We start from the raw sequence: 918,320 nt of genomic DNA, 5'->3' as shown, positions 1-918,320 counted from the left end.
ACTTTTCCGGTAAGCTGTCGATGTCGTTTCCGCATACTGTTGGGCAGGTTCCGGTATATTACAACAACTACAACACAGGCCGGCCGCAAGGTGCACCTGATGCGCAAGTGCGTTATGTCTCGCAATATCTGGACATCCCGAATGAACCGCTTTATCCGTTCGGCTACGGCTTAAGCTATACAACATATGAATACAGCGGACTCCAGATTTCGTCAGAAACGATGACACCTGATGAAACGCTCACTATCAGTGTGGATGTGAAGAACACAGGCTCTATGGCAGGCGAAGAGATCGTTCAAATGTACGTGCGTGATATGGCGGGTGAAGTAATCCGCCCGCTAAAAGAATTAAAAGACTTTGAAAAGCTGCCGCTGCAGCCGGGAGATAAGAAGACTGTAAGTTTCACTTTAACCGAGGAGCAGCTTCGCTATCATCATATAAATCTTACTTATAAAAGCGATGCGGGAACGTTCACCGTTTATGCAGGACCGAACAGCCGCGATGTTCAATCGGCAACGTTCACACTTCTGAAATAAAGAATCGAGGGGAAAACCATGACAACAGCGACAGAAGCAACGTTTGAAATAAAAGCAGGAGATTTTACCTTTTCATTCTTGAACAGTGGTGACGTGTATAAGATGTCCCACGGCCAGACGATGATCAACCAGCTCGCATCCAATCCGATCGACGGGTCATTGAACAATATTTATTTGAGATTGCACCAGCTTGACGGAGTAAAAGCGTACCCGCTGCTTGGAGTACGTTCTGGAAGCAAGGTACACCATACTGATAAGCAGGTGATCTGGGAAGGTGCGGTCGAAGGTGTTTCGTATGAAGTGACGTTAACGTTAACGAAGCAGGGTATCTGGTTCTGGGATGTTGTTCTCGATGGTGAAGGAGAAGCCGATCTCGTATACGGACAAGACGTAGGGATCGCCCACCAAGGTGCAGTAAGGACGAATGAAGCGTTCACATCGCAATATATTGACCATAAAGTGTTCGATGACAGCAAGCTTGGATATGTCATTTGTTCACGCCAGAATCAGCCGAACGGAAAGGCATTTCCGTATTTGCAGCAAGGTTCATTGAACAAATCGGATGGTTTTTCAACAGACGGCTTTCAATTTTTCGGATTGTCTTATAAAGAGACGGATGAGCCAGAAGCTCTGAAACAGGAGCATCTCGCAAATGAAGTCTATCAATATGAGTTCGCGTATATCGCCCTGCAGTCGGAAAAAGTAGAACTCAACGGAAAAGAGAGATTTGTATTTTACGGAGTGTTTAAAGAAGATCATCCAGCCGCAGTGATGGAGCTGGAATTTTCGGAAGAGGTACAGCAAGCTTGGGAAGAGGTTCAGAAGCTTGAAAATAGTCATGCGGCCTTGATGCCAGATGTAGAACTTTCTGAAGTATTTGCTGGATCACTCCAAACTGTTGAAATGACGGAAAAAGAGATTCAGAAGCTTTATCCTGAAAGAATTTTAGAAGAACGTGAAGGTGATGCACTGCTGTCGTTCTTTACGCCTGAGCATGATCACGTGGTGCTTCCGGCAAAAGAAAGAATTGTAGAACGTCCGCATGGCCATATTCTCGTAACAGGTGAGACAGTGCACTACAAGCCTGATACGATCACGACGACTTCGTATATGTACGGTGTGTTCAACTCGCAGCTTGTTGTCGGCAATACGTCGTTTCATAAGATGCTGACTAACACCCGAAATGCATTGAACATCACAAAAACATCCGGGCAGCGTATTTATGTGGAACGTGACGGCCGATTCTATCTTCTGACGATGCCGTCATTGTTTGAGATGGGATTCAACTATGCACGCTGGTATTACAAGACAGAAGATGACACGATCATCATCACGAACTTCACAACGGTTGATACACCTGAAGTTCAGCTGCAGGTTACCTCACAAAGCGGTAAATCGTATCGCTATCTTGTGACGAACCAAGTGTCGATGAACAACATGGAATATGATGTTCCGTTCCATATGCATAAGGAAAATAACGTGTTGACGTTTACAGCCGATCAGGCTTCTGACAGCGCCAAAACGTATCCGTATCTAAGATACCGTATGAAAGTGGACGGTGCTGAGATGTCGGTGAGTGATGAGCGAATCTTCGGAAAAGGCATGCAAACGGGCTCAGCTTCGCTTGTAGTGTTAGACGTTCAGCCAGCGGCCGAATGGAAGCTGACGGTACAGGGGCTGATTGACGGGCAGGACATTCCATTTGCTGAGCGTGATGCGGAGCAAGAGGTGGCAAAATATCGTGATTACATGAACGGTGTGAAACGCGGTTTCCGTCTGTCTCAGCATGGTGAAGAGACGGAAGAGCTTCAGAAAATGAACGTCCTGTCATCATGGTACACTCACAACATGATGATTCATTATTCTGTTCCGCACGGACTCGAGCAATATGGCGGCGCGGCGTGGGGAACACGTGATGTGTGCCAGGGGCCGACCGAATATTTCCTTGCGATGCAGCATCATGATGCTGTAAGAGATATTTTATTGACAGTATATACTCATCAATATGAGAGCACAGGAAACTGGCCTCAATGGTTCATGTTCGATGAGTATCACAAAATTCAGCAAGAAGAAAGCCATGGCGATATCATCGTCTGGCCGCTGAAAGCTGTCACTGAGTATCTTGTGGCAACGCATGATTTTAGCATTTTAGAGGAAAACGTGCCATACACAGACAGCGAAGGCTTTGGTTTTACAGAAAAAAAAGAGACACTTTACGAGCATATTCAAAAACAAATTCAATATATAAAGAACAACTTTTTGCATGATACTCATTTGTCTTCTTACGGAGACGGTGACTGGGATGACACGCTCCAGCCGGCAAATCCTGACCTGAAGCAGTATTTGATCAGTTCGTGGACAGTTGCGCTCACGTATCAGACGATCACGCAGTTCTCGAAACTGCTTGAAAACGTGAACGGCGAAGCGGCAGAAGAAATGACACAGCTGTCGCAAAATATTAAAGATGATTTCCAAAAGTACATGCTTCAAGACGATGTAATTCCAGGTTTTGTATACATGGAAAAACAGGACGAGGCTAAATTGATGCTCCATCCGACTGATGATACGACAGGAGTACAATACCGTCTGCTGCCGATGACGCGCAGCATGATCGCCGAACTATTAACGGCAGAACAAGCTCAACAGCACTATGATTTGATATGTGAGAAGTTCTACTGCCCGGATGGCGTTAGACTCATGAACAAGCCTGCGCAATATAAAGGCGGTGTGAGCACACATTTCAAGCGTGCCGAACAGGCGTCGAACTTCGGACGCGAGGTTGGTCTGCAATATGTCCATGCCCACATCCGATTCGTTGAGGCGATGGCCAAACTCGGTAAAACAGATGAAGTCTGGCGCGGCCTTAACGTGATCAATCCAGTCGGCATTCAGGATGCGGTGCCGAATGCGGAGCGCCGCCAGAGCAACGCGTACTTCAGCAGTTCGGACGGAGATTTCAAATCGCGTTATGAAGCGGAAGAACGTTTCGGTGAACTCAAAACAGGTGATGCAAAGGTCAAAGGAGGCTGGAGAATTTACTCAAGCGGTCCTGGAATCTACATGAACCAGCTGATCTCAAATTGTTTGGGCATTCGGACGGCAGGGGAAGACTTGATAATAGACCCTGTTTTGCCGGATTCACTCGATGGACTTGAATTCCGGTATGTAATCGACGGAAAACCTGTGACGTTCCATTATCATTTGCATGGTGAAAAGAGCGGGAAAGTCGTCGTCAATCATATTGAGGCAGAATCTGTCCGCATTGAAAACCGCTACAGAAAAGGCGGAATGCGTGTGCAAAGAAGTGTTATTTCAGACCTTTTAAATCAAAGATATAACGTTATTCATGTGTATATGTAATGGGAAACAGGCGGCCTGATTATCAGGTTGCCTTGTTCCATCTCTAGCAAAAATCGGCAAACTGCTTTCATGTCATTGTATAATAATAGAAAACGTTTGCAGCCAAGATTGGAGAGAGAGTCATTGGTCAGTATAAAAGACATCGCAAAAATAGCGGGTGTGTCCATATCGACGGTTTCCTACGCCTTGAACGGGAGTACGAAGGTGACGAAGGAAACAACCGAACGCATTATGGCTATAGCCAAAGAGCTGGATTACCGGCCGAGTGCGGCGGCCCGCTCATTGAAAAAAAGACAGACGAACATCATCGGTGTATTTTTGACCGACTACAGCGGTGCGTTTTACGGCCAGCTGCTGCAAGGGATGATGGAAACGCTGAACAATAACGGCTATGAACTGATCGTATGCAGCGGAGAAAAGTCGCACCGGTTTCTGCCCGAGCGGATGATTGACGGCGCGATTATCTTAGATGCCACATTTTCAACGGACGAGTTACTGAGTCACGCTGACCGTGGGCACAAGCTTGTTGTCATGGACCGGGAGATGGATCATAACAACATCTCGCAGGTGCTGTTGGATAATAAAGCTGGAGCAACATTGGCAGTTGATTATGTGGCAGAAAAAGGACACAGCAAGCTGTATGTTGTGAAGGGGCCTGAAGATTCTTTTGATGCCCAGCAGCGTTTGAACGCCGTTCGGAAAGCGGTAAAGCGATATCCGTTGATTGATTATATTGAGCTGAATGGAGACTTTGGCAAAGGTTCTGGTGAATCGGCGGGACAGGTCATGGTGGATGAGTTTAATGGTCCTGCAGCAGCCTTCTGTTTGAACGATGAGATGGCAATTGGGATGTATAACCAGATCAATAAGTCCAATTTGCGTGTCGGACATGATGTTTCCATCATCGGATTCGATAACATCGAAGTCGCTCATTATACGAATCCTAGGCTCGCTACCATCAACTATTCGAAGCATAAATGGGGTGCGCTGGCGGCTGAGCAGCTTTTGAAGCTAATTAAGAATGAAGGTGCAGAGAAAGAGAAAATCAATGTGAGTTTGATCGAGGGAGATTCGGTGAAATAACTAGCCGGGGTCCGGTACCTTTTCAAATGGCGAAAAGGTACCGGACCCCGTTGGTTTTAACCCGAAGGTGTATTGAAAAATTCATTCATCTTCTTCTTATCATTAAAGAAATCGTATACGAGCTTTCTTAATTCTTTTTCGTTTTCGAAACTGTTTAATTTTTTTCCATACCAAGCCTCTAATTTTTCTCGTTTAACAGTGTGGGTTTCGTCACCGAAATGAAAAGTTACCCAGTCTGCATTATTAACTAACGCAAAGAGAAAGGTGGAATTGAGAATTATGGTCTCTTCGACTATATCTCCCATTGTTACACCTTCAACATATTTATAATTTAAAGTTATTCCGTATGGTTTTTCTTTTGTTTGAAGTTCAAAACCTTGTAAAAGTTTACGGTTGGCTAATTGCCTCACTATGTTCCCGATTGCAGAGTTGTCACCTATATATGAATCTTTGTATTGAAATAAATCCTTGTTTTCAGGTTCGCTTAATGTACAGCCGCATAGGAAGAATGACAGAATCAATACACATAAAATCATTAAATTTTTTCTTTTACGCAATCGTATCCCTCCATTTTATCTACCAATAAATTTTACCATAAAAATACATTTGTTAAATCTAATAATAGAAAAGCTGCCTCCAAAGTCATGGTACACTTGGAAGCAGCTTCATAATTTCACATCACATCATCAAAGTTTTCGTTCATGTCAGGCTGCCAGAGATGTTTTTCCAGATCAACCGTATTATTGTTCTTGAAGATAACACCCTCAGTTTCGAGGAGACTCTTTTGCGTCAAGAAACTTTCCTCATCTTTGAAACCGATCTCACCGCGGACATTGATAACCCGGTGCCAAGGCAGATGATGCTTCTCACTGAGAGAATGCAGGATGCGAACCACTTGTCGCGCACCACGTGGACTGCCGGCAAACGCCGCGATCTGGCCGTAAGTCATTACTTTGCCTGGCGGTATCTCATGTATAATGTTAACTGCTTTTTGTGTGAATGGGTTCAAGCTCGGTCAACTCCTGTCACTCTCATTATACCACTGGGGTACGGTACTCGATGACCTTGTTTACTTTTTGTACAAAGGTGCAACGCGGTCAATCCGGTTCGTCCAAATCCCCCCACTGAAGTCAGATGGCAGACGTTCAAGATCTTCCGCAGAATCAAATCCTTCCGACCAGCCGCCGTCTCCGGCAACTACAATGACCCTTGTGTTTACCTTTTCCATGCGCTTAATAAATTTATCCGGCCAGCCCCACATATACGGCGCGTATTTTTCAGGTATGTGCAGCTGGGTGTCTTTGCACGCCTCAGGCATAAAGCCTGTCCAGCCGGTTCCGATATACGGAAGCATGCAGCTTTTTAAGGTGGCCATTGACATCACGCGCATGTCTGGGATTTCTTTTTTCAACGACGCAACAGGTTTATCTCCACCGTAAACGGTGAGTTTGCTGAGTTGTTTTTCAGGCAGTGAGGACAGATGTTCAGCGAGCTTTATGCCTTCTTGGGCATCATTGCTTTTAATGTGTACCAAAAAAGGGTGTCCAGGAAACTCAGTAAAAACCTCTTCTAGCGATGGCATCTGTCCCACGCCTTTTCCGCGGAAAGGAAATGTCTTTCCGTTGTCTGCCGTGTAGCCATAGCCGATGTCCAGTTTCTTCAGTTCAGCAAGCGTGTAGTCTTTTGTCACGCCTTTCCCGTTCGTCCGGCACTCCAGAGTCCAGTCATGAAACACTGCGAACTGCCCGTCCTTGGTCTGCTTTACGTCCAGCTCCACCACATCAGCTCCCGCCTCAAACGCGGCCTTCATCGAAGGAAGCGTATTTTCGAGATAAGGATGCTCAGGCTTGAAAATTCGTTCCGCGGTGCATGTCTCTCCGGTAATGCCCTCCATTGTGAACGTTTGTCCCATCCCCCGGTGGGCGAGAAGCAGAGGTTCCTCTCCATCGTTATTAATAAAGAGAGATGTATTATTTAAATAAATAAAAGCTGCGAATAACAATAAAAAGATGAATGCCTTTTTTCGCTTTTTTATAAAGTTCACTTTACTTCCTCCTGTAAATGATAGATTTCTGCCTATTATTGATAGTAATAGAAAGGAAGAATTACACAATAGTGGAAAAATGATAAAGGGATGATAATTGTGTGAATACTAGCCGATAAAAATGGGGGTACGGTACCATTTCGGAAGATTCCGCACAGTGGGCGGTTTCATTGGAAATGGTACCTTACCCCAAAAATATATTTCTAATTTATGTAACTTTACATATACCTTGCCCGTCTGTCTAACCGGCGAGAGGAGAGACGTTATGAACGACCCGTTGGAGGAGATGTATCATCTCTACAAAACAAGTATTTTTCATTATTTATTGCAGCTCACATTCCATCAGCATACGGCAGAAGAGCTGACGCACGATACGTTTTTAAAAGCGTTCCGCATGTTCACGTCTTTCCGCGGCGAGGCGAGCATCAAGACTTGGCTGTACCGGATCGCCCGAAACACGTATCTCGATCATGTACAAAAGAAATCGAGCGCACTTGAGGAGCAAACGGATTTCTCGGAACGGATGTACGCAGACTCGGAAAACCAGCAAGGTTCACTAGACGAGAAACTGTTCATCCAGCACATCTTAAGCCAGTTGACAGAAAAGGAACGCACGCTTATCGTGCTGCGTGACAAGGATCTTTTCACGTACCGTGAGATTGGCCTGATTTTAAACATGCCAGAAGCACAAGTGAAAGTTGGCATCTTTAGGGCACGGAAAAAATTTAAAGAGTACTACATACATGAAACACAGGGGGACCAGAAAAATGAAGCATGATTGTGATGTGATTCAGGAGCTGCAGCCGCTTTATGAAGATGGCGGGCTGAAGCCGAGCGTCATGAAGAAAATAGACGAACATTTGAAAACCTGCCAAAGCTGTAGGGAGTATTACGAAATCGGCGGCGGTGATTTGCACGATTATTTTGCGTCTCAAGAGGAAATCGCTCCGACCGCTGAACTTGATCAGAAGATGAAGCTGCGATTTAAGCTGAGGAGAATGAAGGTAATTGCGGCATTGTTAGTGATCGTCATCGTTTCTTCTTTGGTTCAGGACTATGCACATTCACGTGAACGGATCATTGATGGCAGAAATGACTTGTATAGATCAGCTGAATTTTTTGAACAGATGACTCACAATGTTGTAAGCGATGACAAACCGCAGATCAATTTTTGGAGCGATGAGTATTTCGGAATTAATCAGGACGTGCAAAAAATGGAGGAAAATTATAATTGGATAGAACAAAAAAGAAATATGGATAATTGGCATGTACTGAACTCAGATACGTATTTTCAAATGATCGAGGTTATGGTCTATCGCCGTCAAAATAATATGTGGAATGATCAGGATGAAAAAGCGTACAAGGAGATGGAACAGCATACCGGTCAATTTAAAAAAGTGGTTAAGGAGATAGATAGAGTATTCTACCATGGGTATAGCTCTTACTTTGAGCTGCTGAATGTTAAAGAATTAAACATGTTTTACAAAAAGATGAATGAACTAAGTTATTTTTACATCACCTATCATAAGACGCCTGATATGGTGAAGCCTTTGTCACAGAAAGAAATGAAGAAGCGGCTGCAGTCTTTTTTTCAGATGAAGAACGCAGACGTCAGTCTTGAAAAAGCAAGAATCTCTTCATCATCTGACGTACCTGGAAACTACAGGTACACGATAGAAAACAAAGATCATACGTATTCGGGGGAGATGAACGCGTATTCTGGATACATTTTGGATGCTAGAAATGAGGGTGATCTGACGGAATCAGGCAAGCTGAAAAAAGAGAAGGAAGTAAGACAGATCGCGGAAGAGTATGCTCGCCGACTTTTCGGTGACAAAATAAAATACGGCATGGTATACGAAGGGATGAACTATAACTCTTCTTCTACAGAGGATGTTTACAGCTATAGTGTGGCATTAAGCTTCCTGCCGTACGATGCAGGTCATGCGGTTGTCATCCATCTGAACGCTGTGACCGGTGAGCTGACGGATATGACGGCTAATATGCTAAATGGATACATTAAGGCAGGTCCTGAAATAAATGCGGGTATTAAGATCAATAAAGCAGACGCTGAAAAACAGGCACTCGCTCTGGTTGAAGAAGAACGACGCCAGGACCCAGCGAAATTAGAATTTTATAAAACCGAAACAATTCTGTCGTCCCTTACTGGTAAGTATGTGAGAGTCCACATTTTTGAGATTGAGGATGGAGAAAACTTTTTTATAAACGCAGAAACCGGCGAAAAGGAGATTCCTTATACAGGGGCCTTTTAATTGACGTATAATAAGTAATAAATTCCCTAATATGAGGTAGCAAAAATGAAGATTAACGTAATGCTGGTGGATGATCACCACATGGTGCGAAAAGGGCTGCGTTTTTTTCTGAGCACGCAGTCAGAAATTGAAGTGATAGCTGAGGCGGGGAATGGCCAAGAGGCGATTACCCTGCTCGAAACAGTCAAGCCGGACATCTTGCTTATGGATTTGACGATGCCGGTCATGGATGGAATTGAAGCGACACGGCAGGTCAAAGCGAGATTCCCAGAAATCAAGATTATCATTCTTACAAGTTTTTCTGATCAAGATCATGTGCTGCCTGCTTTAAAAGCAGGAGCGGAAGGGTATCAGCTGAAGGACATTGAGCCGGATGAACTGGTCAAATGCATCAAGGCAGTATATCAGGGGAACAAGCAGCTGCATCCAGAGGCGACGACCCAGCTGCTGAGCGAACTTACGGGAAGCGCAGCGGCAAAAGAGAATCCTGATGAGCGGCTGTTCCAGACGCTGACGGCAAGGGAGCGGGATGTTCTTTGTGAAATTACCCGCGGCAAAGGGAACAAAGAAATTGCCGCCGATCTTTTTATCACAGAAAAAACGGTAAAAACCCACGTCAGCAGCATTCTTTCCAAGCTATGTTTGCATGACCGCACACAGGCCGCGATCATGGCTACGAAAAATGGGTGGTTTGAATAATTTGGAGGAAGACTAGCGCAAAATAGCGCTGGTCTTTTTTTTCTGGCGGTGATGTAGTCCCGAAACTTTCTACCTATCTTTCAATTTATGATTGACGTTTAATAAAAGACGATGATAAAGTTTAAAACGTAATTATTACGATTTAAGATTAAAAAGGAGGATCAAGTGAAGGAACGATTTGAATTATTGCTGTCATTGAAAACGCTGGAGTATGAGATTAATGAGCTGCTGATTTTTTCAAAAGAATGTGAAGAATGCTTTGATCTGCTGCAGGAGAAGCTGGACAGTCTTCACCAATTCATGACATGTGAAGATAACGTCAGCCGTTGGGATAGCTGGGGTACAGATGAGCTCATCGTTTCTCATTCTGAAAAGGTGCGTGACGCATCCGTCCGTGCAGCGTGCAGCATGGAGAAACATCAGTCAAAACGGTCATGCAACCATGAATTAAATGTGAGCGAATATATCGAGACACTAGCATCAACAGTAAAAAACGAGCTGGAGGAATTCGGAGTGGATGGTAGCTCAAAGGTTGTATTCATCGGTTCAGGTGCATTTCCAATATCGGCACTGACGATCGCGAGTGAAAAGGGAGCGGCCGTCTGCTGTATCGATATCGACCAAGAAGCCTTGATACTCGGAAGGAAAGTGGCTGAACTGACGGGGCTTCAATCAGCCGTTACGTTTACCAGTGAGAAAGCAGACGAGGTTCCGTTTACTGCTGAAGCAACACATATTTTTATCGCCTCATTAGTGAATAACAAGAAAGATGTGTTGAATGGTCTGCGTAAAGCAGTACAGCCTTCAGCTAAAATTATCCTGCGGTACGGAAACGGGTTAAAGTCTATTTTTAATTATCCGTTTGAACGGGACAATCTTAACGATTGGAGCGTTGCCAGTTCGGAACGCGGAGAAGGTATCTATGACACCGTCTTGCTTAAAAAGAAAATACATACATCTACAATAGTCATTTAAGGGGGAACTTGTGAGCAAACACCATGTATTTGGAAACACATTATTGGCTGGGGCCGGTCCTGCAGCCATTCAAATCGCTGTCCATCTGTCGAAGGGGTGGAGCACAAAGCTTGCACTCTACAACCGCCACGGCTCACATGCTTCCCGTATGGCAGAAGAGCTGCATCACAGCCAAAACATAGTAAAGCTTACTGTACAAGGCGATCACGATAGACGGCTTTCAGGGTCAGCTGTAATAGAGCGGCTGTACGATAATCCGAAAGATATAGATGACATCTGGGAGACGCTCATCCTCTGCACGCCGTGTGACCAATATCACGATGTACTAAAGAAGCTTGGTGCAGCAGACTGGCAGAAACTTCGTACCGTGATCCTGATCTCTCCGAACATTGGCTCTAACGATCTTGTGCGCCACTGCCTGCGCAATCCGGAAGTCATCAGCTTTTCCTCATATTACGGAGCAACGAAGCTGACAAATTCAGAGTCTGTCATTTCGGCTTATACGAAAGCGCTGAAGAAACGAATTTATATCGGAAGCTCAAACGAGATGAGTAAGATGGTGCCAAACGTACAGCGCTTTTTAAAAAGCTTCAATGTGGAAGGAATAGCTGTGCGTGATCCGGTGACCGCCGAGTGCAAGAACATTACGACCTACGTTCATCCGCCGCTGTTTTTAAACGATTTTTCGTTAAATGAAATTCTGCGTCCTGTTTCAGCGCATCAAAAGTTTATGTACAAGCTGTATCCAGAAGGGCCGATCACGCAGTACACGATTCGTTCGATGGTGAGGCTTTGGAAAGAGATTTCTTCCTTAGTGGAACACCTTGGCGCTGAACCTGTGAACCTGCTGCAGTTCTTAAATGATGACAATTATCCTGTTCCTGAAGAGTCGCTGTCCCGCGATGATATTGAGAGATTCAAAGAATTTAACGAAGTGAAGCAGGAGTATTTGCTGTATATCCGTTACTCATCCATCTTGATTGATCCGTTTTCTGCTCCGGATGAACGAGGGCGGTACTTTGAATTTTCTGCTGTTCCGTATCGGAAAATCGGTAAAAACGAGCTGGGACAATGGACTGTTCCCCGCATTCCACATGAAGATTACCGGAAACTTAAAGTCATATACGGTCTGGCTCAAAAAGCTGGGCTAAGCATGCCGGAATCTACAGCCTTACTGCAAGGCTATGAACGGCATATTCATGATTTCGCGAAACACTATGGAAAGCATAAAGTATCGCTTGAAATCTTTAAAGATACTTGGTCACACGACATTGAGGCGATCGCATCAGAAAGGATGTGCAATACATGAAGAACGGTGTTGTATTAGCCATCCTGTCATCGCTCGTGTTCAGTGTGATGAACGCACTCGTAAAGGCAGTCAGCCTGACAATCCCTTACGCCGAATCCGTCTTTTTCAGAAGCATCATCGGAACTATCATCATCTTGTTTCTTATGAAAAGAAAGAACATGCCATTTTCCAAAACGGGAAGGCCGATGCTTGCGGTCAGGGGAGTGTTTGGCGCGCTTTACCTGCTCGCCTATTTTTATACAATATCTAAAATTCCGCTTGCCGACGCTAGTATACTGGCGCATATGTCACCGTTCTTCGCGGTCGTGCTTGCCGGAGTGTTTTTAAAAGAGAAACTGCCGAAGATGCTGCTGTTCGTTCTGCCGGCTGTGATACTTGGGGCTGTGATGCTTGTGAAGCCGCAGCAGTTCGAAACGTATTCTATGTTTGCCTTTGTTGGCGTACTCAGCGCCTTTTTTGCGGCATGTGCGGCAACTTCGATCCGATATTTAAGCAGCCGCCATCATTCGTATGAGATCGTGTTTTACTTTTTGGCGACTGCGACCGTCGTCAGTGTGCCGTTCATGTGGAACTCATTTATCGTTCCATCGCCGCTGGAGCTGTTTTACCTTGTGTGCATCGGTGTCGTATCTCTGCTCGGACAGCTTTTTTTAACGAGCGCCTTTACTCATGAGAACGTAATCGTAGTCGAGGTGACGCGCTATATAGGCATCGTGTTCAACGCAATGTGGGGTTTTCTGTTTTGGAGTGAGATACCTGACACACAAACCCTGGCAGGAGGTATGCTGATTATTTCTGCCTGCATCTTCTTATCACGAAGAAAGCAGTTGGAGATACAGATCAGCCGGCTCCGGTCGAGGAAAGTTTAAATTTTTTTAGTGTGTAAATCGTAATGATTACTAATTATGTGGGGGATTAGTTATGAGGAAAAAAAGGTTAGGATTCGTGTTGAGCGCTGCGCTGGCTTTAACTGCCTGTTCATCTGAAGGAGCTTCAAATGAAAAACGAGGAAATGCTGAGGAAAAAGAGATCACGTTTCTTTCCAATTTCCCAAGTGAGACATTAGATCCTCATCTAAACTACACGGCGGTGAGAGCGGGTATTAACGAAACGCTTGTAAAAATTAACGAAGATCTTGAACTTGAGCCTTGGCTTGCCGAAAAGTGGGAAACAAAGGATAACGGACAGACGTGGACTTTCACAATCCGTGAGAACGTAACGTTCCAAAATGGAGACAAACTCGATGCAGAAGCTGTGAAACGATCACTTCAGCGAAACATTGGGGTTAGTGAAGCGATGAAAACAGCGCTGAAGATCAAAGAAATTAAGGCAGACAAGCAGAAGCTGACAATCGTCACACAAGAGCCTCTTCCTCATCTGCCATCTGAGCTCGTTCATCCGAACACAGCTATTCTGGATGTGGACGAAAAGGATACCGGAAAAAAACCGGTCGGAACAGGACCGTTTGAGCCGGTGGGTTTCAGCGCAGGCAGCAAGCTTGAGCTGAAACGATATGACGGTTATTGGGATGGAAAGGCAAAACTCGACCACGCTGTATTCACATTTAATGAAGATGCTAACGCACGGACGCTTGCTCTCCAATCAGGCGATGCGGATATCGTGTATCGTCCGGCTATCGAAAGTATCGAGAGCCTGAAAGCAGACAATTCAATTAAAACAGATGTCGTTCCAAGTCTGCGGACACATTTGCTCATGTACAACAATGTTAATCCAGTGTTCAAGGATAAACACGTCCGAAAAGCGTTCGATTACTTGATTGATAGAAAGGAAACAGCGGACAGCATTATGGCAGGCCAGGCTGATACAGCTGATGGACCGTTTCTATCAGACTTTCCGTTTACACCTGAGTACGAAAAGAAAGAATACAGCCTAGAAAAAGCGAAAGAGCATTTCGATCATGCGGGGTATGAGATGAAGGACGGCAATCTTGTGAAGGAAGGCAAGCCGCTCTCTCTTAAAATCTTAACCTATGCTTATCGTCCAGAACTTCCGCTGATCGCTCAGATGCTGCAATCGGAAGCGAAGCAGCTCGGCATCCAAATCGAGATTCAGCAGGTGGAAAATATTGATGAGTACATCGCTAAAAAGGATGACTGGGATCTGGCGACATATAGTTTAATCACCTCCCCGCGCGGTGATGCGAGCTACTTCCTAAACTCGGCTTATATGGAAGGCGGAGCGATCAATCCTGGCAAGATCGACAACAGTGAGCTCACAGATAGAATTTCTAGGCTGAACGCAACGCTTGAGGAAGAGAAACGGAACGAACTGGCGGAAGAAGCGGTATCAATCATCGATCAAGAAAGACTGCATTCTTTTATCGTTCATCCAAACAATTTTGCTGCCTATAACGAAAAAGTGAAGAACTGGAAGCTGAGCAAGAGCGAGTATTATATCCTCACGAAAGATGTTGATGTAATACAGCCATGAAGATGATCGCAAACCGTTTGCTCGAGCTTGTGCTTTTTCTGCTTGTGCTTTCGTTCATCAGCTTCGCGTTCATGAAGCTTGCTCCCGGTGACCCTGTCCGGTACATGCTGAACATTGACGATGTGGCGGTTTCAGAAGAAAGGATTGAAGAGCTGAGGGAAGAGCTGGGTTTTAATGAACCTATAATCGTCCAATATGGGCTTTGGCTTGTGCGGTTCTTTCAGTTTGATCTTGGCATCTCATACATGACACAGCAGCCTGTCACACAGGAACTGGCGGAAAAATTGCCGGCAACTCTTATACTTACATTCTGCTCCGTCGTGATCATGACCCTGATCTCAGTGCCTGTTGGATCTTTATCTGCACTTTACAAAAACAAGATGATCGATCAAGTGAGCCGTCTTTTCGCTTTAATCGGCGCATCAGTACCGAGTTTCTGGCTTGGACTGCTGCTCATACAGTGGTTTTCGGTGAAACTTGGCTGGCTGCCGTCAATGGGATCTGACTCTATTCTTCATCTGATTCTGCCGTCTGTCACACTTGGAGTGGCGATGGCAGCCGTATATGTGAGACTGCTCCGGTCAAGTCTTCTTGAAAGCTTGAATCAGGATTTTGTTATATCAGCAAAAGCAAGGGGATTAAGCAGCTTTCGAATATTTTGGTTTCATGCTTTACGCCACAGCATGGTACCAGTCATTACGATTTTCGGTGTCAGCCTTGGGAGCCTGCTCGGCGGGACAGTGATCATTGAAGTGCTGTTTTCTTATCCCGGAATCGGAAAGCTGGTTGTCGATGCAATCGTTCGACGAGACTATCCCGTCATTCAAGGGTACATCTTGTTCATGGGATTGTTTGTGGCAGTCATTAACATCCTTGTTGATTTATCGTACAGGTATCTGGACCCTGAGATCCGGCTGAAAGAAGGAGGGAGCACATGAAACAGATCATCGTTCATAAACCCATTTTCCTCATTGGCGGAATGCTGATTTTGGTACTTACCTTTGCTGCTGCAATTTCGTTCATTGTTCCATATGATCCGCTGCATGTGAACATGAAAGAACGGCTGCTGCCCGCAGGTGCTGGGCACATTCTTGGCACCGATCATCTCGGAAGAGACATCTTTTCCCGCATAATAGCCGGGGCGAAAACAACCGTCGGGACCGGTCTGCTGATTTTGGGAGCCGCTGTTGTGATCGGTGTACCTGCAGGTCTTATTTCAGGATATGCAGGCGGGAGGTTTGACCGGATTTTTATGAGAATTATCGACGCGTTCATGGCGTTTCCTGATTATATCGTGGCTATCGTGCTGAGCGGACTTCTCGGTCCGGGAATGCTGAATCTTATTTTCGCGATTGTCATGGTGAAATGGGTCGGCTATGCCCGCCTCGTCCGCGGGACGGTGCTTTCACAGAAGCAAAAGGATTACATTATCCTCGCCAAGATCAACGGATTGGGTCCGATGCGTATTCTATGGAAACATATGATGCCCCATGTCGCGGGCAATGTCCTTGTCCTTGCTACACTTGATCTTGGAAAAGTTATCCTCATGATTGCTGCATTGTCCTACATTGGACTAGGTGCACAGCCGCCAGCACCTGAATGGGGTGCGATGCTGAACGATGGCAAAGCGTTTTTCTATCATAAGCCTGAACTGATGATTATTCCTGGAGTATGCATTATGCTAGTCGTCCTTCTCTCCAACCTTGCGGGAGATTTCCTGCGTGATCATTATGATGTAAAAAGCCAGAAAGGAGGACAGTGAAGATGCTCCTCAGTATGAACGGACTGTCCATCTATCATAAAAAGAGATGTATCGTAGACAAAGTCAGTCTAGCCTTAGCATATGGAGAATGGCATGCGGTGGCAGGGGAAAGCGGAAGCGGAAAAAGCGTCACTGCTCTCTCGATAGCTGGACTGCTGCCGAACGAGCTGTCAGCTGAAGGCTCTATTTTTTATGAAGGAATCGATTTGCTAACCTTTAGCCATAAAAAAATGCGGCTATTGCGCGGAAAAAAAATTTCGTATATTTTTCAAGATTATCAAGGCTCGTTTACTCCGTTCATGACGATTGGCAGCCAGTTTGATGAAATGCTGTGTACGCATACAGATCTGCCGAAAAAAGCACGGCAGACAAAAGCACTCCTGTCGCTTGAAGAGGTGGGGCTTCCGCCCGAAAGGACGTTCTGCAGCTATCCTTTTCAGCTTAGCGGTGGACAAGTGCAGCGCGCAGCAATCGCAATGGCAACCATGTTACAGCCGAAGCTGATCATTGCCGATGAACCGACGACTGCACTAGACAGCATTACAGCTACGGCCGTACTGCAGCTTTTAAAAAAGAGGCAGAGCGAAACCGGCTGCGGAGTCTTGTTCATCACCCACGATCTTCGTACCGTGAAAAAGTACAGCGACACCGTTTCTGTTATGCAGTATGGCAGAATAGTGGAGACAGGCAGACCTCACCATGTGCTGGCAAAACCGAAGCATGAGTACACGAAACAGCTCGTTTCGGCTTTACCGCCGCTTTGCAATGTTCCGGTCCGGCTAGGGCGGGAAGCCTTAAAGGAGGGGCTCAAATGAAGGAAGCTGTTATAGCAGTAAAGAATGCGGCGAAGACTTACATTGGCAGCAGCAGAGCTGCACTCGATTCAGTTTCTTTTACCATTATTAGAGGAGAGTGTCTTGGAATTGTAGGAGAGAGCGGAAGCGGGAAAAGCACACTAGCAAAATGCATTCTTGGGATTCAGGAGATTAGTGATGGTGAGATCACACTGAGTGACAAGCCACAGGCTGTGCTGCAGAATCCATCTGCTTCTCTCAATCCAAAACTGCGGATTATCGACTCGCTGCTCGAGCCGCTTGATGCTCAGAAGCATCTGCTTCCATCTTTTTTGGCAGACGTCTGTCATGACCGAAGAAAAACGGGAGATAAGCTGCTCAGCATGGTCAGCCTGCCCGGTGGCTGCCTGGATCAATACCCGCATCAGCTGAGCGGCGGACAGAAGCAGCGTGTCAGCATCGCACGCGCTATCAGCGTTGAACCACGGCTCATTGTCTTTGATGAGCCTACAGCAAGCCTGGATGTTTTAGTGCAGGCGAAGGTGCTGAACTTGCTGAAGGATTTGCAGGAAAAGCTGGGTCTGTCCTATTTGTTTATTTCACACGACCTGGCCGCTGTGAATTTTATGAGCCAGCGCATCGGTGTGATGAAGGACGGGCAACTGCTTGACTTGTTTAGACGCGAAGCATTGTTCTCGCCGCAAAGGCATCCGTACACAAAACAGCTGATTGAAGTTTTTGACTCATAAGAGGGTCTCAGCCTTTAGACCGAGAAAGTCCTGTCCAAAAGCAGGACTTTTTTACATTTATAAATCCATCGTTATCATGAGGCTTAGAAACCTCGAGCCGGATATGATAGTATTAGAATCCATCAGAGAATAAGTGAGGTATCCGTTATGAAAATTATGGTGATTGCAGGGAGCCCTACGGCTGAATCAAGAACAAGAGGCGTCGCGCAGTATGCGGCTGAAGTATTGAGAGAGCTTAATGTTGAAGTGCTTTATTTTGATGTAGGAATTGACCGTTTGCCGCTGTTTACCGGTGACGCGTCTGAAGCAGATAACGAGACGGTAAAGAAACTGGCAGCATATGCCGAAGAAGCGGACGGATTTTTCGTCACGACGCCAGAATACCACAGCGGAATGAGCGGCGCGCTGAAGAACGCACTCGATTTTCTTGGCGGTAAATATTTTAAAAACAAGCCATCCGCGATCGCGGTCGCAGCTGGCGGCGGAAAAGGCGGCATGAACGCGATGACGAACCTTCGTACCGTATTGCGCGGATTGTACAGCCTCGTTCTGCCCGATCAGTATGTCGCTGACCCGGTGGCGTTCGACGAAGGCAACGTGCTCACAGATGAACTTGCGAAGACTCGTGTAGCTGAGCTTGCGAAGCAGCTGGCGGAAATGACAGCTCTTATCCAGCCGAGCAAAGTGAATAACTAACCGGGTACGGTACTCCCCGCATAGATACACCCTTTTAAAAAAAGCAGAGGCAGCAGCCTCTGCTTTTCCATTTTTCTATTCAACCTTTAAAATGGATTACATTTCCATAATTATGAATTATAATGGTTTACATAATGAGGGTACGGTACCAAATTCAGTGATGAAGCTCACTTAGACCGCTACTGAAAAAGGAGACAGCACCATGCACGAATATATCATTTTTGATTTTGACGGAACGCTCGTTGATTCTAAAGAGGCTGTAATCTCGGCTTACAATCAGCTTGCACGTAAACATGGATTTTTGCCGATGAAAGCAGATATGATCGATGAGTTAATGGAGATGTCTGTTCTCGAACGGTGCAAGGCGCTCAAGTTTCCAATCTATAAGCTGCCGATATACGCGCCTCAGCTTTTTAAGTATTACAAGGAGGGAATCAGGGATATCCTCTTTTTTCCTGGAATCAAAGAAACACTTGAGGAACTGAAGAACCGCGGCTATAAGCTGGCGGTCATTTCCTCTAATGAAGAAGAAAACATCCGTGATTTTCTAAACATGCAGGGCATTGATTATATTGATGATGTGTTCTGTTCAAGCTCGCTGTTCGGCAAAGACAAGGTAATCAAGAAGTTTCTAAAAGCCTTTAATCTAAAAGCGAATGAAGTTATGTATGTCGGCGATGAAGTGCGTGATGTAGTAGCGTGCAAGAAAACAGGCGTTAAGGTCATTTGGGCTGGCTGGGGCTATGAGCATATCGAGCACGTGAAGAAGGAGTCACCGGACTATATGGCATACGAGCCGGATGACATTCTTGGCATTTTATAATTCTATATTTTTGCGAGCAAAAAGGGGGCGGATGCCTCCCTTTTTTTGTACTATAAAATATATAACTTTTTACATAGATGAGGAACTGAGGCAGCCCAAAAGTTTAGGTATATAGTACAAGTTCAACTAAAGCTGACGAAAAAACATCCCGTCAGCTAAGTTTTCTTTGTTATCATAAGAAAACTATAGAAACATCTGAGGAAGAGTGCACACTGTGAAAAATGTGAAGACGTATTGTATTCTTGTGGCCGTGATGATTGTGTGGGGCATTAACGTGCCCGCAACAAAAGTTCTTGTGACGAACTTTGCACCAGTGACGATGACGGCGCTGCGTGTGTTTACAGCCGGACTGGCTGTGTTTTTGTTTATGGCGGCTGCGAAAAAGCTGCGGCTACCGACAGCAAGAGAAGCTAAGTATGTGTTCATCGCTTCCATCTTTAACGTCCTGGCACATCATTATTTTTTATCAATTGGATTAAAAGGAACGAGCGGGACAAACGGCGGTTTGATTTTGGGTACCGGACCCCTGTGGACAACTGTGCTCGCAGTGATGTTTCTAGGAACAAAATTCACTGTTCTGCGTGGTCTCGGACTGTTGCTCGGCTTTACAGGTGTGTCTTTCATCGTCCTTCAAGGTTCGTCCGTTTCAGGCATCGCGCCAGGTGATTTGCTCGTATTTCTGAGTGTCCTCGTTCAGGCAGTCAGTTTTATAATGGTAAAACGGCTTACCGCCACGATGGATGCGAGACTGATCACATCTTATATGATGCTGATGGGTTCATCGATGCTATTCGTCATCGGTCTAATTCAGGAGCCTGCTGGTCTTGAAAGCATGACGCACGGAACGCCGCAGTTATGGGCAGTTTTCTTTGCCTCGGCAATTGTCGCTACTGCGATGGGTCATATGCTCTACAACCAAGCGATGGGTGTGATCGGTGCGGCAGAGGCATCTATTTTTATTAACTTAAACCCATGTTTTGCTCTGTTAAGTTCTGTTGTGCTTCTCGATGAGGTGATATCAGCTGTGCAGGTTCTCGGGTTTCTACTTATCCTCGCAGGCGTCATCTTCGGTTCAGGGGCAGCAGAGGATCTTATAGCGAGGCAGCATAAACGCCGTCATAAAGGAAAAAGAGAACTCCCTGTCGAATAAACTAGAAAGATTATTCAATACTGGAGGAGTATTAGCATGAATAAAGATTTCTTTCAGGCAGTGGAAAGCGGCGACCATGAATACGTGAAAAAAGAACTCAAGCAGCATCCATCATTGGCGAATGCTGAAAACGAGCATGGCCTGACTGCGCTGGGGCTGGCTGCGCATTTCGGACACACATATGTGATAAAAGCACTTTTGGCAGGCGGTGCGGACATCAACGCGATATCGAACTCACAGCTCCCATTTATCCCTTCGAACACGGCTCTTCATGCAGCGATCGCTGGCAGGCAGTCTGTTGAATTAGTGGCGTTGCTTATCCAACATGGTGCTGACGTAAACGCGGTTGACAGCGAGGGCCACAAACCGATACAGTCGGCTGCTTTTGAAGGAAACATTGAGATCGCGAACGTACTTTTTCGGCACGGTGCTGATTTGACTGCTGACGGCGGCCAGGGAAGTGCAGCGGCGATTGCCGAGAAACGCGGAAACGAAGCGTTTGTGCAGTGGATAAGAGAACATCTGAGTAACGTGAGAGGCTGATTTGAAACAGCCTCTTTTTCATCTAAAAGGAGGAGACATCACATGGAGAAACAAGCTTTTCAAGATTCAATATTGCGTAATTTTACAGGTGCAGATGGCAGGCTGAAAAGTATTCCAAGCCAGAAAAAGAAGAAGCTAGTTATTCTTGAGCATATGGTCGCAAAACTTGATCCATCCAAAACATACAACGAAAAAGAAGTGAATGAGTTTATTAAACAATTTCATGATGACTTTTGCACGATCAGGAGAGAGTTCGTCATCAACGGATATGTGAACCGCGAAAACAGCATTTACAGCGTGAATGATAAAGAAGAATGGAACAAGTGGCAGGATCTGTAGAAATGGACAGTAAAGGGAAAATCATCATCCTTAACGGTGCACCACGTTCCGGGAAGTCGAGCATCGTCCGCGAAATTCAGCACTCGTTTGAAGGGGTGTGGATGAATCTTGGAGTCGATATATTCATGAAAATGACGCCAGATCATCTGCAGCCTGGCATCGGCTTGCGTCCAGGCGGAGAACGGCCGGATCTTGAGCCAGCTATTATGAAAATGTATGATGCAATGTACAAAGCGATTGCTGCGATCAGTTCAACCGGGCTAAACGTCGTAACTGATGTTGGTCATCATGATGGTTATTCCGTTTCGCGGGACATTCTTACGCAATGTGCTGCTAGTTTAAAAGATCATGACGTGCTGTTCGTAGGAGTCCGGTGCTCTATCGAGGAAATTATGGAAAGGCGAATTGCAACGTGGGGTGCAGGTTATGAGGCGGATGGCGCTGTACCAAAGCCAGTACAGCGCTGGCAGCAGCTCGTCCATGAACCGGGAATTTATGATTTGAAGGTCGACACCTCCATGTTAAGTTCGAAACAATGTGCCGATCTGATACGCCAGCGTTTAGCTGAAGGAACAACTGGAAGTGCGTTTCAAAGAATAAGAGGGTGTGAATAAAATGAAAAGGGTAGATGTCGCCTATACCGTGCTTGTTGATGAAACAAGTGAAAAGGTGTTGATGGTGAAAAATAGAGGAGAAGATGGTTCTTATTTCACCTTGCCCGGCGGTGCAGTCGAGAAAGGCGAGACATTGCAGGAAGCTGCTATACGTGAAGCGCGGGAGGAGACTGGACTAAGTGTTGAAGTCGGCGGGCTGCTGAATATATGTGAAGCGTTTTTCGAAAAAAGAGGGCATCACGCTGTTTTTTTCACGTTTGTCGGAAAAGTTACTGGCGGACATATTCATATCTCCATGCCAGATGAAATTGAAGAAGTGGTATGGATGGACATGACAGAAGCAAAGAAGTTCATATTTGGCGGAGAGAGCTGGACGGAAAGCATTTCCTCTCAGCCAGCTGTTCCATATGTTTTAAAAGGAACGGTGTAATTTAAATAAAAAGTAAGGAATGTAAAAGAGAATCAAGTAGGGCAGGTGAGAATATTGGATTTAGATCGTTATTTTTTGGAACTTGCATTGGAGGAAGCGGAGATATCATTTAAGGAGGGAACGTATCCTATAGGTGCAGTTTTAGTTGATAGTGAAGGAAATATCCTTAGTAAAGGTAGAAATCATGTCTTTTCTGATTTGGATCCTACTTCTCATGCGGAGATAGATGTTATACGGAAAGCTGGACCATTATTACTTAAGCCAGAATATAAAAACACTTGTACTTTATATACATCCGTTGAACCTTGTCCGATGTGTTCTGGAGCGTTAATTCTAGCAGATATAAAAAGAGTTGTTTGGGCGTTGAGTGATGATTATTTAGGAGCCATGAGAATTATGAAACAGGGAAATCACTTTAGGCATAAATTTGATAAGATTTCTGTAACTGCTATGCCATTTAGCGATTTAGCATTACGTCAGCAAGAACTTCATCGAGCTTGGGATGAAAATCGTGGGATTGAATATTCTCTAAGTAACATTCTTGAATAATTTAGATTTTTTTAACTAAAAAGCAAGTTTGTTGAAAAAAGAGATAAGCGAAATTTTAAGAGAGACAGGAGTGAGATAAAATGATAAAAGGTTTCGGAGGTATATTTTGGAGAACGAAGAATCTTGAAGCTGTGAAAAAATGGTACAGTGAAGTATTGAAGCTTGATATGGAAAATTGGAATGGGACTATGATAAAACCTGAATCAGGAAATGAAACAATTTTCTCTTTCTTTACGGAGAATGACAATTATTTTCCATTAGACCAACAAGTAATGATAAATTTCGAAGTACATAATCTTGACGAAACTATTAACCATCTTGAACAATTGGGTATACCACTGGCAAAGAAAAAAGAGGTTAGTGAATATGGAAAGTTTATTTGGATTGAAGATCCTGAAGGTCGCCTAATTGAGCTTTGGGAGAAATAGCAAGTGTTTGCAATGAAACAATCGGCTTCTAAAGTTGATTAAGACTATAAGAAAAGACCAGACAGAAATCTGGTCTTTTTTTGATGTTTATACAAGGACATTTAAAGGTTCTATCGAATCTTTCTATGATTGAGAGATTGAAGGGAGGTTAAAGTTTGTTTTCTCAACTAACTCCAGCCGCTATAACCTTTATCATGACCGTTTTAATTGCACCTGTCCTCATTTTGATTTTGGAAAAATTAAAATGGACCCAGCCGATACGTGCTGAGCTTCCAGCAGATCATCAAGAGAAAAAAGGAACTCCGTTGATGCTCGGCAGCGTCTTCCTAGTTGGGATTGCAGTTGCATTTTATTATAATCAAAGTCCAGTCATGCTTTTTCTAATAACTACGTTTTTGTTATTTAGTTTTATCGGTTTTCTTGATGATCATTGGAAAGCATCTAAACAAGATCCTGGAGGGGTTTCTGGTAAAACGAAGCTGATTTTTCAATTTGGATTCACTATATTGCTTTTGTTCGCATCCGTAAATTTATTTGAGCTAGATACTAGCATTCAAATAACAAAATCACTAGAAATTGTTTTGCCGTATGGTTTATATTTTGTGGTTATCACATTGTTTATTGTAGGAACGGCGAACGCGATTAATTTCACCGATGGAATGGACGGGCTATTAGGAATGGTAGCCATCCCTACCTATTTCTTTTTCTTTGTGATCAGCGAGTATGCAGAGGTCAAGATTTTTTGTTTGGTCATGATTGCGGCTATTCTAGGTTTCTTAATCTACAATTTGTATCCTGCTAAGGCTTTTATGGGTGACACGGGATCACTCGCAATAGGGGGATCACTATCCTTTCTGGCGATCATTGAAAAAGTTGAGATTCTCATTCCTGTTCTATTTATTATTTATCTCGCAGAGCAGTTATCCGTCATTTTACAGGTTGCCTACTTTAAGAGAACCAGGAAAAGATTATTTAAATTTACACCAATCCATTATCATTATGGAATTAAATATGGCTGGTCCGAAAATATGATCGTCACCATGTTTTCCCTTGTTTCATGGGCAGCCTGCGCAATTTGTTTAGTTTATTATCATCTATATATGTAGATTCAAAAGAAAAAGCCTGGTGCAGCCAGGCTTTTGATCATTGTGTATCCGAGATAAGTACAGCCTTGATGTGGTCGAATTAAGTAGTCTGATACTTTGCTTCCCGATCGCATAGCCCTTGTTTCACAGATGGCCACTCACCATCTGTAATAGAATACAAGACGCAATTCCTAATGTACCCGCTTTCGAGTATTCTTTCATTGCGGAGTACCCCTTCTTTCACAGCTCCGAGGCGTTCAATCGCTTTTTGAGAACGGACATTCCGTTCGTCTGTTTTTATCTGCACGCGGATAAACTTTAATTCCTCAAAACAATAGTTTAATAATAAATATTTACAATCCGAATTGACAAAAGTGCGCTGGAATTTAGTAGCATACCACGTAGCTCCCAGCTCACAAGACTTTTGGTTAAAATCGATTTGATAAAGACTTGTCGTTCCAGCCACTTCACCGGTCTCTTTAAGTATTACGGTAAAAGGCAAGGCTTTCGCCTGCTCGCGAAGCGCCAATTTATCGGAAACATTCCTGATCATTTCGGCCTCTGTTTTGATTTCTCCAAACATGTAGGACCAGATATCTGGCGTGCTTATCGCAAACAATTCGGGAGCATATTCTTTTTGTAAGGGAACCAATTTAATTCTTTCATTCTCTAAAACAGGCGGGTCTAGAAAGATCATTTCACTCATCAAGAACACTCCTTCATTATTTGTTTTTACTTCATCAAATAGTCCAAAATCCTTGGAAACCTCTCCCGCCATGCCGCTTCATTATGCTCCGCGCCTTCCACGATCTCAAAACGGCAATCGGATACTTTTTTCTGCAGCAGCTCATCTATTGCTTTGCTCGAATTGATATAATCCTGGCTGCTGATATCTGAGGAGCTTTCCTTCGTTCCAACATCATGATAAAACCGTTCAACTGCGGTCAAATCGTTCGATTGTATATACGACTCCAGCAACTCCTGGCTGAACCAGTAGGCTGAAGAAACCGAAGCCGCCCGTTTGTAGATAAGCGGATATTTACACGCCGCATAGGTGGTAATAAGTCCGCCCATCGAGCTGCCTGCCAATAAAGTGTTATCTGGCTGTGTACGGTATTTTGCATCGATCATCGGTTTCAGTTCGTGTGTGACATAGTCGATATATTCTTCACCTTCGCCGCCAAACGGCTTATCCTCGCCAATCAGCTTTTTCCCAACATCTTTGTTCACCCAAGGTCCGTATTCATCGAGCCGCTGATAACCTTCCTGGCTGCAGTCGAGACCGACGACAATCAAGTCAATCTCTGCAATGTCTAAGTAATCTGAGATTCCCCATGAAACACCGAAACTTGCATCCTCGTCTTTGAAAAGATTCTGCCCGTCATGCATATAAAGCACCGGATAGCGTTTGTCAGTATCTGTTTCGTATGATTTGGGAACATACACCCTCACTGTCCGCAGTCGGTTAAACGGAGTCATATTCACTGTGAATTGTTTGATCATTTACTCTCACTCCTTATGATTCTTGAAACTTAGCAGAATTTACATTCGTCTAGTAGTAAAAAGGGAGGTGTTTTTTTGAAAATTAAAATATTAGTTATTGTTATTATAGTATTTTCCTTGATTCTTATAAATGGCTGTTCTCCTAAAAGAGAACTTGAAAAACAGCCCCCAGAAATGGAAGGGTTTGTTAAAGCTGATGGCGAAATGTACGAATTAGAAAGAGGGGGCTATCGGTGGGAATGGAAGAATGGCACGGATACTGCTGTGGTGACAACTGACCATGCCTCACCAAACCAGATGGCTGAAAGCATAAAGCCAATTCATTTAACTTCCAATGGAAGGATCGAAATTCAAATAGAGGAAAACCCCGAGCTCACGGTTTTTTTGTGGAATAAAAGCGAACGGGAAAAAGAAATCCCTCTAAAAGAGAAACAGTTCTTACTACCGGCAGCAAAAGGCAAATACATTTATGAAGTTCTGGCCAAGTGGCATGAAGGTGAAGTATCTTATACATTTGTTGCAGAAGTTCATTAAATCTATGGAGGGATTATATGAATCAATTAACATTCGACCCTTTTCCGGCATTAAGTACAGAAAGATTATCTTTAAGAAAGCTCGATTTACATGATGCAGATATCATTTTCAACTACCAGTCCAATAAAGAAAATTTCAAATATGTCGATATGCCGGTTTATACAAGACTTGAAGAAGCAAAGAATTATATTACTCGAATGAATGAAGGCGTAAGTAACAACAAATGGATGATTTGGGCGATTGCTGAAAAAAGCACAGGTGAAATACTCGGCACTATTTCTATTTGGAATATCTCTATAGAACAAAAGAAGGCAGAACTAGGATATGGATTATATCCTGGAAACATTGGTAAAGGAATCATGTCTGAAGCTTTAGAGATAGTAACCGCATACGGATTTAACGAGATGAATCTGAAAACATTGGAAGCCTATACAAGTTCGGAAAACTACCCATCTATTGCGCTATTGGAAAGAAATCAGTTCAGCAAAGCTTCCTCTATTGTTGAAAAAGCATCAAATGGAGATTCGGTAAAAATATATATTTATAGCCGGGACAGCAGTGATTGAACATGGAAGAACAAATGAGGTGAAAACATGAGCGTCGATAAAAGAGGCAAACTGGATGAAGAATTTTTTTCTTATTCTGCATCGAAAAATGGCACGGTCTTTCTCGAGTGGTACGGCAAGCAAGTGAAGATTCTGAAAGGGAAAGAAGCGCAGAAGTTCATAGAGAGAATACAGAGTGCCGCAGATGAGAAAGAGCGTCAGCTGATCATGGCAAAAGTGACAGGCAACTTCAAGCGCGGCAACGAAAGATAGCGAGAAAAACCTTTATGGGGTACGGTACCATTTCACAACTATGCCGAAGTAACGGCTAAATTTGTGAATGGTACCGTACCCCTTCAATAATGTTACAGGAGGCCAAGACATGCATCCGCTCATAGAGGAATTAATAGAAAAGGCACGAAAAACAGCACGGTTAGATAAGCATCATCTGTTTTCTTGGGAAATTTACCGTAAGAAAGATGCGCTGTATCAAACTCGTTATCTTTTATCGATGGAATGGTTTCCTCTTGGAATTCATAAACGGAAGAAAGGGGATCTGAATCCATCGGGTACTGCAGCGGTCGAGATTGACATGCATACAAAACAATTCAACCACATTATTTTTACAGAGAGCCAAGGTTCGCGTCTTAAGGCTGATGATGTGGAGCAGTGGATCTTAGAGGTAACCGGTCTTCATACGAGCCAATTTACATGCACGAGCAAAAATGAAGAGAAGTTCGAGTATTCAGCATGTGTAAATGGGATACCCGTGTATCCAGGCGGGACCATAATGGTGGAGAAGGACGCTCAAGGCAATGTGATCTTGTTCTCAAAATCAGGATTCTTTCCAAATGATAGTGAAGCAGTGGAAGAAGAGTTCACCTTGAAAGCGGAAAATCTGAGCGACGTGTTCTATGAACAGCTGAAGTTTTATGATTTTCCTTCACAAAAGTGTAATCGATGGATCCCCTTGTATGGGGTGGAAGAGGTCTTTGTCACAAATCAGGATAAGTCACGGATTACATACGATACTGATAAGCAATTGACCGTCAGCATAAATGAAAACGTGAGGTGGGAAGAAAGCGGAACTGTCGAAAAAATCGCTCTTAAGCCGCTGGCCTGGGATCATGAAACGGTTCCGATCGAGCATGTTCTTGAAAATCGTCTTCACCCTGACCTCGTACCCATAACGCAGCAAGAAATTGAAAATGTAAAGCACGCTGTTGTGCGATTCATGCAAAATCATTTTCCAAAAGAATCGGGAGTTTGGAATTTAATTCACATCCTGCGAGACGGCGGTTATATCGTTGCGCTCCTAAAGAAGCCGGATGACAGAAGAGCCATATCCCAGTGGAAGAGGCTGTTTCTCAAAAGTGATGGAACATCAGTCCTTCAGATGGCCGACAATGATTTTATGTTAGAAATGCTGAGAGAATTAGAGCTTGGCGCAGCACCAACACTTACAAAAGAAGAAGCGTTCCGCATGCTGCAGCCTTATCTTGAACTCAAGCCGTACTATGTGTATGATGCCAGACAAAATCGCCATGTTTTTAGCGGTAAACTGGACTGCAAGTATGGGGTGGCTGCGGACACTGGTGAAGTACTAGAACTGGACGATATCTAGAAACATTGAAAAAGAAGGCATCCACCTTCTTTTTCTTTTTTTCTCCGTCAAAAGTCGTACTCGCAAACCATTCTTACTGCCGAAGATGCAAAAACTTACGATGATTATAATAAAAGCAGAATAGGAGGAAACGTTATGCGATTTAAAGATTTTCACCGTAACATTCAGGTCCGCATAGCGGAAAACTTTATCAGCTCGACAGTCAGCACGATGGTATTTCCGTTCATGGCCATATACTTTGCTGGGCATTTCGGTGCGAAGATAACCGGGATGATTATGATTTTCAACATTATCATCGGTATCATCTCCGGTCTTTACGGAGGATATTTTGCTGATAAAATCGGCCGGAAAAGGATGATCCAGCTGTCAGGTGTACTTCGTATCGGTGCCTACACGATGATGGCCGCTGCCAACTCGCCGTGGTTTGAATCGCCAGTGATTACGTTCCTCATGATGACGGTTAACAGTGTGTGTTGGGGAATCGGCGGTCCGGCGTCACGGGCGATGCTGATCGATGTGAGCACACCTGAAAACCGGAAATTTGTATTCGCGATCTCGTATTGGTTTAATAACCTTTCGTTCGCAGCAGGTTCCATAATCGGAGCTTTCTTGATCAAGTCACACCGTTTCGAACTGTTCGCTGCATTGTCTGTATCAGCTGTTGTGTCATGGGTGCTCGTCCAGTATTTTATTGAAGAAACATATGTGCCCAAGAGAGTTGCTACAAAAGAGAAACCTAGAGTGTTGCGCGAGATGGCTACGAACTATTCGCTTGTTTTAAAAGACAGATTGTTCGTCAAATACATGACCGCAATCATTCTGATCATGTCGCTCGAAGTGCAGCTTACCAATTATGTTGGCATCCGGCTTGAAAAAGAAATGAGCGTCCATACGCTGAACTTCTTCTCGAACGCGATTCACATCGACGGTGTCCGCATGATGGGCTTCCTTCAGACAGAGAACACTCTAGTTGTTGTGGCTGCTACAGCATTAGTTACTATGCTTTTTAAAAAGTATAAAGAATACAGCATCCTTATGGCGGGTCTAGCCATCTACACGATCGGATACACGATTATCGGGTTCAGCAACTCGCCGCTGCTCCTTTTGTTCGCGATGGTTTTAGCCACGATCGGTGAAATCTCTTACGCACCGGTTTCAGAATCCAAGCTCGCGGATATTGCCGATGATGAACACCGAAGCGCTTATATGGCGGTGGCTGGGATGAAGTGGAACCTAGGGATGGTTATTGCGAGTGTATGTGTTTCACTCGGGTCCTTCATTCCAAGCTGGGCGATGAGCACGATGTTTTTCGTGATGGGTGTAATCAGCATCTATCTAATGCACGTCATTTTTGCAGCACCAGCTAAACATGCGGATAAGCCGCTTCAGACGGCGATGATACCTTAAAGGAGAGGCGTTAAAATGAATATGACAGGAAATTTATTTGAAACTCATGTGCACGTCACGGACTTAGATCGTGCTTTAGCTTTTTACGAAAAACTTGGCATGGAGCTGGCACATAGAATCGAGTCCCGCAGAGCTGCGTTCTTTTACTTTGGAACAGAAAAAAAGCAGATGCTCGGCGTGTGGGAAGTGAAGCAATCGGAATGGACACGCAGACATTTTGCGTTCGGTGTGACGCTAGAGGAGTTGCTGAATGCTCCGCAATGGCTGAAAGAAAGAGGCATTGAACCTAGAGAATCGTTCGGTCTCCAGCCAATAGAACCTATCGTCCATACATGGATGCCGGCTGCAGCCGTTTACTTCAACGATCCGGACGGCAATTCACTTGAATTTATCACGATGCTCGAAGGGAAAGGCAGACCAGAACTAACTGGGGTACGGTACCTAAGTGAATGGGAAGCCCTTACCACAAACAAAGTTTAAGACAATTTCGCCCCGTCTCCCTTATAATGGAATGAGAATTACGGAGATGGAGGCAGAGTGGATGGCGGAAGCGATGAATACAAACGAGATCAATACGTTGAAAGTGATTGCCGAAACGCTGAACCAGTCACATGAACTGAGGCCGATGCTGCAGTCGGTTCTAGAAAAGCTGCTCGAGATCACGAAACTTCAGACAGGCTGGATTTTTCTCGTGGATGAAGAGCCAATCTATCATTTTGTAGCGGACTGCCATCTGCCGCCGGCGCTTGCGATCGACAACAAACGGCCGATGTGCGAAAACAGCTGCTGGTGCTTGGACAAGTACTGGGACGGGCGCCTGAACAGTGCTGTCAATATCATTAACTGCAAGCGCATCGAGGACGCGATTGAATGCAACTGGGGTGATACAGGCGGATTGACTCATCACGCAACGGTTCCGATAGCAGCGGGCGGGGAGAAATTCGGTGTGCTGAATATTGGTTCGCCAGGCAAGGTCCATTTTGAAGAGAATGAACTGAATCTTCTTCAGTCTGTTGCACTGCAGATCGGAACGGCGATCAAGCGGACGAAGCTGTATGGAGAGCAGCAGGAGCGGGCCAATACGCTTGAACAGCTTGACGATTTCGGCCGTTATGTGTGGAAGATACAGAACGTGAATGATTTTCCGGAAAAAGTGGTAAAGAAGATTGCCGGGCTTTTTCACTGGTCTCAGGTCGCTTTTATGATAAAAGAAGAAAAAGCAATGACTCTTCATACAACATTCACCAATGGGGCGGTAAAAAAGATCAAAAAGCGCTTTTCGCTAGGGATCGTGGAAGAACTGAGAAACAAGTCGCTTGATGACGAAGAATTGATTCAGGACCTGGAAAAAGAAGGGTTCATTGACGACTGTACAATAGCGGTCTCGCTGACGATGGGAGAAGAAATTCTAGGTGCGCTTATCGTCTGCAACGAACGCAAACCAGATTCCTATAAAGAATGCGACAAAAAAACATTGAAAGCGATCGCGGACTATGTGGCGCTTGCCGTCCAGAACGCTGTCCTTAACGAAAAAAGCCGGGAGCTCGCACTTGCCGAAGAACGTAATCGTCTGGCGCGCGATCTGCACGATTCGGTGAACCAGAAGCTGTTTTCGCTCTCCTTGACAGCAAAAGGCCTGAAAGCTTTCGCCCCAAAAGAGAACGAGATCATGCAAGAGTCGCTAGACGAAATCCAGAACATCTCGCAGGAAGTTCTTCAGGAGATGCGTGCACTTATATGGCAGCTGAGGCCAGCTGGGCTTGAAGAAGGAATCGGTGCCACACTCGAAAAGTATGGAAAAAGCCTTGGCATCCAGGTGGATGTTAAGATTAGCTCATGCTGCCATATGCCAAGGGTCATTGAAGAAGCGCTCTGGCGCATCGGTCAGGAAGCGCTGAACAATATCAGCAAACATGCCAAGACGGACAAAGCGGAGCTTACATTAGAATACGTTGACGACACGATTTCCATGAAAATACGGGATTATGGTGAAGGTTTTCAATATGACGAGAACGTGTTTGGGCGCTATTCACTCGGTCTGACGAGCATGAGAGAGCGCACGTGCATGCTTGGCGGGAAGTGGGAGATTGACAGCCGGCCAGGCTGCGGAACGGAACTCAGTGTGAAATTCAACTTGAAGGGAGATTCACTTGATGGGAAGACTGCCTCAAAAGAACGTGGAGGGGACGCCTTTTAAGAAGGCCCTTGCGAATTCACCAAGCATAATGGACGCGTGGAACCAATTGGACGCCGCTCTAAACGGTATTTTGGAACCAGAGCTGATGGAGATGCTGCGGCTCAGGTCTGCTACGAACAACGGCTGCGATTACTGACAAAACATGGACTACGGGATTCTGGATGAATCCTCTAAAAAACATTCAATGAATAAAGGGTCTGCAGAGCTGACTGAGCGACAGCTGTTAGCTCTTGAACTCGCAGATCAGGTGATGGCGTACCATGGCCAGCTGCCTCAGGAACTGTATGAACGATTAATGAAGCACTTTACAATAGAAGAACTCATCGCGCTCTTTTTCCAGGTTGGCAGTAAGAACGCCGCAAACTGGTTTATCATTGCGATGGGAATACAAGCTGATCATTAAAGAAAACAGCCGGGAATCCCGGCTGTTTTCTTATGCATGCCACTTTTTCATATCTTCTTCATATAAGTGATGAAGGATTAAGTTTTTCTCTGAATTGACGGCTGCTTTATTTTTTTCTTTCAAGACGTTCTTTGAAAATGTAAACATTTCCTCATAAGATGGCATAGCACGTGTTTTAAGATAAATATCTTCTTCGATTTCGATCTTGGATTTTTGGCCAAGGTGGAAGCCCCAGTCTCCGAACGATGGAACAATCGCGTGATAGCCTTTTGTATGAAAGCCTGCGCTTTCCATCGTCTTTCCGATCGTCCAGTAAACGCCAGGCGCATCACTCGGTGAATTGGACTGACAGACGATTACACCGCCATTAGTAAGCCTGTTATATAGTTTTTCGAACATTTCTTTTGCATACAGCCTTGCTAGGATGGTTTCTGCCGGATCTGGAAAATCGACGATAATGACGTCAAATTTGGAGCTGCCGTTCAAAACGTACTCCCTTGCATCCTGAATCTTAACGTTTACGCGTTTATCCAAAAGCGAACCATTGTTTAGCTCAACGATGGATGGGACAGTCTGTGAAGTCTGGATAACCTTTTCATCAATATCGACAAGGACGACTTCCTCAACTTCTTTGTATTTAAACACTTCACGCAATGCAAGCCCGTCACCGCCACCGAGGATCAGCACCCTCGCTCTTGAATCGCTGAGATGGAAAGCAGGGTGTACTAGTGCCTGATGATAAATGCGCTCATCTAGAGAGCTGAACTGCAGCTGCTCATTTAAATACATTCTAATATCGACAGCTTCTAATACAGTGATATCCTGAAACTTGCTCTTTTCGTTCACTAGCATTTTGTGCCGGTGGTTCACCATTTCTCTTAACCCTTTTTTATCCCAAATATCACCGTTGCTCATGATGTTTTCATTTCCATGAGAATCTTGCTTTACTTGCTGCGGTTTTGCAACGAGTGAGTTCAGCCATAATTTGGATTCTGTTTTGGTTTTCTTGCTCATAAAGTTATCCCCTTAATTGTTTTTGCTGATAATACGCGAGACAAGCTCGTTCTGCTGTTTATTTCCACGGTTGATGGAATATACAACGGCATATTGTGATGAAAAAGCGGAAATCACCCGCTCTGCTTCATCTAATGGGTTGTTTTCACCGCAAGTGTAGATATCGAGTGATGCATATCCCTTTTCTGGCCAAGTGTGGATAGACATATGAGATGTAGAAAGAACGAGCACACCTGTCACTCCCTGTGGCACAAATGAGTGAAAGTGGGTATGAAGTACCTCCATGTTTAAGTCCTCTGCAAGCTGGACTAAAGCAGTTTCAAGCCTTTCAGCAGAATCCAGCAGACTTTCATCACACAAAAATGCATCTACAATGAGATGGAATCCTTTTGTTTCCAAATAAGCACATCCTAATAAACTTAATCATTTACATTACAATACGCAGAGTCCGCTTTTTCCGAAATGGACAATCCGGCAATAAATTACAAGTTAGAATAAATTGGGTATTAGGCTATAATTATGAAGAGAGTGTTTTGATCAATTAATGGGGGTTAATTGTATGTCTGAAGAAGCTATAAAACCAAAGATTTCAATGGGGGCCGTTTTTCAGAACAAAGTCATCCGGACGATCCTTCTGTCGGTCCTATTTCTGCAGATAGGTATCTGGGTACGGAACTATTCGATCCTTTTGTACGTGATCGAAAAAACGAACGAAAATCCTGTCGCTGTTTCACTTATTTCGGTAGCCGAATTTGCTCCGATCTTTCTCTTTTCTTTTATCGGGGGAACTTTTGCGGACAGGTGGCGGCCGAAAAGGACGATGATCTGGTGCGACCTGCTGAGCGCGCTGTCCATTTTTGCCGTCCTGCTTACATTGATGTACGGGAGCTGGAAAGTCATTTTCTTTGCCACACTTATCTCCTCAATTCTTTCTCAGTTCTCGCAGCCTTCTGGAATGAAGCTGTTTAAGATTCACGTACCTGATGAGCTCGTACAGCTCGGTATGAGCATGTACCAGACAGTTTTTGCGCTGTTCATGATTTTAGGACCGATTTTAGGTACTTATGTTTACCAGCAGTTTGGTATTGCAGCGGCGATTGCTGTGATGGGTGCAGCATTTATCCTTTCTGCAGCTGTCCTGATGCTGCTGCCGCCTGATGAGGAGCCAGCAGCTGATGGAAAGAAAACATCGCTGACAGAAGAAATGAAAGATGGTTTCCGATACGTACTGCGCAACAAAGCCCTGACTTTATTGGGTGTTTGTTTTGCGGTAGCGGGACTTGCAATCGGGCTCACCCAGCCAATGACAGTTTTTCTTGTCACAGAACAGCTCGGGCTTCCGAAAGAACAGCTGCAATGGCTCATGGCCGCGTTCGGTGGAGGAATGATAATCGGCGGCGGACTGACAATGGCGGTTTCTTCAAAAGTGAAGCCACAGGTCCTTTTATCAGCAGGAATGCTCGCGAGTGCGGCAGGTTTTATCGTGATGGGTCTTTCAGAAGCATACTGGCTCACCTTAACTGCTGAATTTGTCAGCGGGTTGTTCATGCCTTGCATTCACATCGGAATCAATACACTGATATTAAAAAATACTCAGTCTGAGTTTATCGGCCGGGTAAACGGAATTTTGAACCCGCTGTTCATGGGAGCGATGGTAATAACGATGTCACTGTCGGGCTGGCTGAAAAACTTTGTTTCCATCGTTGGAATATATGAAGGTGCTGGCCTGCTTTTAGCTGCAGGTATCCTTACAATGGTACCGCTCATGCGTGAACGAAAAAAAATAGAAGTAGGGGCTTAACGAAAAAAAGGGTGTCCGCTGGGGGGCACCCTTTTCTTGTGTTTGATCAAGCTCTGATTGCTGCTGAAATATGCGGTCGGTCAGGCTTTTGCTGCTGATGATGGCATCTTTCCATGCATTTTTTAAGGAACTTTGCGGAAAAACGTTCTTTTCCTGACGGATTGAAAGAGTGTGGAAATGTCCATAGCTCTGTAAACAGCTCTTTTAAAATTTCTTCCGCCTTGGCCTCATCCAGAGTCATACGATAGGCGGCATGAAACAGCAGTCTTTCATAGCGGTTATACAGCAGTTCTAACGCGTTGCGGTCTTTTCTGTGTATTCTCTGTAAAAGCTGTTCATCCAAGTTTTGGTAGTCCATTGCCCACACCCCTTTCAAACAGTCTATTCGGATTGTCTATTCCCTTATACAAAACTTATAAAACATTTTAACAGAACATATAGCACTTACAATAAATTATTTGCTTTTGAAACGAATTCTTTTCCTGTAGAATAGTATGGAATAAAAGGACGAAAAGGAGGATATAAGGATTGAGGCTACGCGTTTCAGCTGTGCAGTATCATTTGCACACGATCAGCAGTTTTGAAGAATTTGAACAGCAGGTGACTCATTATGTGAAAAATGCCGCTGAGTTCAAGGCGGATTTTGTTCTGTTTCCGGAGTTTGTAACAACACAATTGTTGTCTATTCCAGATTCAGCAGAAGGATACAGCATCGAGCACCTTCCTTTATATACAGAACTTTATTATCAGCTGTTCTCTCAGCTGGCACAAAAATATAATATGCACATAATCGGCGGAACCCATGTAGTGAGGGAAGAAGGGAAGCTGTACAATGTGGCGCACCTGTTTTATCCGGACGGGCGCAGCGGCAAACAGCCTAAACTTCACATCACGCCGACTGAAGTAGAAGAATGGAACATAGAACCGGGAAGCGGACTGCAGGTGTTCCCAACAGAAAAAGGGACAATTGCTGTACTGACATGCTATGACATCGAGTTCCCTGAGATCGTGCGGATGGCAAAAGCAATGGGCGCAGATGTCATTTTCTGTCCATCATGTACAGATGACTCGCACGGTTTCCACCGCGTACGCTACTCGGCGCATGCCCGTACGATTGAAAATCAAGTGTATGTAGTCACAACAGGAACGATCGGATCACTCCCGACTGTCGATTTCATGCGTGCGAACTACGGACAGGCTGCGGTTATCACGCCAAACGATGTGCCGTTTCCGCAGCGCGGCATCATGGCAGAAGGCGACATAAACAACGATATGATCATCACTGCGGATCTGGATCTTGCACTATTATATGAAGTAAGGCAGAACGGATCAGTCACAACATGGCGCGACAGACGAAGCGATCTTTACCCTGATTGGGAGAAGCTAGTCGCCATCAGGCCTGCTGACGAGAAAATCGGCTAAAGGTTTTTCTACAATTTTCGGAGGTGTCGGAAGCATGTACCGCAAAGAATTTTATTTGTATCATGAAGGACGTTCGCATAATGCGGTAATCCGGAACTACAATGAAAAGGATTTTGATGCACTCATCACGATTCAGCGGGAATGCTTTCCGCCTCCGTTTCCTCCTGATCTCCTCTGGAACGAAGTACAGCTGACAAATCACGTCACGCTTTTTTCAGAAGGCGCACTTTGTGTCGAGGTAGACGGAGTGGTTGCCGGATCAATGACCGGTCTTATTGTCACTTTTGATCCGAATCATGCCGATCATACTTGGGAAGAGATCACTGATTCCGGCTATATTCGAAATCATGAACCAGACGGCAACACCCTTTATGTTGTCGATATCGGTGTCAGGCCCGCTTACCGTCATTTAAAACTTGGCGCTGCTCTCATGCAGTCCATGTATGATTGTGTCGTGCATCTGAACCTGGACCGGCTGCTTGGCGGCGGCAGGATGCCAGGATATCATCGTTATATGGATTCGTTATCGCCAGAACAATATATAGAAAGAGTTGTGGCTGGGGAGATGAAGGATCCCGTGATCTCTTTTTTGCTAAAATGCGGCAGGACGCCGCTGGCACTCGTCAAAAATTATCTGGATGATGAAGAATCCGGTGATAATGGGATGCTGATGGAATGGCGCAATCCGTTTAAAAATCATCAAACTATTTGGGGCTAATTTACATCTATATACTCTTTACAATTCTGAAGAAATGGTTATAATGAGAATCCTGGACATCAAAACGTTCCGGGATTTTTTTTATGGCAGAGTAAAAATTATCAGTATGCTCGTCATGTTTAACACAGCCATTTATCGGGCAATTTGAAAAGAAGAATATGTAAAGTGTCACATATTTATCATTAGGTAATACGATAACGAGTAGTATATAATGGATAACGTGTTGTTCGTTTGTAATTTTTGTAAGTTATTTAATAGAGTAATTTGAGGTGATAACATTGAATAAGTTTTGGAATAAAGGCCAGCATGTCTTGAACAAGCATCTTGGTTTTTTCATTTTTGCCGTCGCGCTTTTCTGGGCAAAAACATATGCGGCCTACTTGACATCGTTTAATTTAGGTATTGAAAATGGAATGCAGAAATTCTTGCTCTTCTTTAACCCAGCCGGTTCCGCGGTTCTATTTTTAGGACTGGCTTTGTATTTGAAGGGGCGCAGGGCGTATATCGGGCTGTTTATTATTAATTTTCTATTGTCCTTTATTTTATACGCCAATATCGTATATTACAGATTCTTCAACGACTTTATCACGCTGCCAACATTGACCCAGACAGATAACTTCGGAAGCCTTGGAGGCAGTATTTTCGAATTGCTGAAAGGCTATGACGTTCTGTTTTTCTTGGATACAATCATTATTGGTATTCTTGTTTTTGCAAAAATTGCAAAGCCTGCAGCTATTTCATTAAACAAACGCAAGCGCCGACTTGTTTTCGTTTCTGCGGTTGTACTGCTTCTTACAAACGTTGCACTGGCTGAGATCGACCGCCCGCAGCTTTTAACTAGAACATTTGACCGCAACTATCTTGTGAAGTATTTAGGTGCTTATAACTACACGATTTATGATGCTGTTCAGAACATGAGAACAAACGCTCAAAAGGCTTCTGCTGATACGAGTGACCTGACTGACGTTCTGAACTACGAGAACTCGATGTATGCAAAACCAGATCCGAAGACATTCGGCAAGGCGAAAGGCATGAATGTGATCTACATTCACCTGGAGTCAATGCAGAATTTCATGATCGACTATAAGTTAAATGGCGAAGAAGTAACGCCTTATCTGAACTCTTTTGTAAAAGATAAGAACACGATGTACTTTGATAATTTCTTCCATCAGACTGGTCAAGGTAAAACATCTGATGCGGAGTTCATGCTTGAAAACTCTCTATTTGGATTACCGCAAGGCTCTGCCTTCACTACGAATGGAGGCAACACGTACCAAGCTGCTCCAGCTATACTAGGGCAGAAAGGGTATGAATCAGCTGTGTTCCACGGTAACAATAAAACGTTCTGGAACCGTGATGAAGCGTACAAGTCATTCGGCTATGACAACTTCTTTGATGCTGGCTGGTATGACATGAATGAAAAAGACGTACAAAACTACGGCTTAAAAGATAAGCCATTCTTCGAGCAGTCCAAGCCGATGCTTGAGAACATGAAGCAGCCTTTCTATTCTAAGTTCATCACAGTGTCTCACCACTTCCCATATCCAATTTCTGAGGAAGAGGCGACAATTGGTCCTCATACGACAGGAGACGGTTCAGTTGACCGTTACTTCCAAACGGCCCGCTATCAAGATGAATCTGTAGAAGGCTTCATGAACTACTTGAAGGAAACTGGTCTTTACGATAATTCTGTTATTGTCATGTATGGTGATCACTATGGTATTTCAGAGAACCATAACGACGCGATGAGCAAGGTATTGGGCAAAGAAGTCGGCTCATTTGAAAACGCACAGCTTCAGCGAGTGCCGCTCATGATCCGTGTCCCAGGAATGGAAGGCGGCGTGAAGCACCAGTACGGCGGTCAGATTGACCTAATGCCAACGCTCATGCACCTTCTTGGCATCGATACGAAGGATTATGTACAGTTTGGAACAGACTTATTGTCACCACAGCACCAGCAAGTAGTTCCATTCCGTAACGGAAACTTTGTAACACCAGAAGTAACAGGCATTAACGGCAAGTATTTCAACACTGTCACAGGTGAGCCGGTTCAGAAAAACGAAATGATCACTCAGACAGAAGAACAAGTAGAAACGAAACTTAAGCTGTCTGATAAAGTAGTACAAGGAGACTTGCTCCGCTTCCACAAGCCAAAAGGCTTTAAGAAAGTGGACCGCTCCAAGTACAATTACAACAATCCAGAAAAAGAATAAAACGATCAGCCATCCCCGGCTTTTAGCTGGGGATGGCTTTTTTGTTTGTTTGGAGAACTCGGGTTTGGGAAACCGAGTTGAGGGGGGTGGGGTACGGTACCATTTATCAAGTTTTCTTATGTACAGCCGATTAATCTTGAATGGTACCGTACCCCAAAAGTAATATTACGTGTATTAAGACCAGGTAATAATAGCAAGTGTTTAATTTTAATGTTAAGATAGCAGTAGAGAATGGTATTGGAGGAATGACTGATGGAAGACTTACTGAAATTAAAAGATAAGAATATTGTAATCATGGGTGTGGCTAACGAACGAAGCCTTGCATGGGGTGTGGCAAAATCTTTGCAAAAAGCTGGAGTGAACTTAATTTTCACTTACCGTCAGGAGCGTTCTGCAGCAAAGCTTGAAAAAGCTCTGAACTCAGAAGGTTTTGAGGCAAAAGCAATCGTACAATGCGACGTAAACAATGACGAAAGTATCAAATCGGCGTTCCAGGAAATCGGGGCGCGTGTCGGTGTCATCCACGGAATTGTTCACTCTGTTGCTCATGCAAAGTCTGAGGATCTTAAAGGAGCGTTCATCGAAACATCTCGTGACGGTTATGCGTTCGCTCAAGACACAAGTGCATACTCATTAATCGCTGTAGCGCGTGAAGCTCGCGAGTTCATGACAGAGGGCGGATCCATCATCACAATGAGCTACCTCGGTGCAGAACGCGTTGTTCCTGGCTATAACTTGATGGGTATCGCAAAAGCTTCACTTGAAGCAAGTGTCCGCTATTTAGCTGAAGATCTTGGGAAAGACGATATTCGTGTGAACGCTGTTTCTGCTGGTGCTGTACGTACACTTGCTGCAAAGGGAATCCCGTCGTTCAACACGATACTGCATAAGATCGAAGAAACAGCACCACTGCGCCGCAATGTAACGCAGGAAGAAGTCGGTGACATGACGTTGTCATTAATGAGCCACCTATCTCGCGGTGTAACCGGCGAAATTATCTATGTAGACTCAGGCTTCAACATTATGGGATAAAGCAAAGAAGACAGCTCGTTCATGAGCTGTCTTCTTTTTTAGGGACATAAACTGGGGGTACGGTACCATTCCCTCAAAACACTGTTAAACAGCCATAAATTGATGAATGGTACCGTACCCCCAAAAAAGAACCGTAGAAAATAAAAATCCGCCTGCGAGGGAAGCAGGCGGTCCAGTAAGAAAGTGGGTTATTTAATGATAAAGACCGGGCATGTAGCTTTTTGCACCACATAGTGGCTGCAGCTGCCGAGGAAAAGTTCTTTCAAGTTGCTTAGACCACGGCTGCCGATAACGATCAGGTCCGCGTCCTTTTCGTTTGCGTATTTTACGATTTCATTTCCAGAATGCCCTTGAACGGAATACGTGTGAACAGGATTGCTTATTTCCACAGACAGCTGATCCTTTATAACCTTCAGCTTTTCGTCACGTTCAAGCATCCTGTCGTAATCGCCGTTGTTTTCTGTGTAATACGGAGTGGCATATGCCACAGCATATTGAGGCTCATACACAGTAAGAACATGAAGCTCGCTAGCGGGTATTTCTTTTACAAGATTAACGGCTTGGTTCAATGCCATCTTGCTTAATTCTGATCCATCGTAAGCTACTACAATCCGGGAAAAAACAGTCATGATTAACATCCTCCTCAAATTGGCTAATGGTCTTTACACCTTTACTATAGCGCGTGGCAAGTGCAGTGTATGTGACAACTCTCACAAAGTGTAAAAATTCTTTTGAGGGGTACGGTACTCGATATCAAGAAACTGTATTACAGCGGATATTGTTGTATCATAGTACCGTACCCCCAGCAATAAATTTGAAACTTTCCTATAAGGATAGGCGTAAGTATAAGAAGTTGAAATCATTTATCAAAGAGAGGGAGACGTTGTATGTTTAAAAAAGTAGCATCTGATATGCTTGGCTTGAGTGATGTTGGAACAGTAATTGCACCTGCAGATTATGATAAGGTGGATGCTGATGATTATGTGATGCATGAGGATGGTGAGAAGATTTATTTCCTCATCAAATCAAGATCTGATGAATACTGCTTTACGAATAAGGCGCTAATCCACCTCGATGGGACGAGCGCTGTGAGCAAGAAGCGCACACTCCGCCGCTATTCGTACTGGGAAAATGTTATCTCAAATGTATCTCTTGAAACAGCAGGGACAGTAGATTTGGACGTTGAGATTAAATTCGTGCTTGGTTCAACTGTTTTCTCAATTGATGTTCATAAAAAGCATCTTGAAGAGCTGAAGGACCTTTACAAAGCACTTCTTAAGATCGCTGAGATCAACCATGAAAATGAAACATATATGCAGTTTGCTCAGCAAAGTCTAAACCTTGCCTCATCAACATTAAGCCGTGTACAGGCGAGGGAAGATCAGCTGGTGGAAAGCTTTAAAGGACTGAACGAATCAGCGTTCAACTGGCTTTCGGAGGCGCGCAAGACTTATGTGGTGAAAGATTTTGGCCACGTTTATGAAAAATTTATTAACAATTAAAAACTGCAGTCCGGAGGTTCTTCTTCCGGACTGTTTTAATTTTTAAAAAGGAAATTCACATGAGGATACAGAAAATGTAAAGAAAAGGAGGCGGATTTATGGCTAATACAGACACTGTGAAGAATGCAGGCTTAATGTATTTGCTGGACTCGGTGAACATGAATCATTGGTTTGTTTCGTTGGAGAACAGCGTGAAGAATCTTACCGAAGAGCAAGCGGACTGGAAGCAGAAGGCAAGCGAAAACTCGATCCGCGAGATCGTCAACCACGTGAACTTTTATTTGCTGCGTTTTCTGGGCCGCTTTAAAGGCATTCCTGCTGCACAGAAGGTAAACAGCAATGACGATTCGTTCTTGAATGTGAGCGGAGAGTCCTGGACTGATGCAGAAAATAAGCTGTATCAGACGATGAAAGAATGGCGTGAACTGACCGCAGCGGCTGATCATGACACGCTTTCGAGACCTGTGTTTGAAAACGGAACAGGAGAGTGGGACAAGGTCATTGCCGATATTGCGCTGCACGCGGCTTACCATGCTGGCCAGATCATCACAATCCGTAAACAAAACGGCTGGTGGGATTCGAAAGACGGTGTTCATTAAACTTTTTACACATAAAAAAGCTGCCCAGATTAATTCGTCTGGACAGCTTTTTTTGTTAGTTCCTCAGATCGTCATCTTTAATGAGCCAGCTGTTATAATGGCGCTTCACATGATTTTCCGCTTCCTGAAAATCAGCAAACGAGAGGTTTTCTACAATATTGTTCTTATGTTCAAGTTTCCATTCCCCATCCTCATGGTAAATGGAAGTCACTTCACGCTGATGGTTGATATAGCGTGTACCTTTAGGATTTTCCTTCACATTTTCTTCGTTGTTATGGACGTCTGGCCGGCGCGGCTGATCTTTAAATGCAGGGATCACAAATTTTTCAAACGCGTCAGGAGTCATCGTACTTCCGGATGCTTTCGGATGTCCGCCGCCGTTAAATTGCTTCGCGTACTGCGATACATCTACATGCTCGTGAATCGTGCGGTAGCCGATGCGTTTGTTGCCGGCATTCAAGATCACGATCAGATCAAGATGGGGGTTCGTACGATTCAGCTCGTTTCCAAGCTCTGACTGATGCTGTTCGGCATGCACAACACCAATTTTATAATCATGCTCTGTGCCTTCCTTATCCGTGAACTTGTCCCAGATCTCCACCATCTGCTTCTGTTTTTTGTTGATGTACGCTTTGCGGTTGTCTTCTTCCATGTTCAGGATCGTTTCTTCCGTTTCACTGAACTCGAAATGATCACCCTGCAGGCGCGGCAGCATCTGCTCTTCAAACTTATCTTGCGGCAGAAGGAAGAACAAGTCGTTCAGTCTTTTTGCCGTTTCATTGTTTCCGAACCATTCCCACGTGTCATAGAGGCGGACGAGTTCAACATACTCTTTTAAAGCGCCTCCATCCTTTAAGAGACCTTTTTCCACTAGATGATCGTATAAAAGGGATGTTGCGGCAGTGAGACGTCCGTCTTCATATCTCGGAACGACTGAGCCCCATTCGTACGCGTTAAAATGAAGTGCAGTGGCGTGATGGTCGATCAAGTGAATTTTCCCGCCGTTTTGATAACGCTCGTCAAGGCGTGCTGCAAGGTCATCTTTTACCGCGATATCGGTAATGTACACCTCGTTTTTCTTCTGGCGCGGGTCGTCGAGGAACTGTTCGACCAGCGGGTTAATGTTGTCATGAGTACAATACGTAAGCATCACTTTCTCGCCGTAAGCGAGCTTGATAAGAAGACCGCACGACTTGCCGTCGAGGTCATTATGGCTGAATAATTGAATCATGTAGTAAAAATCCTTTCTGTTTCTCCGTCACTCTTCATAGTGTACTCTATTTTAACTTTGGATACAAAACGTCCCCCATTAAACTTGAACATTTTATTTTACAAAAATAACCATAAGTGAGAATATGAAGAAAGATAATAAGGGGGAAACTGGATGAAAGAGTTTATACGGATTTTTCAAAACCGGAACTTTTTAAAACTGTTCTTGGCGAATTTCACGTCGACTCTGGGCAGTATTATTGGGGTGACGGCGTTCATGTTTTATTTATTGGATACATATAGCGGAAAGCCAGTGTATGCGACAATGGCTGAATTAATGTACGCTCTCCCAACGATGGCGGTATTTTTTCTTGTCGGCGTCGTGGCTGACCGAATGGACCGGCAGAAGGTTGCAGTTTATTCAGATTATATTTGTGCTTTCTTGTCGCTCGTTTTAATTTTCACGATTGAATCACAGATGATTGTGCTCGTGTTTGCTGTCCTTTTCTTGAGAAGCGCCATCGGCAAATTCTTTTTTCCGGCTGATCAAGCCATGCTTCAAGGTATCCTCTCAAAAGATGAATACGCCATATCAGCTGGAATTAACCAGATGGTCAGCAGTGTGTTCATGCTGTTTGGAACGATGATCGCTGTGTTCATTTACTGGGCCGGCGGGATCAAGGGAGCTATCGCATTTGATATGGTGACGTTCCTCGTATCCGGTCTGCTGATTCAGAGCATGAAGGTGAATAAAGAAGTCCGCTTGCCGAACGGACCTCATACTGTTCGGGATTTACATTTAAAAATGGTTTGGAAGGACTTTGCCTCAGGATTCTCGTATATTTGGAACTATAAGCTGCTTCTGACACTCATCATGGGCTTTTTCGTGTTCGGAATGGTCAACGGCGCACTGTCTGTCATGCCTGCCTTTATTATGAAATACAAGCTCGCTCCTGATAATTACGAAAAAATGCTGATGATTATGGGTGTAGTTTTCGGGATCGCGGTCTTGGCGGGAAGTGTAATATGTTCTATGCTTGTGAAAAAGCTTAAGCTCTCCACAGCAATTATCTGGGGGCTGATCATCACCGGAATCTTTATTGGGCTTTGCGGTCTGCCGAAAACCACTTTTTATTTTTATGTAATGGCGGCAGGGGCTGGGCTATCGATTCCGCTCACTAACATCGGTCTGGGTGGCTGGATGCCGAAGATCGTCGATAAGAAAATGATGGGACGTGTGCAAGGATGGATCAGTCCGCTGCAAATGCTTTCTCACTCATTGACACTCGGTTTTATCGCGTTGTTTTACCCTAAGATTGTGAGCATCAATGTGCTTTTTTATGCAGTTGGCGGGGCTCTGGTGCTCGTAGGGATTTTTTATATGATTTTGCTTCCTAGATTTGAAGAAAGAAAAGAGGTAAAAGAAGAGAAGCCCGCAGCAGCTGTTGGTGTTTAATTATCTGACACTTATCATCGAATTAACATTTATGCGTCCATTGGTATAACGTCATACTTCATGTAACATATAAGCAATAGGATTGGAGCGGTTATATGAAAAAAATGAAGTATATCACCTATTCTTTTATTGTTGCTGTCGTGATCACATATTTCTCCAGGAAATCTTCAGCGGGAGCAGATATGGCTGAACTGCATAACCAATTGTTTTACTTAAAAAATATCTTAAGCATGATTCACTAATATGAAGCAAGACCCTAGGCATTTGCCTGGGGTCTTTTACGTCCATGTGGAACTTTTTCCAAAGCATTTCGTAAATAAGGGTATTGAAAGAATGTTGAAAGGGTGACAATTGTGTCAAAAGTGCTGAAATTAGTTTCAGGTTCATTTGAGTTATTGTTGGGATTTCCGATTCTCGGAGGAATGTTTATCTTAGCAACCGGCTGGACGCCTTTATGGTTTATGTTTTTCTTCCACCTCGTCACACTCATTATCTGTGCGAAAGAAGGTACAAGGTATTATGGAAGTGTGTTAGGGTTGGCGGCCTCAGCGCTAGGCTGGATACCGTTCTTAGGAATGGGACTTCACATTCTCTCAGGGATCGTACTTGTTGCTGACGGACTGATGACAAAAGACAGCCGTTCCCGCCGCGTTTATCATAGACGATAGTAGGAATGGTGGGGGTACGGTACCCCAAAAAGACATTTTCACCGTTTTTCCGTGTGGAATGGACAACTTAAAAGCACAAAACAAAAAGCGTGCTCGCCGCACGCTTTTTGTTATTTTGAAAGTCCTTTAACAATAAAGTCAACGGTCCTCTCCAGCTCTGCTTCGTCATCCCAGTCCGCCTCTGGCAGAAAAAGAAAACGTGCGAGTACGAGGCCGATAACGTTCGTGACCGTAAGTCTCATCACAGATTCAGGCGGCATCGAAACAATCTCCCCGTTTTGCTGAAATTTCTCTACGACCGCTTTAAATTTATTAAGGATATGTTCAGTGAAAATAGCTTTAAAAGGAGTGCGCAATTCTTCATGAAAGGCAATTTCCTGCAAAAAAATCTTTAGGATCTGCTGGTTCTTTTTTGCAAAATCAAAGCGGTTAAACGCCAGCTTTCTGACAAAATCGGTGTAAGATACGTAATCCTCATTGAAGACGTCTTTTGCAAAGCTTTTTGCAAAGTGCGGTGCCACAAACTTAATCATCGTCGGAGTCACGATTGAAAGAAGAAGATCCTTCTTTGTCTTATAATGACGGAATATCGTTCCCTCAGCCACACCAGCGCGGCGTGCGATTTCGTTCGTGCTTGTAGCAGCATAGCCCCGTTCAGCAAAAATCTCCGTTGCAGCTTCAAGTATCTTAACCTGCTTATCGCTCAATGCTCCTTTGTCCGAACTCAGCAGCTCTTGTATCCAATCATTTTCCGGCATAACAATAGCTCCTTTTTCTTGTCAGGGGGTACGGTACGATTTCTATTAAACCGTTAAAACAAGCGGTACAAAAAGAAATGGTACCGTACCCCACACAATAATCTCTAAATTTATTATAGCTTTCTGTGCTTCTTTAACGCAAAAGTATTGAGTATCATGAAGAGAACCGAGAAGGCAAGAAGGACAAGCAGTTCTGACGCGATGTCTGCGATTCCGCCGCCTCGGATCATGACTTCGCGGATGGCTGTTCCCCCATATGTGAGCGGCATTGCAACACCAAGCTTCTGGACCCACGGCGCCATCGTTTCAAGGCTGAACAAGCCAGAAAAGAAAACCTGCGGCACGATGACAATCGGGATAAACTGGATCATCTGCAGCTCGTTTTTTGCGAAAGCCGATAATAATGTCCCTAATGTCAGCGCTGTAACCGCGAGCATCAGTGCCGTCACGATGACCGGAATTATCGAACCCGCCATCATGATGTCTAGCACCTCGATCGCATACCAGACGATAATTGCGGACTGAAGCACCGTGAATATCCCGAACCCAAGCACATACCCAGCAACGATCTCCCATCGTTTGAGCGGTGTTGCAAGAAGTCTTTCAAGCGTTCCATTCGTCCGTTCTCTTAAAAATGAAACACCAGCGATTAAAAAAACGAAAAAGAAAATGAAAAATCCGATAAGAAACGGTCCAATAGAATCGAACATCTCCATATCTTTATCACCGTGCAGCATCGTGACGGCCGGTTCAGGCTGCTTAGCGGGCATTTCCGCAGCAGCGGCCTTCTGAATCGCAGCAAGAACAGCACCGTTAGCCTTTGGATCACTGCCTTCTAACATCACCTCAAGTCTTCCGTCCTCTAATCTAGTAACATAACCGTCGATCTCCTGTTTTTCCGCTGCTGCGACAGCTTCTTTTTTCGATGAAAATTCCACGGTTTCGGCATCTTGCGAAGATAGTGATTTTTCAAATGCTGAGCCTTCATTAATCCCGATGACAGGCACCAAATCGTTATCGGAAAATACAAATGACATGAGGGAGAGAATGAGCATCGGTGCTGCGATCATCATGGCAAGTGTCCGTTTATCGCGGGCAAACTGGCGAATGATTCGGATGACAAGAGCTCTAATTCTCATTGCTCGCACCTCCAAAGTACAGAAACGCTTCCTCTAACGTTTTGCTTCCATCCTTCAAGTCTTCTGGCGTACCAGTTGAAATGAGTCTCCCTTCGCGCATCATCGCAAGCTGATCGCATTTTTCCGCTTCATCCATCACATGTGTTGTAACAAGTATGGTCGTTCCATTCTGCCTCAGGCAGCGCAGCTCACGCCAGATAGAAGCTCTAAGTACAGGGTCAATGCCGACTGTCGGTTCATCAAGTATGAGGATTTCCGGTTCATGCAGCAGTGCAGCGGCAAGAGACAGTCTGCGCTTCATGCCTCCTGAATAAGAACTGACCGTCTTTTTTGCATGATCTGCTAAGTTCACGATCTCTAGTACTGCGTGAATTCGTTCCTTTTTCTTTTTTCCTTTAAGTCCATAGAGCGAGGCGAAAAAATCTAAGTTCTCAAGTGCACTCAGTTCACTGTACAGTGCATCGGATTGAGCCATGTACCCGATCTTTTCCATCATCGCAAATGAAGGCATCATGGTCTGATTGACTATAATCGATCCAGCGGTCGGGTTCTGAATTCCGGCGATCATTTTGACTAGAGTAGTCTTGCCAGCGCCTGATGGGCCGAGCAGTCCAAAGATCGTCTGTTTCTGAACGATCATGTCAATGTCAGTAAGGATTTCAGTCTTTCCGAACGCCTTTTTCACATGACGTATTTCGATGGCATTCATACTAAAACACCCCTTTTATTAGATTGAAAAAAGTGAGTAATCACTCATTATTAGAGTATGCTTATAGCTTAGAACTGTCAAGTGAGTACTCACTCATTAACAATTGTAACATGAAGTTAAAAGTAATATTTTCCAGTCGGGATAGAAGGGAATAGGCTGCTTGGAGTAGCTTTTCCTACATCTAAAATAGTTCTTTAGTCTTGTTTTATGTTAAAAGCTTTCCGGTGTAGGATGATGTAATTAATTTTCAGAATATAACAAAATTTTTCTTTATTTTCCACGGAACACCGACTATATTGTTAATTATCAAGCAAAGGAGGAATGACAATGTTAAAACGTTTTGTTGCAGCAGCAGCTGCCCTGCCACTTGTCGTGTCGTTAGTTTCACCTGCATCCGCAGCTAAGCCGGTGGAAGTGAAGAAAGAGGTAACGTCACAAGAAATTATAGTGAAATTCAAATCTGGCACTTCTAAAGCAAAACAAAGCCTCGCTCACAGCGCTGCCGATGGAAAATTGAAGCAGGATGGTTCAAGGTTCGAAGTTGTAACGGTCACTGATGGAGATGTTGAAGGTGCAATTGCCGATTACAAGAAAAATAAGGACGTTGAGTACGTAGAGCCGAACTATACATACCATGCAAGCTGGACACCAAACGATACGTATTATTCTTCCTATCAATATGCACCTCAGAAAGTTGGAGCTCCTTCTGCGTGGGATATTACGCGCGGTTCTTCCACTACAAAGGTGGCAATCCTCGACACAGGCGTTGACTACAATCACCCTGACTTAGCAGGAAAAGTAATCAAAGGGTACGATTACATCGACAATGACTGGGATCCGATGGACTTGAACGATCACGGAACTCACTGTGCAGGTATTACTGCAGCAGCGACGAATAACTCCCGCGGTATCGCTGGAATGGCGCCAAACGTCAGCATTTATGCAGTACGCGTGCTTGATGCGAACGGAAGCGGATCGCTTTCAGGAATTGCAAACGGAATCTATCATGCTGCTGATAACGGAGCAAAAGTTATCTCGCTTTCTCTTGGCGGACCAAGCGGATCAACTTCTTTATCAAACGCAATTAACTACGCAGTAAGCAAAGGGGCAGTCGTTGTAGCCGCAGCTGGAAACGAAAGCACATCTGCACCAAGCTACCCAGCTTACTACTCAAACACAATCGCGGTTGCTGCAACTGACAGTGCAGACCGTCTAGCTTCTTTCTCAAACTACGGCTCTTGGGTTGATGTTGCTGCTCCTGGTGTAGACATCCTTTCTACTGTACCAGGCGGATATTACGCGTACATGTCCGGAACATCCATGGCAACTCCACTTGTCGCAGGTGTAGCAGGACTTCTTGCATCACAAGGCCGTTCAGCGTCAAATATCCGAGCTGCAATCGAGAACACAGCAACAAAGATTTCTGGCACAGGAACATACTTCTCTAAAGGACGCGTAAACGCGGCAAACGCTGTTCGATACTAAAATAATAGAATGCGATTTGGAGCTCCCAGCCTCTAGGCTGGGAGTTTTATTTTTTTGTGGGGTACGGTACCAAAGTTATCATTGGTACCGTACCCCATAACTCGCCGTAACTCATTAAAAAATCATTAGAAGTTCACCATATTAACATTTGAGATTTTTTTATACTGTGGGTATGATACGGATAGCGACATTTTTGGAGGATATCTCGACGAATCATATAGACGGAAACTAACATCAAGAATAAGGAGAGAACAATGACAGGAACTAATCGAAAAGGCGTATTTTTGGGAATGATAACCGCCCTTTTTCTTACAGGGTGCAGTGTGGAACTTCCTTTTATGAAGAAAGAAGAAAAAAGCGAGCAAACTGAAAAGGAAAAGCCTCAAGAAGAAAATAAAGGGGGAGGGAATGGCGGCTCGATGCCTGCAGACCCTGAGCGTGAACCGAATGGAGATACTGGCACGCCGGCTGAGCCCCCTCAAGATCATCACAAGCCGCCTAAGCCTGATGCTGATGGAGAGACAGGCGGAACACCAGGACAGCCTCCTGAAACAACAGGGGAAACAGGCACAGGCGATGAAGCGGTCCAGGTTGTTGCACAGCCTGAGATCATCGATGTTCTTGTCAACAAATTTTATAAGCTGCCGGAATCATATGAGCCTGGGAATCTTGTTTACTTAAAAGTTCCGTTCATTTTTGATGGCAAAGAGGAAAAAACGATGATGCGCCAGGAAGCTGCAACCGCGCTCGAGGCGATGTTTGCAGCTGCAAAAAAAGAAGGTATCACGATTAAGGGAGTATCAGCATACCGTTCTCATGAGACGCAAAAAGCTCTTTTTGAACGCTATGTGGCACAAGATGGCTATGAAAAAGCGAGAACATACAGTGCGTTACCTGGCACAAGTGAACATGAAACCGGTCTCGCTATTGATGTGACGGCTGGAGACGGTTCATGCCCGGCGCAAGATTGCTTTGCCGAAAAAACAGAATCGAAGTGGCTCGAGAAGCATGCGGCTGAATATGGTTTCATCATCCGCTATCCTGAAGGCAAGGAAAAAATCACAGGTTATAAGTATGAACCATGGCACCTGCGTTATGTTGGCAAGCAGACCGCTGCAGCCGTGGCGAGCAAAAATATCACACTTGAAGAATATTTTAACGCCGTACCGGTATCCAATTAACAATATTTGTTCGTAAAGGCAGGGACTTTCCCTGTCTTTTTTCCTGTAAAGCGGTGAAGGTTTACACACGAATAGTCTTATAAATTCTACATTTTTCGCATCATCTCTGGACTAAATGTATTATTTTTCCAACTGGGTCTTGTCTATATAGACAAACAGGTGATAATATTACTACACCAGCACGAGCTCTCTATACCCGGCAGAACGACAGGAAGGAGGATCATGTCCGGCTTTGCGACTCTAAAATTACAAAGGAGGAACGAATGATGAGCGAGGTTTGTTTAATTCCTTTTGTTTTGGAAGAAGTCATGGAGTCAGCAGGAGAGGAAGTGCCATACGGAATCGAGATGATCAATGCCCCATCTTTCTGGAAGGAAGGTGAGATGGGGGAAGGAATTGTGGTTGCAGTGCTTGATACTGGCTGTGATCTGAAGCATCCGGAACTGAAAAACCGGATTATCGGAGGGCGGAATTTTGTGAGCGGAAAGCCTGATGATTATTCAGATGCCCATTATCATGGTACGCACGTAACAGGAACGATTGCAGCGGCCCTTAATTACGCGGGTGTTGCAGGTGTAGCGCCGAACGTGAAGCTTCTTATCTGCCGTGTGTTAGATAAGAACGGAAGCGGCACGTACAAAGGAATCATCGATGCCATCAATTACGCTGCCGACTGGAGAGGTCCAGCAGGCGAGCAGGTGAGGGTAATCTCTATGTCTCTTGGCGGGCCGTCTGACATTAAAGAGCTGCATGAGGCGATCCAGCAAGCGGTAGCAAAGGATGTAATGGTCGTCTGTGCTGCCGGTAACGAAGGCGACAACACTGATTCGACGAACGAATATGCCTATCCTGGTGCGTATAAAGAAGTTGTCCAAGTAGGAGCGGTCGACTCGGAGCGAAAGTTAGCTTCTTTTTCGAACACGAACGATGAAATTGATCTTGTTGCTCCCGGAGTTGATGTAATGTCCACATACCCTGGCAGGAAGTACGCCAAGCTGTCAGGCACATCCATGGCCACGCCTCATGTGTCGGGAGCAGCTGCTCTCCTTGTAGCAAGGGAGGAACGCGCTTTTGGACGGAGACTGACAGAGGCCGAAATGTATGCCCAGCTCGTGAAAAATACGATGACGATCGGTTTGTCCAAGCGAGCGGAAGGAAATGGACTGCTCGTATTGGATGCACAAAGCGTGATAGCCTGTAAGGCACCTGCAGCCATTGCTGGCGATGCGGCGCTAGTGACAGGTTAGGGAGGGCGGCAAAATGGATTCCTTGGCGTATAAAATTATTGCCCTTTTGATCAGCTTCGCCACCTTGTGCGTGCGGATCTACGAAGAAATGGCACGCCGGGGAAAGAAAAAACGAAAACGCAAATCGTCATAGTGGACCACTAGTCGGGGTCCGGTACCCTTCCCAATAACATCGGAAGGGTACCGGATTTTTTTAGATTAAGGAGATATTTCATGTTTAGGCTCTTAATGAAGGGGACCTTGCAGCCGCACAACAACAGTTGTTAAGATTTCACGAGCGCGCTTATAGTGGTGCAAAATTTCTGACCGGTTAACGGTGCTTAATAAAAGATACGTACACTCCATATATTCTTCAAGCTCTTTGTCGGTCATATGTTTTTTAATATTTTGGAATTCATTCTCGGGCATGAGTGATCACCTCGGCAGATGCATAATACTGTCATCATATTCCGCGTGCGCCTATATTGTGACTAAATGTTTTTTTAGGGGTACGGTACCCAGCCAAAAGGTACCGTACCCCTAAAAGTCATGCAGCCTATTCTTCCAACCATCTTCATTTTGAGTACCGTACCCCACAAAGTCCAGGTACCGTACCCCAAGAGTGAAGTACCCCACAATTGAAGTAACCGCAGGAGCACTCTGCAAGTGCTATAATCAAAGGAACGAATTTGGTTAGTTGGGGGTAGTGTGATGAACAAAGCTAAAGTGATTATTCTTGCAGGCTTTTTAGGGAGCGGGAAGACGACGCTTCTTAAACAGCTGCTGATGGAGGAACGACAAAAGGGTACGAAGCCGGCTGTTCTTATGAACGAAATAGGGGCAGTTTCGATTGACTCGGACGCAGTTCAGGGTGACGTTCCGCTTTCGGAACTATTAAACGGATGTGTCTGCTGCACTCTGCAGGATCAGCTTGAGAGGCAGCTGATCATTTTATGTCAGCAGCATCAGCCAGAAACCATCTACATCGAAGCGACTGGAGTTGCTCATCCGGTGGACATTCTTGACGCATGCCTGTCTCCTGACTTATTAAACTATATAGAAGAAACAGTCATCATTTCAATCATAGACTCACCAAGATGGCTGAACCGGGACGTGATGAGCATACAATCCAAGATGCTTCTATCAGAACAAGTGAAGCATGCCGATTTTCTTATCTGGAACAAAACCGGAGAGTTGTCGGCAGCAGAGAAAAATCAGCTTCAGGAGGATCAAAACAGGCTCAATCCAAACACTTCAGCAGTTATGACTGATTTTTCCCGAATCGATGCAGAAATCATTAAAAATCTTACATCATCTCAAAAAGGAAACCACGAGCCAGCTGCATTAGGACGCCAGCTGAAGGTGAAGTCGTTTGTATACGAATTTAACGGTCCGATCACAAAGGAAAGTTTTGAAAATTGGCTGCGACAAGCACCAGATTCCATCTACCGAATGAAAGGCTATATGCAGTTTATTGGGGAAAAAGGCACCATCCTCATGCAATATTCTTATGGCCTGCCGCAATATGAACCCGAGATCATGAAAAAGCCGCTTAAAGTAGTCATCATCGGGGAAGGGCTTGATGTAGAGTTATTGCGCGGCCAACTGGAGAAGCTTTCTTAAAAGATCTCATTAATTGGTTTGATTCCACCCATACAAAGGAATACTCTAATAAATGAAAAAACAAGCTCTCCTGTGATCAGGAGAGCTTGCATGAATTTTTTAATTGTTTTGCGCTAAGGTGAATCCGATCTCTTCCAAAGCAAAATGAAGGGATGCAAAGGAAGGGAACTTTGAAAAATCGATATTTAGCGCGACCATCGTCTGAGCGATTTCTGGGCGGATTCCTGTAATCATTGGTTTCACGCCGAGCAAGTTAATCACTTCACCAAGCCGGATAATCTGCTGAGCGACCATTGTGTCGACGATTGGCACACCCGAGAGGTCAACAATCAATTCGGTCAGCGACAGTTTGACACATTCTTGAGGAGTTCTCTCCATTAACACACGAGCACGTTCTGTATCTATATCACCGACCAACGGAAGGATACCGACTCCATGTCCGACTTGGACAATTGGCACAGAGTATTCGTTCATTGATTGCTGCGCACTTCTTTTCAGCTGATCGCTGTACGAAATAAAAGCTAAACTGAAAGCATATACTGCATGATCCATGACCTCATGAATACGTTTCGTAATGGCATGGTAATTTTTTATTGTAATATCATGAAATTCCGATTCTGCAGTCAAAATTTCAATTATTTCTTTTCGGAAATACCGTGTTTCCTTTAAAGCAGCATCCAGCGGCATTTTCACATTTAAGCATGCTTGTCCTGTTCTGCTGCCCCATTCATCGAAAGCAGCAAAGCAGGCTTCGTCTGTCATGACAAGGCTCTTGCCGTAAAGCTCGACCAATTCTTCTCGCATAGGGATCAACACGTCAGAAAGATGAGAGAGCTCTGTTGGGTAGTCTGTTTCCTGAAGAATAGAAACCCTTTTAGCAATCGATCCTTTCTGCTCAATAATGGCGAAAGAAATGGCATGCAGGCTTTCTTTAGATATATTCATTCGGCAACACCGCCAATTTGTCAGTATAGTCAATATTTTTGTTCATCTACCCTATCGTAACATTAATGCAGTTAAAAAGATTGCAATTTGATCTTCAAATAGCTTAATCAGTTAATTTGTACTAGTGAGGTGAATAGGATGAAAATGCAGGTGTATTTATTATTAGGGCTGATTTTTGCGCTGCTGATTGCCGTCTTTGCGGTGATTAATGGAAATGAAGTGGAGTTTAATTATCTTTTCGGAAAAGCTGAATGGCCGCTCGTACTGATCATTCTCGGCTCGGCTGCTATCGGCGGTCTATCAGTAGGACTATTGGGCTTCATCAAAATTGTTCAGCTTAGAACCGCATTGAAAAGACAAGAGAATCAAGCGAATGCGGATATAGCGAAGAAAAACAGGAAGCCTGTGAAAGAGTATCAAGCAAAAGAAGCACATGAAGAATAATCCTGCGCAGCGGGATTTTTTTTAATTCAACCTCCGATTTGCTTGCCAAAAACGAAGCGGACGTGCGAATACTTTATTTTAGAACTCTGTTTACCTGCCTGTTGATTTCGTTTTAGGACTGGCTTTCAGTTAAGCGTATCGGGAGTCTCTTATCCTTTAGAAACTGGAATTTCAGGCTAAATTTCAACTCGAAATAACAGGGTCAAATGATTAAGATACAAAGTACATAGGAGTGAGTTTATTTGGAAACATTGGAAAAATGGCTTTCTAAAGTTAATTGGGGAGAACTGATGGTTCAGTCATGGATGTTCTTTTTGAAACTGTGTATCATACTGGCCATTTTCTTTATTGTAAAAACGATCGGAAAAACAGTGATCGCCCGGATGTTCGATCAGGCGGCAAGAAATAAAAGAATGACAACAAACCGTGTCATCACACTTCAGAAGCTTGTGTTAAATCTTTTTTCATACTTGCTGATTTTCATTTTCGCAGGCATCATCTTTGATTTGTTCGGCCTAGATATCAAAACGCTTATAGCAGGAGCGGGAATTCTCGGACTGGCAATCGGATTTGGCGCGCAGGGACTAGTTAGCGATATCGTCACTGGGTTTTTCGTTTTACTCGAGAAACAGATGGACGTCGGCGATTTTGTGACAATGGGCAACGTGTCAGGGATCGTAGAAGAAGTAGGACTGCGTACAACACATATCAGAGCATTTGACGGCACACTTTTCTACGTTCCGAACCGGGAAATCAGTACGGTAGCTAACCATTCACGCGGAAACATGCAGGCGCTTGTCGATATCGGCATCGCATATGAAGAGAACATTGACGAGGCGCTCGAGGTTATTCGGTCAGCCTGTGAAAATGTAAAAGATGTGAACGATAAAATTATTGAAGGACCAAATGTACTTGGTGTTCAAAGCTTCGGTTCATCTGAAGTTGTGATACGCATCCTTGCGAAAACGGTAAACATGGAGCAATGGGGAGTAGAACGGGCATTAAGAAAAGCGATCAAAGAAGCATTGGACGAAGCGGATATTGAGATTCCATACCCTCACCAAGTGCACATCGACAAAAAAGTCAAAGTTGCCAACTAGCAGCTGGGGGAACTGCGGGGGTACGGTACCATTACAAAAACTGGCTGATAATACACCGTTTTGCGGAAATGGTACCGTACCCCCAAATTTGACTTTTCTTTGCAAAGCGCTTACATTTAAAGTAAGAGAATAGTGTTTTTCTTATTATGAGAGGGGGAGGGAACTGGCCCTTTGAACCCTCGGCAGCAGGCGGTAGACGTACTGTGCCAAATCCATCAGCTCGTGATTTTCTCACGGTCTGAAAGATAAGAAGAGCGTATACGGACGGATTTTTTTGTCTCATGATGCCTCTTCTTATAAAAGAAGGGGCATTTATATTTATTAGCATACATAGTAAGGAGGGAGACTTCGCTGTGACTGAAGAACTGAAAGACAAGCTGATCACCAATCTTCTAGGGCATAATATCTTCAAAACGAGCGACGGAAGACATCTGTACGAAGTCTCTCTTGAAGATCTGGAGAGGGAGTACCGGATGCTTCAAATGATGAAGCCAACCGAAGAGACATCGTAAACGCAAACAAGCAGGATCACATTTGTGATCCTGCTTGTTTTTTTTAGTTCTTAAATGCCTCGGCGATGAGTTTATACGACTGCAGTTTTGCCTCAAAGTCATGTATGATGCTGACGATTATAATTTCATCTGTTCCGTATGCAGCCGCAAGCTGCTCCAGCTGCTTTTTAACAGAATCAGGTGTTCCTACTACCATGCGGCCGCGATTATGGGCGATATGCTCACGGTCATACGGAGTGTAAGGAAACGCTGCTGCCTGTTCGACGCTCGGTATGCCGTCACGGCTCCTGCCGGTTTCAATCAGGAGAATCGACAGGTCGAGACTCGATGCGAGTGCTTCCGCTTTTTCTTCGGTCTCCGCACAAACAGCGAAAATAGCAACGCTGGCAGCTGGCTGCTGACCGATTATGGAAGGCTTGAAATTTTCACGGTAACTTTGCATGACCTGCGGACCGCCCACGGGATTAATGAAATGAGCGAACGAAAAGCCGGCGCCCTTTTCAGCGGCAACCGCTGCGCTCGATCCGCTTGAGCCGAGCAGCCACATTTCCGGTGCATTTTCAGGTACAGGTGTTGCTTTTAAACCTTGAAAACGGTGGTCATCGGTATTGTTGTGCAGATAATCAATTAGGTCATCGATCTGGTTTGGGTAGTCTCGAATATCTCGCGAAGAATTTTCCTGCAGTGCCATAGTGGCAAGCGGCATTCCCCCTGGAGCACGTCCAAGGCCGAGATCGATCCTGTCTGGAAACATTGTTTGCAGCAGCGCGAAATTTTCCGCAACCTTATATGCACTGTAGTGGGGAAGCATGACTCCGCCAGAACCGACACGTATACGTTCAGTTTTAGACGCGATTGCAGAAATAAGAATCTCAGGGGAAGATCCCGCAAGGCTGTCAGAATTATGATGTTCGGAAACCCAAAAACGGTGGTATCCAAGCCTTTCAGCATGCTGAGCGAGTGTTATCGTATTTTGAAGTGCCTGATGCGCAGTCATGCCATTGGATACGGGTGACTGGTCTAAAATACTGATTTTCAAAAAAACATTCCTTTCCTGCTTCTGTCGTATCCCTATTATCTTAATCGTTTATTAAGATGTCCATTTTTTTGCTTACAAAAAATAAGCGGAGGATAATCCCCCGCTTATTGAATCTATATGTTTTTTTCGGCGCAGTGCTCGCATAAATGATATTCGCTGCGTTCAAGAAGCTCTTCCACTGACTGAAGATTGTTGAGATGTTCTTCTTGAGCTTTTAAAATCTCTCTATGCTCGCATTCGGTCTTAATGAATGCGGTTCTGTGCACAACGTGTCTGTCGTGGTCCACTAAATACATCGCCATAATAAAAAACCTCCAACTATGCGTGGCGTTTGTACAGTATATCATGTCTTTGTTACAGCAGCATAACAAAGGCTATTTATGGAAAAAAATGAGGCTTCATGCCTATCTCATTATAATGAAAGCAGATGCCCCTGAGGCCGGGCTTTAATTTTACTTTTAAATATCGTGATTTTCATGGAATAAGGGCAGTATTTTGCTGTTTTCACCTCAATTATTTAAATAATAGTCTTATGATAGCGTTTTCACTCACAATCTGGGCTTATTGGACATCAATGTCACCATAACCCTTGAAATAGAATCTCAGCATGTTACGATAATAAAAGTGAAAAAACGCGAACAAAAATACGAACAAACTGAGAAGAAATTTGAGGAGGATTTGATGCTTAAAAACAAAAACATCGCTTTTATAGGAGCTGGATCAATGGCAGAGGCCATGATATCGGGAATCATTAGTTCAAAGATGGTTCCTGCAGCACAAATCATCGCATGCAACAAATCAAACATTGAAAGAAGAGCTTTTTTGGAGGAGAAATACGGAATCCAGACGTCTTCATTAGAACAGTTGAACTACAGCGAGATTGACCTATTCATTTTAGCGATGAAGCCGAAAGATGCTGCAGAATCGCTCCTGAACCTTAAAGATAAAGTGCAGCCGCATCAGATTGTCAGCTCCGTTCTGGCAGGCATCTCCACATCCTTTATGGAAGAACATCTTTCGCAAAATCAGCCAGTCATCCGCATTATGCCGAATACCTCAAGCATGGTTGAAGAGTCGGCAACTGCATTGACAGCAGGAAAGCATACAAAGATGGATGATGTCCTTGAGGTTAAGGAACTTCTCGAAAGCATGGGAGAAGTGTTCATAATAGAAGAAAACAAAATGGATATCTTTACTGGCATTGCTGGAAGCGGACCTGCTTACTTCTATTATTTGATGGAACATATGGAGAAAGCCGGTAAAGAAGAGGGGCTAGAGAGCAAGGTAGCCCGCAAGATCATCGCACAGACTCTTTTAGGAGCAGCGAAAATGATCATGGAAAACGAAGAAGGTCCAAGTGAATTAAGAGAAAATGTCACATCACCAAACGGAACGACTGCTGCAGGTCTTGCGGCACTAATGGATAACGGCGGAGGCAATGCTATCGCACAGGCGGTAAACTCTGCATCTAAACGATCGAAAGAAATCAGTGATGAGCTGAAAAAAGTGCTTGTCACTTCCTAATTAAACTGGAGGGATAGAATGTTACACAGCAAAAAGCCAAATCGAGTAGTCATCAAAATCGGGAGCAGCTCTTTAACAAGTCTGCACGGCGAAGTCAGCCGCAAAAAGCTTGAGAAGCTCGTTGATCAAGTGGTTGCTTTGAAGGATGAAGGCATGGAAGTTGTGCTTGTTTCATCAGGAGCGGTGGCAGCTGGTTACAGAAAGCTGGGCTTTATTGAACGGCCCAGCTCCCTGCCGGAAAAACAAGCGGCAGCCTCAATCGGGCAAGGACTTCTTATGGAATCCTATTCTGAGCTCTTCTTGTCCCATGGCTATGTCGCATCACAGATTTTGATCACTCGTACAGACTTTTCAAATGAAAACCGATATTACAACATGAGTAATACGATTAATGTGCTGCTTGAGCGCGGCATCATTCCCATCGTCAATGAAAATGATACAGTGACTGTAGACCGCCTTAAGTTCGGCGATAACGACACATTATCTGCAAAAGTAGCCGCATTGATCAATGCTGACCAGCTTATGATCTTGTCTGACATTGACGGGCTATATACGGACAATCCGTCTACTAACCCTGATGCGAAGATGCTTGAGCACGTGACGGAAATCACCGAGTCGATTGAAGCAGCAGCTGGAGACTCCGGCAGTGCAGTAGGGACAGGCGGCATGAAATCCAAAATCGACGCAGTCAAGATTTCCATGGCATCCGGCATATCAACATTTCTTGGAAAAGCGGACATCCCAGACATTTTGATTGATGCAGTTAACGGAAATGCTCACGGAACGTATTTTGAAAATAAACCGGAATCTGCGAACCTTGACCGCAAACGCCAGTGGATCGCGTTCAATTCCGGCCCAGAAGGTAAAATCATCATTCATAAAAAAGCAAAAGAAGCTCTCTTAGAAGGAAGCAAAAGCTTGTACAGTGGTGATGTAAAAGAAGTAAAAGGCAAGTTTGAAAACGGAGCCGTCGTTAAGATTGGTGACGACTCAGGCGAAGAAATCGGCGTTGGAGTTGTTAACTATTCAACTGAACAGCTTCAAGAAGGCACAGACGGCAAGAAGAAAGCGATCATCGACCGTGAAGCGTTTGTCTGCTACTTCGACTTCTGTATCCCAGCATCATTGTAATCTAGTTGATGTAAAGTAAGCCCGATAAAGAACCTTTGAATGGAAAAACTTTAGGAGGCGTTAATTTATTATGAAAACCATGATATCTGTTGAACAGCAAGCTATAGCTGCAAAAAAAGCTGCGAAGACATTAAGTCTTTTAAGTGAAAATGAAAAAAATGAAGCGTTAAATACACTCGCTGACCATATCGAAAAAAACGTTAAGAGAATTTTAGAAGCAAATGAAGCTGATCTTCATAAAGGAAGAGAAAAAGGGTTCGATGAGGCATATATGGACAGGCTCGCATTATCGGAGAGCCGTGTTCTGGAATTAGCGAAAGGATTGCGTGAGGTATCACGACTTGACGACCCTACTGGTGACATTTTATCAGAATGGACACTTGAAAACGGTCTGCACGTTCAGCAAGTACGTGTACCGCTCGGCGTGATCGGCATGATTTATGAGGCTCGACCAAACGTAACAGCTGATGCAGCAGGCCTCGCCCTAAAATCAGGAAATGCCATCGTGCTGAAAGGCGGTTCTTCATCCATCAACTCAAACCGAGCGATTGTAGAAGTACTGCATGAGGCACTGCGTGAAACGAAAATACCTGCTGAGGCGGTTCAATTTATCGACAGCACAGACCGAGCTGCAGCACAGCAGCTGTTCACGATGAAAGAGCATATCGATGTGCTCATCCCGCGCGGAGGCGCTAAGCTGATCTCAGCGGTCGTATCGAATGCAACGGTTCCTGTACTTGAAACAGGAACAGGAAACTGCCACCTTTATATCGATAAAGAAGCAGACCTAGATAAAGCACTGAAAATCATAGTGAATGCAAAGACAGACCGTCCTGCTGTATGTAACGCAGCGGAAACGCTGATCATACATGAAGACTGGCTGAAAGAAAACAGCAGCGCAATTGCTGAAATGTTCGCTGCTCACAGCATCACAGTCCATGGCGATGAAAAAGCGGCAGAAAACCTGCCAGATGTTATTCCAGCTAACGAACAAGACTGGAGTGACGAATACCTGAGCCTAGACATCGCAATTAAAGTGGTGAGTTCTCTTGATGAGGCTCTTGAGCATATCGAGCGTTACGGAACAAAACATTCTGAAGCCATCATCACAGAAAATAAAGACACTGCACATCAGTTCATGGCAATAGCTGATGCAGCGGCATTGTATCACAATGCGTCCACACGCTTCACAGATGGCAGTGCGCTGGGCTTTGGCGCAGAGATAGGCATCTCCACCCAAAAGCTTCACGCAAGAGGCCCTATGGGGCTCCCAGCCTTAACAACGGTCAAATATCTCATGCACGGCACCGGTCAGACCCGATAGCAGGAATTGGAGTAGGCAGGATGAGCGCTGGGGAACTCTGGTGGGGGTACGGTACCGCAAAAGGACAACCTAGCTGATTTGTCCGTGTGGAATGGACAGAAGCCGCTTCCCGCGATTGGGAAGCGGCTTTTTTTTCTTATTTTCGTGGTCGAATTTTAGCGAATGGCACATAAGTGAAAAAATCGGCACAAAAGCCTGAAATATGGCACACAAGTTCCAGAAATGGCACACAACCTCTATATGGCACTTAACTCTTCAAAAAGGCACATAACCTTACTCTAGCATGAGTTAAACAGCCGTTTTAACTCTCCGAACCCTCCTAACAAATCCCAACAAACAAAAAAAGAGCAATCGCATTATCGCGATTGCCATTCTTTAACTTAATGATACGAATGCTCCCGATGATCGGCGACCAGATGCTTGTGCACAAGGGCTTCCATTCCGGTCAACAGCAATGTTACTAAAAAAGCGCCCCAGATTGTCACTTCGGCCCCAGGCAGTGCTAAACAGAGCAAGAGCACAATGAAGAAAGTAACAATAAAATCAGCGGCGACCGTTCTGCTGTATGTCATACGTGGTATGAGCGCATATTCCAACAAAACGCCTAGCGGGGCCAATACGGCTGTAATGACCAGATAAGCCCAAGGAGAGGTGATTTTAACGCTCTCAAACATGAACGTGGCAACAATGAGCAGGGTAGGGATTCCGATGATTTTTATCAATAAACTTTGCATGAACAACACCGCTTTCTTTTTGAGAAGATAAGGGCACATTAATAGTAGCCTACCTTATCATCATGAGCGGTGGTATCCATTTTTATTCATAAAGAGAAAGCCGCCGATTCACCTATGCAGGTAAATCGGCGGCTATTAAATCCTTAAAACGCCAGAGCAGCTGATTTTTTCAGTGCGCTCATGAATTCATTGAACTCTGGAATGTTCATTTGCTGTGCAGAATCAGACAATGCAACTGCAGGATCCGGGTGAACCTCGGCCATAACGCCGTCTGCACCGATTGCGATCGCTGCTTTAGCGCAAGGCAGAAGCAAGTCTTTTCGGCCGGTAGAATGAGTCACGTCGACCATTACTGGAAGATGTGTTTCCTTCTTCAGGATTGGAACAGCTGAAATATCAAGTGTGTTGCGTGTCGCTTTTTCGTACGTACGGATACCGCGCTCGCAAAGGATAATCTCGCTGTTGCCCTGTGCCAGAATGTACTCTGCGGCGTACATGAACTCCTCAATCGTGGCTGATAAACCGCGCTTCAAGAGGATTGGCTTGCGGACTTGTCCCGCAGCCTTCAATAGGTCAAAGTTCTGCATGTTGCGTGCGCCGATCTGAATTACGTCAACATAATCAAGTGCTGTTTCCAGGTCGTTCGGGTTCAGAATTTCACTCACAACAGCGAGGTTGAATTCATCTGCTGCTTTGCGAAGGATCTGAAGACCTTCAAAACCAAGGCCTTGGAAATCATATGGAGAAGTGCGCGGCTTATACGCTCCGCCGCGTAACAGGGTAAGCCCTTGCTGGCTGATGGCTTGTGCGACCTGTCTGACTTGCTCATAGCTTTCCACAGCACACGGGCCTGCTACAAAATGAGTCTGCCCGTCACCGATACGCTCGCCTTTCACGTTAACGATTGTGTCCTCAGGCTTTTTCTTGCGGGAAACGAGAAGAGCTTTGCGGTTATCGTCTTCTTGGAGTTCAAGGCTCGCCTGAAAAATTTTCTTGAAGATATGGTGGATCGTCGATGTCTCGAAAGGACCATCGTTGTGTTCCGCGATCAAGTCAAGCAGTTTGCGTTCCCGAATCGGGTCAAACCTTTTCACACCTTGTGTTTCTTTTAACTTGCCGATCTGCTGCACGAGTGTCCCGCGCTCGTTTAATAAATCTAAAATCTTAAGGCTAATCTCATCAATTTCTGTTCTCAACTGTTCTAATTCCGTTGTCATGATATCCCACTCCTCTTTCTCTTTTTGCCTTAAGAACAAGGTCAGGCGCCAGCTTTGGCCCCATTCGTATTGGCTGATTTGTCTTCCTGCAGGAAAGATATTGTTTAATACTTTAAAGCGTGTTCGCGCAACAGTCAAGGGGTTATTTCAAACTTTTTTTATTGTCTATTCTCCCATATATTGAAGCGATGTGTCTGTTTGTGTAAATTTTTAAAAAAATCAGGCTCAGTACTTTACAATCGCGCGTTGAAGTGTTAAAACTTGATATAACCAATACGAAAACGCAATGACAGGACATTAGTAGAGCATCTTTACATGTAGCAAATAGAGAGCTGATGGTTGGTGGAAATCAGCACAGATCGATGCTTGAAGTACAATCCTTGAGCCGCTTTTTTGAAAAAAAGCCGGGACCTCCCGTTATCCGATGTAAAGTGGCGGAGCTATGTCTGTTCCGCAAAATGGGTGGTACCGCGAATATATTTCGTCCCTGCAATTTCTGCAGGGGCGTTTTTTGTTTTCATAAAAAAGGAGGAACTTTCAAATGAGATACTTAACAGCTGGAGAATCACACGGTCCGCAGCTGACCGCGATATTAGAAGGAGTGCCGGCAGGGCTTGAACTGCTGGCTGATGATATCAACACAGAACTGAGCCGCCGCCAGAAAGGACACGGCCGCGGGCGCAGGATGCAGATTGAAAAAGATCAGGCTGTCATCTCAAGCGGTGTACGCCACGGCCTGACCTTAGGATCGCCAATAACACTTACCGTTGAAAATAAAGATTTTACCCATTGGACAAAAATTATGGGCGCAGAGCCGATTGACCCAGGTGAAGAAGCAGAAGTGAAAAGGAAAGTCACGAAGCCGCGTCCTGGGCATGCGGATCTGAATGGAGCGATCAAATACGGACACCGTGATATGCGTAACGTGCTTGAGCGTTCATCAGCACGCGAAACGACGGTCCGTGTCGCGGCAGGGGCAGTAGCGAAAAAGTTCCTTTCCCAGCTCGGCATCACGGTTGCGGGCCATGTTCTAGAGATCGGTGGAGTTAAAGCCGAAAATACATCTTATGACTCCATACAGCAGCTGCAGGAGACCACAGAAGCATCGCCTGTCCGTTGTTTGGATGAAGAAGCTGGTGTGAAAATGATGAAAGCGATCGACGACGCAAAAGCGAACGGCGATTCGATCGGCGGAATTGTTGAAGTGGTTGTAGAAGGCATGCCGGTCGGTGTCGGAAGCTATGTGCATTACGACCTTAAGCTCGACGCGAAACTGGCAGCTGCCATTATGAGCATCAACGCATTTAAAGGTGCGGAGATCGGTATCGGATTTGAAGCGGCAAGACAGCCGGGCAGCCAGGTGCACGATGAGATACTCTGGAACGAGAACGACGGCTACACTAGAAAAACAAACAACGCCGGGGGCTTTGAAGGCGGCATGACAACAGGAATGCCGATTGTCGTCAGAGGCGTGATGAAGCCGATCCCAACATTGTACAAACCGCTTCAGAGTATCGATATCGAAACGAAAGAACCATTCGCTGCGAGTATCGAACGTTCAGACAGCTGTGCAGTCCCTGCTGCGAGTGTTGTTGCTGAAGCTGTCGTCGCTTGGGAGCTTGCAGCAGCTGTTGCTTCACAGTTCGGAATAGACAACATGGAAACGATCAGAGAGAACATCAAGCGCCACAATGAAAAAGCGAGGTCCTTTTAATGAAAAAACTGAGCGTGCGGACTGCGACAAAAGAATACCCTGTCATCACCGGTTCCGGCGCTTTGAAAGAGATTGTTCCGCTGCTGCTGAACATGAAGCCGGCTGTAACTTCGCTCATGGTGATCAGCGACGACAACGTGGCACCACTTTATCTCTCAGACGTCACCGCAGAGTTAAGCAAAACAGCTCTTCCTGTTTACGACCACATCGTCCCGCACGGCGATCAGGAAAAATCGTTTCAAAACTATTTCTCCTGTCAGACAGCAGCTCTTGAATTCGGTCTTGACCGGCATTCAGTAATCATCGCTCTTGGGGGCGGAATGGTGGGAGACCTTGCCGGCTTCGTGGCAGGAACATATATGAGAGGCATCCGCTTTATCCAAGTTCCGACCACACTGCTCGCTCATGATAGCTCAGTTGGCGGAAAGACCGGGATCAACCATCATCTTGGAAAAAATATGATCGGAGTTTTTCATCATCCAGAAGCGGTGATTTACGATGCGGAATACCTCAAAACATTGCCGCAGCACGAAATACGTTCAGGCTTCGCAGAAGTGATCAAGCACGCCATCATTAAAGACCGTTCCTTTTACCGCTATCTCCATGAAAATGTAAGGTCGCTTGATGATCTGGGGTACGGTACTCGTCTCGAGGAAGCCATCACAAAAGGCATTCAGATCAAAGCGGAGATCGTGCAGGAGGACGAACGGGAAAACGGCGTACGTGCTCTGCTGAACTTCGGACATACGCTTGGTCACGCTATTGAAGCAGAACTTGGCTACGGTAAATGGACTCACGGTGATGCAGTAGCAGCGGGTATGCTGTTCGCGCTCCGTATAGGCGCTTCTGTATATGGCACTTCTTTAATAGAAGATAGTGAAATAAATGAATGGCTTCAGGAACTCGGATACCCTCAACTTCCGGCAAGTCTTTCGCCAGAAAAGCTGCTCAGCCGCATGAAAAAAGACAAAAAAGCTCACTCAGGAACCGTAAAGATGGTGCTGCTCCCCGAAATCGGAAAAGCGGAAGTGAGGGAAGTACCTGACCCCCTTTTAATAGAAGAACTGCATAAGTTTCTCGCAGCCAAATAAGGAGCATAAGAAAATGAAGAAAAGAGTATTGCTTATCGGGACAGGACTGATCGGCTGTTCTCTTGCATTAGCGATAAAAAAAGAGCATGAAGCTGTTATCATCGGCCATGATATATCAGAGAAAAACCTGGCAGATGCAAAAAGGCTTAATATCATCGACCAAGCTTCGTCAAATATTAAAGAAGAGGTAATAAGTGCAGACCTTATCATTCTCGCGGCACCGGTCGATCAGTCAGAAGCGTGGCTTGAAGTCATCGCAGGGTGCGGAGAGGCAGTGAAAGCACTTGTAACGGACGTTGGCAGCACAAAGGGCAGAATTATGGAGAGCGCGAAAATACTTCAGGAAAATGGTGTGACGTTTATCGGCGGCCATCCAATGGCAGGATCTCACAAAACAGGACCTGAAAGCGCAAAAGCGCATCTGTTTGAAAACGCCTTTTATATGCTGACCTGTTATCCGGAAACACCTTCCGAAAAAACGGAACAGCTTAAAAACTGGCTGAAAGGAACAAAGGCAAAGTTCATTGAGATCGATATAGACGGACATGACTGGGTGACAGGAGTTGTCAGCCATTTCCCTCATTTAATCGCTGCAAGTCTTGTGAGGCAGGCAGAGAATCAATCTGTCCGTCATCCGCTCGTAAGCGAGCTGGCGGCAGGAGGATTTCGCGATATCACAAGGATCGCGTCAAGCAGCCCGGCTATGTGGCGTGATATTACGAAACATAATCGCGAAACGCTCTTGCAATTGCTGAAAAGCTGGCGTAAGGAGATGGACGTCGTCGAACAGCTAGTTGAGAATGGGGAAGGGGAAGAATTGCTTCAGTATTTTTCAGGTGCTAAGAGATTCCGTGACAGCCTGCCTGTAAGATCGAAAGGAGCTATCACTTCATATTACGATTTGTATATTGATGTCATCGATCAGCCCGGCGTCATCTCAAACGTTACCGCTTTGCTTGCTGATCATCACATCAGCATCACAAACATTCAGATCATCGAGATGCGTGAGGACGTTTACGGGGTGCTCAGGATCAGCTTTCAGAGCAGCGAGGACCGCGATAAAGCATCAGACGCTTTGCAATCAGAAAACTATCATACTTATGTAGTGTAAAAAGGAGATGACAGGATGGGGAGCATACAGCTAACTTCAGCAAAAAACGGACTGATAGGCACAGTGGACGTGCCAGGAGACAAATCCATTTCCCACCGCGCAGTCATGTTCGGCTCGATAGCTGAGGGAGTGACAACGGTAAAAGGCTTTCTTCCGGGAGAAGACTGCCTGAGCACGATCAGCTGCTTTCAAAAGCTTGGCGTCAGCATCCAACGTGATGAAGACAGCGTAACGATTGAAGGAAAAGGGATTCAAGGCTTACAGGAGCCAACAGAAGTGCTCGATGTGGGAAACTCCGGCACGACAATACGGCTCATGCTCGGCATTCTTTCCAACACTCCTTTCCATTCAGTCATAATTGGAGATTCTTCTATCGGAAAAAGACCGATGAAGAGAGTAACAGGCCCGCTCCGCCAAATGGGCGCCGTTATTGACGGGAGAGAAGAAGGAAACCTTATCCCGATCAGCATTAGGGGCGGCCGAACAAAAGGGATCATTCACGAATCGGCTGTGGCCAGTGCACAGGTTAAATCAGCAGTGCTGCTTTCCGGACTGACTGCAGAAGGTGAAACAACGGTTAAAGAGCCTCATAAATCACGCGACCATACGGAGCGGATGCTGAAGGATTTCGGCGTGATAACAACATCAACCGAAAACACTGTCACGATAAGGAGCGGGCAGGCTTTAAAAGCCACACATATCCAAGTTCCAGGAGACATTTCCTCTGCCGCCTTTTTCCTAGTGGCTGGAGCAATCGTTCCGGGCAGCGAGATCACACTCACTAAGGTAGGCATGAATCCGACGAGAACAGGCATCATTGATGCGCTTCAAGCAATGGGTGCAGACATCACGATTACGAACGAAGTGAAGGATGCAGGCGAACCATATGCCGACCTTATTATTAAACATTCTTCTTTAAAAGGAACCGAGATCAGCGGTGACCTCATACCCCGCCTGATCGATGAGATTCCCGTTATCGCGCTTGCTGCGACACAGGCAGAAGGGACGACTGTCATAAAAGATGCAGCCGAGCTTAAAGTAAAAGAAACGAATCGCATCGATACCGTCGTCCGCCAGCTAGCCGCGATGGGCGCTGATATTGAAGCAACGGATGACGGTATGATCATCCATGGAAAAACACCGCTCAATGGCACCGAGGCTGACAGCTTCGGTGACCACCGTATCGGTATGATGCTCGCAGTTGCGTCGTTGATCGCTGGCGGTGAAACGGTGATCAATAACAGTGAGGCCGCTGCTGTTTCATATCCAGGTTTTTATGATGTGCTGAAAAAACTAGAGCAATAAAAAAGTGCTGCCAGCGTAGGCAGCACTTTTTTATTATTTTGCAGATACATAACGTCTTGCACCAGCATACTCGACCGCATAGGCAGGGTTATCGAGGCTGTCGATGCGGACAGTCGAAGCGGTGTTCGGCGAATGGATCATTTCGTTGTTGCCGATGTACATCCCTACATGGTGAACGCGGCCTTTTCCTTTGTCGTAAGCAAAGAACAGGAGATCACCAGGCTGAAGGTCTTCCCGTTCGACTGCAAGGCCTTCTTTAGACTGTGGACCAGAATCGCGTGGAATCGTGATACCTGCTGCTTTATGGATCGTATACGTGAAACCTGAACAGTCAAATCCAAAACCAGCTGTTCCTGCCCATAAATACGGAAGTCCAAGGAATTTTTTTGCTTCGTTTACGAGCTGCGTACCTGTGGCTTGTGGCATTTCTGATTCAGACTGATAAAGCGAAGCATCATTTTTAGAGAGCCAGCGAGTCTTGCCGTCAGGGGTAATGACAGCGAAGGCATCTCTCAAATCAGCTACTACAGGAAGGCGGGTATTGTAACTGATCTCCATATCTTTTTTCACGAATGCTTTTTCATGATATAGCCAAGCGGTAGGGCTTGTGACAAGTGCGAAAGGTTTTTCTGAATGGTTATCAAAACGGGCATGCTGCGAAAGCTGAGACTTTGGCAACCAGCCAGGATAGCCGGCAGCGAGGCGTGGGGTCGGCTGTCCGTGCACGGCTACTTTTACCCAGTCACCTTGTTCTTCGATAACATCCACTTTTTGGCCCAATAGAGCCTGTGTTTCCAGTTCGCCGACAAGCCACAGCTTTTGCTCGTAACTCATGCTTTTCGTCCAGCTCCATAAATTCACCGGATTGGACAAAGAATCAGCATCTGTGTCAGGGCGTGCAGCACCTGGATTGCTCCAAAGAGTGGCAGCCGCTACGTCAACAAACGCTTCTTTTCCGATAAGACCTGAAGCTTCAGTTGGTGAAGTCCAAGACAGAGTTCCAGCCAGCACAGCGAGCCCTGCAATTTTAGAAGTAATATTTTTCATCAGATTCTCTCCTTTTTCATCAACTGAGTCAATAATTCGAGAATCTTTTCATCACACCTTTTAATGAGGATAAGAATAAGGCTTCGTACCTGACTTTGTATCTCGTAAAGTGGTTCCTTTTTATTACAGTCCTAATGGCGACAGGTACATAGTCATGAAAAAAAGCCGGCCATTAGGCCAGCTTTTTTCAATGCATTACGGAAGCATATTGCGATGCAATTCCATAATTGAGTTTCCGTAAACGACAAAATAGGAAAGGGCAGCTGCAAGCAGAAGGTATAGCACAAGAACGATAACTTTTGTTTTCATGGAAGACAGGTAATAGTTTTTCATCTTATCCAGTCCCGCACGCTGTTCATTGATTGTCTGTGTTAGTGCCGATAAATAGCTTTCTGCAAAACGCGGTTCTGCTTCTCCGACAGGCTCTTCAGATTTAGGTACGAAGCTGACTTCCAGTTTTTCCTCTGTCTGTTGCTCGACAAACTGTTTATATGGCATCAAATAGCGGTATTCCCGCTGTTCTAAGAGAGCGATTTGAATCATGATGGCTTTCTTTTCAAGCTTTTTCTTATCGTGAAAGAACGGGATGGTCATCCCGCCTTGAATGCTCCGGATAAGCCGGGACTTCTGAACACGGATATCTTCAAAATAAGTATCAAGAATGTAAGCGAAATTTGGCATATCACGATATGTTTCAAGCTCATCCTCAATCTTTCTTACGTTTTCCATTTCTTTTTCCATGAGAGTGATTTCTTGTTCTTTCTGCCTCTTGTCAAAATCCTCTCGAACTCGTTTCCACCACGTTCCGATCCCGAACAGGAAGATCAGGAAAAGAATCGGATCGGGTGAGAAAAACATCAGCGGAATGATGGCTGCCAGTCCGATCGCCCAGATTTTTGTGGACAAAACCCCTGCGATGCGTCCGCCGTCAAGCGGTGAGACTGGGAAAAGGTTAAACAGGTTCAGCAGCGCACCTAAGAAGATAACAAGCCCCCAGAATGGAGAACCGTTAATCTCATACAGCGCGACGGCTGGGAGGAAGGCTGCCATTCCGAACAACGGACCAGCATAAGCGATGAATGCTTCATCCTTTGTGTTTTTAGGCATTTCCTTTAATCCGATGGCTGCTCCAAGAAACGGAATAAAGATTGCCGATGATGTTTTTAGTTTTTTCCTTTTCGCAGCCCACAAATGGCCCATTTCGTGGACAAAGATTAAATAAACGAGCGCAACGGCAAACTTCCAGCCGTAAAAGACGGCATATGCGCCGAGCGATACCATCATGGATACCAGGGTGGCGAACTTTCCTATTTTCAGAAGCCCGAGCACCCATTTAAGTTTATTGGCAAGAAACAGGCCGATGCCTGCAACCCATGGCCATACCTTTGATTTTTGTTTTTTTGCAGCTTGTTGCTCCATTATTCATCCCCCAATAGTTATGCTCTCTCTTTCCATCATAATAAAAATACGGGACAGCGGGCAAATAGTTGCATGAAAATGAAAAAAGGACCCGCAAAAAGGGTCCTTAAAGAGTCATTTATCCTTTGTTTAACTCGCTGTTTCTTCTTGCGTACAGGAAGTATACAGCTGTTCCGATTGACATCCAGATCGCGAATGAAATCCACGTGATAGCTGGAAGGCTGATCATCAAATATCCGCAAAACAGAACAGTTAATATCGGCAGTACCGGCACGAATGGAGCTTTAAACGCGCGCTCGAGCTTCGGATGAGTTTTTCTCATAACGATTACCGCGATCGCGATCAGCGAGAAGGCTGCTAATGTTCCCATGTTAACGAGGTGCGCAAGCGTTGTTAAATCAACGAATCCTGCGATACCAGCACCGATAAGTCCTGTGATCCACGTGTTGGCAAAAGGTGTTTTGAAATTTTCATGTACTTTTGAAAAGACACCTGGAAGTAATCCGTCACGGCTCATCGCATAAGAAATACGGACTTGAGCGAAGAGCATAACGAGAAGGACGGTCGTGATTCCCGTGATGGCACCTACTGAAATAAAGCCTGCAAGTGTGTTCTGTCCAACAAAATGAAGAGCGAACGATACTGGATCAGCAACATTAAGCTTTGTGTAAGGAACCATGCCCGTCAGAACTAGAGAAACGACAATGTATAAGATTGTACAAACGGATAGAGAGGCGATAATGCCGATCGGCACGTTTCGCTGCGGCTCTTTTACTTCCTCGGCCGCTGTTGCAACTGCGTCAAATCCAATATAAGCGAAGAAAACAGTAGCAGCTCCTGTTACGATACCTTCAAATCCAAACGGCATGAAAGGGTGCCAGTTTTCTGGCTTCACATAGCCGACACCAGCTGCGATAAACAGCAGGATAACGGCAAGCTTGATGAATACCATGATGTTGTTTACTTTTGCGCTCTCGCGTATTCCTTTTGAAAGCAGGGCTGTCATCGTCAGGATGATGAGCATCGCCGGAAGGTTCACTAGACCGCCTTGTCCGCTTCCGGGTGCCGATGCGATAACTGCTGGAAGTTCCACACCAAACCCTTTTAACAGTGACTGAAAGTAAGCTGACCATCCTGTTGCTACTGCCGAGGTGGCAAGCAAATATTCAAGCATCAGGTCCCAGCCAATTAGAAAGGCAAATATCTCGCCGAGTGTTGCATACGTATACGTGTACACACTGCCTGCAATTGGAACGGTGGATGAGAATTCCGCATAACAGAACGCAGCGAATGCACAGGCAAGGCCGGACAAGATAAACGAAATGATCAGCGCAGGACCTGCGTGCTCTGCTGCTACAACCCCAGTCAGGACGAATATCCCAGTACCGATGATCGCACCGATGCCAAGCAAGGTGAGGTCAAGCGCACCCAGTGTACGATTAAGAGCCCTTTTCTGGCTCTGCTCAAGCATCTGCGTGATTGACTTTTTTCTCAAGATGTTCATAAAGATGCCTCCATTTTACAGAATTTGCTGTTAGTTCGAATTTATCGAAAATTTAAAAATGCTACGTCAGTAAGTATATTGTCGAACAATGTCGATGTCAACAGCCGATGTGCTGAAAAAATATGCCAGAGTGCTGCCCACAAAGATGTGCGTATAAAGACCTAACGTTAAAATGCGCCAATTTTACTTCTTTCATTCTCTTTTTCAAAGGCGATGGTACCTTGCTATCAATTATCAGAAAATTCGTATTCAAATACAAAATTTGGTGATAAGATGTTGTTCATCATAACGAACATTTTAAGGTTGGGGAGGAAATGAAAAATGGGGAAAAAGAAGTATGCTGTATTGGGGATTGCAGCAGCTCTGGCAGCAAGTGCTTTTAGCACACAGGCGGACGCAGCAGGGCAAATCACACTAAAAGCAAAAAGCGAATATGGAACTACGTCATTTTTGGCAGGGAAGCTGAGCGCTCCTTCCAAAAAACAAGCTGAGCAGATCGTATTTAACTATCTGAACACTCAGAGATCCTCTCTCAAATTAGGCAGCCAAATGGCTGAAACCGCTTTTGTTGTTCAAGAAAAGGCGGCTGAGCAGAACGGAAATACAGTACTTAAGCTGCAGCAAATGTACAAAGGCGTGAAGGTATGGGCCTCGACACAGTCCGCAGTTGTGGATAAAAACGGTGTCATCACAGCTGTTTCGGGTTCTGTTGTTCCAGATCTGGACAAGCAGGCTAATCTCGTTTCATCTAAGAAAATCAGCAAAGCGAATGCTGTGAAAAAAGCAGTCGCTGCACTGCGGGTCGATGCTGTTTTTGAAAAAACGCCAAAAGCTGAGCTCGTTGTTTTTATGAAGGAAGAGACAGCTCATTATGCTTATCTTGTGAACCTGAATTACTTGCAGCCAGAGCCCGGGAACTGGAACTATTTTATCGATGCAGTAACAGGGGAAATCTTAAACCGTTATAACGACATGCATGAGGTGACAGGAACGAACACTTCTGGAACAGGTAAAGGAGTGCTGGGCGATTCCAAAACCCTCAACATGACATTATCAAGCGGAAAATATTATTTGCAGGACAATACGAGAGGCAGCGGGATCTTTACTTATGACATGAAGAACCGTACTTTCCTTCCTGAACTGTTCCTGCCTGGTACACTGTATAGCAGCAGCGACAATGTTCTGAACAGTACGTATGAAGGGGCGCTTGTTGATGCACACCATTTCGCTGGTGTCACATTCGACTACTACAAGAACACGTTTGGCCGCAACTCTTATGATAATAAAGGCGCAAAGATCACATCGTCTGTTCACTTCAACAAAAACTACAATAACGCATTCTGGAACGGTTCACAGATGGTATACGGGGATGGAGACGGAACGACTTTCATCCCGCTGTCAGGCGGAATTGATGTTGTCGCTCATGAACTGACACACGCTGTGACGGACACGAGCTCGGACCTTGTCTATCAGAATGAATCAGGGGCGCTGAACGAAGCAATGTCAGATATATTCGGTACATTGGTCGAGTATCACAATAACCAAAATCCTGACTTTGAGATTGGTGAAGATATCTACACGCCAGCTGTTGCAGGAGATGCATTGCGTTCAATGTCAGACCCTTCAAAATACAATGACCCTGATCACTATTCAGTCCGTTATACAGGCACAGGTGATAATGGCGGAGTGCATATAAACAGCGGAATCATCAACAAAGCGGCATACCTTCTGAGTGAAGGCGGATCACATTACGGGGTGACAGTAAGCGGAATCGGCAGGGCAAAGCTTGGAGCGGTATTTTACCGAATGAACACAGTCTACTTGACTTCTTCCTCTAACTTCAGCCAAGCAAGAGCAGCTGCCATCCAGTCAGCGACTAATCTGTACGGAGCGGCTTCAGCAGAAGTTAACTCCGTCAAACAGGCTTTTGATGCTGTAGGAATTCAATAAGGTGAAAAATCGGCAGAACACGTATAATGTGTTCTGCCGATTTGTTTATTTTTTAATAAGCGAATACATGTATAAAGGAAAATAGCCTTTTGAAGTGCGCTGGTAATCCCGCAGCAGGCCATCTTGTTCAAAACCGAATTTTTCAACTAATGCGATCGACTCTTTGTTCTCAGGCCTGATCGTTGCTCCGATTCGATGAAAGCCGAGCTCATCGAACGCATAGGGCAAAATCTTCTTAAGCACCTCCGACATATAGCCGTTCCCCCAGAAAGCTCTGTTCAATTCATATCCCAGCTCTGTCCGTTTGTGAATTTTGCTCCAATTATGAAAACCGCATGTACCGATCAGCTTTCCACTTTCAGAATGTTCGATACCCCAGCGGATACACTTTTCCTGCTGGTACCCTTCATCGAGGGAATGGATGAAATGTTCAGCATCCTCCACATCAGTAAACGTTTCAAGGCCATAATATTGCGTTACGAATGGGTCACAAAAAACTTTAAAAATGTCCTCAGCATCTGCAAGGATCAACTCTCTTAAGATCAGGCGATCTGTCTTAAGAACAGGAAAATCAGTTGTTATCTTCATATTTTTCTCCCCTAATGTTTTTAAGATGATCGCTGCAGCTTCATCTGCTGGATAAACAGGTCAGCAAAATAAGGATCCCATTGCGTGCCTCTGCCGCCCTCGATAATGCTTAACGCTTTTTCTGCGGTCATACCTTTTTTGTACGGCCGGTCTGAAGTCATCGCGTCAAATGCATCAGCCACCGCAATGATTCTGCCGAAAAGAGGAATACTGTTGCCGGTGAGTCCTTCCGGATATCCTTTGCCATCATATCTTTCATGATGGTACTTGACTCCAGGAATGAGTGCTCTCATCGCCTCGGGAGGCTGCACTTGGCTTAAAATATCAGCACCGATGACGGTATGGCGTTTGATCAGCGTAAATTCGTCTTCAGTGAGAGAACCTTCCTTTAATAAAACACCGTCAGGAATTCCGATTTTACCGATATCATGCAGCAGTGCAGACTTTCTTAAATTGAAGATCTGCTGCTGTGAAAGTCCTGCTTTTTTCCCGATAACGACAGATAGCTCAGCTACCCTTAAAGAGTGACCTGCAGTGTAAGGATCACGGGCATCGAGTGTCGCAGCAAATGTGGAAAAGAAGCTTTCAAGCATGAGCCTGTTTTCATAATCGCGCTTCACGATTGCATCTGACATATGGTTAAATCCGTTAAAAAGTACAGAAAATTCGTCTGGGTATACATTAACTAAGCGAGTCTGGCTGTTTCCGTTCTTTACTTCGTTCATAGCTGTCTTCAGTTCAAACATCGGCTGCTGCATATCACGGTACAAAAGGAGAGCCCCGATGATTGCGAAAATAATTCCTATTAATAATACATATACCGCCCAGCTCCAGTAGGATGAGGTTAAGGAAGAAGACACATCTGCGAATTTATTAAACTCAGCAGTGCCTGCCATCCCTGGTACTTCCTCTAAAATTTTTGAAATCTCATCAAGCCTGACTTGGGTCGCAAGAGCGAACAGTATTAAAGGCAATGTACCAATAAAGACGATGCTAATCTGTATTTTTCGTTTGATCGATAAATGTACAGGCCGTGCAAGTGTCAAATGAACGCCAAATTGCATGGCAGCGAGCTGCTGAATATGGCGGATGACAGGCTGAACAGCTTTTCCAGTCAGAAAAAACTCAATCAATGCATGCATGCCCGCCACAAGAAGGGCACCGATGCAGGCGAGTACGACGTAATCGTATGGAATAAGTTCTGCTGAAATCAGACTGTATTTAATTGATAATGCAGTGAGGCCGGCTCCAGGAATAGTAATCCCAAGAAAGTGCGGACCGAGAATACGGGTTACTGTCTTCTGCGGAAAGTCCAAGGCGTAAAAATAGGCTTTTTCCGTCATTTTTAAGGAAGGAGATTCTTCTGAGAGGAATTCTCTAATCACTTTTAGCTGACGGTTAAAGAAATAAGATTCTACTATAACCATGCACAGTACAGATATGATCAGGATGCCAGCTAGCTTAGGCTCCCTGGCGGCATTTGTCAGTGTAGTGAATATAAACACCGCACCTACACCTGCTACTGCGGTAATAGATCCAGTCAAGTAATTTCGAATCAGTTTCTTTTTGAATTCACTATAAAGATTCACTGCTTTCACCCGATTCATGATTATTGGTCTGTATGTATAAGAATACATCCAATGCATTAGGAAAAAAAGTACTTTATATCAATAATTTTACAAAAAATGTTGAAATATGCTGCATTAATTTTTTCGGCTGTTATAGCCGGAATGTTTACTAGAAAATTAATTATCGTTTTATATGAAGAAATAAAAGTATAGAGCTGGTAAAATCCGCAAAAAATACCGAAGATGATTAATCCATTGCAGTCGGTGGTAATGATAGGGTAATGACGTAGAGAGGAGTGCTAATAGATGGCACTATCAAAAGAGGATGTAAAAACATTAGAAAAGACATTAACAGATCGAAAAAAAGAAATTGAAAACATTCATGAGATAAACGATCAATTCAGACCTGAAGATGAGGCAGATCAGGAAATGACAGGAGAACTCTCAAATTATGATAATCATCCAGCTGATTCGGGGACCGAGCTATATGATCGAGAGCGAAACATGGTTTTCAGTGAATTGCAGGAAAAAGAGCTGTCTGACATCGATCACGCACTGCAGCGGATAAAAGAAGGCAGCTATGGAACGTGCCAGGAATGTGGAGAGGATATTCCGAAAGAAAGGCTGGAAGCTATGCCCACAACACCGTATTGTCTGGAGCATGCTTCAAATCATACGGATTCTGAACAAGAGCGTCCAGTTGAAGAAGAGGTATTAAAGCCTGGATATGGTCAGTTTAACAACGATAACAAAGACCGTAACTTTTTTGATGGTGAGGATGCTTGGGAAAGTCTTTCACGTTATGGATCGAGCGAAACGCCGTCTGATGACCCGCAAAAAGTGGATTACAAGGATATGGATGATGATCCAGTCGATGAAGAAGGGTATACAGAAGAGATTGAAGGTTTCGCAGCAACAGACATAACCGGAAATAAGCGGGGGATCGTCCCTAATAAAAAGCATGACGAATATGAAGATATGCTGCAATCTCAAGAAGAAAAGCTATCTGAAAGACGTCAATATGATGAAAAATAAAAAGCCGCACCCGCGGCTTTTTTACATGTCTAAAAGTGTAAATTTTTCAATCTGCGTCTCCAACAAGTTCACATGTTTAGTAAAAGCCAGTCTAGGCTGACGTCTAGGATGGCATCAGCCAAACTCTTTATTTCCATATTGAGGATAAAAAGATAAAGGAGTAATAAAGAAGCAGACCGCCGGAAAAGAATGAGGTAAGTTTTAAAGCGCGACTTTTTATGAAGGGTTTAAAAAAATGAAGTGCGAAGGACAGGTTAAGATTCCATAAAAAAATGCCGACAAAAATTGCAAGGCTAAATACATACTGTCCTCCCATGGGCCAAAAATCAGGAAGCTTTTGCAGTGCAGTGCCGTATACAGAAAACCAAAAGACGAGGATGAAGGGATTGGCGACAGCAAGGCTGATGCCAGTGAGGAAAGGAGTAGTTAAGAAAGTTTTTTCCTTGGTTTCATTTGAGTCTTTATGTGTAAAAGCATGTTTCAAGCTGCTCCAGCCTAATTTAAATAACAGCATTGATCCGATAACAGCAATCGTATGCTGAAAAAAAGAAGAAGAAAAGTAAGGGGATAGCCCCCAAAAAATGATTGTCATGTAAATCAGGTCCATAGACATGGCACCTAATCCTGTATGAAAGGCATTCTTGAATCCGTGAGCCATCCCTTGGCGAATCATTTCAAGTTTAACGGGACCAATTGGTGCAGCAAGGCTGATGCCGAGGACGATGAATTCAAAGAACAGCCAAAATGTATGCAAGCTAGTCCCCCCTCATGAGTTTGTCCTTCTTCATTCTATGTGTAGAAAAACAAAACATTTCAAAAAAAGCATTAATCTAAAAACGGTGTGCACATGGAAGGGAAAGCGAGCGTTCCTGCAGAAATCTTTCTTATTAAATAGAAGGAAGGGTGAACGGTTCAATGAAAAAAGCATTGCTTATTATTGATGTTCAGCAAGGGTTTGAAGACGCATCATGGGGTGCAAGGAATAACCTGAACGCAGAGGATAACATGCTTAAACTACTAAAAGAATATCGCAGCAATGGTCTGGAAATTATTCATATTCAGCATGCGTCAACTAGCCCAGACGGTTCGTTTTATCCTGAAAAACAAGGTTACAGTTTGAAAAAGGGCTTTGAGCCGCTAGAAAACGAAGCTCATTTTGTGAAAACTGTGAACAGTGCCTTCATTGGGACTGCATTGCATGAGCATCTGCAGCATCACCAGATCACACACCTGACAGTGATAGGGCTGACAACGTGTCATTGTGTGTCCACCTCAGTTAGAATGGCAGCTAATCTTGGCTATAAAGTGGATCTTGTCCATGATGCGACTGCTGCGTTCGCGATGGTATCTCATACGGGACGGTCATACACGGCTGAAGAAGTTCACGAAACTGCTCTGCTTCATTTAAACAAAGAATTCGCGTCAATCGTGTCAACAGAGGACGTAATATGCGGATTATCTCCTCAAACATCGCTCTAATTAAACATCCTATGCCGTTATTCCCCAGGAAATGTCGATAAAAGGGAAAGTTTATACTCTTAATTACAGGGTAAAAATAATAAGAGATAACAAGCGGGAGGAACATTCATGACACATTTAGAGAAGCTGGAACAGATCAAGAATAACCCGGAGAAGGAATGGGAGTTTAACAGAAGAGATGAACCTTCAGTAAAAGTAAGGCTGCGGTTCGTGCCTCAAGGCGATGAAGGATATTTTCAAGCGACATTCCTTGATGATGAAGAGGATATTGTTGGTTCACAGGTTTTGGATGAATTTGAAGATGCATTAAGATTTGTGGATCGTAATTATTCATAGTAAAAAGACTCAGCGCAATTTGCTGAGTCTTTTTAAATGGTGATTCTTATAATCGTTTCGCTCCAAGATAGCGAGCTGACCAATACGTGTTGCTCATCGGCACGATCGCCACTCCTTTTGAAGAAGTAGCAGAAATGAAGTTTCCTCCTCCAATGTAGATGCCAACATGAGATGCGCCTGGTGCATATGTTGAGAAGAACACAAGATCACCTGGAGCAAGAGTGGAAACCTTTGTCCCTAATGTGTACATTTGTGAAGCTGTGCGAGGCAAAGTGATGCCTTGTGAGTTTTTAAAGACGTAATACATAAACCCTGAGCAGTCAAATCCAGAAGGGCTTGTCCCGCCCCAAAGATAAGGTACACCTTGGAATGTTTTTGCGTAGCTGATAAGTGACGTTTCGTTAATTGAACCAAATACGCCTAGTGCACTGAAGGTTTTCGGTCCTGCGACACCATCGGCAATCAAACCTTTTGCTCGCTGCAGTTTCTTAACAGCGTCGGTTGTGTAAGATCCGTAATATGTAGTATATGATCCTGTGTATGTGAAGTAGCCTTTTTGCTTTAAAGTTGATTGAAGTGATTTAACGTCAGTGTGCGTCATTCCAGGCTTTAATGTAGTGTCCCCAAGTTCAGCATAAGCTTGAATAGGTGCTAAAGCCATCATTGATGCAAGTGCTGTTGATGCAATCCATTTTTTCATATGTTTCCAAATCCCCCTATAAGTTCAATCATTAACATTTAAATTAATACTTGGTAAATCCAACTAAAGCTAACATCATTATCCTACAATATTTTTATGACAATAAGATGTGGGGGAGATTACGAAATGATAACAAAAACTAGTCAAATAGTCTCGAATTTAGATGGATATCGTCAAAATATGGGGAATACAGAAAAGTTTAAGGGTTCCAAAACACTATTTTAGTTTACTTTTCTTACAACATTAGAAATCCCATTGCAAACTGGAGAGTTTATTTTTTGAGAGAAAGGGTATAAGAAAAGGTTTTTTAGAAAAAGAAAAGAAAGAACTTAACGTCCTTTCTTTAAACGGTTTTATTCAATTGTTTCTTATCTTTGGCAGCCTGAAATTGTTCAAGGATGATGCACGTAATCATTCCGAGAACAAGACCGTTGCTTAGAAGCGTAACGAGCAAGCTCGGAAGCCCAGTTAACGCTGCAGGCGGAATGAAAAGGGTACCGATGCCGATCATGAGAGACGTGGCGATGATAAATAATTTGGAATCTGACTGAATCTGTCCTCTGTATTCTTTCAGTGCAAGGGCGATCATGCTCGAGAACGGAAGGAATATTGTTGCATAACCAACTGGGGCAGGTATCGCCGCAAAGAAATATGTGAGTTTAGGGAAAAAGCTGATCACAATAATTAAAACGTTGCCAATGATGAACGGCAGTCTACTGAAGATACGGGTTGTCAGCATAAATCCGGCAGAGCCTGATATAGGGACAGGCGCTACGGCGGAGAGAAGACCGGCGATCCACGTGCTGATTCCCATAAAAAAGCCTGCACGGTTATAATTAACTTTTTCGTAAGGCTCTTTTACGGACTTAAAAGCTGTTTCTGTCACATTGATGCTCGCCACCATGTTTGTCAGCAGCAGCAAGCCGATAAAGACTGACGTAATCGTGATGCCTCCGGAAAAATGGGGAAGTCCCCACGACATTATTTCAGGAGCCTGGAACCAAGATCCGGCTGATGCTGATTCTTTGTTCAGACTGAAAATCGTGAAAAGACACCAGCCAAAAAGAAGACTGATTAAAATGGAATAGCTTCTAAGCCAGACGATGCTCGACTTGCCGATAATAATTGAAAAAATGAGAACACCGATGGCTGCCGCAGCCACTTTGCCGTCCACACCTTTAGTCAAGTATCCGATGCCAAGTATGCCTTTAATGAAAGATCCGCTTAACTGTGAAACTAGCAAGATCAAATATGTACCTGTTACAAGCGGGGTAAACCAGCTGCGCAGCTTCTCAATCATTTTAAACAGTGCAAGTAAAATAAAGAGTGCACCGCTTATAAACATTCCCATTGCAAGTTCACGGAGCGCAAGTTCAATTGTTAAAGCACCTGAAGCTGCAATTCCTGCATAAACCGTAAACACTCCCCACCATAATCCGGCAGGACCTTCGAGTACAGGAAGTTTATGCCCCAATAATACTTGCAGAATTCCAGCAATGCCGATTATCAGGAAACACCGCTGCAGCAGCTGAGCTGTTTCGCTTTGAGACAAGTGAAAAGCATCGCCGATCGCGATCGGTGCAACCAAACTTCCTGCCAAAATAAAAACCATCCACTGAAGGGACGATAATGAAACTTTCATACTATCACCCACCGCGCTTTTTCATTGAATTAATTGTCCATGCTTATTATAGACTGAACCGGCAAATTAATGATAGTTTATAAGGTTTTCAGGTTTGCGATGTCTGTATAAAAGGTATACGGAATATAACGATTCATTAAGGAGGAATTTTAATGGAATCAAGAGCAATCTATTATGTATCAACTAAAGGCGAAATACTTCCGGTCAGTCCTGATGACAATATTCACTATTTCGAGATACTGGTAAACTCGAAGGAAAAGCATGAACTTGAGCATCTCTTCACACGTATACACGAACATAATAAGCAAGAAGGTCTGGATATTTTTTCTCCTTCAAGGCACTTTAATGAGGCAGTTGGTGACCGGGACCGCCTTGAGGATAATGAGCTAATGTTTGAACTTTACAGGATGATATATTTGCTCGGGACAGCTGAAACGAAAAAGGAACTTGAGGAAATGAATGTGCTGCCAAATTTATACGAAAGCAAGAGTTAGGACACCGTTATAAAGGGTTAAGGCAAACATACAATATATCGTTGATGCAAATTTTCGAAAAAATTAAAAAAGAAACCGACTTATTCCTGATTTAACCAGCGAAATTATATAGCACATATTCGTTAAGACCTGTTGGGCCTGAAATTGTTTTACTTCCAATCCTATACATAGCAAAGGACGAAACCGACATGAACAAGCGGACCCCAGAAGAGATTGCCGAGTGGCTCGAAGACCATCTGCCTGATTTTAAAAATTTCACTCCTTATTTATTCAAGCAGACGTGGGTACACCTTTTTTGTGAATTGAGCATCAGTGGAGAAGATTGTGAAGTGAAGATGGATGGCAGTACACAGCAGGTTTTTTGGAGAACGCTCGATAATCTGGATTGCGAGGAAGAATGGTTTCTGATTGATTCCTTGCCATCCCTTATGAGGTGAATAGCATGCGGATACACAATGGTAAAAATGAGGCGAATTATGAAATTGAACGTGTAAAAAAGCCAGATATTCTTCCTGGAAGACCGCAGGAGGAAACAGCAGAAACGCTTCAGTCATTGAAAAGGCTTGAAAAAATAAATAAATTAAAAAAGCGCGTCCAGGCAGGTACTTATACAATAAGCCCGGAAAGAATCGCGCAGAGCATCTCTTCTTTTTATATGCCATAAAATAGCTTCCAGCGGCTGCCCTTAATCCATAGCATGGAAGTTTCTTTCCTCTGAATAATAATAATCAGCTTTTTTCGCTGCCCCTGTTTTTAAGTATAACTACCGCGTTTCTGATCACGTTTGGAATCGGTACTTTCATCCTGCCTGCATTTTCAATAATAGATAGCAGTTCATTGCTCAAATAAAATAAAATGACCATATCTTCTAGATGAGGCATATTCATTAGTTTACCTAAAAAATGTGCCATGGCTGCTATCATAATAATAATCATCTTAGTTAAGATTCCTTTAAACCCCTCTTTGCTGCTTAATTTTCCTTCATAAAACGCTGCTGAAATTCCAGTTAGATAATCAATAAATATAATTAATAACAGTGCTTGTCCTAATGGAGTAAGGTTTTCGTAAAAAAATGTTACGGCTGTCCCAACGCTTATCGAAGTGCCATAATAAATAAACACGAGGATCTTTTGCACTTTCTCACCTCCTTTCACCGTATAAATTTGGAAAAATAACGCTGTCGAATTAACAGGATTTAGCACGTTTATTGCAAATAAGTTAAATATTTTGAAATATTAAAAAACTTCGTGTCATATGGTTTTCTTTCTGCTACAATGAAACAAATCCGGAAAGGGAGGAAGAGTGAGAATGGATAGAATAACCCTTGGTTTACCTCCGCATTGCCACAAAGTTTCTTTTGACGGAAAGGTGTTTAAAATCAGAGGCGTCGATAACCGGAAATGGGTTGTGCCCCTGTCGGGAACCGATAACGCAGAAGTGGATTTTGTAAATGAAGAAACCGGAAAGCTGAATATTCTCGGACAGGACAAAATACTGGCGTCAATGGAAATGCCGATTCGCTTTTGTGAGGTAGGCAGGGGCTGGCTGCTCGCTAAGCTTCCTAAAAAGAAAAAGTTAAAATAATGGGACTGAAAAGGATGCAGGAATCTGTATCCTTTTTTTAATTGATAAGTTAACTGCTCTACACTTTTTTTATTACCATTTATGAGTAAAAAACAGATAATTCTTAACGTAATATAAATAGGTAGTAGCGGTAATAAAAAAAGTAGCTATGTACTATAAAAATGTATACAGGGTAGGTAAATAAGAGTGTTATAATATGGAAGGTTGCAAGTTTGTCCTCTCGGAGGGAAAGTAATGAATGTGAAGTATTTGATTGAACAAGGCAGTACTCAGTGGAATAGGAAAATGCTGAGGGTGTTTTGGTTTGTTGTATTATTTTCATTTCTTATTTCGTGTATCAGCAGCTTTTTAACAGAGCGTCCGCTGAAAGAATTTTATCAATATTACATACTTCTTCCAACAGTACTTACGAGTGTTGTCGTCGGTATAACAGAGCTGTTGAGCAAGAAGATGGAAAAACATATGGATTATATCATGATTGTCTCTGCCAGTTTTTTGGCAACGATTTTGATCAGCGTACATTCGGGGATGGAGGTTATCTTTTCTTGCCTGTTCTTTCCGCTTTTAGTTTCCACAACATACTTTGAGAGAAAGAAAGTTTGGTTTTCATTCTCTGTCAGTACGGCTTGCTACATTGGATTAACGCTTTTTCATCCTTACTTAAGCACAAGCCATGACTGGATGGAGCGTATTTCTATGATGGCTGTTCTATTGTTTTCTGCATTGGTTTGTCAGAGCATTATGCGCAGAGGATATGAAATCGGGGAGCATCTGAAAAAAGCGAAAGCCGATCACCAGGAGCTGATGGTGAAATCAACTCTCATGGAAAAGCAAGTGAAGACAGACGCATTAACTGGGTTATACAATCATATGGCGTTTTATGAATACATTAATGTACTTATTCTTCAGGCAGAAGCCTATCAATTCCCGCTGCACCTGGCAATCATTGATATTGATAACTTCAAGAAAGTCAATGATACTTATGGACACGCAGCTGGTGACCAAGTGTTAAAACGAGTAGCTGAAAGTCTGCGGTCGAATTTAAGATCTGATGATTTCTCAGCACGCTACGGCGGAGAAGAATTTGTTGTTATCCTGAATGGTGCGGACAGTGAAGAAGCGTTCATGACGATGGAAAGAATAAGGCGTGACATCGCAGAGCTCAGGCACCCAGAACTAAAAAGCAAGCCTGTTACGGTCAGCATCGGTCTAGAGACTTATCGAAACGGCATGCACAAGCAGTCATTGTTCGAAGGGGCGGACTCAAGCCTATATCACGCAAAGAACAGCGGTAAAAACAAAACTGTATCGAGTTCTGTCCAGCCGAAGACACAGCTGGTGACAGAATGTAAATAAAGTATAAAAGCGAAGGGATTATTCCTCCGCTTTTTTTGTGCCTTAAAGTTGAATTTCTTAAATTCATGTTTTTAAAAACATAAGCATACACATATTTGTAAGACAGGCCTGGAGGTTTAGGATGAATCGGAAGATGAGACAAATTCTTCAGATCGCTGCAACGTATATCGGAACGGTGATCGGGGCAGGTTTTGCAACAGGTAGGGAAATCGTAGAGTTTTTCACCGCATATGGGTCTGCCGGATTTGCAGGCATAGTGATAAGCGGGCTTCTCTTTGTGATTCTTGGCACAAAAATCATGCTGCTGTCCCGCAGCATCCAGGCGTCAAGTTTCCAAGAATTGAACATTTATCTGTTCGGAAAAAGCGCAGCGCGTGTAGTCAATATACTAACTGCAGTCATGCTTTTCGGGGTTACGGCTGTCATGCTTTCTGGAAGCGGAGCTCTTTTTGCCGAGCAGCTGAATCTACCGTTTAAGGCGGGGATTCTCATATCATTCATTTTAACAGTGCTTGTTTACCAGCGCGGGATGAAAGGCATTCTTTGGACAAACTCATTCGTTGTACCTATTATGGTCGGCTTTTCAGTTCTTCTGTCCATCAGCATTATCGCGGACAAAAATCTGCCTGTTTTCTTCAAACCGGATGATTTTTCTATGCAATGGAAGTGGGCGATAAGTGCGTTTGCGTATGCGGCATTCAATTTGACTCTTGCACAAGCGGTGCTTGTTCCGCTGAGCAGGGAAGCCGAAAGTGAAGCGGTCATTAAATGGGGAGGCGCAGCGGGCGGACTTGGACTCACTTTCATTCTATTAAACAGCCATTTTGCATTGTATTCCATGCCGCAAGTTCTGAACAGGGAGATCCCAGTCGCCGAGCTTGTTGGCCAGCTCGGACACGCTGTACATCTTTTCTTTGTTGCCGTCGTGTTTGGAGAGATCTTCACAACTCTAATCGGCAATCTGTACGGTTTGTGCGGTGAACTAGACAGGAACGCTAGAGCAAGGTCTAACATGGTGATGCTTGCGGTACTCGGAGGCTGCGCATTATTGAGCCAGCTAGGATATTCATCACTGCTGCATTATTTGTATCCGGCATTTGGCATCATGGCTCTTATTTTCTTGATTAAATTATGGAGCGTAAAAATAGAGTGATAGTAAAAGGGTGGGTGAAACATGGCTGTATTTAATAAACTGGTCCGTGATAAGATTCCGGAGCTGATCGAACAGGCGGGGAAAAAAGGAACGTTCCGTATATTGGGAAAAGAAGAGTTTAAGTCCGAACTCATGAAAAAACTAATTGATGAAGCGAAGGATTTCCAGTATGACAATGATCAAGAAAACATAATTGATTCACTTGCTGAAATACTTGAAACCGTTTATACAATGGCGGAAAGCTGCGGCATCATGAAAGAAGAACTTGAAGAAAAACGAAACGTAAGGATACAGAGCAGAGGCGCGTTTGCTCAGCGGCTTTTTCTTATGGAGCTTTGTGACTAAGGATTAGCCTTCTTGTTGATGAGGGACCAAGAATTTGCTAAAATTTTATATAAAGAAGGCCACGGTGAGCGAACAGTTTGATCCTGTAGTTCACGGTGGCTTTTTAATGAACGATTAGTAAACGCTTACAAACGGCAGGAGTGAGTTAGATGGGAAAGACAAAACATAGCGGTCCTGTTTCGCTGCCAAAGATTCCGGATCCGAAGCTCTGGGTCAGTCCTCTTCCTTTTGGAGCGGGGAAGCAGAAGCCTCGCCATATCATCGATACGATGAAAGCAGCATGGGAAAACCGTGATAATTTAGGATATGCAGCACGCATCCTGACACAGGGAGTGTGCGACGGGTGCGCTCTCGGTGTTTCAGGCTTATATGATCAGACTTTGAAAGGTCCCCATGTGTGCACGACAAGGCTGAACGTTTTAAGACTGAATACTATGCCGGCAATCAAAAAGGACGTCCTGCACGCGGATATTGACGAACTCAGGAAAATGAATTCATCAGAGCTGCGGAAACTCGGCCGTATTCCGTATCCGCTTATGCGAAAAAAGGGAGAAAGAAGCTTCAGGCGAATCAGCTGGGAGGAGGCGCTTAATTACACAGCAGGGAAAATAAGAAGCCTCAATCCAAAGCAGTTCGGATTTTATTTAACTGCCAGAGGGATCACCAATGAATCCTATTATGCTGCAGCAAAGGCCGCGCGCTATATGGGCTGCAACAACATTGATAACGCATCTAGAATCTGTCATTCACCATCAAAGACTGCCCTGAAACGCTCGCTTGGGATAGGGGCATCCAGCTGCAATTATAAAGACTGGATCGGCACAGATGTCCTTCTGTTCTTCGGATCCGTCGCTGCAAACAACCAGCCGGTATCGACAAAATACATGTATGCGGCGAAACGTAGAGGGACGAAGATAATCGTGATCAACCCGTACCATGAACCGTCGATGGACAGGTATTGGGTGCCGTCCATACCAGATTCAGCCCTATTTGGAACCGTCCTCGCAGATGATTTTTATCAAGTGAACATTGGCGGCGACATTGCTTTTATGAACGGAATCATCAAGCATTGGTTCGAGATGGAACGCGAGGAGCGCGGATCCGCTATCGACCACGCTTTCGTGCAGGCGCATTCAAACGGATATGAAGAGCTGAAACGCCATGTGAAAATGTATGACTGGAGTGTGCTCGAAGCGTCATCAGGTGTTTCAAAGGAGAGAATGAAAGAGCTCGCGGTTCTGCTCGCTCGGTCAAAGTCTGCTGTTTTCGTTTGGTCTATGGGTCTGACACAGCACCGGTTCGGAACGGACAATATCTCTCAGGTAGCCAATTTAGCACTGCTGCGCGGATTTTTGGGACGGGAGCACTGCGGTGTGATGCCAATCCGCGGGCACTCAGGCGTTCAGGGGGCTGGAGAAATGGGGGCTGATCCTTTCAGCCTTCCGGGGGGCGGCTTTGATCTTGAGAATGTAAAGCGTGTTGAGAATGTATGGAATTTTACTGTGCCGAAATGGCAGGGAGACATTGTCGGTGTAAGCCTCGAAAATGCTTTGCTGCCTGAAACACATGAACGCCGAACGAAGCTGTATTATATGTCAGGAGGAAATTTTCTCGAGACGATGCCAGATCCTGATTTTGTAAAGAACTGTCTTGAGGCGATGGAAGTGAGGGTCCATCAAGACATCATCTTTAATACATCAACATTGGTCGATGCACGTGAAGCGGTTATCGTGCTGCCGGCGATGACAAGGTATGAACAGCCTGGCGGTGGGACTTCCACTTCCACTGAACGAATGGTGTATTTCTCTCCTGAGGTTAAAGGGCCGCGAATGGAAGAAGCAAGGCCGGAGTGGGAAATTTACTGCGACCTTGCATCAAGAGTGCGTCCTGAGGATAAAGATTCGATTACTTTTAAAAATGCTGCGGAAATACGGGCCGAAATTGCGGCTGCTGCTCCGGATTATGATGGCATACAGCATCTGAAAAACCGGGGTGATGTATTTCAATGGGGAGGCGCATGGCTCTGCGAGGACGGCATTTGTCCAACCGATGATGGAAAAGGCCGGCTGATCTCAGTCGAACTGCCTGAACTTAGAAAAGCAGAAGGGCATTTTTATGTCACGACCCGCCGTGGAAAACAATTCAATTCAATGGTGTACAGCAATAAAGATCCGTTTAATGGAGCAAACCGGGACGATGTGTTCATGAGCAAAGAGGACGCGCAAGTGCTTTCGCTTTCAGAAGGTGAGGCCATAGTAGTGTATAACCGCCATGGCATGTTCCACGGAAAGGTAAAATACGAGAACATGAAAGAAAAGAACATTGCGCTTTTCTGGCCAGAAGGCAACATGCTGTTCCCAAAAGGTGTCTACGAATCGTTTGCCGGCATTCCGGAATACAACGCAGGTGTGATCGTGGAAAAAGCAGAAACCTTTCATGCGCAAAAAGACCTCCGATATGTCGAAAAACGCCTTGAAGAGCTGGAGACGGAAGCAGGATGAGCGGTATCGCGAAACGGACAATATGGAGGTTCTCAGGCTCTGGAGATGCAGGCGAAGTGCAGGAAGATGTCATAGCCGCTGAGAAAGCCTTTACTTTTGTGGTCAACGGAGAAGAGACAGGTACAATTGTATGCACGCCTGAGCATGTGGATGAACTAGCTGCCGGATTTATGGCAGGTGAAGGCATCATCAGGAAGTTTTCTGATGTAGTCCAGCTGGAGGTGGATGAAAGCACAGGATTTGCTTACGTGCAGCTGCGCGAAGGGCTTTCGGTGGATCAGGAACAGATGTCCAAACGGTTTATTGGGTCATGCTGCGGAAAGGGGCGGCAGTTTTATTTTAAGAGTGACATGCTCACATCTAAAACTGCGGTTAAAAATGTAAAGTTCTCTATTGATGCTTGCATGAAGCGAATGAACGAAATGCAGCAAGCATCAACTGTTTTCCACCAGACAGGCGGCGTTCATAATGCTGCGATTGCAGACGAATCTGGATTGATTACCATCAGAAGCGATATCGGACGCCATAACTCGCTTGATAAGCTGTATGGCAACTGGCTCATGAACCCTTATTCTTTGAAAGATAAGATGATCGTGTTCAGCGGCCGGCTTTCCTCAGAAGTAATCTTTAAGGCAGCCAAGCTCGGAGTGGGGATTATCGTATCCAAATCGGCTCCGACTGACCTTGCCCTCGATGCAGCCGCCGAACTCGGCATAACCGCTGTTGGCTTTACGAGGAAAAATTCATGCAATGTCTACACCCATCCTGATCGGATATTAGAATATAAGTAAATCTGGACCCTGATGCCATTGATGGTGTTGGGGTTTTGTGTTTGCCAAATCCAAGACAATTAGCCAACCCCCTTTTTTTGCTTCCCCGCGTCCCGCAGTGGGGTACCGGACCCTATGTTTGCTTCTAAGAAGATGTCCGCCAAAATTTTTTATGTAACCGCTTTTTGTAAATCGAATTTTCCGTCTATTTACATAGCTAGTGACAGGGTATGCGGGCTGTGATAAATTTGTACAAACGTCTTTTTCAGGAGGACAAATTCAGGCGGGGAGTGGACATCAAAGTGAACGCAGAAAAAAACTTAAAACGTGAGATCGGATTATCGGTCGCCATGTCAATTGTTATCGGTACGGTAATTGGTTCTGGAATTTTCATGAAGCCGGGGAGGGTGCTTGAGTTTGCCGGCGATTCAACGATGGCTTTACTTGCTTGGGTACTTGGCGGAATTATCACTATCGCCGGAGGGCTTACGATTGCTGAAGTAGCAACGCAAATCCCTAAAACAGGCGGACTTTATGTGTATATGGAAGAAGTGTACGGGAAAGTTTGGGGATTTTTGAGCGGGTGGGTTCAAACCATTATTTATGGACCCGCAGTAATCGGCGCTCTTGGTTTATACTTCGGATCGCTGACAACAAATCTTTTTTCTTGGGACAAAGATCTTGGTCCGATGATCGGGATTGCAACTGTCATCTTTCTTGCAGTTGTGAACAGTCTTGGAACAAAGTACGGCGGAATTGTTCAAAACCTTGCTACAATAGGAAAAATGATTCCGATCACAATGATTGCGGTGTTCGGCATCTGGAAGGGCAACGAACAGATTCTGTCGTCATCGAGCGGATCTGCTGTTGAAATCAGCATGGGTGCAGCGATTCTTGCAACATTGTGGGCATATGATGGATGGCTGATGGTCGGTTTTGTTGCTGGTGAGATGAAGAATCCGGCAAAAATATTGCCAAAAGCGATCATTGGTGGAATTCTCATCGTCACAGCGGCATATGTTCTTGTCAATATTGCCTTGCTGCATGTTCTCCCGGCTTCTGAGATAGTAACACTTGGAGAAAACTCCGCTGCTGCAGCTGCGACTGTTTTATTCGGAGATATCGGAGGCAAGCTGATTGCTGTTGGTATTGCTGTTTCTATTTTCGGATGTTTGAACGGAAAGATTTTGACGTTCCCGCGTGTTCCATTTGCGATGGCCGAGCGTAACCAGCTTCCTTTTGCGGGTGCTCTTTCCAAGGTCAGCCCCAAATATGGAACACCGATTCCGGCGCTCTTCATGCAGATAGCACTAGCGATTGTAATGATGCTCCTTGCCGACCCGGACTATTTATCTGAAATGGCTATCTTTGCAGTTTACATCTTTTACATCTTTGCTTTTTATGCGGTTTTCCTCCTTCGCAAAAGAAATAAGGGGACAGAAAGACCATACAGTGTTCCTCTGTTTCCAATCGTTCCGGCTTTTGCGATTATTGGATCGGCTTATATCGTTGTGGCAACGATTATGGATAATCCGGCAGACAGTTTGACAGCTATTATCGTTACAGTATCTGGTCTGCCATTATATATGTATTTAAATAAGAAGAAATCAGCATAAAAAATGCCCTCCCGAACCGGAGGGCATTTTGTTTATGGTTATGCAGGTACAGCAGAAAGGATGCTTTTCATGTCACGGTACCGTGAGGAAAGGCTTCCGGCAGATACGCCGTATTTCTTGGCAGTGCCGGCTTGAGTTGCAGCTTCGCCAAGGATGTCCTTTGTTACAAAATAATCAAGTGCTGCTGCGAATACCGCTTCTTTTCTTATGATTGGATCAGCCTCACTCATATATTGATTCCAAACATCTCCTGCACGTTCAATAACAGAAGCTTCAGCATGCTCTTGCACAATCTTCATCACACCAGAAAGCTTCTCGCTGTTTTCGCTGGATACAGGAGCTGTTTTTGGTGCAGCCTCTATATTATCGCTTAATGCGATTTGAAGAGCGGCTGGGAATTGGCTGCGGAAAATTTCTAATGAAGAATCTGCAGAAGGTGAAAGGGCTAGAATTCGCTCCTTCATCTGCGGCAGCTCAATTTCAGGAATTTCCACATAACCGATGTAAAACTCATACGATGAACCGTTATGGACCAGTGTTCCAAGCAAAACGGATCCTTTAGCCGGCTTTTGCGGTGTACTGATATTGACTGTGAGCGCCTCATTCGTAAAGACATCTTTCATTTTCAGCAATGAGTCGGTTTCATAATGCTCAACGGTATAAAGGGATGGGACAGCTTTTTTCCAACCCTCCGATATGGACATTGCAGCAGAGCTCATTGATGGTTTTTTCTCTTCGAAATAAAGTTCTGTAATCGTCTTGCCTTCTTTAAGCGGTGTACAGAAAACATCCCAGCAAACTGAGATATTGGCAAAAGTCTGTTCATGTTCTTTATTCACGGGGTAATCCGCTACAAATTTAGTTGTACGTTCAGCTAAAATAGGCTGATAGTTGTCCAGGGCAAACTTAATAAGCCCTTCGTGATGACGCTTCATCTCCAGGACAGTTTCTTCTTTATGCAGACAGCATTTTTTAAATTTCTTTCCGCTGCCGCAAAAACATTCATCATTTCTTCCGATTTTATTCATTGTCTTCCTCCAGTAAAACAGCTAACTAACTAAACAGTCTCACCTATACTAGCATATCTCGATTATTTTTCAAGTTTGCGTAAAGGGTGTGAAAAATAAGGGGGTATGTAAAGAAGTTATAAGGGGGCAAAAAATAGAAGGACGCACAAAACAACACCCTTGATTGCCTGAAGGCGAAATCAGGGGTGCCGGCTTTATCAGCCAAGGAATTTTTTATATTCATCGGTCAGCTTCATGAACAATTCGCGGTCACGTTTTTCCAGCGCTTCGTCGATTCGTTTTTCGTAGTAGGTTTTGTAATAGCCGTGAAGTGATTCATCAAGGACCATTTGAGCAATGAGACTAAATGCGAACGGGTCAGTTTTCTTTTGAAGCTTATATTTGACCAGTTCGTTTTTGTTCTGATGGTTAAAAGACGTATTATCTTTCATGCTCTTTCCCTCCTTGAAATTTTCTCCTATCCAACATCTCTGATGTCTGTAAAATAGGTTTCTACTAGTATACTGAGCAAAGTCTGTGCTGACAACCATTTTATTAGAAAATTCTGATAAATAATATAAAATGGTATAATGTGCGGATGAATTCACCACCTTTTGGAATTTAAATGTATGCCTTATGCAGTAAAAGCTTGTTGATGCTTGTAGCTTGTGTATGTTTATTTAGTAGGTTTTTGTATGTTACAGAATACTTCCCCGATTTTCGACTGCGCTAAACCATGAGACATGCAAACGCAATGCGCATGTATGATCTTCATGCACTTTATTGACAGTGCAGAAGGAGGGCGGTACGATGAGCATAACAGATCAATATACTCCGCTGGGGGAGCTTTTAGTGAAAAGCTGAGAAAGAAATGTGATTTCTTGACCCTTTGAACCTGATCCAGATCATACTGGCGTAGGGAAGCGGCGTGGACCCGTCTTTTTTGCGCAATAATGGAGATCCGGCCACCCGCTGAATATAGCGGGTGGTTTTTCTGTATTGTGAATAGTTGAGGAGGCGGTTTATTTTGAACATGCAGGTAAACAAAGCTCTGACGATTGCTGGCTCAGACAGCGGCGGGGGTGCTGGGATTCAAAGCGATTTAAAAACATTTCAGGAGCTGAACGTATACGGGATGAGTGCGGTAACAGCGGTTACGGCACAGAACACACGGGGTGTTCACGGCATATATCCGGTAACAGCAGAAGGTGTTACTTCTCAGCTTGAAGCAATAGGAGCTGATCTGCGGCCGGATGCAGTAAAAACCGGTATGCTTTTTAATAAAGAAATTATTGAAGCAGCTGCTGGTGCAATCAAAAACTTTGGATGGAATAACCTTGTTGTCGATCCCGTCATGGTTGCGAAAGGCGGATCGATCTTGCTTGAGGAGGATGCCGCAGCTGCTTTGAAGGAATGGCTGATTCCGCTTGCAAAAGTCATTACACCTAACGTACCGGAAGCAGAGGTACTAACGGGCATGAAGATTGATTCAGCAGAAAAAAGGAAGAAAGCAGCTGAAATTCTTTGCGGCATTGGAGCTGATATCACTGTGATTAAGGGCGGACATTGGAACGAGAGCGATCTTTGCAGTGATCTTGTATACGACGGACAAGAATTTTATGAGCTGGATGGAAAAAGAGTCGCAACGAAAAACACACATGGTACAGGCTGCACGTTTTCAGCGGCTATCACGGCGGAGCTGGCCATTGGAAAGACACCGAAAGAAGCGCTGCATACAGCTAAACAGTTTATCCAGGCAGCGGTCGAGTACGGAATTGAAGCGGGAAGCGGACACGGTCCAACTAATCATTGGGCGTACAGGAGGCTGGGGAATGCGAAACGATAAAACAATCCTGTTAAATGAAATTAGACATAAGAAACCGCTCATCCACCACATGACGAACCAGGTAACGATGTCTCTGCTTGCCAACGGCATACTAGCGGCAGGAGGCAGCCCGATGATGGTTCACAGCGAAGATGAAGTAGCAGAGGCGGTACGATTTGCTGATGCGCTTGTTATCAACATAGGCACACTTGATGCTGCTGCGGCTAGATCGATGAAAATTGCTGTGAAAGAAGCGTGTGAGTACCGTACCCCGGTCGTTATAGATCCAGTTGCGGTCGGGATGACAAAGCTGCGTCGGAATACGATAGCAGAGATTTTGTCTGAAGGATCAGGTTCGCTAAAAGTTATATGCGGCAATGCTGCAGAAATCGCCTGCTTTGCACAAAAACAATGGAGCGGAAAAGGTGTGGACGGTGAGATGGCAGGAGCTGATTTAAAAGGGATAGCACAATCAGCCGCTAAACAGACAGGCTGTTTGATTGTGATGACAGGAAAACTGGATGTGATAACAGATGGAGAAAAAACGGTTGTTCTAGAAACAGGGCACGAAATGATGGCAAAGGTCACAGGCACAGGATGTTTATCCACATCACTGACAGCTTTATTTCTTGCAAACTCTCTTACTTCTAGTCTCAGTTCGGTTGAAAAGGCGGCAAGGGCCATGCTCATGCTTGGCATATGTGCTGAAAAAGCAGCGGCTGCCTCACCGGGGTCCGGTACCTTCGCTGTTCAGCTTCTTGATGAGTTATACCGAGTAAGCGGAGAAGAACTTGAAGACATGTATGAGCAGGTTGTGAAAGAAGGTGCTCTATGAAGCAATCAGACATTATTCAAGCTTTGAGACTTTATGTGATTGCAGGAACATTAAACTGCAAGAATGGCAGATCTATAGAAGAGACAGTCGAAAGAGCGCTTCAAGGAGGAGCGACAATGGTCCAGTTCCGCGAAAAAGGACATGGATCGTTAACGGGCTCTGATAAGCTTCAATGTGCAATAAGATTAAAATCTCTCTGTGCGGCATACAGAGTACCTTTTATCATTAATGATGACGCGGAGCTGATGCTCTTGTCTGACGCTGACGGTCTTCATATCGGACAGGATGACGGGGATATAGCAGAGGCAAGAAAGAGAATTGGCGTTAATAAAATTCTTGGGGTGTCGGTTTATACAGTGGCAGAAGCAAAGCATGCCTTGCAGAACGGAGCAGACTATTTAGGCATCGGTCCTGTTTATGAAACGAGTACAAAAGAAGATGCTAAGCAGGCGGCAGGCATCGTAAGAATCCAGCTAATTAGAGAGCATGTTCAGAACATTCCCATTGTCGGCATCGGCGGTATAAACGAGGATCGTGCGGGAGAAGTCATCAAAGCCGGAGCAGACGGCGTAGCGGTCATCACCGCTGTGACGGATGCCGGAAGACCGCTTGCTGCAGCAAGACGTCTTTCTGAAAAGGCGGGCAGCGCATGCTCAACAAACGGCAGATAACATTGCAGCGATGCTGGCGGCTATTGCAGCGGCAAGCTTTGGTTTCCGGCCTGCACAGGAAAAGCATTGCTTTTGCTTGCTTTTCATCTGAGGTTTGATCGTTTTTCTTCAGATCAGGATTTTTCTCTTGTTAAATCGTTTCGGCATGTAAAGAAGACAGGATAAGCACGCATAGGCTGTCTTTTCCGTACACTGTGAACATCCAGCAGAGGAGAGATGCCGATGAAGAAAAGACCGAAATCATGGGTATTTACGGAGATGCTGCTTATCCTCGCGGGGCTTTTGCTCGCGGTATATAACGGACAGCATTGGGAGAGCCCTGCCGTCTTGTTTTCCGTATTTGTTGGGGTATTTGGATTTAGGGCAGTGGAAAGGTTTGTTTTCCGACAGAAGACTGAATTCTGGTTTAACCTCGGAATGAGCTTGCTCTTTCTCGCCCTGGCGATCTTTGGCTGAAAACCGGTGACGTTGTTCACCGTTTTTTTACGTTGAGGTAAAGATGGGGGTACGGTACTTTTTTGCAGCTTCGCTGGGATAACAAGGCTGACGCAAAAAAGTACCGTACCCCATTATAAAAACCCACAAAACCCCATAAAAGCACGCCTGATAAGTTTAAGTCTGTTTTTTTAAAAAATGGGGGTATTTTTTGACAAAGATGAGCCTAACATAATAATATATTTGTACGTAAAGAAATTATTTTATGTGAGGTGATGAGGTGAAGCCAAAGCAAATAAAGGAGACGTTTCTCGTCACAGATCCCGAGCAAGCAGCGTGCCTATTGCACCCTGTACGGTCTGAAATGATCAGTCTTCTAAAGGATCCCGCATCTGCTACTGAGCTATCCAAAGCGATGAACGAAACACCCCAGAAGCTGAATTATCATTTGAAAACACTTGAGAAGCTCGGTCTTGTTTATCGGTCTGGAACTAGGAATGTACGCAACTTAGTGGAAGTGATGTATCAAGCTGCAGGAAAATCGTTCATTTTATCCGATTGCCTAGGCATGCCTCAGGAAAAAATCCAAAAGCTGAAAGATCAGTCTGCTCTTGCCCACGTTCTTGCGTTAACAGATAAGATGAAAGCAGACGCCGTTTCCCTAATGGAGCAGGCGGATGAAGAAGAAGTGCCGACAGCCATTATGGAAGCGGTTATTCAGCTGAGCAGCAGACAGCAGAGGAGCCAGTTTATGCAGGATTATACCGATATGCTGAAGAAGCTGATAGAACGGTATCAGGCAGTAGATAACGAACAATCAACACCTTACCAAGTGTCACTTGCTGTATATCCTATTCCAAAAGGAGGCCGTAATGATGAATAAATCAACAGTATCAGAGGAACGGAAAATCATCTGGGAAAGCGGCAAAAAAGAAGAAGGAAATGTAGTGCCTTTTCCAACTCCTGAAGCTGAGGAAGCGTTCAGAACACACGTAGAAATCAACTCACCTGGAACAAAACCGGCATCCATCATCTACATCACATCAGGTTTTGGAAACATTAATGCTGGAAGCCCACGGGCGATAGCAGCTTAATAAATATAAGGAGGATAAAAAATGAACTTGATACCAATGGTCGTAGAATCAACGAACCGGGGAGAACGCTCATATGATATTTATTCACGCCTGCTAAAAGACAGGATTATTATGCTTGGCAGTCCGATTGATGATAATGTAGCAAATTCGATTGTCGCTCAGCTTCTTTTTCTTGCGGCAGAGGATCCTGAAAAAGACATATCACTGTATATCAACTCACCGGGAGGGTCTGTAACGGCAGGTCTTGCAATTTATGACACGATACAGTACATCAAGCCAGATGTATCTACGATCTGCATCGGGATGGCCGCTTCCATGGGTGCTGTCCTTCTTGTAGCCGGCGCGAAAGGGAAACGCTACGCACTGCCTAACGCTGAAGTGATGATTCATCAGCCTCTCGGAGGAACACAGGGTCAGGCATCTGACATGGCGATTCACGCAAAGCGCATCCTGCAGACGAAAGAATTGCTGACTGCGATTATCTCTGAACGTTCTGGCCAGCCTGCGGAAAAGGTCTCAAAAGATATGGACCGCGATTATTTCATGTCAGCACAGCAGGCGCTTGAATATGGGATTGTAGATAAAGTGATTGAAAAAATTTAATGTTTACTCAGGACCCAGCGGGTTTGCCGGGTCTTTTTTATATGTATGGGGTACGGTACCATTCATTTCAATATGCTGTATACCGCAGTTGTTGATGAATGGTACCGTACCCCCAAATGAATTCGCCGAGCATTTTATTTCCAACCTTATCCTGTCTTGTTGTATGCTGTAGCCAAACATTTGCAGCGAAAGAAGGAACGTTTATGAGTACGGCTACTTTGAAAACTACTGAATTGAATACGAACGCGACGATTTATCCTATCCTTTTTGCCATCAGTTTTGTCCACTTGCTTAATGATTCTATGCAGGCAGTTATTCCAGCGATCTTTCCGATACTAGAGGAATCTATGAAGCTGTCTTTTACACAGCTAGGCTGGATTGCGTTTACGCTTAACATGACGTCTTCTGTCATGCAGCCCCTTGTTGGCTGGTATACGGATAAGACAACATCACCTTATATCCTACCTTTCGGGATGGGGGCAAGCTTGCTTGGGATGATCGGCATTGCGTATTCACAGTCTTTCTGGATGATCATTCTTTCTGTTATCGGCATCGGGCTGGGGTCAGCCGTGTTTCATCCTGAAGGATCACGTGTGGCTTACATGGCTGCTGGCAGCAGGAGGGGGCTGGCGCAGTCCATCTACCAGGTAGGGGGGAACACAGGCAGCTCTCTAGCTCCAATTATGACGGCGCTCATATTTGTGCCTTTTGGCCAGCACGGAGCAATCTGGTTTACTTCACTCGCAGCAATTGCCATTTTTGTCTTGATGTATGTTTCCAGCTGGTACAGCCGTCAGCTGCTGAAAATAAAAAAGCCGGCAATTACAGCCAAATCTTCATCAACAGCAAACGCTTCTATTAAAAGAAAAGTTTCATTTGCGATCGGCATCATCATTTTTCTCGTTTTTGCCCGTTCTTTTTACTTTTCAGGGATCAGTAATTTTTATCAGTTTTATTTAATCAAAGATTATGGTCTCACGATTACACAGGCGCAAGTGTACTTGTTTGTCTACATGGCTGCAGGCGTTCTTGGAACATTTGCCGGCGGACCAATCGCCGACAGGATTGGAAGAAAGAACCTCATTTTTTGGTCGATCACTGGAACGGCACCTCTTGCGATTTTCTTGCCGCATGCCGGTCTATGGCTCATATTCCCGCTGCTGTTTTTGATCGGTTTTATCATTAATACGAGCTTTGCGGTCACGGTCGTGTATGCACAAGAGCTGCTGCCCGGACGGATTGGCATGGTTTCCGGCCTGATCGTCGGACTCGCATTCGGAATGGGAGCTTTAGGATCGGTCGTCCTAGGTAAAATTTCGGACATTACGAGCATAACAGCAACGATGATGTTCGTCAGTTTCTTACCGCTTTTTGGGCTGTTCACGTTATTCCTGCCAAACGAAAAAACGCTTAGAAGCGGAACTTAAGAAAAGCGCGATGGCCATTTCAGCCATCGCGCTTTTCTCATTTAATTATTATGCAGCCTTCTGTACCTCGCGTGCGCAAACATATATACCCCGTAAGAGATGAATCCGAGTGCGACGATTCCAAGCTGCAGCGGGCCGTACGGCTGGGATGCAAGCTCCGCAAGTGCGCCATCAAGCCCTTTCGTTTCTTTTGGGTCCGAAGTGTAAGCTGTCCGAATAAGAAAGATGCCGATAATGATGAAAACTACAGCACGGGCAGACATGCCGAAAGTCCCCACATAACCGCTCCATCGCCACTCTTGTTTGTTCATCTCGTTCTTCTTAAACCGTTTCTTAAATCTTCCGGAAATGGCTTGATACAGCATGACAACACCAATAACGATAAAAACAATACCTGCAAGTCCAATAATCAGCTGCCCGAATGGCTGTGCGAGCATTTTCTGAGAGAGCGTCTGGTAGCCTTTATCTGATGTGTCAACTCGTGCCCGGAACAAGATGCGAAGGGCGCTAATGCAAACCGTGGTATAAATTCCAGCAATAATCAGATAGCCTGCGCGTGCAAACCATCGTTTCCACGAAGGGCTTGCACATTCAGGATCGAAAATAGCACGAACGACCTGCCAAAATGTATAGCCTGCCAGCCCCGCTGCAAGGACGATAAGCAAGAACGGTCCGAATGGCTGCTTAGCGAGCGTATACATAGCACCTTCCTGCCCGGTAAGCTTGCCTTTTAAGCCAGTTGCAGCTAAAAGTGCGAGAATGCCGATCAGCATGTACACGATGCCTTTGGCCATATAGCCAAAACGGGCGTACTTTAGAACAGCAGATTTGCAGGCGCCAATCCGATTCAATAATTTACGACGAAATGTCAATTCTTTTACAAAAGGCTGTTTGTCCATCCTGCACTTCCTTTCATAGGCATCTATAAGAGGTCACTTTTCACCTCTGGAGGATTATACAGCTTGTACAGCCTGTAAAGGCTATTAATGAGTGTTTTCACGAGTGCGTAGGCTGGAACGGCAATGAGCAGGCCGACGAATCCGCCGACTGCACCTGCAATGAGAACGATTAGAATAATTGTAAGAGGGTGCACGTTCAACTGTTTTCCCATGATGTTAGGTGAGAGAATGTTCCCTTCCACCTGCTGAACGACAAGAGTAACAAGAGCTACCTTCACTGCCATAAATGGGTCTTGAATGATTCCAACGAGCAATGCCGGAAACACCCCGATAAACGGCCCGAGAAACGGGATGACGTTCGTCAGTACGGCGAAAAGCGCGAGGATCAAGGCAAACTTCAGACCGATCACAAGATAGCCTGCGTACATGAAAATGCCGACAAAAACTGCTACGATGAGCTGTCCTTTAATATAAGAAGCCATCGTGCTGTCAATATCTCTTAAAATGGATGAAAGTTCTGTTTCGAGATGTCTCGGTACGATATTGTGACAATAACGGAAAAATTTTTCGTCATCTTTTAATAGGTAAAAGAGGATGAACGGCACGACCACGAGCACTAGGGCGATGTCAGTCAGCATAGAAATAACCGAAACCATATCTTTGCCTATGGAAGAAGTGAATTTTTCCAGGCGCTCTGTCGCACTTTTGGCTAGCTTTTTGCTGTCAATAAATGAGTTTTTGCCAGCCAGCATCGTTCCTGTGTGCTCAGTTGCTTCGCCTATTTTGCGCGGGAAGTCTGCGGAGATTCCTGATATTTGCTTGGCTACTACCGGCGTTGCGGCATTCCAGATTGTAGATAATGAAATAAATAAGATAGCGAACACAAAAGAAATTGCCAGCCCCTTTGGAATTTGTTTTTTCTGCAGAAATCTCACGCCAGGGCGAAGCAGGTAATACAACAGAAAGGAGATCAAAAGTGGAAAGAAAACAGCTGAAATAACAAGTGCCAAAAAGTTTACGAGATAATCAATCTTGCCAAAAAGATATAAAATTAGAAGAATCATGATGGCTGCTGCTGCATATCTGAAAAAAGGATGCTGGAACGTCATAAATTTCCCTCCATTATTGCTTGCTAATTCATAATTTCCCTCTTTATCTTTTCCTAATCTCTTGAAAAGAAAATTTATTAAAAGCCCCTCGTGACTGAGGTAATAGACACCTCAGTTTTGGCATTTGTAATTTCAGCTCGAAAACTTATTTTTCTGTTTGACATCAACAAGCGCGGCTGATACATTAAACGTATAATGTAAACGTTTACGTAACTAGAAAGCAGGTTGAGGGATGAATCCCACGATTAAAGATGTGGCGAAAAAAGCAAACGTTTCCACCGCCACTGTCTCGCGGATTCTGAATGGCTTACCAGGCTATTCGGAAGAAACAAAAAAGAAAGTGACAGAGGCGATTGCTGAGCTCGGCTACCAGCCGAACGCTGTAGCTCGAGGGCTGATCAACAAGAGGACTCAGACGATCGGCGTGCTTTTTCCGGATGTTTCCGGGATGCTTTCATCCGAGGTACTTGAAGGCGTAGAACGTGCGGCACATGATGCCGGGTTCAGTGTGATTGTCTGCAATACGGCGTCAAGCGGGAGCAGAACGATCAAGTACTTAAGGCTGCTTCAGGAAAAGCGAGTAGACGGAATTATTTTTGCAAGTGAAAACATCAAGGATGAATATGCAGCCATCTTTTCTGAAATGAAGGTGCCAGTCGTGCTAGTTTCAACAGAAAGCCAGAAACACACGCTGCCGTTTGTCCGAGTAAATGATTTTGAAGGCGCTTTCTCTGCTGCCGAGTTCCTAATCAAAAACGGCCACTGTAAAATTGGGATGATCGGCGGAAGCTTTGATGACCCGATCGCAGGTGTACCGAGAATGAATGGATTTAAGGAGGCTTTATCAAAAAACGGCATTGAATTTGAACCGAACATGCTCGTTGCCAATGAAGGCTATCGATTTAATGATGGCAAGAATTCACTTCCGAAGCTGCTTCAGCAATTTCCGGAAATGACTGCCGTTTTTGCGGCAAGTGATGAATTGGCGATCGGCGCTATGTCCGCTGCCCATGAGATGAATATAAAGGTGCCAGAGCAGCTTTCAATCATCGGGTATGACAACTTAAAAATTTCTGAAATGTGCTATCCGCCTCTTACGACGATTTCACAGCCCCTCGTGCAAATGGGGGAAAAAGCAGGCGAGATGCTCACTGCTCTTATTGATGGCAAGGAGAAGACAGCGGAAAGCATCTATCTTCCTTTTGAGATAGTTGAAAGACTATCGGTCATTAATAGATGCAAACAATGAAACTGAAAGAATACGTTTCATTTTAATTTGAATCAAAGGTAAACGTTTACGCATAATTGAAGGGAGTCATTTAACATGAAAGTGACAGTATGGAATGAAAACAGACATGAACAAAAAAATCCAGAGGTAAGAGCCGTTTATCCAGAAGGCATCCACTCAGCAATCGCTGGATTTTTAGCAGAAGCAGGATATGACGCACGGACGGCAACTTTAGATGAGCCAGAACATGGTCTGACGGAAGAGGTCCTGAACAGTACAGATGTGCTTGTATGGTGGGGGCATATTGCACATGATGAAGTCCGCGATGAGATCGTGGAGAAGGTTAAACAGCGGGTGCTTGATGGAATGGGGCTTGTTGTGCTGCATTCAGGCCATTTCTCAAAAATATTTAAAGTACTGATGGGCACTTCTTGTGACTTGAAATGGCGTGAAGCGGACGAAAAGGAACGCCTCTGGGTAATCAACCCTGCACACCCGATCGCAAACGGTCTCGGAGAATACATTGAGCTTGAAAAAGAAGAGATGTACGGCGAGCACTTCGATATCCCGGCACCTGAAGAGCTTGTGTTTGTTTCCTGGTTCGAAGGCGGCGAGGTTTTCCGCAGCGGATGCACGTACACAAGAGGGAAAGGGAAGATCTTCTATTTCCGTCCAGGACATGAAACTTACCCGACTTACCATAACAAAGATATTCAAAAAGTGATTACGAATGGTGTTGCCTGGGCAGCGCCAACGGGCAGTGTGAAGCCTGTATATGGAAATGCAAAACCACTTGAAGCCATCGCGGCGAAATAAAGGGAGGAACTGATTATGACATTAAAAGTAGGAATCATCGGATGCGGCAGCATTGCTAACCACCGCCACTTGCCGGAGTATGCAGCTCATAAGGATGTTGAAATCGTAGCCGTCTGCGACCGTGTAGAAGAACGCGCACAGGCAGCAGCATCTCAGTACGGCGGAAAAGTATACAGCGACTATAAAGAGCTTCTAGCTGACGCAAACGTGGAAGCTGTAAGTGTCTGCACGCCAAATTACTTGCATGCGCCAATTTCTGTTGACGCATTAAATGCCGGCAAGCACGTGCTGTGCGAAAAGCCGATGGCAACATCTCTTGAAGAAGCAGAGCAAATGATCTCTGCTGCAGAAAAGAACGGAAAGAAGCTCATGATCGGCCATAACCAGCGTTTTGTACCGTCGCACGAGAAGGCTCGTGAAATTATCGCCAACGGTGAGCTTGGAAAAGTGTACAGTTTCCGCACAGCGTTCGGCCACCCTGGTCCTGAAGGCTGGAGCGTGGACGGCAAGGATTCATGGTTTTTCCGAAAAGACGAAGCTTTTATCGGAGCGATGGGTGACCTTGGTGTCCATAAAACAGACTTGATCCGCTACATTTTAGGAGAAGAAGTAACAGAGGTTGCTGCATTCGTTGAAACAAGCGCGAAGGAATTCTCGACGGTAGACGATACGGCCGTTCTTTCTCTGAAAACAGAAAGCGGCATTATCGGTACGCTCGCTGCGAGCTGGTCTTATACGGCTAAAGAAGATAACTCCACGATCGTTTATGGCGAAAAAGGAATCCTGCGACTCGAAGATGACCCGCAATATTCGCTTGTTGCACAATACACGAACGGTTCTGTCGTACGCTATGAGCTCGGGCAGATTCAGACGAACGACAGCGGCGGGCAGAACAACTCGCACGTGATCGAAAAGTTCGTAGAAAGCGTTCAGAATGATACACAGCCTCTTGTTTCCGGGGAAGAAGGGAAGCGTTCATTAGCTGTCGTGCTGGCTGCTCTTGAATCGAACGAAAAGAAAATCATCGCAAAGGTGAAAGCAGGAGTCTTGGCATAATGAACACATTGCGTATTGGGATTATAGGGGCGGGCGGCATTGCACAAGGCCGCCATATCCCTGCTTTTCAGTCTCTTGGGGAGAAGGCGGTCATCACGGCCGTCAGCGACGTGAATGAAACAACAGCTAAAGAGGCAGCAACAAAGTTTCACATACCGTACTTTTTTACAAATTACGAAGATATGTGGGAGCATGTAGACGCGGTGATGATTGCGACACCGAACAAGTTTCATAGAGAGATTACCGTTGCGGCGCTAGACGCGGGCAAGCACGTACTGTGCGAAAAGCCGATGGCAATGACAGTCGCCGAGTGCGAAGAAATGATTGCAGCGCAAAAACGCTCAAGTAAAATCCTTTCAATCGCTTTCCACTACCGCTATATGAAAGAAGCGGCAGCGGCAAAAAGAGTGATGGACTCAGGCGATGTCGGAAACCCGCTCGTTGTCCGCGTTCAGGGACTCAGACGACGCAAAGTTCCAGGCTGGGGTGTGTTCACGAACAAGGAGCTTCAAGGCGGCGGAAGTTTGATCGATTACGGATGCCATTTGCTTGATCTTTCCCTCTGGCTTATGGGCAGCCCAAAAGTGGCAGAGGTTTCAGGTAAAGCTTATAACACATTGAGCAAACAGCCGAATCCAATCAATCAATGGGGCGATTTTGATCCGAGTACGTTTGAAGTGGATGACCATGTGACGGCTTATCTGCGCTTAGAAAACGGCGCTACGATGCTTTTTGAAACGTCGTGGGCTGCTAATATTAAAGAAGATGCAGAGGTTGTCTCCATTTCGGGTGATAAAGGCGGTCTTGATGTGTTTCCGTTTGAAGTGTATGAAACAAAATATGGCATATTAAGTTCAACAAAAGCCGACTGGATACCGGGCAGCGATGACCCAGGCATTCCACAGGCCGAAAACTTTGTAGACAGCTGTCTCGGCACAGCGGTTCCGCTCGTTACAGCCGAACAGGCTCTCGAGGTGTCTAAAGTGATAGAAGCAATCTATGAAAGCAGCGAAAAGGGTACAAGTATAAAGCTGCAAAATGGTGAAGGAGTGGAGAACACATGAAACTAGGCGTATTTACGGTACTATTTGCAGATAAATCGTTCACAGAAATGCTCGATTACGTGAAGGCAGCCGGCGTTCAAGCTGTGGAGATCGGAACAGGCAACTACCCAGGAAACGCTCATTGTCCTCTTGACGAGCTGCTTGCGTCTGAAGAAAAACGTACAGCTTACTTGAATGAGGTTGAAAAGCGCGGCTTGACGATCTCAGCGTTCAGCTGCCACGGAAACCCGATTTCCCCAGACCAAGCTTTCGCGCAAGAATCGCATGATACATTTGTTAAAACAGTTGAGCTTGCAGGCTTGATGGGTGTTCCTGTTGTTAACTGTTTCTCAGGCGTGCCTGGTGATCACGAAGATGCAAAAGCGCCAAACTGGCCGGTCGCACCTTGGCCGAACGAGTATGGCGATGTATTGAAATGGCAGTGGGAAGAAAAGCTCATTCCATATTGGCGAACGTGGGGACAGTTTGCGAAAGATCATGGTGTAAAAATTGGCCTTGAACTGCATGGCGGTTTCTTGGTACACACACCATACACGCTGCTTAAGCTTCGCGAAGAAACGTGCGATGCGATCGGTGCAAATCTTGATCCTTCTCACCTATGGTGGCAGGGAATCGACCCTGTTGCCGCGATTAAGATTCTCGGAAAAGCAGGAGCGATCCACCATTTTCACGCGAAAGACACTTACATCGATCAAGACAACGTAAACCTGTACGGCTTAACGGATATGCAGCCTTATGGTGAAATTCAAACACGAGCATGGAGCTTCCGTTCAGTTGGGTGCGGCCACAGTGTACAAGAGTGGAGTGACATGATGAGCGCTCTTCGTACGTTCGGCTATGACTATGTGGTGAGCATTGAACACGAAGACCCGATCATGAGTATTGAAGAAGGCTTCAGCCGAGCGGTTAAAAACCTTCAGTCAATTTTGATCTCTGAACAGCCCGCACAAATGTGGTGGGTGTAAAATAATAAAAGTGCTCGAGAACCTGTTCATAGGTTTCGAGCGCTTTTTTTTTGATTTTATTTTTACAATATATGTTAATATGAGTTCAATACAAATAATGCTTGGGAGAGATGAGAATGGATAATGCTGAACGAAAGAAGATGAGAACTAAGCAAGTGATAGCAACGAATGTTATTTTATTAATCTCCATCACAGTCTATTTTATAGTGTTTAATATGTTTGAAGTAACATCCTTCCAATTTTTCGCACTGCTAGGCATCATAATGCTTCTTCAGGCGATTACTGGGTTAATAAAAGGGGATTCAACTTCCTCATTCATCCCCGTTTTTGAACAAGTAGCACGCTATGAAAAACAAAAGATGGGAGACGAATGGTTTAAGCAGCGTAAAATGAATCATATTTGGCGTTTTATAGTAAGCGGGATGATGTTTCTGCAAGCTTATTGGAACCGCAATACATCAGACAATATGATACAGGTAGACATCAGCTTTCTATTGATTCTAGCTCTTTTAATCTTTGCAATAATTAATACCAGTCAATACCTGCACATTAGAAAAGTAGATCGTTCTGCCTCACATATGGACATGAAAGGCTATACAAGAAAATCTACTTTAATGGCCATTGCAGCAGGTATAGCCATCGCAACTGTTTTCATTATCGTTACAATTTCTTATGTTCTCATTTAATTGAAGCTTATCCCTATGTTCGTTTTCTGCAAGAGTCAAGCCTCATCTTCCATTCAAGTGGAGGTAAGGCTGACTAACATGCCTATAAAAACACTTGATAATAGTGAACGTCGTGCCAATCCGCAAATTTATATCCAACTTCTTTCACAGTTCCAGCGAGACGAAAGCCAAACCCTTCATGCAGGCGGATACTTGCATCATTACCTGCAGTAATGCCTGCAATAACAGTATGTATATCTGCACTTTTTGCTTCTTTCAATACAGCCTTCATCAGCTTTTTTCCTATGCCTTTACCATGATATTTCTTCCAAATATAGATAGATACCTCCGCCGTCCTGCTGTACGCCGGTTTTGAATTATATGGGCTGATGCACGCGTATCCTGCAACTTCACCTTCAATAACAAAAACCAAAAGTGGATGAGTGCTGCTGAATTTCTGAAACCATGAAGTTCTTTCCTCCATGGAGAGCGGCTGAATATCAAACGTTGCTGAAGAGGTTAAGACTGCCTCATTATAGATTGCGAGAATGGCTGGATAATCTTCGGTGCGAGCGTGTCTGATCAATGCCAAAAATGATTCCTCCAATGCTTGCTGATTAATAACAGCATAAAGAATGAGGAGATGTTTGTATAGTCGTGATAAAGGTTTTTTTACGTTGTTTGACGAATCAGTATCTGACAGGCAACAGAAGGAATGATGGTGCATAAAGTAGGGTAATGGGAAGTGGCAACAAAATATTGGATAGTCGCGCTGCTGTCGTTGAGACGGCAGCATTTCTGCTTTTTAAGGGGTATTGAGGATGATTGCCATTCTCATTCTTAAGGAGGGTTAATCATGCAGCTGAAAGCAAATGTTGAAATGATTCTAGCTGCGGCAGCAGGTATATTTATTGCAGCAGCTTGGCAGATGAACAGAGTGGACGCGGACTTATATGTATGGCTTTATGCCGCGGCATTCTTAATTGGAGGTTTTTCAAAAGCAAAAGAAGGGATACTTTCTTCTCTTGAAGAGAAAAAGCTGAATGTTGAACTGCTCATGATAATTGCTGCAGCGGGTTCTGCTGCGATCGGCTATTGGGGAGAGGGAGCTATTTTAATCTTCATTTTTGCCGTGTCGGGAGCACTTGAATCGTATACGCTGCAAAAAAGCACGAAGGAAATTTCATCGCTATTGTCATTGCAGCCAGACGAAGCATGGAAGCGACAGAGTGATGGAACGTATATAAAAACTGCAGTATCAAAGCTGTCAGTAGGCGATGTTATTCAAATAAAGCCTGGGGAACGGATCCCTGCTGATGGTATAGTGACATCAGGAAAATCAGAAGTCGAGGAGTCAGCCGTGACCGGAGAACCCGTCCCTTCTTTAAAAGAGAACGGAGCAGAGGTATATGCCGGTACATTGAACACGAACGGTTTTTTGATCGTTACTGTCACTAAGGAACTAAGTGAGTTTATGGTTTCCCGGATGGCGGCTCTTGTCAGAGAAGCTCAGACAGCTAAGCCCCGCACACAAAGAAAGATTGAAAAATTTGAAGAACACTATGTGAACATCGTTCTTCTTTCCTCTGCGCTGATTGCTGTGCTGCCGCCATTCCTGCTGAACTGGGCGTGGGAGGAATCGCTGTACCGCGCCATGGTGCTTCTCGTTGTCGCCTCACCGTGCGCGCTTATGGCGAGTACGATGCCGCCGCTGCTGTCGAGCTTATCTAATGCAGCAAGACAAGGAATTCTGTTTAAGAATGGCACAGCGTTTGAGAAGTTTAATGAAGTGAACGTGGTTGCTTTTGACAAGACGGGAACACTCACAGAAGGGCGGCTGATTGTATCAGATGTGATCCCAGAAAATGACTGGAACGTTAACGAACTAATGGGGATTGCAGCTGCGATCGAATCAAAGAGCAGCCACCCGCTGGCAGATGCCATTGTAAAATGGTCATCAGAGAAAAATTGCATTTTAAACATAAAGCCCGAAGAATTTAAGGATGAACCTGGCCTTGGGATTGAAGCCGAGATGCTCGGGAAAAAATGGCGGATTGGAAGCGCAGAATGGACCGGTGTTTTATTAAACAAGAAAGCACAGGGTCTTGAAGAAGAAGGGAAAACCCTCATTTTTATTGCCGCAGACGGAGTTCTTGCTGGAATGATCGCATTAGAGGATGTTATCCGGAACGAATCGGTTTTTGCGATACAATCATTGCATAAAAATCATGTTCACACAGTGATGGTAACAGGAGATTCTCACCGGGCAGCAGAACGGATTGCGTTGAAGGCCGGTGTGGATGAAGTGAAGGCAAGATGCATGCCGCATGATAAGGTGAAAGTCGTTTTACAATATAAAGAAAAAAATGGGAAAGTAGCGATGGTTGGAGACGGGATTAACGACGCACCTGCACTTGCTGCTGCATATATTGGCATAGCGATGGGGAAAGGACGTGATATAGCGATTGAAGCAGCTGATGCGGTCCTTATGAATAATGATCTGAACAGGCTTTCAAACATGATGGATTTGTCAAAAAGGATGAAAAAAATCGTAAGGCAGAACATTATCTTCTCAATGGCTGTCATCATTATGCTCATTATAGCAAATGCTTTTGATGCTCTTTCGCTCCCGCTTGGTGTGATAGGCCATGAAGGAAGTACTATACTAGTTATATTAAACGGGCTGCGTCTTTTAAGAGGATAAAAAAATGCCGCCCTCGGAAAGGGCGGCATTTTTTCTATTCATTATCCTTGTTTTGTTGCTTGTGCGTCACCTGAAGTATAGGTGCTCGATGTATTCGGAACGCTTCCTGCAGTATTCATCGGATCGCTTTCATCGTTTGGTGTATTCTTCGCTTCCTGCAGCTTTTGTTTGGCTGAAATAGATAGATTGCTCGCTTTTTCTTTGACACTCGTAACAGCGGAAGAAGCTGCTGTACCGATGTTTGTAACCTTATCTTTTGCATCCATCGTTCCAAGCTGAGCTTTAAGCATCGCTTCGTCTTTCATTTGCATTGTCTTTTCTTTTAACGCAGATGATTGCGTCATGAGTGAATCACGCATGTCTTTTCCTGTTTTAGGTGCGAGCAATAGGGCTGCTGCTGCGCCAATAAGGCCTCCAACCAGCATTCCTGTGCTGAAGCCCGTTCCTTTTGTTGAAGAATAGCTGTCATAGTTATCGTAGTGCTGTGGATCTCTTGGATTTGTATTTTGTGTGTGCATGGCTGTATTACCTCCTTTTAGTCTATAAGGTGTTTACCCGCTTTGAGATGAATGAAACATAATCCGCATTGATAGATGGCGAAAAGTCCAGAATATCCGATGCTGATGAGAAACAGCCAGTTCAGCAGAATTTCATGAACAGTCGTCATGAATACTTCGCCGTCCCTTATAACCTTCATTACTGTAATTGTGATAGTGCATCCTGCAATTGAAAGGGAAAGAAACGCCAGTGCGGCAAAAAATTTAGACGCAGCAGGCATTTTTTTGGACACAATGATCATCAGCACAGGTACTATAAAGGTTACTGCCGCAATTAATACCGTCAATTTCATCCCTGCTTTTATGGTAGTGTGTGCATAAAAAAAAGAACCGGGTATAGCTTGCCCGGTTCTGTGCCCGTTCATTCACGGGCTGTCTTTATGGTCAATATTCGATGGTGATTATTTCAGTTCTGGGAGCATCCTTACTTCCTGTTTCATTTCGGACTTGCAAATCGGGCAGTCCGGTGTTTTATGAAGCGAATAGTCTTCGCGCATCCAGCATGAGCACGATTCGCTGGAACAGGACCAGACTTTCGTTTCGACGTCAGGTACAGGTTCTGCTTGCTGTTTTGAGAAAAAGGCCATAGGGAACCCCCTTAATTGGAATATATCTATTATACTCCAAATCATGGCATTTTATGAGTTTTAAGCATAGGAAATGCTGAAATCGCATAAATAAAGCTTTATTTGCAATTCTTACGTGATGGACAAAAGGTGATGCTGACTTAGAGAAACGGTCGTTTCAGCCACCCGATCTATGAAGCTGACTGGCTCCACAATAGCAGCATGCTCTTTTAAGCCGGATATGTATTCCGCTATGCCAAGTAATTCTTCGCCAATCAACCCGCCTTTGATCTCACCGCTACCATCTCCATTCAAGATAAGAAGCTGGGAAAGGACAGGGTGAAGCGCAGTATGATGTGCTCCATCTTTTGTCAGCAGGACATGAAGGAAGATTTGGCGGGATGATGGGGTGTTCTTTACCCAATTTAAGATTGTTACATCACTGAAATCTTTCGGTCCGAGTATATCATGGATGATAGAAGCTGACTGGACGTCTTCAAGCTTGAAGACCGTGTAGTCTTTTCTGGTGAAACAAAAGGCTGGACAATACCACCTCCCGTACATGGTGAACAAACCGACAGGCTGCAAACAGCTTTGTATGATTTCTTCACCTTGGAACAGTGTTAGTGAGACAACTTGCTGTTTAACCGAAGCCTCAATAAAAAGATCAAGATATGAGGCATTCTCCGGCATAGGAAGCTGGTATAAAACGCGTTTTTTCCTTTCAGACAATATATGAGCTGCATCTTGCGGCAAATATTCAAGCAATTTTCGTAAAGCTGACCGGGCAGCATGCTTAAAAGGGGAATGGTCATGCAGGTGCGGATCCAGCACTTGCAAAATCGTCATTGCTTCCATCTCAGTTAAGCCGATCGGAGGAAGTATGCGGTCATCCTCGAGGCGATACCCGCCATTAGGACCAAATTCTGAAACGATGGGAAGCCCCATTTCAGTCAGCTTGATCAAATCTCGCTGTATGGTTCGTGTAGAGACGTTAAATTCCTCTGCAAGTTCTTTCAGCGTAAAGTGCTGTTTGGAGTTAATAGACAGCAGCAGCAGTTCAAGCCTTTTAATTTTAGTCATATTCTTTATCCTTTAGCATTATAAGTTTTGTAAAAGAATGGTGTTAAGTGTTATATCGTACGATTGTCCTTGATGTTGAGAAATTTCAAATAAAAAAATCCAGCACGGGAGGCTGGATTTAAGGAAATTACTTATTTGCTTTTAACAATAGCAGCTAGTTGTTCGAATAAAGAGACAAATTGATCGATTGCAGGATCTGGCAGCTGTGATACATACTTAATCAGCACATCGTTGCGTTTCGTATTAATCCGTTCGAATGTGTCTTTGCCTTCTGGATTAATTTCAACATATACGATTCTTCTGTCAAGTTCAGACCGGTAACGCTGCACAAGTCCCCGTTTAACCAGCCTGTCAATAATAACGGTCGTGGCACTTGCCCGCACCCGCATTGCGTCTGCAATTTCGGTAACAGTCCACTTTTCTTTTTTCATTAACGTTTTTAAGATGTGAAACTGGGTTGAAGTCACTTCTTCTTCTTCCCAAATTTCAGGTTTCAGCACTTCAATAATATCGTTGTATGCTGATTCCAGCCGTTCAATGTCTAGTAAAATATCGCTGGCCAATCCTCTCATAAAATAGTCCCCCCATACAAATTGCTGCTAACAGCGGAAATACCATATGTAATTCGGCATGGTAAGATATACTGTTATTGTTAATAGTATAAATTATCTAAAAATAGATGTGAATGCCTAATCTATTAATTTTACACATTATGTAAAATGTAATATTATGTAATTATTTTTAGTGTGGGATGGAATAAAGGAAAATCACGCCTAAATGGCAAATAGAATAGATAAAAGGGGGAAAAGAAAGATGAAAAAAATTGCGTGGATTACAGACAGTACAAGCTGCCTTTCTAATGACAGAGCGGCAGAAAATAATATCCATATCATTCCTGTCTCTGTTATTTTTGGAGAAGAAATATATAAAGACGGCGTAGATATATCGGTAAGCGAATTTTATGAAAAACTGAACAGCGGCGGGATACAGCCAAAAACGAGCCAGCCTTCTCCCGCTGAATTTGCTGCTTACTACGAAAATCTGAAAAACGAATATGACTGCGGGATCGCGGTGCATGTATCTGGCAAACTGAGCGGAACGCTGAACAGTTCGAGAATAGGTGCTGAAATGGCAGATTTCCCGCTGCACATTGTCGATTCTAAAATTACATCAGATGCGATGAATCATCTGCTGCTGAAGGGAATAGAGCTTGAAAAAAACGGTGATTCACCGGATGTTATAGTACGAAAGCTTGAGACGATGGCCGATCAAGTGAAAGGATATGTCTGTGTAGGTAATTTGGATCAGCTCCATAAAGGCGGCCGTCTTTCGGGTGCAAGCTTTTTTCTCGGGAATCTTTTGCAAATTAAGCCAATCCTGACCTTCGATGACGGTGCGCTTGTTCCTTTTGAAAAAGTCAGAACACAGAAGAAAGCGGATGACCGAGTTTTAGGATTGTTAGAAGCGGCAATGGACCGAGGCAGCGTGTCTGGGGTCAGTGTTGTATACAGCGGTGACAGGGAAAAAGCAGAAAATTGGCAGCAGCAGCTGCATGAAAAATATGGCATAACTCCTGATATCGGTCAATTAAGTCCAGCGATCGGGGTGCATGTCGGAGCAGGCACACTAGGAATTTTTTGGTTTGAAGCATCTATTAACTAATTAGAAAGAAGAATGCATATGTGGCGTAACAAAAATTTCCTCTTAATCATGGGCGGAACTTTAATTGTCGATGTTGGTTTTTGGTTTGGCATTATTGGTAATCTTGAATTTTTGCAGCAAAACATTGAATCGTCCTTTTACCAGTCACTGTTCCTGATTGTCGGTATCGTGATGGCTGTCATGCTCGCGCCAATTGCTGGAAGAATCGTCGATCAAGCACCAAAGAAGCAAGTGATCGTCTGGTCAAGCTTCGTAAGGATTTTTGCCGTCTGCTTCATGTTTGCCGCTATCAAGACGGGAGATGTATGGTGGATGCTCATGTACAGCATCTTTATGGGAGCGGCAGCATCGTTTACTATGCCGGCTTTTCAAGCTCTCCTTCCAATAATTCTTGAGCGGGAGCAGCTATTAGGAGCGAACTCTCTCCTTCAAAACATGATGACGGTGAGCCGTATCGCAGGAACAGCTCTTGCCGGGTATATGCTTGTAAAAGTCAGCCTTTTTTCACTTTATTTCATTACGCTCATCGCGTACACAGCAACTTTTGTATGCCTGACATTCTTGAATGTTAACGAAAAACGAGCAAAAACTATTAAAGATAAAAAGAAAGAGAAATCCAGTTTCAAAGATGTTTTTCCAATCTTCAAAGAGCATCCGGCAATTATAACGCCGTTCTTGCTCGTCATCGTGCCTTATTTGTTTTTAGCAGGCTTTAATCTCATGATTATTGAGATATCAGATCTGCAGAACGACCAATCCATTAAGGGTACACTGTATGTTGTGGAAGGGATCTCTGTCTTTGCTGGGTCTGTCATCTTAAAAAAGTTTCTTAAGCAGCGGGCGATCGTTCCGGTCTTGCTTGGGGCTGTAACATTAGTCGCGGTATCGCAGCTGACACTGTATTTTGCGGATATTCACTGGATGCCGTTTATCTCGTTTGCTTTGTTCGGACTGACAGTCGGGGTCTATTTCCCAGTATCAAACACAATCTTTCAGGTAGAAGTGCCGCATGAATTTCATGGGAGATTCTTTTCCTTTAAACGTATGGTAGAGAGTCTGATGTTCCCGATTTTCATGATTGCAACAGGTTATTTCTTAGATTCTATCGGTATACAGCAGATGGCTGTTCTTTATGGGGCAATTTCTCTCGTGATTGTGTCAATTTACGGATGGAAGGTCCTGACTGGCAGCAGCGAAGCCCGTACAATGAAAGTTTCTGCATTAGAAGCCTCAAAGTGAAATATGGCATTCAAAGGCGATCCGTCATCTTACGGATCGCCTTTTCTTTGGAGTGCCAGGTTTTGGGGTACGGTACCATCTTCGTCAATGGCGCATTTTTGCTGGAGTAAATGAAAATGGTACCGTACCCCAATTTGTCAGCCCCTTTTCCACAATACTTTTATGATGAGCAGAGCCCAGACAAAAAGGAGGGGAATGAGTATCCTTAGATCACTAATAGAGAGGTCGAAAAGCTCCTTAAGTACGGTCCTTGTGTTAGTTAGGACAATTAATCCTCCTGCAAGAACTCCAAGAAGCTCCGTTCTCAGCCGCTTAACCAAGTACGCAGCGATCGGTGCTGCTATGACTCCGCCTATCATCATGAAAACGACGATTTGCCAATGAAGAGAATCCAGGCCAATGAAAAGGAAGAAACCGATGGAAGCGGATAGAGAGACAGCAAACTCGCTTAAGTTGACTGACCCGATGACTTTGTGAGGAAGCATCCCTTTTTGAGATAAAAGAACAGGCGTCGTAATCGGCCCCCATCCGCCTCCACCTGTTGCATCCATTAATCCGGCGATAAAGCCAAGAGGTGTATACCACTTGCGTGAAGTCGGAGCAGTGCCCTCTTTATTAACTTCTGCCGCTGCTTTTGTTTTAATAAACACAAATCGTAAAATAACATAAAGCCCAAGCAGCAGCAGAAAGATAGAGATATATGGTTTCATGAGGTCGGCAGGAAGGCTGGACAGCAGGGCCGCGCCTGCAAATGCTCCAATTGATCCGGGGATTATCAGCTTTTTAACAATACGGCTGTCAACATTTCCAAATTTGAAGTGAGAGTATCCGGAAGCCGCAGAAGTAACGACCTCGGCAAGGTGAACAGAGGCAGAAGCGAGAGCTGGGCTAAGGCCATACCATAGGAGAAGAGTGGTTGACGTTACGCCATAAGCCATTCCAAGCGAGCCGTCAATCATCTGAGCGGCAAGCCCGATTAAAGCGAGGATAATAATTTTACGCAATTAGGAAAACATTCCTTTCACATATTTTCCTATAAAGTATGTCAACAACAGAAAGAGTGATTGGACATACTGGCACGATACTGATGAAGGATAAGAATGGGGGTACGGTACTGATTAGTCGAAAAACCTGGTATAACAGGCTTCACTAAATAATAGTACCGTACCCCATATTTCTAAGGCTTATATTTTTGTGTTCTTTTTCTTTGCGCGGTTTTCAAGCTCTGTGTGGGGCTCTTTTGCTATCTCAGCATCAGGGCTCATTCCTTGAGGGTTGACGCTGGACGATCTTTGTCCCTTTCCTGCGCTTTTCTTTGCCAATTTTCTTCACCTCCTTGTTATAAGGTAGGCGGTAAGAGCAAAAGTTATCCTTTTCACAGCAGGAATGTTGTTTTTTGCTTCATTTTTCGATAAGGTAATAAACAGTGTAGTGTTTGATAGGTTATCACTGAAGAAAATGTGGAATAATACCAAATGTCAAATGCTGAGAAATTTTACATAATTGGAGGCAATACAATGGAAATCGGATTAGTCGGGCTCGGGAAAATGGGCTTTAATATTGCACAGAACATGCTTGATAAGGGCTATAAAGTTATTGCAACAGATACAAATGCAGACACAGTAAACGACATCGCTTCAAAAGGTGCAAAGGGTGCAGCTTCTCTTGAGGAACTTGCAGGTGCTTTCACTGGACGCCGTGCAGTTATCCTTCTCGTTCCTGCTGGAAAGATTGTCGATCAAGTTATCTCAGAACTGAAAACTCACCTTACAGAAGGCGACATCATCATCGATGCTGGAAACTCCATGTATAAAGATACTCTGCGCCGTTACGAAGAGCTGAAGGCTGACGGCATTCACCTTGTTGATGTTGGAACGAGCGGAGGAACTGAAGGCGCTCGTTACGGGATCTGCGCGATGATGGGCGGAGATGAAGATGCAGTCAACTACCTTGCGCCAATGTATGAGAGCATTTCGGTTAAAGACGGGTTCATGATTACTGGACGTGCGGGAAGCGGACACTTTTTGAAGATGGTTCATAATGGAATCGAGTACGGCATGATGCAAGCGATCGGAGAAGGCTTTGAAATTCTAGACAAGAGTGACTTCGATTATGATTATGAGGCGGTTGCGAAAGTGTGGAATAACGGCTCTGTTATCCGCAGCTGGCTGATGGAACTAATGATTAATGCGTTCTCCAAGCAGCCTAATCTTGAAGATATCCGCGGTGTGATGAATTCTTCAGGTGAAGGCATCTGGACAGTTGAAGCAGCACTTGATTTCCAGGCATCTGCACCGGTTATCGCATTGTCACAGTTCATGCGCTTCCGTTCTCTTGAAGATGACACGTTCCACGGCAAAGTTGTAGCAGCGCTTCGCAACGAGTTCGGCGGACATGCAGTCGTAAAAAAATAAGCAAATCTAAGAACCTCTGCTGCATGAATAGCAGAGGTTTTCTATATCTTAAGAAGTGATATTAGTTAACTGGGTGAAAATGATAAAGGAAACCGTACGTTTATTCAAATTTCCTATATCATAAAAGAAAGGGCGTTCGAAATATGGAAACGGAAAAATTTATAAAAGAATCACGGACGGTTAAATCAGCAGTCGTTCTTCCTCCTGATACGAATAATCATAAAACACTTTTCGGCGGGAAACTGATGGCTTATATTGATGACGTTGCAGCTATTGCAGCAATTCGCCATGCCCGAAAGCATGTTGTTACGGCTTCGACTGATTCGGTGGATTTTCTTCATCCGATAAAGGAAGGTCATGCTGTCTGTCTCGAGGCATTCGTTACGTGGACACATAAAACATCTATGGAAGTGTTTGTGAAGGTTATTGCAGAAAACCTTTTAACAGGTGAAAGAAAAGTGTGTGCCGTTTCTTTCCTCACATTTGTAGCTCTAGGGGAAGACGGAAAGCCCGCTCCAGTACCTAAAGCCGTCCCCGAAACGCCGGAAGAAAAATGGCTGAACGAGCATGCTTCGGAAAGAGCTGTCGCAAGGAAAAAGCGAAGAGAAGAAAGTAAGAAGCTCGCTCTTGAATTCGGTGTTAAAAAGCCATGGGATGAAGCATAAGCCCAAAGTTTTATTTTTACAGAAAATGCTTTTCTTTTTTGCGATGCAGGTAAAATATGCTATAATTAAGATACCTTTTTCCAGCCAGGGATACGAGAACCCTGGTTTATTTTTTTGCCTTTTTTCCTTTGTTTTATGATTATTTATAAATTCCAAGAAACGAGAGAGCAGGTCCGAGTAATTCGGCTGCTCTCTTTTTTCTATTTCTCTGTCAAACGGCCTCATACATATCGAAATTGCATATGGTGCATTTTATAAAGAGAAGGAAAAAAGGACGGACACCTATGAAAAAGAATCGAAATAATCGTCATAGTAATTCAATGAATGAAGAGCAAGACATGCCAGTCAATTTAGAAGGTACGTCGTCAGCTTCAGAAAATAATACAGACGATGGGGCATCCAACAGCGTAGTTTCAAGTTCAATAGAGCATGTAATTACATACATAAAAACAGAGCTTGGCAACCCGGGGGATCTAGTTGTCAGGCATCTGAATCTTGAAGTAGGACTGAAAATAAAAGCGGCGGTTATTTTCATTGATGAATTGGTAGACAGTCAAAAGATTGCGGAATTTGTCATTGAGCGGCTGCAGACTGTTCCAGTTCATATTAAAGATATGCCCGCAACCTTTGGTGAATCTTTTTATTTTATTAAGGAGAACAGTCTCTCGTTAGGTACTGTTGCTGAAATAGAGAATTACAATGATCTGCTGGATGGGTTGCTGGCAGGGAATACTGCCATCTATATCAATGGTTTTCCTAAGGTTCTTATGGCTGAGGCGATCGGAGGAAGCTCGCGCGCTATCCAGGAGCCAACATCCGAAGTTGTCATTAGAGGTCCAAAAGAAGCTTTTACGGAACTGCTGAAAACAAATATCGGTCTGGTGAGAAGAAAAATCAGAAGCAGCGATCTTCGGGTTGAACAGATGAAGCTTGGCAGAGTGACAAAAACGCCGATCGCCCTGCTGTATATAAACAACATCGCGGATCCAAAGCTTATAGAAGAAATGAAAACCCGGCTTGAAAGGATAGATGCCGACAGCATTTTGGAGTCCGGACAGCTTGAGGAGTTTATTCAAGATGAAACGTTTACTGTGTTCCCGCAGCTGTTCAGCACAGAACGTCCGGATGTAGTGGCTGGTGACTTGCTTGAGGGAAGAGTAGCTGTCATGGTAAACGGCACTCCGTTTACATTAATCGCTCCGACCCAGTTCGTGCAGTTCTTCCAATCTCCCGAAGATTATTACATGCGTTATGATATCGGCTCATTCTTAAGGATGCTTCGGTTTTTTGTATTCATTGTTTCATTAATTGCGCCATCTATTTATATTGCTTTAACGACCTTCCATCAAGCGATGATTCCGACGACGCTGTTATTCGGTCTTGCAGCACAGCGGGAAGGGGTGCCGTTTCCAGCCTTTGTCGAGGCTCTCATGATGGAAATAACGTTCGAAATTCTAAGAGAAGCAGGAATACGCATGCCTCGTCCTGTTGGGGTAGCAGTGTCAATTGTGGGGGCGCTTGTTCTTGGTCAAGCGGCTGTTCAGGCTGGCCTCGTATCCCCCGTAATGGTAATCGTTGTCGGTATTACTGCGGTGGCAAGTTTTGCTGTTCCATCTTTTGCTGTGGCCACGTCGGCCCGTTTGCTGCGGTTTCCGCTTATGCTGATCTCTTCAATATTTGGATTTTATGGGCTGACATTAGCATTGATTGTTATTATCGCTCATCTGACAAGCCTCAGATCTTTCGGTGTTCCTTATTTGAGCCCGATCGCCCCGTTTAACATGGATGATATGAAGGATGCATTTTTCCGCTTTCCCATTAAATCCATGCTTAAGCGTCCTTCATTAATTTCACAGAAAAACCGTGTGCGAATGACCAATCACGAAACTCAGAAAAGCAGGGGGGAATGACGGATGAAAAGAATCACGCTGTTTCTTTCATTAATCACACTTCCTTTTCTTTCAGGGTGCTGGGATCAGCACGAGCTCGATGAGTTGTCTATCGTGATGGGCATCGGCATCGACCGTGCTGATAACGGAGAAATGAGGGCTTCTTTTCAAGTTGTAAACCCTTCTGAAGTATCACCGGGAATAGGCGGCGGTGGAGGAGGGAAACAGCCGAATTTTACAGTATATACGAGCAACGGGAAAAACCTGATGGAAGCGACAAGGAATGCTTCGCGCCAGACACCGAGGAGGCTGTTTTTTGCACATGCGCGTATATTGGTGCTTAGTGAAAAAGTAGTAAAAGAAAAAGGGATTTACGATACTCTCGATATGATTTCCCGTGATCCGGAAGTCCGTTCGACGATTCAGGTTTTTATTGCAAGAGGTACGGATCCTGGTACTATTTTAGAAACGTTCTCTGCGATCGATAAGGTTTCAGCAGATGAAGTGGCATCTAAGCTTGAAGTGTCGGAAAAGGTGTGGGGAGAAAATATCGGCATGGATATTAATGAAGTGCTTCAGTCGATGATCAGCCAGGGAAGCGAACCTATTATCAATGGATTATCACTGAGAGGAGATGACGAGCAAGCCATTACAGCAAAAAACTATGAAGCAGGTAAGCCAGCGCGTCTTTACTTAAATGGTATGGCGGTTTTTAAACACGGGAAGCTGAAAAAATGGGCGGATGGAAGTAACGCGAGAGGTATTGTTTTTGTCAAGGACAACATTAACTCTTCTGTAATTAACATAGACTGCGAAGGGAAAAAAGACAGTGTGGCAATTGAAGTTGTTCGTTCTAAAGTAGAACTGAAAGCAGATATGAAGGGCGAAATACCGCGTATAAAGGTCACTGCTTATCCGGAAACAAATATTGCAGAAGCTAACTGTCCTGCAGATTTTGAGAATAAAGATACAATATTTAAACTTGAGAAGCTGCTGAATAAAGAAGTAGAAAAGGAAATAAAAGCATCGATTAACTTTGTGCAAAAACAAAAAACGGATGTTATCGGCTTTGGAGAACTCATTTATCGGACTGATCCGAAAAAATGGCGGAAAATCCGCAAGCATTGGGACAAAACCTTTCCTAAGATAGAGGTGACTGTAGAAGCGGATTCGCGAATAAGAAGACCGGGAATCAGGACTTCTCCTTTCCAATATGAATTAAAAAATGAGGCGGACAGATGAGAGAACAATATAAGATCAGTATTAAACAATACTTCACGCTTATCGTTTTGTTTGAACTGGGCAGCGCGATATTAGTCGGACTTGGAATGAATGCTGGCAGAGATGCGTGGCTGGCTGTATTAATCGGTCTTGTGGCAGGGGTTTTTCTATTTTTGTTGTATATTTATATGTTTAAACAGTTCCCTGAACTGCCTTTGTCTAAATACTTGCCTTTAATAGTGGGTAAGCATTTTGGAAAAGTGCTGAACATGCTGTATATGCTGTACTTTATGTATTTGGCAGCGCGTGTTTTAAGGGATTTTGGAAGTCTTCTCCTATCCGCGGTATTTGTGCAGACACCTATCATCGTCGTAAACAGTCTTATGATTTTAACCATTATTTACGTTTTGCACCTTGGGTTTGAAGTGCTGGCAAGAACCGGTGAGATTTTCTTTGCTCTTACAGTGTTGATCGGTCTGTCAATTTTCGTTCTAGTATTAGGTGCTGATATTATGAACTGGAATTATATCAAACCTATAGCAGGTGAAGGATGGATGCCCGTTCTGAAAGCGTCCTTTCCGGTTACTCCCACATTTCCATTTGGTGAAATGATCGCGTTCACGATGCTTTTTCCGTATTTGAGGACAAAGAAAAAAGCCTTAAGTATAGGTCTTACGGCCATGATTTTAAGCGGTTTAATTTTAAGCTTAACAGTAGCTGCTGACATCGCGATCCTTGGAGGGCATGTGGCTACGCATGTCTTCTTCCCGCTGTTATCCGCGGTAGCCAAGATTAACCTTGGTGAATTTATTCAGCGGCTTGACGCCCTTGTGGTATTCACATTAATTACGGGAGGATTCTTTAAAATCGCGGTGTTTCTGTATGTTTCCGTTAAGATAGCGCAGGACGTATTCTCCGTAAAAGAAGAACGCAGTCTGCTCATGCCGCTTGGAATCGTCATTTTATTTGGATCTGTTGCTGTTGCATCTAATTTTGTGGAACACATTAACGAAGGGCTTAACATCGTGCCTCACTTTATCCATGTTCCTTTTCAGCTCATCATCCCTGTTTTCTTTACGGTTATCTATCTGATAAGGAAAAAAAGCATCAAGAAGAAGCTCGCTTCCGGTTCTTCCACTTTGACATAGCAAATGACATGAAAGGGAAGAAAAGAAAGAACAGCGTAATCACGTACTCAATTTTGTCGACATATTTAAAAAAAGACAAAAATGAACGGTGCATTACATCCATTGGACCCATTCCTATGGAATAGTCCAGGATGAAGATTATGATGGTCATGCAAAAGAGTGTAAAAAGATAAATGATTAATGGTTTGATCACTGCAATCACCTCATGGTTAGTTTTATCCTGCAGTGATTCATTCATCCAGTCAAAAGGGGATGATTACATGTGCGGAAGGTATTTTTTGTATGCGGATATAGAAGTGATAGTCGATGCTTTTGATCTAGATCAAGAGCTGGAGTACGAAAAGCGCTACAACATTGCTCCGAGCCAGGGTGTGCTGGCTGTTGTAGCTGGAAGAAATGCATATAAAGCGGGATATTTGGAGTGGGGATATCCTGTATTTTATGAGGGAAAAGCAAAACCGGTCATCAATGCAAGGGCTGAGACTGTCAGCGAAAAACAGAGCTTTCGCGAGTCGTTTGCTAAGCGCCGCTGTCTTATTTTAACAAGCGGATATTATGAGTGGCGTCCTGAGGGCAGAGGGAAGCAGCCTTACCGGTTTACTAAAAGAGATGAAGGCTTATTTGCATTCGCGGGCATCTGGACCCGAAATCCTGAGAAGAAAGAGAAACCAGCGGCATGTGCCATCCTGACAAAGCAGGCAGACCATTTTTTTGAGCCATATCATCACCGTATGCCGATGTTTATGTCAATCGAAGAAGGTAAGAAGTGGCTTTCCTATCATGATGATGAACTTACGAGAAATTCTGAATTAAAATTAGAAGCGATTCCTGTTTCTGCAGCTGTTAACAACGTGAAAAACAACGAACCAGGCTGCATTGAGCCGATTACGAACTAAATCGCTCATTTTTAAAACAAAGTTCGAAATGAACATTTTTATAAACGCAAAAAAGGACAGCGTGTCTCTGTCCTTTTCGAAGGGTGCCTTAACGGCGGTATCCTCCGCCAAGCTGCTGCTCAGCCATTTGTACAAGACGTTTAGTGATTTCACCGCCGACAGATCCGTTAGCGCGTGAAGTTGTGTCAGGTCCTAGTTGTACACCAAATTCTGAAGCGATCTCATACTTCATTTGATCAAGCGCTGCTTGAGCTCCAGCAACGACTAATTCGTTAGAGTTGTTGTTGCGTGCCATATGTATCACCTCCTTGTATGTATAGTGTTGGGTTAACATTGGTAATTTTATGCATGCATAAAAAAATATTTTTCCTGAGATGTCCTTATTAAATGGTTGTCAAAGCAGACCTGAGCCTTCATAATTTCTATAATATGTTAACAGATCATGGAGGGCAGATTATGAAAATCAATCGGCTGAAAGGCTTCTTTCTTGCAATTATTGGTGCTTCGCTTTGGGGGTTTTCAGGAAATACAGCGCAGTATTTATTTCAAGAGCATCACATTCAAGCTGAGTGGCTTGTTTCTGTCCGTATGGTTATAGCTGGATTTTTGCTTCTTATTCTTGCGGGCATGCAATCGAGCAGAAAAGAGATCGTAAACATATGGAAAGATAAGAAAAGCCGTTTGGAGCTTGTGATCTTCAGCCTTGCAGGAATGCTTGGTGCACAGCTGACTTTTTTTATCTGTATAGAAAAAGGGAATGCCCCGACAGCGACCCTGCTGCAGTTTCTTGGTCCGGTTTTTATCACGCTGTATGTGAGTTTAAAATTGATGAAAGTGCCTGCTAAACACGAATTTGCCGCGATATCATTTGCTCTCGCAGGAACCTTTCTTCTTTTAACGAATGGCAATTTGGATAAAGTAGCCGTACCTGCGGATGCAGTATTCTGGGGCGTGTTGTCTGGGGTTGCGGTCGCTGTATATACGGTTTATCCGGTCCAGCTTTTAAGGAGATGGCCTTCCTCCGTTATTGTCGGCTGGTCGATGGTAATCGGCGGAAGCGCTCTTTCACTATGGACGATGCCATGGACTACTGATGTTCCTAACTCATTTGAAGTATGGGCATTACTTGCTTTCGTGATCGTGTTCGGCACATTGCTGCCTTTTTATCTTTACCTTGACAGCTTGCGTTACATAACAGCGACAGAGACCAGTCTTCTTGGAAGTGCAGAACCGCTCGTCGCTACATTTGTTTCTGTTATCTGGCTGCACACTTCGTTTGGACTTTATCAGTGGGCAGGCGCATTGTTTATCATATTGACCGTATTCTTATTATCATTGCCTAGCACAACTCCAATAAAGGCAGAATCTTCCCGTGCACTTTAATTGACATCAGTCCTAGAAAGTCTGAAGATAAACAGGAGACTGAAACTACAGGAGTTGGCAGCATGAACGATAAAATAGTTTTCTTTGATATTGATGGCACGCTTGTAAATGATGAGAAAAAAGTGCCGGATTCCACGAAAGAGGCACTTCATAAACTTCGGAAAAACGGAATCCACACAGCTATCGCTACGGGACGAGGACCATTTATGTTCAAAGACCTTCGCAGCGAGCTCGAGCTGGACTCTTTTGTTTCATTTAACGGCTCATATGTCATGTTTGAGGATGAAGTCATTCATAGCACGCCGCTGAATACAAAAGTATTGGAGAAGCTGGAGAAAGAAGCGGAGCAGATGGGTCACCCCCTTGTTTATCTAGATCATCAAGGAGCGACAAGCAACGTGGAAAAACATGAGATCATCGAAGCTTGTACGTACAATCTGATGCCGTCTTATCCAATTCATTCTCCGCAATATTATAAACAGAATGATGTCTATCAAGTACTGCTGTTCTGTCAGGAAAAAGACGAGCTTCCTTATAAAGACAGCTACAGCGATACTTACGGATTTATCCGTTGGCATGAGCATTGTCTTGACGTTCTCCCTCACGGAGGATCGAAAGCAAAGGGTATTGATGCATTCGTTGATAAGCTTGGGGTCAAAAGAGAGAATATCTTTGCGTTTGGCGATGCACTAAATGATTTGGAGATGCTAAAAGCGGCGGGTACTGGAGTTGCGATGGGTAATGGGCTTTCAGAAGCAAAAGAGGCAGCTGATTTTGTCACGAAGAGTGTTGATGAAGACGGAATCTATTATGGATTAAAGCATTTAGGCCTTATTTAAACAAAACGATCAGAGGTGCATGAGTTTGGACAACTGCGGTCTTGTATTAGAAGGAGGCGGCATGCGCGGTGTTTATACAGCCGGTGTGCTTGATGTTTTTATGGAACGCGATCTTTATTTGCCCTATGTGATCGGTGTTTCAGCAGGGGCATGCAACGCGACATCTTATTTGTCGAGGCAGCACGGCCGGAACCGTACGGTGAACGTGGATTATATTACCCACCCGGAGTACCTTTCCTATAAAAATTGGCTGTTCAAGAAAAAAGGATTGTTCGGCATGGATTTTATTTTTGACGATTTGCCGAACAAGCATGTGCCGTTTGATTTTGAATCCTTTAACAAAAGCACAGAAAAATTTGTGATCGTTGCAACCGACTGCCATAGCGGAAATCCGGTTTACTATGAAAAAAGTGAACACCTCCCGCACATGCTAACCTTGCTGAGAGCATCGGCATCGCTGCCTTTTATGGCCCCGGTCATCACGTATCAAGATATGCACTTGCTAGATGGAGGAATCAGCGATCCGGTCCCAGTGAAAAGAGCTGTGCAGGACGGATTCCTTCGCAATGTCATCGTGCTGACGCAGAACAAAGGCTACCGCAAGAAAAAGCCACGGATGACATGGCTGATTAAGAAAAAGTATCCTCAATATGAAGGGCTGTTTACAGCACTCGTGAACCGCTATGAAAAATATAACGAAACTCTCGACTATATTGAACACGAAGAAGAAAAAGGGAACGTGTTCGTCATCCGCCCTTCAGCAAAGCTTGATGTAGGACGCATAGAGCGCAGCCCTGCCAAGCTAAGTGCTCTGTACGACCAAGGCCGCATTGACACCATCGAAGCCTTCGAGGGATTGTCTGATTGGCTCAGCCATACAAAAGAAAAGATTACTTCCTAAACAACAACTTTAAAGAATTCAGAGAAGATGTTGATCTCCGTTTCAGGCGCACGCCCCGCGGAAAGCTCAGCACCCTGGAGCGGAGATCACCGCTCCACAATTTGTTTAAAGGACTTTTTCATTTTCTGTTAGTAGATCTTCTGAATAATGTCTTCAATGTCCGGTTCTTTCATCTGGATATCGACGGGTTCGCCCCAGCTGCTTACTTCTTTAAGCAGCTGAGGTGCAGATAAGATGCTGCGGTCGTAATGAATAATCACCTTGCTGTCTTCCCATTGAAGTCTTTCGAGACCTAGAGGGGCTGCAGCGGCTACTTCCGGTTTACTGGTGTACTGCACTTCCATGATGCTCGGCAGCCCGATCGTCTCCCTCATCTCCTCGAGTGTTCCATCCAGGATAATCCTTCCGTGGTTTATTACAATTACCCTGCGGCAAAGCTGTTCGATGTCATCCATATCGTGCGTAGTCAGAAGCACGGTCTTCTTTTCATTTTCGTTCAATTCCTTTAAAAATGCCCGAATTCCTGTTTTGGCAACTACGTCCAATCCGATTGTCGGCTCATCCAAGAAAAGAACGTCTGGGTTATGAATCATTGCGGCAGCAAGATCACCTCGCATCCGCTGGCCGAGAGAAAGTTTTCGGACAGGGGTCTCTATGAACTTCCCGATATCGAGCATATCGTCGTACAGCTTTAAAAAGCTGTTGTAATCTTTATCGTTCACTTTATACATTGCTTTCAATATTTCAAAAGAATCCCGCAGCGGCAGATCCCACCAAAGCTGTGTTCGCTGGCCAAATACGATGCCGATGCGTCTTGCATTATCTTTTCTATTTTTCTGCGGAGACAGCCCTCCGACCGCAACACTTCCCGAAGTGGGGTGGAGGATGCCTGAGAGCATTTTAATCGTCGTTGATTTCCCGGCGCCATTCGGTCCGATATATCCGACGAATTCACCTTCACCTATCGAAAATGAGATGTCATCCACAGCTTTTACAAGAGTGTGTTTTGCTGAAAACAGAGAAGCTAATGATCCCATCATGCCTTTTTTTGTTTCATAAACTTTAAAATGCTTGTTCAGATTGGTTGCTGTAATCATGCGTTCTTCCTCCTTTAGCTTCCTGTACTGTGATAATGCTTAATGCCGATATGCCACATAATCAGTGAGAACGTTAAAAAGACACCAGCAACTGCTGCAGGAGTGATCAAGTACCACCATTCTCCGCCTTTTTGAAGCAAGTACATGACGGGCACATAGTTCATGAACGCCACAGGTATGACGGTGAAAAAGATAATCTTGAGCAAGCCAGGATATATGTTCATCGGATAATTGGCAGCTGTGAAGGGCGCATACAGTGTAAAAGTTTGAAAGTCTTTAATTTTTTCTGTCCAAAAAGCTAGTGCAGCAGTAAGGACTCCGACAGCAAAGCAGATAATAAGTCCTGTCAAAACAGCCACAGGGAGATAGGCGATCAAGAGCAAGGTCGCTTTTCCTGTTTTCATAAGACCAGCTACAGATATCGCTATAATAATAAGCCCCTGAATCGCACCTCCTATTCTTGAAAGATCGATATTTCTTGTCAGCAGCAAAAACAGAGGAGAGACAGGCCGGATTAACAGACTATCAAATTCTCCGTTCACCATATACCGTTCAAAATCGTGAACTTCCGCTCCTATTACTCTGTAAAGAGAAATAGCGATAGAAGAAATGCTGTAAAGGAGGCCAACCTCGTAAAGATCCCATCCCTTCACATCATCGAAGCGGCGGAGGATGGCTGCGAGCATAATAAAGTCAACCGCCATGATCATCCCGTATGAAACCATTGAAAAGATAAAGTTCATCTTATATTGCATGCGTGACTTCAGGCTGCCTGAGATCAAAATAAAATATAGTTTCATAAGACGTGCTCACCCTCCTTGAATTTCAATTTTGGAGCGAGCGATGTTTGTCACCCAAAAACTGATCATTGTCAGTGCAGCTGCCCATGATGCCTGAATCAGCAATACATGCGGAGCCGCTTTCTCTAAGTACATCATTACTGGATAATAAAGGACACATGGAAAAGGAGTGAGTGCCACAATAGAATAAATTGGTTTGGGAAGCAGATCAATCGGTACCAGCTGACCGCCGAAACCGAACAGGAGTGTGATGAGAACGAAATGTGCCCATGAGATTTCCGTCGTCCAGATTGATGAGATGCCGACTAAATATGTAAGATTTAACGATATAAAAATTGCAAGGATGGCCGATATAAAAATATAAAGAAGAGATACAGCGTTTTCCGGAACATAGAAGCCGACCGTCAATACATAAACGAGCGCGATAGGAATAGAACGGAAAAGCAGGTTGTAAGCGATTCTTCCTGCTTCCTGAACAGTTACATAAGAAAAGTAATGAACAGGTCGGGCAAGCTCCATAGTGATGGCGCCGCTTCTTACACCGTTCTGTATGTTTAAGCCGGCTGTCAGAAAAACAGTGAGCCACAAAAACACTTGACCGGTACCGATGTAATGGACCATATCCTGGATGCTGTAAGGGCTCCCGCTTTCCTTTCCAGTCAGTACCCCAACCCATACCGCCATAAAAACAAAACCGAAGATTGCACTTGCCGCGTTGTTGATCAGATGAGCGAGCCTATACTGCATATTGCGCAAAAAGCTTTTTTGAAACAACAGCCAATAAATCATCGTATCCCCCTTCTCGTAAACACACAGGATATCAAATTTAGCAAATATTTCAAATCAACGCAATAATTTATTGGAGGTTTTTTTATGAATTGTACTTCTTGCACCGGTATAGCGGCATTGGCTGAAAAAGGAGATATCGCCATCAGCCATCCGAACCCATCTATCATGTCTACTTTAGGATTATTATTTTCTGTGACGGAGACGGGCGGAATTATAACTCTGCCATACAGCAATCTTGATGATGTTCAGAGGCTGATTTCCTCTCTTGAAGATGAATACAGCAGTTACGCTTTATCTCATTTTTCGTTTCAAATGATCTCAGAAGAGGATGCAGCACGCACAACAAGTGTATCTTTCAGTGAATTCAAAGAAAGAGTAAAGCGGCCTGATTTGTACAGCGTCATTGCCAGCGGGCTTTTTACAACTCACTGCCAGCCTATCGTTAATTTACAGTCAGGAGAAGTTTATGGGTTCGAACTGCTTCTTCGGCCTATTGAAGGCGCCCCGCACTTTTATCCATATGAGCTTTTTCAGTTTGCTCAAAAAGCTGGCCTGCAGTCACTTCTCGACAGCAAGGCAAGAGTCGAGTCCATCCACAATAGCTCGAAATATTTACCAGAGGGATTGAAGCGCTTTATTAATTTTTTGCCGTCCTCTATTTATGATCCGAATCATTGTCTGAAAACAACGTTTAAGGCTGCTGCTGAAACAGGCACAAATCCTGCTGACTTAGTCTTCGAAGTGGTGGAAACAGAAGAGATATTAGACATGGATCATTTGCAATCAATTTTGGATGTTTATAAGGAAAAGGGCATGAAGGTTGCCCTAGATGATCTTGGAGCAGGGCATTCAACAGAGGACGTGCTGAAACGGCTCAATCCTCATTTTGTGAAAATAGACCGTGATATTATTTCGTTTTGCGATCTGAATTCTGATAAGCAGAAGAAATTATTAGACACAGTCAAGACGGCCAGTGAAATCGGCACCATTGTTCTCGCAGAAGGAATAGAGCGGGAAGAAGAAGCTGAATGGTGCAGGGAAGCCGGGATACACCTTGCTCAAGGATATTATTACGGAAAACCAGCACCCCCAGAGACGTATTATAAAGAAGCTCTTCTCTAAAAGGTTGTTGCCTTTGAGCGATTTGTTTTGTTTAGCCTTTAGCAGGATTGCAACAGAAGGTTAACTCAACCGCCGCATGAAACAGAAATCAATTATATCTTTAGTTTCTTAATGACAAATGTACAAGCACGTTGAGTTTTCAGCACATACAATACCATATCTGATATTGTTTAAAGGTTGTGCTGCAAAATGAACGCTGATTTTATAAATAAACATGGATTCTTTGTGAATTCGATGCCCAAAAGCGGTACCCATCTAGTCAAACAGATGCTTAAAGGGATACCAGAACTGCATCATGATCATACGATGGAGCTTTACATGGGATTGCCTGAACAGCTTGAAAGCCATTTTAAATTGTTAAACAGCCTGCAGCCTCATCAGTTCGCTGCAGGACACGTCTATCATTCTAAAGGGTATGCAGATTTCATAAAAAGCAGAGGAATCCGAAAAATACTCATTATTCGTGATCCTAGGGATGTACTCGTATCCTACACGTATTTTATGACATACAAGTATCCTTATGGCGATGTCCACAAAGTTTTGAAGTCTATGAAGACTCAAAAAGAGCGCTACATGGCTCTAATAAAAGGGGGATTCTTGCATTACGGTTATCCACATCCTTCTTTTGAAAATTGGTTAGGCGGGTATGCCGGCTGGCTGAATGAACCTGTTCTCATCCTTCGCTTTGAAAATCTTGTAGGCTCCGAGTCTGTGAAAATGGCAGAAATAACAAAGCTGGCAGAATGGATCATAAATGGAAGGCTGGAAAACCATTTCAGTCCTGCAAGCCTTGCACGCAAACTGGCTGAAAACATTAATCCATCTACTTCTTTAACGTTCAGATCGGGTAAGACAGGAAGCTGGATGAATGAATTTGATGAAGAAGTTCAGGAGCTGTTTATGAAAGAAGCAGGCAGTCTGCTGCCCTTATATGGCTATAAATGAAAGGCTGGTTTTCTTACTTGAAAACTGGCCATTTTTTTATTGAAAAATAAGTGAAGAAAAACTTGGAATATGCCTCATAATCTAGTAATCTATAAAGAGAAGTTTTTGTAATATAATTGTAATGTTAAGTGCAATTGCTGGGAAATAAATAAAATATTTTCCTGATGAAAAATAGAGGAGCGGTCGCGTTGGTGACGAAAGTTGAGCCACAAAAAAAGAAAAAAACACATATCCCTTTCCGTTTGAATGTCTTGTTTCTTGTTGTCTTTCTACTGTTTTCTACACTGATCTTAAGATTAGGTGTGCTTCAAATTGTCAACGGTGAAGAAAAACGGCTTGAATCTGAAGCAACGGTTGAACAAGTTGCGAAGAAAGAAGCACCTCGCGGCATCATAACAGACCGTAACTACCGTGTTGTTGTCGATAATGATCCCTACTTTTCTGTTACATATACGAAAACAAGCGATACAACACAAGAGGACACATTGAAAGTCGCCCGCTGGTTAGCAGAGCGTTTTGAAATAGATGAAAAAGAAATTAAGCGGATTACCGAACGAGATAAAAAGGATTATTTTATCGTAACAAACGATGTAAAGAAACTGCTCAACAAGAGGCTAACTCCGAAAGAGAAAAAGCTGAAAAACGATAAGCAGTATAAAGCCTTAGTAGAAAAAATCACGAAAAAAGACCTTAAGACATTGTCAGAAGAAGACTTGAACATCATCGCGATCAAGCGGAAGATGGACCAAGGCTATGCGTACTCCGCTCAGCCAATCATTTCGGAGCTGAAAAATGAACAGATCTCGCTTATATCCGAAAACTTGGACAGCCTGCCGGGAATCGATATTATGCCGGATTCAGAAAGAAAATACCCGTTTGGCAAATCAGCCCTTTTTGGAGAAGTTAAACCGATCCCGAAAGAAAGCATGGATAAGCACCTTGCTCTTCAATATGACAGGAGCGACCGAGTAGGCGTCAGCGGCATCGAAAAGCAATATCAGGAAGTGCTGCGGGGAACGAAGGAAATGGCTGTCTACCTGACAAATCAGAAGACAGGGAGCACTTTAGGTGATCCGAAAATAATTGAAGGCAAGCGCGGGAAAGACTTAACCCTGACGATTGATATGGAACTGCAATTCAAGCTTGCAAAAATAGTGGAAGAAGAAATACTCGCGGCCAAACCGCTGCCAGGAAACGATATGCTCGACAGTGCCTATATCGTGATGATGGATCCTAGAACAGGAGAAATTATCGGACTCGCAGGAAAACGCTATAAAAATGGAAAGTTCATTAACGATGAATATGGTGCTCTGTTCAACGCCTATGCGATGGGATCCTCTGTCAAGGGCGCGACGATGCTGACAGGGTTTCACAGCAAAGCAGTCCATATTAATGAACCTATCTATGACACACCGAAAAAATTTGGCGCGATTGAAAAATCATCTTGGACAAATATGGGGCTTATCAACGATACGACTGCCCTGCAGCGTTCATCGAATATCTATATGTTCGAGATTATGCAGCGAATGATCGGTCCGGAACATTATACCGAAACGTACGATGAGGTACGCTATTTCTTCAGCCAGTTCGGTCTTGGAGAAATGACAGGTATTGATTTTCCAAATGAATCAACAGGTTATAAAGGGCCAGTCCAGAAAGGTGTGTTCGGTACATTGCTTGACCTGGGTATTGGTCAGTTTGACACCTATACACCGATCCAAATGGTGCAGTACGTCTCAACGATTGCTAATGGCGGATACCGTATGAAGCCTCAGCTCGTAAAGGAAGTCAGGGAGCCACGGACGGCGCCTGACAAAGAAGGCAAGTTGCTTCACCGCTTCGAGCCTGTTGTTCTTAACAAGATTGATATGGAAGAGAAGTATATTGAACGAGTGCAGCAAGGCTTCTGGGAAGTTATGCACGCACCAAGAGGTACGGCGAAAGGTTATTTTGATGACGTCGAAAAATACCATAACCCTGCAGGCAAGACAGGTACTGCGCAGGTGAGATTAAAAAAGAACGGCGGAATCGTAGAGAAAAACAATCTGACACTTGTCGGCTATGCACCTTTTGATAACCCGCAGATCGCCTTTACTGTAGTGGTTCCTCATGCGACAGCACAAAACGGCATGCAGCGCATCAATAAGTTTATCGGACAGCGTGCACTTGCTGCGTACTGGGAACTGCAAAAAAAATACGGCAAGGATGCTGAAACTGTAAACGCATTGATGAAGCAGCCTGGTGAAAATGAAGAAGCCTCCGCTCAATAGAGCAGGGGCTTTCTTTTTGTTCCACTTTAAGAAAGAATAATTTTTTAACAAGGAAGAGGTTCGGCGTTGTCAAAAAGTTTAGGTGTAAAGTATAAGTGCAACTAAGGCTGAGTTAAAGTCTTTGGCGTCAGCCAAGTTTTCTAATAAACCGCATTAAATCCGCATTTGTACCGTAGCTTCTTTTTTATACGAGCATATGCTGAAATTGTAAGAAGAATATGGATTTGAAGGAGGAAACAAAATGTCGTACGGTTATGGAAACAGTTTTGCATTGGTTGTCGTTTTGTTCATTTTGTTGATTATCATCGGGGCGTCTTATTGCTGCCGTTAAAGATAGCGGAGATCAAAAAAAGCACCTGAATCACATTTTCCCCTTCCAAATGGCAAAACCCTGCGGCTTCAAGCCTGCAGGGTTTTGTTTTGTTATTTCAATGCTTTTTTCATAGTCTCCACATTATCCTGCATGATGGAAAGATAGTCACGTTCTGACTGAATATCATTCTTTGTTAGTGTTTCCAGGTTATGGAGAGTCAATGTGCCGGCTCCAGTTTCTTTTTTGATGGACTTTGCGACACTATTGTTCACGTTCTCCTCGAAGAGAATGTAGGAGATGTTTTCTTTTTTTACATACTGAATTATTTTTTCAACTTGTTTTTGGCTAGGCTCATGTGAAGGCGAGAGCCCGCTGATTGACATCTGTTCAAGACCATAGCGCTCAGCCCAATAGCCATATGCAGCATGTGAAACGACAAACGTTTTTTTCGGTGAAGATGAAAGTTCTTTAAAGGATCCGTCAAGTTTTTGCAAATCTTTTTCCAAAGCTGCAAAGTTTTTTTCAAACTCTTTCTTTGCAGAAGGCTTTTGTTTCACAAGGCTGTTCATGATGTTCTCAGCCATCTGCTGAGCAAGAACAGGATCTAGCCAAATATGAGGATCAAGTCCAGATTCCGCATGACCGTGGTCATCGTGTTCATCAGAGCCATGCTCATCCTCTTTATGTTCTTCTTCATGCGCATATTCGATGCCTTTTGCAGCATTGATGACAGGAACATCCTCGTTTTTCAGCGTATCAGCTATAGAGGAAGAAAACTCGTCCGTTCCCCACTTGTTATAAATAAAGGCATCGCCTTCGGTCAGTTTTACCATTGTTTTCGTGGAGGGTTCGAAAGTGTGAGCATCGGCCCCAGGTGGAACGATGGATTCTGCCGATACATGCTTTCCACCAATTCGTTCTGTGAAATATTGCAGAGGATATAGCGTTGTATAAATGTGCAGCTTGCCGTTGGATTTGTCAGCTGTTTTCTGTCCGCACGCAGCAAGCAGGATAGTAAGTATGAATAAAACAGGCAGTATTTTTTTCATGATGGAATTCCCCTTTCAAATAACAAAACTATTATAAACGTAATGGTTACGATTTGTAAAGATTTAAGACATTTTTCCTATGATAACCGTTTGAAATTACCATAAACTTATTGAAAAGGGTTTAATCACTGTAAAATTAGTGAATATATAGGATGCTGAAAAAGGCGGTCTAAGTTTCAGTCTGATATAATGAAAAGGGCTGCAACTTTTTTTACACTATTAGAAAGTATAACTTTTTTGCACAGAAGAGAAATTGAGCCGTAAAAAAGTTAAGGTTCATAGTATATGGTCAACTAAGGCTGATAAAAGGGTTAATGTCAGCTAAGTTTTCTTTAAAAGGAGTGCACGAGACAACGATGAATATTGCATTTTATTTATTGCCAAAAGATGAAGTGAAATTCCTTAATCCTGAAGCCACTATGAGACAGGCACTTGAAAAGCTCTCCTATCACAAATATACGTCTGTGCCGCTCGTAACTGAAAACGGAAAGTATGTAGGGACACTGACAGAAGGAGATTTATTGTGGAAGCTGAAGGAAGCACTCGACATCAGTTATGACTCAGTCATGAAAACGAAGCTCAAAGATATTCCGCAGCGCGCAAATAATTTGTCTGTATCGATTAACTCAAACATGGAAGATTTAATTACACTTGCAACCGATCAGAACTTTATACCGGTCACAGATGATAACGGATACTTTATCGGCATTATCAGGAGACGGGATATTATTAAGTATTGTGCAAACATGATTTGGAAAAAAGATGCTGCAACTGAAGGGAAGGGCTAGGGCAGGCAGCCTTAGCCTTTTTATCAGCAGAGGTGAAATGTGAAAATATTAGCAATCGCTCTTGCCGGAATGGCAGGAAGTATGATGAGATATGCAATTGGAGAGCAGCTGCAGCATCCTCTTGGTACGCTTGCGGTTAATCTGGCTGGCTGTTTCTTGATCGGCTGGTTCGTTTCAGGTATAAAAAGGAGAATAAGTGAGTCACTTGCAGCCGCCATACAGACAGGCTTTATCGGATCATTCACTACATTTTCTGCGTTCAGCCAGGACATGTTTTCTCTACTTGAAGCAGGGAGCTATTTAACCTTCTCGTTCTATACATTTGCCAGCCTGGCGGGAGGTTTTGCTCTTTGTTATGCCGGCATTTTAACCGGAGAAAAGTTCTTTGTGAAAAAGAGGAGTGTTCATGATTAGTCTTATTGCTGCAGCCGGAGGAGCTGCCGGAGCGATACTCCGGTACTATGTTTCAGTCTTGCTCAACAAAAAGTATCCATACGGAACATTCTTGGTGAATATTGCCGGTTCGTTCTGTCTTGGGCTTATTGCAGGGGCAAGCACTTCAATTTTATGGAAAACGTTTCTTGGAGCAGGAATGATGGGCGGACTTACGACCTTCTCTACTCTTCAGCTTGAGTCACTCCACCTTTTTAAACAGTCCAAAATAAAGGGACTTCTATATCTGGCCGGGAGCACTGCTGCTGGTATCGCTGCATTTGCATCAGGATATGCTATCGTCAGTTAGACGAATAATTTATTAACGGAGGAAAATAAAAAGAATGAAAGAATTAGTAATCGGATTGCTTGAATGGCTGATGGACCTCGGATATCTTGGTGTCGCGCTCGGTCTGATGGTAGAGGTGATTCCAAGTGAGTTAGTCCTGTCTTATGGAGGTTATTTGGTTTCACAGGGCAGGCTTTCATTTACAGGAGCCGTGATTGCCGGAACAATAGGAGGTACCCTCGCCCAGCTCTTTTTATACTGGATGGGTTATTATGGAGGTCGTCCGTTTCTTGAAAAATACGGAAAATACATACTGATTTCAAAAAAACAGATTGACTTGTCTGAGAAATGGTTTGAAAAGTATGGTACAGGCGTTATCTTTTTTGCACGTTTTATTCCTGTCGTGAGGCATGCGATTTCCATACCAGCTGGCATCGCGCGCATGACGTGGATTCGTTTTACGTTTTACACAGTTCTTGCCATTATCCCATGGTCGATCTTCTTCATTTATTTAGGCACAGAGCTTGGAACGAACTGGCAGAATATCAAGACGTATGCTGCCCCGTTCACTCGTGGAATCATGATCGCAGCACTGATCTTTATCGCTATCATGATCCTGCTAAAAGTGAAAAAAAGCAAATCAGGCAAATAGTGTTCTATTTCTAATCTCTCTGCGTAATATTGTATGTGACAGCTAAAGGTGGGAGGGGATAAGTATGGATCTTGCTTCACCGTTTTCAGATGAATCTTATCGTTATGAACCGAATAAGATCAACCAGCTGCTTCTTAATTTCAAAAAGTATGATAAAAAAGAATCTATCGCCGGATATGTTGCAAGTGCGATGAAAGAATGCGGCTACAGCAAAGAAAAGATATATCAGGTAATCGCTAAATTGAATGAGGAAATCGATAAAAGTAAAACAGAGGAATCGAAAAACTGGAAAAAGCTGCTCCCTTGATTATAAGGGGCGGCTTTTTTACTTAAGGTATAGCCATTCACGATTCAGCCATTGTAGGATATACTACATTACATAGAGAGAGGTGAAGAACTGGTGAACATTACAGAAAGCGCAAAGAAGTACATTGAATCCGTTCTTGAGCAGAATAATGCGAATGGGATTCGTGTCTATTTTTCAGGTATGGGCTGAGGCGGTCCCAATTTGGGATTGGCTCTGGATGAGCCTGAAGAAAACGATGTAATCGAACAAATTAACGGGATAAGAGTTGCTTTGGATTTCCGCATATCCGATCATGCAAAAGGAATTACCCTAGATTTTGAAGATACACGAGAAGGTGCCGGTCTTGTCATGAAAGGCCAGAGCGACTGCTGCTGATCTATAAAAAGAAGTGCCGTTAAGCAACGGCACTTCTTTTTATTGCTGTGATCGCCTGAAACCTGAATACTTTGCTTCTTTTTCACTGCAGAACCATTGCTCAGGGATTGTCATGTCATAATAGCGGCCGTCTGGCATATGATAGATTTTATCCCCGGAGGAAGACAGGTTACCCTTGATGCTGCATTTACCTAAATTCGAAGAAGCCTCTTTATTGGGTGACTCAAATCCGTCTTCAGTAGCATAGTTCTCGAGGCTCCAGATTCCTTTTTCGTTCTGTTGGGCTTCACTTTGGATAATGCGGTATTCATCTGCGTATTTTGTATTTGGTGCGTATACATATGCGACCCGTGCCAAGCCCTCACGCAGAAGCGCCTCTTGAACACTGCTGCCGTTAACATATACATAAGCTAGCAGTCTGCCGTACTTATCCCGTTCACTAACATCTAGTTCGATTTCCGTCTTGCCATTGCTCATCAATTTTTTCGTGAACTGGCTTGCTTCTATTCCAAAAGGCTGCACCGGTCTTGTCGGGTGAACACTTTCGGGTGTGTCAACCAATAGAAATCGTACGGTCTCTTCGTGATTGTTTATCTTTATTTTAACCGTGTCACCGTCGATTACTTTAACAAGCTTAACCGGTATCCGTTTTCCGGAACCAATTTCTGTTTTTTGCTCGGTTGTGTTAGGCTGTTCGTCAAGGAACGTCCCACAAGCTGCAAGCAGGCAGATAATAATAGCTGCTGCCAATTTACTGAGTATTTTCAAGTGACTGTTCCTCCAAATCTGGTGATGATTACAGTATAACGTGTAACATCACGAGGTAAATAAATTTTTGGCTGGAATTGTGTGAAATATGTCACAGACTATTCATTTGAGAGCAGCTAAAATAAGGTTATAATTAAGATATAACACAAACCAGGAGGCAACTTATTATGAAAAAAATGATGTGGCTTGCACTTACGGCAATATTAATGATCGGGATTCTTGCAGCTTGCGGAGGAAAAGAAGAGAGCAAGAAGAAGGCAGACGAAACGGTTACGATGGAAGCGAAAAACTTTGAGTTCGATAAAGCAGAGTATAAAGTTCCAGCAGGCAAAGATTTTAATCTCGAACTGAAGAACGTTGAAGGAGCACACGGCCTTCTTGTTCAAGGTGAGGATGTTACGGTAGATGGCAACAGTTCAGAAGTATTAAATCTGAAGCCAGGCAAATATAAAGTGGTTTGCAGCGTTCCATGTGGAGCAGGACACGCGAAAATGGAAGCGACACTAGTTGCTGAATAAGGAAAAAGAGGCGTCCTGAAATGGCCCTTTACTCACAAGTGTGATGTTCGTGATCTCCGCTTCAGGGTGCTGAGCTTTCCGCGGGGCGTGCGGTGAGCCCCTTTGCCGCTTTGCGCCCTAAAGGGTCTCACCTTCCCGCTCGTCCCGCTGGAGTCTCGCACCCTTCCGCTCCAATCACCACATGTTCTCATCACGAATCAATTTCAAAATCAAATAAAAACTACAAGAGGGAAATACAAACTCGATAACTCGAAGTGGTATTTCCTTTTTCTTTATTATGCCACTTAATGAATGGTTAAAAAAACAAGGCTTCGCATGAATTGTCATATGCGAAGTCTTGTTTTTAAGATATTATTTGTAAGGATTTTCGGCTGCATGGCTTCTAAACATACTATCGTCTAAATCCTGGGCTGTTTCCTAATTTTTCATTACATACACCTGTTCATCTTGATTCCATCATTGATATAAGTTGATCGGAGTGTAAGGTGCCGACTCCTCGAAAATGAAGTTCACATTTTCTTCGTGCGATGTCTTGCAGGCGAAGCTTTCCTTATCCTGCGGGACAGGCAGGAAGGTGAGACCTCTCAATGGCGCGTAGCGGCGAGGGGGCTCACCGCCTGCCCCGCGGAAAGCGTGCGCCTGAAACGGAGATCAACTGCTTCTCTGAATTCTTTAATCCTGACATTGCTGTTCTTCTAGAACTTGCCTGCGAAACAGCATTGGATTAAATGTAGCAGGGGAATAAGCAGCACTGCATGATTTCCAAAGGTTTCCCAGCAGGCGGGGCATCATCTGCTTGGATGGGACCTCACCATAATGGACCCAATACGTAAAATAAAGAAGATACAGCTTTCCTGATACAGGCTCAAGTATTTCTTCGTAAAAAGGTTTGTTATCGGTTATGGATAAGAAAGAGTGAGACTCCCAACCCGCGATAAAACGAGCCTTTTTACCATTAAGGGAAGTTTCAATGTAATGGATAGCATGTGAAAGCTGAGGAGCGTCTTCACCGTCACAGTTTGCGAGCCTTGACTGATCTGCAGCATTCCAGTCATGCAGCGATTTTGTTAACAGAGAAACATGAGCGTATGCTTTGTCATAATAAGGCTGTGACGGCTTATAGCCTTTCTGGCTCAAAAGATCAGCCAAAGGAAGCTCGAATTCGCCTTCTTTTATGTATGGCGGTCTGAAGATATGCCGGGCATACTTGACTTCCGTCAATGAAGAGCAGGTAAACACGGCAAAAAAGTACCACTGGCCCATATCGTCTAGAAATACAGAGTGTTCGCCATCCTTGTATTCGGTAAAACAGTTAGATCGGTCAAATTCAAACTCAGGAAGATCTGCTGTTACAGAGCGGTCTATTTCAGATGGCTGCTGAATTGGAACCACTACATGCAAAAGAAAAGAGAAGCCTCCCATCAGGAATGCTCTCCTTTCCGTTTAAACAGAAGCTTCGTTCCTTTAACTGCTTCTTTAACTTTTAAAAAACTGTTTTTCTTTTGCCGAATGTCCCAGCGGATGTATTCCTTTTTTTCATTAAGGAGCGTCTGCTGGTTTTTTATATCATTCATTTGTGCCTGGATGCTGTCGCTTGTATGTTTCATATGCTGGATGGTTTTCATTGTTTCTTTTACCGGTTTAACTGTTTTCCAGCCTATGAAGGCAAGTGCGATCAGCGTGAGGACGATTACGGCAGCGATAAACATAATTAGCACCTCCTAATAAAAACAATATACCCTTGTATACCAAGTAAAAAACGGCGAAAAAGGTTTATCAAGATTATTCTTTACAACTGCTTTAATTCCTTTGCATGATTTGAAACAAAAAAGCCCTGAGGCATGATGGCACAGGACTTTAGAACATATTTATTTTTTGGGACATGTTTTGCAGCATGTACCGCCTTCTGTCCGATAATAGAGGCAGCATGTTTGACGGATTTTATTTCCGTTTAAATCACCAGCTGTTCTAAGTTTTACGAAAGGATGTTTCCTCGCGCCGAACAAGGAAGCGGGTGAAGATAGGGAGATGTATTGGTAATCAGACTGAATTTGCTGCAGTACTGCTGGCGGATGCTCCTCGGATAGCCATTTTTCATACAGCCAGCGAATATAAATCCAGCAGTTTTCCCATAGCATCGCTTTTGATACTTTTGCAGCAGAAGCTACATTGTTCAGCATCACAGTGATGTTTTCTTTAAATATCGTTTCAAGAACGATAGAACGCCATTCTTCACGGTTTCCTGCAAGTGCGAAACAATCTGCGTTAGTTAAAGTAAAAGAGGGAAGCCACATTTCCTTTGATTCGTGATCGACGAGCTGAACGTTGCTTATTGAAGTATTGAACGCTTTGTTCAGCATGGTCATCGCATACAATGCTGCAGTTAGGCTGCAAAAGGCATAACGCTTAAAAAACAGAGAAGCACTGACCTTTGTCTGATCTGAACCAATTTTAGGACCGACTTCGTCCAAAAAAGCAAGAAGGCGATCTGTATCTAATAGGTCCTGTGCCGGAATCACCTGCTCACCGGAAGAGGAGCGGAAAGAGAATCGATAATGGCTGCTTATAAATTCTTGTTCATCTTTTGTCCAACCTTTAGCCGATGGAACGTTGAGGAATGCCATATTCTGCTTTTCGCCCCTTCCCGTATGGTATGCAAAGCGGTGTACCGAATAATGGATCGGTGCTGATCATGCATTTCATATTAAATACATCCTGTACGAGCTGTTCTGTCACGATAATTTCTGGCGGCCCTTCGTTGTATACCTTCTGATCATGAACGGCGATCAAGTGATGCGCATAGCGGCATGCAAGGTTAAGGTCATGCAGTACCATGACAATCGTCCGGTTTTCCTGTTCGTTCAGTTCAAAAAGGAGATCAAGAATTTCGACTTGATGCGAAATATCTAGATAAGTCGTTGGTTCATCAAGCAGAATGGTTTCCGTACCTTGTGCAAGCGTCATTGCGATCCATGCCCGCTGACGCTGGCCCCCTGAAAGTGAATCCACAGGTACATCCATTTTATCTCTTAAATTTACGGCATCCAGCGCATGGAATACTGCTCTTTCGTCTTCCTTTGACCATTGCTTTAACCATGACTGATGCGGAAATCTCCCTTGTTTAACTAGCTGCAGAACAGTGAGTCCTTCAGGTGCAACCGGCCCTTGTGGAAGAATCGACAATTCACGAGCAACGTGTTTAGTAGACTGCCGGAAAATATCCTTTCCGTTTAATGCTACCGTCCCTTCCTTAGGTTGGAGAAGGCGTGCCATTGAACGCAGCAAGGTAGACTTTCCGCAGCCGTTGCTCCCGATCAGTACCGTGATCTTACCTTTTGGAATTTCAAGGTTAAGCTGGTCGATGATTGGTGTGCTGCTATATGATAATGTCAGATTTTTCGTTTCAAGTACCGTCATGGCTATCTCTCCTTAACGATGCTGCTTGATCAGCAAGTATATAAAATATGGGGCTCCAACAGCTGCAGTAAACACGCCTGCTGGAACCTGAAGCGGGCTGAAAAGCGTGCGTCCCGCGAAATCGGCAAGTACGGTGATGATTCCTCCGATCATACCGGCAACCGGCAATAGGTTTTCATGTGAGGAACCTGTTATTCTCCGGGCAATGTGTGGTGCGACAAGCCCGACAAATCCAATCGCTCCCGCGAAAGCGGCAGCAGATCCTGCGAGCGCCGTACTGATAAGCAGCAGGATAAAACGGTCACGGTGCAGGGGCTGGCCCGAACTGACGGAGAGTTCTTCGCCAAGCTCCTGCATGTTAAGCCGTCTCGTAAAAAGAACCAAGGCAAACAATGACAAAATGAGCCATGGAAAAAAGCTATAGACATCTGACCAAGCTGTTCCATTCACGCTGCCTGTCAGCCAGACTGTTGCCTGGCCGGCAGTGTAGATCGGCCCCATAAGAATCATTAATGTAGTCAATGCCTGAAATAATGCCATCAGTCCGATACCGACTAATACGAGCCGAATCGGGGAAACGCCTTTTTTATAAGCAAGAACGTACAGCAGTATGGCAGCAGCAGCAGCACCGGCAAACGCAAAGAATGGCAAGTACATGATACTGACAGTCAAAGCATTGCTGCTATTGCTAAAGATAGTGAAAAAGGCTACTGCTGCTACACCTGCACCGCCAGTTATTCCAATCATATCCGGAGAAGCGAGCGGGTTTCTAATTACGCCTTGCACTATGGCACCTGACAATGCAAGAGCACATCCAGCGCCAAAGGCAATGAGTATACGCGGCATACGGAATTCCATGATTATCATATTATTGAACTCATCTCCCGCACCGAAAATCGCGAGTGCTGTGTCGAGCGGTCTGACATAAACCTCGCCAGTGCCTAGGCTTACGATGATTGAAAAAAGTGCTGCTGCGGTTAGGAACAAAAAAGCCGCAACTGTTTTTTTGTGAATTAAGAAAGAGAGAGAATCTCTTTGGAATTTTCGGTAGTTTCTCATCCTTTAAAATGTCCTCTTCTTGCGATGTATATAAAAAATGGCGCCCCAATCATTGCTGTCACAATACCGACTGGAACTTCCTCTGGCATAATTACATAACGTGCGAGAATGTCAGCTGCATTAAGCAGGATGCCTCCTAGCAGAAAAGAGTATGGAATAAGCCAATAATGGTTGTTTCCAGCAAGGAACTTAGCGAAATGCGGGATAACTATGCCAATAAAGCCGATTGGTCCTGCAATCGCAACAGATCCTCCAGCAAGGAGAATGACACAAAGAGAAGCGAGCAGCTTTTGCAGTATTGTCTTTTGCCCTAGTCCGGCAGCAACATCATCACCTAACAAAAATGTGTTCAGCTGACGTGAAAGCAGAAATGCTCCGATTATTCCAACTGTGATAAATGGAAGAACATCTGCCAGCATGCTGAGCTTTCGTCCCTCTACTGAACCAGCGAGCCAGAAGAGCACCTCTTCAAGTGCCTTCTCGTTCATAACGAGCAGGCCTTGTGTGAGGGAAGCAAACAAGGCGGCCATAACAGCCCCTGCTAAAGTGAGTTTGACAGGCGTCATTCCGCCTCTTCCTGCCGAGGCAAGTGCATAAACAGCTATGCCTGATAATGATCCTCCTGCCAGTGCAAGCCACATAAATTGTTCAATGGAACTGATTCCAAAGAAAGTGACCGCAACGACAATGAAAAATCCAGCTCCAGCATTAATGCCGAAAAATTCGGGTGACGCGACTGGATTCCGGGTGATGGCTTGAAGGAGGAGTCCTGCCGCCGCAAGTGAACCGCCTACCACCATGCCGACAATAGATCTGGGCAGCCTGGATTCACGGATAATGATATGTTCATTCGATCCATTAAAATTTTGAAACGCTTCCATCGCTGTATGCCATGATGTTTTCGTATAGCCAAGCACGATACTCAGCCATACAAATAGACAGGATAACAAGATAAGAAGTAAAAGTCCGCCAAGTTTATGGAATTTTGTATTAAGTATTTCTGTCATGATGACCTCATTGATATTCATTTTCAATGATAATTTTAGAAGAGAATCGTGATAAAGTCAATGATTTTGAAAATCATTATCATTTGTAGTTGACAATCATTCTCACTCTGTTTTATGATACAAAATGTAAATGAAAATCATTTTCAATTGAATACATAAAAGGGGAGATAACAATGGGTCGATCATTTACATACAAAGCGTTTATCGCATTATTAGCGGGGGTCCTGCTGCTTCTATCAGCATGCGGTGATAAAGCGGCTGAGAAAAAGGAATCAGCAAAGACCGAGAGCTATACGGTTAAACATGCTATGGGTGAAACGGAAGTAAAAAGCAATAAGCGTGTGGTTATCTTAACTAACGAAGGAACTGAAGCAGTGCTTTCTATGGGAGTTAAGCCGGTCGGGGCAGTAAAATCATGGCTTGGAGATCCTTGGTACAATCATATTAAAGATGACATGAAGGATGTTAAAGTTGTTGGAGATGAAAGCGAGCTTAACGTAGAAGCGATCATGGCTCTTAAACCAGATTTAATTATCGGAAACAAAATGAGACAGGAAAAATATTATGACCAGTTAAGCAAGATCGCTCCAACAGTATTCTCTGAAGATCTGCGCGGAAACTGGAAGATCAACTTTGAATTGTATGCGAAAGCATTGAATAAAGAAGAAAAAGGAAAAGAAGTTATGAGCGCGTTTGACAAGCGTATCGATGACTTCAAAAAAGAAGCAGGCGATGAGCTGAACAAGGAAGTATCAGTCGTTCGATTCATGGCTGGAACATCTAGAATCTACTTTAAAAACTCATTCTCAGGTGTAATTCTAGAACAGATTGGATTTAAGCGTCCAAAAGTTCAAGACAGTGATGAATTTGCTGCAGAAGCGACAAAAGAGCGTATTCCGGACATGGAAGGCGACGTGATGTTCTACTTCACTTATGAGCCGGGCGATGGAGAGGCGAGCAAGACTGAAAAGGAATGGACTAACGATCCATTGTGGAAGAACCTTAATGTTGTGAAGGAAAACAACGTCCACAAAGTCGATGATGCGATCTGGAATACTGCTGGCGGTGTAAAAGCAGCAAACCTTATGATCGATGATCTTGAGAAACAGTTTATTAAATAATGAAGAAGCTGCAGGCTAAAAAAGCCTTCAGCTTTTTTCTTTGGATTAAGCAGCCATGTTTGTAATGGGTCTACTGGCAATCAATTTTATTTCAATATGTGATGGGAATTAGCAGGCACTCGCTTTTATACTATTAATTAAATCATTCAGCTTCCAATGTCATAATGTTGACAAACTTTCGCAACGATTCAGACATATTTTAAAGAAGGCATTAAGCCATTTTATACGTAATGTAATAAGAGAGTGTAAAAAGGCTGGAGGGATGATGATGAAAAAAAACGACAGCTTCGAAAAAGCGCACATTAATAAAGAAATCCTCATGAAAGATGAACAAACGAATGCTTGGTACTATGAAGACCACATTACAGCAATCGTAAAAAGAGCTGAAAAAGAAGGTGCCTTTGAAAATCTGTCAGGCTATGGTAAGCCGCTTAAACTAGACGAAAACCTCGTTTACAACCCTTTAAAACAGCTGCATAAAACGATGAAAGACAATAACATTCTGCCAAACTGGATTAGGCTCGGTAAAGAGATTGACCAGCTGTTGGCTGATCTCGAAACATATGAGAGCGAATATAACATCCGCAAAACGGTTGAAAGCATCAATAAAAAAGTTACAGAGCATAATTTCAGCTGCCCTCCTTCCGCACAGCGAAGGAAAGTTATATTGGAGACCTATTTGAAGCCATAATTACAGGAGGAAATATGACAGTCATCAACAAAGGAAACGCTCCGCATTATCTTTGGGGTGATGTGTGTGAAGCCTGGAAACTTATTAATGGACAGGATTTGAGTATTCTGCATGAAAGGATGCCGCCATTTTCTTCTGAATCTAGGCATTATCACGTTCATTCCCATCAATTCTTCTTTGTACTTGAGGGTGAAGCCATAATGGAATCGGACGGATCTGACTATATCATTAGAAAGCATGAAGGAATTGAAATACCAGCTGGGGTGCCGCACTGTATCCGAAATGATTCAGAAGCTGATGTAGAGTTTCTTGTCATATCAAACCCTAAAGCTCACGGTGACCGCGTTTTAATGAAGAAAGTGAGAACCATTACTGCTGTATCCCTATAGTACAGATTTGTGGGGTACGGTACGATTCATAGAGAAAACAGAGTAAAGCAACGTTGTGATGAATGGTACCGTACCCCATAAGGAAACACTAATGCCTGACAAAGGCGGTGGTACGGTTGCTGAAATATAACAGCAAAAAACATACAACTGAGACGATTAAGAAGCTTTCGCCACCTGAAGAAGGCGTGATGCAGCTGCTGTATTTCGAATCGCTTGATGAAGCAGAGAGCAGTGACGTATTGAGCAGGCTAAGTCTTCATGAACTAGCGTTGGGCAGGCTTAAGAAATTTAGTGATCATCCTCAAATCAATATTTATAAAGATCATGCCGTGATATCTACTTTTATCATTTCAGATATGCTGGAACTGATCGCTGTCAATGTATTAGCATCCGCCCATTATGTTATTTGCATATGTGAAAGGCCAAACGGATTGCGGAAGCGCCTGCAGCATGATTTCTCCGAAAACCCTGAACACATGAAAGATACTTCACATGTTTTATATCATATTTTGAATGAAACATTGTCTTCTTATTTAAATGCAGTAGACCGTATATCTGACGAAGTGCTGTCTCTCGAAAAACGTGTGTTTGTGAAGCCTTTTGAGAACGATATAGGTCATAGTGTTTTTCGGTGGAAAGAACGCCTCGTAAAGCTCAGGCAGGTTGTCGAGTCTGAGGAAGGAGTATTGAAAAAGCTGATACATAAAGATTTTCCATTCTCTACTGAAGACAGCGTAATCTATTTTGAAGAACTGGAAAATACCTTTTCGCGTGTCCCTTCCGCGCTCGATACGTTTAAGGAAAACCTGCAAGGGATATTTGACCTACAGATATCTCTGAAGTCTGACCATATGAACCGGATCATGAAGACTTTGACGCTAGTCAGTGTTATCTTCGTACCCTTGACCTTTATTGCTGGTCTTTACGGCATGAATTTTGAATACATTCCTGAGCTTCGCTGGCACTACGGGTATTTTGCGGTGCTTGGTGTCTGTGCATTGCTAGGTGCATCCATCCTTCTATTTTTCAAAAGAAGAGGCTGGTGGTAAAGCTTACATAATATCTTGCCATACAGCTTAACCTAAGGAAAAAGGAAGGGGGAATCTGGAGATGGAACGACAGCCGTATTACGTGAATGTGGAGACCGGTGAGATTCATTCTGATAAGACTATTTCAACATTTCAATTCGAGATCAGCGCTAATGCAGATGAAGTGCGGAAACTTGCAAAAATGCTTGAGGAAGTTGACGTGGCAGCCACCGATACGTTTCTCCGCTCGCATGTCCCGTATGTACAATACCATGAAGATGCAGACAATGACCGATATGATCATAAACTTCGCGAAGTTTATCAGATGATTCATGATCTCGGCCAGCCCGTTACGCGCAGCCATATTGAAAGCATGAACATACTTGAAAGCAAGGATTAAAAAAAGCCCTAAAAGGGGCTTTTTTACTTGATTATATCTGCAGCAAGAATCATGATCCATACTACAACGCCAAATAAGATAAGTGCCAGAAAGATGGGGTTGAGCACAACTGTATGGCGGCTGATCGCCGAGGGAATCTTATTATCAGCATGCTGTTTTTGTGTTTTGCCAAGCTGATAAGTCCATATGAGGCCGCCTGCTAAAATAATGGCTGACAGGCCAAGCAGAATCAATGTAAGCATCGTTGCCACTCCTTTTGGGGCTTAGAGAATATATTATTATCTATTGTTCAGCCGAGTGGCGCGGATTATTCATTTGCCGCGATGAAACACAAAAAAGACCGGCGTCTAATCCGCCGGATAATAAATATAAGGTTTGCTTAAACTGCAGCCAGCTGCAGTTCACGGAGCTTGTTCTGTACGAGTTCGAGCACGGCCGTTCTGTCAGCTGCATTGTAAATGTCGTATTTATTGCTCTCAAGGATCAGGACTGGTGTTTTATCGTACTCGCGGATCCATTCTTTATACTTATTGTGCAGTGTTTCATAATAGTTCAGCAGTTCTGGATGATTATCAACCTGTTCATATGAACGGCCACGCTGCTGGATGCGGCTGAGCACCGTATCAAGGTCGCTGTCGAGATAAATAAGAAGATCTGGGCGCTGCTTCGGCATTTTATCGATTTCGTTCATCATCGTCTCTAATAAATCACTATACGTTTCAAACTCAAGTGACGTCATGTTCTCAGATTCATGGTTAAGCCTTGCAAAGATCAGATCTTCATATAGGCTGCGATCGAGCACATTATCGTGATTTTGCCGCGCTTGACGGATTGTCTTAAAGCGGGTGTTCAAGAAATAAATCTGTAGTGGGAACGCCCATCGTTTTGGATTTTCGTAATAATCGGGGAGTATCGGGTTATCCACGACACTTTCGTAAAAAACTTCACTGTTCAGCGCCTCGCTGATGATCTCGGCGTACGTCGTTTTACCCGTGCCGATCATTCCTGCCATTACTATCACGTAATTGTGCCTCCTGTAACAAGCCAAATATTGTTGTTATGTAAGTGGTTTTTGCTAGATATGGTATGCTTTTGTTAATGCACTTCTATAAATATACCACACATAGTAAGCACGGTGGAAGTAGAGGTTTAAAAAGCGACAAACTGGAGCACATGAAAAGAAGCTGAACCCAGAGGGCTCAGCTTCTTTTCAAATTAACAATGAAAAAGGGGGTTGTTGATAGGGATGTCTATACTATATCAGCCTGCCGCTGTACCGCGTTAAATGTGTGATTTTTTTGATAAACGTTATATAATTGTGTCTTTTCATAAAAAAAATTCCTATTGTAAGGCAAAAGAAAAGCCTCCGCGCTGGGCAGAGGCTTTCCTTCAGGGGTAAGGGTACACAGAATAAGACGAGCTGATGTGATAAAAAGTTTCAGGAAATTAAAAAACTTTTTGAAAAATTCGTATTCATTCATGTTAAAGTAATGAATTAGAAAGAGAGAAACATATTGGGGGCTGAATTTATGAGAGCACTGCTGGAACGGACTCATCCGATCGTGCTCACAATCGTAGCTGGAACCCTGCTTACAAGAGCGGCATTTTTTATGACGATTCCCTTTTTAGCGATCTACCTTTATGAGGTTAAAGGGATCTCTCCTGGCATTATCGGCCTTGTAATCGGAACCAGTGCGTTAACTGGAACGCTTGGGGGATTTATCGGAGGCTATCTGTCAGACAGAATCGGACGCTTTCCGGTTATGCTTACAGCGATTTTTGTCTGGAGTGCGGTTTTCGCAGGCTATGCTTTTGCGGATGCCTTGTGGCACTTTTTTCTTTTAAATGCTTTGAGCGGGCTTTGCCGTTCTTGGTTTGAACCCATTTCAAGAGCATTGCTGGCTGATGTCACAACAAAAGAAAACAGGCTGTCTGTTTTTAACGCAAGATATTTTGCGATTAACGTAGGTGCAGCGATAGGTCCAGTCATCGGGACCCATCTGGGGACATCTACTTCAACATCTGGCTTTTTAATCACATCGGCTTTTTATGCGGCTTACGCAGTGACAGTTCTTTTGTTAATGAAAAGGTATCAGCGTACACTCACATCTGGAGAGGATAAGAAGTTTTCAGTAAAAGCAGCCATAAGTGTTCTAGCGCAAGACAGAGTCCTTCTTTTTTTCCTTCTTGGCAACATTGTGGTCATGATGGGTCAGGCACAAATGGATTCGACATTAGCACAGTATTTGGGCAGTGCACCGCAGTTTAAGGATGGAGTGAAGCTGTTTTCGTATCTTATACTCGTAAATGCCATAACCGTCCTTATATTGCAATATCCAGTGACGAACTTTATGAGAAGATTTGATACGATGTTTTCACTCAGGGTAGGAAGCATTGCCTTTAGCTTGGCTCTTTTTGGTTTTGGACTGTCAAATGAATGGCACGTTCTTGTGATCAGCATGATTCTTCTCACTATCGGAGAGATCATTGTCTTTGTTATGAGTGATGTATTGCTCGACAATTTGGCACCAGAGCATATGCGCGGCACTTATTTCGGAGCTATGTCATTGCGTTCGATCGGTTTCAGCGCCGGCCCATGGATCGGAGGTATGCTGCTGGAAGCATACGGATTCGCTAATGGATTTTACATATTCGGTACTCTTGCGCTCATTTCGCTCAGCGGACTTCCGATGTTTCATCTAGGGCAGCGTGTGATGGGAAAATCAAACTCAACTAAAGAAACTATTAACAGCGGGGTGTAAAACATTATGATTAAAGGACTTGAACATACAGGAATTATGGTAAGCAGCATGGAGAAATCTCTTGATTTTTACTGCGGTATTTTAGGACTGGAACTGATTGACCGCTATGAGCATCCGATTGTTGGAGTTGATCTTGCATTTTTAGGAAAAGACGGAAAGGTGCTCGTTGAACTGATCGCAGGTTACCCGGTCGAGGTTCATACAGAAGGGAAGGTTCATCATCTTGCCTTTACAGTGGACGGCATCTCAGAAAAGCTGGAGCAGCTGAAAAGCCATGGTGTTACATTAAAAGACGAGCAGCCGATTGAACTGCCAACCGGTTATTATTTCTTCTTTTACGGTCCTGATGGAGAATATCTTGAGTTTTTCGAACAAAAAAAGAAGTAACCTAAAAGGGAAACACTGCGGCTAATTTGCGCCAGGCAGTGTTTCCCTTAAATATTGGTCAGAACAGTACTCGACCCCATATCGACATCTAGATTCTCTGGAATTTTTGGCACGGCTTGGATCGATTTTGATCCTTTGAATGCCTGGATACGTGTCCATTATCTTCTTTGCTATCATATCGCCGGCCTCATCAGGATCCGTCAATATAAACACTTCGTGACAGATCGAGATCGCTTCTTCAATGGCACGCCTTTCCTTTTGCTTAAATGAAACGCCGTTTAATATAACAAAATGAGCATCAGGAACCACGTTCATTACCTTTTCACAGTCGCTTTTTCCTTCCACAATATAACCTGTCATCATTTCCTCCTTTGAAAAAGGATTCTCTATCACTTTATGGAAAAAATAATGAAAATAGTACAGCCTTTCTTAAAGGGTTTCATATGCAGGAGAGAGACAACAGAAAGGAGGTTAAGGGGATGGTGCTCATCCTGAAAATTGCCAAGCGGATAACAGGTTGTGTGCTCAGTGTGATCCTAATCTTCGTTATTTACTTATTCCTTGGGGGGAAAAGCGGCCTCGCTGCCGCTGCTGTCATGATTGCCGTCATGTTTATAGTAATCCTCTTTCTTTTGCGTTCTTTCCTAGCTCAGCCGAAGGACCTCCGGAATATATCACGGCTGCTTAGACTCGTATTGTTTTTTTTACTTGCTGCCTCTTCACTGACCGGCATATCACTGGCCAATCACGCCATGTATAAAGTGATGCCCGTACATGTCTTAACACCTTGGGAAAAAACGTATTTATATCATGAAGCGCTGTTGTATAAAAGCTCAGGAGGGAAGTCTAGGCTGAATTACATGAGCTCCTTGCAGCACTTGTCAAACGGAAAAATAAACTTCTATTTTGAAGAGGCTGACAGGAAAACTGCGCAGAATATGATATTGCACATGGACGGGGTTACAAGGATCATGACGGCCATGACAGGGGAATTTGAAACAGTTCCTGTCACCGTTATCTTTTACAGGAATCCGCTCATCTTTCAGCAAAACGTGCCGAATCATCATTTTGATTCGTTAAAAGGGATGTATGTGCCAAGGGAGAGGATGATCCATTTTTTTATCGGCACCTCAGAAAGCGAGAATGAAGAAGGGCTGCTCAAACGCTTTGCTCATGAATACAGCCACCATATGCTCGTTGCCTATCTCGAATCACACGGGCTGGACAACCGCCATCTTCCCCGTTGGTTTGAAGAAGGTGCAGCAGAATATGCCGCAGTTAAAAGCGTTCGGCTCCGTCCTCCATTCAGGCCGCTGAATATAATACCGTTTAAAAAAATACACTCTATGAGCCAGTGGGAGAACGCTAACCGGAATGCTTCACCACATAATCCTTACAAGCAAAGCTATTATGCCATTGATGAAGTCATTCAGCGCAACGGCGGGAGAACAATAGGCAGTCTGATGCTAAAATCAGCAAATGGTAACTTTTATGAAAAATTCGAAACAGCAATAGGGATGAAAATTGAGCAATTTCAAGTGGAATTTCTTAAAAAGGAGATGGAGGAATTCCAGATAAATAATGCAAATTAACGTAATAGATTTCAAAACATCCAGGTAAAAGATAAAAAGCTGTCTCCTCCGGTCAAAACAGATGACCTAATGAGACAGCTTCTTTATCTCTTTCTCAGCTTCTTTAAAACGATAGGCAGCAGCCTTTTCTTTCCTTGCTGCACAGCATAGGCGATCAGCATGCCCTTTAACCCCTTTGACAAGCGGCTCATCCTGCACCTCCATTATTTTTCTGTCGTTAATTTATACATACCCTAAAACAGGGAGTCACAACCCCTGTTTTTTCGGGAAAACTCCATACTTGTCTATACTTTGCGAACAGAGGATGAATAAAATGACTGGGAACACATTTTTGAATGGAGTTGACCATATTGTCGCAAGATCGCATGTTTCCGTTCTTTCCAGGCTTCGGCGGAGGCGGACAGGGCGGGCAAGGAGGCCAGGGAAGCCAATTCCCGTCACCCCCGCCAGGAGGACCACCAGGTGGAGGTGGAGGGATGACTCCGTCAGGACCGCCACCTTCCTTCATTCCGCAGCAGTCACAGGCTTATCAGATTGGAGGAGGCGGAGGACCTGGCGTTTATGCAGTAGATCCTGGAGCTGTCCGGCCATGTTTATATCAGTATGTTTATATCTGGCTTGATAATGGCACGAGCTTCTGGGCATGGCTTACATTTGTAGGCCGCAGGTCAGTCGCAGGTTTCCGCTGGACTGGAAGACGCTGGATGTATTTTGGAGTAGATACAAGAAGCATCAACGCTTTTATCTGCTATTAAAGAGATTGAAAACCGCCTTACAAATAGGGCGGTTTTTTTTTGCGTAGCTTTCAATGATGATTAAATATATCAATTTTTAGACGATATAAGGGGCAGGATCGAGCGTCTGAAACTAATGCATCCTCCACAACGTCCATCATAATGAGGTGATGATCATGATTAAAAGAAAAAAGGTTTCTTTATGTGCAGCAGCATTGCTGCTATCGATAATAGCAGGCTGCAGCAGCAGCGGAGAGGAAAAAGCAGCGGTAAAAAAGCCGGCAGCAGTAGAAAAAACGGCATCCAGTAATGGCGGGGAAAGCAAACCTGCTGATAATCAGCAAGCGCATGAGGAAAAGAAAAACGAGACACTGAGCGGAGAGGGAACCTATAACGGCAGGATTGACAATAACTCAATTGAAGTGGAAACTGCCGGCGAAACAATCGCACTGCGCTTAAAAGGAGAGCATTTTGATGCAGTCGATTCGATGTCAGAAGGAACAACCATCAGTTTCACATATTTAAAGAATGATGCTGGACAGTATGAGTTGATCAAATTTACTGCTATTGCCCCTCCAAGTGCACAGCCGGAAAAAACGAAGGAAATTGTGTACACAGTTAATGGAGAAACAGTAAAAAAGACGGGATACTATACGGTGGGGAACATCGGTTACGCGTTTTACAAGTTCGACAGCTACGAGTCAACTGAAGAGGAGCCGAGAAAAGACTTGCTTTATTCGAATGAGCATGAGGAAAACTTTGCCCGGATAGAAATTCTTGGCACAGACTATAACGCGGAAGAACTGAAAAAATGGAGTCAAGAAGAACTGAAAGATATCGGCAATGTTCAGGATGTAAGCGGGTCTGAAAAGATAATGGAGGGTACTGTTTATTCGGCGTTTGCAGAGAATGACGAAAATAAAAAGTATATCGTGATTGCAGAGAAAGATGGCAAGGGTATTAAAGTCACTCTTCATTTAGTAAAGTCAGATTTGCTTGAGCATGAGTTCAAAGCAATGCTGTCAACACTAACCATTCAGTAGAAAAGAGCTTATTTTATTGAGGGAATGACATTTATTTGGCTTTCGGCATATAATGTTTTCAAAAGGAAAAAAGTTTCCTTGAGGAAAGAAGGGCTCTTATGTGGCACAAAGAAAGTTCTTTGCTGAAGCTGGAGCATTACACCCAATTGCTGTATAAATTGAAGATCTTCTCCGAAGAAGACAAAAATGAAATACTCTCAAAGATCAAGGCGTATCAAAAGGAATAATAGAAGAAATAAAAAAAAACCGGCATAAATGCCGGTTTTTATATGTGTTATTACTTCTTAACAACGTTAGCTGCTTGAGGTCCGCGAGCGCCTTCAACGATCTCGAACTCAACTTCTTGACCTTCTTCTAAAGACTTGAAGCCTTCAGACTGGATTGCTGAGAAGTGTACGAATACATCGTCTCCACCTTCAACTTCGATGAAACCGAAACCTTTTTCTGCGTTAAACCATTTTACCTTACCAGTTTGCATGTAAATGCCTCCTAAAACTTTGCACAGTCGTGCGATATTACCATAAAACCTGTCAATCTTTTTTCGAAAAGCGTAAACAAAGTCTAAATGGTTGAAATTACTATACCATATGATATCTGTTCGAATCAAGCCCGCAGTGAGGAAGGAATGAAAGAGTTAACGCAAAAAACCATCTTCTAGAATTATCAGGAAGATGGTTTTATTTCGTGTGAGGGCCGTACTGCTACCACACCAGTTGCTTTAACAATCTGATTTAAAATATTCACTCTCGATTGATCATCAAAATTTTCCGCTTTCACAAAAGCCAATCCATTTTCATTGGAAATATATCGAGGAGGGAGGTTGTTCAAAGTTATCGCGTAAACATCCGTTTTGCAGATGTTACATTTGCAAGGAAGCTGAAGCTGGCTCCAATAGTTGTTTAATGCTTCTTCCACCAGTATTTCCATTGCATTTTTTACGTTCATGGTGTGTATTAGCCCCTTTAATCTAAAAATCTCATTATTTATTAAGAATAGCTTATTATTACTACATAAGTAAACTTAAACCGCTACAGATAGAACATTATTACTATTTTTTCATTAATATGTGATTTTTCAGAATATTGAGTTGAAATCATATATGATTTTCAGATAACATAAGAATATGAACACGACAAACAAAATGAGCAAACAGCAATATGCTTATCAGGTTATCCGAAGCCGGATACTAGACAGCCGCTATGAGCCTGGCCATCGTGTTGTCATTGATCAGCTTGCAAGAGAATTGAAGACAAGCGCCATTCCTGTCCGGGAGGCCATAAGGCAGCTTGAGGCAGACGGTCTGATCACCTTCACTCCGAACAGCGGAGCCATTGTTACGCCCTTTAATGAGAAGGCTTACATGGAGACCTTGTCGGTGCTGGCTGTACTTGAAGGTGTTGCAACTTCATTGTCTTCAAGGCATGTAACAAAGCAGTCGCTTTCAGAGCTTACCAAGCTCAATGAAAGAATGTCGGAAGCATTGCAAGACCTCGATCTCCCCCTTTTTTCGAGCTATAACCGTGAGTTTCATAAGCTGACATACCAGTATTGCGGCAATGAGTATTTGCTGCAAAGCATCCTGCAAACGTGGCAAAGGCTTGATTCTGTAAGGAAAAAGGGGACAGCACTAAGACCAGACCGGATGAAAAAGTCCATCGAAGAACATGAAACTCTCATCAGGCTTATGTCCGAAAAAGCATCGGAGCAGAAGATCGAAGAATTTGCCAGAAGGCACAAACTGAACACGCTGCAGGCATTTCTTGAAAAAAAGAATTCATAACTGTGGCTGGTCATTTCAGGCTGTTTTCGTAAACCAAGTTGCTTTGAAAGAATTCAGAGAAGTGGTTGATCTCCGTTTCAGGTGCACGCTTTCCGCGGGGCGTGGCGAAAAGCACGGGTCGGCTCGTTCAGCCCCGACAAGCAAAAGGGAAAGGGGCCGGTAAGTCGGTTTTTGACTTATTAGACACTTGCCCTTTTGACCTCGAGGGGCTAGCCGTTTTCTGCTGGACAAGTGAGCCCCTTTGCCGCTGCGCGCCCTAAAGGGTCTCACCTGTCCCGCTCATCCCGCTGGATAAGGAAGGCTACGCAGCAAGACATCGCACGAAGAAAATGTCACCTTTATTTTCGAGGAGTCGGCACCTTACACTCCGATCAACCCATCAATGATGTATTCAAGAAGATTAAGCGTATGTGATGATGAGTCAGCCAAAGAATTGAACGGAGAATGGAAAGATTGCGCATGGTCTCGGCATCGAATTATTGAGAGGTATTCCAATGAACTTTCCTACAAAAAAATCGTTCTAAAGCAACAATCTTTTACAATTTAGCCTTATTTCAAATGAAAAGGAGAGAAAGCGATTGAAGAAAATTGAAGAAGTTAAAAGGGTGCTTAGAGGATCAATTGCCCCTATAATCACGCCTTTTAAGGAAGACGAGTCGGTCGATTATGATACACTGAAATCTCTTATAAACTGGCATATTGAAAGCGGAAGCCACGGCATCTCAGTTACAGGAACGACAGGAGAGCCAAGCTCCCTCACTCTCAGTGAACGTGAAAAAGTTATGGAGACCGCAATTCGGACAGCAAAAGGCCGTTTGCCTGTGGTGCCTGGCACCGGGTCTACTAACCATCAAGAAACACTTCACCTGACAAAGCTCGCACAGGAAATGGGTGCTGATGCCGCTATGGTCATCGTCCCTTACTACAACAAGCCCTCACAGCATGCGCTTTACAAGCATTTTAAAACGATTGCAGACAGCGTAGACATTCCTCTTATCGTTTACAACATCCCAGGACGCACAGCCGTTAACCTGGAAGTTGCCACACTCGCTAGACTCAACGAAGACTGCCCAAACATCATCGGAGTAAAAGAATCAAATAAAGATTTTGAACATATTAACCGTGTACTGCTTCACTGCGGACGTGACTTCCTTTTATATTCAGGAATTGAGCTGCTCTGTTATCCGATGCTTGCTATCGGTGGCGCAGGCTATATCAGCGCAACAGCAAACATTATGCCAGGCAAGGTAGCCGAGGTTTATAACGCATGGGAAGCAGGCAGAGTAGAAGATGCACTAAAGCTTCATTATGATTTGATGCCTCTGAACGATGTTCTATTCAAAGACACAAATCCAGCACCTTTGAAGGCTGCGCTTGGAATGATGGGCAAGATTACTCCTAAGCTGAGACTGCCAATGGATCTGCCGTCCGAGGCATTGCAAAAAGAAATACGTTCTGTACTGGCAAGCTATGATCTAGTAAAAGAAGCAGGGAGTGAAGTGAGATGATGAAAGCAAGAGTGATTTTTGAGGGGCGCGAACAGACGGGGATTGTAGAAGATGATTTGATAACTTTTACGTCTGGCAAAAGTGCCCAGGTAAGTGAAATTCAAACATGGCTGACACCGTTCCAGCCGAATAAGATGATCGGCTTGGCGCTGAATTATGCCGATCATGCGGATGAACTCGGACTTGAAAAACCGGCAGAACCTGTATTGTTCATTAAGCCTAATTCTTCTCTTGTCGGACATAATGCACCTGTTTTCTATCCGGACGGTGCGACGTACATGCACTACGAAAACGAACTGGCAGTCGTGATTGGCAAGGAAGGTAAGAAGATCAAGGCTGAAGAAGCGATGGAATATGTAAGCGGTTACACGATTGCGAACGATGTGACGGTCCGTGACTTTGTCAACAATTTCTACCGTCCGCCTGTCCGTGCAAAAGGGCATGATACGTTCGGACCGCTCGGGCCATTCTTCGTTGATGCCGCTGACATTCCTGATGTTAATAATCTTGAACTTCGCACGTATGTGAACGGGGAACTACGCCAGCAGGGGAACACGAAGGATCTTATGTACTCAATCGGTGAAATCATTGAGTTTGTCTCTTCCTTCATGACGCTTGAACCGAATGATGTGATTTTAACTGGAACACCTAAAGGAATCTCTCACGTATTCCCGGGAGACACAGTTCGACTTGAGATTGACTATTTAGGCGCTCTTGAAAATAAGATCGTCGATGGACGCACACAGCCTGTAAGCTCAGGGGGGAAAGAGAATGAAGCCAGCCGTTCCTGAACTAATTGCACTCTATATTAATGGAGAATTCGTACCATCGGTAAACGGAGAGACGTTTGTTAACATGAATCCTTTTACAAATGAGACGATAAATAACGTTTCAGAAGGGGCGCAAGAGGACATAAGCCGAGCTGTTGCGGCAGCCAAACAAGCTTTCAAAAAAGGTCCTTGGGGCAGGATGAAGCTTGACGAACGGATGAAGCACATCTATAAAATTGCCGAGCTTATCGACCGTGACATAAAAGAGATCGCACTGCTCGAATCACTCGATACGGGTCTGCCGATCGCGCAGACAAAAAAGATGGTCGGCCGTGCTGCCGATAACTTCCGCTTTTATGCGGAGATGGTAAAAAACCGCATGGTCGGAGAAGCATATCATGTGGACGACGAGTTTATGAACTACACCGTGCATAAACCGGTGGGAGTCGCAGGGCTGATCACACCATGGAACGCTCCGTTCATGCTTGAAACATGGAAGGTCGCACCAGCGCTCGCTACGGGCAATACGGTAATCTTGAAACCTGCCGAGTGGTCGCCTCTAACGGCTAACAAGCTAGCAGAAATTGTGCATGAAGCAGGGCTGCCTGAAGGCGTGTTCAACGTCGTCCACGGATTTGGTGAGACGGCGGGAGCTGCACTTGTTGCTCATCCTGACGTTCAGCTAATCTCCTTCACAGGTGAAACAAAAACAGGCTCTGAAATTATGAAAAACGGAGCTGACGCACTGAAGCGCTTTTCGATGGAGCTAGGCGGAAAATCGCCGATCATCGTTTTCGAAGACTGCGAGATGGATCGGGCTCTCGATGCTTGCGTATGGGGTATTTTCTCGTTTAACGGAGAGCGCTGCACGGCGAATTCCCGTTTGTTCATCCAAGAGTCTATCAAGGATGAGTTCGTCGCGAGATTAAAAGAGAGAGTCGATAACATTATCGTAGGAGACCCTGCGCATAGCGACACAGAAGTCGGTCCGCTCATTCATACAGAACACTATGAAAATGTGAAGCGGTATTTGGAAATTGCAAAATCTGAAGGTGCAGAAGTTTATGCTGCTGAGGTACCTTCGAGTCTTTCAAAAGGAAACTTCGTGCCGCCTACATTGCTACTTGGAGTAAAAAATGACATGACCGTTGCTCAGGAAGAAATCTTTGGACCTGTATTGTCAGTGATCTCGTTCTCGTCAGAGGAAGAAGTCATCGAGATGGCTAATGATGTGAAATACGGACTGGCTGGCTATGTTTGGACAAATGACATGAAAAAAGGGCACCGTGTTGCCGGAGCCGTTGAAGCAGGGATGCTTTGGGTGAACTCGCAGAACGTGCGCGATCTTCGAATTCCGTTCGGAGGCAGCAAGTCATCTGGCATCGGCCGCGAAGGCGGGCACTATGCATTCGAATTTTACACCGAATTGAAGGTGATCCATGTGGCGCTCAATGATCATCATATCCAGCAATTCGGAAAGAAAAAGAAAACGGCGGAAGCGGAAGCGAAAAATTAAGGAGGGATTTCTTTGCCTGCACGCACTGGGGAACAATATATACAAGGGTTGAAAGCAGCGAAAAATAACGTTTGGATTCATGGCGAGAAGGTGGATGATGTTCCGAACCATCCGGCGTTCAAAAACATTGTCACATCCATTGCCAGCCTGTATGACCTCCAGCATGAGAAAGCAGACAAGATGCTCTACACGTCAGAAAAAACAGGTGACAAAGTGGGGCTTTCCTTCATCGCTCCAAAAACGGTCGATGATCTCGTGCGCCGCCGTGAGATGATCTCCGAGTGGGCTCGCTATACAGGCGGGATGATGGGCCGCACGCCTGACTATTTAAACACAAGCGTGATGGCGTTCGGTACGGCTGAAAGCTTTTTTGCCCAAAGTGATCCGATGTTTGCGGAAAACGCCCGTAATTATTATGACTATTGCCGGGAGAATGACGTTAGCTTAACACACACTCTTATCCATCCGCAGACAAACCGCTCTAAGAAGCAGTCCGAACAGAATGATCCGTATCTCAGTGCAAGGATTGTAGAGAAAAATAAGGACGGCATCATTGTGAAAGGCGCACGCCTTCTTGCTACACTTGGAGGAGTGACAGATGAAATCGTTGTATTCCCTTCAACGCTAAACAAAGCATCATCAGAAGATGATCCTTACGCGATGGCGTTTGCGCTTCCGAATAATACAGAAGGGTTAAAATTCCTTTGCCGCGAGTCATTTGATCAAGGCAAGAGCCAGTGGGACCACCCGCTCAGCTCTCGTTTCGAGGAAAGTGACGCAATCGTGGTGTTTGATAATGTACTTGTGCCTTGGGACCGCGTATTCGTGGGCGGAAGCTCGGACATCTGCAACAGAACATATGTAGAGACAAACGCAATCGTGCACATGGCTCATCAAGTAATCGCTAAGAATACGGTGAAGACTGAGTTTGTTCTAGGTGTGATCTTAAGCATGATGGACGCCATCGGAATTGACGTGTTTCCTCACGTGAAGGAAAAAGCATCTGAAGTAATGCTCATACTTGAAACGATGCGCTCTCATCTGTATCGTGCCGAGCAAAACGCAAGCATTGACAAGTACGGGAACATGACTCCCGACTTTGCTCCGCTTAATGCAGCGCGCAACTGGTATCCGAAAATGTATCAGCGCATGGTAGAGATCGTACGTATTCTCGGTGCATCCGGTTTGATGGGTATTCCGACTGAAGCGGATTTCAACGCGGAAGACATCGGACCACTCGTGCATCGCTATACGCAGGGGGCGAAAATAGACGGCTTTGAACGTGTCCAGCTATTCCGTCTCGCGTGGGACATTTCTCTCAGCTCATTCGGCGGCAGACAGGCGCTGTATGAATATTACTTCTTCGGCGACCCTGCCCGCATGTCCAACATCTACTATGATTCTTTTAACAAAGATCCGTACAAAGAGATGGTTCAAGAGTTTTTGAACCGTGTAAAAACAAGCAATCATAACTATACCGGGGTGTAGGAGGAAGCATGATGGATTACAACATTATCCGCGTGGCGCGTGTCACGATGAATGTGACCGACTTAAATGCCGCAAAGGATTTTTATGTGAATGCACTAGGCTTTATTGAGACCGAGAGTACGAATGAATATATGGCGCTTCGGGGATTGGAAGAGCATGTGCATCACAGCCTTCTGTTAAGGAAAGCAGATAAGCCGGGTGTTCACGCTCTGGGCTATAAAGTGTGGGAAGAGTCGGACTTGGAGAAGCTGGAACAGTTTTTCCAAACACGCGGTTCACGGACTGCATGGCTTGAGAAAGGTGCGCAGCCTGGTGTCGGCCGCGCATTGCGGGCTGAAGATGTGTCAGGCATACCAGTTGAGTTTTTTGCAGAAATGGACGGTGCGGAGCGGTGTCTGCAAAAATATGATCTATACCGCGGTGCCCGTGTTCAGCGCATTGACCATGTGAACTGTATGGTTCCTGATGTTGAAGGAGCAGTTAAGTTTTATACAGAAGAGCTTGGATTCAGGGTATCTGAGTATACGGCAACAGAGGAAGACCGCACATGGGCCGCATGGCTGCACCGCAAGCCGACCGTCCATGACGTGGCGTTCATGAACGGTGAAGGACCGAGATTGCATCATGTCGGGTTCTGGCTGTCTGATCCGATGAGCCTCATTCATTGCTGCGATGTGATGGCAAGTATGGGTTATGCCGACAACATCGAGCGCGGTCCCGGCAGGCATGGACTGTCAAACGCCTTTTTCCTGTACGTCCGTGATCCAGACGGCAATCGCATCGAGCTCTATAACGGAGACTACTTGACTAGCGACCCTGATTTTAAGCCAGTTAAATGGGACATAAACGACCCAAGGCGTCAGACATTCTGGGGCCACAAAGCACCAGACAGCTGGTTTAACGAAGCAGTTTCATTCCTCGATATAGAGACAGGAGCTGAAGTGGCGAAAAAACAGCCGCTTCTCGCGCAGAGAAAGCCTGATTTTGTGACATGAAAAAATGAAGGGACCTGCTGCGTTGCAGGTCCTTTTTGTTTGTCCACTATTTTGGGAAAGCTGTCATCTGCTGAAATGGAAATGATGTAAGAAATTCGTGAAATGATGTAAAAAAATCTGTACTGATGTGAATAATTTGGGAAATGATTTAAAAAATCCGGGAAATCAATTAAACATTTTTAATAATGATGTGATGGTCTTTTTTTATAGCTCTTTTAATAAGCAATACCTCGATTTCTTGAGGTTATAAAGATTCTGCAGCTATTTAATCAGAATCGGCTGATAAATAGTAACAAATCAATTAAATTCTTAGAAGGATTAACATAATTTGTATTTTTGCTGCCTAGGGAAATGACGCCCCCCGTCTGTTCTGAAAACACTCTTTATCTATTGTTTCTTCGTAATAGAAAAGCTAAGCACTTATACTTGAAACCAAGCCGCTTTTACTTATTGCTAACATTCCTTTTCTTCCCTTACAATACAGGGAGAATAGGAGTGATCATTTTGCTGACGTTGATCAAAAATGGAGAAGTTTATGCTCCTGAGTATTTAGGTGTAAAAGACGTGCTTTTGATAGGAGATAAGATTGGGTCTATCCGGGAACACATTCCGGTGCCTGTAGGCTTTGCAGACATCGAAGTCATCGATGCTGCGGGCATGATCGTTGTGCCGGGGTTTATTGATGCTCATGTACATATTACGGGAGGCGGCGGCGAAGGCGGTTTCAAGACGCGTACGCCAGAGCTGTATTTAACCGATGCAACACTTGCTGGTGTTACTACGCTTGTCGGAGTCATCGGCACGGACGGGACAGCACGTACAATGACAAACCTTATCGCCAAGGCGAAAGCTCTTAAGGAAGAGGGTATATCGGTTTATTGCCACACAGGAAACTATCATGTGCCGGTCAAAACGCTGACGGGAAGTGTTGAAAACGACATAATGATGATAGAAGAAATTATCGGAGTAGGAGAGATCGCGATTGCTGATCACCGTTCGTCGCAGCCGACGGCACAAGAGATTGCCAGGCTTGCAGCGAGTGCCCGCGTAGCTGGCATGCTTGCTGGAAAGGGCGGTGTCGTGAACATTCATATCGGAGACAGCCGGTCTATGCTTTCTTTAATAGAAGAAGTTGTTGAGACGACTGACCTGCCGATGCGCCAGTTTTATCCGACACATATTAACCGCAACAGTTACATTTTTGAAGCGGGTATAGACTTTGCTAAAAAGGGTGGATTCGTTGACTTTACCACAAGCACTACTGAGCAGTTTTTAGATGGCGGAGAAGTAAAATGCAGTAAAGGCCTGAAAAGAATGCTAGAGGCAGGGGTGCCAATCGAAAACATTACCTTTACGTCCGATGCGCAGGGAAGTTTGCCAGCATTTGATGAAAAGGGAGAGTTCATAGGACTGACAATCGGAAAAGTTTCGACTTTGTATTCAGAAGTGAAAGAGGCTATCCTGCAGGAAGGCGTCAGTATAGAGCAAGGGCTTTCTGTCATAACTAAAAATCCAGCAGCAATTCTGAAGCTTTCTAAGAAAGGCATGGTTGCAGAGGGAAAAGATGCAGATCTTGTTCTTCTTAAAAAAGATTCCCTCGATATCGATACTGTGATCGCACTCGGTCAGGTTATGGTTCGGGAAGGAAGCGCAGTGGTAAAAGGGACGTTTGAATAGTTCCTTCAAAAAAGAAGGGTTTCAGGCGCACTGAAGAGAAAGATAAAACAAAATACCATTTTAAAAGGAGACAGTGTTGATGGCAAAACAAGAAATCCCGACAGCTCTAAGTCCCGAATTGTACGATTTCCTTCAAGGTGAACAGCTTGTTCTCCTCGGAACGGTAGACGCAGAAAGCAAAGCTCCGAGCGTGAACGCTATTTCCTGGGTAAAGAGTTTTTCAGAAAAGAAAATCCGTTTTACTGTAACGAACAATTCGAGAATTGTAACGAATATAGAAGCGAACCCGGAAGTCGTCTTTACGATTGTTGGACTTGGCACGGTTTATTCTATTAACGGCAAGGCTTCTATTTTAGAGCACGCGATGGAAGATGTCCCTCTGAAACTTGCGAAAATTGAAGTAGACGTCAGCAATGTGTTTGAAAGTATGTTCTGGGGTGCGAAAATTGTTCAAGAACCTGCTTTTGAAAAAACGTACAACGAGAAAAAAGCGAAAGAGCTTGATGTTCAGGTTTACGCGGCTCTCATGAAATAAGAACAATGGACTGCAGTTTCCGCAGTCCTTTTTACGTTCAGCTAAAAATTATTTATAAGGGGGAAACTATGAGGTCTCTTTTCATTTCGGCAGGAGTATTGTCCATGATGCTCGGAATCTCTTTTGTTGGCAGAATGTACGGACCGCAGGAAGAAGGACTTCAGGAGTGGGGGTATGCGGCGGTCATATGGGGAATTATTCTCTTTTATGCGGCAATGAAACAAGTTCATTACGTTTTGCTCAAGATTTTAAGCGGTGCAGGAATCATATTGCACGGTCCTCCTATTATTCTATGGATTATTTTTCATGGAAGCACAATAACGGACGGTCCCTCAGCTTTCCACGCACACTGGGCTTTCTCGCTGCCTTATTTATATATTGCGGCAGTGTGTCTGTTCGTTATTGGCATGCCGCCAAAAATGATAAAGAACAGCTTCAAGGGCTAATTCCCTTTTGCATTGCGTATGGTAAAATAAAAAGCAATGAAAGCCGTCATAAGCGGTTAGCCAACCGCATTGCTGGAAAATATGGAGAGTAAGGACGCGCACGAGGGAGACCCGGATATGGACTGGAAAGATTATAAGCAATATTTAACCGAAGAGAATATATTGAAACTTCTTGAAAACTACAAGGATCTAGGTTTTCTTCCAGGCATTCTGCTGCCTATGCTGGAGTCATTCATTCCGGTGCTGCCATTATTCGTATTTGTGGCAGGCAATGCTGCAGCGTACGGATTTTGGCTTGGTTTTCTCTATTCCTGGATAGGAGTCTGTGCGGGTTCGGTTATCGTATTTACGGTCGTCAGGAAGTTCGGACAAAAAAGAATTCTTGGTTTTTTAACACGTCATGAGAAAATCAATAAGACGCTGCTCTGGGTAGAAAGGCATGGCTTTGGCATGCTGTTTCTGCTTTATTGTTTTCCGTTCACGCCATCTGCACTGATTAACGTTGTGGCAGGGGTGTCACAAATCAGTACTAGAACGTATTTTCTTGCTTTGTTTTTAGGAAAGCTCGTTATGATCGCAATTGTATCGTTTATCGGCTACGATTTCATGGACGTGATAAAAAGTCCGGTTAAAATTGGTCTTATCGTGTTCGGGATATTTGTCCTTTGGCTCGGCGGCAAGGTTGTTGAATCGAGGCTAAAGCAAAGCCACCATGCGTAACGCTGCAGCGTTGCGTTTTTTTGTGAAGAAATGATGATAAGGACCTGCCCTTTTTGAATATAGTGGTGTGACAGAAGGGCGGGGTGGCTGTGGCGAAATTAAAATCAAGTTCAGAGATTCAGCAGATGAAAAAGGCGGGTGACTTGCTGGCGTCCTGCCATAAAAAGCTAAGAACTTTTATTAAAGAGGGCGTAACGACGCTTGAGATCGACCGTTTCGTGGAGGAATATTTACTTTCCTTTGGTGCAAGACCAGAGCAAAAGGGTTTCATGGGGTATCCATTTGCTACATGTGCTTCAGTCAACGATTGTGTCTGCCACGGATTGCCGAACGCTGCTGCACTTAAAGACGGAGATATTGTCACAATTGATTTTGTCGTGAATTTGGATGGATGGCTCGCAGATTCAGCATGGTCGTATGCCGTAGGGAACATTTCCACTCGTGCGAATGCCCTGCTGGACAGCGCAAAGGGTGCGCTGTATGCCGGAATTGAAAAAGCGCAGCCTGGGAACAGGATCGGTGATATTTCTTCTGCGGTGCAAGAATATGCAGAGCGCAGGGGGTATTCTGTAGTTACCGAATATGTCGGACATGGAATCGGACAGACGCTGCATGAAAGCCCTCCTGTTCCGCATTGGGGAATGCCGGGAAGTGGACCGCTTCTGGAGGAAGGAATGGTCATCACAATAGAACCGATGCTGAATATCGGATTTCCTTACGTTCGCTTAGAGCGTGACGGCTGGACAGTGAGAACGGTGGACGGTTCACTATCCGCTCAATATGAGCACACTGTCGCGATCTCGAAAAATGGACCTTTGATTTTAACCGAACAGAGTTAAGATGCTGTCATCATGGCGGCTTTTTTTTATTTTTAAGTAACTAACAAATTGAAGTTATATTACACATTTAACTTACATAAAGTAAGTTATAACGTGTGAAGGGGAGATCCAAATGATATCATGGGGACTATTAATTATTCGCCTTGTTATTGGCCTGTCGCTTGCTGCTCATGGTGCGCAAAAGCTGTTTGGATGGTTTGGCGGATATGGCCTAAAGGGAACAGGAGGCTGGCTTGAGTCTATCGGGGTGAAGCCAGGCTACACGATGGCTCTTGTTGCAGGTTTAGCTGAACTCGCAGGCGGTCTGCTGTTTGCATCAGGGCTGTTTCTTTGGGCAGGTGCAGGATTGATCGCAGCCACGATGGTGGTAGCGATCGTGAAGGTTCATGCATCAAATGGGTATTGGGTCTCACAGAACGGGTATGAGTATAACCTCGCCATTATCGCAGCTGTTATTGGAGTTGCTATGATCGGAGCAGGCGATTATTCGCTGCAGCATCTGTTTTTTAAATAAAGATCACGCGCTGTCTCTCAGACAGCGCTTTTTTTCTGCTCAATAAGCAATTTTTTTAAAAACGGACTAATAGCCAACTGCCTTTCTGTTGCATTATAATAAGGTGCGAGAGAGATGAGGGGGTGACGGTCCGTGTATAAAGACATGACGGAAAATCAAATACTGCTGCTTGTTATTAAGAATTTAAAAGAATTGAGAAAGAAAGAATTTCAGCTGCTGATCGACGAGCTGCAGCCATACGATATCGCCAATGTTTATAAAAACCTGCCAGAAAAGCATAGGCATAAATTTTTAACTTATTTAACAGCACAGCAGATTGCTTCCCTTATTCAGGAGCTTGAAAGCGAGCTTCAGATCGAGATCATCCATAAGCTTGGCATCGAACGGTCATCCAACATCATGAACCTCATGGAAAACGATGATCTGGCTGACCTTTTAGGCAATCTAGAAGTTGAGCAGATCCAAGATTTTCTTAGCACCATGACAGCGGACGAATCACGTACCGTTCAATCTTTGATGAAATATGAGAGTGATACCGCAGGCGGTATCATGACAAACCGTTTCGTGTGGATTCCTAAAATCTATACCGTCAGGGATGCGGTAGATAAACTGAAAACATTCGCGGGTTTCGCTGAAAATATTTATTATTTGTATGTTATAGATGAAGATAAAAAATTAGTAGGGGTTGTTTCGTACCGCGATCTCCTGCTTGGCGATATGAACGATAAGATAGAAGATATCATGTACAATCGTGTCATTTCTGTGCCAGCTGACCTGGATCAGGAAGAAGTGGCGAGAACGATAGAACGATATGATTTTATTGCTGTACCGGTTACTGATGAAGAAAACAGATTGCTGGGAATCGTGACGGTCGATGACATACTTGACGTTTTGATTGAAGAAGCGAATGAAGATATTGAAAAGCTTTCTGCAACTGGTAAATCGATTGATTTTCAGACAAGCGCTTTAGTCGCTTCTTACAGAAGGCTGCCATGGCTCATCTTGCTTTTGTTTATTGGAATCATGTCAGGCAGTATCATCTCAGCGTTTGAAGGTACGATAGAACGAGTTGTGGCACTTACTTATTTTATGCCGATGATCGCCGGCATGACGGGAAATACAGGAACACAGTCACTGGCTGTCGTTGTTCGTGGACTTGTCTCTCAGGATATCGACAAATACACGATTACGCGTCTTATTGGACGTGAGCTTGGAGTGGGAATCATAATTGGTGCTACGTGCGGATTGCTGATCGCACTCGTCGCATTTATCTGGAAGGGAAGTCTCACACTGGGTCTTGTAGTAGGGAGTTCCTTGTTCTTGACTTTGATTATCGGAACACTTGCCGGAACACTCATTCCATTGCTGCTCTACCGATTAAAAGTTGACCCTGCTGTTGCTTCAGGGCCGCTCATTACAACTATAAATGATATCTTTTCACTTCTCGTATATTTTGGAACAGCATCTTTGTTCATTCATCAGCTGCTGTAGCTAAATAAAAAGGGGGTACGGTACCGCCACGGTACCGTACCCCCTTTTTTTATTTATGGTGATGTCAGCAAACCTCCAAGGTGAATGGGTCCTTGCAGAGCGACCGTGTTTAATCCGACCAGATTTTCAAACCTTGTTGTCAGATAGAATGTTTCTTCTGAAGGGAAAACATTCGTAATAATGTCGGCATGCGTAAAGGAAGTGGTGCGGTTACCGATTACACTTCCTAAGTTAGCGGGCACAAGAATGTTGTCCCTCGTTTCAAACAGTACGGGTCCAGTTGGAGTGCCTCTGCGTATTCGGACAGTAAGCTCAGATAATCCAGGAACTAATAATGTTGCGGACCAGCCAATTGTACCGTTCAGCATTAAGCGGTCACCAGCTGCAAGATTTTTAATAACAACTGATGTAACAAAGAACTCATTTCCAGCGGCTACATTCAAAGGAAGAGAAAAACTGCCTCTAGGGGCTTCGTTAAAAGTGTATGACTTCACTGTGGCCACCATAAATCACCTCCTTCATACAGTAAATGCAAATAGAGAGGTGATGGCTTGTACTTCTGTCTTGTCATTCATAATGGGGCGATGCGTAAGGCGCCTGTTTTAATATTGCTATTTTTATTATTCATTTTGGGGAGCTGTATAGAAGCTTTTCGTACATGTGAATCGTCTTGTCTATCATCGTGTGAAAGGACCACTGAACTAAACCCGTGCGTTTTGCCTGCTCTCCCATGCTAGTGCGCAGCGTGTCATTTTGAAGGAGTTGTTTTATCCCTAAAAACAAGCTATGGCTGTTAGCGGAAGGGACGACAATGCCCGTTTCCCCATGTCTCACCATCTCCGGCAGCCCACCTGTATTTGTCACAACAGAAGGAAGTCCGGCAACCTGTGCTTCCATGACAGAGTAAGGCTGATTGTCCTGAAGGCTCGGCAAGACAAAAATATCGGACTTTTTCAGTAATGGAAAAATATCATTTCGTTTTCCAAGAAAAAGAACGTCGTTGTGCAAGCCATACTTAGCTGTTTTTTTTACGCTGTCTGCCCCTAGTTCACCATCGCCGATAATCCAGCACTGCCAGTCATTGCGGACCTTTTTCAGCTTATGAAGCGCATCAATCAAATAAGGAATCCCTTTAATATGAACAATCCGCCCTGTGAAGATGATGATTTTTTTATGTGGTGTAACATGAGGGATCATTCCGGGCTGCTGTCTCTCCAAGGTAGAAATGTTCAGCCCGTACGGGAACGTTTCCACTTTATCTTGAGAAATGCCGTATTGTGAGGTAAGGCGGTTTCGGAACCACATTGATGATGTATGGATGAGGCAGCTTTTCTGAAGACCGGCAAATTCAAGCGCAGCATGATATCGGTAAGTAGCGGTCTTCTGGCAGTCCTCTAATGTTATTGAAGGGATGTTGTTTTTCAGGTAATGAATGTAAGAATGAGGCAGTGAGCCGTGAACGCTTGTGATCAGGGGGACATGAGCAGGTTTAATCCTGCTCAGTGACAAACCTGCGATGACATCCTGACAGTGAATCACATCATATCTCTTCAATCCGAATGATGCAGCAGCAAGCTCCAGACCATACCTGGCTAATTCATAATTCGCTGGAGGCAAAAAGTTTAGTGCTGGAGCAAGATTGCCTTGAACAAGAGGTATGAGTTCATCTGAGTGGAGGACTAGATTTTTATTGTACAGTGTGTAACCTGAACCGTCTGCGGTTCTGCCTAAAATATCGACCTCGAATCCTCTTGTTTCAAGGCCATTCTTTAGTTCGGAAATAAACGGCCACAATCCGCCAATCTCTTGGGGAATGGTGAAGTAAGTTGCCAGAAGCACTTTCATTTACAGATTCCCCTCTTCCTAACACGAAGTGAGCTCATTTTAGTTCTTTTTCTGCAATTAACCTGCTGTACAGTAAAGTGAGCTGGTTGATCATCTTCTTGGAATCCCACTGTAACTGAGCATGTTTAACTGCATTTTTCTTACACTTGTTTAAAAGATATGAATCTTCAAGCAGTCTTAATATTAAATAGCATAAATCTTCATGGTCGCCTGAACGGAAGATAAGACCGTTCTCTTCAGGCACTACCATCTCAGGCAGTCCTGCAGCATCAGAAACGATGACAGGCAAACCTGAAAATTGGGCTTCAATAATCGAAAATGGCTGATTGTCCTGCAAACTCGGAAAAATGAAAATGTCTGACTGCTTCAAATAATGGGACATGTTCGTTATAGATCCGAGAAAGCGAATGTTGCTTGAAATCCCTAATGTTGCTGCAAGAGCCTCTAACTCCTCCCGCTGTTCTCCATCACCGGCAATCCAGCATTCCCAGTCGCTGCGGAATTTTTTTAGATGCTTTAAAGCCTGCAGCAGGATGTGAACGCCTTTTAAATAAACGAGTCTTCCGGAAAAAAACAAGATTTTTTTGTCTGCTGGTTTAGCTGGTATTTTTTTAAAGGAAAACGTTCTTCCAGCAAAATTTTTGTCATTAAAACCATAGGGGATATGAAACACGTTGCTGTGAATGCCAGTAAGGTTAGAAAGAGTTTTTTGATATAGCCATGCTGAAGAAGTGTGAACGATTTGGCTTTGAGAGCAGCCTTCTATTTCAACCATTCTATAATAACGGTACAAGGGGTATTTATAAATCTCTTGCTCAGAAAAGGCAGGGTAAAGAGATTTAATCTTGTAAAAGATTTCGCTCGATAAAGATCCATGAAGACTTGTCATCAAAGGGACAGCCGCTGGCTTCACACGTGCGAGAGCTCTTGCAGCGATTGGATCCTGAGCGTGTATGAGATCGTACTGGCAGAGTCCGAAATAAGCAGCTGATATTTCGAAAACGTATTGATTAAGCTCTGCATGTGATACGGAGGGATCATTCAACAATAAACCCCCATCATTTAATTTTTCAACAAGTAAAGGAAGAATATCGGTTTTCCTGATGGAAAAAGGTGAGTCATGCAAATAGTACATGGAATGATCAGGACTGCATGACAATATATCCACATTGATTCCTTTTTTCTTAAGTCCTCTTCTAAATTCTGTTATGAATGTCCATAATCCCCCTGTATAAGGGAGCGGCCAGTAGGTGGCAAGCAGAACGTTCAAGAATTCACCTTCTATCAGCGCATAATTGATTACGATTTCTCGTGAACATAAAACGCAATCGTCTGTCTCAGCCCTTCATCAAGTGTGACAGCGGGCTTCCAATTCAGGGAATTGACAGCACTTTGGTTGCACAAAACACTGAAGCGGATATCCTCAGCGCGCGGTTTCTGGTGCTTCGGCTGAATATTTCTTCCTATCAGCTGCTGCAGTTTGGCGGCAAGTTCATTGATGCTCGTCTCAATGCCAGAACTGATGTTGACGACACCTGAAGTGCTGGAGTTCAATGCAGAAAGATTAGCTTCTGCTACATCGCCGGCAAAAATAAAATCTCGTGTGTTTTTTCCATCTCCAAAGATAACGGGATGTTTGTTCTGCAGCATATCGTTGATGAAAACAGAGATTACACCGCCTTCACCATGGCTGTTCTGCCTTGGACCGTATACATTTGCAAACCGAAGAACCATGTACTCAATTCCGAAAAGCGACTGTGAAGAGGCGAGGTATTTTTCAACAATCATTTTTGAAATACCATATGGAGACACAGGGTTTAAGGGATGATCGGTTGTGATTGGCAAGAATTGTGGACTTCCATACACCGCAGCGCTGGAGCTGTATATGATCTTTTTGATTCCGTATTTTTTTGCCAGTTCAATGAGCTTGACTGAGCCTAATATATTAATTTCAGCATCGTGAACCATGTTTTGTACAGAACGGGAAACAGACACTTGTGCAGCAAGATGAATGACTGCTTCTGGCATAAAGTGCTTAATGGCATCTTCAAATTCAGGGCTTAAAATGCTGTATGGGTAAAAAGCTGTCTTTCCTCTATGAGGGGCAAGATATTTCAGCGAACCTGAGCTTAAATCATCGGCTGCAGCTGTTTCGAAGCCGTGGCAGATGAGCAGGTCCATGATATGCGAGCCGATAAATCCGCAGCCGCCTGTAACAAGTATCTTCAAAATAAAGCCTCCATCTTAAAAGAGTAGGTATCATAGCTTAGATAAATCAGAACTTGTTCCCTCTTCGATAAACTTTGCAATGATGTCCATCATTTTTTTATCTGGAATTTTATATCCATCTGGTACATTTGCTCTGATTTTGCTCCATATCTGATGTTCAACGTATACGTTCGTTTCTATTGGATTATGAAACATCGAATTATATAAATCTCCGAGAACCTTCAAAGTGTTCATTCCTTTCTTAACGATCTAGATAGTAGCTGTTTGTAAATGGCGAGGATTCGTTCTGTCATCAAGTCGACTGACCAAAACTTTAAAGCCCATTTCTTTACGGAGGAAGATAAACGGATTCTCAGATCATCGTTTTCAAGCAAAGAAAGAAGATGTAAGAAAAGCGGCCGTTCTTGTCCGGCACCGGCAACAAGACCTGTCACCCCATGCTGCACCATCTCAGGCAGTCCGCCAGCGTCCGAACAAATAATTGCCTTGCCGGCAAGCTGAGCTTCTATCAATGACAGCGGCATATTATCCTGAAGACTTGGGATTACAAAAATGTCCGATTTTTTTAATAAAGCTGGCACGTCATTACGGCGGCCGAGGAACTTTACATGATCGCTAATGCCGTATTCCTCCGTTTTCTGGATGAGTACGTCTTTCATGACCCCGTCTCCGACAATCCAGCATTCCCAGTCAGAGCGCTTTCCCTTTAATAAGGAGAGAGCAGGCAAGAGGATGTGGACACCCTTAATGTCTACTAATCTTCCAGTAAAGATAATGACCTTTCTTCCTTTAGGGGCTTGTATGTCTGTCGGCTGTTCCATTTGATTCAGGAATGCGGGAATATCAATGCCGTATTGAAACTTCACGACCCGTTCTTTAGGAACTTGATAGTCTTGGATGAAAATGTCATGTGTCCATTGAGATGAAGTGTGTATTAAGTCGGCCGAATGAGTTCCCATCTTGTCGAGTGTGTAATAATGCTTCCAATATAATGTCTTTTTGATTTCATCTATGGTAGCGTGCGGGTTCAGGTATTTGAAATATTGGATGGTCTCACGTGCCAGCACACCATGCACGCTTGCGAACAGCGGTACATGGGCGGGCTTCACTCTGCTGAGGCACCAGGTGGAGATGACATCCTGTGTGTGGATGATGTCATATTGAGACAAACCGAAGTAGCATGCTGCAAGTTCCATGTAATAACGGTCGGTTTCCAGGTTGAAGGTTCTTTTATCTGTGTGAAGGACGGGTTCCTTGGCAGGATTCAGCTGTGTATGGACTAACGGGATGAGCTCTTCTTTTTTTATAACCAGGTTTTTATTGACGATGTGGTATGCCAGTCCGTCTGGCGTATTGCCAAAAATATCGACTTCATGACCAAGCTTCTCGAGCTTTTCTTTCATCTGGCACATTAACGGCCAAACACCGCCTAAGTGAGGTATATACCAGTACGTGGCCAGTAAAATTTTCATTGAATCACCTATTTCTATCATTCATTCTTAAAGGGCGTAAAAGAAGCACTGTACTTTACTATATTCTCAACTGCATCACTTGTTTGGGTTTTCCTATACTTCATGAAAAAATGTCACCTTTTCGAAATATACATATAGTGAAGTAACGAAGGCAGCGAGGTGAGAAAATGGCTATATATATTTTAGGTCCTGTACGAAACATGGCAGTGCATGGAAGCAGAGGAGTCGTTATTTTGGATGTAAAAGTGATGAATAATTCAGAAAAAAATGTGGATGTTCTCATTCAGGCCGTCGGTACCAAAAACGGTAAAGATGTCCGCTTGTTTCAATATTTAAACAGTGTGTCAGCGAAAAATAATGTGCTGTATAAAAACCTAGACGTTGATTATGACAGCTTTTCCATACAGATCTCATCAACAAGTATTCAGCCACATGAACTGACGTTTGAAGTTATTGGGAGAAACAGCAATTCTGCTGTGAGAAATCTTACAGGCAGCATTAAATTTGTGGAGTGATGATATGAAGCTCATTCTGACTGGCGGAAGAGAGAGGGAAGGCTTACAGAGCGAGGCGACGCAATATGATATGGGGATTATTTTAACGTTTGACACCGTATCTGGAGACGCTGAAATTAATGTTCATTACGAATCCCCACCAGAGACATGTCCTGTAAAAAACCCCTCAATCCTGTTTAAAGCAGGTTCGATTCGAGACAGTACACTGTACGTATGTACACAGACAGAGGTGCTGATGTATTCACTGCCATCTTTTGTCCAGACCGGTTATGTCTCTCTAAAGTGTTTCAATGACCTGCATCATGTGGCGTGTACAGACGCAGGGCACCTTTTGATCGCGAATACGGGTCTGGATATGGTCATTGAGATGACGCAAGGCGGGACCATTATTCGAGAATGGGATGTGCTTGGCGAACAGACATGGAATAAGTTTTCAAAGGAAAAAGATTATAGGCTTATCCCATCAACTAAGCCGCACAAATCACATCCAAATTATGTGTTTACGGTGGGGCCGCATATTTGGGTGACGAGGTGCCACCAGCAGGATGCTGTCTGCCTGACACATGAAGGATGGAGCTTACCGGTTAATGGTGCCTACATTCATGATGGAGTTATTTATGATGAACACATCTATTTTACGCGCGTAGATGGGCATGTAGTAAAAGTTGATCTGAAGAATCCAGGCAGGCCGCAGCTTTATAATCTGAACAAGATGGCAGCAGCTAATATGCCACTCGGGTGGTGCCGGGGAATTAAACCGGTTGGCGATGATAAGGTAGTCGTTTGTTTTTCCCGTTTAAGACCAACAACCAAAATTAATGCGGATGGATCAAAGACAACTAGCGGGAATTTCGGGGTGAAGCCAACTCATATTGCATGTTTTGATTTGCGTGCTGAAGTGAAGAAATGGGAATTCGATATGGAACAGCACGGGCTAAACGCGATTTATTCCATACTTTAAGCTGCATGTAGACAATTAGTCGTACACGATTATGACTTTTGAGCAATAGAAGTATCTTTTGCATTTTGAGATAATATGGTGTAATCAGGATTGGTCAGCGGCTCATGCCATTCGGCCTTTCCTGTTTTTCGTTCAATTAATTATTTATTCAATTGGTATCCTGAATCCATCCTTGATAAAGTTGATCGAAGTGTAAGGCGCCGACTCCTCGAAAATGAAAGGCACATTTTCTTCGTGCAATGTCTTGCTGCGTAGCTTTCCTTATCCTGCGGGACGAGTGGGACAGGTGAGACCCTTTAGGGCGCGCAGCGGCAAAGGGGCTCACCTGTCCAGCAGAAAACGGCTAGCCCCTCGAGGTCAAAAGGGCAAGTGTCCAATAAGTCAAAGAGCGACTTACCGGCCCCTTTCCCTTTTGCTTGTCGGGGCTGAACGAGCCAACCCGTGCTTTTCGCCACGCCCCGCGGAAAGCGTGCGCCTGAAACGGAGATTAACTGCTCCTCTAAATTCTTTAAAGCAACAAGGTATGCGAAAACAGCCTTTTTAAATAAAGATATACATAGCAGTTTTTATGCAGCTAATGAGTCTTTTAACCTATGCTATAATAAATTGACGGAAAATTTTAAATAAGAGGAGGGCTGGCATTTGAGAAATGATAAAGCGGCAAGCGGCTTTATTTATGGAACTTCATTTTTAGGAGTGACATTATGGGCCGTCTCGGCACTGTTTCTGCAGCCGGTCGAAGATCCGCTTATTTTCTTCATCTTGCTTTTGTTTCTTCTTTTGGCTGAATACTATCCCATCCCTGTATGGAAAGGTCTCACAACGTTAAGTTTTCCACTTCTTTATACGATGGAACTGCTGTACGGATGGGGAACGGCGGTTTTTGTGTTTGGTGCAGCCGTTTTTACGGTGCTTGCCTTAAACCGCAGGCCATTCAGGGTAAAGTTGTTTAATCCATCACAGCTGGTGATCAGCTTTTTTCTGGCGGCCGCAGCGACGGATAATATTTTATCAGCGATTGGACTGGATGCAGGTGAATCTGCTTTTTGGCATGCTGAACTGCGGATGATAGGTGTAACTGTGCTGTATTTTGTATTTAATAACCTTATTGTAGATATCGTTCTGCTGCTTAGGCCGCAGCCATACAGCTTCCGCCATTTTCTGCAGAAGTTCTTGTCCGAGTCTTCGGTAGCGGCTTTTTCCATACTTTATATGTCTTTAATGATGCTGCTGGGGACGCAGAACCGTGGTGAAATCGATGTGTTTTCATACTTGTTCTTTTTCTCTCCGCTTGTGGCCGCTGCGCTTATCTCTTCATTTATTGCTAGGCTGCAGAAGGAAAGAAATCGATTGAAAACACTGTTTTCAATCAGTACTCAGCTGAATGAGAACCTTCCTTCAAAAGACTGGATCAAGAAGATGGAGAGTTCTATCACGCAGTTTCTTGAGGCAGATGCAGTGATTCTTTTTCTTTATGATGGGGAGCAGTGGAAAATCAGCATGAAAAACGGTGTTTTTCAAAGAGAAGCGTTTTTGAACAGAGAAATTGAGGATGCACTTATAACGTTGAATGGTCTTGTTCACTTTAATAAAAAGGTAGATGAGGGAAGCTGGGTGTTCTCGTTTTTTCAGCAGCAGGTCAAGACGGCGGTAGCGGCTCCGATGGTTGTAGAAGGTGAGGTTTCGGGTGTACTTCTTACGGGGAAAACGCGTGCGGGCAGTTTTTCGCAGGATGATATACACTCTGTGGCAACGCTTGCCAACCAGCTGGCTGTAGTGAACAAGACAAAGATTTTAATTAAAGAAAGAGAGCACAGGGTATTGCTCGAAGAAAGAAACAGGATTGCTCGTGAGATCCATGATGGCATTGCCCAGACACTTGCCGGGTCAGTCATGCAGCTCGAAACAGCCAGCCGACTGCTGGAATCTAAACCAGAAAAAACACAGCAGCTGATGAAGACAAGTACGAACAAACTAAGAGGAAGCTTAAAGGAACTGCGTGATTCCATTTATGCGCTCCGTCCATACCCGACAGAGAGGATTGGCTTAAAGAAGGCGATTCAAAGCCAGCTGGATCTCGTTCGAAAAGAACATTCTCTTGCGATTAATTTTCATGAAAAAGGGAACCAAAAAGATCTGAGCTCTATGGTGGAAAAGGTGATTTTTGATATTTTTAACGAAAGTCTGCAGAACACCGTAAAGCATGCCTGTGCTAAGCAAGTTGATATTCTTCTTAGCTATAATGAAGATTTTGTCGTATTTAAACTAAAAGATGACGGTACAGGTTTCTCTCTCTATGAAGCGATTAGAAAGGCACAAAAAGAACCGCACTACGGATTGTTGAATATGAATGAATTGGCTGACAGTCTTGGTGCAGCGCTCCATATCCAGTCAAGTCCCGGAAAAGGGACAGAAATTAAACTGCACATTCCAAATCTTGAGCCAAAGGAGGCTGCTCTACATGATATCGATCATGATTGTTGATGATCATGCTATATTGCGTGACGGATTAAAGACGATATTCGCTCTCGAAGAAGACATGCATGTTGCGGGAGAAGCGATTTCAGCTGAAGATGCGATTAAACAGATGCCCGCAGTGCTGCCGGATGTTGTTATCATGGATATTAATCTTCCAGGTATGAATGGTGTCGAGGCGGCAGAGGTGCTCAAAAGAAAGTACCCGGACACAAAGGTGCTTGTGCTGACTATGTATAATCATGATGAGTATCTGCTATCGGCATTAAAAGCAGGAGCAGACGGATACCTTTTGAAGGATTCTCCATCCGAGCAAGTCGTCGAGGCGGTAAAAGCTGTTTACAGGGGAGAATCTATCCTCACACCAAGTATGACGAAGAAACTGGTGAACATCCATCTCCAGTCGTCGAAAGTAAAGAGAGAAGAGACTGATCTGACTGACAGAGAACATGAAGTGCTGCTTGGTTTGGTGGAAGGTCTCAGCAACAAGGAAATAGCCGAAAAATTGTTTATCAGCGACAAAACAGTCAAAATTCATGTCAGCAAAATATTTAAAAAGCTTAACGTTAAAAGCCGTTCGCAAGCTGTCATTTACGCCGTGCAAAACCAGATGGTGCCTATGTCATAATCAATCAAAAGTCCTTTTGAACAAGTTTTTGTTCAGAGGGGCTTTTTTACATCTAATTCCTTTGCTGTAGAAGCCGCTGCGCCTTCTGCCAAATCCCTATAAAAAGATAAAACAAAAGGCTTATGCAATTTATTACTTACTGGGAATATTAGAGGTCTTTAAAAAAGGGGATAATCATTTACAAATAATGAAAATTCTGAAAAAGGAGGCGGGTTGATTGGGATTTAAAAGATTGATTTTATCTGGCTTTTTGATTGCCGGGTTAATGGTTCCTCTGCAGCAGCCAGATTCTGCTGCAGGTGAGGAAATGATGGTTATGATCGACGAAAGACTGCTCATGAAACTAGAAGAAAACAGCGCAGCAGAAGCCATCGTTACATTCGACGAAGTACTCCCTTTCAGTGAAAAAGCCGAGTTGCTGAAAAAAGCGGGAATTGACGGAGGTGTTTTGCTGAAAAGTCTGCCAATGGCCGGGGTGTTCGTGACCAAAAGTGAATTAAAAAGCCTTTCAGAGCTGACTGCAGTACGATCTGTCTATTATAATGCCCCTCTGGCATATGACAACAACGATGCGACTGACTTGACAGGTGTTGACAAGACAAGAGTTGATAATGAGTATCGCAGTGCGAACGGCGGTCTTCCGGTATCAGGAAAAGGCATTGGAGTGGTCATCAACGATAGCGGTGTTGACGGCACTCATAAGGACCACAAGTTGGGTGAAAACTTAATCCAAAACGTCACTGGACAAATTAACCTTCATGGGCTTTCAGAATTTCTGCCAGTACAATATGCCGAAAACGTACCATCCACTGACAACAGTTCCGGACACGGTACCCACGTTGCAGGAATCGTGGGAGGAACGGGTGCGATGTCAGCCGGGAAGTACGAAGGGGTCGCTCCTGGAGCCAGCCTTATCGGATATGGGTCGGGAGCTGCGGTTGCGATAATTGATACGCTTGGAGGCTTTGATTATGCACTCACGCATCAGGCTCAGTACGGAATCCGTATCATTACGAATTCCTGGGGTGACACAGGAGATATGGGAACACCGTTTGATCCTGAAAACCCGGTAAATGTTGCCACAAAAGCATTGTATGACCGTAACATCCTGACTGTTTTCTCAGCAGGAAACTCAGGTCCGACAGCCGATACGATCACTGGTAATTATAAAAAAGCACCATGGGTAGTGACCGTTGCAGCTGGTGACAAAGCTGGGCGCCTTGCCGATTTTTCTTCTCGGGGCAAAGCGGGAGGCAGAGGCACTGCATTTGTGAGCGGCAATGAGTGGCTGTGGAAGGATGAACCGGTACTCACGGCCCCAGGCAAGGATATCGTTTCTACCAGGACCGTTTCACCGGTTGGTGTGCTCTCCTCTGCTAAAGATATTCAGACAATAGACACGGCATATGTGCCGTATTACACAACATTGAGCGGCACATCAATGGCGGCACCACATGCAGCTGGTGTGGCTGCATTGATGCTGGATGCCAATCCTTATTTAAGTACTCAGGAAATCCGGCAACTATTAATCGATTCAGCTACCCCTATGGAAGGCTATTCTCCGTTCGAAACGGGAGCAGGCTATATAAATGCATATAAAGCAGTCGGAATGGCGTTGTTCGGCAAGTAATCTTATATTTTATTAAAAGAAGAGAGGGGCATTGCCTAATGAAAAAGGTGCTGAAAATTTTCACTGCTTTAGTATTATTAATTTCTGCGTTCAACTTTCTCAGTCCAGATGAAAAGGCAGCAGCGGAAGGTCAAGCGGTTATCGGAAAAACACTGCAGGAGAAGCTTCGTTCATCATCCGGTCCGATTAACGCAGTGGTAACCTTTAAAGCAAAAGACTGGGTTCAGGAATCTGCAAAAAATGTATTATCTCATGCCGGCATTCAAGATGCTGTGCTGCTTCAATCTCTGCCGATGGCAGGAATAGTTGCAACGAAGGAACAAATTGAGAAGCTTGCAGAAGAACCTGGTGTCTACTCAATTTTTCTGAATGAAAAACTAACTTATTATAATGCTGATGCAACAGAAATCACTGGTGTGGACAAAGCACGTACGGACACTGCATTTACGGCAGCGAACGGCGGAATTCCCCTCACTGGAAAAGGAATCGGAGTTGTGGTCAATGACAGCGGTGTTGACGGAACACATAAAGACCATGAACTCGGGAAGAACCTTGTACAAAATGTCATGGCTTCTACTAATCTGCATTCTATTTCTGGCATCCTTCCAATCAGTTATGCAGAAAACGTTCCAAACACCGATACGAACTCCGGGCATGGAACACATGTAGCAGGTACTGTCGGAGGAACAGGGGCGATGTCCCGCGGGAAGTATGAAGGCGCAGCGCCAGGGGCTGATTTGATAGGCTACGGTTCAGGGGCAGCACTTTTCGTTCTTGATGGAATCGGAGGATTTGATTATGCGATTACACACCAATCAAAATACAATATACGTGTCATCACGAACTCTTGGGGATCAACGGGAGATTTTGAACCGGAGCATCCTATTAACATTGCCAGTAAAGCTGCTTACGACAGGGGGATAACAGTCCTGTTTGCAGCCGGAAATGAAGGGCCAGGAGAAGATACACATAATCCTTATGCAAAAGCGCCATGGGTCATTTCAGTAGCAGCAGGAGAAAAATCAGGAAAGCTTGCAGAATTCTCGTCGAGAGGAAAGAAGAATGCAGGCGGTACGTTTAATATGGACGGCAAAACATGGACATGGAATGATGAACCATCCTTAACAGCTCCAGGTGTAAACATAGTTTCAACAAGAGTTATCGCGCCAGTCTCTTCTCTTGGTGCAGTTGATGATGCAAGCGGAATTGAACCCGCTTATCTTCCGTATTATACGACCATGAGCGGTACATCAATGGCGACACCTCATGTTGCTGGTATTGCTGCACTTCTCCTTGAAGCGAACCCGAGACTGTCTCCTGACCAGATTAAAAATATTTTGAGAAAAACGGCAACTAACATACCAGGGATGGAGACGTGGGAAAGTGGTGCAGGATATGTCAATGCTTATGCGGCTATTGATAATGTATTGAACGGAACGGAATACGGAAAAACAGTGAACGCTTTGCGAACGTTCAACAGTTCTGCAAGTATTAACGAAGCATCAAGCAATTTCACTCTTACTTACGATCCGGTAAAGCTAACATCTGAAAATAAGCATGTATTTCAGGTGCCTACAGGTGTAGCCAGCCTTTCTGCTAAGGTGAACGGAGAAGGAATAGATGGGGAGACAGGAAATCCGATTAACCTCGTACTTGTTTCACCTGATGGCACCGAGTACAGCTCTGGCGTTTCCCTGCTGTTTCCGCTGGAATATACGCGGACTGTAGTCGTGGATTCACCAGTTGCTGGAGAATGGAAAGCCGAGGTAAGAGGCTTGCGGGGAGATGAAAATAATCCTACATCAGGAGTAAGCCTTCCAGAGGAATTAAAAGGAAGTATCACATTCAAAACAGCTGGAGGATTTACAGGATTAAAGGATATTGCTGGACACCCTGCAGAAGCAGCCATCCAGACAGCTGTTAGTGAGAGGCTAGTTGACGGCTACAGTGACGGGACATTCAAACCGAATCAGCTGCTCACAAGAATTGAACTTGCGCGTTATCTTTTGTCCGGGGCAGAGATTCGGCAGGCTGTAAAAGCATCTTCACTTCCAGATGTTCCAGCAGCCGATCGTCCGTTCGCCCAGGCAGTCACTTTAAGGGGCGGAGCTTTGCGAGATGGAAAGCAGATTCAAAAAGGGGTAATGCTCTTAAAAACTGACGGGAAATTTGCTCCATCGGGAACAGTTTCAAGAGCAGAACTAGCCTATTCATTTGTTCAAAGCCTTGGATTGGAAAGTCTTGCGCTCAGTAAAGCGGCGGATCCTCTTACTGTTCAGTCAGGGGATGAACGGGTGAAGATTGATGACGCAGCCAATGTACCGGCGCACCTAAGAGGTTACGTCCAGGTTGCACTTGATCTAAACCTGCTCAATGCATACTTTAAAGTGGTTCAAGGACCTTATGATCTCGAGCCTGTGCTGCATGCCGAATTCAGGCCATCAGCCAATATATTACGCGGGGAATATGCGGTCGCAGCTAACCGCTTTTATCAAGCATTTATGCAATAAATGAAAAAGCCTGTGCGTCGATCATGACGTACAGGCTTTTTTAACGATAAGGAAGTATAACTTTTACAAAGATGCGATTTTTCACGTCAGCTAACCTAATTTTAAAATTAATATGTGTTTTTATTCTTTAGCAGCCGCAGAAAGCTCTCCGGTTGTTTCTTCAGATTCCGTTTTATTTGTCTTTCGCAGCGGTATCTCATCTAGGAAGAATAATGTAAGAATCCAAGCGAATCCGATCACACAAGCACCGGTTAAAAAAACACCGCTCAACGCATAGCTTAAAGATTCACGAAGCAAGTGCAGCATGCTGTTGAACATTTCCATCATGGACGGAGGAATTTTTCCTTGAATAGCCTTTAGCGCTTCATGGTTTAAAAGTACTTGAGGATCAGAAAGCGTCCCGGCAAGTTTTTGCATTAGAGGTGCAGTTTCGGTGTTTACTGAAAGCTTAGCCGATTCTTCTGCAAAATAATCCTTCATCCTGGCATTCATGATGCTTCCCATTATCGCAACGCCAATTGTACCGCCAAGCTGCCTGAAAAGCTGGACAGAGGAAGTAGCTGTTCCTAGCAGTCTATGCGCTACCGCGTTTTGTACGGTTAAAGTAAAGATAGGGAAGCTGATCCCAAGCCCGGCACCGACGAGAATCATGTTCAGCACTGCTGTTGTATTCGTCGTTCCTGTATCCATGAAAAACATGCTGATCATGCCCGTAATCATGACGAGAAGTCCAAACAGCGCCAGTTTTTTATATTTTCCTGTCTTCGTGATCAGCTGGCCGCTGATCGCACTCCCTGCAACCATGCTAAGGGTCATCGGCATCATAACAAAGCCTGATTTGGTCGCAGACGTTCCCATTACACCTTGTATGAACATCGGCATGTACATGATGGAACCGAACATGCCTGCTCCAAGAAAGAAGCCGATAATGTTGGATACGGTAAATACCTTTGTTTTGAACATTTCAAGCGGCAGTACGGGGCTTTTTGCTTTTTTTTCAATGCTGATAAAGACAGCGAGAGCAATAAGCGAGACTGCAAACAATCCGATAATCTGAGGTGAGACCCAGTCGTATTGCTTTCCGGCCCACGTAAAAGATAGAAGAAGCGGAACAATCGTTAAAGTGATGAATAAAGAACCTAAATAGTCGACAGGCTCCTTTGATTGCTTTTCCACTGTTGGAAAAAGGATGAGAATCATGAGAAATGCAACAATTCCAAACGGAAGGAAAATCCAGAATACCCAGTGCCAATCGTAATGATCAACGATATATCCTCCAAGTGTCGGACCGAATACACTTGCCAATCCGAAAACACTGCTCAATAGCCCCTGCCATTTGCCTCGTTCTCTCGGAGAAAACAGGTCACCTACAGCGGTAAATGAAGTAGACATGATCATACCGCCGCCAAAGCCTTGGATCGCACGGTATAAAATAAGCTGAATGATGGTGTCAGATATCCCGCACAGAAAAGAGCCGATGCTGAAAATACCGATACCGATAAGGATGAATGGCTTTCTTCCGTAAGTATCTGAAAGACGTCCGACGAGGACAGCTGTAATGCTTGAAGCAAGCATGAAAATGGTGAATACCCAGCTGAAATATTCAATGCCGCCAAGCTCAGAAATGATTGTAGGAAGCGCTGTGCCGACAATAGTCTGGTTTAACGCAGCAAACAATAATGCTGCCATGATTGAAAACATGATGACTATTTTTTTTCTTTTATCAATATGTTCCATAAATGTAACCTCCATTCACAATATAAATAGTTAACAAAGTGAAGTATGTGTGCAAAAAATGAACTGCCATTACAGCAGCTTGTTAAAAAGGACATTCATTGCTTTCATTTCTTCCGATGTAAGCCTATTAAACTTTTCGGTAAAGTACTGGTGCTTGATATCCTCCATTTTCTGCGCCACAGACTTTCCTTTTTGGGTGATTTCAAGATTGACGATCCTGCGATCCTCTTCAGAACGTGTTCTTACGATTAAATCCTTCTTTACGAGACGATCCGTTACAGCCGTAATGTGGCTTGATGACACTTTAATCTCAGCCGCAATTTCAGAAGCCATAAGAGGGCTGTTATCATATAGAGCCTTAAGCACAGCAAATTCATTGCCTGGAATATAATCTACAAATAGATCGTTCACTTCTTTTCGGAACGTACGGAAGACGGTGCGGAAGCTGCGCTCCAGCTCATTGGTTAAATCTGTTCGGTTTTGGTTTCCCATCGATTTTAAACATCCTTGTCCTTTGTTGTATTCTCCATTATATGATAATCTTTAAATGAAAAAAAGAATAATGATTTGAGGTCATCAAAAAAATGAAAAATTCTACTTTGTTCTTTCTACTGCTGGGCGGCGGTTTTCTTATCGGTGTGCTGTATTGGGTATATGTCATAGTCACAAAAGCACAGCCTGGATTTTAATTTTTATTTTTTACATATCAAGTATAGAACCAGCTTCTCAGCTTAACGCTGCTGAAGCTGGTTTTTTTTTTTGAACTGCTGATAATGTTGATTGAAGCAAAAGGTATGAGACTTTTGCTGGTTCAGAGATAACTAACCGATCTGTTTATTTTTATAGAAACAACATAATTTTTAGAGTGTTTAAAGACTCTTTTTTCGTGATGCAGCCTATTTACTAGAGAAAGAGACAAGTGTACAAGCATGCTTGTCTCTTTTTCATACAATACAGTAAACCAATATGGAGGTGTTGATATTGGGATTGAAATATCCTATTACGAACATGTACATTGATTCGAAATGGGGCCAGAGACCAGGCGGAAACCGCATTCCGCGATACAGTGTCGCTCATGATACTGGCAATCCAGGTTCATCTGCCATGGACAATTACCGTTATTTTAACAGCAGAAACTTAAGTTCTTCTGCACATGTTTTTATTGATGATCAAGACATACTTGTTATCATTCCGCTGAATGAAAAAGCATATCACGTGAGGCAGAATGTTTCTGATGCAAATGAGTGGGCCGCCGGGGTCGAACTGTGCTGGGGTGGAAATATAAAGTTTGAAGAGGCATATGAAAGGTATGTCTGGTATTTTGCGTACTTATGCAGGCAATATAACTGGAACCCTGAACTGCAGATTAAAGGCCATTTTCAGATCGATCCATCCAGGCGTACAGATCCAATTAACGCATTTAAGCGTTATGGGAAAACGTTTACAGGCTTTATCACAGATGTGAAAGAGCAACTGGAAAGGGTGAAAGCTGAAGAAAAGCTGATGAGCTTATTAACGAAAGGCGACAAGGGGATTAGTGTCCGCAAACTTCAAGAAGATCTTGCTGATTTAGGGTTTTATAAATCCAAGATCGACGGGATATTTGGACTGCAGACTGAAACAGCAGTCCGCACATTTCAACGGTCTTACAGGATTACGGTTGACGGGAAAGCTGGTCCACAGACGGTTGGAGCGATTCAAAGAGCACTTGAAGCAAGAAGCAATGAAAGAATTCTTAAAAGGGGGAGCATCGGAGAAGATGTCAGAAATCTGCAGAGCAAGCTGAACGCTCTTGGGTTTAAAGCTGGCGCAGCCGATGGCATTTTTGGAGAATTGACAGAAAAAGCTGTCCGCGAGTTTCAGGGGAAACGGAGCATCGCAGCTGATGGGGTTGCAGGCACCGAAACAAAAAAAGAACTTCAAAAAGCACTTGATGAAAAAGCGCAAAGAGCACGCAAGCCGACCCCAAGAGCTCAAGTGCCTGCATCAGACTTTGTGTACAAAGTCCAGCTTGGTGCGTTTTCCTCTGAAGAGAACGCTATTGCACTTGCAGAAAAGGCAAAAAAGGCAGGCTTTGATGTTATTGTGAAGAGTGAGAGGAAGGACGACTAATCTTTTTCTCAGATCTTACACCGTACCAGATAAATATGGCGCCAATCACTACAAATATGGGCTCAAGTATATTTGCTTCGGGTCCTTTTGTTATGCGGTGCAGCTGGAAAATCCAGTGAAACACCACTGTATCTACACTCAAGAAAAAGCCAATCGCAGCTACAAAACCGTTAAAAAAGGAACGGGTAAACGCTTTGTATACCGCAAAAAGCATGATGATAAGAAGAACAATTCCAAAAGCAACCGCACCAATACGTTCTCCTTGCGACTTTGCCTCAAATCCGAACGCAAACGCCTTCTCAGATGGAAGAAGAACGGCTGTTAAAAAAAGAACTGCACCTGTAAGTAACCATTTTCTGCTCATAGACAACCCTCAAATATTTTTATTTTTATCATACTATATTTTTCTAGCCTGCAATGTTTAAGAAGAAAGAAAACAGGGAAGTAACCAATTTGGAATATATAAAATCAGTTTATTTATATTGAGGTTTAAATGAACAGGGGTGAGAACATGGATGCCATTCAGCTTATTGGAGAAAAGCTCATACTAGAGAAAAATTTTCTAGCAAAAAGAATCGATGATTTTATCCGTGAAGAGGGTAGATCGGCTGGACCGGTGACAGACGAGATAATAGAAGCGCGGGCAGAACTATTTCAATATTTTGGGGAAGTACTTTCCGATAAGGAAAATGTTTCTGCAGCAAGATTTCAAGGTTGGGGAAAAAAAACTGGAGAACTTGCTGTTAAATACGACATACCTCTTGATCAGGCGTTAGAAAGCACAAGATACTACAGGGTTGTTATTTGGGAGTTCTTTAAGGGTCAAGTGGATGAATTTAATCTCAGCGGATCAGCAGTTATTGATCTTGCAGCAGTAGTCGATCCTCTGCTTGACGAAACAGTTCAAGCCTTCAGTGTTGCATATGTAGCTTACAATAACCGTATCCTCAGCTTAGCCAGAGATGCGATCGAAGAGCTTTCTGTCCCTGTTGTAAGGCTGACTAAAAATCTTGCAATCCTGCCTCTGGTCGGAACGATTGATACGTACCGTTCCAAGCTGATCATGGATACTGCACTGGAAAAGTGCATGGAATATCAGGTGGAACGATTGTTTATTGACTTATCCGGTGTACCGGTTATCGATACGATGGTTGCTCACAATCTCTTTCAAGTCATCAACTCTTTGAAGCTTCTCGGTGTGGAAGTGACACTCAGCGGAATGCGTCCGGAACTTGCCCAGACAGTCGTTTCGCTCGGCATCAGCTTTGACGGGTTATCAATTGCAGGAAGCTTGCATAATGAATTAGAAGAATATGGCTTCACACAGCACCCTGAACGAAGAACATTTGCCTGACAATCAGGCATTTTTTTCTAGTTGTTAAAAGAACGTACGTTCGCATATAATATGTATTAAGAAAGGTAGGTGGAAGCATTGAAGGAAGTATTAAACCGCTGCTTAAGAGGCAAAATGCCATTTGAGATGATTTATTTATCTAAAGAAGGATTTCTGACACAACGTAAAGTTTCGCCTATATCATTTAATGAAACTGTATTTTCAGCGTATTGCTTCCATCGCAGGCAGGTGCGGACTTTTTATATTGAAAACGTCCTGTCAGCGGCATACCAGCTTCCGCCTTCCTAAAGACTGTTGGGGCAAACGGAGGGATCAGCGTGCTTTACGGCACAGAAGAAGACCGTGGATTAATCGATATTTTTATCATGTACCCGATGCTGCTTACGATATTTGACCGTGACCTGAAAGTCATACAAACTTCCCCTTTCAAGCTTAAGCGGCCATATATCCTGCTGATCGAACGAGTGATGGATGACATAAGCATGGAACTACATGAAACAAGAAAAAAGATGATGGCCAAAAGGATAAAAGTGATGGACCCTAAAAGACTTGAAGATGTAACAGAGTACGAAATTTTTATTAGAGGCTACCGTGAAATAATGCGGTTTCCAAACGTACATCTTCGCAACAAAGCCGAGATTCTGCTGGAGCGATTCCTTTTAAAAAACCGTGTTTAAAGCAAGCGGCAGGTGCTGCGCCAATTTTGGCACAGCTTTTTTTCTTATTTAATAAATAATAGGCGACTTTTCAGCGGATGAGTGTATACACTAGTAAAGAAATAGGCAATGAACGGAAAGTTGAGGTCGGGAAGTATGACAGAGGTACTGCAGCATTTTATTAAGCTTGCAGAAGATCTGGACAGAAGTGCAGTCATCGTCAGCAGCGATGAAAATGATCCTGTTGCGGTTGTTTCTTGTCCGGATCCATGGAGAATACTAGGGTGCGGCAACTATGCTGCTGTATTCGCACATCCCACTTATAAGGATTATGTTGTAAAAATATACGGAAGAGATGTTGAGGGTATTAAAGATGAAATAGAAGTATACGGCAGGCTGGGAAGCCACCCTGCTTATTCAGAATGTCATTACTACGGAGATCGTTTCTTGATACTGAAACGAATTTTCGGTACGACACTCTTTGACTGTGTTCATAATGGGATACGCATCGAGCCGAAAATTATTGAAGATATTGATCATGCACTTGAATATGCACGAAAACGAGGGCTCTTTCCTCACGATGTTCATGGCAAGAACGTCATGGTTTCAGAGGGACAGGGTGTCATTGTTGATGTTTCCGATTTTCTGATCAAAGAGGATTGCGGCAAATGGAAAGATTTAAAGCTGGCATATAACAAGGTGTACCTTCGTTCATTATACCGTTTGCCTTTATCGATTCCTTATTCAATACTGAACGGAGTTCGTATTGGATACAGATGGTATAAAATGATAAAAAGGACGTTTGATTAAAACAGGAATAAAGAACTAAACAAATAGTTGGAACTTTACCCTTTTATAGGATATAATGACTATAAATACCATATTTCCTTTGTTTCAAGGCAAACCATCTGAAAGGATGGGACGCAAAGCCACGGGTCTAATGCTGCTGAGCAGCTAAGGCAGCCGGGTTGCCAGAGGGGACGCTAATGCTGATTGATTAAGCTGCTCCCTTTTTGGGATGCAGTTTTTTTGCACGTCAAAAAAGTGTAACCTTTCAGCAATGAAGAGAATTGACGTCGTTAGAAAGGTAAAGCGCAACTAAAGCTGACTTAAAAGATTGCAGTCAGCCAAGTTTTCTAATGTGCTTCTGGCACGATACAGATTTTTTGATCAAACGAAGATTTGAGGGATTTTATATGGCTAAGGAAAAATATTGGCAGAGTTTGCGGAAGAAACTGTACAAGAAGCATGTCGAAGCCATCCCCATCATGATCGATCACCATCTTGGAGAACTACGGATGACGAATTACTTTGATCTATTTATTCATTCATCTTCACAAATTCCCTATGAATTAACTGTTCATAAAATGCTGCAGGCAAACTGCAGGGGTGTTTTTCTGCCTGAACACCGATACAGAGCTTTCCTGAAAAAGTCAGAAGAAAGCGCTTTTCAATCGGGGATTGAGTTTGTCAAACATCAGACAATACCTTACCGTTCATTGAGCTGCTTTACGAAAAGCATCCGGAACGCGGTGCTTGGAGAAGTCAAAAAGCTGCTTGAACTCGAGGAACACCATGTGCAGATGTCTGTGCTCGAACGCTGGAACGAGATCAGTCACCATTCTTTAACGGGTTTTTTGAGCGGATTCTGTTCGCAGCAGTTTATGGACCTGAAAGAAATAAGCATTCGCGACCCGTTAACAAATCTTTACAACCGCCGCTATTTTTATGACTGTCTGGATGAAAAGGTCCAGGATGCGGAGCAGATGGAACAGCCATTGGCGCTGCTCATGCTAGACGTGAACAATTTTAAGTATGTGAATGATGAGTTCGGGCATAACAAGGGCGATGAACTGCTCTGCCGTATTGCCGAACTTGCGCAGGAACAGTCTTTAGAGTACGGATTCAGGTTCGGCGGTGATGAATTTGTTTTCTTGCTGCCGGGAGTCTCAGAGGACGAAGCGTATGAGACTGCGGTAGAGATTGATTCAAAGCTGCTTGATTGGAAACAATACATATCTCTTGCATATGGGGCAATTGAATTGAAGCCTGATGCGTGCGAACGGATTGATGACTACCTTCATCTGGCCGATAAAAGGATGTACGACAGGAAAAGGCGTGTAAAAGGCTGAACACGAAATCAAATAGTAAATAGAGAGACTGCACCTGACAAAAAAAGGAGCAGTCTTTTTTGCGAACGCTTGTTTTGCTGTGTGCCGCATTATGCGATAATGTAAAGATAAGAATGGCGCTGAAAGGATAGTGAAATCAATGAGTTTACGTTTTATGCTCGGCCGAGCCGGGACTGGGAAATCACAGCGGATAATGAACGAGATTATTGAACGTCTGGCAGATGACCCGGCAGGTGATCCTGTCATTTATCTAGTGCCTGATCAGATGACCTTTCAGTCGGAATATAAATTGGCTTCAACGCCTGGAATAAACGGAATGATGAGGGCTCAGGTTTTCAGTTTTTCGCGGCTTGCCTGGAAAGTTCTCGGTGACACAGGCGGTATGACCAGAATCCATATCTCGAGCACGGGTATTCATATGATGCTCAGGAAAATTATCGAGCATCGTCGAGAAGAGTTGAAAATATTCAAGAAAGCGTCCGATCAGACAGGTTTTTACGATTTGCTTGAAATGATGTTGACCGAATTGAAACGTTACTGCGTAACACCGGAGGAAGTTAACGGACACGCAGGCTCACTCCTTCATTTTACTGGAAAAGAGAGCTCGAAGAACGTCCTGATGGATAAGCTTTCTGACCTTGGTCTGATTTACAGCGACCTTGAAAAATCTCTTGCTCATCATTACGTAGATTCAGAGGATTACCTTCGTCTGCTCGCAGAAAAGATCCCGTACTCCTCTTACATACGAGAATGCGAGATTTACTTGGATGGGTTCCACTCTTTTACACCGCAGGAAAAAGAAGTGCTCTCAATGCTCATGAAATATGCCAAAAGAGTGACAATCGCTTTGACAGCTGATGTTCATTCAGCTTCATTAGCTCCACATGAACTGGATCTTTTTCATATGACATCCACAACCTATGTACAGCTGGCAAACATGGCGAGAGAAAATGCGGTGCAGCTTGAAGATGATGTATTGTTCAGCATGCCAAAACGTTTTAAAGGTACGGCAATCGCGCATCTTGAACGTCATTTTGACACGAGGCCCGAAGTTGCTTCATATGAAACGTCAGGCCTTACAGTGGCTGGGGCTGTATCCTTAAGAGCAGAAGCAGAAGGTACGGCAAGAGAGATATTACAGCTTGTCCGTGACCATAATTATCGTTTCCGTGACATCTCTTTATCTGTCCGTAATCCTTCTGCCTATCAGTCTGTTATTGAAACTGTTTTTGAAGAGTACGGAATTCCTGTTTTTATTGACCAGAAGAAATCTATGCTGCACCATCCATTAGTAGAGCTGATTCGTTCTGTGCTGGATATCATCAGTAAAAACTGGCGTTATGAAGCGGTATTCAGAGCCGTGAAAACGGAACTCCTCTATCCTGGAGACCGTACGAAAACGATAAAAGAACTAAGAAAAGGCATGGATCAGCTGGAAAACTATTGTCTCGCATTGGGCATCCAAGGAAATCGGTGGACAGACCCGAAGCCTTGGAAGTATGTGAGGTTTCGAGGGCTGGAAGAAGGAGAAGCGTCTCGGACAGATTCAGATCAGCAGAAGGAAAACGAGCTGAACGAACTGAGAGAAATGATTGTAGCCCCTATTAAACGGCTTTCAAGGGACCTTTCATCTGCCAGCAGTGTCAAAGACTTTTGCACTTCGCTGTTTTATTTCCTAGAAAGAATAGAGGTTCCCGCCAAGCTTGAGTCACTAAGAATGAAGGCCGAGGGAAGAGGGAGGCTGAAAGAGGCACGTGAGCATGGCCAGGTGTGGAACGCGGTCCTGAACCTGCTGGATGAGATGGTCGAGATGGCAGGAGACGAAGAGCTTTCTATCTCATTATGGACAAAAATGCTGGATACAGGACTTGAAAGCATGAAGTTCTCTCTTGTTCCGCCAGCTCTTGATCAAGTGCTTGTCGGTACTGTTGACCGGTCACGCTTTACAGATGTGAAGGTTCACTTCCTTTTAGGAGTGAATGACGGCGTACTTCCAGCCCGTCCGCAGGAAGGCGGACTGCTGTCAGAAAGCGACAGGGAGATGCTTGAACAGAACGGCTTTGAACTGGCTCCAGGCAGCAGAAGACAGCTTTTGGACGAACAGTTTCTGATTTATCTCGCTCTTACAAATGCATCTGACAGGTTGTATGTCTCTTACCCGCTGGCGGATGAAGAAGGAAAAACATTGCAGCCGTCCATGGTGATTTCAAGGCTGAAGTCTCTTTTTCCAGGGATGCATGAAATACTCTGGAAGAATGAGCCTGAGTGGGAGGATGATTTATCGTTTATCCAGCACCCGAAAAAAGCCGTATCATACTTAAACGGAAAGCTTCGTGAATGGAAGAGAGGATATGGCATCGCGGATGAATGGTGGTCGGTGTATAACTGGAGCATGAATAATGAATCGACAAGGCTTTTTGCTGAAACAGTCCTTTCCGGTCTGTTCTTTAAAAATCAGGAAAACAGGCTTAGCAAGCCAATTGCAGAGGAGTTGTACGGTACCACAATTTCGGCAAGTATTTCAAGGATGGAATTGTATTCCTCGTGCCCTTTCTCGCAGTTCGCCTCGTATGGTTTGAAGCTTAGAGAGCGGGAAATCTACCGTCTCGAAGCGCCGGATATCGGCCAGCTGTTTCATGCTGCACTGAAAAACATGAGCGATTTTCTCGACAGCCGAGGGATGAAGTGGCAGGATTTGTCCCAGAACGAATGCTTCCGGATTGCCGGTGACATGGTCGATCTCCTCGCGCCTAAACTTCAGCACGAAATATTGTTAAGCTCTAACAGACTTCTGTATATTAAGCGGAAGCTGAAGGATGTCGTAGGGAAAGCAACCTTTATTTTAAGTGAGCATGCGAGAGCGAGCGGCTTTGCGCCTGCAGGTCTTGAACTCGGATTTGGAAGAGGCGGAGAGCTTCCGCCTCTCGTATATGAACTGCCAAACGGGACGAAGATGGAAATCATCGGCCGGATTGACAGAGTCGATACAGCCAAGAGCAGCGACGGGATGATGCTGCGTGTCATCGATTATAAATCGAGCTCGACTGGCCTCAATTTAAGTGAAGTCTACTATGGAATTGCTCTTCAAATGCTCACATATCTGGATGTAGCGGTCACACATTCAGGCAGGTGGCTCGGTGAAGAAGCGGTGCCAGCAGGTGTCCTTTATTTTCATGTACACAACCCGCTGCTCGCACAAAAGAAGCTGCTTACATTAGAGGAAATTGAGAAAGAAGTGTACAAAAAATTCAAGATGAAAGGTCTCGTGCTTGCGGACAGCGATGCGATCAATCTGATGGATAGCACGATGGAAAAGAAATCGGACATTATTCCTGTTGAGCTTACCCAAAAGGGCTTTCATAAACGAAGTTCCATCGCTACAAAAGAGCAGTTCCATCATCTAAGGAATTATGTTAAGAAAACAGTAAAGAAAATAGGGACGGAAATATCGGACGGACATATCGAAATTTCTCCATATGATTTAAAAAATAAAAAACCTTGCACGTACTGTTCTTATAAATCCGTCTGTCAGTTTGATGAAACGTTTGAAGAGAACGGATATCGTAAACTGAAGAACGAAAAAGACGAGGTTATCATTGAAAGAATATCTGAAGAAGGAGGGGAAGCATTGTGAAAACATTAATACCGAAGCCAGAAGGAACATCTTGGACAGATGATCAGTGGCTTGCGATATCTGCGCGCGGGGAGAATATTCTAGTCGCAGCTGCAGCAGGGTCTGGAAAAACCGCTGTCCTTGTTGAACGTATCATTTCTATGATCAAAGACAAACACGCTGACGTTGACAGACTGTTAATCGTAACATTCACTAATGCAGCGGCAGCCGAAATGAGAAAGCGGATCGGTGAGGCACTGGATCAGGAGCTTAAGAATCATCCATCATCTTTGCATTTAAGAAGGCAGCTGAGCCTCCTGAACAAAGCTTCAATCTCAACGCTTCACTCCTTCTGTATTGAAGTACTCAGGAAGTATTATTTTTTGACCGACCTTGATCCTGGCTTTAAAATTGCTGACGAATCGGAAGCGGAACTGCTGCGGCAGGAAGTGATTGAAGATCTTTTTGAAGAAGAGTACAGCAAGGGAGAAGAACATTCTTTCTATGCACTTGTAGATGCTTATAGTTCTGACCGCAATGACATGGAACTGCAGAAGCTCGTGCTCTCTCTTTACGATTTCTCACGCAGCCATCCTGATCCTGAAGGGTGGCTGCAGCAGATGGCTGCACAGTATAAAACAGAAGGTGCATCAATTGATGATCTGCCATGGACAGGAGAACTTTTAACAGACATCACAAGGCAGCTTGCTGGTTTAAAGGCATACGCCAATAAAGCGCTAGATGCAGCTCAAGCACCTGGCGGACCGGAGCATTATGTTCCTGCGCTTGAAAGCGATGCTGCTGAAATAGAGAAGCTGCTGTCTTCTTCTCAATCATGGAGCTCCCTTTATGATGCGTTCCAAACAATAGAATTCGCCAAGCTTAAAACAGTCAGAGGGTTTGACGGGGATGAATCACTCAAGGAAAAAGTAAAGAAAATGCGCGATGGGATCAAAAAGAAGACGTCAAAAATAAAAGAAGATTATTTTGAACGCCATCCTGATTCGTTTCTGGCACATCTTGATGAAATGGCTCCGGTTGTAGAAGAGCTGTCCTCTTTAGTAATGGCGTTCGGCTCACGTTACAGTGCCGCGAAAAGGGAAAAAGGAATCGCTGATTTTGGAGATCTCGAGCATTATTGTCTTCAAGTCCTCTCAGGTCATGGTTCTAAGATGGAGCATCCGGTTCCGTCAGAAGCGGCGGAAGAATACCGCGAGCGTTTTATTGAAGTGCTTGTGGACGAATATCAGGACACGAATTTCGTGCAGGAATCAATAATCAGACTCGTCTGCCAAGATGGCACTGAAGGCAACCTGTTTATGGTTGGTGATGTGAAGCAGTCAATTTACCGGTTCCGTCTTGCTGAACCATTGCTGTTTTTATCAAAATACCGATCTTTTTCATCTGCCGGAGGAAACGGGCTGAAAATTGATTTATCTAAAAACTTCAGAAGCCGTGAAGATGTTCTTCATGCATCTAATTTTATTTTTAAGCAAATTATGGACCGGCGCGTCGGAGAAATTGATTATGACGTTGATGCTGAATTGAAGCACGGCGCTTCTTATTATCCAGACGCTGAAGGTTCGGAAACAGAGCTTATTCTTATCAATAAAAGCAAGCCTGTTTTAAATGAAGAGGGAGAAGATGAAGGAGAAAGTGAAAAGAGCGAACTTGAAACGGTTATTCTAGAAGCGCGTGTAATGGCAGAAAAAATCAAGCAGCTCGTCGGGGCAGACGGCAATCAGCCTTATATGGTTTTTGACAAGCAGACGAAGCTGATGAGGCCAGTCCGATATAAGGATATCGTTATTCTGCTGCGGGCAACACAAGTGTGGGCTCCGGCAGTTTTGGAAGAGTTTAAACAGCAAGGAATACCTGGGTATGCAGAACTTTCTTCTGGCTATTTTAATGCAGTTGAAGTAAGAGTCATGATGGCTTTGCTTCAAGTGATCGACAATCCGCTTCAAGATATACCGTTTGCGGCAGTACTGAGGTCTCCTATTGTGGGACTGACTGGTGAAGAGATGGCTCTGATCCGTTTATCGCAGAAAACAGGATCATATTATGAAGCAGCAGAACTAGCTGCAGGTCAAGGAGAAGAACGCTGGAGGAACAAGCTCAGAGCTTTCCTTGAATCGCTGGATTTATGGAGAGTGCGGGCGAGAAGCGGCGCGCTTTCTGATCTCATATGGAATTTATACAGCGAAACCGGCTATTATGACTTTGCAGGAGGAATGCCTGGCGGCAAACAGCGGCAGGCAAACTTGAGGGCATTATATGACCGTGCGAAGGGATATGAGTCAACATCTTACCGTGGGCTGTTCAGGTTCCTTCGTTTTATAGAAAGAATGCAGGACCGCGGAAAGGATCTCGGTGCAGCGCGCGCTCTTGGAGAGCAAGAGGACGTTGTCCGCATCATGACAATTCATAAAAGCAAAGGGCTTGAATTTCCTGTTGTCTTTGTTGCAGGACTGAACAAACAGTTTAATATGATGGATTTAAAGGAAAACGTCCTACTTCATAAAGAGCTTGGACTTGGAACAAGGTACATCAATCCGAAGTATCGGGTAACATATCCTACACTGCCTAAGCTGGCCATCGCTCAGCGCAAGAAAATGGAACTGATCGCTGAAGAGATGCGAGTGCTGTACGTTGCGATGACGAGAGCAAAAGAAAAGCTATATATGATTGGAACAGTAAACGAGGCAGCAAAATCCGCAGAAAGCTGGGAAGACGCTTTATATGAGGAAGAATGGATGCTCCCTGATTATTTGCGCTCACAGGCGAAAAGCTATTTGGACTGGATTGGTCCGTCTGTCATCCGTCATAAAAACAGCGGACCATTAAGAGATCTCCTGCCTGCTTCAGCATTAGGACGAGGGGAGCCATACATCCATGAAACAGACTGGAAAGTGACTATGCTTCAGGCGGAATCGTATGAAGAGACAGCCGTGTTAGAAGAGCAGGAAAAAGAATTACTGAACCTAGTGAGATCAAAAATGCCTGTGCCGCTGAGCTCAGAGAATGAAGAAGAAGTGAGGCGCAGGCTGCAGTGGACCTATAATTTCTCCCTATCAAGCACTACAAGATCGAAGCAATCTGTTACAGAAATTAAAAAGCAGCATCAGGTGAGGGATGAATACAGCAGCAGCGATTTAGTTGCCGCTGTCAGGCAGCCATTGCACGAACGTCCTGCTTTTATGAGCGGAACATCAATGAATGCAGCTGAATCGGGAACAGCGATGCATCTTGTTATGCAGCACTTGGACTATCACTCAGCGGAAACTGAACAAGAAATAAAAGAACAGATTCAAAGAATGACAGCAAAAGAAATATTAACCACAGTGCAGGCTGAAAACATCAATGTGTCTGCTATCCTGTCATTTCTTCGATCCCCGATTGGATTACGAGTGAAACAGTCTGCCGATTTACGGAGAGAGATTCCATTCAGCATGTCTCTCCCAATAACAGAAGTAAACCCGAAGTTTAAAGGAGACGAAGAAGAAAAGGTTTTAGTTCAAGGAGTGATCGATTGCCTGATTCGCGAGGAAGACGGCTATATCCTCATAGATTACAAGACCGATGGCATTACAAACCGGTTTGCAGGAGGGTATAAAGAAGCTGAAAATGTTCTGAGAAACCGTTATACCGTGCAAATTTCATTATATGAAAAAGCAATCAGCAGAATTTTAAAAGCTCCTGTTAAAGAGGCTTATTTATACTTTTTTGACGGCGGCCATACGCTGAAAATGAAATAATAGGAGGTTGATCATGCGAATACTGCATACAGCAGACTGGCATTTAGGGCGTACGCTTGAAGGCAGGAGCCGGATCCGCGAGCAGGAGGAATTCCTCGACGAAATCGCCATGATAGCGGAAAAAGAGAAAGCCGATATCATTTTGATGGCAGGAGATGTATTTGATACAGTCAATCCTCCCGCAGCTGCCGAGACACTCTTTTATGATGCGGCAGCAAGGCTCTCAGACAAAGGTAATAGACCTTTTATCGCGGTTTCTGGCAACCATGACCATCCTGATCGGCTATGCGCTTCTATCCCGCTTGCGAAAGAGCTGGGGATTACTCTCATTGGCAGTCCAGAGCCTAAGCTTTTTTCGGCAGGTGCAAAAAGAACCGGGGAGATTGTTGAAATCTGTGCTTTGCCTTATCCATCTGAATCGAGACTGAAGCAGCTCCTTGCTGATACTCAAGAGGAAGAAGGCCTGCGGGACGGATACGATGCATGGGTACGTGCTTATTTTGAGAGTGTTGCTTCACGCTTTAACCCGAAAAACGTTAACCTGGCGATGAGCCACATATATGTTGCGGGAGGAAACGACAGTGATTCGGAGCGGCCGATCCATATTGGCGGAGCTTATACGGTTGCAGCTACTACACTGCCTGCTAGTGCTCAGTACACGGCTCTTGGCCACCTTCACAGGCCTCAAAATGTCAAAAGGACCGCCTCGCCGGCCAGATATTCAGGTTCTCCGATCAGCTACAGTTTTTCAGAAGCTGGACAGAGCAAATCGGTAACGATGATTGATGTCGCGCCAGGACAAGCTGCTTCGATTACAGAAATTCCTCTTTCATCGGGTAAACCACTTGTCGCTTGGGAAGCGAAGGGCGGTCTTCAGGAAGTGTATCAGTTTCTTGATGAGGGGCTTTACTCTAACGCATGGATCGATCTGTCCCTTCATCTGACTGAAGCGATGCCGGTGGAAGAGATTCAAAGATTAAGAAAAAGGCATGATGGCATCATCCACATCAAACCGGTCTATGCAGCAGAAAAGAGTGAAAGAGAACGTAGTGTTAAAGCATCACAGCTTCCGCCAGACCAGCTCTTTAAAGCATTTTATGAAAAGCAGACAGGCGGAGCAGTACCTGGCGATGAGCTAGTGTCGTTGTTCCTTGAGCTCTTGAATGAAGACGATGCCGAAGAGGTGAAACTATGAAGCCTATCTCACTGACAGTGGCAGGGCTGCAAAGTTTCCGTGAGCCGCAGACGATACCATTCAGCGAATTGTGCAGCGGTGGAGTTTTTGGTATTTTTGGACCTACCGGAAGCGGAAAGTCCACCATTTTAGATGCGATCACTCTTGCTCTATACGGAAAAGTGGAAAGGGCAAATGGCGGAACAAACGGTATCATGAACAACAGTGAAGACAAGCTGTCTGTATCATTTACGTTCGCTCTCAACAGCGGGGCTGAAGTGAAAGAATACAAAGTAGAGCGCTCTTATAAAAGGACAGGCGAACATACTGTGCGCACAGCATCGTGCCGCCTATCTGAAGTTGTGAACGGTGAAACGATGGTTCATGCTGACAAGGAAAGGGATGTCACGCAGCATGTACAGCAGATTTTAGGTCTTACGATTGAAGATTTCACGAGGGCTGTTGTGCTTCCTCAAGGGAAATTTGCAGAGTTTTTGTCACTAAAAGGTGCAGAACGAAGACAGATGCTGCAAAGACTGTTTCAGCTTGAAAAATACGGCGACAAACTAAATACACGGCTGAAAAGAAGAGCCGATGAAGAAAAAGCAAAATGGAATGAATTGTTAGCGGAACAGAGCGGTCTCGGTGATGCATCGGCGGATGCGCTGCTAGCAGCAGAAAAAGAGTTAAAGCAATGTGAAATGCTTTATGCAGAAAGTAAGAAGAATTCGAATGAAGCAGAAAAACAGGCAGAACTGGCCAAGCGCGTGAAAGATGCGCAAGAGGAACTCAGCCGTCTTCAAGAAGAGAAAGATAAGCTTGAGGATCGCCGCAATGAAGTGTCTGAATTGAAACAAAGGCTGGACGCCGCTATTCAGGCTGACAAACTTCTGCCGTATTATGAGGAATGCAGAAGGACAGAAGCTGAAACAAAAGAAATGAATGAACGGTTGCAGCACCTCCAAACAGAGAGGAATAAGCTGCTCTCAGAGTGGAAAGAAGTTTCTGCATTGAATGAATCATTGAAGGCAGAAACAGAAGAAAAAGTACCGCTTTTAAATGAGCACTTGTCTCTGATGAAAGAAGCAGTAAAAAAGCAGGATATTCTGCGAGATACGGACATGAAACAAGCATCGAGCTTTGAAATGCTGCAAGCCTATAAGCGGAAAATGGATGTTCTAACTCACGAAGTTCAGAAAGCTTCTGATACGCTTTCAAAAGGAGAGCTGAAGAAAAAAGAACTTCTTCAAGTGCAGAACAGCAATACAGTATCATCTGAAGAACGAAGGATGCTGGCAGATGCAGCAGCACGTAAAGGTGAGTATACGCAGACACTTCAAAATGCAGAGAGCATCCGTGCTGAGATAGTAAAAATGAAAATTGAGCTCGCTGAATCTGAGGATCAGCAGCTTCACGTATCGCAAAAGAAAAAAGAATTGAATCAAGATGCTGAAAAACTGATGCAGCAGATGCAAGCCGTATACGGCCGTTTGTGCGAGAGTGTTCGAGTGAAGGAGAAGCTGTTACGTGTATTTCATTCTCTTCGAAAGAATTATAGAGACCAGTCAGAAAAGCGGCGTCTGCATGAACTGGCCATCGAACTTGCTGCTTCCTTAAAGGATGGAGAACCATGTACGGTTTGCGGCTCAGTAAATCATCCTTCACCTTTTGAATCTGAAGGAACGGCAAAAAAGATTGAAGCGTTCAATGAAGATTATTTTGAAGAATCACTTCGGAAATTAGGGACTCAGTCTGAACGTGCAGCAGAAAGGATGGAAGAGCTGGCTGCCAAAATTATTGACCATTCTTCCTCGCAGCTGGAACTCGCAGCCTCTGCTGATACGTATTCTGAAGAGGCAGCGGCGCTTGAAATGGATAATATCGGTTTTGAGGATGCTATGCATGCAGCAGAAACTGAATTAAAAATGCTTCTGCAGGATGTCATTCAGCTGGAAGAGGCAGCAAAAGCATTTGTTTCTAAAAAAGAAAGAATTGAAAAATCTGCAGATGCTGCCGTATTAAAACAAAAAATGATTCAGCAGCTCATAGACCCAATGCAGGAGAAGCTAGTAAAGGCCGAAGCAAGATCAGAAGAATTAATGCGTATGTGGAGTGAACATTTCTTATTTGATCTTTCGGAAGTCGATCATCTGCACAATCAATTGCATGAAAAAGACACATTGCGCGAAGATGCAGAAAAACGGCTAGGAATCGCAGAAACCTTCTTAGCCGAAAAAACGGCATTATTGGCAGAAAAAAAGGAGGAGCTAAGCGAACTTGATAAAAAAGCCGCCATTGAGACGAGCAGGTTTGAAATATTAAAACAAACAGTAAACGAACTGCAAACAGAAATCAGCAGAATTACAGGAGGCGGCGATTCTGCAGCTCTTCTTCAAGAAACACAGTCCAAGCTTGATCATCTTCTTTCGAGTTCAAAGGAGATGGAACAGCGCTGCCGAAAGGTCCACGACTCTTATAATCGATGTGACAGGGAACATCATGCTAGTTCTGAAGCTTTGAAAAGGGCTGAGGAGCGGGAGGCCGAAGCATCAAAGATGTTCAATGAAAAGCTTACATCCTCTAATTTTGCTGCTGCTGATTCCGTCGAAAAAGCGATTGCAAGTCCTGAACAACAGCAGAAATGGAACGAACACATCACTGCTTTTGAAGACGAAGGAAAAGATCTATCTTCCCGGATAGCCGCTATCAAGAGCACGCTTCCAGAAAAAGCGTTAAGCATGGAAGAATGGGATCAGATAATAAACAAGCTGAACGATGCGAAAGAGATGCTTGAGATAAGCGGACAGCGTCTAGGCGAAGCACGAAGTACGTATGTTCAACTTGAGAAAAACCATCTTAGATACACTGAGCTTGAAAAAATGAAGGCGGAATGCGAAGTCAAGTGCCTTAATTTCAGCAAGCTTCAGGCTGTATTTAGAGGAAACACGTTTGTTGAATTTGCTGCTGAAGAACAGCTTCATCAGATTACAATCGATGCATCTGAAAGGCTGGCGCGCCTGACACGAGGCCGTTATGCGATCGAAGTTGATTCATCCAACGGGTTTGTGATGAGAGATGACGCAAACGGAGGAATCAAAAGGCCGGTTTCCTCCCTTTCTGGAGGAGAAACGTTCCTTACCTCTCTAGCTTTAGCGTTATCTCTATCTGCGCAGATACAGCTGCGCGGCAGGCATCCGCTGCAGTTTTTCTTCCTTGATGAAGGGTTCGGCACACTTGACCAGGAACTTCTCGATACTGTTGTTACAGCGCTCGAAAAGCTGCAGATGAACTCATTTGCGATCGGTGTTATCTCACATGTGCCCGAGTTAAAAGCAAGATTATCGAAAAAAGTACTCGTCACCCCTTCTGATTTTGCCGGAAAGGGAAGTACAGTTGCATTAGCAGCTGATTAATAATGAAAAGGTCAGCTTACGGAATCCGTCTGCTGACCTTTTTATATGCACAAAATGCAATTTTACTCTTTACTCAATGATTCCGAAATTCATTATTTTTACTGTGACGTTTGTATTGAAATCGACTTTCTTGAAGTAATTTTTTTTATCTATCGCTTGCCATGTATCGTTATGAAAAGCGATTAATTGCCGGCCTATGCCAAACGTATCACTGTTAAAGCCCTGAAGCGTCTTTATGATTTCACCGGCTTCTTTTGTTAGAACTTCATTCAGCTGACTCTCGACTAATTTTAAACCTTTTTTATCTGTTGTATGTTTACTAGGAAATTCTCCGATAGAAATCGTCAAGTTCAAGTCGATCTTGGCGCTTACACTGTTATCAGGCTTTACAGAAACCTTAAGTTTGCGTTTTGCTTTTTTTACGATGAGTGTTACGGATTTTGCCGGACCATCTCCTTTTGCATTAGGCAGTTTTCTAGTCGTGGAAATCGATTTTGAGCTTTGTGTGGCGTTTAATAAATTGAAGAGTATTGACTTAGGACCCTTGATCGTTCCTGCGAAAACATGATTATGAAAAAGCGCAACTCCTGATACGTTCAACTCTTTCTCAAGTGGTTCGAAATAAGGGAGCGCAAAATCCTGGCCTGGATCAAACATAACAGGACAGATCGTCTGAATACTGACTTCGGGAACATGCGATGCATCTTCTGCACTGGCAATGAGATCATACAAATATTCTCCAAGGTTTCCTGTTGCGATGTTCGGTTCTTGAAATTTCATGCTGACCACATCGGAAGCTTTTTTGCTCGAAACTGCTAGTTTTGCGTTTAGTGCGGATTTTGGATCGCGGTAAAAAACATCCAGTATACTGTATATGTCTTTTTTGGCGGCTTCTTTTCCTAACACGATGATCAGGTTTTTTGATGCATCTACACGTTCGGCGATGCGCCGGTCAAGATTATGCCGGCTTTGACGGGCAGTATTGCCGGTTGCCTCGAACACCTGCGATATTTCTTTTCCTTCCTCCCTAGAACCTGGCTGAACTTGAGGAATGGCGGCAATCGTACGTACCTTGCCTTTCTTAGTGTAATCAAATCCGCCTGCCTTAATGAGTTTAGTCTGATTCAGCTGAACTTGATCCCAGCACCCAGTCAGAAGGAGAGAGCATGCGAGAAAGAAATACAAAAATTTATTTCTCATACTGTGCATTTCCTCCTTGTTTTTTTCTCGCCACCGCAATGATCAGCAGCAAACAAATAATTGGAATCGTAAAAATGATTCCTGATAAGCTGATATATTTTCCCCACTGCTGTATCTGGAGATTTGACTTCGGGATCGTGGCAAGGATAATACTCGTAAAAACGAGATAAGGTATCGTCTTTTTGTGATGCTTAAGCTTTAGTACAGACTGCACGCCTTTTGCTGCAATGAACAAATAACTCATAAATGAGGTAGCAACAGATACGAGCCAAAGAGACATAAACACTAGGTCTGTCCGTTCGATAACTTTAAAGGAAAACGCTTTAAGCATGTAAAGGACCGGTTCTGGAACAATAATGATTTCCTCAGAATTAAAATAAATGAAAGTTGTAAACGTTACGTACGTGTAAAAAAGTGTGACACAAAGGGCAGCAAGCGAAACTGCTTTAAGCTTTTTCTCGGGTTTGCCATTCGTGTAAGCGAAGAAAACGAGAGCTGCATCAAATCCAAGCAGTGCGACTGTTGCATCCTGTGTACCGACCAGTACATTTTTCATTCCATGTACTCCTACCGGAAGGATATAAAGCAGATGGGCGTCTGTATAGGAATAAGCGATTAATAAAAATAAAACAATGAGGAGCGGTGTCATGATAATGAAAAATCTTGCAATGATACGTGCAGAGCTGGTAATTAAATAACCGCTTGTCAGGGCCACACAGCTGATCATCACCCACTTTGGAGTTTCGGGGAAAATCCATCGGCCTGTTATCTGATGGAAATACATGAGAATCAAGACTGAAACAAAGATAAAATGAATCGTATACAGCGCGTTAAGTACTTTTCCTGCTGCTGGACCTATCAACAAAGGAATGACGTCATATAAAGTGCTGCCAGGGAAACGCTTCATTAACAGCCAGATCATTAAAATAACAAACTGGATGAGCACTCCGGCTATCATAACCGACATCCATCCGTCTGTTTTTGCTTTTGTAAAAAGAGTAAAAGGCAATGACAGGATGCCTACACCTATCTGTGTTTGTATGATGACGAAGAACAGCTGGCGAGGGGTTATGCTGTTATTCTTCATCCTCCTCCTCCTCCCACTTTCTTGAACGATTTTCCTGACGAAGTTTTTGCGGTTTTGCATCAAGCGGTCTTTGGTTCAGCTTCCAGAAGGGCAGCCGGATAAATGTATCCCTAAGGTTCTGCATACGTAGCGGAGCAACAGGAGAGAAAAACGGTGTCCCGAATGACGTCAGCTTTGTCAAGTGAATGAACAAGACCATAAAGCCGATCACGATGCCGATAAATCCAAGTGTTCCAGCTAAAACCATTAATGGAAAGCGAATAATCCTAACCGCCTCACTCATTTCGCTTGAAGGTACGATATAAGCGGAAATCGCTGTAATTGCGACGACAATGATCATCATATTCGAAACAAGCCCCGCACTTACAACAGCATCTCCTATTACAAGCCCTCCAACTATGGCGATCGTCTGCCCGATAGGGGAAGGAAGCCGGATCGATGCTTCTCTAATAAGTTCAATGGTCAATTCCATAATCATAGCCTCAATAAGCGGAGGATATGGTATGTTTTCAAGCGAACTCTTGATGGCGAGAACCATGCCAGAAGGAATCACTTCAAAGTGATAAGAAACGACAGCGATATAGACAGCTGGGAACCCTAAAGCAGTAAAAAAGCTGAAAATGCGGATAAACCGGAAAAATGAACCAAGCAGCCATCTAGTGTTATAATCGTCCGACGACTGGTAGAACGAAAAGAAATTAGCAGGCATAATGGACGCCATCGGTGAGAGGGCAGACATAACAACAATCCTGCCTTCCATCAAGTTGCCAGCGGCCCGGTCAGGTCTTTCTGTATCCATGATTTGCGGGAAGGGGCTGTATGGGTGATCCTCAATGCTCTCGATGATGTTCCCTGGTGTTAAAACAGAATCAGAATCAATACACGAAATACGGTGCTCCACTTTTTGGACGATTTCCTGGTTCGCTATGCCTTCCATATAAATAATAGCGCCTTTTGAATGTGTTTCTTTTCCAACTGTAAAGTATTTGACAACAAGCTTCGGACTTTTAATCCGCTTTCTTAGCATGGTAATGTTAGTTGTTAAATCCTCGATAAAGCCGTCATGAGCCCCCCGGATTACTCTTTCATTTGTAGGCTCAACAATATCGCGCTTATAAGTGGCTGCTGTAGAAGCAGCATAAAAGACATCATATCCTTCTATGAAAATTAAAGTCTTGCCATCAAGAAGAAGGCCTGAAGCAGTGTTGAACTCTGCCTCGATCGTTGTTTCCGCTTCAATAATGAGATGAAAGGTATCAGGAGTGATGGTTTCACCAAGTTCGAACAGAGGATTGATGATCTGCTCCTGAACCAGCTTCACATCTGAACTTGTCTCAAGGTTGACGAATAAAAGCCGTCTCGCCCATTTATCAAAAGATATGTACTTGAAATTCAGGTCGCTGCTTTTATGAAAAATAGAAGAAAGCTGCGTCTCACGTTCTTCTAAAGTCATCACAGCCTTAGTTGATGTCTGGGTTGTTAAGGCCGTCCGTCTAGTTTCTTCCTCTTGGCTGGATGAAGCTTTTTGCTGCTCTTCAGAAACAAGCGGTTTTGGCTTCTTGAACTGTGTCATGAATCTCACCTCTTTGGGAGTATTTTCTTCCATTGGACAGTTAAATATTCTCAGGAGGCATTATTGTAATTTTTGTGGTGATGCGACAATTTTTGTCATTTTTTTAAGTGAGATGTGATAGTATTAAGAGGATAAAAGTTGAGGGGGATACTAATGGAGCAGATTCGCTTCTTTCCTGCAGTTTTGCGTCCCGGAAAGTATTTTGGCCGTTACAGAGAGTCTGAAGAAAAGAACGGCTATTGGTGGAGGATGCTCGTGCTTCTTTGTGTGAGCGGGCTGATAAACGCACTCGTATATTATGCATCATTCGACAGCCAGAAAAACCTTCCATTCGTTAAAAATGCACGTCTATCAGGAACAGACCAGGAAGTTGTTACTTATTTGTTAAGCATAGCGGGCGGAATTTGGGGAATCATGCTGCCTGTACTGATCATAGCTGGTGTCAGTTTTGCGTTTTATCCGTTTTTTAAAGACATCGGGATGAAAGGTCTTTTTTTTATTTTTTCTATTTTGTATACGATTGTTCTGCTTAACGAGCTGATCGAGCTGCCGTTTCAGCTGGCTGCCGGTGAGGGAAATGCTGCATCTCCTGCAGGATTAGGCTTTATCGGAACAGCGCTGTTTAAGGACGGTTTTTTTGCAAGACTGTTCGACTTTATTAATGTTCTATATCTCTGGGGCTTTGCTGCCGTTTATTCTGCGCTAAAGCAGTACAGTTTTAAGAAAAAGCAATACATCCTGTCTGTCACAGCACTGCTTTTTGTGTTATGGGCATTGATGGTTTCTTTGCTTGAAGCTGTTAAGGCTGGACAGTTATTTTAGGAGGAACAGATGAAAAAACGTCATGTCATTTGGACAGCAGCAGGTGTATGCTGTGCCGTTCTGCTGAGTGCCAATACATATATTTTTGCCAGAAGTGAAACATCGCCAATCCAAGAAATCAGGGTTCACACAGTAAAAGTTGAGGAAGCCGCATTAAAGAAAAAACATACGTATAAAGGGACCGCTGTTTCAGAAAAAGTGTTTCTCCTCTATCCGAAAGCGGGGAAAGATGCTTCAGAGTGGCTTGTTCAGCCAGGTGACACTGTCACAGAGGGACAGGAGCTCGTTGCTTATTCTGATCCAGTTCTTGATGCTCAGTTAAAAGAGGCTGAAGATGAGCTGGATGAAGAAGGAGTTAAAGCAGACTATTATTCTTCTCTGAAAACAAAGCTTCAAGGAAAGCTTACAGGACTTGATGATGAAAAAGATAAAGCACTCATTGAAGAAATTTCAGGGCAAATTTCTGAAGCAGAACTGCAGGAAAGTCTGGCTTCTTCACGAGAAACAGCATTAAACGGAAGAATCACCGATCTTAAAGATGAAATAGATGATCTTAAGCTCGAAAGTCCTCTTGCCGGCACAATACAAAGCGTTGACCAGCATTCTGATCCGTCAAGACCGATCATAACCATCAACAGCAGCGGCAGTCTTCTCATCAAATTGAGCCTTCCGCCTGAGGATGCAGCGCTATTTGCTGAAGGGGAAGAAGCAGAGCTGCTTATTTCCAAGAGAGAAAAAGCGTCTGGAACGGTATTGCGCAAGCAGCCTGAAAGTTCAGGGGCGCGTAATGTAGATGTTTTTTTGCAAACAGATAAAACTGATTTGTTCGAGGGACAGCCTGTTTCAGTAATGGTCTACGAAACATTGAAAGAAAAAACAAAATTCGTACCTTCCTCTGCACTTATTAAAATCGATAAGAAAGACTACGTTTACGTTTGGAGTGACGGATTCTTACAAAAGCGAAACGTGAAGCTAGGTGAAAAGCGTTCTGACAAGGTTGAAATCGTGAGCGGTGCTGTGAATGGCGAGTGGGCTGTGCATAAGCCTTCTGAAGCCTATTACCATCACCAGCGTGCGATTAACCTGACTAATGTGAAACCAGCTGTATTAAAGGAAGAGAAGAAGAAATAAAAAGCAGGATGCCGGCGGGCATCCTGTTTTTTATTTCTGTGAGAGAACAGCTTCTCTTGGAATAAAACGGATATGCGGAGTCTTCGTTTTATGGTCGTAGAAAGCGAATAAATAAAATGGTGATGTTTCAATTGCATTTCCTTTTTCAAACTTTTCGATATCTAAATCCACGCTGGCAGTGAAACCGTGTTTATACAATTCTTTTTCTGTAAAAGCTTGGATGCTGTCCTGCTGAATTAGTACATGATTGAAAACAGCACTTACTTCTTCCTTAGAAAGAGACTTCGGCCACCATGCTTTTCTCGGCTTAAAGTTTTGACGAAGCAAGTAATCATACTTCATCAGAGATTCGGCAGCAGAAAGATGAGCAGGATGGTGTTCTTCCAGGAAGCTGTAAAGCCTTGTAAACAAATCCTCAAGCTGATGCCCGATTCTCGACCAGCCTCGTGCCTCCCAGTATGCTCCAAATTCCTGGAAGAAATCGAAAGCAGAGCCATTGAAGGCACTCGTGATCAAATACTTTACTGTCAGATCCATTCGGTGGCTGTTCCAGTACTTTTCAAGCACGTCCTCCACCTGTTTAATGCGGATGATGTCATCGAAGCTGAGCACGTTGTTGCCGAGAATCTCGTAAGGCGAATGATCCATATAAATATAATCATGCTGCTCGGCAGTCAGTCTTAAGCCTGTCCCCCGGAGCATTTTAAGAAATCCAAGCTGAACTTCCTCCACGCCAAACTCAAACACGTCGTTAAACGTCTTGCGGAACGAGTTGTAATCTTCTTCTGGAAGACCAGCGATCAAATCAAGGTGCTGTGCGATCTTGCCTCCGTCACGTACAGATGTGACCGTACGTGTCAGCTTTTCAAAGTTCTGCCTTCTTTGAACGAGAAGGTTGACCGCATCATTCGTAGACTGAACGCCGATTTCAAAACGAAACAGTCCTTTTGGCGCATGTTCATTAATATAGTCAATAACTTCAGGACGCATGATGTCAGCCGTTATCTCAAACTGGAACACAACACCTGGGCGATGATTTTCAATCAGGAACGAGAACATGTCAAGTGCGTAATCTCTGCGGATATTGAATGTCCGGTCAACGAACTTGATTGTCTTAGCGCCGTTATCCATGAGAAAGATAAGGTCATCCTTTACTTGATTCACATCAAAGTACCGTACCCCGACCTCAATGGATGACAAACAGAAGGCACATGAATACGGACAGCCGCGGCTCGTTTCGAAGTATGTGACTCGTTTCGAAAGCGCAGCGATATCTTCTTCAAAGCGGAAAGGCGACGGAACATTTTTCAGATCAAGCTTTTCGCGCGGTGCATTGATTACTGCTTTTCCGTCATTTCTCCACGCGAGACCGGATACCTTTTTTAGTTCAGTTTTGTCTCTCAGCGTCTGCAGCAAGTGCTTGAATGTTTCTTCTCCTTCGTTAACAACGATATAATCTGCATCCTGTACGCGGTCAAGCCAGTAAGCAACATCGTAAGAAACTTCTGGGCCACCAAGTACAATTGTCAGTTCAGGCTTTATTTTTTTGAGCATCTCGATCACATTGATTGTTTCTTCTATATTCCATATATAGCAGCTGAAACCGATCACATCCGGATTTTTGCTGTAAAGATCAGTGACGATGTTAATGGACGGATCTTTGATCGTATATTCGGTGATCTCCACCGGAAATTCAGGTTCACTGTATGCCTTTAAGCATCTCAGGGCTAGTGATGTATGAATAAATTTAGCATTTAGAGTAGTCACAATCGTTTTCATTAAACATTCCCTCTTGTCGGCGCTATTCGCGCAAAGTATAAGACATGCTATTTTACCATATTTAAGGCAGCAGCTAAAAGGGCAGTCACATTTCTTTAACTTTTATAATGCTGGATGTATGATGAAATAAAATATATGTAACCGATTTCAGGAGGAAAGATGAAACTAATCAGCGGATATTATGACGGAAGCAGAATCATTGGACAATATGTTGACGGCAGCATCTTTAATTTAACAGCTGCCGCTGAACTTTCAGGAAAAACGTTTCCTGCAACAATGCTTGAAGGCATTCAGCTTGGTTCAGCTTTTCAGGCGGACATTCAGGAGCTGATGGAAGAATTTGAGGATGAAAACAGCAGCGGCTTATTCCTATCAGCAGATGACCCGCGTTTTAGATGGAGCGCGCCGATTGAACGCCCTCTGAAAAATGTTTTCTGTGTCGGCAAGAACTACCGAGATCATGCTATCGAGATGGGAAGCGCGGATGATATTCCAGAGGACATTATGGTGTTTTCAAAAGCGCCTACGTCTGTTATCGGGCATCTTGAGAGCATCCCGCATCACAGTGACGTGACGTCACAGCTTGATTATGAGGGTGAGCTTGCGGTCATAATTGGCAAAACAGGTAAAGCAATCGCCGAGGGTGATGTACAGGATTATATTTTTGGCTACACGATTATTAACGACGTAACGGCAAGAGATCTGCAGCAAAAGCATAAACAGTTTTTGATCGGAAAGAGCTTAGACGGGACATGTCCGATGGGGCCATGCATCACACTAAAACAAGGGATAACCGATCACGGAAAGCTGTCGATTGAAACGAAGGTGAACGGAGAGATTCGCCAGAAAGGAAATACTAGCGATTTTATCTTTTCAATAGAAAAAACAGTTTCAGAGCTTTCTAAAGGCATGACCTTGGAAGCAGGCGATATTATCGCAACTGGGACACCCGCGGGAGTCGGAAAAGGGATGAAGCCGCCGGTGTTCTTAAAAGAAGGAGATATCGTTGAAATTACAGTGGAAGGAATTGGAACACTGCGCAATGAAATAAAATAGTGAGCGATAATGAAGGAGGTTCTTTTCGTGGAAAAATATTTGTACATTAACGGCGAATGGAAAGGCCAAGGATTAGATCGCATTGAAGTATATAACCCTGCTGACGGTGAAGTAGTCGGAACTGTTGCATCAGGAGGAAAAGAAGAGACGATTGAAGCGATTGATGCAGCTCATTCCGCTTTTCCTGCCTGGTCAAGATTATCTGCATACGAGCGTGCCGATTACTTAATGAAGCTTCACGATCTGATGATGGATGAGAAAGAAGAACTAGCCGAAATCATGACAAAGGAAATGGGCAAGCCGCTAAAAGAGTCAGTCGGAGAAGTCATGTATGCCGCCTCATTTTTAAAATGGTACGCAGAGGAAGGGAAGCGTATTTACGGACGCACGATCCCATCATATGCGGAAAATAAAAGAATGCAAGTACTCAAGCAGCCGATCGGTGTCGTTGCCGCGATCACCCCATGGAATTTTCCTGCTGCTATGATCACACGCAAGCTTGGTCCTGCTTTAGCTGCCGGCTGTACCTTTATCGTCAAGCCTCCAAAAGAAACACCGCTCTCGGCTATTAAACTCGTTGAACTGAGCGAGAAAGCCGGTTTTCCGAAGGGAGTTATTAATCTTGTAACAGGATCTTCTTCTGTCATTGGAAGAGAACTGATGGCAAGCCGGAAAGTGAGCAAGCTTACCTTTACAGGTTCTACTGAGATCGGAAAAAAATTAATAGAACAGAGTGCAGCTACCGTCAAGAACGTTTCGATGGAACTGGGGGGGCATGCCCCTGCTGTCGTGCTGGATGATGCGGATTTGAAAAAAGCTGTAGCTGGCGTTGCGGCTTCGAAGTTCCGCAACGCAGGACAGACATGCATCTGCATCAACCGCGTGTATGTTCATGAAAAGATTTATGACGAATTTCTCGACCTGCTGACTGCAGAGGTGAAAAAGCTGAAGGTCGGCAACGGTCTTGAAGAAGGAACCGATATTGGACCGATCATCAACAAAGAAGGCTATGAAAAGATAAGCGAGCACGTTGATGATGCAGTATCAAAAGGAGCCGTGTGTGTAACGGGAGGAAAAGGGACGGAAGAAAACGGCGGGCATTTTTACGAGCCGACGGTATTGAAAAACGTTAACCATAAGATGCTCATCATGAAAGAGGAAACGTTCGGTCCGGTCGTACCGGTTCAGAAGATTGCAAGTGATGAAGAGGGAATTAGGCTCGCGAACGAAAGCGAGTTCGGGCTTGCGGCATACGTGTACACCGAAAGCATGTCGAGAGGAACGCGGGTAGTGGAAGGTCTGCAATACGGCATTATCGGCTGGAACGATGGTGTCCCTTCAGCTGCTCAGGCACCGTTCGGCGGAATGAAGGAAAGCGGTATAGGACGCGAAGGCGGTATTGAAGGTATGGAAGCATACCTTGAAACAAAATATGTGAGTGTTGTACTTTAAACAGAAAGGCTGTGTAGTGAAGTGGATCTTGGATTAAAAGGCAAATCTGTACTTGTGATCGCATCGAGCAAAGGACTGGGCAGAGCATGCGCCGAAATGTATTCAGCAGAAGGTGCGCGTGTCATGCTGACGGGCAGAGAAGAAGACACGCTGAAGAAAACAGCAGCTGAGATTATCGAGAAGACAGGAAATGAAGTGCGCTATTCAGTGTGCGATATCACGAAGAAAGAAGATATTGCAAACGCCGTGGCACAAACGGCAGCTGCATATGGCACAGTTGATGTGCTCGTAAATAATGCTGGCGGGCCGCCTGCTGGGAATTTTGACGCATTTTCAGACGAGGACTGGGTGTACGGCTTTGAGCTGACACTCCTAAGCCTTGTCAGAACGGTTAGAGAAGTGCTGCCGTATATGAGAAAATCAGGTTCGGGGCGTATCGTGAACATCGCGTCTTCTTCATTTAAACAGCCGATCGACGGACTCATTTTATCAAACACTTACAGGACAGCGATTGTAGGACTTGCTAAGAGCCTGTCGCAGGAGCTTGGCTGCGAAGGCATTTTGATCAACACCGTGGGCCCTGGCCGTATTGGAACAGACCGGATCAAGGAGCTTGACAGCTTTTTGGCAGATAAAAAAGGTGTGTCGGGTCATGATATAGAACAGGAGTTTCAATCCATGATTCCGCTTGGACGCTATGGTACGCCAGAAGAATTCGCCAGGACGATCCTGTACCTTGGTTCTCCAGCCAACACATATGTCACTGGACAGGCTGTTCTCGTCGACGGCGGGCTAGTGAAGGCCCTGTAATGTAAAACAAAAAAACTTCTGGAAAGCATCTGCTTTCCAGAAGTTTTTTTGTTATTAAGCGGATAGCACCTTTTTGATACGCTCGATTGCCCAGTTTAGATCTTCTTCTGAGATGATAAGCGGAGGAGCAAAACGGATGACGTTTTCATGTGTCTCTTTGCACAGGAGGCCTTCTTCCTTAAGCTTTTCGCAGTAAGGACGGGCTGGCTGGTTCAATTCGACCCCAATAAAGAGACCCCTTCCTCTGACTTCTGTGATTATCGGGTTGTTGATCGACTTCAATTCGTTAAGGAAATATTCACCGAGCTGAAGAGAGCGGTCTGCAAGTTTTTCCTCTACAAGAACGTCAACTGATGCTACTGAAACCGCGCATGCGAGCGGATTGCCGCCGAATGTGGAGCCGTGCGAACCAGGATTAAACACGCCAAGCACATCACGGTTTGCAGCGACACAAGAGATCGGCATTACGCCGCCGCCTAATGCCTTACCTAAAATGTACATGTCCGGTATAACTTCTTCCCAGTCACATGCGAACATTTTTCCAGAGCGGCCAAGGCCAGACTGAATTTCATCCGCTACGAACAGAACATTGTTTTCACGGCATAGCGCCAAAGCGTCTTTTAAGAATCCTTCAGCTGGGATCACGATACCCGCTTCACCTTGAATCGGTTCAAGAATGAACGCAGCAGTGTTAGGTGTGATCGCTTCTTTTAACGCATCCAGGTCGCCGTATGGGATGACTTTGATTCCAGGAAGCATCGGTCCGAAACCGCGCTGATAGTCAGGGTCGCTCGACATCGATACAGCCGTCATCGTACGGCCATGGAAGTTCCCTTCACAGCAGATGATTTCTGCCTGATTTGTAGCTACGCCTTTCACGTCATAAGCCCAGCGGCGCACAGCTTTAACAGCCGTCTCTACTGCTTCAGCTCCTGTATTCATCGGCAGGACCATATCTTTTTTAGTCAGAGCAGATACTTTTTCATAAAAATCGCCAAGCTGGTCGTTGTGGAACGCACGTGATGTGAGTGTTACTTTATCCGCTTGGTCTTTCAGCGCCTGAATGATTTTCGGATGGCGGTGACCCTGATTCACGGCGGAATATGCACTCAGCATGTCCATATAGCGGCCGCCCTCAGGATCTGTTACCCATACTCCTTCTGCTTTGGAGATGACGATCGGCAGCGGATGATAGTTTTGAGCACCGAATCGTTCTGTTTTTGTGATGACATTTTCTGTGTTTTTCATGAGAACACCTCTAATCTATTGGATAACTTCCATAATCATTATAGCAATGAAAAGGCTTTCGTGACAGCGGTTATGCAGTATGCTTGTCTATAGTCCGGGGTTTCGTGGTATAGTGTTATGGAGGATTATACATAGGAGGAAATATTTATGACGCATGCTCACGTTACTTCATGGCTTCTTGCTGTCGTGTTTTTTGCTGTAGCTTATATGCTATACAAAAAAGGCGATCAAAAAAAATCGAAAATTTTTCACATGATCACACGCCTGATGTACCTTTTGATACTCGGAACAGGCGGAAAAATGATTTTTGACTACTTTACAGATCCAACAATCGTGAACAGAGGACCTTTAGTTGTAAAAATGATTCTTGGCTTATCTGTTATCGGTCTGATGGAAATTATTCTTGTACAGAAAAAACGCGGAGAAACAAAGTTCATGAACTGGGTGTTCTTCTGGATTACGTTCCTGCTCACTATGTACTACGGCTGGATGGTTCTCTAGTTCAACAACTTGAGTAATAAACAAAGCACATAAAATCATGTAAACCCCGCTGACCAATACGGCCAGCGGGGTTTTTTTGTCTTTTATGGGGTACGGTACTCATGAGAGATAAAGAGCATGGTTCTGGCACTTTACTTAGTGCAGTACCGTACCCCCAAGAATGCATTTCCCGAGCTGTATCCACCGGGACTAAAGTTTCAAAGGTTTGTGACGATAGTATAGTGATGATGTCTTATGGTCTAAGTGAAGTAAAATATTCGTAAATGACAGAGAGGTGTTTTCTTTGGGGACACTGGCACGTATAGAAAACGAAAATAGCTTGCAAAGCGATGGAGACGAAACGGAATTGGATCAGCTTCGGGCTCTTTCACATCTGATTAAAGCGAGTACTGAAAAGATGGAAGTATTGAGCGCAAACCTTCAGGAAACAGAGCAGCGCTACCAATCTTTGTTCGATCACAATCCAGATGTTGTTTATTCGATGAACTTGAATGGGAAAATTACTAGCACCAACCCATCCTTAACGAAGATGCTCGGATACAGCCAGGAGGAGATTTTGGGTACTAGTGCCGATTCTTATCTGCCAGAAGAGGACAGAGCGAGAGTTATTGCTTATTTTAAGGAAGCGGTCAAAGAGAAGCCGCAGTCTTATACAGCAAAAATCCGCCATAAAAATGGTGAGTATTTGCTGCTCAGCATAACAAACATCCCTATTATTTTAAATGGGGAAGTAGCCGGGGTCTTTGGAATTGGAAAGAACATTACATGGCAGAAGAAGGCGGAGGAAACAATTGCCCGGCTTGCTTATCATGATGCATTAACAGGTCTGCCGAATCGGATCCTCCTGGAAGAGAGATTGAATGAACTGATCCACCAGCGTACAGAGACTGGCAAGCCGATCGCAGTTTTATTTGTTGATATCGACCAGTTCAGTGTTATCAACGAAAGTCTCGGTCATCAGTCTGGGGATCAAGTGCTGCAGCATGCTGCAGTACAGATGAAAATTACAGCCAAGAATAAAGGGATGCTCAGCCGATTTTCAGGAGATGAATTTATCTTCCTTCTGCATGATTTTAAGTGTATGGAAGAAGTGAACGAGACAGTTGAGGACATTCAAAAAGCGATCGCTATTCCATATACATTTGGAGATCAAGAGTTTATGGTAACCGCTTCTGTTGGGGTAAGTATTTTTCCGCAGGATGGAGCATCCTCTGACAGTCTTATCAAAAATGCGGACATCGCTCTTCACCGCGCTAAAAAGAAGGGAAGAAGCGAAACGGAGTTCTTTAAAGGCGAGATGAATCAGTTCAGGATCGAAAGGCTGCAGCTTGAAAGCTATTTGCGGCATGCAGTCGTAAAGAATGAAATGATGATATATTATCAGCCACAGTACTGCTTGCATGACAGCCGCATCTCAGGTTTTGAAGCGCTTATTCGCTGGAATCATCCGCTTCATGGTATTATCTCTCCTAGAGAATTCATTCCTGTCGCAGAAGAGATGGGAGTAATTTGTGAAATTGGCAAGTATGTGCTTTTCGAAGCGTGCAGGCAGCTAAAAGATTGGCATAATAAAGGTTATGATCATCTGTCAGTTTCTGTAAACGTTTCCGGAAGGCAGCTGCAAAACCTTAATTTTATTTATGAAGTGAAAGAGGCACTGGAGACAGCGGGACTTCAGCCGAAGTACCTTCATCTGGAACTGACTGAAACGATCATGATCGAAAACGTTCAGCACAGTCTGAACATTATGAAAGAACTTAAAGCGCTCGGCGTCAAACTTTCCATCGATGACTTTGGCACAGGCTACAGTGCACTCAGTTATATTAAAGATCTGCCGATCGATATATTAAAGATCGACCAGACTTTTATTCAAAACTTATTGAACAATGGATCGAATAAAACAGATATAGCAATTGTTAAAGCAATCATCACAATGTGCCAGGTACTGTCCGTTGATGTAGTGGCAGAAGGGGTCGAAACACCCGAGCAGATGGAGTTATTGAAGCAGTTTGGCTGCCATCATATTCAAGGGTATGTGATCAGCAAACCGGTGGAATCAGCAGCAGTGCGCTGCTTACTGGAAGCATAAATTAAATGGCTGGCTAAGAGGCGGATTGGCGCTTCTAAAGCCAGCTTTTTATTTTTGTGAATACTCTTGTTTCCAATATGTTCTCATCTTAAGCAGAACAAGGCCGATCACAATTAAAAAGAATACGCTGAAGAAAAAACCTGTTCGTGTTGTCCTCTCGATGCAAGTCCCGCTGACTGCTGCAAAAATGAACAAAAATCCTGCCCCATGCTTTATTTTTGCAAAGCCTGAATGTTGCATTATCTTTAATGATGATAACAGAATGAACGCCCAATTATAGAGCAGCATGAGGCCAGCACCTGTCGTCAAGTATTCATATACTTTTCCTGGCATCAGCAGTGAAAGTATGATTGAAAAACTGATTCCTGCTGCGGTTAGCAAAAGAGAAGGCCAAGGAATATCCTTGATTTTTTTTCCTTTCTTAAAAATCTCTGGGGCATTTCCTCCTTCTGCGAGAGTAATTAGAAGGGATATCACTGCAAAAAGTGATGCAGCCATCGTAGAGAATCCAGCGATAAGGAGTGCGCCATTGAATACATGCGGAAAGAAAGGAAGATCAAAGTTTTGCAGTGCAGTCACGAACGGACTTTCTTTTTCATTAAACACGTTCCAAGAGACCATCGTGACAGCGAGGCCGATTGAAAGTGTATAGATCACGGCAAGAACGAGGAGCATGATCCGCCCTGCCTTAAGTGAGTCCTCTTTGTTCTTCAGCTTGATGGCCATCAATCCCATGATCTCGATACCGCCAAATGCATAAAAAGCTAATAGCAGAGAGGCCCACCATCCTGAGAATCCATTCGGAAAGAAGCCTTCTGTTGTACCTGGCAGTGAGGGCTTGAAACCGTCTCCGTTTATTAAACCTGAAAGAGCAAGAGCTGCAATGATGATGAACATAAGGATTGCTGCTATTTTTATGATAGCAAAGATATTTTCTGCCCGTTCGAACCCTTTCGTTCCAGCGATCACCACTGCAAGAGCCGCAGCTGCATAACCGGCTGCAAACATCCAAAGCGGTACATGAGGGAACCAAAAGCGTGAAAAGATAGATAGAGCAGTAAGCTGGCTTCCCGCAATCAATGTTTCAGATGTCCAATATACCCATCCGCAGCTGAAGCCGGCCCATTTGCCGAACGCTTTTTCCGAATATGCGCAAAAGGATCCTTTCTGAGGATCAGAAGAGGACATACGTGCTAAAGCGCTGTATACAATGTATGTACAGATTGCAGCGAGAAGGTATGATAATAGAACAGAAGGCCCTGTCTTTTGAATGGCAATCCCTGAACCAAGAAAGTAACCGGTGCCGATAATACAGCCGACTCCGATCAATGAGAGCTGCCACCATTTTAATTCTCCAGCAGGTGCATTAGTACTGCAGCCGTTTTTATTCATAAAATACCACCTCCCACACTTCTCTTTAGCATTCCTTTAGAAGAGCGAAAGATATTCAGCACTTTTAAGAAATGAGCAAAAGAAAAAGACAGCAGGGTGGAGTGGTGATCTCCGCTCCAGGGTGCTGAGCTTTCCGCGGGGCGTGCGGTGAGCCCCTTTGCCGCTACGCGCCCTAAAGGGTCTCACCTTCCCGCTCGCCCCGCAGGACAAGGAAGGCTCCAGCAGCGACTCATCGCACGAAGAAAATGTGAAGTTCATTTTCGAGGAGTCTCGCACCCTTCCGCTCCAATCACAAACAAATTTTGTTTGCAAAAAAAATAGAAACAAGCCAGAAGACAAGGGCAAAAATCATGGGCATCACATGAATCATTACATGTGATGCCCTTGAAAAATGGTTGCCATCAATTGCTTTTAGAAAGTTCGGCTTGATTGTCCTTGAAGAATTAAAGCTTAAACCATGAGTTGCCATTCTTCTTAAGTTGCTAGTTGGATCTTTCATTAGAATCGCTTAATCATCTTGAATTCACCATTGGATAAAGTTGATTGGAGTGTAAGGTGCCGACTCCTCGAAAATGAAGTTCACATTTTCTTCGTGCGATGTCTTGCTGCGTTACTTCCTTATCCTGCGGGACAAGCGGGAAGGTGAGACCTCTCAATGGCGCGTAGCGACGAGAGGGCTCACTTGTCCAGCAGAAAACGGCTAGCCCCTCGAGGTCAAAAGGGCAAGTGTCCAATAAGTCAAAGAGCGACTTACCGGCCCCTTTCCCTTTTGCTGGTCGGGGCTGAACGAGCCGTTTCTGCTTTTCGCCACGCCCCGCGGAAAGCGTGCACCTGAAACGGAGATCAACTTCTTCACTGATTTCTAGATCAGTTCCTTTTTGCATAATACATAAATGCAAGAGCACCGATGAGGATGGAACCTTTAACGATGTCTTGTGCGTAATAAGGGACATTGAGCATGGTCAGCCCGTTCAAGAGAACTCCGATAAGCACCGCTCCGAAAAACGTTCCGACCACATTTGGCTTATTCGCTCCAAAAACAGAAAACCCAATAAATGCTGCGGCAACGCCATCCATTAAAAGAGGAGCACCTGCAGAAACTTGGCCGGTCCCGATCCTTGAAGCCAGAACGATACCGGCAAGAGACGCAAAGAAGGAAGAGAGCAAGTATGCGTACATCTTATATCGCTTAACCGGTACACCTGAAAGTCTGGCTGCTTCTTCATTGCCTCCTGTTACATAGAGCAGCCGGCCCGGCCGTGAAAAACGAAGGAAGATATGGACGGCAATGACTGCGACGAGCATGATGATGACGGGCATCGGGACGGAAAATACTTCTCCTTGTCCGATGAACAGAAAAGAAGGAAGAAAAACGCCCGGTGCTGTTTCTCCGCTGCCGAGCGGCATGTTGTTATAGATAGAAAATCCTTTCGTAAAGGTCAGGTGAAGGCCGTTCACGATATACATTACGGCAAGTGTAGCAAGCATATCCGGAAGGCGGACCTTAACTGCCAGAAATGCATTCAGCAGTCCGACACAAAGGCCTACAGCTAGGGGGATCAATAATGCTACAATCGTTTCCTGTCTGTAAAGCACGAGTGCGGCAGCACTTGTTACGGTCGCAAGGCTCGCTGTGGAGCCAACCGAAAGATCGAAACCTCCTACAATGAGCGATATCGTGACTCCGATTGCGAGCAAGGTGATGATTGAGATGCTGCGCAGGATATCGGAAAAGTTTTTATAAGAAAGAAACTGGTCGTTAAGCAAGCTGAACACGATAACAGTCAGCACAATGACGATCAATGTGCCGTATTTGAACAAAAACGGATAGATCTTGTTTTTTAGTGATGGGCGGGATAATTCCTGCTGCTTATGAAGAAATGGCTGTGACATGTTGACCTCCTGTTGCGGCATGCATGATTTTTTCGTAAGTTGCTTCTTCACGTGTAAACTGTGCAGTGATTTCACCGTTATACAAAACGAGAATTCTGTCAGCAACCGTAAAAAGCTCGTTCAGTTCACTTGTGAAGTAAAGGATGCCTTTTCCTTCAGAAGCAAGCGTTTTGATGAGAGAGAATACATCTTCTTTAGCCCCGATGTCGATCCCTTTTGTCGGCTCATCGAAAAGAAAAATATCTCCGCCTTTAAGCAGCCATTTTCCAATCGCGGCTTTTTGCTGGTTGCCTCCGCTCAGCAGCCCTGCTGGAACAGAAGTGCTTTCGGCTTTAATGCCGAGCTTCTGAATCCATTCAGCTGCTGCCTTTTCAATAGAGGAAGAAGACAAAAATCCTTTTGACGTAAATTTTGAAAACGATGGGATTGCCAGATTGTCACGCAGTGAAAACGAAGTGATAATCCCTTCTTTTCGCCTTTCTTCTGGCACAAAAGACAAACCGTTTGCCACCGCATCCTTAGGTGAACGCCATCTTTTTTGAACACCGTGTACAGATAAACTGTCCGGTGAAAGGTCGGCACCGAATAGAGCACGGGCGGTTTCAGTCTTTCCTGCTCCGACCAACCCGGCGATTCCGACGACTTCACCTTCATGAAGCTTAAACGAAACGTTTTGGCCTGTTTTTGGAACATGGAAAGAATGAGCTTCAAGTAGAACGGCATCTTTTTTATTCGTAACATGCTCTTTTTCCAATATGAGCAGCTCGCCGATCATATGCTGAATCACTTCATCAGCGTTCGTGCTTGTTGTTGGAGCCGAAAGAACATCGTTTCCATCCTTTAAAACGGTAATGCGGTCGCACAGTTTAAAAATTTCAGGAAGGCGATGGGAGATGAAGACAAACCCGATGCCTTGCTTTTTTAAAGAATTGATAACAGAGAACAGCCGGTCTGTTTCGTTTTGGCTGAGTGCCGCAGTCGGTTCATCAAGGATGATGAACGAAGCATGTTTGGACAATGCCCGTGCTAGAAGGATCAATTGCTTTTCTGCAAGTGAGCATTCAGATATTAATTTTTCTGTAGAAATAGAGAGTCCTACGAGCTGCAGATGCTGGCGTGCTTTTTTCCTGCGGTTATTCCAGCTGATGAAGGAAGGACCTGATAGAAGGTCCTCCATTGTCACGTTTTCGGCAACTGTTAATGAGGGGACGAGTGCCGTGTCAGGTTCTTGGACGACCATCTCAATACCAAGCCTGATCGCGTCTCTCGGTGAAGCAACGGAAACTTCTGAACCGTTTAAGGTGATCGTTCCGCTGTCTTTGGAATAATCGCCTGACAGTATTTTCATGAGCGTGCTTTTTCCAGCTCCGTTGGCACCTAAAAGCGCATGCACTTCACCTGGGGAAATGGTTAAGCTGACACCTTTCAGTACGTCCTGGCGACCGAAAGATTTTCTGATATTTCTCAGCTGCAGACTGCTCACTATTTCTGTTCCTTCTTTAGCGTTTCCATCCACGCGGAGACGGCAGCGTCTGATTTTCCCCAGCCCTCTACGTACTGTCCGATGTCATCCATGCTTACTTTCTTTTCAGGAAGGGCGCTTTTTTGTACAAGATGAGGCTGGACACTGTATACTTGCGGTGTTTCTTCACCTGCTACTTTTTGATACAAGAAGCGAACCTGAAGTCTTGCTACATCAGCCGGATCAGTTGCAGCCGTCGCGGCCCACGGGCTGCCTTTTTCTTGAATAAGCTGCAGGTCTTCGTCACTCAAATCGATTCCGTAAACCTTGATTTCATCTCTGCCGGCTTGTTTGATTGCCCGTGAGGCACCTTTTGCGAATTCGTCCCATGGAGCGAATACTGCATCGATGTCACCTTTATTCGGATACTTTTGAAGCAGGGCTTCCATTTGTGACTGTGTGTCGAGAGCCGTGTTTTGGCTGGCGTTTCCGAACCGGGCAATTTCTTTAATGTTCGGATAGCGCTTTTTAAACGCTTCATAGATGACATTTCTGCGCTCCATCGGTGTAAACCCGCCGACCCAAACGTACACGATCTCGCCTTTGCCGTTGAGATCCTGAGCCATTGTCCTCAGGGAGTTCCAGGCTAGGCTGTAATCATCCTGGTCGATCACCGTCACGCCAGGAATGTTCAAGTCGCTGTCGAATGAAACGACAGGAATTCCTGCTGCGACAGCCTTTTTTACACTTGGTGCAAGTGCGTCTGCACGGCCATGGTCAAGCAGGATACCGTCAACCTTCTGGCTGATCGCGTTTTCTACATAAGAAGCCATTTTCGACAGATCATTATCCGCGTTGTAAATTTGAACATCTCCGCCAAACTCACTCACTTGCTCTTTCAAGCCTTGTGCGTACTGTGAGGAGAAGGTTCCGATTGAAAGCTGCACGACTGCAGCGATCTTAAGAGGTTTTTTAACGGCTTCTGGAATTTCTTTAGAGTCTTGAGAACCCGCGGCAGTCTTTGCTGGTTCAGCCGTTTTTTCTTGTTTGTTTGCGGCAGCAGGTTTGTTTACTGCATCTTGTTCACTTGAACAGCCGGCAAGCAGCAAGCTGAATGCCAGAAGAGCTGAAGCGGCAGGTTTCCATTGTTTCATCGTGTTTCCTCCTCAAAGAGCTTAGGCAGCTGGTTTTTATAATCGCCTTTTACAATTCCTTTTTCTGTAACAATCGCTGAAATATATTGTGCCGGTGTTACATCGAACGCCGGATTAAACACCTTGATCCCTTCAGGCGCAATCCTTTTTCCGCCAATATGCGTCACTTCTTCTGCAGGCCGTTCTTCGATGGGAATGTCGTCGCCAGTTTCAGTAGCCAGATCGACCGTTGAAAGGGGAGAAGCAACATAAAACGGAATCCCGAGAGCTTTCGCCTGAAGTGCGAGGCCGAACGTTCCAATTTTGTTGGCTGTATCTCCGTTAGCCGCTACACGGTCACACCCTACGATAACAGCTGCGATGTTTTTCGTTTTGAGAGTGTGAGCGGCCATATTGTCGGTGATGAGCGTGACATCGATCCCGTTCGCCTGAAGCTCCCATGCTGTCAGCCTTGAACCCTGGAGAACCGGCCTTGTTTCGTTTGCATAGACAGAGAGCTCCCATCCTTTTTCTTTTGCTATGTAAAAAGGAGCGAGTGCTGTTCCGTAGCGCGCTGTTGCGATCCCGCCTGCATTGCAGATTGTCATGAGGGCATCTCCGTTCTGCAAAAGAGATAGAGCATGTTCTCCAATTCTGCGGCACGTTTCTTCATCTTCTTTTTGGATTAATAGCGCTTCAGACTCAATTAATGAGACGGCGTGTTCTACACTGTCTGCTTTTTTGGCCGCTTCAAGCACACGCCGGATCGCCCAGAAAAGGTTCACTGCGGTTGGACGGGAAGAGGCAAGATAATCATGCTGCTCTTTCAATTCTGCGTGAAAAGATGAAAGGTCGCTGCTTTTATATTGTTTTGCCCATAGCACGAGACCGAATGCTGCTGCAATGCCGATTGCTGGGGCACCGCGCACGTTCAGCTTCGCGATAGCATCCCATACATGACTGATCGTGGTCACGTTTAAATACACAGTATGCTCAGGCAGCTGCTGCTGGTCGAGCAAGAGAAGGTGGTCACCTTTGTATCTGACTGATGATATTTCTGTATCGTTTAAACTCATGTTCTATGCACCTCTTACTCGTGATGTAAACTGTTCTATCGTTGTAACACTGCTTCTTGTTTTAATGAGGGATGCACCAAGCTTCAGTGCTTTTCTTTTTAAATAATGCTGAACATCGCTGCATGAAATGCTGTCCAGGTCGGCTACGTGAGCAAGCCCGATCGTCCGCCGGATGATTTCACAGCCTGCAAAACCGATTGCATCTGTGAACGTCTTTTCAAGCAGATTCTCTAGCACACCATCTGTGCCTGCAAAAGGTTCAGTGCTTTCTTCACGGAACAATCTGCTAAACTCGTTCTCAAACGTTTTCCAGGTTTCCTCAATTGTCTTCAGCAGCTTATCCTGCGTTTCTTTACGGTTAAATGGTTCCTGTGAATGATGATGCTGTGACAGATAATTTAATGCGATGTTAGCGATAAACTGGCCGATGTCAAAACCGAGAGGACCAAAAAAAGCGAATTCAGGATCGATGACCTTAGTAGAATCCTCCTTAACGAAGATGCTTCCTGTATGCAGGTCTCCGTGCAGCAGCACTTCAGCCTGAGTTAAAAACTGATATTTCAGCAGTCCTGCTTCTCTGCAAAGTTCTGCATCACTCCAAAGCTGTTCAACATCGGGCCGCAATTCTTCAGGGAAATCGTTCGTCTCATGATCAAAAAACGGATCAGTAAAAACAAGATCTTCTGTAATTTTGCACAGCTCCGGGTTGCTGAACGATTGCACAAGGCGTTTTTTCTCGAATGGGTGAAGATAAAAATCACTCGTGTAAAACGCAGTCCTTGCAGCGAAAATTCCAATATCACGCGCAAGCAAAGCGTATGCATTACTCTCGATCAGCCCTTTTCTTGCGATAGTGTGCGAGGAAAGGTCCTCCATAATAGTGACTGCCAGTATGCTGTCTGTGTAAAGGACCTTTGGTACAAGGTGAGGTACATATTTGGCTGCATGTATAAGTGCATCACTTTCAATCCTTGCCCGGTCCAAAGTGAGTGGCCAGCTTTCTCCAACCACCTTTGCGTATGGAAGGGCCTGTTTTACAATGACGGATTCGTTCACCCCTGTGACTTTAAAAACAAGATTTAAGTTTCCGTCACCAATCTCTGAAACGGAAAGTTCAGTTTCGCTTATTAAGCCGAGATTCTTTACTAATGCTTCAGCTTCTTCGTTTGTTAACGCTTTGTATTCTGCTTTTGCTGCGGTTGTCATAAAAATTCCCCCTGTATAAAAATAAAAGAGCCTCTTTCATATGAAAGAGGCTCGGAACATTCGGTTACCGTGCCTCTTATCTCGCAGACAAAATCAGTCTGCTGGATTTAGCACCGTGCCATGCGCAAGGTTTTTCCTTGCGGCCCCCTGAAAAAAGGGAGCCCCATTTTACAATGGTATTACGGTCGGTTGCTGGGCTTCATCGGGCCAATTCCCTCCACCTGCTCTTGATAAGAGACGTGCTATTAATTTGGGATCGTCAATTAGACTGACAATTCATAATCGTTATACTAAATCATAAGTTGTTGTATTGTCAACAAAAGTTTAATACAAATTTTTCCGGCGGTCTTCAAAGATAGGGATGCGCGATCTTACTTCGTCGACAAGTGAAGGATTGATTTCTGCTGACAGCAAGGTTTCTTCGTGAGCACCAGACTCGGCTGCAATTTCCCCCCATGGATCAATAATGAGAGACTGGCCGGCGAACGTGTTATCAGGGTCTTTCCCGCTGCGGTTACATGCAACAACGTAGCATTGGTTTTCAATGGCACGAGCAGTCAAAAGAGTGCGCCAGTGTTTGTCACGCTGAATTGGCCATTGAGCAGGAACAAAAATTATTTTAGCGCCTTCAAGGGCAACTTTTCGAACCCATTCTGGAAACCTGATGTCATAGCATATCAAACCTGCGCTTGGAACATCATCAATCCGGAATTGTGATGTTTCACTGCCAGGGGTGATAAACTTTTCCTCATTCATGAGCCGGATTAAATGAGCTTTACTGTATTTGCTGATGACAGAACCATCACGGCCAAACACAAGCATTGTATTTGAAACATTTCCATTCTTTTCGTATGCGATTGATCCGCCAACGATGTTGACGTTATGCTTTTTGGCAAGAGGTTTCAGGAATTCTATCGCGTTTTTCCCTTCTGTATCGGCAATCTCTGAGAGCCGCTCAAGGTCGTATGCTGTATCCCAAAGCTCAGGCAGGACAATAACATCAGCGCCTTCATCAGCAGCTTTGCTGATCCATCCGGAAGCTTTCTTTCTGTTTTCATCTGGTTTTCCATATATGACGTCGAACTGCACGCATGTAATTTTCAAATGTTTGCCCTCCAAAATTGTCTTTGACAGAATTAAACATAGCGTATAACATTACTCATTAGAATTTCAAGAACATTCATAATAGACAGGAAGTGGATCGATTGAAACGGTTTGAACAGGCAGATGTGATGAATAAGCTGCCGGAGCAATTTTTTGCGAAACTCGTAAAAAAAGTCAGCAGCTATGCAGCACAAGGCTATGACATTATAAATCTAGGACAGGGCAATCCTGACCTTCCAACACCGCCGCATATTGTAAAAGCAGTACAGGAGGCGGCCGGCAATCCTCAATATCATAAATATTCTCCTTTCCGGGGATATGACTTTCTAAAAAAAGCAGCATGTGAGTTTTATTTGCGAGAATACGGAGTGAAGCTCGATCCTGAGAAGGAAGTGGCTGTTTTGTTTGGCGGAAAAGCAGGACTCGTAGAAATCTCGCAATGCTTCCTGAACGCAGGTGACACTGCTTTAGTACCGGACCCCGGCTATCCTGATTACTTATCTGGAATCGCGATGGCGAATGCGAAGACACACTTCATGCCGCTGCGTGAGGAAAATGATTTTCTCCCTGATTACAGCTCAATTGCAGCAAACGTACTGGACGATGCGAAGCTATTATTCTTAAACTATCCAAATAACCCGACGGCCGGCACGGCAACGCATGAATTCTTTGATGAGACGGCGGCGCTGGCAGACAAGCACGATATTCTTGTCGTACATGATTTTGCATATGGAGCAATTGGCTTTGACGGGGAGAAGCCGCCTAGCTTTCTTCAGTCGAAAGGCGCAAAGGATGTTGGAATTGAGATTTATACGTTATCCAAAACATATAATATGGCAGGCTGGAGAGTCGGTTTTGCTGTCGGCAACGAAAAAGTAATCGAGAGTTTAAACCTGATTCAGGACCATTTTTATGTAAGTTTATTTGGAGCTGTTCAAGAAGCGGCAGCAGTAGCTCTTACAGGACCGCAGGATTGTGTCGCGGATCTTTCGGCCACCTATGAAAGCAGGCGGAACGCATTTATCGGGCGGCTGCAGGAAAACGGCTGGGACGTGAAAGCGCCAAAAGGTTCTTTTTTCTGCTGGCTGCCTGTGCCAGATGGGTACACATCAGAATCGTTCTCTGATCTGCTTTTAGAGAAAGCTCACGTGGTTGTAGCTCCAGGCGTCGGATTCGGCAGTGAAGGAGACCGATTTGTACGTGCAGGACTTCTTACAACAGAGGAAAGACTAATTGAGGCGGCAGACCGAATCACGAAAATTAATTTTCAAAAATAGTTGACAGTCAATTCACACCCTGTCATAATCACAATTAAATTAATAAATTCAAACAATTTTGTATTTTCTCTTATCAAGAGCAGGTGGAGGGACTGGCCCTATGAAACCCGGCAACCATTTACCATTTCGGTGAAAACGGTGCTAATTCTTGCAGCTTTTAAATAGCTGGCAGATGAGAGGAAGCGGAACCGTGTTTATATGCGCGCCCCTTCCTCGAGAAGGGGCTTTTTGTATGGAAATAGTTGAAAAAGAATGTGCTTATTGCCTCTTTTTTATACCTTAGGGAAATGTACAAGCATGTCCCATTAATCCTGCATTTACTGTAAGAAGGACATATGCAATTGAAGGAGTGACTATATTGGGAAAAGTAACGGCAACCTATCTCGTTCATGATAAAAAAGGAAACTTGAATAAAAAGGCAGAAGATATCGCTCTTGGGCTGACTGTCGGTTCTTGGACCAATCTGCCTCAGCTTGAAAAAGATCAGCTTGAAAAACATAAAGGGACTGTTGAGTCTGTGACGGAGCTTGAAAGCGACAGCGCTGCAGATCAATACCTGGGTAGCAGCAGAACAAAAGGCTTGCTGAAAATATCGTATCCAGCCGCTAATTTTTCTCCAGATCTGCCGGCTATACTGACGACAGTGTTTGGCAAGCTGTCACTCGATGGAGAGATCAAGCTTGTGGATTTGGAGCTGGGAAAATCTCTCGCTCAGCAGTTCCCTGGGCCGAAGTTCGGCGTAGACGGAATTAGAGAAAAGCTTGATGTCTATAATCGTCCGCTTGTAATGAGCATTTTTAAAGGAGTGCTCGGCAAGGATCTGGAGTTCTTCAAAGAGCAGCTCCGGCAGCAGTCACTCGGCGGAGTGGACCTTGTAAAAGATGACGAAATTTTATTTGAAAATCCTCTTACGCCATTTGAAGAGCGGATCACAGCAGCAAAACAAGTTCTCTCTGAAACTGAAACCATCACAGGGGAGAAAACATTGTACGCGGTAAACCTGACAGGCAGGAGCAGGAACCTTAGAGATAAGGCAAGAAGGGCTGTTGAGCTAGGAGCGAACGCACTGCTTTTCAACGTATTGTCATATGGTCCTGATATTCTGCAGGAACTTGCAGAGGATAAAGAAATTTCCGTGCCTATCATGGCACATCCAGCGCTGGCAGGTGCAGCAGGATCTTCAGCACTATACGGCATCAGCTATTCTGTCTTGCTCGGGAAGATTCTCCGCTGGTCAGGAGCTGATCTAGGGCTTTTCCCTTCTCCGTACGGAAGTGTAGCTCTTAAGCGTGAAGAAGCATTAGGAATTTCTAATGCACTTACAGAAGAAAGTGCCGTTCACCGTGCAGCTTTCCCGGTGCCTTCTGCAGGAATTCACCCGGGGCTTGTTCCGCAGCTTTTTAGCGATTTCGGCATCAACAGCGTCATTAATGCGGGTGGCGGAATTCACGGACACCCGGATGGGGCTGCAGGAGGTGCAAGAGCGTTCAGACAGGCAGTGGATGCTGCAGTTTCCGGTGTTTCTCTGGATGTTGCGGCTTTGACGAATAAAGAACTGGGCACTGCTCTTGAGCTTTGGGGCGGGGTGGCTGCGAAGTGACAAAGAAAAAAGTAATCTTCTGTGATTTTGACGGCACCATCACTGAAAAGGATAACATCGTCAGCATCATGAAAGAGTTTGGCGGAAACGGATGGGAAGAAACGGTCAAAAAAGTTCTTGGCGGTGAAATATCCATTCAAGAAGGGGTAGGAAAGATGTTCGCATCGGTCCCTTCAAGCAAAAAAGAAGAAATCATCCGCTTTGTACTGACTCGGTCAAAACTTCGCGGAGGTTTTGAAGACATCATCCAATATGCGAAAAACGAAAACATTGAATTTTATGTTGTAAGCGGAGGCATCGATTTTTTCGTCTATCCGTACCTTGAAGACTATATCAGCAATGATCATGTTTATTGCAACGGCAGTGACTTTACTGAAGAAACCATCAAGATCACATGGCCAAACGAATGCGATGAACACTGCGAGAATGGATGCGGATGCTGCAAGCCTAGCATTTTGCGAAAATGGGACAGTGATGAGTTTTATAAAATAGTAATCGGTGATTCTATCACAGATGTTGTGGCGGCAAAACGTGCGGATGAGGTGTTCGCAAGAGATTTTCTCATTGAAAAGTGCAGAGATCTGAACATTTCATTCACCCCGTTTGAAACCTTCCACGATATTATTGGTCATCTTGAAAAAAAGAAGGAGGCAGTTTCATGACAAAAGAACTGCGCTGGTCAGAGCTTGCCGATGTTAAGGACGAATTAGCTGCAAGAGACTGGTTTCCTGGAACGAGCGGAAACCTGTCGATTAAAGTAAGCAATGAGCCGGTAACATTTCTCGTATCAGCGAGCGGAAAGGATAAAAGAAAACGTACAGAAGAAGATTTCCTGCTTGTGGATGAGTTTGGGTTACCTGCAGAAGAGACAGCTCTTAAGCCATCTGCTGAAACAGATATCCACTGTGAAGTATACAGGTATACTGATGCTGGCTGCTGCCTCCATGTTCATACAATTGATAACAATATCATATCTGAAATGTACGCATCAGAAGGGTCCATTACATTCAGAGGACAAGAGCTGATTAAGGCTTTCGGAATCTGGGAGGAAGATGGCGAGATTACCGTGCCAATCGTAGAAAACTACGCTGATTTGAAACGTCTGGCTGAGGCGACAGCTTCTGTTATCCAGCCTGAAACTAAGGCAGTATTAATCCGAAACCACGGTATTACCGTTTGGGGAAAAAACGCTTTTGAAGCGAAAAAACATCTTGAAGCGTTTGAGTTTTTATTTTCTTATCATATTAAGCTGAAGTCTCTTAATCTCTTTCAAAGTGTGAAGAAGTTCAGCGCAAAAAAAATCATAAATTTCTAGGAGGAAAAAAATAATGGCACAACTGCGTTTTCATGATAACGGAGAAAGAATTGAACTTCAGACAGAAGTGGAAGCATATTTGAACAGCCAGGAAGTCATCTATGAAAAATGGGAGATTGAAAAACTACCTGCTCATTTACGAGAGAATTACTCTCTAACTGATGCAGAAAAGGAAGAAGTTGTGGCTGCTTTCCGAAGCGAGATTGACGAGTTGTCAGCCCGCAGAGGATATGTGACAGAGGATGTGATCTCGCTGTCTGATGCGACTCCAAACCTTGATGAGCTGCTGAAGAACTTTCTTAATGAACATCATCATAGTGATGATGAAGTACGGTTCATTGTTTCAGGGCACGGTATTTTCGCGATCGAAGGGCCGAACGGACGTTTTTTTGACGTAGAACTGGAGCCAGGCGACTTGATCTCTGTTCCTGAAAATTACCGCCATTACTTCACACTGCAAGAAGACCGTAAAGTGGTGGCTGTGCGTATCTTTAAATCAAAAGAAGGCTGGGTACCGATCTACGATAAGGAAGCACTTTAAGCTGAATAAATTTCCACACAAAAAACCGGCCTTGGCCGGTTTTTTCCATTACTCATAGTTTTGAAGGTTGCGCAGCTTGATCAGTCTGTAAGTGTGAAGAACGATAACTTTTAAGACTGCGAAGACTGGGACTGCGAGAATCAAGCCGAGCAGACCGCCGAGGCTACCTGCCACTAACAGCAGTGAGATAATCGTCAGTGGATGAATGTCAAGTGTGCGTCCCATTACCTGGGGAGAAATTAAGTTTCCTTCGATTTGCTGGGCGATGACCATAACGATCAGCACCTTAACAACCATCACTGGAGAATCGGTGACGGCAACGATAATAGCCGGGATCACACCGATGATCGGACCTAAAAATGGAATAACGTTAGTCAGCATGGCAGCGAGTGCGAGAAGCAAGGAGTACTCAATTCCAATAATTAAATATCCTGCGTAAAGCATCAATCCGACGACGACACTGACAAGAATTTGTCCTTGAATATAGCCGCTTAATGCCAGATCCATGTCTTTTAGAATTTTTTGTCCGTTTTCACGCTGTTTGATCGGCAGAAGAGAAAGGACCTGCCGCGGAGCTTTTTCTCCTTCTTTCAGCATGTAATACAAAATGAAAGGAACCGTAACAAATACAACGATGATATTGGTCACAATTGAAATAAAGTTGGCGATGTTTGTACTGATAGTCGAAACGCTTGAAGACAGATAGCCTGTCACTTTATCAGATAGCTCTTTCGGGTTGAACTCTCCGCTTTCCTGAAAACGGTCAATCCATTTATTGTTTTGAAGCTCGACAATTTTTCCTCTTACCGAGTCGATGAGACCTGGCATGTTTTCAATAAGACTGCTCACCTGGCGCTGAAGGATTGGTCCGACCGTGTAGACGAGAAGAGTTATCAGGCCGATAGCGGCTCCGTAAATGAGTAGTATCGATAATATTTTTGGCACTTTCCGCTTATGTAAAAAGATTACAACAGGCCGGAATAAATAGTACAGGACACCGGCAAGAAGGAATGGAGCAAATAAGGTCTGAACAAGAACGACTAGCGGGCGGAATATAAAATCAATTTTCGTGCCGACCCAAATAAGCAAGAAAATAAGAAGCAGCGCGTATCCAACCCTGAACATTTTTGACTGTGGCATCTTACACCTTCTTTCGAATGCTTTTGTAATGAAAATGAGATATTCTTCATTATTCGATTATACCCTTCACTTTACCTGCTCACAAATATATATAACACCGATTTAAAGTCACTCGTACATGCTGCTCTGCATAGTCTGATTATTGGGCGAAAAGATTCTTTGCAGAAAGAAAGGGTGACAGCAATGTGCGGCATAACAGGCTGGGCCGACTGGAAACATCATGTAGCGAGCGAGAAAAAAGTGCTGCTTAAAATGGCAAATACGCTGTCCAAAAGAGGTCCAGATGCGCTGAACGTCTGGAGTGATGTACATGTAGGCTTCGGGCATGCAAGGCTTGCAGTCGTCGATATCGAAGGCGGCGTCCAGCCTATGACACGGCAAAAAAATGGTGCAACATATACGATCTGCTATAACGGGGAACTGTACAATACGGAAGACATCAGAAAAGAGCTGCAAGTGAGGGGCTATACATTTACAGGTCATTCAGATACGGAAGTGCTGCTGACCGCTTATATGGAATGGAAAGAGAACTGTCTGGAGAAATTCAACGGTATTTTTGCGTTTGCCATTTATGACGCGGAAAGAGAGACTGTATTTTTAGCGCGTGACCGTCTCGGTGTTAAGCCGTTTTTTTATTGTGATAAAGGCAGTTCTTTTCTATTTGGTTCTGAGATAAAAGCGCTGCTCGCACATCCTGGCGTGAAGGCGGAAATCGGGATTCAAGGGCTGCAGGAAGTTTTCGGTCTAGGTCCATCACGGACACCGGGCGTGGGTGTGTTTAATGGAGTGAAAGAGCTCCGCCCTGCGCATGCTGCTGTGTTTTCAAGAAACGGCTTAAAAATCTGGCGTTATTGGAATGTAGAAAGCAAACCGCATGAACACGATCTGCAAGAGACAGTCGAGAATGTCAGGAGCCTTGTTGTAGATGCCGTGGAACGTCAGCTTGTCGCAGACGTGCCGGTGTGCACATTTTTATCTGGAGGGCTGGACTCATCTGCGATTACGGCGATCGCTGCAAAACATTTTGACGCAGAGAAAAAGGGTGAGCTTCATACGTTCTCGATTGATTATGAAGAAAACGCAAAATATTTCAAAGCAAGTGATTTCCAACCTAACTCGGACGCACCATGGATAGAGATGATGGTGCAATCTTCTGGATCGGTCCATCACTCCTGTATCATTGATAACGAGCTGTTGATCAACCACCTGCGGGAAGCTGTCACGGTTCGAGACCTGCCAGGCATGGCAGATGTGGATTCTTCGTTATTATGGTTCTGCCGGCATATTAAGCAGCAGTCGACTGTTGCATTATCTGGAGAATGTGCAGATGAGATTTTTGGAGGGTACCCATGGTTCCATAAAGAAGAGTTATTGAACAGGAACATGTTCCCTTGGATGAGATCGACTGATGAAAGAAGACAGCTGCTGCTTCCTCATGTTGAATCAAAGCTTCAGCTGGCACAATATGTACAGGAAAGATATCAGGAAACGGTAGATGAAACACCTAAGCTTGCCGGAGAAGCACCGGCTGAAGCAAGAAGGCGTGAAATTTTCTACTTAAATATGATCTGGTTCATGACGACGCTGCTCGACAGGAAAGATCGTATGAGCATGGGAGCGAGCCTTGAGGTCCGCGTACCGTTTGCTGATCACCGTATCGTGGAATATGCATGGAACATTCCATGGGATATGAAAATGCTTGACGGAAGAGAAAAAGGCATCCTTCGCAAAGCCTTGACTGGCATTCTTCCTCACGATGTTCTGTACAGAAAGAAAAGTCCATACCCAAAAACACATCACCCGGTTTACACTAAGGGAGTCAGAGACTGGCTTCAGTGCATTGCTGATAATAAAAATTCGCCGCTATTTGAAATTATGGATAAAAAGAAAGTGCAGGAAATTATTGATACGAATGGGGAAGCATTCAAAACACCGTGGTTCGGACAGCTGATGACAGGGCCACAGCTTATGGCGCATATCGCACAGATTGACAGCTGGCTGACCGACTACAATATTAATATTGTTGAATAAATGAAAGTGAGGAATAAGTAAAAATAAAAACCGTCTGCTTTAGGCTGCGATTGCATCCTAAAGCAGACGGTTTTTTTGTATAAAGATTTAGCTTTTCATGAAATCTATTAAGCTGCAAGCCTGTTTTCCTGCCAGGCGCGCTGTTTCCAGCGCCGCAGCATGAGCAGCCCGCGAAGCCATTCATCTGCGATAAAGGCAATCCAAATTCCGACTAAACCGAGACCGGACGTGATGCCGAGAATATAAGACAGCGGAACGCTTAATCCCCACATCGATAAAATGCCCATGTATACCGGAAACTTCGCGTCTCCTGCTGCTCTTAAGGAGGAAATAACAACAAGGTTGAACGACCGGCCCGGTTCTAGAAGAATAGTTAAAGTCAGCAAGACTGCACCGACTCCTAGAATACCACTGTTGTCCGTAAAGACAGAAAGCAGCGGTTTTGCTAAAATCGCAACGAGAACGGACATGCCGAATGTGATCAGCATCGCATATTTCAAGCTGGAAAGGCATGTGCGATAAGCTTCATTAAGCTTCCTCGCCCCAATCAGCTGGCCGACAATAATCTGTGTTCCTTGTCCGATCGAGACAGAAAAAAGAAAGATAAACATCATGATATTAAACGAATATACTTTTGCTGTTAATGCCTGTGTTCCGATCATCGTAATAAAAATAGTGATGACCATCTGCGATGTACTGTAGGAAAGATGTTCTCCGGCAGCAGGAAGTCCTATACGCAGTACATTTTTCAGATGCACAAAAGGCAGGCTGGCCGCACGCCGGAAGTTAAAGCTGACTTTTGTCCTCTTTTTAAGAAGGGCGAGAAGAACAATCAGCCCCGCTAATCTGCTGACCGTAGTAGATATGGCCACACCTTCGACACCAAGAACAGGAATACCCATTGGTCCGAAGATAAATAGGTAGTTTCCGATAACATTTAGTATGTTCATCCCGATCGTGACGTTCATCGCATCCTTTGTGAAACCATAGCTTCTAAGAGAGGCGCCGACTGTCATGATCACTGACTGAATAAAAGAAAATCCTCCAACTATATATAAATAGCTTTTTGCTTCCGCCATCAGTTCTGGAGGGGTCTGCACCCAGGAAAGAAAAACTCCGCCAAAAAAGTAGAGGACGGCGCTAAGCAAGAGTCCGAACACAAGGTTTGCAGCGATTGATAGAATGATGGTTTCTTCTGCCGTTTTATAATTTTTCGCACCGACCGCTTGAGCGATAACAACGCTCGTACCTGTCGCAATAAAGCCAAACATGACAATAACGATGGAGAGAATCTGATTGGTCAGGCCGACTGCTGCTACAGAATGATCGGAATACTGGCTAAGCATAAGTGTATCGGCGTTCCCCATCAGCATATGCAGAAGAAACTCAATGAAAATTGGCCATGTGATAGCAAATAATGATAGTTTCTCTGCAGCTGACGTTTTTATAGTTTGTTTGCTCATTAATGGCCTCCCTTTAAACAATAGGTGATAAAAAAGAACATCCTTCATTGTATTCCTTTTGCTATAAAAATAAAAGGAAAAGCTGGCAATTTTAAGCCAGCTTTTTTCCAGCATTATTTAACTTCAAACAGAGCGAAACCGAATGGCGGCAGTTCCACCTTCAATGTTCCTGAAACAGGTGCAGTTTTATTCCAAAGGTCATAGGCATTTTTGTTTTCATCAAGTGAATATGAAACAAGTGCTGAATTTTCGCCTGCGTTGATTGCAATCAAAACAGAGGTGTTATCCCCAACTTTTTCAAATAAAAGCGTCTGGTCTTCCGTTTTCAAGAATTTTAATGTGGCGCCATTCCCAAAGCCGGACACGGTTTTTCTTAACGTGATAAGCTTTTGCACATGACGGTACATATCAAGATCCTGTTTTTCCTCAACCCACTCCATGCATTTACGGCATCCCGGATCTTTTCCTCCGGTCATTGAGATCTCATCTCCATAATAAATACAAGGTGTTCCGCTGTAACTCATCATTAGCACATACAAAAGCTTTACTTTTTCTTTAGTGTCGCCGCAAAGTGTCAAGACCCTTTGTGTGTCATGCGAGCCGAGAAGGTTGAACGCCGCTTCACTCACATTCTCAGGATACATATGCACGACATTCATAATCTTTTCAGCAAAAGCAGCTGCATCGATTTTTTCAGAGGCAACAAAGTCTAAAGCAGCGTTCGTGAAAGGGTAGTTCATGACTGCGTCAAACTGATCACCGGCAAGCCAAGGCATGGAATCGTGCCAGATTTCGCCCAGTATATATGTGTCTGGCTTTACTGATTTCACTGTTTTTCTGAACTCTCTCCAGAACGCATGATCTACTTCGTTTGCAACATCCAGTCTCCATCCATCAATATCGAACTCCTCCACCCAATAACGGGCAACATCGAGCAAGTAGCGGCGGACTTCAGGGTTTTCCGTGTTAAGCTTTGGCATGCTCTTTTCAAAGGCAAATGTATCATAATTGGGCCTAGGTTCTGTTTTAATAGGATATTCTCTTAAATGGAACCAATCTTTATATGCGGACTGTTCTTCATTTTCGAGTACGTCCTGAAAAGGTTTGAAATAATAGCCGCTGTGATTAAAAACGGCATCGAGCATAACTTTGATGCCGTTCTCGTGGCAAACCTTGACCAGTTTTCGAAACGTTTCCTTGTCACCGAATTGCGGGTCGATCTCCATATAATCTATCGTGTCATATTTATGGTTCGATTTCGCTTTGAAAATCGGCGTGAAATAGATACCGCTAATACCAAGTTCCTTCAGATAGGAGATGTTCTCGATGACTCCTTCAAAATCACCGCCAAAAAAGTTATTGATCTCAGGGTCTGCGCTGCCCCAAGGCAATGCGCCTTCCGGATCATTCTTTAGGTTGCCGTTAGCAAACCGCTCAGGAAAAATTTGATACCAAACCGTATCTCTCACCCATGATGGTGCGCGGAACACATCTGCAGAATTCAGGAAAGGGAAGCAGAAATAATACGCAGTGTCGTCAAATGGTGCTTCATCGAACAAACCTCGTTCGGTATACACTTTTTTCACATCTCCTGAAATCAGTTCAAATCCATAGCGGAGACGGCGGAACTCAGGCTGTATGGCTGCGAAATAATAATCGAACCACTCATCTGAGCCGCTGTATTCCATCGCCATTTTTGACGTCTGCCAGCCATCTTCATTCCAGTTATAAGGATCACCGTAGATGAGGGAGACGGAGTCCATGTCTCCCTTTTTCGTTCGCAGCCTGATATGGAGAGTCTTTTCATCATAAGCATAAGCAAAACTGTTCTTGGGTCTGTGATACAATGCCTCAACGTTCATTTTCTTCATCCTTTCGATTGAAAAATAAAAAACGGCACAACCCCTGTTTTCAGCAGAGGTTGTACCGCCCGTACATTGCCTTCAAATTGATATAGTTTATTTGTATTCCATAAGGTGTGATTTTGTCAATACACAAGGTTTTGTAAGCGTATGCATTTTTTTGAAAAAAAGAGTTGTAAAAAAGAAAAGCCCATGTATAATGAAAAGTAAGCGGTTCATGCAATCGTTTTCACAAAACAAAAAGAGATCGTAACATGCTTTTTTTTAGGTGTATTGTGCAAACGGTTGTATAACGTATAAACAATATTTCATAGGGGGATCAACCATGAAAAAGTTACTAGCATGGCCTTTAACTTTTGCTTTGGCAGCAGGCTCTTTAGCAGCATGCGGACCAAAGGAAGAAGAGGGCGGAAAAGAAGCCGGGAAAGAAGCTGATAAGCCGAAACAGCTGACGATCTGGGAAGATAAAGAAAAAGGGATCGGCACACAAGATGCGATTAAGGCATTCGAAAAGAAATACGGCATCAAAGTAAAGCTTGAAGAAAAGCCGATGCTTGACCAGCAAGAAAAGCTTCGTCTTGACGGACGTTCTGGCAAAGGGCCGGACATCATCACAACTCCGCATGACCGTGTTGGACCGCTTGCATTGGAAGGATTAATTGCTCCAATTAAAGTATCTGATGAAACAAAGAAACTTTACACAGAATCATCAATCAATGCGCTAACTTATGATGGCAACCTTTACGGACTGCCAAAGTCTACTGAAACTCCAGTTTTCGTATACAACAAAGCATTAATGGAAAAAGCTCCAGAAACATTGGACGAGCTTAAAGGCGACAAGTTCGGAGCTGAATACTCTTATCTTGCTAACTGGACTGATTTCTACTTCGCACACGGAGTTCTTTCTGGAATGGGCGGATACGTGTTTAAAGATGACAATGGAACTCTTGACCCATCTGACGTTGGTCTTGCTAACGATGGCGGTGTTGAAGGTTTAGACTATATTACTTCTTGGTATAAAGAAGGATTGTTCCCTAAAGGAATCATCGGAAAAGATGCAGGACAAACAATCGACGCATTGTTTACTACTAAAAAGGCTGCTTCTGTAATGAACGGACCGTGGTCTTTCCAGCCGTATAAAGATGCTGGCATCGATATCGGTGTTGCACCGCTTCCAAAGCTTCCTAACGGCGAGTATGTAAAAACATTTATCGGTGTTAAAGGATACTTTGTAAGTTCTTACTCTAAGAACCAAGAATGGGCTACAAAGCTTGTTGAGTTCATCACAAACGAAGAGAACTCTAAAGTTCGTTTTGAAAAGACAGCGGAAATCCCGCCAGTTGTAAAGCTTATGGAAGATCCAATCATCGCTGACAACGAAGCTGCAAAAGCAGTTGCAATCCAGTCAGAGCGCGGTGTTCCAATGCCTAACATCCCTGAGATGGCTGAGGTTTGGACTCCTGCTGCAAACGCTCTTCAGCTTTCTGCAACTGGTAAATCAGATGCGCAAAAAGCACTTGAAGGCGCTGTGAAGCAAATCAACCAAAACATTGAAACGAACCACAAGAAAAAATAAGCATTTTATATGAAAAGGTAAGCGGTACCCGGTTTCCGGGTACTGCTTTCTATCCCTTTATGTACGTATTGGAAAGGCTTAGACGGATCCTCAAGTCTTTCGAATACATACGGCAAAAGGGAGCAAAGAAAGGAGACAGCCCTTCGTGACTTATCAAAAGAAAGCGATGTTATTGTCAGTCATTCCAGGATTGGGCCAGATATTTAACAAACAGTGGCTAAAAGGTTCACTATTTCTCTTGCTGGCAGCTTCCTATTTTATTGTATTTTTTAATACCCTCAACATGGGATTATGGGGCATCGTCACGCTTGGTGAAGTGCCGTTCCGAGATCATTCAGTATTTTTGCTTGTAGAAGGTATTATTGCACTGATCATTATCGCAATTGGACTTGGTTTCTACGCGTTCAACTTGTATGATGCTTCTCAAAATGGGAAAAAACGCGACCAAGGCATCGCCCTTAATACACTGCGTGAACAATATTTGACTGTTGTAGATAAAGGATTTCCTTATTTGATGGTCGGACCAGGATTCTTCTTGTTGATCTTTGTGGTTATCTTCCCGATCTTATTTATGATCTTGCTTGCTTTTACAAACTATGACCTGTACCATTCACCGCCTGCAAAGCTTGTAGAATGGGTAGGCATCCAGAACTTTATTGACATCTTTGCATTAGATTTATGGCGTGAAACATTCATCTCTGTATTTGCCTGGACGATAATCTGGACATTCTCTGCGACCACTCTTCAAGTGGCGATCGGTATCTTCCTGGCGGTTGTCGTCAATCAGAAGGATCTAAAATTTAAAGGCCTTATCCGAACATTATTAATCCTCCCATGGGCAGTACCCGCATTTGTTTCAATCCTTATTTTCAGCGGATTGTTCAACGAGTCATTTGGAGCGATTAATATGCAAATTTTAGCCTCTCTTGGAATCGATTCCATAGAATGGATGACAGATCCTTTCTATTCGAAGATCGCACTGATTTTCATCCAGTCATGGCTAGGCTTCCCGTTTGTAATGGCAATGACGACGGGTGTGCTGCAATCGATACCTGAAGAACTTTACGAAGCGGCGACTGTAGACGGAGCTTCAACGTTTGATAAGTTTAAAGCAATCACACTTCCGATGATTCTGTTCGCAACAGCGCCGATTCTTATCACACAATATACGTTTAACTTTAATAACTTTAATGTTATTTATCTCTTTAATGCTGGCGGTCCGCCAGTAGCAGGTCAGAACGCAGGGGGTACTGATATCCTCATTTCATGGATTTACTCCTTGACCATGACATCATCACAGTATTCTAAAGCGGCTGCTATTACAGTATTGCTCTCTATCGTTATCGTTACGGTAGCTCTGTATAACTTCAGAAAAACGAAATCTTTCAAGGATGAGGGGACGATCTGACATGAGCATAAAAACCGCAAAGTATATCCGTCTAACCTTGTCGTACATTATTTTATTAGCTGCAATCGTAGTTGTTGTTTATCCGGTATTATGGGTAATCGGCTCTTCCTTTAATCCAGGAAACAGTTTGATGAGCTCAACTATAATTCCTGAAAACGCAACACTCGCCCATTACAAAAACTTGTTCGAGAACACTGATTATCTTACATGGTACTGGAACACTCTGAAAGTCTGTTTCTTTACAATGGTTCTTGCTGTTATCTTTATCGGACTGACAGCATATGCGTTCTCTCGCTATAAATTTATCGGACGCAAAAATGGTCTTTTGCTTTTCCTGGTCTTGCAGATGGTGCCTCAGTTCGTCGCGATTCTTGCAATCTTCATCTTGGCAGATCAGGTAAAGCTGCTTGATACGCATTTTGGGCTTGTTCTCGTTTATGTTGGCGGACTGATCCCGATGAATACGTGGCTTGCAAAAGGTTATTATGACACGATTCCAAAAGAATTGGATGAGTCAGCACGCATGGATGGTGCGGGGCATTTCAGAATCTTCTTCCAGATCATCCTGCCCCTTTCAAAGCCGATTCTTGCTGTCGTTGCACTTTTCAGCTTTATTTCACCTTTTGCAGACTTTATCCTGGCGTCCGTGCTTCTTCGTTCCCCAGAAAAGTTCACGCTTGCCATCGGACTTTATAACATGATTTCCGATGAGTTCGGCAACAGCTTTACGACTTTTGCAGCAGGATCCGTACTGATTGCCATTCCAATCGGTATCCTATTCTTATCGCTGCAGCGTTACTTCGTGTCCGGTCTGACGGCTGGCGGAACGAAAGGTTAATGGAAGTGAAAGGAAAAACGGTGAGGGGCAGCAAGTGCCTCATCATGCTGCTCCCGTTTCTCCTTTTTTTCTCTTCAGAAATGAATGCGCTTGCAGAAGAGGAAAAGGAGAGGAACTGGCAGGATGAAGCGGTGTACTTTATCATGGTGGACCGCTTTTATAACGGCGACACATCTAATGATCTAGACAGTGACATTGAGGACCCGTATGCCTATCATGGCGGGGATATTAAAGGTATCACAAAAAAGCTGGATTATATCAAAGATCTCGGCTCAACAGCTATCTGGCTGACGCCGATCGTAAAGAATGAGGAAAAAGGCTACCACGGGTATTGGACAGAGGATTTCCTTCAAGTGGAAGAACATTTTGGAACGATTCAAGATGTAAAGGAGCTCGTAAAAGAAGCTCACAAACGCGAAATGAAGGTAATTCTAGATCTTGTTGTCAATCATACCGGCTACAAGCATGAATGGCTGAACGATCCGGATAAAAAGGGCTGGTACCACGAACAGCAGGAAATATATGACTACAATGATCAGAAACAGGTTGAAGAAGGCTGGCTTTCAGGTTTGCCTGATTTGAATCAGGAAAACGAAAGCACGAGAAAATATTTGCTCGACATGGCTGTATATTGGATAAAAGAAACGAATATCGATGGCTACCGCCTGGATACGGTCAAACATGTGCCTAAGTCGTTTTGGAGCGATTTTTCTAAAGCGGTAAAAAAGGAGAAACCGGACTTTTATCTGCTTGGAGAAGTTTGGCATGACAACCCGGAATACATTGCAGATTACAGCGAGGCAGGCATTGAATCGTTTGTTGATTATCCGCTTTACAATGAGATGACGCTCGCCTTTAGCGAGAGCGGCCAGCCGCTGTCTGAACTCGCTTCTGTTTGGGATCGAAACAGCTATTATTACAGCAAGCCTTATGAAATGGGGAATTTTCTCGATAACCATGACAATATCCGTTTTACGAGACAGGCGCTTTTGAAAAACGAGGATCCGGAAAAAAGGCTTCGTCTTGCTCTCACGTATTTGTACACGGCACCCGGGATTCCGATTTTATATCAGGGGACAGAACATATGATGGATGGCGGCAAAGATCCAGATAACCGTCACATGATGGAATTTCCGTCTGAAAACAAAATGGAAGACTTCACCTCGGAAATAGCGAAGCTGCGTCAGGAACAGCCTGCGTTAAGACGCGGTGATTATAAGCTTGTTTACGAAAAAGGCAGCACCATTGTATTTAAAAGGAAGTTTAAGGGCGATATCGTGTATATCGCTTATAATAACAGCAAAGAAAAGCAGTCCATCACATTAAAAGACCGCGACCTGAAGGGGTATGGCTCTCTCAACAGCCTCATTACATCAGCTGCTGAAGTAAATGCAGATGTAAGCAAAGGCAGTGCCAAGCTGAATATGCCGCCAGAGACAGCGCAAGTGTTAAGCCCGATGAAGGGCAGCTCGATTCCGTTATGGGCATGGCTCACAGGTGGAGCGGCGGTTGCTGTGATTATAGCTGCAGCGGTTATGAGACACAGGAAATTATCACAATAACTTGTTTGCTTGCTGAGTATCAATTACAATATATTTGGAATTTATAAGGAAACGCTTTCTTAGGTTACAAAGTGTAAAGTATTAGTGCAACTAAGGCTGGCTTAAATCATGGCATCAGCCAAGTTTTCTATAGGGAAAGGAGGGGAAAAAGCATGGCAGTAACGATTAAGGATGTCGCGAAATTGGCTGATGTTGCGCCTTCAACCGTTTCACGAGTTATCGCCAACAATCCTCGCATTTCGGAAAAAACGAAGCGGAAAGTAAAAGAAGCTATGGAATATCTGGGGTATCACCCCAATTTTAATGCGCGCAGCCTGGCAAACCGATCAACACAGGCGATCGGTCTTGTTATGCCAAGCTCGGCCGACCATGCTTTTCAAAATCCGTTTTTCCCCGAAGTAATCAGAGGGATATCAACAAAAGCACATGAAAAAGATTATGCACTGTATATGTCAACAGGCAAAACAGAAGATGAGATTTTCGAAGGTGTTGTCCAGATGGTGCAGGGAAGACGTGTCGATGGCATCATCCTGCTCTATTCACGCGTGGATGACCGCATAATGACGTATTTGCAGGAACAGGAGTTTCCTTTTACTGTCATTGGCAAGCCTTATAAAAATGCCGAACTCATCACCCACATCGATAATGATAACTTTAAAGCTGCTCAAGAATTGACACAGTATTTGATCTCTCTTGGGCATGAAAGAATCGGATTTGTCGGAGGCAACTTGAATCTTGTCGTGACGATCGACAGGCTTTTGGGATACGAAAAGGCTATCCGTGACGCTGGACTTCATTATAAGGACCAGTATATTGTTCACGAGGAGTTCCTGAAGGAGGGCGGTCAGGAAGCCGTAAGGGAATTGTTTTCTCTGCCTGAGCCTCCTACAGCGCTTGTAGTAATGGACGATCTGATGACGTTCGGTGTGATCAGTACATTGCACGAAATTGGACTGTCAGTGCCAGAACACATCTCTGTCGCAAGCTTCAACAACGTGATGCTCTCTGAGCTCTCATCGCCGCCGCTGACTTCTGTGGATATCAATATCTTTCAGCTAGGATATGAAGCGGCTGGCGGACTGCTCGACTGCATTCAGACGTGTGCACCGGCTAAACGGGTTGTGGTCCCTCATAACCTGATAATCAGACAATCGTGCAAACCTAAATTAGCAGAAAAAGAAACAGTGTGATATATTCATCTGTTTCTTTTTTTTGAATTTCGTTCTTTTGAGTGACTATGGCTATTGAGTATTGGCGGAAAAAGCCTCGTATTATTAACTGCTGTTTTCTTTCAAAGCCGTTAACACTCGTTCGAAAGGCTGTTTATCCTTAGTGATGAAATATTCCTTAAAAGGGTCTCCAAGCTTGTTCAATCTCTCCTCCATGCTATCGACCGAAAAGTCTTCAGGATTTAGGCTGGGACTTACCTCATTCCAAAATAAAGGAGCTGCTACGAGCGCTTCCTTATTTCCTCTTGCAGAATACGGCGCGATGATCGTTTTACCTTCTGCGTGCTGGATAAAATCTATATAACACTTGCTGCCTCTGTTTTTTTTAAGCCTTTCTGTCGTAAAAAAACGAGGCTCTTTGGTGACAAGATATGTGGCGAGAAAGCATGTAAAGATTCTTGTATCATCAAATGTGAAACGATTATCAGGCAGCGGAACGTAAACCTGCATCCCTTTATTCCCGCTCGTTTTAATGAATGTAATAAGGCCGAGAGAATCGCACACCTCTTTAATAATCAGGCCAGCTTCTGCAGCGAGATGAAACTCTTTTCTTGATGGAGGATCAAGGTCCATCACAATTTCTGAAGGGAAGCGGGAGGACACTTTCCTGAAAGGGATGTGCAGTTCAAGAGCAAGCTGATTTCCGAGCCAAAGAAGCGTTTCAAGATTAGAGCAGACAACATATTCGATGCTGTCTTCCTTGAAAGTTTTAACAAAATCGGGAGCATAATCGGGACAGTTTTTCTGATAAAATCGTTCGCCGTCTATGCCATGGGGATAGCGAATCAAAGTTAACGTACGGTCAGAAAGAAATGGGAGGATGTAAGGCGCAAAGGTACTTAAATACTGGAGGTATTGCAATTTGACAAGCCCTTTCTCTGGCCATACCGGTTTATCAGGGCTTGTAATAGTTACTTCTGCACCGTTTATATTTATGTTGTGCTGTTCTTTATAACGTTTTCCCATGTGCAGTCCTCCCATGACATGTTGAAAAGAAAAGCAGAAAAGCGAGGATGTCTGATTTGATTTTTATAAAGTTCAAGGAATTCAAGCTCTACACACAAAAACGGTTCCACAAGTATGAGGGAGCCTTTTTTAAGTGACGCATTATTCTTGATTATCTGAACCAAAGCTTCCCGTTCTTCGGGAGACAGCCCATTTGAAAACAGGCCAGCTGCAAGGATTTTGCCGTTTTTTACTGCTCCCACGTGGAAGAACCCGTTAGTTTCATCAAATGCCGTAACAACGAAACAAGCTTTTTTTACGTTCTTCCACTTTACCCATTGGGTTGTCCGCAGTCCAGCCTGCCATCTGCTTCCAAGCTGTTTGGCAACAATCCCCTCTCCGTCAGCTTTCTTTACCATATCAAGGGCTTTTTCTCGATTTTTGATGTATGTGATGCCATTTAACGGTCTTGCAGGGACAACGGTATCAGCTGCGTTCACTGCCGTTAGAAACGAGTGCAGTATTTCTTTGCGGATATTAAGGGGCTGCTGCAGTATGTGCGATCCCTTTACCATTAAACAGTCGAAAGCTAAAAATGTCGCAGGTGTTTCTTCGGCACTTTGAAGAATCCTATCCCTGTTTTTCATCCGGCCTCTAGCCTGAATCTTTTCAAAATCCGCCTTTTCGGAATTCTGAAGGATGCAAAGCTCACCATCAAGCATGATAGGCAGTTCAGGTTTGAGGTGTTTGCTAAGCTTCTGCAAAAAGTCCTTCACTTCAGGGAAAGGAAGGATAAGGTCGTGCCCTCTCCGGCTTGTCATGCGTATTTCATTTTCATCCCAGTATAGGCAGCAGCGATATCCGTCATATTTGATCTCATAGATCCATTCCTGCCCTTCAGGAAGAGAGGAGACTACCGATGGAAGCATCGGTTTTAAAAACTTTTCCATCGTCAGCTGGAAGCTTTCTTTTTAGCTGATGGCTTCTTCTTTTTTGTCTCCTTTTTGGCTTGAGAACTTTCAGCCGGCTTCTTTTTCTTCTCATCCGCACCAGTTTTCGATTTTGAGGCATCTATGGATGCTTGCAGAGCCTCCATAAGATCTACCACGTTAGTCTTTTCTTTTTCGCGCGCCACCTTGATTTCATCACCCGAAATTTTGCTATGAATGAGTTCTAACACGGAATTTCGGTATTCATCATGATATTTATCTGGTTCGAATGGTGAAGTGAGCTGTTCAATGAGCTGCTTAGCCATTTCCAGTTCCTTTTCATTTAGTTCGATTTCATCAGCCAGCCCAGGTACGTGGTCGACATTACGGACTTCATCAGGGTAGAAGATAGTCTCTAATACTAAGCCCTTATCATAGACCCTTACAGCTGCAAGATGTTCTTTTGAACGTAATGTGAACTTGGCAAGACCGATTTTTCCAGTGTCATCCATCGCCTTTTTTAACAGCGCGAACGATTTATTTCCGTTCTCGCCAGGACCCACAAAATAAGAGCGGTTAAAGAAAATAGGATCGATTTCATCAAGGCTGACAAAATCGATAATCTCAATAGCTTTCCCTCCAGCAGAAGAAAGTGAATCAAGCTCATCTTTTTCTACAATCACAAATTTTCCTGGCTCATATTCGTAACCTTTTACAATGTCGTTCTGTTCGACCTCCTGCTCACAAACCGGGCACATCTTTTCATATTGAATAGGGTTATGGCATTTTTCGTGCAAATAGCGCATCTTAATATCCTTACTTTCTGTCGCTGCAAAAAGTTTTACAGGTATGTTGACTAGACCGAAGCTAATAGCTCCTTTCCACATTGTGTGCATAATGATCTTCCTTTCGCTGAATGTCTATCTTTAGTGTTTGACAACCAGCAAAAACTCTTCATGTATATTTTTCCAGTACAAAAAAAGACACTTAAGGAAGTTCCCTAAGTGCCGCAGTAATTTGGCAGATCAGCCGTTTACAACTGTTCCGCCATTTATATGGATAATCTGTCCCGATACATAAGATGAATCTTCAGAAGCAAGGTAAACATAGGCTGGAGCCAGTTCTTCCGGCTGCCCTGGCCTTTTCATCGGTGTATTCTGACCGAACTTTCCTACTTTTTCCTCTGTAAAAGTAGAAGGAATAAGCGGGGTCCAAATTGGGCCTGGAGCTACCCCATTCACTCTGATGCCTTTTTTTACAAGTGAATTAGAGAGAGCACGGGTAAATGATACAATTGCACCTTTAGTAGACGAATAATCGATCAGTTCTGGATGACCTTGATAGGCAGTAATTGAAGCCGTATTAATAATGGAGCTTCCTTCTTTTAAAAATGGCAAAGCAGCTTTTGTTAAATAAAACATTGAGAAGATATTCGTGCGAAACGTCTTTTCAAGCTGTTCAGCGGAAATATTCTCAATGCCGTCCTGCGGGTGCTGTTCAGCCGCATTGTTTACAAGAATATCTAAACCTCCGAGAGATTCAGTTGTCTGTTTAACAACCTTTTGGCAAAATGACTCATCCCCGATATCACCTGCGAAGAGAAGGCATCTGCGCCCTTCTTGTTCTACTTCCTGTTTCGTCAGTTCTGCATCGCTCGTCTCATCAAGGTAAACAATTGAAACATCACAGCCTTCTTTAGCAAAAGCGATGGCGGCTGCTTTTCCAATCCCGCTGTCTCCTCCAGTAATAAGAGCGACTTTGTTTTCAAGCTTGCCGCTTCCTTTATACGACCGGCGTTCTGATTGCGGCTTAGGATTCATTTCTGATTCGATTCCAGGCTGCTGGTCCTGATGCTGCGGCGGCATAGTCTGCTTTTTGTTTTCATGATTCGTCATGATATCCCTCCTAGCTAGTATGTTTTACCCTTCCCCTGAGATAACACTTTAAACATTAAATGTTGTGGTCTTTGCTTGCTTGCTTCATAATAAAAGTCAAATAATGTCCATGAAAGGTGGAGTCGCTTATGTCAAATCTAAAAAATGAAGCAGAAGAAACGGCAAAGCTGATAGCCTTCTTGAGCGACCACCATGAAACAATAGTCGAAGAATGGTTCGGCAGTGCATTGCTTTCTCCTGCAGACCCTTTTTATAAGGAAATCGAGCATAATGGCAGGCATACATTGCTGGCTTTGACAGCATATTTGCATTCGAATGAACTAGAGATGACGGACCGGCTAACCCGGAAAATTGCTCAGGAGCGGATTGAGGCAGAGGCCAATATCGGTGATTTTGTCTTTAACATTAATAAAGGCAGGAAAATCGTGACAGAACTCGTCTTCTGTTCTTTACTGTCAGAGCATGAAAAAGGAAAAGGAATCATGAAGATCAATGATTTCTTTGACCAGCTGCTTTACATGGCAGTTAAAGAATTTTCGCGTCTTAAAGATGAGATCATCAAAAGCAAGAATCAATTTATTCAGGAGATGCACCATGACCGCCTGACGATGCTCGGACAAATTGCAGCAAGTTTCGCTCATGAATTTCGCAATCCGCTTACATCCATAAAAGGATTTATTTATCTGCTTCAAAAAGAGCAGCCTTTTCCAGAAAAGTCATCGCATTATTTTGAGATTATTCAAAATGAAATGGAAAGCCTCGAGGATAAGGTCACTCAATTTTTGTATCTGTCTAAGATGAAAAACCTTGAGGACCGTGTAAGGCCGTTTCATTTGTCGCAGATCGTGCATGAGATGGTGGATTTCATGTACCCTCGTTTCTCAGAATCCAACATTGTACACAGCATTGTGATCACTCCGGGTATTTGGGTAGAAGGAGATCCATCTCAAATTAAACAAGTGCTGCTAAATATCCTGAATAATGCTGTTGAAGAACTTTGCCATATACAAGGAGAGAGAAGAATTAACGTGCATCTCACGAAAGATGAAGCACAATGTGAAGTGAAAATAGTCAATAATGGTGAACAAATTCCGGCATATATGCTCGAAAACATTTTTGAACCGTTTGTGACCACTAAGTCACTAGGCACTGGCCTCGGACTTTCAGTATGTAAACAAATCGTCGAAAAGCATTCCGGGCAGATCATCGTTGACTCAAATAATAAAGAAACAGCTTTCCTAATCAAGCTGCCATATATGGCAAAGTAAAATCCTTCCTTGCAGGAAGGATTTTTTATTTCTTTTATAAAGGTTATTGCTTCCTTCTGTATTTGTAAGAAGTTCGCGGGATTGACTATGTAATCCAATGCCTAAATCCTGAGAAAGGTTCACATTCTTCCAATATTGCATTGGATGATGCATTTATTACTTTCGCTGGATCATCTTGAATTCATCTTAGATAAAGTTGATCGGAGTGTAAGGCGCCGACTCCTCGAAAATGAAAATCGCATTTTCTTCGTGCGATGTCTTGCTGCGTAGCCTTCCTTATCCTGCGGGACGAGCGGGAAGGTGAGACACTCAATGACGCGTAGCGGCGAGTGGCTCACCGCCCGCCCCGCGGAAAGCGTGCGCATGAAACGGAGATTAACGACTTCTCTGATTACGAAACAGCAAAGGTTGTTTAAAGATGATCCGGCTCTTTGGAATAAGAGTGCTTGCCTTCTGCTTTGTTTTTCTCATGAGCTTCATTTTTTAACATGTTGGCTGCCTGACTGTCAAAAGCCTTTTTGTCATTATCTTTTGTTTGCTTCGTGGTCATAAAAAAAACCTCCTTTAGCGATAGATTTTGCGCAAAAGGAGATTTTATTCCAACTTGTTTTATGATCTTACAGGCTTACTAAGGAAGAATAGAGCTACAGTCCCTGGCCCTGCGTGTGCACCGACCGCGCCGCCAATCATGTTGATAATGATTTCGTTAGTTTTAAACTCATCCTTGATCATTTCTTTTAAAAGATTAGCGGACTCGATATCGTCGCCATGGCTTATGGCGATTGTCATTTTTGATGTGTCCCCGGTTCTTTCTTTCATAAGTTCAAGCATACGGCTGAACGATTTTTTTCTGCCTCTCACTTTTTCAAGCGGAAACAGCTTTCCGTCTTTCATGTGCAGCACTGGTTTAATTTTCAGCAATGACCCCATAAAAGCAGCTGTTTTGCTTACACGTCCGCCTCGGAATAAATATTCGAGGTCATCGACGGTGAAGATATATTGAAGGCTGTCACGAAATTGCTCAAGCATCGAGAGAATAGTTTCTATGCTTTCTCCTTTTTCAGCGAGAAGGGCCGCTTCATAAACCATCAGCCCGTATCCAAGGGAAGCACCAAGGCTGTCGAATATAGCTGATTGTGCCTCTGGAAATTCCTCTTTTATTTCTTCATTCATTAATACAGCTGTCTGGTAAGTGCCGCTTAATCCTGAAGAGAGGGTAATATAAATGACAGGAATGTTCTCTTTCGCATATGTACTGATTGTTTCTTTAATAGTCAGTGGAGAGACTTGTGCTGTTTTTGGCGCAGAGCCATTGCGCATCTTGTTATATAGCTGTACAGGTTCTATTGTCTTCCTGTCTAAGAATTCTTCGCCGTCTGCTTGTACTATAAGAGGCATCATCTCGATGTTTAGATTATCGAGTATCTGTTTTGGCAGATCGCACCCGCTGTCTGCAATGATTTTCACTTTCATTTTTTCACCTGCTTTTAAGTTAGTTCCTGAATAACAGTTTACCTTTCATTTCCTTTTATATCAATTCTCATTTTCATTTCCCAAATGTGTCCATTGACTGCCGAATCATCATTTGATAAAAAAGATTGTTGAAGTATTGAAAGGAGGCCTGCATCTTGAACGTGAATACAAGTTTCAATGAAGGAAAAAAAATAACCGTTATCGTATTCGGGGCATTGCTGAACGCTTTTGCACTAAATTTATTTTTAATCCCGGCAAATGTTTATTCTGGAGGATTTACAGGAATTGCTCAGCTTGCTTCATCGCTGCTGCAGCAAACTCCTTTTCCTGTCTCAACCGGTATCCTGCTTTTCTTGCTGAACATTCCAGTAGCAGTAGTCGGTTGGCTTAAAGTAGGAAAATCATTCACGGTCTACAGTTTTTTCAGTGTGGCGATGATGACCGTATTCATGGAAATGATACCAGTCCATCGAATTTCGACTGACATCCTGCTCAACTCCGTGTTCGGCGGTGTTATACAGGCAATCGGAGTGGGGCTTACGCTGAAATACGGAGCATCCACCGGCGGACTTGATATTATCGCCCTCGTTCTGTCCAAGCTTAGGAACGGACCGATTGGCACTTACTTTTTTGTTTTAAATGCCATTATCATCATAACTGCGGGCTACTTGTTTGGCTGGGAGAAGGCGCTGTATACACTTGTAGCATTGTATGCTGCTTCGCGTGTGATCGATTCAATACATACACGCCATGAAAAGCTTACTGCTATGATCGTCACAAAAAAAGGCCGGGATTTAAAAGAAGCCATTCACTCAAGAATGCTCAGGGGAATTACGATTATTCCTGCTAAAGGAGCCTTCTCAAACGAGACAAAGGAGCTTCTCTATATAGTCATCACCCGTTATGAATTATATGATCTAGAAAAAATCATCAAAGAAACAGACCCAGAAGCGTTTACGAATATTGTAAGCACGACAAATATTTTCGGTTTGTTCCGGAACGAAGATTGAATAAATAAGAGGGTGGCCCCAGTGGGCCACCCTCTTATTTATTATTGAACGTGTGTATCTAACGCTTTCTCAATAGCGGGAATCAGGTCGTTCCAGTCGCTGTCTGCTGTCTTGTTGACAGTGATAAAGTCTTCAAATCCAAAGATCGATTCAACGCCATCGATGCTTAAGAGCTCTTTTGCCAGTGGAGATTCATGATCGTCTCCAGCTCTGGCAGACAGTCTTCCTTCAAGGAATTTGCTGTTTCCGCTGAATTTCACGGCATTTGGATTAGGTGTCTGCTGAATTGAAAATTCCATTGTTTTTGCCTCCGATTTTAGTTTTTTTTGCTAAAAATTGAAGTTGTATCGTTTCGATACAATATCATGAAATCCAAGTGAGTTGTATAGGTGTTTCGTAACCGAGTTATTGACTCCTGTTTCAAGCTCGATGGATTTAATGCCTTCTTTCTCAGCCCAATAGATCAATTTAAGCAATAGCTTTTTGGCAATCCCTTTGTTACGGGAGGACTCGTGTACATACAGCTCATTGAGCCAAATATACCTGCCTCCGATCTGCATGCTCACACCAAGGTTATAAAATGCAAAGCCAACCACTTCATCGCCGTCTTCAGCAATGATGATTCCTCCCTGTGACTCATCCTCAAGCGAAAGCTTTATTGCATTAATCGTCCGGTTTAGGTATTTATCCACATCGTTAAGTGTGCGCTGCTGCAGAAAAAGCCGTGCGATTTTTTCAATAAGAATGTCGTCCGCATCAGGACTTACGAAATATATGTTCAATTTTTTTCCCCCTCAGGAAACGTTCACTCTGCCATCAATTATAACAAAAATTTTTACCATATACGCTATAATAACAAAAACAGTATGGAAGGGAAGAGAGGGAATGAAAACATTAGTTTGTTTTGGGGACAGCATCACAGCAGATGAACAGAGCCCGGATGGCAGTTTGCGTCTAACTCCAAGGCTTCGCAAAGAGTTGATTGGCTGGAACGTGATCAATGCAGGTGTTCCTGCGGAAACAACGAGAGCAGCGATTAAGAGGCTGCAAAGTGATGTGCTCGATCAAGAGCCTCATTGTGTGACGATATTGTTTGGAGCTAATGATGCCAGTGATCATCGGCTTGTCCCATTGGAAGAGTATGGAGAACATCTTGCCTTTATGATTGAAAAAATAGGTCCGGAAAAAGTCGTGTTAATCAGTCCTGCTCCTGTTGACGAAAGACAGCAAAATGCCAGGAGCAATGAAAGGATGGAGAAGTATAGAAATAAATCGGCCGAGCTTGCCAGATCGTATGGAACAGGTTTTCTCGATCTTTGGAGCATAATGAACAATACGTCCTATAAAGAACTTCTTGAAGAAGACGGCCTGCACTTTAATGAAAAGGCTTATGTTCTGTTCAGTAATGAGCTGCTGAAAATTTTAAAACAATGGCAATAAACATAACATAAAAAGAAGGCAGGAGCCTAAAAACTCCGCCTTCATTCCTTTATTTCAGATCACCATTCTGATCTAGTTCCTGCTGTAATTCTGCAAGCTGTGCACGTTCAGCGTCGCTTGAATTTGCCATCGCTGATGAGATCGCGTTTTGTGCGACTGCTTCGTCATGAGCGTTGATGTGTTCCGGCTGATGGCTCATCTGATGTCCTTGTTCGTGTGAGCCGTTTCCGTTCATTCTGCCAACAACGTTGTTTACCGCTTCTCTTGCTTTTTGAAATAAACGGTTTGCCATATTAAACTCCTCCTAGTGTGCGGTTTTCCTCGTCCTGCTGTTTTCTCTCTTTATTCTCCATATACATGGATGCACGGTCTTCTGCTGCAAGCCTGTCAGCACCTTGCTGAACTATGCGTTTGGATTTGCTTTTTTTGCTCATTTCATTACCCTCCTTTTTAGGCGGATAAGGGTAGTTTCGCTCATTTTTCCTACCGCTATACAAAGAAAAAACCCCAGTTTCAGGAATTGAAACTGGGATTTACTTTATTTTTGATAAGGAAGAGAAAGCACTTCACTCAAATATGCGGCGATGCCATCTTGTTCGTTCGTACCGGTAACGGCGTTTGCAAGTCGTTTGAGCTCATCGATGCCATTGCCCATAGCGACACCATGCCCTGCATATTCAATCATTTCAAAATCATTGTCTTCATCACCAAAAGCAATCACCCGATCGCGCGGGATGTTGTAGTATTCGGCAACTTTTTTTAAGCCGACAGCTTTGTTCATCCCTGTTCTGACGATTTCAATAATATTCCAAGGTGCTGCCCACACACGATGATCGATTACTTCAGCATGCAGATGTTCCAAATGATCTCTGAGCTCTTTAATATGATGATTTTCTGGATGGATCAATAGAGCAGTCGGGTCGTCATTTAAAATATGATGAAGGTCGCCTGTCTGAAGCGGGTTTTCGTCCATGATAAACGTTTTGACGATTACCTCATCATGATCCTTTAAATAAACATCATCGATTACTTCGGCCATGATGTTTTTCACCTTGAATTCTTCGCATGTCTGGATAATCTTTTTCGCCGTATCCAATGCGAGAGGAGAATGATGGACGCCAAATGATGAATCATTTGGATGATGGACGAATGCACCGTTAAAATTAACGATCGGCGAAGTAAGCCCAAGTTCTTTGTAATACATGGAGCTGGAACGATATGGGCGCCCCGTTGAAATACATACATGATGGCCATGCTGCATGGCGAGCGAAAGCATTTCTTTCGTCTTTTTTGAGATCGTTTTATTGTCTTTCAGAAGTGTTCCGTCGAGATCGACTGCGATTAAATATGGTTTTTTCACAACAATCAGTCCTTATTAGCAGATAGTTAAAGTGTAATGTTTTCCATAATCCTTGTCTATCGTAAGTCAATCTTTCCTTCAGGTTGTCTGCTAAAACTTTGGTGTTTTAACAAAAATTCTTTAGAAAAGAGCTTTTCGATAAAACATGATATGATGAAAAAAAAACGGGAGTGAGGAAAGAGTGACTGTCATTATAAATGAAAAAATAAACGGTGTTCCGCTGCTGTTAGCGGAAAAACAAGAAATGAAAGGGCGGCCAGCACCGCTGTTAATTTTTGCTCATGGATATACAAGTGCCAAAGAACATAACCTTCACTTTGCATATACACTGGCTGAAAAAGGGTTCCGAGTCGTTCTTCCTGATGCCCCGCTGCACGGTGAAAGAGAGCCTGAAGATATTGCTAAACGTGATATGAAATTTTGGGATATTGTGCTGCAGGCAGTACAAGAAATTAATCATTTATCGGAATATTTTTCAGAGAAAGGCTTGGTGGTACCGGGAAAGATTGCTGTTGGCGGCATCTCTATGGGAGCGATTACCACTTACGGAGTACTGTCTCAAAACAGAGAGATTGCAGCAGGAATCGCGTTGATGGGAACTCCCGCATTAGAGGAATTTGCAAAATGGCAAGTTGAACAGCTGAAGAACAGGGGCTGGACCGTGCCATTTACCGAAAGTATGCTTCAGGATGTTTATCATACGCTGCGTTCTTTGGATGTCACAGTGAACACCGAGCACCTGAATGATCGGCCGCTTTTTATGTGGCACAGTAAATGTGATGCAGTCATTCCTTTTCAGCATTCGCAGGCATTTTATGAGCAGTTAAGGAACACAGACTATAAAGGACAGATTGAGTTCATGGAAGATTCAGTATCAGGGCATAAGGTGTCAAGAAGTGCTTACCTTCGTTCTGTAGACTGGCTTGAAGACATTTTCGCCTGAACTCCTTCCTTATTCGGACAGCTTTCATTTTTTGCAGAGCCGAATAGGATATAGGTAAAGGGGGGGATACTTTGCATTTTCAAGGTATGGGGCCGCAGGATCAGTATTATGATGAACAGTACTCCTATAATTACAATCCTAATCATATTAAGCAGCTGCTTAAACTTTGCAAGAAGCATCGTAATCAGCATGTTACCGTTCATTTACTCAGTGGAAAGGTATATGATGGCTTTCTGGAATTTTCAGATGAACAAAATATTTTTGTTGCGCTTCCGCTTGTTGAAGCAGAGCAGCAGAATGAAGTACGAAACACAGACGGCGTGACGAGTTATAACCTCGAAAGATACAGGGTGCCGCTCGCTTCAATCGCTGCTATCACACCTTATATGTATTATTGACAGCCCTGTTAGCAGAGGCTGTTTTTTTTTGTTTGGATTGGGGATTCTAAAAGTTGAAAGGGGGTCAGAAATGATGGGGCAGAGACATCAGTTCACTCACGGGCAAAAAGCTCCAAACAACGGCATCTATGTAGAGATTGGCGAGGCAGGCAGCAATGTAAATGACCCGAAACAAATACATTTAAGTGCGGGCGATACATTTCCGGAAACGACCAATCATAACCGCGTTTGGACATATAAAAGAAAACCGTAAAATTAAGAAGGGCCCAGTACATGAATGTACTGGGCCTTTTCTGAATACATTATTCGGCTGCCTCTTCATGAGAAGGAAGCACAGCTCCGATAATTGAAATGACAACTGTAAAAACAACACCGAAAATCGCGGCTTTCACTGCGTCAAATTCTCCGCCTTGCATGGCACTTAATACATAAAAAATCATATTGCTTAATAATAGTGACCAAAATAATGTCCAAAAATAGCGCATGCTTAATTCACCTCTTTATGTAAACGAATTCTTTTCCACTTGTAATCTTAACAAATGTTAGGGCATTAGAAAAGAGTCAGTTCATAGAAAAGATGGACCAGGCGAGATATGAAGCAAAGCAAGTCCATAAAAAGTATGGGATATACAGATAAGCAGCCCGATTATCGAGAGGCTTTAGTGCAACAATGATCAACAAACATGTAGCTGCGATCAGGACACAGTCCAAAAAGGCCAGGAAAAGCTGCTTTAAGTCAAATTGAATGTAACTGAACGCCTGATTGAGTACGTAATTTAACACGAGCAAAAAAATAACGGAAAAAGGCAGACGTCTTAAACCGATTTTCACGTGCAGTCTTGTGATGCTTGCGGCAATAAGCGCGAACAACACAGCCCACACAATACCAATGGTTTTACCTGTAGGTGTCCATGAAGGCTTATTCAATGCATCATACCATTCCCTGTCCACAGGAAAAAGAACACCTGACAATGAAAACAAACCATAAACTAGAATAAATACAGCAGCAGCCTTAACCACTTTCATTCCGCATCATTCCTTCCTCGTTTCTTCATTTTTACCCTGCCAGATAACTCGATATGCGCATATTTAATATTTAAGCAATAAAGGGGACTTTCGTATTGTCTATTTTTCCCTTCGTGCATACATTACATAAGAACATTATTTGGCGAGGGGAGAATATTGGCGATAAGCAAACGTTTTTTCCAGATGGATAATCAATGGAACGTGATACATCTTCCCGAACGTCCAAGCGGTTTTGCGCTGATTATTTTAGGAGACGCTAACCATTTTGTCGAAAAAGGAACGTGTCTCTGGACGCAGAGTCAGGATAGGAAAGCCTTTCTGGACTATCTGATCAGGAAGGGGTATACCGTATTTTATTCTAATCATTATGGAAGACACTGGGGATCTCCCAAGGCCGTGACATTGGCTAAAAGGTTTCATCATTACATTATGAAACATGAAATCCTTAACCCGAAAATTCACATTATTGGTGAAGGGATGGGCGGACTTGTCGCCCTTTCCCTTATGGAAGAGATGGAAGAGAGCATCAGGAGTTGTGTTCTTTTGAACCCATGCCTTCAGCTGAAAAGCCATTTTATTAAAGAAAAAGAAAATAGGCTGTTTTTCAAGCGGATGGTAAGGGAGATTTCGGCTTCCTATTCGATTCACGCAGAGGGTGTAGAAACAATGCTGGAAAAACTGAAGCCGCTGTGCTCGCATAACGCTTTGGTTCCGGTTAAAATTTGGCATGCTGCCTCAGGCTGCCCCTATCATTTTAATGATCACAGCAGAGTGTATGAAAAATGCCGCCTAGAAAAAAATGCAGCTATTGAGCTTACTCTTCATCTGCCTGAACACAAAGGTGAAGATTATTCCTGGATTGGAGAATTTCTAAAACGGCATGAAGCTGAATTGTAAGAAATAAAAATGTATCCTAAAAACGGTCCTCTATCAATATGATGATAAAAGGAGAAAGAGGATCGGAGGCTGTTTATGAAAAAAGCGGTAGTGACAGGAGCTGCAGGGTTTATTGGCTATCATTTATGCAGCAGGCTGCTTGATGAAGAAGTGGAAGTGATCGGAATCGACAGTGCGGAATCGTCAGAAAGGATTGACATGATCGCCCGTCATGCGGGGTTTACCTACATTAATGATAATATAGCCGCATGCCGTCTTGATAAAGCAGCAAGAGGCTGTGATGCTTTATTTCATTTGGCATGCCAAGTGAAACCATCGGACCCTTGGGAAGAAATCGAAAAGACGGCTGAAAAGCATTTGAAAATATTAAAGAAGGTATTAGAAGCGATCAAAGGAAAAAAGGTTAAGCTCATTTATGCCTCTGCTTATGATGTTTACGGGAAACGGCAAGGGGAGGTTAGCGAAAGTTCACCGAGAAACCCGGAGAATCTTTTTGGCCTGATAAAGCTTACTGAAGAGAATCTCATTATTGATCTTGCGAAAAAATATAAAATTCCGTATGTTATCTTGAGGCTTCCGACAGTATACGGACCAGGACAGCCAGAAGACAGTACGTATCACCAGGCGATAGAAGCGAGGCTGAAGAGAAAGCCGCCTGTATTGCGCAAGGACAATATTACTGAAGATGCTCTATACGTAGACGACGCTGTGGAATCAATGTGGCTTGCAGCAGCTGCAAAAAAACAGCGGGAGATTTACAATATCCACAGCGGACAGAAAGATGCATGGCAAAGAGGCCTTCAGATGCTGAAAGTAAAGCCTTCATCGCTGCCGAAGGAAAAGAGGAAAATGGTCGTAAAAGGAGATAAGGCGGCAGAAGAGCTCGGATTTAAGGCAGCGGTGCCGCTTCGTGAAGGTTTGAAAAAGCAGATGAGCCATATTCTGTCGCATTTGAAAAGGGAAGGGACATAGGGGAAACTTAGTTTCTCCTTTGTCTTTTTTAGGTTTATTTTTTAAAACCAAACTTCCATTAAAGAACAGCTTATTTCATCCCTTTTTCGCCACTCGGCTAACTCGGACTTTGACTTACAGTTTAGAGTTTAGGACAAGACCAACTTAAAAGGCTTGGCATCGGTCAAGTTATCTTTGATATACTGTTAAGGAATTCTTCAAACATTATTTGAAAATGGCAAGGAGAGCGGAAAATGAAATGGTTGGCAGCTGTCATGAGTGCTGTGCTTCTGATCTTATCGGGATGCAGCAGCTACTGGTCTGATGGAAAGCTAGAAAACGCCGGAATCCTTATTGAAGACACCATTAATGATCAAGGGTGGGGAACAAAAGGGTATAAAGGCCTTCTGGCTATACAAGAAGAGTTTAACAATGATGTGCTTTATAAAGAGAACATTAAGTCGAAAGAACAAGCCTTGGAAGCAGTTAAAGAATTTAAGAAGAACAACGTTAACCTTATTTTCGGCCACGGAAAAATCTATTCAGAATACTTTCGGGACATTGCCAAAGAATATCCTGACATTCATTTTGTAAGCTTTAATGGAACTGCTGAAGGAAAAAACGTGACGAGCCTCACGTTCAATTCTTATGCGATGGGATTTTTTGCGGGCATGCTGGCAGGCAAAATGAGCAAGACAAATGAAGTGGGAGTTATTGGAGCAATGGAATGGCAGCCTGAAATAAGAGGGTATGAGGATGGCGCGGCTTTTGCAGGAAAAAAAGTTTCAGTACATACGAGCATTGTAAAAAGCTGGAGCGACAAAGAGAAAGCTCTCAACATATTTGAAAAGTTGAAAAGAGACAAAGTGGACGTGATTTATCCGGCGGGAGATGGGTTTGCGATTCCAGTCATCGAGAAAGCGAAAGAAGACGGGCTATATTCGATAGGTTATGTGTCTGATCATTCGGATATTGGAAAGACAGCTGTTTTAACGAGTACAGTACAGCATGTTGACAAGCTGTACTTATTAACTGCCAAAAAGTTTAATGAAGGAAAACTGAAAAGCGGGAACCTTTCTTTTGATTTTAAAGAAGGTGTTGTAGCATTGGGCAAATTCAGTCCTCTTGTTCCAGAGAAGATGAAAAAACAGCTGCAATCGGATATTACTCAATACAAAAAGTCAGGAAAGCTCCCTTCTGGAGACAAACCAACAAGATAGGATGATAAAAATGGAAATGGATAAGAACATGCAATTTATGCAGATTGCAATGAAGCATCTGCCAGAGGGCAAGGCGCTTTTAGAACAAAAGGGGATTGAACTGGGTCTTGAAGATATTCAGCCGATGCTGCAGCTTCTTATGAGTGTCATGAATGATGCATATGAGCTTGGGAAGAATGAAGCAAACAGAATTGACTAAATAATAAAAAGCCTATCCGCTTGGATGGGCTTTTTATTTTTTCTTAAATACACTGAAAAGAGGGGAGATCTGCTGTGCAACTTTCACGGTTTGATCGATAACCGAAAAGATTTTATTATAATCCAGCGTACCTTCCTTCGTCCGGAATGAATGCATAAACGGCCTCGGGAACGCCCCTGGCATTGGCATAGGAGGCTGAAAAGGAGCCTGCCTCATATTATGCATAGGAGGAAACGGATGCATCGGCGGCATGCTGCCATTGCGGTGGAACATGGCATTTGGCGGCTGCTGAACGCTCTGCTGCGGCAACGGAGGGTACATTGTAGGCTTTTGATGCGGAAAGTGCATGTTATCCACTCCTAATCTTTTTTTCAATTCAGCAATATGTTTTCACTGCATCATATGTCCTGTCTTTCACATTTGTGCATATAAATGTGAGCCTGGCGGTAGACAAAATGAATGCTTTATCATAAAATTAGTACCAGGTCATAATAATTGATATTAAAAGAAGTTCATTCTCTTCATAAAGGGGTAATCATATGAATGTAGGAATTATTGGAATGGGCAGCTGTATTCCTGATAAAGTCCTAACAAATCAGGATCTCGAAAAGATGGTAGATACTAATGATGAGTGGATACGCACAAGAACGGGCATTCAGGAGCGGAGAATTGCCGAAGATAGCATGAATACGTCACATATGGCAAAAATTGCGGCAGATCAAGCCTTAAAAGACGCTGGGTTAAAAGGTGAAGACATTGATTGCATCGTTGTTGCGACCGTTACACCTGACAATCCTTTTCCATCAGTTGGATGTTTGATACAGGAACATATCGGTGCTGTAAAAGCGGTTGCCATGGATGTGAGCGCGGCTTGTGCCGGTTTTATGTACGCGATGGTTATCGGAAAACAATTTATTGAAACGAATACGTATAAAAATGTCCTCGTCATTGGAGCAGAAAAGCTTTCGCGCATCACGGATTGGGATGACCGTAATACAGCAGTCTTGTTCGGAGATGGTGCTGGTGCTGCGGTGCTTTCACAGGTTTCCGAGGGCAGAGGCATCCTGTCTTTTGAACTTGGCTCAGACGGCAGAGGCGCTAAGCACCTTTATCAGGAGAAAAATATCGTGATGAACGGCCGTGAAGTCTTTAAGTTTGCTGTAAGGCAGATGGGCGAATCGTGCATGAACGTTGTGGAAAAAGCAGGATTGACGAAAGATGATGTGGATTTTCTTGTACCTCATCAGGCAAACATCCGCATCATGGAAGCAGCACGCGAGAGACTTGGCCTTCCTGTTGAAAAAATGGCTGCAACAATCAAGAAATTTGGCAACACTTCATCAGCATCCATCCCGATGGCCATTACGGAATCCTTGAAAAATGGTAAAATTAAGGATGACGACATCATTGTCCTCGTGGGCTTTGGCGGCGGATTGACTTGGGGAGCATTAGCAATACGGTGGGGAAAATAAGAACCTAACATAAAAGGAGTTAATAGTCATGAAAAGAAGAGTAGTCGTAACTGGAATTGGCGCTGTAACACCTTTAGGAAATTCAGCAGAAGAAACATGGAAAAAAATAATAGAAGGTGTAAGCGGAGTTGGTGAACTTACACGCCGTGATAAAGAAAAATTTCCGGTAAAAGTTGCAGCTGAAGCTACTGACTTTAAGCCAGAAGAGTATATGGATAAACGTGATGCAAGAAGAATGGATCGCTTTACACAGTTTGCGGTAGCTGCGTCACAAATGGCGGTTAAGGATGCAGGATTGGAAATTACTGAAGAAATAGCTCCAAGAGTTGGGGTTTGGATTGGTTCGGGAATCGGGGGAATGGACACTCATGAGGAACAGTTCCGCATTTTCGAACAGAAAGGATACCGCCGTGTCAGTCCGTTTTTCGTGCCGATGATGATTCCGGACATGGCTGCGGGACAGGTTTCTATCATGCTTGGTGCAAAAGGAATGAACTCTTGCTCGGTAACGGCATGTGCTTCTGGTGCCAACTCGATCGGTGATGCGTTTAAGGTTATCCAGCGCGGAGATGCAGACGCTATGATCACGGGCGGTACTGAAGCGCCGATCACAGACATGTCCCTTGCTGGCTTCTGCCAGGCAGGTGCATTGTCTCTTAATCCTGATCCGAATACGGCAAGCCGTCCGTTCGATGCAGAAAGAACCGGCTTTATCATTGGTGAAGGTGCGGGTATACTCGTTCTGGAAGAATACGAATTTGCCAAGCAGAGGGGCGCAAAAATCTACGCTGAAATCGTCGGTTATGGCGCGACAGGTGATGCATATCATATCACTCAGCCTGCTCCAGGCGGAGAAGGCGGTGTCCGCGCTATGAAACAGGCGATTACGGACAGCGGACTTCAGCCAGAAGATTTCACATATGTGAACGCGCACGGAACGAGCACAGAGTACAATGACAAATTTGAAACAATGGCAATCAAGGAAGCGTTTGGAGAACACGCTTATAAGCTGGCTGTCAGCTCAACAAAATCTATGACAGGCCACCTGCTCGGTGCAGCAGGCGGTATTGAAGCGATTTTTTCTGTGAAAGCCATTCAAGAAGGCATCCTGCCTCCGACGATCAATTATGAAAATCCAGACCCAGACTGTGACTTGGATTATGTTCCGAACAAAGCAAGAAGAGCAGAGGTTAATGCTGTGCTTAGCAACTCACTTGGATTTGGCGGTCATAATGCATCTTTAGTCTTTAAAAAATTAGTAGATTAAAAATTTGTAGGTGTTTCATAAACTATGTTGCTAATAGAAATCAGAGAAGTTGTTGATCTACGTTCCAGGCGCACGCTTTCCGCGGGGCAGGCGGTGAGCCCCCTCGCCGCTACGCGCCATTGAGTGGTCTCACCTTCCTGCTTGTCCCGCAGGATAAGGAAGGTAACGCAGCAAGACATCGCACGAAGAAAATGTGAACTTCATTTTCGAGGAGTCGGCACCTTACACTCCGATCAACTTTATCAATGATGAATTCATGAGGTATGGACCTGATGAAAGAACAAGGACGCCTAAATTTCTTACAAATCTAATGCCTCAAAAAAGCATCGCATGAGATGATTCATGCGATGCCTTATTTTTTATTGATTCAAAACGATGCATATAAGAATTGAAGACAATTGACTGTTGTTATTATAAACAAATCCACTTTACGTGCTCGCATGAGTCTCTAGTGGATTTTTTTAATTTTTGATGAAATCACACCACCAAAATTCTGAGTTTAAACTTTTTCAGTAACCTGCCATATATCTGGCAGGGTGTTTTTTCGTTATAAAGGATTATCAAAACAGCATATTCAGATGTGAAGATGAATACATTTGATAAAAAGCAAACGAGGGGATTAGGTTGAAGAATTCAATGACCCTTAACCGCTTGCCATGTTAAGAGCTTTTGCTTTGTTTGCAGGGTTTTCTTTGGCTTTGTTCGGCGTCATCTTGAATGTTTTTTTTCTTAATTATATCCCGGCCGGGCTCAGTGTGTGGGATTTCCTTCACTTCTCTAGCAGCCGCAGTGAAACTATTCTTATGCTGATCGGAGTCATTCTATTTCTATCAGCCCTCATAACACCATCTTTTTCAAAAAAGAACGAACACGTCCAAGAGCACAACAAATATGAAGGATAAAAAGAATAATTTGGACAGCCTCTGACTATACTGTTTTTAACAAAACAGTAGAAGTGAGGGGTATTCATGCTGTACTTGCGCGATGTATGGGTTAACTGGTTTGAAGGGGAAGAAAACGGTTATAACGTCTGCGAATTTCATGAATGGCGTAAAGATGATTACATTGAACTTCTTGACCAGGTGCCGATCCTTAAAATTGATCCTTTACTATTTTCTTATATTGAAAACGACCTGAATGAACTTCCTGACTCTCTTCTTGAAGAAGTACATCAAAAGGCATACGTAAGAAAAAACAATCAAAGAGTGCAGCTTGAACATTGCTTTATCATGACTGATGAAAAGAAATCCATGACGATTGATACGATGGGGTACAGGATACCGATCAGAAAAAGCAGACTCATACCGAGACAGGAGCAGCTCGTGTTCGAAATGGCTGAGCAGGTGGCAGTACAGTCATACAGCTTCTATCCAGCGGAAAAAGAAAAGGAATATCATATTCTTTCTCCCAATCCAGACGATATGCGAGGTCTTACCCGTAAAGAAAGGCAGCTGAAACAGCTCTTGTTTATGGCACTTGATCAGCTGCACTCAACAAAAAATACAGCTGAAATGAGGTACTGGTGCACAGAGTGGACACCAAACGCATACGGGAAAATTCAGCGAATGGAGTTTGAGGAAGCATGGGAGGCGCTTTATAATGAGCTCCGTACAGGATGGTCAAAGCAGCATTATGCTATGTGTGAGCGGCTCATAAAAGGGCAGCCATATTTCGAAAAAATATGGGAACTTGAAAATGGAACACATGTGAATTAAAGCAAAAGAAAAAAGCAGCTCCGGCTGCTTTTTTCTTTTGCTTATTGGTTAAATTCTCTTACGTGCAAGGCCCATCGCGCGTTCTGCTTTATTCAGCATTTTGTTGGCTTTTCTTTCTGCCTTCATAGCACCATGGTCAAGAATGGTGTCCAGCTCTGGTGAATTGATGAAAGCCTCGTATCGTTCCTGAATAGGCTTCAGAACCGAAATAATGGCGTTAGCTGTACCTTCTTTAAAATCTCCATACCCTTTTCCTTCGTACTTAACAACTAGCTCTTCAATGCTTTCTCCCGAGCACAGCGAATAGATAGTCAGAAGGTTAGAGATGCCAGGCTTATTTTCTTTGTCGTAAGCAACAATGCCGTCAGAATCAGTTGTAGCACGTTTGATTTTTTTCATGATCGTCTTTTCATCATCGAGCATCGAAATAAATGAGTTAATGTTTTCATCTGATTTACTCATCTTTTTTGTTGGGTCTACAAGGCTCATAATACGGGCGCCTTCTTTTGCAATATGCGGCTCTGGAACAGTAAAGATTTCACGGTATTTCTTATTAAACCTCTCAGCGATATCTCGCGTAAGTTCAATATGCTGTTTTTGATCATCGCCGACCGGTACGAAATCCGTGCCATAAAGAAGAATGTCAGCTGCCATAAGCGGAGGATACGTAAGCAATCCTGATGATACAGCTTCTTTGCCTTTTGATTTATCTTTGTACTGCGTCATTCGTTCCAATTCCCCGATGTAGGTTACACACTGCAGCATCCAGCCTAACTTTGTATGTGCTGGCACTTCAGACTGAATAAACAATGTTGATTTTTCACTGCTTATGCCGCAAGCAAGATATAAAGCCGCGAGCTTCTTGCTGTTTTGCTTCAGTTCTGCTGGATCTTGATGAACGGTAATCGCATGCTGGTTGACGACGCAGAAATAACATTCATCCTCTTCCTGATAATTTACGAAATGCTTTAACGCGCCAAGATAATTACCGATCGTAATCGTGCCGCTTGGCTGAATGCCAGAAAAAATGACTGCCATTTCCTTCACTCCTTTAAAATAGTTAAACAATATAAAAAGGCCCATCCGTCCCCTTGAAAAGGGACGAATGGACCGCGGTGCCACCCTTATTATTCAGTATAAAACCACTGAATCTCTTCGTACACACAAAACTCTATGCGCTGTCACGTTCTATCGTGCGGACTGACACGCTCTGGCCTACTGCAATAATTGGTTCGGCAGAGAAGCTCAAAAGCCCATTCCATGCATTCCGCTGTCTGTTCACACCAGCCACAGACTCTCTGAAAACTTTCCGCATGTACTCTTCTTTATCATCGCTGTACTATATTTTTTTTGTATTATACCCGAAATTAAAGGGAATACGCAAGGACTGTAGATAGGAAAACAAGAACCAGACCTGAATATAAAAGTGATTTCATCAGGGACCTGTCTACGCTTTCTGAAAGAGCAAAAGCGGATTCAAAATTCGAATCGAAAGGCACACGGTCTCGTGAAAATAGTTTGACGATCTTTTTACAACTATATGTAAAAAAATCAAAAGCGCCACCTTTCACGACAAAAAGTACCAATCCTATCATTGAAGCACACATAGAAGTCATAAAAAGAACGTTAACAAAAGCCAGCAGATCCAGGCCACTTAGAAATAGAGAACAAATTAAAGAAAAAACAATCAAGAATCCGCCAATCCATATTGCACGGGATAAATCCTTAGACATAGTCTTGTCAGCTCCTATAGGTATAAATTCACTGTTCGATATTAATTGAACCATTAATATGGAAAAACGCCAATCATACTATAAACCTATTGTATCAGATTTTTTATATGGGAAGTTTCAAAAATTTTATAATAAAAAGGCTTGTTTAAAACCAAAAACAGGAAGATGCGTTCATATTCAGGCACGCATTTTTTACTGAAAATGGAATTTAATATTGCAAATAAACTGAAATATTACTAGGTCTTTGTACCTATTTTTTGTTAAGCAATCGTAAATATAATGCGGTTTTTGTAAAACTGTAAAAAAAAATAAATGCACAATTGTTAGAAAACTTGTATAATCGAATTTGTAGATGAAAATGTCTGATAATTCTTGATGCTTTCATCTACTAAAATGAAGCATATAAAAAGGGGAGGTACAACGAGTGAAAAAGTCAAAATTAACATTCCTAATGGCTCTGACTTTAATTTTCAGCTTGTTCCTAGCAGCATGCTCAGGCGGCAAGGACGAAGCTAAAGATCCTAAGCCAGAAGGAAACGACGGCACGAAAACTGAAAAGCCAGCAGAACCACAAGTTTTAAACCTGACTGAAGTTGCAGAGCTTCCATCTCTTGACGTAAGTAAAGCAGAGGATGCTGCATCATTCCAAGTACTTAACAACGTTATGGAAGGACTTTATCGTCTTGATAAGACTGATAAGCCAGTTCCAGGTGTTGCAGAAAGCCATGAAGTAAGCGAAGACGGAAAAGTTTACACTTTCAAAATTCGTAAAGATGCAAAGTGGAGCAACGGTGACCCTGTTACCGCTAAAGACTTTGTTTATTCTTACCACAGAACACTTAATAAAGACTCCGCTGGTTCATACCAGTACATCATGGGTGATATCAAGAACGTAAACAAAATCATCAACCCTGAAGATCCAATGTACGGAAAAGTTGAGGAGCTTGGTGTAGTTGCAAAAGACGACCACACTCTTGAAATCACTCTTGAGAACGCAGTTCCTTATTTCGTAGGTTTGACTTCATTTGCTACATTCTACCCGCAAAATCAAAAATTCGTTGAGTCTCAAGGCGACAAGTACGCTCTTGAAGCTAACACTTTAGTATACAACGGTCCTTTCGTACTTTCTGAGTGGAAACACGAAGAAAGCTGGAAAATGGTTAAGAACGACCAGTATTGGGATAAAGACAGCGTTAAGCTTGATGAAATCAACGTTAACGTAGTTAAAGATGTTGGTACAGACCTTAACCTTTACAACACAAACCAAAACGATCTAGTTGGTCTTTCTTCTGAGTATGTTGATCAGTACAAAGACAACGCAGATTTCAAAACAGAAACAGAAGCTACAATGTGGTACCTAAAGATGAACCAGAAGAACCCTGTGTTCAAGAACGTAAACGTACGTAAAGCTTTCTCACAAGCAATCGACAAAGAGTCTATGGTTAAAGTTATCCTTAACAACGGATCTGTAGCTGCTAACTACTTAGTACCAGCTAACTTCACTAACATTGATGGCGAAGATTTCCGTGCGAAGTACAAAGATGGTTTCCACGCGTTTGATGCAGCGAAAGCTAAATCTGACTGGGAAGCTGGACTTAAAGAACTTAAGAAAGACAAAGTAGAAGTTGAATTCCTAGTTGGTGACACTGAATCATCAATTAAACTTGCTACTTACATCGCAGCACAGCTTGAAAAGAGCCTTCCAGGCCTTAAAGTTACACTTAACCCGCAGCCGTTCAAAAACCGTCTAGATCTTGAAAACAAAGGTCAATACGATTTCGAACTTGCTGGATGGGGACCTGACTATCAGGATTCTATGACTTTCCTTGATATGTTTGTAACTGACGGCGGTCACAACCGTATGGAATACTCTAACAAGAAATATGATGATCTAATCAAATCTGCTAAAACTGATCTTTCTGACCTTAAAAAGCGTTGGGAAAACCTTCAAGAAGCAGAACGCATCCTTCTTGAAGAAGATGCTGCAATCGCACCTCTATACCAAAGAGGACGTGCTCTACTCGTAAAACCTTATGTTAAAGATGTTTTCAAGCACGGATTTGGTGCTGACTACAGCTACAAGTGGGCTTACATCGAAGGTAAACAGTAAAACTAGAGTTATTCAGGAGAGTATATGTCGTCCTGACATATACTCTTTTTTTGCCTATAACCTTGAAAATTATTGGATAATTCAGATTCCAGTTCCTATAGAGCAAGAATAGAGGAGGGTCATAATATGGGGAAATATGTACTTAAAAGAATCGGCTACATGCTCCTTACGCTGTTTATTATTGCTTCAGTAACGTTTTTCTTGATGAAGTTGCTGCCTGGTTCGCCATTCAACAATGAAGACCGTTTAAGTGATACGCAAAAGGAAATTTTATTGGATAAGTATGGTTTGAACGAACCTGTACCTGTTCAATATGTGAAATACATGACAGCATTAGCTCAAGGAGACCTTGGCATCTCATTCCAGTTTGACGGTCGCCCTGTTTCTACACTAATCGGTGAACGAATTGGCGCATCCGCGTTTTTAGGAATGCAATCTTTAATACTCGGTACGGTACTTGGACTAATTCTTGGTACGATTGCCGCCATCCGGCATAATTCGTGGGTGGACTATTCTGCCACGGTTGCATCCGTACTCGGGCTTTCCATACCTTCATTCGTTTTTGCAAGTTTGCTTCAATATTATGTAGGAGTTAAATTGCAATGGCTTCCTGTAGCATTCTGGACAACATGGGAGCATACTATTCTGCCATCTATCGCTTTATCGTTAGTAGTAATCGCCACAACATCCCGTTTTATGCGTACCGAAATTTTAGAAGTACTTGGGCAAGACTACATTATTACCGCGCGTTCAAAAGGATTGAGCAACGCGAGAGTCATCGTAACGCATGCAATCCGCAACGCCATGATTCCCGTTATCACAATCTTGGGGCCATTGGCAGTAAACTTGATCACAGGCACTCTTGTTATTGAAAGAATATTCAGTGTTCCTGGTCTTGGCCAGCAGTTCGTATCTTCTATCGCAACTAATGATTACCCGGTAATCATGGGGACTACACTGTTTTACAGCACACTTTTCATTGGCGTCATTTTATTAGTAGATATTCTATACGGAATCATTGATCCGCGTATTCGAATTTCAGGAGGGAAGGAATAATGAGCTTACCAAAACACGAGATCAGCACAGAGTTGTTTCAGCCTGCCCAAGTCCGAAAAGAGAATAAAGAGGTCATCGCCCGTCCGAGTATCAGCTTCTGGAAAGATGCATGGATTCGTCTTCGTAAAAATAAAGCAGCAGTAACAGGTTTGATCATTATTGTGTTTATCGCACTTATGGCTTTCATAGGACCGCAAATGAGCAAATATGGCTTTAATGATCAGGATCTTATGAGAGTAAACTTACCGCCGAAAGTTCAAGGTCTTGAAAACATTTCTTTCCTAGGACTTGATGGTGTTGATATCCGCGGCATGGACCAATATAAGCTGAAGCAGCAGAAAGATTACTTCTGGTTTGGAACAGATGCACTTGGCCGCGACCAATGGACGCGCATCTGGGAAGGAACACAAGTATCACTTTTGATCGCGTTTGTTGCTGCAATACTAGATTTGCTGATCGGTATCACATACGGTGGTATCTCAGCATTCTACGGCGGCAAGACCGACAACTATATGCAGCGTTTTATTGAAATCTTGATCGGTATACCAAACTTGGTTATTATTATCTTGCTTATTTTGATTCTGAAGCCAGGTATAACATCCATCATTATCGCGATGGCCATCTCTGGATGGACCGGTATGGCGCGTATCGTCCGCGCACAGATTTTGAAACTGAAAGGCCAAGAATTCGTATTAGCATCAAGAACTTTAGGTGCAGGAGATAAGAGACTTGTATCCAAGCACCTTATTCCGAACGTATTAGGACCGATCATTATCACAACAACATTTACAATTCCGACAGCGATTTTCTTTGAAGCATTCTTGAGCTTTATCGGATTAGGTCTTCGTCCTCCGACAGCTTCCCTAGGGTCGCTAGTAAACGAAGGGTTTAGATCGCTTCAGATTTTCCCTCACCTTATGCTTATACCTTCAATCATTATCAGCTTGCTGATGATTAGCTTTAACATGCTGGGTGATGGACTGAGAGACGCTTTAGATCCGAAAATGCGTAAATAGGGGGAGTATGAATGGAAAAGCTATTAGAATTAAAAAATGTGCATGTCTCCTTCAACACATATGGAGGCGAAGTTAAAGCGGTTCGCGGTGTAAACCTTCAGCTCGATAAAGGGGAATCACTTGCGATCGTAGGTGAGTCCGGGTCTGGTAAATCGGTAACATCCAAGGCTGTTATGCGCCTGCTGCCTGCTAAGACCAGTAAAATTAAAGAAGGTCAGATCCTGTTTGAAGGCAAAGATCTTGTAAAAGCATCGAATAGAGAGATGGAAAAAATCCGCGGTGCTGAAATCTCAATGATCTTCCAGGACCCGATGACTTCTCTTAACCCGACCATGACTGTTGGAAAGCAAATCATGGAAGGGCTTAGAAAGCACCAGAACATGTCAAAAGGTGAAGCAAAGGAACGTGCAATCAACCTGCTTAAGCTTGTAGGCATTCCTAATCCGGAAGTACGTGTGCAAGAATATCCGCACCAGTTCTCCGGTGGTATGAGACAGCGTGTTGTTATCGCGATCGCACTTGCATGTAATCCGAAATTATTGATTGCCGATGAGCCGACAACAGCTCTTGACGTTACCATTCAGGCACAGATCCTTGATCTGATGCGTGATCTTCAGGAAAAGACAGGTACAGCGATTATCCTGATCACACACGATCTTGGTGTTGTTGCAAACCTTGCACAGCGTGTAGCGGTTATGTATGGCGGAACAATCGTCGAGACTGGTACAGTTGATGAAATATTCTACAAGCCAAAGCACCCTTATACTTGGGGACTGCTTGCTTCCATGCCTAAGCTGCATGCTGAGTCTAAAGAGCTTCTTGCCATTCCAGGTACGCCACCGGACTTGCTGAATCCGCCAAAAGGATGCCCTTTTGCGGCGCGTTGTCCGTATGCTATGGAAGTGTGTGTAGAACATATGCCAGAAGCTTATGATGTATCCACAAGCCACAAAGCGGCTTGCTGGCTTCTAGATGAGCGAGCTCCTAAAGTAGAGCCGCCTGAAGAGGCTTTAGTAGGAGGTGCTCGTTAATGTCAGTAAAAGATAGAGAAGTTTTATTAGAAGTTAAAGGGCTTAAAAAGTACTTTGAAGTTGGAAAGAAACAAGTGCTAAAAGCTGTTGACAACGTTTCATTCGAGATTTACAAAGGCGAGACTCTCGGACTTGTAGGAGAATCTGGGTGCGGTAAGTCTACTACAGGACGTACGATCATCCGTCTTTATGGTGCAACAGAAGGCGAAGTTAACTATGAAGGTGAAAACGTTCATGGTAAAAAATCGCGTAAAGATCTTAAAAAGTTCAATCGTAAGATGCAAATGATTTTCCAAGACCCTTACGCATCTCTTAACCCTCGTATGACAGTAAAAGACATTATTGCCGAGGGAATAGACATTCACGGACTTGCAAAAAACGACAAAGAGCGTGATGCACGTGTATATGAACTGCTTGAAACAGTAGGCTTAAACAAAGATCACGCAAACCGTTATCCGCATGAATTCTCAGGAGGACAGCGCCAGCGTATCGGGATCGCCCGCGCTCTTGCAGTTGACCCGGACTTTATCATTGCCGATGAGCCGATTTCTGCATTGGACGTTTCCATCCAGGCGCAGGTCGTCAACTTGATGATGAAGCTGCAAAAAGAAAGAGGCTTAACATATCTCTTTATCGCTCATGACCTTTCAATGGTTAAGCATATATCTGACCGTGTTGGAGTAATGTACCTTGGAAGCATGGTAGAACTTACAGGAAGCGACATGCTCTATGAAGAGCCTCTTCACCCTTACACGCAGGCTTTGCTTTCTGCCATTCCTGTACCAGATCCAGAAGTGGAACGCAGCCGTGAAAGAATTATCCTTGAAGGAGATGTTCCTTCACCGATCAATCCTCCAAGCGGATGCCGCTTCCGAACACGCTGCCCTCATGCAATGGACGTTTGTGCAGCTGTTGAGCCAAAATGGCTCGAAGCACGAGAAGGCCATTGGGTAGCTTGTCATCTTTATGACGAAGAAGCAATGAAACAAAACTAATCGGTTTTCAAAAATGAGATCTCCTGTATAACAGGAGGTCTTTTTATGTTAAAATAAATGTATTAAAGCGGATTCATCATGTGATGCGCCTATTTTTATGCGGATCTTCATGTGTTTATACAGTGAGAAATGGAGTTGTCGAAACATGAAATTATCATTCGTACTGGATAGTGCAAGTGATTACAGAATAGAGCCTATTACTGGCTACCCGCTCGTCATCGTTCCTTTAAACGTGCAGTTTGGAGAAGATCAATACTTAGACGGCGTAAATATTACTGAAAATGAATTTTACGAGAGAATGGGAAGAGAGCCTGAATTGCCAAAGACAAGTCAGCCTTCTCCACATGCCTTCTTAGAAACGTTTAAGACCGAGATCGATAAAGGCCAGGTAGTTATCTATCTCGGTCTATCAAAAAATTTGAGCGGGACATTGCAAAGCGCTACACTCGCAAAAAGCATGCTGGATGAAGCTGATCAAAATAAAATTTTCATCGTTGATACGGGAATCGCTTCAGGCGGTGTTCATGTTTTATACGAAAGAGCAGTCCAGCTTGCTGCTGAAGGGAAAAATCCTGAGGAAATTTGTTCTGTATTGAACGGAGAGAAAAAGGATATTACTGCGTACGTTCTGCTGGAAACGCTGGAAAACTTGAAAAAAGGCGGAAGAATATCTGCTGTTCAAGGAGCGATAGCAGGCATGCTCAATATTAAACCGCTTATCTCGATTCATGACGGCGTGGTAGAAACGATCGGGAAATTCCGCGGCAGGAAAAAGGGAATTACTAAGCTGAATGAAATGATTCAGGAATGGCGCCAGAATAACCCTGAGAAAAAGCTGTTTATCATCCATAGCTTAAACTCAAAAGAAGAAGTATTACAAGAATTCAACACATCTTTAAATCTTGATACGTTTAAGAATATCTCTTTCACAAGATTTGGGAGTACGATCGGTACGTATTCTGGAAACAATGCGATTGGTTTTATCTATTATTAATATATGATACAAATAAGCACTCTGTTTTCCTTTAGGAAACAGAGTGCTTTAATGTTTGGCGGTTTTGTTCATTTTCAACCATCCTATCTAGTTTTTGAAGCATTTTTATCGTTCTTTCATCATCCATCTGTCTGTAATGGTGCATTCCACCGGGTTCTTCATCCATTTCATCAGCCCTCGCTACGGCTTCCTGCAGCGGTGTGCGCGCTAAAGAGCTTTCAGGAAGATAGGAATCAGTATGAAGCAGGATGGCAAGTGCGATTTCTTTTGCCTTTTTTGGATCTTCACCAAGTCGGACAAGAAGCTTGTGAGCCCGCTCGGCTCCTTTGATCGCATGAATGTCATTTTCTTTGTAAAGGTCATAATCCCATGTACCGTTATTGTACCATGTGTAATGGCCAATATCATGCAGCAGTGCAGCTTTGGCAGCAGAATCAGGATCAGCGCCATTTTCCTTAGCAATATGGAAAGCGTGATATGCAGTTGAGACAGCATGTACGATTCCCGCTCGCTTCATGTATTTTTGGGCATATGGATGAGTGAAAATTTCAGTTAGAGTCACTTTTCTCATGTGCAATTCTCCTTTCTTTAAAAAAGTATTTCTAAATAATATACCATTTTTCATAAACAATTACAAATATAAAAAAGCTGAGAGGCATACTCTCAGCTTTTAAAATATTCAGTCCATCGGCTGTCAACAAGTGACTTAATATCATCTCGTGTCTCAACGACTGGCGGATAGAACGGCTTCATGCGTGCATCAATAATAATGGTGCCTTCATATTTCACACGATTGCGGTCGATCGTTCCCTTTGCATACACATCATACGCCGGATCAAACCTTGTGAAAACGGTCCATAAAAAGGAGGACTGTTTACGTGCAATCGAAGCATCGTCGACGAGCACCACGAGCGGCCAGCCTTTAAATGCCTCTCCGGATGTTTGCAAGAGAGCTTCTGCATAATCAGGTGCTTCATCAAATGATGGACCAGAAACGCATAAGCATCCTCCGCAGAATACTTCAATGTTTCCTGCACCGCCAACTGGGCCTCCATTATACGTTCTCTGAAGCTCTCTGACTGGTTCTCCAAGACCGGTCATGATCGCTTTTGAACCCGTATTCAACTTTCTGCCTGTATAATCGAGAGTATCCATCGATGTATCATGGATGATAAGAAGATCACGCTCAGGAAGAAACCGTTCAAGAACACCTTCAAGCAGTTCGCTGAAATTTTGCAGATTGACAGGTTTGTTCGTGACCATCAAAAACTTTGTAAGTGTAAGCTGTCCTTCACCCATGATTCTGAATGCATGAGCAAGTCCTTCTTTGTAGTAAGATTCTCTTACGACAGCTCCAGCAAGTGCATGGAAGCCGGTTTCAGCATATGTCCATAAGTCACGCACTCCGTTCATAACAACCGGGAAAAGCGGGCTCATCAAGCGCTGAAGGTATTCCCCGATAAAATAATCTTCCTGGCGCGGCTTTCCGACAACTGTTGCTGGGTAGATCGCGTCTTTCCTTTTCCACATTTTTTCAACATTAAATACGGGAAAGTCATGTGCCCAAGAATAGTAGCCGTAATGGTCGCCGAACGGTCCTTCTGGTTCCCGGATTCGGGGAGGTACGTGCCCGCCAAACGCAAATTCAGCTTCTGCGATTAAGGGATGAGGGTGTCCGTCCACTTTTGTTAGCTTTAGTTTTTCTCCCATAAGAAGCGATGAAAACATCAATTCAGGTACAGCTTCAGGAAGAGGAGCTATAGCACTGATCATTAGTGAAGGAGGTCCGCCTAAAAACAGTGTTACAGGAAGAGCCTCATTTTTCTTTTCAGCAGCATGATAGTGAAACCCGCCGCCTTTATGAATCTGCCAGTGAATGCCTGTTTTCTTCGGTTCTTTTATTTCAATCCTGTACATCCCGAGGTTGTGCTCATGCTTGTCCGGATGCTCGGTATAAACAAGAGGAAGAGTAACAAACGGATTTGAATCCAAATGCCAGCCTGTAAGCGCTGGAAGGTCTTTCATATTGAAGTTCTGTGTGCTCACATCCGTGATCGGTGCAGACTTCTCAGATACCATCTTCGTACCAAGGGATGTTACGTCTTTAATCAGTCCTTTTCTTTTCCAAAGTGCAGAAAAGGTAGGAGGCATCAGTTCATCAATAGAAGAAACAAGATCTTTAACGATTTTTTCTGGCTTCGGACCGAATGCCATATCTACTCTTCGGATTGTTCCAAAAAGGTTTGTGACGACTGGGATGTCCTTGCCTTTAACATTGGTGAACAGCAATGCAGGTCCTTGCTCATCGATAACCCTTCTGTGAAGTTCAGGGATTTCAAGGTATGGATCAACTTCTTTTGTAATAGTAATGATTTCTTTTTCTTTTTGCAGCATGCTGATAAAACTGCGAAGGTTAGTATGCATGGTTACACCTCTTTATGTAGAATCCAATTTCATTATAGCTGTTTTTTAGCCGCGGCAGTAAAAAAACAGCCATAAAGAGGCTGTTTTCACATAATCGTTGAATATTCTATTTCCGGCGTTGAACTTTTTTCCAATTTTCCTGAAAACCTTGTGACTGCGAAAGGAAAAAGCTCTTCTTTTTTCCTCCAAAAAAAGTTTGAGCAATAAATCGGGAAATGGTACCCATTAAAGCGGTCAAACTGATTAAGCAAAGTGCCAGCAGTGTCAGGTCAATGAGGTATTCTTTCATCGAAGCCTCCTTATTGGTTAAAAAGAAAAATTTACTAATTCTATTGTAAACAATGATAAGAAAGTTAGAAAGAGGGGAAATTAAATAAAATAACCGTCGAAAACGTCGTTGCTGTGAAAGAAAGCGATGAAGCTGTTGATTTCCGTTTCAGCTAGACAGGTGAGCCCCTTTGCCGCTACGCTACCTTAAGGGTCTCTCCTGTCCCACTCGTCCCGCTGGAGTCGGCGCCTTACACTCCAATCAACTTAATCAGGGATGTTCATGAAAGTACAAACGCTGCAATTCATGACGACGAAGACAACGTTTGTATACCACAAGAGGAAGCAGAAGAGAACAAAAGCTACCTTTTGTAAACAAAAGAAATGACAGCCTTGTGGAACTCGCAAATAATGCAGGACAGTTCACATTAGCAAGCCCATTTACTACACATTCAAAGCAACAATCTGTAAGGAAAGCCCAAATAAATCAGAGGAGAGTGGAGCAATGAACTGGTATGACAAACTGAATCAATATTTCCCGATAGAAGAAATGAAATCAAAAGAACATATTGAACTTCTATTAAAAGATAAAGGCGAAATTTATCATAAAGATGAAGGAAAGTATCATGTCCTAATGTACGTGGAGCTCGATGACTTCATTTTCATTGATTATTTATTTGTCTCCAAAAACGCTAGAGGAAAAGGAATCGGACACGAACTTTTAGAAAAACTGAAAAGCAAGGGGAAAACGATCATTCTGGAAGTAGAACCCGTAGATTATGAAGATACTGATACGGAAAAAAGGCAGCGTTTTTATAAAAGAGAAGGCTTTAAACACGCAGCAGCGATCGGCTATAGAAGAAAATCGCTTGCAACAGGGAAAGTAAATGAGATGGAGATATTGTATTGGTCTCCGAGCAAAGAATCTGAAGAATCTATTTATGAAAACATGAAAAAGACGTATAATGAGATACACACATATAAAGATGTGGAGCTGTATGGAGAAAAATATCAGTCTGCCTCTGAAGTTCTTACTATAAAAGATGCAGTAAAAGACAGCTCTCATATTGCAGACTAATTTTCCTTATTAATAAAGGAGGATGATGCAAATGAAACATAATGGCCGAAAGAAAAAAAGCAAGCGCGAGCTCCTGAAGGAAATGCTGAAGAAGAACTTGAAAAAATTGACCCCGGGATTGTCTCGAAAAGGGCCTGCTTCATCGATTAATAAGACTAGCGCATAAGGGTTTTCCTACAAATAGTTAGTAAGCTCAAGAGTCGTTTCAACATGATTCTTGAGCATTTTTGTTTTTTATTGTTTTTTTTATGTTTTATGAAACTTTTCTTTGGGTAATACGTCTATATATAATGATGGATACATAGAAGCACGGTTTTGTATAAGTTTTGTAAAATTACAATGAGTGCTTTCTTTAACTAAAATTATGTAGTATAATATCAAATATGATTAAATAACTTTTTTAAAGTGACATAATCATATAAGAGGGGAAGGAGAGATCCAATATGGTCACACTATTTACTTCGCCGAGCTGTACATCATGCCGAAAAGCAAAAGCATGGTTGAAAGAGAATGATATTCCTTATTCAGAAAGAAACATCTTTTCAGAGCCTTTATCAATAGAAGAAGTAAAGCAAATTCTCCGTATGACTGAAGACGGAACGGATGAAATTATCTCTACACGTTCTAAAACGTTTCAGGAGCTGGATATCCAGCTGGAGTCAATGCCTTTGCAGGATCTTTATCAGCTTATCGCAGATAACCCGGGGCTGCTCAGACGCCCGATTATCCTAGATGAAAAGCGTCTGCAAGTAGGCTATAACGAAGATGAAATCAGACGGTTCCTTCCGCGCAAGGTAAGGACATTCCATTTGTTGGAAGCTCAGCGGCTAGTAAATGAATAAACGTAAGGACTTCTGCTTTAACCGGCAGAAGTCCTTTTTTGTATTTTTAACTTTTTATAAAATCAAGAATCTATGCAGTTAAATGCATAACTAAGGCTGACGCATAAGATAGTGCGACAGCCTAAGTTATTATCTTTTCTTAACAAATACTTTGTTTCTGATCCATCCTAAGAGCATCACACCTATAATAATAAACGCTGTAACAATGTATGTCAGAGCAGGATTATCTTTGAATAACGATGCAAAAGCTTCCTCTGATGTAATCATGCCAGCTGCTGTAAAGGCAAGAACGCCAGCACCTATGTACACGAGCAAGGGATATCTTTCAAGAAAGTGCAAGATAATCTTGCTTCCCCAAATAATAATCGGTACAGAAATAACCAAACCTGCAATGACGAGTGTAATGTTACCGTGAGCAGCCCCTGCGACAGCTAATACATTATCAAGTCCCATAGCGATATCTGCAAAAACAATGGTTTTGATAGCGTCAGCTAGACTCTTGCCTGGCTTGATGCTGTTTTCTTCTTCTTGATCAACCAAAAGCTGATATGAGATATACACGAGCATTAATCCGCCTACAAAATACAGATAAGGAATCTTAAGAAGGTAAACGGCTAAGATGGTTAAAACAATTCTTAAGATAATGGCAAGCCCAGTACCGAGGAATATAGCTTTGTTTCGCTGATGTTCCGGAAGGTTTCGGCTTGCCAGTGCAATAACGATGGCGTTATCCCCGCCAAGAAGAATATCGATTGCGATGATTTGCAGAAGTGACAGCAGAAAATCCGGTTCCATCGTGAACCTCCTCGTGAAAGATGAAAACAAGGGTAATATATGGTACAATATTTTAACCTTATAGACTTTCTGACAAAAAGTCAACTTGTCCGGCATGAGGTTTCTATCATGAAACGGCCGGAAAAAAGGGCGTTGCTACAAGCCTTTTTTATTTCCATCTTTGCTGTTCTGTCATAGAATAAAGTACAAGAGTTTAGAATGGATTCATTGTTCACTCTGTTGGGAATAGAATAAATAACAATTAAAAATTGGGGAATTTGTCCCTTCACAAAATTAAAAAGGAGAAGGGAGAGAAGCAATATGGAAATCGAAAGAGTCAACGAATTTACAATAAAATTCTTTATTACTTACCGTGATATTGAACATAGAGGCTTTGACCGGGAAGAAATTTGGTCAAACCGGGAACGTGGCGAAGAACTGTTTTGGGAGATGATGGACGAAGCTCATCAAATGGAGCAGTTTCCTTTAGAAGGGCCATTGTGGATTCAAGTGCAGGCACTGGATAAAGGTCTGGAAATCATTGTCACAAGAGCTCAGATGTCAAAAGACGGGACGAAGATCGAGCTTCCGATCGGAGATGAAAAGCTGGATGTTCCAGTGGATGAAAACATAGAAAAGCTGATTGATCAGCAATTTCAGCAAGACGATGACGATGATGAGGATGATCTCGAGGAACTTGAAGAACTGGATGAAGATTTTCTGTCATTCCTGCTGCATTTTAAGGACTTTGATGACGTGGTAATGCTGAGTCATTCCATTCAAAATGAATCGTTTACAAGTTCGCTGTACCACTTTGAAAACAAGTATTTTCTTTATGTTTCTTTCAATCCGGATGTGCCTGACAAAGAGCAGGATGACTTGCTTGCACAGCTTCTTGAATACGGTCAGGATTCCGGGCTGTCCATACACCGGATACAAGAATACGGAAAAACAATCATGAAAGATCAAGCTTTGCAGGACATTAAGAAAAATTTTCCGCTTTAACCATAAAGCCGATTTCGATTTTTAGAAATCGGTCTTTTTTCTGAATAAAAAGCCTGACAGGAGACGCTAAATGAAAAAAACAGCAAAAATTGCAGTCTTTTTAATCTTGTTGACAGTATTAATCGTTGTTTCATACATCATGAGAGATCACAGTTTTTTTACAGGATTTTCTATTTTGTTTTCTGTAACAGCTCTCTTTATTGCCGTTGTTATTTCTTTAGAGAATCGTCATCCGTCAAGTACTCTCGCTTGGCTCATTGTGTTAGCGCTGTTTCCGTTTTTAGGATTTGTTGTCTATATGTTTGTTGGACAAAGCTATAGGAAAAAGAAAATGTTCTATAAAAAAAGCCTGGAAGATGAAGACATTTATGTGCGGGTAGAAAACAGCCTGCAGCAGGAGAAGTGCGAATTCGGCTGGATGGAGGACCGTCAGAAGCAGTTTCTGAATCTAGCTAGCAAGCTCGGCAAGACGCCGGTTTCTTTTGCGAGCGAGACAGAGGTGCTAGCTAACGGTGATGAAAAATTCGCCGCATTGTTTGATTTAATTGATAAGGCGGAGAGGCATCTTCACTTAGAATATTACATTATCAGACATGATAAAACGGGCACTACATTGAAAGATAAGCTGATCAAAAAAGCAAGGGAGGGTGTGGAAATCCGCTTCTTATATGATGCGGTTGGCTGCCTTGCGCTTTCTCCTTCATTTATATCAGAATTAAGGTCGGCTGGAGTGAATATGGAACCGTTTTTCCCCGTCAAACTGCCGTATTTTAATCAAAAGATCAACTTCCGCAACCATCGGAAAATAGTAGTTGCAGATGGACAATACGGTTTAGTGGGTGGGCTGAACATCGGCGACGAATATATGGGACTAAGTCCATATTACGGTTTCTGGAGAGACACCCATTTAAAAATTACGGGTGAAGCCGTTAACAGCCTCCAGCTCATCTTTCTCCAGGACTGGCGCCATGCGACCGGCGAGAAATTAGTCCCAGAATACTTTATTCATAAATGGGGAAATCCAGGCGGCAAGAATCAAGGCGGGGTTCAGCTTATTGCGGGAGGCCCGGATAATGAGTGGGAAGTCATGAAAAACTTGTACTTTTCCATGATTGTTTCTGCAAAGAAATCGGTCTGGATCGCTTCTCCGTATTTTGTTCCTGATGAAGAGATTTACATGGCATTGAAAGTAGCTGCTCTCAGCGGTATAGATGTAAAGATTCTTGTACCAGATAAACCCGATAAAAAAACGGTATTTTACGCCTCTAGATCCTATTTTGGAGATTTACTAAAAGCGGGGGCTGAAATCTACGAGTATGAGAAAGGCTTCATGCATAGCAAATTTGTTATTGTTGATGGTGAGATTGCATCGGTTGGGACATGTAATATGGACATGAGAAGCTTTCATTTAAACTTTGAGGTTAATGCCTTTTTATATAACACTAAAAGTATCAGCAGTCTGAGCCTCTATTTTGAAAAAGATCTAACTTTTTCAAAAAAGATGACTTTGCTTGATTTTAATAACCGAAAGCTTCGGAATCGGGTATTTGAGTCCCTTGCACGACTGCTTTCACCATTACTTTAGTCATGAAAACAGCCTTTCTGCGGCTGTTTTTTTTCTTGAAGTTCCATCATCATAGTGGAAAAAAGAGATGAGGGATGGTATATGCTGACAGCTATTCATAAAGATAGAAAAATCAGCATGCTTGACGGCTGGAAGAGAGAACAGATTACAGAGATGAACAAAGAAAGTTTTACGTGTCCAATCTGCAGCTGTATCGTGATTCCAAAGCTAGGCAGCAAAAAAATGTGGCACTTTGCTCATAAAGACAATGAAGACTGCAAGGACGATTCAGAAAAAGAATCTTATTATCATCTGCTCGGAAAAAAGCAGCTATTCCGATGGCTAAAGGATTTAGGAAATGAGGCAGAGCTTGAAGCCTATCTGCCGCAGGCAAAACAGCGTGCGGATGTTCTGATCATAGGTAAAGCTGCTATTGAATTTCAGTGTGCCACCATTTCAGAAGAACTAGTTGTTAAGCGGTCAAATGGCTATATGTCAGAAAGACTGCCTGTTTATTGGATTCTTGCAGATAAAAGAGTACGCAGACTAAAAGAGAATGTTTTCAAAGTTTCATCTTACGACTTGGCCATGATGGGGGGAAGAGAACGGTTGATTTTTTTCTGTCCGTTGTCTATGGTATTTCGTACTCTTTCAAATATAAGACCGCTTTCAGCTACAAAAATATTTGCACAGGAAAAAATAATCCCGTTAAAAAAAATGGATATAGCCGCTTTGAACGATGTAAGCATCCAAGAAGATAATAACAAAGAATTCACTGCTTTATGGCTAAGTGAAAAGAAAAAATGGCGGCTGCATTCTTTTCAGTATCACTCCTCAGCTTACAGATATGTTAAAAAAATCTTCAGCATGCACAGTCATTCTCTCGTAAACTTCCCAACTATTTGCGGAGTTCCCTCAAATGAATATTTTCACATCCATACACCGTCTTTTCTTTGGCAGTCATGGGTATGCTTCTATATCCAATCCTGCGCGCCCTTCACTCGGGATGAATTAGCCTCCGCCTTTATTCGCCTTGTTGACAACAGGGTTTTTAGCATCCGAGTCTTTCCTTTTTTGCATGGGAGCTATAAGTCAGCTCTTTTCAACTACGTGAACGATCTGCAGCGAATGGGCTGGTTGAGGGAAACCGATGGCTATTATTCACGGCTGCAGCCTTTTCAATTTCACCGTTCAACTTTAAAAGCATTAGAAGAAGATGAAAGATTAAGTGAAGAAGGTTCAAATTTTAGCCTTGAATGAGTCTTTTCTGGTAAAATGTAGATATCTTTATGTTTAGAAATTACCGTTTTACCAATTATTCAGGAGGTGTTTTTGATGGCTCAGACTAAAACAAAATCCTTGCCAAAACGAAACGAAATCGCAGTAGAAGACACGTGGGATTTAGAAGCGATTTATGCAAGTGATGAAGAGTGGGAGAAGGAGTTTACTTCAATTAAAGAGCTTCTTCCAGCGATCAAAGATTATCAAGGAACGCTTGGTGACTCAGCAGAAGCGCTTTATAACTTTTTCCAAAGCCAAGATGAAGTGACAAAAAAGCTTGGGAAGCTTTATACATATGCCCATATGCGTTATGACCAAGACACGGCCAATTCTTTTTATCAAAGCCTAAATGATCGTGCATCAACACTAGCCACTCAGGTGAGCAGCACGATGTCGTTTGCGGTCCCGGAAATCTTATCTCTACCTGAAGAAAAAGTGAATAAGTTCGCAGCGGACTATGAACCTTTAAAGCTATATAAACATGCGCTTGACGAGATTAATAGACAGCGTCCTCATGTCCTTTCAAAAGAAGAAGAAGCGCTCCTTGCTGATGTGAGAGAAGTGACAGGAAGCTCAAGCAGCACGTTCGGCATGCTGAATAATGCAGACCTTAAGTTCCCGACAGTGAAGGATGAGAACGGAGAAGAAGTGGAACTGACACACGGCAGATACATCCGCTTTCTTGAGAGCTCCGACCAGAATGTCCGTAAAGAAGCTTTTGAAGCGATGTTCGGCACGTACGGAAACTTTAAAAACACATTTGCGAGCACGCTTTACGGCCAGGTGAAAAAAGACAACTTCTTTGCCCGAGTTCGCAAGTTCGGGTCAGCACGCGAGGCAGCGCTGAACAACAACAACATTCCTGAGAGTGTTTATGAAAACCTGGTTCAGACGGTTAACAGCAACCTTAATCTTCTTCATCGCTATGTCCGTCTGCGCAAAAAAGCTCTTGGAGTCGATGAGCTGCACATGTATGACCTTTACACACCGCTCGTAAAAGATGTGAAAATGGAAATACCTTTTACAGAAGCTAAAAAGCTAGTGGTCGAATCTCTAGCTCCGATGGGGGAAGAGTACGTAAACATCGTGAAGGAAGGCTACGAGAAGAGATGGATCGATGTTCATGAGAACGCTGGCAAGAGAAGCGGTGCTTATTCATCCGGAGCTTATGGCACGATGCCATATATTCTTATGAACTGGCAGGATAACGTAAACAATTTGTTTACACTGACACATGAGATCGGACACTCTGTGCACAGCTATTATACACGTGAGTCTCAGCCGTATCCTTATGCGGACTATTCGATTTTTGTGGCAGAAGTGGCCTCTACATGCAATGAAGCGCTTTTGAACCATTATATGCTGAATAAAACGACAGACAAAAAGGAGAAGCTGTACTTGCTGAACCACCATCTCGAAGGGTTCAGAGGCACAGTCTTCCGCCAGACGATGTTCGCTGAATTCGAGCAGGAAATTCATAAACGTGCAGCAGCAGGCGAGCCGCTGACACCAGAACTGCTGACGAAAATCTACTACGAATTGAACGTTAAGTATTTCGGAAGCGACATCGTGATCGATGAGCAGATTGGCCTTGAATGGGCGCGAATCCCTCATTTTTATTACAATTTCTATGTATACCAATATGCTACAGGCTTCAGTGCAGCTGCTTCTTTATCAAAGCAGATTTTAGAAGAAGGGCAGCCAGCAGTTGACCGCTATATCGAGTTCTTAAAGGCGGGAAGCTCTGACTATCCGATCGAAGTGCTGAAAAAAGCTGGAGTAGATATGACTACTTCTGAGCCGATTGAAAATGCTCTGAAGGTGTTTGAATCGATTCTTGATGAGATGGAAGAGCTTCTTTTTGAGAAGTAAAAACAAAAAGCTGAACCCGCGGCTGTGCGGGTTCAGCTTTTTTTCAGGAAAAGGCGATTATGAAGGCTGCGAATTTTCGACCGGTAATTATGGCAAAGAACAGCCAGGAATACGGCTGAAAATAACAGCGGAATGGATACGAAGAATGGAGCCAGCTGCAACAGAGAGAGAATAAAATAATAAAAGCTTGCTGCCACACCGAACAGACAGACCATAAAAATGAGCAGGTACATGCTCATCACCCCCTGTACTACTGTATTAGGCGGGTGAGATAAAAATGAACAAAACCGCCCGTCAAATAACGGGCGGTTCTATATGTTTGCTGTAGCGCCAAAACGTTCCGTGTTTAACAGGAATCCTTTCGACAACCTGCTGCAAGAGCAGCATTTTCAGCTGACGCTCAGCTTCTTCAAGTGTCCAGTTATAGACGAGGGAAACCTCTTTTGTCGCTACAAATTGATGAACTTTCAAGAATTCCTTTAATGATGGCAGAGGAGAAACTTCAGGCTTTTTGCCGAGCATTTCTTTGAATACCTCAACATACACCTCATAAGAATAGCAGCCTGACACTTTAATGCCTTCTTCATCTGCGCGGTCATTAAAAATAATTAACGTGGGCATCTGGGTAACAGACATCTCGCTCGAAAACTTTAAATCACATTGAAGAGCTTTAACAGCTGCTTCAGAATTTAAGTCACGTGTGAATTCCTGCGTATCAAGTCCAACTGAAGCGGCGATTTCTTGAAGTACAGAATCCTCTCCGATGTTTTGTTTGTTCAAGAAGAGCATTTCCCGCATTTTCCGTAAATACCGGAAACCTGCCGCCTTGCCTTGAAGCTCAGCTGCTTTTATGGCAAGCGAAGCTCTGTAAGGCGCGGATATGGGATTCTCGAACCAAAGATCGCCGTCGCAGCTCATTCCGGAAAGACTTGCTGCGCGCTCCCAGCGTTCAGCCATTTTTTCTGCCTGTCTAGATGACTTTTTCGAGGAGGCAGACAGCCCGTTGTAAGTATTCAAAGTGCCGCTTATAAAATGTCTTAATGTAAAATATTGGCCGTATTCCGTCTGCAGCTTTTTTAAGACGGGTTCGAGCGACCAGCAGTCAGCGCAAAAAGGGTCAATGACTGAATAAATTTCAAGCGGCTTATGACATGAACTTGGCTTCTGGTTATCCTGAAAGGGAAACGTTGGATCAAACCATGTCATTATCCTGCTCCTTTCCTGCATTGTTGTCTGCGGTATTGACCATATGGTAAGCAGTCATCGTAAGCCGGCTGAGGATGAACTCCTGCAGCGGCAAAGGGACGTTTCTAGTGTTTAAAGCTCTTTTCATGCAATCAAGCCATGCAGCGGCATGCTTTTTCGTGATAGGAAACGGCATATGGCGCGCCCGCAGCATAGGATGGCCGTGTTCTTCTGTGTAAAAAGGAGGACCACCAAAAAACTGGCTCAAGAACTGGGTCTGCTTTCGGGCTGTTTCAGTCAGATCATCTGGAAACAGCGGAGACAGCAGCGGATCTTTGCTTACATACGAGTAAAAAACCGTAACAAGCTTCTCGATACCTTGCAGACCTCCAAGGTGTTCATATGGTGCAGCTGTTTTTTCATTCATGATGAAAACTCCTTGGACATTCAATTTTGTAACCTTATTTTAGCAAGGCTTGAAATAATAACGCAAATAATAAGGCTGTCCCTACAAACCAGGAATGAATATACGCATCGCTGTTCGATTCAATATACATGCATTGAGCCGAAGAAAAACACCTGCAACTGCAGGTGTCAGGTGAAAGAGCGGTATGTACCCATCACTTTATTAACATAATTAATCGTTTCCTTAAAAGGCGGGATACCGTCATAACGATCGACATTCCCTGGCCCGGCATTATATGCAGCTAGAGCAAGTTCTTCATTTCCGTTGTATTTATCTAGCATCATGCGCAAGTATTTTGCTCCGCCTTCAATATTCTGCGCAGGATCATAAGGGTCATTCACACCAAGATAGCGGGCAGTGCCAGGCATAAGCTGCATCAAACCGGCTGCTCCTGCATGGCTAACAGCAGAAGCGTTATAGTTCGACTCATGCTTGATAACAGAATGAATGAGTGCTGGATCAACATTGTATTTTGCTGCGGCCTGCTGGATAGCCTGTTCCAAGTCCTGTGATGGGATTTTCATTGCGGCAGCAGGCCTGCTGGGTGTAACAGGCGCTATATTATAAGTTCCTGGCAGCATAAGCGGTCTGTCATTCATTGGCATTGAAGAAGCGCCATATTGCTGAAAGGGTGAAGGCGCAGCGGACTGGCCTGTGAGAGCGGCAAGCATATCGCTGAACGGCATTTCAGCCTGTGTACCGGATGCTCCGGCAGCAGGAAGCTGCTGGAATGACTGCAGCTGTAAAATGGCTCTTAATGTATCAATATTCATATTAAAGCTCCTTTAAGGATCTAGATGTCTTGCTTACGGGTGAAAAAACGCTGTATTTTGTTAGCTGTTTTCACAATAGGGATTGAATGGCTTGTCATCAGCGCTTTGAAGGTTTCTTTCCCTTTCTTATCATCGTCACATTCGTATTCGATTTCATAGTCTATAGTGCCTAAATAATGGCTTTCGTCAAAAAAAAGCAAGCCGCCATCATAAGGGATTTTTGCTCTGAATGTTTTCAGAGTTCCGAGATATTGGATTAACTCAGGATCGATTCCCATACTTTGAATCAGCTCTTTGATCCCTCCGTCAGGAAAAGAATCGGAAGCGAGCATTTGTTCGAGAGTTTCTTTCGAGATGGGCTGGTTACTTTCGAGAAGATGCTGCCCGCTTGGCTGTTTTAATGTTAAGACGTATGAATCTTCTTTCTTTCTGATTCTAAGTGCAGAACGCTGTGCTTTTAAAGAGAACGAGGATGTGTCAAAATAGTGATTGGTTTGTTCTTTTAAATTCTCTTTCGTGATATTAAAATGATTCATCAATGTTTGAAAGTGGTTTTTGCTGACTATGTTCTTAAATTCAATTTCAAGTTCCTGCTTCAATCCGGTGCACTCCATTTCTTCTTCAATATTCATGTATTTATTATGTCATATGAAGTGTATCCCAACAATTTCAAACGGAAAACTTTATGATAAACTATAGACAGAGAACACAGGAGGTTATATTTGTAATGCCTATACGAATACATGTTGAAACTTCAGAGATCGGCCAAGAACTATCCCTTTACCCGTCTAATGGGGAAATTGTAAAGGAGAAAGCGGCAGATGCCATGCGTATGCTTGTCGATTCTGATGCACTCTCTTTTCTATACGTACTGGAAACTGAAAATGACCTTATTTATGTAGACCTTGGTGAAGAACACTGGGAAAACATCGATAAAGCGGCAGACAACGGTCTTGAAGCGGTCCTTCACTTAGACAGCGAGCATAAAATCACTCTATCTGCCCTCGTGTCTGAAATGGAATATCTTGTAGAAAATATTAAGGGCAACACAAACTATGGGGAAAAGATGGTAAGTAAGGTGGAAAAGAGTTTTACTTCTATCATCTCAAAAACGGAAGAAGGAACGATATAGGTGAATATGGATTGGGAAACACTTCTCGCACCATATAAGCAGGCAGTCGATGAATTAAAAGTAAAATTTAGAGGAATAAGAGAACAATCGCAAAAGTATAACCGACATTCGCCAGTCGAATTCGTTACGGGCAGAGTAAAGCCTGTCAATTCGATCTTAAACAAAGCATGGCAGAAAAACATCCTGCCTGAAAACCTGGAGAACGAGCTGCAGGATCTTGCAGGACTGCGGATCATGTGCCAGTTTACAGAAGACATCTCAACGATGATTTCTTTGCTTAGAAACAGGACTGACTTTGAAATCGTAGAAGAGAGAGATTATATCACGCATAAAAAACCAAGCGGCTACCGTTCTTACCATGTGGTGATAAAATATCCTGTGCAGACTCTCGAGGGCGAGCGAAAGATTCTGGTTGAGGTGCAGATCAGGACACTCGCAATGAATTTCTGGGCCACTATCGAACATTCTATCAACTACAAATACCAGGGACAGATTCCTGAAAATATCCAGCTTCGGCTGCAGCGGGCAGCTGAAGCGGCTTTCAGGCTTGATGAAGAGATGTCTCAGATAAAAGGCGAGATACAAGAAGCGCAGCGGCTGTTCAATGAACGAGCAGAAGACGCTGCTGATGTTGTTTCAGACAACTAATTAAAGGGTGATGAACTATGAAATTTTCCATCATTTCTAAAGGCGACCAAAAATCCAACACGCTCGCTGCTAAAATCAGGACATATCTTGAAGAATTTGATCTTCAATATGAAGATCAGACTCCTGAAATCGTCATCACGGTAGGCGGTGACGGCACACTGCTTCACGCATTTCATCATTATGCACACCGTGTAAATGAAACCGCATTCGTAGGTGTACATACAGGCCACCTTGGCTTTTTTGCCGATTGGACACCAGAGGAAGTTGAAAAACTCGTAATCCATATCGCGAAAACGCCATTTCAAATTGTAGAATACCCGCTCTTAGAAGTGACTGTCCGTTATTTAGATGATATGGACGAAAAAAGATATTTGGCTGTTAACGAATGTACGGTGAAGAGTGTGGAAGGGTCGCTTGTCATGGACGTGGACATCAAAGGCGACCGGTTCGAAACGTTCAGGGGAGATGGGCTCTGCATGTCGACTCCATCTGGAAGCACAGCATACAATAAAGCTCTTGGCGGAGCCATCATCCATCCATCGCTGCCGAGCATTCAGATTGCCGAGATGGCTTCCATCAACAACCGTGTGTTCCGAACGATCGGATCACCGCTCGTTCTGCCGCAGCATCATACATGTCTGCTGAAGCCGATCAATAATGTTGATTTCCACATAACGATCGATCACCTTTTTCTCCTTCAAAAAAAGGTAAAATCGATTCAATGCCGTGTAGCTGAGGAGAAAATCCGCTTCGCCCGTTTCAGGCCATTTCCTTTCTGGAAACGAGTTAAGGATTCATTTATCGGAGAACGAGAATGAAAAAAAACTTTACGATTTCCTGGACCGTCGGCGCTAATGACGGTCCCGTTTTATTAAGAGAATTTTTAAAAAAGAAGCGAATCTCAAAGGCAGCTCTCACTGATATTAAGTTTAATGGCGGTGCTCTGTATGTGAACGGTAAAGAAGAGAGTGTAAGGAAACAGCTTGCTGCAAGCGATATTGTGACGGTTATTTTTCCTCCCGAGACTGTAAGCACGCACATGGAGGGCATTCCGATGGCGCTCGATATTTTATTTGAAGACGAGCACTTTCTGGCGGTCAACAAGCCCCCTGGCATCCCAACCATTCCTTCCCGCTATCAGCAGAATGGGTCACTTGCTCAAGGAGTTCTTCATTATTATGAATGCAATGGAATAGAAGCGACATTTCATGCGGTTAACCGTCTGGACAGGGACACATCTGGAGTCGTTCTGATCGCTAAGCATCGTTTTGCCCACTCGCTGCTGTCGCAGCAGCAGACAGCAGGGAACTATCATCGTAAATATGCGGCGATCGCGGAAGGAGAGATTGTTTCACCGCTAACAATCGATGCTCCTATTGGGAGGAACACTGACAGTATCATCGAACGAAAGGTATGTGAGGATGGTCAGCACGCAGTTACACATGTGACTCCGCTTAAAAAGCTTTCAGCGATTGAAGGTACACTTATTAAACTGAACCTTGAAACAGGACGTACCCATCAAATCCGAGTTCATTTGTCATACATCGGTCACCCTCTTGCAGGTGATGATCTTTATGGCGGAAGCAAAGATTACATGAAGAGGCAAGCGCTTCACAGCTCGGAAGCAGCATTTTACCACCCGTTTCTTGAAAAAGAAATCATTGTGAAAGCTGAACTGCCAGAAGATATGATGAAGTGGATAGATTAAACACACGAAAGCGCAGAACCTAGGAGGTCTGCGCTTCTGTAATAATTTGACATGCTCAAAACAAATATTAAATGAAGCAGTGTCTATACCACTCGGAATTAAACTTGAAAATGTCCATATGAAGTACCGGACCCCGGCACTTCTTCAATCAAATTGATGAAATTTTTCTTCCTTATAAGGCATGGAGGAAGGGACGCTTACGATTTCTTTCTCAGGATAGCGAAATGCTGTTAACTTGCCGCCAAACACACAGCCAGTGTCGATGTTCCATGTGTTGTTTACATGTCTTGCTTCTTTAACCGGGGTGTGGCCATATACGATGACATGCTCACCGCTGTATTCCTTTGCCCAGTCTCTTCTTACAGGCATCCCGTTCGGATGCTTTTCTCCGGTAATGTCTCCGTACAGCACGAATGTCTTTACCTTCTTGTCTGACTTTCCGATAAACCCTTGCTTAATCCCGGCATGAGCTACGACCAATCTGCCATCATCTAATGTTAAATAGAGAGGGGCATTTTCGTAGAGAGAGATAAACATCTTTTTAATTCTATCTTGCTCTTTTTTTGAAAGGTTTTCATACTCTTCAACTGTGGTTTCTAAGCCGTGCGTGATCTGCACTATTCTTCCTAGAAAATATCTGTAAAGCTTATCACAATGGTTTCCCGGCGTATAATAAGCTGCACCTTCTTTTACCAAGTAATAAACCTGTTCGATTACTTTTAGAGAAGATGGCCCTCTGTCAGTCAAATCTCCCACAAAAGCGAGCTTTCTTCCTTCAGGGTGCAGCGGCTTTCCTTTATTAAGCTCATATCCAAGCTTTTCAGTAAGTGCGGCAAACTCTTCATAACAACCGTGAATATCTCCGATTACATCTACTTTCATGCTGCAACGACCTCCTATATGTAGAATACGGCTTGAACATAAAAAAAACACCTGAAAAGCCAGGTGTTTTATTCGAACATATATTTTCTTGTTCGCGAACGGACGTTCAAAACGAGACCGAATGCGATCATACAAGCCAGGATGGAGCTTCCGCCGTAACTGATAAAAGGAAGAGGGATACCGGTAATCGGCATGACCTGTATGTTCATCCCTATGTTCTGGAATACTTGGAACGTGAGCATTCCGATCACGCCTGAACAGAGATAGCTGCCGAATGGCTCATTGCTCTCAAGTGCTGTGTTGATCATTCGGTAGATCATAAGGAAAAAGAGCGAGATAACGATACTTGTTCCTAAGAAACCAAATTCTTCGCCGATGACGGAGAAGATAAAATCCGTCTGAGCTTCGGGAAGGTATATAGCGCCTTCTTTAAAGCCTTTTCCGAAAAGCATGCCAGATCCGATTGCAAGAAGAGCGTTGCGTGTATGATAGCCTGCATCTGGATGCCCGTATGGATCAAGCCACGCATAAAAGCGGTCGAGCTGATATGCATCAAGTATATGAGCCATGAAAAATTCGGGAAAAGTAAAGTAAATCCATACTAAAACAGAAACGAATAATGAGAAAAGAGCAACGAGTGAAAGAATGATGCGCCAGCGGATACCCGAAACGAGCAAAAGGCTTCCCGTAATTGCGATAAAGACAAGGCTTGTCCCTAAATCAGGCTGCATGAGTACAAGCAGCATGGGACCGCCGGCCGCAAGCCCGATTTTGCCGAGAAGCAGCAAATCTTCGCGCATCGTGCGGATAATATATTTCTCGTTATGTCCTGCGATGATGTTGCTGATCGTAATAACAAGTGACACTTTCACGATCTCAGAAGGCTGAAAAGCAATCCCGCCAAATTTGTACCAGCTTTTCGCGCCGTTAACTTCAGATCCGAACACCATGATCCCTAGCAGCAAAAGTATTCCGACTCCATACAAATACCAAGAAAGTTTTCTGAACTGGTCATAATCCAATATCATGACGCCTACAATGGCAATACCGCCAATTACATACCAGACGATCTGCTTTAGTACAAAGTTTTCGCCGTATTGGCCGATAAGCTGTGCGCTGTAGATAGCGATACAGCTCGTACAGAGCATCAAAAATAAAAGAAAGAGCAAATTGTAGTCAATCTGCTGCCATGGAGATTTGTGGTTGTTTTCCAAAATCGTACAACTCCTTAAGTAACCCTTTACGTAACATGTACTATCTTACCTAAAAGAGAAATGTTTGAAAACAAAAAACCATTGTTTTTATTTGAAATATTTACAGCTTTTATGGATAATCGACGGACATACTGTGTTAGGAGGATAACAATGGAACATGCTTCTTTTACTTCACTGATCATTGTCAGCTTAACAGCATTTTTTGTTCCGCTGCTGCTGCAAAAGTTTCGTCTGAAACTAATACCTGTAGTTGTAGCAGAGATAATTGCGGGTATTGTTTTAGGGAAGAGCGGATTAAACGTTGTCCACCCTGATGCATGGCTTGAAATCTTGTCATTGCTAGGATTTATATTCTTAATGTTTTTGAGTGGGCTAGAAATTGATTTTTCAATCTTTGCTAACAGCAAAAAAGATTCCAAGAAATCCAATGAACCGAACCGTGTAAAAGCCGCAAGTGTTGTTTTCCTGCTTATTTTTATTCTTTCCTATTTGATCTCTGTTCTTTTTGTCTGGATGAATTTTACTGAGAATGCGTTATTTATGACATTGATCATCTCGACCATTTCTTTAGGTGTCGTCGTTCCTACATTAAAAGAAGAAAACATGTCTCAATCAGGTATCGGCCAGATCATTTTGCTTGTCGCAGTCATAGCTGACCTCGTTACGATGGTACTTTTAGCCCTTTTTGTTTCTCTTCAAGCGGGAGAGAGCGGAAGAATGTGGCTGCTGCTCCTGCTGTTTGGGGCAGGTGTAATTCTTTATTTTATCGGAAGATTTGTCAGGCATCACTCGTTCATCGAGTCTTTATCCAAAGGAACGATCCAGCTCGACACCCGTGCCGTGTTCACATTGATTATCGTCCTTGTGGGTCTGTCAGAAAAAGTGGGTGCGGAAAATATTTTAGGAGCTTTCTTAGCAGGTGTTCTTGTCTCGCTGCTTTCGCCTAATAAGCTGATGGTTCAAAAATTAGACTCTTTCGGGTATGGCTTTTTAATTCCCATCTTCTTCGTCATGGTAGGGGTAGAGCTGGATATCCTGTCATTGTTTAAAGACCCAAAAGTACTTGCATTAATTCCATTGCTGCTAATCGGCCTGCTGGTCTCAAAATTCCTGCCGATACTATATTTAAGAAGATGGTATGACTGGAAAACAGTGGCCGCTTCTGGTTTCCTGCTGACGAGTACTTTGTCGCTCGTCATCGCTGCTGCTAAAATCGGCGAGAGGATGAATGTCATTGATGCCAGGACTTCATCAGCATTAATATTAACTGCCGTAATCAGCTGCATCATCACACCGATATTCTTCAAAAAGCTCATACCTAAACAGAATGAAGCACATAGAAAGCTTAGACTTAGCATAATTGGAGCAAACCAGTTCACTCTTCCGGTAACGAACTTGCTGGAGCATGAACGGTATGAGATAAAAATCTATCATAAAAAAGAAGAAGAAAAAGACCGGGCACAGCTTGCTTCCTTCCAAATCAATGAGGTGGACAGCTATGAGTGTGAACAGCTGTCGCAAAAAGGCGCTTTTGAAGCCGACATAGTTGTTGCTGCAACTGGTTTAGACGACACGAATGAAATTATTTCGCTTCAGGCAAAAAAGCAAGGTGCCGGACGTATTATTGCACGTATTGAAGATCCGGGGATGAGGGAGGCGCTTAAAGAGGAAGGAATTGAAGTGTATTCGGTTTATTTCTCATCACAGCTTTTATTGAGCGCGTTTATTGAAAATCCTTCTATATTTGATATTTTAACAACCCAGGATCATGCCCTGCATGAAATTGTGATGCAAAATGGTGAATATCATCAGTCATTGCTTCGCCAATTTCCGTTTCTCGGTGATGTCATCATCGTCCGGATATACAGAGGATCCGAATCCATCGTTCCGCATGGCGACACCGAGCTGATGGTCGGCGACAGGCTGATAGTGACAGGCAGCGGGTCATATATTAAGCAGCTGCGAAAAGTTCTTCGCTAGGTTTTTATAATTTTTCTTATAGTAGCGAATGCTATATGTAAAATGAACGTTGTAAGGAGATGTAATATTGAATCCGATAGTTATTTGCCCGGACTGCCATGCACAAGAGAAGCTAGATTCCGTACTTACCGCACAGTCTAACCAGAATGTAATCTACCGCTGCAAAAAATGCGGATGTGAGATCAGAGACATTCAGACATCAAAAGGATAAACAAATGAAAGAAACACCCCGAAGGCTCTCGATGGGCTCCGGGGTGTTTTCTCATTTTCGGCTGTATCCTATACTCTTCAGCCTTTTTGCAATAATTTATAAGCTGTATCCTATACTCTTCAGCTTGAAAAATTATGCTGTTACAACTGGCGGTGTTGTACCAGGTTCGATGCAGATAACTGCACAGATGCATTTGCAGTCTAGTACGATTGTTCTTGTAAATGATGGCGGTGGTGGTGCTACTAGGTTCTGCTCTTCAAATGTTAGAACTACGCAGCCTGTTGCCGGGTCAAAGCTTACTAGTGTAAACACAGTTCCTAAAAATTCAGCAACGTTGTTCACGTTTAGTGGTGCGCTGCTTCCCTTTAGGACTAATCGTACTTGCTGTCTTGCACCCATTCTGCATGGATTGCTTTGCGCATCTGCAAGAGCTTTTAGTAGTTCGCAAACACAGCTAGTGGACTTCTTATGAGACGTACCAGCAGTGTTGCCGCAACATGAGCCATTATTATGAAATAAACTCAATGTTTATTCCTCCTTTGAAATAGATACATGTACCTGATTTCTTCTTCGTCGTTATCAGGTTAATATACTATATTGAAAATAGGACGAATTGGTTTTAGGCTTTCATACTATTTTGTGTAAAATAGGCTTTAATAGATAGAAAATGCCCGATTTTAATAGAAAGGGACAGTTGTCCAAACGAAAAAAACTTCTTATTCATATACTGAAATTACGGCTGAAAAGCCTGAAAGTTTTATAAGGAGTGTTGATTTAATGTCATCAAACGCTAGTACTCTTCGCGGTTTTCTAGTTAAACTGCTTGCAAACAAAACGTTAGTTACTGAAGTGTTTCTGCAGAATTCGAACCAGCCTCAAGGAACACCGGATCTTTCTGGAGTTACAGTGGTTGAAGTTGGCCTGGATTATGTTGTATTTTCACAGGCTGGCTCAGGAGCCGGTACCCTATACTACGTAAACCTAGATAGAATTCTACTAATCGACCTTTAAGAAATGAAATTGGCCCCATGCCTCGCGTGGGGCTTTTTAAATAAAAAGTAAAGGAGCGTAGAATGAAAAAGATTAATCTTCTATTTATTACAAGAGACCACTCACACCAGCTTGAACGCAGCAGTTTTTATTTAGCAAAAGAGCTGGAGAAGATTACAAACCTATATCTATGGTATTCAGACGGCATCATACAAGACATCCTTAATCAGATTCCTTTTAAGCCTGATTTTATTCTGTTGAACGATTATAAGCCGGACTATCGCCCGTTTATTAGAGGATTAAAAGACCTGACTATACCTCATGGAATTATCATGCACGATATGCATTATAAGTTATCAAAACGGAACTATTTGATTCACCAGGAAAAGCCAGCTCTGATCTTCAGCCACTATCGAGATGCATTTCTAAAGTGGTTTCCCGACCATAGTGAACGACTTGTCTGGTTCCCACACCATGTTCCTGCTGAAATCTTTAAAAGATATCCTGTGCCAAAAGAGATTCCCTTTCTGTTAATGGGAGCGTCGTTTCCTCATCTGTATCCTTTCCGCGATTATATGATTAAGCAGTTCAGCAATGTTAGCGGATTTGTTCATCATTCACACCCCGGTTACGGCATGGGGCGCAGGGGGATTGTTGGGGAACAATATGCGAGATTAATCAGCAGTGCAAAAATATTCTTAACATGTGATTCCATCCATCATTTCCCGGTGCTGAAATACTTTGAAGTTCCTGCATGCGGTACACTGCTCTTAGCTTCGAGTTCACAGGAACTTACGGACCTCGGTTTTGTTGACGGTGAAACGTTCGTTGCTGTAAATGAAGCGAACGTAAAAGCAAAAGCTGAATATTATTTACAGAATGAACAAGAACGGGAAAGAATCATTCAAAATGGGATGCGTCTCATTGCAGAAAGGCATACAACTGCTGTCAGAGCAAAAGAAATGCTTCACGCTATTACCCATTATTTATCAAATAGAAAGTAGGGGAGAAGTTGGCAAAGGTTTCGATCATCATTCCTTTTTACAACTGTGCTTATGTTGATAAAGCGATCGAAAGCGCATTAAATCAAACGTATCAGGACAAAGAGGTTATCGTTGTGAATGATGGATCCATTAATCATACCGAGAGAATAACGCCATATTTAGACCGCATTATCTACATTCAAAAAGAAAACGGCGGAACGGCTTCTGCGCTGAACGCCGGATTGCGTGCTGCAACCGGCAAGTATTTTTCCTGGCTGAGTTCAGACGACCTGTATCTGCCGCAAAAAGTAGAAAAGCAGGTGCAGGTTCTTGAAAGCTTGAATGCTTGTGTATCTTATATGAATTATTATCTGATCGATGAACGCGGAAAAGTGATTTCGCAGCCAGCAGGAATTGGCTTTCCGCTCGTTTCGCAGTTTATCCATAAGATGAGAAGAGGCTGCATCATTAATGGCTGCACGGTTATGGTCCGGATGGACGTTTTTCAGGAGTTCGGTTATTTTAATGAATCCTTGCTTTACACGCAAGATTACGATTTCTGGCTGCGCATCCTGACAAAACATTCTTTCCACTATATTTCTGAGCCCCTAGTTTATTACCGGGTTCACGGTGAAATGGGGACGAAAAAACATCGCAAAAGCATTCCTCAAGAGATCCTTCAAACGAAGAATCGTCACAGGGCATCAACAAACGCAGCTTTTAAAGCGGCGATCGAAGCAGAGATAAAAAGCGGTAAATTAAAGAGCTGACACATGCGTGTCAGCTCTTTTCATGTTATGACGTGCCCGAGTGTCCGAAGCATCTGCTTAAAGTTCACCGCATATTGAGCAGGGCTGCAATTGGCGTTTAAGTGGTTGAGTGCGTTTGTTTTTATTGCGTCGCGAAGATGCGTGTTATCCATTAAATCCAGAGCTTCACGCACAGCATGAGCTGTATCACCTGCTGTAAAGAATTTTCCGCTCTGGTTGTGGATGATAAACGCTCTTACACCGTCTGAATCCGTCGTGAGCACAGGGCAGCGGCAGCTGATCGCTTCGGCCACCGCATAACCGAATCCTTCCACTTTTGAAGTAGACAATAAAAATCCTCCGGAATTCCCGATCTTTGAATAATAATCCGCCATTTTCTCGTGCGGGATGTTTGAGAATGTCTCTATATAACCGCTCATGTTCAGCTGCTGAAGGAGCTGGGTGAATCGGTTCCGTTCCGCGGGCTTTGACAGTGTAGCATCTTCAAACATCCAAAGCTTTAAGTTTGGTTTATGCTGCTTTAATGCGGCACCAATCTCCAGAAAACTTCTCCAGTTTTTATTTTCCTCAATTCTGCCGACCCATCCGATGACGGGATATTCCGGCGCGTTGTTTTCCTGATAAGTAAAATGCTCGGTATCCATTAAATTATGAAAGCAAAATTGAGGCATATCTTTGTAATATTTTTGGATTAATTCATTAAGGTGGGGAGTTTTAGGATAGAGAAGGCCGTTGCCGTTTGCATGAACGAATGGTTTTGCATGGATAAGGATATCTTTTGCATTTTCCTTGCTGCCAAGACCCTGTACTTCATATATAAGGCTTCCTTTAAAACCAGCCGCCCTGATTCGGGGAAGGATCATATAATTCGAACAGACGATAATGCATTGATATTGTTCACGGTTTAACAGCTCATTAATCTGGGCATCGCCCTTCATTATAAATGTAGGAATATCAAGTATGTTCTGCATCCCCGTGCCGTTTTCCAAATAAAGCTGGTGGCATTCAATTCCATGTTTTTTTAGTGTGTTGCATCTTTGACGGTTCAGCGTTTCCACTCCGCCGCTTGGAATGTAAAAGACAAACAATATTTTCATTGAAGCACTCCCTTGAAGATTCCATATAATGCATTCTATGGCAGAGACGTTAAACCGTTCTTTTATTTATATGAAGACAATAGCCGTTTTTATCATTTACTAGTTGCTTGTCTATGCAACATGGCAAGAAATTCATACCTTATTACAAGTGTATAAATGCATTGCACAAGGAAAGGAAAATTCAATGAAAATACTAACCGTACTCGGTACTAGACCTGAGATCATCCGGTTAAGCCTGATCATTAAAAAGCTTGATCTTTTAGCTGATCAGCATATTCTCGTCCACACGGGACAGAACTACACGAATACTCTCAGCCAAATTTTCTTTCAGGAATTGGATGTAAGACTACCTGACTATACAATCAAGCTCCCTTCCTATTCTCTTGGAAATCAGCTAGCAGGCATGTTTTCAGAGATAGAGGCGATTTTACTAAAAGAAAAACCAGATAAAGTCCTTGTTTTAGGTGACACGAATAGTGCACTTGTATCACTGCTGGCCGAACGGATGAACATTCCCGTCGTGCATATGGAAGCGGGAAACCGCTGCTTTGACCTAAAAGTTCCAGAAGAGAAAAACCGGAAAATCATCGATACGATCTCTTCCTTTAATCTTCCGTATACTCCGCAAAGCAGAGAGAACCTCCTGCGTGAGGGCTTTCCTGTGCAGCGAATTATGGTTTCAGGAAACCCGATATACGAAGTTTTGACCGCTTACAGTGAGCAAATTGAAAAAAGCAGCGTTTTAGACGCTCTGAGACTAGAGAACAAAGACTATTTTCTCGTTACAGCTCATCGTGCTGAAAATGTTGATGACCCCGCCAATTTAAATGAAATCCTAAGCGGGCTGAACATAGTAGCAGAGCAGCATCAGAAACGAGTAATTTGTTCTGTGCATCCCCGAACAAAGCAAAAAATCAGTGCTCTCACCGGACTTGCCATGAATCCGCTTGTAGAGTTCCATGAGCCGTTTGGATTTTTTGACTTTATAAAACTTGAAAAAAACGCGCTGTGTGTCCTGACAGACAGTGGAACGGTTCAGGAAGAGTGCTGTTTGTTTCATGTGCCCGCAGTCACGATGCGAAACAGCACAGAAAGACCGGAAACGGTAGAATGCGGCAGCAACAGTGTTTCAGGTGTGAAATCCGAATACATTGCAAAGGCTGTCCAAGTGATGCTCAATCAGAAGCCGGAATGGGATTTTCCAGAAGGATATAAAGATCCTCATGTTTCTGAGAAAGTCGTGAAATTTTTGTTAGGAGGAAAAAAAGTTGTATAACAGTACCATTTTAATTACGGGAGGAACAGGCTCTTGGGGGCATGAGCTTGTAAAGCAGCTGCTGCAGAAAAGGCCGAAAGAAATCAGGATTTTCTCCCGCAGCGAAGCAAGCCAGGTTTCGATGCAGCGCCTTTTTGATAACAACAGCAAGCTGAAGTTTATTATTGGGGATATCCGTGATAAGGATGCGGTTAACAGAGCAAGCGCCGGCGTGGATTATGTATATCATCTTGCCGCCCTGAAGCATGTGCCCATCTGTGAACACCAGCCTTACGAAGCGCTAAAAACAAATGTGACCGGCACGGAGAATGTGATTGAAGCGGCGATTGAAAATGGGGTCAGCAAAGTTATCTACATCTCGACAGATAAAGCAGCAAACCCTTCCAATTTTTACGGAATGACAAAAGCCATAGGAGAAAAGCTGATCATCCATGCGAATCTTCTTTCATCCAAAACAAAGTTTGTCTGTGTGAGAGGCGGAAACGTTCTTGGTACGAATGGCAGTGTGATTCACGTTTTTAAGGACCATATTCGAACAAAAGGACAGGTCGGAATCACTGACATGCGGATGACCCGATTTTTTCTTACTCTTCAAGATGCGATCAAGCTTCTTTTCAAAGCAACGTATGAGAGCTTGGGCGGCGAGATTTTTGTCATGAAAATGCCGACGTGCAAAATTACTGACCTTGCAGAGGTCCTTATTGAAGAATCTGGTGTTGAGAATGTCGATATGATCGAGATCGGCACCCGACCAGGGGAAAAGCTGCATGAATTGCTTCTTTCTGAGTACGAGAGCGTCACGAGCGTGCTGTATGATAATGAGTATTTTGTGATATTGCCGACCATTCCAATTGATGGGTTGAATGAGTTTTATTCTATTTACGAAAAAGCGGACCTGAAGAGCTACAGCTCAGAGGACAATTTGATGTCAAAGGATGAAATAAAGAAAATGCTGCATAAAGGCGGTTTTCTATCATGAAGCTGCTCATTTTAGGAGGAAGAGGGATGGCCGGCCATATGGTCAACTCTTACCTTCAAAAAAACAGCCCGCACGATGTCCGATACACATCCAGAGACATAGATGATGCAGAAGGCTATTATTTGGATGCGGCTGATCTTGATAGAGTAAAAGAAATGATTTACAGTGTGAAGCCCGATGTGGTGATCAACTGTATAGGCATATTAAATCATTTTGCTGAAAAAAAGCCTGGGAGTGCAATTCTCATTAACAGCTACCTGCCGCATTATATTGCTGAGCTTCTGGACAGCTATGGAGGAAAGCTGATCCACATCAGCACAGACTGCGTCTTTTCAGGAAAAAAGGGCAATTATGGTGCAGATGATGTACCGGATGGCACTAGTGTGTATGCGAGAACAAAAATATTAGGAGAAGTCCATTACGGACCGCATCTGACAATCAGAACGTCTATTATCGGTCCGGAACTGAAGGAAGGCATCGGTTTATTTCAATGGTTCATGAATAAAACTGGAACGGTAAAAGGCTATAAAAATGTTTTCTGGAACGGTGTGACGACACTTCAGCTCGCCAAAGTCATTCTCGCAGCGGCCGAAAATAATGCTTCAGGGCTCATTCAGCTAGCAGTACCGCAAAAAATTTCGAAATATGATTTGCTGCATTTGTTTAAAGAAACGTTCAATAAAGGTGACGTTATGATCGAGCCTTACGAAGAGGCAGTAAATGATAAATCACTGCAAAACGGCGGTACTCATTCTTCCTTTTTAGTCCCATCTTATGAGGAAATGCTGAAGGAACTGAAGGAATGGATGGATACGCGTTGAAGGAAAGGCGGATCTTGATCACTGGAGCAGGAGGCTTTACTGGAAGGCATGCCTGCAGCTATTTTCATGAAAAAGGATACCGTGTTACGGGTCTTTACAGACGGCTTCCAGAAGAAAAATTCCCATGGGACCTAGCTGTTGGAGACTTACTTGATGGAAAAGTGACCGCACGTGTTGTGGATGCTGTCAAGCCTCAGTTTGTCCTTCATCTTGCCGGCATGAATTCTGCAGCCGCATCTTGGGCAGATCCTTCCCTCTGTATGGAAAGCAATGTGATGGGCACTGTTCATCTTTTAGAAGCAATAAGAGAAGGTGCAAAGGAGGCTAAAGTCGTCGTCACAGGTTCAATGCTTCAGACAGATGCTGGAACAATGACTACACCGCCTCACCCATACAGCCTCTCGAAGACGATTCAAAGTACACTCTCTCGCTCATGGTCATATCTTTACAGCATGAACATAATAGTCGCCAAGCCTGCTAACCTCATAGGTCCTGGTCCATCTAACGGAATATGTACAATTCTCGCCAAAAGGATTGTCATGATGGAAATAGGTAAAGCAGACCGCATTTTAGAAGTTTCAAGTTTTCAGAGTGAGCGGGACTATCTGGATGTAAGAGACGCTGTAAGGGCATATGAGGCACTGCTTTGTAAAGGTATATCTGGAGAGGAATATACGATAGCGTCAGGCTGCCCTAGAACGTTAAGAGACGTGGCCGCTGAACTTCAAAAGCAGTCAGCGGTCGTGTTTGAAGCAAAAGAATTGCATGCGGCCAAGAATAGTAATTCTGCTGTATATGACTTGTCTGAAATAAACAAGCTCGGCTGGCAGCCAAACATTGCATTTGAAGATTCTATCAAAGATATATTTAACATTTTGCGATCAGAGGTAAAGAAATGATGTTGAAGGAGAGTACCCATGAAGATTACATTTCCAATACTTACTCTCTGTAAAGGGGGGGCGCAGCGGATGCTCGCTGAACTGGCAAACCGGCTTGCATCAAGAGGACATGACGTTAAAATCCTGATGCCTCGCGGCGGAACAGTTGAGTATCCTCTCTCTGTTCCGGTCATAAGAGTACGAGGCGCGCTGCCTCAAGCTGCAGAATTTCCCGTTTCAGATGTTATTGTTTCAAATTTTTACACTACGGTTGAAGAAGCAGATAAAGCAAGCAAACTCGGAAAAGGCAAGCATGCACGTCTTAGTCTGTGCTATGAGCCGACTTTTTTAGAGAATAACCACAATTCATTTACAACCTATCATTCTACAAGCAGTCTTTTTGTACTGTCAAAATGGCAGCAAGAGATCATTTACTTGAATCATGGCATAAAAGGAAACATCGTTCCTGTAGGAATTGCTTCAGATTTTAAAAATCTTGGCATCCGCGTTCCGCACGATCCAATACAAATCAGCGCCATCATGCGGAGACCTGAAGGAGGATTTTCTTGGCACCGTGATCAGGATTATCTTATAGAACAGCTTTATAAAGTGAAAACCTCCTTTCCTTCCGTCATCATTAACCTTATCATACCTCCTGAAGAATTCAGCACATCTCCACATTTGCAGAAATTAGAAAAAACACCTTGGCTAAAAGTGTATACACCGGCAAACGATATCGAACTCAATTACCATTTGAATCAAACCGATATTTTTGTCAGTTCTTCTTTGTATGACAGCGCATCACTTCCCGGGCTTGAAGCGATGAAAACCGGTGCTGCCTTAGTTGCCACAAATGCAGGAGGCAATATGGATTATTGCCGAAACATGCAAAATTGTTTAGTGTCACACCGTTATGAAAACAAACTTGCGGCTAATATCGTTCAGCTTGTGCAAAACAGCGTTCTGCGCAGCAGTTTAGCGGAGGAAGGCATGAAAGAAGCGCAAAAATGGACTTGGGAACGAAGCGCGGCCATGTTTGAAGCGGGATTAAAAAATTGCTGAACAGAAAGGGAGGTATAAATTGAAGGAAAGAATAATCTCTGAAAGGTTCGTGGACAGCAGCATTGATACTCCATACAGCTTGATGCTGGATGATACGGCTATAGCTGATATGTATCTAATATGCTGCGGTGCCTATTCGCCCCTCACAGGTTTTTTAAAACAAACTGAATACAGCTCAGTTCTAAAAAATATGCGTCTGCTGAGCGGAGCAGTTTGGAGCATTCCTATCGTTCTTCCAGTTTCAATGCAGGATATTTCGGTCATTCCTACTGGGGCATATGTGAAGCTGATCCATAACAGCATTGAATATGGATATATGCTTCTTGAAGAATATTATCAGCCTGATAAAAAGCAGGAAGCAATTGAAGTCTACCTGACAGAAGATCCAGCACACCCCGGTGTGAAGAAGATGATGAGCAGAGGGGATGTATATGCGGCAGGTCCTGTTTGGATGACAAAGCGTCCGCCGTTCCTTTTTCCAGAAGAAACGTTTACACCGAATGAAACAAGAGCATTTTTTCAAAAGAAAGGCTGGCGGACAGTTGTCGGTTTTCAAACGAGAAACCCGATTCATAGAGCTCACGAATATATTCAGAAAAGCGCTATGGAAACAGTTGATGGACTCTTTATTCAGCCGCTCGTTGGTGAAACGAAAAACGATGATGTTCCGGCATCGATCCGCATGGAGAGCTATCGTGAGCTTCTCAAGCATTATTATCCAAGTGAAAGGGTGCTCCTCGGAACATTTTCAGCGAGCATGAGATATGCAGGACCAAAAGAAGCGGTACAACATGCTCTTGTGAGGAAAAATTATGGGTGCACCCACTTTATCGTAGGACGTGACCATGCGGGTGTTGGAAACTATTATGGAACGTATGACGCTCAGAAAATATTCTCCACGTTTACAATAGAAGAACTTGGTATTGTGCCGATGTTTTTCGATCATAGTTTTTACTGCCGTAAATGCGGACAGATGGCATCAATAAAAACATGCCCTCACAGTGAAATGGATAGAATGATACTCTCAGGCACGATGGTGAGAAAGATGCTCCGTAATGGAACAAGACCTCCTGAAGAGTTCACAAGAGGCGAAGTGGCCGATATTTTGATTCGCGGTTTGAAAGGCAGTGAAGACATTGGACAATAATATTTTCTGGCAGGAGACATCCGTCTCCAAAAGGGATAGACAGCTGCTTCACAGACATAAAAGTGCTGTCCTTTGGTTTACCGGGCTGTCAGGCTCTGGCAAGTCAACCATCGCAGCTAAGGTTGAAAAAACTCTGCATGAACAAGGAATCTCCACTTATTTATTAGACGGTGATAACATCAGGCATGGATTAAACAAGGACTTGACCTTTTCGTCATCTGACCGCACCGAAAATATACGGAGAATTGGAGAGGTCTCTAAATTGTTTGTGGACGCAGGCATCATTACTTTGTCTGCTTTTGTATCTCCTTACGCATCAGACAGAAAATCGGTCAGGTCACTATTCACTCCTGATGAATTTATTGAGGTTTACGTGAAATGCAGTTTAGAAGAGTGTGAGAGAAGAGATCCTAAAGGATTGTACAAAAAAGCGAGGACAGGGCTGATCGGAGATTTTACCGGTATTAGCGCACCTTATGAAGAGCCAGCAGCGCCAGAGCTCATACTGGATTCAGATATTCTCAGCCTAGATGAATGTGTACAAAAAGTCATCAGTTATATAAATAAGCATTTATCAAAAAATTAAAGCGGCCAATGCAAGGGCCGCTTTGTTTTATATAATTCAGCTGCTTTTTTTCGGCTTCCATGTTACTTTGCCGCAAGTCGCACAGCCAGAGGGCTTAGGTGTTCCGAACAATGTTTTCGTCGAAGCAGCTTTAGCTTTTTCGGATTTCACTTCATTGTATTTCTTTTGCACATACTTTTTATTCATCTTTGCCTCTCCCCTTTTTCATAGTCATGAATCTACTTCTATCCTATTCTGAAGCAGGGGACTAGGTGTGCTAGTTCAAGTGAAATGGACGTATGACCGCACTGTTTTTTTTCTCTGCACCTGACTGAAAAGGAGCGATAGGGGAGACCGGACCAGAATTTTGCCTAAAAGGATTGATAGGATGTGTACCTTGTAAGCTGCGCCTTCTAGATAAAGCTTGTGGTGTTGTGTGGACGGATGTATCGCAAGACTCCCATTGATCTTCTTCTATGGCAGCAGGCTCTTCTTTTTTCTCCACTTTCGGTGGAAGAATACTCATTTGTGTTTCTGGCTCTGAAAATGCAAGTTTTTGAACATCAGCGAAAACAGGGTTGATCAATGACAAAGCATTTTGATTCAGTAAATAAAAGATATCTGAAGAAACCGAGGATAATGTTTGAAACTGTTCTTTTATACATCTTTGAATGATGATATAGGAAATATACTCGCAAATGTTTTCTTCGTATTCTGCATTTACGGTAATGTAAAGATCTCCTTTTTTCGGCTTCAAATAGATTTGCTTGTGAATGGCAGATTGAACAGGAGTGTCTTGAACGGGCTTAATTGGATTCAAATAAAAGGTGTTACCGGAATCTGTTTTAATGCTGATTGGCATATGATGGACCGATTCAAACACAATGTGCATGTGCTGTATTGCTGGTGTCAGCCTGTTTTCCGTCAATGAGACGCCCGTATGCTGCAGAAGTTGGCTGAGCTGTTCGAATTTTTTTTGTGATAGTCCATGCACGCCAATCATAAATGTGGAGAGAGCACCTAATATTACGTTCGCTTTATCTATTAAACTCAATCCCCAATACGGGCAGAGAAGCTTGAACTGAGAATACTCATTCTCAGTAACAGTGCAGATTTTTTTGCTGTTGTAATACAATTCCTGCATTCTCGTTGCACCTCGTCTCTCTTAAAAAATAGGCATTTGTTTCTGTGTCATAACCCGCTTCATTTCCATAGTATGTATGGAATCTTAAGAACATGTTGAGGAAAGGAAGGGAAAAGATGGGAAACAATCACAAGCACATCCCTAAGGCTGCTAACAGTCTGCAGGATGAATGTATACGAGTTCAGAAAGTTTACGACTGGGTGACCGACTCACTAACTGTCAGAAAATCTGTCGCTTTCTCCTCAGAACAGATTAAAAAGATAGAAAAAGCGATGGATGATCCTTGCCGACGCCCGCTGCGCATTGTCACAAAGGTGCCAAAAACCCCTCCAGTATTTCCGCTTTCTGAGAGTGAGTCAGAAAACCACTCATCACATTTTCTATGTGAGCAAGTCGGAGAGAAAAGAAATGTTACGGTCTCTTTGAATGGCGGGTTTGCAGAAGCTCAGCTTGTCGATCTTCTTTTTACAACAGATGTCAAAGTTCAGGTAGTGGACCGCAACGGTGATGTCGTAACTGAGCTGCTTGTAAACGCATCAGTTTTCGAATCTTTCGTGCTTTGCTATCCAGATGGAACAGACCTGTACTGCCGTATTACAAAAATCATCGCACGAATTCCGACAGGCACAGTGCTTCTTAACAGTCCAGCACCACTGACTTTTGAAGTAGAAATTACATTCTGTGTCGATATTCAAGTGGAAGCGGAAGTGAAGCTTGAAGTGCTTGCTAAGTTCTGCTCGCCGCGTGAAAATGATCTTGTGGCGCCAGAAGATGTTGCCAGCATGTGCGATCCGATTACATTCCCGCCGCAATGTCCTGATATTTATCCACGCGCAGGCTGTGATTGCTCTGCGAAAGGCGAAGCGAGCGGTCTTACCGGGGAAAATTCAACAGAAAGCGGCAGACTCGCCATACTTGTTGATGTATGCCCGAACTGCAGCATCAACAACAGCTCTTTCCGTCTGAGCTTCAATGATACAGACACAAGCGACGGCCAAAGTGACTTTGACTTCACTGCTGTATCTTTTGATCAGGATACACTTTGCTGCGACAAGTATAACGGCGGATTGCGCTTGACAATTTCAGGTACTGGCCGCGTTAGCACAACAGGTGAACTGTATGACTTTAACCTAGCAGTCGTACAAACCAACGAAGGCAACCAGTTCCAGGTACAGCTGATCAACGCTGAAGGAGTAACAGTGTTTGAATCAGGCATCGTAACGGCTGATGCTGGTGAGATTGAACTGCAGGACTGCGTATCGTCTGGACATTAATTCCATCAGCCATACTATTCTTGCAATGAAGTAAGAGGAGACTAGGATCTCCTCTTTTTTATTTATGGCTTTTGAAGGCTTATGAGCAGCTATGGCTGATTGATATCTGTGTTTTCTTTTTGAAAATGGGAAAGGTGGCACTGTTTCTACATACAATGAAAAAAGAAGCTGATTCTTTCAAGGGGGAAAATCCATGAATGCTCAGGAAAAATTAAGCTACGAACGACTGATATCAAGGACAGAGTACTATAAAGAAAAAGCTCTTGATCTAGAGAAAAAACTGTTGTTTGCAGAAGAACAGATTGAAAAGCTGGAAAATGACTTGAATACTAATGGAAACATAAAAACACTCGAATTAAAGGAAAAAGAACTAGCACAGTTAAAAACCGATTTGGAGGACCTCCAATACAAGCTGCGTTTGTCTCAAGCTGATGAGCTTGAAAAAAGAATAAAAGGTTATGAAGATTTGTTAGGGAAAATTCAAATCGAATTGAATGAAAAGGATCAGCAGATTGACCTTTATCAGCAGCGTGTAAAAAGCATGGAAAAAAGAATGAGCATTAACCGCATGCTAGAGCCCTCATTTGAAGGAAGTATGCAAACAGCGGGAGATAACACTGCTGCTGGCGCAGTAAAAGAAGATTTCCGCTGCACAGGTTATTTTGATTATTCGGTTATATTTACAGAAGAGAAAAATGGTTTTATCAGAGGTTCATTCACGCTTGAAAACACTGGGGTTCAGCCTTTATCAAACCCGCATATTTGTTTTCGGTTCCTGCCGGCAGAAGCAGCAGCGATGAAGGGGAAAATCCTTTCTATGATCTCTAACCCTTCGGCTGAAGAAATCGGCCAGTCGCAATGGATGTACATGGACAATGATTGGGCAGCTGAGGCAAAAGACAGGGGAGAACTTTGGGTATGTCCATTAAAGGAAACGGTGCTGTTACAAGGTGCCCGTATCAGCCTGAATGATTTTCAGATTCCTTTCAAGAAACAGATTGATAACCATATAACGGTTGAAGCTTTTGTTTATTTTCACAAAGAGAATTACAAGATAAGAGCAGCTAATCATATCGCGGTTAATTTTTAGTAAGATGCCTATACCCCTTCTCTAGATTTGTGCATAAAATGTACTATCTTGAGAAGGAGGTTGTAGAATGTCACAATCTTACGATGATAAGAAAGAGTTTTATGCAGATAAAATTATCATTAAAGCGAATAAAGTAATCATCAAGAAACATAAAGAAGACTGCTCATCCGAATCTTCATCTTCAAGTTCATACTGCGTACCAGAATCTGAATCATCCTGCTCAAGCACAAGCAGACAAGTGCCGGAATCATCCTGCTCAAGCACAAGCAGCTTCGTGCCGGAATCATCATGTTCAAGCTCGAGCAGCTACTGCAAGGAGTCTTCTTCGAAATGCAGCAGTGTCTGCAGGGAGTCTTCTTCGAAATGCAGCAGTGTCTGCAGGGAGTCTTCTTCAAAATGCAGCAGTGTCTGCAAGGAATCATCTTCTAAATCAAGCTGCAGCAGTGTATGTTCAGAATCATCTTCAAGTTCGAGCTGCAGCAGCATCTGTAAGGAGTCATCGTCATCCAGCTTTTGTGATATATGCAATCCGAAAAAAACGAAAAAGAAGAAAAAACGTTTTTATGATCCATGGGAATAAAAAGTATTAACAAAGAGAGCATCCTTAAAAGGAAGGAGCTCTCTTTTGCATAATTTATATATAATGGGGTATTTATTTCATAAAGGAGCTGATTACAAGATGGGATACATTTTGCCGGTTTCCAACCCAATATATGTTCAGTATGCAGAACGGATGAGACAGCAGTCTGATGGGATTCCAAGGGTTTCGTCTGTTCACAGAGTCAACAAGTATGAACAGAATAGTAAAAAGGGTTCTTATGAAGCCGATAATATGAACAAAAGAAGATTTCCGCGCTATTTGGAACAAGAATTAAAAGGGTATTATATAAACGAAACTGTCTAGTTATTGTTCTGGATATCTTTGAGTTTGAACGGCATCACGAGGAGCTGCCCGCTGAGCATCTCAGCATACAATACGTCCTCAACATGAAAAATCCCATGCTTTTTAATCTTAGAAAGCAGCTGTTCCTTGGAGATTCCCGCCGTTTGTAAGTTGTCGAATATGATTTCTCCGTCCATGATAAGTGTTACAGGAAGTTCTGCCGCCTGATCCTGCAATTTCAGATCGCTTCTGTTCGGTGTGCTGTATAGATGTTTAGGCATTACTGAAACTGTGCCGTTCGTTTCCAAGATAGCATATTCGATCTCTCTTAAGCTGAAATAGCCTTTCTGCCTGATTAAATTTTGCAGCTGATTTATATCAATCTTATTTCTTTTTAATTCTTCTCTTACAATCATGCCTTTGCGAATTACGATAGCAGGGGATCCTTCAAGCAATTTCCGCATTCCTTTAAATTTTTGCGATAAAATTTCGATCGCGTAAACGAGACCTCCCCATACTGCTACTGCATAAAATATCATCCATAAATTTGTTTCTGTATCGTAAATGGCATTGCCCAGCAATTCTCCAAGAATAAGTGAAGAAATAAAATCGAAGGGTGTCAGCTGTGTTATTTCAGTTTTGCCTAGCGCTTTTGTTAATACAAACAGTGCGAAAAAGCCGAAAAAGAGCTCTGCTGTCAACGAACCAAAATTCAACGCCTTCATCTCCTTCGTTTTTTTCTATTGTTTCCAATACATAAAACGATAAACAAAAAAGCCGGCGCCATTTTTAAGGCACCAGCTTTTTTTTCATTGCAACATGCGGTATGCCAGCATCGAGAAAAGGGTGTGCTGAAACGGTTGCATATCCTAACTTCTTGTAGAAATCTTCTGCTTGAGTCTGGGCGTTAAGAAGGAGAGAAGAGTATCCCAATCTTTCGGCTTCTTTTTCCATCGCTTTCATCAATTCTTCGCCCAATCCTTTTTTTCGCCAATCTTTAAGGATGCAGACGCGTTCGACTTTCCCGCCGTTATCATATGATCTCAGACGGCTTGCGCCGACAGGGGTATGGTCATCATAAAGCACGAAATGAAGAGACTCGTTTTCCAATGCATCAATTTCTTCTTCTTCAGGTATTTGCTGTTCGACTACGAAGACATTCTTTCTTACTTCAAGCGCATCATTGAAGCCAGTTTCGCTTGAAGAATAGGTGCGGATTTCCATGTTAATCGCGTGACCCGCCCTTCAGCCTGAATGTTTCATATACAGTCCATGAGCCGTTCTCCAGCTGATATAGGAGCTGGAATCGGTCTATTGTTTCTGAATGGCGGATGTCGAGCATTTTCAGTCTTTCTAAAACATCTGAATGCTCTTCATCGGAAAATTTTTGCCCGAGTGTCAGATGCGGTACGAAATTGTATGGCTGTTCATGCTCTAGCGGCCCTGAATAAAGCTGATCATGTAGAGCAGAAAGGGCACTGTTCTCTTCAACCTTCAGGTAAATTACATTATTAACAGGGTAAAAAGAACTGACTTTTGTAATATCGATCTTAACAGGTTCTGCCTCAGCAGCAACCCGTTCGATATAAGAGATAATTTCCTTAAGCTCAGCTTCATCTGCCTCAAAAGGGTCTTTAATCGTTATATGAGGCGGGATAAGGGCATAGTGGGGATCATAGCGTTTGCGGTAAGAGTTGATTTTATCCTGCAATAATTTGGACGGAAAAATGGCGATACCATATCTCATAACAGTTCCTCCCTCATCTTTTTGCCTAGTATATCAAAAATTCTGTCACTTTCCCACTGCCGTCAGTCACGGAACAAAAAGGTAAGGCCGGGGATGATGTCATGCTGCCAATTTACCCATAGATGACTGCCGTTAAACTCATGGTATTTATATTGCATGGACTTTTCAGCCAGGATGCAGTTCAGCTTCCGGTTAGGGTCTAGGAAGTTCTTCACCTCGCCAGAAGGCACTTTAAACGCATGTTCTTCATCGCCGATGGAATGGTAGATTTGTACGGCGGATATTTTATTGCTTTCCTCCACTTCCTTAAGCACACTGTCAGGTGCATAAGGCGACTGCAGAATCAGTTTACTAAAAGTGTTAGGGTATAGCAGTGCAGCTTTTAATGAAATATAGCCGCCGAGTGAGTCGCCGATTAGAGCAGTCGAGCTGCCGAGCATGAGTGTGTTAAATTCACGGTTGATCCAAGGCACCAGTTCATGGGCGAGGAATCGAAGATAGGCGTCATGCTTGTCGCCTTCCGGGCGGTATTTACTGTTACGATCTTCGATGCCTTTATGGGTGATTCCGAAAAGAATAAATTCAGAAATCGTTCCTTCATGCATGAGCCGGTCAGCCGTCTTAGCTAACTTACCGAGCTGAAAGTAATCTCTTCCATCCTGAGCGATCAGGACAGGATACTTAACCAAGGTCGAGTATTTTGGAGGAAGATAGACAAACACTTCAATATCTTCGCTCAGTTCCTTGCTGTAAATCGTCCGGTCTTCAATTTTACCTTTTAATATTGCCATCTTTCTGCCTCCTGAAAAAAGTACAGTAATAAGCGCTTACATCGCGTTCATTTTAACATAAGATGGTATAATGAACGTACTATTTCGTTTTGTGTACCGCATATAATTATTGATGAGGTGATGTTTTGAATAGAAGAGTGCACAGCCGTGACGTAGAGGCGGCCGCAAGAGGTCTGTTGCTTGAACGCGGTGTTACGACACCTGATATAGCTGAAATTGTATATGAGATGCAAGCTCCGTTTTCTCCTGGACTGTCTCTTGCAGAATGTATTGAAAGTGTGGAGGCTGTCCTGACAAAACGCGAGATACAGCATGCCATTTTAGTTGGGGTTGAGCTTGATAAACTGGCAGAGCGCAAAATGCTTTCTGAGCCGCTGCAATCAATCGTAGAAAGCGATGAAGGGCTGTTCGGGGTAGATGAGACGATCGCGCTTGGAGCGGTTTTTGGATACGGCAGCATCGCCGTTACGACGTTCGGTCATCTGGATAAATATAAGACCGGAATTATCCGTAAGCTGGATACGAAAACGTCTGAAGGGATCCATACTTTCTTGGATGACCTTGTCGCCAGCATCGCGGCCAACGCCTCAAGCAGACTGGCGCACCGCCTGCGCGACAGAGAAGAGAACCTCTCACCGGTGGAGCTGAAGCTTCACGACGAAGAAGAAAAGATCGGGTAAGCAATGATGTTGGGGGTACGGTACCATTGAAGCTAAACGCAGCACTGCCAGCGTTGTTACCTTAATGGTACCGTACCCCCCAAAAAACACCGTGATAGAAGAGAAAAAGTTTGCTTTGATTGGTTGACAGATTGCTAGCTTTTCAAGTATAGTAAATATTGTCCTTAATACATAAATCGATCCGATAGCTCAGCTGGGAGAGCGCTACCTTGACAGGGTAGAGGTCGGGGGTTCGAACCCCTCTCGGGTCACCATAACATAGCTTAAATTGAAATATACATAGAAAAAAGCCGCTCATTTGAGCGGCTTTTTTGTTTTTTCTTCAGACTAATTATTGAAACTCACATGTAGTGATATTTAATTCCCATCCGCCTGCTAAGCTACCAACGTCTCCTCCTAAATCATCCACTATATAAAGACTCCATAGTCCGTTTGGATTGGATCCGTTAAAGATGCTTAGAGCAGAACCTCCTGCTGGAGCAGGTGCAGGCGGCGGAAAGGCTTCTGGTCCGCCGTAATTAGCTGGCTGAAAAGTTCCGGACACAAGAGGTCCGACGTCTGGCAGTGGGGTAGGGGCATCATCGTCTAGGAGCAAGGTGACATTGACAGCATCTCCGCCTCCACCGACATCACTCATGATGATGGCATTTTGCGTTGTGACAGGTCCAACAAGCAATATATCGATGTCATCAGGGAAAGTATGGCTTAAATTGTTTAGCTGCACGGTCACTTTAATAATAGGTCCGCTTAGACCTTCGACAAAAATATTAGAAGGGTATGGTGTCGCAGTACCCGAGTTTGGTATTCCAATGGGTTCTAGGTTCGTAAAAGTCGTGGTTACTTCACGGCACTGAGGAATAATGGTAAACGTGCATATGCAGCTGCAATCAATCGCGACTGCTCTCCCTCTGCTTATTCCTGTCACACAATGATTTATGCATTTTTGGAATTGTAAAGGAATGCTTTGGGATGAGCCGTTAAGTACCAATAATATATTTGTCCCTGCGGATAATTTGCAAAGTGAATGACAAATGCAATTCTTTTTAATAGTGAAAACCTCCATGGTAAAAAGTGAAGTATTTACATTATTTTATGTAAAAAGGAGTCGAATTGTATAGGCGTTAAAACCTATATTTTAATTCTTAAAAATAAACAGGAGCCGCTCCAAGATAGAGCGGCTCCTGTAATGCTTAATAGATCTTCCATGGGTTTATTGGCTTGTAAACTGGACCTTGAGATCCCGTTCGAGATGATTTTTCTACTCTTAGTGGCTTTAGAGAACTGGACGAACTGCTGTTCACACGAGCGTCTTCATACTTTTTTAGTTTACTTTCGTTAATTAGTATGGAAGATGATTCATCTAAATTGATTAATAGGCTGCTAGCTGTATTTTTAACTGGTCTTAACATGTTTGGATTATTTTGAACAGGTTTTTTTACACTTTTTATTTTTGGGGCAATCGACGAACTGCTGCTGCTTTCTTGTATTTGCTCAGGCTCAACATTCGTTAATAGACTTCTGGGAAGCATCAATGCGGCTTCAGCATTTATTCTGCCGTTTAAGAACAGTTCTCCTGTTCCTGATATCGGATCGCACGATTGTCGGATCACATTTGCTGCCTCAGTACCTGACAAATCTGGATATGTTGTGAGAATCAAAGCAGCCAGCCCGCTGACAAACGGAGTTGCCATTGATGTGCCAGACAGAAAGCCATAGCTGTTTCCGGGTGTCGTGGATAATATTTCAACACCCGGGGCTGCAACATCGACCCAGGCAGCGCCGTAGTTCGAAAACTCTGCCAGCTGATCACTTTGGTTTGTTGCAGCAACACTGATTACTCCAGAATATGCTGCTGGATACTGAGGTGTATTGCTTGAATCATTTCCAGCCGCAGCAGCGACCGCTACGCCATTAGAGACCGCATAATCGATCGCTCTTCTTACGGTGTCTGATTGAGAGGTGCCTCCTAAACTCATGTTGATCACATTTGCGTTATTGTTTACAGCAAATAAAATGCCGTCCGCAAGCCAGGACCAGTCACCTGAACCAGAATCCCCCAGAACCTTTATATTCATGATGTACGCATTATTGAAGCTAACGCCAGCGACTCCAATATTATTGTTGGTTATGGCTGCAGCAATGCCTGCAACATGTGTGCCATGTCCGAACTGATCTTCAACAGTAGGGGAATTGGTAAAGTTTCTTGAAATGATAATTTTTTCTGCAAGATCTGGATGTGCAGTATCTATACCTGTGTCTAATATGGCGATTCTTGTGGAAAGGCTGTCTTGCGGAGAGATGCTCCATGCTTCTTCTGCTCTAATGGCTTGAAGCCCCCATTGCTGCTGAAGTCCGGGGTCGTTCGGCACCACACTTACATTGACCGGAGGCAATTCAAGTCTTATTTTGGCATCTGCTTCAATAAAATCGACTATACCGCTTCCTCTATAAACAGAAACCGCTTTTGAAAGGATGTCTTTTTCGAGCATAACTAGATGAACGTTTATTTCTTTAAACGCTTTTATGACAGTTGTACCTGCAGTTGTATGAAGCGATTTCATTTCTTGTGCAGTTACACTGGAATTAAAACCGACCAGCATTTTTACTTTTGCCATCATTCCACCCGCTTTTTTGATCATTTAATCATCCACAGTTTATGTTCGGACGATATGAATGGGGAAGAAATTGGGCACGGTAAAAAAGCATCAAAAAAGCTGGAAACATTGAGGTCCCAGCTTTGCTTGTATGACTATGCAGATGTCTTCTTGAACGACTGCTGAAGATCCAAAAGCCTGTCGAGCTCCTGGCTGCACCGGATGGTTTCCTGCGCCGTCATGCCAAAAACACGAGCGGTGTGCAGTAATTGTTTTCTTTTCATCTCTATTAAAAAATCCATGAACAAAAACCCCCTGGCTTACTTTATCTCTCTGAAAGGTATATACATATTATCGTATTATGGCGAAATCTTTTAAGGGATTCGGGAAAACTTCCCATCAAGCGACAAAAAAATACAATTGGAGGTTTTGCAATGAACGGCAGAAGAACAGTGGTCGTAACAGGAGCGGCGAATGGAATAGGTAAGGCGATCGCTATCTATTTTATCGAAAAAGGGTATCATGCTGTCCTAGCAGATGTTGATCAGCATAGACTTAAAGAATTAAAAGACACTGTTATGAATCATAATCCTAAAGCAGAAATAACATTAGTAGAAGCTGACATCTCCCACCCAGATCAAGTAGAAAAGCTGTTCGGCGGAATTGAAAGAGTGGATTGCCTTATTAACAATGCTGGAAGAATGATCTACAAATCGATGTTTGAACTGGAAATAGAAGAATGGGACAGTATAATCAACACTAATTTAAGAGGGACTTTCCTTTGCTCGAAGGCTGCGGCGAAAATCATGATGGAAAAAGACAGAGGGTGCATCATCAATATTGCCTCGACAAGGGCAGCGATGAGCGAAGCGGATACTGAGGCATATGCTGCTTCAAAGGGCGGGATTGTGTCACTGACGCATGCGCTCGCCGTATCACTGAGTTCTTACAATATACGAGTAAACTGTATTAGCCCTGGCTGGATTGAAACAGGAGATTACTCTCGGCTGAGAGAAGTGGACCATGAACAGCACTTATCCAATAGGGTAGGAGTGCCAGAAGACATCGCGCGAGCTTGCTATTTTTTAGCAGATGGTAAAAATGATTTTATTAATGGACATAATATGGTGATAGATGGCGGAATGACAAAAAAGATGATATATGAACATTAATTTTTAACAGCACTAATTTGTTGCCCGCAGTGAAAAACGTTTCTCTAGACCCACCCGCTTTCCTTTTTTTATGATAGGTAAGTGAATTGAAAAAGGGAGTCGAACGTATGAACGAAAACATGCATAAAAGGGTGGAACGGGGCGTTTATTTTAGTCTCGGCGCCTATATTTTTCTTTCGGTCGTTAAGCTTGCAGCAGGCTGGAAGTTTTCTTCCGATGCGCTAGTAGCTGACGGGCTGAACAACGCAACGGATATTGTGGCCTCTGTTGCGGTCCTGATCGGTCTTAAAATTTCCCGCAAGCCAGCTGATGAAGACCATCCATACGGACATCTTCGTGCAGAAACAATCGCTTCGATGGTGGCCTCGTTTATAATGGTCGTAATCGGACTGCAGGTTCTTATTTCATCTGTAAAAAAGATCACATCAGGGGCCGGTGAGGAACCTTCATTGCTCGCAGCAGCTGTTGCGGTGTTTTCCGGGTTAGTCATGCTCGCCATTTTTGCAGTAAATATTAAGACAGCGAAAGAAACGGAAAGCCAGGGACTGAAAGCAGCGGCTCTTGACAACCGTTCTGACGCATTTGTCAGCTTTGGTGCCGCGATCGGTATTGCCGGCTCTCAAATAGGGCTTCCTTGGCTTGATCCTGCGGCCGCTATTTTCGTAGGGCTGATTATTATTAAAACAGGCTGGGAAATCTTTTCTGAAACCTCCCACAACTTATCCGATGGCTTTGATTATGAAGAAGGCAAAACGATGGAGAAGAAGATATTAAGTGTCCAGGGAGTAGAGACAGTAGGTGACTTGAAGGCGAGGAAGCATGGAAACAGAGCGATCATCGATGTCACGATCTTAGTTGATCCTGAACTGAATGTGATTCAGAGCCACGAAATAACAGAGCGGGTGGAAGAACTGCTGAAGGAAGCTTACCGGGTGGAAAGTATACAAGTGCATGTGGAACCGCATGATCACACGCCAAAAACAGAGTGACCATTTCACTCTGTTTTTTGATTTATAGACCTCTGGGGTACGGTACCATCTAATGAAATTACATTAATGATGCTATGTAATGAAATATGGTACCGTACCCCAATAGTTAGATTCCTGTGAGCTGTATTCCTAGCTGAACTATGAGGATCACGGTAAGTGCTCTTACCATCAGCAGTACTTGTTTTTTTGATAAATTACCGGCAGTTCTAACGGCAAGCTGTGCTCCGATAATGCTGCCAGCTGTTAAGGGAAGGGCAACTTCTGGCAAGAAAAATCCTGATGCTATATAGGAGACAGCGGCACCTATACAGCTTAAAAACGTATTGAATCTAGTGAATCCGATAGATTTCATGACAGAAAAGCCTTTGGATAAGTAAAGATTCATCTGCAGCGTGCCTTGCCCAGGTCCGAACATGCCGTCGTAAGCTCCGATTCCGAACAGGTAAGGGTAGACAGACCTTGGCAGCCGTTCTAACTCCCCGCTTTTTTCGTCAGGCTTTTTCATAAAAGTCAGCAGAAGGGCGAATGTAAGCAGAACAAGGGCTGCGACCTTCATGACATCTGGCGGGATGGCTGCCGCCGCTTGGCTTCCGGCGATTCCTCCTGCAAGACTGAATGCGCCTGGTACAACAAGTGTTAAAAAGGTTACTTCTTTTTTCTTCAGCAATACGAAGAAGCTGGAGAAGGAGCTGAAAGTATTGGAAAACTTGTTTGAAGCTATAGCGAAGTGTGGAGGGACTCCGAGCAACAGCATTGCAGGAAAACTAAGTATGCCTCCGCCTCCTGCTAATGTACCTAAAAAAGTGGCTATAATACCGATAGAAAAAAGCAATAACATCATCATAAAATCACCTCATATCAATTCCTTTTTCTTCCTTTATCTTATTCTTTGTAAGTCATAATAGAAATTCGTATATAATGATAACTGTACATAAGAAAAACTTATTAAAGGAGAGGTAGTTTTTGCAGCTATCTGAATTAGAAATTCTTCATGTGCTGGCATTAGAGCTGAACATGCGAAAAGCAGCAGAAAGACTCTTTGTTTCTCAGCCTGCTTTAAGCCAGCGGCTGCAGACGATAGAGAGTCAGTGGGGAACGAAAATTTTCATCCGCTCTCAAAAAGGACTGACACTGACTCCGGCAGGTGAAAAAATTATTGAATATGTGAACGATTCTTTGAAACGAGAAGAAAAGGTGAAAGAGGAAATCCGATCGATGTCTCACGAGGTGCACGGTACATTAAAACTTGCTGTAGCCTCAATTATCGGCCAGTATTGGCTTCCAAATGTGCTGAAGAAATACGTCAGCCTTTATCCGAATGTGAACATCTCACTGATTACTGGCTGGACGAGCGAGATTATAAGGCATTTACATGAGGAGAGCATTCATATTGGCATTGTAAGGGGAAACCCAGACTGGAGAGGCGAAAAAAGGCATTTATTCAGTGACCGGCTGTATTTAGTTGATACCTCACTTTCGTCTATCGAGGAACTGGGGGAGACGAATAAGCCATTCATCCAGTTCAAGAGCCATTCCACGTATTATCAGGAAATTCAGGACTGGTGGCATGAACATTTTAAGACGGCACCGAAAAAAACCATTATTGTAGACCAGATTGAAACATGCAAACAGATGGCGCTGAATGGCATCGGCTATGCAATCCTTCCTTCAGTAAGCCTCCGGAGTGAAGACGAATTTTTCAAAATTCCTCTTTCTACAAAAAACAGCAGTGATATGGAGCGCGATACATGGCTTGTTCATCACGGCACAGCGAGCGAACTGAACCAGGTGAAGGCATTTTTAGAATTAGTCGATGAGTTTCCTATTAATAAGGTTTGAAAGTTACAGCATTTAGTGGTTTAATACAAGACAGATTGGTATTAAGGAGGATGTATTTTTATGAAAATGATGGATGCAAACGAAATTATCTCATTTATTCAAAACAGCACAAAATCGACACCTGTAAAGGTTTACGTTAAAGGTGATCTTGAAGGGATCGATTTTGGAAAAGATACAAAGACGTTCTTAAACGGTTCAACAGGCGTGCTTTTCGGAGAGTGGAAAGAAATTGACGCTGCTCTGAAAGCAAACGAAGGTAAAATTGAAGATTATGTGATCGAAAACGACCGCAGAAATTCTGCTATTCCTCTTTTAGACATGAAAAATATCCATGCACGTATCGAGCCAGGTGCGATTATCCGTGACCAAGTGGAAATTGGAAACAATGCAGTCATCATGATGGGAGCTTCTATAAACATCGGAGCTGTCATTGGAGAAGGTACGATGATTGATATGAATGTAGTACTTGGCGGGCGCGCAACTGTCGGCAAGAACTGCCACATCGGAGCTGGCTCTGTTCTAGCTGGTGTTATCGAACCGCCGTCAGCTAAGCCAGTTGTCGTTGAAGACGATGTTGTGATTGGCGCTAATGCTGTTGTGCTTGAAGGGGTTACTGTTGGGAAAGGTGCTGTTGTAGCGGCTGGAGCAATCGTTATCGAAGACGTTCCTCCATATACGGTTGTTGCGGGAACACCTGCACGAGTGATTAAAGAAATCGATGAAAAAACGAAATCAAAGACAGAAATCAAGCAAGAGCTTCGCCAGTTAAACGACTGATTTCTTCCTTTTAAGGAGACGTTTACGATGAATTCTCTAATTGAACTGCGCAGGCAGCTTCATCAAATTCCAGAACCGGGCTTTGAAGAGTTTAAAACGCAGTCGTATTTATTAAACGTGATCGCAGCTCTACCGCAAGAACATCTTGAAATTGAAACATGGAAAACTGGAATAATCGTTAAAGTGCAAGGACGGACAGGAAACAAAACGATAGGCTACCGTGCTGATATGGACGGCCTTCCTATTACAGAGGAAACAGGGTTTGATTTCGCTTCAACACATGAAGGATTCATGCATGCATGCGGACATGATTTTCATATGTCGATTGCCATAGGACTGCTGCAGCATTTTGCGGCATCGCCGGCAGAGCATAACCTGCTCTTTGTTTTCCAGCCTGCTGAAGAGGGTCCAGGCGGTGCGTTAACGATGAGAGAATGTGAAGCTTTCCTGAAAAACAAACCGGACATGATGGTCGCTCTTCACATAGCCCCTGAATATCCGGTCGGCACGATTGCAACAAAACCGGGTCTGCTGTTCGCCAACACGTCTGAATTATTTATTGATTTAAAAGGCACTGGCGGCCATGCTGCTTATCCTCAGCAAGCCAACGACATGGTTGTTGCAGCAAGCCACTTAGTTACGCAGCTGCAGACAGTGGTGTCCCGCAATATTGACCCGTTGGATTCTGCTGTTATTACCGTTGGGAAGATTACAGGCGGAACAAAGCAGAACATTATTGCTGAAAGAGCGAGGCTGGAAGGTACAATACGTACGCTGTCAGCTGAAGCGATGGTTAAAGTGAAACACCGTATTGAAAAGATGATAGAAGGGATTTCTGCTTCTTTTGAATGTGAAGCAGTCATTGACTATGGTGCAAATTACAGGATGGTCGATAATGACCATGATCTGACTGAACAGTTCATTGAATTCGCTCAGAACTCTGGAATCGCGCAAGTTATCACATGCAGAGAAGCGATGACAGGGGAAGATTACGGTTATTTTCTTGAATCTGTTCCTGGATTTATGTTCTGGCTTGGAGTAGATACACCTTATGGTCTGCATCATTCCAAACTGCAGCCTGATGAAAAAGCCATACCTTTTGCAGTTGACCTGCTGACGAAATATTTAAAGCATATAGGATGAGCTGGGCGTCTGAAGAAATTTCTTCAGACGTCCGGCTTTTTTTATTTCTGAACCGGCGGTGAAGAATATTTTTCCCATCAAAGGCAACATTAAACGGGTAAGGAGGTGTTACGTATGGCGAGAATCGGTGTTGAACAATCGCTGACTGCAGTTTCCGAAGCTCTTAGAGCACAAGGTCATGAAGTGGTTGAGCTGAAGCAGGAAAGCGACGCTAACGGTTGTGACTGCTGCGTGATTTCAGGTCAGGACCAGAACATGATGGGCATCCAAAACGCGGCTATCCAGGGTTCTGTGCTAAATGCTCACGGGATGTCTGCTGAGGATGTATGCGCACAGGTAGAGAGCAGGGTAAACCAGTAGGACAGCCGCGGCTGTCCTTTTTTGCACTTTTATGAGAGATATCTTTTTTATTGAAAAGATTCGGCGTAATAAAAAGATAAAATATTAAGTGCATATCAGCAAAGGCTGGTTGTCTGCCGGGTTTTCATTAGCACTCATATCATTTCTTCATCTTTATACATGAAAACTGTCCGTTTATTACACTTCTCATTAGGGAAGTATTTAGGCAAGAATTGCGTGGGCAGGTTCAACAGCAGCCTTCCGGCTATACTGCACTTTATACAGACAGGTGGGGACTCTATTGCCAATCTTTAATATTGTTCTAATCGTTATACTGATCATTCTAACTGCTTTTTTCGTTGCTTCTGAATTTGCAATCGTCAAAATTCGAAAAACGAGAATAGACCATCTAGCTGCAGAAGGAAATAAAAAGGCCATCGCAGCAAAGAAAGTCATCAATAATCTTGACGGGTATTTATCTGCTTGCCAGCTTGGGATTACCATTACAGCACTTGGTTTAGGGTGGCTGGGCGAACCGACAGTGGTTAAGCTCCTCCTTCCGGTTTTTGAAAGGATGGAAATATCAGACGCACTAGCTCACACCATATCATTCGGCGTTTCTTTCTTCCTTATAACTTTTCTTCACGTGGTGCTCGGAGAGCTTGCCCCCAAGACTGTGGCTATACAGAAAGCCGAAGCCATCAGTCTTGCAACAGCGCATCCTCTCATATGGTTCTACAGAATCATGTACCCATTCATTTTTATTTTGAACGGCTCAGCCATGCTGCTGACAAGGCTGTTTGGACTGAAGCCTGCAGGGGAACATGAAATGGTGCATACCGAAGAAGAGCTGAGACTCATTCTTTCTGAAAGCCTTCAAGGCGGAGAAATAAACCAGTCAGAGTACCGTTATGTAAACCGAATTTTCGAATTCGATGATAGAGTAGCTAAGGAGATTATGGTGCCAAGAACGGAAATTGTTTGTTTATTTAAAGAAAGAACATTCCTTGAGAACATGGAGATTATGAGAGGTGAAAAGTTTACACGATACCCAGTAGCAGAGTTTGATAAAGACCATATTACCGGACTAGTGAATATTAAAGAATTTTTTAACGAATATGTAGATCGGGAAGATGGCAGGCTGGAAGATTATATTAGACCAATCATTACGGTCCATGAAACAACGCCGATCCAGAAACTGCTAGTGAAGATGCAGAAAGATAGGACGCATATGGCAGTACTTGTCGATGAATACGGAGGCACGGCAGGTATCGTTACCGTTGAAGATATTTTAGAGGAAATTGTCGGGGAGATCCGTGACGAATTTGATGAAGATGAAGAACCGGAAGTCCAGCGCATCTCGCCAGATAATATTATTGTGGACGGCAAGGTATTGATTTCTGAAGTCAATAACCTTTTATCACTCGATCTCGATGATTCTGAACTCGATACAATTGGGGGATGGATTTTGACAAAGCAGATTGATGTTGAAATAGGGAGTACAGTCGAATATCAGGGCTATAACTTTAAAGTACTTGATCTGGATGGACACCAAGTAAAAAAGATAGCGATTGAACGGACTGCTATAGAAATTGAAAATGAACACGAAGATGAGCCAGCAAAGAAAGACACCTGATATAATCAGGTGTCTTTCTTTTTTGCCCAGTCGCCGTCATCTTGCTTTTCGTATCTATGCTTAACGGCACTCCAGGCAACTTTATGTGCGGTCTCCTCGCTGTTATACTCCTCCAGGGCTGAGTTGAAAGCTTCTTTATATATATCTTGGGCGTGATGTGGAAGGTGATCCTTTACACGATCCGGCAGGTCACTCAGTTTGTCATATGGCATGCTTATTATCCCTCCTTTTTGTTGTTCTTCCCTAATGAAAGACATTTTAAAACGAGGTCGTTTATTTCACATTCATTGATTAACTTGTTATCATAAAGGAGATGTTATTACAGGGAGATAATACAGCCTTATTTAAATTTATTATTATATAAGATTGACTAAAAATAAGCGTTTGTATTATAATAATGCCTGTAATAAAAAAAGCAGTGGAGGTTTTACGCATGGCAGAACGTATGGTAGCAAAACAAGCACCTCGATTTGAGATGGACGCAGTATTGCCAAACAAAGAATTTGGTAAAGTAAGCCTTGAAGAAAACATGAAAAATGACAAATGGACAGTTCTTTATTTCTATCCAATGGACTTTACATTCGTATGTCCAACTGAAATCACTTCTTTAAGCGACCGTTATGATGAGTTTGAAGATCTTGACGCTGAAGTAATCGGCGTTTCAACCGATACAATTCACACTCACAAAGCTTGGATTAACACTCCGCGCGATATGAACGGACTTGGCGAGCTGAAATACCCTCTTGCCGCTGATACAAACCATTCTGTAGCACGTGACTACGGTGTTCTAATTGAAGAAGAAGGAATCGCTCTTCGCGGTTTGTTCATCATCTCTCCAGAAGGAGAACTCATGTATTCTGTTGTTAACCACAACAACATTGGACGTGACGTAGAAGAAACATTGCGTGTCCTTCAAGCGCTTCAAACTGGCGGATTGTGCCCAGCTAACTGGAAGCCAGGTCAAAAGACACTCGAAGTTTAAAAATATTAATATCAAGGAACCCTGTTACAGCAGGGTTCCTTTTTACATATGGCGAAAATAATACATAGTGCTCGTTTGAGGGAAGCATAAGAAAGATATGTCAGCAGAGGTGAACAAATGAAAAAGCAATTTGCAGTTATCGGATTAGGACGATTTGGCGGCAACATGTGCCGCGCACTTACTAACCAAGGTATGGACGTACTGGCTATCGATGTAGACGAAGAACGTGTTAATGAGTTTTCAACGATCGCCGCTCACGCTGTTGTAGCTGATACGACGGATGAAGGGGTATTGAAAAGTCTGGGAATAAGGAATTTTGAGCATGTAGTCGTTGCGATAGGCGACAATATTCATTCCAGTATCCTGACAACTTTGATTTTGAAAGAGCTTGGTGTGAGCAAGATTACTGTAAAGGCTCAAAATGATTATCATGAAAAAGTTCTGAAGAAAATAGGTGCTGACCGAATCATTCATCCAGAAAGGGATATGGGAGTCAGGATCGCCCATCAGATCGTTTCCAACAGCGTCATTGATTATCTTGAATTGTCAGAAGAACATAGTATCGTGGAACTGAGCGCTTCTGCAGCAATGATAGGTAAAACACTGGCGCAGCTTGATATACGCGCCCGTTATGGATGCAATGTTGTTGCGATTAAAAGAGGAGATGATATCATTGTTTCGCCGCCTGCAGGAGAACCGATATCCAGAGGTGACATATTAATTGTTATTGGCGGTGATAAGAGCATTAACCGCCTCGAAAGCCAGCTGGCCCGAACGTAAAAAAAAAAACCGCCAAAGGGCGGTTTTTTTAATTGATTTAGATTTCCATAATGATAGGAAGTATCATCGGACGACGCTTCGTTTTTTCATATAAAAACGGTGCAAGTGTATCTGTAATTTCATTTTTAATTTCAGACCACTGCGTTGTTCGTTTTTCTTCCATGATTGTATTAAGATGCTTTGATAAAAGGTCCTGTGCATCATTGATTAAATCACCGGATTCTCTCATGTAAACGAAACCGCGAGATATGATATCAGGGCCAGCCTCGATGCGGAATTCTTTTAAGTTCATGCTTACAACTACGACAACCAAGCCTTCTTCTGATAAAATTTTGCGGTCTCGAAGCACGATGTTGCCGATGTCTCCAATTCCGCTTCCATCTACATATACAGATCCAGATGGGATTTTTCCTGCAACTGAAGCTTCTGTCCCTGAAAGGGCAAGGACTTCGCCGTTATCCATAATAAAGCAATTTTCAGGAGCAACGTCACAGTCAACTGCAAGCTTTGTATGCATTTTAAGCATCCTGTATTCACCGTGTATCGGAAGGAAATACTTTGGCTTCATCAGGCGGAGCATAAGTTTTTGCTCCTGCTGACCGCCATGCCCTGATGTATGGATATCATTGAGCGAGCCATGAATAACTTCAGCGCCGGCTCTGTATAATTGGTTGATTGTTTTAGAAACACTCAATGCATTTCCCGGAATCGGTGAAGATGAGAAGATCACTGTGTCACCTGGAATGATTTGAATCTGACGGTGTGTTCCGTTCGCGATCCTTGAAAGGGCAGCCATCGGTTCACCTTGGCTTCCTGTACACAAAATCGTAATCTCGTTATCTGGATAGCGGTTAATCTGGTTAGATTCAATGAATGTGTTCTTTGGTGCCTTTATGAATCCTAGCTCCTGACCGATCGTGATGGCAGAATCCATGCTTCTTCCGAATACCGCAATCTTCCTGTTATTCTGGACGGATGCCTCGACAACCTGCTGCAGCCTGTGAATGTTGGATGCAAAAGTAGCGAAGATAATTCTGCCGTCAACTTTTCGGAAGATATCGTGAATGCTTTCTCCTACTTTTCTTTCTGAGAGAGTAAAACCAGGTACTTCGCTGTTCGTGCTGTCGGAAAGAAGGCAGAGAACGCCGTCTTTACCGATTTCTGCCATTTTAGTCAAGTCTGCAGGCTCGCCGACCGGTGTAAAGTCAAATTTGAAATCACCAGTATGAACAATATTTCCTGGAGGCGTCTTAACGACAACCCCGAGAGATTCGGGAATGCTGTGCGTCGTACGGAAGAAAGACACAGATGTTTTTCGGAATTTGATGACATCGTCTTCCCCGATTATATTAAGCTTCGCACGCCTGAGAAGCCCATGCTCGTCCAATTTGTTTTTAATTAAGGAAATGGCAAGCTTTCCGCCGTAAATTGGCACGTTTACTTGACGGAGAAGATATGGGATCCCTCCGATATGATCTTCGTGACCATGAGTGATGAAAAGCCCTTTGATTTTATCTTCGTTTTTTACAAGGTAAGTATAATCAGGGATAACATAATCAATTCCAAGGAGCTCGTCCTCAGGAAATTTAATCCCTGCATCAATAAGGATGATTTCATCCTGAAATTGAATGCCATATGTGTTTTTTCCGATTTCACCAAGACCGCCGAGTGCAAAGACTGCCGTCTGATGGTTTTTTACAAATTTCATAAATTATACATTCTCCAATACGTAAGAGTCAGACGCCTTTTCATAGTCAAGGAAGTCACCTTTGATTTCCTGGATGAATTCAATGTTATAAGAGCGGTCTTTTAGTTTGTTGCGAACTTCTGCAATAGAACCTGCTTCCACGTAAATGGCTTTCGTGTTTTCTCTAATAGGCACTTCATTTGCAAAATCTTGAAAATATACTTTAAAAATCATTTTTATTCTCCTCGCCGTGCTAGTATTTATATAATCTTCGTTTTATTATAAATGAAATAGCTTTGTTTTTCATTAATTTTCATTTTACCCTTATTTTTACCTGCTTCATACAGGGTGAAACTGCTTCATTAATTAATTGCAGGTTCAGGCAAAGAGGGCTTAAGCATCTTTTTTAATTTTTGCAGCCACCGTTTTCTTCTTTTCATATCCGCACCACCACATTTTTTTCTTAGGATGCTCAACTTCAATGAAAAAGGTTCAGGAAAATGATGGCACATAATTCTTCAAGGGAGAGTGGCAGTTATCAGACTTGCAGCAGCATTAATCGGGCTGAGCATAATATGGGGAATGTCCTTCATGTTCATCAAGGTATTGCTTGAGGATTTGAGTCCGTGGCAGATCGTATTATATAGAAGCCTTTTTGGACTGGCAGCTCTTGCTGTTATATATTTCGTGAAAAAAATAAAGATCAGCTGGAAAGAGCAGCCGTATGGTCTTCTGCTTTTCGTTGGAATCATGAATGCTGGTATCCCATGGGGATTGATTGCATTAAGTGAAAGGTTCCTTCCGAGCAGCCTTGCAGCCATCCTGAATGCTACGACACCGCTTTGGGCTACTGTAATAGGTGTTCTCGCATTTGGCTCCAAATTAAGAGTGATTCAATGGTCAGGAATTATAATCGGCTTTTGCGGAATTGTTGCACTGTCTGGGTTTGATGGATCTGGTGCAGGAAACAAAGAGGTAATCTATGGTGTCATTCTTATGCTTTGCGGCACGTTTTGTTATGGATTCAGCTCGCATTTTGCAAAACGGCACCTTCAAGACGCAGGAGTGTGGGTGATATCGATGTCCACGCTGTTTGCCAGCATGCTGACAGGTTTTGCCGGAAGCCTGTTGACGGGAGGGGTATTTGTACACTTGAATGGAACATCGATTATCTCATTAATAGGATTAGGTTCATTCGGTGGCGGAATCGCTTATCTGCTCTATTATTATTTGATTCAAAAAGGATCAGCAGAACTGGCCACATTAGTGACGTATTTAGTGCCAGTAACTGCCGTTGCATGGGGCGCTGCATTGCTCGGTGAAAAAGTAACACTTCATATGGCTGCTGGACTTTTCTTAATACTTGCGGGAATTTATTTATCAACTAGGAAAAAGAGAGAAGTCCGGCAAAAAAACAATAAGCTGACGGCATAAAAAAAATCTGCGTACACCGCAGATTTTTTTGTTTTGCAAATGTTCAATTGTAATTCATTTTGACTCGAGCGAATTTTTGCTGCAAACGCGGTTTATCGGCCTGCAGGTACTTGTGAAGGAGGCTGAAAAGGGTTTTCTTTATTAATCTTGTCGTAAAACATAATGCCATCTAAATGATCAATTTCATGCTGAAAGACAATTCCTGGCATTCCCTTCAGTTTAAACTCTATCAATTCTCCTTCAGGAGAGTAGCCTTTCACGGTCAATTTTGCATATCTCGGAACATAACCTGGCACTTCACGGTCAACGGATAAACACCCTTCTCCGCTTTCGAGGTATGTTAACTGGACAGAATGACTGATGATTTTAGGGTTGATCATCGCACAACTGTAAAGCTTGCCGTTCTCATCTTCTACATGGACAGCGATAATTCGTTTTGTAATCCCTATCTGAGGAGCAGCCAGGCCGACACCTGGACGCAGACCGAATTTAGGACCAACCTCTGGATCTTGGCTGTTTATTACATATTCAAGCAGTAACTGGGCTGTCTTTTTATCTTCTTCACTTATAGGAAGCGGCACATCAGCAGATTTTTCTCTAAGAGCTGGGTGCCCTTCTCTTACGATATCTTTCATTGTCAGCATGTAAATCCCCCCGGACACAATTTCAATACGTAACCTGTCTTATTCTAGCATACAGGCAGAACTAAAAAAAAGAACGGATATTTACGGCTGGATACATGACATCGATAAGAAATCATGCAATGCCTCAAGTGAGTATTCTGCTTATGAAACAGGGCTTTGATATTAATGATACAGATTAAAGTAAACTAATTTGAAATACGGTTAATTTGAGTTGGATAGAATAAAAAACTCGGTAGATTAAAGAGATTGACTGCGTTTTTAAGGTAATGTACACTAGTATTCGTAAACGCCTTGATTGTATTACTATTGACTCATGTAATAAGTGATACAGTTTTGTCAGCAGTTAATGGCAGCAGCTCTGTTTCATCTGGATGATAGAGGGAAAACAAAGCTTGTATGTTCCAATCGAAAATATCCATGAAACAATTACTGCCAATTGTCTTTGCATCGCATTTTTTGGACATTCTAAAGAATGTGTTTGCACTATGGCAGATCTAATGAAGGTATAAGAAAGGAAGAGGTGAAGTTCATGAAAACGAACACGATTGATGCTGTACAAGATCAATTTGAAACGTTTCAGATTCTCTCAGAAGATGGAGAAGTTGTAAACGAAGCCGCAATGCCTGAACTATCAGACGAGCAGCTTCAGGAATTAATGCGCAGAATGGTATATACCCGTATTTGGGATCAGCGTGCTATCTCGTTAAACAGACAAGGGCGCTTAGGCTTCTACGCACCAGTAGCAGGACAAGAAGCTTCTATGCTTGGCACTCAGTTCGCGCTTGATAAAGAAGACTGGATTCTTCCAGGTTATCGTGATATTCCGCAGCTCGTTTTCCACGGTTTGCCGTTATATAAAGCGTTCTTATATTCCCGTGGTCATTTTGAAGGCGGACAGATTCCTGAAGGAGTTAATGTCCTTATGCCGCAAATCATTATCGGAGCTCAAATTATCCAGGCTGCCGGTTTTGGACTTGGCCTGAAAAAGAAGGGCAAGAAGAACGTTGCGATTACTTATACAGGGGACGGCGGAGCTTCTCAAGGGGACTTCTATGAAGGTCTTAACTTTGCCGGAGCTTATAAAGCAAATGCTATTTTCGTCGTTCAGAACAACCGTTTTGCTATCTCTGTTCCAGTTGAAAAACAGTCTGCTGCAAAAACGATCGCACAAAAAGCAGTTGCCGCTGGAATCGAAGGCATCCAGGTTGACGGAATGGACGTTCTCGCTGTTTATGCTGCAACACAGCAAGCCCGCGAACGTGCAGTTAATGGCGAAGGTCCGACTTTGATCGAGACACTTACTTACCGTTATGGCCCGCATACGATGGCCGGTGACGATCCTACACGCTACAGAACAAAAGAGTTGGATGACGAGTGGACGAAGAAAGATCCGCTAGTCCGTTTCCGCAAGTTCTTAGAAGGCAAGAAGCTTTGGTCTGAAGAACAGGAAAACAAAGTAGTAGACCAGGCGAAAGAAGATATTAAAGAAGCAATCAAGAAGGCTGACGGTGCTGCTAAGCAGAAAGTAACAGACTTGATCGGCTTCATGTTTGAAGAACTTCCTTACAATCTGAAAGAGCAAATGGAAGAATATAAAGCAAAGGAGTCGAAATAATATGGCTCAAATGACCATGATCCAGGCCATCACGGATGCGATGCGCACTGAACTTAAAAATAACGAGAACGTTCTTGTTTTCGGTGAAGACGTTGGTCAAAACGGAGGCGTATTCCGTGCAACGGAAGGCCTTCAAAAAGAATTTGGCGAAGACCGTGTTTTTGACACGCCGCTAGCTGAGTCAGGTATCGGCGGTCTTGCATTAGGTCTTGGAATGACAGGATTCCGTCCAGTCATGGAAATTCAGTTCTTCGGCTTCTTGTTCGAAGTAATGGATTCTGTTGTTGCACAGATGGCACGTATGCGCTATCGTTCTGGCGGAGTATACAACTCGCCTGTGACTATCCGTTCTCCATTCGGAGGCGGTGTTAAGACGCCTGAGCTTCACGCTGATTCTTTAGAAGGATTAATGTATCAGTCTCCGGGAATTAAGGTCATCATCCCGTCAACACCTTATGATGCAAAAGGTCTTTTGATCTCAGCAATCCGTGACAACGATCCGGTTGTATTCCTTGAGCATATGAAGCTTTACCGCTCGTTCCGTGGAGAAGTTCCTGAGGAAGAGTACACAATTGAGATCGGGAAAGCAGATGTCAAGCGTGAAGGTAAAGATGTTTCTATCATTACTTACGGCGCTATGGTCCATGCTTCTCTTAAAGCTGCTGAAGAACTTGAGAAAGAAGGCATTTCTGCTGAAGTTATCGACCTTCGTACAATCAGCCCGCTTGATATTGACACAATTATTGCTTCTGTTGAAAAGACAGGACGCGCGATCGTTGTTCAAGAAGCTCAGAAGCAAGCAGGAATTGGAGCGTTCGTTGTTGCGGAAATCAATGACCGCGCGATTCTTAGCCTTGAGGCTCCTGTTCTTCGCGTAACAGCACCAGATACAGTATTCCCGTTCGCATCTGCGGAGGACGTTTGGCTGCCTGACCACAAAGATATCGTGGAAAAAGCGAAGAAAGTCTACAACTTTTAAATAATACAACGTAATGCTGAAAGAGAATGACGGAAACCGATTTCTTTTTCAGCCTTTTAAAATAGGCAAGTATGTTAAACTTGATTACTAGGAGGCGTTATTGTGGCATTTGAATTCAAGCTTCCCGACATTGGAGAAGGAATCCATGAAGGTGAAATCGTTAAGTGGTTTGTTAAGCCAGGTGACGAAGTAAAGGAAGATGACATTCTTCTTGAAGTTCAAAATGATAAAGCAGTTGTTGAGATTCCATCACCTGTAGACGGTAAAATTTTAGAGGTTAAAGTTGACGAAGGAACAGTTGCTGTAGTCGGTGACGTTCTTGTTACAATCGACTTTGAAGGTGAAGCGCCAGCTTCTGCACACGGTCATGACGACGAAGAGAAAGCACCTGAGCAGCCTAAAGCAGAAGAGAAAGCTCCTGAAGCTAAAACAGAAGCTAAAACAGAAGCTAAAACAGAAGCTCCTGCACAAGAAGAAGTAAAAGAAGAGCCTGTTGATGAAACAAAGCGTGTTATCGCTATGCCTTCTGTACGTAAATACGCGCGCGAAAAGGGCATCGACATCCGCAAAGTACAAGGTTCAGGAGACAACGGACGAGTGCTTAAAGAAGATGTAGATAAGTTCGTAAGTGGCGGAGGAGAAGCGCCGGCTGCAGCAGAAGCTAAGGGTGCGGAAGAAGCACCGAAAGCTGCAGAAACGAAGAAAGAAGCTCCTAAAGCAATTCCGGCTGGAGAGCAGGAAACACGTGAAAAGATCAAAGGCATCCGCAAAGCGATCTCTAAAGCGATGGTTAATTCCAAGCACACTGCTCCTCACGTTACGTTGATGGATGAAGTGGACGTGACAGATCTTGTCGCACACCGCAAGAAGTTCAAATCTGTAGCGGCTGACAAAGGCATTAAGCTTACTTACCTTCCTTACGTGGTAAAGGCGCTTACTTCTGCTCTTCGTGAATACCCAGCGCTAAATGCTTCTATCGATGATGCAAACGAAGAAATCGTGTACAAACACTATTTCAATATCGGTATTGCAGCTGATACAGATAACGGCTTGATGGTACCAGTTGTTAAGGAAGCTGACCGTAAGTCTATTTTCAAAATTTCTTCTGAAATCAATGAATTGGCTACAAAAGCACGTGACGGCAAACTTTCAGGCGATGACATGAAAGGCGGAACTTGCACGATCACGAATATCGGTTCTGCAGGCGGACAGTGGTTTACACCGGTTATCAATCATCCGGAAGTAGCTATCTTAGGCATCGGGCGCATTGCTGAAAAAGCTGTAGTGAAAAATGGAGAAGTTGTAGTAGCTCCAGTTCTTGCGCTTTCTCTAAGCTTTGACCACCGTCTGATCGATGGTGCAACGGCTCAAAACGCACTCAACCACATTAAACGCTTGTTGAACGATCCACAACTATTAGTAATGGAGGCGTAAAAAGATGGTAGTAGGAGATTTTCCGATCGAATTAGACACACTGATTATTGGTTCAGGCCCTGGGGGATATGTAGCTGCGATCCGTGCGGCACAGCTTGGACAAAAAGTAGCAGTAGCGGAAAAGGCAGAAATGGGCGGCGTTTGTCTAAATGTCGGCTGTATCCCTTCTAAAGCTTTGATCAACGCTGGACACCGTGTTGAACACGCTAAACATTCTGAAGACATGGGAATCTCTGTTGATAACGTGACAGTTGATTTTTCTAAAGTTCAGGAATGGAAAGGCGGCATCGTTAAGAAATTAACTGGCGGTGTTGAAGGCCTTCTTAAAGGAAACAAAGTAGAAATTATCCGCGGTGAAGCGTACTTTGTAAACGAAAATACTGTACGTATCATGGATGACAAAGCTTCACAGACATACACGTTCAAAAACTGCATCATCGCGACTGGGTCCCGTCCGATTGAAATTCCAGGATTTAAATGGAGCGAAAGAATCCTTTCTTCAACTGGAGCGCTTGCGCTTCAGGAAGTTCCGAAGAAAATGGTTGTTATCGGCGGCGGATACATTGGAATGGAGCTTGGAACAGCTTTCGCTAACTTTGGAACTGAAATTACGGTCCTTGAAGGCGGAAAGCAAATCCTTCCAGGCTTTGAAAAGCAGATGAGCCAAGTTGTTTCTAAGCGTTTGAAGAAAAAAGGCAACGTGGAAGTATTCACTGAAGCGCTGGCTAAAGGCGTTGAAGAAACTAAAGACGGTGTAAAAGTTACGGTTGAAGTAAAAGGCGAAGAAAAAACATTTGAAGCTGATTATTTGCTCGTAACAGTTGGACGCCGTCCAAATACAGAAGAACTAGGTCTTGAGCAAGTTGGCGTTGAAATGACTGAACGCGGACTGATCAAAATCAACAAGAAGTGCCAGACTAGCGTAAACGGTATCTATGCGATTGGTGACGTTGTAGAAGGCCCTGCACTTGCACATAAAGCTTCTTATGAAGGTAAAGTTGCAGCTGAGGTCATCAGCGGACATGCAGCTGAAATCGACTATATGGCGATTCCGGCTGTCGTGTTTACAGATCCTGAGCTTGCTACAGTAGGCTATGATGAAAAGTCAGCGAAAGAAGCAGGATTTGATGTGAAAGCATCTAAGTTCCCGTTTGCTGCAAACGGACGCGCGCTTTCCATGAATGAAACAGACGGCTTTATGAAGCTGATCACTCGTAAAGACGACGGTTTGATCATCGGTGCCCAAATCGCAGGCGGAAATGCTTCTGATATGATCGCGGAGTTAGGGTTAGCAATTGAAGCAGGCATGACAGCTGAAGATATTGCAATGACAATTCACGCTCACCCGACTTTCGGTGAAATCGCGATGGAAGCAGCTGAAGTGGCTATCGGACTTCCTGTTCATGTCGTAAAATAATCAATATAAAAAGCTTTCCGATTTATTCGGAAAGCTTTTTTTTTTTTGAAATTATACCTTTTTAACATGCTCTTAACTAAGAAATGATTATTTAATAGGTTGTTATGAAGAAAGTCCAACTGATCTGGCTCTGTGGAATTAGTAATGCTTCATCGTCTACCCCTTAGGGAAAATGCCTTTCTACGTTCATATACTTACGCTGACTTTTCAACATCCGCTAAAATATACTTGATCCATCATTGATAAATTTGATCGGAGTTTAAGCTGCCGACTCCTCGAAAACATATTTTCTTCTGGCGAGGTCTTGCTGCGTAGCCTTCATTATCCAGCAGAAAACGGTTAGCCCCTCGAGGTCAAAAGGCAAGTGGCCAATTAGTCAAAAACCGACTTACCGGCCCTTCCTCTTTTGCTTGTCGGGGCTGAACGAGCATTTCGTCATACCCCGCGGAAAGCGTGTGCCTGGAACGGAGATCAACCGCTTCAATGATTTCTTTCTTTATATGCTTTTTTCACTTAAAGCTAATGAAAAGCAGCTGAATTTTAGAAGAGAAATAAGCATAGTATTTACAATAAGTATAAAGGAGGGGATTTGTGATGCCCGCCATACTCTTATTATTTGTTCATTTAGCTTTGTGGGTGCTTTACAGCCTCGTTCTTATATTGTCAAGACATGATCATAATCTTTTCGAATCGCTGCTTCTGCTTTTGTTCGCATATTTTGGCTACTTGCTGACAGTGCACTCAATCCAAAACAAGGGAATGGCATTTCGTATTACCCTATCAAGCACACTGCTGTATATTGCTGGAAAATGGGCTGCTGTAAGCTGGCTTCATTTATCTTTATAGCCTAGCTTTTGTTCCGAACTGTTTCAGAAGCAATGGCTTTATACAGGGAAACCATGATAAGCAGCATGACAAACGTGAATGGAAATGCCACTATGATCGATGCCGTCTGTAAGGCTTCCAGACCTCCCGACCACAAAAGGATGGCCGCTGATGCTGAGATGATAATACCCCAAATAAATTTAACCTTGTTTGAAGGGTTTAAACTTCCCCCTGATGTCTGCATCCCTAATACAAATGTAGCGGAATCGGCAGATGTAATGAAGAAGGTACTGATCAAAAATATAGCTAATACCGACATGATGGAACTGAACGGAAGCTGATCAAATAAAGCGAAAAGTGCAACTTCAGTTCCTTTGGACTCAATTACTTTGTTGAGGCCGAGCTGGTTGAATAATTCAAGATGAAGAGCAGCACCGCCAAACACTGAAAACCATAGAGCACCAAAAATTGTCGGGACAAGCAGTACACCTAAAATGAACTCTCGGATGGTTCGGCCTTTGGACACACGTGCGATGAAAGTACCAACAAATGGCGCCCAAGCGATCCACCATGCCCAATAAAAGACGGTCCAGCCTTGAATCCACCCTGATTGGGAAGGTTTAAACGGGCTTAGCCGAAGACTCATGCCAGGAAGATACTGCAGATAATTTCCGATTGACTGAACGAAAACATCCATAATAAAGTTTGTTTGAGATACAAACAGCAGGAAAAGCATGAGCGCGACAGCGAGAATAATGTTCAAGTTGCTCAAATATTTTATGCCTTTATTCAAGCCTGTCTGGGCTGATAAGATGAATAGAACTGTGACGATGCCGATAATGATAAGCTGTGTCATAAACGTATTTGGAATATTGCTTATGTAAGACACTCCACCGCTTATTTGTACTGCGCCTAAACCGAGAGAAGTAGCAACCCCGAAAATTGTGGCGATGACGGCAATGATATCAATGGTTTTTCCTATCGGACCTTCAGCTCTTTCGCCGAGAATTGGAGTGAAAATAGCACTGATCAATCCAGGTGAATTTCTTCTGAATTTAAAGAATGCTAAAGCCAGACCGATTAGTGTATAGATTGCCCATGGATGAAGTCCCCAATGGAAAAAGCTGTAACGCAAAGCCAGCTGTGCAGCTTCAGGAGTGGAAGCTTCTCCAGCAGGCGGTGCATAAAAATGGCTGATTGGCTCCGCTACTCCCCAAAACACAAGCCCGATTCCCATTCCCGCACTGAACAGCATGGCAAACCAAGTAATCGTACTGTACTCAGGTTTTTCATCAGCGTCACCCAGCTTAATCCTTCCATATTTACTGAACGCTAGGAACAGAACAAACACTAAAAAGATGGTGGCAGATAAAAGATAAAACCAGCCGAATTTATCCTGCAAAAAATTTTGAATGGCCGTTGCCTTTTTATAGAACTGATCAGGAATAATAATTCCCACAGCGATAAAGACCAGTGATATAACCAACGAAACAAAAAATACTGTATTAGACCGCTTACTCATACATACACCCTTTCATGCGTTTGATATTATCATTTCCATGCAAGCTGAAAGCTATGATTTGCATAAAAAAAGAAGCCCTGCATGTGCTGAGCTTCAAGCTAAATATATTCGGCGGTTCTTGAAGAAAAGTGGCTGTCATTAATAAGGTTTTCATCTAAGAAGAATGTTACTTTGATCAAATAAAGAGCAGGTTGTTTATTTGCGCAGATTAAAATGCATGATTCTTCCATTAAATAAGGTGAGTTCCCCTTTAAGCTTGGAAGCGATAAAGCGGCAGATTTCATTTGCTTTTCCCTTGTCACCATGGGTTGAAATTTCCGTCAGTGCAATATGTATCTTGCTGAAGCCTTGACCACTTTCCATTTCACCATGATGGTCAACGCCTATTAGAATGTAGTTGTAAAGGGAGTTCTTTTCTCCTTTTAAATAGAACCAGGTGGACGGGTCATCGTTATTTTCAATGATTTCATAAGGGAAGGCTGCAGAGCCGTAGTGCCAATTTAACTGATCGCCGGTCTTTGCTGTAATGTTTTTATAATAATATAAAAGGTCTTTTACCTCTTCCAATCTGATACTTTGCTGTACAGAAGCTGAAGTAAGTGTAATGGAAGCTTGATTGGCCATTTGATCACTCCTGAAAATCATTGTTTATTTTAGTGTACCATCTGAAAGAAGATTTTGACAATTTACGTTTCATGAAATGAAGATTAGGGAAAAGACAGGAAATTGACTACGGAATAATCTTAGAAATGGGGAATAGTTATAAGATAAATCAGTATACATGGCAGCCCGGTCAATATGAGAAGGAGGGTGGACTATGGAATGGCTTGAAAAGCTTTATGACGAAACTGAAGAGGTCAAAGTAAGGTTTGCAGGTTTTGCAACAGATACTTCGAGGTATGATTTTGGAATTGTGTTCACTAATATGTTTTTTGGAAAGCCCCTTGTCGTTTGCATGCAGACGGGAAGATCAGCACTGCTGGATTCTGAAGATGTTAAGAACTGGGAGTATATTAGAAAGGTATTTCACCTGAAATCGATTAGTGAGGCGGAAAATCTTGCTTCGATTTTTGAAGAATATGTTCCAAAACATCATTCCGTTCATCAGTATGAGTGATAATTTTTAAAAGTGTTATACTAAATACGGTTGACAAAGTTAATGTGACATAATATTATAATGGTAACAAATAAAAGCGCTTTCAAAGTGAGAGGAGAATGGACCAATGGGTACTATAGTTTGCCAGACATGCGAGTCAACAGTGGAACATTTTGAAGGTGAAAAAGTTACAACGCTTTATACGAAACAGTGTCCGAATTGCAAAGAAGTCTCTGTTCAAGAAGTTTAGTAATAATAAGAAGAACTAAAAAAATCCTCCGTGATATGCGGAGGATTTTTTTATGCTATTTAATTGCAACGTGTTCTTTAATTACTTTAAGATTTTTCAAAGTGCCGTCCTCAGGACCCTGCACAGGCAGTCCAGCTTCTAAGTTTTCTTTAATATAAGCGAGGTTTTCCTCTGTAATGATTTCACCAGGGATGAAAATTGGGATTCCCGGCGGATAGACCATCACGAATTCAGCGATAATTCTCCCTGCTGATTCTTCGAAAGGGATAGACTCTGTCTGGGCATAAAAAGCATCTCTTGGAGAAAGTGCAAGAACAGGAATATCAGGAACATGAACCGGAAATGAAGCAGTCTCTTCGGATTTATCCTTGCGCATCACTTTTGCCATTTCCTTTAAGGCTTCAATCAGCATCATCGTGTCTTTTTCTTTGTCAGCTGTAGTGATTAAACACAAAATATTATACAAGTCTGACAGCTCGACTTCAATCTGATGTTTTTCGCGAAGCCATGTTTCAGCTTCATACCCTGTAATGCCAAGCTCTTGGACAGAGATCAGGAGTTTAGTCGGATCGTAATCGAACGTTGCCTTAGTGCGGAGAATTTCCTCTCCTACACAATAAAGTCCTTCAATTTCATTAATCTTCGCACGTGTGTCATTCGCGAGTGTGATGGCTTTTTCAATCAGTGCATATCCTTCTGTTGCGAGACGGCGCCGTGCTGCATCGAGTGAAGCTAAAAGAATGTAAGAAGTAGATGTCGTCGTGAGCATGCTTAAAATAGTCTGGACACGGTCGGGTGAGACAAGTCCGTCTCTAACATTTAAAATGGAGCTTCCGGTTAAAGAGCCTCCAAGCTTATGCACACTTGTCGCGGCCATGTCGGCACCTGCCTGCATAGCCGAAAGCGGCATATGATCGTGAAAGTGAATGAGCACCCCGTGCGCTTCGTCAACAAGAACAGGAACATTCTTAGAATGGGAGATATCCACGATTTCTTTTAAATCGGCTGCAACGCCAAAATAAGTAGGATTAATAACGAGAACAGCCTTTGCGTCAGGATTTTGATCCAATGCTTTCTTTACGGCATCTGGACTGATTCCATGAGAAATCCCAAGGTCGATGTCGAGCTCAGGGTGAATGAAAATCGGTGTCGCACCAGAAAACACGATCGCTGTCATGATCGATTTATGAACGTTTCTTGGCACGATGATTTTTTCGCCAGGACCAACGACAGACATGATCATCGTCATGATCGCTCCGCTCGTTCCCTGTACGCTGAAATACGTATGATCTGCGCCAAAGGCTTGGGCAGCTAGATCCTGTGCTTCTTTGATCATCCCTTTTGGATGATGCAGATCGTCTAATGGAGCAATGTTGATCAGGTCTATAGACAAAGCATTTTCGCCGATAAAATTACGGTATTCTTCATCCATTCCACGGCCTTTCTTATGGCCGGGTATATGAAACTGCAGCGGGTTTTTTTTCGCATGTTCACGCAGTCCTGTAAACAGCGGAGTATCTTGTTGAGACAATATTCGCACACCTCATCTATAATGAAATTATCTATATCATTGAACATATAAAACAAAAAGAAGTATATCAAAAATCAAGACAATATGTAAGTAAATATGCAAAAAAGGAGAGTAAACATGAGAATAGTAACGAAGGTAACTGAAGGATTGGGAATACAAGTGCCGGTTATACAGGGAGGTCTTGCTTATCTTGCTTATTCACGTCTTGCAGCTGCTGTTTCAAATGCAGGAGGACTAGGGCAGATCACCGCAATGTCTCTTCCGGATGAAGAGGCTTTGCGAAGTGAAATAAGAGAAGTACATAAATTGACGGAAAAACCATTCGGCGTGAATTTTGCGATTGGCCAGCACGGAAGGCAATACGAGCATATGCTCGAAACGGCTGTTGAAGAAGGTGTAAAGATTGTCAGCGTAACGGGAGGCAATCCTGCTCCATTTTTAAAGAGGCTTGAAGGAACAGGTGTTAAAACATTAGTTCTTGTCGCGAGTGTCAGGCAGGCGCAAAAAGCTGAAGAGTGCGGTGCTGACTTCGTTATGGCAGTCGGACAAGAAGGCGGAGGACATATCGGCAGGGATGATATTGGAACAGTAGTGCTGATCCCAAGAGTCGTTGAGGCTGTCAGCATACCTGTCATCGCCTCAGGAGGTATCGTAGATGGAAAAGGGCTTGCGGCTGCGCTGGCACTTGGAGCGGAAGGAATAGAGATGGGAACCAGGTTTATAGCAGCTGCCGAATGCGAGCACGCGCATCCAGCATACAAACAAGCAATCATTGATGCTTCTGAACAAGATACTGTCGTGATTAAACGGTCGCTTGGAGCGCCAGGACGAGCTGTTTATACACCGTTTACGGAAAAGATATTGGAACTGGAAAGAAATCAGGCTGGATTTGATGTGTTAAAGGATTATATAAGCGGAGAAACAAACAAAAAATACATTTATGAAGGGCTGGGAGAAGAAGGCTTCGGCTGGGCCGGCCAAGGTGCTGGAGGCATTAATGCCGTGCAGAAGGCAGAAGAAATTCTCAAGACAATTGAGAAGGAGGCAGCAAGTATAATGGATAAGCTTCATGAAAGGCTTCAGCGATAAGTTTAGCCAGCCATGATGTTCACCCAAACCAAATTACATACCGGCAATATAATAGTGGTAAGAAGCGGGCAAACTGCTTCTCGCCACTATTTTTTCATGCTTAAAGCTGCTTATTGATTTCATAAAGAGGCATCAGTTTTGCGAATGTATCCGACAGAAGTGACTGCCATTCGCTTTTGTCCATCTTTACAGCTTTTTCCCTCGGGACATGAACACCGCAGAGAAGTTCAGCTTTTTTGACATTGCCTAGTCGCTGCACCAGTTCCTCTAATCCTGATTTTTTCAGTTGTGAATGAGGAACCGCATCCGGTTTCATATGATCAGGCGACCAGACGAAATCTGACGGTATTTTCTTTTTAATGACAGGCAGGCTTTTCAGCATTTTGCTGGATAAAGCTTCTTTCATCGGTGCTTCATAGATGACAGCATACCAGATGAAAACATGAGTCTCGAATAGGCCGATTTGAAAATGGGGCAGCATTTTATAGCCGCGTTTGTTAGGAGCAAAAGCGACCCACGTATCCTTTGGGGGATTCACTGTGCGGCGTGCGTGTTTGGCGACATGGAAATGCATTTCTTCACCGGTCAGTGAAGTAAGTTCGGCGGAATATTCTTTGCCGAGGTCTTCAAGCTTTGGGCGGATCAAAGCAATCAGCTGCTTCATTCTTTCATCAAGACCCTCTATTTTAAATACATCAAAATCATTGTCGTTAAATCCATTGAACATAGATATAATCCTCCATCTCTCTACTATACCCATAGATTCTAACACACTTGCACATGCGGAAAAAAGGCGGAGCAATGGTACCATAACAAAATTCAATTCATAAAATAACGTAAGAAAAATACTGAAAGGAAGTGGGAAAAATGAAACAAGTAATTCAAACATTGAAGAAAACGGATGCCGAGAGACGGATTCCAGTATTGAAACTGGAAATTGATTATGAACTAGCTACATTGTCGGATGCATTGAAGGCGCAGGACCAAAAAGCTGTAAACGAATGCAAGCGAAAGCTGGAGCGTATGCGGCAGGAACTCGTGAGACTAGAAGCATGATTGAGAAAGAATCAGGCTGATCAAAACGGACCCATCTTCGTTTGATGGTTCGTTTTTTTGTGAACAGAGTAAGGGTATCATATAATGTAGTAAACCTCACGGGGAGTGGTATTGTGGAAAACGTAGACTGGTTAGAGATAAAGCGCAAAGCTGATGCGTGGATATTTGAAGCAGGAAAGCTGATCCGAAATTCATTTAACGGTGATCGGACCATTACATATAAGTCTCATGCAGCTGATCTCGTTACAGAGATGGATAAGGGCATCGAGCGCTTTTTCATTAAAAATATTAGGGAGTCGTATCCAGATCACCAAGTGCTGGGTGAAGAAGGCTATGGTGACGAGATATCTGACAGCAAAGGTGTTTTGTGGATCATTGATCCGATTGACGGTACTACCAATTTCATTCATCAGCAGACCAATTTTGCTGTTTCAGTAGGCATTTATCATAATGGTACAGGTATTCTCGGCTTTGTGTATGATGTAGCAAGAGATGAAATGTTTTTCGCGGAAAAAAGTAATGGTATCTATTTGAATGGAAATAAACTTCCGTCATTGCAGGAAACTGTTCTCGAAGAAAGTGTTTTCGGCATTAATGCCACATGGCTCACTCCAAACAGAAGAATCGATCATACAAAGCTTCTTCCAATTGTAAAAAGATCAAGAGGAACGAGGTCTTATGGATCAGCTGCACTGGAGATGGCATATGTCGCTTCTGGAAGAATTGATGCTTACCTTACAATGAGGCTTTCTCCATGGGATTTTGCAGCAGGTAAGATATTAATTGAAGAAGCAGGCGGGATTGTTACTACTGTTGAAGGAAGCGAAATATCATTGCTGCAGCAAAACAGTGTGTTCTGCGGTAAGCCTGGACTGCATGAACAGGTTATGAATGAAATTATTTTAGGGAAGAAATAAATAAGGAAGAAGGGGCCCCCCTTCTTCCTTAAGTGTTTACCGGCCTTATTGCTGATTTTGTTCTCGAAGCTTTTTTCTTAGAGAAAATCCAGCACCCATTAATATAATGACTAAAATAATAGAAACGGCTGCGATCAGGATGCTTTTTTCACTTACAGCAACACCGATTCCGCCGATAGAAAGAGCTGTGAAAAATGCAAGAAGGAAAAACATGAAGTTATATTTCATTTATGGCTGCGCTCCTTTCTTATTATCTGTAGAGCTTTACCCATAGTTTACCGAAAATACATAAAAAGAAAAAGTATGTTTTCAAAAGTATGGTATAATACAAAAGTTGAGCAAAAATAAGGTACTTTAAATGAACACCTTTACAAGGTTAAATAAGGAGAGAGATTGAATTGAAACGTCGAGAAGACTTAAGAAATATAGCAATTATTGCCCACGTTGACCATGGTAAAACAACGCTGGTTGACAAGCTGCTTCACCAATCAGGAACATTCCGCGCAAATGAGCAGGTAAGTGAGCGTGCGATGGATTCCAACGATCTTGAAAGAGAGCGCGGAATTACGATCCTGGCTAAAAACACAGCTATTAATTTCAAAGATAAGCGCATCAACATCATGGATACACCTGGACACGCTGATTTTGGCGGAGAAGTAGAGCGTATCATGAAAATGGTAGACGGCGTTCTTCTTGTTGTAGATGCTTACGAAGGATGCATGCCGCAGACTCGCTTTGTATTAAAGAAAGCATTAGAACAAAAATTAACACCAATTGTTGTTGTTAATAAAATCGACCGTGATTTCGCGCGTCCGCTTGAAGTAATCGATGAAGTTATCGATCTTTTCATCGACCTTGGAGCAGAAGAAGATCAGCTTGAATTCCCGGTAGTTTTTGCTTCCGCACTACAAGGAACAGCTAGCTTAGATCCTGAAAAGCAAGATGAAGATATGACAGCTCTACTAGATACTATTCTTGAAACAATTCCAGCACCTGTTGACAACAGTGAAGAGCCATTGCAATTCCAAGTCACTATGCTTGATTATAATGATTACCTTGGCCGTATCGGAATTGGACGAGTATTCCGCGGTACGATCAAAGTTGGACAGCAAGTTTCTCTAATGAAATTAGACGGTTCTGTTAAAAAATTCCGTGTTACAAAATTATTTGGTTTTTTAGGACTTAAGAGAATTGAGATTGAAGAAGCTAAATCAGGTGATCTTATCGCTGTATCCGGAATGGAAGAAATCAACGTTGGTGAAACAGTTTGCCCTGAAGGTCAGGAGGAAGCTCTTCCTATTCTTCGTATTGATGAGCCAACATTGAAAATGACGTTCCTTGTAAACAACTCTCCTTTCGCTGGCCGTGAAGGAAAATATGTGACAAGCCGTAAGATTGAAGAACGTTTAAAGTCAGAATTAGAAACAGATGTCAGCTTGCGTGTTGATAACACGGATTCTCCAGATGTATGGACTGTTTCAGGCCGCGGAGAGCTTCACTTATCCATCTTGATCGAAAATCTTCGCCGTGAAGGGTACGAGCTTCAAGTTTCTAAGCCGGAAGTTATCGTCCGTGAAATCGAAGGCAAGAAATGCGAGCCAGTAGAGCGCGTACAGATTGACATTCCTGAAGAGTATACAGGAGCGATTATGGAATCATTGGGAGACCGCAAAGGCGAAATGCTGAACATGATCAACAACGGTTCTGGACAAGTTCGTCTTGAGTTCTTAGTGCCAGCTCGCGGTCTCATCGGATACGGAACAGAATTCTTAACGCAAACTCGCGGATACGGAATTCTAAATCATACTTTTGACAGCTACAAGCCTATGGCAGCAGGAAACGTGGGCGGACGACGTCAAGGTGTTCTTGTTTCAATGGAGAACGGTAAAGCTTCACAATATGGCATGATGGGTGTAGAAGACCGCGGTACTCTATTCGTAGAACCTGGTACAGAAGTATACGAAGGAATGATCGTTGGAGAACATACACGTGAAAACGACATTACTGTTAATATTGTAAAAGTAAAACAGATGACAAACATGCGTTCAGCTAATAAAGACCAGACGGTTACTATGAAAAAACCTCGTGTTATGTCTTTAGAAGAATCATTAGAATACTTGAATGATGACGAGTATTGCGAAATTACTCCAGAAAGTATTCGTCTTCGCAAGAAAATTCTAGATAAGAACGAACGTGAACGCGTTACAAAGAAAAACAAAGTTAAGTAATTAGTTTGCCATTGGGGAGTGGTAACGGTGAAAGATGATCAGATCATGAAGGCAACAGGGGAGAACTCCTCCTCTATTGCCCTCCTTCTAGGAATTGATAACGACGCGACAACAGGCTTTTGGCTGCTTTATGCAGTTATTGTGATACTTTGTGTAATCGTGTATAAATTAGGATTCGCAAAAAAACTGCCGCTCGCAAAATCTCTTTTTATCTATGTTCTGCTGCTGATCGGCTGCTTTCCTTTAGCCATACTCGGTATCGGGCTGCCTGTAGCAGAAGGACTGATTGTCTCAGCTGTTTTCTTAGGTGCATACCGCTACAGGCTTTATAAAAGCAAGAAGAAGGAACTGGATGCATGATGAACCTTCAGGACGTCTTCTATAACTGGCTCAGCATCAAAGTAGTTGCTGACAGCCGTCCTGAAGATAAAGCAGCGGTGGATACTTTTGCATTTTTTGATGAGATCTTAAAAGAAGATCATCAAATCAGTGATGCAGCTGCAGAGGTGATCGATGACAGCTATGTTGTTACCTTTGAAAAAGACGGTAAGCAAAACACGCTTCGTTTTTCCAAAGAGTATATCGACTCACTATATCTTTCCATCCTTTCTGAACCAAAATATAATGAAAAACCGCGCTGATTTTCAGCACGGTTTTTTTATGATTCTTTTATTTTTGTGTAAACATGATTCTTTTAATAGAAGATGCCAGAACCCAGGCATAGATCATATGTCCAGCAGCCCAAATGCCGAAATTTTGAACGGTAGGGGCTATTATTTTTTCCTCTGCCGCAGATTCTAACGGGAAAAAAGTTAACGAAACAGCCAGGTTAATCCCAAAAGAGAGGGGGATTAAAAGGGTCTTCCGCTTTAGTGCCGTTTTAACTAAGAGGAATGCAAGAAGTAAAGAAATAAAAAGATGCAGTGTCCATTGAATGATGACGTTGTGTGTCACTTCAGCAGGAAGCGGGAGGAAGTCGATGTTCAGCAAAAAATCATAAAGTCTGATATTAGTCAGCTTCTGGATGGCATAGAAAAGAAACCCGAGCCAGAAACCTGCAAAAATACCGCTTAAAACAGCCGCAGCTTTTATCCGTTTACCAGTCATTTTCTTTTTCGGGACTTCTATACAATGAAAAATTGCCGGTTGCCGCACGCCGTTCTGTTTTATCCGTAATTCTTTCTTTGCATTTCGGGCACATATACGTATGGATCGGGCGGTTTCTTAATTTTTTTGCAAGAGAGCAATGATCTTCAATCACATCAATTTTGTCACATAAAACGCATTTTACACGCATACCTGTCACCTCTGTTTTTCTTAAAACAAGTATAGCATACAGACGTCAAGGTTGTATTCATTCTTAACTTGGAGCTAAACCTTCCTTTCTTAACACTTCGGGAAAAACTTCTAACTTCTGTTATTTCTTCATACATTGAACTACATACACAAGTAGCTCTCTTTTTTGATTGAAGAAGACAGGAGGCCGGATATTGGATAAATTATACGTCCTTGATACGAATGTTCTGCTTCAGGATCCTTATTCTATATTTTCCTTTGAGCAGTGCGATATTGTAATTCCTGCTGTAGTGCTGGATGAGCTGGATTCTAAAAAAAGATATATGGATGAAATAGGAAGAAATGCGCGTGAGTTTTCAAGACTGATAGACAAATTGAGGCAGAATGGGAAGCTGCATGAAGGCGTTAGGCTTGATCAGGGAGGTACTCTCCGTGTAGAGCTGAACAACAGATCATTTCAAAGGCTTCAGGATACATTTATTGAGGCATCAAATGACAACCGGATTATTGCTGTAGCATCCAATCTGGCGGCAGAAGAGAAAACAAAGCCCGCAGGCAAGAAAGTGATACTTGTAAGCAAAGATGTCCTTGTGAGGGTGAAGGCTGACGCCCTTGGAATTGATGCGGAAGACTTTCTAAGTGACAGAGTAGTGGACAGGGATGACCAGACGTACAGCGGATATAAGGAAGTGTACGTAGCAAGTGATGTTCTAAGCCGATATTACGAACAGCAGGAGCTTTCCTCAGCAGAGCTGTCAGGGCATACCTTCTACCCTCATCAGTTTGTAATTTTAAAGGATTTATACAGGAGCTCTGCTTCAGCACTGGCAAAAGTGGATGAGACAGCCAAAAAAATCAAGCCCCTAGTTTTTGACAACGAACAAATATGGGGAATCAGAGCACGCAACGCACAGCAGAAAATGGCGTTTGAACTATTGATGAGGAGAGACATTCCTCTCGTAACCATGATTGGAAAAGCTGGTACAGGCAAGACGCTGCTGACTCTCGCTGCGGGACTCATGCAGACTGAGGATTTAAAAAGCTATATTAAACTCTTTATTGCAAGGCCGATCGTTCCCGTCGGAAAGGATATCGGCTATCTGCCCGGAGAAAAAGAAGAAAAATTGAAGCCGTGGATGCAGCCGATCTATGACAATCTAGAGTATTTATTCAACACGAAAAAGCCTGGAGAGCTAGATAAAATTCTTGCGGGTATCGGTTCAATTCATGTTGAGGCACTCACATATATACGTGGAAGGAGCCTTCCAGACCAGTTTATCATTATAGATGAAGCTCAAAACCTGACAAAGCATGAGATAAAAACCATCTTGACGAGAGTAGGAGAAGGCAGCAAGATTGTCTTGCTAGGCGATCCTAACCAGATCGATCATCCATACCTTGATGAATTCACGAATGGACTTACGTATGTAGTCGAGAAATTTAAAGACCAGGTAATAAGCGGCCACGTGAAGCTGGAAAAGGGAGAACGGTCAAGCCTTGCACTGCTTGCGGCAGATTTATTATAGAAGAATTGTTTAGGAAGACTGCATTGATAATGACTCTAAAGCCAAAGGGTATCTTTTGCTAAAAAAAAGGGTGTTCCAGACATAATCATCTGGGACACCCTTATCAGTCTCTTTAGATCAATTCAAATCCTCTAACATGAAGAAGAGGCTTCATGCTGCTGTCCGGAAAATAGATATGGACAGGACCGTCATCCTTAAGAGGCTTGCCATCTTTTGAAAAAGCAAGATAGCATTCTTGAGCCTTTTCGAGGGGAATAGTCATGCTGGAGTCTGCAGTGTAGATAACAACGGACTCAGCATCTTTCTCTGGTTCGGCATTTTGAATGAAGGGAGCAAAAGGCATAGCGAATGAGCTGCTGAGCAGATATTCCTTTTTAGTTATTTTAGATTCTTTTTCCTTTTCGGAAGGAAGCTCCGCACCTTTAGTTATCTCTCTATCCCAATGAGAAGAAACATCTTTTAAATACTTTATGCTTGGATCTTCCTTGACATAGTTGTTCTTGATTTCAGAAACAAGAATCTTTCTTTCATCAAAAATCCACACGCTCGGGTCAATAGTGAGTGGATGTGCGACCTTGCCTTTCAAAAATAAGATAAATTCCATAGTAACCTCCTAAAAGCGTATAAGCCAAATAAAGCATAGCATGATTCTCGGATTACTGTAATATGTTGATTTTTTAAGGGGAAAGCTTTATATTTAATGATAGATATGTGCAGGAACGGAGGGATGATCTTTGGCAGCTGAGATGGTAACAGGACACCACGAAAGGGCTCTGGAATTATTAAAAGCCGATGCCCAGAAAATATTAAAGCTGATCGAGGTCCAAATGGGCAACCTGACGATGCCGCAATGTCCCCTCTATGAGGAAGTTCTGGATACGCAGATGTTTGGCTTATCTAGGGAAATAGACTTTGCTGTTCGTCTTCAACTAATAGATGCGGAGGCCGGAAAGGAACTGCTGGGAACGCTTGAAAAACAATTGAGCGCCCTGCATGAGGCGTCCATGAGGAAATAAAACAAACCCAGACTTAGATGGTGCAGTCTGGGTTTTTTGTTTTCCTTTTTTTCGGAAAAATCCGCTCTGTTCATGTTGTTATGTTACTTTTTAGCGGATTACGACAGGAATTGCGACAGTTAAATCGAATTATTTTATAGAGAGAGTACAAGGAAAAGGTGAGGAGTTTGAAAAAATTTTTTCAGCATGTCGATTATTCTCTTCTCGTATCAGTGTTTTTGTTATGCGGGATCGGCTTGGTCATGATCTACAGTGCAAGTATTGGTGTTTCTATTACAAAGTATGAGTACAGCCCAAGCCATTTCTTTGTAAGGCAGCTAGCTTTCTTTTTTGTGGGGCTTATCATATTTTCGTTTACCATGATACTGCCCTACCAGTTTTACAAGCGCTTTATGGCACCGATCGTTTTTGCGTCGATTGCTATGCTTATCGCCGTGTTTTTTTTCGGCAAAACAGTAAATAATGCTAAAAGCTGGATTATGATCGGTGGATTCGGGCTTCAGCCGGCTGAATTTGTAAAGCTGGGCCTTTCCATTTACCTTGCAGGCATCTTTTCCAAAAAACAGGACAAGCTTGATCAGTTCAGCACGAGTGTCGTGCCGCCTCTGTCCATCATCCTTATCATCCTGCTGCTGATTATTAAGCAGCCGGACTTCGGTACGGCGATGGTTGTGGCCGCCGTAGCAGGAATCATCATTTTTTGCTCCGGTATACAAAGGAAACACCTCGTTCTGCTCATCGGGGCATCAGTCGGAGCACTCGTATTGTTTTCTTTCTTGTTTTCAGGTGAACAGATGTCGCGCTTCACGGCTGCCTATGATCCCTTTTCCGACCCAGAACGTGACGGTTACCAATTAATCAACGCTTACGTTGCGATGGCAGCAGGCGGCATGACTGGCTCCGGTCTTGGAGAATCTGTTCAAAAGTACGGCTTCCTTCCAGAGCCGCACACCGATTTTATCATTGCTATTATTGGCGAAGAGCTTGGCTTTATAGGAATTGCTGCTGTTATCCTCCTGCTGGCTTTTATCGTGATAAAAGGTTTTTACATAGGGGTGATAGGGAAGGATACATACGGCAGCCTGCTTGCTTTCGGTATTTCAGGTATGATTGGAGTACAATCATCAGTCAACCTTGGCGCTGCAGTTGGATTGCTCCCGATAACAGGAGTGCCGCTTCCATTCATCTCATATGGTGGCTCATCTCTTATCCTGTTTATGGCATCTGCAGGGATTTTGATCAACATATCAGCACATGTTAATTTCAAACTTAAACAGCCAGCCGCAGCACCTGCTGCGAAAGAAAGACAAGTCAAAGCATTGTAACAGATAGAAAAGGAGAGGAATCAAATGGAGAAAACCATCAGAAAAATACTCGTCGCTAACCGCGGAGAAATCGCAATACGTATTTTCAGAGCCTGTACAGAACTTAATATCAGGACTGTCGCGGTATATTCTAAAGAAGATTCCGGATCTTATCACCGTTATAAAGCGGACGAAGCCTATTTAGTAGGAGCGGGCAAAAAGCCTATTGATGCATACTTGGACATTGAGGGAATCATTGAGATTGCAAAAGCAAATAATGTTGACGGTATTCACCCTGGCTACGGCTTTTTATCGGAAAATGCTGATTTTGCAAGACGATGCAGAGAAGAAGGCATAATTTTTATCGGACCAAAAGAAGAACACCTTATGATTTTTGGCGATAAAGTGAAGGCACGTGCAGCTGCAGTGGAAGCGGACATTCCCGTTATCCCTGGAAGCGGCGGGCCTGTAAACAGCCTTGATGAAGTGCGTCAGTTTGCTTCAGAGCACGGCTATCCGATCATCATTAAGGCAGCACTAGGCGGAGGCGGCAGAGGAATGAGGATCGTACGCAGCGAAAACTCCCTCGCTGAAAGCTATGATCGAGCTAAATCAGAAGCGAAAGCCTCTTTCGGTAAAGATGATGTATATGTAGAGCGTTTTATTGAAAAGCCGAAGCATATTGAAGTTCAGATCATGGGAGATCATTCCGGTAATATCGTTCACTTGTATGAGAGAGACTGTTCCGTTCAGCGCAGACACCAGAAGGTTGTAGAAGTTGCACCTAGTGTGTCATTAAGCGAAAAATGCCGTGAAGATATTTGCGAATCAGCTTTAAAACTGATGAAGCATGTAGGATATTATAATGCAGGAACAGTTGAGTATCTCGTAACGAGCAATGAAGATTTTTACTTTATTGAGGTTAACCCCCGGGTACAGGTTGAGCATACGATTACTGAGATGGTGACCGGCATCGATATCGTACAGTCGCAAATCTTGATCGCTCAAGGACTTTCGCTTCACAGCAAAGAAGTGGCGATACCGGAGCAAAAAGATATTTCATGCCACGGGTATGCTATTCAGTGCCGTGTTACGACAGAAGATCCAGCAAATCAGTTTATGCCTGATACAGGGAAGATCATGGCCTACCGCACTGGCGGCGGTTTTGGGGTGCGGCTGGATGCAGGGAATGGCTTCCAAGGAGCTGTCATCACACCTCACTATGATTCTCTTTTAGTAAAGCTGTCCACTTGGGCGCTCACTTTTGAAAATGCTGCTTCTAAGATGCTGCGAAACCTTAAGGAATTCCGGATCAGAGGCATTAAGACGAACATAGAATTTTTGGAAAATGTAGTAAAACATAAAAACTTTTTATCAGGTGTTTATGATACATCGTTTATTGATTCAACGAACGAGCTGTTTGTCTTTCCTAAAAGAAAAGACCGCGGTACTAAAATGCTATCCTACATTGGCAGTACTACAGTAAACGGGTTCCCGGGGTTAGAAAAGAAGATGAAGCCGCTTTATAATGAAACGCGTATCCCGTCCTTGAAATACTCGGATTCTCCTCGTCCGGGAACGAAGCAGATTTTGGATGAAAAAGGTGCCGATGGTCTTGCAGCATGGGTTAAGGATCAGAAAGAAGTCTTGTTGACAGACACGACTTTCCGTGACGGCCATCAGTCGCTGCTTGCTACACGCGTGCGTTCTCATGACCTGTTAAAAGCTGCAGATCCAGTGGCAAAGCTCTGGCCAGAACTGTTCTCGCTTGAAATGTGGGGTGGAGCAACGTTCGACGTAGCATACCGATTCTTGAATGAAGACCCATGGGAAAGGCTGTTGAAGCTGAGGGAGCGGGTGCCGAATGTTCTTTTCCAAATGCTGCTCAGAGCTTCAAATGCTGTTGGATACAAGAACTATCCAGATAACGTCATCATGGAATTCGTTAAGCACTCGGCGCAGGCAGGCATTGATGTGTTCCGTATTTTTGACAGCCTGAACTGGGTAGAAGGAATGAAGACAGCCATTCACGCTGTACGTGATTCAGGAAAGATTGCAGAAGCTTCAATCTGCTATACAGGCGATATTCTCGATCCGTTAAGATCAAAATACGACCTGAAGTATTACGTTGACATGGCGAAGGAGCTTGAAGCAGAAGGTGCGCATATTCTAGGAATCAAGGATATGGCAGGGCTGCTTAAGCCGCAGGCGGCCTATGATCTAGTCAGTGCATTGAAGACTGAGACAAGTCTGCCGATCCACCTTCACACGCATGATACGAGCGGAAACGGAATTTACACGTATGCTAAAGCAGTCGAGGCCGGAGTAGATATTGTTGACGTAGCAGTAAGCTCCATGGCAGGACAGACTTCACAGCCAAGTGCTGATTCTCTTTATTACGCTCTATCAGGCAACAGCAGACAGCCTGATTTGAACATCCAAAACGTGAAGCACCTCTCTGCTTATTGGGAGGATGTTCGAAAGTTTTATCAAGGCTTTGAGAGCGGAATGGCTGCTCCAGATCCAGAAGTCTATGAGCATGAAATGCCAGGAGGACAGTTCTCAAACCTGCAGCAGCAAGCGAAAGCAGTAGGACTTGGTAACCGCTGGGACGATGTTAAACAGATGTACCGCAGGGTTAACGACATGTTCGGTGATGTAGTAAAAGTTACGCCATCTTCTAAGGTAGTCGGAGATATGGCACTTTATATGGTTCAAAACGGTCTGTCAGAAGACGATGTTTATGAAAGAGGAGATACACTCGATTTTCCTGACTCTGTTGTTGAGTTCTTCCAAGGGTATTTGGGACAGCCGTATCAGGGCTTCCCGCAGGAGCTGCAGCGCATCGTACTTAAGGGAAGAGAGCCGCTGACTGTAAGACCTGGAGAACAGCTTGAGGCAGCTGATTTTATGGACATTAAAGAAACACTGTTCCATAAGCTCGGGCGCCAGGTTACCACTTTTGATGCTCTTTCCTATGCGCTGTATCCGAAGGTATTCCTCGACAGAGAAAAGATTTACAACATGTTCGGTGATGTGTCTGTTCTTGATACGCCGACATTCTTCTACGGCATGCGGCTTGGTGAAGAGATCAATATCGAGATCGAGCAAGGGAAAACACTTATCGTGAAACTTGTATCGATCGGTGAGCCGCAAAAAGATGGATCGAGGGTTGTTTATTTTGAACTGAACGGCCAGCCGCGGGAAATAATCGTCATAGATGAAAGTGCAAAAGTAACGGAGGCAGTGAGGCAAAAAGCTGACCCGTCTAACCCAGAACAGATTGGAGCTGGAATGCCGGGTACGGTAATTAAAGTTCTCGTTGAAAAAGGGGAAAAAGTTAAAAAAGGCGATCATCTGATGATTACTGAGGCGATGAAGATGGAAACGACCGTCCAGGCTCCTTTTGACGGTACGGTAAAAGAGATCTATGTGGCAGGCAGTGATGCTATTGCACCGGGAGACCTTTTACTTGAATTGAATAAATAGAAAAAAAGAGATGGCCTCTATTGAAATCGGCCATCTCTTTTTACCTTTAAGTGAGTATGATCATTTTAATAAAGAAAAAATTCAAAGCCAGCAAAAAGATTGTTGGAAAAAAAGTAACGTCAGCCAACTTTTCTTTATTTCCGGTATGCTGCCATCACAAGGAAACTTAACGTTCCGAATAAGCAGGATATTAACACGCCGTGTGAAAGTGCGGCAAAAAGGTTCAAGTTAGATAATACGACGATAGCTCCTGAGGCTGCTTGAAGCGACACAAAAACAGCCGCAAGAATAAAACCGATTTTTGCGTTTTTATCACTTCGGTAAAGCCTATGCGCGTATGCCGCAGAAAGCATGATCCAAAGGAACAAGACCATTGCAGCCATTCTATGCATGAACTGAATTCCGGCAGCTCCGCCGAGTTCTGGAATAACATCACCGTTGCACAGGGGAAAACCTGTACAGCCAAGGCTGGATTCTGTGTGCCGGACTAATGCGCCGGTATAGACTACAATGTAAAGGTACGTGAAAAGCAAATAAATATTCATTTTGAAGCCAGAAGAAACGTTCAGGGTAAATGGTCTTTCGGAATTCTCGAACGACAGCACTGCAATAAGAAGAACGCTGGCAAAAGAAATTAGCGAAAAGCCAAAGTGAAGAGCAAGCACTGCTGAAGACTGGCTCCAGATGACTGCTGCAGCACCGAGAAGGCCTTGCAGTACAATGAAAAAAACAGCAAGTGAAGCTAATAATTTAATACCTTTAATATGGCTATATCTTTTCCATGCCCAGACTGCCAGTATGATAACAAGAATCCCGAGCCAGCCGGAAACAATTCTGTGACTGTATTCGATCATTGTTTCAAGCTTAGGTGCGCTAGGCAGAACCTCACCGTAGCATAGAGGCCAAGAATTTCCGCAGCCGTCACCTGATCCTGTCTTCGTAACGATGGATCCCATTAATAAGACAAGCAGCATCCCAAACGCGGTAAAAATGGAGTACCATTGAAACGCTCTTTTCATTCTATATCACCTGTTTCTATAAAATTATGGATTATTTCACAAATTTGTTAAAAATAAAACTAGTATAAAAATGCCCTGATAGTACAAATAATATAGGCTTATGTCGATTTTAGTCAAAGTATACAAAGTCTGTGATTTGTTTTATAATGTTATAGGACATTTCCTTGATATGTTTATCCTATCACACAGTACATAGCCATTATCATACAGATTGTGAACAGATATGGACATTTTGCAGAATCAGGATAAGATTGAGGTAGGCGTTTTTAGGTAAAGGAGGTGTTATCAGTGGGTAAAACAGAAACGGCTTTTGAAGCAGCCAACAAGGTAATGGAGCCAGGCCCGTTGTCAGAAGCTAATCCAACTGGTACTTGGAAAGATTTTCTTACAATTGCAAAGCTCGGCATTGTTATGAGCAACTTGATCACTACGTTTGCAGGCTTTTTCCTTGCAGTTAAGTATACAAACTTAAACTTTACTGATGAAATTGGTACGATGGTTCTCTGCCTCTTAGGTGCTGCGCTTGTTATTGCAGGCGGATGCTGTCTGAACAACTACATAGACAGAGATATTGATCAGTTGATGGACAGAACGCTGGAACGTCCAACTGTCACCGGGAGGATTGATGCAAACCAAGTTCTTTGGGTGGGTATTGTGGTTTCAGCGGTCGGTACGCTATTGCTGGCATTAACTACGCTGACTGCTGCTGTATTAGGATTGATCGGGCTTTTCGTTTATGTTGTGGTTTACACGATGTGGCTGAAAAGGACACATTCTATTAATACCGTAGTAGGAGGGATTTCTGGTGCGATGCCGCCGCTTATCGGCTGGGCTGCAATAGATGCTAACCTCCATCCGATCGCATGGTTTTTATTCCTTATCATGTTTCTCTGGCAGCCGCCGCATTTCCTTGCACTTGCCATGAAGCGCTGTGAAGAGTATAGAAAGGCTGGCATTCCAATGCTTCCGGTCGTGTCAGGATTTGAAATGACAAAACGGCAGATGATCTGGTATACGGCAGCTCTTCTTCCTGTTTCGCTTTATTTATACGATTTTGGAACTGTCTATATTATTCTTTCAGCATTGCTTGGAACAGGGTGGCTTGTTCTTGCGATTTCTGGTCTGCGAGCGAAAGATGATATTAAATGGGCAAGAATGATGTTCGTGTATTCATTGAACTATTTGACAATTATGTTTGTCGCAATGATTCTTGTTAACATAAAATAGCTTTCTTCAGCAGAACAGCACGAACAGTGCTGTTCTGCATTGCCTTTACATAAAAGGGCTTACATTCCCGATTTTGCTATTTTTGTCCGGTACGCGCCGGATTGAATAGATACATTTTATATTTTTGTGATTAACAACGAGAAAGTGGGGTTTTATGAAGTGATGAGAAAATGGCTTCAAAAGGGACGGCTTTTATCCCTGATTGCCATGTTAGCGATTTTGCTGACAGGCTGCGGTGATCCAACGCTGTCTACACTCGTGCCTCAGGGCGACGTGGCTGACAAGCAGTTCCAGCTTATGCTTATTTCAATCAGCATAATGATTTTGGTTCTTGTAGTTGTATTTGTACTATATTTCTTTGTTCTCATTAAGTTCCGTAAAAAAGCTGGCGATGATTCTATGCCTGAACAGGTAGAGGGAAATCACATGCTGGAAATTCTTTGGACTGCTATTCCAATTCTTTTGCTTATCATTCTTGCTGTTCCAACAGTAATGAGAACATTTGAATTCGATGCAGATGCTAAGCCATCGAAAAATGAACTAAGTCTTAAAGTGACTGGACACCAGTATTGGTGGGAATTCGAATATCCGAAAGAAGAACTGATTACGTCTCAGGAGCTAGTACTCCCAGTTGACACGAAGGTACATGTTGAACTTACCACTGCAGATGTAATCCACTCATTCTGGATTCCTTCTCTTGCAGGAAAAACCGACACTAACCCTGGTGACGGAAGCAAAAACTATATGTGGTTTGACACGGGCAGCAAAGAAGCGGTTTACAAAGGTAAATGCGCGGAGCTGTGCGGTGCTTCTCATGCCTTGATGGACTTTAAAGTAAAAGTTGTATCTAAGGAAGAGTACAAAGCTTGGGTATCAGGCTTCAAGAAAGCTAGCGCTTCCACTGGCGATGCTGATGGACAGAAGGTGTTCGAAAAGAACTGTCTTTCTTGCCATGCAGTAGGCGAAAAAGGCGGAAACACAGGCCCTAACCTTACAGGATTCGGCGAAAAAGAAAAAATCGCAGGAATCATGGATCACAGTAAAGCTAACTTAAAGAAATGGATCAAGGATCCGCAGGAATACAAGCCAGGCAACGAAATGCCTAAGCTGCCATTAAGCGACGAAGAAGTTGACGCGGTAGCGGATTACTTGATGGAATTAAAATTACAATAACATCGGCTAGGGCATGTTAAAGGAGGTAATACCCGTGTCTACTCACGCAAGTCACAAAAAGAGAACTGGACTTATGGACTGGCTCACGACTGTTGACCATAAGAAAATTGGTATTTTATATTTGCTCTCCGGCGGGTTCTTCTTCCTTATTGGGGGATTAGAAGCAATCTTAATGCGAATTCAGCTAATCAAGCCGGAAAATGATTTTGTTTCAGCTGAAATGTTTAACCAGTTGTTAACGATGCACGGAACGACGATGATCTTCCTTGCAGCGATGCCGATTATATTTGCGTTTATGAACGCAATCGTACCGCTTCAGATTGGAGCGCGTGATGTTGCATTCCCTTATGTAAACGCAGTTGGTTTCTGGCTTTTCTTCTTCGGAGGAGTGCTCTTGAACATGAGCTGGTTCCTTGGCGGAGCACCTGATGCTGGATGGACAGCATATGCCCCGCTTTCAACGGTCTCAGCAGGGCATGGTGTTGATTTCTATGTACTCGGTCTTCAGATTGCCGGTGCTGGAACACTTGCCGGAGGTATAAACTTCCTTGTTACGATTATTAATATGAGAGCTCCAGGTATGACGTTCATGCGTATGCCGCTGTTTACTTGGGCATCTTTCGTAACATCTGGACTTATCCTTTTTGCTTTCCCGGCATTAACAGTAGGATTCTTCCTGCTTATGTTTGAACGTGTTTTTGGTGCTCATTTCTTCAACGCTGACATGGGCGGAAACGTACTTATCTGGGAGCACATTTTCTGGATTTTCGGACACCCGGAAGTTTATATCCTTATTCTTCCTGCTTTCGGTATTATCTCTGAAATCGTATCTACGTTCTCAAAGAAGCGTTTGTTCGGATACAGCGCGATGGTATTTGCCACAGTGCTTATTGGTTTCCTTGGATTCATGGTTTGGGTTCACCATATGTTCACTGTAGGACTTGGGGCTGTAGCTAACTCCATTTTCGCGGTTGCAACGATGGCGATTGCGATTCCGACAGGTGTTAAGATCTTTAACTGGATCTTTACAATGTGGGGAGGCCAAATCCGTTTTACAGCACCGATGCTCTTCGCTGTCGGGTTTATCCCAACGTTCGTAATGGGTGGAGTAACAGGGGTTATGCTTTCTGTTCCAGCTGCCGATTACCAATACCATGACAGCTATTTTGTAGTTGCCCACTTCCACTATGTTATTGTCGGCGGCCTTGTTCTAGGTTTGTTTGCCGGTCTTTACTACTGGTATCCTAGAATGTTCAACCGCGTTCTTAATGACACACTTGGGAAATGGAACTTCTGGCTGTTCTTTATTGGTTTCCACTTGACGTTCTTCCCGCAGCACTGGCTTGGACTGATGGGAATGCCTCGCCGCGTATTTACATACATGAGCGGACAGCAGCTTGATACGTCTAACTTTGTCAGTACGATCGGCGCGCTTCTGATGGGTGCTGGTACGATAGTATTATTTATCAACATTATTATTTCCGCTTCTAAGAAAAATATTGCTTCTGCTGATCCTTGGGACGGACGTACACTTGAGTGGGCGATGCCAGTTCCAACACCTGAATACAACTTTGCACAGACTCCGCTTGTACGCGGTCTTGACGCTCTTTATGTGGAAAAGACAGCTGGAAACGGAAAGATGACACCAGCAGAACCTGTCGGCGAAATTCATATGCCGAACGGATCAATCCTGCCGTTCATCATGTCTGTCGGTATGTTTATTTCAGGGTTCGGATTCATTTATGCTAACTGGTATGCTGCCGGCGGAGGACTTGGAATCGTACTAATCACGATGTTCCTGCGTTCTGTGATCGACGACCATGGCTACCATATTCATAAAGAAGAAGTTGAAGCAGATATTAAAGGGGGTAGAGCTTAATGCATGCCGATGAAAGACTGACGGACGCGAATTTTCCTGATCATCCGGAGAAAGCTACCCTTGAAGGCAAAAATAAATTTTTGGGCTTCTGGCTTTTCCTTGGGGGAGAGACGGTACTGTTCGCAACCCTTTTTGGAACGTATTTAGGCCTTAGAAACATGCACATGGATGGACCGGCTGGAGAAGAAATCTTCAAGCTGCCGATGGTATTTGTTGCAACGATGCTGTTATTGACAAGTTCATTGACAAGCGTGTATTCCGTGCTTGCTATGAAACAAAACCGTGTTAAAGCGATGCAAGGATGGTTTATTGTAACCCTGATTCTCGGCCTTGCATTCCTTGGACTTGAAATCTATGAGTTTGTTGAATACGTCCACGAAGGTCACACATTTACAAGCTCTGCATTTGGTTCGGCGTTCTATACACTTGTCGGGTTCCACGGCGGACACGTATTGTTCGGCTGCCTATGGATCGCAACTCTTCTTGCAAGAAACTGGAACCGTGGCCTGACACTTGTGAATGCGCCTAAGTACTACTTATTTGCTCTTTACTGGCACTTTGTCGACGTTGTATGGGTATTTATCTTTACAGTCGTTTATTTGATGGGGAAGGTGGGGTAAACCATGGCAGATCACCAGCAAAAGTCTGATAAGACCGTTCACCGCCATGAAGCGCTGCAGAAGAAGCTTGCTCTTAAAGAAGAACGAAAGCATCATAACGTTTCTTTCATCATGATGATCCTTCTCACACTTGTTGCGTTTTATGCGATTTCAAGCGATAAGATAGGCGATTCTTTCGCGGTCATGTTTATCCTTGTCCTTGCCGTTGTGCAGGTTTTCTTCCAGCTCTACATCTGGATGCATTTAAGCCACAAAGGTCATGAATTTCCGATCTGGGGTATGGCGAGCGGTATTTTGATCGCGGCTATCACAGTTGCCTCCTTAATGGGAATGATCTGGACATCTTAATAACAAGCTGCTAAAAGCGGGTTTCCGCAACGGCAGCAGGGAAAAGGCTGCATTTTTGCAGTCTTTTTTCTATGCTGTTGGTAAATCGTCAAATGTTGGACACTTTACACTCTTGTGTAAAAACGCTAATCTTAAGCTAGAATAGTTGTTACGTCAAGGAGTTGACACATGATGAAGCATCATCACGTACATACAGATTTGTCACATTATAGTTTTTTTGAGCTTTACCATCCAGAAGTATTCTTGTTAGTACTGATCGCAGGTGTTTTTTACTTTAAAAAGTTTGGCAAAAGCACTACCATGCTGCAAAAGATATGTATTCTTGCAGCATTGCTGCTCATATATGCCATAAAAGGAAGTCCGATAAGTATTATTGGGCATCATTATTTATTCAGTGTCCACATGGTGCAGATGGCCATTTTATATTTAATGATTCCTCCGCTAGTGATTATCGGGATCCCAGCTGCTTTTTGGAAGAAGTACTTATTCGGAGAAACCATTTATCATAAAGTATTTGCCGCTCTCACAAAACCTTTAATTGCTCTTATATTGTTTAACACTCTTTTTTCTTTTTATCATTTGCCAATGATCTTTGATGCTGTGACCGGATCAATGACATTGCATTATATTTACCACACAATACTTTTTTTGACAGCTTTTACGATGTGGTGGCCAGTTCTTACACCAGTCGATTCCGACGACCAGTTGTCTGATTTAAAGAGAGTCGGATATATATTCGGAAATGGTGTTTTGATGACCCCAGCATGTGCACTGATTATGTTCGCTGACAGCCAGTTATATGCTGCTTATGAAGGAGTGCCTCAATTATTCGGATACATGACTCCTCTTGAGGACCAGCACGTTGGCGGGGTTATGATGAAAATAATCCAGGAAGTAGTTTATGCGTTCGTCCTTGGGCTTATTTTCTACCGCTGGGTGAAAAAAGAAAGACAGAAGGATAAGGAAGACCTTGAAAGCATCAAACGTTCCCAGCTTGTTATACAGCAGCCGATTAAATAATCAGAACCTGTCCCTTGTGGCAGGTTTTTTTTATAAAAGAGCGAACTAAATAATTATTGTAATCCTTACATAAGGGAGAGAATTTTTATGAGAGACAGCGCTAGAACTTCAGCACGAAATTTTATTGAAGCATTTTTTCCTGACTGCGATGTTGCTTTGCTTGCTGGAAGTGTGGTCAGGGGAGAGGAAACGGAGAGCTCCGACCTCGATATTGTTATTTTTGATGAAAAGATTATGGATTCATACAGACAGTCGTATTATGAATTCGGATGGCCAATAGAAGTGTTCGTTCACAAAAAAAGCACGTACCAGCGGTTTTTTCTAGAAAATATTGATAGAGCGAGGCCTTCATTGCCTCAAATGTGTGCTGAAGGAATTATTATGAAGGACAACGGCACTGCGTCAATCATAAAAAATGAAGCGCTGCAGCTTTTAAAAGCAGGTCCTGCTCCGTGGAAATCGACCGAAATCGATGTGGCAAGATATACGATCACGGATCTTCTTGAGGACTTGACGGGTTCTTCTAACAATATTGAAGATTTGTTTATCGTCTCAAAGCTGGCATATTTGATACATGAATTTGTGCTGCGCGTGCATAATCATTGGATAGGCGAGGGGAAATGGATTGTAAGGGCATTGAAAGAATTCAATCCAGAATTTGCGGAATCGTTCAGCAAGGTATTTGATGATTATTACACTGACCGTCAGAAAGAAAAGGTGATCGAGTTCGCGGATGAGGTGCTCGCTCCATACGGCGGCCGGCTATTTGAAGGCTTCTCATCAAACAGCAAGGGCAAACAGGCAATATAAAAAAACTCCCGGTTAGGGAGTTTTTTTTTATACGTGAAGTTCTGCTTTCAGTGCATCAAGCAGTTTGTTGCAGTGATTGACTACATTCTTCGGGAATACTTCGTCATATTCAACGCCATGAGGGTAGTAATGTTTCCCTAAGTATGGAGTATCGATTTCAATTTTAGCATGAGGTGTTTCAGTTTCACCTTCCACAACGTGGCAAGGGATGCGGAAATAATAAACATCACCGTTCGTCATGTCTTCAAATTTATAATCGTATGTAATCCTCTCATAATCCCATTGCCCCGCACGGATAATTCCATGCTGTTCCATCGTATGTTCAAGCAGGGAGAACTGAACAACCTTTCCATTTAAACCGCTGTTTTCAAACATCATGCGTTTTACCTCCTACAGTATCAATCAAATCACTTCTTAATGATAGTATGAAAGCGCTAAAGATGCAATCGTTGTCAATCAATTGTCAAATGGATAAGCAGGAAGAAAACCGCAAAGAATAGACACGAATTCAAATTAAGAAAGCAGGGGTAAGATGAAAAAGCTTAGTGAAGTCATGACGACAAGTGTTGATGTTTGCAGTCCGCAGGATAATGTATATGAAGCGGCGCTTAAAATGAAAAAAGATAATGTTGGCGTGATTCCAGTTTGTGATAACGGACAGCTGTTAGGCGTAATTACAGACCGCGATCTCGCTGTCCGCTGTATTGCTGAAAAGCGTCCAGGCTCTACGAAGGTGAGCGATGTAATGACTACGGAGCTAGTAACCGCTGGGCCAGAAATGAGTGTTCAAGAAGCAGCTGAGCTAATGAGCCAGAGACAGATCAGACGTCTTCCGATTGTAGAAGGAAATAAACTTGCCGGTATTATTTCGATCGGCGACTTGTCCTTGGATCACAAGACAGATATGGCAGCAGGACACGCTTTATCTGAGATTTCCGAAACACGTGATCAAATTCATTAAATGAATTAGAAAGGCACCCGTGGGTGTCTTTTTTTATTTCAGTTCATGTGTGCCGCTTAAAAGGCTGTGTAATGGACAATCATGTTACTGTAAAGTACAGTTAACCTAAGGAAAAAATACATGTCAGGCGGTGTACTATGCGGATCTTAATCATATTGGTCTTGTCGGGAGTTATTTTTTATCTGCTTTATTTGAAAGATACACCAATTGAACCGCTGATCTCCCCTAAACCTGACAGCAGCAGCGTCACCAAACAGGCTAAGTTGACGGTCCCAAAAGATTCCGCCGCCAGTTATATCGGCAAGACTGAGAAGGAATGGATTCAGAAGTGGGGCAAGCCAGACAGGATTGATCCTTCTGCATATGGCTATAGCTGGTACGTTTATTCTAAAGATAACACGGCCTATATCCAGGCTGGAGTAGATAAAGGAAAGATTGTAACCGTTTATGCATTGGGTGACAGAGTAAATGTTGGCCCTTTTAAGATTAATGAGCCGGTTTCTAGTGTTTTGCGGAAAGCGAGTCCAGAACCGAATATCAATATAAAAGAAGGCAGCGAGTTTTACCGTTTTGAACTCTCAGAATCAGATTTGAATATGAGGCCTCTGATTCCAATAACGAAAGAAGTGTATGCGCAGCTTTACTTTGATCAGTATACACAGAAGCTCTCAAGTGTACGCTATGTTACCTCAGATGTCTTGCTTAGACAGCGTCCTTACTCTGTTGTATTCCACGGAAAACTCCCATCAGAGGGCGGTTTGACGGGAAAAGCACAGCGTCTGGTGGAAGAAGCAAATGAGAAGCAGATTCTTGACATGACTAACGTTATCCGGCAAAAGCACGGACTTAAACCTCTGGCATCACATAAAGGAGCCTCAAAGGTAGCTTATTTGCACAGCAAAGATATGGCGGTGAATGAGTACTTCTCTCATACATCTCCTACTAAAGGTGAGCTTTCAGATCGTCTGAATAAAGGCAAGGTTTCTTACAGAGCTGCAGGAGAAAATATCGCAGCGAACTATACGGACGGAGCAGCGGCGGTAGAAGGATGGCTTAACAGTGAAGGGCATAGGAAAGCGCTGTTAAATCCTTCTTACACTCATTTAGGAGTCGGAGTATATCTCAAAGAATACACCCAGAATTTTATTACTCCATAACAAAAGAGGCAGCCATCAGCTGCCTCTTTTGTTGCATTATAAATAAGTAGGGCTTATTTCTTGCGTGATATTTTAAAAAATGTACCGGTAGCTGAAGCTATTAATTCTTCTTTCTCATTCCAGACGGTCCCTTCTGTAACGATAATCTGGCGTCCAGACTTCACGACTTTCCCTTCGCATTTAAACCGTTCCCCAATACCTGGAGACAAAAAGCGTATATTCAGGTCGAGTGTTACCGCGCCCTCATCCTTGCCAAGGTTAAGGTTGGCTGCTGTCCCCATAGCAGAATCAAGCAGTGTGGAGGTCAGTCCTCCATGCATAATTCCAAGAGAGTTTGCTAAAAAAGGTGTATTCGGAATTTCGATGACAATACTTTGATCATCAGCAGCGGCTTTTTCCATTTTCATCATTGCTGAAATGTATGTATGTATTTTTTGTTTGTTTTTTGATTCACATGCCTCCATAGCTTGAAGCAAGAGGTTCTTGTCAGTTTCAGATGCGTTTATGAGCCAATCCTCCAATTTAGTACGCAGTGTATCGTTTATGCTGTCCATTAAAAGATCTCCAATCATAAATAAAATTTTTCGCAATATGCAGTATAACTTCTCGGACCCAAGTAAAGTGTTTAGCAAAACGTCAGCTAAGCTTACATAAAATCGGCCAAGTTTTCTTTAGTTTACTTATAATAATGTTTAAAGTGCAACAGTAAAGGTTTGGTGCATAAAAAATGGGCGCACCTTTTTATAGGCAAATATGTATCATGTATTAGAAGAATGTTACCTGTGGGACAGCCGGAGGTGAGAACAAATGGGAAAAAACAGAGTAGAAGAATTTAAAAAGTTTATTGTAAAGCACCCTGCCGTTATAAAAGAAGTCAAAAATAATAAGAGGACATGGAAAGAAGTTTATCATGATTGGATTGTGCTTGGAGAAGATCATGAAAGCTGGAACCGAACAACAGCGGAAGACAGTACTCAAGGGACGAAGAATGCAAAAACAGAAAACGAAAAGAAACAGACAGACGAAACAAAGAAAGTAAATGATGAAACTAAAAAAGATAGAGGTGAACCAAAGAAAAAAAGGAAAGAACTCACGGTAGGCGAGATTGTGTCGATGCTAGGTAAGATTAATGTAAGCGACCTGCAGACTTATATTTCGCAGTTTGGCGGCGCTGTAGAAGGCATACAGCAGCTGATTCAGCATTTTCAAAGCAATCCCCAAGGGCAGACTGTGCCGGAACGCGATAAGCCTCTTACGTATCAAACATACAAAGATTAAAGGATGAGCGACTATGAGAAAAGAACTTCTTTACTATTTAAATACTCGGCCTGATTTAAAATATTTTATTCGTGAACGGCCTGAATGGTATCGAACGCTCAGCCGCAATCCTGCTGCAATGGCTGAACTCGAAGAACAGGCGAAAGTGTTTTTTGGTAAGACATTTGGTCAGAGAGTGGACCGGTTTCATCAGCAGATAAAAAGCATCGGACTATTAATGGATCTGCTAGGAGCAGCTGGAGAAAACAATGATTTTAATCCAGGGGCATAGTCTCCCTATCCTGTTTCTTTAAGTATTAATTTTTATCCTTTTTTGATGTTTGTAAATGCCTTTATCGTTTCATTCTTACAGAATCAAGCCTCACTGCTTTTCACCGCCCAATCCATCCGGTATAATAAAAGGCAGGTTATTGCAGAGGAGGTTACCGGTTATGAGAGAAACCGTTTCCCAAGTGTCTATCTTAGATGAGACAAACGGCCTGGCTCATATGGTCGCACGATCAGAAGCGGCCGAAGCCTACCGGTACTGGAAAAAAGAATTAGAAACAGATCAGGAAGCTCAATCGCTCATCAAGCGTTTTCAATATATGAAAGAACAATATGAAGAAGTGCAGCGGTTCGGGAAGTATCACCCAGATTATTCTAGCGTCAATAAAAGCGTGAGAGAAATGAAAAGGGATCTTGATTTTCACAGCACGATCGCTGCATTTAAAAAAGCGGAAAAAGATTTGGAAAAGCTGCTGATTGAATGCAGCCGAATTATTGCCGAAAGTGTTTCGGCATCTATAAAAGTCCCTACGGGCAACCCGTTCCTAGACAGCAAATCCTGCAGCGGCGGCTGCGGTTCTGGTGGAAGCTGCGGCTGTAATTAGTAAGGATTCTTAAACCTGATGCAGTCAGGGCATAGATTGCCGCAGCAGAACATTTTTTCCTGAGGAACGAGAAAGCGGAACCGGTAAACGAGAAGGTCAATTTCTTCTCTTACATACTCCATCACGATGCGGAGCCGTTTTCCTTTAATTGCTTTTGCCGCGCATAATTTTATGATTTGTTCTGCTTGTTTTCGGTCAGCAGTATCTAGCCGGAGGGAAACATATAAAAAGGGAATGCCTGTTACTTCTTTTTTATAAGCTGACAAGCCTGTCTCTTTTCTGTTAATTGATTGCAGGAAGGAATCCCATACAAGGTCCAGCTCCACTTTTCCACCCCTTTTGATTGAAAGATTGTGTTAAAGCCAGTATAGTATGACGGAACTTATAATAGCAATGTTTGACAATTTTCATAGAAATGAGGAAACAGGATGATAGGCAACCGGGTTGGAATGGCGGTATATCTTCACTCTCTTAAATTTTCAAAGCAGCTCAGGCGGTTTGGCAACGTCCATTACGTTTCCAAAAAATTAAAATATGCTGTTCTATACTGTGACGGGCAAAAAGCTGATGATATCGCTGAAAAGCTTAAATCGCTGCATTTTGTGAAGGATGTCAGAAAATCCTTTAAACACGAACTAAAAACAGAATACGAAAATAAAGTTCCTGATAAAGCAAAAGAGTACGATTATAAGATGGGCATATAATCTGAATTCAGAGAAGGGGTTGATCTCCGTTTCAGGCGCACGCTTTCCGCTCGTCCCGCAGGATAGGGAAAGCAGCGCAGCAAGACATCGCACGAAGAAAATGCGAATTTCATTTTCGAGGAGTCGGCGCCTTACACTCCAATCAACATCTGCACAGACGAATTCAAGATGATCATTTCTCGAATTTTCCTAATGGATGGAACTTTGAAGCTTACTCTTCAGTAGAAACTTTGCTGACCTTTCTAACAAAACAAATCTTTCAGAGCCATCAATTATATAGAAAAGAGCCTTAAGTAAAGCCCCTTACCGCTGCAAAAAGTGGTGAGGGGCTTTATGTTTCCAGCACATTAGTAAGAAGCTATGGTTCTAGATCATGAAACTTACTGCAGCGGGGGGAGAAGATAGTTCAGTCTCAGTATCCCTGTAAGGTAGTGAAAGTAAATTTCTTTGTCTGCAAATTCTTCTGAGTTCTTTACATCAAATACAATTGGTTTGATTCCAGCCTCTTCGGCAAAATCCATAAACAGCTGATAACGCTTAGAATGGGCTGGTATCCCTTCGCGGCAAATATACAGAGGGAGAAACTTGCCCTCAGCAGCAGGCTGAAGGGTGATGATCACTGAGGCAAACTCGTTATCCCCTTTTTTGGTATGCAAACATAATAATGATGAAATTCTGTGCTTGTTTGCTCTGCCAAGCTCGATCAGTTCATATAAATCGGAATAGCCTTCTCCAAGTTCAATAAATTTTTGTATCATGACAATCCCCTTTCCAACTACCAATTTAGCATAGGGAGTAAAATGAGAAAAGAATAAAAAAAGCCTGCAGCTTATTATCTGCAGGCTGCCTTACAGATAGGCAAGCCTATCTTTTAAGGCGATGGGAGAGGAGAAACCGGAGGAAGAACTTATGGGGAAAGTAAGTCTTCTCCGCGGTTGGCAACAACATCATGGGATGCTGTTATGATTTATTATCTCCTTATCTTCTTTTTCTATACTTTTGGGCACAAAAAGAGAGTGATTTCATTTTGTCTTTTATTTATGATAGGATAGGAAAGGATAAAGCAGACTAAGAAGTATAGGTGAGAATAGTGAGAGTAATATCAGGAGATTGCAAAGGAAGGCCGCTTAAAGCGGTGCCAGGAACTACAACAAGGCCAACAACAGATAAGATAAAAGAATCCATATTTAATATTATTGGACCTTACTTTAATGGAGGAACCGCCCTAGATCTTTATGGGGGAAGCGGGGGCCTTGGAATTGAAGCTCTGAGCCGAGGTGCCGATAAAGCAATATTCGTGGATAGAGAGCATAAGGCAATCGAGACCATTAAGCTTAATCTGCAAAGCTGCGGTTACAGTGAAAACGCAGAAACCTACCGAAATGAAGCTCAAAGGGCTCTGAAAGCGCTTCATAAAAGAGAGGCAGCATTTGATCTTATTTTCCTTGATCCGCCATACGCAAAGCAGGTGCTGGCAAAGGATATTCAGAAGATTGACGAATACGGCCTGCTCTCAAATAATGGAATCATTGTAGCGGAACATGACCCGAGCGTGAAGCTGCCTGCTGAAACCTCTTCCTTTGTCCTATATAAGCAGGAAATTTACGGAACTGCTACTGCAGTATCATTTTATAAAAATAGACCTGTGGACAATCAAGATTAACAAAGCTGAAAAATAAATAACGTGTATGATGAGGTGACGAAAATGCCAGCAACAGCAGTTTGTCCGGGGAGCTTTGATCCTGTGACGCTTGGACATTTGGATATTATTAAACGTGGTGCGAAGGTGTTTGACGAAGTAATCGTTGTTATTGCAAACAATCAGAGCAAGAATCCTCTCTTTACGATTGAGGAGCGCATAGGGCTGCTGAAGGAAGTGACAAAGGATATTCCGAATGTCAAAGTGGATTCTTTTAACGGCCTTTTAATAGACTATGTCCAAAGAATCGGAGCAACTGTCGTTCTTAGAGGATTGAGAGCAGTATCAGATTTCGAATACGAAATGAAAATCGCATCCATCAATAAAAAACTTGACGATCAAGTGGAAACTTTCTTTATGATGACAAGCAACCAATATTCCTTTCTCAGTTCAAGCATTGTTAAGGAAGCGGCTAAATATCACGCTTCTGTTACAGATCTTGTGCCTGTCGTTGTAGAAGAAGCGCTAAAACAAAAATATTCAAGCCGCCGTTAATAACGGCGGCTTGTTTTGTCCATCCATCTACTGTGCATGATAAAGATATAAGCTACAAGTGAGAACAGTGTCACATACGGACTGGCAGCTAAAAAAGATTGCCATATTCCTGAGAGTTGCAGCCCGCCGGTTCCGAACCATGCCATTGCTTCCTGAGCGCTTTTTTCAGAAGAATTATATAAAAGCGGAAAAAGAAAAACACATAGTGTGCTCGCATACAGTGCGTGAAGAATCCTGGCTGCAAAAAACGGTTTAAATCGAATATCAGTATCAGCGAGGATACTCGCCACCTGCGCCTGCACGGAAAGCCCGCTGAATGCCAGGATAAAGCTGACTGCGGTACATTGAATAAGAAGCGGAACATCCGCTGTGCTTGAAAGCTTGCTTCCGAGGGTAATCTCAAATATACCAGTCATCAGCGGATAAGAAATTTCTGTCGGCAGCTTGAAGAACGAAAACATCTGGTTTAACAGGATTGAAATCCCTTTGGTGATATATAAAAGATCGAGCATCTTGCTCAGCACAGAGAACAAGATAAGAAATCCGCCGATCATCATGAGAGTGTTGACAGAGCTTTGAACAGAATCGCCGAGCAATTTGCCGATCGGTCTACCGTCCTTGATTCGGGATACATGCATTTTACTAAGTGCGTTCTTCAGGGCTGCTCTCCTGTCTTTTTCATACTTAGGGGATGACGGCTCATTGCCTTTGTAAAAGCGCATCGTAAAACCGACGAGGATGTTTCCTCCATAATGGCAGACAGCAAGAACGATACCTACCGCTGGATTATGGAAGAAGCCAACTGCTATCGCTCCAAACATGAACAGCGGATTTGAACAGTTTGTGAAAGAAACCAGCCTTTCCGCTTCAGTTGAAGAGAGTTCTTTCTGCTGCCACAGTCTTGCGGTCAGCTTTGCTCCTGCCGGAAAACCGGATGACAGTCCCATAGCCCATACGAACCCCCCTGCTCCCGGCACTTTAAATAAGGGACGCATGAGAGGTTCGAGCAATACTCCTATAAAATGAACGACCCCAAAGCCGATCAGAAGCTCTGACAGGATAAAAAAGGGAAGCAGTGAAGGAAAGACTACATCCCACCATAGATTTAGCCCGTCCAGTGATGCTTTGAAGGATTCTTCAGGAAACATCATGACAGAACCGGCCAGCAGGGTGCCGCTTATGCCCAGTCCTAATGTCTTTAATTTACCGCCCTGCATAATGCCACTCCCCTTAATCAGTACTTGTCCTGACGTATTTATTTATACGTATAGGGAGAAAGTTTAGACCATATGTTAAAAAAAGGATAAACTAAAGGAGGGATTGGAATGAAAGAACCTAAAATCGGCCTTGCTCTTGGTTCAGGAGGTGCCCGCGGTTTTGCTCATGTAGGCGTGATTTCCGCGTTAAGGGAAGCTGGCATTCCAATCGACCTTATTTCTGGAAGCAGCATGGGTGCACTGGTCGGAGCTTTGGTTGCGATCGGACAGCCGGATGAAAGCATGAAAAAAATGGCGAATCTTTTCAAACGGAAGTATTATATGGACTATACAGTGCCGAAGATGGGTTTTATTTCAGGAAGAAAGATCAAAGAGCTGATCAGGCTCCTGACACACAACAAAAACATCGAGGAGACTCTGATTCCATTGACGATTGTTGCTACTGATCTGATTCAGGGAAATAAAGTCGTCTTCCGTGAAGGACCAATATCTGATGCTGTAAGAGCGAGCATTTCAATACCAGGTATTCTCGTACCCGAAAAAATAGAGGGAAGGCTGCTGGTTGACGGCGGAGTAATCGATAGGGTTCCAGTAAGCGTTGTGCGGGAAATGGGGGCAGACATTGTCCTTGCTGTCGACATCTCTCATTTTAAAGCAGAGCCTTCCGTTTCTTCCATTTTTGATGTGATCATCCAAAGCATCGATATCATGCAGCGTGAAATGGTACGGTGGCATGAAATATCGGCAGATGTCATGATCAGGCCGATGGTAGAGCAGTATAGCTCAACAGCTTTTAAGGATGTGAATGAAATTATCGCTATTGGAGAGGAAGCAGGCCGCAAACAAATTCCCTATATCCAGGAAAAGATACAGAAATGGAAGGAGTCGCATTCATGACAGAACAAGAACATCATACTCAGATGAAACCGTTTTTTTCCTCTACAAAAAAGCTGCTGCTTATTTTGCTTGCTGCAGCGATTGTCGCATTGTATCCGCTGCCGTATTACATAACCTCGCCGGGAGACGCGAAAGTGCTGGACCCGATCATTAAAGTAGAAGGCGGGGACGATGACAAAGGGGTGTTCATGCTCACGACCGTCAGGATTGGAAAAGCGAACATCCCTCAATATATATGGGCGAAAGTAACTGATTTTAAAGAAATCATCCCTGCCGAAGAAGTGCGGCAGAAAGATGAAAGTGATGAAGAATACAACCAGCGCCAGCTTCAGATGATGGAAGATTCCCAGCATGCAGCGACAGTGGTTGCCTATAAAAAATCCGGAAAGCAAGTTGATATCTCTTATCATGGAGTATATGTGACGGGAATTATTGAAGGAATGTCTGCAGAAGGCAAACTTAAGCCAGGGGACATAATTGTTGCACTGGATAACAAAAAAGTGAGTGAAACGTCTCAGCTGCTGGAATATGTTGCTTCGAAGAAAAAGGGAAACTCGGTAAGTGTTACGTTTAAAAGAGGGGATAAAAAGGACACCGTCTCTTTAAAACTGACGCCTTTTCCAAAAAAACTTTCTGGCGGGGACAATTCAAAAGCTGGCCTTGGGATAACCTATCCTGTTACCGATATCAGCATAAAAACGAATCCGAAGTTGAACATTAACGCATCTGAAATCGGTGGTCCTTCAGCAGGCTTGATGTTTACATTAGAGATCATGAACCAGCTAAGTGATGAAGACCTTGCAAAAGGGCGCAGGATTGCGGGAACAGGAACAATGAATTTGAATGAAGAAATCGGTCCGATTGGCGGCATCGGACAAAAAGTAGTAGCAGCGGATGAGTCGGGAGCGGAAATCTTTTTTGCTCCGGTAGCAGCAGACAACTTTAAAGATGCCGTGAAAGCTAAGAAAAGCATAACCAGCAAAATGAAGATAGTTCCTGTCAAAACTCTTGATGATGCGCTTAAGTTTTTGGAAACCCTTGAAGAAAAATGAAAATAAAGGAGCACGCGGGCATCTGTCCGCGTGCTTTTGCTAAAGCATTATGAATTTTTGAAAGCTTGCTCCCGCTCATCAAACATGACGGGAGGCTGTGCGTACTCGTTAAAGACTGTTCCACTGCTTTTCTTAGCGATATGATAATATACAGCTGATGTGCGAAGTTCAAGCTCCAGTAAAGGGTGGCTGAATTTAGAAAGCGTCGTAACGAATGGAAGCGGCGTCTTCTTTTTCATATGAGACAGATACTGTTGACCTGCTTTGCTCATTCCAAGAACACGCAGATAAGGCGGCGGAGATTTCAAAGCGCTTTTTATTTCTTCTTTGACTGCATCAGCAAAGATATGAAGCGATGCCCGCTGAAGCCTTGTCCATGTATACCTTTTCGTTTTCAAAGCAGTCATATATTCATTAAATGTTTCAGCATGAAGCACACACTCTTTTATCCGGTTCTCAAGCCCCTCTTCTACTTGATAATAAGAAGAGAGCTTTTCCTTCGTGGAAGTGAGAACTTTGTACTTGAAGAACGGGAAAAGCATTTCCCAGTTCATTTTATTAAAACGGCTGTGATCTTCATTTAAGAGATCGTAAGAAGGTGAAGGCAGATAGTCCGCTGTGTTAGCTGAGCTGCTGGAGAATATTGCTTTTCTGATCGCAGTCGCACTTGCGATCACGCCTTTACCCAGTTCTTCATCGTGATATTGAGCGCTCTTGCGCTGGATTGTTTCTGGCCTTATTGAGTAACCGTTTAAAACCGAGGCTTTCACATATTCGAAACCGAGTATGTTGTTCGGTGTGCTCAGGTCTAAAGTTTGGCCGCCGATATCAGCGAATGCGATCGAACTTGTTTTAGGGTAGGAATAGCCCTTTGCCATTAATTCCGATATTTTAGCATCAAGCTGATGGCGGCTGGATTGAAATACGTCAACAGCAGTGATAAAATCGTCCATATTGCCTGACTCGCTTCCAAAGCAGAATGCTTCTGCGCCCATTGCCTCTAATATGGAGATGCTTCCATACGCGAAATACTCGGCATTTGATGTGGCAAAAGGGTAAGGAAGTTCGATGACAATGTCAGCACCGCCAGAAAGCGCCATCTTTGTCCGTGTCCATTTCGATACGATGGCCGGTTCGCCGCGCTGCAAGTAATTGCCGCTCATGCAGGCGATCATGCAATCGGCTCCGGTTTGTTTTCGCGCTTCTTGTAAATGATAATAATGCCCGTTATGAAACGGATTATATTCGACAACTACACCGCATGCGTTCATTTTCTAATCCTTTCAGAAAATAGAATTTATCTCTTTTATTTTACTAAAAAAAGGCGTAAAATCAAAAGTGCGGTGTAAAGATATCATATTGACATTTTATATTTAGACCGATATAATTACTACTGTTGCCTTGAGGTGATTTTTAATGAAATGGTCACTACAGGAATTGAAAAATTTCTATCGCAAACCGCTGAACTTTGAGGAGCAGGCAGATGCTTCAGGTGTTCTTGAAAAAGATCCCGAAATAAGGAGCATATCACCTGTCCACGTCAAAGGCCATGCGGATGTGAACCAGCAAAAAGCTACGTTCTATATGACTATAGAAGGTAAGATGGTATTGCCTTGTGCAAATACCCTCGCCGATGTGGAATTTCCTTTCTCAGTAAAAACGACCGAGATCTTTGTACTTAACCCGGATTTCCCGGCTGTTGGGGATGAAGACAATCTTCATAAAGTTGACGGGCATTATTTGGATCTCCTCCCGATCGTGGAAGAGCACATCCTGCTTGAAAAGCCTCTGAAGATCACAGCTGTCGGTGTTGATGAAGGCCCGGCGCCTAACACAGGCAAAGGGTGGCAGCGCATTACTGAAGAAGAAAGAAACAACCGCGTTGATCCGAGACTAGCTGGTCTTGCTAAATTTTTTGATCAGGATGAAAACAAATAAGGAATCCGGGAAAACCCGTTTTTCTCCAGTCTTTTAAGGAGGTGGAACAAATGGCAGTACCTTTTCGCAGAACTTCCCAAACTCGCCAAGCTAAGCGCCGTACACACTACAAGCTTTCTATGCCAGGAATGGTAAAATGTTCAAACTGTGGTGAATACAAACTATCTCACCGTGTATGCCGTGAGTGTGGCAGCTACAAAGGAAAAGAAGTAGTAAGCAAGTAATTGCATTTAAAACAGGGAGCTAACGCTTCCTGTTTTTTCATATACATATTTAAGAAAGCGCTTACTAAAGGTGAGGGAGGAATACAGATGCCTTCTGTGTTATATGAAGTAAAAGAAGAAATCGGATGGCTGACGATTAACCGGCCTCACATCAGGAACGCGGTCAATTTCGATGTGATGGCTCAGATGAAACAATATATCAGACAGGCTGCAGATGATCCTGCAGTAAAAATATTGGTCGTGACCGGTTCTGGGTCAAAAGCTTTTTGTTCTGGCGGCGATCTGTCTGCTTTTCATTCGCTCAATAGTTCAGCTGAAGCGTTGGTAATGCTTTCTGAAATGGGAAGCATTTTAAAGTCGCTTTTTTATTTTCCTAAGCTTTCAGCGGCACTCATAAACGGCACTGCAGTCGGCGGTGGCTGTGAATTGGCTGCTTCCTGTGATATCAGACTTGCGGCAGGGGAAGCAAAACTCGGATTCATACAGGGCAGGCTCGGGATTTCGACGGGATGGGGAGGCGGATCTTATCTTCTTGAAAGAATATCGGGCAGTAATGCTCTGGACATGCTCTGCAGTGCTTCCCTTTTTACTTCTAAACAGGCTTACGAAAACCAATTTTTGCAATATGTTTTTAAAGACAGCGATATTAAGAGTGCAGCTGGAAACTATTTAAAAAGATACACTCTTCAGCCGCTGGGGGTCATTCAGTCGTACAAACAGCTTCTTCTTGACAAAGTAGACAAAGCATCGCTTGAAACGAGAATAGCAGAAGAAATCAAGAGGTGCAGCATTTTATGGGAATCTGAAGAACATCACGAGAGAGTGCGTGAATTTTTAAGCAGGAAACCTTAAATATAGACTGTTTTGGATCTGGAAAAAAAGCAGTTAATAGAAACTTCTATCTCTTCTAGTAAATGCATATTTATGTTATACGACTTAATTTGGGAGGGATAAGATTGACTGCAATGCGCCAGGACGCCTGGACTCAGGATGAAGATCTGCTTTTGGCCGAGGTGACACTCAAACATATAAGAGAGGGAAGCACCCAGCTTCTGGCATTTGAAGAAGTTGGAGAGAAGCTGTCAAGGACTCCGGCAGCCTGCGGTTTCAGATGGAATTCGCTGATCAGAAAGCAATATGATACAGCCATTTCATTAGCAAAAAAACAAAGAAAAGAAAGAAATAAAGGGAAATCCTCCAAGAAAGAAAAATGGAATGAACCTGAGGTGTACGTTTCGCAAAATGAAGCAACGGATTCGTATCGCAGCAGCGCTTTTATTGATAAAGTCATACTCTTTCTGCAGGATTTGAAATTGAAAAATGCGGAAAATGCGCCGCTTGGTGAGGAGAACCATTCTCTAAGGCAGCAGCTGCTCGATCTGGAAAGCCGTCATGCAGAGCTGCAAGACAGCTTAGAAAGACTGAATAAAGAATATTCTATCGTCTGTGAGGATTATAAAGCTCTTATCGGCATTATGGACCGCGCAAGGAAGCGCAGGGAGCCTCAGGAGCTCGAAACGATGCAGCAAAAATAAAAGCAGGATGGCACATGCCATCCTGCTTTTGCGTTTTCATACTATTATTCAGGCAAGCCTCTGTTCACTTACACCTTGTGGATACCATACATATGGATTCTCACCGCGGTCTCTTTCCTCTACGTATGAAACAGGCTCGAAGCCCATTTTCTCCCAAAAGCCGCTCGATTGCTGCCTTCCGTTAGTTTTGACAGGTAGGTTAAACGTTTTTGCATATTCGACTAGTGCGCTTCCTAGGCCTTTGCCTTTATAGTGTGGAAGAACCTCTAGCTTCCACAGCTCCAGATAGCCTTCGCTTGGCTCAAAGTATTTATCGTAAGCGGATTCAATCTTATATAAACTCATTCTTGCAACGAGCTTATCGCCATAATAGATTCCGTAGAACGGAGATTCACTGTCGTTTTCAATGATGTTATCTTGAAGATCTTCAAGCATGGATAGTTCTTGTATGCCGTATTCTTTGAACTGCTTGAACTCCTCAAGGGTCTTGTAGTTTACGACCAGTCTTTTCACTTCGTAGTTCATATGTGAAGCCCCCTTGTTAAATATTCTGTTATCTTTAACAATAGTATATAATAAAAAGGCGAAAAATTCTTTAAAAATGAAATATTCATTTCATTTCGCGTCAGAAAAAAAGGAAATAGCGGACTAGTTGTCGAAAAACGCATATTGAACACCAGGGAGGAGGATAAAATGAAAAAAGTATTGATAGCAAACCGCGGTGAAATTGCATTAAGAATTATTAAGACATGCAAGGATCGGGGCATCGAGACGATAGCTGTATACTCAGATGCGGATGCGGAGCTTCCTTTTGTGAGCGAAGCGGATTATGCTTTTCGCATCGGCGAACCGCCCGTGGCAAAATCTTATTTGAACAGTGATAAAATTATAGAAATCGCAGTATCTGAAGGAGCCGATGCGGTTCATCCAGGCTACGGACTGCTTTCTGAGAATTCAACTTTTGCCAGAAAGATTGAAGAAGCAGGGATTAAGTTTATTGGACCAGACTGGCAGACAGTAGAGAAAATGGGAGACAAGATTATTGCCCGTAAAACGATGCTTGAAGCTGGTGTTCCTGTTGTACCGGGAACGATTGAACCTGTTGCGGACGTGGAGGAAGGTGTGAAAATCGCTCAATCCATCGGTTATCCAGTCATGCTGAAGGCAAGCGGCGGCGGCGGGGGAATCGGGATGATTAAATGCGATAATGAGGCAATGCTCATTCAGCATTTTGCATCAAGCCAGCAAAGAGCGCTCTCATATTTTGGGAACGGATCGATGTTTATTGAAAAATATATCGAGAATGCTCGCCACATCGAAGTTCAGATCTTTGGGGACAGTTTTGGAAATATTGTTCATTTGTATGAGCGTGATTGCAGCGTGCAGCGTCGCAACCAGAAAGTTATAGAAGAAACTCCTTCTCCGTTTTTGACAGAAGAGCTTAGAAATAAAATCACACAGGCAGCCGTACTTTCTGCAAAAGCAGTCAGCTACACAAATGCAGGAACGGTGGAATTTGTCGTCAGTGAGAGCGGGGATTTCTATTTCCTTGAGATGAATACAAGGCTTCAAGTAGAGCATCCCGTAACAGAAATGATTACTGGCATTGATCTAGTAGGATGGCAGCTGGACGTCGCGGATGGAAAACCGCTTTCGCTTACGCAGGATGAAATTAGAGCAGCCGGCCACTCGATGGAATTCAGGCTTTATGCAGAAGATCCTGTCACATTTATGCCATCGCCAGGCAGTATCAATCAACTTATACTCCCTGAAAATGAAAAGGTTAGAGTGGACTGCGGTTATAAACAAGGAAACTCTGTTACTCCTTTTTATGATCCGATGATCGCGAAGATAATTGTAAGCGATTCCACAAGAGAGTCCGTCATATCTGAAGCGGAAAAATTCTTCAGTGACCTGACTATTGAGGGACTCAAAACAAATGCTGCATTGTTCCAAAGAATACTTAGTGATGAGCAATTCCGTAAAGGTGATTATACAACAGCCTTTTTGGCAAAACAGCCGACGAAAAAGTAACGAAGAAAAAGAGGAGAGAAACTCATGAAAGAAATTACAGCATCTATGGCAGGAACCGTGTGGCAAGTACTAGTAGCAGAAGGAGACACCGTCTCAGCCGGACAAAGCGTCATTATTTTAGAGTCAATGAAAATGGAGATTCCAATTGATGCTTCTGAGGAAGGAACGGTTGCTGAATTAAAAGTAGCTTCTGGTGATTTTGTAAATGAAGGCGACGTACTTGTCGTATTAAAATAATTTGCGGCGGCAATCTGAGCGGACGCTCAGATTGCGAATGGAGGGTACCATGACAGTAAAGCTCGATGAACGTCTCAAAGAAAATATAGAGAAAATTACGGCAGGCGGCGCGTCTAAATATCACGAAAAGAATGCTGCGCAAAATAAAATGTTCGTAAGGGAAAGACTGCAGCTGCTGTTTGACAGCGGTGAATACAGCGTAGAAGATGCGATGTTTGCTAACAACCAGGCTGGAGATCTCCCTGCCGATGGTGTCGTTACTGCTATCGGAAAAGTGAACGGCCAGACAGTATGTGTGATGGCAAACGACTCTACTGTTAAAGCTGGAAGCTGGGGTGCGAGAACAGTAGAGAAAATCATCCGCATTCAGGAAACGGCGAAGAAACTGAAAGTACCGATGCTTTATCTAGTCGACTCTGCGGGTGCGCGCATCACCGACCAGATTGACATGTTCCCGAACAGGAGAGGTGCGGGAAAAATCTTTTACAATCAAGTGAAGATGTCCGGTATGATCCCTCAAGTATGTATCTTATTTGGCCCTTCAGCAGCGGGGGGAGCATACATTCCTGCTTTTTGTGATATTGTCATCATGGTTGACCAGAATGCCTCTATGTACCTCGGTTCACCGCGAATGGCGGAAAAAGTTATTGGCGAGAAGGTGACGTTAGAGGAGATGGGCGGAGCTCGTATGCACTGTTCAGTGAGCGGGTGCGGAGATTTTCTTGCTCTTGATGAAAAAGAAGCAATCAGCACGGCAAGAAATTATTTAAGCTACTTTCCTGCTAACTACAAAGAAAAGCCTGAGCAAACGGAAAGCCGAGATCCTATTGAGGGAAGACAGCTTGAGGCGATCGTGCCTGAGAACCAAAACGTACCATTTGATATGTATGAATTTATAGACAGACTAGTGGACGAGGGCAGTTTTTTTGAGATGAAAAAGCTGTTCGCGCAGGAAATCGTTACAGGCTTTGCGAGGATTAGCGGAAGAGTGGTCGGACTTGTGGCCAACCAGCCGAAAGTGAAAGGCGGCGTACTTTTTGTTGATTCTGCTGATAAGGCCGCTCGGTTTATCACACTGTGCGACGCATTCTCGATTCCAATCATCTTCTTAGCTGACGTTCCTGGATTCATGATTGGAACGAAAGTAGAACGGGCAGGCATCATCCGCCACGGAGCAAAGCTCATCGCAGCAATGAGCGATGTAACGGTTCCGAAAATTTCAGTTATCGTAAGAAAGGCGTATGGAGCAGGACTTTATGCGATGGCAGGCCCTGCGTTTGAACCGGATTGCTGCATCGCCTTGCCGACTGCGCAAATCGCCGTTATGGGACCTGAAGCGGCTGTTAACGCTGTGTACTCCAATAAAATTAATGAAATAGAAGACCCGAAAGAAAAAATTCAGTTTGTTCAGCAGAAGCATCAGGAATATAAAGAGCACATCGATATCTATAAACTCGCTTCTGAAATGATTATCGATGACATCGTTCCGGCATCCTCATTAAGGGAAACGTTGGCAGGACGGCTTGCATTCTATGAGTCCAAAGAAATGGTCTTTAGCGAAAGAAAACATCCGGTATATCCAGTGTAAGGAAGATCCGCCTCTATACGTTAAGAGGCGGATTTTTTTATAGGAGAGATGCCTTAACGAGATGGGATATCTTTTCCGGTATATAATAGGAATAGAGCGTTTATAGGTTGGGAGGCAATATCATGAGAGTAGCCGTTATTGGGGGAGGAGCAATCGGTCTGCTTATGGCGTGTCTGCTCGAGAGACAGCAGGTGAATACAGCTATTTATTGCAGAACAGAAAAACAAGCTTCTTTATTAAGAGAAAATGGATTGCTGTATAAAAATGAAGGAATGGAAAAGGTAATCCAGGTACATGCTTATTCCATAGATTCCCTTGCTTTCGAAGAAGATATCATAGTGATATGTGTGAAGCAGCCGGCACTGGCACAATTAGCAAAACTGCTGGTTTCTGATCTTAGTAAAGGCAAAACATTTCTTTTTCTGCAAAATGGTATGTCACATGTAGAGCTGATGGAGGAACTTGCTGGCAAAGAAAGAAAGGTATGGGCTGGTGTCGCGGAACATGGAGTGATGAAAGAAAAGGATAACGCTGTATACCATGCTGGCGAAGGGCGGATAAGAGTTGCCCCTGTTATCGTAAAACCAGACTTCAATTGGGAAAATCTGTTCGGTGATACCACAAAAGTTGAGCAGAATGCTGCTTACATACCAATGCTTTCAGAGAAACTGCTGATCAATGCTGCTATCAATCCAGTAACAGCTTTATTTAAGATCAAGAATGGGATGCTGCTTGAAAACCCTCACTATCTGAAGCTGATGGAATATCTTTTTGATGAGGCTCTTCAAGTGCTTGAGCTGCAAAAACAAAAAGATGGACTATTGGAGGATTTATACCGAGTATGCCGAAATACAAAGAATAACAGATCATCCATGTTAAGGGATATCGATTCTGGCCGGAAAACGGAAATTGACAGCATCAGCGGTTATATAATAACAAGCGGTGAAAAAAAAGGCATAGATACACCAATGACTAGAATGATTTATGAATCCATCAAGGGAATAGAATGGGAGGGCTGAAACTAGGTGGCCACATTTACGGGCGGGGTGCTCGGGATATTTGCTGCAGCACCTTTTTTAATGTATTTTCTAGTTTATGTTTCGTTCAAGCGGCAAACTAGAAAGCTTAGAAAATCAGCTGTAATCGCAAGGGACGTGACGACATTCACGTTGTTTTTTTCTGTACACAGGCTGACAGAAGTGATTTTTAACGAGCCGTTTTATTGGGCGCTAGCGCTTATCTTTTTAAGCGGGTGCATCGGAGTGAGCGTTGTATTATGGAAGCTGGAAAAAGAGATCACGTTTGGAAAGCTGATGAAAATCAATTGGCGGCTTCAGTTTTTACTCATGTCGGCCGCTTACGCTGGACTTATAGTGTTTGGCATTTACGACCGGATACTATCGGCATAAGGAGCAGATTAGTTTCAGTCAGGCTTGGTTCTCTGCTATACTCTTATCGCACGGTTACATAGAGAAAGGGAGTCCCGGCAATGAAAATCAAGGAACTGAAGATTCCGGAAAAACAGCTCTTTACGGCTGATTATCTTGAGAACAATCCAATTGCAGTATCGTTTTTTGACTATGACTATAAAAGCCGCGATGCGCTTAGGCGAAGACAGAACGAACTTCTTCAGCATGCGTTTCCAAGGGAGCAGCTTACTGCATATCTTACGCGGTTTAACCAGAAGTTTTACTATAATGAAAAAACAGCTGAATCGATAGCTAAACTGAGAAATCCTAATGGTCTCGCAGTAGTTGGCGGCCAGCAGGCCGGCTTTTTGACGGGCCCTCTTCTTACTATATATAAAGCAGTCAGTATCCTTCTTTACGCAAACCAGGCTGAAGCAGAACTGGGGACTCCAGTTGCCCCTGTTTTCTGGATTGCGGGAGAAGATCATGATCTAGATGAAATAAATCATGTGTTTGTGCGGGAAAATGGTGTGCTGAAGAAAAAACCATTGCGGCATACCAGCACTTCTCAAAGTCCGGCAAGCAGCTTTAAACTTGACCTTGCTGAAGTGGATAAACTGATCGTGGAAATTTTCCGCTCGTTTGGAGAAACTCCATATACGAAGAAGCTTCTGAATTCTGTCAGGGAGGATGCTGCAAAAAGCACGACGCTGGTTGACTTCTTTGCTTTCAGCCTTAGCCGGCTTTTTGCAGCAGAAGGATTGATCTTGCTTGACTCGGGTGATCCTGATTTTAAAAAGATCCAGCCGTCCTACTTAGCGTTGATCGCAGAAAAAAATGCTGCGATTGATAAGGCGTTCACTGACGGAATAGAAGAACTCGCATCTAGAGGATATGCAGCTCCAATTGAAGCACAGCAAGGAAACACACATCTTTTTTATTACGAAAAAGATAAAAGGACACTTCTTTATCGCAATGGTGAAGGTGATTTCAGTTCTAAAGACGGAGAAATTTCCTTTAATACGCATGAGTTCAAGGAGCTCGCTGAAGGATCTCCTGAAAAACTGAGTAATAACGTTGTGACGAGACCGCTCATGCAGGAATGGATACTTCCTGTTTTATCTTTTATAGCAGGTCCTGGAGAAATCGCATATTGGGCTTCGCTAAAAAAGGTGTTTCATTTATTCGGACGAAAGATGCCGCCGGTCGTTCCAAGGCTGTCTTTCACCGTCATTGATCAAAAAGCAGAAGATTTGCTGAGCGAGTGGGGAATAAGCCTTGAGAATGCTTTGCTCAATGGGCTGGATACTGTCCGGGTGGAACTTGCAAACAATAATAAACCTGAACATTTTGATGCGATCATTAATGATGCAACAAAACAGATCATGGAAGCTCATGCAAATCTCACCGATCTTGCATTGAGCATTAATGGAGACCTTGAGCGGCTCGGGATTTACAATAAGGAAAGAATTCTAAGGGAATTAAAGTATTTGGAAAACAAGATGGAGCACAGGCTGAGAAAGAAAGTGAAGCTGCCTCTGGCTGAAGCAAATGAGCTTGAGCTGCTGCTGAAGCCGGACGGAAGGCTCCAAGAGCGTGTGCTTTCACTTTACGAGATGATGAACCGCTATGGCAGTGATTTTCCGTCACTCCTATTAAAAAGTGAGCCAGCCTTCAACGGGGTTCATAAAATAATCACCCTTCATTCTTAATATTTTTTTAGAAATCCTTCTGATGACAGAAGGATTTTTTTTATTTCACACGAATATTAATTTTAAGTGGAGGAAAGTGGAGTGATGTGGTAGATTTAGGGGAGAAGGTGGTGGAATCATATGTTCATGGGCGAGCATCAGCATAACATCGATGAAAAAGGACGTATGATTATCCCCGCTAAATTCAGAGAAGAGCTCGGTTCCACTTTTATTTTGACAAGAGGACTGGATGAGTGTGTGTTTGTCTATCCCATGGATGAATGGAAAGTCATTGAACAAAAGCTTAAGAGCCTTCCTTTTACAAAGAAAGATGCACGGGCTTTTACCCGATTTTTCTTTTCAGGCGCAACCGAATGCCAGCTGGACAAACAGGGGAGAGTAAACATAGCTCCCCCGCTTAGAGATTATGCAAAACTCGAAAAAGATTGCGTAGTTATCGGCGTGTCGAATAGAATAGAGATTTGGAGCAAATCGAAATGGGAGGATTATTTCTCAAATTCAGAGCAGTCTTTCGGAGAGATTGCAGAAAGCCTTCTCGATTTTGATCTTTAAGTTACCAGTCTCACTGAAGAAAGGATTTTGTAATTGTTTGACCATATAACGGTATTATTAGAAGAATCTGTTGACGCACTGAACGTGAAGCCTGACGGCATATATGTAGATTGTACACTTGGAGGCGCAGGGCATACCGCGCTAATCTTGTCTAGATTGACAACAGGGCATTTATACGCTTTTGACCAGGATGATAAAGCTATTGAAAACGCCAAGAAAATGCTGAAGGAGTATGAAGGCAAGTATACCATCATCCGCAGTAATTTCAGGTACATAAAAGAAGAGCTGTTACACCATGGAGTAACAGAGGTTGACGGGGTTCTGTTTGATCTTGGTGTTTCCTCACCGCAGCTAGATGAAGCGGAAAGAGGCTTTAGCTATCAGCAGGACGCGCCTCTTGATATGAGGATGGACCAAACAGCACCGCTTACTGCTCACGAGGTCGTAAACGAATGGCCATTTGAGGAAATGATGAAAATTTTCTGGCGTTATGGCGAAGAAAAGTTTTCAAAGCAAATTGCCCGCAAGATCGAGGCACACAGAGCTAAGAAACCGATTGAAACCACCGGCGAGCTAGTTGAAATCATTAAAGAAGCGATACCAGCACCAGCAAGGCGGAAAGGCGGCCACCCTGCCAAAAGGACGTTCCAAGCGATCCGGATCGCAGTAAACGACGAGCTGAACGCATTTGAAGACGCGCTGAAGGACTCCATCAGCCTTCTGAATTTAGGGGGCAGGATAGCGGTCATCACTTTTCATTCGCTCGAAGACAGAGCATGCAAGACTATCATGAAAAAGGAAAGCACTGGACCAGAACTTCCTCCAGGGCTGCCAATCATACCAGAAGAGTACAAACCTACTTTAAAGATGATTACGAGAAAGCCTATACTGCCGACAGACCAAGAAGTTGATGACAACCGCCGGTCGCGTTCAGCAAAATTGAGAGTAGCAGAAAAACAAAAGTAAAGGGGAGAAGAAAATGAGCAACTTAGCTTATCAAGTGCAAAGACAAAAACAAGTTCAGATGCCTCAGCCGTCGAAACAGCCGAAAATTGGAGTTTCCATCCAAACAAGAGGCGTTACAAAGGGAGAGAAGTTCCTTTGGGTGTTTGCAGCGGTGGTCCTTCTAGCAGGAGCAGTGTGGATTATTGCTAATTACGCTTCCATTTACAGCAATTCTCTTAGCAACCAAAAGCTTGAGCAGACGATTTCGCTTGAAACGAAGAAAAAAGAAGATTTTAAGCTTCAAGTCACAGAACTGAGCGCACCGGAAAGAATGTTTAAAATCGCTAAAGAACAAGGCTTCAAGCTAGACGATAAAAATGTTAAGGTCGTACAGAATTAACTCGCGGCAAGGTGTGTTCTATGAAAAAAAATAAAAGAATCAATAGCGGAGCAAGATTTCTGATTTATACGTTTATCTTGCTTTTTTCTATTCTGGCAGGAAAATTCTTTTACGTTACGTATACTCAGAGTGCTGAAGGTGTAAATCTAATTGAATATGGCGAACAGAAATGGCTGAAAAGTGATACTCTTTCTGCAAAAAGAGGGAACATCTATGACCGCAGCGGGCAACCGCTGGCAGAAGATATACCTGCTTATACCGTAATCGCTATCCTTAAAAAGGATTATCCGGTTCATGTGAAGGATCCTAAAGAAGCAGCAGAAAAACTGGCACCAATCCTTGACACTGATGAAGAGAAGCTGGAGAAACTGCTGGAAAAAGAGAATGTATTTCAAGTTGAAATCCCGGCTGGACGAAACATCTCTCACAGCAAGAAAGAAAAGATTGAAGCGCTTAAGATACCTGGCATCAGCTTTGACAGAGGATCGAAGCGATATTATCCGAACCAGGATTTTGCTTCTCATGTTTTAGGATTTACCGGTCTAAATGATGAAAATAAGCGCGCCGGTCTGATGGGTCTTGAAAAGAGCTTGGAAAGACAGCTAGGTGAAAGGGATGGCCATGTTACGTTCATGGGTGACCGATACAGCAATGAACTTCCGGATTCGGAAGAAAAAATCGTCCCGCCTAAAAACGGAAAAGAAGTTTACTTAACTCTAGACGAAAAAATTCAGCTCTATTTAGATCAAGCAATGACTCAAGCTGACAAAAAATATAAGCCGAAAAGGATGGTCGGCATAGTAGCAGACCCAAAAACGGGCAAAATCCTGGCGATGAGTTCGAGGCCGTCTTTTAACCCAAACAAAAAGGACATTACGAATTATACAAATTACGCCATCTCTTCTGCATACGAGCCGGGATCTACAATGAAAATCTTCACACTGGCTGCAGCAATCGAAGAAAATGTCTATAACGGAAACGCCTATTTCCAATCAGGATCTTATAAGCTGCCGAAAATCACGCGGCCGATCTACGATCACAACCGAAATGGCTGGGGATCCATCACCTTCGATCAGGGTGTTGAAAACTCTTCCAATGTCGCATTTTCCATATTGGCCCGTGAAAAGCTTGGGTATGAGCGTCTGAGAACGTATTTGTCCAAGTTCGGACTGGACAAAGAGACAGGAATCGATCTTCCTAAAGAGGCGAGCGGCAGAGTGCTTTACAATTACGAAATCGAAAAAGTTACAACCGCTTTTGGTCAAGGTACCACGGTCACTCCAATACAGCAGATACAGGCCGCTACAGCGGTCGCTAATGGCGGCAAGATGATGAGGCCGTACATGATAGAAGAGATAAAGGATCCGAAAACAGGCAAGGTGATCCAAGATCATGAGCCATTTATTGCCGGACGTCCTATCTCTGAAGCTACTGCAAAGAAAACGAGAGACATCCTTGAAAAAGTGGTTAAGAACGGTACAGGACGCCCATATGCAATAGAAGGATACAGTGTTGCAGGAAAAACGGGAACAGCTCAGGTCACTGATGAAAAAACAGGCAAGTACCTCCATGGATGGGGAGAAAATATCTTTTCCTTTATGGGTATGGCACCGAAAGATAATCCTAGGCTGCTCATGTATGTAGCTGTTGACAGACCTTCCATCAAGTATCCAGAAATGGGCTACACGCCAGTAGCCAACATTTTTACGAGCGTGATGAAAAGCAGCCTTCAGTATTTAAACATCGTCCCAGAGGATGTTAAACTCGCACCTGGTGAAAAGACGAAAAAAGAGCATGGAAGCCCTCTGCTGAGCTTAAAGGGTGAAAATGCGGCTGATGCTGCGGAGAGGCTGAAAAATTCAGGCTTCCAGCCGGTCGTTCTTGGAGATGGCAATACAATAGAGTCTCATGAACCTTATGAAGGAGCAAAACTGCTGAAAGGCGAAAGAGTGCTGCTTTATACGGGAGGCAAGGTTAAAATGCCTGATCTGACTGGATGGTCTTATATGGATATCCTAAGGCTGTCCAGCCTGCTATCGCTTAAAGAAACGGTAACAGGCAACGGCTTTGCAGCCAAGCAGAACATCAAGAAAGATTCCATTGTTAAAAAAGGAGACTTCCTCGTTGTACAGCTGAAATCTGCCAGAGCTGCAGCTGAAGCTGAAGAGAAAAGCAAGGAAGACGACAAGAAAGTTACAGATTGACAAGCGTTCTAGGCGCCTGTGTACAAGCATATATTTGTTACGAGCCATATGAGGGAGGTTGTGTATGTGCGCGTATCAAATGTAACTGTACGCAGGCGTTTAATTTTTGCCATGATTTTTGGGTTGTCTTTCTTTTTTATCATCAGTGTGAGATTAGGGTATGTTCAATTCGTTCTTGGTGATATGCTGACTGGGAGAGCACTGGATTCATGGAGCCGCAATATTCCGTTTGAGCCGAAACGGGGCAAAATCACAGACCGGAACGATGTGCCTCTTGCTGTGAATATTAGCGCCCCGACTGTATATGTTGTACCGCGGCAGGTCGCTGACCCTAATAAAACGGCAGAGGATCTTGCAGCCGTTTTAGGGATTTCAAAAACAGATGTATATAAAAAAATTACTGAAAAAGAATCTATGGTTAAAATTTATCCAGGCGGGCGGAAAATCAGCAATGAAAAAGCAAATGAAGTGAGAAGCCTCGATCTGCCAGGTGTTTTTGTAGCAGAAGACAGCAAACGCCATTATCCAAATGGCTCCTATTTGTCTCATGTCCTTGGGTTTGCAGGAATTGACAATCAAGGGCTCACCGGACTTGAACTTTATTACGATAAAGAGCTGAGCGGCGAGAGAGGGCATGTGTCTTTCTTTTCAGATGCGAGAGGCAGGAGAATGCCGTCACTTTCTGATAAGTATGAAAAACCTAAAGATGGATATAATTTAAGGCTTACGGTTGATTCACGAGTAGAAACGATTATTGAAAGGGAGTTAGACAATGCAGACGCCCTTTATAACCCAGATGGTGCCATCGCCATCGCGATGAATCCAAATACAGGTGAAATACTTGGGATGTCCAGCCGTCCTGATTTTAACCCGGAAGAATATCAAAAAACTGCACCGGAAATTTACAACCGCAACCTGCCGGTGTGGGCGCAATATGAACCAGGTTCAACATTTAAGATTATTACCCTAGCTGCTGCTCTTGAAGAGGGGAAAGTGGATTTGGATAATGACCATTTTCATGATCCAGGTTCTATAAGCGTTGCGGGAAGGAAACTTAAATGCTGGAAGGCAGGGGGGCACGGAAGCCAGACCTTCCTTGAAGGGGTGCAAAACTCTTGCAACCCTGGTTTTGTCCTTCTCGGTGAGAGGCTTGGGAAAGAAAAACTGTTCTCTTACATTAAGCAGTTCGGATTTGGTGAAAAAACGGGAATCGACCTGCAAGGTGAAGGAAAAGGAATATTGTTCCCGCTTGATAGGGTGGGTCCGCTAGAGCAGGCAACAACAGCGTTCGGACAGGGGGTTGCCGTCACTCCTATACAGCAGGTGGCAGCCGTGTCTGCGGCCGTAAACGGAGGGTATCTGTACGAACCTTATATTGCGAAAGAGCTTGTTGATCCAATCACGGGAAAAGTAGTGAGCAGACAGACACCGAAGCTCAAGCGCAGGGTCATATCAGAGGAAACGTCTAAAGAAGTCCGCCGTGCACTTGAAAGTGTTGTCGCGCAGGGGACTGGAAAGAATGCTTTCGTAGACGGCTATCGTGTTGGCGGAAAGACAGGAACCGCGCAAAAAGCCCAAGGCGGAGTATATTTAAAAAACAACCATATTGTATCGTTTATCGGGATGGCACCGGCCGACGACCCGCAGATCGTCGTGTATGTGGCGATCGACAATCCTAAGGGGACGCTCCAGTTCGGGGGAGTTGTGGCTGCACCTATCGTAAGGAATATTATCGATGATTCCTTGCGTGCAATGGAAGTGCCAAAGAGAAAGGATCAGATCGAAAAGGAACTGACGTGGCTTGATGAGCCGCTTATTGAGGTACCAGCCCTTGTAGGTAAAAAGGCGAAAGATCTGAAGCAGATGTTTTATAATCTTAAAGTGAAATCCCATGGCGAAGGTTCATATATTATTGAACAATCACCTAAAGCCGGATCCAAAGTTAAGGCCGGAACGACTATCCGTCTATTTTTGGGTGACAAAAAAGGTGCGGGAGATTAAAATAGAGGTTGCATAATATACAGCCAAGCGCAGCAGAAGCCTTGGCTTATTTTGTTTCAAATGACAAAATGGAAGAAGGTTTGTTCTGGATGGAACTAAAAGCACTTTTAAGCAATCTATTGAACTACACACTTAATAAAGATGAAAATCCTAACATTGAAACGATCGAGATGGACTCTAGAAAACCTCAAAAAAACAGCTTATTCGTCTGTATTGAAGGCTTTACGATGGACGGGCATGACTTTGCCAGGCAGGCTGCTGAAAACGGAGCAGCCGCTATTTTGGCTGAGAAAGAAGTCGACAGCGCCGGACTGCCAGTTATCATGGTAAACGATACGAGACGGGCGTTGGCTATTTTGTCTGATGTTTTTTATGAGCATCCGACACAAAGCATGCACTTGATCGGCATCACCGGAACAAACGGTAAAACAACGACTTCGCATTTGATCGAGAAGATTCTTAGTGATGCTTCAATTCCAGCTGGATTGATCGGCACGATTGATATGAAAATTAAAGGAAAAAGCTATAAAGTTGCGAACACGACACCGGAATCGCTCTTCCTGCAAAAAGCGTTTCACCAAATGAAGGAAGAAGGAGTAAAGACAGCGGTAATGGAGGTTTCTTCTCATGCACTTGATCAGGGAAGAGTGAGAGGCTGCGATTTTAATATCGCTGTTTTCACGAATCTCACGCAAGATCATCTTGATTATCACCGCAATATGGAAGAATACTTGTACGCAAAGAGTCTGCTGTTCTCGCAGATGGGGAACGTGTATAAAAATGATGAGGTAAAAGCGGCTGTATTAAATAATGATGATCCGGCTTCGTCTGCCTTTAAACGTGTAACTTCTTCACAGGTCCTCACATACGGAATTGATACAGCGAGCGACATGATGGCAAAGGACATTGAAATCACGTCAAGAGGAACAGTCTTTACGCTCATTGCTCCTAACCATGAAAACGTCAAAGTAACCCTGAACCTGATCGGGAAATTTTCTGTGTACAATGCACTTGCTGCTGCATCTGCATGTTTTCTGTCGGGAGTTCCGCTCAAACAGATCGTGAAATCACTTGAAGCAGTGACAGGTGTGCCAGGAAGGTTTGAAACGGTCGATGCTGGTCAGGATTTTACTGTGATCGTCGATTATTCCCATACGCCTGACAGCCTTGAAAATGTGCTTCGAACGATTAAAGAGTTTGCTAAGGGAAAGGTGACAGCCATCGTCGGGTGCGGGGGAGACAGAGATAAAACGAAACGGCCTATAATGGCAGGGATCGCAGTGCAGCTGGCTGATGAAGCCGTCTTTACGAGTGATAATCCGAGAAGCGAGGATCCTATGTCAATCCTGAAGGATATGGAAGAAGGCGTGGATGCGGATGCCCGCTATGTTACAATTCCCGATAGAAAAGAAGCCATTGAATATGCCGTGAGTAAAGCAAGCAAGGATGATATCCTGCTGATCGCCGGCAAAGGGCATGAAACCTATCAAATCATTGGAAGCGATGTACTTACTTTTGATGACCGTGAAGTCGCAAAGGAAGCAATCGGAGGAATTAAAAAATGAAGATACATTTAAAAGATATTTGCCATCTGGCTGAAAGGGTAGAGGGCAATGCTGAAAACGCGGTAATATCAGCCGTTACAAAAGATACTAGAAATGTTTCGCCGCAATCACTTTACGTTCCGATAGCTGGAGAAAGATTTGACGGTCACAATTTTCTGTTAGATGCCATAAAGAAGGGATCTGTTGCGTCGCTTTGGAAGCAAGGCACACCTGTTCCTGAGGGTCTTCCTGAAGACTTCGTTCTGCTCATGGTTGAAGATACTGTTCTTGCGTTGGGGCATATCGCCAAATGGTATTTAAAAAAAGTGCATCCTGTTGTTATTGGTGTAACGGGAAGCAACGGAAAAACGACTGTAAAGGATATGGTAGAAAGTGTGGCTTCCACTACTTTTGCCACTTTTAAGACACAAGGAAACTACAATAACCATATCGGACTGCCTCTGACGATCTTGTCCATGGAGGAAACAACCGAGGTGCTTATTCTCGAGATGGGAATGAGCGGATTTGGTGAAATCTCTTATTTAAGCAAGCTTGCTGAACCTGATGTGGCAATCGTTACCAACATAGGCGAAAGTCATATGGAGCAGCTTGGCAGCAGGGAAGGAATCGCTAAAGCCAAGCTCGAGATCAAAGACGGCCTAAAAGAAAGCGGACTGCTCGTAGTAGACGGAGATGAACCGCTTCTGAAAAACCAAAAAGGCGACAATGTTTTGTCTGTTGGGTTCAGCACAGAAGCATCATTTCATATTACAAGCATTGAAAGCGGCACTGACGGTTTCACTTTTCAGCTTGAAGAAGGTACCACTGTTTATAAAGTACCTGTGCTCGGAAAACATAATGTAAAGAATGCGGCATATGCTATTGCTGTTGCTCACTATCTAAATATTGAAGAAAATAAAATTAATGAAGGCCTCAACAGCCTGAACATAACAAACATGAGGCTGCAGGCATCTCGAGGACGCGGCGGTGCGCTATTGATCAACGATGCGTACAATGCAAGCCCGACAAGCATGATGGCCGCTCTTGAAACGCTTGCGGGTCTTGAAGGATTTGAACGCAAAGTTGCCGTCCTCGGAGATATGTATGAACTTGGCAGCATGGAAGAGGAAATGCACAGGAAAGTTGCACAAAAGGCAGGCGTCGGAATCGATATAGTGATTACGGTTGGCCCAAGAGCCTCTTGGATTGCGGATGAGCTTGAAAAAACCGGGTCAGACAGTTTGAAAGTTTATGCTTTCCCTGCTAAAGAAGATGCCGCTTCCCTTTTGAGTCAGCTTATGGACAAAAAAACAGCGATTTTATTTAAAGCCTCCAGAGGTATGTCACTGGAGACACTTGTAAATGAATTTTCAGCAGATGAACAGGAGACAAAAAAATGATTGAGCAAGTTTTACTTTTTACCCTTCTAACTTCATTCTTAGTAGCCGTAATCAGTTCACCCTTCTTTATTCCTTTTTTAAGAAGATTGAAATTCGGCCAGAGCATTCGAGATGAAGGGCCAAAGTCTCACCAGAAAAAGTCAGGGACACCGACTATGGGAGGCATCATCATCGTGCTTGCTCTGGTGGCAGGAACATATGCCATGACGGCTAAGTTCTTTACGGTGACGGCAGAAACAAACCTGCTGCTCTTAGTGACACTTGGCTACGGTCTTATAGGTTTTCTTGATGATTTTATTAAAGTAGTCAAAAAACGAAATCTTGGACTTACCTCAAAACAAAAGCTGCTTGGCCAGCTTGTTATTGCTGCCCTATTCTATTGGGGGCTTATGGATATCGGTATATCGACTAAAATCAACATTCCTGGAACGGACTTTGGTTTTGAATTAGGCTGGTTCTATCCAGTTTTCGTGCTGTTTATGCTGATTGGGGCTTCAAACGCTGTCAACCTCACAGACGGATTGGACGGTCTTCTTGCCGGAACAGCTGCGATTGCATTTGGCGCATTTGCTGTATTAGCATCAACAATGCTTCATTATGAAGCGGCAATATTTTCTGTTGCTGTTGTCGGTGCCGTTCTTGGATTTTTAGTATTTAATGCTCATCCGGCTAAAGTCTTCATGGGAGATACTGGTTCTTTGGCACTTGGCGGTGCGATTAGCGCAATTGCTATCCTTACGAAGATGGAGCTGCTGCTTGTCATCATTGGAGGGGTATTCGTTCTTGAAACACTTTCCGTTATGATACAAGTGACTTCTTTCAAACTGACTGGAAAAAGAGTTTTCAAGATGAGCCCGCTTCATCACCATTATGAACTGAGCGGATGGTCAGAATGGCGTGTTGTCATGACGTTCTGGCTTGTTGGCCTGCTATTTGCTTCAATCGGAATTTATCTAGAGGTGTGGTTATAAGATGAAGAACTCATTATCATTTAACAAAAAGAGTGTCCTTGTTGTAGGTCTTGCTAAAAGCGGTTTTGCAGCAGCCAAGCTGCTGCATTCACTCGGGTCATCTGTAACTGTCAACGATTTTTCGGGCAGAGAAGGAAATAAAGAAGCAGAAGCTCTTGAGTTGGAAGGAATCAGGACGGTTTGCGGAGGACATCCTATCGAGCTGCTGAACGAGCCAGTTGATTTTATTGTCAAAAATCCCGGCATCCCATACTCAAATGCTTTGATAAGTGAAGCGGTAAAGCGCGGCATCCCGGTTGTAACGGAAATCGAACTTGCTTCACAGATTGCTGAAGCAGAGATCGTTGCGATTACAGGTTCTAACGGGAAAACAACGACAACGACGCTTGTCGGCCTGATGCTTGAAGGCAGCAGCAAAAAGCCTGTTGTAGCTGGAAATATTGGAACCGTGTTATGTGAGATGGCGGCTAAATCTACTGAAGAAGAGGTACTTGTTGCTGAGCTTTCGAGCTTCCAGCTGATGGGTACTGAAACCTTCCACCCAAAAGTTGCAGTGCTTCTTAACCTTTTTGAAGCGCATTTGGACTATCATGGAACTTTCGGAGAATACGGAGCTGCGAAAGGGAAGATCTTTGCTAATCAAACAGTGCAGGACTTTGCTGTCTTTAATGCAGATGATCAGGCAGTCTCAGAGCTGGCAGCCCGTTCTCAAGCCCGCAAGGTCCCATTTTCAGCAAAGCGAGTACTTACAGAAGGCGGTTATATAAAGGACGGCAACCTATATTTCTATGATGAAGACATCATCCCCGTAAGCGAGATCGTTCTTCCAGGACGTCATAGTCTGGAAAACATCCTTGCTGCTGTTTGTGCTGCTAAACTAGCAGGTGCAAAAAGCGAAAGAATAAGGGAAGTCTTGAAGACTTTTACGGGCGTAAAACACAGGCTTCAATTCGTTGAAGAAATAGACGGAGTGAAGGTCTACAACGATTCAAAAGCTACAAACATTCTGGCGACAAGCGCAGCACTCTCAGCCTTTAGTTCTCCTGTTGTATTGCTTGCCGGCGGGCTTGACAGAGGAAATGAATTTGATGAACTAATCCCGCACTTGAAAAATGTTAAAGCGCTAGTCTGCTTCGGTCAGACAGCTCAAAAAATAAAAGAAGCAGGCCTGAAGGCAGGAATACATACGATTGTTTCGGCCGATAATGTGGAGGATGCAGTCCCTAAAGGCTTTGGATTGGCAATGGCAGGTGATGTCCTGCTGCTGTCCCCAGCTTGTGCAAGCTGGGATCAATATAAGACTTTTGAACAAAGAGGGGACATGTTTATCAGCTCTGTGCATAAACTGAAATAAGGTTTGCACAAAATGTAGAGTTGGGGTGTTCGCATTGCCTTCCAAAAAGTCTGCTCCAGATTTCCTGCTTATTTCCGCCACGTTCATGCTTCTGGCTATAGGCATCATCATGGTCTACAGCGCGAGTGCGGATCTTGGGCAATATCGATTTAACGATGCGTTTTTCTTTGCCAAAAGGCAGATGCTGTTCGCTGGGCTTGGCATCGCCGCTATGTTTTTTATCATGAACATCAACTATATGACGTGGAGAACATGGGGAAAGGTGCTGCTGCTGATCTGCTTCCTGCTGCTGATCGTCGTGCTTGTGCCTGGAATCGGCCAGGTAAGAGGCGGGGCAAGAAGCTGGATAGGTGTCGGTGCTTTTTCTATACAGCCTTCTGAATTCATGAAGCTGGCTATGATAACCTTTCTTGCAAAATACTTAGCTGAGCATCAGAAAAAGATCACCTCGTTTAAAAAAGGACTGCTGCCTACTCTCACTCTTGTACTGACGGCATTTGCCATGATAATGCTTCAGCCAGATCTTGGAACTGGCGCTGTAATGGTTGGAACAAGTGTTGTCATGATTTTTGTAGCGGGTGCAAGAATCTCTCATTTTGCGGGTCTAGGAGTCCTAGGGCTTATGGGATTTGCAGCATTGATAATATCCGCTCCTTACCGGATGAAGAGGATCACATCTTTTTTGGACCCATGGAGTGACCCTTTGGGCAGCGGCTTTCAGATCATCCAGTCTCTTTATGCTCTGGGACCAGGCGGTCTTCTAGGTCTCGGCCTCGGTCAGAGCAGGCAGAAGTTCGGATATCTTCCTGAACCGCAGACCGATTTTATCTTTGCCATTTTGTCTGAGGAACTTGGTTTTATTGGTGCAGTGTTCGTTCTGCTCCTGTTCAGCATCCTTTTATGGAGAGGAATCAGGATAGCGCTTGGCGCTCCAGATTTGTTCGGCAGTTTTCTTGCGATCGGGATTATTGGCATGGTAGCGATACAAGTAATGATAAATGTTGGAGTCGTGACAGGACTTATGCCTGTCACAGGGATCACCCTCCCTTTTCTTAGTTATGGAGGATCTTCACTTACCCTTATGCTTGCATCCATCGGTGTCCTGCTGAACATCAGCAGATATGCAAGGTATTAAAGCTTGAGTTTACATGGGTTTTCTCTTATTCTATTGATAGACTGGTTATGCACACCCTGCCTTGTTGGCAGGGTTGCTTTATGCTATTTTAGCTTTTTTTGCCTTAATAAGGCCGAGTACATCCTATAAAACAATAACCTGTTCGAATACTACTATTGTCTTATGTATTTTTACCTTGGCAGGCAGCACTCACGAGTTCTGCACCAGCACATAAGATAGTATAGGCAGCGAATCAGCAAGGAGGGGCAATGATGACTTCATTAGCCGAAAAACTTAAAGAAGCCGAGACAGGCAAAGTACTTGAAAATGAACCTTTAAAAAACCATACGACACTCAAAATAGGCGGTCCAGCTGATGTGTTCTTGGAACCGAAAGATACTGAATCCCTCAGCACGGCGATGGAAATCATTAAAGAGAGCGGCGTTCCTTTCCGCGCGATAGGCAGAGGCTCGAACCTTCTTGTATCCGATGGAGGCATTGAAGGCGTTGTGATTAAGCTCGGAGAAGGATTGAACCATATCGAACGTAACGGGAACGAGATCACGGTCGGAGGCGGAGTTTCCATTATCACGCTAGCCACCATTCTTGCAAGAGAAGGATACAAAGGTCTGGAATTTGCAGGTGGAATACCAGGTTCTGTCGGAGGATCAGTTTTCATGAACGCAGGGGCACACGGTGCAGAAATGGCAGATATCGTGAAAAAAGCGCTTATCTTGTTTCCAGATGGCACGATGAAATGGCTCTCCAATGAAGAACTTGGATTTAGCTATAGAACTTCAGTACTGCAGGAAAAAGGCGGAATCTGTGTGGAAGCTGTATTGACGCTTGAACAAGGAAACAAAGAGGAAATTATGGCGGCCCTCAAAAAGAACAAAGAATATCGCCGCCAGACACAGCCGTGGAACTTCCCATGCTGCGGCAGTGTTTTCCGCAATCCTCTTCCTAATTATGCAGGCCAGCTTATTGAATCCTCAGGGCTGAAAGGAACGAAAATAGGCGGGGCGCAAATTTCAGATATGCACGCCAATTTTATCGTCAACACCGGTGATGCAACTGCTCAGGATGTACTGAATTTGATCGCTGCAATAAAGCAAAAAGTAAAAGATGAAAAAGGCATCGAACTGGAAACTGAAGTCGAGATCATTGGCAGAAAAGCCTGACCTTTTGTTGGCAATACTGGTACAATATTGAATTGATTCATGCTATAATGGTACCGATATCGAATAAAATGCATTCTGCGAATGTTCAATAAAAATAGGAAAAGCAGAAACGGCATATTGTTATGCCGTTTCATTATTTATATGAGTGAAGCATACATCCTCCGAAAACGAATGTTTAGAGCTTTGCGAATTAATAAATATTGAGGGTGAAGCAATGGACAAGCTTAAGGTCGTAACGATAGAGGACCGCATACCAAAGCTGAAGGAACAGAGAAAGCAAAAAGCAAATCGAAGGCTGATTATTTATCTTTCTCTTTTTTTCTTGCTCGTTCTTGCAGTTGTCTATTTTCAGTCGGGTATGAGCAATATTAAAAAATTGACGGTTAAAGGAAACTATTTTGTCAGTGATGAACAGATTATCGCTGCAAGCGGTATTGGCTATGAATCTAAGTTCATGAACATTGAAGAAAAAAAGATCGAACAAAAAGTGCAGACGCTGAATGAGGTCGCGCTTGCCAAGGTAAAACGGTCTTTTTACAATGAAGTGACGATTTCCGTGACGGAGTACCAGAGAGTAGGCTACATAAAACAAAAAGACGATTATTACCCTATGCTGCAAAACGGCACGATGCTTCCTCCCCTGAAAAAAGGAGATCGCCCAGTTAACGCACCTGTTATCATGCAATGGGAAGAAAAAGATCGTCTTGAAGAGATGGCACAGGAGCTCCGAAAGCTTCCTGAAGGAATCATCCATCGAATATCCGAGATACATCAGACGCCAGCTGATCAAAAAAGCGGAAATGTTACGCTGTATATGACAGATGGCAATGAAGTAAAGATCTCTATCAGCGGGTTCAGCGAACGTCTCGGGAACTATCCTCTCATGCTGGATCAGCTGAAAAAAGGTGAAAAAGGCACGTTCTACATTGGTATCAGCAGCCGGTTTGAAAACTATGCAAAGCAAAAAAAGGGAGATAGAAGTGAAACTGAACGGTAAGCAATTGTTTTTGTCAATCATTCTTCTTGTTACAGGATTTATTCTGTCTTTCTCCTATCAGATGACGGAAAAGCAGAACCGCTCTATTGAAAGAAACAACGAGTGGAAAAGAGAGGATTCATTAAGGAGCCAAATCCTTGCGATCCAAAAATCAAATCAAGAGCTGTCAGGGTCACTGAGGAAAATGCAAGGTTCTATTGCAAAAAAAGAAAAAAAGCTTGCTGAACAAGAGCAGACTTCTTATAACATGGTAGAGGATTTAACAAAACTCCGTCTCTTGACGGGAGATGTTAAAGCAAAGGGCGAAGGGATTGAGGTTACATTGTCTGATGCCTCCTATATGCCGGAAGGGGAGAACCCGAACGATTATATCGTTCATGAAGAGCATATTCGAAGCGTGATTGACGAGCTGCTCGTATCAGGAGCAGAGGCGATAGCGGTTAACGGCCAGCGTATATCGCATGATACGTTTATTTCTTGTATCGGACCGGTCATCAGTGTGAACGGAACGCAGTACCCTGCCCCCTTTGTAGTTACCGCTATCGGAGACAGTTCTACTCTTGAAAAATCAATGAACCTTTATATAACAGACAAACTTGTTGATGAAGGAATTCAAGTCAGAGTAGGCGTGAACAGTGAAATCACGATGGAGCCATATTTGACAGAGGAGAGCTGACAAAATGAAAATGAACCGACAATACATGCTTGCCTTTGTCGCTCTTGTGCTCGGAATGATGCTCTCCGTTCAATTTCAGACGGCAAACAATCCTATCGAAAGGGATACGCGTGACATCTGGGAACTGCGTGCAGACCTTGAAGAAGAGAAGAAGCGGCAGCAGATGCTGAATGAAGAAATAAGAAAGAACGAAGATCTTTTGCATCAATATTCATCTAAGGGACAAGAATCGGCAAACGAAGCGATGGAGCAGGCATTGGCTGATTTAAAAAAACAGGCAGGATTGACTGAAATAAGCGGACAAGGAATCACAATCACCATCGAACCTTTTAATGAAGGCCTTGTCGGCGGCGATACGCCTGTTCCTCATCTGTATCCAGATATGCTGAGAAGGCTGATCAACGAATTGAACAGGTATGATGCCCTTGAAATGTCAATTGATGGACAAAGGGTTGTTTCAAGGACACCAATCAGGGAAGTAAATGGGAGCATCTATGTAAATAACGAACCGCTTTCCTCTTTTCCGATTGAAATTAATGTTTTGACTGATGACAGCAAAAAACTTCATCAAAAAATTATTGCCTCTCCAGCAATCGAGGATTTTATAAGAGAAAACTTTTATGTAGAAGCGGCAGTCTCTGACCAGATCATGCTGCCGGCCTATACCGAGCCGCTCCGAGTAAAGTATATGAAGCAAGTAAAGGAGGATTCTTAAACTATGTGGCTCCCTGTGTTAAGTTTGATCATAGGCCTATTTTTAGGGTATATTTCGGAATTGCGAATTCCGCCGGAGTATTCAAACTATCTCTCGATTGCGGTTTTAGCTGCACTTGATACACTGTTTGGAGGCATTAGAGCTCAGCTGCAGGGAACATTTGAGGATAAAGTATTTATCTCAGGATTCTTTTTTAATATCCTGCTTGCTGCGGCCCTTGCTTACTTAGGTGTTCATCTGGGCATTGATCTTTATCTGGCGGCAATCTTCGCTTTTGGTGTAAGGCTGTTTAACAATATTGCCGTCATCAGAAGACTGATCATTTCAAAATGGAATGATAACCGTAAAAAAGCGTAAAAATTATTGAAAAAACTTGAAAAAAAAAAAGGGAATGCCCGCGGTATGTGGAATGTATTCCATAAAATCATTATTCCGTTCAATTAAAAAGTACTAGAAACAAGAAAAAACAAGGAGGTGCCAAAGAATGAACAGCAGTGAGTTTTACGTCAGTCTAGACATCGGTACATCCAATATTAAAGTTATCATTGGAGAAATGACCAGTGAATCCTTTAATGTCATTGGAGTTGGGCAATCAAAAGCCGCTGGAATCCGAAAAGGATCCATTGTCGATATCGATGAAACTGTTCGTTCCATAAAAAAAGCGGTCGACCAGGCAGAAAGGATGCTTGGAATACCGATTAATTCATGTATACTTGGTGTTAAAGGAAATGATATTCAGCTACAGCCATGCCACGGCGTTGTTGCGGTTTCAAGAGAAGACCGCGAGATCGGCGATGAAGACATCATGAGAGTGATCGAGGCAGCTCAAGTCATTTCTATTCCGCCTGAACGTGAAATTATTGATATTGTGCCGGAGCAGTTTATTGTTGACGGCCGGGACGAAATTAAGAATCCGCGTGAGATTTACGGAGTGCGCCTTGAGATGGAAGGCACAATTGTTACGGGTTCGAAAACCTATTTACATAACTTGCGCCGATGCGTAGAGAAAGCCGGATTATATGTCGCGAACATATGCCTAGAACCTCTCGCGACAGCATCTATCGCGTTATCTTCCGATGAAAAAGAACTTGGTGTTGCATTGATTGACATCGGCGGCGGATCTACGACGGTTTCCGTGTTTGAACAGGGAATCATGCAGATGACGACGGTTCTTCCTGTCGGGGGAGAGTTTATTACAAAAGATATTTCAATCGGTCTCCGCACATCTGCGGAAGACGCAGAACGCATCAAACTGAAGCACGGTCATGCATTTGTTGATCATGCTTCAAAAGATGAAATGTTTACCGTTTCTCAAATCGGTTCTTCTCAGGATCAGGAGATTTCTCAATATGACCTGAGCTTAATCGTAGAAGCGAGATTGGCCGAAATTTTTGAAATGATAGATGATGAGCTTCATAGAATGGGGTTCAATGAGCTTCCTGGAGGATTCGTCCTTACAGGCGGCGTAGCGAATATGCCTGGAATTCTTGAGCTTGCGATTGATATCTTCCAGTCTAATGTCCGTATTTCAAAGCCCGACTACATCAGCATCAGGGAGCCTCAGTATACATCTGGTGTCGGCCTAATCCATTTTTCTCATGAGAACTTAAGGATTCAAGGTAAAGAAGTAGCGGCAGCACTGGCTTCTGAAAGCAGTGAAGCAATGCCTAAAAAGAAACAGCCACAGCCGAAAACGCAGGATAAAGCAAACGGCGGTGTAAAATCAAAAGTGAAAGACTGGTTCGGCTTATTTTTTGAATAAGATGGATAGGTTACTAGTCATTAGGAGGAACGCTCATGTTGGAGTTTGATATGAATATGGATCAGTTTGCTACGATAAAGGTTATCGGTGTCGGCGGAGGCGGCGGAAACGCTGTTAACCGCATGATTGAACATGGTGTGCAGGGAGTAGAATTTATCTGTGTTAATACCGATGCGCAGGCTCTTAATCTGTCTAAAGCACAAATTAAGATGCAAATCGGAACGAAGCTGACAAGAGGACTCGGTGCAGGTGCAAATCCTGAAATCGGGAAAAAAGCTGCAGAAGAAAGCCGCGAGCAGATTGAAGAAGCATTAAGAGGGGCCGATATGGTGTTTGTTACTGCTGGAATGGGCGGCGGTACTGGTACTGGTGCTGCTCCTGTAATCGCAGAAATCGCTAAGGAGCTTGGAGCACTTACGGTTGGTGTTGTGACGCGCCCGTTCACGTTTGAAGGCCGCAAACGACAGACACAGGCTATCGGAGGCATCAGCATCTTCAAAGAAAAAGTGGATACTCTGATTGTCATTCCTAACGACCGCCTGCTTGAAATCGTTGATAAAAACACACCTATGCTAGAAGCATTCCGCGAAGCTGATAACGTGCTTCGCCAAGGTGTACAAGGTATTTCTGACTTGATCGCAACACCTGGTCTTATTAACCTTGACTTTGCCGATGTTAAGACGATCATGACTGAAAAAGGATCTGCTCTGATGGGGATTGGGGTTGCTACTGGTGAAAACCGTGCGGCAGAAGCTGCCAGAAAAGCCATTTCTTCTCCACTTCTTGAAACATCGATCAACGGTGCGAAAGGCGTACTGATGAACATCACAGGCGGAAACAACCTGAGCCTTTATGAGGTAAACGAAGCTGCAGATATCGTTTCTTCTGCTTCAGACCCTGAAGTGAACATGATTTTCGGTTCTGTTATTAACGAAGAACTGAAAGATGAAATTCTTGTTACAGTTATCGCAACAGGTTTTGACGAGAATGAAAACATGAACATTCTTCAGCCTCAGCGTCCGAAGTTTCAGCAGCAGCCACAGCAGCAGCCTTCTTCATCTTCCGTGCAGAACCAGCAGCCGGTTCGTGAAGAACAGCCTGCAGAAACAAGAAGCACACCTGCTTACAACAGCAACGACGGTGATACACTCGATATCCCTACGTTCTTAAGAAACCGAAACCGCAACAGAAGAAGATAACTGCAAAACCGGCTTCCATTTGGAAGCCGGTTTTTTTTGCCCTTTAAGAGGTTTTGCAAAATACCGATGCGACAGTGAATGAATGTGTAATCTATTGTAAAAAAAAACCTAAGCTGCCCCAACGAGTTAGAACCAGCAGCGTTTCTTTATGACCAGGTTAAAAATATGTGTTTTTCGGCCGTTGTCCTTTCAAGAAGAAATGACAAAAAAACCGAAAATAAGAAAAAAAGATAACCTAAAAAATGACAGACTTTAAATGATAGTCTGAGGTATACTTGTTTCAAACTTTTGAAAGGGGATAACCGGTGACTCTTTATGTGGACGTCATTTGGTTTCTGAATTTCTGCATTGATTTTATCCTTCTCTGGCTTACTGGCTGGCTGCTGAAACGAACGTTCAGCTGGAAAAGGATCAGCTTAGCTTCAGGTATAGCTTCAGGATATGTGTTTATCATTTTATGGCCTGATTTATCATTCTTATATCATCCTGTTTTAAAGCTTTTGTTTTCGGTCTGCATTCTTATAATGGCGTTTGGATTTAGAAGACCATCGTTTATTGTGAAGAACGTTTGCATGTTCTATTTTGTATCTTTCATCTCGGGGGGAGGCATTTTCGCCGCTCATTACTTTATGCAAAGCAGCTCTGATATTGTGCAAGGAGTTCTTGTTACGTCATCAGGAGGTATGGGGGACCCTATCAGCTGGCTGTTTGTTATCCTCGGCTTTCCTGCCCTGATCTATTTTTCACGGAAACGAGCAGACGATGTAAAAGTTCAAAAGGTCAATTATGAACAGATGACAGAAACATTCATTTGGTTTAATGGGACGCCAATTCGTACAAAAGCGCTTATTGACAGCGGAAACAAACTGCGGGATCCCGTTTCAAGGCTTCCAGTTGTCATCCTCGATATGAATGTTCATGGCAGCCACTTTCCTGAAAGTATTCAAAACCTGGCAGAAGACTATACAAGGTTTGGTGATAGTGAAATTTGTGCCCAGTGGGAATCGAAATTGCGCCTAGTTCCTTTTAGGTCTGTAGGCCATCAGCAGTTCCTGTTATGTGTAAAGCCGGACCGCATTGAGGTAAATCACAGCGGGAGTAACTGGATCACGGGAGGGGCCTTGGTAGGCTTAAGTATGACTCATTTATCAGCGGACGGGCAGTTTGACTGCATCATGCATCCTCATTTAACAGCAGAAGCTGAAGCTGTACAAGCGGTTCCAGCTTCATCATTTTAAAAAGGAGAGGGTCATATTGTTTAAATGGCGGCTGAAACTTTCATTATTATGGTACAGGTTCTTATTCAAGCTCGGGCTGAAATCTGATGAAATTTATTATATAGGCGGAAATGAAGCTCTTCCGCCTCCGCTAAGCAAAGAAGAGGAAGCAATATTGCTCGAAAAGCTTCCATCAGGCGATAAAGCAACTAAATCTATGCTGATTGAACGGAACTTGCGGCTCGTAGTTTATATTGCAAGAAAGTTTGAAAATACCGGAATTAATATTGAAGACTTGATCAGTATTGGAACGATCGGCCTGATTAAAGCAGTCAACACCTTTAACCCAGAAAAGAAAATCAAACTGGCTACATATGCATCCCGCTGCATCGAAAATGAAATATTAATGTATTTAAGACGCAATAATAAAACAAGATCTGAAGTGTCGTTTGATGAACCGCTTAATGTTGACTGGGATGGAAATGAGCTGCTTTTGTCTGATGTACTAGGAACAGAGGATGATATCATTACGAGAAGAATAGAAGCGAGTGTTGATCGGAAACTGCTCCTTAAAGCGTTATTCACGCTCAATGATAGAGAGAAGCAGATCATGGAACTCCGCTTCGGTCTTTCTGGTGGGGAAGAGAAAACACAGAAAGATGTAGCCGATATGCTCGGCATCTCACAGTCCTATATCTCACGTCTTGAAAAAAGAATCATTAAAAGACTGCAGAAGGAATTCAATAAAATGGTCTAAAAAAATGCGCTCACGCGCATTTTTTTATTTGGCTGTTTAAGTCCAATATGAAAAGTTAAAATAGTCCTCGATTTCCGTTTGAAATGCTCTTTTTCAGCAGGACTGATGAAAGCCCCGTCATCGCTTTGTGTATTCAAGGGTCTCACCTTGAAGAGTTACACCTAATTTCAATGTGCATAAAATTTCCATCCTGCGGTCATACTTAATCTGACAGAAATCTCCAGGCAGGAGGGAAATGACTTGAGTCGAAATAAAGTTGAAATCTGCGGCGTCGATACTTCAAAGCTGCCTGTTTTAAAAAATCCTGAAATGAGGATTTTGTTTGAAAAAATGCAAAATGGTGATCCGGATGCGAGAGAAACACTGGTGAACGGAAACCTAAGGCTAGTTCTCAGTGTGATCCAGCGGTTCAACAACAGAGGAGAGTTTGTCGATGATCTTTTCCAAGTTGGATGCATCGGACTGATGAAATCCATCGACAATTTTGACCTTGGACAAAATGTTAAATTTTCAACATATGCCGTTCCGATGATCATCGGCGAGATAAGAAGATACTTAAGAGATAACAATCCAATCCGGGTTTCCCGGTCACTGCGGGACATCGCGTATAAAGCATTGCAGGTGCGCGATCAGCTTATGAACAAGCTGTCAAGAGAACCTACGGCACAGCAAATTGCAGAGGTTCTTGATGTTCCGAAAGAAGAAGTAGTGTTTGCACTTGATGCGATTCAAGACCCTGTTTCGCTGTTTGAGCCCATTTATAATGATGGCGGTGATCCGATTTATGTGATGGATCAGATCAGCGACGACAAAGCGAAAGATTTTCAGTGGATTGAAGAAATTGCTTTAAAAGAAGCAATGAGAAGGCTTAATGCCAGAGAGAAAATGATCTTGACGATGCGTTTCTTTCAAGGCAAAACGCAAATGGAAGTAGCCGATGAGATCGGGATTTCGCAGGCTCAAGTCTCACGCCTCGAAAAAGCAGCCATATCGCAAATGAATAAAAACATTCAAAGCAGCTGACAACAAAACCCGCGATATTTGCGGGTTTTCTTTATTAGCCCTCATATTTGCTTACTGATGTATAGCACATAGCCATACTTACCCTCCCGGACGGCATTTGGTAAACGAGCTGCTTTATCATGTTTTAGATGCACTTCTCATATAGTTAAACTAAAGCAGAAGGGCGGGGATGAGATGAACAAGATATCAGATTTTCAGGTGAAGGACGTTGTGAATGTAGCCAACGGGAAGAAGCTGGGGCATATTGCGGATTTAGAGATTAATTTAAATACTGGCAAGATCGAGGCTCTGATTATTCCTGGACAGGGAAGGATGCTTGGATTTTTTGCGAGAGAGAGCGACATTGTCATACCTTGGCGCAATATCGTGAAGATTGGAGCAGATGTAATATTGGTCAGGTATATGGAGAGCAGCGGAACAAATGAATATATGAAAGAACCGTTCGATCAGTCTAAATAACGGTTCTCTTTTCTTTCTGCCGGTAAAATATGATAAAATAAACGTAAAATCGATTCGTTTTGGACAGGATGTGAAAAAGGTGGAGCCATTTCGAGGCGGCAGCCATTTACTTGCGTTAACTCCATGGATTGACGCTTATGAAAACGTAGCAGCGGGTATTACTGTACGGAGCGGAGGCTTCAGCCAGAAACCGTATCAATCTCTCAATATGGGGTTTCATGTAAATGATGACAATGAAACGGTAAGACAAAACAGAAGCACTGTTTCAAAAACGCTAGGCATACCAACTGCTCGCTGGACAGGCACCGAGCAAGTGCATAAGGCTGAAATCCGGAAAATCACAGCTAAGGATGCCGGAATGGGCGCGATGGATCTAGAAACCGCCTTTAAAGGAACAGACGGTGTTTATACAACAGAAAAAGATCTCCTGCTGACTTCCCTTTACGCAGACTGTGTTCCGCTTTATTTTTTTGATCCTTCTAAAAAAATAGCTGGACTAGCGCATGCAGGCTGGAAAGGGACCGCTTTAAATATTGGCGGCGAGCTGGTAAAAAAGTGGGTTATAGACGAAAATGCAGACAAAGACGGCATTTTGGCTGCGATCGGCCCCTCCATCGGTTCTTGCTGTTATGAAGTGGACGAGTATGTGATGAGCAGGATGAATGAAGCTTTAGGAAGCCGGACTGATGCGGCTGCAAAAAAGGTGTCAGCCGGGAAATATATGCTCGATCTTAAAGAAGCGAACAGGCAGCTGCTCATAGCTTCTGGATTAAAAGAGACTAACATTGTTGTATCGGATTATTGTACAAGCTGCAGAAATGACCTGTTCTTTTCTTACAGAAAGGACGGAGGGACGACAGGGCGCATGATGAGCTATATCATGCTGAAAGGAGATTCATAACATCTGTGGATATAAAGAATAATCTCCGCATGCTCCAAGAGTCAGTAGCTGAAGCATGCAGAGAAAAAAACAGAAAGCCTGAGGACGTTAATATTGTGGCCGTAACGAAATATGTGAGTGTTGAGACGGCGTTGAAAGCGGCTGAGGCGGGAGTCGTCCATTTTGGAGAAAACAGGCTCGAAGGCTTGATTGAAAAGAAAAAGCATCTTCCTGAGCACGTCATCTGGCATTTTATAGGATCACTTCAAACTCGAAAGGTTAAGGATGTCCTTCCACACGCGGATTATATTCATTCGCTCGACAGATTGTCACTGGCTGAAGAAATTCAGAAAAGGGCAGACCGGACAGTTTCATGTTTTGTGCAGGTGAATATTTCCGGTGAAGAGTCGAAGCATGGATTGAATGTAAAAGAAGTGATGGACTTTGTCGATAAACTAAGTAAGCTTGACCGTATTAAGGTTGCAGGACTAATGACAATGGCACCATTTACAGAGGATGATGAAGAAATCAGGCGTGTATTTTCTGAATTGAAAAAGCTGCAGAAAACAGTTCAGGAGCGAAACTTGCCGCATGCACCTTGTGCCGAGCTTTCTATGGGAATGTCCAATGATTTTAAGATAGCGGTCGAAGAAGGGGCAACTTATATCCGAATCGGGTCGAGTCTTGTTGGGAATGAAAAAGAGGAGGTGTCCTAAATGGGCATTAAAACTAAATTTAAACGTTTTTTTGATATGGATGATGAATACATCTATGAAGAAGAATTAGAAGAGGAAGAGCAGCGGCAGGAAGAAGAAATCATCCCAAGCCATACGAAAAAGACAAAGCAGAACGTTGTCAGTCTGCAGAGTGTACAGCAGCAGGTAAAAGTGGTGCTGATTGAGCCCCGTGTGTACGCTGAAGCTCAAGATATTGCAGACCAGCTGAAGAATCGCCGTGCTGTTGTGATGAACCTGCAGCGCATCGCACATGATCAGGCTAAGAGGATTGTCGATTTTCTCAGCGGAACTGTTTATGCAATTGGCGGAGACATTCAAAAGCTTGGACCTAATACATTTCTCTGCACGCCAGAAAATGTAGACGTTTCTGGAACCATCTCAGAAATGGCGGCGGAACAAGACTAAAATTTTAGGCAGGAGAGGAACAGTTTGATCGAAACTATCGGTTTAATCTTAATCAAAACTATGCAGATCTACTCATACCTTGTAATTGGCTACATACTTCTTTCATGGTTCCCGAATGCCCGGGAGTCTTCTATCGGCATATTTCTAGCTAGAATCGTAGAACCGTATCTGGCACCGTTTAGAAGCATCATCCCTCCTTTAGGGATGATCGATATCTCTCCGATCGTGGCACTGTTTGCCCTTCGTTTTGCTGAAAACGGGGTACGCTACCTCGTTCAAATGTTTTAAAGTATTAAAGTATGAGAGACAGGAAGTTTTTACATGAACATTTATCAGCATTACCGGCCTGAAGAACATGCTTTTATCGATAAGGTAGACGGGTGGAAAACAGAAGTAGCACAACAGTATTCTGTCCGGCTGACGGATTTTCTCAATCCTCGGGAACAGCATATCACGCAGCAGATCATAGGAAACCATCCGGATGTCAGCCTCTCGTTCTGGGGAGGCTCTTCTTATTCGGAACGAAAGCGCGCGCTGCTGCACCCTCCTTTCGTTCCGGTGCATCAGGAGGATTATAAAGTATCATGCTTTGAAGTGAATTACCCTGCCAAGTTCATCAAGCTCGAGCATAAAGACATTCTTGGATCGCTGATGAACCTTGGTGTCAAAAGAGAAAAGTACGGAGACATCATTGTAAGCGGCGAAACGATACAGATCGCGGCTGCAGGCGAGATCGCAGACTATCTGTCAGTCAACTTTGAAAAGGCTGGCCGCGCTGCTGTTTCGCTCAAGCCTCTTAAAGGAGACTTGCTGGCATCTGAGGAAGAGTACATAGAAAAGTCTGGAACGGTCACTTCTCTTCGGCTAGACGCTGTCATGAGCGAGATTTATTCCATATCCAGGTCTAAGGCTTCTGCTCTAATTTCTGGCAGCAAGGTGAAAGTGAACTGGAGGACGATCGAAAACACATCGTTTGAAATGGCTGCAGGCGATCATTTGTCGGTGCGGGGCTATGGCAGGAGCAAGCTGATTTCAATAGACGGCCAGACAAAAAAGGACAAGCAGCGGATCAGCTTCGGCATATTAAAATAAGACTATTTTCTAAATGGTTTTTTAAAGCTTGTAATTTTTGAATGGTTTATTTTATAACAACGTTCAGGAAATAGTTTGTGATGCTTCTACCCTTTATTTATTTGACTTTGCTGAAACTCTAATCTACTTTGCTTAATCATCTTGAATCCATCATTGAAAACGTTGATCGGAGTGTAAGGCGCCGACTCCAGCGGGACGAGTGGGACAGGTGAGACCCTTTAGGGCGCGCAGCGGCAAAGGGGCTCACCTGTCCAGCAGAAAACGGCTAGCCACGACAAGCAAAAGGGCAAGTGTCCAATAAGTCAAAGAGCGACTTACCGGCCCCTTTCCCTTTTGCTTGTCGTGGCTGAACGAGCCGACCCGCGCTTTTCGCCACGCCCCGCGGAAAGCGTGCGCCTGAAACGGAGGTCAACCACTTCATAGAATTCTTGAAAGTTTGAATAGCAGCCTAAAATAAAGTGAAGACGGCAGAAGGAATAGCCGATAATATTGTCGAAATGAGAAATTAAGAAAAAATCGCATCTTTTGGAGGTGGCTTTCATGCCTTTAACACCGTTGGATATTCATAATAAGGAATTCACTCGGGGGTTCCGCGGGTACAGTGAAGACGAGGTAAATGATTTTCTTGATCAAGTGATCAAAGATTACGAGGCAGTAATCCGCGAGAAAAAGGAACTCGAAGAAACAGTTGCAAAGCTTGAAGAAAAGATTTCATACTTTAAGAATATTGAAGAGACGCTGAATAAATCGATTCTTGTCGCACAGGAAACAGGAGAAGAAGTAAAGCGTACAGCGAACAAGGAAGCCCGCCTGATCGTGAAAGAAGCGGAGAAGAACGCTGATCGTATCATTAACGAAGCTCTTTCTAAATCTCGAAAAATCGTGATGGACATCGACGAGCTGAAGAAACAGTCCTCAGTTTACCGCACTCGTTTCCGCATGCTGATCGAAGCTCAGCTTGAAATGCTGAAAAACGACGACTGGGATGCATTGAATGCACCAGAAAAATATGAGGATTATATACTAGAAGAAGTCAAATAACAAACTTGACTTCTAATATGCAATTCGCATATACTTTTTTAAGAAAATGACTTACAGACTATGACAGGGACAGTAAAGCGCCGTTTTTTATTCAGCGAGCCGGGTGTGGTGGGAGCCGGTATAAAGAAAGTGCTTGAAGATCACCCTTGAGTTCCCATGCTGAAAACACGAGTAAGCACGGGCGCATCATCTGCGTTACAGATGAATGAGCGGGACTTGCTGCATGATGCGGCAGTTCAACCAGGGTGGTACCGCGGGATAACCTTCTCGCCCCTGCTTTAATTCTAAATTAAAGCAGGGGCGGGAAGGTTTTTTTATTTATTATATTTTCAGGAGGATGGCTATGAATTACAAAGATACATTGCTTATGCCGAAAACGGAATTTCCGATGCGCGGCAACCTGCCTCAGCGCGAGCCGGAAGTGCAGGCAAAATGGAATGAACTGAATATCTATGAGAAAGTGCAGGAACGCACAAAAGGACGTCCAAACTTTATCCTTCATGACGGACCTCCATACGCGAACGGCGATATCCATATCGGGCATGCCGAGAACAAGATCTTAAAAGATATGATCGTCCGCTTCAAGTCAATGACGGGCTACAACGCTCCTTATGTGCCAGGCTGGGATACACATGGATTGCCGATCGAGACAGCTCTGACAAAAAGCGGGAAAGTAAAGCGCAAGGAGCTCTCTGTTGCAGAATTCAGAAAGCTATGTGAAGAGTATGCGCTGACTCAGGTAGACCGCCAGCGTGAACAATTTAAGCGCCTGGGAGTCCGCGGTGACTGGGAACGTCCATACATTACGCTTGATAAAGCATACGAAGCACGTCAGATCGAGGTTTTCGGAGAGATGGCAAAAAGAGAGCTGATCTATAAAGGATTGAAGCCTGTTTACTGGTCTCCATCTTCAGAGTCAGCGCTTGCCGAAGCGGAAATCGAGTATCATGACAAACGCTCTGCCAGCATCTATGTGGCATTCGGAGTAAAAGACGGAAAAGGCGTTTTGGAATCAGACGAGAAAATCGTCATCTGGACAACAACGCCTTGGACAATTCCGGCTAACCTTGGAATTTCAGTTCACCCTGACCTTGATTATGTCAGCGTGAAAACAGAAAGCGGAAAATATGTTGTGGCTGAGGCTTTGCTCGAGAGCTTGAAAAAAGACTTTGGCTGGGAAGAAGCTGCCGTTATCAAGACAATGAAAGGAAGCGAGCTTGAGCATATTGTCGCAGAACACCCATTATATGGCCGTGATTCTCTTGTGATGTGCGGAGAGCACGTAACGACAGATGCAGGTACAGGATGCGTCCATACTGCTCCTGGCCACGGGGAAGACGATTTCCTCGTCGGAAAAAGATATGGCCTGGAAGTTCTTTGCCCTGTTGATGATAAAGGTGTCATGACGAAAGAGGCACCAGGATATGAAGGTTTGTTTTATGATGAAGCGAACAAGCCGATCACAGAGGAACTGAAAGAAAAAGGCGCACTTCTTCACCTGTCTTTCATCACTCACTCGTACCCGCATGACTGGAGAACGAAAAAACCGGTGATCTTCCGTGCTACCGCTCAATGGTTCGCATCCATTAAAGGAATCCGCGAACAGATGCTTCAAGCGATCTCGGATGTGAACTGGGTTCCTGTATGGGGTGAAACAAGGCTTCATAATATGATCAAGGATCGTGAAGATTGGTGCATTTCGCGCCAGCGAGCATGGGGCGTTCCGATTCCTGTGTTTTATGGCGAAGACGGCGAAGCGATCATTACAGAAGAAACAATTGCTCATACAGTTAAGCTGTTCAGAGAGCATGGATCGAATGTCTGGTTTGAGCGTGATGCGAAAGAGCTTCTTCCGGAAGGCTTCACTTCTGTGCACAGCCCGAATGGCAAGTTCACGAAAGAGACGGACATCATGGACGTATGGTTTGATTCTGGAACATCCCACTGGGCTGTGCTTGAAGAACGAGATGAACTTACACGCCCGGCAGATTTATATTTGGAAGGATCTGACCAATACAGAGGCTGGTTCAACTCATCTCTTTCTACATCCGTAGCCATCACGGGCAGCGCACCTTACAAGACAATCCTTAGTCATGGTTTTGTTCTTGACGGGCAAGGACGAAAAATGAGTAAATCGATCGGAAACACGCTTGACCCGATCAAAGTGATGAACCAGCTTGGAGCGGACATTATCCGTCTATGGGTATCATCCGTTGATTATCAGTCTGATGTGCGTGTTTCAGATGACATCTTAAAACAAGTTGCTGAAGTTTACCGAAAGATCCGCAACACTTTCCGCTTCCTTCTCGGGAACCTTGACGGATTTGATCCGGCTAAACACAGTGTAAGCTATGAAGAACTGCCAGAGCTTGAGCAGTATATGCTTGTTAAGTTAAATAAAGTGATCGGCAAAGTACGAAAAGCGTATGAGGAGTATCAATTCCTGACAGTTTACAATACGATCCATAATTTCTGCACGATCGAATTAAGCTCTTTCTACCTCGACATGGCTAAAGATACACTTTACATTCAGGGAGAAGATGATCATAAGCGCCGCAGCATCCAAACAGTACTTTATGAATCACTGCTGGCACTCACTAAACTTTCAGCGCCAATCCTTGCACACACAGCTGATGAAGTATGGAACTTTATCCCTGGCGTTTCTGAAGAGAGTGTACAGCTTACAGACATGCCTGAAGAAAAATCGTTTGAGAATGGTGATGCTCTCCTTGGAGAATGGGACCGTTTCATGGAAATCCGTGATGAAGTATTAAAGGCACTTGAAGAAGCACGCAGCGAAAAGGTAATCGGCAAATCGCTCACGGCTTCCCTGACGATTTACAGTGATGGAGAAGTGAACGAGTGGCTGAAGAAAACAGATCAGCTTAACAAGCTGTTTATCGTTTCTTCTGCTGAAGTGGCTGGCAGCAAGGCAGACGCCCCTGGCAATGCTCGCACTTTCCAGCATACTTCGGTTGTAGTTAGTGCAGCGGAAGGCGAGACATGTGACCGCTGCTGGACAGTGACGAAAGACGTTGGCTCAAACAGTCAGCACCCTGCGTTATGTTCCAGCTGTGCAGACATCGTTGAAAAGCATTACGCATAATAAAAAACAGAAACTGCCCTCTAATTGTGGACGCTACAATTGGAGGGCAGTTTTTTTATTGTTGATTCTTAACATGTAAGACCTTGTAAAGAGCTTGTATTTACATTGTGAACAATTGTTTTATTGTGCTACAATGCAAAAGTACATAATATAGATACGGGGGATTTTGCGTGGTTTATTATTTGTTGGCCCTTGCCGTGTTTGTCATTGATCATCTAACGAAGTGGTGGATTGTAAAAAGCATGCAGCTTGGGGAATCTATACCGGTAATACAAAATTTCTTTTATATTACTTCTCACCGGAACAGAGGAGCTGCATTCGGGATCTTGCAGAATCAGCGCTGGTTTTTTATTATCATCACTACGGTTGTTGTAGCAGCGGTCATTTATTTCATCGCTAAAAAGGAAGGCGATAAACTGTTTAAAACATCGCTTGGCCTTATATTAGGCGGTGCTCTTGGGAATTTTGCGGACAGGCTTTTCCGCGGCGAGGTAGTTGATTTTCTCGACTTTTATATCGGAAGCTATGATTTTCCGATCTTTAATATCGCCGATTCGGCACTTGTAGTCGGAGTTGGCCTTGTTTTTATTCATAGCATGCTGGAAGGCAAGAAGGAGAAACAAAATGGATAAGTTTCAATATGAAGTAAGTGATTCGCAAGCTGGGCTTCGAATCGATAAAGTGCTGTCTGAAGTGCAGGATGACTGGTCACGCTCTCAGCTGCAAGGGTGGATTAAAGAAGGCATCGTATTAGTAAATGAAAATGCCGTTAAGACGAATTACAAATGTTCAGCAGGTGATCAAATTGAACTGATCGTTCCTGAACCGGAAATTTACGAGGCTGAAGCTGAAGAGCTGAACCTTGATATTGTGTACGAAGACAGCGACGTGCTTGTAGTGAATAAGCCAAGAGGGATGGTGGTTCATCCTGCGCCAGGTAATTATTCAGGTACTCTTGTAAACGGCCTTATGGCCCACTGCAAGGACCTATCTGGTATTAATGGAGTGCTGCGCCCAGGCATCGTCCACCGCATTGACAAGGACACATCAGGCCTTTTGATGGTGGCGAAGAACGACAAGGCGCACGAATCTCTCGTTCAGCAGCTGAAAGACAAGACGACGACGCGCAAGTATAAAGCGATCGTTCATGGCGTGCTTCCTCATGACTTTGGCACGATCGACGCACCGATCGGCAGAGATAAAAGTGACCGTCAAAAAATGACAGTTACAGATGATAACAGCAGGGATGCTGTCACGCATTTTAATGTTCTTGAGCGATTCACGAATTTCTCGTTTGTGGAATGCCAGCTTGAAACAGGACGGACTCACCAGATAAGAGTTCATATGAAATACATCGGCTTTCCGCTTGCCGGCGATCCGAAATATGGCCCGCGCAAAACTCTCGACATTCAAGGACAGGCTCTGCATGCAGAAGTATTGGGCTTCGATCACCCGCGCACTGGAGAGTATATGGAATTTTCAGCTGAAATGCCAGAGGATATGCAGCAGCTTTTAGATTATTTACGAAAAAGAAGTTGACAGCAGCTGAAAACTTTGTGATAATCACAGTAACTTAAATAGTCCTTTAACTTTAGTCCCGTGAGGCTGAGAAGGAAACGATCCATAGAACAGACGTTGTGTCTGTTCTGTCCTCTCGTCATGCGGCGAGAGGATTTTTTTATGGGAACTGTTACAGAACTATTAGGGAAATAGTAACGATAAAAGAAAGGAGACGGGACCATATGGAAAAAGCGGTTATAATGGATGACCAGGGAATCCGCCGTGCATTGACCCGCATCGCCCATGAAATCATCGAACGAAACAAAGGTGTAGAAGGCATCGTGCTTGTCGGTATTAAAACACGCGGAGAATACCTCGCGCGCAGACTGGCAGAGCGGATCGGACAGATTGAAGGAAAAGGCGTTTCAGTCGGTGATGTGGATATCACGTTATACCGAGACGATCTTAAAATTAAGACGGAAAATCAAGAGCCTGAACTAAAAGGTACAAGCATCCCAGTTGATGTAGACAGCAAAAAAGTAGTTCTTGTCGACGATGTCCTTTATACAGGAAGGACGGTCAGAGCTGCCATGGATGCCATCATGGATCTTGGCAGGCCGGCAAACATACAGCTTGCTGTTCTCGTCGACCGAGGGCATCGCGAGCTGCCAATCCGTGCAGATTATGTGGGCAAAAATGTACCGACTTCAAGTGAAGAAATTATATCAGCCTCGTTAACAGAGGTTGACGGAGTGGATGAAGTTGCGATCCACGAACGAAAATAACAGCATCCCTTTAACAAACAGTCCAGAGAGGCTGGCAAGGGAGGCGCCTACGGCATAAAGACACGATCGTTCTATGCCTGAAAGCCTCTTTTGTTATAAACAAAAGTGGCTTTTTTAATGGAGAAACGGAGGAATAAATATGAACAATGAAAATAGACCGATCCTTGATGTGAATGAAAAACCGCCAATCCATCAGTGGCTGACACTCAGTCTTCAGCATCTGTTCGCCATGTTTGGTGCGACAGTGCTTGTACCGTTCCTTGTAGAGCTTGATCCGGGAGTAGCCTTAGTGTCAAGCGGGCTTGCTACGATCGCTTATCTGATCATAACAAAAGGACAGATACCCGCTTATCTTGGTTCCTCGTTTGCATTTATCTCGCCTATCATAGCAGTAAAGGCTTTTGGAGGGCCTGAAGCAGCGATGCTCGGAAGCTTCCTTGCAGGACTGGTATACGGAGCGGTTGCATTGCTCATTAAAACTTCTGGGCTTAAATGGCTGATGAGAATCATGCCGCCAGTAGTAGTCGGACCTGTCATCATCGTAATCGGTCTTGGACTGGCTAATGTAGCAGTGGGAATGGCGATGAATGATCCTGTTACTGGAAAATACAGCCTGACACATTTTTCAGTTGCGTTATTCACTCTGGCAGTCACAATTGTCTGCTCGTTGTTCTTTAGAGGAATTCTTGGCATCATCCCGATACTTGCGGGAATCGTTTCTGGATTTGCATTCGCTTACTTTAGAGGAATTGTTGATTTCACAAAAGTGATAAAGGCGGATGTCATACAGTCACCTGACTTTATTGTTCCGTTCGTAACATACACACCTGATTTTTCTTGGACAATAGCACTGATCATGATGCCTGTTGCTACAGTCACGATCGCGGAACATATCGGGCATCAGCTTGTATTGAGCAAAGTGGTCGGCCGCAACTTTTTGGAAAAGCCAGGCCTTCACCGTTCAATATTGGGTGACGGAGTCGGAGTTATGATTGGCTCTTTGATCGGAGGGCCTCCGGTCACAACGTACGGTGAGAATATCGGAGTGCTTGCTATCACGAGGATCTATTCTGTGTATGTTATCGCAGGTGCCGCAGTGACAGCGATCTGCTTCGGATTCTTAGGAAAAGTAACAGCGCTTATCAGCACGATTCCATCGGCAGTCATGGGCGGTGTGTCGATCCTTCTGTTCGGAATCATCGCTTCATCTGGCTTAAGGATGCTAGTGGATAATAAGATTGATTTTGGAAATAAGAGAAACCTCATTATCTCGTCTGTTATCCTTGTAACAGGAATCGGAGGAGCGGCACTGAAACTGTCGGACAACCTGCAGATTGCTGGAATGGCGCTTGCTACTCTTATCGGTGTCATCTTGAACCTTGTTCTTCCAGGGCGTGAGGATGACGATGAATTAATGAACAAAATGTTTGGAGAAAGCAATAACGATACAGCTGCATAAACACTTTTTAATTAAGTACGAGAGACTTAAAAGGGTGTGACTAGGACTGCTGCAGCATGCGGTCCTGATTGAACACACCCTGATAACATTTCGGGGTGTGTTTTTTTTATAAAAGGGAGGCGCGGGGAATGAAACATTTGCTAACCATACAAGAATTGCCGATTGAAGAGATTGATAAAATCCTGCAAGAAGCACAAAGGCTGTCATTGGAAAATGAATATGACCACAGCAGCGGCGAGCTTGTGGCCAATTTGTTTTTTGAGCCGAGCACGAGGACAAGATTCAGCTTTGAAGCAGCCGAGCGGAACCTTGGGATGAATGTGCTGAATGTGGACGCAGCCAGTTCGAGCATGACAAAAGGCGAGACGCTATATGACACGATGAGAACGCTCGAAGAAATCGGAGTTAAAGCAGCGGTGATCAGGCATCATGAAGACTATTACTTCGAAAGTCTCGTTGGAAAAATTTCCATTCCGATCATCAATGCTGGAGACGGGTGCGGGAACCATCCGACACAATCTCTTCTCGATCTTTTGACGATACAGCAGGAGTTTATCGTTACTCAAGGGCTAAACGTTGTGATTGCTGGCGACATCCGCCACAGCAGGGTTGCTGCTTCTAACGCAGAAATGCTTCAAAAAATGGGAGCGAATGTTTACTTCTCAGGGCCGGTCGAGTGGATTCCTGAAAAACACAAAAATCAATATATATCAATGAATGATGCATGCAGGACGGCGGATGTAATGATGATGCTGCGCATACAGCATGAAAGGCACTGTGCGGGGATGGAGATGGACAGTAATGATTATCACAAACGCTACGGTCTTACTATAGAACGGGAAAGCATGATGAAGCCTCACAGCATCATCATGCACCCTGCACCTGTAAACAGAGGGGTAGAACTAGCTGATGAGCTTGTTGAATGCAGCCGGTCAAGGATCTTCAAACAGATCCGAAACGGTGTTTTCGTAAGGATGGCAGTACTGAACTGGTCACTAGGAAAACTAAAGGAGGAAACGATCAATGGGACAATTGCTTAAAAACGCAAAAATGCTGGATGGCAAAAACAATCTGATACAAAAGGATGTTCTGATAGAAAATGGCGTAATAAGGGAAGTGTACGAGCAAATCAGCGAGGAAGGACATGAAATATGGGATCTTGAAGGACTTCTGCTTGTACCGGGCTTTATTGATCTTCATGTGCATTTGCGGGAACCAGGAGGCGAACATAAAGAAACGATAGAGAGCGGAACGAAGGCTGCAGTAAAAGGCGGGTACACGACAATAGCGGCTATGCCGAACACGCGGCCGGTTCCTGACAATAAAGCGATGATGGATGCCCTGATGGACCGCATTGAAAAAACGGCGCATTGCCGAGTCTTGCCTTATGCTTCCATTACAGAGCGCCAAGCTGGGAAAAGCATGACAGATTTTAGTGAACTGCTTCGAGCTGGAGCGTTTGCATTCACGGATGACGGTGTTGGCGTCCAGTCTGCAGGAATGATGCTAGCGGCCATGAAAGAAGCAAACAAGTGCAATACCGTTATCGTGGCCCACTGTGAGGATAACACTCTCCTTCCAAAAGGCGGCGCTGTGCATGAGGGAATGTTTGCACAGAAAGAGAACATTCCGGGTATTCCTTCTGTGAGTGAATCAGTTCATGTAGCGCGTGATGTGCTTCTTGCTGAAGCAGCAGATGCCCGCTATCATGTCTGTCATGTCAGTACAAAGGAAACTGTAAGAGTGATAGCAGATGCGAAACGGGCGGGCATCAAAGTGACAGCTGAAGTTACGCCTCACCATCTTCTTTTGTCCGACAGCGACATCCCTGGCCAAGATTCAAATTTTAAGATGAACCCCCCGCTTAGAGGAACAGAAGATAAAGAAGCTTTGCTAGAGGCTCTAAAAGAAGGTGTGATCGATTTTATTGCTACAGACCATGCTCCTCATCATGAAGATGAAAAAGCACAGGGAATGGAGCTTGCTCCTTTTGGCATTGTAGGACTTGAAACATCATTTCCTCTTTTATACACGAATCTCGTGCTGAAAGGAAAATGGACATTGCAAGGGCTGATGGATGCTATGACGAGAAAACCTGCAGAAGCGTTCTCGCTGCCTTACGGAAAGATCGAGCCTGGTCTTGCAGCAGATCTGTGCGTGATCGATCTTAATAGAAAAGAGATTATTGATTCAAAGGGATTTGCATCCAAAGGGAAAAACACACCTTTTAACGGATGGGAATGCAGCGGATGGCCCGTTGCAACAATAGTAGGAGGAAAGATAGCTTACAAAAAAGAGGAGGCGCTGATATGGTAAGATACTTGATTTTAGAGGATGGTACAGTTTTTGAAGGCATGGCGTTCGGGGCAGATGCAGAGGCGCTGGGTGAAGTTGTATTCACGACGAGCATGACGGGATATCAGGAAGTGGTGACAGACCCTTCTTATTACGGACAGATCATCACGTTTACGTATCCGCTGATCGGAAACTACGGCATTAACCGCCAAGATTATGAGTCCATCAATCCTGCAGCTGCAGGTGTGATTCTAAATGAAAACGCATCGTTCCCGAGCCATTACGAATCGATTCAGGGTTTAAGTGAGTGGCTTGCGGCAAAAAAGATTCCTGGACTGTACGGCATCGACACGAGAAAGCTTACTAGAATTTTAAGAAAACACGGAACAGTGAAAGGGAAACTTTGCAATTCCGCAGACAATAGGGAACTCACGGTTAAAGAGCTCATCAGCATGCCTTTAAAAACAAACCAAGTACCTTCTGTATCCACGAAAACCTCTTATCAGCTGCCAAACCGCGGCGAACGAGTAGTCGTGGTTGACTACGGTGTGAAAAGCGGGATGCTTCGGGAACTATCAATGAGGCACTGTGATGTGGTCGTTGTCCCTTATAATACGCAGGCTGCTGAAATTCTTCAGCTGAAGCCGGACGGTGTGCTGCTGTCAAACGGACCAGGAGACCCGAAAGATGTTCCGATGGCTCTTTCTATGATCAGAGGTCTGCTCGATCATAACATCCCGATCTTAGGTATCTGCCTCGGACATCAGCTTTTGTCGCTTGCGTGCGGAGCGGAGACGGTAAAACTGAAGTTCGGGCACCGCGGTTCTAATCATCCGGTAAAAAACTTGATGACAGGCAAAATCGCTCTTACATCACAGAACCATGGCTATACGGTCGATGCAGCATCTCTTGAGAACACAGATCTCATCCTGAGCCATAGTGCTGTAAACGACGGAACAGTTGAGGGAGTAGTTCACAAGAAGAAGCCTGCCTTTTCGATTCAATACCATCCAGAAGCCTCACCGGGGCCGCATGATTCCAACAGCATCTTTGACGAATTCCTGCACATGATGAAAACTTACAAGAAAGAAGGGATCCTTCATGCCTAGAAGAAACGACATTTCAAAAATACTTGTTATCGGTTCAGGACCGATCGTGATCGGCCAGGCGGCTGAGTTCGATTATGCTGGAACTCAGGCCTGCCAGGCATTGAAAGAAGAAGGCTATGAAGTCATACTTGTAAACTCGAATCCTGCGACAATTATGACAGATCCAAACATGGCAGACAAAGTATACATTGAGCCTCTTACACTTGAATTTGTTTCACGCATCATTCGCAAAGAGCGTCCAGACGGGCTTCTCGCGACACTCGGAGGGCAGACAGGACTAAATCTAGCGGTTGAACTTTCAGAAAGCGGCGTCCTAAAAGATTATAATGTTGAACTGCTTGGAACAACGCTTGACAGCATACAGCAGGCTGAAGATCGAGACCTGTTCAGAAGCTTGATGAACACACTTCAGCAGCCAGTACCTGAAAGTGCGATTGTGCGGAACTTGGAGGAAGCCAAGAATTTTGTCAGTGAAGTAGGGCTGCCTGTCATCATCAGGCCAGCGTTTACGCTCGGCGGCACAGGCGGAGGCATCGCATCCACACAAGAAGAGCTGCTGGAGGTTACCGCGAGCGGACTTCATGCGAGCCCTGTAACACAAGTTCTTATCGAAAAGAGCATCGCTGGTTTCAAAGAGATCGAATATGAAGTGATGAGAGATAAAAACGATACAGCGATCGTCGTGTGCAACATGGAAAACATTGATCCTGTAGGTATTCACACCGGTGATTCAATTGTAGTTGCTCCGAGCCAGACTTTAAGCGACCGCGATTATCAGATGTTAAGGAATGCATCGCTCGGCATCATCAGAGCGCTAAAGATAGAGGGCGGCTGTAACGTTCAGCTCGCACTTGATCCTGATAGCAGCCAGTATTATGTAATTGAAGTTAATCCTAGAGTCAGCCGTTCTTCTGCACTCGCATCAAAAGCGACTGGATATCCGATCGCGAAGCTGGCAGCTAAAATAGCAGTCGGATATACGCTTGACGAACTGAAAAATCCTGTAACAGGCACAACGTTTGCCTGCTTTGAACCCGCACTGGATTACATTGTTTCAAAGATTCCAAGATGGCCATTTGACAAATTTGAAGCTGCGAACCGTAAACTGGGCACACAGATGAAAGCCACAGGTGAGGTAATGGCGATCGGACGGAATCTTGAAGAATCACTCCTGAAGGCAGTCCGATCGCTTGAGATCAACGCTGACCATCTCGAAAGCGGTGAGCAGCATTCTAAAGAAGAATATAAAAGAAGGATAGGCAATGCAGATGACCGCCGGATTTTTTATATCGCAGATGCGATGAGGGCAGGTGTTTCAGCTGAGGAAATACATGAGATCACGAAGATCGATTACTTTTTCCTGGAGAAAATTGTGAACATCCTGCAGATTGAAAAAAATATCTTGCAAAGAAAACGTGATGCTGGCGTTTTGAAGAAGGCAAAAGAAAGAGGCTTCAGCGACAGCTGGATCAGCAGAGCCTGGGATATGGACGAAAAAGAAGTTTATGCCTTCCGCAAGCAAAACCACATACTGCCAGTCTTCAAGATGGTCGATACGTGTGCTGCAGAGTTTGAATCGGAAACGCCGTACTTTTACTCAACGTACGGAGAGGAGAACGAATCGCACAAGTCTGATAAAGAAAGCGTGATCGTGCTCGGATCTGGCCCGATCCGCATCGGGCAGGGGATCGAGTTCGACTACGCGACTGTTCATACCGTCTGGGCAATACAGGAAGCCGGTTATGAAGCGATCATAATCAACAACAACCCAGAAACGGTTTCTACAGACTTCAGCATGTCAGATAAATTATATTTTGAACCTCTCACAATAGAAGATGTGATGCATGTAATCGATCTTGAACAGCCAAAAGGAGTGATCGTTCAATTTGGCGGACAAACGGCGATTAACCTTGCAGCTGAACTGGAACGACGCGGCGTCAAAATTTTAGGTACTTCTATTGATTCCATGGATCTAGCAGAAGACCGTGAACGTTTTGAAGATGTCATGCAGAAAATCGGCATTCCGCAGCCTGCAGGGAAAACAGCTTTTTCTGTCAGCGAAGCAGTCAAAATCGCTTCGAAGATCGGCTATCCTGTCCTCGTCAGGCCTTCTTATGTGCTTGGCGGCAGAGCGATGGAAATCGTCTATCATGAAGATGAACTGCTTCAATATATGGAAAATGCAGCAAAAGTAAATCCAGAGCATCCGGTGCTAGTCGACCGTTATTTAGAAGGCAAGGAACTCGAAGTAGACGCGATCAGCGACGGGCATGATGTGTTTATCCCAGGCATGATGGAACATATTGAACGTGCAGGTGTGCATTCAGGAGACTCTATCGCCGTCTATCCGCCGCAAACTTTGCCGGAAGGAATCAAGCAGAAACTGATACAGCGGACGATCGAGATAGCCAAAGGCTTGAAAATCGTCGGATTGCTGAATATACAGTTTGTCTGGCACAAAGACGAGGTATATGTGCTCGAGGTGAACCCTCGCTCTAGCAGGACCGTCCCTTTCTTAAGCAAGATCACTGGTGTTCCGATGGCGAATGTTGCGACGAAGGTTATTTTGGGAAGCAATCTGGCTGAACTTGGATTTGAAACAGGCTGCCAGCAGGAAACAGAAGATGTTTTTGTGAAAGTTCCTGTCTTCTCGTTCGCAAAGCTTCGCAGTGTCGACACTTATCTTGGACCGGAAATGAAGTCTACAGGAGAAGTGATGGGACGTGACAGGACCTTGCAAAAAGCACTTTACAAAGGACTTATCGCATCGGGTATGAAAATCCCTTCACATGGCACTGTCTTGTTCACGGTGGCCGATAAGGATAAAGAAGAAGCACTGCAGCTTGTCAAAAGGTTCTCTGATATCGGTTATGCGGTTATGGCGACAGAAGGTACGGCAGCCATGGTGAAGCAGGAAAGAATATCGGTAGAAACTGTCGGCAAGATCGGTGCAGGAGGAAAAACACTGCTTGATGTGATCCGTGCCGGTGAAGCTCAATTTGTTATCAACACGCTCACAAAAGGAAAGCAGCCAGCACGTGATGGTTTCCGTATCCGCCGCGAGAGTGCGGAAAGCGGAGTCATCTGCCTGACAAGCCTTGATACGGCAGAAGCTCTTCTGCAGGTGCTTGAATCGATCACATTCTCAGCCACAAGCATGCCGGCATTTCAGAGCAAAGAAGGGGTTTTGCTATGAAAAGGCTGAATTTGAATGTCGTTTCGCAAGTGATGATCGCCGACAATATCTTTGAACTGACTGTTGAAGGCGAAGGAGTAGAGAGTATGAAGGTGCCGGGCCAGTTTGTCCATGTTCGGACGGGAGAAGGGTTCTCCTCCTTGCTGCGACGGCCGATTTCTATCTGTGATGCGGATACGGCAAACAATAGATTGAAGATGGTATACCGGGCTCAAGGGAAAGGGACAGCATGGCTCAGCACACGCTCCAGAGGTGACAAGATTGATCTTCTGGGACCGCTCGGAAACGGATTTAATCAAGATGTTGTTGAAGCGGGCGGCAAGGCATTGCTTGTTGGAGGAGGAATCGGCGTTCCTCCCCTCTATTACCTTGGAAGAAAGCTTGCGCAAAAAGGGGTTGCTGTTTCTTTTGCGTTAGGCTTTCAATCTAGCAAAGATGCCTTTTATATCGAAAAATTTAAAGAGATTGGAAGGGTTGCCGTTGCTACCGCGGACGGCACAATCGGCAAAAAAGGGTTTGTTACTGATGTTATGGATAAATTCACAGCAGAACAGCCTGTTGTATTCGCCTGCGGTCCTTCTCCGATGCTTCGAGCACTCAATCATAAGACTGAAGGGCTGAATGCTTACTATTCATTTGAAGAACGGATGGGCTGCGGCGTTGGAGCCTGCTTTGCCTGTGTGTGTGAAGCAGCCACTCCTTCCGGATATGTGAAGATCTGCAGCGACGGACCTGTATTTAAAAAAGAGGAGGTAAGTATATGAACAGGCTGAATGTTTCACTTCCGGGATTAGAGATGAAAAATCCTATCATGCCTGCTTCAGGCTGCTTCGGTTTTGGCAAAGATTATGCGAAGTGGTATGATTTGAGCCTTTTAGGGGCGGTTGCCATAAAAGCGGCGACGGTCTCTCCAAGGTTCGGGAATCCAACACCTCGTGTGGCTGAAACAGAATCCGGGATGCTGAATGCAATCGGCCTGCAAAATCCCGGCGTGGAGAAAATCATAAGTGAAGAACTGCCTCATCTAAAGCCTTACGGAATACCTGTTGTCGCAAATATTGCCGGAACAGCGGAAGAAGATTATATGGAAGCTGCCGAAATTCTCTCAAAGCATGAACTTGTATCGGTGCTTGAGCTGAACATTTCCTGTCCGAACGTTAAGGAAGGGGGAATACAGTTCGGCACAGCGCCAGAAGCTGCTGCAAGACTGACTAAGATGGTGAAAAAGGTTTCATCAAAGCCTGTTTACGTAAAGCTTTCGCCGAACGTAAGTGACATAAGAGAAATGGCACAGGCGGTTGAAGAAGCGGGAGCTGACGGACTTTCAATGATCAATACACTGATCGGCATGCGTATCGATCTTAAAAGCAGGCAGCCTGTACTGGCGAATAAGACGGGTGGTCTTTCAGGTCCAGCGATCAAGCCTGTTGCTGTCAGAATGATTTATGAAGCAAGTCAGGCTGTGTCGATTCCTATCATCGGCATGGGCGGAGTGATGACGGCTGAGGATGTGATCGAGATGATGCTTGCGGGGGCATCGGCGGTGGCAGTCGGAACGGCTAACTTTGCGAACCCTTACGCATGCCCGGAAATCATCGCAGATCTGGAACGTGTTCTGGACAGCATGGATGTCAGTCATATTAGCGAAATTATCGGAGGGAGCTGGAAACCATGCAAAACCCCATCATTATCGCGCTAGATTTTCCAAACCGTCAAAAGACAGAACAATTTTTGGAGCACTTCGGAAATAAGCCTCTGTTCGTAAAAGTGGGCATGGAGCTATTTTACCGTGAAGGACTATCTATGATTTATTGGCTTAAAGAGAGAGGCTATCGAGTTTTCTTAGATCTTAAGCTGCACGATATTCCCAATACCGTCCATAATGCGATGAAAAATCTTGCATTAGCTGGAGCAGACATGGTGAACGTTCATGCTTCAGGAGGCATCAAGATGATGGCAGCCGCCAAAGAAGGACTGTATGCCGGTATGCAAGAAAAACAGAAGCCGCTGCTGATCGCGGTCACTCAGCTGACGAGCACGAGCGAGATCGTTATGAGAGAAGAGATGCTGGTCAGCCAGTTTACACTCGAACAGGCTGTTGTGGAATATGCGAAGAATGCCAAAAACGCTGGTCTGGATGGCGTCGTTTCGTCTGTAAACGAAACAACGCTGATAAAGGAAGTATGCGGTGATTCATTCCTTACTGTTACTCCTGGAATCAGACTTTTAGGGAGCAGCTTTCATGACCAGGAACGTGTTGCCTCTCCGGCGGCTGCTGCCAGAGCGAAAACCGACTACATTGTGATTGGAAGAAGCATAACAGAAGCTGCTGATCCTGTGTCCTCATATGAACAAATACTGAATGAATGGAGTGGTTCTTTTGAAATCAGTCATCGCTGATCATCTGCTAACTATCAAAGCTGTTTCCTTATCTCCCGAAAAGCCATATACATGGTCGTCTGGAATGCAGTCCCCAATCTATTGCGACAATCGAGTCACACTAGGTTTTCCTGAAGTCAGAAACCATATCATCGAAGAATTCGTCCATATTATCACCTCAAATTATCCTGATGCAGATGTTATTGCAGGAACCGCCACAGCAGGCATCCCGCATGCAAGCCTGATTGCTGACCGGCTTGGGCTGCCGATGTGCTATGTGCGCGGCGAGGCGAAAGCACATGGTAAAGGAAAACAGATTGAAGGATATCTGCAGGAAGGAAAAAAAGCGGTTGTGATCGAGGACCTGATCTCGACCGGCAAGAGCTCCATTCAGGCCGCAAATGCTTTAAGAGCGAACGGAGTGACGGTTCTGGGTGTGGCAGCCATTTTTACGTACGAGCTTAATCGTGCAGCACAGGAGTTTAAGAGTGAGAACATAGACGTGCAAACATTGACGGATTTTAGTACATTAGTAGAAGAAGCTTCAAGAAAAGGGAGCATCAGCAGCAATGATCTTAAGCTGCTTCATGCATGGAAAGCAGATCCTGAAGGATGGATGGCTGCTTCTTCCCGTTAAATGATGGAGGTACCGGCAGTTGAGAAAAATGAACGGCGAAGAATTTGATGAACTGGTAGGTTTTTTTGATTCCATGGCAAGAACGTCATGGCTGAGTGCAGTTCACGATAGAATTAAACAGGAAACAGGCTCGTGGTTGGACAAGAAAGTAATTGACGTCGGATGCGGGACGGGACGCCTTCTTTTAAAAGGGGCAGACGAGGCTCAGCAACTTACAGGTGTAGACTTGTCGAGCGAGATGGTTAAAGGAGCAGTGCAAAATTTCTTTTTTCATAACCGCAGCGAGAAAAGTTCATTTCTAATCGGGGATGCATGCGAATTACCGATGGAAGACCATGAGTTTGACATCGCTCTGTCTACATGTGTTCTTTTCCTCCTGCCAGAGCCGATAGAAGGAATAACAGAGATTCATAGAGTTCTGAATCCAGGCGGAGTTACCGCTATGCTCAATCCTTCTCCTGAAATGAATCAGCTGAACGCTCATCAATATGCTAAGAGGAATGATATTACCGGATTCGAACTGACCTCTCTTCTTAAATGGGCGAACGTGAGCACAAGAAGGCACCGCTATTCTCAGGAAGAACTGACTGACATCCTTTCTTCACTTCATTTTTCTAACATCCGCCATGTTGAGGTTCTAGACGGACTGGCAACGATTACGATTGCTGAAAAAGTAAGTGAAATTTAGAAACCAGAGGGAAGGTTGATCTACGTTTCAGGCGCACGCTTTCCGCGGGGTGGGCGGTGAGCCCTCTCGTCGCTGCGCGCCATTGAGAGGTCTCACCTGTCCCACTGATCCCGCTGGAGTCGGCACCTTACACTCCGATCAACTTTTTCAGTGATGGATTCAAGATGTTCAAGCAAATGAGATGTTGGTTTTAAAGCATCTGAAATTACCAAAGCGTATTTGATACTTTAATTTAAAGAAGAAAGGGTAAAACCGCCTCGACAATACGAGTTGGTCTTACCCTTTTTTGTTCTGACTTCTATTCGTTGTAACGAAAAATTCGTTGTGATTGGAGCGGAAGGGTGCGAGACTCCTCGAAAATGAAAACCGCATTTTCTTCGTGCGAGGTCATGCTGCCGCAGCTTTCCTTGTCCAGCGGGACGAGCGGGAAGGTTAGCCCCTTTAGGTCGCGTAGCGGCAAAGGGGCTAACCGCACGCCCCGCGGAAAGCTCAGCACCCTGGAGCGGAGATCACCACACCAATCTTTTTTTAACGAATTTTTTCATTTTTTCAGGCTTAGAACAAGATCTTCGTCAGGTGTGACGTACACAGTCTGCTGATTGTCATATATCACAAAACCAGGTTTCGCTCCAGAAGGCTTCTTCACATTCCTGATCAGTGTGAAATCGACCGGAACCGAACCGGAATGGCGTGCTTTGCTGAAGAATGCAGCGAGATGGGCAGCTTCTTTAATTGCAGATTCTGATGGTTCTTCTGAACGGATCAGGACATGAGAGCCGGGAATGTCTTTCGTATGAAGCCAAGTCTCGTTCTGCCTTGCAAACTTATGCGTTAAATAATCATTTTGTTTGTTGTTTTTGCCGACGAATATCGTGGTACCGTCAGTTGATTCATACTCTTCTAAACGAGGCTTGTCTTTCGTTTTTTTCTTGCTGCTGTTTCTTTGACGCACATAGCCGCCTTCAGCAAGCTCTTCTCTAATTTCTTCTACGTCATTGATGGACGCCGATTCCATAAAGGTGAGCAGTCTGTCAAAGTATGAGAGTTCATCTTTCGCGATCTGGATCTGTCCTGTGATGGCCGAAATGGAGTTTTTCATCTTATTGTATTTTTTAAAATACTGCTGTGCGTTTTCAGCCGGTGATTTTAGGGGATTGAGAGCGATTGTAACGGCAGGGAGGTTCTCATCGAAGTAATCTTCTACTTCAATAGAAGCATCACCCTTTTTCGCCATATACATATACGCGGTTATCAGCTCGCCTTTACGCTTGTATTCTTCGGTTTTTTCAGTATTGCTCAATTCTTTCTCAAGCTTTTTAATCTTTGTTTTCAATTTATCGTATTCATTTTGAAGGTACCGTTCAAGGTCATGAGCTTGCTGCCTGATGCGGTCGCGGTCTGCTTTTCCTGAATAAAAGCGGTCGAGCACCTCACTGACGGTGCTGAACGTTCTTTTTTCCCCTCCTATATGAGTGAGATCCTCGATATAAAAGTATTCTTTTCCATCCTTCGTCACCATCTGGGGAACATAACTGTGTACTGACAGCTTCTCCATCAGAGTAGAAAAGGCAGAATAAATGTTTTCTTTTGTCGTCAGTCCTGCCCGGTGTACGACCTCATTGGCTATGAGCGGAGATACACCGCTGAATGTCTGAACAAGCTGCTGTGCGATTTTTCCTGTGTTCCAATTAAGCTTGCTGCCAAACATTTCGCTGCTAGTACTGAAGGGAGAGATTTTATTCTGTTCCGGCGGCAGCACATACACCTGGCCGGGCAGAAGTGTGCGATGGCGGTTTTGTGATGGCGGGATGTGCTTGATGCAGTCAATGATTTTTCCTGTTTTCTCATCAAGCAGCAAGATATTGCTGTGTCTTCCCATAATTTCAATCACAACTTTTTTTGTTGTTTCGTCCCCGATCTCGTCCCTCGTCCGAACTGTAATTTCCACAATGCGTTCCATGTTATGCTGTTCGATTTTTTCGATAAAAGCGCCTTCGAGATGTTTTCTCAGAAGCATACAGAACATTGGGGGGCTAGAGGGATTGTCGTAAGAATGCTCTGTCAGGTGCAGACGGGAAAACGTCGGGTTAGCGGATATGAGAAGCTTATGGTTTTTCCCTTTTGCCCGGATCGTGAAAATAAGATCCGTTTTATGGGGCTGGTAAACTCTTGATATTCTACCAGAATGTAATTTTTCGATCAGTTCATGTGTAACGGCCCGTGTTACGATGCCATCAAAACTCATTTGCAGTCACCTCTTATTTCTGCCTGTATTATAGCATGTATGCGGACATGCCTGCATATAAATGGCTGTAACAATTCTAATGTTAGAGGTGGGGCAATGAACTGGTACGAGCTGTCGCAGGAAGAAGTAGAACAAATGACAAACAGCAGGCTGTCGAACGGTCTGAGCCGTAAAGAGCAGGCTGCCAAACTGAAAACAGAAGGTCCAAATGAGCTTTCAGAAGGGAAAAAGCCGTCAGCGATCAGTGTGTTTCTTGCACAGTTCAAGGATTTTATGGTGCTCGTACTTCTTGCAGCCACACTCCTATCCGGATTGCTTGGCGAATACCTTGATGCTGTTGCCATCATTTTAATCGTCATCATGAACGGCATTCTCGGTTTTGTTCAGGAAAGAAAAGCAGAAAGATCTCTTTCGTCTTTAAAAGAGCTGTCCGCACCTTCTTCAATGGTGATGAGGGATGGCGAATGGTCAGTGATTCCATCTAAAGAACTTGTAACAGGTGATGTTATCAAAGTGCTGGCAGGGGACAGGATCGGTGCGGATTTCAGAATCCTTCAGACTAGAGGGCTTCAAGTGGAGGAATCTGCACTGACAGGAGAATCTGTACCTGTGAACAAGCACGGCAGGCCGTTAAAGGGTTCAAGTCTCCCGCTTGGCGACCAGAATAATATGGCTTTCATGGGAACAATGGTGACGAAAGGAAGCGGGACGGGAATCGTAATCGCAACAGGGATGAGAACGGAAATGGGTAAAATCGCCCATCTAATCCAGCATGCTGAACAGCTAGCGACTCCTTTGCAGCTGAAGCTTGAGCAGCTAGGAAAAGTATTGATCGTCATCGCACTTCTTCTTACTCTCATGGTAGTCGGGGCAGGTGTTTACCAGGGGCATGACTTATACAGCATGATTTTAGCCGGTGTATCGCTGGCAGTAGCCGCCATACCTGAAGGGCTCCCTGCCATCGTTACGATTGCACTTGCATTAGGTGTACAGAAGATGATCAAAAAGCGAGCGATCGTCAGGAAGCTTCCTTCCGTTGAGACCTTAGGATGTGCAACGGTTATCTGTTCAGACAAAACAGGAACATTAACACAGAATAAAATGACGGTGACAAAAATTTGGGCTGACAGCTGTCTATGGAACGTTACAGATGAAGGGTTTTCCCTATCGGGGGGCGGAAGCGGAAAAGATAACCGGAATACCGGTTCAGATGATATCCTGCAGACAGTGCTTCAGTACGGTGTTCTGTGCAATAACGCAATTCTTAAGCCCGGTGCTAAAAGTGGATACAGTACAGAAGGTGATCCTACAGAATCCGCTTTGCTTGTAAGTGCAGCGAAAGCGGGTGTTTTACGGGACAGTCTTTTAGAAAATTATCGATTAATTGAAGAGTTTCCATTCGATTCTTCCCGGAAGATGATGAGTGTTATCGTTGAAGATGCATCTGGCGAAAAGATGCTGATCGTAAAAGGGGCGCCTGACATTTTGCTCGACAAGTGCGATTACATCATATGGGGAAACAGGAAGCAGCTGCTGAAGCAGGAGCATGCAGAGCAGGCTAAGCAGGCGATCAACAGTCTTGCCGTTCAGGCTCTCCGGACAATCGCGATCGCCTTCCGCCCGCTCAAGACAGAGGAGGCAGTACTTTCATCTTATCAGCTGGAAAAGAGCCTGACATTTGCGGGGCTGCAGGGAATGATCGACCCGCCGCGGCCAGAGGTGAGACAAAGCATCAAAGACTGTCAGGCTGCAGGGATTAAAACGGTTATGATTACTGGCGACCACGTTGTCACAGCAGCAAGCATCGCGAAACAGCTGAACATTCTCCCTGAAAACGGCAGAGTGATGGATGGAGCATCATTATCTATGCTTTCACAGGAAGAGCTCGAAGCTCAGGCTGAAGATATATACGTCTATGCGAGGGTATCGCCTGAACATAAACTGAAGATTGTTAAAGCGCTGCAGGCAAAGGGGCATGTTGTGGCGATGACTGGTGATGGAGTGAATGATGCACCTGCGATAAAAAGCGCGAATATCGGAATCGCGATGGGGATCACTGGAACGGATGTTGCGAAAGAAGCTTCCTCTCTCGTACTGAGCGATGACAATTTTGCCACGATAAGATCAGCGATTGAAGAAGGAAGGAACATCTATGAAAATATAAGAAAGTTTATCCGGTACCTGCTCGCATCCAACGTTGGTGAGATCCTTGTCATGCTTTTTGCGATGGTGCTGGGAATGCCGCTTCCGCTTCTTCCGATTCAGATACTGTGGGTGAACCTTGTTACAGACGGACTGCCAGCTATGGCACTAGGAGTCGATCAGGCAGAAGATGATGTGATGCGCAGAAAGCCGCGAGCAGCCAAAGAAGGTGTATTCTCAAGAGGGCTGGGCTGGAAAATAGTTTCACGTGGTTTTTTGATCGGCCTCGTTACAGTCGCTGCCTTCTGGCTGACACTTAAAGAGAATCCAGACAACCTGATCATGGCACAGACCGTGGCATTTGCAACATTGGTGATGGCTCAGCTCATACATGTTTTTGACTGCAGAAGCGAGCGCTCTGTCATGCACCGAAACCCATTTGAAAACAAATATCTCGTGGCGGCTGTCATCTCGTCTGTTTTACTCCTTCTTGTAGTGATGTATACACCTGCTTTACAAGGAATCTTCCATACGGTATCTCTTCCATTAAGGCAGTGGCTTCTTGTGCTTGGAATGGCTTCGATACCAACTTTCGCACTTGCGGGTTCGCAATTGTTCAAAAGAAAAGCCTAAGCTTGAACATGATGAAGACAGGCTGCAGAAAGCGCAAAGCGCGATTTTGCAGCCTGTTATTTTTCTTTTATTAGAGCACTGGCAAAAACTTTTGGGATTCTGTGTTTTATGTGGTAAAATAGGTTGACATGTGTGTACTTTCTCACAATATTTAATTACATACCGTTTTACCCGCCAGTCATTTAGGCTAGAATAGTAGCAGGTAAGGGGAGCCAAAACATGAAATTGATCAATATTGGATATGGAAATATTGTTGCTGCCCACAGAATTGTCGCGGTAGTGAGTCCGGAATCGGCGCCGATCAAACGCCTGATCACCGTGGCAAGGGAAAGAAATATTCTGATAGATGCTACTTACGGACGGCGCACACGAGCAGTCGTCGTGACAGACAGCGATCACGTGATATTGTCTGCTGTTCAGCCAGAAACGGTAGCACAGCGGCTTTCGTCTGTTGAGGACGGCACGGAAGAAAGCTAGGTTGGAGGATGCGATGAAAAGCGAAAGAGGAATTTTATTTATTTTATCAGGCCCTTCCGGGGTCGGAAAAGGCACGATATGCAAGGCACTGCGGGCGCAGAAGCTTAATATCCAATATTCTGTTTCTGCTACTACACGGAATCCTCGTGAAGGAGAAACAAACGGGGTTGAATACTTCTTCAAGACAAAAGACGAGTTTTTGAAGATGATTGAGCAGAACGAACTCCTGGAATGGGCTGAATATGTTGGAAACTATTACGGTACGCCGATAGAATATGTAAACCAGACACTTGACGAAGGAAGAGATGTTCTTCTTGAGATTGAAGTGCAGGGTGCTCTGCAGGTTAAGAAAAGCTTTCCAGAAGGCGTGTTTATCTTCCTTACGCCGCCAAGCCTAGACGAACTGAGAAGCCGCATCGTAGGCAGGGGAACGGAAACAGAGGACTTGATCAACAACCGTATGTCCGTCGCGAAAGAAGAAATCGAAATGATGAAACATTACGATTACTCTGTCGTGAACGATGAAGTAGAAAGCGCATGCGACCGAATAAAGTCCATCATTACTGCTGAACACTGCAAAGTTTCACACGTACAGCCAAAGTATGAAAAAATGTTTAGGAGCTGATTATATTGTTATACCCTTCAATTGACTCATTAATGGAAAAGATCGATTCCAAATATTCACTTGTCACTCTATCTTCAAAAAGAGCAAGAGAAATTCAAAAACATGAAAACCAGCAGATCGCCAAACCTGTCTCGCATAAATTTGTAGGGAAAGCGCTGGAAGAAATTCATGAAGGCATCTTGATGCCGGTAAAAGCAGAAAAAATAGAAGAGTAATGAAAAATACAACCTTTTTATAAAAGGTTGTTATTTTTTTGATTCGCGACATCATGAGCAAATGGACAAGGCAAGAAGGTGCAATTGCTGTAAAATAAATATATAAAGAACAATACCATAAAAATATTATGTAAACTGATGGACGGAGGCTTTATATGGACAAAAAAAATATACTTCTATGTGTTTCAGGGGGAATAGCCGCTTATAAGTCCGCAACGATCGCAAGCCGGCTGTATCAGAGCGGATATACTGTCAAAGTCATCCTTACCGAATCAGCACAGCAGTTTATTACACCGTTAACCTTTCAAACATTAACGCGCGGCGATGTATATACAGACACATTTGAAGAGAAAAACCCAGAAGTCGTCAGCCACATCGATTTGGCGGATTGGGCAGATTTAGTATTGATCGCACCTGCGACTGCCAATGTGATCGGAAAATTGGCAAATGGCATAGGAGATGACATGCTCACGACGACTCTTCTGGCTGTGACTGCGCCAGTGATCATCGCGCCAGCTATGAACGTGAACATGTACAATCATCCAGCAGTAAAGGAAAACATGCAAAAGCTTGGTTCTTTCGGGTACCGTTTTATCGAGCCGGGTGAAGGCTTGCTGGCGTGCGGATATGTCGGTAAAGGAAGGCTTGCAGAGCCGGAAGAAATTGTGAAATCAGCTGAAGATTACTTTAAAGAAGAAAGCAGTCCGCGACAGCTTTTGAAAGATAAAAAAGTGCTGATCACAGCGGGTCCGACACGTGAGATGGTGGATCCAGTCCGCTACTTCACGAACTTCTCTTCAGGAAAAATGGGATATGCGCTCGCCCGTGCTGCAAAAAGAATGGGAGCAGACGTTACCCTTGTATCAGGACCGACAAATTTATCAGTACCTGAAGGCGTCGATGTAAAGTATGTTGTATCAACGCAGGAAATGTTCGACGCTGTAATGAGAGAGTATGGCTCACAGGATATAGTTATTAAATGTGCAGCAGTAGCCGATTACAAACCAGCAGTACGATACAACAGCAAAATGAAAAAAACAAATGAGGCATGGCAGATCGAGATGGAAAAGACAGTCGACATACTCGAATCTCTCGGCAGGAAGAAAGAGCATCAGATACTTGTGGGATTTGCGGCAGAAACAGACAATCTTGAAGAGTATGCGGAAGGTAAGCTGCGCCGTAAAAACCTTGATCTAGTGGCAGCAAATGATGTTTCGAAAGAAGGATCTGGATTCGGAAGCGAGACGAACGAACTGCTTCTGCTTCATGCAGACGGGAAAAAGAAAGTACTGCCTCTTGTGTCAAAAGATAGAGCAGCCGAACTGCTGTTAGAGGAAGTATCGGAGCTGATGGGCAGATGATTGCCCAGGTTGTTGTAGACCTTCCGACAGGGCTTGTTAACAAATCATTTGATTATAAAGTTCCAGAGCATCTGGAAAGTTCTGTGCTTCCCGGTATGCGGGTCATTGTTCCGTTTGGTCCGCGGAAGCTGCAGGGATTTGTGACAGGCTTTTCAAGCTCCAGTGAGCATAACAAACTGAAGCCGATCGAGGATGTCCTCGATCCCGTTCCGGTTTTGACGGATGAGCTTTTAAAGCTAGGCCAATGGCTGTCTGAAGAAACGCTCAGCTTCTATATAACTGTATTTCAAGCCATGCTGCCAGCTGCGATGAAAGCGTCATACAGCAAATCATTTGTGTTAACAGGAGAGCCGCCGGATGATTTTCCGCTTTCACCCCTTTTTAGCGGAAGAGATGAAGTGAGCCTGGAAGAAGTGATGAGAGAATTTCCAGAGTCGCTGGCGCTTTTCCAGCAGCAGGCCAGAGCAGGAGTCTTAGATGTTATATATAAAGTGAAGGATCAGGCAGTCAAAAAAAAGAAAAAGTTTGTGAGATTATCATTGACTGCAGCCGAAGCAGAAGCAATGGCTCTGAAACTTCCCGAGCGTTCGGTCAAGCAAAAAGAGGTGCTTTTAAGTCTTTGTACTCTGCCAGAGCAGGAGCTGCAGACGCTTTTAAATAGTACTGGTTCCAGCGCACAGTCTGTCGCTTCCTTGGAAAAGAAAGGCGCAGTCTGCATCGATACAAGAGAGGTATACCGCGACCCTTTTGCAGGGCGAACTGAAAAAAAGACACAGCCGCTGGAGTTGACTGAACTCCAAGAAAAGGCGATTCAGCCATTACTGCACGCTATGGAAAAGAATGAACATGAGACTGTTCTGCTGCATGGAGTGACAGGCAGCGGAAAGACTGAAATATATTTGCAATCCATCGATAAAGCGCTGAACAGCGGAAAGGAATCGATTGTCCTTGTCCCTGAAATCGCCCTTACACCGCAGATGGTAACAAGGTTTAAAGGAAGATTCGGTTCGAAAGTAGCCGTCTTGCACAGCGGACTTTCAAAAGGGGAAAAGTATGATGAATGGCGAAAAATTCTCCGGAAGGAAGTGTCAGTTGTAGTCGGAGCGCGTTCTGCAGTGTTTGCTCCGTTTCAAAACCTTGGACTGATTATTATCGATGAGGAACATGAGACGAGCTATAAACAAGATGATAATCCGAGATATCATGCCAGAGATGTTGCGATTTGGCGCGGAAACCATCATTCTTGTCCTGTCGTACTTGGCAGTGCAACTCCTTCACTCGAATCTTACGCAAGAGCGCAAAAAGGTGTTTACACCTTGAGCAGCCTGACAAAAAGGGTCATGATGCAAGAACTGCCGCCAGTGGAGGTGGCAGACATGAGAGAAGAGCTTCATGAAGGAAACCGCTCCATGTTTTCGAGGCTTCTTATGGAAGAGATGCAAATCAGACTCCAAAACAACGAGCAGATTGTACTTTTTCTGAACAGGCGAGGCTATTCTTCATTTGTTCTTTGCCGCGACTGCGGATATGCGGTGACGTGTCCTCATTGTGATATTTCCCTTACTTATCACAAAAAAGGGCATCAATTAAAATGCCATTATTGTGGACATGAAGAGATGATGCCGGAAACTTGTCCATCTTGCACAGGGCAGCATATCCGTTTTTTTGGAACAGGTACACAAAAGGTGGAGGAAGAACTCGCAAGGCTGCTTCCCGAAGCACGGGTAATCCGGATGGACGTGGATACAACTTCAAGGAAAGGTAGCCACGAAAAACTTCTTACGGCATTCGGCAAAGGAGAGGCGGATATCCTTCTGGGTACACAGATGATCGCTAAAGGTCTTGATTTTCCAAAGGTAACGCTCGTTGGTGTTTTAGCGGCTGACTCGATGCTGCATCTGCCAGACTTTAGGGCGGCCGAAAAGACATTTCAGCTTTTGACACAAGTTGCCGGCCGTGCCGGCCGTGATGAGCTTCCTGGTAAAGTCGTCATTCAATCTTATGACTGCGGCCATTACAGCATTGAATTCGCCTCTAGGCACGATTTTCTATCATTTTACAATCGTGAGATGCATACACGGCGGTCAATGCAATATCCGCCATATTACTTTCTAAGCTTGATAACGGTCAGCCATCCAGATTTGGTCAAGACGATCGAGGTGAGCGAAAAGGCAGCTGAATATTTAAAGACCAAACTGAATTCTTCAAGCATCATTCTAGGGCCGGTCGCTTCCCCGATCGCACGTCTGAAAGATAGATATCGTTATCAGGTCATGGTAAAATACAAAAATGAACCTGGGCTAAGATTGTATATACGTGAAATATTAAATCATTTTCAGCGTGAAATCACACAGACCCAGCTGCAGATAGCGGTAGATATGAACGTTCAGAGCATAATGTAAGCAATCTGCATTAGGAGTGGACAAATATATGGCTATTAAAAAAATCGTGCTTCATCCCGATCCTGTCTTAGAAACAGCGGGCGAAGAAGTAAAAGTTTTTGATAAAAAATTGGTTAAGCTTATAAGAGACATGTTTGATACGATGTACGAAGCTGAAGGGGTAGGCTTAGCTGCTCCGCAAATCGGTATTTCAATAAGGGTTGCAGTTGTTGATACAGGTGATGAACTAGGCCCGCTCGCACTGGTCAACCCTGTCATTACCGAACTTCAAGGATCCCAGACAGGACCAGAAGGCTGTTTGAGCTTTCCAGGTTTGTTTGGGGACGTAGAAAGAGCCGACAAAATTATGGTAACTGCGGCCGATCAAAAGGGCAGACCGTTCACGCTAAAAGCGGAAGGCTTTACAGCGAGGGCGATACAGCACGAAGTTGATCATTTGAATGGAGTGCTTTTTACTTCTAAAGTCACTCAATATTATGAAGAAGGCGCATTTGAAAGGTAGGATGTTATGAAGATTGTTTTTATGGGAACACCAGATTTCTCGGTGCCTGTGCTCCGCAGACTGGCAGAAGACGGTTATGAGATAGCTGGCGTTGTTACGCAGCCAGATAAACCGGTAGGAAGAAAAAGGGAAATAAAGCCCACTCCTGTCAAAGAAGAGGCGCTGAAACATGGAATCGAAGTCTATCAGCCAGTTAAGCTGAAAGAGGATTATGAAAATATTCTTGCATTAAAGCCAGACTTGATCGTAACGGCAGCTTACGGACAGATTTTGCCGAAAGCCGTTCTTGATGCTCCGCGTCTTGGATGCATTAACGTTCATGCCTCCCTGCTTCCGGAATACCGCGGCGGCGCACCGATACACAAAAGCATTCTCGATGGAAAGAAGAAAACGGGTATTACGATCATGTATATGGTTGAAAAGCTCGACGCGGGTGATATACTCACTCAGACAGAAGTGGAAATCGAGGAGCATGATCATACCGGATCATTGCACGATAAGCTCAGTGCAGCAGGTGCAGAGCTTTTATCCAAGACAATCCCTCAGCTCTCTGAAGGCAGCCTTAAAGGAATACCTCAGGATGATGCTAAGGTAACATACGCTTGGAACATTACAAGAGAGCAAGAGAAAATCGAATGGAATCAAGACGGGAACGTTATCTATAATCAAATCCGCGGCCTGCATCCGTGGCCTGTGGCTTATACTACACTCAACGGCAAAGTGATGAAAATATGGTGGGGAGAAAAAAGGGAAACGAAAGAGTCAGCTCTTCCTGGCACAGTCACTTCCATCGAGCAAGATGGATTTTGTGTGGCAACAGGCAGCAATACTTCAATTTTTGTGACAGAATTGCAGCCTGCCGGCAAGAAAAGAATGCAGTCACGTGATTATTTAAAAGGCGCCGAACTGAAGGAAGGCATGAAACTTGGTGAATAAAACGAAAAAGAAAACAGTGAGACAGCTCGCTTTTGAGATATTGCTTAAGATTGAACAAAATCAGGCATACAGCAACCTGCTCATCCATCAGGAACTGCAGAAGTCAGGAATGGATGAAAGAGACAAGGGGCTGTTAACTAACCTAGTCTATGGAACCGTCCAGCGCAAGAACACATTAGATTTTTACATCGATCCTTTTCTGAAAAAAGAACTGAAGAAAAAAGACAACTGGATTCGGGTGCTTCTTAGAATGTCTGTTTTCCAGTTTTTATACATGGACAGAGTACCTGATCACGCTATTATTAATGAAAGTGTCACTATCGCTAAAATGAAAGGCCATAGTGGAATTGGCGGACTTGTTAACGGGGTTTTGCGCAGCATTCAGCGCGAAGGTGTCCGCAGTACGGAGAGCATTGAGGATGAAACCAAGCGTCTTGCCCTTCATTTCAGTACCCCTGAATGGATGATTGAAAAATGGAGCAGCCAATACGGAGCAGAAACAGCCGCTCTAATGGCAGAGTCTAATCTTAGTCCTGCTCCTGTAACGGCAAGAGTGAATGTCCTGAAGTGCTCTCGGGATGAAGCGATTGCTGCACTAGAAGCAGAAGGAATAACAGCTGTAAAAGGCGAATTGTCAGAAGACAGCATCATGGCCGAAAAAGGGTTTTTGCCAGGATCAAGTGCTTATAAAGATGGCTTGCTGACTATTCAGGATGAAAGTTCTATGTTAGTAGCAAGAGCGCTCGCGCCAGAACCCGGGGAACAAATCCTTGATGCATGTGCTGCTCCAGGAGGAAAAACAACACATTTGGCCGAACAGATGAACAATCAAGGCGATATTACAGCTCTCGACCTTCATCCTCATAAGATTAAGCTTATTAAGGAACAGGCAGAAAGATTAGGACTTCACAACATACATGCAGAGGCGCTAGATGCTAGAAAAGCGAGAGAGAAGTATAGTGAAGAATACTTTGATCGCATACTCGCAGATGTTCCATGCAGCGGGTATGGGGTGATCCGAAAAAAACCTGATATGAAGTGGACAAAAAGCGAGAGTGATGCTGCACGCCTTTCATCTATACAGAAAGAAATCGTGGCCAGCTTAGTTCCTTTGCTGAAAGATGGCGGCGTTTTCGTTTACAGCACATGCACGATAGATAAGGAAGAAAACGAAGAAATGGCTTCATGGATTTTAAAAGAATTTTCCGATCTTCAATATGATCCAACATTTAAAGATAAAATGCCGGAAACGGTACAGGCATATATTGCGGACAACGAATCACAGCTGCAGATTCTGCCGCATTACTTCAACAGTGACGGATTTTTTATTGCAGCATTTAGGAAAACAAAAAAACAGACAGCAGGCGGTGAGACAGATGCTTAAACCTTTATCAGAAAAACAGGCCAAACCAAACATAAAGCCTTCAATCTATTCATTAGAGCTTCATGAATTTGAAGGATGGCTGGCAGAGATAAAAGAACCTAAATTCAGAGCGAAACAAATTTTTGAGTGGCTGTACCAAAAAAGAGCCACATCATTTGAGGAAATGACCAATCTTCCTAAAGGATTGCGTGAAAAATTGGATCAGGATTTTCATATTCAGCCAATGAAAGAAGTAATCCGGCAGGAATCATCGGATGGAACGATAAAGTTTCTGTTTGAACTTCAAGACGGATACTCTATAGAAACGGTTTTGATGCGTCATGAATATGGCAACAGCATATGTGTGACTACACAGGTGGGCTGCCGATTAGGCTGCACATTCTGCGCATCCACACTCGGAGGGCTTAAAAGAAACCTGCTGGCAGGGGAAATTGTGGCGCAGGTTCTTCAAGTGCAAAAAGCGCTTGATGAAACAGAAGAACGTGTATCTTCGGTTGTAGTTATGGGTATCGGTGAACCTTTTGATAACTATGAAGGGCTTTTGTCCTTCCTTAAAATCATCAACCATGAGGCAGGACTCAATATTGGCGCGCGTCATATCACGATCTCTACAAGCGGAATCGTGCCATATATCTACAAATTTGCCGATGAAGGACTTCAAATCAATTTTGCGATCTCACTTCATGCGCCAAATACCGAGATCAGGAGCAAGCTTATGCCGGTTAACCGCATGTATCCACTTAACGAGCTGATGGATTCAATCCAATATTACATCAAAAAAACGGGACGCCGAGTTACTTTTGAATACGGCCTCTTTGGCGGTGTAAACGACCAGGTAGAGCACGCAGAGGAACTGGCAGCACTGATCAAGCCGATCAAATGCCACGTGAACCTGATTCCGGTCAACTATGTACCAGAACGTGATTATGTAAGGACATCTAAAAATCAAATCTTTAAATTTTGGGAAACGCTGAAAAAACGAGGCATTAATGCCACGATCAGGCGTGAGCAAGGCCACGATATCGATGCAGCCTGCGGCCAGCTCCGTGCAAAGGAACGTAAAGAAGAGACGAGGTGACTTCGTTGAAAACCGCATTTCAAAGTGATACGGGTTTGGTTCGGCACCATAATGAAGACAGCGGGGGAGTGTTCACAAAAAGTGAGCACTTTCTTGCCATCATTGCAGATGGCATGGGAGGACATAATGCTGGAGAAGTTGCCAGCCAGCAGGCGATCAAATATTTTACCGAAAAATGGAACTCGATCCCTGAAGAAGTTTTAGCAAGTGTAGAGAACCGTAAAGAATGGCTTCACAACACAATCACTGAGGTCAATAAGCATGTGTACACCATTGCCAGCGGCAACGATGCGATGAAAGGCATGGGAACAACTATTGTAGCTGCGTTAGGAGATGCCTTTGTTGTAGTTGTAGGCAACATTGGTGATTCAAGGTGCTATCTCCTGAGCGGAGAAAATTTCAGCAAGGTGACTGAAGACGATACACTTGTAAATGAATTAGTAAAATCGGGACAAATAACGGAAGATGAAGCACAAATTCACCCAAGGAAAAATGTGATCTTGAAAGCGGTAGGTACTGATTATGATGTAGAGCCTGAACTCTCAATCATTGAGTGGAAAAGCGGAGATATACTCATGCTTTGCTCAGATGGGCTGTCAGACAAAGTGAACAAAAACAAAATAGAACATATTTTGCGGAATAAAGATGTTCCGCTCGGCGAAACAGCGCTTGAATTCATTAAAGAAGCAAACCGTAATGGAGGAGATGACAATATTACGGTAGCATTAGTGATGAATGCAGAAATTCCTCAAGTGCATGAAGGGGAAGCATAACATGATAGGCAAACGAATCAGCGGCCGTTATAAGCTGCTTGAAGTTATTGGTGATGGAGGGATGGCTATCGTCTACAGAGCTGTCGACCTTATTTTGGACCGAGATGTTGCGGTCAAAATTTTAAGGACAGAGTTCTCGGACGATGAAGAATTCATCCGCCGGTTTAAAAGAGAAGCTGAAGCAGCAACTAGCCTTGACCATCCGAACATCGTCAGCATTTTTGATGTTGGAGAAGAAGACAATATTTATTTTATTGTCATGGAATATGTTCAAGGAAAGACATTAAAGCAATACATAAAAGAACACGGCAGATTATCTGTGGAACAATCTATAGATATTATTAAACAGATCGCCTCTGGTATGGCCGTCGCTCATGATCATGGCATCATTCACAGGGACATCAAGCCCCACAATATTTTGCTTAACAGCCACGGAACGGCTAAAGTGACCGACTTCGGGATCGCTCTTGCCATTACTAGTGCGACGATTACACATACAAATTCAGTACTTGGCTCGGTTCACTATTTTTCTCCTGAACAGGCACGGGGCGGATTAGCAACAGGGAAATCTGATATTTATTCGCTTGGTGTCGTTTTGTATGAAATGATGACAGGAAGAGTGCCGTTTACAGGAGAGTCACCGGTTTCAGTAGCATTGAAACATCTTCAGGATCAAGTTATCGAACCTAGAAAGCTTAATCCGGACATTCCGCAGAGCGTAGAAAACATCATAATGAGGTGCTTATCAAAAAACCCGATTTTCCGTTATGATACAGCTCATGAACTGCTCGATGATGTAGCGGCTGCTTTGTCGCCCGAAAGGCTTAATGAAAAAAAATGGACAGCCTTTCAGGAAAATGAAGAAGAAAAGACAAAAATGATGGATCCAGTCATCGCTAATAAAAATCTTCCTGAAACAAAACCTGATAAAAAGAAGGACGAGAAGCTTCCTGAAAAGAAAAAACGCAAATGGTGGCTTATCCTGCTTCTCCTGCTCGTTTTGGGCGGGGGAGCTGCAGCTGCGGCATTTACGGTGCTGCCGGCTTTGTTTTATGTAGAAGAGGTCGCGGTTCCTGATGTAGAAAGCCAAGAGTATGAAGATGCGCTCGATAAGCTGACGGCTCTAGGTCTCGAAGTCACCAGAAAAGAACAACATGACCCTGAAGTGGAAGATGGTAAAGTAATCAGACAGAATCCGGTTCCAGGAACAAAAGTAAAAGAAGGAAGCAAGATTGTTCTCACCGTATCCAAAGGGCTGGAAGAAAGCAAAATGGCTGATATAACAGGGTTAAACATCGGAGAAGCTGAAAATATTCTCGAAAGCAAAGGTTATATTAACAGAGAAATAATTTATGAAGTATCCGATACGGAACCAGAGGGATCAGTCATTTCGCAGAAGCCAGAAGCAGGAGAAGATGTTATCCCTTCAGAAGTGCAGGTCATAATCAGAGTAAGTTCAGGGCCAGAAGTGATAACGATGGATAATTTGATAGGTCTTACGAAGGAAGAAGTGGATAATTTCGCAAAAGATGCTGGCCTCAATGCGATATATGAGACTGAATATTCTGATACAGTCGAAAAAGGGAAAGTAATTTCTCAGGATCCATCGCCTTATACAGAACTTGAAAAAGGAGACAGCATTACAGTAAAGCTGTCAGATGGACCAGATCCAGCTAAAGAAGAGGAAGAAGAGAAAGAAGATGAAACCGGTTCACAGCCAGATGAACTGGAATCAAAACAGTTTAAAGCCAAACTGACAGTCAGGATTCCAAAGAAAAACAAAAAAGATCCTGTAGCAGTCAAAATTGTATACAGTGACATGAATTCAAGCGGCAAGGTGTTTGCTGAAGAATTGATCACAGATACGAAAGACTATGAAATACCGATGACTGTCGCGAAAGATGGAACCGCTTCTTATACGCTGTATATAAACGGCAAGGAGGAAACGACAAAAACGTATGATTATAATGATGTGGATGGTAGGAAGGAACAAGGTGACTGATCATGCCTGAAGGAAGGATCGTCAAAGCGTTAGCCGGATTTTATTATGTCAGCTATGAAGGAAACGTATTTCAATGCAGAGGAAGGGGGAATTTCCGCAAAAGAAAAATTTCCCCGCTCGTAGGCGACTGGGTTGAGTTTGAATCGTCCAGTCCGACAGACGGCTATATTCTTGATATCTTCGAAAGAAAGAATGAGCTCGTCCGACCGCCTATTGCTAATATCGATCAGGCACTGCTTGTTTTCTCAGCTGTCGAACCTGCATTTGCTCCTGTACTGCTTGACCGTTTTCTTGTTCATATAGAACACAATTATATTCATCCTGTTATCGTAGTTTCAAAAATGGACCTTATAAGCAGTGAAAAAGAAAGACTTAAAATCGAAGACTATATCTCCCTCTATAGAAATATCGGATATGAGGTTATTCCGACATCTACTAAAACGGAGGCAGATCTTACTCATTTCCATGAACTCTTCAAAGATAAAGTGACGGTGTTTGCCGGACAGTCAGGAGTCGGCAAATCCTCTCTTCTTAATCTGATCAATCCTGAGCTTAAGCTTGAAACAAACGAAATTTCAAGCCACCTTGGACGCGGTAAGCATACGACCAGGCATGTAGAGCTCATACCGTTCGGAGAAGGACTCGTTGCGGATACTCCTGGATTCAGCTCTTTAGATTTTAACGGAATCGGCCAGGAAACCCTTTCAAACCTGTTTCCTGAGATGGAGAGAAGACTCGACGGCTGCAAGTTTAGAGGCTGCTCGCATACGTCTGAGCCAAAATGTGCTGTTAAGGAAGCACTGGCGGCAGCAGAAATTGACCAAGAACGCTATGATCATTATGTGAGCTTCCTGCAGGAAATCAAAGATCAAAAAAGGAGATATTAATACGATGATTAAAGTTGCGCCATCCATACTTTCAGCAAATTTCGCTCATCTTGCAGATGACGTTAAGGCTGTTGAAAAAGCAGGAGCGGATTACATTCATGTTGATGTAATGGACGGGCATTTTGTCCCAAACATTACATTCGGAGCGCTGGCGGTTAAAGCAATCCGTCCCGTGACAGACCTTCCGCTGGATGTTCATCTCATGATCGAGAACCCAGATCAGTATATCGGGGAGTTTGCAAAAGCAGGAGCCGACATTATCTCTGTTCATGCTGAAGCGTGCACCCACCTTCATAGGACAATAGGATACATTAAAGAACAGGGTGTAAAGGCTGGAGTCGTTCTAAATCCAGCGACATCAGCTGAAAGCATTCGCCACGTGATAGAAAATGTTGACCTTGTTCTAGTTATGACGGTCAATCCAGGATTCGGAGGACAGGCTTTTATCCATGGTATGCTTCAAAAAATCCGTGAAATCAGGCAGATGGCTGATGAAATGGGACTTTCGATTGAAATCGAGGTTGACGGAGGGGTCAACGCTGAAACTGCTGCTTTATGCAGGGAAGCAGGCGCGGACGTACTGGTCGCTGGTTCAGCAATTTATGGAAAAAAAGACCTGAAGGATGCTATCACATCCATTCGTGGTGTATAATAGAATCAGGAAAAAATAAATAGTGCCACAGGGGGAGTCTTCATAAAAGGCTGAGAGGGGAGTATGCTCCCGACCCTTTGAACCTGAAGCAGGATCATGCCTGCGTAGGAATGTGGAGAGATGACTTTGTTAATTGCGCAGAGCAGCCTTCTTTCACATGATGGCTGCTTTTTATTTTCTCCACACACAAACGGAAGGAGAGAATGTTATGAAAAAAAAATCTTTAGTTCTGCTGACAGAAACAGCAGTGATGAGTGCACTTGCTCTCATCCTTGGTTTAATTAAATTCAACGGGTTCTGGCCGAATGGCGGATCGGTGAGTCTTGAAATGGTGCCGATTTTCTTTATGGCTTTCCGGAGGGGGCTTGCAGGAGGATTGCTGACAGGACTCGCTGTCGGGCTGCTTCAGCTGATGTTTAATTTTTCTGCTGTCCATCCATTATCGATACTGCTTGATTATCCGATTGCTTTTATGGCTGCAGGGCTTGCTGGTATATTTGCTGTTTCATCAAAAGAAAAGAAATCTAAACGTACAGCTTTTCTTGTTGCAGGCATCCTTCTCGGCTGTACGGTCCGGTTTGCCGCCCATGTGCTGTCCGGTGCTGTCTTTTTTGCAAGCTATGCGCCAGAGGGCATGAATCCATGGGTTTACTCAATTTTTTATAATGGATCTTATATGCTTCCCATCTTTTTGATCACGACTGCTACAGCTTTGTTTATCACCAATACTTCGCCAAAACTTATTCATACAGAGCGTTTAAAAGCGGATCATGCAGCATAAGATTCTGATCGCGGCAGGAGGGCCGGAAGAGTATTGGCCGGATTTAGGGGGAACAAAAAATACTATTTATTGCGGAGCAGACAGAGGCGTATTTTCGCTGGTGAAAAGAGGTATAACCCCTGATTATGCTTTTGGTGACTTTGATTCGGTAACAGTGGAAGAAAAAAAGACGTTCATGAAAAAAAAGACTGTCGTCTTTGAATATGAAGAAGAAAAGAACGAAACCGATCTGGAGCTCGCTCTCGACTGGGCTGTCCGGCAGAAGCCGTCATTAATTACAATTATCGGCGCGACCGGAGGAAGATTAGATCACTCGCTCATCAATGTGCAGATGCTTCTCAAAGGCGCAGAATATGGCGTGAAGACCGTTTTAAAAGACAGACAGAACGAAATCGAACTTTTCTTTCCAGGCACATACACATTAACTAGGAAAGAACTAGAAGGGGCTTGCTACGTATCTTTTCTTTCTTACAGTGAAAAAGTAGAAGGACTCACTCTTGAAGGATTTAAATACCCGCTGTCATCCGCAGTATTGCATGCTGGATCTTCTCGTTGTATTTCGAATGAGCTCGCAGAGAAAAATGGTACTTATTCCTTTAATGCCGGCATATTAATGATGGTAAAGAGCCGTGATTAACCCGGAATCACAGGTTTACAGGCCCTGGTACCAAAATTATAACGGGGAATATAGTAATTATGAGTGTCTTTCATTATAATGTGCGGGCCTGGAGGAGGGGTAAGATGAAATTCTATACCATTAAACTGCCTAAGTTTTTAGGGGGATTCGTCAGGGCAATACTAGGTTCGATGAAAAAAGGGTGAAGTAAAAAAACGCCTCAGCGGCGTTTTTTTATGTTTTGGGATATAAAAAAACATCGGCACAAGTGCCGATGTTTTTTATTAAACGCGCTCTACCTTCCCGGACTTAAGTGCGCGGGCAGATACGTAAACTCGCTTAGGCTTTCCATCCACAAGGATGCGGACCTTTTGAACGTTTACGCCCCAGCTTTTCTTCGCTTTGTTCATCGCGTGAGAGCGTTTATTTCCTGTCTTCGGTGCTTTTCCAGTAATGAAACATTTACGTGCCATAGTGATGTACCTCCTTCGTTACAGCAAAAAGCTATGAATCAATTCAGTCGTATGTTAAATACTAACTTATATTAGCATGAGTCACAAAGGTTTGCAACAATAGAAATAAAACATTTCAAGTAAATTTGCTTGACAAAGCTTTCGCAGCTGGTGTGAAATGGACTAGTCCTTTTAAATAAAGGTAAAGTATAGTAAAATGTTTGGTAGCCATATAAATTAAAAGGGGGATTTAAGCATGTCCATTGAAATGAAAACAACTTATGGTCAGATTGATATTTCAAACGAAGTTATCGCGACAATCGCTGGCGGCGCTGCGATCGACTGTTACGGCATCGTCGGAATGGCGTCTAGAAAACAGCTTAAAGACGGACTTTCTGAACTTCTTGGACGTGAGAACTTTTCCCGTGGAATCGTCGTACGCCAAGAGGAAGATGAAGTACATATTGATATGTACATCATCGTCAGCTACGGCACGAAAATTTCTGAAGTGGCCCACAATGTCCAAAATAAAGTAAAGTACACACTTGATCAGATGCTGGGGTTATCAGTAGATTCTGTCAACATCTATGTTCAAGGTGTAAGGGTAACCACCCCTTAGTTAGGAGGAAAGGTTTGTGTCTTTAAAGGTATTAGACGGTAAAAAGTTCGCACAGATGGTGCTTGAGGGAGCAGCGAACTTATCCAGAAATGCAGCAATGGTTGACGCCCTTAATGTATTTCCTGTTCCAGATGGAGATACAGGAACAAACATGAATTTAACGATCACTTCCGGAGCTAAGGAAGTGGAAAAAAACAAAGACAATCATGTAGGTAATGTAGCATCTTCATTTGCTAAAGGCTTGCTGATGGGCGCGCGCGGAAACTCCGGTGTTATTTTGTCCCAGATCTTCAGAGGCTTTTCAAAGGCGGTTGAAGGAAAAGCGACATTAAATGCGGCCGATTTCGCTAAGGCTTTCGAAGGCGGAGTTGAAACAGCTTATAAAGCTGTTATGAAGCCTGTGGAAGGTACGATATTAACGGTAGCTAAGGATTCTGGAAAAATGGCTGTTAAATCGGCTAAAAAGAACGACGACATCATAACAGTGATGAAGGACGTCCTAGCAGAAGCCTATGCATCTTTAAATCGTACACCGGACCTGCTTCCTGTCTTAAAGGAAGTCGGAGTAGTAGACTCTGGCGGACAAGGCCTTGTAACAGTGTATGAAGGATTCCTGGCTGTCCTTGAAGGAAGAGAGCTTCCTAAAACGGCTGCTGGCTCCAAGATGAATGATATGGTTAATGCAGAACACCATAAAGCCCAGATGCATATGAAAACGGAAGATATCGTTTTCGGCTATTGCACTGAGTTTATGGTGAAATTCGAAGACGACAAATTAAACAAATCATCGTTCGATGAAATTACGTTCAGGAATGAACTGAGTGAGCATGGCGACTCCCTTCTTGTTGTAGCTGATGAGGATGTTGTCAAAGTACACATCCATACAGAAAAGCCAGGTGATATGCTATCGCTTGCTCAAAGGTTCGGAAGCTTGATCAACATTAAGATCGAGAACATGAGAGAGCAGCATACAGCTATCCTTGAAAGCGAGGATAATGTTGTTCCTCAATATGCTTCAAAGCCTGCTGGCGAGAAGAAGGAATTTGGCATCGTTACAGTCGCGATGGGTTCAGGGATTGAAGATATGTTCACATCAATGGGTGCTGCAGTCATCCAAGGCGGACAGACAATGAATCCGAGCACTGAGGATATTGTAAGAGCTATTTCTGAGGTGAATGCTGAAAAAGTGTTTATCCTTCCGAATAACAGCAATATCATTATGGCGGCTGAACAGGCAGCGAGCGTTGTTGACATGGAAGTCCGTGTCATCCGTACGAAGACTGTTCCGCAGGGCATTGCGTCTATCTTGGCGTTCAACCCGTCTTCTTCTATTGAAGAGAATGAACAGAAGATGACCGAAGCTATTAAATCAGTAAAATCCGGACAGGTTACTTTTGCTGTAAGAGATACTTCTATTGATGGTGTCGAGATTAAAAAAGACGACTATATGGGCATCTATGAAGGCAAGATTGTAGCCTCTATTACTGGCAAGCAAGAAGCAGCGAAACAGCTGCTGAAAGAGATGCTTGATGAGGATTCTGAAATCGTCACGATCATTACGGGTGAAGATACTTCAGACCAAGAAGCAGAAGAGCTGTCTGACTTCATCGAATCATCATATCCGGATGCAGAAGTTGAAGTGCACGCAGGAAACCAGCCTATTTATTCGTACATCCTTTCAGTCGAATAAGGAGCGAAAAATATTCTCTCTTAATCATGCTTGTGATATGGTTAAGAGGGAATATTTTTATGTTCATCTACATTAGAAATGAGGTCAATGAATGAAATATAAAAGTGTGTTTGATATCATTGGTCCGGTGATGATCGGCCCTTCAAGCTCGCATACAGCAGGAGCAGCAAGAATCGGCCGAGTAGCCAGGCACCTGTTTGGCAGAAAGCCGGATTATGCCCGTGTTTACTTTTATGGTTCATTTGCCAAAACATACAAAGGGCATGGAACAGACGTCGCGATTGCCGGGGGAATACTAGACTTCGACACATTCGATACTCGAATAGTGAATGCGCTTACACTGGCAGATGAAGCTGGCATCAAGATCACGATGAGCGAAGAAGACGCGATTACAGACCATCCAAATACAGCTAGAATTGTCCTTGGAGACGAAAAAGGCGAGATGGAGCTGACTGGCATTTCAATCGGCGGCGGGAAGATCGAAATAACAGAGCTGAATGGATTCAAGCTCAGACTGAGCGGGAACCACCCTGCTCTTTTAATCGTTCACAATGATAAATTCGGTGCGATTGCCGGAGTGACGAACATATTGGCAAAGCATTCCATCAATATTGGCCAGATGGAAGTCAGCCGCAAAGAAAAGGGCAAAGAAGCACTGATGGTTATCGAAGTAGATCAGAATATAGAAGAAGGCATCATGCAGGAGATCGAATCTCTGCCGATCGTATTGCAGGTTGTCAAAGTGCATGATTAACGGGGGTGCTGAAAATGTTTCGAAATGCTGCTGAATTAGTTGAACTAGCCGAATCAAGAGGCTGTAAAATATCGGATATCATGATCGAGCAGGAGATAGAGTTTACAGGGAAAACAAAAGAACAGATTATTTCTCAGATGGACCGCAACTTGCAGGTGATGGAGGATGCTGTGCTCCGGGGGATAACAGAAGACGTCAGGTCGCATTCTGGTCTTACGGGCGGAGATGCCAAACTGCTGCAGACTTATTTGAAAAGCGGCAAGTCTTTCAGCGGAGAGTTTATGCTTGATGCTGTAAGCAAGGCGATCGCAACAAACGAGGTGAACGCAGCTATGGGAACGATCTGCGCAACGCCTACTGCAGGTTCAGCCGGAGTTGTTCCTGGCACCCTTTTTGCAATAAAAGAAAAATTGAACCCGACTAGAGAGCAGATGGTCGCCTACTTGTTCACTTCAGGGGCTTTTGGTTTTGTTGTAGCGAATAATGCATCAATTTCTGGCGCGGCAGGAGGCTGCCAGGCTGAAGTGGGAAGCGCTACTGCGATGGCTGCTGCAGCCATCGTTGAACTTGCCGGCGGAACTCCATCACAATGTGCGCAAGCATTCGCCATTGCGCTGAAAAATATGCTTGGACTTGTATGTGATCCTGTAGCAGGACTTGTGGAAGTTCCGTGTGTCAAAAGAAACGCCATGGGAGCGAGCAATGCACTAGTTGCTGCCGACATGGCGCTAGCCGGAATCGTGAGCCGCATACCGTGTGACGAAGTGATCGAAGCCATGTACAAGATCGGACAGACGATGCCGGTCGCTTTGAAAGAAACTGCACAGGGAGGGTTAGCGGCCACACCTACGGGCAGAGAGCTAGAGGCCAAAATTTTTGGTGTGCCGCTCAGTGAGAAGTGAGCATATTAATTGAACCTGTTACAAATGTCCAAGGAATAGGCGAATCCAAGAAGAGCGATCTTGAAAGCTTAGGGATTCTGACAGTTGGCGATCTGCTTGAATACTTGCCGTTCAGGTATGACGACAACAAGCTGAAAAGCCTGCCTGAAATTGAACATGATGAAAAAGCAACTATTGAAGGGAAGGTTCATTCTGAGCCTTCTCTGCGTCATTTTCCGAGAAAAAAATCAAGACTGTCGGTTCGTGTGCTTGTCGGGGAAAAGTTTTTGATCACGGCTGTCTTTTTTAATAGAGCATTTCTTAAAAATCAGATTACACCAGGTCAGACAGTTACCCTAAAAGGTAAATGGGATAAACATAAAATGACGTTAAACGCTTCAGATATACACTTCGGACCTTATCAGAGTGATCAATCAATCGAACCAGTGTACCCTCTAAGAGGCGAAATTTATATGAAATCTTTGCGAAAGATGATACAGCAGGCATTCCAACAGTACGGCCAATTGATTCCTGAAGTGCTGCCCGAAAGCCTGTCAATGCGCTACAAGCTGATGAAAAGAGGCGAAGCGCTTTACCGTATGCACTTTCCCTCATCATTTGATGTACTAAAAATGGCGCGGAGAACTCTTGTTTACGAAGAGCTCCTGCTTTTCCAGCTAAAGATGCAGCTGTTTAAAAAGATAAACAGAGAGATGTCGCAAGGGAAATCTTTGAACCTGTCAAAGGAAAAAACACAAGCTTTCATTTCCTCGCTGCCGTTTACACTGACAGAGGCGCAGGCAAGAGTTGTCGGCGAGATTTTAAAAGATTTACAGTCACCCTATAGGATGAACAGGCTCCTGCAGGGAGATGTAGGCTCAGGCAAAACGGCAGTCGGTGCAGTGGCCCTCTATGCAGCTGTTACAGCAGGGAAACAAGGTGCACTGATGGTCCCTACCGAAATTTTAGCTGAACAGCACTTTCAATCTTTAGAGAAGATGTTCGCTCCTTTTGGGATCAGGACTGAATTGCTTACCAGCTCTGTAAAAGGAAAGAAGAGAAAAGAAATTCTGCAAAGTCTGTCTGAGGGAGAGATTTCCGTGATGATCGGCACTCATGCTCTCATACAGGATGAGGTGAACTTCAAAGACCTTGGGTTAGTCATAACAGATGAGCAGCATCGATTCGGTGTTAATCAGAGAAGGGTGCTCAGAGAGAAAGGATCTTTTCCTGACGTATTGTTTATGACGGCAACACCGATCCCGCGTACTCTTGCAATCTCGGCATTTGGAGACATGGATGTTTCTACGATCGATGTGATGCCTGCAGGAAGAAAAACGATAAAAACACATTGGGCGAAACATGATATGCTGAGCCGGATATTAGAGTTTGTCAGAAAAGAACTCAAAAAAGGGCGACAGGCATATGTGATCTGTCCATTAATAGAAGAATCTGAGAAAATTGATGTACAAAACGCGATCGATGTCCATGCGCAGCTTTCCATGTATTTTGGAGAGAACGCCTCAGTCGGGCTTATGCACGGAAGGCTGCATCCATCTGAAAAAGAGCAGGTCATGAGGCAGTTCGCCGAAAATGAAAGCCAGATACTAGTCTCTACTACGGTGGTGGAAGTCGGCGTGAACGTCCCGAACGCGACCGTGATGATTATTTACGATGCCGACCGGTTTGGGCTCTCGCAGCTTCATCAATTAAGAGGCCGTGTCGGAAGGGGATCAGAGCAGTCATACTGTATCTTAATCGCCGATCCGAAATCCGAAGAAGGACAGGAACGGATGACGATTATGACGGAGACCGCCAACGGTTTTGAACTGTCCGAAAAAGATTTGCAGCTTCGAGGACCGGGGGATTTTTTCGGATCAAAACAAAGCGGATTGCCTGATTTTAAAACGGCTGATCTCGTTCATGACTACAGAGTGCTTGAGACAGCCCGCAAAGACGCAGCAGAGCTTGTTTTCTCGGAATATTTCTGGAAAGAAGACCAATACACTCCGTTAAGGGTTCATCTCGAAGCTGCGGGTGTTTTTCAAAATGACCGGCTGGATTAGCCAAAGTTATTGAAAGCAGAACGCTGGTATTATATACTGCTATTAGTACCTGCTCTTAGTTTTTGCGTTTTACATAAATAATGAACGCAGCAAGGCAGTGTTTAGGACGGTGTCTAATGAAAAAAAGCAAAAAGGAAAGACAAGCTCTGCTTGTAGAAACGATAAAAGAAACTCCGTTTATAACAGATGAAGATCTCGCGGAAAAGTATCATGTCAGCGTTCAGACAATAAGACTTGACCGGCTGGAATTGTCCATTCCTGAATTGCGGGAAAGAATAAAAACGGTCGCACAGACTAGACTCGATGATGTCAGAGCTCTTCCGATCGAAGAAGTGATCGGCGAAATTATTGATCTGCAGCTAGATGAATCCGCTATATCGATTCTTGATATTAAAGGTGAGCATGTTTTTTCAAGGACCAGCATCGCAAGAGGACATCATCTATTCGCACAGGCAAATTCTCTTGCTGTAGCGATTATAGACGATGAATTGGCACTTACAGCTTCGGCGGATATTCGTTTTATACGCCAGGTTAAAGCAGGCGAGAGGGTTGTAGCAAAAGCGAAAGTTTCAAAAAGAGGAACAGAGCGGACTGTCGTTGAAGTTTCCAGCTATGTAGATAAAGAAATGGTATTCAGCGGTAAATTTTTAATGTACCGTTCTTGAAAATCTGAAAGGAAGTTATCATCCATGAGAATCGCGATAGACGCCATGGGAGGCGACAACGCACCTGAGCAGATCGTTAAAGGTGCGATGCTTGCTATTGAACAGTATCCTGGGCTTAGCATCACACTGACAGGTGATGAGCAGAAGATCAAAAACTATTTAACTGAAAATGACAGAATTTCTGTTATCCATACAGAAGAAGTGATTTCGAGCAGCGATGAACCCGTAAAAGCTGTCCGTCAAAAAAAGAATGCTTCGATGGTGCTTGCTGCTAAAGAAGTAAAAGAAGGCCGTGCAGATGCCTGTATATCAGCCGGCAATACCGGGGCATTGATGGCGAGCGGGCTTTTCGTAGTAGGAAGGATGAAGGGCATCGACCGTCCGGCGCTCGCTCCAACGCTGCCTACATTAGACGGAAAAGGGTTCTTGTTCTTAGATGTCGGTGCGAATATGGACGCGAAGCCGGAGCATCTTTTGCAATATGGTATCATCGGCTCTATTTATGCTTCAGAAGTTCGGGGAGTTGACAACCCTCGAGTAGGTTTGCTCAACGTCGGGACTGAAGATGAAAAAGGAAACGCATTGTCCAAGGCTGCCTTTGAACTTCTTTCTGACGCACCGGTTAATTTTATTGGTAACGTAGAAGCTAGAGACTTGCTTGATGGAGCGGCTGATGTGGTCGTGTGTGACGGATTTGCCGGGAACCTTGTCTTAAAGTCAATTGAAGGTACAGCGCTGATGGTGTTCACAATGCTGAAACAAGCCCTTACATCAAGCACAGCTTCAAAACTTGCTGCTGCGGTGTTAAAACCGAAGCTTAAAGGCATTAAAGACAAGCTTGACTACAGCGAATATGGCGGAGCTGCTCTGTTTGGATTGAACGCTCCGGTCATTAAGGCGCACGGTTCATCTGATGCAACAGCATTGTTCAATGCTGTAAGACAGACAGTAAACATGCTTGAAAAGAAAGCTATGCCGACCATGCTCGAAAAAATCAAGTCATATAACGAACAAAATCAGGAGGGTTAATTATGGGGAAAACCGCATTTTTGTTTCCGGGACAAGGCTCCCAGTTTCCAGGAATGGGAAAAGAACTGGCAGAAGAGTTCAGTGCAGCTGCAGACGTGTTTCAGAAAGCGGATGAAGTCCTAGAGTTTCCTTTGTCTGATCTAATCTTTAGCGGGCCTGAAGATGAATTGAGAAAAACGGAGAACACACAGCCTGCCCTTCTTACAGTCAGCACAGCAGTCTTTACTTTGCTCAAGCAGCACGGGGTTTCATTCGATTATGCAGCCGGGCACAGTTTAGGCGAATATTCAGCTCTTGTAGCTGCTGAAAGCCTGTCCTTTGAAGATGCTGTCTATTGTGTCCGCCAGCGCGGGAAGTATATGGAAGAAGCAGTTCCGGCTGGGCTCGGTACAATGGCAGCCATACTTGGAATGGAGCAGCAAGCTCTTGAGCAGATCACATCAGCTGTGACTGCAGATGGGAAACCGGTACAGGTCGCGAACTTGAACTGTCCGGGGCAGATTGTTATTTCCGGCAGCACGGAAGGTGTTGAGCAGGCATCGCACGCTGCGAAGGAACAAGGAGCGAAGGTCATTCCTCTTCAGGTGAGCGGACCTTTCCATTCTGTACTGATGAAGCCTGCTGCAGAAAAACTGCAACAGACTTTAAATAAGATTTCAATTGCAGATGCATCAGCTGAGGTGATCGCCAACGTGACGGCAAAACCGGTGACAAATAAAGAGCAGATCAAGAGTCTTCTCGTTGAACAGCTGTATTCACCTGTACGCTGGGAAGAGACGATCAGAGAACTGATGGAGCTTGGTGTGGATACTTTTGTTGAAGCGGGGCCTGGAAAAGTGCTAAGCGGACTCGTTAAAAAGGTAAACAGGCGGGCGAACGTTATTGCTGTTTCAGACCCAGCTTCTCTTGCAGCAGCCGTGGAAAAACTGAAAGGAGAGAAAGAGCATGCTTAATGGAAAAAGTGTTCTTGTAACAGGAGCTTCAAGAGGAATCGGACGTTCGATCGCCCTCTATCTTGCGCAAAAGGGAGCAAAGGTAGCAGTCAATTTTTCAGGCAGTGAAGCGAAGGCAAATGAGGTCGTTAAAGAGATTCAGAATGCCGGCGGGGAAGCTTTTGCGGTACAGGCTGATGTTTCGAACGGCGAATCTGTAACAAACATGGTCAAACAGGTGATCGAAACGTTCGGGTCGCTTGACGTGCTGGTGAATAATGCAGGAATCACAAGGGATAACCTGATGATGCGCATGAAGGAAGAAGACTGGGATGCTGTCATGAACACCAACTTAAAAGGAGTGTTCCTCTGCACGAAGGCAGTGACACGGCAGATGATGAAGCAGCGCAGCGGGAGGATCATCAATATCGCTTCCATTGTCGGTGTTTCAGGAAATCCTGGACAAGCGAATTATGTTGCAGCTAAAGCTGGCGTAATCGGGCTCACCAAAACCACGGCAAAAGAGCTGTCAAGCCGCGGGATTACTGCAAATGCTGTTGCTCCTGGTTTTATTGAGACAGAAATGACAGAAGTGCTTGAAGAGAATGTAAAGCAGGAAATGATGAAGGTTATTCCGCTTTCGCGCTTCGGCCAGACAGATGATGTAGCTGCTGCAGTTGCTTTTCTTGCCAGTGATGAGAGCGGATATATTACCGGGCAGACGCTACATGTTGACGGCGGAATGGTCATGTAGCATGTCCTAATTGTACGCTGGTTTTTTGCTGGCTTATCCATTATAATGATGAAAGGAGGTGACACATATGGCAGACGTTTTAGAAAGAGTTTCAAAGATTGTCGTTGACCGTTTAGGTGTTGACGCTTCTGAAGTTAAGCCTGAAGCTTCCTTTAAAGAGGACCTTGGAGCTGACTCTCTTGATGTAGTGGAACTTGTGATGGAGCTTGAGGATGAGTTTGAACTTGAGATTTCCGATGAAGATGCTGAAAAAATTGCAACAGTTGGTGATGTTGTAAATTACATAAACAGCAAAAACTAACAAGAAGATTATTGAAAAGTCCCGTATCCTTACGGGACTTTATTCCACTTTAGGATACTTTTTAACATTGAAGAAAAATCGTCGCAGTTAAAAAGTTAACGAACAAAGTGCAAGTGCAACTAAGGCTGACTTAAGGCTTGGCGTCAGCCAAGTTTTCTTTATGAATAATGGGGAACATTGAAAGCTTTTGGGAGGAAGACATGAACGTGCATAAAAAAGGATATAGAAACCGCTTTAAGCCCTCATCCAAAAAAGGAATGGATGATAAAACCAGAGTTCAGAAAGTTGCCCCCCTGCAGGAACGGATCAATATTTCTTTTTCCAATCCAAAGCTTTTGGCTCAGGCATTTACCCATTCATCATATGTGAATGAGCATCGCGGCAAAGCTCATGAGGATAACGAGAGACTGGAGTTTTTAGGAGATGCAGTACTGGAACTGACGATTTCTCAGTACTTGTTCACTAAGTTTCCTTCTATGAGCGAAGGCGAACTGACCAAGCTCCGTGCGGCCATAGTTTGTGAGCCGTCTCTTGTATTGTTTGCTAATGAGCTGCATTTTGGTGACTTTGTTTTGCTTGGAAAAGGGGAAGAGAATACTGGAGGCAGGACACGTCCAGCTCTTCTAGCCGATGTCTTTGAAGCATTTATCGGCGCTCTTTACCTTGATCAGGGTATAGAGAAAGTACGTGAGTTTCTAGACAGCCACGTCGTCCCTAAAATAAATGAAGGTGCTTTTTCTCATGTGATGGATTTCAAGAGCCAGCTTCAGGAACATGTACAAAGAGAAGGCCTCGGCCAGATCGATTATCGCATCGTCCAGGAAAAAGGCCCGGCCCACAACCGTGAATTTGTCTCTGAAGTCAGGCTGAACGAACAGTCTTTTGGGATTGGTTACGGCCGTTCAAAAAAAGAGGCGGAACAGCATGCCGCGCAGGAAGCAATTGAAAAAATCGTGCAAAAGCCATAAAAAACAGCCTCTGCCAATATTGGCAGAGGCTGTTTTGTTGATGATGGATTACTTTGTTTTCATGCTGCCGAGCTCAGATACGATGCCTTCAAGATCGCGCACGCTGAAAGATTTCATCTTCATCACCATGTCGTACAATTCTTTAATGTCATCATACTTGTCAAGAGAATAGTCGGACCCTTGAATAAGGCCGGAGTTGACGAGCTGAAGCTTCTTTTTCATTGATTCAATCATATAATCTAAATTTTCTTCGTTTTTTGCGGTTAAGTCCATGATGGAAACCTCTTTCATCTGAAATTATATTCATTCTAGCATACTGAAGCTGATGTGCCTACGATAAGAAGAAATGTGATAGAATAAAAAGGTTAAAATACATAAGGGGGATTTTGAATGTTCCTCAAACGGTTAGACGTAGCAGGATTCAAATCATTTGCGGATAAAATACAAGTGGATTTTGTGCCCGGTGTAACTGCAGTGGTTGGTCCGAACGGCAGCGGGAAGAGCAATATTTCTGATGCTGTAAGGTGGGTGCTGGGCGAACAGTCCGCCAAATCACTGCGCGGATCAAAGATGGAAGATATTATTTTTGCCGGAAGCGACGGCAGAAAACAGCTGAATGTGGCAGAGGTGACACTGACGCTTGATAACGAAGATCAGCATCTGCCGCTTGAATATAGTGAAGTTTCTGTCACAAGAAGAGTTTACCGTTCAGGTGACAGTGAGTATTTAATTAACAAGCAGCCTTGCAGGCTGAAGGATATCGTTGACCTGTTTATGGACTCTGGACTTGGTCGGGAAGCCTATTCTATTATCGGCCAAGGACGTATTGAAGAAATTTTAAGCAGCAAACCAGAAGAGCGGAGAAAAATATTTGAAGAAGCAGCAGGCGTCTTAAAATATAAAACCCGTAAACAAAAGGCTGAACAGAAGCTATCGGAAACGCAAGATAACCTTAACCGGGTGGAGGACATCCTCCATGAGCTCGAAAACCAGGTAGAGCCTTTAAAAATTCAGGCGAGCATGGCGAAAGATTATCTTGAAAAGAAAGAAGAGCTCACCGAAATCGAAACTGCACTGCTTGTCCATGAAATCGAGGAGCTGCACATCAAATGGGAACAGCAGTCAGTACTAGTCGATGAACTGAAGGAAAAAGAGAAATCTGCCAGCTCCTTTGTAAAAGAAGGAGAAGCTTTAATTGAGGCAACCCGAACAGAGATGCAGCAGCTCGACGAATCGATTAACGAGATTCAAGAAGCGCTCCTCTCTGCAAGTGAATCGCTTGAAAAGCTTGAAGGCAAACGGGAAGTACTGAAAGAGCGCAAACGGAACTATGACCAGAACAAAAATGCGATGATTCAGCAGATCAAAGACTATAAGAACAAGCAGGATGCTTTGAGAACCAGCATTGAAAGCGGACGACAAGTGCTCGATGAGAGAAAGAAAATACTCTTGGCAACTCAGGAAGAACTGAGAATTCAGCAAAAGAGGCTTGTTTTCTCTGAAAAGAACATTGAGGAAGAGATGGAGCGCCTTAAAAGTGATTATTTTGAGAAGCTGAACGAACAGACATCGGTCAAGAACGAAATGCGTTATCTTGAAGAACAGCTGAAGCTGCAGTTAAATAAGAATGGCAGGCTTGATGAAGAAAATGCTCAGTTTACAACATTGCGCGAAGAGGTTGTGAGCAAAAAAGCAGAGGTGCTGAAGAATTGCCAGTCATCTGAAGAGCAGCTTAAAGAAAAGATGGAAGCCTTTCAGACACTGAAATCTTTGATATCAAAGCGGGAAAAAGAGTATGACACCAGCCAGCAGAAACTTTATCAAGCATATCAATATATTCAGCAGTATCGTTCCAAGAAAGAAATGCTCGAATCGATGCAGGATGATTATGCCGGTTTTATGCAGGGTGTCAAGGAAGTTCTTAAAGCAAAGGACAAGAAGCTTAGCGGCATAGAAGGAGCTGTAGCGGAGCTTGTCAATGTCCCTGCAGATCTTGAAACAGCCATCGAAACGGCTCTTGGAGCATCGATGCAGCACGTTGTGACAGACAATGAACAAAGCGCAATGAAGGCGATCCAATATTTAAAGCAGCACCGTTTTGGAAGAGCCACGTTCCTGCCGCTTTCGGTGATAAAAGAACGTTTCGTTTCATCTGCTGATGAAACGAATGCAGCAAGCTCATCTTCATTTGTCGGTACAGCAGCCAATCTGGTTAGCTTTGACGTCAAATATAAAAAGGTTATTGCCAGCCTTCTCGGCAATGTAATTATCGCGAAAAACCTTCAAGGTGCCAATGAGATCGCAAAGCTGGTGCATTACCGTTACAGAATCGTCACTTTAGAGGGTGATGTGGTCAGTCCCGGCGGTTCAATGACTGGGGGAAGCATCAAACAGAAAAACAACTCTTTGTTAGGAAGACAGCGGGAGTTGGAAGAGCTTACTGAAAAGCTAAGTGTGATGGAATCACAGACGTTCGGTGCAGAAGAAAAAGTTAAAAAGCAAAAAACGGAGCTGGAATCAGCACGATCAGAACTTGAAATGCTTAGAGAAGAAGGGGAACAGCTTCGTTTTGAGGAAAACGAACGCAAATCCAGGTTAAGAGAAATTGAGCTCGAGGAAAAAACACTCAATGAAAGGCTCAAGCTCTATGACCGGGAAAAAGAATCTTTTGCCACCGAGAAGAAAGGGGCCGAAGATAGGCTTCGCTTCTTACAGAATGAACTGGCTGTATCCATAAAAGCAGTGAAAGAGCTTGATGTTCAAATTCAAGAGCTCTCCGAACAGAAGAAACAACAGCAGTCATCATTTGCTCAAACACAGGAGACCGTTACAGCATTAAAAGTAAAATGTGCCGAGCTTGAACAGCAAATGCTCAGTCAGCTAGAAAAAGTAGACCGCCTTGAGGATGAGAGCAAAAATAATGAAGCACAGCTGAAAGAAACAGAAGAGGATTTTTGGATGCTGGAGGAAGAAATGAACTCTAATTCTTCAGGCGAGGACTATCTTGAAAAGCAGATTCAGCAAAAGCGCCATGAAAAGCATGGCTCATTAACACTTATTTCTGAACGGCGCAAAGATCGATTGGAAAAACTGCAGATTGTAGAGGAAAATGAAAGCGGCTTGAAAGAGGCGAAAAGGCAGCTGAAGCAGCTGAGTGAAGGTTTGAAAACAGAAGAAATCAGTCTTAACCGTCTTGATGTCGAGCTAGAAAACAGGCTCAATATTCTAAGTGCTGAGTACAGTCTTTCGTTCGAAGGAGCTAAGAGCCAGCATATTCTTACGATTCCGGCAAAAGAAGCACGGAAAAAAGTAAAGCTAATTAAGCTGTCAATCGCCGAATTGGGAAGCGTGAATCTTGGGGCGATCGAGGAGTACGACAGGGTCAAGGAGCGTTTTGAATTCCTGACTTCTCAGCGTGATGATCTGAATGAAGCGAAAGAAACACTGTACGGCGTCATTTCTGAGATGGATGAAGAGATGAAAAAGCGATTTGAGGAATCTTTTACACAAATACGGTCTCATTTTGGCGTCATTTTCAGCGAACTGTTCGGCGGCGGTAAAGCAGATCTTGTCCTGACTCAGCCGGAAAATATGCTGGCGACTGGAGTGGATATCTTCGCCCAGCCACCAGGCAAAAAGCTTCAGCATCTCGCTCTGTTATCTGGAGGCGAGAGAGCACTTACTGCCATAGCCCTTCTGTTTGCTATCCTAAAAGTAAGACCTGTTCCATTCTGCATCCTCGACGAAGTAGAAGCTGCACTTGATGATGCGAATGTAAACAGATTTGCAACTTACTTGAAGCTGTTTAGCAAGGAAACACAGTTTATTGTAGTAACACACAGAAAAGGTACGATGGAAGAAGCAGACGTACTGTATGGAGTGACAATGCAGGAATCCGGCATTTCCAAACTCGTTTCAGTAAAGCTGGAAGAAACGAGAGAACTCGTCCCATCGTGATAGGAGGATAACATGAGTTTTTTTAAACGGATAAAAGACAAATTAACGGGCCAGTCAGAAGCGGTATCTGAAAAATTCCGCACAGGGCTCGAAAAGACACGTACTTCTTTTACTTCAAAGGTAAATGACCTTGTGAAGCGATACCGTAAAGTGGATGAGGATTTCTTCGAGGAGCTGGAGGAAATTATGATCAGCGCTGATGTCGGGGTGCATACGGTGCTTGACATCATCGATGAGCTTAAAGATGTTGCTCGTACAAGAAATATACAAGATCCTGCGGAACTGAAATCCGCAATTTCTGAAAAACTGGCGCAGATGCTACATAAAGAGGGTAACGATGGTTCATTGAACATTCAGAGCAGCGGCATGACCGTTATCCTTTTTGTAGGGGTAAACGGAGTCGGAAAAACGACGACGATTGGAAAGCTGGCACATCAGCTGAAAAACGATGGAAAAAGTGTTCTGCTTGCAGCAGGTGATACTTTTAGGGCGGGAGCCATCGATCAGCTTGAAGTGTGGGGCCAGCGAGCTGATGTAGACGTGATAAAGCATCAGGAAGGTGCTGATCCGGCTGCTGTCGTCTATGACAGCATTAAGGCAGCAAAAGCACGCGGAGTAGATGTTTTATTATGTGATACAGCCGGCCGTCTTCAAAACAAAGTTAATTTAATGAATGAGCTTGAGAAAGTTAAGCGCGTCATCCAGCGTGAAGTACCAGGAGCACCTCACGAAGTACTTCTTGTCGTGGATGCGACAACTGGTCAAAACGCGATGAATCAGGCTAAAACCTTCGGCCAGTCAACAGATGTTACCGGTCTTGTGCTTACAAAACTTGATGGAACGGCTAAAGGGGGGATCGTGCTCGCGATCCGTCATGAGCTCGACATTCCAGTCAAACTCGTCGGTCTCGGTGAAAAAATTGACGATCTGCAGCCGTTTGATCCGGACCAGTTCGTTTATGGCTTGTTCTCGTTCAATGAGGACGAGGAACAAAATTAACTCATTCAAAAACAACCGAGAAGCAGCCGCTTTTTCGGTTGTTTTTTTCTGCTTTTTTTGTCAGAATTCAGAGAAGAAGCTGCCGCTTCAGGCACACGCGGGCTCAGCACCTAGAGCGCAGATCACCAGCGCCAGACTGGTTAGTAAAGAATTTTTCTTCAATGCTCTCCTAAGCGCGCTTAAAGTATCCTTCTCATGCTGCTTTGTTCTTGGATTGATGTCGCTCATTGGCAGTTATGGTTGATTGGTTTTTGCGACAAGAAAAAAACTTGACATGTGATAAACCGGATAGTATATTGTATACGTAAAGGCTTTTCACTTAACAAGGGGTGACTCGGCATGCTTGATAAAACAATGCGCATTAACTATTTGTTTGACTTCTATCAATCATTGCTGACGCCTAAGCAAAAGAACTATATGTTTCTTTATTACCTGGACGATTATTCGCTTGGGGAAATCGCGGAACAGTATGAGGTCAGCCGTCAGGCCGTGTATGATAATATAAAGCGTACAGAGGCGATGCTGGAGGAATACGAAGAAAAGCTTGGACTTTTCTCAAAGTCTCAGGAACGCGACCAGCTGCTGAAGGAATTGAAGAAGCTGATCGGCGATAACTCTGAAGAAATCTCCGCGATCATTGATCGCCTTGACAAAATGGAATAGGGGGCGATTCATTATATGGCTTTTGAAGGATTAGCAGACCGTCTTCAAAGCACATTGCAGAAAATCCGCGGAAAAGGGAAAGTAGAAGAAGCGGATGTTAAAGTGATGATGCGTGAAGTGAGGCTCGCCTTACTTGAAGCGGACGTTAATTTCAAAGTGGTAAAAGACTTCATTAAGAAGGTTTCGGAACGTGCGGTAGGACAGGAAGTGCTAAAAAGCCTGACGCCGGGCCAGCAGGTTGTAAAAGTTGTTAATGAGGAACTTACTGCGCTTCTAGGCGGTGAGCAGAGCAAAATTGCCGTGAGCAGCCGTCCGCCAACCGTTGTCATGATGGTCGGGCTGCAAGGTGCTGGTAAGACTACCACATCTGGAAAGCTTGCCAACCACTTAAGAAAGAAACAGAATAAGAAACCGCTCATGGCAGCTGCTGATATTTATCGTCCAGCCGCTATTAAGCAGCTTGAGACACTCGGCAAGCAGCTGGACATGCCGGTTTTCTCACTCGGTGACCAGATTAGTCCGGTCGAGATTGCCAAACAGGCTGTCCAAAAGGCTAAAGAAGACCATAACGATTATGTTTTCATCGATACTGCAGGACGTCTGCATATAGATGAGAACCTTATGGGAGAATTGAAGCAGGTTAAGGAAGCTGTTAAGCCTGATGAAATTCTTCTTGTTGTGGATTCGATGACTGGACAGGATGCAGTGAATGTCGCTGAAAGCTTCAACGAACAGCTCGGCTTGACTGGGGTGATTCTGACAAAGCTTGATGGCGATACTCGAGGAGGAGCTGCGCTCTCCATTAAAGCCGTAACAGGTCTTCCGATCAAGTTTGTCGGACTTGGAGAAAAGATGGATGCAATTGAGCCGTTCCATCCGGACCGTATGGCTTCCCGTATACTCGGCATGGGTGATGTACTGACTCTTATCGAAAAGGCTCAAGTTACAGTCGACGATGAGAAGGCAAAAGAACTGCAGAAAAAAATGCGGGACATGAGCTTTACCTTCGATGACTTTCTCGAGCAGATGGGCCAAGTCAAGAAGATGGGCCCTCTTGATGAGATACTTGGCATGCTCCCTGGTGCCAATAAGATGAAAGGCCTGAAAAACGTGCAGATCGATGATAAGCAGATCAGCCACGTGGAGGCCATCATCCAGTCGATGACGAAGTATGAGCGTGAACAGCCAGAAGTGATCAACGCAAGCCGCAAGAAACGGATTGCGAAAGGCTCAGGCCGTCCGATTCAAGAAGTCAACAGACTGCTTAAACAATTTGAGGACATGAAGAAAATGATGAAACAAATGTCCGGCATGATGAAAGGGAAGAAAAAAGGCGGTATGAAATTCCCTTTTATGTAACAGAATTTTCAGGTTTACAAACCTGTCAATTTATACTATTATATTATTTTGTGTGAACTATTTTCGGAGGTGTATTTTTAAATGGCAGTTAAAATTCGTTTAAAGCGTATGGGTGCTCATAAAGCTCCTTTCTATCGTGTAGTAGTAGCAGATTCTCGTTCTCCTCGTGACGGACGTTTCATTGAAGAAATCGGATACTACAATCCAGTAACAGTACCAGCAGAAGTAAAGATCAACGAAGAGAAAGCTCTTCAGTGGATGCAGAACGGCGCTAAGCCTTCTGACACTGTACGCAACCTTTTCTCTAAAGCTGGTTTGATGGAAAAGTTCCACAACGCAAAAAACCAAAAATAATTTGGACTGAGGAGAACTGTGATGACAGAGTTGATCGAAACGATTGTTAAAGCTCTAGTTGATCATCCAGAAGAAGTCAGCGTCAGAGAAGTAGAAGAAGGCAGCAAGCTTGTCTATCAGCTTACCGTTCATGCATCCGATATGGGAAAAGTGATCGGCAAGCAAGGGCGTGTTGCCAAAGCGATTCGTACTGTAGTGAATGCTGCAGGCACAAATCACAATAAAAGGATTTCGCTTGAAATCGTTTAAAAGGGATGAGGCCTGCCTCCTCCCTTTTTTCTTATGTAAGAAAGAATACGGCGGCGATAAATACAAACCTTAAGAGAACAATCAATAAAAAGAAGGCGGAGTGAGTACATGACAGAATGGCTGAACGTAGGTAAAATCGTCAACACGCACGGCATCCGCGGCGAGGTCCGCGTTATTTCAAGAACAGATTTTCCTGAGGAACGCTATAAAAAAGGAAAGACATTGTTCGTGGCAAAAGAAAACGGCGATATGGCTCCAGTGACTATATCAGCGCACCGTAAGCACAAGCAGTTTGATCTTCTGACATTTGAAGGGCATCCAAACATCAATGATGTTGAACCATTTAAAGGCCTGCTGCTGAAGGTTCCTGCAAGTGAAGAAGTAGAACTTGAGGAAGGAGAATTCTTCTATCATCAAATAATCGGCTGCAGTGTTTTTACTGATGAAGGGGAAGAACTTGGCAAGATTAAAGAAATCCTGTCACCAGGTGCAAATGATGTGTGGGTTGTGAAGCGGAAAGGCTTTGGAAAAGACATTTTGATTCCTTATATTCCGTCAGTTGTTAAATCGGTCGATGTTCAAGAACAGAAAGTCGTCATCACATTGCTGGAAGGCCTTCTGTAAAAATGAAATTCGATATTTTGACACTGTTCCCTGAAATGTTTTCAGGTGTTCTTCATTCTTCCATCTTAAAAAAGGCACAGGAAAAAGGCGCTGTCTCGTTTTCGGTCACAGATTTCCGCGATTACGCAGAAAACAAACACCGCAGGGTGGATGACTACCCTTATGGCGGCGGTGCGGGAATGGTCCTTGCTCCACAGCCGATATTTGATGCTGCAGCAGCAATATCCGAAAAAAGAGAGAGCGCAAAAAAGCCGCGCATCGTGCTTATGTGCCCGCAGGGAGAACGATTCTCGCAAAAAAAAGCGGAGGAACTTGCGCGAGAAGATCATCTGATTATTATTTGCGGCCATTATGAAGGCTATGATGAAAGAATCCGTCAGCATCTTGCTACAGATGAAATCTCGATAGGGGACTATGTCCTGACTGGCGGGGAGCTCGGTGCGATGGTTGTCGTGGACGCTGTAACTAGACTCCTTCCTGAAGTGCTAGGGAATGAAGAATCTCATAAGCAGGATTCGTTTTCCACAGGGATGCTTGAGCATCCGCATTATACTAGGCCAGCTGATTTCAGGGGATTGAAAGTGCCTGATGTTCTGCAGTCAGGAAACCACGCTTTAATTGAGGAATGGAGAAATAAAGAATCGCTTAAAAGAACATATGAAAGAAGACCGGATTTACTGGCAGATAAGCAGCTGTCTGACAAAGAGAAAGATTGGCTATCGAAGTGGAAGAAAGACGAATAAATTCGTAATGCTTTCTTGCCATCAATGAGATAAATATGCTATTATATTCTTTGTGGCTTATGCTGCATTATTCCGGTGTTCCGCTGCTTTTTTATGTTAGCATGAACATCTGTTGAAAAGGAGGCAATAACTATGCAACAGCTTATTGCAGATCTAGCGAAAGAACAGTTAAAGAACGATCTTCCTGCTTTCCGTTCAGGTGACACAGTTCGTGTACACGTGAAAGTAATCGAGGGAACTCGTGAGCGTATCCAGCTTTTTGAGGGCGTTGTTATCAAGAAGCGCGGTTCAGGAATCTCTGAAACGTTTACTGTTCGTAAAGTATCTTACGGTGTTGGTGTGGAGCGTGCGTTCCCATTACATTCACCTAAGATCGCAAACCTTGAAGTTGTCCGCCGTGGTAAAGTTCGCCGTGCGAAGCTATACTACCTACGTGCACTTCGCGGTAAAGCAGCTCGTATTAAAGAAATTCGTTAATAATTTTTCAAAAAAGGAGCTTGACTTTTTCAAGCTCCTTTTTCCATATTAAAGATCATACATATACTTGGCGTAAGTGAGGAAAAGTTATGACACGAAAGAAAAATGAGACTTGGGAATGGATTAAAGCTTTGGCTGCTGCGCTGCTGCTTGCCGGTATCATCCGTTTCTTCCTATTTGCACCTATCGTTGTTGACGGCCAGTCTATGATGCCGACACTTCATCATCAAGACCGTCTAGTAGTCAATAAATTAAGCTATGTAATAGGAGAGCCTGACCGTTTTGACATTGTCGTTTTCAAGGCCACAGAGGAAAAAGATTATATAAAACGCGTAATCGGACTTCCCGGTGACAGAATCAAATATAAAAATGACGTGCTTTACGTCAACGACAAGAAAGTTAATGAAGAATATTTGAAGCCGTATAAAGAGAAAACAAAAGACGGAAACTTAACGTATGATTTCACGCTGTATGAAGTAACCGCTGAAAAGAAAGTGCCGGAAGGGGAACTTTTCGTCCTTGGTGACAATCGCCGCAACAGCAGTGACAGCCGAAATATCGGAACAGTCAAGATCGATGACATCATCGGAAAAGCGTCGTTCCAATTTTGGCCTCTTTCAGATATCGGCTTTGTAAAGTAAAGAAGGTGGATGCATGACCATTCAATGGTTCCCCGGCCATATGGCGAAGGCGCGCCGGGAAATTACAGAAAAACTAAAGATGATCGATGTCGTGTTCGAACTTGTAGATGCAAGAATTCCTCTTGCTTCAAGGAATCCTATGATCGACCAGATTATCGGAAACAAGCCAAGGCTCCTGCTTCTCAACAAAGCAGATATGGCCGATCCGGAAATCACGAAATCCTGGGAAAAATATTTTAAAGAAAAAGGAATCCCTTCTCTTGCCTTAAATTCTAGAACAGGAAAAGGTGTCGAAAAGATCGAGGCTGCGGCGAAAGAGCTTGTAAAAGAGAAGTTTGACAAGATGAGGGCCAAGGGCATTGTTCAGCCGCGGGCAGTGAGAGCGCTGATCGTCGGGATCCCAAACGTCGGAAAGTCCACTCTTATTAACCGGATGGCGGGTAAAAACATTGCTGTAACAGGAGATAAGCCTGGTGTTACAAAAAAACAGCAATGGATCAAATGCGGAAAATCATTAGAATTGCTCGATACACCGGGAATATTGTGGCCAAAGTTTGAGGACGAAACGATCGGCAGAAAACTGGCCGTAACAGGCGCGATTAAAGAAACACTGTTCGACTTCAGCGATGTTATTCTTTTTACGCTTTCTTATTTAAAAGAGACATATCCTGCAAGACTCAAGGAACGCTACAATATTGAACAATTTCCTGACGAGCCTGTCGATTTGTTCGCAGAGATCGGGAAGCGCAGAGGCTGCCTCGTCTCAGGCGGAGAAATCGATTTTGACAGGGCAGCGGAATTGATACTGCGTGATTTGAGAGCAGAGAAGCTAGGACGCCTGACGTTTGAGAAGCCGGAAGAATAAATGTGGATAAAAAAGGCGGGCCATTCTTTTATGGCTTGCCTTTTTTACTGTTACCGCCGGCCAAGTTGTCTTTATTTGCTTTATAATAAATTCATAGAACCGATATTAATATTAACCATGATGGAGTACATATATGAAAACTGAAAGCGTCAAATCGATCGAAGTAATATTGAAGACTGCAGGTATAGATGAAACAAAGCTGCTGATTCAGCAGTATGAAAGTGATGAACGCGCAGGTGTTCAGAGCCTGCTGGATCGTTTTAAGAGAAGAATTAAAAAAGAAGAAGCAGAATTGAGAAGACTGGATGAAATGAGTTTGTTTGAAAAAGGTTGCCTCAGCCGCGGAGAGGAGCTTATTGCGGGCGTCGACGAAGTAGGCAGAGGTCCGCTTGCCGGTCCTGTAGTCGCCGCTGCGGTCATCCTTCCTGCAGGATGGGCGCCGAGAGGGATCAACGATTCTAAGAAGGTCAGTGAAAAAATGCGGGACAAGCTGTATAGCCAGATCATGGACAATGCAATTAGTGTCTCGGTTTCTATGATCTCACCGCCTGAAATTGACCGTATTAATATATACCAAGCCTCAAAAGCAGCAATGGTAGAAGCGGTTGAAGGGCTCTCTGTAACCCCTCACCATGTACTCATTGATGCTATGACAATAGATATCAATATCGCACAGACAAAGATTATAAAAGGCGATGAGAAAAGCATATCTATCGCTGCAGCATCCATTGTAGCGAAGGTGACAAGAGATCAATACATGAAAAAATTGCATGAAGACTATCCGCAGTACGGGTTTGCTAAAAATATGGGCTATGGGACAGCAGAGCATCTGCAAGGGCTAAAAGAGTATGGTCCGACGGAAGAACATAGAAAGTCTTTTGCGCCGGTGCAGGCATACAGCTCGTAAAATAAGGAGAGTGGCTGATATGATTCAGCTTTATGATTTGCTTGTAAACAGGTCACTTTCATCGTCTTTCTCAGGAATGATCACATTTAGGGAAGGGCAGCTGCTGACTGGGAAAATAACCGATCTGTTTCTTGATGGGACAGCTGCAGTTCAGCTGAAAAACGGTGTTTTTACTGCAAAGCTAGAAACAGCCCTTGAAAAAGGAAAAACATACGTGTTTGAAGTTGTGTCTGCTCGTTCGGGCGAACAGCCCGTGCTGAAATCATCTGACAGCCTGGCGCATGATAGAGACTGGCCAAAACTTCTGCAAAAAATGGAACTGAAAAATACAAGCGAACATTTGAGGGCGCTCTCATTTTTGGACGAAGAAGGGTTGCCGTTAACGAAAGGCCTTGTTACTGCCTCAGCTCTTTTAATGAAGCATTCCGATAACAGCGAACCTAAACTGGATAGAGCTGTTCTTCAAAAGCTTTCAGACCTTCAGCTGCAGCCATCTAAAGCTGTTGTTATGGGACTGAAGAATGCCATGCAAGGCACGCATATACAAGATGATATGCAAGTCCTTTTCGATACATTAAAAAACTCAGATTTACGCTTTCCTGCCGCATCCAAAACAGCAGCTTTACTCAAAGATTACCTTTTTTTGCAGCAAAGCGAAGAAAATCAAGAAAATCCGCAGATGAAAACACGCGTTCCATCTTCTATACAGCCAGTTGAAAACTTCACAGCAGCTGCTGGTGTTAAGGAAAGCAGCAGTTCGATGGAGCGCCCTGCTGAAAAACATCTTTTGCTTTCTGCAGGGGAAAAAAACGGACCAGCCTTGACTCAAGCCGTAAAAGAATTTTTTAAGCAAACGTTTGAACAATTTATTAAAACAAGCGGAATTCATCACGAACATCAGCTTTTAAAGCCCCTCCCGGATAAAGGGGATCCGGCAGATTCGCTTAAAATGGTCCTGCTCGCTCTCATCGAGGACAAGGAGGCGCCTCCAGCAGTCAAGATGCAGGCTGAACATCTTATTAGCAAAGTGACAGGACTGCAGCTGCTGAACATGCCGGCTCCTGCTGACCATTCACAGCAGATTTACATGCAGATACCGCTTCCCGAAGGTACATTTGCCAAGCACCTAAGCATCATTTGGGAAGGCAAAAAAAACAAGAATAATATATTAGATAAAGATTTCTGCCGGATTTGGCTGTGGCTTGAGCTCGAGGAACTTAAGCAGCTTGGAGTAGACATTAACGTACAGAACAAAGTGATGGCGATAACGTTCTTCAGCAGCTATCAAGGAATCGAGATTCTTGCTCAACATGCTGCTGAAGAATTAAAACCATACATGTCCGAAATGGGCTATCAGCTTAGCAGTGTATCGTTTAAACAGCATTCTGGGGCACAGCAGGCAGGCACGTTGTCTGAGAAAAATCAGCATCTCCGCACTCTGGATGTGAAAATATGAACAATGACCGCAACAAGTTAAAAGCAGTAGCGATGAAATATAAAAACGGCATGAACGAGGCTCCTGTAGTGATCGCAAAAGGAAACGGTGCAGCAGCTGAAAAAATCATGTCGATTGCTAAAGAGCATGATATTCCTGTGCAAAAAGACCCTTCCCTCGTTCATCTGCTTTCCAAGCTGGATATCTCAAGTCAGATTCCGCCAGAATTATTTGAGGCGGTAGCCGAAGTTTTTGCTTATATATATAAGCTTGATAAAGAAGCGAAAGAAAAAACATTAAAGAATTGATTTTGGGCATCCTAACTCTAAAAGGAGAGTGATTAAAAATGCCTAAAAACAAGCTTGACGTTGCAGGAGCGGAGCAGGCAGCAAACAGGTTCAAAGAAGAAATGGCTGAAGAATTCGGCATGTTCAGATCCTCGGCTGAGAGAGAAGCGATCACACCTAAAATCATAAAGGAAGAACGAGAAAATAGCGGGAAATGAAAGAATCTGCTGAAAAAGCTTTCGAAATTCAGTAAATGGAACAAGTAAAAGGGCAAGCGGCAGACAAAAGCCGCTTGTTTTTTTGTTTGCAAATTTGGATGCGCTTGCAATTTTCTGAAGAATGCTAGACAGTACAGGCATGTTTATATACAATGAGAACGGTAGTTTAAGTTTTTACCATGACAGGAGGATGGAGAGAGATATGAATATCCACGAATATCAAGGAAAAGAGCTTCTTAGAAAATATGGTGTGGCTGTTCCAAACGGAAAAGTAGCGTTTTCTGTTGAAGAAGCTGTAGAAGCCGCAAAAGAGCTCGGCAGTGCAGTGTCTGTCGTTAAAGCCCAAATCCATGCAGGCGGCCGCGGTAAAGCCGGTGGCGTTAAAGTGGCAAAAAGCTTAGATGAAGTGCAAACATACGCAAGCGAAATTCTAGGTAAAGTGCTTGTAACTCACCAGACAGGGCCAGAAGGCAAAGAAGTTAAGCGCTTACTTATCGAAGAAGGCTGCGATATTAAAAAAGAATACTATATCGGGCTTGTTCTAGACCGTGCGACTTCGCGCGTTGTCATGATGGGATCTGAAGAAGGCGGAACTGAGATTGAAGAGGTAGCAGAAGCTACTCCTGAAAAAATCTTCAAAGAAGTCATTGATCCGGCTATCGGTCTTCAGAGCTTCCAGGCACGCCGTTTAGCTTACAATATTAACATTCCTAAAGAACTCGTCAACAAAGCAGCAAAGTTTATGATCAGCCTATATACTGCTTTTGTTGAAAAAGACTGCTCGATTGCTGAAATCAACCCGTTAGTTGTAACAGGCGACGGCAATGTAATGGCACTTGATGCAAAATTAAACTTCGATTCAAATGCCCTTTATCGTCACCCGGATATTATGGAATACCGTGACCTTGAAGAGGAAGATCCAAAAGAGATCGAAGCTTCTAAATATGATCTTACGTATATCGCGTTAGACGGAAACATCGGCTGCATGGTTAATGGTGCAGGACTTGCTATGGCTACGATGGACATCATCAAGCATTACAGCGGCGATCCTGCCAACTTCCTTGACGTTGGAGGCGGTGCTACAACAGAGAAGGTAACAGAAGCATTCAAGATTATCTTGTCTGATAAAAACGTAAAAGGTATTTTCGTTAACATTTTCGGAGGCATCATGAAGTGTGATGTTATCGCGAACGGTGTTGTTGAGGCGACTAAACAGGTTGGTCTTGAGCTTCCGCTTGTCGTGCGTCTAGAAGGAACGAACGTTGAGCTAGGCAAGAAGATTCTTAAGGAATCCGGGTTAAACATTACAGCTGCCGATTCTATGGCTGACGGAGCAGAAAAGATCGTCGCATTAGTAAAGTAAAGCAGCAAACAAAGAATACGAGAAGGGTGGAGCATAGAGCATGAGTATTTTTATCAATAAAGATACAAAAGTTATCGTTCAAGGTATCACTGGCGCAGTTGGACTATTCCACGCGAAGCAGATGATTGAATACGGAACTCAGATCGTTGGTGGAGTAACACCTGGCAAAGGCGGAACTGAGGTAGAAGGCGTTCCTGTTTTTAATACAGTCGAAGAAGCAGTAAAAGCGACTGGTGCGAACGCATCGGTTATTTATGTGCCGCCTGCATTTGCTGCAGAAGCGATCGTTGAAGCTGTTGATGCTGGACTTGACCTTGCCATCTGTATTACAGAAGGTATTCCTGTCATGGACATGGTAAAAGTAAAGCGTTATATGGAAGGAAAGAAAACACGTCTAGTTGGACCGAACTGCCCGGGTGTTATCACGCCGGAAGAATGCAAGATCGGCATCATGCCTGGATATATCCACATGAAAGGCCACGTAGGTGTTGTTTCACGCTCCGGTACATTAACGTATGAAGCTGTTCACCAGCTTTCTCAAAATGGCATCGGCCAGTCGACTGCAGTAGGGATCGGTGGAGATCCGGTAAACGGAACAGATTTTATCGATGTTCTAAAAGCGTTTAACGAAGATGATGACACTTATGCTGTAATCATGATCGGCGAGATCGGCGGAACTGCAGAAGAAGAAGCGGCTGAATGGGTAAAAGCGAACATGAAGAAGCCTGTTGTCGGCTTCATCGGCGGAAAAACTGCGCCTCCAGGAAAGCGTATGGGCCATGCAGGAGCCATCATTTCCGGCGGCAAGGGCACAGCAGCTGAAAAGATCAAAACAATGGAAGCATGCGGCATTAAAGTGGCTGAGACACCATCAGTGATGGGCGAAACACTTATTTCAGTCCTTAAAGAACATGACATGCTCGACCGCTGCACAACACATAAAGCAAAGGCATAATCAGGCATAAGGAATTTCTGATGCTTTTGCATGATTTGGCAAAAGCTCCCTAGATGGGAGCTTTTGCTCTTATTTAAGCTTTTTTAAAGGAGGAAGCTGGTGATGGACCGTGAAAGATTATTCATACTTCATCAGTGTGAAGGCATAGGATGGAAGCGCATTTATCAAATGTTAAAGGCAGACCCAACTTTGGCGCAAATTTTTAAAATGAAAAGCCGTGAACTGTCTAACTTTTTTCAGCTTAGCGAAGCAGCCGCTGAAAAGCTCAGCCGACATCTTGCATCTTCTTCCTTTAAAAAGCTGTTTGATACATATAATAATGCGAACATCACGTTCATTGCGGCCGGAGATCCGGATTACCCTGTTATGCTTAAGAGTATTTTTGATCCGCCATGGGTAATATATGCCAAAGGGGATGTTGAATATTTTTCCAGAACATGCATAAGTGTGGTTGGAACGAGAAAACCGACACCGTACGGGATTAAAAGTACATCTCATCTTCTCCTGCCGCTCATCAGACAAGGCTGGACAACTGTGAGCGGGCTGGCTTCCGGAATAGATACCGCAGTTCATCGATTGTCATTAAGTGAGAAGCAGCCGACAATAGCTGTGCTAGGTCATGGACTTGGCATGGTTTATCCTGACAGTAATAAGTTTTTAGCTGACCAGATAGTCAAAAAGGGGATTTTGCTCTCTGAGTTCGCTTATCATAATAGGCCAAAAAAGTGGCAGTTTCCGATGCGGAACCGGATCATCAGCGGATTGAGTCCGGGAACTCTCATCATTGAGGCACAACAAAAAAGCGGTTCTCTTATAACAGCAGATCAGGCACTCGAGCAAGGAAGAGAAGTATTCGCTGTTCCTGGTTCCATACTTGAACCAAGCTGTTCAGGCACGAATACTCTAATTCAAAATGGTGCGAAATTAGTGGCGGATTTTACCGACATTGTAGCAGAATATCCTAAGGCATTCAGTGAAGCGTTTTCTTAAAGCGTTTGACAAATGAGGATACATTATTTAATAATAGGGAAGATTTTATTAAACCCTTAAAGGGGGATATCCTGGAAATATGGAAAAATACCTAGTAATCGTTGAATCTCCCGCAAAAGCAAAAACGATAAAGAAGTATTTGGGGAGCAAATATGAAGTAAAAGCCTCTATGGGACATGTCCGTGACCTGCCGCGGAGCCAGATAGGCGTTGACGTTGAAGAAAACTATGAACCGAAATATATAACCATCCGGGGAAAAGGTCCTGTTTTAAAAGAATTGAAGACTGCCGCCAAAAAAGCGGACAAAATCTATCTTGCAGCTGACCCGGATCGCGAAGGAGAAGCAATCGCATGGCATCTCGCCCATAGTCTAGATGTAGAGATTGATTCAGAATGCCGTGTTGTTTTTAACGAGATTACTAAAAATGCAATCAAGGATTCATTCAAGCGCCCGCGTAAGATCAACATGGACCTTGTAGACGCCCAGCAGGCAAGGCGAGTGCTGGACAGGCTCGTTGGATATAAAGTCAGTCCTTTATTATGGAAGAAAATCAAAAAAGGCTTAAGTGCTGGACGTGTCCAGACAGTGGCAGTCAGACTGATCGTTGAACGTGAACGGGAGATTGAAGCGTTTAAGCCAGAGGAATACTGGAAGATAAAAGGTGTTTTCTCTTCTGAGAAAAAAGAGTTCGAGGCGCAATTTTATGGCTTGAACGGAAAAAAAGCCGACCTTTCAAACGAAAAAGAAGTCAATGAAGTGCTTGGCAAAATAAGCGGGAAAAAGTTTCATATACAATCTGTACAGAAAAAAGAAAGAAAACGTAATCCTTCTCCTCCTTTCATCACATCATCTCTGCAGCAGGAAGCAGCTAGAAAGCTGAACTTCCGTGCCAAAAAAACGATGATGATCGCGCAGCAGCTCTATGAAGGAATTGATTTAGGGAAAGAAGGAACTGTCGGACTCATCACATATATGAGAACAGACTCTACACGTATATCTGATACAGCAAAAGATGAAGCTCGAGAGTTCATTACTAAGGAGTACGGAAAAGAATACACAGACAGCACAAGAGCAGAGAAGAAAGCGGGTAAAAATGCACAGGATGCCCATGAAGCAATCCGTCCTACATCTGTCATGTACCAGCCATCCAAGCTGAAAGAATATCTCTCGCGTGATCAGCTGAGGCTATACCGCTTAATCTGGGAGCGTTTTGTTGCAAGTCAGATGGCATCAGCCATACTGGACACAATGACTGTGGATCTTGAAAACAACGGTGTAACGTTTAGAGCGAATGGTTCTGCTGTGAAATTTCAAGGTTTCATGAAAGTATATGTAGAAGGCAATGACGACGGCAAGGAAGAAAAAGACCGTCTTCTCCCAGACCTTAAAGAAGGTAACACTGCTGAGAAAAAAAATCTCGAGCCGACACAGCATTTCACACAGCCGCCGCCGAGATATTCAGAAGCCCGTCTCGTCAGGACGATGGAAGAACTAGGAATAGGACGTCCTTCCACGTATGCACCGACTCTTGATACAATCCAGAAACGCGGGTACGTTGCACTGGACGACAAAAAGTTTGTACCTACAGAAATGGGTGAACTCGTCCTTCAGATGACACTTGAATTCTTCCCTGAAGTTTTTAACGTTGAATTTACAGCTAAAATGGAAAGTGAACTCGATGAAGTGGAAGAAGGAAAAGAAAATTGGATTGGAATCATCGATTCATTTTATCAAGGCTTTGAAAAGAAGCTGAAAATTGCAGAAGAGGAAATGCAGAAGGTTGAAATCAAAGATGAGCCAGCCGGAGAAGACTGTGAAAAATGCGGCAGCGAGATGGTCTTTAAAATGGGCCGATACGGGAAATTTATGGCTTGTTCGAATTTTCCTGACTGCAGAAATACTAAAGCAATCGTTAAAGATACAGGTGTTCCATGTCCAGAATGCCAAAAGGGAACTATCGTGGAAAGAAAAAGCAAGAAAAAACGGATTTTCTACGGATGCAACACATATCCTGAATGTGAATTCGTTTCTTGGGATAAACCTCTTGCAAGAAAGTGTCCAAAATGCGATAGTATGCTAGTGGAAAAAAAGCTGAAAAAAGGAAAAGCTGTACAATGTGTAAAGTGCGACTATTCCGAAGAGCAAGGAAAGTAAGGAGAAATGCTTCATGACAAACCAGCATGTTAATGTAGTCGGTGCAGGGCTTGCGGGAAGCGAAGCTGCATGGCAGCTCGCCAAACGCGGCATTCAAGTCCGTCTTTACGAGATGAGACCAGTCAGGCAGACACCGGCGCACCATACTGATAAGTTCGCGGAGCTCGTATGCTCCAATTCATTAAGAGCCAATACATTGACGAATGCTGTCGGTGTTTTAAAAGAAGAGATGAGGAAACTGGACTCTGTCATCATTTCTTCAGCAGATGATTGTGCTGTTCCTGCAGGCGGAGCCCTCGCAGTTGACCGTCATGAATTTGCGGGACTTGTAACAGAGCGGGTGAAGAATCATCCAAATGTAACTGTCATCCATGATGAAGTTTCTGATATCCCGGAAGGACCGACAATTATCGCAACAGGTCCTCTGACAAGCCCGTCACTATCTGAAAAACTCAAACAGCTTACAGGTGAAGAATACTTTTATTTCTATGATGCTGCAGCACCAATTATCGAAGTAGACAGCATCGATAAAGAAAAAGTATATTTGAAGTCTCGGTACGACAAGGGAGAAGCGGCATACTTGAACTGTCCGATGACAGAAGAAGAATTTGACCGTTTTTACGAAGCCTTGATCGAAGCTGAAACTGTTCCTCTCAAAGAGTTTGAGAAAGAAATTTTCTTTGAAGGCTGCATGCCGGTCGAAGTCATGGCAAAACGCGGGAAGAAAACCCTTCTGTTTGGACCGATGAAGCCAGTCGGATTGGAAGATCCTCGAACAGGCAAACAGCCTTATGCGGTAGTACAGCTGAGACAGGATAACAGTGCTGGAACTTTGTATAATCTTGTCGGGTTTCAGACACATATGAAATGGGGTCCGCAAAAGGAAGTGCTCCAGCTGATACCAGGGCTTGAGAACGCAGAAATCGTCCGTTACGGCGTCATGCACAGAAATACGTTCCTGAACTCGCCTAAGCTAATGAAAGATACGTACCAGCTGAAATCACGCGATGACTTATTCTTTGCCGGCCAGATGACTGGGGTAGAAGGATATGTAGAAAGCGCAGCATCAGGCCTCATCGCCGGTATTAATGCAGCACGGCTTGTGCTGGGTGAAGAACCGGTTTCATTTCCGAAAGAAACAGCCATTGGAAGCATGGCCTACTACATTACAACAGCAAGTCCGGACAACTTCCAGCCGATGAACGCTAATTTCGGACTTTTCCCTCCACTGGAGAAAAAGATCCGCAATAAAAAAGAACGATACGAAGCGTTTGCTGCCAGAGCGCTGGAAACAATTCAGAATTTTATAAAAAAAATATAATAATTCATTGATAAAGCCCCTATTCTGTGTTAAGATTTAGGGGCTTTGTGAGGTGTTTGAGATGTCAAATCTTCGTGATAACATCGGAATGTTTATGGAATATCTATCGATTGAGAAAAACTGTTCGCCATTAACGATTGAACATTATGAGAAAGATATTATGCATTTTGCAGCATTCATGAAACAGCAGGCAATCAGTGATTTTGCCGCTGTTTCTTATGTTTTGGTGAGACATTATCTTGTTGTTCTTCATGAGTCTTCATACAGCAGAAACACGGTAGCGCGCAAAATCTCTTCTTTGCGAAGCTTTTTTAAATTCTTAAACCGTGAAGGAATGCTTTCCCATAATCCTTTTGCGATGGCGTCTCTTCCCAAAAAAGGGCGGCAGCTGCCTCATTTTTTGTATGAGGAAGAAATGAAGCAGCTTTTTTCCGTTTGCCGGCTGGATGATCCGCTCGGTCAGAGAAATCAAGCGATTCTTGAATTGCTGTATGGAACGGGAATACGTGTTGCGGAGTGCTGCTCGATATTGATAAAGGATATTGATTTTTTTGTAGAGTCCGTCTTGATTAAGGGAAAAGGGAGAAAAGAACGTTTTGTTCCGCTAGGTTCATTCGCTCTTTCTGCGATTACTCGTTATATAGAAGGCGGCCGGAATGAGTTGGCAAAAAAATCAGAAAAACGGTTCGATTCACTTTTTTTGAACTACCGGGGGGAACCTTTGTCTGCGCGGAGCGTAAGAAATATATTGAACAGCATCATCGAGCAGTCATCGCTTAACGTACATATAAGCCCGCACGTGCTCCGCCACACATTCGCCACTCATATGCTGAATGAAGGAGCCGACTTAAGGGCTGTTCAGGAGCTGCTCGGTCATGCTCATCTTTCCTCGACACAGGTATACACGCATGTGACAAAGGATCATCTGAAAAAGATCTATAATAATGCGCATCCTCGTGCATAAAGATCGTACAGGAGGGATTTTCATATGACAACATTTCATGCGACAACGATATTTGCGATCCGCCATAATGGCGAGTGTGCGATGACAGGAGACGGTCAGGTCACATTCGGCAATTCGGTAGTCATGAAGCATTCGGCGAAAAAAGTAAGAAAGCTTTACAACGGAAAGGTTCTTGCTGGCTTTGCAGGGTCCGTCGCCGATGCCTTCACGCTTTATGAAAAATTTGAATCAAAGCTCGAGGAGTATTCAGGGAATCTTCAAAGAGCGAGCGTTGAGCTTGCTAAAGCATGGAGGACAGATCAGGTGCTCCGGAAACTAGAAGCCATGCTGATCGTTATGAACAAAGATCACCTGCTTCTTATTTCAGGTACTGGAGAGGTGATCGAACCGGATGACGGAATATTGGCGATCGGCTCTGGCGGCAATTATGCTCTTGCAGCCGGAAGGGCACTTAAGAGAAAAGCACCTGCCCTTTCCGCCAAAGAAATCGCATTAGCCTCACTTGAAACGGCAGGAGAAATTTGTGTATACACGAACACGAACATTGTGCTTGAAGAGCTTTAATTTCATACGGGGAGCGTGGAAGAATGGATCAACATCATCATTTAACTCCTAGGCAGATTGTAGAAAAGCTTGATCAATATATCATAGGCCAGAACAATGCTAAAAAAGCGGTGGCAGTCGCATTGCGGAACAGATATAGAAGAAGCAAGCTAGATGAAAAGCTCCGTGATGAGATCTCGCCGAAAAACATTCTCATGATCGGGCCGACTGGTGTCGGGAAAACGGAAATTGCGCGAAGACTCGCCAAGCTTGTTCAAGCTCCCTTCATTAAAGTGGAAGCGACTAAGTTTACTGAAGTGGGCTATGTAGGGCGTGACGTAGAATCGATGGTCCGCGATCTTGTTGAGACGTCTATAAGACTCGTAAAAGAGATTAAGATGCACGAGGTTAAAGACTCTGCTGAAGAAAACGCGAATAAAAGGCTTGTTGAACTGCTCGTTCCTGGAAAAAAGAAAGAAAATGTGATGAAAAACCCTCTTGAAATGTTCTTTGGGGGAGCTGCGAATCAGAATCAGCAAAGCAATACACAAAATGAAGAAGATGCATCGCTTGCTCAGAAAAGAAGGCAGACAGCCCATAAACTTGCTCTTGGAGAGCTCGAAGACAATCTGGTAACTGTTGAGGTTGAAGAGCAGGGAAACAGTATGATGGATATGTTTCAGGGGACAGGGCTTGACCAAGTGGGTCTTAACATGCAGGATATGCTCGGCGGTCTGATGCCTAAGAAAAAGAAGAAGCGGAAACTGACTGTCAGAGAAGCGAGGAAGGTTCTGACACAGGATGAAGCTGCCAAGCTCATCGATATGGACGATGTTACGAGCGAAGCCGTGTACAAAGCGGAACAATCGGGTATTATCTTTATAGATGAAATTGATAAAATAGCAGGCAAGAACCAGAACTCTGCGGATGTATCAAGAGAAGGAGTCCAGAGGGATATCCTTCCTATCGTCGAAGGGTCGACAGTCATGACAAAGTACGGTTCGGTCAAAACCGATCATATATTGTTTATTTCTGCCGGAGCGTTCCATATGGCAAAACCGTCTGATCTGATACCTGAGCTTCAGGGACGTTTCCCGATCAGAGTTGAATTGAAAAGCCTGACTGTAGAAGATTTTGTCAGAATATTGGTTGAGCCGGATAACGCCATCGTGAAACAATATACGGCGCTATTATCAACAGAAGGTATAAATGTAGAATTTTCTGACGAAGCTATTGCTAGAATTGCAAATATTGCTGCTGATGTGAACAGGGATACTGATAATATCGGTGCCCGCAGGCTGCATACGATCCTCGAAAGGCTTTTAGAAGATCTCTCTTTTGAGGCACCGGATATCAGCTTGGAGCACATTGTCATCACACCAGAATATGTTGACGAAAAATTGGCGAGCATTGCAAAAAATAAAGATTTGAGCCAATATATTTTATAGGATTCATGTAGGAGGAAATGGAATGAACTTATTAGAAAAGGCAAGAACGATTAACGCCATGCTACAGCAGTCTGGCGGAAAGCAAGTGAATTTTAAAGAAATGGCGGAAACGCTGCGCGATGTTATTGAAGCGAATATCTTTGTGGTAAGCCGCCGCGGAAAGCTGCTCGGGATTGCTCTTAAACAAGAAATCGCTAATGACCGCATGAAGAGAATGCTGGAGGAAAGACAATTTCCGACAGATTATACACAGAATCTCTTCAATATTAAAGAAACATCTTCCAACCTGGACATTAACAGTGAATATACAGCGTTTCCGGTTGAAAACAAAGATCTTTTCACTTCGGGACTTACAACGATCGTGCCTATCGTCGGCGGAGGAGAAAGGCTTGGTACTTTAATCCTTTCAAGACTTACAAACTCTTTTAATGATGATGATCTACTCCTTGCAGAGTACGGTGCTACGGTTGTAGGTATGGAAATTCTGCGCGAGAAGGCAGAGGAGATTGAAGAGGAAGCGCGTAATAAAGCGATTGTACAGATGGCGATCAGCTCACTTTCATACAGCGAGCTTGAAGCGATCGAGCATATTTTTGAAGAGCTTGAAGGCAATGAAGGGCTCCTTGTAGCAAGTAAAATTGCTGACCGTGTCGGTATCACCCGTTCTGTGATCGTTAACGCTCTTCGCAAGCTGGAAAGTGCTGGAGTCATTGAGTCACGCTCCCTCGGCATGAAGGGGACATATATTAAAGTATTAAACGACAAGTTTTTACTAGAACTTGAAAAGCTTAAAACATCATAAATAAGAAGCTCTCCATTGAGGAGGGCTTTTTTTTATGAGCATTTACTTTGCAGTGCTGAAGCAAGCACTAATTTACTATGAGAAACACCGGGAACAAAGTACTATTGATAAATAGGTCTTTATATCGAATTAAGTCGATTTGTGCAAAATAATCATAGACACTTTTTGGATATATCACGTAATATATGAATTGTAAGAAAGTTTTGGAAGATTTTTAATGATTTATAGTAAAAAAGAGGGGATGGTCTTATTGTTTTCTAGCCCTATTATAAAAAATCTGGAAAACGCTTTAAATGGCTCTGCTGCAAAACAGAGAATAATCAACGAAAACATAGCGAATGCTGACACACCGCATTACAAAGCCAAATCTGTAACATTTGCTAGTGAACTGGAAACACAATTGTCCGCTAACAAATCGGACTCAAGACATTTTGAATTTACAGGAAACCGTAATAGCCGAGTAATAACAGCAGAGCGCAGGGGTGGAGACATGAACCATAACGGGAACAACGTGGACATGGATCTTGAAATGTCAGAAATGGCGAAAAACCAGCTCTACTATCAAACTCTAGTTCAGAGAATAAACGGTAAGTTCAATTCGCTGAAAATGGTAGTTAAAGGCGGGAAGTAACTATGGGTATTTTTAATGCGATCAACCATTCAGCATCTGGACTGACGGCACAACGGCTCAGAATGGATGTTGCCTCTTCGAATATGGCGAATGCAGATACAACCAGGGGAGAATACATAGACGGAAAATGGCAGCCTTATAGACGGAAAATGGTAGTGCTTGAAGAGGGAAGACATTCGTTTGCATCATCTTTTCAGAATGCACTGAAAGAAGAGAAAAATAGCTTTGGGGTAAAAGCTAGAGCGATTATTGAGGAACAAAGCGAATTTAAAATGGTTTACCAGCCGGGACACCCAGATGCAGATGAACAGGGATTTGTGGCATACCCAAATGTGGACCCGCTTAAAGAGATGGTGGACCTGATGGGAGCAACTCGTTCCTACGAAGCGAATGTAACTGCATTGAATGCAGCAAAAGGCATGTATTTAAAGGCCCTTGAGATCGGCAGATAGGAGAGTTCTAAATGATTCAATCGGTTCAATCATTGCAGTCTGCAGCGGCAAGCCCCCGCAGCATAACGCCTAACGAGGCACAGCAATCATTTAAGGAAGCGCTTTATGAAGCAATAAATACTGTTAACGATGCCCAGATCCAGTCCAACAAAGCTACAGAAGCGCTTATGACGGGTAAAACCGACAATCTTCATCAGGTTATGATAGCTGCTGAAAAGGCAAGCATCACTCTTCAGACCGCAGTTGAAATCAGAAATAAGGCGGTTGAAGCTTATCAAGAAATGATGAGGATGCAAATTTAAAGATTACTAAAATTATTCGATCCTTTGCCTCGATTATGGGGGTTAAAGAGTAAATTTTTTTTGCGGCATCTATTGGGGGAAAAAATGAACGAAAAGTGGAGAGTGTTCACAAGCAGAACGAAAGGCTATTTTAACAGCCTTACTAATCTACAAAAAGGACTGGTGGCAGGCGGTGCTCTTGCAGCAATCGTGATTATCGTGTACTTAGCCATCTTCCTGTCAAAGCCTGAGCTTGTTCCTTTGTATTCGAATCTTTCCCCGCAGGAAGCCGGGCAGGTTCAAGAAACCTTAAACAGCAAAGGCATCACATCTGAACTAGCCGATGGCGGAAATACCATCCTTGTACCGGCAGAAAAGGCAGATTCTTTAAAAGTTGAACTTGCTGCTGAAGGTATTCCAAAAAGCGGCAACATTGACTTTTCCTATTTTGGAGAAAAATCAGGCTTTGGGATTACAGATAAAGAATTCAGTATTCTCGAGCGTGAGGCAACTCAGACAGAAATAAGCAGCTTGATTAAAAGTATAAATGGCGTTGATGATGCTGCCGTAATGATTACAATGCCTGAACCCGGTGTATTCGTTTCGGATGAAGAACAGCCCGCTTCAGCATCTGTTGTACTGACACTTGCTCCTGGTGCAAGGCTCGAGAAGCAGCATGTCAACGCACTGTATAACTTAGTTTCAAAAAGTGTGCCGAACTTGCCGGTAGAGAATATCGTCATAACTGATCAATACTCAAATTATTACGATCTTGACAGTCCATCCGGCAGTGACAATACGATGTCGGCCTATGATGAACAACGAAAAATAAAGATGGACATTGAACGGGACATCCAACGGCGCGTCCAGCAAATGCTCGGTACTATTGTAGGTCATGACAAAGTAGTGACGACTGTTACGGCAGATATCGATTTTACGAAAGAAAAAAGAGAAGAAAATCTAGTAGAGCCAGTTGATCCGGAAAAAATGGAAGGCATTGAAGTGAGTGTAGAACGGATTAAGGAAACGTTTTCCGGTGAAGGTGCGCAGGCAGGCGGCACAGCAGGTACCGGAGATGAGGAAGTGCCTAATTATCCAGGCGCCTCAGGCAATTCAAATGGTGATTACGAAAAAGTAGAAGAACGCATTAACAACGAAGTTAACAAGATAAGAAAAGAAATTGTGGAAAGCCCATATGAAATCAGAGATATCGGGATTCAAGCAATGGTTGAACCTCCTAACCCGAAAAAGCCAGATTCACTCCCTGCTGAGCGGCTGGATGATATCCAGCAAATTTTAGCAACAATTGTAAGGACAACGATCTCAAAAGATGCAGAAAATCCTTTAACTGATGAACAGATTGAGCAGAAGGTGTTCGTATCTGCACAGCCGTTCAAAGGCAAAGCTGAAGCAGCGGGAGGAAGCAAGGAAGGAGTTCCACTTTGGGTTTATATCACTGGCGGTATACTTCTTCTTGTTATATTATTCTTAATTTTTGCCTTAAGGAAGAAAACGAAAGATAAACAAACCGTTTATGAACTTGGACAAGATATCCCAATTGAAAGTTTCTCAGTACCGGATGTGAACAGCGAGTTTGAATCAGAAAGCACAGTACGCAAGGAACAGCTTGATAGAATGGCCCGTGAAAAGCCAGATGAATTTGCGAAGCTGTTGCGAACGTGGCTTTCAGAAGATTAGGAGGCAGCATGTAAATGACAAAGATAGAAAAAGAAATGTCTGGCAAGGAAAAAGCTGCAATCCTCGTAATCTCTCTCGGGCCAGATGCTGCCGCTCAAGTGTATAAACATTTAAGTGAGGAAGAGATCGAAAGGCTGACACTGCAGATTTCGCAAATAAGAAAAGTAGATTCTTCATTAAAAGAAGAAGTGATCGGGCAATTTCACCAGCTTGCACTTGCTCAGGACTATATTACCCAGGGCGGCATCAGCTATGCAAAATCGGTGCTTGAAAAGGCGATGGGCAAAGATGAGGCGATGCAGATTATTAATAAGCTGACCTCGACACTGCAAGTCAGGCCGTTTGATTTTGCCAGAAAAGCAGACCCTGGCCAAATATTGAACTTTATACAAAACGAGCATCCTCAGACAATTTCGCTAATACTGTCATACCTTGACTCAGCTCAGGCTGGGCAGATTTTGTCCGAACTCCCTCAGGAGATGCAGGCTGATGTGGCAAAACGAATTGCTCTTATGGATAGTACCTCACCTGAGGTGATAGCAGAAGTAGAGCAGATACTTGAAAGAAAGCTGTCTGCTACCGTAACGCATGATCTTACGCAAGCAGGCGGAGTCGAAGCGGTAGTCGAGGTGCTGAACGGTGTTGACCGGACGACAGAACGGACAATTCTTGATGCGCTTGAAAAACAGGATCCAGAGCTTGCAGAAGAAATTAAGAAGCGCATGTTTGTATTTGAAGACATCGTCACACTTGATAATCGTGCAATTCAGCGAGTTATAAGAGAAGTTCAAAACGAGGATCTTTTGTTATCACTTCGAGCATCAAGCGAAGAGGTTAAAGAAGTGCTTTATCAAAACATGTCTAAGCGGATGGCGGAAAACTTTAAAGAAGAAATGGAATTTATGGGTCCTGTCAGGCTTCGAGATGTGGAAGAAGCACAATCCCGTATCGTTTCTTCTATAAGAAAACTTGAAGAAGCCGGAGAAATTGTTATCGCAAGAGGCGGAGGAGATGATGTGATTGTCTAACATCATTAAACAATCATTTGTTTCTGATAACTGTTTATCTAATAACAACGTCATCATCGGCATCAAGCCTATTGACCTTGACCAGGAATTGGATGTAATAGAACTGACTGCCGATGAATTGCTGCAAAGAAACAGGGCAGAAGCAGAACAAGTAAGAAGAGCAGCATATGAAGAAGCGGAAAAATTAAAGAAATCAATGCTCCAAGAATACGAGAATCACAAGGAAATGCTAGCACAGCTAGAAAGTGAGCTCCGTTTAAAGATGGCAGCGGAAACAGAAGCTTCCAAAAGTGAAGGCTATGAGAAAGGCTTTAAAGAAGGATTAGCTTCAGGATTAGAGCAATGGAAAGTAAGGATTCAAGAGGCAGAAAAAATTGTTTCTTTATCTCAAGATGCATACAACAAGCATCTTGAAAGCGCAGAAGGTGTCATCATTGAAATGGCAACAGCCGTTGCTGGGAAAGTTACAGGAATAGCTTTAAAAGAAGATGAGGCTGTGTGGGTTTCGACTGTGAAACAGCTCATAAGAGAAGTCCGTGAGACAGGAGAAGTAAAGCTTTATGTTCATCCTGACTGGTATGAAACGACAATGACTTATCGCGATGAAATGAAAAATATGCTCCTTGGAACCTCAGCACTTTATGTTTTCCCTGACAGCAGCTTGAAAGAGTTTGGCTGTGTCATTGAGTCTCATTTCGGAAAAGTAGATGCCACTCTCGACAGCCAGCTTTCTGAAATAAAAACCATCCTGCTTGAGCGACTGGAGGGTGCTTCGAGTGAAAGCCGCTGATTTAATTCAAGGTATCAGCACAATTGACTCATACAAACGATACGGAAAAGTAGTAAAGGCGGCAGGACTTCTAATTGAATCAAGAGGCCCGAACGCATCAGTCGGCGACTTATGCTATATCCACACAGGCGACACAGGCAATGTGATTAAAGCAGAGGTGGTAGGCTTTTATGAAGAGAACCTTCTCCTCATGCCGTATACAGAAGTAAGAAATATTGCTGCAGGGAGTTTGGTTGAAGCCACAAGAAAACCGCTGCAGATAAAAGCTGGCCAAGAACTCATAGGGAGTGTGCTTGACGGGATAGGGAATCCTCTTGACAAGTCGGAGCTGCCGAGAGGACTAAACAGTATTTCCGCAGAAAATGAACCGCCCAATCCTATGGACCGTCCGAGGATAAAAGAACCCATCTCACTCGGCATAAGGTCGATTGACAGCCTGCTTACAGTAGGAAAAGGCCAAAGGGTAGGCATCTTTGCAGGAAGCGGCGTTGGAAAAAGTACGATGCTTGGCATGGTTGCCAGAAATTCAACTGCAGACTTAAATGTTATCGCTTTGATTGGAGAACGAGGACGAGAAGTGATGGATTTTATTGAAAGAGACCTTGGAGAAGAAGGTTTAAAACGATCAATTGTCATCGCAGCTACTTCAGATCAGCCCGCCTTGATGAGAATAAAAGGAGCAGAGACTGCGACAGCAATTGCCGAATATTTTCGCGACATGGGAAAAAACGTGATGCTCATGATGGACTCTGTTACAAGGGTAGCAATGGCGCAGCGAGAGATCGGGCTTGCTGCAGGAGAGCCTCCGACAACAAAGGGATATACACCAAGCGTGTTTGCGAAACTTCCAAAGCTTTTGGAGCGTTCCGGAACGAGCAGCAAAGGTACGATCACCGCATTTTATACAGTGCTCGTTGATGGAGATGACATGAATGAACCGATTGCAGATGCGGTGCGAGGCATTCTGGACGGACATTTTGTACTTGACCGTTCACTTGCTAATAAAGGACAGTTTCCTGCAGTCAATGTCCTCAAGAGCATCAGCAGGGTGATGAATGATATCGTTCCAGAAACCCAGCGTGCAGCTGCTGACAAAGTGAGAGAACTGCTTTCCTCCTATTATGAATCAGAAGATCTCATTAACATAGGCGCTTATAAAAGAGGTTCTTCAAAAGCTGTCGATCAAGCTATCCATGCATTTCCAAGCATCATTTCTTTTTTAAAGCAGCATGTTCATGAAGATTCCACATTTGATGACTCTGTGAGTCGTCTTTTAGCAGAGTGGGGAGATGAAACATAATGGGGTTTCAATTTAAACTAGAAAAAGTTTTAGGTTTAAAGGAAAAAGAAAAAGAGGCATATGAATCAGAATTTCGGCTTTCGGTACAAAAGTTTGAAGAGGCTGCACATGAACTTTACAGCTTGCTGAAACGAAAAGAAGAAATTGAAAACCATGCTGACAGTCAGTTTCATTCAAAAATGTTTGTGAATGAAATTCAGTCAACACAGCGATTTCTTCTATCAATGGAATCAAAGATTCATTTTTTACAGAAGAAAGTTCAAGCGGCAAGAGAACAGATGGCTTTTGCTCAAGAAAAGCTGCTCTATAAGACAGTTGAAGTGAAGAAATATGAAACATTGAAAAGCAAACAGAAGCAGGAGTTTCAATTTCTGCAATCAATGATGGAAACAAAACAGAACGACGAGTTTTCTGTTTTGCGCTATGCAAGATAATGAAATTGGGTGATGAAATGGAACAGACAGAAAAGTCGGGCAGACTTGCCTGGTTCCTGATGGTGATAGCCGTTCCGATGATTTTTGCAATTACTGTGTTCGCCATTGTTTTATCCATGATGGGTGTCAATGTAATTGATGAAGCGGCTAAGGCGGGCAAAAACATCCCTATCTTTTCATCATTTTTTAATGAGAACAAAGAAATTGCTCCATCCGTCAAAAAAGGTGCATTGAATCAGGAGCAATATGTAAAACAGCTGAATGAGCAGGATGCTTATATAAAAAGACTTGAAGCAGATATTCGCAAAAAGGAAGATGAAACTTCTTCACTTAAGGATGAAGTCGTCAAGCTGAAACAACAAAATGACGAAGCATCAGCAGAACTCGAGCAGAAAAAAGACGGCAGCTTGTCTGAGCTTTATGCCGAAATGTCTTCCAAGCAGGCTGCGGCAGTTCTTGTACTGCTCGATAATGCTTCAGCCGCAGATATATTAGAATCTTTGGAAACAGATAAACAAGCAGAAATATTAAGCAAGATGGAGCCGAGTGATGCGGCTGAAATGACCTCGCTTCTTTCGCAGTAAAAAAATAAAAGCCAAAGGGGTGAATCAAAGTGGAAGCCATATCACTTCGAGCGCTGAACGGATCAACTACAGACGCGGCAAAGCCGTTTAGACAAACAGGAAGCAGCGATAGCGGCAATTTTTTCGCTCTGTTATCGGCGAGCATAACCCCTGAGCAGCCAGATTTGTTTTACAATTGCAATCCTGATCCGGATGCTGTTCAGCTGAGTGAGAGTTTTAAGGGACTTCTTCCTGAAGGTGAAGAATTATGGAAGGAAAGTATGCTGGAATCTGAGAATGTACAAGAGCTGCTGGCGATGCTGCCTCCATCACTTAGAGAAGAAATAGAGATTTTCTTTCATTCGCTGCAAGAGAATCAGTTAAGCGGCAGTGCTTTGTCAGACGAGGGCATTACGGCGTCCTTAATGCTTTCGTTGCTTCATCATCAGGAAAAAGGAAATCTGCCTAATGAAAGTTCAAAAGAGCAATTGAATATTCTGCAATCTATCAAGAAGCTGGCTGCAGGGGATGCAGCTGATCAAAAAGCTATATTAGCTGCAGTTGATAGATTCCAAAAAAACGTATTACAAGCCAACAGTGCTAATTCAAGAGAGAGTGTTTTGCCAGCAAAACATAACATTCAGGAATTACAGCTCATCAAGGCATTTTACAGACATAATACTGCACAGCAGCCAGCTGCAGAAGCACAAATCTTTCAGCCGGGAGTTATGACTTCTGCAGAGCAGCTTTCGCTTCAGCTTCCTTCAAACTCAAAAGCAGCAGAGACACAGTTTTTGAGAGAGTTTCAAAGTATACTCTTAAAAGGGAAAATTGCCGCGGGCGAAAACGGGACTTCATCCTTGAAACTTCATCTGAATCCAGAAAACTTAGGTTCGATCAAAATTGAGATTATTCATAAGCATGGCGAAATGACAGCAAGAATCACCGCTTCTACTGAAGCGGCTAAAGAAGCTCTCGAAAGCCATCTTCACTCCCTCAAAAGTGCACTTTCATCACAAAAGATCGAACTCGAGAAGCTTGATGTATTTGTTCAGGAAAAGATGCATTACATCTCTAAAGAACAAAGAGAATCACAGCATCAAGAACAGCAGCAGAGAGATGAATCTAAAAAAGAAAACAGTGATAAAAGCAGCCATGCGTTTTCAGACATTCTCGAGCTGCTGAATGAAAGGGTGTAGGTGCGATGGCAAACAGCATTAATAGTGACCTTTTGCTGACAGACTACCGCTCTCAGGCAAAAACTACAGGAAATAGTGTGCTTGGAAAGGACGATTTTCTGAGAATCCTGATTACACAGCTGCAGAACCAGGATCCATCAAATCCAATGCAGGACAGGGAGTTTATCGCTCAAATGGCTCAATTTTCTTCCTTAGAGCAGATGACAAATATGAACAAAACGATGGAGCATTTTTTAGGTATGCAGGCAGATACAATGCTGTTTCAGCATAGTCAGATGATCGGAAAAGAAGTTTCTTATGAAGCAGAAGAGAAAAAAGAAGACGGTACCGCACAAATCATTGTAAAAGAAGGTAAAGTTAAGTCGGTTTTCTGGGAAAACGGCCAAACAAAGCTGGAGCTGACTGATGGCACAAAAATCGAAAGCCTTCAAATTATTAAGGTAAGCGATTCCGCTTCATCCTAAATGATGTTTAGCGGGTTCGAGACATTACATTCAAGCCGTCTAAAATTGAAAAAAACCTAAAAGGGGACTGCAAAATGCTGAGATCAATGTATTCAGGAATTAGCGGAATGAAGAACTTTCAAGTAAAGCTTGACGTGATCGGAAACAATATTGCCAATGTGAACACATACGGGTTTAAAAAAGGCCGTACAACGTTTAAAGACCTTGTGAGCCAGCAGATCTCTGGAGCTTCTGCACCAAGTGCGGAACGCGGAGGTGTCAATGCAAGGCAGGTAGGACTCGGATCTCAAATTTCAACTATTGATACGGTGCACACGCAGGGAAGCCTTCAGACAACCGGACGGCCGCTAGATCTTGGTATTTCAGGTGACGGCTTTTTCCAAGTGATGAATGGTACAGATATTTCGTATACACGTGCAGGAAACTTCTACCTTGACCAAAATGGAGACATTGTAAACTCTGAAGGTCTCTATCTAAGTGGTGATGGGGGGAGCAAAATCAATATACCGACAAGCGCTAAAAGCTTTAGCATTGGTGACAGCGGCATTGTGAACTTTGTTGACGACCAAGGGCAGCTCCAGGAAGCAGGCCGCATCCAATTAGTGAAGTTTGCGAACAGCGAAGGTCTTGAAAAAACGGGAGGAAACACGTATAAAAACACCCCGAATTCAGGCGACCCTGTGCCAGTTTTTCCTACAGAGGACGGCGGAGGGAGCATCGTAGCCGGTGCCCTTGAGATGTCAAACGTAGACCTTTCAGAGGAATTTACTGAGATGATCGTTGCTCAGCGCGGTTTTCAGGCAAACACAAGGATCATCACTACATCTGATGAGATCCTTCAGGAACTTGTCAACCTGAAACGATAATTAGGAGGGAGGCAAGGCCAGTAAATTGATATGGCCTGTCCTGCATGATCACATTAACAAAGCTTAACGGTGAGAGCTTTACACTTAACGCACTTTACATTGAGCAGGTGCAGTCTTTTCCTGATACAACTATCACATTAACGAACGGGAAAAAGCTCGTTGTAAAAGACACAGAGAAGCAGGTCGGAGAAAAGGTGGCTGCCTTTTATAAAGAAATCGCACTCCTGCCCGTGAACATTACTGCAGAGGAAGAAGAATGATGGGAAATAAAAAAGCACTTGTAATCATGTTATCGATGCTTTTTGCCATCACAGCTGTCGGGGCATCGGGGTATTACATCTTTACCATGTTTTCTCCGAAGACGGAAGCTGCGGAACCGACAGCGGACGAACTGGAGGAACTGACGGTTGAAACCGAAGAGATCACGACCAATCTGCTTGATGACGCCTATGTAAAAATAAAGTTCAAAATTCAAGCTGACAGCAAAGACGGTAAAGAAGAACTAGAGAAAAGGCTGTTTCAAGTGAATAACACAATCATCTACGAGATATCGGGGATGAAAACCGATAACCTAAAGGGTCGAGAAGGCATTGTGGGACTCGAGAAGGTGCTGCAGAAAAAAATCTCGGAACTGATGCTTGATGGAAAAGTAGTCAGAGTCTATACAACACAAAAAATTATTCAATAATTATTTCATAAGCCGGAAAAGAGGTGGGACTCTTGGCAGACGTTTTGTCCCAAAATGAAATTGATGCTCTTCTTTCAGCACTGTCTACAGGAGAAATGGATGCTGAAGAGCTTAAAAAAGAAGAATCCGAGAAAAAGATAAAAGTTTACGATTTTAAGAGAGCGCTTCGGTTTTCAAAGGATCAAATACGCGGCCTGACAAGGATACATGAAAATTTCGCCAGGTATTTAACGACGTATTTTTCCGCACAGCTCAGAACGTACATTCAAATTGGTGTCGCTTCAGTCGACCAGCTTCCGTATGAAGAATTTATCCGCAGCGTGCCGAAAATGACGATTCTAAATATATTTGAAGCAAACCCCCTTGAAGGACGCATTTTAATGGAAATCAATCCGAACATCGCATATGCGATGCTCGACAGGGTGATGGGCGGCAGGGGCGCTGGCATGAATAAGATCGAGAACCTTACGGAAATAGAAACGAAGATCATGACACAGCTGTTTGTCCACACGCTTGAAAGCTTTAAAGAGGCATGGAGCCCTACTGTGGAACTTGATCCTTTTATGCTCGACCTTGAGGTAAACCCGCAGTTTTTGCAGATGGTTTCCGCAAATGAAACAGTAGTTGTCATTTCTTTGAATATTACGGTGGGTGAAGTAAGCGGGATGATTAACATCTGCCTGCCTCACGTTGTGATCGAACCGATCATCCCGAAACTATCGCTTCACAGCTGGATGCAGAAAAAGCAAAAGGCACGTCCGCCGGAAGAAATTCATTTTATTGAGAACAATCTCAGAAGCGCGGAACTGCCAGTAAGAGTCGAGCTCGGAATATCTGATCTTACCATCCATGAATTTTTAGAACTTGAGATTGGAGACTGTATCGAGCTGAAGCAAAAAATCGCATCACCAATGGTCATGATGATCGAGAACACACCTAAATTTCGTGTTCAGCCAGGAAAGGTGAATAAAAAAATGGCGGTACAAATCATGGAGTCAATTAAGGAGGATGAAGAACAATGGTAAGCGGTGGAATGCTGTCACAGGATGAAATAGATGCGTTGCTCAGCGGCGGCACTTCCTCTAGTGCAGCAGCACTCATTAACGAGCATTTAACAGAAATAGAGCAAGATGCACTAGGCGAAATCGGGAATATCTCGTTTGGAAGTGCCGCCACAGCGCTTTCCACTCTGCTGAATCAGAAAGTGGAGATCACAACGCCTGTTGTATCAGTGATCCAGCAAGGTTCTCTCAAGGATGAGTTTCCTATCCCGCATGTAGCGGTTGAGGTGACGTATACGGCTGGAATTGAAGGAGCTAACATGCTTGTCATCAAAAAGACAGACGCACAGATCATCGCTGACCTTATGCTCGGCGGTGACGGGAGCGGTCCGTCTCCTGATTTTGGCGAGCTGCAGCTGAGTGCTGTCGGAGAAGCGATGAATCAGATGATGGGTTCAGCATCTACTTCTATGTCAGCAATGTTCGGAAAAATGGTAGACATTTCACCGCCAAGCATAGATTTTTTGGACGTAGAAAAGTCAAACATTCCATTGTCTATGGATGAAACACTTGTTAAAGTTTCGTTCCGCCTAAAAATCGGTACGCTGATTGATTCAAATATTATGCAGCTCGTACAAGTTAAGTTTGCAAAGCTGCTTGTCGCCGAGCTTATAGGTGCAGAACCTGAGATGCCGCAGGCTGCTTCAGAAAAAGCTGAGAGTCCGGAAATAAGCCAAGCAAGTGTACAGGAAGAGGAATATCAAGAGGTTCATAGAGAAGCTACTACAAGACATGACCCTTATATTCATCCAAGGCAGGATAAACCAGTAATGCCAGCAAGCTTTACTGATTTTAGTGACAGCAGCGGTTTTTCGGGAGAAACAAAAAACCTGGACATGCTTTTAGATATACCTCTGCAGGTTACTGTAGAGCTTGGCAGAACGAAAAAATCGATCAAAGAAATACTTGAACTCGGCCATGGCTCTATTATAGAACTGGACAAACTCGCCGGTGAGCCTGTTGATATTTATGTGAATCAAAAGAGAATTGCAAAAGGCGAAGTTGTTGTTATAGAAGAAAACTTTGGCGTACGGGTAACACAGATACTCAGCCAAAAAGACCGTTTACAAAAGCTTAAATAACAGGAGGCAGGCTACATTATGGGAGCTCGTATTTTAGTTGTTGACGATGCAGCATTTATGAGAATGATGATTAAAGATATTTTAACAAAAAATGGTTTTGATGTTGTCGGTGAAGCTGCGGACGGAGCACAGGCTATTGAAAAGTTTAACGAAGTTTCACCAGATCTTGTGACGATGGACATCACGATGCCTGAAATGGACGGGATTACAGCTTTAAAAGAAATTAAAAAAACGCATCCTGAAGCAAAAGTCATCATGTGTTCAGCGATGGGACAGCAAGCGATGGTAATTGATGCTATCCAGGCAGGCGCAAAGGATTTCATCGTTAAGCCATTTCAGGCCGACCGTGTAATTGAAGCCATTAAGAAGACGCTTGGCTAAAAAGAAAGGAACATCATGTTTAAACTTGTACAGATAGCGGCTGTTTTCACTATCTTGCTTCTGCTGCTGCCTCAGCAGCAGACGGCAAAGGCCGAGGGCAGTTACGCTAGCGGCGGGAAATCCGTGTCAGACTGGATCGATAAAGACAAAGAAGGAAAAAATGGATCAGAGAATGTGATTGATAAACCAGACAGCGGGGGAACCCTTTGGATGGTCGTTAAACTGCTGTTTATGCTTGGTGTTGTTATTGCATTGCTTATGTTTGTCCTCAGGTTCATACAAAAAAAATCCTCAGGTTTTCAAGCAGGAAGAACGCTTCAGCTGATGGGCGGAGTCGGACTGGGTCCGAGCCGCTCCGTTCAAGCTGTTAAAGCGGGCAACTCGATTCTGCTTGTTGGCGTAGGGGAGAACGTTACACTGCTGAAGGAAATAACGGACGAGGAGATTATCTCTCAGTTTGAGAACCAGCAGTCAACAGGCAAAGCCTCAGGTCCGAGCTTTCTTTTGAAAAAAGATAACACGGAAGGCGGCATCCCTGCTTTTAAGGAACTGCTGAAAGAGCAGCTGAATGATCTTTCAGAAGGGCGCAGGAAAATAAAAGAGCGCTTGAAAGAAGGAAACAACAATGACTGATTTTATTCCCGGCATCGATTTAGATGCGCTGAACAGCGATGAACCAGCAAATTTAGAGACAACTCTTCAGCTGCTTCTTTTGCTGACAGTGCTTAGTCTTGCGCCGAGCCTCCTGATATTGATGACCTGCTTTACGAGAGTCATTATCGTGCTCTCTTTTGTTAGGACGGCGCTCGCTACCCAGCAGATGCCTCCTAACCAGGTATTGGTTGGAATCGCACTGTTTATTACTTTCTTTATCATGGCGCCAACTTTTGGAGAAGTGAACAAAGAAGCTGTTAAGCCGCTGTTAAAAGGAGAGCTTACACAGCAGGAGGCATTTGAAAGAGGAACAAAGCCTCTGAAAGAATTTATGGCAAAGCAGACAAGGCAAAAAGATCTTGCGCTTTTTATGGAGTATGCGAAGGCGGAAAAACCTAAGTCGGTCCAAGATATACCGCTCACCACGCTTGTTCCGGCTTTTGCAATAAGTGAGCTGAAAACCGCATTCCAGATCGGATTTATGATTTTTGTTCCGTTTCTTGTCATTGATATGGTAGTGGCCAGCGTCCTGATGGCGATGGGGATGATGATGCTTCCTCCTGTCATGATATCCCTGCCGTTTAAGATACTTCTTTTTGTTCTCGTAGACGGGTGGTATTTAATCGTAAAATCGCTGCTGCTAAGCTATTAACTTCCTGGACTAGTAGGTGGAAAAAATGGATTCACAGTTTGTCATTACTCTTGCTGAGCAGGGTGTATATATTACACTGCTAGTCTGCGGACCGCTGCTTGCTCTGGCTTTGATTGTCGGTCTTGCAGTCAGTATTTTTCAGGCAACCACACAGATTCAAGAGCAGACGCTTGCGTTTGTTCCGAAGATAGTCGCCGTGCTTGTCGGCCTGATCTTTTTCGGTCCGTGGATGCTGTCGCAAATATTGGCATTCACGTCTGGCATCTTAAATAATCTTCATCATTATATAGGTTAATAGAATGCCGGATATTAACTACTTGCCAGCATTTTTGTTAATTGCCGCGAGAATAAGCTCGTTTTTTGTTACCGTTCCGATTTTATCAAACCGAAGTATACCGGCCATGCACAAAGCAGCGGTATCACTTTTCATTTCTTGGATCGTCCTGTATACCGTTAAACCGCCGGTGATACCTGCAGATGGAGTATTTTTGCTGCTGCTTCTCAAGGAAGCGATGACTGGTCTTGCCCTCGGTCTAATGGCAGCAGTCCTCTTTTCCGCAATACAAGCGGCAGGAGGATTTATCGATTTGCAAATGGGATTTGCACTTGCGAACGTTTTTGATCCGCAGACAGGTGCACAGACTCCGCTGATGGGAAGATATTTAAACACGTTCGCCGTTTTGTTCCTGCTTGCAACGGACGCACACCATCTTCTGCTGGATGGCATCTTTTACAGCTATCAGTTCATGCCCCTAGAATCGCCAACTTTCCATTTTGGAGATGAAGGCGTCTTAAAGACCGTGCTTTCAGGATTCTCAAGCATGTTTCTGGCAGCCTTTCAGATGGCTCTTCCGATCGTGGGAGCCTTATTCCTGGCAGATCTTGCACTCGGAATCATGGCGAGAACCGTTCCGCAGCTGAACATATTTGTTATCGGTCTGCCGCTGAAAATATTAATCTCGTTTTTATTATTGCTTATTATTTTGCCCGTGTTTTTTGTCAGTTTGAATGCACTCACCGCACAGATAACAGAGGCGATGAGAGCGCTTATGACTGTCCTTGGCGGAGGGAAAGGCGGAGGATAAGATGCAGAAGCTTAACCTGCAGTTCTTTTCTCAGGAAAAAACGGAAAAAGCAACACCTAAAAAGAGGGAGGACACCCGTAAAAAAGGCCAGACTGCCAAAAGTGCGGATGTCAACGCTGCTGTCATTCTGTTTGTTTCCGTTCTCGTTCTTTCCTTTGCCGGAAGCTGGATGGGCGTGAAGATGCTTCACGTCATGAAAGACCGTTTCAGCAAAGGATTACTATTCGATCTTAGTGCCAACGCCGTTCAAAAGCTTTTCACGGAGCTGCTGTATGAAGCAGCAGTTATCGCCGCGCCGATGCTTGCGGCTGCATTTATTGCTGCGTTGTTCTCCAATTACGTTCAAGTAGGATTTCTTTTTTCAACAGAGGCGATCCAGATGAAGCTAGAACGACTGGATCCGATACAAGGATTCAAGCGCATTTATTCAGTAAGGGCAATTGTCGAACTGGCAAAATCCATGCTCAAAATTGCACTCGTAGGGGCTGTAACGTTTTATTTCTTGTATGATGCACGTGAAGAACTGGGAAGGCTCGCTCTTGTCGATCTTGGTGAAGCTCTTTCTGCAATAGGCGGTCTTGTATTAAAAATGATGTTCGCCGCTTCTATAGTGCTTCTGTTTCTTTCACTTCTGGACTACATGTACCAAAAATTTGATTTTGAAAAAAATATCAGGATGTCCAAACAAGACATCAAAGATGAATACAAGAAGTCTGAAGGGGATCCGAAAATCAAATCAAAGATTAAGGAAAAACAGCGGCAGATGGCGATGAGACGGATGATGCAGGAAGTGCCAAAGGCAGATGTGATCATCACCAATCCAACACATTATGCGATTGCACTGCAATATGACGGTTCAAAGATGGAAGCTCCAGTTATCGTTGCAAAAGGAGTCGATCTTGTTGCCCAGAGGATCAAAGAAATTGCCAAAGAACATAAAATAACCACAGTCGAGAATAAGCCGCTGGCTCGGACTCTTTATAGCAGGACGGAAATCGGTGACAGGATCCCCGAGGATCTTTTTAAAGCTGTTGCTGAAATATTGGCATATGTATACCGCATCAAAAGAAAAGCTACTGCAGGAAAATAGGAGTGGGTTAGCATGAAAGCAAGAGATTTAACGGTTTTAATAGGGGTGATTTTAATATTGGCGATGCTGATCATACCGCTTCCCCCATGGATGCTGGATTTTTTGATCATTATCAATATCTCGCTCGCGCTGCTGATTATATTGATCGCCATGAATACGATCGAACCTCTTCAGTTTTCTATATTCCCATCTCTGCTTTTACTTGTGACCCTTTTCAGGCTAGGGCTGAACGTTTCAACGACCCGTTCGATTCTTTCAAACGGAGAAGCTGGTGATGTGGTGCATACTTTTGGAGAATTTGTGGTTCAAGGTAATATACTAGTCGGAATCGTTATATTCTTCATCCTTGTCATTATTCAGTTTATTGTTATCACTAAAGGATCTGAAAGGGTCTCTGAAGTGGCGGCACGCTTCACGTTGGATGCAATGCCAGGGAAGCAGATGAGCATTGATGCTGATCTGAATGCTGGAATGATTTCGGATTTGGAGGCTAAAGACAGGCGGAAAACAGTAGAACGTGAAGCTGACTTTTACGGAGCTATGGATGGGGCGAGTAAATTCGTTAAGGGGGATGCGATTGCAGGCATCATAATCGTTATCCTTAATATGGTTTTTGGAATCATTATCGGGATGATGCAAATGGATCTTTCGTTCGTTGAAAGCGCAGAAACCTTTACAAGACTGACGATTGGCGATGGTTTGGTGAGCCAGATTCCAGCACTTATTATTTCTACAGCAACAGGTATTATCGTTACAAGAGCGGCCTCTGAAGGGAATTTAGGATTTGATGTTTCAAGGCAGCTGCTCGCATTTCCGAAGCTTTTGATAGTGGCGAGCGTTACCATCGTCATGCTCGGTCTCTTCACACCTATAAATGATTTCTTTACGCTCTCGATCGGCGGTCTGATCGCGTTTGGCGGCTATACACTCCTTAAAGCAGAGTCGCGGCAAAAGGTGCTCGAAGATGTTATGGATGAAGATCAGCAGACAGAACAGATGAAGAGTCCTGAATCGGTGGTGAGTCTGCTGCAGGTCGATCCGGTTGAATTTGAGTTTGGCTACAGTCTCATTCCTCTCGCGGATGCTTCTCAGGGAGGAGACTTGCTTGACCGTGTTGTAATGATCAGAAGGCAGATCGCACTCGAGCTTGGCATGATCGTTCCTGTGGTGAGGATACGAGATAATATACAGCTGCAGCCGAATGAGTACCGTATAAAAATAAAGGGCAGTGAAGTTGCACGGGGGGAACTGCTGCTTGACCATTATCTTTCAATGAGTCCAGGTGTAGAGGATGAAGAAATAACCGGAATCAGCACTATAGAGCCTGCTTTTGGTCTGCCGGCATTGTGGATACCTGAAAGCATGAAAGAAAAAGCCGAATACTCTGGCTACACAGTGGTTGATCCTCCATCTGTTGTTTCAACACATCTTACAGAAGTCATAAAAAAGCATGCCCATGAACTGATCGGAAGACAAGAAACGCGTCAGCTGATCGAGCATTTGAAAGAGTCATATCCAGCACTGGTAGAAGAAGTAACGCCAGACGCATTATCAACTGGAGAAATCCAAAAAGTACTTTCAAGACTGTTGAAGGAGAAAATATCCATTCGCAATCTGCCTGTTATTTTTGAAACATTAGCTGATTTTTCAAGGATGACAAAGGATACTGATCTGCTGACGGAATATGTAAGGCAATCTCTTTCCCGCCAGATCTCGCACCATTTCAGTGTTGGAGATGAGCCGCTGAAAGTCATTACACTCGGGGGCAGCGTTGAAAAAAGGATCGCAGAGCATGTGCAGCAGACAGAGCATGGAAACTATCTTTCTCTTGATCCGCAGGATTCTCAATCTATATATGACAGCATCACAAAAGAACTTGAACAATCAAGAAGCTTCGAGCAGACGCCGGTTATTTTATGTTCGCCAGCTGTCCGGATGTACGTCAGGCAGCTTATTGAAAGATATCTGCCAGAAATTGCAGTCCTTTCTTATAATGAACTCGAGCCGGATATTGAAGTACAAAGCGTGGGAGTGGTGAATATCTAATGAAAGTAAAAAAATATACCGCATCTACTCTTCCGGAAGCGATGAAGCTCGTCAAAGCCGATCTTGGCTCCGGAGCTGTCATATTAAATACGAGAGAAATTCAAAAAGGCGGTTTTCTAGGCTTCTTTACGAAAACCGCGATGGAAGTGTTTGCCGCACTCGACAATGATGGACGGGAGCGAATTCATAAACCGATTGAAAGAAACAGCCGCAATTCACCTGCTGCTTCCCCATCACTTGATGCAAAGGTACTCGCAGATGAAATACGGCAGCTTAAAGGTCTTGTTAGTGCGATGAAATCAAAGTCAGATGCAGCAGACGTTCCGGTGCCGCTAAAAGAGTGGGAAGAATACCTTGTTTCGCAGGAGCTGTCACCAGAGCTTATTCAGGAACTGATGAACAGTATGTCTGGCAAATGGAATTCTTTCAGCGATCAAGAGCAGGAAGCTTATGACTGGTCACGCTGGATGTCAGACTGGCTCGCTGCCCGAATGCAAAAAAGTGAATTTGGGCCATTTAACTATGAAACTAAATTTCTGAACGTTGTCGGTCCGACAGGAGTAGGAAAAACGACCACTCTCGCAAAAATTGCAGCAAAGGCTGTCTTAAAGGATGGTAAAAGAGCGGCCTTCATCACGACTGATACATACCGGATCGCCGCTATTGAACAACTGAAGACTTACGCTGAAATTTTAAACATTCCTTGTGAGGTCGCTTATACAGCGGACGATTTCAAGAGAGCGAAAGAAAAGCTGGCAGACTATGATGTAGTATTTGTCGATTCGGCAGGAAGAAACTTTTTAAACCCCTTTTATGTCGAAGAGCTTCAGCGGATTATTCAATTTGACAGCGATATGAAAAACTATCTTGTGCTCTCACTAGTATCGCGATTTGCTGATATGGATGCCATTTATAAACGATTTCAAAACCTGCCGGTGCACAAAGTCATCTTTACAAAAAAAGACGAAACGGTCTCATATGGTGCAATGATAAACTTTTCCATTTTTCATAAAATCGGAACAGCGTATGTTACAGACGGACAGAACGTGCCGGATGATCTAATAGATGGCGACGCAGATAAAATTACTGCTCGGTTCTTAGAGGGCAAGAAAAATGGCTGATCAAGCTGAAGCGTTAAGGCAGAAACTGTCCGTAAAGGCAGGTATGGCAAAAGTTTACGGTGTCGTGAGCGGTAAAGGCGGTGTAGGCAAGTCCAACGTAAGTGCGAATCTGGCTATCTCTCTTTCAAAGGGCGGAAAACGGGTGCTTGTGTTTGACCTCGATATTGGAATGGGCAACGTCGACCTTCTTCTTGGAAAGCCTTCTGCCAAGAGCATTATGGATTTGCTTGAGCATGGCTGCCAAATCTGGGACATCATAGAGGAAGACAAAAGCGGTATTTCACATATAGCGGGCGGCCGGCATTTTGCAAGCCTCGTAAATCTGAATGGAGCCATGATGGATGCATTCTTCAATCAGCTCTCAGAAGCCGAAGCCGTCTATGACTATATTATTCTCGATATGGGAGCCGGCATCACGGAATGGAGCTTAAGCTTCATCTTATGCTGCGATGAAATCTTGACGGTGACTACACCGGAAATTACAAGCGTCACAGATGCTTATTCAATGATCAAGCATATTCACGCAAACTCTCCAAGCCTGCCTGTGAGCCTTATCATCAACCGGTATGAGAGCTATAAAGAAGGCCGGGCTGCAGCGGCAAAACTATTAGAGGTCGCCCAGCGATTCCTGCAAAAAAAATTAAATGTCGCGGGAATGATTCCATATGACACGAATGTCAAAGAAAGTGTTAAGCGCCAGGTTCCTTTCGTTCTGTACAATCCTCAGTCTCCAGCCAGCACCGCAGTTAAAGAACTAGCTGGCTGCTTAAGCGGGGAAAGGTATCAAGAAAAAAGAACATCATCCTCGTCATTTTTTGGACGGGTTAAAGTGTTTTTTAAAGGAAGGTAGTGTCTCATGGTAAAACCCGTAAGTGTATTAGTTGTGGATGATTCAGCATTTATGAGGAAATACATTTCCGACATCCTTGTCTCTGACAAACGAATTATCATCGCAGGCACCGCGCGAAACGGGAAAGAAGCCATTGATAAAATCAATCAGCTTCGTCCGGATGTGGTCACCATGGATGTGGAGATGCCCGTGCTTGATGGGCTCGAAGCAGTTAAACTCATCATGAGCCAATGTCCTGTTCCGGTCATCATGCTCAGCAGCACGACAAAAATCGGCGCCGACAATACGATTCAAGCTATGTCTTGTGGCGCTGTAGATTTTATTCAGAAGCCTTCAGGTGCCATTTCACTGAACTTGCATGAAATTCAGGATGATTTGATCGAAAAAGTGCTCATGGCTTCAAAAGCTATGCTGCACAATCATCTCGGGCAAGAACGCAGCCAGACAGATAATGTTATACGCGCACCTAAAATTATACAGTCATCTAAACAAATGAAACCTGTCATATTGATCGGAACATCAACCGGCGGTCCGAGAGCTCTTCAAACCGTGCTCGCGGAGCTTCCCGGAAGCATTAACGCGCCAGCTTTAGTTGTTCAGCACATGCCGCCAGGATTTACTGCCTCTTTAGCACAGCGTCTTGATTCTTTGTCGCCATTAAAAATAAAAGAAGCTGAACATAAAGAGGTTCTTCAAAACGGCACAGTATATATAGCCCCGGGAGGCTCTCATCTTCGCATTCGTGAAGATTCGGGAGAACTGGTAGCGCTTTTGGATCAAGAACCTCCTGAGCTCGGACACCGGCCGTCGGTAAATGTTCTGTTTGAAAGCGCCGTACAGCTTCCTTCATACCGTAAAATCGCAGTGATCATGACCGGGATGGGCAGTGACGGAACAGAAGGTGTAACGGCTTTGAAAAAAAGCGGACATACAGAAGTTATCGCAGAATCTGAGGAATCATGTGTTGTGTACGGGATGCCAAAGTCCGCCATCTTAGCCGGTCAGGCAGATGAAATTCATCATGTGAAGGACATTGCAAAAGCGATAGTCAAATTAATATAGAAGGGGGATGCCAATATGGAGATGACTCAATATTTAGATATTTTTTTAGATGAGAGCAGAGAGCACCTTCAATCGATCAACACACAGCTTCTGCTGCTTGAAAGCAATCCAGAAGAGCTTTCAATTGTAAATGAAATCTTCCGTTCTGCCCATACACTTAAAGGAATGTCTGCGACGATGGGGTTTGCAGACCTCGCAAGTCTGACACATGTGATGGAAAACTTGCTTGATGCCATCCGCAATAAAAGAGCTGAAGCCACACCTGAAGTGCTAGATGCACTCTTTTCCTCGATCGACCATCTGGAAAATATGGTTGCGTCTATTGGATCAGGAGGTGAAGGGAAGCGCGATGTTTCGGAAACAGTAGCACTGCTCGAACTGCTGGAAACCGGACAACAGGCTCCAGGTGATAATAAGAATTCTCATGCTGAAAGCGGGCTGGAATATGACGACTATGAAAAAACCATTATTTCTGAGTCAGTAGAACAAGGGTTTCAAGTCTTTGAAATTATGGTCACTCTTGAAGCCGAATGTTTATTAAAAGCAGCAAGAGTTTACATGGTGTTTAACTCACTTGAAACGAACGGAGATATCATTAAGGCCAATCCGCCGATCGAGCAGCTTGAAGCTGAGCAGTTTAACGACACATTTACAATCGTGTTACTGACAAATGCTGAAGCAGAAAGTATTAGAAAGAACATTTCCTCTATTTCAGAAGTTAAAAGTGTAAATGTCAAGCTTGCACTTCCTCATGCTGAAAAAAGCGGAGTCAGCATACCTGGACCTGCCCGTGAGGAAGCAGCTGAGAATATACCTGTTGCTGCTGAAAAGAGTACAGCCTCTTCTTCGGCAGGAAGCAAAACAATCCGGGTAAACATCGATAGGCTAAATGATCTCATGAACCTTTTTGAAGAGCTTGTCATTGAAAGAGGCAGACTGGAACAGCTCTCAAGAGGCATTAAAAAGCAAGAACTGACTGAAACAGTTGAAAGGATGTCCAGAACATCGGCAGATTTGCAGGATATCATCCTAAAGCTGAGGATGGTGGCGGTTGAATCGGTATTTAACCGTTTTCCGAGAATGATCAGAGGTCTTGCAAAGGATCTAGGGAAAAAAGTAAACCTTGAGATAAGCGGAGCCGAAACAGAGCTCGACAGAACGTTTATCGATGAAATTGGCGACCCTCTTGTCCATCTGCTGAGAAATTCTTTAGATCATGGTATTGAAAAGCCAAGTGAGCGGATTGCTGCTGGTAAAAATGAAACCGGAACCATCCATCTCCGCGCTTATCACAGCGGCAATCTTGTGTTCATCGAGATTGAAGATGATGGCGGCGGTATTAATAGAGACAAGGTACTGCAAAAGGCGCTGGAGAACGGTCTGATTTCACAAGTGGCAGCTGATTCTATGACAGACCAGCAAATCTATGCACTTCTTTTCGCTTCTGGGTTTTCAACTGCTGATACGGTATCTGACATATCAGGGCGAGGAGTAGGGCTCGATGTTGTAAAAAACAAGATAGAATCTCTGGGAGGCAGCATAACGGTCGATTCATCAAGAGGAAAAGGGACAACGTTCTCAATCCAGCTGCCTCTGACACTGTCTATACTTAAAGCACTTCTTGTAAAAGTGCACAACGAAAAATATGCGATTCCTTTATCGTCCATTATTGAAACAGCTGTGGTTGAAAGTGACCAAATACAATCGCTTCACGGCCAGGATGTGTTGCAGTACAGGGGCAAAGTGGTGCCGCTCATTTATCTTGAAGAAACATTCAATATTCCTAGTAAGGATGGCTGCAGAGAAGAACGATATATTGTTCTTGTCAGAAGGGGAGATAAAACTGTGGGACTCGCTGTTGATTCGTTTATCGGACAGCAGGAGATCGTTTTGAAATCGCTTGGAAGCTATTTATCGGCAAGTGTTCATGCCATTTCAGGAGCTGCGATTCTCGGGGACGGGGAAGTAGCGCTAGTAGTCGACAGCAGCGCGCTGATTAAATAAAGGAGGAAGAAAAATGACGACGGAAATTGCCGAAGCAGCATTGTCTCAACAGCTGATTGTTTTTCAATTAAATGAAGAAGAATTTGCTTTAGATGTTTCACAAGTAAAATCAATTGAAAGAATTCAGCCTGTTACAAGGGTTCCTGGCACTGCTTCATTTGTAAAAGGAGTGATCAACTTAAGAGGAGTGATCACCCCTGTAATAGATCTGAACGAACGATTTGGCAGCGATGCAGAAGTAACTGAGAAGACAGCTAAAATTATCATTGCGGCAATTAATGATGTAGAAGCGGGACTGATTGTTGATGAAGCGAACGACGTCATCGATATTCTGGCTGACTCGATAGAAGCTCCTCCTGAAGCAGAAGGGAATGTCAGTGCCGAATACATTAAAGGCGTGGTTAAACATAACGGAAAAATACTGATTTTATTAAATTTAGACAAAGTTCTTAATCCTGATGAATTGAGGGCAACGGAAAAGTAATGATAGGACCGTTCGGAAACATTACCCCCTTTCATCTTGATATCTTAAAAGAAATCGGGAACATTGGAGCAGGACACGCTGCTACGGCACTATCTTCACTCTTGAACAAGGGTGTTGACATGAAGGTTCCTTCTGTAAAGGTTGTTTCGTTTCATGAGATAACAGAACTGATCGGGGGATCTGAAACGATAGTTGCATCTGTTTTTTTTAGGGTGAACGGCGAGGCGCCTGGCTGCATGTTTTTCATGATGCCTTCTCTTCAGGCGTCTCACCTTATAGGACAGCTGACAGGAGAACATACAGAAGATTGGAAAGAGTTTTCTGAGATGGCATTTTCCGCACTGCAGGAAACAGGCAACATTTTGTCGGGATCCTATTTATCTTCGCTTTCAGATTTTACTGGATTGAAGCTGCATCCTTCTGTTCCAGCTACAACAGTCGATATGGCTGGAGCGGTGCTTAGCTGGGGTCTGATGGAGATCTCGGCGGTGAGTGATTATGCGATTGTAATTGAAACAGCTTTTACCGGGATGAACGATCAGAATGGCGAATCGTTAAAAGGGCACTTTTTTCTTCTGCCAGATCCCGATTCGTACCGGAAAATATTCAATGCATTAGGAGTCCCTCTCGATGAGTGAAGTCAAAAAAATAGGCATCGCGGGAATTGGAACAGTTCGTGTCCCCCAAAAGATCAGGACGGCTGGCCTTGGCTCATGCGTTGGTGTCGTCTTGTTCGATGAAACTAGAAAAATCGGCGGTATGGTTCATATTATGCTGCCGGATTCCTCTATCGCAAAAAACGGGGAATTTAATGAAGGAAAGTTCGCTGACACAGGAGTAAGGCTTTTGTATAAAATGCTTGTATCAGAAGGCGCAAGGTCATTAAAAGCTAAGCTGGCAGGCGGTGCTCAAATGTTTCAGTTCTCAGGAGGGGGCGATTTTATGCGGATCGGCCCAAGAAACGTGGAGGCAGTAAAGCTAGAGCTTAAAACGCTTAAAATCAATGTGCAGTCAGAAGACACTGGCGGTTCATACGGCAGAACGATTGAGTTTAACCCTGAAAATGGCGAGCTTCACGTTAAAACGGCGAGCTCTGGAATAAACATTATCTAGCAGGAGCAATCAAACTCAAAGAAGGAGGTTGGAAGTATCATGTCAGAACCGTCATATACTGCAGAACAGACATGCTGGAAAAAATGGAACAGCAGCCGGGATAAAGATGCTGGTGACGAGCTGCTCCGTGCTTATCTTCCGCTTGTGAATTATCATGTACAGCGCATTTCGGTCGGTCTGCCCAAAAGTGTCAACAAAGATGAACTTCGTTCACTGGGGATGCTCGGGTTGTATGACGCACTAGAAAAGTTTGAGCCGGAGCGTGATCTAAAGTTTGATACGTATGCTTCTTTCCGTGTGAGGGGGGCGATACTTGATGGCTTGAGAAGGGAAGATTGGCTTCCTAGATCGCTTCGTGAAAAAACCAAAAAAGTCGAAGCTGCTATCGAGAAACTCGAACAGATGAACTTAAGAAGTGTGACACCTCAGGAAGTGGCGGATGAGACCGGTTTTTCAGAGAATGAAGTAACATCGGTTCTTTCTGAAAGCTTTTTTGCCAATATATTATCGATCGATGAAGAAAACCGCGACAGTGAAAGCCGTGAAAAAGTCAGTTATTCAATAGAAGATAAAAAAGCGGTAACCCCTGAAAATCAGCTGCTGCGGGACGAACTGCACAGTGAACTGGCTCTTGTAATCGGACAGCTTCCTGAGAAAGAGCAGCTCGTAGTGAGTCTTTTTTATTACGAAGAGCTGACACTTACAGAGATCGGACAGGTGCTTGGGCTATCAACTTCAAGAATATCTCAGATCCACTCCAAGTCCTTGTTCCGTATCCGGCAAGTGCTGAAGAAATACTTATAATGACAGAGACAGGTGTGTAGCAATGACAGGACTAATGGCATTAAGTTTTTTACTGCATGTTATTTCCTTATACTTCATTTTTCAGCTCCGAAATGAAAGGGCAGAGTCACGTAAACAGCTCAGCCGGATGACGGAAGATATTGAAGAAACCCTAGCATCTTTTTCTGCAGATATGATGGTAGAGAATGAGAAAATCCTTGAAAGTATAAGCAAGATGAACAATGACAGACAACCTTCATCCGAGGATATTCCTGAAACCTATTATAATGAAGAGGAAGAAATAAGGATTTCCGATAATTTCCCAGATGGCAGTCTGTCAGCAGATCAAGAAAGAATTATCCAGCTGGCAAATGAAGGGCTCGATTCAACCGAAATTGCAAAAGTGATGAATAAAGGCAAAGGCGAAGTCGACCTTTTATTAAAATTTTATCGGTAACCCTGCAAAATTGCTTGCGGGGTTATCTTTATTTATGATATATTAATTGACGGTGTTAATCACACACGCCTTAGCGGATTTAGACGAATGGTGCTGGCTTTTGTCCAGTTTTCGTTTAAAGAAGAAGCGGGCGGAGGAAAAAAACCATCAGGAGGTGCCATTATGGCAGTAATTTCAATGAAACAGTTATTAGAAGCAGGGGTACACTTCGGCCACCAGACGCGCCGCTGGAACCCAAAAATGTCACGTTACATCTTCACAGAGCGTAACGGCATTTACATCATCGACCTTCAAAAGACAGTTAAAAAGGTTGAAGAGTGCTACAACGTGATGAAAAACATCGCGGCTGACGGAGGGAAAATCCTTTTCGTTGGAACAAAAAAACAGGCGCAGGATTCTGTTAAAGAAGAAGCTGAGCGTTCTGGAATGTACTTCATCAACCAGCGCTGGTTGGGCGGAACTCTTACAAACTTCGGAACAATCCGTAAGCGTATCAGCCGTCTTAAGCAGCTTGAAAAAATGCAGGAAGACGGAACATTTGATGTTCTTCCAAAGAAAGAAGTAATCATTCTTAAAAAAGAAATGGATCGTCTTGAGAAGTTCCTAGGCGGAATCAAGGACATGGAGAAGCTTCCTGACGCTTTATTCGTTGTTGATCCGCGCAAAGAACGTATTGCGATTGCTGAAGCCCGTAAGCTTAACATTCCAATCATTGCGATTGTAGATACAAACTGCGATCCGGATGAAGTTGACTACGTGATCCCTGGTAATGACGATGCGATCCGTGCAGTTAAGCTTCTTACTGGAAAAATGGCTGATGCTGTAATCGAAGCTAACCAAGGCGGAGAAGAAGCAGCAGAAGAGCAGACTGAAGAAACATCTGCATAATAATTGGAAATAACTAAAAGGGTGATAGAGGGGGCTGCCCTTTATCCCCTTTTTTTCAAGAGAAGTGTGAAACGGGACAGGCTATTAAAAGCCTGCTTTCTACATAAAAACTAAGGAGGAATATTATCATGGCTGTAACAGCACAAATGGTAAAAGAACTACGTGAAAAAACAGGCGCAGGAATGATGGACTGCAAAAAAGCATTAACAGAAACAAACGGTGACATGGAAAAAGCGATTGACTATCTTCGTGAAAAAGGCATCGCAAAAGCTGCGAAAAAAGCAGACCGCATCGCTGCAGAAGGTTTGACTTCTGTTCTTGTAGAAGGAAACAAAGCAGTAATTCTAGAAGTAAACTCAGAAACAGACTTTGTTGCTAAAAACGACAAGTTCAAAGAAGTAATCGCAACTCTTGAAAAGCACCTTCTTGCTACAAACCCTGCAAGTGTTGAAGAAGCTCTTGCTTCTGACCTTAACGGCACTTCTGTAGAAGAGTACATTAACTCTGCGATCGCTACAATCGGAGAAAAAATCTCTCTTCGCCGTTTCCAGATCGTTGAAAAAGGCGACAACGCAGCATTTGGATCGTACCTTCACATGGGCGGACGCATCGGCGTTTTGACTGTTCTTGAAGGAACTACTGATGAGGCAGCAGCGAAAGATATCGCGATGCACGTTGCAGCAGTTAACCCTAAATACATCTCCCGCGACCAAGTTGGAGAAGAAGAAGTGGCGCGTGAGCGTGAAGTTCTTACGCAGCAGGCGCTTAACGAAGGCAAGCCTGAAAACATCGTAGCTAAGATGGTAGAAGGACGCCTCAGCAAGTACTTCGAAGATATTTGCTTGAACGACCAATCTTTCGTTAAAGACCCAGATCAGAAAGTTGGAAAGTATGCGGCTTCTAAAGGCGCAACAGTTGCTTCCTTCGTTCGTTACGAAGTTGGAGAAGGCATGGAAAAGCGTGAAGACAACTTCGCTGAAGAAGTTATGTCTCAAGTTAAAAAGTAACCAGAAAAAGTAACTAGAAACTATAAAAGAAGGGGGCACAATGTGTTCCCTCTTTTTTAAAGTGAGCGAAATTTCAAGGTGATGGAGGGACTTATGAGTAATTCGAAGTATCAGCGCGTAGTGTTAAAATTAAGCGGAGAAGCGTTAGCAGGCGGTCAGCCTACTGGCATTGACCCAGTTGTAGTACAGTCAGTAGCAAACCAGGTTAAAGAAATTGTGGAGCTTGGAGTAGAAGTGGCTGTTGTCGTTGGCGGGGGAAATCTCTGGCGCGGCAAAACAGGCAGCGAAATGGGAATGGACCGTGCTTCCGCTGATTATATGGGTATGCTTGCGACTGTCATGAACTCGCTTGCGCTGCAGGACAGCTTAGAGAACATCGGGGTTCAAACTAGAGTGCAAACTTCTATAGAAATGCGCCAGGTTGCAGAGCCTTATATCCGCAGAAAGGCAATACGTCACCTTGAAAAGAAACGTGTGGTTATTTTTGCAGCCGGTACAGGTAACCCGTACTTTTCAACAGATACTACAGCGGCTCTTAGAGCGGCTGAGATTGAAGCTGAAGTTATTCTGATGGCTAAGAATAATGTGGACGGAGTATACTCCGCTGATCCAAAGCTTGATCAAAACGCTGTCAAATATTCCAGCCTATCTTATCTCGATATCCTCAAGGAAGGATTGGCTGTAATGGATACAACAGCTTCATCACTTTGCATGGACAACGATATTCCTCTCGTAGTATTCTCGATTATGGAGGAAGGCAACATCAAACGAGCCATTCTTGGCGAAGAAATCGGAACTGTGATAAGGGGGAGAAATTAATGGCTAAACAAGTTTTAACTCAAGCAGAAGAAAAAATGAAAAAAGCAATCGCAGCATTTCAGCGTGAACTAGGATCTATCCGTGCCGGCCGTGCTAATCCATCACTTTTAGACCGTATTCAAGTTGATTATTACGGTGCAGCAACACCGATTAACCAGCTTGCTGGTGTAACAGTGCCGGAAGCACGTCTATTGGTCATCCAGCCATATGACAAAACGGCAATCGCGGACATTGAAAAAGCGATTCAAAAGTCTGATCTTGGTCTTACTCCTTCAAACGACGGATCAGTAATCCGCATTACGATCCCACCGTTAACAGAAGAGCGCCGTAAAGAGCTTGCGAAGCTAGTGAAGAAATATGCAGAAGATGCTAAAGTAGCATTGCGTAATATTCGCCGTGACGCTAACGAAGACTTGAAGAAGCTAGAAAAAGAAGGCGAAATCACAGAAGATGAGCTGCGCCGCAATAATGACGATGTTCAGAAGCTTACAGATAAGTATACATCTGAAGCTGATGCAGTCATGGCAAATAAAGAAAAAGAAATCATGGAAGTGTAACGATATTCACTGTACAATGAAATAAAAAAACCCTCTGTAATGGGGGTTTTTTTGTTACAAGGACTGAAGCAGCTTTGCTGTTCAGTTCCTGCATGTCTGATGATGGAGGCTTTTGGATGCTTGAACGAATTGCTTTCTGGAAAAAGAACTCTTCAGAAACTCCTCTTACCATTGATGGAGAAATTCCTGTTCATTTGGCTATAATTATGGATGGGAATGGAAGATGGGCGAGGAAAAGGGGACTTCCCCGTATTGCCGGTCATCATGAGGGGATGAAAACGGTCAAAAAAATTGTAAAAGAAGCCAGCCGTCTAGGTATTAAAGCGTTGACACTTTACGCGTTCTCAACCGAAAACTGGAAAAGGCCGCGTGAAGAAGTAGATTTCTTGATGAAGCTTCCTGGTGAATTTTTAGGCAGTTTCTTGCCTGAGCTGATAGAAGAGAACGTTAAAGTGCAGATCATGGGAAAAAAGGAATACCTGCCTGTCCATACTATAAAGGCGGTTGATGAAGCGATCGAGAAGACGAGCGTCAACACAGGTCTCATTCTTAATTTTGCGTTAAATTATGGAAGCAGGGATGAAATAACCGAGGCTGTAAGGCAAGTAGCTAGGCAGGTAGAGCAAGGAGTGCTGAAGCCTTCAGAGATTACGGATGACTCTATCGAGCAGCATTTAATGACATATGGCCTCCCAGAACCAGACCTATTGATCCGCACGAGCGGAGAAGTCCGCTTGAGCAACTTTATGCTCTGGCAGCTCGCCTATACTGAGTTTTGGTTTACAGATATTCTGTGGCCGGACTTTTCTGAGGAGCACCTGGCGGAAGCAGTCAGCAGTTTTCAGGGAAGAGGCCGCAGATACGGCGGGGTCAAATAAGGAGGACCTATGAAAGAAAGAATTATTACAGGCATCATCGCTGCAATCCTTTTCGGAGGCCTTGTCATTTATGGCAGCTGGCCGTTTTCAGCGCTTGTTATTTTGCTGACGCTCATTGGGATGTACGAATTGCTGAAGATGAAAGGTTTTCATCGCCCGAGCGGTTTAAGCATAATAGGCTATATACTCTCAGCGGGTCTTGCCCTTCCAAAAGAATGGATGGACATGCTGGTGCCTTTTACGAAACAAGATATGCTCGTTGCTGCTGTTCTTCTGTTGCTGGTCGTAACAGTAGTGAGCAAAAACAAAACGACTTTCGATGATATTGCATTTGTATTTTTAGGCAGCGCCTATATCGGATTTGGATTCTATTATTTGATTGAAACAAGATTTTTAGAGGATGGTCTATCTATTGTTTTCTTTATCCTGTTCATGATTTGGGCAGCCGACAGCGGAGCGTATTTTACAGGAAAAGCGATAGGAAAGCGGAAACTATGGCCAGTCATTTCTCCTAACAAGACTATTGAAGGTGCACTTGGAGGCATTGTATGGAGCGCTGCAGTCGGGGCAGTCTGTTCGCTGACTGGATTTGTCTCGTTCCCGCTGCTGACTGCCATCGCGATCTCGCTGTTTGTCGGTGTTTTTGGACAGCTTGGTGATCTGGCACAGTCTGCCTTTAAAAGAGTATATGGAGTAAAAGATTCTGGAAACCTCCTTCCGGGACACGGCGGTATTCTGGACAGACTGGACAGCGTCCTTTTTGTGATGCCCCTGCTTCATGTGCTTCATTTTCTATAAAAATCAGTAGTCTGGAAAGGAGACAGCATGAAATATATCAGTCTGCTTGGCGCAACGGGTTCTATTGGGGACCAGACACTGGATGTGCTTCGTGCACATCCAGAAATGTTCAAACTTTCCGCGATGTCTGCGGGAAGAAACCTTGAAAAAGCTGAAAGCATCATCAGAGAGTTCAAGCCTGAACTGGCTGCTGTTATCAGTAAAGAGGACGCTAGTACTCTCCAGAATAATTGCGGCAGCAGCACGAAGATCGTTTATGGCAGTGAAGGGCTAAGAGAGGTGGCTGCTTTTCATAAAAGCGATATTCTCGTGAACGCCGTTATGGGGAGTGTAGGACTCCTTCCAACGCTTGAGGCAATAAAAGAAGGCAAACAGATCGCTCTTGCCAATAAAGAAACACTAGTAACAGCAGGGCACATCGTAATGGAGGCTGCAAAAAAGAGCGGCGTTTCCATCCTCCCTGTTGATTCTGAACACTCTGCCATCTTTCAGTGCTTGAACGGTGAGGATAAAAAAGAAGCGGAGCGGCTGATCCTGACTGCTTCAGGTGGGAGTTTCAGAGACAGGACACGGGAAGAACTTAAAGATGTGACAGTCACTGAAGCATTAAATCATCCGAACTGGTCGATGGGAGCAAAAATCACGATAGATTCAGCAACGATGATGAACAAAGGATTAGAAGTGATTGAAGCGCATTGGCTTTTTTCTTTTGACTATACTAAAATAGACGTCATCTTACATAAGGAAAGCATCATACACTCTATGGTAGAGTTCAAGGATACAAGCGTCATCGCTCATCTTGGACAGCCTGATATGCGTGTTCCTATACAGTATGCACTCTCTTATCCAAAAAGGCTTGAACACAGCGGAGGCAGGCGGTTAAACTTATGGGAGACAGGCAAGCTTCATTTTCAAGAAATGGATTTTAGCCGATTCCGATGCTTGGAGTTTGCATATGAAGCTGGAAAGACAGGCGGAACGATGCCTGCTGTTTTAAACGCGGCTAATGAAGCAGCTGTCGAAGCGTTCCTTCAGGGCCAGATTTCTTTTTTACAAATTGAAGACTTGATTCATGAGACTATGCAGGCACATTCGCCTGTTGCACATCCAGCACTCGAAGCTTTACAAGAAGCCGACCGCTGGGCGAGAGGATTTGCCGTATCACTATTAAACAAAGGCAGGTAATGAAATGAACACAGTGATTGCGATCGTCATCATTTTAGGTGCTTTAATTTTTTTCCACGAACTTGGACATCTTCTTTTGGCAAAGAGGGCTGGGATTTTATGCCGGGAATTCGCGATAGGCTTTGGCCCGAAAATATTTGCTTTTAAAAAGGGAGAAACGGTTTATACAATCCGCCTGCTTCCACTCGGCGGCTTTGTACGTATGGCTGGAGAAGATCCAGAAGGAATCGAACTCAAGCCAGGCCAGAGAATCGGATTGATATTTAATGAAAAAAATGAGGCCGTGAAACTGATCGTTAATCATAAAGATAAATACCCTGTACAAAAAATGATCACCGTAGAAAAAGCTGATTTAGATCACGATCTTTTTGTAGAAGGATACGAGGATCAAGATGCGCCGCTTGTAAGGTATTCTGTAAAAGAAGATGCAGTTTATGTTGCTGACCATCAGGAAATGCAGATTGCGCCATATGACAGGCAGTTTGGATCAAAGACGATCATGCAGCGGGTTCTGGCAATTTTTGCAGGACCTCTTGCAAACTTCCTGCTCGCTTTTGTCATACTCGTGGCCTTCTCACTCATGCAGGGCATCCCGTCCAATGAGTCAAGGCTCGGTGAACTGGCAAAAGGAGAAGCAGCACAAAAAGCAGGACTTCAGGAAAATGATAAAATCGTTTCCGTTGAAGGGCAGAATGTTTCGAGCTGGAAGGAACTTGTAACCGTCATTCAGGATAACCCTGGTGAAACGCTTTCCTTTAATGTTGTGCGCAGCGGCGAGCCCAAGAAAGTTGATGTGAAGCTTGGTGAGAGGGAAGGTGCTGACGGTAAGCCCGAAGGATTTATCGGAGCTCATCCTTACACAGAATTTTCGATTCTTGGCTCACTGGAATACGGAGCAAAACAAACGTGGTTCATGACTAAGGCAATTTTCACAGGAATCGGCCAGCTTGTGACAGGCCAGCACGGCATCGACCAGCTTTCTGGCCCGCTCGGTATTTATGATTATACGGATAAAGCGGCTAAGGCCGGGGTTTACATGCTCCTTCAATGGGCCGCGATCCTTTCCATAAACCTTGGAATATTCAACCTGCTGCCGCTTCCGGCACTCGATGGCGGCCGCCTCTTGTTCTTAGGGTTTGAAGCGCTGCGCGGTAAGCCGGTCGATCCGCAGAAGGAAGGACTTGTTCATTTTATCGGATTTGCATTTTTAATGCTTCTCATGCTTGTCGTCACATGGAATGATATCCATAAAATATTTCTAAGCTAATAATTGGGTTGCAAAGAGGAGAAAAAGATGAAACAAAGCGAACTGTTTTTGCCTACATTAAGAGAAGTCCCTTCAGATGCTGATATTAAAAGCCATCAGCTCCTGCTAAGGGCAGGTTTTATACGTCAAAATGCATCAGGCATTTACTCGTTTCTGCCGCTTGGGAAAAAAGTGCTTCAGAAGGTTGAAGCGGCTGTAAGGGAAGAGATGAACCGTGCAGGATCACAGGAAATGATGATGCCTGCACTGCAGCTTGCCGATCTATGGGAAGAGAGCGGGCGCTGGCAGTCTTACGGACCAGAGCTTATGCGCCTTAAGGACCGTCATGAACGCAGCTTTGCGCTGGGAGCAACACACGAAGAAGTGATCACTAGCATTATCCGTGATGAAATTAAATCTTATAAGAAGCTTCCGCTTAACTTGTATCAGATCCAGACAAAGTTCCGTGATGAAAAGCGTCCTCGCTTCGGACTCCTGCGTGGAAGAGAATTTATCATGAAAGATGCATATTCTTTCCACCATACACAGGAAAGCCTTGATGAGACGTATGAAACGATGAAAAAAGCATACAGTGCTATCTTTGAGCGTTTCAAGCTTAACTTCAGATCAGTATTGGCGGATTCCGGTGCGATCGGAGGAAAAGATAACCATGAATTCATGGTGCTTTCTGATATCGGGGAAGACTGGATCGCATACAGCTCAGAATCTGATTTTGCAGCGAACATCGAGATGGCTCCTGTTATCGATCAGTATGAAATGCCAGAGGGTGAGCAGCTTCCTATTCAGGCTGTTGATACAAGATCAGCGCGCAAGATTGAAGAAGTGGCAGCAGAGCTAGGCTGCCGCGAGGACCAGATCATCAAATCTCTGCTTTTCATAGCAGATGAAAAACCGGTTCTCGTTCTCGTCCGCGGAGATCATGAAGTAAACGAGATCAAGCTGAAAAACGTTCTTGATGCAGAGGTGCTGGAGCTGGCGAGCGAAGATGAAACTGCAAAATGGATGGGCACTGCTCCGGGAACGATCGGCCCTGTTAATATCAGCGGAGAAATCAGCGTGATCGCAGATACGGCAGTAAAATACACAAAGAATGCTGTGTGCGGGGCTAATCAGGAAAGCACACATTATATTAACTTCAACATAGACAGAGATGCATCTGCCGGGAAATATGCGGATATCCGCTTTATTAAAGAAGGAGATCCTTCGCCGGATGGAAGCGGAACGATCCTTTTTGCAAAAGGCATCGAAGTCGGCCATGTATTTAAGCTGGGTAAAGTATACAGTGAGCCGATGAAAGCAGAATTCCTTGATGAAAACGGCAAGAACCAGACAATGATCATGGGCTGCTATGGAATTGGTGTATCACGTACACTTGCTGCGATTGCGGAAGAAAACAATGACGATAAAGGTCTGATCTGGCCTCTAGAAGTAACTCCATTTGATGTACACGTCATTGCAGTCAACAGCAAAAATGCAGAACAGGCAGAAGCAGGTGAAGCTCTGTACAGCCAGCTGAAGGAAGCTGGATTCGACTGTCTTTATGACGACCGTCCTGAACGGGCTGGCGTTAAATTTGCAGATGCAGACTTGATCGGTATTCCTGTCCGCATCACTGCCGGCAAAAAAGCAGGCGAAGGAATCGTTGAGCTCAAAATCCGCAAGACAGGCGAATCGTATGAATTGCCTGTTGATGACGTGCTCGATGCTGTGAAAAAAGAGCTTATCAAACTTGCTGGAAACTAAATTTCCGGAAGGCGCCTTAAAAAAAGGTGCCTTTCTCTTTTTATGTGTGAGAAAATAAATTGAATCAAGAAATAACAGCTATGCTTTTTTCAGGCAGGCTGAGTAGGAGGACATTATGAACGCCGAAGATCAAATCAGGCGCGACAGGTTTCAGCTGCTGCTGGATCAAATTGGCCTTCCAGGTGAATTGCGAGAAGCGTTTTCTACAGGCAGTATCCATAAGCTGACAATCAATAAACAAAGCAGGAGCTGGCACTTTCAATTTTCACTGCAGCACCTTCCCGCAGCAAGCTGCCATGGCATCTTTGCCGCCAAGCTGCATGAAACGTTCCGTCATATCGCATCCGTTTCGTTTTCTTTCCTTTCAGAGACGCCGTGTTCACAAGAGCAGATCAAAGAATATTGGATTCTTTGTGCTGAACGGGTGAAGCATACAGCTCCTCAGAGCCTCGTTCCTCTTCTTGAAATGAAGGATCCTGTTTTTGAAGGCAGGCGTATAACCGTGAAAATAAGAAATGAGGCAGAACAAGACCTCTTTTCAAGAAAGCTTTCACCACTAATTCAGAAAGAATTCCATTGCTGCGGCATACGAGAAGTGACACTTTCGACAGAAGTTGAGCACAACGAGGAAGATTATCAGCGTTTTGTTGAACAAAAGAAACAAGAAGATGCCCATAAAATCATGCAGGCGCTCGTTGAAAAAGAGAAAGCGAAATCAAGCGAACAGCCTGCTGCCAGAAGCGATATTATGATCGGATACTCGATTAAGGACGAGCCGGTTCCTATCTCAACCATTTATGATGAAGAGAGAAAGATTACGATACAAGGTTATGTCTTTGATGCAGAAACGAGGGAGCTTAGAAGCGGCAGAACGCTCCTTACTTTTAAGATCACAGATTATACGGATTCGATCCTCGTTAAAATCTTTTCTAGAGACAAAGAAGACGTGCCGATCTTAAACGCCATTCAAAAAGGAAAATGGCTAAAAGTCAGGGGCGGGATCCAGAACGATACTTTCGTGCGAGATCTTGTGATGATCGCTAACGATATTAACGAGATAACACCTGAAACGAGAAAGGACAGAGGAGAAGAAGGGCATAAACGGGTTGAACTTCATCTTCATACCCCGATGAGCCAGATGGATGCAGTCTCCTCCGCTGGCTCGTTAGTAGCTCAGGCAGCTAAGTGGGGACATCCGGCTGTCGCTATCACAGACCATGCCGTCGTGCAGTCATTTCCCGAAGCGTATGGTGCCGGTAAAAAAAATGGAATAAAGGTTCTGTACGGTGTCGAAGTGAACCTTGTAGATGACGGCGTTCCGATCGCTTATAATGAAGCGCCGAGGGATCTTCAAGATGAAACATATGTCGTCTTTGACGTCGAGACGACAGGACTTTCAGCAGTCTATAACAAGATCATTGAACTGGCTGCCGTGAAAATCCATAATGGAGAAATCGTCGACAGGTTTGAGGATTTTGCCAACCCTCATGAGCCGCTTTCACAAACGACCATTGAACTGACGGGAATTACGGATGACATGGTAAAAAATGCGCCGGAAATTGAAGATGTCCTGAAACGTTTTTACGAATGGATGGGGGACGACATTCTCGTTGCCCATAATGCGAGCTTTGATATGGGATTCCTTAACGAAGGGCTTCGGAAAATAGGCTATGGAGAAGCGAAAAACCCTGTCATTGATACACTTGAGCTAGCCCGTTTCATCCTGCCGCAGCTGAAAAACCACCGTCTGAACACATTGTGTAAGAAGTTCGACATCGAACTGACACAGCACCATCGGGCAATTTACGATGCTGAGGCAACAGGCTATCTGCTTTGGAAGCTTTTAAAGCAGGCGTTTGAAAAAGGTGTAAAACAGCATGACCGTCTAAACGATAACATGGGTCAGGGAGGCTACCAGCGTTCCCGTCCTTCTCACTGTATCTTACTCGCACAAACACAGCAGGGACTGAAGAACTTATACAAACTTGTCTCTGAATCTCACATGAATTATTTTTACCGGACTCCGAGAATACCTCGCTCTAGACTGAGCAAGCTGCGCGAAGGACTCCTTGTAGGCTCTGCCTGCGACAAAGGTGAAGTGTTTGAAGGCATGATGCAGAAGGCGCCAGATGAAGTAGAGAAGATCGCTTCTTTTTACGATTATCTTGAAATTCAGCCGCCGTCCAACTATGCCCACTTGATCGAACGCGAATTTATCACGGACGAACTTGCATTAAGAGATATATTAAAGAACATCGTTCATCTGGGAGAAAAACTTGGAAAACCGGTCGTCGCTACAGGAAACGTTCACTATCTTGAGCCGCGAGACTCGATATACAGAAAGATATTAATCGCTTCACAGGGCGGTGCAAATCCGCTGAACAGACAGACTTTGCCAGAGGTTCATTTCCGCACTACGGATGAAATGCTGGAATGCTTTTCCTTCCTGGATGATGAAACAGCTTATAAAGTTGTAGTCGAGAACACTCAGCATATTGCGTCTATCATTGACGAGATCAAGCCGATTCCAGATGACCTGTATACTCCGAAAATCGAGGGAGCAGATGAAGAGATCCGAAACATGAGCTATGCTATGGCAAAAAGCATCTATGGAGAAAACCTTCCTGAGATTGTCGAGAAACGCCTTGAAAAAGAACTTAAGAGCATCATCGGCCATGGATTTGCCGTTATTTATTTGATCTCTCATAAACTTGTAAAAAAATCACTTATTGATGGCTACCTTGTAGGATCAAGGGGATCAGTCGGTTCTTCGTTTGTTGCAACGATGACAGAGATCACAGAAGTGAACCCGCTGCCGCCGCATTACGTTTGCCCGGAATGCAAACAATCCGTATTTTTTGATGATGGATCAGTAGGTTCCGGATACGATCTGCCGGATAAGCAATGCCCTGACTGCGGCGTAAACTATACGAAGGATGGTCAGGATATCCCGTTTGAGACATTCCTTGGATTTAAAGGAGACAAAGTTCCAGATATCGATCTTAACTTTTCTGGTGAGTATCAGCCGCGCGCCCATAATTATACGAAAGAGCTGTTCGGCGAAGAATATGTATACCGTGCCGGAACGATCGGAACTGTGGCTGAAAAGACAGCTTATGGGTATGTGAAAGGCTATGCAGGTGATCACAACCTTACCTTCCGCGGAGCAGAAGTGGACAGACTCGTCTCTGGCTGCACAGGCGTGAAGCGGACGACCGGACAGCATCCAGGCGGTATTATCGTTGTTCCTGATTATATGGACATTTATGATTTCTGTCCTGTACAATTCCCTGCTGATGACAGTCAATCTGAATGGAAAACAACTCACTTTGATTTCCACTCTATCCATGATAACCTGCTGAAACTCGATATACTCGGGCACGATGATCCTACCGTTATCAGGATGCTTCAGGACTTGAGCGATATCGATCCGAAAACCATCCCGGCCTCTGATCCTGAAGTGATGAAAATTTTCTCTGGGCCAGATGTATTAGGTGTGAGCGAAGAGCAGATCATGTGCAGAACCGGTACTTTAGGCATTCCAGAGTTTGGAACCAAGTTTGTCCGGCAGATGCTTGAAGACACAAAACCTAGTACTTTTTCAGAACTTGTCCAGATTTCCGGACTCTCGCACGGGACAGACGTTTGGCTGAATAACGCCAATGAATTGATCGCGAATGGCACATGTGAACTTAAAGATGTTATCGGCTGCCGTGATGACATCATGGTTTATCTTATATATGCCGGCCTTGAACCGTCGCTCGCGTTTAAGATAATGGAAAGTGTCCGTAAAGGAAAAGGCTTGATCCCCGAATGGATAGATGAAATGAAAAAGAATAATGTGCCGGAGTGGTACATCGATTCCTGTACGAAAATCAAGTACATGTTCCCAAAGGCTCACGCATCCGCATATGTACTTATGGCTGTCAGGATTGCCTATTTCAAAGTGCATTACCCGATTTTCTTCTATGCTGCCTATTTCACAGTACGTGCAGATGACTTTGATATCGGAGCGATGATTAAAGGTTCCGCCGTAATCAGAGCTAAAATAGAAGAGATTTCGGCAAAAGGTTTGGATGCCTCGACGAAGGAAAAGAACCTTCAGACCGTTCTTGAACTTGCTTTAGAGATGTGTGAGAGAGGGTTCAGTTTCCAGAAAGTAGATTTGTACCGTTCGAGTGCTTCCGAATTTTTAGTAGAGGGCAACACTCTCATCCCGCCATTCAATTCCATCGCGGGACTGGGGACAAACGCTGCGCTTAACATCGTCAAGGCACGTGAAGAAGGTGAGTTCCTATCAAAAGAAGACCTTCAGCAGCGCGCCAGGCTTTCCAAAACGATCATCGAATATTTAGATGAACAAGGCTGCCTTGAAGGCCTTCCGGACGCCAACCAGCTGTCTCTATTTTAGACAGGTCAGAAAAATGGTAAAAGTTGCAGTGTTTTTAGGATTATGATATAGTCAAAGTGGAAACACTGTTGAATATGTTACGGAGGAAAGAGTGGGGGAACCCGCTCTTTCCTTACGTTTACGGGATTATTGTGCGGAAGGAGGGCAGCAAATGAGCCAGAAAATCACAGAATTAACTGCTGAATTGGTTACGCCCATTGTTGCCGAAGCGGGTCTTGAACTCGTCGATGTTGAATTTGCAAAAGAGGGGAAGAATTGGTTCCTTCGTGTGTTTATTGACAGTGAAAAAGGCGTGGATATTGATGAATGCGGGCTTGTCAGCGAAAAGCTGAGCGAGAAGCTCGATGAAATCGATCCAATTGAACAGCCTTATTTTCTTGAGGTTTCTTCACCAGGTGTAGAGCGTCCGCTTAAAAAACCGGAAGACGTCAAGAAGGCGATCGGGAAAAACGTTCATATGAAACTTTATGAAGCGATTAACGGTGAAAAAGCGTTTGAAGGATTGTTAAAAGATTTTGATGGTGAAACCGTTACACTGGAGATCAAGGTGAAAACAGCGGTTAGAAAAGTTGAATTTCCTTACAGCAAAGTGGCCAGCGCACGGCTTGCTGTTGTTTTTTAATTGAAGAGGGGAGCAGAAAAATGAGTACCGAGTTATTGGATGCGTTAACGCTTTTAGAGAAAGAAAAAGGAATCAGCAAGGAAATATTGATTGATGCGATTGAAGCAGCACTGATTTCTGCATACAAACGAAACTTTCATCAAGCGCAGAACGTTAGAGTAGATTTTAACAGAGAAACGGGAAGCATCCGTGTTTTTGCGCGCAAAAACATCGTAGAAGAAGTGGAGAATCCAAGAGAAGAAATCTCTCTTTCAGAAGCTCAGGCAATTAACCCTGGCTATGAGCTAGAGGATGTTCTCGAGCTCGAGGTTACGCCAAGGGAATTCGGCCGCATTGCCGCACAGACGGCTAAGCAAGTGGTTACACAGCGTGTGCGTGAGGCAGAGCGCGGAATCATCTTCTCAGAATTTATTGACCGCGAGGAAGATATTATTACAGGCCTTGTGCAGCGCCAGGATCCTCGCTACATCTATGTCAGCCTTGGTCGAGTGGAGGCATTGCTTCCAGCTGCTGAGCAGATGGCGGGCGAAACTTACCGTACAAACGATAGAATAAAAGTATATATAACTAAAGTCGAAAAGACGACAAAAGGGCCGCAAATCCTTGTTTCCCGTACACACCCTGGTCTTTTGAAGCGCCTGTTTGAACTTGAGGTGCCTGAGATTTATGACGGCACTGTTGAAGTTAAAAGCATCGCTCGTGAAGCGGGTGACCGTTCCAAGATCGCTGTTCATGCTCAAAATTCTGAAATTGATCCTGTCGGTTCCTGCGTAGGCCAAAAAGGCGCGCGTGTCCAGACAATCGTTAACGAACTGAATGGTGAAAAAATCGATATCGTGCGCTGGTCTGAAGATCCGGTAATCTATGTTGCAAATGCCCTTAGTCCTGCCAAAGTTCTTGAAGTCCAAGTTAACGAAGAGGAAAAAATGACAACAGTCATTGTGCCTGACTATCAGCTTTCTTTGGCAATCGGCAAACGCGGACAGAACGCGCGTCTTGCGGCAAAGCTGACAGGCTGGAAGATTGATATTAAAAGTGAATCAGAGGCTGTAGAAGCAGGAGTCTACACGCCTTCAGATGAAGAACGTTTCGTAGGCGACGATACAGAAGAAGAATAATCGATAAAGGAGTGAGACGATGAAAACACGGAAAATACCGATGAGAAAATGTGTCGCATGCCAGGAAATGAAACAAAAAAAAGAGCTAGTCCGTATCGTCCGCTCTCCTGAAGGTGAATTATCGATCGACATTACAGGGAAAAAGTCTGGAAGAGGGGCTTATCTCTGTCATAAGGCAGATTGCATTGAACTGGCAAAAAAGAAAAACACGCTCGGACATCATTTGAAATCGCAAGTCTCCCCTGATATTTATGAGGAGCTGCTAAAAGGGGCAAATCAACTGTGACGGCCAAAAAGTGGGAGAACCTCTTAGGTTTGGCAAACCGGGCAGGAAAGATCATTTCAGGTGAAGAACTCGTCGTTAAGGCCATCCAGAAAAACACAGCAAAACTTGTTCTCCTGTCTGAAGACGCATCAGAAAACACGAAAAAAAAAGTGACAGATAAATGCAAGTTTTATCAAGTCGAATGGCAATGGATACCGGACCGGAATACTTTAGGGAATGCCATCGGAAAAGAGCAGCGTGTCGTCGTTGCTGTCAGCGATCAAGGTTTCTCTCGTAAACTGAAAGAACTCCTTGATCATTAACTCGGGGGTGAACAGATGAGTAAAAAACGTGTATATGAATATGCCAAAGAGAAAAATGTTCAAAGCAAGGATATCATCGATAAACTGAAAAAAATGAATGTTGACGTCTCCAATCATATGTCCATGATTGATGAAGACGCTATAAAGAAGCTGAACGAAGCGTTCAGCCCAAAGCAGCCGGCAGGCCAAGTGGACAAAACCAACACGAAGGAACGTAAAAAAGAAAATACAATGAAAATTAAAAAAGACGAACCAACTCAAAACCAAAACCAAAATCGAAGTCAGAACAGCGGAAGCAAGCCAGCAGGACCGCAGAACCGCAGCAGCAGCGCAAAAAGCCCAGCTGGTCAAAACAGCAGCCGCAGCCAATCTGGCGGACAGAACAGCCGCGGAGGCACTCAGAACCGCGGTGGCCAGAGCAGCGGCGGACAGAACAGCAATAATAACAATAACAGCAGCAATAATAACAATAACAGCAATAACCGCAACAGCCGCGGAGGCGGATTCGGCGGGCAAAACCGCGGAGGAAACAACCAGAACCGCGGAAATAACCGCGGCGGCAACCGTAACAGAAATAGAGGGAACAGCAATCAGCCGCCAGCACCTAAGCAGGTAGCTACGACTCCTTCTAAAATCACGTTCATTGACACACTTCAAGTCGGTGAACTGGCGAGAAAATTAAGAAAAGAAACTTCTGAAATCATTAAAAAGCTTATGTCTTTAGGAATCATGGCTACAATCAACCAAGAGCTTGATAAAGACACGATCGAGCTAGTCGCAGCAGAATACGGTGTAGAAGTCGAAGAAGAAATTCTTGTTGACGAGACTGTGTTTGAGACATACGAAGTGGAAGATGAAGAAAAAGATCTTCAAGTACGACCTCCTGTCGTTACGATCATGGGACACGTTGACCATGGTAAAACGACGCTGTTGGACTCCATCCGGAATACAAAAGTTACAGCAGGAGAAGCCGGCGGCATCACACAGCATATCGGTGCCTACCAGATCGAGTACAACGGGAAAAAGATTTCATTCCTTGATACTCCGGGCCACGCTGCATTTACAACAATGCGTGCACGCGGAGCACAAGTAACAGATATCACCATTCTTGTTGTTGCAGCGGATGACGGTGTTATGCCTCAGACTGTTGAGGCGATCAACCATGCAAAAGCAGCTGAAGTGCCAATCATCGTTGCTGTTAACAAAATGGATAAAGAAGCTGCAAATCCTGACCGCGTTATGCAGGAGCTTACAGAGCATGGCCTTGTATCCGAAGCATGGGGCGGGGACACGATCTTTGTTAACGTATCGGCGCTTAAAGGCGAGGGAATTGATGATCTTCTTGAGATGATCCAGCTCGTTTCCGAGGTAGAAGAACTGAAAGCTAACCCTAACCGCTCTGCGGCAGGTTCCGTAATCGAAGCTCAGCTGGATAAAGGCAGAGGCCCAGTTGCGACACTGCTCGTGCAGAACGGCACATTGAATGTCGGCGACTCCATCGTTGTCGGTCATACTTTCGGCCGCGTTCGAGCAATGGTTAACGATCTTGGCCGCCGCGTGAAAACAGCAGGCCCTTCAACTCCAGTAGAGATCACAGGATTGAACGATGTACCTCAAGCAGGAGATCAGTTCATGGTCTTCACGGATGAGAAGAAAGCACGCCAAGTCGGTGAAGCGCGTTTCAACAAACATCAGGAAGCGATGAGAAAAGAATCTTCTAAATTAAACCTTGATGATCTCTTCAGCCAGATTCAGGAAGGCGATATTAAAGAGATCAACGTTATCATTAAAGGAGACGTTCAAGGTTCTGTTGAAGCCCTAGCCGGCTCATTGAACAAGATTGATGTTTCCGGTGTGAAAGTTAAAATCATCCACACAGGTGTAGGAGCGATCACAGAATCTGACATCATCCTGGCATCAGCGTCAAACGCTATCATGATCGGATTTAACGTCCGACCTGACAACAACGCTAAACGTACTGCCGAGGTAGAGAAAGTAGATGTTAGACTTCACCGCATCATCTATAACGTGATTGAAGAAATCGAATCTGCCATGAAAGGTATGCTTGATCCTGTATTCCAGGAAAAAGTCATCGGCCAGGTAGATGTACGAACTACATTCAAGGTATCCAAAGTTGGGACGATCGCCGGCTGTTACGTTACTGACGGAAAAGTAACGCGTGACTCAACGGTCCGCCTCATTCGTGACGGAATCGTTATTTATGAAGGCAAGATCGATGCACTTAAACGCTTTAAAGATGACGCGAAAGAAGTGGCACAAGGCTATGAGTGCGGAATCACGCTTGAGAAGTTTAACGACCTGAAAGAAGGCGACGTGATCGAAGCCTATATCATGGAAGAAATCGAGCGTAAATAAAAAATGATTCATTCGGTGATCATCGAATGCCATATATATGAAGCCCATTCTTTAAAGCAAAAAAGATCGGTGATCAAAAGAGTGGTAACGAGGCTCAGACAGCAGTTTAACATAGCTGCTGCTGAGCTCGATTATCAGGATCTATGGCAAAGATCGCAGATTGGATTAGTTACAATCTCTTCGGACAAAATAAAAGCAGAACAAGAGCTACAAAGAGCAGTCGCGTTTGTGATGAGTATTCCCGAACTGGAAGTGACCGGAACAACCATCGAATGGCTGTAGAAATAAAGCTTCAAGTAAGATTCGGGGTGACATAAATGGGTACGATCCGTTCTAACCGTGTAGGGGAACAAATGAAGAAAGAACTGACAGACATTATCGGCAGGAAGCTGAAGGATCCACGTGTCGGCTTTGTTACGGTGACGGCTGTTGACGTTACAGGCGATCTTCAGCAGGCAACGGTTTACATTTCTGTATTTGGAGATGAAGACCAGCGCGCAGAGACGCTGAAAAGTCTTGCGAAAGCAACAGGTTTTATCAGGACAGAAATCGGAAGAAGGATCCGCATGCGCAAAACGCCGGACATCTTCTTTAAGATCGATGAGTCCATAGACTACGGTAATAAAATTGAGTCACTTTTGACCGTCATCAAACGGGAAGAAGAAAAAGAGAATAACAGCGAAGAATAAGAGGATAGGCAGCATGTCTATCCTTTCTTCAATTGGAGAAAAAAGCAGGTGAATCGAATGAAGGCAGAAGGAATTTTAGCACTGGATAAACCAGCCGGAATGACGTCACATGACTGTGTCGCAAAATTAAGAAAACTGTACAAAACAAAAAAAGTAGGACATACAGGAACATTGGATCCTGAAGTTACGGGTGTACTGCCGATCTGCTTAGGCAGGGCAACGAAAATTGCCGAATATATGTCCGATTACGGCAAGGAATATGTGGCAGAAGTGACCCTTGGTCTCTCGACAGAAACGGAAGATGCACACGGTGCTGCAGTTGCTCAAGCAGAATGGAACATGCCGCTCGAGAGGGAAAGTCTGCTAAGTGTTCTCACTAAGCTCACAGGTACAATCGAGCAGGTTCCGCCTATGTATTCAGCTGTAAAAGTCAACGGCAAAAAACTTTACGAATATGCGCGGCAAGGCATAGAAGTCGAACGTCCGAAACGCATGGTTGAGATTCATGAAATTGAACTTTTGTCAGAAGACAAGCTGTTTGAAGGACCGTTTCCATCGTTCCGTATTCGAGTGAAGTGCGGAAAAGGAACGTATATAAGAACGCTGGCAGTTATGATCGGAGAAATGCTTTCAAGTCCGGCGCATATGTCTAAGCTTCGCAGGACTGCTTCCGGGCCTTTTACAGAAGCAGATTGCGTGACATTCGAGGAGATTGAAGCAACCGTACAAAACGAAACGGCTTCATTCCTCCTGCTCCCTCTTGAAAAAGGGATTGCCCATTTTGAAAGCTGGAACGCAGATGAACAGACGGCTCAGCGGATCATGAACGGTGCGGTATTGTCAAAACCAAAAGAAATGGAACAATCGAGGGCAGCCGTTTATAATGGAGAAGGAAAATGTCTTGCCGTTTATGAGGACCATCCGTCGAAGCCTGGTCTGATTAAACCGGAAAAAGTCATCGCGCAACAATAACGAAAAAATAGTAGGTGTGCTGCTTTGGAAACCATCATTTTATCGCATCCTCATGATTTTAAAAAAGAACAATTGCCGCCATGTGTGCTCGCACTTGGTTATTTTGACGGCATTCATATCGGACATCAAAAAGTGATCACAACAGCAAAACAGACGGCTGATGAACTCGGAGTTATGTCAGCGGTCATGAGCTTTCATCCACATCCATCGGTCGTTCTGGGGAAGAACAATGTCCATTGGACGTATTTGACGCCGCTTGAGGAAAAAAAGAAAGTATTGAAACAGCTCGGTATCGACAGGTTTTATTTAGTTACGTTTGATCATGCATTTGCCTCGTTGCCGCCGCAGGATTTTCTTGACCAATATGTTAAAGAGCTTCATGCTGTACACGTTGTAACAGGCTTTGACTTTACTTACGGCAAGCTAGGTGCAGGCAATACAGACACGCTGCAGTTTTCATCGGACAGCTGCTTTGGTCTGACTGTGATCGGCAAAGTGGAAAGAGATGGAATCAAGGTCAGCTCTACGCTGATTCGCCGAACGCTTCAGGAAGGCAGCGTAGCGAAGCTGAAAGAATATTTCGGCCGCTTATACACGGTTGAAGGACGGGTAATACCAGGAGACCAAAGGGGCAGGACGATCGGCTTCCCAACGGCGAACCTTGATACCGGGAGCTATACTTTGCCTGGGGTTGGAGTCTATGCTGTACTGGCTGAGTATGAAGGTAAGAAGTACAGCGCTATGGCGAATATTGGTTTTAAGCCGACTTTCCAAAAAACAGCTGAAAAACCCAACCTTGAAGTCCATCTATTCGATTTTTCAAAAAGTATTTATGGCGAAACGCTGAAGATACATTGGATTCAAAGAATAAGAAGTGAAGTGAAATTCGCTTCGGTTCAAGAGCTTGTCCGCCAGCTGGAGGAAGACAAGGAAAGAGCATCGGCCATTATAAATCAGCTGCAATAACGCTTGCTTTTTTCTGCGAAAAAGGCTATTCTATTACATGTACTAATTAAAAGTACAAAAACCTCTGCTTGGCATCGCGATTTCACCGACGCATGCTCAGTAGAAGGGGCTAATAATAAAGGAGGTGAAAAGGATGGCTATCACTCAAGAGCGCAAGAATGATTTGATTGCTGAGTACAAGACACATGATACGGACACTGGTTCTCCAGAAGTTCAAATCGCTATCCTTACTGAATCAATCAATCAGCTTAACGGACATTTGCGTACGCACAAAAAGGATCACCACTCACGCCGTGGTCTTTTGAAAATGGTTGGTAAGCGCCGTAACTTGTTAACATACCTTCGAAACAAGGATATTACTCGTTACCGTGAACTTATCGGCAAATTGGGATTACGTCGTTAATTCTAATGAAAAAGCGGGATTTTATCCCGCTTTTTTTAATGGATAAAAAACGTATGGACATACATACACCCGGGACTCCCGCTCAAGGAAAGTTGCAGGCTGTCTGAATGATTGATAGCATTAGGGAGTAATTTCTTTCTAGTTTTTCTTTTTAGGAAGGATAACGGTAGGATATAATAGAAGAATAAATTAATGGATTTGTTCAGTTTTGAGAGGAGTACCTGAAAAGATGGAACAAGAAAAAAGAATTTTTTCAATGGACTGGGCAGGCAGAACGCTGACGTTTGAAATCGGCGAGCTTGCAAAGCAGGCGAACGGAGCAGTATTTGTCAGATACGGTGACACAGCAGTCTTGTCTGCTGCCGTTGCGTCAAAGGAACCAAAAAATCTAAGCTTTTTCCCGCTTACGATTAACTATGAAGAAAGACTATATGCAGTAGGGAAAATACCTGGCGGATTTATTAAAAGAGAAGGACGCCCGAGCGAGAAAGCAATTCTTGCTAGCCGCCTGATCGACCGCCCGATCCGTCCGCTGTTCGCTGACGGATTCCGTAACGAGGTACAAGTTGTAAGCACTGTAATGAGTGTAGATCAGAACTGCTCATCTGAGATGGCAGCGATGATCGGATCTTCTTTGGCATTATCCATTTCGGATATTCCTTTCGACGGGCCTATCGCTGGAGTAACTATCGGCCGCATCGACGGAGAGTTCATCGTTAATCCGACGATCGAACAGAACGAAAAAAGCGACATCCAGCTTGTTGTTGCAGGAACAAAACATGCGATCAACATGGTAGAAGCGGGAGCACTAGAAGTTCCTGAAGAAATCATGCTTGAAGCAATTATGTTCGGCCACGAAGAGATCAAAAAGCTGATCGCTTTCCAAGAGCAGATTGTTGCTGAAGTCGGTAAAGAAAAGATGGCTGTACAGCTGTACGAGCTTGATGCAGACCTTGTAGAAGAAGTTCGCGGATTCTCGGAAAACGATGTGAAAGAAGCAGTAAAAGTGGTAGAAAAGCATGCCCGCCAGGCTGCGCTTGATGAGGTGAAAGAAAGCCTTGTCTCCCGCTATGAGGAAGACGAAGAAAAGATTCCTAAGGTTAAAGAAATTCTGCAGAAGCTCATTAAAGAAGAAGTTCGCCGCCTGATCTTAAAAGACAAGGTTAGACCGGATGGACGCAAAATCAATGAAATCCGCCCATTGTCTTCACAAGTGGGCATTCTTGCCAGAACGCACGGATCTGGTTTGTTTACACGCGGACAGACTCAGGCACTAAGCATCTGTACGCTAGGAGCGCTAGGCGACGTTCAGGTTCTAGACGGACTTGGAGTAGAAGAATCGAAACGCTTTATGCATCAGTACAACTTCCCGCCGTTTTCAGTCGGTGAGACAGGCTTCATGCGCGGCCCTGGCCGACGTGAAATCGGGCATGGTGCTTTAGGCGAAAGAGCAATCGAAGCCGTCATCCCGAACGAAGAAGAATTTCCGTATACGATCCGTCTTGTATCTGAAGTGCTCGAATCCAACGGATCGACTTCACAGGCGAGCATATGCGCGAGCATCCTTGCTCTCATGGATGCAGGTGTGCCGATAAAAGCACCAGTAGCCGGTATTGCTATGGGACTCGTTTCTGACGGTGAAGATGTAACCGTACTGACTGACATTCAAGGTATGGAAGACCACCTTGGGGATATGGACTTTAAGGTTGCTGGAACGGATAAAGGCGTAACAGCATTGCAGATGGATATAAAAATTTCCGGCATCACGCGTGAGATTCTTGAAGAAGCGCTGACTCAGGCGAAAGAAGGAAGAATGCATATCCTTAATTCAATGACGTCTACTATCGACAAGCCGCGCGGAACGCTTTCACAATTTGCGCCTAAGATTATCAGCATGAAGATCAATCCTGACAAGATCCGCGATGTTATCGGACCGAGCGGGAAGATCATCAATAAAATCATTGAAGAGACTGGCGTTAAGATTGATATCGAACAGGATGGTTCGGTCTTTATCGCTTCTACCAATGAAGAGATGAATCAGAAAGCGAAGAAAATCATCGAAGACATCGTAAGAGAAGTACAGGTCGGCGAGTACTATGTAGGAAAAGTTAAACGCATTGAAAAGTTTGGCGCATTTGTTGAATTGTTCAGCGGAAAAGACGGGCTCGTTCATATTTCTGAACTGGCTGAAGAAAGAATCGGCAAAGTCGAGGACGTTGTGAAGCTTGGCGATGAAATCATGGTCAAGGTCACAGAAATCGACAACCAGGGACGTGTCAATCTGTCACGCAAAGTGGTGCTGAAGGAACAGAAAAAGGAACAGGAAGAGCAAAAGGCTTAATCCTTTGCCTTTGAATAATCAACCAAAAAAACCAGAAGTGCGCATGCACTTCTGGTTTTTTTGGTTGATTGCACGAGCACCTCTAGTGAGCTTTACTTTTCTTTGCCAAGGTTCTAACCTGTCCATAATGGACATACCCTTTTACAGGGAGGGAAGACTATGAAAAGAAAGACTTTTCAACTATTAGCATCCTCACTGATCGCCGGTGCTGCTGCACTAACAGTCCATAATCCGTTTACAAATACGTATATTGAACATATAAAAGCTCATACAACATCCGTTTCTCAGCTCAACTCTAATTCTTTGTTTCAGCAGATCAAAGAAAAAGCGAAAGAATACAATTCTCCGCCAGTAAACGCGGAAATTAACCCTGTCTGGAAAGCGATTCCTGGATATAACGGAATTGTCGTAAACATGGAACAGTCATTAAAAAACATGAAAAAAGAAAATAGATTTGACGAGAAAAAACTTGTGTTCAAGCAGATAAAGCCTTCCATACATCTTGATGACCTTCCGGCTGCGCCCATTTATAAAGGAAATCCCGAAAAGCCGATGGTCACACTGCTGGTTAATGTCGCATGGGGAAACGAGCATCTGCCAGTCATTTTGAGCACGATGAAAAAACATGGTGTTCACTCGACCTTCTTCCTGGACGGAACGTGGGTGAAGAAGAATCCGACACTTGCTAAAATGATCAGCGAGGAAGGGCATGAAATCGGCAACCATGCATATACTCATCCAGATTTAAAAAAATTAACGAATGCAAGGATTACAGAAGAACTGAAGAACACGAACGAAGTGATCAAGGCAACAATTGATGAGACACCAAAATGGTTCGCTCCCCCGAGCGGAAGCTTCCGCAATGACGTTGTTCAGATTGCGGATGAGATGGATATGAAAACGATATTATGGTCTGTGGATACAGTAGATTGGCGAAATCCGAATACATCGGATATGGTTGACCGAGTCCTCGCAAAGGTCCACCCCGGAGCGATGATCCTCATGCATCCAACAAGTCCTACAGCAGAAGGACTAGAATTTTTGATCAAAGGAATCAAACAAAAAGGGTACAGCATCGGAACGGTATCTGAGCTGCTTGACGAGGAAAGAATTCTCCCATCGCGCCAGAAGAAGCATTAACATAAGTTGTATGCCAATATACTTAATGGTATATTGTTCCTATGAGAAAATTGTGCTTAACCATATGACAGCTAGGGGGAAACAAGTTGATAGTCAGACATACTTGTCCGAATGGCGTGCGCATCGTTTTGGAGAAAATACCAACGGTACGTTCCGTTGCCATCGGAATTTGGATAGGGACTGGATCCCGTTTTGAGACAGCCGAGCAAAACGGTGTATCTCACTTTTTGGAACACATGTTTTTTAAAGGGACAAAAAATCGGACTGCCAGAGAAATTGCTGAATCGTTCGACAGCATTGGCGGCCAGGTAAACGCCTTTACGTCAAAGGAATATACTTGCTATTACGCGAAAGTTCTCGATACACATGCGCAGCATGCACTTGATGTGCTTTCGGATATGTTTTTTAATTCCGAATTTGATGAAGGTGAACTGGCAAAAGAAAAAAACGTAGTGCTTGAAGAAATCAAAATGTATGAGGATGCGCCTGATGATATTGTCCATGATATGCTGAGCAAGGCGAGCTTCAGCCGGCATGCGCTGGGGCTTCCAATACTAGGGACAGAAGAAACGCTGAATTCATTCAGCGGCCAGACACTCCGTGATTATATGGACACACACTATTTTCCCGGCAATGTTGTCGTGTCTATCGCCGGCAACGTGGATGAGAGCTTTATCCGAAAGATTGAAGATTATTTTGGCACATATAAAGCATCTGGAACAGCTTTAACGTACGAAAAACCTGCTTTTTCTGCGCAGAAACTTGCACGCAAGAAAGAGACAGAGCAAGCTCATCTTTGTATCGGTTTTCCAGGACTGTCCTTAAAAGATAAAAGAAGCTTTTCGCTTATCGTTCTGAATAATCTTTTAGGCTCAAGCATGTCTAGCCGTCTCTTCCAGGAAATAAGGGAACAGCGAGGACTCGCCTATTCTGTATTTTCTTATCACTCAGCTTATACAGATAACGGACTATTCACGATTTATGGCGGTACAGCTCCTCATCAGCTTGATGAATTATATGACACAGTCATGCATATATTGGATGATTTGAAATCTGAGGGCATCTCTGAAAAAGAACTTGTCAACTCAAAAGAACAGATTAAAGGTAGTCTCATGCTCAGCCTTGAGAGCACGAACAGCCGCATGAGCCGAAACGGGAAGCACGAGCTGATCCTCAACTACCACAGGTCACTTGATGAGATGGTAGACTTGATCGACAGTGTCACAAAAGATTCGGTCAATTCCCTCGTACAGGACATTTTTGGAGGCGAAAGCTCTGCATCACTTGTCAGTCCGACAGGCAATCTTCCAAAAGGTCTTCAGCAATAAATATAACTTTCGCATATGAAAGCCGTTGCTTCCGGTTAAAATCGGAAGCAACGGCTTTTTTTGCAATAGCTCTGATAAACTTCTCTGTGGATGGATTAAGTAATAAAGTGATGCCTATTAAAAGCCGCAGGACAGCAGCAGGCAATTTTTATATAAGATTCCTTGTTAAATGAAAGCCTTTTTTTAACAACATTGTTGCTACTGAATATTTTTTTGTAAGAAAGTTCAATCGATTTGCAAGTGGAATGTAAGCTTCAACGAGTAATTATATTTCAACTTTTAGGACGAGTTTGTGTAACGGAAACATTCATTCATTCGCTAAATCTTCTTGAATACATCTTTGATAAAGTTGATTGGAATGTAAGGTGCCGACTCCTCGAAAATGAACTTCACATTTTCTTCGTGCGATGTATCGCTGCCGGAGCCTTCCTTGTCCTGCGGGACGAGCGGTCAGGTGAGACACTTTAGGACGCAAAGCGGTAAAGGGGCTCACCGGACGCCCCGCGGAAAGCGTGCACCTGAAATGGAGATCAACAGCTTCCCTAAGTTCTTTAATCACAAAATCGTCTACGAAAACAGCCTAGTGAAAAATGGGCGCAGCACTTTTCTGCTGCCCAAAACCGTCTGAATAGAGATGAATATACTAAAGGGTAACATTACAAGCCGGTCATATGCGGGGAAACGGTGTCACCGAATGGGCAAGGCGCTCATAAGATGTGAACGAATATGGAAATCCCCTGGTTAATGAATATAAAGGAAGGGGAGTAAGCATGTTAACGGATTTAAATATCGCCATACTTGGCGGAGACGCGAGACAGCTTGAAGTGATCCGGAAACTAACAGAACTGGATGCGAACATAATACTGGTAGGATATGACCAGCTCGACCATGGATTCACAGGAGCAAAGAAAATGGAGCTGGAGGAGGTTGACTTTTCCTTAGTTGACGCCATCGTGCTGCCTGTAAGCGGAACAGGGCCTCAAGGAGAAGTCGATACTATTTTTTCGAACAAAAAAATTGTTCTTTCATCTGAACACCTTAAAGCAGCTCCTGCCACCTGCCATCTTTATTCCGGTATTTCCAATGCCTACTTAAATAAAATTGCTCTGGATAGCGGAAGAAAATTGACAAAGCTGTTTGAGCGTGATGATGTTGCGATCTATAACAGCATTCCTACTGCTGAAGGAACGATTATGATGGTGATACAGCATACTGATATTACCATCCATCAATCCAATACGGTCGTACTCGGATTTGGCAGGGTGGGGATGACTGTCGCCCGTTCATTTCAGGCTTTGGGAGCCAACGTTAAAGTAGGAGCGCGCAGGTCTGAACATATAGCGAGAATAGCTGAGATGGGGTTCACACCGTTTCACCTGGATTCTTTGAAAAATGAGGTGTGGAATGTTGACGTATGCATCAACACAATCCCGACGAGCATCGTTAATTCAGATGTTATTTCTAAAATGCCTTCACACGCTTTGATCGTTGACCTTGCTTCAAAGCCAGGAGGAACTGACTTTAGGTTTGCAGAGAAGCGCGGGATTAAAGCGATGCTCGCACCCGGTCTGCCAGGCATTGTTGCGCCAAAAACAGCTGGGAAAATCGTGGCGAACGTCCTGGCCTCATTGTTAATTGAAGACATAAACAGCAGAAAGGGGTAAATCTGAATGGATGTGAAAGGAAAGCATATCGGTTTTGGACTGACAGGATCCCACTGCACGTATGACGCGGTCGTACCCCAGATTCAAAAGCTTGTTGAACTAGGAGCTAAAGTGACGCCATTTGTCACACATACAGTACAAAACACGACAACCCGCTTTGGGGCTGGTACTGACTGGCTCGCCAAGATCACAGAAATTACCGGAACAGAAGTGGTGGACTCAATCGTAAAAGCTGAACCGTTCGGCCCTAAAACACCGCTAGACTGTATGATTATCGCTCCTCTGACAGGAAACAGCATTTCAAAACTGGCAAATGCGATGACTGATTCCGCTGTATTGATGGCAGCTAAAGCAACACTCAGGAACCAATCCCCTATCCTGCTTGGAATAAGTACGAACGATGGACTTGGACTTAACGGGATGAATATTATGAAACTGCTTGGCGCAAAGAATATTTATTTTATTCCTTTCGGCCAGGATGATCCCGTAAAGAAGCAGAATTCTCTTGTAGCCCACATGGACCTTCTTGTAGAAGCGGTAGAGCATGCCCTTGAGAAAAGGCAGCTGCAGCCGGTCCTTAGAATGTACAGCTGAAGAAAAGAAATTGCACTTACTTTTATGATAAAATAAGATATAATACGTTTAACGTTAAGGGGAGAAACAGATGTTGTTTCTCCTATTGCTGCATTTTTATGCAAAGAAGCGGCAAGCGTAACAGAACAAAAAAGGAGTTTTGTAAAATGAGCAGCAAACCATTGCATATCGCAGTTGTCGGAGCGACTGGTGCGGTTGGACAGCAGATGCTGAACACACTAGAACAAAAAAAATTCCCGTTTGAAAAGCTCACTCTTCTTGCGAGCAGACGCTCAGCAGGCCAGGTAATAGAATTTAAAGGCAAGTCATACACCGTGGAGGAGGCGACTCCTGCTGCATTTGAAGGCGTTCACCTAGCATTGTTCTCTGCTGGAGGCTCTGTATCAAAAGCACTGGCTCACGAAGCGGTAAAACGCGGTGCGATCGTCGTAGATAATACAAGTGCGTTCCGCATGGACCCTGAAGTGCCTCTCGTTGTTCCGGAAGTGAACGAGAATGATCTTTTGAACCATAAAGGCATTATCGCGAATCCTAACTGCTCGACCATCCAGATGGTTGCTGCACTTAAGCCGCTGCATGAAAAGCTCGGCCTGAAAAAGGTAGTTGTATCTACGTATCAGGCAGTTTCCGGTGCAGGAGCTAAAGCAATAGAAGAGCTTAAGAGCCAGGCGAAAGCAATTCTTGAAGACAAGGACTTCACTCCTGAAATCCTTCCATGCGGATCAGATAAGAAACACTATCAGATTGCTTTCAACGCAATTCCGCAAATTGACCTGTTTCAAGAAAACGGGTTTACTTACGAAGAAATGAAAATGATGAATGAAACAAAAAAAATCATGCATTTGGAAGACCTTCATATTTCAGCAACATGCGTACGTCTTCCAGTTGTAACGGGCCATTCCGAGTCATTGTACGCTGAATTTGAAAAAGCTGGCGCGTCCGTTCAAGAAATAAGAGATATATTATCAGCTGCTGAAGGTATAACGCTTCAGGACAGCCCTGAAGAACAGATTTATCCGATGCCGGCTGCTTCAGTCGGATTGCCGGATGTTTTTGTCGGCCGTATCCGTAAAGACCCAGACAGCGACAAAGCGTTCCACATGTGGATTGTTTCCGATAACCTGCTTAAAGGTGCGGCTTGGAATTCAGTGCAGATCGCAGAAAGTCTTCTGAAACTAGGATTGCTTTAAAACCAAAAAGAAGGTGTAACCAAAATGAAAATCGTGGTGCAAAAGTTCGGCGGCACTTCCTTAAAAGAAGAAGCAGGAAGAGAAAAAGCACTCGGCCATATTAAAAAAGCAGTTAAAGAAGGGTACAAAGTCGTTTGTGTAGTATCTGCCATGGGCAGGAGCGGGGACCCGTACGCAACTGACACGCTTCTTTCTTTAGCGGGCGGAGCTGCGCGCATATCCCGCCGTGAATACGATTTGCTGCTTTCGTGCGGGGAAATTATTTCCTCAGTCGTTTTTTCAAGTCTATTAAACGAAAGCGGGCTCTCCGCAGCGGCTTTGACTGGTCCTCAGGCAGGTTTTAGAACAAATGAAGATCACGGGAATTCCCGCATTCTTGATATGAAATGTGACAGACTGAAAAAAGAGCTCTCCATTCATGACGTTGTCGTTGTGGCAGGTTTCCAAGGTCAGGCTAAAAACGGTGACGTAACCACACTTGGCAGAGGCGGGAGCGATACATCGGCAAGTGCTCTCGGTGCCGCGCTTAACGCGGAATGGATTGACATTTTTACTGATGTTGAGGGCGTGATGACAGCAGATCCAAGGATCGTGAAAGACGCCCGGCCCCTTTCTATTGTCACGTACAATGAGATCTGTAATATGGCTTATCAGGGAGCTAAGGTGATCCATCCACGTGCAGTGGAAATCGCGATGCAGGCGAAAATCCCTCTGCGCATCCGTTCTACTTATTCTGATATGCCCGGAACGCTCGTCACTTCTATGACAAAGGGCGGTCCTGGAAAGGATGTTCAGGACTCTGTCATAACCGGTATCGCACATGTGTCTAACATCACTCAGATTAAAGTGCTTGCAAAAGACGGGCAGTACGACCTTCAGACGCATGTGTTTAAGGCGATGGCACAGGAATTAATATCGGTTGATTTTATCAACATCAGTCCGATGGGCGTGGTCTATACTGTGATGGAGGAAATGACAGATAAAGCGGTCGAAAAACTCCGGTCTTTAGGATATGAACCGCATGTTACGAGGGACTGTGCGAAGGTTTCTGCTGTTGGCGCAGGAATTGCCGGAACACCGGGTGTTACAGCAGCCATCGTGGAAGCTCTATCGTCAAGGAACATTCCGATCCTTCAGTCTGCAGACTCACACACGACTATCTGGGTGCTTGTGAAAAGAGAGAATCTAGTAGAAGCTGTAAATGCTCTGCACCATACATTCCGTCTTGACCAGGAATACAATGAAGGTTTATATAAAATAGTAGAACAGCATTTTAAAGAGCATTAAGGGGAGTGTTGATAAATGAATTTTGGCAATATCAGTACTGCGATGGTCACTCCGTTCGATAGTAAAGGAAACATTGACCTGAACAGGACAACTAAACTGATCCGCCATCTTCTCAATAACGGCAGTGACAGCCTTGTTGTAGCTGGTACGACAGGTGAATCGCCGACGTTGACGAATGAAGAAAAGATCGCCTTGCTGCGTCATGTCGTTAAGACAGTTGACGGAAAGGCTCCTGTTATTGCTGGAACAGGCAGCAATAACACGAGAGCATCGATCGAGCTTTCAAAAAAGGCTGAAGCTGAAGGTGCAGATGCGATCATGATCGTAGCCCCTTATTATAATAAGCCAAGCCAGGCTGGAATCGTCGCCCATTATAAAGCGATAGCGGAGTCTGTTTCTATTCCGGTAATGGCTTATAACGTTCCTGGGCGTACGGTCGTCTCTTTTTCAGTTGATACTGTGAAAAGGCTGGCCGACATTCCGAACATTACGGCACTGAAGGATGCAGGAGGAAACCTTGATAACATGGCAGCTGTCATTGAAGAGACACGAGAAGACTTTCTTTTGTACTGCGGAGATGACAGCCTGACACTGCCGTCTCTTGCCATTGGAGCATCAGGAATTGTATCAGTTGCTTCCCATGTGATCGGCAATGAGATGCAGGAGATGATCTCGCTGTTTAAGGCAGGGAATGTAAAGGATGCGGCTTCTCTTCACCGCCGTCTTCTTCCAGTCATGAACGAGATGTTTAAAGCACCAAGCCCGGCGCCGGTTAAAACGGCTCTTCAGCTTAAAGGACTTGACGTCGGAGGAGTAAGACTGCCTCTATTGCCTCTAGACGAAAACGAAAGAAAATCACTATCTGCCGTACTGCAGAATATCGTTTAAGCAAAAGCTGTCCAAACGGTCATCTAACATGACCCGTTTGGACAGCTTTTTTGATTTTTGCCAGGATATTCTGTACTTTAGCCTGTGCTTTTAATGAAAAAGTTTGGGAATTCTTAAACAAAATAAATCTTCTTTTCTTGTTTTCGGTTTTCATTGTGGGATATAATAGGAGCAAGTGACGTGAGCGGGTTTCATTTTTTTATACAGCATAGGAGGATTATACAAATTGTCAAAACAGAATAAAGAGAAAATTAAAGTATTCGCCTTGGGCGGTGTAGGCGAAATCGGCAAAAACATGTATGTAGTTGACACTGGGGAAGAAATTTTTGTAATGGATGCAGGTCTAATGTTTCCGCAGGAGGACATGCTCGGGATTGATATCGTTATTCCCGATGTCAGTTATCTTTCTGAAAACCTCGACCGTGTAAAAGGGATTTTTCTTACTCATGCCCACGAAGACCATATTGGAGGCCTCCCGTACATACTGAAGCAGGTACCTGTTAAAGTTTTTGGAACGAGACTGACACTTGGACTCGTTGAGGCGAAACTAAAAGAAGCAGGCATCCTTGGTTCTTCTTCTTTAGAACTCATTGACTCGAATACTGTCGCGGAGTTTGAAAGCGCTAAAGTCACGTTTTTTGGAACCAATCACAGCATCCCCGATTCAGTAGGTATAGCGATTCACACGTCACAGGGAATCATCGTGAATACGGGAGATTTTAAGATTGATCATACTCCAATCGACGGAAAGCATACTGAGTTCCACAAGATCAGTGCTCTTGCTGAAAAAGGAGTGCTCTGTCTCCTTTCAGACAGCACGAACGCTGAAAGGCCTGGTGCAACGGGCTCTGAAGAAACAGTCGGCAAGGAAATAGTCGAAGCGTTCCGCAACGCAAAGGGCCGCATCATTATTGCTTCTTTCGCATCAAACGTGCACCGCGTTCAGCAGGTACTTGATGCAGCAGCAAAGACGAACCGCAAGATCGCCGTTTCAGGAAGAAGCATGGTAAAAGTAGTGGATATCGCTACTCAGCTCGGCTATTTGACGATGGAAAAAGACTTGATAATTCCTGTAGATTCAATTAACGATTACCGTGAAGACCGGGTGGCGATTTTAACAACAGGCAGTCAAGGCGAATCCATGGCAGCCCTTTCGCGCATGGCAAACGGGATGCACCGCCAGATCACGCTGCGCCAGAGTGACACGGTCATCATCGCCGCAACACCTATCCCAGGCAACGAGACTGCTGTAGCACGTATTGTAGATAAGCTTATGAGAACAGGTGCTGACGTGATTTTCGGCCAGAAAAAAGTTCATGTGTCCGGCCATGGAAGCCAGGAAGAGCTCAAGCTGATGCTGACTCTTATGAAGCCGAAATATTTTATGCCTGTACATGGTGAGTACCGCATGCAGAAGGCTCACCAAAAACTGGCCGTTCAGACTGGCGTCGCGGCAGAAAATATTTTTATCGTGGATAAAGGCGAAGTTATAGAATTTGCCGGGGGTGAAGGCAGAAAGCAGGGCAAGGTGCCGTCTGGCAACATCCTTGTAGATGGTAAGGGTGTAGGCGACATCGGGAACATCGTTCTTCGAGACCGCAAACTGCTTTCACAGGACGGTATCATGGTCGTGGTAGTGACGATCAGCAAAGCCACACATCAAATCATTTCTGGTCCTGAAATTATCTCCAGAGGATTCGTATATGTCAGAGAAAGCGAAGCTCTCCTGCAGCAAGCCAACGAGCTCGTCAAGCAGGTTCTTGATAAATGCATGGCTGAGAAAGTGAAGGAGTGGTCGTCTCTTAAGTCGAACATTCGAGATTCTCTTGCTCATTTCCTCTTTGATAAAACAAGAAGACGTCCTATGATCATGCCGATCATCATGGAAATCTAAAGTGAAAAATCCGCTTATAGCGGATTTTTTTATTCTGCTGCGGCTTTTGTACAATAAAGCTTCTGTGTATGCGGCGGTCCTCACGGGCTCATACTATAAGAAAATGAGCAGAGGGGAAAATCAACATGCCAGATATGCCTAATTTTAACGATGAACAGCCAAACGTACCTCAAGAGCCGAAGCCTGAGGGTCCAGAAAAGAAAGACGAATCTGAACAAAGCAGCCTGTTAAGTAAAATTCAGACTCTTGGACAGACAAATGTTCCGCAGATGGAAGGATCAAGTATTCACTGTTTGACGATTGTAGGACAGATTGAAGGGCATGTTCAGCTTCCGCCTAACAACAAGACAACTAAATATGAACATCTGATTCCGCAGCTAGTCGCCATAGAACAAAATCCGAAAATTGAAGGAGTGCTTATCATCCTTAACACGGTCGGCGGTGATGTGGAAGCAGGACTCGCAATATCCGAAATGATTGCCTCATTATCAAAACCAACAGTATCTCTTGTCTTAGGTGGGGGACATTCCATCGGCGTTCCAATCGCTGTGTCTGCAGACTATTCTTATATCGCACAAACAGCAACGATGACGATCCACCCAGTTAGACTGACAGGGCTTGTGATCGGTGTTCCGCAGACGTTTGAATATCTTGATAAGATGCAAGAGAGGGTCATAAATTTTGTGATCGCACATTCTGGGATTACAGAAGAGAAATTTAAAGAGCTGATGTTTTCCAAAGGCAATCTGACCAGGGATATCGGAACGAATGTCATCGGCAAAGATGCGGTCGCATATGGACTGATCGATGAGGTCGGCGGGGTCGGACAAGCGTTAAAAAAGTTGAACAGCTTAATCGAACAGCATAGAGATGATGAAAGCAAGGAAGTGATCCAATAATGTGGTATACGATGATGCCGAAAGAGCTGATGTTTCCAGAACCAGAAGGAATCAGCCCGATAACGCAGAATGTTATTCTATATAATGGCATTCCTGTGCTGGCAGAAAGAGATGAAAACTCTTCTTACCGGATCATCCGTGTGATGAGCACCGATCCTTCACATTTTTTAATGGAAGATTGCCAGCCGGGAACAGTAATAAAAGAGTGATGGCCGGCAGGCAGTTTTATTATGATATACTTAATCAAGCTTCATTTGACCGGCAGCCTGCATGCACATAGGCTGCTGCTTTCTTTTTACAGCGGCAAGACACATAAAGAGGTGAATCGTTACTATGGGAAAAAAAAATAAAAAGAAATCAAAAAAAGCCTCAGCATGGAAAGAGCAGCTTACATATGAAATAGCAGGTCTTTCGTTATTGGCACTCACTTTTCTGGCGATGGCCAAAATGGGCAATGTCGGGCTTGCGTTCGTCCATTTTCTTCGGTTTTTCAGCGGAGAATGGTACGGTGTGTTATTGGCGGGTACGACAGCAGTCTCGCTCTATTTGATCATCCACCGCAAGATGCCGCTATTATGGTCAAGAAGGCTGGCAGGAGCCTATATTCTTTTTTGTTCATTTTTAGTGCTCAGCCACCTGACTCTTTTTGAACACCTGACAAATGGCGGCCAGTGGAAAAATGCTTCTGTGATACATCATACTTGGGATCTTTATTGGATGCAGCTGAAAGGTGATACTGCATTGAAAGATCTTGGCGGCGGAATGATCGGCGCCATATGTTTTGCGCTCAGCTACTTTTTGTTTGCTGCTTCAGGAACAAAAATGGTGATTTTCTTTCTAATGATTATTAGCATCGTGCTCATAACGGGGAAATCCTTGTCAGACGTGCTGAAAAAAATGCTGGATGGCGCACGCAATATAGTTAAGAATACATATCAAACATTAAAACAAAAAAGACAAACCCGTGCCGCTGAAAAGAAAGAGCGGGAAGAAAAAAATGAGTCTGAAGAAGCTGAACCGGTATATGCAGAAAGCATCGAACTTGAAGAAGACGAGCTTTTGATTGAAGATTTTATGCAAAATGTTCAGCAGACAGAGCCAGCCGTACAATTAAAATTCGCAGCAAGAGGCTTTGAACAGCAACGGCAAAATGAAGAACAAAGTATTGAGGCTAAAGATGCGAAAGAACCATCCAGCCGTGAACCGGTCGTTCAATTTGAACAGCCACCTGTAACGAACGAACATTACGTGCTTCCGCAGATGGATTATCTGCTTCTGCCTAAATCGAATAACAGCCACAAAGACCGTCAGTATTCAGCGAGTAAGCAAAATGCAAGAAAACTTGAAAAAACATTTGAAAGTTTCGGAGTAAAAGCCAAAGTATCTAAAGTCCATTTAGGTCCTGCCGTCACTAAATATGAGGTCTATCCGGATACTGGGGTAAAAGTCAGCAAAATTGTTAACCTAAGCGATGATCTGGCACTGGCCCTTGCGGCAAAGGATATCCGGATAGAAGCTCCGATTCCAGGCAAATCGGCAGTAGGGATCGAGGTCCCAAATCAGGAAGTAGCCATGGTCAGCTTACGAGAAGTGCTTGAAGCACCGCAATTTCAGCACAATAAAGCGCCGCTTGCCATCGGGCTGGGCAGGGACATATCCGGTGAACCGATTGTCGGTGATCTTTCAAAAATGCCTCACCTTCTTGTAGCGGGAGCAACCGGGAGCGGGAAAAGTGTATGCATTAATGGCATCATCACAAGCATCTTGATGAAATCAAAGCCGCATGAAGTGAAGATGATGATGATCGATCCGAAGATGGTTGAACTGAACATGTATAACGGCATCCCGCATCTTCTTGCACCTGTCGTTACAGAGCCGAAAAAAGCTGCTCAGGCACTGAAAAGAGTTGTATCGGAAATGGAGCGGCGATACGAACTGTTCTCTCACAGCGGAACAAGAAACATTGAAGGATATAACGAAAGCATCAGAAAGAACAATGCAAAAAGCGATGCCAAACAGCCTGAACTTCCTTATATCGTGGTCATCGTGGATGAGCTGGCCGACCTCATGATGGTCGCCTCAGGAGACGTTGAGGATGCCATTACTAGACTTGCTCAAATGGCCCGTGCTGCAGGCATCCATTTAATCATCGCCACTCAGCGGCCATCAGTGGATGTTATTACGGGCGTTATTAAAGCGAATATACCATCACGCATCGCCTTCAGCGTTTCTTCTCAGACAGACTCAAGGACAATCCTTGATATGGGAGGCGCAGAGAAGCTTTTAGGCCGTGGGGACATGCTTTACCTGCCAGCAGGATCATCCAAGCCTGTTCGGGTGCAGGGTGCTTTTCTGTCAGATTCTGAAGCAGAACAGGTTGTAGAACATTGCATACAGCAGCAGAAAGCGCAGTATCAAAATGATATGATTCCGACAGAAGAAGCAGAGCCATCTATGGAGGCTGAAGATGAACTGTTTGAAGATGCAGTGAAGCTCGTGGTAGACATGCAGACCGCCTCTGTATCTATGCTGCAGCGCAGGTTCAGAGTCGGCTACGCCAGAGCAGCAAGACTGATCGATGTGATGGAAACAAAAGGAATTGTTGGCCCTTATGAAGGAAGCAAGCCTCGAGAGGTTCTCATTTCCAGCATTCATACTGGGGAAGCGTCATCCTCATAATAAAAAACACCGCAGCGGTATCAGCCCCGCAGCGGTGTTTTTTTGCACTTAATAGCCGAAATGTAAGTGTCTGTCAATATTAAAAATTTCTAAAAATAGTATTTATTTATAAGATTAGAAATGGTATATTAATGTCGATTATTAAGAATTCGTGTCAAATGCTTAACATATCTTTACACGTCTTAGAATTTGGCATCATGACAAAGGTGTGATGGTTGAATGTCGATAAAAGTGGATCACCGTCTTCTCTATGTAAAAGTGATAGAAAAAATTAAAAGTGATATCGAAGCCGGTGTTTACAGTGAAGGTGAAAAGCTGCCTTCGGAATTTGAACTTGCACGCCAGCTCGGTATCAGCCGCGCGACTTTAAGAGAAGCGCTGAGAATCCTAGAAGATGAAAACGTTGTCATCCGCAAACATGGTGTCGGCACATTCGTGAGAACACGCGCACTTTTTTCTGCTGGTATTGAAGCATTGTCTTCTGTAACGGAGATGATTGAGAGAGGCGGCAGGCAGGCCGGAACGATATTTCTTTCGTCCGAGAAGATTGATGCCCCAGAAGAGCTGCAGCTGAAATTCAGCAAACCGCTGCAGGACGGATTGATGAGAGTAGAAAGAGTCCGGACAGCTGATCAGGAGCCTGTAGTATTCTGTGAAGATTTCGTTCCATACGACATTTTTCCAATGAAAGGGCTTCACGAGAACCAATCCTTGTTAGATATGCTGGAAAAACAATCAGGCAAGAGAGTCATGTACGCAGTCGCTGATATTCAGCCGATCGGCTATCATGACAAGATTTCAGAGATTCTTCAGTGCGACGAAAAGTCAACGATGCTCGCACTCATGCAGATGCATTATGACCAATTTGATGAGCCTGTGCTTTATTCTTGCAATTATTTTAGAGCTGATAAATTTCAGTTTTCAGTTGTGCGAAAGCGCTTTTAAAAAGTTCACTTTTTTAGGAGGTGATTTTTCGGTAGGGGTACTGATTTACGGTTTTGGTTTTACATCAAATATTATTTCAGGGGGAAATCAATCATGAAAAAGAAAATGGCTTTAATGCTAAGCTCAGTGCTTACAGCTGGAGCACTTCTAGCAGGGTGCGGAGATGAAAAATCAGGAGGCAGCGAAGGAAAGAAAGACAACTTCAAGGTTGCCATGGTTACAGATACTGGCGGTGTTGACGATAAGTCATTCAACCAATCTGCTTGGGAAGGAATGCAAAAGTTCGGAAAAGACAACTCTCTTGTTAAAGACAATGGTTACAAATACCTGCAGTCTAACGCACAGAGTGACTATAAGCCGAACTTGAACGCTCTTATCCGTCAGGATTTCGATCTTATTTTCGGTATTGGATTCCTTATGGCTGAAGACGTTAAGCAAGTTGCACAGCAGAAAAAAGATGCTCACCTTGCGATCGTTGATATGGTTGTTCCAGAGAAAAACGTAGCAAGCATCACGTTCAAGGAGCATGAAGGATCTTTCCTTGTAGGTCTAATCGCTGGACTTCAGACTAAATCAAACAAAGTCGGCTTTGTCGGCGGAGTTAACAGTGAACTAATCAAGAAGTTCGAGAACGGATTTAAAGCAGGCGTACTTGCTGCTAACCCAAATGCTGAAGTTATGGTTCAGTACGCTGAGGACTTCAACAAAGCGGAAAAAGGACAAGCGATCGCTGGTACAATGTACGGCAAAGGCGCTGACATCATCTACCACGCTGCTGGCGGAACGGGAATGGGTGTCTTCACAGAAGCGAAAAACCTTAAGAAGAACGGCAAGGATGTTTGGGTAATCGGTGTTGACCGTGACCAGCATGGAGAAGGTATGCCTGAGAACGTAACGTTGACTTCCATGGTTAAACGCGTAGATACAGCTGTTTATGAAGTTTCTAAGCTTGCAATGGACGGAAAATTCCCTGGCGGCGAGATCGTAGAATTCGGTCTTGATAAGGACGGAGTCGGAATCGCGCCAACAGAGGAAAACGTTTCTGCAGAAGCGCTTAAGATGGTTGAAGAGTATGAGAAAAAAATCATCGATGGCGAAGTTACAGTTCCTAAGACAGACAAAGAATTTGAAGAGTTCAAGTCAAAACAAGGCAAGTAATCATGTGACAAAGGCTGGTAACTTTACTAGCCTTTGTTGCTAGTTTAGGACCTTTTTACCATTAAATAACAAAGTAGCCAGGGCTTGGCAGTCAGCCAAGCCCTTTTTTGCAGCAAAGAGCCATCCTGCTCTCGTTCGCCGGGTGGATGCTGCTATATTCAGTAAAGTGGGTGAACAAATGGAATACGTTATTGAAATGCGCAATATACGAAAAGAATTTCCGGGCATTGTCGCAAACGATGACATCACGCTTCAAGTTAAAAAGGGTGAGATTCATGCGCTGCTGGGAGAGAATGGCGCAGGGAAATCTACATTGATGAACGTCCTGTTCGGCTTGTACCAGCCGGAAAAAGGTGAAATTTTTGTAAAAGGCAAGAAAGTTGAAAACAATGATCCAAATATCGCCAACAGCCTTGGAATCGGTATGGTGCATCAGCACTTTATGCTCGTTGATAAATTCACAGTCACTGAAAATATCATCCTTGGAAAAGAACCTGTTAAAGGCGGTACAGTCGATGTGAAAAGTGCTGCTGCAGAGGTAGCAAAGCTATCAAAGCAGTATGGGCTTTCAGTAAATCCAAATGCTCGCATCGAAGATATTTCTGTCGGTATGCAGCAGCGTGTTGAAATTTTGAAAACGCTTTACCGTGGAGCAGAAATCTTGATCTTTGATGAGCCGACAGCAGTGCTTACACCGCAGGAAATTAAAGAATTGATCCAGATCATGAAAAAGCTTGTTCAAGAAGGCAAATCTATCATTCTGATCACGCATAAGCTGAAAGAGATTATGGAAGTATGTGACCGCTGTACGGTAATCCGCCGGGGCCGCAGCATCGGGACAGTGGACGTTGAAGACACGAACCCGGATGCGCTGGCAGCAATGATGGTCGGGCGCGAAGTAAACTTTAAAGTTGAAAAGTCAGACAGTGTTCCAAAGCATCCTGTTCTGCAGATGGATGACGTAACGGTTGTTGACAGCCGTAAAGTATCGGTTGTAGACGGACTGTCTCTGACCGTTCATGCTGGGGAGATCCTTGGAATCGCAGGAGTTGACGGAAACGGCCAGACAGAGATGCTCGAGGTGATCACGGGGCTTCGGAAAGCCACATCAGGAAAAATCATGCTGAACGGCAAAGAAATCACGAATAAACCGCCGCGCAAGGTCACGGAATCAGGTCTTGGGCACATTCCAGAAGACCGCCATAAACATGGTCTTGTCCTTGATTTTTCTGTAGGTGAAAACATCGTTCTTCAAACGTACTATAAAAAGCCGTATTCAAAAGGCGGCATCCTGAAATTCAAGCCGATTTTTGACAAGGCAGAGAAATTAATTGAAGAATTTGATGTAAGAACGCCGAATGTTTATACTCCTGCAAGGGCGCTTTCGGGCGGAAATCAGCAGAAGGCGATCATTGCGAGGGAAGTGGACCGAAGCCCTGATTTCTTAATTGCTGCACAGCCGACACGAGGATTGGATGTCGGTGCGATCGAGTTCATTCATTCAAAGCTAATTCAAGAGCGAGATAATGGGAAAGCGGTGCTTCTTGTTTCATTTGAGCTCGAAGAAGTCATGAACGTGAGTGACCGTATAGCAGTCATTTATGAAGGCAAGATCACTGCGATTGTCGATCCAAAAGAAACAACAGAACAGGAACTTGGTCTCCTTATGGCTGGCGGAAAGAAAGCAGGTGTCATCGCATAATGGAAAATCAAAAAAATTGGATGAAAATCGCAGTTCCTGTGATTTCTGTTATCTTAGGCTTGCTCATTGGCGCCATCATCATGGCAGTCAGCGAATATGATCCAATCAAAGCATATGGAGCTCTATTCCAAGGTGTATTCGGAGGCAGCTATTTCTTAGGAGAAACAGTGCGCCAGATGACACCTCTCATTCTCTCTGGTCTTGCCGTAGCGTTCGCATTCAGAACGGGATTGTTCAACATCGGGGTGGAAGGGCAGCTGCTCGTCGGCTGGCTGGCATCTGTTTATGTCGGTGTAACGGTTGATGCTCCTGCAGTCATTCATATTCCGCTTGCCATTTTAGCAGCGGGTGTGGCAGGCGGCCTATGGGGCGCGGTGCCAGGTTTCCTGAAAGCACGTTTTCAGGTTCATGAAGTTATCACAACGATCATGATGAACTATATTGCTTTGTATACGACGAATGCCATCATCCGTGCTTATTTGCTTGCACCGGGTGAACGCACTGAAGCCGTTGCAAAATCTGCGTCTCTAAAGTCCGTTTGGCTTGAGAACGCAACGGATTATTCTACGATTCACTATGGATTCATTGTGGCGCTTATCGCCGCTGCTGTAATGTGGTTTGTACTTTGGAGAACGACGACAGGCTATGAGCTTCGTTCTGTTGGATTCAACCAGCACGCATCACAATATGCCGGGATCAATGTGAGCCGTAACATCGTGCTTTCCATGGCGATTTCAGGTGCTTTTGCCGGTATCGCTGGAAGTATGGAAGGTCTTGGGACTTATCAATACATGACGATCAACGCTGGATTTACTGGTGTCGGTTTCGACGGAATCGCGGTTGCGCTTCTTGGTGCTAACAGTGCTCTTGGTGTCATTTTTGGCGCCGCTTTATTCGGAGGATTGAAGATCGGAGCTCTTAATATGCAGTCGATCGCTGGAGTTCCGACAGAGATAATCGGCATCGTTATCGCACTCATCATTTTCTTTGTCGCGTGCAGCTATCTTGTTCACTGGGTAGTGAACAAGGTGAATAAAGGGGGTAAGATTTAAATGGGACTTATGGATATTTTAGCGATTATCATTCCCGCTGCCATTGTTTCAGCGGCTCCCTTAATCTTCACAGCTTTGGGCGGTGTTTTCAGTGAACGTTCAGGTGTAGTCAATATCGGACTTGAAGGTTTAATGCTTTTTGGTGCCTTCACAGGTGCAGTGTTCACGTATTACGGAGAACAGTGGGGACTTGGGGCAGCTTCTCCTTGGGTGAGTTTCTTGTTTGCCATGGCTGCAGGTGCTCTGCTTTCGCTCATTCATGCCGTAGCATCTATATCTTTAAAAGCTGACCAGGTCGTAAGCGGAGTTGCGCTGAACTTCCTTGCAGCTGGAATGGCCATATTTTTAACAAAGAAAATTTTTGATGCTGGACAGACCCCTGTTATCAGTGAGCGTATTTCTAAGGGAGACATACCATTTCTGTCTGAAATACCGCTGATCGGAAAACTCTTTTTCTCGAACGCTTATTCTACTTCATTTGTAGCAGTGTTTGCAGCATTTGCTGTCTGGTTTGTGCTTTACAAAACACCGTTCGGTCTTCGTCTTAGAGCTGTCGGAGAGCATCCGATGGCCGCTGACACGATGGGTGTTAATGTTGTTAAGATGAGATATACAGCCGTACTTTTGAGCGGAGTTTTCGCAGGTCTTGGAGGTGCAGTTTATGCGGCTTCCATCTCTGGAAACTTCACGCATTCTACGATTGTCGGGCAAGGTTTTATGGCGCTTGCTGCCATGATCTTCGGGAAATGGCATCCGCTTGGAGCGCTAGGTGCAGCGCTGTTCTTCGGACTTGCTCAAAGTTTGAGCATTACCGGACAGCAAATACCGGGTCTTCAGGATATCCCGCACGTGTATCTGCTGATCTTGCCGTATGTTCTTACAATATTGGCGCTTGCAGGACTTGTAGGCCGTGCCGACGCTCCTAAAGCAATCGGCCAGCATTACGAAAAAGGAAAAAGATAAAAGAATTATTAAACTGCCGTAAAGGGCCACAAGCCTGATTTACGGCAGTTTTTTATTGCTATCCGGGCTTGTCCTTATCATTAAACCAATATGATGATGCAGGAAAAGTACTGCTGATTACCGAAAGTGGGTAAAATAAACAAAGAGCAGTTAGCTTTATTTTTTTATTTTCATTTCAATAAAGTATTTGATTACATAAAGGAGGAATATAGGATGCAATATGTAGATCATCAGACAGATCAGCTGACGGGCCTTACCCTTCATACAGTGCAGACTAAAAAGTATAAAACGAACAGTATTGTCCTTCAGATTCTGAGACCGTTAGAAGGGGAGAATGTGACGAAACGCGCACTTCTGCCTTATGTCCTTCAAGCTGGAACGAACCGATATCCATCTTCAAAAGATTTAAGAGGCGCTCTTGATGATATGTACGGGGCATCTCTTTCTGTGGATCTGTCAAAAAAAGGGGAAAACCAGGTGATCAGCATCAGGATGGAAGTGGCAAACGAAAAGTTCCTGTCAGACAACACTCCGCTTTTTGAGCAGTCATTGAACCTTCTTTCAGAAATCCTGCTTCAGCCTGCAGCTGAAAACGGAAGCTTTAACGAAGAAATTGTCAACAAAGAAAAGCGTTCGCTCAAACAGCAGATCGAATCAATCTATGATGATAAAATGCGTTATGCCAACAAAAGGCTTCTTGAAGAAATGTATAAAAATGAGCCTTACAGGTACAACGTGTATGGAGAAGAAAGTGAAGTAGACCGCATCTCGGCGAAAGATCTATATACCTATTATAAAGGGGTCATTGCTCAGGACCGTATCGACCTTTATGTGATCGGTGACATTGAGGAATTGAACGTGAAGGAAGCGGCAGAGAAATTTTTTACATTAGAAAACAGAGGAAGCAATAACATTGCGAGCAAAAAGGATCAAGTGAAGCCAGAACAAGTGAACGAAGTATTTGAAGAGCAGGATGTTCAGCAAGGGAAGCTTAACATGGGGTACAGGACGTACACGACTTACAGCGACCGTGATTATTATGCGCTGCAAGTATGTAACGGTGTTTTTGGCGGCTTTTCTCATTCCAAGCTATTTATGAATGTGCGCGAGAAAGAAAGCCTCGCCTATTATGCAGTATCCCGTTTTGAGAGCCATAAGGGTGCTATTTTTGTGATGAGCGGCATCGAGACCGGCAACTATGAAAAAGCGGTCAAGATTATTAAAGAACAGCTTGATGAGATTGTGAACGGAAATATTACGGATTCGGAGTTTGAACAAACGAAAGCGATGATCAAGAATCAAATACTTGAAACGATCGATTCAAGCTTTGGTCTTACTGAAGTTTTATACCACGCAGTAGTTTCGGGAACAGACAGAAGTGTAGAAGAGTGGCTTAACGGAATTGATGCTGTATCCAAACAAGATGTGATCGATGTTGCCAAAAAGCTGGCACTAGATACCATTTATTTCTTGAAAGGGGGGTCAAATGATGCAGAATAAAAAGTTTGGGCAGCTTGAGGAGACGCTTCATTACGAAGAAATGGATAACGGCCTCAAAGTTTATATTTTAGAAAAGAAAGGCTTTAATAAAACTTTCGCGACGTTTACGACGAATTACGGATCAGTGGATAATCACTTTGTCCCTCCAGGCAAGGACGAAGCAGTTAAAGTTCCAGACGGCATCGCGCATTTTCTTGAGCATAAACTTTTTGAAAAAGAAAAGGGTGACGTGTTTCAGGATTTCAGCAAGCAGGGAGCATCAGCCAACGCTTTCACCACTTTTACAAGAACAGCTTATTTGTTCTCCACTACTGGAGATGTCAAAAAGAACTTGTCCACATTGATTGATTTTGTACAGGAACCGTACTTTACAGAAAAAACAGTTGAAAAGGAAAAAGGAATTATCGGCCAGGAAATCAGGATGTATGATGACAATCCTGATTGGCGTGTTTATTTTGGACTGATTGAAAATATGTTCCATAATCATCCGGTAAAAATTGATATCGCAGGCACTGTAGAATCCATTTCTCACATCACAAAGGATATGCTGTATGAATGCTATGAGACCTTCTACCATCCGAGCAATATGATTTTGTTCATAGTTGGACCGGTTAATGCTGGTGAAATCATTGAACTAGTCCGCAGCAATCAAAAAGAAAAGGGGTTCAAAGATAAGCCTCCGATCAAGCGGATTTTTGACGATGAGCCTGCCGGAGCTGCAAGAAAAGAGCATGAAATTTCGATGCCTGTGCAAACACCGAAATGCTATATCGGATTTAAAGAAAATAAGCCTGGGCGCAAAGGGTCTGATCTGCTTAACCATGAGCTGACGGTTAACCTGATTTTAGATATGCTGTTCGGCAAAAGCTCAGCAAACTATGAGGTGCTGTACAATGAGGGACTGATCGACCAGACCTTTTCGTTCGATTATACAGAAGAGCAAGGTTTCGGCTTCAGTATGCTGGGAGGAGATACGAAAAAGCCCGAGCAGCTTGTCGACAAGGTAAGTGAAATGGTGAAGGCTGCCAAGAACGCGCCAATCGATCAAAATGCCTTCGAACGAGCAAAAAAGAAAAAAATCGGATCGTTTCTGAGAGCTCTTAATTCGCCGGAATTTATCGCGAACCAATTTACCCGCTATGCTTTTAACAGCATGAATCTTTTTGATGTGATCCCCGCACTTGAAGCACTAAGCGCTGATGATGCTGAGCGTGTGCTGAAAAGTCATTTTGCGGACGAAGCGATGACCGTTTGCACGGTTCGTAAAAAGCCGTCATAATAAAAAGAAAAACATCCTCAACAATGAGGGTGTTTTTTTCTGGAGGGAAATTGTGAAGCCGTCGGTTTTGATAACAGGAGCATCAGGAGGAATCGGGCGTGCTGTCGCTAAGGAAATTTCCGGAAGCTACAGCAAGATGTTTCTTCACTATTACAGCAAAAAAAATGAAACAGAAATCTTGGCAGATGAGCTTTCCAACAGCGGAATCAGCTGTAAGGCGGTTTACGCTGATCTGTCTGCAGAGGGAGGAGCAGAGCAGCTTTTAAGTCAAACTGGGACTAAATTAAGCTCTGTTGTGCTGATCAGCGGAAGCACCCATTATGGACTGCTGCAGGATATGAGCCAAAATGAACTGCAAAAAGTGATTACATTGAATTTAACAGCTCCGATAGAGATTGTGAAAAGTGTTATTCCTCACATGATATCGCAAAGAAACGGAGCGATTGTCGCGGTTACGTCTATTTGGGGTGAATCTGGTGCATCTTGCGAATCCGTTTATTCTGCTGCAAAAGGGGGAATGAACACTTTTATAAAAGCCATAGCAAAAGAGCTTGGCCCCAACGGCATCAGAGCGAATGCAGTTGCCCCGGGAGCTGTGGATACCGGCATGCTGCAGGATTTCACTGAGGATGAAATAAAGGATCTCATTGACCAGATTCCTTCCGGAAGACTAGCCAGACCTGAAGAAATCGCAGGAGCAGTAAACTTTCTGTTAGGGAGCGGGTCAAGCTATATTAATGGGCATATCCTGTCTGTTAACGGTGCTTGGCGTACATAATAATATTATGGTAAACAAGAACACAAAAAAGAATATTAATCCTCACTTTTTGGCATATTAACGTTGATATTACAAAAAGGAGGAGACGAACATGTCCGTTTTAGACAATTTCGGCCAGTGGAAAGAATTTCTTTCTAACCGTTTAGAGCATGCCCAGCATGAAGGGATGGAACAGTCAGCGATTTCTAACCTTGCGACAGAAATCGGGGGCTACCTTGCAAGCCATGTTGAACCGAAGAACCCTGAAGAGAAGGTTCTTGCCGACCTTTGGAACGTGGCGGATGAGCAGGAAAAGCACGCTATCGCCAACATGATGGTAAAGCTTGTCCAGCATGACAGCAAGTAAAGAAACGGGATGTTAAGAATATTTCTTAACATCCCCTTTTATTTTTCTTTAATAATCAAATGAATTCATTTATTATTATTACAAGATGAGTTACAGCGGAAAATGCGAATCAAGGAGGAGATGAGAATAATCGGGCAGGAATGGTATCTTGAATATGAAATACATAAAAACCGTCCGGGCCTTCTTGGCGATATTTCATCGCTTCTTGGGATGCTCGGAATTAACATTATTACGATCAATGGCGTCGATAATGAACGGCGCGGGCTTCTGCTTGTCATTGACAATGAGGAAAAGACGACAAGACTGAAGAATATCCTTGACACGATGGATAATATAACTGTTACAAAATTCCGTAAGCCCAAACTTCGGGACCGTCTGGCTGTAAGGCATGGGCGTTACATTGAAAGAGACGCAGATGATAAGAAAACGTTCCGCTTCGTAAGGGATGAACTTGGTCTTCTTGTCGATTTTCTTGCCGAGATTTATAAAGTGGAAGGTCATAAACTCATTGGAATCAGAGGGATGCCCCGTGTCGGGAAGACTGAAAGTATCGTAGCTTCAAGCGTCTGTGCTTCAAAAAGGTGGGTGTTTCTTTCATCTACCCTGCTGAAACAAACATTGCGGACAAGACTGATCGATGATGAATACGATCCTGACAATGTGTTTATAATCGATGGAGCTGTTTCATCAAGAAGCACGAGTGAGCAGCATTGGCAGCTTATTCGTGAAATTATGAGGCTTCCGTCTACGAAAGTCGTTGAGCACCCTGACCTTTTCGTCAAGCAGAATGAGTATTCTATGGATGATTTTGACTATATTATCGAACTGAAAAATGACCGGAACGAAGAGATTACATACGAAGCAGTGCACCGCGATCCGGAATTTGAGACGTTTGAATGACTCTATTGTTAGTAGGTGGTAAGATTGACAGAGCTAGGACAATATTTAAAAGATAAGCGTGAAGAAAAAAATATTACGCTTGAAGAACTTCAGACAGCGACTAAGATTCAGAAACGATATCTTGCAGCGATCGAGGAAGGCAACTACAGTATTCTGCCAGGACCTTTTTATGCCCGCGCTTTCATCAAAAATTACTGCGAGGCTGTAGGTCTTGACTATGAAACAGTCTTTGGGCAATATGAAAAGGATATTCCGAAGGCTGCGAGAGAACCTGAAGAATTCAAACCGCGCTCTGAACGCCCGAGGTCTCCTGGAAGCGAAAGAGACTCGGTGCTGAAAAAATACGTTCCGATCTTTATTATCGCAGCTGTGATCGCCCTTGTTCTAGCAGGCATCTATATGCTAATGCAAAATTTTGGCGGCGATCAAGCAGAGGAAAAAAAGGCATCTGAATCGCTTATTCAGACAGATCAGGATGCCAAGCAAAAAAAAGGTGCCGAAAAATCCAAAGAAAAAGAGCCAGCAGAAAAGCCTGAAGAAGAAAAGCCAGCACCAGCACCAGCACTGACGAAAAAAGAAACAGAAGGAATCACAACTGCATATGAATTAGCGGGTTCTGATACTATGGAAATTGATTTTTCGATCAGCGGGCCAAGCTATGTGGACATAAAGGATGCTTCTGGAAAAATACTTTTCACAAAGCAATTTAAAAAAGGTGAAACCTACACGTATAAATCAGAAGGTCAAAAGGAAATTCTGCTTAATATCGGTGCTGCTCATACAACGCAGCTGAAATTTAACGGAACAGCATTCGAGTATCCAGTTGCTCCTGCTGACAGGGTGCATCAAAAAATCCTTATCCGCTTTGTGCCTTAATATAGTCATACAGCAAAGAAAATGATGGGGAGAGAATGGAAGATTATCGTTCTCTTCTTTTATTAATGGAGGAAAACTTGTGAATTTGCCTAATAAAATTACCGTATCAAGAGTACTGCTTATTCCTGTATTTATGGTAGTGCTTCTTGGCGGCTTTGACTGGGGAATGATTCGCTACAGAGGCGAGGAACTTCCCATAACGCATCTTGCAGCAGCCTTAATCTTTATTTTAGCTTCTACTACAGACTGGGTTGACGGGTATTATGCAAGAAAGTACAACCTTGTCACGAACCTTGGAAAATTCCTTGACCCGCTTGCCGATAAGCTGCTTGTCACAGCTGCGCTTGTTGCGCTCGTTCAGACTGGAGATGCTCCTGCCTGGATGGTCATTGTTATTTTAAGCCGCGAGTTTGCTGTGACTGGAATAAGGCTCGTTGCTGCAGCTGAAGGTGAAGTGATCGCGGCAAGCCAGATGGGCAAGCTGAAAACGTGGATCCAGATCATCGCGATCTCTGCGCTTCTCCTGAAAAACCTTCCTTTTGCTTGGATCGGTATACCATTTGCCGAGATCAGCTTATGGGCGGCAGTACTTATCACAGTTTATTCCGGCTATGAATATTTCATGGCCAACAAAGAAGCACTTTTGAAATCTAAATAATTTCCCAAAAAAACAGGAGATAAGCTCCTGTTTTTTTAGCAGCTGCTCAGGCTTTTCTCATAAATAGGGCAGCATTATGCGGCAATCTTGGCGATTTCACCATTTGATGCTGCATCTATCTTTATGTACATTGAGAGGAGAACAATATGAAAACAGAAATTATTGCGGTTGGAACAGAGCTGCTGCTCGGCCAGATCGCCAACACAAACGCACAGTTCCTGTCGTCTGAACTGGCTGCTGCCGGTTTTCATGTTTATCATCATACTGCCGTTGGCGACAACTCTCAAAGACTTCGTTCTGTAATGGAGCATGCGGCTTCCCGTTCGGATTGCATCATCCTGACGGGAGGGCTTGGCCCCACTAAAGACGATCTTACAAAAGAAACGGCCGCTGAATACATCGGTACAACACTTGCGTATCATGCTGAATCCTTAGAAGCGATTATCGAGCACTATAAAAAAACAGGAAAGGAGATGTCTGAGAACAATAAAAAACAAGCGCTTGTGATCGAAGGCTCTTTCGTCCTTCCTAACGACAAAGGAATGGCTCCCGGCATGATCGCATGTCATGACGGAAAGGTTTGGATGCTCCTCCCAGGTCCTCCATCCGAAATGAAACATATGTTTCAAACTTACGGATTGCCTAAACTTCTTGAAACAGGGAGGAGAGAGCCGGTTAAATCAAGAGTGCTGCGTTTTTTTGGTATCGGCGAGTCTATGCTGGAAACTAAAATTGCGGATCTTATCGAACATCAATCTAATCCGACAATCGCTCCACTCGCAGGAGAACATGAAGTTACGCTTCGGCTGTCGGCGAGATTCAGTATTGATGCTGAAGCGAAAAAAGCACTTGATGAAGCAGAAAAGAAGATTCTTGAGAGAGTTGGAGAGTTTTATTACGGTCATGGCGAAAGTACGCTCGAAGCTATGCTTCTTGAATCTCTTATTCAATCATCAGCCACTGTATCGGCTGCTGAGAGTTTAACAGGAGGTTGGTTCGGGAAAGCCTTGACTGATGCAGCAGGGGCATCCAAGGCGTTTTCAGGAAGTGCAGTTGTTTATAACAATGAGATGAAGCAGCGTATGCTTGGAGTAAAGCCAGAGACGCTCGAGCAATTCGGCGCGGTCAGCCCAGAGTGTGCGGCTGAGATGGCTGAAGGAATCAGATCATTGACAGGGACTTCTTATGGAATCAGCTTTACCGGTGCTGCAGGTCCTGACAGCGACGGCAGTGCTGCACCGGGAACTGTATATGTCGGAATAGCATCCTCAGCAGGAACGAAGGTTCTCTCGCTGCAGCTTGCAGGCAGCCGCAGCCGGATTAGAGCGTTGACGGTAAAGCATGGTATGTTCGCTCTTTGGCAAATGGTCAAAAAAGGACAATAAAAAAATCGAATAAATGTTCGTAAAATGATTGGCAAAGCCCGCAAAAAAAGGTATGATAGATGTATCAAGCACAGCGATAAATGATCTTTATTATATATGAGGAGTGATTTCATGAGCGACCGTAAAGCAGCCTTGGAAATGGCGCTTCGCCAGATTGAAAAACAGTTCGGCAAAGGATCTATTATGAAACTTGGCGAACAGACGGAACAAAGAATTTCAACGATCTCCAGCGGTTCCCTGGCACTGGATATTGCACTTGGTGTCGGAGGATACCCGCGAGGCAGAATCGTAGAAGTATATGGACCTGAATCTTCCGGTAAGACGACGGTAGCTCTTCACGCAATTGCAGAGGTGCAGAAAAACGGCGGACAGGCAGCATTCATTGATGCGGAACATGCCCTTGATCCGGTATATGCTCAAAAGCTTGGCGTCAATATTGATGAACTGCTTCTTTCTCAGCCGGATACAGGTGAGCAGGCACTAGAAATTGCCGAGGCCCTCGTAAGAAGCGGTGCGGTCGACATCATTGTTGTTGACTCAGTGGCAGCCCTTGTTCCAAAAGCCGAAATTGAAGGCGAGATGGGTGACTCTCACGTTGGTCTGCAGGCACGTCTTATGTCACAGGCACTTAGAAAGCTTTCCGGTGCTATCAACAAGTCGAAAACTATCGCCATCTTTATCAACCAGATCCGTGAGAAGGTCGGTGTAATGTTCGGAAACCCGGAAACAACGCCAGGCGGACGCGCACTGAAGTTTTATTCTTCCGTGAGGCTTGAAGTCCGACGTGCAGAACAGCTGAAACAAGGACAGGATATCGTCGGTAATAAGACGAGAGTAAAAGTGGTCAAGAACAAAGTGGCTCCTCCGTTTAAGGTTGCTGAAGTTGATATTATGTATGGAGAAGGTATTTCACGTGAAGGCGAAATCCTTGATATCGGCTCAGATATCGACGTGGTTCAAAAGAGCGGTGCCTGGTATTCATTTGAAGGCGAAAGACTTGGTCAGGGACGTGAAAACTCCAAGCAGTTCCTGAAAGAGAACCCTGAAGTGGCTGCATCTATCTCCCAAGAGGTCCGAGAATATCACCAGCTTGAAGCGAAAGCGGCAGAAGCGCCTGTTCACGATGAAGTAAAAGAGTTCGAATTGACTGAATAGAGTATTGTAAAAACCGGCCATGGGCCGGTTTTTTTTATTGCACTTTAAGAAAGCATACCTTTTAAATAATGAAGAATTCGAAGTCGTTAAATAAGTATAAAGTACAAGAACAGCTGAGGGTGCGTTAAAGGGTTGGCCCCGCTCCGTTTTTATAACTTCTGCCGTCATTTACCTGCCTACGCTGTGGAGAAGAGACGGTTTAAACGGTGGTAAGAGATACATATTCTAATCTTGCGCTTTTGTGCTTCACCTATTATTATAGAAAGTTTAACTCTCTTGACAAGGTATGTGGACAACTATAAAATGAAGTTATATTTTGATTTCTTAGTTGAAATGAAAATAGAAAACAAGCAACAGAACACTTGGAATTATGCAAGCGCTTTGTTACACGAATGACGACTGATTTGATGAAATGAAAAACTTAAAAAGCAAGAGGAGGTGTTAACATGCCTGATTTGTTGATTCTCATCTCCATTTTGCTTGCCGGCTTAGCAGTCGGCGCAGTTGTCGGATATCTTGTTCGGAAATCCATTGCAGAAGCAAAGATTTCCAGTGCAGAGCGAGCCGCAGAGCAGATCGTAGAAGATGCCAAGCGGGAAGCGGATGCGAGCAAAAAAGAAGCCCTGCTTGAAGCAAAGGATGAAATCCACAAGCTTCGCACGGAGGCGGAACGCGAAGTTCGCGACCGCAGAAGCGAGCTTCAAAAACAAGAGCAACGATTGGTACAAAAAGAAGAGATCCTGGACAGGAAAAGCGAAACCCTTGATAAAAAAGAGGAGTCCTTGGAAAAGCGTGAGGAATCTCTCGCCAAAAAACAACGGCAAATTGAAGAGATGGAAAGCAAAGTAGGAGAACTGCTGGAAGAACACCAGCGGGAACTGGAGCGTATTTCAGGGTTTACCAGAGAAGAAGCACGTCAAATCATCATGACAGAAGCTGAGAGCGAGCTGTCGCATGAACTGGCAATGATGGTAAAAGAACTTGAAAACCGCGCTAAAGAAGACGCAGACAAGAAAGCGAAAGAAATTCTTTCTCTTGCCATCCAGCGCTGTGCGGCCGATCATGTGGCTGAAACTACTGTTTCAGTCGTTAACCTGCCAAACGACGAGATGAAAGGGAGAATTATCGGACGTGAAGGAAGAAATATCCGTACATTGGAAACACTTACGGGTATTGACCTTATTATTGATGATACGCCTGAAGCGGTTATTTTATCAGGTTTCGATCCGATCCGACGCGAGATCGCCAGAATGGCTCTTGATAAGCTGGTCCAGGATGGAAGAATTCATCCAGCCAGAATCGAAGAGATGGTGGAGAAATCAAGGCGTGAAGTGGATGAATACATCCGCGAGGTAGGAGAACAGACAACATTTGAAGTTGGCGTACACGGACTGCACCCGGATCTTATTAAGATTCTTGGCCGCCTTAAATACCGTACAAGCTATGGACAGAACGTGCTGAAGCACTCGATGGAAGTGGCATACCTGGCAGGCTTAATGGCTTCAGAAATTGGAGAAGACATGCACCTTGCACGACGTGCCGGACTGCTTCATGATATCGGAAAGGCGATCGACCATGAAGTGGAAGGAAGCCATGTAGATATCGGTGTTGAACTGGCAGTGAAGTATAAGGAACACCCTGTCGTAATTAACAGCATCGCTTCGCACCACGGTGATACGGAGCCAACTTCAATCATCGCAACCCTTGTAGCTGCGGCTGATGCCCTTTCAGCGGCAAGACCTGGTGCAAGAAGAGAAACACTTGAAACGTATATTCGCAGGCTTGAAAAGCTTGAAGAGATTTCTGAATCGTTTGACGGTGTGGAAAAGTCATTTGCCATCCAGGCAGGGCGTGAAATCCGCATAATGGTGAAGCCGGACATGGTAGATGATATGGCATCATACAGGCTTGCACGCGACATTACGAAGAAGATCGAGAATGAACTGGATTATCCAGGGCATATAAAAGTAACAGTCATACGTGAAACACGAGCAGTTGAGTACGCGAAATAAAGTGGTGATTATTCACCACTTTATTTTGTTTTAGGCTGAAATTTGGGCATAACGTTCAGGTTTGATACAAAGTTTGGAAGGGAACAGATAAGTGGGGTTCGTTGAGGGAGTATTCCTTGAGACAAAACAGCACTGATGCTCATTCGATTACAGGAATACGAGCCTGATCCAATGAATATAGTAGAACTGGTATCATATCTTGAAGGAGGTTCAAATTAATGGAAATATTAAAAGTTTCAGCAAAGTCCAACCCCAACTCTGTAGCAGGTGCACTTGCAGGCGTTCTGCGGGAACGCGGCGGGGCTGAAATCCAGGCCATCGGCGCAGGTGCATTAAACCAAGCGGTTAAAGCAGTAGCGATCGCAAGAGGATTTGTAGCGCCGAGCGGAGTTGACCTCATTTGCATTCCTGCTTTCACGGATATTTTAATTGACGGTGAAGAACGGACAGCCATTAAGCTGATCGTCGAACCTAGATAAAAAAATTTTCAAGCCTGTCTGTAAGCGCAGACAGGCTTTTTCCATGTCTCGATTTTCATTGACTATCATTGCGGATACACCTGCTGTTACAATATTAATAGATAAAAGCATCCGAGAAAGAAAGAGAGTGAGAAGTATGCGAATTTTCGACGGGCATTGTGATGTTCTCTGGAAAATGTGGGAAAATCCCGATATATCCTTTCAAGATCTTGCATCTATGCATGTCACGTATCCGCAGTTAAAATCACGGCGCTCGAGCGTACAAGTATTTGCCATTTATGTTCCGCAAAAAGTGTCCCGTGAAGGCCAGTTTGCTGCAGCACTGCAGATGGTGGATATATTCTTTGAAAAAATTCTGGCCTTCTCTCCAGGCATGAAATTGATCCGCAATGAAGCAGAACTGAAAAGGCTTGCTGATGGGGAGACAGGCGCAATCTTAAGCTTGGAAGGGTGCGACTGCATCGGCAATGATTTGAGCCGGCTTCGCATATTGCATCAGCTCGGCGTTCGCAGTGTTGGGTTAACATGGAACTTTGGAAACGCAGCTGCTGACGGGATTTTAGAGCCAAGGGGAGGCGGACTGACTTCCTTTGGCGAGGAGGTCGTCACTTTCTTGAACAGCAAGAACTGCTGGACAGACGTTTCTCATTTATCTGAAAGAGGATTTTGGGATTGTTTGGAGAAAGCAAATAATATAGTAGCAACGCACTCGAACGCGAAAGTTCTTTGTGATCATCCAAGGAACTTAACAGACAGTCAGATCAATGGGCTGATTGAAAAAAACGGAAGGATTGGTGTAACGTTTGTACCGTCATTCTTGAACAGCTGCCAAGCATCTGCTACAATCCGTGATATCCTGAAGCATCTTGATCATGTATGCTCGCTTGGCGGAGTCCGGCATGTCGGGTTTGGGTCTGATTTTGATGGAATTGAAGATACTCCTGCAGGTCTCTCAGCTTACAGGGAATATGAAAATTTAGTTAATGAGGTGCTGAAGCGATATCCTGAAGAACAGGCAGTCCGGTTTTTCTATCAGAATTTTGCTGATTATTTTACTTGCGTTTAAATTATCAGAACGTTTTATTAATTCCAAAAATTTCATATCACCACTTGCATTTTGACTGTGATAAGTCTAGAATTGTAAGCGTTCAGTACATATTTTCATTGTAAGAAACATATACGCGCACCGTCTTAAAAGGCAGTGCCTACGTAAGACGGATACTTAAAAGGGGTGTTACGATCATGATTGAACAGCTTTCCTGGAAAGTTGGGGGGCAGCAGGGCGAAGGGATCGACAGTACCGGTGAAATCTTTGCTATGGCTTTAAATCGTTTAGGTTATTATTTATACAGCTACCGACATTTCTCTTCACGCATCAAGGGAGGACATACGAATAATAAAATCAGGGTGAGCACGTACCAGACTCGTGCTGTCTCTGATGATCTGGATATTTTGATCGCTTTCGACCAAGAAACGATTGACGTGAATTTGCATGAGCTGCGCGACGGAGGCGTCGTGATCGGTGATGCAAAATTCAACCCAGTTATTCCTGAAGGCTCGAATGCCCGGCTTTTTGCAGTACCATTTACTGAGCTCGCAACAGAACTTGGTACGTCTTTGATGAAAAACATGGTCGCGATCGGGGCGACAAGCGCAGTTCTCGGTTTGGCTCCTGAGTCTTATCAAGAAGTGGTGGAAGAAATTTTTTCACGCAAAGGAGCAAAAGTAGTAGAGAAAAACATGGAAGCCATTAAGAAAGGCTCTGAATATTTCCAAGGTATTGCCGGGAAAATTGACGGCTTTCAGCTTAACGAAGCTGACGGAAGAAAACGGATGTTTATGATCGGTAACGATGCAATCGCGCTCGGCTTTCTCGCTGGAGGAGTGCGCTTCATGCCGGCTTATCCGATAACGCCTGCGTCTGAGATCATGGAATATTTAATCAAAAAGCTTCCTAAGTTCGGCGGAACTGTAATCCAGACAGAGGATGAAATCGCGGCATGTACGATGGCTATCGGTGCCAACTATGCCGGAGTAAGGACGATCACTTCTTCTGCAGGACCTGGTCTATCACTGATGATGGAATCGATCGGCTTGTCTGGAATGACAGAAGTACCGCTCGTTGTCGTTGACACACAGCGCGGCGGCCCATCGACTGGCTTGCCGACGAAACAGGAGCAATCTGACTTGATGGCGATGATTTACGGCACTCACGGAGAAATCCCAAAAGTGGTTATGGCGCCAAGTACAGCGGAAGAGGCGTTCTATGATGCAGTGGAATCCTTGAATATAGCGGAAGAATACCAGTGTCCGGTCATCCTGCTGACAGACCTTCAGCTTTCATTAGGAAAACAGTCTGTTGAGCCGCTCGATTACAGCCGTGTAGAAATCCGCAGGGGTACACTTGATCTTAACGCACAGCTTCCAGATTCTGACGATAAGGACGGATATTTTAAACGTTACCAAGTCACTGAAAACGGAGTCTCGCCGCGCGTGGTTCCTGGTATGAAAAATGGGATTCATCACGTAACAGGCGTCGAGCATGACGAGTATGGCAAACCGTCAGAAGTGGCGACTAACCGCCAGAAGCAGATGGACAAGCGTTTATCGAAACTGAAGTCACTCAAATTTGACACACCTGTTGTAAAAAATGCCCCACATGAAGAAGCAGACATACTCTTAGTTGGGTTTAATTCTACTAGAGGTGTTATCGAGGAAGCGATGCCTAGGCTTGAGGAGCAAGGGATTAAGGTAAACCACGCCCATATCCGCCTGCTTCATCCGTTTCCGGCAACAGAGTTCAAGGAATTGGCAGACCGCGCGAAAAAAATCGTGGTCGTGGAGAACAATGCGACAGGACAGCTTGCTTCCATCATTAAACTAAACACAGGCAATCATGAAAAAATCAGCAGCATCTTAAAATACGATGGCAACCCGTTCCTGCCGTCTGAGGTCACTGCTAAAGCGAAGGAGCTGGTGTAATGGCTACGTTCAAAGATTTCCGCAACAGTATCAAACCAAACTGGTGTCCGGGCTGCGGAGACTTTTCAGTCCAGGCTGCCATCCAGCGTGCCGCGGCAAACGCAGGTCTTACTCCTGAAAACCTAGCTGTCGTTTCCGGTATCGGCTGTTCAGGAAGAATTTCCGGCTATATTAAGTCTTACGGGTTTCATGGAATCCACGGCCGCTCTCTGCCAATTGCTCAAGGTGTAAAAATGGCAAACCGCGACTTGACGGTCATCGCTTCGGGTGGTGACGGAGACGGATTTGCGATCGGGATGGGCCACACTGTTCATGCCATCCGCCGTAACATTGACGTCACATACATCGTCATGGATAACCAGATTTACGGTCTGACAAAAGGCCAGACATCGCCGCGTTCTGATGTTGGTTTTAAAACGAAAAGTACGCCAGAGGGTTCTGTTGAATCTTCCATCGGCATCATGGAGCTCGCTCTTACAGCCGGCGCTACTTTTGTCGCACAAAGCTTTTCAACTGATCTTAAGGATCTTGTTGCGATTATTGAAGCGGGCATCAGCCATAAAGGCTTTTCGCTGATTAACGTCTTTTCACCGTGTGTTACTTACAACAAAGTAAACACGTATGACTGGTTCAAGGAGCATCTCGTAGCACTGGATTCTATAGAAGGGTATGACCCTCAGAACCGTTCTCTTGCGATGACAACCTTGATGGAGCATAAAGGTCTCGTTAAAGGAATCATCTATCAAGATAAAGAAAAACCATCCTATCAGGATCTTGCTCATGGCTACAGCAAAGATGCGCTAGCATTGCAAGATCTGAATCTTGGTGAAGATACCTTTAAGCAGCTGGCAGCTGAATTCATGTAAGAAAAACCGAGAAAAAACTGTTTCCTTTAAACAAGAGCTTCACATGATAATTCATGTGAAGCTCTTGTTTTTTAATCCTGCATGCTCTAATTTTTTCTAATTCATTCTTGCCTTTCGTCTAGAAATAGAACAGTGATACTATATAAAAGGTTTATTGTCACTTATTGAAAACGGAAAAGGAGCACCGAAAATTTTTTTTCGAAAAAACACGTGTTTTTTTTGGGTGTGTTCCTATGTCCATACCGGGCGGACACACCCCTTTACCGCCACTCCGGCACTTTGATAGAATAAAAGGGTATTGAAGAGGATAGTTTAGGGAGTGAATTACGTTTGACTGGAAAAATGAGAGCAATCGTTAAGCATCATGCTGGCTTTGGTGCACAGCTTCAGATGGTGGATATCCCGCAAATAGGTGATAATGAAGTTCTGATAAAGGTGAAAGCAACATCCATCTGCGGTACTGATGTCCATATTTACTCGTGGGATGAATGGTCACAAAGCCGTGTGAAACCCCCATATGTATTCGGACACGAGTTTTCAGGCGTGGTGGAAAAAATAGGGAAAAATGTGCTGAATGTTGAGGTAGGCGACCACGTATCAGCCGAGACTCATATCGTCTGCCACCGCTGTCCGCAATGCTTAAAAGGACAGTATCATATTTGCAAAGAAACAAAGATTATTGGAGTCGACACGAACGGCTGCTTTGCAGAGTATGTGGCGCTGCCTGCAGAAAATCTATGGAAGAACGACAAAAGCATGCCGTTCGAAGCTGCATCCATTCAAGAGCCGATGGGAAATGCGGTTCATACTGTTCTCGCAGGCGATGTGGCTGGTCTTACCGTAGCAGTGATTGGCTGCGGACCGATCGGCGTCATGGCTGTTGGAGTGGCGAAAGCTGCCGGAGCGGCACAGGTCATTGCCATTGACCTGAACGAATACCGTCTTGACCTGGCAAAAGAGCTTGGTGCGACTACCGTGATTAACCCGAAAGATACTGATCCGGTTCAGGCTGTGCTTGATTTGACGGACGGAAACGGTGTTGATGTGATCTGTGAAATGAGCGGCCATCCTATAGCGATCAATCAAGGCTTTAAGATGGTGACAAACGGAGGCCGTGTTTCAATCTTGAGTCTCCCGGTAAAGCCAGTAGAATTGGACATCACGAACGATATCGTGTTTAAAGGCGTTACGGTTCAGGGGATAACTGGAAGGAAGATGTATGAAACATGGCAGCAGGTGTCAGGCTTATTAAAAGCAGGGCAGATGAATACAGAAGCGATCATCACACATACACTTCCGCTTGAAGATTTTGAAAAGGGATTTGAACTTATGATGAAGGGTCAGTGCGGAAAAGTAGTACTGATTCCATAAAAAGGAGGCGTAAGAAGCATGAAAGGATTTGAATATTTGCAGCAGGAACTGGACCAGATGAAAGAGCAAGGCACTTTCCGCCGCTTAGTTCCGCTTGAGTCAGAGCAGGATGCAAGAGTAGTCATCAATGGGAAAGAAGTCATCCAGCTGTCCTCCAATAACTATCTAGGGCTGACCAATCATCCGAAAATGAAGCAGGCAGCGCTTGAATCAGTTGAAAAATACGGAGTCGGAACAGGTTCTGTCCGTACGATCGCTGGAACACTTTCGATGCATGAAGAATTCGAACAGAAACTGGCAAAGTTTAAGCATACTGAGGCATGTCTCGTGTTTCAGTCTGGCTTCTCTACGAACCAGGGGATTCTCTCAGCGATATTGACAGATAAAGATGTTGTCATTTCAGACGAATTGAATCACGCATCTATCATTGACGGCATTCGCCTTACAAAAGCGGCGCGGCGAATTTACAAGCACGTTGATATGGAAGACCTTGAAGCTGCATTAAAGGAAACTCAGGAATACCGTAAGCGGATTGTCGTGACTGACGGCGTGTTTTCCATGGACGGAAACATCGCACCGCTTCCAAAAATCGTGGAACTTGCTGAAAAATACGATGCTCTTGTTATGGTCGATGACGCTCACGCATCTGGCGTGCTAGGGGAAAACGGCCGGGGCACGATCGACCATTTCAATTTAAACGGCCGCGTTCATATTCAGGTAGGCACTCTTTCTAAAGCGATCGGAGTGCTTGGCGGATATATCGCGAGCACTGAGACGCTTCGAAACTATCTGATCCATAAAGGCCGTCCGTTCTTGTTCAGCACTTCTCATCCTCCCGCAGTAATCGCAGCAAGTTCTGCTGCTGTTGACGTGCTGCTTGACGAGCCTGAACATATGGAAAGACTATGGGAAAACACACGTTTCTTTAAGGAAGGGCTTCAGGCGCTCGGCTTTGATACCGGCATCAGTGAAACGCCGATTACACCTGTTATCGTAGGTGATGATGCGCTGACGCATAAGCTTTCTGACAGACTGCTGGAACTGGGCGTGTTTGCGCAAGGCATCGCATTCCCTACCGTGGCGAAAGGGAAAGCACGCGTTAGGACGATCGTGACTGCGAAGCACACAAAAGAAGATTTACAGGCTGCACTTGATGCTTTCGAAAAAGCAGGAAAAGAGCTTGGAATACTGTAAACCCGGCAAACAGGAAGAAGCGGTCACGCTTCTTCCTGTTTTTTTCAAAATTTTAGCTGCCTCCTTTCTTTTTCCCATCCCATTTTTTTGATATACTTATAAAGTTATAAAAGATGATGTAAGCGTTTTTGGGCAGTAAAAGGAGTGAAAGAATCACATGACAAACACAACAGAGAAAACATCTGCTGTTGCAACGGATACACGATCTAAAAAAGATTACTCGAACTATTTTCAGAGCGCCTATCAGCCGCCGTCTTTAAAAGATGCAAAAAAGAGGGGCAAGGAAGCGGTAAAGGTTTTAACGGACTTCAACATCCCTGAAAACCTTGTGAACATCGGAGTTGGGAAGAAGTTTTACATCCGCACGTACGGCTGCCAGATGAACGAGCATGATACAGAGGTGATGGCCGGTATTCTTACCGAAATGGGCTATACAGCAACTGTTTCGGTAGATGATGCTGATCTCGTCCTCTTGAACACTTGTGCGATCAGAGAGAATGCGGAGAATAAAGTTTTTGGAGAGCTCGGCCACCTGAAAACAGCAAAAGCGAATAACCCAAATCTTCTGCTTGGTGTTTGCGGCTGCATGTCACAGGAAGAGTCGGTCGTGAACAAAATTCTTAAAACTTATCAAAACGTTGATATGATTTTTGGCACCCATAACATTCATCGTCTTCCGCAAATCATTGAAAACGCCCTTTTCTCCAAAGAGATGGTCGTTGAGGTATGGTCGAAGGAAGGGGATATCGTGGAAAATCTTCCGCGTGTCCGCAAGGGGAACGTTAAGGGCTGGGTCAACATCATGTACGGCTGTGATAAGTTTTGTACGTATTGCATCGTCCCTTATACTCGCGGCAAGGAGCGAAGCCGCAGACCAGAAGATATTATTGAAGAAGTCCGCCATTTGGCCAGAAACGGCTATAAAGAAGTGACACTTCTAGGCCAGAACGTTAACGCATACGGCAAAGATTTTACTGATATTCAATACGGTCTAGGAGATTTAATGGATGAGATCAGGAAGATCGATATCCCTAGAATCCGTTTCACGACAAGTCATCCGCGCGATTTCGATGATCGGTTGATCGAGGTGCTTGCACATCAGGGTAATATTGTCGAACATATTCATCTTCCTGTACAGCACGGGAATTCTGACGTGTTGAAGCTTATGGCACGCAAATATACGAGGGAAAGCTACCTCGAACTTGTTGCCAAGATCAAGGCTGCGATTCCTGACGCAGCTCTTACATCCGATATTATCGTTGGCTTCCCGAACGAAACGGATGAGCAGTTTGAAGAAACGATCTCATTAGTGAAGGAAGTAGAGTTCGATGCGGCTTATACGTTTATTTACTCACCAAGAGACGGGACTCCTGCTGCAAAAATGGAAGACAACGTGCCTCTTGAAGTGAAGAAGGAACGACTGCAGCGTTTGAATGCAGTTCTGAATGACATCTCTCTCAAGAAGAACAAAGCATATATCGGCAAAATCGTTGAAGTACTCGTTGAAGGCGAAAGCAGAAAGAACGCCGATGTGCTGACAGGGCATTCGGGTGCCAATAAAGTAGTTAATTTTGCCGGTCCGAAGCATTTAATCGGCGAAATCGTCAAGGTCCGCATCACCGATGCAAAAACATGGAACCTTGGCGGAGAATGGATTGAAGAAAAGGCAGAGGTGGCTAACTGATGAATTATACAAAAGAGCAAATTCTTGATAAAGCACGTGAACTGGCAAAAATGATCGCTGTAACTGACGAGGTGGACTTTTTTAAGCGTGCAGAAGCACAGATTAACGGCAATCCGACGGTTGCAAGACTGATCGGCGAGATCAAAAAACTGCAAAAACAGGCCGTAAACCTTCAACATTACGGAAAAGCAGAAGCTTTGAAGGAAACCGAAGCAAAGATTGACGAATTGATGAAAGAAGTAGACGCTATTCCAGTCGTGCAGGAGTTCAAACAGTCTCAGGTAGACGTAAACGACATTTTACAAATGGTTTCGCACACTATTTCTAACACCGTTACAGATGAAATCATCGAATCCACTGGAGGCGATGTGCTTAAAGGAACAACAGGCTCCCAGGAAGGCTGCGCGCCAGGCGGCTGCGGCTGCCACTAGAGTATATTCTAAAAACACAGCAGAAAGTGCTGTGTTTTTATTTTGAATTAACATTAAAATTCTCATATACTTCTATTCCCCAATTAGATAGAACCCATTAATAATTTTCACTTACCGTAATGATTGGCGATTTAATCAAAAGTAGATAAATGATGATTAGTGATTATTAACCGTTCAAGTACATATAATGGCGGTATCCTTTAAATTTTATGCATTATCGCTGCCTTCCTCCGTTCTATTCAAAAATATTTTATGTAGACAGGCAAAAACAGGGCATACAACCATAAGATAGAGTTGTACGGAAACTCTCTGATGGATATGCACACTAGTCATTCGCCCTGCATAGGATGAATGGAAATTAAAAGAGGAGGGATTGTGTCTATGTCACACAACATAGATTATCAGTACAGAGAAATCATTACACGGGCAGTCTGCGGCAAAGGGCGCAAATTTTCGCAGGCCACACATTCAATCACACCTGCCCATAAACCGAACAGCATTCTGGGCTGCTGGATCATCAATCACAACTTTAAAGCGCATAAAGGCAAGGAAGCCGTCGTCGTTGAAGGGTGTTATGATGTGAATTTATGGTATTCTTACAGCGGCAACACGAAAACGGAAGTTGTAACGGAAACCATTCATTTTAAAGACAATATCGCATTTGATAAGCTCGATAAGCAATACTTGGGAACAGATTATGAAGTATCAGCTAAAGCCCTGCAGGAACCCAATACTTTGGAAGCAACTATTTCACCGAATGGGAACAAAATATTAGTTCAGGTTGAGCGGGAGTTCAGCTGTGAGATGATCGGAGATACGAAAGTAGTCGTGTGTGTGAAACCTGACCGTGATTTTACCGAAGATGAAGAAACAGGCGATTACGATTATGAAGACATAGATGACGAAGAGTTTGAAGATTTAGATCCTAACTTTCTGATCGGAGAGCTTGAGGAATAATTCGGCAGGGAAGAATATTTCTTCCCTGTTTTTTCATGTGGTGCAGAAGGGGCATGTCTCTGCATCAATGGCTGGACATATGATATAATGGCGGAAGAATGCTTATAGAAACAGGTGAAGAAGAATGTCGCAGTATACACCCATGATTCAGCAATATTTATCGGTAAAGGCAAATCATCAGGATGCCTTTTTATTTTTTCGTCTTGGCGATTTTTATGAAATGTTTTTTGACGATGCGCTTAATGCATCAAGAATTCTTGAAATTACTCTGACATCCAGGGACGGAGGCAGCAGCGACCGTATTCCGATGTGCGGTGTACCTTACCATTCAGCCCCAGGCTATATTAAACGGCTTGTAGCTGACGGCTACAAAGTGGCTATATGCGAGCAAGTAGAAGATCCTAGGCAAGCTAAAGGAGTTGTCAGAAGAGAAGTCGTGCAGATTATCACACCCGGTACTGTGATGGACGATCAGCTTCTTTCTGACAGAGATAACAACTACATCGGTTCACTTGCACTTGGCGAAAAGGGAGAATATGCTCTTGTCATTGCTGATCTTTCAACAGGAGAAGCTAAAGGATACTTACGCAAGGCAGAAAAGAGCGGTATATTAGCAGATTTCAGCCGGCACCGTGTTAAAGAAGCTGTCCTTGACAGCAGTACATACAGCGAGTGGAAAGATAGCATACATAACTCGCAGGAATTTACTGCGTCAAGTGAAGACCGCGATGAAATTCCTGACGGTTTTTCAGGTCATGTCAGTCATCTTAATCATCACTTGCTTCATAAAGCTGCTGGCAGGCTGTTTCAATATTTAAAGCACACGCAGAAAAGATCGCTTGGGCATATGCGCCCTGTAATCGTTCAGTCAGATGACGTTCTGATGAAGCTTGACGCTTTTTCTAAGCGCAACCTTGAACTTGTGGAGACCAACCGGACAAAAGGAAAAAAAGGATCTTTGCTTTGGCTGCTGGACAAAACGATGACTAGCATGGGAGCCCGCAAGCTGAAGCAATGGCTGGAAGAGCCTCTTTTTATCCGCTCCCTAGTAAAGCAGCGTCTTGATACAGTAGAAGCATTGTACAGTAAATTTTTTGAACGGGAAGAGATCCGCCAACAGCTAAAGAATGTTTATGACATGGAAAGACTGGCCGCAAAAGTGGCGTTTGGCAACGCAAGTCCTCGCGACTTGCTCCAGCTTAAGCTCTCTTTGCAGAATGTGCCTGCTATTAAGGCGCAGCTGTCTCAGTTGGACTGTGCTGGAAGCGAAGAGCTTCTAATGAAGATGGACGAACATACGGAACTAGCAGATTATTTAGAACGGGCAGTCCATGAAAACGCCCCGCTTCTTTTAAAAGAAGGGAACATCATTAAAGAAGGCTTCAGTGCGGAACTCGACGAATACCGAGACGCCAGCGTGAACGGCAAAGCTTGGATCGCCTCGCTTGAGCAAAAAGAACGAGAAGCCACAGGAATCAGGTCACTGAAGATAGGGTACAACAAAATATTCGGCTATTTTATTGAAGTGACACGGTCTAATCTCGGAGGAGTGCCTTCTGAACGGTATGAGAGAAAACAGACGCTGTCAAATGCAGAACGTTTTGTAACTCCTGAGCTGAAAGAAAAAGAGCGTCTCATCCTTGAGGCAGAAGAGAAGATGGCGGGACTCGAACATGCTCTTTTTTTAGAAATTAGAAGTCATGTGAAAAACTATGTTCCAGGCCTTCAGCAGCTGGCTGGAAGTCTGGCTGAACTGGATGTACTGCAGTCTTTCGCTTCAGTAAGTGAAGAAAGGCGTTTTGTTAAGCCTGTAATCTCCGAAAGCGGACAAGTGCGAATTCAAGGCGGGAGACATCCAGTTGTCGAAAAGGTGATGGATGCCCAGGAATACGTAGCAAATGATATCACCCTAGATAACAATCATAGCATGCTGCTCATTACCGGACCGAATATGGCAGGTAAGAGCACGTACATGAGACAGCTTGCTTTGACAGCTATTATGATGCAGGTAGGCTGCTTTGTTCCGGCTGACAGCGCAGAGCTCCCTTTATTTGATCAGATTTTTACACGGATCGGAGCAGCAGATGATCTCGTCGGCGGCCAGAGTACATTTATGGTTGAAATGCTTGAAACAAATTATGCGATCAGAAACGCGACAGCTGACAGCTTGATATTGCTCGATGAGATAGGAAGGGGAACTTCCACTTATGACGGTATGGCTCTTGCACATTCTATCATTGAACATATACATGATCATATTGGTGCCAAGACGCTGTTCTCCACTCATTATCATGAGCTGACAATCTTATCTGAAACACTTCCATCTTTAAAAAATGTACATGTATCCGCAGTTGAAGAGGACGGACGGCTAGTGTTTCTTCATAAGATTGTAGACGGCCATGCGGATCAGTCTTTTGGAATACAAGTGGCAGAGCTTGCTGACCTGCCTGCACCGCTTATTAAGAGGGCAAAGCACATACTAGGCGACCTTGAAAAGAACGGAAAAGAACCTGTTCAAGTAATAAAGGAAACTGCGGCAGCGCTGGAACAGCCTGAAAGTCAGCTTAGCCTTTTCGAGAGCCCTGTTCAGCCGGCTGGAAAAACAGCAAAAAAATCAGACAGCATTATTGCCATGATCACGTCACTCAATCTATTGGAAATGACACCGTTGGATGCGATGAACAAACTCTACGAGCTGCAGAAAAAAGCAAGGTAAGGATGAATTCACATGGGGAAAATCACTCAGCTTGATGAGCTTCTTTCAAATAAAATAGCAGCAGGCGAGGTCGTCGAACGGCCCGCATCTGTCGTCAAAGAACTGGTTGAGAATGCAATTGACGCAGATTCGACGAGGATTGAAGTCGAGCTTGAGGAAGGCGGTCTTCACCTTATTCGGGTGCTTGACAACGGAAGCGGCATTGAACCAGATGACTGCGAACTTGCCTTCTCGCGTCATGCGACATCTAAAATAAAACAAGAGCAAGATCTTTACCAAATCCGTACAATGGGCTTCCGGGGAGAGGCGCTGCCAAGCATTGCTTCTGTATCAGAGGTGCATATGACAAGCAGCACGGGAGACGGAGCGGGTGTATCGCTTATTATCAAAAGCGGGCTGATTACGGAAAAAAAGCCGGCAAAAAGCAGGAGAGGAACTGATTTTATAGTCAGGAACCTTTTCTTTAACACGCCTGCCCGGCTGAAACATATGAAGACGATACAGACAGAAATGGCTCATACCGCAGATATTATGAACCGTTTTGCGCTTGCCTATCCTTCAGTCTCATTTCGATTAAAGCATAATGGAAGAGAGATCCTCCATACGACAGGAAACGGTAATCTGCTTCAAGTCATCGCTGCCGTCTATGGGATGCAGACTGCAAAACAGATGATTCCTGTTTCGCTTAAATCACTTGATTATGAAGTGACGGGATATGTTGCTAAGCCTGAAGTGAACAGGGCTTCCCGGTCCTATATGTCATTGTTTATGAACGGACGGTATATACGCAGCTATGGTGTCAATAAGGCTCTCCAAGCCGCATACCATACGCTCCTTCCGATCGGACGTTTCCCTGTGTGCGTTCTTTCAATCACCATGGATCCAGTGCTGATCGATGTGAACGTTCATCCGTCAAAACAGGAAGCGAGGCTGAGCAAGGAGGCTGAATTAGCTGCCCTGATTGAGACCGGAATTAAAAAAGCGCTTCAATCGTCAAGTCTTATTCCAGATGCAGATGCCTTGCAAAAACAACAAGAAAAGAAAAAACAAGCAGAAACTTCGGTCCAAGATGCATTTGTGTTTGAGCATCGTTCTGCGGGTCAGCTTCCAAATGAGGCAGTTCCTGATTATACAGAAAAAAAACCTGCGGAAAAGAGCGAACCAGTCACGCAAGCTGAACGATTCTATGAAAATTCTGCAATGGATTATCCTCAAGAAGCCAGAGTTGATCAAACACAGGATTACTTTGTTGATGGAAGCAGAGAACCGAAAATTCCTGTGCTATATCCGATCGGGCAGATGCACGGAACGTATATTATTGCCCAAAATGAGAAAGGACTGTATTTGATCGATCAGCATGCTGCACAAGAAAGACTGAAATATGAGTATTTCCGTGAGAAGACTTCACAAGTTGAACGAGAGCTTCAGCAGCTGACAGTTCCTTTTACGTTTGAATTTTCATCCAGAGAATTCTTTCTGCTTGAAGAAAGGATGGATCTTCTCAGGCAGGCAGGAGTGTTTTTAGAGCCTTTCGGACAGCATACATTCATGGTCAGAGAGCATCCGCAATGGTTTCCAAATGGCTTTGAGAAGGAAACGATCGAAGATATCATCCAGCAGGTACTGGATGAAAAGAGCATCTCGATCACGAAACTCCGAGAAAAGGCAGCTATTATGATGTCCTGTAAAGGCTCTATTAAGGCGAACCGTCATCTCCGGAACGATGAAATCTTTGCACTTCTGGAGTCTCTCCGCCAATCTGAAGATCCATATACGTGTCCCCATGGCCGTCCGATCACAGTTCATTTGTCCAGCTATGAATTAGAAAAAATGTTTAAAAGAGTTATGTGATGATTTAGCAGCCCTGCAATGTGAATATTAAGGGCTGCTGTTTTTCATTTTCTAACTTCCACTTACTAATATTAAAGGCACCAAAAAAAGCCTGAACAGCTAATTTAAAAAGCTGTGAAACATTTTTTATAGATTCATAATCAAAAGTGTAATAATCGTGTAAAGTGAAAATACAGCGGGTAATCTGTTAAAATGAATAGCATAATTCCACATTAGCAGAGCATTCAATCTCCGTTTATTTTTAAAAGAATAAAATGCAGGAGCTGCTATATGAAAGAAAAATTAATTGTCGTTGCAGGACCGACGGCGGTCGGAAAGACAAAAACAAGTGTTGAACTGGCGAAAGCTTTGAATGGGGAAGTCATCAGCGGTGACTCGATGCAAATATATAGAAAGCTTGATATAGGAACTGCTAAGATAACAAAACAAGAAATGGAAGGTATTCCGCATCATCTGATCGACATCAAAGATCCTCATGAATCTTTCTCGGCCGCTGAATTTCAGACGCGTGCCTCAAAACTGATTACAGAGATCAACGGCAGAGGAAAAGTACCGATCATCGCTGGCGGCACAGGTCTCTATATACGAGCCGTTACCCATGGGTATGAATTTAACAGTTCTGGCAGCAATCCGGAAATGAGAAAACAGTTTGAAAAGGCAGCAGAAGAACAAGGCGGAGAACACCTCCATCGTCTTTTGATTGAACGGAATCCTGTAGCGGCTTCTCAAATTCATCCAAATAATGTGCGCCGTGTAATCAGGGCTCTAGAAATTTCTTATGCCGGTACAGCGGATGAGGGCGGGACTAAGAATGCAGGAACTCCTTATGAACTTGCGATGGTTGGTCTTGAGATGGAACGAAGCAGGCTTTACGAGAGGATTAACGAAAGAGTCGACTTGATGTTTAAACAGGGACTGCTGAAAGAAGCGAAATGGCTGTTTGACCAGCATATTGAAGGTTCCCAATCCGTATTGGCGATCGGCTACAAAGAACTGTTCCCTTATTTCAGGCAGGAAATGACTCTAGACGAAGCAGCAGAGCTGCTCAAACGGAATTCAAGGAGATATGCAAAAAGGCAGCTGACTTGGTTCAAAAATCAGACTGATGCAACATGGTTTGATATGGGGGAAAAGCCGTTCCATGAAAAATTTAACGAAATTTTATATTTTGTTGAAGGAGAAATAACGAAGTAAAGAGAATGTATACTTTGTAGTGCGCATAGAGGAGGACTGTGAAAAAATGAAGCAAACCGTTAATATTCAGGACCAATACTTAAACCAGCTTCGAAGAGAGAATATTTATGTTACCGTGTATTTATTGAATGGCTTTCAACTGAAAGGATTGGTGAAAGGATTCGATAACTTTACGGTCGTCCTTGAAGCAGAAGGCAAGCAGCATCTTATTTATAAGCACGCCATTTCCACGTTTACTCCGTCTAGACCGGTAGACCTTCAATCGTCTGCTGAATAAAAGAACAATCATCAAAACAAACGTAAAAAAAGCCTTCCTCACTGGAAGGCTTTTTTCTATGTCTAAAGCTGGGCATAGCTGCGATAGCGCTTTAAAGAGAGCAGAGCTTTTAGTCCGAGCATTTGCTTCAGCTCGTCATCGTCTGCTCCTTCTTGAATCAGCGATAAAATGTAGGATCGCCTGAAATGCTGTGCTGATAATCCATTCCTTAAGCCCCCGCGCCTGATTTCTTGACGGAGCATCTTCTGAATGGCGATAATCGTCAGCGGTTTTGGCGAATTCAGTTCATAATCCCATCGAAATGTACCCCTCTGGTAATCAAATGCTGCGAATAGAGGATCTTTCGAACGTGCTCTAGGCCTGACAGGTTCAGGTATGCTTTGAAGATATTCCATAAGAATAATTTGGTCTTCTTTAGAGAGGCTGCAAGTCCTTGTCGGAAGATGAAGCTCTTTATGATGAGGGCTCACATCCTTCATGGTAATCTGGTTCAGCTCCTGCATCGAAAGGCCGTGGAAAACAAGCAGCCTTAATATGGCTTTGTTTCGAGGGATGAGAAGGTGGCGGTGTTTCAGCTGATTCTCAGTAAGCCCTTCATCTGATGAAATAACAGAGAACAATTTTTCGATTTCACCGTCTTTCGCAAAATCCTCGTCAGACAATTCAGCGCTGTGACTAGTCCTTTCCATATGGAAAGGATTAGCTGTGAGCTGTCCGTTTTTTACTAAATAGACCCCAAGTCTTTTCAGAACAGTCTCTACCCTTGTAAGTGTAGATGATGAATATTTTCGCTGCATCGATAAAAATTGATAATACTCTTTTGTATCTTTTTTTGTCAGACTCCTAAGCTCCTGAAGATGGTCTTCTTCAAAATTCACTCGCATCCATGCAAAATAATCGTGCAGGTCATAGTAATAGCGCCTAATCGTGCTGTCTTTTAAACCATCCTTTTTAAGCGTCAAAAGATATTGCTCCGCATAATCGGGTATATGTGGGAAATGCTCCATCTTTATCACACCTGTCCTTTTATTACCATTATAACAAATGTGCATTTCTGCATGAATAAATACCACTTCTGCATTTAACACTATAAAAAACAAAGGATGTGGCTTTTATGAAAAAAAAGGCAGCAGCGGCAAGCCTGATTGGAGCACTCTTGCTTGCTGGGTGCGGAAATTTATTTACGAAGGAAAAAGACCAGCATTATCGTAACCCATCAAAAATTAGCCACGATATGCCAAATTCTCAGAATGATTCTCCAGTTGTTGAAGAGAAAAGCTCTGAAATCCATTATGCAAAAGAAATAAGTGATCTTGCGGACAAGGTGGCGGGTGTTAAAAAGAGCCATGTTATTGTGACGGGAGATACTACTTTAGTTGGAATAGAAACTGAACAAAACTCATCAGTTAAAGAAGATAACGTTCTCAGACAAAACGTATATGATTCCATAAAGGGAAATTCTCATGGCAGAAATGCAGCGATTACAACGAATCGTGAAAAAGTCCAAGAAATTAAGAAGCTCGGTCTGGAAATCGGCCGCGGCAGACATGATATGAAAGGTAAGATCTATAATAAAGTGGGAGTCCTCATTGGACAGATACCTCCCGTTAAAAACCATTATAAAAACGGTAAAATGGAAGATGCAAAAAAAGAGGAAGGCAACGAAAACAGAACAGATATATATGAATGAATTATTTCCGAGGGAAGCGCAGGACTCGACAAGATAAGCATCAAAAAAAGCTGAACCGCAAAGGGCCAGCTTTTTTCTTATTGATAAAATTAAACCGTTTCTTGTTCTGTAAGAGCGATGTCTGCATCATCATCAGCAGGCTTGCCGGATTTTAGCTTGCCAACAAGGAAGCTTGCGATCGCGATTGCAATGAGAGAGTATAGAGCATTACTTAAGCCTACTATAAATGCAGCTGAAAGAACGATGATCATGTCGGTTACAAACAGCGTCAGTCCCCTGTTTATTGAAAGGAACTGTTCAAAATAGACAGCAAGAATGTGTATTCCGCCAAGAGAAGAACCTTGGTTCAATACCATGCTTACTCCGGTCCCGATTAGAAGACCTGATGCTGTTGCAGCAGCGAGAGGCGGCAGAGCAGGAAGACTGAGAGTATCAAAAGCATCAGACACGAACGAGATCAGAATGATGCACAATAGTGTGGATAAAGAAAACGTCCAGCCCAGCCTTTTGACGGATAAATAGAAAAAGGGCAGATTGACTAAGAAGAATAGCATCCCCCATGAAAGTTCAAAGGTGAACGACAGCAAGGTAGCGATGCCGGCCGTTCCGCCAAAGGTCAGAGAGCTGATCGTAAGCAGCTTAGTTCCAGCTGCTGTCAGCAGCAGCCCTGCAAACACGAGCAGAGCTTGTTTCGTACGGTTCATATATTGTTTCCTCCAGTATCTATAAAACAAAAACAAATTGAATTTAATGCTAATATTTATTCATCATATTTTGGTAAACGCTTTCAAAGCAATATGTTTTGAAAATGTTGGAATTGTATAATAATTCGTGGAATCGCTATGTCGTAGAAACGGGCCATTATTCATACATATAAGAAGAGGCATTTCGAGTTTGTTGAAGGATCGCGAGACGTACATGAAGAGTCAGCAGAAGAGGGGTGAACATCCTTGAATGAACCAATGACCGCAAAAAACAAAAGGCAGATCAACATCGTATTGAACCAGCCAGCTGAAAAAGAAAAAGAGAAAGAAGAGTCACAGCTGTTTCAAGAAAAGAAACTAACCGAGATAGAAGGTCATCTGCCGCTGGTGAAAATTGAAAAAGAGCTGAATAAATTAGTCGGCATGGATGACTTCAAATACTTCGTTAAAGAAATTTATGCATGGCTTTATATTAACAAGTGCCGTCAGGAAATAGGACTCAAGACAGAAAAACAAGCTCTTCATATGATGTTTAAAGGAAATCCAGGGACAGGAAAGACTACGGTAGCACGTCTTCTAGGAGTCCTGTTCCACGATATGAACGTACTTTCTAAGGGACACCTGATTGAAGCTGAAAGGGCCGATCTTGTCGGAGAATACATTGGTCATACGGCTCAAAAAACGAGGGATCTGATTAAAAAAGCATCAGGAGGAATTCTTTTTATCGATGAAGCTTATTCTCTTGGACGCGGGGGAGAAAAAGACTTCGGTAAAGAAGCTGTGGATACGCTCGTAAAGGCGATGGAAGACCAGCAGCATTCTTTTATCCTCATACTTGCAGGCTATTCTCAGGAGATGGACCGTTTTCTAAAGCTTAATCCCGGCCTGCCCTCCCGTTTCCCGCTGATTATGCAGTTTCCAGACTATACGGTAGATGAGTTGATGGAGATTGGCATGCGGATGGTAGAAGAGCGTGAATATATTATGACGAAAGAATGTTCTTGGAAGCTGAAGCAGCATCTGCAGAAAGTCATCCTTGAACATGGAAAAAGTTCGTTCTCAAATGGCAGATACGTAAGGAATATAGTTGAAAAAGCTATTCGCAGACAATCAGTAAGATTATTAAAAGAGTTGCGGCATGACAAAAAGACGCTGATGACTTTACTGAGTGATGACCTTCTTCTGGATTAGAAGTGCTGATTTTGATATGATGAGAGAAGATTATAGGCAAGGAGAATTTCATTGAACGAAACGACTAACCAAACAGCCGAAAAAGCCATTCTCGTCGGATGCCAGCTTTCCAGGCAGACTGACGAGCATTTTTTTTATTCGCTTGAAGAACTTAAATCATTGACTGAAACAGCACAGGGAACTGTTGCTGCTGTTGTCACTCAAAAACGGGACCGCTATGATTCTGCAACGTACATCGGGAGTGGTAAGATTGAAGAGATAACAGCGCTCGAGGAAGAACTTGAAGCTGATCTTATTATCTTTAATGGTGAGCTTACTCCGAGCCAAAACCGGAATTTATCCCGCATTTTTTCTGCTCGTGTCATCGACAGGACCCAGCTGATTTTAGATATTTTTGCTATTCGGGCACGGTCTCGTGAAGGAAAGCTGCAGGTGGAGCTAGCACAGCTTGAATATATGCTGCCAAGGCTGTCAGGTATCGGCGTAAGTCTATCCAGACTAGGTGGAGGAATCGGTACTAGAGGGCCTGGTGAAACAAAGCTTGAAAAAGACAGACGCCATATCCGTTCAAGAATACACGAGTTAAAGCGTTCACTTCAGCAGATTGCAAGTCACAGAGACAGACATCGCGGCAGGAGAAATTCCACGGGCGTTATTCAGGCTGCTCTTGTCGGTTATACGAATGCAGGCAAATCAACAATATTTAACAGACTTACTGAAGCTGGAACATATGAAGAGAATCAGCTGTTCGCCACCCTTGATCCGCTGACACGCAAGCTCAAGCTGCCTCATGGCTTTAGTGTTCTTGTCAGTGATACAGTCGGATTCATACAGGATCTTCCAACTTCTCTTATTGCAGCATTCCGCTCAACACTTGAGGAGGCGAAGGAAGCCGATCTGCTTCTGCATGTAATTGACGGTTCGCACGAAGACAGAGTTCAGCATGAACGGACAGTCAGCAAAATATTGAACGAGCTTGGAGCGTCCAATATACCGGTTTTAACGGTTTATAACAAAAAAGATTTATTTGAAGAGGAATTTGTGCCTTCTGAAACTTCCTCCATTTCTATCTCGGCTAAGTCAATGGATGACATAAGCCAGCTAAAAGACCGAGTCGAAAAGGAAATCATGAAACAGATGGAATACTATCATGTTGAAGTTTCGGCAGAAGATGGAAAACGGCTGTCTGCACTGAAAGCAGAGACAATCCTAATTGACCAGCATTTTAACGAAGATAAAGGGCTTTATGAATGCAAAGGTTATGCCCCGGTGAACTATCATAATTCAGAACGCAACGAAACAAAGGAGTAGACCATGTTTTCAGAATTTAAGTACGGCAGCATATTGAACAAAATAAGCGAAGAAGCAGAAGCTGCCATTGCCAAACAGCATAAGAAAATTGACCAGACAGCAGAGTATAACCAGCTAAAGGTACTGAAAAGTTTTCGTAAGAACAATGTCGGCGACCATCACTTTACACCTTCAACAGGATACGGTTATGACGACAATGGACGAGATACACTTGAGAAGGTGTATGCGGATGTTTTCAGAGCAGAGGCAGCCATTGTTCGGCCGCAGATTATTTCCGGTACACATGCGATCGCGCTCTCTCTTTTTGGCGTCCTTCTTCCGGGTGACGAACTATTGTATATTACGGGTAAACCGTATGACACACTAGAAGAGATTGTCGGTTTAAGAGGAAGCGGTCAAGGCTCATTGAAAGAGCTCGGAATCGGCTATCATCATGCAGACCTGACTTCAGAAGGAAAAGTTGATTTTGATGCGGTGAAAAACTTAATAACAGAAAATACAAAAATGATCGGCATCCAGCGTTCTAAAGGATACGCAGACCGTCCTTCGTTCACCATCTCAGAAATTGAGGAGATGGTTTCCTTTGTAAAAAGTATTAAAAATGATGTAGTTGTATTCGTTGACAACTGTTACGGAGAATTCGTCGAAGAGCGTGAGCCTTGCGAGGCAGGCGCTGACCTTATCGCGGGTTCTCTCATAAAAAACCCTGGCGGCGGCCTAGCCAAAACGGGGGGCTACATCGCTGGCAGGAAAGATCTCGTCGAGCGGTGCGGTTACAGGCTGACGTCTCCTGGAATCGGTACAGAAGCTGGAGCCTCCCTGTACAGTCTGCTCGAAATGTATCAAGGGTTCTTTCTCGCACCGCATGTAACAGCTCAGGCATTGAAAGGAGCTGTTTTTACGGCCGCGTTTCTCGAAATGATCGGAATGAACACGAATCCTTCTTTTGACAGCAAACGCACAGATCTTATTCAGTCCGTAATATTCCATGATAGAGAGAGAATGATCGCGTTCTGCCAGGCTATTCAGTCCGTCTCTCCCGTGAATTCGTTTGCTATGCCTTACCCTGATTACATGCCTGGCTATGAGGATGATGTCATTATGGCAGCAGGCACGTTTATTCAAGGTGCCAGCATTGAATTGACAGCAGACGGTCCACTGAGACCTCCTTATATAGCATTCGTTCAGGGCGGACTGACATATGAACATGTCAAAATCGCTATACTGACAGCAGCTGATCAATTGCTTGCTAAGGAACTGATTCCTGTGCCGGAACAATTCAATAAATTATTTTAAGTAACATTGGGCAGACTCATGAAGAGTGCGTAAAGCGTTCGGGTCTGCTTTTTTTTATGGTTAATAAGCTGAAAATAGCCCATTTTAAACTGCTTTAAAAAAAGTATGTTAATTTTTCTAACATGTGTTGACATGTGAGAAGATATAACATAAGATAGCATTAGTTGAAGGGGGCGCGAAATTATGAATGACCATAACAGAAGAAACATGCCGCTGTTTCCGATTAGCATCGTGATGCAGCTGACAGAACTGTCAGCGCGCCAGATCCGATATTATGAGGAACATGAACTGATCCACCCTGCAAGAACAGAAGGGAATCGCAGGCTGTTTTCTTTTAATGACGTTGATAAGCTGCTCGAAATCAAAACACTGCTCGAACAAGGCGTAAACATGGCCGGCATCAAGCGAGTTTTTGAACTGAACAGTCAGGCCGCAGCCCAGATCCTTCATCAGGCACAAAAGAACAATCAAGAAGAAATTTCGGAATCGGCGATTTACCGCCAGCTGAAGCGGGAATTGCTTCACGGGGGCCGTTTTGGAAAAGCTTCTTTGATACAGGGTGAATTATCCCGATTCATGAAACAATAGTAAACATTTTGATTTACAATCTAAGGAGGAGACTATTTTGGCAAAATTCACACGAGAAGACATTATTAAAAAAGTCAAGGAAGAGGGCGTGCGTTTTATCCGCTTGCAGTTCACTGATCTGCTGGGAGTAATTAAAAACGTTGAGATTCCTGCCAGCCAGCTTGACAAAGCACTTGATAACAAAATGATGTTCGACGGATCTTCTATCGAAGGATTTGTCCGTATTGAAGAATCAGATATGTACCTATATCCAGACCTTGATACATTTGTGGTCTTCCCATGGACTTCAGAAAAAGGCAAAGTAGCCCGTCTTATCTGTGACATTTATAATTCAGACTTAACACCTTTTGCAGGAGACCCTCGCGGTGTTCTCAAGCGTGTACTTAAAGAAATGGAAGAGCTTGGATACACAGACTTTAACATCGGACCTGAGCCGGAATTCTTCTTGTTCAAAAACGATGAAAAAGGCGAGCCGACGCTTGAATTGAATGATAAAGGCGGATATTTTGACCTTGCACCGACAGATCTTGGTGAAAACTGCCGCCGTGATATCGTGCTTGAGCTTGAGGACATGGGCTTTGAAATTGAAGCTTCTCACCATGAAGTTGCTCCAGGACAGCACGAAATTGACTTTAAATATGCAGATGCAATCGCAACGTGCGACAATATCCAGACATTTAAGCTTGCAGTTAAGACTATCGCTCGCAAGCACGGTCTACACGCTACATTCATGGCGAAGCCGCTTTTTGGTGTGAATGGTTCCGGTATGCACGCGAACATGTCATTGTTTAAAGGCAAGGATAACGCGTTCTACGATGAGAGCACAAAAACGGGCTTAAGCGAAACAGCTATGCATTTCCTTGCTGGAATCCTGAAACACGCGCAAGGCTTTACAGCTGTTACTAACCCGACAGTAAACTCATACAAGCGACTAGTTCCAGGCTATGAAGCACCTTGTTATGTTGCATGGTCTATGAGAAACCGCAGCCCGCTTATCCGTATCCCGGCTTCCCGCGGCGTATCAACTCGTATTGAGGTTCGAAGTGTTGATCCGACAGCTAACCCTTACCTAGCGATGGCAGTACTTCTTGCAGCAGGACTTGATGGAATCAAGAACAAGCTTCAAGCTCCAAAAGCAATTGACCGCAACATCTATGTGATGGATAAGGAAGAGCGCGAAGCAGAAGGCATCTCAGATCTTCCAGCAACATTGAAAGAAGCTCTTGAAAGCCTTAAAAAGGACAGCGTCATGATGGAAGCTCTTGGAGAGCACGCTTCAGAACACTTCATTGAAGCAAAAGAAATCGAGTGGGATATGTTCCGTACACAGGTTCACCCATGGGAACGCGAACAATATATGAGCATGTACTAAAATTCAGGCCCCTGACATTTGTCAGGGGTTTTTTGAATTCTAGGAGAGGGTTCTTTTACTTGAAAACTGTTTACGGATTAACATTGACAAGAGAAAGAAATTAATGTAATTTGTGTGTACATGCAAATTAAAGGGTGTTTACTTATGGAAAATAGCAGTGTGGACAATTGTTTATTAGATAATTGCCTGTATTTTACCGTTAATAAGCTTTCAAGAGCGATCACAAGAATGGCGGAGGATTCTTTTAAAAAAACTGGATTGTCTCCGACCCATGCGTTTTTGCTCATGCTTGTGAACCAAAAGCCGGGCATCTCGCAATCTGAGTTAGCAGAGCAGCTTCATATGATGCCTTCAACGATCACTCGATTTATTGATAAGCTGGTCATTAAAAGTCTTATCGAACGAAAGGCAGAGGGGAAAAGGTCTTTAATTTTCCCTACAGATGCAGGGGAAAATATGCAGCAAGAAATACAATCCGCATGGAAAGACCTTTACCGAAATTACTCAGCAGTTCTTGGTGAAGATGCAGGAAAAGACCTGACTAAATTAATACGTGAAGCAGGAAATACGTTAGAATGATAAAAATAATCCATCGCTGGGCGAATGCTCTGGCTTTGGATTTTTTTTATTTTATTGAATGGGAGAGTACAAGAAAAAAGTTTAAAATAATAACAAATGACAAATTATAATATTTGTCATTTGTTATTATTGCTGTTATAGTCATGATATGAAAGTTTAGGAGGGGAAAATAATGAAAACAAGAAAAATTGGAACTGATGGCGCGCAGGTCTCAGCCATAGGTTTAGGCTGCATGGGTATGTCTGATCTATATGGCAGTGCAGACAGGGAAGAAAGCATCGCTACTATTCATGAGGCGATGGAAAAAGGTGTCACGCTTTTTGATACAGGTGATTTTTATGGAGTAGGTCACAATGAACTTCTGCTAAATGAGGCATTTAAAGGTACGAAGCGTGAGAACGCATTTATTGCTGTTAAAACAGGCGTATTGAGGTCGCCAGGCGGAGGATGGATCGGGATTGATAACCGTCCGCAGTCCATCAAGAACTCACTAGCTTATACACTTCAGCGCTTAGGGGTCGATTATATCGACCTATATCAGCCAGCGCGAATCGATCCAGCCATTCCGATCGAAGAAACCATTGGAGCCATGGCTGACTTAGTAAAAGAAGGGTACGTTAAGCATATCGGTCTATCTGAAGCGAATGCTGAAACGGTAAAGAAAGCACATGCTGTTCATCCTATCAGCTGGCTGCAAATTGAGTATTCTCTGTTCAGCCGCGGGATTGAAGCGGAAATCCTTCCAACATTGCGTGAGCTTGGAATCTCTCTGTCTGCATACGGAGTTCTATCCAGAGGTCTGCTGAGCGGTAAATGGTCAAAAGAAAGACAGGCACAAGTTGATTTCCGTTCGTTTGCACCACGCTTTATGGGAGATAATCTGGATAAGAATCTAGAGCTGGTCGAAGCGCTTCGAGGGATTGCTGAAGAAAAACTAACCACAGTCGCTCAGCTCGCGATCGCATGGGTGTTATCTCAAGGTGATGATGTGATCCCATTGATCGGCGCACGCAAACGTTCACACTTGCAGGATGCGTTCAATGCACTCGAACTTCATCTAAGTGAAGCGGATCTTGCAAAAATTGAAAATGCTGTACCTGCTGAAGCTGTAGCGGGAACTCGTTATGCAGCTGAGCAGATGGCGATATTAGGAGTAGAATAATACATGGCAGAGCCTTTAACAAAAGAAGAAATTTTAGATGCGGCTGAACAGGTGTTCCGGCGATTTGGCCTTGAAAAAACATCTGTTGTAGATGTGGCGCGCCTGTTGAATGTCAGTCATGGAACACTGTACCGGCATTACGCAAGCAAGGCTGAACTTCGTGAGGCAGTGGCAGGACGGTGGCTGAAAAGTGTGTCAGTGCCGCTTTCAAAAATAATTAATGAAGAACTTAGTCCCGTCGATAAAGTGAAGAAGTGGCTTAACGCGCTTATAACAGTGAAGAAAACAAAAGCAGCAGAAGATCCAGAGCTTTTTGCTGTGTATAGTGCCCTTGCTGAGGATTCAGTAGAGATTATTAAAAGCCATATACATGATCTTATCACACAGCTCGAAAAAATAATTGAAGAGGGAATGAAGCATAAGGATGTAAATACAGACAATCCTCACAGCTTGGCGGCGGCTATTTTTTATGCAACTGCCCGTTTCCACCATCCTGCACTATCAAAAGAATGGTCATCCCCCGATATTGACAAAGAATTTCAGCTGGTTTGGGGACTAATACAATCAGGACTGAAAAACTAAGCACAAAAAAACCGCCAGCTGGCGGTTTTTTTAATGAATAGTGCGGTATACACCGATCACTTTTCCAAGAATAGTGACGGATGGGAGGCGGATCGGCGCCATGGATGAATTTTCAGGCTGAAGGCGGATATGATCTTTTTCTTTAAAGAAACGTTTAACGGTTGCTTCATCATCTTCAGTCATTGCGACGATGATGTCGCCGTTGTTAGCTGTCTGCTGCTGTCTGACGACGACTAAATCATGGTTCAGGATGCCGGCCTCGATCATACTGTCTCCGACAACCTTCAGCATGAATACCTGATCATCTCCCACCATGTGATCGGGAAGTGGGAAATAATCCTCCACATTTTCAATCGCACTTATTGGCAGGCCCGCAGTTACCTTACCGATAACAGGGATCTGGATGCTTTTGTTCGGGGAAAAACTTTCTTCAAGTCCTAATACTTCAATAGCTCTTGGTTTTGTAGGATCTCTTCTGATCAATCCCTTTTTCTCCAGGCGTGCTAAGTGTCCGTGGACGGTAGAGCTTGAGGCTAGTCCAACGGCTTCTCCAATTTCCCTTACAGAAGGCGGATACCCTTTTTGGTTTACTTCGAGCTTGATGAAATCAAGTATATCAAGCTGTCTTCTCGATAATTTTGACATGCTGCCACCTCGTTTACTGAAATCTCTTACAAAAAGTATAGCATGGGAAAAGTAAGGATACAAACATAAGTTCGAGAAAAAGGTTTGACACGAACAATTGTTCGGTGTAAACTCAACTTAATCAAACAAATGTTCGGTAAGGGGAGATTGGAAAATGAAAAATGGTGTATTGCATGTTATGTTCTTTATAATGGTAGCTGTGCTTATGGTTTTTTCTGTGACAGATCTTTCAGCTGAAGAAAACAGCTACAGAACTATCACGGTAAAAGAGGGCGACTCACTATGGAGTATCGCTGAAGAATTTGGGCATAAGCATTCATTTGAATCAAAGGAGTTTATTTCATGGGTGGAAAAGAAAAACAACTTGCATACACCGCAGCTTCAGCCGGGGCAGCACCTTATAATTCCAGTAAAGAACAGCTGAATGGCGGCAGGGCGTATGAGCGTGCGGTCATTTATGCAAGGGTGAGTACGGAGAAAGATGAACAAGAAGTATCGCTGGAGAGACAAAAGGAAGAACTGTCAGAACTTGCTTCTGCCAACAGTATGGAAGTGGCAGCTGTTATTTCAGAAAAAGCAAGCGGGTTTTCCCTTGAACGGGATGGCATGCTGAACGTGCTTGACATGGCGCGTAATGATGAATTCGAATGCCTGCTCATCCAAGACGAAACACGTCTTGGAAGAGGGAAAGTGAAAATGGCCATCCTCCACCAGCTTTTGAAGCTGGGTAAAAAAATATATACATATTCAGGATTCGGAGAATATCGCCTTTCGGAGGCAGACGAAATGGTATTCGAGATTGTTTCAGCCGTAGAAGAATACCAGCGGAAGCTTCATAATATGAAAATTCGGCGCGGAATGAAGCGGGCTGTCGAGAATGGATACCAGCCCGAAAGGAACTTGGAAAATATAAGAAAGGGCGGAAGAGAGAAAAAAGAAGCTCCCATATCTGAGATTGTCCGGCTTAGAGAAAAGAAGCTGACATTCAAAGATATTGCCCTCACTTTAAACGGACTAGGCTATCCTATATCAAAAGCTACAGTTAATAGAAGATACATGGAATATTTGGAAACGGAAGCAAAAAAGTAGCCATGACCGTTTTTTTTTTGTACGATGTAAGAAGTGTATGTACACACGGCTCTATAATCTTTAACAGCAGCGCACGGAACAAGGTGCGTCCTAGAATAGCCATAAAAGGAGTGTGAACGATGCTTCCGAAATCTAAAATTGACAGAATCAATGCTTTAGCTAAAAAAGCAAAAAAAGATGGATTGACAATAGAAGAAAGCAATGAACAGAAAGCTCTTCGAAAAGAATATCTGCAAACATTCCGTCAGTCATTCACAAGTGATCTACATTCTCTTAAATTTGTAGATCCTAACGGTGACGATGTAACACCGGAAAAATTAAAGCAAAGCAAAAACCAGTCAGGAATGAAGCATTAACAAAAAATCCGCCATTGCAATTGCGCAATGGCGGATTTTTTTTGTTGCATAATTTTCTGAAAAGTATATACTGTTATATAACAACATTGAAAGGGTGATATTGTGGCATTTTCAATTTCGAGCAATGCAGCAGCACTTTACCGGGAGATCGAACTTGGGGCGAAAGAGGGCATCCGGCTATTTGTAAAGTATGCAGGAAGTGGTGACAGCGGCGGATTTTCGCTCGGAGCAGCGCCAGGTACCCCATCGGATGAAGATTATGTACAAGAAGTTGATGGGTTGAGGTTTTTTGTAAAGCCTCACGAACTTTGGCTGGTTGATAATATGAAACTGGATTATGATAAGACTAGTGACAGGATGATGTGCGAATTCCCGGGGCTAGCCTAACCGATTAAGAAGCCTGTGTTATATCACAGGCTTCTTTTTGTATGCCTTTGCATCTTTTTGCACATGATATCTACGTGCCGCGACTGTTTTTCTTGTTTTTATATGAGATAATAGATATGATGTAAGTCTAAAAAATCAGCATACATAAGAAGGGATGATAGGCTTGGCAAGAACAATTGATCAATTATCTATTAATACAATCAGGACACTCTCGATTGACAGCATAGAAAAAGCGAACTCCGGCCATCCTGGCATGCCAATGGGCGCAGCTCCTATGGCTTACAGCCTTTGGACAAAGTTCATGAACCATAACCCAGGGAACCCTGAGTGGTTCAACAGAGACCGTTTTGTACTGTCTGCAGGACACGGCTCGATGCTTCTATACAGCCTCCTGCATCTTTCTGGATATGGTCTTACATTGGATGACTTAAAGCAGTTCCGCCAATGGGGTTCAAAAACTCCAGGGCACCCTGAATACAAACATACTCCTGGTGTAGAGGCAACGACAGGTCCTCTCGGACAAGGTCTTGCGATGGCAGTCGGCATGGCTATGGCTGAACGCCACCTTGCAGCAAAGTATAACCGTGACGAACTGAATGTAATTGATCATTACACTTACTCTATTTGCGGTGATGGAGATCTTATGGAGGGCATCTCTTCAGAGGCTGCTTCTCTGGCAGGACACTTAGCATTAGGGCGTCTTGTTGTCTTATATGATTCCAATGACATTTCTCTTGATGGCGATCTTCACCATTCTTTCTCTGAAAATGTACAAAAAAGATTTGAAGCTTACGGCTGGCAGGTCCTTTTTGTTGAGGATGGTACTGATTTAGACTCAATCGAAAAAGCGATTGAAGCGGCTAAAGCTGATACATCTAAGCCAACATTGATAGAAGTGAAAACGGTGATCGGCCACGGTTCTCCTAATAAATCAGGAAAATCTGCTTCACACGGTGCACCGCTTGGGGTGGATGAGATCAAATTAACAAAAGAAGCATATAAGTGGACGTTCGAAGAAGATTTCCATGTGCCTTCTGAAGTTTCTGATCATTTCTCTTCATTAAAAGAACAAGGTCAAAAGAAAGAACAGGAATGGGAAGAACTTTTCAAAACGTACAAAGAAAAATATCCTGAACTGGCTGCGGAACTAAAGAACGCGATCAGTGGCAAGCTCCCTGAAAACTGGGATGCTGAAATGCCTGAATTTGAAAAAGCAACAGCAACACGAGCTACTTCTGGAGCGGCGATCAATGCGCTCTCTAAATCAGTTCCCGCTCTGTTTGGCGGATCAGCTGACCTTGCTGGATCCAACCATACATTAGTTAAAGGAGAAAACAATTTCTCAAGAAACGATTACAGCGGAAGAAACATCTGGTTTGGTGTCCGTGAGTTCGGGATGGCTGCTGCGTTGAATGGAATGGCACTTCATGGCGGTCTTAAAGTCTATGGCGGAACATTCTTTGTTTTCTCAGATTACCTGCGTCCGGCAGTCAGACTCTCCGCATTGATGGGTCTGCCTGTCACATATGTGCTCACTCATGACAGTGTGGCTGTAGGGGAAGATGGACCAACACACGAACCTGTAGAACAGCTATCATCACTGCGTGCGATGCCAAACTTGCATGTTGTTAGGCCTGCAGACGGCTACGAGTCGAACGCTGCGTGGAAGCTTGCTCTTGAAAGCACAGACCAGCCTACTGTAATGGTTCTTTCCCGCCAAAACCTGCCTATTCTGAAATCGACGAAAGAACAGGCATATGAAGGTGTAAAGCGCGGAGCCTACGTAGTTTCTCCGAGCGAAGGTACAGCTGATGTTCTTCTTCTTGCTTCTGGATCAGAGGTCAGCCTTGCCGTCGAAGCTCAGGAATTGCTGAAGCAGGAAGGCATTAACGCTTCTGTTGTATCCATGCCATCTTGGGACCGTTTTGAAAAGCAGGATGCTGGATATAAAGAGGAAGTTCTTCCTTCTGACGTGAAGGTTAGATTAGGAATTGAAATGGGATCCTCACTCGGCTGGCATAAATATGTCGGTGATGCCGGTGATGTTCTTGCCATCGACTCGTTTGGAGCATCAGCTCCTGGAGAGACGATCATGAAAGAATATGGTTTCACAGCTGAGAATGTTGTAAACCGTGTCAAAGCGCTAATGAAGTAAACGTATGAACTTCAGGGAAAATCCCTGAAGTTCTTTTTTTCGTCAAAACTAGTGCTTTTTCGCGGCGCTGTTAGACAAGCACTTCCTGCTTCATTCGTTATACTGAAGGAAAAGGGGCAGGAGGCTAAGAGCCATGAGGGAATATTATCTTTATAAAATTCGTGAAGATGTCGCACATGAATTTTATGGCAAAGAGTCAAAAATATTTTCCCTGTTTCTTGAAGAAAGAAAGAGCAGGAGCATGGAAGTAAGAAACATGCTTCAAAAACAGATCTCATATATCACAGTTCCAGTCAGCACTGAAGAATTGAAAGTTTATCTTTCCGAGCAGCGGGTCCCGGGAGCCGCTTTTGACAGCGCAAGCGGTGTGTTTACGATCTGTCTTTCAAAAAGCGAAGTGCAGCTTTATCTCACTCCGGATTATCTTATTCTTACAAGCACCGGAAGTTATGATGCGGAAACGGCTATGTTTGAAGTGCTCAGGAAGTTTGAGACTCGTTTCTTGGCAATGGATTACGACTCTAAAAAGTACGGGTGGCTGTTTCCAGTAAAACTTAACACGTTTTATGGAACGTAAATATTTTGTCTCCATCTTGTACCAGCACTATGATTTATAGTAAACTAGTGCTAGACAACATGAAGGAGGAAGTATTGAATGAACTGGTATTACATCCTTGTGGGTGTTCTTTCTTTGATTGCAGGGATCGCGATCGGCTTTTTCGTTGCCCGCAAATACATGATGAGCTACTTGCAAAAGAACCCGCCTATTAATGAAAATATGCTTCGCGTAATGATGATGCAAATGGGTCAGAAACCATCCCAGAAGAAAATCAATCAGATGATGCAGGCTATGAACAAGCAGATGAAATAACGAAGACCGAGCACCCCTATCTGCGGGTGCTTTTTCTATAATTGAAAGAAGGGTTTACAATGAACGAAGAAAGTATTCACACTGTCATGATTGATGAAATCCTTAATAAACTGGAGCAGCATATTTTAATCGATGTCCGGTCTCCTCAGGAATTTGAAGATTTCAGGATGCCGGGAGCTGTCAATATCCCTATATTTTCAAATGATGAAAGAGCAGAGGTGGGGACTCTTTACAAGCAAGTTAGCCAAGATGCTGCGAAAATGAGAGGGATAGAGATTGCTTCTTCTAAGCTGCCTGAAATTTATGAAACCGTAAAAAAACTGGCAGAAGATCATCCTGAAAAAACACTGGCTGTCTATTGCGCAAGAGGAGGCATGAGAAGCAGAAGCATCGCTGTTACCATGTCTATGATGGGAATACCATGCGTGCAGGCTGAAGGTGGAATCCGTTCTTACAGGAAAAAGGTCGACGCTTATCTGTCGGCTTTAGATGGATCCGATAAGCCCATTATCGTACTTGAAGGATTAACAGGTACGATGAAGACTGATATTCTCAGTCATTTGCAGCAAGATGGCCTGCCAGTTGTAAACATGGAAAAAATGGCGCGCCATAAAGGCTCAATCTTTGGCCAGATCGGCGAGAGTCCCGCAACACAAAAAGATTTTGAAGCACAGCTGTACCACAGACTGAGCGAGCTTGAGGAAAGTCCGTATTGGATGATAGAATCTGAAAGCAAACGGATTGGAAGAGCCGTAGTGCCTGAGTTCCTGCTACAAGGAAAATATAGCGGGAAAAGAATTTACCTTCATGTCCCTTTTCAGATAAGAGTTGAATATATTTGCGGACTTTATCAGCCGAAAAAATATAAGCAAGACATAGAAGCAGCTGTGATGAAGCTCGGCAAAAGGATAGCTCCGGAGGTCTTTTCTGAAATCAAGACAGCAATAAATGATCTAGACTATGAAACAGTGACCGCACTTCTTTTAGAACATTATTATGATCCGCGGTACAGCCATGCTCATGACAGGTATGAGAGTGAGTGTGTCGAGATTCATGTCAAATCCATTCCTGAAGCTGCAGAAAAAATTAAAGATGTTTTAACTCAATGGAAATTATAAGTCTGCAGAAATGCAGGCTTTTTTAATTTAAAGGCTCTTTTCTAAAAGATTGTTGCTAATGAACGGTTTGTTAAATAGCAAAGTTCACCGGAGTTTTGCCTCTGAGGTGTGAATTTAGCAACAACTCCTAATCCATAAGGAATTACTCCAAGCTTATTTCAATACTTCTGGGTGAAAACATAAATCACATCAATTAATCATCTTGAATCCATCATTGACAAAGTTGATCGCAGTGTAAGGTGCCGACTCCTGCGGGACAAGCAGGAAGGTGAGACCACTCAATGTCGCGTAGCGGCGAGGGGGCTCACCGCCTGCCCCGCGGAAAGCGTGCGCCTGAAACGGAGATCAACCTCTGCTTTGATTTCTTTAATAGCAACACATTTTTACGAGAACAGTCTTTTAAAAGACAAACCCGCAAGATTCAGAAGGTTTTTCAATGCCCTCCAGAAATGGAGGCTTTTTTAATTGAAAAGAGGAAGCTAAGTCTAATGAATCTTTTTTGAATTTTCATTTTTTGGTAAAATAATAATGTTTTCAACAAGGGGGTATGCGGATGAACATCTTTAAGGATTTGATGTGGTTTTTTAAATCAGAGAAAAAAAGTTATATAGGCGGCATTTTTATTTTGGCCCTTGTTTCACTTGGACAGCTGATCCCGCCAAAAGTGGTTGGCCAGCTCGTTGATCACATGAGGGAAGATACACTTACAGAAAGAATGCTGATTTCTTACGGCAGTTTGCTGCTAGGCATCGCTGCAGTCATTTACGTTTTGCGATTTTTATGGAGGATCTTTATCTTCGGCGCCGCTGTCAGGCTGTCGCTGCTGCTCCGTAAAAAGCTTTATGACCACTTTACTAAGCAGTCGTCCGAATTTTATCAAAAAAGGCGTGTCGGTGATCTGATGGCTCACTCCACAAACGATCTTCAGGCGATACAGCAGACAGCTGGTGACGGAGTGCTGACTTTAGTAGATTCTCTTATGGTGGGTGGATTCACGCTCATAGCGATGGCGACTACGATTTCATGGAAGCTGACGCTGATCAGTCTCATTCCGATGCCGTTCATGGCATATGCCACAAGCCGGTATGGGACGATGCTGCATAAGCGGTTTCATGCCGCACAGGAAGCTTTTTCATCTTTGAACGATAAAGTGCAGGAAAGTATATCGGGCAGCAGGGTGATCAAGGCGTTCGGGCAGGAGGAACATGATTCGGCAGCATTTAAAGAACTGTCAGCAGATGCTGTCCGTAAGAATATGGCGGTGGCAAAGGTGGATTCACTGTTTGATCCGACCATTTCGCTGATTGTCGGCTTTTCCTTTTTTCTTGCTGTCAGCTTTGGTGCATTTTTTGTTGTTCAGGGAGAGATGTCATTAGGAGACCTTGTCTCTTTTACAGCATATCTCGGACTGCTCATTTGGCCGATGCTGGCTTTTGGCTGGCTGTTTAATATCGTTGAACGCGGACGTGCATCTTATGACAGGGTGATGAAACTTCTAGGGACAGAGGAAGTAATACGCGATAATGGCGTGAAAACAGCTATTTCAGCGGGGGACATCATGTTCAGGCTCGAGGAATTCCGCTATCAGAAAGACAGGATTCCTGCATTGAAGGATATCACCTTTAATCTTAAAGAAGGGCAGACACTCGGGATAACAGGCAAGACAGGGAGCGGCAAAACGACTTTATGCCGGCTGTTAATGCGTGAATATGATACAGGTGAGGGCAGCATTTTTTTAGGTGAGCTTGATATTGCTTCATTTACAAATGAATCGGTGAAGAAGCTGATCAGCTATGTGCCTCAGGATCACTTTTTATTTTCGGCCAGTATAAGGGAAAATATTGCTTTTTCAAAGTACGATGCCCCATTTCTGGATGTGAAGGAAGCAGCAGAAAGAGCGGCAGTTCATGAGGATATCGCAGCTTTTAAAGAAGGATACGAAACGGTCGTTGGAGAGCGGGGTGTGATGCTTTCTGGCGGACAAAAACAAAGAATATCTATCGCCCGTGCTCTCCTTCATGGCGGGGATGTGCTTATTCTGGATGATTCACTTTCGGCAGTTGACGCGAAAACAGAAGAAAAGATATTGAATAGCCTTAAAACCATCCGCAGCGGAAAAACAACCGTAATTACCGCTCACAGACTATCATCGATCGCACACGCAGACTGGATTATTGTCCTGGACGAGGGCAGAGCTGTACAGCAAGGGACACATGAACAGCTTAAGAGCGATGAGGGCTGGTATAAGGATACGCTTCAAAGGCAGGCACTCGAATCGCTGATTGCGCAGGGGGGTTAAGATGGAATCAAAACAGATTAGTGAAGATGTGGCTGGAATCGATCAAAAGCGGGTTTTCTGGAGGCTTATGTCATTCATGCGGCCATATAAAAAGAAGCTTACTCTTGCCTTTTTCCTGCTTCTTATGGCAACAGCGCTTGAACTGCTGGCGCCTCTTGTTGTTAAAGTGTTTATCGATGATTATTTAACGCCTGGGAATTTTGAAGAAAAAACGATGCTGCTCCTTGGCGGAGGCTATTTGCTGCTTGTTGCCGCCGCAGCGGCCGTTAACTATACACAATTTGTTCTTTTTCAGTCTATCGCACTCAACATCATCCAGGACCTTCGTGTACAAATGTATGAAGCTGTACACCGGCTTGGCCTGAAGTTCTTTGACAGGACACCAGTGGGAAGCCTCGTTTCAAAAATAACGAATGATACAGAGGCAATCAAGGACCTGTATGTGAGCGTCCTTTCGACTTTTGTGCAGAATATCGTGTATTTGCTCGGGATTTTCGCTGTGATGTTTTATTTAAATGCAAAGCTTGCTCTTTATTGTATGATTCTCGTACCCGTTATTTTATGGATCATGTGGATGTACAGGAAATATAGTTCGCGGTCTTTCTTTGAGATGCGTGAACGCCTCAGTCTGCTGAACGCACGGCTGAACGAATCTTTACAGGGTATGGCGATTATACAGGCATACAACCAGCAAAAAAGAATGAAGCGTGAATTTAAGGAGATTAACGAAAGCCACGCAAAAGCTCAAATGAAAAACATCACTTATAACGGACTGCTACTGCGGCCGGCAGTTGATGTGATCTATATGGCCGCACTTGTGACTATATTAAGCTATTTTGGCTTTGCCTCATTCCAGACGTCTGTTGAGATCGGGGTTGTATATGCGTTTATCAATTACCTCGACCGCTTTTTTGAGCCGGTGAACATGATGATGATGCGTCTGTCCATGTTTCAGCAGGCTGTCATCTCAGCTGGGCGTGTTTTTCAGGTGATGGATGAACGAGAAATGGCACCAGGTAAAATGGGAGAAGGTGAGCCTCGGATCGAAGGGGGGAGAATTGAATTCTGCAATGTCACATTCTCATATGACGGAAAGCAGGATGTTCTCCATAACATCAGCTTTACGGCAGAACCAGGGACGACTGTGGCTCTTGTCGGACATACTGGCAGCGGAAAGAGTTCTATTATCAGCCTGCTGATGCGATTTTACACGCCGGATAACGGGACTATCACCATAGACGGCGAGGATTTGCAGGCCTATGATAACAGGGAACTGCGTTCTAAAATAGGACTTGTCCTGCAGGACTCATTTCTTTTTGCCGGTAATATACATGAAAATATATCGATGAACCGAAAAAGCGGAGAAGAAGTCCATCATGCTGCTGAATTCGTTCAGGCATCGAAATTCATTGAAAAACTTCCAGAAAGCTATCAGACAGCTGTCGGCGAAAGAGGAAGCGGCTTATCAAGCGGCCAGAGGCAGCTGATTTCTTTTGCCAGAACGATGGCGTTTCAGCCTAAGATTTTAATTCTCGATGAGGCGACGGCCAACATCGACACAGAGACTGAAGAAGAAATACAAGAAGCGCTGAAGAAAATGAGGCACGGAAGAACGACTATCGCGATCGCTCACAGACTTTCGACCATCCAGGACGCGGACCAGATCCTTGTTTTGCATAAAGGGAAGATCGCAGAACGCGGCACACATCAGGAACTTCTCAGGCAGAACGGACTTTATCATAAAATGTACTTGCTTCAGCAGGGAACTGGAGTGGAAGCAATATAACAACGACGAAAAAAGTCCTGCACTGGGCTTTTTTCTCTTTATGCATGGCACTAATTATTTTCTAGATTGTTGCTTTTAAAACGGTTTGTTAGTTCAGCGAAGTTGGGTACAGAAGGTCAGCTTCAGCACTTAATCTATAGAAATGTTTCGATTTTAGTATCATTGGCTGTGACTGAAGGCTCAATCATCTTGAATGCATCGTTGATAAAGTTGATCGTAGTGAAAGGTGCCGACTCCGACGGGATTAGTGAGACAGTTGAGACCTTCCAATGGCGCATGCGACGGAAGGGCTCACCTGTCCAGCAGAAAACGGCTAGCCACTCGAGGTCAAAAGAGCAAGTGTCCAATAAGTCAAAGAGCGACTTACCGGCCCCTTTCCCTTTTGCTTGTCGGGCCTGAACGAGCCGACCCGTGCTTTTCGCCACGCCCCGCGGAAAGCGTGCGCCTGAAACGGAGATCAACCTCTTCTTTTGAGTTCATTAATAGCAGCAAAGTTTGCGTAAAGAGTCTTTTATATGGATATGAGTTTTGTTGAGTTGTTCGGCGTTTTCTATTAAGATAAGAATTGTAAATAAGGGGGATTATAATGAATGACCTAAATGTGCTGCTTGCGTTCGGTGCAGGGCTTTTATCTTTCGTGTCGCCGTGCTGTCTGCCGCTCTATCCCGCGTTCTTATCATACATAACAGGGATGTCGGTTGCTGAGCTTAAAGAAGAAAAAGGAATGTTCAGAAGAAAAGCAATGCTGCACACGCTATTTTTCCTCGTCGGATTTTCCGTTGTCTTTATCGTGATCGGATTGAGCTCATCTTTTATCGGAAGCGTTTTTTTTGAATACAAAGACTTGCTCAGACAAGCTGGAGCGATTTTTATCGTGATTTTCGGGCTGATCGTTCTCGGAATCTTCACACCTAAATTTCTGATGCAGGACAAAAAGCTCCGTTTTCAGCAGAGGCCTTCTGGATTTGCGGGATCTGTCCTGATCGGAATCGGATTCGCAGCGGGATGGACACCATGCACAGGCCCTATCCTTGGCGGGGTGATGGCACTTGCATTGACGAACCCCGGCGCGGGTATGTTTTACATGTTCTTTTATGTATTAGGATTTGCGGTGCCTTTCTTTTTTCTAAGCTTTTTTCTTGATAAGCTTACAATCATTAAGAAATACAACCGTCAATTTTTAAAAGGCGGCGGAGTCTTAATGGTCGCGATGGGGGTTCTGCTTTATTTTGACTGGCTTACTTATTTGACATCCCTTCTAACAAACAATCTTTTTGGCGGGTTTCAAGGCTTTTAAGCAGCAGTAAGGAGTGAAAAAATGCGCAGCAATGATTTAATATTAAAGACGACCGCTAATATCATCGTATTTATTATTCTTGCTTTTTCTGTAAACTCTTTCTTTTCAGGGCATAATGCACCCGGAGGAGGCTTTGTCGGCGGACTGATGGCCTCAGGCGCCTTGCTTCTTTTATACATTTCATATGGTATGTCAGCGATGAAAAGAGTGATCAGAGTAGACTTCCGCTCTTTTATCGGTGCAGGACTTCTGATAGCGGTGCTGACAGGAGCCGGCTCGTTTATATTTGGCGCCGAGTTTTTCAGCCATACGTTTGGCTACTTTAATCTTCCGCTGTTGGGCAAGACAGAACTTGCAACTGCGATGCTGTTTGACCTTGGGGTGTATCTGACAGTTGTCGGAATCACGATGACCATTATTCTGGCAATTGCAGGCGATAGCGGGGACCAAGAACACCAGGAAGGTTGATAGAAATATGTTAATTGCATTAAGCGGTATTATGGCCGTTGTCATGGCTGTTATTGTGATGGGAATCAGGGTCAGAGCCTCTAAAAAGCCTGTATCTTTAAAGACGATCATCTTGCCGCCGCTCTTTATGAGCACAGGTTTTGCCATGTTCTTATTTCCAGTCTTCAGAATTCCATTAATTGAAGCGGGAGAAGCGTTCTTGACGGGGGTTCTGTTCTCTCTGCTTCTGATCCTCACAACAAAGTTTGAAAAGAAAAGCGACGGCATCTATATGGTAAGGTCAAAAGCGTTTCTGTTTATATTTGCCGGACTGTTTATCCTCAGACTGCTAATGAAGATTTATTTTGAAAAGCATATCTCTTATGAAGAAACGAGCGGGATCTTCTTTATTATCGCTTTCGGTATGCTCCTTCCATGGCGGATGACGATGGCATATCGATATAAACAAATTGAAAAACAAGCATGAAAAAAGCTTCCTTCAATACTTTGAAGGAAGCTTTTTTCAGCCTAGCAGGCTTTGATAGGGAGCAAGATCGACCTGCTTCTTTTTCAATGTCTTGATCAGCCATTTATGATCCCGCTTTGGTGTAGCGATAATATAGCCGCGGACGATCAGGTCTTGCGTCATGTTCCGTGCTTTTTCTTTCAGTGCGATCTCTCCGATTGTTCCTGCGATTTTTGCTTTTGCAATATCACGGAACAGCTCGGGAACAGGTGCGACAAGTTCATCAAGGAAAGCGATTTGATCTTCGCTCCATAGATGACGAGTTTCATTGATGTAATGATCCTGCCAGTCGAGAATGCTCATGCCGTCTTCTTTTGGAAGGCGTTTTAGAAACTTGCGGAACATAAAGTAACCGCCAATCGCAAACATCGAAAACATAAACAAACACCAGAATACGATGAATATCCCAAATCCTGTGGACAAGGCGATCACCTCAATCTATAAAAAAGTGCAAAAAGATATGTATGGCGGGACCATGTGGGAATCGAACCCACCGGAGACGGCACGCGCCTCCCAAAAGGTTTTGAAGACCCAGGCAAGCACCAGCTACGCATCTGACCCCAAAAAATGTTCACCAGCGAAAAAGCGTGACTGTTCGCTCTGATATATTATACAAGCTTTTAAGCCTGATGCCAACATGTCTGTACATCTGCCGTGCTAGTGCTGCAATATTTTTGCCGGAAAACAGTATATGGCTTGAATTGTGCGTCTTATGGTAATAAAGTTATATAGATGTAATGAAGGCGGTGAATATACATGAAATTGCGTCATTTTACGATTGGCATGGCCGGTCATATAGATCACGGAAAAACGACGCTGACAAAGGCGCTGACTGGCGTCAGCACGGATACATTAAAAGAAGAAATCAAGCGCAGCATCACGATCGAGCCAGGATTCGCTCCGTTTTCTTTATCGCAAAACATACATAGCAGCATTGTGGATGTACCCGGACATGAGAAGCTGATCCGGCAGATGATTGCTGGAGTAGCAGGGATTGACCTCGTTCTATTGGTCATTGCAGCCGATGAAGGGATCATGCCGCAAACGAAGGAGCATTTTGAGATCCTATCTTTCCTCAACATCCAAAACGGAATTATCGTTTTTACAAAGAGCGATCAAATTGATGAAGAACTGAAGCTTTATCTTCTTGAGGAACTAGAAGAACTAGTATCCGGGACCGTTTTTGCGGAATTTCCGGCATTATTTGTTGACAGTATCAGTACAAATGGGATCAGTGAACTGATAAAAGAGATTGAAAAACAGCTTCTTACAGTTGAGCCGCGTGATGCGAGCGGCCCGTTCAGAATGCCGATCGACCATGTTTTCACTGTAAAAGGGCAAGGAACGGTAGTTAGAGGAACCATATTTGAGGGCAGAGCTGATGTTGGTGATATTTTGGTTCTTGCACCTGGATATGAGAAAGTAAAAGTTAGGCAGATTCAGGTACATAAGGATCCGAAAGAAACAGCTTACGCAGGACAAAGAGCAGCCATTAATCTCGCCGGAGCAGAAAGAGAAGCGATTAAAAGAGGGCACGTGCTCATACGGGAAGGATCATTCACTGAGACGCAGACCATAGACATCGCTCTTTACACGCCGAAGGAGCTGCTTCATCCAGTCAAACAGCGCACAGCAATAAAATTTTATAGCGGCACGACTGAAACGATGGGTACACTCGTCTTTTTTGACAGAAATGAACTGGATGACAGCAGCAATACAGAGCCAGTTTATTGCCAGGTGCGTCTTGAACAGCCTGCAGTCATCCAGAGGGGTGACCGGTTTATCATTCGCAGGCCATCACCTGAAGAAACTATCGGGGGAGGCTCTGTCATCGATCCGAATGGTAAAAAATACAAGTTTGGCAGCAGCACCTCAAATATGCTGAAAGAGAAAGCAGAAGGAACACCTCAAGACAGGATCACAAGAGTTCTTGAATCAAAGAAGATGCTTAATCTGCAGCAGATCGAGCGGGAAACTGGCCTGAGCGGAGATGAACTGCGGTCAGCAATCGAGAGTATGGGAAACAGACTTATCGCTTCCGGGAATGATTATTTTCTGCGATCAGAAGTTGAGCGTACATGCGATCTCTTTTATGAAGAGGTGCTTAGATTTCACGAGAAACATCCGCTAAAGCCGGGAATCCAGAAAGCAAGTCTGTTTTCAATCTTTGATAACTATCCATTGAAACTACTGCAATTCTCTTTGTCAATTATGACAGATATAAAAAGGCTTGCTTTTCATAATCAGTATGTTGCAGATATTCACTTTTCTGCACATTATCCTTCACGCTGGTCAAAACGGATGGAAAATGCGGTGAAAAAACTTGAGGAGGATGGGCTTACGCCTGAACCATTTCTGCATTATACAGAAAGTGAGCAGATTCCGGCTGAACTAGGAGCAGACTTGAAGCACTATCTTCTGCGAGAAAAACGGGCCATAGAAATGAATGATGACCATCTGATCGCTTCGTCAGCTTACGAAAGCTCACTTTTAGAAATGAAGCGTTTGCTGACGTCACCTTTTACCGTTCAGGATGCTAAGTCTGTGACAGGGTTATCACGGAAGTATCTCATTCCATTTGTTGAGCTTCTTGACAAAGAGCGAGAGACAAAGCGAAATGAAGACAATACAAGAGAATGGCTGTGAGCATCTTAGATGAATAAAACTGTAAAGAAGATTATGTTTTTTACACCATATTACTCGCAAAGCAGGGGCAACTCGACAACGGCTAAAAGGATAGAAGCCGGTTTACGGCAAGAAGGCTATCATGTTTCAGTCTTTGCTTATGATGAATCAGCATGGAGTGCTTCTAGTCAGCAGATGTTAGATGAAGCAGATATTGTGCATATCCTTCATTTCGGCCGTTTCATGGAATGGCAGCAGATGTATTCCGTTAAGCTGGACAAACCCTACGTGATTACATCTGGGGGCACTGATGTCAATCATTCACTTCAAAGTGAAGACAGCGGAAAATATCATGATTTTCTATTAAATGCTGTTGCGGTGATTGTTTTTTCATTAGATGCCAGACAGACGCTAATAAGTGTTTTACCGGAGCTGGAAAAAAAGATTAAGATTATTCCGCAAGGCGTTTATCTGCCTGATACAGGTGTATCCCAAACGCTTGAACTGCCTGCGGGGAGTCCCCGGTTCTTATTGCCGGCAGGCTTGCGGTCGGTCAAAGATATCTTTTTTGCGATCCGGCCTCTGCTGCAGTTAAGGAGCGAATACAAAGATCTAACACTCCTCATTATTGGAGCGAAGCTAGATGAAGATATTTATCACAGGCTGACATTAATACAGAAAAAGCTGCCATGGATCCATTATCATCCGGCTGTCGAACTGTCTCAGATGCCTGAAGTGTATAAATGGAGCGACGTGGTCATCAATACATCGATCTCTGAAGGGCAGCCTACCTCGCTGCTTGAGGCGATGAGTTTCCAAAAGCCTGTTCTTGGAAGAAACAACGGCGGGAACCGCAGCATCATCGATCACCAGGAAAACGGCTTTATTTTCTGTGACAGCGACGATTTTTTTCATTATGCAAAAGTGCTGCTTTCAAATAAGAATGCAGCAGAGCAAATGGGTGAAAAAGGGGAAGCTTATGTAAAGAAACATCATGATATACAGCAAGAAATCTTTTTATATGACAAAATCTATCAAACAAAAGGAGAACAACGATGAAATTTCAAAAATTAATGCTGATTCTTCTCGCTGCCATTGTGGTGCTGGGTGCTTGCGGAAAAAAAGAAAATCAGGAAGAAAGCAAAGAAAAAGGCGCCTTTACAATTGGTGTTATACCTGCGCAGACAGAAGGCGAAATGAAAGGGGCCTTGGAAAAGCTGCAGGATGTGCTGTCTGAAAAGCTTGACCGCGAAGTGAAGATTACATCTTATCCGGATTATAATGGTGTGGTAGAGGCGATGAACTATAAAAAGATAGATATGGCTTATTATGGTCCTCTTACGTATGTCATCGCTCATGAAAGCAGCAGAGCAGAAGCGATTGTCACACAGCTGATCAAAGGAGAACCGTTTTATTATTCATACCTGATCACACATAAAGACAGCCCGTTAAAATCTGTTGATGATCTTGTGAAGAATTCAAAAAATGTAAAATTTGCTTTTGGTGACCCATCATCTACATCAGGGTCGCTTATTCCGGGCATCGAATTAAAAGATCAGGGAGTTTATAAAAGCGAGAGCGATAACAAGTTCAAGTCTGTCCAGTTCACAGGTTCACATGATGCGACTGCACTAGCTGTTCAGAATAAACAAGTAGACGCAGGTGCCATTGACAGCGCGATCTTTGACAAGCTCGTTGAAGAAGGAACGATCGACGGCAAGCAGTTCAAGACAATCTGGAAATCTGAAAAGCTGTTCCAATATCCATGGGCTGTATCAAAAGGAACAGACAAAGAAACGGTTAAATCACTTCAAGACGCATTCCTTGGTATCAAAGACAAAGAAATTCTAAATGCCTTCGGTGCGACCGGCTTTACAAAAGCGGAAAATAAAGATTACGAAAGCATCCGTTCAGCAGCTGATAAAGAAGGGCTGCTTAAAGAATAGAGGGAAGAAATGATCTGGTTTAAAAAAAGTCATTATATAATTATCATGTTGCTTGCCGGCCTTGTGGCCGGCAGCATGTATTTAACAGGCTTTGATTTTACAAAGTTTCAGGATTTCCGCAATATGGCTGATTTTATTTCCAAATGGTTCCCGATGAACACCGAAAACCTTCCTTTTTTGCTGGAAGAAAGCTTGATTACCATTTCGATTGCCTTTCTGGGAAGCTTGTTTGGCCTATTGATCGGCCTTCCTCTCAGTTTCTTGGCTGCGCGAAACACAAGCCGGTTTCATACAATTTATTTTGGAACAAGAACAGCACTAAGCTTTCTTCGTTCTGTCCCTGAATTTGTTTTTGGGCTTGTTCTGCTCACTGCTTTAGGACTGGGACCTTTCCCTGCTGTTCTTGCAATCATCCTTCATAATATTGGCGTGCTGGGAAAGTTAGTTTCTGAACTGATAGAGTCAGCTGAGAAAGGCCCCGTAGAAGCGATGGTTGCAGTCGGCTCCAAACGGTGGAGTGCAAACATAATCGCTATTTTGCCGCAGATATGGCCGAATGTGCTGTCTCAGTTCTTTTACCGTTTTGAAGTTGCAGTCCGTACCTCACTCGTGCTTGGTCTTATTGGGGGCGGAGGAATAGGTCAGCAGCTTTTCATTCATTTTAAAACGTTTCAGTATCAGCTTGTCTCTGTAGATGTTCTGCTCATCATGCTGATGGTCATCCTGATTGATTTTTCAGGCGGCATCATCCGCAAGAAAGTGATATAGGTGACTCTATGATTTCACTTGAAAATGTAAGTGTTTATTATAAAAGCAGCGAAAGACCGGCGTTAAAAGACATATCTCTTTCCTTTCAAAAAGGGGATTTCGTTTGTGTACTTGGAAAAAGCGGTGCAGGTAAATCCACCTTTATCCGCTCCCTTAATGGGCTGCAGCCAGTCAGTACAGGAAGTGTCCTCTGGAACGGCAGGGCGATCAGCACATTAAGCGAGAGAGAAGTGAGAGAAATCAGGAGAGAGACTGGTATGATTTTTCAGCATTTTAATCTCATTCCGCGTTTGTCAGTATATCAAAATATAATGACGGGCTTTTTCGGCTACAAAAGTACAGCTGCCAGCCTGCTTGGCTTGTTTTCAGCCGAAGAGAAAAGAAAAGCGGGTGAAATGATTGAAGCCGTTGAGCTGAATGTTGAACATTCGAGAAAAGTTGAGCATTTAAGCGGCGGCCAGAAGCAGCGAGTGGCTATCGCGAGAGCACTCGTGCAGGACCCTGAGGTATTTTTAGGTGACGAACCTGTAGCGAGTCTGGATCCAGGTACAGCGGACCGTATTTTTCAGATCTTGAAGAAAAACCATAGCGCACGGAACCTTTTGACAATAATTAATGTTCACGATGTGTTGCTGGCGAAAAAATACGCTAGCAGGCTGATCGCGCTTAAAGAAGGAAAAGTAGTGTTTGACGGTCCCCCAAATTCTTTAACTGATGAAGATTATGAAATGATTTACCGCGGATAACAGAATTGTGCGGTTATCGTATGGTATAATGGTGAAAGAAGGGGCGTGACATTACCTATGAAAAACTCAGGCAACCTGTTTCAGACAGGGGAAACCGTTCATATTACGAAGACGGAAGAGCAAGTTACGATATCTAAGTTTCAGTATATTAAACATATGAAGAAATTTTCTTATATCGTCACGGAGCACCCGAATACCTTTTACTTTGAAGATGAACTTCAAAAAGCATAAAAAAAGCTTGCACGGATTAGCCGATGCAAGCTTTTTTTATGCCATACTCAATTAGCTTTGATTATAGAATCTTGGTAACTCGTAACGTGGCCGATAATCTGCGCGGCTTCAACACCGCTTTCATGCAGACGGCGGATGTACTCTCTTCCTTCTGACTCAGGAATGCTCACTAAAAGGCCGCCGGATGTGACTGCATCGCAAAGGATATGCTGTTTCCATTCATGCAAAGTGCTGCTGTACATGACGTCATCTGCAATCCACTTATGGTTGGCTTTCGTGCCGCCTGGAATGATGCCAGCTTGAGCTAACTCCTCTGTGCCGCTGAGCAGCGGAACATCATCAAAGGCGATATGAAGAGTAACACCGCCAGAGCCTTTAGCCATCTCTGTCATATGTCCCAGCAGACCGAAGCCCGTGATGTCTGTCACTGCATTAGGCTGCAGTCCATCGAGGCACTCTGCAGCTGTTTTGTTAAGTGCAGCCATCGTTTCAGTTACAGTAGTTGTCTGTTCCTCACTTAGTTTTCCATTTTTAATCGCTGTCGTCTGGATGCCGACACCGATTGGCTTTGTAAGGATGAGAACATCTCCCGGCTTGGCTCCTACGTTCTTAAACACACGTTCAGGATGGACAAGACCGGTAACTGACAAGCCGAACTTTGGTTCATTATCGTCAATGGAATGTCCGCCGACAATAATAGCCCCTGATTCTTTTACTTTATCAGCAGCGCCTTTTAAAATTTGGGCAAGAACATCGTGGCCTAATTTTTTTATCGGGAATCCGACGATGTTCATAACGGTTTTCGGTGTTCCTCCCATTGCGTACACATCACTTAAAGAGTTGGCAGCAGCAATTTGGCCGAACATATAAGGATCGTCAACTATTGGGGTAAAAAAGTCTACTGTCTGTATGATGGCTATATCGTCTGTCAGCTTATATACACCGGCATCATCAGAAGTATCCAAGCCGACTAGCAGATTCGGATCTGCTTCTCTTTCTGGTAATTGACGCAAAACTTGCGCCAGGTCTTCAGGACCAATTTTGCAGCCTCAGCCGCCTTTAGAAGATAAGGCAGTCAGGCGGATTTTTTCTTCACTTGTCATATATGGCACCTCCTGTATCATAGTATAAACATTTTTTTTGTGATTTGGCGAAAGATATACTAAAATGAATGAAAAACAGAAGAGGTGGATATCCATGAAAATTGCTGTTGAATTTTGCATGATGTGAAACTTTGCACCAAAAGCCGCGAGTCTCGCGGAAGACGTATTGAATCATTTCCGTTCAAAGGTCGCTTCATTTGAGCTGATCACTAGTTCTGGCGGCGTTTTTGAGGTTTATGTTGATGGGAAGAAAATTTATTCAAAAAAAGAATCTGGAGAATTTCCAGATCACGATTTGATTATTTCAGAGCTAGAAAAGCTTCAGTCTTAAGCGGTTTCCTCCCAGGAGGCCGCTTTTTTTGGGAGGAATACATTTGGAAAAAAACATGTTGCTAAGAAAACTGCCATCTGTTCATAACATGGCCAGCCTACTTGCTGAAATGGATAAGTTTAATGCTTTCAGCGATAGGCAGCTTACTCTAGCTGCGCAGGAAGCTGTTGAAGGACTGCGCAAAGATATTCAGAGCAATGCATTTGTCCTGTCTGGCACTTCGATAGAAGCAGAAGTAATAAACAGGGCAACTAGCTATTTACAGAGCAGAGGCCGTTTACGAAAAGTCATCAACGCAGCGGGAGTAGTCATACATACAAATTTGGGAAGATCCAGGCTCGGAAAACGTGCGATAAAAGCAGTTATAGAAAGTGCTAATAACTATACCAATCTGGAATACGATATAGAAAAAGGGACGAGAGGTTCCCGCCATAGTCATCCGGAAGATCTGATCAAAAAATTGACTGGTGCAGAGGCTGCAATGGTCGTTAACAATAACGCAGCTGCTGTCTACCTTATATTGAGCGCGCTTGCTAAAGGCAGGGAAACGATTGTTTCCAGAGGAGAACTCGTTGAGATCGGTGGATCGTTTCGGATTTCATCCATCATGGAAGAAAGCGGGGCTGTCCTGAGAGAAGTTGGAACTACTAATAAAACTCACCTTTTTGATTATGAACAGACGCTAAATGAGAACACCTCGATGATCATGAAGGTGCATACAAGCAACTTTAAAATAACAGGTTTTACGAAAAGTGTGCCTTCTAGCGAGCTCGTAAAGCTGTCACGTGAACAGAACGTTATTTTATATGAAGATTTAGGGAGCGGAGCACTTTTTCCATTCTCATCAAAAAACATTGGCGATGAAGTCCCCGTAAAAGACGTTATTCAGTCAGGAGTCGATATCGTCTCCTTCAGCGGTGATAAATTGCTTGGGGGACCGCAGGCCGGGATTATAGCCGGAAAAAAGGAATATATCAGCATTCTAAAAAAACATCAGCTTGCGCGTGTTCTGAGGATTGATAAGCTGTCGCTTGCGGCTCTCTGCGGCACGCTTGAGTCGTATTTATATAAAGAGTTCGATGATATACCGACTGTAAAAGACATCATCGCGAGTGAAGATGAGCTTAAACTTCGGGCAGAGCAATTTATTGTAAAGATGAATCCTGCTCTTAAACCATATATCATTCCTGGACATTCCCAAGTCGGCGGAGGCACCATGCCAGATGTTAAGCTGCCATCTTTCCTAATCGCTTTCTGCCACCCGGACGGTGCCGAATATACAGCAGAATCACTGAGGAAAAATGATATTCCTGTGATTGTCAGAATTCAGGAGGATGTTTGCCTGATCGATCTGCGGACAGTGAACGAAGAGGAAGAAACAGTCATCATAAATGCTTTGAAAAATATGTAAAACAGCCGGGTTATGCGGCTGTTTTTTTAAGTTAAGATCCTGATCCCTGGTTTTGCCTCGTGTGATTTCGGTTTTTTACTTTCTTGCTCCCGCTCATCGGTTCAAGCTGGCCCGGATTGTCTCCTTTAGGCGCGTTTTTTCGGATATCTTTAAAGCTGTTGCTTTCAGCCATCATTTATTTCCTCCTCGAATAATACTTCAACGAAATTGGTAACTTATAGATAGCTTAACAAGGAAAGGATGATCCCAATGCCATATCATAAAGATAAACAGCAAGCTTTTCAGGCTGCTCAGCAAGGTTACGAACAGGCTATCCAATCTTCATCGATGCTAGAGGCTGGCGGTGAAGAGTACGGTTCACGCTTAAAATCATTCAACCAGCAAAAAGAAGAAGCACTCATGCAGATTGAAAACGCGATGGAAACGGCTTCTGAACATCAAAGGGTTGAGCTGGATAAGCTGAAGGCTGAGCTTCTTGCAATTGAATCACAACATCCGCAAATGTAGACCTATTGACGTTTTTTAGTTTTTTTATTGTTCTGACGCTCCTCTTGACTTAGAGGCTCGTTATTCTGCTGCAGTGCTTCGTTGCCAAATTCGGTCTCATAGCCTGCATTTTGGCCTTGGGCACTAGCGGCGTTGCTGCCAGGTATGATGTGTCTCGCTTTTCGGTTAGCCATCATGATCCACCTCCTTAAAAGTAGTGTGCTCACTAAGAACAGACAAACAGCACTCCAAATTAAGGAGTGCTGTTTTTTCATGGTAAATATATAAATAATGCAATGTTTATTTTTTAAATAAATCAACCGCCATCCAAAGACCGCTGACACCAACAAGCGTATACACAACCTTCGTAAGCGTGGAAGCGCTTCCGAAAATTTCTGTTACAAGATTAAACCCGAACAGGCCGACTAATCCCCAGTTTAATGCACCAATGATTACAAGAAGGGATGCCAGCTTTTTCAACCAGTCCATAATGACACCTCCTCTGAAAAGAAAATGCACCATACAGCTGCTAAAAGGCTGAGAAGACTGCTGCTTGCATTCATTGTATGCAGATGAGTGTGTTTTGGATTAGGCGAATACATCATATTCATGATAAGAAAAACTTATGTTGAATGATAACGTTTATGTTATTTACTTATGAAAGGGTTTTACGTATGATAATGAAGGGGAAAGAGTATGTAGATATTCAGCCTTGTTTCTCTAGCTAACAGCCGCTGCTGGCGGTGTGTTATGATGGAATTGTGAAAAAATGTTTATTTGAATGGTGTTTGAGAGGAGATTGGTGTAAATGACTAAACAAAATGATGTTTTTAGTGCACGTTCATCTTTTGAAGCCAACGGTAAAACGTATCAATACTACCGTCTTGCGGCATTGGAAGAAAAAGGATTGGGGAACGTATCAAAGCTTCCTTACTCTGTAAAAGTATTGCTTGAATCTGTGCTCCGCCAGTATGACGGATTTGTAATTAACAAGGAGCATGTTGAAAACCTTGCTAAATGGGGAACTTCAGAGGTACAGGACATTGATGTTCCTTTCAAGCCTTCACGCGTTATCCTTCAGGATTTCACGGGTGTTCCTGCAGTCGTTGACTTGGCATCTTTACGTAAGGCGATGAAAGACATGGGCGGAGATCCGTCTCAGATCAATCCTGATATTCCGGTTGACCTTGTTGTTGACCACTCTGTTCAGGTAGATAAAGCAGGAACGATGGATTCACTTGCGTTCAACATGAATCTTGAATTCGAGCGCAACGAAGAGCGCTATAAGCTGTTAAGCTGGGCGCAGTCTGCGTTTGATAATTACCGTGCTGTTCCTCCTGCAACAGGAATCGTTCACCAGGTAAACCTAGAGTATCTTGCGCCGGTTGTTCTTACTTCTGAGAAGGACGGCGAGACAGTGGCATTCCCGGACTCCTTAGTTGGTACGGATTCTCATACAACGATGATTAACGGACTTGGAGTACTTGGATGGGGCGTCGGCGGAATTGAAGCTGAAGCTGGAATGCTCGGACAGCCTTCATACTTCCCGGTTCCGGAAGTAATCGGAGTAAAGCTTACAGGCTCATTGCCAAACGGAACAACGGCAACTGACCTTGCGCTGAAAGTAACACAAGTTCTGCGCGAAAAGAAAGTTGTCGGCAAATTTGTTGAATTCTTCGGCCCAGGCCTTGCAGAAATGCCGCTTGCAGACCGTGCTACTGTTTCCAACATGGCACCTGAATATGGTGCAACTTGCGGATTTTTCCCGGTTGACAGCGAGGCGCTTGACTACCTTCGTCTTACTGGACGCTCTGAAGAGCAGATCGCGCTCGTTGAAGCATACTGCAAAGCAAACGGTCTATTCTACAGCCCTGATTCTGCTGAGCCTGTGTTCACTGACGTTGTAGAGATCAACTTGTCTGAAATCGAGCCAAACCTTTCAGGGCCTAAACGCCCTCAGGATCTAGTGCCGCTTTCACAGATGCAATCTGCATTCTCTAGGGCGCTTACTGCACCTCAAGGGAACGCTGGCTTTGGATTGTCTGAAGACGAACTATCAAAAGAGGTTGCGGTCAAGCATCCAGGGACTGAGTCTTCAGTCATGAAGACAGGCGCAGTCGCGATTGCTGCGATTACAAGCTGTACGAACACTTCCAATCCTTATGTAATGCTAGGAGCGGGTCTTGTAGCGAAAAAAGCTATCGAGAAAGGCTTAAAGGTTCCAGGCTATGTGAAAACTTCCCTTGCACCGGGATCCAAAGTTGTAACACGCTACCTTGAGGAAGCAGGCTTGATGACTTATCTGGATCAGCTCGGCTTTAACCTTGTAGGTTATGGATGTACAACGTGTATCGGTAACTCTGGGCCGCTTTCAATCGAAGTTGAAGACGCGATCTCTAAAAACGATTTGACAGTAGCTTCTGTTCTATCTGGGAACCGTAACTTTGAAGGGCGTATCCACCCGCTAGTAAAAGCGAACTACTTGGCATCACCGCCGTTAGTAGTAGCATATGCTTTAGCAGGAACTGTGGACTTTGATATGGAAAGAGATTCTCTTGGTAAAGACAGCGAAGGAAATGATGTTTTCTTCAAAGACATCTGGCCAAGTGCTGAAGAAGTAAAAGACGCGATGAACGTTGCCGTAAAGCCTGAGCTGTTTAAGAAAGAATACGAGCGCGTGTTTGATGAGAACGAGCGTTGGAACGCACTGAAGACTTCTGCAGAGAAACTTTATGCATTCGATCAGTCATCAACGTATATCCAGAATCCGCCGTTCTTCGAGAACCTGTCTGCTGATTTAAAAGAAATTCAGCCGCTGACAGGATTGAAGCTAATCGCTAAATTCGGTGACTCTGTAACAACTGACCATATTTCTCCAGCTGGTGCGATCGGCAAAAACACACCAGCAGGCAAGTACTTGATCGCTAATGGTGTTGAACCGCGCGACTTTAACTCTTACGGATCTCGCCGAGGAAACCATGAAGTCATGATGCGCGGAACGTTTGCTAATATCCGAATCCGCAACCAGGTAGCTCCAGGAACAGAAGGCGGATGGACAACGTTCTGGCCAACGAATGAAGTAATGAGTATCTATGATGCAGCGATGAAATATAAGGAAGAAAACACTGGCCTTATGATTATCGCTGGAAAAGACTACGGTATGGGATCATCTCGTGACTGGGCAGCGAAGGGAACAAACCTTCTGGGCATCCAGACGGTCCTCGCTGAAAGTTTTGAACGTATCCACCGCAGCAACCTCGTTCTTATGGGCGTGCTTCCGCTTCAGTTCAAGGATGGAGAAAGTGCTGAAACTTATGGATTGAACGGTAAAGAAACATTCTCCGTACAGCTTGACGAAAATGTTAAGCCGCTTGAGCTTGTAAAAGTGACAGCTGTTAAAGAAGACGGAACAACTGTTGAGTTTGATGTAGTTGCCCGCTTCGATTCTGAAATTGAGATCGATTACTACCGTCATGGCGGAATCCTGCCAATGGTGCTTCGCAACAAGCTTGCACAAGCTGGACAGCCGCAAAAGTAACTCATACAAATAGAAAAAGCCGGATTTGCCGGGGCTTTAAGCCCCAGCATGGATCCGGCTTTTTTTATGTTAAGCAATTTTAACCTTTTGGAGGAATATAATCTGGCTTCTCATGAGACGTATCGGCCATCTGTGCGCCTTTGTTTCCATGCCCTTTTCGGGGCTGAGTGCCTTGATGATTCGGTACAAAATCTTCAGGGAATTTTTTTGGATTGCTCATTAGTATCTCCTCCTTTTACTGTTTAACGTTCCAATCCGCTGCTGTCATTATTCTGGTGAAAAAGGTTTAGGAATTGAAATAATTGACAATGATAAAGATGAGATTATTGAACAGACAGGAGCCGGTAATGATGAGGAAGAACAGAAAAATCAACTTTCGCGATCTTGTGAACGAAAACAAAAAACTGCTGATGAGTGATGAAAAGTTTATGGAAGAAATTGAACGCAAACTCGACGAAAAGCATATGAAAAACCTATAACTTTTGGGCAGGGGTCCGGTACCATTTAAGAGTATTCCATTATTTATAAGGAAACTTCGTAAAAGGTACCGGACCCCAAATCTGTTTCATGGAATTATTTCCAGTGCTAAAAATCCTTTGCTAACCCCATATATCGTATTTCTTGTCGAAAACTTGATTGAAGTGAGAAATAGGAGGGGTACGGTTGATTACGGCATACGTTAAACCATTACCTGTATCATGTAAAAAAGAAGACGAAGATTATTTATACCGCGAGCTCGAGATTCATATGCAGCGGCTTGGCCACCTTGTACCTTTCCGCGAAGAGCTGAACTGGCAGGATGACATCCAGACAGTTGAGGTCGGTACTGACGATACGTTGATAAAATTAAAAAAGACCGCTGCTAAAAACGACGGAGTATTTTTGTTTTACGCAAAGATCACGAAAGGCACGGTTTATCAGCATGTTATCATGCACCCGAATAATGAAGGCTTTTACTTGCCTTTCCGTTTTGAAGAGCCTTTTTATATTACCGTAAAAAATAAAAAGTATTGGATCGGTTCTTCCATTAGGCTTGCAGAAGAACTGTCATGGCTGGAAATCACGATGAAGAACACGGATGACGAATCCGTTGTGGAATGCTGGAGCGCGCTTAAAGCCATGTGTGAACAGAGCATCAATACGATGAGCCCCATCCTTCTTGAAAAAAGCTGAGTATATTTCATCGCTGAAAGAAAACACTATGATGGAACTAACACCTTAAAGGAGGTTTCATCATGGCAAAACCAGATGACAGAAGCAACAACGCTGAGCGTCTGCAGCAAATGATTGAAAACACACAGCAAAACATCCAAGAAGCAAATGAGACAGCACAGAACACAGATCTGACTGCGAGCCAGCAAGAGCAGATCAAAGAAAAAAACCAGCACCGTCAAGAAAGCATCGAGCAGTTTCAGCACGAGATGGCGGAAGAGCAGGCGTACCGCGAAGACGGGAATCAGAAATAAATCTGCTTTTTACAGGCCGGCTATTGCCGGCCTTTTCGCATGCTATAAGATGCGTTTTATGGTAGAGTTATACAAAAAAACGGGGGACTACATAAATGTTTACAGCAGAAGCAGACATTAAAGTAAGATACGCAGAAACTGATCAAATGGGTGTTGTATACCACGCAAACTATATTATCTGGTTTGAGATCGGACGAACAGCACTGATTGAAAAACTCGGATTCAGCTATGCGGACATGGAGAAAGAAGGTATCTTGTCTCCAGTGACACATGTGGAAGCAAACTATAAAAAGCCTCTGACGTACGGAGACTCAGCAACGGTCATAACAGCTGTTAAGGAATATAACGGGCTTAAAGTAGTGTATGAGTATGAAATACGGAACAATGAAGGAGACCTTTGTGTGACGGGCTGCTCGACACATGTTTGCGTAAAAAAAGATACTTTCCGTCCTATTTCGATTAAAAAAGTATTCCCAGCATGGCATGCAGCCTATTTGAACGCTGCTGGAGAAGATGGCCGGTAATGGCTTTTGGGCTGACAAGAAAAGATCTGGAAGAATGGAAAGAAAAAGCTTTGTGCGGTGAGATTGCTTTCCTTACCCACTTTTGGCATGATCCCCGCTTTCCGCAGTTTCGCAGCGTAACAAAAGCAGCATGCTGTGATGTGGAAAAACTTAAAACATGGGGAGGCAGGCACGGTCTTCGTCCTGAATATATTCATTATCGAAGCGACTTCCCGCATTTCGATTTGATGGGTGAAAAACAACTGGAAATTATGAAAAAAGAAAACCGGCTTCATGAAATCAGCCGGTTTCTAAAATAACATCACTTTTCGTATTCATAAATTATAGTTTCTTCCTTCTCGTCATACTCTACATAAAGGCTGTGACTGTCAAAGAACCATTCATCTTCCTGTTCAATGTAGAATGTCAATCCTGTCCCGCTGTCTTTCATTTGCGGTCCGGGATGCTTTGGCTCATCCTTGGCAACTCCGAGAGAGAACCCGCTCTGAACGGTGCTGCAGCCTCCAAGCCTTACGAAAAAACGGACGCAGTTCCCAGGAGAATTCTGAAGCTCGTTTTTTAATGTTTCTGCTGCTTTCTTTGATACATGCAATTCCATCTTTATCACTCCTTGATGGTTTCATTCTGTCATATGATACCCTTAACCACAAGAAAATGGCTTTGAAATACTAATTTCACGAATGAGTGATTAAAATGATATAATGCGCTTAGGGAAATAGAACAGAAAAATGGAATCGTAAGGGGAAATGAAGTTGAAACAAAAAGCAGCGAAGCTTTTGATATCTTTATTGCCGCAAAAAGGAATATCGGCGTTGGCTGGCCATGCAGGAAGGTCTAGCCTAAGCAGGTGGTATATAAAACATTATGCCAAGCAGTTTAATATTAATTTGGATGAAATAGAAAAGCCTGTCCATGAATACAAAAACTTGACTGAGTTTTTCACACGCAATCTGAAAGAAGGCTCCCGTCCTGTAGACATGGCGGCTGATGCTGCAGTCTCTCCAGTTGACGGAGTGGTCAGCCAGCTTGGAAAGATCCAGAGAGGATCGCTGATTCAAGCAAAGGGCATCAACTACACGGTCACAGATTTGCTGGGTGATGCAAAGGCAGCTGAACGTTATCACAACGGCCGGTTCGCTACCATATATTTAAGCCCTAAGGACTATCACCGCATTCATATGCCGCTCGAGGGAACAGTGACAGAGAGTGTATACATTCCCGGCAGGCTATTTCCGGTTAATGATATTGGTGTCGGTCATGTGAGCGGTCTGTTTACTAAAAATGAGCGTGTTATCACCCATGCCCAAACAGCTGCAGGCAATATGGCACTTGTAAAAGTAGGCGCATTTATTGTCGGAAGTGTAAAGGTTTCGTACAGCGACCTTAAAAGGAAGTGGAAACAGCACGTTAAACAGAGCTTTGAGCCGGTGCATTATAAAAAAGGTGATGAAATTGGATTATTCGAGTTCGGTTCAACCGTCATTTTGCTGTTTGAAGAAGGATCATTTGAATTTGACAGTCATATTAAAGAGGGATCAGCTGTCGTAATGGGGCAGAGAATCGGAACAATAAAAGAGAAAGCTCAATCTTGAGCTTTCTCTTTTTTACATATGCTGCTGTCGGAACGGTCCATAGTTCACATATTTCAAGATGATCATGCCGATAGCCACGAAGATAAGCATTGAACCTAATGCCAGCCTGCTTGCAATATCGCCATATGAAGAAAAGGTGAGCGTGATTGTCCCGTAAACGAGCGGTCCGGCAACAGCTGAAACTTTTCCTGAGAAAGCGAATAAACCAAAGAACTGACCTCTTTTTTCAGGAGGGCTCATCTCGACGATCATCGTTCGAGTAACGACCCACATGGCGCCCATCGCGATGCCGTAAAGCGCCCCTGAGATCCAGAACAGCGAAGCCACAGTTGTGAAAACGGCGAGGAGCAAAGCAACGACCAAAAGAAAGCCAACCATATAAAGCGCCATCTTAGAACCTGCTTTTTTCGTATAATGTCCAAAACTAAATGATCCGATGATGCTGAAAACTGTAGCCGTTAAATAGAGAAGAATAAACGTCCCTTGAGAGAACCCGATGACAGATGTAGCATATGGAGCCATCATCGCGATAGCTGTAGCAATCGCGTCATTAAAGAAAAAGTAGGCGAGCATGAACAGGAAAAGGTCACGGAAGGCCCTGATTTCTTTGAAAGTAGCAGCGATTTCTCTGTAACCTGAGAAAACTCCGCTTTTTGACGCCGGCTGCAATCCTGACGGCTGCTTTTCTCTATAGATGAACATAATCGGAAGTGAGAACAGCAGGAATAGGACGCCGCTGTATAGGAACGCATCTGAAAAGTTGTCTTTGCCTGTCAAAAAATACACGCTGAGTCCGAGGATCGTGCCGGTATAGCCGACGGCTACACCAAAACCGGAGAGCAGTGACAAATTTTCTTTTGTGCTGACATCCGGAAGCATAGCGTCATAAAAGACAAGACTGGATTGATAAAAAAACTTGCCCGCCATAAAGGCAAGAATGACAAGAAATACAGAAGCGGGAAGAGAAAAGAATGTTTCGGATGATGAGAACTGTGCAAAAATGCTCATTAATAGTGTAGAAAGTATAGCGCCAGCTGCAAAAGTGACGACGTACTTCTTCTTTTTGCCTGTCTGATCAATCCATACTCCATAGAGCGGAGAGAGAAGAACAAGCAATATCGATACAGCGGCATTTGCATAACTGATAATCGTGCTCGCAATCTGATCCATCTGGCCGCTCCCTCCTACTACAGAAGAGAGATAAAACGGAAAAAAGATTGTGATAATATTAGAAGAGAAAATCGTGTTTGCAAAATCGTAAAGCGCCCATGACATAACGGGAAGAGAAAGATAAAGTGCTGTTTTTTTCCGGGGTGCTGCAGATGCAGCCAGGTGTGGATCCATAATCAGCATACCTCCTGTTCTTGATAAGATAACCGTTCGCTATTTATCCCTAAAATCCTTGATTTTTATTAAAAAGAATGAATGAAGGCGGAAAAAAATGAATGATATTAGACAATCCTTTACAGAAGCTAAAAATCTTTTTAATGTACCTGATCTTGCTGCTTCACCGCCGTGCCTTCTATTTGTCCTTGAGTCACCTCATAAAGAAGAAATCAAGCATGGCGTTCCTGTAGCAGGAGGCTCCGGTAAAACCATGACCAAATATTTGCTGCAGGAGAACGTCCCGTTTGGTATCTATTTATCGAAGAACCCCACGCTGCTCAAAACGTTTGGCATCGTGAACGTATGCCCTTTTCCGATGCAGTCTGCAGCAATTCCTGATGAGGAATGGAAGGATACTAACCGTTTGTTTCTCAAAACAGCTGAAAGTATTCGAACAAGCACCGCATTGAAGTTTAAGGATGAGAAAAAGGCGGTGTTACAAGATATTCTCCTGAAGGATTTTAAAGAACGCCTGCTGCAGTCAGCAGGTGAGAAAACCATCATTGTACCCTGCGGCAAATTTGCTGAACGCTATACATTTTTAGCAGGGATAGCCGAAACTCACCGAGTTATCACAGGCGTTCCGCATCCGTCTTATAATTCATGGGCAAAAGAGAGGTATCAGAACACGTTGAGTGAAATGAAGGAAATGATCATATAAAAAACAAGCCTGAACAGCTATTACTCCTGCTGAATCAGGCTTGTTTTAATAAAAAAAGACAGTAGCACCATAGAGAACGGCTGTGATAAAAGCTGCGATAAGTGCGGGTTTCAGCTTATATTTCGCGTATTCTACGACTGATAAGTTCAATATTCTTGCGATCGTGTTCGTGTCATCGCTTAAAGGTGAGGCAAAGGCACCGAACGTTCCGCTTGCAAAAACAGCACCGATAACGAGCGGCAGCGAAATGCCAGATGCCTGCGACATTGAAACACCAAGAGGCATCAATATGCCCCATGTTCCCCAAGCTGATCCGATAAAATAGGAAATGGCTGATCCGAACAAGAAAAGAATCGGTACAACAGCAATGCTCGGTATATGTTCGGCATAGCCTGTGATGAACGTTGAGAACCCAAGATCCTCTGTTACTGAAGACAGACCCCAGACTACTGCGAGCAGCACGATGACACTCATCAATTCATTTCCGCCGGCAATGAACCCTGACAGCAGCTCAGAAGTTTTTACTTTTTGCAGCCGGAAAAAAAAGAACGAAAACAATGTTGTAAACAGGAGTGCCGTCAGCATTGACTCCATCACATCAGCTGAAATAAAGGCAGTAAGAATGCCGTCTTTCGTTTTTTTGTATCCGTCCCACCAAGTGAGGAGCAATGTTAACGTAACTGTGAGAAATAGCGGGAGTATCAAGTTCCAAGGCTTTTCTGGCAATTCTTTTCCTACTGCCGGATCACAGTCATGCCAGTCATCTCCGTCATCTTCCTTTCCGATTTTTGCAGGATCGCTTGTTTCTGTTGATTTTGAATGATGAAAAAAACTTAAATAGAGGCCGACAGCGATCATAACAAAGCTGAAAAAGTTAAATGGGATACTTTTAATGAAAAGGTCAAAAGAGTCAGCTTTTATATTTTCATTCTTTAACGCGATGTCAACGATTGATGTCATATATCCGACGAAAGCAGTAGCGATCGGGATAAGAACGATGACCGGAGTAGCTGTCGTTTCGATGACAAAGCCAAGCTCCTGGGTAGACATTTTCACCTTTTTCAAAAGTGCTCTCATGATCGGAGCGACAGTGACGAACCGGAAGCTTGGCGCTGCAAATGTACCGAGTGTGGATAAGTACGTTAAGATAAGTGCCTCTCTTTTCGTTTTGATCCTTGATGACGCTTCTTCAACAAAGCCGCGGATACCCCCTGTCATCTTAATCATGCCGACTAGACCGGAAAAAACGTATAAGAATAATAAAATGGTGATATTTTTCGGATCGATAAGTCCTTTGACAAGGTAAGAGACCATTTTTTGAAGTCCGCCTGTCAATGAAGGAGCAATTAGATAAGAACCGACTAACAGCCCCGCAAAAAGACCGGGAAGAACTTGCTTCGTTTTTACTGCAATAGGAATAACCAACAAAAAAGGAATGATCGACAGCCATTCCACAAGCGCCACCTGCCTTTTATAGTGCTTTTTTTGTTAGGATGCGGCACTGCTGGTGAATTATTCTGCTGTTTATAAATGAGTAAAACAGGCAAAATGTATATATACTGTATGGTGTTGGAGTTGTGTGCCCGCCGTTTAAGCAATCTTATTTTAGTTGCTTTTATTGACAGGGCATGTTAAGTTTAACTTCGGAATATATGGACGGAAGATGTCTTTTACGGAAACTTTTATCAGACAAGGTACGGTGCAACACAAAAGAACCAATATTCGCATCGTTAAGCATTTCCTTATACGATAGTCGGAAATGCTTTTTACACGTTAAAGAAAAACGTGGGTTTATGAAGGTAATTTATATGGTGTTTTCGTAAAATCCTTTTTCGTCAAAGAAAAGGAGATTATAATTTTGGCAACATTTCAAGAGCTGGGCTTAAGCCCGGAATTATTAAAATCAATTAACAACATGGGGTTTGAAGAAGCAACTCCGATCCAGCGTGATACGATCCCAACAGCGCTTCAAGGAACTGATTTAATCGGTCAAGCGCAGACTGGTACAGGGAAAACAGCTGCATTCGGTATTCCTCTAATCGAAAAGATGGACACTAAAAATCGCCAGGTGCAAGGTATTGTTCTTGCTCCAACACGCGAACTGGCTGTTCAGGTAGCTGAAGAGCTGAACAAAATCGGCCAGTACAAAGGAATCCGCACACTTCCAATCTACGGCGGACAGTCAATTGTACGCCAGATCAAAGCATTAAAAGGCGGACCGCATATTATTGTCGGAACACCAGGCCGTGTGATCGACCACATCAACCGCAAGACGCTGAAGCTTGACACGGTTCACACTGTTGTTCTTGATGAAGCAGATGAAATGCTGAACATGGGGTTTGTAGAGGACATCGAGAAAATCCTTGAAAACGTACCTGAACAGCGCCATACGATGCTCTTCTCAGCTACAATGCCAAAGCAGATTCAAAAGCTTGCAGAGCGTTTCATGAAAGACGTTTTGATCATTAAAGTGAAAGCAAGCGAAATGACGGTAAGAAGCATCGAACAGGAGTACGTTGAAGTTAAAGAGCGTCAAAAGTTTGACGTCCTTTGCCGCCTGCTCGATATTCATTCACCTGAACTTGCCATCGTTTTCGGACGTACGAAGCGCCGTGTCGATGAGCTTTCTGAAGCGCTGAACAAGCGCGGCTACTCTGCTGAAGGAATCCATGGAGACCTTCCGCAGGCGAAGCGTGACAAAGTTCTTCGCGCGTTCAAGAACAACACGATCGAAGTGCTTGTAGCTACTGACGTAGCTGCACGCGGACTTGACATCTCAGGCGTTTCTCACGTGTATAACTTCGATATCCCGCAAGATCCTGAAAGCTACGTTCACCGTATCGGACGTACTGGACGTGCAGGTAAGACAGGTTATGCGATCACGTTCATCACGCCACGTGAGATCGATCACCTTTATACGATCGAAAAAATCACGAAGCGCAAGATCGAAAAGCGCCAGGTTCCATCAGTGAACGAAGCGATGGAAGGCCAGCAGCAGATGGCTGTTGAAAAGCTGATGAGTGTGCTTGGAACTGAAGAAACTGGACTTTACAAGCAGACAGCTGTTGAATTACTTGAAGAGCATGATTCTGTAGCATTAGTCTCAGCTGCACTCAGACTCTTGACTCGTGAACCGGATACAACGCCGGTTTCTCTGACAGAAGAACCGCCGCTTGCTTCGAAAAAGTTCCAGCGCGGCGGACAAGGACGCTTCTCTGACCGAAGAAAACCTCGCTCAGGCGGAGGCGGCCGTGACGGAGGAAGAGATTCTAAACGCGGCGGCGGTTCTTACCGCGGACGCAGTGGCAGCGGAAGCGGCCGTCCAAGCGGAAACCGTGAAGGCGGACGCGATAACGATTACTCTTACCGCGCACAGAAGCGTACGAGAGAAGACTTGAAAAACAGATAATAATAAGAAGGGGAGAACCGTGTAACGGTTCTCTCTTTTTTTGCATGGTAAGAAAGGATATGCGCGCCGATGATCCAGGCATCAGGATAATTTTTTTTTGAAGGAGGTTCTTATGAAAATTGTCATAATATCGGATACTCATATGCCCAGAAAAGCGCCTAAACTTCCAACAATGCTGCTTCAAGAGCTATCAGAGGCAGATCATATCATCCACGCTGGCGATGTGACAGGGATGGAACTACTAAAGAGTCTTACAACATTTGCCCCAGTCACTGCTGTTTCCGGCAACGTGGATGAGGAGCATGTAAAAAAGATGCTGCCGAAAAAAGCGCAGCTCTTGTTTGATGGTGTTTCTATAGGGATTGTCCACGGCCACGAAGGGAAAGGCCGAACCACAAAAGAAAGAGCATGGCGCAGTTTTGAACAAGATGTGCCGGATATTATCATTTTTGGCCATTCTCATATTCCTCACCATGAAATCTTTGAACAGACAGTCTTGTTTAATCCCGGATCTCCTACAGATAAAAGAAGGCAGAAGCAATTCTCTTTCGGTGTTCTGGCGATTGAGAACAGACATGCAGAACTTAAAACGATCTACTTTGATTAAACGGTGTGGGTACAATTTGAAAGCCCGCATGATAAGGCTTCGAGATAGTGATAATAAGGAAAAAGGCAAGTCGAGGAGCTGTATATTTTGCAACTACACCATTCATTCACAGCCAAAAATGGCAATATTGTAACTCTAAGGCCAGCAAAAGAAAAAGATGCTGACGATATTATCACTTCCGTTAAAGAAATCGTTGAAGCAGGAGAGTATCTGCAAAAAGAAACTGCGCGTTCACTAGAAGAAGAATTGTCTTTTATTAATGAGATGAAAGAGAAAGGCAACATGTACACCGTAGTGGAAGTAGGCGGTAAAGCTGTCGGAATATGCCGGATTGTAAAAAGTGAGCTTGAAATGAAGAAGCACACCGGAAATTTCCGAACTTGGATTTCTTCTGATGGGCAGGGGCTCGGCATCAGCCATGAAATTATGTCTTATTCGATCAACTGGGCTTCCGAAAACGGTTTGTATAAGATATGGCTGACTGTTTTTGCAGAAAATGAAATCGCGGTTAAAGTATATAAAAAGGCTGGTTTTATCGAAGAAGGCCGCCAAAAAGGACAAGTGAAAATTAACGGGCAACTGCAGGATGAAATATTAATGGCCTATTTTCTATAAGCTCGGAGATATTCCGGGCTTTTATATCGAAAATGCAGGATTGAGAACAGTACTTAGTGAAATCGCATACATAAATATGGTAAAGTGGAAGTACACCGGACATACAGAGGATGAGAAATTTGAAGCAAAGAATTACAATATCCAACAACAAAGTTTTACCAGTACTTGCTCAGTTTTATGAGTTTTTTGCAGAAGCAAAAGATAAAGACAGGCTTGAAAAGATTTTAGCTTATTATCGCAAAGCTATGGCAGGTGACCTTTCAGTCGTGTTCTGCGGACATTTTTCTGCAGGGAAATCGAGCCTATTGAACGCTTTGTCTGAAGATGGCACGCTCCCTGTTAGCCCTGTACCGACAAGCGCGAACATAGTTGTACTGAGAAAAGGCCCGAGTAAAGCAAGAGTGTATCTTCATAACGGAGAATACGGAGAATTTCTGCCTCCGTTCGATATAAATGAAATAAAAAGACTCTGTAAAAACGGAGATCTTGTTAAGGAAATTGAAATTTTCACACCACATTTCGGGCTCGAGGGAATCGCACTCTATGACACTCCTGGAATTGATTCCACAGATGATGCACACTACAAGGCTGCAGATGAAGTTAGTGATGCAGCCGACATTATTTTTTATGTGATGGATTATAACCATGTTCTTTCAGAAACAAATTTTCATTTCATCGAGAAACTTTCAAGAAGAGGCCAGCATGTCAAGCTGATCATCAATCAGATGGATAAGCATCTTGAATCTGAACTTCCTATAACCTCATTCAAGGAGAAAGTAGAAGAATCTTTTGGTCCATATGGCATTACAAAAGAAGACATCTTTTATACGAGTGTGCTGAACAGATCATTAGAAGGAAACGATCTGAATGCACTGCGGGCACTTATTGAAAAAGCATCGATTGAAAAAGAGAACATATTGGAAAAAGAATGGCGCAGACGGCTGCAATGGCTTGCAGCTGATTATGCAGAGAAACACAAACCAGAAACTGAAGAACATATTGAAGATATCATTCAGCACGCAGAAGAACGAAAAAATGAACTGACTGAAAGACTTCAGCTTGCTGAAGAGTTAGAAAGTGATGAGAAGAAAAAGTGGCGGAACGACGTGCAAAACATACTAAGAGATGCCATCTTGATGCCGTTTGAAACGCGCGAACTTGGCGGAAAGCTGCTTGAAAGCCTGCAGCCTAAATTCAAGGTGGGCTTTTTTATGAGCCAGAACAAGACAGCTAATGAAAAGAAACAGCGCCTGCAAAGCTTTGCGGATTCCCTTAATAAGAACATCGAAACTCAAGTAATGTGGCATTTGAGAAGATTGTTTGACGAGTTTTCAAAAAAATATGGAGCTGATGCCGGAACTTTCTCTTTTACTGTTCATGAGTCATTGCTTACACAATCAGCAAAGTCTGGGATGGATGCCGATGGTAAAGCACTGCTTCACTATTGCGAACATATTGCAGGCGAAGTGCGCAAAATGATAAGTCAGAAGCTGCAGCCGTTTTTTGATCTTGTGAACGCTGAGGCAGAAAAATTGTCCAAGAAAGAGCATAAGAGCATCAAACTTCAGCTTGCGGAAGCAGAGCAAGAAATACAGAAACACCAGCAGGAAATAAACCGAATGAGAATGTGGAAGAAAGAAAAAGACCGGTTAGAGAGAATTGCCGGCGGCAGTTCAGAGTATGATGGAAACATTGAAGGATTGTTTCAAGCATCTTCCGGCAGCAAAATCGACATAACAAAAATTCTTCAAAAGGAGCCGATCAAGGCAAAAAAGGTACAAAGTAAAGGTGCGAATTCAAGTCATAGCACAAATTCTCTGAGTGCAGAAAAAAGCCGGCTAGCGCACAATGTCAGCCTGCTTGAAAGTCTCCCCGGATTTGCAGAGGATGCAGAGGATGCTAACCATTTTCTTTCAAGGGTCGAAAAGCGCACCTATACGATGGTCTTGTTCGGTGCTTTTTCATCAGGAAAATCTTCTTTTGCAAACGCTCTAATCGGAGAAAAGGTTCTTCCTACAAGCCCGAACCCAATGACAGCTGCCATATTCGAAATCATTAAACCTGATGTTTCGCATCCGCATGGGACAGTACAGATCGAATGCAAGAGCGAAGAAGAAATGCTGGCTGAAATTAATGACCATCTATCTAAAACCGGAAATAATGCCTCATCTTTAAAACAGGCAGGGGAATTAGCAAAAAAAAGCTCGGTCTCAGGAAGCAGCCGTTTTATTTCCGCGTTCATGGAAGGCTTTGAAGAGATGTCTTCAAAGGCAGGCTCCGTGTTTACTTCAGGTCTGCAGGATATTGAACGATATGGAGCATATGAACCCTTTGCATGCTACGTAAAGAAGATCACTGTATACTACAGCTGCAAGATGACTGAAAGCGGGATCGTCCTGGTGGATACCCCTGGTGCAGACTCTATCAATAGCAGGCATACAGATGTTGCTTTTCAATATATTAAGAATTCTGACATGATACTTTACGTGACTTATTATAACCATGCGTTTTCTTCTGCCGACAGAGAGTTTCTGATTCAGCTTGGACGAGTGAAAGATGTCTTCCTGGCGGATAAAATGTTCTTTGTACTCAATGCGTGTGATCTTGCACAGGATCAAGAGGAAGTATTGCAAGTTGCATCTCATATTAAGGATAACCTCTCAGCGTTTGGCATCCGGAATCCAAGACTGTATCCTGTCTCGAGCCATACGGAACTGAAAGAGGGAAATAGTAATAATAAAAATAATGAATCAGGATTCAGCAGCTTAAGAAGTGAGATCAGCGCTTTTCTTGAAGTTGACCTGGCAAACGTTATTGCGTCACAATGCTCCTTTAAAAACAGCTTTTTGAAAGAAAAGCTCACTTCTATTGTCGATGATCTTGGCCGTTCAAAAGAAGAAAGAGAAGAGCGGAAAAATCAAATGCTGGCTGAAGCGGAAAGGTGGAGACTTACAGCTCAAAGTCATTTTGCGGTTCCTCAGGAAAAGTTGGATCTTGAAATAACAGAGCTGATACATTATGTGAAACAACGAGTGAACCTGCGCAGTCATGACTTTTTCAAGGAGTGTTTTCATTCTGGTATCATGCTGGATGCGAAAAACAGCGGAGCGGCTCTAGTCTCAGCTTCTCATGAGCTCTGGAGAAAAGCAGAATACGATTTAAATCAGGAAGTGAAGGCGACGAGTCTGCGCATTGAAAAGTGGATCAATTCCTTTATTAAAGAAAAAGATCAGTTTTTCAGAGAGAATATTTCGTCTGCCATCAAAGTGGATGCGTTTGATATGTCTCTTCTCGAGTACCGTACCCCGGCACTCTCTCATGTATTAGTGAGTCCTGATGAAGTCGATACGAAAAAATGGAACAAAACATACAAGAATGCACGGCAATTTTTTGAGGGCAGCGGCAGGGATGAAATGAAGGAAATGCTGATCGAAGTACTGGAAAAGCGAATTTCTGCTTGGGCTGATGAGGCGCTGATCGTGATAAAAGAACATTATGAATTAGAGACTAAAGAAAAGTCTTTAGCTGCATCAAAGCATTTCGACAAGCAGATCGGTAGATCAGTTGATATGTGGATGAAAGCCTACTCCAATCCAGACCAAGAGAAGGATTACAAAGAAGCACTATCTAAAATGAAATAATAAAAAAGAAGCCGTGCAAACTCGCACGGCTTCCTTTTTGTAATTATTGTAGTTCAGCTGCAAAGCTTGCAGGAAGAAGCTGCAGTTTTTCATGCTCTGCATTCACTTTTTCTTCAAAAGAAGTAAATAAAGCATCTGCTTCTTCTGTTTTCTTTGCATCATCAAGGCCGGCAACACGTGCTTCGTAAGATTTCTTTAGATCTTCAAAGCCAGCTTTGTATGCTGCTTGAAGGTCAGCTGAAAACTCAGTCGGGATAGCGATTGAAGGGATTTCAGCGATCGCTTTCTCTCCAGCAGCTTTAGCGTCTGCCTTCATTTTGTCAAGGTCTGCCTGAGCAGGTTTTGGATCAGCTCCCAAAGATGCTGCATAAGCATTGAATGGAGCATGGTAAGCGCGAAGCTGTTTCACAAGATCTGTTTCGAAGTTTAGGATCGCAATCTTTTCAGCGTTCGGATCCTTCTTTTCTTGTTTCACTTCAGTCTTTTTCTCTTCTTTTTTCGGCTCAGCTTTTTCGTCGCTGCATCCAACAGCGAATGCGAGAAGAGCAGCAGCAGTATAACCAAATACTTTTTTCATATTGACCTCCTATATATGTAAAAAAATCCCGGTATCCCGGCATTTCAAGTTTATTATTTTTTCACCAAATTGTAAAATAAAAAATAATTCTGAAAATTCTTGTAATATTTGGATGTGATTTTTCTATGGTACGATATTCGATATAATGATATTAGGAGGCGCCGTATGGACGTACATTATCAGATCAGCAAGCATTCCGATAAACAGCATAAAATCGTTAATGAATTTTTATTTTGGGACCAAGAGCGGGAACGATACATTGCTGAAGCAGTGGATGCTGTACAGAATGGTAAAGAATTCAGCGTAGAACAAATAAACGAAGTCACTGAAAGAATTAATAAGTTAGCTGCATTGAACGGCATTACACCTTCTAGAAAACACGTTACTGAGGAAATGGTGCTTGAACACGCTAAAAAAAGGTGAGTATACAAACAAAAGCGGGTCCTAAAAGGATCCGCTTTTGTTATTTGAGTTCTAATTGCCAGTAATAATATTATGTGAACTAAATCAAACTTTTAAATGTTGAATAAATTCTTCCATTCTGTCCAGGGCCGTTTCTAAAACCGGGAGAGCAGCAGCAAATGAAAGCCTTATATACCCTTCGCCTGTTGCATGGAACACACTTCCCGGTATGACCGCTATCTTTTGTTCAGAAAGAAGGCTGCGTGCAAAAGAGAGTGATGGCAGACCGTAATCTTTGATGTCAGCAAAGATATAAAACGCCCCGCCTGGAGCAATGGCTTTTATACCCATACTCTCAAGACGTGCAATACAATAATCTCTTCTTTTTCGGTATTCATTTTTCATTAGTACGGCATCATCTGCTCCGGCTGTCAATGCTTCATAAGCCGCTGCTTGAGCGATGGTGTTGGCGCACGTTACGTTGTATTGGTGCACTTTGAGGATATGCTGCAGAATCGTTTTGTCGGCATACAGCAATCCAATCCGCCATCCGGTCATGCTGTGCGACTTAGAAAGACCGTTAATCACGATTGTTTTTTCTTTCATCCCATCAATGGAGGCAATCGAGGAGTGAGCAGCATCATAAGTAAGTTCGCTGTATATCTCATCAGAGAGTACAAAAGCGTTTTTGGTTCTTAAAAAAGAAGCGAGCTCTTCAAGCTCGTCCGACTGAAGTATAGCTCCTGTCGGATTGGACGGGTATGGAAGGATCACACACTTTGTTTTTTCTGACCAATGCTTTTTAAGCATCTCTACCGTCAGTTTAAAGCCGGTTTCAGTTGTATCCACAAAAACAGCATGTGCACCGCACATCGTGATGACGGGTTCATATCCAGGATAAACTGGAGCAGGTATGATCACTTCATCACCTTCTGCCAGTATCGTGCGCAGCGAAACGTCAATGGCTTCACTGGCGCCGACTGTGATGATTACTTCATCCTCATTGTAAGGCAGATGGTATTTAGAGTTCACGTAAACTGCTGCTGCTCGCCTTACATGAGGAAAGCCTGGGTTAGGCGAATAAACGGTCATATTATCATCTATCGCTTTTTTTGCAGCCTCTTTAATATGCTTTGGAGTTTCAAAATCAGGCTGGCCAAGAGTGAGGGAGATGGCATCTGGAAAAGCGGCCATTTCACTGACAAATTGCCTGATTCCAGATATTTGTATCTTGTTGACGCGAGGCTGAATGTAGGTTTCCAATCCGCATCCTCCTTTTAATATGTATATTCTTATCAGTTTAGGCTGTTTTTTTCTTATCGTCAATGGATTGATTTTCTTGTATGTACTCAGGGAAATAATCAATACTAACAGAAGGACATTGCTACCGGAGGGCAACATGAAAATAAACAAAAAGTGGAGCCTGCTCTCACTGGCATCCATACCGCTTGTTATGACACTTGGCAATTCAATGCTTATTCCCGTTCTGCCGGATATCGAAAAAAAGCTTAATATCACACCTTTTCAAGTTTCTATGATCATTACGGTATATTCGGTCGTGGCCATTCTCCTAATCCCGATCGCCGGTTACTTGTCAGACCGCATTGGCAGGAAAAAAGTTATCATTCCTAGTCTGATCATTGCTGGAGCAGGAGGGATTGTGACAGGGTGGGCATCTTGGAAAATGAATGATCCATACTGGATGATTCTCGCCGGCCGGCTGCTGCAGGGAATCGGATCTTCTGGTGCGGCACCAGTCGTTCTTCCTCTTGTGGGGGACATGTTTAAGAGCGAGGAAGAAGTCTCATCTGGTCTTGGTCTGATTGAAACGTCGAACACGTTTGGAAAAGTGCTGAGTCCTATCCTTGGAGCCTTTTTGGCCTCATTTTTTTGGTTTCTTCCTTTTTGGCTAATCCCTGTTTTTTGCGCAGTATCAATAATTCTTGTCGCTATGTTTGTAAAATCACCAAAAAAGCAAGAAGAGCCGCAGAAGTTCAAGGAATTTTTGCAGAGCGTAAAGAAAATTTTCAAAAATGATGGGCGCTGGCTTTTTTCTATTTTCCTAATAGGCGGCATCATTATGTTTGTTTTGTTCGGTCTGCTATTTTATTTATCAAACGTTCTTGAAGAGCGCTACGGCATTAAAGGTGTAATGAAAGGATTAGTTTTAGCAGTTCCGCTGCTCGCCCTTTCTATCAGCTCTTACATCGGCGGTAAAAAAATCGGCCAGAACAAAAAAATAATGAAATGGTGCTGCACGATTGGCCTTTTCGTTTTAGGCGGCATGACTTTTCTTGTCACATTCACTGAAAACATTTATATGCTTCTTGCCGGGTTGTTTGTGTGCGGAGCAGGTATCGGTGTCTCGCTTCCTAGCTTAGACGCACTCATCACAGAAGGAATTGAGAAAGAAGAAAGAGGAACGATTACATCACTTTACAGTTCGATGCGGTTTGTCGGGGTTGCTGCAGGGCCTCCAGTTTATGCAGTTTTAATGAAATCTTCACATGAAGTCGTTTTTTACACGTCAGGGGGCATTTCGCTGTTTGCTGCTGCTGTGTCTTTGTTTTTTATAAAGCCTGAAAAAGAAAAGGAAAAGAACGGGGAAGGTGCGAAGGAAGGAGATCCTGGCCTTAAGCCTGCACTCGAATAAAAGCAAAAAGAAAAGCAGGGCAGCGTCAGCTGCTCTGCTTTTCTTTTTATTGTCCAAAGTTATCGAGCAAGATGATTCTTGCAGGTGATGCGTCCGTTCCTGTCATTTTAAGCGGTGCAGCCATCATGAAATAACGGCCTTCCTGAACTTCCTTTAAACGCAGCCCTTCAATAATGATGATCTTTTTTTCGAACAGCGTTTTATGTGTCGGGTGGCCTTCCTGGCTTCGTTCGATTCCAAGTGCATCGACACCTACACCCGTGATCCCTTTTTCAGCCAAATATTCGGCAGCACATTTGCCGACGTAAACAAAGTCGAAATCAAATTCTTCGGTCATCGAGTTTTTAGTCTTGAACAGCACAAAATCTTCAGATTGAATATCTTTGTCTGTTAAATGCTCCTTCGTGATTGCGCCGTCAACATGTGTCATATCAATGACTTTGCATTCACGTACAAGGCTTTCTAACGGAAGTGTTTCGATCGTATCGCCGCCTGGAACCATATGAAGGGGAGCATCGACATGAGTTCCAGTGTGAGCGTCCATGTCGATCCGCGTTTCCGTGACATAACCTGATTGTACGGTGTTATAGACAGGCTGTTTTTCTTCTTTGTTTTTGTAAACAGCCATACCGCTGAAAATCGTAGAAGATACATCATAAATTTTCATCTTGCTTCAGCTCCTTCTTAAATTTGATGGGTCCCACCAAGTGAAACCGTCTTTCTCAAGCAGTTCATCGGCTTCTTTCGGCCCCATACTGCCTGATGGGTATCGTGCAGGGGAGACTTGATTTTCTTTGCTCCATGCATTAGAGATGGAATCGATGAATTCCCAGCTTAGCGCAACTTCATCCCAGCGAGTGAAATAAGTAGCGTTACCGAGAAGGCTGTCGCTGATCAGCTTTTCATACGCTTCAGGACTGTTTACTTCATTTTGGCAATTGTTGCAGAATGACATGTCGATAGGAAGAAGGTTCATGTTGTCGCCATGAGGCTTCGCGTTCAATGAAAGCGAGAGTCCTTCATCCGGCTGAATATGAATGCGCAGCAGGTTAGGCGGATGTTTGACATTGTTTGCCCGGTAAAGTGCCATCGGACCTTGCTTAAACTGAATGACGATCTCAGTTGATTTTGTTTTCATCCTCTTGCCTGTCCGGATATAGAACGGCACTCCATCCCATCGGAAGTTGTCGATGAATAGCTTAGCCGCAACGAACGTTTCTGTTTTTGATCCTGCAGCCACATTTTCCTCATCCAGATAGCCAGGCACGGATGAACCGTTCAAGCTGCCTTCTGCATACTGGCCGCGGACCACGTTCTCATGTATCTCTTCTTCATTATAAAAACGGAGAGAGCGAAGAACCTTTACCTTTTCGTCGCGGATGTGCTTCGTATCCAGTTTTCCTGGCGGTTCCATCGCGACAAGCATGAGCATCTGCAGCATATGGTTTTGAACCATGTCGAGTAGCGCTCCTGATTTTTCATAATAAGCGGCACGGTCTTCAACACCGAGTGTTTCGCTTGAGGTAATCTGTACAGAATCTATGTATTTATTGTTCCAGATCGATTCAAAGATCGCGTTTCCGAATCGTATCACTTGAATGTTCTGCACCATCTCTTTGCCAAGGTAATGGTCGATTCGGTAAATGTCGTCCTCGTCAAAGCTTTCTTGAATTTTTTCATTTAGCTCAGTTGCGGTTTCAAGATTCCGCCCAAACGGTTTTTCAATCACGATCCGGTGCCAGCCTGGCGTGTCTGTGATGCCTTCTGACTTAAGGAAGCCAGGAATCGTGCCAAAAAATTGAGGTGCCATGGCTAAGTAATACATGCGGTTTCCGCCTGTGTGATAGTCACGGTCAAGCTGGTTCAGCAAGTTTTCAAGATCGTGGTAGCTCTTAAAATCCGTTACATCCATCTTTAAATAATAAAAATGGGAAGAAAAAGATTTCAGTGCATCATGGTCATCAGCTTCTGAATGAGTTTCTACAGCTTCTGCAACGATTTTTTGAAATTCTTCATGCGCAAAATCTTTGCGTGAAACTCCGACTACTGCAAAGTTCTCTTGCAGCTGCCCTTTTTGGTACAATTGAAAAAGGGCGGGAAACAGCTTGCGGTGCGCAAGATCGCCTGTTGCCCCAAACAGGACGATAGACGCGTTAATTGTGTTCTCGTTCATATATTTCTCCTCACTTCTTAAATTACTATGAACTATTGTTCCCTCGAATGGAGGAAACATAACGAAATCCGGACAGGAGGCAAAAACATGTCACATTTTGTTAAAGCGCAATGGCTCGCTGAACATTTGAGCAGCCCGGACATCATCTTGATCGACTGCCGTTTCTCACTTACAGACAGTGAGGAAGGCTATGAATTGTATGTAATGGACCATATAAAAGGTGCTTTCTATGCGAGTCTTGAAACAGATTTGTCAGGACCTGTAAACAAGCATGGCGGCAGACACCCTTTGCCGGACGTAAACATACTATCACAATTTTTTGGTTCATGCGGCATTTCGCCTGAAAAAATTGTCGTCGCGTATGATGACAGTCAAAATGTATTTGCCTCCAGGATTTGGTGGCTGCTGCGGTATATGGGTCATGATAACGTGAAAATCCTTAAAGAAGGATATACACACTATAAAGAAAAAGGGTTTCCTGTCTCAACTAAAATGCCTTCAGTGCAAAATGGTGTTTTTAATCCTGAAGTAAAAGCGCAGATGGCTTGCGATAAAAATCACGTATTGCAGGCTTCTGAAAGCAAAAAGCCCGGGACAGTTTTAATTGATTCGAGAGAGCAGCCGCGCTATGCAGGAATCCATGAACCGATCGATCATAAAGCAGGTCACATCCCTTGGAGTGTAAACATGCCTTACGCCGGAAATATAGAAAACGGAATCTGGAAGACTGAGCAGGAGCTTAAAAAGCGTTTTTCTCCAATTTCTGAAAAAGAAGAGATCATCGTATATTGCGGATCAGGTGTGACAGCTTGCGTTAACTTGCTGGCGATGGCTGAATCCGGCATAGATCATGCCAAGCTATATCCAGGAAGCTGGAGCGACTGGATTTCATACCCAGAAAACAAAATCGAAAAAAGCACTTGAATTTTCACATACCGTATTTATAGAAGGGAGTTAAAACATGAAATATGACCTGCACACTCATTCTACTGCCAGCGATGGGACGTGCACCCCATCTGAAAATGTTTTGCGGGCACTAGAGAAAGGTCTCAGCGGAATAGCGCTTACTGACCATGATACTGTGAGCGGAATAAGCGAAGGAATTCAAGAGTCAGAAAAACACAATAATTTTTTGTTCGTACCGGGCATTGAAATCAGTACGAAATATAACGGCCAAGATATCCATGTGCTTGGCTATTATATTAATTATGAAGATGATAAACTGCTGAAACAGCTTCATGAACTAAGAAATGTCAGAGACCAGAGAAACGCGCTGATCATTGAAAAACTTCAGCATTTAGGCATCGCTATTGAACATGATGAGCTTGAGAAAAAAAGAAGGCTGGGCGGGAATGTCGGCCGGGGTCATATCGCTGAACTGCTTATGGAAAAAGGGGTTGTCAAAAGTTTGCCAGAAGCATTTGAGCTGTATCTTGGAAATGGTGCAAAGGCATATGCCATGGTTGAGAGAATTCCTCCAGCTGAAGCTGTGGAAATCATCCGCCGTGCAGGCGGAGCAGCAGTTTTGGCGCATCCGGGAATTTATCAAGATTGCGATCATCTGATAAAAGAACTCGCAGCTGCAGGGCTTAATGGCCTTGAATGCTGGCATTCGGATCATTCGGACAGCCAGAGGGCAGATTATTTTGCTTTAGCAAAAACACTTCATCTAATTCCTACTGCAGGAAGCGATTTTCATGGTTTCCGAAACGGCCAGGTTTTTCATGGAGATTTAGGTTCCTGTTATACTGGGTTTGAGACCATAAGCCAGCTTAAAGCTGCTTCTGAGATGCGCTGACATCTTGCAGAAATTCCTCTTAAGCATTACAATACGAAAGGATATGAACATCATTTCTATTTTTTCATCTGAGAGGAAGACACATTGATTTGACGTGGGAAGCATTTAATATAATTGGAACGATTGCATTCGCCGTATCAGGAGCATTAGTGGCGATGGAAGAAGATTATGATATATTAGGCGTCGTCGTCCTTGGCTTAGTCACGGCTTTCGGCGGAGGAATTATCAGAAACCTGCTGATAGGAGTGCCTGTAGATTCCATATGGCAGCAGGGGCTTTTATTAAAAACGGCACTCGTAGCAATGGGCATCGTTTTTTTATTGCCATCTGGAGTTATTCAGCACTCAAAAAAGTGGCTCAACTTATTTGACGCGATCGGCCTTTCAGCTTTTGCGATACAAGGAGCATTATTTGCTTCCAAAATGGGGCATCCGTTAAGTGCAGTAGTAGTAGCAGCGATGATGACTGGGATCGGCGGTGGAATCATCCGGGATGTTCTTGCCGGCAGAAAGCCAGTTGTACTCAGAGATGAGATTTACGCAGTATGGGCGATGGCTGGGGGACTGATCGTTGGTCTTGGAGCAGCAGACGAGCCGCTTGAATTATACAGCTTATTTGCAGGAATCGTAATCATGAGAATTCTTTCATTAAAATATAAATGGAAACTCCCGCATCGTGCGATCAGACCGTCCTGAACTGGACGGTCTTTTTTTTTTATTAAGCACGATCAGAACTTAGATTGCAGATATCGTGAGAAGGAATTTCACAGCACAATATGGAACACGTAATAAAAAGGGGGAATACGTCATGAATGATACATACTTTGAAAACGCAGCAGTTCAGACAGCAAATTTCAGCGCGGATGTTTATTTTGATTATTTTAATGAACGGATGAGGATCGATGATTTCAGGGGCGATCCATCCGCCTTATGGAATTATATAGAAGAAAAAACGAATGAACATGCTTTTGCAAAGGTAATTTTAAAATGCAGAAACGAGTACGTGAGCTTTTTTTTGCAGCACGGCTTTGTTCCGGAAGCTTATTTTAAAGGATACTATAACGGCAGTGACTGTCAGTTCTTGTCCCGATTTTTTACCAATGAAAGACGAAACAGCTGTCATTGGGCTGCGGAAGATGCAACGGTCAGCCAGATTCTGCAGAAAGAGCAGAATGATACGGTTCCTCCGCTTGCAGAAGGTATCACTATTAGATTGGCAGTTGAGAAAGACGCCAGCAGTCTTGCTGCTTTATATGGAACCGTTTTCAAAGTATATCCGACACCGATGAACGACCCGGCATACATCATAAAAGTGATGAAGGAGGGAACAGTCTTTTATTGTGCAGAAAAAGAAGGTGAGATTGTAAGTGCAGCCTCGGCTGAGATTCTGGTTAAATATCACAATGCAGAGCTGACAGACTGTGCCACCCTGGAGGATTATAGAAAATATGGGTTGATGAAAATATTGATCGCCCATCTGGAAGAAGAGCTGGTTAGCCGGAGTATTTATTGTGCCTATTCACTTGCCCGCGCTTTATCGTTCGGGATGAACGCGGTCTTTCATCAGCGAGGATACACATATGGAGGCAGGCTCGCCAATAATTGCATCATCTTTGAAGATTATGAAGATATGAATTTGTGGGTAAAGGACCTTTCTAATATAAAACGCTGAAATTTCGGCGCAGGTGCCAGAATTTCAGCACTATGCTAAAGGAGGATGGTGTACAGTGAACACACTCGAAACAAACGAAATGCTTAAAGCCATTCTGACGAGCATCGACGAAGGGATTCACGCTGTGGGGTCCGATGGAAAGACGGTCTTTTACAATGAAGTTGCAGCAATGCTTGACGGGCTGACTGTAGAGGAAGTAGGGAAGAACCATGTGCTTGATGTATTTCCATCACTGACGAGAGAAACAAGCACGCTGCTGAAAGTGCTGCAGACTGGCGAGCCGATCATTAACCAGGAACAAACATACACGAACAGAAATGGTGTACAGATCAACACGATTAATTCGACACTGCCCGTTACCGTCGGAGGAAAGCTGATCGGTGCGGTGGAAGTGGCAAAAGACTATACGAAAATACGCCGTCTTTCTGAGAAATTGATCGATCTGCAGGCACGAAACATGAAAGGTTCCAAAAATCCGAATGACGAAACCGATGCGTTTTTTTCATTTGAACATATCATAACAGCTGATCAACAGATGCAGGAGGTTATCGCCACAGGCAAGAAGGTGAGCGGGACATCGTCTCCGCTGCTTATCTATGGCGAGACGGGTACAGGCAAGGAGATGCTTGTTCAGGCTGTCCATAATCATTCAAACCGGAGAAATAAGCCTTTCATCGCGCAAAACTGTGCGGCTATCCCCGCTACCTTGCTAGAGGGGATATTGTTTGGTACGACGAAAGGAAGTTTTACGGGCAGCATTGACAGACCCGGCTTATTTGAACTCGCTGACAGAGGCACACTCTTTCTCGATGAACTGAATTCTATGCCCCTTGAAATTCAAGCGAAACTTCTTCGTGTCCTTCAGGATGGAATCGTATATCGTGTCGGAGCTGTAAAAGGAAAAAAGGTGGATGTCAGAGTAACTGCCGCCTTAAATGAGCATCCTGATGACTGCCTGAAAAATAAAACATTAAGAAACGATTTGTATTACAGGCTGAATGTCATCTACCTCGAACTTCCGCCACTTCGCTTCAGAAAAAATGATGTGCTCATGCTTTCCCGTCATTTTCTTGCAGAATATGAATCTGCTTTCTGCAAAAAAACAAAAGGGTTCAGTGCGGATGCTGATGCTGCGTTTATGAACCATGAATGGCGAGGGAATGTAAGAGAGCTAAAACATGCGGTCGAATATGCGATGAACATGCTTGAAGACAACGGACATATACAGATCGAACACCTTCCAGTTCATATTAAGAGAAACTCTTTAGACTCTGTCAAAACGGAAGAAAGTAATGATGAGCTTTCTGCTGCACCTTTAAAAGAGGCCGTTCATTCTTATGAGAAAAAGCTGATCTCCCGTGCTGTTGAGGCGTCAGGAGGCAATATTCAGCAGGCTGCCAGACTATTAAACATTCCGCGCCAGACGCTGCAATACAAACTCAAACAAAAATAAGCAGTGCTGAATTTTCGGCGCTGTTTATTTTCATCCGAAAACCGTTATGCCCATATTACCCGGCCGCGGCATATAGTATATTAAACAATTTGAATAGTCTGTTAATTGGCACGAAACTTGCAAGATATGTTAGCAGACTATGGATTGGGAGGAAATACAATATGCCAGTAATCAACGGGTTATACAAACCAAAAAAACATTGGAAAGAATACGAGATCTGGAAAGATGTTACGGAAGAGCAGTGGAATGACTGGCTATGGCAGCTTACAAATACAGTAAGAAATTTGAAAGATCTGCGTAAAGTCGTCAACCTTACTCCTGAAGAGGAAGAAGGCGTGAAAATATCCACGATGACAATCCCGCTGAACATCACACCTTATTATGCATGGCTCATGGATCAAGACGATTCTCGCTGTCCGATCAGGATGCAGTCCGTGCCGATCGGAAAAGAAATTTTAAAAACTAAATATGATTTGGAAGATCCGCTGCATGAAGACGAGGATTCACCTGTTCCGGGCCTTACTCACCGCTATCCGGACCGCGTCCTGTTTCTTGTAACAAACCAGTGTTCGATGTACTGCCGTTATTGTACGAGAAGAAGGTTCTCAGGGCAGATCGGGATGGGTGTGCCAAAAAAGCAGCTTGACGCAGCCATTGATTATATCAGGAATTCACCGCAAGTCCGCGACTGCCTGATCTCGGGCGGAGACGGGCTGTTGATCAATGACAACATTTTAGAATATATATTAAAAAACCTCAGGGAAATCCCGCACCTAGAAATCATCCGCATCGGAACAAGGGCGCCTGTTGTCTTTCCGCAGCGAATCACGGAGAATCTTTGCAACATCCTAAAAAAATATCATCCAGTATGGCTGAACACGCATTTTAACACTTCGATTGAAATAACCGAAGAATCAAAAAGAGCTTGCGACATGCTTGCAAACGCCGGTGTTCCTCTTGGCAACCAGTCTGTTATCCTTGCAGGAATCAACGACAGCGCTCCTATCATGAAAAAACTGATGCATGATCTTGTGAAGATCAGGGTCCGTCCTTACTACATTTATCAATGTGATCTGTCTGAAGGGATCGGTCATTTCCGTGCTCCTGTTTCAAAAGGACTGGAAATCATTGAAGCGCTTAGAGGCCACACGTCAGGCTATGCGGTCCCGACTTTTGTCGTGGATGCCCCGGGCGGAGGCGGAAAAATATCTCTGCAGCCAAACTATTTGATTTCACAGTCTCCGGACAAAGTTGTTCTCCGAAACTTTGAAGGAGTGATCACTTCTTATCCTGAACCGAAAAATTATGTAGCTGGCAGAGCGGATGCATATTTTGAAGAAGTGATGGGAACGGGCCACCATTCACCTGCCATCGGAGTTACTGCACTTATGCGTGATGAGAAATTCAACCTTGTGCCTGAAGGGCTGAACAGGCTTGACCGCAGAAAGAATTATGAAGTCAATCCTGAACACAGCACACTGAAAGACAAACGCGATAAAAGAGATGAGATGAAAGAACGCAAATTTAAACATGAACAGTCACAGTATGATGAAAGTGGAAAAAAGGCATCAGCTGAAGCTTCAGGTGACATATCATGATCTGCCATTGGTGCGGAAGCGAGCATGCACAGCCGGCAAGAAGAACAGGATATTGGGAACTGCCGGACGGATCGAGAGCGATAGAAATAAATGAAATGCCATCTGTTCATTGCGTCGACTGCGGAATGGAATATCAGGAAGACGCGGTGATCGAAGAAGTTGAAGACCAGCTCATGCTGATTGATACGAAGAACCTGGCTTCGCCTGTTACCTTTGATGAACTTATGGCGGTTCCGCGATTTTTGAAGAAAAACTATTTTAAACTGTAACAGCAGGAGAGCGGCCGTCCATGGCCCTCTCCGGTTTTGCATCGTGCAAAGGGGTGGTATGGGTGAATACGCATTTAATTAAGCCGCTGGTCGGTGAATCGTATCCTGTCGTCGACTATGGCAGAGGCATCTATTTATTTGGCAAAGACGGCAAAAAATATATTGACGGTTCCTCAGGAGCTGTCACAGCAAACATCGGGCACGGCGTGAAGGAAATTTATGAAGCGATGTGCAGGCAGGCTGAAAAAGTATCATTCGTTTATCGGTCGCATTTTACAAGTGAGCCGGCTGAAGAACTGGCAGAAAAGCTGGCACAAAGTGCTCCTGGTGATTTAAATGCGGTCTTTTTTGTGAACAGCGGTTCGGAAGCGACAGAGACGGCGCTAAAAGTCGCCATTCAATATTTTCAGGAACAAGGCCAGCCTGAAAAAATACAGATCCTATCGAGAAGAACGAGCTATCACGGAATCACGCTCGGTTCGCTTTCTATGTCAGGGCATCCGCTCAGACGCCAGCGTTTTGAGCCGCTGCTCGAAGACTTCCCAGCTGTCGCGCCGCCGTATTGCTACCAATGCCCGTTTAAGCTTTCTTATCCTTCATGCAAAATGAAATGTGCGGACGATCTGGAGGAAGCCATATTATCGATCGGATCAGAAAATATTGCCGCATTTATTGCTGAACCGGTAATCGGAGCATCTGGCGGCGCTATCACTCCTCCTGACGAGTACTATCCGCGAGTAAAAGCGATTTGCGAGAAGTACAATATCCTTTTTATTGCCGATGAAGTGATGACAGGAATGGGCAGGACAGGCAAGATGTTTGCGATGGATCACTGGGATGTCGTTCCAGATATTATCGCTACAGGCAAAGGGATGAGTGCTGGTTATACACCGATGGCAGCAGCCATCGTTTCAGACCGTATCATGAAGGTGATTGAAAATGGCACAAAGGTTATTATGAGCGGTCATACATTCAGCGCCAACCCATTTTCAGCAGCTGTATGCCTGGCGGTCATGGACTATATGGACAAAAATAATGTAGTGCAAAATGCTCAAAAACAAGGAATTTACTTAATAGAAAAGCTGAAAAAGCTGCAGGAAGAATTTGAGGTTATAGGTGATGTGCGCGGGAAAGGGCTGCTTTGCGGCATTGAACTTGTCAGGGACAGAACAGCAAGAGAACCGTTCAGTTTGAACGAAAAAATAACAGAAACGTTCATTTCTATCTGCTTCGAAAACGGACTGATCGTTTACCCTGCAGTTGCAGGTGTTACGGGTTTCAGCGGAGATGCGGTAATCATTGCTCCTCCGCTGACCATCACGTCAGAAGAGATTGACGAGCTTGCAGGTATTCTAAGTTCTTCCCTGAAGCAGCTAACTGGCAAGCTGGAACAAGAAGGGAAACTTATACTGAAAAGGGCGAATTAGAAAAGAAAGGAGAACGCATGAATACAGCAGCGAAAACGAAGCACATATCAATCGAGCAGGCGATGGAACATTTTACAGACGGAATGAGCCTGATGATCGGGGGATTCGGCGGAGTAGGTGCACCGCCAACTTTGATAAGTGCATTGCTTGATAAAGGTATCAAGGATATCTTTTTAATCAGCAATGATACTGGGTTTCCGTGGATCGGACCTGGTAAACTAATCACCGAAAAAAGAGTGAAAAAACTGATCGCATCACATATCGGATCAAATCCTGAAGCAGGGAAACAAATGCAGTCAGGCGAATTAGACGTTACTTTTGTTCCTCAGGGGACTCTGGCCGAGAAGATCCGGGCAGGAGGGATGGGGCTCGGCGGCATACTGACTGATGTCGGACTCGGTACGGTTGTAGAAGATAACAAGGAGAAAACGGTCATAAATGGATTGGAGTATATGATCGAACCGGCTCTGACCGCCGATGTTTCGATCGTTTATGCCCAAAAAGCGGATCAGTACGGAAATCTTGTTTACGATAAAACAGCCAGGAACACGAATCCGCTGGTGGCGATGGCTGGAAAAATTACGATAGCCGAAGTAGAAGAAATCGTGCCTAATGGCAGCCTGGATCCCGAATGCATCATCACGCCAGGAGTATATGTCGATTATATTGTTCAAAGCAAGGGAGTGGACTGGAAATGGGTTTGGGAATTGAAACAAGACACCAGATCGCAAGGCGGGCAGCTAAAGAAATAACGAGCGGCATGATCGTTAACCTCGGAATCGGCATCCCCACACTCGTTGCCGATTATATACCAGAAAACAGCGGTGTTATGCTTCATACGGAAAACGGAATATTGGGAATGGGCGGCTCTCCTCTTGCGGGGGAAGAAGACGGCAACCTCTCAAATGCAGGAGGATATCCTGTAACGATCCTGCCCGGAGCATCCTATTTTGACAGTGCCCAGGCATTCGGCATCATCAGGAAAGGATTGCTTGACGTCACCATATTAGGGGCGCTCGAAGTTAGCGGAAAAGGGGACATCGCGAACTGGATCGTTCCAGGCAAGAGAGTTCCCGGGATGGGCGGAGCGATCGACCTTGCTCAAAAAGCCAAAAAGGTGATCGTGTTAATGAACCATTGTGACAAAGAAGGGAAACCGAAGATAGTGGACGCATGCAGCCTTCCATTAACCGTAAAAGAAGGTGCTCATATGATCATTACGGAAAGAGCGGTGTTTGAAGTGATTGACAGGAAACTGCACTTGCTTGAAATCATGAATCCATATTCGCTGGATGAAGTGATTGCCGCAACTGGAGCGCATATCGTTCTTCCTGAGAAAATATCCGTCTTTTATTAAAAGAAAGAGTGGGGAGCTGTTATGAAGAAAAGAATCAGAGCATGGCTTGCCGAACATACCGAAGAAGCTGTCTCCTGGCTTGCTGAAGCTGTTCAGGAACAAAGCGAGCAAGGAATGGAAAAAGGTGTGCAGCTGCTTGTAGCGGACAGGCTGGACAAGATCGGGCTTGATGTGACGGTGTACGTGCCAGAAGGCGAAGAGTTTCTGAAGCATCCATATTTTTGTGCGACTAGAAACGATTTCTCTGAAAGCCCGAACGTCATTGGTAGGTGGAATGGCACAGGCGGCGGACGGTCAATCGTCCTGAACGGACATGTTGATGTTGTACCTGCAGGTGACTTGAACCAGTGGGATGAGGATCCATACAGCGGGAAGGTAGCTGATGGAAAGTTATACGGCAGAGGATCAACCGATATGAAAGGCGGAAACCTGGCCGCTATGCTCGCTGTTCAAGCACTGCGGGAGACGGGCTGCAAACTGAGAGGAGACGTAATTTTTCATAGTGTAGTTGAAGAAGAAAGCGGCGGAGCAGGAACGCTGTCTGCTGTTTTAGAAGGTTTCACGGCAGATGCAGCGATCATTCCGGAACCGACAAACATGAAGATATTTCCCTCTCAGCAAGGATCAATGTGGTTCAGGGTCACTGTGAAAGGGAAGGCAGCTCATGGCGGTACCCGTTATGAAGGAGTAAGTGCGATCGAAAAGTCTATGATTATCGTCCATGCATTGCAAAAGCTTGAAAATGTGAGGAATGAGAGAATCATAGATCCTTTATATAAAAACATCCCAATACCTGTACCTATTAACATTGGAAAAATAATGGGAGGTAACTGGCCTTCCTCTGTTCCGGATACAGTCGTGCTGGAAGGAAGGATAGGGGTTGCTCCACACGAGACGATGGAAGAGGTAAAAGACGAGCTTCATGCTGCTATGGCCGGAATAGATGATAAATGGCTGCGTGAGCACCCTGCTGAAGTGGAATGGTTTGGCGCTCAATGGCTACCTGGAATGATCGATCAAGAACACGAGCTGATGCAGCTGCTGACAAAGAATTTTAAAGATTCTCAAGGCTATGATCCTGTTATTGAAGCCTCGCCATGGGGGACGGATGGGGGAGTGCTGACGACAATAGGGGATACACCGTCTATTGTGTTCGGTCCTGGAGTGACGGCGGTCGCTCATTATCCGAACGAATATATCGAGATTTCAAAGATTATTGATGCTGCCGAAATTATTGCATTGACGATCTTCGATTGGTGCGGAGGCAGTACAGATTAGAAGCGGGTAAGCTATCGGTCTATTTTTTCTTCATTTTTTGACCTGGCAAAGATGCCGGGTTTTTTTATATTTAGGCTCTGTTAATAATAAGGTGTTGTACGTTAATTTCTCCTTGGGCATAAGAAAGATAGACCAAAAGCCGAAACTCAGCAGGCCATTCTAACAGAGTATATTTTTTAAGAACTGTTGTTTTATTAATATGATATGATGGTTTTATATGGAAAAAGGGGCAGAGGAAGTATGAAAATATGGCAAAAAGCGATCGTCGGCACGATGCTGCTTGGCGGTTTTGCCGGATATACTCAATACCAGAAGACAGCAGAGCCGGCATGGAAAGTGAATGAAAATGAGTTTTATATTGTTAAAAAGCTTAAAGAGGGACTGCAGATTGAATATGTTCAAAATCCGCAGCTTCGTGTTTCTGATCACTTCGGGCTGATTCAGAAAAATTTCAATGAAGTCCAGCTGCCTGGAGATTTCCGAACGTTTAAAATCGAACAGTTTTCTTTTTCACCTCATGAGTCGTATCTCCTCTACAGCGTGGATCTGAAAGAATCAGATAAGAACGAATTGGACGTTCCTGTGCTAAACGCTAAAAAAGCGGTCTACACTTTTGAAGACGGCAGTGAAGAAGAATTCCCTCTGATCTTTACTGTGAATGGCGAAGCTCCAGCAAACGAATTTGTATACAAACATCGTCTGTACCGTTCTGTACGTATCCAGCCGGATTTTCAACAGTTATCAGAAGATACGTGGCAGAAAATTAACACTACGCAGAAATTGAAGCTAGATCAATTAACGCTTACCTCGAAGAACAGTGAAACAAAGCTTAAGCCAGTATTTTTTAAAGTTAACCCGCATAATGAGGAGAGCATCCTCGGCGCAGAACCGCTAAACAGGAAGATACCTCTTCCAGATGGCGGAAGCGCAACGTTCAAGGATTTTGAAATCTCCTATTACTTTACAAGAATTACGATGGAGCAAGGTTTTGATGATCATGTGGTCGGCTTTGGCGGGGAATATGAAGGAATCCCGCGCATTGAGCAGCCTGTTTATGAATTGATGTATACAGAGAAATCGGGTTTTTTTATCCCGCTTTTTAATTTTGATGCAGGCACAATGCTTAATAGCGGAAAGAAGAGCAGCACCATTACATTCGACAGCGTCATGTATCGATCTGGCGAAAGTTTTAACTGGAAAGTGAAAGGTAAGGAGATGGCGGAGTTTAATAAAAATCGTGTTTTAAAGGAAAAAGAAATTCTTTTAGGAAAAAAAGCGGGAGTCTCTTTTTATGATCTTGGTTATTATTATGACGGAAATGCTCCGATGATTAAGTTTACAATGAAGCAGGAAAGTGATTTTCTGGTACAAGATTTCGGTCCTGTTCCAAAGTACAGGCTGGAAGAAAGCTTTTCCGACCGTTCTGAGTATGAGACGCTCAATGACAATCAAAAAAAGCAGATGTTTAGAAATGTCTTAACCGTTAAAAATGCAGATGGAATGGAATTGAAGAATTTCGATATTTATTATCTTGAGAATTATACATATGGAATCGCTTTTCACGAAGGCCAAAAACTTCCTGAGGAAGATTTGCGAATAGAATTATCGAATATAGTATATGCCAAGCAGCTGGCTGAAGTTGAGACGCTGAAGCTTTCAATGCCTAAACCAAAGTAATGGGGTACGGTACCTTTTCGAAAATTTCATGGTGCAGCAGCATGTAATATAAATGGTACCGTACCCCCTAGTTTTCTATAGAGGCTTTGACTGAGCTCTCTTGATAAACATCTCTTCTTCGCCTGTGACACCGCAGGCAGCGCACTGTACGAGGCGCGATGACCCATTATATGGGAGGTGAAAGGGGTCGAGGCTTTCTTCTTCAGAGTATTGATGAACAAGATTCCCTGTCCCAGGATCGAGCTTGACGGATACTGGCACCTGCTCCATAATGTTAAATCGTGTTCTGTTCGTTTTGCAGTTAGGACATAAATACGGATTTGACATGGAAAATACCTCCTTTTTTATCCATTCTGCCCCTTATCAAATAAAGATATGTATGATTAATAAATCGCTTGACTGTATGCCATCCTAATAGTATCTCGCAGCAAAAGGGGTGAAATAGATGGGAAGGCAAAAGAAAGGCAACCAGAACGCTCAGGACAATAACAACGCCAAAGGAAGAAACGACACACTGAATGAAATGGCGTCTTATGCAGAAGTAGAAACAAATAAGATGCACCATGGCAAGAAAACAAAATAACTGTACAGAATTTAAGACACTTGTTATAATAAAAACCTGCGATGTTAGTGGCTTTTCATTGTCTTTAACCTTTGATTGTAATTCGGGAATCTTATATGCCTGTCAGGCTGCCAAGCCTTCAACGCGTAGAGGAAGGCAGTAAAACAGCTGCGGATACCCACCTGTGAGAACAGGTTCAAAAGACAATCTAAGCTACGGCAAAGCGGGTTTACTTATTGTCAATGACAGCTTATTTTACATCATGTAAAATAAGCTTTTTTATATACTGATCGAATTTTAAACCGGGGGATACATGAGATGAACGAAAACAATGAGAAAGTCCTTTTAATTGACGGATTCAACCTTCTGAGCCGCTGTTACTTCGCGACTGCATATGGAAAAGAGATGCATGAGCTGCCGCGTAATTCAAAAGGTCTTTTTATTAACGCTGTACGCGCGACGATCCAGAAGCTTGGGGCACTGATTCGCCAGCATGAGCCTACACATATGGCAGTGGCATGGGATGTAAAGAGGGATGAAACACTTCGCCGTGAAACGTTTCCAGATTATAAAGGGACAAGAGGAGAGCTGCCTGAACCTCTTATCCAGCAATACGAAACACTTGTAGCTCTGTTCGGGCAGCTCGGCATCCCGCAATATTCGGTTCCGCGATACGAAGCAGACGATATCATCGGTACACTTGTTCACAGATGGAGAACAGAGAAGGACGGAGAGTGTATCATTTACAGCAATGACCGGGATCTTCTTCAGCTTCTCTGCGAAAAAACTTCCCAGCTGATCACGTCGAAGAAAGAAGAAGTGAAATACACGCTTCTGCACTTTCAGGAGGAGTTTGGCATCACGCCCGTTCAGTGGATCGATGTGAAAGCTTTGCTGGGGGATAAAAGCGATAACATACCGGGAGTTGCAGGAGTGGGTGAAAAGGCTGCACTTCCGCTTATAAAGCTGTATGGCTCAGTCGAATCGGTCTATGAGAACATGGAGGCACTCGACCCCGCATTTAAACGTTATCTAAAGAAACTGGATGCAGGAAGAGAAATGGCTCTGTTGAGCAAAAACTTATGTACGATCTTTACAGATGTCCCAACAGTGCTTGATATGGATCTGGATACTTGCCGATGGAAACTAGACAAGGATATGATGAAATCTGCACTGCTGGAACTGGATATTAACATCAGAGTGGGCTAAGCTGCCCGCTCTTTCTTTTTGTTGAAATAATGAAACAAAGGAATCTCAGAGGCGATCATACCTGATAAAATCAAAAAGCATCCAATAGCCGCTTTAAATCCTAACGTTTCGTTAAGCCAGACGTAAGCAGTCAGAGCGGCAAAAACAGGCTCTGTAGCAAAAATGAGAGCGACCCTCGCCGGAGTTGTATACACTTGAAAATATGTCTGGGCTAGAAACGCCAGCGCCGTAGCGAATACAGCGGTGATAATTAAGGCAGTAATCACTTCTGCAGAAAGCAGGATGTTCATGTCAGTGATACTTTTATAGTCTTCCGTAAATAAAGCTGTAATCAAACTGCACACTCCCACGGTCATAAGCTGTGTGAGAGTGATGATCCATGCGGTTCCTTTTTGCGCGAATTTCCCTGTGTATACAATATGTAAGGCAAATGAAAAAGCACAGAGCAGAACAAACAAATCTCCTTTGTTGATGCCCGTCTCTTTTCCGGCTGCGAGCAAGTAAAGACCGCCTGCCGCAATAAACGAACTGACGAGGGACTGCAGGGGCAGCTTGCTTTTTAGCAGAAAAAATGAAAGCAAGGGAACAAGGACGACGCTCAGTCCAGTGATAAAGCCAGCATTTGCTGAAGTGGTATAGAGAAGCCCGACAGTTTGAAAGCCATACCCGAGAAAAAGAAAAAAACCTAGTATGATTCCTTTTATCAAAATTGAAGCATTCGTGTTTTTAAAAGTGCTGCGGTTGAAAGCTAAAATGAAAAGGAATAGAAACAAAAAAGCCATCAAAAACCTGATCGAGTTAAAAGAGTATGGTTCGAGCAAGGCGATCGCGTTCTGCACGATCACAAAGGTTGTACCCCATATCGCTGCGACCAATAATAAACTGACATCTGCCAGCAGCATGTTTTTTTTCATTCTGTTTCCTTTCCGTTCAGCTGAATGGCTTTTCTGGCCAGTTCATCTGCCATCTTATTCTGTTTGGATGGAATCCATTTAATAAAGAACAAATCGAGTTCATCTATTAACTCTAGCGCATCTTTTAGAAGAGGCTCGTACCGTTTATCTTTCGCATATTTTTTTTCGACTGCACGCTCTACAGCCTGTGAGTCAGTTCTGAATGAAACAATCTTAAAACCGTTTTCGCGGCATTTTTTTAATGCGGATATTAAAGCTCTGAACTCTGCTTCATGGTTAGACATCACGCCGAGAGGCACACTATAGGTTAATGCAGGACCATGTCCTGTTTTTATAAAAATGCCTGCCCCTGACATGCCCGGGTCTCCTGCGCTCGCTCCGTCAATATATACTTCAATCATTTTTATTCCTCCGTTGCTGGATACTACATAGTATTATATAGGAAAACAGCGAAAAGAAAATCCATCGTGAAAGGAAGCGGCAAAACGTGGAACTGAAAATCGTGTGGCGCTATAAATATCCTAAAAACACAGAAACGATCATTTTCTCCAGCAGCGGTTTTATGCCGGTAAAAACCGCCTTGGCAGTTGGGAATGATCTTGAAAAGACGGGAAGAGCCGCAAGCATTGAATATATAGATGAATACGAGACATCATGGTCAATTAAAGAAATAAAAAAATGGCTGAAAGAAAAGGAAACAGAACCCGAGCATGTTACCGCATATTTTGACGGAGGCTTTCAGGAAAGCGGGTGTTTAAGCGGACAGGGCATACTCATTTACTTTAAACAGAACGGAAGCGCTTACCGGTTAAGAAAAAACGCCGCTATGGCTGAGATGACTTCAAACAATGAAAGCGAGTATGCAGCGCTGTGGCTTCTTGCTGATGAACTTGAACAGATGGGAGTCCGCGACGAAAAAGTCAATATTAAAGGGGATTCCAAGGTTGTGATATACCAGATGTCTGGCGAATGGCCATGTTACGAAAGTGAGCACCAATATTGGGCAGATAAAATTGATGCTATCTTTAAACGGTGTTCCATCCGGCCGCAGTATACATGGGTTCAGCGCAGCGAAAATAAAGATGCGGATAGTCTGGCATTACAGGCAATTGAGGGGAAACTCATCAAGGCGGTAAAAGAATTGATTGATTAAAAAAGGAAACTCTTGGTACAATCATCTAAGGAAAATGCTTTAATCGGGAAGTGAGAAAAAGTGAAACCGTCTAATATTGAAAATTACCTAGATTATTTATCTTCAAAAGGAATTCGGTTTGAAGACGGCCAGGTACAATTTTTTTTATTTGGTAAGCATTACTGTGACGCCAGTGATGTCCAAGTGGAATGTGCGATCGAGTGGATGTTGAAGCATCAGTTTGGCTTTGATCCCAGCTATTTTATTGAACTTTTGAAAAGGCTGAAAGAAGAGAATGCCGTTTCAAAAAAAGAAGCGTATCACCTTTTTAACCGCATCACGAGTCAAAGCAAAAAACACGCATAGAGGAAAAAAATGAAAAAAATTATTCAGATGACAGAAGAATTTGTAAGGCGCAAGCTTGGAAACGAATCCAGCGGCCATGACTGGTACCATATTCATCGTGTCCGTCAGCTTGCTCTTAAAATTGCGGAGCAAGAAGGAGCAGATGTTTTTATCTGTGAACTGGCCGCCCTGCTGCATGATATCGCAGATGAAAAAATAGCAGGAAGTGAAGAAGCAGGACTAGCCGAGGTCAGCGATTGGCTGCGAACAATAAAACTTGAGGCACAAGTGGCAGATGCTGTTTTGCACATTATTCAGAACATGTCATACAAGGGCGGTCATGCTGGAGAAGCGCTGAGTCTTGAAGGCAGAGTAGTTCAGGATGCCGACAGGCTTGACGCGATAGGAGCAATCGGGATCGGCCGGACGTTTGCCTATTCGGGTGCGAAAGGGCAGTTGATGTTTGATCCAGAAATACCGGTTCGTGAAGAGATGACCAAAGAAGAGTATCGGAATGGAAAAAGCACGGCTATCAATCACTTTTATGAAAAACTGTTAAAATTAAAGAGCGGGATCAATACACCTTATGCGAATAAGCTGGCTGAAGAACGCCACCAATTCATGGAGGATTTTTTACAGCGGTTCTCTCTGGAGTGGGAAGGCAAAAAATAAAAAGGTCTGGACACAGCATGGATTAAACATGCTTGTGCCAGACCTTTTTATGCTTCTTCCGGACGCGGGCCGGCATCAAGACCGGATTGTGAAACGGTCATGACAGGCTTTATGACTGCATCTTCACTGACGCAGATCTGGCATGACAGGCGAATGCCGTCAGCAAGACCTTTTGTTTCGATGATTGCTGCTTCCATCTCATTCATCGGCCCTAGATCTCCTGACAGAACTTCAACACGGCATGTCGTGCATTTAGCTTTACCTCCGCATCGATGAAGCATATCTACTCCGTTGTCTTCTAATGCGTTTACAAGCTTCCTGCCATTTTCGATCTCATACTCGCCAAATCCTTGAACTGTAATTTTTGCCATTATTCATCCTCCGTTTCCTGTGCTTTCCAGTACATATTATACTCTTTTTTTCACTGTAATAATAGAAGTTTAAACGCTACCTGTTTCTTCGCAAACTAAAGGTCGCAGTCTGGCATGTTTTTTTGTTACAATAAAAGAAGTGAATATACTTTTTTTATCCTTCAAGGAGGGCAACCCACGTATGCCAGAAAAAACGTCTCACAAGTCGGATATTGAAATCGCACAAGAATCAAAGATGCTTCCGATCAGCCATATCGCAGGACTGCTCGGAATTGACGAAGAAGATTGGGAGCCGTACGGAAGATACAAAGCAAAGCTCTCACTTGATCTATTTCAAAAGCTTGAAACGAAACAAGAAGGAACCGTTGTTCTAGTCACCTCCATAAACCCTACTCCTGCAGGAGAAGGGAAATCAACGGTAACTGTAGGACTTGGCCAAGCTTTTAACCGAATCGGAAAGCAGACGATTGTCGCTCTTCGCGAACCGTCATTAGGTCCTAGCATGGGTATTAAAGGCGGTGCTGCTGGCGGCGGATATTCTCAAGTGATGCCTATGGAAGAGATCAACCTGCATTTTACAGGCGATATTCACGCGATTACTACAGCAAATAATGCACTTGCCGCTTTAATCGATAATCATATTCATCAAGGGAACGCATTACATATTGATCCCCGCAAAATCGTTTGGAAACGCGCGCTCGACATGAATGACCGGGCACTCCGCAGGATTGTTGTTGGTCTTGGAGGGCCTCTTCAGGGAGTTCCGCGTGAAGACGGTTTCGACATTACGGTTGCTTCAGAGATCATGGCTATTTTTTGTCTGGCTGTAAGTGTCAAAGATTTAAAGTCAAGACTTTCCAAAATGGTTGTTGCCTATGATTACAGCGATAGCCCAGTGACAGCGGGAGACTTAGGAGCAGAAGGCGCTCTCACACTTCTTCTAAAAGATGCTCTCATGCCTAACCTCGTGCAGACTCTTGAAAACACGCCGGCAATCATCCACGGAGGACCGTTTGCAAATATCGCACATGGCTGCAATAGCATCATTGCTACAAAGCTTGCTTCGAAACTAAGTGATATTGTTGTAACAGAATCTGGATTTGGAGCAGACCTAGGCGCTGAGAAGTTCTTGAATATAAAAGCAAGATATGGCGGGATCAAACCAGGTGCGGTCGTAGTCGTTGCGACAGTGCGGGCGCTGAAAATGCACGGCGGAGTCCCAAAAGACGAGCTTTCAGTTCTTGATCTTCCTGCACTCAAAAGAGGAATGCCTAACCTTGCAAAGCATCTGGATACGCTGAAACAATTTGGAGTGCCGGCTGTCGTTGCGGTAAACCGCTTTGTAAATGACGATCAAGCAGAAGTCGATTATATTTTGGAATGGTGTAAATCAGAGGGCGTGCAGGCTGCAGAAGCTGATGTTTGGGCTGACGGAGGAGCTGGCGGAGAAGAACTGGCACGTACGGTGCTGAACGTGATGGAATCAGAAGATAACAATTATAAGCCGCTGTATGAGCTGGATATGCCGCTTGACGAAAAAATCAAGACGATCTGCCAAAGGGTATACGGGGCTGAAGATGTTCAGTTCTCACCGAAAGCAATCAAACAGATTGAACAGTTCACATCACTAGGCTGGGGAAATTTGCCGGTTTGTATGGCAAAAACCCAATATTCTCTTTCTGATGATCCTAAAAAACTTGGAAGGCCAGAAAAGTTTATCGTCGCGATCAGGGAGCTAAGAGCTTCTGTAGGGGCAGGGTTTATTGTCGCCCTTACTGGTGATGTGATGACGATGCCGGGACTTCCAAAGCGTCCAGCAGCGATGGATATGGACGTTACTGAGGAAGGCAAGGCAGCAGGGCTGTTTTAGAATTAGGATAAATAAAACATAAAGGAGGCAGATGTGATGAAGCCGCTTCAACTATCACCCGACACGGCAGTCAAACTGGCTAAAGCGCTGAATGTACCGCTCGAACAGCTGATGCATATGCCTCAGCATATTCTTGTTAAAAAGCTGATGGAATTAAATGAACAAGATAATAATAAAAACAGTGATGATAAAAGGGAATAAAAGTCCGGAGATTAAACCGGATTTTCAAGGAAGGAAACGAGATGAATAAATTAACACCAGGCACAGCAGTTACCGTGAAAGTAGCCAGAAAAGCTGATTTTGGCTATTTTTTAAGTAACGGTACAGAAGAAGTCATGCTTCATAAATCAGAAGCGTTGAAACAGCATGAAGAAAACGATGAAGTTACCGTGTTTTTATATCAGGATCATGAAGGCAGGATTGCAGCTACGGAATCAATGCCAAAAGTGCGCCTTGACTCACTTGCATGGCTTGATGCAGCCGGAATTAATAAGAAATACGGTACGTTTTTAAACATGGGCATCAAGAAAGATGTCCTCCTTTCAAAGGACGATCTTCCGCATGACTGGGAGCTATGGCCTCAGGCGGGAGATAAAGTCTATGCGGGGCTGAAGCTCGATAAAAAAGGCCGTCTGTTTGCCGATTTAGCTACAGAGGAAGAGATGGTTGAGCAGGCTGAAGCTGCAGGAGAAGAGATGGTTGAGCAGGCTGAAGCTGCAGGAGAAGAGCTGCTGAATAAGCAGCTCGAAGGGTACGTTTATAAGCTGAATGACTCGGGTGTACTGCTCTTTACAGATGATAAGCTGATCGGTTTTATTCACAGGGATGAAATGACCAGAAAGCTCAGGCTCGGAGAAAAAGTTTCGGCTCGTGTTTCTTACGTTCGCGAAGATGGGCGTATCAACATGTCAATGAAGCCGCGCAAGGAATTGGCGTACAGTGAAGATGCAGAAAAAATTGTTTCTTTCTTAAGAAAAAATAAAGGCCAGATGGGACTTACCGACAAATCTTCTCCTTCAGAGATTGAGGAAGTGTTCCACATCAGCAAAGCGGCATTTAAGCGGGCTATGGGGAAACTGTTAAAAGAAGACAAAGTGGTTCAGGAAAACGGAAAAACATTTTTAAAGATATAGCAGATTCAGAAAAAACCCGGGAAGAAGTAATATCCCGGGTTTTTTCTATCGTGAAAAATTATAATTATGCATTGTAAGTCATAAAAAACCTTGAATCCTTTATCTTGCTAGTGTACTATAGAGTCTATTGTGTTTCCGTTACTTTTAATTAATATGGGGAAAACTATTTACAGGCTATTATAGGAGGTTATTTCTTTGAATAATAAACGACTAGGACTTTGGGTGCTTACAGCGCTTGTTGTCGGCAACATGGTCGGTTCGGGTATCTTTATGCTGCCTCGTTCTCTCGCTGAAGCAGCAAGTCCGGCAGGTGTTTTATCCGCGTGGCTTATTACAGGATTTGGTGTACTAATGACAGCGCTCGTGTTCGGGAACTTGTCTGTCAGGAAGCCAGATTTAAACGGTGGCCCGCAGAACTATGCGAAAGCGCTCTTTAAAGAAGGCAGTGAAAGCTCGCTTCTTGGCGGATATCTCGTAAGCTGGGGCTACTGGGTAGCTAACTGGGCAGGAAACGTTGCGATCATCACGACTTTTGCCAGCTACCTTTCAACCTTTTTCCCAGTCATGACAAATGAAAAAAAGCTGTTTACTTTTTTATCACAAACCGTTACAGCCGGCGGTCTGATCACATTTATTGTGTGCAGCATGCTGCTTTGGGCGATTCATTTCATGATCTTAAGAGGGGTTGAAGGCGCTGGCCGTATTAATTTTGTGGCGACGGCGGCAAAAGTGACAGGGTTTTTTCTGTTTATCGTGGTTTGTCTTTTCGCTTTTGAAGCATCTAATCTGATTCCTTTTGCAGAACCAGTTTCAGATGGCGGAGGGGGAAGCATTGGACTCCTGGGCCAGGTGAACAATGCTGCGATAGCAACACTGTGGGCTTTTGTTGGCGTTGAATCAGCTGTCGTTTTTTCAACGAGAGCTAAGAAGCAGACTGATGTGAAAAAAGCAACGATACTCGGTCTCTTCATAGCACTTGCTTTGTATATTTTAATTACAGTACTTGTGATGGGAACACTGCCGAAAGAAGAGCTCGTCAAATCGCAAAAGCCGCTTGTAGATGCCCTTTCAGCTGTTATCGGACCTTCAGGCAGTTATGTGATGGCACTACTGGGTATCATTTCACTTCTTGGTGCGACAATCGGATGGGTGCTGCTCTCAGCGGAAGTACCTTTTCAGGCGGCGAAACAAAAGATGTTCCTGCCGCAGTTTTTAAAAGAAAACAAGAACGGAGCACCTGTATTTTCATTGATTGTGACCAATATTTGCACACAGCTTTTCATTTTTTCGGTTATCTCACAATCAATGGCCGAAGCGTTTGATTTTATTATTTTTATCGCCACGCTCGCATTCCTTGTTCCTTATATCATGGGGGCATTCTACCAGCTGAAGCTTGTCATTACAGGTGAAACGTATGAATCTCAGCCGAATGCACGCAGGATTGATGGTTTAATTGCCGGCATTGCGGCGATCTATTCCATTTGGGTAATAAAAGCCGGTACGGCAGATTTAAAAACCTTCATGCTAGGTATTGCTTTGCTTGCTTCAGGAATTGTGTTTTATCCGATGGTGAGAAGGCATTTTATTACAAAAAAATCAGCTTAATATTAAAGAGAATGCCGATGTTCGTGCATTCTCTTTTTCTGTTCCAATTAACTGCAGATTGAAAATTAAAACCTGGAGGGCGATAATGGAAAAGAATATAAAATATAGTTTGTGGAGGAATGTATGCAGCATATTGATACAAGCGCTGATAAAAAAGAAAATGGACTTACTAAAGTTCAAGCGATCGATGCCTACCTGGACTCTTTGAACCATGTAACGAGCGTTCATATAGCAAAGATTCTTTATAACATATTAAAAATCGATATAAACCGCATATCCTCTGCAGGAGAAGGAAGAAAAGCATCGCTCTATCCTCCTGCGGTTATGGAGCGAGTGCGTTCGAGCCTTGAAAGGTCAGGAAAGCCCGTTCATGATGCGTTCATCATGAATTTGGAGAAAGCAGAAGTACTCGATCATTATTTAGGGCAGCACCACAACTCAGGAAGCGGAATCCGGGCCGCAATCAACATGATATTTGGCATGAACATTGAGGGAATAGCAACTCTTGCGGCAGCAAGAATCGCGCTATACTCGAAAGGGCAATGGATATCAAAAACGAATAAAGATCTTGTGGCGGTGTATACAGGAAAAGGAGATATCGATGTTGAGATCCGGCCGACACCTTATTTTACCGAGAAGACTGGACTGACAAACCTGCCAGAAAATTTGCAAGAGCTGCTGCAAAATCTCGGTTTCTCGTTTCATGAAGAAAAGGGAGCGTATTATTATTGTAACCCTGAAGGTGAATCAGTACCGGATGATTTTAAGACAAAAACGATGAACACAATCATGAATGGAATGAGTGGATACGCTTCATTATAAGGACATACATAAAGGAGCCCGTCAGCGGTGGCGCTGAAAACTATTTGATGCTATTGCAATTCAGAGAAGAGGTTGATCTCCTCTTCAGGTGCACGCTTTCCGCAGGGCTGCGGTTTTCTGCTGGACAAGGAAAGCGCCGGCAGCGATACATTGCACGAAGGAAATGCAAACTTCATTTTCGAAGAGTCGACCCCTTACACTCCGAATCAAACTTTTAAAGGATGGGTTCAAGATGTTTAAGCGGTTGTGATATTATTTTTAAACCTTTGAAATCACCCACACGTTTACGATACTTAATTGTACAGAAGAAAGGGTAAAACCACCTCGCAATACGAGTTGGTCTTACCCTTTTTTTGTATTTGGTTTCTATTCATTTGTAAGCAAAATTCATTGTGATTGTAGCGGAAGGGTGCGAGACTCCTGCGGGACGAGCGGGAAGGTGAGACCCTTTAAGGCGCAAAGCGGCAAAGGGGCTCACCGCACGCCCCGCGGAAAGCTCAGCACCCTGGAGCGGAAATCACCGCACTACACTTTTTAGTAGAGGACTGTAACAGTGCTCTTCCAGGCATGAGGAATCCTTTTTTGTGATTAAGCGCCTTTATTAAGATCGATGCCCGTATTAGCCTTGACGAGGATTTCGTCGAATTTTGCGGCATCAGCTTTTTCACCAGAAAGCACTGTCCCTAAAAAGGCTCCGATGAATCCGAGAGGGATGGAGACAATCCCTGGATTGGCAAGAGGGAAGATAGCTTCGCCAGTCAGGATAGCAGCTCCTTCTACAGGGTTCCAGACGCTTGGAGATATAGCAACTAATAAAAGTGAGCTGAACAAGCCTACAAGCATCCCTGTAACAGCGCCGGTTGTGTTAAAGCGCTTCCAGAAAATCGTCAGCAGGATAATCGGCAAGTTTGCACTCGCAGCTACTGCAAACGCAAGAGCTACTAAGAAGGCAACGTTTAACTGCTGAGCGAACAGAGCTAGGATAATGGAAAGGACGGCGACACCGACAGAAGCCCAGCGAGCTGCGTGCATCTGTTCTTTCTCTGTCGCTTTTCCTTTTCGCAGAATATGGCTGTAGAAATCGTGAGCGAAAGCTGAGGCAGCAGAGAGAACAAGTCCCGCAACTACGGCCAGTATTGTCGCAAAAGCTACGGCTGAAACAAAAGCGAACAAAAAGTCACCGCCAAGCTCCTGTGCCAGCAGGGGTGCAGCCATGTTACCGGCGGCATTAGCAGAGACGATCGCGTTATTGCCGACAAAAGCAGCAGCCCCAAAGCCTAAGAAGATGGTCATGATGTAGAACGCACCGATCAGCCATGTTGCATAAACCACCGATTGCCTCGCGGTAGGAGCATCCTTTACCGTAAAAAAGCGGATCAGGATATGAGGCAGGCCAGCCGTACCAAGTACGAGAGCTAGATTCAGTGAAATCGTGTCTAATGGATCTTTAAATTTGTTTCCTGGATTCAGAAAAGCTTCGCCCAGCGGTGTCGCTGTTTTCACATGCTCAAACATGGCAGTGAGGCTGAAGCCAAATTTGGCGAATACCATCAGAGAGATAATGAATGTACCTGCCATTAAAAGGACAGCTTTTACAATCTGCACCCAGCTTGTTGCAGTCATTCCGCCAAAAACGACATAAACAGTCATTAAGACACCGACGATTAATACAGAGTATACATAATCGATTCCGAGCAGAAGCTTGATCAGCGCGCCTGCACCCACGAGCTGTGCAATCATGTAAAATATAGAAATAGAGATTGTGTTCAATGCTGCGACACCGCGGATCTTCTTATCGTTGAACCTTGCCGCAATCATGTCTGCCATCGTATATTTACCAAGGTTTCGCAAAGGCTCGGCCACCAGGTAAAGGACAACAAGGTACGCGACAAGGAATCCGATGCTGTAGAAGAACCCATCAAAACCTGCCAATGCGATCGTACCGGCTATGCCAAGGAAAGAAGCGGCAGACATATAGTCGCCTGCAATAGCCAGTCCGTTCTGCCAGCCTGTCAGTCCGCCGTCTGCTGTGTAAAAATCACTCGTTGTTTTTGTCTTCTTGGATGCAAAATATGTAATCACAAGAGTAAGGAGAACGATTCCCAAAAATAGTGTAAATGCTGTACCGTTCATCAGCTCGCCTCCTTTTGGGATGAATTCTGAATTTTTGCAGTCATCTCATCAAACTTGGCTGCTTTTCTTGAATAGAGGACGCATAACGACCATGTCATGACGAATTGAGCGAATGCAAACACCCACGCCCATGTAATGTCGCCTGCTGCTTTTTCGTTCAGCACAGTCGAATACGCTGTCATTACGGGAAGAGCAAAATAAAATACAAAAAAGAAAATCGTCATGGGAAGAATAAAGTTTTTCTTTTTTCTCATCAGCTCTTTAAAAGCAGGAGAAGAAGCAATCGCACTGTAATTCTTTTCATTTTGCTTGGACTGTTTCAAATCTTTTCCTCCTCGCAATATTAAAATTGGAAACTGTCTTCTATCCTCCTTTCAATACCGCGTAAAAATTCAGAATATTCACAAATATAATTATAAACGAAAAATACATTCTCTGACAACAAACAGACTTAATGTGAACTGCGGCACATAGTTTAGTATAATAGAGGCAAATTACGCTAAGTCAGCTATAAGAAGAGGTGAAAATGGTGAGTCTTGTATTAGTAAAACTAGGGATATCCGCCTTTTTAGGGCTTATTATCGGCATTGAAAGAGAATTGAAGAACAAGCCTGTCGGATTAAAAACAAGCCTAGTAATCTCGATCAGCAGCTGCCTGCTGACCATCGTTTCAATCGAGTCTGCCGATAGGTTTTCAGAAATGACTGACCGTACGATGATGGATCCTCTCCGTCTAGCGGCGCAAATTGTGAGCGGAATTGGTTTTCTTGGTGCAGGTGTTATACTCCGCCGCAGCAATGATGTAATTTCGGGATTGACTACAGCCGCGATGATCTGGGGCGCATCAGGGTTAGGAATAGCGGCAGGAGCAGGATTTTACATGGAGGCGGCTGCTGGAGCCCTATTAATCTTGATCTCTGTTGAACTTATCCCGCTTATCATGAAATGGATCGGTCCGCGTGCGCTTAGAAACGTTGACATCCGTCTTAAGCTTGTAGTAAGGGAAGAGGCGGATATGACCAACCTCATAAAGAAAGTGAACGAGCAGAACGTCAGGATTACAAATGTCAGGATCAAGGATCTTGATTCCGGACTGCGTAAAATGGAGCTTGCCGCAGCCATATATGAAAAGAGATATACGACGGATCTGTATTATGACATCAAAAGGATAGACGGTATCCAGACAGTCGAGATCGAGACATTAAACTAAAAAACAGGCTATTGCTGGAAGGACAAGATGTTTTAAAAATCATGAAACGCCATTTTCGATCGACGAAAAAGGCGTTTCCTTTTTTCTGCTCCTGAATAGGATGTGAAAAAAGGGGAGAAGAGAATGTCGTGGCCTATGCTAAACCGCAAGCCGATGATTGTTCCAAAATTATGGTCGACGGTTAATGTGAATGTGACATATCCTGAGATCACAGGCTTAAAAAACCCAGCTGTAGAACGATATATCAATGAAACAATTCGATATTACGTATATGAGATGGTCAGGCCAAGATGGGATGAACAAACTGAAATAACAGGAAAGTATTTTGTGAAATTGAATAAGAAAGATGTTATTAGTTTATATTTCGAGATTTTTTCCTACACTCAAGGAGCTGCGCATGGCATCACGGAAACAAGCTCGCTCACATATTCGGCCGAGACAGGGCAGCTGTTTTTGCTGAAAGATTTGTTTCTTCCCGGCGAAACATACATCCGCATTATTAATGCATTTATAAAAGAAGAGATTAAAAGCAAAGAGATCCCGCTCACATCTGAGTTCAGCACGATCACTGAAAGGCAGCCTTTCTATCTTACTCCTCATACACTTGGGATCTATTTTCAGCAATATGAATACACACCATACGCTTATGGAATCCCTGTTTTTGAAATACCTTACGCATTGTTGAAAGGAACCGCTGCACCGGGTTCCCCGATAAAAAAGCTTGCCTGAATAGATGAATTCATAAAAATTAAAGCCGGCTGTTGCTGATGTAAAAATCAGTAAAGCCGGCTTTAATTCATTAAATTTATTGGATTAAAACGTTTTAGCCAGATTTTTGTTATGTGCATTTTCTTTATAAAAAAGGACCATTGGTTTTGCGAGTTCAGAAAAAGAAGGGCAGGTTATTCCAGAATCCTTAAGATCTTCCGTCAGAACACTGCAATCATAATGGTGAGTGCCGGAAAAATAATCAAGTGTTTCTTTTGGAACGCCTAATAACCGCTGCAATGATTTCAGTGATAATGCTAAAGAGGCGACGCTTACAGGGATAGAATAGCGTGTTTTTTTATTGTGCATTTCCTGAAGCATTGTCGTAAAGGCATCTTTAATTGTAGGTGATGCAGGATTGATAAGATGATACGTCTTGCCCTCGGCTTGCTTTAAATTAGTAAGATAAACAGCTGATCGAATGACAAAATCATACGGCACCAGGTGAATACGCGCACTCCCTTCTCCAATCATCGGTACAGGAATGTATTTTAATTTTCTTAGAAAAGTGAGCAGGTAATAGGGACCGTCGAACTTCAGCGTCTCGCCGCTGACTGAATCTCCCGTTACGATGCCTGGGCGAAATATGGTAACAGGCAGACTTTTCTTTGCCTCTTCAACAATTTTTTCCGCCAGAAATTTAGTTTCCTCATAATGGTTGCGAAACCTAGCTGGCATGATCAGTTCGTTTTCTTTAATCAAGCCTTCCCTTGTTCCAGACACATACGCTGTGCTGAAATAGGAATACCTTTGTAGATTTTTGCAAAAGCTGAGCCATCTTGTCACATTTTCAGTTCCAATAACGTTAATCTTTTCACATAATTTCCATCCTGCTGTAAGATCATAAAGAGCAGCAAGATGAAAACAATGAGTGATCTCATCCTTCAGCTGTATCGCCTTTTCTGGTGTGATTCCTAAGTCTGGCCTTGTTATGTCGCCATCGATCAGCTCAATAGCATAACTTCCAGATGTTCTTGCTTCCAGAAGCTTAGATGCTTTTAAACGTTCCTGACTCAGGACGAGAAGTCTGTAGGAAGCTTCCGGGCGAGTTAACAGAAGTTCATCCAGTAGTTTTGTCGCCAAAAAACCGGGAAAGCCAGTAATGAAATAAACATTGTTCATAAATAAATCCTCCTTTAAAGAATAGTTAAAATCGGTAATGGTTTAATAATGATAATAAGTTTTGTATAATAAAGCTTGAGTTATATTGAGGAGGCTGTAAAATGAACGCTTATGAAGAATATATGAAACAAATGGCAAGACCTATGAGAGAAGAACTTACACGAGCTGGTTTTAAAGAACTTACGACTGCTGAAGAGGTTGCTGAGTTCATGGAATTGAAGGGAACAAAGCTTGTCGTCATTAACTCTGTATGCGGATGTGCAGCAGGTCTTGCAAGACCTGTAGCAGTAGCATCGCTTAATCATCCGGTCAAACCAGATCATATCGCGACAGTGTTCGCTGGACAGGATAAAGAAGCGACTGCATCTTTCCGCCAGTATTTTGAAGAAATCCCCCCATCATCTCCGTCCATGGCGCTTTTGAAAGACGGAGAAGTGGTTCACTTCATCCACCGTCATAACATTGAAAATCATGCACCAGAGGAAATTCTCGAAAACCTTATCTCAGCTTATGATAAAAATTGCTAAAACAAAGGTTCCCGGCATAGTCCGGGAATTTTTTTTTGCCGTTTTTAGTAAGCGTTATCAAGCCTTCTGCATCAATGATGAAAACCCTTCCATTAATTTCACGCACTTCTAAATTTTCTAAAAATTATATTGCATACTACTTTCTTATGTCATATATTATCACTAAATCATGTTAGATTTTATAACATAAGGAGGAATTTTTATGAAAGCCGAGGAAATTGCATTTGCTTTGGATTCTATTTGGGTTATGGTTGCAGCTGTCTTAGTGATAGGGATGCAGGCAGGCTTTGCGCTGATCGAGGCAGGATCGACGCGAATGAAAAATTCAGGCCATGTGGCAGGCAAGCAGATTTTAAGCTTCTCGATTGCATCACTTGCCTTTTGGGCAGCAGGTTTTGCGATTACATTTGGCGAAGGAAACTCCATTATAGGAACATCAGGGTGGCTGCTTCATGAAAGCAGCACGAACACATTTTCTTCTCTTGACTGGGCGAATGTACCTCTTGCTTTAAAGTTTTTGTTTCAGCTAGGATTTGTCGGTGTTTCACTAGCGATTGCATGGGGTGGTTTTGCTGAGCGAGCTAAACTCTCTGTTTATTTTATTTTTGGTACGATCTTCACTGTCTTGATTTATCCAGTCATCGGGCACTGGGTTTGGGGAGGAGGCTGGCTTGGCACGATGGGGATGCAGGACTTCGCCGGTTCTACTGTTGTTCATCTTCAAGGAGCTGTAGCAGCCCTCGTAGCTACCATTCTGTTAGGGCCGAGACTAGGCAAGTTTAATAGAGACCGAACACCTAATTTAATTCCAGGGCATAATCAAGTTTATACAGTTTTAGGCGGCATTTTGCTGTGGGTCGGCTGGTTCGGGTTTAATGCTGGGAGCACTATGGCTGTCGGTGACGGGTTCTTCGGATATGTCGCACTCACAACAAATCTCGCAGCAGCTGCAGGAGCTATAGCAGCAATAGCAGCAGCTAAAATCTTAACAGGCAAGGCTGATATTCCCGCCATGGTCAACGGCGTGCTTGCCGCATTGGTTGCCATTACCGCAGCATGTGCGTTCGTTGAACCTTGGGCCGCTGTTGTGATCGGTGCTTTTGCAGGGGCATTTACTTTTTGGACTTCATTATATTTTGAAAAGAAGGGAATTGATGATCCGATCTTCGCTTTCTCGGTCCATGGGATTGCCGGAATCGCCGGTACGATCTCTACTGGGTTCTTTGCATCGCCAAGACTTGTTGAAATCACAGGAATCGGAAAAGCGGGTCTTTTTTACGGAGGCGGTTTCAGCCAGCTGATTACACAGACTATCGGTGTACTGGGTGCTGCAGCTTATGTTGGAGCTGTTTCCTTCATTGTTCTATTCGCATTGAAGAAAACGATTGGACTCCGAGTCAGTGCAGAGCAAGAACTTTCGGGGCTTGATATTAGCGAACATGGCTCTTACGGCTATCCTGAACAACTGGATCCAACACTTTTAAAAGAAGCAAAATAAGACAGCATGCCAGATTGATATCGTTCAATCTGGCTTTTTAAGGAGATTCGTTATGAGAATGAGACTGGAAAAATTGATTCGGGACATAAACGGTGCAGAAAGTACAAGTCAATTAATAGATTGCCATAAATTGATTGACCAGCAAGTAAAATATGTTTTTCCAGAACTCACTTTTTCTCATATGAGGAACATATTTAAGGAAATCAACAGCCTGCACGTTTTATTAAAATCAAAAGCTCTTGAACTGGCTGCGAAAGATCAAGGTATAGATAAAGATGGTTCTTTTTGCTGGGGGATGATGGGCAGCGGCGCGAGGGAGGAGCAGACGGTTAAAACAGACCAGGACAATTGCTTATTGTATACAGATGAAAAGCTGGGGTTCGATATTGATGAATTTAGTTCAGCAGGGATCCAAAGCTTATTGAAAGCAGGCTACCCTCTATGCACAGGAAACGTGATGGCAACCAATCCGAGATGGAAATTTTCTGTGGGTCATATCAATCACTCTCGTCCTATAGATGAGCTGTTTAAAGACGTGAGGTATGTGTTCATTCTTTTGGATCTTGTTCCGCTATACGGCAATGAATCACTGCTGTTTTCTTTCAGGGAGAAAGTTATATCAGAAATCAAACAAAAGGAAGACTTGCAAGTGAAAATGAAGGCAGCAGCTGCAGGCCTGCAAGTTCCCATCGGTCCATTCGGCAGAATTTACGTTGAGCGTTATGGTTCTTTTGCTGGGAAATTTAATATTAAAGCAGGGGTGTATGCACCGCTCGTGATTGCTTTGAAATATTTGAGTCTTTTGCATGGAATTGGAGCTGTGAACAGTTATTGCAGACTTGATGAGTTGAGGAGATGCGGGGCGATAGATGAGTCCTTTTCGCAGGAACTGTCTGCTGCTTTAGATATACTTTTATATTTTAGGCTAAGGCAAAGCACTTTGTTTCAATTTGATGAAGAAATTCACGACTTTATTGCGATTGAAGATCTGACGAAAAAGCAGCTCGGTAGTCTAAAAAAAGCAATGAGAACCGTGCAAAGGCTGCAATCCCATGTAAAGAAAAGGGGAGGCAGGCATGAAGCATTCCAGCAATAATGAGAACGGGGCTTTTAAACAATGGATGAATCAGCTGCTGTCATTCGGTTTAAAACGAGAGCAAATTGCCGGCGGGAGGCAGCAGGATTTATCCAATCAGGCATGGCTGAGGGCCGTGATGAAAGAAAACGCCAAGAAGAATAAAGAAAAAACCACGATGCTAAACAAACTGCCGGTCATTGTGCTTGATACTGAAACAACAGGATTCAGGCCTGAACTTGGTGATGAAATCATCTCTGTTTGTGCCGTGCGTCTTACAGGCATAAAAGAAGAAGACAGGTTGTCTACACATGTGAAATTAGATAGAGCTCTGTCTGAGGATATAAAAAAACTTACTGGAATAACTGAAGAGATGCTCGCAGAGGCTCCGGCTCTTGAAAAAATTATGCCGCAGCTGCTTTCGCTCTTAGAATCAAACCTCATCGTCGGTTACCATATCTCACATGATATAGCTTTTATAAACCATTACCTTTGGAAAACAATCAGACGGAGGCTCACGAATCCTGCACTTGATATGAAGCTGATCTTAGAGCGTCTTTACAGCGGACGAAAGTTCAATGAGTTCGATGATGCTCTTAAATATTTTTCAATTAAAATCAACAATCGTCATACAGCTGAAGGGGATACGGAAGGTGCGATATGCTTATGGAAACACATTTTAGATGAATGTGAAAAACGGTCAGTGAGGACGCTTAATGATTTTCATAGATTGCTTGTGTAAAAGCAAAAGTTAAGAGGCTGTCGTAAAAGCATCATGCTTTTACGACAGCCTCTATACATATTACAAGATCTTCAGATTTTGTCTGTATCGTGCTGTCAATTAAGAAATTAACTTAACTGAAATTAGCAGTCATCTTCTTTGCAGTAAACAGTGGCACCGATGATGACGAGCAGAATAAAGAGTACAACGATAATGGTGAAACCGCAGCCGTATCCGCCACCATATCCGCCGCAGTGGTGACCATGATGATGATGATACATCGGCATATTTGCAACCGGCTTCATGTTCTCACCGGCATAAGGCATATTCATTTTCTTGTTATCCATTTTCTGTCCCTCCAAATGTGTAAGTATAGGTGATAAGCACAATACAACATATGTAGGTACACGCCTTGTTGACCCGGGACAGATGCGGAGTTTTTAGTGAAATCGCCTGTACCTTTCTGGGGGAAAAGCCTATTTTTAGAGAAAAGCTGAAAATATGGGGTACGGTACGTTACGATGAACTTCAAGTTTATAAGCCGAAACTGCGAAAAAGTACCGTACCCCATTCTGGAAAAATTAAAAAAAGCTCCTGATGAGGGAGCTTTTTAAATCCATTTTACTTTAGGTTCTGTTTTTTTATAAATCCTGACGATGTTTGCCCGGTGCCTGTAAAACAAAAACAAAGCAAATCCGGCCATGAGGATGACGGTCAGCTTATCGTCTGTCAGAATCACGCTGAAAATTACTGAAAAGACGCCGGCGATCATGGATGATAGTGATACATATTTCGTTAGATACAGTGATAAGAAAAATACAGCGACAAGAATCATGAAAATAACAGGTTCATGAAAAAGAAGAACGCCGCCGGATGTCGCGACCGCTTTTCCACCTTTAAATTTTGCGAATATTGGATAGCAGTGGCCGATCACAGCTGGTATTCCGGCTACAAGAGGGTGCATGTCCACTTGCAGCAGAAACGGAAGGGCGGCAGCAAGTGTGCCTTTCAGGACATCAGCAGCCGATACAATAAAACCTGCCTTTTTTCCTAATGTTCTAAACGTATTCGTACCCCCGAGATTCCCGCTGCCGTGTTTGCGTATATCAATCCCATACCCCCATTTGCCTACAATGAGGGCAAATGGGATGGCTCCGAGCAAATATGACGCAATAAGAATTAACGCGTTTTCCATAAAATCCCCCTAAATTAAAACGAACTAGTATAACTATTATATGAAATTCACCGGACAATTCCTATTGAATTTTTTCAAATGTATTTATTGCGGTGTGTGCTCTTGCTTTCTGGCAGTCTTTTTAGCAAACGGCAGCCACCAGTTGTAATCTCCTAAAAGCTTCATGAGCGAAGGGACGAGAACCATCCTGACGATGGTCGCATCAAGCAGAATCGCTAAGGCAATGGCGATGCCGATCTGTTTAACTGGCATCACATCTGTAAAAGCAAAAGAGCCGGTGATAACGATCATAATCGCTGCTGCAGAAGTAATGATCTTGGAAGTGGATGTAAGACCGAGAAGTGTTGCTTTGTTATTGTCACCTGTTTCCTGATAAACTTCCTGTATCCTGGATATCAAGAAAACCTCATAGTCCATGCTTAGGCCAAACACGATGCCGAACGTAAATACAGGAATCATGAGAGCGATGTCTGAAGGTTCATAAACATGGCCGCTCTGGAAAATCCACACTAGTATGCCGAACGTAGCGCTAAGGCTTAGTATGTTCATCAATATGGCTTTTAAAGGGATGAACAAGGATCGGAAAGCAGCCATCAATATGAAAAAGGTAGTTAAGAGAACGACGGCTAGACCGTAAGGCATCTTGTGGACGATCTCATCAAATATTTCCTGATTAAACTTAGATACTCCTCCGATCGTAACGTTTAAATCCTTGTAATCTTTTTCCCATTCTCTTGCAAACGTATGAGCTTCTTTTCCTGTAACGCTTTTGTTGATGTATACATAAAACAATGATGTGTTTCCGGAAATAAATTGATTGACTGCTGGTCTCAGCTTATTTTTCCCAGCTGGTGTCTGATAAGCTGTATAAAGGCTCTCAGTGCTGTCTGCATAAGTGAAGATAGATTCTGAGCGGTTTACAAGGTTGTCTTTCAATATCTCAGAGTGTAAATCTTCAAGATTTGAAAGAGATTTTTTGTCTTTTAAAAATTCATTCTTATTTTGGACAACGAAAATTACCGGATATAGCTCAGTTTTACCAAACGTACTCTCGAATTTTTCGAACGCTTTCCGCGAATCATAATGTTCCGGCAGCGCCTCGGCCTCTGGAATTGACAGTTCCAGTCCGCGTATAGGAACGACTGCAAGAGAAAGCAGCAACACGGCTAGTATCGCCATGACCGCAGGCCGCTTCATCACAAAGGCTGCGAACGAATGCCATACACTTTTACGTTGCGGCTGAATTTTTATGATTTTCAGCGCGTTGATTCTGGACCCTAAAACACCGAGCAGTGCGGGAAGAAATGTGACGGCAGCTATGACGGAAAGGACGACAACGACCATGCCTCCTACAGCTACGGTTTTAAAAATATCAATATCGATTAGAAGCATGCCTGAGAGACCTAAAAAGACACAAAGTCCTGAAAAAGCAATCGAACGGCCAGCTGTTTTTACCGAAATGATAACCGCGTTTTCAACTCCTTTATGCAGTTCCTCACGGAAACGATTTACGAGCAAAAGCGCAAAGTCAATGCCGAGTGCTAGGCCGATCATCGGAACGACGTTCAGGATGAAAATAGATAATCCGGCATCGCCTCTAAACAGATAAAGCATGCCAAGCGAACAGACAACACTGATCAAGCCGATCACGATAGGCAGGGCTGCTGCAGCAAGACCGCCAAACGCGAATAGAAGGATCACGAGTGCTGCAGGTATGCCGATTGCTTCTGCACGGGCAAGATCCCGCTGACTCGCAGTGTTCATGTCATCGGCGATAACGGGTCCGCCAGTAAGTGTCGCAGTCATGCCGTTCTCATTCTTTATTTTGCTTTTTATTTCTGCTAATGAGGATTGTACATCGTCAAAGCTTTTATCAAACCCGATCGTGGCGTAAGCAATCGATCCTTTAAACATGTTTTTCGGATCACTGAATGGTGAACGGAACTCAACGGCATCTGAGACACCTTCTAAGCGGTCCATCGTTTTTTTGACAAATTCTATGTACTCTTTATCTTCAGGAACATGTTTATTTGATTCAAACACAATAATCACAGAAGACTTGGGGCGTCCGAATTTCTCCTGCAGAATGTCTTCAGTTTTGGTAAAGGAACCGTCCATCTTAAAGCCGCTTCCAGTAAGTACAGAAGGGAGGCGGGCGGCAAACAATGATAAAAGGAGCGCTGAGAGCACCCAAAAGGTTATAATATACTTGCGAAATGCAAAAACGGTTTTGCCGAAATTAAATTGAGCAGCCTTATTTTTCATACTATTCCTCCCGTTTCCTGTATTTCCTTATTTTAAAAAGCTTTCGTGTGATATGCAAATGAACAATAAAAAATATTTAGGTGATAAATTCAATGATAGTAACAACTGCCGGGAAATTTGATGCATCATTAACAGAAAAAGCACGCACTGCAGCCGCTGAGATGAAAGCGAAATTTGTCAGAAGAGGCAATGACTCCATTCAAACTTTAAAAGAAAAATACGCTCAAGACATTGTGATGATCGGCAAGAACAAAACCGTGTATCATCCGCTGCATAGCGATGAGCCTTTCTTCTTCCATCCTAATTCATCTATGTTTCGCGCCAAACAGTGGCTGAGAGGAGAAGGTGATCCTCTTGTTTCAGCAGCCGGGCTTAAGAAGGGAAGTTCTTTCCTCGACTGCACACTTGGCCTTGCTTCTGACAGTACAATTGCGAGTCTTGCCATAGGAGCAGGAGGGAAAGTGACTGGAATAGAAGAAAGCGCCGCAGTCAGGATGATCGTTAAATCAGGACTTTCAATTTGGGAAACGGGCTTGAAAGAAATGGATCAAGCGATGAGGCGGATTGAAGTTCAGGGCGGCCACCATCTTGACGTGCTGAAAAGCTTGCCTGATTCAAGCTATGATATCGTATATTTTGATCCGATGTTTGAACAATCCATTCAAACGTCTGCAGGTCTTAGCGGATTAAAGCAAGTTGCTTCGTATTCATTACTGACAGTTGAAGCGATTAACGAAGCGAAAAGAGTAGCAAAAGAGCGTGTCGTACTGAAGGAGAACAGGGCAAGTCCTTTGTTTAAAAAATTTGGATTTAAGGTGATCCCGCGGTCTTCGAGGTTTTGGTTCGGAACGTTAGAAAAGAGGAGCGCTCATGTTTAGTATTTTTTTAATTATCCTGACAGTGGCTATGATTATACAGGGGATCAAAAAACATGTGCTCCGCATTCCTGACAAGAATCCAGAAATCGCATTGAAAGAGCTTGAAAAGCAGGAATGGTTTATCGTGCTTTGTCACGATCCTGAAAAGAAGGGTGTGATAGAAGGGCTGAAAAAGGATGGTCCGCTGTCAAATGCCGACTCAATCACCCGTCTGATCCGTAATGAGGGTGCAAGGGAAGGGTTTATCCGCTATATTGAAGAAAAAAGCACATAAAAAACGGCCGCACAAGAACTTTTCGGTGCGGCCGTTTATTTATGCTTGAAAATTAGTGAGCGTGTTCTCGTTTAAGATCCACTCTTTAATCTCCATATCTCTAGCCCCTGTCTTGATAAAAGGATCGCCTGCAGCAAGCTCTTGAGCGCTCTGAAGATTAGTGGCTCTGTAAATGACAAGGCCGCCGGAACCATCACCGAAGCGGCCGTATGTAAGAATACTTCCCTTGCTGTATAAATCTTCAAGGTATGCCAGGTGTTCACCGCGGTATTTTGCGCTTTTTTCTTCATCCTTCATCGGAAGATAGACTGCATAATAATTCATTTTTTCAGCTCCTTTATTTTTTGGCATCACCATTGTATCTTAATGAAATGAAAAATGCGATAGTGCTGTTTTTTCAACTGTGAGATAATGGAAGTGATTCAATTATTTCTGAAAACGAGGATACGAATATGTGGAAAAACACGATTAACGCTTATCGGAAGATGGACCGCAACATCTGGATCAGGTTTATAGGAGAGTCGATCAACGGGATCGCTATGATGATGCTGATGCCGTTTTTTGCACTTTATATGAAGGATAAAGTAGATCATTTCTGGCAGATCGGCATCGTGATGGCGATGGGTCCGTTAGCGGGAGTTTTAGGTTCGCTGATCGGCGGGAGGCTTGCTGATAAATACGGCCGAAAACCGGTGATGATCGTTTCTATGCTCGGTAACGGACTGGTGATGACAGGTTTTATCTTCTTTGAGGGATTTGTTCCTTTTCTTATCTTGTCATGGCTTTTTGGGCTGTTTAATTCGCTCTTCCATCCTGCTGCTTCCGCAATGGTTGCGGATGTTACAGATGAAGCGGGTCGGACAGAGGCTTTTGGGCTCCTGCGTATGGGTCATAATATCGGAGCAGCAATCGGGCCGCTTCTGGGGGCGTCCATCGTTATCCTGTCGAAAACAGCTGTATTTATCATAGGTGCTTCAACTATTTTTGTTTACACGATAATAGTTGCCGTGTTCATAACAGAAACTCTCCCTAAAAAAGGTGCAAATATCCATCAAAAAGAAGATAGAAGTGTCGATGAGGAGCTTCCGTCCATTTTTGCAGTTCTATTCAAAGATAAAATTCTCTTTTTGTTTATTATTACAGGGATCGTTTTTTCAATGGGATTTTCCCAGACAGAAGGCATGCTGCCGCTTCATTTTGATCAGCAAATGACGCATCTGTCCCCTGCTCAGAATCCTTATCCTTATTTGATGGCGTTCAACGGAACTCTTGTTGTCGTTTTTCAGTTCGCAATATCAAGATGGGCATCAACAAGGGAGCTCGGTAAAGTCATGCTGTACGGATCGCTGTTTTTCGGTTTCGGCCTCATAGCGGTGGGCTGGCTGCCATTGGTTTTTCATGATTATGAAGCCTCTTTTTGGACAGTACTTGCTGTGCTGCTTGTCATATACGGATTGTATACGCTGGGCGAGATGCTTCTTTCACCTGTTCAGATGACGTTTGTTGCCAACATATCACCTGAGCACTTAAGAGGAACATATATGGGTGCAGCAAGTCTGCAATGGATAGCAGGAGGGGCGATTGGTCCCATATTAGCCGGTTTCTTAATGGATGAAAAGCTGGGTCACATGCTGCTGACAGTCCTCGGAGCAGGGTGTCTTATAGCCGGCTTCATTTATTTGTCGCTGGATCGATGGGCATCTGAAGCTAAGGATAAGATGAAGGGTTCAAAAAAAGAAAGTGCAGAAAGTGTATAATAGTAAAAGGATATTCATATATGGAGGTGCCAAATGATAGATTTACGGAGCGATACAGTGACAAAGCCAACAGCTGAAATGAGGCAGGCTATGTATGATGCGGAAGTAGGTGACGACGTTTACGGTGAAGACCCGACCGTAAACAGGCTTGAGGAGCTGGCAGCAGCGTTGCTTGGCAAAGAAGCGGCATTATTTGTGACGAGCGGAACGCAGGGAAATCAGCTAGCTGTTTTGTCTCAGACAGCACCGGGTGATGAAATTATCCTCGAAAGCGATTCTCACATTTTCTATTATGAAGGCGGTGCCGTCTCAGCTCTGGCTGGTGTTCAGACAAGAACCGTTCAAGGAAATAAAGGCTCGATAAGCGAGGAATTGCTTCAGAAGGCGATCAGAGGCAATGACATTCACTTTCCTGATACAAGTCTGGTATGTTATGAAAACACACATAACCGTGCCGGGGGAGCGGCTGTGCCTCTTGAAAATATGAAACGAATTTATAAGACAGCAGCTGATGCCGGAATAAAGGTACATCTTGACGGTGCCAGGCTTTTTAATGCAGCTGCAGCGCTTAACTGTTCCATTGATGAACTGGCTTCCTGGTGCGATACTGTTTCGGTCTGTTTGTCAAAAGGTCTTGGTTCGCCAGCCGGCTCCATACTTGCGGGCAGTGCGGAAGTCATTACAAAGGCCAGGAAATGGCGCAAACGCCTAGGCGGCGGGATGAGGCAGGCGGGCATACTGGCTGCACCTGGAATCCTCTCGCTGACTAAAATGACAGAGCGACTTCGGACAGATCATGAAAATGCGCAGTTCCTGGCTCAAGGACTTCGGCAGATAAAAGGTCTCAAAGTGATAAACTCTGTTGATACGAATATTGTACTTATTGATATTTCTGCATGGGAAACCACGAACGAAGCATTTATAGCGGATTTAAAAAGTGAAGGCTTGCTTGCTGTCGGCTTTGGCGAGAATATCATTCGTTTCACAACCCATTATGATGTAAACCGAGGAGATATTGAAAAAGCAATTGCAGCGGTCAATAAAATAAAGAAAATCCAGATGGCATAAGCTGTCTGGATTTTTTTTATAAGAAAATTTATTTATTTTTTGAAGAGAGGAGCCTTCCTGTGATGCGTCACCTGCTCGAACGCATAAGCAATGCGAATGAGTTTCTTCTCTGAGAATGCTTCTGCGCAAAACGAGATGCCGAACGGAGTGCCGTTGTTCTCAAATCCAGCTGGAACCGAAACAGAAGGGTAACCGGCTTTTGCAGGTATGCCGTACCATTGTTCTGTTGGATACACAATCGCATCCAGGTTATGCTCGGACAGAGCTTTATCAATCCCGTGTTTCTGAGATTTTAGGATATCGTTCAGACGGCATTTCAAATAATCGCTGTCAGCGAGCGTACCTGAGGTCTTTTCGCTGTCCAGAAGCAGTTCTTGTCCATGTTTAAGGCATTCATCAGCGTGGGCGATATTATAATCGATAATATCCTTCAAATTACGAAGCATGCTTCCCGAGCTGCTCAAATAAGAGTTAATTCCTGATTTAAACTCGTGCACAAGAACCTGATAGTCCGACTTTTCGTTCTCAAGCGGAGAAATTTCGTTCAGTTTGATTATTGCCGCGCCCTCTTGTTCAAGAAGTTCAAGAGTACGGGTAAACAGATTTTTTTGAGATTCGTTTAGATCTTTGTAAAAAAAGCTTTCGCTGATTCCCAGCCGAAGGCCGACAAGAGAAGATGTCTCCAAACTGGAAGCATAATCATGCAGTTCTGGCTGCTTCCATGTTGCCGGGTCAGCAATATCTTTGGCAGAAAGCAATTCAAGCAGCAGCGCAGCATCCTTGACGGTTCTGGCCATCGGACCCGCTGTGTCCTGAGATGTTGAGATCGGGATGATTCCGTTTCTTGAAAGAAGTCCCACTGTCGGCTTGATGCCGACTATGCTGTTAAGTGCTGCCGGACAAAGTATGGAGCCGGACGTTTCGGTCCCTACAGCAGCTGCACAAAAGTTTGAGGCAACAGCAGCAGCAGAACCAGAGCTTGATCCGCTCACATCCATCTCTGCGCCGTAGGGATTTATGACTTGACCTCCTCTGGAACTGTACCCGTCAGGCATGTCATAAGCCATAAAGTTCGCCCATTCGGTCATGTTTGTTTTTCCGATAATAACAGCTCCTGCTTCTCGTAACAATGACACTAAAAAGGCGTCTTTTTCTGCAAAATGATCTTTTAAGGCGAGAGAACCCGCTGAAGTATGCATATGATCTCCAGTATTAATATTATCTTTTATTAGAACGGGCACCCCATGAAAAGGACTGCGCACCTTTCCTTCTGCTCGTTCTCGATCCATCGCTTCAGCTATGAAAATTGCATCAGGGTTAATCTCGAGGATTGAATTAATTTTTTGCCCCGACTGGTCGAATTCCGCGATTCTTTGCAGATAGTACATGACAAGTTCCTTTGAAGTCAGCCTTCCTTCGGCAAAAAGGGCTTGAAAGTGATCAATTGTAGCTTCTTCAAGCAACAATTCTTTGGTTTCCCCCATAAAACTACCTCCTCAAATAAAAAAGCACATTCTTATTATAATAATGTGTCACAAAAAAAGGAATTTTCAAACGATATGCAGAAATTAAAAATCAGGACCATTTTCACAGACGAAAATTTTGTTCAAGTTTATTGTGGAACCATAACTTTTTAACAGGGAACTGTTCAGTGTTGTTAAAAAGTTAGGAATAAAGTATAAGGTCAATCGAGGCTGACACAAAGGCAAGGCATCAGCCAAGGTTTCTTTCAGAAATAACCTGCTTGGATCGGACTTGTTGAAAAATGTTCATTCATTGATGGGGCAGTGCATTTGCCTCACACTCTGCAATCTCGTAAAAAGAAAAACTAGTTTTTTAAACGAGGACAAGTATATTTCACGAATTGCTGAATAATAATGGTGATAACAAGTTTAAAGAGGAGAGTGCAAACTATGAAAAAAGTATCTCGCATTTCACTCAAAAAGAGAAAAGAGCAGGAGTTTACGGAAAATGATAGAATCATGCTTTTTATCACAAAATTTCATTTGAAATCCAAACGCGATAAAGCACTGACACTTAAGCTTCTCCTTGCAAAAGGATCAGAAGATATGGTCACTCAGATCTTAAGATGCTCTGAATACCGTCGTGATTTTTGTGAGCTGCTCGAAGATGAGACTGTACGCACATTCTATCTTGATATGAACAATCACGTAAAACAATACCAGACTAGCTGACCTTTTGGAGCATTCCAAAGGGTTTTTTCGTGCTAAGATGGAAACTGCTTGGTATAATAATGAAAGTGCTATAGATTACGGGGGTTTGTTAGCTGAATGAAAGTATTTACTCTTGAAGAAGCAAACCAGCTTCTGCCAGTTATTTCGAGGGAACTGGAAACATTAGAGAACATTCAATATCTCTTCGAAAAAGATTACGAGGAGTTTCAAGGTATGCAGCTTTATTTAACCGAAGATGATGCTGAATACTGGGAAGAACATTTTCGCGTAATGGAAATGCAAGCTGAACACTGCATACACAATATCCTGTCTTTTGGCGTATTGTTTGAAGATCTAGAAGCGGCAGTTATCCGGTTTCCGGCTATCTTTAATGGAAAAGAAGGGTTTTTCAGATGGACGCCTGATGAGCCGACAGTCATGTCATATCTTGAAAACAGCAAAGAAACGGAAGAATGTGTCAGCCTGATCAATTAATAAAAGTTTTTTGAAAAACACTTGCTAAAACGGCAAATATTAGATATGATATTACTCGTGACGGCAGCAAGCGCCTATAGTGAAATGGATATCACACGAGATTTCGGCTCTCGTATTCTGGGTTCGAATCCTGGTGGGCGCGCCAAAAAATAATGTATTGCCGATTCATGAGGCATAGGCCACGGGAAATTCCGGTGGTTTTTTATTTGTAAAAAAATACTAACGTTGCAGGTTGGTGATTAAGATGACAGAAAAAATGCCTTATCGAGTTCTTCTTTATTACAAGTATGTACCGATTGAAGATGCTGAATCATTCAAGGACGAACACTTGAAATTCTGTAAAGAACTTGGATTAAAAGGAAGAATTATTGTAGCAGGCGAAGGAATAAACGGAACGGTTTCAGGAACTTTCGAACAAACGGAAGCTTATATGGACCATATGAAGAGTGATTCCCGTTTTGCTGACATGGTATATAAAATCGATGAAGTGGAAGAGCATGCTTTCAAAAAGATGTTTGTCCGCCACAAAAAAGAGCTCGTAACATGGCGTCTGGAAGATGATGTAGACCCGAACGTTACGACAGGCAAACGTTTGAAGCCGAAAGAATTTTACGAAGCGCTTCAGCAGGAAGATGTTATCGTGATCGATGGACGTAACTATTATGAATACGATATCGGCCATTTCAGAGGAGCGATCCGTCCTGAAGTTACTGCATCTAGAGATTTTCCAAAATGGGTGCGAGAAAACCTGGCTGATCATAAAGACAAAAAGATCTTAACGTACTGCACAGGCGGTATACGCTGTGAAAAATTCTCAGGTTTCCTGCTCAAGGAAGGTTTTACAGATGTTTCTCAGCTTGAAGGCGGAATCGTAACGTACGGCAAGGATGAAGATGTGCAAGGACGTCTCTGGGATGGAAAATGTTATGTGTTTGATGAGCGCATCTCTGTTCCTGTCAACAGGACAGAAGAAGACGTAATAATAGCTAAATGCTATTATTGCGGCAAAACAGAAGACCGTTATGTAAATTGCGCGAATCCTGAATGCAATCGTCAGCACGTGTGCTGCGAGGAATGTGAGCCGAAAGTTAAACGCTCATGCACAGACGAGTGCCGCGAACATCCAAGAAACAGATTTCAAGAAGAACTGAAAAGCACTCAATCATAAAAACCAGCATATGCTGGTTTTTTTCTATTTAATTAATTATACCCCTTCATTTTCCCTCTCATGTTAAACTGAGGATGGAGAGGTGAATGGATATGGATATGAAGGAAAACATGACTGAACAGATCATCGAGAATTATAAGAAAGACGAAGGGATGATGATCCTCGTGTTCGCGCAGTGGTGTGTCAATAATGATCTAGACCCCAAAGCATTATATTTGTCAGTATATCCTGATCAGACAGGAAATGATTATGTACTGCACATGCTCGAACAGACGGTGCCAAAAGAAGAAGCAGAGATGATCGAAGCGAGCACCGCTGCAGCTGTGTTATCGCTTTTCGGAAATGAAGAGCTTGCTTTTGCTGTTTCTGAAGCAAGCAGAAAGGCTGGTAAGTAATGAAGCCGATCGTGAAAGCCCAATATAAGACGGGTGCATATATTGGTGAAAAAGAAGAGGTTAAGAACGGACGGGCTTTAATCAAAGTACTTGCTGTCATTAAACATCCGATGCAGGGGGATCTTCATCACCCTAAGCAAGCTGATGTCCCTTTCTTTCAGGAAAGAAAGGCGCTGAGTTATGGAGAGCGTACTTGGGTTCCTGAACATACTGTCAGTCCATATGAAGGTGAGCTGCCAGATTACCGAACATCACTTGAAAAAGCAATGCAACAGTTATACGTACAGCTTGAAGCCGAGAAAACAGACTTTGCGGACAAATCCATTATCTGTCTGAACGAGCTTAGAAAAGATTATAAGCTTTCTTGATTATATCCCGTCTATTTAGTACACTTTTGACTGTGTGTAATGAATCCTTACATAGATTATTGGCAGCAATGATAAAGGCTTGTTAAAACAAAACCATACTATGAAAGGCGGTAATATCATGAGTGCGCAAAAGCAAATCATTCAAGACTTGGGCGTGAAGCGAGAGATCGATCCAAAACAAGAAATCAGAAGCCGGATTGAGTTTCTTAAAAATTATGTAAAAAAGGCGGGAGCTAAAGGCTTCGTCCTCGGTATTAGCGGAGGACAGGATTCAACTCTAGCCGGCAGGCTGGCACAGTTGGCAGCTGAAGAACTTCGTAAAGAGCACGGTTCAGACTTTCAATTTTATGCTGTGCGCCTTCCTTACGGCACACAAAAGGATGAAGAAGATGCACAGCGTGCTCTTGCGTTCATCAAACCCGACCAAACATTTACAGTAAACATCAAGCCTGCAGTAGATGCTTCTGTTCAAAGTTTTACAGAAGCAACCGGGAAATCCTTGACTGACTTTCAGAGAGGGAACGTGAAGGCTCGTGAAAGAATGAAGGTGCAATATGACATCGGCGCAGCTTTTTCATGTCTTGTTATCGGAACTGACCATGCTGCTGAAGCAGTTACTGGCTTTTTTACGAAACACGGTGACGGGGCATGCGACATCGTGCCTTTGTTCGGATTGAACAAGAGACAAGGCCGTGAATTATTGAAGGAACTCGGTGCAGAAGAACGCTTGTATTTGAAGGTGCCGACTGCCGACCTTGAGGATGATAAGCCCCTTCTGCCAGATGAAACGGCGCTCGGAGTCACGTATGAAGAAATCGATGACTTTCTTGAAGGCAGGGAAGTATCCAATGAAGCGCGCGAAAAGATCGAGCAGCGTTATGCAATAACAGAGCATAAACGCCAGCTGCCGCCAAGCATCCTGGATAATTGGTGGAAATAAGAACAGGAGAAATAGAATAAAGAATTGGGGAAGTGTTGAGTTGAGCAGGACGGCAAAAATAATCATCACATTAGGAACTCTTTTCCTTGTGTACTTTGTATATGAAACCATTAATAGAGAAAACGTTCGAAAAGAAAAAATTAATGCGATCGGCGAATATTTCAAAGGTGAATATGAGATCGACGAAAAGCTGAAAGAACAATATGACGACACTTTTCAGGTAAAGGTAAATGAAAAGGTTTATCTGGTCACTGTCCCAAACGATAAAGTTACGAAAGTGAAAAAGTTAAATTAACATTAAACGGCATGCCTTTAAGGGGCATGCCGTTTTTTAAAGCTCATTATAGGAGAATGTCATTAGAGCAAAAGTTCTAAAAAAATTTACATCACTTTTGCAATAAAACCTTTTACTCGGTCGTCTGACATCAGATTACAGCTACATAGTCCTAACTTTGTTTACAAATCCAATTTAACACCGTTTGCTTTCTTGCTCTGTGCTATGATTTTTGAGGAATTACCAACCTAGCAAGAAAAAGGAGCATAACACATGAAATGGAAAAATGTTTTGTCAGTTTGTTTAACTGCAGCCGTTCTTATACCAGGCAGCGTCAGCGCACCTGAAGCACAGGCAGCTGGGAATGGGCCAGTCATCTCAGAAGTTGCATGGATGGGAACAACGGCAGATGCCAACGATGAATGGATTGAGCTTTATAATCCAACAAATGCCCCTGTAGATTTAACTGGCTGGAAATTAGCATCAGCAGACGGCACACCATCCATAAACTTGAGCGGTACGATTGGAGCTGGAAAAACCTTTTTGCTGGAAAGGACCGATGATAATACGGTTACAGGCGTAAAAGCGGACCAGATCTATACAGGTGCCTTGTCGAATACAGCGGAATCGCTGACACTCACAAACACTTCAAATTCTGCTGTAGATACCATTGACAAATGGCATGCAGGCGATGCAGCTTCCAGAGCGGCAATGGTGCGCAAAGATATAACTTTGGCAGGTACAGATCCATTTGCTTGGAAAACATCCTCTACCGCATATGACACGGGATTCGGCAGTCCGGGTTCCATGGAGATGACTTCAAATGGACAGGCTGAACAGCTGAATCAAGTGAACAATAATGAGGGTGCAATCAATATTTATTTTAATAAATCTGCACTTGAGCAATATGCATCACCAGGGAACGAAGCCAATTACCATATTAACCTTGAAAACAGATTGATCAACCGGATAAATGCTGCCACAGCGACCATTGACATGGCGACTTACGAAATCAACCTGCCGAACGTTGTTAAAGCACTTATGGATAAAGCTGCTTCAGGAGTTAAAGTGAGAATATTGGCGGATGCCAAACCGCCAAGCGATCCTGAGCATGACGAAAGATATGAACTGATGCGTATGTATCTGGAGAAGCTGATAAGAGGAAACGATGGACAGCTTAATACATCAGATGATGCGGAGATCTTCTCAGATTCAGCGATGTTTGCGGTTGAAAACGATACTAAACGTTCAGAGCAGGGATTGCCTGTGCAAGGATATAATGATTTCGTTTCAAAGACTGTCACAATCGGCAGCACATCTCAGACAGGGCACTTCATGGTAGATGGGGAGTTAAAAGCGGCAAACAGCTATTATTCTCCGGATGACCAGATGCATAACAAGTTTTTGATCATCGACGGGAAATGGGTGTTTACCGGCAGCTGGAACTTTACTACTTCAGGACTTTACGGAACAGACGAGAACAGATCAGCCGGAATACTGGACGGAAACACGAATCATTCTGTTGAAGTTCACTCTCCAGAGCTCGCCGCAATCTACAAAACCGAATTTGAAGAGATGTGGGGGTCCGGTACCAATGTGCCAGATCCAGGTGTATCGAACTTTGGTTCGAGAAAAACGGATAATACGCCCCACACATTAACAATCGGAGGAAGGACGGTGGAGATCTATTTTTCACCGGGAGACAATGCGGTCCCTAAAATGGTTCAAACCGTAACGAATGAAGCTCAAAACAATGCGTATTTCAGCATTTTTGCCTGGAGTGACCAGGAGCTTGTTGATGCGTTAAAGATGAAATGGGAAGGCTCTCCTGCAGACATGCAGGGGACATTGACCGGCTTTGACCTAAAAGGAGTGTTTGAATCTTCCTACTGGAACATGTGGTGGTCAGCTTCGGTCGATATGACCGGCAGGACTGCTACTCAGACAAGCATAAACAATCCGAACACAAGGTGGAAGAATCCAGCTCCTGTATACAGCGACAAAGAGGTCAGGAAGCACCATCATAAATATATGATTATAGATGCTGATACGTCCAGCGATCCGACTGTCATTACCGGTTCGACTAACTGGAGTACGAACGGCAATGATGTGAACGATGAAAACTCACTTTGGATTCATGATGCAGCGATCACGAATCAGTTTAAGCAAGAGTTTTTAGCTCGTTTTCAGCAGGCTGGCGGAACTGTACAATAACCTTTCATTAATGGCGGCTCTTGCAAAGGAGCCGCTTTTTATATAAAGTAGAAAAAAGCTTTCATTGCATACATATCATATAAAGAGGTGACAGCCATGAGTGAAGAATTTGTATTGTATCATGACCAGTATGTCAGGAAAGAAGATGCAGCCATTGATATGGAAGACCGCGGTTACAACTTTGGAGATGGCATTTATGAAGTTGTGTTTGTATACAGTGGAAAGTCGTTTGCGATGAACGAACACTTCGAGAGATTCATCAGCTCTGCAGCGAAGCTTGAGATGCAGCTCCCGTTCGATGCTCCTCGTTTTGTAGAGCTGACAGAAGGATTGATAGAAAAAAACAGCTTGAGAGATGGAATGGTATACGTGCAGATGACAAGGGGGGCTTCCCCTCGCAATCATCTTTATGAACGTGACATGAAGTGTCTCGTAACAGGATTCACTCGTGAGATGAAGCCGCCAGAACAGCTGCACCAAGACGGAATTCGTGTATATTTGACGGATGACATCCGCTGGCTGCGCTGCGACATTAAGAGCCTGAACCTTCTCGGCAACACAATGGCAAAGCGTCAGGCAGCTGATCATAACTGCCAAGAAGCCATCTTGCACAGAGACGGCACATGCACAGAAGGTTCTTCCTCTAACCTTTATATTGTAAAAGACAGCGTACTTCAAACACACCCTGCTAATAACCTGATTTTAAACGGGATCACTAGACAGGCAATATTAAAAATAGCTCATGAAAAAGGGATTGAAGTAAAGGAAGAGCCGTTCACTGTTAAAGATCTTGCGGCTGCAGATGAAGTGTTCATCTCGAGCACAACAATGGAAGTGACACCTGTCATACAGGCAGCCGGCCAACTTGATGCTGAGTATCAGATAGGGTCTATTACACGGTCTCTTCAGAACGGTCTGAAGAAAAAGATTTACGGAAGCGAATTTATTGAAAGTATATAAGAAAAAGGTGCAAGAATGAAAACAATAGCAAAATATTTTGTCAACGGTCTATTAACGGCTTTGCCGATTGTGCTTGCGCTATACATCGTTGTAAAAGTCTTTCAGTTTCTTGATGGCATTTTAGGAACACTGCTGAAAGAACGTATGAAAAACGATTATATTCCGGGCATCGGCATACTGACGACATTGCTGCTGATTACCGTTCTAGGCTGGCTTTCCTCTCAATATTTAAGCGGGAAAGTGATTAAGCTGACAGATCGGCTGCTTGAGAAAATACCTTTTGTAAAGACAGTTTACAGCGTGATTAAAGATACGATTCATTCGCTGATCGGTGAGAAAAAGTCTTTTTCGACAGTTGTGATGATCGAGCATCCTGATACAGGACTGAAAAATATTGGCTTTGTCACTGCCGAAAACATGGATGAACTCGGAGCTGAGCTCAATGACCATGTTGCAGTATATATACCGCAAACCTTTCAGATAGCCGGCTTCACTTTTTTAGTCCATAAAGACCGGATTAAAATCTTAGATATCAAGCCTGAAGAAGCGATGAAGTTTCTTCTTTCAGGCGGTGTTTCTACAAAGCAGCAAAAAAAGCATTTGAATGACAATGCATCATAAATTACATGTTTTTAATGTTTTGCCAAAACGCCTCTTATACGGGGCGTTTTTCATTTGCTGTGAATACAATGGTATCTGGAGGGGATACCGATGGGTAATCATAAACGCTCATTGCCCAAACTGACAATGATTCCATCTGGGCATTTGGCCGGGGCACTCCAGAGGCGGCTGCCGAATCAATCGGTGTGGAAAGTACCAGCAGACATTATCAGCCAGATTTCAGCCCTCGCAGCATCTGTCAGGACACAGCCAGTCTCTTTATTGTCCTGCGAAGATTTTACCCTATATAAAAAAATCAAGGAGCGCACGTTTGCACTAAACCTAAATAACTTAACAAGAACAAATGCGTATCTTCAGTTTTTTCACCAGCATACAGAAATAAAATGGTCTTTTCTTGCACACATGGTTTCCCGCAATGCCGGTTATTACATGACCGATCTGCAAGGGGAACTTATTCCAAAGCTTCTGGATGAAAAAACAAGAAGAAAATGGTTTCTCTTGCTTGAACACAGCAATTATATGATATTTCATGATGCCTTTCCTCAATTGCTAGTTTATGAGGAGTCTAAAAAAAGGAAGAAGGACTTGTTTCATCTTCTCCCTTTTTTCGGAGTTTCCAAAATAATGGTGCCCGTTTGGAAGATGTTTTTCACAAACAAAAATCGTGAAATCCTTCCGCTCTTTTTAATATTGAATGAACAGCGTTATATTGAAGACCGCGTGTTAAAACAGCCTTATTATCACGACGTGCTGCAATCCAAAGCTTTTTATTGGCAGGAAGCATTGAATCTCACACACATCCTGTTTCCAGCAGGAAAGAGCCTTTATGGCCTTCAGTCGAAAAGGTTTTCCTCATGGAGGGAACGAGTGGAGTTCGGCGGAGCATTGTTCAAAATACTTTTCTCGCCTTGTCAATTCTCTTCCATCTATGAATTTGCGTCAAGCAAGGAACATACAGGATCAAGAGAGGACTTCTGCGGAGAAATATTTTCAAGTAAAAAACACGATTGCACAGCTTACGGAAAAGAAAGAATTGGATTCTTCAAATTAAAAAAAGGCGCACATCCTTTATTCAGCCCGCAGCTGCTTCAAGTTTGGCCAGAAGGAGAAAGACCTTGCATTCAAAAGAGTGACTGGTACCAAAGCATGGATGATTTTAAAGACAGCTTATTTATTCGTGAGCCGTTATGGAAGGGCATCTATCATTCTTATTTTTCATCTCTTCACAAAATAGAACTCTCCGTACTCGCTCATGAATGGATAAATAAAGGATAAAGAAAACCTTGTCTGACATCAGCGTTTTAAGTCCGCTATAGTGGAACTTATATAACACTCAAACTTTTAACGAAGTCGATTCACCTAATGGGTAAAAAATTTTTCTTTTAGTAATGCAAAAAAAATAAGCCGGACTGTCGGCTTATTTGAAAAAGGCAGCAAGGCCGCCGAGCTGTTTCATGATCCCCATCACTTGATTCGCTCCACTAAGAGTTGAACCCCAGTTCCAGTTTGATTGCGGCTTCTGGAAATTTTGAAACGATGATTGCTGCTGATTCTGAGGGAATCCGAACATTCCTGGCTGCTGAAACGGCATCGGCATAGGCATCGGCATAGGGCCTGCTCCTGGGAAAGGCATCTGCTGCTGAAAACCCATACCGTATGGCGCCATCGGCGGAAATGCAGGTGCTGAAGGCTGGTAAGGAGGCCTTGCTGGATCCGCTGGTACACTTTGAGCGAACAGTTTGGCTGATGGAGTCTTAAACGGATCGTAGCCTCCATAAGGATAGTTTCTGTCTTTATTGCGGTTTGACACTGTATCACCTCGATTAAACTTCTCTATATCATATGTCACATATGGACAAATGGCATAGGGAAGCCGTCCAATTAGCGAAAATTATTGCCTCTTTTTCTTCCGTTTTCATATAGATATAAAAGGCGGAATAAGAAAGGGAAGTCACGATGGATAACAACACTAACACGAAGAAAAACAAGCTGCGTTATACTGCATTAGGAGACTCGATTACAGTAGGTGTAGGTTCTGCAAGTCTGCACTATAAAGGCTATGTGCCGCGATTCGAAGAGTTTACCGAGATAGCGCTTGGGGTTAGGCTGAAAACCAGGAACTTCGCTCATTCAGGTGACACGACTGAGGAGATTTTAAGGAAGGTAATGAAAAAAGAGGTGTTTAAAAGAGTTCTCCGTTCGGATATCATCACGATAACAGCTGGGGGAAACGATTTAATTCAAGCTGCTAAAGTTTTTTTCAAAACTTATGAGGAGGATGCTTTATTCGAGGCCCTTGTCAGATGCAAAGAAAACATGACAAAGCTTTTATGTGCAATCGCGGAAGAGAAAGAAAAACATAAAAAGCCGTATATCGTCCGAATCTGCAATCTGTACAATCCATACTCAGAGGTTCAGAGTGCGGTAAAATGGGTGGGATTGTTCAATGAGCATCTTGAAAGCTTCTGCCGTTTTCCAAACGTTAAAATTGCAGATTTATACAGTGCTTTTCTTGGACGCGAAAAAGATTTGCTCTGGTGGGACAGCATCCACCCTAATTCGAGAGGATATCAGGCGATAGCGGTTGCTCTGTACGAGCTTGGCTATAGTGAATTGCTTGATCGCTGAAAAGGTCACTTCAGCCTTTAAAATAAGGCTGTATTTTCTTTATGGACATGTTTATTTGAAAGAGAGATAATGTTTAGGAAATGCTTCTAAACAAAAAAGACAGGGGCACAACATGACAACAACATTTTATATTGGTTCAGGTTTTCAAAATATAGAGACTGTGAGAAAACTTGCGGGTACATTAATGCATGAAGGGCTCAGGCAGACGTATGACTGGACACAAAATGATAAAACAACTGATGAAGAGCAGCTTTGTGCGATTGGAGAAGCGGAAGTGCGCGGAATAAAAGATGCAGACATCATCGTTATCCTCCTTCCTGGCGGCAAAGGAACGCATACTGAATTGGGTATCGCTATAGCTGAAGAAAAAAAGGTGTTTTTGTACGCTATGGATAACAAATGGAGCGATGAAGAAAGAAAAGTCACCTTTTACTATATAAACGGCGTCACAATAATTAAGGGTGAGATGCAGCGGCTGATCACAGCGGTAAAGGAAACAGCCGAAGGGTATCGGCTTTCTTGTCAGGTGTAAGATGATGCAAAAAACATCAAGCCCCATACCTGTAGTGTTTCCGTTAGTGGTCGGAATCGTGGCTGTTTCATTTTCGTCTATATTCATAAAATGGTCTGATGCTCCAGTTTCTGTTCAGGGAATGTACAGGCTGCTGTTTACCTTGCTGCTGATGACTCCTTTCTTGTTTAAACATTTCCGTTCGATGGTGAAGATTACATTCCGTCAATACGGCTACTTATTTTTATCAGGAGTATTTCTAGCGCTTCATTTTCTTTTCTGGATGGGTTCGTTAAAGCTGACCACAGTTGCCAGCTCTACCATCCTCCTGTCATTGCAGCCTGTATTTGTCATGGCCGGGGCTTATTTTCTATTTAAAGAAAAAACAGAATTGCAATCCGTCTATGGGATGATCATCGCCATCATCGGTGCGGTCATGATCGGATGGGGTGATATCGGTGTTTCAAAAGAAAACCTTCTTGGTGATGCACTTTCCGTTCTTGGCACAGTGGTTGTTGCCATCCATATGCTTCTCGGTCAAAAGCTGATGAGAGATATCCCTTCTTTTTTATACAGCTATATTGTATTCATTTCAGCTTCTGCTGTATTTGCGTTATATAATCTAGCTGCCGGGATTCCGATGACAGGATACAGTGAAAATGACTGGAAGATCTTTATTCTTCTTGCTGTTATCCCGACTGTTTTCGGCCATGTCCTGTTTAACTGGCTGCTGAAATACATATCGGCAACAGCTATATCAATTGCTATACTAGGTGAGCCGGTTGGAGCAAGCATCCTGGCTTACATTCTTCTTTCGGAACATTTGCAATGGTTTCAATGGATCGGAGGAGCTCTTGTCCTGGCTGGCCTTTATTACGTGCTTTATCGCAAACCTGCAATTGAAGAATCATCAAACAAACAGACAGCATAACAGCTTTTAACCGATGAAATGTCGGTTAAAAGCTTTTTTTGTATGAAATAGAACTTCTTAAGATTGAGGAGTTCCACGTCATTTAACTAAATAGAACGATCGCGGTTAAGCATGACTAAAAGACTGGCGTCAGCCAAGTTTTATTTGCATGAAATCAATGTGTTCAGTAAAACATAAAAAAGATTTCCATTAAACACCACATTCAGTTAAGGAGAAAAACATGACAGGAATTTTTCTTGGTCTCTTATTGCTCATGATTTTTGCTTATCTAGGCTGGTCAATCATTTGGATCGCCCCATTGTGCGCTGCAATCGTGGCGATGTTCGGCGGTCTCGATCTTCTCCCGGCGTATACAGAAACGTATATGAAAGGACTCGTTGATTTTGTTCTGAAATGGTTTCCCGTTTTTTTATTCGGGGCTGTATTCGGAAAATTGATGGAGGATACAGGTTCAGCAAGGTCTGTTGCATTCAAGCTGACGAACTGGATCGGGACTAAAAGGGCTCTTCTAGGTGTAATTGCAGGAGCGGCAGTCCTTACATATGGAGGGGTCAGCCTCTTTGTCGTCGTTTTTGCGATGTATCCGCTGGCGATCGCACTTTTCCGTGAAGCGAACATCTCGAGAAGACTGATTCCAGGAGCGATTACCCTGGGCGCCTTCACGTTCACGATGACTTCGCTTCCTGGCACTCCGCAAATCCAAAACTTGATTCCAATCGATTATTTTAAAACATCACCCGGTGCTGGACCGATTATGGGTATAACAGCGGCGCTTATCATGGCTGTCGGCGGCTATTTTTATTTAAAATGGAGAGAAACCAGGCTTACGGCAGGAGGAGAAGAATACAGCGAACCGGACAAAGGACACAAGGTGGAAGATGTTGATCCAGAAAGCCTTCCAAATCCATACCTATCATTTCTTCCGCTTGTCGTGGTAGTCGTCACGCTGAACGCTCTTAAGTGGAACATCCTAACCTCACTTTTGGCTGGTATTCTTCTCATTCTTGTGCTTAATTGGCAGCATTATAAAAAATTTGTAAAATCGATTAACGACGGTGCGGCAGGTTCGGTCATGGCCATTTTAAACACGAGTGCTGCTGTTGGGTTCGGAGCTGTCGTAACGGCAGTTCCGGCGTTTGCTGTGCTGACAGGATGGATCCTTGGGATTAAAGGAAACCCGCTAATATCTGAAGCGATCGCAGTAGATATATTGGCTGGCATTACCGGATCCGCTTCGGGAGGGATGGGAATCGCGCTCGAAGCGCTTGGTCAAAAGTATTATTCGATCGCACAGTCTAGCGGAATCAGTCCTGAAGCATTTCATCGGATTGCTGCCATCGCATCTGGGGCTTCAATACTTCCACATAACGGAGCGTTGCTTACACTGCTCGCTGTAACGGGTCTTACTCATAAAGAATCGTATTTAGATGTTGCCGTCGTAGCACTTGTGATTCCTACGATTGCACTTGCTGCAGCATTAGTGCTTGGCAACCTTGGGATCTATTAATGAAGGAGGAAATGAAGATGGTACAAGATAAAATCGTCCTGATCACAGGCGCTGCACGCGGAATTGGTTTTGAAATTGGAGAGACATTCGCTCAGCAGGGCGCTAAAGTGGTAGTAACAGATATCAATGAAGAGGGTGTAAAAGAAGCGGAAGAAAAACTGAAAAGTGAAGGTCATGACGCGCTTGGGATCAAAGCTGATGTAACGAGCGAACAAGACACGAAGCAGATGATCGAAAAGACGGTCAAGCAATACGGAAGACTTGATGTCTTGATCAATAATGCAGGTATGCAGCATGTATCGCCGCTTGAAGAATTCCCGACTGAAAAGTTCGAGCTGCTCATCAAGATTATGCTTACTGCACCATTTATGGCTACCAAACACGCATTTCCCGTTTTTAAAAATCAGAAATTTGGCCGTATATTGAACATGTCCTCCATAAACGGACTGATCGGGTTTGCCGGCAAAGCAGCTTATAACAGCGCTAAGCATGGGGTGATAGGACTGACGAAGGTTACAGCTCTTGAAGGAGCAGAGCATGGAATTACGGCAAATGCCATCTGCCCTGGATATGTCGATACTCCGCTAGTAAGAAACCAGCTGCAAGATCTAGCGAAGACAAGAAATGTTCCGCTCGAAAAGGTGCTTGAAGAAGTGATTTATCCTCTTGTTCCGCAAAAACGGCTGCTGACAGTAGATGAAATCGCACAATACGCCCTATTCCTATCAAGTGATCATGCTAAAGGCGTTACGGGGCAAGCTGTTGTGATTGACGGAGGGTACACCGCCCAATAATTTTGAAAAAGCGTATTAAAAGCAGTTTATTGCTTTTAACACGCTTTTTTTAGCAGTGTAATCACTTCACCCATAGATGAATGAACACGGAAGCTACAACGCAGCTCAAAGCCATAGCTACTGAACTATAAGCTGCAGTTTCCTCTCCGTACTCAGCCGCCTTTGACGTTCCGATCGCATGTGCTGATGACCCTAGCGAGATCCCGCGGGATGAGGGGGAGGAGATGTTGAACAAGCGGAATAAAACAGGAGAAATAACAGCCCCTATTATTCCGGTGATAACCACGAACAGAGAAGCTAACTCAGGAGATCCATTTGTTGCTGAAGCGATTTCCATCGCGACAGGTGTTGTGACTGATTTGGGATACAGCGATCTTGTCATCAAATCACTGAAAGAAAAAAGGGCAGAAGCAGCATGCACACTGAAAAAGCCGATAAAAAAACCGGCGAATACACCTGATAGTATGCTGAGCCAGTTTCTATATAAAAGCGATCTGTAAGTATACAGAGGGTATGCCAGCGCTACGATAGACGGTCCAAGCAGTTCGCTGATCCAATGAGCGCCGTTAAAGTACTGTTCATAAGGAACTGAAAGTGTGATGAGAATTGCACCAATGAAGAAAGTAGATGTGAGCACAGGAATGAAAAGCGGAATACGTTTCTTATTATATAAGAGGCTTGAGAGTGAAAAAACAGCAACGGTCAGGAAAAGAAAAAACAACTCATCCATTTTGAGATGATTCCTTTCTGAAGATAAGTACAATAAGGCCAGAAAAACTGATCATGATGGCTGTTGATACAAAAATAACAGCTGCGATCTTAAGTCCGGACAGAGACAAAAGAAAAGGATACTTAATTACCCCAACTGTGATAGGAATAAAAAAGAGCGGCAAATAACGAAGCAAGAACCTGCAGCCTTCAGAAACGTATTGCTCCCGTATAATTCCTGCTGAGAGCATGACAAAAAGAAGCGCCATCCCTACTAGACTGCCGGGCAAGGGAAGGTGCAGAAATTTTGAAATCATGCTGCCAGCCAGACTGAATACATACAGAAACGCAACCTGCAGCATTACAGTGAAAAATCGCATAATAAAAACCTCTTCCTGATGGACGTACACCGTTATGCCTGACATTATATCATGGCTGATGTGATGCGGGAACGGGTGTAAAAGAAAGAGGGAATTTTATTCGCTGGTCTGCAAATACTGTTTGCCGCAAGTTCATTCAATGTGAAATGTTCGATTTCTTGGTTTCCTTCGCTTATGATTATAAAAAAGATAAAGGATGGGATGCTTCATGAGTCAAAGTCTTGAAAAAGCTACGTTTGCAGGCGGCTGCTTCTGGTGCATGGTATCGCCGTTTGAGGAATATCCCGGCATTGAGCGAGTTGTATCAGGCTATACAGGAGGACATACAGAGAATCCGACGTACAAGGAAGTATGCTCAGAAACGACCGGCCATTATGAAGCGGTTCAGATCACGTTTGATCCAGTTGTTTTTCCGTATGAAAAACTGCTGAATATCTTTTGGCAGCAAATTGATCCGACAGACCCAGGCGGACAGTTTCATGACCGCGGTGATTCGTACCGCACCGCGATCTTTTATCATAGCGAAGAGCAAAAAGCCGCTGCTGAAAAATCAAAACTGGAACTTGAACAGAGCGGACGCTTTGCAAAGCCGATCGTCACAGATATTCTTGCGGCTAAGCCATTTTATGAAGCTGAGGAATACCATCAAAGCTACCATAAGAAAAATCCGTTCCATTATAACCGTTATAAAGAAGGCTCTGGCCGTGCCCGCTTTATCAAGGAAAATTGGAGTTCTAACCGCGATATAGAAGAAGCAAAAAAACAGCTCTCGCCGATGCAGTATAATGTCACACAGAACGATGCGACAGAGCCGCCGTTTCAAAATGAATTCTGGAACCATAAAGAAGAAGGCATCTATGTGGATGTCATCTCGGGCGCACCTTTATTTTCATCTCTTGACAAGTATGACAGCGGCTGCGGCTGGCCGAGTTTCACTAAGCCGATACGCAGTGCAGGGGTGAAAGAAAAGGAAGATCTGTCTCATAACATGATCCGTACAGAGGTGAGGAGTGCCGAAGCCGATTCACACCTTGGACATGTGTTCCCTGACGGTCCGAGAGACAAAGGGGGACTTCGTTATTGCATCAATTCTGCTGCACTCAGGTTCATTCCTGTGAGTGAACTCGAGAAGGAAGGGTATGGAGAGTTTATTAATCTTTTTAAATAAATGAAAAAGCAAGCCTGGGCTTATAGCCTGGCTTGCTTTTTGCTTTATTATATATTTTGCTGTGTGAATTGACGTTTTTGGATATATCTCATTCTCATGAAAAGGATGACCGCTCCGGCAGTTAATCCTGAGATAAGGCCGACCCAGTATCCATAAGCTCCCATAGATGTATAGTTTGCAAGATAATAGCCGACTGGCAGCCCAAGGACCCAGTAAGAGATAAAGGAAAGCATGAAGGTGACGTTCACATCTTTATAACCGCGCAGCGCACCTTGAATAGGTGCCCCGACTGCGTCGGCAAGTTGAAAAAACACAGCATAAAGAAGGAAAGATTTTGTCATCTCTACCACTTCCTTCTGATCAGAATAAATTCCCGCGACCTGGCTGTCAAAAACGAGAAGCACAGCTGAGAGGAAGAGGGCGAACGCGACGGCGATCATGATTCCAATATAGCTGTATTGAACGGCATCCATAAATCGTTTGGCACCGACTTCAAAACCAATGGCGATCGTTAAAGCAAAGGAAATGCTCAGCGGGAGCATATATAAAAAAGATGCAAAGTTCAGTGCTGACTGATGAGCAGCGATCGTAACCGTATCAAACCGGCTCATCAGAAGAGTGACCGCTGCAAATATGCTTACTTCAAAAAAGATTGAAAAACCGATCGGCACACCGATTTTCAGCTGTGTTCTCCAAGCGGAAAAAGACGGTTTTGGAAATCTTGAAAAGATACGGTAGCTCCTGAACGGCTCGATCTTGTAAATGAAATACAATGACAGGCCGCAAATTACATAGTATGTGATGGCTGTGGCCACTCCAGCCCCAATTCCGCCCATCTCAGGAAAACCGAATTTACCGAAGATAAAAAGATAATTTAAAAAAGCATTTATCGGCAGTGCTATAAGGGTAATAAACATAGTAATTCTTGTCTGTCCGAGCGCATCAATGTAGGAACGAGCTGCCCCATAAACAAATAAAGGAAGTATGCCTATAGACAGAGCAGCCAGATAGCCGTAAGCCACATTTTGTACATCTTCTTCAAGCTTCATAAAATCGAGTATGGGGTTTAACAAGACAGATCCGGCACCAAGGATGATGATTACAATGATGACAGACAAATAAAACGCTTGAATGACTGAATAAGGCACGTCTTTTTTCCGGCCGGCTCCTGTAAGCTGGGAAACAATCGGTGTCAGTGCCATGAGGATGCCGTTTAAGCCGGTAAAGACCGGCACCCATAAGCTTGAACCGATGGCCACACCAGCCAGCTGTTCAGCCCCCGCTCTTCCGGACATGGCGATATCAAAAAAATTCATCGCATAAAGGCCGAGCTGTGTGATGAGAACCGGAATGACGATCTTGATGAATTGCTTCATTTTGGCTGAATAGCCTGATGTTTGCTGCATGTAGTGTCCTGCTTTCAGTGTCTTTTGATAAAATGCATTATAACACAGAAAAACATCGGAGTTGAAAAGATGGGGATTCAGTATATTTTTTATACAGAGAAGGTAGCGAAAGGTGAAAAACCAGAAGAGAAAATTGCTTTAGTGGAAACTGAAGTCGTAGATAAAAACAGCGGTGAGACGCTTTTTAAAGGAACAGTGCCTGTAACAGTCACCCCGTTCGGTGTCTTTGTATCCGTCAAAGCGGTAAAAGAGGCGTTCTCACACAAAAAGATGCAGGCAGAAATCTTATTCCGGTTAAAGCGTTATGTGAAAAAAATGCGCGATTATCTGGATGTAGAAGAATAAAAAAGCCCAGAGGATGGGCTTTTTTATGCAGAAGGCAGTACATAGAACATCATCAGAAAATGAAGGACACTGCCTGCAAGCACAAACACATGCCAAACTGCATGATGAAATGGAAAGCTTCGCCAAACATAAAAGATGCTGCCTGCTGTATAAAGGATGCCGCCTGCGATAAGAAGCTGCAGTCCTGCAGCTGGCATGTTCGCTACTACATCGTTAAAAGCAAAAACTATCATCCATCCCATGGCTACATAACCGAGAGTCGACAGAATCACAAACCTTTTTGTGAAAAATATTTTAAACACGACTCCGAAAAGTGCGATCCCCCATACAACACCAAACAGTGTCCAGCCAAGGGCACCGCCAACAACGATAAGAACTAGCGGTGTATAGGTTCCGGCGATAAAAAGATAAATTGCAGAGTGGTCCATGATCTCAAACAAATCTTTCACTTTACCTTCTGGAAAGCTGTGTACGAGAGTAGAAGCTGTATACAGCATGAACATCGTTGTGCCGAATACAGTGAAACTGACAATATGAACCGCTGTTCCTTTCCAGACCGCAAAGACAAGCAGGATGGACAGGACGGCCACACTCAGAAGCACTCCAAGTCCATGAGTGATGGCGTTGGCGACCTCTTCGCGGCGGGTATAAACGTGTGTTTTCATTTTAAATTCACCACCTGATTTTCATATGTTAAGTATAACAAAAAACGGGAGGAAGAAATAATTTTTACACTTTCAAGTACTTATGCTGATCAGCTGAATTTTGCGTCCTATGTTTGTGCTGGGGGTTATCAACTCCAGCTGTCACAAAAATTTAAGTAAACTCCACTGTGTCTTCGATATCCCCGTCTGACATCCCCTTTTTTGCTGCGAGCAATAAACTGTTCTTAACTCCTGCACACGATATATAATCATACTAATCTAATCTCAGTGCAGGTCTTAAGCCTGTAAGAAACGGGGAACGTATGAACAAAATCAGCCCACTCAGCGGTATATGGTATGCGGCATTAGCTTATATCATCTGGGGTTTTCTGCCGCTGTACTGGAAACCTCTCCAGCATGTCGGGTCAGGAGAAATTCTTGCGCACAGAATCATTTGGTCTTTCATGTTTATGATGTCTGTTATTGCCATCACGGGAAGATGGAGGCAGTTTACTGCAGGAATGAGTGAACTGTTCAGCAGCAAAAAAAATTTTCTTTATGTTTTTGCCGCGTCTGTCCTGATCAGTGCTAATTGGCTTATCTATATTTGGGCCGTCAACACTGACCATGTTGTGCAGGCAAGTCTAGGTTATTATATCAATCCTCTTGTGAGTGTTTTATTAGGAGTTATCGTTTTAAAAGAAAAGCTGGATATGTGGCAGATCATATCCTTCATCCTAGCAGGAGCTGGTGTCTTGTTTCTAACCTATCAGTTCGGTTCCTTTCCTTGGGTTTCGCTCTCGCTTGCGATCTCTTTTGGCGTGTACGGACTGGCTAAAAAAATGGCGAATTATGATTCTGTTCTAGGACTCGCGTACGAAACAATGCTTGTCGCACCTTTTGCGTTGCTTTATGCAATATTTAACGCCGTAAATGGTGATCAGCCTGTAATGGGCGGATCTGCATCATCATTTATCCTTCTTTTGGGAGCCGGGATCGTCACCGCTGTTCCGCTTTTATGCTTTGCTCAGGCGGCAAGGAAGATCTCACTCACTATGATTGGATTTATGCAGTATATCGCGCCGTCATTGATGCTTATATTAGGTGTTCTTCTATATCATGAGTCCTTTTCACATACTCACGCGGTCGCGTTCACATTGATTTGGACAGCATTGTTTATTTTCAGCGTATCAAGAATCACTAAACACACTCGGCTGAAAAAACTGAATAAAGAAAAAGCTGCAAAGGTGTCTTAGAAACGGCAAAATTACTGTCTGATAATTCATTTTTCAATAAATTTTAAAAGCGGGAAATCCCGCTTTTTTTATTTTAATGATTTGAAACCCTTTACAAATGAGTTTGGTAGCGTTTTAATAAGGGGAAAGATAGTATAAAAAAGCTATCGATTTTTGTTGAAATATGGATATGTTGAGAATTAAACGCACCATTTACAGAGAGAAGTGCAGGAGGGAAAGTACCATGACACAACATCCAAAACAAGGAAATCCCTGGAAACAGCTGGATGGGCCAAACCTTGCCTACGTTTTGGACATGTATGAGCAGTACCAGCAAGACCCTGATTCTGTAGACCAGTCACTGATTGAAAGCTTCGAACAGTGGGGGCCTCCATTAGAAACATCAGGTGCGGAAGAACAGCACGTAATTGCAGCAGGCGGAATAGATCCATACAAGCTTGTGCAGACAATGAAGCTGATCGAAAACATCCGCACGTACGGACATCTTGCGGCAGACATTTATCCTGTCGGAGACTTTCCGAAAGATGAACACTACATCGATTTGAAAGAATACGGTCTTACACAACAGGACCTGGAATCCATTCCAGCCCGTCTTGTATGGACTAAAGCGCCTGCTGCTGATGCAACAGCATGGGATGCAATCCAGCGTCTGAAAAAGGCGTACACGCGTTCAATCGCATATGAATTCAGCCATGTCCACCAGGAAGAGGAGCGTGAATGGCTCTTTGACATGGCGGAAAAAGGAAAGGTTTTCCAAAAACGTTCTGCGGCCGAAAAGCAGCAGCTTCTTTATCGACTGACAGAAGTGGACGGATTTGAAAAATTCCTTCATAAAACATTTGTCGGGCAGAAACGCTTCTCGATCGAGGGTGTTGACATGCTCGTTCCGATGCTTGATGAAGCCGTAAGAGAAAGTGCGGTCGACAATGTCGAACATGTCATGATCGGCATGGCTCACCGCGGACGTCTCAGCGTGCTTGCTCACGTACTCGGAAAGCCGCTCGAACTTATTTTTTCTGAATTTCATCATTCTCCAAACAAAGAGCTTTTCCCTTCAGAAGGCTCACGCGGAATCAACTTCGGGTGGACTGGCGATGTAAAGTACCACCTTGGTGCAAACCGTGTGATAACGGAAGAAAATCAAAAACAAATCCGTGTTCATCTTGCCAATAACCCGTCTCATCTTGAGTTTGTTGATCCTGTTGTAGAAGGATATGCAAGAGCAGCTCAGGATGACCGTACAAAAGCGGGCTATCCTGCTCAGGACACAAACAAGGCACTCGCCGTACTGATTCATGGTGATGCTGCATTTCCTGGTGAAGGCGTTGTGGCAGAGACATTAAACATTTCTGGTTTGAAAGGCTACCATACTGGCGGAACGATTCATATCATCGCGAATAACCTGATCGGATTTACGACTGACAGCAGCGACTCACGGTCTACTAGATATGCGAGTGATTTGGCAAAGGGTTATGAAATCCCTGTCATTCATGTCAACGCAGACGATCCGGAAGCCTGTCTCGATGCAGTGTATTTTGCGTGTGAATATAGAAAAACATTCAATAAGGACGTACTGATCGATTTGATTGGCTACAGACGCTATGGACATAACGAGATGGACGATCCGATGGGCACACAGCCTGCTCTTTATACACTCATCAATAAATATCCGAACGTAAAGCAGATTTATGCAGATAAGCTCGTTGAAGCTGGTCTCGTTACAAAAGAAGAGACTGAACGCTTCGAAAAAGAAGTGCTTGAAAAACACCAAAAGGAATACGACAAAGTCAAAGACAGAAAAGAGAAGTTTGAGCTTGAAGATACGGTGCTTCCGGAACAGCTTTCCAAAGACTTCCCGCCTGTCGACACAGCCGTTTCTGAGGAAGATTTAGCTGCAATTACAGAAGATATGCTGTCTTGGCCAGAAAATTTCACTGTTTATCCGAAGCTTCAAAAGATTCTGGAACGACGCCGGGATGCATTTACAGATGGTAAAGGTCTTGATTGGGGAACGGCTGAAGCACTCGCATTCGCTGCTATCCTAAAAGACGGCACTCCGATCCGCTTGACTGGACAGGATTCTGAACGCGGTACGTTCTCACAGCGCCACCTTGTTCTCAAGGACAGCAAGACAGGGGAAAAATATTCACCGCTTCATAAACTTAGCGGGAATCTAGCATCTTTCGCACTTTTCAACAGTCCTCTTTCTGAAGCTGCGGTTGTCGGATTTGAGTATGGATATAACGTGTTTGCACCTGAGACTCTTGTTTTATGGGAAGCGCAGTATGGGGACTTTGCTAACGCTGCACAAGTATTATTCGACCAGTTCGTTTCTGCGGGCAGAGCGAAATGGGGCCAGAAGTCTGGACTAGTCCTTCTTCTTCCGCATGGATACGAGGGACAGGGGCCTGAACATTCTAGTGCAAGGCTTGAGCGTTTCCTTCAGCTTTCGGCTGAGAATAACTGGACTGTAGCCAACGTGACAAGCGCGGCACAGTATTTCCACTTGCTTCGCCGGCAGGCAAAACTTCTTGAACATGATGAGATCAGACCGCTTGTAGTTATGACGCCGAAAAGCCTTTTGCGCCATCCAAAAGTATCCTCATCACCTGCAGAATTTGCAGAAGGAACGTTTAAGACAGCCTATGCCGCTCTTGATGTGAAGGAAAAAGAGAAGGTTACTAAAATGGTGATGAGCTCCGGAAAAGTGGGAGTTGATTTAGATGTGGCCATCAGCCAATCTGGTGAAGATACTAGTCATCTCCAGGTCGTACGTGTTGAACAGCTTTATCCGTTCCCGTATGCAGAAATCAAAAAAATCCTGAACGAATATCCAAACGTAGAAGAAGTATGCTGGGTACAGGAAGAGCCTCAGAACATGGGACCATGGACATTTATGGAGCCAAGACTTTGGGATCTTGTCCCTGAAGGCGTGCTCGTGTCTTATATCGGACGCCCTGACAGATCAAGCCCGTCTGGCGGAGAACCTGATATCCATAAACAAGAACAGGAACGCATCGTAGCAATCGCACTTGAAAAACCTGAAGAATCCAAAGGGGGACACGACCATGTTCGAAGTTAAAGTACCAGAGTTAGCAGAATCCATCTCAGAAGGAACGATTTCACAGTGGCTGAAAAATGTTGGTGACCGTGTTCAAAAAGGAGAAGACCTTGTTGAGCTGGAAACAGACAAAGTAAACATTGAAATCAGCGCTGAACAAGACGGTGTCCTTCAGGAAATCAAGGCTCAGCCAGGCGATACTGTTTCAGTTGGTGAAATCATCGCCGTGCTTCAGGACGGAGAAGGCTCTGCAGACACAGCTTCTTCAGAAGTGAAAGAACCGGCAGCAGAAGAAAAACCAAAAGAAAATGAGGCTCCTGCTGCGGCGGAAAAAACAGAAGTTCCTAAACAGGATTCTGGCAGCGAACGTATTATCGCATCGCCTGCAGCTCGAAAACTAGCACGCGAAAAGGGCATCGACTTGAATGAAGTGCAAGCAAGAGATCCGCTTGGCCGTGTCCGTTCTGAAGATGTTAAACGTCACAATGAAGCGCCTAAGGAAACACCAAAACAACAGACAGCACCAAAACAGCCGGCTGCTGAAAAAGCGGCTCCTTCAGGCCCGGATGCAGGACGTCCGACTGAAACAATGAAAATGTCACGCCGCCGTCAGACGATCGCGAAAAGACTTGTAGAGGTACAGCAAAACGCAGCGATGCTGACGACTTTCAATGAAGTCGATATGACTGCGATCAATGATGTAAGAAGCAGAAGAAAGGACGCTTTCTTCAAAAAGAACGGAGTAAAGCTTGGCTTTATGTCATTCTTCACAAAAGCGGTAATCGGTGCATTGAAGGAGTTCCCTCTGCTGAACGCTGAAATCAACGGTGACGAGATCACATTGAAAAAATTCTATGATATCGGTATTGCTGTTGGAGCGGAAGAAGGTCTTGTTGTACCGATCATCCGTGATGCAGACAAACTCGGTTTTGCTGGCATTGAAAGAGAGATCGGGAACCTTGCACAAAAAGCGCAGACGAAAAAGCTGACGCTTGAAGACCTGCAAGGCGGTACGTTCACGATCACTAACGGGGGGACGTTTGGATCCCTAATGTCAACACCGATTCTAAACGGCAAGCAAGTTGGTATTCTAGGTATGCATAAAATCCAGTGGAGACCGGTTGCAATTGACCAGCACACTATGGAAAACCGACCGATGATGTATATCGCTCTTTCTTACGATCACCGTATCGTTGATGGAAAAGAAGCTGTAAGCTTCCTTGTAAAAGTGAAGGATCTTCTCGAAGATCCAGAAACACTTTTGCTAGAAGGATAAATAAAATGAAACAGCCCTCAGCATTTTGCTGGGGGCTCTTTTTTTCTTTAGTATGCTGACTAAATAAAGGGGGAGGATCAGATTCTAATTGTTGCATTTTTCGGAACATTGACTCTATGATAGAACTGGAGGTGTTCATCATGGAAAGTGTTCATTCTGTTATGGAGAAGCTGCTCCAGGACTATCAGCGTCTTTTAAAAGAAGAACTGAAAAGAAGCAGTTTGAATTTAACGGAGGTATTATACAAAATTCTGTATGAAGCCTATCTCCATGAGGGCTTGTCGATCAAGGAGATGGCAAACAAACTCACTACAGACCTGACAACCTTCAGCAGGCAGGTGCAAACTTTAGAAAAAAGCGGATTTCTCAGGAGGCTTCCAAACAGACAAGACCGAAGAATACTTCAGCTTTTTTTAACTGAAAAGGGCAGAAGTGAGCTGGAATCTGTTATAAAGAACGTAGAAAATAGAATTGTACAAACATTAAACGGTATGAATGAATTCGAGGAAGAAACGATCATCAGATCAATTATCCAGCTCTCAAAAAAGATGCGCGGTACTTAATTTTTTTTCTTTCCTCACACAGTTGCAACTTGCAACCAAAATAACATTAACGATAGTTGCATCTTACAACTGCTGCAATATGTAGCTTTGATTGCAAAGTGCAACTTTTAACAGAAATAGAATAGCTGTAATTTGCAATTATTATCACATTCTTTTAAACCTGCATAATTTGAGATATGATATTCCATAGATAAATTAAGGAGTGATATGGATATGAATCATTTAACATGGAACGAAAAAGCTACTATGAAAACCGTAAAATGTGTACATACGAATGCAGAGAAATATATGGTGAACCGTGCACTTACAGAAGGTAAGATGTATGAGGTGAAAAACGAGACAGAGGAATTTTACTTTGTGATCGATAACACAGGCAAAGCTGGGGGCTATTACAAAGATTATTTTGAAGATGCTTAAGTCAATAGTGAAGAGGCACGGTTAAACTTTTTGTTTTGTCCATGGTTAAGAAGTGTTAAGGTGCGGAATTTTGCTGGCAGAACGGTTTAAGCGGAGTTTTCTAAAGCTGCTGAGTGCGTGGGTATAGAAGATAATAGGAGCAAGGTAAACCGGTTGAAATGAACTGCACCAAATTTTCTGAAATTTAGGGTGCAGTTCAAATTGACCGGTTTTTCTCTTTTTATAAAATTTCTAAACCTACCTGTCTTTCGCCTCAATTTCTTCAGCTGTTTTCCTAAGAAAATGATTGTATTTTATTATTCCTGTTGAAAGTAAGGAAAAGACAATATTCATCACTGCAGGATAGAATGATAATTCAATAACATCATATATCACAGCATATAAGATACCTGATATGGCGCTTGCTGCAGCGATTTTGAGGATATGAACACGCGGAAAAAAAGCTGCTGTCAATCCGCTAAGCAGCATAACGAGCATCACCATGACAAAAAAGTGCCAGTAAAGGAAAAAATAAAAAGCCATTATGATGCCCTCCAAAAAAATAGTTAAGAATTACTAATCTTGTTATACCATGGTATTTAGGTTATCCTCAAGAAAGAATGGGATTTTAAGGTAAATTATACTGTGGTTTGCGGCTGTTGAAGGTTTTTGCTCCTTTTTTCAAAGGAAATGGATTGTTTAAAGTGAATGAACCAGCAGACAAAATCTTCGAGAAAACGCCGTTAACCGCCTATAAAATGCTAATAAACATGGAGGTATTGTATGAAAGCACTGATGCTGATTTATGATTCATATGCCGAATTCGAGGTGATGCTTGTCGGGCTGTTCTTAAAAGGCAAAGCCGAGGTTCATATGTTTACTGACAAAGAAGATACTTCATTTGTGACGGGGGCAGGAGGTTTTCAGACCGTACCACATGTAAAAATCAGCCAGGTGGCGCCAGCTGACTATGATGCACTGATCATACCAGGAGGGCGCCATGAAGCATTGTTAAATAACTCAGCTCTTCATGAGCTTATACGTGAATTTAATAGACAAGACAAGCTCATTGCAGCGATATGCGGAGGGCCGGTCCATCTTGCAGCAGCAGGCATCCTTGAAGGTAATGCTTATACAACATCCATTAACTCTGATGACAAAACAGCCGGACACCTTTTTAACTGGACTTTACAATCAGAAGATGATGTTGTATATGATAATCATATTTTGACAGCTGTTGGCAGCGCTTATGTGGAATTCGCTGTTCAGCTTTATAAGCTTCTCGGTTTGTTTGGAGATGAAGCAGAGGAACACCAGACACTTGCATTCTTTAAAAACACGAAAGTTATTGCATAAACATATTGCAGGTCAACCAAACTGATTGTATAATAATGGATGACGGTATTGTCTGAATTTTTAATATTACAGAAGGAGGTGTAAGAGAATGCTTACAGGTGTGCGTTTTATGGTGAAATGGTTTGCAGCTGAGATCCGTTCCATTACATATGTAATGGGCCAAGACGGGAGAAGTCTGTCCATTTTCAACATAATTAACGCATGTCACCGCTAAGTATTTCCTTACCCATCCTTATCATTTTGGAGAACCATGGGCAGGCTTGCTTGCTCATGGTTTTTTTTTGTTCAGTTATCAGCTATATGATTTTCACATCAGAATATATGTGATGGGTAACACCACAATCTAAAGGAGTGTTTACTCATGATCGTTTGCGCAGTAAATAACATTACAAAAACATATGGCGGAAATGCCATTTTTACAAACTTGAATTTTGAGATTCATGAAAAGGACCGTATCGGGCTCGTTGGCCGTAATGGGACAGGAAAGACGACCATTTTCAAGCTTATTTCAGGATTAGAACACTGCGACACCGGTGTCATTCATATCATGAAAGACGCTAAAATTGGCTATTTAGAGCAGATGCCAGAAACAGAAGCCGGAACAACCGTAATCGATTTGTTAAAAGCATCTTTTCGAGAGCTATCTGTCCTTGATCAAAACATTAGTTCACTCACAGAAAAGCTCAGCGACCCAGTCAATGCTGAAAGATTAGATAAGCTGCTGAACCGGCTTTACATCATGCAGGAAGAATTCAGGGAAAAAGGCGGATATGAGATTGAGTCAAAGATCAACGGTGTCCTAACCGGACTCGGACTCGCTTCTTTACGCAATGCTCAGTTCAGCAGTTTGAGCGGAGGAGAGAAAACAAAAGTCGGCCTAGCATCCATTCTATTGCAGGAACCGGACCTTCTTTTACTGGATGAACCGACGAATCACCTGGATTTAAGTACGATGAGCTGGCTAGAGGATCATCTTCAAAAGTTTAAAGGATCAGTAGTCATCATCTCGCATGACCGTTACTTTCTTGATAAAGTGTGCAACAAAATCCTTGATCTAGAAGACGGCGAACTAACGATGTACCACGGCAATTATACCAAGTATACAGAACTAAAAGAGGAGCAGCTGCTTCACGATTTCCATCAATACAAAGAACAGCAAAAAAAGATCAAGCAGATGAAGGAAGCGATAAAACGCTACCGCGATTGGGGAAACAGAGGCGGCAACGAAAAGTTTTACAAGAAAGCTTTTAGCATACAAAAAGCGCTTGACCGCATGGAAAAGCTCAGCAGGCCGGTGCTTGACCGAAAAAAAGCACAGCTTTCCTTTGAGGTTAACAACCGAAGCGGGAAAGATGTTGTTCAGATGAGGGGAGTAGCAAAATCGTATGGCAGCAGGCATCTTCTGAGAGGAATCGATCTTGATATATTTTTCGGAGATAAAGCTGCAATTGTCGGGGATAACGGAACAGGTAAGTCTTCACTCGTTAGAATTATGTTGGGTGAAGCGCCTGACAGCGGGAAAGTAAAGATCGGTTCAGCAGTTCATTTGGGATATTTAACGCAAAATGGACTTGAAGGATACGAAAAAGACACGGTAATATCTGCTTTCAGAGATCTCGTGCCGGTAGAAGAGGGCGAGGCACGCCATCTTTTAGCTAAGTATTTGTTTTACGGCAATGCTGTTTTTAAAAAAGTAGCAGACTTGAGCGGAGGAGAAAGAACGAGACTGAGATTTGCGCAGCTCGTCCATCAAAATTACAACCTGCTGATTCTTGATGAGCCAACAAATCATCTGGATATCGAATCAAGAGAAGTACTCGAAAGTGCGCTGCAGCAATTTAAAGGAACGCTGATTGCCGTATCTCATGACAGATACTTCTTAAATAAACTATTTACGAAAACAGCGGTATTAAATAACGGAATTCTTACTTCTTATCAAGGAAAATATGATGATATAAATGGTCTTAAGGATGAGTCATGTTAATTTTCACGTACCGTGTATGATTATGAAAATATAAATTAAAATATTTAACACGTATACATGAAGGCAGCAAAAAAGCGCAGTTGGACCTAGTCCAGATTGCGCTTTTTTATGTTCAATCTGTTTGATGGTTTCGTCTGCGAGCTTCTTCTGGTCCTTCTAATTGTGTTGCACCAGAATATTTCAAGCTTTGATCTCTGTCAGATTCAACTTTTTTAGATTCTCTGAGCTTCTTTTCCTGACGGTCTTTTCCCATTGTAACAGCTCCTTTCGATGCATCTATATTTTTTCACTAAAGTATTAAATTAATGCTTTTATCCTTCACAAAAAATTAAAAAGGAGATACACTACTAATAACCATTAATTCCGATAGGAAAGGTAGGTATAAAAGGTGGGATATCCTGCGAAATCCATTCCAAAGCCTCTCGTTCAGGCAAATCAAGCGTTTATTGTTCTTTCTGTCCTTTTATCATGGCTCTTACATCCTTTTTTGCTTGTTCTCCCTCTTTCAGCAGGGTTAATTAGTGTATTGTTTAAATATAATCCGATAATCGCATCAGTGAAGCCATTATTACGAAAGCCTGGCTCTGCTTATCAGCAAGAGGATTTTGATCAGCAGCAGTTTAATCAATGGATTGCTGTGATATGTTTAGTTTTCGCGGTCATTTTTTTCAGCATCGGATGGAATACTCTTGGTTATATATTTTCAGGTATGGTTTTTCTTGCGGCAGCTGTTGCCTTAACAGGCTTTTGTGTAGGCTGCTTTATCCGATTTCAATGGCAGCAATTTCAATACAAAAAAAGAAAGCATAAATCTGAACAAAAATCATATTGACTTTCAACAATCCGCTATATATAGTATTTCTTAACATTAATATCCAAAAGACAGTGAAGAGGATTAGTAAAATGTTATGATGCTATGTCAGAGAGGAAACCGCATGCTGAAAGGTTTCTTAGCAGCAGCATTTGAACCTGCCCTTGGAGTCCATTGCCGTTTAGGCACATGCGGAGCAATCTTGCTTCGTTAGCAATTAAAGTGTACAGCAAATTTGGCTGTAAATAAGGGTGGTACCACCAGGCCTCGGTCCCTTTATAGGGAACGGGGCCTTTTTGTGTTTTTTTAAAGATTGGAGGAATATTAGGATGGCAAAAGAAAAAAAGATGGTATCCGAAATCACAGCAATGGATGAAGATTTTGCACAGTGGTATACAACAGTGGTATACAGATGTTGTAAAAAAAGCAGATTTAGTTGACTATTCATCCGTAAGAGGTTCGATGATTATACGGCCGTATGGCTATGCGATCTGGGAAAACATTCAACAAGCTCTAGACCAAAAGATAAAAGAAACAGGACATGAAAACGTCTATCTGCCGCTATTTATTCCAGAAAGCCTCCTTCAAAAGGAAAAAGATCATATAGAAGGGTTTGCGCCTGAGGTGGCGTGGGTGACCCGCGGAGGCGAAGAAGAACTTGCTGAAAAGCTTTGTGTTCGCCCAACATCCGAAGTTTTATTTTGTGAGCACTATTCTAAGATCATCCATTCATACCGCGATCTGCCAAAGCTTTATAACCAATGGGGCAATGTAGTCCGGTGGGAGAAAACAACGAGGCCGTTCTTGCGTTCTCTCGAATTTCTTTGGCAGGAAGGCCACACGTGCCATGCGACTGAGGAAGAAGCACAAGAAGAAACACTTAAGATGCTTGATGTGTACGCATCGGTTTGCGAGGATTACCTTGCTGTTCCTGTACTGAAAGGGCAAAAGACGGAGAAGGAGAAATTTGCCGGTGCAAAAAGGACATATACGATCGAAAGCTTGATGCATGACGGTAAGGCACTGCAAACCGGTACATCGCACCATCTAGGCACCGGTTTTGCTGAAGCGTTCGGCATTCAGTTTACAGATAAGAACGGGAAAATGCAGCATGTTCACCAGACATCATGGGGCATCACGACTCGTCTTATCGGAGCACTAATCATGGTTCATGGCGATGACCGCGGTTTGGTCATTCCGCCTCGCATTGCACCAATACAGCTGCAGATCGTTCCTGTCGCACAGCATAAGGAGCGAGTGCTTGACACCGCATTTGAACTGAAAGAGAGCATGAAACATGTCTGCAGGACCTCCGTAGATGCGAGTGATAAGTCTCCAGGGTTCAAGTTTAATGAATGCGAAATGCGCGGCATCCCTTTGCGTCTTGAAATAGGTCCTAAAGATATTGAAAGAGGAGAAGCTGTCCTTGTTAGACGCGACTCAGGGTTGAAAGAAAGTGTTCCATTTGGCAAACTGGAATCTGTCATACCAGAAATGCTTGAAGACATACAGCTTTCACTTTTAGAAAAAGCGAAGTCTCATCGTGAAAGTAAAACAGATACGGTAACTTCGTTAGAGGAGATGGCCACATCACTCGCTGAAAAACCTGGTTTTAAAAAGGCGATGTGGTGTGGTAAAAAGGAATGCGAAGATGTGATTAAAGAAAAAACAGGTGCAACTTCTCGCTGCATTCCATTTGAACAAACAAGAGCAGGAGAGAACTGTGTCTGCTGCAATGAAAAAGCAGACCAGCTTGTTTATTGGGCGAAGGCTTATTGAGCTTCTTAATGATATAAATAAAAAAAGGCCGGCTCATAAAACCGCTTTTGCGGTTATGAAGCCGGTCTTTTGTTAAAGTCAAATTAGAACAGAATTTTTGCCCATGGATCGCAGCATTTTTTGTAATGCTTTTTGCAGCATTCTTTCTTGTGCTTTTTCTTTTTGCAAACGCACTCGTATTCTACTTCTTTCTTACAAGTAAACTTTTTGTAAGATGAGCTTTCGCATTTTTTTTCGTAAGACATTAAACTGTCACCTCGTAAATTTCTTTCCCTCAGCGGGTTACTACATTATATGAAGCGAAAGAGCAGAAGCTTGGACATAAATCACGGTTCCCACAAAAATGGGCAGCTGTATGTATGAAGAGAGGGACTGCTTACCTACCTATGCTGGTCAGTCCCTTGATTGATTTGCAGTGCCTTCACTTGTCTTTGAAGCTCCAATATCTGTTTTTTCATTTCATCCGTATCAGTAGAAGAGTCTCGATTGTTTTCAATGTCCTGTCTAAATTGAATCATCCCGCCGATCAACGCTAAACTATCTCCTATAACTGTGAAAACAGCGCCGATAATAGCAAGTATCGTGCCATAATTCGTTTCATATTCCTCTGGTGAGAGTGTGTTGTTTGAATCATACGGGCTGTATTGATTATATGGGCTGATCGAACTCTGCTGCTCAATAGCCGAAAGAATTCCCCCTGATACTCGTTTCTCCAAAATAATCTCCCCCAAGGTTCAAACATTTCTATTCATATTATATGGGTGTTGATGAATTTCGTGTTTTCACACCCTATTTAAAATATTGTAATTTTCCGAAGATGAGGTAAAATGAATAATTACTGGAAGGGGGTTTCCATAAAATGAAATTATTTAAAGAAACAGTACTGCATTTTAAGCCTTATTGGAAAGGCTTGCTTCTTGCACTCATTTTTGCACTTGCAGGCGGGGGTTTTACAATTATACCGCCTATACTTGCAGGAAAGCTTGTGGACACAATTATACCGATGCAAATGACGGATACGATGATTTGGATCGTAGCAGGCGTGATAGCCGCCTTCTTTCTGAAAGTGATGTTTGAAGGTCTGCAGGAGTTTATTCAGGTGAGGATTGGCCTTGATGTAATCACGGATATGCAAATGAGAGCCTTTAAACGGCTGCACCGTACCCCGATGTCTTTTTTTGCTACAACACCAAGGGGAGATATGCTTTTTAGACTAACACACGATGTAGAGTCGGTTCAGAACCTTAATAATACAGTAGTGCCAAGGTTTATTCAGCAGCTTGTAGGTGCAATTGCTGCATTTGCAGCCGTCTTTTCTCTTTTTTGGCCCGCTGCTCTTGTTATGTTTGCAGTTTTCGCGATATATCTGATCCCTTCATTCAAGCTTGGCACTACTGTCAGAAAGCTAGGTGCTGTGCAGCGTGACATGAGCGCTGATATGTACCACCACCTGCAGGAAAGCATCGAATCTGTCAGGCTTATCCGCACTTTTCAGACAATGGATAAGGAGATTGAGCAGCAGACTCAAAAGCTCTCTGCGTGGAAAAAACTTTCTATAAAAGCCGCTCTGATCGGGAAAGTGAATTATCGACTTGGAAATTTGTTTAATATTGCCACTCCTGGCGTTGTCATGCTGATCGGCGGCTGGGCGGTCTGGGAAAAAGAAATCACCGCTGGAACACTTATCGCTGTTCTTGCACTTATCCCGACTATGTTTCTTCCTGTCAGATCTCTTGCCGAGAATGCATTAACGATTCAGCAAGCCATTCCTGCTCTCATAAGGATTTATGAGTATTTTGATCTTCATGAGGAACATAAGGAAGATCTGCCGGAAATCGGAAAAGTGAAAGGAGATATACAACTTAACGACATCTGGTTCAAGTATCCTGGTGCGGAAGAATACGTATTAAAAGGCGTCACGCTCAGTATAAAAGAAGGACAGCATGTCGGCATTGTCGGTGCAAGTGGAGGAGGTAAGAGCACACTCATCCAAATCCTGCTAGGTTTATATGAACCTGAAGCGGGCTCTGTACATATTGACGGAAAAGACCTTTACTCATACAATCGAAACTCGTTCCGCCAGCAGGTAGGTGTCGTATCTCAGGAAACTTTTCTATTAAACAGCACACTTCGTAAAAATTTACTATATGGAAGACAGGATGCTGCAGAACATGAGCTGCAGTCTGCTTGTGAGGCAGCGGGTCTCTCTGAGCTGATTACGTCATTAAACGAAGGCTACGAAACCATTGTTGGTGAGCGGGGGCTTAAACTTTCAGGCGGACAGCGTCAGCGTGTAGCACTGGCTCGTGCAATTTTAAGGCACCCGCCCGTTCTTATATTTGATGAAGCAACATCTTCTCTTGACGGTGAAACAGAAGAGCGGGTGCAAGCTTCACTTCAAGAATTAATACCAGGCAGAACAACGATAACAATTGCTCACCGGCTTGTCACGGTGAAGGATGCCGATTTAATCGTTTTACTTGATAAAGGGACAGTAGCTGAACTGGGGACACATGAACAGCTTCTTGAGAAAAAAGGAAAGTATCATGAACTGTATATGGCACAATATAGTGAACTGGAAAAGGAGAGAGCGATATGAACGCGAGCGAAACGAAAAAAAGCCGGGATGGCCGCAGAGTCCTCTCTTTCTTAAAACCTCACAGCAAATGGGTATATGCAGATTCGTTCGTCATAGCAGTCAGCCAGGTGTTTTCTGCATTGATCCCGACATTGGCACTAGGATGGCTCGTTGACCATATTCTTCCTAACCATTCTAACAATCTCTTATGGGGTCTTATGTGGCTTTTAATTGCAGCTGCTATTCTTGATTTGACACTGATGGTCATCGATGAGTATTTTTGTCATCATGTTGCCAAGTCCGTAACAAATTGGCAGAAGCTAAGACTTTTCAGCCATTTGCACATCTTGCCTTTCTCGTTCTTCCACAATTCACAGTCAGGAGAGCTCCTTGCACGGGTATCTGATGATCCTGATACGCTCCACAACTTCCTTGCTTGGGAAGGTTCAACTTTCATGGCTGCTGTTCAGGGAGTTGTAATATACAGCGCAGTACTGTTTTGGATTCATCCTTATTTAATGATTACAAGTTTTGTACTTGGCGTTATTTTTTACTGGTCTTCAAATGTAGTAGGTTCGAAAATGAGGCAGGCATCAACAAATGCCAGAAAAGAAGCCTCAAGATATCTGGAAAGGCTGCGTGAGTCCGTCACTGGCATCCATCTCTCCAGGGTGCTGGGTGTTGCTGACAGCGAGGTTGAAAGTGTTATTGATATCCGGCAGTCATTTGTAAAAGAAGCACAGCTTGAATTAAAAGCAAGAATGAAGTCAGTAGTTGTTATCGGAAGCTATAATGGAATCGCCTTAGCCTCTGTTTATGGCATCAGTGCTGTTTTGATATGGAACAAAGGATTGACCACTGGGGAGATGCTCACTGCGGCAGGACTTGTTACGATCTGCGCCAGCGAACTGCAGCGAATGCTGCGCAACTGGCTTTCTGTCAGAAGAACAGGACCAGCGCTAGACAGGTCAGAAGTACTTTTGGCTGAAGCACCAAGTGCCGCAGAAAAGTCTGAAGGCTATATTCCGGACCATGCAGCTGGAACTTTGGAATTTCAAGGAACAGTATTTGCTTATCCAGGAAAACAGGGAAATGTCCTGTCAGGATTATCGTTTGCCGTCAATACAGGAGAAGCTGTTGCATTAGTGGGTCCTAGCGGATCTGGCAAATCTACAGTTGTTGACTTGCTTTTAAGACTTTATGAACCATCAGGTGGGACCATTAATATTGACGGGATGAACATTCAAAAGATCAGCACGAGCTGGCTCAGGTCGCAATTTGCAATCGTTTCACAGGATGTGCAGCTGAGAAACGGTTCGCTGCGGGAAAACCTGCAGATCGGAAACGATAAAGCAAGTGATGACGTACTGATCGATGCGCTAAGAGACAGTGGTCTAGGTGAATATTTTGACAGCCTTGCCAACGGCTTGGATACACCTGTAGGGGAGAGAGGGAGTCTGCTCTCTGGCGGCCAGAAGCAGCGATTGTCACTTGCACGTGCTCTTATTAAAGACGCACCGATCCTTGTTCTCGACGAAGCCTCATCAGCACTTGATCCGATCACCGAAACTCTCGTCAATGAAGCGATCGCAAAACGACGTGGAAAGCAGAGTGTCATCATTATCTCGCACCGCTTATCCACAGTTTTATCAGCAGACAGAATCGTGGTGATTGAAAACGGAAGAGTAGTTGAAAGCGGCTTGCATGATTCATTGCTGGAACAAAACGGCGTTTATGCCAGGCTGTTCAAACGAGAAGCATATCTTGGACACAGTACATTGTCAGAAACCTAAAATGAAAAAAACAGCCTATAGGGCTGTTTTTTCATTTTCCCTTTCTTTAAGATATCTGTCTTTTAAGAACCTTATCATGAATCTTTGTGAGAATGATAAGTGTTAACAGGCTGCCGGCAAGTGCAAGGGACATATCCCATTGAGAATCCCAAAGATCTCCCTGCATGCCTTGAAAATCTTCTGCGGAACGCCCAAGTATTTTTGCTGCGATAAATTCAATAATTTCATAACATGCAGCAACAGTCATGACTAAGCTTAATGAGAGAATCTGGAGCCAGGCCCCTTTATTCAATGATGTTTCTTTTAAAAGAACTTCCCTAAAAACGATAATAAGCAATCCTTTAAGAAAATGGCCAAATCGGTCATAAGGGTTTCTTTTCCAGCCGAACACTTCTTTTAAATCTGTGAACCATGGCACGTTGTCATAAGTAAAGTGACCGCCGATAAACGTTATGATAATCAGCATCGTGATAATAGTGTAGCTGAGCCAAGTCAATTTCAGTTTTTTGTAGTAAAGAATACCGATAAATATTAAGGTAAAAGCTCCAGGGGCTACTTCGAGCATCCAAGTAAAATAATCAGCAGGCTTTATAGCTGACCAGACAAAGACACCTGCTATTAAAGATAGAAGAAACAGGAGATATTTTTTCAAAGAAATCACCCTTTCACCATCAGTATCACGTGAAAATCAGTTCCTTATACCGAACTCGTGTTTTTACTTTGGATTTACAGGGAACGAAGAAGTTAAGCAATCAATATACCGAGGTGATGGGAAATGAAAGCCGTTAAGAGAAATCAAGAAATATTATCTGACCGTTTTGAGATAGCATTTAACCAGATACACAAATGTTTGATCGACGAACTTGGAGGAAAAGGAGAGGACCGATTCAAGTTTCTGCTGGATATTGGAAGCAGCAAGCACTCGCTTGTCCGCTCTTTTTACGATGAATTATGCCAGTTTGCAAAACTGCGGAATGCTATCGTGCACGAAAAGACAGACCACGGATATTACATAGCCGAACCTCACCTTGATATTGTGGAAAGGGCAGAACAGATCGCTGCATACTTTATGAAGCCTGAGCATGCATTGAGCATCGCAACAAAAGCGGTCATGATTTTTGAAGAAAACGATACACTGCGGCGTGTACTTGAGTGTATTAAAAAGCATGATTATACCCGGTTTCCGATCTATAACACAAAAGGCGAGTATCAATGGCTTCTAACTGCCTCAGACATCTTAAACTGGATGACAAAGCAGCTGAACGATAATGTTATTAATTTGGATGACGCACGGATAAAAGACTTGAAGATAAAAAATAAGAAGCAAAAACAAGTGGAGTTTATCAGCAAGTCATCGAGTATCTTTAAAGCAGAAGAAATATTTGAAAAGTATCATAATGATAATAAAAAATTAGAAGCGATTATTGTAACTTTGAACGGCAAAAGCGACGAAAAGCCGCTGGGCATAATTACGTCTTACAATTTGATAGAAATTGAATATTAAATTATTAAGGGGGTCCGGTACATTTACAAAACAAAGGTGTAATACCCTATGTTTTTGTAAATGTGTACCGGACCCCATAATTCTGGAGGAGCAGTCATGGCGTTTGATTATACGTTAGATTTTGAGAACACGGATTTCCGTAAGAACCCTGAAAAGTACAAAGTGGGAAGAGGGGAACAAGGTGTTCTTCTCGTGGAACCATATAAAAGTGAGATTCTGCCTCATTGGCGTTTTAAGACTCCAGAGATTGCCAAAGAGTCATCAGAAAAAATATATGAGATGTTTTTAGATTATAAAAAGAATGAAGATTTCGTTGGGATGGATATGGCGAGGAAATTTCTGCAGATGGGTTACACGAGAGCGCGAAGGTATGCTAACTATAAAGGCGGACGCAAGTATAAAGAGAATGGCAATATTCATGAAAGACAGATTGATAGGGAAAAGGCAGAATCCGCCGATATTTTCATGGCCAAATGGAAGAAGGCAAGAGAAGATAAAGATTACCTTCTCTTGAAGAAGGATCATCAAAAGAAATACGGATAACCCTGGAAGCTTTATTTAATAAACGGTGAGGGAAATCTGCTATTGGTCAAAAACATTGAGATTCCGATTGTCCGGCAGATGCTGAAATAGTGAAGCAGCATAAGCAGGACAGAACCAGCGTTGATTCCGATAATAATACCGTTCATCTGCAGGCTGCTGTTAGAACCAAGAACAAACATAATCCCAAACGATAAGACAGTAGCCCATACGGATTGGTAAAATGCAGCTTTTATCAAACCAAGACCGATTAAATATGCTTGCAGAGGTACGAGAAAGAAAGTGAATAAGAATGCCGGCCACAAGAGCTTCACATATTCACCAGCAGAAGAAGAGTGAAAGAACAGCTCTGTCAGCGGGTCTGAAAAATAGTACGCGATAAAAGCGGATGGAACGCCATAACAGAATGTAATGAACATCGCCTGGCGCAGCAGAGCGGCCAGTTTATGTGTGTCTCTCTTAGCATAAGCTTCAGAAACCGTCGGGATTAGGACGACGAGCAGCGCATGAGCGATAAAGCCAGGGAAAAAACCGACTGTCATAGCTACACCAGCCAGAATTCCAAACTGTCCGGTTGCGTCTGCAGCTGATATTCCTGAGCTCATAAGTGCATATTTGATTAGAAATGGCTGAAAAGCGTTCGTTACTGCATGAAAAAGACGGAGAGCTGTAGCGGGACCGGATACAGCAGCTAAGCTGACGGTCACGTCTTTTAAAGAAATATCTTGGCTGGGTATTTTTCTCATTTTGTTGTATTGAAGTACATAATGGGTGAACAAGTATAAAAAAACCACTACTTCTGATCCGATAAGCGTTGCTATTGCCACCAGTATTGCTGTTTCCTGGCTGAACGAAAACAGCTGATAAACACCAGTGAGAAGAATGAGCTGAACTATTTTTCTGGCAAGATTAGAAAAGGCTATTTTGCCCATCTGCTGTTTTCCCATAAAATAGCCTCGTGCGATCGAAGTAAATGAAATAACAGGAATCAGCAGAACGACCAGCCACCTGACCAGCGGATGATACGTATTGAACACACCTAAAAATGGCAGCACCACCAAGGAAAGAAGAAGCAATGCTGCTGTACAGCAAACGGTAAGAAACAATGCATGTTTAAGCATACTATAATGCTCATTTTCCTCCCTTTCAGCAACATACTTTGAAACGGAAATCGGAAGCTCGAGACTGGCGATGATTACAATAAGGAAGATGGTCGGCAGAATGGACATAAAGTGACCGAGTCCATGTTCGCCAAGCTCCTTAGCAAGCACCATGTTTGTAATAAATTCAAGGCTCTCACCTGCAAGTGATGCAAGGGCGAGAAGGAATACTCCTCTATAAAACAGTTTCACAAAGGCTCACCTCAACGTTTGTCTTCTTTTCATATGTATGACCGGTTTATAAGGACAAGAACGTCATGAGAAGTAATCGTCGAGGAGGATAACTGAAGGGATAAAGTACTGTATAGCAATTGAAAGAAGCGGCCAAATATTTTATGAAGAACGATATCTTTTCACGAAACCCCTTGATTGAAAGCTTAAAAACTAAAAAAACCATCCTGACACCTCCAAATTAGGTGTATGGGATGGCCATTTCCATTCAGTGTGAGAGCTTTTCAATCTCTTTATCTATTTTTTGATGGATTGCGTTAATGATATTAAAGTCCATAGCCTCTGCATAAATCCCTTCAAGCTGATCATGCATGACTTTTGCTTCCGTTAAAAACGATATAGCTTCTTTCATTTTAGATGAATAGCGGTTTCTGACATCTTCAAGTTCTGCTGCGAACTTTTCATCAGTTCCCGGCGTAATAGTTGCTTCATACATGTCCAGTATCGTGTCTCCATCACGCTCAGGCTCATATTCATGAGGTGCAGTGCTGTCAAATACCGCGATCTCAAGCTCTCTTACAATCACCATATCAAGACTGTGCGGATCAAAACCGCAATGATATATTTCTGTATCATATCCGTATTCCTCTGCTTTAGATGAAAGTTTCTTAAGAAGAGTCGACTTTCCTGAACCAGGGCGGCCTTTAATAAAAATACGCTGCTTCACATCCTCTGTCAGGTTTGGAACAAAATCGACAGCGCCTTTAGGTGTAGCAGCTCCCAGAAAACGATGGTAGACAGCTGGTTTTTTATCCTGCTTTTTTTTGAAGTAGGTGTTGATCAATTTTTCACACACTTCATCTGCTTTTTTATAATCCATATTTTCGATATAGAATTTTTCCCATTCATCATGAATAAGCAGTGCTTCAAAAAACGATTGGTATGATGATTTATAACAGGATTTGATTTTATCATTTAATGAAAGGATATCATCTTTCTTTTGTGCGAGGGTGGAAGAGTTCCATGCTTCACCTAGATTGACATATTCCTCGACCGCACCTGGTGCAGCCGGTTCAATGACATGCGGAGAAGTCCCATCAACGATTCCTATTTTTAAATCACGAATGATAACACCATCAATTGATTCGTTATCTGAAGCACAGTGAATGTATTCAACATCATATCCATCGTCGTTCCATTTACTCCCGATTGTTTTCATCATTGTAGACTTGCCTGTTCCAGGGCCGCCTTTAAGGATAAACAGCCGCTCTAAGCCAGAGAGATTTGATTCAAACAAGTTATGAAAGCCTCTGGCTGTGTTTCCGCCGGCATAGTAATTTCTTGTTTTCCCGCCCATTTCTAGACACTCCTTCCAAAAAGAAAGTGAAATGCTCTCGATAGTTTATGCATGACTCCCGGATAGGTGAAGGCCTACAAAGAAGGATTTTCTGCTGTTTTATCTAATATGTAAAAGACAGAAGGATGTGAGCTTCATATGACAAAAATAGCGGTTGCGGTGCTGCATGGTATCGGAAGGCAGGACGAACATTTTTCCGAACTCTTCTCTCAAAACCTGACGGAACAATTTTCTCGATATCTTTCTGCCGATACAAAAAAACCCGAAAAAGAGGTCGTCATCCAGCCGATTTACTGGGGCAGTGTTTTCCAAGAAAAAGAAGAGGATATTTGGCGTCTTTTGTCTGCTTCAGGGAACTTACATTACGCTGAATTAAGACAGTTTGTTATTCATTTTCTAGGAGATGCAATTGCATACCAGCCATCAGGGCAACATAATCAAAACTACGAAAAAGTCCATCAAGTGTTCGCTGACGGATTAAGGCTGCTTAGTGAAGCCGCGGGAGAGAAAGCCCCTCTTTATATTATTGCTCATAGCCTTGGGACCATCATCACAAGCAACTATTTTTATGACCTGCAATCTATTCCGGACCGAATTCCAATTTCTGTGCAGAAAACGATGAAAACGACCCCTCTAGAAAATGGGAGTACATTGGCAGGCTTTTTCTCTCTTGGAAGCCCGCTCGCATTGTGGAGTCTGCGCTACAGCGACTTTGACAGTCCGATCAGCGTTCCATCTCCTAAGCTAAGTGCTTATCATCCTGAACTTTCCGGAAAATGGATAAACATTTATGACAAAGACGATGTGTTTGGATTTCCTTTAAAGCCAATCAGCGAAGGCTACAATCATGCGGTCGAAGCAGACATGGAAATCAATACTGGAAGCTGGCCAGCCAGTTTGACACCACTGTCGCATATGCATTATTTTACGTCTGAGAAGATTACTGACATTATCGCAAAAACGTTAGCAGCGGCCTGGAGAACCGTCAATCTTTAGGTATTATCATGGAAAAGTGTATAATGAGTAAGCACAAATAGAAAGGATGAGTAATGTGAACATTACAAGACATGATTTTGAACAGTTAAAAGATCCGACAGGTATTTTAAGCGGAGAGCGGTACGAATTTGTCATTCATTTTGAAGTGGAAGAAGATGACGAGCTTTTCAGTGAAAACGGATTGTACATAAAGCTCATCTTTGCCGTTGAGGGTGAAGAGACGCGTATTGCTCAATACCAGCTTTTTGAAAACATAACGAATAAACAGCTTGATTTCGAACTTGAAGACGAAGAACTTCAGACTTTTCATGATTTTTGCAGACAAAATGTTCAGTAAGAGCCATCCAGGCTCTTTTTTCTTGCCTGAATAGCTACCATCGTCAATAACTGAGAATATATTGTAGTAACCTACTAAAGACTGGCGGCGTTCAAATGGATGATGCTTGGAAAGAGATAACAGGTGCTGTCATTGCGGCCATAGGGACAATTATTTCCGCGATCGGCAGCACTCCTTTCCCATTTTTGACAGAGAATCTGCAGAATTCATTAAACTTGATCGGCAACGTCCTGCAGGCAACTGGAAACGCACTTGGAGCTGATGGACAAGAAACTCCATCACTCGGAAAGCTGGGAAACGAGCTGCAATCAGCCGGCAACGTGGAGGTTATCGCTTCCATCGTTCTTCCCATAAGTTCAGAAGGGTCTCAACGGCTCAACATAATGGGTAATTTCACTCAAGCATTCGGGGGACTTGTCGCAATAGCTGATGAGGTGGAAGACGATAGTGAAGAAGACCAGTATTTAAACATCGTCGGAAACATATTGCAGGCTGCGGGTAATTCCCTGCAGGCTATCGGTGGAATATATGAGCTGCAAAAAGGGGAAGGATCTGGCCAATCTTTAACTGTAGCAGGCAGCTGGATACAGGCGGCAGGTTCTGTTATTTCAGCACAAGGACAGATACAAGAAGAATGGAATGACCGTTTGCAATTATTGATCTAAGGAAAAAGGCGCGGCATAAAAATTGCAGCGCCTTTTTATCCTTTTACAGCAAAAACATCGCTACAATGGTTGTGACGAATAATCCGATTGTGACGGGAAGCAGGTTCCGTCTTGCAAGTTCAAACGGATCGACTCCGCAAATAGCCGCAGCAGGAATAAGAGCCCATGGAACGAGAGTCCCGCCGCCGACCCAGATTGCAGCGATTTGTCCTAATGCCGTCAATGTCGCAGCACCCGCCCCTATTGCTGAAGCAAACAAGGAGGCGACAGAACCAGCAAGAGAAATACCTGAGAATCCTGAACCATCTAGACCAGTAATAGCTCCAACTGCAGTTAGAGTTATGGCAGCGACTTCTTTAGACATCGGTACGACAGCTGCAAGCGCTACTCCTAGGTCGTTGACGATGCCATGAGAATCTTTTGGAAGGTAATCCCCGATGATTTTTCCGAAACCCGAATCTCCAAGATAAAAAAATGCTGCAATCGGAATGACTGGACCGAACACTCGAAACCCAAAAGTAAATCCTTCTATTAGATAGCTTGTGGTTTTTTCAAGTCCCTTGCTGCCATGGCTTGCCATCGTAATGAGAAGTAAGATGAAGACTGATGTACCCCCGATTAACGCCGTTGCATCTCCGCCTTGGAGATTAAACTTATACATAGCTGCCACATCAAGAGCAAACAAGACGGGTATGAGCAGCGCAAAAATCCGTTTCTTTCCCATAGATAACATTTGTTTTTGCTCTGTTTGCTGCTCTTCAGGCGGTTCAGCCGTAATACCAGTCGTATGAGTGAGATTTCCGCTCTTTAAATCACGCCGCATAAAATAAAAGGCTGTTACTGTCGTTACCACGCCCATTACGATGACAAGCGGAATGCTCGCGCTTATTACATCACCTACTGGAATTCCTGCTGCATCTGCTGTAAGTTTTGGAGCACCTTGTATAATAAAATCACCTGATAAGGCGATGCCATGTCCGAATAGGTTCATAGCCATCGCCACTCCAAGCGCCGGAAGACCTGCTCTAATGGCTACGGGAAGCAATACAGCACCGAGCAGAGCGACTGCAGGCGAAGGCCAAAAGAACCATGAGATCACCATCATTAAAATACCAATCGTCCAATATGCAAGCGCCGGAGATCGGATAAGCCTCGCAAATGGAGAGATCATCACATCATTGATACCCGAAGCTGTAAGCGTCCTGCTCATCGCAACGATTATAGAAATAACGAGAATGGTGGATAGCAGTTCGGTGATGGCAAAAATAAAACTATTGAAAATGCTGCTGACAGATGAGCTGATGGAACCCGTAGCTGTGATAGCAATAAGAAAGATACCAAGAATGCACAAAAGTGTCGTATCCCTTCTCATTACCATAAATCCGATAATACCTGCAATAAACAATACATAAATCCAATGCAGCGCTGTGAGTTCAACGCCCATCACATTTTCTCTCCCTTCAAATTCTGTATCATTCCGCTTAGGCATTTATCCTAAATCAGATGTAATACAGGTTATGTAAATAAGGTAAAGTGGTGAGGTGTTTATTGTAAGCAGTATAAAGGAAGGATATATAATAGCTGTCAATCACCTTTCATGGATTTAACAGAAGAAAAGAGGATAAAATGGAAAGAAAATATGGGACGCACAGTGAACTTAAAAATGTAAAAAAGAAAAAATATGCACAAACCTTTTTAGAAAGTGACGATTTCAATGGATACGTGACCTTAGTTAAAATCGACCAGGTAACGGAACCATTGTTTAAGCAATGCGGGAAAGAGGAGATTTGTGTCATTGATGAAGGATATATGGTGCTTCAGCATTTTCCGCTGAAAAAAAACCATTCCGTCACAACAATGTTTAATTCTAAAGGCGAAATCGTTCAATGGTATATTGATATCGTCCGTGAGAATGGAATTGAAAACGATATTCCATGGATGGATGATTTATATTTAGATATTGTTGCCCTTCCATCAGGCGAAGTGATACGCCTTGATGCCGACGAGCTTGAAGAAGCATACCGCACCGAAAAAATTACGAAGCAGCAATATGATTTAGCTTGGGAAGAATCGGATAATGTCTACAAAATGGTCACGGACGGAAAATTCCCATTAATCAAGCTTTCAAATGCTCATAAGAAGCTTTTAGAAGGAAAACTTAGTGAGAAATAAAATACTTCTAATTTTTCAATGCATTAAAATGAGGACCGGCTTAAATGCCGGTCCTCATTTTAATGAAACCATGTTACGTGTCTTTTGGTATAATCAGAAATCACCTTTCAATTGCACTTTCAACTTTATATAGCTCTAAATCGATCTCCAGTTTTTCTCCAAGTGCCAGTTTTGCGAGCTCAGATCCTAAAAAAGGTCCCATCGTAAGACCAGAGGCGCCAAGGCCGTTTGCAAGCAGAATGCCCTTCCATCCTGGAATTTCTCCAATGACAGGCAAAAACCCGGGTGTGAAGGGACGGAAGCCGACACGCATTTCAACGAAACTGCTGTTATGCAGACCAGGACATGTATCAAGCGCCTTATTCATCACTTCTTGAATACCTCCAGAAGTGACTCTCGTATCATATCCGGAGATATCATTTTCATGTGTAGCTCCTGCAACAATCTCTCCATTATCAAAAGCTAAGATATACTGGTCACTTGGCGGCATTACTACAGGCCATTTCTTAGTATCGGCTGCTGGCAAATACATATGTGCAATCTGAGCTTTCTGGTAGGTTACATTAAGTGAAACAATTGGCTTAACGAGCTCAGCAGCCCAGGCTCCTGCACAAACGATTACACAGTCAGCTTCAAGCCTCTGATTTCTTGTCTTTACACCTGTAACCTTTCCTTTTTCAAACAGCAGTGCAGCATCACTGCTGATAATTTCAGCTCCTAATGATTGAGCAGCTTGCAGTAAAGCATCTCTCAAAGCTCTTCCGTTCACACGTGCCGCTCCGCTCACATGTACAGCTGCATATTGATCGTGAAGAAGAGGAAAAAGAGCCTTCGTTTCTTCCTTGGTCAGAATCGAGATTTCTCCCATTTCAGGAGCATCATCTTTGCGTTTCAATGCCCGTTCATACATCTTCTGCAATTTTTCAAGTGATTGATGAAGGCTGATTGCGCCAACTTTAGCATAGCCCGTTTCCGTTTGACCTTCGCGCTCAAGCTCTGCAATGAGCTTCGGATAGTACCGCGCACCATTTTTGACGAGCTCATACCAAGCTTTGTTACGGCGCTGCGAAATCCAAGGGCAGATAATTCCTGCTGCGGCATCGGTCGCCTGCCCAGCGTCATGACGGTCCACAACCATTACATCGGCACCGCTTTTTGCGAGATGATAGGCTGCGGACGCACCGAGAATCCCAGCACCGACTATAATAAACTTTTTCATGTTCAGCATCCTTTTTTTGCTTGTAGCATTCTCACTATTTATTATACCCTGATATAAAAGATAACGTAAAACAAGCAACAGATGAGGTGGACTGCCATGAAGGAGCTAGTAGGAAATTGCTGGATATGCGGAAAAGAGGTCTTCTGCCTTGACGGTTTTTTGAACGGAGTTGCAGAAAACGGAAAAGTTTGCTGTTTCAATTGCAGCAAAGAAATGAAAGAAAACGAATAGAAGTCATTGGAGCAATAGTTTTGGTAATGTATAATAGTCAAGTGAAGAAGATGGATATTGTTCAGAAAGTGAGTGGAAATAATGGGCCGTAAGTGGAACAACATTAAAGAGAAAAAGGCTTCAAAGGACGCCAACACTAGCCGGATTTACGCAAAATTTGGGCGCGAGCTTTATGTAGCAGCTAAGCAGGGCGATCCTGATCCTGAAACGAATCAGCAGCTGAGAATGGTAATTGAGCGTGCAAAAACTTACAGCGTGCCAAGAACGATCATAGACCGTGCTATTGAAAAGGCAAAGGGTGGATCAGAGGAAATATACGATGAGCTGCGTTACGAAGGTTTCGGGCCGAACGGGTCCATGCTCATTATTGATGCACTGACTAATAATGTAAACCGTACTGTTGCAGAAGTACGCGCTGCTTTTAAAAAGAACGGCGGAAATCTCGGTGTGAGCGGTTCTGTCTCGTTTATGTTTGATGCGACAGCAGTCTTCGGCGTTGAAGAAAAATCAGCCGATGAAGTGCTCGAACTTCTTATGGAAGCGGATCTTGATGTGCGTGACGTGATAGAAGAAGAAGATTCCGTGATCGTATATGCTGAACCTGACCAGTTCCATGCTGTTCAAGAGGCATTTAAAGAAGCTGGAATCACTGACTTTACTGTTGCTGAGCTTACCATGCTCGCACAAAGTGAAATAAACCTGCCGGAAGATGCACAGTTGCAGTTTGAAAAGCTGATCGATGCGCTAGAAGATCTTGAGGATGTTCAGCAAGTGTACCATAACGTTGATTTAGGAGAATAACTATTTTGAGACCTCCCTCTAGAACGGGGAAGGTCTCTTTTAGAATCAGCGATACTTTTTATAAAAGTGACTTAGTGTGAGCAATGGCCATACATGCGGATAGCTGTGGTAAAAGACATAAAAATTACCTGGCAGACCCGCTCCAGCAGGGTAAGTTTGGCTAAATGCTGTCTCACTTGAAGATTTTAATAAATATTCCATTCCCAAATTTATTTCTTTAGTCGGATACGAATAAACCGATATAAGCGCATCAAGTGCCCAAGCGGTCTGTGTTATGGTACTGCGTGACAAGGGAACGTATTGTTTCATCTCGTCACTAAGACAGGATTCTCCCCATCCTCCATCAACATTCTGTCTCTCCAGCAGCCACTTTGCCGCCTTTCTTATACACCGTTCTTCTAATGGTACTCCAACTGCGGCCATTCCTGTAACAGCTGCCCAAGTCCCATAAATGTAACAAACTCCCCACCTGCCATACCAGCTCCCATCCATGTTCTGTTTCCGCCGCAGCCAAGATACAGCTCTCTCGACGGAAGGGAAGTTACAGTCCATCCTCTCAAAACTGCCTAAATATTCGAGAGTCCGTCCAGTCAGGTCAGCGGTAGACGGGTCAGTCAGTGCATCGCCCGCATTTTCAATCGGCAGCAGCTTCAGCCATTTTTTATTTGTGTTCTTTTCAAACGCTGCCCATCCGCCATCGCTGTTCTGCATGGATAACAGCCATTCTTTCCCCTTTAAATACGTATTATAACAATGTTTTCCATTTAATGAATAGCATTTCATCGTTCTCAAAGCGGCCTGTGTATCATCGACATCAGGGTGAATGCTGTTGCTGCTGGAAAAACCCCATCCTCCTGGCTCAGCATAGGAATTATGAATCTCCCAATCGCCATATTTAGTATGTTGTTTTCGCATGATATAATCATAGGATTTGATCATTACAGGATGGTTTAACGGAATACCTGCAGAAAGAAGTGCATAAGTGACGAGGGAAGTATCCCATACAGTAGAAGGAGAATTTTGAATATGAACTCCATTTGGTGTAACGAACTTTAGAGAATAGAGCCCGTTGACCGCTCGCTTAATGATGGGTGATTCCTTTCTATAGCCGATTGACATGAGTCCATAAATCATGAGAAAGGTAGTGCTTGCATAGCTTAAAAGAGTCCCATCACGTTCGATGCGGGCCAGAATATATTCTTTGAAAAATTCATCTTCTGCTGACATTTGCGTTTCTGTCTTAACTAAACGATCAAGTTCCACCTCGTCCCAGAACGAAGTCATCTTATCATCGTTTTTTAAGTGTGATAAATTTGGAGTCCATTTGCTCGTTAAGCTGAACTTGCGAGACATAGCTAGAAAGGCTGGAGAAAAGTGTGACCTTGCATAGCTGCTGAAATCATAAAAGCTAATATTAACTGCACGGAAAAGGCGAAAGAGCATGGATGTATTTATCTCTTGTTCTGGCCATGGATAGAGTCCATTGCATGCAAAAAACACTTTTGAAAGCAGCCCGGCACTCTTCAGTCCGCCATTTTTTTTGATAAATTGACTTGCTTTTTGCATCAACGGGGAATCTTTCTGGACCTTTCCTGAATATAGCAAGGCTATATAGGCCTCAATAGTGGATGTTAAATGCCCAGATCGCTGATCAGGATAAACCTTCCACGTTCCATCCGTTTCCTGCATGCACATGAGCCTGTCTGCAAGAAGGGAGATGAAATTTTCATCTTCATAATCTAATGTACGCAGCAAAATGATCATGTAAGCATCTGTCATTAAAGAATTCTCAAAACAAAACTTCCAAGACCCATCTTCATCCTGCAAGTTCATCAAATGTCTGCAGCGTTTATATATTTCGGGTACAACAGAATCGAACCAATCCATATGCAATTCCTCCTTGAAAAAGAACAGCAATATAGTTTATGGCACTTGACAGCTCGTTGCTAATTTATAATTGGGGAACCTTTTTCATACACGTTCGTAAGTAATGGAGAGAAAAAACACTGGAGGTTATTTATGAAAAAGATACAAGTATTTAGTTTCTTACTGATTTTTTCGCTATTGCTTATGGGATGCCAGGCTGTATCAGATGTAAAAAACGGAATTGAATATGTGCCGAAAGCTACAGATTTCGTAAATGAAGTGCAGACATTCGCCAATGAAGTTCCTGCATTGGCTGAAAAAGCTGTTTCAGATAAAAATGCCGCAGCCGATTTAGAGCAAAAACTGAATGATATGAAATCTGACATCAATGATTTTAATGATTTGACACCGCCATCTATGTTTGAAGATATCCATAGCCAAGTAATTGAACATAATCAGTCGTTCGAAAAAGGAATCGACACGTACCTCGAAAACGTAAAAAATGGCGAGATTAGTCCTGACTTGTTAAAACAGACAGGATTGACTGACGAAATCGCACAGTATACTGACTTGCTGGACCAAATTAAAAAGATAGGGGAGTAAATGTAAGAAGACCGGTTCCGATAGAGAACCGGTCTTTTCTCCATTATCCGTGATATTTGGAGCTTGTTTTTTGGGGTTTTGGGACAATATTTTCGGGGGTACGGCACCCGGTGAAATGGGAGCCCTTTGCAGCAGGTTTTTTGATTGTGGTACCGTACCCCCGCTTTACTTTTCTTATGTTGGTGCAACGGGTTAAGCAGGCTTTTTTTCGCTGATTGATATAAAATAAGGAAAATTACTGAAAAAGGAATGGACCATATGAAAAACAAACTATTTTATTCATCTTCTTACATAACCAAGTGGGAAACTAAGATTATCAGCAGATTTGAAAGAAACGGCAAAAACTACATCGTATTGGAAGAGACAGCGTTTTACCCTCATGGCGGAGGACAGCCCTGTGATAAAGGCATTATTAATGGAATAGAGGTTCTGGATGTTTTCCGGGAAAATGATGTTATCTTTCACCAGATCGAATCATTTCCAGAAACTGAGGACGTACACTGCCAAATAGATTGGGATAAAAGGTTCGACCACATGCAGCAGCATACAGGACAGCATCTGTTATCCGCTGTTTGCCGAAGCAAGGCAGGAGCGCAGACACTGAGCTTTCACATGGGTACAGATGATGTGACTATTGACGTGGATAAGCCAGATATCAGTGCAGCTGAACTAGCTGAAATTGAGAACATCGTGAACAAGGAAATTTATCAAAATCGACTTATTAAAAGTTATTTTGTAAACGAAGCTGAACTCAAGAGTCTGCCTGTCGCAAAGATGCCAAGTGTGATTGAAAATATCCGGATAGTTGAAATCGAAGGAATTGAATACAATGCATGCGGAGGTACGCATCTGGCAAGAACCGGAGAGCTTGGACTCATCAAGCTGTATAAAACAGAAAAACAAAAGGGAGCAACGAGAATCTATTTTAAGTGCGGTTCTCGAGCGCTTGCTGATTATGAAACCAGTCTGCAAATCCTAACAGAGCTATCTGCAAAATTTAATACTGGGCGAAGCGAGATCTTGGATCGGATTGAAAAATTAGAGAAAAGTCTTCAGGAGCAGGAGAAGCAGATGGATTTATTAAAGGAACAAAATGATTCTTACTTGGCAGAAGAGCTTCTATCTCAAAAAGAGGGGAATTATATCAGCCGTGTGTTTGAAAACAAGCCTGTAAAGGATTTGATTATTCTTGCGAACCGTATCACTGCAAAACATGACGAGCTGGTACTTTTTGCGTCAATGAATGAGAAAAAAATTGTGTTATCTTCTGGAAAAAACCATACGTTTTCTTGTGGAGGATTTTTGAAAGAACATTTAAGCCGGTATCATGGACGGGGAGGAGGCAGCGACCGTTCAGCGCAGGCGGCGTTTAATTCTATAGAAGATATGCGGTTGTTTTGCGATTATCTTGCACAGTATGTTAATCAATCAGAACGAGAGAGCATAATGTAAAAAGAAGGAAGGGAGTGATTTTAATCAATACCTTCAACAGCATAACTACAAGAAGGAGCATTGGCATAGTCAAAGATGAACCAGTGCCAAAAGAAATGATTGAAAAAATTCTAACAGCAGGAGCCAGCGCTCCCAGCCATTACCGAACAGAGCCATGGCGTTTTTTTGTCCTGACTGGAGACAGCCGCTTACGCTTAGGTGAAGTGCTTGCAGAGATTGCTTCATCAAATCCAAACTCTTTATCAAATCCAGGGCGGGCAAAAAAGATGCCGCTGAGGGCTCCCGTAATCATCGCTGTTGCAGCGGTTCATAGTGACCGGAAAAATGTTTTAATAAAAGAAGAATACGCAGCTGTTTGCTGTGCCGTGCAGAACATGCTTCTCACTGCCCATGATCTTGGACTTGGAGCAATATGGCGTACGGGTGCTGCGGCTTATCATCCAAAAGTTAAAGACTTTTTTAAACTGCCGCAAAGCAGCGAGATGGTCGCTTTTCTCTATATAGGTTATCCTGAAAATGAAGCTAAAGATGTTAAGAAGAACAGTTATGAGACATACACAGTATGGATGGAAACATAGGAGTCAGCTTCATGCGGTTACCATCTTGGACTAAGCTACCGTTCTCGTCAACAGTAAAAGCACGATGAAAGTAACATTTCATCGTGCTTTTATGTTTTCATAGCAATACTTTTATTCTGTTATTAAGATTTATGCACTAATGTCCACCCTTGCTGATAGGCCGTGATAACTGCCGATGTCCGGTCTTTAACTCCCAATTTTTTTAATAATGTTGATACATGATTTTTTACTGTGTTTTCACTTAAAAAAAGGGATAAAGAAATTTCTCTATTGCTCATTCCTTTTGACAGGTTTTCTAGCACTTCCCATTCACGGTTTGATAATAAGGTCAGCGGCGGTTTAGCGGCAGTTGCCGGCTCGTTAAGCGCGGCGTATTCTTCTAATAAAAGAAAAGCTACAGATTGTGGCATAAAACGCTTTCCATTTAAGAGTAGTTTTACTTGTGAGCGTATTGACTCTGGTTCCGTATTTTTCAGAAGGACGCCATCCACTTTAAAAGTAAGTGCCTCTAACAGCTGTGTCTTTTGCTGATTGATGCAAGAGACGAACAGCACGGTCCTAATTCTCCGCTCCTGAAAATGCTGCAACACGTCTGTTAGCTTATCATGTTTCAGCCCTATATCGACAAATGCTATGTCAATATCTTCTGTCTCTTTATATAGTGGATGGTTGGAGTGGCTTTCGATGGATGTTACCGAAAGGTTGTTAATTTCTTGAAACAGCAAGTACTGAAGCGAGTCTTTAAAAATAATTTCATCGTCTATTAATAATATGTTTATCATAATGCGCTCCTTTGATAAATTATTGCTGAATATATAGTGTGATAGGTAAGAGATATATGCGCGGTTATTATGCTGATTATATGATTTACATATAATGTGTAAAAGGAGAAAAATTTTGCAATAGCTTTCCTGCTTGATCGTGAGGGAGCGGATGGCAAATATAATATCCCTGAATTTCATTACAGCCTTGGGATGCAAGAAACTCAAGCTGTTCCTTTGTTTCAACTCCTTCTGCAAGTACGTTTAAATTCATGCTGTGTGCCATCGTGATGATGGCTTTGATAATCGCCTGATTGACAGTTGTGTGGTCATGTATGAATGACTGATCGATTTTTATCCGGTTAATAGGAAATTGAGTAATATATTTTAGCGATGAATAGCCTGTTCCAAAATCATCAATAGCAATGTACATGCCCATCTGTTTAATATTATTTAGTATTTTCAATATATAATCTTCCTTAACGATAGCGATGCTTTCAGTGATTTCCAATTCAAGATAACATGGATCAAGCTTTGTTTTTTTCAATACTCTCGTCAGGGTTTGGGTGAACTGTGTATGAAGGAGCTGCGCAATTGAAACATTAACAGAGCAGCGAAATGGCGGCAAACCAGCATCCTGCCATTCTTTATTTTGCCGGCAAGCTTCGTGCAGTACCCATTCTCCAATTGAAATGATCAAACCAAGCTTCTCAGCAAGGGGAATAAAGTCTGCTGGTGAAATATAGCCTAATTTAGGGTGCTTCCATCGGAGCAATGCTTCAACACCGACCACCTCATTTTCGTGAACCGACCATTGCGGCTGGTAAACAAGAGAGAATTCGTTTCTATCAAGTGCATGACGCAACTCATTTTCGAATGTCAGCTGCTGTCCTGAAAATTTATTCAGCATGCCATGATAGATTTTATAATTGTTTTTACCTTCTTCCTTCACTCGGCTCATAGCAATATCTGCAGTCTTTATTAAATTATGCACGTTATGCCCTGCATAAGGATAAACACTTGCCCCGATGCTCACACTCACAAACAGCTCATGTCCATCAATAGAAAAGGGAAGTTTGAACAGATTCATAATCCTTTTACAAAATTCTTCAATAGCGAGATCATCAGCATCTTCTAAATATAAGAGAAACTCATCTCCGTTCATCCTTGAAATGGATTTAGCTGAATATTTGAGAGACAACAGACGATGGGCTGTTTCTTTTAAAAGCGAATCTCCATGCAAGAATCCTAATGTGTCGTTAATAATTTTAAATCGGTCGATGCCAATCTTAACGACAGCAAGCTTTTGGTGGTTTCTTTCAGCGTTAATTAAGGCAAAGGTAAGTTCTTTCTTAAAATATTTGTGATTTGGCAGAAGGGTGATCTCATCATAAAAGGCTAAATAATCAAGCTTGCTTTCAAGCTTTTTAATTTGAAGGTACAGTGCATACATGCTCAGATGCACTTCTGTTGATTGTGCAGGAATAATAGCAGGAAGCTGAACAGTCTGTTTTTTATTCATGTTTCACCTCATTTTTAAAAAAATGACCTTTTCCAGCCCTTGTTTTTCCGTTGTATGCATGGTAAACGATTTGTGGCGCGGGGTGAGATTATCTCCAATAACGGGACACATTCCCACATAGGAAATTTCAATACAATTTTTTAAACCTTGAATTGCCCTGCCGCTTCTTGCATTTCTTCTGCCATCATGGAGAGAGAGTTCGCGGAAGAAGCTATTTCCTCCATCGATGCGAGCTGTTCTTCTGTTGCTGCAGAAACATTTTGGGCACCAGATGAAGAAGTGAGTGCAAGCTGAGATACATGATCAATAGATTTAACTACTTGTTCTGTTCCTGCAGCAATCTGCTCAGACGATGAAGAAATCTCATGCACCTGCTGCGAAACAGTTTCTATTGAAGAAAGTATCTTCCTGAATGACTCTCCTGAGAACTCGGCAAGCTTTATTCCTAGGCTGAGTTCCTTGTTTCCCAGCTCCATTGACTGCACCGCTTCATTCGTGTCCAACTGGATGGAACTGATTAGCTGGCTGATTTGCTGAGCGGAACTTGCAGATTGTTCAGCAAGCTTCCGTACCTCGTCAGCTACTACAGCAAATCCTCTTCCGTGTTCACCAGCACGAGCCGCCTCAATCGCTGCATTTAACGCTAAGAGATTCGTTTGAGAAGAGATCCCGGTAATCACTTCAACGATTTGATCAATTTCAAGTGAACGTTTACCAAGGCTTTTAATCGCTTGTCCAGCCTGCTGAATAGATTGGTTGATCGTCTCCATCTGTTTTGCCATCTCTTCCATCGATTGGTTGCCTTCTTTAGCAAGAGTAAGAGATTCATTTGAAGTTAAGGAAACGGTTTGTGCACTAGATGCTATTTGCTGTACTCCAGCACTCATTTCATTTATAACAACTGCACTTTGATCCACACTTTTTACCTGTGTATCTGACCCGCTTGCCACTTCCTGAATGCTTCCAGCGATCATCTGTGTTGCCTGGCTGTTTTGTTCAGCACTCGCGAGAAGTTCTTCAGAACTTGCAGCCACCAGCTCAGAACTATTTTTGATCTGAGAAAGAAGCTGAATTAAGTTTTGTTTCATCAAATTAAACGAATCCGCCAAACTTCCAATTTCGTCTCGATTTTTCACTGTGATAACATCGCCTGTTAAATCGCCCTCTGAAATGGCAAGTGCTGACTGCGATATTTGAAGAAGGGGTTTTGAGATCAAGTTTGAAATGTAAAGGGCGACACCAATTCCTAACAATACAGAAAAAATGGAAACGACAATGACCAATAAGGAAGAAGAGTGATAAATGTCAACGGAATCCTGTGCCGCAGCAGCAGCACCTTTTTGATTAATTGTAATAAGTTTTCCTAAATTATCATTTGCTTTTTCCCAAAGAGGATGGAGTTCGAGCTGGCGTTTGTTGGCGAGAGTAATATTATCTTCCTGCTTGGCTTGCAGAACGGGAGGTACACCTTCTATGTAAGCGAGAATGTCCCGGTTGAAGGCTTCATAAATTTGCCGTTCATTATCAGACTGTATTAATTTGTAGTATGCTTCTTTGTTCTTCATTAGTTCGGTTACCGTCTCTGTAATACGACTATCTAACCTTGTTTCTTCAGAAGCTTCTTCAGTCAGTATCAGCTTTAAAAGGATGCGCTGAATGTCGGAATTATTTCCGTTCATTACACCAAGATAAACTAAGCTTGGTGTCCATATTTCATCTATCTCTTCAGCTTTATCTCCCATTCTTCCCATGCTCAAGTAAGAAACAGCACTGATTGTGATTAATAAGGCCAAAACGACAGAAAAGCTTGAGACAAGTTTAGTTCGAATATTGAGTTTCATGTTCTACACTCCCTAAAATTTTATTTTCAGAAAAATCGTGGAGCATAGGTGATAATGAGGAAAGTAATTGATTGACATCAATAAGAATAAGAAGGCGTTTACCTAGATTTGAAATACCGATTAAATAGGGATTTGAATGTTGATCAGAGAGGGTGTCTTTCTGGATGGTATCTACCGGTATATCTAATACATCTGTCGCTTCATCTACGACGAGCCCTATTGGCTTTTCGGAGTATTTAACAACAATGTATCGCTGAGAAAGGCTGTTTGGAGATGAAGATCCGGAAAAAAATATGGATGAAAGGTTGATGATGGGTGTAATGTTCCCTCGTAAATTGATGATTCCCAATACATGTTCAGGCATGCCGGGAACCGCGGTAATAGGTTGAGGCTTTTCAATCGAGATAACTTGTTCAATATGGAAGGCATATTCCTCACTGCCGATTTTAAAAGCGACAGCTTTAAACTCGTCAAAAGCATCTTTCAATTTCATCACCCTTTTTTCCTGATTTTAGGATAGAAAACAAATGTTAAAGTAAGTCTAATTTCCTATCCGATAGTGATATCGTCTTTATTAATCGTTTATTCACTTAAATAATTAAAAAGGTTAAAATTTACTAAACGAAATATCATAAATCGGTGAAATATCTATCTATTAAGCTATTTTCATCGTATAAAGATAAACTATTTCATTTGAATCGGAATCGGGAGCAATTTTTCATTGACATGAAAATGTGCTCTTTTTTTATGGAATCTTATATTATACGGTTTTATTAAAGCCTGCCTTATTTTTGAAGGATATAAAACAATTGAAAATGAGTAATTTATGATTTTTGTACTAAAGATATTGCAAAGTTCGGAATAGGAATTACTATTAAGTTAAAGGCAAATTCAGACAGCTTACGACAGGAGTTTACAAATGAACAAAAAGAAAAACCATTATCAATTATTGCTTGCTGAAAAAACGTCAGGACAGCTTGCTATCTGGAAAGAATCCGATAAGCCTGTACACTCTAGCGATGTTTATAAATTTTTGCATACCTTGTTTGGGACAGCTGGAACAATAAACATGCCAGAGCTTTCCGAGTGTTCTGCTAAGCTGATTAAATTATTATCAACAGACAGAGAGAGCGAATTTTGGGAAACAAGCAAGCTTTATGAATTTCTATCTCCCATCCATACGCTTCTTCAAAAGAATATGAAAGCTGATAAAAACGGGGATTCGTTCGATATCGCTGATGATCAACCATTGATTTTAATCATAGATGAAGACGTTTCTTTCCTTATTTATTTAAAAGCAGAACTTGAAAAAGAGGGTTGGGCAGTAATCGTCACTTCTACAATAGATAAAGCATTCTCTTTGTTTTACGATTTACACCCTGATTGTGTAATAGCTAATAACAGCTATGCCATGGAATTTATTACTCAAGTTCAGGACTCACTGAGCAGCCAGCTTGTCCCTTTCATTATATTGAGTTCCAGCAATGAAAAGCTTGAACGCATGAAGAGCTATCAGCTAGGTGCTGATGATTTTATTGTTAAACCAGTTGAGATAGATGAATTATTTGTACGGATCAGCAGGCAGTTGAAGAAGAGAAAACAGTTCAATGAGTCGCTTTTAAAGGATGAGCTCACAACAGTGTACAATCGAAAGTTTCTGCTTGATGTATATCAGAGAATCTGTTTAGAGCATGTTAGAAACCATGCGTTTTTTTCACTTATTATGATAGATTTAGATCATTTTAAGAAAATCAATGATACATATGGCCATTTAACAGGCGACAAAGTGTTAAAAGAATTTGCATCTATGCTTAAGAATGAGCTGTCTTCTCAGGATGTTATCATCCGGTTCGGAGGTGAAGAATTCATTCTCATTCTTCCTTATACAAAAGCCGGTGCTGCTGAAAAAATAATAGGAAGCCTGCTGCAGCATTTTTCTGAATCTTTATTCAGCTGTGATGAAGAAACATTTTTTGTTACGTTCTCAGCCGGCATATACGAAACAGATGGTTCAGTGAGATTAGAAGATGCACTAAAAAAAGCAGATAGTGCACTTTATTCAGCAAAAGAGAAAGGGAGAGCCAGATTTGAGGTGGCTTTCGAACAGCTGGATAAGAAGAGGAAATTAAAGGTCGCCCTCATAGATGACTCTGATGTGATGAGGAAGATGCTCCAAAATTTCATGAGCAGCTTAGAGGTAGATCAGTATGACCTTGATGTGAAAGCTTTTGAAAACGGTCTAGTTTTCTTTCATGATCATTGGCATGATACTGCAGATCAATATCTCATCATACTTGACGGCGTACTGCCTAAAATGGATGGTACAGAAGTATTGCAAAAGCTGCGAAGCTACCGGGACAGCACACGCTATACAGTGCTCATGCTGACAGGAAGAAAAGCTGAGTCAGATATTGTCAGGGCACTTAGTTTAGGTGCTGATGATTATATGACAAAGCCTTTCAGCATCCGAGAGCTTGAAGCGAGAATTAAAATTCTTCTTCAGAGGATGAGATAATGTTTTCATTAGAAATTATGGTTCTTGCCATTACTTCTATTCTATTAATCTCGACTTTGACCATTATGTTTATATATTTGGTAATAAAAAAGATGATGGAGATGGCTCTTGAGAAACGCATTAATGAGTATAAGGTAAGGATCAATGGACCTTTATATCAATATTTGCATTATCAAACTGAATCTCATCTTTTAATCCCACAAAATTCTGTTCAGTCTGCCGCACTGGAAAGAAGTTTAAGTGAGTATTCAGCAGTAGTGCAAGGCGAGACAAAAAGACGGATCACTGTTCTTGCAGATGAAATTTTTAATAGGCAGTTTAAACGAGATTTGCAAAATAAACGATTTAGCAAACGAATCAACGTGCTTTACAAGATTGACAGTTTTCAAATGCATTCATTAAAGCACATTTTAAAACAGATGCTTCACGATGAAAAAGTAACGAAAGAGGAGAAGCTGATCATTTTTCGCTGCCTTGCAAACAGCAGTGATCAAGACATTCACACATTTTTGAAAAATAGTCAGCTTTCTTTTTCAATATTGGAGTTCAGAAGTGTTTTGAACCGGATGGATGAAGAATTTTTCCGAGAAAACACCATTCATTTTGCAGACTATCCGCTGAACCTTCAGCTTGGTTTAATCGATATGATCGGTATCCGGAAAGACTTAGATAACCTTTTTTTTCTTGAACAATTGCTTACTTCTAGCACATTTGAGATTCGCATAAGAGCCATGAAGGCGATTGGAGAAATCAGCTATTTATCAGATACTTCTTCTCTACAACAATTTGCACGATCCCCTCAATGGGAAGAGCGGATGATGGCGGCTAAAGTGATCGGTAAGACCCGCATCCACGGCGGTCTTGACATGCTGGACGAACTAATAGAAGACACTAGCTGGCTTGTCCGGTCTCAGTCTGCTCAATCATATTTGTCTTATTCAGAAGGAAAGGACAGACTCCGTCAAGTAAGCACTTTGAGTAAGGATCCTTTTGCTCGCGATATGGCAATTGAATGGTTGGAAAGGGGGGAGAATCATGACATTGCATTTGAGTGAGGTTTGGCTGTCCATCGTATATGGATTTGGCTTGTTCATCTTGATTTATATGACTTTTGTGGTTTTGTTTTATGGACTATTGTTCTTTTTATCTGCATTTCAGCTAAAGCGTGAGGAGAAGGTAGACGATCTTGAAAAATACGAGGACTATATGGATTCAAGCTATACGAAGCCTGTATCAATTATCGTTCCTGCATTTAACGAAGAGCTGGGCATTAAAGGAAGCATCCGATCACTACTAAGCATTAACTATCCAGAATATGAAATTATCGTTGTCAATGACGGTTCTAATGACCGGACAGCAGAGAGCGTGATTGAATATTTTCACATGACACCAGTAAAAAAGGCCCTTCAAACTAAACTTGCTACAGAAAGAGTAAAAGGGATCTATCAATCTTCCACATCACCAAATCTTTGGCTTGTTGATAAATTCAATGGCGGCAAAGCAGATGCTTTGAACGCAGGATTAAATGTATCAACCTATCCTTACTTCTGCTCACTGGACGGAGATTCTGTCCTTGAAAGAGATGCGTTTTTAAAAGTTATGAAGCCGATCATAGATTCTGATGAATCGATTATTGCCTCGGGAGGAAGCATTAGGGTAGCCAATGGATGCTCCATCCATGAAGGACAAATCGAAAAAATAGGGTTGTCAAAAAACCCTATTGTCATTATGCAGGTGATTGAATATTTGCGGGCATTCCTTATGGGCAGAATCGGCTTGAGCCGATATAACTGGCTTTTAATCATATCCGGTGCTTTCGGTGTTTTTTCAAAAAAATGGGTCATCGATGCCGGCGGATATAAAAGGGATACGGTCGGAGAAGACATGGAACTTGTTGTAAGGCTTCAAAGGCTGATTAAAGATAGAAAAACAGACAAAAAAATTGTTTACGTTCCAGATCCTGTTTGCTGGACAGAAGCCCCCGAGTCTGCGACCTATTTACGGAGACAGAGGAGCCGCTGGCATAGGGGCTTGTTTGAAAGTTTATGGATTCATAAAAAGATGCTTTTAAACCCAAAGTATGGTTCGATCGGCATGATCTCACTTCCATATTTTTGGCTGATAGAGCTAGCAGGGCCAGTAGTCGAATTATGCGGCTATCTTTTTGTGCTGCTTTCTTTTTTTCTTGGAGGAATCTATACAGAAATGGCCATTCTTTTCTTTCTCCTTTCCATACTATACAGTGCTATCTCTTCCATGGGAGCGGTGATACTTGAAGAATGGAGCTTGAGAAAATATCCAGCAGTAAAAGATATCGTTACATTATTTATTTACTCTCTTACAGAAACCATCTGGTACAGGCCTCTAACCGTATTGTGGCGGTGCGAGGGACTTATCCATGCGGTCACAGGCAGAAAAGGATGGGGAGAAATGAAAAGAAAAGGTATTTCCGGAGGACTGGAACAATGAAGAAATTTATATTTAATCGTCCTCGATTTTTTTTAGTTTATATATTACTAATTCTCGCAGCTTTTACCTCCCCTTTTTGGATTTGGTATGTGAAACAAGAAAAAAAGGTCGAAGTACTCATATTAGACAAAACGATTAAAAACGATTCAACCCGAGAACATAAGGGGCTTGTATGGGCATTGAATCATGAAAAGATAAAAAAGACCGATGGGCAAAGCTACAAGCACTCAACTGATTTTGTTAAACAGGTTCCTGATATCAAAGGCCAAAGTAAAGAGGATTTGCCTGATTACTTATATATTGCAGACAGTTATGGAATCGAGACGGTCAATAAACAAGGAAAACCTGAGGTAAAGGGTGGTCTGACAACAAAAGACGTCCAGCATATTCGCAAATTGCTTTTTAAAGGACAAACAAAACTGATCGCAGAATTTAACGCGTTTGCTACTCCAACAAGCAAAGAAGCAAGAGAAGAAATCTCTGACCTGCTAAATGTCAAGTGGACGGGGTGGATTGGCAGGCAGTTTCAAGATTTATCTGATGAAGAAGTTCCTGCTTGGATAAAAAGTAATTACGAGCAGAGAAATGGAAAGAAATGGACGATGAAAGGAAGCGGCCTTCTTTTTATTCATGAAAATGGAGAGATAATTGTCTTGCGTGATAAAGATATCAAAGAAAAAGGTGTCCAATTTTCATTTAATGCAAAGAGTAAACAGCATTTCGGACTAGAAGGCTCTGTACCTTATCATTATTGGTTCGACATTATTGAACCAGCTAATAAAAACGAAACTATTGCAGAATATACACTCAGTCTTACTTCATCCGGAAAAGATAAACTGAAGCACTATGGTTTAACAGAAAAGTTCCCAGCCATCATTAACCACCGCAACGTCAAGTATGAATCGTACTATTTTGCGGGTGACTATGCCGATAGGGAAGAGTTGCCTGATCTTTATCAAACTTGGGGGATCAGTTGGATTAAAGAAAAGTTCATGCTGGATGACGGACATGGCAGTTCGTTTTACTGGAAGGTTTACCTGCCTCTTTTAAAGGCCGTATTGGATAAAAAAGACACTGCAACGAAGGAAAAGGAATCAGTTGAAATTCATAAAGAAAATGAGATCCATGTCAATGCCCGTGCAAAAGGCGATTACCTTCAAGTAATGAAGAACGGCAAATGGGAAAACTTTCTCATTAAAGGGGTTAACATGGGTATCGCTAAACCGGGTACGTTCCCTGGGGAAACAGCAATCACGAAAGATGAATATTACCGATGGTTCAAGCAGATTGGTGGAATGAATGCAAACGCCATAAGGGTGTATACCATCCATCCTCCAGCCTTTTATGAAGCCTTTTATGAGTACAATCAAACAGCAGCAGAACCTTTATTCCTTTTTCACGGTGTCTGGGTAAATGAAGATGAATTGAAGAAAAAGCAAGATGTCTATTCATCAGAAGTCTCGGAAACATTTAAAAATGAAATTCAAAATGTCGTGGATATCATAAACGGGCAAGCAACGATAGAGAAGAAGGCCGGACATGCCGGAGGACAGTACAATCATAATATTTCGAAATACCTGCTTGGCTATATTTTAGGTGTAGAGTGGGATCCCGAAGTTGTGGCGAACACGAATGAAAAGCATGATCGCACAGCAGATTACAAAGGGACCTATTTTTCAGCTTCGGCTGCTTCACCTTTTGAAAACTGGCTGGCTGGCATGATGGATTATACAACAAAATATGAGACAGAAACGTATCAGTGGCAGCATGCTGTCAGCCATGTGAACTGGGTAACAACTGATATTTTAAAACACCCGGCAGAGCCGTTCGATAAGGAAGACATGGTTTCTGTCAATCCGAATGTTATAAAGCCTAAAAACACATTCAAATCTGGATATTTCGCTTCTTATCATATTTATCCTTACTATCCGGATTTTCTAAACTATGAAAAGAAATACCTCGATTATATTGATCATCGAGGTGAAAAAAATAACTATGCCGGCTATTTGAATGATATGAAACAAGTGCACAGCATGCCGCTCCTTGTAGCAGAGTTTGGCGTACCGAGTTCAAGGGGCATCACTCATGAAAACGTGTATGGCCTTGATCAAGGCCACCATTCAGAAAAAGAACAAGGCAATATGGATACAAGACTATTTGAAGATATTGTTCAGGAAAAGATGGCTGGAGGAATGGTATTCACGTGGCAGGATGAATGGTTTAAAAGAACCTGGAACACAATGGATTTTGATAATCCAGACCGCCGCCCTTTCTGGTCAAACGCTCAGACTAATGAGCAGCAGTTCGGTTTGCTAAGCTTCGACCCAGCGGGGAAAAGCATAAAAGTTGATGGGATGAAAGATGACTGGAACGGCGAGAAGCCGTTATATCAGTCTAACTCTGGCAAAAATCTAAAATCTGTTTTTGCTGCAAGTGACACGAGATATTTTTACATGAGAATTGATTATAAACATCCCGTAAAAAAAGAAAACTTACAAACAGGTATCCTGCTGGACACGTTGCCAGGACAAGGCCAAATGAATTCGCCAGACGGTGCTATTCATGCTGATACAGGGGCTGAGTTTTCAATTAACCTGTCTAACGATAAGGATTCACGTGTTCTTGTTGACAGCTACTATGACTCCTTTTATTACATGTACGGTCATGAACTGAAAATGATTCCGGAAAAGGATTACGCTTCCGTAAAAAATAACGGCGTTTATCACCCGCTTCTTATGGCGTTAAACAAGGAACTGGTGATACCGGACACGAAAGAAGTGATTCCTTTTCAGTCATTCGAAACAGGCAAGCTTCAGTTTGGTAACGGAAATCCTTTCTCAGAAAGCTACAATTCTCTGAGTGATGTGAGCGTGAATGAAAAGGAAGGAACACTTGAAATAAGAATTCCATGGCTGCTTCTCGGCGTGAAGGATCCGAGCTTGCATGAAGTTACAGGCAACCTATGGAGTGATGGCTTAGCTGCCAGCGTGAGATCGGAAGGAATTCGTGCGGCCGTATACACGACAGATCAGCAAGGGGCTCTTATGGATGCCCTTCCTAAAGCTAAATCCGGAATCCTTCCTTTAAAAGAAGGAATTAACTACATGTGGGGCGAGTGGGATAAACCCTTATTTGAAGAAAGACTGAAACAATCTTATTTTAAGCTGCAGAAAACGTTTAAAAATATAAATATTAATGAGGAGTAATACATGGCAAAGATCCTTTTGGCAGAAGATGAAGAGATATTGATGATGCTTATCAGAGACACTCTAGAGGATGAAGGGTATGAGATCGATGAAGCCAATGATGGCGTCGAAGCGTTTGAACTCCTGCAGAATAACGATTATGACCTCGTTATATTAGATTTCATGATGCCACGGATGACCGGCCTTGAAGTGGTGGAGAAAACAAGGAAATCCCTTAACAAGATTGATTTGAAAATGATGATTTTGTCCGCAAAGAATCAACAGGATGACCGTGATTTAGTCATGAAAACTGGTGCGGATTATTTTATGACAAAGCCTTTTAGCCCGCAGCAGCTTATTGAAACAATCGAGGATATCCTTCATGATTGAATACTTTAGGAAAAGTCTGGCGCGAAAGGTAATATTGATCAATTTTATCTTTGTCTTTCTGCTTGTAGCAGGAGCAGTGTCATTACGAATCTATCATGTTCAGCTCACAAATTCATTAGACAAAGAGATTTCATACCAGACTACTAAACTGAACAACGTGACAAAGCTGAAGGAAGATTTAAACGAAGTATTATTCGACGGACGAGGTTATTTTGCTTTTAAACAGGATGATTTCCTTAAACGGATTGACGTGAATAAAGCAAATATTAAATCCAGTGTCGCCTTGTTTGAAAAGACGTACAAAGAACCTAAAGATAAAACACTTATAAGAGAAGTACAGAATTTTAACGAAGATTACTTAAATACACTGCTTCCTAAAGCTATTGAGTACCGTAAAAATGATCAAGTTGCAGATATCATCAAGATGTCACAGCAAGACGGCGGAACTGAAAAAGTAAACCTTATCTTAAACCGTCTTGATCTGTTTGAAGCAAATGTTCAAGAAGATATTGAAAAAGCCTATGAGAAGAAGGAAGAAAAAATAGACAAAAGCCAGATCATCTACTTTTCTTTCATCTCGCTTATGGTTACTGTCTTTATTTTCCTTATCCGATTAATGATCCGAAACTTTGGAAGCCCCCTTCGCGAGCTTTCTCATGTTGCTTCCAGAATCACAAGAGGGGAATTCGTAGACAGTGTGCCTTTTACAAATCGTTTGGATGAAATCGGTGTCCTTTCGGTTTCTTTTGAAAAAATGATCAGAAGCATCAGGCAGAATGAGCAGGAACTGACAGCTCAAAACGAAGAACTGGCTGCTCAGCAGGATGAACTTAGTTCTCAACAGGAAAGACTTCGATATTCGCTGAAAAAAACAGAGGAAAACGAGAGAAAGCTTCTCAGGCTGAATTCTTTTCTTCATTCTATTTCTAATATTATTGAACAGTCTGAGCTATTAAAAAGTATGATTAGCAATATGACAGAGCTAACACATTCGAATAAAGGGCTGATCTGGCTTCCTGAGAAAAATCAGCTCTCTTCAACTGGATTGTCCGAATTAGAAATTGATCATTTCAGAAGATCTTTCAAAAATTCAGGCTTACTTGCAAGGATTCAGGAATGCATGGCTTCACAACAGGTTATCCGAAAGAGCAACAGTGATGAACAAGGATATGTTACAGAGGAATATACATGCGGAGACTTATATATCCCTGTATATACAGGACAGCAAAAGCTTATCGCTGTAGTCGTTCTAACACGCATCGGGTCATCTTACTCAAATAATGAGATTGCCGAATATGAAAATCTGAGCAGACAGATTGCTCTTTCGATTGAAAAACAAAATTTGTATACTCGCAGTGAAGAGCAGCGCATCACTATGCAAAATGTGCTCGACAGTATACAAGAAGGTGTTCAGCTTGTTGATTCAGATGGGACGATCGTACAGGTAAATCAAAAGTTTTGTGAGCTTATGGATTGCTCTTTGCCTCACCAGCTGAACGGACTTACACTTGGCGCATGGACAAATACACTAAAAAAAGCCGTGGAGGATGGCCAAGATCTGGCTGATTTTATAAACAATGCTGTTCACGGAAAAAATAATGAAGGATCATCCTTTATTTTCGAGGTCAACAGCAAAGACACAAAAATCATACAGATTTATTCTGAATATCTTGCTAGTAATGAGGAACAACGAGGAACTGTCTTAGTTTACCGTGATATTACGAAACAATATGAAGTCGATAGGATGAAATCAGAATTTGTAACAACGGTCAGCCATGAACTTCGGACACCACTATCAAGTGTATTAGGATTTACTGAACTGATGCTCACTAGAGAATTAAAACCTGAAAGGCAAAAAAAATATTTAACGACCATTCACCAAGAAGCTTACAGACTGACAGCACTTATTAACGATTTTTTAGATGTACAAAAAATGGAGAGCGGCAGACTGACGTATGACAAGAAATATCACACGATTGTGCCCATCATTGAAGATGTTATCGATATTCAACGCGTCAATGCCGCTCGACATACGTTTTCTATTAATCTCAAAACTGACAGGCTTACAATATACGGAGATCGTGACAAGCTTTCGCAAATCTTTATGAACTTGATAAGCAACGCAGTGAAATATTCACCTGAGGGGGGTAACATAATCGTTAACATCTATGATGATGAAAAGCATTTGTTTGTAGATATTGAGGATGAAGGTCTTGGTATTCCCAACGAAGCTATCAGCAGCTTGTTTGAAAAATTCTATAGAGTGGACAACTCTGATCGCAGAAAAATTGGCGGTACCGGACTTGGGCTTGCCATCGTAATGGAGATTGTAAAGTCTCACAACGGCAGCATCTCTGTACAATCTTTATTAGGAAAAGGCAGCACCTTTACAGTAGCTTTTCCAACGGTTGAGGATATATATGTAAATGCGTCTCTCAGCGAAACAAAGAAACGAAAGATTGATATTGTTATCGTTGAAGACGACCGGCACCTAGCCGCTCTTTTATCTGAAGAACTCGTATCTCATGGTTTTCATATCGCTCATTTCAATACAGGAGAGCAAGCTGCTGAGGCTGTAAAAGAATGCCTTCCACAGGCTGTCATCCTGGATATAATGCTTGATGGGAAAATGAACGGGTGGGACGTACTGAAAAAGTTAAAACTGCAGATTGAAACAAGCGATATTCCTATAATTATTTCATCTGCATTAGATGAGAAAGAGAAAGGTATTGATCTTGGAGCGGCTGGCTATTTAGTTAAACCATACCAGCTGAGCCAGCTGACTGCTAACATTCTCAAGATAATCAATGAACATAACATGGATGGCCGAGTACTTATACCTATTTATGATGGTCAAAAATAATCAAGTCTTCCTCATGCTGACTCCTGATAATAGGGAGTCAGCTTTTTTGTGCGAAAAGACAGGAAAGAGACCGATATTTAGAGAAGGACTGCAGAAAAATACCGAAACTGAACATATCAACGCACTCAATATGTGAAATTACCATCTTTAACATTTCTTTTGAAAAATGCACCTATCTTGAAGAGCAGGCCGTCTAATAGGTGAAGAAACGTTTCTTATTAAATTTTGGAGGAATAATCATGACCGTGGTTTTATCAATTTTTCTCGCTTTATTCCTAGGTTTCACACGTTCTTTGTATGTGGAATTGAACGAAGCTATATTTATCGCCTTGGCCAGTGCCTTTACTGCCGTTTCTCTAAGCCGTGGATTATCTGTTCCAGCTGTTACCAGGAATACGGTGCTGATACCTTGGCTCGGTTTTATGCTTTTCTGGATATGGGGGATCACGGATATTGTAATCGATCATTCTTTATACTTCACCGGAAAAGAAGACAGACAGCCGCTGAGCATCGGTTTCAAAATTGATGAGTATGCGGATGACTTGTTTCTTCTCAGCATCATTTCCGCAGTTATGACGAGCCTTCTAAGCCTTTCCCTTCTCCTGTTCAAAAACCTGAATAAAAGAGGAGTGTGATGGATGTGATAATGGCGAAGTCTGCTGAAAAATATGATGGTTTCCCGCAGAGCAAATCAGACATGCTGCATCTTCTAATGGATGAATATGGCGAAGAAATAAAGAGGCTTGTATTTACGTACACAAAAAACTGGGCGCAGTCAGAGGATATTGCACAAGAGATTTTCTTGAGTGTTTATAAAAATTTAGATTCATTCCGAGAACAATCAAATATAAAAACCTGGATCTACAGGATTGCCATAAACAAATGCAAAGATTACGTGAGAAGCTGGCATTACAAAAGAACGGTCATCACGGACATTATTTTTTCAAACGAAACGGAAGATTCTCCTGAAACCGTCTATTTATACTCCGAACAGAAACAAATGGTGAGCAAGCTTATTTTACAGTTGCCTATTAAATATCGGGAAGTGATTGTCCTGTACTACTTTAAAGATTTGACAATGGAAGAAGCTTCCGCTGCCTTAGAAATGAATGTTAACACCTTAAAATCAAGGCTAAGGCGTGCAAAAAACATCCTTGAATCCAAACTTCGCAGTAAAGGAGGATTATAAATGGACCGACTGCTTAATGACATGAAACAAGAGTTTGAAAACAGCATTAGTGCGGATCCTGTCTTCTCACTACGAGAAAGGTGCCAAATAATCAAATTGATAGAGATGGAGGAGACAAGGACACCGAGGCCCTCTTCATGGTTTCCTAAACTGCTAAGCGGAACGGTGTTAGCATCTCTATTCTTGTTCACTCTTTTCATAATGATGGATTATACCGGCGTGAAAGAAAACACTCAGAGTTCTCATAATAAGAAACAAACGAATATTGAGGCACCTCCTCATCACATCAGTGAAAATGAGATAAATGAAAAAGTCGCTTATATTGAAAGCAAAATGAAGCTGGGACTCTCAGAAACTGAAGTGCATCGCCTGTTTGGCAAAAATTTTGTGATTCTCGATAATTCGGACAGCGAAAATGGATCGGTGAAAAGAATCGGCTATAATTTACTCGTCAACGACCCTTCTCTTGAAAAGAAAATGGATTCATCCATCATTGATGAAGAAAATTTGCTGAAGCGGAACATCGGTGTGCAGCTATTTATCGGCTTCACGAAAGAAGGGAAAGTTCAATGGGCCACATCCAATTATGCATATGATGGAGAAGTGTATATGACCTCTTGGGATAAAAATGGAATGGCAACTAAAAAGCTTCACGAAGCTGCAGAGAAAAAAGATGAAATAATTGAGGATTATGCAAGCGAGCAATACAAGACGTTCAGTGATAAAGAAAAAGAGGTATATGAGGCGTTCAGAAAAAGTTTGGACGAAAATCTGCTGAGAGATCTTGACCCAATCAGCATCGCTAAATTTTATGCACAGGCAAACATCGCTCAGGAATTCGATGTCGTCTATGCGCTTTACACAGACCGAAAAAACTATATACACATGTCAAAAGAAGAATATGAAAAACTCCCTTCTAGCCATAGGTTCACACCAGAGAATGCTTTTAACGCATTTAAAAACATTGAAAAAGGCAAATTTATCAGCCATGAAGACAATATAACCGCTCATATTGAATATATGGCAGATCCTGACGCAGAGGCACCTTCAGGGTTCACAATGGTAAAGGACGAAGATGGCATTTGGAATATCTCATTTCTTCCACTGCAATAAAACATTGAATATACGTTAAAAGCACGCCTAATGCGTGCTTTTATTCTTGTTTGCTATCTTTTGCAGAACCTGTATACGGATTCATTTCATACGTTAAATCGCGGCCCGCTTTCTTTTCCTCAGCAGATATCCTTTTTCCTAGTGCAGCATAATACCATACCCAACCGATTAAAGATAACACACCGCCCCCAAATATAATCCATTCAGCAGTACCCATTAAGAACCCCCTTTAGGAAGATTTGATACAATATATACCATATCATACTAAGCACACATCTATTTTTAAACAAATAACATTATTTGAAGGAAGGTTAATATGGCAAATAAAATGAAAACTGAGCTGAAGCTTTACTCTTCAAAATACTTTGCAGGATTAAGGGATTTCTATTTACCTGAGGAACAGCTGCAGTTTACCGCGCTGCCATCTGACATGCTGGAAGCAACAAACGAAAAGCATCCGATCGTTATTGCATGTGAAGAACAGCCTGTAGGATTTTTCGTGCTTCACTCTAGTTCCCGTGTACAAGAATACACAGATAACTCAGATGGCATGCTGCTGACAGCATTCTCTATTAATTATCCTGAACAGGGAAAGGGATATGCATCTGATGGGCTGAAGCAGCTTCGTCTCTTGACATTGAACCAATTTCCATCATGCAACGAAATTGTTTTAGCTGTGAACAAAAGAAATATACCTGCGCAAAAGCTCTATATAAAGTCGGGATTTCAAGATACGGGAAGAAGGAAGATGGGCAGTATCGGAGAACAGCTGATCATGAGCAAGAATGTATAGTGTAAAAATTTAATTCTATTAAAAAATCATAACAAAGTCCCAAAAAATCAATTGATATATTTCATACTTTTCACGGTAGAGAAATGAGGCAGGATTGGATAAGGTAGAAATACTATTTTAAAAGGAGGACAGGGAAAAATTAATTGGATCTATAACATATCTGGTTTAAGCTAGCCAGCAAGACGGGAACATGCAACTAAAAGCAGATTTCACTGTTTTTTGAAGATGATAAGGAGGACACCTCATGGCAGCTAACACAGACCGCGCCAGCACCCGGCGCATTACCGGCAACATTTTTAAAGGGTCAGTTGGAAATCTGATTGAATGGTACGACTGGTACGTCTATTCTGCATTTGCGATCTATTTTTCATCACAGTTCTTCCCAAAAGGGGATCCTACCAGCCAGCTGCTGAATACAGCTGCGATCTTCGCAGTCGGGTTTTTAATGAGGCCGATTGGAAGCCTTCTCATGGGCCGCTATGCCGACCGGCACGGTCGAAGAGCAGCACTCACGCTTTCCATCACAATTATGGCGGGAGGTTCGCTAATCATAGCCTGTACACCAGGATATGGAACGATCGGAATATTGGCACCCATCATTCTTGTTTTGGCTAGGCTGCTGCAAGGCCTGTCACTCGGAGGGGAATATGGCACATCTGCAACCTATCTATCCGAGATGGCAAGCAGCGGACGCCGCGGATTTTTCTCGAGTTTTCAATATGTAACACTTGTAGCCGGACAGCTCGTGGCTTTAGGAGTTCAGATCATACTTCAGCAAGTATTGAGTGAAGCAGACATGATGTCTTGGGGATGGCGAATTCCTTTTATTATAGGAGCAATGGGGGCACTAGCAGTACTATGGCTTCGCCGCTCGATGGATGAATCTGAGCAGTTTAAGAAGATGGATGAAAAGTCCAAAACAAGTGCTGGAACAATGAAAGCATTAATGAAGCATCCAAAAGCTGTTTTGACCGTAGTCGGACTGACTCTCGGCGGCACGGTAGCATTTTATACATACACAACATATCTGCAGAAATTCATGGTTAACACGGTTGGTTTTGAGAAAGAAACCGTCAGCTGGATTAACTTTTTCGCTTTACTCATTTTTGTAGTCATTCAGCCGCTTGCGGGCATGCTGTCAGACCGGATCGGCAGACGGCCGCTACTAATGACTTTTGGAATTTTAGGAACACTGCTGACCGTTCCATTGTTTATGTTTATGGAAAATACAAATAGTCCCGCTGCAGCCTTCTTATTGATGATGATTGGACTCATTATCGTTACAGGATATACTTCAATCAACGCCATCGTAAAAGCTGAGCTGTTCCCGACAGCTATACGTGCTCTTGGAGTAGGATTTCCATATGCCCTTACTGTTGCCATATTTGGCGGCACGGCTGAATTCATCGCATTATGGCTGAAAAGCCTCGGTGTTGAGTCTCTCTTTTACTATTATGTTGCTGGCTGTATTGCCGTCAGCTTCATTACTTACTGGCGCATGGGTGAGTCATCGAAAACGTCCCATATTGAACTGGAACTGAACAACTCAGATTACACAAACACTGCAAAGCGTAAAATTTAAAACTCTCATAAAAAGTCCTCCATACTTTGGAGGATTTTGTCTTTATTCTTAAGAGAAAAAAGGATTCCGATTCTAGCAAAAGAACTCAGTACTAATGAAAAGAATAAGGAGTGAAGGATAATGAATGATTTGCAATATCCTGTCGGTCAATTCAGTAATGATACGGAAGCTACACCTGATATGGTTAATGAATGGATAAAAGAGATAGAAGAAGCACCTGAAAAGCTAAAAGAGGCAGTAAAAGGCTTAAACGATGAGCAGCTGGATACAGCCTATCGTCCAGGCGGATGGACAGTTCGGCAGGTTGTTCATCATCTTCCTGACAGCCACTTAAACGGTGTGATTCGCTTTAAACTAGCACTAACAGAAAACAGTCCTTTGATTAAAGACTACGAAGAAAGTGAATGGGCGATGCTTTCAGACTATCAGTCACCCATAACTGTTTCAATATCATTGCTGGAGGCTCTGCATGACCGGTGGAGCATACTTCTGCGCACTTTGGAACCTGCCGATCTTATTAGAACATTCGTTCACCCTGATAAAGGTTCCATTAAGCTTAGAACTGCTATTGGCATATATGCCTGGCACAGCCGCCATCATATCGCACATATTACTGAATTGCGGGCGCGGTTGAACTGGTAACAATTTTTCATTCATTAAATAATAAAAAAAAGCAGCCTTTCTGTGTTTGAACACAAACATAAGAAAGGCTTTTTCCAATTACTGACAGAATTAGTAAAATAGGCACTTAATCTACCAAAATCTTTTAAATTCTTCTATTACTATAGAATCAAGTTTATCAAAACGAGCCAATAATTGGAGGATTTTGTAAACTTTACGAGGAACTTTGTCTTATACCAAATATTGGAGGTGCCTCGTTTGAAACGTAAAAAGATTCAGAGTAAAGTTCAAAGGATCTACATAGTTATTCTCTCTTTATTGCTTATTCTCACAACCTATTCTCCTGTATCCGCAACAGGAAAAAAGACCGCAAAACCAGCAGCATCAAATCAGCTCTTAATAGAAAAACAGAGAGAAGAAGAATTTAAATCTAAAAAAGTTAACTTATCTCAAGCAATAACGAATCCTGCTCTGTTAAGTGTAAACAGCGGTTTGGATAAATTCCTAGCCAAATCTGCTTTGTCGAAAGGAAACACTCTGCCTGATCATCAAGCAGCAGAGAAAAAGGAAAAAGAAAAAATCGAGCTCGCCTTTAAGAAAAACGATAAAATAAACATCATCATCCGCAGTAAAGAAAGACCAAACCTCACAAGCATCTCTCCTAAAAATAAATCATTTAAAAACCGCAAAGAAAAAATCCAGTATATTCAGCAATCATTAAAGAATTTTTCAGAAACTACTCAAAGTGATTTATCAGCAGCTCTCAACAATTTGGCAAAGCAAGGAAAAGCGAAGAAAAAAGATAATCTTTGGATCATCAACGGCATGACAGCTACTGTTACAGAGGATGCCTATAAAACTTTATTAGCAAGAAACGACGTGGACAGCATCGTTTTAGACGAATTGCTCACACTTCCTGACGACCCTGCAGAAAATAGTTCTCCTAAACTGCCTCAATGGAACCTTGAAAAAGTAAATGCGACTAAAGTATGGGAAAAATACGGGCTTAAGGGAGAAGGTGTCGTTGTCGGCATCATGGACTCTGGGGTAGACGCGAACCATGAAGCACTTAAGCACAATTACAGAGGGCGTGATGGACAGCATCAATACTCCTGGATTGATTTATCAGGGGAGGGTTACCAGACACCTCAGGATGGCAACGGCCATGGAACTCATGTCGCCGGAACCGCTGTCGGAGGAGGAACCGGAGAACCTGTCGGTGCGGCTCCAGAAGCAGAATGGATAGCGGCAAAAATTTTCGATGACTCAGGATCATCTTCCTTATCTGCCATCCATAAAGCATTTCAATGGTTCATGGCACCCGGAGGAGATCCGTCCAAAGCGCCTCATCTCGTGAATAACTCTTGGGGCAATGCAAACCCCTATAATCCAGAATTTCATGAAGATGTAAAAGCATGGGTTTCTGCCGGCATCTTTCCAGTTTTTTCTGCTGGCAATAACGGTCCAGGCTCTCAAACTATCGGCTCGCCTGGAAGCTTTCCCGAATCCTTTACCGTAGGCGCAACTGATTCGTATGACCAAGTCGCCTCATTTTCAAGCCGGGGCCCAGTCTATTGGCCAGATGAAAACGGAGAAAGCACTCCAATGATAAAGCCAGATATTTCTGCTCCAGGACACCAAATTTACTCCGCATGGCCAGGTATAAGAAACGAAGGAAAATATGACACGCTGAGCGGAACATCCATGGCATCACCCCTCGTTTCTGGGTCAATTGCATTATTATTTCAGGCAAACCCTGATTTAAGCATCGATGAAGTAAAATCTATCCTAATCAAGACAGCACGCAAAGAGCCGCAGATGGGCTCATTGCCTAATCAGCAATACGGAGCAGGTATATTGAACATTTATCAGGCGGTAACGGAAGCCGCATTTTCAGGTACGTTAATAGGAACACTCAAAAACAAAGATGGTAAACCTGTCGCCGGAACCATCTCAATTGCTGAAGAAAATATCCAACAAAACGTTTCTGAAGATGGAAGCTTTACTTTGCGAGTAAACGCTGGGCTGCATGAAGTAAAAGTTTCCGCTTACGGTTACAAAGACACTGTATTTCAGGCAGAGATTAAAAAGGGAGAAGAATTCCAGACAAACGTAGTACTGGAAAAATCAGAAACGTTTAAAATAACAGGCACTCTTAAAATGAAAGAAGGCGGGGAGCCGGTACCATTTGCTTACATCCGTTTATTAGATACCCAAAGTCCTGACGCAAGAACGGATAAGAACGGCACATTTAGTTTCTCGTCTGTACCTGAAGGTAGTTATACGATCAACGTGTACGGCGAAAAGATACATTCAATTTCCAAGAAAGTGACTATCAGCAGCAACACAGAACTTAATCTGCTGACAGAAACAGTTTCTGCTTCGCCTGAGGACACTGAATGGAAAACAGCAAACCAAAACATAACACGCAACGCTGTTTCACCACATGCTGTCGATATCAGCAATCTTGAAAAAAGCTGGGAATATAAAAGCGAAAACAGAGGGGATATTCTCTTTTCAACTCCTGCTGTTTCAGGCGAAAACATCGTCCTAGTAACAGAAAATGGCTGGGTTGTATCTCTTGATATGAAAAGCGGGAAAGAAAAATGGTCTTTTCAGACGGGGGGCTTTAACCGTTCCTCTCCTACAATCGATCATGAAACTGTGTATGTTTCAGGCGGTGAACAAAACAAGATATACGCACTTTATGTAAAAAGCGGTGCAATCAAATGGACGGCACCAATCAGCGATACAGCAGTTTACGAATCTCCAATTGTTTTAGACGGAAAGGTAATTGTGAGTTCAGGTATGACAGAAAAAGCTCAAGTCACTGCGTTTGATGCGGATGACGGCAAGAAAATATGGAACTATTCTGTTGGGGCTCCCGTTTACTTTGGTGCAAGCAGCGGCGGAGGACTTGTATATGTAGGCAGCTATGACGATCAATCGCTTCGGGCATTAAACATTGAAGACGGAACTGAAGTTTGGACTAAAGCATTCAATAAGGAAGGTGTTGTATCTCGTCCGGTTTATGAAGATGGAGATATTTATGTCACGGGTACAAACCTTGCTGCAAAAACCGGATCTCTTTACCGCCTGGACGGAAAGACTGGTGAAGAAAAATGGCATATCAGCGGCATAGGCGACACACAAGCTAATTCACCGTTATTATATAAGGATTTGGTTATTATCGGATCTGCCTCGCAGCCATATTTGCGTGCCTATGAAAAATCATCCGGCAGTCTGAAGTGGGAAAACAAAGTGTTAGGCACAAGCGTTCATAACGGATCGATATCCTCAAGCGGTGTATTATTTTTCACAGGAAGCACTGGCAAAGTATCCGCTGTCGACGTATTAACAGGTAAAGTTCTGAAGGAATTTTCTATTCCTTCAATAAGTTCATCTGGCCTGCCAATCACAGCTGGAAAACTGATTGTGCCGCACCGAAAAGGGATACTGCTTTATGAGTCACCAGGAATTTTAACTGGCCAGTTAACTGATGAAAAAGGAAATTCTGTGCAAGGAACGGTTACCATTGCAGAAACTGGCGTATCTTCCAAAGCTGATTCTGATGGGAATTTTATTCTTCGCCACAAGCCTGGCACTTACACCATTCAGATTTCTCAATATGGAAAGAAGCAGCATTCTGAAGAAACTGTTTTCGTTTCTGGATATCAAACAAGTCAAAATTATGAATTAAAAGATGCTGATACAGGTTCTTTAACAATAACCGTTCAGAATAAACGGACAGGGAAGCCGGTGCCATCTGCTGCCATCACCTTAGAGGGCACCCCAGTAAACGGTAAAACCGATTCTGACGGAAAGTTTATTAGTAATGAAATTTTTGAAGGCACATATACAGCTCAACTGAAACTGGATGGATATCAAGAGAGCACCGTTACTATCGCTGTACTTGCTGGTGAAGAAAACAGTGTGAACGTTAACCTTCAGCCTTATGATATCGCCGTGCTTGATGACTACAACAATGAAATGACATCCTTCTTGCTGCGGAGCGGGTATGCTGCAGAAGAACGAGGCTGGGATATTATAGACGATATCGGTCGTTACCAGGTGTTACTGTTAAACGGCTCTTACGGAACCGCTGAAGAAGCCCCTGCTAAAGAAAAGATGCAGGTGCTCATCGATGCAGCAAAAAACCATGATGTCAGCATTCTGTTTACTGATCAATGGGGAGACAGTTACGGTTCTATTCAACAGCTGTCTGATTATTGGAAAGATCCCGGGTCAATAGGTCATTATTATGGACGAGGCATTGTCAGGATCCAGGTAGATGCAGAACACCCCATCTTTAAAGATTTCAAAAAAGGAGACAGAGTGGATCTGTTCAATGGATCCGGTGATTTCGCCTGGTTCACTCAATATTCAGGCCGAAGCATAGGTAAAATCGGCAACGACACATTAGGATTTACTGGATCTGGAGTTGCTTACAAGGCCGTTTCTTCTGAAAGTGCACATTTGCTTCTTTCAAGTCATGCGGCAGTGCCATGGTCAACTCCTAAGCAATGGCTTCCTTCTCAGCAAAAAATCTTGCTGAACGGATTGGATTATTTGTTTGATTCCAAATTTGGTGAGATCACCGGTACGATAGTTAATGAATCGGGTGAACCGGTAGACGCGCAAATAGAAATTCTAGAAACCGGTGTAACTGTGAATTTGGGAGAAAACTTCTCGTTTTTCCATGACGAAGGAACATTCAATGCTGATATTCGGGCGCAAGGTTACGCATCTCTGAGAGCAGAAATAGCAGTAAAAGCGGGACAGCCCGCACATTTAAATATTGTCCTTAAACGTGCTGAAGGAGGCATATTATCAGGAACAATAAAGGATGCAGTGAAAGGAATCGCCTTATCAGAAGCACACATTACGTTAAAAAATGCTGCAGCAGAAACAGTTGCTGAGAGTGTTACATCCTCAAATGGCAGATATCATTTTGAAAATCTGCAAGATGACCAATACACATTGATTGTAGAAAAGGATGGGTATATCAGCCACAGACAAAAAGCTGATCTTTCAAAGGAAGACGGCAATTTGGACATTAGTTTATACACTACACCTAGAGTTGGAGTTGTTGGAGATTATTATGATAATGATGATAACTTCAAAGCACTGCTAAAGGCTCATGGGATATCAGCAAGTGATATAGCGCCCGTCCAAATGAAAGAAAAAATGAAAGATTTTGATGTGGTTTTCATCAATGAACCGAGTACAAGTTCCATTACGAAATCCATCTTTGATGAAATGCTGAATGCAGCTGATGAGAGCGAAACGAGCCTGATTTTTGGCGAAGCATATTACAGCGGATCAGGTATTAATCATCTTGTGCGTAACCGCCAGGATCCTAAAGAACGAGTAACTGTAAGGAATACCGCAAAATCTGCACAATATAAAATCATTAATGAACATCCGATATTCAGCGGTGCGAAAGCAGGAGATATCATTGAACTCCTTAACCCTGCTTCAAGCTCAGTCTCCTATTTCAAGAACTACAGCGGTTATCCGCTCGCTGAGATTAAACATGAAGGCAGTGATACAACACACGGTATAGGCGTTGCCTATAAGCCAAGAACTGCCGGAAGCGCAGAACTTCTGATGAGCGGCCATGGTTTCACTCTCAATCACAGTCTTGAAGATTATACTGAGGAAGGAAAAGAACTTCTCGTGCAGTCTGTTTTATGGGCTTCTAATGCCTCTTTCCCAAGTGTGAAAGGAAAAATAACAGATGATGAAGGAAAGCCATTACAAGCATCTATTAAAGTTAAAGATCAGCCTGTTTCCACTGTTTCTAAGCAGGATGGAAGTTTTTCCATTGCCTTGCCAAAAGGAACGTACGAATTAGAAGTGAGTGCGTTCGGCTATGAGCAGAAATCAATTACTGCCCAATCAAAGGATATTCCTGAGCAAGTAACATTAAGTATGGATACTCGAGAAGATGCTGCAAGTCTTTCAGGTACAGTTGAAGATGAAAAAGACGGAAACGCTGTTGAAGGGGCAGAATTAAAAGTCATAGACAAGCCTCGCTCGTCTGTCTCAAGCAGCCTTGGACAATACAGTATCAACAAGCTTGAACCTGGAACGTACACGATACGACTTAAAAAAGATGGATATGTTCAAAAAGATATCACCGTTAAAGTAGCTCCAGGCGAGCTTGCAAAAATCGATATCAAGCTCCGTCCGTCACCAGTTATCGGGATCATCGGGGATTATATCAGTTCTGGAAAACCTGCGCTGAAACCTTATCTTGAAAGTCTAGGCTTTAAAACCATCACCATGACATACAAAGATCTTGATAAGCTGTCTGACGTAGATCTAGTATACGCTAACAGTGACTATGCTCCTGGAACGGAACCAACCAAACTAGAGTTTCAATCATTCCAAGATGCACTTGATAAAAACAGGGTCTCAGTTATTTGGACAGGGCATAACGGCGGAAGAGGATCCATCCGATTCTTAAAATCTTTCATAGATGACCCGTCTGCTGAGATAACGGGAAGCAGGTCAGGGGCGCAGGGAACGATACTGAAAGAGCACCCGCTCACAGAAGGCTTAGAATTGCAGCAAACATTCAGCCTGCCTGCAAGACTGGATTATTATTATGGATTTAACGGCTACTCTGGAAACACGGTGGTCAGCATGAACCATCCCCAGACTGGCGAGAACGGAAGCTTAATTGCATTTAAAGAGAGAACGATGGACTCAGTGGAAATACTTTTGGGAAGCATGGTATTCAGCTACAATTATCTTCCAGGAGAAACATCGTTTGATCCTACTAGAGAAAAGCTTTTAAAGAATGCCTTGTCTTGGGCACTCGACAAGAAAGAAACTGCTATAGGCGAACTTGACGGCACTGTTTTAAACGAATCTGGTTTTCCGGTGAATGGAGAAATCTTTATAAAGGAGACTGGCAAAAAAATTACTGCTGATCTAGAGGGACGTTTCTTCACCGCTCTGAATCCAGGAGACTATAACATTACGATCCAAGCATTCGGCCATAATGAACAAACATTCAGCTTAAAGATAGAAAAGGGAAAAAAGCTTCAAAAAACGTTTATTCTCACACCTGTAAATGCTGGAGTTTTAACAGGGAGAGTGCTGGATGCCGATACAAACAATGTTCTGAAAGACGCATCTATTGCTGTTATTGGAACACCTGTTGAAGCACGGTCTGATGAACTAGGCAAGTATCGCATCTCTCTTCCGGAAGGGTCTTATGATGTCCGCATTAAAGCAGAAGGATACACCCCTGCCGTCAAAACAGTACAGATTAATTCCGGCAGCGTAACTGAACATGATGAATTGCTAAAGCAATCGGAAAAAATTGCGGTATTAGGAAACGATTATAATAAGAGCCATGTGCTTTCTTATCTTGGATCACTCGGCTACGAAACTGATTTTTATACGTACACAGATTTCAAGAAACTAAGCGATAATATGACAGACTATAAACTTATTATCCTCAATGACCTATCATATACTATGACCGCTGATCATTTTAAAGCATTCGTCAATAAAGCAGACCAGCTTGAAGTGAGCCTTATCTTCCCAAGCCAGTACAGTCTTGGAAGCATGAACGACCTTTCTAAAGTATTCGGCGATCCAAAAGCTGTCGTTTCCTCTTATGTAACTGGTTCTGTTTTGCTTAAAGCAAATCATGATCATCCAATTTTCAGAGGTTTTTCAGAAGGACAGGAAATAGAGATCCTCTCAAACGGGACAGGTACAGTCCAGTATTCTGCTTACAGCGAATACAGCGGCACAACGATTGGAACATTGCATTCAAATGACGGAAAGAGCCTTGGAGAAGCAATAGGCTACAAATTCAGTTCACCAAATAGTGTTCATGTACTGCTTTCAAGCATGCAACTGGGCGGCAACGGACGCCCTGGCTACAGATGGACAAAACAGACGGAGCAGCTTTACGCCAATGCGATAGATTATGCACTGAACGCAAGCCAATCCGAAATTCATGGAAAGATTACAGACACTAATGGAACAGCCATTTCTCAAGCTCGAATAACAGTACCCGGCACAAGCTTTAGCGCCGTCTCCAATGAACGAGGCGAGTATCGAATCGGAATTGGAAAAGGGACTTATACTGTACTGGCCAAAGCGAGAGGATATGAAGATCAGTCAAAAACCGTCAATGTACCAGAAAACAGCCAGGCAGAAGAAACAAACTTTACTCTAACGGAGATAAAAAGAGTTGTTCTTTCAGGGACTATAACTGATAAAGAATTAAAGCAGCACTTATCAGGAGCTAAAATCATATTAACACCTGCCGATGATCCTAATCTGGCAGAAGAAACGGCATCTGATGATAAAGGATATTACGAGTTTACAGGCCTGCTGCCAGGAGAGTACACGATAAACATAGCCAAGAAAGGCTATCTGCCGATTGAACATAGATTATCGATTGGCAGCTCTAATTCTGTATGGAACGCTGAAATGAACGCAGCGCAGGCTGCAGTAATCGGAGATTTGGACGATGTACTGACAAACTTCCTAAACAGTGAACACCTTTATTCTGAACAAAGAGACTGGGATGTAATTGAAGATATACAGTCGTATAAACTCATTGTCTTAAACACGAATAAAGGCACCACTGAACAAATGAAGAAGCTGATCTCGGAAAGCGACAAACATCATGTCAGCTTGATCTTCACAGGAACGTGGGGAGTAAAAGATGGATCATTGCATCTGTTAAAAACTGCAGAGGGAAGTCCTGATATTTTTAAGCAAGGGTACAACGAAGGCAGTGTGTTTCTGAAAGGGAACACAGAACATCCGATATACTCCGGAATCAAGACAGATGAAAAAGGGCGCATTCACATACACTCCCAAAAGAGTCCCTATGCAACAATTAAAGGATACAAAGGAATTTCTCTTGGAGGACTGTTTGTGAACGAGGATGATAAAGGCGAGTCGATATCATACGATTTCCGCAGCAAAGAGCATATGCATATGATTCTTTCATCTTTTGCAGTGACCAATATCATCGGACCTGAATACGGATGGACGAAGGATGGAAAACAGCTTTATCTTAACGCACTGCGCTGGGCGAAGGATGCTGAGCAAGAAAAACCGGCTGCTCCGTCTTGGGACAGAGAGGTGTATATGGCAAAACAGCAGCCTGCTATTGTCAGCGGACAAGCGCAATACAGCTCCACAGTAAAGGCTTACGCGATTCACGGGAATAGAAAGACTCTCGTCGGAACTGCTCAGCCCAACCGGGACGGCACATTCCAGATGGAACTCAATCATCTTTCCAATGGACAGCATACACTGTTTGTTGAAGCTGAAAATTTTGCTGGAATTACCTCCAGTAAAAGCCCGATGAAAATCATAATTACAGGAAAGCCCGTTCAGTTCAGCTCTGAACTTGGAAAAATGAAAACGGCATATTAATACAGATACTTGCCCATAAAAGTCATTAATATGACTTTTATGGGCATTTTTTATGTATAATTTTGATAAATGAAAATATAATCTTACAATTTTCTGGAGGTAAATGTGCACATAAAAATCGATGATTTAAAAGGACCAGAAGTGGCTAGCCTGATTAATGAACACCTGCATAGCATGACTCTTCACTCTCCGCCAGAAAGTATCCACGCTCTAAATCTTGAATCATTAAAAAAAACCGAAATTACGTTTTGGACTGTCTGGATAGGGAATGTATTAGTTGGATGTGGTGCATTGAAAGAACTTGACAAGAATCATGGAGAAGTAAAATCTATGAGAACTTCTTCATCTTATTTACGGAGAGGGATAGCAAGCCATATGCTTCAGCACATCATAAATGAAGCAATAAAGCGGGGCTATAAGCGCTTAAGTCTGGAAACAGGATCAATGGAAGCGTTTGAACCTGCAAGAAGGATGTATGCCCGATACGGATTTCAATCCTGCAAACCATTTTCCGTGTATGCAGAGGATGAAAACAGTGTTTTTATGACAAAAGAGCTATAAATGATTCAAAAAATTGGTTGCTATGCAAAACTATCTACTTGCTTTCTAAATGACATGGTACAATTAGATGAGAAATAGATAACCTTGAAAAGGGAGTGTATATTTTTATGGGGTCTATAATTGAAAAGGATTATATTGAATTCTTTACTAATAATAAAGATGAATTTCAAGAATCTCTATTAAAAGAAGCATTGAACGTCCGGGAGAAAATTGAGGAAATCCTACTAATCGGCAACATAGACCTTTTGTCCAATGCTCATAAAGTCGTCAAGTATGCCCTTGAAGGAAACGAAGAGCAAATCGAGCTTTTCGCTCAAAAAGAAGGCATTTCATGGGCATCACATAGCTTAACTCTTTCATTTAAACTAGAATGGGTACAAGCTATCCGAAGAACAATGTGGAAATACCTTCAGCAGCTTGATCAAGAAAATGTTATCAATATGAACAATGAACGCTTTTTTGAACTTGAAAAACGTATCAACGTCTCGGTCGATATATTCTTGAACGCATTTTTCCTAAGTTATTCAGAATACAAAGATCAGCTGATCGAATCTCAGCGAGCACTTGTGGAGAACCTTTCTGTTCCTATCATTCCCATTACGTCGAGAGTTTGTGTACTTCCGTTAATCGGGCAAATTGATTCGTATCGCTCTAATACTATCGAGGAAAAAGTGCTTTTAGAGATAAGCAGGCTGCGCATCGGAACACTTGTTATCGACCTTTCCGGGATTGCCCATATGGAAACAGATGTCATTCAGCATATGATGAAGATCATTGACGGAGCTAACATGATGGGCTGTGAATGTGTGATTACCGGTCTTCGTCCTGAGATCGTACGCTCGGTTACGGGAATAGGATTGAGCTTTGATCATAAAGCCCGTACAAAAGCAACTTTACAGCAAGCTCTGGAAGATTACCTGGTATCTCAATAATAGAACAAGGCTGCCGGACAGGCACCTTGTTCTTTTTTTTGCATTCTGCAATATGTAATTTCTCCTACATTTCAAGGTAATTGTTATTTTACTGTAATAGCATTATGTCTTCATACCTGTTAGCATGGGTCAGGTCAAATAATTTTCAGGCAAGGAGATGGTATTTTTGAAGAAATACGCAGCAGGATTAGCTGTAGCAGGAATCGTGGCTTTCAACCCCGCGGTCGGACATGCTGCAATTGGAGAAGAGACATTAAAACCTGGAACGCATAGCGCGGATGTAAAAGAACTTCAAGAAAAATTAGATGATAAAGGATATTTCACTTACAATAAAACAACAGATTATTATGGACCATATACAAAGTCAGCTGTAAAGAAACTTCAGGCTGAAGAAGGAATTAAAGTGGATGGAATTGCAGGTAAAGCGACCTTAGATGCATTAGGTGCTGCTAAAAACAATTCTTCAATCGTTGAAGCTGCAAAAAAGTATGAAGGTACACCTTATGTTTGGGGCGGAGAATCACCTGACGGCTTTGACTGCAGTGGTTATCTTCAATATATCTTTGATGAATCCGGCAGTGCCCAGCTTGACCGAACAGTAGATGAGATTTATGCGAATGGAACAAAAGTTGAGAACCCATCTGTCGGAGATATTGTGTTCTTCAACATTGAAGGCGACGGTCCAAGCCATGCAGGTGTTTATATTGGAAACGGAGAGTTTATGCACGCCTCATCTTCTAAAGGTGTTACGACTGCTGAACTTGACAGCTCATACTGGTCACAATACTACATTGGTGCCAAAAGCTACAAATAAGTACCAAAGAGCCGTTCTCATGTTAGAGAACGGCTCTTTTTCATGAAAAGTTACTAAGTAAAGGATCACTCGCTGCTTTTCCGCAATAAGAATGACAGCGCAAAAGCCAGCAATGCTAACAGAAGCATCACACCATAAATTACATGAACACCTGAAGCTAAAATATCTTGCAGCTGTGACAGCTTTTCAGCAGGCAGCTCGGCATGATTAAAAGAAGCGTTTAAATCCAGATCGTCTTGACCGCCTTTTTCAGCTTTAGCTATGGTGATGATGTTAAAGATGGATCCAAGCACCGCTGATCCGAGTGTCTGACTGAACGTGGCCGTGAATGAATTGGTCGCAACTGCGATACCCCGCTTCGACGAAGGAACTGAAGATTGGATAATCAGCATAAATACGGGTGTCATCAATCCCATCCCTAATCCAAGCAAGCCCGATGCGGCATAAATTATGAAATCAGGAGAATGATCAGAAAGTGTAAAAAATATCAGCGAAGAAACGCTGACTATAGCTGTGCCGACTGTTACAATCCAGTTTTCTTTTACTTTCCCAACAAAGCTGCCTACAGCCATAGCGCCTATCGTCCAGCAGACTGGCAGCGGCATAAGAACTAGTCCAGCCTGTGTCGCGGATTTTCCCAGCACTCCTTGTGTCCAAATCGGTAAATAAATGGTCATACAAACCACTACTGCAAAGACAAGCAGTGTCAATATATTTACCGTCAGTACACCGCGATTTGAGAAAACATTGAGCGGAATGAGGGGATCTGGTGACTTTTTCTCAATAAAAACGAATCCAGAATACGCGAGTACAGCAACAAAAAACAACCCGATAATCATAGGATCGTCCCAATTCTGATTCATGCTGCCTGCCAACAATGCATAGAGGACGGCAATGGTAGCGATAGAGAAGGTAACAGCCCCTTGATAATCTACATGCCGTTTTTCTTTTGTGACGATTTCCTTATAATTGGCAGCTAACATGAATATAGCAAGCAATCCAAACGGAACGTTCAGGAAAAAGATATAATGCCAAGTGAGGTTATCAACGATAAATCCACCCAACAATGGTCCGATGACTCCGGAAACACCCCACACAGCAGAAATCCATCCTTGCGCTTTCGCACGTTCTTTATTCTCTGTATACAGATCTCCGATAATCGTCATCGTAATCGGCATAACTGCTCCTGCTCCAAGTCCTTGTATTGCTCGAAAAATGATCAGCTGCTCCATCGACTGCGACAAGCCGCATAATGCTGAACCAGCCAAAAAGAGGGTTACACCCGTCAAGATTACTTTTTTTCTTCCAAAAAGGTCAGCCAGCTTCCCGTAAATAGGAGTGGTTACAGCCATTGCAAGGAGATACACAGCATAAACCCAGCTTACAAGCTCAATACCTGAAAGATCGCTGGTTATCCTTGGTATTGCCGTACTCACAATGGTTCCTTCCATAGCTGAAAGAACAGTAACAAGCAGCAGAGCTGACATGATTTGTTTTCTCATAATGTTCCTCCATAATGCTTAGATGTCACTTGCAATGACCTAGTTTACCATTTTTTTACGCATGCTAGCTATTAAAAAAACCTATTTCCAAAAGGAAATAGGTTTATTGCAGAGTTTTTTAGAAAAAGCATAAGGAACTGATGGATACACCGTTAATCCTTTAATGCATGCTTTGCTAACATACTGATTACGGAATCATCCATAGGAGGATTGTGCAAGCCAGCCCGCACGTCTCTGAAATAGCGCTGCAGCGGATTGCTTTGTGATAAACTTCTCGCACCTGCAATCCTCATAGCTAGGTCTACGATTTTATTCGCTCCGTTTGTGACGATATGCTTTACAGCTCCTAGATCAGAACCCATATCCATCCTCATATCAGGATGCTCTACCCATCTAGCTGCAGCGGAATATAATATCTCTTTGCATTTATAATACTCTAGCTCCATTTCTCCAATCTTTCTTTGGACTTCGGGTACGTCTTTAATCGGTCCAGGCAGACTGTTCGGACGATGATTTTTCGCAAATTCAATCGCATATTCCCGCGCCGCTCCCGCAATCCCTAGATAACATGCCGGAATATGAAGAAGCCATGCTTTTGGCAAATTGCCGCCTTCATCTTCAACATAACAATGTAAAGGTACTTTGACATTGTTCAGCACCAGATCATCACTCCGTGTTCCTTGCATAGAAATCATACTCCATGTTTCTTCAATTTCAACACCATCCAAGGAATGATCAACAAGGAATACTCCTTTCGTATCAGAGTTTCCGACAGTAGCAGTAACGAGGGAATAATCAAGAGCGGCTGCTAATGACGTAAATGACTTTCGTCCGTTTAATACCCAATACCCATCGTGCCTTTTTGCTGTAGTGTTCGGCATTCCCCCTCGTGTAGGTGAGCCTGTAGCTGTTTCAGTTGCAGCTCTGTTTATCAGAGACTTTCTATCTATCACAGCTTCACACAGCTGGTTAAACACATGTTCATCCCAAACGCCGGAATCTTCAACATCCAGAATACTTCCTAAGTGCCAGCCTAGACATAATGCAGTAGCTCCGTCTCCTTTAGCAAGCACTTCCTGTACGGAAAGGAATTCAAAAAGGTTCAGCCCTTGTCCGTTATATTTTTTAGGGACAGTCAGCGAGTGAAAATTCTTTGATTTTAGTAGCTCAAAGTTTTCAAAAGGAAAGTGCTGTTCTTCAGTAAATGTTACGTTCCGGTTAGCGAATTTTTCTGCGAGTGCTTCTGCAGATTGCAATATGGATTGTTGGAAAAGAGTGGTCATCAAAAACTTCCTCCCGTTAACTCTGTACAGACTGTGCTGCTGTTTCAGATAAAGACTGAGCAAGAATGCTGACTAGAATCATAACAAGAAAACTCGCAGCGGTGCCTGTCATCATAGCCAGATAAATATTTTCAATGACACCTGAATTCGTAAAATAACAATAAAGTGCAGTACCTGTGATCAAAGAGGCAATGGCGCCATACTTATGTGCGTTATCCCAGAAATAGGCGAGCAGGATAGGGGCCATTACACCGCTGATGATAGCCGAATAGCTGAACTGGATAAGCAATGACAGTGATTCTGGTCTGTTCAAAGAAACATAAAGTGTGATCAGTCCTACAAACACAAGAGAGTATTTGGAGACTTTTAGAGTACGCTGTTCGAGAACGTCTTCTGGTAATAAAGGATTTATCCGGGATGCAGCCACTTTATAAACGTCATTGCCGATACTGGCCGTAATGCCAAGGTAGAGGCTGTCTGTACTTGAAAGAATAGCAGAGATGATTCCAAAGATTAAAAAGGCTGCAAGAATCGGGTGGAATGCTTCAAACAAGTAATAAGGGATGGCCTGATCTGCATTTTTGAGATTTGGAAAAGACACACGTGCCGCTAATCCTCCAAGCACCATCAGTGTAGAAATGATGAAAAGAATCACGCCGGATGACAGCACAAATGGGCGAAGATCTTTTTCAGATTCGAGAGATAATATTTTATTTAAAAGATGTGGCATCAGTACGAAGCCAAACAGCAGGAACTGAACCGCAGCAATCGCAAGCTTGCTGTTATACGGGCTTCCTTCCGTGGTATTTATGGCTTTAACCAGGTTTGGATCGATGCTCGCAAGCTTAGACGTTAAGGTGTTAAAGTCACCAACTACCCAAAAGATAGAGAAGAATACAAGTATGCTTGTCACAGCCATCAAGATTCCTTGAATGCCGTCACTGACAAGCTGAGCATACGCACCGCCCAGTCCGATATAAAGAATCGTGATGAATACTGCGATTGCAATGCCCCAAACATACGGCATGCCGACAAGCGTTTCAAAAATGGTAGCCAGCCCCACATTTTGTCCGACGATATAGTAAATGTTGAAAAGAATCAGCAATGCAACGAGGACCTGCAATGTCTTGCTGTTGTACCGTCTGCCAAGCCATTCGGGAAGAGTGAGGACATGTCCGTATTTTTTTGAATAACTCCAGAATTTCTTAGCAAGCAGGACTAGCGCGATCCATGAAACACCGAAGCAGCCCAGTGTGTACCATAAGACTGAAACGCCATACTGATAAGCAAGACCTGGAACACCGATGAAAAGGTTTACGCTTGCATAAGTAGCGGCAAAGCTTGCACCTACTATGACGGGACTGACGCTTCCTTTTGCTGTTGTGAATCCTTTTAAGGTACTGCTGTAGCTAAAGCCTTTTTTTCCGATCCAAGTCACGAGGAAAAAGTATGCAATAAAGAAAAACACGATGACCCATATCACATAGCCAGGTACGTTCGCAATCATTCTTCTTTTCCTCCTTTAGGATAGTATTTATAAACGATAGACAATCCGATGATCCAGCATAATGCAATCAGCAGGAAATACGTATTGATCATAGTAATAGCCCTCCTTCAATTCCAATGGATTTGACTTCTTCAAGACTTTCAGGGTTTTGCAGGGTAGACGTGTCTCCGAGCGGCTGTCCTAAATATTTGTTCTTTAGCAGCCGGCGAGCTATTTTTCCGCTTTGTGTTTTTGGCAGGGAAGAAATAGCGATGATTTTTTCAGGTTTTAACGCTTTTCCGAGTTTGCTGATCAAGTGTGATTGCAGTTCTTCTTCTTTTACTTCTTGGTATAAAACCGTAAACACAACAGCCGCCTCACCCTTTATCGAGTGCGGTACACCTATAGCCGCACTTTCTACAACGTTTTTATGGCTTGATAGAGCGGTTTCTACCTCACTTGGACCGACTCGTTTCCCGGCTATCTTTAATGTGTCATCCGCCCGGCCAAGGATGTACCAGATTCCGTCATTGTCTTTTTGAACGAGATCGCCATGAGCCCACATTCCGCTGTATTTAGACCAGTACGATTCTATATATCTTTCATCGTTCTCCCAAAATGAACACGTCATGCCGACAAAAGACTGTTTAAGAACAAGCTCGCCAATGGTGCCATCCGTTTCTTCTCCTCGGTCATTCACGATTGATGCATTCATCCCAGGGATAGGACCGTGAAATCCGCAGGGTTTTAATGGTTTAGTAGGGAAGGAGCCTAAGATTCCGCCTGATATTTCAGTTCCGCCGGAGTAGTTGATGATCGGACACCGGTCTTTACCGATATTTGTTAAGTACCAGCGCCATGCTTCTGGATTCCAGGCCTCTCCGGTCGAACCGAGTATTCTCAGAGAAGATAGATTGTGTTTAGTAAACAACTCATTGCTTTGAGTCATCAAGGAGCGGATAACCGTAGGAGCCAATCCGAAAATAGAAACCTGGTGTTTATCTACTAAAGAAAACAGACGGTCTGCAGCTGGATAGTCAGGACTGCCTTCATAAAGGATAAGAGTAATTCCATGTATGCCAGATCCAAGAAGAATCCACGGCCCCATCATCCAGCCAAAATCGGTAATCCAAAAGAGACGGTCGTCTTTCTTAACATCGAAGCAAAAATACATATCAATCGCACTTTTTATTGCAAAGCTCATATGAGAGTGAACGGTACCCTTAGGTTTGCCGGTCGTTCCTGATGTGTAAAGAATTAAAAGAGGTTCATCAGCACCGAGGAGAACTGTGTCGGCAGATTTTCCAGGCTTTATCACTTCTTCATAATTCTTTAGTGGAATCGTTCTCATAGGCGCAGATTGAAGATGGTTGACCACAATGACATGCTCAACAGAAGGAGATTTAGCTGCTGCTCGTTCTGCGATAGATAGCAGATCAACCGGCTTTCCTCTCCTGTAGAACCCGTCAGCTGTGATGAGGGCTTTTGCTTTTGGATCCTGCAGACGGACAGCTACGGCATCCTCACCATATCCGGAAAAAATGGGAATCACGATCGCGCCGATCTTGGCACAGGCATAAAAGGAAACGGGTACTTGTGTAATCAGCGGAAGATAAATGGCTACCCGGTCTCCTTTCGTAATGCCAAGCTCAATTAGACCTGCTGCAAATTCATTCACCTGTTGATTTAAGGCAGAGTAGGTGAGGGATTCTGAACGTCCTTCTTCGGTTTCAAACACAAATGCATCCTTATCGCCATTCCCGTTATGAATATGCTTTTCAATCGCATTTTCAACAATATTCGTTTTTGCGTTCAGAAACCACTTAGTCCATGCATCCCCATTTGTGTTGTCGAAAAGGGAAGTGTAGGGTGCACTCCAGTGGATATCCAACTCTGACATGATTGCCTCATAAAACCAATTTGGTTCTTTTAGCGAGCGGGTGTAAAGTTCTTCTTCATCATGTAATCCATGCTTATTAATAAACTTTGTTATGTTGGCGTTCTCTACTTGTTCAGGATCAGGTGACCATTCAAACCCTTTTTGTTCTCTTAAATTAATGCTGATGCTCATTAAAACGTCCACCTTTCCGGAACTTCAATAAGAATAGCCATTCCTTGTCCGCCTCCTCCGCAAAGAGCTGCAATGCCTTTGCCGCCGCCTCTGCGTTTTAATTCGTGAGCTAAAGTGAGTATTAACCTGAAACCAGTTCCTGCAAGCGGATGACCGACAGCGATCGCACCGCCGTTCACGTTCACTTTGTCAAAGCCGATTCCAAGCTCAGCGCAGCTTGCGATGACCACACTCGCGAACGCCTCGTTGATCTCAAACAAATCAATGTCATCAACCGTCAGGCTCGTTTTTTTCAACAATTCATTTATTGCCTGCGCGGGTTTAAGATGCAGGCTTGTATCTGGGCCAGCGATCTCGCTCCATCCTCTTATTTTTGCAAGCGGGCTCTTACCAAGCTCTTTAGCTTTTTTTTCCGAAGTGATGATTCCTAAGCTGGCGCCGTCTGACATCTGCGATGAGTTTCCTGCTGTCAATGTTCCACCCTGCTGGAAAGCCGGGCGGAGGTTAGACAGTTTTTCGATAGAGGAACTATGGCGGATTCCTTCATCGTTTTCAAGCGTCCCTGAGATCGGCACAATTTCAGTATTCAGGATGCCATGAATCTGTGCTGTGGATGCCCTTGACTGAGAAAGGACAGCGTATTCATCTTGCTCCTTCCGTGTTATTCCAAGTTCTTCGTTTTTTGCATCGCTCAAGCTTCCCATAGACTGGTCATTCAACGAGCACCAAAGCCCGTCATTTAAGGTGTCGTAAAAGGTTACAGGACCATATGATAGCTCCCTTCTGATCGGCGCAAGGTGAGGAGCGTTTGTCATTGAATCAAATCCTCCTGTGATATAAAGATCTCCTTCGCCATATTGAATTCTCCTTGCCGCATCAGCAACTGAGGCAATTCCAGCAAGGCAAACGTTATTTAGCGTGATAGCAGGAGTTGTAGGGGAAACACCCGCGTTTATCGCAACTTTCCTTGCTGGATTCTGGCCATGGCCAGCCTGAATCACTTGTGCAAGAATGACCCCATCCGCATGAATAGCTTCAGGGACACGGTTAATTAATTCTCTTAACACAATCGTTCCTAATTCTGTTGCGTTAATAGGAGCTAAAGAACCTTTCCATCTCCCAAACGGAGTGCGTACTCCGTCTAAAATCACTGCATTCATACTCGTAATCTCCTTCCCAAAATAAAAAAGCCTCTTTCTCATAAAATATAAGAAAGAGGCTTATCGTCCATGGCTCTTCCTTATCTTTCAGACATGTATGTCTGCTGGAATGGGCACCTTTTTACCAAATGATAAATGGTTGCCGCGGGATCATGGGACCAGATTCCTAACCCGACTCTTGATAAGGCAAAACAATATGTAATTGAAATTGGTGTTAATGTTAGCATAGAGAAAATCAGAGTGTCAACAGATTATTTTGAAAATATAGAATTTACTTTATTTAAAGAAGAGCATTATTACCCTTTATATTTTACGAGATAAATCAACAGCAGACCGAAAAATAAAGCTTGAATAATATTTGTAGCTGTATTTATCTGAGGGTTAAACCTTAAATCAAAAAGGATATGAGCTGCTATATAAATACTGCTGAGTATAATCATCGTTTTTAAAAATGATCTCATTCTTTCACTCCTTTCATAAGTCCGCCGGCATTCATGAATGTCCTTTATTACTATCGGTTAACATCAATATAATTTAATTACGGCAAGCAATGAAGGAATATAGAAAATGTTATGGAAGTTTTAGTAGGTAATCAAGAAAAGGAGGAGAGGAGTTAAAAATTAATAAGCTAAAATGGATGTTAACATCTTTGATCGTTTTTATAGCAGGATTATCCTTCTTCTCGTATTCGTCAGAAGATCCTGCAATGGTGGGGATAAGGAATCAGCCTTCTTCAAATATCATGAAGGAAGAAGACTATGTAAATGTAATTAATATTGTCCAAAAATCATTATCTTCTTACAAAAAGGAGCTTGGAATCCCCAAATGCCCAGCTGATGAAATCCATAACATGTATATCAATGGGGAAGAAGCATCATTAAATTATTACAAAGGCTGTTCGAAAGAGGGCAAATTCATTCTTATGATAGGGGAAGAATTCGGACATAAAGATGCAGGAAGAGAAGTATACTCTTTTAAGAATAAAGAGATAGAAACAATCATCCAAAAATATTAGAAAGTTATTTACACTAAAACGAATACAGGACTGATCCATGATGGATCAGTCCTGTATTTCTTTAGATTAATTGTGAATAGGTATCTTGATCGAGCTTTCCGATCACTGCTGTTAGTAGTTTCACTGCATGATCTAAATCATCGCGATGAACGATTGATACATTGCTGTGAATATAGCGCGCGGGGACACTGACGACCATCGTCGGCACACCTATGTTTGATAAATGGAATTTTCCTGCATCCGTTCCTCCGCCTGTCATAATGTCAACTTGGTAAGGAATATTATTTTCCTTAGCTGTTTTGACCACAAGATCACGCAGCTTACGGTGTGCGATGATCGTCCGGTCTAAAAAGCCTAACAAAGGGCCTTTTCCCAAGCTTTTATGATCTTCTTTTTCCTGCATGCCGGGAGTATCACCAGCAACACCCACATCCAGTGCAAAAGCAATATCAGGCTTTACTTTGTTAGCAAGCGTTTCTGCGCCGCGAAGACCGACTTCTTCCTGAACCGTGGCTCCTGCATAAACTGTATTCGGTGTGTTTTTTTGCTTGAGCTGTTCTAATGTTTTTAGTGCAACATAACATCCGGCACGGTTATCCCAGTTACGGGCAAGAAGCATTTTCGAGTTTGGCAATACTTCAAATGGACATGTCGTAGCGATCGGATCACCAACCTGAACACCAAATGACTCTGCTTCTTCACGGCTTGTCGCACCAATATCAATAAACATTTTATCGATCTCCAGAACGTTCTTACGTTCTTCAAGAGTAAGAATATGAGGAGCCTTTGATCCAATAACACCTGTTAAATCACGTTTTTCCGTTAATACCTGAACCTTCTGAGCAAGCATCACATGTCCCCACCAGCCGCCTAATGGAATAAACCGCAAGAAACCGTCTTTTGTAATGTGAGTAACCATAAAACCAACTTCGTCTAGATGTCCAGCCAGCAGGATTTTCGGTCCATTCTCGCCAATTTTCCCTGCAATGCTGCCAAGATTATCCTTAACAATTTGATCAGTGACCGAAGAAAGATGTTTTTTCATAACTGCCTGAATCCGCGCTTCGAAACCTGGCGGACCTTGAGTGTTCGTGAGTTCCTGCATTAACGCTAATTCATTATCCATGTAGTTGTCAGCCCCTATTTTAAATAACTATATAGCACTCTGTCTGCCCAATCTAAATGATATTTAAACAGGAGATAAAGTACCTTTGATATACAGGAACATCCGTCAATTCAAGTACTATGATAAAATAGTGACCATACATATCCTTAGAAGGAGCTGAAATCATGGATAAAATAATACAGTTTATCAATGAAGAGCGGGCTAGACTTTGGATTACAGCCGAAGGGTTATCTGAAGAACAGCTCAACGACCAGTCCGAACCCGAAAAATGGTCGGTCATGCAAGTATTGCAGCACCTTTATTTAATCGAAAAAAGCATCACTCGCAGCATACAAGACCACATTAAAAAAGTTGATGTTCTTGCTACTGAAAACAAGCCTATTCATTTGACAGTGGACAGGACAACAAAAGTGGAAGCTCCTGATTATGTCATACCGAGCAGGGAATTCACAACAATGCAAACGATGAGAGATCGATTGGAAGGATCGAGAAAGGCGCTTTTAGAGCTAGTCAGCGGAACAGATCATGATGAAATGTGTAAAAAAGGATTTAAACATCCGATATTCGGGATGTTAAACCTTGAACAATGGGTTGAATTTATCGGCTATCATGAAAAGAGGCATATTTTTCAAATTGAAGAGATTATCGCGGATAAACTTATAAATAAGCAGTAACAAAGACTTCGAAATTTTGAAGTCTTTTTTTAATCTTCATTTACTTAAAGGAAAGAGGGATTCAAATGTAAAATATTCATAAAAGAAAAAGAAGAAATAGAATGCTATTTGACTATTTCTCCTTTTTTATTACATCGATCCTATTGCAAATCAGACCCGTTTTCATAGGCGATTACCACAACTTTTTTATTCGCCTGGGCACTAATCCTTTCTTCAAGGTTCTGGATCTCAGTCACAAGATCATCCGAAAGATCAGCTGCGGAATAGTTCTTATTATTCATTATATCATCGCTCCTTTTAGAGTTTATTATTGACAAAAAGGATTTACAATATCCGTCAGAATGTATATCTCGGACCTGATGTAATTATTTTTTATATCAATAACTCTTAAGGATTATCATTTGGTATATGAATTTATAAAAAGGATTTCAACTTTATCTTGGGATTTTTTTCAATTTTTTCTTTTTTTGAAGTGTTTTAGCAGTATAATAGTATTAGTATTTCTATATTTACAAAAAGGGGACAATTCATGAAGAAAATAACCTACTTATTTTTGGTGTTTTTATTAGTTTTCCTTGCAGCTTGTTCATCAAGTGAAACAACTAGCAAAGAGGCAAATGCTGAAACAACTAGCAAAGAGGCAAATGCTGAAACAAAGAAAAAAATAAGGAACAGAATGTAGCTGAAGCTAAGGTGAAGGCGGAAGCTAAAGCAAAGGCAGAGGCTGAAGCTAAAGCGAAGGCAGAAGCAGAGGCTAAAGCAAAAGCGGAGGCTGAAGCTAAAACGAAGGCAGAAGCAGAGGCTAAAGCAAAGGCGAAGGCGGAAGCTAAAGCGAAGGCAGAAGCAGAGGCTAAAGCAAAGGCGGAGGCTGAAGCTAAGGCAAGTTCAGAGGTATTTGCCAACTGTACTGAATTAAGAAAAGTATATCCAAAAGGCGTTCCAGCTGATCATCCAGCATATCACCCTAAAATGGACAGAGATAAAGATAATTACGCTTGTGAGCTTTAATAGAATTATGAGGTAAGCTGGGTCTTAACTGGTGTTGCCACTTTTAAGACGTTTTAATTGGTCCCTCTGAAATAAATGAGAAGGACTTATTTTCTGTAAGGATGTAACTTCTTCAACTAAAATGGGTACTCGAAGATTCTTCTAAGATTTTAGTTAATCATATAAATATCGTAAAATAATCAAATTAAAATAGAGGTGCAATGTGCAACTAAGAAGGTATCAAAAATCATATGGAATTATTGTATTACTTTCACTGCTTACTATATTTACTAGTTGTTCACAACAAAATAATACTGAAATTAAAGAAAATAAAACTCAAGAAGTAAGCAAAGAAAAAGCTGCCACTGTTGAAAATAAAAAAAGTGCACCTGAATATGAAGCTGATAAGACGACTAGTGAAACCGCAGTCAGTTCAAGCGATCCTGCCACGAGTACTCCAGCAGTAACAAGTGTTAATGGTGATTTTGACTACAGTAAATACCCACCAATTGTTGTAGATGGCGGAGATATGTCAGGTTATAGAGAGCAAAGTGTAAGAGTTGATATCGGATTTGGCGACAGGGAATATTGGGCTTTTACAAATGAATACGGACAGTTAATCCGTGTTGAGGCTAAAAAAATAATAATCCAAAACCCGAATACTGAACATGTTACATCGTCTGGGAGATACTATTCTGATGAAGCAAAGGTTCCCGGCACAGAGAGCCAAGAATTAGATGAAGGGCATGTGATTGCTGACTCACTTGGGGGAGTATCTAACGCATACAACATTACACCTCAAGACAGCATTCTCAATAGGCACGGCGATCAAGCATATATGGAAAAAGTGATTAGAGATGCAGGCGGCTGCACAGATTTCGTAGCAGTGATTCAATATCCAAATACTCAGACGCAAATACCTAACCATTATAAATACACATACAAAATTCAGGGCAGATCCGTTACAGATGAATTTGACAATGTAAACCCAGATGAAGTGAACAAGAATTTAGGTAAAACGACCGGTACGAGCAGTACGCCACCGAAAACAGTCAAAGTACCAGCACCAGACCAAACGGCAAGCAGTAATGAAGATGTTAGTAAAGTGGATACTAATCATAATGGTAATGTTACGATCGCTGAGGCAAAAGCTGCTGGCTTTAAAATGCCAATTACGCGCGATTCATGGCTCTATAAATATATGGACGATCGGGATGGTGATGGACTAGTTGGTGAGTAATCATTGTCTTGAACCTTGAACAAGCAATTGATTCTAACATTACATGAAAAAAAGACATATTAATTAAGGTAAACAGAAGGGATATGCCTTCTGTTTTTTATTACCTTCAATGGATAATGACATACGGGTGCGATTCGGTGAGTGAGGAAGAGTTGCTGAAAAAACGCACCGGCGGTATATGGATACATTCTTGTTTATTTCATTTTATTAGTTTACATAATATATATTCTAGGAAGCAATGTGAAATAACATGAAAGTTGTCTCATATCAAAAGTATACTTAAGATAGTGAGACAAAAGAAAAACTTTACACTTTTAATAATTTTTATAATCATTTATTTATTTGAATGAATTTCCAAGTTTATTCATCCAGTCCCAGTTTAAGCAAACAATATACTTTTTACTTTCCCGAACTTCAAAATTCCTTGGATCTGCCGGCAGCTTTAGATTCTTTGCGCCTTTATCATCTGTTTTATAAACAATAATTTAAAGATTATGATATTCACCCATTGCCCTTGCAATATCTATAATGAATAGTATAATGTGTTAAATCCGACAAAAATGATAAGATAAGGCGGGATATCTTTGGCAGAAACTGTTATAAATTCAACTGTAAAAAAACAACGGCGCACTACAGTCGTGGCAAAATTAAGTCCTATGCAGACACCTCTTGTTATTATTGGTGTATTAGCAGCTCTTTCCCTGCTTGCACTAACGGTTCATACAGCTAACTGGACTCAGGGAATCTTGTTTATTGTAGGTTTATTGCTAGGGTGTGCGCTTTTATATGCACGTTTCGGCTTCACCTCGGCGTTTCGCAGGCTTGTATCAGTCGGCAATGTTCAAGGATTGCAGGCGCATATGCTTATGCTCGCTGCCGCTTCCGTACTGTTTGCCATTATCCTGAGTACCGGCTTCAGTTTTACAGGAGCGCAGCCAGCTGGAAATGTTTCACCTGTTGGCGTAAGTCTCTTAGTAGGAGCCTTCTTGTTTGGCATTGGCATGCAGCTTGGCAATGGCTGTGCATCCGGGACTCTATATTCACTGGGCGGCGGTTCTTCATCGATGATATTGACGCTATTATCCTTTATCGTTGGAAGTGTTATTGGTGCGTATCACTTTGCATTCTGGATGGAAGAAATGCCTTCCCTCCCGCCGATTTCGTTAGCTGAGTCTACCGGTCTCGGATTTGCTGGTGCTTTGGCTGTCCAGCTTGGGTTATTTGCCCTGATCTATTGGATTACTGTTCAGATTGCCAAAAAGAAAAATCCTCCTATGATGAAGCCTCTGCCTACAACCACAGGATGGAAAAAAGTGATTCGCGGCTCGTGGCCTCTTTTTGCAGCTGCTATCGTTCTAGCATTGCTGAATGCTTTAGTCTTAGCGATCAGAGGAACACCTTGGGGCATTACATCAGCATTTGCACTTTGGGGCGGAAAAGCAATGATGGCTGCAGGGGTTGATGTATCAAGCTGGGGTTACTTTGCTGGTCCTAAAGGTGCAGCATTGACACAAAGTGTATTGACGGATTCAACCAGTGTGATGAACTTCGGCATTATGATAGGAGCATTTATTTCAGCAGCTTTTCAAGGAACATTTAAACCTGGAAAAATTAAACCTGGTGTTGCAGGAGCTGCCATCGCAGGCGGACTGCTTATGGGCTATGGTGCCCGTTTGGCGTTCGGATGCAACATAGGCGCATATTTCAGCGGTATCGCATCATTCAGCCTTCATGGATGGATTTGGGCTTTAATGGCTATGCTCGGCACCGGTTTAGCACTGTTTATTCGTCCGCTGTTTGGCTTAAAGAACCCAAAATCAAATGATTCTGTTTGTTAATAACAAAGCAGCTAATGGACTATTCCGTTAGCTGCTTTCATTTGCATTATGCTGCTTAATTTAGTTGACCCGAGTCTCCAGCCCAATTAAAGTAATAATAAAATGAGGAGGTTTAAATATGTATCAAACAAATATCCGTCAAAAAAATCATGATCGAAAGAATGTAAACACGACCCTAAGCGAAGCATTATACAGTGAAATAAAGCTGCTCGCACGTAAAATGGAACGGCCTGCAAATGAATTAATTGAAGAAGGAATGAAGATGGTTCTTGAAAAATATAAAAAGAAAAAATAGAACATTTAATTTACATAATAATGTTATGTTCAACTAAAACAGGGGGTTTGACTATTTATGTCCCCGCCTGTTTGTCTTTTCCTCTCATTATCCCTGCGATTAGAAAAATAACGATAACGGCATATAGTGTAAACCACCACATTGTCCAGTTCTGTCCTACAAAATCGGTAAATTCCATCATGTTCTCATGAATGTGATTGGCCATAGACCATATAAGAATGGCGCATGGAAGCAAGAATACGCGCATGCTTGTGTGGCCAGAAATGTGCTTCAGCCCAGAAACGGCAGCAAACAAACAGACAACCACTTTTACAAGGATGCCAAAAATCCATACGACCGTTATCAGCACCTCGATCCTCTCTAAAATACTTACTACCGAAATGTTTCTCATTAATTCATAAGTTGGATAGCTTTGCCTTTTAACCATATAATCCCCTTGTACACCTACTACTGCAATAACTGTAATGATCAGAACCGCTCCCCCCCATAAAAGACCTGCCATATAGCTTTTCGTTAGTTTTTCTTTTTGTTTAACATAGACGAAAACCGAGCCGAGCAAAATAATTTCTATAAATGGGAAACCAGTTGTGGAATAGGCCCCTTGCGCGATATAGACAAATTTCTGATCAAATACAGGCTTTAAGTTCGAGAACTCAAATTTATTGATTGTTAATAACAGCGATCCGATGAACAATAGAAACATCCACGGGTTCAAGAATTCACTGACTCTGGCAATATTATTGAAACCGTAATACGTTGTATAAACTGCCAGCAGGATAATCATGATTTGATATGTCCACGGGTTCGATTCTGGGATAACATTGGCTATCATAAAATTACTCAGGTTGCGGATAACATAGGCTGCAAGGTGCAGAGCATAAAAGACGATTGTGATATTGACCGCTGTTCCCATTATCTTGCCTGCTGTTAGTTCATTAAGAGCAAAAATGGATTGAAATTGATATCTTTTCAGTAAAAACAACCATAAGATATTAATAAGAAATCCTATTATTACAGCTAATATCATTGAAATCCATGCATCCTGTCCAGAAAAAAAGGATGTCAGGTTGGGAGCCATCAGAAGAGAACTTCCCATTATGAAACTGAAAACAATAAGAGAAAGCTGCCAATGATTCAGGTTGTGGTTCATATCATCCTCCAAACATCATGGCATAAACAGGCTTGAACAGTGCTCCGATCCATTTATCGAACGGAAATAACTGTTTCCCGGCCAAAAATGAAATTGTATATATGATGGTAAAACCCCAAAGAGCGGTGAGAGTAACGCGGTATTTTATGGATTGTGCTTTATTGTTCATGGATGGACTCAACCCTCGCTCCGACTGTCTCCAGCGTGATATTTACAGTAGTTTTTACATTTGCATCTGAAAAATGTTCTGCCCAATCTTTTTTGTACTTTCTCCACATTTCTGGATGGTTATCGTATAACAATTTCCCGAACCCAAATACATCAAGCTTTTTTGACTGCGCTTTATCTATCACGCTTGTCAGTTCCTTCGTTAATTCTTCTTCAATTTGAAACTCAATTTTTTTAAGCTCTTTTGGGCTACCGACGTTAATTTTGCAAGTGACTTCCTGCAATATGGCTTTTCCTTTCACGTTAATCTTATACGATAGCTGTCCATCATGAACTTTTGGCGTAACATCCGTTTTAATTCCTTTTATTAATGAACCTACATATCCTTTGCTGTGATTACACTTGTGCGATAGTATGAACATTTCATGAGCACGGCTGTTGATGATGGCCCAGCCTCTTGTTTGTTTTGTATTGTACCAGCCTTTCATCTTGTCTTTTTTAAAATAGGCTAGTCCTGTTATTCTGAACGTTTTGTTGTTAGCATCGATGTTCTGCAGATTTTGTGTATCATCAGCCTGATTATCAAACTCGACTCTTTCCACCCCTTGAATAACAGGATCACGATATTGTCCGTGTATCCAGTTGATGACCTCCTTTTCTTGTACCCCCTCAGCCACTCCTGTCGCGGCAGCTGATTGCTTTACCCTGTTGCGCAGAGACTCTGCGGGATTTTTAAATATTGGCGTGTAAATGGTCAATATATTCTTAGCTGTGGATTCTTTGGCAACAAGCATCAGCATACTGTCTCTTATTCCGTGATTTCGTTCCAAAAAATCAAACAGTCCATCTATCCCTTTTTGCCTTGCGTATTCCTCTCCTACGACGATACACGTTACATGAGAGAATAAAAGCTTTCTCGGTAGAATAGTCGACGCCTTTTCTACAGCTTCATAAACGGTCTTGCCTGTGACTGAATACGTATAAACAGCCCCGCCTGATGCACCCGCAGGCGCCCCCCCTTGTCCTCCAGCACTTCCTCCTGCATTGACCACCTGAAAATGGACTGCCGTATTATCTTCTTTAATATCAACACCAATAGCTGAAACAATAAGGAGTTCATTCAGTTCAACTCTTCCTGAACATCCTGACATTAATAATCCGACGCTTAGTAAAAAGGTAAAAAAACACTTTTTTATTATCATGATTTTTTACTCCATTTACTGTACAGCTTAGTCTGAGTCCACCATAAAGGGAAACGGAGGATGCTGTCTTTCTGCTGTCCTGACTGAAAAGGTGCCAGCGGTGTAAAATACGGTTTTCCCATAGACGTTAGTGCACATAGATGGATAATCAGGCCGAACAGGAAGAATATCATGCCAAAGATACCCGTCGTAGCCGCCAAAACCATGAGTATAAACCGTAAGAGCCTAGCCGCTCCACTGAATCCATAATAAGGTGAAACGAAGCTTGAAATGGCTGTGAGTGATACAACAATAACGACTGCAGGAGATACAAGCCCTGCTGCTACAGCTGACTCCCCAATAACAATTGCTCCAACAATAGAGACGGCTGAACCAATCGGTCTCGGCATTCGGATCCCAGCTTCGCGAAGTACTTCAAAAATCGTTTCCATCACCAGCGCTTCTACAAAAGCTGGAAATGGCACTCCTTCCCTTTGAGCACCCAGGCTGACAAGAAGGCTTGTCGGGATTAATTCATGATGAAATGTTGTAAATGCAATAAAAGCAGCAGGAAGTGAGATCGAAATAATAAATGATAAAATGCGTATAAGCCGGATAAAAGTAGACAAATCAAAATGATGATAATAATCTTCTGCTGCCTGAAAGAATGATATAAATGTGGTGGGCGTGATTAAAACAAACGGAGTCCCTTCAAACATGATGACAACTTTTCCTTCTGTAAGAGCGGCAGCTGCTACATCTGGTCTTTCTGAAGATTGAAATACCGGAAAAGGCGAATAGCCATTCTCATCGATCAGCTCCTCGATCATCCCGCTTTCAAACACTTTGTCCGTGTTGATGTTTTTGAGGCGTTCCTTCACTTCTGTAAGTACATCCTGATCTACTATCCCATCAAGATAAGCTATCAGCACTGTGGTCTTAGTGATCTTACCTACTTCAGACAGATTAAACCGCAAAGACGGGGTATTGATCCTCCTTCTTATAAGGGTCGTGTTTGTCTGCAGTGTTTCTACAAAACCTTCACGCGGTCCCCTGACCATCGTCTGAGACTGTGGCTCTTCCACTCCTCTGGCTTGCCACATTTCAATCGCCAGACAATACACAGCATCAACTCGGTCAACAAAAATGGCTGCATGGCCTTTAAGCACAGCTGCTGTAATCTCATCAAAATGGCGGTACGTATATAGAGGCGCCGCCGTTTCGAGCTGATGAATCAGTTCTTCAGGTTTTTTTTTGCAATCCGTTTGCTGCCATCTTTTAATAGGCTCAAATATCGAAAGTTCAATCTGCTGTTTATTCACCATCCCCTCAATATAGCAGACAGCAAACTTCACAGGAGCATGCAGGAATTCAATGACTTTTACATCAATACTGTTTCCTAGCAATTCTTTGATCTTCGCAAGGTCTATGTGTATGTCAGCTGAAACAGGCAGCTTCTCCTCAGATCTTGAAGTTTCTTTCTGGCTGATATGCCTTTTTCGTTTGAAAAATGGATGGGTCATCTTTTCCCGCTCCTTACTATTTCGCTCTTCCTTATTTTGGTCAGGTAGCGCAATAGTATGCGGATAAACAAGAAATGAGCGCTCTCCATAGCAGGTCGAGCGCTGGTAGCATCTACTTTTTGTCCTTAAACAACTTGGAAATCTTTTCTATTGAAGAAAAAAATTATGATTGAATAACACTCTCTAGGGTCATCCTGACGTCAAAAAAGCACCTTGTCATCGACAAGGTGCTTTTTCTATGGCAACAAAACATATCGGTTGATTATTGTTAATGAAGCTGCCAGCGCAATGATTGTTCCGAACTGCTTCTCAAGCGGTGATCCGGTTTTAATAAACAAAGGAAAACGGAAACGAATAGGCAGAGGGTACAAAAATTGTATTCCTCTGCTTGTCATTGCATCAAGCAGCATGTGGCTCGCAGCCCCAATCAAAAGTCCTTCTTGTAGCTGGGTCGTATACTCATACGGCCAAAACCGGCTCAGCCAGTATAGAAATAAAAGCATGAGCCAGCTATGAGTAATCGTTCTGTGGCCGAATACTTTGCTGATGCCTTTTGATGCGATTACGGTCTTTCTTCCCAAAAAAGAACCGGGATGGCAGAGGTCCGGAAGAAGACTTCCAGCCAAAGCCGCGCCCATAAACAACGCTTCACCCATTACATCTCCAACAGGAGCATGGGTATATGTCTTGTACAGCAGTGCTGAGGCAGCACCGCCGATTACATGGGTTTTCATGTTCATGGCTGTATCCTGCTCTCAAGATGTAATTATGCTTCTATTGCTCTTTGATCGTTTCAGACGAGACTCGCTCTTGCAGTCCAACAACTGGACCAGTATCGTTCGTGTCGACAATGAACGATCCATTACTGTAACGGTCTGCCGGCTTAAACGCTGAAGCTTTAACATGTTCAATGGTTCCAGAGGATGTTTCAACTTCATACTCTTGATCTAAAATATGAGCTCTCACTCCCGCTATCCTATGCGGATTGGACTTCAGTTCACGTACCATGACAAGACCCCGTTTGGCTCGTGATGTTTTTTCAAATTCAGTCAGCTTCATCTTCTTCATAGCGCCTCGATTTGTTGCAACAAGGAGCTTTACATTGTCAGATGGTTCAGGCAATGCTGTACCTGCGACCATAAAGTCGCCGTCTTTCAAGTTAATACCCTTTACTCCTGCTGCACGGAGACCGACTGTACTGATTTCTTCCTCGCTGAACCATAATCCATATCCAAAGTAAGTGGCCAAGAATACATCCTGTGATCCGCTGGTCCGGCTAACATCGATCAGTTCATCGCCGTCTTTCAGCTTAACGGCAACAAGTGTTTTGTTAAAACGGGTGGCTTTGTATTGGCTTAGCTCTGTTTTCTTAACAAAGCCTGACTTGGTGAAGAAAATTAAATAATCTGTTTCGCTGAATTCTTTCACATGAATGACCTTGACCAGGTGTTCATCTTTTTCGATGCCTACCATATTGACAAGGTGAGCACCCATGTCTTTCCATCTGATTTCTGGAATTTGATAGACTGGAAGGAAAATATAGTTTCCTTTATTCGTGAACAGCAGCAATGTTTCAGTCGTGTTAAATTGACCTACGGAGATTAGCCGGTCTGTTTCCTTCATTCCTGGGGGTTCTCCGTTTGAAGCTGTATAGGACCGCACACTCGATCTTTTCACATAACCGTCCTTCGTCACTGCGACCATCACGTCTTCAGAAGGAATCATCACTTCCATATCAATCTTGATCTCTTCGATTTCAGCCTCAATTACGGTTCTTCGCTGATCAGCATACTTCTTCTTCACTTCTGATATCTCTTTTTTAATGACAGATAATAGCTTTTTCTCGCTATCCAAAATGGATCGCAGTTCCTCGATGCGTTTCTTGAGCTCTTCAGCTTCTTTTTGAAGTGTCGTTATATCGGTATTTGTCAGTCGGTAGAGCTGCAATGTAACGATCGCTTCTGCCTGAGCTTCTGAAAACCCATATTTTGCGATCAAATTATCTTTTGCATCACGCTTATCCTTTGAAGCGCGGATTGTCTCGATCACTTCATCGAGGATGGAGATCGCTTTGATTAATCCATCGACAATATGCTGGCGCTCTTCAGCTTTGCGCAGGTCAAATGCTGTACGTCTTGAAACGACTTCCTTCTGATGTTCGATATACGCAGAAAGGATATGTTTCAATCCCATTAGCTTTGGAGTCTTGTTTTGAATAGCTACCATGTTGTAGTTATACGATACTTGCAGATCCGAATTTTTAAAATAATAGTTCAATACACCTTGCGCGTTTCCGTCCTTGCGCAGTTCAATCACAATGCGAAGTCCGGTTCGGTCCGTTTCGTCCCTTACTTCTGAAACTCCGTCTACCTTTTTATCAAAACGGAGTTCATCCATCCGCTTTACGAGATTAGCCTTGTTAACCTCATAAGGAATTTCCGTGATGACGATTTGCTGACGGCCGCCCTTTAACTCTTCAATTTCGGTTTTAGCGCGGATAATGATGCGGCCACGCCCTGTTTCAAAAGCTTTTCGGATGCCATCTGCACCTTGTACGATGCCGCCTGTCGGAAAATCTGGCCCTTTTATTACAGTTAATAGCTCATCTAGAGAACAGTCCGGACGATCCATCTGCATGATGCATGCGTCAATGACCTCACCTAAGTGGTGTGGTGGAATTTCTGTTGCATATCCAGCAGAAATCCCTGTTGAACCGTTGACTAAGAGGTTTGGATATCGGCTTGGCAGAACAACAGGCTCTGAATCCGTATCATCAAAGTTCGGGATGAACTCAACTGTCTCTTTCTCGATGTCACGCAGCAATTCAGAAGCGATAGGAGAAAGCCTTGCTTCTGTATAACGCATCGCGGCTGCGGGATCTCCATCGACACTTCCGTTATTACCATGCATCTGGATGAGAACATTTCGCACTTTCCAGTCCTGGCTCATCCTGACCATCGCTTCGTACACAGATGTGTCGCCATGAGGATGGTAGTTGCCGATTACGTTACCAACTGTTTTTGCCGATTTACGGTAAGGCTTTTCTGCAGTATTGCCTTCATGATGCATCGCATACAATATACGGCGCTGAACCGGCTTCAAGCCATCACGTGCGTCAGGCAGGGCACGTTCCTGAATGATGTATTTACTATATCTTCCGAAGCGGTCGCCGATGACGTCTTCTAGCGGAAGCTCTCTGTATTTTTCAAGCAATGACACGTTTAAACCTCCTCAGATGATGCAGACAAATTCTCGTTATCCAGTATGTTCGTCTCTTCGTCCAGTCCGAAAGCGACATGTTCTTCGATCCATTTTCGCCTCGGCTCAACTTTATCTCCCATCAGGACAGAAACACGCTTGTCCGCTCTTGCCGCATCATCGATCCGTACCTTGATTAATGTCCGTGTATCCGGATCCATCGTCGTTTCCCACAGCTGATCAGCGTTCATCTCTCCAAGCCCTTTATAACGCTGGATGATGTATCCTTTGCCGATTTTCTTCATCGCTGTTTTTAATTCATCTTCATCCCATGCATATTCAATAACTTCTTTCTTTCCTGCACCTTTGCTAACTTTATACAACGGCGGAAGCGCGATATATACTTTGCCGTTTTCAATCAGCGGCTTCATATAACGGTAGAAGAATGTTAAGAGCAGCACTTGAATGTGGGCACCGTCTGTATCCGCATCTGTCATGATGATGACCTTGTCATAATTGATGTCATCAAGTGAGAAATCGGTGCCGACTCCCGCTCCGATCGCATGAATGATCGTATTGATCTCTTCGTTTTTAAAGATATCAGCAAGCTTTGCTTTTTCGGTGTTAATGACTTTACCACGCAGCGGCAGGATTGCCTGAAACTTACGGTCCCGGCCTTGCTTTGCAGAACCTCCCGCTGAATCTCCCTCTACCAGGTACAATTCGTTGCGCTGAGGATTTCGAGAAGTCGCAGGTGTCAGCTTGCCGCTTAGCATCGCATCCTTACGTTTACTTTTCTTGCCATTGCGTGCGTCCTCACGTGCTTTTCTCGCAGCTTCACGAGCCTGCGCGGCCTTTATGGATTTTCGTATAAGCATTTCGCTGATTGCTGGATTCTCTTCAAGAAAATACGCAAGTTTGCCGGCGACAACTGCATCTACGCTTGATCTAGCTTCACTCGTTCCCAGCTTGCTCTTTGTCTGTCCCTCAAACTGCAGCTTTTCTTCTGGAATGCGGACAGAGATAACTGCTGTTAACCCCTCTCTTATATCGGAGCCATCCAGATTCTTGTCGCGTTCTTTTAAAAGGTTCACTTTTCTGGCATATTCGTTCATGATGCGGGTAATCGCTGTTTTTGATCCCGCTTCATGTGTACCGCCATCTTTTGTTCTGACATTATTGACAAACGAGAGAACATTTTCTGAATAAGCATCATTGTATTGAAAAGCAAAATCAACTTCGATGTCATTGACTGTACCCTCGAAGCTCACGACAGGGTGAAGAGTATCTTTATCCTCGTTTAAGTATTCTACAAACGCTTCAATGCCCGTTTCATATTGAAACTCTTCTCTTGCGCCGCTTCGCTTGTCCTCAATTACAATCTTCATGCCTTTTAAAAGGAATGCAGCTTCTCTTAAGCGCTCGCAGAGCGTTTCGTAATTATAGTTAGTCGTCGAAAACATCGTTGGGTCCGGCTTAAAGTGGACGATAGTCCCGCTCTTTCGCGTCGTCCCTTTTTTCTCTAGTGCCGTTACCGGCTTACCGCCGTTTTCAAAACGCATAAAATAGACATAACCATCACGGTGAATTGTTACATCCAGCCACTCTGACAATGCGTTTACAACAGATGCACCTACACCATGCAGGCCGCCTGATGTTTTATAGCCTCCTTGGCCAAATTTTCCGCCAGCATGAAGGATTGTGAAAATTACTTCTGGTGTCGGTTTGCCCAGTTTGTGCATTCCGACAGGCATTCCCCGTCCTTCGTCAATAACTGAAATTGAATTATCCTTATGTATGGTTACTGAGATTACATTCCCATGCCCAGCCAGGGCCTCATCGACTGCGTTGTCTACGATTTCGTATACGAGATGATGCAGCCCTCTCGCATCTGTACTCCCAATGTACATGCCAGGTCTCTTACGGACAGCTTCTAGGCCTTCAAGCACCTGAATCGAATCGTCGTTGTATTCTAAAAATGGTTTTTCAGCCAAGATTGTTGCTCCTTTCACGGTAAAGAAAAAATGCAATAGTTACATCATATCAGAACGTTTGTTTCTATTCCAGCAGTCCCTGTTTTCATTGTATAACTTCTTCCTCTATATAAATAGATGATTGCGGTATTTATTTTCAGGGATGAACATGAAAACCACCCCATAAATGGGGGTGGCTTGGAATTTAAATAAAGGCATGTTCAACTTTAATGCACTTGTTCATAATATACGGAATGCCGGCTTCCTGTAAAATCGTAGCCGCTTCATCGCTCTGCAAGCCAAGCTGAGCCCAAAAAACGTCTGCAGAAATAGCAGCAGCTTCCTTCGCAACTTCAGGAAGATATTCGCTTCGCCTGAACACATTCACGATATGAACCGGTCCTTCAATTTCTTTAAGTGAACCGTATGCCTTTACACCAAGAGCTTCATCAATATTAGGGTTTACTGGCAGTATTTCATAGCCTGCTTTTTGCATATATTCGGATACCACGTAAGATGTGCGCCCTGGATTATCTGAAAGTCCCACTACCGCGATCCGCGTTTTTGTGTTTAGCACATTTTTAATGTCTTCTCTTGTCAGTTCCATATTAAACGCCTTCCCCTCTAATGGATATTTTTGTCTGCTTCAGCTGTTATTTCCCTTTCCCCTTCTTAAAGAAACAAACATCTTTTCTTACTGTTATAGTCAACTTTAAAGTAAATAAACCGTATGTTTAAAGCAGGATGTGCCGTTATACCTACTCTATGTAGCTTCTGCAAACCTTTAAATCACCTTTATATAGCTCTTTTATTTGAATGTAAAGTGTGAAAAAGCCAGTTCCTGTTATAGGGAACTGGCCTGTTCATTTAAGGGTACATCAAGAATTCAGGCGGTAGATTTCACTGTATTTTGCTTTAAAATATGAGATTAAGTAATCAGGATTCAGCGACTCGCCTGTGACATCCTTTAAGATTTCTATTGGCTTTTTTGTTTTCCCATACTGATGAATGTTCTCCGTAAGCCATTGTTTTATCGGCAGAAGATTCCCTTGTTCAACCATTTGATCGAAATCAGGCATAGCCTCAATCATTGCATTTTTTAGCTGAGCTGCATATATGTAGCCCAATGCGTACGAAGGGAAGTAACCGAAGCTTCCTCCGGACCAGTGAACATCTTGAAGCACTCCATTAGCATCGCTGTCAGGCGTAACTCCTAGATATTCATTCATCTTTTCATTCCAGATGCGTGGCAGATCTTTTACTTCTATTTCGTCATTAAACAGGCCTTTTTCAATTTCATAGCGGACGATAACATGAAGGGGGTATGTCATTTCATCTGCTTCAATTCGAATAAGTGATGGCTCAACAATATTGATGGCACGATAATAATCGTCTAGCTCCACTCCGTTGAACTGAGATCCTCCACATTGCTGCAGCATACTGTAATGGTTCTTCCAGAAGCCTTTGTGCCTGCCGATGAAATTCTCCCAGAAAAGAGACTGTGATTCATGAATGCCCATAGATGTTCCCGAACAGAGCGGCGTGCCAATCAGTTCCTGAGAGATATTCTGTTCATAAAGTGCATGTCCGCCTTCATGAATCGTCCCGAATACCGCAGTGCGGAAGTCGTTCTCCATATATTTAGTAGTAACTCGTACATCACCTGGGTTCAGCCCGATTGCGAACGGATGAACAGTTTCATCCAGGCGGCCTGAATTGAAATCATAGCCCATTTCTTTCAGCACATGAAGGCTAAACTCTTTTTGCTTCTCTTTAGGGAAGTGTTCAAACAAAAATTTTGTTTCAGGCTGAGGCGCATCGGTCACTTTTTGCAGAAGCGGGACGATGCTCTCTCTTAATTTGGAAAAAACATCATCAAGAATCTCAACGGTGATCCCAGGCTCATACATGTCAAGAAGTGTATTGTATTTGTTTCCTTCATAACCCCAGTAACCGATAAATCGCTTGTTAAACTCGACAAGCTTTTCTAGATACGGCTGAAACAATGAAAAATCTGAGTTGTTTTTCGCTTCTTCCCAGATGCTCTCAGCTTTTGACTGAAGGATAACGTATTCCTTAAATTCAGCCGGTGGTATTTTAGCGTTTCGTTCAAAATCTTTTTTTACTTCATCGAGTGTCTTTTGAGTGACATGTGACAAAGAATCATAAATGTCGGGTTTGGAAAGTTCGTTGATAAATGCCTTCATCTCATCAGAAGTAGACATCGCAAAAACGTCCGATGAAAGAGTGCCGATTACCTCTGAACGCTGTTCTACTCCTTTTTTAGGGGCGCCTGTGCGCAGGTCCCAATACATCAAGCCGATTGCTTCATTCAGATGCTGCATTTTTTTAACGTATTCAAGGAATTCTTTTTCAGTTGCTATTTTTGTTTGTGTCATATTTATTCTTCCTCTCTCTCAAATAAGCGCTGTAGGCTTCGGCTATTTATTCGAGATAAAAGCAAAAAAATCCTTCTTCAAAGGATTTTTTGTATTATTTATTAAAAAATACTCCAAAAATTAAAGCGTCTGATGAAATATTGAAGAATAAGAAGCAAACTTCTTATCTGAACCTGTTTCAAGATATATTGCATGGTGCAGCGAATTCATTATGTTTTCTTTTTCGGTATCGTTTAAGTAGCCAGTTGAAATGGTGAGAGCTCTTTGTATCTTTTCCACATGTTCAAGGTGAGAATACATGATTAACACACCTGCCTTTCTTTCCATTAGTATGGTCAGCAAGAAAGCAGGACAAACATGAAAATGCCGCACTTTAATAGTGCGGCATTAAGTCTTTATATTATTGTTCTCTTTGGCGCAATGGACGTTTGCCAAAGTACTGATAATAATCCGTTTTCAGATCGCCGTTATAAAGCTTTCTTTTCTTCGATGCAGGCTTTCCGTATAGCTGTTCAAATTTTTCATTAGACGTGATAACATACACAGACCACGTATCAAGAGGACGGAATACATTTCCCATATCTTTGTACAACTCCTCAACCTCTGCTCGTTCACCCAGACGCTCTCCATAAGGCGGGTTTGTTACAACATAACCGTACTCTTTCTTAGTGGTAAAGTCTCTTACCTGCATCTGTTTAAACGTTAAAAAGTCTCCAAAACCTGCTTCACGAGCGTTGTTAATAGACAGTTCGATCATCTTATGATCAATGTCAGATCCTTGAATATCCAGGGGAAGATCGTATTTAGCTAGATCGTTTGCTTCTTCAACGGCTTGATACCAGACTTTCTTTTCAATCCAGCTCCAATTTTCAGAGGCAAACTCACGGTTCACGCCTGGAGCAATATTTTGGCCAATCATTGCCGCTTCAATCGGCAGGGTCCCTGAGCCGCAGAATGGATCAACGAAAGGCTTGTCCGGTGTCCAGTTTGTCAGCATGATGAGCGCAGCTGCCATTGTTTCTTTGATTGGAGCACCGCTGTGCAATTCGCGATAGCCGCGTTTATGCAGGCCAGTACCCGAGGTATCGATCGTGAGTGTAACGTTATCCTTTAAGAGTGATACTTCGATCCTGTAGAGTGCTCCATCCTCTGGAAACCATGTGTTCCTGTTATAATGGGTCTTCATCTTATCCACGACCGCCTTTTTCACGATCGCCTGACAGTCAGATACCGAAAAAAGCTTTGATTTTACTGAACGCCCGATGACCGGAAATTCGCCGTTTTCTGGGATGAAGTCCGGCCATGGCAGAGCTTTCGTTTTCTCGAAAAGTTCGTCAAATGTTTCAGCTTTAAATTCTCCGACAACAAGCTTTACCCGGTCTGCTGTCCGAAGCCACAGGTTTGCTTTTACTAAGGTAGACTCATCACCTGTAAAAAAGATTTTTCCGTTCTCAACTTGGACGTTATCAAATCCGAGGCTTCGCGCTTCCCTCGCAACAAGGGTTTCGATACCCATCGCTGCTGTAGCAATAAACTTTAATGGTTTCATATTGCCGCTCCTTTTAACTGCATTTAATTTTAACGTTTCTTTATCCTTCATTCATTATGTATAGAAATAGAAAAAGCCCCTGAATACGGGGCCCCTTACTTTAAGCTACATCAATAGTTGACCAATAACGTTCTGTAAGCCATGTTCTGTACCTTAGTACTGCAGACGGCAATCAGCCTCGTACACCGGTGGTAATCATCTATCTCCATCCAGCATGCTGCTGGACGCTCTCTCACAAAGTTCATTTCCTTCGTGAGAAACTCCCCTACCATAATTTGGGTTTCTCGCTCGCGGGGTTTACCTCGTTCCACTCCTGCCGTTTCCGGAAGGACTACGTCACTGTGGCACTTTCAAGGTCGTATCACCATATCCGTATGGACTTAGGTGATTTCCCTGCCGTCAGCCCAGTCGAAACCAGACTGCCCTGGCTTATTTTTTGGCCAGGCGCGATCACTACGGTCATCTCAGAACCGTGCGAGCATGGACTTTCCTCTACACCTCAAAAGAGAGGCATAGCGATTACCCGAACGTTATTGCTTTGTTGTCTTGTAAAAGCATGATTCATTATAACAAGTGTCTGTTTAGAAATCAAATGGATAAATACTGGAATTAATCAAACAGCTTGTTGCCGAAAACATGCTTTTCAAGATTGGATAAACGCTGAAGGATATCAGAGTTTGTCGTGCTGGCTTGTGGTGTTACTGGAACACGGCGAGTCTGTTCAGAAACATTCTGCGACTCTCTTTTCAGCCGGTTATTTTCCTGAAGAAGACGATCGTACTCCTTTTGAAACTGTTCATAGTCTTTAATGATCAGGTCCAGGTACTTATCGACTTCATCTTGATCATAGCCGCGAAAGCCTTGTTTGAAATCTTTTTCCAAAATTTCTTTCGCTGTTAAGTTAAAACGTTTTTCACTCATGTGAATCACCTCACACAAAGATTCTAGAACATATTTTTTCAAAAAGATAGCAAAAAGTCAATTTTAATTGCTATTCTTCATACTTGCTGGCTTGCTCATCTTGAACGAGCAGGTCAAGATCATAAGGGGTGATGAAATGAATCTCATACGGATCTCCTTTTTCCTGCTTCTGTTTTGCAGCTTCAAGGTAATACTTTGGAGAACCATCCTTTTCTTCATCAAACAAAATAAGCATGCCTTCCGTTTTCGAAACAAGAAAGATGTTTTTTGCTTTCAGCTGGCCTGGATTTTCATATGGCCGCTTAGTTACTGAGTCAACATAATCAGCATTGATAAGGATTTCCTCATACTGCTCCTGCCGCACTTCGTTCCAGCTCTTTTCCTGTTCCAAAAAGGGAGTGATGACGGCGAGCTTTAGATCAGGAAATATTTCCTTTAAAGAGATGACAACTTCGGCTGCCCACATTTCAACACCTGTTTGCCCGCTGACGATCACCCATTCGAGTCCTTCTTCAATAAAAGACGAAAGACGTTGAAGGAGTGCTTTCTTTATATAATATACCCCTTCATGGTTTTCTTTAAAGATGCCGAGCTCGTGAGATTTGTAACCGGTAACGAGCAATGTTTGCATGATGAAAGCAGCCTCCTTCATAATCAATAAAAAAACAGACAAGCCTGTAAACCGTAAAACAGTCTCATCTGTCTGAAAAATTAATTCAGCTTATTTTATGTTGTATGATGGCTAAGCTGATTGCCAATCATCACGGTTAATCCTAAAACAACGAAAAACATGACAACTATCCATTGCTTCACAAGGCATCTCTCCATATTTCCAAGAATAATTCGTATGAAACGTCGCAGCAACAACCGAAATTGCGACAACAAATTGCTCAAGGCGACTTAATTTGCCATAGAGAAAGACAATACATTGTCAGTTAATCGGTTTTTTTGCGCTCACCCGGGAAATAAAAGTCAGAATATTCCCATGGCCATCTCAATCCTCATTTATTCTACAAAATTTCGGGATGGAATTGAAGAGAATTTCAGCCCTTTTTTGAACATTTTTTGACACTTATTATAACTGCTGCACACGCTTTTCCAGACGCTCGATACGTATATGAAAAGCCGCTTGATCTTTTGCTTCTTTTGCTCTTAAAAGACGTTTTTTTCCTTTCCACCTGTCATATGCAAGAACGGCGTAAAATAAAGCTTTCTCCATATCTTTCGTATGATGCTCGTGGTATTTTGAAAGCTCTGTTGCCGCTTCTTCATCTTTATCCGCACATTTCAGAACCATTTCCCACAGTTCAGATGATTCTTTCATTTTTTTCTGTTTTTTTAGTATGCGCGCGGCTGCCTTTGCAGCATCTGTATAATGTATTTGATCTGAATTCATCACATCATAAAATTTAGCGAGAGCAAGTTCTGTTTCTCCTGCTGCTTCAAACCAGCGGGCTGCTTCATAAGTCTCTTTTCCGGTCGTAAACGTAAGACCTTGTAGTATCTTGGATATGTGGATATATAAGGTCATCAGCGAAAGCACGTCCCATTCATTATGGGTGAAAACCCCTTTTAACAATGACGGATCTCGCTCTTGCAAATATTGAAAATAAAGCATGGGAGCTAGATAGCCCGGTGTATCTTCGACTCGATGCACATCCAGAATCTCTTTCTCTACAATTGAAAGCCTCACAGACGGCAGACTGTCTTTCCATAGACGTCTTGAACCATGCAGAAGGTCGAAATGCCCGAAAGCCGGCAAGGAAGGAACAAAGTCTCGGATCAGCGTATGCCTAGTCTTTACCTGAGGCCAGTCAAAGGACTTTCCGTTATATGTTACAAGGTTTTTTAATTCTTTAATGTGGTTTAAAAAATAATGGTACATCGCTACTTCTGAACCAGGCTGCGGCAGAAAGTATTGCTGAACTTTTACTTGATCGCCAATTAACCGGCTCATACCGAGCATAAATATTGTGTTTCCAGCCCCGCCGCTAAGTCCTGTCGTCTCAGTGTCAAAGAATAGAAGCTCATCAGCATGAATGCCATCCGCACAGAGAGGATGTGCGCTTTTTTGCCGGTTCCATTCTTCGACCGCTCCTTCTAAATCGGCAAGTTTGTACCTTCCCCAAGACATCTCTTTGTCAAAAACCGCTTCTTTAATAATGCAATGATCATCATCAAAAAAATACGGAGCGGCACCATTTTCTTGCCAAAAAGATTGGTGAGGAACTTGCTGTGCTGGTGTTTCTCTTCTATGCACGATGCCTTGTGTTTCCTTTGGACTATCATGTGACATATGCTTTTTCAGCATGTTCAGTTTCTTTTTAAGAGCCATTGATGGTCAAGCTCCTTACTTGTTTTAATAAACGGACCGCAGCACTTTTTGCAAAACTGTTTTCATCCGAAGTTCCAGTACAAGATGGGCATCCATTCTCACAAGGGCAGTTATGAATGACCTTCAATGATTCATCCAAAACAATATCCCAGTGGTTATATATCTTCTCACTGAGGCCGATTCCGCCTGGATAGCTGTCGTATATAAAAATGGTCGGCTTTTCAGAGTGCAAAGCTTTAATCTGCGGTACGACGTGAAGATCAGAAGCATCACACATAACAAACAGCGGTGTTACATGCTTAAGTACGTTCGCAATGCCGATCAGTCCGGCCTCCAGCTGTTCAGTCTTCTCATCGCTTTGCTCGAACTGCAGCCATGTTGCAGAAGTATGAAGCTCTTCTTCTGGCAGATGGATCGGACCAGAGCCGATGTTTTCATGAGTTTCGAACTTAATCTTCTTAAAAATTGTCGCTTTTGCAACCGCCATAACATCTCCATAGCCGATCGATGCAGTGCTGCCTGATTTCTCCTTGTCCACTTCCAGTACGTTAAGCGATACCGCTAGATTGGCATCGGTGAAATAGTCCACATCCACTTCACGGATAAAGGCTTTCTTTTCCTCATAATCCAGCTTCTCTACCTGATATTGAACTCCCTGATGAAGGTAGATAGCCTCTTCGTGAAGCAGTGTCATGGAGCTGAACCGGTCCATCTCCCCGATCACCTTAACATTTGCAGCCTCTGTCGTGTCGATAATGACTACATTTTCTTGTGATGCTGAGCGCAATGAAATGTTATGGGCCGGAAAAGCATCGTTCATCCAGAAGAACTGGTTTCCGCGCCGGTGAAGCACTTGCTCGTCCACGAGGAATTCAAGCACTTCTGTCACTTCCTGATTGCCGAATTTCTCTCCTTCTTTAAAAGGCAATTCGTATGCTGCGCATTTTAGATGATCGACCAAAATGATCAGATTGTCTGGATTGATTCTTGCTGATTCAGGCGAACGGTCAAAAAAATAATCAGGGTGCTGAATGACATACTGATCAAGAGGAGAAGAGCTTGCAACCATGATCACGACTGACTCATCCTGGCGGCGCCCTGCACGTCCTGCCTGCTGCCAGGCACTGGCGATCGAACCCGGATATCCAGTCAAGATACACGCGTGAAGCTGGCCGATGTCCACGCCAAGCTCGAGTGCGTTCGTACTGACGACGCCCATGATTTCCCCGTTTCTTAACCCTTTTTCAATGACGCGGCGCTGCTTTGGAAGGTAGCCGCCGCGATAACCTTGAATAGATTTCATCCCGAATTCTTTTTTCGCCAGATCCTGCAAATAGGTAAGAAGAATCTCCACACGCACACGGGAGCGGGCAAACACTATGGTCTGTATATGATTCTTTAAGAAAAGTGCAGCAAGCTTGCGCGCTTCAAGCGTAGCGCTCCGCCTCACGTTAAGCGGTTTGTTTACGACAGGCGGATTATAAAACAGGAAGTGTTTTCTCCCTGCCGGCGCACCGTTATTGTCAATGAGTGTCATAGCCTTGCCTGTCAGCTCTTCTGCCAGATCTTTCGGATTCGCGATTGTAGCTGAAGTACAGATAAATACAGGGTCGCTTCCGTAAAATCTGCAGATTCTCCTAAGACGTCTAATAACGTTTGCCACGTGGCTTCCAAATACGCCGCGATATGTATGCAGCTCATCAATCACAACATGTGTTAAATTTTCAAAAAGTGACACCCATTTTGTATGATGCGGAAGTACGGCAGAATGAAGCATGTCAGGGTTTGTCATCACGACATTTCCGGCTTTCCTGACAACCTGCCTTATATTCGCTGGTGTGTCGCCGTCATATGTGTAGCTTTTTATGTCGAGCCCGATCTCATCGATCAGTTCGTTGATTTCAGCTTTCTGATCCTGAGCTAGAGCTTTTGTCGGGAACAAATAAAGCGCTCGGCTATTAGGGTTTGCTGCTATTTCCTGCAGAACAGCCAGGTTGTAGCACATCGTCTTACCGCTTGCTGTCGGAGTAACCGCTACAAAGCTTTCCTTTCTTAAAGATGCCTCGAATGCCGACAGCTGGTGCATATATAACGAGCCGATTCCTCTATTTTGCAGTGCTCTTGAAATGTTAGGGTGCAGAAGGGATGGGAGCGGGACCGTGACGGCATCTCTTGGTTCAATCGTTTTCCAATATACGATTTGATCCGATATAGTCGAATCGCTCTTCATCACATCTAGCAGTTCCTGCATCGTTTTTTTACCGAACATTTTATTCACCTCTATATCTTACATTTTATCGAATAAATGTTCGTTTTGAAACCGATTGAACACATTAATACATGATTTTTGAAGGATGGTTTATATTATTTTTCCTGTTATACTTAATAAAAGTAATAATATTCCAAAAAGGAGCTGAAAAAATGTCCGTAACCCCTTACATGAATTTCAAAGGCAATTGCCGGGAAGCAGTGGAGTTTTATGCAGAAGTGTTTGGAACTGAAAAGCCAAACATCATGGCTTTTGGAGATATGCCGCCAAACCCTGAACATCCACTTCCTGAAGAAGCGAGAAACTGGGTCATGCATTCAATGATTTTAGTCAATGGAGACCCGATCATGTTTTCAGACGTTTTGCCTGGAATGCCGTTTAATTCAGGCAGCAACATCAGCCTTATGGTTCACAGCAAGAATGAAGAGGACGTTAGGTCGTGGTTTCAGAAGCTGAGTGATGGCGGTCAGGTTGGAATGGAACTGCAACAGACGTTCTGGAGCAAGCTGTATGGGAATGTAAAGGACAAGTTCGGCATTGAATGGCAGGTTAACTTGGACAATGAGGAAGATAATATGTAAAGGCTGACCCAAGGGACACAACCCTTGGGTTTTTTCAGTTGAATACACTGTATTTAGCTTTTAGTGGCTATTTTTTCAACTCATCGATTAACAATTTAAATAAAGGGTGATCCTTATTCTCCATCTTATATGCTGCATAAATCGTATTTTTCGTTACATACTCTGGGAACAATATTTTCACTTTATTTTCTTTTATGGATTCATGAAAAAGATAAGCAGGCAAAATACTGATTCCCAGTCCTTGCTCGACAGCTTCTAGAATGGCCTGAAGGTTCGGAATAATAAAATACGGCTCCATGGAAGGCCGCTGGTTAAAATGTTCACGCCAATATCTTCTGATAATCGGCAGTTCAAGCCCATATGTCAGCCATTTTTGATTAAGCAGCCATTCTTCTACATCCACTTCTTCTATATTTGGATAATCAATAGGTGCTACGACAACAAACTCCTCATCTTCAAGCTTCGTATATTCAATTCCAGGCACGTGGACCTTCTGAGTAGTGATGATCAAATCTAGTTCGTCTTTTTCGAGAGAGGCTAAAAGATTCTCCGCCACTCCAAAATTTGCCGAAAACCGTAACTCTATACCTTTTAATTTCTTTATTGCTGCTTTTGTAAAAAATTCTAAAGGTGATCCGACCCTTAGCATCGCTGGCATTGCAGACGGCAAGGAATCATGTCTGATTTCTTGTGTCATGCTCTCTAAGCTTTCGATGAGCGGGACGATTTTGGTATATAATTCTTTTCCTCTTTCTGTCGGAATCATTTTGCGCGGAGCTCTCAGAAAAAGCTGCTCCCCGACTTCTCCTTCAAGAGCTGCCAGATGCTGGCTCATCGCCGGCTGTGTCATGATCCTCGCTTTCGCGGCTGCTGAGACAGATCGGTATTTATAGATGCTAATAAAGCTTCGATACCATTCAAAGTCGATCATAAGAACTTACTCTCTTCATTGTTTGTTTCCTTCAGTCTATATACCTTACGGGACTGAATCAACAGTTCGCTGTTTTTTCTGTAATTTTGATAATGAGCGCTGCTGATATGCATAGTTAAAGCTGCTTCATCCCGCCAGGTTTCATAAAAAACAAAAACACCGTGATCTTCAAGAGATTCATGCAAGACATATTCTATACAGCCTTCCTCATCACGAGATGGTTTTATAACGTCTAGCAGTACTTTTTTTAGCTCGTCTTCTTTTCCTTTGACCGCTTTTAAGATCGCGGTGATCGTAATATTTTCCATAACCCTATCTCCTTTTAAAAAAGAAGGCGTGCCCACACATTTTACTGGGTGGGCTGCCTTCTTGTATTATTATCCTAATTGTTTGGTTACTTCCTGTGCAACACTGATCGTAGACTGCGGGTTTTGACCAGTAATCAGATTTCCATCGACCTGGATATGGCTGCTCCAGTTTTCCGCACCTGTAAACTTAGAACCTAATTCACGCAAACGCGTTTCTAATAAGAACGGCATATATTGGTCAAGCGTGGTTGCACGCTCTTCTTCGTCTGTAAACGCGGTAACTTTTTTTCCTGAAACCAGCGGGGAGCCGTCGGACAGTTTAACGCCTACTAATCCTGCTGGACCGTGGCATACAGCGGCTACTGTTTTATTTGCTTCAAACATATCCCGGATGATTTCCTGAAGCTTCTTATTATCCGGAAGATCGAACATTGTACCATGTCCTCCTGGGAGGAAAATCGCATCAAAGTGATCAATGCTGTTAATGTCATCTAGTTTTAATGTATCTTCTAAATATTTTGCTGTATCGGTGATCGCCTGAGGCACCTCTCCTTGAAGGCTTCTTTCATCAACTGGAGCCTTTCCCCCAAGCGGGCTTGCCACAGTAATGCTATACCCGTTTTCTTCAAATTCGAGATAAGCCTCACCGAATTCAGAAAGCCACAATCCTGTACTGTGTTCATTTTTCATTTTATCAGCCGTTGTTACAACCATTAATATATGTTTTGACATGTTTGTTCCTCCTAAAATTGTGAATGTGTTTTACTTTCATGAATCATTGTAGTCCGTTCATTACCATAATACAAATTGCTAAAATACGAGTTATCCATAAATATTTTTATAGTTGGTCGCTTGTCTAATTAGACACAAAAAAAGGGAAATGAGTGGAATTGGCTCGTTTCCCTTTTCTTCTTATCTGATTGAGTGTTTTTATAATAATTCAAAAGATTTTATTATAGACAACATGCCTTTAGGACGTAATTATTGTCATGAAACTATTCGTGTTATAAAGAGGACTGTATCAGCTATTCTTATTCGCTGCCGTACATTTGAAAATATTGAGCCGTGTTTTCACCTGTGATCTTTAGAATCAAAGGCGCGTCTTCGTTATACAAAAGACTGGGAGGCTTGACAGAAAACGATAAATTTTCCGGAAAAGGAGCTGCTCTTACGGTAAATTCAGCAAACGGCTTTACACCTTTAAGTAAGGAAAAGGTCAACGATTCAGGCATTTTCATTTGATCCATTTTACCAATCAGCTTTAAAGTTAATGAATCGGAATCTTGACTTGCGGCTAACTCTGCTTCCCAAAAATCGTTCTCGCCTTTAAAAGCAATTTGTTCGCTGCGTTTCTGAGAAACACTGTTTTGAATCGCTTCTTTCTGCTGCCCGCGGCTCCATACGGTGTTTAAAACCGCAAAGCCTACAAGCAACAGGACAGCCCAAACTGCTTTCTTCCTCATTTACAGTCCTCCTTCTTACAAAAACGTTCAAATTTTTGTGCGGAGATCCCAAAGTTCAGGAAAAAAACGCTGATCGAGAACTTTTTTCAAATAGTTTACACCTGATGAACCGCCTGTTCCCATTTTGAACCCAATAATCCTCTCGACGGTCTTCATATGCCGGAAGCGCCATTGCTGCAGCCAATCTTCTATATCCACGAGCTTTTCGCCAAGCTCGTAAAGATCCCAATATTGTTCGACGTTCTTATATACCTCAAGCCAGGCTGCTTCTACAGACTCATGCGGCGTGTATGGCTTTGTTATGTCACGGTTCAGCACATCAGCGTGGATGTCCAGTCCGGCTTTGGCCAGTGCCTCGATGGCGGCATCGTATAATCCTGGTGAATTCATGGCTTTTTGAAGTCTGTCATGTAGTTCAGGATCTTTTTTATAAATCGTTAGAATATGAGGTGTTTTATATCCGAGCGCGAACTCAATCATCCTGTACTGATACGACTGAAAGCCCGAGGATTGACCGAGTTTCTCGCGGAACTGCATATATTCAGAAGGCGTCAGAGTTGAAAGCACATCCCACGACTCTTTGATCTGCTGCTGAATCTTTGATACCCGTGAAAGCATTTTAAAGGCTGCTGATAAATTTCCTGCTCTAACAGAAGCTATAGCTGATTCCAATTCATGAATGATCAGTTTCATCCAAAGCTCCGAAACCTGGTGAATGACGATAAACAGCATTTCATCATGATGTCCTGACAGGCGGTTCTGGCTTGATAATATGCGGTCAAGCTGCAAATATTCACCATATGTCATGTTATTGGTAAAGTCCGTATGTATGTTGCTTTCAGAAACCCCCTGTTCTCTTGGCTGCTCTTTATTGCTGTTGTCTGACATCCCTTTCACTCCATTCTAATAATCGCAAGTGATAACGCTTACATTATACCATCCAATAAGCCTTTAATACATCTAAGGTCATGTACAATTCTTATATGTTCTTAAAATGAACCAAAAGAAAAAACCCGGCATGTGCCGGGTTCTCTTACAAGGAGGTCTTGAATTAACGGCGAAGTCCGCCAAGCGCTTGAGCTACAAGACGCTTCGTAATTTCGCCACCTACAGATCCGTTTGCACGGGAAGTTGTGTCTGGTCCAAGCTGAACACCAAACTCAGAAGCGATTTCTTGCTTCATTGCTTGTAGTGCTCCTTCTGCTCCAGGAACAACGATTTGGTTGCTGTTGTTACGTGCCATGTGAATTCCCTCCTTTGGGAAAAGATATGTACGGAACTTTTAATCCCGTAAAACTAGTATGAGATTAAACATGCTTGCTTTATTCATAAATAGTTAAATTTTTTTCATATTTTGATTTTAATTATTTCACAGCGAAATAATTAATATCACTCACAGCTGTCTACGCTCTAATTTCCAGCTAAAAAAACCTCCCGTTTCCGGAAGGTTTTATCGGTCAGCTCGGCTGTCGTTCAACGATGCAGCGTTAAGCTGACGTTCGAGCTCAGCTACTTTTTGAAGTTCTTTTTTATGATGTTTTTGAAAGAATAGCACCGTTCTGTACGCAAAATAAGTAAAAATAGCCAATGTAATAAAAGCGGGTATGTATTCCAGCTTATTTTCAGGAAAAACGATTTCAAGCATCTGCAGCACGCCCTTCTTATATTCGAAAACTATTATAACACCTTATAACAGCTACACGTCAATATGAGCTTTATGGGTTTGACGGGCAGAGAAGGATCTTTTGTACCCTTCACGGCACAAAAGAAAAATCATTGTACCTGCTGCCAGACCTGAGATAATATCTAATGGATAATGTACTCCAAGATAGACACGGCTTGCACCAAGAAGCATGACAACTGCGATTCCCGTGGCAAAAATCCACGGTTTTTTTGCCCATGTTGATATGAAATAAAACAGCATCATGTAAAACGATGCACCAATCATAGCATTGCCGCTGGGGAAACTGAATCCATCAGCATCTATGAGCCTGTCATCAATTGGCCGAGGACGTGCATACAGCCATTTGATCAGCGTATTAAGAGAAAAAGCTCCGGCTAAACATGTAAAAAGCCATAAAGCTTGAGAATAAAGCCTTCGTAACACAAAGAGCACTCCAGCTAATATGAATATCACCGCAATAACTGAAGCAGAACCAAGCATGCTGAACTGGATGATAATGTCATTTAACTGTTCATTTCTTAGCGTAAGCACTGCTTCTCTGATTTGCAAGTCTATTTTGTTAATGATTTTCACTTTATACAAACTTGCAGCCAAAAACAAGACAGCCAGCGATAAACAAATCCATCTTCCTTTCATTTCAAACATTCCCCCTTTTTACCATAACAGGAATAGTATACGAAATATAAACAAAGAAAAAACTCTCTATGAAAGAGAGTTTTCAAGTACATACCTATTTCTTGGATGTTCCGCACATTTTTTGCTGCATGAGCGCTTTTGCTTTGCTTCACAGTCCTTGCACATGAGCAGATGTTTGTTGCACTCAGGATTTCCGCACTTAACATAACGTTCTTCCGGTAAACTGCAATGACAGCATTTCCCGACTACTTCTTCTTCACCCGTCCGGTTGACAGGGACTGAGATGCGTTCATCAAACACGTAGCATTTGCCGTCCCACAGCTTGCCTTTTACTTCAGAATCATACCCATAAGTGATGATGCCTCCATCGAGCTGGGAGACATCCTTAAAACCTTCTTTTACAAGAAAGCGTGAAAATTTTTCACATCGTATTCCGCCAGTGCAATAAGTCAGTACCTTTTTATCCTTATACTTGGTAAAGTTCTTCCTTATCCACTCAGGCAGTTCTCTGAAGGTTTCTATATCCGGACGGATCGCGTTTTTAAAGTGTCCGAGATCATATTCATATGTGTTCCGGGCATCCAGGATGACTACATCATCCTGCTGCATAGCCTCAAGCCACTCTTTTGGTGATAGATGTTTACCGGTCGTTTCGTTTGGGTTCACATCGTCGTCGAGGTTTAGATTCACAATTTCAGGCTTGATTTTAATCTTAATTTTCTTAAAAGCTTGTTCTTTATTTTGCTCTACCTTAAAAACAATATCCTTCAGCCGCTCATCACTTCGTAAATGTATACGGTATGCTTCCATCTGCTCAAGTGTGCCAGATACGGTTCCGTTAATGCCTTCTTTTGCGACAATAATCCGTCCGACTATTCCATGGCTCTTGCAAAAATCTAAATGTTCTTCCTTAAATGCTGCCGGATCCTCTATATCAACATATTTATAGAACAGTAATACTTCATACATATCCTTCACCCTGTCTTTAATACATGGTCATTTTACAACTATCCAATTATATTAGAAAACTTGACTGACGCCAAGCCCTTATGCGTCAGACTTAGTTGAACTTATACTTACTCTTAGGCTTTTTAACCGCGTCGAAATTCTTCTTGTTAAAAAGTTATACTTTCCTATAGTACAAAAAAAGAAAGAAGCGCGCAAAGCTCTTCTTTCTCTATATTTAAGAAAAATGGGTTAATAGGAGAGACGTCAGCAGCCCCGCGGAGGAAATAAATCCTATCACAGCTCCGCCATCTTCGTGTGCCTCCGGGAGCATCGTTGAAGAGACCATTGCCATTATTCCCCCGCCTGCAAATGCGCCAATAATAGAAATATAAGATACTGAAGCTTCTTGCAGGAATGTATAACCTGAAAATGAAGCGGCAGCAGATAATAAAAGTACAACAGTCCACATTCCTAAGACCTTTTTCTTCGAATAGCCTTCTTTAATCAGTCCAACAGAACTCGACAGTCCCTCAGGAAAGTTGCTGACAAAAATCGCAATTACGAGCAGCCAGCTGACCTTGCTTTGTTCAATCAAGCTAGCACCGATGAGAACAGACTCTGGAATGGCATCTAAAACGGTGCCTGCAAATATTGCCATCCCTGTACCTTTCACTGTTTTTGATCGTGACCTTTTTCGTTCATGGCCGCCTGTCCGAGATAATACGTAATCAATGATCGTGAAAATAGCAGCACCTGCCAAGAAGCCGGCTGCGGCAATCTGCAAATTACTCTGCTGGGCTGCTTCAATCAGCAGCTCGAAAGCGACAGCGCCAATCAGAATACCTGTACCGAATGCCATGATCCACGCTATCCATTTTTTCGGGATTTTTATTGTAACCGCGGTTAGTGCGCCGAGCAATACCGCGGATCCGGCTACGCCCCCCCATAACGCTGCCTGCAGCATGCAAGACCCTCCTTTTTCAAAGATACATATTATTACAGTAATTACATGTCATTCCCAGTTGTTTCAAATAAAAGTATGTGTAAATATTTAACTAGTGAAAGTCATAGCTGCATCAACAACAGGAGGTAGAACATGAAGATCAAAACGACCGCATTTACATTAGCCGCCTTATTGATGACAAGTTCCGCTTCTTTCGCAGCAGAACCTCATGTCGTGCAGTCTGGTGAAAGCCTTTACACGATCGCACGAAATAATAGTACAACTGTGGAAACCCTGACTGGGCTGAATAAAATAAACGGCACAAGCTTGTTGCCAGGTCAGACTGTCTTTGTACCATCTTACCCAAAGCAATATACGGTAAAACAAGGGGACCGCTTATTTCCAATCTCACTAAATCTGAATGTATCCTATTCAAGTTTAAAAGATGCGAATCCTCAGCTTAAAGATGTGAACCTGATTTATCCCGGACAGCTCATTGACGTGCCGTCTGCGGTCAACGCTGCACCTGTTCAGCAGCCAGAACCTGCTAAACAGCCTGCTCCTGCAGCTGACAGCGTAAGCTCACAGGCCAAAGAAGTAGCAGCTCTTGTCAATAAAGAACGCCAGAACGCAGGGCTTCCGGCATTAGCTCTGGATGAAGAATTGAGTTCTGTCGCTCTTGTCAAAGCAAAAGATATGATTCAGCAAAATTACTTTTCACACACGTCACCAGTTTACGGATCGCCATTTGATATGATGAAACGTTTCGGCATTACTTATTCGGCTGCAGGTGAAAATATTGCCAAAGGACAGTCTTCCGCAGCAGAAGTCATGCAGGACTGGATGAACAGCCAAGGACATCGTGAAAATATTTTAAGCAGCTCTTATGATTCAATCGGCATCGGATATTATCAAGGTGCTTGGGTCCAGCTATTTAAAAAATAACCCTTAACAACAAATCATGCAGCAATGACTTTCACTTCAGCTATAAAAAAAACAGCCCCTGTCAGGCTGTTTTTTTATACACTTACATTTTCACTTAATAATGAAACTCGGAAAGGATGAAGATCCGCGGTCATGACACCCTTTTTTACGGCAGGATCATTTTTCATGACAGATTGCGCCTCATGCTCATCCATGCCCATTAAAATAACGATGCCAAACGCAGCATCCAGACAAGGACCTGCCAAGAGCAATTTTTTTTCATTCTTCAAATTCTGCAAGTAGAAAAAATGCGATTCTAACACTTCTTGTTCTTGTTCTGTCTGGTTTTCCATAAGATCTTGCCTCACAGGCTTCAGTTGATAGATAAAATGTTGGCTGTTCATCTTATTCCTCCTCTTGCCATTACTTTCTTCGAGTAAGATGAAATTCCTTCTTAAGCCACATTATCTTTGATCAATTGATCAATGCTCTCATAGTAATGAGCCAGTGATTCTGTCCGTATTTTACGGAAGATATGATAAGGTACATCTCCCATGAGGAGTTTTCTGGCAAACTTCCATGCTTGCACCTCTATCACCAGCTCTATTTTCTTTCTTTTTAAAAAGTCTTGTTCGTTTTCCAGCCTTTGTGCGAGTACTTTTAAATAAGGATCATTAGCGTGTCCTAGTTCATGAGCAAGGATTACCTTTAAATAATCATAAAAGATATCCTGCCCGGGAAAAAATTGTTCTGCTTGGCTAAAAATTTCTGATTTATAAAGTGTAATAGTATGGCTGTCCATGCTGAACATTCCACCGATACGGCGGCCAGTAGGGTTGTTTTCTTCTATTCGAATCGAAGCTGTCGTCTCTGAGATATGTTTAAACTGTTCAAGGATTTGATTAATTTGGCTTTTTTCCGTCATTCTTTTCCCTTCTCTTGTTATTATAGGCTGCAGATTTCATCGGCGCCGTCTTTGTTTGCGGTCTATTATTTTTTTGTTTAATGCCCTTGCTTTCTGAATTTTTATTAGCCGTTCGGTTCGAGATTTCCCCTGCAACAATCGATCTTTTTTGAAGCGGGAGGTTTAATTTTGCAGCCCATTTTTTCAGGATGGTTTCTTCCGTTTTAGTAACGAGCGATATTACAGCACCCTCTTTACCCATTCTCCCCGTTCGTCCTGATCGGTGGATGTAGAGTTGATCGTCATCTGGCTGATCAAAATGAATAACATGCGTGACATCGGATATATCTAGTCCTCGGGCGGCCACATCAGTTGTCATCAAGACAGGTACAGCATCTTTGCGGAACTCCCTCATCACTTTCTGTCGCTCTTCTTTTGTCGAATTGCCTGCTAGTACACCTATGGCTGCGCCTCTATATTCTAATTTGGCTGCAACCTCATCCAGCCTGCTGCTTCCATTTACAAACACAATCGCTTTTAAGGGCGTGATATTCTTTATAATCTTTCGAAGAGTCTCCACTTTGTCTCTTAATTCACTCACCATGTAAAAATGAAGCAAGTTTGACTTCGGCAGCTGATCTTGTTTCACTTTAATAATAACCGCTTCATTTGTGGAGCTCTTCGCCCACTCTTCAGCCTTTTTAGTCATTGTTGCCGATACAAATAGAAGCTGGCGGTCTTTAAATGTGGCTTTAACAATCTGTTCTATTTCCCCTTTAAGACCCGATTCCAAGATTGAATCAGCTTCATCCACAACGATCGTTTTAACATCCTGCATCTTCAATTTTTTCATCTGAAGGATTTCTCTTACTCTCCCTGGTGTTCCAACGATATATTGAGGCTTTTTCTTCAGCTTGTCGAGCTGCCGCTGCATGTTAGCACCGCCAATAAGCGTTGCGCCAGTCAGACCGCTTCCTTCTGTATATTGCTGGCATACCTCATATATCTGCATAGCCAGTTCCCTTGTCGGTGCAAGAACGATCAGCTGAGCGTTCTGCACGTCTGAAGTCATATTTTTTAATACCGGCAAAAGGTAAGCCAAGGTCTTTCCTGTCCCTGTCGGAGATTCGATTATGGCATCTTGCCTGTCATGCACAGATTCAAACACTTGTTTTTGAACAGGTGTCGGTTCGCCAAAACCAGCTTTGGCCCATGCTTTATTTATGTATTCTGGAAATTGAGTCATAACGTTCATCTAACACTGCTCCTTCATTTTGCATATCTCTTCTAATGCCTCAAAAAATAGAGGGAGTGAATTTTCTAAAAAAGGTATCTCATCTTCGCCCACTTCCTGTCTGTATCTAATCGTTACGAGGTTATTATATTTACCCCGCGGCTTCCCAAATTGATAGGAAAGATGCTGCTGCACATCAGCACTATGGCCATAACGGTTTTGGAGTACTTTCTGTATATCCGCACATTCAATGTCGATATCTTCAACAGGCAATGCAATGCTATATTCTAGCAGACACCCGGCATTTTCAGGTCTGTCTTTTATCTTTTCCTGATACAGAGCCTCTAAACTGCTTGAAATGGATACATGCCCGATTATCTCTTCACTGGATTCTCTCAGCTTGAATGAAACTTTATACTGTCTGACTGCAGTTGCCATATCCATTAAGTCACTTCGGCCGCTAATCAAGATTTTTTCCTCAAAATCAGCATCATACACTGCACCTTCAAGAACAACCTTTAGATTATCATAAACGGATGGATGAAACATCTTGCTCACTGCCTTTATTTTTATACTTTTTATACGGTACGTGAAAATTAATTATATTAACGTTTTTTATTATGTTGTCCGCCTCTTTCTCAATTAGACCGTATATTTTAAAAACGCTGTATCATTTCGTCTGATCCTGCTTCAGCCCGTCTCTTAGCTGGTGCAAAACGTATTCTACCGATGATGCCAGATCCTTGAAGCGCCGTTCTCTCATATCAGGCTGCAGTGCTGATATGCTCAATGACTGCAGATTTTCAGCAGCAGCAGAAATCTGTGATCCATGTATATAATTTGCTCGTGTACGGTTTGCGAACTCTTCAGCCAGCGGCAGCCACTCGTCACACGTATCTCTCACTTTATCAGCAAAAGGTTTTACCTCAGAAAAGAAATCTGGGGCTTCTTCCCCTCTTGACGCAAATTTTTCTCTTGCTTCTTCAAGCAGCAAGATCAGCAATTCTGTTTTATTTAATAGCACTTCATTCATTGTATGTCCCTCCGTATACCATCCTAACATAAATCAAAATAAATTGGCTGACCTCAGAGTCTTTAAAGACTGCCATATCGGTATTTATACTTTACACCTTTGTTTTTTGACGGCGTCATTTTTTATAGCAAAAAAAAAGTGCCGCAGCACTTTTTTTCATTTTATAGAGTAAACAGACTAACAAACCAGTTTTTCCGCTGTTTTTCTGTATGGATAATCCTTTCTTGTTTGACCGGCATCTTCAAGAGCGTGACTTCTGCGTCTTCAAGACGTGCTTCAATGGCTGCCAGCTTCTTGACCATCTCTTCCATCTCACCTGCGTGCTGCAGAAGCTGATACGAAACGACGCTGTCCGCTTTTTCTTCAAGCTTCTTCTCTAGGCTGTCGATCCGCGAGAGCAAGTTTTCGAATTTTTCTTCTATTCCTTCCGGTACAGCAGCCAATTGTTTCTTTACTGCCGGTTTTTCTTTTTGTGACAGCTGAATATCTCCGATCAGGAGTCCGCTGTCGAGCTGCATCTTGATTTCCTTTAATTCATTAATATCATGCTCGGTAAATAAATAATGGCCATGGTCGTTCTTCTTCAGATCCATATTGAAATGCCTGACCCACCTTTGTACAGTTGTAGGGTTCACGCCAAGTTCCTCTGAAACACTCTTCGTTTTCAATATCATTTCCATCTGAATCCCTCCCCTGGTATCTTGCCTAACACTTTCTGCGGAATAATTCTCCTTTCCTTCACCATTGACAAAACTAGTTTTGATTCGCCAAAACAAGTGCAGAAGCAACGCGAAATGCCGTTTCGACAGCGTTCTGTATAGAAAAACAAAGCTATACTTACACTAAAGAAAACAGCAGGAGGTGTTTATATTGACACGAAAACAGAACGAAGACAGTCTGCAGCAGGAAAGAACTGAACAAAAACAGCAAAGCGGTAACAAGACAGAAAACGGGTACGGCGATAAAAAGCTGAACGGTCCAAACCAGCCTTCGACGTGATCCGCAAAAATGTAAGCCGTCCGGAAGAATACCTTCTAGACGGCTTTTTTATTTGTTCAGCAAAATTTCCTTCAGCAGAATACCTGCTTTCAGCTGGCGTTGTTTTTGTTTATACCATTGTGTCATGTCTAAAGATTCTACAGAGAGCGGTTTATACCAAGAATGTTTGACCTTGGCTGTAATGCTCCAATCGTTCTTTTCTCCTCTATGATGCCATATGAATGGGTAAACTGTCCTTAACATTGGTGACTCACACGGTTTATCAGGATAAACAAACTGCTCGTAGTCGCGTCTCGACCCTGTCGGAGGCACAGAGACTGAAAATTGTTCGAAACCGCATCTGTGCTCGCTCTCGAGCAAAAGAGCGGCAAGCTTCTTTCCAAGTGCGATTCGGTTGTGCAATTGGCGAAAACCATGAACAGAGAACCCGAATAGTGTCCCATCAAGCTTCGGAAAAAGAACAGTGCTGAAATGAAGCCAGTTCTGCAGCTTGAACGGAAGAGAAAGAAACACTCTTTTCCGGTATACAGGGTGAGAGATAACCGGCCGCTGTATCAAGTTCTGCTCGTTGATGATCTGGCTGATATAAAGCCTCCTTCTATCCCCTTGCTCCATGAACCGCCTCCACTCTACAGCCATAAAAGAGGAAACAAAAAAACGGGGCAGCAGATGCATCAAGTCTTTTCCGTGTCTTTTAGAGTATTCATATAACAGAAGCTGTGGAAATGCGTCTTCAAAGATAAGCCAGTTTGCCCGTTCATATGTAAAAAAAAGCATGCTTCTTTCATTTTTTCCTAGTGAACGCTCCATCCATTCTCCTTTCAGATCGGTCATGCTGTAACCTGCGTTCCTCGATACCATTCCTGCGAGAAAAGCCCATTGTATCTCTGGATGTTCCCGATAAAAACGTTCATAACTTACGGTACGTGAAATATTATCTTTGTTCCCTTTTTCTGTTCTTTTGGTGATTTTTTCAATGATCATTTGTTCATCAATAGACATAGAAAGAACATCCTCTCCGCAGCTTATATACAGTATCCGTAGACTTTGCCAGTTTGCATAAAAATATTTGTAAGGACGCTAAAAAAGCGGTAAACTATTCATTGATTATGAAATCTCTGCCAGTGATAAGGAGGAATAAGGATGAGTCAAAAAGTGATTGTCTACACACAGGAAACATGTCCTCCGTGCTTTGCGGAAAAAGAATGGCTCAAATCAAACAGCATCGAATTTGAAGAACGCGACATCCGGCAGAACCCGAAATTTATGGATGAAGTGATCGAACTAGGGGCAAGCGCAACACCCGTGACTGTCATAGATTCTGATGGGATCCGCCAAGTCGTCATGGGATTTAAAGAAGAAGAACTTAAAAAAATATTGTCATTATGACTTCCACCCGGCTATGCCGCCTCGATGCCTGCATAGCCGCTTTTTGTTTTAAATTTAAAAAGGGGTTGATGTTTTTGATTCATTATCCAAACGGGAAGAAAGCAGCTCCCCGCCCTTCTTTGCCTCCCAAACCACAGATAAAGACGGAATACGGAAAACGCGGGATGACGCTGGAGGAAGACTTGAATCAGAGCAATGAGGTTTATCTCGCAAAAGGGATGGCCGTCATCCATAAAAAGCCTACACCCGTTCAGATCGTTTCTGTAGACTATCCGAAGCGTTCTGCCGCCGTTATTAAAGAAGCTTATTTTAAAACCGCATCCACAACAGATTACAACGGTGTTTATAAAGGGAGATACATCGATTTTGAAGCAAAAGAAACCAAAAACAAAAACAGCTTTCCTTTAAAAAACTTTCATTCACACCAGATCTGTCATATGGAGAGCGTACAAAAACAGGGAGGCATCGCTTTTGTCATCCTCCGGTTTTCAGAGGATAATGAAACTTATCTGCTTGACGCATCGTATTTGTTTCCGTACTTCAGCACCAGCTATGACGGACGCAAATCGATTCCTAGAGAAGAGATCGCACTTCTCGGCACTCTCCTTCCGCTCTCATACAGTCCTAGAATCCATTACCTGGAGGCTGTAGATGAGCTGTATTTTCCATAAGCTGTTCATAAAGACCTTATGAATGACGAATAATCATAAGTAGTATGTTTAGATTTCCGAAAGGTTGGTAAATTATGTCCAAGGATTATAGAAGCCGCGAGGAGCGCAGAAAAGCGCTGCAGGACTCCAATCCGGCTAAAAAGAAGAAAAAGAATACAAATTGGAAGAAAATGATTATATCCGCAATCTTGATTTTCGGGGCATTATCTGTGCTCGGTGTCGTTGTCATCGCGGCCACATCGCCGAAGCTTGATCCTAAAAAGCTCGAGACTCCTGTTTCATCTAAGATATACGATATGAACGATGAAGAAGTGTCGCTGTTCTCAGGCAGTGAGAAGAGGATTAAGGTTAAGATCAGCGAAGTTCCGCCAGAGGTGCAGAACGCGTTTATCGCAACAGAGGATTTGCGCTTCCGAAAACACTTTGGCGTTGATATCCGCCGCTTGTTTGGGGCAACTCTCGCTAACGTAAAAGAAGGATTTGGAGCTGAGGGAGCGAGTACGATCACACAGCAAGTCGTCAAGAATACACTTCTGACAGACGAAAAATCTCTTACTCGTAAGATAAGAGAGGCTTACCTTGCTATTCAGCTTGAGCAGAAATACTCAAAAGACCAGATTCTTGAAATGTACCTGAACAAAATCTATTTTGGTTCAAACGCATACGGTGTAGCTACTGCTGCCAAAGTATATTTTGACAAGAATTTAGAGGATCTCGAAGTCCATGAAGCTGCTCTTCTTGCAGGACTTCCAAAAGCCCCATCAGCATATAACCCATTCGAGTTTCCGGAAAAAGCGGAACATCGAAGAAATGTAGTAATCGGACTGATGGAGCAGCACGGGCTGATCTCAAAAGAAGAAGCCGATAAAGCGAAAAAGATTCCAGTTAAGGAATCTCTCAATGAAGGAAACGTCAAGGAAGCATCTAAATATGATGCCTATCTAGCGCAAGTGGCAAAAGAGCTGGAAAAAATGGAAGGCATGGAAGACGTGAACGTGTTTACCGATGGATTAAAGATTTACACGAATCTTGATCCGAAAGCTCAAGAAGCGACAGAAAACGTTCTAAAAGCTAAGCTTGAAGGCGAAAATAAACTCCTTCAGTCCGGTGTAACCCTTGTCGACACACAAACAGGCGCGATCAGGGCTGTCGGCAGCGGCCGCGGCGTTAAAATGAGTTCATTCTTTGCATCAGGCATCGAACGCCAGCCAGGTTCAACGATCAAGCCTGTCTTGGATTACGGGCCAGCGATCGAGAACTTCAAGTGGAATACAGGGTATATTTTGAAAGATACGCCAGTGAAAGTAAACGGCGCAACGATCAACAACTATAACGACCAAAACGTTGGCGATATCTCCATGAGACAGGCGCTTGTCGAATCTAAAAACACGACTGCTGTCCGTGCGTTCATGGAAGTAGGCGAAGAAAAAGCCGTAGATTTTGCAAACAAACTTGGAATTGGACTTGATAAGGCATACCCTTCATACGCGATAGGCGGATTTGAAGGAGGAACCTCTCCGCTTAAGCTCGCTGGTGCTTATGCCGCTTTCGGCAATGAGGGTGTGTACAACAAACCGACGACCATCCGAAAGATCGTCTTCCCTGACGGCGATGAGATGAAGCGGGAATCTGATCCAAAGCCTGCGATGAAAGATTATACAGCTTATATGATCACAGATATGCTGAAGGATGTAATGACACGCGGTACAGGTACGAAAGCAAACATTCCTTCTTTGAATCTAGCCGGAAAGACGGGTACGACAAACTTTGACCGCGACACCATAAATGAAACCGGGATGCCTTCAGATGCAACGAAAGATGCTTGGATGGCCGGTTATACGACGAGCTATACTGCTGCTGTCTGGACAGGATATGAAAAAGTGAAGGACGATGAAACGAACGAGCCGCTCTACCTTGACGGCCGTACGCAGAACTTTTCAAAAGATATCTTCCGCGACATCATGAGCCAGCTGAATCATAAAGGAACTGATTTCAAAAAGCCTACTTCAGTCATCGAAGTTGCGCTTGAAAAAGGAACAGGAAAACGGGCGAGCGAGTTCACACCGGATGACCAGAAACGTGTTGAACTATTCGTCAAAGGAGCCGATCTTCCTGAGGTCAGTGACGAATACGAAAAGCCTTCAGGCATCGAAGGACTAGAAGCAAAATATGAAGAAAAGAAAAATGAAATCAAAGTAAAATGGGATTATAAAGGCAAAAAGGATATTGTCTTTAAAGTATCTGCAAGCCTTGATGGAGCACCGATGCAGGAACTGGCAACACTGAAGGAAAAGAAATTCAGCGTGCCTAACGCGGTGCCGGGCGGAACGTATACTTTCCAGGTTATCGCTGTCGATGAAGAATCGGGCCAGGCAAGCGAGCCTGCTTCAACTTCCATCACTATCCCTGGCGCACCAGAACCAGAAGAGCCGGAGCAGCCAGAACAGCCAGGCACTCCTCCTCCTGGACAGGAACCAGGCACTCCTCCTCCTGGGCAGGAACCTGGAACACCGCCTCCGGGTGAGGAACCAGGCACTCCTCCTCCTGGACAGGAGCCTGGAATGCCGCCTCCAGGAACTGAGCCAGGCGAAGGAGAGCAAGGTGGCGGCGAAGGCCAAGACGGCGGACAACAGTCCCCTGTCCCTGGCTTTCCTTTCAGCCAGTGATAAAATAAAAAAACGAGAGCTGACCAGCATTGGTCAGCTCTCGTTTTTTTATTGATACTTAATGTCGTAACGATCCAGAATATAATTCCAAAGCACAGGATAATTAAAAGCCAGGTTCCAGAAGCTCGCCCCTCCAAGCTTGTATTCATCGATCAAATCAAACTTTGCTTTCATGCTGCGCAGATCCTCGAACCAGACAATATGCTGCTTTTTTTCTTTATCATAGTAAGTAAAATAAGGAGATTGCTCTTTCTCGTCATAGAGAATTGCCGCTTTCCTGCTCCCGGCAAGCTGGATAGACTGTACAGGACTCATCGCTTTTGCGAACGGGTTGCCTTTTTTGTATGGCAGCTTCCAGTCATAGCCGTACAAGTTGATTCCCATCAAGATTTTGTTTCTCGGAATTTCCGTTACAGCATAATCAAGAACCTTTCTTACTTGGGTGATCGGGCTGACTGGCAGCGGCGGACCGCCGCTGTATCCCCACTCATACGTCATGAGGATGCAATAGTCCACGATCTGTCCGTGTGCCCTGTAATCGTGCGACTCGTACCACTCGCCCTTCTGGTCTTTCTTGATTTTCGGAGCGAGTGCTGTCATAACAATATAGCCAGCAGCATGCATCCTTTCTGTTACCCTTCTCAAAAACTGGTTGTACGCTTCTCTATTTTTCTTGCCCAAGTATTCGAAATCCACTGACAGGCCGGTATAGCCTTTCTGTTTCATCGTTTTCAGCACATTATCGATCAGCGTGTTGGTCACACTCTCACTTTTCAGGATGGCTGTCCCTGCCGCTTCTGAAAATTCTCCGTCCTTAATGTTCGTGATGGCCATGACCGGTCTCACATTTGCACGCTCGATTTCCGCCAGGAATCCCTCGTCTTCAAGCGGCTTCAGTTCACCCTTTTCATTCACTTCGTAGCTAAAAAGTGTGATGTAGCTCAGCGCTTTCGCCGCATTTTTAAAATTAGCTCTCGACTTTGGCGTCGGCTCTGCGAACGCGTTCGTCGTGATCGTCCGCTTCGGCCGCTGCGGCACATTCAGCTGCTGGCCTGGTTTCAGTCCCCCAGCAGCGCCTGGATTTGCTGCCTGCAGCTGTGCTGCAGAAACACCGATTTTTTCTCCAATGCTTGTCAGTGTGTCACCAGGCTGCACGGTGTATACAAAAGGAGCGGGAATGAACAGTGTCTGTCCGACCACGAGAATATCGCGTGCACCAATTCCGTTCACTACCGCGATTTCCTGCCATGGCAGCCTATAAAAGCGTGAAATCTCCCAAAGCGAATCTCCTCGCTTAACCACATGAATCTGCATGATGAACCCTCCTAAAGGTCAGCTCTGCTTCATCATATGCTAATGTGATTTGTCCTCATTCTCGTGCTTCCGTTTATAAAGGATCGAGCATTTCTTTTCAAATTCACGGAAAAGCTCTTTCATCTGAATAAATGCCTGAAAATGATCAGGCTGGCTGAAAATAAAGCCGAGGCGTTCCTTTACGTTAACGGGTGCGTCGCAAAGATCCGATGTATGCTCGATCATGCTTAATACATCCGGACAAAGGCGATCATTGTTCCAAAATAATATCTGGATCAGCTTGCTTAGATGAAATATCATAAGCGGACGTGCTTTGTGTCTTTCTTTGTTCCTAAAATATGCGGCAATATTGCGTTCTTCTCTTAGAAAATGTTCAAACACCTTCCTGCTGAAATGTTCTTTATGTTCAAGCGGAGATGAGCCGTATCCTGAATGAAAGTGCAGCTCTTCAAAAAAGGGTGTTTTCTCGTCAAGTAAAATAACGCTGCTTTCAAAAAAAAGCGGATGACGAAGCCTTTCCGGAACAATTACCTCTTTCATCACAGCTTGTCCTTCATACGCTTCTTGCCTTCCCGGCACAAAGAGAGCAGCGGACACTCACGGCAGTTCGGATTCTGTGCTTTACAATGGTAGCGGCCAAAAAAAATGAGCCGGTGATGTGTAGCGCTCCACAAATGCCTGGGAATCTTTTTCATTAAGGTTTCTTCCACAGTCAGAACAGAATCCTTCCATCTGCAGATGCCAAGCCTCTTTGATACACGCTCAACATGTGTATCGACAGCGATTGCCGGAACACCGAACGCGACCGACACCACAACGTTTGCAGTCTTCCTCCCTACCCCGGGAAGTTTTGTAAGCTCATCCCTGTCTTGCGGGATGCTTCCGCTGTATTCTTTAATCACTAACTCCGCTAGCTTTTGAATGTTTTTGGCTTTATTCCGATAAAGTCCAATCGAACGTATATCATCCTGCAGCTCTTCCAATGAAACGCTGAGATAGTCTTCAGGCGTCTTATATTTAGCAAAAAGAGCAGGCGTAACTTTATTAACTAGCGCATCTGTACACTGCGCAGAAAGCAAGACTGCGATGGTCAGTTCGAAAGGGGTCGTATGGTGAAGTTCACAATGAGCATCAGGAAACATCTTCTCCATTTCTTCCAGACAAAGTGCAATTTGTGATTTGTTCAGCACCGTTTTCATCTCCCATTAGTCGTTGTACGATCAATCATAAAAAATAAGTCGGGACTTTTGATAAGTCCCGGCTTAGGAATCGAGCCAGTTATAAGAAGGCAGGCTAAGCCCTTCTGTTCTGCCGTTTTGCGCATCTGCTGAAGCAGGAACATTTCTTTGTCTTGTACGGAATTTCTCTCCATGTACGCGGGCCTGTTCAATGGTTTTTACCCCTGTTTTTTTCCACTCGAACAGAATCCTGTCAATATAGCGGAAATTTAATTTTCCGGAGAGCACCCCTTCTTTTAATGCCGCTGCGATAAGCTCAGAGTCATGTCCGTCTTCATCGAGCCAGATGTTTACTGTTTCAATCTCCATCGGAGAAAGCGGCCGTCCGAACTCCTTCTCAAACATAAGAAATATGTTTTCTTTACGTTCTTTTTTTGCAGCTGTCCGCTCGCCATGCTGCTCCTCGCCAAGTTCCCCTAAAAGCCTCTTCCACAGCGGCAGCAGTGAATACTTTTCCGCGTATACACTGCGTTCTTTATCCTCGAACGATTCAATGCTCAAGAATCCTCTTTGAATGAAAACTCGCAGCAGCGATGCGATCTTATTAACATCTATATGCATGCGCTCTGACAGGACTGAAGGTGTCGGGAACACATTTCCTTCTTCTATAAACGAATGAAGCTGCAAAATCAGCATGCACTCTTCATCTGTTAATCCAACCTTGCGATAATGCGTTAAAAGGATCTTTGGGATAGAAAGACTTCCCTGCTGGATCCAGCGTTCAAATAACTCATTGTTCATTTCTCACACCTCAATACATAGTATACCATGAAAAAATACACACTTGCCGGACATAAAGTCTTTCTTCATTGCGGCTGAAGTTTGGTGAAAAACAATCCGTTTAAAAGCAACAATCTTCAAGAAAACGGGATTTTAAAAAAGCCTTATCAAAAGACTGCTGTCACGAAACAATATAAAATTCCACAATCTCTTAAATGTAAAAAAGAAGACTGCCCAGCATTGGGAAATCTTCTTTTTACCTATTAAGGGTACAGGCGGTTCAAAAGTCGAGGGAAAGGAATCGTCTCGCGTACATGCTCGACTCCAGAAAGCCAAGCAACTGTACGCTCTAGGCCAAGGCCGAATCCGGAATGCGGAACACTGCCGTACTGTCTCAGTTCAAGGTACCATTTATACGCATCATCCGTCAGGCCATGTTCCTCATAGCGCTGTCTCATGAGCTCAAGGTCATCGATTCGCTGGCTGCCGCCGATGATCTCGCCATAGCCTTCAGGAGCGATCAGATCCGCACAAAGCACTACATCATCTCTCTCAGGATGAGGCTTCATATAGAATGCCTTGATGTCTTTCGGATAGTTCGTGATAAACACCGGCTTATCGAAGCTCTCTGCGATCGCTGTTTCATGAGGCGCTCCAAAGTCATCGCCCCATTCAATGTCGTCAAAACCTTTCTCTTTCAGCATCTTGATGGCATCATCGTATGACACACGCGGGAATGGCGCCTTCACGTTCTCAAGCTTGGTCACATCTCGGCCGAGTGTTTGAAGCTCCGCCTTGCAGCGTTCCAGGACTGACTGCACAACATGAGAAACGAACTGTTCTTGAATTTGAAGACTTTCTTCATGTTCAACAAATGCCATCTCAGGCTCGATCATCCAGAACTCGATCAGGTGGCGGCGTGTCTTCGATTTTTCAGCTCGGAATGTTGGTCCGAATGAATACACCTTTCCAAGGGCCATCGCTGCGGCTTCCATGTACAGCTGCCCGCTTTGAGAAAGATAAGCGTCTTCTTCAAAATATTTTGTGTGAAACAGAGACGTCGTCCCTTCAGCTGAGCTACCAGTCAATATCGGAGGATCTACCTTGACAAAGTCATTATTATAAAAGAATTCATTGACCGCATGGATAATCTCGTTCCGGATCTTCAGCACCGCATGCTGCCTCTTTGAACGAATCCATAGATGGCGGTGATCCATCAGGAATTCCGTGCCGTGTTCTTTCGGTGTGATCGGGTAGTCCTGTGATTCAGAGATAACTTGAATCTTTGAAACAACCAGCTCGACACCGGACTGTGAACGTTCATCAGTTTGCACTGACCCTGTTACATAAACGCTCGTTTCCTGTGTTATGCCTTTAGCGAGCAGGAATTGTTCTTCCGGAATGTCGCTCTTAACGACAACTCCCTGAACGAATCCAGTTCCGTCACGAAGCTGAAGAAAAGCGATCTTGCCGCTTGAACGCTTGTTTGCGATCCATGCTCCAATCGTCACTTCTTCTCCAATATGATTTTTAAGCTTAGCAATCGTCGTTTTCACTATTTGCTACCTCCACGTTTTTGTAAGATCGTTCTTTTATTTTACTGTTCGGCGGGCGATAAACCTTTCGATTCTCCCGAGCGCCTCTAATATCGAATCAAGCGAAGTCGCGTAAGAAAGGCGGACATTATCTGGAGATCCAAAGCCAGACCCTGGCACGAGCGCAACTTTTTCTTCTTCCAGGAGTGCTGCAACCCAGTCATCCACACTATGAAAACCCGTCATTTCTGCCGCATCTTTCGCGTTCGGGAATAGATAGAACGCTCCCTTTGGCTTTACGCATGATAAGCCAGGTATCGAGACAAGCTTGTCGTAAACCTTGTCCAAACGCTCCTCGAAGGCAGATCTCATCATCTCGACGTCGTCTTCTGGTCCATCATATGCTGCGATAGCAGCATACTGAGAGATCGTCGTCGGATTGGATGTGCTATGACTGTCCAGGTTGGTCATCGCCTTGATAATTTTTTTGTCGCCTGCTGCAAATCCAATCCTCCAGCCAGTCATCGCATGTGATTTAGACAAACCGTTCACGATGACCGTCTGCTTTTTCAGTTCTTCTGAGATCTGAGCGATAGAGACATGCTCCGCACCGCCGTATACAAGTTTTTCATAAATTTCATCAGAGACGATCAGGATGTTATGCTCAAGGCATACTTTCCCGATTTCGGCCAGTTCATCACGCGAATACAATGACCCAGTCGGATTGGAAGGAGAATTGATGATGATCGCTTTTGTTTTGCTTGTCAAAGCGCCTTTCAGCTGATCTGCTGTAAATTTAAAATCATTTTCTTCTTTGCCCTCGATGTAAACTGGAACACCGCCAGCAAGCTTCACTTGTTCTGGATAGCTCACCCAGTACGGAATCGGGATGATAACTTCATCGCCTTCGTCGATCACAGCCTGAAAGAGGGAATAAAGTGAGTGCTTTGCTCCCGTGCTGACGATGATCTCAGATGGATCGTAGCTAAGTCCCTGATCTTTCGCAAGTTTTTCACAAATATTTTTCTTAAGCTGCAGCAATCCGCCGGACGCAGTGTATTTCGTGTGTCCGGCTTTCATTGCTTCATAAGCTGCTTCAATGATGTGTGAAGGAGTGTTAAAGTCTGGCTCACCCGCACCAAGTCCGATCACATCATGGCCTTCTGCTTTTAACGCTGCTGCTTTTGCTGTAATAGCAAGCGTGCTTGAAGGAGAAAGTGATTCCGCGCGTTTTGACAGTTTCATAATCTATCCGCTCCTGTTCTTTTTATGTTTTGTCCTGGATGCTGTATTTAACATACCGTTTTCCATTTTCAAAATATCCGTAATAGAACGTGTACCGCCCTGATTCGTCTTTATAAACGACCTCCCAAAGCGGCTGGCCATCTTCCATCCCGATTCTTGCATCAATAATATCGACTTGGCCGTACTGCTCACGGATTGAAGCGATCATCTCTTTCTCAGTAAGTCCGCTGCTGGCAGATTTTGCGGTCGTATGGCCTTTGCCATCGACCCAGACAATCATCTTTTGGCCGTCCTTGCCGACACCGTGCACCACTTCGAATGCTTCATTTTTATAAAAATGCTCGGTTTTTGTGATTTGTGCAAGATTGTGTCCGCTTTTCGCGATTGCTTGAGCATCATTGCTGATTTCCCGCTGTCCTGATTGTACGTTCGAATAGAGGGATCCGGCCTGCCACAAGACAGCTGCTGCGGCAGCGGCCCCGATCAGCCACCATTTTTTCATTATTGCCTCCGTTATGTACGATAAATCGTAAAAATCATTTCTTCCTTATTTTTATCATCAAGCGCAAGCCCGAACATAAGGTCTTTATGCTTCAATGTCTTGTTCAGCTCGGATACAATTTTATAAAGGTCATTTGATTTGCTGACTTTGACAGCAGACAGCACTTCGATTTTACTTTCCATAAAAACCTCCTCAAAATTGCTAATATCCGTTTACACGGTAAACTGGCTCTCTAATGTAATACTATAACAAAAAACGCCGTCAAAAGGTACTTCCTGAGGGTATTTTTGATAGCACAGAATTATAAAGTATGTTAAACAGGTCAGATTGTTACTGAGCCAGTCCGCGGGTTAATGAAAAACGAGGAGCGGAAACAATTCCGGCTCCTCTTATTCTTCTTCCTTCTGCATAAGCCAGCGATCCAGCTCTTCTGTCAGTTCGCCTAACGGCCTGACATCCACCGGAAGCTTTGGAAGGGATGAAAGGAACGACCTGCCATATCTTGTTTCGGTAATGCGCCTGTCAAAAACAAAAACGGCACCATAATCTGACTGGCTTCGGACAAGCCTTCCGAAGCCTTGCTTGAAGCGGATGATGGCCTGGGGCAGCGACAGATCATAAAAAGGATTTCCGCCAGCTGCACGGATTTTTTCGCTTCTCGCATTTGTCACTGGATTATCAGGCGGGGAGAACGGAAGCCTGACAATGCATAGACATGTAAGAGAATCACCGGGAATGTCAATGCCTTCCCAGAAGCTTGATGTTCCAAACAATATCGCGTGGTCGAATTTCTTAAAGTTCTTCGTCAGCCTCGCCCTGCTCCCGCTGTCGATGCCTTGGGCGATCAGCATGAATTCGTCTTCATCCATCAGCTGCTTAAAAGCAGTGTGCGTCTCTTTGAGCATCTCATAGCTCGTAAACAATACGAGCATCCGCCCTTTCGTTACCTTCGCTATTTCAAAGAGAGACCGGCTTATCATCGAAGTGAACGTTTTCGCATCGCACTCGCTTATCAGCGGCAAGTCCGATGGAATCATTAACCGCACCTGTCTGTCATAACGGAAAGGCGATGGCAGCTGGGAAGTGACCGGTCCGAAATCAGCAAGACCCAGCCTGTCGATCATATAACGGAATGAGTTCCTGACAGAGATCGTAGCTGATGTTAATATGACGCTTTTTTTCTTGGCAAAAAACTCATCTGCAAGAATATCATCAATCTCTACGGGCTTGGCATACAGCCAAACCGCATGTCGCGCACCCCTTATATCCGCTTCCATCCAGTAAACTTCATCGTGTAATGGACTATACAGCAGATGCGAAAGACTGCTCATCTCTTCTTCTAAGTCCGAACGGAGGCCGGCAAGGTCTGCCATGAACCCTTTCTGCTGAAAGTTGAGGTGATCATCTTTGTCTGCCACTGCTTTGCTGATTTTCTGCAGCCGTTTCAGTAAATCACGGATCATGCTGCTGCAGCGGTCGAACATTTCCAAGACCGGGGCAAAGTTCCGGCTTTCCGTTTCTTCCCTGCTGTACCTAATAAATACTTTTCCAGTATCAGGTGCTGATGCTTTTGCCCCGTTAAGAACATACAGTTTTAATAGCCTGAACATGTCGTCAAGCTCTTGCTTTAAATCTGCCATCTTTTCGTTCCAGTCTGAGAAAACATCAGAACTTCGCGGAATTTCCAGCAGATCAGCAAGCTGAGACAGACGTGCTGCCGCTTGGCTGCTGTCGGTCGTACCAAGTCTTTCAAGCAAACGGTGAAATGCAAAATAGTCCGTCTGAGTCCCAAAATGGTCACTGACCACTTCTTCAAGATGATGGGCTTCGTCAACGACGGCTTCCTTATATGCCGGGAGCAGCTGCGAATCGGCTTTAAGGTCGGTAAACAGCATTGCGTGGTTCGTGATAACAAGGTCAGCTGATTGAGCCTGTCTCCTCTTGCGGTGGTAAAAGCATCGCGAAAACCATGGACAGCGGTGACCTAGGCAGGAATTGGCATCACTTCTCACTTGCTGCCAGAACAGGCGGCCGCCTGATGATAAGTTCAGTTCTTCCACATCACCATGCTCAGTTTCTGTCAGCCAGACAAGTATCTGTGCCTTCGTAAGGTTAGTATCATAATTATCATCTAAATCATCTTGCAGTGAATGTTCGAATTTCCTCAAACATAAATAATGACTGCGCCCTTTCAATACCGCAGCATGAAATGGAAAAGGCATGATTTTTTGCAGTATGGGAACATCCCGGTCAAGAATCTGCTGCTGTAGCTGGACCGTATGCGTGCTCACGACGAAAGGTCTGCCAGTCCTTATGCTGTGCAGTACTCCTGGAATCAGGTAACCGAGTGATTTGCCGACGCCTGTTCCGGCCTCAATCATCGCATGCTGATGGTTTTCCAGCGCTTCCTCTACAGTCTCCATCATCTTCTTCTGGCTTTCCCTGACCTCAAACTGACTCATATGCTGCTTCAGCTTTTCGCGCAGTGACAATGCGGACAATTCTCCAGTATCGCGCTCTTCATCATTGTTAAGATCCCGATGTACTTTTTTAAGCACGAGCTGGCGATAAAAATCGTATCCTGAATCATCACTAATAATATTTGATTTTTCGGCGATCAGTTCACTCACAATCTGTTCTGTGCTGCTCTGCAGCTTTCTTAAGACTGGCTGCAGCCTTTGCAGAGCTACGAGAGGGAGCTGGCCGAGTTTGCTCAGAAGATGCTGCAGCAGCTCCGCTGTCACCTCGGCATCACTATCAGCCTGATGCGGGTTGGTGTGAGAGATGCCAAGGTGGTCAGCCAGCTGGTTTAACTGGTATCCATCTGCATCGTGCAGGAGGATTCTAGAAAGTTCAACTGTATCCAGCAGCGGCATCGAAAGCGGCATATAACCCGCATTTTCCAGCTCTCCCTGCAAAAAGGAGTAATCAAAACTGACGTTATGTGCTACAAAATAGGCGCCGTCAAGCATTTGCAGAAGAGAAGGAGCGATTTCTTCAAAAAAAGGTGCGTCTTCTACCATATCGTCCGTTATGCCTGTCAGCTGTTCAATAAAAGGGGGGATGGCTATCCCTGGCTGAACGAACGAAGAAAAACGGCTTACGATCTCGCCGTTCTCTATACATACCGCTCCCACCTGGATAATCCGATCCCCTCTTGCTGGTGAGTTGCCTGTTGTCTCTAAGTCTACTACGACGTATTTATGTTTCATATCCACTCACCCCGTTTTTAAGAAAGGGGGCCGGCCATCATCAGATGATGGTCGAAGCCGGCTCATTCCCAAGCATTTGCACAATTTTGTTGTCTTCGTCCATCACAGCAACTTTTGGCTGATGACGCCTTGCTTCTTCTTCTGTATACATGGCGTATGTGATGACGATGATCACATCGCCTTCTTGAACGAGCCTTGCAGCTGCACCATTCAAACAGAAGACGCCGCTCCCTCTTTCACCAGGGATGATATAAGTCTCAAAACGTGCTCCGTTATTATTATTCACAATCTGTACTTTTTCATTGGCCATCATATCAACCGCATCGAGTATGTCCTCATCAATCGTGATGCTGCCTACATAATTAAGGTTTGCTTCTGTCACTCGTGCACGGTGAATTTTGCCTTTCATCAACGTTCTAAACATGATTTTCCACTTCTTTCTTTCCATCTGGTGTCAATTCGATTAATACATTATCGATCAAGCGCGCCTTGCTGTATTTAACAGCGGCAGCGGCGATCAAACGTGTACTGTCTGAGCTCGGTTCCTTTAATTCAGGATAAGACAGGATTTCTGCATAATCCACGGTACCTGTCAGCTTTTTTTTGAGCAATTCCTCTAACTTTTCCTTTGCTGACAGAGGGTTAACGCCACTGAGAAGCAAATCTTTCACTTCTGTAAGCGATGCATAAATTACCTTTGCTTCTTCCCGTTCTTCATCGGTTAAAAATACGTTCCTTGAACTTTTGGCCAGTCCGTCCTGTTCGCGCACCGTGTCGCATGGCACGATTTCCACCGGAAAGTTCAGGTCGCCGGTCATCGCCTCAATTACTGCTACCTGCTGTGCGTCTTTTAAACCAAAGTATGCGCGGGATGGCTCTGTCAGGTGAAAAAGCTTTGCTACGACCGTTGCCACACCGTCAAAATGTCCTATTCTCGAGCTTCCGCATAAAACATCGGCCCTTCTGTTTACCTTCACTGTCACTGCAGGCTCAAAAGGATACATCACTTCCACAGAAGGATGGAACAGCAGATCCGCACCGGCTTCCTGTGCCAGCCTGCTGTCGCGCTCTATATCGCGCGGGTAACGGTCAAAATCCTCGTTCGGTCCAAACTGAAGCGGATTGACGAAGATACTGACGATGACGGCATCATTTTCCTCTTTCGCCTTTTTAATCAGAGAAAGATGCCCTTCATGCAGATACCCCATCGTCGGAACAAAACCTATCGATCTTTTGTCCCCTTTTTGCTGTAACACCCATTTCTTCAACTCATGCTGCTCATAAATGGTGATCATTGCTGTTTTCCTCCATAAAGAGACGGGATTTCTTCTTCGTTCATCGTAAACGACTGTTCAATTCCTGGGAACTGCCCGTTTTTCACTTCATCACGATAAGATTTTAACGCTTCTGAAATGACGGCTGAAGCATTTCCATATGTTTTTACAAACTTTGGAACGTGGTGGTTCCCGTAGCCTACCGTATCATGAAACACGAGCACCTGCCCGTCAGCTTCGGCACCCGCTCCGATTCCGATCACCGGAATAGACAGCGTTTCTGAAGCGATCTGGGCGAGCTGCCTTGGCACACATTCAAGCACAATAGCAAACGCACCCGCTTCCTGCAAGGCGATTGCATCTGCCAGAAGCTCTTCCGCTTCGCCTTTTAATTTTCCGTGGACTTTATATCCGCCTTCCACTCCGACTGATTGCGGGGTGAGGCCAAGATGGCCGCAAACAGGAACACCTGCTTTTGTCAAACGAAATACCGTATCGGCGACAGAGCTGCCGCCTTCGAGCTTGACCGCTGATGCACCGGATTCCTGCATGATCCTGCGAGCGTTCTCAAGCGTCCTGTCAAGCGAACCGTGATAGGACATGTATGGCATATCTGTGACGATGAACGTACGAGCAGCCCCTCTTCTGACTGCCTTCGTATGATGAATCATATCTTCCACTGTTACCGGAATAGTCGTATCATATCCGAGCACGACCATTCCCAGCGAATCGCCGACAAGAATCATATCTATGACTGCCTCCTCGCAAAGCACAGCTGATGGATAGTCATAAGCAGTCATCATCACAATTTTTTCTTTGTTCTGTTTCATCTTGGCGAAACTTTTTACCGTTTTCATATTTCCTCCTCTTATTAGGAGCAGAGGCTTTTGATTAGGGAAGTATCGGCAGCACAATGCTGCTGAGAGCATGTGCAATAAAAAAACTTCTTCACATACAGGAAGAAGTTCAAACGCTGTTTATTGAATTTCCCCCTCTGTCCCGGTCCTTTTGGATCTAGGCAGATCAGACAACTATAAAATTGATCAACTATCGTACTCAGTGCAGTTCCGTCGGATACCGCCTGTTTAAGTATAGTGTACCATGTTCTGTTTATGTGGTAGTAGTAATTTCTATATCTGCTGAATAGATGCTGTGCACCATGCCTTCATCATCTTCAAGAAGCAGCACGCCTTCATCGGTGATACCCTTCGCAAATCCTGTCAGGGTGCCGTTCAAGTTTCTGGCAGTGATCCTCTTTCCGAGACTTTGAGCACGTGATTCCCATAAAAGCTTGATCAGACCGAAACCGTCTTTTAAATAGACTTTATAGAGCTCTTCCAGCTCGAGCATGACCGCTGCGATAAGACCAGCCCTGCTGTATTCTTTTCCGGACTCTGCTGATAAAGATGTGGCGATGGCAGCTATATCTTCTGGAAAATGTTCTTTTTTCTGATTAATATTCATCCCCATCCCAATAATGACAGAATGGATCTGATCAGCCTCAGCTTGAAGCTCTGTGAGGATGCCGACAATCTTTTTTCCGTTCAGCAAAATGTCGTTCGGCCATTTGATGTCAGCAGCGAGACCTGTCTCTTTCTCAATGGCGCGCACGACCCCGACTGCCGTAAGCAGAGTAAGCTGCGGTGCCTTTTGCAAGGCGATACGGGGTTTTAAGACAAGACTCATCCAAATCCCAGTGCCAGCAGGCGAATGCCAGCTTCTTCCGAGCCGTCCTCTTCCTCCTGTCTGCTCGTCCGCAACGACAAGGACACCTTCTTCAGCATTTTTTGCAGCTTCCAGATGAGCCATTTCCTGAGTGCTTTTTAATGAGGTGTGATAGACCACTTTTTTCCCCAGTTTTTCCGACTTCAGCCTCGACAGAATCTCCTCAGGTGTAACCGCGTCGGGAGACCGAAGAAGCCTGTATCCCTTTTTCTGTACAGCTTCGATCTCGTAGCCAGCTGATCTGAGCTCGCTTACGTGCTTCCACACGGCCGTTCTCGAGCAATTCAGCACATTTGAGATTTCCTGTCCGGAAACATAGCCGTTTTCCTTTGCTTTAAGCATGTGAAGGAGGGTTTCTTTCATCCTTCCACCTCCTAATATATTGAATAACATCTTCTTTGCTGCATGTGATTTCGCCCGTAACAACCGCTTTTTCCAGCATCATGAGAAGTTCGCCGAGCCAAGGTCCGGGCTTTTCGCCAGTAAAACGTGAAACTTCCAGACCGCTAACCGGCAGTTCACTGCGTGCATGAATCGGAAGCTGCTGATAAGCTTGTTGCATTCTTTCTTCTTCTGCATATGTGCAGAAGCCAGCAGCGGCGCCGCAGACGCGCAATGCGGAGATCACCGTGTCTACTCCTGAAGTATACAGATTCCAGCTTAGAGGGAGTCTGCACACCGACACTGCTGACAAAATGGCAGACGTCATTTTGATATCAGACGACGAAAGCTTCCATTCTCTTAAAAAATGCAGGATTTCTGTTTTTTTCAGCAAAAGGGCTAAAAGAGCCATCCTTTCAGCGTTTGTACGGAGATTTGTCCAGTCCGCAGCACTCAGTTCTGTTGAGGCACTTGACAAACCTGGGAGCTGCTGCAGACATGAGAGCGACTCCATCATCTTTAACGCACGGACAGCATAAGGCGAAGATAAAAGCTTAAGCCATTCATCCCTTTTTCGTTCCGCTGAAATCTTTTTTAGCAAAAAAGCCAGGTCACCAGCAGCACTTTTCGTCCGTTCTTCCAAAATGAACCCTAATTTCGCGGCAAAACGGAATGCTCTCATGATACGCAGCGGATCTTCCGTAAAACGTTCCCTTGAATCGCCTACCGTTTCGATCACCTTGTTCTGAAGCGCACGTTTTCCGCCGAATGGATCATACAGCCGCATTTCTTCATCCATCGCCATCGCGTTAAAGGTAAAGTCCCGCCTCGCGAGATCCTGCTCCAAAGAGGCCGTAAAGGAAACAGAGGAAGGCCGCCTGAAGTCAGTATATTCCCCTTCTGTACGGAACGTCGTCACTTCATACGACACTCCTGCTTCCCTGACGATGACCGTTCCATGTTCTATGCCTACGGGAATGGTTTTTGGAAAGACAGCGATCACTTCTTCAGGCTTTGCACTTGTCGCGATGTCAATATCGTTTACAGGCACTTTCAAGATAAGATCTCGAACACAGCCTCCGACAAAAAACGCTTCGTGGCCGTGCTGATTCAATTTTTTCAGGACGGCGGCTGCGGCTGTAAACTGGTCATTCATGTTGACTGTCCTTCTTCAAGAACGCGGGTGTAAAGGGCTTCATATTCACTTACTATCTTCTCCGATGCAAAGTGCGACTGCACATGCCTGACGGCGTTTAATGAAAAGGACGCATGTTTTTCTTTATCTTCTAGAAGAGCGGAAGCCAGTTCTGTTGCCTGCTCCACATCTCCTAAAGGAACGATATACCCAGTCTCGCCGTCCGAGATCACTTCCGGTATCCCGCCTATATTACTGCCGATTACCGGCACTCCGCAGGCCATCGCTTCAAGGAGCACAAGACCAAAACTTTCTTTTTCTGAAAGCAGAAGCTTCAGATCAGATATAGAGAAAAGGTCGGCAACCTTATCTTGTTTGCCAAGAAAAAGAACGTGGTCTGCGATGTCCAGCTCTCTGACCAATTCACACGCTGAAGTCAGTTCTGGCCCGTTCCCGATCAGCAGCAGCTTCGCTGGCATCTTCCTAGCGATGCCTGCAAATGTGTGAATCACGTCTTTGATCCTTTTCACGCCGCGGAAATTTGAAATATGAACGACCACTTTTTCATGTTCTTCGATGCCATAAGCCTGCTTCAGAGAAATATTCTCTCTTCTGTAATACTCCCTCTCGTCCACGAAATTGTGTATTGGTTTGATGTCCTTTTCCACCTTTAAAAGACTCAGCGTTTCTTTCTTCAGGCTGTGCGAGACTGAAGTGACCGCATCAGAAGCTTCAATGCCAAAACGGATCATCTCACTTAAGCCAGGATCATAACCAAGTACTGTGATGTCTGTCCCGTGAAGAGTAGTAACGATCTTCATGCTTCCGCCGAGCATCTGCTTAGCCAGGTAGGCGCATACTGCGTGAGGGACCGCATAATGTACATGCAGCAGATCGAGCTTTTCCCGTTTTGCAACTTCTGCCATCTTACTCGCCAGCGCGAGATCATAAGGCGGGTATTTAAATACTGAATAATGATTTACTTCAACTTCATGATAAAACACATTATGATAGACCTTTCCGAGCCTGAACGGCATGCTTGAGGTAATAAAGTGAATTTCATGTCCCCGTTCAGCCAGAAGCTTCCCGAGTTCTGTCGCGACGACCCCCGAACCGCCCACTGTCGGATAACAGGTTATGCCTATTTTCAATCCCATAATAACTCCTTATAATGTTTTCAATAGTATCGGTTTTTTTGTTAGGAAGCCTTCAGCAAATTCAACCGCCGCTTCTTTCCCATACAGCCGCTCCCTCGCTGAAACAACATCAATATACCCGTTTACTAGAGGGGTGTCATAGCTTCCATCCTGTTTCTTGAACTGCGATGCATAAGCGTTAAGGGATTCTGTTTTAAAATGATAAACATCAGATACATCAATAAGCGCATGCGGAGCAGGTGCTCCGTTGATGGCATAAAAATAAAGCGAGTTAACCCTGTGAGGAGGCAGCTTCTCTTCGTCCTGAACCATTCTTACGGCCGCTGAAAAAACGGCTTCCTCAACCAGTCTGGCACAATGACCGTGATCAGGGTGGCGGTCTTCCCAGTATGGTGCAAAAACAGCTTCAGGACGTACCGAGCGGATGACTTTTACGAGCTTTGCTATATAGCTGCTGCTTAAATAGAGCCCCCTGTCCGGCAGCCCAAGATTAAACCTCTGCTTCACGCCAAGGACTACTGCAGCATGTTCAGCTTCTATCAGCCTTGTTTCAGGTGTTCCATTTGAGGACAGCTCAGCTTTTGTCAAGTCGCATATATAGACATCACGACCTGATGCGGTTTCTTTTTTAATCGTTCCGGCCATGCCGATCTCAACATCATCAGCATGTGCACCGAATGCAAGCCACGGCTGTTTGACTGTCATTAAGCATTCTCCCGTTCGCTTAAAATCTTCCGCCAGTCCAGATCTCCCCGTTCGACCGCTTTGATGAACAGTTCGGCACTCGCGGCATTCGTCGCAAGCGGCACATGATAGACGTCGCAAAGACGCATCAGTGCAGACACGTCAGGCTCATGCGGCTGTGCAGTGAGCGGATCTCTGAAAAACAGGACGAGGTCCAGATCATCCTGCGCGATAAGCGCACCTATCTGCTGATCTCCTCCAAGCGGCCCGGACTTAAAACGGTGAACATCCAAGCCAGATGCTTCAGTAATTTTTGCTCCTGTGGTCCCAGTGGCAAAGAGATCATGTAATGCGAGTATGTCCCTGTATGCGACTGTGAAATTTATCATTTCCTGTTTTTTCTTATCATGCGCGATCAGTGCTATTTTCATAGGTATCTCCCTTGTCTACTCAATAATATTTTCCAAGCCGTAAACGAGCTGGTCGATCTTCATGACACGTTCTACAGCAAGCTTAACCCCTGGCATGAAGGATGCACGATTCATCGAGTCATGCTTGATTGTTAAGGTCTGTCCTTCTCCGCCGAATATTACTTCCTGGTGAGCGACAAGTCCAGGAAGGCGTACGCTGTGAATTCGCATTCCATCCAATTCAGCTCCTCTTGCTCCTGGAAGATCTTCTGTCTCTTCAGGGTGGCCTTGCTTAACGGATTCACGTACTTCGGTGATCAGCTGAGCTGTTTTCAAAGCCGTACCGGATGGCGCATCGAGCTTTTGGTCATGATGCTTCTCGATAATCTCCACATGAGGCAGATATTTGGCTGCCATCTGTGAAAATTTCATCATTAAAATCGCACCAATCGCAAAGTTCGGCGCGATGATGGCACCTGTCTGTCTGTCTGCTGCCAGATCAGAAAGACGGCGCAGATCTTCATCACTGAATCCAGTTGTCCCGATTACTGGTCTTACGTTCCTCTCCAGCGCGATTTCAAGATGCTTCTTGCCGATTTCCGGCTTTGTCAAGTCAATGAGAACATCAGCGACTGTCTCATCAAGACATACATGAAGGTCCTCATAGATTAAAGCTTCGAATGACGGAAGTCCCACAATATCTTTTATTCTTTTTCCTCCATTGCGGGAATCAACAGCTGCAGCCAATTCAAAATGTGGTGTGCTTTCGATCATTTTCAACGCTTCAGTACCCATTTTTCCACGCGGCCCGGCGAGAACAATTCTTATTTTTTCCACTATATATCCCTGCTTTCATCTATTTTAGTCCATCTGTCTTTATCTCTTGTATTAAATTTTTTCATTACAAGATCGAGGGCTTCGTCGAGATCGATCGATAATGAATTAGCGAAGCAGATGAGCACGAAAAACAGATCACCCATCTCTTCTTCTATCTTCTTTTCTCCTTCACTCTTTTTTTTCGGCTTCTCACCGTATGTATGGTTGATTTCACGCGCCAGTTCACCGAGCTCTTCTGTCATTCTCGCAAGCATCGCAAGCGGGCTGAAATAGCCTTCTTTAAATTGGCTGATATATTGATGCACTTCATCCTGTCTGTCTTTTACCGTACGATTTTCCACACTATCACTCCATTCTTTTCTATGTTATAAGGAAAAGCGGCGTTTGACAAATATCTTGGTGTATTGCCAGCATCATTCCGCTTCATTATAATGAGGAAGGCATCACGTGACCGCATTGCTTTACATGAAGGAGGAAACACTTATGAATTACCCGCTTCGCTTTAAAAACATCTTTTTTATTTTAATAGGGGCCGCTATATTTTCTTTTGGCATCGTTCATTTTAATATGACCAATAATCTTGCCGAGGGCGGTTTTACAGGAATCACTCTCATCCTATATTTTTTGTTCAGCATCGACCCTTCTTATTCCAACCTCGCGCTGAACATCCCGCTGTTCTTTGTAGGCTGGAAACTTCTCGGACGAACTTCTTTTATCTATACAGTTATCGGGACCGTTTCCGTCTCTGTATTTCTGTTCATCTTCCAGCGCTATTCTACGCTAACGATGGATCTGAAGGACGACATGACACTTGCAGCACTGTTCGCCGGTGTTTTCATCGGCATCGGTCTTGGGATCACCTTCAGGTTCGGCGGGACGACCGGAGGTGTAGACATCATCGCGAGGCTCGGCCATAAGTATTTAGGCTGGAGCATGGGAAAGACAATGTTTATGTTTGATTTTGTTGTTATCGCTCTTTCTCTTGTTTATTTAGATTACAAAGAAGCGATGTACACGCTTGTCGCTGTATTCGTCGGTGCACGAGTTATCGATTTTATGCAAGAAGGTGCTTATGCTGGAAAAGCAGTTATGGTCGTATCAGAACATAATTCTGAGATCGCTGCGAACATCATGAAAGAGCTTGACCGCGGTGCGACAATCTTGAACGGAAAAGGAAGCTTTACCGGCAACCTGCGTGAAGTCTTATATTGTGTTATCGCTAAAAACGAAATTGTAAGGCTGAAACAGGTGATCGAGCGGATCGATCCACATGCGTTCGTTACTGTAAATGACGTCCATGAAGTGATCGGCGAGGGCTTTACGCTCGACGCCAACAAGAACCCAATCGGACGCTAATTATTCCGAAATACGCAAAAATCCCTCCCGGACGGGAGGGATTTTTTTATTCATCGCTGTTATTCATGCCGACAAACATGAGAACAAAGCGCAGAAGTTCGAGAAGTGCAACAAGTGCTGCTGCAACATACGTCAGGGCTGCAGCATTCAAGACCTTTCGCGCGCCCTTCTGCTCATCAGACCGTATCATTCCCGTCGCCGCGATTTGTTCCATCGCGCGCGAGCTCGCGTTAAATTCAACCGGAAGGGTGACGATCTGAAAAATAACTGCCGCTGCCATAAAGATGATGCCAAGGAAAAACAGGTTGGCAGCCTGCATAAGCATGCCAGCTAAAATCAGAATAAATGAGAAGTTGCTTCCAATATTCGCTACTGGCACTAGTGCATGCCGTATCCGCAGCGGAGCATATCCTTCTTTGTCTTGAATCGCGTGGCCGACCTCATGGGCAGCAACCGCAGCGCCGGCGATAGAATGGCCGTAATAGTTGCTTTCAGAAAGCCGGACTGTCTTGCTTCTCGGATCATAGTGGTCGGAAAGCATGCCGCGGAATGGTTCAACAGCTACATTCTGAAGTCCGTTGCGGTCAAGTATATCCCGCGCTACCTCTGCACCTGTCAGTCCTGAATCGCTGGAGACTTTTGAATATTTTTTGTACGTGCTTTTCACCTTCATGTTTGCCCAGATCGGTACGATCAGCAAAATTATAAAATAAATTAAATAACCGCCCATTAATATATCACTCCATGATGAATTTCTTGTAAGTACATGTTAGTTTTTTTCATTATGAGTGTCAAATATCCAGCTCACTTTCCGTGTGCGTTCATCTTTTCTTTTTCACCGTTATACTTTCTCCAGCCAACATAAGATAATGTACTGAATATGATGCCCCCGATCGAAAAAATAAGCCAAAATATTGATGGTCCAGACTCATCCTCTTCAGAGCGGAAAACGGCTTCGAAGTCAGCCGCAGCTACTTGGAACCTCTGATATTCCTCTTCACTGTCGGGCAATGTCATTCTCTGTGCATCCATAAAATCAAGGTGTGCGTCAAGAGCAGATATTTTTTCATCAGACAGATCCATTACGAGCGCGGGCCGGATAGCTTCAAACTCTCTTGAAAGGTCGTTCAGTGCAAGATTGAATTTTCTCTTCTCATTCTGTTTTACGGCTTTTCCCATCTCCTGAAGGGGACCCATTACAGCCAGCTCCGCCTGTTTCCAGAGCGGCTGCTGATCGGACTGAAGCGCATCTACGAGCATCATCACTTCGGTCACCTTCAAGAACTTTCCTTCATTTGTTTCCTCTTTATCGCTAAGTGTAAACAAAGCTGAGTCAAAAGAGTATTCCAGCACCCTTTGTTTTTCAGGAGTAAGACTCGCTGCTTCCTTCGTTTCAGCTAAAAATTTTGAAGTGTACTTAAGGACCGTTACAGCTTCTTCGAATTTTTCCTGCTTTCCTAAGTTCCATGCTTGTCCGGCAAGCCGGTTCATTTCTTCCCAAATCTTTTCTGCATCTTGCCTCTGTCCGTTCCCAGCTTGGACGGCGGCTCCGTATAATGACAGGCATAAAAGTATAACAGCAACTGCTGCGCCCGTTTTCATCTTCGTCCCCCCTAAATTGCCTCTTTACATAACAATATGTAGGGCTGGACAAGAGTAGACCTTACGGGTGTGTTATTTTGCGCTGCCTTTGGACGCAGAGCCAAACAATGACTACAGAGGCAAGACTCAGCCAGAAAGTTGCATAGCCGATAATTTGTTCATACCCCTCCAATGCGGGATATCTTGGCATCATTCCAAAAACATAATCTATGATGTCATTATGCAGGACGACAACCGCTGCTGCGGCCAGATGAATATTCTTTATCTGATAATACGGTGCATAAAGCAGACCTTCAACCGCCATTCCAAGATGTGAGAATATGAGCATATAATTGATCCAGTTCAGCGGTTCGCCAGTAAAGCTTCCCGCGATGTTCATGCCCACTGCCCAAATGCCGTATTTAAAAAGAGAAACAGCTGCCAGAGCCTGTATAAGCCCTGAGTTTCTGCCGAACAAAAATCCCGCCAGAACCGCAACAAAAAAGAGGCTGGCAGTCGGTGAATCCGGAACAAAAAGCAAATATCTCAACGGGGTATCTCTCAGCTGATATTCATACCATATATAGCCATAGATAGTTCCCGCAATGTTGATTACAAGCATGAGAGACAGAAAGATTTTATTCATCAAAAGATAACGGACATATTGCAAACTGGTATCCTCCTAAAATTTTTTATGTCCCGGGATTGATTTGCCGTATATCTAAAAAAACCGGCCCTGCTGTACAGGGCCGGTCCGCTGATTATTTTTCAAGTTTTGAGATGAATGTAGCAAGCTTTTCAAGCTCTTCATCTGTCCCTTTAAATGCGTTAGGCGGCATGCCTGGCGGCTTACCTTCTTTCGCGATTTTCATGATCTCTTCTGGCTTCAAACCAGTTCCAACAAGACTTGGACCGGATGCTCCGCCGCTCAGCGAGTCACCGTGACAGCCGACGCAGCTTTGCTTTTGGTAGATTTTATAGCCAGGGTCGTTCTCATCGAAGCTTACGTTTACGATCTTCCCTTGTTCCTTCGCTTTTTCCCAGTCGTGCGTCACTACAGACTCCCAAGTTAAATATGTAACAGAAATGAGTCCTAATAGCATCAAACCAGTCGCGATCGGACGGCGGGATGGACGGCGCTCTGAGCCTGTGTCAAGAAACGGCGCCAGCATCAATGCTCCGAAAGCAAGTCCAGGAATGATCACTGTACCGATCAGAACGTAGTCGCCTGCTGCATATTTGTACTTCAGAAGCTGATACAAGAAAAGGAAGTACCAGTCAGGAAGCGGAATATATCCAGCATCCGTAGGATCAGCCTTTCTTTCCAGCGGAGACTCGTGCGCGACAGTTAAAATCAAGTAACCGATCAAAAATACGGCTCCAACCATCCATTCTTTCAAAAGGAAGTTTGGCCAAAACGCTTCCGTCTTGCCTGGATATTCCGAATAGTCTTTCGGAATATTAGGCTTGCGTTCTGCCGGGACACGAGAGTCGCCGACAAACTTCATACCTTTTCCGCGATGCATACGTTCTCCCTCCTTTGCATGTTGAGAAGCCTAAACGCTTCTCATGTTATGAATTTTTTTCAGCAGGTTTTACAGAGGCCCTGAAATACCCTGTTTACGAATCATTAAGAAGTGAGCCCCCATCAGTCCAAGAAGGGCTGCAGGAAGGAAGAATACATGAATCGCAAAGAAACGAGTCAGTGTCTGAGCACCGATGATTTCCCCGCCGGCTAGGAATGTCTTGGCAAGCGGTCCTACAACCGGAATGGTCATTGCGATCTCGATCCCTACTTTAGTTGCGAACAATGCTTTCATATCCCATGGAAGCAAGTAGCCTGTAAATCCAAGCCCGAGCATTACAAAGAAAATCAGCACGCCGACAACCCAGTTCAATTCGCGCGGTTTTTTATACGCGCCCTGGAAAAACACGCGCAATGTATGTAAAAACATCATTACGATTACTAAACTAGCACCCCAGTGGTGCATACCTCTTACGATAACGCCGAAAGCCACTTCGTTTTGCAGATAGTATACGGATTCCCAAGCGTTGATAATATCCGGAACATAATACATAGTCAGGAACATGCCGGATAAAATTTGAATGACGGTAATAAAGAATGTCAATCCTCCGAAACAGTAAACAAACGCCGAAAAGTGATGCGCAGGGTTTACATGCTCAGGCACTTCGTGGTCCGCAACGTCTCTCCAAAGCGGCGTAATATCAAGACGTTCATCAACCCAGTCATAAATTTTTTGAAGCATCCATTACGCCCCCTTTCGCGGTTTTGCCTTTCCTAGATAAAGCTTTCCGTCTTTTACCTGCTGATCATAAACATCAAGCGGTGCAAGCGGAGGAGTTCCCTTTACGTTCATACCGTCTTTCTCATAGCGGCCCAGATGGCACGGACAGAAGAACTGGTTTGGATGACTAGGATCCGTGTTCCAGTCGACGACGCAGCCAAGGTGTTTGCAGACAGGAGACAGTGCGATAATATCGCCTTTTTTGGATTTGTATACCCAAGCGGACAATGAAACATCCGACTCATACCATCCGTCTTTTTGCTTAACCTTAAAGTCAAACCGCTTCGGTTCATTCGTGATCTTATCAATGGTCGTAACCGCTACCAATTTCTGATCGGATGCGCCTTTGAGCACAGGATCAAGTGCAAATCGAGCCATCGGCATCAGCATTCCTGCGGCCATGAAACCGCCTACACCAGTAAGTGTATAATTCAGAAACTGGCGCCTTGAGATATCTTCCTTCGACATTCTTTTCCCCCCCTTGTGTTGTAATTTCAGGTCCATCCGGACAGATTACACACATCTTACTAGGACATAAACATGATAGCCTAACTTGTCTTTTACTGTCAATATGAACATCAGTATGCTGTGAGGAAATTCAAGCTGACTGCCACTTGCTGAAGATGATCTGAAACAGCGGCTTAGCCTGCCCTTTTATCAGTTCATGCTTCATTTCCTCATCCATGCTTTCAACCGGAATCGCTGGAAGCCAAATAAGGGACCCGTCGAGAACATTTTCTTGTTCCTTCCATGCTACGTCGCTTGTCAGATAAAAGATATGGCTGAACTTCCCTTCGCCTGCTGCATGACTTGTCCATTCTGATAGCCTGCGAGCCTTAGCATCAGCCTCTTCACCATCATGATAAGTAAAAGGCGGCGCAAGGAACAAACGGCCCTGAAGCTGCCTTTCCAGCTCGTCACAAAGCATCAGTGCATAATCGCCTTCATTCACATGTGTCTTAAAGCTTTGATCCAGCGAAAACGGCAGAAGCGGGATCAAAAGTGTGTCCACAAACGCCCTTGAAGCTAGGTATACATCCGTATCTTTCATTTTCCATTTCATCTAATAACCCCTTTCAAAGACGGAATCAGCCCTTCATTATCCTATCAGAAAAAGGTGAACATAAAAAGAACCTTCAAAGCTGAAGGTTCTGCTTAGTTATAGATTCCGGAGTTCGAAGCTCCATTTTTGAAAGCTTTTCTCATCTTTTTGGTCGAGAGCCTTATTGATCTTTTCCATCAGTGAGTTTTTGCGGAACTGAGACAGCGATTGATCGAGCACCATCTCTGCCCAAACCCCGTACTTCCTGTCGGTCGTCATGTTTTCCGGCAAATAAGGATTTTCTTCGAGTACAGAGGCATATTCCGGCGTAAGCCTGGATGAATTAAAATTAAGCTCCAAATAGATGTCCTCTTCCTGATTCAGCCTGATATCATGAAAGGATTTTTCTGCATCGGTCGTCAGCACATTCTGCTTGTAGAACCTGAACGGCACACCGTCGGCGCATTGTGTAGACATGATAATGGCCTTCGGACAGTATTCCGCCTTTTCCACGAAATGTACACGTTCCATCAGCTGGTCGTCGCTTACAAGATAATTCAGGAGCCAGACACATTCACGTTTTTTCAACTGGTAGTGATTAAGGAACCATTTCACAAAGTCCTTCTTTTCAAGAACGGAAACGATGCTGCCCATACATATCCCCCCATCATTCCAACAGCCTTCATGTTTTGTTTATTATATTCTTGTTTTCCGCCTAAAATCCTTCTCAAAAAATAATCTTTTAAAATTCTTTCAGCCTCCGGACAGTCTCTTCAATATCATCCATTCCCGGCTGAATCACAAGCAGCTTTTCAAAAAGTTGAAGCGCCTTATCTTGCTCACCTTCCTCAAGCAGGTAGTACGCATACTCCTCCAAAAAGCCGGGGTCTTCCTCAAGACCAGCAGCTGCTTTCAGATAGAGGGCACTCGCTTTATCGTAATCTTCCATTTCTCTGTATGCTGCTGCCAGATGCCAGTCGATTACCGGGATGCTTTCTTCTGATTGCATCACGGGCCCGTAAAGGCGGATCAGCTCCTCGTGCCGTTCTTCTTTTAAAAGCTGAAACCCTAGATCGACAAGCAGCTCCAGTCTAGACGGATTCAGTGAGAGCGCCTCTCTTACGTAATATTCTCCCTTAGAACTATCTTTAAGCTTGTAGGAGAGTCTTGCCGCCTGCATGTATATATCCTCGTTATATTCGTCTCTCTGCAGCCCTTCCTTCACAGCCTTTAATGCTTCTTCCAGCGCGCCTTCCTGCTCATAAGCATAAGAGAGAAAAGGATAAAGAGTGCTGTAATCAGGATCCATGTCCTTTAGCTCCTCAAATGCCGCAGCTGCTTTCTTGTATTCCCCTGCTTTTAAACTTGTAAGCCCATATCCGAACAGCGGATACAGTTCTTTCTTTTGCAGAAGACCTTCTTCATACAGGATGAGAGATTCTTCAAATTTCCCAGCTCTGCTTAAGGCTTCAGCCAGTTTCAGCTCTGAATCTTCCATCCCGTGTTCTTTAGCCTTTGACAAGTGTGGCACAGCTTCTGCAAAATTACCTGTCCTTAAATAAAAATCACCAAGCGCGAACGATAGAACCGGCTCACTCTCATCTGTCTTCGCAGCGTCCTTCAGCTTTCTTTCTGCTACTTCAAATAGTCCTTGTCCTTCGTATATATCAGCTTGCAGAAGCAGAGAACGGGCATAACCTTCAGAACCTGGCCCAACTTCAAGCAGGCAATCTAGTGCTTGTTCTTCAAGCCCTTCCTCCATGTAGCATTCTGCCAGCAAAAGAAGAATCTCTTCTTGATCCGGATATTTTGCTGAAAGATCATTTAGAATGCTTACTGCTTTATCCAGATGCCCATAAGTCATATAGATTTCAGCCAAACTTAACCTTTGTTCATCATCAGCCTTTTTTTCAGCTTGCTCTAAAAGTGACATGCCTTCATTTACGTATCCCCGGTCGATCAAGGCGATCGCTTCGTTAATTTTCTCCATCCTTATTCCCCTTCACGTGCACATTTATGAATTCTATTATACACGAGGGGGGCTTTGAAAACCAAAACGTCCTGTTTGTCTTACCTTAATTTCTTTGCCGAAACCTTTATAAAACCACCCGTTTTGCCTGATATAGACAATCCTTCCCCGAATGACAGCCACTTCTGGCACTTGATAGGGAGAATGAGCAAAAGAAAGAAAATAATCGGCATGGCTGCCTGAGTGAAAAGTTCCTTTAACAGGATATAACCCTGTCTTTTTTAAAAAAGTTGCTGATAATTCTTTTTCATCCTGAAATTCCCCGCAGTACGGAATGTTTTTCTCGTTTGCAAGTATCTCCCATTCTTTCAAGAGCTTCAGCCGGGCTTTATCTGGGAGGCACTTCTGAAAATCAGGAACGAACACAAGACGAAATAAATAATTTGCGTCTCTGATCCATTCCCAGGGTATACGCAGAAGGTCTTCCCGGCAAGTAGCAGAAAAGCGGATGAACGGGACCCGATGACGATTGCATTCTTTCACCAATTCAGGTGTAAGCCGGCTGCATGGAGCTTGTATCCCGATGGAATAATCAGCCGGGGAAGAGATAAGGGCATGCTTCAGCCGCTTTATTGAAGAATTTACGTTATAAGAAAAGTCGGTTTCTGCAGTGGTCACAAGGGTGGTCATCCCTTCCTGCATGAGGAGCTTTATGTTTTTTTCATAAAATGAATTAGAACTCACGTCCGGAACTGAAGAACAAAAAAACACCTTGCCCGTATGCACGGAGAAGCTGGCAAGCGCTAGCTTCATTGCTTTAACCCGAAGAGAGCCGATCCTTTTAGATTGAACGTTTTCACCATCTATTACATAGAGTGCAGATTCATTCTCAGCTGTGAGTTTTTCTATAATATATTTCATGCATTCTCCTTTCATAGCTTGGCTTATAGACAAGCTATGATGAGGAACACCTGATTATGCGGGGGAAATAAAAAAAAGGACAACAAAAAAAGCCCTGACATGTAAGCGTTGTCAGGAAAAGGTAATAATATGGATAGGAGTGGAGAGAAACCATATTAAAGCTATTATAATTCTGGTGCATAGAAAACGCAATATGTTTTTTGAAAATTTAGAAAAATAAAATAAAAACTCAGGAGCGTAGTACCGCTCCTGAGTTTTTTTACTCTATGAGATTCGCTCCTGCAAGAAAGTTTTCAGCAAGGAGATGATCTCGCTGTTCTCCTCGCTGTTCCCGACTGTGATGCGGATAAAGCCCGGAAAACCTAAAGCAGAGCCTGAACGCACAATGTATCCCCGGCTGAGCAAGTATTGAAAGACTTCATCCGAGTCGCCTTTAATATCCACAAGGATAAAATTCGCTTCAGAAGGATAATAAGACAAGCCTTGTTCTTTGCAAAAGTCATAATATTGCTGTAATCCAAAATTATTTTTCTGTCTGCAATCTTCAATAAACGACTGGTCACCGAGAGCTGCCAGTGCGGCAGCCTGAGCAATTCGGGACGTGTTAAACGGCTCGCGGGCAGGCTCAATCGCTTTTATTACCTTTTCAGCTCCAAGTCCGTAGCCGATCCGCAGGGATGCAAGTCCGTATGCTTTTGAAAATGTCCGAAGGATGATCAGGTTCTCATACTGCTTTAAGAAAGGAACGGTATCAGGATAGTCCTCTGCTCCCACATACTCGTAATATGCCTCATCACTGACAACCAAGACTCCTTTCGGAACTTTTTCCATGAAAGAAGCAAAATCCTCCGAGTTGATATAAGTACCTGTCGGATTATTCGGATTGCAGAGCCAGACAATCTTCGTGCTGCTGTCTATCGCCTCAAGCATAGCTTGAAGATCATGGTCTCCCTCTACTAGAGGGACTTCTCTAACCTCCGCAGCTTCTATGACTGCGTTGTGACGGTACTGTGGAAAGGTGGGTGCCGGCATTACCGTGCTCGTGCCCTCTCCAAGATAAGCGCGGCACAAAATCTGCACCACTTCATCAGAGCCATTTCCAAAGATGATCTGTTCTTTTGCCACTTTGCAATGAGCTGCCACTTTTTCACGGATACCAGCGGCATAGCCGTCTGGATACAAATGAAGGTTCTGCAGCTCTTCTTCAATGGCTTTTTTAGCCTTAGGCGAGCATCCATAAGGGTTTTCGTTCGATGCGAGCTTCACGATCTTCGAGAGCCCAAACTCTTTTTTCACTTCTTCAATCGGTTTTCCCGGCTGATACGGCTTTAATGTCGTCAGCTGTGTTTTCGGCTGCATGATTACACTCCTTTTCCGGCTGTGCGGGAACAAGCTGGTTAATGAAATACTTGAATTCTCTTATAGCTCCTTCCCTCTCTTGTTCTTGTGAAAAGCGAGGGAGAAGTGCCTCTATCTTCTCGACTATCGCACTCCCGACAATATAGCCGTCCGACACTCCGGCAAATTGCATAGCCTGGCTGCTGCTGGAAATGCCGAAGCCGACGAGAACCGGCACCCTGGACTGTTCTTGTGCATTAGCTAGAAACGATTTTACGTTGCCCGCGAACGCCGCTCTCTTACCTGTCACTCCCATTGAGGAGATACAGTACAAAAAGCCGTCTGCATCTTGCGCGATTTCTTTAAGGCGTTCTTCACGGGTCGTAGGAGCCACAAGAGAAATAAAGGCCATGTCCCTGTCACGGCATGATTTTTTCAAACCTGCGCTTTCTTCGAACGGCAGATCCGGTACTAAAACCCCATCTATTCCATTCTTTTCGGCAAGCTCGAAGAAACGATTCTCTCCCAATTGTAACAAAAGGTTGTAATAAGTAAAGATAATCACAGGCACCGAAACCCCTCGTTCCCGCATCGCTCCAGCCAGTTCCAGAACATCTGTCAGTGAGACGTCATTTTCCAGGCATCTTTGCGAAGCACGCTGAATGACCGGTCCGTCTGCGAGCGGATCAGAATAAGGTACGCCGAGCTCTATCGCTTCGGCACCGCCTTCCTGAAGTGCAAGCGCGATCTCGATGGATGTTTCCCTGTCAGGATCGCAGCCCATCATATACGGCACAAAGCGGAAGCTGTTTTTATTACTAAATCTCTTCCATCTGCTGTTATTCATCCGAACCGCCCTCTCTTCTCGAGATGAGAGTATGAACATCTTTATCACCCCGTCCGGAAAGGCAGATGACCATCATCTCGTTTTCTGTATATTTGCTGGCTGCCTTCAATGCGTAAGCGACAGCATGCGCACTTTCAATCGCGCACAATATTCCTTCTTCACTGCATAACGTCTGAAGAGCATCAAGCGCTTCTTCATCAGTGACACTTTCGTAAGCAACACGCCCTGATTCATAAAGATAGGCATGTTCAGGTCCAACACCCGGGTAATCAAGTCCTGCAGATACTGAATACGGTTCGATGATCTGGCCGTTCTCGGTTTGAAGCAGCCTTGTCATAGAACCATGTATCACACCAAGAGTACCTTTTTCCATTGTTGCTGCATGAAAACCAGTTGAAGTACCTTTGCCCCCTGCCTCCACACCGACCAACGGAATGGAACTGTCAATAAACGGAGCGAACATTCCGATCGCGTTGCTGCCTCCTCCTACGCAAGCGATGATGCAGGATGGATCTTGATCGGTAATATCCTTGAGCTGGCTTGAGGTTTCTTCACCGATAATTTTTTGAAAATGCTTGACGATCTGCGGATAAGGATGCGGTCCTACCGCTGACCCAATAAGATAAAATGTATCTTCAACTGTCCTGACCCATTCCCGTATCGCTTCATTTGTAGCATCTTTTAAAGTCCTGCTGCCGCTGTATACAGGCACTACTTCTGCGCCTAGAAGCTTCATCCTGAAAACGTTCAATTCTTGGCGTCTGATATCTTCTTCCCCCATAAAAACACGGCATTCAAGGCCGTACCTTGCAGCAGCAGTAGCTGCAGCGACACCGTGCTGGCCAGCGCCTGTTTCAGCGATGATTTTTTTCTTTCCCATCCTTACAGCGAGAAGGGCTTGTCCGATCGCGTTGTTGATCTTATGTGCGCCAGTATGGTTTAGATCTTCACGTTTCAGGAAAATTTTTGCCCCACCGCCTTTTTTCGTAAGCCCTTCAGCAAAGGTCAGCGGAGTCGGCCTGCCTGAATAGCTGCTCAGTTCCTTAAGATAAAGGTTCAAAAACTCACTGTCTTCCTTCGCTTCACTAAAGCCTGCTTCAAGTTCAGCAAGTGCCGACATGACAGTTTCAGGAACGTATTTCCCACCATAACGTCCATATCGTCCTAGATTATCTGGCAATTGTTCTGTTTTCATATTCCTCTATCACCCTTTCGAGCATCAGTATTCTGCTCACGTTTTTTTGGCCGTCTTCCTCTATTCCGCTGCTGACATCGATTCCGTCTGGCTTATACAGCAGGAGACTGGCTGCATTTTCCGCTGTGATGCCCCCTGCTATAAACAATGATGCTCCCTGTCTGTGAGCTTCTCTTGCCGCTGACGGGATAAATGTCCAGTCGAATGTGGTTCCCGTCCCTCCAAACTGGGATCCTTTGGCGCTGTCGATGATGTAGCCGTCAGCAGCTTTATCGTAACGTATCATTTCTTCAACCAGCCTGCTGCTCCCCTTCAGCGCTTTGAATACAGTGAGGCCGGTTATTGTTTTTATTTCTGATAGCAGCTCTGGCGGTTCATTTCCGTGAAACTGGATGATATCAAGTCCGCACTCTTCAGCCGCTTCTATAATCTCCCGAGAGCTTGAGTCCTGAAACACGCCTGCTTTTCTTATCCTCTCAGGCAAAAATCTGCTCCAATTTTTCACCTGTCCTGCGGTTACCTGCCTTTTAGACGGCGCAAAAACAAACCCGATGATTGCAGCAGCAGAATCCGCGATCAATTTGCAATCTTCTTCGCTTTTTGCTCCGCAATATTTAATCTGCGTATCCATAAAGACTCGAGACAGCACTATTGATATTTTCAGATCTCATGAGTGTCTCGCCGACAAGCATAGCACCAACTCCTGAAGCTTTAAGCCTGCTGACATCATCACTTGAAACGATCCCGCTCTCACTTACGATCAAGACACCTTCCGGCATGTGCGGCAGCAGGGAAAAGGTCGTGGCAAGATCGGTATGAAAAGTATTGAGGTCACGATTATTGATGCCAATAAGCGAAGGTGAAAACTCTGCGGTCACACTTTTCAGCTCCTCAAGCGAATGCACTTCCACTAGAACGTCAAGCCCTGATGATTCGGCGTGTTCATAAAGTAAACGCAGTCTTTCAGCTGGCATCGCAGCAGCTATGAGCAGGATCGCATCAGCACCATAGATCACACTTTCTTCTATCTGCCGTTCATCGATGATAAAATCTTTGCGCAAAAGAGGAAGTGAAGTATTTTTCCTGATCTCTTCCAGATAATGCAGCGATCCTTGAAAAAACGGGCCGTCGGTCAACACAGACAAACAAGCGGCTCCAGCTTCTTCGTATTCTTTTGCGATTTTAACCGGCTGAAAATCGTGCCTGATAATTCCCTTTGAAGGGGATGCTTTCTTTACCTCTGCAATAAGAGCAGGCGATTCACGATGATTTTGAAGTGCTTCAATGAATGTCCCGCTCACAGCCTTCCGCTCAGAATTAATCTCCGTTTTTTTCAGCTTTTGTACTTCTAGCTGTTTGCTGTTCAATATTTCAGTAAGCAGCATGAGCATTTCCTCCTTCGGCACATAATGTTCTATAAAACTCATAAACTTCTCCGCTAGCAAGTTTTGCCCTGGCGTGCTCTGCTCCTTCAGCCACAGTGTCCGCTTTCTGTGCACAATAGAGAGCTGCGCCTGCATTAAGTGCAACAATGTCTACTGCCGGCTGCGGGGCATATCCTTTCAGAAGCTTTTTGATCAATTCGGCACTTTCTTCCTTTGATGACACCTGCAGTCCGTGCAGAGAATTTGCCGTGCGGATTCCCGCTTCTTCAGGTGTAATCACACTTTCTTGTATCTCTCCTTCATTCAAAAGAAACATACGTGTCGGAGAGGTGATTGAAAGTTCATCCATCCCATCTGCGGCGGAAACAACAAGAGCGCGTTTCCTTCCAAGCAACTTCATCGCCTGCACGATTGTTTCAGCTGCTTTTTCAGTTGAAGCTCCAAGAAGCTGAAATTCTGGCTCAGCTGGATTGCATAGCGGACCGATTAGATTAAAGACGGTCCTGAAGGGCAGCTTTTTCCTAGTCGATACAAACTTCTTCAATCCAGGATGAAAGGATGGAGCGTTCAAAAAAGAAATATGACGCTTTTCCAGTTCATCCTTTGCCTCCTCTGGTGTGTTTGCAGGATTGATATTCAGCGCACGCAGAACATCCATGCTGCCGCTTGCAGAAGTAACAGCTCCGTTTCCATGCTTAGCAACAGGCAGACCGTACGCGGCAAGAACGATCGATGCAGCCGTAGACACATTAAAGGTTCCTTTCATATCGCCGCCTGTTCCGCAAGTGTCGATCACACCTGTCCGGCTGTGAATAACGTCTTTTTGATTCGCTTTCACCGCCTGAACGAAGCCGGCCAGCTCCTCAGGAGTTTCGCCTCTTAATTTCAACGCGGCTAATAGTGCTGCTGCCTGTTGTTCATCTATAGGACTGGTGATCATTTCTTGCATCAGGTTTCTTGCTTCGGTCTGTGTCAAGTGTTCAAAATTTGCGATTTTGGATAAATAACTCGATATCATTATCAGCATCCTCCTTGAATGAATTAGAAATAATTGAACATATATCATTACTTCAAGGCGGAATAAAGCTGTATGAAATCATGGGGCACCTCCGTTTTTTAGGCGGAGAACGGGGAGGGAATGGAGAGTTCAATTCATAATAATCGAAAAAGCCGTACGGAAATAAACCGTACGGCATTGTATATTATGACTGCCTCGGCTCAGCTCCACTCATCATTCTCTTCTCATCTCAACTAATCTCTAATCTTAAAAGTCTATTCTCATTTAAAGGCGCTGCCGCCTTTCTTATATAGCAGATTAAACGAATAAAAGAACTCTGTCAAACAATTCTGTTCATTATCACGGCTTTTTTCTGTAGAAAAACGGCTCGACTGCCTCTAGACCGTATTTTCCAGGGTGAAAAATCTGTTCTGTGCTTCCGACAAATAGGATGCCATCATCCCTCAGTGCCCTGGCAAATTTCCGATAAAGAATCTCTTTTGCTTCATCCGTAAAATAAATCATAACATTCCGGCAAACGATCAGATCAAACCCGCTCCTGAACTCGTCTGCCAAAAGGTTCAGCTTATTGAAATTTATATTTCTTTTCAGCTCTTTCTTAACAGCAAGCCCATGTTTATGTTTATCCATAAATCGTTCTACCGCCGCTCTTGGTGCCTCTGCTACTGATTTTTCAAAATAAAATCCATGCTCTGCCTGTTTAAGAACCTGCTCATCGATGTCTGTGGCGAGAATTGAATACGGGACACGGCGGGTATGCTGTTCCATTATCATTGCCAATGTATACGGCTCTTCGCCTGTCGAGCATGCTGCACTCCAGATTTTTATATCTTTCGTGTTTTTCAGCAGTTCAGGAAGAATTTTCTCTTCAAGATCGGCCCATCTAGTGCGGTTCCTGTAAAACTCAGAGACATTGATCGTAATCCTGTCAAGCAATTCTTCAAGCATAACTGGATCGCCCGCGGCAAGTTCGGCATATTGAGCAAAAGATCCGCAGTTTCTTTTATCCTTAAGTGTCTGCATCCTTCTTTTCATCTGTGCTTCTTTGTATAAGGAAAGGTCAATTCCTGTTTGTTTTTTAATTTTTTTTATAAACAGTTCATAATCAGTATCCAACTGGCTCAGACTCCTTATTACTCTCTCTTTAAGCTTTTATCGGCAGGAAGGGTTTTATTTTCATATTGAATAAAGAAAAAAACCGGCCATGGGCCGGTTTTTAAACGCTTTCATTTCCAATCAGGTTAAATCCAGGCAGCTACAGATTTCTCGTACGCCACTAGCTCTTCTTCTTTGAAGAATAAGCCGATTTCACGGACAGCGCTTTCAGGAGAATCCGAACCGTGGATGATGTTGTTGCTCACTTGTACTGCATAGTCGCCGCGGATCGTGCCCGGTGCTGCTTCAGCAGGATTGGTCTTGCCCATCATGAATCGAGCAGTCGCGATTACGTCTTTCCCTTCCCATACCATCGCGAAAACCGGGCCGGATGTGATAAATTCCACTAATTCGCCGAAAAACGGACGATCTTTGTGCTCACCGTAGTGCTCTTTTGCAAGGTCTTCTGAAATGTTCATCAATTTAGCCCCTGCAAGCTTGAATCCTTTTTTCTCGAAGCGCGCTGTGATTTCTCCGATCAATCCGCGCTGGACGCCGTCTGGCTTAACCATCAAAAATGTTCTTTCCATGATTTTCTCTCCTTTGAATTCTATGTAAAATGGGAAGTCCCGAGAAAATCGTATCAAACATTTCGAAAATTAGCAATGTGTTTAAAATTTTCGGCGTCCAATATACCCTGCAATTTTTAACAAACTGGTGCGTGCAGCATGATTTGGCAGCATATTTGCAGCAACCACTGCCTTTTCAAGATACGCAGCCGATGCTTTTGCTGAGAACTCGATGGCTCCGCTCTCTTTAACAGCAGCGAGAAGAGGCTTCAGTTCTCCTTTGCCTGCATAATAATCCATGATTTTTTCCTTTAATCCAGGAACTTTGTACATCGCATACAGTGCGGGAAGCGTCAGGTTGCCTTGCTTTAAATCTCCGCCGGCAGGTTTTCCGAGCTCTTTTTCAGTAGACGTAAAGTCAAGGATATCATCGGTCAGCTGAAAGGCCATCCCTGCGTTGTAGCCGAATTCGTACAGATTTCTCTGAACAGAGACAGGCGCACCAGAAGCGATCGCTCCAAGCTGGCAGCTCATAGCGATAAGCAGTGCGGTTTTCCGCTTGATCCTCCTCAAATACTGGCGGACGTTCTGTTCTGTATCGAATTGTTCTTTTATCTGCTGAATTTCTCCGAGGCACATCTCTCGGATACCTTCAGCAAGGATCTGATGAGCAGCAGGCTCCCGAATTTCTGACATCAGCTGAAGTGCTCTGGCAAAAATAAAATCCCCTACATACATGGCAATTTTATCATCATATTGAGACTTAATTGTCCTTCGTCCTCTTCTAATATCTGCATCATCGACTACATCGTCATGAACGAGTGATGCCATATGGATTAATTCAAGAGCAGCTGCTGCTTTTTTCACTTTATCAGCGTCATAATCGCCGTACTGAGCAGACAGAAGGACAAAGACTGGGCGAATTCTTTTTCCGCCTGCCTTAAGCAGATCGGTTCCTGATTGCTGCAGGAGCGGATGAGCAGATGAAACGGATCGTTCAAGCTCAGCTTCGATACTTTGAAGATCTTTTTTCACAAATGTATACATGTCTTTTAATTTCATAACATACCGCCTTATCGCCCGATACTCATGCATCCGTTAAAATAGGTGATCACAGGCTGTGATTGAAGCAGCCCGCATTCGAATGCGTATTGGTAATAAAGATTCAATCCTCTTTCATGTTCTCCATTCAGGCGGTAGTCTAACCCGCTGAAATAAGACAGCCAGCTTTCCTTATTTCCGCCGAGAGCCGGATCAAGCCCTGAAACAAGAGGGCCGAACTTCTCACTCACACATTTGTTTCGGCTTTCCTGCATCTGGTTCTTAACGTCTTCAAGAAGAGCCGGATAGCGTTCAGCCGTATCTCGGCGAACAGCCATCACAGCAAACGTCATCGGACACCCGGTAAATTTCATCCATTGCTCTCCAAGGTCATACGTGAATAACCCTGAAGACTCCCTGATCGCCGACAATGCATCATCACCTATGAGCAGGCAAGCGTCACTCGAAGCAAGCATAGATTTTAAATCTGGAGCTTTCACAGTGTACAAGGGATCAACATGATAAAACTTTTTTAGAATCACTTTAAGCAGTGCGGCAGATGAAGCAGAGCTTGAAGTAAGGGCGATGCTTTTTCCCTGCAGCCTTTCCGCTGGCACTTTCGAGAACAAAAATATGGAGCCGACTGAACCAAAAGAAGAGACAGACAAATCCGGAAACAGCAGGTACCGGCTGCTGTTCTCACCAAAGGAAAAAGATGAAATGCCGCCCACATCAACAAGCCCTTTCTGCATGAGGCCGTTGACAGCAGAAGGGACACCTGACACAAAAGATACCCCTTTGCTCTCAAGTTCCGCTCTGTTCAAGTAGTAATACAGCGGCATTATATTCGTATAACTGATTTCTCCAACCGCGATCAATGATCTCCCCACCTTGTAAACAACTCATGCTGCACACCCAGACTATCAAGCACTTTCCCTACTAGAAAGTTCACCAAATCGTCCATCGTTTTGGGAAGCTGATAAAATGCAGGCATGGCAGGAAGGATCTTCCCGCCGGCGTCTGTCACTTTCAGCATGTTTTCCAGATGAATCCGGTTAAGCGGCGTTTCCCTCGGTACAACGACCAGCTTTCTGCCTTCTTTAAGCATGACATCTGCTGTCCGTTCGAGAAGGTTTCCGCTCGCTCCATGTGCGATGCCTGATAAGGTGCCCATCGAACACGGTATGATGACCATCCCGTCATTTTGATACGAGCCGCTTGCGACAGGTGCGTTAAAGTCCCTCAGTGTGTGATAGTGAAGAAGTCCGCTGTCTGTTTTGAAATGCTCCTCGATCAGCTTATCTCTGTCTTCTGTATTCCATCCGAGTTCTTCCCTGAAAACCTGCCATCCTGCTTCAGTCACCATCATATGCACTTTGTGGCCAGCTCTGAGCAGTTCCTGCACGAGTCTGACCCCGTATACCGCTCCGCTCGCTCCTGTGATGCCTACCGTGAAAATTTTCATAGATACATATCTCCCAGTGAAAAGATAAACATGACCATGCTCAAAATGCCATTCATCGTAAAAAATGCGACGTTAAGCTTAGATAAATCATCTGGCTTCACGAGTGAATGTTCGTAGATCATTATAAGACCAGATAACACGACACCCGCGTAATAGATCCATCCTAAAGAAGCAGCAGAACCGAGCAGCAAAAAGCTGATAAAGCTGATAACATGCATCCCGCGTGCAATGAGCAGTGCCTTGCGCACCCCAAAATAAGAAGGAATGGAATAGAGTCCGCGGGTGCGGTCGTATTCTGCATCTTGAGTAGCATAGATCACATCAAAACCAGCGATCCAGAAAAGAACACTGAAAAATAGAAGGAACGCCTCAAGGCTCAATGTTCCTGTTGCTCCTACCCATCCGCCGAGCGGAGCAATAGCGATTGTCACACCAAGCACGACATGGCACAAGAAAGTAAATCGTTTCGTGTAAGAATAAATAACCAAAAAGAAAACTGCTACCGGCAGAAGGATGACAGAAAGCTTGTTCAGCTGAAAGGCGCTGAAGAATAGAATCAGGAGTGACACGGCTGTAAACAGCGCTGCCTCTATTCTGCTGATCAGTCCTGCCGGTATTGCACGTGTTTCCGTTCTTGGGTTTCTCCGGTCTATCTCAGAATCTATTATCCTATTAAGTGTCATGGCCGCGCTTCTCGCCCCGACCATCGCTAGAGTGATCCATACCCATTCCATCAAGGCAGGGAATGTCCCTTCCTCTGAAAGGTTTCCCATCGCTGCTCCTAAATAAGCAAAAGGCAGGGCAAACACCGTGTGTTCAAATTTTATCATTTCAAGTATTACTGCCAGTTTCTTCAGCACGTTCATTCTCTCTTTCTATGAAGGTTTTCTCCCGTAATGCATGGCTGCTGCCCCAAGTGAAAAGGATTTGACCATCACTTTTTCCAGTCCAGCCTCATAAAAAAGCTGTTTTAGTTCTTCTTTGGATAAAAAAGCTTTAGTCGATTCCTGAAGCCAAGCATATTCATCATAGCTTTTGGCAAAAAGCTTGCCGAACAGCGGCATGATGCTTGTGAAATAAAAAGAAAATAGATGACGGAACACAGGGGCAGACGGCTGAGAGGTCTCTAGGCACACCACTTTTCCGCCGGGTTTAACAACCCTCGCCATCTCACGGACCACCTGGAGATAATCTGGTACGTTGCGCAGGCCGAATCCAATGGTCACCACATCAAACGTATCGTCCGCAAACGGGAGTTCCATCGCGTTTCCGTGCAAAAGGTCGATCCGGCTTTCGAGACCTTTTTCTTCAACCTTCTTCCTGCCGGCACTCAGCATGTTTTCGCTGAAATCCAGGCCGGTGACCGCACCTCCTGGACCGGATGCCCCAGCAAGCGCGATCGTCCAGTCGGCAGTGCCGCAGCACAGGTCAAGGCATCGGCTGCCTTCTTTTACTTCAATGATCCGCATCGTCTGGCTGCGCCAGCGCACATGCTGCCGGAAACTGATCACATCGTTCATAAAGTCATATTGCGTTGAAATTTTCTCAAATACGGAATGCACGCGTTCCTCTTTTGACATCATGCATCATCCCTCCCCTGTCATGCTGCCGCTGTTCCAGTCAAAATCCAGCTGACGGTTTTCTCTGCTAAAAAACGAAGGTGCCAGGCAGCTTTCATTTCTCATCCTGCCGCACGCATCGCTCACAGCAATATTGATGGACTCGTCCCCGCAAATCGCCAATATTGAATCCCGGTCTTTTGCTACGGCCGCCAAAAACAAATAATCTTCTAGAAAAGGAACAAGCTCTTCTTTTCCGAAACGGCGCGCCGTCTCTGCTGCTAAAAGACTTTCTTTCTGGCGGATTGCCTGTATGTAAATTTCAGGGTCGCTGCTTTCCTTCATGTGAATAAGGGTCTTATTCTCATTGATTTGCTGAATCGCCACAGATAGATGCCGGATAAGCGTGATATCTTCACACTGCGACAATATCAGATAATACATGCTGCTGTAATAGTCGCCAGAAAGTACGGATAGCTGACGTCCTTTCCTCTCATCATCGCGTGCTTCCATGACACTGTCATGCATATCTAGAGCCGCCTGTATGAGCATGACCGCAGCAAAGTATTCATCTGCCAGTTCTGCAGGCAAAGGCGCATCGCCGAGTACGCTGTACAGTGCAAGCGCCTTAGCAGCATCTATTTCTGGAGGAGCAACAAAGCGGCCCGAATAATCATGCTCCATCCTGCTCTCTACTAAATTGATCAAACGTTTCAGTTCTTGGCTCGTGTTCATTTTGAGTGCCCCCATAACGGCTAAAATTACCCCATTTATTATACCATAATTGCCAAAGCAGCTGACGGCCATTCCAGAATGGCTGCCATAAGGGCTGATAAAAAAGGGAAGCACCTATGCATCCTTGTACTTAAGTGCATGTCCGGATGCCGCGGCGAAAAAAGAAAACCTGGCATAAGCCAAGCTTCTTTTTATGCTTCTTTTTATGCTTCTGTATCTACTTCTCCATGCTTCGTATAGATGACAGCTTTACCCCTTACCTTAACGGCAGATGTATGCTCGGTGAACTGTGCGATCATCACTTCGCCTTTATCGAGCTTTTCAGAATGGTGGAACCTCGTTTCTGTGCCGCGGGTTAAACCAATCACATTTACGCCGTTCTCTTTTGCTTTTATAACAAAAAAATCAAGCTCAGACTTCATCTGATATTCGCCCCTTTAGCTTTTAATAAAACTTAGCACTTCTGCTCTTGCGGCCGCATCTTCTGCGAATACTCCTCTGACTGCCGATGTAACGGTCTTAGATCCAGGCTTCTTCACACCGCGCATCGTCATGCACATATGCTCTGCCTCGACAACTACGATTACACCATGAGGTTCTAGTGTTTCAACAAGGCTGTCTGCTACAGTAGAAGTGATTCTCTCCTGAAGCTGAGGACGTTTTGTCACCGCTTCCACCGCACGGGCAAGCTTGCTGAGGCCTGTTACCTTGCCTCCTTTAGGAATATATCCTATATGAGCTACACCGAAAAACGGAACAAGATGATGCTCGCACATCGAGTAGAACGGAATGTCCTTAACAAGCACAAGCTCTTCATGATCTTCGCCGAAAACGGTAGCAAAGTGTTCTTTCGGGTCTTGGTTCAATCCTTGAAAAACTTCTTCATACATGCGAGCCACCCGCTTAGGTGTATCAAGAAGCCCTTCACGGTCTGGGTCTTCGCCGACAGCTTCAAGAATCATGCGTATGGCAGTCTCTATCTTTTCACGGTCAAATTCAATCACTTCATTTTCCTCCACTCAAAACTGTTATTCCTCAAGAAATTTTAGCATATGTCGCAAAACTTAGCAAAAAACCCGGTTACAATCGGGCATGTACGTTTTGGGCCCATATAAGATAAAAAGGACCGATCAAGATCGGTCCTTTATTGCCCTATGTATTATATTACTTTACAGCATCCTTAAGGGCTTTTCCTGGTTTGAAAGCAGGAACCTTGCTCGCTGCGATTTCGATTTCTTTACCAGTTTGCGGGTTGCGCCCTTTGCGTGCAGCACGTTCGCGAACTTCAAAGTTTCCGAATCCGATAAGCTGTACTTTATCTCCGCTTTTCAGGCTTTCAGCGATTGCTTCAAAAACAGCGTCCACAGCTTTAGTAGCGTCCTTTTTAGAAAGCTCTGACTGCTCAGCAACTGTATTGATTAGATCAGTTTTGTTCATTCCATTCACCTCCTCTCAAGGTGTTGTATCTTTGTGTTAAAGCATATATCGGTTAAATGTTAACTGTCTATATGTTTTTATACAAGATTTTCTAATAATCTGCAACAAGCCTTATATTAAACGAAAAAAAAGCAGAATTCAATCCTTTTTCACCGAATTATGGAATGAGCCAGGTGATGGGAGTGTTTTCAGGACAAAAAAAAGACCCCAAAAAGGAGTCTGGATTATAGAATAATGGCAATCAGTCCGCCTGAACCTTCGTTGATGATTCTCTCAAGTGTTTCTTTAAGTTTATAGCGTGCATTCTCTGGCATGAGAGCAATTTTGCCTTGAATTCCTTCACGGACGATAGAGTTCAGCGATCTTCCAAAAATGTCTGAGTTCCAGATTGAAAGTGGATCTTCTTCAAAATCCTGCATCAAATACCGCAGCATCTCCTCGCTCTGCTTTTCCGTTCCGATAATCGGAGCGAACTCTGATTCAACATCAACTTTTATCATATGAATGCTTGGTGCAATCGCTTTTAAACGGACGCCAAACCTTGATCCCTGACGGATGATTTCCGGCTCATCCAAGCTCATATCTGTGATAGCAGGTGCGGCGATGCCATAACCCGTCTGCTTCACCATACGCAGGGCATCTGCCACCTGATCATATTCTGTTTTTGCAAAGGCAAATTCCTGCATGAGCTGGAGAAGATGGTCTTTCCCTCTTATTTCAACACCGACCACTTCCTTCAGAATCTGATCGTACAGATCATCCGGAGCAAACAGGTCGATTTCGGCAATACCTTGGCCCATCTCGATCCCGGCAAGCCTTGCATCATCAATAAACTCAAAGTTTTCAAAACATCCTACCACGCGGTCCACATCGCGAAGTCTCTTGATATCTTGCACTGTCTCCCTTACCGCTTCTTCGTAGCTCTCACGAAGCCAGTGATCTTCCCTTAAGACCATCACCCAGCTCGGAAGGTTAACGTTCACTTCGAGGACAGGAAACTCGTAAAGCGCTTCTCTCAGAACATTATGGATATCCTGTTCAGTCATTTGCTCTGCACTGAGTGCCAGAACCGGTATATCGTACTTCTCGCACAGTTCGCTGCGCAGCTGCTGTGTATCTGGGTGATGAGGATGTGTTGAGTTAATGATCATGATGAACGGTTTACCTACTTCTTTCAGCTCTTCGACAACACGTTCTTCAGAGTCCACATAATCATAACGCGGTATTTCGCCGATTGATCCGTCAGTCGTCACGACCACTCCTAGAGTGGAATGCTCCTGGATGACTTTTCTTGTTCCGATCTCGGCTGCTTCATGGAAAGGGATCGGCTCGTCATACCATGGCGTATGAATCATCCTCGGGCCGTTCTCATCCTCGTAGCCTTTAGCACTCGGCACAGCATAGCCTACACTGTCCACCAGACGAATATTTACGTCTAGTCCTTCCCCGACATTTATGCATACAGCTGTGTTCGGGACAAATTTAGGTTCAGTCGTCATGATGGTACGCCCGGCTGCACTTTGCGGCAGTTCATCCTGGGCTCTGTGGCGCTCGGACTCGCTCTGTATGTTAGGAAGCACCACTAGCTCCATGAATCTCTTGATGAACGTTGATTTGCCTGTCCGTACCGCTCCTACCACTCCGAGATAAATATCGCCGCCGGTCCTTTCGGCAATATCCTTGAAAATATCAATTTTTTCCATGCATTTCCCTCCCGATCCAAATAAGTTCCGTTGCTGGTTGTGGACAATACATCATATGATGTTGTCCTATTCAATATGTCAGAAGAGCCCGATTTTTTTTGCGGCCGGAGACGTTCTATTAAGCAGGCTGCTGCAAGACCGGGGGCAATAACAAATCACTGCTAATGAGCAACATAGTCCCGCTGGCTGCATATATAAAAAAATCTCTCCTCCTTTCTATGAATGTATTAGAAAGAGGGAGAGAACATGACTATTGTTTTTACTATTGTTTTATTAAAAAGACAGGCTTCCCGTCTTCCGCAGTGTAAGGAACGGAATGAGCGGGTGAGAAGAACGAGTGATCAGCAAGAAGATAGCGGATATCCTCTCCTGCTGCAGCATCTTTAGGGTTGCTGCGGATTGCATCAGCAAGGTCCTTTTTATAATCTACCATCACTTTTGCGTTGTTATCTAAAATAAGAGGAAGCTCTCTGCCTGTAAAGGGGCTCGTGACAGTCGGCTTTTTTTTCAGCCCGAGTTTTTTATGGTCAAAAGCATAGCGTCCCTCAGCCAGTACTTTAGTAAAAGGGGGATAGCGATGCTCTCTAATATAGCTGTCAAGTGCCATCTGAACATCCTGCACGTTATCTGTAACAACTAGATCCACGAGCTTTACTGTCGGCTGATCCTCTGCTCTAATAAGAACATACTGATACGTACCGCCTTTTTCAAACGAGTTTCCGGGTACGTCCTGCAAGTATTTCGGAACAAGCTTGTTAAAGTCGATCGGATATTTCTGAAACAGGTCGGTACCGGCATCTCTGTTCTTGATCGGCAGAACCATCGTGTCTTTTTGATAGTCTTCCACAGCTGTTTGGACTGATTGTATCTGATCTTTATAAGGGATGCGGTTTTCGTTTTTGCGGTCTTCCGGATAAAGGCATCCTGCCAAAAAAAAGACGAGAACGAACGGCATCCACCTTTTTGCAATTTTCATATATACGTTCACCCTCCTACCCTTTCACCGGTCCGGAGAACACGACAAGCATTATTAAAAAACCTGCTGTAATCATACATGCATAAGCGAATGCCGCGACAGCAAACTTTATCATGCCTTTCAGTTTCTCTCTGCTGAAATAAATTGAAAAGACTGCCAGAAACATTAATCCGATGGCAGAAAGCGCCACCCACATCTTCAAAAGTCCTTCACTCATATGTATCCTCCTTCATTATCCGGGTACATTATAGCATACCGCCAGCCTTGCCAGCATCAGTGAAACGCAAAAAAACGCATGTGCACAGTTCATGCACATGCGGAAATCCGACTAAATGCTTCCTTACTTGCAGTTCTGTTCACCGCAGAATACGCCTGCATAATATGGCGCCGTTTTACTTGGCTTCAAACATTTTTGAAAGTGCTGCAAAATCAAGGGGAACTTTATTATTGAGAACCGCTTGAACGATCTGGTCTTCTTTTTGCTTTGACACCGGAACACCTGCCAAGCTGGCCACTTGTGACACCAGCATGCGGATCGTCCTTTCATCACCTAGATTTGAGTGGCTGACGGACTGTGCCAATTTGAAAATATCATCTTTTTTCACACTTGTTTTTTTCTCAATATTGTCAAAAAACTGCTGTTCGCGTTCCATTGATGTCCTCCTCCCGCTTCCTGTTCAACATATCGTATGCCGCCACTCGGGAAGAGGTGATGAAAAAAATAGGCATCGCCCATTTTTTTTCGGGCGAATGCCTGTATGCCGGTCAGCTTCTAAGAGAAGAAAGGTCCTCAACCTCATGAGTACGCGATCTTTTCATCAGTTCATCCACCGCTTGTTTGGGTTCTTTTCCGTTAAAGAGAACATCATAAAGCACGTTTGTGATAGGCATTTCAACTTCAACGCTTTGAGCTAGTTCGTATGCGGCTTGTGTCGTGCGCACGCCTTCCACGACCATGCCCATCTTTGACAGAACTTCTTCAAGCTGCATCCCTTTTCCAAGCATGTTGCCCGCCCGCCAGTTCCGTGAATGTACACTCGTGCATGTGACGATCAAGTCACCGATTCCTGTCAGTCCAGCAAAAGTAAGCGGATTTGCACCCATTGCCGTTCCAAGCCTGGCTATTTCAGCAAGTCCCCTTGTGATGAGTGCCGCTTTCGCATTATCTCCGTAGCCGAGCCCATCTGACATTCCCGCACCGAGAGCAATGATATTCTTAAGGGCACCGCCAAGCTCAACTCCGATCACATCCGGGTTTGTATATACTCTAAAATTCTGATTAATAAACAGATCCTGTACCTGTTCAGCACGTGAAAGGTCAGAGCACGAAACAGTGACCGTAGTCGGCTGACGCAGTGAGACTTCCTCCGCATGGCTCGGCCCGGAAAGGACAGCCACTGCCAGACGGACGTTTTCGGGAAGCTCTTCTTCAATAATTTCTGTAATCCTTTTATATGTACCAGGCTCGATTCCTTTGCTCGCATGAACAAAGACCGCAGGAGCCTGAAGGTGATCCTTCAGTTCATGAAGTACCTCGCGCAGCGCTTTAGTCGGCGTGACAAGTACAATAACTTCAGCATCGCTCACAGCATCCTCCAGTGAAACGGTTGCTTTGATGGACTCAGGAAGGACGATGTCCGGAAGATAGCGAGAATTGGTATGGCGCTTGTTAATCTCTTCGGCCTGATCCTCTCTCCGGCCCCAAAGGTGAACATTATGCTTATTGTCAGCAAGAACGAGAGCCAGGGCTGTACCCCAGCTTCCCGCCCCGATAACCGCAATTTTCTTCATCATTTCCGCTCCTTTAACCCAGCATTTTATGCAGGTTTCCCTTGCGTACGTTTGTTTACTCTACTCGTTTTTTTGCCTTGCCAGGATACGCAGCGGCGTACCTGTAAATCCGAACGTTTCACGGATTCTGTTTTCAAGAAACCGGCGGTAAGAGAAGTGAAGCAAGTTTGGATCGTTGACAAACAGAACGAACGTTGGCGGCTTAGTCGCTACTTGTGTCGCATAGTTGATCTTGAGCCTTTTTCCTTTATCCATCGGAGCTGGGTTCATCGCGACTGCGTCCATAATAACATCGTTCAGTACGTTAGTCTGAACTCGAAGCGAATGATTTTCCGCAACTTGAGTGATCACAGGATATAGATGATGAAGCCTCTGTTTCGTAAGCGCCGAAACGAATACGATTGGAGCATAGCTCAAATAAAGGAAATGATCACGTATTTTTTGTTCAAACTCACGCATCGTTTTGTCATCTTTTTCGATGGCATCCCATTTATTCACGACGATAACGACTGCTTTTCCTGCTTCGTGGGCATAACCAGCCACTTTTTTGTCCTGTTCTATGATGCCTTCTTCAGCATTGATCACCATAAGGACTACATCCGACCGCTCGATCGCTTTCAACGCTCTCATCACGCTGTACTTTTCCGTGGATTCATATACTTTTCCGCGCTTACGCATCCCAGCGGTATCAATGATCACATATTTTTGCCCGTCTTTTTCAAACTTAGAATCGATAGCATCTCGGGTCGTACCAGCGATATCACTTACAATAACTCGTTCTTTTCCTAAAATAGCGTTTACTAGCGAAGACTTCCCTACATTCGGGCGTCCGATCAGTGAGAAATAGATCGTGTCTTCATCCTTTTCTTCTTCTTCAAGATCAGGAAAATGAGCGACCGCAGCATCAAGAAGATCACCAATTCCGATACCGTGCGTTCCTGAGATGCCGATCGGCTCTCCCATTCCGAGAGAGTAAAAATCATAAAGAAGTTCGCGCCGTTCAGGATTGTCAATCTTATTGACCCCGAGTACGATTGGTTTTTTAGAGCGGAAAAGCAGCTTTGCCACTTCTTCATCCGCCGCCGTAATTCCCTCTGTACCGTCTACCATAAACAAAATCACATCGGCTTCTTCGATCGCTAACTCGGCCTGCTGCCTCATCTGATGAAGCAGCGGTTCATCTCCTATTTCGATTCCGCCTGTGTCGATAAGGCTGAATTCTGTGTTCAGCCACTCTGCAGAACTGTAAATGCGGTCACGGGTTACTCCTGGCATATCTTCAACGATGGAGATCCTTTCTCCTGCAATACGGTTAAAAATGGTGGACTTGCCTACATTCGGCCGGCCCACTATCGCTAAAACTGGTTTAGACATCTATCACACTTCCCTTATCTTTCAATCTTATTTCCTTTTCCCGTTCAGTCTCTATTGACTTAAGCACTCCAAAAAGCTGTGTCAAGTATTTTCTGTTTAGGCAAGCTTATCCATTGTAGCAAAAGTATGCGGTCCGGACAACTGCCCGTTCCTCAGCGCCTGAAAGTGATTCTCCTGACAAGATGCAGTCCGTTAAGGCTCTTAACGAAGCTTGCAGCCATTTGAAAAAAGAAGACAGCTATCATGCTGAAACCGGCCAAATCCAAAAATTCCTTACTGCCAAGCTCAAGATACCCTTTTAAAGGCAGAAAGCTGAGTTGAATCAAAAAATCGCCAAACAAGAGTCCTGTTGCCAGCACAAGCAAAACCTCATGGTATGTTCTTCCCCAAGTGACAGCCATAACGACTGCAAACAGACCAGCCAGAAAGTATTGAGGCATGATCAGGACCGCCGGATCATAAAGAAAGAAAATATGCAGTGCAGCCAAAAGTGCCATAACGGTAATACTGGCCATCATGAGCCTTAGCACGTCACGAAAGCTAAGCTTCAAAAATCCGTACAGCGAAAAGACTAAAAGTCCGGCACTCGCCCAGCCTGCTGAAATATTCCCGTTGACTGTCTCGAATCCAGAAAGAAGAATCATCATCAAGATGAAAATGGCACTTTTTGTCCTGCTGTTATTTTTATCTGAAATAAAGGTATAAAAGATCCATCCGCTCCAGGCGGCAAAATAAAAAAAGATACCGTCATTCATACTCATCACCTATGAGCAGTATAGACAAGAAACCAGCGTGCATAATCAGCTTACCTGCTGAAAGGCTTCCTTCGGGCGAACTTTGAGGTTTCGATGCCTCGTTGTTCCAGCCAGTGAAACGTATCACCTTTTATAACGAGAGGCACATGAGACAGTGATGGAATGCTTTCTGCTCCGGCTGCGGTCATGATAACTTTTATCCTGTTATGCAGGTCTTCTGCATAGCTCATCAAACCTTTTTCTCCTTCTGTCATCAATACATGTAAGAATGCACCTGCCATGCCTGCTGAAACTGCACCTGCAGCAAGCGCTTTGACAATATGCAATGGGCTTGTGTATCCGCCAGAAGCAAAAACAGGACCCGGAAAAGCTGAAAGTGACTCAATAAGAGCAGCTGCTGCCGTTATGCCCCAGCTGTCAAAATCAGATATAGGATGCTTTCTTCTGAGATTTTCAATCTTGGAGAAATTCGTTCCCCCAGTTCCTCCCGCATCAATCATGTGAACACCGATTCTCTTCAGTTCCGCAGCTGTTTCCATGCTTATTCCAAATCCAACCTCTTTAACGATAACGGGAACTTTACTTGAAGAAACGATCGCAGAGAGATTATCGAGCCTTTGGGAGAAATCTCTGTCTCCTTCAGGCATAACAAGTTCCTGTACAGCGTTTAGATGCACCTGCAGAGCATCTGCACCAATCATCTCGACAGCTTCGCCGGCCTCTTTCGGGCTGGCTTCACTGCCTATATTGGCAAAGATAACACCATCTGGATTCGTTTTTCTTACTATTTCATACGTTTTCCGCTGAGAAGCATCTTTAATTGCAGACATCTGGCTGCCGACTGCCATCGCCATCTTATGTTCTTTTGCAGTCATGGCCAAACTCCGATTAATAAATTCCGTCTGTTCTCCGCCCCCGCCTGTCATAGCGTTAATGAAAACAGGCGAACCCCATTTGAGTCCGCCTGCTTCAACAGTTAAATCGATGCGGGATAGCTTTGCTTCAGGCAGGCTGTTATGAACGAGAACTAGATCATCCATACTGTGCTTTTTGCCTTCCTGATGTAGTTCCATCGCGTGCCTGATATGCTCCGCCTTCCGTTTTGCCCGCATCATATCTATCTCCTAATTTTTGTATTCCTTCAATTTATCGCCGATCATATCTGCCAGTGAGAAGCCTTTTTCTTCTTTAGGCAGGTTCTGCTTCAAGTTTTCTTTATCTTTCTCATCCTGTACGGCTTTCATGCTCAGGGAGATCCTTTTTTCGCTGCTGTTAACATCAAGTACTTTTACCATTACCTTTTGACCTTCTTTTAATACTTCAGAAGGACTGCCGATATGGCGGCTGCTGATTTCAGATATATGAACGAGCCCCTCAACACCTGGCGCCACTTCGATAAAAGCACCGAACGTCACAAGACGTCTAACAGTACCTTCTATAAGTGCTCCTGGCTTGACCTGATCAACAGCTGCTTCCCACGGACCTTCCTGCGTTTCCTTGATAGAAAGAGAGATGCGGTCGTTATCGCGGTCAACACCGAGCACTTTTACTTTGACCTTGTCGCCTTCAGAAAGGATGTCCGATGGCGCGCTGACACGCTGATGTGAAAGCTGCGAAATGTGAACAAGACCGTCTACTCCGCCTACATCAACAAAAGCTCCGAAGTCGGTCAGCCTCTGGACAGTCCCTTCAATAACTTGTCCTGGCGCCAGTTTTTCAAGAAGCTCACGCTTTCTTTGATCCTGTGCTTCTTCAGCCACGGCACGGTGAGAAAGGATAACCCGGTTCTTTTCACGGTCGATCTCCACGACTTTAACGCTTAATGTCTGGCCCTTATAAGAACTAAAGTCTTCTACAAAATGCTTTTCAACCATCGAAGCCGGAATAAAGCCCCTTACACCGATATCAGCGACAAGCCCTCCTTTGACAGCTTCATGCACAATAACATCAAAAGCTTCGCCAGAGTCAAACTTCTGCTGCAGCTCATCCCAGGATTTTTCATTGTCTACTGCCTTTTTTGAAACGAGAAGGGTATCTTCTGTATGGGAAAGCACTTTTACGGAGATTTTTTCTCCCTCAGTTAGAGCATCTCCCGCTTTTTCCAAATAAAGGCTGGATATTTCATTGATCGGCAGAAATGCATCCTGCTTGCTGCCGATATCAACCAGTGCAAATTTGTCCTCTACCTTGATCACTGTTCCTTCGGCAATATCTCCAGCCTTCACCAATTCTGTGTTCGTTAGATTCATTTCTTCTGTCATGTCACAGTCCTCCTTAATATCTTCATATATGTTAATCTCCCAATTTTGGAAGATGGTCAATGAGAGGGTTTACAAGTGCTGTGCTTTTAAATGTTTAATATGTTCCATTATAAGAGAAGTCGCTTCCTGTGCGGTAGCTTTTTGCTCCCTTAAAGCGTTGAAATCAATCGGGTCGCCAAAAATAATTTTAATCTTACGGCGAAATTTATATTCTCCAACGATCGCACACGGCACGATCACCGCATCTGATTTAAGTGCAAAAAAACCTGCCCCTGCAAGTCCTTCGCCTGTCTCTCCAGTCTTGCTGCGCGTCCCTTCTGGGAACAGTCCGAGAACCCTGCCGCTGCGGAGTACTTGAAGCCCTGTTTTAAGCGCTGTTTTATCGCTCATGCCTCTTTTAACAGGGAATGCGTTCAGCCGCGGGAGCAATGTTTTTAAAACAGGCACGCTGAAAATCTCCGCTTTAGCCATAAAATGAACTTCACGGGGCGATGCTACACCCACAAGCGGTGGATCAAAGTTATGAATATGGTTGGCACAAAGCAGGACGCCTCCGGTTTTCGGCATTTTACCTGCGTCTATGATTTCTACTTTATAGAAACTGTGAAGCAGCGTACTGCACAGAGTTTTACCAAAATTATAAAGGTTCATCTTAATCTGCCCTTTCACCAGCTAAAACGAGAATTTTTGCCACTACATCCTGTATAGTCATGGAAGTCGTGTCAAGTTCAACCGCATCTTCCGCTTTTCTGAGCGGAGCAACTTCTCTTTCCGAATCTCTTTTATCTCGCAGCAGAATCTCCTGCTTAAGCTCCTCAAGATTCACTTCAAATCCCTTTAGCTTGTTCTCTTCAAATCTTCTGCGGGCACGCTCATCTGCTGACGCGATCAAAAAGACTTTAAGCTCTGCCTTCGGCAGAACATGTGTGCCGATGTCACGGCCGTCCATGACAACCCCGCCTTTTTCCGCCAGCAGCTGCTGCCGTCTTACTAGATCCTCCCGCACTTCTGCGAGCCTCGCGACAAACGATACGTTATTTGTCACTTCGTGTGACCGTATTTCTTCTGATACGTCTTGTCCATCAAGGAAAACAGACTGTCCTTCATCGTTTTTGATCAGTTCTACGGTCGTTTCGTCCAGCATCCTTTTAAGTGCTTGTCCGTCATGGAGATCAAGGCTAGACCTGATAGCTTTTAAAGCAACTGCGCGGTACATTGCCCCTGTGTCTATGTAAATATAAGACAGGCGATCTGCCACCTGTTTAGCTACTGTGCTTTTTCCCGCTCCTGCCGGTCCATCGATTGCGATTCTTATGGAATGATTGTTCATGTTTCCTCCTGCTTCAATGCTTCTGTACATCTTTCCCGCAAGACTGCAGCACCACTGCGGGCTTGCGTCCTCTTCATAAAAGAAAAGCAGGAATGTTGCGCCTGCTTGTTTGTCTGTTTCGAGCATTGTATTCTTTTACAATATACCATAACGCTTTAATTTCGGTCTATCGTTTCAAGCGTTTCAGGCACTCCGCCTTTAATCACGCCTTCAAACTGGATGCTTTTATTCGTCAGTCTCCTGAAACCCTCCGTCTGATTTAGCGTTTGGGCGGTTAAAAGGAAAATAAAATGGATGATAGCAAGCTGAATGAGCAGACGGTCAACGCGCTTCACAAGGAACCCCTCCTTTTTGACACATCTTTCCACAAGCCTGCTTAAATTATACAACGTGGGTTTATATATGTTTCCTTCTCGCCAGCAGCTGCTGTTCGAAGCAATATTTCATGATCAGACTTTGATCGGTATCACTTATCCCGGTATACATGACTGAAGCTCTTTCTGTACCTGGCTGTGTTCCTGGCATAACCCGGATTACTTTGCAAGGAAGTTCCACATGCTTTCCCTCGCCTGACTGCATCTGCAGATTAAGTCTGCAGGTGATTGACATTTCTTTTTGAAGACTGTGTTTTTCCGGGAGCGACAGAAGCATCCCGCCCGCACTTATATCAAGAGCGAGTGATGAAAAGTGTTCCGCCTCCTCTTCATTGTGCATGATGTCGACATTGAGCAGCACTTCCACCCGGACGTATTCCCTTCGCTGTATTTTCACGACCGCACTTTCGCCCGGCCAGCTCATCAGCATGAGCGGGACGTTCTCCATTTTTCTTCCTGTCAATGCTGAACGAAACTGATAAGCGTTTTTATCATCACCTACAAAAGATGCATCAAACTCAGCTCCATCAATGAAAAATTCTGGAAGGTTTGTTGTTTCATTTATTGGATAATCCACAGCTATCGCTTCATCTAAAATATCCATCACCTTGCACCGGTATTTCTCTTGCTTGTCCGTGCCTGCTGGTTCGAGGTAAAGGGTATTTCCTACGGCTATCATGTAAAGTCCTCCATTAATGGTCATATTTTCATATTCTATTTATACTATGACATCAACAGAAAAAAAGGAAAAGCAATTTTTTGCTTTTCCTTTGCAGAATCTACATAGCAGAATAGTCGGGTTCTGCTTCTTTAAGCTTTTTCACTTGTTCTTCGTCACCTTCGTTTGCGTCGACAAAGATCTGATATGTTTCATCACCAAGCACACCGATAAATTCATAGCAGTACACTTCTTCATTGATATCGTTGCGGATCAGCGCCTTATGAGTTTCCATCACTTTTAATTTCGGGCTGAGTGTTTTTCTCGCTTGTTCCTGGCTTAGTTTAAACACCGGTTTCTCTCTGTCACGGTGAGATAAGAGGAACTCCATTCCTTCGTACCCCATAATATCTCCGTTATCGAGCGCCACTTTCAATGTAACGATCTCCGGGTAGATGCGGATGCCATGCTGTACACGTGCATATGTGAATACACCGATATTGTCATACTGATTGCTCGACGTCATTTCCATCGGTCCGTGCATATGGTCCTTCAGGAATATTTCCGCCTGTTTCATCGCATCATTCAGAGAAATTTTAGCAGCTGCCACTTCTCTGTCATAAAGGACCCAGATCGGATATCCGCCCTTTTTCGTAATGTCCATATATGTGGTCCCTTTTGTTTCAGGGTTGTAGATAGTAAGCGAATAAGCTTTGTATTTTGCTCCTTTTCCGCTTTCCTTCACAGTGATCTTCCGGTTCTTTGTCAAGTCAAAGAAATCAACAGCTCTTTGTTTGGCTTCTTCCTTAGTCAGCATCTTACCCTCTAGGTGGCGAAGGTCACGGCCTTTCATTTTCGCCCTGTTGCTCACTTCAGGTCCAAAGTTTACATCACTGTACCCAGTCATCGATTGATCAACTGTTTTAAAGCCATCCACGATTGTGCTCTTCTTTGGGTTATCGCTCTTTGCGAGTTCCATTTCAACATCGAGCCATCGCAGATCTTTTTCCTGCGCGATTGATTCAGTCTTCCGCAGTTCGTTCTGAATCTCGTTTGAGTTTTTATATAAGGTTTTCAATGTCTCAGTTTCTTGGTCTGAGAGCGGCTTTTTCTCCAGATCGCGTACCGCAACCCGGTAGCTGAATTCTCCTACCTTCGAAAGAAATTCTTCTGTCTTGTTGAAAGGCATTAATGCCAGAGGAAGCTGCCCGACATTCGTATGTGCTTCGTTTGTCAGCCTCCACACTTGTGCAAGAGCCGGTGAAAGCTGCTTTTGCGAGCTCATGGCCAATGTCTGGCCAATTTTGTCATGAAGAGCATCCATCTGAAAGTTCAGATCGTGGAATGCACGCTGGTAATTGTTTTCTGCTTGAATACGAATGGCGTTCTTTTCTTGATTTTCTGTATAGCCCCAATATCCAGTCCCTGCCACGGCTATGAGCAGCAGGACGAGCAGTATAGTACGAATCATATGCTTTTCACCTCTTTATTAATTCGTGTAGATATGCTTTCCAATTTTCTTGATTTGCGGTCTTCCCCAGATCCAATTGCTAGTCGCAGTATCAGGATTAAAGTAATAAAGTGCTTCTCCTGTCGGATCCCAGCCATTCAAGGCATCCATCACTGCTTTTTTGGCTTGCTTATTTGGCGTCAAGTAAATCTGGCCATCTGCCACCGCTGTAAAAGCGCCAGGTTCAAAGATTACTCCTGATACCGTATTTGGAAAAGCAGCATCCTCAACCCTGTTGATGATGACTGCCGCAACGGCAACCTGTCCGATATAAGGCTCTCCTCGCGCTTCGCCATAAACAGCATTTGACATCAAGTTAATATCGTTTTGCGAATAGCCGTCAGGAATGTTTCTTGCAGGTTTAATTTCTGTTCTTGCTTTTTTAGGAGCTGGAGCAGCACCCTTTTTTGCGGGTGCTCCTTTCTTTTGCTTTACTTGCTTTTCTTTGGCGACCCCGCCATATGTCGTGAATTTGTTGCCAGATTGGATTTGCTTTTCTACCCACTGCTTATCAAATTTAGTTGCTTTAACAAGCTTATTTTTTGTTGTTTGTCCTGCGAGCCCGTCAATCGGAAGACCAAACTCATACTGGAAGTTCCTTAGAGCCCAGTACGTCCTCCATCCAAACACCCCATCGATTGGTCCTGTATAAAAGCTCAGATGCTGCAAACGTGACTGAAGCTCAATCACATCATCACCTGTCGCCCCTTTCTGGATGACCTGTGGAGAAAATGCATGAGCCTTATCTTTGGCGCTTACTGAAAAAATGCCTGCACAAAGCATGATAGCTGCTGCTGAGTACTTTATGTACTTCCATTTGTTTTTCATAATCCGCGCTGCCTCCTGTAAGTTTTTCTCATTAACGAATCATAGTTGTATCTTTTGTAATACTCGCTATTTTATACAGGAAAAGGAAAAGCCAATAAAAAAAGACAATCCTTTATAAAAAGGAATTGCCTTTTTTATTGGCGCGATAAATAGGCTACACGTTTTTCGTTGGCGAGCTTTACTTTGCGAAGTCCCAGCCACCATAAAAACACCATGAATGGAATGATCGCTAAAAACATGTCTTCTTGTGCCGTCATGAGGATATAATTGTATACTCCGTGCAGCAAAGCGGGAAGAAAAAGAGATAAAAGCAGCAGCATCCTCTGTTTTTTGCCGCGGGAAAATTTAGCACGGCCTAAATAATAGCCCATAATCACGCCAAAAAGCGCATGCCCGCTGACGGGGAGCAGCGCCCGCCAAAATGCTTCCTGTATGCCATATGTCGAAAGATAAAATACGTTCTCTAACGAGGCAAATCCAAGCGAGAGGGCTGTTGAATAAACGATTCCGTCATAAGGTTCATTGAATTCCGCATGCAAATATGCCGAGTAAAAAACGAGGAACCATTTCAAGAATTCCTCAAAAAGCCCGCTCACAAAAAATGCTTTTACCCATCCGGCAATATGAAGCTCTTCTTCAAATCCATATTGAAGAACCATAACAGGAAAAACAAGCAGCAAGCCGAACAAATAAACTCTAACTACCATCGATAATGGTTCAGTTTCATATTTATCTTTTAAATAAAAAAAGGATAATAAAGCAATAGCAGGAGCCACTGCCGCAGAGATAACCGCCAGCATGTTTCCCCTTCTTTCCATTGTTTTTCCTTATCGTAACATGATAACTTATGAATAGGAAACACTTGTTGGGAGGAGCGCACAATTTGAAACATATACTGCTTATTCATACTGGCGGCACGATTGCTATGGCTGAAGATAAACAAAATGGCGGCGTCAATACTCAGAACAGCCATCCGCTTGAGAACACGGTTAGAGAGCTTGAGGAACTGGCACATATCTCTTCCGAAAATTTCCTCAATGTACCATCACCTCATGTCACACCAGAGCACATGCTTGACCTGGGGAAATTTATTCAAAAACGGCTGGATCAAGATGCGTTTGACGGCGTTGTGATCACCCATGGCACGGACACACTAGAGGAGACCGCATTCCTGCTCGACCTTATTCTTAAGACATCTGTTCCTGTCATCGTTACCGGAGCGATGAGATCGAGCAACGAACATGGCTCTGATGGGCCATATAATCTTATCTCTTCAATAAAAGTTGCTGCGAGCGACCAGTCAGCAGGAAAAGGTGTGCTCGTTGTGTTTAATGAAGAAATCCATACTGCAAAAAATGTCACGAAAACACATACAAGCAACATCGCGACATTCCAGAGCCCGCAATACGGTCCGATCGGCATCGTAACAAAGCGTGGGGTGTTCTTTCATCATACTCCTGTAAAAAGCGCATGCATCAGTATCACTGCCCTCTCCAAAAAAGTTCTTTTACTAAAAGCTTATGCAGGGATGGACGGCACATTGATTGAGAACGCAGCAAAAGGGATCGACGGCCTTGTCATCGAGGCACTAGGACAAGGAAATCTCCCTCCAGGCACTGTACCTTCACTGATGCGTCTAATCTCTGAAGGAAAGCCTGTTGTTCTCGTATCTAGATGCTTTAACGGCATCGTTCAAGATATCTACTCATATGAAGGCGGGGGTAAAAAGCTGAAAGAAGCTGGGCTTATCTTCTCCAACGGACTAAACGGCCAAAAAGCAAGACTGAAACTGATGGTCGCACTCGAAATGACAAGCGACCGCACTTCCCTTCAGCAGCTCTTCGACCAATAAAACAACACCACACCGGCCGAAACCGGTGTGGTGTTGTTTTATTACTTCCTTGCGTCCCGCAGCGGGGTCCGGTACCGCACCCCGTGTTTGCTTCGAAGAAAATGTTAATCAAAACTAAGCCGATAAACAAAACCATCTTTTACTTCCCTGTGACCTCGTGTTTACAACCAAGAAAATGGTAGCCAAAACATTGTACAAGAACCATTGCGATCAGAACCACTCAACCTTTAACCAGCCGGTCCTGCAGGCAATTTCCTATCAAATCGCCATGGAAACGGCCGTTCTCGATAAAGATTTCGTTCGCGTTGTTACCTGCAGCGATGACCCCTGCGATGAAAAAATTCTCTACATTTGTTTCCATCGTCTCAGGGTTGCATTCCGGTCTCCCGGACTCAGCATCAATCATAACGCCGATTTTCTTAAGGAATTTGTGGTCTGGATGATAGCCTGTCATGGCAAAGCAATAGTCGCAAGAATAGAAATGCTCGCTGCCCTCTGTTTTCAGCCGGATACCATTCTTTTCAATAGAGATCACTTCGCTGTTAAATGTCATCCCGATCGTGCCGCCCTTCACATGTGCTTCAAAATCAGGAAGCACCCAGGGCTTGATACTTGGGCTGTAACTTTCGCCGCGGTAAAAGACATGTGGCCTGGCTCCGCATTTTTGCAGTTCAAGTGCCGTATCAATCGCAGAATTCTTTCCTCCGATAACCGCAACATCTTTATCAAAATAAGGATGGCCTTCTTTAAAATAATGAAAAACGTGAGGCAAGTCTTCTCCCGGCACGCCTAGACGGTTAGGATTGTCATAATACCCTGTGGCGATAATAACAGCTTTACACCGGTATTCTCTTAATGTGCCATCTTCTTTTTCTGTCAGCACAATAAAGCCTTTATCCGAGCGTTTGATATTAAATGCTTTTTCAAAGCTTGAGATAGTAAGCCCGCTCCGCTTTACCACTTCTCTGTAATATGTGAGGGCATGAATCCTTCTTGGCTTGCGCTCTTCGTGAACAAAGGGAAAACCGCCGATTTCCAGCTTTTCTGCCGAACTGAAAAACGTCTGATGTGTCGGATAGCGATAAATAGTGTCTGCAATATTTCCCTTTTCAATAATGATGTTTGAGATGTTACGTTTTTGCAAAGAAAGCGCTGCAGCCAGCCCGCAAGGTCCGCCTCCAATGATGACCGCGTCATAAATCATGCTTATCCACTCCGTTTGTTAATGCCTATTCGTTCTGTCTGATTCCATAATAAAAAATCTCCCATCATTATATGACAGGAGATTTCCCTTTGCAAAATATTATACCCAACCGCGGAAGCGCGATGCTTCAGCCATTTTTCTTACGCCGACCATATAGGCTGCAAGGCGCATGTTCACTTTTCTGTTCATAGAAGTCGTGTATACGGTCTCAAATGATTTTACCATGACCTGTTCAAGCTTGGCTTCGACTTCTTCTTCTGTCCAATAGTATCCTTGGTTGTTCTGTACCCATTCGAAATAAGATACAGTAACACCGCCTGCACTTGCAAGTACATCCGGAACAAGAAGAACGCCTCTTTCGGTAAGGATTTTTGTCGCTTCTAGTGTTGTCGGTCCATTCGCTGCTTCAACGACGATTGATGCCTTAATATTGTGTGCGTTCTTTTCCGTTATCTGATTCTCTATGGCTGCCGGAACGAGGATATCACAGTCAAGTTCAAGAAGCTCTTTATTAGTGATCGTATCTTTGAATAGCTTCGTCACCGTTCCAAAGCTGTCACGGCGCTCTAGCAGATAATCAATATCCAGGCCTTCAGGATCATGAAGAGCCCCGTAAGCGTCTGAAATTCCGATGATCTTAGCTCCTGCGTCATGCATGAATTTTGCTAAAAAGCTTCCGGCATTTCCGAATCCCTGAACGACTACGCGCGCTCCAACCAGATTAAAGCCGCGTTTTGCCGCCGCTTCCCTGATGCAGATTGTCACACCTTTTGCCGTAGCTGTTTCACGTCCGTGAGATCCGCCAAGAACTAAAGGTTTCCCTGTAATGAAGCCCGGAGAATCAAACTCGCGGATGCGGCTATACTCATCCATCATCCATGCCATGATCTGTGAGTTCGTGAACACGTCAGGTGCTGGAATATCTTTTGTCGGTCCAACGAGCTGGCTGATAGCACGGACATATCCGCGGCTCAGACGCTCAAGTTCGCGGAAGGACATCGTTCTTGGATCACAGATGATGCCGCCTTTACCTCCGCCATATGGCAGGTCAACGATACCTGCTTTTAAGCTCATCCAGATAGATAGAGCTTTAACTTCTGTTTCAGTTACGCTCGGATGGAAACGAACTCCGCCCTTAGTGGGACCAACCGCATCGTTGTGCTGTGAACGATAGCCTGTAAAGATTTTTGTGCTGCCATCATCCATTTTCACTGGAATGCGAACCGTTAACATTCGAATCGGCTCTTTTAACAGCTCGTACACTTCATCGGAATAGCCTAGCTTGTCAAGCGCTTCGGCAATTACGGATTGTGTGGCTGTGAGCACGTTGTTGTGTTCTTGCTGTTCTTCGTTTTCGGAAGTTTGGTCTGCTGAATTTTGGGCTGTCATTTGTTTACCTCCCATTAATGTCACCTCTAAAGTTTAGTCAATCATCGTACATGATTGATATCATAGATTAAGCGTTTTCACGTCGCTTTTACCACCTTAACTATAGAGAATATGTTGATTTGTTTCAAGTAGTTTTTCCCTATTTTTTAATATTCCCATTGACCGATTTGATTATATAGTTCTATGCGAATAAATGGCGTGGTCAATTATGTGGTCAATAGTGGTCATCCTCCTTATTTTCTGCTCTCATTCTAAATGAGGGCATTTTTTTATACAACTCCACCCATTGTTTTTAGAATTCCAGAGAAGACTGGGAACATTTGAATGAGAATGTATACAAGTGAGATTCGACCAATGCCTTCCCAAACTTGCCCTTGATCGATGAAGAATCCCATGAAAAGTTTGAATAAAATCATGGCAGATGCTACAGGGAAAGAGACAACTATTAATAAGGAAATAACAGGGTCCAACATATGCATGATTGTAGACAATGCCGCTTTACCAATCACTGCTCCTCCAGCTGTAGTGATAGCATCCGGCGAGTAAGTGGCAGCCGTTACAACAGTAGAAGGTAATTCTGCAGCAAATGCTTTTGGTGCCAGGGCCATGAATGGGATGGATGCTGTGGTTGCTGCAGCGAATTTGTTAGCTCTGCGGCTTTCCCTTTTTTCTTGTGCTTTCTTTTCATGCTCACGATTCATAAACTGACTGATCGTGCCTAAGCTCTCAAATTTCTCTTTTTTCTGTCTAAACATGATGCTCACGCTCCTATGTTTTTAGTGACGAAAAAGGCGTACAACAATGGCAATACCCAACCTGATGTAAAGTTCTTTCCGATCATCATTCTGAACAGTAACAACAGAACGGCTGGAATTAGGAAGAAAATCTCGCTGCCGACCATATGAAATCCGATGCTCATTCCATAATCCTTTAGCAATTCGCCTAATGGGGATAGGGGGGTAAAGATAAACTCTTTCACGCTATCCCAAACATTCGACTGGTTCACAATGTCTGCGACCGGCTGGGGGTTGATAAAGTGGCCAGCGCTGTCTTTCATTCCTATATGCAGATGGCCATTTCCGATTACGTGCCCTGTATTGCCTGTTTTGGCGATTAAATCACCTATGTCGATGTGTTCTCCTATCTTTGTTTTCACCTCGCTCAGATGTCCTAATATTACGTGCTGATGATCGTTTGTTTCGATGATTATTCCTTTGCCTATATTCTCGCTGCCATAATCGACTATGCGCTCTACCACTCCACTGATTGGGCTGAATAAATCGGTGCCCTGCGGTGTTGCCAAGTCTATTCCGGTGTGAGCACGCTCCCTAAACTCCTCCCATGCGCCATAAGGTGATGTAACTTTAAATCTCATCTCACGATTCTCTCACTTTTTGTATTTCTTTTTCAGCTGCACATTTAAATAACACCGCTTCATCTAGAGTGATTCCGATCTCTGTGAGCATTCCGTCATCATCGTATTTCATGTAGTCCTCAATTGCTTCTTTTAAATACGCTGAAGCCATAATCAATAAGCGATTAATTTCGATGCCAGTTTCTTCACAAATATCTGCAATTTGTTTCGGAATTGCCAAGGCATAAAGATCATTCATCGTTATCTCTCCTTTTATTTAAAGTCAGCTATCGTGAACACCTCACACGTCAACCCATCACACATTTTTTTCAGCTGCTGCCTCCTATACTCGGTCGTGGTGATCCAGATGAGCTCGGGGAAATGACCGTAATTCTTCTGAAATACACCTGTTTCCCTGAATTTCTTATAACGGTCGATTTTCTTACGATTCTCGCTCATTTTTTGAGTGTAATCAGCTTCAACACAGTAATGCTGATTTTCTACTTTAAACCACGCATCACAGATAAAATGCCCTGTGTTTTTAGTGCCGAGCTTGATTTCGTTTTTCCATGTGTCAGGCTGGCCGAAGGCGATGTATATTTCATTACGAATGATAAAATGTTTAGCTTGCAGTGTTTTCTTTCTTACCTTTTCACAGCCAATCCGCTCACGACCTTCTTTGTTAAGATAATAATACTTTTTACCTTCTCTAAAAGAAGCGAGGTAATGCTCCATTTTTTTTAAAACGCCCCTGGCATGCCGTTCACTTGCAATACCATGTATCCGTTGAATCTGATCTATTGTTAAGAAATCAAGCTTCTTCAAAGACAAGAGTATCTGTTCCTCTCTCTGCTCTCTGGATGTCAGCAACAGAATGCCTCGCTTTCTCTTTCCGAACAAGATTCGGCTTTATCGCTCTGTCTATGGTCTCGTTTAATATCCGGAATGTTTGAACCTCGGTGATATTTGCTCCCTTTTTATATAATCCCCTGCCGCTTATGTCGGGAAGACTTTCGGCACCCGCTGTGCCTAATACCACTCGTGAGGCTACTTCATCCTCAACTGGAAAGCACAAGCGGCCATCTGAGTTACGCTTTAAATACTTAGGAATGCACTCCTGAATAGGATGCTGCGTTGCGCTTACAATCCTTACTCCCCACGCCCTTCCAAGGCGAGCAATGTGATTAATTTTGTTCCATGCAAACTCCTTTATATCTTTGGCTGTTGGATCTTCACCTTTTTTGGCTTTCTTCTCTGCTTCTTCGTCTGGTGAAAGCTCTGCAATTTCATCAATGATAAGGAATAGCCTTTCTTTTATGCCTGCTTCAATCACATTGCGGTATCCCTGAGCTTTCAATCGTTTGCTCATTGCCATGATATATGACTCAACTTTATCTAATACTGCCGGCACTTGTTCAGGGTGCTCCGCATAACCAATCACTTGCTTACAGTTCTCATATGGTCCTAACTCCATCCCCATTTTTAAATCGATCAAGGCAAGCTTTATGTTTTCAGGCTGAGTGAAAAGAAAATGTGATGTAATTAAGTTGACCGCATTCGATTTACCGCCACCAACAGAACCTGCGACTAATACGTAATATTCGGCATCGAAATCTTGATAAACAATTCTTCCTAAACGATCAACGCCAATCGGCACTTTCCAGCCATTCCTTTTCACTTCTTCATACTCCAGGTAACTCTCCATCGCTTTGTTGTAAACCTTCACCCTGAGCATGCCGTCATAAGACAGGTCCACTTCTTTTTGAGTAGGTTTTTTCTTGAGCAAACCTTTAATTTGTTTCGGAATATCCTTCTTAAAATCAATGGCCTTAATGTCTTTCAAGCCGATATCCAGCACTTTCTTTTTGTTGTTCAATCCATCTCTGATGTTATCAATCTTGTTCTGGAAATCATTGAACGATAATCCTAATGGAATCCGAAATACGTATTCAGTCCCCCAGTCCTCTTTTTTCTTTCTGTACAAGTGAACTTCTTTGGTCACTTTCCCTTCCTTCCCTTGCTCTTTTACGGTCAGCCCACAGTTGCGAAAAATCCTCTGCAATTTTGCTGCATCATTTGTGATTCCGTTATTTTTTAAATATCCATATCCCGCCACTGATCCGAACACTGCTGATGACACGATCTCAAATATCATCCGCACCACCGCCTCCTTTGGTATTACGTAGTAATAGTCCCAACAAAACAGCACTCCGAATTCTTCTCTTTTACCCCGCCACTAAAGCAAATTCGGCAACCGCTATCTATAGCCGGCACCCGGCTCATAAATAACGACCCACTTCCGGCTGTTCAATTCGGCTATTCATCCGGTTGTGATATCAGGTTATGGGCCAGGAACTTGTCACTTGTCTGTCCCTCTTGAAAAAATAAAAAGAGGACTGATTATTTTTTCGTCGAACTGTTTTTATGGGTGATGATGATATGGATTTGGAATGTATTATGGAGAGCATACTGAAAGAAAGAGGCATAAAAAAGGGTTTCGTAGCAAGGAAAGCCGGCATCAGTTTAACGACTATGACTTTATTATCAAAAGGCAAATCGCTGCCTACGCTGCCAGTAGCCTTTAGAATTGCAGAAGTGCTTGAAATGAGGATTGAAGAGATATGGATAAAGAAGAATTAGGGGAATGTGATTACTGCCTGCGCACTGGCCGAAAGAAGAACCTGGCTCGTCTAATTGTTGGGTATGATGTACATATGGGGAGAAACATTGAAAGGTTTTATTGTCCGCAATGCCTGCGGATCGTAGAGGATGATATTCAGGAACTACCATGGATAAAGGAGTACGGTTATAAAGTGGATTATCCATACAGAAAAAAGCCCTGACTCCAGTGACGGAATCAGGGCTTTATGTTAGTTTTTATATGGTTTGTGTGTTTCTAAGAAGTATTTGACTGCAGCTACGCTTCCGACAGCCAGCAAGCCGTACTGAGCGCCTTTCAGCAGGATGAGAGGGGTTAGGTTCCCTTCCTCCCAAAACGCATACCCGATGCCCAGCACCACAGCGAGAATGGGAATCCATTTGTTACTGACCTTTTTTGTTTCTCTGATTGCCCACAAGATCACAGCCAGTGCCACATACGGCACAAATTCGTTCGTGAAGTCCATATTACTTCTCTCCCTTTTTCATATTATGCAGCATAACCCATACTTCTTGGCGAGTGACTGGATCTTGCGGCCGGCTGCCGTCTGAGATACCGGTTTCCTTCACCCAGGCATGCGCTTCTTTCGCAAATGGACTAACGATTTGGGTTTGATCTTGTTTCACTGTTGCTGCCTCCTTTTTTATTTCTTTCTTCTTCAGCTTATAAGTCTGGCTTACGCCTTCGCTGATTGCGGCCGCTACCTTTCGACGATATGCATCCGATTTAAGCAGCTCGCACTCTTCTTTGTTGGTCATGAAGCCCGCTTCAACTAAAATTGCTGTCATGTGAGTTTCTCTGGTTTCGTGAAGATCCTTAGTTTTAACACCGCGATTTCGTCGACCTGTTTCCCGGATTAGACTGTTCTGAACATGCGAAGCGAGCTGAACCGCTTCATCCAATTTCATGTTATAAACATAAGTTTCTATGCCGTTTGCATCTGTCCATCCGGGCTTACCGTCCGCATTTGCATGAATCGATACGTAAATAACAGTGACGTCTTCTTTTCCTTTGTTTCGTGCGTAAATTTCATTCGCTCTATCCGTCCGGGTTTTTAACGGTGTATCAGTCATACCGCTCTGATCATAAACAAAATGGGTCTCCACGTTTTCAAACTGCTCTAAGCAAGCTCCTAAATACTGAGCTGTCGGATTGTTAAAGTCGAACTCCAATAAGCTGCCGTCTGGATTTCTCTTCCCAGGCGTAACGGGATTACCGTCCTTATCTCTTCCACCATGGCCGCCATTAATAATCACTACTAATTTCATGATTGCCCTCCTCTGAAATGCTCCGGTTTCATTTCGATAAAGTTTCGATGCTTAAAGTCCATTGCACTGTCAAACCGCGCTTCCAGTTTATCCAGCCGCAGATGAATCCTTTCCTGCGTTTCGTTAATTTTCTCAAGCGATTCCCCCTGCTTGTCCAATGTTTCGTTTTGCCTTTCAATAACCACGAGTAGAGCCTTCTCTCTGTCTCTCGCCTCTTGTCGTGATTCCTGATGAATTTGATCCAGTTTGTTTTGTCTGTCAGTATGAAGGGCTTCTTGCTTTTGGGTGTGCTGCTTAAATCCCCATAAGACACCAAAAAACAAAATGATAAACAAGACTGCCCACGCATTCTGACTGGCTGCGATTTCTTGTGCAACTTTAACTTCAGCTCCTGGCATAATTGACCCCTCCTAATATAAAAAGAGCCATATAGGCTCTTCAAAAATACTTTCTATACATTTCCCGCCTCCTCTCACCGCTGAGGGCTGCATATATGCGGGTTGTTTCTATCTTCTGGTGACCTGCTAAACTGCTGATCACTTCGATCGGAGCTCCACGATCCATCAAGTGCGTACAAAAGCTGTGACGGTATTTATGAGGGTATATGTTCACCTTCACACCTGCTCTTTTGGCTATACGCTTTACCACACGCCGCAAAGAGTGTATTTGTGCTCTTCTGAATGGTCTGCGCTCGGTAATGAACAATGCTTCGCAGTCGTCCGTTCTCGAGTTGATGTATTCTTTTAACCACAGGTATGTTTTGGTGTCAAAGTAAACTTCACGTTCTTTGTTACCCTTACCAAGAACGATGAGAGATCGGTCCTCCCAGTGGATGTGATTCTTATTCATTAGATGAACTTCGCCAATACGACATCCGGTAGCATAAAGCAAACAAACTAAGGCTTTTTCCATTGGACCACGAGCACCTTCGCGAATCCGTTCAATATCTTCTTCTGCTATAAATTTTGGCACCCGCTTGCCTTCTTTAGGTTCTTTAAGCTTAGCAGCAGGATTAGCAGTAATTACTCCCTCGTTATGGGCCCACTTGAATAGAGAGCGCATAAACCTTACCCTGCTTCCAATAGTTGATGGCTTTAGGCGGTCAGCATCCTTAGCTAAATACCGTTTAAGATCTAGCAGTGAGATGTCGCTTATCGATACATCGCCAAAATGTCTAATGAGTAAGCTGACCTGAATACCGTAAGCTCTCATCGTGTAATCAGAGAATCCCTCAATTTTCTTGTCATCCTTGTACGCGGACCAAACCTCCGACAAAATCATACTTTCATCCCCTTTTGACACGCTTTTCGTGTCGAACTATAACAGAATAGTATCACGACACGAAAATTGGGTCAAGATATAATTGACACTTTTTTTGTGTCGCTTATAATTAAGGGGTGGAGGTGATTGGATGGGCAATGTCCATTCGCAATTAAAAGAGATACTTGATAAGCGCGGCCTTTCAATCAGGCAAGTGGCTCGGGATATTGATTACCGGTTTGAATCGGTTCGCCAGTTGTATAACGATGAAAATAAAGCGTATCCCCGCGATCTGCTGCATCGCCTATGTGTATATCTGAATGTGACTCCTGGTGACCTGCTGCAGATAAAAGAAAAAGACCATTCTGAATGATCTCAGAGTGGTCTTTTTTCGTTTTATGGAGTGTTTCCTTATGTTAGATACGAACTCCGTAACAATCGGGTATCCATAAATGCCGATAAACCGCTATTTATAAGGGTTTGTGGCTATTCGTACACATCCGATAGTGACACAACAAAGTAAAAAGCGATCAAGATTCTGACCGCTTTTTCTGTCTGTATTCTTCAATCATTCGTTCTTCTTCGATGAATTCTTCCATCATGACTTGAATCCAAGTTGAGAACTTCATGCCTTTTCTTCCAGCAAGTCTGTACCATTCATCAAGTGTCTCTGGATCAACTGTGATGTTCACTCGTTTAGTAGCCAAACAGCATCTCCTCCTATGGAGATAATTGTATGCTACTTCCGAATAATTACCAATACACACAAATGTATATTTTTTTCATGTGTACCTGCATTCCCCAGTAATTGCCCACATATCATGAACTATACAAAAAGGAGGCTGACAGCATGGAAAAGTTTGAATTGATCGAGTGCGCTCATTGTTCGGAAGTGATTGACCACGAAAGTGAACACGAAAGCCATTTTATACGAACGAAAGGTGACGGTTGCTGGTATCACTTGTATTGCTTTTTAGAAATGAATGAAGCAACGTTATACGAGAAAGCCACCCAATAGTCAGGTGGTTTTTTAGTGTACATTAATACTTTTTAATGGGTATTAGTGTACAGCTATCGAACGCCGTTTGTTACTTAATAGTATTACTTACTTCTGGTAAATAGGTAGTTAGCCGTTTGGATCTTATGCGCCAAATATAACCTGCTGGAATGATAGCGTTCTGCATACTTGCGAAATACAATTTTCCACGAGTTGGATTATGTTCAATCCAAGTAAAAGGGTTTCCAATGCCGAGTTCGCCTTTTCTCATGGATTTTGAGAAGTATTCAATTGTGACAGCAAAGGCTAAGTCTTTTCTTTCATCTGAATCTACATCATTCACAATTACAAACGATTTCGTATTTGACTCTGACCAATACTCTTTACTGTTATCTGTTTTAACTGTATATATTTTGTCAGTACTACTCACTATTTTTTTTCCGAACGTTGTCCAATACGGAATCATAACACCGTAACCATATTTAACATCTGTATTTCGTAAAAACTCTATTTTGGTATCGTGAACACATACACCTTCTTTAATGGTGTGATACTGTGTGATTTCCAATAACGCATTAACCATATCAGATGTGTGATACCCTCTTACTTTTTGTATCAACTGGATAACTTCAACATTGCGAACAAAAGAATTACTTAGCCATTCAACGACTTTACCGTCAGCCATTAAAATCGGCTCCATCACTTTAAATGCGGTACCTGTGGCATTGTGTTCTGGAACAAATTGGTGTAAAGCCCCGCTTCCTTCTGGCTTTATCTCTATGGCAAGTTCTTTATTTGACGCACTATATTCAACGTCATGTAACTTATTTACAGTGAAGCTCTCATTAAATTCGTAAAAAGTTCGCAAAGTATCTTGTGGTCGTGTGTTGCCGAAGTAAACCCAACCTCTAGCTGGAGCCACGGATGGGGGGTTTAAAGGATCTGCGCCTTTAAATATACCCTTAATGGTATGCGTTGTTTCTTGGAGATTATCAAATAAAGTTTTCTGTTTTACAATCGCTGTTGCTGCCCAAACACTTATAGTTTTTCTTTGTTCTGACGGCTTTCCCTCATCAAGTACAAATTCCCAAATGCCCCCTCTATTTTCCTCCCACGAAGTAAAGTCAATTCTCTTTCCAGTAAATGCACCTGAAATTGTTGCACCGATTTCCGCAGTCCAATAATGAGGAGCAGATGCAGTAGTAAAAACTCCAGTACTAGACAAATAGTTGAACGCACTGGTTTGTGCATCTAGTTTCGTAACGGCTCCATAGTAAGTGCCATAATCAATAATAAAATCGTCATTAGCATCCTTTAGAAATGTTCTTGTTGAAGCGTGTGTTTCGCTATGTTTTGCATGAACCCGAAATTGTCTTTGTGTTCCATACACCACTTCAAGGGTCATGTTTTTTTTCAAACTGCTAAGTTTTTTTAATGTTTCCACAAAATCAGTTTGATTTTGAAATGACAAATTCTCTACCAACTGAGTTTTAATTTCCGAGTTATCTATCTGTATAATTTGGTTTCCATTTCCTACATATCCCATACTGAAACCTCCTTACACATACTGATTCACAACGTATGACGTAGATCCTGTGACCGTTACCGTTTTACCAATCGTACCTTGTACACCTGTTTTAGTAAACGGCTGCCCTTTTGGAACGTGGATAGCAAGACCATTTACTGTAAAAATACCGTCATTCACTGTGTCTCTGTTCAGAATTTCGATATAGTTGATGTTTTGGGAAAAGGTTAAAACTCCACCGACAGCATCGGCATTTGTTTTTGTTTGTGCAAGCATACTCCCCGTAACTGACGTAAGCATTTCTCCATTTGTACCAATATTAATAGGTGCAAATGAACCGTCAGCTTTCTTTCCATAAAGCACTTGGTCAATGCCAGCTCGACCGTTACCAAGGTCGGTTGTGGTATTTACTTTCCACTCATCTTTTGCAGGTTCAAATCCTTGCGGCACTGCTCTCATGCCGTTTGTTTTCAATGGTTTATCATTATATGGCATCTCTGCACCTCCAATAAAATAGCACGACCAAATTGGCCGTGCGCGTCTCAATACTATTCAGCTAAGATACAACTGCAATCAAATCATTTCGACACCACCGCCTTTTGTTCCTTAATTTTGCTTTCTAAATCGACGATGATCGCATCTTTCTTCTGTACCTCAATATCCAATTCATCAACTGATTGCAATAAGGCTGCGTTTTCAACAACGAGGACACCGATCTTGTGCCTCAGTTTATTAATGATTCCCTGCAAGTGGTCTACGCTTGGTCTTTCCAAATCCCCAGCTCCTTAAATCACATATTTTTTCATCAGGTCGCGAACGTACTTCCTCTGATTTAACTCTTTATAAAGCGTATTAGGATCTTCATGTTCATCTGGTATATCAGGAAAGTCCATTACGAAAAACTCCCAAGTCGAGCATTGGTCACATTGAACCTTAAAAGGTTCATACAGCCCAAATTCATCGTTGTACGTCACTTGAAAATCCTCAGGAACAATGTGAACGTAAATATTTTCACAACGGGGATTGTTGCATTGGACAGTAACTTCGTTGCCTTCAAATTTCCTTAACATCAAACCCCTCCTTTAGGCGGTATATAATCCACGCCAATATCGAAATGCCGTTCCAGCAGCTCCTTTGATATAAAACCAAAAACCATACTCGTCGATATCAATCACATCAACATTTAAGTTGTTCTGACTAGTAGGTGTTATGGAAACACTGCTTGGAGGTACAGCTTTAACGTTCTTGAAATTGACCGCATATCCATGTAATGGCGCAGTGGTGGCAATGTTTTGATCGACCGCAGAAGTTCCTACTTTACCGGTTTCCAGTCCGGTGATTCGTGCTGTCTGAGCGATCGTTAACGCTCCAGTGATGTCTGCTGAGCCTGCTGATAACTTTCCAGTAGTCTTTATTTCTGAACCGCTGAAATCAGCCTTTTTACCTGAAGTGATATTAAAGAACAAATTTCCGTCCGCATCTGTCACGATCCTATTCGTCACACCTGTCCGGATTAAGCTAATTCCCCGCGGATCCACTTGAACCTCGTAATCTACTGCGGTTCCGGCTGCGTTATATTCTTTCGTTTCCATCATGCGGGCTTCATAATTGGACCAAAATTTATATTTACCGTTTACAGCTGGGTCGTATTCGATGGATCGATACCCCCACGGTTCCATTGTTCCGGCGTTCTGAATAAATGATCCCGCTGTCGGATAATAATCCAAATTGGCAAAGTCCGGTCGATAAGCCGCGCTTCTTAATAATTTACCAGTGTCCTCATTCCGTTGTGTCATTGTCATTTGCCCCGGTGATACAGAAGCGTATTCTGGTATTTTACCGGAAGATTTTTTCGTTTTTTGATAAATGAGCATTTCGGAATAATACGTTCCGTCATATCGATATGTGGAATTTTCTTTGTAAGCAAAAACCTTTCCACTTGATATTTCCGTGATTTCTGTCCCGGCTGTGTCCCGGCTCTCAATATAATCGTTTTCAATTTCCACAGAGCCAAATGTTCCAGAAGTGGAAATTTTACCAGTGAACGTCCCTGTTGAGCCTGAGATATCCCCCGCAAACTTCGCTGAGCCATTCAATCCTAGTTGCATGACTGTGTTTCCTGCAGCATCGTATTGAACTAAACCATTTACGCCATCCCAACGTATTCGCGCTCCATTTGCCGCTGTTTGCAAAGCGACAGCTGACACGTCGATAATACCCGACGCGATGTTGGAAGCATTCTTGGCGAAATTCTCCGCCGCTGTGCGTGCTGCTGTCGCCTTCGCTTGAGCGCCGGTTGTTGTTTCTAATGTCCCACTTCCGACTTCTGCCACGATCTTATCGTTAGCTGTCTTTCCAGCTGCCGCTCCTGTTGCAACTGCGGCTGCCGAAGTGCCGTTGACATTTGTTGTGTCTAAAGCAGTATTTTGGCTTGTGACGTCGCCGATTTTAGTCCAATCCGCAGAACTGAAAGAGGTTCCTTCTGCTTTAGAGGTAATGGCTCTATAGATTGTTTGCCCATTCGCCCATAAATCGCCGACATCGTATGGAGCGACCGGCTGAACCACAAATACCCGCCGTTTACTGTCTGCCGCATCTTGGGCGGCTGCAGCATCTGCTAACGCTTTGGTTACATCGGTGTCTTTAATTTGCGTCCAAGAATACACTGCATCATTTACCATAAACCTATAAGCATATCCAGTGATGTTGTTATAGAAAAGGTCGCCCAGATGGTTGTTTTTTTCTTCAACGGTTGCCCAAAGGTTCGCTGGTTCATTACTCAGCGTAGGTACGTGATCATAAAACCATGACGTGATGTTCCCATCGATCTGATCTTGGATTTCTGAAATATCTATGTTGTAAGTGGATGCTGTCACGTAATCATTTAGCTTGTTATCTGTGTAGGATATCGCCTCTGATTTAGCGGTAGCTGCTTTTTCCTCCGCATCTAGGGCTGCCGCAGACACAGCCGCAACTTGAGCTGCATTCGCCTTTTCTTGTGCCCCTTGAACCGTTTCTGATTTAAGCATCTTTATTTGCATCTCAAAAAATCTCTTGTCTATACTCGTGGGGAGTTTCCTGTATTCACCGAGTACACATTCATCCTTAGAAGGATCGCTCTGTGAACGCTTGAATTCGAGAATCCTAACTTCTAAGAGCAAAAACGGATCTTTCGTAAAATCCTTTATATAAAAAGAATCTCCTATTCTTAAAGACTCATGTTCAAGTCCTAGAATACGAGAAAGGTTAACGATTTTAGCTTCGTAGCTGTATATAGGTTTAACGACTTCAGCCAACTTCAATCGAGTTTTGGCCAACAATTCAGCAGCTGTAATGGTTTCATCGCCTGGATAAACCCATAAGCCTGTTTTGTGCTGACCGTTTATGCCAAACTTTATTCTAGCTTCTTCATCGCCAATCCAATCTTGACCTAATGGTTTATCAGACGCACTCACGCTTGCAAAGGTTAAAGGTTTCCCGTCGGTTCCTGCTTTACCTACGCCTACCAGCGCTGTATAAGGTTCTATGGAATCCTTTTCGGTGATTTCCATTACGTCTTTTGTGACTTCAGCCACTTTACCGTGATTTGTTCCCCTTTTTTGCAAGAAATCTACGAGCCTTTTGGTTATCTTCGGCCCGGTAAAGGAGATACGGAATCTCAATTCTGCTTTGAATTCATCACGAAGTAAATGAATCGCCTCAATAGCCGTTAAATAATCAGCAGTAGCGAAATCTTTCACACCCGACCACTCTACAATACCGATGCTCCAACGTGTTTCTTGCAAGAAATAATTCAGCGCATCTTCAAGAGTGGTCGCCGTTAACTTGAAAGGTCGAACCAAAAACCCTAGCAATTCGAGATGGCCCGACATACAAGTGGCTCTGATAAACCTTTGGCCAGATGAATATACGTATTCTGTGTCTTGAACGAAATACTCGAAAAAATCTCCTTCAGGGTCAGGAATAGCCACGCCCGCGTTTTTCTTTACATATTTTGAATCAGGATGGTTGGCAGGAACGGTAAACGTATATGTTCTGTAAGCATCATTTAATTTTTCCTCATCAAGATCATCGTAATAAGGGCATGCTCCAGAACCGTCATTATTCAGTTCAGCAACAATGATTTCTTTTTGGCGATCGAGTAAAAGAATCATTTCCATCTCTCCTGATAGATCATTTCAACTGTTCCGATGTTTGGCGGGAAAACCTGTATCGAGTTTGTCCCTTTTCTTAGCGGAAAAAGAGTGCTGCGGGGATCACGGACCTCTTGGAAATCCGCACCGTTTTTCGTGATTTTCTTAAAATGATGGTCAATTTCAATGACATCACCATCGTTCGCGATAATCGGGACTTGGTTGCTTCCTGGCGTAAGAATTTCGTCAACATAGATGGTATTAATGCTCTGAGTTGTTACCGCATTTGTCCCGTACTGCCCGACGTGCACCTGAATCTGCGCTAATGGCGCCATGTACTTATTAGATGTGTGCCGCCAACGTGTGCTTTTACGAGCGTAATGATTGCCAGCTGCATCTCTTTTGGCAATGTAGAACTCCCACACCTTGCCGGTTCTTTTTATTTCGATGATTCCATTACTGAAGTCGTTCCATGTGCCGGCCATATCGCCATAACCGTCATACAAAACATAATTATCCGCTTCATTTCCAGCTCGCGCCTGCGCCCAGTTGTATTTATATCCTGTTGTGGAGTCGCGCAGTAGCATCTTGCCGATGATGTTTGAGTTACTATCCAGGAGATAAATTTCTACTCGCCCTACTTCAAGATGAGATGTGCTTTTTTGTGAAATGAAAGCCTGCACTCTAAAGTCTTGAAGCTGAGCTGAACCCGGAAAGGCTCTTTTTTTCGCTGGACCGTGCCAAGTGGTCCCTGTCCCATATGAATTAGCTCGGAATTTGTTCGCAACCATAGTTCCCTTCACTTCGCCATTATCGACAACTGAACCATCCACCCATGACGTAAAGCTGCTAAGGTCATCAGTTAAGATCCGTTTAAACTGATCCGTCTTAATGACGTCTACAGATTCAGGGAGACCTAGCAACACGGCTTCTTCATATGAATTTAGCAAACTGATGAACGAAGTTGACTGATTTACATTAATCCTGAACTTCGGAAATGATAATGCCGTACCGTCATAGGTCATATTTAATGACCCTGAAGATGAAGAAAGGGATTTCGGTAACCCGAAGGAGTAAGGATCTGAACAAATGAAATTAATTGTCCCTTTTCCCCGTGATCCAATTTCGTCTAGATCCGTACTTCCATCAAGAGATGCGTAATAAAAGCGTCCGTTTTCTTTGTCCAATGCCAACTCTTCATCATCATCAGAATACAGCCAATCAGCCAAAATCAATAAGTTTTGACTGTCATTTCCTTTAATAGTCACTTCAAAAGAAATAGGCTTTACCCCAACTTCTTTTCCTTGAGGATAACCGCCGGGCCTCTTAGGTACAGTAAGAATAACATTTGAAATCGGTGCCATTATCGGCCTAATTATTTTGTTTATTGTAAGAAACGGGAAGCTGCTGGCATGAATCCCTTTGAATCGAAACATTATAGCACCACCCCGTTCCCAGTAAATGAATTGATTGTCTTTTTCTGTGCATTTTGATACTGACTTACTTTGTCGTGGATTTTATGAGCCACAACATCTGAATCCATAACAAGAACAGGTGATGGATCCATTCTCTTAATCTCCCTTAGCATATCAGCCAGAATAGCCGTTGCCTGTGCGCCGAATGCTTCTGGATTCGTAAATCCGTTCTCTGCTCCCGCCTGCCTCCATAACTCATGAGCTCGAGTGCTTCCGTCTGTTGGTATCACATATTCAGCACCCTTTTCAGCAATCCACGCCAGTTGCTTAGCTGCCACTCTCGCCCCTTCAAAGTAACCCTTGTATGGGCCACCTTGAGACATCGACTTGAGTCCCGGCACGTTCATGATGTTTCCATAGCGTGATTTAATATAACGAATGGCCGCGATTGCGTTATCAATAGGATTTAAGATATTACCATGACCCTTCATCTTGTGTGCATCGAATGTTGGTCTAATGGTCTGCATGAGGCCCATCGAAGGCGTTCCCTTCTTTGCGTTGCTGTCCCAGTTGTTCATTGCTTTAGGGTTGCCGCCTGATTCCTTCATGGCGATCGTGGTCAATCCGCCTAACCAACTGGATGGAACTCCTGTGGCTTCGATAGCAGCCTTTATCCATTTGCGGACATTACCAGGAACGTTCTTTGTATCAAAGCCGCCTGTATCGTCCATTTTCTTACCTACAAAGCTTGTTGCCTTCGTTTTTATATAATCGATGATTCCTTTTCCAATCTTTCCAAAACCGCCATCCATTGGAGGGAAGCCGACACCGATTTTATCGAATACTTTTTTCATCAGCGCTTTCGGGTCAGACATATAATCCCACACATCAAGACCAAAATCTTTCAGCTTGCCGCCAACATCGACTGCAGCATCACGAGTTTTGTCTGCGATGCGTTTGGTTCCTTCCCAAGCCCTTTTGCCTGTATCCTTAATGAAATCGCCCACACCACCTGCATATGCCGGCAATCCACTTAAGAGAGCTTCTGTCTGCTTATTAGGCAGCACTGAAGCACCGCGCGGAAGGTTGATCAGCTGTTCACCATCAGCAAGCATAGTCTGACCATTGGCATGAATGAGCTCACGACCTTTTTCCCCAACGATTGCGGGACCGCCCGGGTGATAGTTCGTTCCTTTTGCGTATTCAGGTGGTGACCACTTCGGCACCTTACTGTCTACACCGATCTTATCGAGTACCCAGTTTACACCGCCAATGACACCGTTCACGCCTTTTCCTACGCCCTCATTCATTTTGTTGACCAGTTTCTTGATTCCATCTGCCACTTTTCCGGCCATGCTTTTGATTCCAGAACCAATCTTGCCTGGCAGCGCTTTGGCACCGTCAACAATACCCGTGAACACCTTGCTGATCGTGGTCTTCATTGCGTTGAATATCTCGACAGCTTTGTTCTTCACAGTCGTCCAAGCGGAAATCATATTCGCCTTCATCTTGTCGTTCAATCCTTTTAAGGTGTTGAACGTGTTGGTGAAAATGTTTTTGATTCCGTTATAGAGACCCTTACCAGCATTGATAACGCCTGTTACAAGGGACTTGAATACCTTCACAGCTGTAAGATAGAGCTTCGTAAAGATGCTCAATATTCGCTGGCGCATCCCCTCAACCAGCACTTGCATGGTCGCTCTGAAGCTTTTAATAATTCCAAGACCTGTGTTCCGGAAGAATTGGAATGTTTTAACCACTCCATCCCACGCAGCTTTAAATCGGGAAAGTATGGCTGTACCTAAATTTTTTACTGCAGTTCCGATTGCAGAACCGAAGTTCTTGAAACCGTCAACGATGTATTTCCAGAAATTCTTGATTAGGCCGATTCCGCCAGTAACAAGGTTTTTGAAGATGGATAGTATCTTTCCGAAGAACAACAACTGCATGAAGTTCCAGATAAACTGAATGGCTCCAACGAACATTTCCTTGATCCCCTGCCACATCTTCCCGAAGTCACCAGTGAAAAGACCAGCAAAGAATTTAAAGAGACCGCCGATAAATTTCAGCGCTCCCATGATGGTGCCTTTAATCGCTGAGAATACAGACCCGATAATGAACTTGATCAGTGGCATGAAAAATTGGATAACAGCAAATATGCCCTTCCAAACGGTCTGGACATTCGCCAATAGTTCTGAACCGTTTTCTTTCCACCACTTGGTTATCGACCCTATGATTGACATGATATAAGGAGATACATAAGACAGGATTTGAACCACGATACTCTTAATCCCATTGAAGACTGTGAGCCAGACCGGAATCATATTTTGGACTACATCTTTAATTTTCATAAAAAACTTAATGATAGCTAAACCTTTTTCCTGTCCGAATCCTTTGGTGATGGTGTCTTGGAACCCAACCATATCTCCCTGCATCAGCTTTATAAAACCACTGAAAGCCGTCTTGGCATTATTCACAAACTTATTGATGCCCGGCATCGCTTTCTTTTCGAGGGGAATCAAGATGTTACCTGCAATTTGCCTTCCGATTCCCGCGATCGCTTCACCGACAGAATTATATTTAACTTGGTCCATTTTGCCGAGGGTATCTGCTGTCATGTCGGCTTCTTTACGGACAGTACCAAGCGCAAGCATCGTTTTTGTTTCAAGGTCTTCCCATTGTGTCCCGAAAAGAGCCACACCCATTTGGGTTTGGGTCATCGGGTCTTCAATTTCTTTAATCTTTTGTATGATTTGTTGCATGGCATCTTTGCCTGTGAGTACCCCGGTCGATATGTCATCCAAAAATTTACCGGATGCTCCCATCGTAAACTCAATACTTTTGAATGCTTTTTCTGAAGCTGCGCCCGTTTTGTTAAGATCTTGCACCAACGCGGCCGCATTCTCAGAACCGACTTTTTTAGCCAGCTCCATGAACTCTTTCGTTTTCGTTCCGCCACTTTGTAACTTTGCGATATAGTTATCAAAATCGTCAGATCGGAATAAAAAGCTAAGTGCATCACCTGTTGCTTTGCTTCCATCTTTAATCCGGATGCCGAATTCCTTTACAGCATCACCGACCTTGTCCATATTGAAAGCACCGGCATCTGCGCCTGATTTGAATACATCCCACATGTTTTCCGCATCAAAGCCAAGCTGTTTGAAATATACGGAGTATTCCCAAAAGCTATCAAGCATGTCATCACTGACATTCAATCCCTTTTGCTGCCCTTGTGCGATTAAAGTGAATGCCTGATCAGCAGATATACCAAACTGGTCCATCATTACTCGAGCTACTTTTAAACTTTCGTTTACTTCAAAACCAAAGCTGTCGCGCAACAGCAAAGCTTTAACTGTAGCATCTTCCAACGCTTTACCGGTTTCTCCAGTCGCTTGTTTCACTAAAGCCATTGAAGAAGCGATGTCTTCGAACGATTCACCGTAATTGTTTTCGTATATGTTAATGAGGGATTCTTCCATCCCCTTCATTTCTTCCTCTGTTGCTCCCGTTTGCACCTGAAGGGTATTTAGAGACTTTTGCAGTTCGTCACCCTGCTGCCCCATTTTAAACAATCCGAGTGTCACCCCAGCTATTGCCCCAACTGCGGCGACCGCTGCCAAACGGACCTTTCCAAACATCATGAATACAGAACCAATGCCACCCACATTTTCAGATGCCCCAACGTTTGCTAAGCTGTCGCTTACACCGTCAATATCATCTTTTACATTGTCCAGTCCTGTATCCTTGCCCAGGTTCTTTAAATCGCTGTCCACCTTCGCCACTGCAGCTTGTACCTGTTTAAGACTCTCTCTTCCTTCAGCGCCGACTGTTCCGAGTTGAGTCTGCGCCTTGTCAGCTGCCGCGGTCAGTTCCTTCATCGCCTTCTCGCCGACTTCGCCAGTCTCTTCCAGTTCCTTTTGCGCTTTTTTCATCGCGTCCTGAAGGTCTTTAAATTCTTCGCCGTCTAATGTGGTACCGAGTGCCTTTTCTAAATCCTTTAATGAGCCCTGGAGGGATGAAAAACCTTTATTTGCTCGTTTGGTAGAATCCTCTGTGTCATCACCAATGCCCACAAGGTCTTTTCTCACGGATCCAATTACGCTTTTTAAGCCATCAGCCTGCGCGGTAAACCTGGCGCGTAACTCTTCTATGGTTGCCATATAATTTTCCCTCCTCTCTTATAAAGGTTGTGCTGCTCTCAGCCGCTGCAGCTGCTCAATGTCTGTTTCATACTTCGCTTGTTCTTTTTGGTCTTCTTTCGGTTTGATAAGCTCCACGAATTCTTGACGATGTTTCTGATCTTCCTTGCTTTGAGAAGGGTGTGAGTGAACGCGGGCCATGAAATTCATCCAAAATTCCATACTCTCTTTTTTAACTGCAGCCTCTTCCTCTTCCTGAAGAGTAATGAGGTGACCCAGAACCTCAACGAATGGAGCATTAATGACTTCCTTGCGCCCTCCCAGCTTGTTGGAAAGCCGATAAACGAACGCTTCGATTAAGCTGATGTTTTTCCGGTTACCTTCTTCATGAAGTTCTGAAAATTGATTTTGGCTGCTGTTAGGGCTAAAGACTTTTTTACTCGTGTCATAAGCCTTTCTACGTCATTCTCTTCAATGACAGCATCGTATACATCAAGAACTGTCATGAGTTTCTGACCTTTCAATACATTTGCATCTATACCTGAAAGAATGCTGAGCAATCTTGTCGCTTGTTCCGGCATGGAAACAGCGAGAGTTTCAAAAGAGTTGACTAAATGATTCACTAAATCCATAGCCAGCTCGTTATTTTCGTCTTCAATACCGCTGAAAATGTTGTCTATGACCGCTTTTAAAGCATGATCATCTTTCAATTGATGGATAATGTCCTTTGTTGCCACCATTAATTGGTTGAATTGGTCGAGTGAAATGTCCTCGATGGTAAACTGGCGCGTGGTAACTACTTCTTCGCCGCCATGATTTTCTTTGATTTTTAATGAGATATTAGTAGGCATTTGGTTGCTCCTTTTATCAAAATAAAAAAGGACCGGTGTTATCCAGTCCTTTCCTTGTCCCTTAGTTAGTATTGCTCCTCCGCAAACATATACGGGCTCATAAAACTATCTAAGGGGTCACTACGTTTGGGTCCTTTGGTCCGATATAGAAGAAGTTTCCTGGCTTATTCGCATCAAACCCATCTCGCGGGTAAAGCTTGAGCGTGATCTCGAGGTTACCTTGTGCATTTTCGTAAGCCCTAGTGAGCTCACCGACTGCCGCCATCTTGTAAAGGTTGATATCTAGTGATTTGTCAGTGCCCATTACACGAGGGTGAATTGTGATTTTCTTTGCACGGTCACGCATTGACGTGCCGATTTTGGAGTCCATCAGACCGACCACTTCACTAGTGGTAGTATCCGTAATAGCATCCGCATAACTCATCGCCAGCTGCATGAGCTTGATAGTCGGTTTGGCAGCGATAATCTTAACTTCGCCCTCATACCCGTTTACGTATTCATCGTACGTCGAATCGCCGAAATCAGCGATCTTCATTTCTTCAAGGATAGGAGAAATTGAAACCTCTCCACCTTCTGCCTGCAAATTTTCTTTTCCGTCAAATTTAATAATGTCTGCGCCTTCACCGATTGTAATATCGGCTAAGCCAAACGGAATTTTCGATACTTCCGGCATTCCTTATACCTCCCTTAAAATTGCTTGAAAATTAATGCTGTATTCCATGACACCGTCATCCACACCAATGCGGTTTGGCTCAGCCATTGCACGAATAAAAAGAACGTGATAGGTTCGCTGACCTACTACGTTCTCACCATCGTATATATCTTCAGTTACAATGAAATTTACCAAGCCGTTCAATGTCTGATATGCCTTTTCCGCATGCTCGCCGGCCATACGCCAGTCGGAGGATTGGATATAGACCATATATTGCGGATAACGTGTTTTTGATTCGTATTGATCAGGTGGTAACCCACCCTCATAATAAACGGCGCCAGTGTGGTCGTCAGAGGTAGAATAATCGATTGACCATTCAAGTGAAGGAATCTTTTCTTTTAACAAGTCTTTGAGATAACGCTGGATCATCCTCTGCCGCCTCCTAACGTCCGTTTTAAAATTCGTTTGTTCATCTCGTCATAATCTTCTTTCGTCGCGTTGATCGCATTTTGAAGAAACTTGCGGCCGGGCTTAAACCCCCTCCACGGAGGCTTTGCCCTTGTTTTTTCTCCAAGTCCATCTTTATAGAAGTTCTCGAATTTGGCACCGTTATCATACTTGGCTCGTATGCCGCCCTTTTTAGGAGACTCATGCTGTTTTAAAGCATATGGCAAGTTGGAACCGCCTTCTACGACAACTAAATTGCCTTCTCGCTGAGCTTGGCCGAAGTTAAGGCTTTCCTCAAGATCACCAGTGTCTTTATGAACAAGCGCTTTGGCTCCTTCTTCCACCAGTTTTCCGTATTGAGAGTATTCTTCCAAAAGGATTTTTTCGAACTCTTCGTTCATGTTGTCAAACAGCTGCTCGAGCTCCTGTAAGCCGTCCCATTCAATACGCAATACATCGTCCCTAGCCAATGTAAACCGTCCTGAAGAACACTTTTGTTCCCGCTAGATTCGTTGATTCATTGACAGCGATGACAGCACCCTTTGTAAGTACATCAAAGACATCCTTGTACTGAATCTCTGTGCCTTCTACTACGTTAATGTCTGGCATGAGATCCACTTCAAGTGATGCTTCCTTTTCGGTGCCGTCTGCTCCTTTAATGACCCGAACCGTCTTCTGGACACGTGCTTTTACCTCACGAGCCGATAACTTAGGCCGTCCATAATCATCCTTAATGACCTTCCCATCAGGTGTAGTCATAGGGACCATCAGCGTGACCTTTTGCCTCATCGGGGGTCTCATATCAACCGACCGATTCCTGCTCGTGATGGACGTAGAATGGTAATCACATCAGGAGAAATGCCGCTGCCTTCAAAAGTTACCGAAATCCCTTTGGTTGAAAAACTCTTCACGCCATGCCGCTTATATTTCGAGAATTCCTCATCTTCCCCTTCGAGCATGTAGAGCACTTGGAGTGCTATTACACGATCGGATAAAGAGGAAGGAGGGAAGTGGTCTTTCAATAGTTCCTCGGCCGAAAAGACCGCCTTCACCTTCCCAGGCTCATCGAGCGCCGCATATGCTTCAGCGTTGTTCAACTTGCCCAGATATTCGTTGACTGTTTCAAACATAGGAGTCACCTACTCTGCTTTTGTAAGAGCTTCCACCAGTTCGTCTTTTTTCATGCTGCTGAACCCTTCAATGCCAGCTGCTTCAGCCAGTTCCTTGAGCTCATCGACCTTCTTAGATTTCAATTCAGTTTCAGCCGATTCAGAGACTTTATCTCCGAGTCGTTCTGCTTGTTCAGCTGTCAATTCCACTTCCGAACCGCTTTGTACGATTTCTCCATTGTGAACCAGGTATTCATTCGCAGTATATTTAGGCATGATAGCCCCTCCTTTTAATTAATAAAAATAGACAGGGTGGTTAAGCCCTGTCTTAAACGTTCAGCCAAACAACAGCAGATGGACGTTGGAATGCCGGGAAGGCTGTTTCACCTACAAATACAGCTTGCATTGGCGGATCAGTTTCTTGAATCTTCGTCACGACATAAATGCCAGACTCCCAGTTCTTTTCAACTGTTGGGCCAATGCCTGTGAAACCAAGATCCTGACCAAGGAACACGATTCGACGTTCAGGAAGAAGAGCTTGCTCTCCGTTTCCGTCATCAATGTCAATCATGTCGTCCTGTACTTGATAAGGCGGCAAACCGAGAGATGAGAACACATTTTGAAGGTCAGAGCTCGTGATAAGTCGTTTATCGACCTCACCGCGGATTTGAAGCTTGATTTGCTGGTTAGCAAGAAGGTCAGCTTCAACTGCTTCAGAAATGTGCATGACAACCGGCTTCCTGTTCTTGTTGGCCGCACGGAACTGTTTAACAGCTGCACGAAGATCTGTCAGTGGATTTGAATTGACTTGATCGCTCCACGCAGTCGTAGCTGTCAATTTGTTCGCTCCAGGAATGTTGTAATCAAATTTAATGACCACGCCGTCCTGGTTGTAATCAAAACCGCCATGATAAAGAGCACGAGCACGCATCCACTCTTCTGTGTCATACACAGAGTTGACGAGATCATCCACTTCTTCGTAGATGTAATTGACTACACCTTCAGCTTCACGAGTGTTGCGCGGGTTGTTAAAACGGAACATTTCTCTTTCATCAAGACGGAAAGACGTCTGAATCTTTGCAAGTTGACCCATCGCCTTGTCAATGCCTTGCTTATCACGCAGTGGAGCGCCAGCATTCAGGCCTGTAACCTTTGCAGCTTTTGTGTATTTCCCGTTAAAAATGTTGTACGTGAAATCAAGATCGTCCATCTGCTTGTTAGGCAGGAAGGAACGAAGCAGGTAATCTTTCGCAGCCGGTACGTTCTCAACGTAACCGAGGAATTCTTCTTTTTGAAATTCATCCAAGTGTAATGGCATGTCTTAGTCCCCCTTATCGTACTTTGTAACGGCTTCCGGCAGCAGTTAGGAATGCAGCTGAAAGAGTTACTTTATTTTTATTGAAATACGCTTCTTCAAAACCGCCGACAACCGTATCAGCTCCTGCTTCAACCTTAACATCGTGTGTCGTTACATACGGTGTACCAGTGTCAGCATCTGCCCACGGCTTAGCTCTGCCATCTGCAGGTGATGTCTTCAATGACACCGGCGTGCCTGCTTTAACGATGCCAGCTGGGAAAAGAGCTGCATCCAATGTCAACCCGCCCACCTTAAAGATGAGTCCCTGAGTCGTTTTCAAGATCTCGTTTTGAACTGTGATAGAATCTGTTTTTGGCTTAAGATTCACGTTCTATTCCTCCTTTTTATGACGCTGTTTGGCACGTTCTGCGCCTTTGTTGCGCTTATCTTCTTTGCGTTGATCGTTGCCCGGTTGACGTGAACCCGGGATATAACGGTTTGGCTTGGTTGGTTCAGTAGGTTCTGCAGGTGCAACGCCACTCGCTAGATATGGTTTTTCTGCAAGAAGTGCCTCAAGCGCTTCCTTTACCCCTGTCACCGATCCATCTTCTTTCACCGTCAGTTCTTTATCCCTTATAAGGAGATAAGCGACATCTGGGTCAACGATTCCAAGTTCGGCTCCGGTGTATTTCACCTCGGCCTTAATCAGCTTTTCGTTCGCCTTCTGCTCGGCTACCTGAGCCTGCGTTTTAGCTTGGTTCAGCTGCTTTTCAAATTCCAAGTTCGGGTCCGGGTTGATTCCAAAGGTTTCAAACACCTTCTTTATCAAATCTTCCTGACTCGTTTTTGATTGGGTCTCTAACCCTTTCAATTTGGTGCGGTACCCTGCCGCTTCATCCCTTAGCTTTTTGACGTAATCTTCATCATACATTTTCGGTTCCGCTGCTGGAGGATCCGTTGCCGGCGGTGGATCACCTGCAGGCGGTTCCGAAGGCGGTTCCGAGAAGAATTGAAGATTAAGACGTAGCATATGGCTGAATGACATTTGTTGTTTTTTTAGCATCAAGCTAATTCCTCCTTATAGCCACCAGGACTATTCCAGCTTTTAGCGTCATCAGGTTTGGACAAGAAAAAAGAAGCTTATTCAGCCTCTCAGTGTACTTCTGTATTCATCCTGCAGTTCCTGAAACTTAATGGTGTTCTGCCGCTTCATCCTGCGATAAGCTCCCAATGTCTTTGGTGCTTTATCACCGAGCGCCATGACCATATTAGCGTAAGCTTTCTTTTCTTGATTCGCTTTCCTGCGGATCTCCTGTTCCTTCTCATACGCTTTACGCTGTGCGGGTGTTCGTGTGTCCTTCTCAGGTTCCCACTTCTTCCATTTGTCTCTTTCTTGCTGCAGTTCTTCATCCGTTTTGAACGCTTCGACATATGGCCTGGTTGTTCCATGACAGTTCGGATGATATGGTGGCAGCTTAACTTCTTTTTGAGACTTGAATCCTTCGTGTTCACCAGTGAGAGATACGACCATATTCCGGTACTTCGAGCAAATGGGGCATGTGGTGCTGTTCTCATGGATCTGCACCAGTCCCACTTTCGCTTCGGTATACCGCTGGTTAGAACCCTTTACATGAGCATCGCGAATTTTCGTGTTCACCACGGTGCGTGCGTAAAAGTCGAGTGGCAGCTTCTTCCCATCTTTCGTGACGAATGAGGTAAGTCCATTCTTCGCGAACGCCTGCGCCACTTCTTGTGCAGCTACTTTTCTTGGGTCACCCGTAATCAGGTTTTTCGCCATGGTTGACCGGACATCATTTAGCGTTTTCTCAATGGTTATCTTAGCGTTCTTTTTTGCGGTTCGAATCGCCGCCTGAAGATCGAGCAAAGTATCATCTGCAATCTCAGACAGTGCTTCAAGATGGATTCTCTTTTGCACCTTTGATGGTTCAGCAGCGAGTACACCTGAGATTACCGCACTCATTTCAGCAGCTGTGACAGTCGCTGTTATTTCAGCCGACGTGGCCACAAGCTCCTGAAGAGCAACCGAAGCTTCTTGGATGCCCTCGTAGTAACTGTCTTTAATTTGGTTTGGCACCACCTGTGTGACGGTCATACCCAGCCGATCTAAGGATTCAAAGATGGATTCAATCAGCTTCATTTTCTTTTTGTCATTTAAGAGATCATTCACATTGTTCACTTGCCCGAATATATCTTCCATGACCTCAGAAAAATGAAGCAGCAACTTATCTAGGTTCATGTTAGAACCCCCTTACTTCTTCCTCAACCACACACCGCAGCCTAAACAGTTATTTGACTTGCCGTCGAACCGGTGACCGTTCTGGCCGCAGAAGTCGTACCCCTTAAACATTTTCATCAACTTCTTCATCATCTTCTGTGACCAGCTCCTTATCTCGGTTATCCTGCAGGTTTCCTAATGTCTGCCTGCCTGCTAAAAGCGAAACCGTGTCATCACCTTGAGCGCCCTCTTCAATGCGTGCCAGTTCCTCTTGAATCCATTCTTCTGATGCGTGAGGGTTATTCCTCCGAACGGTCGTTTCAAGGCTTGCTGTGCCATCTGTATACTCTTTGTTGTTCTCTTCCACCAGTTCCTTACGGTTCACCGGCATCATTCCATTCAGTGTGATTTCCGGTTCCTCAATTATTATGGCGGGGTCATCTTGGTTCGCCAACCATAGACAGCTTTCAAACAACTGCTGCAACAAGTAAATATATTCAGCCTGGATATTCTCTGCTTTTATGATAGAGACAAACAGATCATAAAATTTTGCCACGCCCGATTGTGCCGGCGCTCCACCGTCCATATAAAAATCAACTGCTTTTTGAGACGTCTTGGTTTCAATCAACATGGCTTGAACCAATTCTTTTACCCATGTCATGTCACCGATCTTCGTCGTATCAATCTGGACGAGAGCGAGTGCTTTTCCTTGTTCATCGTATGTGGTGATTTCGAAATCCCTGTGGTCAATCAGATTTTCGTTTTTATATCGCTCATATGCTTTATCCTGCGCCTCTTCAAACGTTTTCTGCGGCACCGTTAACCGAGGTTTTCCATTACGTTCAAACGTGATTCCCGCTCTTGTAAGCGTCCAGTTGATTTCTTCTTGTTTGCTCTCCTGCCCTTTTAATGCAGATGTGCCCAATGGAAAGCTCATCGTTTTTTCGTTTGCCCAATACTGAATAAATGGGCGTGATCTGCCCATAAAGATCGTTTTGAGCTGTTCAAGCCCCAATAGTTCTATAGCTTCTGCATCTTCAACCGGTTCAGTCCTATTGCCCTCTTTAACCCGAAAAAGCATATGTTCTGTTTCGAGATCTGTTTTATCCCATCGCTCACGATATACATGCAGGTAATCATGACCGGCTATCTTTCTGTCATAAGCTAAATCAGCTCCAAGGCCATCCTCGTGCGGAAAGTACACGTCCCTCTTCTTAAAATCAATTCGTATGCCTCGTTCATCCTTCCACGGCACAGCTACAATACCACCATCTACCTGATGCTGTACGATATTGGACCAGTGTTCAAAGCGAAGGTTGCTGTTCTTTGCGATTTGCTGGATAATTTCGTCTTGAAGATTTTCAATACGATTATCAGCAGCGTCTCCTCTTGGACCGTCAATGATTTCGTCACTAGATTCATTCGCGGCCTCGTTCTGCTCGTCTGTCGATTTAATTGATGACTTAATCTTTCCGATTGATCGGGACACAAGAGTCGCAGGGATCTCCGGTATCAATTTGCAGATGTTTGCGACGATATATGGACTTCGAACATTAATAGTCTTAATTTGCTTCTCACCGATGATATCAACGATTTCTCCCTTTTCTATCAGGTCTTTCGCCCGAGAAAAGATTTGAGAGTGGTTGCCTTCGTATAGTTCGCGGTAAAAATAAATCTTACCGTGCTCCCGTTCAATAACTTTTTCGCTCCATTCATTCCATTCGATCACGTTATCACCTTCTTCCGTCAATAAGCTCGTTTTAAATCCACTACATCATAATCATCAAGCGCATACCAAATAGCCGACAATGTGTGAGGGTCAATGTTAAACTCATCTTCCTGCATCTCACCTTCTCGGTTGATTTTAAATGTTAAGTATTTCAGCTCTTCGATTGTGTTCACGCAGCGGTCAGAGCAAATAATCTTTTTGAATCGCTTTATTTTCTTGGTATACTGCAGCCTTGACCCTTGGAATTTTTTTGCGCCACGCATCCTGAATCCTTTTCGGCTGTAGTAAGCGATGGTTTTTGGTTCCGCTGAATCCGCACGGATCTCTTCTCGGTTCTTTTGAAACTCAATGATCTCCTCGGCCGTCACGTCATCTGTCGTTTTATTCTTGTAATATTCCCAGTAGATGTAGAGGATAAGGTTCTTCCTGTCTACCGCTACCCGCAATAGTGCATTATAGGAATCTTCAAAACCAAAATCCATCCCACTTCTTTTCAAAGGTCGTTCAATCTTCTGGATATGGTCCATCACTTCTTCATGCGCCGCAACCGAAAACTGAGGGAATACTCGCGACCCATTAATACCGAACTCACCTTTGCGAGCAATCCGGTGCAAGTCTGGATCATGTGTCTTTAGTTCTTCCAGTTGCTCAATGTATTCAGGCGGCAAGAACAGGTTGTCATCCGCTGTAGAGTGATGGTAGTAGGTATTATTTATAATGATTGTTTTCTTCCTATACAGTTCTTCATCGTCTAATACGAAGTATTTCTTTTTTTCATCTTTAAAGAAATGTTTGTAACACCAGTTATTCTTACTCACTGGGTTTGTAGATAGAATCATGTGCAGTTTAAGAGTCGGATGTCGAAGGCGCCCCAACAGTTCCTTGAATCCGGCATACTTGATTTCTGAGCACTCTTCCAACCACACGATAGAAATGTTATTAATGGATTTTAACTTGGCTGGCTTATCCATCCCTTTAAATATGATTTTGCTACCATTGGGGAAACGGATTTGCATAGGTGAAGATATGCACCTGACCCGACTGTCTAAATCTAGGTCAATTATGATTTCTTCCAGCAGCGAGAATGTAGAGTCTCGGTGTGTGTCGTAAACCTCTCTTACAACAAGCGCGGTTCGCTTCTCCTGCAGCAGCTTCATGATTAGTTTGAGAGCAACATGATATGATTTTGATGACCCGTAACCGCCCACAAGAAACTGGAATTTAGTGCTCCAGTCAAACAAAAATTCATCGAAACGCGGATTGATCTCTTTTTCCATCACGTTTGACTCTTTCGTTTGATGATGATTTCAATCGGCTTGTCGTCATCGGAAGCTTTATCGATATCGGCCTTTGTCTTTTCGATATTCAATCTCATCTGCTCGAGCTTCAACCTGCGTTCATCATGGACATGAGCCATTTCATCGAATTGTTTAATTAACCCTCTTAACTCGGACATTGCCCTGGACTGGGCATTTAAGAAAGTAGCATGACGATCCCAAGCAAATTGAATGTCGTATTTATCCGAGCCACTGTCTCCCCAACCAACTTGACTTCTTTCTTTTGCCATATCATTTTTGTCTGCTACAAACATAATGTGTTGTGCTCTAATGATTGCTGCGTATTGTATTTGAATCTGATCCCATATCAAGTCCGCCGGAGAACGATTGTTTACCAATTCCATAATCTCCAATGTTTCAGGAGGGAGATACTTCGAGAAAATACCGTGTTTCTCGGCAGCTTTGTTGCGTTTCGGGAATTTAGAAACAGGATTCTGATTTCCTTTATTGCCCGGTTGACCTCCAGACTTTTTCACATTAGTAACGTTCCTTTTCGAATTAGTAACGTTACCTTTCCCTTGTTCCCATTTGTCCTGGCTCTTCCACTTCCGTATCTGAGTGTCCGATACCCCTAAATCAGCTGCAATGTCTTTGAGCTTCTTCTTCCCTTTGCTCGCTTCCCATATCTCCCTGGCTTTATCTCTGTTCGGATCTCTTGCTCTTGGCATTACGTCATCCCCTTTTACCTCCCTATATAAAAAGCCACCTCGCTAGGAGATGGCTCATTGTTTACTCTCTATTGAATTCAATCTTACCTACTTCATCCAGTCCGGTTAGCGCTGTTCCTTTTTCCGTCACCGCCATTTTTGCATTAGCGATTACCTTTTCATCATTCCATATCTGAACGAATACAGCATCGGTTTGTTTCTTGATGCCGGCAGCGTGGCGAACTAACATTTTTAACTGTTTTTCATCTGTTGCTTTCGTGATGAAGTCAACATAGTAAGTGCCGTTCTTATCCATGCGATCGTTCTTGATTTCATACTCAGGAACTTTAACCGATTTCTTTTCTGCATGTTCCTGGACCTGCTTCTCGTAATCTTCCTTTGTTGTACCCTCTACACATCCAGTAAGCATTAATAAAAGCGCAGCCGCTGTAATTAGCTTCTTCACGACATATCCCCCTAATAATTCCATTTTTGAATTATTATAGCATATGCCGGTTTAGCCGATTTTCAAACTTGCTCATTTTCGACAGCAGTCCAATGTTAATTAGAAAATTTTAGTAGATTCCACGCTAGGAATTTGTTATAGTAAATTGACCTTTAAAAGACTCCCGCAGGGAAAATAGGGAGCACCCATTTACATACGCATTGCGTAAGAGGGAGGTGCCCTATGAATCAGCGAAAATCTGATTCTCTCGTTGAGCACGTTTTGATTATTCAATTGATCACTGCGTACATCGAGTTAACAAAGACCCTTCTGTAAAGAGGGGTTTTTGTTATTTATTCACTCTCTATAACCAACAACAGGGGGATAAGCTGTTATTGATTATAGGCAGTGAATAAACTGCCAAATTGATTGCGGCCTAACCCATCTCGTCATCCGCCTGCACTCGCCCCTAAATGGCTTGTGTTCCCTTTTTTTAAAGAACGCGGGAAAGGATTTGCACCTTTCATGTCTCTTTCGTGGACCCGTTTTTTGGGTGATACTATCCATGATTAGCGTCTACCTATTCCGCCACCGCGTTTTTACTCCACTCTAAACTAGACCCATGCTTTAAGGCAGGTTGCGACCCTGCACTGTCCGAGACCCGGCTCATTCCTTAAAGGCTTACTGGAATCTAGTTTACAGAGAGCAAATTAAAAAGCATCCATCTGAAAAATGGATGCCCTTAATGTTATTTCTTGCTATAGATTAAGTCGTCAGCGTTTTCTGAACCGTCAAACCACTTATCTATAATTTCTTCGGTAGTCAATGCGAATAAATCTCTCATAAACATCGCTTCAGGATGATCTTCTCCGGGCATTATGTAATCTTTTGCTGTCGAAGAAACTTTTTTATGTTTTGCAAGATGTGCAGCTAATGCCATCGCAACAGCCTTTTCACCAAGAATTTTCATATCTAGCTTAGCTATTTTCAATTTCAGTCACCTCCTCCCGATAATGTCATTCGGCAAGAGGAAACAATTTCCTTCTTTTAAGTCAGAAGAAGAAGGCGCGGTGACACCTCCCCTCTATGTACCACAATAGAAAAACCACTTCCCCTCGCTTTAAGGCAATGCGCTTTCACACACTGACCGACCGGGATAGCCCCGATCCTACGAGAAAAGGTGGTTTTATAATCTACATACTAGATATGTGGTTAATATCATCTTATCAGGGAATCTGTTGTAATTTGTATACGATTAGTATTCAAAAAGTATACGTTTATTCGTAACAGTTAAGTTGAATGCGCAGCTGCTTGTTCTCTTCTTCCAGTTCCTCAATTCTTGCTACAGCATAAGCGTGCACTTGGTTCTCCTCATTCATTTTCAGCAGGTCTTTGATGGTTTCGTTCATTTTTGGATAAGTTTTTACCATCGCTTGCTCCCCCTTATAAAAACGATCCGTCTAATAACATGACACCAGACTCTTCTTTGAGAATGTACTCGAAGTATTCTTCCATTGTTTCGTTATGCTGTTCGAGACCCGGGTGTTCGCAATAATACGAATTGTAGAATTTTCCGAGCGCATAAAACTTATCGACTTCTTTCATGTTTTGTCTTACGTCGTTTTGATTTTCACCAGCTGCCACTTGCTCTTCATACAACTTTACCGCAAATTCTGGGTTGATTGATTTTATTAGTGCGTAATAAGGATGCTTAAACTCAAAGAAATGAAACCCATCTAATCTCTCAATACCCTTCTTATTTCCCATAATTAAAACCTCCCATTTTTTGTTTTCTACCACAGATAAAACGCATCCGCTATCATGCCCATCAGCTCATACTTTTCCTTGAAGTATTTCTTCCGGTTTGTTGTCAGGTTCATCTGGATCATCGTCTGCTCATCGGTGTAATCCTGAATGAACCGCAGATCCCACATCTTGCGCTGGTCATCGTGTACAGATTCGTAAATGATATCGAGCTTTTCTTTTTGTATCTTCTTCTGCAACAGGGAATCTCTCATGACCACGATGTTTTCCACTCCGCTGTTGAATTGATTACTTCTCTGCGCTTCTGACGGGTTGTAGTTTACAGTCATAGATTGTTCCGGTAAATCCACGCTCATGCTCTTTATGATGGCTTCCAGTGTGCCGTATGAGCGCATGAGGCGCATTACTTCACGTTTTGCACGTTTGCTTAATGTGCGGTCTATCAGTTCCATTTGCCCCATCAGCTACCGCCTTTCTCCTTATCATCCTCAGAAAGAAATTTTGCCGCGACTTCCACACACTGATCACATATACACGACTTATTAATACCGACAACAACGGCCTTTACTTCTTCATCCTTCTTTCCGCAGAAATCACATTGTATTTTCGTTTCATAGGTTATGCCCATGATTACCCCCTATTCGATCCGTCCTCAATATTTACTTTCACTTTATACTTGAGTGCGTTGATCTCTTCCTTCGTACTTTCAAAGGCATTGTTCCATCGTTTCATGCTGCCGTATGCTTCTGCTTCATCCAGTCTCAACTGAACGACAGCCAGTTCAGCCTCAGCTGCCTTATTCTTCGTTGCGGCAATGTACGCTTCTGCATGCACCTGTTTCCGTCTGGCATATATCTTCTTGTATTCCTCTGACAGTTCAGCAGACACCTTGCCGATGAAAATGAGCATGCGGGATAGTACGGATATACGGTGTACATGATTTTCCTCTGCTACCTCATTCAGCTGCGCTTGGCATTTCTTGATTTCAGCAATGTGGTTGTCTAACCATTTAGCGGACATTATTTCGCCTTAATTCGGTCCAGCTTCTTTACCGAAACCGAATCATAACCAATTTCGTCAATAACCAAGCAGTTCAGCTGATACCCGTATGCGCACGCACCGTCTATGCCAATCTTTTTGTCCCCAAAGTAAATGCCAGGCTTTTGATGCAAGTTAATACAAGGTGTATGACCATGAATAACTGTTTTATCGTGATTATGTGAGTTATATAAAAATGGTTCTCTAATCCAAATGAACTCTTGCTCACTTGTTTTTTTCCAGTCATCCATCAAAGGATTAATTCCCGCATGGACGTAAATGTGATTATCGTCTTCATGATAATACGGCAGAGCTTTTAAAAATCTGATTTCTTCATCATAATTCTCAATAATTTCTTGCGCATAATCCAACACGCGACTTGGCGACCAAGTAAGAAAATCAACTTGTTCCTCACTGATTCCTAAATAACTGGCTACCGTTGACCCTCCACCGTTTATCTTGTACAAGAACGAATGCATTACAGGGTTGTCCAGCCAATCTAAAAACATTTGATCATGATTTCCTCTCAGAGCTACCGCCCCGTTGTTGTAAACATGACGCTTTACTAGATCTACGACTTCTCGATTACTTTGCCCCCGATCTACATAATCACCAAGGAAAATAAGCTGATCATTTTTTGAATCGTAATTAGCCGTTTCTAACAAAAGTTCTAGTTCTTCATAGCAGCCGTGAATATCACTTATCACCAATGTTCTTGTCATTAAGCTCCTCCACCTTCACTTCGATTCTTGGCCGTTCACTATAAAACTTGGAAACTTGTACACTCACGATCTGCGAATCATCTTTCCACAACACTTTATTTAAACCATCGGAAACAATCTTCAAGTAATTGTCAGCATCCGGCTTACTCACTGGTCTTATTACACCTTCTTCAGCGAGCTTCTGATTCTTCTTGCTGAAGCTTTTCGGAATCGGGCGGTATATTCTTACCTCTAGTTGCAAAGCGCCCTCTAAGAGAGATTTTGGCGCATGCTCACTTGCGGCTAATCGGAGATAGTGTTTGTAGTCCTTCGATTTCTGCGGGTCATACATTCTCACCTTGCCGCCAAAGGAAGAGGCTCTCGCTCTCCCTTGGCTTACAGGCTCACCCAGTACGGTGAATTCAATCATCGCTCGCACCTAATCTGATATTCTCTTTCCAGTGCCTCATCGCTCATCTTTTCAAATACGTGTTCTGGCTGCCCTGTGCGGAAATGGAGGATGGAGATCATGTTCTTTCTTTCATCCAAAGTCATAAAATCGTCCTCAATTCTTCGATAAATACCTGATGAGCCAGTGCCACACGCTCTGCCACGATGTACAATGTGCTGCCAGGTTCTTCTTTGCTTTTTGTTTCCAGCAGCTGCTCGATTTCAGCTTCTTGCTTGCGGATCAGCGTGAGGATTTCGTCTTGTTTATTCATCAGTATCCATCCTCCTGGCGCTTGTGATTGACCGCGTTCTTTTCCATGTATGCTGCCTCTACTTGTTTCCAGGTGAAACCGAGCATTTCGCCCAAACCGATATAAAGTTCTAATCCTTCGTGATAATAACCACCTTGCCCTTCTTCATACACATCCCAATCAACTTGGAATAACGCTGTGAATTGTCTTGTGATAGAACTGAATTTAAGTTCTTCTATCGCCAACCCATCCGGATCAAATTCATGCTCTAGTCCCAACTCTAAAACAAAATGCAATCCGTCCACATATTCCTCTAGGAGTGGGTTCTTAATTGTAAAACCACCATTAGGATCATTTGTAGTCTTTGCGAATGTCCTCGGCTCCTGATCCGTACTCCAAAATTTAAACCCGCGCCACTCGTTCGCACACTCGCCAATCTCGACTAAAAGAGCCAGGACAAGCTTTTCAAACCTGTCCGCCCCCTGGTAATTAATGCGGTCCCTTAATTCCTGCTGTTTTTCAAATAGCGGTTTCAGATTCAATGTTTTCATCCTCCAGCAATTGATTTAATAACGCTTCTGCAAATTCAGCTGCACGATCCTCTTCACTTGGCAACAAATCTCTTACATAACGTTTACCAAGTTTAAAAACAGCCAGTTTTCTTACACAATCCCACGCCACAGCCCAAGTACCGACACCATATTTGTCATATAAAGCCTTTCTGTATTTTTGATAAACTACATTCAGGGCTTTCGTGTTGTCTTGAGCTACTCTGAAGTCTTTACCTGTTAGTTCTTTGATGACTTGTGCTTTTATGTCAGCAATTAATAATCCTTTTTCTTCATCATTCACCCTTTCATCCTCCTAGCTTTCTGCCTTACAGAATCGTAAGTGCGGTTTAATTGCGCTGCTACTTCTCGCAGGTGCGTTTCCTCTCTAATCGCTTTCTGGAGTACGGCAACCTCGCTGTCCTTCCATGTATTTTCCGATGGTGCAGGTGTGCCGTTTCTCATGCGGTGAAGCTTGATCCGTATCGAATTAGCATTTCGTCCTAATAGGAGTGCTGCCTGATGCGGAGCAAGTTCCCCTGACAGGCAGCGTTTTAATACCACGATTTCATCCGGCTTAAAGTCTTTCCACCCTTGCCGGCCTCGTGTACCTTTTCCGGTGGATTCGTATACTCTCGTTTCCCAGCGCTCTCCGCATTTCGGGCAGTACACGCTTTTTCGTTTCACGATGCCGATGCCAAACACTTGAAAAATGAGATTGCAATCGTCACATATGAACTGTTCGTTTTTTGGTAACATTTTCTAAAAAGGTAAATCTTCGTCAGAAATACTTATCGATCCGCCAGCGAATGGATCCGGTTCATTTTGCCTTTGCTGCTGTTGCTGGTTCCTTTGATTCGCGCTGTCTGAACGGCTATTGTCGGATTGCTGATTCCTCGGCTCCAAAAACTGCACGCTCTCTGCCATTACTTCTGTCACGTAGACTCTCTGGCCTTGATTGTTGTCGTAGCTGCGTGTCTGCATTCTTCCGTCCACTCCAGCAAGTGAACCTTTTTTAAGATATTGCGAGGCTGACTCAGCCGGTTTTCGCCACACCACACAGTTGATAAAATCAGCTTCCTTTTCACCCTGCTGATTGGAGAATGGGCGGTTGACCGCAAGTGTGAAGTTTGCTACAGCCACTCCATTTGGCGTGTATTTGAGTTGCGGATCAGCCGTTAATCTTCCTACCAATACGACTCTATTTAGCATTGTTGTTCCTCCCATTTAACCCACCCATCATATCCACTGTCTTTCGGGTTTTCTTTTTTCATCCGTTCTTTATCTTCAACGACATATGCAACCTTAATCACTTTTGACAAGGTCAGCCTTTCATCGCCAGTAAAATCGTCGTAGTCACTTTTCATTTCTTGAAAAGCTTTTTCCGCAGCTTCAAGTGATCCATATTCATAAACTTCACTGTCGCTAGTTGTAACTAAATAAGTTTCATATATTTCACCCATTATTCATTACCTCCGTTTGTTGTTAGTTCATCAAACCATTTCCTGTCACCCGTCATAAGCGCCAAGTCAATGAGTACGTCCCTGTTCGCTTTGTGGTATCTCCAGTTGACTGGATTTATCCAGCTATCTTCATGCGATTTCGTTTCAATCTGTTTCTTCACTTCTTTGCCGTTGATCTGTACGGTAACTTCTACGATGTTATGCAGATCATAATTGCTTTGTGGAGCTGTTTTCAGCCAGCCGATTTCAATTCGTTTATTTTTGCCTGCTGGACAGCTACAGTACACCGAGAATAATTTTCCTTTGAATATCCCTTTGTCTCCGCACTTTTCACACTTGTACATCCTTATCCCTCCCAGATCAGTCTTTGTCCGGAATAAACATCATGTGTCCTTTACAGCCCTTTGACATCAATATGACCGCTTGTGCCTGATACGTTTTCAAATTGCCTTTATCATCGGAAGTATGAACTGGTGTGATTCCTTCCTGCCTGAGCATTACACTCAGGTCAGAAAGGAATTTGTCTCGCATCACCATGTAATGTATTTTTCCATTTTCGTCTACAAGTCCGACTGGAATGTTCATTGTTACCCTCCCAGATTAAGTTGTGACCGCTTCCGTCAACAGCACTTCGAATATCGCTTCCAGGACGTTCACTACGATGCTGTTGCCGGCCAGTCGGTATAATGTGGCATTGCGCTTGTTCGGCGCTCCTGGATATGCTTTGAGCACTTCCTTGAAATCCTCATCATCGAATCCCATGAGGCGCCAGCATTCCCTCTCTGTTAGATACCGGTATCCCCCTTCAATCGGGACAATGCCGGCATTCGGGCTGCGGTCCTGTCGAGTACTGATGGTCCAGCAATGTGATTCAATTACATCCAAAAAGCGATAGTTCATGTTCGGCGGTGCGTATTCCCTGATGCGGTTCAGCATGCTTGGGATCTTGATCATGTATTGTTCTTCCGTCACGTCCGTCTCCAGCAATTCGCTGATATGTCGTGCCGGTTTTCGTTTTAGCCGGCTGAAATCAAATACTTCACCACTGAGGGTCGAAATTGTGAAGACTCTCTCCCTTTTCTGAGGCATTCCGAAATCCATCGCATTTAGAACTTCAAAGCTGTTGGTGTATCCCAGTCTGCTCATTTCAGCGAGGTACTTGCTAAAGGAGTGAATCATATCTTTATCGAGCACCCCTTTAACGTTCTCCCAAACTACCACTCTAGGTTTCCAAGCGCCCATGTTCTCGATGATTTTCAACGTCTCCCACATGAGCGAGCTGCGTGTTTTATCCTCGTCTTTTCCTCCAAGTCTTGTGCCAGCTCTGGAAAAGTCTTGGCATGGCGAACCATGTACAAGGATGTCCGGTTTTAAACTGTAGCCAACCACCGACTGCGCCCGATGACGGTTATCATACAGAGCGTTATATGCTCGAACTGCCTTTTCATCAATCTCCACATAGTCAATTGATTTATGATCTATCCCAAGGTTGATAAGCGCCTTTCTTGGAGCACCGATGCCGCCAAATAATTCAAGAATCTTTATCATGCGTGTTCCCCTTGTCTGTTCCCCTCTATATTGACTACACTGGAAAATGGGTTTCTATTGCCTATTATCAGATGACGTTCGTAAAAGCGCCCGCGGTGTTCTTTCTTTACCGCCACCTTGTCATCGACTTCTGGATGAATGACGATCAGCTGCAAGCGTTCGTGATCTACACTGGCAACTGTTTTGCTTACCACCCATCTACGCATCGCCCTGTTCCCCCTGCATGAATTTCTCGAATGCTTCAGGTGTCGGATTATGAATCAACCCTTCTTTCCAGAGGTCATAGGCATCTTTCATGTAATGCGGCCCGAAAATTTTCTTGTGCTGCTCCCGCCAGTAATCTGCGTATGCTCGGTCTGTATGGCATAAGGTGTGGAATTCTTTCGAGAGAGGAACAAGGTTTCTGAATCCTCCGCGGCCGCCCTGCGAACGGAATACAATGTGGTGCATCTCAATGTTGGTTTGTCCTGTTTCCGCGCACCCACCACCATAATGCAGCAGCGCTTTCTCGTAATCTACTTTCGATATTTCACCGCGCCTCTTTCTGTGCGGGATCTTCACACCCTTGTACATTTCCACTTTCTTTTTCGTCTTGCGCTTGCGGTTATATCGCCTTTCTTTAAATACAGGCTTGTCTTTCTCTGTCTGATGCTTCATCGGCTTAGGGACAGCGCGAACATCATCAAACATGGTTACAGCACCGCTTTGATGAATGTTGTGGATGCCTCAAACTTCGCTTTCATTTCTTGATAATCTTTGCCGGATTGTGCCAGCAGGTTCATCGTTGTGCGGTATTGGTCTTTTAGATCAGCGAGCTCTTGATACAGCTCTCGATTGAACGGTTCTGGCTGCGGTCGGTTATTCAGTTCGTCAATCTGAATTTTTAAATCTCTGTTTTCTTCTGCAAGACTATCAACATGTTCTTTTAGTTGCCCATTATCCGCCCTCAGTGTTCCTGCTTCTTCTCTGAGTGCGTTTATTTCCGCTTTAAGAGCTTCGTATTCCTCGAAAGGAAAAGCTTCAATCTTAGGCATTTCCTGAACAAACGGGGGTGACTGCCAACTTGTTTCTTTTTGTTCTCGAACACGCTCTTCCAACTTCTCGATTGGAGGTGTTTTTACCCGCGGCTGCGTAAGTCCCCATTCCTTCTTCATCTGGTAGAACTTTGGAAGGTCCAGTCCGAACTCTTCCGCGATCTCCTTGTTCTTCTTGCCTTGTGCTAAAAGATCCACGAGCAATTCCTTTGTCAGCTTCTTTTCAGCTACAACCGTCATCTTCTTTTCCTCCCGCACCTTTATTTTGTTCTTGCGTTTTGGTTTCGGAGCACTCTCTTTCTTGATGTCCAGTATCTCGCCCAGCTTCTTTAAATCCCTTCCTGCTGGGCACTCCACCGCGCAATATCTGTTTAACGAATCAGTAGGATCTTTACCTTTTCCGTAAAACTCCAACTTTTTCTTACAAGGTTTGCAGTGAATATCCATAATTTCATTGGCTATCATCCTTACCCGCTTCTTGTCCATGTCCTCCTCGTTTTCTCCGGCTAGATATTGAGTAAGTCTGGGTCTAATTTTCCGTACAGTTCGACTAACATGTACCTGACTCCAACCCAATTCTTTACCGATTTGATATTGAGTTTTATTTCGCAAAAGCGCTCTAACGATTATTTGTTCTTTAGGATTCAAACTCTGGATAAAATCTTCAACTTCAACATTTGTGAAATCTTCGTTTTTGCCAAGCATTTGTTCAAGTGTGGTTTCCTTATCTCCGCCAGATCCTCCATCGAAAACAACAGCGTCAAGAGATTGCGTTTTAGAACGAATGTAATCAAGTCCAGCCAATGCTTTTTTCTTTGTTGTGCAAAGTTTTCCGACTATTACTTCCAGAGACTCATTTTCTAATCCATTGGAGATTATCTCCATTCCTGTTTCCTTAGCTGACCTCGAAAACTTTACTCCTGGGTTCATGTCCCGCAAAGTTCGTTTTATATATCCCAAGATGGTTGGCACGGCAAACGTAGAGAACTTTTTAACATCTCCGTTAAACTTTTCTGGATCCCAATTTTCAAATGCCTTTATTAAGCCAATAAACCCGTATGAATGAATGTCTTCTCGATCAAGACCAAGAGCGTGTGCTCGATTAACAAACTTATTTGAAAGTTTATAAACAAGCTTTCCGTATTTTTCTACAAGGTCTTCTTTAGTCAGCAAATTACCTTCAATTTCTTTTAAAGCCTCCATTCATCATCACGCTCTCCCCTTTAACCTCCTAACAGAAGTTGATTCCACTTTCCCGAGGTTTGACCTTGCCTTTCCTTGCTCGGCAAATCAGCAAGACGGCCATTTCATCTGGATCTCGATTCAGTCTCTCGGCGATGACTTTCAGCGACCATCCTGCCTTCCACATCTTGTCGAGGAATTTAACCTCGTAAGCAGCGAAACGGAGATTCATATCCTCGCATGCGGTGTATCCGTTTACCGCCGTCATGTGCGACCTTTCGATTTCTCGTATCGCTTTATTCTCATTGCGATCCATCAGCCTGTTTCCTTTCGTACTCATCAATAGAGATCCCGAGCACTTTTGCCATCGCTCTGGCTTTGCGGTAATTCGTCGCCCGATTATAGATGCAATTCATGTTTCCGATGATGCGCCACCATGTACGTCCCTTGTCATCCAATTTATAAACGATTTCGTCGCTTTCAAATTCCTGCGGAGTTAAGTTCGATGTAGCCCAAATCGGTCGATTCCCGCGTTCCCTTCCGTTAATAATTTGGAATATCCAATCCTTCTCTTCCAAGCTCAACTTTTGAGAGCTCATGAAATCATCCCAAACTAACAGGTCAGCAGTCACACAAGCATCCATGATCTCGAAAAAGGATTCTTTGTTGTTAAAGTTCTTTGTTGAATTGAATCGGTTCAAGAGATCCTTTTCTGTCATGAACACAACCGAATATCCTCGCTCAATCAGAGCGTTTGCTCCAGCAGCTGTGATATGACTCTTTCCGTTTCCAGTTTCACCGAACAGGAACAACCCCTGCTTGCCTCGTTCGTCAAAGTGAAGGACCGCATCTTTCACTTCATCTACCGAACTTTGATATCCATTTCTCATTTTCAGGTTTTCAAAGGTCATGGCCCGAATATCTTCAAGTGAGCTGCTAAGCCGCAAAGCGTGTTGTATGCGTTTTTTCTTCAAGTAGTTTTCTTGCTCTTGTTTCTCTCTGTCCAATTTGTCAATATCACACTGGCAAGCACATATCACCCAGCGATCTTCACCAGTGATCGGATGCTTAATTTGGATAATCGGATATTCTTTTTGGCATACCGGACAAAGTACAGGCATAGGTTTATTTAAAGAGTCTGACATGCCCGCTTTCCTGAGGATGCTGTTCATCTGGTTTTGCATTCGGAGCTCCTTTCGGATAGATCGGCGTTTTCATTTCTTTAAGGACTTTATCCTTAACCCATTTTTTAATAGCCAGATAATCAGACTTGTACTTCCTTCCGCTCATTTCCTTGTACTCGTCTAATTCCTGAATCATTTTATCTGCAGCAACTTGTCCGTTTTCTTGAATAAGAGTTTGATATTCTTGTTCAGTTAGAGATACGAGCGCAGCGTATTTATTCTTTTTATTAACATTCTTTTCATTCTTATCATTCTTGTTTGTGTCTGCTGACGGTCTGCTCGTGGTCTGCTCGTGGTCTGCTTGTGGTCTACTTTCGGTTTCAAAACCATGATAAATGCAGTAATTGCATATGGTTATCGTGGTTTTTTTGCGGTCTGATTCTTTAACAATCATTCCGTCTTTTTCGAGCATTTCTAAAAAGCTTCTAAGCTTGGCTTTGCCCCAATCCCATCTTTCCATCAACTTCAATTCCGATGTAATGAAGCTACCTTTTTTGACTTCAACCAGATCGTTACCATGAACGAACTTATTGTCCTTGTGGTTTGCCATCATGAGGATATCGAGCCAAGCTTCATACTTGGAGAACTTTCTTTTCTCCTGGTAAATCCAATGTTCTTGAATCTTCCTTTGAAGCTTTATAAAGCCTTGCATCTGATCACCTGCTTACTTGCTATATTTCTCAATCATCAAAGAAACTTGTTCTTCCAATTTAGGTGCTGGCCCATCTTTTAAGAATCTTCCGACTGATTCAAGCAAACCGACCAGTTCTTCATGCGGATTACCGTATTCGCGCATTACAAGACCATCAGCTGACATGAACATTTCCATCGGCGTTCCAGTATCCCATCCCTGAGTGCGGCGTACTTCTTTCGGTATAACGACGCGGCCGAGTTCATCAATCTTTCGTACAATTCCAAGTGCTTTTTTCATGAATTTTTATCCCCTTTGGTATATTTAATTTAAAATCTGCTATACTTGTACTAAGAATGTTTTTTTATGGCCCTTACGGTGTTGGTAGCACCTGGGCTTCTTTGTTGTTTAAAAACTTGTTGATAAAATAAATTTGTCCTTTTCCTGTAACCTTTGATGTTTTGGTTACTCTTACAGAGCCGTCAGGATTATTAACTGAGCTCTTTTTAATTTCGAACCAATTGTTTTCCATGCTGTACTGAGTGGGAAGATTAAAAGATTCTCCTTGCCGCTTGATCAGATATCCGTTATCCCTTAACCAATCAAACAGGCGATTTTGTCCGATGTTTTTCACACCATTCTGTTTCAGCAGCTTCGCTAATTCTCCGACAAGAATTGATGATTTAAAAGTTTCTAAAGCTTCCGCAAATAAAACTTTTGGCTTGTCCTTTTCTAATGCCGATTGCAGTTCCGCTACCTTCTTATCCGCATATTCCAATGCCCTCTTCATGACCATTTCCGGACTGTTCCACATTTTTTCAAGTTTCAAGAAATATTGCCGTGCTTGCTTACCTTTTTCGGATCGTTGCAACATTGAAATTTCCTTTGCCATATCCAACTTCATATGGTGGTCAAAATATACCGTTGTGTTACCCTGAACTGTTATCCTTTTTTGACTAACAGCTACAAAGTCAATTCCTTCCTCGAATCCGTATTCAGCCATTCGGTCAAACCACTTTGAATATTGCGTATTCACTTCTAAAAACTCATGCAGCTCACGACCACTTACGATAATGTCTCCGCTGTCATTTTGATTCGTGCTAATTAACTCGTTCATCCACTCACCCCTTCATCATGTTTCTGATCAATACTGCTTCCTGGTATCGGATGCTCAAAATCAAATACATACTATTGTCTTGACGGCCGCGCGCTTCATCTATTTGCTCTTGAAGATGCTGAATGTGTTGCTCCAGCTTGTCCATTAACTCTCACCCCCCTTCACGTAATGATACGTATGAGATAATAAAACCGCGCAGCCTATTTTATATACCGAATGTAATTCTGGTTTCGCGCATCATTTCTTCAAAACCATCAGATCGCTAATCTCGCAATCTAGTTTTGAACAAAGTTCAATGAGGAATTTAACTTCAAGAGAATTTGCTCGGTTATACGCGAACTGGCGTAAGAGGTAATAACTCACCTTTTTCTTCTCAGCAAAATCTGATAATGAGTTATAGCCGCGATCAACGACCAGCGTTCTTACTTTTGACTGAAGTTCCATGTTTTCACCACCTTTGGTTCTATTTACCTCTTATAATTCATATTGTAATGGATATAATAAGAAGTGTAAAGGATATAATAATTTATTTTGCGCATTTGTGCAAAAACTTTTTGTATCCTATAATGAATAAAGATAAATTTAACAATGATAGGGTGATGTCCGATGCCGTTGGTAATGAAAAACAACTTAAGGCTTTTAATGGCCAAGAAGGGTGTCCGAACTATGGTTGAGCTTGAAGAGAAATCAGGCGTAAGTCGCCAGGTGTTGGATCGGATGGATAAAAATAAATCGAAAAGACTAGATTTCGATTCAATCGCCAAGTTATGTATGTTCTTTGGGTGCGAGATCGGCGACCTGCTTTATTTAGCAGAAGAAGGAGAGGAGTAATCCCCTCCTTTTTTTGTTGCGTTGCATCCACGGAATGTTCAGTAAATAAATCTTCCATCAAAAAATTCTCTTGCGGGTCTTGTGTGTTTAATTTTCACGCGGTCGCGTTCTAAAAGTTCATCAAACGGGTGATAATTAACAGCGTATTCTGCCGTACTATTTTCATTCAGAACGCTAAAATGACTGATTCTGTAACATTCTTCACTCTCTACGTGCTTCACTAACCTTCCTGCAAACTCACCATTTAATGAGTTTAATTTTTCTTGTAGTTTTATATGGGATAGTCTTTCTTTGATTGCCCATTCCATAATTTTTCCTCCTTGTTTGTGTCGCATTTTGTTTCTACCGCGCCAGATACTCCGCTAAATTACGTATAGCTGGATCACTCATCTTCGTGTCCTGGTGCTTCCTCAGCTGAAGCTCACGCACGCATTCGTATTTCTCATCAAGTGGAGCTTCTTCACCGAATATGACTTGTATGAGCTGCTGATCAGTGGCTGTAGAGACGGTCATTTATGCAGCGCCTCCTTATGAATCAATTTTCTTTTGATTTTATTAACCGCTGCATGATAACGAACATTGGCTGCTTGCCTCGTGACGTTTTGCCTCTTACCGATTTCTTGGAATGTGAGTCCGCTGACTTGCATCAATACAGCTTCTCTTTCTTTAGGGGAAAGCGATTTCAGGCTTTCAATTAACTCATCGAAAGTAACTTTTTCTGTCACTTCTTCTTGCAGGTTATATTCAGATGTTATTAATTCAAAAATCGTTTCGCCTTCTACGGTTGCTGTTTTATCACCTCTAACAAAACGGAATTTCGGTTGTTCATAAAAACTAACGCTTAAAGGAACGCGTATTGTATTTCCTCGCAGTCTTAATTCAATCAAGATGTCCCGCCTGATACATTTCAAAGCGTATGTGGCAAAAGTGAATCCTTTTGATTCATCAAATTTTCTTGCCGCTTTCCATAATGCGATTTGTCCAATTTGGAAAAGGTCATCCATCGACATATTTGCTCTACTGGCAACCTTCTCCGCGTTGTTCCAGTCATGAAAAATCTTGTTAATCGTATAGCCGATTAATCCATGATTCTTTTTAATGAAATCATCCACTGATCTCAACCTTTCTAAAATGAGGTAACGAAAGCATATGCAATCGTCATAATCATGGCAGTCGCTAACAGATAACCCTTCCACTCGCTGCGCGCTATGTATGCTTTCTCTCCGTTGAATGAAATCGCGCTGTTATCGCGTGCCATCTGGTCCAGTGAAGCGTATATCGCCATCTTAGGTTTATTGAGCAGGATAGAAAGCTCAGTAACGGTTACCGGTTTTCCTTTAGCGGATTTAAGGACGTCTAGGATACGTTGCTGGAGGCGGGTCATTTTAATCCCTCCACAATTTGCTTGAGATCACTTTTAATTGCATTTAATGCGTCTTCTCGCGTCATCGATGGATCGTAATCAATACCATCAAACGTTTTCTTGCCAATGATTTCTGTAGTCGCTCCTACCACGGTGAAATGGACGATAATGCCGGTTGTTCGCACATCTATAGGAACAGGGTGAGAATCTACCGAAATGTATTCATGTAGGTATTCAATTTCGTTTATAACGATGGGAGTCATTTGGATACCTCCAGTAGGTGGCTGTGTTCGTATTTATTGCCGATTACTTCTTGTTCTCTGAGCTCATTGAACAAGTAGTCACCATCTGTACCTTCGAGGTTTTCAATAAAGTAGGAACCATCAATGTATTTCACAATTCCTATCCATTCTTTCTCGAAAGGATAATCCTCTCCCTGAACTCTTAAAACATCCCCCTCATAAATCTCCACACCGTTCTTATCCTTTAAGCCGGTGTATTGCATAAGGTGACCGTCGCTATATCGTTGCACCCTTTTGTCTTCAAAACGATCGCAATAAACCTGATCCGCATCATAAATAGGTGGATTTTTTTCAAGCCCTTGCAACCCTATCAAACTTAATTGGTGGTGCATTTTCTTTTCGATATTGCTATAGAAACGGAACTTAATCTCACGCATTCCTTTATCCCCTCTCAAATTGTGATATTATAGGGGAAAGCAAGGGGCAGACCGCCAAGTTTAGCCCCTCTTGCTTTCCTTTTGCTCTTTCATGCTCTTCATGTATTGCTCCAGCCACTTCAGATTGCGCTCCTGGTCTTTCATCAGCTGCTCGATGGATTTCATGAGATCAAATCCATGTAATGAATGACAGTAGTGATTTTCTTGTTCCGCCTGCAGTGATAGCACTTGCCGCATTCAATCGGTTTCACTTCGCCTGCTTTAACAGCTGCAACCCTCGTGATTTTTTCTTCAACTTCACCCAAGGCCATCGCTAAAGTATCCTGATCTATAGTGATGATTGCTTTGTCCGGTGGATCTTGCTTTGATACAGCTACAAGGTAACTTTCCAACCAGCTGTCTCCGCCTCTGTTTCTGCGTTCGATTTCAGAGTAGACAGCCAGCTGAGTGATATATCCGTATGCCTCTACAAACGAGCAGTAACCCACTCCTTCTTTCCAATACTTTTCATTAAGCGCCTTAACCGTTTTTAAATCCGAAAACCTCCCTAACGATGGATTGTAAACGTCCATCCGCATCTTCCATTGAATCCCGAACAATTCGCCTGTCATGATAACTTCTTTCTCACCTTGTAAAGCCATCATGCAGAATGGGTCATTTTCCAATACTTTGATCATTTCATCAGCCAATTTATATTGAGCTTTTAACTCACCTTTTGAAGCTCCGCGAGTGCTGAATAAGTCAGGGTTTTCAGTCTTGAATTCCTCAATTGTTCCATCCAGCCAAGAGTGAACGTACGAGCCGAAGAGTAATGCTTCACTTTTCGGCTCAACGTTCTTTCTGTTCAAACGTGCTAAAGCTGATGCTTCACACTTCAAGAAATCCTTGTACTGAGACACCGACATATAGTAGCGATCCGCTTCTGCTGAGTAGTAATTATCCTTGTTCAGCTGCATTCTGTTCACCGCCCTTGAATTGTTGCTCTAAGGAGTTTTTAGGAGCTTCCGCCTTCTCAGTTTTCACTTTGAAGAAGTCTTCTCTTTTCGCCATTCCATCTTTCAGCGATTGCGAGATAGTCTTGAGCTTCAAAAAGTCCTGCTGGGTGAAAGAATCAACTTTGTAAGTGAAGTTATCCTCAACCATTTCTTGAGTGATCCCGTAGTTTTCTTTTAACCAAGCAAGAGCCTTTACCAATCGATCTTTTAACGGCTCTTGATACCCTGTTTCCAATGTCCTAGCGCACTGTTCCACCGCGTTATCGATGACATCACCTGGAATCACTCCGAGGATGCACGCTCTCAACCTGCGCGCTCCGTAGTTCGCTGCCAGTTCATAGATGTCTCGTGGATCTGTAAGGCTTCTCATGCCTTGCTTTGTGTAAATCTGATGCTTCACTTGAAACACCTTTTCTTGCCGCGTGTTCGTCTCCATATCCCACGCATACGCTACGACAGTGGATTCTCCGTTTCTTTGCTCAAGTTCCTTAATGCCGTAATTGATATTGCCCCAGTAACGAGCGATTGTTTCTGCTAATCGAATGGAAGGACCGGTAACTTTTTGACCGCCTTTTGGATATTGGTAAAGAGCTGTTTCAGCAAGTCTTAATCGCTTGCAAGCATCTAGGATTTTCATTTCAGCTTGCATTTCATTACGCGGGAACTGCTTTGCCAAAAAGATTTGAGATTGAACTTCCGCCATTTCACGACTTTTAACACTGTGAGCATTCACGCTCATTTCTTGCGATTCGTATTGAAGCTGCAGGTTGTTCATTTAATTGCCTCCTTGTATAATTGGCATAAGTATTATTTTCTGAGAGCAGAAATAGGTAGCCGCCTAATCTGCTCTTTTTTCATGCAACATCATATTGCTTGAGCACGCTTTCAACCATTTGCAGATGATCGCTCCATAGTTCGCAGTGATCCAGTACCTCGGATGCTTCTGGAGTATCGCCATGCTCTTTAACGTATTGCTCGATGAACAGGTGAACGTCATCCTCTTTCTTTTCGAGGTCTGTTGCTTTCTCCTCGCAATCTTCGCAGAGGATGCGGTTTTGGTACTCGGCATATTCTTGGCCGTCATACAGGGTAGCTGAGCAGTCACCACACTCCCCGATTTCTTGCGGTTCAAATGGTAAGGCGAAACGATCCATCTTGCTCAGCTCCTCTCCAAGATTTAAGAAGATTTACTCGCCTTTCGAGGGTTTTGACAGTCTCTTCTCGTGTGCTGATAATCCCTTTCGAATAAGCATTTGCCCAATCTTGTTCAGTTGTTAACAATTCTTTGTTGTACTGAATCATGTGGTTTTCAAGTTCGATGTCAGATTCCAGCAACGCGATCATGGTTTCAAGCTGCGCTCGATTCATACTAAGCCTCCTTTACAACTCTGGTGCGTTTTTCCAACCACTCATAAAACGCTTTTTCCTCAACACGCTTGGATGTTTTGAATGTTGTAAGGGGAAAATCA

General features: G+C 43.7%; 967 protein-coding genes, 3 tRNA genes, 2 other RNA genes, 3 pseudogenes, 7 riboswitches and 4 other annotated features (2 of these 986 running past the window's edge). Of the genes and pseudogenes, 608 read left to right on the top strand and 367 right to left on the bottom strand.

What is annotated here, in order from left to right; genetic code table 11:
* From CGZ90_RS05370 to CGZ90_RS05360, 3 genes are all read left to right on the top strand, one after another.
* On the top strand, window positions 1-536 hold the 3' end of the coding sequence (locus CGZ90_RS05370) for a glycoside hydrolase family 3 N-terminal domain-containing protein (protein ID WP_094251282.1). It extends 1,624 nt beyond the left edge of the window; only the last 536 of its 2,160 coding nucleotides appear in the window; the start codon falls outside the window, past its left edge; it ends in the stop codon at window positions 534-536.
* 18 nt (window positions 537-554) lie between these two features.
* Window positions 555-3,896: a GH36-type glycosyl hydrolase domain-containing protein gene (locus CGZ90_RS05365; RefSeq protein ID WP_094251281.1), complete on the top strand. Its 3,342-nt coding sequence runs from the start codon at window positions 555-557 to the stop codon at window positions 3,894-3,896.
* A gap of 123 nt (window positions 3,897-4,019) precedes the next feature.
* On the top strand, window positions 4,020-4,979 hold the full coding sequence (locus CGZ90_RS05360) for a LacI family DNA-binding transcriptional regulator (RefSeq protein ID WP_094251280.1): 960 nt from the start codon (window positions 4,020-4,022) through the stop codon (window positions 4,977-4,979).
* Window positions 4,980-5,035: 56 nt separating this feature from the next.
* Here CGZ90_RS05360 and CGZ90_RS05355 read toward each other — a convergent pair whose 3' ends face one another.
* The 3 genes from CGZ90_RS05355 to CGZ90_RS05345 all read right to left on the bottom strand — a co-directional run bounded on the left by CGZ90_RS05355 (window position 5,036) and on the right by CGZ90_RS05345 (window position 7,023).
* Entirely contained in the window at window positions 5,036-5,536 is a 501-nt protein-coding gene (locus CGZ90_RS05355) for a DUF4825 domain-containing protein (RefSeq protein ID WP_240515348.1), read from the bottom strand.
* A gap of 116 nt (window positions 5,537-5,652) precedes the next feature.
* A complete protein-coding gene (locus CGZ90_RS05350; protein WP_094251279.1) occupies window positions 5,653-5,988 on the bottom strand; it encodes an MGMT family protein in 336 nt (111 codons plus the stop codon).
* Window positions 5,989-6,048: 60 nt separating this feature from the next.
* Complete coding sequence (locus CGZ90_RS05345; protein WP_094251278.1) at window positions 6,049-7,023, bottom strand: glycerophosphodiester phosphodiesterase family protein; 975 nt, start codon at window positions 7,021-7,023, stop codon at window positions 6,049-6,051.
* 265 nt (window positions 7,024-7,288) lie between these two features.
* Here CGZ90_RS05345 and CGZ90_RS05340 point away from each other — a divergent pair, with 265 nt between their 5' ends.
* The 21 genes from CGZ90_RS05340 (at window position 7,289) to mraY (CGZ90_RS05240) (ending at window position 24,713) form a co-directional block, all read left to right on the top strand.
* Complete coding sequence (locus CGZ90_RS05340) at window positions 7,289-7,801, top strand: RNA polymerase sigma factor (protein WP_165766777.1); 513 nt, start codon at window positions 7,289-7,291, stop codon at window positions 7,799-7,801.
* Entirely contained in the window at window positions 7,791-9,296 is a 1,506-nt protein-coding gene (locus CGZ90_RS05335) for a zf-HC2 domain-containing protein (RefSeq protein ID WP_094251276.1), read from the top strand. The genes CGZ90_RS05340 and CGZ90_RS05335 overlap by 11 nt, the downstream gene beginning before the upstream one ends.
* Window positions 9,297-9,341: 45 nt before the next feature.
* Window positions 9,342-9,995, top strand: coding sequence for a response regulator (locus tag CGZ90_RS05330; RefSeq protein ID WP_094251275.1), 654 nt, complete (start codon window positions 9,342-9,344; stop codon window positions 9,993-9,995).
* Window positions 9,996-10,160: 165 nt separating this feature from the next.
* The gene (locus tag CGZ90_RS05325) at window positions 10,161-10,970 is read left to right on the top strand and encodes a nicotianamine synthase family protein (RefSeq protein ID WP_094251274.1); all 810 of its coding nucleotides are present in this window, start codon (window positions 10,161-10,163) and stop codon (window positions 10,968-10,970) included.
* A 10-nt stretch (window positions 10,971-10,980) separates the two neighbouring features.
* Window positions 10,981-12,279 (top strand): opine metallophore biosynthesis dehydrogenase, encoded by a 1,299-nt coding sequence (locus CGZ90_RS05320; RefSeq protein WP_094251273.1) that lies wholly within the window; start codon window positions 10,981-10,983, stop codon window positions 12,277-12,279.
* Window positions 12,276-13,148, top strand: a complete 873-nt coding sequence (locus CGZ90_RS05315; protein ID WP_094251272.1) for a DMT family transporter — start codon at window positions 12,276-12,278, stop codon at window positions 13,146-13,148. The genes CGZ90_RS05320 and CGZ90_RS05315 overlap by 4 nt, the downstream gene beginning before the upstream one ends.
* A gap of 52 nt (window positions 13,149-13,200) precedes the next feature.
* Window positions 13,201-14,730, top strand: coding sequence for a nickel ABC transporter substrate-binding protein (nikA, locus tag CGZ90_RS05310; RefSeq protein WP_094251271.1), 1,530 nt, complete (start codon window positions 13,201-13,203; stop codon window positions 14,728-14,730).
* Window positions 14,727-15,668 carry a nickel ABC transporter permease gene (gene nikB, locus CGZ90_RS05305; RefSeq protein ID WP_094251270.1) on the top strand — a complete coding sequence of 314 codons (942 nt, stop codon included), beginning with the start codon at window positions 14,727-14,729 and terminating at the stop codon, window positions 15,666-15,668. Before nikA ends, nikB begins: the two co-directional genes overlap by 4 nt.
* Window positions 15,665-16,492, top strand: coding sequence for a nickel transporter permease (gene nikC, locus CGZ90_RS05300; RefSeq protein ID WP_094251269.1), 828 nt, complete (start codon window positions 15,665-15,667; stop codon window positions 16,490-16,492). The genes nikB and nikC overlap by 4 nt, the downstream gene beginning before the upstream one ends.
* 2 nt (window positions 16,493-16,494) lie before the next feature.
* Window positions 16,495-17,307 carry an ABC transporter ATP-binding protein gene (locus CGZ90_RS05295; protein ID WP_094251268.1) on the top strand — a complete coding sequence of 271 codons (813 nt, stop codon included), beginning with the start codon at window positions 16,495-16,497 and terminating at the stop codon, window positions 17,305-17,307.
* Window positions 17,304-18,035, top strand: a complete 732-nt coding sequence (locus tag CGZ90_RS05290; RefSeq protein ID WP_094251267.1) for an ABC transporter ATP-binding protein — start codon at window positions 17,304-17,306, stop codon at window positions 18,033-18,035. The genes CGZ90_RS05295 and CGZ90_RS05290 overlap by 4 nt, the downstream gene beginning before the upstream one ends.
* 147 nt (window positions 18,036-18,182) lie before the next feature.
* The gene (locus CGZ90_RS05285; protein ID WP_094251266.1) at window positions 18,183-18,731 is read left to right on the top strand and encodes an NADPH-dependent FMN reductase; all 549 of its coding nucleotides are present in this window, start codon (window positions 18,183-18,185) and stop codon (window positions 18,729-18,731) included.
* 202 nt (window positions 18,732-18,933) lie between these two features.
* Window positions 18,934-19,554, top strand: coding sequence for an HAD-IA family hydrolase (locus CGZ90_RS05280; RefSeq protein WP_094251265.1), 621 nt, complete (start codon window positions 18,934-18,936; stop codon window positions 19,552-19,554).
* 214 nt (window positions 19,555-19,768) lie between these two features.
* On the top strand, window positions 19,769-20,704 hold the full coding sequence (locus tag CGZ90_RS05275; protein ID WP_094251264.1) for a DMT family transporter: 936 nt from the start codon (window positions 19,769-19,771) through the stop codon (window positions 20,702-20,704).
* A gap of 36 nt (window positions 20,705-20,740) precedes the next feature.
* Window positions 20,741-21,247, top strand: a complete 507-nt coding sequence (locus CGZ90_RS05270; protein ID WP_094251263.1) for an ankyrin repeat domain-containing protein — start codon at window positions 20,741-20,743, stop codon at window positions 21,245-21,247.
* 42 nt (window positions 21,248-21,289) lie between these two features.
* Window positions 21,290-21,586, top strand: a complete 297-nt coding sequence (locus tag CGZ90_RS05265; protein ID WP_094251262.1) for a DUF2087 domain-containing protein — start codon at window positions 21,290-21,292, stop codon at window positions 21,584-21,586.
* A complete protein-coding gene (locus tag CGZ90_RS05260) occupies window positions 21,562-22,200 on the top strand; it encodes a chloramphenicol phosphotransferase CPT family protein (RefSeq protein ID WP_094251261.1) in 639 nt (212 codons plus the stop codon). The genes CGZ90_RS05265 and CGZ90_RS05260 overlap by 25 nt, the downstream gene beginning before the upstream one ends.
* A 1-nt stretch (window position 22,201) precedes the next feature.
* Entirely contained in the window at window positions 22,202-22,630 is a 429-nt protein-coding gene (locus tag CGZ90_RS05255; protein ID WP_094251260.1) for an NUDIX hydrolase, read from the top strand.
* 45 nt (window positions 22,631-22,675) lie between these two features.
* A complete protein-coding gene (locus tag CGZ90_RS05250; protein WP_094251259.1) occupies window positions 22,676-23,179 on the top strand; it encodes a nucleoside deaminase in 504 nt (167 codons plus the stop codon).
* A gap of 80 nt (window positions 23,180-23,259) precedes the next feature.
* The gene (locus CGZ90_RS05245) at window positions 23,260-23,607 is read left to right on the top strand and encodes a VOC family protein (protein ID WP_094251258.1); all 348 of its coding nucleotides are present in this window, start codon (window positions 23,260-23,262) and stop codon (window positions 23,605-23,607) included.
* 194 nt (window positions 23,608-23,801) lie between these two features.
* Window positions 23,802-24,713 carry a phospho-N-acetylmuramoyl-pentapeptide-transferase gene (gene mraY / locus CGZ90_RS05240; protein WP_094251798.1) on the top strand — a complete coding sequence of 304 codons (912 nt, stop codon included), beginning with the start codon at window positions 23,802-23,804 and terminating at the stop codon, window positions 24,711-24,713.
* A gap of 79 nt (window positions 24,714-24,792) precedes the next feature.
* Here mraY (CGZ90_RS05240) and CGZ90_RS05235 read toward each other — a convergent pair whose 3' ends face one another.
* Both CGZ90_RS05235 and CGZ90_RS05230 read right to left on the bottom strand, forming a co-directional pair.
* On the bottom strand, window positions 24,793-25,398 hold the full coding sequence (locus tag CGZ90_RS05235) for a GNAT family N-acetyltransferase (RefSeq protein WP_240515347.1): 606 nt from the start codon (window positions 25,396-25,398) through the stop codon (window positions 24,793-24,795).
* Between the two features lie 26 nt (window positions 25,399-25,424).
* Window positions 25,425-26,195 carry an alpha/beta hydrolase gene (locus CGZ90_RS05230; RefSeq protein ID WP_094251257.1) on the bottom strand — a complete coding sequence of 257 codons (771 nt, stop codon included), beginning with the start codon at window positions 26,193-26,195 and terminating at the stop codon, window positions 25,425-25,427.
* Between the two features lie 75 nt (window positions 26,196-26,270).
* On the opposite strand from CGZ90_RS05230, the gene CGZ90_RS05225 reads away from it, so the two are divergent.
* The 8 genes from CGZ90_RS05225 to CGZ90_RS05190 all read left to right on the top strand — a co-directional run bounded on the left by CGZ90_RS05225 (window position 26,271) and on the right by CGZ90_RS05190 (window position 32,905).
* A complete protein-coding gene (locus CGZ90_RS05225) occupies window positions 26,271-26,729 on the top strand; it encodes a hypothetical protein (protein ID WP_094251256.1) in 459 nt (152 codons plus the stop codon).
* Between the two features lie 17 nt (window positions 26,730-26,746).
* Window positions 26,747-27,295, top strand: a complete 549-nt coding sequence (locus tag CGZ90_RS05220) for a GNAT family N-acetyltransferase (RefSeq protein WP_094251255.1) — start codon at window positions 26,747-26,749, stop codon at window positions 27,293-27,295.
* 27 nt (window positions 27,296-27,322) lie between these two features.
* Window positions 27,323-27,547 carry a hypothetical protein gene (locus CGZ90_RS05215; RefSeq protein WP_094251254.1) on the top strand — a complete coding sequence of 75 codons (225 nt, stop codon included), beginning with the start codon at window positions 27,323-27,325 and terminating at the stop codon, window positions 27,545-27,547.
* A gap of 109 nt (window positions 27,548-27,656) precedes the next feature.
* A complete protein-coding gene (locus tag CGZ90_RS05210; RefSeq protein WP_094251253.1) occupies window positions 27,657-28,898 on the top strand; it encodes a hypothetical protein in 1,242 nt (413 codons plus the stop codon).
* Between the two features lie 135 nt (window positions 28,899-29,033).
* On the top strand, window positions 29,034-30,305 hold the full coding sequence (locus CGZ90_RS05205) for an MFS transporter (protein WP_094251252.1): 1,272 nt from the start codon (window positions 29,034-29,036) through the stop codon (window positions 30,303-30,305).
* Between the two features lie 21 nt (window positions 30,306-30,326).
* Window positions 30,327-30,785 (top strand): VOC family protein, encoded by a 459-nt coding sequence (locus CGZ90_RS05200; protein WP_094251796.1) that lies wholly within the window; start codon window positions 30,327-30,329, stop codon window positions 30,783-30,785.
* A 61-nt stretch (window positions 30,786-30,846) separates the two neighbouring features.
* Window positions 30,847-32,502 (top strand): GAF domain-containing sensor histidine kinase, encoded by a 1,656-nt coding sequence (locus CGZ90_RS05195; RefSeq protein WP_165766776.1) that lies wholly within the window; start codon window positions 30,847-30,849, stop codon window positions 32,500-32,502.
* 142 nt (window positions 32,503-32,644) lie between these two features.
* A complete protein-coding gene (locus tag CGZ90_RS05190; RefSeq protein ID WP_094251250.1) occupies window positions 32,645-32,905 on the top strand; it encodes a carboxymuconolactone decarboxylase family protein in 261 nt (86 codons plus the stop codon).
* Window positions 32,906-32,935: 30 nt separating this feature from the next.
* Here CGZ90_RS05190 and CGZ90_RS05185 read toward each other — a convergent pair whose 3' ends face one another.
* Complete coding sequence (locus tag CGZ90_RS05185) at window positions 32,936-33,919, bottom strand: spermine/spermidine synthase domain-containing protein (RefSeq protein WP_106408309.1); 984 nt, start codon at window positions 33,917-33,919, stop codon at window positions 32,936-32,938.
* 12 nt (window positions 33,920-33,931) lie between these two features.
* Window positions 33,932-34,318: an adenosylmethionine decarboxylase gene (gene speD, locus CGZ90_RS05180; protein WP_094251249.1), complete on the bottom strand. Its 387-nt coding sequence runs from the start codon at window positions 34,316-34,318 to the stop codon at window positions 33,932-33,934.
* A 160-nt stretch (window positions 34,319-34,478) separates the two neighbouring features.
* Here speD and CGZ90_RS05175 point away from each other — a divergent pair, with 160 nt between their 5' ends.
* On the top strand, window positions 34,479-35,720 hold the full coding sequence (locus CGZ90_RS05175; protein ID WP_094251248.1) for an MFS transporter: 1,242 nt from the start codon (window positions 34,479-34,481) through the stop codon (window positions 35,718-35,720).
* A gap of 46 nt (window positions 35,721-35,766) precedes the next feature.
* On the opposite strand, the gene CGZ90_RS05170 is transcribed toward CGZ90_RS05175, so the two are convergent.
* Window positions 35,767-36,078 (bottom strand): RNA polymerase sigma factor, encoded by a 312-nt coding sequence (locus tag CGZ90_RS05170; RefSeq protein ID WP_094251247.1) that lies wholly within the window; start codon window positions 36,076-36,078, stop codon window positions 35,767-35,769.
* A 170-nt stretch (window positions 36,079-36,248) separates the two neighbouring features.
* Between CGZ90_RS05170 and CGZ90_RS05165 the strand changes: the two genes are divergently transcribed.
* From CGZ90_RS05165 to fabI, 4 genes are all read left to right on the top strand, one after another.
* The gene (locus CGZ90_RS05165) at window positions 36,249-37,142 is read left to right on the top strand and encodes a carbon-nitrogen hydrolase family protein (RefSeq protein WP_094251246.1); all 894 of its coding nucleotides are present in this window, start codon (window positions 36,249-36,251) and stop codon (window positions 37,140-37,142) included.
* Window positions 37,143-37,176: 34 nt separating this feature from the next.
* Window positions 37,177-37,860, top strand: coding sequence for a GNAT family N-acetyltransferase (locus CGZ90_RS05160; protein ID WP_094251245.1), 684 nt, complete (start codon window positions 37,177-37,179; stop codon window positions 37,858-37,860).
* Window positions 37,861-38,138: 278 nt separating this feature from the next.
* Window positions 38,139-40,073: a lipoteichoic acid synthase gene (ltaS, locus tag CGZ90_RS05155; protein WP_094251244.1), complete on the top strand. Its 1,935-nt coding sequence runs from the start codon at window positions 38,139-38,141 to the stop codon at window positions 40,071-40,073.
* Between the two features lie 252 nt (window positions 40,074-40,325).
* Window positions 40,326-41,105 carry an enoyl-ACP reductase FabI gene (fabI, locus tag CGZ90_RS05150; RefSeq protein WP_094251243.1) on the top strand — a complete coding sequence of 260 codons (780 nt, stop codon included), beginning with the start codon at window positions 40,326-40,328 and terminating at the stop codon, window positions 41,103-41,105.
* 188 nt (window positions 41,106-41,293) lie between these two features.
* On the opposite strand, the gene CGZ90_RS05145 is transcribed toward fabI, so the two are convergent.
* Complete coding sequence (locus CGZ90_RS05145) at window positions 41,294-41,734, bottom strand: universal stress protein (RefSeq protein WP_165766775.1); 441 nt, start codon at window positions 41,732-41,734, stop codon at window positions 41,294-41,296.
* A 258-nt stretch (window positions 41,735-41,992) separates the two neighbouring features.
* Between CGZ90_RS05145 and CGZ90_RS05140 the strand changes: the two genes are divergently transcribed.
* Window positions 41,993-42,607: a PH domain-containing protein gene (locus tag CGZ90_RS05140; RefSeq protein ID WP_094251241.1), complete on the top strand. Its 615-nt coding sequence runs from the start codon at window positions 41,993-41,995 to the stop codon at window positions 42,605-42,607.
* 98 nt (window positions 42,608-42,705) lie between these two features.
* Window positions 42,706-43,206: a DinB family protein gene (locus CGZ90_RS05135; RefSeq protein ID WP_094251240.1), complete on the top strand. Its 501-nt coding sequence runs from the start codon at window positions 42,706-42,708 to the stop codon at window positions 43,204-43,206.
* 55 nt (window positions 43,207-43,261) lie between these two features.
* On the opposite strand, the gene CGZ90_RS05130 is transcribed toward CGZ90_RS05135, so the two are convergent.
* On the bottom strand, window positions 43,262-44,437 hold the full coding sequence (locus CGZ90_RS05130) for a DHH family phosphoesterase (protein WP_094251239.1): 1,176 nt from the start codon (window positions 44,435-44,437) through the stop codon (window positions 43,262-43,264).
* 153 nt (window positions 44,438-44,590) lie between these two features.
* Here CGZ90_RS05130 and CGZ90_RS05125 point away from each other — a divergent pair, with 153 nt between their 5' ends.
* From CGZ90_RS05125 to CGZ90_RS05120, 3 genes are all read left to right on the top strand, one after another.
* Window positions 44,591-45,871 (top strand): MFS transporter, encoded by a 1,281-nt coding sequence (locus CGZ90_RS05125; RefSeq protein WP_094251238.1) that lies wholly within the window; start codon window positions 44,591-44,593, stop codon window positions 45,869-45,871.
* 95 nt (window positions 45,872-45,966) lie between these two features.
* Window positions 45,967-46,113, top strand: coding sequence for a hypothetical protein (locus CGZ90_RS20645; RefSeq protein ID WP_165766774.1), 147 nt, complete (start codon window positions 45,967-45,969; stop codon window positions 46,111-46,113).
* A 111-nt stretch (window positions 46,114-46,224) separates the two neighbouring features.
* Window positions 46,225-46,539 (top strand): hypothetical protein, encoded by a 315-nt coding sequence (locus tag CGZ90_RS05120; RefSeq protein WP_240515346.1) that lies wholly within the window; start codon window positions 46,225-46,227, stop codon window positions 46,537-46,539.
* 110 nt (window positions 46,540-46,649) lie between these two features.
* Here CGZ90_RS05120 and CGZ90_RS05115 read toward each other — a convergent pair whose 3' ends face one another.
* The 3 genes from CGZ90_RS05115 to CGZ90_RS05105 all read right to left on the bottom strand — a co-directional run bounded on the left by CGZ90_RS05115 (window position 46,650) and on the right by CGZ90_RS05105 (window position 49,145).
* Window positions 46,650-47,297, bottom strand: coding sequence for a TetR/AcrR family transcriptional regulator (locus CGZ90_RS05115; RefSeq protein WP_094251237.1), 648 nt, complete (start codon window positions 47,295-47,297; stop codon window positions 46,650-46,652).
* Window positions 47,298-47,410: 113 nt separating this feature from the next.
* On the bottom strand, window positions 47,411-48,436 hold the full coding sequence (locus tag CGZ90_RS05110; protein WP_094251236.1) for an ABC transporter permease: 1,026 nt from the start codon (window positions 48,434-48,436) through the stop codon (window positions 47,411-47,413).
* Window positions 48,426-49,145 carry an ABC transporter ATP-binding protein gene (locus CGZ90_RS05105; RefSeq protein ID WP_094251235.1) on the bottom strand — a complete coding sequence of 240 codons (720 nt, stop codon included), beginning with the start codon at window positions 49,143-49,145 and terminating at the stop codon, window positions 48,426-48,428. The genes CGZ90_RS05110 and CGZ90_RS05105 overlap by 11 nt, the downstream gene beginning before the upstream one ends.
* Window positions 49,146-49,472: 327 nt before the next feature.
* Between CGZ90_RS05105 and CGZ90_RS05100 the strand changes: the two genes are divergently transcribed.
* From CGZ90_RS05100 to CGZ90_RS05090, 3 genes are all read left to right on the top strand, one after another.
* Window positions 49,473-50,630, top strand: coding sequence for a S8 family peptidase (locus tag CGZ90_RS05100; protein ID WP_094251234.1), 1,158 nt, complete (start codon window positions 49,473-49,475; stop codon window positions 50,628-50,630).
* 254 nt (window positions 50,631-50,884) lie between these two features.
* The gene (locus tag CGZ90_RS05095; RefSeq protein ID WP_240515345.1) at window positions 50,885-51,811 is read left to right on the top strand and encodes a D-alanyl-D-alanine carboxypeptidase family protein; all 927 of its coding nucleotides are present in this window, start codon (window positions 50,885-50,887) and stop codon (window positions 51,809-51,811) included.
* A 263-nt stretch (window positions 51,812-52,074) separates the two neighbouring features.
* On the top strand, window positions 52,075-53,058 hold the full coding sequence (locus CGZ90_RS05090; RefSeq protein WP_165766773.1) for a S8 family serine peptidase: 984 nt from the start codon (window positions 52,075-52,077) through the stop codon (window positions 53,056-53,058).
* Window positions 53,059-53,283: 225 nt separating this feature from the next.
* Here the strand turns inward: CGZ90_RS05090 and CGZ90_RS05085 are convergent, their stop codons facing one another.
* Window positions 53,284-53,466, bottom strand: coding sequence for a hypothetical protein (locus CGZ90_RS05085; protein ID WP_094251232.1), 183 nt, complete (start codon window positions 53,464-53,466; stop codon window positions 53,284-53,286).
* A 282-nt stretch (window positions 53,467-53,748) separates the two neighbouring features.
* Between CGZ90_RS05085 and CGZ90_RS05080 the strand changes: the two genes are divergently transcribed.
* On the top strand, window positions 53,749-54,660 hold the full coding sequence (locus CGZ90_RS05080) for a CobW family GTP-binding protein (RefSeq protein WP_094251231.1): 912 nt from the start codon (window positions 53,749-53,751) through the stop codon (window positions 54,658-54,660).
* A 99-nt stretch (window positions 54,661-54,759) separates the two neighbouring features.
* On the opposite strand, the gene CGZ90_RS21210 is transcribed toward CGZ90_RS05080, so the two are convergent.
* Window positions 54,760-55,605, bottom strand: a complete 846-nt coding sequence (locus CGZ90_RS21210) for an STAS domain-containing protein (protein ID WP_094251230.1) — start codon at window positions 55,603-55,605, stop codon at window positions 54,760-54,762.
* A gap of 138 nt (window positions 55,606-55,743) precedes the next feature.
* Between CGZ90_RS21210 and CGZ90_RS05070 the strand changes: the two genes are divergently transcribed.
* The 3 genes from CGZ90_RS05070 to CGZ90_RS05060 all read left to right on the top strand — a co-directional run bounded on the left by CGZ90_RS05070 (window position 55,744) and on the right by CGZ90_RS05060 (window position 57,661).
* A complete protein-coding gene (locus tag CGZ90_RS05070) occupies window positions 55,744-56,049 on the top strand; it encodes a LapA family protein (protein ID WP_094251229.1) in 306 nt (101 codons plus the stop codon).
* Between the two features lie 251 nt (window positions 56,050-56,300).
* Entirely contained in the window at window positions 56,301-57,149 is an 849-nt protein-coding gene (locus CGZ90_RS05065) for a mechanosensitive ion channel family protein (protein ID WP_379675185.1), read from the top strand.
* Between the two features lie 138 nt (window positions 57,150-57,287).
* Window positions 57,288-57,401: riboswitch (SAM riboswitch) on the top strand.
* Between the two features lie 101 nt (window positions 57,402-57,502).
* Window positions 57,503-57,661 carry a Fur-regulated basic protein FbpA gene (locus tag CGZ90_RS05060; protein WP_379675159.1) on the top strand — a complete coding sequence of 53 codons (159 nt, stop codon included), beginning with the start codon at window positions 57,503-57,505 and terminating at the stop codon, window positions 57,659-57,661.
* Between the two features lie 43 nt (window positions 57,662-57,704).
* On the opposite strand, the gene CGZ90_RS05055 is transcribed toward CGZ90_RS05060, so the two are convergent.
* Both CGZ90_RS05055 and CGZ90_RS05050 read right to left on the bottom strand, forming a co-directional pair.
* Window positions 57,705-58,700 (bottom strand): LLM class flavin-dependent oxidoreductase, encoded by a 996-nt coding sequence (locus CGZ90_RS05055; RefSeq protein ID WP_133063552.1) that lies wholly within the window; start codon window positions 58,698-58,700, stop codon window positions 57,705-57,707.
* A 113-nt stretch (window positions 58,701-58,813) separates the two neighbouring features.
* Window positions 58,814-59,002 (bottom strand): hypothetical protein, encoded by a 189-nt coding sequence (locus CGZ90_RS05050; RefSeq protein WP_094251227.1) that lies wholly within the window; start codon window positions 59,000-59,002, stop codon window positions 58,814-58,816.
* A gap of 379 nt (window positions 59,003-59,381) precedes the next feature.
* Between CGZ90_RS05050 and proC the strand changes: the two genes are divergently transcribed.
* The 3 genes from proC to CGZ90_RS05035 all read left to right on the top strand — a co-directional run bounded on the left by proC (window position 59,382) and on the right by CGZ90_RS05035 (window position 62,679).
* A complete protein-coding gene (gene proC, locus CGZ90_RS05045; protein ID WP_094251226.1) occupies window positions 59,382-60,224 on the top strand; it encodes a pyrroline-5-carboxylate reductase in 843 nt (280 codons plus the stop codon).
* An 18-nt stretch (window positions 60,225-60,242) separates the two neighbouring features.
* Window positions 60,243-61,355 carry a glutamate 5-kinase gene (gene proB, locus CGZ90_RS05040; RefSeq protein ID WP_094251225.1) on the top strand — a complete coding sequence of 371 codons (1,113 nt, stop codon included), beginning with the start codon at window positions 60,243-60,245 and terminating at the stop codon, window positions 61,353-61,355.
* A 70-nt stretch (window positions 61,356-61,425) separates the two neighbouring features.
* Complete coding sequence (locus tag CGZ90_RS05035) at window positions 61,426-62,679, top strand: glutamate-5-semialdehyde dehydrogenase (RefSeq protein WP_094251224.1); 1,254 nt, start codon at window positions 61,426-61,428, stop codon at window positions 62,677-62,679.
* Between the two features lie 380 nt (window positions 62,680-63,059).
* Here the strand turns inward: CGZ90_RS05035 and CGZ90_RS05030 are convergent, their stop codons facing one another.
* Together CGZ90_RS05030 and CGZ90_RS05025 are read right to left on the bottom strand one after the other, a co-directional pair.
* Window positions 63,060-63,413: a DUF2512 family protein gene (locus tag CGZ90_RS05030; RefSeq protein ID WP_165766772.1), complete on the bottom strand. Its 354-nt coding sequence runs from the start codon at window positions 63,411-63,413 to the stop codon at window positions 63,060-63,062.
* Window positions 63,414-63,556: 143 nt separating this feature from the next.
* On the bottom strand, window positions 63,557-64,630 hold the full coding sequence (locus tag CGZ90_RS05025; protein WP_379675158.1) for a bifunctional 3-deoxy-7-phosphoheptulonate synthase/chorismate mutase: 1,074 nt from the start codon (window positions 64,628-64,630) through the stop codon (window positions 63,557-63,559).
* Between the two features lie 277 nt (window positions 64,631-64,907).
* Window positions 64,908-65,122: a binding site (T-box leader), on the top strand.
* Between the two features lie 49 nt (window positions 65,123-65,171).
* On the opposite strand from CGZ90_RS05025, the gene aroC reads away from it, so the two are divergent.
* From aroC to aroA, 4 genes are read left to right on the top strand one after another with little or no spacing between them, the layout of a single operon-like run.
* Window positions 65,172-66,344: a chorismate synthase gene (aroC, locus tag CGZ90_RS05020; RefSeq protein ID WP_094251222.1), complete on the top strand. Its 1,173-nt coding sequence runs from the start codon at window positions 65,172-65,174 to the stop codon at window positions 66,342-66,344.
* Window positions 66,344-67,435: a 3-dehydroquinate synthase gene (gene aroB, locus CGZ90_RS05015; RefSeq protein ID WP_094251221.1), complete on the top strand. Its 1,092-nt coding sequence runs from the start codon at window positions 66,344-66,346 to the stop codon at window positions 67,433-67,435. Before aroC ends, aroB begins: the two co-directional genes overlap by 1 nt.
* 13 nt (window positions 67,436-67,448) lie before the next feature.
* Entirely contained in the window at window positions 67,449-68,546 is a 1,098-nt protein-coding gene (locus CGZ90_RS05010) for a prephenate dehydrogenase (protein WP_094251220.1), read from the top strand.
* Between the two features lie 15 nt (window positions 68,547-68,561).
* The gene (gene aroA / locus CGZ90_RS05005; RefSeq protein WP_094251219.1) at window positions 68,562-69,851 is read left to right on the top strand and encodes a 3-phosphoshikimate 1-carboxyvinyltransferase; all 1,290 of its coding nucleotides are present in this window, start codon (window positions 68,562-68,564) and stop codon (window positions 69,849-69,851) included.
* A 33-nt stretch (window positions 69,852-69,884) separates the two neighbouring features.
* On the opposite strand, the gene CGZ90_RS05000 is transcribed toward aroA, so the two are convergent.
* The 3 genes and pseudogenes from CGZ90_RS05000 to bcaP form a co-directional block, all read right to left on the bottom strand.
* Entirely contained in the window at window positions 69,885-70,898 is a 1,014-nt protein-coding gene (locus CGZ90_RS05000; RefSeq protein WP_094251218.1) for a C40 family peptidase, read from the bottom strand.
* An 875-nt stretch (window positions 70,899-71,773) separates the two neighbouring features.
* A pseudogene (locus tag CGZ90_RS21265) lies at window positions 71,774-72,317 on the bottom strand (site-2 protease family protein); the annotation flags it as partial.
* 118 nt (window positions 72,318-72,435) lie between these two features.
* On the bottom strand, window positions 72,436-73,821 hold the full coding sequence (gene bcaP, locus CGZ90_RS04990) for a branched-chain amino acid transporter BcaP (protein WP_094251216.1): 1,386 nt from the start codon (window positions 73,819-73,821) through the stop codon (window positions 72,436-72,438).
* A 321-nt stretch (window positions 73,822-74,142) separates the two neighbouring features.
* Here bcaP and CGZ90_RS04985 point away from each other — a divergent pair, with 321 nt between their 5' ends.
* Window positions 74,143-75,771, top strand: a complete 1,629-nt coding sequence (locus tag CGZ90_RS04985; RefSeq protein WP_094251215.1) for a M4 family metallopeptidase — start codon at window positions 74,143-74,145, stop codon at window positions 75,769-75,771.
* Between the two features lie 45 nt (window positions 75,772-75,816).
* Here CGZ90_RS04985 and CGZ90_RS04980 read toward each other — a convergent pair whose 3' ends face one another.
* Window positions 75,817-76,359 carry a GNAT family N-acetyltransferase gene (locus CGZ90_RS04980; protein WP_094251214.1) on the bottom strand — a complete coding sequence of 181 codons (543 nt, stop codon included), beginning with the start codon at window positions 76,357-76,359 and terminating at the stop codon, window positions 75,817-75,819.
* Between the two features lie 20 nt (window positions 76,360-76,379).
* Window positions 76,380-77,948: an HD domain-containing phosphohydrolase gene (locus CGZ90_RS04975; protein WP_094251789.1), complete on the bottom strand. Its 1,569-nt coding sequence runs from the start codon at window positions 77,946-77,948 to the stop codon at window positions 76,380-76,382.
* A 285-nt stretch (window positions 77,949-78,233) separates the two neighbouring features.
* Between CGZ90_RS04975 and CGZ90_RS04970 the strand changes: the two genes are divergently transcribed.
* The gene (locus CGZ90_RS04970; protein WP_094251213.1) at window positions 78,234-78,962 is read left to right on the top strand and encodes a TraR/DksA C4-type zinc finger protein; all 729 of its coding nucleotides are present in this window, start codon (window positions 78,234-78,236) and stop codon (window positions 78,960-78,962) included.
* Between the two features lie 127 nt (window positions 78,963-79,089).
* Here CGZ90_RS04970 and CGZ90_RS04965 read toward each other — a convergent pair whose 3' ends face one another.
* Window positions 79,090-79,716: a LysE family translocator gene (locus tag CGZ90_RS04965; protein ID WP_094251212.1), complete on the bottom strand. Its 627-nt coding sequence runs from the start codon at window positions 79,714-79,716 to the stop codon at window positions 79,090-79,092.
* Between the two features lie 161 nt (window positions 79,717-79,877).
* Here CGZ90_RS04965 and CGZ90_RS04960 point away from each other — a divergent pair, with 161 nt between their 5' ends.
* Window positions 79,878-80,441 carry a cysteine hydrolase family protein gene (locus CGZ90_RS04960; protein ID WP_094251211.1) on the top strand — a complete coding sequence of 188 codons (564 nt, stop codon included), beginning with the start codon at window positions 79,878-79,880 and terminating at the stop codon, window positions 80,439-80,441.
* Between the two features lie 108 nt (window positions 80,442-80,549).
* Window positions 80,550-80,777, top strand: a complete 228-nt coding sequence (locus CGZ90_RS04955; protein ID WP_094251210.1) for a hypothetical protein — start codon at window positions 80,550-80,552, stop codon at window positions 80,775-80,777.
* Between the two features lie 46 nt (window positions 80,778-80,823).
* Here the strand turns inward: CGZ90_RS04955 and CGZ90_RS04950 are convergent, their stop codons facing one another.
* Both CGZ90_RS04950 and CGZ90_RS04945 read right to left on the bottom strand, forming a co-directional pair.
* Window positions 80,824-81,477 (bottom strand): C40 family peptidase, encoded by a 654-nt coding sequence (locus tag CGZ90_RS04950; protein WP_094251209.1) that lies wholly within the window; start codon window positions 81,475-81,477, stop codon window positions 80,824-80,826.
* A gap of 343 nt (window positions 81,478-81,820) precedes the next feature.
* Window positions 81,821-83,119, bottom strand: a complete 1,299-nt coding sequence (locus CGZ90_RS04945; protein WP_094251208.1) for a purine/pyrimidine permease — start codon at window positions 83,117-83,119, stop codon at window positions 81,821-81,823.
* 152 nt (window positions 83,120-83,271) lie between these two features.
* Between CGZ90_RS04945 and CGZ90_RS04940 the strand changes: the two genes are divergently transcribed.
* The 3 genes from CGZ90_RS04940 (at window position 83,272) to CGZ90_RS04930 (ending at window position 84,277) form a co-directional block, all read left to right on the top strand.
* Window positions 83,272-83,613 (top strand): hypothetical protein, encoded by a 342-nt coding sequence (locus CGZ90_RS04940; RefSeq protein WP_094251207.1) that lies wholly within the window; start codon window positions 83,272-83,274, stop codon window positions 83,611-83,613.
* Window positions 83,614-83,801: 188 nt separating this feature from the next.
* Window positions 83,802-84,050: a hypothetical protein gene (locus CGZ90_RS04935; protein ID WP_094251206.1), complete on the top strand. Its 249-nt coding sequence runs from the start codon at window positions 83,802-83,804 to the stop codon at window positions 84,048-84,050.
* A 5-nt stretch (window positions 84,051-84,055) separates the two neighbouring features.
* Window positions 84,056-84,277 (top strand): flagellar biosynthesis anti-sigma factor FlgM, encoded by a 222-nt coding sequence (locus tag CGZ90_RS04930; protein WP_094251205.1) that lies wholly within the window; start codon window positions 84,056-84,058, stop codon window positions 84,275-84,277.
* A gap of 64 nt (window positions 84,278-84,341) precedes the next feature.
* Here CGZ90_RS04930 and CGZ90_RS04925 read toward each other — a convergent pair whose 3' ends face one another.
* Entirely contained in the window at window positions 84,342-84,749 is a 408-nt protein-coding gene (locus CGZ90_RS04925; RefSeq protein ID WP_165766771.1) for a phage holin family protein, read from the bottom strand.
* A 172-nt stretch (window positions 84,750-84,921) separates the two neighbouring features.
* On the opposite strand from CGZ90_RS04925, the gene CGZ90_RS04920 reads away from it, so the two are divergent.
* From CGZ90_RS04920 to CGZ90_RS04890, 7 genes are all read left to right on the top strand, one after another.
* A complete protein-coding gene (locus CGZ90_RS04920) occupies window positions 84,922-85,197 on the top strand; it encodes a hypothetical protein (protein WP_094251203.1) in 276 nt (91 codons plus the stop codon).
* A gap of 234 nt (window positions 85,198-85,431) precedes the next feature.
* Window positions 85,432-86,553, top strand: a complete 1,122-nt coding sequence (locus CGZ90_RS04915; protein WP_094251202.1) for a GGDEF domain-containing protein — start codon at window positions 85,432-85,434, stop codon at window positions 86,551-86,553.
* A 121-nt stretch (window positions 86,554-86,674) separates the two neighbouring features.
* The gene (locus CGZ90_RS04910; RefSeq protein WP_094251201.1) at window positions 86,675-87,706 is read left to right on the top strand and encodes a YkvI family membrane protein; all 1,032 of its coding nucleotides are present in this window, start codon (window positions 86,675-86,677) and stop codon (window positions 87,704-87,706) included.
* 21 nt (window positions 87,707-87,727) lie between these two features.
* Complete coding sequence (locus CGZ90_RS04905; RefSeq protein WP_094251200.1) at window positions 87,728-88,051, top strand: nucleoside triphosphate pyrophosphohydrolase; 324 nt, start codon at window positions 87,728-87,730, stop codon at window positions 88,049-88,051.
* Window positions 88,052-88,200: 149 nt separating this feature from the next.
* Window positions 88,201-90,552, top strand: coding sequence for an FdhF/YdeP family oxidoreductase (locus CGZ90_RS04900; RefSeq protein ID WP_094251199.1), 2,352 nt, complete (start codon window positions 88,201-88,203; stop codon window positions 90,550-90,552).
* A complete protein-coding gene (gene fdhD, locus CGZ90_RS04895) occupies window positions 90,549-91,343 on the top strand; it encodes a formate dehydrogenase accessory sulfurtransferase FdhD (protein WP_094251198.1) in 795 nt (264 codons plus the stop codon). Before CGZ90_RS04900 ends, fdhD begins: the two co-directional genes overlap by 4 nt.
* Before the next feature lie 281 nt (window positions 91,344-91,624).
* On the top strand, window positions 91,625-92,938 hold the full coding sequence (locus CGZ90_RS04890) for an APC family permease (protein WP_094251788.1): 1,314 nt from the start codon (window positions 91,625-91,627) through the stop codon (window positions 92,936-92,938).
* Window positions 92,939-92,976: 38 nt separating this feature from the next.
* Here the strand turns inward: CGZ90_RS04890 and CGZ90_RS04885 are convergent, their stop codons facing one another.
* Both CGZ90_RS04885 and CGZ90_RS04880 read right to left on the bottom strand, forming a co-directional pair.
* Window positions 92,977-93,966 (bottom strand): YecA family protein, encoded by a 990-nt coding sequence (locus tag CGZ90_RS04885; protein WP_094251197.1) that lies wholly within the window; start codon window positions 93,964-93,966, stop codon window positions 92,977-92,979.
* A gap of 197 nt (window positions 93,967-94,163) precedes the next feature.
* Window positions 94,164-94,397 (bottom strand): IDEAL domain-containing protein, encoded by a 234-nt coding sequence (locus tag CGZ90_RS04880; protein WP_165766770.1) that lies wholly within the window; start codon window positions 94,395-94,397, stop codon window positions 94,164-94,166.
* 377 nt (window positions 94,398-94,774) lie between these two features.
* Window positions 94,775-94,884, top strand: a riboswitch (TPP riboswitch).
* Window positions 94,885-94,978: 94 nt separating this feature from the next.
* Here CGZ90_RS04880 and thiD point away from each other — a divergent pair.
* The 8 genes from thiD to CGZ90_RS04840 all read left to right on the top strand — a co-directional run bounded on the left by thiD (window position 94,979) and on the right by CGZ90_RS04840 (window position 100,835).
* On the top strand, window positions 94,979-95,791 hold the full coding sequence (thiD, locus tag CGZ90_RS04875) for a bifunctional hydroxymethylpyrimidine kinase/phosphomethylpyrimidine kinase (RefSeq protein WP_094251787.1): 813 nt from the start codon (window positions 94,979-94,981) through the stop codon (window positions 95,789-95,791).
* Entirely contained in the window at window positions 95,778-96,605 is an 828-nt protein-coding gene (gene thiM, locus CGZ90_RS04870; protein WP_094251195.1) for a hydroxyethylthiazole kinase, read from the top strand. The genes thiD and thiM overlap by 14 nt, the downstream gene beginning before the upstream one ends.
* The gene (thiE, locus tag CGZ90_RS04865; protein ID WP_094251194.1) at window positions 96,602-97,276 is read left to right on the top strand and encodes a thiamine phosphate synthase; all 675 of its coding nucleotides are present in this window, start codon (window positions 96,602-96,604) and stop codon (window positions 97,274-97,276) included. Before thiM ends, thiE begins: the two co-directional genes overlap by 4 nt.
* 222 nt (window positions 97,277-97,498) lie before the next feature.
* Window positions 97,499-97,732 carry a hypothetical protein gene (locus tag CGZ90_RS04860; protein WP_094251193.1) on the top strand — a complete coding sequence of 78 codons (234 nt, stop codon included), beginning with the start codon at window positions 97,499-97,501 and terminating at the stop codon, window positions 97,730-97,732.
* A gap of 259 nt (window positions 97,733-97,991) precedes the next feature.
* A complete protein-coding gene (locus CGZ90_RS04855) occupies window positions 97,992-98,594 on the top strand; it encodes a winged helix-turn-helix domain-containing protein (protein ID WP_094251192.1) in 603 nt (200 codons plus the stop codon).
* A complete protein-coding gene (locus CGZ90_RS04850) occupies window positions 98,584-98,805 on the top strand; it encodes a hypothetical protein (protein WP_133063551.1) in 222 nt (73 codons plus the stop codon). The genes CGZ90_RS04855 and CGZ90_RS04850 overlap by 11 nt, the downstream gene beginning before the upstream one ends.
* 21 nt (window positions 98,806-98,826) lie before the next feature.
* Window positions 98,827-99,408 carry an ATP-dependent Clp endopeptidase proteolytic subunit ClpP gene (gene clpP / locus CGZ90_RS04845; protein WP_094251190.1) on the top strand — a complete coding sequence of 194 codons (582 nt, stop codon included), beginning with the start codon at window positions 98,827-98,829 and terminating at the stop codon, window positions 99,406-99,408.
* Window positions 99,409-99,611: 203 nt separating this feature from the next.
* Window positions 99,612-100,835 (top strand): MFS transporter, encoded by a 1,224-nt coding sequence (locus CGZ90_RS04840; RefSeq protein WP_094251189.1) that lies wholly within the window; start codon window positions 99,612-99,614, stop codon window positions 100,833-100,835.
* 41 nt (window positions 100,836-100,876) lie between these two features.
* Here CGZ90_RS04840 and CGZ90_RS04835 read toward each other — a convergent pair whose 3' ends face one another.
* Together CGZ90_RS04835 and CGZ90_RS04830 are read right to left on the bottom strand one after the other, a co-directional pair.
* Window positions 100,877-101,734: a DUF1206 domain-containing protein gene (locus CGZ90_RS04835; protein WP_094251188.1), complete on the bottom strand. Its 858-nt coding sequence runs from the start codon at window positions 101,732-101,734 to the stop codon at window positions 100,877-100,879.
* A gap of 23 nt (window positions 101,735-101,757) precedes the next feature.
* Window positions 101,758-102,843 (bottom strand): AI-2E family transporter, encoded by a 1,086-nt coding sequence (locus CGZ90_RS04830; RefSeq protein ID WP_094251187.1) that lies wholly within the window; start codon window positions 102,841-102,843, stop codon window positions 101,758-101,760.
* Between the two features lie 232 nt (window positions 102,844-103,075).
* On the opposite strand from CGZ90_RS04830, the gene CGZ90_RS04825 reads away from it, so the two are divergent.
* The 6 genes from CGZ90_RS04825 (at window position 103,076) to CGZ90_RS04800 (ending at window position 108,658) form a co-directional block, all read left to right on the top strand.
* The gene (locus CGZ90_RS04825; protein WP_094251186.1) at window positions 103,076-104,092 is read left to right on the top strand and encodes a LacI family DNA-binding transcriptional regulator; all 1,017 of its coding nucleotides are present in this window, start codon (window positions 103,076-103,078) and stop codon (window positions 104,090-104,092) included.
* 75 nt (window positions 104,093-104,167) lie between these two features.
* A complete protein-coding gene (locus CGZ90_RS04820) occupies window positions 104,168-104,887 on the top strand; it encodes a ThuA domain-containing protein (protein ID WP_094251185.1) in 720 nt (239 codons plus the stop codon).
* Window positions 104,888-104,902: 15 nt separating this feature from the next.
* Complete coding sequence (locus tag CGZ90_RS04815) at window positions 104,903-105,943, top strand: Gfo/Idh/MocA family protein (protein WP_379675157.1); 1,041 nt, start codon at window positions 104,903-104,905, stop codon at window positions 105,941-105,943.
* A complete protein-coding gene (locus tag CGZ90_RS04810) occupies window positions 105,943-107,007 on the top strand; it encodes a Gfo/Idh/MocA family protein (protein WP_094251183.1) in 1,065 nt (354 codons plus the stop codon). The genes CGZ90_RS04815 and CGZ90_RS04810 overlap by 1 nt, the downstream gene beginning before the upstream one ends.
* Window positions 107,004-107,972, top strand: a complete 969-nt coding sequence (locus tag CGZ90_RS04805; RefSeq protein WP_094251182.1) for a sugar phosphate isomerase/epimerase family protein — start codon at window positions 107,004-107,006, stop codon at window positions 107,970-107,972. The genes CGZ90_RS04810 and CGZ90_RS04805 overlap by 4 nt, the downstream gene beginning before the upstream one ends.
* A 116-nt stretch (window positions 107,973-108,088) precedes the next feature.
* Window positions 108,089-108,658, top strand: a complete 570-nt coding sequence (locus CGZ90_RS04800; RefSeq protein WP_094251181.1) for a hypothetical protein — start codon at window positions 108,089-108,091, stop codon at window positions 108,656-108,658.
* Between the two features lie 82 nt (window positions 108,659-108,740).
* Here CGZ90_RS04800 and CGZ90_RS04795 read toward each other — a convergent pair whose 3' ends face one another.
* Entirely contained in the window at window positions 108,741-109,229 is a 489-nt protein-coding gene (locus CGZ90_RS04795; RefSeq protein WP_240515344.1) for a GNAT family N-acetyltransferase, read from the bottom strand.
* A 264-nt stretch (window positions 109,230-109,493) separates the two neighbouring features.
* Here CGZ90_RS04795 and CGZ90_RS04790 point away from each other — a divergent pair, with 264 nt between their 5' ends.
* Window positions 109,494-111,341, top strand: a complete 1,848-nt coding sequence (locus CGZ90_RS04790; protein ID WP_094251179.1) for a heavy metal translocating P-type ATPase — start codon at window positions 109,494-109,496, stop codon at window positions 111,339-111,341.
* A gap of 41 nt (window positions 111,342-111,382) precedes the next feature.
* Here CGZ90_RS04790 and CGZ90_RS04785 read toward each other — a convergent pair whose 3' ends face one another.
* The 5 genes from CGZ90_RS04785 to CGZ90_RS04765 all read right to left on the bottom strand — a co-directional run bounded on the left by CGZ90_RS04785 (window position 111,383) and on the right by CGZ90_RS04765 (window position 114,119).
* Entirely contained in the window at window positions 111,383-111,859 is a 477-nt protein-coding gene (locus CGZ90_RS04785) for a YtxH domain-containing protein (protein ID WP_094251178.1), read from the bottom strand.
* 17 nt (window positions 111,860-111,876) lie between these two features.
* A complete protein-coding gene (locus CGZ90_RS04780; RefSeq protein WP_094251177.1) occupies window positions 111,877-112,185 on the bottom strand; it encodes a hypothetical protein in 309 nt (102 codons plus the stop codon).
* 114 nt (window positions 112,186-112,299) lie between these two features.
* The gene (locus CGZ90_RS04775) at window positions 112,300-112,485 is read right to left on the bottom strand and encodes a cold-inducible protein YdjO-related protein (RefSeq protein WP_094251176.1); all 186 of its coding nucleotides are present in this window, start codon (window positions 112,483-112,485) and stop codon (window positions 112,300-112,302) included.
* Window positions 112,486-112,596: 111 nt separating this feature from the next.
* Complete coding sequence (locus CGZ90_RS04770; protein WP_094251175.1) at window positions 112,597-113,547, bottom strand: helix-turn-helix transcriptional regulator; 951 nt, start codon at window positions 113,545-113,547, stop codon at window positions 112,597-112,599.
* Between the two features lie 131 nt (window positions 113,548-113,678).
* Window positions 113,679-114,119 (bottom strand): MarR family winged helix-turn-helix transcriptional regulator, encoded by a 441-nt coding sequence (locus CGZ90_RS04765; protein WP_094251174.1) that lies wholly within the window; start codon window positions 114,117-114,119, stop codon window positions 113,679-113,681.
* Window positions 114,120-114,360: 241 nt separating this feature from the next.
* Here CGZ90_RS04765 and CGZ90_RS04760 point away from each other — a divergent pair, with 241 nt between their 5' ends.
* Window positions 114,361-115,209, top strand: a complete 849-nt coding sequence (locus tag CGZ90_RS04760) for a DegV family protein (RefSeq protein WP_165766769.1) — start codon at window positions 114,361-114,363, stop codon at window positions 115,207-115,209.
* An 18-nt stretch (window positions 115,210-115,227) separates the two neighbouring features.
* A complete protein-coding gene (locus CGZ90_RS04755; RefSeq protein ID WP_165766768.1) occupies window positions 115,228-116,448 on the top strand; it encodes an MFS transporter in 1,221 nt (406 codons plus the stop codon).
* Window positions 116,449-116,585: 137 nt separating this feature from the next.
* Here CGZ90_RS04755 and CGZ90_RS04750 read toward each other — a convergent pair whose 3' ends face one another.
* Window positions 116,586-117,452, bottom strand: coding sequence for a sulfite exporter TauE/SafE family protein (locus CGZ90_RS04750; protein WP_094251171.1), 867 nt, complete (start codon window positions 117,450-117,452; stop codon window positions 116,586-116,588).
* A gap of 180 nt (window positions 117,453-117,632) precedes the next feature.
* A complete protein-coding gene (sspL, locus tag CGZ90_RS04745) occupies window positions 117,633-117,770 on the bottom strand; it encodes a small, acid-soluble spore protein L (protein WP_094251170.1) in 138 nt (45 codons plus the stop codon).
* 195 nt (window positions 117,771-117,965) lie between these two features.
* Here sspL and gnd point away from each other — a divergent pair, with 195 nt between their 5' ends.
* The 5 genes from gnd (at window position 117,966) to CGZ90_RS04720 (ending at window position 123,785) form a co-directional block, all read left to right on the top strand.
* On the top strand, window positions 117,966-118,862 hold the full coding sequence (gnd, locus tag CGZ90_RS04740) for a phosphogluconate dehydrogenase (NAD(+)-dependent, decarboxylating) (protein WP_094251169.1): 897 nt from the start codon (window positions 117,966-117,968) through the stop codon (window positions 118,860-118,862).
* A 143-nt stretch (window positions 118,863-119,005) separates the two neighbouring features.
* Window positions 119,006-119,527 (top strand): acyl-CoA thioesterase, encoded by a 522-nt coding sequence (locus CGZ90_RS04735; protein WP_094251168.1) that lies wholly within the window; start codon window positions 119,006-119,008, stop codon window positions 119,525-119,527.
* A gap of 284 nt (window positions 119,528-119,811) precedes the next feature.
* The gene (locus tag CGZ90_RS04730) at window positions 119,812-121,437 is read left to right on the top strand and encodes a spore germination protein (RefSeq protein WP_165766767.1); all 1,626 of its coding nucleotides are present in this window, start codon (window positions 119,812-119,814) and stop codon (window positions 121,435-121,437) included.
* A gap of 3 nt (window positions 121,438-121,440) precedes the next feature.
* Window positions 121,441-122,658, top strand: coding sequence for a Ger(x)C family spore germination protein (locus CGZ90_RS04725; RefSeq protein WP_094251166.1), 1,218 nt, complete (start codon window positions 121,441-121,443; stop codon window positions 122,656-122,658).
* The gene (locus CGZ90_RS04720; protein WP_094251165.1) at window positions 122,655-123,785 is read left to right on the top strand and encodes a GerAB/ArcD/ProY family transporter; all 1,131 of its coding nucleotides are present in this window, start codon (window positions 122,655-122,657) and stop codon (window positions 123,783-123,785) included. Before CGZ90_RS04725 ends, CGZ90_RS04720 begins: the two co-directional genes overlap by 4 nt.
* Here CGZ90_RS04720 and CGZ90_RS21335 read toward each other — a convergent pair.
* Window positions 123,745-123,936, bottom strand: coding sequence for a YczF family membrane protein (locus CGZ90_RS21335; protein WP_486598935.1), 192 nt, complete (start codon window positions 123,934-123,936; stop codon window positions 123,745-123,747). The two genes, CGZ90_RS04720 and CGZ90_RS21335, sit on opposite strands and share 41 nt — an antisense overlap.
* A gap of 109 nt (window positions 123,937-124,045) precedes the next feature.
* Here CGZ90_RS21335 and CGZ90_RS04715 point away from each other — a divergent pair, with 109 nt between their 5' ends.
* Entirely contained in the window at window positions 124,046-124,681 is a 636-nt protein-coding gene (locus tag CGZ90_RS04715; RefSeq protein WP_165766766.1) for an SOS response-associated peptidase, read from the top strand.
* 88 nt (window positions 124,682-124,769) lie between these two features.
* Here the strand turns inward: CGZ90_RS04715 and CGZ90_RS04710 are convergent, their stop codons facing one another.
* On the bottom strand, window positions 124,770-124,976 hold the full coding sequence (locus CGZ90_RS04710; RefSeq protein ID WP_066288466.1) for an alpha/beta-type small acid-soluble spore protein: 207 nt from the start codon (window positions 124,974-124,976) through the stop codon (window positions 124,770-124,772).
* A gap of 161 nt (window positions 124,977-125,137) precedes the next feature.
* Between CGZ90_RS04710 and CGZ90_RS04705 the strand changes: the two genes are divergently transcribed.
* From CGZ90_RS04705 to CGZ90_RS04695, 3 genes are all read left to right on the top strand, one after another.
* Window positions 125,138-126,064, top strand: coding sequence for a DMT family transporter (locus tag CGZ90_RS04705; protein WP_094251163.1), 927 nt, complete (start codon window positions 125,138-125,140; stop codon window positions 126,062-126,064).
* Between the two features lie 62 nt (window positions 126,065-126,126).
* Window positions 126,127-126,903 (top strand): Cof-type HAD-IIB family hydrolase, encoded by a 777-nt coding sequence (locus CGZ90_RS04700; protein WP_094251162.1) that lies wholly within the window; start codon window positions 126,127-126,129, stop codon window positions 126,901-126,903.
* Between the two features lie 19 nt (window positions 126,904-126,922).
* Window positions 126,923-127,804, top strand: coding sequence for a patatin-like phospholipase family protein (locus tag CGZ90_RS04695; protein WP_133063550.1), 882 nt, complete (start codon window positions 126,923-126,925; stop codon window positions 127,802-127,804).
* A 128-nt stretch (window positions 127,805-127,932) separates the two neighbouring features.
* Here CGZ90_RS04695 and CGZ90_RS04690 read toward each other — a convergent pair whose 3' ends face one another.
* Genes CGZ90_RS04690 through CGZ90_RS04680 form a run of 3 tightly spaced genes read right to left on the bottom strand, consistent with a single transcriptional unit; the run spans window position 127,933 to window position 130,490 of the window.
* Window positions 127,933-128,901: an ABC transporter ATP-binding protein gene (locus tag CGZ90_RS04690; RefSeq protein WP_094251160.1), complete on the bottom strand. Its 969-nt coding sequence runs from the start codon at window positions 128,899-128,901 to the stop codon at window positions 127,933-127,935.
* Between the two features lie 14 nt (window positions 128,902-128,915).
* Window positions 128,916-129,701 (bottom strand): ABC transporter permease, encoded by a 786-nt coding sequence (locus tag CGZ90_RS04685; RefSeq protein WP_094251159.1) that lies wholly within the window; start codon window positions 129,699-129,701, stop codon window positions 128,916-128,918.
* Window positions 129,702-129,710: 9 nt separating this feature from the next.
* On the bottom strand, window positions 129,711-130,490 hold the full coding sequence (locus CGZ90_RS04680) for an ABC transporter permease (protein WP_094251158.1): 780 nt from the start codon (window positions 130,488-130,490) through the stop codon (window positions 129,711-129,713).
* A gap of 84 nt (window positions 130,491-130,574) precedes the next feature.
* Between CGZ90_RS04680 and CGZ90_RS04675 the strand changes: the two genes are divergently transcribed.
* The 4 genes from CGZ90_RS04675 (at window position 130,575) to CGZ90_RS04660 (ending at window position 135,158) form a co-directional block, all read left to right on the top strand.
* Complete coding sequence (locus CGZ90_RS04675; RefSeq protein ID WP_094251157.1) at window positions 130,575-131,612, top strand: EAL domain-containing protein; 1,038 nt, start codon at window positions 130,575-130,577, stop codon at window positions 131,610-131,612.
* 189 nt (window positions 131,613-131,801) lie between these two features.
* The gene (locus CGZ90_RS04670) at window positions 131,802-132,557 is read left to right on the top strand and encodes a sulfotransferase domain-containing protein (RefSeq protein ID WP_094251156.1); all 756 of its coding nucleotides are present in this window, start codon (window positions 131,802-131,804) and stop codon (window positions 132,555-132,557) included.
* A 191-nt stretch (window positions 132,558-132,748) separates the two neighbouring features.
* Window positions 132,749-134,827: a peptidoglycan D,D-transpeptidase FtsI family protein gene (locus tag CGZ90_RS04665; RefSeq protein ID WP_240515378.1), complete on the top strand. Its 2,079-nt coding sequence runs from the start codon at window positions 132,749-132,751 to the stop codon at window positions 134,825-134,827.
* Window positions 134,828-135,068: 241 nt separating this feature from the next.
* Window positions 135,069-135,158 carry a YjcZ family sporulation protein gene (locus CGZ90_RS04660; protein ID WP_094251154.1) on the top strand — a complete coding sequence of 30 codons (90 nt, stop codon included), beginning with the start codon at window positions 135,069-135,071 and terminating at the stop codon, window positions 135,156-135,158.
* A 92-nt stretch (window positions 135,159-135,250) separates the two neighbouring features.
* Here CGZ90_RS04660 and CGZ90_RS04655 read toward each other — a convergent pair whose 3' ends face one another.
* Window positions 135,251-136,189: a metal ABC transporter solute-binding protein, Zn/Mn family gene (locus CGZ90_RS04655; protein WP_094251153.1), complete on the bottom strand. Its 939-nt coding sequence runs from the start codon at window positions 136,187-136,189 to the stop codon at window positions 135,251-135,253.
* Window positions 136,190-136,545: 356 nt separating this feature from the next.
* Between CGZ90_RS04655 and CGZ90_RS04650 the strand changes: the two genes are divergently transcribed.
* From CGZ90_RS04650 to CGZ90_RS21260, 6 genes are all read left to right on the top strand, one after another.
* A complete protein-coding gene (locus CGZ90_RS04650) occupies window positions 136,546-136,977 on the top strand; it encodes a CBS domain-containing protein (protein WP_094251152.1) in 432 nt (143 codons plus the stop codon).
* A 39-nt stretch (window positions 136,978-137,016) separates the two neighbouring features.
* Entirely contained in the window at window positions 137,017-137,391 is a 375-nt protein-coding gene (locus CGZ90_RS04645) for a fluoride efflux transporter FluC (protein ID WP_094251151.1), read from the top strand.
* Window positions 137,384-137,719: a fluoride efflux transporter FluC gene (locus tag CGZ90_RS04640; protein ID WP_094251150.1), complete on the top strand. Its 336-nt coding sequence runs from the start codon at window positions 137,384-137,386 to the stop codon at window positions 137,717-137,719. The genes CGZ90_RS04645 and CGZ90_RS04640 overlap by 8 nt, the downstream gene beginning before the upstream one ends.
* Before the next feature lie 34 nt (window positions 137,720-137,753).
* Window positions 137,754-138,350, top strand: coding sequence for an undecaprenyl phosphate transporter UptA (gene uptA / locus CGZ90_RS04635; RefSeq protein WP_094251149.1), 597 nt, complete (start codon window positions 137,754-137,756; stop codon window positions 138,348-138,350).
* 64 nt (window positions 138,351-138,414) lie between these two features.
* Complete coding sequence (locus CGZ90_RS04630; RefSeq protein WP_094251148.1) at window positions 138,415-138,657, top strand: hypothetical protein; 243 nt, start codon at window positions 138,415-138,417, stop codon at window positions 138,655-138,657.
* Between the two features lie 93 nt (window positions 138,658-138,750).
* Window positions 138,751-139,032 (top strand): adhesin, encoded by a 282-nt coding sequence (locus CGZ90_RS21260; protein WP_094251147.1) that lies wholly within the window; start codon window positions 138,751-138,753, stop codon window positions 139,030-139,032.
* A 39-nt stretch (window positions 139,033-139,071) separates the two neighbouring features.
* Here CGZ90_RS21260 and CGZ90_RS04620 read toward each other — a convergent pair whose 3' ends face one another.
* Complete coding sequence (locus CGZ90_RS04620) at window positions 139,072-139,800, bottom strand: thermonuclease family protein (RefSeq protein WP_094251146.1); 729 nt, start codon at window positions 139,798-139,800, stop codon at window positions 139,072-139,074.
* Window positions 139,801-139,967: 167 nt separating this feature from the next.
* Between CGZ90_RS04620 and CGZ90_RS04615 the strand changes: the two genes are divergently transcribed.
* Window positions 139,968-140,318, top strand: a complete 351-nt coding sequence (locus CGZ90_RS04615; RefSeq protein WP_094251145.1) for a cupredoxin domain-containing protein — start codon at window positions 139,968-139,970, stop codon at window positions 140,316-140,318.
* A gap of 672 nt (window positions 140,319-140,990) precedes the next feature.
* Here the strand turns inward: CGZ90_RS04615 and CGZ90_RS04610 are convergent.
* From CGZ90_RS04610 to CGZ90_RS04585, 6 genes are all read right to left on the bottom strand, one after another.
* Window positions 140,991-141,740, bottom strand: coding sequence for a hypothetical protein (locus CGZ90_RS04610; protein WP_094251144.1), 750 nt, complete (start codon window positions 141,738-141,740; stop codon window positions 140,991-140,993).
* Window positions 141,740-142,027, bottom strand: coding sequence for a hypothetical protein (locus CGZ90_RS04605; protein WP_094251143.1), 288 nt, complete (start codon window positions 142,025-142,027; stop codon window positions 141,740-141,742). The genes CGZ90_RS04610 and CGZ90_RS04605 overlap by 1 nt, the downstream gene beginning before the upstream one ends.
* Window positions 142,028-142,186: 159 nt before the next feature.
* Window positions 142,187-142,942, bottom strand: coding sequence for an IucA/IucC family C-terminal-domain containing protein (locus CGZ90_RS04600; protein WP_094251142.1), 756 nt, complete (start codon window positions 142,940-142,942; stop codon window positions 142,187-142,189).
* Window positions 142,914-143,735, bottom strand: coding sequence for an ABC transporter ATP-binding protein (locus CGZ90_RS04595; RefSeq protein ID WP_094251141.1), 822 nt, complete (start codon window positions 143,733-143,735; stop codon window positions 142,914-142,916). The genes CGZ90_RS04600 and CGZ90_RS04595 overlap by 29 nt, the downstream gene beginning before the upstream one ends.
* Before the next feature lie 12 nt (window positions 143,736-143,747).
* Complete coding sequence (locus CGZ90_RS04590; protein ID WP_094251140.1) at window positions 143,748-144,794, bottom strand: FecCD family ABC transporter permease; 1,047 nt, start codon at window positions 144,792-144,794, stop codon at window positions 143,748-143,750.
* Window positions 144,791-145,792 (bottom strand): FecCD family ABC transporter permease, encoded by a 1,002-nt coding sequence (locus CGZ90_RS04585; protein WP_379675184.1) that lies wholly within the window; start codon window positions 145,790-145,792, stop codon window positions 144,791-144,793. Before CGZ90_RS04585 ends, CGZ90_RS04590 begins: the two co-directional genes overlap by 4 nt.
* Window positions 145,793-145,974: 182 nt before the next feature.
* On the opposite strand from CGZ90_RS04585, the gene CGZ90_RS04580 reads away from it, so the two are divergent.
* The 5 genes from CGZ90_RS04580 (at window position 145,975) to CGZ90_RS04560 (ending at window position 149,430) form a co-directional block, all read left to right on the top strand.
* On the top strand, window positions 145,975-146,922 hold the full coding sequence (locus CGZ90_RS04580) for an ABC transporter substrate-binding protein (protein ID WP_094251138.1): 948 nt from the start codon (window positions 145,975-145,977) through the stop codon (window positions 146,920-146,922).
* Between the two features lie 262 nt (window positions 146,923-147,184).
* Window positions 147,185-147,613, top strand: a complete 429-nt coding sequence (locus CGZ90_RS04575; RefSeq protein ID WP_379675156.1) for a DnaJ family domain-containing protein — start codon at window positions 147,185-147,187, stop codon at window positions 147,611-147,613.
* A gap of 14 nt (window positions 147,614-147,627) precedes the next feature.
* Complete coding sequence (locus tag CGZ90_RS04570) at window positions 147,628-148,002, top strand: cupin domain-containing protein (RefSeq protein ID WP_094251136.1); 375 nt, start codon at window positions 147,628-147,630, stop codon at window positions 148,000-148,002.
* Window positions 148,003-148,118: 116 nt separating this feature from the next.
* Window positions 148,119-149,051 (top strand): magnesium transporter CorA family protein, encoded by a 933-nt coding sequence (locus CGZ90_RS04565; RefSeq protein ID WP_094251135.1) that lies wholly within the window; start codon window positions 148,119-148,121, stop codon window positions 149,049-149,051.
* Between the two features lie 61 nt (window positions 149,052-149,112).
* Window positions 149,113-149,430 (top strand): hypothetical protein, encoded by a 318-nt coding sequence (locus CGZ90_RS04560; protein ID WP_094251134.1) that lies wholly within the window; start codon window positions 149,113-149,115, stop codon window positions 149,428-149,430.
* 23 nt (window positions 149,431-149,453) lie between these two features.
* Here CGZ90_RS04560 and CGZ90_RS04555 read toward each other — a convergent pair whose 3' ends face one another.
* Together CGZ90_RS04555 and CGZ90_RS04550 are read right to left on the bottom strand one after the other, a co-directional pair.
* Window positions 149,454-149,672 carry a hypothetical protein gene (locus CGZ90_RS04555; protein WP_094251133.1) on the bottom strand — a complete coding sequence of 73 codons (219 nt, stop codon included), beginning with the start codon at window positions 149,670-149,672 and terminating at the stop codon, window positions 149,454-149,456.
* Between the two features lie 137 nt (window positions 149,673-149,809).
* Window positions 149,810-150,442, bottom strand: a complete 633-nt coding sequence (locus tag CGZ90_RS04550; RefSeq protein WP_165766801.1) for a deoxynucleoside kinase — start codon at window positions 150,440-150,442, stop codon at window positions 149,810-149,812.
* 517 nt (window positions 150,443-150,959) lie between these two features.
* Between CGZ90_RS04550 and CGZ90_RS04540 the strand changes: the two genes are divergently transcribed.
* Window positions 150,960-152,192 carry an MDR family MFS transporter gene (locus tag CGZ90_RS04540; RefSeq protein ID WP_094251130.1) on the top strand — a complete coding sequence of 411 codons (1,233 nt, stop codon included), beginning with the start codon at window positions 150,960-150,962 and terminating at the stop codon, window positions 152,190-152,192.
* Between the two features lie 6 nt (window positions 152,193-152,198).
* Window positions 152,199-152,579, top strand: coding sequence for a VOC family protein (locus CGZ90_RS04535; RefSeq protein ID WP_240515342.1), 381 nt, complete (start codon window positions 152,199-152,201; stop codon window positions 152,577-152,579).
* Window positions 152,580-152,600: 21 nt separating this feature from the next.
* Here the strand turns inward: CGZ90_RS04535 and CGZ90_RS04530 are convergent, their stop codons facing one another.
* Window positions 152,601-152,942 (bottom strand): ribonuclease M5, encoded by a 342-nt coding sequence (locus CGZ90_RS04530; RefSeq protein WP_094251128.1) that lies wholly within the window; start codon window positions 152,940-152,942, stop codon window positions 152,601-152,603.
* A 116-nt stretch (window positions 152,943-153,058) separates the two neighbouring features.
* On the opposite strand from CGZ90_RS04530, the gene CGZ90_RS04525 reads away from it, so the two are divergent.
* The 3 genes from CGZ90_RS04525 to CGZ90_RS04515 all read left to right on the top strand — a co-directional run bounded on the left by CGZ90_RS04525 (window position 153,059) and on the right by CGZ90_RS04515 (window position 155,948).
* A complete protein-coding gene (locus tag CGZ90_RS04525) occupies window positions 153,059-154,171 on the top strand; it encodes a hypothetical protein (RefSeq protein ID WP_094251127.1) in 1,113 nt (370 codons plus the stop codon).
* A gap of 350 nt (window positions 154,172-154,521) precedes the next feature.
* A complete protein-coding gene (locus tag CGZ90_RS04520) occupies window positions 154,522-154,926 on the top strand; it encodes a hypothetical protein (RefSeq protein WP_338032202.1) in 405 nt (134 codons plus the stop codon).
* 155 nt (window positions 154,927-155,081) lie between these two features.
* A complete protein-coding gene (locus tag CGZ90_RS04515) occupies window positions 155,082-155,948 on the top strand; it encodes a hypothetical protein (RefSeq protein ID WP_094251126.1) in 867 nt (288 codons plus the stop codon).
* Window positions 155,949-156,225: 277 nt separating this feature from the next.
* On the opposite strand, the gene cspD is transcribed toward CGZ90_RS04515, so the two are convergent.
* Both cspD and CGZ90_RS04505 read right to left on the bottom strand, forming a co-directional pair.
* The gene (gene cspD / locus CGZ90_RS04510) at window positions 156,226-156,426 is read right to left on the bottom strand and encodes a cold-shock protein CspD (RefSeq protein WP_094251125.1); all 201 of its coding nucleotides are present in this window, start codon (window positions 156,424-156,426) and stop codon (window positions 156,226-156,228) included.
* 185 nt (window positions 156,427-156,611) lie between these two features.
* A complete protein-coding gene (locus CGZ90_RS04505) occupies window positions 156,612-156,893 on the bottom strand; it encodes a late competence development ComFB family protein (protein ID WP_094251124.1) in 282 nt (93 codons plus the stop codon).
* A gap of 178 nt (window positions 156,894-157,071) precedes the next feature.
* On the opposite strand from CGZ90_RS04505, the gene CGZ90_RS04500 reads away from it, so the two are divergent.
* The 13 genes from CGZ90_RS04500 (at window position 157,072) to mgtE (ending at window position 170,227) form a co-directional block, all read left to right on the top strand.
* Window positions 157,072-157,728, top strand: coding sequence for a GntR family transcriptional regulator (locus tag CGZ90_RS04500; RefSeq protein ID WP_094251123.1), 657 nt, complete (start codon window positions 157,072-157,074; stop codon window positions 157,726-157,728).
* Between the two features lie 578 nt (window positions 157,729-158,306).
* Window positions 158,307-159,236 carry a 2,4-dihydroxyhept-2-ene-1,7-dioic acid aldolase gene (hpaI, locus tag CGZ90_RS04490; RefSeq protein WP_094251121.1) on the top strand — a complete coding sequence of 310 codons (930 nt, stop codon included), beginning with the start codon at window positions 158,307-158,309 and terminating at the stop codon, window positions 159,234-159,236.
* A complete protein-coding gene (locus CGZ90_RS04485) occupies window positions 159,233-160,027 on the top strand; it encodes a fumarylacetoacetate hydrolase family protein (protein WP_094251120.1) in 795 nt (264 codons plus the stop codon). Before hpaI ends, CGZ90_RS04485 begins: the two co-directional genes overlap by 4 nt.
* A complete protein-coding gene (gene hpaE, locus CGZ90_RS04480) occupies window positions 160,008-161,522 on the top strand; it encodes a 5-carboxymethyl-2-hydroxymuconate semialdehyde dehydrogenase (RefSeq protein WP_094251119.1) in 1,515 nt (504 codons plus the stop codon). The genes CGZ90_RS04485 and hpaE overlap by 20 nt, the downstream gene beginning before the upstream one ends.
* Before the next feature lie 12 nt (window positions 161,523-161,534).
* Window positions 161,535-163,010 carry a 4-hydroxyphenylacetate 3-monooxygenase, oxygenase component gene (gene hpaB / locus CGZ90_RS04475; RefSeq protein WP_094251118.1) on the top strand — a complete coding sequence of 492 codons (1,476 nt, stop codon included), beginning with the start codon at window positions 161,535-161,537 and terminating at the stop codon, window positions 163,008-163,010.
* A gap of 11 nt (window positions 163,011-163,021) precedes the next feature.
* Window positions 163,022-164,005: a 3,4-dihydroxyphenylacetate 2,3-dioxygenase gene (gene hpaD, locus CGZ90_RS04470; RefSeq protein ID WP_094251117.1), complete on the top strand. Its 984-nt coding sequence runs from the start codon at window positions 163,022-163,024 to the stop codon at window positions 164,003-164,005.
* A gap of 504 nt (window positions 164,006-164,509) precedes the next feature.
* Window positions 164,510-165,682: a beta-aspartyl-peptidase gene (iadA, locus tag CGZ90_RS04465; RefSeq protein ID WP_094251116.1), complete on the top strand. Its 1,173-nt coding sequence runs from the start codon at window positions 164,510-164,512 to the stop codon at window positions 165,680-165,682.
* 79 nt (window positions 165,683-165,761) lie between these two features.
* Window positions 165,762-166,217 (top strand): pyridoxamine 5'-phosphate oxidase family protein, encoded by a 456-nt coding sequence (locus CGZ90_RS04460; protein WP_094251115.1) that lies wholly within the window; start codon window positions 165,762-165,764, stop codon window positions 166,215-166,217.
* A 68-nt stretch (window positions 166,218-166,285) separates the two neighbouring features.
* Complete coding sequence (locus CGZ90_RS04455) at window positions 166,286-166,663, top strand: hypothetical protein (RefSeq protein WP_094251114.1); 378 nt, start codon at window positions 166,286-166,288, stop codon at window positions 166,661-166,663.
* A gap of 117 nt (window positions 166,664-166,780) precedes the next feature.
* On the top strand, window positions 166,781-167,383 hold the full coding sequence (locus tag CGZ90_RS04450) for a TVP38/TMEM64 family protein (protein ID WP_094251113.1): 603 nt from the start codon (window positions 166,781-166,783) through the stop codon (window positions 167,381-167,383).
* Window positions 167,384-167,472: 89 nt separating this feature from the next.
* Window positions 167,473-168,222, top strand: a complete 750-nt coding sequence (gene map, locus CGZ90_RS04445; protein WP_094251784.1) for a type I methionyl aminopeptidase — start codon at window positions 167,473-167,475, stop codon at window positions 168,220-168,222.
* 112 nt (window positions 168,223-168,334) lie between these two features.
* Window positions 168,335-168,736, top strand: coding sequence for a DoxX family protein (locus tag CGZ90_RS04440; RefSeq protein WP_094251112.1), 402 nt, complete (start codon window positions 168,335-168,337; stop codon window positions 168,734-168,736).
* A 132-nt stretch (window positions 168,737-168,868) separates the two neighbouring features.
* Window positions 168,869-170,227, top strand: coding sequence for a magnesium transporter (gene mgtE, locus CGZ90_RS04435; protein ID WP_094251111.1), 1,359 nt, complete (start codon window positions 168,869-168,871; stop codon window positions 170,225-170,227).
* Between the two features lie 53 nt (window positions 170,228-170,280).
* On the opposite strand, the gene CGZ90_RS04430 is transcribed toward mgtE, so the two are convergent.
* The 6 genes from CGZ90_RS04430 to CGZ90_RS04405 form a co-directional block, all read right to left on the bottom strand.
* Window positions 170,281-170,733: a hypothetical protein gene (locus CGZ90_RS04430; RefSeq protein WP_094251110.1), complete on the bottom strand. Its 453-nt coding sequence runs from the start codon at window positions 170,731-170,733 to the stop codon at window positions 170,281-170,283.
* Window positions 170,734-170,851: 118 nt separating this feature from the next.
* On the bottom strand, window positions 170,852-172,072 hold the full coding sequence (locus CGZ90_RS04425) for a glycosyltransferase family 4 protein (RefSeq protein WP_094251109.1): 1,221 nt from the start codon (window positions 172,070-172,072) through the stop codon (window positions 170,852-170,854).
* A gap of 34 nt (window positions 172,073-172,106) precedes the next feature.
* Window positions 172,107-173,342: a glycosyltransferase family 4 protein gene (locus tag CGZ90_RS04420; protein WP_094251108.1), complete on the bottom strand. Its 1,236-nt coding sequence runs from the start codon at window positions 173,340-173,342 to the stop codon at window positions 172,107-172,109.
* Window positions 173,343-173,371: 29 nt separating this feature from the next.
* On the bottom strand, window positions 173,372-174,301 hold the full coding sequence (locus tag CGZ90_RS04415) for an NAD-dependent epimerase/dehydratase family protein (protein WP_094251107.1): 930 nt from the start codon (window positions 174,299-174,301) through the stop codon (window positions 173,372-173,374).
* Window positions 174,302-174,331: 30 nt separating this feature from the next.
* Window positions 174,332-174,535, bottom strand: coding sequence for a hypothetical protein (locus tag CGZ90_RS04410; protein WP_133063549.1), 204 nt, complete (start codon window positions 174,533-174,535; stop codon window positions 174,332-174,334).
* Window positions 174,532-175,773, bottom strand: a complete 1,242-nt coding sequence (locus tag CGZ90_RS04405; RefSeq protein WP_165766764.1) for a glycosyltransferase family 4 protein — start codon at window positions 175,771-175,773, stop codon at window positions 174,532-174,534. Before CGZ90_RS04405 ends, CGZ90_RS04410 begins: the two co-directional genes overlap by 4 nt.
* Before the next feature lie 167 nt (window positions 175,774-175,940).
* Here CGZ90_RS04405 and CGZ90_RS04400 point away from each other — a divergent pair, with 167 nt between their 5' ends.
* From CGZ90_RS04400 to CGZ90_RS04375, 6 genes are all read left to right on the top strand, one after another.
* On the top strand, window positions 175,941-176,288 hold the full coding sequence (locus tag CGZ90_RS04400; RefSeq protein ID WP_094251104.1) for a hypothetical protein: 348 nt from the start codon (window positions 175,941-175,943) through the stop codon (window positions 176,286-176,288).
* Between the two features lie 4 nt (window positions 176,289-176,292).
* Window positions 176,293-177,249 carry a hypothetical protein gene (locus CGZ90_RS04395; RefSeq protein ID WP_094251103.1) on the top strand — a complete coding sequence of 319 codons (957 nt, stop codon included), beginning with the start codon at window positions 176,293-176,295 and terminating at the stop codon, window positions 177,247-177,249.
* 642 nt (window positions 177,250-177,891) lie between these two features.
* Window positions 177,892-179,733: a GAF domain-containing sensor histidine kinase gene (locus CGZ90_RS04390; protein ID WP_094251102.1), complete on the top strand. Its 1,842-nt coding sequence runs from the start codon at window positions 177,892-177,894 to the stop codon at window positions 179,731-179,733.
* Window positions 179,711-180,352 (top strand): response regulator, encoded by a 642-nt coding sequence (locus CGZ90_RS04385; protein ID WP_094251101.1) that lies wholly within the window; start codon window positions 179,711-179,713, stop codon window positions 180,350-180,352. The genes CGZ90_RS04390 and CGZ90_RS04385 overlap by 23 nt, the downstream gene beginning before the upstream one ends.
* 217 nt (window positions 180,353-180,569) lie before the next feature.
* Window positions 180,570-181,982, top strand: coding sequence for a S8 family serine peptidase (locus CGZ90_RS04380; protein ID WP_240515341.1), 1,413 nt, complete (start codon window positions 180,570-180,572; stop codon window positions 181,980-181,982).
* Window positions 181,983-182,020: 38 nt separating this feature from the next.
* The gene (locus tag CGZ90_RS04375; RefSeq protein WP_094251100.1) at window positions 182,021-184,492 is read left to right on the top strand and encodes a S8 family serine peptidase; all 2,472 of its coding nucleotides are present in this window, start codon (window positions 182,021-182,023) and stop codon (window positions 184,490-184,492) included.
* A gap of 120 nt (window positions 184,493-184,612) precedes the next feature.
* Here the strand turns inward: CGZ90_RS04375 and CGZ90_RS04370 are convergent, their stop codons facing one another.
* A complete protein-coding gene (locus tag CGZ90_RS04370; RefSeq protein WP_094251099.1) occupies window positions 184,613-186,229 on the bottom strand; it encodes an MDR family MFS transporter in 1,617 nt (538 codons plus the stop codon).
* Between the two features lie 69 nt (window positions 186,230-186,298).
* Window positions 186,299-186,721, bottom strand: a complete 423-nt coding sequence (locus CGZ90_RS04365) for a MarR family winged helix-turn-helix transcriptional regulator (RefSeq protein ID WP_094251098.1) — start codon at window positions 186,719-186,721, stop codon at window positions 186,299-186,301.
* Window positions 186,722-187,210: 489 nt separating this feature from the next.
* Here CGZ90_RS04365 and CGZ90_RS21025 point away from each other — a divergent pair, with 489 nt between their 5' ends.
* Window positions 187,211-188,341, top strand: a complete 1,131-nt coding sequence (locus CGZ90_RS21025) for a peptidoglycan-binding protein (RefSeq protein WP_276206755.1) — start codon at window positions 187,211-187,213, stop codon at window positions 188,339-188,341.
* Here CGZ90_RS21025 and CGZ90_RS04355 read toward each other — a convergent pair.
* Window positions 188,310-188,705: a DUF2243 domain-containing protein gene (locus CGZ90_RS04355; protein WP_094251096.1), complete on the bottom strand. Its 396-nt coding sequence runs from the start codon at window positions 188,703-188,705 to the stop codon at window positions 188,310-188,312. The genes CGZ90_RS21025 and CGZ90_RS04355 overlap by 32 nt on opposite strands.
* A 147-nt stretch (window positions 188,706-188,852) precedes the next feature.
* On the opposite strand from CGZ90_RS04355, the gene CGZ90_RS04350 reads away from it, so the two are divergent.
* The 9 genes from CGZ90_RS04350 to CGZ90_RS04310 all read left to right on the top strand — a co-directional run bounded on the left by CGZ90_RS04350 (window position 188,853) and on the right by CGZ90_RS04310 (window position 204,441).
* Window positions 188,853-189,695, top strand: coding sequence for an STAS domain-containing protein (locus CGZ90_RS04350; protein ID WP_165766763.1), 843 nt, complete (start codon window positions 188,853-188,855; stop codon window positions 189,693-189,695).
* Between the two features lie 78 nt (window positions 189,696-189,773).
* Window positions 189,774-189,983, top strand: a complete 210-nt coding sequence (locus tag CGZ90_RS04345) for a hypothetical protein (protein ID WP_094251094.1) — start codon at window positions 189,774-189,776, stop codon at window positions 189,981-189,983.
* Window positions 189,984-190,012: 29 nt separating this feature from the next.
* Entirely contained in the window at window positions 190,013-190,372 is a 360-nt protein-coding gene (locus CGZ90_RS04340; protein ID WP_094251093.1) for a YhjD family protein, read from the top strand.
* Between the two features lie 135 nt (window positions 190,373-190,507).
* Window positions 190,508-191,161 (top strand): protein kinase family protein, encoded by a 654-nt coding sequence (locus CGZ90_RS04335; RefSeq protein ID WP_094251092.1) that lies wholly within the window; start codon window positions 190,508-190,510, stop codon window positions 191,159-191,161.
* 78 nt (window positions 191,162-191,239) lie between these two features.
* Window positions 191,240-191,327, top strand: a riboswitch (cyclic di-GMP riboswitch).
* 220 nt (window positions 191,328-191,547) lie between these two features.
* Window positions 191,548-192,483, top strand: coding sequence for a GGDEF domain-containing protein (locus CGZ90_RS04330; protein ID WP_165766762.1), 936 nt, complete (start codon window positions 191,548-191,550; stop codon window positions 192,481-192,483).
* Between the two features lie 139 nt (window positions 192,484-192,622).
* Complete coding sequence (addB, locus tag CGZ90_RS04325) at window positions 192,623-196,117, top strand: helicase-exonuclease AddAB subunit AddB (protein WP_205727368.1); 3,495 nt, start codon at window positions 192,623-192,625, stop codon at window positions 196,115-196,117.
* Entirely contained in the window at window positions 196,111-199,854 is a 3,744-nt protein-coding gene (addA, locus tag CGZ90_RS04320; protein WP_379675183.1) for a helicase-exonuclease AddAB subunit AddA, read from the top strand. Before addB ends, addA begins: the two co-directional genes overlap by 7 nt.
* 13 nt (window positions 199,855-199,867) lie before the next feature.
* On the top strand, window positions 199,868-201,049 hold the full coding sequence (locus tag CGZ90_RS04315) for an exonuclease SbcCD subunit D (protein WP_094251088.1): 1,182 nt from the start codon (window positions 199,868-199,870) through the stop codon (window positions 201,047-201,049).
* Window positions 201,046-204,441, top strand: a complete 3,396-nt coding sequence (locus CGZ90_RS04310) for an AAA family ATPase (RefSeq protein ID WP_094251087.1) — start codon at window positions 201,046-201,048, stop codon at window positions 204,439-204,441. Before CGZ90_RS04315 ends, CGZ90_RS04310 begins: the two co-directional genes overlap by 4 nt.
* A 69-nt stretch (window positions 204,442-204,510) precedes the next feature.
* Here CGZ90_RS04310 and CGZ90_RS04305 read toward each other — a convergent pair whose 3' ends face one another.
* The 3 genes from CGZ90_RS04305 to CGZ90_RS04295 are packed head-to-tail and all read right to left on the bottom strand — an operon-like array spanning window position 204,511 to window position 208,301.
* The gene (locus CGZ90_RS04305) at window positions 204,511-205,641 is read right to left on the bottom strand and encodes a Ger(x)C family spore germination protein (RefSeq protein ID WP_165766761.1); all 1,131 of its coding nucleotides are present in this window, start codon (window positions 205,639-205,641) and stop codon (window positions 204,511-204,513) included.
* On the bottom strand, window positions 205,631-206,728 hold the full coding sequence (locus CGZ90_RS04300; protein WP_165766760.1) for a GerAB/ArcD/ProY family transporter: 1,098 nt from the start codon (window positions 206,726-206,728) through the stop codon (window positions 205,631-205,633). The genes CGZ90_RS04305 and CGZ90_RS04300 overlap by 11 nt, the downstream gene beginning before the upstream one ends.
* Window positions 206,718-208,301: a spore germination protein gene (locus tag CGZ90_RS04295; RefSeq protein ID WP_165766759.1), complete on the bottom strand. Its 1,584-nt coding sequence runs from the start codon at window positions 208,299-208,301 to the stop codon at window positions 206,718-206,720. Before CGZ90_RS04295 ends, CGZ90_RS04300 begins: the two co-directional genes overlap by 11 nt.
* A gap of 153 nt (window positions 208,302-208,454) precedes the next feature.
* Here CGZ90_RS04295 and CGZ90_RS04290 point away from each other — a divergent pair, with 153 nt between their 5' ends.
* The gene (locus tag CGZ90_RS04290) at window positions 208,455-209,123 is read left to right on the top strand and encodes a hypothetical protein (protein ID WP_094251084.1); all 669 of its coding nucleotides are present in this window, start codon (window positions 208,455-208,457) and stop codon (window positions 209,121-209,123) included.
* A 9-nt stretch (window positions 209,124-209,132) separates the two neighbouring features.
* Entirely contained in the window at window positions 209,133-210,254 is a 1,122-nt protein-coding gene (locus CGZ90_RS04285) for an efflux RND transporter periplasmic adaptor subunit (protein WP_094251083.1), read from the top strand.
* Between the two features lie 30 nt (window positions 210,255-210,284).
* On the opposite strand, the gene CGZ90_RS04280 is transcribed toward CGZ90_RS04285, so the two are convergent.
* Window positions 210,285-212,033: a B12-binding domain-containing radical SAM protein gene (locus CGZ90_RS04280; protein WP_094251082.1), complete on the bottom strand. Its 1,749-nt coding sequence runs from the start codon at window positions 212,031-212,033 to the stop codon at window positions 210,285-210,287.
* Window positions 212,034-212,192: 159 nt separating this feature from the next.
* Between CGZ90_RS04280 and CGZ90_RS04275 the strand changes: the two genes are divergently transcribed.
* Genes CGZ90_RS04275 through CGZ90_RS04265 form a run of 3 tightly spaced genes read left to right on the top strand, consistent with a single transcriptional unit; the run spans window position 212,193 to window position 215,351 of the window.
* Window positions 212,193-213,089 carry a fumarylacetoacetate hydrolase family protein gene (locus tag CGZ90_RS04275; protein WP_094251081.1) on the top strand — a complete coding sequence of 299 codons (897 nt, stop codon included), beginning with the start codon at window positions 212,193-212,195 and terminating at the stop codon, window positions 213,087-213,089.
* A gap of 9 nt (window positions 213,090-213,098) precedes the next feature.
* Window positions 213,099-214,541: an NAD-dependent succinate-semialdehyde dehydrogenase gene (locus CGZ90_RS04270; protein ID WP_094251080.1), complete on the top strand. Its 1,443-nt coding sequence runs from the start codon at window positions 213,099-213,101 to the stop codon at window positions 214,539-214,541.
* A 21-nt stretch (window positions 214,542-214,562) separates the two neighbouring features.
* Window positions 214,563-215,351, top strand: a complete 789-nt coding sequence (locus tag CGZ90_RS04265) for an SDR family oxidoreductase (RefSeq protein ID WP_094251079.1) — start codon at window positions 214,563-214,565, stop codon at window positions 215,349-215,351.
* Window positions 215,352-215,405: 54 nt separating this feature from the next.
* On the opposite strand, the gene CGZ90_RS04260 is transcribed toward CGZ90_RS04265, so the two are convergent.
* Entirely contained in the window at window positions 215,406-216,599 is a 1,194-nt protein-coding gene (locus tag CGZ90_RS04260; RefSeq protein WP_094251078.1) for an ornithine--oxo-acid transaminase, read from the bottom strand.
* A gap of 147 nt (window positions 216,600-216,746) precedes the next feature.
* On the opposite strand from CGZ90_RS04260, the gene CGZ90_RS04255 reads away from it, so the two are divergent.
* Both CGZ90_RS04255 and CGZ90_RS04250 read left to right on the top strand, forming a co-directional pair.
* On the top strand, window positions 216,747-217,100 hold the full coding sequence (locus CGZ90_RS04255) for a YisL family protein (protein WP_094251077.1): 354 nt from the start codon (window positions 216,747-216,749) through the stop codon (window positions 217,098-217,100).
* 283 nt (window positions 217,101-217,383) lie between these two features.
* Window positions 217,384-219,189 (top strand): putative bifunctional diguanylate cyclase/phosphodiesterase, encoded by a 1,806-nt coding sequence (locus CGZ90_RS04250; protein ID WP_094251076.1) that lies wholly within the window; start codon window positions 217,384-217,386, stop codon window positions 219,187-219,189.
* A gap of 48 nt (window positions 219,190-219,237) precedes the next feature.
* Here the strand turns inward: CGZ90_RS04250 and CGZ90_RS04245 are convergent, their stop codons facing one another.
* From CGZ90_RS04245 to CGZ90_RS04210, 7 genes are all read right to left on the bottom strand, one after another.
* Window positions 219,238-220,581: an amino acid permease gene (locus CGZ90_RS04245; RefSeq protein ID WP_094251075.1), complete on the bottom strand. Its 1,344-nt coding sequence runs from the start codon at window positions 220,579-220,581 to the stop codon at window positions 219,238-219,240.
* 867 nt (window positions 220,582-221,448) lie between these two features.
* On the bottom strand, window positions 221,449-222,474 hold the full coding sequence (locus CGZ90_RS04235) for an ABC transporter permease (RefSeq protein WP_094251073.1): 1,026 nt from the start codon (window positions 222,472-222,474) through the stop codon (window positions 221,449-221,451).
* Window positions 222,452-223,957, bottom strand: coding sequence for a sugar ABC transporter ATP-binding protein (locus CGZ90_RS04230; RefSeq protein ID WP_240515340.1), 1,506 nt, complete (start codon window positions 223,955-223,957; stop codon window positions 222,452-222,454). The genes CGZ90_RS04235 and CGZ90_RS04230 overlap by 23 nt, the downstream gene beginning before the upstream one ends.
* The gene (locus CGZ90_RS04225) at window positions 223,957-225,090 is read right to left on the bottom strand and encodes a sugar ABC transporter substrate-binding protein (protein ID WP_094251072.1); all 1,134 of its coding nucleotides are present in this window, start codon (window positions 225,088-225,090) and stop codon (window positions 223,957-223,959) included. The genes CGZ90_RS04230 and CGZ90_RS04225 overlap by 1 nt, the downstream gene beginning before the upstream one ends.
* Window positions 225,087-226,145, bottom strand: a complete 1,059-nt coding sequence (gene mtnA / locus CGZ90_RS04220) for an S-methyl-5-thioribose-1-phosphate isomerase (RefSeq protein WP_094251071.1) — start codon at window positions 226,143-226,145, stop codon at window positions 225,087-225,089. Before mtnA ends, CGZ90_RS04225 begins: the two co-directional genes overlap by 4 nt.
* Before the next feature lie 3 nt (window positions 226,146-226,148).
* Complete coding sequence (gene mtnK / locus CGZ90_RS04215; RefSeq protein ID WP_094251070.1) at window positions 226,149-227,351, bottom strand: S-methyl-5-thioribose kinase; 1,203 nt, start codon at window positions 227,349-227,351, stop codon at window positions 226,149-226,151.
* Window positions 227,352-227,424: 73 nt separating this feature from the next.
* Window positions 227,425-227,588: riboswitch (SAM riboswitch) on the bottom strand.
* An 87-nt stretch (window positions 227,589-227,675) separates the two neighbouring features.
* On the bottom strand, window positions 227,676-228,455 hold the full coding sequence (locus CGZ90_RS04210; RefSeq protein WP_165766758.1) for a carbon-nitrogen family hydrolase: 780 nt from the start codon (window positions 228,453-228,455) through the stop codon (window positions 227,676-227,678).
* A 101-nt stretch (window positions 228,456-228,556) separates the two neighbouring features.
* On the opposite strand from CGZ90_RS04210, the gene CGZ90_RS04205 reads away from it, so the two are divergent.
* From CGZ90_RS04205 to CGZ90_RS04185, 5 genes are all read left to right on the top strand, one after another.
* On the top strand, window positions 228,557-229,732 hold the full coding sequence (locus tag CGZ90_RS04205) for a pyridoxal phosphate-dependent aminotransferase (protein WP_094251069.1): 1,176 nt from the start codon (window positions 228,557-228,559) through the stop codon (window positions 229,730-229,732).
* 67 nt (window positions 229,733-229,799) lie between these two features.
* Window positions 229,800-229,911, top strand: a riboswitch (SAM riboswitch).
* Between the two features lie 179 nt (window positions 229,912-230,090).
* Window positions 230,091-231,332 carry a 2,3-diketo-5-methylthiopentyl-1-phosphate enolase gene (locus tag CGZ90_RS04200; RefSeq protein WP_094251068.1) on the top strand — a complete coding sequence of 414 codons (1,242 nt, stop codon included), beginning with the start codon at window positions 230,091-230,093 and terminating at the stop codon, window positions 231,330-231,332.
* Window positions 231,329-231,994, top strand: coding sequence for a 2-hydroxy-3-keto-5-methylthiopentenyl-1-phosphate phosphatase (locus tag CGZ90_RS04195; RefSeq protein WP_094251067.1), 666 nt, complete (start codon window positions 231,329-231,331; stop codon window positions 231,992-231,994). Before CGZ90_RS04200 ends, CGZ90_RS04195 begins: the two co-directional genes overlap by 4 nt.
* A complete protein-coding gene (locus tag CGZ90_RS04190; protein ID WP_094251066.1) occupies window positions 231,991-232,647 on the top strand; it encodes a methylthioribulose 1-phosphate dehydratase in 657 nt (218 codons plus the stop codon). The genes CGZ90_RS04195 and CGZ90_RS04190 overlap by 4 nt, the downstream gene beginning before the upstream one ends.
* 13 nt (window positions 232,648-232,660) lie before the next feature.
* The gene (locus CGZ90_RS04185; RefSeq protein WP_094251065.1) at window positions 232,661-233,188 is read left to right on the top strand and encodes a 1,2-dihydroxy-3-keto-5-methylthiopentene dioxygenase; all 528 of its coding nucleotides are present in this window, start codon (window positions 232,661-232,663) and stop codon (window positions 233,186-233,188) included.
* 48 nt (window positions 233,189-233,236) lie between these two features.
* On the opposite strand, the gene CGZ90_RS04180 is transcribed toward CGZ90_RS04185, so the two are convergent.
* Window positions 233,237-234,328 (bottom strand): AI-2E family transporter, encoded by a 1,092-nt coding sequence (locus tag CGZ90_RS04180; protein WP_094251064.1) that lies wholly within the window; start codon window positions 234,326-234,328, stop codon window positions 233,237-233,239.
* A 183-nt stretch (window positions 234,329-234,511) separates the two neighbouring features.
* Here CGZ90_RS04180 and asnB point away from each other — a divergent pair, with 183 nt between their 5' ends.
* Window positions 234,512-236,359 carry an asparagine synthase (glutamine-hydrolyzing) gene (gene asnB / locus CGZ90_RS04175; RefSeq protein WP_094251063.1) on the top strand — a complete coding sequence of 616 codons (1,848 nt, stop codon included), beginning with the start codon at window positions 234,512-234,514 and terminating at the stop codon, window positions 236,357-236,359.
* Between the two features lie 107 nt (window positions 236,360-236,466).
* Here asnB and CGZ90_RS04170 read toward each other — a convergent pair whose 3' ends face one another.
* Window positions 236,467-237,822, bottom strand: coding sequence for an MATE family efflux transporter (locus CGZ90_RS04170; protein ID WP_094251780.1), 1,356 nt, complete (start codon window positions 237,820-237,822; stop codon window positions 236,467-236,469).
* Window positions 237,823-237,935: 113 nt separating this feature from the next.
* Window positions 237,936-239,684: an alpha-glycosidase gene (locus CGZ90_RS04165; protein WP_094251062.1), complete on the bottom strand. Its 1,749-nt coding sequence runs from the start codon at window positions 239,682-239,684 to the stop codon at window positions 237,936-237,938.
* Between the two features lie 325 nt (window positions 239,685-240,009).
* Here CGZ90_RS04165 and CGZ90_RS04160 point away from each other — a divergent pair, with 325 nt between their 5' ends.
* The 5 genes from CGZ90_RS04160 to CGZ90_RS04140 all read left to right on the top strand — a co-directional run bounded on the left by CGZ90_RS04160 (window position 240,010) and on the right by CGZ90_RS04140 (window position 246,258).
* Window positions 240,010-241,260 (top strand): extracellular solute-binding protein, encoded by a 1,251-nt coding sequence (locus tag CGZ90_RS04160; RefSeq protein ID WP_094251061.1) that lies wholly within the window; start codon window positions 240,010-240,012, stop codon window positions 241,258-241,260.
* A gap of 166 nt (window positions 241,261-241,426) precedes the next feature.
* The gene (locus tag CGZ90_RS04155) at window positions 241,427-242,668 is read left to right on the top strand and encodes a carbohydrate ABC transporter permease (RefSeq protein WP_094251779.1); all 1,242 of its coding nucleotides are present in this window, start codon (window positions 241,427-241,429) and stop codon (window positions 242,666-242,668) included.
* Between the two features lies 1 nt (window position 242,669).
* A complete protein-coding gene (locus CGZ90_RS04150; RefSeq protein WP_094251060.1) occupies window positions 242,670-243,506 on the top strand; it encodes a sugar ABC transporter permease in 837 nt (278 codons plus the stop codon).
* Window positions 243,506-245,068, top strand: a complete 1,563-nt coding sequence (locus CGZ90_RS04145) for an alpha-amylase family glycosyl hydrolase (protein ID WP_240515339.1) — start codon at window positions 243,506-243,508, stop codon at window positions 245,066-245,068. Before CGZ90_RS04150 ends, CGZ90_RS04145 begins: the two co-directional genes overlap by 1 nt.
* A 152-nt stretch (window positions 245,069-245,220) precedes the next feature.
* On the top strand, window positions 245,221-246,258 hold the full coding sequence (locus tag CGZ90_RS04140) for a LacI family DNA-binding transcriptional regulator (protein ID WP_094251059.1): 1,038 nt from the start codon (window positions 245,221-245,223) through the stop codon (window positions 246,256-246,258).
* Window positions 246,259-246,342: 84 nt separating this feature from the next.
* Here the strand turns inward: CGZ90_RS04140 and ligD (CGZ90_RS21015) are convergent, their stop codons facing one another.
* The 4 genes from ligD (CGZ90_RS21015) to CGZ90_RS04125 form a co-directional block, all read right to left on the bottom strand.
* Window positions 246,343-247,263, bottom strand: a complete 921-nt coding sequence (gene ligD, locus CGZ90_RS21015; RefSeq protein ID WP_240515338.1) for a non-homologous end-joining DNA ligase — start codon at window positions 247,261-247,263, stop codon at window positions 246,343-246,345.
* On the bottom strand, window positions 247,230-248,192 hold the full coding sequence (gene ligD / locus CGZ90_RS21010) for a non-homologous end-joining DNA ligase (protein WP_240515337.1): 963 nt from the start codon (window positions 248,190-248,192) through the stop codon (window positions 247,230-247,232). Before ligD (CGZ90_RS21010) ends, ligD (CGZ90_RS21015) begins: the two co-directional genes overlap by 34 nt.
* Window positions 248,193-248,194: 2 nt before the next feature.
* The gene (gene ku, locus CGZ90_RS04130) at window positions 248,195-249,067 is read right to left on the bottom strand and encodes a non-homologous end joining protein Ku (RefSeq protein ID WP_094251058.1); all 873 of its coding nucleotides are present in this window, start codon (window positions 249,065-249,067) and stop codon (window positions 248,195-248,197) included.
* Between the two features lie 129 nt (window positions 249,068-249,196).
* Window positions 249,197-250,066 carry an SDR family oxidoreductase gene (locus CGZ90_RS04125; RefSeq protein ID WP_094251057.1) on the bottom strand — a complete coding sequence of 290 codons (870 nt, stop codon included), beginning with the start codon at window positions 250,064-250,066 and terminating at the stop codon, window positions 249,197-249,199.
* Window positions 250,067-250,194: 128 nt separating this feature from the next.
* On the opposite strand from CGZ90_RS04125, the gene CGZ90_RS04120 reads away from it, so the two are divergent.
* Window positions 250,195-251,334 carry a histidine kinase N-terminal domain-containing protein gene (locus CGZ90_RS04120; RefSeq protein ID WP_094251056.1) on the top strand — a complete coding sequence of 380 codons (1,140 nt, stop codon included), beginning with the start codon at window positions 250,195-250,197 and terminating at the stop codon, window positions 251,332-251,334.
* 412 nt (window positions 251,335-251,746) lie between these two features.
* Here the strand turns inward: CGZ90_RS04120 and CGZ90_RS20455 are convergent, their stop codons facing one another.
* Complete coding sequence (locus tag CGZ90_RS20455) at window positions 251,747-251,884, bottom strand: DUF3941 domain-containing protein (RefSeq protein ID WP_133063547.1); 138 nt, start codon at window positions 251,882-251,884, stop codon at window positions 251,747-251,749.
* Between the two features lie 59 nt (window positions 251,885-251,943).
* Entirely contained in the window at window positions 251,944-252,807 is an 864-nt protein-coding gene (locus CGZ90_RS04115) for a DegV family protein (protein ID WP_094251055.1), read from the bottom strand.
* A gap of 161 nt (window positions 252,808-252,968) precedes the next feature.
* On the opposite strand from CGZ90_RS04115, the gene CGZ90_RS04110 reads away from it, so the two are divergent.
* Window positions 252,969-253,817, top strand: coding sequence for a YitT family protein (locus tag CGZ90_RS04110; protein WP_094251777.1), 849 nt, complete (start codon window positions 252,969-252,971; stop codon window positions 253,815-253,817).
* A gap of 41 nt (window positions 253,818-253,858) precedes the next feature.
* Here CGZ90_RS04110 and CGZ90_RS04105 read toward each other — a convergent pair whose 3' ends face one another.
* Together CGZ90_RS04105 and CGZ90_RS04100 are read right to left on the bottom strand one after the other, a co-directional pair.
* Window positions 253,859-254,116 carry a NifU N-terminal domain-containing protein gene (locus CGZ90_RS04105; protein WP_094251054.1) on the bottom strand — a complete coding sequence of 86 codons (258 nt, stop codon included), beginning with the start codon at window positions 254,114-254,116 and terminating at the stop codon, window positions 253,859-253,861.
* A gap of 30 nt (window positions 254,117-254,146) precedes the next feature.
* Window positions 254,147-254,599, bottom strand: a complete 453-nt coding sequence (locus CGZ90_RS04100; protein ID WP_094251053.1) for a GNAT family N-acetyltransferase — start codon at window positions 254,597-254,599, stop codon at window positions 254,147-254,149.
* Window positions 254,600-254,702: 103 nt separating this feature from the next.
* Here CGZ90_RS04100 and CGZ90_RS04095 point away from each other — a divergent pair, with 103 nt between their 5' ends.
* On the top strand, window positions 254,703-255,257 hold the full coding sequence (locus tag CGZ90_RS04095; RefSeq protein ID WP_094251052.1) for a GDSL-type esterase/lipase family protein: 555 nt from the start codon (window positions 254,703-254,705) through the stop codon (window positions 255,255-255,257).
* A 49-nt stretch (window positions 255,258-255,306) separates the two neighbouring features.
* On the opposite strand, the gene CGZ90_RS04090 is transcribed toward CGZ90_RS04095, so the two are convergent.
* The 3 genes from CGZ90_RS04090 to CGZ90_RS04085 form a co-directional block, all read right to left on the bottom strand.
* A complete protein-coding gene (locus CGZ90_RS04090; RefSeq protein ID WP_094251051.1) occupies window positions 255,307-255,549 on the bottom strand; it encodes a DUF3813 domain-containing protein in 243 nt (80 codons plus the stop codon).
* Window position 255,550: 1 nt separating this feature from the next.
* Window positions 255,551-255,691: a competence protein gene (locus CGZ90_RS20335; RefSeq protein WP_106408308.1), complete on the bottom strand. Its 141-nt coding sequence runs from the start codon at window positions 255,689-255,691 to the stop codon at window positions 255,551-255,553.
* Between the two features lie 104 nt (window positions 255,692-255,795).
* Complete coding sequence (locus CGZ90_RS04085) at window positions 255,796-256,617, bottom strand: Cof-type HAD-IIB family hydrolase (RefSeq protein WP_094251050.1); 822 nt, start codon at window positions 256,615-256,617, stop codon at window positions 255,796-255,798.
* A gap of 181 nt (window positions 256,618-256,798) precedes the next feature.
* Between CGZ90_RS04085 and CGZ90_RS04080 the strand changes: the two genes are divergently transcribed.
* The 3 genes from CGZ90_RS04080 to CGZ90_RS04070 all read left to right on the top strand — a co-directional run bounded on the left by CGZ90_RS04080 (window position 256,799) and on the right by CGZ90_RS04070 (window position 258,211).
* Window positions 256,799-257,560, top strand: a complete 762-nt coding sequence (locus tag CGZ90_RS04080) for an alpha/beta fold hydrolase (protein WP_094251049.1) — start codon at window positions 256,799-256,801, stop codon at window positions 257,558-257,560.
* Between the two features lie 71 nt (window positions 257,561-257,631).
* A complete protein-coding gene (locus CGZ90_RS04075) occupies window positions 257,632-257,958 on the top strand; it encodes a hypothetical protein (protein ID WP_094251048.1) in 327 nt (108 codons plus the stop codon).
* A gap of 73 nt (window positions 257,959-258,031) precedes the next feature.
* On the top strand, window positions 258,032-258,211 hold the full coding sequence (locus CGZ90_RS04070; RefSeq protein WP_094251047.1) for a YjzC family protein: 180 nt from the start codon (window positions 258,032-258,034) through the stop codon (window positions 258,209-258,211).
* A gap of 49 nt (window positions 258,212-258,260) precedes the next feature.
* On the opposite strand, the gene CGZ90_RS04065 is transcribed toward CGZ90_RS04070, so the two are convergent.
* Window positions 258,261-258,443, bottom strand: a complete 183-nt coding sequence (locus tag CGZ90_RS04065) for a YjzD family protein (protein ID WP_094251046.1) — start codon at window positions 258,441-258,443, stop codon at window positions 258,261-258,263.
* Window positions 258,444-258,519: 76 nt separating this feature from the next.
* Window positions 258,520-258,984, bottom strand: a complete 465-nt coding sequence (locus CGZ90_RS04060; protein WP_094251045.1) for a TspO/MBR family protein — start codon at window positions 258,982-258,984, stop codon at window positions 258,520-258,522.
* 156 nt (window positions 258,985-259,140) lie between these two features.
* Between CGZ90_RS04060 and CGZ90_RS04055 the strand changes: the two genes are divergently transcribed.
* From CGZ90_RS04055 to CGZ90_RS04040, 4 genes are all read left to right on the top strand, one after another.
* Window positions 259,141-259,881 carry an alpha/beta fold hydrolase gene (locus tag CGZ90_RS04055; RefSeq protein ID WP_094251044.1) on the top strand — a complete coding sequence of 247 codons (741 nt, stop codon included), beginning with the start codon at window positions 259,141-259,143 and terminating at the stop codon, window positions 259,879-259,881.
* 75 nt (window positions 259,882-259,956) lie between these two features.
* On the top strand, window positions 259,957-260,853 hold the full coding sequence (locus CGZ90_RS04050; protein ID WP_094251043.1) for an NAD-dependent epimerase/dehydratase family protein: 897 nt from the start codon (window positions 259,957-259,959) through the stop codon (window positions 260,851-260,853).
* 233 nt (window positions 260,854-261,086) lie between these two features.
* The gene (locus CGZ90_RS04045; RefSeq protein WP_094251042.1) at window positions 261,087-262,052 is read left to right on the top strand and encodes a BMP family ABC transporter substrate-binding protein; all 966 of its coding nucleotides are present in this window, start codon (window positions 261,087-261,089) and stop codon (window positions 262,050-262,052) included.
* 10 nt (window positions 262,053-262,062) lie between these two features.
* Complete coding sequence (locus tag CGZ90_RS04040) at window positions 262,063-262,251, top strand: ComZ family protein (RefSeq protein WP_094251041.1); 189 nt, start codon at window positions 262,063-262,065, stop codon at window positions 262,249-262,251.
* Window positions 262,252-262,284: 33 nt separating this feature from the next.
* Here the strand turns inward: CGZ90_RS04040 and CGZ90_RS04035 are convergent, their stop codons facing one another.
* On the bottom strand, window positions 262,285-262,599 hold the full coding sequence (locus tag CGZ90_RS04035) for a YppG family protein (RefSeq protein WP_094251040.1): 315 nt from the start codon (window positions 262,597-262,599) through the stop codon (window positions 262,285-262,287).
* Window positions 262,600-262,790: 191 nt separating this feature from the next.
* Between CGZ90_RS04035 and CGZ90_RS04030 the strand changes: the two genes are divergently transcribed.
* From CGZ90_RS04030 to CGZ90_RS04015, 4 genes are all read left to right on the top strand, one after another.
* Window positions 262,791-263,723 (top strand): beta-ketoacyl-ACP synthase III, encoded by a 933-nt coding sequence (locus CGZ90_RS04030; protein WP_094251039.1) that lies wholly within the window; start codon window positions 262,791-262,793, stop codon window positions 263,721-263,723.
* Window positions 263,724-263,751: 28 nt separating this feature from the next.
* Window positions 263,752-264,990 carry a beta-ketoacyl-ACP synthase II gene (fabF, locus tag CGZ90_RS04025; protein ID WP_094251038.1) on the top strand — a complete coding sequence of 413 codons (1,239 nt, stop codon included), beginning with the start codon at window positions 263,752-263,754 and terminating at the stop codon, window positions 264,988-264,990.
* A 656-nt stretch (window positions 264,991-265,646) separates the two neighbouring features.
* A complete protein-coding gene (locus tag CGZ90_RS21330) occupies window positions 265,647-265,892 on the top strand; it encodes a YuzI family membrane protein (RefSeq protein ID WP_486598934.1) in 246 nt (81 codons plus the stop codon).
* A 66-nt stretch (window positions 265,893-265,958) separates the two neighbouring features.
* Window positions 265,959-266,705: a YjbA family protein gene (locus CGZ90_RS04015; RefSeq protein WP_094251036.1), complete on the top strand. Its 747-nt coding sequence runs from the start codon at window positions 265,959-265,961 to the stop codon at window positions 266,703-266,705.
* Between the two features lie 48 nt (window positions 266,706-266,753).
* Here the strand turns inward: CGZ90_RS04015 and trpS are convergent, their stop codons facing one another.
* Together trpS and CGZ90_RS04005 are read right to left on the bottom strand one after the other, a co-directional pair.
* Complete coding sequence (gene trpS / locus CGZ90_RS04010; protein ID WP_094251776.1) at window positions 266,754-267,743, bottom strand: tryptophan--tRNA ligase; 990 nt, start codon at window positions 267,741-267,743, stop codon at window positions 266,754-266,756.
* Between the two features lie 56 nt (window positions 267,744-267,799).
* Window positions 267,800-268,046 (bottom strand) — a binding site (T-box leader).
* Window positions 268,047-268,072: 26 nt separating this feature from the next.
* The gene (locus CGZ90_RS04005; RefSeq protein WP_165766757.1) at window positions 268,073-268,438 is read right to left on the bottom strand and encodes a DUF3899 domain-containing protein; all 366 of its coding nucleotides are present in this window, start codon (window positions 268,436-268,438) and stop codon (window positions 268,073-268,075) included.
* Window positions 268,439-268,889: 451 nt separating this feature from the next.
* Here CGZ90_RS04005 and CGZ90_RS04000 point away from each other — a divergent pair, with 451 nt between their 5' ends.
* The 6 genes from CGZ90_RS04000 to CGZ90_RS03975 all read left to right on the top strand — a co-directional run bounded on the left by CGZ90_RS04000 (window position 268,890) and on the right by CGZ90_RS03975 (window position 275,640).
* Window positions 268,890-270,548: a peptide ABC transporter substrate-binding protein gene (locus tag CGZ90_RS04000; RefSeq protein ID WP_094251775.1), complete on the top strand. Its 1,659-nt coding sequence runs from the start codon at window positions 268,890-268,892 to the stop codon at window positions 270,546-270,548.
* Between the two features lie 126 nt (window positions 270,549-270,674).
* Complete coding sequence (gene opp3b / locus CGZ90_RS03995; protein ID WP_094251034.1) at window positions 270,675-271,604, top strand: oligopeptide ABC transporter permease; 930 nt, start codon at window positions 270,675-270,677, stop codon at window positions 271,602-271,604.
* On the top strand, window positions 271,604-272,620 hold the full coding sequence (gene opp3C, locus CGZ90_RS03990; RefSeq protein ID WP_094251033.1) for an oligopeptide ABC transporter permease: 1,017 nt from the start codon (window positions 271,604-271,606) through the stop codon (window positions 272,618-272,620). The genes opp3b and opp3C overlap by 1 nt, the downstream gene beginning before the upstream one ends.
* Before the next feature lie 11 nt (window positions 272,621-272,631).
* Window positions 272,632-273,651, top strand: coding sequence for an ABC transporter ATP-binding protein (locus CGZ90_RS03985; protein ID WP_094251032.1), 1,020 nt, complete (start codon window positions 272,632-272,634; stop codon window positions 273,649-273,651).
* On the top strand, window positions 273,651-274,646 hold the full coding sequence (locus CGZ90_RS03980) for an ABC transporter ATP-binding protein (RefSeq protein WP_094251031.1): 996 nt from the start codon (window positions 273,651-273,653) through the stop codon (window positions 274,644-274,646). Before CGZ90_RS03985 ends, CGZ90_RS03980 begins: the two co-directional genes overlap by 1 nt.
* Window positions 274,647-274,791: 145 nt before the next feature.
* Window positions 274,792-275,640: a DegV family protein gene (locus CGZ90_RS03975; protein ID WP_165766756.1), complete on the top strand. Its 849-nt coding sequence runs from the start codon at window positions 274,792-274,794 to the stop codon at window positions 275,638-275,640.
* A 31-nt stretch (window positions 275,641-275,671) separates the two neighbouring features.
* On the opposite strand, the gene CGZ90_RS03970 is transcribed toward CGZ90_RS03975, so the two are convergent.
* The 3 genes from CGZ90_RS03970 to CGZ90_RS03960 all read right to left on the bottom strand — a co-directional run bounded on the left by CGZ90_RS03970 (window position 275,672) and on the right by CGZ90_RS03960 (window position 278,353).
* Window positions 275,672-276,211, bottom strand: coding sequence for an HD domain-containing protein (locus CGZ90_RS03970; protein WP_094251029.1), 540 nt, complete (start codon window positions 276,209-276,211; stop codon window positions 275,672-275,674).
* 92 nt (window positions 276,212-276,303) lie between these two features.
* Window positions 276,304-278,064, bottom strand: coding sequence for a UbiD family decarboxylase (locus CGZ90_RS03965; RefSeq protein WP_094251028.1), 1,761 nt, complete (start codon window positions 278,062-278,064; stop codon window positions 276,304-276,306).
* Window positions 278,065-278,170: 106 nt separating this feature from the next.
* Window positions 278,171-278,353, bottom strand: a complete 183-nt coding sequence (locus CGZ90_RS03960) for a hypothetical protein (protein ID WP_094251027.1) — start codon at window positions 278,351-278,353, stop codon at window positions 278,171-278,173.
* Between the two features lie 483 nt (window positions 278,354-278,836).
* Here CGZ90_RS03960 and CGZ90_RS03955 point away from each other — a divergent pair, with 483 nt between their 5' ends.
* The 3 genes from CGZ90_RS03955 (at window position 278,837) to spxA (ending at window position 280,251) form a co-directional block, all read left to right on the top strand.
* A complete protein-coding gene (locus tag CGZ90_RS03955) occupies window positions 278,837-279,409 on the top strand; it encodes a GNAT family N-acetyltransferase (protein WP_094251026.1) in 573 nt (190 codons plus the stop codon).
* A 31-nt stretch (window positions 279,410-279,440) separates the two neighbouring features.
* Window positions 279,441-279,575 (top strand): hypothetical protein, encoded by a 135-nt coding sequence (locus CGZ90_RS21205; protein ID WP_276206754.1) that lies wholly within the window; start codon window positions 279,441-279,443, stop codon window positions 279,573-279,575.
* 277 nt (window positions 279,576-279,852) lie between these two features.
* Window positions 279,853-280,251, top strand: a complete 399-nt coding sequence (gene spxA / locus CGZ90_RS03950; protein WP_094251025.1) for a transcriptional regulator SpxA — start codon at window positions 279,853-279,855, stop codon at window positions 280,249-280,251.
* A 129-nt stretch (window positions 280,252-280,380) separates the two neighbouring features.
* Here spxA and CGZ90_RS03945 read toward each other — a convergent pair whose 3' ends face one another.
* Window positions 280,381-281,046, bottom strand: coding sequence for a TerC family protein (locus CGZ90_RS03945; protein WP_094251024.1), 666 nt, complete (start codon window positions 281,044-281,046; stop codon window positions 280,381-280,383).
* 300 nt (window positions 281,047-281,346) lie between these two features.
* Between CGZ90_RS03945 and mecA the strand changes: the two genes are divergently transcribed.
* From mecA to CGZ90_RS20450, 5 genes are all read left to right on the top strand, one after another.
* Window positions 281,347-282,030, top strand: coding sequence for an adaptor protein MecA (mecA, locus tag CGZ90_RS03940; RefSeq protein WP_094251023.1), 684 nt, complete (start codon window positions 281,347-281,349; stop codon window positions 282,028-282,030).
* Between the two features lie 70 nt (window positions 282,031-282,100).
* Complete coding sequence (cls, locus tag CGZ90_RS03935) at window positions 282,101-283,615, top strand: cardiolipin synthase (protein WP_094251022.1); 1,515 nt, start codon at window positions 282,101-282,103, stop codon at window positions 283,613-283,615.
* Window positions 283,616-283,696: 81 nt separating this feature from the next.
* The gene (locus CGZ90_RS03930) at window positions 283,697-284,854 is read left to right on the top strand and encodes a competence protein CoiA (protein ID WP_094251021.1); all 1,158 of its coding nucleotides are present in this window, start codon (window positions 283,697-283,699) and stop codon (window positions 284,852-284,854) included.
* A 75-nt stretch (window positions 284,855-284,929) separates the two neighbouring features.
* Complete coding sequence (gene pepF, locus CGZ90_RS03925; RefSeq protein WP_205727367.1) at window positions 284,930-286,747, top strand: oligoendopeptidase F; 1,818 nt, start codon at window positions 284,930-284,932, stop codon at window positions 286,745-286,747.
* Window positions 286,737-286,922, top strand: a complete 186-nt coding sequence (locus CGZ90_RS20450; RefSeq protein WP_133063546.1) for a hypothetical protein — start codon at window positions 286,737-286,739, stop codon at window positions 286,920-286,922. Before pepF ends, CGZ90_RS20450 begins: the two co-directional genes overlap by 11 nt.
* 119 nt (window positions 286,923-287,041) lie before the next feature.
* Here the strand turns inward: CGZ90_RS20450 and CGZ90_RS03915 are convergent, their stop codons facing one another.
* The 4 genes from CGZ90_RS03915 to CGZ90_RS03900 all read right to left on the bottom strand — a co-directional run bounded on the left by CGZ90_RS03915 (window position 287,042) and on the right by CGZ90_RS03900 (window position 289,770).
* On the bottom strand, window positions 287,042-287,953 hold the full coding sequence (locus CGZ90_RS03915; RefSeq protein ID WP_094251018.1) for a ClpXP adapter SpxH family protein: 912 nt from the start codon (window positions 287,951-287,953) through the stop codon (window positions 287,042-287,044).
* Window positions 287,940-288,359 carry a globin domain-containing protein gene (locus CGZ90_RS03910; RefSeq protein ID WP_094251017.1) on the bottom strand — a complete coding sequence of 140 codons (420 nt, stop codon included), beginning with the start codon at window positions 288,357-288,359 and terminating at the stop codon, window positions 287,940-287,942. Before CGZ90_RS03910 ends, CGZ90_RS03915 begins: the two co-directional genes overlap by 14 nt.
* A gap of 167 nt (window positions 288,360-288,526) precedes the next feature.
* Window positions 288,527-289,171 (bottom strand): lytic transglycosylase domain-containing protein, encoded by a 645-nt coding sequence (locus CGZ90_RS03905; protein ID WP_094251016.1) that lies wholly within the window; start codon window positions 289,169-289,171, stop codon window positions 288,527-288,529.
* Window positions 289,172-289,191: 20 nt separating this feature from the next.
* Window positions 289,192-289,770 (bottom strand): CYTH domain-containing protein, encoded by a 579-nt coding sequence (locus CGZ90_RS03900; RefSeq protein ID WP_165766755.1) that lies wholly within the window; start codon window positions 289,768-289,770, stop codon window positions 289,192-289,194.
* A 128-nt stretch (window positions 289,771-289,898) separates the two neighbouring features.
* Here CGZ90_RS03900 and CGZ90_RS03895 point away from each other — a divergent pair, with 128 nt between their 5' ends.
* From CGZ90_RS03895 to CGZ90_RS03880, 4 genes are read left to right on the top strand one after another with little or no spacing between them, the layout of a single operon-like run.
* Entirely contained in the window at window positions 289,899-290,303 is a 405-nt protein-coding gene (locus CGZ90_RS03895) for a UPF0738 family protein (RefSeq protein WP_094251014.1), read from the top strand.
* Window positions 290,304-290,309: 6 nt separating this feature from the next.
* Window positions 290,310-290,951 carry a GTP diphosphokinase gene (yjbM, locus tag CGZ90_RS03890; RefSeq protein WP_094251774.1) on the top strand — a complete coding sequence of 214 codons (642 nt, stop codon included), beginning with the start codon at window positions 290,310-290,312 and terminating at the stop codon, window positions 290,949-290,951.
* Window positions 290,952-290,968: 17 nt separating this feature from the next.
* Window positions 290,969-291,769, top strand: a complete 801-nt coding sequence (locus CGZ90_RS03885) for an NAD kinase (RefSeq protein WP_094251013.1) — start codon at window positions 290,969-290,971, stop codon at window positions 291,767-291,769.
* Window positions 291,766-292,659, top strand: coding sequence for an RluA family pseudouridine synthase (locus CGZ90_RS03880; protein ID WP_094251012.1), 894 nt, complete (start codon window positions 291,766-291,768; stop codon window positions 292,657-292,659). Before CGZ90_RS03885 ends, CGZ90_RS03880 begins: the two co-directional genes overlap by 4 nt.
* Before the next feature lie 144 nt (window positions 292,660-292,803).
* Here CGZ90_RS03880 and prpE read toward each other — a convergent pair whose 3' ends face one another.
* Window positions 292,804-293,541, bottom strand: coding sequence for a bis(5'-nucleosyl)-tetraphosphatase PrpE (gene prpE / locus CGZ90_RS03875; protein WP_094251011.1), 738 nt, complete (start codon window positions 293,539-293,541; stop codon window positions 292,804-292,806).
* Window positions 293,542-293,609: 68 nt separating this feature from the next.
* Window positions 293,610-294,755 (bottom strand): FtsW/RodA/SpoVE family cell cycle protein, encoded by a 1,146-nt coding sequence (locus tag CGZ90_RS03870; protein ID WP_094251010.1) that lies wholly within the window; start codon window positions 294,753-294,755, stop codon window positions 293,610-293,612.
* Window positions 294,756-294,905: 150 nt separating this feature from the next.
* On the opposite strand from CGZ90_RS03870, the gene CGZ90_RS03865 reads away from it, so the two are divergent.
* Together CGZ90_RS03865 and CGZ90_RS20625 are read left to right on the top strand one after the other, a co-directional pair.
* Window positions 294,906-296,735: a monovalent cation:proton antiporter family protein gene (locus CGZ90_RS03865; protein ID WP_094251009.1), complete on the top strand. Its 1,830-nt coding sequence runs from the start codon at window positions 294,906-294,908 to the stop codon at window positions 296,733-296,735.
* 67 nt (window positions 296,736-296,802) lie between these two features.
* The gene (locus tag CGZ90_RS20625) at window positions 296,803-296,946 is read left to right on the top strand and encodes a hypothetical protein (protein ID WP_165766754.1); all 144 of its coding nucleotides are present in this window, start codon (window positions 296,803-296,805) and stop codon (window positions 296,944-296,946) included.
* A gap of 132 nt (window positions 296,947-297,078) precedes the next feature.
* Here the strand turns inward: CGZ90_RS20625 and CGZ90_RS03855 are convergent, their stop codons facing one another.
* Window positions 297,079-297,471, bottom strand: a complete 393-nt coding sequence (locus CGZ90_RS03855; RefSeq protein ID WP_094251007.1) for a hypothetical protein — start codon at window positions 297,469-297,471, stop codon at window positions 297,079-297,081.
* A gap of 252 nt (window positions 297,472-297,723) precedes the next feature.
* On the opposite strand from CGZ90_RS03855, the gene CGZ90_RS03850 reads away from it, so the two are divergent.
* From CGZ90_RS03850 to CGZ90_RS03840, 3 genes are all read left to right on the top strand, one after another.
* Complete coding sequence (locus CGZ90_RS03850) at window positions 297,724-297,957, top strand: hypothetical protein (RefSeq protein ID WP_094251006.1); 234 nt, start codon at window positions 297,724-297,726, stop codon at window positions 297,955-297,957.
* Window positions 297,958-298,019: 62 nt separating this feature from the next.
* Window positions 298,020-298,940 (top strand): glycosyltransferase family protein, encoded by a 921-nt coding sequence (locus tag CGZ90_RS03845; protein WP_094251005.1) that lies wholly within the window; start codon window positions 298,020-298,022, stop codon window positions 298,938-298,940.
* Between the two features lie 8 nt (window positions 298,941-298,948).
* Window positions 298,949-299,689: a glycosyltransferase gene (locus CGZ90_RS03840; protein WP_094251004.1), complete on the top strand. Its 741-nt coding sequence runs from the start codon at window positions 298,949-298,951 to the stop codon at window positions 299,687-299,689.
* A gap of 20 nt (window positions 299,690-299,709) precedes the next feature.
* On the opposite strand, the gene CGZ90_RS03835 is transcribed toward CGZ90_RS03840, so the two are convergent.
* Window positions 299,710-300,786, bottom strand: coding sequence for a glycosyltransferase family 4 protein (locus tag CGZ90_RS03835; RefSeq protein WP_094251003.1), 1,077 nt, complete (start codon window positions 300,784-300,786; stop codon window positions 299,710-299,712).
* 184 nt (window positions 300,787-300,970) lie between these two features.
* Between CGZ90_RS03835 and wecB the strand changes: the two genes are divergently transcribed.
* The 7 genes from wecB to cysC are packed head-to-tail and all read left to right on the top strand — an operon-like array spanning window position 300,971 to window position 307,535.
* Window positions 300,971-302,062, top strand: coding sequence for a non-hydrolyzing UDP-N-acetylglucosamine 2-epimerase (gene wecB / locus CGZ90_RS03830; protein WP_094251002.1), 1,092 nt, complete (start codon window positions 300,971-300,973; stop codon window positions 302,060-302,062).
* Complete coding sequence (locus CGZ90_RS03825; protein ID WP_094251001.1) at window positions 302,055-303,041, top strand: polysaccharide biosynthesis protein; 987 nt, start codon at window positions 302,055-302,057, stop codon at window positions 303,039-303,041. The genes wecB and CGZ90_RS03825 overlap by 8 nt, the downstream gene beginning before the upstream one ends.
* The gene (locus tag CGZ90_RS03820) at window positions 303,038-303,862 is read left to right on the top strand and encodes a dTDP-4-dehydrorhamnose reductase family protein (RefSeq protein WP_094251000.1); all 825 of its coding nucleotides are present in this window, start codon (window positions 303,038-303,040) and stop codon (window positions 303,860-303,862) included. The genes CGZ90_RS03825 and CGZ90_RS03820 overlap by 4 nt, the downstream gene beginning before the upstream one ends.
* A complete protein-coding gene (locus tag CGZ90_RS03815) occupies window positions 303,844-304,761 on the top strand; it encodes an NAD-dependent epimerase/dehydratase family protein (protein WP_094250999.1) in 918 nt (305 codons plus the stop codon). Before CGZ90_RS03820 ends, CGZ90_RS03815 begins: the two co-directional genes overlap by 19 nt.
* 18 nt (window positions 304,762-304,779) lie before the next feature.
* The gene (locus CGZ90_RS03810) at window positions 304,780-305,802 is read left to right on the top strand and encodes a glycosyltransferase family 4 protein (protein WP_094250998.1); all 1,023 of its coding nucleotides are present in this window, start codon (window positions 304,780-304,782) and stop codon (window positions 305,800-305,802) included.
* Window positions 305,803-305,821: 19 nt separating this feature from the next.
* Window positions 305,822-306,949: a sulfate adenylyltransferase gene (gene sat, locus CGZ90_RS03805; protein WP_094250997.1), complete on the top strand. Its 1,128-nt coding sequence runs from the start codon at window positions 305,822-305,824 to the stop codon at window positions 306,947-306,949.
* The gene (gene cysC, locus CGZ90_RS03800; RefSeq protein ID WP_094250996.1) at window positions 306,939-307,535 is read left to right on the top strand and encodes an adenylyl-sulfate kinase; all 597 of its coding nucleotides are present in this window, start codon (window positions 306,939-306,941) and stop codon (window positions 307,533-307,535) included. Before sat ends, cysC begins: the two co-directional genes overlap by 11 nt.
* A gap of 36 nt (window positions 307,536-307,571) precedes the next feature.
* Here the strand turns inward: cysC and CGZ90_RS20620 are convergent, their stop codons facing one another.
* Together CGZ90_RS20620 and CGZ90_RS03795 are read right to left on the bottom strand one after the other, a co-directional pair.
* On the bottom strand, window positions 307,572-307,721 hold the full coding sequence (locus CGZ90_RS20620) for a hypothetical protein (RefSeq protein ID WP_165766753.1): 150 nt from the start codon (window positions 307,719-307,721) through the stop codon (window positions 307,572-307,574).
* A gap of 70 nt (window positions 307,722-307,791) precedes the next feature.
* Window positions 307,792-308,658 (bottom strand): hypothetical protein, encoded by an 867-nt coding sequence (locus CGZ90_RS03795; protein WP_094250995.1) that lies wholly within the window; start codon window positions 308,656-308,658, stop codon window positions 307,792-307,794.
* Window positions 308,659-308,774: 116 nt separating this feature from the next.
* Here CGZ90_RS03795 and CGZ90_RS03790 point away from each other — a divergent pair, with 116 nt between their 5' ends.
* The gene (locus CGZ90_RS03790) at window positions 308,775-309,932 is read left to right on the top strand and encodes a BMQ_0737 family morphogenetic spore coat protein (RefSeq protein ID WP_094250994.1); all 1,158 of its coding nucleotides are present in this window, start codon (window positions 308,775-308,777) and stop codon (window positions 309,930-309,932) included.
* A gap of 193 nt (window positions 309,933-310,125) precedes the next feature.
* The gene (locus CGZ90_RS03785) at window positions 310,126-311,022 is read left to right on the top strand and encodes a magnesium transporter CorA family protein (protein ID WP_094250993.1); all 897 of its coding nucleotides are present in this window, start codon (window positions 310,126-310,128) and stop codon (window positions 311,020-311,022) included.
* A 99-nt stretch (window positions 311,023-311,121) separates the two neighbouring features.
* On the opposite strand, the gene CGZ90_RS20615 is transcribed toward CGZ90_RS03785, so the two are convergent.
* Both CGZ90_RS20615 and CGZ90_RS03780 read right to left on the bottom strand, forming a co-directional pair.
* The gene (locus CGZ90_RS20615) at window positions 311,122-311,286 is read right to left on the bottom strand and encodes a hypothetical protein (RefSeq protein WP_165766752.1); all 165 of its coding nucleotides are present in this window, start codon (window positions 311,284-311,286) and stop codon (window positions 311,122-311,124) included.
* Window positions 311,287-311,328: 42 nt separating this feature from the next.
* On the bottom strand, window positions 311,329-311,550 hold the full coding sequence (locus CGZ90_RS03780; protein WP_133063545.1) for a hypothetical protein: 222 nt from the start codon (window positions 311,548-311,550) through the stop codon (window positions 311,329-311,331).
* Window positions 311,551-311,701: 151 nt separating this feature from the next.
* Here CGZ90_RS03780 and CGZ90_RS03775 point away from each other — a divergent pair, with 151 nt between their 5' ends.
* Entirely contained in the window at window positions 311,702-311,926 is a 225-nt protein-coding gene (locus CGZ90_RS03775; protein ID WP_133063544.1) for a hypothetical protein, read from the top strand.
* Here the strand turns inward: CGZ90_RS03775 and CGZ90_RS03770 are convergent.
* From CGZ90_RS03770 to CGZ90_RS03755, 4 genes are all read right to left on the bottom strand, one after another.
* A complete protein-coding gene (locus tag CGZ90_RS03770) occupies window positions 311,923-312,630 on the bottom strand; it encodes a DUF421 domain-containing protein (RefSeq protein WP_094250990.1) in 708 nt (235 codons plus the stop codon). The genes CGZ90_RS03775 and CGZ90_RS03770 overlap by 4 nt on opposite strands.
* A 64-nt stretch (window positions 312,631-312,694) precedes the next feature.
* Entirely contained in the window at window positions 312,695-313,129 is a 435-nt protein-coding gene (locus tag CGZ90_RS03765; RefSeq protein ID WP_094250989.1) for a GNAT family N-acetyltransferase, read from the bottom strand.
* 1 nt (window position 313,130) lies between these two features.
* Window positions 313,131-313,652: a YjcG family protein gene (locus tag CGZ90_RS03760; protein ID WP_094250988.1), complete on the bottom strand. Its 522-nt coding sequence runs from the start codon at window positions 313,650-313,652 to the stop codon at window positions 313,131-313,133.
* 62 nt (window positions 313,653-313,714) lie between these two features.
* A complete protein-coding gene (locus CGZ90_RS03755) occupies window positions 313,715-314,443 on the bottom strand; it encodes an alpha/beta hydrolase (RefSeq protein ID WP_094250987.1) in 729 nt (242 codons plus the stop codon).
* A gap of 125 nt (window positions 314,444-314,568) precedes the next feature.
* On the opposite strand from CGZ90_RS03755, the gene CGZ90_RS03750 reads away from it, so the two are divergent.
* Both CGZ90_RS03750 and CGZ90_RS03745 read left to right on the top strand, forming a co-directional pair.
* Window positions 314,569-315,123 carry a phosphatidylglycerophosphatase A family protein gene (locus tag CGZ90_RS03750; protein WP_094250986.1) on the top strand — a complete coding sequence of 185 codons (555 nt, stop codon included), beginning with the start codon at window positions 314,569-314,571 and terminating at the stop codon, window positions 315,121-315,123.
* A gap of 178 nt (window positions 315,124-315,301) precedes the next feature.
* Window positions 315,302-315,377, top strand: a tRNA-Val gene (locus tag CGZ90_RS03745).
* A 77-nt stretch (window positions 315,378-315,454) separates the two neighbouring features.
* On the opposite strand, the gene CGZ90_RS03740 is transcribed toward CGZ90_RS03745, so the two are convergent.
* The 3 genes from CGZ90_RS03740 to CGZ90_RS03730 all read right to left on the bottom strand — a co-directional run bounded on the left by CGZ90_RS03740 (window position 315,455) and on the right by CGZ90_RS03730 (window position 318,019).
* Window positions 315,455-316,048: a hypothetical protein gene (locus CGZ90_RS03740; RefSeq protein WP_133063543.1), complete on the bottom strand. Its 594-nt coding sequence runs from the start codon at window positions 316,046-316,048 to the stop codon at window positions 315,455-315,457.
* A gap of 265 nt (window positions 316,049-316,313) precedes the next feature.
* Window positions 316,314-317,762 carry a S8 family serine peptidase gene (locus CGZ90_RS03735; protein ID WP_094250984.1) on the bottom strand — a complete coding sequence of 483 codons (1,449 nt, stop codon included), beginning with the start codon at window positions 317,760-317,762 and terminating at the stop codon, window positions 316,314-316,316.
* A 110-nt stretch (window positions 317,763-317,872) separates the two neighbouring features.
* On the bottom strand, window positions 317,873-318,019 hold the full coding sequence (locus CGZ90_RS03730) for an aspartyl-phosphate phosphatase Spo0E family protein (protein WP_094250983.1): 147 nt from the start codon (window positions 318,017-318,019) through the stop codon (window positions 317,873-317,875).
* Between the two features lie 132 nt (window positions 318,020-318,151).
* Here CGZ90_RS03730 and CGZ90_RS03725 point away from each other — a divergent pair, with 132 nt between their 5' ends.
* Window positions 318,152-318,889 carry an SDR family oxidoreductase gene (locus CGZ90_RS03725; RefSeq protein ID WP_094250982.1) on the top strand — a complete coding sequence of 246 codons (738 nt, stop codon included), beginning with the start codon at window positions 318,152-318,154 and terminating at the stop codon, window positions 318,887-318,889.
* 107 nt (window positions 318,890-318,996) lie between these two features.
* The gene (locus tag CGZ90_RS03720) at window positions 318,997-319,878 is read left to right on the top strand and encodes a cation diffusion facilitator family transporter (protein ID WP_094250981.1); all 882 of its coding nucleotides are present in this window, start codon (window positions 318,997-318,999) and stop codon (window positions 319,876-319,878) included.
* A 106-nt stretch (window positions 319,879-319,984) separates the two neighbouring features.
* On the opposite strand, the gene CGZ90_RS03715 is transcribed toward CGZ90_RS03720, so the two are convergent.
* Window positions 319,985-320,722: a sulfite exporter TauE/SafE family protein gene (locus CGZ90_RS03715; RefSeq protein ID WP_094250980.1), complete on the bottom strand. Its 738-nt coding sequence runs from the start codon at window positions 320,720-320,722 to the stop codon at window positions 319,985-319,987.
* Between the two features lie 119 nt (window positions 320,723-320,841).
* On the opposite strand from CGZ90_RS03715, the gene ccpC reads away from it, so the two are divergent.
* The 5 genes from ccpC to CGZ90_RS03690 all read left to right on the top strand — a co-directional run bounded on the left by ccpC (window position 320,842) and on the right by CGZ90_RS03690 (window position 325,612).
* Window positions 320,842-321,717 carry a transcriptional regulator CcpC gene (gene ccpC / locus CGZ90_RS03710; RefSeq protein WP_094250979.1) on the top strand — a complete coding sequence of 292 codons (876 nt, stop codon included), beginning with the start codon at window positions 320,842-320,844 and terminating at the stop codon, window positions 321,715-321,717.
* Between the two features lie 60 nt (window positions 321,718-321,777).
* On the top strand, window positions 321,778-322,494 hold the full coding sequence (dapD, locus tag CGZ90_RS03705) for a 2,3,4,5-tetrahydropyridine-2,6-dicarboxylate N-acetyltransferase (RefSeq protein WP_094250978.1): 717 nt from the start codon (window positions 321,778-321,780) through the stop codon (window positions 322,492-322,494).
* A gap of 27 nt (window positions 322,495-322,521) precedes the next feature.
* Window positions 322,522-323,637, top strand: coding sequence for an N-acetyldiaminopimelate deacetylase (locus CGZ90_RS03700; RefSeq protein WP_094250977.1), 1,116 nt, complete (start codon window positions 322,522-322,524; stop codon window positions 323,635-323,637).
* Between the two features lie 114 nt (window positions 323,638-323,751).
* Window positions 323,752-323,997 (top strand): YkuS family protein, encoded by a 246-nt coding sequence (locus CGZ90_RS03695; RefSeq protein WP_094250976.1) that lies wholly within the window; start codon window positions 323,752-323,754, stop codon window positions 323,995-323,997.
* A gap of 280 nt (window positions 323,998-324,277) precedes the next feature.
* Window positions 324,278-325,612, top strand: a complete 1,335-nt coding sequence (locus CGZ90_RS03690; RefSeq protein WP_094250975.1) for a hemolysin family protein — start codon at window positions 324,278-324,280, stop codon at window positions 325,610-325,612.
* Between the two features lie 5 nt (window positions 325,613-325,617).
* Here the strand turns inward: CGZ90_RS03690 and CGZ90_RS03685 are convergent, their stop codons facing one another.
* Window positions 325,618-325,824 carry a ChaB family protein gene (locus CGZ90_RS03685; protein ID WP_094250974.1) on the bottom strand — a complete coding sequence of 69 codons (207 nt, stop codon included), beginning with the start codon at window positions 325,822-325,824 and terminating at the stop codon, window positions 325,618-325,620.
* Window positions 325,825-326,045: 221 nt separating this feature from the next.
* Here CGZ90_RS03685 and CGZ90_RS03680 point away from each other — a divergent pair, with 221 nt between their 5' ends.
* Together CGZ90_RS03680 and CGZ90_RS03675 are read left to right on the top strand one after the other, a co-directional pair.
* Window positions 326,046-326,594 carry a peroxiredoxin gene (locus tag CGZ90_RS03680; protein ID WP_094250973.1) on the top strand — a complete coding sequence of 183 codons (549 nt, stop codon included), beginning with the start codon at window positions 326,046-326,048 and terminating at the stop codon, window positions 326,592-326,594.
* A gap of 117 nt (window positions 326,595-326,711) precedes the next feature.
* Complete coding sequence (locus CGZ90_RS03675; RefSeq protein WP_094250972.1) at window positions 326,712-327,374, top strand: potassium channel family protein; 663 nt, start codon at window positions 326,712-326,714, stop codon at window positions 327,372-327,374.
* Between the two features lie 37 nt (window positions 327,375-327,411).
* Here the strand turns inward: CGZ90_RS03675 and rnjA are convergent, their stop codons facing one another.
* Window positions 327,412-329,082: a ribonuclease J1 gene (rnjA, locus tag CGZ90_RS03670; RefSeq protein WP_094250971.1), complete on the bottom strand. Its 1,671-nt coding sequence runs from the start codon at window positions 329,080-329,082 to the stop codon at window positions 327,412-327,414.
* A 3-nt stretch (window positions 329,083-329,085) separates the two neighbouring features.
* Entirely contained in the window at window positions 329,086-329,295 is a 210-nt protein-coding gene (locus tag CGZ90_RS03665; protein ID WP_094250970.1) for a DNA-dependent RNA polymerase subunit epsilon, read from the bottom strand.
* A gap of 294 nt (window positions 329,296-329,589) precedes the next feature.
* Between CGZ90_RS03665 and CGZ90_RS03660 the strand changes: the two genes are divergently transcribed.
* Entirely contained in the window at window positions 329,590-330,495 is a 906-nt protein-coding gene (locus CGZ90_RS03660; RefSeq protein ID WP_094250969.1) for a DMT family transporter, read from the top strand.
* Window positions 330,496-330,587: 92 nt separating this feature from the next.
* On the opposite strand, the gene def (CGZ90_RS03655) is transcribed toward CGZ90_RS03660, so the two are convergent.
* Entirely contained in the window at window positions 330,588-331,139 is a 552-nt protein-coding gene (gene def / locus CGZ90_RS03655) for a peptide deformylase (protein WP_094250968.1), read from the bottom strand.
* Window positions 331,140-331,668: 529 nt separating this feature from the next.
* On the opposite strand from def (CGZ90_RS03655), the gene pdhA reads away from it, so the two are divergent.
* The 5 genes from pdhA to CGZ90_RS03630 all read left to right on the top strand — a co-directional run bounded on the left by pdhA (window position 331,669) and on the right by CGZ90_RS03630 (window position 337,430).
* Window positions 331,669-332,754 (top strand): pyruvate dehydrogenase (acetyl-transferring) E1 component subunit alpha, encoded by a 1,086-nt coding sequence (gene pdhA / locus CGZ90_RS03650; RefSeq protein WP_094250967.1) that lies wholly within the window; start codon window positions 331,669-331,671, stop codon window positions 332,752-332,754.
* A 1-nt stretch (window position 332,755) separates the two neighbouring features.
* Complete coding sequence (locus CGZ90_RS03645) at window positions 332,756-333,733, top strand: alpha-ketoacid dehydrogenase subunit beta (RefSeq protein ID WP_094250966.1); 978 nt, start codon at window positions 332,756-332,758, stop codon at window positions 333,731-333,733.
* Between the two features lie 102 nt (window positions 333,734-333,835).
* Window positions 333,836-335,167: a dihydrolipoamide acetyltransferase family protein gene (locus CGZ90_RS03640; protein WP_094250965.1), complete on the top strand. Its 1,332-nt coding sequence runs from the start codon at window positions 333,836-333,838 to the stop codon at window positions 335,165-335,167.
* Window positions 335,168-335,171: 4 nt separating this feature from the next.
* Entirely contained in the window at window positions 335,172-336,584 is a 1,413-nt protein-coding gene (lpdA, locus tag CGZ90_RS03635) for a dihydrolipoyl dehydrogenase (protein WP_094250964.1), read from the top strand.
* A gap of 594 nt (window positions 336,585-337,178) precedes the next feature.
* A complete protein-coding gene (locus CGZ90_RS03630; RefSeq protein WP_094250963.1) occupies window positions 337,179-337,430 on the top strand; it encodes a hypothetical protein in 252 nt (83 codons plus the stop codon).
* Window position 337,431: 1 nt separating this feature from the next.
* Here CGZ90_RS03630 and CGZ90_RS03625 read toward each other — a convergent pair whose 3' ends face one another.
* Window positions 337,432-338,931, bottom strand: a complete 1,500-nt coding sequence (locus CGZ90_RS03625; protein ID WP_094250962.1) for a glycine betaine uptake BCCT transporter — start codon at window positions 338,929-338,931, stop codon at window positions 337,432-337,434.
* Window positions 338,932-339,126: 195 nt separating this feature from the next.
* Complete coding sequence (locus CGZ90_RS03620) at window positions 339,127-339,555, bottom strand: DUF1885 family protein (protein WP_094250961.1); 429 nt, start codon at window positions 339,553-339,555, stop codon at window positions 339,127-339,129.
* Between the two features lie 193 nt (window positions 339,556-339,748).
* Between CGZ90_RS03620 and CGZ90_RS03615 the strand changes: the two genes are divergently transcribed.
* Together CGZ90_RS03615 and CGZ90_RS03610 are read left to right on the top strand one after the other, a co-directional pair.
* Window positions 339,749-340,048 (top strand): DUF3055 domain-containing protein, encoded by a 300-nt coding sequence (locus CGZ90_RS03615; protein WP_094250960.1) that lies wholly within the window; start codon window positions 339,749-339,751, stop codon window positions 340,046-340,048.
* Between the two features lie 106 nt (window positions 340,049-340,154).
* Window positions 340,155-340,277 carry a GapA-binding peptide SR1P gene (locus CGZ90_RS03610; protein WP_094250959.1) on the top strand — a complete coding sequence of 41 codons (123 nt, stop codon included), beginning with the start codon at window positions 340,155-340,157 and terminating at the stop codon, window positions 340,275-340,277.
* 55 nt (window positions 340,278-340,332) lie between these two features.
* Here CGZ90_RS03610 and CGZ90_RS03605 read toward each other — a convergent pair whose 3' ends face one another.
* Window positions 340,333-341,808, bottom strand: coding sequence for an aminotransferase class I/II-fold pyridoxal phosphate-dependent enzyme (locus CGZ90_RS03605; RefSeq protein WP_094250958.1), 1,476 nt, complete (start codon window positions 341,806-341,808; stop codon window positions 340,333-340,335).
* Between the two features lie 117 nt (window positions 341,809-341,925).
* On the opposite strand from CGZ90_RS03605, the gene CGZ90_RS03600 reads away from it, so the two are divergent.
* The gene (locus tag CGZ90_RS03600) at window positions 341,926-342,897 is read left to right on the top strand and encodes an NAD(P)H-dependent flavin oxidoreductase (protein WP_094250957.1); all 972 of its coding nucleotides are present in this window, start codon (window positions 341,926-341,928) and stop codon (window positions 342,895-342,897) included.
* 100 nt (window positions 342,898-342,997) lie between these two features.
* Here the strand turns inward: CGZ90_RS03600 and CGZ90_RS03595 are convergent, their stop codons facing one another.
* The gene (locus CGZ90_RS03595) at window positions 342,998-343,624 is read right to left on the bottom strand and encodes a YktB family protein (RefSeq protein ID WP_094250956.1); all 627 of its coding nucleotides are present in this window, start codon (window positions 343,622-343,624) and stop codon (window positions 342,998-343,000) included.
* A gap of 140 nt (window positions 343,625-343,764) precedes the next feature.
* On the opposite strand from CGZ90_RS03595, the gene CGZ90_RS03590 reads away from it, so the two are divergent.
* Window positions 343,765-343,953, top strand: coding sequence for a hypothetical protein (locus CGZ90_RS03590; protein WP_094250955.1), 189 nt, complete (start codon window positions 343,765-343,767; stop codon window positions 343,951-343,953).
* Between the two features lie 113 nt (window positions 343,954-344,066).
* Complete coding sequence (locus CGZ90_RS03585) at window positions 344,067-344,870, top strand: inositol monophosphatase family protein (RefSeq protein WP_240515336.1); 804 nt, start codon at window positions 344,067-344,069, stop codon at window positions 344,868-344,870.
* A gap of 45 nt (window positions 344,871-344,915) precedes the next feature.
* On the opposite strand, the gene CGZ90_RS03580 is transcribed toward CGZ90_RS03585, so the two are convergent.
* Complete coding sequence (locus CGZ90_RS03580; RefSeq protein ID WP_094250953.1) at window positions 344,916-345,098, bottom strand: DUF5325 family protein; 183 nt, start codon at window positions 345,096-345,098, stop codon at window positions 344,916-344,918.
* Between the two features lie 170 nt (window positions 345,099-345,268).
* On the opposite strand from CGZ90_RS03580, the gene typA reads away from it, so the two are divergent.
* The 3 genes from typA to CGZ90_RS03565 are packed head-to-tail and all read left to right on the top strand — an operon-like array spanning window position 345,269 to window position 347,739.
* Window positions 345,269-347,098 carry a translational GTPase TypA gene (gene typA, locus CGZ90_RS03575; protein WP_094250952.1) on the top strand — a complete coding sequence of 610 codons (1,830 nt, stop codon included), beginning with the start codon at window positions 345,269-345,271 and terminating at the stop codon, window positions 347,096-347,098.
* Window positions 347,099-347,143: 45 nt separating this feature from the next.
* Entirely contained in the window at window positions 347,144-347,458 is a 315-nt protein-coding gene (locus tag CGZ90_RS03570; protein WP_094251773.1) for a YlaH-like family protein, read from the top strand.
* Window positions 347,455-347,739: a hypothetical protein gene (locus CGZ90_RS03565; RefSeq protein WP_094250951.1), complete on the top strand. Its 285-nt coding sequence runs from the start codon at window positions 347,455-347,457 to the stop codon at window positions 347,737-347,739. The genes CGZ90_RS03570 and CGZ90_RS03565 overlap by 4 nt, the downstream gene beginning before the upstream one ends.
* A 28-nt stretch (window positions 347,740-347,767) precedes the next feature.
* On the opposite strand, the gene CGZ90_RS03560 is transcribed toward CGZ90_RS03565, so the two are convergent.
* Both CGZ90_RS03560 and CGZ90_RS03555 read right to left on the bottom strand, forming a co-directional pair.
* Window positions 347,768-348,205 carry a hypothetical protein gene (locus CGZ90_RS03560; RefSeq protein WP_094250950.1) on the bottom strand — a complete coding sequence of 146 codons (438 nt, stop codon included), beginning with the start codon at window positions 348,203-348,205 and terminating at the stop codon, window positions 347,768-347,770.
* A complete protein-coding gene (locus CGZ90_RS03555; RefSeq protein ID WP_094250949.1) occupies window positions 348,195-348,395 on the bottom strand; it encodes a YlaI family protein in 201 nt (66 codons plus the stop codon). The genes CGZ90_RS03560 and CGZ90_RS03555 overlap by 11 nt, the downstream gene beginning before the upstream one ends.
* Before the next feature lie 193 nt (window positions 348,396-348,588).
* Here CGZ90_RS03555 and CGZ90_RS03550 point away from each other — a divergent pair, with 193 nt between their 5' ends.
* On the top strand, window positions 348,589-349,920 hold the full coding sequence (locus CGZ90_RS03550; RefSeq protein ID WP_379675155.1) for a PhoH family protein: 1,332 nt from the start codon (window positions 348,589-348,591) through the stop codon (window positions 349,918-349,920).
* Between the two features lie 112 nt (window positions 349,921-350,032).
* Here the strand turns inward: CGZ90_RS03550 and CGZ90_RS03545 are convergent, their stop codons facing one another.
* Window positions 350,033-350,524: a hypothetical protein gene (locus CGZ90_RS03545; RefSeq protein ID WP_094250948.1), complete on the bottom strand. Its 492-nt coding sequence runs from the start codon at window positions 350,522-350,524 to the stop codon at window positions 350,033-350,035.
* 130 nt (window positions 350,525-350,654) lie between these two features.
* Between CGZ90_RS03545 and CGZ90_RS03540 the strand changes: the two genes are divergently transcribed.
* The 3 genes from CGZ90_RS03540 (at window position 350,655) to pyc (ending at window position 355,729) form a co-directional block, all read left to right on the top strand.
* Window positions 350,655-350,936 carry an Fpa/YlaN family protein gene (locus tag CGZ90_RS03540; RefSeq protein ID WP_094250947.1) on the top strand — a complete coding sequence of 94 codons (282 nt, stop codon included), beginning with the start codon at window positions 350,655-350,657 and terminating at the stop codon, window positions 350,934-350,936.
* 158 nt (window positions 350,937-351,094) lie between these two features.
* Entirely contained in the window at window positions 351,095-352,261 is a 1,167-nt protein-coding gene (gene ftsW, locus CGZ90_RS03535; RefSeq protein WP_379675154.1) for a putative lipid II flippase FtsW, read from the top strand.
* A 24-nt stretch (window positions 352,262-352,285) separates the two neighbouring features.
* The gene (gene pyc / locus CGZ90_RS03530) at window positions 352,286-355,729 is read left to right on the top strand and encodes a pyruvate carboxylase (protein WP_094250945.1); all 3,444 of its coding nucleotides are present in this window, start codon (window positions 352,286-352,288) and stop codon (window positions 355,727-355,729) included.
* A 134-nt stretch (window positions 355,730-355,863) separates the two neighbouring features.
* Here the strand turns inward: pyc and CGZ90_RS03525 are convergent, their stop codons facing one another.
* Window positions 355,864-356,748, bottom strand: a complete 885-nt coding sequence (locus CGZ90_RS03525) for a COX15/CtaA family protein (RefSeq protein WP_094250944.1) — start codon at window positions 356,746-356,748, stop codon at window positions 355,864-355,866.
* A gap of 288 nt (window positions 356,749-357,036) precedes the next feature.
* Here CGZ90_RS03525 and cyoE point away from each other — a divergent pair, with 288 nt between their 5' ends.
* From cyoE to CGZ90_RS03490, 7 genes are all read left to right on the top strand, one after another.
* A complete protein-coding gene (cyoE, locus tag CGZ90_RS03520) occupies window positions 357,037-357,975 on the top strand; it encodes a heme o synthase (RefSeq protein ID WP_094250943.1) in 939 nt (312 codons plus the stop codon).
* A gap of 162 nt (window positions 357,976-358,137) precedes the next feature.
* The gene (gene coxB / locus CGZ90_RS03515) at window positions 358,138-359,148 is read left to right on the top strand and encodes a cytochrome c oxidase subunit II (RefSeq protein WP_094250942.1); all 1,011 of its coding nucleotides are present in this window, start codon (window positions 358,138-358,140) and stop codon (window positions 359,146-359,148) included.
* Window positions 359,149-359,182: 34 nt separating this feature from the next.
* Window positions 359,183-361,027, top strand: a complete 1,845-nt coding sequence (gene ctaD, locus CGZ90_RS03510) for a cytochrome c oxidase subunit I (protein WP_240515334.1) — start codon at window positions 359,183-359,185, stop codon at window positions 361,025-361,027.
* Window positions 361,027-361,647, top strand: a complete 621-nt coding sequence (locus CGZ90_RS03505) for a cytochrome (ubi)quinol oxidase subunit III (RefSeq protein WP_094250940.1) — start codon at window positions 361,027-361,029, stop codon at window positions 361,645-361,647. The genes ctaD and CGZ90_RS03505 overlap by 1 nt, the downstream gene beginning before the upstream one ends.
* Window positions 361,648-361,650: 3 nt before the next feature.
* Window positions 361,651-361,995, top strand: coding sequence for a cytochrome C oxidase subunit IV family protein (locus CGZ90_RS03500; RefSeq protein WP_094250939.1), 345 nt, complete (start codon window positions 361,651-361,653; stop codon window positions 361,993-361,995).
* A gap of 168 nt (window positions 361,996-362,163) precedes the next feature.
* Window positions 362,164-363,015: a cytochrome c oxidase assembly protein gene (locus CGZ90_RS03495; RefSeq protein ID WP_240515333.1), complete on the top strand. Its 852-nt coding sequence runs from the start codon at window positions 362,164-362,166 to the stop codon at window positions 363,013-363,015.
* A gap of 87 nt (window positions 363,016-363,102) precedes the next feature.
* The gene (locus CGZ90_RS03490; protein WP_094250938.1) at window positions 363,103-363,825 is read left to right on the top strand and encodes a nucleotidyltransferase domain-containing protein; all 723 of its coding nucleotides are present in this window, start codon (window positions 363,103-363,105) and stop codon (window positions 363,823-363,825) included.
* A 27-nt stretch (window positions 363,826-363,852) separates the two neighbouring features.
* Here CGZ90_RS03490 and CGZ90_RS03485 read toward each other — a convergent pair whose 3' ends face one another.
* Window positions 363,853-364,203 carry a YugN family protein gene (locus CGZ90_RS03485; RefSeq protein WP_094250937.1) on the bottom strand — a complete coding sequence of 117 codons (351 nt, stop codon included), beginning with the start codon at window positions 364,201-364,203 and terminating at the stop codon, window positions 363,853-363,855.
* 154 nt (window positions 364,204-364,357) lie between these two features.
* Here CGZ90_RS03485 and CGZ90_RS03480 point away from each other — a divergent pair, with 154 nt between their 5' ends.
* Both CGZ90_RS03480 and CGZ90_RS03475 read left to right on the top strand, forming a co-directional pair.
* Entirely contained in the window at window positions 364,358-364,786 is a 429-nt protein-coding gene (locus CGZ90_RS03480; RefSeq protein WP_094250936.1) for a CBS domain-containing protein, read from the top strand.
* A 137-nt stretch (window positions 364,787-364,923) separates the two neighbouring features.
* Window positions 364,924-365,943, top strand: coding sequence for a CAP domain-containing protein (locus CGZ90_RS03475; RefSeq protein ID WP_094250935.1), 1,020 nt, complete (start codon window positions 364,924-364,926; stop codon window positions 365,941-365,943).
* A gap of 53 nt (window positions 365,944-365,996) precedes the next feature.
* Here CGZ90_RS03475 and CGZ90_RS03470 read toward each other — a convergent pair whose 3' ends face one another.
* Window positions 365,997-366,497: a PaaI family thioesterase gene (locus CGZ90_RS03470; protein ID WP_165766751.1), complete on the bottom strand. Its 501-nt coding sequence runs from the start codon at window positions 366,495-366,497 to the stop codon at window positions 365,997-365,999.
* A 253-nt stretch (window positions 366,498-366,750) separates the two neighbouring features.
* Here CGZ90_RS03470 and ylbD point away from each other — a divergent pair, with 253 nt between their 5' ends.
* The 3 genes from ylbD (at window position 366,751) to CGZ90_RS03455 (ending at window position 368,093) form a co-directional block, all read left to right on the top strand.
* On the top strand, window positions 366,751-367,221 hold the full coding sequence (gene ylbD / locus CGZ90_RS03465) for a spore coat protein YlbD (protein WP_094250933.1): 471 nt from the start codon (window positions 366,751-366,753) through the stop codon (window positions 367,219-367,221).
* Between the two features lie 13 nt (window positions 367,222-367,234).
* A complete protein-coding gene (locus CGZ90_RS03460; RefSeq protein WP_094250932.1) occupies window positions 367,235-367,492 on the top strand; it encodes a YlbE-like family protein in 258 nt (85 codons plus the stop codon).
* Window positions 367,493-367,652: 160 nt separating this feature from the next.
* Window positions 367,653-368,093, top strand: coding sequence for a YlbF/YmcA family competence regulator (locus tag CGZ90_RS03455; protein WP_094250931.1), 441 nt, complete (start codon window positions 367,653-367,655; stop codon window positions 368,091-368,093).
* On the opposite strand, the gene CGZ90_RS03450 is transcribed toward CGZ90_RS03455, so the two are convergent.
* Window positions 368,090-368,419, bottom strand: a complete 330-nt coding sequence (locus CGZ90_RS03450) for a hypothetical protein (protein WP_094250930.1) — start codon at window positions 368,417-368,419, stop codon at window positions 368,090-368,092. The genes CGZ90_RS03455 and CGZ90_RS03450 overlap by 4 nt on opposite strands.
* Before the next feature lie 102 nt (window positions 368,420-368,521).
* Between CGZ90_RS03450 and CGZ90_RS03445 the strand changes: the two genes are divergently transcribed.
* The gene (locus CGZ90_RS03445; protein WP_094250929.1) at window positions 368,522-368,797 is read left to right on the top strand and encodes a YlbG family protein; all 276 of its coding nucleotides are present in this window, start codon (window positions 368,522-368,524) and stop codon (window positions 368,795-368,797) included.
* A 380-nt stretch (window positions 368,798-369,177) separates the two neighbouring features.
* Here the strand turns inward: CGZ90_RS03445 and CGZ90_RS03440 are convergent, their stop codons facing one another.
* The gene (locus CGZ90_RS03440) at window positions 369,178-369,555 is read right to left on the bottom strand and encodes a DUF7147 family protein (RefSeq protein WP_094250928.1); all 378 of its coding nucleotides are present in this window, start codon (window positions 369,553-369,555) and stop codon (window positions 369,178-369,180) included.
* 332 nt (window positions 369,556-369,887) lie between these two features.
* Here CGZ90_RS03440 and rsmD point away from each other — a divergent pair, with 332 nt between their 5' ends.
* The gene (gene rsmD, locus CGZ90_RS03435) at window positions 369,888-370,460 is read left to right on the top strand and encodes a 16S rRNA (guanine(966)-N(2))-methyltransferase RsmD (RefSeq protein ID WP_094250927.1); all 573 of its coding nucleotides are present in this window, start codon (window positions 369,888-369,890) and stop codon (window positions 370,458-370,460) included.
* A 42-nt stretch (window positions 370,461-370,502) separates the two neighbouring features.
* Window positions 370,503-370,991, top strand: coding sequence for a pantetheine-phosphate adenylyltransferase (gene coaD, locus CGZ90_RS03430; protein WP_094250926.1), 489 nt, complete (start codon window positions 370,503-370,505; stop codon window positions 370,989-370,991).
* On the opposite strand, the gene ylbJ is transcribed toward coaD, so the two are convergent.
* Complete coding sequence (ylbJ, locus tag CGZ90_RS03425; RefSeq protein WP_094250925.1) at window positions 370,988-372,208, bottom strand: sporulation integral membrane protein YlbJ; 1,221 nt, start codon at window positions 372,206-372,208, stop codon at window positions 370,988-370,990. The two genes, coaD and ylbJ, sit on opposite strands and share 4 nt — an antisense overlap.
* A 108-nt stretch (window positions 372,209-372,316) precedes the next feature.
* On the opposite strand from ylbJ, the gene CGZ90_RS03420 reads away from it, so the two are divergent.
* Together CGZ90_RS03420 and CGZ90_RS03415 are read left to right on the top strand one after the other, a co-directional pair.
* A complete protein-coding gene (locus tag CGZ90_RS03420) occupies window positions 372,317-373,105 on the top strand; it encodes a patatin-like phospholipase family protein (protein ID WP_094250924.1) in 789 nt (262 codons plus the stop codon).
* Complete coding sequence (locus CGZ90_RS03415) at window positions 373,102-374,157, top strand: SepM family pheromone-processing serine protease (protein WP_240515332.1); 1,056 nt, start codon at window positions 373,102-373,104, stop codon at window positions 374,155-374,157. The genes CGZ90_RS03420 and CGZ90_RS03415 overlap by 4 nt, the downstream gene beginning before the upstream one ends.
* Window positions 374,158-374,204: 47 nt before the next feature.
* On the opposite strand, the gene CGZ90_RS03410 is transcribed toward CGZ90_RS03415, so the two are convergent.
* Window positions 374,205-375,428 carry a nucleotidyltransferase gene (locus CGZ90_RS03410; protein ID WP_094250923.1) on the bottom strand — a complete coding sequence of 408 codons (1,224 nt, stop codon included), beginning with the start codon at window positions 375,426-375,428 and terminating at the stop codon, window positions 374,205-374,207.
* A 145-nt stretch (window positions 375,429-375,573) separates the two neighbouring features.
* Here CGZ90_RS03410 and CGZ90_RS03405 point away from each other — a divergent pair, with 145 nt between their 5' ends.
* From CGZ90_RS03405 to CGZ90_RS03390, 4 genes are all read left to right on the top strand, one after another.
* The gene (locus CGZ90_RS03405; RefSeq protein ID WP_094250922.1) at window positions 375,574-376,095 is read left to right on the top strand and encodes a YceD family protein; all 522 of its coding nucleotides are present in this window, start codon (window positions 375,574-375,576) and stop codon (window positions 376,093-376,095) included.
* A gap of 50 nt (window positions 376,096-376,145) precedes the next feature.
* Complete coding sequence (gene rpmF / locus CGZ90_RS03400) at window positions 376,146-376,319, top strand: 50S ribosomal protein L32 (RefSeq protein ID WP_094250921.1); 174 nt, start codon at window positions 376,146-376,148, stop codon at window positions 376,317-376,319.
* Window positions 376,320-376,406: 87 nt separating this feature from the next.
* Window positions 376,407-377,171, top strand: a complete 765-nt coding sequence (locus CGZ90_RS03395) for an enoyl-CoA hydratase/isomerase family protein (RefSeq protein ID WP_094250920.1) — start codon at window positions 376,407-376,409, stop codon at window positions 377,169-377,171.
* A 104-nt stretch (window positions 377,172-377,275) separates the two neighbouring features.
* Window positions 377,276-377,854, top strand: coding sequence for an RsfA family transcriptional regulator (locus tag CGZ90_RS03390; protein WP_165766750.1), 579 nt, complete (start codon window positions 377,276-377,278; stop codon window positions 377,852-377,854).
* Window positions 377,855-377,902: 48 nt separating this feature from the next.
* Here CGZ90_RS03390 and CGZ90_RS03385 read toward each other — a convergent pair whose 3' ends face one another.
* The gene (locus CGZ90_RS03385; RefSeq protein ID WP_094250918.1) at window positions 377,903-378,379 is read right to left on the bottom strand and encodes an N-acetyltransferase; all 477 of its coding nucleotides are present in this window, start codon (window positions 378,377-378,379) and stop codon (window positions 377,903-377,905) included.
* Between the two features lie 168 nt (window positions 378,380-378,547).
* Here CGZ90_RS03385 and CGZ90_RS03380 point away from each other — a divergent pair, with 168 nt between their 5' ends.
* The 47 genes from CGZ90_RS03380 to CGZ90_RS03150 all read left to right on the top strand — a co-directional run bounded on the left by CGZ90_RS03380 (window position 378,548) and on the right by CGZ90_RS03150 (window position 428,614).
* Window positions 378,548-379,888, top strand: a complete 1,341-nt coding sequence (locus tag CGZ90_RS03380) for an acetyl-CoA carboxylase biotin carboxylase subunit (protein ID WP_094250917.1) — start codon at window positions 378,548-378,550, stop codon at window positions 379,886-379,888.
* 24 nt (window positions 379,889-379,912) lie between these two features.
* Window positions 379,913-380,125: an acetyl-CoA carboxylase biotin carboxyl carrier protein subunit gene (locus tag CGZ90_RS03375; protein ID WP_094250916.1), complete on the top strand. Its 213-nt coding sequence runs from the start codon at window positions 379,913-379,915 to the stop codon at window positions 380,123-380,125.
* A 49-nt stretch (window positions 380,126-380,174) separates the two neighbouring features.
* The gene (locus tag CGZ90_RS03370; RefSeq protein ID WP_094250915.1) at window positions 380,175-381,713 is read left to right on the top strand and encodes an acyl-CoA carboxylase subunit beta; all 1,539 of its coding nucleotides are present in this window, start codon (window positions 380,175-380,177) and stop codon (window positions 381,711-381,713) included.
* Window positions 381,714-381,835: 122 nt separating this feature from the next.
* Complete coding sequence (locus CGZ90_RS03365) at window positions 381,836-382,732, top strand: ketopantoate reductase family protein (RefSeq protein ID WP_094250914.1); 897 nt, start codon at window positions 381,836-381,838, stop codon at window positions 382,730-382,732.
* Window positions 382,733-382,738: 6 nt separating this feature from the next.
* Window positions 382,739-383,122 carry a DUF3397 domain-containing protein gene (locus tag CGZ90_RS03360; protein ID WP_094250913.1) on the top strand — a complete coding sequence of 128 codons (384 nt, stop codon included), beginning with the start codon at window positions 382,739-382,741 and terminating at the stop codon, window positions 383,120-383,122.
* An 80-nt stretch (window positions 383,123-383,202) separates the two neighbouring features.
* The gene (gene bshC, locus CGZ90_RS03355; RefSeq protein ID WP_094250912.1) at window positions 383,203-384,834 is read left to right on the top strand and encodes a bacillithiol biosynthesis cysteine-adding enzyme BshC; all 1,632 of its coding nucleotides are present in this window, start codon (window positions 383,203-383,205) and stop codon (window positions 384,832-384,834) included.
* Between the two features lie 120 nt (window positions 384,835-384,954).
* Window positions 384,955-385,386: a division/cell wall cluster transcriptional repressor MraZ gene (mraZ, locus tag CGZ90_RS03350; RefSeq protein WP_094250911.1), complete on the top strand. Its 432-nt coding sequence runs from the start codon at window positions 384,955-384,957 to the stop codon at window positions 385,384-385,386.
* Between the two features lie 33 nt (window positions 385,387-385,419).
* On the top strand, window positions 385,420-386,352 hold the full coding sequence (gene rsmH / locus CGZ90_RS03345; protein WP_094250910.1) for a 16S rRNA (cytosine(1402)-N(4))-methyltransferase RsmH: 933 nt from the start codon (window positions 385,420-385,422) through the stop codon (window positions 386,350-386,352).
* 13 nt (window positions 386,353-386,365) lie between these two features.
* The gene (ftsL, locus tag CGZ90_RS03340; protein WP_094250909.1) at window positions 386,366-386,731 is read left to right on the top strand and encodes a cell division protein FtsL; all 366 of its coding nucleotides are present in this window, start codon (window positions 386,366-386,368) and stop codon (window positions 386,729-386,731) included.
* Between the two features lie 20 nt (window positions 386,732-386,751).
* Window positions 386,752-388,935: a penicillin-binding transpeptidase domain-containing protein gene (locus CGZ90_RS03335; RefSeq protein WP_094250908.1), complete on the top strand. Its 2,184-nt coding sequence runs from the start codon at window positions 386,752-386,754 to the stop codon at window positions 388,933-388,935.
* Window positions 388,936-389,001: 66 nt separating this feature from the next.
* Window positions 389,002-390,936 (top strand): stage V sporulation protein D, encoded by a 1,935-nt coding sequence (locus CGZ90_RS03330; RefSeq protein WP_094250907.1) that lies wholly within the window; start codon window positions 389,002-389,004, stop codon window positions 390,934-390,936.
* 89 nt (window positions 390,937-391,025) lie between these two features.
* Window positions 391,026-392,501 carry a UDP-N-acetylmuramoyl-L-alanyl-D-glutamate--2,6-diaminopimelate ligase gene (locus tag CGZ90_RS03325; protein ID WP_094251769.1) on the top strand — a complete coding sequence of 492 codons (1,476 nt, stop codon included), beginning with the start codon at window positions 391,026-391,028 and terminating at the stop codon, window positions 392,499-392,501.
* Window positions 392,498-393,880, top strand: a complete 1,383-nt coding sequence (locus CGZ90_RS03320) for a UDP-N-acetylmuramoyl-tripeptide--D-alanyl-D-alanine ligase (RefSeq protein WP_094250906.1) — start codon at window positions 392,498-392,500, stop codon at window positions 393,878-393,880. Before CGZ90_RS03325 ends, CGZ90_RS03320 begins: the two co-directional genes overlap by 4 nt.
* Window positions 393,877-394,851: a phospho-N-acetylmuramoyl-pentapeptide-transferase gene (gene mraY, locus CGZ90_RS03315; protein ID WP_094250905.1), complete on the top strand. Its 975-nt coding sequence runs from the start codon at window positions 393,877-393,879 to the stop codon at window positions 394,849-394,851. Before CGZ90_RS03320 ends, mraY (CGZ90_RS03315) begins: the two co-directional genes overlap by 4 nt.
* A 1-nt stretch (window position 394,852) precedes the next feature.
* Entirely contained in the window at window positions 394,853-396,205 is a 1,353-nt protein-coding gene (gene murD / locus CGZ90_RS03310; RefSeq protein WP_094250904.1) for a UDP-N-acetylmuramoyl-L-alanine--D-glutamate ligase, read from the top strand.
* Window positions 396,206-396,239: 34 nt separating this feature from the next.
* Entirely contained in the window at window positions 396,240-397,340 is a 1,101-nt protein-coding gene (spoVE, locus tag CGZ90_RS03305) for a stage V sporulation protein E (protein ID WP_094250903.1), read from the top strand.
* 251 nt (window positions 397,341-397,591) lie between these two features.
* Window positions 397,592-398,500 carry a UDP-N-acetylmuramate dehydrogenase gene (gene murB / locus CGZ90_RS03300; RefSeq protein WP_094250902.1) on the top strand — a complete coding sequence of 303 codons (909 nt, stop codon included), beginning with the start codon at window positions 397,592-397,594 and terminating at the stop codon, window positions 398,498-398,500.
* 214 nt (window positions 398,501-398,714) lie between these two features.
* Window positions 398,715-399,497, top strand: coding sequence for a cell division protein FtsQ/DivIB (locus tag CGZ90_RS03295; protein WP_094250901.1), 783 nt, complete (start codon window positions 398,715-398,717; stop codon window positions 399,495-399,497).
* Complete coding sequence (locus CGZ90_RS03290) at window positions 399,481-400,173, top strand: DUF881 domain-containing protein (RefSeq protein ID WP_094250900.1); 693 nt, start codon at window positions 399,481-399,483, stop codon at window positions 400,171-400,173. Before CGZ90_RS03295 ends, CGZ90_RS03290 begins: the two co-directional genes overlap by 17 nt.
* A 4-nt stretch (window positions 400,174-400,177) precedes the next feature.
* Entirely contained in the window at window positions 400,178-400,888 is a 711-nt protein-coding gene (locus tag CGZ90_RS03285; protein WP_094250899.1) for a DUF881 domain-containing protein, read from the top strand.
* 3 nt (window positions 400,889-400,891) lie between these two features.
* Window positions 400,892-401,245 (top strand): small basic family protein, encoded by a 354-nt coding sequence (locus tag CGZ90_RS03280; RefSeq protein WP_094250898.1) that lies wholly within the window; start codon window positions 400,892-400,894, stop codon window positions 401,243-401,245.
* 127 nt (window positions 401,246-401,372) lie between these two features.
* A complete protein-coding gene (gene ftsA, locus CGZ90_RS03275; protein WP_094250897.1) occupies window positions 401,373-402,650 on the top strand; it encodes a cell division protein FtsA in 1,278 nt (425 codons plus the stop codon).
* Between the two features lie 35 nt (window positions 402,651-402,685).
* Entirely contained in the window at window positions 402,686-403,849 is a 1,164-nt protein-coding gene (gene ftsZ, locus CGZ90_RS03270; RefSeq protein WP_094250896.1) for a cell division protein FtsZ, read from the top strand.
* 305 nt (window positions 403,850-404,154) lie between these two features.
* Window positions 404,155-405,087, top strand: a complete 933-nt coding sequence (spoIIGA, locus tag CGZ90_RS03265) for a sigma-E processing peptidase SpoIIGA (protein WP_094250895.1) — start codon at window positions 404,155-404,157, stop codon at window positions 405,085-405,087.
* 16 nt (window positions 405,088-405,103) lie between these two features.
* Window positions 405,104-405,823 (top strand): RNA polymerase sporulation sigma factor SigE, encoded by a 720-nt coding sequence (gene sigE, locus CGZ90_RS03260; RefSeq protein ID WP_094250894.1) that lies wholly within the window; start codon window positions 405,104-405,106, stop codon window positions 405,821-405,823.
* Between the two features lie 240 nt (window positions 405,824-406,063).
* Window positions 406,064-406,846, top strand: coding sequence for an RNA polymerase sporulation sigma factor SigG (sigG, locus tag CGZ90_RS03255; RefSeq protein WP_094250893.1), 783 nt, complete (start codon window positions 406,064-406,066; stop codon window positions 406,844-406,846).
* 174 nt (window positions 406,847-407,020) lie between these two features.
* Window positions 407,021-407,305, top strand: a complete 285-nt coding sequence (locus CGZ90_RS03250; protein WP_094250892.1) for a YlmC/YmxH family sporulation protein — start codon at window positions 407,021-407,023, stop codon at window positions 407,303-407,305.
* A gap of 79 nt (window positions 407,306-407,384) precedes the next feature.
* A complete protein-coding gene (gene pgeF / locus CGZ90_RS03245; protein WP_165766749.1) occupies window positions 407,385-408,206 on the top strand; it encodes a peptidoglycan editing factor PgeF in 822 nt (273 codons plus the stop codon).
* A 5-nt stretch (window positions 408,207-408,211) separates the two neighbouring features.
* Window positions 408,212-408,901: a YggS family pyridoxal phosphate-dependent enzyme gene (locus CGZ90_RS03240; protein WP_094250890.1), complete on the top strand. Its 690-nt coding sequence runs from the start codon at window positions 408,212-408,214 to the stop codon at window positions 408,899-408,901.
* Window positions 408,902-409,327, top strand: a complete 426-nt coding sequence (locus CGZ90_RS03235; protein WP_094250889.1) for a cell division protein SepF — start codon at window positions 408,902-408,904, stop codon at window positions 409,325-409,327. It begins immediately after the preceding gene.
* A 27-nt stretch (window positions 409,328-409,354) separates the two neighbouring features.
* Window positions 409,355-409,615 (top strand): YggT family protein, encoded by a 261-nt coding sequence (locus tag CGZ90_RS03230; RefSeq protein WP_094251768.1) that lies wholly within the window; start codon window positions 409,355-409,357, stop codon window positions 409,613-409,615.
* A gap of 33 nt (window positions 409,616-409,648) precedes the next feature.
* On the top strand, window positions 409,649-410,419 hold the full coding sequence (locus CGZ90_RS03225; RefSeq protein ID WP_094250888.1) for a YlmH family RNA-binding protein: 771 nt from the start codon (window positions 409,649-409,651) through the stop codon (window positions 410,417-410,419).
* 540 nt (window positions 410,420-410,959) lie between these two features.
* Window positions 410,960-411,460 carry a DivIVA domain-containing protein gene (locus tag CGZ90_RS03220; protein WP_094250887.1) on the top strand — a complete coding sequence of 167 codons (501 nt, stop codon included), beginning with the start codon at window positions 410,960-410,962 and terminating at the stop codon, window positions 411,458-411,460.
* 51 nt (window positions 411,461-411,511) lie between these two features.
* Window positions 411,512-411,738, top strand: a binding site (T-box leader).
* Window positions 411,739-411,803: 65 nt separating this feature from the next.
* The gene (gene ileS / locus CGZ90_RS03215) at window positions 411,804-414,566 is read left to right on the top strand and encodes an isoleucine--tRNA ligase (RefSeq protein WP_094250886.1); all 2,763 of its coding nucleotides are present in this window, start codon (window positions 411,804-411,806) and stop codon (window positions 414,564-414,566) included.
* A gap of 170 nt (window positions 414,567-414,736) precedes the next feature.
* Window positions 414,737-415,198, top strand: a complete 462-nt coding sequence (gene lspA, locus CGZ90_RS03210; RefSeq protein ID WP_094250885.1) for a signal peptidase II — start codon at window positions 414,737-414,739, stop codon at window positions 415,196-415,198.
* Window positions 415,191-416,105, top strand: coding sequence for an RluA family pseudouridine synthase (locus CGZ90_RS03205; protein WP_094250884.1), 915 nt, complete (start codon window positions 415,191-415,193; stop codon window positions 416,103-416,105). The genes lspA and CGZ90_RS03205 overlap by 8 nt, the downstream gene beginning before the upstream one ends.
* A 203-nt stretch (window positions 416,106-416,308) precedes the next feature.
* Window positions 416,309-416,851, top strand: coding sequence for a bifunctional pyr operon transcriptional regulator/uracil phosphoribosyltransferase PyrR (gene pyrR, locus CGZ90_RS03200; protein ID WP_094250883.1), 543 nt, complete (start codon window positions 416,309-416,311; stop codon window positions 416,849-416,851).
* Window positions 416,852-416,990: 139 nt separating this feature from the next.
* Window positions 416,991-418,310 carry a solute carrier family 23 protein gene (locus CGZ90_RS03195; protein WP_094250882.1) on the top strand — a complete coding sequence of 440 codons (1,320 nt, stop codon included), beginning with the start codon at window positions 416,991-416,993 and terminating at the stop codon, window positions 418,308-418,310.
* Window positions 418,311-418,438: 128 nt separating this feature from the next.
* Window positions 418,439-419,350, top strand: coding sequence for an aspartate carbamoyltransferase catalytic subunit (locus CGZ90_RS03190; RefSeq protein WP_094250881.1), 912 nt, complete (start codon window positions 418,439-418,441; stop codon window positions 419,348-419,350).
* Complete coding sequence (locus tag CGZ90_RS03185; RefSeq protein ID WP_094250880.1) at window positions 419,334-420,626, top strand: dihydroorotase; 1,293 nt, start codon at window positions 419,334-419,336, stop codon at window positions 420,624-420,626. Before CGZ90_RS03190 ends, CGZ90_RS03185 begins: the two co-directional genes overlap by 17 nt.
* The gene (locus tag CGZ90_RS03180; RefSeq protein WP_094250879.1) at window positions 420,620-421,714 is read left to right on the top strand and encodes a carbamoyl phosphate synthase small subunit; all 1,095 of its coding nucleotides are present in this window, start codon (window positions 420,620-420,622) and stop codon (window positions 421,712-421,714) included. The genes CGZ90_RS03185 and CGZ90_RS03180 overlap by 7 nt, the downstream gene beginning before the upstream one ends.
* Window positions 421,707-424,910: a carbamoyl-phosphate synthase large subunit gene (gene carB, locus CGZ90_RS03175; RefSeq protein ID WP_094250878.1), complete on the top strand. Its 3,204-nt coding sequence runs from the start codon at window positions 421,707-421,709 to the stop codon at window positions 424,908-424,910. The genes CGZ90_RS03180 and carB overlap by 8 nt, the downstream gene beginning before the upstream one ends.
* Entirely contained in the window at window positions 424,907-425,674 is a 768-nt protein-coding gene (locus CGZ90_RS03170) for a dihydroorotate dehydrogenase electron transfer subunit (protein WP_094250877.1), read from the top strand. The genes carB and CGZ90_RS03170 overlap by 4 nt, the downstream gene beginning before the upstream one ends.
* Window positions 425,671-426,609, top strand: a complete 939-nt coding sequence (locus CGZ90_RS03165; RefSeq protein WP_094250876.1) for a dihydroorotate dehydrogenase — start codon at window positions 425,671-425,673, stop codon at window positions 426,607-426,609. The genes CGZ90_RS03170 and CGZ90_RS03165 overlap by 4 nt, the downstream gene beginning before the upstream one ends.
* The gene (pyrF, locus tag CGZ90_RS03160) at window positions 426,582-427,310 is read left to right on the top strand and encodes an orotidine-5'-phosphate decarboxylase (RefSeq protein WP_094250875.1); all 729 of its coding nucleotides are present in this window, start codon (window positions 426,582-426,584) and stop codon (window positions 427,308-427,310) included. The genes CGZ90_RS03165 and pyrF overlap by 28 nt, the downstream gene beginning before the upstream one ends.
* Window positions 427,291-427,926 (top strand): orotate phosphoribosyltransferase, encoded by a 636-nt coding sequence (gene pyrE, locus CGZ90_RS03155; protein WP_094250874.1) that lies wholly within the window; start codon window positions 427,291-427,293, stop codon window positions 427,924-427,926. The genes pyrF and pyrE overlap by 20 nt, the downstream gene beginning before the upstream one ends.
* Before the next feature lie 28 nt (window positions 427,927-427,954).
* Window positions 427,955-428,614, top strand: coding sequence for a class I SAM-dependent methyltransferase (locus CGZ90_RS03150; protein WP_240515372.1), 660 nt, complete (start codon window positions 427,955-427,957; stop codon window positions 428,612-428,614).
* A 541-nt stretch (window positions 428,615-429,155) separates the two neighbouring features.
* On the opposite strand, the gene CGZ90_RS03145 is transcribed toward CGZ90_RS03150, so the two are convergent.
* Window positions 429,156-430,859: an Rqc2 family fibronectin-binding protein gene (locus tag CGZ90_RS03145; RefSeq protein WP_094250872.1), complete on the bottom strand. Its 1,704-nt coding sequence runs from the start codon at window positions 430,857-430,859 to the stop codon at window positions 429,156-429,158.
* Between the two features lie 96 nt (window positions 430,860-430,955).
* On the opposite strand from CGZ90_RS03145, the gene CGZ90_RS03140 reads away from it, so the two are divergent.
* The 17 genes from CGZ90_RS03140 (at window position 430,956) to spoVM (ending at window position 448,531) form a co-directional block, all read left to right on the top strand.
* Entirely contained in the window at window positions 430,956-433,634 is a 2,679-nt protein-coding gene (locus tag CGZ90_RS03140; RefSeq protein WP_094250871.1) for a calcium-translocating P-type ATPase, SERCA-type, read from the top strand.
* 219 nt (window positions 433,635-433,853) lie between these two features.
* Window positions 433,854-434,111: an extracellular matrix/biofilm regulator RemA gene (gene remA / locus CGZ90_RS03135; RefSeq protein WP_094250870.1), complete on the top strand. Its 258-nt coding sequence runs from the start codon at window positions 433,854-433,856 to the stop codon at window positions 434,109-434,111.
* Between the two features lie 13 nt (window positions 434,112-434,124).
* Window positions 434,125-434,736 carry a guanylate kinase gene (gmk, locus tag CGZ90_RS03130; protein ID WP_094250869.1) on the top strand — a complete coding sequence of 204 codons (612 nt, stop codon included), beginning with the start codon at window positions 434,125-434,127 and terminating at the stop codon, window positions 434,734-434,736.
* 5 nt (window positions 434,737-434,741) lie between these two features.
* Window positions 434,742-434,951 (top strand): DNA-directed RNA polymerase subunit omega, encoded by a 210-nt coding sequence (gene rpoZ / locus CGZ90_RS03125; RefSeq protein ID WP_094250868.1) that lies wholly within the window; start codon window positions 434,742-434,744, stop codon window positions 434,949-434,951.
* Between the two features lie 155 nt (window positions 434,952-435,106).
* Window positions 435,107-436,312 carry a bifunctional phosphopantothenoylcysteine decarboxylase/phosphopantothenate--cysteine ligase CoaBC gene (gene coaBC, locus CGZ90_RS03120; protein ID WP_094250867.1) on the top strand — a complete coding sequence of 402 codons (1,206 nt, stop codon included), beginning with the start codon at window positions 435,107-435,109 and terminating at the stop codon, window positions 436,310-436,312.
* Entirely contained in the window at window positions 436,309-438,714 is a 2,406-nt protein-coding gene (gene priA / locus CGZ90_RS03115) for a primosomal protein N' (protein ID WP_094250866.1), read from the top strand. Before coaBC ends, priA begins: the two co-directional genes overlap by 4 nt.
* 28 nt (window positions 438,715-438,742) lie before the next feature.
* A complete protein-coding gene (gene def / locus CGZ90_RS03110; RefSeq protein WP_094250865.1) occupies window positions 438,743-439,216 on the top strand; it encodes a peptide deformylase in 474 nt (157 codons plus the stop codon).
* 6 nt (window positions 439,217-439,222) lie between these two features.
* Entirely contained in the window at window positions 439,223-440,152 is a 930-nt protein-coding gene (gene fmt / locus CGZ90_RS03105; RefSeq protein ID WP_133063542.1) for a methionyl-tRNA formyltransferase, read from the top strand.
* Window positions 440,145-441,536 (top strand): 16S rRNA (cytosine(967)-C(5))-methyltransferase RsmB, encoded by a 1,392-nt coding sequence (gene rsmB / locus CGZ90_RS03100; RefSeq protein WP_094251766.1) that lies wholly within the window; start codon window positions 440,145-440,147, stop codon window positions 441,534-441,536. The genes fmt and rsmB overlap by 8 nt, the downstream gene beginning before the upstream one ends.
* On the top strand, window positions 441,529-442,614 hold the full coding sequence (gene rlmN, locus CGZ90_RS03095; protein WP_094250864.1) for a dual-specificity RNA methyltransferase RlmN: 1,086 nt from the start codon (window positions 441,529-441,531) through the stop codon (window positions 442,612-442,614). Before rsmB ends, rlmN begins: the two co-directional genes overlap by 8 nt.
* Before the next feature lie 5 nt (window positions 442,615-442,619).
* On the top strand, window positions 442,620-443,387 hold the full coding sequence (locus tag CGZ90_RS03090) for a Stp1/IreP family PP2C-type Ser/Thr phosphatase (RefSeq protein ID WP_094250863.1): 768 nt from the start codon (window positions 442,620-442,622) through the stop codon (window positions 443,385-443,387).
* Between the two features lies 1 nt (window position 443,388).
* Window positions 443,389-445,389 (top strand): Stk1 family PASTA domain-containing Ser/Thr kinase, encoded by a 2,001-nt coding sequence (pknB, locus tag CGZ90_RS03085; protein WP_165766748.1) that lies wholly within the window; start codon window positions 443,389-443,391, stop codon window positions 445,387-445,389.
* Between the two features lie 2 nt (window positions 445,390-445,391).
* A complete protein-coding gene (rsgA, locus tag CGZ90_RS03080; RefSeq protein WP_094250861.1) occupies window positions 445,392-446,276 on the top strand; it encodes a ribosome small subunit-dependent GTPase A in 885 nt (294 codons plus the stop codon).
* A gap of 4 nt (window positions 446,277-446,280) precedes the next feature.
* Window positions 446,281-446,928 carry a ribulose-phosphate 3-epimerase gene (gene rpe / locus CGZ90_RS03075; protein ID WP_094250860.1) on the top strand — a complete coding sequence of 216 codons (648 nt, stop codon included), beginning with the start codon at window positions 446,281-446,283 and terminating at the stop codon, window positions 446,926-446,928.
* 20 nt (window positions 446,929-446,948) lie between these two features.
* A riboswitch (TPP riboswitch) is annotated at window positions 446,949-447,056 on the top strand.
* Between the two features lie 80 nt (window positions 447,057-447,136).
* The gene (thiT, locus tag CGZ90_RS03070) at window positions 447,137-447,709 is read left to right on the top strand and encodes an energy-coupled thiamine transporter ThiT (protein WP_094250859.1); all 573 of its coding nucleotides are present in this window, start codon (window positions 447,137-447,139) and stop codon (window positions 447,707-447,709) included.
* Complete coding sequence (locus CGZ90_RS03065; protein WP_094250858.1) at window positions 447,699-448,346, top strand: thiamine diphosphokinase; 648 nt, start codon at window positions 447,699-447,701, stop codon at window positions 448,344-448,346. Before thiT ends, CGZ90_RS03065 begins: the two co-directional genes overlap by 11 nt.
* A gap of 104 nt (window positions 448,347-448,450) precedes the next feature.
* Window positions 448,451-448,531 carry a stage V sporulation protein SpoVM gene (spoVM, locus tag CGZ90_RS20330; protein WP_106408307.1) on the top strand — a complete coding sequence of 27 codons (81 nt, stop codon included), beginning with the start codon at window positions 448,451-448,453 and terminating at the stop codon, window positions 448,529-448,531.
* A 78-nt stretch (window positions 448,532-448,609) separates the two neighbouring features.
* On the opposite strand, the gene rpmB is transcribed toward spoVM, so the two are convergent.
* Window positions 448,610-448,798 (bottom strand): 50S ribosomal protein L28, encoded by a 189-nt coding sequence (rpmB, locus tag CGZ90_RS03055; RefSeq protein ID WP_094250856.1) that lies wholly within the window; start codon window positions 448,796-448,798, stop codon window positions 448,610-448,612.
* A gap of 235 nt (window positions 448,799-449,033) precedes the next feature.
* On the opposite strand from rpmB, the gene CGZ90_RS03050 reads away from it, so the two are divergent.
* The 11 genes from CGZ90_RS03050 (at window position 449,034) to rnc (ending at window position 459,436) form a co-directional block, all read left to right on the top strand.
* The gene (locus tag CGZ90_RS03050) at window positions 449,034-449,396 is read left to right on the top strand and encodes an Asp23/Gls24 family envelope stress response protein (protein ID WP_094250855.1); all 363 of its coding nucleotides are present in this window, start codon (window positions 449,034-449,036) and stop codon (window positions 449,394-449,396) included.
* Window positions 449,397-449,412: 16 nt separating this feature from the next.
* On the top strand, window positions 449,413-451,086 hold the full coding sequence (locus CGZ90_RS03045) for a DAK2 domain-containing protein (RefSeq protein ID WP_094250854.1): 1,674 nt from the start codon (window positions 449,413-449,415) through the stop codon (window positions 451,084-451,086).
* 91 nt (window positions 451,087-451,177) lie between these two features.
* Window positions 451,178-451,840, top strand: coding sequence for an L-serine ammonia-lyase, iron-sulfur-dependent subunit beta (sdaAB, locus tag CGZ90_RS03040; protein WP_094250853.1), 663 nt, complete (start codon window positions 451,178-451,180; stop codon window positions 451,838-451,840).
* A 14-nt stretch (window positions 451,841-451,854) separates the two neighbouring features.
* Window positions 451,855-452,742, top strand: coding sequence for an L-serine ammonia-lyase, iron-sulfur-dependent, subunit alpha (gene sdaAA / locus CGZ90_RS03035; RefSeq protein WP_094250852.1), 888 nt, complete (start codon window positions 451,855-451,857; stop codon window positions 452,740-452,742).
* Window positions 452,739-454,787: an ATP-dependent DNA helicase RecG gene (gene recG / locus CGZ90_RS03030; RefSeq protein WP_094250851.1), complete on the top strand. Its 2,049-nt coding sequence runs from the start codon at window positions 452,739-452,741 to the stop codon at window positions 454,785-454,787. Before sdaAA ends, recG begins: the two co-directional genes overlap by 4 nt.
* Before the next feature lie 116 nt (window positions 454,788-454,903).
* Window positions 454,904-455,452 (top strand): transcription factor FapR, encoded by a 549-nt coding sequence (gene fapR, locus CGZ90_RS03025; protein ID WP_094250850.1) that lies wholly within the window; start codon window positions 454,904-454,906, stop codon window positions 455,450-455,452.
* A gap of 24 nt (window positions 455,453-455,476) precedes the next feature.
* On the top strand, window positions 455,477-456,481 hold the full coding sequence (plsX, locus tag CGZ90_RS03020; protein WP_094250849.1) for a phosphate acyltransferase PlsX: 1,005 nt from the start codon (window positions 455,477-455,479) through the stop codon (window positions 456,479-456,481).
* Window positions 456,482-456,483: 2 nt separating this feature from the next.
* Window positions 456,484-457,434 (top strand): ACP S-malonyltransferase, encoded by a 951-nt coding sequence (gene fabD, locus CGZ90_RS03015; protein WP_094250848.1) that lies wholly within the window; start codon window positions 456,484-456,486, stop codon window positions 457,432-457,434.
* Window positions 457,427-458,167, top strand: a complete 741-nt coding sequence (fabG, locus tag CGZ90_RS03010; RefSeq protein ID WP_094250847.1) for a 3-oxoacyl-[acyl-carrier-protein] reductase — start codon at window positions 457,427-457,429, stop codon at window positions 458,165-458,167. The genes fabD and fabG overlap by 8 nt, the downstream gene beginning before the upstream one ends.
* Window positions 458,168-458,234: 67 nt before the next feature.
* Window positions 458,235-458,468 carry an acyl carrier protein gene (gene acpP / locus CGZ90_RS03005; RefSeq protein ID WP_094250846.1) on the top strand — a complete coding sequence of 78 codons (234 nt, stop codon included), beginning with the start codon at window positions 458,235-458,237 and terminating at the stop codon, window positions 458,466-458,468.
* Between the two features lie 257 nt (window positions 458,469-458,725).
* Complete coding sequence (rnc, locus tag CGZ90_RS03000) at window positions 458,726-459,436, top strand: ribonuclease III (RefSeq protein WP_240515371.1); 711 nt, start codon at window positions 458,726-458,728, stop codon at window positions 459,434-459,436.
* A 48-nt stretch (window positions 459,437-459,484) separates the two neighbouring features.
* Here rnc and CGZ90_RS02995 read toward each other — a convergent pair whose 3' ends face one another.
* The gene (locus CGZ90_RS02995; RefSeq protein ID WP_094250844.1) at window positions 459,485-459,709 is read right to left on the bottom strand and encodes a DUF1128 domain-containing protein; all 225 of its coding nucleotides are present in this window, start codon (window positions 459,707-459,709) and stop codon (window positions 459,485-459,487) included.
* Between the two features lie 117 nt (window positions 459,710-459,826).
* Here CGZ90_RS02995 and smc point away from each other — a divergent pair, with 117 nt between their 5' ends.
* From smc to hfq, 116 genes are all read left to right on the top strand, one after another.
* Entirely contained in the window at window positions 459,827-463,393 is a 3,567-nt protein-coding gene (gene smc, locus CGZ90_RS02990; RefSeq protein ID WP_094250843.1) for a chromosome segregation protein SMC, read from the top strand.
* Window positions 463,394-463,405: 12 nt separating this feature from the next.
* Window positions 463,406-464,392 carry a signal recognition particle-docking protein FtsY gene (gene ftsY / locus CGZ90_RS02985; protein WP_094250842.1) on the top strand — a complete coding sequence of 329 codons (987 nt, stop codon included), beginning with the start codon at window positions 463,406-463,408 and terminating at the stop codon, window positions 464,390-464,392.
* Between the two features lie 339 nt (window positions 464,393-464,731).
* Window positions 464,732-465,055, top strand: a complete 324-nt coding sequence (locus CGZ90_RS02980; RefSeq protein ID WP_094250841.1) for a putative DNA-binding protein — start codon at window positions 464,732-464,734, stop codon at window positions 465,053-465,055.
* A 15-nt stretch (window positions 465,056-465,070) separates the two neighbouring features.
* On the top strand, window positions 465,071-466,414 hold the full coding sequence (gene ffh / locus CGZ90_RS02975) for a signal recognition particle protein (RefSeq protein WP_094250840.1): 1,344 nt from the start codon (window positions 465,071-465,073) through the stop codon (window positions 466,412-466,414).
* A gap of 81 nt (window positions 466,415-466,495) precedes the next feature.
* Entirely contained in the window at window positions 466,496-466,768 is a 273-nt protein-coding gene (gene rpsP, locus CGZ90_RS02970; protein WP_094250839.1) for a 30S ribosomal protein S16, read from the top strand.
* A 21-nt stretch (window positions 466,769-466,789) separates the two neighbouring features.
* Window positions 466,790-467,017: a KH domain-containing protein gene (locus CGZ90_RS02965; RefSeq protein WP_094250838.1), complete on the top strand. Its 228-nt coding sequence runs from the start codon at window positions 466,790-466,792 to the stop codon at window positions 467,015-467,017.
* A 108-nt stretch (window positions 467,018-467,125) separates the two neighbouring features.
* A complete protein-coding gene (rimM, locus tag CGZ90_RS02960; RefSeq protein WP_094250837.1) occupies window positions 467,126-467,641 on the top strand; it encodes a ribosome maturation factor RimM in 516 nt (171 codons plus the stop codon).
* A gap of 2 nt (window positions 467,642-467,643) precedes the next feature.
* Complete coding sequence (gene trmD, locus CGZ90_RS02955; protein ID WP_094250836.1) at window positions 467,644-468,384, top strand: tRNA (guanosine(37)-N1)-methyltransferase TrmD; 741 nt, start codon at window positions 467,644-467,646, stop codon at window positions 468,382-468,384.
* Window positions 468,385-468,516: 132 nt separating this feature from the next.
* Window positions 468,517-468,861: a 50S ribosomal protein L19 gene (gene rplS, locus CGZ90_RS02950; protein ID WP_094250835.1), complete on the top strand. Its 345-nt coding sequence runs from the start codon at window positions 468,517-468,519 to the stop codon at window positions 468,859-468,861.
* Window positions 468,862-468,950: 89 nt separating this feature from the next.
* On the top strand, window positions 468,951-469,502 hold the full coding sequence (gene lepB / locus CGZ90_RS02945) for a signal peptidase I (protein WP_094250834.1): 552 nt from the start codon (window positions 468,951-468,953) through the stop codon (window positions 469,500-469,502).
* A gap of 13 nt (window positions 469,503-469,515) precedes the next feature.
* Complete coding sequence (gene ylqF, locus CGZ90_RS02940; RefSeq protein WP_094250833.1) at window positions 469,516-470,367, top strand: ribosome biogenesis GTPase YlqF; 852 nt, start codon at window positions 469,516-469,518, stop codon at window positions 470,365-470,367.
* A 133-nt stretch (window positions 470,368-470,500) separates the two neighbouring features.
* Window positions 470,501-471,274: a ribonuclease HII gene (locus CGZ90_RS02935; RefSeq protein ID WP_094250832.1), complete on the top strand. Its 774-nt coding sequence runs from the start codon at window positions 470,501-470,503 to the stop codon at window positions 471,272-471,274.
* 19 nt (window positions 471,275-471,293) lie between these two features.
* Window positions 471,294-472,730: a hypothetical protein gene (locus tag CGZ90_RS02930; protein WP_094250831.1), complete on the top strand. Its 1,437-nt coding sequence runs from the start codon at window positions 471,294-471,296 to the stop codon at window positions 472,728-472,730.
* Entirely contained in the window at window positions 472,727-473,017 is a 291-nt protein-coding gene (locus CGZ90_RS02925; RefSeq protein ID WP_094250830.1) for an EscU/YscU/HrcU family type III secretion system export apparatus switch protein, read from the top strand. Before CGZ90_RS02930 ends, CGZ90_RS02925 begins: the two co-directional genes overlap by 4 nt.
* 38 nt (window positions 473,018-473,055) lie before the next feature.
* On the top strand, window positions 473,056-473,214 hold the full coding sequence (locus CGZ90_RS20610) for an alpha/beta-type small acid-soluble spore protein (RefSeq protein WP_165766747.1): 159 nt from the start codon (window positions 473,056-473,058) through the stop codon (window positions 473,212-473,214).
* Between the two features lie 202 nt (window positions 473,215-473,416).
* Window positions 473,417-474,577, top strand: a complete 1,161-nt coding sequence (sucC, locus tag CGZ90_RS02920) for an ADP-forming succinate--CoA ligase subunit beta (protein ID WP_094250829.1) — start codon at window positions 473,417-473,419, stop codon at window positions 474,575-474,577.
* A 40-nt stretch (window positions 474,578-474,617) separates the two neighbouring features.
* The gene (gene sucD, locus CGZ90_RS02915; protein WP_094250828.1) at window positions 474,618-475,532 is read left to right on the top strand and encodes a succinate--CoA ligase subunit alpha; all 915 of its coding nucleotides are present in this window, start codon (window positions 474,618-474,620) and stop codon (window positions 475,530-475,532) included.
* A gap of 102 nt (window positions 475,533-475,634) precedes the next feature.
* Window positions 475,635-476,522 (top strand): DNA-processing protein DprA, encoded by an 888-nt coding sequence (dprA, locus tag CGZ90_RS02910; RefSeq protein WP_094250827.1) that lies wholly within the window; start codon window positions 475,635-475,637, stop codon window positions 476,520-476,522.
* 79 nt (window positions 476,523-476,601) lie between these two features.
* Window positions 476,602-478,677: a type I DNA topoisomerase gene (topA, locus tag CGZ90_RS02905; RefSeq protein WP_094250826.1), complete on the top strand. Its 2,076-nt coding sequence runs from the start codon at window positions 476,602-476,604 to the stop codon at window positions 478,675-478,677.
* Window positions 478,678-478,690: 13 nt separating this feature from the next.
* Window positions 478,691-479,998: an FADH(2)-oxidizing methylenetetrahydrofolate--tRNA-(uracil(54)-C(5))-methyltransferase TrmFO gene (trmFO, locus tag CGZ90_RS02900; RefSeq protein ID WP_094250825.1), complete on the top strand. Its 1,308-nt coding sequence runs from the start codon at window positions 478,691-478,693 to the stop codon at window positions 479,996-479,998.
* Between the two features lie 61 nt (window positions 479,999-480,059).
* On the top strand, window positions 480,060-480,962 hold the full coding sequence (xerC, locus tag CGZ90_RS02895; protein WP_094251765.1) for a tyrosine recombinase XerC: 903 nt from the start codon (window positions 480,060-480,062) through the stop codon (window positions 480,960-480,962).
* Window positions 480,963-480,986: 24 nt separating this feature from the next.
* Entirely contained in the window at window positions 480,987-481,526 is a 540-nt protein-coding gene (hslV, locus tag CGZ90_RS02890; protein ID WP_094250824.1) for an ATP-dependent protease subunit HslV, read from the top strand.
* A 23-nt stretch (window positions 481,527-481,549) separates the two neighbouring features.
* Window positions 481,550-482,953 (top strand): ATP-dependent protease ATPase subunit HslU, encoded by a 1,404-nt coding sequence (gene hslU / locus CGZ90_RS02885; RefSeq protein WP_094250823.1) that lies wholly within the window; start codon window positions 481,550-481,552, stop codon window positions 482,951-482,953.
* A 22-nt stretch (window positions 482,954-482,975) separates the two neighbouring features.
* Window positions 482,976-483,755, top strand: coding sequence for a GTP-sensing pleiotropic transcriptional regulator CodY (gene codY / locus CGZ90_RS02880; RefSeq protein WP_094250822.1), 780 nt, complete (start codon window positions 482,976-482,978; stop codon window positions 483,753-483,755).
* A gap of 217 nt (window positions 483,756-483,972) precedes the next feature.
* The gene (gene flgB, locus CGZ90_RS02875; protein WP_240515330.1) at window positions 483,973-484,386 is read left to right on the top strand and encodes a flagellar basal body rod protein FlgB; all 414 of its coding nucleotides are present in this window, start codon (window positions 483,973-483,975) and stop codon (window positions 484,384-484,386) included.
* Between the two features lie 2 nt (window positions 484,387-484,388).
* Complete coding sequence (gene flgC / locus CGZ90_RS02870) at window positions 484,389-484,838, top strand: flagellar basal body rod protein FlgC (RefSeq protein WP_205727365.1); 450 nt, start codon at window positions 484,389-484,391, stop codon at window positions 484,836-484,838.
* Window positions 484,839-484,849: 11 nt separating this feature from the next.
* Window positions 484,850-485,140, top strand: coding sequence for a flagellar hook-basal body complex protein FliE (fliE, locus tag CGZ90_RS02865; RefSeq protein WP_094250821.1), 291 nt, complete (start codon window positions 484,850-484,852; stop codon window positions 485,138-485,140).
* A gap of 84 nt (window positions 485,141-485,224) precedes the next feature.
* Window positions 485,225-486,817, top strand: coding sequence for a flagellar basal-body MS-ring/collar protein FliF (fliF, locus tag CGZ90_RS02860; RefSeq protein ID WP_094250820.1), 1,593 nt, complete (start codon window positions 485,225-485,227; stop codon window positions 486,815-486,817).
* 14 nt (window positions 486,818-486,831) lie between these two features.
* Window positions 486,832-487,845: a flagellar motor switch protein FliG gene (gene fliG, locus CGZ90_RS02855; RefSeq protein WP_094250819.1), complete on the top strand. Its 1,014-nt coding sequence runs from the start codon at window positions 486,832-486,834 to the stop codon at window positions 487,843-487,845.
* A complete protein-coding gene (gene fliH, locus CGZ90_RS02850) occupies window positions 487,838-488,635 on the top strand; it encodes a flagellar assembly protein FliH (RefSeq protein WP_094250818.1) in 798 nt (265 codons plus the stop codon). Before fliG ends, fliH begins: the two co-directional genes overlap by 8 nt.
* Window positions 488,622-489,935, top strand: a complete 1,314-nt coding sequence (gene fliI / locus CGZ90_RS02845; RefSeq protein WP_094250817.1) for a flagellar protein export ATPase FliI — start codon at window positions 488,622-488,624, stop codon at window positions 489,933-489,935. Before fliH ends, fliI begins: the two co-directional genes overlap by 14 nt.
* Window positions 489,935-490,369, top strand: coding sequence for a flagellar export protein FliJ (gene fliJ, locus CGZ90_RS02840; protein ID WP_094250816.1), 435 nt, complete (start codon window positions 489,935-489,937; stop codon window positions 490,367-490,369). Before fliI ends, fliJ begins: the two co-directional genes overlap by 1 nt.
* Window positions 490,370-490,386: 17 nt before the next feature.
* Window positions 490,387-490,953 carry a MotE family protein gene (locus tag CGZ90_RS02835; protein WP_165766746.1) on the top strand — a complete coding sequence of 189 codons (567 nt, stop codon included), beginning with the start codon at window positions 490,387-490,389 and terminating at the stop codon, window positions 490,951-490,953.
* Window positions 490,954-490,982: 29 nt separating this feature from the next.
* Window positions 490,983-492,131: a flagellar hook-length control protein FliK gene (locus CGZ90_RS02830; RefSeq protein ID WP_094250814.1), complete on the top strand. Its 1,149-nt coding sequence runs from the start codon at window positions 490,983-490,985 to the stop codon at window positions 492,129-492,131.
* Between the two features lie 5 nt (window positions 492,132-492,136).
* A complete protein-coding gene (flgD, locus tag CGZ90_RS02825) occupies window positions 492,137-492,595 on the top strand; it encodes a flagellar hook assembly protein FlgD (protein ID WP_094250813.1) in 459 nt (152 codons plus the stop codon).
* A gap of 74 nt (window positions 492,596-492,669) precedes the next feature.
* Complete coding sequence (gene flgG, locus CGZ90_RS02820) at window positions 492,670-493,461, top strand: flagellar basal body rod protein FlgG (protein ID WP_094250812.1); 792 nt, start codon at window positions 492,670-492,672, stop codon at window positions 493,459-493,461.
* Window positions 493,462-493,505: 44 nt separating this feature from the next.
* The gene (locus tag CGZ90_RS02815) at window positions 493,506-493,721 is read left to right on the top strand and encodes a flagellar FlbD family protein (protein WP_094250811.1); all 216 of its coding nucleotides are present in this window, start codon (window positions 493,506-493,508) and stop codon (window positions 493,719-493,721) included.
* Window positions 493,718-494,149 (top strand): flagellar basal body-associated protein FliL, encoded by a 432-nt coding sequence (gene fliL / locus CGZ90_RS02810; protein WP_240515329.1) that lies wholly within the window; start codon window positions 493,718-493,720, stop codon window positions 494,147-494,149. Before CGZ90_RS02815 ends, fliL begins: the two co-directional genes overlap by 4 nt.
* A gap of 32 nt (window positions 494,150-494,181) precedes the next feature.
* Entirely contained in the window at window positions 494,182-495,174 is a 993-nt protein-coding gene (gene fliM / locus CGZ90_RS02805) for a flagellar motor switch protein FliM (RefSeq protein WP_094250809.1), read from the top strand.
* Window positions 495,168-496,292 carry a flagellar motor switch phosphatase FliY gene (gene fliY, locus CGZ90_RS02800; RefSeq protein ID WP_094250808.1) on the top strand — a complete coding sequence of 375 codons (1,125 nt, stop codon included), beginning with the start codon at window positions 495,168-495,170 and terminating at the stop codon, window positions 496,290-496,292. The genes fliM and fliY overlap by 7 nt, the downstream gene beginning before the upstream one ends.
* Window positions 496,293-496,310: 18 nt before the next feature.
* A complete protein-coding gene (locus CGZ90_RS02795) occupies window positions 496,311-496,673 on the top strand; it encodes a response regulator (protein WP_094250807.1) in 363 nt (120 codons plus the stop codon).
* A gap of 15 nt (window positions 496,674-496,688) precedes the next feature.
* Complete coding sequence (locus CGZ90_RS02790; RefSeq protein ID WP_094250806.1) at window positions 496,689-497,306, top strand: flagellar biosynthetic protein FliO; 618 nt, start codon at window positions 496,689-496,691, stop codon at window positions 497,304-497,306.
* Entirely contained in the window at window positions 497,299-497,979 is a 681-nt protein-coding gene (gene fliP, locus CGZ90_RS02785) for a flagellar type III secretion system pore protein FliP (RefSeq protein WP_094250805.1), read from the top strand. Before CGZ90_RS02790 ends, fliP begins: the two co-directional genes overlap by 8 nt.
* Before the next feature lie 25 nt (window positions 497,980-498,004).
* Window positions 498,005-498,274, top strand: coding sequence for a flagellar biosynthesis protein FliQ (fliQ, locus tag CGZ90_RS02780; RefSeq protein WP_094250804.1), 270 nt, complete (start codon window positions 498,005-498,007; stop codon window positions 498,272-498,274).
* A gap of 4 nt (window positions 498,275-498,278) precedes the next feature.
* Window positions 498,279-499,064 (top strand): flagellar biosynthetic protein FliR, encoded by a 786-nt coding sequence (gene fliR, locus CGZ90_RS02775; RefSeq protein ID WP_094250803.1) that lies wholly within the window; start codon window positions 498,279-498,281, stop codon window positions 499,062-499,064.
* 1 nt (window position 499,065) lies between these two features.
* Window positions 499,066-500,154, top strand: a complete 1,089-nt coding sequence (flhB, locus tag CGZ90_RS02770) for a flagellar biosynthesis protein FlhB (RefSeq protein WP_094250802.1) — start codon at window positions 499,066-499,068, stop codon at window positions 500,152-500,154.
* Between the two features lie 12 nt (window positions 500,155-500,166).
* Window positions 500,167-502,200: a flagellar biosynthesis protein FlhA gene (gene flhA / locus CGZ90_RS02765; protein ID WP_094250801.1), complete on the top strand. Its 2,034-nt coding sequence runs from the start codon at window positions 500,167-500,169 to the stop codon at window positions 502,198-502,200.
* Window positions 502,200-503,321 carry a flagellar biosynthesis GTPase FlhF gene (gene flhF / locus CGZ90_RS02760; protein ID WP_094250800.1) on the top strand — a complete coding sequence of 374 codons (1,122 nt, stop codon included), beginning with the start codon at window positions 502,200-502,202 and terminating at the stop codon, window positions 503,319-503,321. Before flhA ends, flhF begins: the two co-directional genes overlap by 1 nt.
* Window positions 503,314-504,171: a MinD/ParA family protein gene (locus CGZ90_RS02755; RefSeq protein ID WP_094250799.1), complete on the top strand. Its 858-nt coding sequence runs from the start codon at window positions 503,314-503,316 to the stop codon at window positions 504,169-504,171. The genes flhF and CGZ90_RS02755 overlap by 8 nt, the downstream gene beginning before the upstream one ends.
* 6 nt (window positions 504,172-504,177) lie before the next feature.
* Entirely contained in the window at window positions 504,178-505,233 is a 1,056-nt protein-coding gene (locus tag CGZ90_RS02750; protein ID WP_094250798.1) for a protein-glutamate methylesterase/protein-glutamine glutaminase, read from the top strand.
* A gap of 15 nt (window positions 505,234-505,248) precedes the next feature.
* Window positions 505,249-507,237, top strand: a complete 1,989-nt coding sequence (locus CGZ90_RS02745) for a chemotaxis protein CheA (protein WP_094250797.1) — start codon at window positions 505,249-505,251, stop codon at window positions 507,235-507,237.
* Window positions 507,238-507,250: 13 nt separating this feature from the next.
* On the top strand, window positions 507,251-507,721 hold the full coding sequence (locus CGZ90_RS02740) for a chemotaxis protein CheW (RefSeq protein ID WP_094250796.1): 471 nt from the start codon (window positions 507,251-507,253) through the stop codon (window positions 507,719-507,721).
* On the top strand, window positions 507,721-508,359 hold the full coding sequence (locus tag CGZ90_RS02735; RefSeq protein WP_094250795.1) for a chemotaxis protein CheC: 639 nt from the start codon (window positions 507,721-507,723) through the stop codon (window positions 508,357-508,359). The genes CGZ90_RS02740 and CGZ90_RS02735 overlap by 1 nt, the downstream gene beginning before the upstream one ends.
* Window positions 508,352-508,834, top strand: a complete 483-nt coding sequence (locus CGZ90_RS02730; RefSeq protein WP_094250794.1) for a chemotaxis protein CheD — start codon at window positions 508,352-508,354, stop codon at window positions 508,832-508,834. The genes CGZ90_RS02735 and CGZ90_RS02730 overlap by 8 nt, the downstream gene beginning before the upstream one ends.
* Before the next feature lie 39 nt (window positions 508,835-508,873).
* Window positions 508,874-509,638 (top strand): FliA/WhiG family RNA polymerase sigma factor, encoded by a 765-nt coding sequence (locus CGZ90_RS02725; protein WP_094250793.1) that lies wholly within the window; start codon window positions 508,874-508,876, stop codon window positions 509,636-509,638.
* Window positions 509,639-509,660: 22 nt separating this feature from the next.
* Complete coding sequence (locus tag CGZ90_RS02720; protein ID WP_094250792.1) at window positions 509,661-510,074, top strand: DUF6115 domain-containing protein; 414 nt, start codon at window positions 509,661-509,663, stop codon at window positions 510,072-510,074.
* Between the two features lie 162 nt (window positions 510,075-510,236).
* A complete protein-coding gene (gene rpsB, locus CGZ90_RS02715) occupies window positions 510,237-510,962 on the top strand; it encodes a 30S ribosomal protein S2 (protein ID WP_094251762.1) in 726 nt (241 codons plus the stop codon).
* 128 nt (window positions 510,963-511,090) lie between these two features.
* The gene (gene tsf, locus CGZ90_RS02710; protein ID WP_094250791.1) at window positions 511,091-511,969 is read left to right on the top strand and encodes a translation elongation factor Ts; all 879 of its coding nucleotides are present in this window, start codon (window positions 511,091-511,093) and stop codon (window positions 511,967-511,969) included.
* 93 nt (window positions 511,970-512,062) lie between these two features.
* Entirely contained in the window at window positions 512,063-512,788 is a 726-nt protein-coding gene (pyrH, locus tag CGZ90_RS02705; protein ID WP_094250790.1) for a UMP kinase, read from the top strand.
* Window positions 512,788-513,345 (top strand): ribosome recycling factor, encoded by a 558-nt coding sequence (gene frr, locus CGZ90_RS02700; protein WP_094250789.1) that lies wholly within the window; start codon window positions 512,788-512,790, stop codon window positions 513,343-513,345. The genes pyrH and frr overlap by 1 nt, the downstream gene beginning before the upstream one ends.
* 116 nt (window positions 513,346-513,461) lie before the next feature.
* Complete coding sequence (gene uppS, locus CGZ90_RS02695) at window positions 513,462-514,223, top strand: undecaprenyl pyrophosphate synthase (RefSeq protein ID WP_094250788.1); 762 nt, start codon at window positions 513,462-513,464, stop codon at window positions 514,221-514,223.
* Window positions 514,224-514,232: 9 nt separating this feature from the next.
* Window positions 514,233-515,021 carry a phosphatidate cytidylyltransferase gene (locus tag CGZ90_RS02690; RefSeq protein WP_094250787.1) on the top strand — a complete coding sequence of 263 codons (789 nt, stop codon included), beginning with the start codon at window positions 514,233-514,235 and terminating at the stop codon, window positions 515,019-515,021.
* A gap of 27 nt (window positions 515,022-515,048) precedes the next feature.
* Window positions 515,049-516,206: a 1-deoxy-D-xylulose-5-phosphate reductoisomerase gene (locus CGZ90_RS02685; RefSeq protein WP_094250786.1), complete on the top strand. Its 1,158-nt coding sequence runs from the start codon at window positions 515,049-515,051 to the stop codon at window positions 516,204-516,206.
* Window positions 516,207-516,210: 4 nt separating this feature from the next.
* On the top strand, window positions 516,211-517,473 hold the full coding sequence (rseP, locus tag CGZ90_RS02680) for an RIP metalloprotease RseP (protein WP_094250785.1): 1,263 nt from the start codon (window positions 516,211-516,213) through the stop codon (window positions 517,471-517,473).
* 27 nt (window positions 517,474-517,500) lie between these two features.
* Window positions 517,501-519,216: a proline--tRNA ligase gene (locus CGZ90_RS02675; protein WP_094250784.1), complete on the top strand. Its 1,716-nt coding sequence runs from the start codon at window positions 517,501-517,503 to the stop codon at window positions 519,214-519,216.
* Window positions 519,217-519,331: 115 nt separating this feature from the next.
* Complete coding sequence (locus CGZ90_RS02670) at window positions 519,332-523,627, top strand: PolC-type DNA polymerase III (RefSeq protein WP_094250783.1); 4,296 nt, start codon at window positions 519,332-519,334, stop codon at window positions 523,625-523,627.
* A gap of 151 nt (window positions 523,628-523,778) precedes the next feature.
* Window positions 523,779-524,249 carry a ribosome maturation factor RimP gene (rimP, locus tag CGZ90_RS02665; protein WP_094250782.1) on the top strand — a complete coding sequence of 157 codons (471 nt, stop codon included), beginning with the start codon at window positions 523,779-523,781 and terminating at the stop codon, window positions 524,247-524,249.
* 20 nt (window positions 524,250-524,269) lie between these two features.
* Window positions 524,270-525,367, top strand: coding sequence for a transcription termination factor NusA (gene nusA, locus CGZ90_RS02660; protein ID WP_094250781.1), 1,098 nt, complete (start codon window positions 524,270-524,272; stop codon window positions 525,365-525,367).
* Window positions 525,368-525,386: 19 nt separating this feature from the next.
* Window positions 525,387-525,653: an RNase P modulator RnpM gene (gene rnpM, locus CGZ90_RS02655; RefSeq protein WP_094250780.1), complete on the top strand. Its 267-nt coding sequence runs from the start codon at window positions 525,387-525,389 to the stop codon at window positions 525,651-525,653.
* Window positions 525,650-525,955 carry a YlxQ family RNA-binding protein gene (locus tag CGZ90_RS02650; RefSeq protein WP_094250779.1) on the top strand — a complete coding sequence of 102 codons (306 nt, stop codon included), beginning with the start codon at window positions 525,650-525,652 and terminating at the stop codon, window positions 525,953-525,955. Before rnpM ends, CGZ90_RS02650 begins: the two co-directional genes overlap by 4 nt.
* 15 nt (window positions 525,956-525,970) lie before the next feature.
* Entirely contained in the window at window positions 525,971-528,331 is a 2,361-nt protein-coding gene (gene infB / locus CGZ90_RS02645) for a translation initiation factor IF-2 (protein WP_094250778.1), read from the top strand.
* Between the two features lie 3 nt (window positions 528,332-528,334).
* Complete coding sequence (locus tag CGZ90_RS02640) at window positions 528,335-528,613, top strand: DUF503 domain-containing protein (protein WP_094250777.1); 279 nt, start codon at window positions 528,335-528,337, stop codon at window positions 528,611-528,613.
* Between the two features lie 35 nt (window positions 528,614-528,648).
* A complete protein-coding gene (gene rbfA, locus CGZ90_RS02635) occupies window positions 528,649-529,020 on the top strand; it encodes a 30S ribosome-binding factor RbfA (RefSeq protein WP_094250776.1) in 372 nt (123 codons plus the stop codon).
* Between the two features lie 57 nt (window positions 529,021-529,077).
* Entirely contained in the window at window positions 529,078-529,992 is a 915-nt protein-coding gene (gene truB, locus CGZ90_RS02630; RefSeq protein ID WP_094250775.1) for a tRNA pseudouridine(55) synthase TruB, read from the top strand.
* A gap of 24 nt (window positions 529,993-530,016) precedes the next feature.
* Window positions 530,017-530,958, top strand: a complete 942-nt coding sequence (ribF, locus tag CGZ90_RS02625; RefSeq protein WP_094250774.1) for a riboflavin biosynthesis protein RibF — start codon at window positions 530,017-530,019, stop codon at window positions 530,956-530,958.
* Between the two features lie 133 nt (window positions 530,959-531,091).
* Window positions 531,092-531,361 (top strand): 30S ribosomal protein S15, encoded by a 270-nt coding sequence (gene rpsO, locus CGZ90_RS02620; RefSeq protein ID WP_094250773.1) that lies wholly within the window; start codon window positions 531,092-531,094, stop codon window positions 531,359-531,361.
* 229 nt (window positions 531,362-531,590) lie between these two features.
* Entirely contained in the window at window positions 531,591-533,702 is a 2,112-nt protein-coding gene (locus CGZ90_RS02615) for a polyribonucleotide nucleotidyltransferase (RefSeq protein ID WP_094250772.1), read from the top strand.
* Window positions 533,703-533,861: 159 nt separating this feature from the next.
* The gene (locus CGZ90_RS02610) at window positions 533,862-534,842 is read left to right on the top strand and encodes a polysaccharide deacetylase family protein (RefSeq protein ID WP_094250771.1); all 981 of its coding nucleotides are present in this window, start codon (window positions 533,862-533,864) and stop codon (window positions 534,840-534,842) included.
* A gap of 86 nt (window positions 534,843-534,928) precedes the next feature.
* Window positions 534,929-536,170, top strand: coding sequence for a M16 family metallopeptidase (locus CGZ90_RS02605; RefSeq protein ID WP_094250770.1), 1,242 nt, complete (start codon window positions 534,929-534,931; stop codon window positions 536,168-536,170).
* Between the two features lie 770 nt (window positions 536,171-536,940).
* The gene (dpaA, locus tag CGZ90_RS02600; RefSeq protein ID WP_094250769.1) at window positions 536,941-537,834 is read left to right on the top strand and encodes a dipicolinic acid synthetase subunit A; all 894 of its coding nucleotides are present in this window, start codon (window positions 536,941-536,943) and stop codon (window positions 537,832-537,834) included.
* A 6-nt stretch (window positions 537,835-537,840) separates the two neighbouring features.
* Entirely contained in the window at window positions 537,841-538,428 is a 588-nt protein-coding gene (locus CGZ90_RS02595; protein ID WP_094250768.1) for a dipicolinate synthase subunit B, read from the top strand.
* 146 nt (window positions 538,429-538,574) lie between these two features.
* Complete coding sequence (gene asd / locus CGZ90_RS02590; RefSeq protein ID WP_094250767.1) at window positions 538,575-539,618, top strand: aspartate-semialdehyde dehydrogenase; 1,044 nt, start codon at window positions 538,575-538,577, stop codon at window positions 539,616-539,618.
* Between the two features lie 24 nt (window positions 539,619-539,642).
* On the top strand, window positions 539,643-540,905 hold the full coding sequence (gene dapG / locus CGZ90_RS02585) for an aspartate kinase (protein WP_094250766.1): 1,263 nt from the start codon (window positions 539,643-539,645) through the stop codon (window positions 540,903-540,905).
* A gap of 15 nt (window positions 540,906-540,920) precedes the next feature.
* Window positions 540,921-541,793 carry a 4-hydroxy-tetrahydrodipicolinate synthase gene (gene dapA, locus CGZ90_RS02580; protein WP_094250765.1) on the top strand — a complete coding sequence of 291 codons (873 nt, stop codon included), beginning with the start codon at window positions 540,921-540,923 and terminating at the stop codon, window positions 541,791-541,793.
* 226 nt (window positions 541,794-542,019) lie between these two features.
* The gene (locus CGZ90_RS02575; RefSeq protein WP_094250764.1) at window positions 542,020-543,687 is read left to right on the top strand and encodes a ribonuclease J; all 1,668 of its coding nucleotides are present in this window, start codon (window positions 542,020-542,022) and stop codon (window positions 543,685-543,687) included.
* Window positions 543,688-543,821: 134 nt separating this feature from the next.
* Entirely contained in the window at window positions 543,822-544,586 is a 765-nt protein-coding gene (locus tag CGZ90_RS02570) for a ClpP family protease (RefSeq protein WP_094251761.1), read from the top strand.
* Window positions 544,586-544,795 carry a YlzJ-like family protein gene (locus CGZ90_RS02565; protein WP_240515328.1) on the top strand — a complete coding sequence of 70 codons (210 nt, stop codon included), beginning with the start codon at window positions 544,586-544,588 and terminating at the stop codon, window positions 544,793-544,795. The genes CGZ90_RS02570 and CGZ90_RS02565 overlap by 1 nt, the downstream gene beginning before the upstream one ends.
* A 124-nt stretch (window positions 544,796-544,919) precedes the next feature.
* On the top strand, window positions 544,920-547,265 hold the full coding sequence (locus CGZ90_RS02560; RefSeq protein WP_094250762.1) for an FtsK/SpoIIIE family DNA translocase: 2,346 nt from the start codon (window positions 544,920-544,922) through the stop codon (window positions 547,263-547,265).
* A 219-nt stretch (window positions 547,266-547,484) separates the two neighbouring features.
* Complete coding sequence (locus CGZ90_RS02555) at window positions 547,485-548,210, top strand: GntR family transcriptional regulator (RefSeq protein WP_094250761.1); 726 nt, start codon at window positions 547,485-547,487, stop codon at window positions 548,208-548,210.
* A 93-nt stretch (window positions 548,211-548,303) separates the two neighbouring features.
* Window positions 548,304-549,368: a BMP family lipoprotein gene (locus CGZ90_RS02550; protein WP_094250760.1), complete on the top strand. Its 1,065-nt coding sequence runs from the start codon at window positions 548,304-548,306 to the stop codon at window positions 549,366-549,368.
* Window positions 549,369-549,546: 178 nt separating this feature from the next.
* Window positions 549,547-551,070 (top strand): ABC transporter ATP-binding protein, encoded by a 1,524-nt coding sequence (locus CGZ90_RS02545; protein ID WP_094250759.1) that lies wholly within the window; start codon window positions 549,547-549,549, stop codon window positions 551,068-551,070.
* Window positions 551,070-552,122, top strand: a complete 1,053-nt coding sequence (locus tag CGZ90_RS02540; RefSeq protein ID WP_094250758.1) for an ABC transporter permease — start codon at window positions 551,070-551,072, stop codon at window positions 552,120-552,122. The genes CGZ90_RS02545 and CGZ90_RS02540 overlap by 1 nt, the downstream gene beginning before the upstream one ends.
* Window positions 552,123-553,085, top strand: a complete 963-nt coding sequence (locus CGZ90_RS02535; protein WP_094250757.1) for an ABC transporter permease — start codon at window positions 552,123-552,125, stop codon at window positions 553,083-553,085. It abuts the gene before it with no gap.
* A gap of 213 nt (window positions 553,086-553,298) precedes the next feature.
* Entirely contained in the window at window positions 553,299-554,585 is a 1,287-nt protein-coding gene (gene yfmF / locus CGZ90_RS02530; RefSeq protein WP_094250756.1) for an EF-P 5-aminopentanol modification-associated protein YfmF, read from the top strand.
* A complete protein-coding gene (gene yfmH, locus CGZ90_RS02525) occupies window positions 554,575-555,864 on the top strand; it encodes an EF-P 5-aminopentanol modification-associated protein YfmH (protein WP_094250755.1) in 1,290 nt (429 codons plus the stop codon). The genes yfmF and yfmH overlap by 11 nt, the downstream gene beginning before the upstream one ends.
* Before the next feature lie 52 nt (window positions 555,865-555,916).
* Window positions 555,917-556,642 (top strand): elongation factor P 5-aminopentanone reductase, encoded by a 726-nt coding sequence (gene ymfI / locus CGZ90_RS02520; RefSeq protein ID WP_165766745.1) that lies wholly within the window; start codon window positions 555,917-555,919, stop codon window positions 556,640-556,642.
* A gap of 91 nt (window positions 556,643-556,733) precedes the next feature.
* Window positions 556,734-556,988 (top strand): DUF3243 domain-containing protein, encoded by a 255-nt coding sequence (locus CGZ90_RS02515; protein ID WP_094250753.1) that lies wholly within the window; start codon window positions 556,734-556,736, stop codon window positions 556,986-556,988.
* Between the two features lie 120 nt (window positions 556,989-557,108).
* Window positions 557,109-557,888 carry a DUF3388 domain-containing protein gene (locus CGZ90_RS02510; RefSeq protein ID WP_094250752.1) on the top strand — a complete coding sequence of 260 codons (780 nt, stop codon included), beginning with the start codon at window positions 557,109-557,111 and terminating at the stop codon, window positions 557,886-557,888.
* Between the two features lie 15 nt (window positions 557,889-557,903).
* Window positions 557,904-558,764: a helix-turn-helix domain-containing protein gene (locus CGZ90_RS02505; protein ID WP_094250751.1), complete on the top strand. Its 861-nt coding sequence runs from the start codon at window positions 557,904-557,906 to the stop codon at window positions 558,762-558,764.
* A gap of 79 nt (window positions 558,765-558,843) precedes the next feature.
* A complete protein-coding gene (gene pgsA, locus CGZ90_RS02500; protein ID WP_094250750.1) occupies window positions 558,844-559,422 on the top strand; it encodes a CDP-diacylglycerol--glycerol-3-phosphate 3-phosphatidyltransferase in 579 nt (192 codons plus the stop codon).
* Window positions 559,423-559,568: 146 nt separating this feature from the next.
* Window positions 559,569-560,807: a competence/damage-inducible protein A gene (locus CGZ90_RS02495; protein ID WP_094250749.1), complete on the top strand. Its 1,239-nt coding sequence runs from the start codon at window positions 559,569-559,571 to the stop codon at window positions 560,805-560,807.
* Window positions 560,808-560,918: 111 nt separating this feature from the next.
* Complete coding sequence (gene recA / locus CGZ90_RS02490; RefSeq protein ID WP_094250748.1) at window positions 560,919-561,962, top strand: recombinase RecA; 1,044 nt, start codon at window positions 560,919-560,921, stop codon at window positions 561,960-561,962.
* 446 nt (window positions 561,963-562,408) lie between these two features.
* Entirely contained in the window at window positions 562,409-563,974 is a 1,566-nt protein-coding gene (rny, locus tag CGZ90_RS02485) for a ribonuclease Y (protein ID WP_094250747.1), read from the top strand.
* A 218-nt stretch (window positions 563,975-564,192) separates the two neighbouring features.
* On the top strand, window positions 564,193-564,453 hold the full coding sequence (spoVS, locus tag CGZ90_RS02480) for a stage V sporulation protein SpoVS (protein ID WP_010193268.1): 261 nt from the start codon (window positions 564,193-564,195) through the stop codon (window positions 564,451-564,453).
* Window positions 564,454-564,589: 136 nt separating this feature from the next.
* The gene (locus tag CGZ90_RS02475) at window positions 564,590-565,519 is read left to right on the top strand and encodes a dipeptidase (RefSeq protein WP_094250746.1); all 930 of its coding nucleotides are present in this window, start codon (window positions 564,590-564,592) and stop codon (window positions 565,517-565,519) included.
* A gap of 176 nt (window positions 565,520-565,695) precedes the next feature.
* The gene (locus tag CGZ90_RS02470; RefSeq protein WP_094250745.1) at window positions 565,696-567,435 is read left to right on the top strand and encodes a 2-oxoacid:acceptor oxidoreductase subunit alpha; all 1,740 of its coding nucleotides are present in this window, start codon (window positions 565,696-565,698) and stop codon (window positions 567,433-567,435) included.
* Window positions 567,435-568,301 (top strand): 2-oxoacid:ferredoxin oxidoreductase subunit beta, encoded by an 867-nt coding sequence (locus CGZ90_RS02465; protein ID WP_094250744.1) that lies wholly within the window; start codon window positions 567,435-567,437, stop codon window positions 568,299-568,301. The genes CGZ90_RS02470 and CGZ90_RS02465 overlap by 1 nt, the downstream gene beginning before the upstream one ends.
* Before the next feature lie 330 nt (window positions 568,302-568,631).
* The gene (gene tdh, locus CGZ90_RS02460; RefSeq protein ID WP_205727364.1) at window positions 568,632-569,672 is read left to right on the top strand and encodes an L-threonine 3-dehydrogenase; all 1,041 of its coding nucleotides are present in this window, start codon (window positions 568,632-568,634) and stop codon (window positions 569,670-569,672) included.
* Window positions 569,673-569,690: 18 nt separating this feature from the next.
* Window positions 569,691-570,866, top strand: coding sequence for a glycine C-acetyltransferase (locus CGZ90_RS02455; RefSeq protein ID WP_094250743.1), 1,176 nt, complete (start codon window positions 569,691-569,693; stop codon window positions 570,864-570,866).
* A 157-nt stretch (window positions 570,867-571,023) separates the two neighbouring features.
* Window positions 571,024-572,550: a tRNA (N6-isopentenyl adenosine(37)-C2)-methylthiotransferase MiaB gene (gene miaB, locus CGZ90_RS02450; RefSeq protein ID WP_094250742.1), complete on the top strand. Its 1,527-nt coding sequence runs from the start codon at window positions 571,024-571,026 to the stop codon at window positions 572,548-572,550.
* Window positions 572,550-572,981, top strand: a complete 432-nt coding sequence (locus CGZ90_RS02445) for a YlbF/YmcA family competence regulator (protein ID WP_379675153.1) — start codon at window positions 572,550-572,552, stop codon at window positions 572,979-572,981. The genes miaB and CGZ90_RS02445 overlap by 1 nt, the downstream gene beginning before the upstream one ends.
* Window positions 572,982-573,362: 381 nt before the next feature.
* Complete coding sequence (gene cotE / locus CGZ90_RS02440; protein WP_094250740.1) at window positions 573,363-573,938, top strand: outer spore coat protein CotE; 576 nt, start codon at window positions 573,363-573,365, stop codon at window positions 573,936-573,938.
* Window positions 573,939-574,062: 124 nt separating this feature from the next.
* Window positions 574,063-576,654, top strand: coding sequence for a DNA mismatch repair protein MutS (gene mutS, locus CGZ90_RS02435; RefSeq protein WP_094250739.1), 2,592 nt, complete (start codon window positions 574,063-574,065; stop codon window positions 576,652-576,654).
* A gap of 12 nt (window positions 576,655-576,666) precedes the next feature.
* A complete protein-coding gene (mutL, locus tag CGZ90_RS02430; RefSeq protein ID WP_094250738.1) occupies window positions 576,667-578,505 on the top strand; it encodes a DNA mismatch repair endonuclease MutL in 1,839 nt (612 codons plus the stop codon).
* A gap of 270 nt (window positions 578,506-578,775) precedes the next feature.
* On the top strand, window positions 578,776-579,699 hold the full coding sequence (gene miaA / locus CGZ90_RS02425) for a tRNA (adenosine(37)-N6)-dimethylallyltransferase MiaA (RefSeq protein WP_094250737.1): 924 nt from the start codon (window positions 578,776-578,778) through the stop codon (window positions 579,697-579,699).
* Window positions 579,700-579,745: 46 nt separating this feature from the next.
* A complete protein-coding gene (hfq, locus tag CGZ90_RS02420) occupies window positions 579,746-579,976 on the top strand; it encodes an RNA chaperone Hfq (RefSeq protein ID WP_094250736.1) in 231 nt (76 codons plus the stop codon).
* 62 nt (window positions 579,977-580,038) lie between these two features.
* On the opposite strand, the gene CGZ90_RS02415 is transcribed toward hfq, so the two are convergent.
* Window positions 580,039-580,983, bottom strand: coding sequence for a tyrosine-type recombinase/integrase (locus tag CGZ90_RS02415; protein ID WP_165766743.1), 945 nt, complete (start codon window positions 580,981-580,983; stop codon window positions 580,039-580,041).
* A gap of 107 nt (window positions 580,984-581,090) precedes the next feature.
* Here CGZ90_RS02415 and CGZ90_RS02410 point away from each other — a divergent pair, with 107 nt between their 5' ends.
* A complete protein-coding gene (locus CGZ90_RS02410) occupies window positions 581,091-581,666 on the top strand; it encodes a YhcN/YlaJ family sporulation lipoprotein (protein WP_094250734.1) in 576 nt (191 codons plus the stop codon).
* Between the two features lie 89 nt (window positions 581,667-581,755).
* On the opposite strand, the gene CGZ90_RS02405 is transcribed toward CGZ90_RS02410, so the two are convergent.
* Window positions 581,756-582,370, bottom strand: a complete 615-nt coding sequence (locus CGZ90_RS02405; RefSeq protein ID WP_094250733.1) for a YitT family protein — start codon at window positions 582,368-582,370, stop codon at window positions 581,756-581,758.
* 246 nt (window positions 582,371-582,616) lie between these two features.
* Between CGZ90_RS02405 and spoVK the strand changes: the two genes are divergently transcribed.
* The 8 genes from spoVK to CGZ90_RS02365 all read left to right on the top strand — a co-directional run bounded on the left by spoVK (window position 582,617) and on the right by CGZ90_RS02365 (window position 590,451).
* A complete protein-coding gene (spoVK, locus tag CGZ90_RS02400) occupies window positions 582,617-583,561 on the top strand; it encodes a stage V sporulation protein K (RefSeq protein WP_133063541.1) in 945 nt (314 codons plus the stop codon).
* Window positions 583,562-583,612: 51 nt separating this feature from the next.
* The gene (hflX, locus tag CGZ90_RS02395) at window positions 583,613-584,872 is read left to right on the top strand and encodes a GTPase HflX (protein WP_094250732.1); all 1,260 of its coding nucleotides are present in this window, start codon (window positions 583,613-583,615) and stop codon (window positions 584,870-584,872) included.
* A gap of 3 nt (window positions 584,873-584,875) precedes the next feature.
* Window positions 584,876-586,168: a methionine gamma-lyase family protein gene (locus CGZ90_RS02390; protein WP_094250731.1), complete on the top strand. Its 1,293-nt coding sequence runs from the start codon at window positions 584,876-584,878 to the stop codon at window positions 586,166-586,168.
* A 183-nt stretch (window positions 586,169-586,351) separates the two neighbouring features.
* Window positions 586,352-586,756, top strand: coding sequence for a MerR family transcriptional regulator (locus CGZ90_RS02385; protein WP_094250730.1), 405 nt, complete (start codon window positions 586,352-586,354; stop codon window positions 586,754-586,756).
* A gap of 37 nt (window positions 586,757-586,793) precedes the next feature.
* Window positions 586,794-588,128, top strand: coding sequence for a type I glutamate--ammonia ligase (glnA, locus tag CGZ90_RS02380; protein WP_094250729.1), 1,335 nt, complete (start codon window positions 586,794-586,796; stop codon window positions 588,126-588,128).
* Window positions 588,129-588,272: 144 nt separating this feature from the next.
* Complete coding sequence (locus CGZ90_RS02375; RefSeq protein ID WP_094250728.1) at window positions 588,273-588,707, top strand: MarR family winged helix-turn-helix transcriptional regulator; 435 nt, start codon at window positions 588,273-588,275, stop codon at window positions 588,705-588,707.
* A gap of 172 nt (window positions 588,708-588,879) precedes the next feature.
* Window positions 588,880-589,869 (top strand): aldo/keto reductase, encoded by a 990-nt coding sequence (locus tag CGZ90_RS02370; RefSeq protein ID WP_094250727.1) that lies wholly within the window; start codon window positions 588,880-588,882, stop codon window positions 589,867-589,869.
* Window positions 589,870-589,872: 3 nt separating this feature from the next.
* Window positions 589,873-590,451, top strand: coding sequence for a TetR/AcrR family transcriptional regulator (locus CGZ90_RS02365; RefSeq protein ID WP_094250726.1), 579 nt, complete (start codon window positions 589,873-589,875; stop codon window positions 590,449-590,451).
* Between the two features lie 30 nt (window positions 590,452-590,481).
* Here CGZ90_RS02365 and lexA read toward each other — a convergent pair whose 3' ends face one another.
* Window positions 590,482-591,096, bottom strand: coding sequence for a transcriptional repressor LexA (gene lexA / locus CGZ90_RS02360; protein ID WP_094250725.1), 615 nt, complete (start codon window positions 591,094-591,096; stop codon window positions 590,482-590,484).
* A 154-nt stretch (window positions 591,097-591,250) separates the two neighbouring features.
* Between lexA and yneA the strand changes: the two genes are divergently transcribed.
* The 13 genes from yneA to CGZ90_RS02285 all read left to right on the top strand — a co-directional run bounded on the left by yneA (window position 591,251) and on the right by CGZ90_RS02285 (window position 603,388).
* Complete coding sequence (gene yneA, locus CGZ90_RS02355; RefSeq protein ID WP_094250724.1) at window positions 591,251-591,520, top strand: cell division suppressor protein YneA; 270 nt, start codon at window positions 591,251-591,253, stop codon at window positions 591,518-591,520.
* Complete coding sequence (locus CGZ90_RS02350; RefSeq protein WP_094250723.1) at window positions 591,439-592,185, top strand: YneB family resolvase-like protein; 747 nt, start codon at window positions 591,439-591,441, stop codon at window positions 592,183-592,185. The genes yneA and CGZ90_RS02350 overlap by 82 nt, the downstream gene beginning before the upstream one ends.
* A gap of 119 nt (window positions 592,186-592,304) precedes the next feature.
* Window positions 592,305-592,541: a DUF896 domain-containing protein gene (locus CGZ90_RS02345; protein WP_094250722.1), complete on the top strand. Its 237-nt coding sequence runs from the start codon at window positions 592,305-592,307 to the stop codon at window positions 592,539-592,541.
* A 102-nt stretch (window positions 592,542-592,643) separates the two neighbouring features.
* Window positions 592,644-592,928, top strand: a complete 285-nt coding sequence (locus tag CGZ90_RS02340; protein WP_165766742.1) for a HesB/YadR/YfhF family protein — start codon at window positions 592,644-592,646, stop codon at window positions 592,926-592,928.
* A gap of 154 nt (window positions 592,929-593,082) precedes the next feature.
* Complete coding sequence (gene tkt / locus CGZ90_RS02335) at window positions 593,083-595,083, top strand: transketolase (RefSeq protein ID WP_094250720.1); 2,001 nt, start codon at window positions 593,083-593,085, stop codon at window positions 595,081-595,083.
* Between the two features lie 133 nt (window positions 595,084-595,216).
* Window positions 595,217-595,660 carry a sporulation inhibitor of replication protein SirA gene (gene sirA / locus CGZ90_RS02330; protein ID WP_094250719.1) on the top strand — a complete coding sequence of 148 codons (444 nt, stop codon included), beginning with the start codon at window positions 595,217-595,219 and terminating at the stop codon, window positions 595,658-595,660.
* Window positions 595,661-595,738: 78 nt separating this feature from the next.
* Entirely contained in the window at window positions 595,739-595,954 is a 216-nt protein-coding gene (locus tag CGZ90_RS02325) for a YneF family protein (protein WP_094250718.1), read from the top strand.
* A 59-nt stretch (window positions 595,955-596,013) separates the two neighbouring features.
* Window positions 596,014-597,072, top strand: coding sequence for a tRNA 2-selenouridine(34) synthase MnmH (gene mnmH / locus CGZ90_RS02320; protein ID WP_094250717.1), 1,059 nt, complete (start codon window positions 596,014-596,016; stop codon window positions 597,070-597,072).
* Window positions 597,073-597,625: 553 nt separating this feature from the next.
* Window positions 597,626-599,371: an ABC transporter transmembrane domain-containing protein gene (locus CGZ90_RS02310; RefSeq protein WP_094250715.1), complete on the top strand. Its 1,746-nt coding sequence runs from the start codon at window positions 597,626-597,628 to the stop codon at window positions 599,369-599,371.
* Between the two features lies 1 nt (window position 599,372).
* On the top strand, window positions 599,373-601,157 hold the full coding sequence (locus CGZ90_RS02305; RefSeq protein WP_094250714.1) for an ABC transporter ATP-binding protein: 1,785 nt from the start codon (window positions 599,373-599,375) through the stop codon (window positions 601,155-601,157).
* 586 nt (window positions 601,158-601,743) lie between these two features.
* Complete coding sequence (locus CGZ90_RS02295) at window positions 601,744-602,454, top strand: cytochrome c biogenesis CcdA family protein (protein WP_094250712.1); 711 nt, start codon at window positions 601,744-601,746, stop codon at window positions 602,452-602,454.
* Between the two features lie 21 nt (window positions 602,455-602,475).
* On the top strand, window positions 602,476-602,922 hold the full coding sequence (locus CGZ90_RS02290) for a Na(+)/H(+) antiporter subunit B (RefSeq protein WP_094250711.1): 447 nt from the start codon (window positions 602,476-602,478) through the stop codon (window positions 602,920-602,922).
* Window positions 602,923-602,929: 7 nt separating this feature from the next.
* A complete protein-coding gene (locus CGZ90_RS02285; protein WP_094250710.1) occupies window positions 602,930-603,388 on the top strand; it encodes a CcdC family protein in 459 nt (152 codons plus the stop codon).
* Between the two features lie 36 nt (window positions 603,389-603,424).
* Here the strand turns inward: CGZ90_RS02285 and CGZ90_RS02280 are convergent, their stop codons facing one another.
* Both CGZ90_RS02280 and CGZ90_RS20605 read right to left on the bottom strand, forming a co-directional pair.
* Window positions 603,425-603,850 carry a DUF2621 domain-containing protein gene (locus CGZ90_RS02280; RefSeq protein ID WP_094250709.1) on the bottom strand — a complete coding sequence of 142 codons (426 nt, stop codon included), beginning with the start codon at window positions 603,848-603,850 and terminating at the stop codon, window positions 603,425-603,427.
* Between the two features lie 42 nt (window positions 603,851-603,892).
* Window positions 603,893-603,989: transfer RNA gene (locus CGZ90_RS20605), tRNA-Sec, on the bottom strand.
* Window positions 603,990-604,183: 194 nt separating this feature from the next.
* Here CGZ90_RS20605 and selB point away from each other — a divergent pair.
* From selB to CGZ90_RS20600, 6 genes are read left to right on the top strand one after another with little or no spacing between them, the layout of a single operon-like run.
* Window positions 604,184-606,073, top strand: a complete 1,890-nt coding sequence (gene selB, locus CGZ90_RS02275; RefSeq protein WP_094250708.1) for a selenocysteine-specific translation elongation factor — start codon at window positions 604,184-604,186, stop codon at window positions 606,071-606,073.
* Window positions 606,074-606,082: 9 nt separating this feature from the next.
* Complete coding sequence (locus tag CGZ90_RS02270; RefSeq protein WP_094250707.1) at window positions 606,083-607,111, top strand: glycosyltransferase; 1,029 nt, start codon at window positions 606,083-606,085, stop codon at window positions 607,109-607,111.
* Window positions 607,108-607,998 carry a phosphate/phosphite/phosphonate ABC transporter substrate-binding protein gene (gene phnD / locus CGZ90_RS02265; RefSeq protein ID WP_094250706.1) on the top strand — a complete coding sequence of 297 codons (891 nt, stop codon included), beginning with the start codon at window positions 607,108-607,110 and terminating at the stop codon, window positions 607,996-607,998. The genes CGZ90_RS02270 and phnD overlap by 4 nt, the downstream gene beginning before the upstream one ends.
* A 9-nt stretch (window positions 607,999-608,007) precedes the next feature.
* Window positions 608,008-608,766 (top strand): phosphonate ABC transporter, permease protein PhnE, encoded by a 759-nt coding sequence (gene phnE / locus CGZ90_RS02260; protein WP_094250705.1) that lies wholly within the window; start codon window positions 608,008-608,010, stop codon window positions 608,764-608,766.
* Between the two features lie 8 nt (window positions 608,767-608,774).
* Window positions 608,775-609,512 (top strand): phosphonate ABC transporter ATP-binding protein, encoded by a 738-nt coding sequence (phnC, locus tag CGZ90_RS02255; protein ID WP_094250704.1) that lies wholly within the window; start codon window positions 608,775-608,777, stop codon window positions 609,510-609,512.
* A gap of 57 nt (window positions 609,513-609,569) precedes the next feature.
* Window positions 609,570-609,743, top strand: a complete 174-nt coding sequence (locus CGZ90_RS20600) for a hypothetical protein (RefSeq protein WP_165766741.1) — start codon at window positions 609,570-609,572, stop codon at window positions 609,741-609,743.
* A gap of 47 nt (window positions 609,744-609,790) precedes the next feature.
* Here CGZ90_RS20600 and selD read toward each other — a convergent pair whose 3' ends face one another.
* Window positions 609,791-610,846, bottom strand: a complete 1,056-nt coding sequence (gene selD / locus CGZ90_RS02250; protein ID WP_094250703.1) for a selenide, water dikinase SelD — start codon at window positions 610,844-610,846, stop codon at window positions 609,791-609,793.
* A 142-nt stretch (window positions 610,847-610,988) separates the two neighbouring features.
* Here selD and CGZ90_RS02245 point away from each other — a divergent pair.
* Window positions 610,989-611,177: pseudogene (locus CGZ90_RS02245) on the top strand (Rdx family protein); the annotation flags it as partial.
* Window positions 611,178-611,220: 43 nt separating this feature from the next.
* Entirely contained in the window at window positions 611,221-612,588 is a 1,368-nt protein-coding gene (selA, locus tag CGZ90_RS02240; RefSeq protein WP_240515327.1) for an L-seryl-tRNA(Sec) selenium transferase, read from the top strand.
* A gap of 31 nt (window positions 612,589-612,619) precedes the next feature.
* On the opposite strand, the gene CGZ90_RS02235 is transcribed toward selA, so the two are convergent.
* Entirely contained in the window at window positions 612,620-612,760 is a 141-nt protein-coding gene (locus CGZ90_RS02235; protein ID WP_094251757.1) for a small acid-soluble spore protein P, read from the bottom strand.
* A gap of 77 nt (window positions 612,761-612,837) precedes the next feature.
* Here CGZ90_RS02235 and CGZ90_RS02230 point away from each other — a divergent pair, with 77 nt between their 5' ends.
* Window positions 612,838-613,095 (top strand): hypothetical protein, encoded by a 258-nt coding sequence (locus CGZ90_RS02230; protein WP_094250701.1) that lies wholly within the window; start codon window positions 612,838-612,840, stop codon window positions 613,093-613,095.
* Window positions 613,096-613,097: 2 nt separating this feature from the next.
* On the opposite strand, the gene sspO is transcribed toward CGZ90_RS02230, so the two are convergent.
* Both sspO and CGZ90_RS02220 read right to left on the bottom strand, forming a co-directional pair.
* Complete coding sequence (gene sspO, locus CGZ90_RS02225) at window positions 613,098-613,268, bottom strand: small acid-soluble spore protein SspO (RefSeq protein WP_094251756.1); 171 nt, start codon at window positions 613,266-613,268, stop codon at window positions 613,098-613,100.
* A gap of 106 nt (window positions 613,269-613,374) precedes the next feature.
* A complete protein-coding gene (locus CGZ90_RS02220; protein ID WP_094250700.1) occupies window positions 613,375-613,563 on the bottom strand; it encodes a DUF378 domain-containing protein in 189 nt (62 codons plus the stop codon).
* Window positions 613,564-613,882: 319 nt separating this feature from the next.
* On the opposite strand from CGZ90_RS02220, the gene acnA reads away from it, so the two are divergent.
* Window positions 613,883-616,612, top strand: coding sequence for an aconitate hydratase AcnA (gene acnA, locus CGZ90_RS02215; RefSeq protein WP_094250699.1), 2,730 nt, complete (start codon window positions 613,883-613,885; stop codon window positions 616,610-616,612).
* Between the two features lie 79 nt (window positions 616,613-616,691).
* On the opposite strand, the gene CGZ90_RS02210 is transcribed toward acnA, so the two are convergent.
* The gene (locus tag CGZ90_RS02210) at window positions 616,692-616,832 is read right to left on the bottom strand and encodes an acid-soluble spore protein N (protein WP_094250698.1); all 141 of its coding nucleotides are present in this window, start codon (window positions 616,830-616,832) and stop codon (window positions 616,692-616,694) included.
* A 127-nt stretch (window positions 616,833-616,959) separates the two neighbouring features.
* On the opposite strand from CGZ90_RS02210, the gene CGZ90_RS02205 reads away from it, so the two are divergent.
* The 5 genes from CGZ90_RS02205 to CGZ90_RS02185 all read left to right on the top strand — a co-directional run bounded on the left by CGZ90_RS02205 (window position 616,960) and on the right by CGZ90_RS02185 (window position 618,901).
* Window positions 616,960-617,091 (top strand): FbpB family small basic protein, encoded by a 132-nt coding sequence (locus CGZ90_RS02205; RefSeq protein ID WP_338032181.1) that lies wholly within the window; start codon window positions 616,960-616,962, stop codon window positions 617,089-617,091.
* 184 nt (window positions 617,092-617,275) lie between these two features.
* Complete coding sequence (locus CGZ90_RS02200; RefSeq protein ID WP_094250696.1) at window positions 617,276-617,785, top strand: hypothetical protein; 510 nt, start codon at window positions 617,276-617,278, stop codon at window positions 617,783-617,785.
* A 62-nt stretch (window positions 617,786-617,847) separates the two neighbouring features.
* Entirely contained in the window at window positions 617,848-618,078 is a 231-nt protein-coding gene (gene tlp / locus CGZ90_RS02195; protein ID WP_094250695.1) for a small acid-soluble spore protein Tlp, read from the top strand.
* A gap of 95 nt (window positions 618,079-618,173) precedes the next feature.
* Complete coding sequence (locus CGZ90_RS02190; protein WP_094250694.1) at window positions 618,174-618,602, top strand: acyl-CoA thioesterase; 429 nt, start codon at window positions 618,174-618,176, stop codon at window positions 618,600-618,602.
* The gene (locus tag CGZ90_RS02185; RefSeq protein WP_094250693.1) at window positions 618,602-618,901 is read left to right on the top strand and encodes a hypothetical protein; all 300 of its coding nucleotides are present in this window, start codon (window positions 618,602-618,604) and stop codon (window positions 618,899-618,901) included. The genes CGZ90_RS02190 and CGZ90_RS02185 overlap by 1 nt, the downstream gene beginning before the upstream one ends.
* A 2-nt stretch (window positions 618,902-618,903) precedes the next feature.
* On the opposite strand, the gene CGZ90_RS02180 is transcribed toward CGZ90_RS02185, so the two are convergent.
* Complete coding sequence (locus CGZ90_RS02180) at window positions 618,904-619,200, bottom strand: HesB/YadR/YfhF family protein (RefSeq protein ID WP_094250692.1); 297 nt, start codon at window positions 619,198-619,200, stop codon at window positions 618,904-618,906.
* A gap of 154 nt (window positions 619,201-619,354) precedes the next feature.
* On the opposite strand from CGZ90_RS02180, the gene asd (CGZ90_RS02175) reads away from it, so the two are divergent.
* Window positions 619,355-620,194 (top strand): archaetidylserine decarboxylase, encoded by an 840-nt coding sequence (gene asd, locus CGZ90_RS02175; protein WP_094250691.1) that lies wholly within the window; start codon window positions 619,355-619,357, stop codon window positions 620,192-620,194.
* A gap of 12 nt (window positions 620,195-620,206) precedes the next feature.
* On the opposite strand, the gene CGZ90_RS02170 is transcribed toward asd (CGZ90_RS02175), so the two are convergent.
* Window positions 620,207-621,538: an MFS transporter gene (locus tag CGZ90_RS02170; protein ID WP_094250690.1), complete on the bottom strand. Its 1,332-nt coding sequence runs from the start codon at window positions 621,536-621,538 to the stop codon at window positions 620,207-620,209.
* 97 nt (window positions 621,539-621,635) lie between these two features.
* Between CGZ90_RS02170 and CGZ90_RS02165 the strand changes: the two genes are divergently transcribed.
* Window positions 621,636-622,241 (top strand): uracil-DNA glycosylase family protein, encoded by a 606-nt coding sequence (locus tag CGZ90_RS02165; protein WP_094250689.1) that lies wholly within the window; start codon window positions 621,636-621,638, stop codon window positions 622,239-622,241.
* Window positions 622,242-622,286: 45 nt separating this feature from the next.
* Here the strand turns inward: CGZ90_RS02165 and CGZ90_RS02160 are convergent, their stop codons facing one another.
* A complete protein-coding gene (locus tag CGZ90_RS02160) occupies window positions 622,287-623,696 on the bottom strand; it encodes a Na+/H+ antiporter NhaC family protein (protein WP_094250688.1) in 1,410 nt (469 codons plus the stop codon).
* A gap of 403 nt (window positions 623,697-624,099) precedes the next feature.
* Here CGZ90_RS02160 and cshA point away from each other — a divergent pair, with 403 nt between their 5' ends.
* The 4 genes from cshA to CGZ90_RS02140 all read left to right on the top strand — a co-directional run bounded on the left by cshA (window position 624,100) and on the right by CGZ90_RS02140 (window position 630,513).
* Window positions 624,100-625,650, top strand: a complete 1,551-nt coding sequence (gene cshA / locus CGZ90_RS02155) for a degradosome RNA helicase CshA (protein WP_094250687.1) — start codon at window positions 624,100-624,102, stop codon at window positions 625,648-625,650.
* A gap of 112 nt (window positions 625,651-625,762) precedes the next feature.
* The gene (locus CGZ90_RS02150) at window positions 625,763-626,257 is read left to right on the top strand and encodes a metallophosphoesterase family protein (protein ID WP_094250686.1); all 495 of its coding nucleotides are present in this window, start codon (window positions 625,763-625,765) and stop codon (window positions 626,255-626,257) included.
* A gap of 87 nt (window positions 626,258-626,344) precedes the next feature.
* Window positions 626,345-626,872: a GNAT family N-acetyltransferase gene (locus CGZ90_RS02145; RefSeq protein WP_240515326.1), complete on the top strand. Its 528-nt coding sequence runs from the start codon at window positions 626,345-626,347 to the stop codon at window positions 626,870-626,872.
* 119 nt (window positions 626,873-626,991) lie between these two features.
* Complete coding sequence (locus CGZ90_RS02140; RefSeq protein ID WP_165766740.1) at window positions 626,992-630,513, top strand: dynamin family protein; 3,522 nt, start codon at window positions 626,992-626,994, stop codon at window positions 630,511-630,513.
* Between the two features lie 43 nt (window positions 630,514-630,556).
* Here the strand turns inward: CGZ90_RS02140 and CGZ90_RS02135 are convergent, their stop codons facing one another.
* Window positions 630,557-631,090, bottom strand: coding sequence for a hypothetical protein (locus tag CGZ90_RS02135; RefSeq protein WP_094250683.1), 534 nt, complete (start codon window positions 631,088-631,090; stop codon window positions 630,557-630,559).
* A 165-nt stretch (window positions 631,091-631,255) separates the two neighbouring features.
* On the opposite strand from CGZ90_RS02135, the gene CGZ90_RS02130 reads away from it, so the two are divergent.
* A complete protein-coding gene (locus CGZ90_RS02130) occupies window positions 631,256-631,513 on the top strand; it encodes a DUF2533 family protein (protein ID WP_094250682.1) in 258 nt (85 codons plus the stop codon).
* An 84-nt stretch (window positions 631,514-631,597) separates the two neighbouring features.
* On the opposite strand, the gene CGZ90_RS02125 is transcribed toward CGZ90_RS02130, so the two are convergent.
* The gene (locus CGZ90_RS02125) at window positions 631,598-632,755 is read right to left on the bottom strand and encodes an aminotransferase class I/II-fold pyridoxal phosphate-dependent enzyme (RefSeq protein WP_094250681.1); all 1,158 of its coding nucleotides are present in this window, start codon (window positions 632,753-632,755) and stop codon (window positions 631,598-631,600) included.
* Between the two features lie 136 nt (window positions 632,756-632,891).
* On the opposite strand from CGZ90_RS02125, the gene bcbE reads away from it, so the two are divergent.
* Complete coding sequence (bcbE, locus tag CGZ90_RS02120) at window positions 632,892-634,145, top strand: bacillibactin exporter BcbE (RefSeq protein WP_094250680.1); 1,254 nt, start codon at window positions 632,892-632,894, stop codon at window positions 634,143-634,145.
* A 46-nt stretch (window positions 634,146-634,191) separates the two neighbouring features.
* Here the strand turns inward: bcbE and CGZ90_RS02115 are convergent, their stop codons facing one another.
* Both CGZ90_RS02115 and zwf read right to left on the bottom strand, forming a co-directional pair.
* Window positions 634,192-634,812 (bottom strand): cyclase family protein, encoded by a 621-nt coding sequence (locus CGZ90_RS02115; RefSeq protein ID WP_094250679.1) that lies wholly within the window; start codon window positions 634,810-634,812, stop codon window positions 634,192-634,194.
* 6 nt (window positions 634,813-634,818) lie between these two features.
* On the bottom strand, window positions 634,819-636,318 hold the full coding sequence (zwf, locus tag CGZ90_RS02110; RefSeq protein WP_094250678.1) for a glucose-6-phosphate dehydrogenase: 1,500 nt from the start codon (window positions 636,316-636,318) through the stop codon (window positions 634,819-634,821).
* 87 nt (window positions 636,319-636,405) lie between these two features.
* On the opposite strand from zwf, the gene CGZ90_RS02105 reads away from it, so the two are divergent.
* The 12 genes from CGZ90_RS02105 to CGZ90_RS02050 all read left to right on the top strand — a co-directional run bounded on the left by CGZ90_RS02105 (window position 636,406) and on the right by CGZ90_RS02050 (window position 648,846).
* A complete protein-coding gene (locus tag CGZ90_RS02105) occupies window positions 636,406-637,242 on the top strand; it encodes a sulfurtransferase (RefSeq protein ID WP_094250677.1) in 837 nt (278 codons plus the stop codon).
* 37 nt (window positions 637,243-637,279) lie between these two features.
* Complete coding sequence (locus CGZ90_RS02100; RefSeq protein WP_094250676.1) at window positions 637,280-638,116, top strand: PHP domain-containing protein; 837 nt, start codon at window positions 637,280-637,282, stop codon at window positions 638,114-638,116.
* 89 nt (window positions 638,117-638,205) lie between these two features.
* A complete protein-coding gene (locus CGZ90_RS02095) occupies window positions 638,206-638,811 on the top strand; it encodes a trimeric intracellular cation channel family protein (RefSeq protein ID WP_094250675.1) in 606 nt (201 codons plus the stop codon).
* Between the two features lie 112 nt (window positions 638,812-638,923).
* Window positions 638,924-639,787: a putative beta-lysine N-acetyltransferase gene (ablB, locus tag CGZ90_RS02090; protein ID WP_094250674.1), complete on the top strand. Its 864-nt coding sequence runs from the start codon at window positions 638,924-638,926 to the stop codon at window positions 639,785-639,787.
* 79 nt (window positions 639,788-639,866) lie between these two features.
* Window positions 639,867-641,240, top strand: a complete 1,374-nt coding sequence (locus CGZ90_RS02085; protein WP_205727377.1) for a sigma-54 interaction domain-containing protein — start codon at window positions 639,867-639,869, stop codon at window positions 641,238-641,240.
* A 161-nt stretch (window positions 641,241-641,401) separates the two neighbouring features.
* Window positions 641,402-642,838: a lysine 2,3-aminomutase gene (gene kamA, locus CGZ90_RS02080; RefSeq protein ID WP_094250672.1), complete on the top strand. Its 1,437-nt coding sequence runs from the start codon at window positions 641,402-641,404 to the stop codon at window positions 642,836-642,838.
* Window positions 642,832-643,107, top strand: coding sequence for a YokU family protein (locus CGZ90_RS02075; protein ID WP_379675182.1), 276 nt, complete (start codon window positions 642,832-642,834; stop codon window positions 643,105-643,107). The genes kamA and CGZ90_RS02075 overlap by 7 nt, the downstream gene beginning before the upstream one ends.
* A gap of 62 nt (window positions 643,108-643,169) precedes the next feature.
* Window positions 643,170-644,534: an aspartate aminotransferase family protein gene (locus tag CGZ90_RS02070; RefSeq protein WP_240515325.1), complete on the top strand. Its 1,365-nt coding sequence runs from the start codon at window positions 643,170-643,172 to the stop codon at window positions 644,532-644,534.
* Window positions 644,535-644,551: 17 nt separating this feature from the next.
* Entirely contained in the window at window positions 644,552-645,286 is a 735-nt protein-coding gene (locus tag CGZ90_RS02065) for a CoA transferase subunit A (RefSeq protein WP_094250669.1), read from the top strand.
* Complete coding sequence (locus CGZ90_RS02060; RefSeq protein WP_094250668.1) at window positions 645,229-645,891, top strand: 3-oxoacid CoA-transferase subunit B; 663 nt, start codon at window positions 645,229-645,231, stop codon at window positions 645,889-645,891. The genes CGZ90_RS02065 and CGZ90_RS02060 overlap by 58 nt, the downstream gene beginning before the upstream one ends.
* A 21-nt stretch (window positions 645,892-645,912) precedes the next feature.
* Window positions 645,913-647,169, top strand: a complete 1,257-nt coding sequence (locus CGZ90_RS02055) for a peptidase (protein WP_094250667.1) — start codon at window positions 645,913-645,915, stop codon at window positions 647,167-647,169.
* 240 nt (window positions 647,170-647,409) lie between these two features.
* The gene (locus CGZ90_RS02050; RefSeq protein ID WP_094250666.1) at window positions 647,410-648,846 is read left to right on the top strand and encodes a hypothetical protein; all 1,437 of its coding nucleotides are present in this window, start codon (window positions 647,410-647,412) and stop codon (window positions 648,844-648,846) included.
* A gap of 75 nt (window positions 648,847-648,921) precedes the next feature.
* On the opposite strand, the gene CGZ90_RS02045 is transcribed toward CGZ90_RS02050, so the two are convergent.
* On the bottom strand, window positions 648,922-649,173 hold the full coding sequence (locus CGZ90_RS02045; protein ID WP_094250665.1) for a DNA alkylation repair protein: 252 nt from the start codon (window positions 649,171-649,173) through the stop codon (window positions 648,922-648,924).
* A 118-nt stretch (window positions 649,174-649,291) separates the two neighbouring features.
* On the opposite strand from CGZ90_RS02045, the gene CGZ90_RS20595 reads away from it, so the two are divergent.
* The 3 genes from CGZ90_RS20595 to CGZ90_RS02030 all read left to right on the top strand — a co-directional run bounded on the left by CGZ90_RS20595 (window position 649,292) and on the right by CGZ90_RS02030 (window position 650,617).
* Complete coding sequence (locus CGZ90_RS20595; protein WP_094250664.1) at window positions 649,292-649,429, top strand: hypothetical protein; 138 nt, start codon at window positions 649,292-649,294, stop codon at window positions 649,427-649,429.
* Between the two features lie 30 nt (window positions 649,430-649,459).
* A non-coding RNA gene (gene ssrS, locus CGZ90_RS02035) (6S RNA) lies at window positions 649,460-649,642 on the top strand.
* An 84-nt stretch (window positions 649,643-649,726) separates the two neighbouring features.
* Window positions 649,727-650,617 (top strand): 5'-3' exonuclease, encoded by an 891-nt coding sequence (locus tag CGZ90_RS02030; RefSeq protein WP_094250663.1) that lies wholly within the window; start codon window positions 649,727-649,729, stop codon window positions 650,615-650,617.
* Here the strand turns inward: CGZ90_RS02030 and CGZ90_RS02025 are convergent.
* Window positions 650,614-651,531, bottom strand: a complete 918-nt coding sequence (locus tag CGZ90_RS02025) for a DMT family transporter (RefSeq protein WP_094250662.1) — start codon at window positions 651,529-651,531, stop codon at window positions 650,614-650,616. The genes CGZ90_RS02030 and CGZ90_RS02025 overlap by 4 nt on opposite strands.
* Entirely contained in the window at window positions 651,528-651,932 is a 405-nt protein-coding gene (locus tag CGZ90_RS02020) for a reverse transcriptase-like protein (RefSeq protein ID WP_094250661.1), read from the bottom strand. The genes CGZ90_RS02025 and CGZ90_RS02020 overlap by 4 nt, the downstream gene beginning before the upstream one ends.
* 86 nt (window positions 651,933-652,018) lie before the next feature.
* Between CGZ90_RS02020 and CGZ90_RS02015 the strand changes: the two genes are divergently transcribed.
* From CGZ90_RS02015 to CGZ90_RS02005, 3 genes are read left to right on the top strand one after another with little or no spacing between them, the layout of a single operon-like run.
* Entirely contained in the window at window positions 652,019-652,684 is a 666-nt protein-coding gene (locus tag CGZ90_RS02015; protein WP_165766739.1) for a reverse transcriptase-like protein, read from the top strand.
* 60 nt (window positions 652,685-652,744) lie between these two features.
* The gene (locus CGZ90_RS02010) at window positions 652,745-653,029 is read left to right on the top strand and encodes a DUF6123 family protein (RefSeq protein ID WP_094250659.1); all 285 of its coding nucleotides are present in this window, start codon (window positions 652,745-652,747) and stop codon (window positions 653,027-653,029) included.
* 9 nt (window positions 653,030-653,038) lie between these two features.
* Complete coding sequence (locus tag CGZ90_RS02005) at window positions 653,039-653,680, top strand: HD domain-containing protein (RefSeq protein WP_094250658.1); 642 nt, start codon at window positions 653,039-653,041, stop codon at window positions 653,678-653,680.
* Between the two features lie 47 nt (window positions 653,681-653,727).
* On the opposite strand, the gene CGZ90_RS02000 is transcribed toward CGZ90_RS02005, so the two are convergent.
* Window positions 653,728-654,051, bottom strand: coding sequence for a 2Fe-2S iron-sulfur cluster-binding protein (locus CGZ90_RS02000; RefSeq protein WP_094250657.1), 324 nt, complete (start codon window positions 654,049-654,051; stop codon window positions 653,728-653,730).
* A gap of 181 nt (window positions 654,052-654,232) precedes the next feature.
* On the opposite strand from CGZ90_RS02000, the gene CGZ90_RS01995 reads away from it, so the two are divergent.
* The 5 genes from CGZ90_RS01995 (at window position 654,233) to CGZ90_RS01975 (ending at window position 659,481) form a co-directional block, all read left to right on the top strand.
* Window positions 654,233-655,921 (top strand): formate--tetrahydrofolate ligase, encoded by a 1,689-nt coding sequence (locus CGZ90_RS01995; protein WP_094250656.1) that lies wholly within the window; start codon window positions 654,233-654,235, stop codon window positions 655,919-655,921.
* Window positions 655,922-655,957: 36 nt separating this feature from the next.
* On the top strand, window positions 655,958-656,122 hold the full coding sequence (locus CGZ90_RS01990; protein ID WP_094250655.1) for a YycC family protein: 165 nt from the start codon (window positions 655,958-655,960) through the stop codon (window positions 656,120-656,122).
* Window positions 656,123-656,163: 41 nt separating this feature from the next.
* Window positions 656,164-657,054 (top strand): CvfB family protein, encoded by an 891-nt coding sequence (locus CGZ90_RS01985; RefSeq protein WP_094250654.1) that lies wholly within the window; start codon window positions 656,164-656,166, stop codon window positions 657,052-657,054.
* A gap of 195 nt (window positions 657,055-657,249) precedes the next feature.
* Window positions 657,250-658,659 (top strand): amino acid permease, encoded by a 1,410-nt coding sequence (locus CGZ90_RS01980; protein ID WP_094250653.1) that lies wholly within the window; start codon window positions 657,250-657,252, stop codon window positions 658,657-658,659.
* A 123-nt stretch (window positions 658,660-658,782) separates the two neighbouring features.
* Complete coding sequence (locus CGZ90_RS01975) at window positions 658,783-659,481, top strand: hypothetical protein (RefSeq protein ID WP_094250652.1); 699 nt, start codon at window positions 658,783-658,785, stop codon at window positions 659,479-659,481.
* Window positions 659,482-660,069: 588 nt separating this feature from the next.
* Here the strand turns inward: CGZ90_RS01975 and CGZ90_RS01970 are convergent.
* Together CGZ90_RS01970 and CGZ90_RS01965 are read right to left on the bottom strand one after the other, a co-directional pair.
* Entirely contained in the window at window positions 660,070-661,614 is a 1,545-nt protein-coding gene (locus CGZ90_RS01970) for a solute symporter family protein (RefSeq protein WP_094250651.1), read from the bottom strand.
* Entirely contained in the window at window positions 661,614-661,937 is a 324-nt protein-coding gene (locus CGZ90_RS01965) for a DUF485 domain-containing protein (protein WP_276206746.1), read from the bottom strand. Before CGZ90_RS01965 ends, CGZ90_RS01970 begins: the two co-directional genes overlap by 1 nt.
* A gap of 203 nt (window positions 661,938-662,140) precedes the next feature.
* Between CGZ90_RS01965 and CGZ90_RS01960 the strand changes: the two genes are divergently transcribed.
* Window positions 662,141-662,824: an MgtC/SapB family protein gene (locus CGZ90_RS01960; RefSeq protein ID WP_094250650.1), complete on the top strand. Its 684-nt coding sequence runs from the start codon at window positions 662,141-662,143 to the stop codon at window positions 662,822-662,824.
* 123 nt (window positions 662,825-662,947) lie between these two features.
* Window positions 662,948-663,553, top strand: coding sequence for a DUF3298 and DUF4163 domain-containing protein (locus CGZ90_RS01955; RefSeq protein WP_094250649.1), 606 nt, complete (start codon window positions 662,948-662,950; stop codon window positions 663,551-663,553).
* An 84-nt stretch (window positions 663,554-663,637) separates the two neighbouring features.
* On the opposite strand, the gene CGZ90_RS01950 is transcribed toward CGZ90_RS01955, so the two are convergent.
* Window positions 663,638-664,714, bottom strand: coding sequence for an SDR family oxidoreductase (locus tag CGZ90_RS01950; RefSeq protein WP_094250648.1), 1,077 nt, complete (start codon window positions 664,712-664,714; stop codon window positions 663,638-663,640).
* A 101-nt stretch (window positions 664,715-664,815) separates the two neighbouring features.
* On the opposite strand from CGZ90_RS01950, the gene CGZ90_RS01945 reads away from it, so the two are divergent.
* From CGZ90_RS01945 to CGZ90_RS01930, 4 genes are all read left to right on the top strand, one after another.
* Window positions 664,816-665,241 (top strand): BrxA/BrxB family bacilliredoxin, encoded by a 426-nt coding sequence (locus CGZ90_RS01945; RefSeq protein ID WP_094250647.1) that lies wholly within the window; start codon window positions 664,816-664,818, stop codon window positions 665,239-665,241.
* A 202-nt stretch (window positions 665,242-665,443) separates the two neighbouring features.
* Entirely contained in the window at window positions 665,444-666,739 is a 1,296-nt protein-coding gene (locus tag CGZ90_RS01940; protein ID WP_094250646.1) for an ammonium transporter, read from the top strand.
* 52 nt (window positions 666,740-666,791) lie between these two features.
* Window positions 666,792-667,835, top strand: coding sequence for a DUF294 nucleotidyltransferase-like domain-containing protein (locus tag CGZ90_RS01935; RefSeq protein WP_094250645.1), 1,044 nt, complete (start codon window positions 666,792-666,794; stop codon window positions 667,833-667,835).
* Entirely contained in the window at window positions 667,816-668,556 is a 741-nt protein-coding gene (locus CGZ90_RS01930; RefSeq protein ID WP_094250644.1) for an exonuclease domain-containing protein, read from the top strand. Before CGZ90_RS01935 ends, CGZ90_RS01930 begins: the two co-directional genes overlap by 20 nt.
* 122 nt (window positions 668,557-668,678) lie before the next feature.
* Here the strand turns inward: CGZ90_RS01930 and CGZ90_RS01925 are convergent, their stop codons facing one another.
* The 3 genes from CGZ90_RS01925 to CGZ90_RS01915 form a co-directional block, all read right to left on the bottom strand.
* The gene (locus CGZ90_RS01925) at window positions 668,679-668,816 is read right to left on the bottom strand and encodes a YjcZ family sporulation protein (RefSeq protein ID WP_094251754.1); all 138 of its coding nucleotides are present in this window, start codon (window positions 668,814-668,816) and stop codon (window positions 668,679-668,681) included.
* A 329-nt stretch (window positions 668,817-669,145) separates the two neighbouring features.
* Window positions 669,146-669,730, bottom strand: coding sequence for a glycerol-3-phosphate 1-O-acyltransferase PlsY (gene plsY / locus CGZ90_RS01920; protein WP_094250643.1), 585 nt, complete (start codon window positions 669,728-669,730; stop codon window positions 669,146-669,148).
* Window positions 669,731-669,814: 84 nt separating this feature from the next.
* Entirely contained in the window at window positions 669,815-671,995 is a 2,181-nt protein-coding gene (locus CGZ90_RS01915; RefSeq protein ID WP_094250642.1) for an MMPL family transporter, read from the bottom strand.
* Between the two features lie 92 nt (window positions 671,996-672,087).
* Between CGZ90_RS01915 and CGZ90_RS01910 the strand changes: the two genes are divergently transcribed.
* Window positions 672,088-672,873, top strand: coding sequence for a class I SAM-dependent methyltransferase (locus CGZ90_RS01910; protein WP_094250641.1), 786 nt, complete (start codon window positions 672,088-672,090; stop codon window positions 672,871-672,873).
* The gene (locus CGZ90_RS01905) at window positions 672,866-673,147 is read left to right on the top strand and encodes a hypothetical protein (RefSeq protein WP_094250640.1); all 282 of its coding nucleotides are present in this window, start codon (window positions 672,866-672,868) and stop codon (window positions 673,145-673,147) included. Before CGZ90_RS01910 ends, CGZ90_RS01905 begins: the two co-directional genes overlap by 8 nt.
* A gap of 39 nt (window positions 673,148-673,186) precedes the next feature.
* Here CGZ90_RS01905 and CGZ90_RS01900 read toward each other — a convergent pair whose 3' ends face one another.
* Window positions 673,187-673,471 (bottom strand): YciI family protein, encoded by a 285-nt coding sequence (locus tag CGZ90_RS01900; RefSeq protein WP_094250639.1) that lies wholly within the window; start codon window positions 673,469-673,471, stop codon window positions 673,187-673,189.
* Window positions 673,472-673,599: 128 nt separating this feature from the next.
* Between CGZ90_RS01900 and CGZ90_RS01895 the strand changes: the two genes are divergently transcribed.
* Together CGZ90_RS01895 and ltaE are read left to right on the top strand one after the other, a co-directional pair.
* On the top strand, window positions 673,600-674,904 hold the full coding sequence (locus CGZ90_RS01895) for an MDR family MFS transporter (protein WP_094250638.1): 1,305 nt from the start codon (window positions 673,600-673,602) through the stop codon (window positions 674,902-674,904).
* Window positions 674,905-674,937: 33 nt separating this feature from the next.
* Complete coding sequence (ltaE, locus tag CGZ90_RS01890; RefSeq protein WP_094250637.1) at window positions 674,938-675,972, top strand: low-specificity L-threonine aldolase; 1,035 nt, start codon at window positions 674,938-674,940, stop codon at window positions 675,970-675,972.
* 32 nt (window positions 675,973-676,004) lie between these two features.
* Here ltaE and CGZ90_RS01885 read toward each other — a convergent pair whose 3' ends face one another.
* Entirely contained in the window at window positions 676,005-677,456 is a 1,452-nt protein-coding gene (locus tag CGZ90_RS01885) for an amidase family protein (protein WP_094250636.1), read from the bottom strand.
* A gap of 429 nt (window positions 677,457-677,885) precedes the next feature.
* On the opposite strand from CGZ90_RS01885, the gene CGZ90_RS01880 reads away from it, so the two are divergent.
* The 12 genes from CGZ90_RS01880 (at window position 677,886) to CGZ90_RS01825 (ending at window position 686,856) form a co-directional block, all read left to right on the top strand.
* Window positions 677,886-678,167, top strand: a complete 282-nt coding sequence (locus tag CGZ90_RS01880) for a hypothetical protein (RefSeq protein WP_094250635.1) — start codon at window positions 677,886-677,888, stop codon at window positions 678,165-678,167.
* 96 nt (window positions 678,168-678,263) lie between these two features.
* A complete protein-coding gene (locus CGZ90_RS01875; protein WP_094250634.1) occupies window positions 678,264-678,641 on the top strand; it encodes a DUF2203 family protein in 378 nt (125 codons plus the stop codon).
* A gap of 70 nt (window positions 678,642-678,711) precedes the next feature.
* Window positions 678,712-678,786, top strand: a tRNA-Arg gene (locus CGZ90_RS01870).
* 99 nt (window positions 678,787-678,885) lie between these two features.
* A complete protein-coding gene (trhO, locus tag CGZ90_RS01865) occupies window positions 678,886-679,809 on the top strand; it encodes an oxygen-dependent tRNA uridine(34) hydroxylase TrhO (protein ID WP_094250633.1) in 924 nt (307 codons plus the stop codon).
* 92 nt (window positions 679,810-679,901) lie between these two features.
* Entirely contained in the window at window positions 679,902-680,204 is a 303-nt protein-coding gene (locus tag CGZ90_RS01860) for a hypothetical protein (protein WP_094251753.1), read from the top strand.
* On the top strand, window positions 680,204-680,572 hold the full coding sequence (kapB, locus tag CGZ90_RS01855) for a kinase-associated lipoprotein KapB (RefSeq protein WP_094250632.1): 369 nt from the start codon (window positions 680,204-680,206) through the stop codon (window positions 680,570-680,572). The genes CGZ90_RS01860 and kapB overlap by 1 nt, the downstream gene beginning before the upstream one ends.
* 118 nt (window positions 680,573-680,690) lie before the next feature.
* On the top strand, window positions 680,691-681,512 hold the full coding sequence (nadE, locus tag CGZ90_RS01850) for an ammonia-dependent NAD(+) synthetase (protein WP_094250631.1): 822 nt from the start codon (window positions 680,691-680,693) through the stop codon (window positions 681,510-681,512).
* Window positions 681,513-681,552: 40 nt separating this feature from the next.
* The gene (locus CGZ90_RS01845) at window positions 681,553-681,807 is read left to right on the top strand and encodes a hypothetical protein (RefSeq protein WP_094250630.1); all 255 of its coding nucleotides are present in this window, start codon (window positions 681,553-681,555) and stop codon (window positions 681,805-681,807) included.
* A 252-nt stretch (window positions 681,808-682,059) separates the two neighbouring features.
* On the top strand, window positions 682,060-684,000 hold the full coding sequence (locus tag CGZ90_RS01840; protein WP_094250629.1) for a phospholipase D-like domain-containing protein: 1,941 nt from the start codon (window positions 682,060-682,062) through the stop codon (window positions 683,998-684,000).
* Between the two features lie 96 nt (window positions 684,001-684,096).
* Entirely contained in the window at window positions 684,097-684,960 is an 864-nt protein-coding gene (gene dat, locus CGZ90_RS01835; protein WP_094250628.1) for a D-amino-acid transaminase, read from the top strand.
* Window positions 684,961-684,975: 15 nt separating this feature from the next.
* Window positions 684,976-685,581: a DUF502 domain-containing protein gene (locus CGZ90_RS01830; RefSeq protein ID WP_094250627.1), complete on the top strand. Its 606-nt coding sequence runs from the start codon at window positions 684,976-684,978 to the stop codon at window positions 685,579-685,581.
* Between the two features lie 90 nt (window positions 685,582-685,671).
* Window positions 685,672-686,856, top strand: a complete 1,185-nt coding sequence (locus CGZ90_RS01825) for a DUF2515 family protein (RefSeq protein ID WP_094250626.1) — start codon at window positions 685,672-685,674, stop codon at window positions 686,854-686,856.
* Window positions 686,857-686,998: 142 nt separating this feature from the next.
* On the opposite strand, the gene CGZ90_RS01820 is transcribed toward CGZ90_RS01825, so the two are convergent.
* Entirely contained in the window at window positions 686,999-687,391 is a 393-nt protein-coding gene (locus CGZ90_RS01820) for a hypothetical protein (protein WP_094250625.1), read from the bottom strand.
* A gap of 146 nt (window positions 687,392-687,537) precedes the next feature.
* On the opposite strand from CGZ90_RS01820, the gene CGZ90_RS01815 reads away from it, so the two are divergent.
* The 5 genes from CGZ90_RS01815 (at window position 687,538) to CGZ90_RS01795 (ending at window position 691,952) form a co-directional block, all read left to right on the top strand.
* A complete protein-coding gene (locus CGZ90_RS01815) occupies window positions 687,538-688,209 on the top strand; it encodes a GDSL-type esterase/lipase family protein (protein ID WP_094250624.1) in 672 nt (223 codons plus the stop codon).
* A gap of 112 nt (window positions 688,210-688,321) precedes the next feature.
* Window positions 688,322-688,741, top strand: a complete 420-nt coding sequence (locus CGZ90_RS01810) for a nucleoside 2-deoxyribosyltransferase (RefSeq protein ID WP_094250623.1) — start codon at window positions 688,322-688,324, stop codon at window positions 688,739-688,741.
* A gap of 1 nt (window position 688,742) precedes the next feature.
* Window positions 688,743-689,651, top strand: a complete 909-nt coding sequence (locus CGZ90_RS01805) for a DMT family transporter (protein ID WP_240515324.1) — start codon at window positions 688,743-688,745, stop codon at window positions 689,649-689,651.
* 220 nt (window positions 689,652-689,871) lie between these two features.
* Complete coding sequence (locus tag CGZ90_RS01800) at window positions 689,872-691,158, top strand: GntP family permease (RefSeq protein WP_094250621.1); 1,287 nt, start codon at window positions 689,872-689,874, stop codon at window positions 691,156-691,158.
* A 17-nt stretch (window positions 691,159-691,175) separates the two neighbouring features.
* Window positions 691,176-691,952, top strand: a complete 777-nt coding sequence (locus CGZ90_RS01795) for a 3-hydroxybutyrate dehydrogenase (protein WP_094250620.1) — start codon at window positions 691,176-691,178, stop codon at window positions 691,950-691,952.
* 61 nt (window positions 691,953-692,013) lie between these two features.
* On the opposite strand, the gene CGZ90_RS01790 is transcribed toward CGZ90_RS01795, so the two are convergent.
* Together CGZ90_RS01790 and CGZ90_RS01785 are read right to left on the bottom strand one after the other, a co-directional pair.
* Window positions 692,014-692,682 carry an LrgB family protein gene (locus CGZ90_RS01790; protein ID WP_094250619.1) on the bottom strand — a complete coding sequence of 223 codons (669 nt, stop codon included), beginning with the start codon at window positions 692,680-692,682 and terminating at the stop codon, window positions 692,014-692,016.
* Window positions 692,675-693,040: a CidA/LrgA family protein gene (locus CGZ90_RS01785; RefSeq protein WP_165766738.1), complete on the bottom strand. Its 366-nt coding sequence runs from the start codon at window positions 693,038-693,040 to the stop codon at window positions 692,675-692,677. Before CGZ90_RS01785 ends, CGZ90_RS01790 begins: the two co-directional genes overlap by 8 nt.
* A gap of 208 nt (window positions 693,041-693,248) precedes the next feature.
* On the opposite strand from CGZ90_RS01785, the gene msrA reads away from it, so the two are divergent.
* A complete protein-coding gene (gene msrA / locus CGZ90_RS01780) occupies window positions 693,249-694,208 on the top strand; it encodes a peptide-methionine (S)-S-oxide reductase MsrA (protein WP_094250617.1) in 960 nt (319 codons plus the stop codon).
* Window positions 694,209-694,255: 47 nt separating this feature from the next.
* Here msrA and CGZ90_RS01775 read toward each other — a convergent pair whose 3' ends face one another.
* Window positions 694,256-695,614 (bottom strand): MATE family efflux transporter, encoded by a 1,359-nt coding sequence (locus tag CGZ90_RS01775; RefSeq protein ID WP_094250616.1) that lies wholly within the window; start codon window positions 695,612-695,614, stop codon window positions 694,256-694,258.
* Between the two features lie 69 nt (window positions 695,615-695,683).
* Here CGZ90_RS01775 and CGZ90_RS01770 point away from each other — a divergent pair, with 69 nt between their 5' ends.
* Entirely contained in the window at window positions 695,684-695,959 is a 276-nt protein-coding gene (locus CGZ90_RS01770) for a hypothetical protein (RefSeq protein ID WP_094250615.1), read from the top strand.
* Between the two features lie 23 nt (window positions 695,960-695,982).
* On the opposite strand, the gene trhA is transcribed toward CGZ90_RS01770, so the two are convergent.
* Window positions 695,983-696,624, bottom strand: a complete 642-nt coding sequence (gene trhA / locus CGZ90_RS01765; protein WP_094250614.1) for a PAQR family membrane homeostasis protein TrhA — start codon at window positions 696,622-696,624, stop codon at window positions 695,983-695,985.
* 302 nt (window positions 696,625-696,926) lie between these two features.
* On the opposite strand from trhA, the gene rarD reads away from it, so the two are divergent.
* The 5 genes from rarD to CGZ90_RS01740 all read left to right on the top strand — a co-directional run bounded on the left by rarD (window position 696,927) and on the right by CGZ90_RS01740 (window position 703,176).
* Entirely contained in the window at window positions 696,927-697,859 is a 933-nt protein-coding gene (gene rarD, locus CGZ90_RS01760) for an EamA family transporter RarD (protein WP_094250613.1), read from the top strand.
* A 223-nt stretch (window positions 697,860-698,082) separates the two neighbouring features.
* Window positions 698,083-700,941 (top strand): 2-oxoglutarate dehydrogenase E1 component, encoded by a 2,859-nt coding sequence (locus tag CGZ90_RS01755; RefSeq protein WP_094250612.1) that lies wholly within the window; start codon window positions 698,083-698,085, stop codon window positions 700,939-700,941.
* Window positions 700,928-702,196 carry a 2-oxoglutarate dehydrogenase complex dihydrolipoyllysine-residue succinyltransferase gene (gene odhB, locus CGZ90_RS01750; protein ID WP_094250611.1) on the top strand — a complete coding sequence of 423 codons (1,269 nt, stop codon included), beginning with the start codon at window positions 700,928-700,930 and terminating at the stop codon, window positions 702,194-702,196. Before CGZ90_RS01755 ends, odhB begins: the two co-directional genes overlap by 14 nt.
* A 140-nt stretch (window positions 702,197-702,336) precedes the next feature.
* On the top strand, window positions 702,337-702,759 hold the full coding sequence (locus CGZ90_RS01745) for a MarR family winged helix-turn-helix transcriptional regulator (RefSeq protein ID WP_165766737.1): 423 nt from the start codon (window positions 702,337-702,339) through the stop codon (window positions 702,757-702,759).
* 213 nt (window positions 702,760-702,972) lie between these two features.
* Window positions 702,973-703,176: a DUF6501 family protein gene (locus CGZ90_RS01740; RefSeq protein ID WP_094250609.1), complete on the top strand. Its 204-nt coding sequence runs from the start codon at window positions 702,973-702,975 to the stop codon at window positions 703,174-703,176.
* A 237-nt stretch (window positions 703,177-703,413) separates the two neighbouring features.
* On the opposite strand, the gene CGZ90_RS01735 is transcribed toward CGZ90_RS01740, so the two are convergent.
* On the bottom strand, window positions 703,414-703,698 hold the full coding sequence (locus tag CGZ90_RS01735; RefSeq protein ID WP_094250608.1) for a hypothetical protein: 285 nt from the start codon (window positions 703,696-703,698) through the stop codon (window positions 703,414-703,416).
* 240 nt (window positions 703,699-703,938) lie between these two features.
* Here CGZ90_RS01735 and CGZ90_RS01730 point away from each other — a divergent pair, with 240 nt between their 5' ends.
* From CGZ90_RS01730 to abc-f, 3 genes are all read left to right on the top strand, one after another.
* Window positions 703,939-704,511, top strand: a complete 573-nt coding sequence (locus tag CGZ90_RS01730; RefSeq protein WP_094250607.1) for a DJ-1/PfpI family protein — start codon at window positions 703,939-703,941, stop codon at window positions 704,509-704,511.
* Between the two features lie 88 nt (window positions 704,512-704,599).
* Window positions 704,600-704,725, top strand: a complete 126-nt coding sequence (locus tag CGZ90_RS21200) for a hypothetical protein (RefSeq protein WP_276206744.1) — start codon at window positions 704,600-704,602, stop codon at window positions 704,723-704,725.
* A 147-nt stretch (window positions 704,726-704,872) separates the two neighbouring features.
* Window positions 704,873-706,495, top strand: coding sequence for a ribosomal protection-like ABC-F family protein (abc-f, locus tag CGZ90_RS01725; RefSeq protein ID WP_094250606.1), 1,623 nt, complete (start codon window positions 704,873-704,875; stop codon window positions 706,493-706,495).
* 112 nt (window positions 706,496-706,607) lie between these two features.
* Here abc-f and CGZ90_RS01720 read toward each other — a convergent pair whose 3' ends face one another.
* On the bottom strand, window positions 706,608-706,748 hold the full coding sequence (locus CGZ90_RS01720; RefSeq protein WP_094250605.1) for a YpzI family protein: 141 nt from the start codon (window positions 706,746-706,748) through the stop codon (window positions 706,608-706,610).
* 135 nt (window positions 706,749-706,883) lie between these two features.
* Here CGZ90_RS01720 and CGZ90_RS01715 point away from each other — a divergent pair, with 135 nt between their 5' ends.
* Window positions 706,884-707,327, top strand: coding sequence for a DUF4395 domain-containing protein (locus tag CGZ90_RS01715; protein ID WP_094250604.1), 444 nt, complete (start codon window positions 706,884-706,886; stop codon window positions 707,325-707,327).
* 44 nt (window positions 707,328-707,371) lie between these two features.
* Window positions 707,372-707,585: a binding site (T-box leader), on the top strand.
* A gap of 102 nt (window positions 707,586-707,687) precedes the next feature.
* Window positions 707,688-709,085 carry a proline--tRNA ligase gene (gene proS, locus CGZ90_RS01710; protein ID WP_379675152.1) on the top strand — a complete coding sequence of 466 codons (1,398 nt, stop codon included), beginning with the start codon at window positions 707,688-707,690 and terminating at the stop codon, window positions 709,083-709,085.
* A 380-nt stretch (window positions 709,086-709,465) separates the two neighbouring features.
* On the opposite strand, the gene CGZ90_RS01705 is transcribed toward proS, so the two are convergent.
* A complete protein-coding gene (locus CGZ90_RS01705; RefSeq protein WP_094250603.1) occupies window positions 709,466-709,801 on the bottom strand; it encodes a hypothetical protein in 336 nt (111 codons plus the stop codon).
* A gap of 143 nt (window positions 709,802-709,944) precedes the next feature.
* Here CGZ90_RS01705 and CGZ90_RS01700 point away from each other — a divergent pair, with 143 nt between their 5' ends.
* On the top strand, window positions 709,945-711,684 hold the full coding sequence (locus tag CGZ90_RS01700) for an ABC transporter ATP-binding protein (protein WP_094250602.1): 1,740 nt from the start codon (window positions 709,945-709,947) through the stop codon (window positions 711,682-711,684).
* The gene (locus CGZ90_RS01695; protein WP_094250601.1) at window positions 711,681-713,456 is read left to right on the top strand and encodes an ABC transporter ATP-binding protein; all 1,776 of its coding nucleotides are present in this window, start codon (window positions 711,681-711,683) and stop codon (window positions 713,454-713,456) included. The genes CGZ90_RS01700 and CGZ90_RS01695 overlap by 4 nt, the downstream gene beginning before the upstream one ends.
* 46 nt (window positions 713,457-713,502) lie before the next feature.
* Here CGZ90_RS01695 and CGZ90_RS01690 read toward each other — a convergent pair whose 3' ends face one another.
* Window positions 713,503-714,108 carry a DUF2238 domain-containing protein gene (locus tag CGZ90_RS01690; RefSeq protein WP_240515323.1) on the bottom strand — a complete coding sequence of 202 codons (606 nt, stop codon included), beginning with the start codon at window positions 714,106-714,108 and terminating at the stop codon, window positions 713,503-713,505.
* Window positions 714,109-714,231: 123 nt separating this feature from the next.
* Between CGZ90_RS01690 and CGZ90_RS01685 the strand changes: the two genes are divergently transcribed.
* On the top strand, window positions 714,232-714,960 hold the full coding sequence (locus CGZ90_RS01685) for a CBS domain-containing protein (protein ID WP_094250600.1): 729 nt from the start codon (window positions 714,232-714,234) through the stop codon (window positions 714,958-714,960).
* 96 nt (window positions 714,961-715,056) lie between these two features.
* Window positions 715,057-715,503 (top strand): DUF4385 domain-containing protein, encoded by a 447-nt coding sequence (locus CGZ90_RS01680; RefSeq protein WP_094250599.1) that lies wholly within the window; start codon window positions 715,057-715,059, stop codon window positions 715,501-715,503.
* Window positions 715,504-715,514: 11 nt separating this feature from the next.
* Here CGZ90_RS01680 and CGZ90_RS01675 read toward each other — a convergent pair whose 3' ends face one another.
* Window positions 715,515-716,852, bottom strand: a complete 1,338-nt coding sequence (locus CGZ90_RS01675) for a polysaccharide biosynthesis protein (RefSeq protein ID WP_094250598.1) — start codon at window positions 716,850-716,852, stop codon at window positions 715,515-715,517.
* Window positions 716,853-717,099: 247 nt separating this feature from the next.
* Window positions 717,100-718,188, bottom strand: a complete 1,089-nt coding sequence (locus CGZ90_RS01670; protein ID WP_094250597.1) for a PRK06851 family protein — start codon at window positions 718,186-718,188, stop codon at window positions 717,100-717,102.
* Window positions 718,189-718,326: 138 nt separating this feature from the next.
* Between CGZ90_RS01670 and CGZ90_RS01665 the strand changes: the two genes are divergently transcribed.
* The 3 genes from CGZ90_RS01665 (at window position 718,327) to CGZ90_RS01655 (ending at window position 720,186) form a co-directional block, all read left to right on the top strand.
* Window positions 718,327-719,184 carry a hypothetical protein gene (locus CGZ90_RS01665; RefSeq protein WP_094250596.1) on the top strand — a complete coding sequence of 286 codons (858 nt, stop codon included), beginning with the start codon at window positions 718,327-718,329 and terminating at the stop codon, window positions 719,182-719,184.
* A gap of 46 nt (window positions 719,185-719,230) precedes the next feature.
* The gene (locus CGZ90_RS01660) at window positions 719,231-719,521 is read left to right on the top strand and encodes a DUF6509 family protein (protein ID WP_094250595.1); all 291 of its coding nucleotides are present in this window, start codon (window positions 719,231-719,233) and stop codon (window positions 719,519-719,521) included.
* A gap of 95 nt (window positions 719,522-719,616) precedes the next feature.
* The gene (locus CGZ90_RS01655; protein WP_094250594.1) at window positions 719,617-720,186 is read left to right on the top strand and encodes a DUF6944 family repetitive protein; all 570 of its coding nucleotides are present in this window, start codon (window positions 719,617-719,619) and stop codon (window positions 720,184-720,186) included.
* 43 nt (window positions 720,187-720,229) lie between these two features.
* On the opposite strand, the gene CGZ90_RS01650 is transcribed toward CGZ90_RS01655, so the two are convergent.
* The gene (locus CGZ90_RS01650) at window positions 720,230-721,630 is read right to left on the bottom strand and encodes a hypothetical protein (RefSeq protein WP_094250593.1); all 1,401 of its coding nucleotides are present in this window, start codon (window positions 721,628-721,630) and stop codon (window positions 720,230-720,232) included.
* A 182-nt stretch (window positions 721,631-721,812) separates the two neighbouring features.
* Between CGZ90_RS01650 and CGZ90_RS01645 the strand changes: the two genes are divergently transcribed.
* Window positions 721,813-722,358: a ribonuclease FAU-1 family protein gene (locus CGZ90_RS01645; RefSeq protein WP_094250592.1), complete on the top strand. Its 546-nt coding sequence runs from the start codon at window positions 721,813-721,815 to the stop codon at window positions 722,356-722,358.
* 100 nt (window positions 722,359-722,458) lie between these two features.
* Here the strand turns inward: CGZ90_RS01645 and CGZ90_RS01640 are convergent, their stop codons facing one another.
* Window positions 722,459-723,577: an NAD(P)/FAD-dependent oxidoreductase gene (locus tag CGZ90_RS01640; protein WP_094250591.1), complete on the bottom strand. Its 1,119-nt coding sequence runs from the start codon at window positions 723,575-723,577 to the stop codon at window positions 722,459-722,461.
* Window positions 723,578-723,673: 96 nt separating this feature from the next.
* Here CGZ90_RS01640 and CGZ90_RS21195 point away from each other — a divergent pair, with 96 nt between their 5' ends.
* Window positions 723,674-723,808, top strand: a complete 135-nt coding sequence (locus CGZ90_RS21195) for a hypothetical protein (protein ID WP_276206743.1) — start codon at window positions 723,674-723,676, stop codon at window positions 723,806-723,808.
* 81 nt (window positions 723,809-723,889) lie between these two features.
* The gene (locus CGZ90_RS01635; protein ID WP_094250590.1) at window positions 723,890-724,609 is read left to right on the top strand and encodes a YebC/PmpR family DNA-binding transcriptional regulator; all 720 of its coding nucleotides are present in this window, start codon (window positions 723,890-723,892) and stop codon (window positions 724,607-724,609) included.
* Window positions 724,610-724,654: 45 nt separating this feature from the next.
* Here the strand turns inward: CGZ90_RS01635 and CGZ90_RS01630 are convergent, their stop codons facing one another.
* A complete protein-coding gene (locus CGZ90_RS01630) occupies window positions 724,655-726,496 on the bottom strand; it encodes a terpene cyclase/mutase family protein (protein ID WP_094250589.1) in 1,842 nt (613 codons plus the stop codon).
* A gap of 132 nt (window positions 726,497-726,628) precedes the next feature.
* Between CGZ90_RS01630 and CGZ90_RS01625 the strand changes: the two genes are divergently transcribed.
* The 3 genes from CGZ90_RS01625 (at window position 726,629) to CGZ90_RS01615 (ending at window position 729,108) form a co-directional block, all read left to right on the top strand.
* Window positions 726,629-727,078, top strand: a complete 450-nt coding sequence (locus CGZ90_RS01625) for a DUF6376 family protein (protein WP_094250588.1) — start codon at window positions 726,629-726,631, stop codon at window positions 727,076-727,078.
* Between the two features lie 258 nt (window positions 727,079-727,336).
* The gene (locus tag CGZ90_RS01620) at window positions 727,337-728,530 is read left to right on the top strand and encodes an alanyl-tRNA editing protein (RefSeq protein ID WP_094250587.1); all 1,194 of its coding nucleotides are present in this window, start codon (window positions 727,337-727,339) and stop codon (window positions 728,528-728,530) included.
* 14 nt (window positions 728,531-728,544) lie between these two features.
* On the top strand, window positions 728,545-729,108 hold the full coding sequence (locus tag CGZ90_RS01615; RefSeq protein WP_240515322.1) for a nitroreductase family protein: 564 nt from the start codon (window positions 728,545-728,547) through the stop codon (window positions 729,106-729,108).
* Window positions 729,109-729,230: 122 nt separating this feature from the next.
* Here the strand turns inward: CGZ90_RS01615 and CGZ90_RS20950 are convergent, their stop codons facing one another.
* From CGZ90_RS20950 to CGZ90_RS01595, 4 genes are all read right to left on the bottom strand, one after another.
* Window positions 729,231-729,890, bottom strand: coding sequence for a LuxR C-terminal-related transcriptional regulator (locus CGZ90_RS20950; protein WP_205727363.1), 660 nt, complete (start codon window positions 729,888-729,890; stop codon window positions 729,231-729,233).
* 85 nt (window positions 729,891-729,975) lie between these two features.
* Complete coding sequence (locus tag CGZ90_RS01605) at window positions 729,976-731,391, bottom strand: putative bifunctional diguanylate cyclase/phosphodiesterase (protein ID WP_094250585.1); 1,416 nt, start codon at window positions 731,389-731,391, stop codon at window positions 729,976-729,978.
* A 140-nt stretch (window positions 731,392-731,531) separates the two neighbouring features.
* Complete coding sequence (locus CGZ90_RS01600; protein WP_094250584.1) at window positions 731,532-733,232, bottom strand: methyl-accepting chemotaxis protein; 1,701 nt, start codon at window positions 733,230-733,232, stop codon at window positions 731,532-731,534.
* Complete coding sequence (locus tag CGZ90_RS01595) at window positions 733,210-733,725, bottom strand: chemotaxis protein CheW (protein ID WP_094250583.1); 516 nt, start codon at window positions 733,723-733,725, stop codon at window positions 733,210-733,212. Before CGZ90_RS01595 ends, CGZ90_RS01600 begins: the two co-directional genes overlap by 23 nt.
* Window positions 733,726-734,151: 426 nt before the next feature.
* Between CGZ90_RS01595 and CGZ90_RS21190 the strand changes: the two genes are divergently transcribed.
* The 9 genes from CGZ90_RS21190 to CGZ90_RS01550 all read left to right on the top strand — a co-directional run bounded on the left by CGZ90_RS21190 (window position 734,152) and on the right by CGZ90_RS01550 (window position 746,956).
* Window positions 734,152-735,747, top strand: a complete 1,596-nt coding sequence (locus tag CGZ90_RS21190; protein ID WP_094250582.1) for a GGDEF domain-containing response regulator — start codon at window positions 734,152-734,154, stop codon at window positions 735,745-735,747.
* Window positions 735,747-736,802, top strand: coding sequence for a HEAT repeat domain-containing protein (locus tag CGZ90_RS01585; RefSeq protein WP_094250581.1), 1,056 nt, complete (start codon window positions 735,747-735,749; stop codon window positions 736,800-736,802). The genes CGZ90_RS21190 and CGZ90_RS01585 overlap by 1 nt, the downstream gene beginning before the upstream one ends.
* The gene (locus CGZ90_RS01580) at window positions 736,783-738,216 is read left to right on the top strand and encodes a glycosyltransferase family 2 protein (RefSeq protein WP_094250580.1); all 1,434 of its coding nucleotides are present in this window, start codon (window positions 736,783-736,785) and stop codon (window positions 738,214-738,216) included. Before CGZ90_RS01585 ends, CGZ90_RS01580 begins: the two co-directional genes overlap by 20 nt.
* Window positions 738,217-738,305: 89 nt before the next feature.
* A complete protein-coding gene (locus tag CGZ90_RS01575) occupies window positions 738,306-741,422 on the top strand; it encodes a hypothetical protein (protein WP_338032176.1) in 3,117 nt (1,038 codons plus the stop codon).
* 3 nt (window positions 741,423-741,425) lie between these two features.
* Window positions 741,426-741,791 carry a response regulator transcription factor gene (locus tag CGZ90_RS01570; protein ID WP_094250578.1) on the top strand — a complete coding sequence of 122 codons (366 nt, stop codon included), beginning with the start codon at window positions 741,426-741,428 and terminating at the stop codon, window positions 741,789-741,791.
* Complete coding sequence (locus tag CGZ90_RS01565; RefSeq protein WP_094250577.1) at window positions 741,784-744,654, top strand: ATP-binding protein; 2,871 nt, start codon at window positions 741,784-741,786, stop codon at window positions 744,652-744,654. The genes CGZ90_RS01570 and CGZ90_RS01565 overlap by 8 nt, the downstream gene beginning before the upstream one ends.
* A 239-nt stretch (window positions 744,655-744,893) precedes the next feature.
* Entirely contained in the window at window positions 744,894-745,289 is a 396-nt protein-coding gene (locus CGZ90_RS01560) for a hypothetical protein (RefSeq protein WP_094250576.1), read from the top strand.
* On the top strand, window positions 745,289-745,843 hold the full coding sequence (locus tag CGZ90_RS01555; protein WP_094250575.1) for a sigma-70 family RNA polymerase sigma factor: 555 nt from the start codon (window positions 745,289-745,291) through the stop codon (window positions 745,841-745,843). Before CGZ90_RS01560 ends, CGZ90_RS01555 begins: the two co-directional genes overlap by 1 nt.
* Window positions 745,844-746,956 carry a hypothetical protein gene (locus CGZ90_RS01550; RefSeq protein ID WP_094250574.1) on the top strand — a complete coding sequence of 371 codons (1,113 nt, stop codon included), beginning with the start codon at window positions 745,844-745,846 and terminating at the stop codon, window positions 746,954-746,956.
* Window positions 746,957-746,996: 40 nt separating this feature from the next.
* On the opposite strand, the gene CGZ90_RS20585 is transcribed toward CGZ90_RS01550, so the two are convergent.
* The gene (locus CGZ90_RS20585; RefSeq protein WP_165766712.1) at window positions 746,997-747,173 is read right to left on the bottom strand and encodes a hypothetical protein; all 177 of its coding nucleotides are present in this window, start codon (window positions 747,171-747,173) and stop codon (window positions 746,997-746,999) included.
* Between the two features lie 99 nt (window positions 747,174-747,272).
* Between CGZ90_RS20585 and CGZ90_RS01545 the strand changes: the two genes are divergently transcribed.
* The 7 genes from CGZ90_RS01545 to CGZ90_RS01515 all read left to right on the top strand — a co-directional run bounded on the left by CGZ90_RS01545 (window position 747,273) and on the right by CGZ90_RS01515 (window position 761,682).
* On the top strand, window positions 747,273-747,749 hold the full coding sequence (locus CGZ90_RS01545; RefSeq protein ID WP_240515321.1) for a GNAT family N-acetyltransferase: 477 nt from the start codon (window positions 747,273-747,275) through the stop codon (window positions 747,747-747,749).
* A 244-nt stretch (window positions 747,750-747,993) separates the two neighbouring features.
* A complete protein-coding gene (locus CGZ90_RS01540) occupies window positions 747,994-749,331 on the top strand; it encodes an MFS transporter (protein WP_094250573.1) in 1,338 nt (445 codons plus the stop codon).
* Between the two features lie 120 nt (window positions 749,332-749,451).
* Complete coding sequence (locus tag CGZ90_RS01535; protein WP_094250572.1) at window positions 749,452-749,973, top strand: YfiT family bacillithiol transferase; 522 nt, start codon at window positions 749,452-749,454, stop codon at window positions 749,971-749,973.
* Window positions 749,974-750,210: 237 nt separating this feature from the next.
* Entirely contained in the window at window positions 750,211-759,375 is a 9,165-nt protein-coding gene (locus CGZ90_RS01530) for a carboxypeptidase regulatory-like domain-containing protein (RefSeq protein WP_094250571.1), read from the top strand.
* Between the two features lie 105 nt (window positions 759,376-759,480).
* A complete protein-coding gene (locus CGZ90_RS01525; protein ID WP_094250570.1) occupies window positions 759,481-759,936 on the top strand; it encodes a GNAT family N-acetyltransferase in 456 nt (151 codons plus the stop codon).
* Between the two features lie 107 nt (window positions 759,937-760,043).
* A complete protein-coding gene (locus tag CGZ90_RS01520) occupies window positions 760,044-760,868 on the top strand; it encodes an STAS domain-containing protein (protein ID WP_094250569.1) in 825 nt (274 codons plus the stop codon).
* Between the two features lie 166 nt (window positions 760,869-761,034).
* Complete coding sequence (locus CGZ90_RS01515) at window positions 761,035-761,682, top strand: C40 family peptidase (protein WP_094250568.1); 648 nt, start codon at window positions 761,035-761,037, stop codon at window positions 761,680-761,682.
* Window positions 761,683-761,747: 65 nt separating this feature from the next.
* Here CGZ90_RS01515 and CGZ90_RS01510 read toward each other — a convergent pair whose 3' ends face one another.
* From CGZ90_RS01510 to CGZ90_RS01490, 5 genes are all read right to left on the bottom strand, one after another.
* Window positions 761,748-763,184 (bottom strand): MDR family MFS transporter, encoded by a 1,437-nt coding sequence (locus tag CGZ90_RS01510; RefSeq protein ID WP_094250567.1) that lies wholly within the window; start codon window positions 763,182-763,184, stop codon window positions 761,748-761,750.
* Window positions 763,185-763,336: 152 nt separating this feature from the next.
* On the bottom strand, window positions 763,337-764,467 hold the full coding sequence (locus CGZ90_RS01505) for an acyl-CoA dehydrogenase family protein (RefSeq protein WP_094250566.1): 1,131 nt from the start codon (window positions 764,465-764,467) through the stop codon (window positions 763,337-763,339).
* Window positions 764,468-764,483: 16 nt separating this feature from the next.
* A complete protein-coding gene (locus CGZ90_RS01500) occupies window positions 764,484-765,974 on the bottom strand; it encodes a sodium:solute symporter family protein (protein ID WP_094250565.1) in 1,491 nt (496 codons plus the stop codon).
* Window positions 765,975-766,062: 88 nt separating this feature from the next.
* Complete coding sequence (locus CGZ90_RS01495; RefSeq protein WP_094250564.1) at window positions 766,063-768,024, bottom strand: AMP-binding protein; 1,962 nt, start codon at window positions 768,022-768,024, stop codon at window positions 766,063-766,065.
* Entirely contained in the window at window positions 768,024-769,184 is a 1,161-nt protein-coding gene (locus CGZ90_RS01490) for a thiolase family protein (protein WP_094250563.1), read from the bottom strand. The genes CGZ90_RS01495 and CGZ90_RS01490 overlap by 1 nt, the downstream gene beginning before the upstream one ends.
* Window positions 769,185-769,261: 77 nt before the next feature.
* Window positions 769,262-769,372: riboswitch (SAM riboswitch) on the bottom strand.
* 461 nt (window positions 769,373-769,833) lie between these two features.
* Between CGZ90_RS01490 and CGZ90_RS01485 the strand changes: the two genes are divergently transcribed.
* Window positions 769,834-770,199, top strand: coding sequence for a hypothetical protein (locus CGZ90_RS01485; protein WP_133063539.1), 366 nt, complete (start codon window positions 769,834-769,836; stop codon window positions 770,197-770,199).
* A 61-nt stretch (window positions 770,200-770,260) separates the two neighbouring features.
* Here the strand turns inward: CGZ90_RS01485 and CGZ90_RS01480 are convergent, their stop codons facing one another.
* Window positions 770,261-771,325, bottom strand: a complete 1,065-nt coding sequence (locus tag CGZ90_RS01480) for a M42 family metallopeptidase (protein WP_094250561.1) — start codon at window positions 771,323-771,325, stop codon at window positions 770,261-770,263.
* Between the two features lie 164 nt (window positions 771,326-771,489).
* On the opposite strand from CGZ90_RS01480, the gene CGZ90_RS01475 reads away from it, so the two are divergent.
* Window positions 771,490-771,999: a DinB family protein gene (locus CGZ90_RS01475; protein WP_094250560.1), complete on the top strand. Its 510-nt coding sequence runs from the start codon at window positions 771,490-771,492 to the stop codon at window positions 771,997-771,999.
* A gap of 140 nt (window positions 772,000-772,139) precedes the next feature.
* Here CGZ90_RS01475 and CGZ90_RS20580 read toward each other — a convergent pair whose 3' ends face one another.
* Window positions 772,140-772,280: a hypothetical protein gene (locus CGZ90_RS20580; protein WP_165766735.1), complete on the bottom strand. Its 141-nt coding sequence runs from the start codon at window positions 772,278-772,280 to the stop codon at window positions 772,140-772,142.
* 248 nt (window positions 772,281-772,528) lie between these two features.
* Here CGZ90_RS20580 and CGZ90_RS20575 point away from each other — a divergent pair, with 248 nt between their 5' ends.
* The 5 genes and pseudogenes from CGZ90_RS20575 to CGZ90_RS20440 all read left to right on the top strand — a co-directional run bounded on the left by CGZ90_RS20575 (window position 772,529) and on the right by CGZ90_RS20440 (window position 776,359).
* Window positions 772,529-772,681, top strand: a complete 153-nt coding sequence (locus tag CGZ90_RS20575; RefSeq protein ID WP_165766734.1) for a hypothetical protein — start codon at window positions 772,529-772,531, stop codon at window positions 772,679-772,681.
* Window positions 772,682-772,887: 206 nt separating this feature from the next.
* Window positions 772,888-773,007 (top strand): annotated as a pseudogene (locus tag CGZ90_RS21255) (excalibur calcium-binding domain-containing protein); the annotation flags it as partial.
* 202 nt (window positions 773,008-773,209) lie between these two features.
* Window positions 773,210-774,226: a DNA/RNA non-specific endonuclease gene (locus CGZ90_RS01465; protein ID WP_094250558.1), complete on the top strand. Its 1,017-nt coding sequence runs from the start codon at window positions 773,210-773,212 to the stop codon at window positions 774,224-774,226.
* Window positions 774,227-774,810: 584 nt separating this feature from the next.
* Window positions 774,811-776,064 carry a YeeE/YedE family protein gene (locus tag CGZ90_RS01460; protein ID WP_205727362.1) on the top strand — a complete coding sequence of 418 codons (1,254 nt, stop codon included), beginning with the start codon at window positions 774,811-774,813 and terminating at the stop codon, window positions 776,062-776,064.
* 118 nt (window positions 776,065-776,182) lie between these two features.
* Entirely contained in the window at window positions 776,183-776,359 is a 177-nt protein-coding gene (locus CGZ90_RS20440) for a ribbon-helix-helix domain-containing protein (protein ID WP_133063538.1), read from the top strand.
* A 55-nt stretch (window positions 776,360-776,414) separates the two neighbouring features.
* Here CGZ90_RS20440 and CGZ90_RS01455 read toward each other — a convergent pair whose 3' ends face one another.
* The 15 genes from CGZ90_RS01455 to CGZ90_RS01385 form a co-directional block, all read right to left on the bottom strand.
* Window positions 776,415-777,509 carry a GerAB/ArcD/ProY family transporter gene (locus CGZ90_RS01455; protein WP_094250557.1) on the bottom strand — a complete coding sequence of 365 codons (1,095 nt, stop codon included), beginning with the start codon at window positions 777,507-777,509 and terminating at the stop codon, window positions 776,415-776,417.
* Between the two features lie 158 nt (window positions 777,510-777,667).
* On the bottom strand, window positions 777,668-778,879 hold the full coding sequence (locus tag CGZ90_RS01450; RefSeq protein WP_094250556.1) for a Ger(x)C family spore germination protein: 1,212 nt from the start codon (window positions 778,877-778,879) through the stop codon (window positions 777,668-777,670).
* Window positions 778,876-780,381, bottom strand: a complete 1,506-nt coding sequence (locus CGZ90_RS01445; RefSeq protein ID WP_094250555.1) for a spore germination protein — start codon at window positions 780,379-780,381, stop codon at window positions 778,876-778,878. The genes CGZ90_RS01450 and CGZ90_RS01445 overlap by 4 nt, the downstream gene beginning before the upstream one ends.
* A 236-nt stretch (window positions 780,382-780,617) precedes the next feature.
* Window positions 780,618-781,121, bottom strand: coding sequence for a metal-dependent hydrolase (locus tag CGZ90_RS01440; protein WP_094250554.1), 504 nt, complete (start codon window positions 781,119-781,121; stop codon window positions 780,618-780,620).
* Between the two features lie 34 nt (window positions 781,122-781,155).
* The gene (parC, locus tag CGZ90_RS01435; RefSeq protein WP_094250553.1) at window positions 781,156-783,600 is read right to left on the bottom strand and encodes a DNA topoisomerase IV subunit A; all 2,445 of its coding nucleotides are present in this window, start codon (window positions 783,598-783,600) and stop codon (window positions 781,156-781,158) included.
* A 2-nt stretch (window positions 783,601-783,602) separates the two neighbouring features.
* Entirely contained in the window at window positions 783,603-785,573 is a 1,971-nt protein-coding gene (gene parE, locus CGZ90_RS01430; protein WP_094250552.1) for a DNA topoisomerase IV subunit B, read from the bottom strand.
* 184 nt (window positions 785,574-785,757) lie between these two features.
* Window positions 785,758-786,159 carry a CoA-binding protein gene (locus tag CGZ90_RS01425; RefSeq protein WP_094250551.1) on the bottom strand — a complete coding sequence of 134 codons (402 nt, stop codon included), beginning with the start codon at window positions 786,157-786,159 and terminating at the stop codon, window positions 785,758-785,760.
* Window positions 786,160-786,430: 271 nt separating this feature from the next.
* Window positions 786,431-787,951 carry a carboxypeptidase M32 gene (locus tag CGZ90_RS01420; protein WP_094250550.1) on the bottom strand — a complete coding sequence of 507 codons (1,521 nt, stop codon included), beginning with the start codon at window positions 787,949-787,951 and terminating at the stop codon, window positions 786,431-786,433.
* Window positions 787,952-788,071: 120 nt separating this feature from the next.
* A complete protein-coding gene (locus tag CGZ90_RS01415; RefSeq protein WP_094250549.1) occupies window positions 788,072-788,251 on the bottom strand; it encodes a hypothetical protein in 180 nt (59 codons plus the stop codon).
* A gap of 100 nt (window positions 788,252-788,351) precedes the next feature.
* Complete coding sequence (locus tag CGZ90_RS01410) at window positions 788,352-789,500, bottom strand: THUMP domain-containing class I SAM-dependent RNA methyltransferase (protein ID WP_094251748.1); 1,149 nt, start codon at window positions 789,498-789,500, stop codon at window positions 788,352-788,354.
* A 130-nt stretch (window positions 789,501-789,630) separates the two neighbouring features.
* Window positions 789,631-790,031: RNase P RNA component class B (gene rnpB, locus CGZ90_RS01405), an RNA gene on the bottom strand.
* A 78-nt stretch (window positions 790,032-790,109) separates the two neighbouring features.
* Complete coding sequence (gene gpsB, locus CGZ90_RS01400) at window positions 790,110-790,421, bottom strand: cell division regulator GpsB (RefSeq protein WP_094250548.1); 312 nt, start codon at window positions 790,419-790,421, stop codon at window positions 790,110-790,112.
* Window positions 790,422-790,491: 70 nt separating this feature from the next.
* A complete protein-coding gene (locus CGZ90_RS01395; protein WP_094250547.1) occupies window positions 790,492-791,052 on the bottom strand; it encodes an SLOG family protein in 561 nt (186 codons plus the stop codon).
* Window positions 791,053-791,496: 444 nt separating this feature from the next.
* Window positions 791,497-792,756 carry a ribonuclease H-like domain-containing protein gene (locus tag CGZ90_RS01390; RefSeq protein WP_094250546.1) on the bottom strand — a complete coding sequence of 420 codons (1,260 nt, stop codon included), beginning with the start codon at window positions 792,754-792,756 and terminating at the stop codon, window positions 791,497-791,499.
* The gene (locus CGZ90_RS01385; RefSeq protein ID WP_094250545.1) at window positions 792,746-795,025 is read right to left on the bottom strand and encodes a DEAD/DEAH box helicase; all 2,280 of its coding nucleotides are present in this window, start codon (window positions 795,023-795,025) and stop codon (window positions 792,746-792,748) included. Before CGZ90_RS01385 ends, CGZ90_RS01390 begins: the two co-directional genes overlap by 11 nt.
* Window positions 795,026-795,177: 152 nt before the next feature.
* Here CGZ90_RS01385 and CGZ90_RS01380 point away from each other — a divergent pair, with 152 nt between their 5' ends.
* On the top strand, window positions 795,178-795,606 hold the full coding sequence (locus CGZ90_RS01380; protein ID WP_094250544.1) for a VOC family protein: 429 nt from the start codon (window positions 795,178-795,180) through the stop codon (window positions 795,604-795,606).
* Between the two features lie 67 nt (window positions 795,607-795,673).
* On the opposite strand, the gene CGZ90_RS01375 is transcribed toward CGZ90_RS01380, so the two are convergent.
* From CGZ90_RS01375 to CGZ90_RS01330, 10 genes are all read right to left on the bottom strand, one after another.
* Window positions 795,674-796,537 carry a LysR family transcriptional regulator gene (locus CGZ90_RS01375; RefSeq protein ID WP_094250543.1) on the bottom strand — a complete coding sequence of 288 codons (864 nt, stop codon included), beginning with the start codon at window positions 796,535-796,537 and terminating at the stop codon, window positions 795,674-795,676.
* Window positions 796,534-796,845: a putative quinol monooxygenase gene (locus CGZ90_RS01370; protein ID WP_094250542.1), complete on the bottom strand. Its 312-nt coding sequence runs from the start codon at window positions 796,843-796,845 to the stop codon at window positions 796,534-796,536. The genes CGZ90_RS01375 and CGZ90_RS01370 overlap by 4 nt, the downstream gene beginning before the upstream one ends.
* A 69-nt stretch (window positions 796,846-796,914) precedes the next feature.
* Entirely contained in the window at window positions 796,915-797,577 is a 663-nt protein-coding gene (locus tag CGZ90_RS01365) for a type 1 glutamine amidotransferase domain-containing protein (protein WP_094250541.1), read from the bottom strand.
* Between the two features lie 299 nt (window positions 797,578-797,876).
* Window positions 797,877-798,308 carry a hypothetical protein gene (locus CGZ90_RS01360; protein WP_094250540.1) on the bottom strand — a complete coding sequence of 144 codons (432 nt, stop codon included), beginning with the start codon at window positions 798,306-798,308 and terminating at the stop codon, window positions 797,877-797,879.
* Window positions 798,309-798,335: 27 nt separating this feature from the next.
* The gene (gene kynA, locus CGZ90_RS01355) at window positions 798,336-799,196 is read right to left on the bottom strand and encodes a tryptophan 2,3-dioxygenase (RefSeq protein ID WP_094250539.1); all 861 of its coding nucleotides are present in this window, start codon (window positions 799,194-799,196) and stop codon (window positions 798,336-798,338) included.
* Window positions 799,197-799,359: 163 nt separating this feature from the next.
* Window positions 799,360-799,551, bottom strand: a complete 192-nt coding sequence (locus tag CGZ90_RS01350) for an alpha/beta-type small acid-soluble spore protein (protein ID WP_094250538.1) — start codon at window positions 799,549-799,551, stop codon at window positions 799,360-799,362.
* Between the two features lie 207 nt (window positions 799,552-799,758).
* Window positions 799,759-799,953, bottom strand: a complete 195-nt coding sequence (locus CGZ90_RS01345) for a hypothetical protein (protein ID WP_094250537.1) — start codon at window positions 799,951-799,953, stop codon at window positions 799,759-799,761.
* A 51-nt stretch (window positions 799,954-800,004) separates the two neighbouring features.
* Window positions 800,005-800,628: a phosphatase PAP2 family protein gene (locus tag CGZ90_RS01340; RefSeq protein WP_165766733.1), complete on the bottom strand. Its 624-nt coding sequence runs from the start codon at window positions 800,626-800,628 to the stop codon at window positions 800,005-800,007.
* Between the two features lie 66 nt (window positions 800,629-800,694).
* Window positions 800,695-801,597 (bottom strand): oxygen-dependent tRNA uridine(34) hydroxylase TrhO, encoded by a 903-nt coding sequence (trhO, locus tag CGZ90_RS01335; protein ID WP_094250535.1) that lies wholly within the window; start codon window positions 801,595-801,597, stop codon window positions 800,695-800,697.
* Between the two features lie 214 nt (window positions 801,598-801,811).
* Window positions 801,812-802,540 carry a ZIP family metal transporter gene (locus tag CGZ90_RS01330; RefSeq protein WP_094250534.1) on the bottom strand — a complete coding sequence of 243 codons (729 nt, stop codon included), beginning with the start codon at window positions 802,538-802,540 and terminating at the stop codon, window positions 801,812-801,814.
* A gap of 132 nt (window positions 802,541-802,672) precedes the next feature.
* Here CGZ90_RS01330 and CGZ90_RS01325 point away from each other — a divergent pair, with 132 nt between their 5' ends.
* Entirely contained in the window at window positions 802,673-803,464 is a 792-nt protein-coding gene (locus tag CGZ90_RS01325) for a LysM peptidoglycan-binding domain-containing protein (protein ID WP_133063537.1), read from the top strand.
* Window positions 803,465-803,538: 74 nt separating this feature from the next.
* Here CGZ90_RS01325 and CGZ90_RS01320 read toward each other — a convergent pair whose 3' ends face one another.
* The 6 genes from CGZ90_RS01320 to CGZ90_RS01295 form a co-directional block, all read right to left on the bottom strand.
* Window positions 803,539-803,847 carry a YciI family protein gene (locus CGZ90_RS01320; protein WP_094250533.1) on the bottom strand — a complete coding sequence of 103 codons (309 nt, stop codon included), beginning with the start codon at window positions 803,845-803,847 and terminating at the stop codon, window positions 803,539-803,541.
* Window positions 803,848-803,897: 50 nt separating this feature from the next.
* On the bottom strand, window positions 803,898-804,368 hold the full coding sequence (locus CGZ90_RS01315; RefSeq protein ID WP_094250532.1) for an ImmA/IrrE family metallo-endopeptidase: 471 nt from the start codon (window positions 804,366-804,368) through the stop codon (window positions 803,898-803,900).
* The gene (locus tag CGZ90_RS01310) at window positions 804,346-805,602 is read right to left on the bottom strand and encodes a DEAD/DEAH box helicase (RefSeq protein ID WP_094250531.1); all 1,257 of its coding nucleotides are present in this window, start codon (window positions 805,600-805,602) and stop codon (window positions 804,346-804,348) included. Before CGZ90_RS01310 ends, CGZ90_RS01315 begins: the two co-directional genes overlap by 23 nt.
* Window positions 805,603-806,130: a hypothetical protein gene (locus CGZ90_RS01305; protein WP_094250530.1), complete on the bottom strand. Its 528-nt coding sequence runs from the start codon at window positions 806,128-806,130 to the stop codon at window positions 805,603-805,605.
* A gap of 121 nt (window positions 806,131-806,251) precedes the next feature.
* Complete coding sequence (locus CGZ90_RS01300) at window positions 806,252-806,614, bottom strand: DUF1798 family protein (RefSeq protein WP_165766732.1); 363 nt, start codon at window positions 806,612-806,614, stop codon at window positions 806,252-806,254.
* Window positions 806,615-806,775: 161 nt separating this feature from the next.
* The gene (locus CGZ90_RS01295; protein WP_094250528.1) at window positions 806,776-807,294 is read right to left on the bottom strand and encodes a MerR family transcriptional regulator; all 519 of its coding nucleotides are present in this window, start codon (window positions 807,292-807,294) and stop codon (window positions 806,776-806,778) included.
* 190 nt (window positions 807,295-807,484) lie between these two features.
* Here CGZ90_RS01295 and CGZ90_RS21180 point away from each other — a divergent pair, with 190 nt between their 5' ends.
* Complete coding sequence (locus tag CGZ90_RS21180; protein WP_276206741.1) at window positions 807,485-807,613, top strand: hypothetical protein; 129 nt, start codon at window positions 807,485-807,487, stop codon at window positions 807,611-807,613.
* Between the two features lie 48 nt (window positions 807,614-807,661).
* Here CGZ90_RS21180 and CGZ90_RS01290 read toward each other — a convergent pair whose 3' ends face one another.
* The gene (locus tag CGZ90_RS01290; RefSeq protein WP_094250527.1) at window positions 807,662-808,615 is read right to left on the bottom strand and encodes a DUF2515 family protein; all 954 of its coding nucleotides are present in this window, start codon (window positions 808,613-808,615) and stop codon (window positions 807,662-807,664) included.
* Between the two features lie 141 nt (window positions 808,616-808,756).
* On the opposite strand from CGZ90_RS01290, the gene CGZ90_RS01285 reads away from it, so the two are divergent.
* The 3 genes from CGZ90_RS01285 (at window position 808,757) to CGZ90_RS01275 (ending at window position 812,339) form a co-directional block, all read left to right on the top strand.
* Window positions 808,757-809,002: a glutaredoxin family protein gene (locus CGZ90_RS01285; RefSeq protein WP_094250526.1), complete on the top strand. Its 246-nt coding sequence runs from the start codon at window positions 808,757-808,759 to the stop codon at window positions 809,000-809,002.
* A gap of 68 nt (window positions 809,003-809,070) precedes the next feature.
* Window positions 809,071-809,673 (top strand): Holliday junction resolvase RecU, encoded by a 603-nt coding sequence (gene recU, locus CGZ90_RS01280; protein WP_094250525.1) that lies wholly within the window; start codon window positions 809,071-809,073, stop codon window positions 809,671-809,673.
* Between the two features lie 74 nt (window positions 809,674-809,747).
* A complete protein-coding gene (locus tag CGZ90_RS01275; RefSeq protein ID WP_094250524.1) occupies window positions 809,748-812,339 on the top strand; it encodes a transglycosylase domain-containing protein in 2,592 nt (863 codons plus the stop codon).
* 48 nt (window positions 812,340-812,387) lie between these two features.
* On the opposite strand, the gene CGZ90_RS01270 is transcribed toward CGZ90_RS01275, so the two are convergent.
* From CGZ90_RS01270 to CGZ90_RS01180, 19 genes are all read right to left on the bottom strand, one after another.
* Complete coding sequence (locus CGZ90_RS01270; protein ID WP_094250523.1) at window positions 812,388-813,653, bottom strand: glycoside hydrolase family 18 protein; 1,266 nt, start codon at window positions 813,651-813,653, stop codon at window positions 812,388-812,390.
* A gap of 39 nt (window positions 813,654-813,692) precedes the next feature.
* Window positions 813,693-814,193 carry a YpoC family protein gene (locus CGZ90_RS01265; protein WP_094250522.1) on the bottom strand — a complete coding sequence of 167 codons (501 nt, stop codon included), beginning with the start codon at window positions 814,191-814,193 and terminating at the stop codon, window positions 813,693-813,695.
* Window positions 814,193-814,843: an endonuclease III gene (nth, locus tag CGZ90_RS01260; RefSeq protein WP_094250521.1), complete on the bottom strand. Its 651-nt coding sequence runs from the start codon at window positions 814,841-814,843 to the stop codon at window positions 814,193-814,195. The genes CGZ90_RS01265 and nth overlap by 1 nt, the downstream gene beginning before the upstream one ends.
* Window positions 814,844-814,915: 72 nt before the next feature.
* Window positions 814,916-815,632, bottom strand: coding sequence for a DnaD domain-containing protein (locus tag CGZ90_RS01255; protein WP_094250520.1), 717 nt, complete (start codon window positions 815,630-815,632; stop codon window positions 814,916-814,918).
* 242 nt (window positions 815,633-815,874) lie between these two features.
* Window positions 815,875-817,167 carry an asparagine--tRNA ligase gene (gene asnS / locus CGZ90_RS01250; protein ID WP_094250519.1) on the bottom strand — a complete coding sequence of 431 codons (1,293 nt, stop codon included), beginning with the start codon at window positions 817,165-817,167 and terminating at the stop codon, window positions 815,875-815,877.
* Between the two features lie 36 nt (window positions 817,168-817,203).
* Window positions 817,204-818,391 (bottom strand): pyridoxal phosphate-dependent aminotransferase, encoded by a 1,188-nt coding sequence (locus CGZ90_RS01245; protein ID WP_094250518.1) that lies wholly within the window; start codon window positions 818,389-818,391, stop codon window positions 817,204-817,206.
* Between the two features lie 22 nt (window positions 818,392-818,413).
* Window positions 818,414-818,893 (bottom strand): cell wall elongation regulator TseB-like domain-containing protein, encoded by a 480-nt coding sequence (locus CGZ90_RS01240; RefSeq protein ID WP_094250517.1) that lies wholly within the window; start codon window positions 818,891-818,893, stop codon window positions 818,414-818,416.
* Between the two features lie 11 nt (window positions 818,894-818,904).
* Complete coding sequence (locus tag CGZ90_RS01235; RefSeq protein ID WP_094250516.1) at window positions 818,905-819,075, bottom strand: YpmA family protein; 171 nt, start codon at window positions 819,073-819,075, stop codon at window positions 818,905-818,907.
* Between the two features lie 207 nt (window positions 819,076-819,282).
* A complete protein-coding gene (gene dinG / locus CGZ90_RS01230; protein ID WP_094250515.1) occupies window positions 819,283-822,105 on the bottom strand; it encodes an ATP-dependent DNA helicase DinG in 2,823 nt (940 codons plus the stop codon).
* 40 nt (window positions 822,106-822,145) lie between these two features.
* Entirely contained in the window at window positions 822,146-822,529 is a 384-nt protein-coding gene (gene panD, locus CGZ90_RS01225; protein ID WP_094250514.1) for an aspartate 1-decarboxylase, read from the bottom strand.
* Window positions 822,522-823,400 (bottom strand): pantoate--beta-alanine ligase, encoded by an 879-nt coding sequence (panC, locus tag CGZ90_RS01220; protein ID WP_094250513.1) that lies wholly within the window; start codon window positions 823,398-823,400, stop codon window positions 822,522-822,524. The genes panD and panC overlap by 8 nt, the downstream gene beginning before the upstream one ends.
* Window positions 823,397-824,236: a 3-methyl-2-oxobutanoate hydroxymethyltransferase gene (panB, locus tag CGZ90_RS01215; protein ID WP_094250512.1), complete on the bottom strand. Its 840-nt coding sequence runs from the start codon at window positions 824,234-824,236 to the stop codon at window positions 823,397-823,399. The genes panC and panB overlap by 4 nt, the downstream gene beginning before the upstream one ends.
* A 253-nt stretch (window positions 824,237-824,489) precedes the next feature.
* Window positions 824,490-825,467 (bottom strand): biotin--[acetyl-CoA-carboxylase] ligase, encoded by a 978-nt coding sequence (locus CGZ90_RS01210; protein WP_094250511.1) that lies wholly within the window; start codon window positions 825,465-825,467, stop codon window positions 824,490-824,492.
* Window positions 825,439-826,641, bottom strand: a complete 1,203-nt coding sequence (locus tag CGZ90_RS01205; protein ID WP_094250510.1) for a CCA tRNA nucleotidyltransferase — start codon at window positions 826,639-826,641, stop codon at window positions 825,439-825,441. The genes CGZ90_RS01210 and CGZ90_RS01205 overlap by 29 nt, the downstream gene beginning before the upstream one ends.
* Entirely contained in the window at window positions 826,638-827,777 is a 1,140-nt protein-coding gene (gene bshA, locus CGZ90_RS01200; protein WP_205727361.1) for an N-acetyl-alpha-D-glucosaminyl L-malate synthase BshA, read from the bottom strand. The genes CGZ90_RS01205 and bshA overlap by 4 nt, the downstream gene beginning before the upstream one ends.
* Before the next feature lie 9 nt (window positions 827,778-827,786).
* Window positions 827,787-828,482, bottom strand: a complete 696-nt coding sequence (bshB1, locus tag CGZ90_RS01195; protein WP_094250508.1) for a bacillithiol biosynthesis deacetylase BshB1 — start codon at window positions 828,480-828,482, stop codon at window positions 827,787-827,789.
* Window positions 828,482-828,892 carry a methylglyoxal synthase gene (mgsA, locus tag CGZ90_RS01190; RefSeq protein WP_094250507.1) on the bottom strand — a complete coding sequence of 137 codons (411 nt, stop codon included), beginning with the start codon at window positions 828,890-828,892 and terminating at the stop codon, window positions 828,482-828,484. The genes bshB1 and mgsA overlap by 1 nt, the downstream gene beginning before the upstream one ends.
* A 15-nt stretch (window positions 828,893-828,907) precedes the next feature.
* Window positions 828,908-829,708, bottom strand: a complete 801-nt coding sequence (gene dapB, locus CGZ90_RS01185; RefSeq protein ID WP_094250506.1) for a 4-hydroxy-tetrahydrodipicolinate reductase — start codon at window positions 829,706-829,708, stop codon at window positions 828,908-828,910.
* Entirely contained in the window at window positions 829,708-830,049 is a 342-nt protein-coding gene (locus CGZ90_RS01180) for a nucleotide pyrophosphohydrolase (protein ID WP_240515319.1), read from the bottom strand. The genes dapB and CGZ90_RS01180 overlap by 1 nt, the downstream gene beginning before the upstream one ends.
* Window positions 830,050-830,191: 142 nt before the next feature.
* Between CGZ90_RS01180 and CGZ90_RS01175 the strand changes: the two genes are divergently transcribed.
* Window positions 830,192-831,064, top strand: coding sequence for a YitT family protein (locus CGZ90_RS01175; protein WP_094250505.1), 873 nt, complete (start codon window positions 830,192-830,194; stop codon window positions 831,062-831,064).
* 46 nt (window positions 831,065-831,110) lie between these two features.
* On the opposite strand, the gene CGZ90_RS01170 is transcribed toward CGZ90_RS01175, so the two are convergent.
* From CGZ90_RS01170 to prsW, 43 genes are all read right to left on the bottom strand, one after another.
* Window positions 831,111-831,794: a zinc metallopeptidase gene (locus CGZ90_RS01170; protein ID WP_094250504.1), complete on the bottom strand. Its 684-nt coding sequence runs from the start codon at window positions 831,792-831,794 to the stop codon at window positions 831,111-831,113.
* Between the two features lie 74 nt (window positions 831,795-831,868).
* Window positions 831,869-832,666, bottom strand: coding sequence for a sporulation protein YpjB (locus CGZ90_RS01165; protein WP_094250503.1), 798 nt, complete (start codon window positions 832,664-832,666; stop codon window positions 831,869-831,871).
* Window positions 832,667-832,727: 61 nt separating this feature from the next.
* Window positions 832,728-833,315 (bottom strand): lipoprotein heptaprenylglyceryl N-acetyltransferase LhaT, encoded by a 588-nt coding sequence (lhaT, locus tag CGZ90_RS01160; RefSeq protein WP_094250502.1) that lies wholly within the window; start codon window positions 833,313-833,315, stop codon window positions 832,728-832,730.
* A gap of 91 nt (window positions 833,316-833,406) precedes the next feature.
* On the bottom strand, window positions 833,407-834,171 hold the full coding sequence (locus CGZ90_RS01155) for a menaquinol-cytochrome c reductase cytochrome b/c subunit (protein WP_094250501.1): 765 nt from the start codon (window positions 834,169-834,171) through the stop codon (window positions 833,407-833,409).
* A 69-nt stretch (window positions 834,172-834,240) separates the two neighbouring features.
* Complete coding sequence (gene qcrB / locus CGZ90_RS01150; RefSeq protein ID WP_094250500.1) at window positions 834,241-834,912, bottom strand: menaquinol-cytochrome c reductase cytochrome b subunit; 672 nt, start codon at window positions 834,910-834,912, stop codon at window positions 834,241-834,243.
* 3 nt (window positions 834,913-834,915) lie between these two features.
* Window positions 834,916-835,419 carry a Rieske (2Fe-2S) protein gene (locus CGZ90_RS01145; protein ID WP_094250499.1) on the bottom strand — a complete coding sequence of 168 codons (504 nt, stop codon included), beginning with the start codon at window positions 835,417-835,419 and terminating at the stop codon, window positions 834,916-834,918.
* A 130-nt stretch (window positions 835,420-835,549) separates the two neighbouring features.
* A complete protein-coding gene (locus CGZ90_RS01140; RefSeq protein ID WP_094250498.1) occupies window positions 835,550-836,014 on the bottom strand; it encodes a YpiF family protein in 465 nt (154 codons plus the stop codon).
* Between the two features lie 96 nt (window positions 836,015-836,110).
* Complete coding sequence (locus CGZ90_RS01135) at window positions 836,111-836,647, bottom strand: ReoY family proteolytic degradation factor (protein ID WP_094250497.1); 537 nt, start codon at window positions 836,645-836,647, stop codon at window positions 836,111-836,113.
* Between the two features lie 88 nt (window positions 836,648-836,735).
* Window positions 836,736-837,983: a tetratricopeptide repeat protein gene (locus CGZ90_RS01130; protein WP_094250496.1), complete on the bottom strand. Its 1,248-nt coding sequence runs from the start codon at window positions 837,981-837,983 to the stop codon at window positions 836,736-836,738.
* Between the two features lie 36 nt (window positions 837,984-838,019).
* Window positions 838,020-838,883 (bottom strand): hypothetical protein, encoded by an 864-nt coding sequence (locus CGZ90_RS01125; protein WP_094250495.1) that lies wholly within the window; start codon window positions 838,881-838,883, stop codon window positions 838,020-838,022.
* Window positions 838,884-839,147: 264 nt separating this feature from the next.
* Window positions 839,148-840,242 carry a histidinol-phosphate transaminase gene (gene hisC, locus CGZ90_RS01120; protein ID WP_094250494.1) on the bottom strand — a complete coding sequence of 365 codons (1,095 nt, stop codon included), beginning with the start codon at window positions 840,240-840,242 and terminating at the stop codon, window positions 839,148-839,150.
* Entirely contained in the window at window positions 840,184-841,068 is an 885-nt protein-coding gene (trpA, locus tag CGZ90_RS01115; protein WP_094250493.1) for a tryptophan synthase subunit alpha, read from the bottom strand. Before trpA ends, hisC begins: the two co-directional genes overlap by 59 nt.
* Entirely contained in the window at window positions 841,061-842,263 is a 1,203-nt protein-coding gene (trpB, locus tag CGZ90_RS01110) for a tryptophan synthase subunit beta (protein ID WP_094250492.1), read from the bottom strand. The genes trpA and trpB overlap by 8 nt, the downstream gene beginning before the upstream one ends.
* On the bottom strand, window positions 842,238-842,894 hold the full coding sequence (locus CGZ90_RS01105; RefSeq protein WP_094250491.1) for a phosphoribosylanthranilate isomerase: 657 nt from the start codon (window positions 842,892-842,894) through the stop codon (window positions 842,238-842,240). The genes trpB and CGZ90_RS01105 overlap by 26 nt, the downstream gene beginning before the upstream one ends.
* Window positions 842,878-843,645: an indole-3-glycerol phosphate synthase TrpC gene (gene trpC / locus CGZ90_RS01100; protein ID WP_205727375.1), complete on the bottom strand. Its 768-nt coding sequence runs from the start codon at window positions 843,643-843,645 to the stop codon at window positions 842,878-842,880. The genes CGZ90_RS01105 and trpC overlap by 17 nt, the downstream gene beginning before the upstream one ends.
* The gene (gene trpD, locus CGZ90_RS01095) at window positions 843,635-844,666 is read right to left on the bottom strand and encodes an anthranilate phosphoribosyltransferase (RefSeq protein WP_165766731.1); all 1,032 of its coding nucleotides are present in this window, start codon (window positions 844,664-844,666) and stop codon (window positions 843,635-843,637) included. The genes trpC and trpD overlap by 11 nt, the downstream gene beginning before the upstream one ends.
* Window positions 844,667-845,005: 339 nt before the next feature.
* On the bottom strand, window positions 845,006-845,782 hold the full coding sequence (locus tag CGZ90_RS01090; RefSeq protein WP_094250488.1) for a CheR family methyltransferase: 777 nt from the start codon (window positions 845,780-845,782) through the stop codon (window positions 845,006-845,008).
* A 125-nt stretch (window positions 845,783-845,907) separates the two neighbouring features.
* A complete protein-coding gene (gene ndk / locus CGZ90_RS01085) occupies window positions 845,908-846,351 on the bottom strand; it encodes a nucleoside-diphosphate kinase (RefSeq protein WP_094250487.1) in 444 nt (147 codons plus the stop codon).
* Window positions 846,352-846,432: 81 nt separating this feature from the next.
* The gene (gene hepT, locus CGZ90_RS01080; protein WP_094250486.1) at window positions 846,433-847,392 is read right to left on the bottom strand and encodes a heptaprenyl diphosphate synthase component II; all 960 of its coding nucleotides are present in this window, start codon (window positions 847,390-847,392) and stop codon (window positions 846,433-846,435) included.
* Between the two features lie 11 nt (window positions 847,393-847,403).
* Window positions 847,404-848,249: a menaquinone biosynthetic enzyme MqnA/MqnD family protein gene (locus CGZ90_RS01075; protein ID WP_094250485.1), complete on the bottom strand. Its 846-nt coding sequence runs from the start codon at window positions 848,247-848,249 to the stop codon at window positions 847,404-847,406.
* On the bottom strand, window positions 848,246-848,836 hold the full coding sequence (locus CGZ90_RS01070; protein WP_094250484.1) for a UbiX family flavin prenyltransferase: 591 nt from the start codon (window positions 848,834-848,836) through the stop codon (window positions 848,246-848,248). Before CGZ90_RS01070 ends, CGZ90_RS01075 begins: the two co-directional genes overlap by 4 nt.
* Window positions 848,833-849,702 (bottom strand): UbiA-like polyprenyltransferase, encoded by an 870-nt coding sequence (locus tag CGZ90_RS01065; RefSeq protein ID WP_165766730.1) that lies wholly within the window; start codon window positions 849,700-849,702, stop codon window positions 848,833-848,835. The genes CGZ90_RS01070 and CGZ90_RS01065 overlap by 4 nt, the downstream gene beginning before the upstream one ends.
* 9 nt (window positions 849,703-849,711) lie before the next feature.
* Complete coding sequence (locus CGZ90_RS01060) at window positions 849,712-850,419, bottom strand: demethylmenaquinone methyltransferase (protein WP_094250482.1); 708 nt, start codon at window positions 850,417-850,419, stop codon at window positions 849,712-849,714.
* Between the two features lie 3 nt (window positions 850,420-850,422).
* Window positions 850,423-851,130, bottom strand: coding sequence for a heptaprenyl diphosphate synthase component 1 (locus CGZ90_RS01055; protein WP_165766729.1), 708 nt, complete (start codon window positions 851,128-851,130; stop codon window positions 850,423-850,425).
* Window positions 851,131-851,333: 203 nt separating this feature from the next.
* On the bottom strand, window positions 851,334-851,552 hold the full coding sequence (mtrB, locus tag CGZ90_RS01050; protein ID WP_094250480.1) for a trp RNA-binding attenuation protein MtrB: 219 nt from the start codon (window positions 851,550-851,552) through the stop codon (window positions 851,334-851,336).
* 15 nt (window positions 851,553-851,567) lie between these two features.
* Complete coding sequence (gene folE, locus CGZ90_RS01045; RefSeq protein ID WP_094250479.1) at window positions 851,568-852,134, bottom strand: GTP cyclohydrolase I FolE; 567 nt, start codon at window positions 852,132-852,134, stop codon at window positions 851,568-851,570.
* A 160-nt stretch (window positions 852,135-852,294) separates the two neighbouring features.
* A complete protein-coding gene (locus CGZ90_RS01040; RefSeq protein WP_094250478.1) occupies window positions 852,295-852,567 on the bottom strand; it encodes an HU family DNA-binding protein in 273 nt (90 codons plus the stop codon).
* Window positions 852,568-852,791: 224 nt separating this feature from the next.
* Window positions 852,792-854,270 (bottom strand): stage IV sporulation protein A, encoded by a 1,479-nt coding sequence (gene spoIVA / locus CGZ90_RS01035; protein WP_094250477.1) that lies wholly within the window; start codon window positions 854,268-854,270, stop codon window positions 852,792-852,794.
* Between the two features lie 262 nt (window positions 854,271-854,532).
* Entirely contained in the window at window positions 854,533-855,246 is a 714-nt protein-coding gene (locus tag CGZ90_RS01030) for a hypothetical protein (protein WP_094250476.1), read from the bottom strand.
* Window positions 855,247-855,262: 16 nt separating this feature from the next.
* On the bottom strand, window positions 855,263-855,463 hold the full coding sequence (locus CGZ90_RS01025; RefSeq protein WP_094250475.1) for a DUF2768 domain-containing protein: 201 nt from the start codon (window positions 855,461-855,463) through the stop codon (window positions 855,263-855,265).
* A gap of 175 nt (window positions 855,464-855,638) precedes the next feature.
* Window positions 855,639-855,899, bottom strand: a complete 261-nt coding sequence (locus tag CGZ90_RS01020; protein WP_094250474.1) for a stage VI sporulation protein F — start codon at window positions 855,897-855,899, stop codon at window positions 855,639-855,641.
* Window positions 855,900-856,011: 112 nt separating this feature from the next.
* Window positions 856,012-857,037 carry an NAD(P)H-dependent glycerol-3-phosphate dehydrogenase gene (locus tag CGZ90_RS01015; RefSeq protein ID WP_094250473.1) on the bottom strand — a complete coding sequence of 342 codons (1,026 nt, stop codon included), beginning with the start codon at window positions 857,035-857,037 and terminating at the stop codon, window positions 856,012-856,014.
* A 60-nt stretch (window positions 857,038-857,097) separates the two neighbouring features.
* Window positions 857,098-858,411 (bottom strand): ribosome biogenesis GTPase Der, encoded by a 1,314-nt coding sequence (gene der, locus CGZ90_RS01010; protein WP_094250472.1) that lies wholly within the window; start codon window positions 858,409-858,411, stop codon window positions 857,098-857,100.
* Between the two features lie 152 nt (window positions 858,412-858,563).
* Window positions 858,564-859,166, bottom strand: a complete 603-nt coding sequence (locus CGZ90_RS01005) for a YphA family membrane protein (protein ID WP_094250471.1) — start codon at window positions 859,164-859,166, stop codon at window positions 858,564-858,566.
* A gap of 50 nt (window positions 859,167-859,216) precedes the next feature.
* Window positions 859,217-860,281 (bottom strand): type 2 isopentenyl-diphosphate Delta-isomerase, encoded by a 1,065-nt coding sequence (fni, locus tag CGZ90_RS01000; protein WP_094250470.1) that lies wholly within the window; start codon window positions 860,279-860,281, stop codon window positions 859,217-859,219.
* 9 nt (window positions 860,282-860,290) lie between these two features.
* Window positions 860,291-861,427: a 30S ribosomal protein S1 gene (rpsA, locus tag CGZ90_RS00995; RefSeq protein WP_094250469.1), complete on the bottom strand. Its 1,137-nt coding sequence runs from the start codon at window positions 861,425-861,427 to the stop codon at window positions 860,291-860,293.
* Window positions 861,428-861,496: 69 nt separating this feature from the next.
* Window positions 861,497-862,078, bottom strand: coding sequence for a lysophospholipid acyltransferase family protein (locus tag CGZ90_RS00990; RefSeq protein ID WP_094250468.1), 582 nt, complete (start codon window positions 862,076-862,078; stop codon window positions 861,497-861,499).
* 1 nt (window position 862,079) lies between these two features.
* Window positions 862,080-862,757 (bottom strand): (d)CMP kinase, encoded by a 678-nt coding sequence (cmk, locus tag CGZ90_RS00985; protein WP_094251745.1) that lies wholly within the window; start codon window positions 862,755-862,757, stop codon window positions 862,080-862,082.
* Window positions 862,758-862,912: 155 nt separating this feature from the next.
* Window positions 862,913-863,092, bottom strand: coding sequence for a DUF5359 family protein (locus tag CGZ90_RS00980; RefSeq protein ID WP_094250467.1), 180 nt, complete (start codon window positions 863,090-863,092; stop codon window positions 862,913-862,915).
* A 61-nt stretch (window positions 863,093-863,153) separates the two neighbouring features.
* Complete coding sequence (locus tag CGZ90_RS00975; protein ID WP_165766728.1) at window positions 863,154-863,810, bottom strand: flagellar brake protein; 657 nt, start codon at window positions 863,808-863,810, stop codon at window positions 863,154-863,156.
* A 100-nt stretch (window positions 863,811-863,910) separates the two neighbouring features.
* Window positions 863,911-865,260 carry a germination protein YpeB gene (ypeB, locus tag CGZ90_RS00970; RefSeq protein WP_094250465.1) on the bottom strand — a complete coding sequence of 450 codons (1,350 nt, stop codon included), beginning with the start codon at window positions 865,258-865,260 and terminating at the stop codon, window positions 863,911-863,913.
* Window positions 865,261-865,278: 18 nt separating this feature from the next.
* Window positions 865,279-866,127 (bottom strand): spore cortex-lytic enzyme, encoded by an 849-nt coding sequence (sleB, locus tag CGZ90_RS00965; RefSeq protein WP_094250464.1) that lies wholly within the window; start codon window positions 866,125-866,127, stop codon window positions 865,279-865,281.
* Window positions 866,128-866,261: 134 nt separating this feature from the next.
* Window positions 866,262-866,927 carry a glutamic-type intramembrane protease PrsW gene (gene prsW / locus CGZ90_RS00960; RefSeq protein ID WP_094251744.1) on the bottom strand — a complete coding sequence of 222 codons (666 nt, stop codon included), beginning with the start codon at window positions 866,925-866,927 and terminating at the stop codon, window positions 866,262-866,264.
* Window positions 866,928-867,010: 83 nt separating this feature from the next.
* On the opposite strand from prsW, the gene CGZ90_RS00955 reads away from it, so the two are divergent.
* The gene (locus CGZ90_RS00955; protein WP_094250463.1) at window positions 867,011-867,979 is read left to right on the top strand and encodes an asparaginase; all 969 of its coding nucleotides are present in this window, start codon (window positions 867,011-867,013) and stop codon (window positions 867,977-867,979) included.
* Window positions 867,980-868,199: 220 nt separating this feature from the next.
* Here the strand turns inward: CGZ90_RS00955 and CGZ90_RS00950 are convergent, their stop codons facing one another.
* From CGZ90_RS00950 to CGZ90_RS00920, 7 genes are all read right to left on the bottom strand, one after another.
* Entirely contained in the window at window positions 868,200-869,183 is a 984-nt protein-coding gene (locus tag CGZ90_RS00950; RefSeq protein WP_094250462.1) for a YpdA family putative bacillithiol disulfide reductase, read from the bottom strand.
* A gap of 99 nt (window positions 869,184-869,282) precedes the next feature.
* Window positions 869,283-870,587, bottom strand: coding sequence for a Glu/Leu/Phe/Val family dehydrogenase (locus CGZ90_RS00945; protein WP_379675150.1), 1,305 nt, complete (start codon window positions 870,585-870,587; stop codon window positions 869,283-869,285).
* 254 nt (window positions 870,588-870,841) lie between these two features.
* On the bottom strand, window positions 870,842-871,327 hold the full coding sequence (locus CGZ90_RS00940; RefSeq protein WP_094250460.1) for a hypothetical protein: 486 nt from the start codon (window positions 871,325-871,327) through the stop codon (window positions 870,842-870,844).
* 5 nt (window positions 871,328-871,332) lie between these two features.
* Complete coding sequence (locus CGZ90_RS00935) at window positions 871,333-871,947, bottom strand: M23 family metallopeptidase (RefSeq protein ID WP_094250459.1); 615 nt, start codon at window positions 871,945-871,947, stop codon at window positions 871,333-871,335.
* A gap of 1 nt (window position 871,948) precedes the next feature.
* Window positions 871,949-872,185, bottom strand: coding sequence for a hypothetical protein (locus tag CGZ90_RS00930; RefSeq protein WP_094250458.1), 237 nt, complete (start codon window positions 872,183-872,185; stop codon window positions 871,949-871,951).
* A gap of 14 nt (window positions 872,186-872,199) precedes the next feature.
* The gene (locus tag CGZ90_RS00925) at window positions 872,200-872,751 is read right to left on the bottom strand and encodes a replication-relaxation family protein (protein WP_240515369.1); all 552 of its coding nucleotides are present in this window, start codon (window positions 872,749-872,751) and stop codon (window positions 872,200-872,202) included.
* Window positions 872,738-874,081, bottom strand: a complete 1,344-nt coding sequence (locus CGZ90_RS00920; protein ID WP_094250456.1) for an FtsK/SpoIIIE domain-containing protein — start codon at window positions 874,079-874,081, stop codon at window positions 872,738-872,740. The genes CGZ90_RS00925 and CGZ90_RS00920 overlap by 14 nt, the downstream gene beginning before the upstream one ends.
* Before the next feature lie 284 nt (window positions 874,082-874,365).
* On the opposite strand from CGZ90_RS00920, the gene CGZ90_RS00915 reads away from it, so the two are divergent.
* Together CGZ90_RS00915 and CGZ90_RS00910 are read left to right on the top strand one after the other, a co-directional pair.
* Entirely contained in the window at window positions 874,366-874,566 is a 201-nt protein-coding gene (locus tag CGZ90_RS00915) for a helix-turn-helix domain-containing protein (protein ID WP_165766727.1), read from the top strand.
* A complete protein-coding gene (locus tag CGZ90_RS00910) occupies window positions 874,548-874,769 on the top strand; it encodes a hypothetical protein (protein ID WP_094250455.1) in 222 nt (73 codons plus the stop codon). Before CGZ90_RS00915 ends, CGZ90_RS00910 begins: the two co-directional genes overlap by 19 nt.
* Window positions 874,770-874,796: 27 nt before the next feature.
* Here CGZ90_RS00910 and CGZ90_RS00905 read toward each other — a convergent pair whose 3' ends face one another.
* Genes CGZ90_RS00905 through CGZ90_RS00890 form a run of 4 tightly spaced genes read right to left on the bottom strand, consistent with a single transcriptional unit; the run spans window position 874,797 to window position 877,134 of the window.
* Entirely contained in the window at window positions 874,797-875,051 is a 255-nt protein-coding gene (locus CGZ90_RS00905; RefSeq protein ID WP_094250454.1) for a phage holin family protein, read from the bottom strand.
* 1 nt (window position 875,052) lies between these two features.
* Complete coding sequence (locus tag CGZ90_RS00900; RefSeq protein WP_094250453.1) at window positions 875,053-875,853, bottom strand: N-acetylmuramoyl-L-alanine amidase; 801 nt, start codon at window positions 875,851-875,853, stop codon at window positions 875,053-875,055.
* Window positions 875,850-876,251, bottom strand: coding sequence for a hypothetical protein (locus tag CGZ90_RS00895; protein ID WP_094250452.1), 402 nt, complete (start codon window positions 876,249-876,251; stop codon window positions 875,850-875,852). Before CGZ90_RS00895 ends, CGZ90_RS00900 begins: the two co-directional genes overlap by 4 nt.
* 40 nt (window positions 876,252-876,291) lie before the next feature.
* Window positions 876,292-877,134 (bottom strand): tyrosine-type recombinase/integrase, encoded by an 843-nt coding sequence (locus CGZ90_RS00890; protein WP_094250451.1) that lies wholly within the window; start codon window positions 877,132-877,134, stop codon window positions 876,292-876,294.
* A gap of 130 nt (window positions 877,135-877,264) precedes the next feature.
* On the opposite strand from CGZ90_RS00890, the gene CGZ90_RS00885 reads away from it, so the two are divergent.
* Complete coding sequence (locus tag CGZ90_RS00885) at window positions 877,265-877,486, top strand: helix-turn-helix domain-containing protein (RefSeq protein ID WP_094250450.1); 222 nt, start codon at window positions 877,265-877,267, stop codon at window positions 877,484-877,486.
* A 157-nt stretch (window positions 877,487-877,643) separates the two neighbouring features.
* Here the strand turns inward: CGZ90_RS00885 and CGZ90_RS20565 are convergent, their stop codons facing one another.
* Window positions 877,644-877,820: a hypothetical protein gene (locus CGZ90_RS20565; protein ID WP_094250449.1), complete on the bottom strand. Its 177-nt coding sequence runs from the start codon at window positions 877,818-877,820 to the stop codon at window positions 877,644-877,646.
* 143 nt (window positions 877,821-877,963) lie between these two features.
* Here CGZ90_RS20565 and CGZ90_RS20560 point away from each other — a divergent pair, with 143 nt between their 5' ends.
* On the top strand, window positions 877,964-878,131 hold the full coding sequence (locus CGZ90_RS20560; protein WP_165766726.1) for a hypothetical protein: 168 nt from the start codon (window positions 877,964-877,966) through the stop codon (window positions 878,129-878,131).
* A gap of 70 nt (window positions 878,132-878,201) precedes the next feature.
* Here CGZ90_RS20560 and CGZ90_RS00875 read toward each other — a convergent pair whose 3' ends face one another.
* The 50 genes from CGZ90_RS00875 to CGZ90_RS00645 all read right to left on the bottom strand — a co-directional run bounded on the left by CGZ90_RS00875 (window position 878,202) and on the right by CGZ90_RS00645 (window position 913,427).
* Entirely contained in the window at window positions 878,202-879,656 is a 1,455-nt protein-coding gene (locus CGZ90_RS00875; RefSeq protein ID WP_094250448.1) for a hypothetical protein, read from the bottom strand.
* A gap of 12 nt (window positions 879,657-879,668) precedes the next feature.
* A complete protein-coding gene (locus CGZ90_RS00870; RefSeq protein ID WP_094250447.1) occupies window positions 879,669-880,130 on the bottom strand; it encodes a hypothetical protein in 462 nt (153 codons plus the stop codon).
* 83 nt (window positions 880,131-880,213) lie between these two features.
* Window positions 880,214-880,408 carry a hypothetical protein gene (locus CGZ90_RS00865; RefSeq protein WP_094250446.1) on the bottom strand — a complete coding sequence of 65 codons (195 nt, stop codon included), beginning with the start codon at window positions 880,406-880,408 and terminating at the stop codon, window positions 880,214-880,216.
* Window positions 880,409-880,420: 12 nt separating this feature from the next.
* Window positions 880,421-880,705, bottom strand: a complete 285-nt coding sequence (locus CGZ90_RS00860; RefSeq protein ID WP_094250445.1) for a hypothetical protein — start codon at window positions 880,703-880,705, stop codon at window positions 880,421-880,423.
* Window positions 880,706-880,717: 12 nt separating this feature from the next.
* Window positions 880,718-883,789 (bottom strand): phage tail spike protein, encoded by a 3,072-nt coding sequence (locus tag CGZ90_RS00855; protein WP_165766725.1) that lies wholly within the window; start codon window positions 883,787-883,789, stop codon window positions 880,718-880,720.
* Window positions 883,786-885,204: a distal tail protein Dit gene (locus tag CGZ90_RS00850; RefSeq protein WP_094250443.1), complete on the bottom strand. Its 1,419-nt coding sequence runs from the start codon at window positions 885,202-885,204 to the stop codon at window positions 883,786-883,788. The genes CGZ90_RS00855 and CGZ90_RS00850 overlap by 4 nt, the downstream gene beginning before the upstream one ends.
* On the bottom strand, window positions 885,204-889,343 hold the full coding sequence (locus CGZ90_RS00845) for a phage tail tape measure protein (RefSeq protein WP_094250442.1): 4,140 nt from the start codon (window positions 889,341-889,343) through the stop codon (window positions 885,204-885,206). Before CGZ90_RS00845 ends, CGZ90_RS00850 begins: the two co-directional genes overlap by 1 nt.
* Before the next feature lie 18 nt (window positions 889,344-889,361).
* The gene (locus tag CGZ90_RS20555) at window positions 889,362-889,523 is read right to left on the bottom strand and encodes a hypothetical protein (protein ID WP_165766724.1); all 162 of its coding nucleotides are present in this window, start codon (window positions 889,521-889,523) and stop codon (window positions 889,362-889,364) included.
* A gap of 155 nt (window positions 889,524-889,678) precedes the next feature.
* Window positions 889,679-890,173, bottom strand: a complete 495-nt coding sequence (locus CGZ90_RS00835; protein WP_094250440.1) for a hypothetical protein — start codon at window positions 890,171-890,173, stop codon at window positions 889,679-889,681.
* Window positions 890,174-890,282: 109 nt separating this feature from the next.
* Window positions 890,283-890,846 carry a hypothetical protein gene (locus tag CGZ90_RS00830; protein WP_094250439.1) on the bottom strand — a complete coding sequence of 188 codons (564 nt, stop codon included), beginning with the start codon at window positions 890,844-890,846 and terminating at the stop codon, window positions 890,283-890,285.
* Window positions 890,847-890,849: 3 nt separating this feature from the next.
* The gene (locus CGZ90_RS00825) at window positions 890,850-891,254 is read right to left on the bottom strand and encodes a hypothetical protein (protein WP_094250438.1); all 405 of its coding nucleotides are present in this window, start codon (window positions 891,252-891,254) and stop codon (window positions 890,850-890,852) included.
* On the bottom strand, window positions 891,251-891,742 hold the full coding sequence (locus CGZ90_RS00820; protein ID WP_205727360.1) for an HK97 gp10 family phage protein: 492 nt from the start codon (window positions 891,740-891,742) through the stop codon (window positions 891,251-891,253). Before CGZ90_RS00820 ends, CGZ90_RS00825 begins: the two co-directional genes overlap by 4 nt.
* On the bottom strand, window positions 891,735-892,061 hold the full coding sequence (locus tag CGZ90_RS00815; RefSeq protein ID WP_094250437.1) for a hypothetical protein: 327 nt from the start codon (window positions 892,059-892,061) through the stop codon (window positions 891,735-891,737). The genes CGZ90_RS00820 and CGZ90_RS00815 overlap by 8 nt, the downstream gene beginning before the upstream one ends.
* 8 nt (window positions 892,062-892,069) lie before the next feature.
* On the bottom strand, window positions 892,070-892,402 hold the full coding sequence (locus CGZ90_RS00810; protein WP_094250436.1) for a hypothetical protein: 333 nt from the start codon (window positions 892,400-892,402) through the stop codon (window positions 892,070-892,072).
* A 9-nt stretch (window positions 892,403-892,411) separates the two neighbouring features.
* On the bottom strand, window positions 892,412-892,657 hold the full coding sequence (locus CGZ90_RS00805; RefSeq protein WP_094250435.1) for a DUF7210 family protein: 246 nt from the start codon (window positions 892,655-892,657) through the stop codon (window positions 892,412-892,414).
* Between the two features lie 52 nt (window positions 892,658-892,709).
* Window positions 892,710-893,699: a major capsid protein gene (locus tag CGZ90_RS00800; RefSeq protein WP_094250434.1), complete on the bottom strand. Its 990-nt coding sequence runs from the start codon at window positions 893,697-893,699 to the stop codon at window positions 892,710-892,712.
* 13 nt (window positions 893,700-893,712) lie between these two features.
* Window positions 893,713-894,066 carry a hypothetical protein gene (locus tag CGZ90_RS00795; protein WP_094250433.1) on the bottom strand — a complete coding sequence of 118 codons (354 nt, stop codon included), beginning with the start codon at window positions 894,064-894,066 and terminating at the stop codon, window positions 893,713-893,715.
* Window positions 894,067-894,069: 3 nt separating this feature from the next.
* Window positions 894,070-894,741: a phage scaffolding protein gene (locus CGZ90_RS00790; protein ID WP_094250432.1), complete on the bottom strand. Its 672-nt coding sequence runs from the start codon at window positions 894,739-894,741 to the stop codon at window positions 894,070-894,072.
* 81 nt (window positions 894,742-894,822) lie between these two features.
* The gene (locus CGZ90_RS00785; protein ID WP_094250431.1) at window positions 894,823-895,935 is read right to left on the bottom strand and encodes a phage minor capsid protein; all 1,113 of its coding nucleotides are present in this window, start codon (window positions 895,933-895,935) and stop codon (window positions 894,823-894,825) included.
* A 103-nt stretch (window positions 895,936-896,038) separates the two neighbouring features.
* Complete coding sequence (locus CGZ90_RS00780; RefSeq protein WP_094251741.1) at window positions 896,039-897,643, bottom strand: hypothetical protein; 1,605 nt, start codon at window positions 897,641-897,643, stop codon at window positions 896,039-896,041.
* A gap of 17 nt (window positions 897,644-897,660) precedes the next feature.
* Window positions 897,661-898,923, bottom strand: coding sequence for a PBSX family phage terminase large subunit (locus CGZ90_RS00775; RefSeq protein ID WP_094250430.1), 1,263 nt, complete (start codon window positions 898,921-898,923; stop codon window positions 897,661-897,663).
* Complete coding sequence (terS, locus tag CGZ90_RS00770; RefSeq protein ID WP_094250429.1) at window positions 898,920-899,648, bottom strand: phage terminase small subunit; 729 nt, start codon at window positions 899,646-899,648, stop codon at window positions 898,920-898,922. Before terS ends, CGZ90_RS00775 begins: the two co-directional genes overlap by 4 nt.
* Window positions 899,649-899,709: 61 nt before the next feature.
* Window positions 899,710-900,093 carry a hypothetical protein gene (locus CGZ90_RS00765; RefSeq protein ID WP_094250428.1) on the bottom strand — a complete coding sequence of 128 codons (384 nt, stop codon included), beginning with the start codon at window positions 900,091-900,093 and terminating at the stop codon, window positions 899,710-899,712.
* A gap of 727 nt (window positions 900,094-900,820) precedes the next feature.
* Entirely contained in the window at window positions 900,821-901,063 is a 243-nt protein-coding gene (locus CGZ90_RS00760) for a hypothetical protein (protein ID WP_094250427.1), read from the bottom strand.
* A gap of 286 nt (window positions 901,064-901,349) precedes the next feature.
* Complete coding sequence (locus tag CGZ90_RS20550) at window positions 901,350-901,502, bottom strand: hypothetical protein (protein ID WP_165766723.1); 153 nt, start codon at window positions 901,500-901,502, stop codon at window positions 901,350-901,352.
* Window positions 901,503-901,515: 13 nt separating this feature from the next.
* Window positions 901,516-901,839, bottom strand: coding sequence for a hypothetical protein (locus tag CGZ90_RS00755; protein ID WP_094250426.1), 324 nt, complete (start codon window positions 901,837-901,839; stop codon window positions 901,516-901,518).
* 26 nt (window positions 901,840-901,865) lie between these two features.
* A complete protein-coding gene (locus tag CGZ90_RS00750; protein ID WP_094250425.1) occupies window positions 901,866-902,297 on the bottom strand; it encodes a hypothetical protein in 432 nt (143 codons plus the stop codon).
* Window positions 902,297-902,464, bottom strand: a complete 168-nt coding sequence (locus CGZ90_RS00745; protein WP_094250424.1) for a ClpX C4-type zinc finger protein — start codon at window positions 902,462-902,464, stop codon at window positions 902,297-902,299. Before CGZ90_RS00745 ends, CGZ90_RS00750 begins: the two co-directional genes overlap by 1 nt.
* Window positions 902,465-902,466: 2 nt before the next feature.
* Window positions 902,467-902,856 carry a hypothetical protein gene (locus tag CGZ90_RS00740; protein WP_094250423.1) on the bottom strand — a complete coding sequence of 130 codons (390 nt, stop codon included), beginning with the start codon at window positions 902,854-902,856 and terminating at the stop codon, window positions 902,467-902,469.
* On the bottom strand, window positions 902,856-903,596 hold the full coding sequence (locus CGZ90_RS00735; protein WP_094250422.1) for a metallophosphoesterase family protein: 741 nt from the start codon (window positions 903,594-903,596) through the stop codon (window positions 902,856-902,858). The genes CGZ90_RS00740 and CGZ90_RS00735 overlap by 1 nt, the downstream gene beginning before the upstream one ends.
* Window positions 903,571-904,005, bottom strand: a complete 435-nt coding sequence (locus CGZ90_RS00730; protein WP_094250421.1) for a RusA family crossover junction endodeoxyribonuclease — start codon at window positions 904,003-904,005, stop codon at window positions 903,571-903,573. Before CGZ90_RS00730 ends, CGZ90_RS00735 begins: the two co-directional genes overlap by 26 nt.
* Window positions 904,006-904,126: 121 nt before the next feature.
* Window positions 904,127-904,297, bottom strand: a complete 171-nt coding sequence (locus CGZ90_RS20545) for a hypothetical protein (RefSeq protein ID WP_165766722.1) — start codon at window positions 904,295-904,297, stop codon at window positions 904,127-904,129.
* Window positions 904,297-904,827: a dUTP diphosphatase gene (locus tag CGZ90_RS00725; RefSeq protein WP_240515318.1), complete on the bottom strand. Its 531-nt coding sequence runs from the start codon at window positions 904,825-904,827 to the stop codon at window positions 904,297-904,299. The genes CGZ90_RS20545 and CGZ90_RS00725 overlap by 1 nt, the downstream gene beginning before the upstream one ends.
* The gene (locus CGZ90_RS00720) at window positions 904,796-905,128 is read right to left on the bottom strand and encodes a hypothetical protein (protein WP_094250419.1); all 333 of its coding nucleotides are present in this window, start codon (window positions 905,126-905,128) and stop codon (window positions 904,796-904,798) included. The genes CGZ90_RS00725 and CGZ90_RS00720 overlap by 32 nt, the downstream gene beginning before the upstream one ends.
* Window positions 905,125-905,511 (bottom strand): hypothetical protein, encoded by a 387-nt coding sequence (locus CGZ90_RS00715; protein ID WP_133063533.1) that lies wholly within the window; start codon window positions 905,509-905,511, stop codon window positions 905,125-905,127. The genes CGZ90_RS00720 and CGZ90_RS00715 overlap by 4 nt, the downstream gene beginning before the upstream one ends.
* 75 nt (window positions 905,512-905,586) lie before the next feature.
* Window positions 905,587-906,036, bottom strand: a complete 450-nt coding sequence (gene ssb, locus CGZ90_RS00710; RefSeq protein WP_094250417.1) for a single-stranded DNA-binding protein — start codon at window positions 906,034-906,036, stop codon at window positions 905,587-905,589.
* On the bottom strand, window positions 906,030-906,287 hold the full coding sequence (locus CGZ90_RS00705; protein ID WP_094250416.1) for a hypothetical protein: 258 nt from the start codon (window positions 906,285-906,287) through the stop codon (window positions 906,030-906,032). Before CGZ90_RS00705 ends, ssb begins: the two co-directional genes overlap by 7 nt.
* On the bottom strand, window positions 906,287-906,631 hold the full coding sequence (locus tag CGZ90_RS00700) for a hypothetical protein (RefSeq protein ID WP_094250415.1): 345 nt from the start codon (window positions 906,629-906,631) through the stop codon (window positions 906,287-906,289). The genes CGZ90_RS00705 and CGZ90_RS00700 overlap by 1 nt, the downstream gene beginning before the upstream one ends.
* Before the next feature lie 16 nt (window positions 906,632-906,647).
* Complete coding sequence (locus CGZ90_RS00695) at window positions 906,648-906,872, bottom strand: hypothetical protein (protein WP_094250414.1); 225 nt, start codon at window positions 906,870-906,872, stop codon at window positions 906,648-906,650.
* Window positions 906,873-906,887: 15 nt separating this feature from the next.
* Complete coding sequence (locus tag CGZ90_RS00690) at window positions 906,888-907,835, bottom strand: DNA cytosine methyltransferase (RefSeq protein WP_094250413.1); 948 nt, start codon at window positions 907,833-907,835, stop codon at window positions 906,888-906,890.
* On the bottom strand, window positions 907,832-908,041 hold the full coding sequence (locus CGZ90_RS00685; protein WP_094250412.1) for a hypothetical protein: 210 nt from the start codon (window positions 908,039-908,041) through the stop codon (window positions 907,832-907,834). Before CGZ90_RS00685 ends, CGZ90_RS00690 begins: the two co-directional genes overlap by 4 nt.
* Complete coding sequence (locus CGZ90_RS00680; protein ID WP_094250411.1) at window positions 908,034-908,525, bottom strand: HNH endonuclease signature motif containing protein; 492 nt, start codon at window positions 908,523-908,525, stop codon at window positions 908,034-908,036. Before CGZ90_RS00680 ends, CGZ90_RS00685 begins: the two co-directional genes overlap by 8 nt.
* 2 nt (window positions 908,526-908,527) lie before the next feature.
* Window positions 908,528-910,072, bottom strand: coding sequence for a zinc-finger domain-containing protein (locus CGZ90_RS00675; protein WP_094250410.1), 1,545 nt, complete (start codon window positions 910,070-910,072; stop codon window positions 908,528-908,530).
* Window positions 910,073-910,100: 28 nt separating this feature from the next.
* Entirely contained in the window at window positions 910,101-910,391 is a 291-nt protein-coding gene (locus CGZ90_RS00670; protein ID WP_133063532.1) for a hypothetical protein, read from the bottom strand.
* A complete protein-coding gene (locus CGZ90_RS00665) occupies window positions 910,354-911,235 on the bottom strand; it encodes an ATP-binding protein (RefSeq protein ID WP_240515317.1) in 882 nt (293 codons plus the stop codon). The genes CGZ90_RS00670 and CGZ90_RS00665 overlap by 38 nt, the downstream gene beginning before the upstream one ends.
* Entirely contained in the window at window positions 911,177-911,887 is a 711-nt protein-coding gene (locus CGZ90_RS20995) for a Replication protein O (RefSeq protein ID WP_240515316.1), read from the bottom strand. The genes CGZ90_RS00665 and CGZ90_RS20995 overlap by 59 nt, the downstream gene beginning before the upstream one ends.
* A 12-nt stretch (window positions 911,888-911,899) precedes the next feature.
* Window positions 911,900-912,166, bottom strand: a complete 267-nt coding sequence (locus CGZ90_RS00655) for an AbrB/MazE/SpoVT family DNA-binding domain-containing protein (protein WP_133063531.1) — start codon at window positions 912,164-912,166, stop codon at window positions 911,900-911,902.
* A 73-nt stretch (window positions 912,167-912,239) separates the two neighbouring features.
* Entirely contained in the window at window positions 912,240-912,983 is a 744-nt protein-coding gene (locus tag CGZ90_RS00650; protein ID WP_094250407.1) for a phage antirepressor KilAC domain-containing protein, read from the bottom strand.
* Window positions 912,984-912,987: 4 nt separating this feature from the next.
* Entirely contained in the window at window positions 912,988-913,128 is a 141-nt protein-coding gene (locus CGZ90_RS20540) for a hypothetical protein (protein ID WP_165766721.1), read from the bottom strand.
* Window positions 913,129-913,220: 92 nt separating this feature from the next.
* Window positions 913,221-913,427, bottom strand: a complete 207-nt coding sequence (locus tag CGZ90_RS00645) for a helix-turn-helix domain-containing protein (RefSeq protein ID WP_094250406.1) — start codon at window positions 913,425-913,427, stop codon at window positions 913,221-913,223.
* A 162-nt stretch (window positions 913,428-913,589) separates the two neighbouring features.
* On the opposite strand from CGZ90_RS00645, the gene CGZ90_RS00640 reads away from it, so the two are divergent.
* Window positions 913,590-913,814: a helix-turn-helix domain-containing protein gene (locus CGZ90_RS00640; protein WP_094250405.1), complete on the top strand. Its 225-nt coding sequence runs from the start codon at window positions 913,590-913,592 to the stop codon at window positions 913,812-913,814.
* Window positions 913,815-913,852: 38 nt separating this feature from the next.
* On the opposite strand, the gene CGZ90_RS00635 is transcribed toward CGZ90_RS00640, so the two are convergent.
* The 11 genes from CGZ90_RS00635 to CGZ90_RS00595 all read right to left on the bottom strand — a co-directional run.
* Window positions 913,853-914,122, bottom strand: a complete 270-nt coding sequence (locus CGZ90_RS00635) for a hypothetical protein (protein WP_094250404.1) — start codon at window positions 914,120-914,122, stop codon at window positions 913,853-913,855.
* Window positions 914,123-914,156: 34 nt separating this feature from the next.
* Entirely contained in the window at window positions 914,157-914,327 is a 171-nt protein-coding gene (locus tag CGZ90_RS20535) for a hypothetical protein (protein ID WP_165766720.1), read from the bottom strand.
* A complete protein-coding gene (locus tag CGZ90_RS00630; protein WP_165766719.1) occupies window positions 914,324-914,926 on the bottom strand; it encodes a sigma-70 family RNA polymerase sigma factor in 603 nt (200 codons plus the stop codon). The genes CGZ90_RS20535 and CGZ90_RS00630 overlap by 4 nt, the downstream gene beginning before the upstream one ends.
* A gap of 14 nt (window positions 914,927-914,940) precedes the next feature.
* Window positions 914,941-915,198, bottom strand: a complete 258-nt coding sequence (locus CGZ90_RS20435; RefSeq protein ID WP_133063530.1) for a hypothetical protein — start codon at window positions 915,196-915,198, stop codon at window positions 914,941-914,943.
* Entirely contained in the window at window positions 915,195-915,440 is a 246-nt protein-coding gene (locus CGZ90_RS00625; protein ID WP_094250402.1) for a hypothetical protein, read from the bottom strand. Before CGZ90_RS00625 ends, CGZ90_RS20435 begins: the two co-directional genes overlap by 4 nt.
* Window positions 915,437-915,856 (bottom strand): YopX family protein, encoded by a 420-nt coding sequence (locus CGZ90_RS00620; RefSeq protein WP_094250401.1) that lies wholly within the window; start codon window positions 915,854-915,856, stop codon window positions 915,437-915,439. Before CGZ90_RS00620 ends, CGZ90_RS00625 begins: the two co-directional genes overlap by 4 nt.
* Before the next feature lie 161 nt (window positions 915,857-916,017).
* Window positions 916,018-916,812, bottom strand: a complete 795-nt coding sequence (locus CGZ90_RS00615; protein ID WP_240515315.1) for a PD-(D/E)XK nuclease-like domain-containing protein — start codon at window positions 916,810-916,812, stop codon at window positions 916,018-916,020.
* Window positions 916,793-917,626, bottom strand: coding sequence for a hypothetical protein (locus CGZ90_RS00610; protein WP_094250400.1), 834 nt, complete (start codon window positions 917,624-917,626; stop codon window positions 916,793-916,795). Before CGZ90_RS00610 ends, CGZ90_RS00615 begins: the two co-directional genes overlap by 20 nt.
* Window positions 917,627-917,705: 79 nt before the next feature.
* The gene (locus CGZ90_RS00605; RefSeq protein WP_094250399.1) at window positions 917,706-918,005 is read right to left on the bottom strand and encodes a hypothetical protein; all 300 of its coding nucleotides are present in this window, start codon (window positions 918,003-918,005) and stop codon (window positions 917,706-917,708) included.
* Window positions 917,980-918,219, bottom strand: coding sequence for a hypothetical protein (locus CGZ90_RS00600; RefSeq protein ID WP_094250398.1), 240 nt, complete (start codon window positions 918,217-918,219; stop codon window positions 917,980-917,982). The genes CGZ90_RS00605 and CGZ90_RS00600 overlap by 26 nt, the downstream gene beginning before the upstream one ends.
* Before the next feature lies 1 nt (window position 918,220).
* A protein-coding gene (locus tag CGZ90_RS00595; RefSeq protein ID WP_094250397.1) for a helix-turn-helix domain-containing protein crosses the window boundary here: on the bottom strand, window positions 918,221-918,320 show its final stretch. Its footprint extends 101 nt past the window's final position; only the last 100 of its 201 coding nucleotides appear in the window; its start codon lies beyond the right edge, outside the window; the stop codon is at window positions 918,221-918,223.

It is taken from the genome of Fictibacillus aquaticus (genome assembly GCF_002245695.1).
Classification (GTDB): Bacteria; Bacillota; Bacilli; order Bacillales; family Fictibacillaceae; genus Fictibacillus; species Fictibacillus aquaticus.
This window is presented reverse-complemented; position numbering and strand designations above follow the sequence as displayed.

Excerpts from the sequence above, each read along its gene's own strand:
- odhB (WP_094250611.1), top strand. The coding sequence starts at position 700,928 with ATGTTCGAAGTTAAAGTACCAGAGTTAGCAGAATCCATCTCAGAAGGA.
- CGZ90_RS03225 (WP_094250888.1), top strand. The coding sequence starts at position 409,649 with ATGAACATTTATCAGCATTACCGGCCTGAAGAACATGCTTTTATCGAT.
- mraZ (WP_094250911.1), top strand. The coding sequence starts at position 384,955 with ATGTTCATGGGCGAGCATCAGCATAACATCGATGAAAAAGGACGTATG.
- mutS (WP_094250739.1), top strand. The coding sequence starts at position 574,063 with ATGTCGCAGTATACACCCATGATTCAGCAATATTTATCGGTAAAGGCA.
- CGZ90_RS04330 (WP_165766762.1), top strand. The coding sequence starts at position 191,548 with ATGGCTAAGGAAAAATATTGGCAGAGTTTGCGGAAGAAACTGTACAAG.
- CGZ90_RS01445 (WP_094250555.1), bottom strand. The coding sequence starts at position 780,381 with ATGACCCATCCATTTTTCAAACGAAAAAGGCATATCAGCCAGAAAGAA.
- CGZ90_RS05285 (WP_094251266.1), top strand. The coding sequence starts at position 18,183 with ATGAAAATTATGGTGATTGCAGGGAGCCCTACGGCTGAATCAAGAACA.
- CGZ90_RS05125 (WP_094251238.1), top strand. The coding sequence starts at position 44,591 with ATGAAAGAGTTTATACGGATTTTTCAAAACCGGAACTTTTTAAAACTG.
- CGZ90_RS04315 (WP_094251088.1), top strand. The coding sequence starts at position 199,868 with ATGCGAATACTGCATACAGCAGACTGGCATTTAGGGCGTACGCTTGAA.
- CGZ90_RS00730 (WP_094250421.1), bottom strand. The coding sequence starts at position 904,005 with ATGATTGAATTCACCGTACTGGGTGAGCCTGTAAGCCAAGGGAGAGCG.
- CGZ90_RS02465 (WP_094250744.1), top strand. The coding sequence starts at position 567,435 with ATGGCTACGTTCAAAGATTTCCGCAACAGTATCAAACCAAACTGGTGT.
- hisC (WP_094250494.1), bottom strand. The coding sequence starts at position 840,242 with ATGCAGCCGAAAACACAGCTGACGACATTAAAGCCGTATCAGCCGGGA.
- CGZ90_RS05140 (WP_094251241.1), top strand. The coding sequence starts at position 41,993 with ATGTTTAAAAAAGTAGCATCTGATATGCTTGGCTTGAGTGATGTTGGA.
- CGZ90_RS04650 (WP_094251152.1), top strand. The coding sequence starts at position 136,546 with ATGAATATTGCATTTTATTTATTGCCAAAAGATGAAGTGAAATTCCTT.
- CGZ90_RS01030 (WP_094250476.1), bottom strand. The coding sequence starts at position 855,246 with ATGAAAATTGCAAAAAGGTGGATGCCGTTCGTTCTCGTCTTTTTTTTG.
- def (WP_094250968.1), bottom strand. The coding sequence starts at position 331,139 with ATGCTGACAATGAAAGATATCGTAAGAGAAGGGCACCCAGCTCTTAGA.
- rlmN (WP_094250864.1), top strand. The coding sequence starts at position 441,529 with ATGCTTAAACCTTTATCAGAAAAACAGGCCAAACCAAACATAAAGCCT.
- CGZ90_RS04700 (WP_094251162.1), top strand. The coding sequence starts at position 126,127 with ATGAACGATAAAATAGTTTTCTTTGATATTGATGGCACGCTTGTAAAT.
- CGZ90_RS04035 (WP_094251040.1), bottom strand. The coding sequence starts at position 262,599 with ATGCACTTTCCGCATCAAAAGCCTACAATGTACCCTCCGTTGCCGCAG.
- CGZ90_RS02235 (WP_094251757.1), bottom strand. The coding sequence starts at position 612,760 with ATGGCTGAAAGCAACAGCTTTAAAGATATCCGAAAAAACGCGCCTAAA.
- CGZ90_RS01140 (WP_094250498.1), bottom strand. The coding sequence starts at position 836,014 with ATGAAATGGAAAATGAAAGATACGGATGTATACCTAGCTTCAAGGGCG.
- CGZ90_RS20585 (WP_165766712.1), bottom strand. The coding sequence starts at position 747,173 with ATGGGTACTGCTGAATGGATTATATTTGGGGGCGGTGTGTTATCTTTA.
- CGZ90_RS02925 (WP_094250830.1), top strand. The coding sequence starts at position 472,727 with ATGAACAATGACCGCAACAAGTTAAAAGCAGTAGCGATGAAATATAAA.
- CGZ90_RS03955 (WP_094251026.1), top strand. The coding sequence starts at position 278,837 with ATGAACTGGTATGACAAACTGAATCAATATTTCCCGATAGAAGAAATG.
- CGZ90_RS03580 (WP_094250953.1), bottom strand. The coding sequence starts at position 345,098 with ATGAAATATAACTTCATGTTTTTCCTTCTTGCATTTTTCACAGCTCTT.
- CGZ90_RS03615 (WP_094250960.1), top strand. The coding sequence starts at position 339,749 with ATGGAATGGCTTGAAAAGCTTTATGACGAAACTGAAGAGGTCAAAGTA.
- CGZ90_RS04450 (WP_094251113.1), top strand. The coding sequence starts at position 166,781 with ATGGACTGGAAAGATTATAAGCAATATTTAACCGAAGAGAATATATTG.
- CGZ90_RS01145 (WP_094250499.1), bottom strand. The coding sequence starts at position 835,419 with ATGTCGAAGGAAGATATCTCAAGGCGCCAGTTTCTGAATTATACACTT.
- CGZ90_RS02405 (WP_094250733.1), bottom strand. The coding sequence starts at position 582,370 with ATGAACCGTACGAAACAAGCTCTGCTCGTGTTTGCAGGGCTGCTGCTG.
- CGZ90_RS02310 (WP_094250715.1), top strand. The coding sequence starts at position 597,626 with ATGAACATCTTTAAGGATTTGATGTGGTTTTTTAAATCAGAGAAAAAA.
- CGZ90_RS04765 (WP_094251174.1), bottom strand. The coding sequence starts at position 114,119 with ATGAGAGGATTGGCCAGCGATATTTTACTAGACATTGAACGGCTGGAA.
- CGZ90_RS03475 (WP_094250935.1), top strand. The coding sequence starts at position 364,924 with ATGCGGATCTTAATCATATTGGTCTTGTCGGGAGTTATTTTTTATCTG.
- CGZ90_RS01825 (WP_094250626.1), top strand. The coding sequence starts at position 685,672 with ATGGGTAATCATAAACGCTCATTGCCCAAACTGACAATGATTCCATCT.
- CGZ90_RS04940 (WP_094251207.1), top strand. The coding sequence starts at position 83,272 with ATGGAATCAAGAGCAATCTATTATGTATCAACTAAAGGCGAAATACTT.
- CGZ90_RS02455 (WP_094250743.1), top strand. The coding sequence starts at position 569,691 with ATGAAAGGATTTGAATATTTGCAGCAGGAACTGGACCAGATGAAAGAG.
- pyrR (WP_094250883.1), top strand. The coding sequence starts at position 416,309 with ATGGAAAAAGCGGTTATAATGGATGACCAGGGAATCCGCCGTGCATTG.
- CGZ90_RS01670 (WP_094250597.1), bottom strand. The coding sequence starts at position 718,188 with ATGGGCGGGAAAACAAGAAATTACTATGCCGGCGGAAACACAGCCAGA.
- plsX (WP_094250849.1), top strand. The coding sequence starts at position 455,477 with ATGAGAATCGCGATAGACGCCATGGGAGGCGACAACGCACCTGAGCAG.
- CGZ90_RS20550 (WP_165766723.1), bottom strand. The coding sequence starts at position 901,502 with ATGGTAAAAACTTATCCAAAAATGAACGAAACCATCAAAGACCTGCTG.
- CGZ90_RS03440 (WP_094250928.1), bottom strand. The coding sequence starts at position 369,555 with ATGATACAAAAATTTATTGAACTTGGAGAAGGCTATTCCGATTTATAT.
- CGZ90_RS01640 (WP_094250591.1), bottom strand. The coding sequence starts at position 723,577 with ATGAAAAAGTTTATTATAGTCGGTGCTGGGATTCTCGGTGCGTCCGCA.
- trhO (WP_094250535.1), bottom strand. The coding sequence starts at position 801,597 with ATGTATGAAGTATTACTGTTCTATAAATATGTTGATATAGAGGATCCG.
- CGZ90_RS00685 (WP_094250412.1), bottom strand. The coding sequence starts at position 908,041 with ATGCGTAGATGGGTGGTAAGCAAAACAGTTGCCAGTGTAGATCACGAA.
- CGZ90_RS02615 (WP_094250772.1), top strand. The coding sequence starts at position 531,591 with ATGGAACAAGAAAAAAGAATTTTTTCAATGGACTGGGCAGGCAGAACG.
- recA (WP_094250748.1), top strand. The coding sequence starts at position 560,919 with ATGAGCGACCGTAAAGCAGCCTTGGAAATGGCGCTTCGCCAGATTGAA.
- CGZ90_RS00785 (WP_094250431.1), bottom strand. The coding sequence starts at position 895,935 with ATGAACCTAGATAAGTTGCTGCTTCATTTTTCTGAGGTCATGGAAGAT.
- CGZ90_RS01735 (WP_094250608.1), bottom strand. The coding sequence starts at position 703,698 with ATGGCTTTTTATTTTTTCCTTTACTGGCACTTTTTTGTCATGGTGATG.
- CGZ90_RS04070 (WP_094251047.1), top strand. The coding sequence starts at position 258,032 with ATGGGGCAGAGACATCAGTTCACTCACGGGCAAAAAGCTCCAAACAAC.
- pyrF (WP_094250875.1), top strand. The coding sequence starts at position 426,582 with ATGCAAAACCCCATCATTATCGCGCTAGATTTTCCAAACCGTCAAAAG.
- CGZ90_RS03785 (WP_094250993.1), top strand. The coding sequence starts at position 310,126 with ATGAATGCTCAGGAAAAATTAAGCTACGAACGACTGATATCAAGGACA.
- trmD (WP_094250836.1), top strand. The coding sequence starts at position 467,644 with ATGAAATTCGATATTTTGACACTGTTCCCTGAAATGTTTTCAGGTGTT.
- CGZ90_RS03050 (WP_094250855.1), top strand. The coding sequence starts at position 449,034 with ATGTCCATTGAAATGAAAACAACTTATGGTCAGATTGATATTTCAAAC.
- CGZ90_RS02350 (WP_094250723.1), top strand. The coding sequence starts at position 591,439 with ATGGGTGGAAAAGAAAAACAACTTGCATACACCGCAGCTTCAGCCGGG.
- CGZ90_RS02365 (WP_094250726.1), top strand. The coding sequence starts at position 589,873 with ATGGCAGAGCCTTTAACAAAAGAAGAAATTTTAGATGCGGCTGAACAG.
- CGZ90_RS04505 (WP_094251124.1), bottom strand. The coding sequence starts at position 156,893 with ATGAACGTAAAAAATGCAATGGAAATACTGGTGGAAGAAGCATTAAAC.
- CGZ90_RS00600 (WP_094250398.1), bottom strand. The coding sequence starts at position 918,219 with ATGAATCGAGCGCAGCTTGAAACCATGATCGCGTTGCTGGAATCTGAC.
- CGZ90_RS20575 (WP_165766734.1), top strand. The coding sequence starts at position 772,529 with ATGAAGAAAATAACCTACTTATTTTTGGTGTTTTTATTAGTTTTCCTT.
- CGZ90_RS01395 (WP_094250547.1), bottom strand. The coding sequence starts at position 791,052 with ATGCAAACATTGCTCGTTACCGGTTACAAATCTCACGAGCTCGGCATC.
- CGZ90_RS04405 (WP_165766764.1), bottom strand. The coding sequence starts at position 175,773 with ATGAAAATTTTACTGGCCACGTACTGGTATATACCTCACTTAGGCGGT.
- CGZ90_RS04290 (WP_094251084.1), top strand. The coding sequence starts at position 208,455 with ATGGAGCAGATTCGCTTCTTTCCTGCAGTTTTGCGTCCCGGAAAGTAT.
- CGZ90_RS03195 (WP_094250882.1), top strand. The coding sequence starts at position 416,991 with ATGAACAATGAAAATAGACCGATCCTTGATGTGAATGAAAAACCGCCA.
- CGZ90_RS01565 (WP_094250577.1), top strand. The coding sequence starts at position 741,784 with ATGATTGAATACTTTAGGAAAAGTCTGGCGCGAAAGGTAATATTGATC.
- CGZ90_RS01315 (WP_094250532.1), bottom strand. The coding sequence starts at position 804,368 with ATGACGGAAAAAAGCCAAATTAATCAAATCCTTGAACAGTTTAAACAT.
- CGZ90_RS03235 (WP_094250889.1), top strand. The coding sequence starts at position 408,902 with ATGGGCATTAAAACTAAATTTAAACGTTTTTTTGATATGGATGATGAA.
- CGZ90_RS01205 (WP_094250510.1), bottom strand. The coding sequence starts at position 826,641 with ATGAATGACCAGTTTACAGCCGCAGCCGCCGTCCTGAAAAAATTGAAT.
- CGZ90_RS04955 (WP_094251210.1), top strand. The coding sequence starts at position 80,550 with ATGACACATTTAGAGAAGCTGGAACAGATCAAGAATAACCCGGAGAAG.
- CGZ90_RS01275 (WP_094250524.1), top strand. The coding sequence starts at position 809,748 with ATGTCCAAGGATTATAGAAGCCGCGAGGAGCGCAGAAAAGCGCTGCAG.
- CGZ90_RS03165 (WP_094250876.1), top strand. The coding sequence starts at position 425,671 with ATGAACAGGCTGAATGTTTCACTTCCGGGATTAGAGATGAAAAATCCT.
- CGZ90_RS01595 (WP_094250583.1), bottom strand. The coding sequence starts at position 733,725 with ATGAAATTGAAAGATGCTTTTGACGAGTTTAAAGCTGTCGCTTTTAAA.
- CGZ90_RS04425 (WP_094251109.1), bottom strand. The coding sequence starts at position 172,072 with ATGAAAGTGCTTCTGGCAACTTACTTCACCATTCCCCAAGAGATTGGC.
- CGZ90_RS02100 (WP_094250676.1), top strand. The coding sequence starts at position 637,280 with ATGAAATATGACCTGCACACTCATTCTACTGCCAGCGATGGGACGTGC.
- CGZ90_RS01360 (WP_094250540.1), bottom strand. The coding sequence starts at position 798,308 with ATGAGGAAGAAAGCAGTTTGGGCTGTCCTGTTGCTTGTAGGCTTTGCG.
- mtnK (WP_094251070.1), bottom strand. The coding sequence starts at position 227,351 with ATGACAACCGCAGCAAAAGCAGAATACAAAGCGTTAACAAACGAAGAA.
- CGZ90_RS03490 (WP_094250938.1), top strand. The coding sequence starts at position 363,103 with ATGAGAGACAGCGCTAGAACTTCAGCACGAAATTTTATTGAAGCATTT.
- gmk (WP_094250869.1), top strand. The coding sequence starts at position 434,125 with ATGAAAAGCGAAAGAGGAATTTTATTTATTTTATCAGGCCCTTCCGGG.
- CGZ90_RS03865 (WP_094251009.1), top strand. The coding sequence starts at position 294,906 with ATGGAACATGCTTCTTTTACTTCACTGATCATTGTCAGCTTAACAGCA.
- CGZ90_RS00610 (WP_094250400.1), bottom strand. The coding sequence starts at position 917,626 with ATGAACAACCTGCAGCTTCAATACGAATCGCAAGAAATGAGCGTGAAT.
- CGZ90_RS20610 (WP_165766747.1), top strand. The coding sequence starts at position 473,056 with ATGCCTAAAAACAAGCTTGACGTTGCAGGAGCGGAGCAGGCAGCAAAC.
- ligD (WP_240515338.1), bottom strand. The coding sequence starts at position 247,263 with ATGGGAAAACGTTATAAAGAACAGCACAACATAAATATAAACGGTGCA.
- CGZ90_RS03970 (WP_094251029.1), bottom strand. The coding sequence starts at position 276,211 with ATGAGAAAAGTGACTCTAACTGAAATTTTCACTCATCCATATGCCCAA.
- CGZ90_RS20440 (WP_133063538.1), top strand. The coding sequence starts at position 776,183 with ATGTATCAAACAAATATCCGTCAAAAAAATCATGATCGAAAGAATGTA.
- CGZ90_RS02750 (WP_094250798.1), top strand. The coding sequence starts at position 504,178 with ATGGTAAAACCCGTAAGTGTATTAGTTGTGGATGATTCAGCATTTATG.
- CGZ90_RS03140 (WP_094250871.1), top strand. The coding sequence starts at position 430,956 with ATGAACTGGTACGAGCTGTCGCAGGAAGAAGTAGAACAAATGACAAAC.
- kynA (WP_094250539.1), bottom strand. The coding sequence starts at position 799,196 with ATGTCAGACAACAGCAATAAAGAGCAGCCAAGAGAACAGGGGGTTTCT.
- CGZ90_RS04660 (WP_094251154.1), top strand. The coding sequence starts at position 135,069 with ATGTCGTACGGTTATGGAAACAGTTTTGCATTGGTTGTCGTTTTGTTC.
- CGZ90_RS01695 (WP_094250601.1), top strand. The coding sequence starts at position 711,681 with ATGAACGCGAGCGAAACGAAAAAAAGCCGGGATGGCCGCAGAGTCCTC.
- rpmB (WP_094250856.1), bottom strand. The coding sequence starts at position 448,798 with ATGGCACGTAAATGTTTCATTACTGGAAAAGCACCGAAGACAGGAAAT.
- CGZ90_RS05030 (WP_165766772.1), bottom strand. The coding sequence starts at position 63,413 with ATGCAAAGTTTATTGATAAAAATCATCGGAATCCCTACCCTGCTCATT.
- CGZ90_RS02105 (WP_094250677.1), top strand. The coding sequence starts at position 636,406 with ATGTCACATTTTGTTAAAGCGCAATGGCTCGCTGAACATTTGAGCAGC.
- CGZ90_RS03320 (WP_094250906.1), top strand. The coding sequence starts at position 392,498 with ATGAAGATACATTTAAAAGATATTTGCCATCTGGCTGAAAGGGTAGAG.
- CGZ90_RS02445 (WP_379675153.1), top strand. The coding sequence starts at position 572,550 with ATGAATTATACAAAAGAGCAAATTCTTGATAAAGCACGTGAACTGGCA.
- CGZ90_RS05130 (WP_094251239.1), bottom strand. The coding sequence starts at position 44,437 with ATGATTCAATTATTCAGCCATAATGACCTCGACGGCAAGTCGTGCGGT.
- CGZ90_RS01955 (WP_094250649.1), top strand. The coding sequence starts at position 662,948 with ATGTCGTGGCCTATGCTAAACCGCAAGCCGATGATTGTTCCAAAATTA.
- CGZ90_RS00705 (WP_094250416.1), bottom strand. The coding sequence starts at position 906,287 with ATGGGTGAAATATATGAAACTTATTTAGTTACAACTAGCGACAGTGAA.
- cls (WP_094251022.1), top strand. The coding sequence starts at position 282,101 with ATGAAAAAAACAGCAAAAATTGCAGTCTTTTTAATCTTGTTGACAGTA.
- CGZ90_RS03885 (WP_094251013.1), top strand. The coding sequence starts at position 290,969 with ATGAAATTTTCCATCATTTCTAAAGGCGACCAAAAATCCAACACGCTC.
- CGZ90_RS02375 (WP_094250728.1), top strand. The coding sequence starts at position 588,273 with ATGGAAAATAGCAGTGTGGACAATTGTTTATTAGATAATTGCCTGTAT.
- CGZ90_RS21200 (WP_276206744.1), top strand. The coding sequence starts at position 704,600 with ATGCTTACAGGTGTGCGTTTTATGGTGAAATGGTTTGCAGCTGAGATC.
- CGZ90_RS03415 (WP_240515332.1), top strand. The coding sequence starts at position 373,102 with ATGACAGAACAAGAACATCATACTCAGATGAAACCGTTTTTTTCCTCT.
- frr (WP_094250789.1), top strand. The coding sequence starts at position 512,788 with ATGGCTAAACAAGTTTTAACTCAAGCAGAAGAAAAAATGAAAAAAGCA.
- wecB (WP_094251002.1), top strand. The coding sequence starts at position 300,971 with ATGAAAATACTAACCGTACTCGGTACTAGACCTGAGATCATCCGGTTA.
- aroB (WP_094251221.1), top strand. The coding sequence starts at position 66,344 with ATGAAAAAACTGAGCGTGCGGACTGCGACAAAAGAATACCCTGTCATC.
- CGZ90_RS03170 (WP_094250877.1), top strand. The coding sequence starts at position 424,907 with ATGAAAAGGCTGAATTTGAATGTCGTTTCGCAAGTGATGATCGCCGAC.
- flhB (WP_094250802.1), top strand. The coding sequence starts at position 499,066 with ATGCAGAAGCTTAACCTGCAGTTCTTTTCTCAGGAAAAAACGGAAAAA.
- CGZ90_RS02930 (WP_094250831.1), top strand. The coding sequence starts at position 471,294 with ATGATTCAGCTTTATGATTTGCTTGTAAACAGGTCACTTTCATCGTCT.
- CGZ90_RS02020 (WP_094250661.1), bottom strand. The coding sequence starts at position 651,932 with ATGATTGAAGTATATATTGACGGAGCGAGCGCAGGAGACCCGGGCATG.
- CGZ90_RS21330 (WP_486598934.1), top strand. The coding sequence starts at position 265,647 with ATGTTAAGAGCTTTTGCTTTGTTTGCAGGGTTTTCTTTGGCTTTGTTC.
- CGZ90_RS04000 (WP_094251775.1), top strand. The coding sequence starts at position 268,890 with ATGGCTCTGACTTTAATTTTCAGCTTGTTCCTAGCAGCATGCTCAGGC.
- CGZ90_RS04790 (WP_094251179.1), top strand. The coding sequence starts at position 109,494 with ATGCAGCTGAAAGCAAATGTTGAAATGATTCTAGCTGCGGCAGCAGGT.
- CGZ90_RS01495 (WP_094250564.1), bottom strand. The coding sequence starts at position 768,024 with ATGAGCATCAGCATTAATTTAAGAGAACAAAAAGGGTTTGAATGGTCA.
- CGZ90_RS00860 (WP_094250445.1), bottom strand. The coding sequence starts at position 880,705 with ATGTTAAGGAAATTTGAAGGCAACGAAGTTACTGTCCAATGCAACAAT.
- CGZ90_RS00650 (WP_094250407.1), bottom strand. The coding sequence starts at position 912,983 with ATGAACGAGTTAATTAGCACGAATCAAAATGACAGCGGAGACATTATC.
- CGZ90_RS05010 (WP_094251220.1), top strand. The coding sequence starts at position 67,449 with ATGAAGAAAAGAGTATTGCTTATCGGGACAGGACTGATCGGCTGTTCT.
- fabI (WP_094251243.1), top strand. The coding sequence starts at position 40,326 with ATGGAAGACTTACTGAAATTAAAAGATAAGAATATTGTAATCATGGGT.
- fliY (WP_094250808.1), top strand. The coding sequence starts at position 495,168 with ATGGTAAGCGGTGGAATGCTGTCACAGGATGAAATAGATGCGTTGCTC.
- CGZ90_RS00670 (WP_133063532.1), bottom strand. The coding sequence starts at position 910,391 with ATGAGTACGAAAGGAAACAGGCTGATGGATCGCAATGAGAATAAAGCG.
- CGZ90_RS05215 (WP_094251254.1), top strand. The coding sequence starts at position 27,323 with ATGAGCGTCGATAAAAGAGGCAAACTGGATGAAGAATTTTTTTCTTAT.
- CGZ90_RS04655 (WP_094251153.1), bottom strand. The coding sequence starts at position 136,189 with ATGAAAAAAATACTGCCTGTTTTATTCATACTTACTATCCTGCTTGCT.
- bcbE (WP_094250680.1), top strand. The coding sequence starts at position 632,892 with ATGAAAATAAACAAAAAGTGGAGCCTGCTCTCACTGGCATCCATACCG.
- gnd (WP_094251169.1), top strand. The coding sequence starts at position 117,966 with ATGGAAATCGGATTAGTCGGGCTCGGGAAAATGGGCTTTAATATTGCA.
- CGZ90_RS04050 (WP_094251043.1), top strand. The coding sequence starts at position 259,957 with ATGAAAAAAGCGGTAGTGACAGGAGCTGCAGGGTTTATTGGCTATCAT.
- CGZ90_RS04860 (WP_094251193.1), top strand. The coding sequence starts at position 97,499 with ATGAAGAAAAGACCGAAATCATGGGTATTTACGGAGATGCTGCTTATC.
- CGZ90_RS01255 (WP_094250520.1), bottom strand. The coding sequence starts at position 815,632 with ATGAACAATGAGTTATTTGAACGCTGGATCCAGCAGGGAAGTCTTTCT.
- CGZ90_RS04440 (WP_094251112.1), top strand. The coding sequence starts at position 168,335 with ATGATATCATGGGGACTATTAATTATTCGCCTTGTTATTGGCCTGTCG.
- CGZ90_RS01620 (WP_094250587.1), top strand. The coding sequence starts at position 727,337 with ATGAAAAACAAACTATTTTATTCATCTTCTTACATAACCAAGTGGGAA.
- CGZ90_RS00990 (WP_094250468.1), bottom strand. The coding sequence starts at position 862,078 with ATGAACCTTTATAATTTTGGTAAAACTCTGTGCAGTACGCTGCTTCAC.
- miaA (WP_094250737.1), top strand. The coding sequence starts at position 578,776 with ATGAAAGAAAAATTAATTGTCGTTGCAGGACCGACGGCGGTCGGAAAG.
- CGZ90_RS00885 (WP_094250450.1), top strand. The coding sequence starts at position 877,265 with ATGGGCAATGTCCATTCGCAATTAAAAGAGATACTTGATAAGCGCGGC.
- CGZ90_RS02295 (WP_094250712.1), top strand. The coding sequence starts at position 601,744 with ATGAATGACCTAAATGTGCTGCTTGCGTTCGGTGCAGGGCTTTTATCT.
- ffh (WP_094250840.1), top strand. The coding sequence starts at position 465,071 with ATGGCTTTTGAAGGATTAGCAGACCGTCTTCAAAGCACATTGCAGAAA.
- CGZ90_RS02735 (WP_094250795.1), top strand. The coding sequence starts at position 507,721 with ATGATAGGACCGTTCGGAAACATTACCCCCTTTCATCTTGATATCTTA.
- CGZ90_RS03480 (WP_094250936.1), top strand. The coding sequence starts at position 364,358 with ATGAAAAAGCTTAGTGAAGTCATGACGACAAGTGTTGATGTTTGCAGT.
- CGZ90_RS04460 (WP_094251115.1), top strand. The coding sequence starts at position 165,762 with ATGGCAAAACAAGAAATCCCGACAGCTCTAAGTCCCGAATTGTACGAT.
- CGZ90_RS01270 (WP_094250523.1), bottom strand. The coding sequence starts at position 813,653 with ATGCAGATTCATGTGGTTAAGCGAGGAGATTCGCTTTGGGAGATTTCA.
- fliJ (WP_094250816.1), top strand. The coding sequence starts at position 489,935 with ATGGGGTTTCAATTTAAACTAGAAAAAGTTTTAGGTTTAAAGGAAAAA.
- rnpM (WP_094250780.1), top strand. The coding sequence starts at position 525,387 with ATGAAAACACGGAAAATACCGATGAGAAAATGTGTCGCATGCCAGGAA.
- CGZ90_RS01940 (WP_094250646.1), top strand. The coding sequence starts at position 665,444 with ATGAAAGCCGAGGAAATTGCATTTGCTTTGGATTCTATTTGGGTTATG.
- CGZ90_RS04500 (WP_094251123.1), top strand. The coding sequence starts at position 157,072 with ATGAACACGACAAACAAAATGAGCAAACAGCAATATGCTTATCAGGTT.
- CGZ90_RS03620 (WP_094250961.1), bottom strand. The coding sequence starts at position 339,555 with ATGGCCAATCAAGCTTCCATTACACTTACTTCAGCTTCTGTACAGCAA.
- aroA (WP_094251219.1), top strand. The coding sequence starts at position 68,562 with ATGGGGAGCATACAGCTAACTTCAGCAAAAAACGGACTGATAGGCACA.
- CGZ90_RS05100 (WP_094251234.1), top strand. The coding sequence starts at position 49,473 with ATGTTAAAACGTTTTGTTGCAGCAGCAGCTGCCCTGCCACTTGTCGTG.
- CGZ90_RS02370 (WP_094250727.1), top strand. The coding sequence starts at position 588,880 with ATGAAAACAAGAAAAATTGGAACTGATGGCGCGCAGGTCTCAGCCATA.
- gpsB (WP_094250548.1), bottom strand. The coding sequence starts at position 790,421 with ATGAGTGAAAAACGTTTTAACTTAACAGCGAAAGAAATTTTGGAAAAA.
- pknB (WP_165766748.1), top strand. The coding sequence starts at position 443,389 with ATGATAGGCAAACGAATCAGCGGCCGTTATAAGCTGCTTGAAGTTATT.
- CGZ90_RS01440 (WP_094250554.1), bottom strand. The coding sequence starts at position 781,121 with ATGAACATGAAAACCCATGTAATCGGCGGTGCTGCCTCAGCACTGCTG.
- CGZ90_RS05290 (WP_094251267.1), top strand. The coding sequence starts at position 17,304 with ATGAAGGAAGCTGTTATAGCAGTAAAGAATGCGGCGAAGACTTACATT.
- CGZ90_RS03525 (WP_094250944.1), bottom strand. The coding sequence starts at position 356,748 with ATGAAAAGAGCGTTTCAATGGTACTCCATTTTTACCGCGTTTGGGATG.
- fliR (WP_094250803.1), top strand. The coding sequence starts at position 498,279 with ATGCCGGATATTAACTACTTGCCAGCATTTTTGTTAATTGCCGCGAGA.
- CGZ90_RS03790 (WP_094250994.1), top strand. The coding sequence starts at position 308,775 with ATGGGAAACAATCACAAGCACATCCCTAAGGCTGCTAACAGTCTGCAG.
- CGZ90_RS04630 (WP_094251148.1), top strand. The coding sequence starts at position 138,415 with ATGGATCTTGCTTCACCGTTTTCAGATGAATCTTATCGTTATGAACCG.
- CGZ90_RS01880 (WP_094250635.1), top strand. The coding sequence starts at position 677,886 with ATGAAAAAAGTATCTCGCATTTCACTCAAAAAGAGAAAAGAGCAGGAG.
- CGZ90_RS01005 (WP_094250471.1), bottom strand. The coding sequence starts at position 859,166 with ATGAATGACGGTATCTTTTTTTATTTTGCCGCCTGGAGCGGATGGATC.
- CGZ90_RS00800 (WP_094250434.1), bottom strand. The coding sequence starts at position 893,699 with ATGCCATTACACTTGGATGAATTTCAAAAAGAAGAATTCCTCGGTTAC.
- CGZ90_RS03675 (WP_094250972.1), top strand. The coding sequence starts at position 326,712 with ATGAAAAAGCAATTTGCAGTTATCGGATTAGGACGATTTGGCGGCAAC.
- CGZ90_RS01265 (WP_094250522.1), bottom strand. The coding sequence starts at position 814,193 with ATGAAAGAGGTAATTGTTCCGGAAAGGCTTCGTCATCCGCTTTTTTTT.
- CGZ90_RS04555 (WP_094251133.1), bottom strand. The coding sequence starts at position 149,672 with ATGCTTACATTGATTCTGCTTGGCCTGTCAGCCATTATTTTAGCAGGC.
- CGZ90_RS20435 (WP_133063530.1), bottom strand. The coding sequence starts at position 915,198 with ATGACCCGCCTCCAGCAACGTATCCTAGACGTCCTTAAATCCGCTAAA.
- plsY (WP_094250643.1), bottom strand. The coding sequence starts at position 669,730 with ATGGAAAACGCGTTAATTCTTATTGCGTCATATTTGCTCGGAGCCATC.
- CGZ90_RS02000 (WP_094250657.1), bottom strand. The coding sequence starts at position 654,051 with ATGGCAAAAATTACAGTTCAAGGATTTGGCGAGTATGAGATCGAAAAT.
- CGZ90_RS01210 (WP_094250511.1), bottom strand. The coding sequence starts at position 825,467 with ATGAAAGAAACCCTCCTTCACATGCTTAAAGCAAAGGAAAACGGCTAT.
- CGZ90_RS04720 (WP_094251165.1), top strand. The coding sequence starts at position 122,655 with ATGAGAGAACAATATAAGATCAGTATTAAACAATACTTCACGCTTATC.
- nikB (WP_094251270.1), top strand. The coding sequence starts at position 14,727 with ATGAAGATGATCGCAAACCGTTTGCTCGAGCTTGTGCTTTTTCTGCTT.
- CGZ90_RS20645 (WP_165766774.1), top strand. The coding sequence starts at position 45,967 with ATGAAAAAAATGAAGTATATCACCTATTCTTTTATTGTTGCTGTCGTG.
- CGZ90_RS03380 (WP_094250917.1), top strand. The coding sequence starts at position 378,548 with ATGAAAAAAGTATTGATAGCAAACCGCGGTGAAATTGCATTAAGAATT.
- CGZ90_RS03410 (WP_094250923.1), bottom strand. The coding sequence starts at position 375,428 with ATGAACGCATGCGGTGTAGTTGTCGAATATAATCCGTTTCATAACGGG.
- CGZ90_RS02055 (WP_094250667.1), top strand. The coding sequence starts at position 645,913 with ATGAAGAAAAGAATCAGAGCATGGCTTGCCGAACATACCGAAGAAGCT.
- rimP (WP_094250782.1), top strand. The coding sequence starts at position 523,779 with ATGAGCCAGAAAATCACAGAATTAACTGCTGAATTGGTTACGCCCATT.
- CGZ90_RS04710 (WP_066288466.1), bottom strand. The coding sequence starts at position 124,976 with ATGGCACGCAACAACAACTCTAACGAATTAGTCGTTGCTGGAGCTCAA.
- CGZ90_RS01365 (WP_094250541.1), bottom strand. The coding sequence starts at position 797,577 with ATGTCAAAACATATATTAATGGTTGTAACAACGGCTGATAAAATGAAA.
- CGZ90_RS01770 (WP_094250615.1), top strand. The coding sequence starts at position 695,684 with ATGGGGATTCAGTATATTTTTTATACAGAGAAGGTAGCGAAAGGTGAA.
- CGZ90_RS03220 (WP_094250887.1), top strand. The coding sequence starts at position 410,960 with ATGCCTTTAACACCGTTGGATATTCATAATAAGGAATTCACTCGGGGG.
- CGZ90_RS00915 (WP_165766727.1), top strand. The coding sequence starts at position 874,366 with ATGGATTTGGAATGTATTATGGAGAGCATACTGAAAGAAAGAGGCATA.
- yjbM (WP_094251774.1), top strand. The coding sequence starts at position 290,310 with ATGGATTGGGAAACACTTCTCGCACCATATAAGCAGGCAGTCGATGAA.
- CGZ90_RS02640 (WP_094250777.1), top strand. The coding sequence starts at position 528,335 with ATGATTCATTCGGTGATCATCGAATGCCATATATATGAAGCCCATTCT.
- CGZ90_RS04485 (WP_094251120.1), top strand. The coding sequence starts at position 159,233 with ATGATGAAAGCAAGAGTGATTTTTGAGGGGCGCGAACAGACGGGGATT.
- lpdA (WP_094250964.1), top strand. The coding sequence starts at position 335,172 with ATGGTAGTAGGAGATTTTCCGATCGAATTAGACACACTGATTATTGGT.
- CGZ90_RS00940 (WP_094250460.1), bottom strand. The coding sequence starts at position 871,327 with ATGTTTAGACAGAAAAAAGAGAAATTTGAGAGCTTAGGCACGATCAGT.
- CGZ90_RS02685 (WP_094250786.1), top strand. The coding sequence starts at position 515,049 with ATGAAATATATCAGTCTGCTTGGCGCAACGGGTTCTATTGGGGACCAG.
- hpaD (WP_094251117.1), top strand. The coding sequence starts at position 163,022 with ATGGATTACAACATTATCCGCGTGGCGCGTGTCACGATGAATGTGACC.
- panC (WP_094250513.1), bottom strand. The coding sequence starts at position 823,400 with ATGATCACCATTTATGAGCAGCATGAGTTGAAGAAATGGGTGTTACAG.
- CGZ90_RS04760 (WP_165766769.1), top strand. The coding sequence starts at position 114,361 with ATGAAAAAAATTGCGTGGATTACAGACAGTACAAGCTGCCTTTCTAAT.
- CGZ90_RS01910 (WP_094250641.1), top strand. The coding sequence starts at position 672,088 with ATGATAGTAACAACTGCCGGGAAATTTGATGCATCATTAACAGAAAAA.
- CGZ90_RS04800 (WP_094251181.1), top strand. The coding sequence starts at position 108,089 with ATGGATAATGCTGAACGAAAGAAGATGAGAACTAAGCAAGTGATAGCA.
- CGZ90_RS02535 (WP_094250757.1), top strand. The coding sequence starts at position 552,123 with ATGGGACTTATGGATATTTTAGCGATTATCATTCCCGCTGCCATTGTT.
- bshA (WP_205727361.1), bottom strand. The coding sequence starts at position 827,777 with ATGGGATTGAAAATAGGCATAACCTGTTATCCGACAGTGGGCGGTTCG.
- CGZ90_RS03685 (WP_094250974.1), bottom strand. The coding sequence starts at position 325,824 with ATGCCATATGACAAACTGAGTGACCTGCCGGATCGTGTAAAGGATCAC.
- CGZ90_RS01970 (WP_094250651.1), bottom strand. The coding sequence starts at position 661,614 with ATGAACGGTACAGCATTTACACTATTTTTGGGAATCGTTCTCCTTACT.
- CGZ90_RS01325 (WP_133063537.1), top strand. The coding sequence starts at position 802,673 with ATGAAGATCAAAACGACCGCATTTACATTAGCCGCCTTATTGATGACA.
- CGZ90_RS01330 (WP_094250534.1), bottom strand. The coding sequence starts at position 802,540 with ATGCTGCAGGCAGCGTTATGGGGGGGCGTAGCCGGATCCGCGGTATTG.
- CGZ90_RS02385 (WP_094250730.1), top strand. The coding sequence starts at position 586,352 with ATGAATGACCATAACAGAAGAAACATGCCGCTGTTTCCGATTAGCATC.
- asd (WP_094250767.1), top strand. The coding sequence starts at position 538,575 with ATGAGCAGCAAACCATTGCATATCGCAGTTGTCGGAGCGACTGGTGCG.
- CGZ90_RS04335 (WP_094251092.1), top strand. The coding sequence starts at position 190,508 with ATGACAGAGGTACTGCAGCATTTTATTAAGCTTGCAGAAGATCTGGAC.
- CGZ90_RS01510 (WP_094250567.1), bottom strand. The coding sequence starts at position 763,184 with ATGAGAAAACAAATCATGTCAGCTCTGCTGCTTGTTACTGTTCTTTCA.
- CGZ90_RS04190 (WP_094251066.1), top strand. The coding sequence starts at position 231,991 with ATGACAAAAGAACTGCGCTGGTCAGAGCTTGCCGATGTTAAGGACGAA.
- CGZ90_RS21205 (WP_276206754.1), top strand. The coding sequence starts at position 279,441 with ATGAAACATAATGGCCGAAAGAAAAAAAGCAAGCGCGAGCTCCTGAAG.
- CGZ90_RS02210 (WP_094250698.1), bottom strand. The coding sequence starts at position 616,832 with ATGAGCAATCCAAAAAAATTCCCTGAAGATTTTGTACCGAATCATCAA.
- CGZ90_RS03945 (WP_094251024.1), bottom strand. The coding sequence starts at position 281,046 with ATGGAACCGGATTTTCTGCTGTCACTTCTGCAAATCATCGCAATCGAT.
- CGZ90_RS05230 (WP_094251257.1), bottom strand. The coding sequence starts at position 26,195 with ATGATCAAACAATTCACAGTGAATATGACTCCGTTTAACCGACTGCGG.
- CGZ90_RS01905 (WP_094250640.1), top strand. The coding sequence starts at position 672,866 with ATGTTTAGTATTTTTTTAATTATCCTGACAGTGGCTATGATTATACAG.
- CGZ90_RS00675 (WP_094250410.1), bottom strand. The coding sequence starts at position 910,072 with ATGGAGGCTTTAAAAGAAATTGAAGGTAATTTGCTGACTAAAGAAGAC.
- CGZ90_RS03420 (WP_094250924.1), top strand. The coding sequence starts at position 372,317 with ATGAAAGAACCTAAAATCGGCCTTGCTCTTGGTTCAGGAGGTGCCCGC.
- CGZ90_RS20455 (WP_133063547.1), bottom strand. The coding sequence starts at position 251,884 with ATGACCACGAAGCAAACAAAAGATAATGACAAAAAGGCTTTTGACAGT.
- sucC (WP_094250829.1), top strand. The coding sequence starts at position 473,417 with ATGAATATCCACGAATATCAAGGAAAAGAGCTTCTTAGAAAATATGGT.
- CGZ90_RS00920 (WP_094250456.1), bottom strand. The coding sequence starts at position 874,081 with ATGATATTTGAGATCGTGTCATCAGCAGTGTTCGGATCAGTGGCGGGA.
- CGZ90_RS04880 (WP_165766770.1), bottom strand. The coding sequence starts at position 94,397 with ATGAAAGATAATACGTCTTTTAACCATCAGAACAAAAACGAACTGGTC.
- CGZ90_RS20995 (WP_240515316.1), bottom strand. The coding sequence starts at position 911,887 with ATGCAAGGCTTTATAAAGCTTCAAAGGAAGATTCAAGAACATTGGATT.
- CGZ90_RS04605 (WP_094251143.1), bottom strand. The coding sequence starts at position 142,027 with ATGTTTATCGCTGCCGTAATCGTCCTCACGCTGATCGCACTTGCCTTC.
- CGZ90_RS05095 (WP_240515345.1), top strand. The coding sequence starts at position 50,885 with ATGACAGGAACTAATCGAAAAGGCGTATTTTTGGGAATGATAACCGCC.
- CGZ90_RS00830 (WP_094250439.1), bottom strand. The coding sequence starts at position 890,846 with ATGCCGGAAGTATCGAAAATTCCGTTTGGCTTAGCCGATATTACAATC.
- CGZ90_RS01685 (WP_094250600.1), top strand. The coding sequence starts at position 714,232 with ATGAAAGCCGTTAAGAGAAATCAAGAAATATTATCTGACCGTTTTGAG.
- CGZ90_RS04180 (WP_094251064.1), bottom strand. The coding sequence starts at position 234,328 with ATGCCACAGTCAAAAATGTTCAGGGTTGGATACGCGCTGCTTCTTATT.
- CGZ90_RS00615 (WP_240515315.1), bottom strand. The coding sequence starts at position 916,812 with ATGCAGCTGAACAAGGATAATTACTACTCAGCAGAAGCGGATCGCTAC.
- CGZ90_RS04825 (WP_094251186.1), top strand. The coding sequence starts at position 103,076 with ATGAATCCCACGATTAAAGATGTGGCGAAAAAAGCAAACGTTTCCACC.
- CGZ90_RS01065 (WP_165766730.1), bottom strand. The coding sequence starts at position 849,702 with ATGAACGTGCTGAAGAAACTGGCAGTAATACTTGAAATGATAAAATTT.
- thiE (WP_094251194.1), top strand. The coding sequence starts at position 96,602 with ATGAAGCAATCAGACATTATTCAAGCTTTGAGACTTTATGTGATTGCA.
- rbfA (WP_094250776.1), top strand. The coding sequence starts at position 528,649 with ATGGGTACGATCCGTTCTAACCGTGTAGGGGAACAAATGAAGAAAGAA.
- CGZ90_RS03470 (WP_165766751.1), bottom strand. The coding sequence starts at position 366,497 with ATGGACAGCATAAACGATACACTGCGTACTAAATTGGAGGATTGGCTC.
- CGZ90_RS04515 (WP_094251126.1), top strand. The coding sequence starts at position 155,082 with ATGATTAAAAGAAAAAAGGTTTCTTTATGTGCAGCAGCATTGCTGCTA.
- CGZ90_RS04365 (WP_094251098.1), bottom strand. The coding sequence starts at position 186,721 with ATGGGAAACCAAAACCGAACAGATTTAACCAATGAGCTGGAGCGCAGC.
- CGZ90_RS04725 (WP_094251166.1), top strand. The coding sequence starts at position 121,441 with ATGAAAAGAATCACGCTGTTTCTTTCATTAATCACACTTCCTTTTCTT.
- yfmF (WP_094250756.1), top strand. The coding sequence starts at position 553,299 with ATGCAATATGTAGATCATCAGACAGATCAGCTGACGGGCCTTACCCTT.
- clpP (WP_094251190.1), top strand. The coding sequence starts at position 98,827 with ATGAACTTGATACCAATGGTCGTAGAATCAACGAACCGGGGAGAACGC.
- CGZ90_RS04385 (WP_094251101.1), top strand. The coding sequence starts at position 179,711 with ATGATATCGATCATGATTGTTGATGATCATGCTATATTGCGTGACGGA.
- CGZ90_RS05135 (WP_094251240.1), top strand. The coding sequence starts at position 42,706 with ATGGCTAATACAGACACTGTGAAGAATGCAGGCTTAATGTATTTGCTG.
- kapB (WP_094250632.1), top strand. The coding sequence starts at position 680,204 with ATGAAGCCGATCGTGAAAGCCCAATATAAGACGGGTGCATATATTGGT.
- panB (WP_094250512.1), bottom strand. The coding sequence starts at position 824,236 with ATGAAAACGGTAAAAAGTTTCGCCAAGATGAAACAGAACAAAGAAAAA.
- coaD (WP_094250926.1), top strand. The coding sequence starts at position 370,503 with ATGCCAGCAACAGCAGTTTGTCCGGGGAGCTTTGATCCTGTGACGCTT.
- qcrB (WP_094250500.1), bottom strand. The coding sequence starts at position 834,912 with ATGCTTCAAAAAATTTATGACTGGGTTGATGAACGTCTTGATATTACG.
- fliP (WP_094250805.1), top strand. The coding sequence starts at position 497,299 with ATGACTGATTTTATTCCCGGCATCGATTTAGATGCGCTGAACAGCGAT.
- CGZ90_RS01015 (WP_094250473.1), bottom strand. The coding sequence starts at position 857,037 with ATGAAGAAAATTGCGGTTATCGGGGCGGGAAGCTGGGGTACAGCCCTG.
- acnA (WP_094250699.1), top strand. The coding sequence starts at position 613,883 with ATGACTAAACAAAATGATGTTTTTAGTGCACGTTCATCTTTTGAAGCC.
- CGZ90_RS00825 (WP_094250438.1), bottom strand. The coding sequence starts at position 891,254 with ATGATCCAGCGTTATCTCAAAGACTTGTTAAAAGAAAAGATTCCTTCA.
- CGZ90_RS03725 (WP_094250982.1), top strand. The coding sequence starts at position 318,152 with ATGAACGGCAGAAGAACAGTGGTCGTAACAGGAGCGGCGAATGGAATA.
- CGZ90_RS03915 (WP_094251018.1), bottom strand. The coding sequence starts at position 287,953 with ATGACATGGTTTGATCCAACGTTTCCCTTTCAGGATAACCAGAAGCCA.
- CGZ90_RS04615 (WP_094251145.1), top strand. The coding sequence starts at position 139,968 with ATGAAAAAAATGATGTGGCTTGCACTTACGGCAATATTAATGATCGGG.
- CGZ90_RS04045 (WP_094251042.1), top strand. The coding sequence starts at position 261,087 with ATGAAATGGTTGGCAGCTGTCATGAGTGCTGTGCTTCTGATCTTATCG.
- carB (WP_094250878.1), top strand. The coding sequence starts at position 421,707 with ATGCCTAGAAGAAACGACATTTCAAAAATACTTGTTATCGGTTCAGGA.
- CGZ90_RS01815 (WP_094250624.1), top strand. The coding sequence starts at position 687,538 with ATGGATAACAACACTAACACGAAGAAAAACAAGCTGCGTTATACTGCA.
- CGZ90_RS01785 (WP_165766738.1), bottom strand. The coding sequence starts at position 693,040 with ATGCGATTTTTCACTGTAATGCTGCAGGTTGCGTTTCTGTATGTATTC.
- CGZ90_RS01560 (WP_094250576.1), top strand. The coding sequence starts at position 744,894 with ATGACCGTGGTTTTATCAATTTTTCTCGCTTTATTCCTAGGTTTCACA.
- CGZ90_RS00950 (WP_094250462.1), bottom strand. The coding sequence starts at position 869,183 with ATGATTTATGACGCGGTCATCATTGGAGGCGGACCTTGCGGGCTGGCT.
- CGZ90_RS04015 (WP_094251036.1), top strand. The coding sequence starts at position 265,959 with ATGCTGTACTTGCGCGATGTATGGGTTAACTGGTTTGAAGGGGAAGAA.
- rnc (WP_240515371.1), top strand. The coding sequence starts at position 458,726 with ATGGATGATAAAACCAGAGTTCAGAAAGTTGCCCCCCTGCAGGAACGG.
- CGZ90_RS01500 (WP_094250565.1), bottom strand. The coding sequence starts at position 765,974 with ATGATTGCGAACGTACCTGGCTATGTGATATGGGTCATCGTGTTTTTC.
- lexA (WP_094250725.1), bottom strand. The coding sequence starts at position 591,096 with ATGTCAAAATTATCGAGAAGACAGCTTGATATACTTGATTTCATCAAG.
- rpsP (WP_094250839.1), top strand. The coding sequence starts at position 466,496 with ATGGCAGTTAAAATTCGTTTAAAGCGTATGGGTGCTCATAAAGCTCCT.
- CGZ90_RS05280 (WP_094251265.1), top strand. The coding sequence starts at position 18,934 with ATGCACGAATATATCATTTTTGATTTTGACGGAACGCTCGTTGATTCT.
- CGZ90_RS01805 (WP_240515324.1), top strand. The coding sequence starts at position 688,743 with ATGATGCAAAAAACATCAAGCCCCATACCTGTAGTGTTTCCGTTAGTG.
- ftsL (WP_094250909.1), top strand. The coding sequence starts at position 386,366 with ATGAGCAACTTAGCTTATCAAGTGCAAAGACAAAAACAAGTTCAGATG.
- rarD (WP_094250613.1), top strand. The coding sequence starts at position 696,927 with ATGAACAAAATCAGCCCACTCAGCGGTATATGGTATGCGGCATTAGCT.
- CGZ90_RS01070 (WP_094250484.1), bottom strand. The coding sequence starts at position 848,836 with ATGAAAATTTTCACGGTAGGCATCACAGGAGCGAGCGGAGCGGTATAC.
- CGZ90_RS03185 (WP_094250880.1), top strand. The coding sequence starts at position 419,334 with ATGGGACAATTGCTTAAAAACGCAAAAATGCTGGATGGCAAAAACAAT.
- fabF (WP_094251038.1), top strand. The coding sequence starts at position 263,752 with ATGAAAAGAAGAGTAGTCGTAACTGGAATTGGCGCTGTAACACCTTTA.
- nusA (WP_094250781.1), top strand. The coding sequence starts at position 524,270 with ATGAGTACCGAGTTATTGGATGCGTTAACGCTTTTAGAGAAAGAAAAA.
- CGZ90_RS03895 (WP_094251014.1), top strand. The coding sequence starts at position 289,899 with ATGCCTATACGAATACATGTTGAAACTTCAGAGATCGGCCAAGAACTA.
- CGZ90_RS04850 (WP_133063551.1), top strand. The coding sequence starts at position 98,584 with ATGATGAATAAATCAACAGTATCAGAGGAACGGAAAATCATCTGGGAA.
- CGZ90_RS02980 (WP_094250841.1), top strand. The coding sequence starts at position 464,732 with ATGCTTGATAAAACAATGCGCATTAACTATTTGTTTGACTTCTATCAA.
- CGZ90_RS04735 (WP_094251168.1), top strand. The coding sequence starts at position 119,006 with ATGGAAACGGAAAAATTTATAAAAGAATCACGGACGGTTAAATCAGCA.
- CGZ90_RS20950 (WP_205727363.1), bottom strand. The coding sequence starts at position 729,890 with ATGATAAACATATTATTAATAGACGATGAAATTATTTTTAAAGACTCG.
- CGZ90_RS01380 (WP_094250544.1), top strand. The coding sequence starts at position 795,178 with ATGTCCGTAACCCCTTACATGAATTTCAAAGGCAATTGCCGGGAAGCA.
- CGZ90_RS03835 (WP_094251003.1), bottom strand. The coding sequence starts at position 300,786 with ATGAAAATATTGTTTGTCTTTTACATTCCAAGCGGCGGAGTGGAAACG.
- coaBC (WP_094250867.1), top strand. The coding sequence starts at position 435,107 with ATGGACAAAAAAAATATACTTCTATGTGTTTCAGGGGGAATAGCCGCT.
- CGZ90_RS01455 (WP_094250557.1), bottom strand. The coding sequence starts at position 777,509 with ATGAACCACAACCTGAATCATTGGCAGCTTTCTCTTATTGTTTTCAGT.
- CGZ90_RS05115 (WP_094251237.1), bottom strand. The coding sequence starts at position 47,297 with ATGCCGGAAAATGATTGGATACAAGAGCTGCTGAGTTCGGACAAAGGA.
- CGZ90_RS03980 (WP_094251031.1), top strand. The coding sequence starts at position 273,651 with ATGTCAGTAAAAGATAGAGAAGTTTTATTAGAAGTTAAAGGGCTTAAA.
- flgD (WP_094250813.1), top strand. The coding sequence starts at position 492,137 with ATGGCAAACAGCATTAATAGTGACCTTTTGCTGACAGACTACCGCTCT.
- CGZ90_RS02565 (WP_240515328.1), top strand. The coding sequence starts at position 544,586 with ATGTGGTATACGATGATGCCGAAAGAGCTGATGTTTCCAGAACCAGAA.
- CGZ90_RS03720 (WP_094250981.1), top strand. The coding sequence starts at position 318,997 with ATGAACGAAAACATGCATAAAAGGGTGGAACGGGGCGTTTATTTTAGT.
- CGZ90_RS05185 (WP_106408309.1), bottom strand. The coding sequence starts at position 33,919 with ATGAGCAAGAAAACCAAAACAGAATCCAAATTATGGCTGAACTCACTC.
- spoVS (WP_010193268.1), top strand. The coding sequence starts at position 564,193 with ATGGAAATATTAAAAGTTTCAGCAAAGTCCAACCCCAACTCTGTAGCA.
- fliE (WP_094250821.1), top strand. The coding sequence starts at position 484,850 with ATGATTCAATCGGTTCAATCATTGCAGTCTGCAGCGGCAAGCCCCCGC.
- xerC (WP_094251765.1), top strand. The coding sequence starts at position 480,060 with ATGTCAAATCTTCGTGATAACATCGGAATGTTTATGGAATATCTATCG.
- CGZ90_RS01605 (WP_094250585.1), bottom strand. The coding sequence starts at position 731,391 with ATGAATAAAAAACAGACTGTTCAGCTTCCTGCTATTATTCCTGCACAA.
- CGZ90_RS04985 (WP_094251215.1), top strand. The coding sequence starts at position 74,143 with ATGGGGAAAAAGAAGTATGCTGTATTGGGGATTGCAGCAGCTCTGGCA.
- CGZ90_RS04980 (WP_094251214.1), bottom strand. The coding sequence starts at position 76,359 with ATGAAGATAACAACTGATTTTCCTGTTCTTAAGACAGATCGCCTGATC.
- CGZ90_RS03205 (WP_094250884.1), top strand. The coding sequence starts at position 415,191 with ATGGATAAGTTTCAATATGAAGTAAGTGATTCGCAAGCTGGGCTTCGA.
- CGZ90_RS01645 (WP_094250592.1), top strand. The coding sequence starts at position 721,813 with ATGGAAAGAAAATATGGGACGCACAGTGAACTTAAAAATGTAAAAAAG.
- CGZ90_RS03460 (WP_094250932.1), top strand. The coding sequence starts at position 367,235 with ATGAGAAAAGAACTTCTTTACTATTTAAATACTCGGCCTGATTTAAAA.
- hpaE (WP_094251119.1), top strand. The coding sequence starts at position 160,008 with ATGAAGCCAGCCGTTCCTGAACTAATTGCACTCTATATTAATGGAGAA.
- CGZ90_RS02285 (WP_094250710.1), top strand. The coding sequence starts at position 602,930 with ATGTTAATTGCATTAAGCGGTATTATGGCCGTTGTCATGGCTGTTATT.
- CGZ90_RS04455 (WP_094251114.1), top strand. The coding sequence starts at position 166,286 with ATGAGGTCTCTTTTCATTTCGGCAGGAGTATTGTCCATGATGCTCGGA.
- CGZ90_RS00910 (WP_094250455.1), top strand. The coding sequence starts at position 874,548 with ATGGATAAAGAAGAATTAGGGGAATGTGATTACTGCCTGCGCACTGGC.
- nikC (WP_094251269.1), top strand. The coding sequence starts at position 15,665 with ATGAAACAGATCATCGTTCATAAACCCATTTTCCTCATTGGCGGAATG.
- CGZ90_RS00945 (WP_379675150.1), bottom strand. The coding sequence starts at position 870,587 with ATGGGAGGTAAACAAATGACAGCCCAAAATTCAGCAGACCAAACTTCC.
- CGZ90_RS03775 (WP_133063544.1), top strand. The coding sequence starts at position 311,702 with ATGGGATACATTTTGCCGGTTTCCAACCCAATATATGTTCAGTATGCA.
- CGZ90_RS03590 (WP_094250955.1), top strand. The coding sequence starts at position 343,765 with ATGAAACAAGTAATTCAAACATTGAAGAAAACGGATGCCGAGAGACGG.
- CGZ90_RS01540 (WP_094250573.1), top strand. The coding sequence starts at position 747,994 with ATGGCAGCTAACACAGACCGCGCCAGCACCCGGCGCATTACCGGCAAC.
- CGZ90_RS02510 (WP_094250752.1), top strand. The coding sequence starts at position 557,109 with ATGAGAATAATCGGGCAGGAATGGTATCTTGAATATGAAATACATAAA.
- mraY (WP_094251798.1), top strand. The coding sequence starts at position 23,802 with ATGACCGTTTTAATTGCACCTGTCCTCATTTTGATTTTGGAAAAATTA.
- CGZ90_RS02115 (WP_094250679.1), bottom strand. The coding sequence starts at position 634,812 with ATGAAAATTTATGATGTATCTTCTACGATTTTCAGCGGTATGGCTGTT.
- CGZ90_RS03150 (WP_240515372.1), top strand. The coding sequence starts at position 427,955 with ATGAACGGCGAAGAATTTGATGAACTGGTAGGTTTTTTTGATTCCATG.
- smc (WP_094250843.1), top strand. The coding sequence starts at position 459,827 with ATGTTCCTCAAACGGTTAGACGTAGCAGGATTCAAATCATTTGCGGAT.
- CGZ90_RS20560 (WP_165766726.1), top strand. The coding sequence starts at position 877,964 with ATGGAAAAGTTTGAATTGATCGAGTGCGCTCATTGTTCGGAAGTGATT.
- CGZ90_RS03180 (WP_094250879.1), top strand. The coding sequence starts at position 420,620 with ATGGTAAGATACTTGATTTTAGAGGATGGTACAGTTTTTGAAGGCATG.
- CGZ90_RS03905 (WP_094251016.1), bottom strand. The coding sequence starts at position 289,171 with ATGAATATTGATACATTAAGAGCCATTTTACAGCTGCAGTCATTCCAG.
- CGZ90_RS01480 (WP_094250561.1), bottom strand. The coding sequence starts at position 771,325 with ATGGATAATGAATTAGCGTTAATGCAGGAACTCACGAACACTCAAGGT.
- CGZ90_RS03820 (WP_094251000.1), top strand. The coding sequence starts at position 303,038 with ATGAAGCTGCTCATTTTAGGAGGAAGAGGGATGGCCGGCCATATGGTC.
- CGZ90_RS01105 (WP_094250491.1), bottom strand. The coding sequence starts at position 842,894 with ATGGATACGCAGATTAAATATTGCGGAGCAAAAAGCGAAGAAGATTGC.
- CGZ90_RS02475 (WP_094250746.1), top strand. The coding sequence starts at position 564,590 with ATGCGAATTTTCGACGGGCATTGTGATGTTCTCTGGAAAATGTGGGAA.
- CGZ90_RS05315 (WP_094251272.1), top strand. The coding sequence starts at position 12,276 with ATGAAGAACGGTGTTGTATTAGCCATCCTGTCATCGCTCGTGTTCAGT.
- CGZ90_RS04570 (WP_094251136.1), top strand. The coding sequence starts at position 147,628 with ATGACAGTCATCAACAAAGGAAACGCTCCGCATTATCTTTGGGGTGAT.
- CGZ90_RS01300 (WP_165766732.1), bottom strand. The coding sequence starts at position 806,614 with ATGAATGAAGTGCTATTAAATAAAACAGAATTGCTGATCTTGCTGCTT.
- CGZ90_RS01310 (WP_094250531.1), bottom strand. The coding sequence starts at position 805,602 with ATGAACGTTATGACTCAATTTCCAGAATACATAAATAAAGCATGGGCC.
- CGZ90_RS20595 (WP_094250664.1), top strand. The coding sequence starts at position 649,292 with ATGGGAAGGCAAAAGAAAGGCAACCAGAACGCTCAGGACAATAACAAC.
- CGZ90_RS03335 (WP_094250908.1), top strand. The coding sequence starts at position 386,752 with ATGAAAAAAAATAAAAGAATCAATAGCGGAGCAAGATTTCTGATTTAT.
- CGZ90_RS01175 (WP_094250505.1), top strand. The coding sequence starts at position 830,192 with ATGAATTACCCGCTTCGCTTTAAAAACATCTTTTTTATTTTAATAGGG.
- CGZ90_RS04185 (WP_094251065.1), top strand. The coding sequence starts at position 232,661 with ATGGCACAACTGCGTTTTCATGATAACGGAGAAAGAATTGAACTTCAG.
- CGZ90_RS00740 (WP_094250423.1), bottom strand. The coding sequence starts at position 902,856 with ATGTCCGCTAAATGGTTAGACAACCACATTGCTGAAATCAAGAAATGC.
- CGZ90_RS00745 (WP_094250424.1), bottom strand. The coding sequence starts at position 902,464 with ATGGGCATAACCTATGAAACGAAAATACAATGTGATTTCTGCGGAAAG.
- CGZ90_RS01740 (WP_094250609.1), top strand. The coding sequence starts at position 702,973 with ATGAATCATTTAACATGGAACGAAAAAGCTACTATGAAAACCGTAAAA.
- CGZ90_RS04705 (WP_094251163.1), top strand. The coding sequence starts at position 125,138 with ATGAAAATCAATCGGCTGAAAGGCTTCTTTCTTGCAATTATTGGTGCT.
- CGZ90_RS03715 (WP_094250980.1), bottom strand. The coding sequence starts at position 320,722 with ATGATGATGTTATTGCTTTTTTCTATCGGTATTATAGCCACTTTTTTA.
- CGZ90_RS01350 (WP_094250538.1), bottom strand. The coding sequence starts at position 799,551 with ATGGCACGTAACAACAGCAACCAAATCGTTGTTCCTGGAGCAGAAGGA.
- pyc (WP_094250945.1), top strand. The coding sequence starts at position 352,286 with ATGGAGAAAACCATCAGAAAAATACTCGTCGCTAACCGCGGAGAAATC.
- flgC (WP_205727365.1), top strand. The coding sequence starts at position 484,389 with ATGGGTATTTTTAATGCGATCAACCATTCAGCATCTGGACTGACGGCA.
- CGZ90_RS04600 (WP_094251142.1), bottom strand. The coding sequence starts at position 142,942 with ATGGCATTCCTCAACGTTCCATCGGCTAAAGGTTGGACAAAAGATGAA.
- CGZ90_RS01520 (WP_094250569.1), top strand. The coding sequence starts at position 760,044 with ATGGGGTCTATAATTGAAAAGGATTATATTGAATTCTTTACTAATAAT.
- CGZ90_RS03930 (WP_094251021.1), top strand. The coding sequence starts at position 283,697 with ATGCTGACAGCTATTCATAAAGATAGAAAAATCAGCATGCTTGACGGC.
- CGZ90_RS05080 (WP_094251231.1), top strand. The coding sequence starts at position 53,749 with ATGAACAAAGCTAAAGTGATTATTCTTGCAGGCTTTTTAGGGAGCGGG.
- def (WP_094250865.1), top strand. The coding sequence starts at position 438,743 with ATGGCTATTAAAAAAATCGTGCTTCATCCCGATCCTGTCTTAGAAACA.
- CGZ90_RS04170 (WP_094251780.1), bottom strand. The coding sequence starts at position 237,822 with ATGAGCAAACAAACTATAAAAACGTCAGCTGCAGAGAAACTATCATTA.
- CGZ90_RS21210 (WP_094251230.1), bottom strand. The coding sequence starts at position 55,605 with ATGAATATATCTAAAGAAAGCCTGCATGCCATTTCTTTCGCCATTATT.
- ndk (WP_094250487.1), bottom strand. The coding sequence starts at position 846,351 with ATGGAAAGAACATTTTTGATGGTTAAGCCAGACGGCGTCCAGCGCGGA.
- thiT (WP_094250859.1), top strand. The coding sequence starts at position 447,137 with ATGAAAAAAAAATCTTTAGTTCTGCTGACAGAAACAGCAGTGATGAGT.
- flhA (WP_094250801.1), top strand. The coding sequence starts at position 500,167 with ATGAAAGCAAGAGATTTAACGGTTTTAATAGGGGTGATTTTAATATTG.
- recU (WP_094250525.1), top strand. The coding sequence starts at position 809,071 with ATGTTTTTGATTCATTATCCAAACGGGAAGAAAGCAGCTCCCCGCCCT.
- CGZ90_RS04005 (WP_165766757.1), bottom strand. The coding sequence starts at position 268,438 with ATGTCTAAGGATTTATCCCGTGCAATATGGATTGGCGGATTCTTGATT.
- dapA (WP_094250765.1), top strand. The coding sequence starts at position 540,921 with ATGAATTTTGGCAATATCAGTACTGCGATGGTCACTCCGTTCGATAGT.
- CGZ90_RS03555 (WP_094250949.1), bottom strand. The coding sequence starts at position 348,395 with ATGCGTGTAAAATGCGTTTTATGTGACAAAATTGATGTGATTGAAGAT.
- CGZ90_RS02325 (WP_094250718.1), top strand. The coding sequence starts at position 595,739 with ATGAACTGGTATTACATCCTTGTGGGTGTTCTTTCTTTGATTGCAGGG.
- CGZ90_RS00665 (WP_240515317.1), bottom strand. The coding sequence starts at position 911,235 with ATGCAAAACCAGATGAACAGCATCCTCAGGAAAGCGGGCATGTCAGAC.
- CGZ90_RS03845 (WP_094251005.1), top strand. The coding sequence starts at position 298,020 with ATGAAAAAGATTAATCTTCTATTTATTACAAGAGACCACTCACACCAG.
- CGZ90_RS03385 (WP_094250918.1), bottom strand. The coding sequence starts at position 378,379 with ATGAACTACGAAGTGAAAAGACTGGTCGTAAACTACAAGACCCTTGAG.
- CGZ90_RS02745 (WP_094250797.1), top strand. The coding sequence starts at position 505,249 with ATGGAGATGACTCAATATTTAGATATTTTTTTAGATGAGAGCAGAGAG.
- trpS (WP_094251776.1), bottom strand. The coding sequence starts at position 267,743 with ATGGCAGTCATTTTTTCTGGCATTCAGCCAAGCGGCACGATTACGATC.
- msrA (WP_094250617.1), top strand. The coding sequence starts at position 693,249 with ATGAGTCAAAGTCTTGAAAAAGCTACGTTTGCAGGCGGCTGCTTCTGG.
- bshB1 (WP_094250508.1), bottom strand. The coding sequence starts at position 828,482 with ATGACAGTCAAACAGCCGTGGCTTGCATTCGGTGCACATGCTGATGAT.
- CGZ90_RS01895 (WP_094250638.1), top strand. The coding sequence starts at position 673,600 with ATGTGGAAAAACACGATTAACGCTTATCGGAAGATGGACCGCAACATC.
- CGZ90_RS03560 (WP_094250950.1), bottom strand. The coding sequence starts at position 348,205 with ATGACTGGTAAACGGATAAAAGCTGCGGCTGTTTTAAGCGGTATTTTT.
- CGZ90_RS01170 (WP_094250504.1), bottom strand. The coding sequence starts at position 831,794 with ATGGGCGGTTATTTAATTTATTTTATAATTTTGCTGATCGTACCGATC.
- selB (WP_094250708.1), top strand. The coding sequence starts at position 604,184 with ATGAAATTGCGTCATTTTACGATTGGCATGGCCGGTCATATAGATCAC.
- CGZ90_RS20335 (WP_106408308.1), bottom strand. The coding sequence starts at position 255,691 with ATGAGCAAAAAAAGCAAATCCAAACGCATAGTTCAGCAAGGTGCTGAC.
- mraY (WP_094250905.1), top strand. The coding sequence starts at position 393,877 with ATGATTGAGCAAGTTTTACTTTTTACCCTTCTAACTTCATTCTTAGTA.
- CGZ90_RS00620 (WP_094250401.1), bottom strand. The coding sequence starts at position 915,856 with ATGCGTGAGATTAAGTTCCGTTTCTATAGCAATATCGAAAAGAAAATG.
- CGZ90_RS04530 (WP_094251128.1), bottom strand. The coding sequence starts at position 152,942 with ATGATGACAGGTTATATTGTGGAAGGAAAAAGCGACTGTGAAAAGGTA.
- CGZ90_RS03570 (WP_094251773.1), top strand. The coding sequence starts at position 347,144 with ATGAAGGCAACAGGGGAGAACTCCTCCTCTATTGCCCTCCTTCTAGGA.
- CGZ90_RS00750 (WP_094250425.1), bottom strand. The coding sequence starts at position 902,297 with ATGGGGCAAATGGAACTGATAGACCGCACATTAAGCAAACGTGCAAAA.
- CGZ90_RS04060 (WP_094251045.1), bottom strand. The coding sequence starts at position 258,984 with ATGAAAGTGGTTAAGGCTGCTGCTGTATTTATTCTAGTTTATGGTTTG.
- CGZ90_RS03250 (WP_094250892.1), top strand. The coding sequence starts at position 407,021 with ATGAACAAGATATCAGATTTTCAGGTGAAGGACGTTGTGAATGTAGCC.
- tlp (WP_094250695.1), top strand. The coding sequence starts at position 617,848 with ATGGCAAAACCAGATGACAGAAGCAACAACGCTGAGCGTCTGCAGCAA.
- CGZ90_RS02185 (WP_094250693.1), top strand. The coding sequence starts at position 618,602 with ATGGCTTTTGGGCTGACAAGAAAAGATCTGGAAGAATGGAAAGAAAAA.
- rpsB (WP_094251762.1), top strand. The coding sequence starts at position 510,237 with ATGGCAGTAATTTCAATGAAACAGTTATTAGAAGCAGGGGTACACTTC.
- hslU (WP_094250823.1), top strand. The coding sequence starts at position 481,550 with ATGGATCAACATCATCATTTAACTCCTAGGCAGATTGTAGAAAAGCTT.
- CGZ90_RS01860 (WP_094251753.1), top strand. The coding sequence starts at position 679,902 with ATGGATATGAAGGAAAACATGACTGAACAGATCATCGAGAATTATAAG.
- CGZ90_RS04560 (WP_094251134.1), top strand. The coding sequence starts at position 149,113 with ATGGAACGACAGCCGTATTACGTGAATGTGGAGACCGGTGAGATTCAT.
- ileS (WP_094250886.1), top strand. The coding sequence starts at position 411,804 with ATGAATTACAAAGATACATTGCTTATGCCGAAAACGGAATTTCCGATG.
- CGZ90_RS20580 (WP_165766735.1), bottom strand. The coding sequence starts at position 772,280 with ATGAATAATAAGAACTATTCCGCAGCTGATCTTTCGGATGATCTTGTG.
- CGZ90_RS03565 (WP_094250951.1), top strand. The coding sequence starts at position 347,455 with ATGATGAACCTTCAGGACGTCTTCTATAACTGGCTCAGCATCAAAGTA.
- CGZ90_RS02290 (WP_094250711.1), top strand. The coding sequence starts at position 602,476 with ATGCGCAGCAATGATTTAATATTAAAGACGACCGCTAATATCATCGTA.
- CGZ90_RS02410 (WP_094250734.1), top strand. The coding sequence starts at position 581,091 with ATGAAAAAAAAGGCAGCAGCGGCAAGCCTGATTGGAGCACTCTTGCTT.
- CGZ90_RS01130 (WP_094250496.1), bottom strand. The coding sequence starts at position 837,983 with ATGGAGAAAATTAACGAAGCGATCGCCTTGATCGACCGGGGATACGTA.
- cmk (WP_094251745.1), bottom strand. The coding sequence starts at position 862,757 with ATGAACAATCATTCCATAAGAATCGCAATCGATGGACCGGCAGGAGCG.
- CGZ90_RS01960 (WP_094250650.1), top strand. The coding sequence starts at position 662,141 with ATGGTGAGTCTTGTATTAGTAAAACTAGGGATATCCGCCTTTTTAGGG.
- mtnA (WP_094251071.1), bottom strand. The coding sequence starts at position 226,145 with ATGAGTTTAAACGATACAGAAATATCATCAGTCAGATACAAAGGTGAC.
- CGZ90_RS02170 (WP_094250690.1), bottom strand. The coding sequence starts at position 621,538 with ATGGATCCACACCTGGCTGCATCTGCAGCACCCCGGAAAAAAACAGCA.
- CGZ90_RS01580 (WP_094250580.1), top strand. The coding sequence starts at position 736,783 with ATGACATTGCATTTGAGTGAGGTTTGGCTGTCCATCGTATATGGATTT.
- CGZ90_RS04595 (WP_094251141.1), bottom strand. The coding sequence starts at position 143,735 with ATGACGGTACTTGAAACGAAAAATCTGACATTATCATATAGCAGCACA.
- CGZ90_RS00875 (WP_094250448.1), bottom strand. The coding sequence starts at position 879,656 with ATGGGATATGTAGGAAATGGAAACCAAATTATACAGATAGATAACTCG.
- CGZ90_RS20535 (WP_165766720.1), bottom strand. The coding sequence starts at position 914,327 with ATGACCGTCTCTACAGCCACTGATCAGCAGCTCATACAAGTCATATTC.
- CGZ90_RS03285 (WP_094250899.1), top strand. The coding sequence starts at position 400,178 with ATGAAAATGAACCGACAATACATGCTTGCCTTTGTCGCTCTTGTGCTC.
- ypeB (WP_094250465.1), bottom strand. The coding sequence starts at position 865,260 with ATGATTCGTACTATACTGCTCGTCCTGCTGCTCATAGCCGTGGCAGGG.
- CGZ90_RS01995 (WP_094250656.1), top strand. The coding sequence starts at position 654,233 with ATGCCAGAAAAAACGTCTCACAAGTCGGATATTGAAATCGCACAAGAA.
- dpaA (WP_094250769.1), top strand. The coding sequence starts at position 536,941 with ATGTTAACGGATTTAAATATCGCCATACTTGGCGGAGACGCGAGACAG.
- CGZ90_RS01635 (WP_094250590.1), top strand. The coding sequence starts at position 723,890 with ATGGGCCGTAAGTGGAACAACATTAAAGAGAAAAAGGCTTCAAAGGAC.
- CGZ90_RS01795 (WP_094250620.1), top strand. The coding sequence starts at position 691,176 with ATGGTACAAGATAAAATCGTCCTGATCACAGGCGCTGCACGCGGAATT.
- CGZ90_RS20600 (WP_165766741.1), top strand. The coding sequence starts at position 609,570 with ATGAAAAACTCAGGCAACCTGTTTCAGACAGGGGAAACCGTTCATATT.
- addB (WP_205727368.1), top strand. The coding sequence starts at position 192,623 with ATGAGTTTACGTTTTATGCTCGGCCGAGCCGGGACTGGGAAATCACAG.
- CGZ90_RS05235 (WP_240515347.1), bottom strand. The coding sequence starts at position 25,398 with ATGAGTGAAATGATCTTTCTAGACCCGCCTGTTTTAGAGAATGAAAGA.
- CGZ90_RS01165 (WP_094250503.1), bottom strand. The coding sequence starts at position 832,666 with ATGAAAACGGGCGCAGCAGTTGCTGTTATACTTTTATGCCTGTCATTA.
- CGZ90_RS04785 (WP_094251178.1), bottom strand. The coding sequence starts at position 111,859 with ATGCACACACAAAATACAAATCCAAGAGATCCACAGCACTACGATAAC.
- CGZ90_RS03680 (WP_094250973.1), top strand. The coding sequence starts at position 326,046 with ATGGCAGAACGTATGGTAGCAAAACAAGCACCTCGATTTGAGATGGAC.
- CGZ90_RS02135 (WP_094250683.1), bottom strand. The coding sequence starts at position 631,090 with ATGAAAAAAGTATTTGGTTATACTGCTGCTGCTCTTCTCGCATTCGCT.
- CGZ90_RS01585 (WP_094250581.1), top strand. The coding sequence starts at position 735,747 with ATGTTTTCATTAGAAATTATGGTTCTTGCCATTACTTCTATTCTATTA.
- bshC (WP_094250912.1), top strand. The coding sequence starts at position 383,203 with ATGAAAATCAAGGAACTGAAGATTCCGGAAAAACAGCTCTTTACGGCT.
- CGZ90_RS01720 (WP_094250605.1), bottom strand. The coding sequence starts at position 706,748 with ATGGGAAAAGACCGTCAGGAAAAGAAGCTCAGAGAATCTAAAAAAGTT.
- CGZ90_RS01235 (WP_094250516.1), bottom strand. The coding sequence starts at position 819,075 with ATGGAAAGTAAAATCGAAGTGCTGTCTGCTGTCAAAGTCAGCAAATCA.
- mtrB (WP_094250480.1), bottom strand. The coding sequence starts at position 851,552 with ATGAAGTCTGAGCTTGATTTTTTTGTTATAAAAGCAAAAGAGAACGGC.
- CGZ90_RS00855 (WP_165766725.1), bottom strand. The coding sequence starts at position 883,789 with ATGATTCTTTTACTCGATCGCCAAAAAGAAATCATTGTTGCTGAACTG.
- fliQ (WP_094250804.1), top strand. The coding sequence starts at position 498,005 with ATGGATTCACAGTTTGTCATTACTCTTGCTGAGCAGGGTGTATATATT.
- remA (WP_094250870.1), top strand. The coding sequence starts at position 433,854 with ATGAAATTGATCAATATTGGATATGGAAATATTGTTGCTGCCCACAGA.
- CGZ90_RS01985 (WP_094250654.1), top strand. The coding sequence starts at position 656,164 with ATGAATAAATTAACACCAGGCACAGCAGTTACCGTGAAAGTAGCCAGA.
- CGZ90_RS00655 (WP_133063531.1), bottom strand. The coding sequence starts at position 912,166 with ATGAAAAAAGCACTTGGAATTGTACGAAAGATTGATGAACTCGGCCGC.
- CGZ90_RS02025 (WP_094250662.1), bottom strand. The coding sequence starts at position 651,531 with ATGAAAAAAAACATGCTGCTGGCAGATGTCAGTTTATTATTGGTCGCA.
- CGZ90_RS04820 (WP_094251185.1), top strand. The coding sequence starts at position 104,168 with ATGAAAGTGACAGTATGGAATGAAAACAGACATGAACAAAAAAATCCA.
- CGZ90_RS00930 (WP_094250458.1), bottom strand. The coding sequence starts at position 872,185 with ATGAATGATCTTTATGCCTTGGCAATTCCGAAACAAATTGCAGATATT.
- CGZ90_RS05205 (WP_094251252.1), top strand. The coding sequence starts at position 29,034 with ATGCGATTTAAAGATTTTCACCGTAACATTCAGGTCCGCATAGCGGAA.
- CGZ90_RS01340 (WP_165766733.1), bottom strand. The coding sequence starts at position 800,628 with ATGAAAGGAAGATGGATTTGTTTATCGCTGGCTGTCTTGTTTTTGGCT.
- CGZ90_RS00900 (WP_094250453.1), bottom strand. The coding sequence starts at position 875,853 with ATGAAATTAGTAGTGATTATTAATGGCGGCCATGGTGGAAGAGATAAG.
- proB (WP_094251225.1), top strand. The coding sequence starts at position 60,243 with ATGTTACACAGCAAAAAGCCAAATCGAGTAGTCATCAAAATCGGGAGC.
- ftsZ (WP_094250896.1), top strand. The coding sequence starts at position 402,686 with ATGTTGGAGTTTGATATGAATATGGATCAGTTTGCTACGATAAAGGTT.
- CGZ90_RS01975 (WP_094250652.1), top strand. The coding sequence starts at position 658,783 with ATGCAGCATATTGATACAAGCGCTGATAAAAAAGAAAATGGACTTACT.
- ftsY (WP_094250842.1), top strand. The coding sequence starts at position 463,406 with ATGAGTTTTTTTAAACGGATAAAAGACAAATTAACGGGCCAGTCAGAA.
- CGZ90_RS02270 (WP_094250707.1), top strand. The coding sequence starts at position 606,083 with ATGAATAAAACTGTAAAGAAGATTATGTTTTTTACACCATATTACTCG.
- CGZ90_RS02740 (WP_094250796.1), top strand. The coding sequence starts at position 507,251 with ATGACGACGGAAATTGCCGAAGCAGCATTGTCTCAACAGCTGATTGTT.
- ylbJ (WP_094250925.1), bottom strand. The coding sequence starts at position 372,208 with ATGCAGGGCGGTAAATTAAAGACATTAGGACTGGGCATAAGCGGCACC.
- pyrH (WP_094250790.1), top strand. The coding sequence starts at position 512,063 with ATGAGTAATTCGAAGTATCAGCGCGTAGTGTTAAAATTAAGCGGAGAA.
- CGZ90_RS03610 (WP_094250959.1), top strand. The coding sequence starts at position 340,155 with ATGGGTACTATAGTTTGCCAGACATGCGAGTCAACAGTGGAACATTTT.
- CGZ90_RS02470 (WP_094250745.1), top strand. The coding sequence starts at position 565,696 with ATGATTGAACAGCTTTCCTGGAAAGTTGGGGGGCAGCAGGGCGAAGGG.
- CGZ90_RS02190 (WP_094250694.1), top strand. The coding sequence starts at position 618,174 with ATGTTTACAGCAGAAGCAGACATTAAAGTAAGATACGCAGAAACTGAT.
- CGZ90_RS05035 (WP_094251224.1), top strand. The coding sequence starts at position 61,426 with ATGAAAACCATGATATCTGTTGAACAGCAAGCTATAGCTGCAAAAAAA.
- CGZ90_RS00735 (WP_094250422.1), bottom strand. The coding sequence starts at position 903,596 with ATGACAAGAACATTGGTGATAAGTGATATTCACGGCTGCTATGAAGAA.
- CGZ90_RS05050 (WP_094251227.1), bottom strand. The coding sequence starts at position 59,002 with ATGGCGATGTATTTAGTGGACCACGACAGACACGTTGTGCACAGAACC.
- sirA (WP_094250719.1), top strand. The coding sequence starts at position 595,217 with ATGAGGGAATATTATCTTTATAAAATTCGTGAAGATGTCGCACATGAA.
- CGZ90_RS05175 (WP_094251248.1), top strand. The coding sequence starts at position 34,479 with ATGTCTGAAGAAGCTATAAAACCAAAGATTTCAATGGGGGCCGTTTTT.
- CGZ90_RS03765 (WP_094250989.1), bottom strand. The coding sequence starts at position 313,129 with ATGGAAATCCGCACCTATTCTTCAAGCGAAACTGGCTTCAATGATGCG.
- CGZ90_RS02050 (WP_094250666.1), top strand. The coding sequence starts at position 647,410 with ATGAAAATATGGCAAAAAGCGATCGTCGGCACGATGCTGCTTGGCGGT.
- CGZ90_RS02755 (WP_094250799.1), top strand. The coding sequence starts at position 503,314 with ATGGCTGATCAAGCTGAAGCGTTAAGGCAGAAACTGTCCGTAAAGGCA.
- CGZ90_RS03770 (WP_094250990.1), bottom strand. The coding sequence starts at position 312,630 with ATGAAGGCGTTGAATTTTGGTTCGTTGACAGCAGAGCTCTTTTTCGGC.
- CGZ90_RS04400 (WP_094251104.1), top strand. The coding sequence starts at position 175,941 with ATGGCTATATATATTTTAGGTCCTGTACGAAACATGGCAGTGCATGGA.
- CGZ90_RS03880 (WP_094251012.1), top strand. The coding sequence starts at position 291,766 with ATGAAAAAAAACTTTACGATTTCCTGGACCGTCGGCGCTAATGACGGT.
- CGZ90_RS01630 (WP_094250589.1), bottom strand. The coding sequence starts at position 726,496 with ATGGATTGGTTCGATTCTGTTGTACCCGAAATATATAAACGCTGCAGA.
- CGZ90_RS01125 (WP_094250495.1), bottom strand. The coding sequence starts at position 838,883 with ATGAAATATATTATAGAAAAACTCACAGCTGAGAATGAATCTGCACTC.
- CGZ90_RS01875 (WP_094250634.1), top strand. The coding sequence starts at position 678,264 with ATGAAAGTATTTACTCTTGAAGAAGCAAACCAGCTTCTGCCAGTTATT.
- CGZ90_RS04255 (WP_094251077.1), top strand. The coding sequence starts at position 216,747 with ATGACGCATGCTCACGTTACTTCATGGCTTCTTGCTGTCGTGTTTTTT.
- fliL (WP_240515329.1), top strand. The coding sequence starts at position 493,718 with ATGATGGGAAATAAAAAAGCACTTGTAATCATGTTATCGATGCTTTTT.
- trhO (WP_094250633.1), top strand. The coding sequence starts at position 678,886 with ATGACAGAAAAAATGCCTTATCGAGTTCTTCTTTATTACAAGTATGTA.
- CGZ90_RS05000 (WP_094251218.1), bottom strand. The coding sequence starts at position 70,898 with ATGAAAAATATTACTTCTAAAATTGCAGGGCTCGCTGTGCTGGCTGGA.
- CGZ90_RS04695 (WP_133063550.1), top strand. The coding sequence starts at position 126,923 with ATGAGTTTGGACAACTGCGGTCTTGTATTAGAAGGAGGCGGCATGCGC.
- CGZ90_RS02725 (WP_094250793.1), top strand. The coding sequence starts at position 508,874 with ATGTCAGAACCGTCATATACTGCAGAACAGACATGCTGGAAAAAATGG.
- aroC (WP_094251222.1), top strand. The coding sequence starts at position 65,172 with ATGAGATACTTAACAGCTGGAGAATCACACGGTCCGCAGCTGACCGCG.
- CGZ90_RS00680 (WP_094250411.1), bottom strand. The coding sequence starts at position 908,525 with ATGTTTGATGATGTTCGCGCTGTCCCTAAGCCGATGAAGCATCAGACA.
- CGZ90_RS01490 (WP_094250563.1), bottom strand. The coding sequence starts at position 769,184 with ATGAATGCAGTGATTTTAGACGGAGTACGCACTCCGTTTGGGAGATGG.
- CGZ90_RS04670 (WP_094251156.1), top strand. The coding sequence starts at position 131,802 with ATGAACGCTGATTTTATAAATAAACATGGATTCTTTGTGAATTCGATG.
- CGZ90_RS02390 (WP_094250731.1), top strand. The coding sequence starts at position 584,876 with ATGTTTTCAGAATTTAAGTACGGCAGCATATTGAACAAAATAAGCGAA.
- CGZ90_RS04030 (WP_094251039.1), top strand. The coding sequence starts at position 262,791 with ATGAATGTAGGAATTATTGGAATGGGCAGCTGTATTCCTGATAAAGTC.
- der (WP_094250472.1), bottom strand. The coding sequence starts at position 858,411 with ATGTCTAAACCAGTTTTAGCGATAGTGGGCCGGCCGAATGTAGGCAAG.
- CGZ90_RS04115 (WP_094251055.1), bottom strand. The coding sequence starts at position 252,807 with ATGAAAGTGAAAATCATTGCAGACAGCGGGTGCGATCTGCCAAAACAG.
- spoIVA (WP_094250477.1), bottom strand. The coding sequence starts at position 854,270 with ATGGAAAAAATTGATATTTTCAAGGATATTGCCGAAAGGACCGGCGGC.
- thiM (WP_094251195.1), top strand. The coding sequence starts at position 95,778 with ATGCGAAACGATAAAACAATCCTGTTAAATGAAATTAGACATAAGAAA.
- phnC (WP_094250704.1), top strand. The coding sequence starts at position 608,775 with ATGATTTCACTTGAAAATGTAAGTGTTTATTATAAAAGCAGCGAAAGA.
- rny (WP_094250747.1), top strand. The coding sequence starts at position 562,409 with ATGCCTGATTTGTTGATTCTCATCTCCATTTTGCTTGCCGGCTTAGCA.
- CGZ90_RS04770 (WP_094251175.1), bottom strand. The coding sequence starts at position 113,547 with ATGACTAAAATTAAAAGGCTTGAACTGCTGCTGCTGTCTATTAACTCC.
- infB (WP_094250778.1), top strand. The coding sequence starts at position 525,971 with ATGAGTAAAAAACGTGTATATGAATATGCCAAAGAGAAAAATGTTCAA.
- CGZ90_RS04680 (WP_094251158.1), bottom strand. The coding sequence starts at position 130,490 with ATGATTTATTGGCTGTTGTTTCAAAAAAGCTTTTTGCGCAATATGCAG.
- CGZ90_RS01945 (WP_094250647.1), top strand. The coding sequence starts at position 664,816 with ATGAACGCTTATGAAGAATATATGAAACAAATGGCAAGACCTATGAGA.
- fmt (WP_133063542.1), top strand. The coding sequence starts at position 439,223 with ATGAAGATTGTTTTTATGGGAACACCAGATTTCTCGGTGCCTGTGCTC.
- CGZ90_RS05200 (WP_094251796.1), top strand. The coding sequence starts at position 30,327 with ATGACAGGAAATTTATTTGAAACTCATGTGCACGTCACGGACTTAGAT.
- CGZ90_RS04610 (WP_094251144.1), bottom strand. The coding sequence starts at position 141,740 with ATGGGAGGCTTCTCTTTTCTTTTGCATGTAGTGGTTCCAATTCAGCAG.
- CGZ90_RS03405 (WP_094250922.1), top strand. The coding sequence starts at position 375,574 with ATGAAATGGTCACTACAGGAATTGAAAAATTTCTATCGCAAACCGCTG.
- CGZ90_RS01450 (WP_094250556.1), bottom strand. The coding sequence starts at position 778,879 with ATGATAATAAAAAAGTGTTTTTTTACCTTTTTACTAAGCGTCGGATTA.
- CGZ90_RS20540 (WP_165766721.1), bottom strand. The coding sequence starts at position 913,128 with ATGGACAAGCTGGAGCAACACATTCAGCATCTTCAAGAGCAAATAGAT.
- CGZ90_RS04910 (WP_094251201.1), top strand. The coding sequence starts at position 86,675 with ATGAATCGGAAGATGAGACAAATTCTTCAGATCGCTGCAACGTATATC.
- CGZ90_RS05210 (WP_094251253.1), top strand. The coding sequence starts at position 27,657 with ATGCATCCGCTCATAGAGGAATTAATAGAAAAGGCACGAAAAACAGCA.
- CGZ90_RS04590 (WP_094251140.1), bottom strand. The coding sequence starts at position 144,794 with ATGAGAAACTACCGAAAATTCCAAAGAGATTCTCTCTCTTTCTTAATT.
- CGZ90_RS02030 (WP_094250663.1), top strand. The coding sequence starts at position 649,727 with ATGAACGAAAACAATGAGAAAGTCCTTTTAATTGACGGATTCAACCTT.
- CGZ90_RS02675 (WP_094250784.1), top strand. The coding sequence starts at position 517,501 with ATGAAACAAAGCGAACTGTTTTTGCCTACATTAAGAGAAGTCCCTTCA.
- CGZ90_RS01545 (WP_240515321.1), top strand. The coding sequence starts at position 747,273 with ATGGCAAATAAAATGAAAACTGAGCTGAAGCTTTACTCTTCAAAATAC.
- CGZ90_RS03960 (WP_094251027.1), bottom strand. The coding sequence starts at position 278,353 with ATGAAAGAATACCTCATTGACCTGACACTGCTGGCACTTTGCTTAATC.
- CGZ90_RS03810 (WP_094250998.1), top strand. The coding sequence starts at position 304,780 with ATGAAGATTACATTTCCAATACTTACTCTCTGTAAAGGGGGGGCGCAG.
- pepF (WP_205727367.1), top strand. The coding sequence starts at position 284,930 with ATGGCTCAGACTAAAACAAAATCCTTGCCAAAACGAAACGAAATCGCA.
- rsgA (WP_094250861.1), top strand. The coding sequence starts at position 445,392 with ATGCCTGAAGGAAGGATCGTCAAAGCGTTAGCCGGATTTTATTATGTC.
- CGZ90_RS20545 (WP_165766722.1), bottom strand. The coding sequence starts at position 904,297 with ATGAATAAACAAGACGAAATCCTCACGCTGATCCGCAAGCAAGAAGCT.
- CGZ90_RS05365 (WP_094251281.1), top strand. The coding sequence starts at position 555 with ATGACAACAGCGACAGAAGCAACGTTTGAAATAAAAGCAGGAGATTTT.
- CGZ90_RS02345 (WP_094250722.1), top strand. The coding sequence starts at position 592,305 with ATGCTTCCGAAATCTAAAATTGACAGAATCAATGCTTTAGCTAAAAAA.
- CGZ90_RS05270 (WP_094251263.1), top strand. The coding sequence starts at position 20,741 with ATGAATAAAGATTTCTTTCAGGCAGTGGAAAGCGGCGACCATGAATAC.
- CGZ90_RS04905 (WP_094251200.1), top strand. The coding sequence starts at position 87,728 with ATGGCTGTATTTAATAAACTGGTCCGTGATAAGATTCCGGAGCTGATC.
- CGZ90_RS01930 (WP_094250644.1), top strand. The coding sequence starts at position 667,816 with ATGAAGCATTCCAGCAATAATGAGAACGGGGCTTTTAAACAATGGATG.
- CGZ90_RS01570 (WP_094250578.1), top strand. The coding sequence starts at position 741,426 with ATGGCAAAGATCCTTTTGGCAGAAGATGAAGAGATATTGATGATGCTT.
- CGZ90_RS04920 (WP_094251203.1), top strand. The coding sequence starts at position 84,922 with ATGGATAGAATAACCCTTGGTTTACCTCCGCATTGCCACAAAGTTTCT.
- CGZ90_RS01885 (WP_094250636.1), bottom strand. The coding sequence starts at position 677,456 with ATGGGGGAAACCAAAGAATTGTTGCTTGAAGAAGCTACAATTGATCAC.
- CGZ90_RS04730 (WP_165766767.1), top strand. The coding sequence starts at position 119,812 with ATGAAAAAGAATCGAAATAATCGTCATAGTAATTCAATGAATGAAGAG.
- CGZ90_RS21335 (WP_486598935.1), bottom strand. The coding sequence starts at position 123,936 with ATGACCATCATAATCTTCATCCTGGACTATTCCATAGGAATGGGTCCA.
- ablB (WP_094250674.1), top strand. The coding sequence starts at position 638,924 with ATGAATGATACATACTTTGAAAACGCAGCAGTTCAGACAGCAAATTTC.
- CGZ90_RS01040 (WP_094250478.1), bottom strand. The coding sequence starts at position 852,567 with ATGAACAAAACTGATCTAATCAATACAGTTGCTGAGCAGTCAGAGCTT.
- spoVM (WP_106408307.1), top strand. The coding sequence starts at position 448,451 with ATGAAATTCTATACCATTAAACTGCCTAAGTTTTTAGGGGGATTCGTC.
- CGZ90_RS03375 (WP_094250916.1), top strand. The coding sequence starts at position 379,913 with ATGAAAGAAATTACAGCATCTATGGCAGGAACCGTGTGGCAAGTACTA.
- CGZ90_RS01385 (WP_094250545.1), bottom strand. The coding sequence starts at position 795,025 with ATGTTCGGTAAAAAAACGATGCAGGAACTGCTAGATGTGATGAAGAGC.
- CGZ90_RS03295 (WP_094250901.1), top strand. The coding sequence starts at position 398,715 with ATGGACAAGCTTAAGGTCGTAACGATAGAGGACCGCATACCAAAGCTG.
- CGZ90_RS02495 (WP_094250749.1), top strand. The coding sequence starts at position 559,569 with ATGAAAACAGAAATTATTGCGGTTGGAACAGAGCTGCTGCTCGGCCAG.
- CGZ90_RS03365 (WP_094250914.1), top strand. The coding sequence starts at position 381,836 with ATGAGAGTAGCCGTTATTGGGGGAGGAGCAATCGGTCTGCTTATGGCG.
- CGZ90_RS04775 (WP_094251176.1), bottom strand. The coding sequence starts at position 112,485 with ATGGCCTTTTTCTCAAAACAGCAAGCAGAACCTGTACCTGACGTCGAA.
- CGZ90_RS20620 (WP_165766753.1), bottom strand. The coding sequence starts at position 307,721 with ATGAATAAAAAGTATGTGCAAAAGAAATACAATGAAGTGAAATCCGAA.
- phnD (WP_094250706.1), top strand. The coding sequence starts at position 607,108 with ATGAAATTTCAAAAATTAATGCTGATTCTTCTCGCTGCCATTGTGGTG.
- CGZ90_RS04900 (WP_094251199.1), top strand. The coding sequence starts at position 88,201 with ATGGGAAAGACAAAACATAGCGGTCCTGTTTCGCTGCCAAAGATTCCG.
- CGZ90_RS04235 (WP_094251073.1), bottom strand. The coding sequence starts at position 222,474 with ATGTCACAGCCATTTCTTCATAAGCAGCAGGAATTATCCCGCCCATCA.
- truB (WP_094250775.1), top strand. The coding sequence starts at position 529,078 with ATGAAGGCAGAAGGAATTTTAGCACTGGATAAACCAGCCGGAATGACG.
- nadE (WP_094250631.1), top strand. The coding sequence starts at position 680,691 with ATGAGTGCGCAAAAGCAAATCATTCAAGACTTGGGCGTGAAGCGAGAG.
- CGZ90_RS04155 (WP_094251779.1), top strand. The coding sequence starts at position 241,427 with ATGTTATTGTCAGTCATTCCAGGATTGGGCCAGATATTTAACAAACAG.
- fabD (WP_094250848.1), top strand. The coding sequence starts at position 456,484 with ATGGGGAAAACCGCATTTTTGTTTCCGGGACAAGGCTCCCAGTTTCCA.
- prpE (WP_094251011.1), bottom strand. The coding sequence starts at position 293,541 with ATGAAAGTAGATGTAATCGGAGATATTCACGGTTGTTATGAAGAGTTT.
- CGZ90_RS01425 (WP_094250551.1), bottom strand. The coding sequence starts at position 786,159 with ATGGAACTGACAAGAGAAGACATTAAAAATGTGCTAAACACAAAAACG.
- CGZ90_RS00905 (WP_094250454.1), bottom strand. The coding sequence starts at position 875,051 with ATGGACTTCACGAACGAATTTGTGCCGTATGTGGCACTGGCTGTGATC.
- CGZ90_RS21190 (WP_094250582.1), top strand. The coding sequence starts at position 734,152 with ATGAACAAAAAGAAAAACCATTATCAATTATTGCTTGCTGAAAAAACG.
- CGZ90_RS02790 (WP_094250806.1), top strand. The coding sequence starts at position 496,689 with ATGTTTAAACTTGTACAGATAGCGGCTGTTTTCACTATCTTGCTTCTG.
- CGZ90_RS02220 (WP_094250700.1), bottom strand. The coding sequence starts at position 613,563 with ATGGACTGGTTGAAAAAGCTGGCATCCCTTCTTGTAATCATTGGTGCA.
- CGZ90_RS03495 (WP_240515333.1), top strand. The coding sequence starts at position 362,164 with ATGATGAAGCATCATCACGTACATACAGATTTGTCACATTATAGTTTT.
- CGZ90_RS01155 (WP_094250501.1), bottom strand. The coding sequence starts at position 834,171 with ATGCATCGCGGAAAAGGTATGAAGTTTGTCGGCGACTCTCGTGTCCCG.
- terS (WP_094250429.1), bottom strand. The coding sequence starts at position 899,648 with ATGCCAAGAGCAAGAGATCCGAACAGAGATAAAGCCAGGGAGATATGG.
- CGZ90_RS02230 (WP_094250701.1), top strand. The coding sequence starts at position 612,838 with ATGCCATATCATAAAGATAAACAGCAAGCTTTTCAGGCTGCTCAGCAA.
- CGZ90_RS01840 (WP_094250629.1), top strand. The coding sequence starts at position 682,060 with ATGAAATGGAAAAATGTTTTGTCAGTTTGTTTAACTGCAGCCGTTCTT.
- CGZ90_RS01655 (WP_094250594.1), top strand. The coding sequence starts at position 719,617 with ATGGATGATGCTTGGAAAGAGATAACAGGTGCTGTCATTGCGGCCATA.
- mecA (WP_094251023.1), top strand. The coding sequence starts at position 281,347 with ATGGAAATCGAAAGAGTCAACGAATTTACAATAAAATTCTTTATTACT.
- CGZ90_RS05090 (WP_165766773.1), top strand. The coding sequence starts at position 52,075 with ATGATGAGCGAGGTTTGTTTAATTCCTTTTGTTTTGGAAGAAGTCATG.
- CGZ90_RS03850 (WP_094251006.1), top strand. The coding sequence starts at position 297,724 with ATGTCATCAAACGCTAGTACTCTTCGCGGTTTTCTAGTTAAACTGCTT.
- CGZ90_RS04140 (WP_094251059.1), top strand. The coding sequence starts at position 245,221 with ATGGCAGTAACGATTAAGGATGTCGCGAAATTGGCTGATGTTGCGCCT.
- opp3b (WP_094251034.1), top strand. The coding sequence starts at position 270,675 with ATGGGGAAATATGTACTTAAAAGAATCGGCTACATGCTCCTTACGCTG.
- coxB (WP_094250942.1), top strand. The coding sequence starts at position 358,138 with ATGAGAAAATGGCTTCAAAAGGGACGGCTTTTATCCCTGATTGCCATG.
- CGZ90_RS02545 (WP_094250759.1), top strand. The coding sequence starts at position 549,547 with ATGGAATACGTTATTGAAATGCGCAATATACGAAAAGAATTTCCGGGC.
- CGZ90_RS04105 (WP_094251054.1), bottom strand. The coding sequence starts at position 254,116 with ATGGAATTTTCAATTCAGCAGACACCTAATCCAAATGCCGTGAAATTC.
- CGZ90_RS04355 (WP_094251096.1), bottom strand. The coding sequence starts at position 188,705 with ATGAGCAGAAAATGGTTACTTACAGGTGCAGTTCTTTTTTTAACAGCC.
- uptA (WP_094251149.1), top strand. The coding sequence starts at position 137,754 with ATGAAAGAATTAGTAATCGGATTGCTTGAATGGCTGATGGACCTCGGA.
- CGZ90_RS04145 (WP_240515339.1), top strand. The coding sequence starts at position 243,506 with ATGGAAGTGAAAGGAAAAACGGTGAGGGGCAGCAAGTGCCTCATCATG.
- CGZ90_RS02060 (WP_094250668.1), top strand. The coding sequence starts at position 645,229 with ATGGGTTTGGGAATTGAAACAAGACACCAGATCGCAAGGCGGGCAGCT.
- CGZ90_RS05220 (WP_094251255.1), top strand. The coding sequence starts at position 26,747 with ATGAATCAATTAACATTCGACCCTTTTCCGGCATTAAGTACAGAAAGA.
- CGZ90_RS01020 (WP_094250474.1), bottom strand. The coding sequence starts at position 855,899 with ATGGAACGCGAACAGCAGTTTTTTGACAATATTGAGAAAAAAACAAGT.
- flgB (WP_240515330.1), top strand. The coding sequence starts at position 483,973 with ATGATTTATAGTAAAAAAGAGGGGATGGTCTTATTGTTTTCTAGCCCT.
- sdaAA (WP_094250852.1), top strand. The coding sequence starts at position 451,855 with ATGTTTCGAAATGCTGCTGAATTAGTTGAACTAGCCGAATCAAGAGGC.
- dat (WP_094250628.1), top strand. The coding sequence starts at position 684,097 with ATGAGTGAAGAATTTGTATTGTATCATGACCAGTATGTCAGGAAAGAA.
- CGZ90_RS02180 (WP_094250692.1), bottom strand. The coding sequence starts at position 619,200 with ATGGAATTGCATGTATCAAAGAAAGCAGCAGAAACATTAAAAAACGAG.
- fliF (WP_094250820.1), top strand. The coding sequence starts at position 485,225 with ATGAACGAAAAGTGGAGAGTGTTCACAAGCAGAACGAAAGGCTATTTT.
- CGZ90_RS03370 (WP_094250915.1), top strand. The coding sequence starts at position 380,175 with ATGACAGTAAAGCTCGATGAACGTCTCAAAGAAAATATAGAGAAAATT.
- CGZ90_RS01290 (WP_094250527.1), bottom strand. The coding sequence starts at position 808,615 with ATGTCTATTGATGAACAAATGATCATTGAAAAAATCACCAAAAGAACA.
- CGZ90_RS01800 (WP_094250621.1), top strand. The coding sequence starts at position 689,872 with ATGACAGGAATTTTTCTTGGTCTCTTATTGCTCATGATTTTTGCTTAT.
- CGZ90_RS02730 (WP_094250794.1), top strand. The coding sequence starts at position 508,352 with ATGAGTGAAGTCAAAAAAATAGGCATCGCGGGAATTGGAACAGTTCGT.
- CGZ90_RS02595 (WP_094250768.1), top strand. The coding sequence starts at position 537,841 with ATGGATGTGAAAGGAAAGCATATCGGTTTTGGACTGACAGGATCCCAC.
- CGZ90_RS00645 (WP_094250406.1), bottom strand. The coding sequence starts at position 913,427 with ATGGAACTTCAGTCAAAAGTAAGAACGCTGGTCGTTGATCGCGGCTAT.
- CGZ90_RS02150 (WP_094250686.1), top strand. The coding sequence starts at position 625,763 with ATGAAAATTGTCATAATATCGGATACTCATATGCCCAGAAAAGCGCCT.
- acpP (WP_094250846.1), top strand. The coding sequence starts at position 458,235 with ATGGCAGACGTTTTAGAAAGAGTTTCAAAGATTGTCGTTGACCGTTTA.
- CGZ90_RS02415 (WP_165766743.1), bottom strand. The coding sequence starts at position 580,983 with ATGGAGCATTTCCCACATATACCCGATTATGCGGAGCAATATCTTTTG.
- CGZ90_RS01900 (WP_094250639.1), bottom strand. The coding sequence starts at position 673,471 with ATGAATTATTATGCAGTCTATCTTCCGATGAAGGATGAAGAAAAAAGC.
- CGZ90_RS04095 (WP_094251052.1), top strand. The coding sequence starts at position 254,703 with ATGAAAACATTAGTTTGTTTTGGGGACAGCATCACAGCAGATGAACAG.
- CGZ90_RS00640 (WP_094250405.1), top strand. The coding sequence starts at position 913,590 with ATGCCGTTGGTAATGAAAAACAACTTAAGGCTTTTAATGGCCAAGAAG.
- prsW (WP_094251744.1), bottom strand. The coding sequence starts at position 866,927 with ATGCTGGCGGTTATCTCTGCGGCAGTGGCTCCTGCTATTGCTTTATTA.
- CGZ90_RS03695 (WP_094250976.1), top strand. The coding sequence starts at position 323,752 with ATGGCGAGAATCGGTGTTGAACAATCGCTGACTGCAGTTTCCGAAGCT.
- CGZ90_RS04575 (WP_379675156.1), top strand. The coding sequence starts at position 147,185 with ATGATGATGAAAAAAAACGACAGCTTCGAAAAAGCGCACATTAATAAA.
- CGZ90_RS05085 (WP_094251232.1), bottom strand. The coding sequence starts at position 53,466 with ATGCCCGAGAATGAATTCCAAAATATTAAAAAACATATGACCGACAAA.
- CGZ90_RS00625 (WP_094250402.1), bottom strand. The coding sequence starts at position 915,440 with ATGACTCCCATCGTTATAAACGAAATTGAATACCTACATGAATACATT.
- CGZ90_RS05160 (WP_094251245.1), top strand. The coding sequence starts at position 37,177 with ATGTACCGCAAAGAATTTTATTTGTATCATGAAGGACGTTCGCATAAT.
- CGZ90_RS04970 (WP_094251213.1), top strand. The coding sequence starts at position 78,234 with ATGGCACTATCAAAAGAGGATGTAAAAACATTAGAAAAGACATTAACA.
- CGZ90_RS01535 (WP_094250572.1), top strand. The coding sequence starts at position 749,452 with ATGAATGATTTGCAATATCCTGTCGGTCAATTCAGTAATGATACGGAA.
- CGZ90_RS03455 (WP_094250931.1), top strand. The coding sequence starts at position 367,653 with ATGAGAGAAACCGTTTCCCAAGTGTCTATCTTAGATGAGACAAACGGC.
- CGZ90_RS02550 (WP_094250760.1), top strand. The coding sequence starts at position 548,304 with ATGAAAAAGAAAATGGCTTTAATGCTAAGCTCAGTGCTTACAGCTGGA.
- priA (WP_094250866.1), top strand. The coding sequence starts at position 436,309 with ATGATTGCCCAGGTTGTTGTAGACCTTCCGACAGGGCTTGTTAACAAA.
- CGZ90_RS03760 (WP_094250988.1), bottom strand. The coding sequence starts at position 313,652 with ATGAGATATGGTATCGCCATTTTTCCGTCCAAATTATTGCAGGATAAA.
- CGZ90_RS00895 (WP_094250452.1), bottom strand. The coding sequence starts at position 876,251 with ATGCCAGGAGCTGAAGTTAAAGTTGCACAAGAAATCGCAGCCAGTCAG.
- mutL (WP_094250738.1), top strand. The coding sequence starts at position 576,667 with ATGGGGAAAATCACTCAGCTTGATGAGCTTCTTTCAAATAAAATAGCA.
- fni (WP_094250470.1), bottom strand. The coding sequence starts at position 860,281 with ATGATGCGGGCAAAACGGAAGGCGGAGCATATCAGGCACGCGATGGAA.
- CGZ90_RS05170 (WP_094251247.1), bottom strand. The coding sequence starts at position 36,078 with ATGGACTACCAAAACTTGGATGAACAGCTTTTACAGAGAATACACAGA.
- CGZ90_RS04305 (WP_165766761.1), bottom strand. The coding sequence starts at position 205,641 with ATGAGAAATAAATTTTTGTATTTCTTTCTCGCATGCTCTCTCCTTCTG.
- CGZ90_RS01745 (WP_165766737.1), top strand. The coding sequence starts at position 702,337 with ATGGAAAGTGTTCATTCTGTTATGGAGAAGCTGCTCCAGGACTATCAG.
- CGZ90_RS04310 (WP_094251087.1), top strand. The coding sequence starts at position 201,046 with ATGAAGCCTATCTCACTGACAGTGGCAGGGCTGCAAAGTTTCCGTGAG.
- yfmH (WP_094250755.1), top strand. The coding sequence starts at position 554,575 with ATGCAGAATAAAAAGTTTGGGCAGCTTGAGGAGACGCTTCATTACGAA.
- CGZ90_RS04350 (WP_165766763.1), top strand. The coding sequence starts at position 188,853 with ATGGATGCCATTCAGCTTATTGGAGAAAAGCTCATACTAGAGAAAAAT.
- CGZ90_RS02165 (WP_094250689.1), top strand. The coding sequence starts at position 621,636 with ATGAATGATATTAGACAATCCTTTACAGAAGCTAAAAATCTTTTTAAT.
- CGZ90_RS03795 (WP_094250995.1), bottom strand. The coding sequence starts at position 308,658 with ATGCAGGAATTGTATTACAACAGCAAAAAAATCTGCACTGTTACTGAG.
- rpsA (WP_094250469.1), bottom strand. The coding sequence starts at position 861,427 with ATGACAGAAGAAATGAATCTAACGAACACAGAATTGGTGAAGGCTGGA.
- CGZ90_RS04835 (WP_094251188.1), bottom strand. The coding sequence starts at position 101,734 with ATGGACAAACAGCCTTTTGTAAAAGAATTGACATTTCGTCGTAAATTA.
- CGZ90_RS03145 (WP_094250872.1), bottom strand. The coding sequence starts at position 430,859 with ATGAGTTTTGATGGCATCGTAACACGGGCCGTTACACATGAACTGATC.
- CGZ90_RS03985 (WP_094251032.1), top strand. The coding sequence starts at position 272,632 with ATGGAAAAGCTATTAGAATTAAAAAATGTGCATGTCTCCTTCAACACA.
- CGZ90_RS02045 (WP_094250665.1), bottom strand. The coding sequence starts at position 649,173 with ATGTCAAATCCGTATTTATGTCCTAACTGCAAAACGAACAGAACACGA.
- CGZ90_RS05335 (WP_094251276.1), top strand. The coding sequence starts at position 7,791 with ATGAAGCATGATTGTGATGTGATTCAGGAGCTGCAGCCGCTTTATGAA.
- rpe (WP_094250860.1), top strand. The coding sequence starts at position 446,281 with ATGATTAAAGTTGCGCCATCCATACTTTCAGCAAATTTCGCTCATCTT.
- yneA (WP_094250724.1), top strand. The coding sequence starts at position 591,251 with ATGAAAAATGGTGTATTGCATGTTATGTTCTTTATAATGGTAGCTGTG.
- CGZ90_RS03500 (WP_094250939.1), top strand. The coding sequence starts at position 361,651 with ATGGCAGATCACCAGCAAAAGTCTGATAAGACCGTTCACCGCCATGAA.
- CGZ90_RS04300 (WP_165766760.1), bottom strand. The coding sequence starts at position 206,728 with ATGAAGAATAACAGCATAACCCCTCGCCAGCTGTTCTTCGTCATCATA.
- topA (WP_094250826.1), top strand. The coding sequence starts at position 476,602 with ATGGAAAAATACCTAGTAATCGTTGAATCTCCCGCAAAAGCAAAAACG.
- CGZ90_RS03595 (WP_094250956.1), bottom strand. The coding sequence starts at position 343,624 with ATGTTCAATGGATTTAACGACAATGATTTTGATGTATTTAAAATAGAG.
- CGZ90_RS01660 (WP_094250595.1), top strand. The coding sequence starts at position 719,231 with ATGAGTAATGTGAACATTACAAGACATGATTTTGAACAGTTAAAAGAT.
- mnmH (WP_094250717.1), top strand. The coding sequence starts at position 596,014 with ATGAACGAAGAAAGTATTCACACTGTCATGATTGATGAAATCCTTAAT.
- CGZ90_RS00870 (WP_094250447.1), bottom strand. The coding sequence starts at position 880,130 with ATGCCATATAATGATAAACCATTGAAAACAAACGGCATGAGAGCAGTG.
- CGZ90_RS01915 (WP_094250642.1), bottom strand. The coding sequence starts at position 671,995 with ATGAAAAATAAGGCTGCTCAATTTAATTTCGGCAAAACCGTTTTTGCA.
- CGZ90_RS01345 (WP_094250537.1), bottom strand. The coding sequence starts at position 799,953 with ATGCTTGAAATCGTTTTTCCTGAAAATAAGCTGGAATACATACCCGCT.
- CGZ90_RS01555 (WP_094250575.1), top strand. The coding sequence starts at position 745,289 with ATGGATGTGATAATGGCGAAGTCTGCTGAAAAATATGATGGTTTCCCG.
- CGZ90_RS05145 (WP_165766775.1), bottom strand. The coding sequence starts at position 41,734 with ATGACTGTTTTTTCCCGGATTGTAGTAGCTTACGATGGATCAGAATTA.
- nikA (WP_094251271.1), top strand. The coding sequence starts at position 13,201 with ATGAGGAAAAAAAGGTTAGGATTCGTGTTGAGCGCTGCGCTGGCTTTA.
- kamA (WP_094250672.1), top strand. The coding sequence starts at position 641,402 with ATGCCAGTAATCAACGGGTTATACAAACCAAAAAAACATTGGAAAGAA.
- dinG (WP_094250515.1), bottom strand. The coding sequence starts at position 822,105 with ATGAAACATAAATACGTCGTAGTAGACTTAGAGACAACAGGCAACTCA.
- CGZ90_RS02670 (WP_094250783.1), top strand. The coding sequence starts at position 519,332 with ATGAACGCCGAAGATCAAATCAGGCGCGACAGGTTTCAGCTGCTGCTG.
- CGZ90_RS01135 (WP_094250497.1), bottom strand. The coding sequence starts at position 836,647 with ATGGGCAGCATCGTTTCCGTTCTTGAAAAGAAGGACTTTGTGAAATGG.
- panD (WP_094250514.1), bottom strand. The coding sequence starts at position 822,529 with ATGTTTAGAACGTTGATGAAAGGCAAAATTCACCGTGCACGAGTGACA.
- miaB (WP_094250742.1), top strand. The coding sequence starts at position 571,024 with ATGACAAACACAACAGAGAAAACATCTGCTGTTGCAACGGATACACGA.
- CGZ90_RS05245 (WP_094251258.1), top strand. The coding sequence starts at position 23,260 with ATGATAAAAGGTTTCGGAGGTATATTTTGGAGAACGAAGAATCTTGAA.
- hepT (WP_094250486.1), bottom strand. The coding sequence starts at position 847,392 with ATGAAATTAAAAGACATGTATACATTTGTGAAAAAAGATCTTCAAAGT.
- CGZ90_RS01025 (WP_094250475.1), bottom strand. The coding sequence starts at position 855,463 with ATGAGTGAAGGACTTTTGAAGATGTGGGTGGCGCTTTCTGCCATCGGA.
- CGZ90_RS04295 (WP_165766759.1), bottom strand. The coding sequence starts at position 208,301 with ATGACACAGTTCAAGAAGCCAAAACCGCTTGTTTCTGAAGAGCAGCAA.
- cotE (WP_094250740.1), top strand. The coding sequence starts at position 573,363 with ATGTCACACAACATAGATTATCAGTACAGAGAAATCATTACACGGGCA.
- phnE (WP_094250705.1), top strand. The coding sequence starts at position 608,008 with ATGATCTGGTTTAAAAAAAGTCATTATATAATTATCATGTTGCTTGCC.
- CGZ90_RS05255 (WP_094251260.1), top strand. The coding sequence starts at position 22,202 with ATGAAAAGGGTAGATGTCGCCTATACCGTGCTTGTTGATGAAACAAGT.
- CGZ90_RS01755 (WP_094250612.1), top strand. The coding sequence starts at position 698,083 with ATGACACAACATCCAAAACAAGGAAATCCCTGGAAACAGCTGGATGGG.
- CGZ90_RS04150 (WP_094251060.1), top strand. The coding sequence starts at position 242,670 with ATGAGCATAAAAACCGCAAAGTATATCCGTCTAACCTTGTCGTACATT.
- CGZ90_RS01295 (WP_094250528.1), bottom strand. The coding sequence starts at position 807,294 with ATGGAAATGATATTGAAAACGAAGAGTGTTTCAGAGGAACTTGGCGTG.
- CGZ90_RS04960 (WP_094251211.1), top strand. The coding sequence starts at position 79,878 with ATGAAAAAAGCATTGCTTATTATTGATGTTCAGCAAGGGTTTGAAGAC.
- CGZ90_RS05295 (WP_094251268.1), top strand. The coding sequence starts at position 16,495 with ATGCTCCTCAGTATGAACGGACTGTCCATCTATCATAAAAAGAGATGT.
- CGZ90_RS03485 (WP_094250937.1), bottom strand. The coding sequence starts at position 364,203 with ATGATGTTTGAAAACAGCGGTTTAAATGGAAAGGTTGTTCAGTTCTCC.
- CGZ90_RS03630 (WP_094250963.1), top strand. The coding sequence starts at position 337,179 with ATGCCCGCCATACTCTTATTATTTGTTCATTTAGCTTTGTGGGTGCTT.
- CGZ90_RS04375 (WP_094251100.1), top strand. The coding sequence starts at position 182,021 with ATGAAAAAGGTGCTGAAAATTTTCACTGCTTTAGTATTATTAATTTCT.
- CGZ90_RS00690 (WP_094250413.1), bottom strand. The coding sequence starts at position 907,835 with ATGATAAAGATTCTTGAATTATTTGGCGGCATCGGTGCTCCAAGAAAG.
- trmFO (WP_094250825.1), top strand. The coding sequence starts at position 478,691 with ATGACAAACCAGCATGTTAATGTAGTCGGTGCAGGGCTTGCGGGAAGC.
- dprA (WP_094250827.1), top strand. The coding sequence starts at position 475,635 with ATGGACCGTGAAAGATTATTCATACTTCATCAGTGTGAAGGCATAGGA.
- CGZ90_RS01990 (WP_094250655.1), top strand. The coding sequence starts at position 655,958 with ATGAAGCCGCTTCAACTATCACCCGACACGGCAGTCAAACTGGCTAAA.
- hslV (WP_094250824.1), top strand. The coding sequence starts at position 480,987 with ATGACAACATTTCATGCGACAACGATATTTGCGATCCGCCATAATGGC.
- CGZ90_RS03600 (WP_094250957.1), top strand. The coding sequence starts at position 341,926 with ATGAGAATAGTAACGAAGGTAACTGAAGGATTGGGAATACAAGTGCCG.
- CGZ90_RS04805 (WP_094251182.1), top strand. The coding sequence starts at position 107,004 with ATGAAACTAGGCGTATTTACGGTACTATTTGCAGATAAATCGTTCACA.
- CGZ90_RS03545 (WP_094250948.1), bottom strand. The coding sequence starts at position 350,524 with ATGGAATTTATCTTATTTTTGAAAGGCAAGGTCGCACATCCACTCACT.
- CGZ90_RS04275 (WP_094251081.1), top strand. The coding sequence starts at position 212,193 with ATGAAACTAATCAGCGGATATTATGACGGAAGCAGAATCATTGGACAA.
- CGZ90_RS01390 (WP_094250546.1), bottom strand. The coding sequence starts at position 792,756 with ATGGCTCTTAAAAAGAAACTGAACATGCTGAAAAAGCATATGTCACAT.
- CGZ90_RS04945 (WP_094251208.1), bottom strand. The coding sequence starts at position 83,119 with ATGAAAGTTTCATTATCGTCCCTTCAGTGGATGGTTTTTATTTTGGCA.
- lepB (WP_094250834.1), top strand. The coding sequence starts at position 468,951 with ATGACACGAAAGAAAAATGAGACTTGGGAATGGATTAAAGCTTTGGCT.
- CGZ90_RS01700 (WP_094250602.1), top strand. The coding sequence starts at position 709,945 with ATGAAATTATTTAAAGAAACAGTACTGCATTTTAAGCCTTATTGGAAA.
- CGZ90_RS03910 (WP_094251017.1), bottom strand. The coding sequence starts at position 288,359 with ATGAATGAAAAAACAGCTGCACCATATGAACACCTTGGAGGTCTGCAA.
- CGZ90_RS04640 (WP_094251150.1), top strand. The coding sequence starts at position 137,384 with ATGATTAGTCTTATTGCTGCAGCCGGAGGAGCTGCCGGAGCGATACTC.
- CGZ90_RS01600 (WP_094250584.1), bottom strand. The coding sequence starts at position 733,232 with ATGAAACTCAATATTCGAACTAAACTTGTCTCAAGCTTTTCTGTCGTT.
- CGZ90_RS00975 (WP_165766728.1), bottom strand. The coding sequence starts at position 863,810 with ATGATAGCCGTAGGAAATACCCTTTACCTCGAACCAGCAGGCACGGAC.
- CGZ90_RS02205 (WP_338032181.1), top strand. The coding sequence starts at position 616,960 with ATGATGAGGAAGAACAGAAAAATCAACTTTCGCGATCTTGTGAACGAA.
- CGZ90_RS02065 (WP_094250669.1), top strand. The coding sequence starts at position 644,552 with ATGAATACAGCAGCGAAAACGAAGCACATATCAATCGAGCAGGCGATG.
- CGZ90_RS04225 (WP_094251072.1), bottom strand. The coding sequence starts at position 225,090 with ATGAAACAATGGAAACCTGCCGCTTCAGCTCTTCTGGCATTCAGCTTG.
- CGZ90_RS01935 (WP_094250645.1), top strand. The coding sequence starts at position 666,792 with ATGAGAATGAGACTGGAAAAATTGATTCGGGACATAAACGGTGCAGAA.
- CGZ90_RS20555 (WP_165766724.1), bottom strand. The coding sequence starts at position 889,523 with ATGGCCCGCGTTCACTCACACCCTTCTCAAAGCAAGGAAGATCAGAAA.
- CGZ90_RS00835 (WP_094250440.1), bottom strand. The coding sequence starts at position 890,173 with ATGCCTACTAATATCTCATTAAAAATCAAAGAAAATCATGGCGGCGAA.
- CGZ90_RS03975 (WP_165766756.1), top strand. The coding sequence starts at position 274,792 with ATGAAATTATCATTCGTACTGGATAGTGCAAGTGATTACAGAATAGAG.
- CGZ90_RS04690 (WP_094251160.1), bottom strand. The coding sequence starts at position 128,901 with ATGATTACAGCAACCAATCTGAACAAGCATTTTAAAGTTTATGAAACA.
- trpD (WP_165766731.1), bottom strand. The coding sequence starts at position 844,666 with ATGATATCGAGTTATTTATCCAAAATCGCAAATTTTGAACACTTGACA.
- CGZ90_RS01790 (WP_094250619.1), bottom strand. The coding sequence starts at position 692,682 with ATGGATGAGTTGTTTTTTCTTTTCCTGACCGTTGCTGTTTTTTCACTC.
- CGZ90_RS03505 (WP_094250940.1), top strand. The coding sequence starts at position 361,027 with ATGCATGCCGATGAAAGACTGACGGACGCGAATTTTCCTGATCATCCG.
- rpsO (WP_094250773.1), top strand. The coding sequence starts at position 531,092 with ATGGCTATCACTCAAGAGCGCAAGAATGATTTGATTGCTGAGTACAAG.
- CGZ90_RS00815 (WP_094250437.1), bottom strand. The coding sequence starts at position 892,061 with ATGAGGCAAAAGGTCACGCTGATGGTCCCTATGACTACACCTGATGGG.
- CGZ90_RS04040 (WP_094251041.1), top strand. The coding sequence starts at position 262,063 with ATGGAAATGGATAAGAACATGCAATTTATGCAGATTGCAATGAAGCAT.
- CGZ90_RS04550 (WP_165766801.1), bottom strand. The coding sequence starts at position 150,442 with ATGGCAGGAATGATCGGCACGGGTAAAACGACGTACGCCGAGATCATC.
- CGZ90_RS04165 (WP_094251062.1), bottom strand. The coding sequence starts at position 239,684 with ATGAACGTTGAGGCATTGTATCACAGACCCAAGAACAGTTTTGCTTAT.
- CGZ90_RS03445 (WP_094250929.1), top strand. The coding sequence starts at position 368,522 with ATGATAGGCAACCGGGTTGGAATGGCGGTATATCTTCACTCTCTTAAA.
- ssb (WP_094250417.1), bottom strand. The coding sequence starts at position 906,036 with ATGCTAAATAGAGTCGTATTGGTAGGAAGATTAACGGCTGATCCGCAA.
- CGZ90_RS04525 (WP_094251127.1), top strand. The coding sequence starts at position 153,059 with ATGGTGCTCATCCTGAAAATTGCCAAGCGGATAACAGGTTGTGTGCTC.
- CGZ90_RS02720 (WP_094250792.1), top strand. The coding sequence starts at position 509,661 with ATGACAGGACTAATGGCATTAAGTTTTTTACTGCATGTTATTTCCTTA.
- CGZ90_RS01370 (WP_094250542.1), bottom strand. The coding sequence starts at position 796,845 with ATGGAAAATATTACGATCACCGCGATCTTAAAAGCGGTCAAAGGAAAA.
- CGZ90_RS04950 (WP_094251209.1), bottom strand. The coding sequence starts at position 81,477 with ATGAAAAAATGGATTGCATCAACAGCACTTGCATCAATGATGGCTTTA.
- CGZ90_RS00935 (WP_094250459.1), bottom strand. The coding sequence starts at position 871,947 with ATGAGATTTAAAGTTACATCACCTTATGGCGCATGGGAGGAGTTTAGG.
- CGZ90_RS03065 (WP_094250858.1), top strand. The coding sequence starts at position 447,699 with ATGCAGCATAAGATTCTGATCGCGGCAGGAGGGCCGGAAGAGTATTGG.
- CGZ90_RS04430 (WP_094251110.1), bottom strand. The coding sequence starts at position 170,733 with ATGGTGGCCACAGTGAAGTCATACACTTTTAACGAAGCCCCTAGAGGC.
- CGZ90_RS04370 (WP_094251099.1), bottom strand. The coding sequence starts at position 186,229 with ATGGAACATATTGATAAAAGAAAAAAAATAGTCATCATGTTTTCAATC.
- CGZ90_RS03645 (WP_094250966.1), top strand. The coding sequence starts at position 332,756 with ATGGCTCAAATGACCATGATCCAGGCCATCACGGATGCGATGCGCACT.
- CGZ90_RS04685 (WP_094251159.1), bottom strand. The coding sequence starts at position 129,701 with ATGAAACTATATTTTATTTTGATCTCAGGCAGCCTGAAGTCACGCATG.
- CGZ90_RS02815 (WP_094250811.1), top strand. The coding sequence starts at position 493,506 with ATGATCACATTAACAAAGCTTAACGGTGAGAGCTTTACACTTAACGCA.
- CGZ90_RS01305 (WP_094250530.1), bottom strand. The coding sequence starts at position 806,130 with ATGTTTCATCCATCCGTTTATGATAATCTAAAGGTTGTTCTTGAAGGT.
- CGZ90_RS01730 (WP_094250607.1), top strand. The coding sequence starts at position 703,939 with ATGAAAGCACTGATGCTGATTTATGATTCATATGCCGAATTCGAGGTG.
- CGZ90_RS04120 (WP_094251056.1), top strand. The coding sequence starts at position 250,195 with ATGTCAAATCTAAAAAATGAAGCAGAAGAAACGGCAAAGCTGATAGCC.
- rpmF (WP_094250921.1), top strand. The coding sequence starts at position 376,146 with ATGGCAGTACCTTTTCGCAGAACTTCCCAAACTCGCCAAGCTAAGCGC.
- CGZ90_RS01415 (WP_094250549.1), bottom strand. The coding sequence starts at position 788,251 with ATGTATTCTCACCTTGAACATGTGGAAAAGATACAAAGAGCTCTCACC.
- CGZ90_RS01665 (WP_094250596.1), top strand. The coding sequence starts at position 718,327 with ATGACAAAAATAGCGGTTGCGGTGCTGCATGGTATCGGAAGGCAGGAC.
- CGZ90_RS05265 (WP_094251262.1), top strand. The coding sequence starts at position 21,290 with ATGGAGAAACAAGCTTTTCAAGATTCAATATTGCGTAATTTTACAGGT.
- CGZ90_RS03625 (WP_094250962.1), bottom strand. The coding sequence starts at position 338,931 with ATGAGTAAGCGGTCTAATACAGTATTTTTTGTTTCGTTGGTTATATCA.
- CGZ90_RS03965 (WP_094251028.1), bottom strand. The coding sequence starts at position 278,064 with ATGCATACTAACCTTCGCAGTTTTATCAGCATGCTGCAAAAAGAAAAA.
- sucD (WP_094250828.1), top strand. The coding sequence starts at position 474,618 with ATGAGTATTTTTATCAATAAAGATACAAAAGTTATCGTTCAAGGTATC.
- uppS (WP_094250788.1), top strand. The coding sequence starts at position 513,462 with ATGCTTGAACGAATTGCTTTCTGGAAAAAGAACTCTTCAGAAACTCCT.
- fliG (WP_094250819.1), top strand. The coding sequence starts at position 486,832 with ATGACAAAGATAGAAAAAGAAATGTCTGGCAAGGAAAAAGCTGCAATC.
- CGZ90_RS03395 (WP_094250920.1), top strand. The coding sequence starts at position 376,407 with ATGCCTTCTGTGTTATATGAAGTAAAAGAAGAAATCGGATGGCTGACG.
- sleB (WP_094250464.1), bottom strand. The coding sequence starts at position 866,127 with ATGAAAAACAAATGGAAGTACATAAAGTACTCAGCAGCAGCTATCATG.
- CGZ90_RS01810 (WP_094250623.1), top strand. The coding sequence starts at position 688,322 with ATGACAACAACATTTTATATTGGTTCAGGTTTTCAAAATATAGAGACT.
- CGZ90_RS04815 (WP_379675157.1), top strand. The coding sequence starts at position 104,903 with ATGACATTAAAAGTAGGAATCATCGGATGCGGCAGCATTGCTAACCAC.
- CGZ90_RS01505 (WP_094250566.1), bottom strand. The coding sequence starts at position 764,467 with ATGACCACTCTTTTCCAACAATCCATATTGCAATCTGCAGAAGCACTC.
- CGZ90_RS01475 (WP_094250560.1), top strand. The coding sequence starts at position 771,490 with ATGGATAAAATAATACAGTTTATCAATGAAGAGCGGGCTAGACTTTGG.
- rplS (WP_094250835.1), top strand. The coding sequence starts at position 468,517 with ATGCAACAGCTTATTGCAGATCTAGCGAAAGAACAGTTAAAGAACGAT.
- CGZ90_RS00790 (WP_094250432.1), bottom strand. The coding sequence starts at position 894,741 with ATGCTAAAAAAACAACAAATGTCATTCAGCCATATGCTACGTCTTAAT.
- mgsA (WP_094250507.1), bottom strand. The coding sequence starts at position 828,892 with ATGAAAATAGCACTGATCGCGCATGATAAGAAAAAACAGGAAATGATA.
- CGZ90_RS01830 (WP_094250627.1), top strand. The coding sequence starts at position 684,976 with ATGAAAACAATAGCAAAATATTTTGTCAACGGTCTATTAACGGCTTTG.
- CGZ90_RS04260 (WP_094251078.1), bottom strand. The coding sequence starts at position 216,599 with ATGAAAAACACAGAAAATGTCATCACAAAAACAGAACGATTCGGTGCT.
- ylbD (WP_094250933.1), top strand. The coding sequence starts at position 366,751 with ATGGGAAAAAACAGAGTAGAAGAATTTAAAAAGTTTATTGTAAAGCAC.
- CGZ90_RS02085 (WP_205727377.1), top strand. The coding sequence starts at position 639,867 with ATGCTTAAAGCCATTCTGACGAGCATCGACGAAGGGATTCACGCTGTG.
- CGZ90_RS02555 (WP_094250761.1), top strand. The coding sequence starts at position 547,485 with ATGTCGATAAAAGTGGATCACCGTCTTCTCTATGTAAAAGTGATAGAA.
- sdaAB (WP_094250853.1), top strand. The coding sequence starts at position 451,178 with ATGAAATATAAAAGTGTGTTTGATATCATTGGTCCGGTGATGATCGGC.
- asnB (WP_094251063.1), top strand. The coding sequence starts at position 234,512 with ATGTGCGGCATAACAGGCTGGGCCGACTGGAAACATCATGTAGCGAGC.
- ku (WP_094251058.1), bottom strand. The coding sequence starts at position 249,067 with ATGCACACAATGTGGAAAGGAGCTATTAGCTTCGGTCTAGTCAACATA.
- CGZ90_RS03190 (WP_094250881.1), top strand. The coding sequence starts at position 418,439 with ATGAAACATTTGCTAACCATACAAGAATTGCCGATTGAAGAGATTGAT.
- CGZ90_RS05025 (WP_379675158.1), bottom strand. The coding sequence starts at position 64,630 with ATGACAACGGAATTAGAACAGTTGAGAACAGAAATTGATGAGATTAGC.
- fdhD (WP_094251198.1), top strand. The coding sequence starts at position 90,549 with ATGAGCGGTATCGCGAAACGGACAATATGGAGGTTCTCAGGCTCTGGA.
- CGZ90_RS04065 (WP_094251046.1), bottom strand. The coding sequence starts at position 258,443 with ATGCGCTATTTTTGGACATTATTTTGGTCACTATTATTAAGCAATATG.
- CGZ90_RS00890 (WP_094250451.1), bottom strand. The coding sequence starts at position 877,134 with ATGATTTTGTCGGAGGTTTGGTCCGCGTACAAGGATGACAAGAAAATT.
- CGZ90_RS21195 (WP_276206743.1), top strand. The coding sequence starts at position 723,674 with ATGAAGGAGCTAGTAGGAAATTGCTGGATATGCGGAAAAGAGGTCTTC.
- CGZ90_RS05110 (WP_094251236.1), bottom strand. The coding sequence starts at position 48,436 with ATGAGAATTAGAGCTCTTGTCATCCGAATCATTCGCCAGTTTGCCCGC.
- CGZ90_RS00695 (WP_094250414.1), bottom strand. The coding sequence starts at position 906,872 with ATGAACATTCCAGTCGGACTTGTAGACGAAAATGGAAAAATACATTAC.
- CGZ90_RS01680 (WP_094250599.1), top strand. The coding sequence starts at position 715,057 with ATGGCGTTTGATTATACGTTAGATTTTGAGAACACGGATTTCCGTAAG.
- CGZ90_RS01410 (WP_094251748.1), bottom strand. The coding sequence starts at position 789,500 with ATGAAACCATTAAAGTTTATTGCTACAGCAGCGATGGGTATCGAAACC.
- CGZ90_RS02305 (WP_094250714.1), top strand. The coding sequence starts at position 599,373 with ATGGAATCAAAACAGATTAGTGAAGATGTGGCTGGAATCGATCAAAAG.
- CGZ90_RS05105 (WP_094251235.1), bottom strand. The coding sequence starts at position 49,145 with ATGAATGCCATCGAAATACGTCATGTGAAAAAGGCGTTCGGAAAGACT.
- rimM (WP_094250837.1), top strand. The coding sequence starts at position 467,126 with ATGACAGAATGGCTGAACGTAGGTAAAATCGTCAACACGCACGGCATC.
- CGZ90_RS02130 (WP_094250682.1), top strand. The coding sequence starts at position 631,256 with ATGGACGTACATTATCAGATCAGCAAGCATTCCGATAAACAGCATAAA.
- CGZ90_RS04270 (WP_094251080.1), top strand. The coding sequence starts at position 213,099 with ATGAAGGAGGTTCTTTTCGTGGAAAAATATTTGTACATTAACGGCGAA.
- hfq (WP_094250736.1), top strand. The coding sequence starts at position 579,746 with ATGAAGCAAACCGTTAATATTCAGGACCAATACTTAAACCAGCTTCGA.
- CGZ90_RS01245 (WP_094250518.1), bottom strand. The coding sequence starts at position 818,391 with ATGAAACTGTCAAAACGCGCGGAATCACTTTCTCCTTCAAGCACGCTT.
- CGZ90_RS01950 (WP_094250648.1), bottom strand. The coding sequence starts at position 664,714 with ATGAACAATGTTTATTTCATTACTGGCTTTCCCGGTTTTTTGGCGACA.
- CGZ90_RS04810 (WP_094251183.1), top strand. The coding sequence starts at position 105,943 with ATGAACACATTGCGTATTGGGATTATAGGGGCGGGCGGCATTGCACAA.
- CGZ90_RS02610 (WP_094250771.1), top strand. The coding sequence starts at position 533,862 with ATGAAAAGAAAGACTTTTCAACTATTAGCATCCTCACTGATCGCCGGT.
- CGZ90_RS01775 (WP_094250616.1), bottom strand. The coding sequence starts at position 695,614 with ATGCAGCAAACATCAGGCTATTCAGCCAAAATGAAGCAATTCATCAAG.
- CGZ90_RS01375 (WP_094250543.1), bottom strand. The coding sequence starts at position 796,537 with ATGATCGACTTTGAATGGTATCGAAGCTTTATTAGCATCTATAAATAC.
- CGZ90_RS01285 (WP_094250526.1), top strand. The coding sequence starts at position 808,757 with ATGAGTCAAAAAGTGATTGTCTACACACAGGAAACATGTCCTCCGTGC.
- CGZ90_RS02540 (WP_094250758.1), top strand. The coding sequence starts at position 551,070 with ATGGAAAATCAAAAAAATTGGATGAAAATCGCAGTTCCTGTGATTTCT.
- CGZ90_RS00850 (WP_094250443.1), bottom strand. The coding sequence starts at position 885,204 with ATGTTTCGATTCAAAGGGATTCATGCCAGCAGCTTCCCGTTTCTTACA.
- CGZ90_RS00700 (WP_094250415.1), bottom strand. The coding sequence starts at position 906,631 with ATGTACAAGTGTGAAAAGTGCGGAGACAAAGGGATATTCAAAGGAAAA.
- CGZ90_RS04280 (WP_094251082.1), bottom strand. The coding sequence starts at position 212,033 with ATGAAAACGATTGTGACTACTCTAAATGCTAAATTTATTCATACATCA.
- abc-f (WP_094250606.1), top strand. The coding sequence starts at position 704,873 with ATGATCGTTTGCGCAGTAAATAACATTACAAAAACATATGGCGGAAAT.
- CGZ90_RS01240 (WP_094250517.1), bottom strand. The coding sequence starts at position 818,893 with ATGAAAAAATGGTGGCTGATCGGGGCCGCTGCCGCAGCAGCTGTCTTG.
- CGZ90_RS05260 (WP_094251261.1), top strand. The coding sequence starts at position 21,562 with ATGGAACAAGTGGCAGGATCTGTAGAAATGGACAGTAAAGGGAAAATC.
- CGZ90_RS00605 (WP_094250399.1), bottom strand. The coding sequence starts at position 918,005 with ATGGATCGTTTCGCCTTACCATTTGAACCGCAAGAAATCGGGGAGTGT.
- CGZ90_RS00635 (WP_094250404.1), bottom strand. The coding sequence starts at position 914,122 with ATGGAATGGGCAATCAAAGAAAGACTATCCCATATAAAACTACAAGAA.
- CGZ90_RS00725 (WP_240515318.1), bottom strand. The coding sequence starts at position 904,827 with ATGAAAACATTGAATCTGAAACCGCTATTTGAAAAACAGCAGGAATTA.
- codY (WP_094250822.1), top strand. The coding sequence starts at position 482,976 with ATGAACTTATTAGAAAAGGCAAGAACGATTAACGCCATGCTACAGCAG.
- CGZ90_RS01055 (WP_165766729.1), bottom strand. The coding sequence starts at position 851,130 with ATGAACACGAGCCAAGAACTGAAACGTTTGATCAATTTAGTAGAGAGC.
- CGZ90_RS04830 (WP_094251187.1), bottom strand. The coding sequence starts at position 102,843 with ATGACGTTCCAGCATCCTTTTTTCAGATATGCAGCAGCAGCCATCATG.
- CGZ90_RS01420 (WP_094250550.1), bottom strand. The coding sequence starts at position 787,951 with ATGACACAAACAAAAATAGCAACTGAAAAAGAATTCCTTGAATACGTT.
- CGZ90_RS04245 (WP_094251075.1), bottom strand. The coding sequence starts at position 220,581 with ATGAATAAAAACGGCTGCAGTACTAATGCACCTGCTGGAGAATTAAAA.
- CGZ90_RS05330 (WP_094251275.1), top strand. The coding sequence starts at position 9,342 with ATGAAGATTAACGTAATGCTGGTGGATGATCACCACATGGTGCGAAAA.
- CGZ90_RS04885 (WP_094251197.1), bottom strand. The coding sequence starts at position 93,966 with ATGAATAAAATCGGAAGAAATGATGAATGTTTTTGCGGCAGCGGAAAG.
- CGZ90_RS02835 (WP_165766746.1), top strand. The coding sequence starts at position 490,387 with ATGGAACAGACAGAAAAGTCGGGCAGACTTGCCTGGTTCCTGATGGTG.
- CGZ90_RS03700 (WP_094250977.1), top strand. The coding sequence starts at position 322,522 with ATGAATTCTCTAATTGAACTGCGCAGGCAGCTTCATCAAATTCCAGAA.
- tsf (WP_094250791.1), top strand. The coding sequence starts at position 511,091 with ATGGCTGTAACAGCACAAATGGTAAAAGAACTACGTGAAAAAACAGGC.
- rnjA (WP_094250971.1), bottom strand. The coding sequence starts at position 329,082 with ATGAAATTTGTAAAAAACCATCAGACGGCAGTCTTTGCACTCGGCGGT.
- opp3C (WP_094251033.1), top strand. The coding sequence starts at position 271,604 with ATGAGCTTACCAAAACACGAGATCAGCACAGAGTTGTTTCAGCCTGCC.
- CGZ90_RS04935 (WP_094251206.1), top strand. The coding sequence starts at position 83,802 with ATGAACAAGCGGACCCCAGAAGAGATTGCCGAGTGGCTCGAAGACCAT.
- CGZ90_RS01650 (WP_094250593.1), bottom strand. The coding sequence starts at position 721,630 with ATGGGCGTTGAACTCACAGCGCTGCATTGGATTTATGTATTGTTTATT.
- CGZ90_RS01550 (WP_094250574.1), top strand. The coding sequence starts at position 745,844 with ATGGACCGACTGCTTAATGACATGAAACAAGAGTTTGAAAACAGCATT.
- proC (WP_094251226.1), top strand. The coding sequence starts at position 59,382 with ATGCTTAAAAACAAAAACATCGCTTTTATAGGAGCTGGATCAATGGCA.
- bcaP (WP_094251216.1), bottom strand. The coding sequence starts at position 73,821 with ATGAACATCTTGAGAAAAAAGTCAATCACGCAGATGCTTGAGCAGAGC.
- CGZ90_RS05190 (WP_094251250.1), top strand. The coding sequence starts at position 32,645 with ATGGACTACGGGATTCTGGATGAATCCTCTAAAAAACATTCAATGAAT.
- CGZ90_RS03730 (WP_094250983.1), bottom strand. The coding sequence starts at position 318,019 with ATGGATTTTTTAATAGAGATGAAAAGAAAACAATTACTGCACACCGCT.
- CGZ90_RS03735 (WP_094250984.1), bottom strand. The coding sequence starts at position 317,762 with ATGATCAAAAAAGCGGGTGGAATGATGGCAAAAGTAAAAATGCTGGTC.
- CGZ90_RS05195 (WP_165766776.1), top strand. The coding sequence starts at position 30,847 with ATGGCGGAAGCGATGAATACAAACGAGATCAATACGTTGAAAGTGATT.
- CGZ90_RS04675 (WP_094251157.1), top strand. The coding sequence starts at position 130,575 with ATGAATTGTACTTCTTGCACCGGTATAGCGGCATTGGCTGAAAAAGGA.
- CGZ90_RS01625 (WP_094250588.1), top strand. The coding sequence starts at position 726,629 with ATGAAAAAGATACAAGTATTTAGTTTCTTACTGATTTTTTCGCTATTG.
- CGZ90_RS04090 (WP_094251051.1), bottom strand. The coding sequence starts at position 255,549 with ATGGCAAACCGTTTATTTCAAAAAGCAAGAGAAGCGGTAAACAACGTT.
- CGZ90_RS00755 (WP_094250426.1), bottom strand. The coding sequence starts at position 901,839 with ATGGGAAATAAGAAGGGTATTGAGAGATTAGATGGGTTTCATTTCTTT.
- fapR (WP_094250850.1), top strand. The coding sequence starts at position 454,904 with ATGAAAAAAAGCAAAAAGGAAAGACAAGCTCTGCTTGTAGAAACGATA.
- CGZ90_RS02795 (WP_094250807.1), top strand. The coding sequence starts at position 496,311 with ATGGGAGCTCGTATTTTAGTTGTTGACGATGCAGCATTTATGAGAATG.
- CGZ90_RS03755 (WP_094250987.1), bottom strand. The coding sequence starts at position 314,443 with ATGGCAATATTAAAAGGTAAAATTGAAGACCGGACGATTTACAGCAAG.
- trpB (WP_094250492.1), bottom strand. The coding sequence starts at position 842,263 with ATGAAAACAGAACAATTGCCAGATAATCTAGGACGATATGGACGTTAT.
- zwf (WP_094250678.1), bottom strand. The coding sequence starts at position 636,318 with ATGAACGAGAACACAATTAACGCGTCTATCGTCCTGTTTGGGGCAACA.
- tkt (WP_094250720.1), top strand. The coding sequence starts at position 593,083 with ATGATAGGCTTGGCAAGAACAATTGATCAATTATCTATTAATACAATC.
- CGZ90_RS01925 (WP_094251754.1), bottom strand. The coding sequence starts at position 668,816 with ATGTATCATCATCATCATGGTCACCACTGCGGCGGATATGGTGGCGGA.
- CGZ90_RS02690 (WP_094250787.1), top strand. The coding sequence starts at position 514,233 with ATGAAAGAAAGAATTATTACAGGCATCATCGCTGCAATCCTTTTCGGA.
- ligD (WP_240515337.1), bottom strand. The coding sequence starts at position 248,192 with ATGGAAAAGTTTTTAAAACCGATGCTTCCATCGGTAGTCTCCTCTCTT.
- CGZ90_RS04755 (WP_165766768.1), top strand. The coding sequence starts at position 115,228 with ATGTGGCGTAACAAAAATTTCCTCTTAATCATGGGCGGAACTTTAATT.
- fabG (WP_094250847.1), top strand. The coding sequence starts at position 457,427 with ATGCTTAATGGAAAAAGTGTTCTTGTAACAGGAGCTTCAAGAGGAATC.
- CGZ90_RS03325 (WP_094251769.1), top strand. The coding sequence starts at position 391,026 with ATGGAACTAAAAGCACTTTTAAGCAATCTATTGAACTACACACTTAAT.
- thiD (WP_094251787.1), top strand. The coding sequence starts at position 94,979 with ATGCAGGTAAACAAAGCTCTGACGATTGCTGGCTCAGACAGCGGCGGG.
- pdhA (WP_094250967.1), top strand. The coding sequence starts at position 331,669 with ATGAAAACGAACACGATTGATGCTGTACAAGATCAATTTGAAACGTTT.
- ftsA (WP_094250897.1), top strand. The coding sequence starts at position 401,373 with ATGAACAGCAGTGAGTTTTACGTCAGTCTAGACATCGGTACATCCAAT.
- CGZ90_RS03665 (WP_094250970.1), bottom strand. The coding sequence starts at position 329,295 with ATGATTTTTAAAGTATATTTTCAAGATTTTGCAAATGAAGTGCCTATT.
- ylqF (WP_094250833.1), top strand. The coding sequence starts at position 469,516 with ATGACCATTCAATGGTTCCCCGGCCATATGGCGAAGGCGCGCCGGGAA.
- CGZ90_RS02995 (WP_094250844.1), bottom strand. The coding sequence starts at position 459,709 with ATGGACTTAACCGCAAAAAACGAAGAAAATTTAGATTATATGATTGAA.
- CGZ90_RS03280 (WP_094250898.1), top strand. The coding sequence starts at position 400,892 with ATGTGGCTCCCTGTGTTAAGTTTGATCATAGGCCTATTTTTAGGGTAT.
- CGZ90_RS04930 (WP_094251205.1), top strand. The coding sequence starts at position 84,056 with ATGCGGATACACAATGGTAAAAATGAGGCGAATTATGAAATTGAACGT.
- CGZ90_RS02965 (WP_094250838.1), top strand. The coding sequence starts at position 466,790 with ATGACAGAGTTGATCGAAACGATTGTTAAAGCTCTAGTTGATCATCCA.
- CGZ90_RS02515 (WP_094250753.1), top strand. The coding sequence starts at position 556,734 with ATGTCCGTTTTAGACAATTTCGGCCAGTGGAAAGAATTTCTTTCTAAC.
- sspO (WP_094251756.1), bottom strand. The coding sequence starts at position 613,268 with ATGGCTAACCGAAAAGCGAGACACATCATACCTGGCAGCAACGCCGCT.
- trhA (WP_094250614.1), bottom strand. The coding sequence starts at position 696,624 with ATGAAAACACACGTTTATACCCGCCGCGAAGAGGTCGCCAACGCCATC.
- rseP (WP_094250785.1), top strand. The coding sequence starts at position 516,211 with ATGAACACAGTGATTGCGATCGTCATCATTTTAGGTGCTTTAATTTTT.
- flgG (WP_094250812.1), top strand. The coding sequence starts at position 492,670 with ATGCTGAGATCAATGTATTCAGGAATTAGCGGAATGAAGAACTTTCAA.
- dapG (WP_094250766.1), top strand. The coding sequence starts at position 539,643 with ATGAAAATCGTGGTGCAAAAGTTCGGCGGCACTTCCTTAAAAGAAGAA.
- CGZ90_RS02935 (WP_094250832.1), top strand. The coding sequence starts at position 470,501 with ATGAAAACTGAAAGCGTCAAATCGATCGAAGTAATATTGAAGACTGCA.
- CGZ90_RS01060 (WP_094250482.1), bottom strand. The coding sequence starts at position 850,419 with ATGATGTCAAAAGAGGAACGCGTGCATTCCGTATTTGAGAAAATTTCA.
- CGZ90_RS00845 (WP_094250442.1), bottom strand. The coding sequence starts at position 889,343 with ATGGCAACCATAGAAGAGTTACGCGCCAGGTTTACCGCGCAGGCTGAT.
- CGZ90_RS04580 (WP_094251138.1), top strand. The coding sequence starts at position 145,975 with ATGGGTCGATCATTTACATACAAAGCGTTTATCGCATTATTAGCGGGG.
- CGZ90_RS02005 (WP_094250658.1), top strand. The coding sequence starts at position 653,039 with ATGAAAAAAATTATTCAGATGACAGAAGAATTTGTAAGGCGCAAGCTT.
- cspD (WP_094251125.1), bottom strand. The coding sequence starts at position 156,426 with ATGCAAACTGGTAAGGTAAAATGGTTTAACGCAGAAAAAGGTTTCGGT.
- CGZ90_RS04285 (WP_094251083.1), top strand. The coding sequence starts at position 209,133 with ATGAAAAAACGTCATGTCATTTGGACAGCAGCAGGTGTATGCTGTGCC.
- CGZ90_RS04125 (WP_094251057.1), bottom strand. The coding sequence starts at position 250,066 with ATGACGAATCATGAAAACAAAAAGCAGACTATGCCGCCGCAGCATCAG.
- CGZ90_RS04160 (WP_094251061.1), top strand. The coding sequence starts at position 240,010 with ATGAAAAAGTTACTAGCATGGCCTTTAACTTTTGCTTTGGCAGCAGGC.
- CGZ90_RS02570 (WP_094251761.1), top strand. The coding sequence starts at position 543,822 with ATGCCTAATTTTAACGATGAACAGCCAAACGTACCTCAAGAGCCGAAG.
- murB (WP_094250902.1), top strand. The coding sequence starts at position 397,592 with ATGACTTCATTAGCCGAAAAACTTAAAGAAGCCGAGACAGGCAAAGTA.
- flhF (WP_094250800.1), top strand. The coding sequence starts at position 502,200 with ATGAAAGTAAAAAAATATACCGCATCTACTCTTCCGGAAGCGATGAAG.
- ltaE (WP_094250637.1), top strand. The coding sequence starts at position 674,938 with ATGATAGATTTACGGAGCGATACAGTGACAAAGCCAACAGCTGAAATG.
- spxA (WP_094251025.1), top strand. The coding sequence starts at position 279,853 with ATGGTCACACTATTTACTTCGCCGAGCTGTACATCATGCCGAAAAGCA.
- CGZ90_RS04535 (WP_240515342.1), top strand. The coding sequence starts at position 152,199 with ATGATTAAAGGACTTGAACATACAGGAATTATGGTAAGCAGCATGGAG.
- CGZ90_RS04915 (WP_094251202.1), top strand. The coding sequence starts at position 85,432 with ATGAATGTGAAGTATTTGATTGAACAAGGCAGTACTCAGTGGAATAGG.
- CGZ90_RS01320 (WP_094250533.1), bottom strand. The coding sequence starts at position 803,847 with ATGAACAGCCAACATTTTATCTATCAACTGAAGCCTGTGAGGCAAGAT.
- CGZ90_RS04840 (WP_094251189.1), top strand. The coding sequence starts at position 99,612 with ATGAGTACGGCTACTTTGAAAACTACTGAATTGAATACGAACGCGACG.
- CGZ90_RS05070 (WP_094251229.1), top strand. The coding sequence starts at position 55,744 with ATGAAAATGCAGGTGTATTTATTATTAGGGCTGATTTTTGCGCTGCTG.
- dapD (WP_094250978.1), top strand. The coding sequence starts at position 321,778 with ATGAAAATGATGGATGCAAACGAAATTATCTCATTTATTCAAAACAGC.
- CGZ90_RS00810 (WP_094250436.1), bottom strand. The coding sequence starts at position 892,402 with ATGTTTGAAACAGTCAACGAATATCTGGGCAAGTTGAACAACGCTGAA.
- trpA (WP_094250493.1), bottom strand. The coding sequence starts at position 841,068 with ATGAATAACAGCAGATGGAAGAGATTTAGTAATAAAAACAGCTTCCGC.
- CGZ90_RS04715 (WP_165766766.1), top strand. The coding sequence starts at position 124,046 with ATGTGCGGAAGGTATTTTTTGTATGCGGATATAGAAGTGATAGTCGAT.
- CGZ90_RS04395 (WP_094251103.1), top strand. The coding sequence starts at position 176,293 with ATGAAGCTCATTCTGACTGGCGGAAGAGAGAGGGAAGGCTTACAGAGC.
- CGZ90_RS03815 (WP_094250999.1), top strand. The coding sequence starts at position 303,844 with ATGGATGGATACGCGTTGAAGGAAAGGCGGATCTTGATCACTGGAGCA.
- CGZ90_RS04410 (WP_133063549.1), bottom strand. The coding sequence starts at position 174,535 with ATGAACACTTTGAAGGTTCTCGGAGATTTATATAATTCGATGTTTCAT.
- murD (WP_094250904.1), top strand. The coding sequence starts at position 394,853 with ATGAAGAACTCATTATCATTTAACAAAAAGAGTGTCCTTGTTGTAGGT.
- CGZ90_RS00805 (WP_094250435.1), bottom strand. The coding sequence starts at position 892,657 with ATGCCTAAATATACTGCGAATGAATACCTGGTTCACAATGGAGAAATC.
- CGZ90_RS05340 (WP_165766777.1), top strand. The coding sequence starts at position 7,289 with ATGAACGACCCGTTGGAGGAGATGTATCATCTCTACAAAACAAGTATT.
- CGZ90_RS02560 (WP_094250762.1), top strand. The coding sequence starts at position 544,920 with ATGGGAAAAAAAAATAAAAAGAAATCAAAAAAAGCCTCAGCATGGAAA.
- CGZ90_RS04540 (WP_094251130.1), top strand. The coding sequence starts at position 150,960 with ATGAGAGCACTGCTGGAACGGACTCATCCGATCGTGCTCACAATCGTA.